We start from the raw sequence: 922746 nt of genomic DNA, 5'->3' as shown, positions 1-922746 counted from the left end.
GTCATGAAACAGCAAATCTATACCAGCGATTTAAAGGATCTTATACTACAAAATACTTATCCCCTGAACTATTGCAGCGAAGAAGGGATCACCGAGCGGGAAATTTTAATCAGACAACCTTTTGGAGAGTCATTGTTGCGGGAAATCTTTTTTGAAGATGTATTTATCAGCTATGGTAATATGCAGCTGCAGCGAACCACCCTCCTGCATACGGAGATTGATTTTGAAACCGTTACCCTGCACTTTAGCCTCGATGGGGGCTCTCTTAGCCGGTTTGCAGGACAACAGACGCCTTTTACGTCGTTTGACAGCAACGTGCATAATATCATTTATACACCTTACTATCAGGGGCAGCTGGAGCTGGAGCAACATAGTAATATCAGTATGCTGGAGATAAATATGAGTCCGGCTTTTTTCAGAAGAATCGCACCGGCCGGTTTTTATCTCTTTAACGATTTTCATGCAGCTATTCACCATAAGCGCCCTGCTGTATTACGTAAGCAGAACCTGCCCATTACCCCTCAGATGCTATGGACCATTAAACAGCTTATGGGGTGTAACCGGAAAGGATTGCTGAAAAGACTCTTCCTGGAAGCGCGTATCATAGACCTGTTTATGATGCAGGTAGAACAATTTGAGTTGTATGGAGATACAGCCGTGACCACTACGCTCAGTAAAAAAGACCTGCCGAAGATACATTATGCCCGGCACCTGCTGCTGGAGCATCTGCAACAGCCCCTGTCTATTATGGAGCTGGCGCGTAGTGCCGGTATCAATGATTTTAAACTGAAAAAAGGATTCAAGGAAGTATTTGGTACAACTGTATTTGGCTTCGTTCATGAAACCAGGATGCAACATGCCAAAGAAAAACTGCTGGACGGAGAAATGAATATCAGTGAAGTAGCCGACTATACCGGCTATAAAAACAGGACACATTTTACCACTGCTTTCAAAAAGCATTTTGGCTTTTTACCAAGTGAGCTGCGGAAATAAAGTGATGAAAATAATCCCCCAAAGTTGGCGGTGTTGATCCGGACTTTGGAATTGTTATTGGAACGATCGATGGCCGGTCGTAACTGTAGTCCCTTTGCAGAAGGGAAGGTTATATTTATCATCATATAATTGTATCGTGTATTTTTGAACCGGTTAATCATGCTGTATTATTGAGTATAAAAACATCCCCTGAAAGAGAAAACCTTAATCCGTAGTGTATCGTCATTAATAAATGATCTGATTATTTCATATTCATTGATTTATGTACCAGGAGTGCTGTAGTTATCATCATTATATTTTCTGAGTGGATAATAAAAAATAACAGACCTTTGTTGTAAATAACAACAGATGAAAAAGTTCATCTTCCCCAATGGCGTGCATGTAATGAAATGCTTCCCCTTATTATTACTGTTATGCTACAGCAGTATTACCTCCGGACAATCTATTAACGCAATTGAAAATGACCTGCTGCAAACCCTGCAACGTCTGCAGCAGTGGGGATACCCTCATACAGAGGAGCAGAAAGGGGATTCTTTGACTATCCTCAATACACTTTTTGAGAAAAAACTACTGCATTATGCCGCCAAAAATCCTGCTACCTTGTCCGCAGCCTTTAAGCGCCTGCGTGAGCAACATCTGGATATCGTGACGTCAAAAGATCAACAATTGCGGGTATATAGCTGGGACGACGAATCAGGAGGTACGATGCGTTTTTTCAGGAATGTCTATCAGTATAAATCGAACGGTAAATTGTTTGCAGTGAGCCTGCGGAAGAAAGATAAACCATTGGATGCCGGTGCGGCATGTATAGGACTTCATAGGATCGTGCATAAGGAAAAGACATACTATTTAGGCGTTTATCAGTCTATTTATTCGGGCATGGTTAACTATGCACGTATTCAAGCTTTTGAGATAACAAATGACCGGCTGAATGAGCATGTAAAACTGATAAAAACAAAAACAGGATTGAAAAATAAACTGGGTTTTTCCTATAATTTCTTTTCCGTAGTGGAGAGAAAGGAGCGCCCGATCATATTGATCAATGTGGATACTGCTGCACAGACGATCAGTATTCCCGTAGTAAGCCCAGATGGTGTGGTAACGGATAAGCAGATCCGGTATCAGCTGAAGGAGGATTATTTTGAGCGGATAGTGAAGGGGAAATGAGGCCTATTTGATCTTACCAGGATTGAATATGTACCGCCTACCCAAGACTATTTCCACTTTCCTCCCTCCCCGGAATCACCACCGACGTATACAAGGAATACACCTCCCAACCCAGCGTTTCATACAGCGCTTTACCTGCTTCCGTAGCTACCAGTACGCCCGTTGTGATACCCCTGGAAAGCGCCAGGTTTTCAAGGGCCAGCAGCACAATAGTCGCCAGTCCTTTGCGACGATGTTCCGGAACCGTTTCTATGCGATCATACACCACAATGTCGTCCACGAAAACGAGTCGGCCCGTAGCGGCAGTATCGCCTTCGATAGTCAGGATTTTTACGATAAATGCCGGCGCCTCCTCTTTCATGGCTAGTAAATACCCATCTGGTAAGCCAATGTTTTTGGCTGACATAGGTAAGGAACAAGTCATCAGGAAGCCGGGTGGTTGTATCACCCATTGGGATGGCATACGACTGCTGATAACCTCCGGAGCGGCGCATACTTTCAGGAAAACCCACGGCTCAGTAATGGTATGGGCCAGGTGGATAAATTCATCTACGAAACGAGGGAAGACATAACGTGTCTTTTGTTGTGGCCATCCCACATCGACGCGGAACGCAGCACCATTTTTAACAGGTAAGGGTGAATGACGGGATAAAGACCAGCCGGTAAGCCACTTTTCAACAAGGCGTTGGTCGTGAATATTTGATTGCATAGAAAGCTAGGTATTTGAAATAAACGGAATTGATAAGTTATCAGGTGCCGGCATAACGTTTACAAAGTAATAAAAAATTGTCTTACCAAACCTGTCCGTCGTGATCCTGTTTCAGGTTGTTCAGGCACTTTAAAATAAACAATATTTTATAGGTATGCGATGAAAATAACGGTGGTCATATGGGACTAACTTTTGCTAGCGGCGCATTCCCTGCATCATTTATGTAAAAAGGACCGTCCACGGGGACAGTCCTTTTTTATGCATATCAGTGAGCGAAATTATCGGTTTATTACAATCTTGGTAGCCAGACGACGGTGATCGGTGGTATATACCTGTAGCAGGTAAGTACCTTCCGGTATACTGGTTGGCAACTGGATGGTGTTGGAACGCAATGGCTGACGGAACAGCGTCTTGCCTTGCAGATCTATTAAGGTGATAATGCCGCCACTCAGGTTCTTTTCACCATTGATCTGCAGCAGACCCGTAGTTGGATTCGGGAATACCTGTAACGTCTGTTTGCCGGCGATATCTTCTGTGGAAAGACTACTTGCATTAGGCGCTGCCGGACGATGCTGGGCAACGATTACGGTAGCAAATCCAAGCGGACTTGGACATCCGTCTCTCAGTGCCAGGGCTGCATAGGTAGTGCTGGAATCCGGGGTAGCTACATAGGAGTTGCCGAGTGCGATCGCATTAACGCCGGTTCTGCTGGAATACCAGAAAATACTGGTACCTGTTATTGGTGAAACAGAGAGCGTCACGCTTTCACCCCGGTAAATACCACTGGCTGCTGGTGTAATAACCGGTGTAGGAGGAGGCGTGATCGTCCGTTTGCTGGCATAGTACAACCGGAAATTCTGTAAGAGTCCCAATAGCCCGCTGTTCAATGTCAGCTTCACCCGGTCAAATGCTACGCCTGGTTTCAGGTGTATTTCCGCACGGGTATTGTTGTTGAGCAGCCGCACAATGTCTGCTGATAATACCCGCAGATCATTATTAGGCGTGTTTCCATTCCAGGTCTGTACGGTTACACCACCAAAGAGGCTGACAGACAAAAGGGCATTACCACTGCCGATGCCCACAAACAGGGAATCACAGCTGCCAGTGCTGGCAGATGGAAAAATAAGTGTCTGCTCCACACTCACACCGGGTAGTCCCAGGCTGATGTTGAAGGTAGAGTAATCATTTTCGTTGGAACCAACTGCATTATTGGGGTCAGCAACACCACATATAAGACAAAGGCCATTTACCTGATTTGCCTGGCTGCTGGCATATATTTTTTGAGCGCTGGCCTTGCCGGAAGAGAAAAGTAAAAGAGATGACGTTACCAACAGGCATAGTAAACCCGCTACCGTCAACGGATAAGTAGAAATTTTCATAAAAGATGATTTTTTGGGATGTTAATCAATGCCGAATCTGATCATGTCGGGGGAGGTACAACACTATTGTAACTAGGTAGTCATGGAATATTGGCGCTTTGGTATCGGCTTGCTGGCATGATATCGCTGTCGGTCTGGTGCCACCCTTAACATGGATTACGATCAAAGTTAAGGGGGATGCCGTGTAAAAGATATGCAGTGTAATTAAATTATAAAAATCATTTTCCTTTGGAAAGAGAAGAATAATTTTGTTGTATGATATTGTAAAAATGATTTAAATAAATGTTAGGTATCCGTATTACTGATTGTTTTTTGTTGAATGGTGGCTGCTGTTTTTTTGCAGTAAGTTGCATGATTGGATCACTGCCGCATGAACTGTTTTTGTAGTAGTATAGCTTGTTATGACGAAAAGCTATTTTCAACAAAGAAATCAGGTGCCCGGTTTAAACCAAACAGTGTCGGACCATCTTAATACCTGATTACGTAGATGGGTATACGGATGTTGGGTGACCAGGAAATGTACTGGTATACACGCAGGATTATTGCGGTGATTTGCAGAAAATGTGCTACATTTCCATTACGTAGCAGGCTTTGGCATTGGTATACATCAGCAAATCGTTCCCCAATTCTTCACCCCCCTAATGCTGTTTTATGAAACACACACTTTTAGTCATGATTGGCTTCGCATGGTTGCTGGCCGGATATAGCTGTAAAAAAGGCGACCAGGGTGATCCCGGCCCGGCCGGAACCGCCAATGTAACTTATTCCGAATGGTTTACCCCCACTCCGTACACGAGAGATACTGTGTTTGGTACCTGGGGATTTTATTACAACAAAGCAGCGCCGCAAATCACCCAGCAGGTATTGGATAACGGAACAGTACTTACTTTTGGGAAGTTATTAGGTTATGTTTCCGATATCTGGCCAAGAACACAGGTGTCGCAGTTGCCCATCAGTATTACTTATAAGTTTGGTGCTAATCCTACGCTGGACGTCTGGTCTGCCCTGCTGTCACCAGGTAACCTGCGTATTCGGCTAACAAATGACCGGAATGCTTATAGTAGCGTTAACAGTATACACCAGTTCCGCTACATTATTATCCCTGGAGGTACATCCATGGCAAGACAGGCAAATTTGTCCTATCACGAGATCTGTAAGCAGTATAATATTCCGGAATAGCCGCCATCTTCCGACAGCCAGTTTTAATGCCCGCAAATACAATATTTGCGGGCATTTTTAATATACTTCGTTCTACCATGTTGGCTGCCCGGTGCTATTTTATCGCTGGTAAGATTCTCCTCACTTTCTTCTTTGCGCGAAAATTGTATGCAAAAGTGTGAAGAGTGTTTCAGTTTTGTTGCAAACGTTTGCATAATTTAGGAAGGATATTAATGCCAACTCCTTATCTACCAAAATAAAACGTTTGTTACATGAAACCCTTATACATGTTCCGGCTACTGCCGTTGCTATTTATCCCGCTGCTCATTGCTTCGCCGGCGGGCGCCCAAACGGGTACTTCTGCCTGGGTGAAAACCGGCAGCAATGGAAAACTGGTATATACACCCGATACAAAGGGTAATACCATTCCCGATTTCAGCACGGTAGGATACCACTCCGGTGAAAAACCAATACCGGATGTACCCGTGGTAAAAACTATCAGCCCTGTTTCCGGCGATAACCTGGCGCATATCCAGGCAGCTATTGATGATGTAGCCGCACTCCCTTTAAAAAACGGTTTCCGGGGAGCGCTGCTGCTGAAAAAAGGCACTTACTCCATCAGCAATACCTTACGCGTCAGCGCGAGTGGTATTGTACTGAGAGGAGAAGGCAGGGGAGCGGCAGATACACGGCTTGTTGCCACCCGCACCGCCCAGCATACGCTCATTACCGTGAGTGGAGCAGGTAAACCTACAGAGACTGCCGGTACACGTAAAGGAATTACCGACAATTATGTACCCATCGGCGCTAAAAGTTTTAATGTAGAATCGGCAGCGGGTTTTGCTGCAGGCGACCGTATCCGGTTAGTAAAAACGCCCAACGATGCCTGGATCTCCCTGTTGGGTATGGCGCCCTATGGCTGGACGACCGGCGCCTATACGATGCATTACTTCCGTACGATTACCGCTATATCCGGCAACAAAGTGACGGTAGACGCACCGGTAGTAGACCCTATCGACAAAACCTATGGTACCGGAGCCATTTATAAATACACCTGGCCGCAGCAAATAACGGAGGTCGGCATCGAAAACATGCGGATAGAATCGGCCTACGCAGCGGAGGAAGATGAGAACCACGGCTGGACGGCCATTACTATCAGCAATACAGAGAATGCCTGGGTAAGAGGCGTGGATGCCTATTATTTCGGGTATGGTAATGTGGGCGTTCTGGGTGGTTCCTTAAGGGTGACTGTCATTGATTGCAAAATGATAGATCCGAAATCGCAAGCCGTCGGTGGCAGGAAATATCCCTTCCTGATAGACGATGGACAACTGGTGCTGGTCAGGAATTGCCACGCGCGCAACGGCCGGCATGACTATGTGACCGGTAGCTCCACCCCGGGGCCCAACGCTTTTGTCCACAACACTTCCGAGTTGCAACGGGCCGATAATGGACCGCATCACCGCTGGGCTACCGGGGTGCTCTATGATAACGTAAGCGGTAACGGCGACCTGCACGTGCAGAACCGCAAGGCATCCGGTTCCGGTCACGGGTGGGCCGGATCTCAATGTGTATTCTGGAACTGCACCGGCCGGAAATTCATTGTGCAACAGGCGCCCCAGCATTACAACTGGGCAATAGGTTGTAAAGGGATCGTTACAGCCGATGGCAATTGGCATGATGGAAATCCGGGTGTATGGGAATCCATCAATACTTTTGTCTCACCACAAAGCCTGTACGAAAAACAGCTGGAAGACCGCCTTGGAAATGTAGTCCCACCATGTGAAGCTGTTGCTGCCAGCTCTAACGATGGAAATGTACCGGCCAATGTACTGGACAACAACCTGAACACACGCTGGTCTGCGCGTGGTAACGGAGAGTGGATACAGTTTTGTCTGAACGATACGGTAGCAGTGAGCCGCGTGGACATCGCGTTTTATAATGGCAATACCCGTAAATCCAGCTTCGACATATGGGTAGGACTGGATGGCCAGACCTGGACTACTGCCGTAGCAGGCCGGCAAAGCAGTGGCACTTCGCTTGCCCTGGAGTCTTTTACCTTTGCCGCTAAAACAGGCAGATATGTCCGGATCGTTGGGCATGGTAATAACCTGAACGATTGGAATAGTTATACAGAAGTAGCGATCAATCCATCCGGAGCTGCGTTGAATGCAACCAGCAATACACCCGAAGAAAAGATGGAGGTCCCGTTTCGGGTGTATCCGAATCCTTTTCAGGAAGATATAACAGTAAGCTTTCACCTGAAAGAAGGTGGACAAACACAGTTAGGACTTTACGATCTGGGAGGCAAAACAATCAATATTCCCATCATGCAATACCTGCAGGCAGGAAGTCATCAATTAACGCTGACATGTAAGCAGGTGCCGGCCGGTATGTACGTGCTGCGTATGACGCATAAGGGGAAAACGAGCAGCAGGAAGATATCTAAATTGTAAAACAATAAGATGTTACTAACAAGACCATTCATCTCTCTATAAATACCTTCGCAAAAAAGCCTTACAACTTCCTGTTGTAAGGCTTTTTGAATTAGTCAGCACACTCGCCGGAGGCCATTCCGATGGTACTATTGGTGTAACCCTTTTTCCCTTAAATAGCGGAGCAGTTGTTCCGGTAAATCTGTCTGGATAATATTGGAGCGCTTATATTTTGACAGTAAAAGATCGAATCCTGTATTGGGAGCAACTCTTTCCATATCGTCAGATTCGCCCAATGCGTTGATCCATACCCGTGATCCCGCAGCGCGGATGGTGTTCATCAGGTCATCTGTATAAAAGGAGGGATCCACATGAATGGCCGGGAACTTACCCATGCCTAAAATAGCCGCAGTTTCCGCCGCATCATGCGCTTTCGGCATAATGTATATCTGCTTGTCGATACCCTGCAGGAAAGGCACATACTTAGGATCATAGAGAAAGAACATGACCTGTTTGGCAGTACCTGTGGCCGCTATCAATGCGCATGTCCGCCGGGCAGCTCCCGGATCATCTGCCTTGAAATCCACATCGATGATGATATTTCCTTTTGCCAGCAATAAGGCTTCTTCGAAAGTAGGTATCTTTTCCGTAGTAGGTTGTCCGTTATGCAATAAACGCAATTGTTTCAGTTCTTCGTAGGTAAAGCTGCTCACTTTCCCTTTGCGGCCGGTAGTACGTTTGAGCGTTTCGTCGTGCATCAGTACCAGTACGCTGTCTTTGGTCTGCCGTACATCGAGTTCCACAATGTCAATACCTTGTCTGATTGCTTCGTTGATGGCTGCCAGTGAGTTTTCCGGATAATGCGTATGTGCTGCCCGGTGAGCTGCCACCATGATCCGGTCAGGACGTTGGTGGAAATCGTTTAAGATCAGATCTATGTTCCCTTTGGCTGGTTCAGTCGTTTGTGCGTTGGTGAAATGCCAGGTACTGCATATGAGCAACACAATAAAAAAACAGTATTTCATTGATTCAAATTTTTTGATTTAAAAATATCCTTTGTTCTGTGGGAATGTGATGGTGGAAAGATCTATCTGTGCCTGCGGAATAGGGCGCAATACGTGATAGTCCTTTATACTCACCGCATTGGGATTATATTTCTTCACTCTTTCTATCAGCTTACCTGTGCGGGCAAGATCCATCCAGCGCATATCTTCACTACCCAGTTCCCGGGCGCGTTCGTCCAGAATCTGGTCTATATTCAGCTGGCCGGGTGTCACTTCCGGTAATTGTTTGCCGGGTTTCGCAGCCCTGGTTCTCACTGCGTTGAAGTAAGGAAGTGCTTCATTGGGCTTTCCTGCCAGGGTAAGTGCTTCCGCCGCCAGCAGGTAAGTGTCTGCCAACCGGTATACAAAAAAGTCACGGAATCCTTTCAGATCCTGTACACTGGCGCGGGTAGGATCGTCGTGTTTTCTGATCGCCCAGTGCATGTTATCATTGTTAGGCGCCATCAAAGAATTAATACCCGGCGCAATTTGCCAGACTACGGTGTCGCCTATCTTTTTTCCTGCCGGTAAGGTAGCGCTGTTGTTATAGGTCCAGGAGTACCTGAAAGTTACCTCAAAGCGGGCATCATTGGGATCAAACAGATTCCGGAAGAAATCAGTAGGCCGGAACCGGGTATAAGGACGTCCACCTTGTTCCAGGTCGCGTTTTAAACCGGCAAACTGATCATAGGCAGGTGTAAAGAAAGCGTGCCCCTGATTACCATCGTCATTAAACAAAGCGTTGTTCAGGTACTGTACCGCAAATACGATCTCTGTGTTACGCTGATTGTTGTACTCGAACAGGTTACCATAAGTCTTTACCAACTGATAAGGCCCTTCCTTAATTATTTTGATGGCCGCAGTGGCAGCGCCATCATTATCTTTCAGCAGCAGCTTGATTTTGGCCAATTGCTGCAGGGCAGCACCTTTGGTTACCCGGCCGTATTCTGCAGCAGTCCAGTTCAGTACATCGACCGCAAATTGGGTATCCTCCAGCATATTTTTCCAGATGGTTTCTTTGGCAGTTCTGCCGGCATCGGTGACCACTCCCTTGGTTTCATGGGCGGTATACACCACATCGCCAAACTGGAGCGTCAGCCAGTAATAGTAGTGCGCGCGAAGAAAACGGGTTTCTGCCTTAAATTGGTTTTTGAGTTTATCGTCCATCGCCACCGCGTCGATCTTGTCGAGAACCGTATTGGCAGCATTGATACCGGCGTAACAATCATTCCAGATGTCATTGAGATAATCATTGGATGGATTGAGCGCAGCAGAGTAGTCATCCATGAATTTATATCCCCCGTCTTTTCCATGCTGGAAAATATCGGTACCCATCATGTTGGCCGTAAATCCTTTCTGGGATCCGTACAGAGATCTTAATTTGCTATATACGCCGGTAACCCCATTGGAGATGCCGGCAGGGTTGCTGTAGATGGCTTCCGGTACAGGTTTGTACAGGTCTTTTTCTTCCAGGCTGCAAGCGGTAAAGAGCGTGCAAAAGGAAATGGCGGTAAGTATATGAAGTCGTTTAGTAAAAGACATAATCGGTTGTTTTAAGTATTAAAAGGCAGCGTTGATACCGATGGCATACATTTTTACAGTAGGGTACATGGCACGGGTTCCGTCTGACTCAAACTCCGGATCCTGTCCCTTATATCCGGTGATGGTAAACGGATTTTCGGCGCTTAAGGTGATCTTCAACGTTTTAATAGCAGCCCGTTGCAACCATAGCTGTGGTAAGGAATAAGCCAGGGAAAGGTTTTTAACTCTCACAAAACTGGCATCTTTGTAAGCCAGTGTGGAGCCGAGATACACACTTTCCTGGTTCTTGTCTGGTCGTGGATGCTCGTTGGTGGGATTTTCCGGTGTCCAGTAATCTACGTTCAGGTTGTTGTATCTGCCGGCCAGCCGGTTATTGTTTTCATACCATCTGGAGTAAATCAGCTGTTGCTGGCGGGTATTGATCACAATATTTAACTCCAGTCCTTTATAGGAAAAATGGTTGGTCATACCGCCGATCCAGCCAGGGAATTCGGAGCCCAGTATCACGCGGTCCTGGTCACTGTATTTTTTATCATTATTGGTGTCCTGCAGTTTTATTTGTCCGGGTTTAGCGCCGTAAACTTTCGCGGCTTCTGCTTCATTGGTTTGCCAGATACCTGTTTTCTGATAATCATAGAATACCTTGATAGGCTGACCAATGAACCACTGGTTACCTATATCATCTTTTCCGTCTCCGTACAATTGCACAATTTCATTTCTGTTGGTAGAGAAGTTCAGATCGGTTGTCCATTGGAAATCTTTGTTATCGATATTGACGGTAGACAAGGTAACTTCCCATCCTTTGTTCCGGGTGGCGCCAATGTTTTCCAATACTTCCGTATAGCCGGTACTACCAGGAATACTTCTTCTTAACAGGATATTTTTAGTGTTGGCGATATAATGTTCTATCGTACCGGTAATCCGATTGTTGAACAAACCAAAATCGATCCCGGCATTCAGTGAAGCGGTAGATTCCCATCTAAGGTTAGGGTTGGCAATCGTAGCTGGTTGAAATCCGTTCATACCAGTTTCACCAAAAGCATAGCTGCTCTTTTTGAGGGTACTGAAAGTACCATAGGGCAGAATACCGTTAAAACCGGTACTACCATAGCTTAACCGCAGCTTTAAAGTATTGATGTTATGGAGGGATTGCATAAATGGCTCTGCATCCATACGCCATGCGATCGCAGCAGAAGGGAAGTAGCCCCATTTATGACCGGCTGCAAATACAGAAGAGCCATCTGCTCTGCCGGTGATGGTAAAGAGGTAACGGTTCTTATAATCATAATTGACACGAACCATATAAGACAGCAATAATGACTTGCGGTAATCGCTGCTGATGCCGGTTACTTCTCCTGCTGTTTCCAGGTTATGATAGCTTTGGGCTTCATAGGGCAGCTTGTTGGCCCTGATGCCTGAACTGTTGAGGGTTTGCTGTTGAGAGCTTTGTAATAAAGTAACGCCCAGTCGTTGCGACTTCGACAGCTGTTTGGTGTATTTTAGTATATTCTCTATCGTTATGGAAAACATATCTGCATTACTCAGTCCTGCCGTCGCATTTCCGCCTTGGTTATCATCTGTTTCGCTACCCTTAAAATAACCTTCTTTGGAAGTTTCTATTTCCGGCCCGATATTCAGGCGGTAGGTCAGGTCTTTATAAATATCCCATTCACCATACATGCTGGCAAATACCCGCGTTTTATAACGCTGATTGATGGTGTTTTTGATGACAGATAGCGGGTTTACCCGTTGTCCTTCATCGTTGTTCGGACGGAAGAGCATTTTACCGGTGCTGTCATATGGAATACCCAACGGGTTTAAACGTAAGGCGTTATCAAATACCGTGTTGTCTGTTACATTCTGGGTAGACTTGCTGACCAGCGTGGATACGCCCATCCGGATACGTGTATTGATCTGATGGTCGAGGTTGATGCGTAAAGCGCCCCGCGTAAAATCTGTTTTGTCTACAATGCCTTTTTCCTTGAAATAGTTAAAAGAAACCGCGAACTGTGTTTTTTCCTTTCCGCCTGTTAAGGATAACTGATGGTTTTGTTTGGCGCCATTATGATAAATGAGGTCCTGCCAGTCAGTAGATCGGCCCATCGCCAGTGATTGCAGGGCGATATCATCAAACAGCTTCGTGTCAGCCGGATAGTTGTTGCCGGGATCGGCTGTTCTGGCAGCTTCGCGGCGTAATTGGGCAAACTGTTCTCCATTCATCAGGTCCAGTTTTCTGGTGATGGAAGTAACCCCATAGTAAGCATCATAAGCTACATTGGTTTTGCCGGCCTTTCCTCGTTTAGTGGTAATGATTAATACCCCGTTTGCTGCCCGGGAGCCATAGATGGCGGTAGAAGAGGCATCTTTTAATACTTCAATGGAAGCAATATCATTAGGATTGATTTCATTAAAGCCACCTACCATCGGAATACCATCCAGTACAATCAAGGGGCTGTTGTCATTTTTGATGGAACGTTGTCCGCGTAACAGGATGTTAGCGCCGGCGCCGGGTTCGTTACCACTGCTGAATACATCCAGTCCGGCTACCTTACCTTTCAATGCCTGCGCAGCATTGGTGGTAGGTTGTGCGGCAATTTCACTGCCCTTTACCGAACTAATGGAACCGGTGATGTCCCGTTTCTTTTGGGTACCATAACCTACTACCACTATTTCCTCCAGGCCTTTTACATCTTCCTGTAGGATAACTGTAGGTAACTCACCGGCAGTAACCGTTATTTCCCGGCGTGTATAGCCCGACATGGAAAAAACTAAGATATCCCCAACAGCAGCTGCTGTAAAGAAAATACCTTCACTATCTGTGATACCTCCGCGGTTGGTATTTTTTACGACAACGGTGACACCTGGCAGTGGCATACCTTTTTCGTCGGTGACTTTGCCCTTTACCTTTTCTGCCACCACAGCTGTGTGCGTGGGAGCCGTTGTAACGACGGTTTCTTTTTCCAGGATGATGATCTTCTTGTTTTGTATTTTATAGGTCAGCCTGGTGTTGCGTAACAATTCGTTGACGGTCCAGGCTACCGTTTTTTGCCTGGCATGCAGTGCTACGGACTGGTAAGGCGCTACCAGTTGTTCGTTGTAGATAAACAGGTAGTCTGTTTGTTGCTGAATAATGGCAAACGCTGCTTTGAGTGATTGCCGCTGAAAAATGTAGTCGATGGTTTCATTACCACTATGCGACTGACCGTGAGAAGTGGCTCCCAGCAATAGTTGAGAGCTCATCAGTATAAGGACAAACAGCCTGCATCCTGTTTTCATAATCTGTTGAATTAGGGACACGACAATCCTGGTATAAATTTTCATACCTTTATACGGGTTTTAATAATTGATTTAATCGTTAATGAAATCCGGAGAGAAAGATCAATAAGTGATTGGCGTTACGCATTGATCTGTTCTTTTACATGCGCCGGTGGGGTTTACCCTTACCGGTTTTTTTATGGACATTAGGTGATAGGCATAGACCATGTATTTTAATGTGATTGTTTACGAATAGTGATGTGTTGACCGTTGTTGGAATAGGTGAGTTTATTAGCCAGGCAAAGGGCGTCCAATACAGTAGATAAAGGATCCGCCGTTTCAAAGCCGGCAGTAATGCGATAGGCGCCCAGACTGGTATCGGCAAATGAAATCTGTTGATCGTACTTGTTGGCCAGCAATAAGGCGATGATATCCAGTCTTTCATTATTAAACAGTAGTTTACCGGTAGTCCATCCGTTAATGGATTGTCCGTCTACTCTTGTTTTATTGTATGCTGATGATCTGGTATCGATCGTGAGTTGCTCATCAGGTGATAATTGAATCTCCTTTGCTGCCAGCTGTTTTACGGAAGGATCGCCTTGCACCGCCACTTTTCCCTGTTGAACGGTTACCTGTATGAAAGCCAGTTGCGGGTAATTTCTTACATTAAACATCGTGCCCAATACCCTTGTCTGCACCTGCCCGGATTTTATGATAAAGGGATGTGCCGGATCCTGTTTTACATCCAGGCATATCTCTCCTGATAAGAGTTCTATCTGTCGGGTATCACCGGTAAAATGTGCCGGATACCGCAAGCTACTACCAGCATTCAGCCATACGTGGGTACCGTCATCCAGGGTAAACTGCTGCGGATGGCCTTTTGCTGCAAATACTTCCTGCCATTTTTCTTTAGCCGGCCGGAGTTGCCACAGGAGCATACCAGTACCCAGTATCAGCAGTAGCGATGCGGCTACTTTTAATATCGTATAGCGTGGCAGCTTCACCTGTTTGGGAGCTGGCGCTGTTTGTTGTTGTACTTGTTGCCAGATCGTATTTTCCAGGTGTTCAAAACGGAGATCAGCTGTATTGGCTTTACTACGGTCAATTTCCTGTTGATACCATTGTTCTATTAATAACTGCTCTTCCGGTGTACACTTACCGGCCAGGTATTTTTTTAGTAATGTTTCGATGTCCTGCATGGGCATAGTAAAAGGGATATACCTTTCTTACAAGACAGTTGAAAAGGATAGGAGGGGTAGATAGGGGTATATTAACTTAATGTTAAGCGGAGCCGCTTAAAGGAAAAAAGAAAAATGTGCCATTTTATGGCGAAGCGTGCGGATGGCGTTACTGATCTGTTTTTTGACAGTTTCCTGCGACAGTTGCAGCTTGCTGGCTATTTCTTTATGGGTGAGGGCTGTCTTCCTGCTCAACTCAAATACTTCCCGCATTTTAGCTGGCAGCGCGTGTATTTCCTGCTCCATACGAGCGGTGATTTCTTTTTCTGTAATGTATTGCAGGGAGTTGTTGTGGGTATCTGCCAGGAAATGTTTTAAGGAAGAGAGGTGAGTTTGATAGGTACGTTTGGAGGCGAGCAGATTCAGTACCCTGTTCCGTGTAGCCACATACAGATAAGCGGCTACTGAGCCGGAAATCTCTATCGTAGCTGCTTTGGACCAGAAGGTGATAAATACTTCCTGTACGACATCCTTTGCATCATCTTCCTGTACTAATATGCGGTATGCCTGGAGATAGAGTACGCCCCAGAATCTTTTGTACAATTCTTCAAACGCCATTGCATTGCCCTGCCGGAACTCCTCCAATAGCGCTTCATCATGTAGTTCGTCAAGTTGGCTGGTATAAGTGGTTGGATGCATACAGGCCTTTTAAGGCAGACTGGCTGTCTGATCTACTGCCCAAAAGTAATACGATGGACAGACATTGTATATTAAATAATTGTGAGCAGATGCATGATATAATGTGGAGGCCGCGGTTAAATGTTAGTTTTTTAGCTTGATAAGAATCGTTTGCTTTTTCGCCCTTCGCGCTACACTGTTCGGTTGAGGCCAGATCAACAAAGAGATCACTAAAGTAATAATTAGTCAATGATTATTCGGAGCTGCGATCTTTTTACATTTCCTGCTTTTAATATTTGCATATCAGTGATGCTGTTTAACACATAATATACCGGTTTGCCGGCGCTGATTTGTTATTAGTAAAGGTGGCTGTAGTGAAAGTGTAATAGTAACCAGTTTTCTTAATAATTCCAGACTGTATCATTCGATATTAACCCGTTAATACCCATACTATTATTGCTCTTGTCGTCCATGTTTAAATGCTGCGCGCTGCTGTTACTTCCATGTCTTTTGCGTAGCACAAGAGATCGCACTTATATGCCAGGAAGAATTAAACCCTATAAATATGAAATGTAAACTACTGTTTTTAATTGTTTGTTTTTTTGTCTCTTTTTCGCTCTATGCGCAGCAGACAACGGTCTGGGATATATCAAATAATCCTGTAGCCAATATGGTAGCGGATCCTTGTGGTGCTCCGACAAGTGGATTTGCCGGTCGCTGCGTGATGGCCGGTGGCGCTTATTTAGCAGGAGTACCCGGTTACCTTTGGTATGCGACGCATGGATGTCCTAATGGAAATGGTGGCCAGTGGCATGTTATTCCAAGGATGCATATTGAGATTTATGCGAACAATCTATCAGGTACTCCCAGCGCTTGCGGATTTGAAATTTTCTATAAGTTTAAAGCCGGTTATACATATGTTGTTACCATAGAGGCGGCATTTTCAGATTATAATGGAACGGGTAGGCTCCCGACTTTACAAGCTGTCTTATCTGGTTTGTCTATAATCAGGGATCCCTCATTTTATAAGTTATGTACCCGGCTACAGGTGCGACCAGTAGATTTATGGCCAATGCCTAATACTTCCGGTTCTGCCCCCGGAGATACCTTTACCAAGGATGTGAAATCGCTCACCTTTAAACCTAAGCAGGATTATCCTGTAATACAATTTTCATCGATACCTGCTGCAGGGACAAATGGTGGAGCTATTAGTTTATTTAAGTTAACGATAGAAGAGAAAATTTAATACCTCATTTTATAACCACGATTATATGAAAAAAAGCATACCCCAAAATATATTGTTATTGATAGGACTTGCTGTGGTAGTTTTATCATGTAATAAAGAAGATAAGTATTTGCCTGCATCGAAGCATACTACGGATCATATTTCTGAAAAGAAAGGCAGCCAGTTTGAGGGAAGGGACTGGTCTGGTAAAATCCATACTATTATTGTTACGAACGAAGTACATGGACGAAATAATCAGGTAGCTGTTACGGTACCTGATGAATATATACTGGTCGGCGGTGGCGGATTGGTAACGCCTAAGTTTGCGCTGCCCGGTGCATTTCTAACGGGTGCTTATCCGGATAAAGCGCTACGTACCTGGCATGTGTCTTCCAAAGAGCATCTGCTGCCATTTCAGCATACATTGATTGGTTATGCGATTGGGCTAAAGATAGATGGCTTGTCAAAAGAGGAACTCAGGAAATATATACGCATTGATTCTTCCCGTGAAAATAAAAATCATAATCCGGAAACGCCGGAAGCAGTAGCGGCAATTCCCAAAGGATATGTAGTCATTGGAGGCGGCGTAAGAATAGATTGGTCCGGAGCAGGCACCTTGCTGACTAAATCGATTCCAGGTAATGCAGACTGGGGAGCAGCCGGGCATAAGAATATTGAAAGCAGCAATGCCCATGCAACGGTCTTTAGTATTAGTATCAAATCCGACATTCCCACGTGGGGGAAATTAGAAGTGATCAGGGATTATGCCATCAATAAACCCGGACCGGATTTTGGCGGATACCGCACAGTTAAGTTAGTAAAAAGAAAAGGTTGGGCTTTAACGGCTGTTGGCGGCGACGCGTTGTTGACAGACAAGGAGAGAGGGCGGTATCTTACCGGTATTGTTCCCAAAGCGGAACCGGATGAATCAGGCGAAGAGAGTTCCATCGTTATCTCAAAGGATAATATTAATTATAGAGAAGCAGGTAATGTAGCGGCCTATAATGTAATCATCCGCAAGCAACCATAGTATAGACTTACTATCCCATAGCAATGAAGAAATCCTTACAGCTGAATGCTGTAAGGATTTTAATTTTTAAGTCCGCAGTGCGGTATTCCTGAGAATAATACTATTTATTTTTTTAGAGAGGTGGCGGTTACTGTACACCAGATTGCCATCTTTATAAGTATGTACTACGTGTACATTACTCCTGATTTTAGTGGAATCAATCGTCATAGGGGCTTCAGTCAGGACTACTATATCCGCTTTATACCCTTTTTTCAGTTTGCCTTTCGTATCTTGTTCTCCCCATTGGTAGGCGGCTTCTGTGGTGATGGCTTTTAATGCATGATAAACACTTATCCGTTGATCCGGACCTAATAATACACCCATTTGCGTTAAGCGGTTTACGGCTGCATATACCGCCGTGATGAGATCCGGTGGAGTAATAGGAGCATCTGTGTGAATCGTATATCTCAATCCCAGGTTCTCAGCGTGTTTAAGTGGACTGATATTTTGCGCCCGGGGATTGCCAAGCACATTGGAAATATACCAGTCTCCCCATATATAAGCGTGCGTGGGGAAAAAGCTTTCCATTACATCCGAACCCAGTTCTTTCATTTTTATCAATTGGTCTTCCCGGGCGGTTTGGCAATGAATGAATACATTGGGCGTCGGCTGGCGGTAATTAATCTTTTTTGCTTTAAAGGAATTGAAAATGGCCAGCGCCATATCAATCGCTGAATCCCCGTTGAGGTGAATATGCACCGGCATTCCCATGGACATGACTGTATCAACAAAGTGATAGGCATTGTTGTATGTATAAATAGGATGGCCTTTATAGGTCGAATCCTGCCCGATCATAGGTGTGTGGTAAGGTTGAGATAAATAAGCGTCTTTACCTTGCGGAGAACCATCGAATGTGAATTTGATGGCGCCTACTTTAAAATGCTGCTTGTAATACTTGTTATAGTAAGGTTTAACGGAAGCCAATGTTGTTCTGAAATCGTCAAAGTCAGGTAGCATAATATAATCACCTTTCAGACTGCCAGCTTCCACGGCGGCTTTGATCATCTGGTAGGTATTGGCATCTGCTCTTCCTTCACAAATAGTCGTGATGCCATAGGAAAAGCAGGTGTCTTCTGCATTGCGCATTAATTTAATCGGATCAAACGTAGCATGATTATATTTCTTTGAAAAGGACATGGCACTATCAATGGCGGCGATGTTTGCATTCTCCAGTAATAAGCCGGTATTGATACCATGATCTTTTACAATGGTACCACCAGGGTATTTGTCTGCAGGCGTCTCGTTGGTGATGCCCATCATCCGGAGAAACTTCGTGTTACCCACGCCCATGTGCCCACTTACATGCATGATGTAAATAGGATGTTCACTATCGATCGCATCTAATTCCAGTTGCGTTGGTTGTTTGTGGCTTTTTAACTGTGAGTCGTCATAATTATTGCCAAGTAGCATCGCTTCCTTATTCCCCGGGAAATGTGTGTGCGCATATTCTTTTAATACTTTCCCGAGAGTGTCGAGTGTGGTAACATTACCATATGGCGGTCCGCTCAGGTTAGCCAACGGTTGTACAAGAGCTTCCAGTCCCACATGCGCATGAGCGTCAATAAATCCGGGCATGATCAGGCTGTCTCCATAATCATGAATAATGGTGGAACCTGCACGGTAATAGTCTTTGATGGCTGTGAGCGAGTCACCAACAAATAATATGGAATCTCCCTTGAAAACGATGGACTGCTCCGTATGTAGCGGATCGGCATCATTATCCATAGTTCTGATTTTTCCTTTCAGGATAACGGTAGGATACTGCACAGCGGATTTCTGATCTTTAGAGGAGTGGCAGGTGATAAAAATAAACAGCACTCCCAGAGGAAGGAGTGTTAACAACCGTTTTTTTTTCATAATGGTTACTTAAGAGTTATGAATGGATATTTTGTAAGGACATTAACAAGTGCTGGCATGAAATGTTTAGAAAGTTACTGGTTTTTGTTGGGGTACTTTAATGGTGGCCTGCTGCTGACGCCTGCTGTTAATTTTACAGCATTTTAATCCAGTCAAAAAACAGAAGAATAAAATAAGGAATGCGGTGGTAATTCCTGATATGCTGTTGAAGGAAATAATCATTTCGATTATTTCCTTTTTTATACCCATAATTTATTGATTACAGTGTATCGTATTTTTAAAAATGAAAATGGATGATGAAATCGTAGCAATTGGATCTTGTTTCAGCATTTTCTTTTTTATCAGCATACCATTCCGATTAGCTGTGATTGCTGTACAAGATAAGCTGGTGGATTTTTTATGCCTTTAACTGGGAGGGCAATTTTTTCCTTTCCCCATTAATTTTCTATTTTTGTGGATCTGTTTATTCACATTTATACCCTGCAACCGTTGAAATTACTTATACCTGTACTGGTGACCATTCTTTTTTCATTGTCTTGTTTTGCCCGTGATTCCACAAATGTGGATGTACGGAAGTATGCCGCACAATTTATGATGGGTGGTTTCGTAAGGAATGGCGGCCAGCTGAAAGATAAGCATAACAAAAGTGTTACCTCGATACTCTATACGGCAAACATCGGACAGAAACAAATTTACATCACCCGGAAGGGCCTGAGCTACATTACCCTGCAACAATTACCTGTAAAGGAAGAGAAAGGAAAGGAGCGCCGGTCCGGTAGGAATAGCGACCGACCCCATAGGGTGGAGCCTGATGATGTATTACAGCCGCATATAAACCTGGAAAGTGTGGATGTTAGCCTCACGGGAGCGGATATACGTCCGGAAAATATAGAAGAAACAGAGGTGAATAGGCATGCGGGTGTTATTAATATGTATGATCCTCGCCAGGCTGACCAGCAGTTGCAGGTAGTATCCGTACTGAAGATAAAAGAAGTATACCCCGGTATCGACTGGATCCTTTATTTCAATCGCGACAGCACGGGGAAAACGCGGATTAAATACGATTTTCTCCTGGCGCCACATGCGGCAGTCAGCAGGATTCAACTGAAATATTCTGCCAATGCACATCTTTCAGCAACACCGGAAGGCGATATCCTGGTGAAGAGTAAACTGGATGAGCATATAGAAAAGGCGCCAGTGGCCTTTATGGAGGCGGACCGGCAACCAGTTAAAGTAAATTACCGCCTGCGGGATAAACATACCATCATTTTTGAAGCCGAACATTATGATACCACCCGCGCAATGCGGATTGACCCGGAAATTTTCTGGGCCACCTTTATTACCACCACGCAGCCAGATGTGATGTACCAATATACGGGAGGGAATGACATTGAAGTGGATAAAGACGGGAATATCTTTGTGCAGTTAACCGTAAGTGGCACTGTGCCGATACTCACTGTAAACCCTGGAAATGGGGCTTATTATGATGATATTTCCCTGGTGAACAACGGAGCTGTTGCCTATATGAAGTTTTCACCGGAAGGTCGGCTGTTGTGGAGCACCTATTTTGCAGGGACCAAACAAACTACCGGCAGGGTAATGACAGTAGATCCTCAGGGGAATGTATATGGGATCGCTCACTTCTATGCAGCGTATGGAGAAGTAGTACTGAAAGATAATGGCGGTTACTTTGATAGCGAAGCAAAAGAATGGTTTGTATCTAAATTTGATAATAATGGCCGCCTGCTCTGGAGCAGTTATTATGCCGGATTTAATACCTATCCCAGGGATATTACTTACGATGAGCAAGGTAATATATTTATTGCGGGATGGTCTACGAGCTACCAGTTCCCGCTGGCTGATCCGGGTAATGGTGCTTATGTACAGCAGGGAGGTCCATATGGTTCTGCACGGGTGTTGTTCATCTCTCAGTTTACACCCGATTGTAAATTGCATTGGTCTACCCGTATGGAAGGAAGAGATGACGATGATGCTACCACTCTTCATGCCGACCGGTTCGGAAACGTATACCTGGGTGGTGGGGTAAGATCTGATAACTATCCCCTCAAAAATGCAGGGGGCTATTTTTATCAGGATGGTACTCGTGTATTGACTAAGTTCAATAGCAACAGGGAGATGGTATGGTCTACTTACCTGCATGGGGAAATATCTGCCATCGTTTCAGATAAGCAGGGAAATATTTATGTACCAGGCGGAGGTTGTACCCTGATGAAATTTGATCAGCAAACCAACCTGGTGTGGACCAAAACATTTTCGGGTCCCACACAGCTAATGGTTTACCGGGCCAGATTTGATGTGAGCACTGATCAAATTCATTTGTTGGGTATCCACAATGGTTCCAGCAGAGGTTTCCCTGCAAAGAATACAGATTGTCCCGGTACTTTTTTCTGGGAAGATAAGCCACAGGAATATCCCTGGAATGGTTTTAACCCTTTTTTCCTGACGTATAATACAGCCGGCGATTTACAGTTTGCCACCACCGTAGACTGGAGCACGGAGTATTATGAGGAGTCGGATTTTACGATAGATAAGGAGGGCAATATGATCTATCTTTTTTTCACCAATAGGAATACGCAGCCTAATCCCGCAGTAACCAATCCCGGTAATGGCGCATATTACCAGCCGGAGATGAACCGCCAGGGTACCAGCGCTTTTCTGATGAAGCTGAAAAATAAATCATTGACAGTGCATGCTGATGTCCGGGCCTATCCGGATTGCCGGGGTGGTGGGGTTATTGAGCTGCAGGTGGCTTGTGGTAAGGCGCCTTACCAGTATGCCTGGAGCAACGGTGCTACCACTGCTACGGTAAGTGACCTGGCTCCAGGTAAATACACCGTAAAAGTAACCGATGAAAATAAGCTGTCCCGTACCCTGGAAGTTATCCTGCCTATGCCCCCCAATAGCCCGTCATCATTCGAGGTAAAGACAGGTGATGAATATTGCGGAAAGAAAAATGGCCGGTTGAATATCGGGACTGTAACTGGTGGCACTGCACCATTTACTTATGCACTGGAAGATCAGCCTTTCGATGTAAACCGGGACTTCACCGGATTGTCGAAAGGGACTTATAAAGTCACTGTGAAAGATCAGAACGATTGTAAGGTAACTGCCAATATAAACATTGGTGCAATCAACGGACCGGGGAACTTTCAGATAGGTACGGTGGCCACGGGGTGTGACCCAATTGATGGTCAGATTAATATAGACAATGTAAAAAACGGAACGCCCCCCTATACCTATCGTCTGAACGATGGAGATCCTGTTGCAGTGGGTTCTTTTACGAGGCTCCCTGCTGGCGACTACCGGGTTAAAATAACGGATGCCGCAGGTTGTGCTGTTGATGTTACGGCGAAAGTTATTGCCCTGGAACCTCCGGCCGCGGCTAATATTAGCACTACAGATGATCATTGCGGATCAGGTATCGGCAGCATCCTGATCGGTGATATTACTGGCGGAGTAACACCATATGCCTATTCGGTGAATGGAGGCAATTATCAGCCTGCTCCCAAACTTGACCTGTTGAAAAAAGGCAGCTATACAGTGGCAGTAAAAGATGGGAAAGGTTGCGTGCTCACGATACCTGCAGTGAAGATCGAAGATCAGGACGGACCTGAGAATATCCAGTTGACTGTAACAGATGCCCTTTGCGGGAAGATTACGGGCGCTATCGAAATAAAAAATGCAGCGGGAACGCCGCCGTTTAAGATCAGCCTGGATCAACAGTCATGGAGTAATGCTAATAGCCTGAAAGGTATTCCACAAGGTGACCACACCCTGTACGTAAAAGATCCATTCGGATGTGTGGGTGCGCAATCATTTACAGTCCGGTACCAGCTTACACCACAGCTTACCATGCTGCCGGCATCCACCATCATTTGTTATGGTGAAACAGTAAAACTGAAAGTCGTGAGTAACTACCCGGAACTGGTAAAATCACTGGCATGGAGTATTCCGGAAGGATATTATAATGCCTATACCGCTACAAAGATATTTATGAACTCAGAGGAGGTTACTGTTACCGGTGCCGATATCAATGGTTGCATATTGAAAGCTACTGCGAGCATAAACGTAAAAGCCTGCAATACTCCGGACCGTTGTGTGGAAGTGCCTACGGCGTTTTCTCCCAATGGCGACGGGCGCAATGATCGTATCGGCCCGCTCACCCTGAGCTGTAAATTGCTGCGTGTAAACTTTGTCATATATAACCGCTGGGGCGCAGTGGTATTCCGGTCCTCCTCACTGGATAACAAGTGGGATGGATATACCAGTGGCCAGTTACAGCCAGGTGGCTCTTATGTATATGTTTGTCACTATATCGGAGAAGATCAGGTAGATAGGCAACTGAGCGGAGCCATTACCCTGATCAGATAACATCATCTTTTTTGTTCCGGATTATTTCTCACTTTAGGGAAAGATGGAAGGCCCTAGTCTGTTATTATGTGATTCCTGTATCAGACAAACAATACATCAAATCAAACGGCAGCATTGATATTAATGATGCCGTTTGATTTGATGTATTATCAGAAGGGTATTAATTACAAAGAACGCGTTGTGCTATTAAAAAGCGAGAGCATGTTTGATCTTTGAAATTTTAAATCCATTTCTAAAATTGATGAACTGGAGCAAGGAAGTCGCCGACAACTTGATGTTTATAAAAGTTGAGTCAATGTTCCTGGATTGAATGTAAGTTCAAGATAATCTGACAAGATTGTGTATATAAAAATTGTCTTAGGGCAGACTTTTTGTGCGACTTGTTTTGTGATCCCCAAGGTATTTAAATGAGCTATAGCTAGAATACTTAGTGCAATAAAGTTGAAGATTTATATGAAATAAGAAAACCCTACAGTTTTGCTGTAGGGCTTTCTCCAATATTAATATATGCAATCCATATTTTACTTCCTATATAAAATCATAATTACGTCTGACGTGTGAGCTATATTAGATGGAGGAACAGCTGTTATTCTCAGCCCCAAATCAAATTCCTTTCTGGGAAAAGAAGTATAAAAGTTGTTGGATGGAACATAGGGGGCCGTGCTGGAAGTTGCCGTGCCTAGAACAGCACTGTTTTCAATAACAGTGGCGTCAGTGATGTTATATAACTCTAATTTTGCAGGGCCAGGAGTGTCATAGCTGTCGCCATCTTTTCGGCCCCAGGGAGCAGCATAAATGGCCATTGAATCAACACCAGGATAATTATTGATATTAAATTTAGGTATTGAAAGTGTAGTGCCGTAGGGTTGTGTGGAGTAGGATACCGCTACCCAGCCAAGTTTTATTATGATTTGTTTATCAGATGAGGCGTTATTACCATTACACACATACTGCGTATGTGTCAACCTCCGAAGATTCCAGCGTATTATTGTTATTGCGATCAATGCCTGTTTTAATAACAAGTCCGCCAGCGGTACATTTATCTCCAGGGGGCATCTGTTGTACATCCAGTAAACTTTTTATCCCGGCCGGTCCTTCAGGGCCTTGAGCACCCTCTTTTTGGCAGGAAGAAGATAACAGGATTCCAGCTCCGATTAATGCTGAAATAATGGGTTGTTTGAAAATTTTCATGGCTCTGGGAGATTAAGGATAAATAATAAAAATGGCCTGAGAAATTTTCTCTGGCTTTTTCTTCTGTCGGGACGACTGGACGACGCCCTGACATCGTAATATATTGAATTTCACTTTTTTGAATAAAGAGCATTAGATCTACTCACTAGATTGTGAAAGCATTCACGATCATCGATAACAAAGATATGCTATGTATCAAATAATTCCAAAATGGCATTGTGATGATGGTTGTCGTAATGTCATACTCAGAACGGAAAGTTGCGAGGAAGACCACTCAGATCCTGATCGTGTTCACCAATGCAAATAAGTGCGTTGCTAAATAACTATTCTTAAAAAGCTGCTCTTGTCGGGTAGATTTTCTGTTTATAGTAAGCATTGTTAATTATACTGCAGTGGTGTTAGTTATTTTAGCTTACTGTACTGTAATGACACGTCGTAACCTGTATCTCACCGTAACCCTTATTATTTATGAAAGCATCTACACTATTTGGTAAATCACTTAGTAGAACAAAAATGAAGCAAATTAATGGTGGAGCAAGCCAGGCAGCCGCCTATTGTTTAGTCCTTGGAAAACCATGTGGATTTGATTATGAGTGTCATCCAGGATGTATGTGCCATTCTACCCTGAAGATATGTTATGACCGCTATTAGTATAATTGTTTGTAGCCGGATTGTTTAGCTATTAATGTAATATATGATGATGTTTGATGGCCTAAGACAGGATATTTAGAACGTATTGTCATTCATTAGCGGAATAATATCGGTATCACATCAAAGGAGAATTGGTAGCCTGTAATTTGATAGGTTGTGGGTATTTTTTGTATTCCCCTTGCTGATTTTTAGCAGTGATTGGTATTGTTGATGGCAGCGTTGTTATGCTGTACGGACGGCGGCAATATATCTTGCTACGTACAGGTAACAGATTATCACCTTAGAGATATGATCCTGTATTGTTTGTTTAGGCCATTCGGTATAAGACTATTAGATCAGAAATGAGTCGCTGATAGTGCAAGTAAACAAGCGGTAGATTGTTCCACTGCTATATGCAGCATCCCATATCGCAACACTTGCCTGTAGAGGCCTGTTTGCCATTGTGGTTTCCACTGGCATCCTATTGGCGGGCAGTGTGTAGCGGCGTAATGAAAGATTTTTTATCCTTAAAATAAATCTATATGAAATTTAAAATTGGAATTTCTTTGACAAGAAATGAATTGAAAAAAATTGGAGGTGGAGCAGGAGCGCAAGCGGTGGATTGTTCGACAGGTATCTGCTGGAATCCATTTGGTTTCAGAACCTGTACGAAAATAGTTGGTTGCCGCTGCAGCGTAACCTGGGATCCTGCTACCAGACGTTGTGTAGCAGCATGAACGATATTTTCATTCTTAAAATAAATCTATGAAAACTATAATTGGCACTTCTTTGACAAGAAGTGAATTGAAAAATATCAGTGGTGGTGCTGGTAAACAAGCAGTAGATTGCTCCGGAGGTATATGTGGAATGCCATTTCTTAATAATTGTCGTAAAACGCCCGGTTGCGGTTGCACCTTACATTGGGACCCTGCCATGAAGCGGTGTGTACCTGTATCATAGTAGTTCTTTATCTTGAAAATGGGTGGCGGCGAAACTTGTAATTGACACTTTTTAACGAGAAACGAATGGAAAAAATCAGTGGTAGAATGAGACGGTAAGTGGTTGACTATTTGTTATCAAGACCTGCAAGTAAAGTCAAGTGTGCTGGTTGGGATAAAAAGTATGGGGCTAAACTGCTTTAGCCCCATATTTTTTATCCCTATCAAAATTACAAATAGTTAAAAGAGGTGAACGGGCAATGAAAATCAAAGAGCAGGCCTGGGAATAGTACCAGCTGGTAAGTGTGAGATATTAAATACTATAAGAATCGAAGATTACCATAAAAGAAAAAAGCCCTACAGTCTTAACTGTAAGGCCTTCTTTAATTTTTTACAACTACCACCACATTTCAATGTCAATAATACCATCTTCGATGATAGTACTTTCCGAGAAGAATTTTTTCCTCATCCACTGTTTCTTGTTTTTTGAAACAATTTTCCAGCTAGGAGGATTTTTAAACCTCATGGCAGTGGATGGGGTCCCATAATATGTCATCCATCTAATAGGATTGTCTGGGCAATTACGCCAAAATGTAGGATGCCATGGGCATCTTGAACATACGGCATACACTTGTCTTTTGACTAGACTGTAAGTCCTGCGATGATCGGTAGTTTCAAGGATTTTCTTTTTTTTCACTTGTAAACACGATTAGTGTTACAAGGCGTCAAGGGCTTTTTTCATAGTTTATATTTAAAAGCTGGCCTGGATAAAAACAAAAAAAGGATAGCTAAAACTATCCTTTTTCTTCTGTCGGGACGACTGGATTCGAACCAGCGACCTCTTGCACCCCATGCAAACGCGCTACCGGGCTGCGCTACGTCCCGAACTTCCGGTTGTCTCTTTTCAGTGACGGGGAGGCAAAAGTAATTATTTATTTCTTTTTTCAAAATTTTATTTGAAAAAACTTTTGTAACGATATCAGGTTAAGCTGTTTAGATATGGCTAAAATAAGCCGGTAACTATGCGTACATCAAAAAATATTTGCAAGTATCAGAATAATTGACCAGCTTTAGTACGTCAACCAAACACACATGAATACAGGGAAAGCCTATCGCCCGGGCTTACACGTAGTAGCATCCCATTCCACGCTATGGGGGCGATTTTTACAAGGAGATCGACAGGCGTTTGCACAGATCTATGAAGCGAATGTGGATGATTTATTCCACTACGGCATGCATTTCTGCCAGGATAGGGAACGGGTGAAAGATTGCCTGCAGGATCTCTTCCAGGACCTTTGGCTTTCCCGCGAACACCTGACAGCAGACATCAAAAATATCCGGTATTATCTGATCAGCAGTTTGCGCAGACGCCTGCTACGCACCTTGCAAAAAGACCGTCGTTATCGCCACCGGGAAGCAACAGAAGCCTTCGGATTTGAATTTGCCCTGCCCCATGAAAATACCCTGATCCTCGAAGAAACGGCTGCAGAACAACAACGATTATTACATCAGGCGTTAACCAATCTATCCCGGCGCCAGCGGGAAGCCATTTACCTGCGCTTTTTCCAGAACCTCAGCTATGCAGAAGTAGCGGCCATTATGTCGATGCAGGTCGATTCTGTCTACAACACCATCTCCAAAGCCATTGGTATTCTCAAAAAACAACTTCCCCTGCCTTTAATCCTGCTGCTGTTGGGCAAATAAAAAAAAGTTTAAAAAAAGTGATGAGGTTTTACAGCAGAAGTGCTCTATAGGGTAAAGCACTGATTCTTGGCAACAACAGACTACTTATCTTTTACCGCGGGCGAGTTTGCACTGGACGAAAGTTTCCAGCAATGGGTGTTGCATCCGGAAGAGAAAAATATGTTCTGGGAACATTGGCTCCTGCAGCATCCGGAGAAGGAAGCCGTCATCCGGGATGCCCGGTTGCTGGTAGAAAATATCCGTTTCCGGTCCTATAGTTTACCGGCTGCGGAAAAGGAGCAGCTCTGGGAAAATGTATGGAGTGAGTTGGCTGCAGAGGAGCCGCCGGTGATAAAAAGAGCGTGGTGGAAAGATGGAGTCAAATATGCTGCTGTATTGTTGCTGGGGATGCTGATATCCGGTATCTGGTGGAGTAGCCGCCGTCCGGCGCATCAGCCGGTGGTCATGAGTGCACATACCCGCCTCGGGGAAATCCGGCGGTGTTGGTTGCCGGATAGTTCTGAGGTAACGCTGAATGCAAATTCCAGGTTAATATATATGGAGCGGGAGCGAGGCCGCCGGGAAGTATGGCTGGATGGAGAAGCCTTTTTTCAGGTGCGGCATACCGCACTGGGCACGCCTTTCCGGGTACATACCTACGATCAGCTACAGGTGGAAGTGCTGGGAACGGAGTTTAACGTGAACAGTACCGGTAGTGAAATAGTGGTGGTACTGCAGGCGGGCAGTATCCGGCTGGACATAGGAGCGGAAGGGAATGAGGAAAAGACGGCGCTGCACCTGCAGCCCGGTGAAATGATTCGTTACAATAAACAGGATGGCGATTATACAAAAAGTAAAGTACATGCGGAACGCTATACTTCCTGGCATAACGGTCGGTTAATGCTGGAAGATTATTCCCTGGCGGATGCTGCTGTATTTATGCAACAGTTTTTTGGTAAAAGATTGATTATTCGTGATACGCAATTGCTGCGGTATAAAGTCTCTGGTTCTATGCCTGTAAGTGATCAGGCAGATACCATGTTACTGCAGCTGGCAAAAATTTTCCCCGTGCAATTCAACCAAAGCGGCGATGAGATCCGGGTACAGCAAAAATAACCGGACGGCCCTTATTACAATAGAAAGTTTGATTATTCATCGTTAAAACCTGTTCCAGATGAAAAGAGGTTTACGTGTTATGCTAATGCCATCATTAGCCCTGTTATTCCTATTCCACGATACGGCTGCACAAAATCGCGTGGCCGGTCATGATGACAAAGTTACCGCCGACAACCACGGTCAGCAGGTAACAAAACCTGTCGCACTTCCACTGAAAACGTTGCTGCAGCAGGTAGAAGAACATTTTCGGGTATCTGTTGCCTATAAAAGCAACCTGGTGAAAGACCGGCAGGCACAGGTAACAGTAGCTGCCTGTAAGTCGCCGGAAGAAGCCTTGCAGCAGATCCTTTCGGCTTTTAACCTGCGTTACGAAAAAGTACGGGATCGTTTTTATATGATCACGGAAAAACAGCCGGCAGCCGCGCCGGCATCGGCTACTTCCCCCGTACAGCAGCATCCGGTGAAAGGGCTGGTAAAAGACGATAAGGGTAATATCGTGGCCGGCGTAACGGTAAAGGTAACGGGCACCAGTATCGGTACCGTTACCGGACCTGATGGCGTGTATACGTTAACGGTACCCGGTAAAAGTGACGACCAGCTGGAAGTATCTTTTATTGGATACGAGACACAGCGTATAGTCGTTGGGGGTAGGTCGCTGATTAATATTACCCTGAAAGAAGGCGCCAGCGCCCTGAATGAAATTGTGGTAACAGGTTATGCTACCCAAAAGAAAAAAGACCTGACCGGCGCAGTAACGGTGGTGAATATCGACAACCTCATTAAACAGCCAACTGCCCAGGTAACTGAACAGTTGCAGGGCCAGGCTTCCGGGGTAACGGTGATTGGTTCCGGTTCTCCCGGCGCGTCGCCGCAGATCCGCATCAGAGGGGTCAATACTTTTGGCTCCAACTCTCCCTTGTATGTGGTGGATGGCGTGCCGACTACGGACATCGCCGACCTGAATCCCAATGATGTAGCCAGTCTGCAGGTGCTCAAAGATGCCGGCGCTGCTTCTATCTATGGGGCCCGTGCTTCCAACGGGGTGATCATCATCACCACCCGCCGTGGCAAAGGAAAGATTGCAGTAACCTACGACGGGTATTATGGTCGTCAGTATCCCAAGAACGGAAATGTATGGCATACCCTGAACCCGCAGGAGCAGGCCGATCTGCGCTGGCTGGCCTATAAAAACAGTGGCGGTGATCCTGGTACTGCCTTATATGGTCATGGTGATAAACCGGTGATACCGGATTACATCCTGCCTTCCGGCGCCATGGAAGGCGATCCGGCTACCGATCCGTCTTTGTATTACCTCAATCCGAACTATACCGATCTGCATGACTACGAGCGCTTTTACCAGATAGCCCGCGCCAACAAAGGCGGGACAGACTGGTTCCATGAAATATTCCGCCCGGCGCCCGTTACCAGTCATAATGTGGCTGTCAGCGGAGGCAGCGACCGGGGAAATTATCTCTTTTCCCTCAATTATTTTAACCAGCAGGGTACCCTCATCAATACCTATCTGAAACGGTATACGGTACGTTCCAATACCCAGTATAATATTACAGATCACATCCGGGTAGGAGAGAACCTGGCTTTTTCCATGACAGATAATCCGGCCGCAGAAATCCTGACATCGGATGCGCCCATCGGACATGCGATGCGGTCGCAAAGCATTATTCCGGTGTATGATATCAAAGGTAATTTTGCCGGTTCCGCCGGCGACGCGCTGGGGGATGCCAACAATCCCGTGGCTATCCAGGAGCGTACCCGTAACAACAAAGGCCTCAATACCCGTTTGTTTGGGAATATCTATGGAGAAGTCGACTTCCTGAAATACCTGACTTTCCGAACCAGCTTTGGGGGTGAAATTTATTCCGGCTGGTCACATTCGTTTGACTATCCGATGTATGAAAACAAGGAAAACTCCACCAGTAATTCCTACTCAGAAAGCGCCAATAACGGCCATAACTGGACCTGGACCAATACGCTGGCTTTCCGGAAAAATTTCAACCAGGTACATGACCTGAAAGTACTGGTAGGAACAGAAGCCTTCGATAGCCGTAGCAGATCAGTAGGTGGTACCACCAAAGACTATTTCACCTTTGATGCTTATTTCCCGGATCTCAGTACGGGTACAGGTACGCAAACCAACTACAGCAACCGTGAGCAGGAGAGTCTGTACTCCTTGCTGGGGCGCGTAGATTATGCTTTCAAAGATAAATACCTGTTGAGTGCTACGATCCGGCGCGATGGTTCTTCCAAATTCCTGGTAAACCGTTTTGGTTGGTTCCCGGCGGTAACAGCCGGCTGGCGTATCTCGCAGGAAACATTTATGAAACAGCTTACCTGGATTACTGACCTGAAGCTGCGTGGCGGATGGGGCATCATGGGTAATCAGATGAACCTGAGTGTAAATAACGGGTACTTCCTGTATGGGGGGCATCGCAGTTCTACCTATTATGATCTGGCTGGCCGGAATAATGAACTCACGGCCGGATTTGCCGGTATACAGATCGGTAACCCCGATGCGAAATGGGAAAGCGATGTCAATGCGAATATCGGTATAGATGCGAGCTTGTTTAACGGACAGCTGGATTTCGCGATTGATTATTACCGGAAAGATATTAAAGACCTCCTGTATAATCCGGAACTGCCAGGGCTGGCAGGTACGGCGAAACAGCCTTTCGTGAATATCGCACAGATGAAAAATGAAGGCTGGGACTTTACCGTGGGCTGGCACAAGGAGCTGAACAGAAATCTGAAACTAAACGTAACGGGTACACTGACTACCTACAAAAATAAAATCCTGAAAATATCAGATGGTGTTGAATATTTTGATGGCGACGGCCGTCGTTTCGAAGGCAGTAATATTATACGTAATGCGGTAGGCCAACCGGTATCTTCTTTCTTCGGTTATAAGATCATTGGCTTCTGGAATGAAACCGCGGAGATTACAGCTGCTGATGATGCCGTGAAAAAAGCGACCAATAATCCGGATGCCTTTTATCAGGAAGGCGCCGGTCTGGGACGTTTCCGCTATGCAGATGTCAACGGCGACGGACAGATTACGCCGGACGACCGCACTTTCCTCGGTAATCCCAATCCTGATTTTTCCTATGGTATCAATCTCGGGGTAACCTGGAAAGCATTTGATTTCAGCATTTTCCTCTATGGGGTACAAGGCAATGAAATATGGAATAACGTACGCTGGTGGCGCGATTTCTACGCTGCATTCGGTAGTGCCAAGAGCAAAACTGCCTTGTACGATTCCTGGACGCCGGAACGTAAAAATGCCAAGGCACCCATTCAGGAAGTAGAAGGTTCCAATAGTACGATGAATGTGCCGAACTCCTATATGGTGGAAAACGGGGCTTATCTGCGTGCTAAAAATATGCAGATAGGGTATACCCTCCCTGCGGCCTGGATAAGCCGTTTAAAAGTACAGAAACTGCGGGTATATGTACAGGCAGCCAACCTGTTTACCATTACGAAATACTCCGGTATAGATCCGGAAATCGGCGGATCAGATATTACTGATTTCGGCGTGGATGAAGGGGCCTATCCCAATCAACGCCAGTTTCTGGTGGGCGTAAACCTTGGCTTCTAATGGTTAATCTTCTTAAAATGTATTATTATGAAATCACTATATCGTACAGGCGGTAACGTTATACTCATCATGGCAATGCTGGTATGCAGCTGCAGTAAAAGTTTTCTCGATAAACACCCGCAATCTGCCCTCCAGGAAGATGCCCTTACCAATAAAAAAGGGGTGACTACCTTACTGGTAGGCGCCTATGCGGCACTGGACGGGCAAGACTTCGCCAACAGTGATATGGTGAATCTCTCCGGCGGCAGTGGCTATGCCGTATCACCGGATAACTGGATTTATGGCAGTGTATGCGGTGGCGAAGCCCACAAAGGCAGTGATCCCGGCGATGCTGCCACCATTCTTTCCATCGGCACTTTTGCCGGTAACGCTACCAATGGCTTTTTCAATGACAAGTGGCGGGTAGATTATGAAGGGATCCGCCGTTGTAACTTTGTGCTGCACATCCTGAAAAAAGTACAGGATATGACACCGGAAGAAAAAACAGCGGTAGCAGGGGAAGCCCGTTTTCTCCGGGCGCATTATTATAGCGACCTGAAAAAGATGTTCAATAAAATACCCTGGGTAGATGAAAATTCCACCAGCTATGATAAACTGAACGTCAACGATTTTAAAATTCCCAATGACAAAGATGTATGGCCTTATATTGAAGCCGACTTCAAATTTGCGGCAGATAACCTGCCAGAAGAACAACCGGAAATAGGTCGTGCCAACAAGTGGGCGGCGGTAGCTTATCTCGCCAAATCATACCTGTATCAGGGAAAATATGCAGCAGCCATTCCACTGTTTGAAAGTGTGATCAACAGTGGGAAAAATACCCAGGGACAACGATTTGACCTGGTACCTGTTTACCACGATAACTTCGATGCATTTAAAGAAAATAATGAAGAGGCGGTATTCTCCATTCAGTACAGTGCCAACGATGGCTCCGGCGGTACGGGTAATGCCAACCAGGGCAACATGCTAAACTATCCCTATAACGGGCCTTTTAGTTGTTGCGGTTTCTATCAGCCTGCTGTAGACCTCGTGAATGCTTTCCGCACCGATGCTGCCGGTTTACCATTCATCGATAATTTCAACCAGCATCCGATTAAAAATGATATGGGAATCGTGAGTGACAGCGCTTTCCTGCCCGACGCAGGAAACATTGATCCACGGCTGGACTGGACAGTAGGCCGCCGGGGTGTTCCCTATCTGGACTGGGGTGTACATCCTGGCCAGAACTGGGTAAGGGATCAGCAGTCTGCCGGTCCGTATTCACCGAAAAAGAGTGTATACATGCAGGTGAACCAGGATAAGTTCTATGATGGTAATGGCTGGGCGCCGGGAAATGCGATTAACTATATGCTGATTCGTTTTGCCGATGTATTGCTGATGGCGGCAGAATGTGAAGTGAAGGCCGGTGATCTCGGGAAAGCGGAAGCCTATGTGAACCGCGTGCGGCAACGTGCGATGAACCCTGCCGGATTTGTGTATACCTATAAAGATCCGGCGCATCCCATGAACGGCTATACGAATACGCCTGCTGCCAATTATAAAATAGGCACGTATCCGGTCGGCGAATTTGGGAGAAAAGGAGCTACCTGGGCTATGAAAGCGATTCAGTTTGAAAGAAAGCTGGAACTCGCCATGGAAGGACATCGGTTTTTTGACCTGGTGCGCTGGGGACTTGCCGCTACAGAACTGAATCGTTATTTCAACTATGAGCGGGGTATTACCGGCGATTTGGGCGCTGCTTCCTTTGGCAGCAGGAACCTGTATTTTCCGATTCCCCAACGGCAGATAGACCTGAGCGTGAAGGATGGAAAGTCTTTGCTGACACAGAATACCGGCTATTAAAATAGCATAGGAACTACTAAAAAAAGAAACGCATTTTCGGCGGATGAGCGACCGGAAATGCGTTTCTTTTTTAGGTAGATGAATACCGTTTGTTTATCGTATCAGGGTGATATTGCCTTTGAATTCAAAGTGTTCTCCACTTTCACACACCGTTTGCATGGAATAAATATAAGTACCTGCAGGCGCCTCTTTTCCTCTGCTGCGGCCGTCCCATCCTACTGCCGGCATATTGATCGGGAAGCGGGTGCGTTCATATACCAGGGTACCCCACCGGTCATAAATACGCAGCCAGCCAATTTCTTTTACCCCTTTCCCTTTAGGATAGATCCGCTCATTTTTACCATCATTGTTGGGGGTGAAGGCATTGGGCATAAACACAGCGCTTTCCCGGCAGATGATATGTACAAACATATCGTCCGTTTTTTTACAACCATATCCGTTGGCTACTTCGAGTACATAACGGGTGGAAATATTCGGTAATGCTTCTGTCATCGGACAGGTAAAGCAACCCAGGTCCTGTGGCGGCGTCCAGGTCCAGCTGATGACATCATTGCTGGTGACGCTGGTCAGGTATAACGGAATACCCGCCATACTTTCCCGGTCTGGGCCTATATTCACCGTGGGCCGTGGATTTACCCGCACGGTAAGGGTTTTGTTATCGGAAAAACAACCTTCCTTATCATAACCGGTGACCTTGTAGGTATATTGGCTGGTACTGGTAATAGTAGCTACGGGAGAAGCTTTGTTCGGATCATTGATACCTGTACCTTCCCATTTGTAATAGTCGGTACCCCAGGCACGCAACGGTAGCTTATCGCCCAGGCACAACACGGTATCCGGTGTGGCATATACTGTGAACGGTTGTACCACCCGGATCTTCACGGCATCGGTGTTAACGCACCCGTTATCATCGGTAACTTTTACCTTATAGGTAGTGGTTACCTCCGGACTGGCCAGCGGTGTAGCGATCAGCGGATTGTCCAATCCGGTGGCAGGCGTCCATTCATAGTGGCTACCGCCGCCGGCATACAGCATCGTAGTATTATGTAAACAGATAAACTCGCTGGGCGCGCTGGCCTTGATATCCGGCAACGGCAGGATGTTCACCGCATGATGTACTTCATCAGTACATCCGTCTTTGCTGGTAACGGTAAGGCCTATATTAAAAATGCCGGGCTTGTTGAAGGATTGTGGTTTGGGTTGCTGCTGGTCGTCGGTCTGGCTGTTGCCAAAGTTCCACTTCCAGGTAGTAGCTGGTTCTTTGGTGGCCGCGCCGCTGAACTGCAACGGAGCATCCTGACAGCCTTTATCCGGGCCGGTAATAGCGGCTACCGGCTTCGTATATACGTTTACGACAGCAGAAACGGTCTGTTCACAGCCATATACGGTAACGGCTTTTAAGGTGAAGGTATAGCTACCTTTTTTGTCGAGCTGGAATTTAGGCGTGGGGGTAGTCGGATCAGTGGCCGTCAGCGCCGGATCATAGGTCCAGGTATAGGTACCGGGTTTGCCCAATTCATCAATTGAATAGCTGTTGAATACCGGCGCAAAGGTAAGCGGGCCGGCATCACATATTTTTTCTGTAGATGGATTCATTTTGATATCCAGCTTATCAACAACAATCGGATGATCCAGGTAGGCGCTGCCTTTACAGCCAGAGGCATCTTTCAGCAGCAGCCGGGGTTTGTAGATACCCGGATTTTTAAATGTATGCTTGATTTTCAGGTCCTTGGTTTCTTCTATCTGTCCGTCGGTGAAATCCCAGCTATAGCTGAGAGAGGGATCTCCCTTGATGGTAAGCTCCACTTCTTTCTCCAGGCAGCCGCCTTCAAAGTTGGTGGAGATTTCAGCAAACGGACCTTTTACCACTACTACTTCTATCACCTCATCTTCTGTATCCGCATCCCCTTTTACTTTCAGCTTCACTTTATAGTGGCCGGATTCCGGATAGGTGTGTACCGGGTTTAGCTGATCAGAAGTACTGCCATCGCCAAAGTCCCAAAGATAGCTGGAGGCATTGACAGAGGTATTGGTGAAACGGAATATCATCGGGGCGCAATTGCTGCCATGTACAAAACTGGAGGTATAGGTGAAACTGGCAGACACCGAAGATACCTTGATCTGTTTTTCTATTTCGTCTTCACAGCCATTATCATCATTGATACGCAGCTTCACTTTATAAATCCCTTTATTGGGATAATTGTTGGAGGTATAGCTGAAATCCGCGGAGGTATTGCCATCGCCAAAATCCCATTTAACATTGGTGATGTTACCCCCGATTTCCGCAGAGGTATTGGTGAAATATACCGTGCTGCCCGGGCTTACCAGGTAGCTATGTGGGTAGAAGTCTGCATTGGGCCCGTTTACCTGCAGGTATTTATCCCGCACGGTGCTGGTACAGCCTTCTTTATCGGTGATTTTCAGAACAGGTTGTATATAAAATCCCGCCTTTTTATAGGTATGTTGAAAAGGACCGCTGGTGAATTTTTCCACCGGTGACTGATCCCCGAAATCCCATTCCCATTGCTGAATGCCTTTGCTATAGGTAAGATCGCTGGCATCGGTAAAGGTTACTGCCGTACCCCGGCATTGAATAACGTTGGGCAGGTTGTAACCTGCTATCGGTCCACGTACATCCACATCTATGATATTGCTTTTATCTATACAGCCTTGCCGGTTGGTCGCAATCATTTGTATGGTTTGCGGGCCTGGTTTGAGGTCATGGAAAACGGGAGAGATCAGATCGTAAGAACCTCCATAGAATTGACCACTGACTTCCCACCTAAATGCATAACCCCAATACCTGTCATAGATAGTCGGATCGTAGGTCGTGATAGACCCGGTCATTTTATCGCTGCTGCACAAGGACGTTTTATCTGTGGCGATAACTACCGGGGAGGGCGCAATCACTTCAATGTCCAGACTTTCAGAGGTGGTACAAACACCATCAGAGGTATACAGCGTCACCTTGTAGTTGCCTTTCTTCTCATAGATATGACTGATCGTACTATTTTGTGTGGTATAGCTGGTGTCTTTACCATCGCCCCAGGTCCACTTCCAGCTGGTAGCTCCCAACGAATATTCATTAAAGCTGATCGTAGTACGTTGGGCACAGTTGATATCATTTTTGCTGAAACGGGGAAAGGGCGTCACAGCTTTGATATAGGCCGTTTTAGTAATGGTATTGGAACAGGTATAGTTGGATACCGTCATGGTAACGGTATAGACACCCGGCTCCCGGTATTGATGGCCGGTGGTATTGCCACCGCTATAATCATAGCGGCCGTCGCCAAAATCCCAGCTCCAGTTGTTACCAATGTCGGACTTGTCGTAGAAGGACACCAGGTCATTACCACATACCTGCGGCGCCTGCGGAGAATAAAAGTCAGGCGTAGGTTTCTTGTATACTTCTATCTGATTGGAGCATTTGACCGTTCCTGTACAGCCGTTAACGGTCGTGTACTTGAGAGTGGCGGTATATTTACCTGCTTTGGGATAGGCATGTTCCGGGGTAGCCAGATTGGATTTGGCAGTACCATCTCCGAAATCCCATTCGTAGGTTTTTATTCCATCACTGCTGCTGCTATAGGCAGAAAAGCTGGCTTTTAAACCCTCACATCCGCTGGCATTGCTGGCACTGGCGTTTATTTTAGTGGTAGAAATATACAGGTTCGTATAACCGTTGGCTTTACAGCCATCTGCGCTGGTAGCCACCAGTCTTATATCATACCAGCCTTCTCCGGTATAGGTGTGACTGGGATTTTGCTGGGTGGAAGATTGCTGGTCTCCGAAGGTCCAGTTCCAAGTAGTAGCACCGGTGGTAATCCCTTTGAAATTAATAGTGGCCGGTACATTACAGATGGGCTGGTTGTCGGTGCTGATGCTGGCGGTAGGCGTAGGTTTCACGTCTATTGTTTTTTCCACTACATCTGCACAGTTGCCGTACATGGCAGTCAGCTTTATTTTGAGTTTACCTGGTTTATCAACATAGTAATACAGGTTGGTGCTACTGGAATAATACTGTCCGTTGACTTCCCAGGTGGTACTGGTGGGTGCCGCCGGACTATAGGATGCCAGAATGTTCTGGGTGGTATTACTACATACCAGTGCAGGAACAGCGAAGTCGGTGCTGTAGTTGCCAACATTGATGTCATCGACTGTTTTGGCGGCACTGCAACCCCGTTCATTCTTTACCGTTAAGGTAATGCTATGGGTGCCTTTGGTTTTAAACGTATGTTTCCCCGGATCTTTCAGCGTACTGGAACCGCCATCGTCAAATGTCCATTTATAACTCAGGGTACCCGGACCAGTAGAGGTATTTTTAAAGATAACATCCACCGGCGCTTTACAAAGTATTTTTTCATTCACCGTAAAGTCAGCATTGATCGCAGGTGCAACATCCACTATTTTTTCAATCATTTTGTAATTCGTACAGCCATAGCTGTTAGTGACGGTGAGTATCACCGTATAGGTACCGGGATTATAGTAGGTATGCGTCGCCGTTTTGCCATCACCAACAGAACCATCGCCGAAGTCCCAGCTATATTTATCAAGCGTGCCATCTACAGCTGTTGATTTATCCGTGAAGGTGGTGGTAAAAGGGGCGCAGCCTTTGGCATTGGAAACGCCAAAATTCACTACCGGTTTAGACCTTACATTGATATAGGCATCTTTCTTTTCAGTAGAGGTGGCGCCGCTGGCATCTTTTACTGTCAGGGTAACCGTATACTTACCCGGCTTCACGTAAGACGCGCGGGGATTTCTTTCCGTAGAGGTGTAACCGTTACCCAGGTCCCATTTCCAGGATACCGGGTTGCCGGAGGAGCGGTCTGTAAAAGCCGTAATGAGCGACTCACATTCACTCACGCTGTTGGCGCTGAAATCGGCTTTGAGCTGAGCTTTGGCTGCCAGTGAGATAAAACTGCCCACGAAAACAAAAAGAAATGAGGTTACTGTGTTACGCCAGGTAAGGATAAACGAATACATTATGACTATAGGTATATTGGGTTAAAATTACAGCATTTGGAGAGAATTACGAAGTGCCGGATCGGCTGGTGGCGTGGAAGAAGATAAGTTGAAGTGACAGCAGATACCGGTTGTTGCCGGAGGGAGAATCATTTGGGGGTGAAGAGTTGCTTCCGAAGAAATCCTTAATTTTAAGTACTCCTAAAAAAAAGAAAGATGACACATTTGTTCAGCCCTTTACAATTACGGGAAGTAACACTACGGAACCGTATTGCCGTGTCTCCTATGTGTGAGTATTCTTCTGAAGATGGTTTTGCTACCGACTGGCACCTGGTACACCTGGGAAGCCGGGCGGTAGGCGGCGCCGGCCTGGTGCTGACAGAAGCGACGGCCATATCACCGGAGGGCCGTATTTCTCCCCAGGACCTGGGTATCTGGAAGGAGGAACATCTGGATATGTTACAACGCATTACGGCCTTTGTGGAAAGTCAGGGTGCCGTACCGGGCATACAGCTGGCGCATGCCGGCCGGAAAGCCAGTACCCTGCGGCCCTGGGACGGAACAGGGCTGGTAGCGCCTGCCGATGGTGGCTGGCAGACAGTAGCCCCCAGCGCTATTCCTTTCAAGGAAGACTTTCCCATACCGGAAGCCCTCACGGAAACAGGCATACGTAAAGTACTGGATGATTTCCAGGCTGCTACCATACGTGCGCGCAAAGCCGGATTTAAAGTCGTAGAGATCCATGCGGCGCATGGTTACCTGTTGCATAATTTTTTATCTCCGCTCAGCAATACCCGCACGGATGCATATGGCGGCTCCTTCGACAACAGGATACGGCTGCTGGTGCAAACTGTGGAGGCGGTGCGGGAAGTATGGCCGGAGCAGTATCCGCTGCTGGTACGTATATCCGCTACCGATTGGGCCGAAGGAGGCTGGAACCTGGAGGAGTCCGTGAAGCTGGCGGCGGTGCTCAAAAATAAGGGCGTAGACCTGATCGACTGCTCTTCCGGCGGACTGGCCGCACATCAGCAGATTGTGGCGGGCCCGCTTTATCAGACACCTTTTGCCGCAGCCATTCGCCGGGAAACCGGTATCGCTACGGGTGCAGTAGGCATGATTACTACAGCTGCAGAAGCGGCATCCATCATTGCGGAAGAACAGGCCGATCTGGTACTGATGGCCCGTGAACTGCTGCGGGATCCTTATTTCCCATTACGGGCAGCACATGAACTGGATGACGACAGTATGCAATGGCCGGTGCAGTATGAAAGAGCGAAGCCCCGGAAAGTGCGGTAACAAAAAGACAACAATAAATTAATCATCAAACAGGCATCTCTCCTTATCAGCAATGATGGGAGATGCCTGTTTGATGATCACACTAACTATTTATTTACGCACCGTTGCGGAGAATATTTTCGATGGTCTGTAATTCAGCAGGCGTAAACGCAGTTTGTTGCAGTGCCAGCAGGTTGTCGTCCAGTTGGGCAACAGAACTGGCGCCAATCAACACGGTTGTGATACGTTTATCTTTCAGCAACCAGGCAATGGCCATCTGTGCGAGAGATTGTCCCCGATGCCGGGCTAGCTCATGCAGTTTTTTTACCTGTTCAATTTTTTCCGGTGTAATCTCTTTTTCCTGTAGAAATCCGGAAGGCCTGCTGGCACGTGATCCTGCAGGAATACCATGCAGGTAACGATCGGTGAGGAGTCCTTGTGCCAGCGGCGAAAACGGAATACAACCTACACCATGATTTTCCAGTACATCCAGTAAACCATTTTCCACCCAGCGCTCAAACATACTGTATTTGGGCTGATGTATCAGGCAGGGTGTACCCAATTGTTTTAACAGGTTGATGGCTTTTTCACTTTGTTCGGCAGTATAGTTGGAGAGCCCTACATAGAGCGCCTTTCCTTGTTGTACAATGCTGTGCAGCGCGCCCATGGTTTCTTCCAATGGGGTGTCCGGGTCAGGTCTGTGGGAGTAGAAAATATCTACATAATCCAGTTGCATCCGGCGCAGACTTTGATCCAGGCTGGAAATGAGATACTTCCGGGAGCCTTTGTCGCCATAAGGGCCGGGCCACATGGTATAACCTGCTTTGGTGGAGATGATCAGTTCATCCCGCAGGTGTCCGGTAAAATCCTTTTTAAGGATACGACCGAAATTTTCTTCGGCACTGCCGGGTTGCGGGCCATAGTTATTGGCGAGATCGAAATGGGTAATACCCTTATCAAAAGCATGACGGATAATACTGCGGCCGTTTTCAAAATTATCGATAGAGCCGAAGTTGTGCCATAGTCCGAGAGACAGAGCGGGTAGTTGTATGCCGCTCCTGCCGCAGCGTTGGTAAGTCATGTGATCGTATCTGTCTGTCGCAGGGGTGTATTGCATGATACCTTTTTTTAGACAGACAAGATAAGAGAAAAAATGGGTAGTTACACCTTTGCCAGCATTTTCCGGTAGGCGCCCGGTGTCATGCCCCTATACTTTTTGAAGAGGCGCGATAAATAGCTCTCATCTGTAAAATGAAGCTCCTCCGCTATTTCACTGATCCGCATATTACTATGTGCCAGCCTGGTTTCCACCAGTTTCAGTTTGTAATTGATCACATAGTCCTGTATGCTCTCGCCGGTACGTTCCCGGAAATAGGCGCCCAGATAGTTTTGGGAGAAATGAAAGTGGGCCGCCATCACTTTTATTTTAAGTAATTCCGGCGCATGAATATGTTGCTGGATGTAACCAACGATCTGTATGATATCGTTCTTGGGTGTTTTCTTTTGCAGCCTGGCAGGTTCCCCCAGGGAAACGTTACGGGCCAGGATGTTGAGCAGAATAGTAACAGATTGCCGGAGTACTAACTGATAGCCTGCTTCCTGTTGCTGGTATTCCCGCACAATGGCTGTGAGCAGGGCGTTGCCGAAGGCGGCATCCGCTTCACTCCGGAACAGCGAGCCTGTTTTCGACTGCAGGTTGTTAAAAAGATATTGTGTTTTTTTTGTCCAGTCACAGAATTCCAGGTGAGCTGTTTCGTCTTCAAACCGGGAAAAAGACAGGTCTGTAAAACGGATAAATAAAAATTGAGTGGGATCTTCTATATCAAAATGATATTTATCTGTTGGTGTTAATAAAAAAATATTTTCTTTCGTATAGGCATGACTGTTATTGTTCACAGTAATGCTGCCTTTTCCTTCCCGGATATATATCAGTTCAAAGAAATTATGTGCATAGGGAAGTGCTTCCCAGCTGTCCATCTCTTGCAGGAGCAAATCAAAAGGCTGTTTGGTTTCCTTGGTATACATGTAACAAAAGTACCGGACAATCCTCTTAAAGTCCAATTTTTTTTCCAGGCATCCTTGCTTCCTTTGCATCCTAAAAATAAGGATATGTCAGGCATGGATGCAACCTTTCCATACCCCGCCAGGTGGCGGGCATTAGCGGTACTATTGATGGGCGCTTTTTTATCACCACTGGATTTTTTCATTGTCAATATAGCCTTGCCGGCGATGCGGGAAGGGCTACATGCCAGCAGCAGTGAGCTGCAGTTTATTGTTACCGGCTACGGTGCTGCATATGCTGTATTTGTGGTAACTGGTGGGCGTTTGGGCGATATTTACGGCAGGAAACGGGTATTTATCATCGGGATGTGTGTGTTTACGCTTACTTCTGCTATTTGTGCGTTTGCACCGAATGCAGGGATATTGATCGCCGCCCGTATTGTACAGGGGCTATCGGCCGCCATGCTGGCGCCACAGGTGTTATCTTCCATTCGGGTGATCTTTCCGGCAGCAGAACAACCCCGTGCGATGGGTTTGTTTGGTGCTACGTTCGGCCTGGCTTCCATTGCGGGGCAGCTATGTGGTGGCTTACTCCTGGAGTGGCATCCTTTCGGCCTGACCTGGGAAACCGTTTTCCTGATTAACATTCCAATAGGCATTGCCGCTGTGATACTGGCGATGCGTTTTATACCGGAAAATCGCCCTGAAAAAAGATTACGTCTGGATATACCGGGTGTGATACTCATCTCTGCGGCTTTATTCCTGTTTATTTATCCGCTGATCAAAGGGCGGGAAGCCGGTTGGCCGTTATGGGTATTCATTTGTATGGCCCTGGCTATTCCGGTTATGCTGTGGTTTGTTCGTACAGAACAACGCATCATCCGGGAAGGGCGGGATCCGCTCATCTATCTGCAGTTGTTCCGCGATAAGCGGTTTTTAACCGGCCTGACTGTTATCTTTCTGTTCAACAATACGGCTTCATTTTTTATGGTGTATCCTGTTTACCTGCAAAGTGGTTTTCATTGGACGGTGTTACAGGCTGGATTGGCCGTATTGCCTTATGCAGCAGGCTTTTTCATTGGCCCGGCTGTGAGTGCTGCGCTGGCACGCAGGTTTAGGGAGAAGGTGTTGTTAATCGGATTATTACTGCTGAGTACCGGCTTTTTGCTGTCGGTGCCGGCCTTGTGGTTCCAGCCGTTACCGGGTGTAGTACTATATGCTGCTTTATTATGTGCCGGTGTGGGACATGGTATTGTGATGCCGGTGATTGTACGGATGGTATTGGCCGGTATACCGGTAGAAACAGCGGGATTGGCCGCGGGGGTGGTGAGTACCACCATGCAAATGGGCAGTGCCTTGGGTGTCGCGGTTTTAGGGACGGTATTTTTTAGTGTATTACCGGTGACGGGTAGCTATGCATCCGCTTTTATGGTGGTACTGGGACTGCTGGGTATATTGGAAGGGGTAGCGCTATCTTATAGCCGGAAATTGATAAAAATGATACAACAATAAATATTGTTTATATGGATTTAACAACAAGCGCAACGCAGACGATTATTCGTTTTCAGGACCGGATACAAGACTGGTTCCGCGGAACAGTAACAAAGAACGCCGAAAATGAACAGGCGATACTGGCAGATTTTGATCCTGCTTTCCACATGATTGGTATCAATGGCGGCAGCCAGACGTTGACCACATTGGCGGCGTGGTTACCGGTTGCCTATGGCAGCAGGCCCGGGGTTACCGTAACCATCAAGGATTTCGTGGTACATTACGAACAGCCAGGCATGGTATTGATCGGGTATGAAGAAGTACAGGAGCTGGAAAGTGGCGTCAACAGACGGGTTGGCACCGCGTTGTTTGTGCCTGGGCCGGATGGGAATGCGAAGTGGCGCTATCTGCAGGAAACGGTGCTGCCGGCGTAAAAAAAAGCGGAGATATCAACTGATGATATCTCCGCTTTTTATGTTGTGAAATAGGTTTATCCTTTTAATTTATTGCTGTCTTTCACTTTGGCCGGTACCGGACGTATTTCCCATACGATGCCAAAAAATCCGAGTGTTTTGATCACGTAATAGGTAATATCTATTTCCCACCAGTAAAAACCTTGCCGGGCAGCACTTTGATAATAGTGGTGATTATTATGCCAGCCTTCGCCCAGGGTAACCAACGCCAGTATCAGGCTGTTGCGGGATTCATCACCGGTCTGATAACGTTTGTTACCAAACTTATGAGTGAGGGAGTTAATGGTAAAGGTACCATGATACAGAATAACTGTGCTCAGGAAGAAACCAATTAACACGGTAGATAAACCGGCAGTCCAATCGAACCAACCCGTACCATTTACTTTATTCCCAACAAAGTATACCGCTACCATTAATACCAATGCAGGTATCATATGATATTTGTTCAGCCATAAAAGTTCTTTGGCTTTGTGGTCTTTGATCAGATCGAAACGGGTAGGTTTGTATTCAGGTCCCATGATCCAGCCGATGTGTGCATACCAGAAACCGTATACGTTTGCAGAGTGTGGATCATCGGGTGTATCGCTGTATTTATGGTGGATACGGTGATTGGCCGACCACCAGAGCGCACCTTTCTGTAAACTGCTTTGCGCACCGCCCGCCAAAATAAATTGAAAGAACCGCGACGTTTTAAATGCGCGATGCGAGAAATACCGGTGATAACCGGCTGTCACGAAAAACATGCGGACCACGTACAATACGCCGCATAAAATCCAGTCGAACGCTGTAGTGCCAGTGAAAAATGCCAGTAGGGGCACAGCATGTATGCCCAGGAAATCCACTTGATGCCACCAGTTTGGAGAAATTCTGTCTTGCTTTATCGCCTTATTCATTCCACAAATATAATTTCCGTCGTTATTGAAATCTATGATTAAAATCAGTTCGGACAAAGTTAAGTGCTTTTGGTTGTTTTTTCTTTATGATGTTATGATGAACTTTTTGTAATGGAAGCTGTTAGGAAGAACATAGTGATTGTTTTATAACATTAAAATATTTTTTATGTCAGCCTTGCTTAACACGATTCGGGAGAACGTAAAATATTGGGGACTTTACCTGATTAACGGCATTATTTTTTTGCTGGCAGGTTTTGTGGTATTCAGTAACCCATTCAGCAGTTATATATTGTTGAGCGTCTTTTTTAGTGTGACGTTATTTGTAACCGGCCTTTTTGAAACGATTTTCGCCATCAGCAACCGTAAAACCTCCTATGGCTGGGGCTGGGCACTGGCTTCCGGCATTATAGATCTGGTAGTGGGTTTTATACTGATTATCCATCCGGCCATCAGTATGGCCGTTATTCCGTTATTTCTCGGCTTCTGGTTTTTATTCAGGGGTATCAGTCTGATTGGTTATTCCATTCAGCTCAATACACAAGGGGTTTCCGGTTGGGGATGGCTGTTGGCAGGCGGTATCGGCCTGATTATTATTGCCGTGGTGATATTGGATAACCCAGCCCTGGGAGTGGCTACTATATTGGGTTTAATGGCCGCTGCTTTTTGGGGTACCGGTATACTGAGCATCCTCTTTGCCTTCCGGTTGAAACAATTGAAAAACAAACTGAAAGCAGAAAATACTTAACAAGTGATAAAACAGCTGCGATAGATTGGAAATTCGCATGGCTCTTCATTATATTAGCAGCAACAAATCTAAATCACCATCGATGAAATTGAAGAGCATCTATGCGGTCGTATCCTTATTATTAATAGGAACGATACAGCAGGGAGCAGCACAAACCGCGTCAAAATATGACCACCACGCGGCATTCTCCCCCTTATTTTATCCCGCTGCCGGCAATGAATACCGCAGTGCAGGCGGCGCTCCCGGCCCTAAATACTGGCAAAATACGGCCGACTATAAGCTGGCCGTTACCCTGGATACTGCGAAACAGCGTATCAGCGGATCCGTTACCATTACCTATCGCAATAACAGCCCGGATCAGCTGCCCTTTCTCTGGCTGCAGCTGGATCAGCAGCTTTTTCGCAAAGATGCGAGAGGTACAGCTGCCACCACTGCGGTTGGCGATCGTTTTGCCAGCGCGCAATATACCAACGGTTTTGAACTGCAGACCGTGAATGTATCAGCCAATGGCAAAAGCAGCACGGCAGATTACCTGGTAGACGATACCCGGATGCAGATTCGCCTGAAAGAAGCGCTCAAAACAGGCGGCTCTCTGCAGATTACCATCCATTACGCCTATACGGTGCCGGAGTTTGGCGTAGATCGTACCGGCTTGCAACGTAAACGCGACGGCCGGATCTATCAGATCGCACAATGGTATCCGCGTATGGCCGTATATGATGATGTGCTGGGATGGAATACCCTGCCTTACCTGGGAGCCGGTGAATTTTACCTGGAATATGGTAACTATGATTATACCATCACGGCGCCGGCCAATATGTTGGTAGTAGGTTCCGGCGAACTGGTGAATGAAACACAGGTGCTCAGCGCCACCGAAGCAGCCTTGCTGGCAAAAGCCCGTAATAGTGACAAAACTGTGATGATCCGTGACAGCAGTGCCTTAACAAAGCTGCCCACGAAAGGAGACCGCACCTGGCACTTTACCTGTAAAAATGCCCGCGATGTAGCCTGGGCCGCTTCTGCGGCCTTCCTGTGGGATGCTGCGCGCATTGACCTGCCAGGTGGAAAAAAAGCGCTGGCGCAATCCGTTTATCCCGTGGAAGCAGGAGGTAATGACGCCTGGGGCAGATCTACAGAATATGTGAAAGGTTGTATCGAACAATATTCAAAAGACTGGTACGTATATACTTATCCGGTAGCGACCAATGTAGCAGGTATTGCACATGGAATGGAATATCCGGGTATTGTTTTCTGTTCTTCCTACTCATCAAAGGGTGGGTTGTGGGGCGTGACCAATCATGAATTCGGGCATAACTGGTTTCCCATGATTGTAGGTTCCAATGAACGTAAATATGCCTGGATGGATGAAGGGTTTAATACATTCATCAACAGATTGGCCACCAAAGCCTTTAACAAGGGAGAGTATCACGGCGAAGAAAAGATACAACAGAACGCCCCGGGGATGTTCTCCGCATATGAAGAAGCCATCATGAACACCCCGGATGTGATTGACCTGAATTACAACGGCGTTGCAGCTTATTACAAACCGGCGATGGGCTTAAGCCTGTTGCGGCATCAGATCCTGGGACCGCAGCGGTTTGATTATGCTTTCCGCGAATACATTAAACGCTGGGCATTTAAGCATCCTACTCCGTGGGATTTTTTCCGTACCATGGAAAACGCCTCAGGAGAGGATCTAAGCTGGTTCTGGCGTGGTTGGTTCTTCAATAACTGGAAACTGGACCAGGCAATAAAAGGTGTGAAATATGTACAGGAAAATCCGGCGTTGGGGGCATTGATTACCATACAAAACCTGGAACAATTGCCTATGCCGGTGGTCATCGCCATACAGGATGAAAAAGGTAAAACAGATACCGTTCGGTTGCCGGTAGAAATCTGGCAGCGGGGCTGTACCTGGACTTTCCGCTACCCGTCTGCGGCGCCATTGACGAAAGTAGAGATAGATCCGGCCGGTCATTTCCCGGACATCCATCCGGAGAATAATACCTGGAAAGCGGCTGCCGGAAAACCTGTGCCGGCAGGTGTTACTGCTACGACAGTATTAAATGGGCATGTCAACGCTATTGGTGGCGCAGATAAACTTAGAAAAATTAAGGATTATGGCATAGAAGCAACCGGTAATGCAAGAGGTACGCAGGTAGACGTGAAAATAAAATGGAAGCAACCCGATAAGTTCAGCCAGGAAGTATTTGTGCCGGTAATAGGCCAGATTGTTAAAAAAACAGTGATCAATGGAGAAGAGGTGGCCGTTACATTGGGAGGCAGGAAACTGCCGCTGTCCGCTGCAGAAAAAGCGGCAGAGAAAGAGCGGGAAATCCTGTTTCCGGAATTGTATTTCACCAGTGAAGCAGATAAAGTGAAAATAGAACTGGCGCCGCTGACAGCAGAGATAGAGGGTATACAAACCTATGTGCTAACCATCGCTACTACCAATGGAGTGATATTCCGTAATTACTACGATTGTAAGACTGGTCTGAAAGTAAGAACGACATTCCCGGCTACACAGGAAAGCAATGCGAAGGAAGTGATGACCGATTATGCCGATTACCGCGAAGTGAATGAGGGTATCAAAATTCCTTTCAGTCTCCGTACTACCACAGATGGATTTGATACGCAGTTGAAAGTAACCAAGGTATCCGTGAATAGTGGATGGGGGGATGAGTTTTTTAAATAAAAAATCACATCAATGATGAAACATCTCCGGTGAAAACATTTCACCGGAGACGTTTTTTTATAGCAGTAACTGATCCCCATAATAGGGATATTCCCTAGCTTCGCAGTCAAAAGGATACCTATGAATTGGAAGACATGCCAACGTTTTTTGTATAGCCTCATTGTTATGATGACCTGTCATACCGCCCTCCATGCACAGGTAGATGCTACTTATTCTTTAAATGGTGTTACGCAGGGAACTAACTCCTGGGTAAAAGCGGGCACAATTAATTTAATGCAAGGTGGCCGAAATGCAACGATTACTTTTTACGGGGGGAATGGGTTTAATGCAGATCCCAGCCAGTTGACCAGTGCCGAACTGACAATCAGAACCAGTAATGGTAGTTCGCTGGATGCACAGGGATTTGGGGTAGCGGCAATTGCCAGCAGGCAAGGACGATCCGGTGGTGCCTTTAGTGCATTTAAACTGGTGCCTAATGCAGCTGGTGCAGCAGCAACAGCCTATGACGTATATTTTCTGACTGGCTCTTATGTTGGTGTGGGGTTCTATCGCGTAGTGAGTGCCGGTGGTACCTGGACCCACAGCATGGTAATTGCAGCTGATCCCGGAGAAGCAGCCTATAAAGTAAGCATGGGTTTCAGAACCCAGGATGACAACTACCTGGCTAATTCCCTGTTTATTTCCGGAACAACCGGTAACGTGGCTATCGGTAACGGTGCTGCAGACCCCCAGATAAAACTGGCCGTGAACGGAGATATAAAAGCCAAACGCGTAAAAGTGACCGCTAAAGACTGGCCGGATTTTGTGTTCGCGCAGGATTACCCACTTCGGGATATTGCGGCCCTGGAACAATATATTCACACACATCACCGTTTGCCTGAAATTCCGGCAGCTACTGAAATGGAGGCCAACGGACAGGATCTCGGTGAAATCAACCGGAAGCTGATGCAGAAAGTGGAAGAACTAACCTTATATATCATTCAGTTGAATAAAAAGAACCAGGACCTCGACGCCAGATTACAGGCCCTGGAAAAGAAATAATAAAAGCCGGTTGCCTCTTTTCTTATCATGTTGAGAAGGGAGGCAACAGTTTATCCGGACGGATTAGTTTTCCATGCCATTCATAACCCCTTTGAAACCTTTATGCTGCAAAAAGTTTCCGGATTTATAAGTTCATTAACATTAGGATAATAGTAGGTGCTTATTTTAGTCCTAATATTTTAAGGAATGTCTTTAGAGGATCTTTTCATTAAGGTATATAAAGTTAATTACCAGAAAGTATATGATTTTGCATATAAACTTTCCGGTGATAGACATCGTGCAAAGGATATTGCACAGCAATGTTTTCTGCGGTTGTGGGAACGGATGGATATGATCAGCAGTGAAGAAGAGGATATTTTTCCGCTGTTGTATGTGATTGCCAAACGGGTGGTCATCGATGAAAGCCGGAAAGCAGCCCTCGTTTCCGCCGCTCACAAAAACATCTCCCAGGTGACATCAGCCGCCGCAGACGAAATGGTGCACAGCAACCTCCATCACAAACAACTGCAATCCCGCCTCAGTAATATTTTACGTACCATGCCTGAAAAACCCCGCCGGGTTTATCAATTCCGTTATTCCGGATACTCTCACAAAGAAATAGCCACTATGCTCAATATATCAGTTACGACTGTACGAAGTCATCTCAAAACAGCTACCTATCTGATTCGTAAGAGTATTGGGAATATGACCCTGTTGGTGCTGAGCTGTCTGTTTATCAGCGCCTGTTCCAAAGACAAAGGGGATATACAGCCATCCGGACCGGTAACCACGCAGGAGGTCAACCAGTGGATACTGGACAGCATGCAATATTTCTACTACTGGAAAGATGGTTTGCCTGCAACCGCAGATCAACAGCTCTCCGCACCTGATTATTTTCATCAGTTGCGCAACGCGGCAGACCGTTTTTCCTTTATATATGATCCTGCCAATGCCAATACCTTACCAACCAGTTTGCGGAGTGTATATGGCATGGAAGCCACTGTTATCGGTTATCCGCAGGCCCCGGGGGGCGCACTCGGCGTCATACAGCTGGTACAGGCAGGTTCGCCTGCGGCATCCAAAGACCTGGAAAGAGGAGGGCTGTTTACCCGTATCAACGGCACATTGCTGAATAGTACCAATGCCACCACTTTGCTGCAGCAACTGGCCACCACGGGAAAAGGCAGCCTGACAAGGGCCACCATAAATGCAGATGGCACCATCACAGAAGGGAACGTACAGGAAATATCCCGTGGCGGCTACACAGAAGAACCAGCGGTGCAGCAATCCGATATATGGACGCTTGCGCAGAAAAAAACAGGCTACCTGTGTTTTAATTATTTTGATGATACACAAAGCGCCGGTGTATTGGCTGCTTTCAATCAATTTAAACAGGCAGGCGTTACACAGCTGATACTGGACCTGCGTTATAGTCCGGGTGGAAGCGTGGCGATGGCCGCCGTATTATGTGCCCTGATCGGTAATAATATCAGTGAAGAAAGCATCTTCGTTAAATATACCGGTAATAGCCACCTGGGTAATCGCAACATGGCGTTCAGCCTGGCCATGTCGCTGCCGGAAAATGGTACGGCTGTTACCTTTGAACAGGTAAGGCCTTTGCAGCTCCGGCTGAATAAAGTATACATCCTTACCGGTAATCATACCGCTTCTGCAGCTGAGTTAATGGTGAATAACCTGAAACCCTATGCAACAGTAGTACAGATTGGCACCACTACGCTCGGCAAAGATGAAGGCATGGTTACCATCGCTGATAAACGCACACCCAAAAGAATCCCCTGGATATTAATGCCGGTTACCTATAAACTACAAAATGCCACCGGCGCGGGCGGATATAACCGAGGCATTGCGCCCTTGTACCCCATAGATGAACTGGCCAGTCTGCCCCTGGCGCCCCTGGGAAGTACCAAAGATCCCCTGATAGCGAAAGCCGTGGAGCTGATCAGCACAACCGGCGCCCGCCGCCAGCAACCGTTGCTGCCAGTGGTACAGCCGGTAGGAACCGCACCAGCGATGGCTTATCCGGTGATTATGCACCACTAATACGCCGCCGTTAACCCCGGTGTATGATTTCCAATGTTACCAAAATGTGAATTCCATTTTTTTCCTCCTCACTTTTTAATTACCGATCGTACTGTATGTGTAGATAGTATATTTTGACGCTTTATTCAATTATTATCGGTGATTACGCTGCAAGTATTAGATCGTTATTTTAAAAATGAATGCTCGCCGGAAGAACGGGAAATGGTAACAGTTTATCTGAATGGGGAGGATCATACTTTACTGGATGAATTCCTCGAAGGTAAATGGAGAGAGGCAGAGCAAGCACCCACCGCCCCGGTAATACCACCACCTATTGTATTGCCGGCACGTAAAAAAATAAAGCAATGGACATGGACAAGATACGCAGCGGTGCTGATTGGTATTATGGTGATGTCGGCCACGGCGTTCTATAAATTACGTACGGCAAAATCTCCCGCTGCTACCACCGGTATTGCCCGGCAACAGTGGAAGGAACTGGATAACCGCAGCAGCGGTGTGAAGTCGGTGATCATGGGAGATGGAACAAAAATATGGCTGAACCGGAATGCAGTATTACGTTATCCTGATGACTACAATACTACTGCCAGAGAAGTGGAGCTGATCGGAGAAGCCTACTTTGAAGTAGCAAAAGATAAAGACCGGCCGTTCCGGGTATATACCGCCAATATGGTAACAACAGCCCTGGGAACCTCCTTTAACATCAGTTCCTTTATTACGCAGGATACGGCGGTATGTGTAAGTCTGCTGGAAGGTAAAGTGTCCGTAGCAGCCCTCAGTAAAAATGGTGCATCCACTACCCAGTTGCTGACACCAGGCATGGTAGTGAATTTTGAAGATAATATATTACACGACGCAAAAACAGATCGCAATATACAGCAAGCCACCAGCTGGATAAAAGATAAAATTTATTTTGACAACACTACGTTGAAGGATGTTTGCAGGAGATTATCATACCAATTTAATGAACCAATAGCCGTTGAAGAAAAAGCTGCACAGCAGCGCGTTTCAGGAACATTTAATGCAACAGATGATCTGATAACCATTATGAACGCCATTGCTTACCTGCATAAGCTGGAAGTAAGCAGGCAACCAGAGGGAGGATATCGTATAGGAGAAAAGTAGACCACCACACTTTAGTCTTATTCAATCAGTTACTATAACTGCAGCTATAGCCAAAAGCTGCAACGGGGAGGCTTTTGCCTGACCGGACCGGATTTATTCACAAAACACAAAAGCAATCAGATCAATGACACCTTTCGTTCTAAGATGGTTACAAAGCATGGTATTAAGTATAGGTTTTATGCTCTTGCCTGGCGCCTCTTTATTATATGCGCAGCATTATCAGGAGCTGCAGCAATCGGTACACTTGACAACAGGTAAACAACAGGTAAGCGATGTGTTGAAATCATTACAGGAACAACAGGGCAAATACCGCTATCTCTATGATCCCGCCCAGGTAGCGGAGTTGGACATGAATATCATAAAACCGGAAATGCCCCTGTCGGAAGTATTGCAGCAAATGGATCAGCGGTTGCCACTGGAAGTGGAGTTAAAGGAAAATATTATTGTGATCAGAAAAGGAGCATTGCTTAAAACAGCAATGGGTGTAGTACAGGGAAAAATATTCAATGATCAGAATGAGCCGGTACCAGGTGTGACCATTGTGGTACCTGCTGCCAACAGATATACATCTTCTAAAGTAGATGGTTCCTATACCTTACAGTTGCCGGAAGGAACCTATAACTTGTCTTTCCGGCATCTTGGCTTCCGGTCTTCCAGTGCCAATAATGTAGTGGTGAAGGAAGGACGTGCAGCCATTCAGGATGTGGTGATGTCTTCCACTTCCGCCACGCTGCAGGGCGTAACGGTAAAGGGCGCCGTTAAAAAAGAATCGGTGGCCACCTTATATAATAAACAAAGAAATGCTGCGGGTCTCACTGATGGTATCAGTGCAGAACAGATTACCCGCTCGCCCGACAAAAATGTGGGTGAGGTGCTGAAACGCATCAGTGGTCTGGCCACCGTAGATAATAAATATGTAGTGGTACGTGGTATGAGTGAGCGTTACAACGCAGCCATGCTCAATGGCCAGATTATGCCCAGCACAGAACTGAACCGGAAAAATTTCAGCTACGACATCATTCCTGCCAGTATCATTGATAACATTACCGTTCTCAAAACCATTACCCCCGATATGAGTGCGGAATTCGGCGGGGGACTGGTCAATGTAGAAACCAAAGCTATTCCTACGCAGTCGTTTTTGAATGTTTCCGTGGGGGGCAGCTTCAATGATAATACCACCGGCAAACCGTTTAATAGCCTCAAACTGGACCAGGAATACCTGGGCCGGCCTTCTTCACACCGTAACCTGTTTGGGACGCTGAATTGGAAGAGTATGAAGGATATATTGGCGAAGACAGATGGTCCACATAGCAATGACGGAGCTGATATGAAGTACCCGGTGAAAGATCCATCCGTATTCTCCAATAACTGGGGTATCTATAAGTTTAATGCTCAGCCGTCCATGAACTTACAGGTATCGTGGGGTAAGGTGCTGAATCTGGCAAGTGGTAATCAGCTGGGATTTATTGCGAGTGCCAGTTATCGCAATACATTGCATACGCAGGACGTACGCATGCTGCGTGATGGCTATGCTTCGATGGGCTTACGGGGAGATGGAAAAGATAGTCTGGCGTTTAACGGAAAGCAGTACGGCTTTTCTACGAATATAGGTTGGATGGCAGGAGTGGGATATACCAGTAGCAGGAATAAGCTGAGTTTACAAACCTTATATCTCAATACATTAGATCAGCAACTGTTGCTGGGAAGAGGGGTAGATGGTACGAGTTCTGTACAGGTGCCTGTAATGGGGTACTATGACAATACACAATGGACCCGGTTGTGGCAAACACAGTTCAAAGGAGAACATAGTGTAGGTAACAAGGGGGTGAGGTTACACTGGATGGGTACTTATGTAAAGCTAGACCGTCAGCGGCCGGATAATCACATGATGCGTATTCAGGTGCCGGAGGAAAGCGTTACTACTGACCCATATACCGCTATCGGACCTCCGCAGGCACGTGGTGTAGATGGTGCGATGCGTTGGTGGACCCGGGCTTTTGAAAATGACCTGAACTGGGATATGAATGTGGCAGTACCCTTCCACTTTAATATAAAAGGGATGGCTGTCGCTAATACATTTAAAGTGGGATATGCCGGTTGGTATAAAGATCGGTTATTCTATGTGGCACGGGTAGGTACCGGTGGCAGCTCTGCTGTTCCACAATCTATACAATCATTTTTTGATCCGTCTAAACCTGGATTTACCTTTTCGTTTGATCAATTCAGTGATGATTTTCACCGGAGTGCTGCTTTACATGCGTTGTATGGCATGTTTGATACAAAACTGGCAGGTAAGCTCCGTCTGGTATGGGGCGTACGTGCGGAGTACTATAACCTGAATAAGATAAATGAAGTGTTGGATGAATTTGTAAAAGGAGCAGAGCAATATGTTGGACCCAATAAAGGATATGATTTGAGTTCCTTTTATAACCGGGAAAAAAACTGGAAAATTTTTCCATCTGCCAATCTTACCTACAACCTGTCGGAAAAAATGAATTTGCGGTTGGCCTATGCGCAAAGTATTATCAGACCTGATTTACGGGAGTTGTCTTTTTTTAGGGAATATGACTTTGAACTGGGTGGGGAATATAGAAGTATAGAACCTATCACTTCCAGTGCTTTAAAACATTTGGATTTCAGGTATGAATACTATCCCGGGCCAGGAGAGATTATGTCTGTATCGCTTTTCTACAAAAAAATAGATCTTCCGATGGAAATCAGTGCAGAACCCAGTATCAATACCTTTTCATTGCACAATAATAAAGTAGCCGAGAATAAAGGGATAGAAGTAGAGATCCGCAAATCTTTACGTTTTACTAAAATCCCCGTTGTAAAGAATTTTACTTTATATGCCAACGGAACCATGTTACTATCAAGAGTGAAAGCCTTGTCGCCTGTGTCCTATAAGGAAGATCCCCCTGGCTCCAAAAAAATTGTAATACAACAAAGTGTGGGTGATTGGGAAGACCGGCCACAGCAAGGAGCCAGCAATTATACCGTGAATGCCGGTGTGTATTATGATACCAGATGGATATCAGCAAGTCTTCTTTATAATTACGTGACCAATCGTTTATTTATGCCGCATGAAGTATACGCTACCTCATTGTTTGAACGTCCGGTGCAGGCATTGGATGGACAGATAGGCGTGAAGCTGCTGAAAGATAAAATGCAGCTGCGTGTTAATGTCAGTAATTTGTTGAATAGCTATAGTACCATTTATTATAACAGTTATGATAATGGAAATACGGAACCGGCGAATGGAAGAAAACCAACCCGTGGAGAACTCCTATATCAAAAAGATAAGGATATTATTTTCTATCAGATTAAACCCGGAAGAACCTACAGCTTTACATTGGGGTATAATTTCTAACGCTACTATTTAAAACCGTATGAGGAGTATGAAAAATCAAAACGCATGTATTATTACCGGTATATACAGTTGTTTAGTAATTATTATTTAAATCTAAATCTTTATTTGATGACCAAGTTTAACCTCAACGCAGCAGCTATCGCTATCCTGGCTGCCAGCGTATTTGCAGTATCCTGCAAAAAAGACCAACAACAACAAGCCCCGGCTGAAAAGCCTGTTGGCGCCAATTTGATTGTTCCTGCCAACGGTGCCACTTTAAGTGGAGTGTTAGGTACCGGAAAAACAGTGCGTGATACCATTCACCTCACTGGTGGTACTTACCTGTTACAGGGTTTGGTGTATGTAGACACCCTCGACGTAATAAAAATTGATGCAGGTACTACTATTAAAGGTATCGTAGGTGCACCCGGTGGTACATTGGTGGTAACCCGTGGCGCCAAAATTGAAGCCAATGGTACCGCTACCCAACCTATTGTATTTACTTCCAACAGCGGTAGCCCTGCTTCCGGTCAGATTGGAGGCCTTGTTATTCTGGGTAGAGCTAAAACCAACCAGACTAATCCACTTATTGAAGGTATAGGAGGTACACCCCCGGCTGATACCCATTATGGTGGTACACAGGTGGCTGATAACTCCGGTATCCTGAAATATGTACGTATTCAGTATGCAGGTTATGAACTGAGCACCGATAATGAACTGAATGGTCTTACACTGGGCGGTGTTGGTAGTGGTACTACTATTGACTTTGTGGAAGTGTATAAAGCTGCCGATGATGGTATCGAATTCTTTGGTGGCGATGTGAATGCCAGTCACCTGGTGGTAGTAAACCCACTGGATGACGGGCTGGATTTTGACAACGGTTACACCGGACGTATCCAGTATGCGTTGGTAGTAGAAGATTCTACCCGTGCTGATAAAAGTACCTCTAACGGTATCGAATCAGATAATAATAGCGTGGGTAGCCAGGCCTTACCTATTACCAAACCACTGATTGCCAACTTGACTATCATCGGTTTACCTAGCCAGGCTTTGGCTACTAAAACTAATTTCCTGCCTTCTGGTACAGGTAAATATGGTGTGGTAGCACATTGGAGAAGAAGCAGCCAGTTTCAGGTGTATAACTCTGTTTTCTTAGGCTTTGAGAGAGGCTTCTTGCTGGATAATACGGTACCCGCCGGAGGAACTACAGTAGATACTCAGGAAAAATATCGTGATGGTGTTTCTATCATAAAAAATAACCTGGTACATGCCTTCACTACACCTTTTGCCAGCAATCCTGCTTATCCATTCACAGCTACCAAGGCTTACCCTGCAGCAGCTGATAATAACAGTGGTTTTGCCAATGCATTGAATGCTAATGCGGCTATCAGACTGGTTAATCCTTTCAATAGAGGAATTGCTGGTTTTTATCGTCCAGGTAATGATCCGTTAAATCCTTCTCCAGCAGCAACTGGTGGTTTAACTACTGGTTTACCTGCGGGTATAGTGGGTACCAGCTTTAGAGGTGCTGTAAGTGCTGATGCAGCTGCTGACTGGATCACTGGTTGGACTGTTTTAGGTTACTAATTTCTTTTTAATCAGGGGCTGCACTATGATGGTCGTATAATTATGTCGGATTGGAAGGCGCCGGTAGTATGGATAGAGATACAATGACAAATATTATAGAATCATTAGGGGGCAGCCCCTTTCTAACTTTTATATTGAAGATGAAATTTTATTCTTTTAGATTTTTATGCTCCATTTTTTTTGGATTGCAATTATTAGCCTGTAATAAGGGGGAGTTAACAGAAGGAGAAAAATTTGTAGCACTATCTGTTCCTTTTGTATTTCATAACAATGATACCTTGGATCTTTATGTAGATGGGAAGTTAATACAACGACTCGGTACACAACAGGCAGGTTTTGGAGCTACACTAAAACAAAAAGATCAATTACATATCAGCATTCATAAAAAAGATTCAGCTGCATCTCTCAAGGATACACTTGTACGGGCATTGACAGATAGAATATCTTTAACTTATGCTTATGATACCTCCTATGGATTTAATCAGTTTATAAAGGAAGGCGATTTTGATCAACCTGCAAAAGATAGTATCGCGTTTATCCTGATTAATAAGTTTAATAATTTTGGCTCAGGCGCAATTAATATAAGTATTTACCGTGATAATAATATGGAAAACCTTGCCCGATCGCAAGATTCTGTAACCACAGTGAAAAATATATCATTGAATCAGACTTCTGTCAGGATTGTCTTACCTGCGAATAATGAGAATGGGCAAAAGAATCTTTATGTAGTAGTTGTAAGAGATGCCGTTTCCGGTGTAAATGCATTTCAGAGCTATATTACGGATTATGAAAAACCGGATAGTTATGCATTCTCCTATCTTAATGCAAGCAGTACAGAAGAAGCTGCGCCTGGAATGATTAACGTGATTAAAATAGAATCATTTTTATTGGATAATGGAGTGAAAGTATATAACCTTCCAAAGTTAATTTTCGCGTTTCAATTATGATTTTTTTAGCGTGTTACCCCAGCATTTTTCGATGAAGCTATAGAGGCTGCCGTTTTCGGCGGCCTTTCATTCACTCTTCTTATAAAATCCTTCATAACTGTCAACACCCAACGACCATACTATCACAGAGGAGTATACGAAACAATAGTATGCAGGACATAGCTATAAATGAGTATTTATCAATGTTTAATTTTTATACAGATGATTAAGCGCATGCACAACATAGCTGTAGTGACAGCTATATTGCTAACCTGCATCAGTATGTTATCCTGTGAAAAAAATCAGCAGGACCAGCAACATTCCCCGGTGAGCGCCACCCAGATCATTCCTGCCAACGGCGCTACTTTAAACGGCGTTTTAGGTGTAGGCCATACGGTCCGGGATACCATTCATTTAACAGGTGGTACGTATTACCTGAATGGAATCGTGTATGTAGATACGTTGGATGTGTTACAGATAGATGCCGGATCAGTGTTGAAGGGGCTTCCCGGTACTGCTGCTACACCCGGTGGCACACTGGTGATTACCCGTGGCGGCAAGATTGAAGCATTGGGTACCGCTTCTGCTCCGGTTGTATTTACTTCCACAAAATCTACACCGGCAGCAGGTGACATCGGTGGATTGGTAATTCTGGGAAGGGCTACGATCAATCAACCAGGCAGTCCCCGGATAGAAGGGATAGGAGGTATTACACCTGTCAGTGTACTATATGGCGGGAGCTTCGATAATGATAATTCCGGCAAGCTGCGGTATGTACGGATAGAATATGCCGGCTTTGAGCTAAGCGTGGATAATGAACTGAATGGACTGACGCTGGGAGCTGTGGGTAATGGAACCGAAATAGATTTTGTAGAGGTATATAAGGCAAAGGATGATGGCATACAGTTTTTTGGCGGTACCGTGAATGTCAGCCATGTGATTGTGGTGAATCCGTTGGATGATGCCTTGGATTTTGAATATGGTTATAGGGGGCGTATTCAATATGCTTTGCTGCTGGCAGATTCCACCCGCGCAGATAGAAGTATCTCCAATGGAATTGAGTCAGATAATAATATCAGCAATGTACCGCTATTACCCGTGACCAAGCCGCTGATTGCTAATCTGACCATGATTGGTTTACCGAATCGCCCGCTGGCGATCAAAACCAATTTCCCGCCTTCCGCTATTGGCAGATATGGCGCTGCCGCCCTCTGGAGAAGCAGCAGTCAGTTTGAAGTATACAATACCATTTTGCTGGGCTATGAAAATGGCTTCCTGTTAGATAATTCCGGAGGTAGCACCATCGATACCCAGGAACGATACCGCGATGGTTTCTCTATTATCAAACATAACCTGGTACATGCCTATAATGTACCTTTTCATAGTGCTAATCCCCTGTATCCTTACAACAGTATGCGCCCATACCCGGATGCGCCGGATAACAATACCGGCTATACGAATCCGTTGGATCCGAACGCAGCTATCAGGTTAGTAAAGCCGTTCGATAGAACCGTCCCTGGTTTTTATCTTCCTAAAACCGGTAATCCATTGGTGGTATCTCCGGCATTAACCGGCGGACTTACGATAGGGTTACCTGTCGGCCTGACCGGAACGATTTACAGGGGTGCTTTCGATGGTATACCTGGTAATGACTGGGCGGCAGCCTGGGCTGTTTTTGCTTATTGATAAGATGATATGTTATTGCATAGATATAGCTGAGATATAGCGCGCTTTACAGCAACCTTTGTTGATAATGCCTACAGACAACCGGTGTAAAGCAGGGAGATGAATCATAACGCATGATTACCCATTATTAAATCTTGGATTGATGACCAACTTTTATCGCCATACAGCTGCTATCATGGCCATGCTGATTGCTGGGATATTTGTAGCCTCTTGTAAAAAAGATGCCCAAACTCAAAATGAGCGCCCTGTTAGCGCTACAGAGATTGTGCCAGCCAACGGTGCCACTTTATCAGGTATTTTAGGTACAGGAAAAACAGTACGTGATACCATTCACCTGACAGGAGGAACATATTTACTACAAGGGATTGTGTATGTAGATACTTTAGATGTGGTTAGAATAGATGCGGGGACTGTTATTAAAGGAATATCAAGTGGAGATTGGAGATCTCCGGGAGGAACGCTGGTGATTACGAGAGGAGCTAAAATTGAAGCTGTTGGAACAGCGGCTAAACCTATTATATTTACATCCAATAGTGCTACACCGGCTTCCGGGCAAATAGGAGGTGTTGTTATTCTGGGCAGATCTACCACTAATAATTATACGGACGCTACAATTGAAGGTTTTGGTGGAATTCCTGTTGTTGATATTCGTTATGGAGGAAATGTTGAAACGGATAATTCAGGTATCCTGAAATATGTGCGTATAGAATATGCTGGTTTTGAATTTAGTCCGGATAATGAATTGAACGGGCTGACTTTAGGAGGAGTAGGTAGTGGTACCACCATAGATTTTGTAGAGGTATATAAAGCCGCTGACGATGGTATTCAGTTTTTTGGTGGGACCGTAGATGCAAAACATCTGGTTATTGTAAACTCATTAGATGATGGATTGGATTTTAGTAATGGATATCGCGGGCATATTCAATATGTATTGATCATAGCAGATTCTACCCGCGCGGATAAAAGTGCCTCCAATGGAATTGAGGCGCAGAATACTTATACAGGAGATTCACGGACACCATTTACTAAACCGTTTATCGCAAACCTAACGTTAATAGGATTGCCTAATCATAATTTGGCAACTAAACTCAATTTTCTTCCCAGTGGTACTGGTAAATATGGTGCAGCAACGCAATGGAGAAGAAGCAGCCGTTTTGAAGTGTATAATTCAATTTTTATTGGGTATGAAAATGGTTGGTTATTGGATAATACGATTCCTGTCGGTGGTACAGTGGTGAATACACTGGAAAGTTACCGAGACGGGAATTCTATATTTAAACACAACCTGATACATGCTTATACCAGACCTTTTCATAGCAACCCTGCTTATCCTTTTACAACCATCAAATCTTATCCGTCAGCAGCAGATAACAATACCGGTTATACGAATGTAATAGACCCAAATGAAGCCATCAAATTGGCAGATCCATTTGACAGAAGAATAATTGGTTTTTACCTGCCTAGAATCGGCCCTCCTCCAGTAGCATCTCCAGCCCTCACCGGTGGTCTCACGACCGGCCTACCCGCCGGTTTAACAGGTACTAAGTACCGAGGCGCTTTCGATGGCCTCCCGGCCAACAACTGGGCTGCCGGCTGGACTGTTTTTACGTATTAATGGTGGCAGGCATATCGACTTTTGATATGCGGATATTAAATCGCCAGAATAAAGAATGATAAATGCTTTACATTGTTAATCATATTTGTTTGTAACTGGTGTAAAGCAAGGTAAATGAATCATAAGTAATAATCACCCATTATTAAATTACTGATTGATGACCAACTTTTATCGCAACATAGCCGCTATCATAGTCATGCTGGTTGCCACAATATTTGTGATCTCCTGTAATAAAGAATTACCTGTCCAACAGGAGCATCCTGTTAGTGCAACAATTACACCTGCCAACGGTGCTACCTTATCAGGCATTTTAAGTACTGGAAAAACAATCCGTGATACGATTCATCTGACAGGAGGAACTTATTTCTTATACGGAGTTGTATTTGTGGATAGTTTGGATGTGATTAAAATAGACGCGGGTACGGTTATTAAAGGAATAAGAAGTGTTAATTGGTGGGAGCCTGGTGGTACACTTGTAATTACCCGTGGCGCTAAAATAGAAGCAATCGGAACGCGGACGCATCCAATTATATTCACCTCTGGTAACAGTGTACCAGCAGTAGGTGATATTGGAGGGGTTGTTATTCTTGGCAGATCTACGACCAATAATCAGGAGGATATGAATATTGAAGGCTTGGGAAGTTTTGCTGAAATTGATACCCGTTATGGTGGCTATATTGATAACGATAATTCCGGCACGCTAAAATACGTGCGTATTCAATATGCAGGTTATGAACTAAGCCTGAATAATGAATTGAACGGGCTTTCGTTAGGTGGAGTTGGAAGTGGTACTACCATCGATTTTGTAGAAGTGTATAAATCTGCTGCAGATGGTATTCAATTTTTTGGTGGTACGGTGGATGCAACACATTTGGTGATTGTAAATGCACTGGATGATGGATTGGAGTTTGGTAACGGGTATCATGGCCGCATTCAATATGCCTTAATTGTAGCCGATTCTACCCGTGCAGATAATAGTGCTTCCAATGGAATAGAATCACAGAATAATTTTACCGGAGCATTAAGTATACCAATTACCAAACCCCTTATCGCTAACCTGACGTTGATAGGGATGCCCAATCGTGTTCTGGCTACTAAAAATAATTTTCAGCCTAGTAGTGTTGGGAGATATGGTGAGGCCACGCGCTGGAGAAGAAGCAGTCAGTTTGAAGTATATAATTCAATTTTCCTTGGTTATGAGAATGGTTGGTTCCTGAATAATTTGATTTATGCCACTGGCATAGCGGTAAATACACAGGAAAGCTACCGGGATGGTGCCTCCATTTTTAAGAATAACCTGGTACATGCCTATAGTATTCCTTTTTATAGTAACCCGGCATATCCCTATGATGCGGTTAAACCTTACCCTGCAGCATCAGATAATAACACCGGTTATGCCAATGCATTGAATCCGAATGCGGATATCAGATTGGTGGATCCTTTCAACCGGTATGTAGCTGGTTTTTATCTGCCCAGAATAGGCCCTCCGATCGACTTTTCTCCTGCACTTACCGGCGGTCTCACTACCGGTCTGCCCGCAGGCTTAACCGGTACTAAGTACCGGGGTGCTTTCGATGGTTACTCGGCCCACAACTGGGCCGCCGATTGGACCATTTTCAATTACTAAATAACCTTGTCATTCTTTACTATTTAATCTTTATAGCATGAAACCATTTAACCAGTATATAGCCATGATCTGTATGGCATGTATGACAGGAGTATTTACGACTTCCTGTCAAAAAGAAAAAGCGGTACAGCAAGATAGACCTGTGAGTGCTACCAGCATAACCCCTGCTAAAATGGGTGTATTAAGTGGCGTGTTGGGTACGGGTAAAACAGTCCGGGATACCATTCGCCTGACAGCCGGTACTTACCAGCTGCAGGGCATTGTGTATGTGGATACACTGGATATCATCCAGATAGATCCTGGTACTGTTTTGAAAGGGATTCCCAGTACTAAACCGCAGGAACCTGGTGGCACACTGGTGATTACCCGGGGTGCTAAAATATTCGCTCAGGGAACAGCCACGAATCCTATCATCTTTACCTCCAATAGTCCAACACCTGCCATCGGAGATATTGGTGGCCTGGTGATTCTGGGAAGAGCATTCACGAATAGAGGGGATAAGTTGATAGAAGGAATTGCTACCCCAACGCCGGCAAGTACCTGGTATGGGGGAACTAATGGGCAGGATAACTCCGGCATATTGAAATATGTACGGATAGAATATGCCGGGTTTATATTAAGTACGGATAATGAGCTGAACGGACTTTCGTTGGGTGGTGTGGGGAGTGGTACCACCATCGATTATGTAGAAGTATATAAACCCCTGGACGACGGGATTGAGTTCTTTGGAGGTACTGTCAATGCCAATCACCTGGTAGTCGTAAACCCGTCCGATGACGGATTGGATTTTGATGAAGGGTATCGCGGCCGTATTCAGTTTGCTTTGATTGTAGAAGATAGCACCAGTGCGAATAGGAGCATATCCCATGGTATTGAATCCGATAATAATTTTTACAATGATCTGGTACCTGTTACCCACCCGCAAATTGCCAATCTGACGATTATTGGTTTGCCCAACAGGGCGGCGGCTACCCGTAACAATTATCCACCGTCTTTAACCGGTAGGTATGGTGTGGCTGCACAATGGAGAAGAAACAGTCAGTTTGAAGTGTATAATGCGGTGGTGCTGGGATTTGAGAATGGCTGGCTGCTGGATAATACGATTCCCGCAGGAGCAAGTACAGCAAAGGTCCAGGAATATTACCGTGACGGCATATCCATTATTAAAAACAGCCTGGTACATGCCTATAATGCACCTTTTCACAGCGTTAATCCGCTTTATCCTTATACCTCCATCAAGCCGTATCCGCATATACCGGATAGTAATAAAGTCTATCCGAATGCATTGGATCCGAATGCGGGTATCAGATTGGTGAATCCTTTCAACCGGAATATAGCCAACTTTTTCCTGCCCGGAAGAGGTATAGGTTTTCCGCCGACACCGCCGTCACCTGCGCTGTCAGGAGGCTACATCCCGGGATTACCGGCAGGGTTTATCCAGACCCCCTTTAGGGGCGCGTTTAGCGGGGATCCTGTTAACAACTGGACAAACGGCTGGACCATTTTCAATTATTAAGTAACGCTGTCATTCTTTACTATTTAATCTTTATAGCATGAAACCATTTAACCAGTATGTAGCCATGATTTGTATGGCATGTCTGACAGGAGTATTTACTACTTCCTGTCAAAAAGAAAAAGCAACACAGCAGGATACACCTGTGAGTGCTACCAGTATACCCCCTGCTAAAATGGGTGTATTAAGCGGTGTGTTGGGTACGGGCAGAACAGTCCGGGATACCATTCGCCTGACAGCTGGTACTTACCAGTTGCAAGGAGTAGTGTATGTAGATACGCTGGATGTTATCCGGATAGATCCTGGTACCGTATTGAAAGGGATTCCAAGTGCTACAGCTTCAGAGCCGGGCGGTACCCTCGTGATTACCCGCGGTGCTAAAATAGAAGCGATCGGCACACAGGTCAAACCGATTATATTTACTTCCGACAGCCCAACGCCTAAGGTGGGAGATATCGGAGGTCTGGTGATTCTCGGCAAAGCATTCACCAACAGATCGGAGAAAAAGATAGAAGGTATTGGTGGGGTGCCTCCTGCGAGCATCTTATATGGTGGCACTAACGATTTTGATAACTCCGGTATATTGAAATATGTGCGGATAGAATATGCCGGGTTTATACTAAGCGCGGATAATGAGCTGAATGGACTTTCATTGGGCGGTGTGGGTAGCGGTACCACCATCGATTATGTAGAAGTATATAAACCGCTGGACGACGGGATTGAGTTCTTTGGTGGCACTGTCAATGCAAACCATCTGGTAGTGGTAAATCCAGCTGATGACGGATTGGATTTTGATGAAGGGTACCATGGTCGTATTCAGTTTGCACTGGTGGTGGAAGATAGTACCCAGGCGAATATCAGCACTTCTCATGGTATTGAGTCAGATGACCATGTGCAGGGAGCGCCGGTGGCCCCCATTACACACCCATTCATTGCCAATCTGACCATTATAGGGTTACCTAACCGTACGTTGGCTACGAAAACCAATTTCCCGCCTTCTTTTGCCGGTAAGTATGGAGTGGCTGCACAATGGAGAAGAAGCAGTGAATTCAGCGTGTATAATTCTGTTTTCCTGGGCTTTGAAAATGGCTTCCTGCTGGATAATACGCTACCAGGTAGCGGTACAGCAACAGGCGCACAGGAAAAATACCGGGATGGTATCTCTATCATTAAAAATAATCTGGTACATGCCTATAATATACCTTTTCACAGCATTAATCCGCTTTATCCTTATACAGGCACCAAACCATATCCGGATGCACCGGATAACAACGTAGGTTATTCCAATGCAGTAAATCCGAATGCGGATATCAGGTTGGTAAATCCTTTCAACCGGGGTGTAGTCGGCTTTTTCCTGCCAAGAACGGGTGTCCCGCCTATAGCGTCGCCTGCGCTGACAGGTGGCTTGCTCGTTGGGTTGCCATCAGGCCTGATCGCTACTACCTACAGGGGCGCATTTGACGGTAATCCTGTTAACAACTGGACTACCGGCTGGACAATCTTTAATTACTAACCACTTCAATATTGAAAACCGGTTTTTTTGCGTGTTACATCGGGATTTATTTCGATGAAATGATAAAGGCTACCGTTTCCGGTGGCCTTTTTATATGCCCAGCAATTTGCGAAGTCCTGCCTCGTGATCGCCAAAATAAAAATGAAGGTAGCTGGCAATAATCCGGTCAGTCCGGAACACGGGTGTATCCTGCACGGCTCCCTGCGCATTTAATACGCGTATGCCCGTTTCCGTTAGGGAAGGGGGAAGCTGATATTGTGAATAGTGAAATTCATGTCCTTTCAGGACTACATCATCCATGATCACCTGACGATAACCGATAGAAAGCTGTTGCTGCCGCATGTCGGTGTGTACCGGCAACAGCCCGGCCATGGGATAGGCGCTGCCATCACTGGCGGTAATGGTTTGTCCGAGGTACATCATGCCACCACATTCGGCAAATATTTTACCCGGGTAGGATTGTAGCTGTGCTAACAGGGAAGTATTAGCGGCTAATGCCGGAAGATGTAGCTCGGGGTAGCCACCGGGAAAATACAGCAGGTCTGCTGCGGGCAGCTGGCTGTCTTGCAAAGGACTGAAATAGGTGATAGTACCGAGCCGGGACAGCGTGCGTATATTTTCCGGATAGATAAAATTAAATGCGGCATCGCGGGCAACGGCAATACGTAAAGAACCCGTGGTAACCGGTACTGCCGGAGGTAAATCGGGCGCAGTGCAGGTGGTGATGGCCAGCAGCTGATCAATGTCGATATGTTTTTCCAGGTGATCCGCAGCGGTATCGAGCAGTGTTTCGAAGAGCGGGTCATCCGGGATATAGAGACCCAGGTGCCGCGAAGGAATACGGATGGCTGGTAGCTCCGGTACATAGCCTAGTGGGGTGAGGCCAATATCAGTGGCTGCTTCGGCCAGTATATGATAATGAGCGGGAGAGGCCACGAAATTGAAAATGACGCCGGCGATCCGGAGGGCAGGATAAAAGTTTTTATAACCGTACAGTAAGGCGGCGGCAGAATAGGCCATGGCACTTGCGTCGACGACCAGTATAACAGGGATGTTGAGCCTGACAGCCAACGCAGCGCTGCTGGCTTCCATTTTATGCGCGCCGTCAAACAGACCCATCACCCCTTCGATAATGCTGACTGCTGCCGTACTGGTGTAATGGGCATAACATGCCAGCAGGTGGCTATCGGACATCATAAAGGCGTCGAGATTGATACTGTTGCGATGTGCCGCCAGGGTATGATGTTTGGGATCCAGATAATCCGGTCCGCATTTGAAGGGCTGTACGGGCAAACCCCGTCGCTGTAAGGATCTTAGCAGGGTAAGCGTAATCGTCGTTTTGCCCGCATTACTATTGGGAGCGGCGATGAGGAACTGTGGTTTCATGGAAGGCAAAGATAAGCGGCGGTATGTTCTTTTAGGAAAGTTAAATATCTTCGTCCCCGCTTAAAGATGGAAAAAAATATGCAATTACTCCGGCCGGTTATGTTTGCAGGAACGGCGTCAGATGTCGGTAAGAGTGTGATCACTGCCGGCTTTTGCCGTATTTTCAAACAGGATGGCTATACGCCGGCGCCGTTTAAGGCGCAGAACATGTCGCTCAACAGTTATGCTACACCGGAGGGGCTGGAAATAGGTCGTGCACAGGCGGTACAGGCAGAAGCTGCCGGCGTACCCTGTCATACCGATATGAACCCGGTGTTGCTGAAACCTACAGATGATAAAAATGCCCAGGTAGTGCTACACGGGAAGCCGGTAGGAAACCAGTCGGCCTGGGAATATTTTATGGAGGATGATAAGCGGGCCTTATTTGACGAAGTAAAACAGGCTTTCAACCGGTTGTCGGCCAATTATAATCCGGTGGTGATGGAAGGTGCCGGTAGCATTGCAGAAATGAATCTCCGGAGCCGGGATATAACGAATATGCGGATTGCCCTGCATGCAGGTGCCGCTGTATACCTGGTAGCGGATATTGATCGGGGAGGCGTTTTCGCCAGTGTATATGGCACGCTGGCCTTGTTGCCGCCGGAAGAAAAAGCGCTGATAAAAGGTATTATCATCAATAAATTCCGGGGAGATATCCGCCTGTTTGAAGAAGGACGTCAGCTGCTGGAATCCCTTACGGGAGTGCCAGTGACGGGGGTATTACCTTACTACCATGATATTTACATTGAGGAAGAAGATTCGCTGGCCCTGTCGTTGAAACACCGGAAGCAGATAGGCGGAAAAGTGAATGTGGCTGTGGTGTTGTTACGGCATATGTCTAACTTTACCGATTTTAATGTGCTGGAGAAAGATGCCCGGTTCAATCTTTTTTATACGGATAATCCGGTGGAAGTAGCGGAGGCGGATATCATTATTATTCCGGGGAGTAAAAATACTATCGCCGATCTGGTGGCCATCAGAAATAACGGTACGGCCCGTGCTATAACGGAGGCGTATAAACGAAATAAAATAGTGATTGGTATCTGTGGTGGTTACCAGATGATGGGACAGGAAATAGCGGATCCGTATGGGGTGGAAGGATTACCCGGGAGTCTGCCGGGCCTGGGCATTTTACCGGTAACGACAGTGCTGACGAAGGAAAAAACAACCCGGCAGCGGAAGTTTTACTACCGCGATGCCGAACGGATCTGTGAAGGATATGAAATTCATATGGGAGAAACCACCTGTGAACATCCCCGGCCGCTGAACCGGCTGGAGGATGGTACGCCGGATGGCTATGCTGCCGGTGCTACTTGTTGGGGAACCTATCTGCATGGTATCCTCGATAATGAAGCAGTGGTCAGCGACCTGCTCGCCGCATGTGGTAAAACCACAACAGAAGAGGAATTCGATTACCGGCGTTTCCGGGAAGAACAATATAACAAACTGGCAACACATATCCGCGAACATTTGGATGTGGCAGCTGTTTATAGGGCACTCAGCGTATAAGGGACGGATGATGGGGACTAAAAGTTGATCCTAAATGTTTTATTATGATTCAGGGACATGGAGATGATGGTTATCTGTATGACCGGCCGGTAGTAGCTGATTTCAGCTCTAATGTATGGCGCGGTGGATTACAGCCGGGGTTACAGCAACACCTGGCAACGAAACTGCCAGGTATCGCGCATTACCCCGATGCCGGCGCTGCAAGGCTGCAAGGGATGCTGGAAACGCAGGCCGGACTCGGAGCTGAAATGGTGATGGTAACGAATGGCGCTACAGAAGCCATTTACCTGGTTGCACAGGCTTTTGCCGGCGCCACTACCACGATTGTAGCACCGGCTTTTGCAGAGTATGCAGATGCAGGAAAGCTGCACCGGCATCAGCTGCAATACCTGCTGTGGGATAAGCTGACAGCGGATACCCGGTTCAGTTCAGACCTGGTTTTTCTCTGTAATCCCAACAATCCTACGGGGCATGCCCTGGAGGAGAGCGCCCTGAAACAACTGATCCAGGGTAACAAACACACTGTGTTTGTTATCGATGAAGCATACATACATTTCACCAGACAGGCAACGTCGCTGTTATCGCATCTGCATCATTATCCCAATGTGCTGGTATTGCGGTCGCTGACTAAAAATGTCTGTATTCCCGGACTGAGACTGGGATACGTTGCCGGGCGGAAATCTTTGCTGGACCGGGTAAGAGCGGGCAGGATGCCGTGGGCCGTAAATAGCCTGGCGCTGGAAGCCGGATATTATATCCTGGAACATCCCGCCGATTTTATCATTCCGCTCGATGAACTGCTGGCAGATACCTACCGGCTATGGGAAAATATCCGTCAGCTACCGGAGTTCAAAGTGTATCCTACCCATACACATTTTCTGTTGTTTGAAACCCTGACGGGTACGGCAGCCCGGCTGAAAGCCTGGTTACTGGAACAGGAAGGCATCCTGATCCGCGATGCTTCCAACTTCTATGGGTTGGAACAAGGGCATTGCAGGGTTGCCTGCCGGCATCCGGCTGATAATGATTTACTCACTTCTGCATTGTATAAATGGACGCTGCATTAAAATTCGTTGTGCCGTTACTGTTAGGTTATACGGCCGACCTGATATTGGGAGATCCCCGTAACTGGCCGCATCCCATAAGAGGTTATGGTTATCTTATTCATACGGGCACCCGCTGGATTAACCGGGGGAAAGGGCGTTTCCTCAAAGGAGCGTTGCTGACCATTTTTTTATGTGTCGGTGTATATACGTTGTTTTACGTATTGCTACAGTGGCTGTGGCAATGGCCCTGGAGCTATTACCTCGTGAGTGCTGTTATTGTCTTTTTTGCATTGGCCAACAAAAGCCTGCTCCGGGAAGGGCAGGAGGTATTTAATATCCTGGAGACAGAGGGTGTAGAGGCGGGTCGTCGCCGGCTGGCATGGATTGTAGGCCGGGATACCTCGCAGCTGTCGCCGGATCAGATCCGGGTAGCCGTGATGGAGTCGATGTCCGAAAACCTGAGTGATGGCGTCATTGCACCACTGTTCTTTTATGCTGTGCTGGGCGTTCCGGGAATGATGCTGTATAAGATGATCAATACCCTGGATTCCATGATTGGTTACCGCAACGAACAGTATTTATATTTTGGGCGCTTCGCCGCCCGCCTGGATGATGTAGCCAATTATGTGCCTGCCCGTATTACGGCACTGCTGATGATACTGGTAGCGCGCAGCGCACGTGCATGGGCTTTTGTGAAAAAGTATGGCCCGGCGCACGCCAGTCCGAATGCCGGTTATCCGGAAGCTGCATTGGCAGGTATCCTGGATTGCCGTTTTGGCGGCCCTAATACCTACCATGGTAAGTTGGTGGAGAAGCCATATATCGGTGAAAATCCCCGCAGTATTACCCATGAAGAATTTAAAACCGTCAGCTGTATCAATCATACGGTTACGCTCCTGATGATCGTGCTGGTATCAGCTGTTTATATTCTGTTATTTGCCTATCCGGGAAAAGGTTGATCCGGCGGGCAGAAAGGAGAGAGCTGGTAAGAAGATGATAAAAGCGGAAAACCATATTTCATTTATACCCGTATCTATAGTAGTTGCCAAAAAGTATGACCTGTTGTTATCGTCATTGTATCCCTGTACGATGGGATTTCACCAACACAGAAAGTTACCGCTGTTTTGTTTCCGGCTTGTCTTTTCAGCGAAAAGACGGGTAAATCATTAATCATTGTTATGCGTAATAAAATTGAAAGAATCAGTATTCTGAGCTGTGGCTGGCTAGGTAAGCCATTGGCGGTACATTTACAGCAGGCCGGGTATCAGGTAAAAGGCGCCAGAACTTCGGCTACAGGTGTAGCAGAGCTGAAAGACCTGGGGCTGGACGGATATGTGGTCCGGCTGGATGAAGAAGTATTGGAAGGGGCTGATGCCTTTTGGGAAGCAGACCTGCTGATTGTAAATATTCCTCCACGTAGCCGCAGGGAAAGAGGTCCGGAAGCGCATGTGGGTGAAATGAAATTGTTACGCAGTTTTATTGAAACAACGGCTATCAGTAAAGTCTTGTTTATCAGCTCTACCTCTGTATATGCCGATATCAATGGGTTGGTAACGGAAGAAAATGAGGAACTCCCGGAAACGCCTAATGGAGAATCTTTGCGGACAGTAGAAAAAATATTGATGGAGTCGGAGGTGTTTGTTACTACAGTATTGCGTTTCGGAGGCCTGATCGGCTACGATCGCCTGCCCACCCAGCAATCCCTGGATACCGGGCGACGTTCCAATGATGTGCCCATGAATGTGATTCACCGGGATGATTGTATCGGCGTGATCGCACAGGTAATTGCCAAAGATGTTTGGGGCGAGATATTTAATGCCTGCGCCAGCGTGCATCCGTTGCGTTACAATTATCTGAAAGCGGCTGCGAAGGCCTTTAACCTCCAGTTACCCAAAAAACTGCAGCCGGAAGAATTGCCCTATAAAATTGTCAGCTCCGCGAAGTTGAAGCGCATGCTGCATTACAACTTTATTTATGACGATCCGTTGTCTGTTTTCAACGGTAGTTAAGCAGTGAGAAGAGGGAAGGATACATTTTTCACTGCGCTCTAACCAACAGCCATTTACCGTACATGTAATTCTATGGGAAAGCAGTCGGAAAAACAGTTAAATTGTATCCTACCTCAAATGCCAACAGAGGTTTTCAAGCAGAAGTATTAAAAACCTAAACCTTATTTCGCCGTGAACCTGCTACCTATCAGCATATTTGCACTTGCAATATGGATATTGTTTGTTTTGTATAGAAAAAACCACCGCAAAAGAATGGCCATGATCATCCCCGTAAGACATGCCAACATTCTGAAAATTAACAGTTACACTTCATTTGGTATTATGGCTACGATCCGTTTCAGAGACGAGCCGGCGCCGGAAATCGGAGAATTGGTACAAAGAGAAGGACATCTGTATAAGATCACAGGTGTGGTAAAAGAAGAAGAAAAACAGGAGGGCGATATCTGGAATTGTAAACTGGAGAAAATCTAGCCCGCTATGGAGTACCTCAAAGTATCGTGGCAGCACCAGTTTGATGATGAACCAGTGGCGCTCTATAGTGAAATCAATGCCTGCCGGCTGGAAAACCGTAAAATAGAGCTATATCCGGATGGCAGCTTCGGCCTGGCCAATACCAGCTTCCATTTTGGCGGTACGGTGCTGTGTGATACCGTCATGCCAATGATGGAAGATATCTGCGACGATACCCAGCTGGTGCCGGAGTTCATTTCCCGGGAAGAATTTGAACTGCTGTGGAACCATTACTACAATTATCTGTCCTGATCACCCCAAATCCGGATGGCCTGCTGTTTGCGGTAATCATTAAAAAAGATCCTATGAACGCTTTTATGATTAAAACATCCGGTGGCCGTTTCTATGTAAAGGCCTGGTCAGCAGACCGCTTCCTGGTTGATGTAAACGGGGAGGAAGTAATATTGGAAAAAGATGAAGACGGATATGTAAGGGCACCGGGAGCCACCCTGGCCGGACACCGACTGAATATGCAGCTGCTCAACCATATTGCCGCGCAGATAACAGCCCATACGATTTAGCCGCGCTATCAGGCATTTGCTGCGAAAGCAGTCAGGTACTTGTCAACGTAATCGGATACTGTTTTGGCCCGGTATTGCATCACAAAACGGGGATGCTCCAGGGGAACAATTTTTTTGAAGAAATGTTCTTTCTCATTTAGAGCCTGTAAAAAGGCGCTGTTTTTACCCGTGCCCATACAATAACATACTTCCCGGCTGATATTCCATTTAAGCTGCTCCCAAAGGCTGGCAACAATGAAGTCGTACGTGGCTTTTGTCAGCGCTTTGCTATCGTAGTAGTTGTAATTGATTTCTTTGCCATCTGCCTGCAGGGCGGTGAACCCCAGCGGACATACCGAGCTGATATAAAACTGCCGGTAAAAAGGCACTACGCCGCCATAGGCAGCTATCACGTCATATACGAACACGGAAGACGGTTCATGGGTTTTAAGCCCGGGGATGATGATCCCGCATTTTTCCGCCATACGTTTGGTATCTGTAAATGGTACACCGGTAGCACCCGAACCCAGCCTGCCGGGATTAATGCCCAGTATCAGCTGCCGGGGCTGCTGATCATTGTAGAATTTTTTGTAGAACTGTGTCATTATTTCCATAATCCCCGGCCCCTCCCGGAAGGGATTCATCATGCGTATGCCATCCGGAAGCGTACCGTCGAAGTGCAGGTGGCTGTTGAAATGTATAATGTGATCAGCAAAAGTCATCCTGCAATTTAAGGGAATTTCAGGCATCAGCTGTCTAATGCGGAATCCCCTCGCTGTTCTGCCGGTGTGCCATTACCTTTTCGAGGATATCTTCTTCCCGGTAAGGTTTCATGATACAATCATTGAGGCCGGAACGCAGGTATAGGGCAATGTCATCTTCCAGTACATTACCGGAAATAGCGATAATAGCCACGGCCGCTTTCTGACGGTCCGGCAGCTGCCGGATTTCGTGGGTGAGCATGATCCCGTCCATGCCCGGTAAATCAATATCGGTGAGGATAATATCGAATGTTTCTGCTTTGAATATCTGTAACGCTTCTTCTGCAGAGGAAACAATCCGGTAGGATGCCTGTAGCCTGTCCAGCATGAATGCGAGTAATTTCTGATTGAGGATACTGTCTTCCACAACTAATAATCTGGTATCTGCCGGTATGGTGGCGGCTGTAGGAGTGTTGCTCACTGGTAATGTAATTTTTTTGGTAGCAGGGGATTGTTGCACCACCTGGTACCGTATATCAAAATAAAAAGTGGACCCTCTGCCCGGTAAGCTCTCTACCCGGATGTTGCCCTGATGCAGGTCGATGATTTTCCTGGAGATGTGTAATCCCAGGCCACTTCCTTTGTGGAAGCCCTGATCGCCCTGCGCAAAAGGATCGAATATTAATGGTAGCTCCGTGGGGGAAATGCCTACGCCGGTATCTTTCACACTCACCTGTAACTGGTTGCCGTCACGCACGTGTGCCGTGATGGTGACAGTACCTTTATGCGTGAATTTGATAGCGTTGGCGACCAGGTTGATGACTACCTGTTTTAGCCGGAAAGCATCCCCAATAACCTGCAAGGTAGTAGGAAAATAGATATTGCACACCAATGTCAGGGATTTCATATCTGCCTGGATACGCAAACTATTGCAAACTTCTTCAATGGCTGTACGGGGTGAAAACTTGTCCTGGCGCAGGATAGGACGGTCTGTTTCCATGCGGGTATAGTCCAGTACATTGTTGACAACAGACAATAACATTTCTGCAGAGTGGCGTATAGCCGATACCGTTTCGCCTTGCTGTTCTGCTTCCAGCATGCTGGCATATCCCAGCAGCGATTGCACCGGGGTCCGGATTTCATGGCTCATGGTAGCTACAAAGTCACTTTTCTGCCGGGCAAATTTTTCTGCCTGCTGTTTGGCCCGGAAAAGGGCCAGGTCATAGCGGTACAACCGGAAAATGCCATAGATGATAATGCCGGCCAGCAACAGGATGAGCGGCACTTCCCAGATACTATGCTGGTCAATGCTGTTGAGAGAATGGTCGATATCGCGGCTGAGTTCCCAGCGTTTTTTATCGGTTTCGTCCAGCATGCTTTGTTTGATCCCGGCCAGCATGTGTTCCAGCTCCGTAAACAACCGCTGATTGGCGATGATCAGCGCATATTCTTTCCGGTTCAGATTCGCGTGGCCGCTGGCGGTTTCGCGGATAAACCGCTGATAGGCTTCCTGGATTTGCTGCAGCTGCGCCTTGTTCATGGCTTGTACGGTTTGCTCGGAGGGCTTACCGTATTTTATAATCTGCGTTTGCTGCGGATTGTTTTTCGGGGTTTTATTGCTGATGGCATCTTTCAGGCGACCGAACAGTTTTTTTTGTTTAACCGGGGTGGGGGCCGCCATAATGATGGTATCGGCCGGCCGTTGCCGGGTAACCACAATATTGCTGAGTTGTGGCCCGGGCGCCATCGCGGTGGTATCCCATTGCAACGACAGGTGCAGCAAGGAGTCGATGTATTGTTTGCCGCGGATAAACAACTGCGTTTTTTCTGCCTTATCGGCCATCAGATTTTGCAGCTGCTGCTGCGAAGTTTCTTTACCTACTGCCGTGTCTACATGCGCAGCAATGGCTTTCAACTGATGTATATAGGTGTTGAGATACTGTTTATCGTAAGTGAGGGTATATAACCGGAAATTATTATCTGCTGCATACAACAGCTGTACGGCCCGATCAATATGACCTGCATCTGTTTTAATGGTCACCAGGTGTTTAACGACTGTACTCAGTTGTTCTGAAGCCCGCTTTCTCAGAAAAATGATCATGAAAAATGTCATGAGGATAATGACCATTGATATCAGAGCGGCATAACGCACAAAGGTTTTTCTTTCGTAGATCTTAGACATTGTCACACGTAATTGGAATGTTGGCTGTTCTCGGTTGCGTTTGCTACCGCGTTTGACTGGAGTGAAATTAAGTGATTTGCACTTTAATTCGGACGTGTTAACAAATTGATTAACAATGTGAAAACGATCTATAGGTATGTATTTTGGAATAAGTCAGATATACATAACAGTTATAAATGTATTATGAGAAATTTAAATTTTTTGAAGGATAAAAGATTGAAAAAAGGTTTTTGTAATTTGTTTTTTGAAATCATTTATAATTCATTGATGTATAGTCTGAAGAAGTATATCGTCCTGGGAGCCTTACTATTCCTGTATTTGCCCTATGTAGCAGGTCAATCGGCCACACCGGACCGGCATTATAAATTTTTAAACAGCCGGCATGTTTTACAGGATAAAAACTTTTACCTGTTTACTTTACTGGAACAGCTGCCGGCCGTGAAAAAGGCTGTGGCAGCGGATACTACGCTGAAACGGATAGGAGAGCAATACCGGCAACGTATATCCGGGGCCGTTACCGGAGCGGAAGTGAGCTCCCTCACCAGCCCGTTTGTATTTTCCCCGCAGGTGCAGCATCAGGTAACGGAAAGTTTCGCTCGTTTATGGCTTACACATCCGGCGGAAATGAAAGCACTGCTGCAGCAAATGCGGAGCAGTGGCTTGTTTCAGCTGTATGCCGGCTTTACGGATGAAGCCTTACTGGCCCGGGCATGTGAAGATGCCGGGAAAGGCGTCAGCTATATCATCAATGCCTATACGACAAACGAGGGCTTCCGTTATCCTAAAATAGATTCGGCTGCCTGGTATGTAAAAGCACCGGCTTATAAACAGGCCGTAGCCCAGTTGCTGCAGCAGCTGAAAAAAGACAACCGTTCGCAGCAGCTCTTCTTCCGTCCTTCGCTGGACCTGGCACTGGGCCTGTTGCTGCTGAATAAACATGATGAAGCGGCACGTTATGAACCTTTAATGGCGACTAACCAGGAAGCCTACACGCACCTGAAAAGCATCGACTGGAATAAATATACCTATTCGGCCCTCCTGATTTTAGGCGCCGGCCCATCGGATAACGCACCTATCAGCGAAGCCTGCAAGAACCGCTGCCGGATGGGCGCTGATATGTTCCGGAAAGGTATGGCGCCGGGCATCATAGTATCCGGCGGACATGTACATCCCTTTGGTACGCCTTATGCAGAAGCGGTGGAAATGAAGAAATACCTGGTCAATGAGCTGAAAGTACCGGCTGCTGCCGTTATCCTGGAGCCTTATGCACGACATACCACTACCAATGTGCGGAATGCCGCCCGCATCGCGTGGCGCAGCGGTATACCGGTTGATAAAAGAATGATGTGCGTGTCAGATGCCCTGCATCTCAGCTATGTGACCAGCCGGATGTTTGAACAACGCAGCCAGGAAGAACTGGGCTACCTGCCGGCGGCAGACATCCAACAAGGTGAATTGTTTTTCATCAGCTTTGTGCCGGATATCCGCTGTTTACAGGCCGATGCCCGCGATCCGCTCGATCCTTGATAAAGTATACAATATCGGCTGGTTTGTTTCGTCTTCACTTCGGGTAACAATTGTCGTATTATGTTTGAGTCAATCCAACAACCCCTGTATACCATCCTTGGAGCTGGTGGTATTATTGCAAATGAACTGGCACAGGAGCTGGTGAAAAATGGTAAACGGGTACGTCTTGTCAGCCGCACGCCTAAAGCCATCGCCGGTATCACCGATCTGGTGGCAGCAGATATTACCGACTATGCTCAAATGAAAAAAGCCGTTGCCGGCAGCGCAGTCGTATTCCTCACTGCCGGTCTTAAATACGATAAGAAAGTGTGGACTACCACCTGGCCGGTGATCATGACCAACGTCATCAATGCCTGTAAGGAGGCCAATGCCCGGCTGATCTTTTTTGATAACGTATATTCCTATGGGTTAGTCAAAGGTCCCATGAAAGAAGATACGCCTTATCATCCGGTCAGCAAAAAAGGGGAGATCCGGGCCGCCATTGCCACCCGCCTGATGGAAGAAACAAAAGCCGGTAACCTGACTGCGATGATTGCCCGTTCGGCCGACTTCTACGGCCCCGGCGCGGAGAAAACAGGCTTCCTGAATTTACTGATCATCGAAAAATTCAAAAAAGGGAGTACCGCCATGTGGTTGGGGAAAGATGATGTTACGCACAGCTATACCTTTACACCGGATGCCGGAAAAGGTTTGTACCTGCTGGCGCAGGATGATAACGCCTGGAACCAGGTATGGCACCTGCCTACTGCCAACCCGGCGCCGGATGGCAGAGGATATATACAAATGATTGCACAGCAGATGGGAGTAGCTCCTAAATATAATAAACTGGGAGGCTTTATGTTGTCGGTGGCCGGCCTTTTTGATACCACCATCCGGGAACTGAAAGAAATGCTGTACCAGAATAATGAACCTTATATCTTCAACTCCACCAAGTTTGAACAACATTTCGGGATACAACCGGTTTCCTACGAAGAAGGCATCCGTTTAACCCTGGAAAAACAATAGTCTACTAAATTTGTAGGAAAATAATTTGGTAATTAAATTTTCTGTTCTATCTTTGCGTCAGTTCTTTAAATAGCTTATCAAGAAAGGAGGAGGGAAATGGCCCGACGATACCTTAGCAACCTTCATCACGCAAGTGATGAAAGGTGCTGCATCCATCCTGATCAACAGATTCAGGAAAGATAAGTCAGATCAAAAGTTTTATATTAGCTTATTATCAACATAATTAAAACTCATCTGGCTCCCGGATGAGTTTTTTTGTGCCCGGTGATACCGGGCCGATAACTCACCTGCTGTCGCAGCACTATGCCCCGCTTTTCTGATAGGCTCCATTTACCGGACAATGTTTAATCAAATTTTCATCAAACTAAAAATCCAACAAAGATGAGTACTATCACAGAACTGATTCATGCTATCCCCGTAGACCCGCAAACAGGCGCTATCGCTGTTCCTATCTACCAGACATCCACCTTTGTGCAGGAAGCACCCGGTGTTAATAAAGGATACGACTATGCCCGCTCCAATAATCCTACCCGGGAAGCCGCGGAAAAAATAATTGCACAACTGGAAGGAGGCGCGGCTGCATCTGCCTTTGCCAGCGGCCTGGCGGCCATCGATGCCATCATTAAGCTCCTGCAATCCGGCGATGAAATTGTAGCTGTAGATGATATTTATGGCGGCGCATTCCGCCTGTTTCATAAAGTATATGAGAAATTCGGTATCAAAGTAACCTATGTAGATACAGCAGACACACAGGCCGTATTCAACGCCATTACACCGGCGACCCGGCTCATATGGCTGGAAACGCCCACCAACCCAACGCTGAAAATATCAGACATCGCCGCCATTGCGCGCATCGCCAAAGCACACAACTGTTTGCTTTGTGTGGACAATACCTTCGCCTCCCCGGTACTGCAAAAGCCGCTGGAACTGGGTGCTGACCTGGTCATCCACAGCGCCACCAAATACCTCGGCGGTCACAGCGACCTCATTGCCGGTGTGGTGATTGCCAAAACGGAACAACTGGCCGCTGAAATAAAATTCTATCAGAATGCCTGTGGCGCGATCCTGTCTCCATTCGATAGTTTCCTCCTCATACGTGGCCTCGAAACCTTGCACCTGCGCGTAAAACAACATGGCATCAATGCACAGGCCATTGCGGAATACCTGGCAGAACATCCGGCCGTAGATAAAGTATACTATCCGGGATTACCTTCCCATCCGGGACATGAGCTGGCAAAACGCCAGAGTAAAGGGTTTGGGGGGATTATCTCTTTTACCTTAAAAGAAAATACTGCTGCTGCAGCCACTGCATTTGTAACATCTACCCAATATTTTAAACTGGCGGAAAGCCTGGGTGGGATTAAAAGCCTGTTGTGCCATCCCGCTGAAATGACCCATAAATCTATTCCGGCAGAGAAAAGAAGAGCCGCCGGTGTAAGCGATAGCCTGATCCGCCTGTCCGTAGGACTGGAAGAAAAAGCGGATCTGCTGGCCGATCTGGAACAGGCATTTAAGCGGTTGCCGGTACCTGCTTTGGTAGAAAACGCGCTGTCAGCATAGCACAAACGTTGTCGCCCGTGGCATTCAGTATCGTTGCCAGCGGATCTACCAGGGTACCAATAATCATCAGTGGGGGAAGGGCTTCTATCGGGAACCCATATACGCTCATAACAAGCATTTCCCCTGCATAACCACCATTGGGAATACCACCTTCTACAATGCTTGCCAGTACCGTAACACCCAGTGCCATGAAGATGATCTCCGGACTGTCGAAGCCCTTGCCGAACATGCCGAATACAACGGCCATCTTGATGATGGAAGAAATACTGGAGCCATCTTTATGCAGCGAGGCACCCAGAGGTACCACCACATTGCCTATATTGGCCGGTACACCCATCCGGGCAACGGCTTCCAGGTTGGCAGGAATAGTGGCAATACTACTGCCGGTACCCACAGCAGTGAGAGTAGGAAGAATGTTGTTTTTCCAGAATATTTTAATACCGGTGGTACCACCGGCCACAAAAGCGTAAAAACTAAAACCAACCACAAAATAAAATATGCCAAAACCATAGTAGAGGCCCAGCGACTGGGCATAGGTACCAAACAGCTGCGGCCCTACTGTGCCTACCTGATAGGCAAAGTAGGCGCCCAGGCCCAGCGGCGCTACTTTCATAATGAGGGTGAGCAGGTCTTTCATCACTTCATTGCCGGCATACAAAAACTGCCGGAAGGCAACACCCCGCTCACCGGAACGCATCGCTGCCAGTCCAATGAGCACCGAGAAAATAATAAACGGCAACATCTTTTTACGGGAGAGCAGCTCATAAAACTCACTCACTGTAAGAAGCTGTGTGAGCTGTTCCCCGAAGTTACCGGATGAGCCCAGGTCTGCTGCCTTGCTCAACGTTACGGGCTGATGGATCGGAAAAATCCACACGGCTACGATGGTAAGAAAGCCGGAAATCAGGATGGTGCTGAGAAATACGAGCGACATGACGCCCAATACACGCCCCAGTTTATTGGAGGCATCAATATGTGCAATAGCGGAGGAGATGGCAAAAAATACCAGTGGTATGATGGCGGTAAACAAGAGATTCAGGAAAATATCGCCTATGGGCTTAAATATGACTACCTGGTCGCCAGCTAATACACCGGCTATACTGCCTGCGATAATACCCCCCAGCAACCAGAACATGCTGCGGTATGTTTTGAGGAATTCCATATCCTGAAATTTAATGTGGTTACAATTTATAGCGGAAATCTCAATTCTGATCAGTAATTTTAACGTTCTGTTAATTAAAAGTGAACAATGAGAAGAATTCCATTACACCTCCTGGTGTTGGGAGGGCTTTTATGCGCCCTGCTGACGATCACCGCTGCTGACGTTTCCGCACAGCACCGGCTACGCTTTAACGGCGCCAGTAACTTTGTGGAACTGAATGGGAAAGATGTGCCGCCACCTTATACTGTGGAGTGCCTGGTGAGCCGCAACAAAGTAACCACCTACGCTACCTTGCTGACTGCTGGCGATTACGAATCCGGCATCCGGATAGAGCAGTATAATAATACCAATAAAATCGGGCTGACCAAAAAAGGACAGTTTGATGTATTTTTTGATTATGAACTGCCGGTAGGGAAGTTAACACATATTGCCCTCGTGGCAGATACGGCGCACACCTCCCTCTATGTAGATGGTAAGTTTGTACAGCGCATCGATAAAAGTATTCCGTTGCCACTCACCCAGATCGGACTGGATGCCGATGGTTTCGGTACCCTCAACGCTACGGTAGATGAGCTGCGGATGTGGGATAAAATGTTATCCCCGGAAACCATTGCCCGGCTGGCCTTTAAGGCGGTCAATGCACAGGATCCGGAATATGCCCACCTGTTGCACTATTATACTTTTGATGAAGGCACAGGTAATGTGGTGAAAGATCAGAAAGGTACCCTCCACGGAAAAATATTCCTGGCCACCTATGAACAGGTATTTCCGCGCGATATCGCTATCACCAACGTAGTGACACCGCTCAACGGAAAAGATAAATTTTCGGCAAAGGAACCCATCACCATCCGGGTGACCAACCTGGGTACCGAACCGGTGGCAGCACCCGTGCAGGTGCAATACACCCTGGGATATGGTGCTGCTGTCAAAACGATCACAGTGCCTTTCGACCGGGAGCCGCTACAGCCCTATGCTATCCGCGATGTGCTGCTGGAAACGGCTAACCTGGAAAGCAAAGGTATCTGGCCGCTGCAGGTAACAGCCCTGTTGCCGCAGGATGGTAATATCGCTAATAATACACTGGCTACCCACCTGCTCCTGAAAACAGTACCACTGACCGGTATTCAGCAATTAAAACAGTTGCCGGGTAAGCTGCAGTTTACCCTCGGTAATGCCTTTGTACAGCTGCATTGGGTGGCGGCAGATATCTTCCGCCTGCAGGTCAGCTCCGATGGCCGCTTTGAGGAAGCTACCGACAAGGGGATGGTGGTATGGAATGGCGATCAGCCGGTAAAATACCAGCTGAAAGATAAAAAAAGCTATTATGAAGTCAATACTGCGAAGGTGACCCTGCAGATACAGAAAGCACCGTTTCGTATAGCCATGTACGATAAAACCGGTAAACTGATTATGGAAGAAACGGCTCCTATTAGCCTGGGAGAACAGGCCACGGAATCACTGCGTCGGGGAGCAACGGATTATTTCTATGGCGGTGGTATGCAGAATGGTAACTTCTCGCACCGCGACAGCACCGTGAACATCCGCAATAATTTCGGCAACTGGGGCGCCAACACCACTTCCAATCCGGCGCCGTTCTTTGTGAGTACAGCCGGATACGGCATCTTCCGGAACACCTTCAACAAAGGCAGCTATGCTTTTAAAGATACGGTACTGTTGCAGCATGAAGGCCACGAATACGATGCTTACTACTTTTACGGTCCTGGTTTAAAAGCAGTGCTGGAACAATATACGCATGTTACCGGCCGGCCTTTTATGGTACCCCGTTGGGGCCTGGAATTTGGCGACGCGGACTGTTACAATAAAAAAGGTGTAACCGGCGATGTAATCAGCAAAATTGCACAGGTATACCGGGAGAAAAATATGCCGGGTGGCTGGATATTGCCGAATGATGGCTATGGCTGCGGTTATCAGGGGCTGGATACTGTGGTACAGCGCTTGCACCAGCTGGGTTTTTATACTGGCCTGTGGACAGAAAACGGGGTGGAAAAAATAAAAGACGAAGTAGGTCGTTTCGGTACCCGCTGTATGAAACTGGATGTAGCCTGGGTAGGCCCTGGCTATAAATGGGGCCTGGATGGTACCCGTGCTGCATTTAACGGCATTGAACAAAATGCAGATGCCCGCGGCTTTGTATGGTGTGTGGCCGGCTGGGCAGGTACACAGCGGTATGCTACCGTGTGGAGCGGCGATCAGAGCGGTAACTGGGAATACATCCGGTTCCACATTCCCACGGTGATTGGCAGTGGCCTGTCTGGCTTCAACTATGCAACCGGCGATGTGGATGGCATTTTCAAAGGCAGCGCCAAAACCTATGTGAGGGATCTGCAGTGGAAAAGTTTCACGCCGGTATATATGTCTATCAGCGGCTGGGCCAAAACAGGTAAACAACCCTGGTCCCACGGAGAACCTTATACGGATATCAACCGCAAATACATGCAGCTGAAAATGCGTTTAACGCCTTATATGTATTCCTATTGCCGGGAAGCCTATGAAACGGGTACGCCGGTATGTCGTGCCATGGTGCTGGAATACCCGGCAGATACCACTACCTGGGGCCGGGCTACACAATACCAGTTCATGAGCGGCGAATACCTGCTGGTAGCGCCGGTATACAAGGATGAAGAAAAACGCGATAGCATTTATCTGCCTGCCGGTACCTGGACAGACTACGATAACGGTACCGCCTATACGGGCGGACAGTGGCTCAATAACTTTGCGGCACCACTGGATAAGTTGCCCCTGTTTGTAAAAGCCGGCGCCATCATTCCGAAGTATCCGGCGATGTTGTACGACCGGGAAAAACCAAAAGATACCCTTACCCTGGAAATATACCCTGGCGCAGCCGGTCATTTTAAATTGTATGAAGATGATGGTGCTACGCTCGCGTATAAAAAGGATAACGCTTTTGCCTATACGTCCATCACCAGTACCGGAACAACCGATCGTATCCGGGTACAACTGGGCGCGACCACCGGTAGTTATCAGGGGCAGTTGGCGGCAAGACATATCCGCCTGGAAGTGTTTACCACCCGCAAACCAGCCAGGGTATTGCTGAATGGCAAGCCATTATCCGGCTGGCACTACGATGCCGGCTATAAAAAAGGATGTGTATTCATTGATGCCGGTAAAGCAGCTATCCGGCAGGCGCAGGAGATTGTATGTGAAATGTAGCCATCGCAAAACATGATTAACAAGACCGGATCGGTTGGGAGCATAAATTTAACCTCCCAAAAGGTCCGGTCTTGTTATCTTCGCGAAAAATATCGGATCCGGGCTATGAACAATTTACGCTGGTAACTGTTACCACAGGCAGATCCATCAATTAAAAGGAACCATCATGAAAAGCTTGCTGCTCTGTTTGTTAGGTGTTACGGCCGGAATATGGCAACGTAATTACACCGTAGGAGAGGTGATGAAAAATGCGCGGCAGTTGAGTTACGACAGTACTTCCGTAAAAATAACCGGCTATATTACCGGAAAACTGCGTGGTACTACCTATATCTTTGAAGACAGAACCGCAGAAATCAAAGTGGAAATCGCCAACAGGTACCTGCCTGCAAAACCTTTCAACGACCGGGATGAAGTGACTATCCGGGCCTGGGTGCGTTACGAAATCAATCAGCCGATTACCCTGCAGGTCAACGAGACGGTCATCAATGAATAAGCTTACAATACCTTTAGCAGGAACGAATAAATACTTTTCATACTCACGACGATAACAATCACCGCTACCGCCACCATAATGGTTTTAGCAGATATTTTGTTGGATACCCGCGCAGCAATGGGAGAAGCGATCGCACTGCCAATGACCAATCCCAGTACGGCATCCCAGTGTACATAAGACAATACGGTCACAAAAGTGAGGGAACTGAGCATCGCAATGAAAAAGCGGGTAGCCTTTACCGTGCCCAGGGAAAAACGGGGATGTCTGCGTCCTGCAATCAACGAGGATAATACAATAGAGCCCCATCCGCCACCACCGATGGCATCAATAAACCCACCTCCGAAACCCAGCAGGCCAATACGTTTTATTTTGTTGCCCGCATGTTTTTGTCGTTGTGCACGGATGGCACGCAGCAGAATGATAGTACCCAGTATCAGCGTATACAGCGATACCAGCGGTTTGGTATAGGCTGCATAATGTTCCAGTGAGGAGAGGAGGTAAGCTCCGATCACCGCACCGGCAATACCCGGAAAGATCAGGATCTTAAACAGTTTTTTATTGACATTGCCCATTTTGAAATGCATCCATCCGGCAATGGCATTGCTGAGAATTTCGGAGATATGTACGGCGGTGCTGGCAGAAGCCGGCGGAATACCCATCGACAGGGAGAAGGTGGTAGAGGTAATACCATACGACATCCCGATGGCGCCGTCGATCATGGCGAATACGAAGCCTGCACCCAGGAAATAATAAAAAGTAGGCGGAATATCTGCCACATAAGTGCGGAAGGCAGGCGCCTGCCACCAGGCAATACCCAGCACAATGGTGAGCAGTATTAAACCTGCCAGTCCATAGGTCCATCGTTGTTTTTTGGCAACGCCGTTTTCGGAAGAATGGGAGCCTGTTTGGGTCAATGCCGGCGGAATAGCCGCATTATGTTGTGTTCCGGCTGCGGTGACAGCGGGAGTGGTCGTGGTAATTACTTTCTCCATTAGACAATAAAAATGATATGCCAGCCCTATTTCATCAAAAATACATAAACTCTATGAAATAAGTGGACTAAATAGTGCAGAAAAATAAAATTTACCCGGATAGGGTGGGCATCTTACTGCTGCATTTTGCTGACTATCATTTCCCGGCGGGTAATCGTAGCCAGGCATCTTCCGGAAAAAATCAAGCTGTAGAAAAACGGCTTATCTGCCCACTGCATAAGGATTTTATAAGATATCACCCGTCGTTCCCGTAAATCAGCCAGACGTATCAAAAATGATTTGCCTATATTTGGCCTTGCGAACCAATTTACCATATACATGCTTTGGCAACTTTTCTGGACTATTGTTCTGGTTTTATTAAACGGTTTTTTTGTAGCGGCGGAATTTGCCATCGTTAAAGTGCGCTCCTCTCAGATCAACAGTAAAGGCTCCACATCCAGCAAAAGAGCAACTGCTGCGGCCAAGCGGATATTGGGCAACCTCGATGGTTACCTGGCAGCTACCCAGTTGGGTATCACCCTGGCATCCCTGGGCCTGGGCTGGGTCGGAGAATCGGTGATGACAGCCATCGTATTGAAAGTAATGGGTAACCTGGGTATCAGCATATCGGTAGCCGCCACGCATTGGATTGCAGTCGCTATCGCCTTCACGATTATTACCATCCTGCATATTGTTTTCGGAGAACTGGCGCCTAAATCATTTGCCATCCGTAAACCATTGCCCACAACATTGGCTGTGGCAATCCCCATGCGGGTACTCTTTGTTATCTTCCGTCCTTTTATCTGGATGCTCAATGGCTTTGCCAACAGTATCCTGCGGCTCATTGGTATTACACCTGCCGGTGAATCGGAAATACACTCAGAAGAAGAATTGAAACTCATCATCTCTGAAAGCCAGGAAGGTGGCGCTATTGAAGAAACGGAACGGGAGCTGATACAAAACGTATTCGAATTTGACGACAGCCGGGTAAAGGAAATCCTGACCCACCGGAAAGATATTTCTGCCCTGGATATTAACCTGCCACTGGAGCAACTGATTGATCAGGTGCTGGCAGATGGTTATTCCAGATATCCTGTTTACCATGGTTCCCTGGATGAACTGAAAGGGGTTATCTATACGAAAGACCTCATGCGGGGCGTACACGACAAGTCGCTGCAGCATATCAGCGATATCCTGAAGCCGGTATTTTATGTGCCGGACAGTATGAAAATAAAGGACCTGCTCCGTACTTTTCAGCTGCAACGCCTGCAGATGGCCGTCGTAACCAACGAATTCGGCGATACGGAAGGTATTGTGACGATGGAAGATATCCTGGAAGAACTGGTAGGGGATATACAGGATGAACATGATCATGAAACGCCGATCGTAGAACAGAAAGATGATAATACCTATCTCGTAAGTGCCCACGAATACCTCGCGGATATCAATGAACTGTTACCTTATCCGCTGCCGGAAAGTGAACATTATGAAACCCTTTCCGGTTTAATTAACTACATCCACGGCAATATTCCCCGGGAAGGTGAAGTGCTGGTGATCGAAGACTATGAAGTCCTCATCCTGAAGATGTTCCGGAGCTCCGTGGAGAAAGCGCGCCTGAAGTTGATCCGATAAAATATTTTTTATGGAAAAGAAAATTCTGCACGTACTGGAAGGCCGGGAAAAACACATCACGGATACAGAAGTAGTACGGCAATCATTGCCTACGATGCAGTTCCGTTTTGCCAGCCCTTTTATCGTATTGCATCATATGCCGCCTAAGTTCTATGCGGCTGGTTCGCCGGAAGAGCGGCTGCACCCGCATCCGCACCGCGGTTTTGCACCGGTTACCTTCATGTTGCAGGGGCAAGGTTTTCACCGCGATAATGCCGGTAATGCCATGACGGTGACGGCAGGAGATGTACAGTGGATGTTTGCCGGTAAAGGTATCCTGCATAGTGAAGGACCTTCTCCGGAATTCCTCGCGAAAGGAGGCAACTATGAATTATTACAGCTGTGGTTCAATGTGCCGGCTGCCAATAAATGGGAAGATCCTTATTATCAATATGTAACCGGTAATGAAATGCCACCGGTAGCAGTAGCGCCAGGCGTACAGCTGACGCTGGTCAGCGGGGATTATGAAAATAAAACCGGCCCGCTGAAAAATTTCACACCCATTACCGCCATCTGGGGAAATGTGGAAGCCGGTAAAGAAGTAACCCTCACGGCTACACGTGGTTATTGGACATTGCTATATATAGTGGATGGTCAGGTAACCGTGAACGGTACAACAGTAACAGGTTATCACCTGGTTGTTTTTGATAAGGAAGATGAACAAGCTGATATCCATATCAAGGCAGACGAAAATACCCGCCTGTTGTATCTTTGCGCCGAACCAATCAATGAGCCGGTAGCTGCAAAAGATAATTTTGTCATGAATACGGCTGCAGAAACGGATCAGGCGATCGAAGATTATAAGAACGGGCTGTTTGGCCAGCTGGAAAAATAATATTCTTTATAACAAATAACGGGAGAAAAGATGTTGGCATCTGATCTCCCGTTATTGATGGTACCTACCTCCTCAATACCGCTCCCTACCCGTACTGTCTCTCTTTTCTTTCACCGGCTTTTCTACCGGTTGTTTTTTCCACGCTTTCTTTTTGTACGGATGTGTGCTGAAACTGGTATCCAGTCGTCGGCCCGGAACGGTATCCGGTTGAATAACAGTGGCGTACATGGCTTCCGGTGCGGCCTGCAGCGGATGCTGCGTAGGCGGCAGTAAAAGAAAACATACCAGAAAAACTGTTATTACTCCGGCTGTCACGCTTAGGTTTTTCATATATGGATATTTATATTTTTTTATAGTATAGTTGTACATAGTCATCACTATCGTAACATATTTCATGCACATTTTACAACGGAATAGGCTGGTGTGCCGGTAACTGGTTGACACCAATCCGGTTAAGCGTTTATACAGACACAGCATATTTAGCTGGGGAGCTTTGCCGGCTGTGGATTTTGTCCGTCATTCAGGGGAAACAGATAAACAGGGTTGTGCGGATAAACCACTAATAGCCGGAGTGGCATTAAGGCACTGCTTTTGTGGCATGATCTGTATAACCGATTTTTCACCAAAATGTATCTTATGAAACACAGTAAAAATGAGGGCGGTCGCCATAACAGGCAACAACCTAATTCCAATGCGATCCGTCCGGATATAAGAGACAACCTGGATAGCCGGAAAAATGAAGAACAGGATGATAAGGGAAGCCATACCACGCATCATCGTAAAGACACCAAAGCAGACAAACACAAAAGGAAATAAAAGATGTAAAACCGGTCAGCATGAAATGTACAAACCATATCTTTTTTATATGTGGATTAGCAGTAGTCATAGGTGCTGCCTGCAATAACCCGTTGAAATCAGATACACCGCAGCAGGAAGACAGCACCATTACGGCTGCGCCGGTACGTGATAAACCGGAAATTGCCTTCCGGCAGGATACGGTAACAGGTAACTATCGTATTACCGCACTGACAAAAAATGACGGTAATATACATAACCTGATCATCGCCGTAGGCAATAGAAAGGATACCACCCGGGCAGACAGCATTGTGGAAAGAGATGTGAAAGGAGATATGAAAAATATGATGGTGGCAGATCTGGATGCAAATGGCGCTCCTGAACTCTATTGTTATATGGTATCAGCCGGCACCGGACGATACGGTAAAATATATGCCTTTGAACTCAACGGAAAACAGGCAACCCGTATCAGTAGCATTGCCTTGGATACCTTACAGGATAAGGAGTATAAAGGCGCCGATACATTTTATATTAAAGGCCGGTCATTGGTAAGGTCTTTCCCGGTCGTCGGGGAAGGAAGTCCGGAAGCACTTGCCACACATGATAGACGGGAAGTGGTATATACCCTGTTCTCGCCAAAAGGTCACGAAAAAATACTGCAAAGAAAACCCTGAGTAATGTATATACACCAGATGATCCGGGCGGATCACGCTGGTGTATATACGTTATTGATATTATTGTGCTGTTTTCCAGCGTTGGAGGAAATAAGTCAGCGCGGACTTGAAATTTTCAAAATCCTTATTGGCAGGTTCCGCCCAGTCGCTGTTGGCATAGGCTGCCAGCCGCGGATATACCTGGTGCTGCATCGCTTTTTCATCTGGTATCCACTCGCCCCACATCTGGCAGCCGCTACCCAGTATTTTTGCCTGATACTTCGGATCCAGCCCGGTTGGTACCGGATCAAACCGGAAGGCTTTTTCCAATGAAATTTCCTCGTAGCTATAATCGAGATAAGTCATGGCATGATAGGAGTTGATCACCTCATAGCCTTTGGCAACGGCTTCTGTAATCAGCTGTAGTTCGCCTTTCCAGAATTGCACAATCGTACCGGCAGCCAGCTTTTCTTTGGCAGATACATCTGCCGTATCGGTATACTCATGCAGTTTATGGCCCATAATCTCATTCCAGCCTGCCATCCGGCGTTGTTTGCCTGCGAGGTAATTGGAAATACGATTGGTAAAGGCTATTTGCAGATCCGCTGGTGTCCGGAGCTGATGCGCCTGCATATAGGCATTTACACCGGCATCGGCCTTCCATTGATCATATTTTACTTCATCACCGCCAATATGAATGACTTTGGAAGGGAATAAGGCCATGACTTCCTGCAGAACGTCTTGCAGGAAGCCGATTACTTTCGGATCTGCTACATTAAACACATCGTATTGTACGCCGAATTTTACCGGTACAGTAATCGGCTGATGCCGGGTGCCCAGCCAGGGATAAGCAGCGATGGCTGCACTGGCATGTCCGGGCATTTCTATTTCAGGTACAATGGTAATGTGCCGGTCGGCAGCATACCGGATAATATCCCGGATTTCTTCCTGGGTGTAATAGCCTGCATGTGGCTTGCCATCATAGGTAGGGCTGTTCCAGCCGCCGGTTTGGGTGGAATCGCGTTTACTACCTACCTGCGTGAGCAGCGGATATTTTTTGATTTCAATACGCCATCCCTGGTCATCGGTGAGATGCCAGTGAAACACATTCATTTTCAGTAAGGCCATTTCATCCAGCAAACGTTTTACGGCAGCAGGGCCTTTAAAGTAACGGCCTTCATCCAGCATAAAAGCCCGCCAGCTGAAACGTGGCTTGTCGGTTATCTCCACGGCATCAATGGCATAGGCTTGTTCCTGCGGCATAATCAGCTGCCGGAGTGATTGGATACCATAGAAAATACCTGTGTTGCTGGCGGCGGTTATCCGGATATGATCCGGCTGTACCTGCAGCAGGTAGCCTTCTGTACCAATTGTTTTTAACAATCCCGCATCTGTGGTCAGCCGGATATAATTATGGCGGGCTGCTGTTTTAACAGATAAGGATAACTGATGGTCTGCGCGAAGAGTTTGTTGGAGCAGGGTAGCTGCGGTAGTATTGTTGCCGGCTATAATCACCGTAGCGCCGGATAAATTAAAACGACCGGGTAATGTTTTTACAGCCGATGGCTGGGGAATGAGGTGTATCGCTTGTAACCGGAGAGTGGTAACTGTCAGGAGGAGTAATAGTCCTCCTGACAGCAGGGAATGTAGCTTCTGCATAAATGAGTTTTACCTGTTCACTGTATAAAGCGAAAAAATACAAATAAAATCCCATGATTGCCAGTAACTACGATAAGCTCATTTTTTCCCTGGACACCGTAATATCTGTGATGGCTTCCGAATAAAATACCGGTGGCACACTATGTAATGGTAACAGGCCGGTGGCTACTTCTTTATCTGTAGTACGGAACCAGCGTTGCTGCGTTTTGGTCCGGTCTACAAAATACAGTTTGCCCATCCGCCATGAGGCCGCATCTTCCTGGTATACGCCGCTCATTTCCATGATCACTTCCAGCTGGTTTTCATCATCTGTTTTGTGGAATACATACATGTATTTACCATCATTGCCTTCCGAGAGTTTCCAGCCTTTCTGGTCCATGAGCTGATGTAACACTTCACTTTCCAGGGAGATGTCTTCAAAATCATGTATCACAGTGCTATCGGCTTGTATGGGCGACAGGGCTGCAACGGGGCGGTCCAGCTGCGGAAATACCGGCAACATGCCCAGCGCTGCAAATTGCTGTTTCCATTGCTGTAAGGTCGTAGCATCCAGGTACAAGGGGTGCAGGATACGTACCGTGGCCCTGGCGGGGATGACAACCGTTTCTCCCGCAAGGTTTTCCATGGCAGTGTCTTCGCGGTAACGGAAACATTGGATCAGCTGTTCCTGTTCGTCATATACGCCCCATAACAAGCGGGTGGCAAAGGCACACATGAGTGGGTGCTGCCCGAATAAAGCCGTCCATTGAGCAGCCGTCCATTTTCTTTGGATGACCAGGTAATGTTCCAGCCGTTGCGATTGGAGTTTAGCCGTTTCCGTGATGGCTTTGGCAATCCGTTTAAAGGTTTCTTTAACAGGAGATGGCGTCGCAGCCGGCATAGCTTTAAGCTGCCGTTTATTTTTGTTGAAATAGGTCAGCTTAAACTGGCTGTCGATACCAGCATGATAAATTTCATCCCTGACTGCAAACGGGCGGAATAAGCCCCGGAAACCAAAATCCGGTACGAGGCGGTCGCCCAGTTCATGCAGGCTGATACCAGCTTCGGTAGCTGTCTGTTGTAAGGCCGCCGCCGCGGCAGCGCCAACCTGAGGCCGCCGCATCTGGTACTTGCGCGACAGGAACTCCACAGCACGCAAGGCATTGAGGCTGCCTTGCAGGGCCAGTGCTGCCACGCCGTGTTCGGCCTGTTTCAGACGTTTTTCTTCTATCCATTGGTAGATAGACCTATGCAGGCTTTCCACCAGGGCATCATCTCCTGTCAGGGCTGCCAGTACCATCAGGTATCGCAGTCGGGCTTCCCCACCTTTATCGGTATATAATTTAAAGAGATGGGCCGCAAAACCGCCGCTACGGGACTGATCTACCAAACGTAATAACGGCCGGGCTTCTATATCTACCTGGATCTCTTTGATCCGCGACAGGCGGTACAGCAGGAAACGCACCATATCCGAAGTAGCCGTGGTGCCATCCAGGAGGTAGAGCGGCGGAAGCGTGCTTTCGTCCAGCCAGGGTTCCGGGAACCGGGAGAGTTTACCTCTTTTTCTGGCAAAGGCCACCAGCTCGGTAACAGCCGCCATATCGTCCATACCGGTAAGGGTATCCCCCAGTACTTCCAGCATCATATCGCGGGCGTCGTCGTTGATTTCTTTATGTAAGGCTTGTTGCAGCAGCTCGCGTGCGGCTGCCGTATTGAGTTTGCAAAGGATTTGTACGGCCGTTAACCGTTGTTCCGCTTTTTTATGGAGCAACAGTTCGCCTGCTTTTTCCAGCGCCTGCGGATGATCGGCCAGTACAACGGCAACGAGCGAACGAACTGATTTCAGTTTATGCAGGGTGAAAGGCCACAGCCGGTCTTCGTATAGTTGTTTGTCCAGCTGAGTCAATACCGGTAATACATTACGGGCATCGTAATCATTTTCCAATGCCTGTAGCAACAAGGGTACTGCCCGGGCCTGCAGGAGGTCTTTCATCACCTGGAAGGCCTGCGGATGCAGGTAATGTTTATCTGATATATACTGATCCAGGTAAGACAAGGCGCCGGCGGTATCCAGCAGCAGCAGTTGCTGAATCGCACTCACCCCCGGCGGTAACCAGCCGCCTTCATTTTCCGGGCTATCGGCTGCCGGTTGGTTATCCAGGGCAACCATGCCGTTATGCTGTGTTTCCAGGAAAGCATAGGCTGTTTGTATCAGCGGTGTATTATATTTTTCCGGGAGATGACGGGCCAGGAGTTGGTAACTGTTTAGCAGGGCCGCATAATCGGGTACCGTGGTATAAAAATTATTGGCCCTTTCTACTACCGTTTCATATTTAGGGAAGTTGTTTTGCAACAACACCTTTATCAGTTCATAGTTGGTATAAGGTTGCCGGTGCTGTTGCAGGATACTGTCCAGGTATTCCATTTCCCGGTCGGGATGGCCTTTGGAGAGTAGCCGGTAGAACAGCGAATTCCAGCCTTTTTGTTTCCAGGTACGCAGGTAATCATCTATCGTGGCCCATTCTGCGCCTTTGATCAGGTCTTGCAGGAACTTACGCAGCGGCGTGAATTTTAAGGGCGCCAGGTCAAAGTTGTTGCCATCGCCGGAATAGCTGATCAGGAGCGAGCCTATTGCTGCCGGTGTACAGCCACGTTGCTGCAGGAAGCTGGTGAAATAGCTGAAACGCAGTACCACGGATGAAGAGGTGCCAGGAGCATCCATTAAGGGGACGATGGTTTGCAGAAAGCGTTCCTGGCAGGCAGCCCAGGTAAGTGGGGGCGCCAGCAGCTGCAGGATCAGCCGGTCGTTATCGTCCCAGTGATCGGGTAGCTGTAGTAAGGGAAGGAAGTAGTTCATCTGCGCAGCTTCGTGGAGCTGTGCAAATTCGGGTACGGTAAATGTTGTTCCGGTCAGGAAGTCGATTCCCGCGTGCAGGTGTGGGTAGAGGGTATCTTCATAGTCAGTAAACTGTTTTAGTTGTTCAACAAGAGGTAGTATCGCTTCCTTTGTATACGGCATAAGGTATAAATAGATTCATTTATTTTTTCAGCACTATATCTTCTTTAGCAGCCCATTGCGCAACATCCTGTTTGCTGAGTGCCATGGCCATCAGGTCCGGGAATTTATCCGGGGTACAGGCAAATACCGGTATGCCAAGTTCCGCGAGGAACTGTGCATTTTCATGGTCGTAGGCCGGCGCCCCTTCATCGTTGAGGGCCAGCAGTACCACTACCTGTACGCCTGCCATTGCCAGGCTGGCAAACCGTTTACGCATGTTTTTGTCGTCTCCGCCTTCAAACAGGTCTGTTACCATTACCAGTACGGTATCTGCCGGCCGGGTAATGATCTGTTCACAGTATTGCAATGCGGCATGGATATCGGTACCGCCGCCCAGCTGTACGCCAAACAGGAGGTCTACCGGGTCGGTCAGTTCTTCCGTAAGATCCGCCACGGCAGTATCAAATACCACCATTCTGGTGCGCACTGCCGGAATAGTCGCCATTACGGCGCCAAAGATACCGGAATATACAACAGAGGTCCCCATAGAGCCGCTCTGATCCAGACATAATACCACATCCTTGAGGGCAGACCGTTTGCGGCCATATCCGATCAGCGTTTCCGGGATGATCGTCTGATAGGCCGGCTGGTAGTGCCGCAGGTTTTGCCGGATGGTGAGGTGCCAGTTGATTTCGTTGTGGCGTGGCCGGCGGTTGCGGATGCTCCGGTTTAAACTGCCGCTGATGGCCTGTTGCATAGGCTGCGCCAGTTTTTTCATCAGTTCATCCACCACCTGCTGTACCACCTGCCGGGCAGTATCCCTGGTTTTTTCGGGAATAACGCGGCTTAATGTCATCAGGGTGGCCACCAGGTGTACATCCGGTGTCACGTTTTGCAGCATCTCTTTTTCAAAAAGCATCTCCGTCAGCTGCAGGCGTTGCAGGGCATCTTTCTGCATAACCTGTACTACGGAAGCCGGAAAATAGCTGCGGATGTCTCCCAGCCAGCGGCTTACATTGGGAGATGAGGCTCCCAGCCCGCCTTGCCGGGTACTGTCGTACAGTGCTTCCAGTGTTTTATCTATCTGCAGATCGGTTTTGTCCAGGGTATAGGCGGTACCATCATTTTCTCCGCTTCCCAGGATCAGCCGCCATCTGCGCATCTGTTCCTCCATGTGATAAATTTTTCAGAACCTGATTTATAAACTGTTTCTTTTCCGCTCAATATCCCAGTAACTGCATCACCACAGGAATACCCTGTGCCCCCCGTATTGCATCCGGTCCGGAGGTGGAAACGAGCGCGGATGGGCTGTTACCGGTGCCTCCTGTCTTCACTTTATCACCCAGTTTTTTCCGTTCCGGGGCGGTAAAGTTAGAAAAGGTGCGGCGTAATAACGGCAATACCTGTATGAAAATATCATTTTCAAGCCGGAATACCCACTGATATACCATTCCCCAGAGTTCTTCATCCAGGAGCAGCAGGGTGCCGCTGCCTTTCAGGAAACCTTCCAGCCAGGCGGCCGCTTCTGCAGGCGGACTGGCCACGGACATGGCTACACTAAAGGTTTTCACCAGCTCTTCGCCGGTACATACCTTATAGTCGAACAGCAGCCGGGTGGCATAGCCGGCGATCACCGGCGCCGATTGCCGGTTGCGGGCAATGGCTTGCAAGGTATCCTGCCAGGTGTGCGTTTGTGCGGATTGCTGCAACAGGCTGATGGCATCATTCATGGCGTAGAAGAGGTCCAGCAGCGATTGCGCGGCTTCTTCTGCCACTGCTGTGCAGGCAGCCGGTAAGCTGATACAGATGCGGCTGATCATACTTTCTGCAATGCCGGTTACCAGGGCCGCGTCGGTCTTCCGCACGTTGCCATAACGGCTGATATTGACAAGGGCAGGAATGACTTCCATCAGCTGCAACACATCTCCGGCCGCCGCCGCCAGGTTGTTGATCCGGTGTATCAATACATCCGCTACGACTGGCAGATCTGCCGGCAGTGCGGAAGACAGCATACTACAAACTTCCCGGAGGGTATCGGTGGCCGCAGCCCGGCTGATCACAAATTTCGCCGCTGCTTCCTCCACGGTATTCCCCTGGTTCCCTTTTTCAATAATATCTACGGTCAGTGCCGGGTCCCATTGCAAACGCCATTGTTCCTTGAAGGTACCTTTGCCGGATATTTCAAAACGTTTACCCCATTGAATTTCCAGCAGCTGCAGGCGGTGCAGGAAAATACTTCTCTCCAGATCAGTGTCTTTCCGCAGATCCAGGATATAGTCTTTGAAGCCGGCTGTTTGCGGCAGCCGTAGTTTTTTCTGTAGCTTTTCGATGTCTGCCTGGAGGGGTGGTTTGGGTACCGATAGCGGTACGCTGCCGATACAGTTGCTGACAATCAGTTCCTCCCGGATCAGTTTCATCAGCAAGGCTTCCCCGTTGCAGAGTACACTGAGGGTAGCCTCGTTCAGCTCTTCCAGTCCCGGCCGGGAATAGTGGCGCAGGGAGGCCAGTGCATTGGCCAGCCGTACGGCTTCCATGACATGGGCCACGGAAATATCCTGTTGCTGCTCCCGGAAAAGTCTGGCTACGCGGGCCATCCAGCGGGTGCCGTCGTCTGCCGGGTGATGCCAGTGGTGTTCGTACCAGCCGGGAGAGGGGATGCCGGCGCCATAACCGCTTTCATAACTTAAACGGTTATACGTCCAGGGTATCCAGGTACATTCCACTTTCACTTTAGGCAGACCTTTGAGCAGGTCATTATCTTCTTTGGCTTTAGGCATGTGGGAAAGGGCAGGGGCATGCCAGGCGCCGCATATCACGGCTATACGCTGGAACATTTCTTTTTCCGCCTGCCGGATGACTTTCCGCATCCAGGCTTCCCGTAAGGCTTCGCGGGGATCATTGTTGCCGGGCAGTTCTTCCCGGAGGGCCTGCATGGCATCATGTACCGCTTCAAATACCTGATCGGGTTGCTGGCGGTATTCAAACATGTGTTCCCACCATCTTTCACCGTCGTCGTAGCCGGCGGCGGCGGCGAGGTGTGAAATCGGATCGCGGCGCAGCGGGAGCGTGAATGCTTCCTCGTCGGCGACAGCTACTTCCGGTACTTCCTGGCCGGCGGAGCACATAGGCGTTGCCGTTAGGGAGGTATCGTCAGCGGCATCCGGTGTTGCCTGGCTGGCGGCTGCCTCCGCGGCTGCTTTCTCTGCCTGTTCCCGGGCAAAAACATGCGCGAGGGGGAGGTCCATGAAACGGACGTGAATATTTTGCCGGCGGGCATATTGTATCGCCTGCCACTCCGGTGAAAAGGCGGCGAACGGATAGAAGCAGGCCTGTTGCGGGCTATCTGGCTGATAAGCCAGTATGGCTACCGGTGGCTGCAGGTCTTCATGATCCGCCCATTGCAGGATGGCATCGGCTTCCGGTGGGCCTTCTACCAGTACGATGTCTGGCTGGAGTGCTTCCAGAAATGCTTTCACATTCCTGGCAGATCCGGGTCCGTGGTGCCGGATGCCTAATATATGTACAGACATTGTTGATCACTTATTTCCAGGAAAACGGGTGCTTGTTTTCCCTTATGATACAAAAACAGGGGTACCTGTATGACGGTCAGCAGCGGAATTTTCCGCCGGATAAAAAATACATCATCCCAGGTCTCTGCAGGCGCGGTATACATCTTTCCATTCTTCCCTGGTTTTTACCACGGTTTCCAGGTATTCCTGCCACACCAGTTTGTCCTGTACCGGATCTTTCACCACAGCGCCAATGATACCGGCGGCCAGGTCGGCGGCGGTCAGGGAACCGTCTCCGAAATAGGCGGCCAGCGTAAGCCCGCTGTTCACCACGGAAATGGCTTCTGCGGTACTGAGGGTGCTGCCGGGAGATTTTAGTTTGGTTTTGCCATCCAGGGTAACGCCGCTGCGGAGTTCCCGGAAGATGGTAACGATGCGGCGGATTTCTTCGAGTGCCGGTTTTTCTGCGGGCAGTTCCATCACTTTTTCAAAGCTTTCCACCCGTCTGCGTACAATGTCTATTTCTTCTTCCATAGAGTCGGGCACCGGAAGAATGACCGTATTAAAACGGCGTTTTAAGGCGCTGGATAATTCGTTGACACCTTTATCGCGGTTGTTGGCAGTGGCAATGATATTGAACCCTTTAGCGGCTTGTATTTCCGTATTCAGTTCTGGTACAGGCAATGTTTTTTCTGAAAGGATGGTGATGAGGGTATCCTGTACATCAGCGCCGATACGGGTCAGCTCTTCTATGCGGGCTATCTTGCCATCCTGCATCGCCCGCATCACGGGTGTTTCCACCAATGCCTGCCGGGAAGGTCCTTCTGCCAATAGTTTTGCATAGTTCCAGCCATAGCGGATGCTTTCTTCGCTGGTACCGGCAGTACCCTGTATGATTAAGGTGGAGTCGCCGCTGATGGCAGCTGCCAGGTGTTCGCTCACCCAGCTTTTGGCGGTACCGGGTAATCCGTAAAGCAGCAGGGCCCTGTCAGTAGCGAGGGTAGCTACGGCTATTTCCATCAGCCGTTTACTACCAATATATTTAGGGGTTATTTCAAAACCATTCTTCAGTTTACCACCTATCAGGTAGGTCACTACCGCCTGGGGAGAGAGTACCCAATGGTGCGGGCGTTTCTCCGTATCCTGTTTTTTCAGTTCTTCCAGTTCCCCGGCAAAGAGCGTTTCAGCGTGTTGGCGTAAGATGTCAGACATGAGTTATTTGCTTAATTGTTTAATGGAAGTAATGATTTAAATGTATTGATAATCAGGCTTTTAGTATTTATGAGTTGTTCCAGGTGTACCCGGATGCTTTGCCAGTACCCGACCTGGTAAGCAGCGTCCGGTGCTATCTTTTCCAGCATAGGAGCGATAGCTACCGGGATCTGCAGGATGGCATTATTCATAAAAGTCTGATTGTAACTATAGGGATGCCGGGCACAGTATTGTAGTATTTTCTCGCATAGCGATAAAGACCATTCCCCGGGTTGCCGGCAGGCATGTGGTAATATGTTTTCCGCATGCAACTCAAAATGTTGTTCGCAGAGCAGCTGTTGGTCGGCTACCGGCAGCAGGGGTAATAAGTCGGTATAAAATACATCGCTGTTACGCACCAGTGCCGTGGCCCATTCCTCGTCTTCAAACCAGGCGGCGGCTCCTGCCAGGGAAGGCAGGAAAGGCTGCAGGGTTGCCTGTTCCCGGAAGAATAGTACGGTATCAGCAGGCGATTGGCTAAAATGGGTGGCCCAGTAAGCAGGATGTACCCGTTGTATCAGCTGGTCGAGAATGAAAGTGGCATCTGTCATTTGTTTATCCGGACTGAGTGGCTGGATACCGCTTTGCAACACCGCTTCCGGCAGCCGTTCAGGTAAGGCAACGGTAACAGATGTGCCGGTGACGGTAATGGCCTGCGTCAGCAGCTGCCAGTACTGTTCATGTATATCGGAACCGGGAATTTTTTTCAGCAGCAGTACGACTGTTTCTTTCACCTGTTTGCTTTTCTCCGTCAGCAGGGATTGCAGCCAGGGAATATCTGCGGCTCCTGGTTGTATATACAGGGCCGTTAGCAGTTCCGTTTTAACGGCGGCACTTTCTTTGGGCCAGGAATCCTGTAACCAGGTGCGCGCCAGATCGGGGTCGGTGCTGCGTAATGTTTTAAGGGCAGCTGTACGCTGCTGGGTGGTACCGTTTTGCCAGTATTCTTCCGGTGTCTCCGCGACCACAGAGAACCGCCAGTCGCTGTTGAACTGTGCGAGCCATTCTCCGCGTTTGCCACAGCATATAGCTACGGCGTTACGGAGGGCTTTTTGTTTAAAGGCACTGTCGAGCAACAGCGGAATGTCGTCCGGTGGCGCCAGCAGGTTTGCGGTAATACAGGCATCCAGCCATAGCTGTATCAACGGCTGGCTGTTGGTGTCCAGTGCCTGATGGAGGGCATGCCGCGCGGTATCAGGACAGTAAGCCTTGTCTTCTTCCGCACATAACGGTAAGGGTTGTACGTCGCCGGTAACCGGTTGTACGCCACTCTGCCGGTAATTAAACGCGATGGCGCCCAGCTGTAGCAGCTGGTCTTCCCGGTCGAGGGTATCGGTAGCCATGATCTTTTCCGCTGCTTCCCGGAGGACTTCCGGAAAGTCAGTAGGTTGTACCGGTTTTTTGCCGGTACCCAGTAAAGCCGTATTAATAATATGATTCCAGCACTGCATCAGCAATATTTATAAATGTTTACCACCTGTTCAGCTATGTGGATGATAGTGTAGTTGTAAATGCGTATACCTGTTTCAGGAAGATGATTTCCGGAAGATGTCCACCTGTTGTACAGGCCATTAACGATGGCTGCTGGCCTGTTCCCGGTCATCATAGCCGGAAGGTTGCCAGTATACCTGTGCTGCAAGGTGGATACCATATCAGAAAGCTTTGTATACCTGTTGATGCCATACGCCAATCGGTTCGTATTGTGTTTCCCGGCCGGTAACCGCCATATGTAACGGCGCGCCGCCGCTCAGCGACAATAGTTTCCACAGATGCGGGAACGTCTTTCGGATGGGCATCCGTTGTTGATGGCTATCCTGCAGCCACCATTGGTCCTGATGCAATACCGGTGTAAGGGATGCAATCGTATATACCTGTTCGTTATACCAGGGGAGTGCGGCGCTGGTAGCTGTTTGTGCTGCCACTACCTCCTGCCAGTTTTCAAAGCCATGGAAGGTATGGTTGCTGGTGGTGGCCGTTTGTGTTTTAAGAAGTGCCCGCAAGGGTACGGCGCCGGGATAATAGACCAGTTCCGCGTCGATGGCGGTACCCGCCGACAGGGAAGGCGGTACCACTACCTGGTTGCGCATATAAAAATGCAGGATCAGGGCCGGGCGGCCGGTGTGGATACCGTATAGCCAGTACCGTTCGGTGATGAGGCGTTCATCTTCCGTGGTTTGCTTGCCCAGTATCTGCCAGGTGTCGGTAATGCCGGGTTGTGCTTTCAGTTCTTCCTGCGACCGGTTAAATCCGATCTGGTTACGGATGTCCTGCTGCAGGCCTTCCGGTAAGCCGTGGGTATGCCGGTAGCCCTGTATGACCAGGTAAAGACGCAGCAGCTGATCCAGGAACAGGTGTTGCCATCCTTCCTGGTAAAAGTTGAGCTGACTCAGTTCCCGCAACATGCCGGCCAGTCCCGGCGCTTGCGCGTCGACCATACGCCTGGACATGTTTTCCCAGAAGGCGGCATTTTTTTCAGGGATGCCCACGATGCCATTGCGAACAATGTCTTTGATCCATAAGAGGAGATCTTCAATACCGTCCTGCACTTTTTGTTCCCGGGCGAGTTGTCGTTTGGCCTGTGCGGCTTCATCCACGGGGCGGGCAGGCTGGGTAGCCTGTATCGCTTTTTTTTCTTCTTTTTCTGTCCGTTTGGCCAGCCATTCACTGACCCATTCCGGCGGTGTTGCCTCCGCAAATAGCTGCGGTTGCCGGATGTGGAGTAGTAATAGGCCCAGGCCATGTTTGCAGGGAAATTTACGGCTGGGGCAACTGCATCGGAATGCCAGATTGCCGGTGTCTATCTGTGTCTGATAAGGTTTGCTGCCGCTTCCCTGGCATTCTCCCCACATCGCATTTTCACTGGTGCCCTTACTTACCCATTTAGCCGGATTCGCCAGGTCTTTTCCCGATTTACGGGATGAATCGTCCGGCGCCATGGCTAGCACTTGTTCTTCGGATAGGTTCAACGGATTAACGATTTAGTGCACAAAATAAAGAATTCCATAAATATAAAAAGCCAAATATCAAATAGCACTGCGCAGTGTATTTGGTATTTGGCCTGATATCTTAAACCGTGACAGCAGTGGGCCTGTGGCCGCGAAACGTCTGAAACAGCGGATCATTATCAGAGGAAACCCAGTTCAAGTCTGGCTTCTTCGCTCATCATTTCTTTTGTCCAGGGTGGGTCAAAAGTAAGGTGTACATCCACCTCAGAAACGCCTTCGATATTTCTGACTTTCTCATCTACTTCCCGGATAATATCTCCTGCTACAGGGCAACCAGGGGCGGTGAGTGTCATATCGATACCGATGCGGTTATTTTCTTTGATCTTGATTTCATATACTAATCCCAGTTCCCATATATTCACAGGAATTTCCGGATCGTATACCGTCTTGAGCTGTGCTTCTATCTGTTCTCTTAAGGTTGCTTCACTCATTGCTGGTTAATTTTTGCCTGATAAGCGATGGCATAAAGTTTCATCTGTTTCAGCATACTCAGTAACCCGTTGGAACGGGTAGGAGAGAGGTGACTGCTTAAACCGATGGCATCTATGAAAAAGATATCTGCTGCTGCAATATCCTGAGGGGTATGACCAGATAATACATAAATCATCAGGCTGATCAATCCTTTCGTAATCACCGCATCGCTGTCGCCTGTGAATACCAGTTTACCATCTTCGAGGGAGGTATGCAGCCACACGCGCGACTGGCATCCTTTGATCAGGTTTTCCGGTACTTTATGCGCTTCGTCGATGAGCGGGAGTTCTTTTCCCAGCTGGATGATATATTCGTATTTATCTTCCCAGCTACCCATCATCGCAAAATCAGCCACTATTTCTTCCTGTATTGCTTTAATCGTCATATGCTCCTGTTTACAACAGCATGGAAGCCGCTTTTTTAATACCGGCAACCAGTTTATCTATTTCTTCCTGTGTATTATAAAATGAAAGAGAGGCACGTACTGTACCGGGTATGCGGAACCAGTCCATCAGCGGTTCGGTACAATGGTGACCTGTTCTTACGGCAATACCTTGCTGGTCCAGTATCTCTCCCATATCAAAAGGATGGATATCATGTACCAGGAAAGAGATGGCGCCGCTTCTGGCAGCAGCATCCCCGATAAAACGAATGCCTTCAATTTCGCGGAGCGATTGCAGGGCATACGTCATCAGTTCTTCTTCCCACTGCCGGATTTTTTCAAATCCTGTTTTTTCGAGGTAGTCGATACCGGTTGCCAGGGCTATACAGCCGGCAATATTAGGGGTACCCGCCTCAAATTTATAAGGAAGTTCGTTATAGATCGTTTTGGCAAAAGTGACTGTTTTGATCATATCACCACCACCCTGGTAAGGCGGCAGTTTGTTCAGCCACTCTGTGGTGCCATACAATACACCTGTACCGGTAGGACCATAAATTTTATGTCCGGAAAATACGAGAAAATCCGGTTGGAGGGCTTGTACATCTATCCGGATATGCTGAATCGCCTGGGCGGCATCCAGCAGTACTGGTATATTCCGTGCATGCGCCAGCGCTATAATATCTGCTACCGGGTTAATGGTACCCATGGTATTGGATACATAGGTAACCGCCACTATTTTTACCGTTTCATCCAGCAGTGCTTCGTAGGCTTCCATTTCCAGCTCGCCCCGTTCATTGATGGGGATCACTTTCAGGGTCGCGCCGGTATCTTCACAGGCCATTTGCCAGGGCACAATATTGCTATGGTGTTCCATGGCAGAAATGATCACGGTATCGCCGGCTTTCAGGACACGGCGTGCCATGGCATTGGCTACCAGATTAATACCGTCTGTAGTGCCTTTGGTGAAGATGACCTCATGAGCGTGTGCGGCATTGATATATGCTGCTACCCGGTGACGGGCTTTCTCATAGGCATCCGTAGCTATCTGGCTCAGCTGGTGTACACCGCGGTGTACATTGCTGTTGTAAGTCCGGTAATAGTTGGCTTCGGCATCTATTACTACCTGTGGTTTCTGCGTGGTAGCCCCGTTATCGAGGTATACCAGCTGTTTGCCGTGCACCTTTTGCTGCAGGATCGGAAAGTCTTTCCGGATCTGCATAACATCCAGGGCGGCGGGTATTGTGTTAGTAATAGGTTCCATGATGGTTTAGTTATTCATGATCTCTGCAATCTGCTCCTGCAGGTAATGTTGCAGGGCAGGAATTTTCACGGCGTCGGTAATATCGTGAGAGAAAGCGTTCACCATCAGGGCTTTCGCTGCATCTTCACCGATACCACGGGAACGCAGGTAAAACATGGATTCTTCGCTGAACTGGCCGGCGGTAAAACCATGGCTGCATTTTACATCATCGGCATATATTTCCAGCTGAGGCTGGGAGTTGATATCTGCTTTGGTGCCCAGCAACAGGTTATTGTTTTGCTGGAATGCATTTGTTTTCTGTGCTTCCTGGTGTACCAGGATTCTGCCGGTAAATACACCATTGGCATTGTCCAGCAGTACGCCTTTGTACAACTCATTACTGTTGCAGTTAGGCATGATGTGATCCATAAAGGTATGGTTATCTACATGCTGGTTTTTGTTGCTGATATATAAACCGTTCAGGTTTGTTTCTGTATAGCTGCCGTTGAGGGCCACACTCAGGTTATTACGGGTAAACGGTGTGCCGGGCAGGGTAAAGTTGAAATGATGGTAACGGCTGTTGTTGTATTGCTGCGCTGCAGTGGTATGTACTTCGCGGAAACCTTCGTCTCCCTGTTGTACATTGTAGTGCCACAGTTCTGCATTTTCTTCTATCACAGTTTCCAGTACGCTGTTGGCAAATGCCACGGCAGCTGTACCGTTGTGTACAGACGTTTCAATGATGGTAGCCGCTGCATTTTTATGCAGTACCCACAGATGGCGGGGCTGAATAAATGCATGGTTTGCCGCCGTATATACGTTCACGATATGCACCGGTTTATCAATCACGGCATTGGCTGCCAGTTCAATATACAGGCCATCCGCGAAGAGGGCGGTATTCAGGCTGGCCAGTGATTCGTTGGCCAGGTGTGGTTGTTTGTTGAAATAGCTGGTGAAACCTGCAGCATCGGTATGTGCGCTCATGGCGCCGATGGTGATACCTTTACCGGATGGCAGGGTAGAAGCGGCCGCCTGCAGGTGACCATTTACCAATACAACGGTATAGCAATCCAGTCCCGGAATAGCTGTTTTTTCAACCAGCGTTGCAGGAACGGGGGAAGCAGTCACTTGTAATTCGTAAGGATACTCTTTCAGGTAACGCTGAATATTGGTATAGCGCCACGCTTCTGTTTTCAGTGTGGGAAGACCTAATGCTGAAAAGCGGTCCAGAGCCTGGCGGCGGATGTCTTGCAGTATATCCTGAACCGGACACGCTGCCTGTGCCGACAGTGCGTTTACATCTTCTGTTAACGCCTGGTAAAAAGGTATTGTTATATCACTTGTCATAATAATTCCTAACTAATTTTAACTACGGTTATTTTAGACGAATTACGGACCTGGGTGTAGACAGTGCAGGTCGTTTTCCCGAACATCTACCCACAACCCCGCCATTCATAATACGTAATTATTACTTATACTGATTCTTTCAAATGGAGCTCTTCCTTCAGCCAGTCGTAGCCTCTTTCCTCCAGTTCCAGTGCCAGTTCTTTGGTACCTGTTTTAATGATACGGCCATTGTATAAAACGTGGACAAAGTCAGGTACAATATATTCCAGTAAACGCTGATAGTGGGTAATTACTACGAAGGATTTTTCTGCATCCCGTAATTTGTTGACGCCATTGGAAACAATACGGAGGGCGTCGATATCCAGACCGGAATCTGTTTCATCCAGGATGGCCAGCTGCGGATCCAGCATCGCCAGCTGAAATATTTCGTTACGTTTCTTTTCACCACCGCTGAATCCTTCGTTCAGGGAACGATTCATCAGGTTGGAATGAAAATCAACCAGTTCTTGTTTTTCTTTGGTGAGTTTCAGGAACTCTCTTGCTTCCAGCGCCGGCATTCCTTTATAGGCTCTGATTTCATTCAGGGCAGTTTTCAGGAAGTTGAGGTTGGATACACCTGGTATTTCTACCGGGTATTGGAAAGCGAGAAATACGCCTTCACGCGCGCGGTCTTCTGGCGACAAATCCAGCAGATTTTTACCATTGAACCATACTTCCCCTTCGGTAACAGTATAGTTATCACGACCCGCTAAAACAGAGGCCAGCGAGCTTTTGCCGGAACCGTTAGGTCCCATGATGGCATGCATCTCACCTTTGTTTATTTCGAGGTTAATGCCTTTCAGAATTTTTTTCCCTTCTACCTCTGCGTGCAGATTTTTAATCGTCAGCATGATTGTTATATTTCGTTCTGTATGTAGTTAATTGGATAAACGAATTATCCAACGCTTCCTTCAAGTGTTATAGATAAGAGTTTCTGTGCTTCCACGGCAAATTCCATGGGCAGTTGGTTCAATACTTCCTTCACGTAACCGTTTACGATCAGCGCTACTGCTTTTTCGCTGTCGATACCGCGTTGATTCAGGTAGAAGATCTGATCTTCTCCGATTTTCGAAGTGGTGGCTTCGTGTTCGATCATCGCTGTTTTATTGCGTGATTCGATGTAAGGGAAAGTATGGGAACCGCATTGGTTACCGATCAGCAGGGAATCGCACTGCGTAAAGTTACGGGCATTGTCTGCACGCGGCCCTACGGCTACCAGTCCACGGTAACTGTTGTCACCACGGCCTGCGGAAATTCCTTTGGAGATAATACGGCTTTTGGTGCCTTTACCGATATGGTGGATTTTGGTACCGGTATCTGCAATCTGCTTGTTACGTACCACGGCTACAGAATAGAATTCCCCTTCGGAGTAATCTCCCTGAAGGATAACGCTGGGGTATTTCCAGGTGATCGCGGAGCCGGTTTCTACCTGTGTCCAGGAGATCTTGCTGGCATTACCTTTACAGATACCACGTTTGGTAACGAAGTTGTAAATACCACCTTTACCGTCTTTATCACCAGGGTACCAGTTCTGTACCGTAGAGTATTTGATCTCTGCATGTTCCATGGCAACGAGTTCCACTACTGCGGCATGCAGCTGGTTTTCGTCGCGCATCGGAGCGGTACAGCCTTCCAGATAACTTACATAGCTGTTGTCGTCTGCAATGATAAGGGTACGTTCAAACTGGCCGGTGTTCTGGGCATTGATACGGAAGTAAGTGCTCAGTTCCATCGGGCAGCGTACGCCTTTGGGAATATATACAAATGAACCGTCGGAGAAAACCGCCGCGTTCAAGGCAGCAAAAATATTGTCGGAGTGAGGTACCACACTACCCAGGTATTTTTTTACCAGTTCAGGATATTCCTGTACGGCTTCCCCGAAAGAGCAGAAAATAACGCCCATTTCTTTCAGTTTGCCTTTGAAGGTAGTGGCTACGGAAACGCTGTCGAAAACGGCATCTACGGCTACGCCGGTCAATGCTTTCTGTTCATTCAGCGGAATCCCTAATTTTTCAAAAGTGGCCAACAGTTCCGGATCTACTTCATCCAGGCTGTTTAATTGTTTCTTTTTACGGGGTGCGGCATAGTAGGAGAGCGCCTGGAGGTCCAGTTGCGGCATCTCAAAATGCTGCCATTTCGGGAATTGCATTTTATTAAACGCTGCAAATCCTTTCAAACGCCATTCCAGCAGCCATTCCGGCTCATTCTTTTTCGCGGAAATAAAACGGATGATATCTTCATTCAGCCCGGGAGGAGCTATATCCATTTCAATGTCGGTGCTAAAGCCAAACTCATATTCCCTGGTGGCTATATCATCTATTATCTCGTTACTGTTGATCATATCAATGTTGAAATTTTGAGATGTCCGGTGCTGATATCAGCGCCCGCGAATCCTCTTTATACTGCAAAACTTTCACCACAGCTACATGTTCTGGTAGCATTCGGATTGTTAAAGTAAAGGCCTTTTCCATTCAGGCCATCGGAGTAATCCAGTTCTGTACCATACAGGTACAGCAGACTTTTCATCTGTACTACTACTTTCACACCTTTATCTTCAAAAATCTGGTCGCCCTCTTCTTCTGTTGCTTCAAACTTCATCACATATTCGAGGCCGGAACATCCACCACCTTTAACACCCACACGAACAAAAGTGCCGGGAGCATGGTGTTCTTTCTCCATCAGTGTTTTGATATATTCTCCTGCTTTTTCTGAAACGGTTATCATATCAGCAATATTTAAAATAACTCAGGCCGGTAACCCGGCAAATATTGTTTAGCTCCTTTCTTCCATACCAGCTGCTACGTGGGATTTCGCCGCACAAAGCAATTGTACCATGGTATCTAGTTTGTTTTGGTAAAACGCTGTAAACCCGCTGGTTTGCGGGTCATAAAGGTTGTCTTTCAATATGGGCAAAGAATAGGGTAGTACCCATGCTCTTAAAGCCTTTGCCACTGCATCCATTGCGTTGATCCCCTGCATGGCCTGTGTGCCGTCTGCCCAGGAGAGCAAAGCTACAACCTTTCCTGATAAATATGGTCGCTTGTATTTGCTGGTCAGTTCCAGCCAATCCAAGCAGTTTTTCATGGCTCCGGTCATACTGCCGTGATATAATGGCGTCATCCAGATATGTAACTCAGCTTTACAAAATGCCTCACACATAGCTTTCACGGCGGGAGGCTGATTGGCCGGATCATGTTGTTCAAAGAACGGAACCTGGTGATCTCCCAGGCTAAATATCTCAGGTGTAAAACCCTCTTTTTTGAATTGTTCCTCCAGGTACGTAGCCAGCCTATTGGAGGTGGCATAAGGGCGGTTATCTATTGAACCGTTAAATATGAGTACATTCATCAATGCCTATGATTTAGAGATTCAAAAAGTTGTGAGATTTGTAATAAGAAAATGATGTCTCAAAATCATAGAAATCTCAGAATCTTTCTTCAGCTTCCACAAAATTACGATATTTGAGAATAAAACAAGTAATAACTTGGAAAATTCCTGAGAATCGCGGCAAATAAGGGGTTAAAATTTTAGGTTGTCAATTTCATATAATTCATAAAAAGCCCTAAATCAACATAAAAACTTATCTTTTAGTCATAAAATTAGTCATAATGTTCACATGGTCAAACGGGTATGTCTACTTCTCATTTTATTGTGATGACGCCAGGTGTAGGACATCCATAGGCATTCAGATTAGCAAAGATAATTATACAAAGGGTAAAATACCAAGTATCGCGACAATTAAGATGTCTCGAATAAAAAGTGCTGTTGATGAGCATATTAATATATGTACAGCATTGAAGAAGAAAATACTTAAAAATGATATTAAAAGTATTGTTGATGTAATTTTGGACCGGAAAGATATTGTAACCTCAACCTTTCTTGACGACTGGGACAGTATGATAGAGCAGATGAAAACCGGTGAACTATTAATAAGGCGTACCAAAAAAAGATACAAGCCAGGAACAATAGATAGATATACCGATAACAAAGTCAGGATAAAACAGTTTTCGAGTGACAAAAAAGTTAAACTTGAATACGAATGCATTGATAAACAATGGATTGAAAAATGGTTTAGCTGGTCAGTGGCTCAGAAATATTCACAAAATACCATATGTCTTATAACGGCTCAATTAAGATTCTTTTTATCAATCACTTTTGACCGGGGAATACATGAGAATGCTATTTTTAAGTCGGCGTTACTATATCAGAGTCAAGAAGAGGTCGATGCAGTAGCGTTGACTGAGGAAGAAATTAAAAAAATTTACGATCTTAATTTAAAGGGAGCAAAAGCAAGGGCACGAGATATTTTTGTGTTTGGATGTTATGTAGGCCTTCGAGTAGATGACCTGAACAAAATAAATAATTACCACTTGGTAGGGGACCATTTCGAGTTTTTTACTGATAAATCGAGTAAAAAAGTAACAATCCCATTACATTGGATTGCAGCGAGTATTTACCATAAGTATAAAGGTAAACTACCTGTTTATGGCTCTCGCAGCTCACTTAGGCCTCATTTATCGGATCTGTGTAGCAGGGCGGGTATCTCTGAACAGATACTAATTGTTTGTACTAAGGGCGGGGTTACTGAGGGAAATTATTATGCTAAACATGACCTCGTTTCCTCCCACACGATGCGCAGGTCATTTGCAACAAATGCAGTCCTGGCAGGTATACCCGATCGCCAAATAATGTTAGTGACCGGGCATACAACAACCGAAAGTTTTAACAGATATGTAAAGATAAGTGATGAACAGACTTTGCAGCTGCTAAAGTCGCAGGCATGGTTTAAAGTTCCTCAACAAACTCTAGTATCCGAGATCGATGATAAATAAAAACTTTTCGCCCTCTATTATCGGAATTGCCAAGGGGCTTCTCTTTGCTGTTTAACGCTTTAAAATGATACCCTGTTATAAGCCCATTGCTGCGGTATGTCTGGAGCATACGCTTACTAAATGGCAGCTCGGCTAATAGTTTTTCTTCTGTAATCCATTCACAAATGGAAAAGTTTGTAATTGTAAGCAATTCCTTCGCCAGGGCTCTTGCTAGTTGTTTGGTCTCACTTTTCATACTCACGTTTTCACCCTCACAGGGATTGTTTACTATTTCAATATCTCGCGGATCTTACGGAGATTCTCCAGTGGGATACCGGTATTGCCATATGGCATTATCCTAGTTCGGATCTCGTCTTCAAGCATGTACCTTTCCTGTATTTCTTCCGGCTCTTTGCTCGTCAGGTATAGCTGTACTGATGTTCTTTCTTCTTTTAGGGAATCAACCAAATATCGTGATCTTTTATTCCCTTCTACTGTGAAAAACGTTCTGACAACTTTGCTTACTATTCGTTTGTGACATGAGCTAAGGTATAATACCTGCCCTGTTTTTAAGTTGTTCCCCATTTTTTTCCGGATATCGGAGCCGGCGCGATTATAGATTATCAGGAATTGGATGGTTCTCGTAATACCCACCTGGTACCTCAATAAGACATGGGCGCCAATGAGTGTAAATTTCGTCATCCCCATTATTATTGGCAATTGGCCGTATAGTACCTTTCGGAATGAACTGTTCAGGATCATCTGTAACCTCTATGGCCCAATGGGCGTATGGGACATGATCTGCAAATGAAACATATCCATTAATGGCCGGTTCAACTGGATTGTAATAACAGTGAACTGCTAAAACCAGGTCGTACGTTAATTTTGTCATTTGCTGCCGGTATCGGTACCCGGTTCCGTTTTGTCGTCAGTACAGTGTAAATTTCTGGCGCCCTCTATGCGTTGTAGGCGATCTATCTCGGCCGCGATCAATGCACCTGCTTTTGCCAGTTCTTTGATGCGATCGCATGGCTTAAACCCATCATTATTAGGACCAAGCCACGGCCAGCCCAATGGAGGAAAATTATTTGCTGGTCTATATATTGGCGACATGCAATAACACATCGCAGCATCAGCCAATTCACCTACATGATGACAGTCGTCATGTTCAGTAGTAAAGCCTTCCTCATTGACCTGTCGCCTTCTTTCTGCAGCGATAATTTCTATTCCTGTTTTCATCTTTCTCCGGCCTCCCCTCCTGTTAATGGTGGGATAAGCCCACGCTCCTCCATCTCATAATGACAGTTATCATTCCATAACTGATATTCTTCTGACTCCTCCGTACCTAGATAATTGGAGAAGTAGGCGTATTTATACATTGTTGCCATGTGTTTGACAGCAATCCTGGCAGACGGTATAAAAGATACAATGTCCTTATGCATCTGTTTATTTATTTTTGGATAGCCTTCCTTGCCATAATACATATCCCATGCATCTTCCCAACGGTCTTTCGCCATTTCCTTCGCAATTTGTCTAATCAGTTCTTCGTGCTGATTCATTTTATCCTCCTATTTTTAGTTTATTTGCAGAATTAAGTTTTGGTCTCCTTGCTTGTGGTATTGTTAATGAAATCTCTCCATTCACACAATGCATTGCTATGTGCAAACGCATTCGCTTTGTCTCCGTATTGCAAATGAATGCTCATTAATTCATCATACAGCTTTTGCCCAATCCGGGTTGTTTGTTCCAGCATAAATTGAGCTGTATCTCGCTCATTAATCGCCATGTTTTCGTAAATGCGGGCATCATCTCGCTCGCTTATGATGGCTGACATATCCTGCGATATGTATTCCATAATCGCGCCTTCAAAAACATTCGCATCAGTAATGCCAGCATCTTGATCATCCCAACAGGTGATTTGATGAGAATGTTTTTTAAATATTTCTTCCGGCGTTAGATTCTTACTGTTCATTTGTTACCTCCTTTTCTCCACATATGGAACACGCATAATGAGCAATTATATTATCAAAACCTATTATAGGTTGGAAGTAATGCCCAATAATATCGCATGAATTTTTCAGGAACCATTGTTCAAATGTAAGTGGAGTATATCCCCATCCTTTTTCCTGTACATTCATGGCTTGTGCTACTGCTGCATTCCATGCATCGTTCATGAATCCTTTCAATTGATCTGTTGTCATACTTTATATTTTTTCAATTTCTTGTTTCACCTGTTGCCAGTATTCCTCAGACGGTTGATATACAACTTTAAACCCCCTTAATGGGAACGGGTAAGGTTCTTTTATTGCTTCAACAGGATTAGCCTTTATGATTTCATCAACGCATAGCATTGCAGCTTGTTTGGCGAAATACATTTCTGTTTTCTCCTGTTCGGAATAATCATCGTCTGGTAGTCCACTGTTTGTATAAAGGCCAAAATCTTCTACTAAATTGTTCGCTTTTTCTGTAGGTGTCATTGTTTTAGTTTATCGAGTAAGGAAATAGCGGTTTCAGGTACATGGCCGTCTCCAATAGCATCCTTTATGCGAGATACACATTCACTCAACGCATCCAACAAATTAGGAGCCTCAGCACATAATTTAGCGTTGTTTTCTGCCTGTTCCTGTCCTACCTCTTCTGCATTCAGTAAATCGTTTCCGGCATCATAAAAAGGGAGATCTTTAATAGCTATAAATAGACCATAGTCTACCGGATACCATGGCTCCGGTGTAAATTTATTTTCACTCATATTATAGGTATTTATTCATAAATACTTGGTGTTACTGTTACAAATGGTTCGCCTTCCGGACGCTTGCCATCTACATAAGTTAGGTGACAACGTATCTCTTTTGATCCATATTCATAGATGGATTTCAATCCCAGGCGGTTACAGATGCGGGCAGCCTGCGCATAGTAGTTGCCCCTCATCTCCTTGTTGAATATTCCGATCTTTTTAAAGTGGCTATAGGGGAAAAATTCTTGCATGAACCGTTTTAATAACTGCGGGTCTTTTCCGCCAAATTTTAATTCTTCTTCCGATAACATATTATGTTTGTTTAACTGTAATTTTAGTTTTCAATATTAAAAAACTCCGGATAGGCCTCAATGAGCAATTCGTATTCGGATTCGATAACATCGATTTTATCGTTGAGGAAATACAGCTCTTCCTCCAACTTATTCCTGTCAATGCATAGCTCTTCCTTTCTATCTTTTAGCTGTTTGGCCCTTGCCAGTACTTCTTTTTTGTTCATGATTTTTGATTTGGTATCAATGCCTGATATCTTTCTCTAAAGGTTTCATCCTGGGATGACCGGAATGATATATGGAGGCCATCCGGTGTATCCTTCTTTTCGTCTATAACCGTCCCATTTTCATGGCGATGTTCTTGCAGGAACCATTCAGATGCAGCTTTTTTAGCGGAAAAATAATCAGGGTGTTGGTATATAATGCTTTTATCACTTTTCATACATCACAATGCCAGGTACGGCCCGGCGCCGGTTAAACCGAAATCTTGCTTAATGATTTTGCGTATAGGGCATCAAGCGCGCCATATGGATCGTTTTTATGCGAAATACATATCTCTTGAACATCGGACATAGGTATTTCACTGTCCAAATTGAATTTCATATTCTCACCGAAAAACTGAGATATGTAGTAAGACACTTCTTCCGCTGATGGGTATGTGATATGTATTTTCATATCACACCGGCCAGTTCGAAGTAACGCAGGATCCAGCGTATCTATATGGTTTGTGGTTATGCATGTGATTAGCCCATCACGGTAAAATGCTCCATCGGTGCAGTTTAATAGTGCGGAAAAAGATACCTTGCATTTACTTTGCCGACCATTGAATGCTGCGTCAACATCCTCAAGCAGTAGAATAGATCCGCTCGGAATTTGTTGAAATGCTGTTTGTAGTGCAAAGTCATCTGCCAGGCTATTTATGTTTATCACATATACATCTGCATCCAGATATGAGGCTATTGCCAACGATAGAGATGTCTTCCCGGTGCCGGGAGGGCCATAAAAACAGTATGTCCTTTTGTATGGTATCGCGTTGTCTGTATACCATTTCCTACCACCCTTAAATTCGTCGACATCATTTATAATTTTCGCTTTCACACCGGCATCTATAATTACTTTGGTTAACGGCTTTACAGTTATTGTGCTGTTATAATCATAATATCCATTGGTATGATGGGTCTTAATTGTTACAGCATTAACAGGTAGATGCTTATAGTATGACTGCTTTGCCTCTTCCAGTAAATTTGTTATAGCATCTCGACCTTTAATGGCAGAAATTATATATTCATGGGCAAACAATGAACGGAAATTCTCCGCATGTTCTATGTTCTGACGTCGTTTTTCAATTAACACCCACTTGCCAGCATATCTCACCGTGAAAATATTGGGTGCACTTTTGAAGATAATTTTGGGCATCCTGTTCGCTTTTGTTTCATCAAAAGCAGCATGCACATCCCGGTGGTTGGCAGCAAATCTATCGAACAACCATTTTTCCAGTACAAAAAAAAGAGATTCATAATCCGGCACTCGTGCAGTAAAAACAACTCGTGCTAATATCTTCTTACGAATAAAATCAAATGCCTTGACCGGAATATCTTTTATAGTGTAGGCAATCGCCCCCATGGATGCCACCAGGACCACCGAAATGGCCGGGTTTTTTAATATTTCATCAAACATCACAAATCGATGCCAGTTCCATGGCCGGTTAATATCGTTTATTCAATTTTTTGTTTGCCTCCTTTGCTGATATTTTACCTTCATTCAAGCACGAAATAATCATGTTTGCTTTGGCGATGGCCTCAGTTCGGAAAAATAAAAGGAACGGAGGGAGGATGTCTTTTGCACCGTTTTTACCCTTTATAACCCATATCCATAGCGGTTCTTCGTTTCTCATGAATCTATATGTATAAGATTCGTAGGGGCACATCTGACCAAGTTCCGAAGTGGTGTAAGCAGGCGCTATTGCATCACAATGCTGGCCATAATGTATTTCTCCTGTAGATAGATGCCAAAATAATGGTGCGCCCGTAATGCCTAAATTGGCTAATCTTTTGCCTTGATCGGGAGTGCACACTTGATGATCTAACCTCATGGTTTGTTTTTCTTCCAATATGTACAGGCTTTTTTACAACATTTTACGGGAAACCGTAATTAGATCAAATCGACATAATGCGGCCGTCCTCCTCGCCAGGTAACCACTTTTTAAGCTTGGCAATCTTCTTTTCGTAGCCGGCAATTTTCTTTTGGGCGATACTCGCTGCTATTTTTTCAGCTGCTTCTTTGGTTTCATTCCAGTAATTACAGCCTACATAAACGGAAGACCCGTTTACCATCACTCTTACCCCAGGCGGATAATGATTGATTAATTCACACTCAACAATTCCTAACGTTTCTAGGTATTTAGTAATGAATACTTTTTTGCTCATAGTTAATGTGCCGGTAACCGACCGGCGGCGGGCTTATTTAAATGAAAGTGATGATAGCTGTTTGGTTGATAAGTGTATCTATCTTGACTTTGTAGAAGTCTGAAATCCGAATTACTTCACTTACAGATGGAGGCATTCGGCCTTCTTCCAAATCAGCATACCTTTTTATGCTTCGCAATCCAACTTCCTTAGATGCTTCAATTGCAGAAAGGCCCTTTTCATTTCGGAGGAGACGAATATTTCTTCTGAATACCAGATAGTATTCCGGATTTTTTTCTTTCATACAACTAATTGATATTATGTTTTTCAAACCAGTTGCAGGTGGCAGATTTCTTTATGGCAAAACCTCCTAAGCCGCACCGCAAGTCTGTTTCTTTTCTCCAGATACCAAAAGAGGTTTTCTCCTCTGTAAACTTACTGGTGTAGTGCCGGCAGATTCCACATGTATTTGGTACCGGACTTGGAATATATCCCTGCGCATCTTTTGCTTGTTGTACTTTACTCATCGCTATATTTTTTGACTACTGTAATGGTTTTTAATGTTTTGGGAGGGTATCTTCAAACCGGCTATGCTGTTCGCCAATAAGCCGGATTTTAGATACATTGGTGCAGTTCATGAATCGAAACCGAAGCCATATGTTATTCCCTGGCCCCAACTGGTTGTGAAGCCAGCCAATACAATAATCTTCCCGTCCAACTTGTGATTCGTGACACGCCATTGCTCTGGTGCTGGTAAATCCCCCTTTTGAAATAGTGCAGGATAGTGCCTCATGTTTTTCTTTACTGTACCCGTTTGGTATTTTGTTTGGGTTGGTATTTACTCGCCAAGGGCATTTTGCACACTGCTTAATTCGACGTAACTCAAATTTCTCCATCATGTCCCGTCTCCAGCTCCGGTGCTATTACCAGGGTAGAACCGGTAACATAGTTGTCGGAAAAAAGTCCAACTTTTACCAGGCCGGCGCCAGGCACTTCTATAATGCCTATTGTCTTTTTGCCGGCGGATGATCCGTGGGCGCCTGCAATCAGCTCATCGAATTTTTCTTTCAGCAATTCGCCGGATATGTTTTCCAGCTGCATGAACTCATTTTTCACCATGTGTATGTTTTTTAAAATTGTTAAACTTGTATTTGCCGGCATCTCTGGTTACGTCTCCAGCTTTAACCAGGGCCTTTAATGATGGGTATGCCCACTGTGAGCCTTTATCTCTGGTAATGCCGAAATGTTCGGCGATGTCAGTTGGTGTGTGCCATCCCGGATTTAGTTTTAAGTACTCCAGAACGGCCTGTTGTTTTTCTGTCATAGCATATGGATCTTTTAGTTTACCCAAAGTACATAGTTTCGTTTTTTTCAAAGGCGGATATGCATCCTTTAATAAATACTATTGTCCTTTCGTGCATATCGTCAGATAACGAAGGGAGTAAGTCGGTCAGATCATCAGCAACTTTTTTACATTCATCTGGTGTTAATTCTCCATCACAGTCAGAATGAGATAAAAGTATTTGGAGTCCTTCTTTTTCAATAGAAGCTAATGGCTTGTTTCCATTATATCCTTCATACTTTCTTAGATCTCCCAGTTGCGCCTTTTCTGCGATTGTTGTTCTCCACCGCATGAAATAGGAGTAAGGGCCATGCCATGCACCATGTGAAATGTCTAATCCCATAATCTTTATTCTGCCCTTCCGGGCCGGTTTAGTTAAAATATTTCATTGCCTCCAATCCTATCCACCTAGCCATAGGTGGAGCTACTGCATTGCCTATAAGGCGGTAGCTACTTAATTTGTCAGGGAAATGAAAATCATCTGGGAAGCCTTGCAAGCGGGCAAACTCTCTGATAGTGAATGGCCTGACACCATGAGGGAAACGTTTGTCTTTTACCAGGCGTGTACCTCTGTCTTTGCTGTAGTGTGCTAGGCATGTTGGCGCAAAGGCATTGTGATCATCCGGATCTACAATAATGGGCAGATCGCGATAATTGCCATTGAGTCGAGTATACACATAATCCGGTATCTCTACTTTTGGATTTTCCTCAAGTAAGTTAGATAGACAAGCACGCTTATTCATTCCAGGAGCAGCTGGCATGAAGTGTTTACGTGTGCCAATCAATATCAGGCGTTCCCGTGACTGAGGAAGCCAGCAAAGGGCGTCCACTGGACAGAATACATTAACATAATAACCAGGCAACTGTGTCATTGCTTCCATTACCACGGGGAACTTCTTCATTCCTGGTACATTCTCCACAATATACATTTCCGGCTTCTCGATGGCTATGTGCCGGAAGAAATGAAGAAACAAATCATCACCGGTGCGAGTGCCTTTAATGTCGGCTATAGTGCTGTATTTTGTACATGGATATGTGCCAACGATGATGTCCGTTCGTTCCTGCTCCAGAACTGTTATATCTTTTATGTCTTGTGTTAGTACCTGGTGGGAGAAGTATTGTTGATTGGCCTGCATGCAATCTGTAGCCTCTTTATCAAGGTCGAGGCTCTGAGTCATATTTATTCCGGCCTGCATCAGTCCCAACTCCATCCCTCCGCATCCTGAGAAATATCCCTTCGCTGTTGGTTTATAATTCATATTCATTTTAGCTTCCCTTTATAAGTTTCAATTATTGATATGAGATCTATTCTATGCCATTTTGCAGTGTTCCGGCAGGTAGACTTTATTATATCCACGGAATCCTGTCCGATTTTTTTAATCAGGTTCTCCTGGTAGGATATCAGGTTCCCATGAAGGAATGTGTTACATTTTTCACACTGGCCATGGACGTTATCTTCGTTGAACCTGACAGCTGTATGGTGCCCTGCGGACATAAAATGCCCTGCATGCATTTTCGAAACCGGCTTGTATTCCTGGCAGCTGATGCACTTGAAATACCCATCTTGGCTATCACGTTGCCGGATATACCTGTTAAATACTGTTTCAGCTTCACGTAGCAGGAAGGATATCCCGCGGCCTTTATACTTCTGTATTGTCTTCGCACTTAACTCCATCTTCGTCAGGTATTAATGTTCTCTTTCTCCATATTTTTCGGGCGGCCGGTGGTGGACAATACCTGGAAGGACACAACCCAAACCCATGGGTTGTTTTCCCAAGAGTCTATGCCGTTAATTGCCTGCCATGTGTCAAAGAATGATGCCCAATAAGCGTGCGATGGCCCATCATGAAGTTCTCCATTACAGGTGAGGTCTGCGATGTAATTCGGGTCTATACCCTCTGCCATGGCATCTTCTTCGCTGATATCTTGCACTCTTTCTACTCGTATGCCTGTCACCTGCAGCCATATCCTGGCGGCGGATTTTGGCATATGAATAGCCCGCTTCCATTTTAAGGGGCCATCATCATCATACCAGTACCCACTATCCGACTTAAAGATGTGCTTCCACATCCCTCGGGTTTCATCATAAGTAGTCTGCCATGTCTCCCGAACATAGAGGATATCACCTAGTCCCCCATAGGGGCATGACCATTTGTAGATTCCCCCTTCTTTAAGCTCCTTCCCATTAAGAGAAGTATGCCATCTAAAAAGCAATTGGCCATGTTCATTTACATGAGGGATTGCATCATGCTCAGAAAAAACACATTTTGGCGGCTCAATATCAGCCTTTAGAATCCTGCGAGTTTGCGTTTTCCGGCCAGCCAGAATTGCCTGCACCATTTCGGTATTAAAGAGAATTGGTAGTTCTTTCATCTTCGTCATTTTCTTCGTTTGCAATTGCGTTTAGCGCTTCAATTCGCACGGTTTCCCTTTTTGAGTAATCTACTACTGAGGCCCATAAGTCTTTGTCCTTTCGCCATTCGTCACCCTCTTTAATCAGGAGATCATACTTCTTCCGCCCTTCTGGGTTAGCAGCCGGTGAGGCATGAAGTGCTTCTTTCATTTCTCTGGCGTATGCATGCCGGCATTCCTCCAGTACCTGCCATCTTTCAGGAATAGTTAATGTTATCATGTTGTTCCTGAAAAGCCAGTCATAAACATATGTTGATATGAATGTGGTTCGTAAAACGCCATTACGGGCATTATTTTTAATCTTTTCCCAACTGTCTGACCAATCTGTTTCACTAGCAGGTAGGGCGGCTGTATTGATCTCGTTTGCCCGTTTTTGCGCTTCCAGGTTAGAGAGGTGCTGCCGTTTACCCAGGTATTCGCAAATTGCATCATCGATTAAGGCTAGGTTCAGGCCTTTACCCCAGTCATTTATGTGAGTTCCGTAGGTGCGCATGGCATATTCGAACTCGTCGATGTTCAGATCCTGATAATCATCTGCGAACTTTTTTCGCAGTTGGTCCATGAGGATGGTGACATATTCCGGGTTGTCAGGTATCTGCCAGCCAGTGATAACCGCAATTTTCATCACCATGGCTTTACACTGAACTGATAGTTCTTCCGGGGTGTAATTGCCTATCCGCTTGGAATTATATTTCAGTTGGATCACCCGCTGTTCCTCCGGTAGAAAAGCTCTTAAGCTCATCTTTAAGCTGTCCGGCAATGAGAGCGAAACCGCCGTTTTTACCGTTAAATGCTCCTTTTGCACCTCCGCTGGTTCCACTTGAAGGTGACTGGTTGCCTGTATTACTGCTTTTCCAATCTGCTCCATTTTGATTCTTTACAGGTGAATAATTTTCAGGTGGGTTAGACATGTCCCGGAATTTTAGCCATTCAACAAAGTGCCGGCGGTAGTCTCCTTGGGATTTACCTGTCTTCCCATCAAATTTCAGTTGCCGGTTGAAAGCTGTCAGCCATCCTGTGAGTACCTCCATCGTTATTCCATAACTCGTGAGTATGGGTCGATAGAAGTTTTCATCAGCGGCCGCCGTTGAAGCCAGCTCCTCAAAGGAGGGGGGCGGCGCGGGGCCGGGGGGAGGTTTTGAATCAGGAGTTCCTAAACGCTGTATGATTAGTTCCTGTGCCTTAACCTTCCGTAGTAATTTTTCGATGATGGCGGAGGCGTCTTCTTCTTCTTTCTTCTTCTTTTCTTTACTTTCCTTTACTTTACTTTGTTGACTTTCTTCTTTTAGTTTGCCACATTCTTCCGGAAGTTTGGATGAATATTCCGGAAGGATTAATAAATCTTCTGGAATAATGTAGTTAGCTCGTTTGGCTTTTTTTGACCAATCCACGAATCTTAATTGAATGGAAGATGATGTTAGCACCCTCTCACTTGCCAGCAGTTCCTTATTAAAAAGACCCACATGGCAGCAATAGTTAACTATCTCATTCACCTGGCTTTCCTTCAATCCAAGGTATTCCGCTACATCAAATGCAGTACTTTCGTCCCACGAAATGAAACAGCCTTTTACCCTGTAGATTTCACAAAGAATATAGTCATAGACTGCCAGACCGTTGCAACCGCATTCCTTTTTCAGCCTCTTAATCTTAATATCCTGGTACCTATCAGTTTCGATACTGTAATAGTGGAATCCGGTTTTAATGTTGGCCATCGTTGTTAAAATAAAGTTGGTGTGTCATTTTCAGTACTCTTTCCCCAACCGGTTGATAACTGGTAGTAGTGTTCTGGTACCCCGTGAATCCCTATCCGGTATTCATTCATCCGGTTAATCCGGCCATACTTCTGTAATGTTGACATAGCTCGTCTAACTGATGTAAGTGGTACTCTCGGCCCAATCTTGCCGGTTGACTTCAATTTATACTCAACTTCCGAAGCGGTGAAATGAGAAGCCGGGTTATTGTTGAAGAATCGCATTATGGCGTTTTCCTGGCTTTCGGCTACCTCATGAGCATTATTGAACTGCTCCTGCGTTAAGTGTGTCGTTTGAAAATACTTATTAGTCATACCCTCTCTTTTAAATTATCAATACTGCACTGGGTAGTAGCACTCTGTCAATAAGAAATCAATTTTACTTTGAATTGGCAAATCTCACCACTGAAGGGGAGCCTTTCTATTACTTTGCTGGGCCATCTGTCAATAATTTCCTCAACAAGGTATTTACCCGGACCTTGAAAGTTGACGGTGTCACCCGGTTGTACTTTATTCTGGTGGTCCTCCATGGCATCGACAATAATTTCCGTTGTGACCTCTAGTACTTCTTCCTTTTCTATCCATTTACCGGCCTTGCTATCAAAGTTGGGAGCGGAGTGCATTAATTTTACCTTATCAACCCCATTCATCTTTTGCATTTTCAAAAAGTAAGGGCGATCTGGCAGTTTGTTTGTGGTAATGTTAAACAGATTATGGTGTGCCATAAGTGCTAGTTTTTGTTTTGTTTAGTATTACGTCGTTCCCTGTATTTGGCATTAAATCCACGTCTGCCGGATGCTTTGCCGGATGTTTTAAATCGCCTATCAAAAGCATCGGCCAGGTAGGGGACAAATGGTGCTGGATTACCAGAATCTTCAATGTTGTAGTATCTGATACCATCCCTTGTAAACTCCCCAATAGGTGTGAGGTGTCTTGTTACCCCGTTACCGGTAATTGAAAATGTGCGTCCTATCATATTGTACCCCCTCCGTAGCTGTAAGCCTGTTGCTCTGCTTTCAGAGCGCTGATGCAAGTGCGCAGTAGGTCGATAGTGTGAACAATAGCACGATTTACCCGTTCGCAGAACTCATACTGCGCTTCCTCATCACCAGATTTTGCGCCGGCATATTTGTTTGCCATGGATGGAGATATGGATATATCATGAGCAAGTTTGCTGAATACATAGCTGTCATATGCTTTGGCGGTAGCGGCGCGCCATATCTTTTTGCATATGGCCATCTGCTCTCCGGTAAAGGCTAGCCATGCAGCCAGCTGGCCAGATAAGTCTATCAGGCTATGCACAGACTGATTACTGGTGATCTGCAGGTTAATGGCTGTTAGCTCTGAATATATGGCTTCAACCTCGGTTAATTGTAATGTGGTGTTCATGATTAAATAATTTACATGAGTTTATTACAAGCAAGCATGTTTCAATGTCAAACATACCTATGTGGCAACGTTGTTCCGATATGTTTAATTTAGCTGATAGCCACTTGTATGCTTCCTTTCTATTTAATATTTTCTCCTGCCAAATGGGATCGAAGGCGGCATGAGCCAATTTTTTCATCTCCCTTAGCTTTTTATCAGCAAGTCTCCCAAGAGGTTTATTGGTGCCTTTATGTACGCCGCAGTATGCATCACATGGGCGACATAAAGATATCATGCCATAGGATTTGCCATATATCTCACAACTGTCAGTGAAAATAGGTTCACCGCCGCAGTAAGGGCAAATCTTCCCTTTTTCTATATCTGTCATTTCGCCAAAATAATTTTGAAAGAGGATGTACTGGTTTTGCCAGGCGGATAGACTTCAAAGGTTTCTCCGCTGTCCGGATCTGTTTCTATGGTCATTTTTTTGAGGGATTTCAGAAATGCCTCACGAGCCTTTAGTTCTTCCTGCAGGGGCTTTATTTTATCAGATATCCTCTGCCAAATAACATCTCGTGAAAAGTCATATTTAATACCAGACTGGAAAGGCTCAATCTTTGCATCCAGACGGGCTACCTGTTGATCTTGATATTTGTCAAGTTCCTCAATGACATATGATGTAATGCCCTTTCGGGCTTCCTCACAAATGGACTTAATTCCCTCAAGGACAACTACCACTTTTAGTGGGTCCTCAAATCCCTCTATTACATCCTGTACAATATGTCCAGCCAGGATAGAAATATTACTTTTGGTTGGCAGGATGTTATTGCTGAACTGTTGTAGCTGCATTTCTAAGAGTATTTTTTCGGTTAGTTAAATATGTTTTTAGATTGGTATCTGACTCAAAGAGAGCGCTGTTATTATTATACAGCGCTGCCAGCTCTGGAATAGTCTCACAACTGTCTATAAGAATCTGCAAGTCAGAATTATCAGTAACAGGCATGGCGGAAATATCCTGTATGTCATTTTTGTTATCCTGGGACATTTCATCTATTGTGTATATACCAGACAAATCTTGCGGGTAAGCTTTGCGAAGAGCCAGCGCCTCAGCGACTTTTGAAATCATTGTTCTTGGCATTTTACGCCACATTGCATCCTGTCCAGGCTGAGGCACATATTCAGACCAGTAGGCAACTCCAACTGCAGCTGGATACCTTTGTTCTCCCCTAAACCGGTATACTTTCACTTTGGCACCTATTAGGTTCCTGCTTTCATCTTCAATAAAAATAGGTTCATCCTGTCCCCCATAATCTCCTGACCGCTCAGCAATGACCCGGAATCCGTCAATGGATGTTTGTATGGTCATTTTTTTCTCATACTGTCCAGAATCTTTGTTTTTCACATTTCTGAACAGGCAGTAAATCTGCCTAGTGAGGGGGTCTAAGCCCGTACGTTTGCATTGATAAATGAATAGTTGCAACTCGGCATCTGATGAACCCTTTGCAATTTGATCCTTTATCAGTTTTACATGTTCGTCAGAGAAATCAAGCTTCATTAATGAATTTTCCATAGCTTTGAATTGTGTTTGTATTACTACCTGGCGTTGGCGCGTCAGGTTTTTTATTGTTTGGTAATGATTTTAAGCAACAACAATGTGGCTTTTATCAGGGCAATTAATCCAGCTGTTCGGATAATGTATCCTACTGTTTTCATGGTTTTTCTACTCCGGTTGTTTTGGGGGGTGGTATAGTATCTGGTTTGTTAAGTGTTTCAGCATATGAGGCGATCATTTTTATGTATCCTCCATACTCTGCGATTTGAGTATCATCATACTCTTCACTATGACCTACACTGGTATAGTGTTCCAGCCACTTTTTTATGGTGAATTTTTTGCAGCCAATCTGGATTTCATCTTTACCCCACCAGGATACCACATGTTTGCTGCCGCATCTAACAATAGATTTCACAACTTCATTATTATCGATGCGGGCACCATCTCCAATGATGGCACCATCTCCAATGATGGCATGATCTCCAATGATGGCACGATCATGAATTGATATACCACGTTTTTCAAGTTCAGCTTTGTCATTTGTGGTAAACTCTGACCAACCCTGACCAGATACCCAAAGAAATATTTTTTCCATAATTTTGTGTTGGGTGATTTATTACCAGCCTGGTGTTGTGGCACTGGGCTTTTTATTTTTAAGTAGGTTAGATAAAAAACCGGGCGGCAATCATAAAAATGAACTACTGTTTGCGTTACGCCGCCCGGATTGGATTTCTGTTTTAGGAATAATGCAGGTTTTGTTGAGTATTACATACCATTCTGTTTTCGTTCCCGCCTGCTCCGCTCTATGGCCCACAGTACCGGCAACAACTGCCGCAGGTGGTAATCCGGGTTTATTTTCACTTTTAAAACAACTATCGGCCTACCATCCGGATTCGAACCGGAGAATTTGGCTGCCATTGCCCTACCCGTTTAGTGCCGCCGGAATTGAACCGGACCAATGGGCTTACTTTCCATCGCATTAACCTCTTTGCTATGGTAGGCTCAATGCCAGGTATCATCAAGACCTGGAATCAACCCCAATAAATGCTTCAAGCTTTTGATGGGCATCTTCATATGCCTTACGAAGGGTATGAAATTCTTCGTCCTCTATTTCTTTGAAATCACTATACATTATGAAGGTTTGCTCCATTCCTTCATTTTCCACCAGGTTGACCAACATTTCTTTTTGTTCTTCTGTCATTTTGTTTGAGTTTTTTAGTAATGAGTTATTGATAGTAGTAAGCCGGTAGTCGCCGGCACGCTCGGGTAGCCACCCGACAAGCTCATTTCAGATACCCAGCGGCGGCCGCCTAAATCATCTTACTGGGTGAATGATCATCTGCTAAACCGTCTATGATCTTGTGATCAGGGCAGGGATCGAACCTGCATGGACTCTGGATGTTCTTAGCACCTTCCAGCACCGACTATTTACGCTGTCCTGCGTTAGCTCTCGGTTTTGCGTCTACCATTCCGCCACCTGATCATTTACCGGCACTCACCCGGCCGGTTTAGGGCTATTATCTTGCCGCTTTTCCCATCTCATACCTGTTGAATGATTTGGTCACATACCAGGAAACAGGCTTACTGGTGCATTTACAAGATTGTAGTAACATCGGGGCCATACCGCGAATCAGTATACTATTAGTATAATTCTTGGCACCCCCTGGTTACCGGTGTTGGTATCGAACCAACGAAGCGCTATAACATAGCTATGAACTTCTGCGGATGCCTTGGATCAACCGGTAAACAATGCCCTTTACGCCGGCCATTATTGCGCTGCTTCATGCCTTCTCTCTAATCCGGCTGTCGCAGTAAGTTTGCGCGGCAGGACTGGTTACCTGCAAGCGTGTTGTGTTCCTTTTTAGGTAGCAATTGCTTTTCTGAACTCTTGAAGAGCTTCCCGTCTATGGTACCGCTCCGAGTAGAACACTACATTACTCTGCGTCTAATTCCGCCACGCGCAATATTTTCAGTTTCAAAGAGCTTATTAAACCGGTCAGGTATTGTCTACCTGTCTGTAAACCTGACCGGTCAGGTTAATTAATAATCCTTAACGCGGCTCATCCTTTTTTTCCAAAAATCAGCCTCCACGTATTCCATACAAATACCTAATAGGTAGGTAATCATGATCATAACTTTAAATTTTAAATTGTTAGTAAAAATGCTGCTTCCTGGGGTGGGATCGAACCACCACCACTCACCTGCCGGATATGCTCTGCCAATTAAGCTACCAGGAAAACCATCTCAGAACCAGATAGTAGATACTATCTGGTATTGCTTACCACTTTTCAAATCCTTATTCCTTAACCTACATGTTTATCTCCCATACTACCCGCAGGTAGCGACATATCGTTAAAAAGATCCAAAACATACAATGATTTTTAAGTGTGAAAATATCCGATGAGTGGAAACCCGCCGGGGTTTATCTATTGTCATGTGTGTCGTGTATTTTTGCATTCAATTTCTTGTAGCATGTCCGGTCGCCGTAATTATCCATTCCGTCCAGTAATTCAGTATTCTCAATGATCCATCCGAACACTATTGATATCAGAACAATTACCGCGATGTTCGCCGGCAATGTCCCCAGTATTGTGTTTAATTCTATCAGATTCATAACTTTCGTGGTTGTATAGTGGATGGTCCTTTCCAGTAAGAATGACCATTACGCCGATGAATAGAATGAAAAGGAGGATAACAAGTAATGAGATGAGTAGCGCTGTCATATATTGGCGTATTTAATCTGATCCATCAAATCGTGATACTCGTTTGTTTTTTCAGATAGCATGTATTCCCAATACGAAATATCATTTAGGATACGCTCCCGGAAAGCAGGGTTGCATTCTTCAAGTTTTTGCCGTCCCTTCGCGGCCTCCTCAGACGATGTCTGTATATTGACAAGTATGGCAGCAGCATCTATATGCAGTTGTACAATGTTTCCCATGGCTTAATTTTTAGGCAGGTACTTAATGGCGCCAAAAGTGGCGTTTACTAGTATGCCAGCAAGGGCAATGAATAGGTTTTGCGTAACAATACCAGCAGCAATCCACATAGCGGTATTTGCAATGATATTTTTCATACACGAATGAATTTTGTAGTTAGTATTTTGGTTAGAACATTGTCTGCATGCTCTTTGGTAAGCAGGTGGCCTGTCAGAAAATCCTGGTATTCCACCCACTCCAGTACTATGGAATCCAGACAGGATATTTCAACTAGTATGTGATAGGTGTCATCTTCCTGGAAATAGTCGTGCACTATACCGGTTGCCTGCAGAACCTCCACCACTTCGCCGGCGCACATCTCAGCTTCTGGTTGAGGAGTACCTAGGTAATCCCAGCATACATACAGGCTTCCATCTGGCGCCAGTATATGCCCAATTACTTCAACACTCAACTGGCTCATGGTGTAATTCGTTTAGTTGGTTCAGAATTTCATCAATCTGCTGACTGGTTTCAACTTCGATTGGTCTAATGAACATGCTTAGTACCTGATTGCTGGTGTCTCCAGAATTGAATTTTCCCTTATATACACTTATACCAATGCTTGGATTAATGGTATTATCTGTAACAAGTATTACTTGAGTACAGAACACTTCGTATCTTCCGGTGAGCCCAAGCTCTAAAGCGGTTGAAATAATTTCTTTAAATGCGTTTTTTTCTGAGTTTTTCATACCTTTGTTTTGAATTTGTGAATATTCTGATTTGCTATTCAAACTTCGCCCGGCGCGCCACGCTGGGCTTTTATTTTGAAATAATGTATTCTTTGGTTGTGTTTAACACCCCGGCACTATCAGCTTCGTTGCCAGAACGCGTAAAGAATCCGTCGTTACATAGAGCATTATAGTCCATGTAATGCATGTGTATTACCACACATCTATCACCTGTATACAGGTTGCAGACAACAGTGTCCGAAATAATTTTCATTACATCAATCTGTACCATGTTATATAGTTATGCCCTCCGGGCTGGTGAGTAATCCAATTTGGTTTCTTCCAGTTTTTCGCGAACTACTGCCGCCAGTTCTGGCCGGCTTAATTGTCCAGTATCTGCCAGTTCTTCTAGGTCGATAATAAAGTCCTGCAACCGGTACCCGGTTTCCGGTAGGGGAGTATCCCGTATTTCAACTGCCCTTTGTGTACCGGCTAAGTATCCTTCCACTTCTTCAATATCACCCTGGAAGTACTGGTGTGCATAGAATGGCGCCTCCCAAGATGGCATGTTGCCGGTCAGTGTCAGAACGGATGCACTGAACGTATTGCCATCTCCGTTATCCATTATGTATGTCCATACTGTTGGGAGGAAAGTCATTGTTACTTATTTTTTTTCAGGGTGATTAATTCCTGTGCCTTATCGATTACAGTTTGATTCCAGTATTTATTATCTATGTCCATAGCTCTGAATACTGTTTGTTCATGATAGATGCCGGCAAGGCTATCCGCTACATCCTTCACTTTTACCACAAGTTTTTTCATTCTACGGCGAATCTTCCCCTTCTCACGTTTACGCTCTTTTAATGATAAAGCCGTTGTCATTTTGCGTATATTTACTGTTTATTGACTGTCTAATTGTGTGTAGTTTTGCTTTGTTAAGACAAAAATAAGAACAAAAAAGACTAAAAGAACAAAAAGATCCAAAAGAACAAAAATTTAGATTTCGTTCAAAGAAACCATTGTATAATTAGATGAAAACACCATTTGGCCTTGAACAGGTATTAAGAATTTTAAAGAAGGAGGGTTTTGACCAAGGAGAGGTAGCTGGAAAGATTGGTTATAGTGAGGGGCATTTATCCAAAGTTGTTAACGGGGAGAAGTCATTTTCTGCAAAAATGCAGAAGGCGATAATGGATGAATATGGTAGTTACCTTACAGACATTGTGGTAATAGATAATCCTGTAGAATCAGCAGCCATTATATCTATCAGGATTGAATCCAAGATTGATTCGCTGGCATATGTATTGTCTTGTTTTGTGGAGGGGTTGCCAGACAAAGAAAAGAAAGGCTTGCTGAATAAATTGCATTCTGCCATAGATGATCATGACGGGGAAAAACAAGAGAATAAAACAGAAGCCTTTCAATTATATGTAGAATTGGCTAAAAAGAACGCAAAAGATCGCGCAGGGAAAATTCAACGAAAACTGGAGGAGTAACAGATTTAGAGGCCTTAATTAGTTTCGGTTTCTTCTTTTTTTTCTTGTTTCTCATGATGGTCGGGAATTTTGGTTAGAGTTAAATGGCGTATTAATAGTAATGGCTACTCGTTACTGAATTTCTATCTCATTTGCGCATCGTATTTGCGCGGCATATGACACAAGAAAAGTTCGGTGTATTTAGTTCGCATATATCTTTCTGGTTATAATATGGTTGTGTCGCAGGTGGAATTACATTAAAAGTAATGACACTTTTCCGATAAAACAAACTCTACAACAATTGTATTGTCTATATTGATCTAGAAACTTAAATCCACATACTCATATGAAAAAAAAACTGTTGTTATTGTTACTTCCATTCTCATTCCCGTTACTTGTTAAATCACAAATAGATAAGCGTCTGAGTAGGGCATATGTTGGCATTATGGCTCACCAAGGAACATTTGGAGGGTCTGTTGTAAATAGCTTTGGAGTAAACAGATATTTTGGCGTTGGTGCAGGTGTTGATATAACATCTTTTGAAAAAAAGGTTCTTGTGCCATTTTACGCTGATGTCAGGGGAAGAATACAGTTCAATAATTTTGAGCCATATATTGTTGGCCAATTTGGGAAGCAGCTTTACACAAAGGATTTACCGGAACTGAGGCGCGGTGAAAAATACAATACAACAGGCAAGTATTTTTATGGTGCCGGTGCGGGAATTGCATATAAGCCTGGTAAGATAGGATACTATATATCATATATATATAGATCCTACAAATACAAGTCGTATAGTTTGGGAACCAGTATCAATGGTGTCATAGGCTATCAGGAGAAAGATTTGAATGAAGGAGCCTCGGTATTATCAGCTGGGCTGATTTTTTGATGTATTATATTTAATGTTGTAAAGACTGGTACAAAATGTACTGGTCTTTTTTTATTGGTGTAATCTTTTTATTGGATATAGGTTTAATCTATATCTTTGTTGTGTAAATAGATTTATGCTATGGCCATAAATGAAAAGCAAAGAAGATTTTGTGAGGAATATCTTATTGATCTAAACGCGACAAAGGCAGCTATAAGGGCGGGTTACTCTGAAAAGACGGCAGCCCAAATAGGCTGTGAGAACCTGATAAAACCTGATATTATTGATTATTTGAATATTCGACGTTCTGAGATTTCTGAGAAGACGGAAATAAGCCAGGAATGGGTTATGAAGCGCTTAAAAGATATTTCAGATCGCTGTATGACAGTGGAGCCAGTAATGGAGTTCGACAATAATACCAAGTCTATGAAAGAAACGGGAGAGTACAAATTCGATTCTTCCGGCGCAAACAAGGCAACAGAACTTATTGGGAAACACCTGGGCATGTTCATCACCAGGATAGATGCTACTACAAAAGGTGAGTCGTTGAATAATGAGAAGCGTCCAGTAATGACTTTGCCAGACGGTACAACGCTTGAACTATGACGAATGTTAATGTTATAGATCTGCAAAAGAACCCCAAACAATTTGAGTATTTCTCGCAGATTGTTCGATCATGCAATGGTCAAAACAATTACCGAAAATTCGGTTTTGGAGGCGCCATTAGAGGTGGTAAGACCTATATAACACTTGGAGGACTTATATACTTATCTAACCGTTACGAAGGGTCAAAATGGCACACAATCCGTCAGGACTTTCCTGCACTACAGGCGACCACTATTCCATCAATGGAAAAGATTATCCGGCATTCTTCTAATTGGAAGTGGAACAGAGATAAGGCCAACTACTTTGCATACAATAAAAAGGATAGTAAGATTTTTTTCAAAGGGGAAAACATTAAACAAGACCCCGAATTAACCGACTTCCTTGGACTTGAAACAAATGGTATTTTTTGGGAGCAATTGGAAGAGATAAGCAAAAAGGCCTGGGATACAGGGGCATCTAGGTGTGGGAGTTGGTATATTGATCCTATGCCTCCAGCGCTCACGTTCACAACGTTAAACCCTACTCAGAAATGGCCTAAACAAGAGATTTACATGAAATGGATAAATGGAGAATTGCCTCCTGACTTCTATTTTCAACATGCGCTACCACAGGACAATGCATTTGTGACCGCAGATCAGAAGGCAATATGGGATGGTATGCCAGATAGGTACCAAAAGCAATTCATTGAGGGTGACTGGACAAACTTCGATGAGAAAGACAATCGGTTCGCTTATTGCTTTGAGGAGATTAAGCATGTTGGCAAGACAGAGTGGAATCCGGGACGGGAAACATACCTTTCTTTTGACTTTAACAAAGATCCTATAACCTGCAGTGTATGGCAACATGACGATCATAACATTAGGGGGATAGAGCAGATAAAGCTGAGTAATTCAAATATCTATGATCTGCTTGACTATATCATGGTACATTACCCGCGTGCGGTATTCACAGTTACTGGGGATTCAACTGGTAAAAACAGTACTGCTTTAGTGAAGGATAATATAAATTACTATACGGTGATTAAATCCAAACTAGATCTTAGTATTGGCCAGCTCAAGGTACCTAATATTAACCCAACCATGGAAGAGAATCGAATGCTGGTTAATGCCATTCTTTATCGCGGGAATGTTTTACTTGATAAAGATAAGTGTGCTGGATTGATTTATGATATGAAAAACGTTAGGGTGGCGCCGGATGGGAAGATCATCAAGGAGAACAGAAACGACCCTTCACAGCAGGCAGACTGTTTGGATACTGCACGATATTATTTCAATACCTTCCACCGCAACTTTCTGAAAATATAACCCCTGCTGTAGAAACAGCAGGGGGGGCATTTGAACATTTAAAGATATTTTGTAAAAATTTTATTTGATAAAGTTACATATTGTTTCATATGTAGACCCGTTGGAGTTCCATATGCACTCTACACTATTTATTAAAGTTTTCTTAATACCTGTAGGCAATGGTGGTTAGGCCCAATTTTATCATAAGCAAATGTTCCAGGATTGGTTACAACTTCCACCATTTCAAATCCCGCAAACTCACATGCTGATGTCAATTGATCAATTGTCCATGTAGATACATCTGTCCAATGTTGGCCAATAGTGTTTTGATCATAAATGGGTATCTGCAATAGAGCTAATCCGCCTGATTTAAGATTGTCAGATATTGATTTCATCACCTTTACTCCAGAATCAAAATTGTTGTGAATGAAAACGGAAATAGAGAAAGCATAATCAACCAGTTCTGACAAACCAAACCAGTTATCGACAGCGAGTACTGGTACAATATTCCCTTCCTGTGGCAATTGCTGTAGCATCGAATATGAGAAATCTACAGCATACACCTTTTTAAATTGGTGCGATATTGGCTTCGTCACCCTGCCATTACCAGACCCAAAATCAATAATTGAGTCATTAGACAGATCAACAAATCCATATCTTAGCAATGTTGCTATTATGTACTGGCTGTCTTTTTCGCCGGATTCATTGTATGCAATGTTCCCATGTGCGCCAGCGGGGTGTATTGCCGGATTTGGATCGGTTGCTGCTGCTCTGTCCCAGCCAGCCTTTACTTCTGAATATGTTGGTTGCATATGTAATTGATTAGATTATTCAGTTGGTTTAGTTCATTTTGTGAATTTTCCCATACTTCTTGCGCCCTTGCCCTTAAAGATGGTACAGGTACTACAGACCTGATTGCATGTATCCAAGCAGGTAAGTTATTACGACGCACAAATACGCCAGCATCGCCCAGACTTTCATGCAGTCCAGGAGTATCAGCTGCAACTACAGGTATGCCACATGCTATAGCTTCGATGGCAATGCGTCCATAGCTTTCATATATAGATGGGGCAATAAGGAGCGATGTAACGGCAAACACCTCCCGTATATCATCCTTAGTATCCCAGTAAGTAATATTTGACTGTATGCCCTTATACTGTTGACCATGTGCGCCCAATACGCCTAAAAAACGTTTATCGGGCATCGCGCGGGCGATGTGCTGAAGGATCAGCCCACCTTTATCTTTGTTGCAGTTGACGAGTGTTATAAATCCGTCTTGGGCGGGTTGCATTCCTTTAAACCGGGCCGGGTTGATCGGCGGCCGGACAACGATACCCGGGTGTGGGTAGGCACGATCTTTTTTAACCCACTCAGAGTTATACACAAGGAAGACATTTTGTAAACCTTTCCGGAGGATATCAATCTCAAAGCTATGGTGCAGAACATGAACAATGGGTTTATTGTATTCCTGGGCGAGATCTGTTGCCTCATAGCTGTCATCAAGGTGCGTGAAAATAATATCACATTCTTTGATTGGCCCTACCCTTTCGGCTCCTTTGGTATTTACTACCCGTGAGCCACTGATATTATATTCACTTTCAGGAGACAGCCGGGATATTACAATAATCTCATGGCCCAGCTCCGCAAGATAGTCGTTTATCTCCTTCGCCATCCACTCCGCACCAGCGTTCTGGTAAGGTGGGTAGTTATGTATGATCCAAAGTATTTTAGCCATGCTCACAATTTCGATAAAACAAAAGTATATATAATTTCTATAGTTTTAAATACTGTCATAGATAAAAGTATATATCTTTGTTTCATGGCGATATTGAATGATTGTAGTGAAATATTTTACGCTGAACTCCCGGCCTGCGCTCCTTCCTTTACAGTGAAGCTGCCAGGCCTTTCGCCAAATACGGATTATCAGTGGTATATCACGGATAAGTTCGGCCATATTTATTCGGAAGCGGTTGCAACGGATGAGGAAGGAGCGTTTGTGATTTATGCAGACGATTTCCCGGATGGTTTTTTCAACCCTTTCATAGGATATCTGAAATTGGAAGTAAAGAGCAATGTTTACTACTGCATTCTGGAGACATTTGAGGTGTGCGGGCAGGAATATAGTCAGATATTTATTTTGTTCAAAGAGGGAGATATTCCAGCATTAATACCATGTATATGTTAGAAGCTATAGGTATAGGGACATTGTTCGTGTTGGGTGTATACGCAGCAATGGGAGAGGAAATGATTCTGCATTGGCTCAAACTGTTCCTTGAGCAACTGACAAACAACCGCATTCTCAAATACCTGCGGCCAGCATTGTATGAATGCCCTATTTGCATGTCTTCTTTCTGGGGAACAATAGCCTGGCTGCTGATGGGGTTCCATTTTTCGGAATTATGGGTTTTGTATGTTATAGCGGTTGCTGGAGTAAACTATTTGGTGGTTAATGCAATTTCATAGTAATGAAGGAATTATTGATAGGGAAGGGATGGATGATATTTTATGAGTGTCATTGTGGTGGGGTTCATCGGATTGAGTTTTCAGCTATTTCATTCCCTGGACTAGTAATAAAGATTTTGCCAGTAAAAAAAACATGGAAGGCATCAAAATCTGGTCGCAGAACTGCATCCGGTAATGATAATACACTAGAATTATTCTTAAATGAGCTTGCTTAGTATATTTAGAAAAAACAATGTTCCTAAAACAGGATATGTAGTAAAAGAAGCCTTTACTATAAAAGGAAGGGTTTTTTTTGAGATGGATGACCAATTTAACTTGCCTTATGAGAGAGGGGTGATATGTTTACGATATTACAACGAGTTTAATCAGCGTGTTACTCGCGAATATCTGCATGAGCATGTTAAGGCGGTTGATGAAATTCTTACATTCCATCCAGGAAAGAGTATAGATCTACTAAAATTGGCGTTGTTAAACAGGAATTTAAAAGACAGAATGCAATGGATAGTCGATGAGGATTTAGCATACAAACTTGCGTCGGTTGTTTTTTTTGACAAGAATGAAAATCCTGCAACATATGATACGAAGTATAACCAGGAAAAAATATCCTTCTGGAAAAAGGAGGCTTCCGCTAAGGAGTTTTTTTTTTCAGAGCCGCTTCGCAGATTGATTCCGTTTTTAAAAGATTTGGAGCCCAATTTGGAAACATATTTCGAAGTGACACGGGCATTGTCAAGCCAACACCAGAAAGACATTTCATCGATATTATAAACAAGTTAGAAGAGGACAGGGTTTTTCAAGAACTCGCATTGACTGGTGGGGACCATGCCCGTAGAAAAGAGCTGCAGAAGCTGACACTTTATGAATTTTATGAGGCGTTAAGCCATTTGCAGAAGAAACATGGCAGTAAAACCAATAATAATACCAATAGAGCCTGATGTAAGTTCTATTCCTAGTGCCATTGAGACAATTAGTGCTTTAGGCGGAGTAGATGAGGCTACTGCTAAAAAGTTTATCCAGTCAAACAAAGCTTTTGCTGAACAACAAAAGGTACTATCTGGATCCATCCCACAAATAGACAAGCTGATTGCTGCAATAAATGGTCTTACTGAAAGTATTGTAGGTGGGGCTCTTACTCAAAAAATAACTCAGTTAGGTACAGTAACCCAGAAAAGCGCTGATATAGCGTCCGGCTCCTCCACAAAAATAAATGAATTAACTGCCTCACTTTCCAGTTTGAAGGATAATGGAGATGTATCTGTTATTGAGGATAGCCTGACCGAAGTTGCGGATAGCATTTCTGATGTTGCTTCATCTGCTGATGTGCTTCATGCTTCATTTAGTGATTTTTCCAAGGACGCCCAAAAAGTTGATTTTACAAAATTATCTGTTGAGCAACTTGAAAAGACATTGGATGAGTTGATAAAAACTGAGGGGCTTCTTAAATCAGCTCAAAAATCAACATTAAATCCAGAACTAATAAAACAATATCAGGAAGGTCTGGAGTCAGTAACTCGTGATATAAATGAAGTTTCTCAATTACTGGATAATGCCAATGCAAATAAGTTTCTTCCACCAGTAGAAACAGTATCGAAATTTTCTGATAAAATTAAACAACTAACCAATCAGCTGAAAAACGTTTCTGCTGATAGCCCTGAATTTGATAAACTAAAAAAAGAACTTGATGCAACAAAAATATCTGCAGAAAGGCTTGAAAAGACAGCTGGATCACTTAGAGGGCAGCTCAGGCAATATAAGGAAACATTATCTCAATTAGAGGATGCTGGCTTGGAAAGTACAGAGGTTTTCCAAAACATGGCTGTTGCTGCTGGTAAGTTGGAGGATCAAATTGGTGATACGCAGGCTCGCATTAAGGCGTTAGCGTCTGATACATTTGCGTTTGATGCCGCTATACAAGGCGCGCAAGGTATAGCAGCGGCATTTTCGGTGGCGGAAGGTGCTACAGCTATATTAGGTGCAGAGGATGAGGATTTGCAAAAAGCTATCTTAGGAGTTAACTCAGCGATGGCGATATTGACCGGTCTGCAAGAAATTGAAAATACGCTCCAACAACAGACAGCAATTGTGACAGCCGTCGTACTCGCTCAGCAAAAATTAGCGATTGTTCAGACACAGTTACAAAGTGCTACAGAAAGCAGGAATATTATTATTAGGTATGCTGCAATTGCAGCACAGAAAGTACTAAATGCAGTTATGGCTGCAAATCCAGCAACCATTGTTTTAATAGGTATCGCTGCTTTAGCTACTGGTTTATTGGCACTTACTCATAGTTCTGATGATGCTGCTGAGGCATTAGAAGACTTGAATAAAGTTTTAGAGTTCCAGAATGAAATTATAAAAAGAAATGCGGAATCATATCAACAAAGTGCAGACTTATTATCAGCTCAGGCCAGGCAGGCCGGAGCACTTGAGTCTGAATTGTCTAGAATACAGCAGGATGCTAGGCGCCGGCAGGCAGAAGATTTAGCTGCAAATATTACTTTAAATCAGCTGAGATTTAAGAACGAAAAGCTTACTGGTGATCAAATAATTGCAATAAATAAGCAAATAGAAGAGGACACAAAGAGGCTGAATGAGCTAAATAATCAAGGTAAAATAGCAGCCCTACAGATTCAAAAACAAACACAAGACGAATCTTTGAAATCAGCTACAGCTTTTGCCGAAGCTAGGATTGCAAATGCTAAAAAAGATAGTGCAGCAGAAAGCAGCGCAATGATAGAAGCAATTAGAGCGCAGCAGAGGGAACAGTTATCACAGGAATCATTGACTGCGGGTGAAAGGCAAAAAATAGTGGCCGAGAATGAGGCTAAAATAAGACAAATTAACCAAGAATCAGCACTGAGGTCGCACAATGATAAAATTGCATTGGCACAGTCATTTGCGATTGTTCAGAGAGACTTGTTTAAAAAGCTTGAGGCCGAAACCTCTGTAATACTTCTGGAGGCAGAACGAGATAGGCTTGGAAAATCTAAAGAGCAGCAAACCTTAATAACGGCTCAGGCAAATGAAGCTGTTAGAAATTTAAGGTTGAATCTTTTCAAAGAATTAGAAACAGCAGAAGGCCTTCACGATGAAGTGTTGATAAGTGAACGAAGGGATAGTTTTGAAAAACAATTAAAGTTTGAACAAGACTTATTTAATGAAAAATCAAGGTTACGTAATGAAGGATTTGAAGCCGAAAAACAGAGACTATTAGATGAAAAGCTTTTAAGGGAGGAGTTAGATAGGCAGCGCCTACAGGCTGCTGCTTCTATTGCCAACTCTCTTGTGGAATTTTCAAAAAACAGGACAGATGCAGAAATAGCAGATTTGGACAACCAGTTGAAAAAAGGATTGATTTCGCAGGAACAATATGACCTTAAGGTCCGGGCTCTAAAAAGACGTCAAGCGCAACAGGATAAACAGGCTGCAATATTCCAAGCGACCATTGCGCAATCTTTAGCAGTTTTATCGGTTCTAAAAGACCAGACTATACCATTTGTCGCTAAGCCGGCATTTATTGCATTGATAATTGCACAAGCGGTAGCCCAGATTGCTGCGATTGCAAGTCGTCCATTGCCGGCATATGCTAAGGGTACCAAAAACGCCATCGGCGGAAATTCTATTGTTGCCGAGGAGGGGCCAGAACTGATTTATCAAAAAGGTAAATGGTCGTATGTAGATAAGCCTTCAATAGTTAATTTGGCCCGTGGGTCTAAGGTTATTACTGCACCAGAAACATCGAAGATATTAAGCAGGTATAATATACCCATGCCATACTTAGAAGGGCAAACAAATGAAACAATAAACGGGCATAAAATAGATTATCAAAAAATGGGTGCTATCATAGGGAATGAGATAGGTAAATTACCCTTAACATATAATTTTTTTGATCAAAATGGTTTTACGTCTCACCAGGCGTCCATTTTGAATAGAAGAGATTTCATAAAACACAGATACAAAAGCTAATGTGGAAATTCATCCTGACAAACAGAGAGGGCATTGATATGGAGATACAAGAGCCAGTAGATTGGTCCGATGTTACAATTGATATCACTCGTGATATGAATTGGCATGGTGTATTCTTTGGTTATACGTTTAATTCCCTTCAATTTGTTGGCCAGGGTGCTGAGGTTATTAAAGAAGAATGGGAAATGTATGGCTTCAATGGTGATATGGGTCTGCGGGTTTATTTTCAATGTTCAGAAGATTCTGAGTTTGATTTGTTTTACACTGGACGTCTACGATTCCCTGAATACAAAGATACATGTGGTGTAGAATGCTCAGTTATCATAGGGTTAGAAGATACAACGGATGTTATGTTATTGAGGAATAACTATGAACAACAGGTTAACCTTTTAAGTAACAAAGCGTTTGATCAAACTACTGTGCTCCAGGATTATCCTGGCCTAAACTTCAATATTGAAGTGCCAGCCAGGGGCCTGCTTCAAATAAGTGAAGGGAAAAATGAGCAAAATAGTAGCTTTGACTTACTAATTTATTCTCCATGGGGGAATATCTCACCAGCAGGTACTACCGGAACCGTACAAGGGAATATACTACCATATTTTACTGTGCAACCAAAAGTAGATATTAATTCCACCGATCTTCCAACTGGACCGAATTTTGACCCCAATGGGCGAATAGGGGATCCCAATATTCCTCCTCCCAATGCTTTTATATACATAAATCCGCAAGGTGATTTGAAATGTGTTTCAAATAGCGTGAAAATGCGTTTAAGAGTCAAAGGAAGTTTAGTTGATTCAACCTTCGCAAGTAGGGTTGTTGCTTTGACACTAAATGTTTATGCGGGACCGAGTCAATCAGATGGAGCATTTGTGTACCAGCAAAATTTAGTTGGATATGAAAGTAGCCAAGTGACGCATATAAATACATTCGATTATAGTGCAGATCTAACTATCAGTGTGCAGCCAAGTTACATTGTATGGGTATACATGTTTATTACGTACATAAAAACATCATCAGCCTCAATGCAGCAATTAACATTTGGAATTGATAAAGAAACAGAAGTTAGCTTTTCAACTGTTAACTCTTGCGAGGAGACAGAATCCAAGGTTTTCATGATAAATGAAGCGGCCAGTAGGGTTGTAGAGTCTATTACCAATAACAGGATAAAATTCTATAGTGAAACATTTGGTCGAATAGACTCGCAACCGTATGCAATTGCCAATAATCCCTGTCCGGGGTTATTTGCCATAACCAATGGTCTGAATATTAGAAGGAAGATGCTATCTGATGGTACCCAGCCAGGTCAATTCATATCATTAAAACAGCTGTTTGATCAACAGAAATCGTTATGGAATATTGGTATGGATGTTGAGCCCGACGTAAATCGGCCTGGTTATAATAGATTGCGTTTTGAGGATTGGAAGTATTTTTATCAGAATGGTGTGGGCATTTGGTTTAACCCTGCGAAAATAGATAGATCAGCAGATAACTCTAGAGCTTACAATAAATTAACTGTAGGTTACAACAAGTGGCAAGCAAATGAAACAACTGGACTGGATGAATATATGACAAAGCGTACCTATAGAATAGGTATTAATTCGATAACCAATGAACTATCATTGTCTACAGATATTATCTGCAGTCCATATACTATTGAAATAACAAGACGGCAGGATAAAACAACAGCGGACTACCAATATGATAATGACTCATTTGGATTTTGCTTGACGTTTGATAGCCCTGGCAACTATCATGTAACCCAGTTCTCTGAAAATGCATCAGGATATGAAAATATCATTGATCCTTCCACGAGTTACAATGCTTTGATAAGTCCATCAAGGCTAGCAATGAGATGGTTTAGTTATGTCATACAGGCATTGCGACAATTGCGTTCAGATTCAAAATTGATATTTTCATCAGGCGAAGCCAACTACATAGCGAAATATGCAACAAATGCCTGTAGTATAGAAGGAGGTGTCATTGGAGAATCAGATGATATTGAAATAGTGGATTTTGTAAATCTGGATGATGCAAAGCCTATTACTTTTCCTGAATTAATTACTTTTGATCATCCATTAAATTACAATTTATTCAAGAAAATAAAATCAGAATCCACATTAAGAAGAAAAGAGGTGGGTATTCGTTGCAACGGAAGGGAGGTTACAGGATGGATTAAATCAATAACATATAAACCTAATACCGGAGATGCGACTATTGTAGTTATACCAAAGAATGATATTCAGTTGCCAGCTCCACCTGAGCCTGAACCTTGTAATACTTCTGTAGTTGATATAGAAGTGGTGATAGATGCGAATAATAATGCAATAGTTGATTTTACAGATAGTACACCAGGTGCTGCTTATTGGGAATATGTATTGAATAAAGATGGGGCTACTGTTTTGAGTGGCGCAACGACTTCACATCCATTTACTATCAATGCACTTATTCCTGGGTCATACCAATTAATAGTAATCCCATATTGTGATAATGGGGAAGTGGGTATATATGGCGTGCAAACATTTGAAGTACCCGCTCCGCAGCTTACAATATTGTTGTATATGTCATGGTATGGTCCTTTCCAGCCAGGTGGTAACAAGACTGCAGTGATCCATGCAACACCCGTTGGCGGTATTTTTAACCAAAATATTTCTTTCAAGTTTGGCCAATGTTATTCTGGTGGATTCTGCAATGGATTCCCTGGGACGATAAATCCTAATCCTGTTCCACCGGATGGACACATTTCAGCGGTAAATGGGCAAAATATAGAATCAAGCTCCAAGGCTTATGGGGATACAAGTAGTACAGGATCCCTATTATCTGTAACCATTTATGATATTATTTCAGAATACGCTGTTATTATACAGAAGGGTGCTAATGAGACATGGACTTTAAATCAATTGTAATGATAATAGAATCTGCATATAACAGCTTTATACAATTTTCCGAACAGGGAAATGATTGTTCCGGCAACACAAGGCAAGCAAAGTTGCCTATTTGTGATAACTTTTCTATTAAATTTCAATTCAAGGTTAGTGATACAGATCTACTGCCAAGTACTACTCAATTTTACATGGGGATTTGTTCAGATGAATGCGACTTAATTTTGGACATAAATAAACCTGTACAGCCTATATGTCCAAGATACAAATTTATGGACGAATCAGGGGAAGTAGTAGCAGCTTATTTCCCTATTACCATCGCAGATTACACTCCTTCCGGTTCGCAGCCGAAGATCCCTGCTGGTACATACGATACTACTTCGTTTTTCGAAATATTAAGCAATTATTATGAAACAAGTATTTACAATTTTGATTTTTTTAGCTGCTGTGAAATGCCTGAGATATATGGTATTCCTGTTTTGTATAACGGAGAAGTTGTAACAAAGACAATTGGGATAGAATTATTTTATGGATATGGATATGTAGATTTTCCCACTGTTTCAATGTCAGGAGTTGTCTCGCCCGGAGAGTGTTTTAGGTATTGCATATTAGATGCCGCTAAACAGGCTATTGCATGCAGCAATTTGTTTTATCGCGAAACTGATAAATGCTACATGACCAAAGTAACATATTATAATGAGGAGAATGGATATGGGTTCAAGTATGTATCATATTTTGATGAGACAATCAAATTTACGGAGAATATGTTGTGGCTACCATTTTATCTTCGAAAGCCACAACGCATATCAACAGAAAATATTTATAGGAAATCAGATGGGGGCAAAGGGAGACTTTCCACTATAATAGACAAAGAGTGGGAGGGGTCGGTTGCTTATTTGAGTGAAGAGCAACATGATAGGTTGGTTGTAGCACTAAAGAGTGATATATTGACTATTGAAAATGCTTATAGTGGGGTCAATAGTAGGATGATTCAGCAGGGTGATTTGACTGTCGATTATGCCGACTTTAATACTGCCTTATCTCCTGCTACATTCAAAATACAGGACTTTAGCCACCATAACTTAAACAATAATTGTGGATTTAATTGTGGTGTAGAGGTAATAGAAGAATGTGATGGGAATATTTCAGAACCATGCCCTGAAAGATATCATGTTGAATTTCAGGTCCCCACACCTAAAATAGGTGTAGATGAAAGTATTTATCAAGATGATAACTTGAAAAACGTATCAATACTGGAGATTTACCGAGAGGGAATAATACAATATTCAGTTGGTGAAAATAGATTTTCTCACAATTCAACAACCGGCACAGTAATATTTGTACCGGCGGTTGGAGATAAAGAACGTATTGCGATATGGGTGGTGTGATGATGATTGCCTTAGGACACGAGAACTACCTGAAAATGGCAGTTAATTTGGCTGCATCTATTAAAGCAAATGACAATTGCCTTATTCATCTGGTGCATGATGGGGGATATTTTAACTTAGGAAGAGAGGAAGCAAGTTTGTTCAACTCTCAGCAAAAGTATCACCATGGTGATAAGAAAGATTTTATTAAAAGCAAAACAGAGTTATATGAGTTGTCTCCATTTGACAAGACATTATATTTGGATGTTGACATGATATTCCTTGTAAATAAAAAAGTAAGTGACCTGTTTTCTACTCTTTCAGGTGTAGATTTTGCTATAATGAATCAAGGGCAGGAGGAGAAGTGTTTATGGGCTGATCCTGCAGAGGTTAGAAAAGTTACTGGCGATACTCATCCTATGTATGTGTTTTATAGTGAGTGCTTGTACTTTGAAAAGAATCAAAAGACAAAGGACTTTTTCAGGAAAGTAAAGTCTGCATACAGTAGGCCAAAGATTAAAACTATGCCATTCGCTGGTTCTCATATGCCTGATGAATTGGCATTTATTATTGCAAGCTTACAGACCGGCATGCTTCCTCATCAGGAAAATTGGTTGCCAGTATACTGGTATCTTCGAGATAAGAAGTATCGCCATATGCAACCGTATGAACTTCCTTTTTATGCTTATAGTATAGGAGGAAATGTTGTACCAGAATATGGTAAGGCCCATTATAATAACCTAGTCAGTTATTACTCTAAAATAATGGGCATATCAGAACCATACAAAGTGCGTGATAAACGCAGCTACTTACCGGAAAGAGTAAAATACTAGCTATGCCGATTAATGTGACACCCGAAGTAATTGAAAACTACGTAAAGAGAAGAGCAAAGAATATTTCCTATGATGAGACAGTGGATCTTTATGAAAAATTAAGGGTTCATGCTGATGGAGATATGCCTAAGAACATTATCGAAGATAGAAGGCCATCAGAAAGTGAAAGGATTAAGGAATACCGGGAGAAAATATATGTGCCTATCACGGAACCAGTTATCAGTAAGGTTATCACCTCTCTATCAAAGATTAGAAGGTCAACAGATTGGTCTATTTCATACAATAATGAAAATATCCCTGCAATTGTAAGGCCAGAAGAAACGCTGCAGGAATATTGTGAGCATAACTACCCCTTTTTTAAAAGCGTTACGAACTGGGCATTTTCTGTACTTCTGAAAGCATTGCTAATTGATGCCAACGCAATACAGGCTTCCTGGCCAATTAACATGTTTGATGTAAGATCCACAGATTACAAAAAGCCATTTACTTACATTTTTAATTCGGATCAGGTGCTTGATTATCGAATGGACGATTACGCAGTTTTGCTTTCAACTGACACATATGCCTATATAGATAAAGATGGTACCTACAACCATGATGGTAAGGTTGTTTATTATGTAGATGCTCTTTTTGTTCAAAAGTGGGTGCAAATTGATAGGCTTGGGGGGATGTCAATGCAATTTGTATATGAACATGGGCTTGGATATGCACCCATTCGTCGTCTAGGTGGGGTGTTTTTCAAGGGAATGGGAGACAATTTCATTTACAAGTCCCGCATACAAAGCATGGTACCTCGTCTTGACGAAGCGGTAAGGATCTATTCAGACCTGCAGGCTGAAATTGTTCAACATGTCCATTCAGATAAATGGATTTTTTCGCAAACAGAATGCCGACATTGTAAGGGTAGCGGGAATATAACCAGAGGTTTGGACAAATGCTCATGTGACCAATGTAACGGAGTGGGATACATCCAAACATCGCCATACTCAAACATCGTACTAAGGCCACAAAATAATTTGGAGGGGGGATCTCCAATACCTACTCCGCCAGCTGGATACATTCAGAAAACTGATGTTGCTTTGATGGTAGACAGGATAGGCTCTTTAGTTAAAGATCAAATTAGAGAAGCACTTTCTGCTATTAATATGGAATTTCTTGCGGAAACACCATTGGGGCAAAGTGGTATAGCCAAAGAGGTAGATAAAGATGAGTTGAATAATTTCGTAAACTCCGTAGCAGAGGATTTAGTGGCAAACATGGACTGGAACTATATGATAATAAATGACTATCGATATATGGACTCTATTCCGAACAATTTCTTGAGAAAAAAGATGTTGCCAGGAATAGCGGTACCAGAAAGATTCGATTTGCTTTCATCTTCCTTCCTTCTGGCAGAAATAACCCAGGTTATTAAATCAGGGATCAATCCGGTTATTCTTAACCAGATGCAGATTGATTATGCAAATAAGAAGTTTTATACTAACACTGCTGTTAAAGACGAACTATTAAATGTATTTCTGTTAGATCCCTTTCCTAATGCCACAGAGGATGATAAAATGTCCAGATTGAGCAATAATGGTATAACACTCGAGGATTATGTTATTAGTTCAAATATACAGCAATTTGTTCGTCGAGCTATGCATGAGAATAAGTCGTTCCAATCTATGGATATAAAATCTAAAAAAAGCATCATTAATAAATATGCGAAGGAAGTCATCGTATCAAATAGTGCCAAAGAGGATATTAATAAGAGTCTTATGACCGGTGGGGCGGATGGAGCAACAGCTGGAGATCTTAAATATACAGTGGGTGGTCTAACTGGTATGATTGAAATAGCTAAAGCAGTTGCATCAGGATTGTACGATTTAGAGGCGGCAGTTGCTTTGATTGCTGATAGATTTGGAATATCCGAGGCGGAGGCTCGTAAACAGCTCGGTACGCCACAGGTTGAAAATTCCGAACAACAAATAGATAAAATAGCACAATTGACATAATGGCAACACCTTCTGAAATAATAAAGCAAATAAATGATCTCGTTGAAAAATCAGCTGAAACGTTCAATGGTAAGGTACCATTGCTGCAGCAAAAGGTTTTTGATGAAATTTCTGGCTTGTTAAAAGGCCTTGTTTTGAAAAACGGCAGGATACAGGCTAATATATCTAATGTTAGGTTGATTGGTATGATTGCTCGTAAACTACAGAAATTGATACTGGATGAAGGATACAAATCGGATGTAACTGAGTACATGAAGGCATTTAATGGTATTTCATCATTACAAAATGATTATTTCAAAGCGTTAAATAAAAGATACAAACCAACCAAGATGTTGGATGCTGTAAAAAAAGAGTCTATCAATAGCACATTGGACGCACTTACTGAGTCCGGGTTGAAATCAAATGTTATTGAACCCATAAAGAAAATTTTAACCCAAAGTATTACAACTGGAGGTAGTTACAAACAATTGCAGGAAACTTTACGCGTTAATCTTACTGATGATGATACTGGAGATGGTATTATGAGCAAGTATCTCAAAACTTATACAATAACTTCTGTATCCCAATATTCTCGGAATTATAGTCAAACAGCCAGTCAGGGGCTAAATTTCCAATGGTACAGATATACAGGAAGCAATATAAAGACAACTAGGTGCTTTTGCCTGGCGATGACTGAAAAAGAATTTTTTCATGTCAGCGAAATACCGGCATTGTTGGCGGGAGACTTTCCAGAATATAAGGCGAGGCACTGTGCTGTTTATGAAAAAACAGGACTGCCAGAAGGTATGATAAATGGTACAAATAGCTCTAACTTTATTACGCTAGCAGGTGGCTGGAATTGTCAGCATGGTATTTATCCAGTTCCAGACGCTTTTGTTCCTAAGGAATTACGGAATAAATATGTATAAAAATAAGGAGGCACACCCATATCCCATTGTCATAAATATTGCTTTTTTCTTATGTTATGCCAATTGATATTTATTGGTCATTTATTTATCATTTGATTAATAAATTTACAGGGGATCCATTCCAGGTATTAAAGATAGGCTCTCCGGATCCGTTTTTTTCTGGAAGGTACTTCCCGTCTTCCTTATCATGTCGAACAAATTTAGTCAGAAAGTCCACCTTGCCCTTTCTCTCAACACGCCATACAGCTCCCTCAATACCATCTATTGATCCATGGGCATTGAAGAATGTACGACCTGTAGCTCCCTGTAGTTCTAAGACAGATTGTATGCTCGTAGGGCCATAGGAAAGAACATGAGGTAGGGTTATGTCTAATTTTTTAGTTCTAATAGACAGCTCTTCAAATACCACTCGTTCCTTACCGGTTCTTAAATCAAATCCAACAAACGGTTCGTGTTTTAATTCATAGATAGTGCCATGAGCTTGAGCCAGCCACTCTCCACATATCCTTTCTCCTTCATTTAATAACTCAAAAAATCTATTTTTATTTTGATTTACCCATGTGTCAAATAAATGATGTTGTATATATTTAGAGGTGGTGGCAAGGTATCCAGATCTAGTTATCGCAATAATTTGTCCATTCACTTTTGCTACTGCCACATTTGATCCATCCAGTTTTTCCTGAACAATAATCAGATCATATTTATCTCTAACCTTCAAGGTCGCAATCTGGGCTTGTCCTTCACTAATGTGGTAATCCATTTGGCCAACACGGGATCCCGGAAGATGTGGTATGCTGCCATAAGATTTACCTATTGGTTTATCTGCATTAATCTTTTGTGTTGACATTGACATTTTTGTGTTTTCGGATTATGGAATATACAATTTTCTCCATTGATTTTTTGCAATCACATTCAATTTCACGCTTTTTCTGTTCCTCTTTGATAATATCATAAATATCATCTGGCACATTGGGCAGTAATATTGCTCTTTTTTTGCTCATGATCCAATATTTAAAGTATATAGTAAATATATAACTTTAATTTATTTAAATGACATATTGTATAGATTTTATCTATTTTTGTTTTGAATTAAGCGAAGTGATATAATGCCAGAAAAATACTTGAAAGTAATTCAAAATGGGAATACAACATTTATTCCAGACAACCAGCGTAATCGTTCGTTTTGGACAAAGCAAAACACTCTTGTCTCCAGGAGTAAGTCTGCACTTTCTGAAATAGTTACTGTATTGCCTGCATCAGATGATGAAGTTTCTCATATGCAGCATTCAGATGTGGGAACTAGCATGGCATCAAATCATACTTCCGCAATAACTCAAGATAATTCTGCAATTTTTGAGTTTTTAAACAGACTACAAAAGCAGAACGACAGTTTGAATGAAAAAATTTCTGAATTAACTGCTGAAAGAGAAAAGGGGAAGCCGGGTCCCAAGCCTAAACAATAATAATATGGGTAAACCGATTCAAAAACCAAAACCAAAACCCCGTAGGCCTTGCTGCGGTAAGTGAAAATTAAATAGAAATTATGTCTGTTAAAATAGGTACACTTTTAAGCGACCTCGCAAAAAAAGTTGGTGTAGATACTAGCTTGCCGCAATATGCGGATTTACTCAGTGCTAATTTTGATATACCGGATGAGTTGTATAAACTCATTGATACTAAACTTTATACAGATGATGCTGTAAAGAATAGTTTATTGTTTAAAAACTATTTCTTCAAGCAGGCGCTTGATGGTGTTGATAAAAATTTAGTTCGTCTCATGGAGGAGTATCAGTTCGATGAAGACTCCATGAAGGAGATAAATGGTATAGCCAGTTCATATGAACGTATCCCAACTTTGGTTAAGAAAATTAAAGAGCTAGAAGCAAAGAAAACAGATGCGAATAAAGGGGACCGAGCTATTTTACAAGAACAAATAAACGCATTGAATAAGGAAAAGGCCACTTTGCAATCTGAGATGGACAAGAAGATAAAACAAATAAAAAGGGAATCGGATGATGAAATTACAAATTTCATGTTGATGTCTTCTATCAATTCAGCGAACCTTTTGACAGATCAATTTGATAGAGCTGTTATGGCTGAGATGGCCGAAAAATATATAACGAAGGAATTAACTAACCAAGGCGCCAAGGTTATCAAAAAAGATGGCGCGCTAAAACTTGTTCAGGCTTCCGATGAAGCGTTAGACTTTTACGCCGATAATAAGTCGGTAAGTTTTGAAGAGTTTCGAGATTCGGTGCTCTCAAAAAATAAATTAATTGCGGTGACAAAGCCGGCACCACCGACCGGGCCAACAAATGCAACTCCCCCCAATGGAGCAAATCGCCCGGTTAGTTCATCATTCGCAGCAGCTCTTGCCGCTGCCCAGGCAGATATAGCATCAGCGGGTTGAGGGGTTTTGTAACTTCTTAATTTTATATCAATGGCAAACGGATTTTGCCCCTCCATCCTCGCTCAGTTGAGCGATATTACTCAATGTAATACACCATCTTATAAAGTTACTGCTGCGGGCTTCCTGCAAATGCTTCTGGAAAATAGGCCAGCTATAGAATTGCTTGATCTTGGCGACGGCAATGGGCATGAAAGAGATGTTAGGTTTAAGTACAAAAAACGTATCCTACCATCACAGACCAGTACCGATGATAATTGTGACATAAATTACATACCACGTTGGCTTGAGGGTGCTTTAGCTACTACCAATTTTAGGAAAGCTGCTTTTTTCATTGATGATGCGGATATGGCTAAATATTGTGCAGATGCATCTCGCACAGTTATGGTTGGTCAGCCATCTACACCACTGATGAATGAATTTTTAAAGGACATAATGAATACTGCTAATGGCCTTATCGGGGCAATTAATCAGGATTTATTAACCTTGCAGGCCCCTAAGTTTGGCATTAATGTCGTTACAGGTTCAAATTCGGCTCAATCAGTAAATATACCAAAAGATGCCACACAATATGACCTGCAAAGCGGAATAACCAAGATACTAGCAGATGCTCAGGAAAATGAGTTCTGTGGTAAGATTAATATCGTAGGAAGTGGTATCATGAATAATTTCGCCATTCAACAGCTAGTTTCATGTTGCAGTGCTGCCGGTATTGATATGAGCAAATTCACTGGTTTTAACTGGTATCATGATTTATACGCAAAAGGAGCGTGGGGTCCTAATCAAGTTGGAGTGTTCAGTGAAGGCAGTGTTGGCCTCATTGATATTACCAGGTTCACCGGTTTCCGGGCTGGAGATAAGGGTGTTTCCAGATTCTTTACTCTTCCTTTACCTATCGAATGTCCTGCATGTAATGGCGGGTATGACGCACTGGTATTCGACGCTCAGTTGAAATATTTTGATTGTCCACAAGAAATCGAATCAGAGTGTGACGGCACGATTCCTATTGAGCGAGGGTATGCACTTATTCTATCTAAGAAGTTTGGTCTGTTTAATATCCCAAGTGATTCTTACCAAAACGAAACAGCATACGCATCTGATTGCGGCACTGACAGATTAACCGGTAATAACGGAACATTACGCTACACTGTAACAAATAGCTAATGACTGAAAGCCCATCTATATTGCAATGCCTAACAGGTTATATTGGCCTTATGGGATGTGGTTCAGCAGAGCCAGGTAGTGGATTATATATTAATTCACTACCTGGTATCAGTCTTGAAATGATGGATAACATTGCTGATGCAGAGCAAAAGACCTTTTTGGGAGTATGGAATGAAATTCAGAAGAGAGGTATATTGAGTTTCAGGACATATTTTATGGCTCAATTAAATAAGTGCTATCAGATCAACCAGTGGGATACTGTTGAGTGCCTTGCATGTGAGAACAGAGATCTTTTATCTACTTGTTTAATGTATCTCCTTGGCCATGAACTGATGATTGAGAGAATTTACAGCAATCGTATTAACAGATATACTACTATTGACTTAGACGAGGCTAAGGAATTAAAGGATTATTACATATCCAAATTCCAAAATGAACTTCCTTTGGCTGTGCAAGGTATAGATGTCGAAAAATCTGACTGCATTGTCAAAGAAACGGACTGTATGCAAGAAAATGGACCTATACATTACCGTGAAAGTCTAATGTGATGGACACATCTATTAGTATACAAGAAAAACTAAATTCTTTAATTGTCGATAAAGATCAGTATATGAGAGGGGTTGTATTTGGGCTTGTGGGAGAAGTCCGGCAACGTATCCATAAACGTGGTCAGAAAGCGGATGGTTCTCCTATCGGAGAATATAAAAATTCTTATTTGAGAATTAGAGAAAAAGAAAATAGGGGTAATGATAGGAAGATAATATTATCTCTCACCAGGCAAATGGAACAGGACTTTGTTCCTGTATCCGAGAATGATCAATTTGGTCTAGGATTCAATAATCCGCATAATTTTGATAAGGCAGGTTGGATGGAAAATAGATTTCCCAATACCTATAATTTAAGTGATGATGAATTGCTTATGGCAGAACAAGCAATACAAGATTATATAAATGGGTTATTTGAGTGAAATTGTTAAAGGAATAAATAAGGCATTAAGGGAAAAGTTAACTTCTTTCCCAACTGCTAAATATTGGGGTATTGTTTATCAAATTGCCCAAAAGGAAGGGAGCCGGTATTTGTACTTGCCAGCAGATATTGATTTATTTGGCCAAGCTCAATTAACTACCTTCGATGATATTAATGAAATGGGTATTTATCACCGTATTGTAGGTACATCATATACCCAAATAAAGAAAGATGGATATGGTGATGACAATTCTACAATTCAGCATTTGTACGATATTGATTTGGTGATAATGGCAAATAGAAAGAAGGTTAAGGTTCAACCAGATGCTTTGGAAATGGCTGTTTCATCAAACATCCTTAGTAGTTTTAAAATACCAGGGATACAGTATATCAATATTTCACCTATCTCTTCAAATATCAACAGTAGATCCGTTTTTTCAAACGAATTTGTTGGATTAGATTATTTCCTCAAACCAGAACATATTCTATTCTCTATCCGATACAGGGTGGAGTTACGTTATCAGAAAGGCTGCACAAGTCTTTGCCACTGCGAAGAAACTCTATAAATTTTTTGCAATGCCAGTTTATTATCCGGGTTGTAATACTGATGAATTACCAGATTATCAGTGTGACCCTTGCGAGGATTATGAGAAAGGTCGAGTACGATCTGTTGCATTTGTTTCAACCTCCTTCTATACTACATTATTGGCTAATCCTACTTCCATTCCAGTTTGGCAGTCAGGCATACTTAGTGGGGACATTGTAATTATCCCAAAAGTAGTTGGGTCCCTTGATGCTCCAGACCCCATAACCGGACCTGGTTATGGGGATGATGTAGAGACAATATTGGGAAGAGACTTTACTTTGAACTGGAGAGATCCATCTTATAAGGAGAATTGTAATTTTTACAATACTTTGAAACGAAAGAAATTCTATGCCATTTATAGAACTGGCACACAGACACACATAGCTGATAAAACAGCAACGATAGACACCCGTGCGCCTGTTACAGAAAACTTGGAAGATAATGTTGAATGGAATGGTTCTGCAAAATGGCGAAGTCAGGATAATCCATGTCCATTCGACACTCCATTGACAATTTTTGAATGTTTTGCCATTAACTAAACAAAATCGGCGGCTTAAACGCCGCCTTTTATTTTATGGCAATTATTATTGAGTTTACTGTTGGTGACATTGGTCAACCATCTGATGGTGAGACTAATTATTACAACTCTGTATTGTCAGGTAAAAATGTAAAAGTATTTCGTGAAGGAATATATCAGTACCGGTTTGGAGCAAACTTCATAATAGTTTCTGGGCCAGGTACAATTACCTTTTTCCCTCCACTGATCAGCCAACAGAGGATAAGAATATATGCACAATGAAGAGGTTATTAATATTAGTATTGTTATTTATACACGTTGTGACATTTGGTCAAAGCGAGCCGCCTTCACAGGTGTTTTATGGTAGATTGTACGAATTTAAGACAGCTCTGAGGATCGACTCGTTGTTGTTAATGCCAAGGGGTGATACCATAAATATTAGGCCTTCACTTTTGGCTCCTGGCGCAATGTTATATAGGATACAAGATAGCTCATACTATGGATACAATGGTAAGTATTGGAAAAAGTTAACTATTGGTATAAGTGCTGCTATTGATTCCGCCGTATATATACCTAATACAGCAGTACTACAATACAGATACACCAATGGTACCTACTTGGCTGTGCCAACCGGTTTGGTTGATAGTTTGTCGCGTCGGGTGGACAGTGCATTCCTACGCAATGATACATTATTCCTACGCCGGTTGGCCGGTAACGTGCCTGTGAAGATAACTGGTATTCCTATCGCGAACATCACCGGGTTAACCGACTCGCTTTTGAATAAGCCCACCCTGGCCGCAGCGGATGCCCGCTATGCATTCCGCACCCGTACACTGAACGTGGCTGCGGGCGCCGGAATATCAGTTACGGGTGGTGTCCAAAACCTTGCAAACAATGTGTCCTGGACGGTAACAAACACGGGTATATTAAACCAAACCGCGGTGGAGGAGGCGAAAGACTTCCGTATTTCCGGTATTGGATATATTGGTGCCTTGAAATTAGGATACCCATTGTTAATGACAACTTCTGCTCATCCGAAGTTGTTTATTTCCTCCAATGCAATTGATGCACAATTAGCTAGAATTGTACAGTACAATAACAATAATGACGCTGCATTGGATAGTCTTGGTGGCTTCATTTTTACAAGAAGCAATAACAACGTTGTATCTTTTACTGATACTACTAATCAATATGGATACGTGCGAAATGGCCTTTTGCTTGGCTCCATTGGCTTTGCAGGTGTTAATTTAGGCGCATCTGTTTTGGCTGGCCGCCCATCTTTCGGAATACAAATGGCCCGTATTATATCACGCGCTGAGTCCAACTTTACAGATAATGTCGCTTCTTCGGGTAATTTATCCTTTTGGACAAAAGGGAGTGGTGATGCCATTATGAGTCAACGGATGATAGTAACATCCTTGGGGAATGTTGGGATAGGCGCCGGAACACCAAATTCTACATTACATGTGCAGGGAAGTGTGGCGTTCCCAATTCGCACTACTAATGCTAATAGGACACTGGATGGCACGGACTATTTCGTCAATGTAAATAATACATCAAATGTTGTTATCACATTGCCTACTGCGGTAGGTATTGCTGGTCGTGCTTATGTTGTAAAAAAGACGACAAATAACGCAAACACGGTAACATTCAATACAACAGCTGGGCAAACAATTGATGGCAGTGCATCTGGGGTATTATCGTTGCCGGGTAATAATTATGGATATGGTATATATTCAGATGGTGCCAACTGGAGTATTAAGCAATGGTATGCACCACCATCAACATTCAATGTTACCACACAAGCGGTGAATACACCCTGGCAGCCATCTACACAACGCCTCACCCGGGTATTCTATAATATAGAAATTACTGCAAATGCTATCATCTCCCTGGGTAGTATTGGGCAGGTTTTCTTGGAGATATCCCCAGATGGCAGCACCGGGTGGACAAGTATCAGCAGCGGGCGAGAGGGAGTTAATACTGGAATTGCAATTACAACAGCCAGTACTGTTTCATTGTCCGGCATCGTGCCAAGAGGGTATTATGCTAGGATAAGGACTAACAATGTTGTAGGGACACCAACATATAGTTCAGCTACCGGGTTTGAAGAGTACTTTAATTAATTTTTACATATGTTTATAGGTGTTTATTCAGCTCCAGTAGTGAGTGATTTGTATGATTCTTCTGATTGGACAGTCAATGGGGTTACCCTTATAGTATTAGGTAGGGGGCAGTTGCATATGACGAACCAATTTGCCCTTACGTTTTTGTCGCATCTTCTATGCTGGTTGATGACGGATATACAGTAATCAAACCAAATCATATAGATGTGCTGCAGCCAGGTAGATGGGAACGCATGCCGGCAGCCGCAGAAGTGCCGGGTGTGGTGTACTCTGGTAACACAGATGTCAATGGTGAGTATACCGTTATCTATCCAGTTGCCTACAGCCAGGTGCCATGCATTAAACCGCAGGTTATCACCACATCCGGCCTGCAATCATGGCGTATTGTTGATTCAACGGTTACCGGGTTTACCATCAAGGTGGAGCAAATAGCCAGCCTACTTGGGCTGTTGCCGGAGTACAATCCGGTTGCCAATCATCCCGCGCGAGTTTTTATAACTGAAAAATAAAGAGGTATGAAAGAATTAATCGAAAGACTCCGGACTGAGAGCCCGGTTTTCTTCAAGAGGTTGCAGTGGATTATTGGAGTGTTGGCCGGATCATTGGGAGTGTTGCAAATACTCCTTTCGAATGGATTGTTTCCCTGGTTACTGCCATACGAGTCTGTTATTACATCTGTCATTACAGCCTTGGCTGGTGCATTTGGTGTGAGCTTACTGCCCAAAAAAGATCCGCAGGCTTTTGATGGCCCTGGCGGTACGGTGCCACCACCAGTTAAAAATCCGCCTCCGGGAAAAAATGAATAGGAAGGGCGTAATACTGATATTACTCGCCTTATCCTGGCCCATTACCTGTCTTCATAGGCTATGGGCTGGGGATGAGGTGATCATCCGTTGGTTTGCTTCACCGGAATTATGGGATAGTGCACAATGGTATTTCTATCATGTTTTCGGGTACCTGTCGTATGCCATGGTGTTCTTCGCCTGCTGGCTGTATATGGGTAGTAACCTGAAAAAGGACAAGGATGTAATGCTTCTACTGTCATCACTACTGGTTAACCAGGTTATTGATATCCCGCACTACATGCTCTTCCGGCGCGGTTCTGATGTGGTAGTTATTATCCAGGCAGCTATTGTCCTTCTGGCCGCCGGTAAAGTTTTATTAACCCAAATTCGAAAGAGATGAACGCACAGGTTAAAGTGTGGCAACTACTTGCAGCAGCGGCAGCTTTTATTATAGCTGTTGGCACCCTCATTTTCAATACCGGCGCGATGGTCGCTCGCACCGAATCTCGTGTAGGAGCACTGGAGGTTTGGAAAATAGGATTTGTTGCTGATTACAGGTTGGACATGAAGGAGGTGAATAGAAAGCAGGATGAAATTATAAAATCGCAGGGGGAAATCCTGATACTTCTGCAAAGCAAACAGGATAAAAAATGAAGAAGATCCTAAATACGAGTATGAGTATTGGTGATGCCATAGGCTGGTATGCTCTATACCTTTTTCTTTTTTCGATGGTATTGCTGATGTTCTCCGGGTGTATCAGCCTGCGGGGAGCGCGGGATATGTTCGCGCGGAATCCCAATGATTTCGCGGATCTCTCCGCCCAGTATTTCCCGTGTTTACCGGATAGTGCTGGCAAGATACCGGTATTCATACGGGCGCACAATGTGGATTATACTGGCACCCTGGATAGCTTGAAACAATATGGCGATAGCCTGCAAACAGAATTTGCTAAGGCTCATAAATACGCGGAGGATAGCATTAGCCGGCGATGCGCCGACTTGGTTGCCAGCTATAACTGGCAGGTAGTCCGGTTGACAACCGCATTGGACAGTTTGCGACGAAGTTACCGGCCGCCACGCCCGGACAGTGTGCCAGTGCCATACCAAGTAGTCAGCAAAGCGGAGCTGGAGCAAATCCGGCAACTGCAAGCTATTAACGCTGGGCAAAAGCAGCGCATTGAAGAACAACAGAAGTTAATTACAAAATTATTCATTATTCAGGGAGTGGTGGTGATAGCATTTCTCCTATGGTTAATTCTAAAGCTTAAACGATGAAAAATGCATATCCAGAATTGCCAGTAGTACCATATATGAAAACAGCCGTTGAAATGGGCGCCGTGGTCTCATTTCTTAAAGCAGTAGACTTCCCTGTTGCCGTTAAACGTGCGGCCTATTGTTTTTTTCGTATAGAATCGGGCAATGGGAAATCAGGGGTAAATAACAATTACGCCGGTATCCAGGCAGATGGTGCCAGGTGGCCAGCCGTATACGATGACCTGATTGTAGCCACATCAGAAAAAAAGGAGAACGGTACCGGCAAGCTTCGTCGGTTTGTTGGATTTAACAGTTGGCAGGACAGTCTACGCTTCACACTCCGAAATAGTCAGCGCCGGGGGCTATATGTAGGCGGCCATACCAGTCACATCACGGAGATGGATGTACGTACGCCCACTGATCTTTGTATCGCCTATAAAAGAGAGTGGGTTACTGGTAATTCCGGTTACCAGCCCAATTACACAATGGAAGTAAAACCATTTCTGTCCATCTATACACAAGCAGTTACATTATTCCCTGAATAAAATGAACAGCTACATTATCGAAGAGTGAAGTAAATTCAATCTTCGATGAGTGACAGTTGCAGCGCCGCCTCTTTTAAGGGGTGGCTTTTTTATGCCCCAAAAATGAGTAATTTTGTAAAAACATCAAATATGGAAAATCTAACCATACTGAATATTGATGTTGAAATAATTGAGTTTGTAACCATTCTCCCTGGTGGAGGATGGAAGGGAGCTGCAAAAGTGAACGGGAAAATATACACTGGAGAGTTCTCTCGGACTGAACACTATCAAATAATTGAAAACGGAGAGGATCTTGATGTAGAAATAAATTGGTCTGAACTTATTTAGCCTTGTGAATACACAAGGCTTTTTTATTAAGTGCCCCTTTACCAAGAGTGGTACTGGGGGATGTATATCTAAAATCCCTTAGTAAAAAAGAACCAATAAAATCATAAAAAGCCCGGCAGGCCAGGAATAGCCACTGGGGACCGATCTTGAAAAAGGAGTTATTAATCTTTTTTTGAAGTATAGTTGTATCCTTTATATGTCGCCCCAGCAGCACATTCGCCAGTATGTGCATATATTTTGTACACACCATCGGTTATGACAACAGCACATGTGGCAGTATCGTCAGCACCTTTAAAGTAACGGGAAGCAATTTTTTGTGCATTAATTTCAAGTGCCTTTCTCTCATCCGGGGTGTATGCTTCCGGAATCGCTGGGAGCTTATCAAAAATATTTTTGTGCACATGATCGGGTAGAAAGCTGGTATTTTTCATAAACCGGGTAATTTGAGGATAGTCCCGGCATAATAAAAAAGCGCGGAACTCAACTTTGCTGCCTGGGACCCCTAGGAGGGCGTGGGACATACAAAGAAGAGCCCACGCTTTAGACGTGAGCCTCCTCCTTTTCATCCCATCCCTGTTTGAATTTCCTAGGTTCCCAGGTGAGATTACAGAAGCAGCTACCAGTATTTTAGGAGCGCAAAAGTAATATTAATTTCTCCTTTTATCTACATATTTACGCAAAATGTTAATAATCAACGCATTGTGTATATGTTTGCTATTGTTAGAGGCACTAAAATACAAAATATGATATAAAAAAATCCCTATAGGCAGTTTTTTATTTTTCATTCGTGTTGGTCATTGCCTTCAAAAACGAAGGCATGGCAATAGCAGAAATAGATAAATACATCATAGAAAGGGTTCGGGAGAGGCGTATAGAAGTAGGGTATTCGCAGGCTCATCTTAGCTTTTTGGTTAATAAAGCCAATGGATATATTGGTTCCCATGAAAGCCATAAACAAGGTAAACATTATACTATACGTATGTTGAATGAACTAGCGAAGGTACTAGAATGCTCCCCAAGAGACTTTTTACCAGAGAATCCATTATAAATGCACATATTTTGTTGGGACTGTTTGGTCTATCAGTAAGTAATTGTTATTGTCTGGTTAATCTTATCATGATTAACCAGGACGATATGTAGTTTTGTGCTGCAGCTCACCCAATGCTTTATTGTTTATCGTAAATATGTAAAGCATGCAAAGGTTTTTTAGAATTGAAATTGAACACCAGGGCCGTGCACACCGGCTGGGTATCTACCAGTCCACTGGAGGTACAAAAGATTCCACCTACTTCACTGTTGACGACTCCCCAACGATAAATGCCTTAGGGCTCCCCTTTAGAATGTCAATTCGAAAAACAAATGGTAAGGACGAGGTTTATTTCGACTACCGCTGCAGGACCCCATTGTCTTTAGAATTGTCATCAAAAATTTATAAGGCCATACAAGATGATTTGAATAACTATTTAAAGCCAATCGTTACACAGCCAGATATTGAATTTAAATGCAGCATTCCGAGTGTGAGGGATATTTTAGGTTCATAGAGTGGGGTAATATCTATTACCTGATCAGTAGATCCCCACATTCACTGATCAGGTATTTTTCTTTCTCTATTAACATTTACTGGGCTACCAACAATATCAATATAGGATACCCTGAAAGTTACTATATTTGGACTGTTATGTTCGCAATAAATAGACATAAAAACAGACATAAAAAAGCAAAAAAGAGATTAGAACGCAGACAGTAGTGAAGTTTGGAGAATGAAGCCAAAATTACGATATTTGAGAATAAAACAAGTAATAACTTGGAAAATTCCTGAGAATCGCGGCAAATAGGCAAATCTTCTTCCGCGACCGGGATAAGGGAAAACAGTGTAAAATTATATATATCTGCTTATAATTCCACCTTTTAGGGGTAAAATCAGCTCATTTATGCGCAAATGGGTAAGTTGAAACATCATTTATAACACTTCATTGGATAAGCTGCTCTTATTGGAATATCCCTTGGGAAAAGGCCAGATACCACTCGTGACAGGTAGTAAATAGCAGAAAAACGGACATGCAGTCCCAACGCATACTTGTAATATTATAATAGGGTCGGGGCATACTGTCAGCCCGGCTCATCCGGTAATGAATATTTAATAAAACGTACATTATGATTACTTACCGCAAATAGTCCCTTCATTCTCAACCTATTTAGTAAGGAGAACGCCTGCAGACAACGTAAAGGGTATCCTATATCATTGCTGCTCCGGAAATCCGCTCTCAAAGCTATTTTTGGTTATTACTATCAAAAATCCGACATTTGAAATAAAACAAGTAATAACTTGGAAAATTATCCAACACGAACCAAAAATGCCGCCGACAGGTTTTTGACTTTGCTCAAGACCAAAGGTCCGCTGTCTGCTGCCGAACTGGCCAGTGAGTTGGGTATTACCAGCGAAGGAGCCCGCTTGCAACTGTTAAAGCTTTCTGAAGAAGGACTGATCCAGTCAGAAAGCACTACCAGAGGAGTAGGGCGCCCCGTATTAATATGGAGTCTTACCCAACTGGGCAACGCCCGGTTTCCGGATACACATACCGAACTCACCCTGCAAATCATCCAAACCATTAAAACGGTACTGGGACAGGAAGCCCTGGATAATGTCATCATTGCCCGGGAAAAAAAGCAGCAGGAAAAATACCAGCAGGCACTGGCAGGCGTTACCGGTCTGGAAAACAGACTGACTTCTTTCGCCGCCATGAGAACAGAAGAAGGATACCTGGCCGAATGGAGACAGGAAGGCGATACGTTTTTGTTTATTGAGAACCATTGCCCGATCTGTTGCGCCGCCACCCAATGCGATAATATCTGTACCTCCGAAATGAATACCTTCATCAGTATTCTGGGAGAAACCATGCAGGTGACCCGTATGGATCATATTATTAATGGCGCCCGCCGTTGTGTATACAAAATCGAACGACCTTAATTATCTATTATATCAGCCGGGAGGAGTAACTACTTGTCATACAGGTAGCTGCTCCTCCCGGTTCTATTTAGTATATTTTACTTCAGTATAAGTACGAGGGTACCCGACAAAATCAGCAAAGCGCCGATAGCAGTTTTCCAGGTAATGGCTTCATGCAGGAAGATGGCCGATAACACAATGGTTAAGGCAATACTGAGTTTATCTACCGGTGCCACCTGTGATACTTTTCCCACCTGTAATGCCCGGAAATAAAAGAGCCAGGAACAACCGGTCGCCACACCGGATAACGCCAGCATCAATAAACCCTGCCGGGAAATCTGCCCCACCCCTTTATATTCCCCCTTCACCAATACAATCGTCCACACCATGATGAGTATAATAACTGTCCGGATCGCAGTAGCGAGGTTGGAAGGAATATCGGCCATCCCGATTTTGGCAAAAATGGCCGTCAGTGCGGCGAATCCTGCTGAGAGTAAAGCATATAACCACCACATATAACTGTTTTAGCAGTTGGGAAAAGATAACTTTTATACCCGGCGCCCAAGAATTTTCAGGCTGCTGTTCACGCCATCCAGTACCGCAATATCCGGTAAATGTGCCCATTCCTGAAAGCCCATTTGCCCGAAGAGTTTCAGACTGGGCAGGTTATGTGCAAAGATAAATCCCAGCAACGTATGGATATCATATTGCGGACATACGCCAATGGCATATTCCAGGATTTGTTTGCCATACCCTTTGCCGCGGGCGCTTTCCGCGAGATAAATACTGACTTCCACCGTGGCATTATAAGCCGGCCGGCCATAGAAGGATTGAAAACTCATCCAGCCCGCATTTTCGCCGGCATTGTCTATCATCCATAAAGGCCGGTGATGCGGGGTATGTGCGTGAAACCAGGGTAACCGGCTTTCTACCGTTACCGGCTCCGTGTCTGCCGTCACCATTCTTCCTGCTATAGTGCTGTTGTAAATGGCTACTATCCTGGGTAGATCTTCGATGCCGGCATGTCTGAACTGTAAATCCATAATCCTGTTTATCGGTGAGGTCAGTTGATATTTTCTCTTGTGTGGTCACGGCGTAAACGGCTGTATAATTCGGCATCCACAAACTTTCCCTTTTCAAAGAAAGCATCCCGCAGCATTCCTTCATAGCTAAAACCCAGTTTGGTCAGCAGTTTGGAAGAAGACGTGTTGATGGGATCCACAAAGGCCTCGATGCGGTTATATTGTAACGTTTCGTAGCCATAGTCCAGCATCGCGCTCACGGCGGCGGTCATGATACCATTACCCCAGTAATGCGGCTGCAGGTCGTAGCCTATTTCTGCCTTGAAGTGAGTTTTATTGCAGTTGTGAAAACCACAGGTACCTATCAGTTCGTCCTGCCCGGCCAAGGTGATCGCCCAGCGCATGCCTTCTCCACGTTCCAGTCTTTCTTTAAAATAGTTGATCATCTGCACAGCATCACTGATATTGGTAAATACATCGATGTCCATAAACCGGGTTACATTTTCATCCGAGAAATGCCGGAACAGGCTGGCAGTATCTCTTTCCTCCATGGGGCGCAGTATCAACTCTCCTGTACTTAAGATAGGTAAATCCATATTATAGCAAACGGTTTAGGTTGCAGCAAAGCTAATTGATATTGATAAAATGTTTACAGGATTAATGGCTTTTAACTGATTTTAATGCCGCTTTAATGACGGCCCGCTGAAACAATACTACTTTTGCAACGGTTATTGCAATAATACAAGGGACATGAAAATATTGGTTATTGAAGACGAATCCAAAGTGGTGGCCTTTATAAAAAGAGGCCTGGAGGAACATCATCATCAGGTGGAAACCGCCACCGACGGGGTGACCGGTCAGCAGATGGGACTGGAACAGGATTATGATCTGATCATATTGGATATTATGCTACCTGGTTTGAATGGCATCACTATCTGTAAAAATCTGCGCGCCCATGAGGTACAGACGCCGCTGCTAATGCTGACGGCCCTGAATGCCACCCATGATATCGTAGACGGATTAAATGCCGGGGCAGATGATTACCTCGCCAAACCATTTCATTTCTCCGAGCTGGTAGCGCGGGTAAATGCATTATCCCGGCGGAAGAACAACTTCCGTCCGGAAAAAGCGGTCCTTACTTTTGCAGACCTGCAGCTGGATACCAATACCAAAACGGCCCGCCGCGAAGAACAGGAAATCATTCTCACAGCTAAAGAATATGCCCTGCTGGAGCTGTTCCTGAAAAATACCGGCAAGGTATTATCCCGTGCCCTCATCGCAGAAGCGGTATGGGGCCTGGAATTTGATACGGGCACCAATACCATCGATGTATACGTGAATTATCTCCGTAATAAAATTGAAAAAGGGTTTAATGGAGAAAAACTGTTACATACCGTAGTCGGCATGGGCTATGTAATGAAACTGAAATCCTGATAGCCGCTATTGCACCTCTAAACCAAACATCCTATAAAATTGTTTGCCACAGCAGCTGGCAAACAGCACGTCATCATGAAAATCAGGCATCGTTTATCACTGCAGTTTACCCTGATATCAGGTATCTTACTGACGATTGTTTTCGTACTGATATACCTGTTATCTGCCCAGTATATAAAAAACAGTTTTTATAAACTGCTGCAGATGCGTGCCCTGGTGACCGCACAGATGTATCTCGAAAAAGACGAGGTGACTAAAAAGAAGTTCCTGGAAATAGAAAAGAGCTACCGCGAACGGATTCCGGGAGAATCCAGTAATATCTATAACCAGGATAACCAGCCTGTTTTTCTGGAGAAAATTAAATACAACTGGCCGCCCGCCCTGCTGGAAACCATCCGCCGGGAAGAGTTTCACCGGTTTACCTTTGGAGATAAGGCGGGTCTGGGTATGTATTATAAAGATAACCAGGGCGATTTTGTGGTGATTGTAACCGCGCGTAATAAAGCCGGGGTACAGCAGTTGCAATACCTGATGTGGATACTGATTACCATGTTCTGCCTGGCATTGCTGGTCACATTCCTGATGGGACAGTGGTATGCGGTCCGGGCCTTGCAGCCGATACAGCGGATTAACCGGGAAGTAAAGGATATCCGTTTCAATAACCTGCATCTGCGTGTGCAGGAAGGCCGTAATCAGGATGAAATCAGTGAACTGGCCACCAATTTCAATGCGCTGCTGCAACACATGGAACAGGCTTTCGATATGCAAAAATCTTTTGTATCCAATGCCTCGCATGAACTGCGTACGCCCCTGACCACCATTATCGGCGAAATAGAAGTCACGCTGCAAAACGACCGTTCAAAAGAAGATTACATCACTACTTTGCAGACGGTACTCGACGAGTCGGAGAAACTGAAAATCATCACGGATGGCCTGTTGCAGCTGACACGGGTAGACGTTATTCTCACGGACGCGAATACCGAAAATATCCGGCTGGACGAAATGCTATGGGAAATCCAGGAACACTGGCAGCAGAAAGAACCTCCGCTGCAGGTACAGGTACAGCTGCAGGATATGCCGGAAGACGCCGCACAATTACAGATAAGAGGAAACCGTTCCTTACTGATGCTGGCGCTGCAGAATATCGTGAGAAATGCGTTTAAGTTTTCGTATAACCAACCCGTTAGTTGTTGTCTTACCTGGCAACCCACCGGGATGGTACTCGCTGTAACAGACCATGGTATTGGTATTGCGGCAGCCGACCTGGATAAAATATTCTTACCGCTTTACCGTGCCGGTAACGCGCATGCTTTTCAGGGATATGGCATCGGCCTGTCGATGACCCAAAAAATACTGCAGCTGCACCATGCTTCGGTTACTGCCAGCAGTGTATTGGGAGTGGGAACCACCTTTAACATTTTTTTTGCAGCTGAACATAAAATCTAATTTTGTTTTAACTTCATTCTAATTAGTAGCTAATAGCCTGTCGCCATCTTTGCAACCGAAAACAAAGTGCTATGACGATCAGACTAGCTTTACACGCCTTTCCTGTATTGTTTGCCGTTTTATGCTGCATAACGGCAAACGCACAGATAACGGACTCCTTACGGATTACCTTACCCGAAGCAGAACAAAGGCTCCTGCAGCAAAACATTCCCTTACTTTCCCAACGGTTTAACATTGACTCCGCCAAAGCTGCTGTCATTACCGCACGGCTGTACGAAAACCCCCAGGTCACCTTCGAAAATGTATTGTACAACCACTCCAACCGGAAGTGGTTCGACTTTTCCTACGATGGACAGAATGCCCTCCAGGCCACCCAGCTGTTTAAACTGGCGGGTAAACGCAACAAGGCGATGAAGCTGGCCGGCAGCGGTGTGAAGATGAGCGAATACCAGTATTACGACCTGCTGCGCACCCTGCGGTTTTCCCTGTACGATAATTTCTATGAACTGTATTACAAACAACAGTCATTAAAAACCTTTGGCAGCCAGATCGCTTTTCTGCAACAGATTGTGCAGGCATTTACCAAACAGCAGGCAATGGGTAACATTGCCCCGAAAGAAATACTGCGTATCAAATCCCTGTTGTATGACCTGCAGCACGACGAACTGGCGCTACAGCAGGAAGTGCAGGAGGCTATGTCGGAACTGGCCCTGCTGATACGGGTACCACCTACTACCATCCTGCTGCCCCGTTTACCGGATACCGCCACCGGCCGGCCGGCGCTATCACAATATACCTTTCAGACGCTGCTGGATACGGCCCGGGCCAACCGGTATGATTTAAAAATAGCCCTGGAAAATGTACACTACAATCAGCTGAACCTAAAACTGCAACAGGCGATGGCGGTACCGGATCTGCAAGTAGGTTTTTCCTTTGATAAGCAAGGCAACTTTGAACGTAACTATAATGGTCTGAATATCTCTATGCCGTTGCCTGTTTTCAATCGTAATCAGGGTAATATCAAAACGGCACGAGCCACGCTGGAAGGGAGCAAATTACAATTAACCGGTACAGAAGATGCGCTGGCGCAGGAGGTCATGAACAGCTTGCAGCAGGCCACGAAAACAGAAAAGTTGCTGCAGGAATTTGATCCGTCCTTTGAAAACGACTACAGCAAAATCATGGGCGAGGTAGAAAAGAACTATCGCCTGCACAATATCGGACTACTGGAATTTATTGATCTGTACGATGCTTACCGCAATAACGTACTTAAAATGAATGAACTCCGGTACAACCGTTTACACGCGCTGGAATCACTCAACTACAGCACCGGTGCGCTCATTTTTCATCCCTGATAAAATTATTCCTGCTCATGCAACATCTTATAAAGTATTATATACCTGCAACTGTTATTATATCCATGGTGAGTATCCTCACGGGCTGTGGCAGCGCAGTAACGCCGGAACAGCCACATAACTGGGCGCTGTCCGATTCCCTGCTGCGTACGCTGGTGGTGGATACCGCCACCGCGAGACCTATAGATAATGAAGTATCGCTCACCGGTAAAATCACGGAAAACGAAGATAAAACAGCCCGTATTTTTCCGATGGTGAGTGGTATTGTCACCGATGTAAAGGTGCATTCCGGCGATTTCGTGCAAAAAGGACAGGTACTGGCGGTGCTGAAAAGCCCAGAAATGGCAGGCTATACGGCCGATCAGCGTATAAGCGTCAACGATATGCAGACTGCTAAACGCAATATGGATGTGGCAGCGTCCTTTTACCAGAGTGGCCTGAGTTCACAACGGGAATATGAAGAGGCAAAAAGCAACTACGATAAAGCCGTGGCCGCACATAATAAATCGCAGGCCGTGCTGGAAATCAATGGGGGCGCACATATGAGCAACTACCTGGTGAAAGCGCCGGTACCGGGATTTATTATCAGCAAAAAAGCAGCGGAGAGCATGCAGTGGCGCCCGGATAATTCAGATCCCATTTTTGTGGTGGCAGACCTGAATGATGTATGGGCCATGATCAACGTATTTGAATCGGATATAGCCAGCATCCGCGAAGGAGACCAGGTCAGGATGACTACGTTATCCTATCCCGATAAAGTCTTCTCCGGAAAAATAGATAAGATCTACAATGTACTGGACCCGGAAAATAAAGTGATGAAAGCCCGGGTAGTGGTACAGAATCCAGGCTTTCTGCTGAAACCCGAAATGTTTGTACGGGTGAAAGCCCACCGGCATACCGACAGTAACCTGGTCAGTATTCCCGACAGGGGTATCATCTTCGACCATGATAAATATTATGTACTGGTACGCAATACCTCAAAAACAGGGGTGGCTATCCGGGAAGTCCGCATCGATAAAACCGTGGAAGGACGGGCCTTTATATCTTCCGGTCTGAAAGAAGGCGACCAGGTGATCGCTTCCCGGCAGGTATTTATTTATGAAACGCTGAAAGATCAGCAGTAACCCAAAGGCCACAACCATGAACAGATTCATTAAAAAAATACTGGCTTTTTCTTTAAGCAATAAATACTTCATTTTCCTGGCAGCAGGTGTAATGGCTATTGCGGGATATATCAGCTTCAAACAGATCGGGGTAGATGCCTTTCCGGATGTTACCAATACTTCGGTGACCATCATCACCCAATGGCAGGGCCGCAGTGCGGAAGAGGTGGAGAAATTTGTAACGCGGCCCATTGAAATAGCCATGAACCGGGCGCAGAAAAAAACACATATCCGCTCTTCTTCCTTATTTGGTTTATCGGTTATCAAAGTCATCTTCGATGATGATGTGGATGATACTTTTGCCCGGCAGCAGATCAACAACAATATTTCTTCGGCCAGCCTGCCGGATGGGGTAGACCCTGAAATTCAACCGCCTTATGGTCCTACGGGAGAGATTTACCGCTATACCCTGGAAAGCAACAAATTATCGTTGCAGGAACTGAAAACGCTGCAGGACTGGGTGATAGAGCGTAACCTGCTGGCGGTGCCGGGCGTAGCGGATATTGTAAGTTTCGGGGGAGAAGTGAAAATCTATGAAGTAACCATTAATCCCGATAAAGCCGTGCAGTATGATATTACTGCGCAGGAGATGTTTCAGGCATTGTCTAAAAGCAATATCAATGTAGGGGGCGATGTTATTGTAAAAAATGCGCAGGCCTATGTGGTGCGGGGAATTGGTATCCTGAATAATGTAGAGGAAATCAAAAACATTATTGTAGATCATATCAATGGCAGCCCCATATTGGTAAAGGATGTGGCAGATGTAAGCATCTCCGCACTGCCCCGGCTGGGCCAGGTGGGCCGCGACCGCGATCATGATGTGGTGGAAGGCATTGTGGTGATGCGGAAGGGCGAAAATCCGGCGACTGTTATTCAGGCACTCAAAGAAAAGATAACGGAGCTGAATACACGTATTTTACCGGATGACGTGAAAATAAAACCTTTCTACAACCGGGAAGACCTGATCGATTTCTCTACACATACGGTGTTGCACAATATGATTGAAGGGATCATTTTTGTGACGGTGATTGTATTCCTCTTTATGGCCGATTGGCGTACTACCATTATCGTTTCCATTGTGATTCCGCTGGCGTTGCTGTTTGCCTTTATTTGCCTGAAGCTGAAAGGCATGAGTGCGAATCTCTTGTCCATGGGGGCTATCGACTTCGGGATTATCATTGATGGGGCCGTGGTGATGATGGAAGGCATCTTTGTGGTATTAGACCGCAAGGCGCATGAAACCGGTATGGAGCGATTCAATAAGCTCAGTAAAATGGGGATGATCCGCAAGGCCTGTATGGAAAACGGGAAGGGTATCTTTTTTGCCAAACTGATTATCATCACAGGATTACTCCCCATTTTTACCTTTGAAAAAGTAGAAGGGAAGATGTTCTCACCCCTGGCCTGGACGCTGGGCTTTGCCTTACTGGGCGCGCTCATTCTTACCTTTACCCTGGTGCCGGCACTGGCCAGTGTATTGCTGAAAAAAAATGTACGGGAAAAGAAGAATATTTTCCTGGATTTCATCACCCGAACGACTACCCGTATTTTCAACTATTGTTTCCGGCACCGCCGCATCGCATTTGGTATTTCCCTGATCGTACTGGTATTCGGGTTATATTGTTTCCGTTTCCTGGGAACAGAATTTTTGCCGCAACTCAATGAAGGCGCTATTTACATCCGCGCCACGGGCCCCCTCAGCACTTCTCTGGACGAGTCTGTGAAAGTAGCCAACGATATGCGGAAAAAGCTGCTGCGCTTCCCGGAAGTAAAACAGGTGATGTCGCAAACAGGCCGCCCCAATGATGGTACCGATGCTACCGGTTTTTATAATATTGAATTTCATGTAGACATCTATCCGCAGAAAGAATGGAAAAGCGGTATCAGCAAGGAGGCCCTGATCCGGCGCATGGATGCACAGCTGGACGGTATTCCGGGGATTGCCCTGAATTTTTCCCAGCCGATCATGGACAATGTGGAAGAAGCCGTATCCGGTGTGAAAGGATCTATTGTAGTGAAATTATTCGGAGATGATTTTAAGGTGATAGAAGAAAGGGAAGAAAAGATAGAGAAGATCCTGAAACAGGTAAAAGGGATAGAAGATCTGGGCATTCTCCGGAATATCGGCCAGCCGGAATTGCGCATTAACCTCGATCAGCAAAAGATGGCCTTGTACGGCGTGACCACCGAAGATGCCAACTCTGTGATAGAAATGGCGATTGGTGGGAAGGCGGCGACCCGTATTTATGAAGGAGAGAAAAACTTTGATCTCCGTATCCGTTATCCTGCCAGCTTCCGGGAAAATGAGGTGTCTATCGGCAATCTCACGATTCCTACGATCCGTGGCAATAAGATTCCGTTGAAAGAGATAGCGAAAATTGATCATATCATAGGACCCAGTATGATTTACCGGGATAAACACCAGCGTTACGGCGCCATTAAATTTTCCGTGCGGGGCCGCGATCTGGGTAGTACGATTGCAGAAGCGCAGGAAAAAGTAAATGCGGAGGTGAAAATTCCTAAAGGCTACAATCTGGAGTGGGCGGGCGATTTCGAGAATCAGGAACGGGCTACCAAAAGATTGATGCAGGTAGTGCCTATCAGTTTACTCCTGATTTTCCTTATCCTCTTTATTTTGTTTGGTAAAATAAAAGATGCGTTGCTGGTATTGAACAATGTACCGTTTGCCATTATTGGCGGCATCTTTGCCCTGTGGCTTACCAATATCAATTTCAGTATTTCTGCCGGTATTGGTTTTATTGCCTTGTTTGGCATCTGTGTACAGAATGGGGTGATCCTGCTGTCGAAGTTCAAGACCAATATCCAGCAGATGCACAGGCAGCCTGATTTCAGCCTGGCAGCTGCCATCCGGGATGGGGTGGAGTCGCGCATACGCCCGGTGATTATGACTGCGATGATGGCTGCTATCGGCTTGTTGCCGGCGGCCACCAGTATGGGCATAGGTTCGGAAACAGCCCGGCCGCTGGCCCGGGTGGTGATAGGCGGGTTGATTACAGATACCCTGTTTAACCTGTTTATTTTTCCGATCGTATTTTATTGGGTATATCAGCGGATGTTGCGTAAAGACACCGGTGATCCTGCCCTGCAATAATTTGTCGTCACGTGTTACAATAAAAGAGAAGCCGGTGCGGATGTAGTACATCCGGCCGGTTTCCTGTTTTATCGGGTGTCGGTTTTATTTATCTTTACGACTCATTTAATCATATCCTTTACGCGTATTATGAAAAAAACAAGTCCCTTTTTCCCTGAAAGATGTTTGTTGACGATCGCTTGTTTGGGTTTATTTGCAATGCCTGTAACCGCACAAACCACCCGGGAACAGGCGCCGGGAGCTACTAAAGAAAACGGCCGGGCAGTTATTTATGGCAATGCAGATTCCGCCTATGTAACCAAGATGTATGGTTCCATTAAAGAATACAATGCGCAATACCTGATGAAGCAACAGAGCAGTCATGGGCATCTGGTGATGTTTGCCGGCACCGGGGCGGCATGGGTGAATGAAATGGTAAATTACCTGGAAGAAAGAAGATGGCAGGTAGATATCGGTGGTTCCGGCGGGGGAAAAGATTTTACCCGGATTGCGCTGCTGGGGCCTTGTGATGGTTGCGAGGCCAAAGACCGGCCGCGTATGGTGATCCGGCAACAGATTAACCCGGCGACCCGGTGTACGCAAAACATCGTGCTAACCGGCAACGGCCTGACGATGGAACATTTTTTCGTGGCGTTTTGGTCTATGGCTGCCACGCATATAGCGGAAGCGCGTACCAAAGGAATATTTTATCACACCTTGTTAAGCGACAAAATTACGCTGGAGTGGAAGCCGGCGGGTTCGGAGATCCGGATAACGAGCAACCCTCAGGTGAAAGTAGCCGGGCGTAACTAGCCGGATATACATCTCCCGAAATAAAAATATCCTCCGCTTCGGGTATATCAGCGACGATCGTTGTCGGTGCTGGCATACCGGAAGCGGAGGATACAGGAGGTCGTGATTTATTTTTTTACCACTCTGGGCACTTTTTTACTTTCATCTTCTCCCAATAAGATGGCCCATGGGGCAGTTTCTTCGATGCTTTCAAAAATGATTTTCATAATGGCGATGATCGGAATCGCGAGGAACATACCTGGTATGCCCCATAACATGTTGCCCAATACCACGCCGATAATGGTGACCAGCGCATTGATTTTTACTTTGGACCCCACGATGCGCGGGAGTAATACGTTGCTGTCGAGCAGGTGAACCAGGAATAAGGCGATACCTACCTGTAATGCGGCTACCGGCGTACCTGTGGTGAGCGTCACCAGCATACTGAGTACCAGTGCCGTAAAGATACCGATGTAGGGAATGATGTTGAACAATGCCGCCATGACACCCAGGAGGATGGCGTATTTAATACCCAGGATCAGGAACACGACGGTGTTCAGAATGGCGACTACAATCATTTCTATCAGGAGGCCACCCAGGTAGCTTTTGATGATGTAACGGGTGCTGGTGACAACGGATAATAATTTATCGCGGTGTTTTTCCTGAAACAGCTTGACGAGAAATAGCATCAGACGGTTGCGGTACAGGAGGATGAAGAAAGCATACAGCAATACAAATACGATAAATATCAGTAAGGAAGAAAGGGAGAGAAAGGTCTGACTGATAAAGCTGGTAGCCGTACCCAGGGTGCCCATGGCTGCTTTCTCCAGGTAACTCATCTGGGTGCTGGAATTGATATGGAATTTATTGTCGACCCATACCTGTATCGTATCTACGGTGAGCAGTAGTTTTCTTTCCAGCTGGGGGAAGTCTGCTACAAAGGCTTCCATTTGTTTGGCCATCAGTAACATGATCAGCAATACCACGAGTATAAATAACAAGACGGCTACGCCGGCGGCCAGTCCCCTTGGGAAACGCCATTTTTCCAACAGCTGCACCAGGGGTAACAGCATAATAGCGATGAGGGCTGCGAAAATAAGCGGGATAATGATTTCGCTGGCCATATGCGCTATGTATACCATAAGGATAAGCGATAGCAGGGTAAAGGTGAGGCGGGCATTAAAGGGGAGCTTAAACTCGTTCATGGATTGTTTTGTTTTATCAAATTTATTAAAAATGAGATGTTCCCGCACTTTTAATTATCATCATCTGTGCGTTCATCTAAAATATTGCGGATCATAAAAAGCATTTGTTATTTTGTCTGCATGCTGAAATAATAAAAGTATTCCCTTATGAAAAAACTAATAACCTGTCTGCTACTGTGGTGTAGCTGTATCATGACGACCATTGCAAAAGCCTTGCCTGTGGATTCGTTGCCGGTACGTGGATTTTGCATCAGCGCGCCGCTGCCGCATGAACTGGCGCCTTTCCTGCGTTTTATTGACGAAGAGCTGGCGCCCCGTCATATCAACACACTGGTGTTACGTGTGGATTTTAATTACCAGTATACCTCTCATCCGGAATTACGGGATTCCGCGGCTTTATCTGCGGCACAGGTAAAGCAGCTGGTGGCGGCTTGCCGGAAACATCAGATCCGGATTATTCCGCAGATCAATCTGTTGGGGCATCAGTCGTGGGCCGTTACTACCATGGGATTGTTGCGGGTGTATCCTGAGTTCGATGAAACGCCCTGGGTAAAAATGCCGGAGAAATATGTATGGCCTAATGCCGATGGCTTGTATTGTAAGAGTTATTGTCCGTTGCATCCGGGCGTACATAAAATTGTATTTGAGCTGGTAGATGAAATCTGTGCCGCGTTTGAGGCAACGGCTTTTCATGCCGGTATGGATGAAGTATTTTATATCGGGGATGATAAATGTCCCCGTTGCAGTGGCCTGGATAAAGCCGAATTGTATGCCGGTGAAGTACAGAAGATCCGGAACCACCTGGCGCTGAAAGGCCGTCAGCTGTGGATCTGGGGCGATCGTTTGCTGGATGGCAAAACCACCGGACTGGGTATGTGGGAAGCCAGTATGAATAATACACACCGCGCGGTAGATCTGATTCCGAAGGATGTCATGATCTGCGACTGGCATTATGAACGTCCGGATAAAACGCCGGTATATTTTGCCATGAAAGGATTACCGGTGATTACCTGTCCCTGGCGCAAGCCTGCCAATGCGAAGGCGCAGTTGAACGATATGTTCAATTATCGCGAAACGGCGACTCCGGAAATGAAGTCCCGCTACCAGGGAATGATGCAGACAGTGTGGTCTGGTGTAGGCCATTTCCTCGATGAATTTTATGGAAAGGGGAAAGTGCCCCAGCAGGACACTGTGAATACCAGTGCAAACTGCTTCCGGACTATTTTTACCAGATAAATAAGCCGGTGTAATACATATTAGTGTCCCGTTGTTCAATAATGTTTTTTGAGCAACGGGATAAATATTTCGCAATACTTCGGACCTGTCAGTGAAATAAAGAAATGGTTGCCGCTCATTTTAAAAATACCCTCCTTACAATTGCGGCTGATAAAATTATACATAGGGATACCAGCTGTGGCAAAGTCCATCGGAACGGGCAGTTTAAGATAGCTGCCACCGGGCACCCTTTTTTTCATCAGAAAAGAAAAACTGTTGTTCAGTTGTTGCAACGTGGCGCTGGCCGTGACAGGAATGCTGATGCCTGCAAACATCGATAGTTTCTCATAGTCGGTAACCGGTACGGAATCGAGGGTACCGGTGATGATTCTGCTATGAGGCAGATCGAAGAGGGTCAGCATTTTATGGAACATGTTGTAATAGTGGGTCATTTTGGCGATCATTTCGCCAATAGGATTCTGCCCGCGGGAAATAAAAGAGTAGTACAGGATGGTATCCGGCAGCACTACTTTTTCGCAGCGGTCGTAGCTGAAAAAGTTCCCGTACAGATCATTGCCGGTAGCGGCGGTGATGGATTCGGTGATTTGCAGGGTTCTTTTTTCGTTGGGTAGTTCCAGGATGCGGCGGAAATTGACCGGACTTTCTTTGAAATGTTGTTTGAATGCCTTGCTAAAAGCTGCCGTGGTAGCGTATCCGCATAGTTCGGATATTTCACTCACGTTGTATCCGCTGTGTCGTAGCAAGCCTGCTGCCAGTTCCAGCCGGTGGCGCTTCACATAGTGCCAGAAAGGCTCTCCCATGAAGTCGGTGAAATTATGATAAAAGTAGGAGTAGGAGATGCCCAGTCTTTCTGCTACATCTTTGATGTTAAAAGAATCGCTAACGTGGTCATCTGCAAAGGATAGTCCCTGGAGGGCAAAGTTTTCCAGCTGCTCTTTGGTAAGAATCATGGATTTAGACATACGAGGGGTTTTGGATGTTCATGGGAATAGTAATACCGGTTACGCTTTGTCTTGATGGTAAAAATGTCTTAAACGCGGTTTACAATTTAAATTTTTTATGTTGATTAACGATACAATTTTGTAAATCATTTTATTGTGTTGATAATCAATATAATAAAATGATATTGGTATTTGTGTTTTGTATAATGTATTTCAAAATCGTTGCTAAATGCAACAATCTGATTGATTTTTTCCGGAAAAAAGCTAGAACGGACAAATCAAAGTCAGATTGATTGAATAACTTTAAAAAGATGCCATTAAAGGAACCACCATCGGGAAGATTGCAAGTCCAAGCCAATAAAAAATATTTAACGTATTCGTCCTATCAGTCCTGAGTCCGGGGTTGCGCCAGTCGCAACACCATTGCCGGAAGGCAGCAGCAGACACCAGACCTTGGTGGGTTATTGCACCTGAAATATGTTATTATGATAGCTATTATTGTTTTGCTTTGTTTTTTTTTATTTGCAGGCTGGGTACTGCTGCTCCGGCACCGTAAAGCATTGCAGATTGCGCACATTCACCTGTTGCAACATGAATTGAAAGCGGCTGGTTTGTTATATCAGTTGCGGGAAGTAACGGCTAAGTACCGGTTACTGGAAGCGCAGTTACAGGAAATCCAAAATGAACCGTCCGATGGGGAAGCCCGGGACTAAGATATCTCCCTTTTCAGCATCCACCGCTATTTTTCCTGTTAACCCATTTCTTTTTCTGAATATTTAGTAGGTTTGTCACCATGCAGGTCGTTTTTCAGATTACCTCCGGTGCACCGGATGCTTCAAAAGCCTTATTGGGCCAGCTTAATAACCTCCTTCAATACTTCAGCAGCCGGGAAACGCGTATAGCCGTTGAAGTGGTGGTACACGGCGATGCCTGGCCTTTATTGCTATCTCACGAGAATCCATATACGGAAAAAATTATGTCACTGGTGGCACGCGAGGTGAAATGGCTGATTTGTCAGAATACGCTCAACAGCCATCAGTTGGATGCCACGCAGCTTTTTGCTTTTACGGCGGTAGTGCCGGCCGCTGTAGCACACCTGGTAGAAAGACAGGCCGCCGGATGGGCCTACATAAAATGTTAGCTTATTTGTTTATGTGTACGTTCGTTTATTAATTTATTTTTACATCTTTGCTGATCCGTTAAACGGATTAACAGGCGGACAAAAATTGTGTGGCGTATAACCGTCAGACCAAATAAAACTGTCAGTAAAAACGTTAATGGTACGATTCATCAGACTAACCTCTAAAAATCACATACATTGAAATTCAAAAAATCTACCGTACTAGGGTTGTTATTCATGGCAGTTCCTTTTATCGGATTTGCACAGGACTGGCATGTAGGCGCTTTTCTGGGTATCAGTAATTACAGCGGGGATCTGACCAAACAAAGGGTAGACCTGAAATATACCCGGCCGGCTATTGGTTTGCTGGTAAGAAGGGATATTAACCGTTATTTCAGTGTGCGTGCCGGCTTTACCTGGGGTATTGTGACCGCTGCCGACAGCACCAGTTCTGATAAAGCATTACAGGCCCGGAACCTGAGTTTCCGGTCTAATATATTTGAAGGTAGTCTGATAGGAGAGTTTAATTTCTTTGATATAGAAGAGAAAGGTTTTACCCCCTACGTATTTGCCGGGGTAGCCGGTTTCGGTTTTGATCCTACCGCCAAAGACCAGTCTGGCAACAAGATCCGGCTGCGTCCATTGGGTACGGAAGGACAGGGCCTGTCGCAATATCCGTCGCGGCAGCCTTACGACCTGTTTACCATTGCTATTCCGTTTGGCGCCGGTTTTAAAGCCATCCTGAACGACACCTGGACGCTGGGCTTTGAGATCGGATTCCGGCCTACCATGACGGATTACCTGGACGATGTGAGCACCAACTATGTCGATAAAAACACGCTGCAGGCGTACCGGGGACAACGATCCGTGGATATGGCCTTCCGCGGGGATGAAGTGAGTGGTAAAAATATCCCGGGCACTTATCCGGCAGATGGTACCAAACGGGGATCTGATAAATACAAAGACTGGTACGGCTTTACCGGTGTAACCATCACCTACCGCCTGGGCGGTGGCAATGGATGGGGACGTCAGAAAGCAACCCGCTGTCCGGTGTTCTAACCTGATTGCTGATAATACCTTACGGAACGATACAATCCCGGCCAGTGGCCGGGATTTTTTTATTGGCATAGTTGTTGAATTTATGTGTTCTAACAGGTAAACATTGCAGTCACCAGCTTGTTACAGTTAGCAGTGACACAAATCGCGGAGAGAGTAAGGAAACAACCCTGTAAATAAGTTGGTGTGCAACTGCCTGTAAACTTTGACAAAACCGATGAGCCATGAAGCAGTTTTTTTATGCAGCTGCCGTGATGTTGATAACCAGTGGTTCCGTAACAGCGCAGCATAGACCACCGGCCCCGCCGAGGCCTCCGTTGCCGCCGCATTTGCCGCATCCGCCGGTACCTAGGCACCCGCCACGTCCGCCGCTGCCGCCTTTACCACCACATCATCTGCATGCCCGGCCACAGCCTCCACATCACGTCAGACACAAAAAGTATCATAAAAAATATCACAAAAAATACAGGCATTCATCTCACAAAAAACACAGATACGCTTTTATCAGTTATCCGGGAACGGAAAACACCACAGCAGGCATTATTTTCATAGGATAGTAACGCATTAACAGGGAGAAGTATTCATAGGATAGTAACCAATCAAAGCGGTAGATGTAACACCACCATCACCATTCATATTAGCCAACCGATCTTGAACTAAAAACCGAAAAAATGAAAAAAGTATTGCTATTGATGCTGCTCTTAGGCGGCACTGTGCTCAGCACCTATGCACAACGGGGATACGACCGCGGTTACCGCGGGCATGGTAATGCCTACGGGCATTATAAACACTGGGACAAACATGACCGGCACGAACGGAGGAGAGACTGGGAACGCCGTCGCTGGGACGATGATTGCTATCGTTCGCCAAGAAGGGTTGTATATGTACGACCAGCCTACTATCCGGTAGTACCGCCGCCACCGCCGCGTTATTACCCGGCGCCAAGGCCCAGAGCTGTTTTCCATGCCGGTGTTAGTATTGTGAACTGATAACTGAAAATGAAATAAAATGTGATGCCCCCTGCTATTTAGCGGGGGGCATTTTTTATTGCGGCGCGGTATGTTTACTTTTGTTCACTCGTTAATCAGATTAATTGATATGGCATATAAAAACCTCCGGCATTTTATTGATGCATTGGAACAGGCAGGAGAACTGGTGCGCATTACCGCTTATGTGGACCCTCATTTGGAAATAGCTGAAATTACAGACAGGATCAGTAAGTCGCCCAATGGCGGAAAAGCCCTGCTGTTTGAAAATACCGGATATGATTTTCCGGTACTGATCAACGCCATGGGAAGCTATAAAAGAATGTGCATGGCACTGGGCGTACAGGAACTGGACGATGTAGCGGGTGAAATAGAACAACTCTTCAAATTATTATCAAAACCTAAAGAAAGCATACTGGATAAACTGGCGTTGCTGCCCAAACTGGGACAGTTTGCCTCCTGGATGCCGAAAGTAGTGAGTGGAAAAGGCAGCTGCCAGGAAGTAGTGATGACCCAGCCGGACCTGAGCAAACTGCCGGTGCTGACCTGCTGGCCTAAAGATGGCGGCCCTTTTATCACGTTGCCGGTTATTCATACCAAAGATCCGCTGACGGGCAGCCGTAACGTAGGGATGTACCGCATGCAGGTATTTGAAAAAGATATGACCGGTATGCACTGGCATAAACATAAAGTATCTGCCAAACACTTTATGGAATACAAAAAGCTGAATAAACGTATGCCCGTTGCCGTTGTACTCGGTGGCGATCCGGTATATACCTATTCTGCTACAGCACCGTTGCCGGAAAATGTGGATGAGTACATGCTGGCTGGTTTTCTCCGTAAAAAGAAAGTGGAACTGGTGAAATGTATTTCCCAGCCGGATATAGAAGTACCTGCCGATGCTGATTTTGTGATAGAAGGCTATGTAGAACCTTCCGAAGACCTGATCTGGGAAGGGCCTTTCGGAGACCACACTGGTTATTACTCCCTGGCCGACTGGTATCCCCGGTTTCATGTAACCGCCATCACCCACCGCAAAGATGCCGTATATCCGTCTACGATAGTAGGTATTCCGCCGCAGGAAGATGCCTGGATCGGAAAGGCCACAGAACGTATTTTCCTGGCGCCGATCAAAATGACGCTGGTACCGGAAATCATGAATATGGAAATGCCTGTGGAAGGTGTTTTCCATAATCTTGTCATCTCCCAGATTAAAAAAGACTATGCCGGTCAGGCCCAGAAAGTAATGAATGCCATGTGGGGCGCCGGACAAATGATGTTTAACAAAATACTGGTAGTTGCAGATGAAGGCACCAGTATTACCGATTATAAATCACTGGCACAGTATGTATTCCGGCACCTCAACCCGGCTACGGATATATACCTGAGCCAGGGGCCGATGGATGTACTGGACCACTCCTGTTCCAAGATGGGTTTTGGGGGTAAGATGTGCATCGACGGTACCCGTAAATACGAAGAGGAAACAGATAGCAGCTACCTGCAGCTGCCTACGCCGGCCACCATCGATGCGGCTGCGCTGATGCAGCAGTTCCCGGAAATTAAAGGTATCAACAGCCAGCTGCTGGCGGATGATATTTCCTGTATCCTGATAGCGGTGGAGAAGACCCGACCGTTTCATGTACGGGAGCTGAATGAGCAATTGTATGCCCTGCCGGCCCTGGCAGGCATCAAGATGATCCTGTATGTGGAAAATACGGTGGATGTAAGCGATCTGGCTTCTGCTTTATGGCGGTTCTGCAATAACCTGGACCCCAAACGCGACAGCTTTGTCATCAATAAGCCGACCGCACAGGCCGGAAAGTATGTGGGCGGCATTGGTATGGATGGCACCCAGAAAACGAAACTGCTGGATAATTTCGAACGCGACTGGCCCAATATCATTGTGGCAGCCGATGAAACCATTACCAAAGTAGACGCTAAATGGGCTGAATTAGGCCTGGGTAGCTTCCTGGCATCTCCTTCCCTGAAATATAAACACCAGATTTATGGCAACGAAGCAGTGGTACAACAGTAGTTGCCTGATAATATTGATCCTGTTAGCCGGCAGCCTTCGGGCTGCCGCGCAGGCAAGGGTGCAGGACTTTAAATACCTCGACAAACTGGAAGGTACCTGGGTGATGCCTACCCGGAGCAGTCATGTTGTGGAGATATGGCGTAAAACCAATGACTCTACCTGGCAGGGTAAAACCTGGCGTGTAGTGGGTGCCGACAGTGCATTGCAGCAGTCGATACAACTTACCCGCAGTGGTAACGACATCTATTTTATGCCGGCTTATGAAGGACAGAAAACGGTAACGCCTATACGCCTGCGGGTACGGGTATTGAAACCCATTGGCTTTGTTGCCGAAGATCTGCAACAGGCATTCCCCCGTAAAATTACCTATCGTTTTAAAGATGCCCGCCACCTGGATGCCCGCATAGAAGGCAGCAGGGACGGCACTATAGAGGAATATATCTTTCAATATTCCTTATCCGGTAATTAATCATTTCCCGATTGCGCAAATCATTTTCCCGAATAGACATAGCGGGTGGCATTGCACTGCTTACTTTTGTATGGACACACGATAAATAAGCCTAATCAAATATTCTCAATAAGCAATAATTTGAGTTGGTCGTACAAGCAATGCCGCACCTGGTCACAGGAAGCGGCTTTTTTTTGTTTAGGGGAACCGCAAAAAAAGTGGTCGTAGTTGATACTCCGGAGACAGCTACCAGCTGCCCCCGGAAATGAGTTGTTTATTTATGTATTTCGGAAGTGAAATGGAATTCAATATCCGGGTTGTTGGTTCTTTCTGTATTGAGGTACCATTCGGACTGCGCCAGGTATACCAGGTGGCCATCCTTATCTTCTACGATGTTGGAAGATTTAAAACGGATGAAGTCTTCTATTTTGTCTTTCGGGCCGGTGAGCCAGCAGGCTTTATAGAAGGGGAGTGTATTAAACTGACAGGCCGCACCATATTCCTGTAACAGGCGGTACTGGATTACTTCAAACTGGAGGTCGCCCACACAGCCAATGATCTTCCGGTTGCCGCCATGCTGGGTAAAGAGCTGCGCCACCCCTTCATCGGTCAGCTGCCGGATACCTTTTTCCAGCTGTTTGGTTTTCATCGGGTCTTTGTTGACCAGTTCCTTAAACAGTTCCGGAGAAAAGCTGGGGATACCGGTCATGTAGAAGTTTTCTCCTTCCGTGAGGGTATCACCGATTTTGAAGTTGCCGGTATCGAACAAACCTACCACGTCGCCGGGATAGGCATCATCTACGATATTTTTTTCACGCGCCAGAAAGCTGTAAGGGTTACTGAACCGTACATCTTTGTCTAAACGAACGTGGTGATAGAATTTATTCCGTTCAAATTTTCCGGAGCATACCCGCAGGAACGCAATACGGTCGCGGTGGCGCGGATCGAGGTTCGCGTGGATTTTAAAGATGAAGCCGCTGAATTTATCTTCCTGCACATTAATCTCACGCGTGCTGCTCTGGCGGTTGCGGGGAGTAGGAGCGATGTCTACGAAAGTATCGAGGAGATCTTTTACCCCGAAGTTGTTCACGGCACTACCAAAGAAAACCGGTGCCAGTTTACCGGCAAGGTAAGCTTCGTTGTCGAAAGTATCATATACACCTTCGATCAGTTCCACATCACCACGCAGCTGGGCGGCATCGCGGGCATTAAAATGTTCATCCACATAGCTGCTGCTCAGGTCAGCCAGTGGTACTACGTCGTCATCAGTTGCTTTTTTGTTGGGCTGGAAGGCCACAAAGCTTTTATCATACAGGTTATACACCCCTTTGAAATCACTGCCCATGTTGATAGGCCAGCTAAGTGGTCTTACCCGGATGCTGAGTTTTTCTTCCAGTTCATCGAGGAGATCGAAGGGGTATTTACCATCACGGTCCATTTTATTCACAAAGATGATTACCGGAGTATCGCGCATGCGGCACACCTCCATCAGTCTTTCTGTTTGTTCTTCCACCCCTTTTACGCAGTCAATCACCAGTACTACGCTGTCTACCGCGGTAAGGGTACGGTAGGTATCTTCCGCAAAGTCCTTGTGACCGGGGGTATCCAGGAGGTTAACCAGTATATCGCGGTATTCGAACGTCATCACGGAGGTAGCCACGGAGATACCTCTCTGCCGTTCAATTTCCATGAAGTCGGAGGTGGTGTGTTTTTTTATTTTATTGGACTTTACCGCACCGGCAGTCTGGATCGCACCACCGAAGAGGAGGAATTTCTCTGTCAGCGTGGTTTTACCGGCATCCGGGTGAGCGATGATGGCAAAGGACTTTCTTTTATTGATTTCGTTAGCGTACTTCATAAATATCCGAAAAATGGCAGCAAAGGTAACTAAATTTTTTGTCCGGCTATATTTCGTGTTTATTGGCAATGCCGGTGAATATAAATCCGCTAAATTTGAAATATGATAGCAACCCTTAAAATATTATGGAGTAGTCTGAAGATGGCCATTCAGGAACTGCGGGTGAACAAGCTGCGGACTTTCCTCTCATTGTTAGGTATTACCATTGGTATCTTTTGTATTATCGCCGTATTTACCCTTACCAACAGCCTGGAACGGAATATCAGAAAAGACCTTGCCGCCCTCGGAGAAGACGTTATTTATGTGCAGAAATGGCCGTGGGGAGGCGACGGGGAGTACCCGTGGTGGAAATATATGAACCGTCCGGAGCCGGCCTACAAAGACCTCAGAATTATACAGGAGAAGGTAAAAAGCTCCAAGCTTTCCTCCTTTAACTTTGATGTTTCCGGTAAAAGAGTGGAATACGGAGACGATTATATGGAAGGCGTTACCATGATGGCTGCCACACAGGACTTTGATCAGATACAGCAGTTACAGATTATATATGGCCGCTATTTCGTCAACAGTGAAAGCAACAGTGGTACCAACGTAGGTATCATCGGCGCGAATGTATGGGATGGCCTGTTTGGCTCCGGGGAAGCAGCCCTGGGGAAAATAGTGCGGGTAGCCGGCCGCGATACTAAAATCGTGGGCGTACTCAAGAAAAAAGGAGAGAGCATGATTGGCGGATTAAGTTATGATAACGCCATGATATTGCCCTACCGTTTTGCCCGTACCCTGGTAGACGAACGCCTGTCCGGCTCTCCCTACATCCTGGTGAAAGCCGCTCCCACAGCTTCCATGGACCAGCTGCGCGATGAGCTGAGAGGCGTACTCCGTGCTTCGCACCGGTTGAAACCGCAGGAAGAGGATGATTTTGCCATGAATGAAATCAGTACCGCCAATGCCCAGCTGAACTCTATGTTTGGCGCTATCAATATAGGAGGCGGTTTTATCGCCATCTTCGCCCTGATAGTCGGTGCTTTTGGTATTGCCAATATTATGTTCGTCACCGTAAAGGAAAGAACAGCGATCATCGGGTTGAAAAAAGCGATCGGCGCCCGCCGGGGTATTATCCTGATGGAATTCCTGATGGAGGCGGTATGTCTTTGTCTGATCGGTGGTTCCCTGGGGTTACTGTTCGTTTATCTCCTCACCCTTGTGGTGAATTCGGCAGGGTCTTTCCAGTTGATATTATCTACGGAAAATATGATCCGGGGACTGAGCATTTCCGCGATAGTAGGCCTGTTGGCCGGATTTATACCTGCCTATTCCGCCAGTAAGCTGGATCCGGTGGTGGCTATACGCAGTAAATAATCCCAATAGGGAGGCTGTAACATTTGACGGACAGGTACGTTTTAGATGCAAATTTATCTAATATGAATCTGAAACAACAAGTAATGGCATTTATGGTTACCGGTATGGCATTGGTTTCCTGTGGTAATGGCGCTTCCGATGCGGCTTCCTGTAAAACAGCCGGCGTCGTGAAAGATATGAGCACACTGGACGGATGTGGTCTGATGATTGAACTGAAAGACGGCACCCAACTGAATCCTGTGGAATTTGCCACACCAGGCTTTGCACTCAAAGCCGGACAACAGGTGAAATTTGACTATACGGAATTAACAGATCATATGACCGCTTGTATGGGAGGAAAAACAGTGCGGATTGAATGTATACAGGAAGTAAAATAATGGCTGTATCAGCAGCAAGCAGAACAGGCGGGAGTATTCCCGCCTTTTTTGTTTATTTTTGCAGCTTATGTCTGTCAGAATTTTAGCTATAGAATCATCCTGTGATGATACAGGAGCAGCGGTACTTGTGGATGGGAAAATTCTCTCCAATCACATTGCCAATCAATCCGTGCATGAACAGTATGGGGGCGTCATTCCGGAACTGGCTTCCCGCGCGCACCAGGAGAATATTGTACCGGTAGTGGATATTGCCCTGCGTGCAGCAGGTGTGAAACAGGAAGAGCTGAGTGCGATTGCATTTACCCAGTCTCCCGGCCTGATCGGCTCTTTGCTGGTAGGCAGCTGTTTTGCCAAATCCATGGCAATGGCTCTAAATATACCCCTGATTGGTGTACATCACATGCAGGCACACGTGCTGGCTAATTTTATTGACGACCCCAAACCGGATTTCCCTTTCCTTTGTTTGACCGTATCAGGTGGGCACACGCAAATTGTATTGTGTGAAAGTCCGCTGCAGATGCGGGTGATCGGCGAAACCCTCGACGATGCAGCCGGAGAGGCCTTCGATAAAAGCGCCAAGTTACTGGGGCTGCCTTATCCCGGCGGACCTTTGATAGATAAATATGCGAAAGAAGGAGATGCTACCCGCTTTAAATTTCCGGAACCCCGTATACCCGATCTGAACTTTAGTTTCAGCGGATTAAAAACAGCGATTCTGTATTTTATCCAGGAGAATCAGCAGAAAGATCCGGCATTTATCTCCCAACATCTGCCTGATATCTGTGCTTCTATTCAGCAACGTATTGTCAGTATCCTGCTGAATAAGCTGGTAAAGGCTTCTCAGGAAACCGGCATCCGGGATATTGCCATTGCCGGCGGTGTAAGTGCCAACAGTGGTCTGCGCAGTGCGTTGGCAACCTATGGCGCCAAACATAACTGGCGTACTTTTATTCCCCGGTTTGAATATTGTACCGATAATGCCGGCATGATTGCCATCACGGCTTATTATAAATACCTGGCCGGCGAATTTGTTTCCCTGGATGCAGTACCCAGCGCCCGGGCGGTATTTTAAACAGACCGATAATTTCAATGTAATAAATGATAATTTACTATGCCTGTCCGTCAGGTAATAGGACTAGATTTATCCCTTTCTTGAAATTCCAATTTAGTTTATGAAGAAGATATTTATCGTGTTGATAGGTTTGCTGGCTGTGCTGGAATCAGGCTATGCACAGGAAACCCAGGCGCGTACCGACTGGAAAAATCAGAAGTATTCCATGTTCATTCACTGGGGCGCGATCTATTCCACCCTGGGCGGCGTATGGGACGGTAAACCCGTTACCCGTGGCTATAGTGAACAGATACAATCCCATGCGGGTATTTACAGCGACGTATATGGCGCGGTTGCCAACCGTTTCCGGCCGGAGCTGTGGAATGCCGACTCCATTGTATTGCTGGCCAAAGCAGCCGGTATGAAATCGGTGGTGATGACTTCCAAACACCATGATGGATTTTGTATGTTCCACTCTGCCTATACCGATTATAATGTGGTGGATGCCACCCCATTTAAACGGGATGTGCTGAAAGAACTGGCAGATGCCTGTAAACGGCATGGTTTGAAATTCGGTTTGTATTTTTCCCTGATCGACTGGCATTTTCCACAGGCTTATCCGATTTCGAGCAGCAACAGCGATCCAATCACACCGGAACATCATCAATTTAATAAAGAACAGGTAACAGAATTGCTGACGCATTATGGTCCGGTATCTGAAATCTGGTTTGACATGGGCTCCCTCACCGCGCAGCAAAGCAATGAACTGGCGGAGCTGGTACATCAGCTGCAGCCGGGTTGTATGGTAAGTGGCCGTTTGGGCAATGATGCCGGTGATTTCTGTGTGATGGGAGATAACCAGTATCCGGATTACAAAATTGCTGCTCCGTGGCAAACACCGGCTTCGGTATATGATGAAACCTGGGGCTATCGCAGCTGGCAGGAACATGGCCCCGCTGCCGATAAAGCCTATGAGAAGTTAACCGGATTGATAAAAGTAGTGAGCCGCGGCGGTAATTACCTGCTGAACATAGGACCGCGTGGCGATGGGAGTGTGGTGGATTTTGAAAAAGAAGTGTTGCTGCTGAATGGCCAATGGCTGAAACGTAATGGCGATGCTATTTACGGCGCCGCCGCCAATCCGTTTGATACCACTTTTACCTGGGGCGAAGTAACCGCCAAACCAGGTACCTTATTCCTGCATCTGCTGCAAGCACCTGAAAATGGCGTGATTGACCTGCCAGGATTACATAACAAAATAAGCGGTATCACCATCCTGGACAATGGTAAAAAACTGCAGTGCGATATCCGGCAAACAGCTACTGGTACTACGGTGCGGCTGCCGGCAGGTTTCCGTACCACCAGCAAACAAATTACTGTACTGGCGCTGCGTTTTAAAGAAGCGGTAAATATTACCCCTATACATCTTTTAGCGAATGCCCGGGTGCTGAACCAGCATAACGCTACGCCGTTATTCAGCTTCTCCGGTATCGACTATAACAGTTATTACCGTAGTCGGGTGGGTAATCGTTGGGCCTTTACAACTCCCCGTTCTGCCGCGTTGAAACTAACCTATAGCGAAGCTGAAAAAGGAAGGAGTATACTCCTGACACTCAACGGGCGTACAGAAGAAGTATTGCTCAATAACGGTACTGCCTATACGTTACAGAATAATCCGGCTAGTCTGCAGTGGGGACCAATCTATGCGGCAGGTCCTTTCCGCGGAGGTATTGATGGCGTTGCCGGCTCGTTGAAAGATATTGATGTAACCCGTCCGTGGACAGATGTAAAAGCTACTACCTGGCAACAACATCCGGAGTGGAAAAATGATGAGACGCATACCTTTGATGCGGGTCATGACAAAGCCTGGTATATGTTACAGGAAATAACAGCGCCGCAGGCGGGCAGCTATCTGGTAGGCTTTACCAGTGGAGATGGCATTGCCGTATACCTGAATGGCGAAGAACAAACGATTCATAATAATCCGGAACGCGGCGCTACCCAATCGGAAGTACTGCTGTTATCCTTTAAACAAGGTAAGAACCAGTTGCTGGTGAAGTTTTACAACCGGTTTGCGAAACAATCACCATGGGCTATTCAGCGTAATGTATCTCAGGTGATGTATACGCAGCCGTTGACCATCCATACGGAGGGGGGCGCGAAAACACAGACCTGTGAGATCCGTCAGGCGCACCCGGTGTCTGTACACCGTCACCTGCGGATGCCTAACCTGTCGGTAGCGATTGACACAAAATAATATGGCGAATACTTTTTTTCAGTTTAAGCAGTTTACGGTTCATCAGGGACAATGTGCCATGAAAGTATGTACAGACGCCTGTATACAGGGCGCCTATACGGCCAGGTACCTGGTGAACCACCGACTAACGGTACCGGCTATACTGGATATAGGTGCCGGTACCGGCTTACTGAGCCTGATGCTGGCGCAACAGCTTAGCGCAGGCATTACTGCCGTAGAGCTGGACCCGGCGGCAGCGCAGCAGGCGACTGCTAATTTTAGCGCGTCTCCCTGGGCCGGCCGCTTGCAACTAACCCAGCAGGATATACGAAAAATGGTACCTGCCACGCCTTATGATTTTATCATCACCAATCCGCCATTTTACGAAACAGCCCTGAAAAGCGGACAGGCACAGAAAGACCAGGCTATGCACGCCACCAGTCTCAGCTACCGCGAACTGCTGGCAGCTATCGACCGGCTGTTGTTGCCAGACGGACAGGTATCCGTATTGTTACCCTATATACAGTTTGAAACCTTTCAAGACCTGGCTTTGACGGCTGGATATTATTTGCAGGATGTTGTATATATCCGGCAAAGTGTACAACATGGTTTTTTCCGGACAGTCGGTATCTTCGGAAAAACACCGCAGCCGCTCACCACATCTGAACTGGCGATCTATGACACCGGCAACGTATATACGACTGCGTTTGTCGATTTGTTGCAGCCCTATTATTTATATCTCTGAGGTAGCTTCATTTACATAATCTGTGAGATAGGAAAATCTTTCTGTCAGCTGCCCCTCCCGGGCAATGGTGGCCATGGTAATCATGTCATCCGGTGGTTGTAATAATGCTTCAAATACATATTTCATCAGCTGATCGCCGAAGTACTGCGAGGCATCGCGGGGCAGTTCATTAGGCAGGTTGCTGACACACATCATATCCACCGTATCCGGCAGATAAGGCCCTGTTTGGGTCATCGTAGCTTTGACCACACCATATACAGGATCTTCAATGGTACTATCGCCCAGGTTGCAGGGAACAGACCCGTGGGTATCATCTGTGATATCGGCAATCACCTGCAGCCGGAAATTATCTTTACGCAGGTCGGCAGGCGTAAACAGGGGCGGAATATTGTGGTCCCAATAGATGCCATTCATCAGCACATCACTTACCGTTACATACGGTAGGAACCTGCATTCATATTGTTCCGGATGGGCGTGGAAGTCTGCCCTGCTATAGCTTTTATCGTTTTTACGGAGATAGAGTTCTCCCGCTTTCAACTGCGTATATACGGGATAGGTATATTGATTAACGAGGTATTCTTCCGGTGGGAGGTATTTGATACCCAGCAGGCCCATAATTTCCAGTACGCCGGCTGCTACGCGGCCCGATCCGGTCAGCACGATTTTCATCGGTGGCAGTTTGATGCCGAAGTATTGCGCAATCAGTTCCTGGAAGTCGTGGCAGGTATGTACGGGCTGGAGGGTAAAACTGCCGGTTTTCCTGCCAAAGGCCTGCAGACCGTTATGCGCGCCCACTACGCCGGCAAAAAAGCCAAAGCCCAGGATACGCTGTCCGTCCGGATGAACGAGGCATTCGTAGTCAATCAGGGTAATCTTTTTTTCCAGGATGGTTTGCAGCATATGCCGGTTATGCGGCTGCTTTTTTTTAGTATGGCTAAAGAACAGATAGGTTTTGCCGGCCATCAGTTTATCTGCCGGTACTTCTTTGATACCAAGCAACAGGGAGCAGTGGGAGAGATCCTCCTGGAGCGGTATGCCGGCCCTTTGGTATTCTTCATCCCGGAAACACCGGTGGGAGGAGGGTTGTACATATATCTGCACCTGTGGATAATGCTGCATGATCCACTGGCATTGTTTGGGGTTGAAAGCTACCCGGTTATCGTATGGTTGCTTTTCTTCCCGGATCAGTCCTAAGTGTATCTTATTTTCCATCTTTTAATTTACGGGATTTTCAGGACTCTGTGATGGCGGGAAATTTTTTAGCGAAGAACGATGTAAAAAGAGCAGGCATCAGGTGTTTGCATAGGGATGGCGGATAACTGTCAGGTCCGTTTAAAAAGATGTCCGGCGGTAGGTGTTCCGCCGGACATCCTTTTCTATTGTTTACGCAATACTTCCAGGGTATAACTCAGTTCAGGATCTTTTCCTGCCTGCATATACCGGATAAAGGAAGATAAGGGTACTTCCTGGTCGGGAAGGATACCATGGCCATTGTCGGTGGTAGCGTTAAAGAAATACAATTCAGCCCGGGGAATACTAAGCCGGCTTTGGGTGCCGGGTAGCAGATAGGTAATAAACCAGGCGGCAGTGGTAGCGGCTACGCCGCTGCCGGTTTCTTTACCGATGATGGTACCCCGTTGATTCTTTTGTACCAGGGAGGCGAAATAAGTAGCGGCCGATACGGTGCCGCCACCGGTAAGTATATACACGTCTCCATGAAAGGCGTCTTTATCCGGTGGGAAATCCTCCAGCAATCCTTCTTTCAAACGATTGTTGCCCACATAAAATCCGGTACTGTCTTTATCAAAACGCTGATAATAAAAGTTCTTATCACTCCGTATATCTTCCTCGGAATACCGGCGGTTGTTATCATCCGTGGCGTATTCCGGGTAGCTGATGGAGATTGTTTTTGTACGATAGTTATAGACATTGCGGAAAGGGGCTTTCGCGAGGAAAGAGTAGAGCAGTGCCGCTATGGCCGGATTACCACCGCCATTGTTACGTATATCGATGATCACCTGTTTGTATTGCCGTTTGTTTACCTCCCGGAAGAATTGACTGAACTCCTTATAGGCTGCTGATTCGTTCAGGGAAAAAGTATTCACCGTCAGTAATCCTGTCTGTGAGGCATCAAAGAAGTTATCATAAATATGATAGGCGCGTTGTAATACATTTACCGGCAGTACCGCCTGGCTGGTGGCATGATATGCAGTGGTAGGATCTACCGCTGGCAAGGTGATCTGCCTGGTTTTATTCGTGCCGGTTTCCTTGTATGCTACCTGATACGGCTGATTTTTCTGGGTATGCAAACTGAAATAAAACTGAAAGTTGCGGGCAATCCTGTCGGTACCGGTAGTAATATACCCATCACTATACGCGTGTACAGCCAATTCATCCAACACCTTTTTAACAGGTATGTTATTGATGCTGATCAGTTCTGTACCATAAGGGATGGCTGCTCCCTTTATGTTAATGAATACGCGATCCCGTTCGATGACGACCGGATAAGGAAAGTATTGTAACGTCGCATTCAGTTCCTTTTCATAATCATCCGACAGATTTAATGACAGGTGCACATCTTTCACGAGGTAGTTAGGGAGGTGTTGCAGGAAATTAATCAACGTAGGTTGTTGGGCAATCACTTTCCGAAGTGAATCTGTCTGATGTGCAAAGCTGACGGAGTCGGTGAATTTATACAGATTAGGGTGTTGTTGCTTTAATATATTTACGATCAGGTCGAAGTCGGTTAGCAGCGCTTCTTTTGTTAATGCCGCTATTTTTTTGTCCTGGGCAGCTACCTGCAGGGTGCAGCATAGCAGAGCGATACCTGCCGCAAGGCGACAGATAGCACGGCTGTTGTTATGTATTTTCATTATCTGGGTTTGTTGATCAATGCGATTTATATCCGGATGTATTTATACCTTCTGATGCCATTGGAAACAGCCTGTATGCTGTCTCTTTCCTGTGCCATCTGCGCCATGGTATAACGAACGACATCTCTTTGCACCACGATTTCACGGGAGCGGTAATCATTGTTGGGAAAGGTGTTGGGGGGAAACGTATTGTTGTAATTGCTGCGTGAAATATCCGGTATACCTGTGATATTCAGGTGGGACACCAGGATTAGTTGTCTTTCCCATTTGTACACAGCCGGGTCCTGGAGGTTTTCTTTCTGGCATGCAAATAACAGTGTTGCGCTCATCATAACAAGTAATCTTTTAATGCTCATAGTGCTACGTTTATCGGTTTATATATGTCATCATTGCCTGGGTAAATAACAGCATCAGGTAACAAAGCGTTTCATGGTAGCGGTTAAACCGGCTACACACATGTGGGGTACTGCTGCGCTAAAGTGAACAATCAGCAGGAGGGAAAAGTGTCAGTTGTAGTGCGATGCAATCGCGTCAATCGGTTGCAATGTTAGTGAAATTGAAACGGGATATCTTTCTTTTGATATTTAATAATTTGTTAAAATACACATGATGATCAGCTGATGATGCATTCAAAAGTATGCTGCTATTGCTATCTACGTTTATTCATGAGGGTTAGTGCTGTTGATTTTTGGGAGCGGGCACATGCAATAACGGGGGAGGTAGACCGCCAGGTAGTGTGGTAATGGCAGTTACATAAAAAAAAGATGCACAAACGTGCATCTTTTTTATGCTTATTACTATGTGGAATAATAGCAACCGTATCGTCGTTTATTTTTTTTCAGCTGTCTGCATAAAACGCATATCTCCATTACGGTTATATATCAATATGCGGGCTATTTTGTCGGCGATCTGTTTACCATTGATTTGTTCTACCAGATGCAGGGCGCCATCGAAGCCGGAAGTAATACCGGCAGTGGTCAGTATTTTTCCATCCTCTACATAACGTACGCCTTCACGCACTTTTACCGCCGGATTTTTTTTCAGCAGATCCTGTACCATGAAATGGGTGGTGGCAGCTTTTCCATCCAATAAGCCGGCTGCAGATAAAATGAGTCCGCCGGTACAAACAGACATGGTCACCTGGGCCGTCTGACTTTGTTGCTGAATCCATTGCAGCAGTTCCGGATGAGCGGCGCATAAAGCCGCCACATTACCTGGTTCAGAGCCTGGAATGATCAGGATATCTGCCTGCGGCGCATTGGCGATACTATAGGTCGGTATCATTTTGATGGTATTGCCTTCCATGAACAGCGGTTCCTGGGTGAGCGCTACTGTGTAGAGCTGATACACGGGATCCATGGTATTGGCTTTGGTGAGGATGTCTACCGGGCCATTCAGGTCCAATGCTTCTACCTGATCATATACCAGAAAAGCCACCTTGATCTTTTTTCCCTTCTCAAATTTAAAAGCTGTGTTTTGTGCCTGTATCGTGGTGGAGCATAGCATAGCCAGTACCATTAAAAATGGAGCGATCATTTTCATAAATCAAACGGATTAAAAAGTAAAAAAATAATATGGAACAGGACTTTATAAACGTCCCTTATACCTTACGGAATAAGCTGCGGTATTGAAACGGGCCGATATCCATATGGCGCAGAAAGATCCGGCGCATGGTTTCCGGGCTGCCAAAGCCGCAGGCAGTGGCTATTTCATCCAGTGAAAGGCTGGTTTCTTCCAGGTATCTTTTGGAAGACTCTATCCTTAACCGGGTTACATATTTAGCGGGAGTGAGGCCTGTTTCGCTTAAAAATACACGGGCGAAATTTCTGGGGCTCATCGCGATCTTCGCTGCTAAAACAGCTACATCCAGGTTTTCCTGCAGGTTGTCGGCGATCCACTGTTGTAATTCGCGCAATGTTTTTTTGCTGGATAGCTGCTGGGTGAGCAGGCTGCTGAACTGCGCCTGATTACCGGGCCTGCGGAGATAAAGTACCAGCGTTTGTGCCACGAATAAAGATATGTCCCGGCCATAATCTTCTTCCACCAAAGCCAGCGAAAGATCGATGCCGGTAGAAGCGCCGGCCGACGTATAGATATTGCCATCTTTTACAAAGATGGACGTAAAATCTACTTGTATGTTATCGTAATTATCCTGCAGTTCTTTACAAAAATTCCAGTGGGTAGTAGCCTGTCTGCCGGCAAGTAAGCCGGATTCGCCTAATACAAAAGCGCCTATACAAACGGAACAAACACGGCGTATGTGGGAGAGCTGTTGTTGCAACCATTGTGTCAGCAGCGGGTAGGCAGACCAGTTATGATGAGCGGAGAAGCCACCGATCACTAAGGTATCAATCGGTTCATGGAGCTGATCGATGCTTTGCTCGCAGGTAATAGATAAGCCGCTTTGCATAATAATATGCCGCTCTGCCACCGGGGAGACAATCATAATGCGGTAACCATCTGTGGCTGATTTTTCCCCCTTTTCCGCCAGTATCCTGTTTGTGCAGGAGAATACATCTGCCGGCCCTGTCACGTCCAGCGATAATCCGTCCGGCATCGCTACTATAACCACTAAGCGCTTTCTCATGCTGCAAAGATAGGGAACCCGGATATTGTCGGCAATGACAAATTTCCCCCCATTACTGCCATGCGGGTACATGTACCGGAGATACAGGGGAGCCGGTTATATGCAGGCTGTCAGCAACTATCCGGATGATTCTATCTTTCAGAATATTACGCTTTGCGTAATTAAATTTCCCGTTTTGAGCAACGAAATATTGTTCTGCCCGGTAGCTTTGCGGCCTCATTTAAAAGTAACAACTAGTATGAAAGCATCCCTAACTTGTCAGCATACGGTACCGAAAGCCCCTTTTTGTCAGCAGGATGTACTCCATTAGATCGTGCAACATTTTTTATAACGAAACACACAGGAAGCAGTCAGCATACCTGTTGTATAACAGCCGTGTACTGCTATTTCCGGAAACCTGCATTTCATGCTTTACTGTCATATCCGGATCGGAACAACGGGAGTTGTGTTGTGCCGGCCGAATCTGCAATTATTAATCAATCAATAAACTATGTTGAGACACCGTACCAGCCTTTTAACCTTATTGCTGCTATGCTTATCCGCGTTGGGACTATCCGCGCAAACACGTACCGGTAGTGTGGCAGGAAGCGTCAGCACTGCTGATAATGCGCCCCTGGCTTTTGCTTCCGTACTGATGAAAGATACCCGCTATGGTATGATGACGGACGAAAAAGGACACTTTAGTTTTGATGTACCGGCCGGACAATATACCCTCCTTGTTACCTATGCCGGTTATATTGTGACGGAGAAAGCGGTAGCTATAAAGAGCGGCAGCACTACCGATGCAGGCAGCCTGCGTATTGAAGCCTCCCTGCACCGGTTGCGGGAAGTAGTGGTAGCGGATATACAAAAGAATAAATTCGCCAATAAGCAGTCTGCTACTGCCGCCAGGATGCCACTGGGCAACCTGGAAAATCCGCAGACCTACAGTGTTATCCGCAAAGAATTGATACAGGAACAGGTAGCCATTGATTACAATTCCGCCCTGATCAGTGTACCGGCGGCAGTTGTGAACAATGGTGTAAATGAAAGTAACAATGATATCTATATGCGCGGGTTTTCTTCCCAGTCGACCTTCCGCAATGGTCTGGCTACAGACTCCCGTCTGCAGACAGACATCTTTAATATTGAGCAGGTAGAGATCCTGAAAGGGCCTTCCGGAACTTTGTTTGGTGGTCCGATGGTGCGTTATGGCGGTGTGGTGAATAATGTCACCAAAAAGCCTTTTGAGAGCTTCCGTGGAGAAGTGAATTATACTACCGGCAGCTGGGGATTGAACCGTTTGGCGGTAGATATTAATACACCCCTGAATAAGGAACGCACTGCACTGGCCCGGGTGAATGCATTCGGACACAGTCAGAGCAGTTTCCAGGACTATGGCTACCTGCGTAGCTTTGGCGGCGCCGTGAGCCTGGCTTTCAAACCCAACGAACGTACTACCGTGCGTTTTGATGCGGATATAACCAAGGCAGATAAGAACCTGAACGCCTTTATCCGCCCTGGTGACGGGCTTACCGTAAAGAGTGTGGCGGATCTGCACATGGATACCCGGCGTTCGCTCTCCAGCGATGACATTGGTGTTCCCCGTACGATGGTGAATACCTATGCAGAAATAGAATATAAACTCTCTGAACACTGGACTTCCAGAACCAGCTATCAGCATGGTCATTCCGCAGAAAAGCAGGCGATCTTCTTTGTGCCGGCTTTCATCAACGACCAGCAGATCCGCCGGCAATTCCGGATTTTCGAAAACTATGATATCAATACCGATAACCTGCAACAGAATTTTACGGGTGATTTCAAGATAGGTAATGTGCGGAATCGTTTGGTGGTAGGGCTGGATTATTTTGCCCGCAACGAAAGGGTACAAAGCATGATGCCTTACTTATTACCTTATGATACCATTGCCATCCGCGATGCTGCCTGGGCGCCTATTACAAAGGCCCGTATTGCAGCCATCAGGAATCAGTCGGATGTACCGTCAGACAATGATCTCAGCGGCGAAAGAACCTACGGCGTGTATGCATCGGATGTAGTGAACATCACCGATAAGCTCATGGCGATGGCCAGCTTGCGGGTAGACTGGTATGAGAGTCTGCCTATCCGTACCAACGGTATCAGCCTGGAAAACGGCAGCAAACAAACACAGTTCGCTCCTAAACTGGGACTGGTATATCAGCCTGTAAAAGATAAGATAGCGGTTTTTGCCAACTACCTCAATGGTTTTACCAATCCGGCGCCGTCTATGAACTACAATACCATGCAATACAGCTACTGGAAACCGGAACAGGCCAACCAGTGGGAAGCCGGTGTGAAACTGGATCTGCTGGATGGTAAATTGAGCAGTACCCTCAGCTATTATGATATCCGGGTAAAGGATAAAGTAATGGACCTGAATGATGGTACTTCTGTACAGGAAGGCGCACAGGATAGCAAAGGAATCGACATCGATATTATTGCCAACCCGATACGTGGTTTGAACCTGGTAGCGGGATATGGTTACAACGACAATAAATACATCCGTGATGTGGAAGAGCAGCAAGGTAAACGCGCTCCCTGGACGCCCCGGAACGTGGCGAATATCTGGGTAAGCTACCGTTTCATGGATGGCCGTATGCAAGGCCTGGGTATCGGGCTGGGTGCGAATTATGCCGACAAGGTATTTTTCGATACGGATGAAAAATTCGGTGTGCCTTCCTTTACCACAATGAACGGTACGTTGTTTTATGACCAACCGAAATACCGCATCAGCCTGAAGGTAAACAACGTAACCAACCTCCGGTACTGGAACTTCTACGGACAACCACAAAAGCCGCGGGAACTGCTGGCCAGCGTTTCCTATAAATTCTGATGTACTGCTGATAAAATGATATGGAAGCTAAAAAGAAAACGACCCGTAAAAAAGAAAAGTCACTGCTCAGCAGGATCAATGCATGGCTGCACCTGTGGCTGGGCATCTCTTCCGGCCTTATCGTGGTGTTTGTAGCATTTACAGGGACTGTCATTGTTTATTGCGATGAACTGCTGGACCTGTCTGCCGGCAAATCCTTGTATGTAAAGGAAGTAAAAGACAACCGCCTGCCGGTAGACACGTTGCTGAAAAATATACAGCTGGCGTTTCCTGAAAGGGAAGCGCCGGTGCTCATGACGTCTTTTAAAGATCCGGAGCGCACGGTAAAATTCCGGATGTTCAGTGATGAGAAAGGATTGAGCATGGTGTATGTAGATCCTTATTCAGGTGTGGTATTGAAGGATGATGGTTTCGCCCACTTCTTTTATATCATGGCGCATCTGCATTCCTCTTTGTTGTTGCATGATCCGGGCATATGGATTGTGGATATTGCCACGATTATCTTTCTGATAGAGCTGATCACCGGATTGGTTTTATGGTGGCCGGCGAAATGGACTCAGCGCACCCGGGAGGCCAGCTTTACGATTAAATGGAAAGCTACCTTCAAACGATTGAACTATGACCTGCATAACGTACCTGGATTTTATTCGCTGTTGCCGGCGCTGGTACTGACCATAACAGGATTATTGATCGCCTTTGAACCATTGATGGATATGACCAGCAAAACATTTGGAGGCAGAGAAATGCATGAATGGGAAGCATCCCTGCCAGGGTATCAGGCAGGGCGGCAGCAGGCAGATGTGAACCAGACGATCGGGGAGATGTTCCGGCAGCATCCGGATGCCCGCGCCGCGGAGTTGGCGCTGTATGACTGGGATTCTTCCGGTTATTATACCATGTGGGTGGCCCGTAAAATGGGCTTGAAAAGTGCCGAAGGGGCACACCTGAAAGTGATTGATAAATACAGTGGTGCTTCACTGGCTATACCACCGCAGCATGAGCGGGCAGAAGTGATCGATAACATCAACTGGACGCTGCACATGGGCGTATGGAGAGGACAGCTGGGTAAGTTTGTGACCTTCGTGGCCGGACTTATTTGCACCAGTTTGCCGATCACCGGCTTTATTATCTGGTGGGGGCGTGGCCGCAAGAAAAAGAAGGCGGCGCCGCAACGATCGGGAGTAAGTGCCGGTTGAGATTAACCAGTACTGCTAATAGATAAAAAGCGCGCTGTTGTGAGCATATTCACAACAGCGCGCTTTTTTGGATATCATCTTCCTGAAAAAAATAGCTGTTAATACACTTTGATGAGCTGGCCTGTGTTGTTTTCGTATATGCTTTTCCGGTAGGCATCGGTGATAGCCTGCATGGATACGGGTTGTAAGCCGGGAAATAAATGACCGAAATCTTTGGCGGAATCTTCCACCATACCCGGACTTACTACATTGATGCGAAGGCCCCGCGGCAGTTCAATGGCGGCATTTAATACAAAACTATGCAAGCCCCCGCTTACAATGGCGCCGCCGGTTACGCCCTTGTAGGGGATATCAGCGAAGATGCCGCTGGTGAGTGTAAAGGAACCGTTGTCGTTTAAATAATGTTGCCCGATCAATACCAGGTTAATTTGTCCGAACAGTTTTCCCTGCATATCGGCGAGTAGTTGTTTTTCCGTCAGCGTGGAAAAATTATCAAGAGGGCCGGAGGCTGCAATACAAATGCAGGCATCTATCCCTTTCACCTCCTGAAACAGTTGACGGATAGCTGTTGCATCGGTAACGTCTACACGAATATCGCCGCTGTTTCTGCCGGCGGTGATGATAGTATCTGTGGATGACAGCGCCGGTACTAATTTCCGGCCGATTGTTCCGCTGGCGCCAATGACGAGTATTTTCATGATATCGTTTTATAAACTACTGATATCATAAAGCTACTGTAAAATTGATACGGATAAAAGGGTGTTGGATGAGCGGGGCGATGCCTGTTGGCTAATGATGCATATAATGTGCGCTTCCCAATGTACCTTCTATTGATTCCGGTAAAAGACCGTATTTATTCCGCATATCTACGCGGCCCAGCATTTCGCCGGTATTCACATCCACGAGATCAATGGTGCCGGCATTGAGGTCTGGCAGGTTTAGCAGATTATTCTGGATGGCTACGACGGAGCGGCCTGATTTTGTTTTGAAGAATGCCATGTGGTGCGCGCCTTTGTTGGCCGGTAATGTTTTCAACAGTTTTAATTGTGGTAATTGGCTGATGTCAAATACCAGTACTTTGCCCGGCTTGCCAAATGATACATACAATAATTTGTCTGCCGCGATATAAAATTCCAGTGCCCAGCCCAGGCCCATATCCGCTCCTTTCAGTACGCGTTGAAAAGGATTAAACCGGTGTTGCTGGTTATTGTAGGAGGCCATCCAGATATCGCCGCCGAGCATGGTATTGGTCAGCGCAAAGGGAGGGAATTCGTTGCGCAGCAATAGTACTTCCACCGGGGAAGAGAGATCTTTTGCACTGTCGGCCACCTGGTAGGTTTTGATGATCTGATAGGTGTTCATGTCTATCAGGGTACAGGTGTTACCTACGCCGGAGGTAAGGTCCGGGTGAATGGTGCTGGTAACCATGGCCAGTTTCTTTTCTTCATTCATGGAGATACCATGCGGGTATAGAATAAATTTATCCGGGTTGTCGGCTTCTTTTCCTTTAATCGTTTTGATCAGTTCATTGGTGGTGGCATTGAATACGCCTACACTGCCATCGCGCAGGCCGCCCTGGCCACCCATAAAGGTGACCCAGTATTCGCCGTTTTTCGTAAAGAAAATATCTTCTCCGACCTGATTGCCGTGGGTATTAATCGGATTTACCTGGTAGATGATGGGATAACCGTCTTTATTCCATTCCATCTTCAATTCATAGAGGTATTCGCCTCCCAGGGCCGTTGTGAAAAGTTTTTTTTCATCTCTGTTGAAGTAGAGATGGTGAGGTAATACACCTTTGCCAATTTCGGTGTTGGAAAGGATATTGGCAAAGTCGGGCGACTCCGGATCCAGTTCCATGACCAGTACGCCGTCTTTTCCTCCGCCGAGATTTCTGTAGTCAATAAAGAATAATGTCTTTTGTTTCACTGCGGGATCCTCGTCCCGCCTGCATGTAATACAACATGCGATAATAAGTGTCAGTGTGATAATGACCTTATAGGATGGCGCGTGCATATGACTGAATTTAAGAACGTTGGAATTACTTTGAAGTTACAGTTTTCTATATGTAAATGGCCTGCAGTAGGGGATTCCCGCGGGAATGTGGCTATTTATGGATACACTATTTAAATTTAATATCTTTCAGCAAAGAAATAATGTTGTTATAAATATGAAATCTATCTGGTATTCAACTGATATTACGCTTGTACAATTGAATGAGGAAAGTACGGCTACCATGAATGCTCACCTGGGTATGGAGTTTACGGAATTAGGTGTTGATTATTTAGTTGCCCGCATGCCGGTAGATAGCAGAACGGTGCAGAAGTACGGGATATTGCATGGCGGCGCATCGGTGGCGTTGGCGGAAACGGTGGGCAGTATTGCTTCTACCTTGATCATTGATCCTGTGCAACAGCTTTGTGTAGGAATGGAGATCAATGCCAATCATGTGCGGGGGGTAAGAAGCGGGTTTGTTCATGCGAAGGCAACGCCGCTACACATCGGCGGCAAGAGCCATGTCTGGGATATTCGTATTACAGATGATCAGCAGCAGCTGATCTGTGTTTGCCGGCATACGGTGGTGGTGTTGAATAAAGCGGACCATATAGTCCGGTAACAGGAGGGTACCTTTCCGGAACGGTCGTATTTTAAAATCATTTTTGCTAGTGTTGTTATTAATCGTAATATTGCGATGTGTTAAAGCAGTAATATTTATGGGAGCTACGAAATCGGATTTATTTACCCAGCAACAAAATGAACTGGCCAATATGGCGAAGGCGTTGGCACACCCTGCCAGGATCGCTATTTTGCAGTATCTGGTTAAAAAGAATGCCTGCGTATGCGGTGATCTGGTGGAAGAATTGGGGTTGGCGCAAGCCACTACTTCCCAGCACCTGAAAGAGTTGAAAATAGCAGGCCTGATTCAGGGGACTATTGAAGGAGCGAGTGTTTGCTATTGTATTAATCCGAAGGTCTGGAACCGGTATGGTAAGCTACTGGGAGCCTTCTTTAGTGAGGCTGCTGACATCACTTCCTGCTGCTAAAAATTTTTTGTCTTCTATTATCGCAATATTGCAATTATACAATGAATTATTCCCATGGCTACTGATGAACAAATAAAAGAAAGTGTAAGAGCACAATACGGGGTTATTGCGCAACAGGATAAGGCTACCAATGCGGCATCATGCTGTGGCGCCGGCGCCTGTTCCACCGAGGTATATCACCTCATGAGCGATGACTACAGCCACCTGGCTGGATATAACCCGGATGCCGACCTGGGGCTGGGATGTGGGCTGCCCACGCAGTTTGCAAAAATCAGGCAGGGGGATACCGTCATAGACCTGGGTTCCGGCGCGGGGAATGATTGTTTTGTCGCCAGGCAGGCAACAGGTGAAACAGGAAAAGTGATCGGGATTGATTTTACCCCGGAGATGATTGAAAAAGCCCGTGCCAATGCCGCAAAGCTGCAGTTTAGTAATGTGACGTTCCGGGAGGGAGACATAGAGCAGATGCCCGTAGCGGGGGGCACAGCAGATGTGGTGGTAAGTAACTGCGTGTTGAACCTGGTACCTGGTAAACAACAGGTTATGCAGGAAATCTTTCGCGTGTTGAAACCAGGGGGGCATTTCAGTATCTCAGACATTGTGCTGGATGGCGTATTACCGGATAAAATCAAAGCAGCTGCGGAAATGTACGCCGGCTGTATATCCGGCGCTATTCAAAAGGAAGCATACCTGGCATTGATCGCGGATACCGGCTTTCAGCAGCTGACCATTCAACAGGAAAAAACCATTCATATACCGGATGATATCCTGTTGCAATACCTGACAGCGGATGAAATCATCCCTTTCAGACAAAGCGGGATGGGGATATACAGCATCACGGTATATGCGGAAAAGCCGGGCACAGCTGCCTGTTGCCCGCCGGGCTGTTGTTAGGCCGCCACAGCTAACAGTACGAGTGAACCGGGAACCGTTACGGCGATTCCCGGACAGTCTTTAACAGGAAACTTATTTTTTATGCAACACGATCATCCGGCATCGCGCAGGAGACTGAATTTTTTAGACCGCTACCTGACCCTATGGATCTTACTGGCTATGGCGGCAGGCGTTGGTATCGGTTACTTTTTCCCGGCATCGGCCGGCTTTATTCATTCCTTTTCATATGGTGCCACCAACATTCCGTTGGCAGCCGGATTAATACTGATGATGTATCCGCCGCTCACAAAAGTGAAGTACGATCAGATCGGGGTGGTATTTCGTAATAAGCGGGTATTAACGCGTTCGCTGCTGCTGAATTGGGTGATTGGTCCGGTATTGATGTTCGGGTTGGCCGTACTTTTTTTACAGGAATTTCCGGCCTATATGACCGGTTTAATACTGATTGGATTAGCCCGGTGTATCGCCATGGTGATGGTCTGGAATGAACTGGCAGCTGGTAATAGGGAATATGCCGCCGGACTGGTAGCCCTCAATAGTATTTTTCAGGTATTGTTATACAGCGTATATGCGTATGTGTTTATCACCTGGTTGCCGGCGGTGTTTGGCCTGCAGGGGATGACGGTAACCGTTTCTATGAAAGAGGTGGCTCAAAGTACAGCCATCTACCTGGGGATTCCGTTTGCTGTAGGTATGATCAGCAGGTATAGCCTGATTGCCTTAAAAGGAGCGGAGTGGTTTGAGGAAAAATTTATACCGTTCATCTCTCCGGTTACCCTGATCGCATTACTGTTTACCATTGTGGTGATGTTCAGCCTCAAAGGAGAACTGATTGTACAGTTACCGATGGACGTTGTACGTATTGCCATTCCGCTGGTCATCTATTTTGTGCTGATGTTCCTGTTGAGTTTCGTGCTGGGTAAGATGGCCGGCGTGGATTATCCGCAAAATGCAGCCATGGCCTTTACGGCAGCCGGCAACAATTTTGAACTGGCGATTGCTGTAGCCATCGGTGTATTCGGAATCAACTCCGGACAAGCCTTTGCCGGCGTTATTGGTCCGCTGGTGGAAGTACCGGCATTGATTGCCCTGGTACAGGTGGCCGGATGGTTGCGCAAGCGCTGGTATCCGGCAACAGCTATTACCGTCACTCCATCAACAACGATCGCTAAAAACAACCTATGAAAAAAGTATTAGTCCTTTGCACCGGCAACAGCTGCCGGAGTCAGATTGCAGAAGGTTATCTGCGATATTTTGCCGGCGATAAAGCCGTTATTTATAGCGCCGGTGTGGAAACCCATGGTGTGAATCCCCGTGCGATAGCCACTATGGCAGCAGACGGTATCGATATCACCCAACATACCTCCAATCATATCAACGAATACCAGGGAATTGATTTCGACTACGTCATTACGGTATGCGATCATGCCAAAGAGCGATGTCCTTTCTTCCCATCTTCCGCAAAAAAACTACATGAAAACTTTCCGGACCCGGCGAAAGCAACAGGAACGGAAGCGGAAATCATGGCTGCATTCAGCAATGTGCGGGATATCATTAAGGCATATACGAAAGATTTTGTCGCGACTTATCTTTAAAGACAGGTGTGGGATTATCATCTTTGAGCAACAGATTTTTACCAGGAATAGTTGTGTGAGATGATTAACTGTAAAGGATTTCGTAAACTGCTTCCCCTGTTTTTATGAGTGGTGTATATTGTTTGTTATGCCAGATGAGCGGATATGGGTTGATGATATAATGTATACCGATCGCTCCGACCTTAAATATATAACAACATTGAGGTGCTTATTTATTCCCCTACAGTTTATTGTCAGGGGAATAAATATTTTATTTATCTTTCAGTATATATTTTCGTTATATGAAAACCGCAACCCTTTTGATCCATGAAATACATAGCAGATATTATTCCCTCAAATGCGAAAGTACTACCTGATTACTTTAAAGCCGGTACATCTAATCGTTCTAATGTCAGTGTCGTCACCAAAATAACAGGTAACCTGCTGGCGGGCATATTCTTTTTATTTGCGCTGGGTTCCATCCCGCATCCCTTACTGGCGTTGTTGTCTGGCCTTATGGGAATAGGACTACTCCCGGCAGCCTATCCATGGATATCCCGCAAATTGCAATTTGACTATACACCTGCTGTCAGGCGTATCACATACGCCATATTATTAGTCCCGTTTTTGGGTCTGGTAACTTATTATAGCAAAGTAGATGCAAAAGTAGCAGGTGAGCGACAGGTGGTGGCGCAACGGCAACAACAGGAGCAAGCTGTTATCCATGCAAAAGACAGTATCCGGAGAGATAGTTTACGTAATTATCTTGCTTTGTTAAAAGAAAAACAAACAACAGGAAAACTTGCTGCGACAGAGGCGGGCGACATGCTGGCGAAATCTTTTTCAATGGCAGAGAGTCCGGAGGAAAAGCAACAGGTGCAGGTGATTAAGTTTGATATTGACAAAGACATTACCTTAAAATTAGTCAAAGCAGGTCAGTATAAACCCGCGATAACAGCGCTGACTGATTTACTCGCTCAGGCGCCGGAAGATGTCAGCTTGTTATACAACAGGGCCTTGTGCTACGACAAAACAGGCGCGCCGGAAGAAGCGGTGCGTGATCTGCGCCAGGCGATGAAGACAGGTAGTCAGGACGCTGAAAAGTATCATGATAAAATTAATCCGGAACGTAAAAGGGTCATTGGTTATGTAACCCGGTGCTGCGATGGTAGTACTTCCAACGCCAAAGGAAGGGGCGCCTGTTCCTCGCATGGCGGGGTATGTAATTGGAATGACCCGGTTTATGAAACCTACAGAAAATACGAGTAGCATGCAACATAGTCCATTTCAGGTAATCCCTTTGAAACGCCCGGGTTTTTTCAGAAAACTATTCCGGCAACGAATCGAAGAAAATGCATTAATAGAAGTAAATAATTTACTGGCTACTGTTTCTGTTGATCAGCTTACGCAAGCTGCCATTGTTGAAATTGAGCATAGATATAACGTCAATCTATATCGGACTTTTACCCTGAATATGCAGGAGTTTTATGCGGTATACCTGCAGTTTTCCCTGGATCGTTGCGCACCGGAACATTTTGCCGGCAGGAAGCTGACGCATTTACAGTCCTTGCTTAAATTGAGTGATAACGAGATTGGATTATTTCATCTCAGGATCGGAGAAAAATATTTTCGGGAGGCCGTTAAAAGTATCATCAGAGATGGTAGCTATACTATCAACGATCAACAAAAACTACAGACCATTGCCAGTAACCTGCAATTTCCGATAGACCGGGCGAGGCAGCTCAGCCTGGAGATCCGGCAGGAATACGTTGGTAAACAACTGCAACGGGCTGTTGAAAGTAAGCGACTTTCCCCCAACAATAAGATGGACCTGCTCGTGCTGGCCAGAAAACTGGATGTAGATATTTTACAGGATCGCGCTATCAGGCAACAGCTGGATGACGCTGAAAGCTGCTGGCGGCTGGAGCATGAGCCGTTACCGGGTATTACACCGGATATAGATCTGCCTCAACAGGAAACCTGTTATTTCAGGTGCACGGGGGTGCGTTGGTATGAGGACCGGTCAATAGGGAGAGGCATGTCTCAACCCACTCTTATTCAAACGGGCACCTTGTATATCACCAATAAACAATTGCTTTTCACCGCGAGTGATAAAACTTCTAAAATAAAACTGGAGAAAATACTACGGTTTAACCAACAAGCGAATACGATCACCATCATCAAAGATACCGGCAGAAATCCCACATTGGACCTGGGCGAATCTACAGATAAACTGGCGATTATACTGAAACGTGTCATGGACTAAGCTGTTCTGTAAAAAGAAAATAGCAGCCGGCTCATATGCATGTGAGCCGGCATTTTTATGTATCACTGATTGATCGGAACACTGCGGATTTACTGCAGTTGGTACGGCTACATTTGTTACTATAGCGTTAACCTGTCATAAAATATACCTATACCGATTTGCTGTGCCGGACATACGGTTGTTCGTTCCTACTCAATCCGGACTAAATATATCAGCCAGGATTTTATTCATCATTTAAACACTCATTTACATGAAGTATTTTGCTACAACGCTGCTATGCGTGATGCTGATTTCTTGTTTCGTATGCATTCAATCCTGTAAAAAAGAAGAAAAAGTTGCCGCCACTACTTCCGCAGATATCCCTGCAGCTGTATTAAGTAAAATAAAAGCCCAGGGCTTCAGTACCCGGGATGTAAAAAAAGTGGAAGGCGGTTATGTGGTGGAAGGGGATATCTTTTTATCAACAGCGGCACTGGCGGAGCAGCCGGTTTCTCCTACCATGCGGGTAGCGCAGAGCGAGCAATACCGCACCCATAACGTGATCACCGGATTACCACGTGTGATCACTATTTCTGTAACAAACCTACCTGTTGGTTATGGTGCTGCTGCGGATGTGGCCATCGCCCGGTTTAATGCGCTGGGTTTACAGCTTACCTTCTCACGGGTGGCGAGTGGAGGAGATGTAAATATTCAGTATGCCAGCCTGGGATCAGGTGTATTGGGACGTTCTGCCGGTTTTCCTACCAGCAGCGGTAATCCGCCAAGTCCTATATTGCTGAATGCTGATGACAATGCATTGGGCAGCAATCCGGAGCAGTCTTATCTGGCCAGTGTGATTACACATGAAATCGGACATACCATCGGATTCCGTCATACAGATTATTTTAACCGGGGCTATAGTTGTAGTATTGGTAGCAATGAGGGAGATGGAGGCGTTGGTGCTGTGCCCATTCCGGGATCGCCTACTGCCGAAGATCCCAACAGCTGGATGCTGGCCTGTATTGGTACCGGTGTCACCCGGTTGTTTAACGCCAATGATGTGAGCGCGCTGGATTACCTGTATGGCAGCCGGATGCTGAACCCATTGCGGGATGGAATCTATCGGTTGGTGAATGTCAACAGCAGAAAGGTGCTGGATGTATCTGAGGAGTCTTCAAATAACGGCGCGGTAGTACATCAATGGGAATGGTGGAATGGCAATAATCAGAAATGGTACCTCACTTACCAGGGAGAGGGTTATTACAAACTGACTGCTTACCATAGCGGAAAAGTACTGGATGTGATCGGAGGCTCCCCCGATAATGGAGCCGTTTTACATCAATGGGATTGGTGGAATATTCATAATCAACACTGGCGGCTTTTACGTAATGCAGATGGAAGTTATGGACTGGTAAACCGTAAAAGCGGAAAAGTAGCAGATGTAAAGGATGGCTCTCACAGCAATGGCGCTGTTGTGCAGCAATGGGACTGGTGGGCTGCCAATCACCAACGCTGGTTTATAGAAAAACTTTAAAATTAATGCCAGTTATAAAGCAAGCAGCCATCTCCTGTAATGGAGATGGCTGCTTGTTTATTTTATATCATCCGGACAGGATGATAATGGCTGGTATTTACAACGCAGTAACCTGGTGAATATGGTAGATGAAATTGTTCTCTTTCAAAGTACCTTTCAACAATGCTCCTCCGATTACGGCATCTTGTCCTGTAAACCCGGATTGGAACCGGGTGATCTCTTCCGCCGGAAAACGACCACTCAGATATACATGCGGTATATGATATACCCCTGTTAAAGCGGTATTGTCTGGCTGCACCGTATCCGTTGAAATCACCTGTAAAGCAGGATGCCCGGTCAGCGGAGCAAATGATGCTACCTTGATGTTGGCCAGCCGCAGTTTTTTCAATGCCTGCAAATCTGCTGTGAATGCAATGTCTGTGATCTTCGGGCATCTGGATATTTCCAGCAACTGCAACGCAGGAATATGTTGCAGCTCCGCTGCATGTTGCTGACTAAATCCCTTCAATCCAATCAGACTTAATACCTGTAAGCCGGTGATATGTGCCAGCACTTTATAATCAGCTAACTGCGTAAAGTTCAGACAGAGATTTTTGATAAAAGGGATGTTGGTCAGCAAACCGGAATTTTTCAATTCGCCAACCGTTAATCCTAATGTATCCAATCCATTTGCCCATACTATTTTGTCGAGGTCCTGCTGAATGTTGATCAGGTTAAGCCGCTTTAACTGCTGCAGTTTTTGCAGCGGTAACAAAGAAGTCTTGCATTTCAACGGCGCATGTATGATCAGTGTTTCCAGCAAGGGAAGTTGCTCCAGGAAGTTGAGTGATGTCCAGTTGCCGGCGTTACCACCAATAGATAAATGACGCACGTGAGCGAAAGCAGGCCAGTCTATTTGTGAGATGTTTGCAGCTGCATAGAAGCGCAGCTGCAAATGAGGATATTGATGGATAGCCCTGGCTACGGCCAGCATGGAGGATGCCGGCAGCTCGTCATTGATCTGCAGGACCTGCTTACCGGCCATTAGCTCCGTATTCTCCAGGTCAGTGATCTTATTTGCCTGAAGTGTTGGGATATCCGGATCGATATCTTTTCCCAATTCAAAAATAGTATTACCTGATTGCAGCATGTTGTTGTCTTTCCTGTTATTTATAGATATCGAACAAGTTCCATAATTTTTCTGAAATACCATTTACTTCATTCAGTAACTGACCACCATTGGAACCCATCCCATATTTGTTGATCAGTTGTTGTTCCAGTTTACGAGCCTGCCGATAAGTGAGCCCGGTCTGTAATTCGCCAAAAATAAGCCCTGTTTTACCATTGGCATAATGTTGTGCCACCCTGACTTCAAATCGTTGACTGGTACGGCCTACATATCGCACAGTGCCGGTAGCATCAATGGCCTGATACACACTGTGTGATTTGGACGCCATTTTGGATGTTATGCCTACGACGGCTGCCATGGTAGCTTTACCAACCTTGAGTTTGGCGGCTATCATCGCACCCTTTGCTACTGCACCCGCCAGCGGAATGGCAGACGCCAGATTGAGTAATCCGCTACCCCAGTTGCCTCTGTAAAAGTCGATGCCGGCATTTAAAACACCCGCTACCGTTTGTGCACCAGGTATAAATCCTGCACCATCGAGTGCCAGCTGTACGTTGTCTAATGTACCATTAACCTTTTCTTTTTTGTCGATGTTGGCAATATCTGCTTTCGGTATTTCAATTCTGGTAAAAGCACCATTCAGCCCATTTTGAGAGATAGGGGTTCTGTCGCTGTTATAACCAAAAAATGCACCCACGGTAAAGGAGTAGGAATCCGGCCCGTTATACAGTTCGCCGGTGATTAATCCGGCCATTCCGGTCCATTCTCCGTTCATGCCCTGTTGCCAGTAGCTGTAGCCGTTATCTGGCGTGTGGTTCCACAGATAATCGATCAGGTCTTTTGCATTTTTGAACTCGGGAATAGCGCCGGAAGGATCGCTCATATTCACCGGGTTGTCTAACGCAAAGGTATAAGGCGACCAGTCGGTCAGATAGGGCGCCATCGGATCCACTTGCTGGAAACGGCCGATTTGCGGATCATATCCCCGGAAGTTGGTTTCGTAATAGTCCAGTCCCAGGGAGGTATTTAATTCAGCACCTGCATTATACCGGAATGTATTTTCCTTGTATTGGGTACCTTTCAGTGCGTTCCTGCTGATGCCGGACATCGTCATCCCGAATGGATAATAATGCGTTTCTTCGGCAATGCTACCGGCAATATGTGCTACTGTTACATTATCGAAGTAAACATCTTCCGTACTTTCATTGCTGACATATACATAGAGCAATCCGCTTTTACGGACTACCATTTTGCCTTGTTCCAGTGTTTGCAGTACGTCCTGCGCGGCTTCCACCTGTTTTACCCCGCTGTTCTCTTCCACCATTTTCAACTGATCATCGAATATGACATAGTTGAGATAAGCCTTGGGTCTGCCGGCGACATCCGGATTTTTTTCTTTTTCTTTCAGCCGCTGGTACTGGTTATTGTAGAAGTCAGGCGTAAAGGCGGTAGACATGGATTGACCGGAACCTTTGCCACCGGGCGTTGTACCGGGAGCTGCCAGGGCTTGTGTTAGCGCCAGCAACATGTCTTCCGGTGTACTTTGCGGCCGTTGCGATACCCCCGTTGATTTATAAAAGGCTTTTGCACCAATGGCGATGGTATCGCCGGCCATTACCCGTAACACGAGTGAAGGACCGATTTTTTTATCTGGCTGCCGGGCATTCAGTCTGGCAACAAATGCATTTTTGTTGCTCGTCTGATCCGTAGGATATCCGGCGGGTTTGGCACTCCTGCTATTATCAACGTTGCTGAACAACAGGTTTTCACGGCCTGCATTTTCTGACTCCATCGTAGCCATGTACAGGTTCGTGGTGGTCTGCTCCGTCAATACCATCCGCACGTTTTTCTGATGGTCTCTGATGAAGTAGTCGTAAACCAGTTCCGGCGCTGTCTGGCTGCCAGCCTTGTATACAGCGCGTATTCTGCCTTCTTCCGTACTCAGGAGCTGCAGGCTGTCGCCCTGATAAATGATGCCTTCTGTATAGTCGGTAACTACATCCGGTTTCCCGTTTTCACTGACGGTTTTACGCAGTTTATTACCTTCTGCATCGTAGATGTATTTAACGGTACCTTTTCCTGTTACGATCAGTTTTTCCGGCAGGTTGAGATAGTTGTACTCAATTTTTTCTACCGACTTGTTTTTATCATATACCATGCTGCCATTGGCATCATAGCTATAGTCTGCATCTACATTGGTACCGTTGGTGAAATCGCCCACATTGTTATTGCCGGCATTATCATCCACTTTTATCAGCTTATTGCTGAAACCATTATTGTCATAAGTATACGTGAGGTTGTCGATATCTTTACTGGTTGCACCTGAAATACCTTTGCTGATCATGGTTTGCAGGTTACCATTCACATCGTAGGTGATGTTACGAACGCTGAAATCAACGTCAGCAAAGGTGGCCCATGCACCAGACCTGTTTTCTGTAAAATCGGCTTTACTGAGTCTGTTGGCGGCATCGTAGGCATATCCGTAAGCCCGTTTCTGCCCGTCGCCGGCGCTGCGCCAGCTTACACCTGCCAGCTGTCCATCGTATTGTTTATTGTTGAAGCCATTGTCATAGAACAGCTCCATACCGAAATAGTTACCGGCGCCCCCATTGTTGTAATCCTTGTTGATCGCTTTCAGCCAGCCGCGGATCTGGTAGGTATAGTCCAGCGTTTCCAGCTGACTGGTCCCGTTGAAGCCCAGCTTTTTGGAAGTGAGTTGTCCCAGTTCATCATATACATGATAGCTGATGATTTTTTCTTTGGCGATATCATTGTTGATTCGTTTTCTCACTTTCACTAACCGGCCGCTGTGATCGTACTCGTTCATGGTGAGTACTTCGGTGCTGGCAGTCAGCTGGCTGCGGGGATTGTTTTGCAACAGATGTATGCTCAGCAATTTCCCGGAGAAGTCATACAGATGAGTCGTGATGGTTTCTCCTCCCTGTAGTTGCTGGGAGACAGCTTGTAAAGCATTACCCTTTGCATCAAAATATACCGTGGAATACAACCATTTGTCTACGCCCAGTACCTTTACCCGGGTACCTGTCAGTAAACCGGTAGTGAGAGGGGAGAAGGAAGAAGGCCGCAGCGGGTATGGGTTGATACCTTCCTGTGGTTTATTCAGCAGTTCCGGATGGAAGGCTGCTTTACCCTGCCAGTTGTAATCATCATAGTAATTGCAGAGCAACGGTTCCAGGCTGGCTATCGTCAGGGCAGGCAATGCATTATCCACTGCTATGTTTTCAGCAGGAGCGCCGCCGCCTGCCGGTATGGCAATGTTTGTTGCCACGCCACTGCTCATCGCCGTCTGCAGCTGGGCACGTGTTTGCGTAGTGGCGTACAGGCCTTTTAACACCATCCGGTTGCGGACATCGTAAAAGGTTACCATCCATTTGCCGATTGCGCGTTGGTTGCCATCCTGGGTAAAAGCTATCCTGTCGCGGTTATCATACACGGTTTCCACGGCACTGGTACCAGGCACTTTCAGGCTGATCATCCTGTTTTTGCTATCGTACCGGTACTGAAAACAAAGTTCATCCGCAATGGTCTGTGGAAGCTGGTTACCGTTAGCGATTGCATAGGCGGCTGCTTTGGGAGGAATGACGATACGGAGGTTACCGGCATCATCATATACATAATAGGTACTCAGCCAGCCGGCAGGGTCATTGGCGGCACCTGGTGTAATCTCTACCCGCTTTAACAGGAGTTTGTCTTCCTGGTCCTTAAAGAGGAGGATCCGGTTGCCCTGCTCACTGATACTGATTTGTTTGTACAGCGCGCCGTTGGGAAAGAAGCCTGTCACAGCAGGAAGGGTACCGCTGATCGGGAAAGACCAGCTCAACACCGCATCGGCCGCCACGTTTCCTTCGAGTTTTCTTTCCGCGGGTTTGTTACCGCCGCTCACTGCCCAGCTGTTGCCCGGTGCGTATATTTTTTTGACATTGTTTAACGGCGATTCGTCGAATGCCGTTTGACTATAATATACTTTTTCATCAGGGTATTGACTACTCATGAACTGCGCCTGTTCTGTAAAGGCTGCCTTCTTGAATTGGCCACTACTCTCAACGGAAGGATAGGAGAGGTATTGATAGGGTTGTCTTCCGAATTCATCATAAGTGGTGGGTTCTACCCAATCTTTCTTACCGGAAGTAAACTGTTTGATAACTTTTTGTACTTGTCTGCCAAGTCCGTCTATAAACACGGCACTTTGCCTGACTTCTGTCACGGCACGTCCCGGATCGGTTACAAAACCGATGTTGCCGGTTGGCATGACAGGCTCCCAGGTAGTGATACGGTTCAAAGAGGTATCGGTGGCATAGGCTGCCGGCAGGGGTACTGCAGTGGCAGCAGGTTTATTGCTTTGATCGGGCTTATTTTGCGCCAGCAATGTAAAGGGCATTATTAACAGCCCGGCCAGCAGGCGGTTAAAATAGCGTCCGGATATATTATTCAGCATTTTTCTGCAGGGATAAAAGTGAATGAATCAGCATGGTTGCTTATCAGTAACAGGTTTCATAAGCCAGGCTATAGTTGCTGGATGGTTGCACCCGATAAGGTTTTTCACTTACCAGTACCTGCCTGTACATATAGTTTACCGTGCCATCACATAAGATGGATTGAATACCGACACCTGGTTCCAGTACGTTAACTGTTAGTGATGATACAGGTCTTGGTGCGTTACCCTGTGGATCCGAGAACGTACGAATCACAACGTCGCCATAAGGGCCCGATCTGTTTTCAACACACACCCTTACATAAATCGGTCTGCTATCCGGGCAGGTACTGTTATCTGTACCAACATTGGTCCAGCGTGTCTGGTTATAGGAAGGGCTGCAAGGATTCATATCCTTTTCTTCCCTTTCCTTCTGGCCGGTATTGTACATCGGATTGCCGGGATCTTTCACACACCTGTTGTTGCCGGTTGGCTGCCATGCGGTAACTTCAAGACCACAGGAAAGGAAGTTTTCCCATTTCCGTGTGCCGTAGGTCTTACTGGCCGGATTTCTGTCTTCCATTTCCTGCTGCTGTATATTGGAGGTAAACGCCGGATTCTGCGGACAGGGAAGACATTTGAAATTATACAGGCGTGCCCATACCGGAGTGGGGTTGTAGTTGGGTTTTACCACCTGGTATTGGTGTGCTTTCAGAATGTTGCCATCCATATCTTTTATCGCCTTGATGCGGCCGAAATCATCATAGCTGTAATACTGCATCCTGGTATTGGGATCTGCTACAGTAGTCACGCCTGCACCTGGTTTAAAGCTATAGGTGTTAATAGTAGCACCGCGGGGATACAGGCACAAGGCATCTATCATGCCATTACCTTTTACTGCAATGGTCGTTTTGCCGGTAACCTCGTGGGTAAAGAGGTTCCATCCGTTATAGGTATGTTTTAACAACGGAGATCCTGTGGTACCGTCAATCGTTAATGCGCTGCCTTTGATCCAATAGGAAATGACGTAGGTACGACTGCTGGTCAGGCCGGCTTTTGTGATACCGGTGGTACCGGCTGTTGCGATGTTAAAAACTTTATCGCCGGAAGGGGCAGTGGCGTCTTTAACGGCAGTACCGGTGAAGCTCCAGTTACCTTTATAGTCTGTTTCAAAAGAAGTAAAGGCGAGTTCATTTTGTGGGGTATTGATAGCACCTGCGATAACATCATCGCGGTCATCTATCAGCCTGGCATGTATTTCTCCACCAGCAGGACGGCTTTCCAGCATACGGCCCAGGTGATTGTATTGAGTCAGTGTAACGGTTTCCTGGAAGCCTGTGTAAGGCAACAATTGGGTAGCCGGTGTGCTGTTGTCCGGTAAAGTGTTTTTTACGATCGGTGCATCACTGAACAGCTCATAGGTTTTGTAAGGGAGAATGAAGTTGTTGCCAAAGTCATTATAGTCTGTTACTTTGGCGTTCACCAGCAGGTATTCATTTACACCGTTTCTTTTTGACCAGGTTTCAGTCGCAATTTGTGGTGCGATGATTTTTTTGGACAATAATTTGGTGATGGCAGCACCCGCACCCAGGTTATAGTCGAACGGATAAAAATATTTCTGAATGATGTCTTTCCCGGAGAGGTGTCTGGTCACTTTCTTCAATACAAGATATAAAGGATCGTACACATATTCCATTGACTGGGAAATGGTTTGGTTATTATCTGTGTAGATATTTTCTATCGTCTTTTTTAATTCTACGCGGCCGGTGATGGGATAGTAGTTTTTCAGGCTATATACAAACCGCAGTGGTTTAGGTTCGCTGGAGTATACGTCTACTTCTGCTTTCTGTGCCACATACATGGAGCGGAACTGTGCCGTCTCTTTTTTGAGCGATTTAATATCGTATTCATGGATTGTTTCTCTCAGCAATTTGCCGTTTTTATCGTAGGTCGCTTCTTTTAACAGTTGTCCTAAAGCCCAGGTGGGTCTGTCAATAGGTCTGTATGGGAATCTGTCCGGCTGGGCCCAGAGGTTGGTATAACTCAGATCTGTATATTCTCTAACAATTTTACCGGTATTGTTATTGGTGCTGCCAAAAATTTCTTCCACCCGGCGATAGCCGACAGGAGATCCTTCTATGTAAGAAAGATTGTTAACCGGGTGACTGGTATAATGGTAAACATAGTATTTCACCTGTGGATTGGATGGCCAGCTGCCGTTGTCATGATAAATGGGTATGGTATAGGTATATTCCGGTAAATCACCCAGAAAGCCGGAAGAGGTACCATCTGTATTCGTGTACTTGTATTCCCGGGTACTTATGACAGCGGGGCTGGCATTATTGGAGAGTATCCGTTTTTTAATTCTTAATCCACCTGTTACCTGTTTAGTAGCTCCCTGCTGCAGGTCGTTGGGTTCATATTCAAACTCTTCAGATCCGCCTGTCGGATAGTAGATTTTTTTCAGGGCGCCTATCCGGGTATAGGTAAGATCCGGTGTTCTGTCTGCCGGTGTATTAGGTGTTACCGGGTAGGGAATGAGGTAATCTTCTTTACCTTTTCCATTAAAATATCCCCAGTGATCCAGTCCCATATAAGGGCGGGTACGGTCATATAAATTACTGTCCAGATAATAATCAAAAAGATATTGCAGCTGGATGTTACCATTGGGCGTAATATCGTTGAGGCTTTCCAGAAACAGCTGTTTTCTGTTGATATTGGAATAAGCCGTGTCTTTACCCAGGCGGTTGATGGTGAGATAATTTTTTTCATCATCATATCCCTGGTAACTAAAGGCGGTGCTTTTTAGCAGCTCGTTGCCGGGAGCATAAAAATTGATCTTCCTGATTAATGGATTTTGAAGGAGTTCGCCATAGGAAGTATTAAAGTAGTCGAAGGTAACAGCCGTCTTGTCTGAGAAGGTGATACTGCTGATGTAGGGTTCATTGCTTTTGGAGCTTAATGAACTTCCGACGCCGGTATAATAGGATTGATTCGATTGCTTTCTGGCGTGCTGATAGTTATAATAATATTTGTAATCCGTATCGGTGACACTAAATTTTCGTTCACCATATTTTATAGTGACGCTATCTGTATTAAAGGGGCTTACAATTTTAGTCAGCAACCAGGACGAAACATAGGCGCTTTTCAGGTAAGTTTGAAAATCGTCTCTATTCCCCAATGTAACCATACCGATTTCCTGGTTTATTTCTACTTCCTGAAAGTGGTACCGGATACCTTTTTCATCGATGATGGTAAAGGCGCTTATCTTGCTGCCTACTTTTAAATTGATCCCCTGGTTATCTTGTTTTACGATCGTATAGCTGGTGTCAGGAATAATCTGTAAGGGCTGGTCCGGTACATTGAGTATCTGCCAGTCTTTTCCGATATAGAATTTTCCTGATCTGCCGAGAATATTGTATTCGAAGATGTCGAACTGGGAGTCAGAAATGCCGCGGTCATATTCAAATACGGGGTCGGCATATCCTACGCGGTAGTCGCCGTCATTTCTGTAGGCCACATCTGGTTTGAACAGGATACCGTTGTACTGGTCATCTATGACGTTGTTCCAGGCATAGGGCACCGTGTTTTTGTAATCATCCGGTACGCCGCGTTTATGGCGTGTAATGATACCGCCGGTATTCAGCATCCATCCACGGCCTACAGTGGAGCCTGGAGATTCTGCCTGGAGGCCGCCGCCAGCTGCATACATCATGTTCAGTGAAAAGCTGATATCGCCCTGCTGCTTTTTGAACAATGGGTAACTCAGCTGTATCTGGCCGGTAAAGAGATTGGCCGGTACATTGTCTACTTTACTGAAAGCATAGGCAGTGGGGCTTTGGACACTGAAACTATTGAAGTCACCTGGTCGTTCCTGAGCTTTCGTCGATATGGCGCATAGCGATAGCCATAACGAAAGGAATAGGTTTCTTTTCATTTATAGGGATTTATTGATTCATCGTTCACTAGGCACCTATGGTCTCGCAGACAGGGTATTCAGCCATATGTTGTATACATGGTAGTTTACAGGGTAATGCAGACAGGACAGTATAAGTACTGCCTGCAATAGTAGAGATAATTAAACAACAATGTTTATCCCGTAAATTAACAATGCGTTAATTATTACAGAGGTCCGATCGTATTTAAAGCGTATAGTCGTTTACGATGGAGCTATAGTTGTGGTGAAAGGTTCTTGGATATTGGTTATGCCGGGGTTGATCGGGTGTGTGTCTTTGGGTGTCATCAGGATGATAAGAACGGGATAATTTTTTCATCGTACGTTGTTTAATGGCGGATAGTTATTACCAGTGAAGTGAGCGACTTAACAATACTGATCTGGCTTTATAAGGGGGATTGATGTTTAGGAAGTTACGGAAGGCATGTTTCCCTGTATCTCCGTAATGATGCTCCTGCGCTTTACAACTCAGTTATACGGGAGAGCTAAGCTATTTGTCCTATGATAAATATCCTATAAAGGGAAAAATGGAAAATATTGCTGCGTGCATTGAACAAAATTGTCTGCAGGCTGTTGTTGTTGGGTACTTGTTTTGGTATGCTGCTGACGGCTACCATTGTTTTTATTTCAACCATTATATATAAGCGGAATTACCCGCAAAGCGGCCTTGCTGCAGTGATACCTGCCCTATGCGGTCGCGCGGCAGTTTAATAATGGACCACTTGCCAACAGGCGGCGGCTCATATGAAATTGAACCTCAGAATAATATACAGGGTAAGCGGGGTTAATTTAGCAAATAGCATACTTTGTTATTACCACTTGTCATTTTTGAAGCAGTAATTCATTTGTACGTTTCATATTCGTATTGACAATTGATGCTAACTATCCCTCTATCAACCTAACTAATTTCACGAACATGCGACTTTTTGCAAAACGACTGCTGAAGCAATTTGCTTTACCTGTATACCTCCGCATGAGAGGTATGTATTATCATGGAAATGAGGTGCATTGCCCCTGCTGTAACAGTTCCTTCTCCCGGTTTTTACCTACTGGTGTAAACAGGCGACCGGCGCAATGTCCGCGTTGCCGGTCCAATGAACGCGACAGAGCGCTCTGGCTCTACCTGGATCGTCATCCGGACTTCATCAGACCCGGTAAGAAATTGCTGCATATCGGACCGGAAACGCTCTTTTACAATCGCTTTAAAAAAGTCAAAGGGCTGCATTATACACCGGCTGATAAATTTGTGAAGATGTTTGAACGTTGTTATCCAAAGGATACCCTGTTTCTGGATATCGTAGATATGCCCGAAATACCGGATAACACCTATGATGTTATTCTTTGTTCGCATGTACTGGAATATATCAGAGAAGATGATCAGGCCATGCGCGAATTATTCCGCGTATTAAAGCCAGATGGTATTGCCCAGATACAAGTACCCATAAAACCCGGATTAAAGGTGACCCATGAAGATGATACCATTACCACTGCTGCTGAAAGAGCCGCTGTTTTCGGTGACCCGGGACATATCCGTTTTTATGGGGCAGACTATGAAAGTAAATTACTGGCGCAGGGATTTGAAACGGCCTTTACTCCCTTCCCGCAATTGTTTGCTCCGGCTGAAATAAAACGATATGGCCTGGTCGCGACAGATGATTTCCAGCTCGCGAAAAAAAGCGTGGCGGCAGTGCAGCTGATTCAACAGATTATTAGTTGCCAGTTGCTGTGGGTGCCGGTATTGTTGTAAATGTAGATTATTGATTGTTTCAGATGTGAAGTAGCCGGTTCTGAATGGAGCCGGCTGCTTTTAAAGAAGTCCAGCTTACTACTACTGCTAAAAAATTGAAAGCGGGAAACGAAGGGGGGGATTAAAAATTATCCGTTGTTATATGATGTAATATAGCTCCTTCTTTATCAAAAATTGTGCATTCGACATCTTTGTTTTCGCTTACAATTTCTCGTGCAGCAGGCAATGCGATGTTTACATCATTAAATATTGTAAAGGCATTCTTAAAGTCACCATTAACTATTTCATAGTTTTCATCTATTATATGTCCCGTGGAAGCTTTGGCCCTGAGCAATGCCACTTGACTGCCTTCTAAGTAAGGAAGATTTTCCATAGTAACGATTTTTATATGGTTAATTTTTAACTGTTTAATCGCTAAAAGTGCTTTTTAAGCCTCTGGTTATAGGTCTAATATTTATAATTATAAATAGCAGGAAAGTCCATAAAGAAAAAGGTTGCACTTTTAAATCTAATCCTACCTTATTTAAGCTAAATCCAAACGAGTAGAATTCTATAACCGGAGTAAATGCAATTAAATTAAAGGCGCCAAGAAACAGTGTGATAAAAGTGACGATTTTTCCAATTTTAGCGTTAAATACTGTTGCGACTATACTTGCCAATACCCAAAATACTCCCCAATAATGCTTATTACCTAATGTTATATTAGTAGTTGAAATTGTGTATATACTATACCCCAATGCTATTATCAATATTGCAAGTGGTGCATGTTGTATATTCTTTTTAAAATTCATGACATATAATTTAAAATTTATATTATTGCGGTGTGCGTCTTCCAATCCTTATTTGTAAAGGCGAATTAATTTTTACGAGGTAAATTCCGATCTTTTTACTACTTGCTTTTGCTTGATAGAAGTGCTTTCAGAGGGGCATTTGGAAGAATACCTGCATGCTTCTTCATACAGGTATTCTTCAATGCTGTTGATAGCCGCCTTTCTGTTACAGACATCGTTTAAAAAAACTTTTTAGGTTAGGTTTAAAATCAAAAGATCCAGCTTGGGGTGCAAAAGATCAATTAGATTCCTTATGTAAATACTTTAAAAATTCCAAAAAGTTCGCTCCACAAAATATAGCCTCATCATCCATTAGCATTCCAATAAACTCAAATGTAACTATTGACGATTCTTTCTTATTGAAAGCATATGCTGTTCCTCCCAAATTAGAACCAAAGATAAAATAACCTGCTGCATAAAGATCCACTTCATAATCTTTGTTTAAGTCAATAAGCTCTTCAACTCCCCATAACTTTAAATATTGATTATTCCCTATTTTCCCTTCTGCTCCGTTGTACTGCTTAATAAAGTCAATATAGTCTACCGGAGGGGTAAAATCAATTTGTGACAGAAAAACAGTTAATACATTCGGATCTACCGGAGGATTCTTTTCTAATAATTGAATATATTCTTGCATAACTATATTTGTTTTTTTAATTCCCACATTTTTGCATTCCACCAGTTTGGGTTGCAAAAAGTCGATTAGATCCCTTATCACTTTTTTTCTGTCATTGTATAGCTTTTACTGCAATGCTTAATCTGTCTTTTTCTTAAGATGATCCTGGAATTATATAGATATTGTTGGTGAAAGCTTTTTAAACCTCTCCATCTCCTGGAAACAATCTTCCGGCATATTCCACTCAACTAGCTGAGAATTATAGATCTCCAGCAGTTGAGGTCGTTGGGGATTGTTATTAAGTTTCGCGGCAATTAAACCTTTAATATATCTAAATAAGTCATTTATTGCGTGTACAGAATCTTCTTTAGGGTGGCTGTTTAACAAAATATCAACTCTTTCAATCGTGTTGTTTTCTAAATAATAGGGCATGGCTACATTTACAAACGTATTGTACAATGCAGTTCCAATAGATTCAATGTCGACTTCGGAAAAGATCAATAATTCGAGGCTTTCATTTTTTTTACGATTTATTCCATCTGGATTAGCTATCAGGTTTGCAATAAAGTTTCCTAATGTAATAAAGTCCCATTCGCTTGTTAGGTAATTGTTTACGGTTATTTCTTTATAGTATTTTTCAATCGGCCCAATACTTATTTTAGCATTGGGCTCAATTAAAAATCCTTTTTCTTTAGTTTGAATAACTGTTCTATTATAGATGTTAAAGTCAAAATAATAAGTGACCTGCTTTTCTTTCCGTATAAAACCTTGCTCCTTAAGGTCAGCCTTGAAGTCAAAAGAGTTCAGTTTAGGTTGAAGTAAATCAAGCAGGTCTCTTATTACTTGTTTTTGTGTCATTATTTAAACATTAATCAGAATGTGTTTATGAACGATTATCTGGATATTTCAGGTAAAATGCTTTTAAGTTGTTCCATCTCGCGGACGCTATCCTCATCCATATCCCATTCAATTATTAATGAATTATACGTTTCAATTAATTGAAAGAGTTTAGGGTTTTTATTTAGCTTTGCTGCTATTATTCCTTTAATAAATCTCCATAATTCATTGGTCATATGAACGGAGTCTTCTCTTGGGGTACTGTTTAATAATTCATCTACTTTTTCAATACTGTTGTTAGTAAGAAAGTAAGGAATTGCTACGTCAATAAATTTGGTATATAACTCCGTTGCGACATACTGTATCTCCTCTTCATTCCAAATAATTAAATCAAGGCTTTCGTTTTTTTTTCTATTGATACCATCAGGATTTGCCAAAAATGTAGCAATGTTGTTGCCAATTGTCGTGAAGTTCCATTCGGAAGTAAGAGAGGCATTTACTGTAATGGCTTTGTAGTATCGCTCAATCTCATCAAATCCTATTCTAATATATGGTTCAATCAAAAAACCTTTATCACCCGATTTTATGTTAGTCCTATTGTATAAGAGAAAATAAAAATAATAGGTTATCATACCATCTTTTCGATAAAAGCCTTGTTCTTTTAAATTAGGCTTAAAGTCGAAAGAGTCAAGTTTAGGTTGTAGCAAAGAAATTAAATCTCTTAATAACTTTTTTTGAGTCATATTACATTTTCAGTATAATTGAATGTTTATGAAGTGATTTTTGATAAGTTCTTTTTCAGGTTTTCCATCTCTTGAAAGCAATCCGGATCCATATCTCGTTCGATGAGTAGGTTACTGTAAGTTTCGATTAATTGATGTAGCTTGGGGTTGTTGTTCAGTTTTGCGGCTATTAATCCTTTGATGAATCTCCACAAGTCGTTAACCAGGTGAACTGAATACTCTTTTGGATAACTATTAAGTAATTCATCAACTCTGGAAATTGTATTGTTCATTAGGAAGTATGGCATTGCTACGTTAGTAAATTTATTATATATTTCTGTCGCTACTTCGTATAAATCTGTTTCAGTAAATATTAATAAATCAAGGCTTTTATTCCTTTGTCTGTTGATACCATCCGGATTAGCTAATAGATTGGCTATATTGTTTCCAAGAGTAGTGAAATTCCATTCACTCGTAAGATAGCTATTTACCGTAATCTCTTTGTAGTATCTCTCTATTGCCTGAATACCAATCTTGGCGTTAGGTTCAATTAAATATCCTTTTTCCCCGGTTTGAATTACTGTTCTATTATAAATATTGAAAAAGTAAAAGTATGTCGCATGTTCATCCTTCCTGAAAAATCCCTGTTCTTTCAAGTTTGGCTTGAAGTTGAATGGGCTTAATTTTGGTTGTAATAACTCAATTAAATCCCTTAATACTTTTTTTTGTGTCATTTAATATACTTTAGTTAGATTTAAATAATAGCCCTGTTTTGGAGTCCCATCTAAAAATGGTTGTTTTTACTTTTGATGGATCAATTGTTTTGCCAACAAATTCTCCGGCATTGGTACCTGTTAAAATACCTTTATCTCCATCAGTATAAAATAATTTTTGTGCATTTGATAAATTGGATTTATCAACTTTAGATTCAAATACACCGATTACTTTTCTTTCCTTAATAACTACAAAGTCTGCTATCATCTTTGCTCCATCCATTTTAATTTGTACCTGTTCTAAAATTTCCGCATTCGGATATTGCTTTTCTAATACCCCCTTTGTTAAAGCTTCACCTAGATCCCCTTTAGCTTTTGGAGCCATTCCTTCACTAAATGGATTAACTCTTGTTGGAGCTAGTACAGGATTTCTGGCACCTTTCAATCCGGCAACAATCTCATTGCCCGCATATCCAATAGCGGCATTAATTAATGTTTCTGCCAGGGCTTCTTTTCCCTTATAGCTATATGCTGCTTTTACCTGCGGATCCCTGGCATTGCCAGTATACTCTGCGTATGAATAAACATTCATTGGAGCAGCCACAGTAGCGGCAGTGGCATACAGCGCTGCTTTCAGGAATGATTTCATTCCGGAGAAGGTACCCGGGAACCAGCTACCTGGTGGTAACCCTGGTAATTTACCGTTTTCATCAATGAACTTTAGGGGATTATTCAGCGCATAACTATATGGGGACCATTTCCGGGAGGAATCACTAAGCGGATCTATATTGTGCCATCTCCCAATCTGCTGATCATACATCCTGGCACCAAAATCATACATCTCCAGGCCTGTACCATCCTTGAACTCCTTATGCTGTAATTCCTGCCCATTGTACTTAAATTGATTCTCCGGATAATTTTTACCCTTCAACGCATTCGAACTAATCCCTGCCATCGTCAGCCCAAACGGATAGTAATGCGTCTCTTCGAGTACCGGGCTAGGAACTCTGCCTACAATAAGATTGTCAAAGTAGATATCCTGTGGTGCTTCATTGCTGGTGTAAACATATAAGAAACCATTTTTTGAGATAGGCATCTTATCCACCACCAACGTCTGTAATTCATCCGGGGTTCCTTTTACCTGTCGTACACCACTATTGGATGCTACTAATTTAAACTGATCGTCAAACAATACAAAATTTAAATAGGCCTTTGGTTGGTGCTGTTGGTGTTGATCTGTAGCTGTTTCTTTTAAGGTTTGATATTGATCGTTGTAAAAGTCGAGCGTGAAGGGGGTATTATTGAGGGATGGCGCTTCACCATGCTGCGTATTTTCTCCGGAAGCGCCTCCAAATGTCTGTATGAGATCTGTGAGCATGACTGCAGCGGGGATGGGCTCATTTTGCTGTACGGGGTCTTGCGATTTATAAAATGCTTTGACGCCTATTTGTATCGTATCACCGGCCATTACCCGCAGCACGAGGGAGGGGCCGATCTTTTTGCCACCTGCTTTTGCCTGGAGTCGCGCAACGGACGTATTTTCGGGTGTCGTTTCGTCCTGTGGATAGCCTGCGGGCTTCTCCACACGGGTTTCTTCGATATTGCTGAATAGCTGGTTTTCTGTGGCCGCCTGATTGGTTTCCATGGTGGCGGCATACATGGTAAAGTCAGTTTGTTCGGTCAATACCAGTCGTACATTGCCCAGGTGATCGGTTTCAAAATAATCATACACGAAGGAGAGGGGTTGCCCTGTTTTATATACCGGGCGTATTCTCCCTTCGGCTGTTTGGATGAATTGAAGGGTATCTTTTACAAACACACAGTCTTCCAGGTAATCTGTAATGGTGACGCTACCCGCGCCGGTAACATCCGTTACCTTTTTGCGCAGTTTATTCCCGGTGGCATCATAGGTGTATTCAATGTAGCCTTTACTCAATAGGGTGATACTGTCTGGCAGGTTCAGGTAATTATAGTTATTAATGGCCAGCTGTTTATTCATATCAAACTTTAGGTTGCCATTGGGATCGTAGGCATAGTCCTGGCTTTCGTTATTGGCTGTTTCTTTAAAATCGCCGAGGGTACTTTGCGGATCATTGCGCCGGTCGGTCACAAAAAACAGCTTATTGCTGTTGGGGATGTATCCGTATTTGAGACTGTCAATCGTTTGACTGCCGGCGCCTTTTAGACCTTTCTGCTGGAGGGATAGTATATTTCCGTTCTGGTCATATGTTAATCCGCTGACGGAAAAATCTGTGGGCGTTTTACTCCAGGCAGTGGTACCGGTATTTTGCTGATTAAAATCTGCCGCAGTGAGCCGGTTAATATTATCGTAGGTAAAGTCGTATTTCCGGGCTACCGGATCCCCTTTACTGCGCCATGCGGCGCCGCTGATATTACCATTGAACTGAGGTTTGGTATAGTTGGTAGCTGCGATGATGGAGGTGGCCTGATCATATCCCAGCTCGTAGCCAAAGTAATTCCCGGCGGCTGTTTTTACATAATTCCGGTTGGCGCCCAGCAGCCAGCCCCGTATGTTATAATCGAATACCAGGCTATCGAGGTGGTTGCCCAGTATTTTGGTACGTAGCTGCCCGAGGGCATTGTAACGCAGTTGTGTCGTCGTTTTCAGGGTGCCCGCATCGTTTACCTGCCGGGCGATGCTGATAGGGCGACTACCATGATCAAAGCCGAAAACGGTCAGCACCCGTGTATCCGGACTGGTACTACTGCGTGGATTTTTGCGATGTGTGTAGGTGCTGATTATTTTGCCTTCAAAGTCGTACAGGTAGCTGATCATATCTTTGCCGTTGTTGATATTGTCCGATACGGTTTGTATCTGCCGGCCTTTGTCGTCATAATAAATACTGCTGGTAAGAAATTGGGTAGTACCCAGGATACGTCTTTTGGTACCTGTTACCATGCCGTGCGTCATGCTGCTATAGGTGGTGACTGTTTCAGCAGTGGTGCTGGCACCTGGCTGTAGTTTGGTCAGGTCTGCCGGTTCCAGTGGTAAGGCGCCGGTATAATTATAATGATCATAAAAGGTATAGGTTAATGGGGTGAGATCTTTTGGATCAATTGTCAGTGTGGCTGTGGCATTGGTGGTGGTAGTACCGGCCGTAAGGGTGGGGTTGATGTCTGCCGTAAATGTGGCTGGAGAGCCGGCGTCAAAGCCATTTTCAAAAGTCACACTGTTGGTGGCTTCAAATTTATCTTCCTGGTTGTAGGTGGCGATAACCAGGTCGGCGATGCCCGGGAAGATGAAATCAATCGCAGCTGTGATAGGAGTGGTGTTGAGATCGGCCTGTAAAGCCGCCCGGGTAGCCTTGGATTGGTAAAGGGCGGTCATGGTAATCCGGTTCTGGCTATCATAAAACCTGGTCAGCCATTGTTCTTTGGCTTTCAGGTTGCCATCCTGAGAACATACCAACCGGTCCCGTACATCATACACCATTTCCTGGAGTCCAGCTCCCGGTATTTTCTTCCGGATCAGCCGTCCACGTTCATCGTATTCCATGCTAAAACATAATTCTGCTGCTACATCAGCCAAGCCATTGAATGACCAGGTGCCAGACAGGGCTGCTGCTGCTTTCGGAGGGATGACAAAACGGAGGTTATTAAAATCATCATACACATAATAGGTACATAGGTAATCGGTGTGGGGATTCACGGGAGAATTGGCCCATTGTATTTTACGCAGTATCAGCTTCCCTTCTTTATCTGTAAATTCTATGAGTTGTTTCCCATGCTCGTCTGTGGTGATATTTTTATATAGTTCCCCTTCCTGGTAGTTGCCGGAAGTGGGGAGGGCATCTGCATTGTAGCCAATGGACCAGCGTTTCACGGCATCTGCTGCCGTATTTACCGCATAACCTGTTTTGATGGTATGCCCGGAACCTGGTTGCCAGGTTTGTCCGGTGGCTCCTTTTTCCACAGATCTGTTGAGGGGGGAGAATTCAAGCTGCTGTTGTTCAAAGGGGAAATTATCTTTCACCACGTCGGGGTTGGTACTATTAGCCGGACTGAAAAAGGTAGCCTGGTCGGCGTAAGTACCAGCCCTGAAACTACCGGGTGCCGTTGCAGAGAGATCAGCATAGGGCAATCGTTGCTTCACCACTCTTCCATAAACATCATATTCAAGGGGGGCGATGATATCTTTTTTACCAGGGCTGTTTTGAATAACGGTTGACTGTTGTAGTCTGCCAAGGCCATCAAAATAGCTGACCGATTTATTCGATTTTTCCGGTGGAAGGGCATCTACCTGGGACTTGTTAGTAATACCCTGGCTATGTACCGTTGTAACATGGATAAAATTATGTTGTGTGCTTACCTGTGAGTAGGCAGACCTTAACAATAGGGTAAGGAATATGATAATGATAAAGCGATATGATTTCATAAGAGCAATGTTATAGGGTTATAATACAGGGCAAGGTTCTGGTTGATATTCTACGAGGGGAGCAGTATAGGTGCCATCACTCCAGCGATAGACGAACGTGCATTTCCATTTTTTGTAGCCCTCGTTTATCGTACCGGTATATTGTTTGACGCCTTTTTCGCAGATACCATTAATTACTTTTGTAAAAGGCCCTTCACAGAAGCAGTGTCCGTGCAATTGTGCCTCATCAAATCCATTCATGTTCAGATCTTCTAATGCCATGGCGTCGGCAGCTGCTTTACTGATGGCACTCCTGTGTTTTCTGGCAGGAACGATATAGGTATAGTTAAGCCCCGGATTATCACGGGCGCAATCTTGTTTCTTAAATATGCCGGAGATGCTATCATTGTAAAACCAGCAAGGACCATTCATATTTACGTAGGATTGTCCGTTTGCAGTGATGTCAGCGGTGGCTTTCGCATCGGCATCCACCTGGCTGATGGCCGATGTGTAAGTACCATAGGATACCTGGTAAGTCAGTTTTCCCGGCTCTCCATTCGGGCAGGCATTGCGGGTGAATTCTTTTTCTGCGGCAGCATTGTAGTACAGCGTAATAGCCGGCGCCGTTAAAGGAATACCCGGCCCATAGTTGTATATATAGTTCTGCAGGATTTCCCCTTTGTAATTCCGGATGTTCGTTAATCTGGACAAGCCATCATACTCATAGGAGGTTAACAGGTCATTGGCAGCCACTATATCTTTCGTACCTATGAAGGGGAGATAGGTATAGGTTTGCATCTGTGCTTCTTCCGGATACAATCGCAATTCATCAATGATGGCGTTGGTAGCGGTTAACCGGATTTGTAAAGTACCAGGTGGAAGTATGTGCCGAAAACATCTCCATCCATTTAAGATAGGACCGGTGGATTTCAGGGCAATGGCTACTCCATTCTGTGTTACATCAATAGCGCCGCTTTTAGACCAATACGTTAATATCAGTGTCTTGTTAATAGCGGTTGCATTTACCTTACTGATTTGTGCCCCGCTTATTAAGTTGTAAGCCCTGACGCCTGTAAAAGCAGTGGAAGTGTTGATGGTGCCGGCGGAAATGATCCAATGGCTATCCTTATTACTATCTGTTTCGAAGCTGGTATAGGCAATGGTGGCCGTGTCGGCGTTACTGACAGCGGCAACCGGCAACAGTGACTGGTAATCCCATATATAAGCCGTGGGGTAATCATTGACTTTCTTTTGTTCTACCAGGTTGCCGGTGCTATTGTAACGATAGGCGGTAAAAGGTTTGTATCGGGTATCCGCTGTAAATACGCCGGCAGCAGAAATGCCGGATGCCTGCATCGTTCCGAATGGCGCATTCGTTTCCAATCGAAAATCAGCTACGGGTACCGGTAAGCCAGGGCTATATACCGTGTAGGCTGCATCAAGATAACGGATATTGGTACTGTCGGAATTTTGTCGGAACCGCATTACTTCGATGGCAGCAGTATGCATGTTTTTTGATTGTAGTAATCTTATGCCTTTGGCCACAGGGTCTGCATTGGCAGGAATAATGTAATCACCTGCATACTTTTTTCTGGTCAATATGCTTTCTCCGCCGGTGGTGTACTGTGCGGTAAGGATAGGTAAAGTATGTTTAGTTGTATAAGTATACTTTACGGTTCGCGTCAGGTATTTTCCGGATAACTTATCAAGCGCTTTAAAGTCAGTTTGAACAAGATCTTTTGCTTCACACCTTAATTGAAAAAGATCCGATTGGTAGTCCGCCATATAACTGCGCAGCGCTACACAGTTAACAGGTGATTCTGCCGCACCATAACGGGTATAGGAGATAATCCCATTTGCATCTATTCTTTTACAATAGAGCGTTTTACTGGATTGACTGGAAGAATATAAGGTTCTGAGACCATTCAGGCTCTCCGTGCTGGTATAGCTATAGGTATTCGTTGTTTCCTCTAATAACTTTCCCGCATTGTCATACACAGATTTTTTCTCCAGATCACCTGCTGTTACATCATCTTCTGCATTCAGATTGCCGGTACGAAACTGATAAACTGTTTTGCCCAGTGGTTGATGGGTGTTTTCATCGAGGAGATATTCCGTAACAAGGGAATAACCGATATGGCTTCCTTGTAACGTGCCTAATCCCCAAATGGAACCGGCTGAAACCGTAAATTTTCCATAGGTAGCTATCTGTGGCTGTTCTATGCTAACGGAGTAGTCAATATAGCCGGTCTCCCGGTCGTATTTGGGAAACTGCCTGCTGGTTACGCCTCCCTGGTATTCAAATACTTTGGTGGTGGCTTTATCAATGGCATAGTCCCGCATCGCCTTTATGCGTACACCGCCTATTTTTCGTTCTGCCGACATGTTGGCTTCGTATTCAAATGTCGTAAAACCCCCTGCAGGATATTTGATCCGCTCCAGACAGCCAAATTTAGCCGCATTTTCATTGGGTTCTCTATTGGCTCCTTTTCCCACGTTAACAGTGCCGTATTTTACATTGGGCACCAGACTGGTATTGCCCGCACCATTATAGAAACCCCAATGATCAATACCGTTGGTAGTAATATCCGGCATCAGTCCACCGTCATAATAACCAAAAGACCAGGCAGGTTGCGTAACGGTTCCGTTTACGGCCATCTCTTTAATGCTATCCAGCCGTAACCTGTATTTTAAAACGGAATTGGCAGTATTGGTATAGTAGCTATGGTGGAATACGAAATGTTTTATCAGGGAAGGTCTATTGTTAATGTTGTTATATACCTTGAGCTGCTGTACAAACCGATCTTCCGTAAAACCGGCGTCACTCCTGCCTGTGGATGAAATAACATCTATGTAGGCAATGGTCTGCCCGCCTCTGATGAGGTTAATACGTTTTAAATACTTTCGCTGTATATGTATTTCAGGTGGCGTAGCGGTGTAGCTTTCAGTAGCACTATTGCTGATATTGCCTCGTGTATAGGTGGTATAGGTGACGGATTCATTTTTCCGGGAATTTTGAAAAACGGGTTGTTCGGCAGTAGTGGTATAATACTCGAAAGTAAGTCGTTCATTCCCATCAGCAGCGGTTACACTACTTAAAAACCAGGCGGATGGAAAGGTGTAATTGAGTACGGACGGTCCGTCTGGTTCAGCGTCATCACTTAATACCATACGGGTGTTTTCCGTATCGGTAAATATATACACGTTCCCATTTTCGTCAGTGATGGATGCATCACCTCCGCCATTATGGGTAAAGGCCAGGTCGTTTTTTGTTTTCTTCAATACAATCCCATTGGGTCGGATCTGGTATTTGCCGGTATAGTTCATGAAGTTGTAGTAGTAATAGTCAGGTTGCGCATCCTTGATTCCTTTTCTGAGATCGGTATGGTAGTCGAACAGGGCAAAACGATCATTGAATGGCGGAATGGGAAGCATGGAGTCATTTTGATAATAATTGTCCTGCGTATCCGGATTACCCATGACAGACCGGCTTATTACACCGCCGGCATTCAGCGACCAGTTTAACCCTATCCAGGAGGCTGTTTCAGCCGGTTTAAAACCAGTGGTATTAAACGAGAGGGAAAGGGGTAAGGTTAAACTGTTACCCTTTAGTTCATATAATGGAATATGGATGTTAGGTACACCTGTAAAAAGGTTCATGGGAAGATTGCCATATTGTCCTAATGAAGAGGCCTCGGGACCGGGCGGTATAACCTGTTTTGCTTTGAATTCATTCCGGGCTATGTTAACGTTGAGGTCATGTTGAATATCCTGGCTATACAGATAACTACCCGGAGCTAACAATAGCCAGCAATAAAGGAAAAATTGCTTCATGGTTTTTTAAGGATTTGGGATATAAATCATATGGATTAGACGAAGGTGTCTATAGGTGTAGTGGCAGTTAAGGGATGGTGTTAATGGTATAAAGATCCTGGCTTATTCGTCTGTATGATTTGGTGGAACGGGCTATTTGTGGCTGTTACGTCTTTTTGTTTTTATGAAAAACGAAAAGATGATCTTTCATTGGAGAATGAAGCTAAGGGAAAAGTTGGAATCAAATGATAAGACTAACAAAATTACGTAGTTATACGGCGTGATGATAAAACCGAAGATCTACGTATAATGAACATCATTTTATATGTATGGTTTATGCCCTGTTAAAAGTATTTGTCTGCCTGCATCGCATTTACTGCAATAATAATGCAGTAGATTTTTTATCCTGTATTACTGTGCTACCTGAAAATATCCCAGCTTCCCATTTTTTAAATTTCCCTGAATGTGGATGATAAGAAAAGAGAGATAATATTTTCATTAAAAACAAATTGTAAATATTTATAATTTGTTTTGTGCTATTGCAATTTTGCTGGGAGCAGACAGTACTGATTTTATAAACTTTTCTAGTGGATGCATGTATGCGTTGCGTCTTGCTGGCAGTGGTTTTACAAGAAAACTTGCGCATCCGGAGCATACAGGGAGGCTTGCTGATCTATGAATATCATGGACTTAAACACCGGTAATTTTGTATGTAACATTTTTTAGATTATTTTTATTGCTGCCAATAGGAGGCAGCAAGATGACCATTATGGAAGGAGTACCTCATATTTAATTCATGGTAATGCCGGAAGTATGCGATTGTCTTTCAACTTATCAGGTTGTTTTGTGGATAGTATCTTCCATTCAGCTGAATAAAAGAGAGCATAAACAATGGTATCAGGTCGTCATGTTTCCCTGTTTGGCATTAAAACATTTAGAATCGATTAATACGGATAACACTATCTTGTGATAATTAATCAACAGCATTTATTAACTAATACATGAAAACTTTGCTTAGCTCTAGTAACATGGAGGAATTGTTACCTCACCGGCATCCATTTTTGTTTGTAGACGAAATTTTATCTGCTACCATGGAAGAAATTATCGGTACCCAAACCTTTAGCAGATCCAGTTCCCTCTTGAACCATAATTTCGAAAACAAACACGTATCTCCTTCTTTTATCATTGAGTCTATGGCGCAGTGTGGTGGCGCCGGGGTTAAACTGTTAGGGGTTTCTGCCGGGCTTTTTGGTCTGGTAAGTATAGATCATGCGGAGTTTTTTGAGCCTGCAGAGTATGGGAAAAAACTGAAGTATGTGGTAAAGAATATAAAATTAACCATCAATATTATTAAACAATCAGGTCAGGCCTATATCGATGATACCTTAATTGGTGAAGCCTCCTGGATGTGTGTAAAATTAAGTTAATTGTGCACAATCAGACGGTGAGAAATGTTTTATCGTCATTTCAATAGCTGTTGTAACAAATAAATAAACCTGTTTGTCGGATGATTTTTTTGATTGCGTTGAGAGGTATTTTGATGATGTCAGAAAATCATCTGATTAAACAGCAGTGAAACAAGACCACAACTGTGGCGGATAATATGCCTTCCTACCAGATAGTACTCCACTGAATACGTTTTTTAAAAGCAATTGTTTTTCTTCCCCGCTTTTTCCTGTCACTATCGTTTCCATTTTTTTGTCGTCATTATACCTGCACTATCTTATCAGATGGCGTCTGTTTACAGGTGACGTAATAACTGCTGTAAGCTTTATGGAGACTGGTTTTCGTTGATGATATGTGTTGCCACTCCTGAATAAACCGGTGGTGAGGGAGCTGCAGTTGTAATATATGATGAGGCACATTTTATCAGTGATGTATTCCTGCACTAGTATATTTTACGCATCATCGTACGCTTAACTATTTTTTATTTTTCATGGTGTTTGCAAATATAAAATGTCAGTATACATGCTTTGAAAGTGTTGTCTGTAAAGGATTTTTAATTTAGAGGTGCAGATAGTTTTAAAAATATTTCCGTTGTATGCATGCATAGACATGGAAATTTTGGTAAAATTTTAATGAATAATGTATCGGAGAATGCATATCTTCGTAATGCTCAAAAATAATCGTGGAAAGTGAAAAAATATTGTGTGGCCCAACGTTATCGTATTGAAGTTAATTAATGTTTTTCCCTACTGTCAACAGGTAAATAATCGGAGGATTCATATTTGCTTATGAAGATTGCATGAAGCTTTGACCCCAGCGTTTAGTCCTGTTATTTATTGTTTTAAGTTGATATGTTTAGTCAGCGCAGTGATGGTAGATAGGGGGCCAACAGGATAACCCTGGTGCTGAGGAGCTGTTTTTTTGACTAATCATTATCTGATAGTGAACTGCATTGCCCAAATTGATTACCGGAATTGTTATGGAACCAGAAAAAAATTGCATGCCCGCAACTGATATATTGTAACTGTTTATCAAGCAAGCTACTGTCGATATTCCTTATGATACATAGGGAGTAATGTGGTGTTGTATGCCCTGAAAATTATGAAGTATATCCTTAAAGTATGAATCGTACCTGTGAAGACAGGTGGGAGTGGAATTTCTATTGCTATACTATTTGAATGCCGAAAGTTATATCCGTTTATTCGTATCCGTTATTGCCGGGACTTACGTCCTGAATGTACCATCTATGCTATACACCTATTTTATTATCAGTGAAGCAAGTCTGTTTGGACATAGCTCCGGGAACTTGAATGCTTTAATTGTTGTACTATGAAAACTGCGATCAAAGATATTGCTGTTATTGGGATGGCTTGCCGTTTCCCCGGCGCAAAGAATTATGAAGCATATTGGCAGAACCTTATTGCCTGTAAATCCTGTATTACAGATGTGCCTATGTCCAGATGGAACTGGCGGGATTATACAGGAAACCCACTGACAGAAAAGAATAAAAGCAACAGTAAATGGGGTGGATTTATCGACGATGTAACCACATTTGATGCAGCCTTCTTCTCTTTATCAGGTAAAGAAGCGGAAGCCATGGACCCGCAGCAGCGTATCATGCTGGAACTTTCCTGGGCCTGCTTTGAAGATGCCGGATTACAACCTGCCCGCTACAGTGGTACTAACGTTGGTGTATATACGGGTATTTTTAATTTTGATTATAAAGAAATTCAGGAGAAAAAAGAAGGAAACAGCATCGAAGCACACCATGCAACGGGTACGGCTGCTGCTATTATCCCCAACAGAATTTCCTACTATTATAATTTCAGAGGCCCCAGTGTGCCGGTAGATACGGCCTGCTCCAGCTCTTTACATGCGATTCACCTGGCGATACAATCCCTGCAGCTGAATGAATGTGAAATGGCACTGGCGGGTGGTATCAATCTTATTCTGACACCTACCCGGCATATTTCGTTTTCCAAAACCGGCATGTTATCACCCACCGGTTCCTGCAAATCTTTTGATGAAAGTGCAGATGGGTATGTAAGAAGTGAAGGTGCAGGGCTGTTGCTGCTGAAACCATTGGATAAAGCATTGGCAGATGGTAACCATATATATGGTGTGTTGAAAGGAAGTGCGGTTAATCATGGTGGAAAAAATTACACTTTAACCTATCCGGGACAGGACGCACAATCAGCAGTGATTGCCGGTGCTATCAGAAAAGCAGGAGTAGATCCTGCTACCATTACTTATATCGAAGCGCATGGTACCGGTACGCCCAAAGGCGACCCTATTGAGTTTGGGGGCCTGAGTAATGCTTTTGCCTCCCTGATGCCTGGTGCAACCCATACACAGCCATTCTGCGCATTAGGTTCTGTCAAGGCCAATATTGGTCACCTGGAGTCAGCCGCAGGCGTGGCAGGCGTCATTAAAGTGCTGCTGAGCATGAAGTACGGCACCTTACCGGGACAGCATCACTTTAAAAAACTAAACCCCCGCATCTCCCTGGAGAATACTCCTTTTTATATACTGGCCGCACAACAGGAATGGAAACGTATAACCGATGAAAATGGACATACCCTGCCCAGAAGGGCTGGGGTAAGCTCATTCGGATTTGGTGGTACCAATGCACACGTAGTACTGGAAGAAGTGTGGCCGTCTGTTCCCAGTCCGGCTATAGTGGATAAACATACCAGCTATCCGGTTTTTTTATCTGCCAAAACACCAGAGGCACTGGCACGGAAAGAACAGGAACTGTTGCAATGGGTCGCCGGCCAGCATACCGCAGTATCGCTCCAGGATATCAGCGCTACTTTATTGCTGGGACGCACGCATTTCGATTACAGGTCGGCTTTCATCGCCACGGATGTAGCCAATCTGCTGGAGATACTACATACGGCACCGGATAAACGAAATGACTACTGGACAGGTAAAGCGCCGGAGAAAAAAACATCCAGCCAGTTACTGTTACAAGAGGTGGCTGATAATATTTTACAAAAGCTACCGGTATTATCTGATGCAGCCGACCGGCTTGCCTCGCTGAAAATGCTGGCGGAACTATATGTGCAGCAGGGAGATGCAGCCTGGAGGCAGCTCTATGAGGAGGAGGTGGTATTATTGCCATTACCTTCCTATCCGTTTGAAAAAGAGTATCACTGGGTCAGTGATGAAGATCCGGATGAAACCAGCGCAGATATGGGAACCAGTAAATGGTTACACCCGCTGATACATGAAAATATTACTGATTTTTCTGCCTGGCAATACCGCTCCGGTTTCGACGGGCAGGAGCCTTTTCTGAAAGATCATGTCGTCAACGGACAGGCCGTACTGCCCGCAGTAGCCTACCTGGAGATGATGAGATATGCCGCACAATATGCATGGGGCTATCAGGATACAGTAATGCCTATAGCCATTAAAAATGTAGCCTGGACACGTCCTTTACTGGTTACAGACTCGCGGCAGGTATATACGAAATTATTGCCGCAGGATAACGACACCATTAACTGTGAAGTATATACCGATGATGGGAACGGTCAGCAAATGAACCACGGACAGGCTACTATCAGCAGGCAGCTGCCGGATATCAGTCCTGCCTGGCCTTTGTCTGCAGCTGCGGCTCCGCTTCACTTCCCGGCAGCAACCTGTTATGAGTTGTTATCCCGGATGGGCTTCTCCTATGGCCCCACCCACCGCTTACTGGATCACCTGCAAATAAACGGGGAACAACTGACCGGCGTCATAAAACAGGATCATCCTGGAGGTATGATGGGGTATCAGCTGCATCCGGGTATCATGGATGCTGCCTTGCAGGCTGCTTTGTTGTTATTGGAAGGCCGGCGGTTGCAGGATAGCAGGGAAGTACCTGTTTTATTACTGCCATTCGCTATCCGGGAGGTGGTGATGTACAAATCCTGTACAGCACATATGCACGTGCAGGTAAAACACAGTGCAGAGCGCCGGCAGCAGGAACATTTTCACACAATGGATATCTCGCTTTACAATGAGGCCGGGGAGGCGTGCATTGTTATGCAGGGAGTTGCCTTCCGGAAAAGTAAAGGAAATGATGCGGTATCTGGGCATATGTTCAAACCTGTATGGCAACAGCTATCGCGTAGCGGTAATATGCCGGCAACACCTGTCAGGGAACGAATGATACTCCTGTTGGATACAGCGCAGGTATCAGCCGCACAGCTGTCATCTTTTTTTCCGGGCGTTACCTGTAAAAAAACAGGTTCGGGAGAAGGGGCGATATCCGATCGCTATACGGCAGATGCCATTACTGTTTTTAATGAGGTGCAACAATTGCTGCAGGCGAGGAAGTCCGGAAAGATCCTCTTACAGATTGTATTGCCTGATACCGTAGCCATGGCGCCCTATGCCGGTCTGGCCGGGTTATTGAAAACTGCACATCAGGAAAATCCCCTGTTCCATGGTCAGTTATTGAAAGTACCGGCTGATACGGATGCACAGACATTAAGCCGCTATCTGTCAGATAGTGTGGCATTGCCTGCGGGAGAGCTGCGGATACAGCAGGGCAAACCGGAATGGTTATCCTGGGAAGAAATTTCCTTTCATGATAAGGTGGTAAGTCCCTGGAAAAATAAGGGGGTATACCTGATTACAGGCGGTTTGGGAAGCCTGGGAGTATTGTTTGCCAAAGAAATATTACACCATACGGAAAATGCGACTGTCATTCTTTGCGGGCGTTCTCCGTTGGATCATCATAAGCAGCAGTTGCTGGCATCATTGCAGGTGTCGGGAAAGATAGATTATGTAGAAACGGACATCAGTGAAGCGGCGGCTGTTACCGGGCTTATTCAGGATATACTGCACCGGTACGGTGCATTAAATGGTGTACTGCATGCGGCAGGTATCCTGCGGGATAGTTTTATTATCAAGAAAACAAAGGAAGAAATAACGACTGTTTTTGCGCCTAAGGTAAACGGACTCGTTTACCTGGATGAGGCGACAAGGGAAGTGCCGCTGGACTATTTTATTCTGTTTTCTTCTACTTCGGGCGCATTAGGTAATGCCGGACAGGCAGACTATGCAATGGCGAACGCGTTTATGGATGGTTATGCGGATTACAGCAACAGTCTTTCCTGTCACCACAATATGATCAGTGTCAACTGGCCGCTTTGGAAAGAAGGAGGGATGCAGATTGATAATGCCAGTATGGCGGAAATGAAAGAGAAGAAAGGGATCGTGCCGATGTCGGTAGCTACAGGCTTACAGGCCTTGAATTATTTACTGACACAGGATATTAAGCGGGCAATGATATTGGAAGGAGAAGGCCGGAAAATACGGGAACACCTGTTGCCGGTGGCGGCAACGACTACGCCTGCACGCCAGGAGCCGGATCCGGCAGATAGGGCGCTCCTCCTGCAACTGCAAACTGCTATTGGCGCTTTGCTGAATGTACCGGCAGCAGAAATTGATGTAGACGTACCGGTGCTGGAATATGGCCTGGATAGGATCGCGTTGACAAAGCTGGTAGATAACCTGAACAGCACCTATGAGCTGACGCTGAACAGTCAGTGGTTGTATCGTTATGAGACGATCCGCGAAATGACGGCTGCCCTGCAGGAGGTGATCAGTGTAAGCATACCTCCGGTTACGGTAATACCTGCAGCAGCTCCTGTTGTAGCAGCAGCCGTTGCCAATGAGGAAGAGCTGCAGCCACAGACAATTTTATACCTGAAGAAATTGTTGTCGAAAGTACTGAAGGTAAACCCCAACAGAATAGAAGCGGAAAGCCCGATGGAAAACTACGGTATTGATTCTGTGATGGTGGTACAGTTAACCAATCAGCTGGAAAATGTCTTCGGACCACTTTCCAGAACATTATTCTTTGAATACCTGAATATAAAAGAGCTGGCAGGATACTTTGTGGCAGAACACCGGAACCGGTTAACGGCTTTGCTGTATCCGGGGGCCGGACAGCAACCTGCGGTAACAGAAACTGCGCTTAAACTGCCCCAAAATGCCGTAACGGCGGTGGCGCCTCCTCCCGTGTCGGTAATCCCGGAAGTGCCGGAAAAAGAGCTGCAAAATGCAGAAAACAGGCATCCGGCAGGAGAGATGGATATCGCTATTATCGGGTTGGCCGGTAAATATCCGGGCGCAGATGATATAGGCGCATTCTGGAAGAACCTGCAGGCAGGGAAAGACAGTATTACTGAAATACCTGTGGAAAGATGGGATTACAGCCGCTTCTATGATCCGGATAAAACCCGTGCGGGGAAATCCTACAGCAAGTGGGGTGGTTTTATCAGTGATGTGGATGCATTTGATCCGTTGTATTTTAATATCTCGCCCAGGGAGGCTGAAACAATGGACCCGCAGGAACGCCTGTTCCTGGAATGTGCAATGGCAACGCTGGAAGATGCCGGTTATACCCGTGAGCGGTTGAACCGTTATACCGGCAGCAACGCGGTAGGAAATGTAGGCGTCTTTACAGGGGTGATGTATAGTGAATATCAGCTGTATGCTATTCCGCCGTTTGTAGCAGAGCAGCAACAGGCTCTATGGGGGATTGCTTCCTCCATTGCCAACCGGGTATCTTACTACTGCAATTTTCATGGTCCCAGCATGGCGGTAGATACCATGTGTTCTTCTTCGCTGACCGCCATACACATTGCCTGTCAGAGTATACAGCAGGGCGATTGCGAGCTGGCACTTGCCGGCGGGGTGAATGTATCGGTACATCCTAATAAATATATTTTTCTCAGTCAGGGGCGTTTTGTATCCAGTAAAGGGCGCTGTGAAAGCTTTGGAGAAGGCGGCGATGGTTATGTACCGGGCGAAGGTGTCGGCGCGGTTTTGTTAAAACCGCTGAGTAAGGCAGTGGCAGATGGTGATCATATCTATGGCGTGATTAAAAGCAGCGTAGTAAACCATGGTGGTAAAACCAATGGTTATACGGTGCCCAATCCTATTGCGCAGGCGGGTGTGATCGGTCATGCTTTCCGCAGATCCGGTATAGATCCGGCTACCATCAGTTACATAGAAGCACATGGTACGGGTACCTCGCTGGGTGATCCGATAGAGATCACAGGTTTGAAGAAAGCCTTTGAAGCCTTTACCGCCGCCAAACAATTCTGTGCCATTGGTTCGGCGAAATCCAACATTGGCCACTGTGAGAGTGCAGCCGGTATTGCGGGATTAACAAAGATCCTGTTGCAGCTGCAACACCGGCAGCTGGTACCTTCCCTGCACTCGCAACAACTGAATAGTCATATCGATTTTAATAATAGCCCGTTTGTGGTGCAGCAAACATTGGCAGCGTGGAAACGGCCGGTGTTAACCGCACAGGGCGTGACACGTGAGCTACCGCTACGGGCGGGGTTGTCTTCCTTCGGTGCAGGTGGTTCCAATGCTCACCTGGTGATTGAAGAATACAGTATGCCTGAGAAAGCGGTGCCCATGCGTACTTCATCTGCTCCTTATCTGCTGGTGTTTTCCGCCCGTACACAGGAACGGCTAACGGTGGTGGTACAACGTTTTTTACATTATTTACAAACAGAGAACACCGCACCGCTGGCAGATATCGCCTTTACCCTGCAAACCGGCCGGGAAGGCCTGGAAGAAAGGCTGGGTATACTGGTAACGGATATCTCTTCCGCTATCGCGATACTAACAGCTTATCTGTCCGGAGAAACAGCCGAGGATGATATCTACAGGGGCAGTATCCGGGAAGATAAAGACAGCCTGTGGATGATGCAGGATGAAGACTTCCGGAAAGCCGCCATAGACAGCTGTATACAAAAAGGTAAATACGACCGGTTACTGGAATTATGGACGAAAGGATATGACCTGGATTGGGAGTTGCTTTATCCGGCTGGTTTTCCGTCAAGAGTGAGTTTACCTACCTATCCGTTTGCACGGGAACGATATTGGTTCCGCCAGCCGGTACCAGCTGTCAGTCCGGTTACCAGTACCGATGCCACTGTATTGCTGCAAAAACAATGGGTGCCGGTGTCTTTAACAGAAGTACGTCCGCACAGCCAGCAGGTGGTGATCCTGGTAACAGCATCCGGTCGTGAGCTGGGAGCCGCTATTCAGGCGCAGTTGGCGCATAGTATCGTAGCGGAAGTATCGCAGGTGGAAACATTACCTATTGCTACCGGTGGGGTGATTGACCTGACAGGCTATGGTTACGATGATACAGATTTGATATGGTTGGAAGCGGTGCAACACCTGATAGAAACCGGTCCGCGTAGCGGCATGCGTTTCCTGGGTGTCACCAGTGATCTGGAAAATTATAAACATACCGCTGCTGCAACAACAGGTGCTTTACATGCAGGCCTGTATCGTTTGCTGGGAGCGGAGTATAAATATATCAGCAGTTGCCACCTGGATGTGTTATCAGGGCTGCCGGTTGATTTGCTGGCTACCGCTGTCATCCGGGCCTTCCAATGGGAAGGGGAAGCTACTTCACTTTGTTTCCGGGAGGGACAATACTATGAGTGCGTATTGGATACAGCCGCACCGGCTGCGCCGCGTACGGTACGTTTTACCGGTAAAGATGTGCTGGTGGTAACAGGTGGTACCCGTGGCATCGGTTATTTATGTGCACAACATTTTATTACCCGGTACGGTGTACGGCATGTACTGCTGACCGGGCGTGAACAGCTGCCACCAAGGTCGGAGTGGGAACAACACATCGCCATGGATGGCCGTTATGCATCGAAGCTGCGCAGCCTGTTGTTGCTGACAGCAGGTGGTGTGACGGTGGAAGCAGTAGCGGTAGACCTGACATCCGCAGCGGCTATTGGCGCATTGGTAGCAAACGTACATGCTGGTGGTAAACAGATCGGTGGTGTATTGCACGCCGCCGGATTGATAGATATGGAAACGCCTGCATTTATCCGCAAAACAGTAGCGGGTATTGCCCAGGTACTTTCTCCGAAGGTAGCCGGTTTACAGGCATTGTATGCAGCGCTGCAACACGAGCCGTTACAATGCTTTTTGCTTTTCTCTTCGGTATCTGCACAGATTCCTGCATTAGGTTCCGGGCAAAGCGATTATGCGATGGCAAATGCCTACATGGATTATTTTGCTCAGAGTCATGGTCCGTTGCTGCAGAGTATTCAATGGCCCAACTGGAAAGAAACCGGGATGGGAGAAGTGAAAAATGCAGCGTATACCCGTACCGGTTTGCTGGCATTCAGTAATCAGACCGGCCTGGATTTACTGGATGAGCTGCTGGCACAGCATATAGGTCCGGTGGTAATGCCGGCGGTATTTGTGCCCGGGGAATGGCACCCTGCAAAACTGCTGAGAAAAGAAGCCGCATTGCCGGCAGCAACAGCTGTTCCTGTTACATTTATCCCGCCCGCTGTACCTGCAAATCCCACCGGGAATACTACGGGATGGTTAACAAATATTTTTACAAAAGAACTGAAAATAGATCCGGATCGTTTTGATACGCAGCGGAGTTTCCCGGATTATGGGGTAGACTCGGTGCTTTTATCGCAGATCCTGGGTCATATCAACCGGGCGCTGGGCGAACAACTGGATCCTTCCGTATTACTGGAACATACCACTGTGGCTACATTGTCGCGGTGGCTGGAGAAACAGTATCCGCAACAACTGGCGGCATTGGCCGTACCTGCTGAAACGCGTACGACAGCTGCAGCAGCGCCGATACCCGTTAGCCAGGAAATACCAGTGTCCGCAATTGCTCCTCCTGTCATCACGGCAGCGGTACCCTACGTACCCGCTACACCGTTAGCTACGCCGGTACCTCCGGCAACAGCCGCCGTAACTGCAGCGCCATTGGCACAGCCATCGGTGTCTGCAGATGATATTGCCGTCATTGGTTATTCCTGTCGTTTCCCGGGGGCCGATAATATCGCTGCCTACTGGCAACTGTTATCGACCGGACAATCGGCTATCAGCCGTGTACCGGCCGAACGCTGGGGCTATGAAAATAATTTTCATGCAGGATTGATCAACCGTTTAGGGCATTTTGATGCGGCTTACTTTTCACTGCCGGAAGAAGATGTGCGGGCAATGGATCCGCAGGCGCTGTTGCTGATGGAAGAATGTTTGTCTGCCTGCTATCATGCAGGCTATGAAAAAGAAGCTTTGAAAGGCGCTGCAATGGGCGTGTATATCGGTGGGCGTAGTCAGCATCATCCGGGTGCCGCTTTACTGTCGGCCGCCAAAAATCCGATAGTAACAGTGGGCCCCAATTACCTGGCCACCAATATCTCCCGGTTCTTTGACTTCCGGGGCCCGAGTCTGGTGGTAGATACGGCCTGTTCATCTGCCCTCGTGAGTATGAATCTGGCTGTACAGGCATTGAGAAGCGGAGAGATTACCGGCGCATTGGTAGGAGGTGTGAACCTGCTCAGTACAGATCTCGCCCACCAGTTGTTTTTGCAACGGAATCTGCTGAGTACCGATGGCGTATTCCACATCTTCGATCAGCGTGCTGCAGGTGTGGTACTGGGAGAAGGTGCGGGTATGGTGTTGCTGAAAAAAGTATCCCAGGCGATGGCGGATGGTGACAAAATTTATGCGGTGATCAATGGTATTGCTGTCAACAATGACGGTAAAACAGCCGGTCCTGCTACCCCTAATATGCAGGCGCAACAAACTGTGATGGAACAGGCGTTGGCGCGGAGTGGTAAAGTGGCCGGTGATATCGGTTACATAGAAGCCAATGGTTCCGGCTCGGAAATTACCGACCTGTTGGAGCTGAAAGCGATGATGGCGGTGTATGGCGCACGGGGAAGTGCTTCCTGTGGTGTCGGATCTGTTAAACCGAATATTGGTCATCCGCTTTGTGCAGAAGGTATTGCAGGGTTTATAAAACTATTGCTGATGCTGGAGCACAGACAGGAAGCTCCTTTCCTGTCAGGTCAGCAGGGCTTGCAGCATTTTGATATGGCGGCATCGCCTTTCCGGCTGAATCGTCAGTTATCTCCCTTAACAACCGATACGGTAGCCCTGAGCAGTTTTGCAGATGGCGGTACCAATGCGCATGTGATCTTATCAGCAGCCGGCACGCTGGCTACAGCTTACACCATAAAACGTGCTCCCCTGCTGCCACCGGTATTAAACCGGCAGCCAGCCGCTATAAAAGGAGTGCGTATCACGGAACAGCATATACCTGCGCAGGTAAATGCTACAAGTAAAGCAACGAGTATCTGGAAAAGTAAAATGTTGAAATTCTGATGGAAGATTTTTTACTGATAAGCATTGATAATCCTTTTGTACAGCATCATTGCGTACAGGGTCAGTATATATTGCCGGGGCTGGCTTATATCGATATAATCTATCAGTTGTTCCGGGAAAACGGTTATGACTATACGCAATATGGCATCCGTCATTTGTCTGTTTACCGGCCTTTGATGGTGACAGCTGAAAAAGCCGTACAACTGCATATCAGCTGCCGGGAGGAAAAACCGGGGCGGTGGGATATTCAGATAACCGGTAACGGGCAGCCGGAAGAGGCGCCTTTGTTATACCTGACAGCAGAGATGCATATTCAGACAGTCATTTATCAGGAGAAAATTGATATCGCAGCCATATCGCAGTATCATGCCCGTGATCTGTCGGCCACCTATGATTACTTTAGTATGCGTGGGCTGGTACATAGCAGCTATATGAGAGCGGAAGGCATGGTATATGATCAAACAGGTACTGCCTGGATGCATATAAAAACGGCGGCTGCTATGAAGGAACTGAATGCTGCATTTATCTGTAATCCTATACTGATAGATGGCAGCGGGATGGCGGTGCTGGGCTTATTACATCAGCAGCAGGAGTCCGCTGCCTTGTTTCTGCCGTTGTCTTTCGAGGAGTTTTATATCTCCGCCAGCCTGCAAGAGGAGTGTTGGGTGCGATGTCACTACGAAGCTGGCATACGTAAGCCGGAGCTGATAAATATGACGCTGGAGTTTTTTAACGGTCAGGGCGAAAAAACAGGCGTATTAAAAGGATTTGTTTGTAAACAGGTACGGGCGGGTATCCTGGCACCGGTACCGCAGGTGCTGCAGCCAGACATTTCCTGGCAGTCTTTTTTGAAAACAACTATTGCGGCCAGGTTGGGAAAACCAGTAGCAAATATTGCCGTAAAGCAAGATTTCTATGAACTGGGTCTGGATTCACCACAGATGCTGGAAGTAATCCGGGAGATCGGAAAGCAGTTGGATCATACGCTTTCCCCTACTTTATTATTTGAATATACCAATATATCAACGCTGGCAGATTTTTTACAGACGTCTTATGATAAGGTGCCGGGTGATAAAGATACCCCGGTTCCTGTTGCCCCGCCTGCTGCTGATTCCGTACAGCCGTCGCCGGTGGCTGCAACCGGCACAGCAGATATTGCCATCATTGCCGTGGCAGGACGTTACCCGGGAGCGATGGATATCGCCGCGTTCTGGGAAAACCTGAAAGCGGGTAAAGACTGTGTGACGCCTGTTCCGGCAGCGCGATGGGATGATAGCTGGTATGAACAGGTGTCCGGTAATTTTAACAAGGACTATTGTTACTGGGGTGGTTTTATAGATGATGTAGATAAATTTGATCCTGCATTTTTCAATATTGCTCCACGGGAAGCTACCATCATGGATCCTATGCAGCGGTTGTTTCTGGAATCGGTGTGGCAGCTGTTTGAAGGGTCGGGATATACGCCGGCGGATATACGCGATAGGTATGCATCACGTGTAGGCGTATACGTAGGTGCCATGTATCAGCAGTACCCTTATTTTAATGCGGATGTCAGCAAGGCGGCGGAAGCCTCTTTATATACTTTTAGTGCCATTGCTAACCGGGTGTCGCACTTTTTCGACTTACAAGGTCCCAGTATGGCGATCGATAGTATGTGTTCTTCCAGTTTGTCGGCCATACATGCTGCTTGTGAAGCCCTCCGCAACAATACCATAGCGATGGCGGTAGCAGGAGGGGTAAACCTTTCCATACATCCGGGCAAATACCTGGGGCTTACTCAGCAGGAACTGGCAGCCAGTAGTGCCGATAGCAGAAGCTTTGGTAACGGCGACGGCTATATTCCGGCGGAAGGCGTGGGCGCCGTTTTATTAAAACGGCTGGATAAGGCCCGTGCAGACGGGGATCATATTCTGGCGGTAATTCGCGGCTGTTCGCTTAACCATAGCGGAAAAGCCGGCGCTTTCCTGTCGCCGGGTATGCATGCACAGATAAAACTTATGGAAGAAAACTTTGCGGCGAGCGGGGTGCGGCCGGATACAATCGGATATGTGGAAGCATCCGCAAATGGCGCGCCGCTGGGCGATGCCATTGAGTTGACCGCATTGAACCGGTTCTATAAATCGCATGCAGACGCGCATTTCCGCTGTCCGATAGGGGCGGTGAAATCGAACATGGGACATGCGGAAGCCGCTTCGGGTATGGCGCAACTGACAAAAGTAATATTACAATTGTATCACCGGCAACTGGTCCCTTCTTTATTACGGGGTACCATGAATCCGGATATAGATTTAACCAACGGATATTTTTACTTACAGAGATCACTTACCCCTTGGGAAGAAAAGAAAGCTGTTGTAGCCGGAGCAACCGTGGTTTTGCCCCGGCGTGCTACAATCAGCTCCTATGCGGCTGGTGGTGCCAATGCACACCTGATACTGGAAGAATATATTACGCCGGTAGCGCCTGCAGTGGCTTTGTCAGCTGATGATCAGCAGACACAGTTATTTGTTTTCTCTGCTAAAACAGCAGAAAGACTAAACGTAGTGGTGAGGCAGATGAAGGATTTTCTGCAACAGCAAACCAATCATGCTTTGCCGGACATTGCCTATGCCCTGCAACAAACCAAGGTGGCCCTTTCTCACCGGTTAGCGATCCTCGCGGATAACCGCACGGCATTGTTGACGGCCCTGGCAGCCTATCTGTCGGGAGCGCCGCAACCGAATAATGGACAGGTGTATACCGGTGTTGTAGAGGAAGGAGAGCTCCCCGCTGATATACAGGGAAAAGATCTGCACCAGCTGGCGCAGCATTGGGTACGGGGCGGAAAGGTGAGCCTGGCCGCAGTTAATACCAGTCATAAAAGAACGCCCATCACCTTACCGGCCTATCCGTTTGAACGCAATAGCTATTGGCTGCCTACAGCCGATGTAACTCCCTTACCGGTTGCGATACCGGCTGTTGTTTCAGCACCGGCTACCCAACAATTTATACAGGAATTTATTGCAACGGCATTAGGGTGTTTGCCTGCTCAGCTCCCCCTGGAAGAAGATATGACGGCTTATGGTGTGACCTCTTTACTGGCAACCAAACTTTTACGCGCGATAGACCGGCAGACAGGCGTGAAGATTTCCCGGCGGGAACTGCTGATATATAGCACGATAGCCGCATTGGCGGCGCAGGTAGAACGTAGTAAAACAAATGTGCCGGTAACAGATCCGACGCCTGCAACAAGGAGTATTGAAACGGAATTGTCTGCTGCACTGGAGTTATACCGGGAAGGTACATTAAGTATGGAAGAGGTAAAGGCATTCATCATTTAAAGGTTAGTTTATGAATAAGGAGGAAATTCTTATTGCTTATAAGTCAGGAAAGTTATCAAAAGAAGAAACGATCATACGGTTGCTGCAGGAAAAACAACCGGCGGTGCAAATGCAGCTTTCCGAAAATCAAAAAGGGATGTGGGCGTTTCAGCAAATGAATCCTTTATCCTTTGCCTATAATATTCCGGTATGTATACATATAACGGCAGATATGGATGCCACCCGCTTTACCGCGGCCTATAAACAGGTGTTGCAGCGCTTTCCGGTACTGAGGAGCCGTTTCAAAAATACAGGCGATGCAATCTGTCGTTTTGAAACACCGGTAGCAACGACGGGTGTACAGGTAGAAGCTGCCGCCGGATGGTCCGATGATGCCGTGATGACATGGCTTGAAAAGCAGGTGAGAAAACCTTTTCAGCTGGAACACGATACATTGGTGCGTATGGTAGTGGTGTCGCGTAGTGCTACAGATCATTATGTACTGTTTGTGATACACCATATTATTTTTGATGGTAATTCTATTGCTCCCTTACTGGATGCTTTTTTACAGGCTTGCCAGGGCTACCGCAATGATGCTGCATCCCCGGTTAATTGTTTGTATGACAATTACGTAAAGGCTGAACAGGATTTTCTCCGGGATGCAGCAGCGCCACTGGCTTATTGGCAGCAACAATTGCAGGGACCATTGCCGGTGTTGCCCTTCTCCACCAATCATCACAATATATATGAGGCGCCGGATACAGCTGATATAATCCATCTCTCGCTGGAGGCACCTCTCTCTCAGCAAATAAAAAAAGTCGCCCGGGAACAGCAGTTGAGTGTGGCGGCGATATTGCTGGGTGTTTTCAAGCTGTTGTTGTACCGGTATACCAAAGAAGAAGATATCATTGTAGGGATGCCGGCTACCATAAAACCATCGGAAGCATTTGATGACCAGGTAGGTTTGTTTGTGAATATGATCCCTGTCAGAAGCAGTGGTCTTGGAAGTATTACCTTCCGGGAACTGGTACAGCATATCATGTCGGCGATAGCCGACGGACTGGATAATGCTGCTTATCCTTTTTCGCTGTTGGTGAAAAAACTGGCGATACCTGCAGATGGTACACAGGCGCCCGTATTTCAGGTGGCCTATGCCTACCAGGATTTTATGTCTGAGGTAACAAAGGTATTGCAGCAATATGAGCAGCAGCTCCCTGCGAAATGGATAGACCGATTGTATCAGTCCGGGGAATATGAACTGGGACTGGAGGTAATGGTATTCCCGGAATATTTTGAGCTGAAATGTAAATATCAGGCAGATCGTTATACCTCGTTTTTTGTGACGCAATTCATGCAGCACTACAAGCAGCTGCTGGAGGCGGTTACAGCAGATCCTGTTTTACCATTATCGGCTTACCCTGTTTTATCCGGAGCGGAAAAACAACAGCTGGAAGATATGCTGGCTTCTCCTGTGAGGGAAGCGGTACATGGTAAAAGTTTACCGGCACTGATAGAAGATTTTGCAGCCACAAGACCTTTATCCATTGCTATAAAATACGGACAACAGGAATACTCCTATGCGGCGTTGAATACTGCTGTTAATCAACTTACCCATTATCTGCGGGAAAATGGCCTGCAGCCGCAACAATTTGCGGGCGTTTTCCTGGACCGGTCACCGGCAGCTATTATCAGTATGCTGGCGATTATGAAAGCAGGTGCAGTATATGTACCACTTGATCCTGCCTATCCGCAGGACCGGCTGGAATATATGATGCAGGATGCAGCAGTGGGGATGGTGATCACAACGGAGGCACTGGCGAAACGACTGCCGGATACAGGCGCCGCATTGTTGCTGACAGATGTGATGGCAACAGCGATCAGCCGTATGCCGGATACGACTCCGGGATTGTTACATACACTCACAGACAGGGCGTATGTGATCTATACATCCGGTTCTACCGGCAAGCCCAAAGGAGTGGTGGTAGCACATAAAGGGATACCTAACCTGATCCGTTCGCAGGACCACCTGTTCGCTGTTGGACATGACAGTACTGTATTGCAGTTTGCTTCCTGTTGTTTTGATGCTTCCGTGTGGGAAGTCTGTATGGGGCTGGGTACGGGATCTACTTTACTGGTGGCAGATAAACAACAGCTGCTGCCGGGAGAAACCTTATTCAACCTGCTGTCGCAATATCAGGTGACACATGTTACCTTACCGCCCAGTGTATTGGCCGCGTTACCGCTAAGGGCGTTGCCTGCCTTGCATACCATTATTGTAGCAGGCGAAGCCTGTCCGGATAAAATCGTCAGGGAATGGGGAACCGGCAGAAAATTCTTTAACGCTTACGGGCCTACGGAGTATACCGTTTGTGCTACCGTATCGGCGCCGTTGGAAAGTGATCAGAAAGCTGATATCGGCCGGGCTATATTTAACACCCGCTGCTTTATACTGGATGAGCACCTGCAACAGGTACCCATAGGAGTACCCGGTGAACTGCATATTGCAGGGCATGGATTGGCGATAGAATATCTGAACCGGCCGGAATTAAATGAAAGTAAATTTATATCACTCCTGACAACCGCTGGTGTGCAGGAGCGTGTATATAAAACGGGTGACCTGGTATGCCTGTTGCCCAATGGAAATATCACCTTTTTAGGAAGGATAGACACACAGGTGAAAATAAGAGGACATCGGATTGAGCTGGAAGAAATTGAAAATTGTGTAAGCACCTTTAAGGGAATTGAAAACTGTGCCGTAGTGGTGTATGGAGCACAGCAACAGCTGATTGCTTATTATACCGTGACGGGTGACTGGCAACATACAGCAGATGCAACAAGTCTGTTGCGTCATCATTTGCTGTCGCTGCTGCCGGAATATATGGTACCGTTTATATTCACCTTGCTGGACCGGATGCCACTGACCAACAGCGGAAAAATCGACCGGAAATTACTGGCGGAAAAACCATTGACATCTCCGAAGGCACCTGCCAGCGGATTATCTATGTCTGCAACGGAAGTAAAAGTAGCTGCTATCTGGAACAATGTATTGCAAACAACGGCAGATAATATCCAGGAAGGGTTTTTTACGGCAGGTGGTAATTCCATTACCGCCGTGTTGCTGGCAGAAAAGATCAGTAAGGAGTTTGACTGTGCCTTTCCGGTTACGCATCTTTTCCGGTTCAGTAATATACAGGAAATCAGCAGGTACGTGTTAAAATCCGCACCGGAAAAAGTGATACAAACATCCGCGCAGGAGTCGCACACCGTGCAGCCAACAGCGCCTGTCAATAAGCCTGCCCCGGATATAACCTATCCGGATGATAGCATTGCCATAGTAGGTATTTCCTGCCGTTTTCCGGGCGCTACGCACAAAGAGATTTTCTGGGAAAATCTGGTGTCCGGCAAAGAAGGATTGAAATGGTTGTCGCCGGAAGAATTGCAGCAACGTGGTTTTACGGAGCAAGCAGCTATGCAGGAAAATCTGGTAGCCGTGCAGGGAACAATTGAAGAAAAGTCTGGCTTTGATCCGGCGTTTTTTAATATTTCGCCCAAAGATGCAGAGATGATGGATCCACAACTCCGTCACCTGCTGATGCATGCCTGGCATGCTATAGAAGATGCCGGTTACCGCGCAGGCGAGGTAACGGATACAGGTGTTTTCATGACTGCCAGCAATAACATGTATCAGGCGATGTTACCCGGTACGGTAACTACAGGAACTAAAGTAATCGCAGATGCGGATGAATATGTAGGGCTCATGATGGCACAGGGAGGTACGATCCCTACGATGATTTCTTTTAAATTAAATCTGAAGGGGCCCAGTTTATATGTACACGCCAATTGTTCTTCTTCTTTAGTGGCATTGCATCTGGCGTGTCAGAGTCTGAAAAACGGAGAAACCAGGCAGGCACTGGTGGGAGGTGCTACCCTTTTTGCGGCCGATATGGCGGGATATGTATATCAGCCCGGACTTAATTTTTCCAGTGACGGACATTGTAAAACATTTGATGCAGCTGCAGATGGCATGGTACCGGCAGAAGGAGTGGGGGTGATGTTTTTGAAACGGATGAAAGATGCCGTGAACGATGGGGATCATGTATATGCCGTGATCCGGGGCATCGCCGTGAATAATGACGGCGGAGACAAAACCGGTTTTTATGCCCCTGGTATCAACGGACAGGCTGCTGTTATTCAGGCGGTACATACTGCTACGGGTATCAATCCGGATAACATCAGTTATGTAGAAGCACATGGCACTGGCACCCGGTTGGGTGATCCCATAGAGCTGGCGGCATTGAGTGAGATCTATGAACGTTATACTGATCGTAAACAATATTGTGGTATCGGTGCGGTGAAAACCAACCTGGGCCACCTGGATACAGCCGCGGGTATTGCAGGTAGTATCAAACTGGCATTAGGATTATCCCATGGATTTATTCCGCCCTCAATCAACTTCAAAAAGGCGAATCCGGCGATAGATTTTGCGGCTTCTCCTTTTTATGTGGCAGACAGGATTATCCCTTTACCCCGGAGAGATACCCCTTACCATATGTCATTGAGCGCATTCGGACTGGGAGGTACCAATGCGCACGCTATTTTTGAATCTTACCATCCGGTTATTACGGAGGATACCATACATCCTGCAGCTGCCGGTACTTTCATCGTACCGCTGTCTGCAAAAAATAAAGAACGGCTGCACAGCTATGCAGCGCGGTTACAGGCATTTCTGCTGAAAGATGCAGCAGCAGCCGGATTGACTGCCACACAGCTGACGCAGGATATCCGCGCTATCATCGCTGATCTGACGGGGATAGCTATTGCACAGATCAATACAGATCAATCCTTAAGTGAGCTAAACCTGGATGCTTTTCAAACCAGTTCGTTGTTACATCGGCTTGCCGGTAAATATGGCTGCACTTTTGAACAGCACTATCATCCGGCTACCGTTGAAGAACTGGTGAGTGGTATCCTGCAGCGGTTAAAGGTGTCAGGCGATAGCCATCCGGCACTGCAACTAACGGATATCGCCTATACGATGCAGGTAGGCCGGGAAACGATGCATGCGCGGGTTGCTTTTGTGGTGAAGGACATCCTGGAACTGCAAACACAGTTGGAAGATTATCTGGCAGGAAAAGAACAGACTACGATTTTTACGGGAGAAGGAAAACCTGCACGCCAGGCGCAGTTTTTTGTAGAAGATGAAGCAGAGCTGGAGAGCATGATAGAAAAGTGGCTGGCAGCCGGTAAAGCCGGTAAAGTAGCTGCTTTATGGGCGGCAGGCTTTTCAGTAAACTGGACTTTGCTATATCCGCATAGCCGGCCACGGCGCGTAAGTCTGCCTGGTTATCCGTTTGCCATGGATCACTACTGGTTGCCTGAAAAAGCAGTGGAGAGAATCCCCAAAGAAAAAGTAGTGGCTGCCACTAATACAATAGCGCCTCCTACATCACCGGAATTGTTATTGTTCCGCGAAGTATGGACGCCGGCACCAGCATCTCCGGTTGCTCACAAAGCAGTACGACTGCTTTGTTTTATGGAAGATGCCGCCATACAGAAAGATTTTAGCCTGGCTTTATCTGCCGCTGCCGCAGGTAGTGAAGTGATATTTGTATCAACGGGAACTGCTTACCGGCAGGTATCTCCTCATCAATATGTGATCCGCCGGCAACACAAAGCTGATTACCGGCAGTTAATGGGGGATATAGCCGTTACCGGTAGTCCGGATGGCATCGTGTACAACTGGAAAGACGGCGCTGATTATACCGCGCTTGTTTATCTTATTCAGGTCCTGGATGATTTGTCCGCAAGTAGCCGGTTGTTATTGATAGCTGATCCGGCGGATGTATATCAGGCCGCCTGGACTGGTTTTGAACGTTCGCTGGGGCAGGTGGCGGCTGCCATACAACTTACCGTATTGTACGAAACAAGCGGCATTCCGGATGCCGGACATGTGCTGGCCGGCTTATCTGCCACAAAAGGAGTCAGGTATATAGCGGGGACCAGACACGTGCAGCAGATGCAACCGGTAGAACGATCTGCGGGTACTGCATTTAAAACGGGAGGTACCTATCTGATTACCGGTGGTTTTGGCGGGCTGGGAAAAATGCTCGCACATTACCTGGTATCCCGGTATCAGGCGAAATTGATATTGCTGGGCCGTACTCCTGCAAATGACGGGCAAACAGATTTTATGGCAACCCTGGAAGCGTTGGGAGGACAGGTACATTATCTGGCGGCGGATGTGACAGACCGGGAAGTGATGACAGACCGGCTGGCTACCGCACGTACTTTACTGGGGGCATTGAATGGTGTATTGCATGTTGCAGGTGCCGCAGGAAATGGATCAATATTGGAAACGACGATAGACGCTTTTCATGATACAGTTGCTGCCAAAGTACAAGGTACGGTTATACTGGATGAATTATTGGCCGGAGAAGCATTGGATTTTGTCTGCTATTATTCTTCTGCCGCTGCGATATTAGGTGATTTTGGTTCCTGTGATTATGCAGCAGCCAATCGTTTTCAGATGGCTTATGCCGAGTATCGCAATCAGCTGGTGACAGCCGGTCTGCGATATGGAAAAACGATGGCCATTAACTGGCCTGCCTGGCGGGAAGGAGGAATGGGAGCAGGAGCAACAGAAAGGGCAGAGATGTATCTGCGCTCCAGTGGACAGGCTTTTCTGGAAAAGGCCGAAGGCATGGCGCTGCTGGAACAGTTGCTCACCGGTACCCATGCACACGTGCTGGTCATGAAAGGCTACCGGGAACGCATATATCAGTTTTTACATTGTTCATCCGCAGCGGAGGCATCACAGCCGGTTATACCGGAAGTATCCTCCACCGCACATCGTGTTGCTGCCGGAAGCAGTGTACGTATGCAGCTGGAAAAAGAACTGCGGGAACTGGCTGCAGGTGTATTAAAGCAGTCACCGGATAAACTGGATCCTGCAGAAAACCTAGTGGATATGGGATATGATTCGGTGAGTCTTACCGGGCTGGCAGCAGCCTATCGCGCGCATTTTGATATCAACGTTACGCCTGCCTTATTTTTTGATTATACCAATTTACATAAACTCACCGCTTATTTTCTACAGGAACATGAGGAGAAAATAACGGCTTTCTACCGGCAAGAGCAGCCTGTTGTAACACCGGTAGCTGTGGCGGCGCCACGGATACAAGAACAGCCGGCCATGCCGGTGTTGTCTGCAGCAAATATCACCGGCGATGAAGCTATTGCCATCATTGGCATGAGTGGTCGTTTTCCGCAGGCACGTAATGTACAGGAGATGTGGCAGATCCTGGCAGATAACAGAAATGTGGTAGAAGCCATTCCGGCAGACCGGTTTAACTGGTCTGGTATCGGAGCGGCTGAAAAAGATAAGGAACGTTGGTGTGGTTGTGTGCCGGGGGTGAAAGAATTTGATCCGTTGTTTTTTGAAATATCTCCGCGGGAAGCAGAGATAATGGATCCACGGCAGCGATTATTATTACAGGAATCCTGGAAGGCGCTGGAAGATGCGGGTTACGGACCTGTACAGCTGAATGCTGCAACAGTGGGCGTGTTTGTGGGAGTAGAACAGGGCGATTATCAGGACCTGGTAAAAGATAGTCCGTTTATTACGGCTAATCATGATGGTATTCTGGCCGCGAGATTATCTTATTTCCTGGATTTAAAAGGGCCGGTACTGGCCATCAATACAGCTTGCTCTTCGGGGCTGGTGGCGCTGCATCAGGCTTGTCAGAGCCTGAGAAGTAAAGAGTGTGATACCGCTATAGCAGCAGGGGTGAACCTGATACTCACACCGATGTCGCATGTAGGTATGGGACAGGCAGGTATGTTATCCGGGGATGGAAAATGTGCCGTGTTTGATAAAAGCGCCGATGGTATTGTACCGGGAGAAGCAGTAGTGGCAGTGGTGTTGAAACGACTGGCCCATGCAGTAAGAGATGGTGATCCTATTCACGGGGTTATCAGGGGAAGTGGCACTAACTATGATGGTAAAACCAATGGTATCACCGCCCCGGGCGGATTGGCACAGGCGGGTTTACTGCGTGGGATATATGACCGCTTTGCGATTAACCCGGCAGATATTACCTATGTCGTAACACATGGAACGGGTACCCGGTTGGGAGATCCTATAGAGGTGAATGCATTGAACACCGTCTTCAAAAAATATACAGATCAGTTATCTTATTGTGCCCTTACTTCTGCCAAAACAAATTTCGGACATACCCTCGCGGCTTCGGGATTGTTAAATGTGGTGAATGTGATACAGGCGATGAAACATCAGCTTATTCCTGCCAGTTTACATTTCCGGGAGCCGAATGAGTTTATTACATGGGAGAACAGTCCGTTTTATGTAAATGACCGGAATCGCAGCTGGCAACCAGCAGCAGGCAAACCGCTGACAGGGGCCGTTAGTGCTTTCGGTATGAGTGGTACCAATGCGCATGCTGTACTGGAGAGCTATACCGCTGCGTCGCCGCAGGACACTATTCCCCATCCATATTATCTGTTGCCATTGTCGGCCAAATCATCCGCTGCACTGCAGGAACGGATGCGTGATATGATTGTATTCCTGGAGCAGACAACTACCTGCACACTGGCGGCATTGAGCTATACCTTACAACAGGGACGGCATCATTTTAATCACCGGGTGGTGATACTGGTGGCAGATAAAGCTGCTGCGATACAGGCGTGGAAAGATATACTGGCTGGCCGGGAAGTAAAGGATACTTTCCAGGGAGTTACCAATTGGGATACACTGCCCGACGGACAGCCGGTAACGGATTTGTTGTCGGAGGCCGGCCAGGTTGTGCAACAGCCGGCGCATTACCGGGAAGTACTGGCTAAACTGGCGGCCTGTTATTGTGAAGGTCATGTATTAGACTGGGCTGCGTTGTATGGCGAAGTAAAGCCGGCGCGTATACATTTACCCACTTATCCTTTTACGAGAAATACCTATTGGCTCCCGGAAACAGCCGCACCGGCTGCTCCGTTGCCGGTTGCCCAACCGTTAAATACTTTATTGCCGCATCGTACTGCTGCCAATAGTTTCCACCTGGAACTGGCGGCTGATAACGACACAGGACTATACGAAAAAACAGCGAATGGAAAACAATATGTGCGGGGTTTGGTGTATCTGGAGATCGTGCGGCAGGCAGCCATACAATTGCCATCAGCTGCTGCAGGTATCTTACGTATAACTGATGTACGCTGGTCACAGCCGTTAACCCTACAGGCGGTGGCGCTCCGGTTGCATATCACCTTCTTTACCGCAAAGGAACGGTGGGCTTTCGAAGTGAAGGAAGATACCACACAAAGCGTATTATGTCAGGGATACCTGCAACCTATTGCACCTCCCGCAACCGCAGGCGTTCCTGTATCTGCCATCAAAGCACATTGGCCATTGCATCCGCCGGTGACAGGCAGTGTAATTACCGGCCCGGTTTATATACAAGGACAGGAATACCTGATTGGCTTACCAGCTACCGGTAAGGATTGGAGCCGGTTGGCATCCGGTCTGGCAGATACGGACCTGAGCAGCTATCTGTTGCAAACAGTAGCGGTATTACTGCAGGAACATTTATCTGGCCCCATGGTTATTCCGCCGGTTACCCTGTCATCACTGGAAATTTATCAGCCGGCCGGCATACCAGCCTTCGCGCTGATAAAGTATGATGGGAGCGGGTCTGTACTGCGTTTAAATATTAAAATATGCAATGAAGCCGGCACCGTGCTATTGCAATGGAAGGACTTCGCCGTAAAGGTACCCGTTGCAGGAAAAACTGTTCTAAAGCCGCTTCTCTCAAATACAAACTGATGATGATCATGAAACAGTTGCCCCCTATGAATCAGCAGATACCGGCGTTATTGTTGCAGCCGCATTGGCGTATTGCCGGTGGCTACGCGAAGGATATCGTTACCGGCCGTGATGTGTGCAGGCTCGTGATCAGTTGTCAGCTGCCGGCTGCAGTCATCACTTTCTTACAGCAGGAACTACCTGCTGCAGTATGCCATTGCTGGCAGATGGATCAGGAAAGTATGGCGCAGGCATATGAAGCCTGTACCATTGAGCTTATGTTAGCGGTTCAATCGGCACTTAACAGCCATAAAACAGGCGATATCCTGCTGCAGGTACTGGTGCCCTCCCACTCGGTATTCATGGGCTTATCGGGCTTGTTAAGTACAGCAACGCAGGAGGCACCCCGTTTAAAAGGACAGGTAATCGGTGTGCCGGTAGATGCGACAGCAGAAAGTTACCTGCATTGGGTGGAAACAGGAAAGCACCTGCCGGTGGCAGCACTGCAAGCAGCTGAACAACAGTTACAGGTAGTATCCTGGGAAGAATATATACCATCCGGCGTACCTCCTCACCCGTGGCGGCCGGCGGGTGTTTATCTCATCACCGGCGGGATGGGCGGATTAGGCCTGATCTGGGCTAAAGAAATTATCAGCCGGCAACCATCGGCCAAAGTAATACTGACCGGCCGTTCTTCCCTGACAACAACATCACAGCAGCTGTTGTCTGTTTTACAGCAACAGGGAGAAGTGGTGTATGTCGCAGCGGATATCTCCGATAAGACAGCAGTGACGGCATTGATCAGCAACATCCGTATTACCTATGGGGATATTACCGGTATTATGCATGCTGCAGGCATCATCAGGGATAGTTATCTGCTGAGGAAAACAGAGACGGCCTGCCGCGAAGTGTTGCAACCTAAAACCAGTGGATTATTATACCTCGACGAGGCTACCAGCCATATGCACCTGGACTTTTTTGCCTTGTTTTCTTCTGTCTCCGCAGTAGCAGGTAATATAGGACAGGCGGATTATGCCGCCGCAAATGCCTTTATGGACAGCTATGCCGGTTATCGCAACAGCCTAGTGAAAAAAGGTATCCGTACCGGCAAAACATTATCTGTCAACTGGCCGCTCTGGAAAGACGGAGGTATGCAGATAGATGACAGTTTAATCGCGCATGTAAAAGAACTGACCGGCATCATACCATTGGAAACCTCCGTTGGGATGGATGCTTTTTATATCGCATACACACAGGAGGCATCGCAGGTAATGGTACTGCCGGGCGATATCCCCACTATTCGTAAACAATTTATTCCTGTGCTAATGAAAGCCCCTTTATCAGAGAACGTTGCAGTGAATGATGGTTTGGACCTGACATTGCTGAAAGAAAAAACAAGACAACACCTGACTGTTCTTTTTGCGGATGTTACCCGGTTATCACCGGAAGAAATTCATCACGGCACACCATTGGAAAAATACGGAATTGATTCGTTGATGATTAACCAGTTGAATAAAAAACTGGAAACCGTACTGGGTGAAATCTCCAAAACACTTTTTTTTGAATATCATACCCTGCAGCTGTTAGCGGATTATCTCGCAACAGCCTATACGGATAAATGTATCAAATGGACCGGTTATGAAGGTGTGCCTGTTAATGGAAAAACAACGGATACAAGCGCAATAACAGCAGAGGATTTTCCTGTGCTGACATCTTTTGGAGAGGAGATCGCCACCGTGTCGAAAAAGTTTGATAACATATACGAGCCCATTGCGATTATCGGACTGACAGGTCGTTACCCTGGTGCGCCACGGGTGACGGATTTCTGGGAGAATCTGCAGGCAGGTAAAGATTGTATTACAACCCTGCCGGAAGATCGCTGGGCATTGGAAGGTTTTTTTAATCCGGATAAACAGGCGGCAGCAGCGCATAACCAAAGTTATAGCAAGTGGGGTGGTTTCCTGGAAGGATATGCCGATTTCGATCCTTTGTTTTTTAATATCGCTCCCAAAGAAGCATTGAACATCGATCCCCAGGAACGTTTGTTTATTCAATCCTGCTGGGAAGTGCTGGAAGATGCCGGATATACCCGCGATGCGCTGACGGAAAAACATCAGGGCGCAGTGGGTGTTTTTGCTGGTATCACGAAAACCGGCTACGATTTATATGGCCCGGAGCTGTGGAAAACACAGCCGGAGGTATTTCCACATACTGCGTTTGCCTCAGTGGCCAACCGGGTTTCTTACCTGTTTGGTTTCAAAGGGCCCAGCATGCCTGTGGATACCATGTGTTCTTCTTCCCTGACAGCCATTCATGAAGCTTGTCTGCATATACAAACCAATCAGTGTGACGTGGCGATTGCAGGCGGTGTAAACCTGTACCTGCATCCGGCCTGTTACATTGCCCTGTGTTCTATGCAGATGTTGTCGGTAGATGGGAAATGTAAAAGCTTCGGAGAAAATGGGAATGGCTTTGTTCCTGGTGAAGGTGTTGGAACGATTTTGCTGAAACGTTTATCTGCTGCGGAAGCAGATGGAGATCATATCTATGGGGTTATTAAAGGATCTGCGATTAATCATGGTGGTAAAACCAATGGTTATACGGTGCCGAATCCTGTTTCACAGGGACAGCTGATCAGCACCGCGTTGCAGCAGGCCGGCATATCTGCCCGCAACATCAGTTACATTGAAGCGCATGGTACCGGTACAGATCTGGGAGATCCGATAGAGGTAGCGGGACTGGTGCAGGCATTCCGGAAAGATACCGACCAGCAGCAATATTGTTTACTGGGTTCTGCGAAGTCTAACATCGGGCATCTGGAAGCAGCGGCGGGAATTGCCGGGGTAACAAAAATTCTGCTCCAGATGAAGGCGCAATCCATTGTTGCCAGCTTACATGCCACCACCCTGAACCCCAATATTAATTTTGCCGATACACCGTTTGTAGTAGCGCAGCAACCTGCTCCCTGGCGCAGGCCTGTTGTTACAGAAAATGGCATATTTCAGGAATATCCGCGCACAGCAGGTATTTCTTCATTCGGCGCAGGAGGCGCCAATGCACATGTTATACTGGAAGAATATACACCTGCTCCTGTTGCTGCTATACCGGTAGATGAAACACATCCGGCCATATTCCTGCTATCGGCTAAAAACAGCGAAAGGTTACAGGTATATGCCCGGCAGTTATATCATGCCTTGTCGGAACCCGCGTTGGCAAACAGGTTGGCCGATGTGGCATTTACCTTGCAGACCGGCCGTGAGGCAATGGAAGAACGACTGGCTATTATAGCAGCTACTGCTGAAAGTTTGCAGGAACAGCTGCTGGCATTTCTGGAGCCATCTGCCGGTAATACCACCCATATTTTTCAAGGCAGGATAAAGGGACGTAAAAATATAACGCATCAGGAGCCGGATGCAACGATCAGTACCTGGCTGGAACAAAAAAACTATCCGGCGCTGCTGACAAAGTGGATAGAAGGTGCCGTGATCGACTGGCATCAGTTGTATACTACCGCGCTGCCACGGCGTATCAGTTTGCCGACCTATCCTTTTGCTGCAGAACGTTATTGGCTGCCAGACCAGTTAGTGCCTGCACAACCGGCAGCTGTGGCCGTGTTGCATCCCTTGCTGCATCGGAATACTTCCACCCTGACAGTACAAAAATTCAGCTCCGGCTTTTCGGGAGAAGAATTTTTTCTGCGGGATCACGTAGTCAGCAAACAACGGATGTTACCGGGAGTTGCCTACCTGGAAATGGTAAGAGAAGCGATTGTACAATCTACCGGAGAACAAACCGGTGTGCTGCTGAAAAATGTGGTATGGACCCGTCCTGTGATTGCAACAGGTACAAACGTGACAGTGCATGTGAGTTTGTTTGATACAGAAAACGGAGAAATCGATTATGAAATATACAGTGAAGATAGTACGGGAGAAGTAGTGATACATAGCCAGGGTACCGTAAGTGCGGGGAATGAGTGGGGGGCCGGAAAGGTAGATCTGGCTGGTTGGAGAGCAGGCCTGGCTCCTTTGGCGGTAACCCGGTGTTACAAACTGTTTGATAAGGCGGGACTCAGTTATGGACCGGCTCACCAGACCATAAAAGAAATTTACAGTAACCGGGAACGGGTACTGGCACGTTTAGCCGTGCAGGGAGATGACGGGCACGAGGCTTATCAGCTGCATCCCGGTCTGATGGATGGCGCATTGCAGGCTACTATCGGCCTGTTGCTGGATACGGAAGAAGATATGCCGATTCAGCCGATGTTGCCGTTTGCTTTGGAAGAAGTAAAAGTGTATCGTTCTGCCGGGGCAGCAGCATGGGCGGCTATTCGTTACAGCCCTGGCAGTACAGCGGCCAGTAATGTACAACGGCTGGATGTTACCCTTTGCGATGATGCCGGTAACATCTGTGTGGAGATGAAGGGATATTCATCGCGTGTTTTTGGTACATCACCTGCGAATGTAACGGCACCACTGTTGCTGACGCCGGCCTGGGTAACACCGGATATTACTACCGGGCATACCTTCGCGGCGCGAATTGCACTGGTGTGTTGCGAACAGGAAACGGATTATAAAAAAATAGTGGCGGCTTTACCAGGCGTTGCCTGCAGTTTCTTCCCATTGGAGGAGGGGGATCCCGCCAATGGTTTTACCCGCCTGGCTGTTACTTTATTCCGGCATATACAGGAGCTGTTGCCGACCATTGCAAAAGAAGGACTGCTGTTGCAGCTTTTATTATGTGAAACGGCGCCTGCTGCTTACCGGAATGGCTTGCTAGGATTGTTGAAAACAATCGCACTGGAATATCCCGGTATAAAAGTACAATTGATAAACCTGCATCCTGGCAGTGAAGAACAGTTGCCCGCTTTGTCGCAATTATCTGAACAATATATCCGGATACAGCAACACCAGGTAACGGCCCTGCACTGGCAGGAGACGACATTGCCGGAAGCGGTTGCCGTTCCCTGGCGCAGCGATGGCGTATATCTTATCACCGGTGGCATGGGTGGACTGGGTGTTGTGTTTGCCCGGGAAATATTGCGTGCCGCACCGGGCGCAGTGGTGATACTGAGTGGGCGCTCGGCCTTGAATGAACAAGGTACGCAGGTATTGACAGATTTACAGTTACTGGGAACAGCGCACTATATAGCAGCAGATATCAGTCAGGCAGCAATGGTTAACGGGTTAATGGCAGATATCCGTGCCCGTTATGGTAACCTGCATGGGATATTGCATGCAGCAGGTGTGCTGAGAGACAGCGTGATACTCCGGAAAACAACAACGGAACTGTCTGAGGTACTGGCGCCTAAAGTGAGTGGCCTTGTACTATTGGATGAAGCTACTAAAGAGATGGACCTGGAAGTTTTCCTGTTGTTTTCTTCGTTGAGTGCGGTGTTGGGGAATGTAGGGCAGGCCGACTATGCCATGGCCAATAACTTTATGGATGGTTATGCGGCGTACAGGAATAACCTGGTGCAGGCGGGCCGCCGTAAAGGACATACCTTATCTGTTAACTGGCCCTTGTGGCAGGATGGGGGTATGCAGATACCGGAAAGCCTGGTGAAACTGGAACGGGAGCGGACAGGCGTGATACCTTTGCAGACGACTACTGCCATGCAGGCATTATATGGTATGCTGGCATTACAACTGCAACAAGGGATCATTATCGAAGGCAATGTCAGCAAGATAAAAGAGAAAGTGGTGGTGGGTTTAAACAACCGTACACCGGTGAAAAAAGAACGCCGGGAAAAGGTAGCAGATGATAAATGGCTGGAAGAGATCAAAACAATATTAAAACAAACGGTAGCTACACTTTTAAAAGTAAATATCGATCATATAGATGAAGAGGCAGAACTGAGTGAATATGGATTTGATTCTATCAGCTTTACACAGCTGGCAAATAACCTGAATCATATTTTTGATTTGCAGCTCACACCGGCTGTATTCTTTGAATATGTGACCCTGGGAGAATTGGCGGTACACCTGGTAGCGGCTTATCCGGAAGAACTGGCGAAGAAATTTTCCGGTCAGGATAATGAAACAATAGCTGCCACACCGCTAGCGGAGGATATCGCAGTGACGCCTGTACGAAAAAAACGACACCGGCTGGTAGCAGGGAAATCCCCGGCAGATTTACCGGTAGAAAAGGAAGACGGGTCATTGGCGATTATCGGGATCAGTGGCCAGTTTCCCATGGCGGAAGATCTGGCTGCTTTATGGCAGCACCTCGAAGCAGGAAAGGATTGTATTGGGGAAATACCCGAAGACCGCTGGAGCTGGAAAGACTTTTATGGTAATCCGGAAGAAACGGCGAACCGTACGAATATCAAATGGGGTGGTTTTATCTCGGATATAGCTGCATTTGATCCCTTGTTTTTTGGGATCTCTCCCCGGGAAGCGGCGTTTATGGACCCGCAGCAACGTTTGCTGATGACGCATGTCTGGAAGGCAATAGAAGATGCCGGTTATGCTGCGCAAAGTTTATCAGGTTCGAAAACGGGCATTTTTGTAGCCACTGCCTGCAGTGGTTACAACACACTCATTGCGCAGGAAGGAGTGGCTATTGAAGGCTATTCCTCCACTGGTATGGCGCCGTCGGTAGGACCTAACAGGATGAGTTATTTCCTGAATTTTCATGGTCCCAGTGAACCGGTGGAAACAGCTTGTTCCAGCTCCCTTATTGCCATACACAGAGCCATGGAAGCTATTAATGCCGGCTCCTGTGAAATGGCGGTGGTAGGAGGCATCAATACGATACTTACGCCGGAAGCACACATCAGTTTCAATAAAGCAGGCATGTTGTGTGAAGATGGCAGATGTAAAACTTTTTCCGATAAGGCAAATGGCTATGTCAGAAGTGAAGGCGTAGGCATGATCTTCCTGAAAAAATTAAGTGCGGCCAAAAGAGATCAGGATCATATTTACGCCATTGTAAGAGGTACGGCGGAAAATCATGGTGGTAAAGCCAACTCCCTGACAGCACCTAACCCTAAGGCACAAACGGAGTTGTTAAAGACTGCCTATCAGAAAGCGGGCATTTCGCCGGATACGGTTAGTTATATGGAAGCACATGGTACCGGTACGGAACTGGGTGATCCTATCGAAATTAATGCATTAAAAGCCGCTTTTAAGGACCTGTATCAGGCAGCAGACATCACCTATTCCGGTGTGCCGCATTGTGGTATCGGCGCGGTTAAAACAAATATTGGTCATACAGAACTGGCAGCGGGTATCGCGGGGGTATTGAAAGTAGTGTTGCAGCTGCAGCATCAAACGTTGGTGAAAACACTGCACTGTGATACCATCAATCCGTATATCCAGTTGCAGGGGAATCCTTTTTATATCGTGCAGGAGAAACAGCCCTGGAAAAGGCTGAAAGATTCCTATGGCGCAGAAATTCCGCGGCGTGCCGGCGTCAGTTCCTTTGGTTTTGGCGGCGCCAACGCGCATGTGATACTGGAAGAATACATAGCAGAAGTACCTGCAGCTATACCGGTGGATGCCACCCATCCGGCCATTTTTGTATTATCCGCAAAAAATGAACAGGCTTTAAAGGCACGGGCAGCACAGTTGCTGGAAGTGGTGTCAACGGCTGCCTTCCGTGGGCAGCTGGCAGATGTAGCCTATACCCTGCAGGTGGGCCGCGATATGATGGAGGAACGTCTGGCTATTGTAGCCGATAGTGCGTATAGCCTGCAACAGCAGCTGGAAGCCTATTTGCGCGATCCTGCTGCGGCTACCGGCGTATTGCAGGGGAAAGTAAAACGGGGCCGTCAGCCGGTTGTACAGGAGATCGGCGAAGAAGCCATGAACCAGTACCTGACAGCGAAAAATTACCTGCCTTTGTTAACGGGATGGGTCAACGGAGGAACGTTTGACTGGAACCGGCTTTATACTACCGGCAAGCCCCGTCGTATCAGTTTACCGGTGTATCCTTTTTCGAAAGAGCGTTACTGGCTGCCTGGCCCTATTAAGCCGGCTACCTTGCATGGCGCCCGAACAGGAGAAGTGGCACAGTTACATCCGTTGTTGCATCGGAATACATCTTTGTTGTCGTCGCAACGTTTTACATCGGTATTTACAGGGGAAGAGCCCTTCCTGCGTGATCACGTTGTAAACGGGTTGCGGATATTACCAGGCGTTGCTACGTTGGAACTGGCGAGAGAAGCAGCCTTGCAGTCGGTTGGCGGCGAGACGGCAGCAAAGGGTGTACTGTTGAAAGAAGTGGTATGGGCCCGGCCTGTAATCGTCTCCGATACACCGGCAACGGTACACATACGTTTACACGAAACGGCGGAGCAAGTGATCCGTTATGAAATATATAGTGAAGCGCTACCGGATGCACCTGTTTACAGTCAGGGTATCCTGTCAACCGGGAATGTGTGGGAGCAGACAACCATAGATCTGCCTGCACTCAGGGCATCGCTGGCATCTTCGCCGCTATCCGCTGCCCATTGTTATGCCTTGTTCCGCGAAGCCGGACTGGACTATGGTCCTTCTCACCAAACGATTAAAGAGATTTATGGCCATACACATGCGGTACTGGCAAAGCTAACCTGGACAGATGCGCCACATAATGAAGCCTGTCTGTTGCACCCCGGTTTACTGGATGGTGCCTTACAGGCAGCCATAGGCCTGCTGTCGGATACAACGATGACGCCAACTGCCCGGGTACCTTTTCTCCTGGAAGAAGTGAGAGTGCATCAGCCGGTGACGGCAACCGTGTGGGCGTATGTACGTTACAGTGAGGGCAGCACCCCGGCCGACCCCGTACAACGACTGGACATTCACGTGTATGATGAACAGGGTGTTGTACTGGTGGAAATGAATGGCTACTGCTCCCGGACGCTGGAGGCGAAAACGCCGGTGAAAGCAGCAGCAACAGGACAACTGTTATTGACACCTGCATGGGTGAAACCGGTGCATACCGTATCTGTACCCGCTTCCCGTATAGCATTGGTTTGTTGTGAGCAGGAAGCGGATTATAAAAAAATTACAGCCGCCTTACCGGATACCAGCTGCTATTATTTTCAGCTGTCCGGAGGAGACAGGGCCGGCAGGTTTACAACGCTGGCAGTTACCTTATTGCAACAGCTGCAAACGTTGCTCACTGCAATGAACAAGGAAAATACCCTGCTGCAACTGTTAGTGTGTGAGCATACTGCCAATAGCGCATTCAGTGGCTTGTCAGGATTATTGAAAACATTATCGCAGGAGTATCCTGGTATCCGGGTGCAGCTAATCGAAATGCAGCCGGGACAGGAAGAAAAGCTGGCTGCTGTATCGGCTTTGGGCGAACAACATATTCGTTTGTCCGGGGAGGAAGTAACGGTATTGAATTGGATGGCTGTTGCTGCACCGGAGGTGGTCAGCGTTCCCTGGAAGAAGGGAGGTGTGTACCTGATTACCGGTGGAACAGGGGGACTGGGTATTGTATTTGCCCGTGAAATTATTACCACTACACCCGGCGCAACAGTGGTACTGACAGGCCGTTCGCCGTTGCCAGCCGAAGAAAAGGAATTACAATCGCTGCTCTCATCAGGAGCCGTGCATTATATACAGGCAGATATCAGCAGTAAATCGGCCGTAGTAAAACTGTTTTCGGATATTATTGACCGTTATGGTGCTATCAATGGCATCTTACATGCGGCTGGTGTGTTGCGCGATAGCCTGATTGTACAGAAAACAGTAGCAGAGTTAACAGCCGTATTTGCCGCAAAAGTAAATGGGCTGGTACACCTGGATATTGCCAGCAGCGACCTCGCACTGGACTTTTTCCTGTTATTCTCTTCTGCTGCCGCCGTACTGGGAAACAGCGGGCAGGCGGATTATGCCATGGCCAATAGTTTTATGGATAGCTATGCCGGCTATCGTAACAGGCTGGTGGAGCGTGGTGCGCGCAAAGGGCATACGATTGCCATCAACTGGCCGTTGTGGAAAGAAGGCGGTATGCAGCTGCCGCCGGCAGTGGTGCAGCTGCAACAGGAGCGTACCGGCATTGTACCTTTGCAAACCGCTACCGCTATGAAGGCGTTATATGGTTTGATGGCATTACAGGTGGAGCAGGGAGTGGTATTGGAAGGAGATGTTGCCCGTTTGGCGCAGTTTCTTCCGGTAGCTACACCGGTATCCGTACCTGAGCAGGAGGTGCAACAACTATTGATGGATATCATTACGGAGGCGGTAGCAGGTTTGTTGAATGTACCCGCACTGGAACTGGATATCACCGCTGAGTTCCTGGATTATGGACTGGAACGTGTATCCGTTGACGTAATAACGAAAAAAATACTAACGGTTGCCGGTATTGAAGTGACACCGGGCGCCTTTTTCAGATACGGTACCATACAGGAGGCCGTGGCGCAACTGGCCGGTAAATACAAACAGCCGGATATTGCTGTTGCCGCGGTACCGGTGATACCGGTCGCAGACATCGCGCCGGTAGTGGTGGTTCCTCAATCAAATACCGTTTTACCTCCGTCAGATATCGTTTCACCAGACCTGGACAAATCCATTCATTATTTCAGGAAGATGTTCGCAGCAGTCATCCGGTTGCCGTTACACCAGCTGGATGGAGAGGTGCCTATGGAACAATATGGTATTGATTCCTTTATGGTATTGAAACTGACGGCCGAACTGGAAAAAATATTTGGCCCTTTATCAAAGACCCTGTTTTTCGAATACCAGACGATCGCTGCCCTGGCGGCCTATTTTGTAGCGTCGCATGGTGCAAAAATGCAGGAACTAACAGGAACGGCTATATTATCACCAGCCCCGGTAGTACCGGCAACTCCGGCCGTAATAACGCCCCGCCGGATAGCACCTCTCCCGGCACGGCAGCCTGCAGTGTCCCCGGCAGCGCAAACTGCTGAGGAAGATGTAATCGCTATTATTGGCGTAGCCGGCAAGTATCCGGGAGCAGATAACATCGTGGAGTTCTGGAATAACTTACGGACAGGTAAAGACAGTATTACAGAGATTCCTTACGAACGGTGGGATCACAGCCTGTTTTATGATCCGGATAAAACGAAGCCTGGCAAAACCTACAGTAAATGGGGTGGTTTTATCAATGGCGTAGATGAATTTGATCCTTTATTTTTCAATATTTCGCCGCGGGAAGCAGAGCTGATAGACCCGCAGGAACGCCTGTTTCTGCAATGTGCCATGGCTACCCTGGAAGATGCGGGGTATACCCGGCAAAAACTAAGTGCATACAATGGCAATGGTTTACCTGGTAATGTGGGTGTATTCGCAGGCGTTATGTACAGCGAATACCAGCTATATGGTGCACAGGAAACCATACAGGGGCGCCCGTTGGCTATTCCCGGTAATCCGTCGTCGATTGCCAACCGGGTATCTTACTATTGTAATTTTCATGGCCCGAGCCTGACGGTAGATACCATGTGTTCGTCTTCACTGACGGCCATTCATTTTGCCTGCCAGAGTATTCAGCGGGGCGATTGTGAGCTGGCGCTTGCCGGCGGTGTCAATGTATCGGTGCATCCTAACAAATACCTGATGCTGGGGCAGGGCCGCTTTGTATCGAGCAAGGGACGTTGTGAAAGCTTTGGGGAAGGCGGCGATGGGTATGTGCCGGGCGAAGGTGTCGGTGCAGTTTTATTAAAACCGCTGAGTAAGGCGGTGGCAGATGGCGATCATATCTATGGTGTGATTAAGAGCAGTGCCGTGAATCATGGTGGTAAAACCAATGGTTTTGCGGTACCAAATCCTGTGGCTCAGGCCAGCGTGATTGGTCATGCTTTCCGCAGATCCGGTATTGATCCTGCCAGTATCAGTTACATAGAAGCACATGGTACGGGTACATCGCTGGGCGATCCGATAGAGATCACCGGTTTGAAGAAAGCCTTTGAAGCCTTTACCGCCGCCAAACAATTCTGCGCCATTGGTTCCGCAAAATCCAATATTGGTCATTGTGAAAGTGCTGCCGGTATCGCCGGACTCACGAAAGTGCTGTTGCAGCTGCAACACCGGCAGCTGGTGCCTTCCCTGCACTCGCAGCAACTGAATAGCCATATTGATTTTGAGAACAGTCCGTTTGTAGTGCAGCAAACATTGGCAACGTGGAAACGGCCGGTGTTAACCACACAGGGTGTTACGCGTGAGCTACCGTTACGGGCTGGTTTGTCTTCCTTCGGCGCAGGTGGTTCCAATGCTCACCTGGTGATTGAAGAATACAGCATGCCTGAGAAAGCGCTACCCGTAAGTACTTCCTCCGCTCCTTATCTGCTGGTATTTTCCGCCCGCACACAGGAACGGCTAACGGTAGTGGTACAACGTTTTTTACATTATTTACAAACAGCGCATACCGCACCGCTGGCAGATATTGCTTTTACCCTGCAAACCGGCCGGGAAGGCCTGGAAGAAAGGTTAGGTATACTGGTAACAGATATCCCCTCCGCTATCTCAATACTGACAGCTTATCTGTCCGGAGAAACCGCAGAGGAAAACGTATTCAGCGGCAGTATCCGCGAAGACAAAGACAGCCTGTGGCTGATGCAGGATGAAGACTTCCGGAAAGCGGCCATAGACAGCTGTATACAAAAAGGTAAGTACGACCGGTTGCTGGCATTATGGGCAAAAGGATATGACCTGAATTGGGCGTTGCTTTATCCGGATGGTTTTCCGTCAAAAGTAAGTTTACCTACCTATCCGTTTGCAAGGGAAAGGTATTGGTTCCGCCAGCCGGCGCCAGCCCGTACTACGGCCACTGCATTGCTGCAAAAACAATGGGTGCCGGTATCTTTAACAGCCGTACGTCCGCACAGCCAGCAGGTGGTGATCCTGGTAACAGCATCCGGGCGTGAGCTGGGAGCCGCTATTCAGGCGCAGTTGGCGCAGAGTATCGTAGCGGAAGTATCGCAGGTGGAAACATTACCTATTGCTACCGGCGGGGTGATTGACCTGACAGGCTATGGTTGCGATGATACGGATTTGTCGTGGTTAGGGGCAGTGCAGCACCTGATAGAAACAGGTCCGCGTAGCGGCATGCGTTTCCTGGGTGTTACCAGTGATCTGGAAAATTATAAACATACCGCTGTTGCAACAACAGGCGCTTTACATGCAGGCCTGTATCGTTTGCTGGGAGCGGAGTATAAATATATCAGCAGTTGCCACCTGGATGTGTTGTCGGGACTGCCGGTTGATTTGCTGGCTACCGCCGTCATCCGGGCCTTCCAGTGGGAAGGGGAAGCTACTTCACTTTGTTTCCGGGAAGGACAATACCAGGAGTGCGTATTGGATACAGCCGCACCGGCTGCGCCGCGTACGGTACGTTTTACTGATAAAGATGTGCTGGTGGTAACAGGTGGTACCCGTGGCATCGGTTATTTATGTGCACAACATTTTATTACCCGGTACGGTGTGCGGCATGTACTGCTCACCGGGCGGGAACAGCTGCCACCAAGGGCAGAGTGGGAACAACACATCGCCATGGATGGTCGCTATACATCGAAGCTGCGCAACCTGTTGTTACTGACAGCAGGTGGTGTGACGGTGGAAGCAGTGTCGGTAGACCTGACATCTGCAGCGGCTATTACCGCATTGGTAACAAACGTACATGCTGATGGTAAACAGATCGGTGGTGTATTGCATGCCGCCGGATTGATAGATGCCGAAACGCCTGCATTTATCCGCAAAACAGCAGCGGGTATTGCCCAGGTACTTTCTCCGAAGGTAGCCGGTTTACAGGCATTGTATACAGCGCTGCAACACGAGCCGTTACAATGCTTTTTGCTTTTCTCTTCGGTATCTGCACAGATTCCGGCATTGGGTTCCGGGCAAAGCGATTATGCGATGGCGAATGCCTACATGGATTATTTCGCCCAGTGTCATGGTCCGTTGCTGCAGAGTATTCAATGGCCCAGCTGGAAGGAAACCGGCATCGGAGAGGTAAAGAGTATGACGTATACCCGTACAGGTTTGACTACACTGAGCAATCAGACCGGACTGGATTTACTGGATGAAGTGCTGGCACAGCATATAGGTCCGGTGGTAATGCCGGCTGTATTTGTACCCGGGGAATGGCAGCCTGCAAAACTGCTGAGAAAAGAAGCCGCATTGCCGGCAGCAACAGCAGCGGTTCCGGTTACATTTATCCCGCCTGCTGTACCTGCAAATACCACCGGGAATACGACAGGATGGTTAACGAATATTTTTACAAAAGAACTGAAAATAGATCCGGATCGTTTCGATACGCAGCGGAGTTTCCCGGATTATGGGGTAGACTCGGTGCTTTTATCGCAGATCCTGGGTCATATCAACCGGGCGCTGGGCGAACAACTGGACCCTTCTGTATTGCTGGAACACACCACTGTGGCTGCATTGTCGCGGTGGCTGGAGAAACAGTATGCAAAACAACTGGCCGCAGTGTTGGTACCTGCAGCGCAAGGAATACCAGTACCGGCAGTGGTAGCTCCGGTAATCATGCCTGACGTACAGGCGATACCGTTAGCTGACCCGGTAGTACCGGCAACGGCTGCTGTAACCGCAGTACCATTGGTGCAAACATCCTTGCAGGATGATATAGCGGTAGTAGGTTATTCCTGCCGTTTCCCCGGTGCCGATAATATAGCCGCTTACTGGAAATTGCTGTCTGCCGGTCAGTCGGCCATCAAACGTGTACCGGCTGAACGCTGGGGATATGAAAATAATTTTCATGCAGGCCTGATCAACCGGTTGGGACATTTTGATGCCCGTTACTTTTCACTGCCGGAAGAAGATGCCCGCGCGATGGACCCGCAGGCATTGTTGCTGATGGAAGAAAGTTTGTCTGTCTGCTATCATGCCGGCTATGAAAAAGACGCCCTGAAAGGTGCAGCCATAGGGGTGTACATCGGTGGACGCAGTCAGCATCATCCAGAGTCGGATGTATTGGCAGCTACCAAAAATCCTATTGTAGCAGTAGGCCCCAATTACCTGGCCACCAATATCTCCCGGTTCTTTGACTTCCGGGGTCCGAGCCTGGTAGTTGATACTGCTTGTTCTTCCGCCCTTGTTGGGATGAGCCTGGCCATACAGGCATTGAAGGGCGGAGATATTACCGGTGCTTTGGTAGGAGGCGTTAGTTTGTTACATACAGATAAAGCACACCAGTTGTTTTCGCAACGGAATTTACTGAGTACAGATGGCGTGTTCCACATTTTTGATCAGCGTGCCGGCGGCGTGGTGCTGGGAGAAGGTGCCGGTATGGTATTGCTGAAAAAAGTATCGCAGGCGATGGCGGATGGTGATAAAATCTATGCAGTCATCAAAGGCATTGCGGTTAATAATGATGGTAAAACAGCTGGCCCGGCTACCCCCAATATGCAGGCGCAGCAGGCCGTGATGGAACAGGCGTTGTTGCGAAGCGGAAAAACAGCCGTTGAAGTAGGATATATAGAAGCCAATGGTTCAGGATCAGAAGTAACCGATCTGCTGGAGTTGAAAGCGATGATGGGCGTGTATGGCGCACATGCGGGAGCTTCCTGTGGTGTGGGATCTGTTAAACCCAATATCGGGCATCCGCTGTGTGCAGAAGGTATTGCAGGATTTATAAAATTATTGCTGATGCTGGAACACGAACAGGAAGTGCCTTTCCTGTCTGGTCAGCAGGGCTTACAGCATTTTGATATGGCAGCATCGCCGTTCCGGCTGAACCGTCAGTTACAGCCGCTAACAACAGATACGGTGGCGTTGAGCAGTTTTGCAGATGGCGGTACCAATGCACATGTGATTCTGACGAAAGCCGGTCAGCTGTTGAACGGCTATCAGGCACGCCGGGCGCCATTGGCACTACCAGCACTGCAACCGCTTGATCTCAGAAAAAAGAAACCCCTGATACCGGCTGCCTTTAAAACAATAGAGCACGGTCATCCATCTATCCCGGTTCCACAGCAGAACGGAAAGAAGCATTCATTTTGGAAACAAACAATTTAAGTAAAGTCATGCAGGATCAATTTATCATTCATATTCATCATCCGGCTATCTGCAATCATCTGGTAAACGGAGAAGCATTGTTACCCGGACTGGCCTACATCGATATGCTTTACCAGGTTTTCAGCGAGCATGGTTATGCCGTGCCATTGCTGGAACTGGCTAACCTGACGATTCATCATCCGTTGGTGGTAACGGCAACCGCGCCGGTATCCCTGTATATCACCTGTACGGCAGACCGGCTGCAACAACATTGGGAAATACAGGTGTCTGGTGAAATATTGCAGGAGGGAGTGGCTACCGGAGAAAGACGGATATATGCAACGGCTGATATGAACCTGCTGACAGCAGTCAGTTTTGAAGAGGTGCTATCGCCGGATGTGGTACAACAGGCTGCGCATAAGATCATTGACCTGGAAGAAATATATACGCAGTGCGCCAGTCGTGGATTGGTGCATACCGGCTTTATGAAAACAAACGGTGCTATCTACATAAATAATGATGCGCATTACATTTTTGTTCATGCGGCAGATGGAGGAGATCCCGATCTGCTTTTTCATCCGGCATTGATAGATAGCAGTGTTATTGCTTCTTCTGAACTGGTGAAATCATTGGTGGAAGACCGGCAGCAATTGTATCTGCCACTTTATTATGAATCGTTCCGGGCATCTGCTGCCTGGGGCGGACAGGTTATCGCCAGAATTCTGCCGGCTGCTGTGCAAAGCAGTAATGAACTGTTATACGTAACAATAGATTTTTTTGATCCGGCCGGCAGGAAGGTGGGTGAGTTAAAGAATTTTGTTTCCAAACAACTGCCCGTTGCGGCAGCAGTGAAGCCTGCTGCCGGCAGACAACCCGCGGTGGCTTCTTCACCTGCTGCTGTCAATCATACCGGCCTGATCGCAGATATACAGTATTTTCTCCGGAGCCTGATTGCAGAGTACTTACATATTCCTTTGGATGATGTGGAAATAGCGGCAGGCTATCATGAGTTAGGACTAAGTTCCAGTGAATTACTGGAGATCATCCGGGAGATAAGCAAACGGGTAAATACCAGACTGACACCGGTACTGTTATTTGAGTATACTACTATCCCGCAGTTATCACAATACCTGGCAACACATCATGCGGCCGCTTTTCAGCAACAGGCAACTGCGGTGTCGCCTGCAGCTCCTGCGCCGATAGCTGCTCCAGTAGCTGTTGCTGCTGCCATAACGCCAACGCAGCCACGAAATACTGCCGGGCAGGATATTGCTGTCATCGGTATTGCCGGACGTTATCCGGGTGCGGATAATATGGCTACCTTCTGGCAACATCTCACAGAAGGGAAAAATGGCATTACCACCATTCCTGCTTCCAGATGGGATTGGAAAGCATTTGATCATAAACGTTCTCCCGGTGGGAAGAAAATTTCCAGATGGGGTGGTTTTATTGATGATGCAGATTGTTTTGATCCGCAGTTCTTCCGGATTTCTCCGCGGGAAGCCGAAATTATGGACCCACAGGAAAGACTGTTCCTGGAAGTGTGCTGGGAAACACTGGAAGATGCAGGGTATACGCCGGAAAGATTAAGCACGCAACGCGGACCTGATAAAAGGCAGGCGGTAGGCGTTTTTGTAGGCGTCATGCATAAGGATTATACCATACTGGCTGCTGAAGCGGTAGCAAAGGGATTGGATTTTCCGCTATCCCTGAATTATGCGCCTATTGCCAACCGGGTATCTTACTTCTGTAATTTTCATGGTCCCAGTATGGCGGTAGATACGGTCTGCTCTTCTTCCCTTACAGGGCTGCATCTGGCAATAGAAAGTATCCTGCGCGGGGAGTGTGAAGCTGCATTGGCAGGTGGCGTGAATCTTTCGCTGCATCCGGCAAAGTACCTTACCTATGGTATGTCGGATATGCATTCCAGTGATGGCTACTGTCATACTTTCGGGAAAGACGGAGATGGATATGTTTCCGGAGAAGGCGTAGGGGCGGTATTGTTGAAACCACTGGATAAAGCGATCGCGGATAAGGATCATATTTATGCTGTTATTAAAGGAAGTACCATCAATCATGTGGGCACTGTCAGCGGTTTAATGGTACCCAGTCCGGTTGCCCAGGCAGATATGATTACGGCCTGTCTGGAAAAAACCGGTATTCATCCCAGAACCATCAGCTATGTGGAAGCACATGGTACCGGTACGGCTTTGGGTGATCCGATTGAAATACAGGGGTTGGTAAAAAGCTACCAAAAATTTACGGCAGATAAACAGTTTTGTGCTATCGGGTCCGTAAAATCCAATATAGGACATGCTGAATCAGCAGCCGGCATCAGTGGACTGACGAAAGTAATTCTACAGTTGCATCATAAAAAACTGGTGCCTTCATTACATGCTGCAGAAGAAAATCCATTGCTGCAGCTGTCGGATACGCCCTTTTATATCCAACGTACTACTACTGACTGGGAACAGCCGGTGATCAATGAAGCCGGACAGTCTAAGCACTATCCGCGCCGTGCTGCCCTGAGCTCTTTTGGGGCCACTGGTTCCAATGCGCACATCATATTGGAAGAATATGTACCGGCACAGGAAGAAAGAATAGCTGAAAGGCAGGTAACTTACCTGATTCCGCTTTCTGCTAAAAATGAAATACGGTTACGGGCATACGCAGTAAAACTCCTGGCTTATCTCCAGGCAGTAGATCCTGCTGCCATTTCGGAAACAGGATTTTTATCTTCTCTGGCCTATACTTTACAACTCGGCAGAATACAGCTGGCAGAACGCGTGGTATTTGTGAGCGATAGCCTCTCTGCACTCATTGCGCAATTAACAGCCTTTATACAGGATAAAGGGGCTGTCAGTGGTTGTTTTACCGGTAATATCAAAAAGAAACAAGCAGGGTTTAGTTTTTTAGAGCAGGATGAAGATGCACAGGTGTTGATCGATAGCTGGTTGTCGAAAGGTAAGCCGGATAAAATTGCCGGTCTGTGGACCGCGGGATTTGTGATAGACTGGACGATGCTGTATAAGCATCATACACCGGGTCGTATCAGTGCGCCTGTATATCCTTTTGCCAAAGAAAAATACTGGATCCCGGCGTTGCCTGCTGCAACACCAGGGATAGAAAAAAATGAAGTGCCGTTGGGAACCCAGCCGGTTGTTCCGGTAGTTGAAAAGGTAGTGAAGCCGGCAACCGATAACGCTTTGCTCACCTTTGTGGAATCCTGGGAACCGGCGCCGGTTCCGGATATTCCTACGGGTGCAAAACGATTGCTTTGTTTTTTGAATGAAACATACAGATACGAAGAATTCCGGGAAGCCCTGGCGCAGATATCACCGGATAGCCATGTCATCTTTGTGGCTGCGGGTGCATTATTCCAGCAACAGGATGCGGCACACTTTGTCCTGGATGTGAATGACAGCAGTCATTATCAACAGCTGATGGAGCTGGTATTCAAGGAAGGCCACCTGGATGGCATCGTTTGCAAGTGGGATAACGGAGACGATTACACGCCGGTATTCCATCTGATACAGGCATTGGGGAAATACAGCGGAAAACGTCACCGCGTGATACTGACCGGTAACCCGGCAGATACCCATCCGCTTTCCTGGATAGGATTTGAACGTTCACTGGGCTTTGTATTACCGGATATACAACTGACAGGCTTATACGAATCTACCTGGGTATCCTATGCAGATAGTGTGTTGCAGATCCTGAGAGAATTACCGGCTACCGCCAGTGTTCTGTACAAAGAAGAAGTACGTTATATACAACAGGTAAAGCCGGTAACGCTGCCGCAGACGACCCCGCTCAAAGCAGGAGGTACCTACCTCATTACGGGTGGTTTTGGAGGTTTGGGTATTATGCTGGCAGATTATCTGGCCACCACTTACCAGGCCAACCTGATACTCACCGGTCGTTCTCCGCTGGACAAGCCGAAACAGGCCTTGCTCGACCGGTTGCAATCTTTCGGTGGGCGCATTTATTATATACAGGCGGATGTCTGTGATGTAACAGCCATGGAAAAAGGACTGGAAGCAATGCGCGCCGGAGGTAATGTCATCAATGGCGTTTTTCACATTGCAGGCCTGGAAGGAGGCGGTAGTATTGCCGATAAACAACTGGCAGATTTCAATCGGGTGACGGCGCCTAAAACAGCAGGTACCCGTATACTGGATGAATTGCTGGCTACCGAACGATTGGATTTTGTTTGTTATTACGCTTCTTCTGCTGCTGTGCTGGGCGATTTTGGCACCTGCGATTATGCCGTGGGCAATCGTTTCCAGATGGCTTATGCTGCCTGGCGAAATGAGCAGGTAGCTGCCGGGCAGCGATATGGAAAAACAGTGGCCATTAACTGGCCTTTATGGCGGCAGGGAGGAATGGGCGTACATGAGCAGGACCAGGTGGAGATGTATCTCAAATCCAGCGGTCAGGGTTTACTGGAAACTGCAGAAGGATTGACGCTGCTGGAACAGATATTATCGGCGGATCACAGTCAGGTGCTGGTGATCAAAGGGCAGCCGGAACGGGTACAACAATTCCTGGGTTGTCAGCCTAAAGAAGCAGTCACCATCGTGACCGTGGAAGTGCCTGCTGGTAAAGGCCGGCAGCCAGCGATGGAAAGTCTTTCCCTGGAAGATTGTCTGGAAAAGGATTTGCGGGAGCAGATCGCAGCAGTATTAAAACTGACCCCCCAACAATTAGATCCGGAAGAAAATCTGGTGGATATGGGCTACGATTCGGTAAGTCTTACACGACTGGCTTCCGCATTAACGAAGCATTTCGAAACAACCATCACACCTGCTGTCTTTTTTGGATATCCTAATCTGCTGAAACTATGTCATTACTTCCTGGAAGAACATGCCGCTGTATTGCAGGCATTTTATCAGGAAGGCAGTATACAACAACAAGAACAACAAGCTATCGTTGCAGCAGTGGCGCCTTTGCCGCCTGCCGCACTGCAGGAAGATACGAAGGTGGCAACAGCACCGGCTACCATCGCTGCACCTGGCAGCAGTCAAGACGATATTGCCATTATCGGCATGAGTGGCCGTTTCCCGCAGGCCCGCAATATCAGCGACATGTGGGAGATCCTTGCCGGAAATAAAGACGTAGTAGCCGAAATTCCGGCTGACAGGTTTGATTGGCGCCAGTATTTTGATGATACAACAGAAGACCCCGAAAAGATCAAAACAAAATGGTGCGGATGTGTACCTGGTGTAAAGGAATTTGACCCCCTGTTTTTTGAAATTTCTCCCCGGGAAGCGGAAACGATGGATCCGCGTCAGCGGCTGTTGCTGCAGGAATCCTGGCGTGCATTGGAAGATGCGGGCTATGGACCTGTTCAGTTGAAAAAAGGAAAAACAGGCATGTTTGTAGGCGTAGAACAGGGCGACTATCAGGCATTGGCGTTAAAAGATGGCGGCGTGACTTCTACCCACGATGGTATACTCGCTGCCAGGTTATCTTATTTCCTCGATTTAAATGGCCCGGTACTGGCCATTAATACGGCTTGTTCTTCCGGGCTGGTGGCTTTGCATCAGGCCTGTCTCAGTTTAAAGAACAAGGAGTGCGATACAGCCATTGCAGCAGGCGTTAATCTGATGCTTACCCCGATGTCTTATGTAGGCATGAGCAGAGCGGGCATGTTATCGGTGGATGGAAAATGTTTTGTGTTTGATAAAAGAGCGAATGGCATGGTGCCGGGAGAAGCTGTGGTAGCCGTTGTATTAAAACGTTTATCGCGCGCCCTGGAAGATGGAGATCCGATTCATGCCATCGTAAAGGGAAGCGGTTTGAATTACGATGGAAAAACCAACGGTATTACTGCTCCTGGTGGTATTGCGCAGGCAGATTTGCTGAAAGAAACCTACGATCGCTATCACATTAATCCGGCCGATATCTCTTATGTGGTAACACATGGCACAGGTACCCGCCTGGGTGATCCTGTGGAAGTAAATGCGCTGACAACCGCCTTTAAAAAGTATACCGACAAACAATCGTATTGCGCACTGACTTCTGCCAAAACGAATTTCGGACATACGTTTGCGGCATCCGGATTGTTAAGTCTGGTGAATATGGTATTGGCGATGAAACACCAGACGATACCGGCCTGCCTGCACTTTGAACAACGAAATGAATTTATTAACTGGGATAAAAGTCCCTTTTATGTGAATACAAAAAACCAGGTATGGGAAGTCGCATCCGGCAGGGCGCGCCTGGGCGCCGTGAGTGCCTTTGGCATGAGTGGCACCAATGCACACGCTGTACTGTCAGACTATAGGTCAACCCCGCTTGCGGGGGAAGGGCGCCCTTATTACCTGTTGCCATTATCTGCTAAAACGGCGGAGACATTAAAGGAAAAAATACGGGAGATGGTGACGTTCCTGGAAAATGAACCCGCCATTTCCCTGCAGGACCTGAGCTTTACCCTGCAACATGGCCGGCAGCATTTTAACCACCGGCAGGCATTGCTGGTACAGGATAGCGCAGCAGCCATCGCCGCATGGAAAAAGGTACTGGCAGGAGAAGACACGCCGTATGCCTTTGAAGGTATTGTCAGCAAAGAAAATCCGGAAGACAAAACACAGGGAACTACTATCCGTACCTTGTTGTTAAAGGCCCTGGAAGTATCCCGGCAACCGGAAAATTATCTTACACAATTAACTGCATTAGCCGGATTTTATTGCAAAGGACATGACATAACATGGCCGCTGCTGTATGGTACAAACTTACCGGCACGTATACATATACCCACCTATCCTTTTGCAAAAGAAACCTACTGGGTGGCAGATAATGGAAGCGATGGCGTATTGCCATTGATGACCAGCCCGGCCACTTCGTTGATAACAGATTTTCTGGAGAAGGGATGGACGCCGCTAACGCTGTCGCCCCAACGTAACCAGGCGTCGGCAACAGCCATCCTGGTAACGGAAAACAGCCATGCGCTGGGAACGGCCATTGCTGCACAGCTCCCCGGCAGTGTGTTGGTAACCGTTGCTGCATCAGCAACCTTACCGGTGAATCCGGATGGGGTAATAGATCTCACCGGTTATCAGTCAAATGATCCGGAGATATCAGCCTGGTTGCCACTGTTGCAGGAACTGATAGAAGGTGGATCAAAGAACGGACTACGTTGCCTGGGAGTAACAGGAGATGCAGAAGCTTACCGGAATAACCGGGTAAATCCTGCCGGGGCATTACAGGCCGCATTGTATCGCATGCTGGGAGCGGAATATAAGCAGGTGCACAGTTGCCACCTGGATGTATTAACCACCACGGATACGGCTACACTGGCAGATGTCATCATCGCGGTATATCTGTGGAACGGCGCTGCTACGGAAGTTTGTTACCGGGAAGGGGCGTACTATGAAAGTATACTGACACCGGCACTGGCGGCCACTAAGCCGGCAGCGCGGGTATTTAACCCGGAAGATGTATTACTGATTACAGGGGGCACCCGTGGATTAGGACTTTTATGTGCCAACCACTTTGTCAGCAGATATGGTATCCGTCATGTGGTACTAACCGGAAGAGAAGTGTTGCCTGCGTATAACGACTGGGAACAACATATTGCCGAAGGAGGCAAACATGCAGCGAAACTACGTAATCTGTCTGCTTTGTCTGCCCGCGGTGTGGTGGTGGAAACGCCGGCAACAGACTTAACCGATTCCGGTGCGGTGCAGGCCCTGGTCGCTGATTTGCATGCCCGGGGAAAACGTGTCGGCGGGGTGATACATGCAGCAGGATTGGTGGATGAAGATACTTCCGCTTTTATCCGGAAGTCTGTTGAAAATGTTGCGCGTGTCTTGTCGCCCAAAGTAGCGGGTATCGTGCATTTGTACCAGGCATTGCAGCAGGAACCCCTGCAATGTTTTATCCTGTTTTCATCGGTGTCTGCGATCATTCCTGCTTTAGGCGCCGGACAAAGTGATTATGCGATGGCGAATGCCTATCTGGATTATTTCGCCGCTGCTCATGCCGGCGGTAATTGTCCGGTGCAAAGTATACAATGGCCCAGCTGGAAAGAAACCGGACTGGGTGAGGTGAAGAGTAACGTATACGGACAAACGGGCTTACAGACCCTTACAGATAAAGCAGGCCTGGCACTGCTGGATCAGATACTGCAACACCGGTATGGACCGGTGGTATTACCGGTACTGGCCACCCGCGAACATTGGCAGCGGGATACTTTGTTACGGAAAGTAATGCCGGTATCACCGATCGTCGGCACGCCTGTGGCGGCGCCGGTACAGGTAGCTGCTGCGGAATCTCCGGCCTTAATAGCGTGGCTGACCGATATTTTTATAAAAGAATTAAAGATAGATAAAAGCCGGTTTAATATCCGGCAGTCTTTCCCGGATTATGGGGCAGACTCTATCCTGTTATCGCATATCCGGCGTCAGATTGAAAAACAATTGGGCGTAACCATGGATCCTTCTATTCTGCTCGAACAATCTACGATTGTATTGCTGGCAGCATGGATGCAGGAGGAATATGCTACTACGTTAGCGGGATTTTTCAATGAAGCAGTAGTGGCTGCGCCATTGCCGGCCGCCGTAATAGCGGATACCGCTGCGGTACAACCAGTTGTTGCCGCTGATGTGGCGGTAACAGATGATATTGTTGTAGTCGGTATGTCGTGCCGTTTCCCGCAGGCGCCAGACCTGAACGGGTACTGGGAGTTGTTGTCTGCAGGCCGTAGCGCCATTGCTGCCGTACCGTTTGAACGTTGGGGAAGTACGCGGAAGTATTATGCGGGGTTGGTAGATAATATCACTCATTTTGATACAGATTATTTTATCATTCCACCGGAAGATGCAGCTGCTATGGACCCGCAGGCACTTGTACTGCTGGAAGAAAGTCTGCATGCCTGGCATCACGCCGGTTATACGTCGCAGGAAGTAAAGGGAAAACAGGTTGGCGTATACATTGGCGGCCGTAGCCAGCACAGGCCGGAAGAAGAAGCCCTGAAAAAGATGAAGAACCCGATCATGGCATTGGGCCAGAATTATTTCGCCGCAAATATTTCCCGGTTTTTTGATTTACATGGTCCCAGCCTGGTGGTAGATACTGCCTGTTCTTCTGCGCTGGTAGGCATGGAACTGGGCATACAGGCGATCCGCCGGGGTGAAATAGAAGCGGCCATGATTGGTGGTGTAGGATTGCTGGTGAATGATAAGGCACATGATATGTTTGATCAGCGTAATCTGCTGAGTAAAGCAGCACAGTTCCACATTTTTGATAAGAGAGCAGAAGGCATTGTACTGGGAGAAGGAGCCGGCTTCGTTATTCTGAAAAGCCGCCGGCAGGCACTGCAGGACGGAGATAAAATTTATGCCGTGATAAAAGGGCTGGCAATCAATAATGATGGCCGTACGGCAGGTCCTGCCACCCCCAATATTGTGGCACAGAAAGAAGTGATGCGTACGGCTTTGCAACGCAGCGGGATATCTCCGCACGAGGTTTCCTACATAGAAACCAATGGTTCCGGATCGGAGGTGACAGATCTGCTGGAGCTGAAAGGAATGGAGGCCATCTATCGCAAAGCCACGGATATGCCGTGTGCATTAGGATCGGTAAAACCTAATATCGGTCACCCGTTGTGTGCGGAAGGAATCGCCGGATTTATCAAGGTGGTGTTAATGCTGATGCATCAGCAGCAGGTACCGTTTATTTCCGGAGATGAACCCATGCAACATTACAATATGGCCACTTCGCCTTTCTACTTCAATAAACAATTAAAAGAATGGGATGGGAAAATAGCGGCACTGAATTGTTTTGCCGATGGAGGTACAAATGCCCATGTGATTCTGGCGGCTCCTGAAAAAACAATGGCAGCCCCAAGAGCACCGATACCTGCGCTTGCCTTAAAAAAGAAAAATGTGCGAAACGGACAATTACCTACGCTTCCACCTGACGCTGTAAATACCACAGCTGTATTTGCCGAAAAAATGATTTGGGAAACTTATAACTGAGAAAAAAAATTATGGTGATGATTACCGAACAAATATTGCTGTCTTTGAAGAATCCTATGCTTGCCCATCATAAAGCCTATGGTCAGGAGTTGTTACCCGGTCTTGCATATATTGATCTCTTATTCCAGATTTTCAGAAAACGCGGATATGCTTTTAATGAACTGGAACTTTGTAATCTGTCTATTCATCATCCGATGACCCTGGAGGGCGTAGAGAGTATACAGCTGCAGTTTGTATGTACCCCTGATAACGACCACCAATGGCAGGTAAAAGTAGAAGCAGTGCCTGTAGCACAGCAACCTGCAAAAACCTATGTGACCGCGTTGATGAAGCGGGTGGCCCCCATTGTTTTTAATGAAACAATGGATGTCGCTGTTATGAAAAAACAGGCCGCCGCCGTGGTGGATATAGAAGAAATTTATGCCCGGTCCAGAAGCCAGGAATTGATACATACCGGATTGATGAAGGCAGATGGATACATTTACAAGACAGCAGATTTTGTTTGTGTGGATTTATCTGTTCCCCGGGAGGCATTGCCTTCGGCAGATAGTTTTATGTTTCATCCGACGCTGATAGACGCGAGTGGCGTAGGAAGCGCTGAGCTGATGGCTGCTTTGGTAGAAGAAGAACAACGACTGTTTTTGCCATTGTTTTACGAATCTTTCCGCGCTGCTGATCTCTTTAATAAAACCTGTATTACCCGTGTACAAAAATCTTCTATCCGGAAGAAAAATGAGTTGTTGTACATGACCATGGAATTTTTTGATCAGGCAGGAAAGAAGATCGGAGAGCTCCGGAATTTTACCAATAAACTGGTGCGCGGCGCTGCCCTGATCAACCGGGGCCGGAAAGAAAATCCTACCCCGGCTGCTGCCGGAAGAAAAGTGGTGGCACCCGCTGTAACGGTAACGGCTACGGCTACTGCAGAAAAGGGATACGCCGCCAGTGAAGCATTGATTACACAATTCATAGCAGCACGCTTAAAAACCGATCCGGATGATATTGCCACCGATATCGGTTATTATGAAATGGGGCTGGATTCTCCCGGTCTGCTGGAAATTGTGAGATTGATTGAGAAGGAAAAACAGATCACCCTGGCGCCGACCTTATTGTTTGAATATACAACTGTACAGGAGTTGGCTACTTATCTGGCTACGCAGTATCCGGATAAATTTGAAGGAACCGTATCGGCGGCATCATCCGCCGGAACGGTTACTGCGTCCGGCAGTGCAGGTGAGAAAGGATATGCTGCCAGTGAAGCGTTGATTACACAATTCATAGCAGCGCGCTTAAAAACGGATCCGGATGATATTGCCACCGATATCGGTTATTATGAAATGGGGCTGGATTCTCCCGGTCTGCTGGAGATTGTGAGACTGATTGAGAAAGAAAAACAGATTACCCTGGCGCCTACTTTATTGTTTGAATATACTACGGTACAAGAGCTGGCCGCCTATCTGGCTACGCAGTATCCGGATAAATTTGAAGGAACTGTATCGGCAGTATCGCCGGTAGCAACAGTAGCAGCACCAGCGGTTCCTGCAGCAACTGCGCGTCAGGCAGATGGCGATATGGAGATCGCCGTGATTGGCCTCTCCGGACGTTATCCGGGCGCTGATAATATAGCTGCATTCTGGCAGAATCTTGTAGATGGTAAAGATTGTATCACCGAAGTGCCGGCGGAAAGATGGGACTGGCAACAGTTTGCACAGATCAGTTCTCCTTCCGGTAAAAAGATTTCCCGCTGGGGTGGGTTTATTAATCATGCAGATTGTTTTGATCCGCAGTTCTTCCGCATTTCTCCCCGGGAAGCAGAAATCATGGACCCGCAGGAAAGGGTATTTCTGGAAGTATGCTGGGAAGCATTGGAAGATGCGGGATATACACCGGATACGCTGGTGGCGCAACGCGGCATGGATAAAAGACAGGCCGTAGGCGTATTTGTAGGCGTGATGCACAAAGACTATACCCTGATCGCAGCAGAAGCAGTAGCAAAAGGCCTGGTATTTCCGTTATCCCTGAATTATGCGCCTATTGCCAACCGGGTATCTTATTTCTGTAATTTCCATGGCCCCAGTATCGCGGTAGATACCGTATGTTCTTCTTCCTTAACGGGTTTGCATCTGGCCATCGAAAGTATCCGCCGGGGAGAGTGTGAAGCGGCATTGGCGGGTGGAGTGAACCTGTCATTACATCCGAATAAATACCTGACCTATGGTATTGCAGATATGCATTCCAGTGATGGTTACTGTCATACATTCGGGAAAGATGGTGATGGCTATGTATCCGGCGAAGGGGTAGGCGCCGTGTTATTAAAGCCGCTGCATAAAGCCGTACAGGATAAAGACCATATCTACGCCGTGATTAAAGGAAGTACCATCAACCACGTAGGTACAGGCAGCGGTATTATGGTGCCTAGTCCGGTGGCGCAGGCAGATATGATCACCCAGTGCATGGAAAAAACAGGTATACATCCCCGCACCATCAGTTATGTGGAGGCACATGGTACCGGTACTTCTTTGGGTGACCCGATAGAAATACAAGGACTGGTGAAGAGCTATGGACAGTACACACAGGATAAACAATATTGTGCCATCGGATCGGTAAAATCCAATATCGGACATGCCGAATCTGCAGCTGGTATCAGTGGCTTAAGCAAAGTTATATTGCAGCTGTACCATAAAACATTGGTACCTTCCCTACACTCAGCGGAAGTGAATCCGCATCTGCAACTGACCCAGTCGCCTTTCTATATTCAGCAGGATACCAGGCCCTGGGAAAGGCCTACCATCCTGGAACAGGGACAGGCAGTGACCTACCCGCGGCGGGCCAGCGTAAGTTCATTCGGCGCTACCGGTTCCAACGCCTATGTTATCCTGGAAGAATATATACCTGCTGCAACGGCAGAACAGCCGGCATTATCCCGGGAAACGCCATACCTGATTCCGCTGTCGGCTAAAACAAAGGAACAGGTACGCGTATATGCGGAACAGTTATTGGCCTTCCTCCGCGGGCAACAGGCCGCAGATACCGAAGTAACCGATAGCACTGCAGACCTGCTGATAACGCAGCTGAGCCAGGTAATCGATCAGCAGTTGTCTGCTATCATTGCTGTGCCGGAGAATGCGATTGAGCCTGATCAGGAGTGGACAGAATATGGTGTTGAGACCATACACCTGACAAAATTAAAAGAACAATTACAACAGCTGCTGGGAGCGGAGATGAGCCAGGTATCACTGAGCCCTGCCACCACAACGATTGCGCTGGCACAGCAACTGATACAGCTGGAACGCTCCCGTATCACTGCTTTCCTGCAGGGTGCCACTACCGATAACGTGCGTACGCCAGTGGCAATCCATACACCACAGTCAGCAGTTCATATCCGGGATGTCGCCTATACGCTGCAGGCAGGAAGAGAAGCGATGGAAGAGCGGCTGCTCCTGATTACAGACAGTATCCCGGCACTGATTGTTCAACTGCAGTCATTCCTGGCCGGAAAGGAACAACCCGGACAATGTTTTGCGGGTCGTATTAAAAAAGCAAAAGAACTCAGCAAATATATCGGCACCGCAGAGAAGCCTGCTGCAGTGACGCAACGGTTTATACAGGAGCAACAGTGGGAGCAGCTGGCTACTTTATGGATGTATGGGGCAGCCGTGAACTGGAACAGTTTGTATCCCGCTGTACAACCGGCGCGGATTAGTCTGCCTACCTATCCGTTTGTAAGAGAACGATACTGGATACCGGAAGTAGAACAGATGAATGATGCGATACGTATACCACAGCAGGTATTACAACAGTATTTGCATCCTTTACTGCATACCAATACTTCTACCTTCACAACCCAACGTTATACCGCACATTATACCGGCGCAGAATTTTTCTTCCGCGATCATATGGTTCAGGGGCAACCGGTATTACCGGGTACTGCCTACCTCGAACTGGCGCATGCAGCAATGGCAGCGTCACTGGATGAGGCTTCCGGTAAGGATGTTATCTGCACGCTGCAACATGTGGCCTGGATACAACCTTATGTTTTAAATAGTGAGCACCCGGCACCGCTGCACATTACCTTGTTGCCCGCCACAGCAGGATGGGTGAACTTTGAAGTATACAGCGATGCTGCTACGGGTAAGCTGGTGCATTGCCAGGGTGCCGCTAAATGGCAGCAGGTGGCGGCAGCTCCAGTGTTGGATGTAGCGGGTATCCGGTCGGGCAGTATTGAAATATTGCATGCAACAGCATTGTATGGATTGTTTGAACAGATGGGTATTCAGTATGGCGCTGCACATCGTGGTGTACAGCGGGTATACAAAAAGGAGGGTGCACTGCTGGGAGAGTTGTCACTGCCGGTGGTGGATGCTGGGTATGTACTACATCCCGGTCTCGCCGATGCAGGATTACAGGCCGCTATAGGGCTGGTATCTGCTGATGGTACCGGGCAGACAGCCCGTAGCCCGTTGCTGCCTTTCTCGGTAGATCAGGTACAGATTTATGGCGCTACCGGGCCGGCTATGTGGACGTATATCCGTTTCAGTGATACCGCAGTAGCAGGTATGCAGAAACTGGATATTACCTGGTGCGACGATAACGGAAACATATGTACGATATTAAAAGGCTTCACGAGCCGGGCGGCTGACCGGCCATCCCGCAGTGAAGGTATCTTACAGTTACAGCCGGTATGGGTACCGCAGCCGGCGGTAGCTACTGGTGCAGACAGTGGCCGGCTGGTGGTGTATTGCGGCGATACCGCTGCCGGAGAACAGTTGCGTATACAACTGGGAGGCATCTCTTTTCTGCCATTACCAGTTGCCGCTACAGACCTGGCTGCCAATTTTACCCACCATGTTTTTACCCTCTTTGAAAAGATTCAATCTTTTATATCCGGTACACAAAAATCAGCGGTCCTCATTCAGCTGGTTACCGGAACAACAGGTATCAACCGGATATACGGTGCGTTGGCCGGATTGCTGAAAACGGCCCAGCAGGAGTCGCCACATATCAGGTGGCAGTTATTGGAAGTACCGGCAACGCTGCCGGCGGCAGCGGTGGCCGCTGTTATTGAAACAAACCGTTATGCGGTGAACCAGTATATCCGTTATGCTGCTGATGAAAGAATGGTGTTGCGCTGGGAAGAGCAGCCGGGTACACCGGTGGCACAGCTGCCCTGGAAAGAAAACGGCGTATATCTGATTACCGGCGGCGCCGGTGGACTAGGCCGTATTTTCGCACAAACTATTCTGGCACAGGCGCCTGGCGCCCGGGTAATACTGGTAGGGCGTTCAGCGGTTCCTGCAGCCAGCCTGCGGGAAATTGGCGACGAAGGCCGGTTGATATACAAACAGAAGGATATCAGTCAACGGGATGCGGTAGCGGAACTGTTCCGCGAAATACGGGCCACGCATGGGCAACTGCAGGGCATTCTGCATAGCGCCGGCGTGATCCGCGATAATTTCCTGATCCGTAAAACAACCGCAGAAATCACGGCGGTATTATCTGCGAAGGTAGCAGGTACCGTATACCTGGATGAATATAGCCGCGACTTTACCCTGGATCATTTTATCCTGTTCTCCTCCGTTGCAGGTGCACTGGGTAATGCAGGGCAGGGAGACTATGCAGTCGCTAATGCTTTCCTGGACCAATATGCCAGCTATCGTAATGAACTGGTGGCACGCGGAGAACGGACCGGTCGCAGCATCAGCCTGAACTGGCCTTTGTGGCAGTCGGGTGGTATGCACGTAGATGCGGCAACAGCACAGCTGATGCAGGATAACATTGGTATGTATCCGTTGCAAACGGCACAGGGAATACAATCGTTTTATGAGATGTGGGGCAGCGGTCAGCAACAGCTGCTGGTAATGGCCGGCGATACGGTAAAACTGCGGCGCCTGTGGCAGCAGGTAAATCCGGAAACGGCGGTAGTAGCGCCTGCGATCGTTGAAACAACCACGGATATATCACAGGAGATAACACCGGAGAAAGCAGCAGGCTATTTTAAGAAATTATTATCGGGCGTACTAAAACTGCCTGCACATAAAATTGAAGCAGATACTGCATTTGAACAATTTGGTATCGATTCGGTAATGGTCATTCAGCTGACCAATGAGCTGGAAAAAGTATTCGGCACTTTATCTAAAACATTGCTGTTTGAATACCAGACCGTCGAGGATTTAACCGGCTATTTTGTAGCTGGTTATCCGGAGAAGATGCGGGCCTTGCTGGGCGTGCATACACCGCCGGCAGTACTGCCGGCAGCCACTGCTGCACCGGTAACGCCTTTGCCTGCTTATGCCAACAGACTGACCGCACAACAGCAACCGGTTGCTGCGCCACAGGAAGATGGAGAGCCGGCGATTGCCATTATCGGATTGGCCGGGAAATATCCGCAGGCAGATAATATCATCGAATTCTGGCAGCATTTGAAATCAGGTAAAGACTGTATCACGGAAGTGCCACGGGAAAGATGGGATCACAGTCAGTTTTATGATGCCGATAAAACGAAGCCGGGAAAAACGTATAGCAAGTGGGGTGGATTTATTAACGGAGTAGATGAATTTGATCCGCTGTTCTTCAATATTTCCCCCAGGGAGGCAGAGATCATGGACCCGCAGGAAAGACTTTTCCTGCAATGTGCCATCGCTACCCTGGAAGATGCCGGCTATACGCGTGAGTTGCTGAGTCAGTACAAGGCGAATGGAATGGAAGGAAATGTGGGCGTTTTTGCCGGCGTGATGTACACGGAGTATCAGCTGTATGGTGCGCAGGAAACCGCGTTGGGTCGGCCGTTGGCGATTCCGGGTAATCCTTCTTCCATTGCCAACCGGGTATCTTACTATTGTAATTTTCATGGGCCGAGCATGGCAGTAGATACCATGTGTTCCTCTTCACTAACCGCTATCCATCTGGCTTGTCAGAGTATCCAGCGGGGCGATTGTGAACTGGCGCTGGCAGGTGGTGTAAATGTGTCGGTGCATCCGAATAAATACCTGATGCTGGGACAAGGACGCTTCGTTTCCAGTAAAGGTCGTTGTGAGAGTTTCGGCGAAGGTGGAGATGGATATGTGCCGGGCGAAGGAGTAGGAGCTGTGTTGTTAAAACCACTGCACAAAGCGATTGCGGATGGTGATCATATTTATGGGGTGATCAGAAGCAGTGTGGTGAACCATGGTGGCAAAACAAATGGTTATTCCGTACCTAATCCGCAGGCACAGGCGAATGTGATCAAACGTGCCTTCCGGAAGTCGGGTATAGACCCTGCCACCATCAGTTATATAGAAGCGCATGGTACAGGTACTTCATTGGGAGATCCGATAGAAATTACCGGCCTGAAAAAAGCATTTGAAACGTTTACAGCAGAGCGGGAATTCTGTGCGATTGGTTCTGCTAAATCCAATATCGGCCATTGCGAGAGTGCGGCGGGTATTGCGGGATTAACAAAGATCCTGCTGCAAATGCAGCATCAGCAGCTGGTACCGTCTTTACATTCCGCACAGCTGAATGTACATATCGACTTCCGGAATAGTCCCTTTGTTGTACAACAGCATTTATCGGCATGGCAACGACCGGTGCGGGAAAAAAATGGTATCCGGGAAGAGGTGCCATTACGTGCAGGCCTGTCTTCTTTTGGAGCGGGTGGGTCCAATGCGCACCTGGTGATTGAGGAATACCAGGTGCCGGCAGCTGTGGCTGCAGCGGCGGGGGCTCCCTGTATGCTGGTATTCTCTGCTCGGACAACGGAGCAACTGAAAGCAGTAATACAGCAATTTATAACATACCTGCAGGCAGCACCTGCAGCGCCATTCGCACATATTGCCTACACGTTGCAAACAGGCCGGGAAGGAATGGAGGAAAGAATGGGCATACTGGCAACAGATGCGGCGGCGGCGATAGATCAGCTGACCGCTTATCTGGCAGGCGGTAGTACGGGATATGAACTTTACCAGGGAAATATCACCCTGCATAAAGGTAGTCTGTCGTTGCTGATGGATGAAGATTTTCAGCAGGCAGTGGCTAATTGCATCAGGAAAGGAAAATATGATCGTTTGCTGGAGTTATGGGTAAAAGGATACAACATTGATTGGGCACAGCTTTATCCGGTTGCTGACAGGAAGAAAGTAAGTCTGCCGACCTATCCTTTTGCGAGAGAGCGTTACTGGGCGGTAGCCACACAACAGCCGGCCACCGTGACGCCTGTTGCACAAACCTATCTGCATCCTTTATTGCATACCAATACTTCTACGTTTATAGCACAGCGTTATACGGCGCATTATACAGGAACAGAATTTTTCTTCCGCGATCATATTGTGCAGGGACAACCGGTGTTGCCAGGTACCGCTTACCTGGAACTGGCACGTGCTGCCATGCAGGCGTCATCGGAGGAAATAGCTCCCGGCACGGCCATCTGCGTGCTGAAACACGTGGTGTGGATACAACCTTATATTTTCAATCATGAACACCCGGCGCCACTGCATATTACATTGACGCCGACCGCTGATAGCGAGGTGGCTTTTGAGATATACAGTGATACGGCTACCGGCAGGTTGCTGCATTGCCAGGGTGCGGCGGAATGGCAACAGGTAGCAGCTCCTCCTGTGCTGGATGTTGCTGCTATCCGCTTGAACAGTGATGAAATACTGAATGGGCCTGCTTTGTATGAATGGTTCGGACAAATAGGTATTCAGTATGGTGCTGCTCACCGCGGCGTACAAGGGATCTGCAAAAATGGAACAGCGGTACTGGGACAGCTGGCATTGCCGGCGATGGATGCCGGTTATGTGTTGCATCCCGGTCTTGCAGATGCAGGATTACAGGCCGCTATAGGGCTGGTATTCGCTGACAGAGAAGGGCAGGCTGCCACCCGTGGCCCGTTGCTGCCTTTCTCCGTGGATGAGGTACAGATTTATGGTGCTACGCAACCGGCTATGTGGACGTATATCCGTTCGCGTGATACCGCGACGGCCGGGCTGCAAAAACTCGATATTACCTGGTGCGATGATAACGGCAACGTATGTGCGGTATTAAAAGGTTTTACCAGCCGGAGCGCTGATCTGCAGGCCGGCAGTACCCGCGTATTGCAGTTACAGCCGGTATGGGTGCCGCAGCCGGCCGGATTGGCCGGTACAGATACGCACCGGCTGGTGGTATACTGTGGCAGTACCACCGACGGAGAGCAGTTGCGTACACAGCTGCCAGGGGTATCTTTCCTGCAGCTTTCCATCAATGCAACGGATGTTGCCGTGGACTTCAACAATCATGTCTTTACGTTATTCAACACGGTGCAGCCCTTCCTGTCCGGTGCACAGCAATCAACTATCCTTATTCAGCTGGTAGCCGGTGCAACAGGGGTTAACCGTATATACGGCGCATTGGCCGGACTGCTTAAAACGGCGCAACAGGAGGCGCCGCATATCAGCTGGCAGCTGCTGGAATTACCGGCAACGCTGCCGGTGGCAGCTGTAGCCGCTGCTATTGAAACAAACCGTTATGCCCTCAATCAGCATATCCGTTATGAGAAGGAAGAAAGAAAGGTGTTATGCTGGGAAGAGTGGACGCATACACCTGTGAGGGAACTACCCTGGAAAGAAAACGGCGTGTATCTGATCACGGGTGGTGCGGGCGGCTTGGGCCGTATTTTCGCACAAACCATCCTGGAACAGGCGCCTGGCGCCCGGGTAATACTGGTAGGGCGTTCGGCAGTTTCTACGGCCAGTCTGCGGGAGATCGGCAGTGAAGACCGGCTGGTGTACAAACAGGCCGATATCAGTCAGCGTGACGCGGTGGCAACCTTGTTCCGCGAGATACGGGCCACGTATGGGCAGCTACATGGCGTGCTGCATAGCGCGGGCGTAATCCGCGACAATTTCCTGATCCGTAAAACAGCCGCAGAAATAACGGCGGTGCTATCCGCGAAAGTGGCGGGTACGGTATACCTGGATGAATATAGCCGCGACTTTACCCTGGATCATTTCATCCTGTTTTCTTCCGTCGCCGGTGCACTGGGCAATGCAGGACAAGGAGATTATGCCGTGGCCAATGCATTCCTGGACCAATATGCCAGCTATCGTAATGAACTGGTGGCACGTGGCGAGCGAACCGGTCGTAGCATCAGCCTGAACTGGCCTTTGTGGGAATCCGGTGGCATGCACGTAGATGCCGCAACAGCACAGCTGATGCAGGATAATATTGGTATGTATCCACTGCAAACAGCGGAAGGTATACAAGCCTTTTATGACATGTGGGGCAGCGGGCAGGCGCAGCTGCTGGTAATGGCCGGCGATACCGCAAAACTGCGACGCCTGTGGCAGCAGATCAATCCGGCAACGGCGATCGTTGAAGACATCGTAGCAGCAGTGCCGGTTGTCACAAATACGGAACTGTCTCAGGAAGTATTATCGGAAAAGGCAACGGCCTACTTCAAAAAACTATTATCGGGTGTATTAAAACTCCCTGCACATAAGATTGATGACCATAAGGCATTTGAACAGTTCGGGGTAGACTCTGTGATGGTGATTCAGCTGACCAATGAACTGGAAAAAACATTTGGCGCCTTATCCAAAACGTTATTGTTCGAATACCAGACGATCGATAAACTGACGAAATACTTTATCAGTCAGTATGCAGCACCACTGGCTGCAGCCGTGGGTGTAAAACAGACGGTGGTAAATGTGCCGGCAGCATTGCCGCAACCGGTGGCTGCTGCACCACTTAAATTACAGGAAGCGCGTTTCCGGACAAAACCGGCAGCAATACCAGCGGCGGAAGCAGTCGCAAAAGCGCCGGAAAAAACAGTGCCGGCAGATATTGCCATCATCGCCATGGCAGGGCAGTATCCGCAGGCAGATAACCTGACCGCATTCTGGAATAACCTGCAGGCAGGTAAAGACTGTATTACAGAAGTGCCGGAAACACGTTGGAACCACGCATTGTACTATGATGCTGATAGAACAAAACAAGGAAAAGCCTATAGTAAATGGGGTGGATTTATCAACGGGGTGGAAGTATTTGATCCGCTGTTTTTTAATATTTCACCGCGGGAAGCCATGCTGATAGATCCGCAGGAACGCTTGTTTATGCAGCAGGTGTGGACGTTGCTGGAGTCAGGTGGTTATACCAGAAGCCGTTTACAGCAGCAACACCAGGGACGTGTAGGCGTGTATGTGGGTACCATGTACAAGCAATACAATACAGCGGTTCCTGGCAGCGTAGAAGATGCCGTATTGTCGTTGAGCTCTTACAACTCCATTGCCAACCGCGTATCTTATTACTTTAATCTGCAGGGGCCAAGTCTGGCTATTGATACAGCATGTTCCTCTTCTTTGATTGCCATTCATATGGCCTGTGAAAGTTTGTTGAAGGCGGAATGTGAAGTAGCGATTGCGGGTGGTGTTAATTTATCGCTCGATCCGCGGAAGTATGTCGGGTTAAGTCAGTTACAGCTGATTGGCAGTAGTGCCGACTCCCGCAGCTTTGCCGCCGGCGACGGCTATCTGCCGGCAGAAGCCATCGGCGCGGTATTACTGAAACCGCTGGAGAAGGCTCTCCGGGATGGCGACACGGTATTGGCCGTTATCAAATCTACCATGACAAATCACAACGGAAAATCCAACAGTTTTGCGGTACCTAACCTGCACGCACAAACGCAGCTGATGACCAGCAACTTTGTCCGGTCGGGTATAGAACCGGCTTCTATCAGCTGGGTAGAAGCTGCTGCCAATGGAAATCCGATAGGTGATGCCATTGAAATGAAAGCATTGAGTAATGTATTCCGGCAGTTTAAGGTGCCTGCACAGGGATGTCCGGTTGGTAGTGTGAAATCCCATATCGGACATGCAGAAGCTGCCTCCGGTATTTCACAGCTGACAAAGGTGGTGTTGCAGCTGCAGCATCAACAGCTGATACCGGTTGTTGCCAATGAATCGCGTAACAGTCAGATTGATTTACAGGATTCCCCGCTTTATATTCAGGAGCAACTTACCCGCTGGGAGCGCCCCGTGGTAGAAATAGCCGGTGTAAAACAGGAGTTCCCGCGGCGTGCTACCGTGAGTTCCTTTGGTGCCGGTGGCTCTAATGCACATATCATTCTGGAAGAATATACCGCACCGGTAACGCAGCCGGTGCAGCCGGATACCGCAACCAGTTACCTGATGGTATTTTCTGCTAAAAATGATAACAGACTCCAGGCCGTATTATCCAATATGCTGCAGTATTTGCAGGAGCATCCGGCGGTGGTACTGGCTGATCTGGCTTATACCTTACAGGCTGGCAGAGAAGCGATGGAGTGCCGGGTAGCCCTGGTAGTGGCTTCCCTGGAAGAACTGCAGACAGGGTTGGCAGGTGCTTTACTGGCTTTAACAGATAATACCGTGATAACGGGTGATATACCGCTCTTCCTGGGGAATGCGGAAGCGGCATTGGCAGGTGTCAGCAGTCTCCTGTCCGGCAAAACAGGTGAACAGTTTTGTCAGCATTTGCTGCAGGAACGTAACCTGGAAAAGCTGGCTATTTACTGGACGCAGTTTGCCGGTGAAGTAGACTGGCAGCAATTGTACCTGCCACATACCGTGCGTTTTATCAACTTGCCGGCTTATCCTTTTGAACAACGCCGTTGCTGGATAGAAAACAACCACGTACCGCCTGTGGTTATCCGGGAAACGGTTGCTGCGCCGGTGAATACCGCGAAGAAAACGATCGCGGCGGAAGGTAGCGCCGACAATATCCTGGTGGGCATTATCGCAGACATGTTACGCCTGCAGCCGGCAGAACTGAATACGAAGAAACCTTTGCAACACTATGGGCTGGATTCCATTCAGGTGATGGAGCTGTTCCAGAGAATAAAGAGTACTATCTATCCGGATCTGTCGCTGGAAGCCTTGCAGCAATGCAATACCACGGATGATATTATCCGCATATTGCCGGTACTGTCTGTGCAGCACGAAAATACAGCGCTGCTGCCGGAAGCCGCCGCAGATATGGTAGTGAAAACACACTGGCCGCAGTTTCCGGAGCTGTTTCATCTGAACGATAAAAAAGAAGGTAAACCGGTATTCTGGATACACGCAGCATTGGGAGGGGTACAATCCTACAAACCGCTGGCTGAAATGTCGGAGAGGCCTTTCTTCGGCATACAGGCAAGAGGATGGATGAGCAACCGGTTTCCGCTGGTAGGATTACAGGCAATGGCCACCTACTATGTACAGATCATTCAGACGGTACAGCCGGAAGGACCCTATGATATCGGGGGGTATTCTATGGGCGGTATACTGGCCTATGAAATTACCCGGCAGTTACAGGATCTCGGCCAAACGGTTGATTCTGTGACCATGCTGGATGCCATCTACCGGGAAGACCTGAAACGTGGCAAAGTAGACCGCAAAACGTCTATTCTGCAGGCGGTGAATTTGTCTTTGCTCACTAAAATAACACAGCAACCGGAGAAGTTTAAGGAAGTGCTGATCCATAGAGACGAGGTAGATATTGAACTGGAAGAAGAACCATTCCTGCAATCACTGATCACCATTGCGAAAACAAGAGGTCTGACCAGAACGGAAGAACAGCTGAAAACCCTGATTGCGCAAAATGTGAAGGTGCAGCAGGCGTATGAAATTGATAAGTATGTCGTACATCCGTTACCGTATCCTGCGGAAACGACCTGTTATTATTTCCGTAATAAAAGTGGATTGTTCTATGGTGACCTGGAGCCATTCTATAAAATCAAAGCAACGGAGTTTACACTGGATCATAAAAATTATTGGGAAGAGTGGGAAAAACAATTGCCCAATCTCTATATGATGGATGTGGATGCCTCCAATCATATGATGTTGCTGTCAGAAGAAAAAGTGTATCGTACCATCTTTGAATTCTGTCGTAACATCTACTCCCGGCAGGGAATGGATCCGGCATTTATGCCACAGTTTGTGGCAGACACGCTGCGGATACATGGGGAAAAAGATCTTTCATTGCTCACAGAATCAGTAGGTGTATGAGTCATAAAACCGTATTTATGTATGCCGGCCAGGGAAGCCAGTACTATCAGATGGGGCGTGCCCTGTATGAAAAGGAGGCTGTTTTCCGCCGGCATATGGATCAGTTGGATCAGTATCATCAGCAACTCACGGGTACTGCTTTATGTAATATTATTTATGATGAAAGTAAAAAGTCCACACAGCCTTTTGCTGTGACCCGCTTTACACATCCGGCCATTTTTATGGTGGAATATGCCCTGACCCAGACGTTGCTGCAACGCGGTATTGTACCGGATATTGTAGTCGGCGCCAGTATGGGTGAATTTGCCAGTGCCGTACAGGCAAACATCTTATCACCGGAAGCTGCACTGGAAATGGTGGTACAGCAGGCACGTCTGATTACAGATACCTGTGAGGAAGGAGAGATGATCGCCATTTTGGATACGCCTGACTTGTTCCCGGAATTACAACGGGTGCAACCGGGCATAAGTCTGGTGACCATCAATAACGATCATCATTTTGTGATAGCCGCTGATAAAGGCAGCAGTATTACGGTGCGTCAGTATCTGGGGAAAAGAGACATTACCTTTCAGCAACTGGCCGTAACACATGGCTTTCATGCAGCCGCCATTGCGCCGGCGGCTGCGGGATTCCGGTCGGCTGTAAAAAATGTAACGCTTCGCCAGCCAGCGGGCACCTTCGTATCGTCGGTTACCGGCACGGTCTGTAAAGGGCCATTACCGGCTGATTATTTCTGGCAGGCCGTCAGTACGCCTATCCTGTTTAATGAAGCGCTGACGCATATCCTGGCGGGTAACAGCGATGATACCTTTCACCTGATAGATGCAGGTCCTTCCGGAACACTGGCCAATATTGCGAAACGGCATCCGGCCATACAATCAAATACCACAGTAAGTGCCATCATCAATGTTTTTGGCAATGAAACCGCACACCTCAATAAGATAACACCTAAAAGTAACGTAACGATGCACACACAAAGCGCCAGTCTGCGCCAGAAAACTGCTTATTTATTCCCCGGACAGGGTTCTCAGAAAAAGGGTATGGGAGCAGAGTTGTTTGATGAGTTCCCCGATTTAACAGAGAAGGCCAGCAAAATACTGGGCTATTCTATTAAAACATTATGTCTGGAAAATGAAGATAATAACCTGGCGAAAACCCAGTATACCCAACCTGCATTGTATGTTGTCAACTGCCTGAGTTTTTTAAAACAACAGGCCCTGGATGGTATGGTGCCGGATTATCTGGCAGGACATAGTCTGGGTGAGTATTGTGCATTGTTTGCTGCGGGTGTGTTTGATTTTGAAACAGGATTACGGCTCGTCAAAAAGCGGGGCGAATTAATGGCGGGTATGAAAGGTGGAAAAATGGCTGCTGTAATTGGTTTGAAGGAAGAAGAAATCAGTGCGGTACTGACACGAGAAGGCTTGACTACCATTGATATTGCCAACCTGAATACGCCCCATCAGATTGTGATCTCCGGGCCGGAGCAGGATGTACTATCGGCACAGCCGTTTTTTGAAAAAGCGGGATGCAGTGCCTATGTATTGCTCAATGTAAGTGGTGCCTTTCATTCCCGGATGATGGCAGATTCCCGGGAAGCCTTTAAAGGGTTCCTGGCGCAATTCAATTTCGCGCCGGTAAAAATACCTGTTATATCCAATGTGTGGGCACGGCCTTATGATTCCGCTGCCATACAGCAACTATTAACTGACCAGATAACACATCCGGTAAAATGGACCACCTCGATCCGTTACCTGATGGGAAAACAGGTGGAGAATTTTGTGGAAATAGGGCCGGGTACTGTATTAAAAAACCTGTGTACCAAAATTATGAATGAAGCCACGCCATTGATCATCGCAGAGGAGCCGGCAGCACCGCCTGCACCGGTACCCGTGTCTGTTGCTGCGGTAGCACCAGCAGTGCCTGCACCAGCTGCATCGTTTACCTGGCCGGTGATGACTGCTGCGGATTTCGGCTGTGCTGAATTTAAAGCTGATTATAACTTAAAGTATGCCTACGTTTCAGGCGCCATGGTGCGGGGGATTGCTTCCCGGCAATTGGTGGTGAAGATGGGAAAGGCAGGATTGATGGGCTTTTTCGGTTCCGGCGGCGTGCCTTTGGCAGAAGTGGAACAGGCGATACAGTTTATTCAGCAGTCCCTGCAACCGCATCAGGCTTACGGCATCAATTTACTGCATGGGTCGCCGGAAAATGAAATGGTAGACCTGCTGTTGAAATATAAAGTGCGGAATGTGGAGGCAGCAGCCTATATGGAAATCACCCCGGCATTGGTCCGGTTCAGACTAAAAGGATTACGGCAGCTGCCCGATGGAAAGATAGAAACGGATAACCGGATTATGGCGAAGATCTCCCGGCCGGAGGTAGCCGCTAATTTCCTGAGCCCTGCGCCGGAGAAGATAGTACAGAAATTACTGGCTACCCACAGTATTACAGCAGCGGAAGCACAGTTGGCGCGGTACATCCCTATGGCCGACGATATTTGTGTGGAAGCAGATTCCGGCGGACATACGGATATGGGCGTTGCTTCGGCCCTGATTCCGGCCATCAGCCGGTTAAGGGATGAGCATATGCGACAGTATGCCTATAAAAAGAAAATCAGGATCGGCGCCGCAGGCGGCATTGGTACGCCGGAAGCAGCATTGGCTGGTTTTATGCTGGGAGCAGATTATATACTGACCGGATCTATTAACCAATGTACGGTTGAATCAGGGGCGAGTGAAGTGGTGAAGGATATGTTGCAGGATATCAATGTACAGGATACAGAATATGCGCCGGCAGGAGATATGTTTGAAATGGGCGCGAAGATCCAGGTATTGAAAAAAGGGGTTTTCTTCCCTGCCAGGGCCAATAAGCTCTATGACCTGTACCGGAATCACAATGCGATTGAAGAGATAGATGAAAAAACAAAAAATCAGTTGGAGACACGGTATTTTAAAAGAAGGTTTTCGGAAATTTATGAAGATGTGAAAAAGTACTTTGGACCGGAAGAAATCCTGCGGGCAGAAAATAATCCCAAACAGAAGATGGCATTTATTTTCAGATGGTATTTCGGCTATTCCTCTAACCTGGCTATAAAAGGGGAGGTAGATCACAAAACTGATTTTCAGGTACATTGCGGCCCGGCATTGGGCGCCTTTAATCAATGGGTGAAAGGCACTGCGCTGGAAAACTGGCGTAACAGACATATAGATGAAATCAGTGAAAAGATCATGACGGAAGCAGCCCAGTTGCTGAATGAACGTTGCCAGCGTTATTTCCGCGACAAATTATCCTGATTTGCTGATTATTGAACTGATAACATGCATATTTATAAAAAAGAGCCACGCCTGAAAGTATTTCCGGTCAGGGTTAAGAAAGATAGCTTTGTCAACTACAGCTATGTGATACTGGATGAAGATAGTTTGCAGGCAGTGGTCATAGATCCTGCCTGGGAACCGGATAAGATCAATGCGGTGCTGACGGCGGCTAATGCAACGCTGGCGGGTATCCTGCTCACTCATTCCCATTTTGATCATGTAGATCTGGTTGGTTTTTTTACAGCTGCCTGGCATTGTCCTGTGTGGATGTCTGCTGCGGAAATCAATTACTACCGGTTTCATTGTGAAGGGCTGATCGCATTTGAAGATGGGGCACTGCTCTCACCGGGAGGGATACCGGTACAGGCATGGGTAACACCCGGACATACAGCCGGCAGTACCTGTTTCTACGTGGGCAATTGCCTGTTTTCCGGTGATACCTTGTTTATCGAAGGTTGTGGTCTGTGCTGGGGGAAAGGAGCTAATCCCTATAGTATGTTTGATAGCTTACAACGGATACGTACCAACGTAACAAAAGAGGTGCTGGTATTTCCGGGGCATTCATTCGGGCTGCCGGTCGGGCTTTCTTTTGAAGAAGTGATGCTGAATAATATTTATCTGAACTTCAAAGAGAAGGATATGTTTGTTGCTTACCGGATGCGGAATGATCAGCAACGGCTGTATGCATTTCAATAGGTAGCCTGCATTACGTGGCCCTTTGGTAATAGCCGGAAAATGATCGCATACAATCATGTTATGCCGGAAGTATACTTTCAGGAATACCATTTTCCGGAGGTAAACTTCCGGCATACTTTGTTGATACGGTTGTTGTTGGATATCCGCAGAAAAAGTCTGAATTACCCCGCTTTAAAGTCTGTTTTACACCCCCTGGATTACCAGTAAGAACGGTAACTTTATCCTGATAAAACACTTTATCAGATTTATAAATAACAAGACTATGGTTAATCAGGATTTTACGACTACTTATCTGGTAGATCAAACCCCAGAAGAGGTATTTCATGCCATCAACAATGTACGTGGATGGTGGTCTGAAAACATTGAAGGAGGCACCACGCAGCTACATGACGAGTTTACCTATGCTTACCAGGATGTGCATATTTGCACGATGAAATTAGTCGAAGTGGTACCTTATGAAAAAGTCGTATGGGAGGTGCTTAAAAACTACTTTAATTTTACCAAACACGCAAACGAGTGGACGGGAGATAAGGTGAGTTTTGAGATCTTCCGGCAGGACGATAAAACGGGTATCCGCTTTACGCATTGGGGATTAGTACCTGAATACGAATGTTATGAAGCCTGTTTTAACGGGTGGAGTAAGTATATCAATAATAGTCTTCGTAACCTCATTGTTACCGGCAAAGGCGAGCCTAATCCGAAAGAAGTCGCGTAAGCGGTCTGTTGTATGCTGCAGTGTCATGCGCTGCTTATTTCCGGAAATAAGCAGCGCATGTCAGGAAACCAGGTATATACCTTACTTTTGTCAGGAGATTTTTCTCCGGATGAGACCAAATACTACTAAACGAATAGCATATTCCTCCAAGGCACAGTTCATGCACACGTCTCATTTTATATTGATTGGGTTATCATAGAAAAATAAGATTGGCTTTTAGTGGATATCATCAATTAAACCACAACAAGATGAAATGGCTCAAGACTGCCTGGTGGATAACTATGCTGTTGGCAACTCATGTAGCTTTCGCGCAGGAAAGTACAACTTCCCCGATTTTTATTGCACTGCAAAGAGGCGACAGTATTTTGTTTGAAGAAGGTTTTAATAAATGCAATCTGGCTGCTTTGGAAGGACTGCTGGTACCTGATTTTGAATTTTATCATGACCAGAATGGTGCACAGAATAAAGCTGAGTTTTTAAAAGGATTCAAAGAAAGTATTTGTTCAAATACCAACCAAAAACCTATCCGGAAACTGGTGCAAGGGAGCCTGGTGGTATATCCGCTGAAAAATGAAGGGAAGATATATGGGGCTATCCAGATGGGTATCCATGATTTTTATATAGCCGAACCGGGTAAAGCATTAAGGTTTACTGAAAATGCCCGCTTTATTGCTACCTGGGTTTTAGACGGAGGGAGCTGGAAAATAAAACGCGAATTAAGTTATAATCACAATAAGCCCAAAAGGTATGGCGTTCGTTTTGACGACAATTATCCGTTTCCGTTGTTTGATACGGATGCCGGTATAACATGGCTTTTAAAGGCGTTTAAAATACCGTCTGTATCCATTGGGTACATCAACCACGGCAAGCTACAGCAAATCAGCGCTTTTGGAGAGCAACAGCCTGGTGTTGCCATTGCCGCAAACAGTATCTATAAAGTGGCTTCGCTGACCAAACCCATTACCGCCTTAGTGGTACTGAAACTGATTGAAGCAGGAAAATGGAAGCTGGATGAACCGGTGGCGCACTACTACGTGGATCCTGCCTTGAAAGATAATCCGTGGCTATTAAAATTAACAACCAGGTATATTTTAAGCCAACAATCGGGCTTTCCTAACTGGCGATATTTGCGGGCCGACAAAAAACTGGTTTTTGAATTCGAGCCAGGTACAAAATTCCAATATTCAGGGGAGGGGTTTGAATACCTTAGAAAGGCAATTGAAAAAAAATTTAAAAAACCATTGGCGCAACTGGCCAATGAATGGTTGTTTTCACCCTTGAAAATGGAGGATACCTATTATTATTGGACAAAGGCAACCGATGAAAGCCGGTATGCCGTGGAAAGCGATACCATGGGTCAGCCATTGAAATATGAAAAATATTATACGGCAAATGCAGCGGCTAATTTATTGACCACTGTTGCGGACTACAGTAAATGTTTAGTACATATACTGGATAGTGCCGGCCTTTCACCGAAACTGTATCAGGAGTTTATTACACCCCAATCCACGGTGAAAGCAGGTGTTAGTTGGGGATTAGGGATGCAGGTATTTCCTGATTTGCCTGGTCAGGAATTTGCCTTGCAGCATACAGGTGGTGATGAGGGTACAAAATGTATAGCGCTGTTGCTGCCAAAATCAAAAAGAGGGTTGATTATTTTTATTAATGGAGAAAATGGGTTGGTGATCTGGAAAAAAATCATTGAAGAATATTTAGGCGAAGCCGGGAAAGAAATTGTAAGGCGAAATTTAGAATAACAGATCCCCGAACTTTAGGAAGCACCTGCGGCGACCCACTCTTTTACAATGTTGGCTACATCTTCCCTGAACAAGGCCACATCATAAGCTATCTTTTTCTTTTTTAGCTTCTCCGCCAGTATATCTATTACTTCAGTGAGTTCTGTTACCATTACTTGCTTTTGCGCTTCGAGGGGCAACTCTCCGAAGGCTCTGGTATAGTACCTGTCAAATGATAGTCTCAGCTCCTGCTTTGCCATCGCCAGTTTTCCGGTTTTCAGCCGGGGTCTGATGTAATATTTATAAGAACGGTTTTTCACGGCATCTGCTTCATCATGAAAGTATTCATGCTGTACGGTGGTGTGTTCATCATCGTGATTACTGAAGTGTAGTACAAATAGGATGTAGGAAAATGACCGCCCATATAGTTGCGGACGTAGTGTTTTATTTAGTGTTTGCTGCAGTCGTAAAATGGATTCCCAGAAAGGGACTACGGATGATTGTTTGTTGCTGATAATCGTCGTAAATCGCAGGGGGCTGCGCGCCAGCGGATTTTGCTGGGAGCGTAGCTGAGATATGCCGTAATCTGTTTTATCCGCATCTGGTTCATATAAGACGTAGGTATCTTTCATCTTAGACCAGCTCTTAACGGATTTGTTATCAAAATAACGGTCCTGGATATACGTGTAATAAGCGCCATTCAACCATTTCGATGCAAACGCTTCTACCGGTTCCCTTTCTCCCCAGCCGGTGATGGCTAATGCCTCACAGATGCGGACCAGCTTGTTCCATTCCTGTATGTTTTTGTAATCAAACAACGTATCATATTCCTGCCATAACGCCTGCCGGAGCTCCGCTGCCGGAAGTGTCGCGAGGAATGTGGTTAAATGCGTGATGTCTGATAAGGTATATATTTCGTTGGGTAAGTTCATTTGTACACTGTTTTTGCTGGCCGGGATCATTGTTCCGCTTCCTGCAAGATAATATTTCCGGACTATTATTATTTATAAGAGAAGGGTTAATTGCCTAATCCCTGCAGGAAAGCATGCAGGTCATCTTCTTTATCCAATCCTAATTTCTGTTTGATTCTATAACGACTCATTCTGACACTTTTGGTTTCAATGTTCATGAGCTGGGCAATCTGCCGGGTATCCATTTTGAGATACAGGTAGGTACAAAGTTTAAGGTCGAGCAAGGTAAGTTTGCGCTGTGCTTTTTCGTTGATCAGGTGAAAAAAGTCAGGGTGTATCTGTTGGATCTGAACTTTTGCCAGTTCGAAATCACTATCGATCACCATTTCCTCTTTCACGATTTTCTGCATATTGATGGAGTTGTCTTCCGTCAGCTTATCTTTTATATTCAGCAGCATCTGGTGTTTATGTTCCAGTTGCAATATATTGGCCATGGCTTCTTTTTTCAGCTGTTCCTGCTGGGTGCTTAGGAGCTGGTGTTCTGCTTTGAGCCGGGCGTGTTCTTCTTTTTCCAGCTTTACCTGCATTTCGGTGTCCTTGTTTTCCAGCTGCAGTTGTTTTTCCCGTTGCAGGGAGTAACGCAACCTGAAATGGTAGGAGCGGAACATGAATACCAGCCCGATGGCAGAAGCCAGGGCAATGCAGGCATACAGGTAGTTTTGCCGGGTGCGGCTTTTCTCCCGTTCTTTCAGCAGCTGCATTTCATTGTTTTTCTTTTCCGTTTCGTACTGCATTTCCAGCTTTTGGGTGTTGAGTGCCTTCTGCTGATTGAAGTTTTTATTGTTATACAGGGTGGCTTCCTTTTGAAAGGCTAATGCCCGCTTATAATCTCCCTTTTGTTCATACAGGTCCGACAGTGCCTGTACCACATTAATCATGGTGTAGTAGTAGGGGGTAGCAGCTGTTTTCATCACGTAGTAGGCTGCCAGCAGGTGACTTTCGGTCTGCGTCAGATCGCCTTCCCGTTTGGCATATTCGCTGAGTATTCCTAAACTGCTGGCCTCTATTTCTTCGCTGTTGTCCACATTTCTGACAGCCGACCGGGCCAGGGTGGCATAGTTGATCGCCTGGGCTTTGGTGGTGGGATTGTCGGCAGGAAAGTATTTCAGGTAACTGTTGGCGATGTTGATACAGGCAATGGCGTAGGTATTGGGAGAAACGCTGCCCGGGTATTGCCGGTATAGCATGACCGGCTTATTCAGGTAAAACAGGACACTGTCCAGCTCCAGTTTGTTTTTGGTTGCATTGTATTTGTATTCGTGAGCTACCGACAGGGCAGTATAGCAATTACTCAATAAGTTATAGTCGTTGGCCTGGCGTGCATTCTCCGTAGCTGCCTGGGCGTAGGTATACACTTTCTCTTCATTATTCCAGTCTGAGTGCACTACATACAGCTGGTAGTAAATTTTGGCGGCAATAAAAGGGTCATTCGTTTTTTCCAGTTGTTTCAATCCCAGCTGACCATATTTGACCATATCAGTCGGGTTTTCCAGGGTTTTGTAAAGCAGTATCCTGGAGTAGTAAGCATAGGCCCTGGCAATAGGGTCATTGGCTTGCTGTGCAATGGACAGGGCAGAATCGCTGGTTTGTTTCAGGTCGGCGTATTGCTGCATATTGGCTTTGATAGCTACCAGCAAGGTATATGCTTTGCTGGCCTCCGGATAGTTTTTACACTGCAAGGCGATCGTGGCACTTTGCCTGGCTGCGGTGAGGGCCCCTGCATAATTTTTATTGATCCGGTATATTTCTGCCAGCTGATGTAATAAGGCGGGTTTGTTTTTTTTATCAGATCCGGGAGCATTGACCACAGCCTGCAAACTATCCGGTAAAGGTTGTTGCGCCCACAGGTGGGACGACAATCCGGAAATACAGCTACACAAACAAATAAATAGCAGATATGGTAATGACTTCATGCAGTTAAATTACTATAAATAGATAAAATGCAAAGCGGGAATCTGATGATGTGTTGTTTATTATTATTTGTAAATAATTGATAATTAAATAGTAAATATTGTTGTAGTCATATTGTAGACGCCTCTTTGCCATGCGTAGTCATTTTGTAGGAGGCATAGATGCGGATAAATGCAGGAGGAGATGCACATTCGCAAAAGCAATCTTGCTCAATGAAAATCCAGCATGCATGAACAACAGAACATTATCGATGCTCTCCTATGTTACCCTGATCGGTTGGTTAATTGCTTATTTCTCCGGAAAAGAAAAAACAGACGCTTTGCTTATTTATCATTTGAAGCAATCTTTGGGCCTGGCGATTGTAAGTATCCTGCTCAATATCGTTTTGTATGCGATCAGTTACCTGGTGCCTGCCTGGTCATTGCTGAGTCTGGCCGGATGGACGATACTCATATTCTGGATACTGGGTATGATCAATGCCGGCAATGATGCGCAAAAGCCGGTACCGGTTTTTGGCAAAGCATTCGAACATAAATTTTCGTTTATTGGTTAGGGTGATCCTACCATACTGCACTATATTAAGTTGTCTTGTGTATCCATATTATAAAAAACCATATGCAATCATTTAAGTATTTTACCCGGGAAGGGAATGTGTACATTAAAAAGAACCAGACTGTCCTCTACTACGGGCTGGCCATCCTATTATTCGCGTTAATGGCCTTTGTTTTACTCAGTAAAAATAATCCGGGGGCGAAGGCCAGCAGCATACTGCTTGGTTTGGCGGGCGTGGTACTCCTGCTCCGGACGACGGGTAAATTAAGGATCGATGCCACCACCCATACTATTTCCATGCAACCGGTTTTCTTTATGCGTCCAAACGAATTCCGGTTCGAAGACTTCCGGAATTTCGTTATCTCCAGGCAAACATTTATCATCACGATGAATGCAACGGCCACCATGGAGTTGGAGAAGCATGGCAAAAGAAAAGTGATCTTCCTGCATCAGACCATGTTTGTAACAAAACCATTACAGCAGGTGACAGATGAGTTGGCCACGATCATGGGTATAGAAAACTAAAGCATTAAAACAGGAAGGATGCAATCGTATAATCTGAAATTAACGGATGGAAAGCTGAGTTTTCAACCCAATAAAGGGTTTAAAACCCAGATTATCTTTAGTGCGATCGTAACAGGTGTGGCTTTCATATTGCCATTGGTATGGCCGCTTAATTACGAGGTACGCATGCTGCTCCGGTGTCTGGGCATCGTCAGTGCTGCCTATGGGGTATATGACTTTTTATTTAAACTGAACCTCACCTATATTTTTGATCAGCACAACCGGCAGGTATATCAGCGGGTGCCTGGTTTGTACACCCGGCGGATCCTGTCTTTTGAAGACATCTACATCCTGACGGAAACAGTTAACTGTGAACTGCACTATGTGATGTCTAACCAGAAAAATAAATTCGGCCGGAATTATGCCATCAGCGATTATTTCCCGGATACCCAAAAGGGCAGAAGAAAACAGGAATTGTATGAAACCACCATATTGACAACGGTCAGTAATTTCTTATCTGCAGCGCTGACGCCTCATATTTAAGCACTTAATCTTATGATATTACCTTTTATAGAGATCATTGAATCGGTTACACCAGATCCGAATACGCTGATGTGGAAGTTCGCCGATGCCGATAAGGAAATCAAGCAGGGAGCGGTGTTGACGGTGAGAGAAAGTCAGCATGCACTTCTGCTGAATGAAGGGCAGCTGGCAGATGTATTCCCGGCCGGGAGGCATATCCTGAAAACGGAAAATATACCTGTACTGACCCGCCTGCGTGGCTGGAAGTATGGTTTTGAAAGCCCTTTCAAAGCAGACGTTTATTTTTTTAATACCCATCAGTTTGTGCAGCTGAAATGGGGGACCCCCGCACCGGTATTGATGAAAGATGCCAGCTTCGGACAGGTACGTATCCGGGCATTTGGTACCTATAATCTCCGTATTACGGATGTAGCCCGGTTCTTCCGGGAATATGCCGGCACCCGGCCCCACCTGGAGATCGGAGATCTGGAACTGCAATTGCGCGATTTCATTGCCCCGAAGTTTGCGGAAGTATTATCGTTGGCCAATATCACCGTAACAGCGGCGGCAGGTAATATCACTGCACTGAATGAAAAAATACATCCCCTGATTCAGCCTTGCTTTACCGACTTCGGATTGGAAGTAACCCGTTTTACCATTACCAGCATTACCCTACCGGAAGAAGTACTGAAACAGTATGATAAGGTAACCGGTATGAATATGGTCACGGATATGCATAAATTTTCCCAATACAGCATTGCCAATGCCATGGATCAGGAAGGTTCCGCCATCGGAGAAGGGGCACGACAAGGCGTGGTAATGGGCATGATCTCCCAGCTGGCAGCGAATGTATCTACCCAAAATAAAACGGTTGGAACGGAAGATATAACGGAACGGCTTAAGAAATTAAAGCAGCTTTTCGATGCACAGCTGATCACTGATGCAGAATATGCTGCGAAAAAAGAAGAACTGCTGAAATTACTTTAATCCCTTTTATCACAGTGTATGCAAGAAGAAAACAAGCGGGTCACTTCCTATCTGGAACGACTGAAACAACAGGCCGCAGATCAGGTAAACTATGGCGGGGAAATCGTTCATAAAGAGGCGGAAATGGAGATCCGTGATTGCCCGGAATGCGGCGCCGGGAGAGCCTGCCGGCATGGTCTTACTGCCTGTGCCTATTGTGGATTTGTATTCATGGAGGTGAGACTGACTACCGGTATCCATATTAAACAGGAAGATAATTCAAAATAGATGTTTGGTTTATTTGAGAAGAAATATAATAATCCGACGCTGATCGAAGAAATGGCAGCGAGACAGGAACGATGGTTTGTTTTTCTGGAGAAGCTGGAAGCCCGGATGGAAGAAGTGAGCACCGCTGCGTTGCCGGAGCTGCGCCATCTTTTTGAGGAGGATACAGATCCCTATAAGCGGGCGCATGGCCGTATGCTGGCCGGATTGCTCGGACAGATCAATGAGATGCGGACCAAGGCCAATACCGTGCGGACAGACAGCATCATTGATTTTGTGACGGCAACGGAATGTTCTTTACCGCAGATTACCTCCAGGGCAGGGCGTGAATATTACGACCGGCTGTTTGCCTTCAAAATGGCCTGCTTCAACCGGCATGATGTTTTTGAAGAAAAGATCCACGAAGCCATTACGCTGCTGCAGGGAGCCGCAGGAGAAGAAGACCTGGAAGCCGCCTACCAGGAGCAGCTGGCTGCATTTGAACGTATCCGCGATAAATATTGCTGCAAGCAGTGCGGTGGTAATATCTCTATTCCCAAAATGTTTTTCATTGCGACCTATATTCCTTGTCCTTTCTGCCAGTCGCAGAACACGTTCATGCCATCTACGGGCGCACGGATGGTCCTAGGCCAGGCCCGTAGCCTGGCAGAACAACGAACGGCGCATTTGCTGCGGCGCTATGAGGCCAGTAACCCGCGGCAGCCGGACCTGTACCGGCAATATTTGCGGGCCATGTTCGACGAGTGGAATAAAATAGTGCCGGATATGGCGGCTGAAAATGAAAAATTTCATCAACGTTTACTAAACGATTATACTAATCATCATCTTTAAATCATACACGAACATGTCTGAGAATCCATTATTAGCACCTATTCACGGTATTACTTTAGAAGATTACGGCGCTGCCTGCGCGAAACTGGGCAGCGGTTTAACCGAAAACGATATTGCAGCAGCCCTGGGAGTAGAATTACCCGTTTGGGAAGAAGCGAACCTGCTTTGGCCGGAACGTATGAAACAGGATGCGACCTATCACATCATCACCCTGTTCGGACAGTATTTTGGTCAGGCGGATCAGCATCCGAAGTTCAGTGGTTTAAAGGCGGCGGCATCCACTGCCGATGGTGGCAATACCGCAAAGATCAAAACAGACAAAGACTTTTATCAGGAGCTGGAAGTGGCCCGCCAGGTGGCTTATGATTATGGACTGGATGGCGCGCAGTGGATTGTAGACCAATATGGGATTTCGCTGGGAGACTTTCAGATCGCCGCCTCTATGTGGAGTGATCAGATTCATCAGGATATTGCCGCAGATTATGCCGGGTATAACGAAAGACAAGCAGCTTACAATGCAAAATACAAGCAGCTGTTTGCCCAGGCACAGGGTGGAAATGTGGCGGATGATATTCAGTTTTAATGACCCCGGACGGTTCCTGCCGGCCGGATGAAACGCAGCTTCCGGTAGGAAAGCCCTTTTCGATGGAGTTATCACTAAAAAGGCTAAACGAATTCGTTTAGCCTTTTTAGTGATAGATACTTATTGTTTGATAAACCGGCTGGATTTGTGATACCCATTTCCGGATTGCAGTTTTATGATATAAATACCCGCATTCAAAGTGGGTACGGGTATGCTGACTTTAAGCCGGTTACTGATGTCTGGCAGTAATAATTGCCGGTTGCCTTGTAAATCCATTATTTCCAGTGATTCCCATTTGTCTTCCGGCCGGAGATCCAGCATGACGGTGTTGCTTACCGGGTTGGGGTAGGCCACCGGAGTGGCCGGGTCGGGTGCCGCAGCAGGTTGTACACTTACACGAATGGTGTTGCTGTTGGCAGCGATAAGACTACCCGTGCAGGTATGCTCTCCCGTCATTTTTACCAGTACGGTGATATCTTTATCCGGAGAAAGGGTAAAGACCGGCTGACCGTTTCCGGCAGCCGTATTATTTATCATCCATTGATAGGTACAATTGGTGGCATTGGAGGGCGTAGCGGTGAAGGTAACCGGGTTGCCGGCTTTAATCAGGGTGTCGCTGGCTGTGATATGCACGCTTGCCGGCGTACTAACTGATACGGCTAAACGGAATATGATATCGCTGTTATTATTGACCAGGCAACGGAAGCGGGTACCATTCCAGGATGCCGGCGTACGGACAATATGCAGTATCCGGTTATTGACGCCGTTCACCGTAGCATTGTTGGTGAGATTCACATAGCCGCTGCCGTTATCTGCCTGCCATTGGTAGGCGGTGCCGTCGGTGCCTGCATCGAGGGTAAATGAGGTGGATTCGCATGGTGTAACAACTTGCTCGGTTGGCGGCAGTATTGGTTTATCTGCTTCAATCAGGATGCCGGCGAGCCCGTTGGGATCTTTGTATAACGAACCGCCGATAATGGTTTGACCGGCAGCTGTGATGGCAACGCTGTTTAACTGGTTAAACTGGCGGTAATCTGCCGGGCTGGTCCAGTTTTGCACAACGGTGCCGGCGGAATCTATGATTACATAGAAAGGTTTTTGCTTAGCCAGCAGCACGGAGGTATCGGCTATATAGCCGGTCACCACATACTGTTGCCGGATAGGATTATAGGCCTGATCCAGCGGTACATAGTATTGGTTTGCGCCTGTGGTTGCGGCCTCTTTTTCCCATATCCCGTTACCTGTCTGGCTATCCAGTTTTCTGATGATCAGGGAGCGATCTCTTTTACCTGCCCAATACACCTTCCCGTCGCTGACAAGCGCCTGCTCAATTGTACTACCTTTTGGCTGGATGTCTTCCCATTCAAATACCTGCTTCCGGTAGTTGTAACGTTTAATGACAGCACGCTGCTGTGCATCTTTCCCAAGAGAAAGTATACTGTTGCTATCACAAACGGCCAGGTTATGTGCGGCATAGTTGCTACTGGTCTTATGCCATTGTACAGCCTTAATTCCGGCCTGGTTGTTTTCATTGAACACATAGGTTCTGTAGGAGCTGCTGGCCGGATAATAGTCAGATCCCCGGGTCGTACGCATCATGCCGGAGCTGTCTCTGGACATCGGAAACAGCACTTGCTGGTTGCCGGGAAGCGGCACCCAGGGGCTGGCAATATATTGCCAGTCGCCACCCATTCTTTCTGAGGCTCTCGCCGGATTAAAAAAATGGGTGGACAAAGGCGACTTATAAAAATCTACCTGCGAAAATACCACTACGGTATTGGTATCCGGGGAAGTATACAACTGAATGGACTTAAAATCCTTTCTGTCACCGATGTAATAACTGTAATCTTTAGTAACTGTACCAATAGAATCAAATTGCGTGATATACGCACTATCTGGTTGTTGCCGATAATCCTGCAGGGCAGATGACGCTTTATGTTTCTGCGTCAGGATCACAATTTGTTTGTCGGCTGTTATGGCCATTCTGTCTGCTTTGACATAGGCGCCGCCATCTATTTTTCTGGACCAGGAGAAGTTCTTATTATCGGTATTAATGTATTCAAGGGTGGCGTGGTTACCGGTTTGTTTCAGTATCGCATAGGCATTGGCAGAGAAATTCCGGATTACTTTTACGGCGCTGCCATACTGAATAGTGGCTACCGGCAGCTGTTGCAGGCGTGGCTGGAATGTAGCGGATGTATCGGTAGCGATGAGCAGGGTACGGATACGGCCGTTCATACTCAGGTTTCCGATATGTACCACCTGGTTGTTGATAACCCTTGTCAGCAGGCCCTGTGCGCCGTAGGCTTTGGGTTCTCCGTTTTCAACCAGCTTATGATAAATGAAACTACCATTGGGCGACAGTTTAAGTACTGCCCAGGAACCGGTACGGGAATCGTTGGCATTTTCATACCCGGAAGCATATACGTTACCATACACATCTGCATCTACGCTATTGATCCCAAAATATGGAGACGCTCCTTTACCGGTGTAAGTTTTATCAATTAAAACCTGCCCGCTGGCCGCATCTGCCGCCACAATGCTGAATGCGCTGAATACGCTGCCAAAGTATTTATGAATACCGGAGACATACAACTTATCATGAACGAATTTAAAACTGTTGATAAATACGTCTGTCAGTGCTGTCGGGGTTTGTTTCCAGAAGGTGCTGCCATCTGCTTTGGATACCTGGCCGAAGAATCCCCTGGTCTCATTATGTCCGAAGAAATACAGCTTGCCGTCAGGTTGAAGACTAATGGAGGTGATGGTACCATATGCAGTGGCTATTTTTACTTCCCATACTTTATGATCGAGTAATGGCGTGCTATACCGGGCGATTGTATCTCCTTTGATCAGGTAGGTACTACCGTCTGTATCAAACTCATAGCGGGCCATTACGGGATGTGTTTGCACCTGTATTTGTCGTCCTGTATGGCGGTCCAGGAGGATGTAATAATTCCCGTAGTAATCGCTGGTACTATAGATAAAGTAATCTCCACCGGTAGTATTCAGCGCCTTTATCTCAGCGTCGGTTTTTATCCTCCAGACAAGATCACCTGTGTTTTTATTCAGACAGCGGATCTCATAGAATTCACCCCGGTCGCCATAATAGTTGTATAGCGCGGCAAAAACGTAGCTGCTGTCGATGATAAGGGATTTGATGCGGCTTTGGGCATATTCGTTTACACGGTCACCATCATTACCCGCATTCCGTCTTTCTCCATCTGTTTCTTTGTTGATGCTGTAACTCCATCGGGTATTGCCACCTGCATCCATTTTGAGGATGACAGGTATCGGGAGTTTGTTGCCTGTGGTGCTGTCGCTTATCTGGCCTGCCAGATAAATAAATCCTTGATCTTCCTTTGCTATCGCAGCTTCGGTGAATCCTTGTGTTTCAACAGGTGCAGCAAAAGTGCTGATTTTGTGCTGGCTCTGGGTCAATAAAGGAATGATAAACAATAAGAGAAAAGGAAAATGGCGTATAAATCTTATCATGTATTATAGGGTATAGGTGCCCACAAAAATAAGTAAAGATTTAATTTAATATGCTTTCCCATATTATATTTTAGCTGCCTGCCGGGTGATGGGATCTTTTCTGATCATGTCGCTTTTGCTACATGCCATTAATGCTGTTTTTCAATCCTGCCGGAATGCTGTTATCAGGCGCTTTATATCCGGGTCATTCGTCATTAACATTAGTTTAACTTATTGAGAATAAGGGTTTTTATTTTTTCAGGTGTTTAATAGCTGACGGAAATCATCATAACAATTTCATAGGTAGTCCGAATAACTGGCATACACGCGTTATGTACTGAATGTTTTATATCGAAGGCTTATGTATAGACGGTATTTAAGTAGCATCACCTTTATCATCATCCGATTGCTGGAATATCCTTTTTACCTGTTGTCCAGGTTATGGGGAAGTTCCTATCAGCTGATCATTCCAGCGAATACCTACGCACCCTGGCTCAGGGATTACCGCTTCAATAAAGTATTCCGGCGGGTGAAGAAAAATTCGCTGGTCAATAAGTACCAGGCCTGGGAGTTATGGAAAGCGGTAGAGCAGGCAGAAAAAATTCCGGGTGATATCCTGGAAGTGGGTGTCTGGCGGGGAAGTACCAGTATTATCATGGCAGAAAAGCTCCGGGAAAACAGATCCTTAAAAGTTATTTATGCCTGCGATACGTTTGAAGGCGTGGTAAAGGCAGGAGATAAGTATGATAATTACTACAAAGGCGGAGAGCATAGCGATACCTCCCGGGAAATGGTAGAGGGGTTTATCAAGGCCGCCAGAATTTATAATGTGCAATTGCTGGAAGGTGTTTTTCCGGACGATACTGCCGAGTTATTAATCCATAAAAGTTTTTGTCTTTGTCACATTGATGTAGATGCTTATGCGTCTGCAAAGTCCATACTGGAGTGGGTATGGCCCCGTATTACTGTTGGTGGTACCATCTTTTTTAATGACTATGGTTTTCCGCTTACCCAGGGCATCGCCCAACTTGTCAACGAACAGTACTCCCTGCCGGACCGTATAGTACTGCATAATCTGAATGGTAATGGTATCATTATTAAGATAAAATGATGTAATATGTCTAATTCATCGCTGCTTAAAAAATCAAATACGGAGCTCCTGCTCCTGGCTGCTCAATCCTGCTCTTCCTATAAAAATGCAGCCCCGTTTCCGCATGTCACACTGGATGGATTGTTCAATGAATCTATGCTACGAAGTATCGTAACGGAATTTCCTGACCTGGATAAGCAACAGGATATTTATTTTAATAATCCGAATGAATTAAAATTTGCCTCCAACGATGAAAGCCGCTTTGGTCCTGCTACACTTGAGCTGTTGCATGCCTTGAATGCACAGCCATTCCTGCAGTTCCTGACCACCTTAACAGGTATTGATGGATTGATTCCGGATCCTTATCTATGGGGTGGAGGCCTGCATCAGATTAAAAGAGGGGGCTACCTGAAAATACATGCAGACTTTAACCGGCATCCCTTGCTCAACCTGAACCGCCGGATTAATTTATTGGTTTACCTGAATGAGCATTGGGACGAAACATATGGTGGCCACTTTGAACTATGGGATAAGGAGATGAAAGGATGTGTGAAAAGTATCCTGCCTGTCTTTAACAGGATGGTTATTTTCAATACCGCTGATCATTCCTTTCACGGACATCCGGATCCGCTGACATGCCCACCCGGAGAAAGCCGCAAATCCATAGCCCTTTATTATTATACCAACGGCAGGCCCGCTGAGGAAATGGCTGCTGGTAACAGAATAACAACTGATTTCAGAAGCAGGGAAGCGGATGCGCTGTCTATGTCTTTGTTTAATCATTCGTTGAATTTTATTACCGATTTAACCCCACCGCTCTTTTTAAAGATGTATAAACGGAATAAGAAAAAGTAAGACTACACTTAGCAGTGCAGATCAACATACTATAAAAGATATTGTATGGAATACGAAGAAGAACAAATGTGCAAGGTGATCACCAGGTTATTTTTATACCTGCTTACCCTGTTAATGGGAGTTGTGGTAGTGGTGACGCTGGTGACGGTATTGATGTGAACAATCAGGATATTGAAATATAAATCAGAAAAGCAAAACAGTTTTTTTGTAAAAAGATGCTTGCCGGATATTACATAAATAGTATGTGAAACCGGAGTATAGTATAGTAATGTTATCAGAAGCCACCAGTATTTACTGGTGGCTAGCTTTTAATATACGCTCCGCTCATCAATGAATAATCTTTGATGAATTGGTGAGCTGGATTAGATCCCAGCTGGGCGTATTCGGTGTATTATTCGGAGAACTCTGGGCCATCTGATGATGTCCGTTACCGGTGCCGGATGGAGTGGCAAAACCAACATAATAGTAATTGCTCGAATAGGAAAAATAAACGGATTGCTGTGCAAGGCTGGCGGGGGTTGTCCAGGCAGCTACGGAATCAAAAGGAACGCTGCCGGTACATTGATTGTTCATGCCTACCACATTGCCGCTGCTATACATTTGGCCCCACCAGTTGCCGAAATCCTGAAAATACTGTGTTCTGGAATTCCAGGGATTGGTGGTGTAATAGCTCCAGGAAGTGCTTTGACCGTTCTGATCGAGATTGATTCCCCAATCGGCGCTGTTGACGGAATTGGAGTACTGGGCCGTGAAAGGAGCGACACTTGGGTTACCGCTTTTGTTCACCAATACCGTCATCGGATAGCTAATGCTATCTATTATAGGATTGGAACTGTTCGAAGAAGAACCCGGAGAGCTCATGTAGGCATTACTGAATTGACTCAGGGTATTGGTCAGCGTAAAGAAGCTGTTGAGAAATATGCGTTCCTGATTATCATTGCAACAGAGCACACTGGTGCTGGATGCCTGTGAATAGCCGTTTTGCACCATAATCACGATAAATTGATTCTGGTTGTTGGATTTCGCCAGATATATATAGTAGGTCTGGGTGACGGAAACCTGTACGGTTTGCTGCGATCCATTGTTATGTGACCAGATATTCTGTGTATAGGGCACCGGGTAAGGAAAGTTTTGTGTTGCCAGGCCGAAGTAGGCATTGAGCTCGGGAGGTGGTGTCAGGGAGTTGACTAAGTTTACTTGCAACTGAATATGCTTGCCGATTTCGTCATTGAGCTGCTGGTCAGACAAGGATATTTTGTGTTGATGTTTCTCCGTATCAGCAGTATTATCTGAAGCGATATGCAGATCATACACGATTTCTTCGGGGATAATGGTCACAATGGTATGGAGCTTGTCTTTATACCCCGGAATGGGTACCTGTTTGACGGCAAACAGTGCCAGGTCATCCGGTACGCTGCAGCCGGGGAAAAGATTTTCCAGTTGGGAAGCTTTGGTATGTTTAAGCGCCACGGTTTTTCCGCTTTCCAGTGCTTTGGTAATGTCGGCTGCCTGGATAACATCTGTAGCTACATTGTAGATCACTGCGTTCGCGAGCAGTTCTTCATTGGGAGAAACTAATACATCGGTTTTCATCTTGAATGGATTTAAATTGTTAGGAATGGAATATTAAATCAGCTGCTGTCAGAAACTTGGCTCCAGATGTAAGGTGCTAAGCGTTTTGTTGATAGAGCCGAAGGTGAACCGGATGGTGGTGCCGATTAAATCCTTATCATTTTCGAACCATCTTTGTTTCATCGGAACCCGTTTTAATTGTCTGGTAATGTTATTGCGTAAGGGGTTTTGGGTGGTTTCATTGGTGGAGGTTTCTTCCAGCGATTCTTCCAGTCCTTCCTGCACCTCCTGCGTGGTTTCTTCTTCTATTTCCTGTTCAAAAATGGAATAGTTGACAGTAGCAGTGACTGCACCAGTCAGGAAAGAGGCCAGGCCTCCGAATACCGCGGCCGATAAAACCCCTGAGCCGACAGGTTTGCCATTAAAGACATTGGAGAGTGCTTTGCCTCCTGCACCGATCAGCATACCGGTAATAACGGAGGTGATTACTTTTATGCCAATGACGGCAAACGTACTGGTGACGCCTGCTGCTCCAACAATGTAGGGGATTAAATAATAGGCCCCGACACCGGCAGCCAGCCCTGTTGCACCACCAATGATCATAGCGCCTGCCCAGCCTTTTAAGCCCCAAACCTGATCACTCGGTTTTTCCCATACCTTTTGCGTAACGTCATAAATCAAACCACCAATGCCGGCGCCTATCAGTCCGGCTCCGATGGTGTTGGCCAGCGCACCGCCTGTAATAATAATGGCGCCAATACCAGCGGCTATGTAAGCCACATCTATGACCGTTTGAACAATGAAGTCCAGCCACGAGTGCCCGGTAGGATCTGTTAAACCCATTGGGTCACTGGACACATAGGCATAGAGGTTATAGGTATCCCTGTCCAGTAGTTTGCCGCCAAAGCCATCATCCGGCGTGAGGAAATGGCATATCCGCGGATCGTAGTAACGTGACTGCATATAGTAAGCCTTGATACCATTGTCGTATTCGCCATCAGAGAAATAGATGCGAAAGGCATTGCTACCTGTTTGCGATTTTATATTACCGAACGGATCAAATGTTACCGTGGCAGTGGTATTGCCGGATGCGTCTGTGGTGACGCGGGTATTTTTTCTGTAGTCATTAATGAAATAGGTATCGCCTGGGGCCGGGATGCCTTGTGATGGTGTTGGGGTACCGGTATCGGCGATGGTTCTGGTAAAGATCCGGTCACCTGTTCCGTTGACATGGCAGGTGTGTTGTACGTTGCCTCCCTGAAACTTTACGACTTCGTATTCCGGAGCAATGTAGTAGGTAGTGACACCTGGTTCACTTTTTACCATTCGTTGCCCGGTATGATCATAAGCGAAGGTATCATCACCTGCAGCTACCAATCGTTGTTCGCTGTCATAACTGTACTGGGTAGTTGTTGTATCGTATTGTAGTTGTGTAAGGCTACCTGCAGTATTATACTGTGCTGTAAAGGAGGCGTTGGTGCCGCCGGATTGGGGCGCATAGCCCTGATATAGCAGGGTATCTCCATTGAGATGGGTACAGTTGCCTGACTGATCATATTGGTAGGAGAACGTCTCCGCATTTTCATTGGCAGCAATTAATCTACCGGTTGAATCATATTGATAACTGTTAGGCTGCGCCGTTGTACCATCGTTTATAACCGCGTCGGTCGCATTGCGAACGATGGTGTCTGAAAAGATATTGTTTTGCTGGCTGGTAGCCTGGTAACTCATGATTCTGCCATAGTTGTCATATCCCATGGCTTTACTGACACCGTTTTTATAGGTGATGAGCTGTGGGTGATCCCGCATATCAAACTGATCGTAGACAGCGAGGCCGGTTAGCTGATCGCTGGTACCTGTAAAATCAATCTGCTTAAGGATGCCATTACTGCTATAGGTATTGTTTTGAATAGCGCCATCCGGAAAGGTAATGGACGATGTTTGCGCATCAGGGGTATACACCTTACTAATCGTATAGGTATCACTGCTGATGGTGACTTGTTTTGTTGTAATGAGCGCGTCTGCATTATAGCCATAGGTAAACTGATCGCCTGATGGCAACACTACCTTCGTAAGCATACCTGTTCCATAAGTGGCAGCAGTATCATCATAGGTGAATTGGGTGATCTCACCTTTGTCGGTCACTTTTTTGGTAAGGCGACTGATCTCATCTTTATATAAAGTAACGGTATTACCGGCGATTGTTTCGGTAGCCGTGCGCTGCTGATCATTGTACGTAATACTTTTACTATAGGCAGGCGTTGTGATGGCTGTTTTTCTTTCCAGTGAATCGTAACTGATCTGCGTGGTGATATTGGTGGGATCTGTAACGGAAATTAATAGTCCCAGGCCATTATATTGGTATTGGGTGCTACCTCCGTCTGCACTGGTTTTGGTAAGCGGCAACGGGCCTTTGGGACCGAGTCCGTGAGTGACGGATGTGGTGCGCGCTTCGGGGGTACCAACGGCTGTTATTACCTGCTCCGTGGTAATCTTCGAATAGGTCCTGGTAGTGGTTACTACCGGGTTGTTGGGATCAGCGGCAGGTGTTGTCTGCTGTATATTTCTGCCGAAGGCATCATATGTCCAGGTAATGGGCAAACTGGTGGTGTGCTCGAAATAGGGTAATGTTTCCGTTAGTTTTTGCCCGCTTTCGTTATAAGTAGTATCAATGATGATGGTTTTATTGCCGGATACATCAGGCCGGGTTATTTTTGTTTTTCTTCCCAGTCCGTCGTAATACGTCTTCGTGGTTTTCCAGTTGTCATCTGTCCAGGAAACCCGGTTGCTGAGGTTATAACATAATTGGTTGTTCTCGAATGTCCAGCTGTACTGTGTTGTTGCCACCTGGCTCTTATTCGGCGCCGTTCTTGAAACTGATTTGACACGACCCAGTCCATCTGTTTCCTGTTGCTTAATGGCGCCATTGGCTTCTGTTTTACTCGTGAGCTTGCCGAAGGCAGGGTCATAACTAAACTGCTTGGTTAATGTAACACCTGTTGCCAGCGTCACCGTTTTGGATGCTATAAAAGTGTAGAACGACTGTTCTATGGTAGTGGTGGTAGCAAATCCGGCAGCATCTGTTTCCAGAGTGAGATTTCCCATGGCGTCATACTGATAGGTGGTCTTTAACCATTGCGCTGCCACACTCTCCCAGATATCATGTTCTTTGGTTAAGTAGGTGCTGTCATAATAGGAGAACTGTTCTTTCTTGAGTAAGTTTTGCAAACCGTTATCTGCATAATACTGATGCTCGTGTATCAGGCCTATTCTCCAGTTGGTTTCATCATTGATATAATTCCTGATTTCCGTTACCCTTGCGGCCATGCCATTTCCATCGGTATCAATGCGGTTGGCATTACCATGATCGTCAAATTGTTTCCCTACCGTGACGGTGGTATCCGGCGTATCCGTATTGGCAGCGAATGTATAATATTTGGTGATGGTGGAGTCATTGAGTATCAGGTACGCGTTGTTTTGCTGTGGGGTCTGATAGGTATAATCCACTGTTTTCATAAACGTCTGATCGCTGGTGCGCCGGGTACTTTGTTTTTTTATCACCTGTGTACAAGGGAAGGTTTGTAACAGCAACAGCTGGTCGGTGGTGTCCATGCTGTGGTCTGAAATGCTGACGCTGCCAAAGCCCAGCCAGCCCCTGCCTGATCTGTCAATTACAGCATCTGCATAATTATAGCTGGTGACCCATGCGCCGCCGATGCCATCTTTTTTGGTGTAGGAACCAACGACATATTTAGGAATCGGTGTTCTTTGCAGTACATCTTTGCCGGCTGCTATGCCCGGGATGTTGTAATCGCCCAGCTGAATATTGTAACTCATGCCGTTTACTTTTGCATGCATCAGGCTTCTGGGTTCCATGGATCCATTCGCTGCAGCGCCAGAAATGCTGTATACGGCCGGATCTGTAATGGGACTGTATTGTGGCAGGTATTGTCCGCCGGTACCATTAGCGATGGTCGTTATCAAATCGGGGTAAGCACCTGTGGGCGAAAGTACCTGTGTGGCCTGGGTACCATCGTTGTCTGTGAGATAAACAAGGTTACTGAATCCGGTGCCATATAAATCCAGGGGCATTAATAATCCGCCAAAGAGTGTGCCCTGGGGAAACTGATTGATACCCGACATCATACTCAACTGAGCGTTGAAAACCCGTACAACGGAAATAGCCAGGTTATTATCCTGTTGCGTGAGTAATAATAATTCCGGTACGGGAGCCGCAGTCAGGGAAGTGAGCATCACAGATACACCGGAAGAAAAACCGGTAGCCAGAGAGGCGCCCGCACTAAATGTTTGTCCGTTGTTGACCAGTATCTGCAGATTCACATTGTCGGTGCCAGTGATATAGATAAGATCCATATTGCCGTCGGCATTGATATCTATCGGAATCAGGCTGCCGCCTGCATCCAGTTGATCCGTGAAGGTATTATTAACCTGCGTGAAGCCGTTTCTGCTTTTAGAAAAGAAAGAGGTAAAGCTGAGATTCTGATTGACATCGCTTGTCACATACAGTAAGTCATCTCTGCCATCTGCATTCAGATCTATGGCAATAAGGGAACCACCAAAGAAGGCATTGTAGGTGGTGCCGCCGGCAGGCGTAAAGGTGGCGCCATCGGAGAATAATACATTCAGGCCCAGGCTGTCATTGTCCTGATAACTATACACCAGATCTGCCAGTCCGTCGCCATCTACGTCAGCAGCCAGTAAATCGCCTCCAAACGATAAATTGGTGGTTTGTGTAGTGCCGGGAGAAAGCGTCCAGGAATTACCGCTGGATTGTGCCGTGAACAGCGTCAACGCCAGGTTGTCATTGTCCTGTGTGGCATATACCAGTTCGTTTTTTCCATCGCCGTTTGCATCCAATGGGATAAACAGTCCGCCAAACTGTAAATTCGTTTGCACCGGAATTGCATCGGAAAATTTGCCATTTAACTGCGACAGATAAATGTTGAGGTTTAAATTATTACTGCTATCACTGTAGGCATTGACGAAGTCCAGACTCCCGTTGCCCGTCAGGTCTATTGGTATGAATAGGCCGCCCCAGTCAATACCGGAGGTAGGAATGGTGGTGGCGGCATTGTAATTGCAGCCGGCATCCTGCCACGAGAAGGTAGTGGGAAACAGGGCCGTACCATCTTTGTCTGATTGCGTTACCGCTGTCAGGCGGCTTCGTTGCGTGGAGGAACTGTATTCATAGGTAAATGCATAAGTCATGACCAGTGTTTCATCTACATGGGTCGTTAAGGAGGTAAGCCGTATGCTGGCCGAAGTTTCAAATCCTGCTACATATCCGGATTCAATATCTTGCCGGTTCTCATAGTTAAATCTGACGGATCGTCTGGCAGCAATGTTTTGTTGGGTATTGGCCGTATAGTCAATACGGGAAGGAAACCTGCGCCAGCCCGTGCCGGCGGCGGTATAGGTAAACGTAATGGTGTTGCCGGAGAGGTCTGTGATACTGCTGAGATACCAGGCCATAATAGTAGGATTGGTAGCGGATGTCACGCCTTGGGAGTCGGTGGTGGTGCCATACCGATAGATTTTTCCATCCGGATTATACACAGTGAAACTGTCTGGTCCCTGCCGGTTGCTGGTGCCGTTATATACGGGTACGATTTTGTGCCACGACTGGCGTTCGGTTTCATAGATAGCGCCGGTATCGAAGTAGGAGGAGCCGGTACGCAGTACCATTCTGGCGTGATCGATATTCAGCCGATCGGTATCACTCAACGTGATGCCTGCGATAAAACCATCCTGATCAAGCGTGGCGCCGGTTCTTTCAATGACGGATAATCCATTGAGCTGACAGCCCATGCCTAATAGGCTATTCCCCCAGGCGCTGTTGTAGTTGAGGTTTAGTTTAGGCTGCATCTGCGCAATACCGGGGGGTACGTCCAGCTGAAAAGTGTAGTTACTACCGCCATTGTGGTCAATAGAGAATTTGGCGGGAATACTTCCTGCGTAAGTCATGGTAATGTTGTTTTAGATCAGATGTAATACACTGTCCGATCACACAGGGTGTTATCGAAAGCGTTGTCAGACTATTGATGCCAGTGTTGGAATAATGAAATGATTACGTAACAATGGGGTATATACTTTATGTACAGGAATAAAGCATATCCATGTCATCTGAAAGGGTATTCCGTTTTAAAAGGGTATTAAGGTGTTGTTTAAGTTATATCGGTTATTTTGAGTAAGGTGTTTTGATTTACATTCATCGGGTACATGGTGACTATCCTTTCTTAGTGTGCCTTTGCCAGGGAAATTTTTAGCTGGGGTTTCGTAGGGTTTAAACCAGCAATGATACTGCTATGGAATTCTACTGAAAAAGTAGGTAATTTTTTTTATTGACACAAATTTTTTTTTGAAAGATAGATGAATGCAGCGGAGGAGGTGGTCGCTGTAGTATATGTTGGTAAAGGGTTTTGACGTGTGTGGAAATATTTTCGATAGGTTCGTGATCCTTTCTATATTAATTTATGAGAAGTATGGATGTTGGTACGCATGATATTTTTAAGTAACCATCCTTGTTTTTTCTTTTAAATAAAAAACACTTATTTTCGTACGACATCTCCGCACTATATTTTTTTTCCTGACTTCCACTACTGATATTATTTTACCCAAAAAATCAGAAGGCATTCCTTGTGCTTAGGTGGTGCATTCGTAGTAGTAAGGTAGTAGTAAGCAAATGGGGTAATATAGTATTATTCAGGTAACATTTTCCGCTTTGATGTTGGTCTTTTGTTGCACCGCGTAAACCTGTGTAGCACCCATAGTTGTAGGGTGCATAAGTGCAATGGGAGGGAAGGGGGAACGATACGTTTCTGAGGATGTAAAGCGGTGTTTCTTTTTAAGCAGGGTGCCGGTACTCACTCGGCGACTTCCCCGTTTTCGCCTTAAAGATTTTAGTAAAATGCGAAGGATAGGCAAAGCCGAGTTCGTAGGCAATTTCACTGATCGAACTTTCAGAGCCCCATAATAATGACTTGGCTTTTTCTACCAGCTCGAGATGAATATGTTCCACTGTACTTTTTCCTGTGAACTTTTGCAGCAGGTCTGAAAGATAGCCGGTGGACAAGTTCAGCTTTGAGGCAAAGTAAGTGACCGGAGGTAAGCCGGATACTGTCAGTGTGCTGTTGTTAAAGTAATCTTTCAGCAATGTTTCAAACCGTTGTACCACATCAGCATTCACTTTGGCCCGGGTATAAAACTGCCGGTCATAAAAGCGGTTACAGTAATTCAGGAGTAGCTCTATCGTACTGACCATTACGCTTTGCGTATGCTTATCAATTGGCAGTGTATATTCTCTGGCAATTTTATCAATACAATCTTTGATGATTTTATTTTCTTCTTCCGAAATGTGCAATGCCTCGTTCACCTCGTAATGAAAGAAAGAATATTGGTGCATCTTTTTGCCCAGATCAGTTCCATGCAGCAGATCGGGATGAATGAACAAGGCCCATCCTTCATCCACAGTGAGGTCTGGCCCCGATCCGATTATCTGCCCCGGTGCAGTGAACAATAGCGAACCTTGTCTGAAATCGAACTGACTTTTACCATAATACAAGAGTCCTTCGAATCGTTTGCAGGAGATGGTGTAAAATCCGAACCGGAATAACCCCTCCATCTTCGGGCGCTTGCAATAAAAATCGGCGTGATCGATGACGCTGATCAGCGGATGCCGGGGCGGGGCATATTGTACCAGTTCATGCAGATCACTGATAGTTGCCAGGTCGATATATGGTTGCGTCACTTTTTTCATGGGTCTTACAAAGTTAAAGAAAAGATGGTCCTGCAATACTGTATTGCAGGACAACTTTTGTTTAGATACCGGTTTGGCTGATCAGCATCTTTTTAAAGGTGATATCATCTGTTTGCTGCCGGGCCTCCAGCAATGCTACGGCATCCTGGCCTACAGGATATCTAAGTTTGTCGCTGTTATCTGTAGCAGCTGCGTAGATGGCTTCGGCTACTTCGCCCAGATTTTCAGACATCGGCCACTGCTCCAGTTTGCCCAGAAACTGATCAAATGGCGGCTGGTAGTCGGTCAGGCTGCCTACGCCGTAATAACTCATGGAGCGCCCGGCGAAGTCTGTTTTGTAACCACCTGGTTCTACCAGCTTTAGCCGGATGCCCAGCGGGTTCAATTCATATTGCAGGGATTCTGTCAGTCCTTCTACGGCAAATTTAGTAGCGTGGTACAGGGTAGAGAAGGGGAAGGTTACTCTGCCACCTACGGAAGATACATTGATGATGGTACCGGCTTGCTGCGCCCGCATGCCGGGCAGTACTGCCCGGGTAACTTCAATCAACCCAAAGAAGTTCACATCAAACTGTTGCCGGATTACTGGCTCCGGTGCTGCTTCCAGTGCGCCCAGTGTGCCAAAACCGGCGTTGTTCACCAGTACATCGATCCGGCCGAATGTCTGTATACCTGTTTGCACAGCTTGGGTAATACTGTCGTTGTCGGTGACATCCAGTTTGGTGACCAATACCCCCGGGAGGGCTGCCAGTTCCGGTTCTTTTTCAGGGGAGCGCATCGTGGCGATGACGTTCCAGCCTTTTTGATGAAATAATTGCACGGTAGCTTTGCCAAAGCCGGAAGATGCGCCGGTAATGAATATTGTTTTTTTCATTTGCGTAGTTGTTATTTGTACGGTACAAAGGTCTCACGCGGTGGCTGTGTTCATTTATATGTTTCCCGGGAAGGCTTATACATTTCTTGCATTTTATCCGCCAGATAATTATTTTCCGGTGTTGATCTCCCGGATCAATAACCAGATAGTTCCCGGATAATGTCTGCTATAGCGGAACTTAAAATTTGGACTTCCCTGCTTCTTTTGTATTTTGAGCATAGATCCAACAGTGTTGTATAGCACTCATTATTCATTGCATCCATCATGAAGCTTACACTCAGGAATGAACATACAGGAGGGGAGTTGCTGCTCTTCAAGGAAGAAGCGGGTTTTGACAGATTATGTTTCTCAAAGGACCGGTTTAATAAATATTTTACCATTGCCTGGAATCCGGGGCCGGAGCAGCAGGTGACGATCGATGGCACGGAGCATACCTTTCCCGCCAATTCGCTGCTGACGCTTTTGTTTAATCAGTCTTTCAGTTTTGAAAACGCTGCGGATATTATTGCCTGGCAGTTTAACCGGGAATTTTACTGCATTATAGATCATGACCGCGAAGTGAGCTGTGTTGGATTCTTGTTTAGTACAACCGATTATATGTTTGTACCGCTGGATGATACCGCGCGGCAAAAAATACAACGGTTGTCGGAAATCTTCATGGATGAATTTCATACGACTGATACTATTCAGCAGGAAATGCTGCTCGTACTGTTGAAGCGATTGATCATGTATGTGACCGGGTTGGCCAGGGCCGGCTATGCACCGGTGAAAAAGCTGCCGGACGAAAGATTTCATATCATCCGGAAGTTCAACCTGCTGGTGGAGGCCAACTTCAAATCCGAGCATTCCGTTAGTTTCTATGCGGAGCAGCTTTGTAAGTCGCCTAAGACCTTATCCAATCTGTTTGCGCTTTTTAATCACAAAACACCTTCGCAGGTAATCCAGGAAAGAATTACGGTGGAAGCCAAACGCCTGTTGTATTATACCGACAAATCCATCAAACATATCACTTATGAACTGGGATTTGAAGATGTATCTTACTTCTCTAACTTCTTCAAGAAAAATGCAGGGGTATCTCCCTCGGATTTCAGAAATTCTCTGGTAATGATCAAAGAAGGGAAATAATCACAACTAATCGGGAAATGTGTTCATCTCCGCCGGCTGCTATTCGTCGCACCTTTGTATCGTTGATGCAAACAAAAACATCAACCACAAAAAAGATGATACTTTCAATAGTAAGAAAATCCTTCAAAAGCGCGATGGTAGCGTTCTTCGTTATGCTCACTGCTATCACCGGTATAACCATTGCAGCAAATGCACAGGCCGTAAAGAATGTAGTATTGGTACATGGCGCCTTCGCAGATGGTTCCGGTTACCAGGGTGTTTATAAAGTCCTGAGCCAACAAGGATATCATGTGACGGTGGTGCAGAATCCCTTGTCTTCGCTGGAAGATGATGTGGCCGCCACCAAACTGGCGCTGGACGCGCAGGATGGCCCGGCGATCCTTGTGGGGCACTCCTGGGGTGGCGTGGTAATCACGGAGGCGGGCAATCATCCGAAAGTAGCCGGATTGGTGTATATCGCTGCCTTCCAGCCAGATAATGGTGAATCAGCATTAAAATGGTTTCAGACTGCCCAGCCTGCACCAGAGAACGGCGTATTGCCGCCCGATGAAAAAGGCATCGTTTATTATGATAAAGAAAAGTTCCATGCCGGTTTCTGTGCGGATCTGCCCAAAGAACAAGCGGCGTTTATGTATGCCTCCCAGGGCGCATTTTACGGCAAATGCTTTGTAAGCACTATTACAACAGCTGCCTGGAGAACCAAACCTACCTTTGGTATTGTGGCTACGGAAGATAAAAGCATCAACCCCGATATTCAGCGTAATATGTACAAACGATCCAATACCAAAGTAACCGAGATCAAGGGCAGCCACGCTGTTTATGTATCGCAGCCACAGCGGGTAGCTGCGGTGATCATGCAGGCCGCCAAAGCGGTAGCGGGTAAATAATTTTACATCGCAACAGGATAATACTTTTCTGCCGGCTGCTGTAAGTGCTCACTTACAGCAGCCTTTTTTTATAGCGTATAGGTGCATCCCGCAAAGAGCCATATTATCTGATCCAGGTAGCCAGATCTGTTACCGTGGCCTGTACCGGAAATACTTTGGTGGTTAATACCTGTTGTACTTCGGCGTCTCTGTCGGCACAGCAATCGGCAATGACGGTGAGTTCATAGTCTTTGTCGGCAGCTTCCCGAACGGTGGATAATACTACGCCAGAAGTACTGACGCCGGTCAGCACCAGGTGCTGTATCCCTTTTGCGCGCAGGATTACTTCCAGGTCGCTGCCGGTGAAAGCGCTGTACCGGCGTTTGATAACAATAATATCGCCGTTTTCCGGTTGCAGGTCCGGATGAATCTGTGCCCATTGGGCCGCGAATGCGGGTGTCCACATGGCTTTGTTGTGGAAGGCTGCAAAGCTTTTATTGCGATCGCTGATTTCCGGTGCATCCGCGCGGAAAGCCACCACTACATAAATGACCGGGATGTTTTCCGCCCGCGCATGGGCAATGGCCTGTGCCACCTTTTGTACAAAGGTGGTGGTATCTTCGATACGCTGTAAAATGGCATTTTGTACATCCATTACCAGCAAAGCTGTTGGGTGGTTGTGTTGCATGGCTGTTCAGATTTCGTTAGCGATAAGTTCCCGCACCGGCGCCGGCGTTTTTTTCTTTTTGCTGGCATTAAACAACCGATAAAATACCACGGCAATAAGAAGTGCCAGCAATCCCTGTATTAAAAGCGTATAGTTGCTGCCGATATGTTCAGAAGCATAACCTGTCAGTAAACTACCCAATGGCAGCATACCGAAAATAGCGGTTAGTAATATGCTGATGATTCTGCCGCGCAGGTGCGGGGTTGTTTCAGATTGTACGATGATATTACAGGTGGTAAACTGCATGACAGCGCCGAATCCGGTAAATACCACGAATAGCATGGCCAGGTGGAAGTGGGTTGTCTGCGAAAAACAGATCAGGCCAAGGCCGAGTACAATGGTACTGAGGATTAAGTAAAGCCGGAGCTGATCATTTTTCTGCAGGGATGCCAGCATAATGGTACCGGATACAGCGCCCAACCCGATGAAGCCGGAGATATAACCAAAAGTGGCCGCGCCGCCCTGGAAAGTAACTTTGGCCACCTCGGGTAGCAGGGTGTCGTAAGGCAGTACCAGTAATCCTATCAGACTAAGCATCAGAATTACATAGCCAATGGCGGGTGTTTCTTTCAGATAAACGACACCTTCCTTGAATTCTTCTATGATCTTCTTATCTGTTATCTTTTTCTGGTAAGGTGTTAATTTCATCCGCGAAAAGCAGACAATTACCAGCATAAAACCTACTGCATTGATCACAAAGCAGATGCCTGCGTTCCAGTGCTCTAATATAAAACCGGCTGCTGCGGGCGCGAGTACTTTGGTGGCACTGGCCATGGCAGCACTTAACGAAAGGGCGCCGGGAACATCGCTTTCTTCCTGTACGACCTGATTGATCAGGGTTTGCCGCGCCGGCACATCAAATGCATTGATGATACCCAGTACTACGCTTAAACTCAGTATCTCCCATACCACCAGGTGATTGGTCAGCAAGAGTATGGCCAGTAAAGCAGTTTGTATTACTGCGGCTATCTGGGTCCAGCGGATAATGGCGGCACGATCATAACGGTCGGCTACCACGCCGCCGGCAAAAGAAAAGAGAAACGAGGGGAACTGCTCTGCAAATACCGTTACGCCCAGCATAAACGGAGAATGGGTGAGCGAATAAATGATCCATACCACTGCGGTTCGCTGCATCCAGGTACAAAATTGGGATATGGAACGTCCGGCATAATAATACTTGAAATTATCACTTCTGAAAGCCCTGAACGTTGTGACACTACTTATACTCATCGCTGGCTATTAATAAATCAAACACTCACTTTTGACAAAAAATGGGAAAACGTCAAATCTTAGACAAAAAAAATCAGGCACCCAGTTCCCTGGCTACTAACCGTGCCAGCATATTGACCCCATTTTCCCATTGCAGAGAATAGCCTTCTATGGCCGACTCCCGCCGGATACCGCGAATACTGCTGAGGAATACGAATAATAAGGTGTCCAGAGAAGCGGGCGTGGGTTTCGGAATTTCCTGACTGGCAACGGCCTCCCGGATCACCTGCTTGAGCAAAACCGTTTCCGCCTCCATCATTTTCAGATGCACTTTCGACATAAGGTCTGAATACCGGGAACGTTCTTCCTGGTCCATGCCCGACTCTATGGCGGCCATGAAATTCCTGGTTTTCTCGGAGCCTTTGATTTTAGTCATACAAAAAGCCCGGATTTTAGCTTCCAGCTTTTTTTCTGCCTGCATGACACCCTCCAGTTCATGCTTCACTTCTTCTACCAAAGAAAACAGTACCGCTTCAAACAGCTCATCCCGGTTCTTAAAATAATAATACAGGGCGCTCCGGGTTTTACCGATAGCTTTGGCTACATCGTCCATCGTTACTTTCCTGATACCGTGCCGTTGATATAATTGTTGCGCGGTTTGTAAGACCTGACTGATGAGTAATTCCTCTTGTGTAAGGGCCATGTTTGAATGATTGAAATATATTTTCGAATTGTAAAAGTATAACATTTTGACAGATTTGCAAATTTTGTCAAAATGATGAATGGGTTGACCGAAATCTGCCAATCTTCACAAAAACTACCGGTAGTGGTGGTTTTACAACCAGGAGTAGTGGTCCGACAACTAATGGTAGTGGCATTTTTTTGATCGGGAACAGGAAGGTAGAGACCTTTGTAACAGCAAAAAATAAAATAAACCGAGGCTATGTTAGCGCATAAAACAATTGGCAACAAGATTGCCGAAGCACGAAAAAAAATTAATATTTCACAGGCTCAGCTGGCACAACAACTATTCATCAGTGCCCAGGCAGTCGGGAAGTGGGAACGGGGAGAATCGTTACCGGATATTACTACTTTAAACCGGCTGGCGGAAATCCTGGGCGTTGACCTGAACTATTTTTCAGAGAACTTCTCGTCTGCGACCACCGACAGTACAGATGCTGCCTCCTGGGCGGAGGAAGGGGCTGAATCGCCGGCGGCAAAGCTCCCGCAAAAGCGTAGCTGGGATATGTCTGGGGGAAACTGGCAGGACGCAGACTTTTCCGGGTTGAAGCACCTGCAGGAGAAATTCAGTGGTTCCAACCTGCAGCGCTGCCAGTTTATTGGGGCAGATCTGGCCGGACTGCTATTGAAAAGTAATCATGTGGATAGTTGTGACTTCTCCGGTTCAGATATCAGCAACAGTCACCTGCAGTATTCCCACTTCCATAACAACCTGTTTAAAGACTGTTCCCTGAAAGGAAGCACCTTTACCAGTTGTCATATCAAAGAGGGGGATTTCTCCGGCGCCGATATCAGTGGCAACCACGTAGTACGCACACACTTTGACAACAGCCAGTTTAGGCATAGCTCCCTGCAGGCAACGGAGTTTTTACGCAGCTATATCAAAGGTGGCGATTTCTCCGGCGCCGATTTTACCGATACCGTCTTTAAATCAGGTTCCCTGCTGCACAGCAACCTGACGAATGCTGTGTGGCATCGTACTGCTTTTCAGGAGATGCAGCTGGCGGATCTGGTTTTTGATGGCGCCTGGGCTGACTGCTCTTTTGAAGATTGTGCCTTTTCCAATATCACCTTCCAAAACGCCACCCTGACAAATATCTTCTTCAAAGGTAAAAGCAGGAGCATGAAGCAGCTCCGGTTTATGAACTGTCAGGTGGATAAACTGACGTATGCTTTTCTGAAAAGCGGAAAAGCAGATTTAACGGGTATCACATTGTTAACATCATAAAGGAGTTCATCAACATGTCGCAAAATGAAATAGCTATCTCCGTACAGGGGCTAAAAAAATCCTATAAGAAAGTACCCGTGTTGACAGGGGTAGATTTCGAAGTAAAGACAGGCAGTATTTTCGCCCTGCTCGGATCCAATGGTGCCGGCAAGACCACCATTGTACGGATCCTCACCACGTTGCTGCAACAAGACCAGGGAAACGTTATCGTAAACGGTTACAACGTGGCCTCAAAACCCGAACAGGTGCGGCAATCGATCAGTCTGACCGGACAATTTGCCGCTGTAGATGAGATTTTAACCGGGCGGGAGAATCTGGTGATGATCGCCCAGCTGCGGCACCTGAAAGATGCGCGGCAGGTGGCGACTGATTTGCTGCACCGTTTCGGTTTAACCGAGGCCGCAGACCGCAGGGTAGCCACTTATTCGGGCGGTATGCGCCGCCGGCTGGATATTGCCATGAGTCTGGTGGGAAAACCACCGCTCATCTTCCTCGACGAGCCAACTACCGGCCTTGATCCCGAAGTACGCCTGGAGTTCTGGCAGATTGTGAAGGAACTGGCCGCCGACGGCACCACCGTATTTCTGACTACGCAATACCTGGAAGAGGCGGAGCAACTGGCCGACCGGATTGCCATTCTGCATGAAGGAAAGATTATTGTGAGTGGCACACTCGCGGAACTGAAACAACTGTTTCCACCTGCAAAGATGGAATATATTGAAAAACAGCCGGGCCTGGAAGAAATATTCCTCGCCATCATCGGTAAAAAAACAACCAAATAAAATGGAAACGATCAATCAATACTTTTTCAGTGATATGTGCGTGATGCTGGGACGTTCCATGCGTCATGTATTACGCAGCCTGGACACCATCATTACGGTGACGATTATGCCCATTGCCATGATGCTGTTGTTCGTGTATGTATTAGGCGGCGCTATTCATACCGGCACCGATAACTATGTGAATTACCTGCTGCCGGGAATCCTGCTGATTGCCATCGCCAATAGCATCGGCTACGTATCTTATCGCCTGTTCAATGATGTGCAACGGGGCATATTCGAGCGGTTCAATTCCATGCCGATTGCGCGTTCGGCTGCGCTCTGGGGGCATGTGCTGACGGCATTGGTATCCAATGCCATTTCTATTGCTGTAGTCATACTGGTAGCATTGGTGATGGGTTTCCGTTCGCCGGCAGGGGTGTTATCATGGCTGGCCGTGGTGGGTATACTGGCCCTGTTTACATTGGCTTTAACCTGGATTGCGGCGATTGCCGGACTATCCGCCAAATCGTTGGATGGCGCCGTGGCAGTGGCCTATCCGATTCACTTACTGCCATTAATCAGCTCGGCGTTTGTGCCGACGGCGTCTATGCCGGTGCCGGTGCGTGCCTTTGCCGAAAATCAGCCAGTGACGGCTATCGTGGAAACGATCCGTGCCCTGCTGTCCAACCAGCCGGTAGGCATTGAAATATGGGTGGCGCTGGCGTGGTGTATCGGTATTATGCTCGTAGCTTATGCCTTTGCAGTGAGGGCATACAGGAAGCGGGTGTAACCGCTGTTTGTTAATAGGAAACCATCATTATTTTCGTATAATCGTTACCGTATTTTACCCCGGTTGATTAAACGAAGCCATGTAGTTGGTAGAACTGGTAACAGGTTTTACCAACTTTTTCGTGGTAGTAATAAGATGAAAATATAAACCAGTTATGGATGTTGCATGTCTGGTGTGAGATAACGCCCGGTATAAAAACTCCAGTGGTAGTTGCCCAGCATCACTTTCTCCAGGGCCCATACGCAGTTGGCTACCATCGCGGTATAGGCGCCGAAATCCGGTAGTGCGAGCCGGATCGCGACAAATTTTTCTACGGCTGTATGGTGCAATTGCACAACTTCGCTGATCGCTGCTGTTTCCGATTTTCCTTCCTGTTGTAATATCAGTACCAGGTTCATCACCTCGTTCTTTTGTGTTTTTTCCTGCGGATAAGACAGGATATCATTGGTGTAAATAAGGATATCGGTAGTGAGGCTGATGAGTTGCTGCAGGATCGGATGTTGCCATATTTCTTCCGGTAATACGATACCTAGGGAGAGTTCAATAAAAGGCGTCACATAAGGCGCTGCCCCCACCGATTTTTTTCTCACTGCCAGATAATCAGCTGAATGGATGAACGCTGTTTGTTCAATATAAGGGGCTTCTGCCAGCGTACCATTAAGATATACAAAGATACTTGCTATCAGCTGATCGAGCCAGTTGGCCGGCATCAGAGCCCTTGATTGTGCGGCGATGGCTGTCAGCATTTCACACAGGGCGGCTTCGGTAGCAGTATGTGCCTGGTAGCTTTCCTGGCGCAGGGCGTGATGAAAGTTCTGGTGTACCGGTAACAATTTATCCGGGGGATAGTCATGATAATGGTCATCATTGATAAACATACATAGGGTATACCTGCTGATAAGTTGTAGCTGCTGATAGCCGGCATGCGGATACAGATAGCAGGCAAATCCTGCTGCACTGGTGGCGGCCAGTTTTTGCCGGTGTTTTTTGTGGAGGCCGGGTACTGCTTGCAATTGCTGATTCATTTCAGTTTCCAGTGCATGTATATGCGGACTGACCAGATAAGGAAAAGGAAAATCCAGCCGGATAGTAGTGGAAGTGTTCATAAGATAATATTTCCATGATAAAATGGTATTGGAGGAAAGGAGGGTTTGCAGGAAATACAAATATACCGGCGTCTTTGTTCTCTATAGGAATCCTGTGGGTTTTATGGCCATAGACAGGCTTTATACCTGGTGTTGTCCGACAGCAATGCAGCGCGCTATTTTAGCTGATGGGCCTGCGTTCCTGCCACATATGTGTGTATTAATTTTGATGTCAGATAAGACATATTGTTGCGCAAGACAATCATCTGCAATCCTATAACACTATTTTACTCACTTATCAGCCTTCTTATTGATTTTGTTTTGTGCCCTTTATATACCCTATAGCTTGGCGATCCGTTTTTTATAATGATTTAATCTGTTAACCATGTACTTTACTTTTACGCGTAAGGTATCTTTCCAGTACCTATATCGTTTACTGTCCCTGTGTAGCGTATTACTGTTATTTGGGTCGATTACCCGGTCGCAACCTGTGCATTGTGTGCGGGCTACAAGCGCCAGTGTCAGCGGACCTACCGCTATTACCAATCCGCAATTGGCGGTGGATAATGATTTGTCTACAGGCGCTTCATTTTTATTCAAATCGGCTAACGCAGGAGCAAAACTGATTTTAACTTTTCCGGAAAGTTCTCATCCCGGTGATAGCCTTTTTATTATTATTGGCAGTGGAGGTGCTGCTAGTTCTTATTTTGTCGAAGCCCACATATTTATTTACGATGGAGATACTGAGCGGGAGAATCTTCTGATAACAGGGTTTAATCGCTTCGATGGGGATGCTTACACCATCTATCGCAGGCAATTTCCTGAATCATTCAATAAAGTGATTATTGCGTTAGGCCCCTATCCATATATCGATAAACTTATTTCAATAAAAGCAGCTTATTTTTCCCGGGCTTTTCCCACTGTTAGTACACCGGATAAGTTATGTGAGGGAACGAACACTACTTTACATGCTATTGCACCCGCACAGAGCGTTTTTAAATGGTATACAGTGCCAACAGGTGGTATACCGCTATATACAGGCGCTGACTTTACCACGCCGGAGCTTTTGGGTAATACAACTTATTACGCCGAAACAACAGATGCCACCAATGGTTGTGCAACAGATACCCGAACAAAAGTAGATATTACGGTTTCACCTACTGCCGGAACGTTTACAAAGTCATGGAACAAAACATACGGCGGTAGCGGGCTGGATGACCTGTATCATGTAAGCCTTGCTACCGACGTGGGGTATCTGCTTTGCGGCACTTCTACTTCCCAGAATGGCGACGTGACAGATGGCAACAGTGGCCAGCAGGATTTTCTGGTGGTTAAAACAGATTCCACGGGTACTAAAAAATGGAATAAAACGTATGGCGGTAGCGATAATGATGTATTGCACGCGGCCGTAAAAGCACCAGGTAATGGTTTTCTGCTGACAGGGTATACTTTATCCGCAGATAAGGATGTAACAGATGGTAATAATGGCGGGGAAGATGCCTGGATTGTACGGGTAGATAATACAGGCAATAAGCTGTGGGATAAGACTTTTGGCGGTACCGGTAATGACCGGATCAATGCCGTGGTAGCCAGTCCGGAAGGAGGCTATTTATTGGGTGGAACTACCTGGTCTACGAATGGGGATGTGACAGATGGTAACAATGGTAAGTCCGATATCTGGATTGTACGGCTGGGAACTGGTGGTGTAAAGCTATGGGATAAGACTTTTGGTGGCAATGATGTGGACGTGCTGACATCCATCGCTGCCACCCCGGATTCGGGGTATCTGTTGGGAGGATATACGCGTTCGCTCAATGGCGATATTACAGATGGTAATAACGGCGCAGAAGATTACTGGATCATTAAAATAGATGCCAACGGTAATAAGCAATGGAATAAAACTTTTGGCGGCGGGGCTGCGGATATCCTCAAACGGGTGTTGTATACGGAGGATGGTGGCTATTTGCTGGCGGGTACCTCCCGGTCTGTAGATGGAGACGTAACAACCGGTAACAAAGGGTTAGAAGATTTCTGGGTGGTAAAAACGGATGCGCAGGGCAACAAAGAATGGGAAAAATCCTATGGTGGTAGCAGTTATGATATACTGACGACCGTACAATCGGTCAAGGGTGGTTGGTTGCTGGGAGGGTATACCCGTTCTGCAGATGGCGATATTAAAACGGGTAATAAAGGAGAAGATGATTTCCTGGTTTTATTAATCAGCTATACCGGCCGGTTGGGGAGTAGCTATACGTTGGGAGGCAGTAAGGCTGATCTGTTGTATTCTCTGAGAACCACCACGGTGCCGGGTGAACTGATACTGGGCGGATTTTCCTATTCTACAGACGGTGATATTTCGGATGGCAATAATGGGTTGGAGGATTTTCTGCTGCTGAAAGTGGCGGCTGCCTATAACTGTGAGGGGGCTGGGAAGCCCGCTACTACAACAGTGCCAGCTAATAGTACACCTATGCCGTTACCATAAAATTTCCGGCAGCTATTCTCTGGTAACGATCACCTGCGTTTGCCGGTGCCGGATAACCAGGCGATGGCTACACACATCATACAAGCGAACTAATTATTCATCCGATCAAACTACATGATATGAATTGTTTCACTACGTTATGCCGACATAAAATATTCATTTTGTTGCTGGGATTATTGGTTTTTCATAACTATGTCCAGGCGCAGTCTGCTGCCTGTGAGAGAGCCGTTAGTCAGACCTTTAGTATAAACGGACTTTGTGTGGGATGTACCGTTACGGATCCGCAATTGGCGGTGGATAATGACGCCGCTACTTTTTCCCAGCTGAAAGTGCTGGTGGGATTATTGGGCGGGTATGTACAACAAACCCTGGTGTTTCCTTTTTCCGGAAAAGCCGGGGATACCATTGTATTGTCGCTTTCTTTTCCGGCGGTTCCTGCCAATGTAAATCAGATTGCTGCTGTGCAGGTAGCTACCTACCAGAATAGCACGTACAATAATGATCGCAGGGCATTGAATGATCCTGCACTGTTGGTAAAGCTGGGAGATGGCAAAAAAGCACTGGTAAAAATAGCGGCTACGCAACCCTACAACCAGCTGGAAGTGCGCCTTACTTCCGTTGTACAATTAATCGGTTCCGCCAACATACACGATGCCGGCCGCCAGTCTCCACCACCGGTAGTCGCCAATGAACCGGTAAGTATATGCAGCGCTACAAAGGCCTACTTGCAGGCATCCGGACCGTCCGGCGCTACGTTTAACTGGTACGATAGTGATACCAGCGCGACGCCGGTTTTTACCGGTGCTGATTTTACGACACCGTTTTTATTTAATTCCAGGGCTTATTATGTAGCCACCGTAGCAGCACCCGGCTGTCCGGAAGGCAGTCGTAAAAAAGTACCGATAGAAGTGAAGGACGCGCCGCTTCCGCCGCTGGTGTTGGGAGATACACTGGCAGTTTGTAAGGGTGCCCGCACTTCTTTAAGAGCCAGTATAGGATCTGGTAATATTTTTAAATGGTATACATCGGAAGTGGGGGGCACGCCTGTTTTCACTGGCGCGACTTTCCTCACGCCGCCGATTACAGCTAATATCGTTTATTATGCGGAGGCCGTGAATGCATTGGGCTGCGCCAGCCAGCGATCCGCCGTCAGTGTAACGGTGAAACCTGTGCCGCCGGTACCGGTGGTAACCCTTACCAATGCTTGTTTCAGGGAGCCTGGTTTAATGGAAATAGAAACACCTGATCATAATACTGAGTATAAGTGGTATAATAGCGCAACGGCTACACAGCCCTTGTTCACCGGTACCATATTTGGATTCATCGCGCTGGCACCAGTTACCTACTATATCAGTGCTACCCACGATGGATGTACCAGTGCGCGGAGGGCGGTAACTACCACTCCTTTGCCATTACCACCGACACCTGCTGCCGTAAAAGATACCGTCAAAGTTTGTCCGGGTGGTACCGCTGTATTACGTGCAAAGAAGGTACCTGGTATGCAGTACCGGTGGTATACTGAGCCAGAAGAGGGACAAGTGGACTCATATGCGGATACGCTGGTAGTGGCGAAGGCACTTTTCAGTATCGTCTTTTACTTAGAAGCCGTGAATGAGAATGGCTGTGTGAGTGAGAACCGTAAAGCTGTTCTTGTACTGGTTGGCCCGGGACCCGGTTGCCAGACATCCGCATCCACGTTGGAAGAAACCGGTAAATCTGCAGGTTTGATAAAAGAATGGCGGGTATTCCCGAATCCATTTAGTGAACAACTCACGGTGCGCTTCACATTACAACAACAAGCCCGGGTATTGATACAACTCATACCTGTCAAAGGTAGCCAGCCTGTTGCCGTGAAAGAAGAAATCATGCTGCCGGGTACGTTTACGATTCCGGTAGATGTTTCCAGGATCCCATCGGGACTTTATCTTTGCCGGGTTATTGCCGGAAAAGATACCGTAGTGGAGCAAGTGATAAAACTATAAAATGGATTGATTTTTTGTGACGTATCAAATGCAGTGCATCAACGGATGCACTGCATTTTTTGTTGAACAGGAGCGCCGTTGGCGACGTTCCCCGGGTGGTAGTGGACATCCTGTTTATGGACTGGTTAATGAAATGTTATGCACGATAATTTAAGATCAGATAAAGCTGCATATTTAAAAGATAAAAGGAGATTAGTAGGATGAGGTTGGAGCAAACCGGGCATAAAAAATGGTTGCTCCACGCCATCACATAATACCATATCATATGTACTTACAATATTGGAAAACCCGTTTATGGGTGATCATTTTTTTTCTGTTGAATAATGGGGTGGTAGCCTATAGTCAATCGGTTAATGGAATACCTTTAAAGTCTTCCGGTCCCCTGATCCTGGCCGCAGATGCTGGAGTGGGACATGATTATTCCTATTTCAAAATTGTAGATGGCGTTATTCATATAGAAATGAATGTCCGGACTTTCGAAGTGGCGAAAGAATGGAAGATCTTTGATAAAGCCACCATCACAGCGATCATGCCTGGCAGCCGGGCAGATTCAGTTTTCGTCACCAATACCATCAATACAAAATTAGAACGCTATGTGTATGAACAGGTCGGCCACTTTATCGACACATTGCCTTATAAAATCCCGATTATACTGAATGAAATTTTTTCGGAGTCGTACAAGGAAAGACGTGCGGCGCTGGCATTTATAAAGCCGGCTGATATTACCACCATCCGGTTTTTGTCAAAAGCGGAAGCACATGACAAATACGGCGCAGCTGTTTTATTTGGTGCGATAGAAATCACAAAATAATGTATATGCCTGCCCGTTCCCCCTTTTTTAGCATCGCATCACGCCCCCCTGGTATCTTACTCTTTGCTATAGCAACAGCTTGATAAATAACGGTACATTATAAATGGAGGTTTACATCCTTTCCTATAATTTTAGTAGTTGTTGGAAAATCTGTTATCAAAAAAATAAGATGAAAGGTGTAAATACAGGCTGCTTTTGTATATTTATTTTGTGGCTGTCCGGTTTTACTGTGCAGCCTGTGTATAGTCAGGCCCGCTACAAAGGTGCCCCCAAACATGCCGCACCAGGCGCTGATATGCTACCGGATCCGCATGCTGACTATCCGGTAAATAGTGCCGTTCCCGGACCACTGAAAGATAAACTGGATAAGCAGGTGAAGCAGCTGTTTGCCCTCACCGGCATGCCGGGGATGAGTGCTGCGATGCTGATAGCAGGGAAAGGCCTGTGGCGGGCTGATACCGGATTTATTTCGTTGCCGCTGCAACAAAAAGTGGATACGACTACGTTGTTTTATTGGGCCAGTGTGAGCAAGCTCATTACCGCTACCATCATTGCCATGTTGGTACAGGAGCAGCAATTGAGCTATGACAGTAAACTCGCTGACTGGTTCCCCCAGTTCCAGCATGCAAAGGATATTACCATCGATGCATTGCTGCAACATACCAGTGGCTTGTATAGTTTCAATCATGATTCCACCTTTCATAACAGCAAACGTTATTATACACCACCGGAGTTACTGGAGCTGGTGACGGCCCGCAACAATTTATTCCGGCCCGGCGAATACTGGGCATACAGTAATACCGGTTATCTCTTGCTGGCAATGATAGCAGAGAAAATAGAAAAGAAGACGTTTGCACAAATTGTGCAGGACAGGATGGCTACCCCCTTTCATCTTGCTTCCCTACGTGTATTAATGCCGCAGGAGCGCCCGGATAATCTTGCAATTGGTCACGTAGACGGATATACGATAATGGAAGATTATTCCACACCGCTGGGCGCTGGAAATATTATTAGTAATGCAAAAGATATGGTGCTACTGTTGCATGCATTACTCACAGGACAGATCAGTAGTCTTCCAATGACGAAGGAGCGTTTGCATGATTTGTATCCGATGTTTGATAAGGGCATGTATTATGGGCGGGGCATGATCCTGTCTGACTTCCACGAAATAAATCAGACAAAAAATTATTGGATAGGCCACAACGGAGGAACGGAAGATTACCGGGCACTGGTCGTATATGATGTGGCTACAAAAGCCTTTGTGGCAGTGGCTGTTAATCAACAGGTGCCGGTGGAAGCGATTGCTGGAAAATTGCTGGAGCAGCTAAAATAGTCCGATACCTTGTTACTGTTTTTATAGGAGCAAGCGCATATAGGGAAGGCAACCACCGGAATGGTTGCCTTCAGACAGCTGTCGGGATTTACAGGCACAAATAAAGACCTGGTTGCTGATAATTACAACGGCAGCCGGACGCGATACAAGGCGTACAGTTGTTGGTGTAATTGAAACATAAGCCGGCAGCAGATTGCTGGCCACCATTAATACGTTGCATGTCCTGACGAGTCAGTTTTTTGCCAGAGATACAGATGTTTTTCATGACAAGAGATTTGCTGATGAGGTAATAGTGTACATGTGCCCATTCGGGGGAATTACAGATGATGCATGGAAGAAAAGCCTATTGATGCAGTCAAGTTACAGCTATTCCGTGCGATGCTACCACAGGGAATAGCGTGCTGTGCTTTCGGGACGCTGGTGGGGATATGAAATTGTCATGTATGTCGGCCTGTGAGAAAAGGAATACCGTTCATATACCGTAAAAGGAACCGTTGAATATGGGGCATAATCACGTTGTATGCTTACTAAACAATACTTTAATCAGCTGCTGAATCGCACATCTGAATAGTACGCTGTCATTTCTCCCGAATGTTAAGTTTCCAATAAATTACCGGTAAGGCCTTATTTGGACTGCATAAAAAGGTAATGAACTTTATCTTTATAGCTGCTTATTACCCATCATATGGATAATGTTTTAGATGACCATCAATTACTGGAACGAATAAAGGAGGGGGATGCAGCTGCGTTCCGGATGTTGTTCGACAGGCACTGGGAAGGGCTGTACCTGTTTGCATGGAAGCGTTTAAAGTCGAAGCAGGATGCCGAAGATGTTGTACAGCATGTTTTTATGAAGATATGGGAACACCGCAGTGCAAAAAATATTCAGTTGTCGATACAGGCCTATTTATATAAGTCCGTTTATTATGAAGTGTTGGCTGCCTTAAAGAACATGTCGGCCAGCCGGGAAGAAATATCTGCCGTTACGGAATACACCTTGCCCGTATTCAGCGGAGTGTTGGAAAAACTATCGCTGGCAGATCTGAACGACATCATCAATAAAGAAGTCGGTAACCTGCCCGGGCGTATGCAACTCATCTACAAACTAAGCCGGGAGGAAGATTACTCTATCAAAGCGATTGCTGAAAAGCTGAACCTCTCCGAACAAACCGTAAAGAATCAGCTGACGATGGCGCTTTCCCGCCTGAGAAAACCGGTTTTTGAAGCGGTATTATTATTACTCCTGAAAGACTTAATGTTCCCTTAACATAGGACCCCGGTACTAAATAACAATAAAAGGCGCTTATCATAAAGCGCCTTTTATTTTTTAATGTATCGAAGTATCGCATGAACAGACATCAGTTATCCGCCTTGTTGGAAAGATTCCTGCAGCAGGAGGCGTCGCCGCACGAAAAGAAGATGGTGGAAGCCTATATGTTGCTGTCTGAAAAGGAAGCGACAGATTTTTCTGACGAGGAAAAAACGGAAACGAAAGCGCGCATCTGGAGTAGTATTGACCAGCAGGCAGGGGGGAGTGGAAGCTTCCGCAGCCATCCTGCATTTTATGCCAGGAGATCCTGGTGGCTCAGGGTGGCTGCTATTTGGATATTTATCGCCGGTACTACGATAGCGGGCTTTCTGTTGCGTGATGATATCCTGGATCAGTTGTCGCCTATTGCCTGGAAAGAGGAAACAACAGGCCCCTATGAGATTAAACGTATTGTATTGCCCGATAGTAGTATGGTGAATCTGGCGCCTAATTCGGCGATCAGCTTTCCGTCCCGTTACCGTGGGCATGTGCGGCAAACCCGGTTATCCGGGATGGCTTTTTTCAATGTTGCTCCTGATGTGAAGCGGCCCTTTGTAGTGGCCAGTGGTCAGTTAGATATTAAGGTACTGGGTACTTCATTTGAAGTGAGGAATGTACCGTCGCAACAGCGTATAGGCGTAACAGTAGCTACCGGAAAAGTACAGGTGCAATGTGCGGGTTATTCACCGGCCATCCTGACGGCCAATCAGGAGGCGCGCTACAACAACGTTTCCGGGTTGCTGGAAGTACGGGAATATGTAGATGCTGCCGCTGCTACGGCCTGGCACAAAAATGTGCTGATATTCCATGATACGCCGCTGGAAGTGGTGTTGAAAACACTACAGGCGCATTACAATATGAAGATGACCATCGGGGTAAATGCAATAAAAAAAGCAGCCACTTTCAGTGGTGCGTTTAATGGCAATGAATCACAAAAAGAAATACTGGACGTCATTTGTTTTTCGTCTGGTCTGAAATATACCGTCACCCGGGACAGTACCGTGGTAATTAAAAAATAAGCAAGCTTTCGGTTATTGACAATAAAAAAAATATTGCATTGCAATAGATGGGAGCGGCATGCCTGAAACTAAAGAAAATAAAAATGGAAAATTTTTTAACAGGATCATCTTACCACCTGAAACATTACAGGATATTACTGTTTTGTCTTTTATGCTTGTTCCGGACAACAGGGGCCTATGCCTGGCAATCTGCTGATCCCCGTCTGAGTATCCGCTTTGAAAAAGAAGACCTGTTCAGTTGTCTGAAAAAACTGGAGACAACCACCGGCATGTCATTCTATTATCAACCGAGTGAATTGAAGGCGGTAAACAGTAAGATCACTTTTGTATTTACAAATCAGCCCTTATCCGGTATACTGGATAAAGTGCTTCGCCCCAATGGATTTTCCTGGCAGTGGATGAATGGCCGGATCGCCATCCGGAAAACCACTGCGGAAGATGCCCAGCAACACCGGCAACAGCTCCGCATTGCCGGTAAGGTATTGGATAATAACAAAACGCCGTTACCGGGTGTAACCATCCGGATGAAAGGCAGCCAGACCGGCGTTATCAGTGATGGTAACGGATTGTTTGCGATGGCTGTTCCGATGGAAGGTGGCGTATTGCAATGTTCCAATATGGGTTATAAGATGCAGGAAGTGGCAGTGAATGCTGCTTCCGGTAGCTTAATCATTGTGTTGCAGGCCACTTCTTCTACGTTAAGTGAAGTGACGGTGCAGGCACGCCGGCATACCAATACCGAAATTGCGGTATTGGACGAACGTCGCCGTTCAGCAATTGTGCAGGATGCTATTTCTGCCCAGCAGATCGAACGTACCGCCAGCATCACCACCACCCAGGCATTGCAGCGGGTGGCGGGTGTAACGGTAACGGATGATAAATATGTGGCCGTGCGCGGCCTGGGCGACAGAAGTGTAATTGGCCAGCTCAATGGTGTGCGCCTGGCTTCCTCTGATCCGGATAAAAGCGCTATTCCGCTCGACCTGGTGCCGGCTTCTTTGCTGGATAACATTACTATCTATAAAACCGTCACTCCCGATAAACCAGCCGATGCGGCGGCTGGTATCGTGGAGCTGAAAACAAAGTCTGTTCCCGACAGTCTCACGCTGGAAGTGGTGGTGCAAACCGGTTATAATTCCAATGTAGCGGGTGGCAGCTATAATAGTTTCTGGAACAGTGAAATGGGGTTTCTGGGCAACCGCATCAACCACAAAAATCTCTCGCCGGCATTCAAAGCGCTGGCGCAGGAATATCCCGATGGACCTGATGGCATACAGAAGATGGTGCAGAATAGTCACTACAGCATTGATGGCTGGAAGGAGGTAAACCGGGTGAATGGCATCATGCAGGGCTTCGACCCGGTGATGAGTACCCGTTACCGTAAGGCGCCCCTGAATCAGTTATATTCCGCTACCTATGGCAACCGGTTTACGGTATTTAAAAAACATCAGCTGGGCGTTATTCTGGGTGGAAATTACTACCACCGGATCACCGATATCCGGGGTGGTGACCTGACCCAATATAGTATCTATCAGGGCGTGGTAACAGGCAATCCGGATATCTACAGCTTTCGCAATATCCCCAATTATATTACTTCCAACAGCCTGTATATGGGCCGGTATCAAACCTATAAGGAAAATACCGGTACAGAAACGCTCAACTATGGAGTATTGTCAGGATTAACCTATCGGTTTTCTCCCCGGCATGAAATCAGCATGCAATACATGGGTAGCTGGGGCGGAGAGAATGTGGCCACCCACATGCAGGGCCGCTATGAATATACCGGTTTACCAGGTGAAGTAGGCAGCACCATTTATTCCCTGAAACAGTCGTACCGGACGCTGAATACATTTAACCTGCAGGGCGAACATAAGTTCCTGCCCGGCGCGTACTCCCCGCGTTTAAGTTATAACGTGGCCACTTCCCGTTCCGGACAAAACAACCCGGATTACCGGTTTCTCAGCATGGCTGATTATACCCCTAAAGGAGGCGGCTGGTACAAACGGCCTGCTTTAAGCGGAGAGAATGGGGAGCGGTACGTATATACGAAACATTTATATGCGCTGACTTCCGGTTATGTTAATGGATTTGGCGCCTATGGTACTATTCAGGCAGAACCGAATGGCCGCCGCTGGCGTCAGCTGGATGAAGTGAACTATAACTACAAGGTAGATCTGGCACTTCCATTTAAACTGTTGGGACAACGGCAGGAATTTAAAACGGGCGTGAACTACCTGTTTCGCGACCGTACCTTCCGGGAGAATCAGTTGTTGCTGCCCGGCTCTAATTTTAACCGGGATAAAGCCATTCCGCTCTATGATGCGGAAGGAAATCCGGATCGCCTCGTGGGCAATGATATCGTGGGAGTAAAGCTATCTACCGGTCAGCAGGGAGATGGAATGGCGCCTGTCAGTGGTTTTATGTATAACAGCCGGAAGTCGCCCAATAACTACAGCGGCTATTATGAAACCAATGCTTTTTATGGCATGGTGGACCTGCAACTGACGGAGCAGTTACGGGTAGCCGGAGGCGTACGTTTTGAAATGACCGATATCGGTTCCGCAGTAGATACCGCTGATGTGTTTTTAGACCCTGCACTGACCGTTCCTGGATCTGGTGGAGGGAAGACGCCATTGGTGCCTTCTGAGCCCAATGCAGCGTATAAAACAGGCTATAAACCTTATTATTCAGCCAACCTTACCTACACCCTCAACCGGAATATGAATTTCCGGGCTGCCTTCAACACCACGCTGGCCAGACCGGAGTTGCGGGAGATCACCAATGTATTTGAATTTGATGCCTTTCAGATGGGACTGGTAGTGGGTAATCCCGGACTGGTAAACCAGTATACGGAGAACCTGGATTTTCGTTGGGAATGGTTTCCCAACAGAGGAGAGGTGATCGCCGTATCTCTTTTCGGGAAACAGATAAAAAATCAATTGGTGAAAGTATTTAACCTGAAAACAGATGGTCTGGCCGCTACCTACCCGGAGTTTCCTACCATTCAGTTTCAGAATGATCCGAACATTGGCCGGGTATGGGGTATCGAACTGGAGATCGTAAAAGACCTCGGGCGATGGTGGGATCCGTTGACGAACTTCTTCCTCGGATCTAATCTGTTACTGGCACAAAGTGATATCAAAAAATCGGCGGAACGTTATACTGCCAATCGTTCGCTGGACAGATATACGCCTAAAAACAGCCCGCTGTTTGAGCAGGCGCCTTATTCCGTTAATGCCTGGCTGAATTACAACAACAAGAAAACCGGTACTGATCTTACCGCCACATTTAATATGGTAGGAGAGCGGCTCATACAGATCAACCTGACCGGTGAGCCGGATCTGTTTACACAACCTGTGCCCGTACTGGACTTTGTTTTAAGTCAGCAATTGAGTAAGCGGATATTTTTTAAAGGCTATGCCAAGAATGTATTAAATCCTGCTGTGAAAACGGTGTATGCCAATGCGGGCACCGGTGGCAAATGGTATGGCAATGAATACATCAATCGTAGTTACAAGCGTGGCGCCGAAATGATGCTTGGTTTTACCTATAAACTGTTTTAAGATGATAACGAATATTCCGGGACGGCTGCTGGTACCACGCAGCTTCGCCCAGACACTATGTTTGCTGGTACTGATGGTTGGTTTCACAGCATGTAAAAAAGAAATCAATGATAACCGGCCGGACAACCGGGTGACCACCGTTAACCGTGCCCCATCGGCTACCCGTATTGTGAATATGGGCGGTTATGTAGATGTAGTGGCCAATGGTGAAAAGTTAACCAGTTATGTTTATCGTTCTCCCAATGATCCGGATGCATTCAAATATACAGGCACTGCTTATTTTCCCGAAGACGGCCGGCTGGGAAGCAGCTGGCAGATCCCGCAGGACCTGTTCCGTAAAGATGGTACCCTGTTGCTGAAGCTGGATGCAGACAGAGCGAATGGCAGTTTACCGGAACTGACGATCAAAGATGACTATCAACACCCTAAAGATTATTATCTGCTGCTTAGCCAGCACCTCGCGGAGGGCCAGCCGGATTATGTAGAGATAGAAAGAGGCGTTACCCAACCTTCCCGGCCGGATCATTTTAAGATTCGTATCCTCAACCTGTGTGCAAAGCCTAAAGAGGATATTATTTCCCCCCGTGGTCAGATAGAAGACCTGACAGGTCCGGTAAGCCTGGCTTATGCAGATGGCCTGCCGGTGTCTGACAAAACTACCAACATCAGTGTGGCACAGCGGGTGTCTGAATATATAGAGCTACCCTATGGTGCCTATCAGTTCAAGGTACTGACAGCAGATGGCCGGCAGATACCGGGAGCTGCTGCCTTGTCGCCGGACAACAGACTGATTGATCCGCCTACCTCTTCCATCGGTTTGGCCAGCAACGGAGAGGTGGTATTATCTGATCTCACTTTTGCACCTGTTATCAGTTATCAGGCGGGTGGCATTTATACCATCGTTGTTGCTCCCTACAGTTTCGACTACCTGGTTTCCGCGCAGGAGCAGCGGGGAGGGGCTATACAGAATGGATTCAGGGTGATCACAGATGTGAGCGCACCGCCTAATACCACTTATTTCCGCCTGCAGGGATGTAATGTATTGCCAGGTTCCGGCGGCGTGAGCTTCCGGGTGAATGGCAACGTATTGGTCCGTCAGCTGGCTTACGGCCAGCCTTCTTCCTATGGCAATTATGTACAGGGGAATACCCGTGTAGAAGCGTTGAATGCCGCCGGCGCAGTGCTGGCCGCCGCTGAATATACCTTACGGCCGGGACAAAATTATACGGCATGGCTTTACCCGGATGTACAGGGAGGAGCGAAGCTGGTATTGGTGGTCAATGAACTGAGCGGGCAATTATATAGTGCCGGTACTGTCAATAATGGGAGTAATGGAGGGCTTGTTTTCAAACAGGTGCGGGAAGATTTTATGTTCGACAGGCGTTTCCTGAATCTTTCGCAGGATATTCCCTACCTCACCTTCACGTTTGGGAATGGCCTTTCGGCCGGTACGGCGGCAGTGAATCTGCAACCAGGTATCCCTGTTACAACGTCGCCTTACATCCACAATAACACGCTGCTTTATCATCCGTATGAAATCATGGCTTACCGTTCTGCTCCCGACGTAGTACCCGGCGCCTGGGCAAAGGATATAACGGTGCTGAACAGCGATCGTTTTGTTGCCCGCCGGGAATTGTATGAAGCCGTGCATAGGGCGGTGCCAACGCAGGAACCGGGGATTTTTACCATCGCGCTCATTGGCCGTACCGGCAAGGATGTACCAGCAGCGGAGAAAGCAAAAATGATCATTGTTAAACATAACAGGTAATGAAACAGCAACAATTATTATGGGCCTTCAGTATATTATTGCTGATGGCCGGGTGCAGGAAAACAGAATATACTAAAATCGATGCACCTGCCTACCTCCGTGTGTTCAATGACCTGAACTATGTGCAAAGCATGGATACGAAAGACAGTAAATATCCTTCTTTGTGCATGATCATTAACCCCGAGATAGATGCTGCCGGTTTACCGGTAGGTGGAGAGATCGTAGGTGATTTTCTGGATAAACGCGACCCTTATGCGCCCCCTTATCCTTCTCATATCGGTAACAGCAGTTCGGTACATAATCCGGAATATCCCGGTAAGGAAACCGTACTGGTAGGCCCTATATTAAATGGATTTGATCTGAGCAGCTGGGCACAGGTGCCTTCCGGAAAAATCCGGATCATGTTCTATTACCGCAGCTACAACACCATCCCGTTTTTTCAGCTGGAGGAAAAACTGAAACGGGACGTATTGCTGGATACAACCATTGATCTCACCGCAGGAGAAGTATATACCCTGCATGTGCTGGAAAAGGATTTTAATACCAAAGCGCGTGGGATGTTGTTGCGACAGGAAAATTTTCACAAACTATCCCTGTCTGATTCCACCACCTATATCAACTTTTATAACTACAGCGCCAGCGGTTTTGTAGAAGCAGATGCACATCTGAAGCCTTTGCGCGCATCATTGAAGTCGTTCCTCAGTGGGATCAAAGATAGTATGAACATTTACCTGACGCTTTTAAAAACCCAGACAAACCCGGGGCAGTCGCCCGCGCTTACCGGATTTAAAAACGTATACCTGGGACAGTTGGTACGGGATCTGGGAAATGCCCGGCCGGCTACTTACTATAGCTTTCCCCTATGGGCGGATGTCGCTACAGATCACATCCGGACAGATATGTGGCAGCGGTTTGAATTAGTAACACCTGGTATAGATGCTGCCGACAATCCCTACAATGGATCTGTTGCAGGCCGGCAACTTACTTTCGGAAATTTCAGCGCCATTAATTGCCTGCTGAATGGAAAGGTGGATATAGGGGGCGTTACCTATCTCGCCAACGGCCTGATATTACCCAACCTGCTGGTGAATGTACATTCAGGGACCTACAATCCGCGCACATTCGCAACGGTTAATACCATTGAAATCGTGAATAGCTCCGTATACCTCACCACCATTCAGCGAAAATATCCGGCGCCGGTGTATTGAGTTCATCCAGATAAATAAAAACACAGCAAATGAAAGGGAAACATTCTTCGCAGCATATTTTATTCACCACGTTCGTACTGTTGGCGGCACTGCTCTGCTCCTGCAAGCATGAAGACCTGACAGTGCCGAAGCCCAATAAGCATATACGGCCGGCAGGAGACTTTATAAAGAACAATTATGATTTCAGGCTTTTTTATGCCGCACTTGAATATACAGGCCTGGCTACAGAATTGAATGGCAAAGGACCTTTTACGGTACTGGCGCCTGCCAACCAGGCTTTCAATGAACTGGGGGTGCAATTGCCGGAAGATTTTAAAAAGATGAATAAAGACAGCCTGCGTTTTGTCATGGCTTACCATATACTGCCTATGCGCCTGTTTTCAACAGATATACCGGCCAATGGGGTGGATGTACGTTATGCAACGCTGGCAGGCAAACAACTGTATGCCTCGCTGGCGATGTTTTTTCCTAATAACCCTTATCCGCAAAACTATTTCACTTTTGGTGGATGCGTATTGGATAACCGGGATATTGTACTGGCCAATGGCGTCATGCATACGCTGAAAAAGCTGCAGAAACCTTTCCCGGGTGTTACCGTGCAGGCCTGGCTGGCGGCAAGGCCGGCGTATAGCCTGTATGTGGCAGGGCTGAAAAAGTTCGGACTATGGGATGCATTGGCGCAGCCTGGCCGGTTTACCATTTTTGCCCCCGACAACAAAGCGTTTGCCGATGCGGGTATCACGGCAGCCGATATCGCTGCTTTAAACCCCGCATCCTATATCGGCGCCCGTCTTTTCGGCGCTTACATCCTGTACGACCGGCAATATTTTATTACCGACAAAACCATTTTTCAAATCATCAATGAAGAAAGCCGGTATACCTATAAGTTAAAGGATGATGAGGGTGAGTTTGTGCTTACTGCTTACTATAGTGAGTTTACCGTGAGCGTAGCGGGTAAGCTGAAAGGCGGCAGCCAGCCGGTGTTTTTGGGAAGCGTTACCGCACCATCCAACACCTGGGCGAAGATGGATAATCTCTGTGAAAACGGAATTGTGCATCAGTTGCCTGGTATACTGGTCAGACCGGATCAGGCATTAAAGTAACCGGAGAAAAAACTATGCTGTCAGATAAAAATCTGTTGTAAATAAACTAGCTGAAAATGAAAATAATCAACCCGCTGATAAAGAATATTTCCGGTATAGGGCTTGGGATCATCTGTAGTCTGCTGATCGTGGCTTCCGGGTGCCGCCGGGAAGAATTTATGCCGCCGGCAGAGGGTAGCCAGGTCCCTTATGCAGACACCGTTCGTATCACGCTCAAAGAAGCATTGGCCCAATCGCCGGCGAAATTGTTTTACCTGGCCTGGCAGCGCAGCCACATGGATATAATGCTGGCGGCTGTTGCTACGCAGCCTGGCGGTTACACCATTCTGGCACTCAGCGACGAAGCATTACAGGCAGGTGGCTATACCGCCGCGAAGCTGCAAAGTATGGACCCGAAAGATATAGATAGCCTGCTGCTATTCTATACACTCCGGGGAAGAATCGATGCCGCTGCATTGAAGGGCAGGTCAGATAACCTGATTACTCTCAGTTTGCTGAAAAAGCCGGAGTTAAGGGGGATGCCCGATCCGGATAAAGATAAATCGTTCAGTGACTATCTGTATTATTTTAAACAGCACCTGCAGGTAAGAGAGAAACAGACATATGTGAATGGCAAAGTGGTGGGTAGCGGTATTTCTATTCCTGCAAAAGACGGGTATATCTGGTTGTTGGATAAAATGGTACCAAAGCCGGATAAAACCTTATTGCAGGTGGTGGAAGCAGACGGGCGGTTTACCATGTTGCTGGAACTGATGCAACGCCGGGATGCGTTATACAAAAAAATTTATGAAGAGGCTACCGGGTGGCCAGCCAGTCATGCGAGATTTTCACAATTCCATGCATGGGAGCTGAGAATCAATCCCGTTACGGAAGAGGAAGAAGATATCAATGTGTTGTTTACAACCATTTTTCTTCCGACGAATGAGGCATTTAAAGCGGCAGGTTTTAATACCGTAGATGACCTGATGGCATTTAACGAACGCCGTGGTTTACCGCAGTATGTGGATTGGAGCATGAAAGGCTTGTTTGCTACGGATTCTTTGCTGGACTTTCATATCAACTGGGGATATATCCAAAACGGAAGGAATAGCGATTATCCCAGAAATATCAGTTTTCCTGTGTTCTATAGCAATATGTTCGGGAGCAGTACCATGCCCCGGCTGATGTTGCAGCCATCCTTAAAAGATCCGAACGGAGTAGACTATGTGGATGATACCTATTACATGCCGCTGGAATTCAGTAAGGATGCTGCCGGCAAAACCCTGGTAAAAGTAAAAGGCTCGGGAGCTCCGGCAGCGATGGTAACAGAAAGTGATATCCCGACATTCATGGGCCCCCTGCATGTAGTAGACCGGCTGCTGATTCCCAAAGGTTATAAACTGAACTAACAATGAAAAGAATCCATATACTATTACCGGTACTGCTGGCAGCAGGGTTATGCTGGAGCAGTTGCAGCAAGAAGGATGCCGCTGATGATATGATCGACAACAACCTGATCACACTGGTGGTGGCAGATAACTTTAACCTGTCTGTTTATGGTGCGGCTTTACGACGCAGCAACATGGACAATACCCTGAAAACATCCGGCCCTTTTACGGCACTCGCGCCATCCGACGGCGCATTTTCCGCCGCTGGTTTTACGGTTACGGGTATGCTCATGGCGAATCCGTTGCTGGTAAGCCGTATTGTCAACTATCATCTACTCGATGGAAAATATGAGCTGAATAAGTTACCCTATCTCTTTAATCAGGAACTGCGTTCCCGGGGTGGAAAAATATTTGTAACCCATTGGATCAAAGGAACAGATACCGTGATTACCATTAATGGTGCGCGGGTGCTGGCAGAGAACATGGCGGCATCCAACGGGTTGATACAGGTGATCAATCATGTACTGGCGCCCTATGTACACGAACAGCTGGGTAGTGCTATCATGGCGGAGCAGGATATCACCCTTTTTACCCAGGCGCTTATTAGCTCCGGCCAGTTGCAGACCATCAACAGTACCGGCCCTTATACGGTTTTTGCGCCGTCCAATGCAGCCATGCAGGCACAGGGTTATACGACTGTGCAGCAGGTGAGCGAAACCGATCCGCAGGTATTAAAGCAGTTGGTGAATTACCATGTTATACGCGGCCGGCGATTCATCTACGACTATGTGCTGAGTACCGGACCTTCCAACACCAACCGTCAGGTGATGTTCGATGGTAATACGGTTGGTATCGAACTGGCAGAAGATGCTGCAGAACCGGGTAGATTCGGTACCATCATGCTGACCGGGATAGGGAATACGCAGGGTATTCATGTCGTGAAAAAAGATATCCTGACCGGCAACGGTGTATTGCATGTTATCGATGGTGTTTTAAAAATTACACAGTAGACATACATAATAAAAAGAGTATGAAAAGAATATTACAATATCCGGTATGGGGCTTATTGTTTTTGTTGCTACTGGCAGCAACAACCGGCTGCAGAAAGAAACAGGATAGCGATGACACGCTGGTGGCTAAAGTGCTACGTTATTATCCCAACAGTGGTAAAGCAGGAACGTTGATTACGATTGAAGGCACCGGCTTTGGTACAGATCCTGGCCGTTATACCGCTGCTATATCGGGCGTGTCTGCGGAAGTGATCAGTGCCACTGCCAATGCGGTTGTATTACGTGCGCCTGCAAAAGCCATCACCGGTCCATTAACGCTGCAATACCAGGAGCGCTCGTTTAATATCGGTCAGTATACCTATCAGGCACTGAGTGTGCAACGGGTAACACCGCTCAACGGACCCGCAGGTTCCGCGATAAATATCAGCGGAGAAGGATTTGGTGGTACCGGCAAACCGGCATCCGTATTTGTCAATGGGAAAGAAGCCATCGTGATAACAGCCAGCGATACCCTGCTGATAGCAGAAGTACCCGCAGATGCCGGTACGGGTGTGGTGATGGTGAAAGTAGATGGTGCAGTGGCAAGCGGCCAGGAGTTTACCTATCAGGCTATAACAGCCATCCGGCCGCAGACAGGCGGGAAAAATACGAAGGTAACTATTACGGGAACAGGATTCGACGGATTGGCTACCGGTAATGTGGTGACCTTTAACGGTAAACCGGCGGTGGTAACGGAAGCCGGAAAACAACAACTCGTGGTGGTAGCGCCGGAAGGTGTGGAAACAGGGCCGCTGGTGGTCACTATCCATGAGCAGAAAACAGTAGGACCTGTTTTTACCGTGGTACCACCGCCTGTTATTAATGTGGTATCTCCGCTGAGTGGTCCCCGTGGCGCTGAAATGACCATCACCGGTGCGCGTTACAGTAGTGTAAAAGAAGAGAATAAAGTATTCCTCAATGGGGTGGAAGTAGCCATATCAGCCGCCACAGAGAAGGAGTTAAAATTGATCATCCCCGGAGGTACCGGCAATGGGATCGTAAAAGTGGTGGTAAATGATCAGGAAACATCCGGCCCGCAGTTTAAAGATCAGGCATTGGGTATTACCGCCGTTAGTCCTGAAAGTGGACTGGCAGGTACGATGGTGACTATCACAGGTACCGGCTTTAGTAATAATCCTGCTGACAATATCGTGTCCTTCAATGGCATCAGTACAACGGTCATGACAGCCACGGAAACATCCCTGGTATTGGCCGCTCCGGCAGGATTAAGTACCGGCGAATTAAAAGTAGTGGTGAAAGGTGCTGCCGCATCCGCGCCCAGGGATTTCAGAAGAGCAGGTGTGATGACACTGGCGGGAGGCCCGGCAAGCAATGATCTCACCACACAGATTTCCAGAATAGTAGTCGACGATGATAAAAACGTATACGTTTCCAATAATACACAGGTACTGAAAATTAGCAGCGATAGTAAAAGTGTGACAGTGTTGGCAGGAAGTGCCACCGGGGCGGGCGGAAGAAAAGACGGCACGGGTACGGAAGCCCTGTTTGACTATATCCGCGGCATGGTGATAGGTAAAGATGGAAACATCTATGTGATGGATGGGGGCTTACGTAAGATCACACTTGCCGGTAAGGTTACTACTGTCAGTACACAGTTTACCGGAACAAGCCTCACTGTAGATGCCGATGGGAATTTGTATGCCACCAGAGGATTTGATGGCTTTTTCAGGTACAATATCAACGGTATCATCCGGGTGAATGCCAACGCATTCTATGAAGATTGCCGCCCGGCTTTGGATAAAGCAGGAAATATTTACATCAGCAAAGACCAGTATGAATCCAGTGTCAGCTTTATTGCAAAAGGAGCGATGCTGGGTGCCTATCCAAGACCATTAATTGGTAATGCCGCTAATCCCGGTTATCAGGATGGACCTTTTGCTACGGCATTACTGAATTATAGTCTTACCGCATTGCTGACAGATAACAACAACGATCTCTATATCCTGGATGGCATCAGCTATGCCATTCGGAAAGCCGATCTGACAGCAAAAGAAGTTTCCACCGTCATTAAAGGAGAACCAGGTTATGAAGATGGCAGCTTTGATAAGGCGAAATTCGCCTATGGCCTGTCAGATATGGCGATCGACAAAGACGGTGATATCTATGTGGTGGATAAAGGCAACAAAGCTATCCGGAAGATCTTCCTGAAATAAACGCGATAGCAGCATATTTACTAACAACAGACCGTAACAATACAGGTATGAATACAATATCAGGATTTGCGTTCAGATGGACGCCCGGCTTACTATTGCTGTTACTGCTCTCATTGGGCGCATTTTCGCAGGAGACCAGCGGTTCCCTGAATGGCCGTGTAACAGATGCAGGAGGGAATCCCCTGGAGGGAGCCACCGTCGTGGCACTTCACACAGCCACCGGAACAAAATATGGTGTAATGGCAGGTAAGGATGGCCGTTATTTCCTGAATAATCTGCAGATCGGCGGCCCCTATCAGGTGACGGCATCGATGATGGGAATGGGTACAGATACTAAAGAGGGTATCATGATTCGCCTGGGCGGCAGCCTGCAGCTGGATCTTGCCCTGAAAGAAAGTACACGGCAACTGGGGACGGTAACAGTAGCCGCCCGTACCGGCCAGTCGCAACAGATGAATGGCACGGGAAAAAATATCAGCAGCCAGCAGTTACGCAATATGCCTACCATCAGCCGCAGTATTACCGACATCACCCGGCTTACGCCGCAGGGAAGCCGGGACAATAGTTTTGGAGGTACTAACTTTCGTTATAACAACGTCACGATTGATGGCGCCGTCAACAACGATGCGATTGGCTTCAGCCCTTCGCTGGGCGGACAAACCGGTACTTCCGGCATGATAGGCAGCAGTACCCGCACCAATCCGGTTTCCCTGGATGCGATCGCAGATATGCAAGTGTACCTGGCTCCCTATGATGTGAAGATTGGTAATTTCACAGGCGGCGCTGTGAATGCCGTTACCCGTAGTGGTACGAATACGCTTAGCGGGTCGGTGTATGTATTGGGGCGTAATGCAACGATTACCGGGAAAGACCGTGTAGGCAACCTCGGTAAAATGAACCGTGATTTTCATGATTACCAGACCGGCTTTCGGATAGGCTTCCCGATTATTAAAAACAAACTGTTCTTTTTCAGTAACGAAGAAATCACCAGCCGGCAGGATCCATCGCAACTCGCCGTCGGCACATCGGAGACCGCGCATATCCTCAGCAAAGAAGAGGCGGAAACGATTGCCGCTACCATGAAAAGTCGCTATGGCAATAGTTTCGATGCAGGTGCCGCTGATGTGTATAATAACTGGAACCGGTCGCAAAAGTTTTTTAACCGGCTTGACTGGAATATCAATGATAAACATCAGTTAGCCATCCGCAACAATACCATTTTCAGTAAAGCTACGCATCTGGATCGCGATCAGCAGGATTTCCGTTTCAGCAGCATGGCTTTCCGCCAGACGAATAACCAGAGCAGCACGGTAGCAGAATTGAAAAGCCGTTTCAATAACCGGCTGTCAGGTAATGTGGTGGTGGGTTTTACGGTCGTCAACGACAAACGGGATCCGTTAAGTGATCCATCATTACCACAGGTACAGATCATGGGCCGGGCGCCGGGTACAACCATCTATCTGGGTACAGACCGGGAAGCCAGCATTTTTAATATGCGCCAGCAGACCTGGGAGTTTACGGCTAATGTAAACTATGTTTCCGGCCGCCATAGGATCCTGGCCGGTACACACAACGAGTTGTATAATATCCGCTATGGATTTGTCAATAGCTGGAATGGCCGGGTGGACTATTTAAGCATAGCAGATTTTATGCGCAATAACCCATACCGGGTGCGTGGCAATTATAACTATACCGACAATACGCGCGACTACCTCCTTGCACATCCTGCAGCCACCTTCAAGGTGAATATGTACAGCCTGTATGTACAGGATGAAATTCGGGTGAACGACCGGCTCCAGGTGACGCCGGGGCTGCGGGCAGACTTTACACATCTGCCGGTAGCGCCTTTACTCAGCGATAAAGTAAGAGATATCCGCATGGATGCCAACTTTGGTGGAACGTATACCTATACGCCATTGAGCAGACTGACCAACGGCTTTCTTAATAAAGTGCAGCTTTCACCCAGAATAGGTTTCCGCTACGACGTATTGGGCGACCGGAACCTGATACTCCGCGGCGGGGCCGGCCTCTTTACCGGTCGGATACCCTTCGCGTGGCTGGCCTATGCCTACTACAATACCGGCGACAGTTACGGTGCCTTTGATCAGCGTGCAGACCAGAAACCCTTTGCCGGCGGTAGTGATGCGCTTCGGCCAGGCCCCAATGGCATCGGTCATTTCATTGAACAAAACGGGGCTGTTATCAACAATCCCAACAGCGGTAAAACACAGGTGGATCTGGTTGATAATAATTTCGTACTACCGCAGGTGTTACGTACCAGTGTAGGTATAGATTATGCCGCTGCAAACGACTGGCGCTTCACGATAGAAGCGATGTATACCCGCAATATAAAAGATGTACTGTTTCAGCAGTTGAATACGAAAGATAATGCGTACTGGTTTGGATATGATACCGCCCGGCAACAGCCCGTCTACAATGGAACCGTAGACCCGCGGTTTTCCAATACCTATTTGCTCAGCAATACCAATCAGGGTTACAGATATAGTGTAACCGGTACCGTGAGTAAAAAGGCCGGTACAAAATGGGAGGTTAGTGCATCGTATACCTATGGTGAATCAAAAGATCTCAGCAATGGGGTCCGCAATTCGATGGAAAGTAACTGGCAGCTGAACCAGGCATTGGTGCCCAATCATCCTGCTTTGTCGTATAGTAATTTTGATATCCGGCATCGTATTATCGCCAACATCAGCTACAACCAGGAATGGAAAGCTGCCGGCAATACCAATATCAGCCTGTTTTTCAGTGCGCAGTCAGGCAGCCCTTTTACCTATGGTATTGTTAATAACAGTATACAGGGATTACCGCAACAGGTGTCGCTGGTCTATATTCCGCAGCGGGAAGAAGCGGTACATTATTTTAAAGACCTCCCTGCAAAAACAGCAGCCGTACAGGCGGATGCATTTAATACGTTTATAGATGGTAATGCTTATCTCAGCAGCAGAAGAGGGCAGTTTACGGCACGTAATGCAGGCCGCACCCCCTGGAATATACAGGCAGATCTGCATGTAGCGCACGATTTATTTTTAAATAAAAGTAAGTCCCGCTTTATTACCATTACTGCGGATGTGATGAACCTGACCAATTTGCTCCATAAGAACTGGGGTATTCAATATTTTTCTCCCAATACGTTTAATTCCACCAGCAGTGTGGGGCTGACGCCGGTGTTGTTTCCGCCGCAGCAAAATAAAGATAACTATCCGGTATTCACTTTCGATGATCCCGGTATGCCATATAGTGTAGATTATTTTGGCTCACGGGTACAGATGCAGGTGGGGGTAAGGTATACTTTCCTGTAGTGTAACAGCATAACAGGTTATCAAACAACAATAGCCGGCAACCAGGCCGGCTATTGTTGTTATTTATTTACCACTATAGTTAATTCCATCCACCTCCCAGGGCCTGATAAATATTCACCATCGCATTCAGCTGTTGTTTTTTGGTTTCGATCAGTTCAAATTTTGATTCCAGCGCATCCCGTTGTGTCATCAGTACTTCCATGTAATCCGCCCGGGCTGATTTAAACAGATCATTGGAAATATTGATGGACTGGGTCAGTGCAGCTACCTGCTTCGATTTGAGATCATAGCTTTTTTCAAGATTGTTGATCTTCGCCAGTTGGTTGGCTACTTCAAAGTAAGCATGCAGGATCGTGCGTTCATAATTGTAGACGGCCTGTATCTGTCTGGCGTTGGCACTGCTATAGGTGGCTTTTATCGCATTCCGGTTGACCAGTGGCGCCACCAGGTCGCCTGCCAGTGAATACAGGATTGACTCCGGTGTTTTTAGCAGATAAGAAGGATTAAATGCCCGATAGCCGATAGCCGCTGAAATGCTCAGCGAAGGATAAAATTGTGCTTTCGCCACCTTTATATCCAGCCGGGCTGCTGTCAGTGCCAGTTCTGCCTGTCTGATATCCGGTCTGTTGGCCAATAGCTGTGAGGGGATACCGCCGTGAACAACAGCTGGTATCAACTCGTTAAAACGTTGCCCATCTCTCAGGATGGGTTGCGAAGAGCGGGCCAGCAGAAAATTGATCCTGTTTTCTGTTTCCGTAATCTGCTGTTGTATATCATATTGCAGACTTTGTGTTTTTAGTACTTCTGCTTCAAATTTTCGTACAGCCAGCTCCGTTACCCGGGCAGATACTTTCTCCAGTTTTACAATTTCCAGCGCATTTTGCTGGATGGCTATATTCTTATTGACGATCTCCAGCTGGTTGTCCAGTGCGAGTAACTCATAATAGGAGTTGGCTATTTCTGCTACCAGATTGGTAATCACAAAATTCCTGCCTTCCACGGTAGACAGATAGCGGGCTACAGCAGCCTTTTGGGCATTATGGAGTTTATGCCAGATATCCAGCTCCCAGTTGGCATATATCCCCAACTGGTAGTCTGGTAAAGGATCCGGCATTTCCTTTCCCGGCTTGATCTCCGTATTGGCTTCAAAGGCGCCGGTATTGGTATACCGGGCTACCTTGTCGAGCCCTACGCCGCCTCTGATGCCTACAAACGGCAGGTATTCTCCTTTTCTTGCCCTGACTTCGTTCCTGGCAATTTCGATTTCCTGCCATGTTATATGCAGCTCCTGATTATTTTGCAATGCAGTATCTATCAGGGCTATCAGGTGCGTGTCTGTAAAGTATTCGTTCCACCTGATCCGGGAAGTGTTGCTGGTGTCCTGCGAATGATTGTAATGCGCGGGTATTGTATTGCTGACTTTTTTTTCTGCCAGGTCTGGCACCTTACAGGCGGCATAGATGGCGGAAAGACAGACAATGCCTATGTATTTGAATTTTTTTCCTGACATGATCATTAATTTCCTGGGTTATATCTTTCGGCTTCAACGATGATAATCTTACGTTCGGTGAGCGGTTTCTCGTCTTCGTCTTTAATCAGTTTACGCTTCGCTGCAATACTGCCGAATATGTAATACAATCCGGGAATGAGTATCACGCCGAAGAGGGTACCTATGAGCATCCCGCCGAGTGAGGCGGCGCCAATCGTCCGGTTGCCAATAGCCCCGGGGCCGCTGGCAAAAACCAGTGGAATCAGGCCCGCAATAAAGGCAAGGGAGGTCATTAATATCGGACGGAAACGTGTTTTGGCGCCAGCTATGGCAGCTTCAAATACGGAGGCGCCTGAGCGGTGCAGCTGAGCGGCAAATTCTACGATCAATACGGCATTTTTTCCTAACAGCCCCACGAGCATAATCAGGCCTACCTGTGCATATATATCGTTCGACAAGCCCATTACCTTAAGCAGCAAAAAGGAACCGAAAACACCCGCCGGTAATGAAAGCACTACCGCCAATGGCAGTATGAAACTTTCATACTGGGCGGCCAGGATCAGGTATACAAAGAACAATACAATCAGGAAGATATAGAGGGCTTCATTTCCTCTGCCTGCTTCATCCTTAGACAAACCTTCCCAGTCAATGCCGTAACCATGCGGCAGTGTCTGAGCGGCTACTTCCTGGATAATCCGGATGGCTTCGCCGCTGCTGTATCCTGCCGCTGGTTCTCCCCGGATAGCAGATGAGTTGTACATATTGTATCGGGTGATTTCATTGAGACCATGCCCTTTTTTGATACTCATAAAGGCCGCATAAGGCACCATTTCGTCCCGGTTATTTTTTACATATAACTTCATCAGGTCTTCCGGTAGCCTTCTGTATTCAGGTGCTGCCTGCACATATACCTTAAAGAAGTTACCAAACCGGATGAAGCCCTGTTCGTAGGTACTACCCACCAGGATAGACAGATTGTCCATGGCTTTACCAATAGAAACCCCTTTCTGCATAGCTGCCTGATTATCTATATTCAGCTCATATTGCGGATAGTTGGCGCTGTAAAAAGTGAAGAGGCCTGTTAATTCTTTCCGTTTTTTCAAGGCAGCCATAAATTCATCATTCACTTTTTCCATTTCCTTATAGTCGTCACCGTTGGTTTTGTCCAGCAACCGCAGAGAGAAACCACCTGCCGCACCATAGCCCGGTACTGCAGGAGGACCGAAGAACTCTATGGTGGCGCCGGGAATATCCCGGCATTTTTCTTCCAGTTCAGCAATGATCTGGTTCACAGAATGCTTGCGCGCGGACCAGCCTTTGAGATTGATCAGACAGGTACCTGCATTGGAGCCGCGGCCTTCCGTCAGCACTTCATAACCAGCCAGTGCGGAAACAGACTGGATGCCGTCCACGTGTGATGCAATCTCCTGCACCTTGCGGGCCAGCTCGTTTGTTCTTTCCAGCGTAGCGCCCGGAGGTGTTTGGATGATGGCATAGATCATACCCTGGTCTTCACTGGGGATAAAGCCGGAAGGAAGCGTTTGCCCGATACCGAAGATGCCCAGCCCGAATGCCAGCAGGATACCGAACGTGATTACCCGCCGGTTTACGATCTTTTCCATGAGTCGTGTATACCTGCCCGTGAGTTTTTCGAACCCTCTGTTAAAGACATCGAGGAGTTTATCGACCGGCGTTTTTTTCCTGGGCTGGCCGTGGTTGTTTTTGAGCAGAATGGCACAAAGCACCGGTGTGAGCGTCAGCGCCACTATACCCGAAAGTACAATAGAAGTGGCCATGGTAATAGAAAACTGCCGATAGAAGATACCTACAGGTCCCGACATGAATGCTACCGGAATAAATACGGCGGCCATCACAAATGTGATTGCCACAATAGCTCCGCTGATTTCATACAAGGCTTTTCTGGTGGCTGCATAAGGCGAAAGGTGTTCTTCTTCCATTTTGGCATGCACCGCTTCAATCACCACAATGGCATTATCTACCACAATACCGATGGCCAGTACCAGTGCGAATAAGGTAATCAGATTGATGGTCAGGCCGAACAGCTGCATGAAAAAGAAGGCGCCTATCAGGGATACCGGCACAGCGAGTGTTGGAATCAGGGTAGAACGCCAGTCGCCCAGAAACAGGAACACCACAATGGCTACCAGTACAAAGGCTTCTCCCAGGGTATGGATTACTTTTTCGATGGAGGCATCGAGGAAGTTGGACACATCATAACTGATCTCATAATCCATGCCTGGTGGGAAAGAGGCTTTTAATTCCTCCAATTTGGCTTTCACTTCCTTAATGACGTCGCTGGCATTACTACCGTAGGTTTGCTTCAGCATGATGGCGGCAGAAGGGTGGCTGTTGAGGTTGGAGTAAATATCATAGAATTCACTTCCCAGTTCCACATCTGCCACATCTTTCAACCGGAGCAATTCGCCGTTGGGATTGGCCTTGATGATCACATCCTGGTATTGTTCCGGCTTATTGTATCTTCCCTCGTAGGTCAATACATATTCGAGCGCTTCCGAACGTTTACCATCGCTTCTGCCGAGTCTTCCGGGGGAGCCGATTACACTCTGGTTACCCAATGCTGCCATGACTTCATCCGTTGATACATTGTATGCCCGCATCCTGTCTGGTTTCAGCCAGATACGCATGGCATACTGCCGGCTACCCAGTATCTGGGCATTGCCGATACCTTTTACCCTGCTAAGCTCCCGTAAAATGTTAACATTGGAATAGTTGTACAGGAAGTTTTCATCTGCTTTGGGATCTTTGCTGTATACGTTCACATACATCAGCATGTTGGGCTGAAGGATGTTAACGACTACGCCTTCCCGTTGCACCAGCTCAGGTAACCGGTTCGTCACCTGTTCAATACGGTTCTTCACATTTACAACTGCCTGGTTGGGATCTGTTCCCAGATCAAAAACTACCTGTATGTTTGCTTCACCGGCACTGGTGGCATCGGAGGTCATATACTTCATTCCCGGTACACCATTCACGGATTTCTCCAGCGGTATGAGTACGGATTTAACCAGCACGTCGGCGCTGGCTCCGGGATACGCTACACTCACCATTACCCTGGGCGGAGCAATGGAAGGGAACTGTGAGGTAGGTAGTGTGTTAATAGCCAGTACGCCCATGAAGATAATGACAAGTGATATCACTATCGCAAAGACGGGCCTTTTCATAAATATATTGAACATTTCTCTCGCTTTTTGGATGGTTACATTATTCCGTTGGCAATTTCAAATGGGAGATTACCTGACCAGGCTCCTCATAGTCAAACGATATTTTATCATTGTCTTTTACTTTACGTAAACCTTCCAGTAATATTTTTTCGTTTGCAGCCAAACCCTCTTTTATGACATAGAGATCAGGCATTTCAGCGGCGATGGTGATCGGTCTTAACTTTACCACATTATCTTTGGTTACTACAAAAACATATTTCTTGTCCATAATTTCCATGGTGGCTTTCTGAGGAATGATCAGCGCATCTTTTAGTGGCATGTTCATCAGAATGCTACCGGTTTCTCCGTGTCTCAGCAGTTGATCGGGGTTGGGAAAGGTGGCCCTGAATGCGATATTGCCGGTTTCGTGGTTAAACTCGCCTTCGATTGTTTCCACTACGCCCGGATATTTGAATACCTGTTTGTTGGCCATCAGCAGATTTACTTTCATCTCGCCTTTGGATTTTATACTCGCTTCATAATCCAGGTATTCAGGTTCAGAAACATTAAAATAGACCCACATGCGGCTGTTGTCTGAGAGGGTAGAGAGCAGGTCGCCTTCTCCTACAAGGCTGCCCTGTTTTAAATGCAGCCGGTCAATGATACCGTCGAAAGGGGCTTTTATGGTGGTAAATGCCAGGTGTACTTTGGCCAGTGATAATTCTGCCTGGGCCTTTTGCAGCTTGGCTTTGGCCAATGCCAGTTCATTCTGGGATACGATGTTTTTATCTGCCAGTGCCTGGATATTCTGTACTTCAATTTCTGCTGCCCTGGCTTCTGCCGCTGCTTTTTGCTGCTCGGCTTCATACAGCTGCGGCATAATGCTGAACAATAGTTGTCCTGCTTTTACAGACTGGCCTTCATCTACCGCAATACGCTGCAGATAGCCTTTTTCCTGCGCTCTCAGTTCAATATTGCGTATGGAACTTATCTGACAGACATATTCCCTGGTAACGGAGGTGTCCATTTTCACCGGGCTGGTAACCAGAAATTTGCCGGCAGCTTCTTTTTCTTCTCCTTTTGATGACTTACAGCTTGTATGGCACAGTAATGCATACAAGCCCATGAGCATGATGATTCTTTTCATAATATATGATGCTTAATTCGGGTTGGCTTGAATATTTATACCGGATATGACATGACAATCCTGACCGCATAGTCAGGCTATGCAGATAATGCCATAAATACCGGTATTAGAAGGGGAAGGCAATGAGGAATTGCCTGTTGGGAGATAAGGATCAGATCCTGATGACGCGGAGCACAATAAATTTGTCAGCCGCGGCATAGCATGCATGAACAAAGGAGGAGAGGGGGGCGATGCTGGAAAAACAACATCCTGGCTGGAGGGAATAAAAAGCCGTAATGCGGACAATGCCGGTTGCTAACAGTTTCCTGAAAGTTTCCGAATCATTATCCTCTTCGATTTCCGTTGCCTTTATCCGGTCATTGATACTTCCTTTACTGTCAGGAACAGCGCTTATTGCAGTCTCGTTAGCCTGCATGGCAGCGGGTTCCCCGTTTACGGTGTTTTTGACCTCCCATCGGGACGAATGATCCATGCGAACCTTGCCTGCATGGGCATACCCTCCTGATAAAAGAAAGTAAAATGATAGTATACAAGCGATTAATAGTCTCATCATGTGGGCGCAAAAATAGTATCAAATCAATTAAGTAGGTATAGTTATAAATTAAATTTACTTTAAAATAAATGACAGGTAGGCTGTAATGTATACTGATGGCAGATTCAGCGGATATGTTATTTTACGCCTGCAAGCAAAAATTACCAGCAGCATTTGAACAGTACACCGCTTACAGCGGCCATGGCTGCTGTAAGCGGTATATCTTATACGAAAGCGCATAACGCTACTTTGGTTATTCCGGAAATGGTCATTAAACTTCCGGGTATTGGCTGGTTGGATAAGGTAGATGACTGACCTGTTTAAGCCGGACTGTTGCTTAGCGGGGAGTGGCAGGGAATATAACGATGACAGCATCGTCCCGTATCATCATCTCCCAAATTGCCGTAAATGATGATCCATATGCTTATATACCAGTACGCCAATTTCTGCTTCGCTCATCTTGCCAAAGAAGTCGTGAATAAAGTAGGGATTGGAGTAGTGCGCATAATCTGCCAGCAGCTTACTCCAGATTATCTTTAAGGTGGCAATGTCGCCGGTTCTCTCCTGTACGGTAAATCCCTTTCCGGTAGGCAGATTTTTCTTGATGGGTTTCTCGTCTTTGATCATGTTCCGGAGTGCCATCTTACCAAAGATGCGCCCCAGTAATTCCTGCTTATATACTTTGTCACTTTTACCTTGTATCCATTCATTCCAGATGGTGACATGTCTGAGCATCTGGTAGAGGTTCATTTTGCCCCATTGTGCAGTAGCCGTGTGATCCAGGGATTGGATTCTGTTAATCAGTGCGTTTCTCGAAGGTTCATGAAAGATTGTCATCATCGTTGATAGTTTTTAAGGCGATTCAGATCGTATGATTTAGTATGCAAGTAAGCACAATATCCGCGAACTAAAGAGGGGCGTATTTGACAAATTCAGGGGCAAACAAGACAAAAATACAGAACGGAGAAAAAGGACGATAACGAGGGCTTGTTCACAGATACCGGAGAGGAGGGGATAGCCTGTTGGTTGGGTATGGCAGCAAAGTGTGTACTGATACACCGGTTGGCAACGATGATCATACCGGGAGCTGGCAAATGGCAATAGACAGTATAAAAGACAACTGCTTAGGCCTATTGATTCCAATAGACCTAAGCAACAAAATAACTGATTACAGATCTTCCGGATCTTCCATGCTTGCGCCTGCGCAATAGCATCTGGTTCCCAGTGTGTTTCTTCTGCATTGGCCAATAATACCGCCACCTAAATAGCAGGAACCTTCTCTGCATGGCTCGCCGCATTGACCGCCCGCTTTCATACCTCCCAGCACTGCTTTCATCTTAGCTCTGGTTAATTTTTTTGCATGTAACTGTTTCATTTTTTTTCGGGATTTTGAGTGACAACTATTTAAGTGCCGGAACAAATATATTGGATGCCACTGCGATTATAGGAGGATTTTGGGGAGTGATATTACTTGTAAAGATGATAATAGAAGATGTAACGTTTAAGTATAAACGATAATTTTTTATGTAGCCTGTTTAGAAAAAATACCTGCAAATTAAACTTAGGTCTATTGATTCCAATAGACCTAAGCAACAAGATAACTGATTACAGATCTTCCGGATCTTCCATGCCTGCACCTGCACAATAGCACCTGGTTCCGAGAGAATTTGATCTGCATTGACCAGTAATGCCGCCGCCTAAATAGCAGGAGGCTGGTCTGCATGGCTCGGGGCATAGGGCTCCTGCTTTCCTACCTCCCAGAATTGCTTTCATCTTAGCTCTGGTTAATTTTTTTGCATGTAGCTGTTTCATGTTTTTTGGGATTTTGAGTGACTACTATTTAAGTGCCGGAGTAAATATATTGGATGTCACTGCGATCACCGGATGCATTTCGGGAATGATGCTACTTGTAAAGATGAGGAAGAGGAGTATGACGGTTAAGAATAAACGATCATTGTATTTGCTGTATGTTTGAGCAAAACGCCGGCGCATTAAAATGGTCCGGTCTTATCTGCCGCTTGAAATAATGTTGTCAATTCCAGCAGATAAATAATCCTTTGTTTGCGTATCCGGTCGGGTATCCTACCTCCGCAAAATAATAGCACTCCTGTGCTGTTATGGCAATGCAAAGATGGCAATACATCGCCCACTTATCGTTGTCATCGCGATAGCTGATATAATCCTGTTTCCCGCCAACCAGTGCATATCTACATCAGTCATGTGAAATAATTTTGCATCTGTTATTGTTTGATACCTGTGATTCCAGCTTTACTGTAGCATATTGCGTATATAGTATGATATACTATGCCCCACAACCTCCCTGTTTATTCCTGCTGCCCTGTTAACCGCAGCAGCTATTCTCTCATATTAAAAACCTAACAAGATGAAAAAACAAAAACCTATTGGTATTACTTTGGAAAGAAATGCCTTGAGAAAAGTAATTGGAGGTCTTAATCAAATGGCCGCAGCCTGCAACGCCCAGGGGCGTTGTATTCCGGATATGGTGCCCAATACATGTATGGCACACGGTGAGCTGTGTAAATGTAACCTGTTAACTTACATGATTATACCCATATTCAGGTGCAAGTATGTAGGCTAGAAAGAGCCTATATATTACACCCTAAAACAGGCTATCGGTGAAAGACGTTATTTTAATATCTGTGATCCCAGCTTTACTGTAGCATATTGCGTATATAGCATGATATACTATGACCTACAATCTCCCTGTTTATTCCTGCTGCTCTGTTAACCGCAGCAGCTATTCCCTCATATTAAAAACCTGACAAGATGAAAAAACAAAAACCTATTGGTATCATTTTGGAAAGAAATGCCTTGAGAAAAGTAATTGGTGGTCTTAATCAAATGGCCGCAGACTGCAATGCCCAGGGGCGTTGTATTCCGGATTGGTTCCCCAATACCTGTACTGCATATGGTGAATCCTGCAAATGCCAGCCTGTTGCCGTCATGTTCTTCTACAAGTGCAAGTTCATGGGTTAATAAAATTGTATGATGAAATGCTGTTACAGTATCCGTGATGGATACTGTAACGGTATTTTCCCCTGAAATGATGGCTTGATAAGGAGGTATGAACCTTCGTGAAAACAGCTCATAACGGGCTTTAAAGCAACCGGCTCACAGCATGGCGGTTGTGTTACTATTATTGGACTGTAAATGTCATCACCTGTTTAAGCATTTATTGTAATTTGTCCGTATGCAATAGCATAGCCGGCATCATCCGGTTTATGTTATCCTGGAGAACCATGAAATAGTAAAATCCGATATAATGAAAAGAAACCACCTTATTTTTTCCTGTACCTTCCTGCTGGGTTCATTTATCCAAATTACCTTGCAGGCACAGAATACCTTTCCTGCAACCGGTAATGTAGGTATTGGTACTACCAGCCCTGCGCAGAAATTAACGCTCGATATGGGTGCCACCAGGAACGGTATACAGTTGCTGAGTGATGGAGATGTAAATGCTTACAGTGATATCATGTTCTCTTCAAAAGGAGCCACCCCCATTCCAGGTAACAACGTCGATACCTGGATTATTTCTCACCGAAAAGATGCCTATTTCTCCGGAGGTGGCAGTGCGCTGACTTCCCTCGAATTTTACGGTGTCCGCTCCGGCGGTGGTTATTATACCCCACTGATATTCAGACCCGATGGTAATATTATCCTGGCATCTCCCTATCAAACCATGCGTAGTGGTAATGTAGGAATAGGTACCCTTAATCCGGGGAACTATAAATTGGCGGTAGAAGGAGTCATCGCCGCCCGTAAAATAAAAGTAACCCAGGAATCCTGGGCCGATTTTGTATTTCATCCGGATTATCAACTGCCTTCCCTGGGATCGGTAGAAAGCTATATTAAAATACACCGCCACCTGCCCGATATACCTGCTGCTGTTGAAATTGAAAAGAATGGGCTGGATCTGGGTGACATCAATAAACAACTCCTGCAAAAAGTAGAAGAACTTACTTTGTATATGATTCAGCAACAAAAAACCATTGATGCACAGCATCAGCGTATTGAAAAGCTGGAACAGCATATGAATAAACGTAAAAAATAAAAGAACCGCATATTACTGTAACAGGGCTGTCTCAAAAACAATTTTGAGGCAGCTTTTTTTATTGGAGAAAACGAAACAGGATTATCCGGATAGTGCGATTGGAAAAAGCGTTTAAAACACTTTGAATATAGCAATGGCATGAGAGAAAAGTTTATCTACTCAAAACATCATGATGATAAAAATTTCCCGATTTGATATTTGATACTGTCATTAATTATATTATTTACGGGCAGATATGATGGTATCGCGATGATTGACCCTGTAATAACATGTATATCATCAGTACTTATGCTGTTAAATAACGAACCCTTATAAAGCCTGTCACTACCTATGAAATAAGTGAACCTGATAAGAAAGAGAGGCGGTATATAAGTGATAACACCTGGATTTCTGTACTTAAAATACTTATACCTATTGAATTTTATGAAACAACGCATAAGTATCTTGTTACCGGCCCTATGCGGGCTATGTATGGCTGGCCCGCTGGTGCTGGAGGCCCAGAACCGGCCGGATAACAATAGTAAGCAACCTGTTGTTCCCGTTCAGCCTACCCCTCCCGGCTATACGAATAATGTTATTAACTATGTACGCACCTGGGAGCCATTCAAACCATTTACAGATGTGGCTGTAGTGATCAGCAATGTGGATGTGACACAGGTGAAACAAACTACGCAGTATTTCGATGGATTGGGCAGGTTGCTGCAGACTGTTGGTAAGGGGAGCAGTCCGGCAAAAAAAGACCTGGTGACCCCTGTCGTTTATGATGCGTTTGGGCGTGAGCGTTATCAATACCTGCCTTATGTAGCTACGGGTGCCGACGGACAGTTTAAGCAACAGCCTTTTACAGAACAGGCTTCTTTTATGAATACCACCTATGGCAACAAAGAACAGGTGCATTATGCGGAGACGGCTTTTGATGGCTCTCCGCTCAACAGGCCCCTGAGAAACTTTGCGCCGGGTAACAGCTGGGGCAGCGTAGGCGGTAATAAACCTGTTACCAATGAATACCAGGTAAATGCGGTTACGGATACCGTTATCAGCTGGACTTTACCGGCCGCCGGTGGTATGCCGGTAAGATCCGGTAGCTATGCGCCTGGTACCCTGTATAAAGAGGTATTGAAAGATGAAAGAGGATTCAGCGTAGTAGAGTTCAAAGATAAGGAAGGGCAGGTAGTGCTGAAAAAAGTACAGGTACAACCTACCGTTGCTACAGGGCATAGTGGCTGGCTGAGTACTTATTATATCTACGATGACCTGAATAACCTGCGTTTTGTATTATCGCCTAAGGCAGTCGCCTGGCTTGCCGGTAACAACTGGCAGCTGAATGCCACCGTGGTCGCGGAGCTGTGTTTTCAATACCGCTATGATGGTCGTAAACGCATGATTGAAAAATGGGTGCCGGGGGTGCAGGTGCCTACGGAACTGGTGCATGATACCCGTAACCGTCAGGTGTTTTTCAGGGATGCCGTGATGGCCGCTAAAAATCAATGGCTGGTGACCCTGTATGATGCATTGGACCGGGTTACCATGAAGGCGCTGTATAATGTGCCCGACAGCCGGCAAACACTGCAAAATACGCTGGATGCCTTAACCGGTGCAAACCCGGTACCAGTATTGGATCAGGCGAAACTGACCCCGTTGAGCTATACTTACTATGATAACTATGATTATGCCGGCGCGCAGCCTTTCCGGAATACGGATATGGATAAGCTCATCACCGGCGAGCCGAATGCGGAACCAATCAGCACCACCAACGGTACGGGCTGGGGACAGATCACCGGTCAGAAGGTGAGGGTATTAAATACCGATCAGTGGTTGCTGGCAACTACCTACTATGATGCGAAAGGAAGGGTTATACAGGTGATCTCCGATAATCTCAGTGGTAGCCGGGATGCTGTGAGTACCCGTTATAATTTCAGTGATAAGGTGGTGGCTACCTATTTGCATCATGCCAATGTGAAAAGTACCCAGACGCCGGCCACCCGGATATTGACGCTGATGAGCTATGATCATGGCAACCGGGTGACGAAGATACAGCAACAGCTAAACAGCCTGCCTGTGAAAACCCTGGTAGTAAATGAATATAATGAGCTGGGACTGCTGAAGAAAAAGACCCTGGGGAATAACCTCGAATCCCTGGAATATGACTACAATATCCGGGGCTGGCTGAAAGGAATTAACAAGAACTATATACAGTCGGATGTAGCGCATTTCTTTGGTATGGAGCTGTCTTACGATTATGGCTATACGACTAACCAGCTCAACGGCAATATTGCCGGCGTCACCTGGAGAAGTAAAGGAGATGGCCAGCGCCGTTCCTATGGCTATACCTATGATGCTGCCAACCGGCTGTTAAAGGCGGATTTTGCCCAACTGTATAATATCTGGGATAATAGTCGCGGGGTGAACTTTGACGTGGTACTGGGTAATGGTACTGACCCTAATACGGCCTATGATGCCAATGGGAATATCAAAGCCATGACGCAGCACGGTATGAAAAATGGTACCAGCAATGCTATCGACAAGCTGACCTATACCTATCGTAATGATGGTAACCGCCTGCAGGGGGTAGTGGATGATGTGGTAGATCCTTCATCGGTGCTGGGCGACTTCAAAGAGTTGAATGGCAAGAATAACCAGGACTATGACTATGATAAAAACGGGAATCTGATCCAGGACCTGAATAAAGGGATTGCACTGAACGGCATTACCTACAATTACCTGAATCTGCCGGACAAGGTAGATATGGGTAGTAAGGGTATTATTTACTATCAGTATGATGCGGCCGGCAATAAGCTGCGTAAAACCGTAGAGGATAAAACAGTGAATCCGGTAAAACGTACGGTAACGGATTATATGGGTGGGTTTATCTATAGAAATGATACTTTACAGCATTTTCCGCATGAGGAAGGGCGTGTGCGCTGGGTAGTCAAAGCAGGGCAGCCTGGAGCACCGGTATATGATTATTTTGTCCGCGATCACCAGCAGAGCACACGGATGATACTGACGGAGCAAACGGATTTCAGCCTGTACGCCGCCACCATGGAAAAGGCCAGTGCCGCGAAAGAAAATGCGCTTTTCAGCAATATAGAAGAAACCCGTGCGCCTAAACCCGCAGGGTATCCGGGTGCGCAGGCAGGGGATAAGAATGAGTTCCTGGCGAAGCTGAATGCAAAATCCGGTGGTAAAAAAATAGGGCCTTCCCTCGTATTGAAAGTGATGGCAGGAGATACCGTACAGCTGGGCGCCCAGGCATTCTATAAATCGCAGGGGCCAGCAGACAATAAGCAGGCCATGGCGCCGGCGGAAACGATGCTGGCCGACCTGGCTGCTGCTTTCAGTGGCAGCGGTATACAGGAAGCCGGTGCGCACGGAGTGGCAGGGCAGGCAGCGACTACGCCTTTCACGACCAATTTCTATCAGCATGATTACCAGCGGATGAAAGAAAAAGATCCGGAGCGCTACAACACGGATAAGCCTAAAGCTTATCTGAACTTTGTACTGTTTGATGAACAGTTTAAATTAGTGGATGAAAACAGCGGTGTGAAATCTGTGAAGGCGACGCCGGACCAGTTGCAGACATTGGTACAGGAAAAGACGGTAATGAAGCGGAGTGGTTACCTGTATGTATATACGTCGAATGAAAGTGCACAGGATGTTTATTTCGATAATGTCACCGCGGGATTAAGTCCCGGGCCTATCCTGGAGGAAACGCATTATTATCCGTTTGGATTGACCATGGCAGGCATCAGTGGTACGGCGCTTACGGGTGGAAAGTACCCGGAGAACCGGAGCAAGTATAATGGCAAGGAGTTGCAGCAAAAAGAGTTTGCGGATGAGAGTGGGCTGGAGTGGTATGATTACGGAAAAAGGATGTATGATGCGCAGCTGGGCAGGTGGCATTCGATAGATCCGTTGCTGGATAAATCTATTGATGTCAGCCCGTATACCTACGTACGGAACAATCCTATTACCAAAGTAGATCCTGATGGGAATACGGATTATGATGTGGTGATTAAAACCACGAAGGATGCCAAAACCGGTGCGATTACCCGGACGGTGGATATCAGTATTAAATACAACGTGATTAATCTTTCCGGTACCAGCATTTACAATGCAACGCAGGTAGCAGGATCTGGTTATAATGATGCTACTTATAGTACGACATTGGATGTAAAGAAAGGAGAGGCAGGAGCGAAGCAGGATATGAAAATGATCGTGAATGTAAGCATCGAACATAAAATGGCTACCAATATCAACCAGGTAAATAACGCGGAAAATGTGATGCTGGTGGTAGATGATGTACAGAAGAGTAAACCTACTGATAAGCTGGAACCAGCCGGACGGGCCGAACTACAGGGGCAGACGGCAGCAGTGGAAGGTAAATCTATCAGTAATAAAAACCTGGTACAGCATGAAATGGGGCATAATATGGGGCTGACGCATGTGGAGGGTGATAATACCAATATGATGAATCCTACACCGAAGAATAATAAGACAACAGAAAAACAAAGGAAACAAATGTATGGTGTATTTGGTGGTATGCAGGATGGTAGCCACCACATGGGACCAAAAAATGCCCAAAAAGAAGCAAAAGAATTTCTGGAAAAAACCAATAACTCCTATGATCAGGAAAAGGCAAAAAAAGCAGGTTTTTAAATGGTGGCTGACAGCTGGTATTTTACTGGCTGGTTGTCATTCGGCAGATACTCAACTACCCGTGTTACAGGCGCCTGGGTTTAGCCTGGCGCATCCGGCGGATGTTTCACTGCAGGTACTGACGGCATCACCGGAGGGAGACAGTGGAATGTTGTTGCTGCAGCAGCGGGATACGTTGTATTACCGTTTCGGACATGGTATAGATAATCTGGCGGAAACTGATCCGGAGCTGGTATATTATCCCTACAACAGTGATTCGCTCCGGCATACGCTGGATACATCGCTGGTAGATCCTGCAGTCATCGTCTACACAAATAAGCCGAATGCCGATATAGATGAGTTCAGGAAACAGAATGTATTGTATAAAAGCATTGCAGGGTACCGTATCAAGACTACCTTTCCGCGGGACGTGCGCAAGGGTGGAATAACTGGTATGTTTGTCGATAGCCTGCGTAAGGATGATGGTGGGCGGCTGCAATTTCACCTGTATGGTCATCACCTGGATAGTTTGAGTAATCAGACGTTACTGTCGCTGTTTCATGACATCCGGTTTAAGTTGCCATAAATAAAAAATGGGTTTTTACTGTATGGCAGATATGATTGTCTGCCATACATTTATTTGTTCATCACTGTTTTTAGCAAAAGCATGTACCCTTGATTAGCTGGTTACTCAAACCATCGTGATGGAAAAAAATTCCCGATTCGTCATTCAGTACTGCGGATATTATTTATTATTTACACTGGAATACCAGTGTGCAGCAAGACACTGTAAGTGTAAAGTAAGTACGGTACTGGTTTTTGTACATTTTTAATGTAGATAAAATGACGGATGTGTAAGCAGCGGGTGTTTGTGAAAAAGTACATGATAATATGCTAAATTGCCCGATTTTAAATTTTACCCGATTTACTGTACCATAAAATTATCGTCCCTATTCAAGTGTATGAAACGACAGACAAGTATCCTGGCGACCCGTTGTGAACCGCGTTTAGCTAGCCCGTTATTGGTACGTAGCTTTACCCTGAAAGCGGAGAAGTGCTTACCGGATTCTTATGAAGTGGAGCTGCCGGGAGGGGAACTGATATTGCCCTTCGCCGGTAGCTGGAACATCCAACTAAAACACCTATTGTAAACTTTATCTGTACGAATCTCTTTACTATGAAAAATAAATATCTGTTATTGGCATTACCATTGCTCTGGTGGCGTCCTGCCTGTGCCCAGAACAGGATAGTCATGCCACCGAGTGCGACGCCATCGGCCCTGGCCAAGTATGTGGATAATCCGGTCAGCACCTACACGGGTGTACCTGAAATTAAAATACCCTTATGGACAGTAAAGCTGAAAGGCTATACGTTGCCTGTTGAGCTGCGCTATCATGCAGGCGGTGTAAAAGTGGAGGAAGAGGCCTCGAATGTAGGTACCAACTGGAGCCTTTCGGCCGGCGGTGTGATTACCCGGGTGGTCAAGGATATTCCGGATGATTATAATAAAGGAGAGGTGATCAGCAGGCTGACAGACCGGCCGGAATCGACAGATCCCAGTGCGGAGCATCCCCGGATCGGTCGTTTCTGGTCGGGAAAATATGAAGTGTTGCGCGACTTCGATGGCAATAGCGCAGACCAGTTATATACCTTTGCTACCCTGGAAAAAATGAAGGCCAACTATAATCAGGCGAAATATTCCATGCAGGGGATGAATGACCTGGAGCCCGATCTGTTTTATTTTTCTTTCGGTAATAAGTCCGGAAAATTTGTATTTGATATAGAAGGCAATGTACAACGGGCCATGTTATTTCCGAACCAGGATATGCAGGTGACGCATACCCTGGATGCGCAGGGAAAGATTGTTGCTTTTACGATCGTCGATAATGATGGAACCCAATATTTTTTTAATGCTGTGGAAGATGTGGAGAATAAGGCATATTCCACGATGGACATGTTTTGGAGATATAGACCGGATGATCCGATGCAGGATATAGAAAGTTATTCCTATACGATCAGTAAGTATAATTCTGCCTGGTATTTATCTGCGGTGAAAACGGTGTATGAAGAAGAAATCACCTTCACCTATGAAGATGAAGCAGAATATTCCTGGAACCGGCCGGCGGAAGGAAGGGTAAAAGGCACCTATATCAGCGGCAAACCTTATGAAGGCGTGTCTACTATTTCTTTGGGGCTCACTACTTCCACACACAAAAAGAGGATCAGTAAAATTGAAACCGCACAGGAAGAGATTAATTTTATTGCCCAACACCAGCGCGAGGATACCTATAGTTTCAATAATGCCATCTCTAAGGTGGAGATCCGTAATAAAAATACAACGAAGGTGCAGAAAGCCTTTCGCCTGAACTACTCCTATTTTGTAGGCCCTCCTACAGAGAAGTTCAAGGAGATTTTCGTAAACTCTAATCCTCCCATCCGGGTGCCGCCGGATTATATCGCTGTTGGCTATAAACGCCTGAAGCTGGATAAAATAACGGAGATAGGCACCGACTTTGTGGAGAATCCGCCTTACATTTTTCAGTACGATATGCGCACGGCATTGCCGCACCGTTTTTCCTTTCAGCAGGATATGTGGGGCTATTTCAATGCTGCTACCAATAATCTCAGTCTGGACCCCACGCTCTACTATTACCCTTCTTTGACGGGAAGCGATCGGTTTCGGGTATACCGGCCTTGTAACCCACCGGCAGGAGAGCAGGTGATGCTCTATGGCAACAGATTGCCTGATACTGCGCAAGTGAAGACCGGTTCCCTGATTGGTATTATCTATCCCACTGGCGGACGGGTGGCCTATGAATATGAATCCCATGCCTTCCGGCTGGAAAACTGTGATTATTATGGTGGCGGCCTGCGGATAAAACGTATCCGGAGTTTCGCCAATGCGGGCGATAATACGGCTTCGCTGGTAAAAATATATACCTATACGGATGCGGGGGGCGCCAGCAGTGGCCGATTGGTTTCTCTCCCCGTGTTTGGAGAGGCAGCCCTGGATCAGCAAAAACTGTATAGTTTTTCCCAGGGCATTCTGGGCGCTACGGCGGGGAGTCCGGTGGGCTATTTGCGGGTGACGGAGAAAAGTACTTCCGATAACAATGCAGAGAATAATGGGAGTGTGGTGTATGAATATAGTATGCCGGCAAAATACGGCGACAGAGATGATCCTACCTATAACCTGTATAATGCCAGCATTGTCAGGTATGTGGATCACAACATGAATAGGAACAACTTTCGTACAGAGCAAAGTTATCAGGAATACCTGAGATCTATCGTCCACTATCGTAACCAGATCAATGTGAATCCTTATCCGCCGCATCCGGATGTGGATTGGTGCAGAGGGAAGCTCATCAAACAGACCACCCTGGATGCAGCTGGTAGCCCCAAAGAGGAAGTGGTGTACACGTATGCGATCTACGATGGGAGCAATATCAAAAAGAAAAAGAGTGTGTATGGACTTTCCTACAATTTGATTAACTATGATGAAGGGATCTATATGTCCCATATGTCTTATTGTAAGTATGAAATCATTGCCCATCGCGCCAATGTACCAACGTCCACTACTACCACCAGGTATAGTCCTGCCGGCAATATCACTACGGTAGAGAATTATAGCTATGGTAGCAACACCCATATGGGGGTAACGGAAAAAAATACTTTCTCCAGTCAGAATGAAAAGCTGGTAACGAAGTATAAATATCCGCTGGACTACTTCAATAATACTGGTAATGTACCGCCACCACTGGAACTGGATTGGATGCGGGTGAAAAATATTATTGCAGCACCACTTGAAATAACCAACTTCAAAGAGGTGAATAATCAGCGTCGCCTGTTGTCTGGCGAGATGACACAATATGGTATTGAAAAGAACAAATACCTGGTGCCGATCCGGTATCTGAAAACAGAGCTGACAGCATCCGTGACAGACTTTTCCGAGTCGTCCGTAGCTTCCGGTGATCTGAGATGGGATGGCAGGTATTATAAGGAAGAGGTGCGTTTCGATGCTTTTGACAGATTGGGCAATCCTATCCGGGCAGTGCAGCATGAACAGCTGACAGGTTACCTGTGGGATAACAATAACATTTATCCGATTGCTGAAGTGAAAAATGCGAAGGAAGATGACTTTGCCTATTCCAGCTTTGAATCCGCGCAGTCGGGTAACTTTGTCTATGATGGACTGAATGAAGCAGTATCCGTTACAGGTAAAAGGGCGATGATGTTTGATGCCGTACCGGGATATATTACCAAGACCAACCTGAACCCGGCAAAAAAGTACCGGGTGACGATGTGGTTTAAGTCGCCAGCTAATGCGGCGCCTGGGGATGGTTTTAAGCAGATCTCCGGACCCAATAATAATGGCTGGTCCATGTATGAAAAAGTGATCTCCGGCCAGACGACTTTCCGTTTTCAATCTACCAATTGCTATATCGATGAAATCCGGCTGCATCCTATCGATGCGGAGATGAACACCTGCGTGTATGATCCGCTGATAGGATTACTGAGTACTACCAATGCCAAAGGAGAGATTACCTACTATGAGTACGATAACTTCCAGCGGTTGCAGGCCATTCGGGATCATAAAGGCAATATCAAACAGGTGATCAGCTACAAATATAGTGCTCCCAAAGATGAAGGTAACCAGCCGGATATCTTTGCCACCAGCTTTGAAACGGAAAATATCCCTGGTATCACGAGTTACATTGCCAGAACGGGTACTAAAAGTTTTGACAGCGATAGCGAAGATTTGCCGCCAACAGGTATGTTTTTCGATAAACTGCTGACAGGACTTTTTCCGGGTAAATATGTACTTTCCTGGTGGGTAAGAATAGGGAATGAGTGGGTCAATAAGGAACAGGAAGTGGTATTGACCGGCGCCGGCAGTACCAATTCCTACCGGATGCAGATACCTGGTAATATTGATGATGTACGTTTTTATTTGAAGAGTAATTAAAACAACGATAGCAAAAGAGGGAGCGGGTAGCTCCCTCTTTTTTTTGCGTGTATAAAGGCGTAGGTTATTTTTTTGCAGGGTAGTTTTTTAGCCCGGTTATCTGATTACAGGGAAAAAAATATTCAATAAAATTATTCCTGCTGAGAAGTTGCAGTAGTACCACATAATTTTATCATTGCGTAAACACTGTCAATCTAAGATTTTAATTTATAAGAAACCGAGTCAGCTTATAAGTATACACAAAATGGTCCCTCTCATGCAAGGCCCGTTTTATAGGAAAAACTGTCAATTGTCAGACCTGTCTTAATTATTAAAAAATGCGTAACCATGAAAAGAAATCTGCTTTTATTAGTCTTGTAACCTTTATTTAATTAACCAGAGCTGTGCCGGTGTCTGTAGCATTGGTTATAGCTGTTGAAGAAAAAAAGGGTAGTAGTCCGTGCCCCAATAAAGGTAATGTTACGCCGGGAGTCGATGTTTGCAAGTCTTTCACCTATATATAATTGTACTGCCAGCGAATTTGAAAGCGCCAATTATAGTGATGTGGGATAAGCCCTTATAGCGGTATGCCAGGTGATGGAATAGCAACTGAATTCCTGACGACGGCCCCATTGTGTTATTACCCAGCGAGAAAAGTTGAACTTAACATGCAATAATAAAACCGTATAGCCATACATGTGTCACATTTTATAAAAGAATTTCAGCAGTTGTCACCTGAAAGCTTTAGCCACTGATTTTACTTCAGCATTATTACGAAACTTGTTCAAATCTGCCTTTTAGCAGACAAGTATCTTCTATTTATATTGTTTAATTAACCAAAAAAATCAATGATGAAAAAGAGTCTTTTAATGCTTGGCGCTTCGATTGTCTTTTTATTTGCCAGTGCAATGCCTGCACCCGTAAAATCGGAAACAAAAGCTGTTAAAGCATCCAGTGTACGTATCACCTTCCATACTTCTTATGGATCGAATACAGGAAGTGTTGTTGATATATATAACAGTACATCCGGTATTCATTACCGCACCAACCACTTTGGGGTAGCTAGTGTTCCGGTATCTCCCGGAGATGTAATACTGGCTATTTTTATGCCTCCCTACAGAATCAGACACGTTGTCACACCACAGGATATTGCTAATGGCAATGTGGTAATTGTAGGACAGCATTAATGCTTACGAGGGTATCTCCCTGCTGCTGCGGGCATGGGAGATACCCTCGTAAATATGTATTCCGCATGCTTGCTATAGCGCCTTTCATCGCCGTAATCTGAAAGGTCCGCTCAGTAACTATTTTCTTATATTGTAGCCGCTATATTTTTCCATTTCTTTAGTTGGTTAACGGCAAGTTTCGGGTAGTTGTATTGCTGCTGATAACATATTCCCTGGCTGATGCCATGATCATCCTAGCTGGCCTGATTCCTGCTCATTTAGAATTCCAATAAGCTGATTTTTAGTGGATTTTTATTTTTCGTATTTATTAGATTAGCGATTATTTAATACTTTTAACCGGTAGTTTAATGGGGAGCTTCACTCCATCCAGGAGCTAATTTAGGTAAACAATAAATTCATTTTTTAAAACGATGTTGTCGTAATGTGGATCAAAGTTTATAACTTCAACTTTGCTAACATCAATTCCTATTTGCTCAATAAACTTGTACTTAATTAGGTTCAAAAACTCCTGTTTTTCAGCTTCTGGTTTGAAGTATCCAATTGGATACTATAGAATATTTTTTAAAAAACGCTCTATAGCATGCCATAAACAAGTTATACATCTGCTGGTATTTGATGTCTGGGCATTTTGAATTAATTAAAATTTCTGTCATAATTAAAATTATTTGATTAATCATGAAAGTAGCATTGCAAAAATGATAAAGACAAATCAAATATTTACATCTACTTTAACTTTTTTTCTCAATTCGAAAGCCTTCGTTACACAATGTTATGAAGGAAAATTACAAGCGCAATATCTACTCAAAAAATATGTTCTTTCCTATTTTTGTCTGTATTTTATCTACCTTCTTATTGAATCGGTAAATAACTTCATCTTCTAAGACGGAAATTAAGTTCTTATAATCGTTGAATTCATTTATAGGAGTTGATACTGTATATACTTGAGCCAAAACAATTGAATTATCATCTTCGGAGGTAAGGGATAGTGTAACATCAGAATTATTATGATCGTTATGAGCCACATATGTATTTCTTGCATTCATAATTACATTATGCAATCGTAATAAATCAACTTTATCTTTATAAATGTCTTTTGCATCCAGAGATATATTTCCTATTCCCGCACTGTTAAAGCATTTTGAATACGACATGACGAAATTCTTGTACATGCCAGTCGCTAACACAAAATCTCTAATCTCGAATTTCTCATTCTTATTCAATTCAATCGCGTGTTCAATTGAGATCTTCGCTTCCACAATAAACGCGGCTATCTTAACCCATCCAGATAAAAGTGTTAAATCCTTATTATCCAAACTCCATTTCTCATATTTAGTCCCTTTCAGACTATCCTTTGCGGCGTCCTTTAAAAGATCGTTGTCCATAAGTATTGATTTATACTTTCCAATATAGCCATATATGTAATAGTTTTCGCTTTTCGCTATGATATAAAATTGCATCCCGCAATCAGCCGCTAGAGCCAATCAAAAAAAATGAATTTTAAAAGCGAGCCATAGCGAAGGCTTTTATAAGAAACATGACGAAATAAGAGTTTTTTCAATAAAATCACCTTCAACAAAAATGCCCCCCCCAAAAAAAAATATTACTTGTAAAGTATTCCAAAAATTATTCTGGCTGTGTGTACATAGGCTTTTATCGATTCCGCAAGTATCAGTAGGTTCCTTTAAGTAGATACTATATCGCTGATTAGTAGAACAGAAAGCAGCTTTTTGTTGTATGGAAAGAATTTTAAAATTTTAACGACTTTGTTTGACAATGGTACACTTATAGGGACTTTAGTTTTTTTCCTTACTGTATTTCTCCACAATTGACCATACTTTTCTACTATGTGGGTCTTGTTCAACTTTCCAAATGGACATAAGCCAAGCCGGTATAACATTGATACAGAAAGCATCTTCTAATATTTTCCATCCTTTCCATACCAAAACTTATGATTTCGTTCTTTCTGCGCCTTTGGTTTAACATAGGCGAAAATTTCCGGTAAGAGAATTTTTGATAATTTTTTCGTGGAGCAATAAATGGGAAATAAAATTTGACAATCAGAAGTGTCAGTCATTTTTACTTGAAAGATTGTTTGTCTTTTTGTAATGTAAATTCCTTTGAAAGGTAGCGTGCTAGCCCATTGGAGGGTAGTTTGTTGAGTGTCATTCTGAGTGTCAAATGCTTGTCAATAATAGTGATTGGAAGCGGGAAAATAGAAGGAATTTGACAATCATACAAACAAAAAAGCCTGATAATCTATTGATTATCAGGCTTTTACTGGTGCCCAGAACAGGAATCGAACCTGCACTCCCTTTCGAAAACAAGATTTTGAGTCTAGCGCGTCTACCAATTCCGCCATCTGGGCAATCTTTTTTAAGAACTCTTTCCGTCAATTGCGGGATGCAAATGTAGAGAATCTTTTTTTATTTGACAAAATATTTTTTAAAAAATATATATTATGAATGTTTGTTATGCAAATAAGGCGCCGGACAGGAGCTTGGATATTCCCTGCAGTAAAGGGTTTGCAGCATATTCCTAACCCTGTTGGACCCCTTTGGATAATCCCCGATGCGCATATAATCCACCCGGAACGAGTGAGCTAAGGAAAAAAGATTACCTGCATCCTGACGAAAAATCCCCCTGAAAATAGAAGGTAATGTGGCTACCTCGTGGTCAAAAATAAACGTCGTATAGGGGATACCGGTAGTAATGCCTCCAAAAATGAATGATGCCGGGCAGCAGAAAAAGGGAAGGAGATGTAATGATTGTTGCTTTTTTATTGATCTGCATAAAGCAGGTCAATGGAATAGTGGGGTAGATGCTTACCAGTAATCAGACGGTTGCTGTGGAAGGCATAAAGGCGGGACGGGATTGTTCTGTGTTACAAATAAATGTCAGGTACTACCTGGTGATAGCCGGTAGTTACCCGGAGGCCGTAAAAAATTACAACTATAGCATCTTATTGAGCACTGCCAGGAGCAGGCCGGACATGCCAATGCCTCCTGCAATTTATAGAAAGAGAAGGCCATAACAGGCGCCCTCAAAACAGTATAATCCCCATGTGCCGGCTTTAACCGCTAACATAATGCAGTAAAAAAGCCAATAATAAAGCACCTCCATAGCAGTAACAGGCGTAACAAACCCGCCGGCTGCCCTGTGTTCAGCACGGTTCCAACCTGTCTGCTGCGATCCTATATCACTATGAAATCTTAATTTATCTAGGTCATGTATGTTGAATCCTTTTTATAATCATTTTTTTCTAAGGTTTACTAATCTGTGAGACAGCATTTTGATTGCTTTTTCCGAAGGTGATAAAAGCCTGTAGGTCCTATGTTTTCGTATTTTGAAAAAGCTAAAATGGACAAAAAAAGGATAAATTACTGGAGCTTCATAACCATTAATACGACGATACCATAACCATATTTCCAGCTAAAATTTTTTTTCGAATCATCAATTTTTAACCAGTAAAAATCTACGCTCATGTTATCAACACCTGTTAAGCCTTTTAGTAGGCTCCTGCCTCTCTACTGCCCATTTGGCGTAATTGAAAGCCCTTTTATCGCAAACATCGAAGACAAAATCAAGGAATGGGCAGATGACTACAGCTCGCTTTCGCCGGAGTTAAGAGCGGCATTCAAGCGATCTACTTTCGGAGAACTGACGGCCCGTTTTTTTCCGACGGCATCAGAGAAAATGTTGCGCGCAGCAGCCCGGCACGTCCTGCTGTTTTTTGCTTTTGATGACCTGCATGGTTTGAGCAAAAATGCACACGAGGTACAGCTGCATTGCGAAAAAGCCATTTTAACCCTGGAAGGGCATGTGGTAACTCCGGAGAATGACGACGACGTGCTGCATCAGTTTGCCCTGTTGCGTACCGAGTTGCTGGAGATTTCTTCCCCCGAATGGGTAAGCCGCTACATCGCTGATGTCAAAGACTTCTTCGATTCGCTCATCGTCAGTTGCTTTTTCAATGCCAGAGGGATCTATCCGAATGTGGATTATTACATGATCCTGCGGGAAGACCTGGTAGGATTGTATCAATTGCTGGGGTGGGTGGAATTGGCTTCAGGCGGTATATTCCCGCATGAAATGCATACCCACCCGTATATTTTCCAGTTGCGTAAACTGGCTGTGGGCATCATGGCCTGGGCAAATGATTATTATTCCGCTGCCAAGGAATACAAAGATGGCGAGCTGATGAACCTGGTACTGGTGATTCACCAGGAATATAAAGGTACACTGGCAGACGCCTTTGATATGGCAGCCCGGATTCATAATGATGCCATGACCCAGTTCCTGGAACTCTGCGAAACGCCGCCAGACTTCGGTGCGTACAATGCACTGTTTAAAGTGTATATTGAAAACCTTAAACAGATGATCCTCGGTAACAAGATCTGGTCAGAGACAACTTACCGATACGCGGAACAATTTGAAAACTTAAAAAATCTGGATTAACAACTGATTAACGATGTATTAACCCTGTCAATGAGCTATTTCCCCTATTTTAATTAAACTAAAATAGGGGATAATACCTCATTTGCTTGCTATATTCCAAAAAAACCATATTATGAAACCCTCAAACGTTATTAACCAGCTTTGTTACATTGGGCTTACTCCTCATCTAAGCAAAGAACAAAAAAGAAATCTGTATACGGTAAATCTGGTCAGCATCATCACAGCATTGTTTGCTATATTCGGAACATTGGCGGCCTATCTGTTTATTTTCCGTACCTCTCAGATCTTCTTTGCCGGATGTTTAGAAGCCACTGCCTTTGTGGTGGTATTGTTGCTGAACAGGTACCACCACTATGGAATAGCTGCCCTGCTTTTTTATATGCTGCAGAATGTTGCCATTATTTACTTCGGTGTGAAGATGGACCACGACTCCGGTGTACAGCAGGTGGGTTTTTTTATGATAGGGCTGTCTTTCCTGCGGTTTCAGCATAAGCTGCAACGGGCCATTTGCATTGGCATCACCGCATTTTCTATTTTAAGTATTGAACTGAATCACCTCTGGCAGATCGTAACGCCTTTCCCGGCCATGAATAACCATGCTTTTTCTATCCGCGGCATTGTATTCCCGATTGGCATTATCCTGAATGTACTCGTGATTGTTTTATATGAAGGTAACTACAAGGCATTGCTGGAAATTATCCGAGGCAATAGTGAAGAACTACGGAAACAACGCGATGAACTGGATGTGCGTTCCAAAGAACTGGAACGGGCCAACGTATCCAAAAGTATTTATGTGAGAGAAACCAGCCACGAAATGAGGCAGCCGTTCAATACCATGCTGGGCGCCGGTCAGCTGTTGATGGCTGCACCACCCGATGATGCCATCGGTTCCTACCGGCCGCTGATTGAAAGTCTGTATTCAGCCGGTAACCAGGGCCTGCGTATTATTAATAATGTATTGGAGATGGCGAAAATTGAAGCCGGGAAGTTCGATGAAATACATAATGAAGTATTTAACTTCCGGGCATGGCTCAACCAGATTGTACTGGCCAATCAGTACCTGGCCAATATATATGGTTCAAAAATAGTGCTGGAGGTAGGCAATAATATGCCCACCATTATGCTGGGTGAAAAAAACAAGCTCTCCCAAATCGTTACCAACCTCCTGGCCAACGCCATCAAATTTACTTCCAGCAACAAAAACATCGTGATTAAAACAAAACTGATTAATAAAGATCGCTGGCAGCTGATTGTCGCCGATGAAGGTTGTGGTATTCCCGCCAACCGGTTGCCCCTCATTTTTGAACCTTTTGTAAGCGATGGTAACCAATGCAACAGCACCGGCCTCGGATTACCTATCACCAAAAAACTGGTAGACCTGCTGGACGGTAACATCCGGGTGGAAAGCCGCGAAAAAGCCGGAACATCTTTTACCCTGGAATTTCCATTCATCCAGGTAGATACAAAATCAGTCATTATTGCGGATGCAGAAACCCTGACCTGCGACCTGAGTCATGTAAAAGTATTGATCATTGAAGACGACCGGATGAATGCCCATATCCTGAAAAGATTCCTCGCGAAAATATGTGGTCATGCCATCATCGCGGAAAACGGCGCCGAAGGTATCCGCATGGCTGCACTGGAAAGTCCGGATATCATCCTGCTGGACTCATTTTTGCCGGATATGACCGGTAAGGAAATTCTGGAGTCACTCAAACAACAGGATGAACTAAGCAGGATTCCTGTTATAATGGTGTCCGGAGAGGCCATCATCGAAACCCAGCGCGAATTGATAAAGGCAGGGGCAAAGGAATATATTACCAAACCTGTTGTCTTAAAAGAATTGCAACAGGCCATGATCCGATCTTTGCCGGCACTCAGGATGTCGTAAAGCCGCGGTTATATACCGCAGACAATATATATATGCTATGAATACCTGTACTCCATAACGGCCGGATCACCCCGAACCGGCCATTCAACCAATCCTTAATTAGTCGTCCTTATAAAATAATTTATTATGCTGGTATAAGACACCGTAATAACGGTGATGCCTGCACCGGAATGACAACAAAAAGTGCATTATTCACTACCGTATTTATAAAATAATCTGAATTTTTATAGCAGAAATACCTGATAGCAGACAGCAATAATATGCTGCCGGTAAATTATTTTAAATATTTGATAGTCAATTTTTTATATTAATAATAATAGTTGTCTTTTTGACAATTGTTATTATGTTTCCCCTGCTTTCAGATAGCAGGTAACAGGAAATTAGTATCAGTGAAGTATTGCTTCAGTGAGGAAGGGTAATTTTACCTCAGAGTTACACTGGTAGTGACTTTGTGTTTACCCTTTTTACTTGTATAAACCTACAAAATTCATTACTTGGAAAATGCCTGTTAATATTTGATTTTATTATTAATTAACGTCGGAGTAGTATTGTTTGATGATAAAGTCATATTTTTAGAATTATTTTGACTGAAAAATGATTGAACCCATTTAGCACTGATTAACATTTAACCCAAATGTTATGAACCATGTATTGTACCCTTTGATGTAGATGCTTATTGCTACACATGACTGTTTAAATCCTTTCAAAATAAGAATTTTATGATGAAAAAATTATTGGCGCCCTGTCAGGCCTTGTTTTATGACGATTGGACAGCGAATATCTCCCGCAATAAAAGTGATATTGCCTGGAGTGCCCAACAAACAAAGGTGTAGAAAGGATGTATAACAATACCACGAAAAGATGATGGATTGTTTCATAACAGTGTTATACTGAATCTGATTGCATTTGTTGTAGTAAATATCAGGTGTGGCCTGATGGGTCGAATCGGAGTATACTGTCCTTATGTAGGTGCCGGGTGAAAAAATGAAGAATGCCAGCGATGATGTAAATGATGTAGTACATGTGTATTGATTTGAGCAAAAAATCGTTAAAAGGCTTCGCATGCTAACCCGAAGAGGAATGTTTACAACGATAGCAATTGGTTAATCGTCCCATTAGTCTAACTACTGATATTATTGCATGTCGATCGTCAGTATTCGGATCGTAGGAGCAATAAAGAACCATGCTGCAACACTGGAGAATAGCGGAGGCTTGCATTTAAGATAGCATTCGGGTAACGATGATTTAATTGTCGATTTAATTGGGATTGCACTTTCGGATGATGGTTGTTTATTGATGCCAGTGAAATAGCTATAGCGCCATGTAGCGTGGCTGTTACTGTCACTGTTGTCCTATCGGAACATTGTTGCACTATTGTATTTGTTAACATTTTACCCCATGAGATTTGTTACATGCATTACCGTATTTAGACGAAAAATCGATTTAATTTTTAATGGAGTAAACCCGGTCTTATTAATTTAAGACCATAGCCGATCATTTTTAAATGGTGATAAACCTATGTTGGACAACACTGACCCAGTGTTGTAATAGCGTGTTTGTGCCCATACTATCCTGATCATAATTTCTTTTTCCAACTATTATAATGCCCCCTTTTGATATGTCCCAAAACAACAATATTATGAACAAGACTTTGCTGACTCCCTATCAATACACTTTCTATTATGAATGGATGATTGATCCGTTACGTAGTGACTACAACGTTGTATGGGATCAGGAACTGACAGGAACATTGTCCGTTGACAGATTGAACAGAAGCGCCATTAGATTCATAAATGATCAATTGCTTATTCATAGTAATGTAGTGGTTGAATCAGAAAAAGTATATTGGGTGGAAAGAGCACCATTGCCCAAAACAGCAACGGTGGTAACATATTTTCCGGATGGAATGGCGGAAGAAGACCTGCTGAAGCTGGTTTCACGTCCTTTTGATCTGGCAGAAGATCTGCTGATCAGATTTCATGTGTTGAAGACAGGTAAAAAACGTTATCGTTTTATACTGATACTCCCACACATGGTGATCGACGGTTCCAGTATCGATGGATTCATCGAAGAATTCAGCCGCTATTACAACGATCGTTATTATAAAACTCCCGTGCGGGTACCGGAACAAGTAATCAGGTACCAGCAATTATCAGATAGCCTGCATACCCTGCTGGAGAAAGAGAAACCTGCGATGCAGGCTTTCTGGGAAAATCGCCTGAAAGAGGTCGTCCTGCCCGATCTTGGATTTTTACGTACAGCGGCTACCCCCACGCCGATGCTGGATTTTGTAGGAGAAGACAGATGGGTGCTGGAGGAAAGCACCGTCGCAAAATTACAGCAGCTGGTAAAAGATTACCGGCTCACCGCTTTTAATTTCGGGCAACTCGTATATGCGATCCTGTTACACCGTATCACCAATGAACCGGCCATCGGTATCAGCTATATTACCGCCATCAGGGAAGGAGCTGCATTTATGTTTGGCGGCCATGTGAACTCCCTGATTAATGTACACCACTTCGATGAAAACACAACGGTAAGGCACTTACTGGATCATTTACAAACATTCCTCGATGAATTGAATGACGCCAAAGGAAAGTACCTGCCCACCAGCGATATTATCCGCCATGCTACAGATACCAGCATCCTGAGTATGGTGTTTGCACAAACCAATCTGAAAGATAAGACGTTCGAATTCTCCGGTATTACCGAAGTAAAAGTAAATACCGGCTTAAACGTAGACCTCTCCGTACAGTTGCTGTTTGAACAGGAGACACGGGAAGGTAAACTGAATTACCGGGTGCGGTACGATAAACGCCTGTTCGATGTAACGCTCATCCGGAATTTTGCGGCCACTTTCCGCTATCTCTTTGAACAGTTGCTGGAAGACCTCGTACAGGGAGATACGCACAAAAACATCGCTACGTATGCTTTGTTGGAATCCGCTACCTACAACCGTTTGGTACATGAATGGAATCAGACCGTCCACCCATACCCGGCAGATAAAACCATCCACCAGTTGGTGGAAGAACAAGCAGCAGCCCGGCCCAACCAACCGGCCATCGTATCCGGTGAGCATACACTCACCTATGGTGCGCTGAATGCCAAAGCGAACCAGCTGGCCGCTTATCTGCGGGAAGTGCACGGCATCCAACCCGATGACCTGGTAACCCTGTGCCTGGATCGTTCCGAATACATGCCGCTGGCGATGCTCGCCATCATGAAGGCAGGTGGCGCTTATGTGCCAATGGATCCTGGTTATCCTGCGGAAAGGATCGCACATATCCTGGCCGATACCCGCACGAAAGTAATCCTGACCAATACAGCCCACCTATCCATGCTGCAGGCACTGGATATGCCGGCGGATATCATTGCCATTGATACACCCGCATTATGGGAAGAAACACTATCGGGATATGCGGCGGTAAACCCTATTCCTGCAGCTACGGCCAGCCATCTCGCTTATGTCATCTACACCAGCGGTACTACCGGTACACCTAAGGGCGTAATGGTAGCACATCAGGGTGTCATCAACCTGATTACAACACTGATAGCGGCACACCGGCTGGAAGAACACACCCACATCGGCTGTTATTCCAACTACGTATTTGACGCCTTCGTATACGAAACCTTCCCGGCATTGAGCAACGGGAATACGCTGTTCCTGTACAGCGACGCGCTGCGGACATCACCGGATGCATTACGCACTTATATTGATCAGCAGAATATTAAAGTAACTTTCATCCCGTCGGCCTTATTGCGCGACTTCCTGTCGGCGCCCAATAACCTGGCATTGATATATACCGGTGGGGAACAGCTGCCGGACCTGAAAGGCCTGACCTATCAGTGTGAACTGCTCAATGAATACGGTCCTACAGAAGCAACGGTATGTACCACCATCCATCCTTATCAGATAGGAGATAATCCGGCCAACATCGGCCGGGCTATCGGCAACATGCGTACTTATGTATTGGATAAGGCCCTGCAACCGGTACCGGTAGGAGCCACCGGAGAACTGTATATCGGCGGCGACGGCGTAGCCCGTGGTTACCTCAACCAACCAGCATTAACCGAAGAACGTTTTATTGCAGATCCTTTCGGCGGACAAAGCCGCTTATATAAAACCGGTGACCTGGTAAGATATTTACCGGATGGTAACCTGGAATATATGGGCCGTACGGACTTCCAGGTAAAAATCCGCGGTTACCGTATCGAACTGGGCGAGATAGAAAACCGCCTGGCCACGTATCCTGGTATCCGGCAAACTGCTGTAGTGGTGAAAACATTCGCCGGTGGCAATAAATACCTGGCCGCCTATTATGTATCCAATGAAGTGTTGCAGGAACAAACCTTACAGGATTATCTCGGTCATTATCTGCCGGAATACATGATACCTGCGGTGTTTATACATTTATCCCAGTTGCCGCTGACCCTCAGCGGAAAGCTGGACCGGCGCGCGTTACCGGAACCACTGCTCACAGATACCCGTAAATACCACGGCCCGGAAAATGATACAGAAGAAGAACTGTGCCGCGTATTCGGAGAAATACTGGGCCTTGAGGCCGGCAGTATCAGTATTCATGACGACTTTTACCGGTTGGGTGGTAACAGTATTCTGGCCATCCGCCTGATGAACCGGCTGAATACTTTACCGGATACCAGTATCAGCGTATCCGACATTCTGGCTACGAGAACCATCCGTAAACTGGCCGACCGTTTATTAAGCGGCGTACACGAGGAAATACAAATCACAGCGCAGGTAGTCAGTGAGCCAACGGCACAACTGCTCTCTTTTGCACAGGAGCGGTTGTGGTTTATCGAAAATTATGAAGGCGGCAGCAAAGCCTATAATATCCCCGTGGTATTGCAACTGCAGCCGAATGTACAGCGGGAAAGTCTGTTGCTCGCCTTGCGGGCAGTAGTACACCGGCATGAGGTATTGAGAAGCCGTATCCTGACCAGTGCTGCGGGCAAAAGTTATCAGCAGGTGATCGATGATCAGGCCAATCCTTTACCGGTAGCCACATACGATTGTTATACCCGCACGGAATTACAGGCAGCGTTATCCCTGTCGGCCAATCATGTGTTCCGGCTGGAAGAAGGGTATCCCCTGCAGGCAGGTTTTTATACCTTGCATACGGGCACGGATACACGGGAAGAATACCTGAGTGTGGTATTACACCACATCGCTTTTGATGGTTGGTCTACCGATATCCTGTTGCGGGAACTGCGCAACTATTATTACTATTATCAGGCATTGCAGGTGAACGATACCCGGGAAGCCGGTAAATATACCCTGCCTGCATTGCCGTTGCAATACAAAGACCTTGCCCTGTGGCAGCGTAACTACTTGACCGGCGCGGTGCTGAACCGCCAGCTGGATTACTGGAAAGACCGGCTGTCTGGTTATGAAACGTTGCATCTGCCAACAGATAAACCCCGGCCGGTACAACTGAATTATGAAGGGGCGGATATCGCCTTCTCCCTGGATAAAGCCACCAGCGATGACCTGCGGGCAGTTTCCCGGGAACTGGAAGTAAGTATGTACAGCCTGTTGCTGAGTGGTTACTACTTGTTGCTGAGCAGTTACAGCAACCAGCAGGATATCGTATTGGGTAGCCCGGTATCCAACCGGCATTACCGGCAGGTAGGAGAGCTGATCGGCTTCTTCGTAAACACCCTGGCGCTGCGCGAAACCATTCATCCGGAGCAGCCACTGACAGCCTTTATCCGGCAGGTGGGTGCTGCGGTCATCGCCGCCCAGCTGCACCAGGATTTACCATTTGAAAAACTGGTGGATGAACTGAAAGTAGAACCGGATACCTCCCGTCATTCTATATTCCAGGTGTTGTTTAATATGGAACATTTTGGAGTAGCCGAATCAGACAACGAGTTGTTCACCGCACATAGCGGCGGCGATATTCATTATGGCGTGGCGAAATTCGATTTGTCTGCCTTGCTGAATGATGGCGGCGAAGAAATTACCGGGGTATTTAACTATGCTACCAGTTTGTTCGATGCCGCTACGATAGAAAGGTTTATTGCTACCTATAAAGCGATATTGCGCCAGCTGGCGGCCCTCCGCCATCAAACGCTGCAGGCGTTGCCGGTGAAGGCATTACACTACCTGGATGAAGCGCAGCATACGGCAGTAGTGTATGACTGGAATAATACCACACAAGTATTCCCGACAGGTAAAACCATTCACCAGCTGTTTGAAGAACAGGTGGCAGCTACACCCGACCAGGTGGCGCTGGTATATGAAGATACCCGGCTCACCTACGCGGAACTGAATACCCGTGCAGGGCAGCTGGCAGCTTATCTGCGGCATACCTACGATATCCGGCGTGAAGACCTCGTAGGGCTTTGCCTGGACCGTTCTGAGCATATGCTCATCGCTATATTGGCAGTACTGAAAACCGGTGCTGCCTATGTGCCTGTGGACCCGGGTTATCCGAAAGACAGGGTGGCGTATATCCTGTCTGATACGGGTACTAAAGTCGTATTGACCAACACGATCCATGCAGAAAAACTGGAGGCTTTAGCCACTGGTTTACCGTTGATGGTGGAAAAAATAGACGAACCGGCTTTCGCTAAATTAGTATCCGGCTATCCGGTTACCAACGGTATCGCTGCCGATCCAACACAGCTGGCCTATGTGATTTACACCAGTGGTACTACCGGACAGCCGAAAGGGGTGATGGTGGAACATCACAGTGTGTTGAATACCATTTATGGTATCCGCGAAGCGTATGATTTCCGGGAAACCAGCCGTATCATGGCGTATACCGCCTATGTGTTTGATGTATCGGTGTCGGAATTTTTCATTGGCCTGTTATATGGCAATGAATTACACCTGCTGAGTGAAAGCCTGAGAACAGATGCAGATGGTATCAGCCAGTATCTCCTGACTAACGGGATTGAATATATGTACCTGCCACCGGTAATGCTGTCGGTATTACCGCGGGTAGCTTATCCTGCCCTGAAGGCCATCATATATGCCGGTGAGCCTTGTGCCCATGAAACAGGAAAGTACTGGTCGCAGCAAAAACGGCTGTATAACTATTACGGCCCTACGGAAACCAGTATCTATGCCACAGGTAAACAGATCCATCAGGGAGATACCCACCTGATTGGCCGTCCGGTGGCCAATACCACCGCCTATGTGCTGGATGCCTATCTGCGCCCGGTACCGGTAGGCGCTGTGGGAGAGTTGTACCTCGGCGGCGCCGGGATAGCACGTGGCTACCTGAACCAACCGGAGCTAACCAGCGAACGTTTTATTGCAGATCCTTTCAGCGGGGAAGGCCGGTTGTATAAAACCGGTGACCTCGTGAAATATATGCCGGATGGCAACATTGAATTTATTGGCCGTAGCGACTTCCAGGTGAAGGTGCGCGGCTACCGTATTGAATTGGGTGAAATTGAAAGTCGCCTGACCGGCCACCCCGCTGTGAAACAGGCGGTAGTGCTGGTGAAAGAACAAGCCGGCGGCAACAAGTATCTCGCCGGTTATTACGTAGCTGATGAAGCGCTGGACCAGCAGGCATTGCAGGCATACCTGGCAGATTACCTGCCGGATTATATGATTCCTGCTGCACTGGTGCACCTGTATCAGCTGCCGTTGACGATTAATGGTAAGCTGGATCGCTTTGCACTGCCTGATCCGCAGTTCAGTGATAAAGGAAGCTACCGTGCCCCGCAAAATGAAACAGAAGCATTGATGTGCGAAATATATGCACAGGTGCTGGGACTGGCAGCAGATAAAATTGGTATGGAGGATGATTTCTTCCGCCTGGGAGGAGATAGTATCGTGAGTATTCAGCTGGTAAGCCGTTTGCGGCAGCAGGCAGGTATTCAGGTGAGTGTGAAGGAAATATTCCGCTATCGGACCATTGCAGCATTGTATACCCATGTTATTGCGGTGGCAGATAAAACAGCCGTAACACTGGCAACAGAACAAGGCATTCTTTCCGGCGAAGCGGGCTTATTGCCGATACAGTCCTGGTTCTTTGAAAATAAAGACAGTGGCTTGTTACCGGCTTATCACCATTGGAACCAATCGTTCCTGATCCAGGTACCGGCACTCGATAAAGTGCGGCTGGAAAAAGCAGTAGTATGGCTGCTGAACTACCATGATAGCTTGCGTTTACGGTATCGTACAGATGGTACACAATACTACAGTGGTGAAGTAACGACGGCGGATATACGTTATCTGGATATCCGCACCTTGCCGCGGCCGGAAGCATTAGAGGAAGTATTAACGGAGTGGCAGAGCGGTTTTGATATCTATGGAGAGAAACTTTATCAGATCGGTTATCTGGATGGTTATGCAGATGGCCGGGCACGGATATTTATTGCGGCGCATCACCTGTTGATAGATGGGGTGTCCTGGCGTATTTTAAGTGCGGATCTGGAACGTATCTACCAGCAGCTGGAGGCTACCGCAGCAGTGGATGTGGTAGCAGTGCTGGGCGAAAAGGGCAGCAGCTACCGGCAATGGGTATCCGCGATGGCGGCCTACCCGCAGGAAGCAGCGGAGAAAGCTTATTGGGAGGAACGTATGGCGGCTGTTGCCGACGTGAATGCCACTTTACATACATTGCGTATACCTGAACAATACCATGCTGCCTTATCGCTGAATGAACAACTGACAGACCAGCTGTTGAGAAGCACCAGTCAGGTGTATAATACACAGATCAATGATATCTTGTTAAGTGCTTTAGGGGTAGCATTGTCACGGGTAACCGGGCAGGAAAAACACCACGTATTACTGGAAGGTCATGGCCGTGAGGCATTGGCTGCCAATATAGATATTAACCATACCACAGGTTGGTTTACCACCATGTATCCTGTGGAAATAGTGAGCAGTGGCCGTGATTACGGCGAACAGCTGGTAGCAGCGAAAGAAATGCTGCGGCAGGTACCGGCTAACGGTATCGGCTATGGGCCGTTGTTTGGTTATGCCGTAGCGGCGTTGCCACAGATCAGCTTCAACTACCTGGGTCAGTTCGATACACAGGAATCGCAGGAAGCACAGCGTTGGACGATCAGTGGTGAGAACAGTGGTGTAATGATCAGTACTGCCAATAAAGATCCTTACCTGATTAACATCAACGGACTGGTGATAGATGGCCGCTTGCGGTTTAACCTGATGGGGTATATCGCAACAGAAAAACTGACGGCATTGGCCACACAATACCAGCAGGTACTGGAAGAAATGATCAGCTACCTGGTGGGTATCTCCCGTAATTATTTAACGGTAAGTGATGTAGATCATATTATTACTGCCGCATGGTTATCGGAGCTGCAGGCCACTACACCGGTGAAAGCTGTTTACCTGGCAGGAAGCTTACAGGAAGGTTTCATTTACCATGCCCTGAACCAGGGAGCGGTAGATGATGCCTATCGGGTACAGATCCGCTGGGAGTATAATAATGCACTGGAGGTATCGTTACTGCAAACTGCGTGGACATATGCACAGCAACGTTACAGCGCCCTGCGGCTGCGTTTTGGATGGGCGGAAGAACTGATACAGATTATCGATGAAACAGGCCGGCTGGACTGGCACTATGCAGATGTGAGTGATCGTGAACCGGCAGACCAGGAAGCTTATCTGACTACCTTGTCAGAGACAGACCGTTCCATGGTTTTTGACCTGTCCCGTGGTAGTCTTTTCCGGGTATATATCGTGAAACGCAGCGAAAAGGCCTATACCTGCTTTTTCAGTAATCACCATGCCATCCTCGATGGCTGGAGTATGCCATTGTTACTGAACTATGTACATGACGCATATACGCAATTGCTGCAAGGTAAGCCGGTGGTCGTACGGGAAGACCGTAGTTATGCGCTGGCGCAGCAATACCTGCAGGTACACCGGAAAGATAATGCTGCTTACTGGCAGACTTATCTCAGCCGGCTGGAAGAACCGGAAGACCTGAGTTTCCTGTTACAACCAGGACAACAACATATTGACTTAGCTGCTTACCGGCACATTTTATTGCCGGCAGAGAAAAAAATAACGATTACCGGCGCGCAATATGACGCTTTAAAACACTTGTGTGCGGCGCATGGCTTTACGCTGAATGCGCTGTTGCAATATTGCTGGCACCGGCAACTGAGTTTGTTTGGTAACAGCAAGACAACGATTGTGGGGATGACCGTCTCCGGCCGTAACCTGCCGGTAGATGATATCGAACAGGGAGTAGGCTTGTTTATCAACACCCTGCCGGTCATCCTGGAACATGGGAACGGTACAGTAGTAGCGGCCATCCGGGAGTTACAATCCCATATTACAGAAATCAACAGCCGCAGTGATATTCATTTGGGTAGTTTACAAACCGGCGCAGGACGTTTGTTCAACAGCTTGTTTGTATTCGAAAACTATCCGGTTCCTGCAGGTAGTAACGGAGAAGAGGGCATCATTTCCCTGCAGTTCAATGGAGGTGTAGAGAAGCTCGATTATCCGCTGGGTGTGGTGGCATATGAGCGGGGAGAAGCCGTGCATGTGGCCATAAAATATGCCGGTGAATTATTCAGCGAAAGCATGATATCCGGGTTACTGGATGGCGTGGAATTGTTATTGTCGCAACTGCTGGCCGATCCGGCTATTGGCGTACAGGCCTTGTCGCATTTGTCTGCAGCACAGTACCAGGAAATTGTATATGACTGGAATAACACAGCGCGGCCTTACCCGGCTGATAAGACGATCCAGCAACTGTTTGAAGAGCAGGTAGCAGCCACGCCGGACCAGATTGCCCTGGTGTATGACGATATGCGACTGACCTACCGCGAACTGAATGAACGCGCCAATCAGCTGGCCGCTTACCTGCGCAATACGTGGCAGGTGCAGCCGGATGACCTGATCGCGTTATACCTCGATCGCTCAGAACATATGCTGATAGCCATATTGGGCGTGCTGAAATCCGGTGGCGCCTATGTGCCGGTTGATATCGCACACCCGGACGACCGGATCAGTTATATGCTGGCTGATACGAAAGCACGGCTGGTATTAACCAACGGGATATACCAGGATAAACTGGAAAAAATTACTGCCGGTACGGCAACAGCTGTGGAACTGATCGATAGTGCCGCCTTTATAGCAACGCTGCAGGCAGCGCCGGCAGTCAATCCGGTGCTGATCAATGGCGCTGATCATCTGGCGTATGTGATATACACCAGCGGTACTACCGGGATGCCTAAAGGCGTAATGATCATGCATAAAGGCGTGAACAGATTGGTAAGGGATATCGATTACATCACCATAACGCCGGAAGATAAAGTACTGGGCTTTTCCAACTATGCATTTGATGCATCCGTATTCGATTGCTTCAGCGCACTGCTGAATGGGGCTACTCTTGTACTGGGTACCAAAGAAATATCCCTGGATGTGCAGCAGATGGAAGCGGTGATGGCAGCACATCAGGTAACCATCTTATTCGTTACCACTGCTTTGTTCAACCGCTTTGTGGATGAAGGGTTGCGTACATTGGATAGCTTAAAATATTTATTGACAGGTGGAGAACAGATGTCGTATGAACATGCGACGCGATTCCTGGACAGAAAGCCTGCCACGAAGTTCCTGAACGTTTATGGCCCGACAGAAGGCACCGTATTTACGAGTGGCTATCTGTGTGAAGATGCCCGTCTCGTGACTTCCGGGGTGATCCCGATTGGCCGGCCGATTAACAATACAGAAATCTATATACTGGATAACGAATGGCGACCAGTGCCGGTAGGCGCTGTGGGAGAACTGTACGTAGGTGGCGCCGGGGTAGCACGGGGTTACCTGAACCAGCCCGCGCTTACCCGCGAACGTTTTGTGGACAATCCTTTCCGGCCGCAGGGTAGCCGCCTTTACAAAACGGGCGACCTGGTGAAATATTTACCGGATGGCAATATCGAATATATCAGTCGTACGGACTTCCAGGTGAAAATCCGTGGTTACCGTATTGAGCTGGGTGAAATAGAACACCGTATCGCCGCCTATCCGGGTATTAAACAGGCAGCCGTGTTAGTGAAAGAGCAGGGAGGGGGAGATAAATACCTGGCAGGCTATTATGTAGCAGCAGAAAAAGTAGACGAAGCATTACTATTACAGGAGCTACGGGATTATTTACCGGAGTACATGGTGCCGGCAGCATTGATACATTTATATGAACTGCCACTGACCATCAATGGTAAGCTGGATCGCCGCGCTTTACCGGAGCCGCAGCTAACGGATGCAGATCAGTACCAGGCGCCGGAAAATGCGACAGAGGAAAAACTATGTGCGGTATTCGGAGAAGTACTGGGATTGGACGCCGCGAAAATCAGTGTAAACGATGACTTCTTCCGGTTGGGTGGTAACAGTATTCTGGCGATTCGCCTCATCAACAAGCTGAACACGGTACTGGATACGAGGATGGGTGTAGCCATGATTTTTACCGGCAGAACCATCCGCAACCTGGCAGCTAGTCTGGAACGTGGTATCACGGATACAACGAAGATATCACGTCAATGGATAAACGATCCGACAGAACAATTGTTATCCTTCGCACAGGAGCGGTTATGGTTCCTGGAAAATTATGAAGGGGGCAGCAATGCCTATAATATCCCGGTGGTATTGCAGTTACAGCCGGAAGTGCAGGCAGACAGCCTGATACAGGCGTTGCATGCAGTGATACACCGGCATGAAGTATTAAGGAGTCATATCCATATCAGTAAAGCAGGTAAGGGCTATCAGGAAGTAATAGATGATCAGGTATATCCGCTGGAGATTCCACGGCAGGCGTATGCTACAAGAGAAGCGCTGGATGCTGCATTGCTCCGGTTAGCAGATGATGTATTCCGGCTGGATAAAGATTATCCGATCCGGGCAGGCTTGCATACACTTGCTGCCACCGGCGAGCAATACCTGGGTATTGTATTGCACCACATCGCATTTGATGGCTGGTCTACCGATCTGTTGTTGCGGGAGTTACAGCAGTATTATTATCATTATGAAGCCTTACGTACAGGCGATGCGGAAACAGCCGCCCGGTATGTATTGGCGCCGTTGCCGTTGCAATACCGCGATTTTGCTCTTTGGCAGCGTGGTTACCTGCATGGCATCGTGTTGGACAGACAGCTGTCTTACTGGAAAAGTAAGTTATCAGGTTTTGAAGTGCTGCATTTACCAGCCGATAAACCCAGACCGGTACGCGTTAATTATGAAGGCGCGAATGTGGCCTTTACCATCGACCGTGCTACCAGTGAAGACCTGCGTGCAGTGTCCCGCGAATTGGAAGTAAGTATGTTCAGCTTATTGCTGAGTGGTTACTATCTGTTGCTGGGCAGTTACAGCAATCAGCGCAACATTGTGCTGGGTAGCCCGGTATCGAACCGGCATTACCGCGAAATTGCCGAAGTGATTGGTTTCTTTGTCAATACCTTACCATTAAGAGAAGAGATTGATACGGAACAATCCGTAGCCGCCTTTATCCGCCAGGTAAGCGCCTCCGTGATAGATGCACAGATGCACCAGGATCTTCCGTTTGAGAAGCTGGTGGAAGAACTGGGTGTAGATCCGGATGTATCGCGTCATCCGGTATTCCAGGTCATGTTCAGTGTGCAGCATTTCGGTGAAGAGGATCATACCGGAGAACTATTTACCTTATCCCGGAACAACGACTACTACAGCATTGCGAAATATGATCTCTCTACTACCCTGGATGATTCCAAAGAAGAAATCAGCGGGGTATTTAACTATGCGGTAAGCTTGTTTGAAGCGGATACGATCGCAAGATATATTGTTACGTATCAGGAAATACTACGACAGCTGGCAGCGCTTAAAAATAAAGACCAGCAGCGTGTACAGGTGAAGGCACTGCGTTATCTCAGTCCTGCCCAGCATACAGAAATTGTATATGAATGGAATAATACAGCGGTGGCTTATCCGGCAGACAAAACCATTCAGCAGTTGTTTGAAGCCCAGGCAGCGGCTACACCGGATCAAATTGCCGTGGTGTATGAATCCGTACAACTGACTTACGGTGAACTCAATACCCGCGCCAATCAGCTTGCTGCTTACCTGCGCAGTACCCATCATATACAGCCGGATGAACTCATCGGATTGTACCTGGACCGTTCCGAATACATGATGATCGCCATTCTGGGCGTGTTGAAATCCGGCGGCGCCTATGTACCGATTGATACCGCCTATCCGGACGACAGGATCAGTTATATCCTGGCCGATACCGGTACCCGTGTTGTGCTGACCAATGAAGTATATGAAACGAAACTACAACACATCACTGCCGATACCACGCTGACTACTGTTCACATCGACAGTGAAGATTTTGCCGCTGCGCAACATCGGTATGCTCCGGAAAATCCGGATCAGATCAATGGTGCGGATCACCTGGCATATGTGATGTATACCAGTGGTACTACGGGTATGCCAAAAGGTGTAATGGTGGCACATAAGAGTGTGAACCGCCTCGTGAAGAATGTAGACTATGTGCGTTTTGAACCCGCAGATAAAGTGCTGGCTATTGCCAACTACGCTTTTGACGGATCGGTGTTTGATATCTTCGGCGCCCTGCTGAACGGCGCCACCCTGGTGATTGCCGGCAAAGAAGTATTCCTGGATACCAGGAACCTGGAAGCGGTGATATTACAGCACCAGATCAGCATCTGCTTTATCACCACCTCTTTATTCCACAGGCTGGTAGATGAAGAGCTGGCCTGCCTGCATGAACTGAAATACATTGTGGCAGGAGGAGAACAGATTTCCTATGCACACGTAGACCGCTTACTGGAAAATAACAGCCAGGTGAAACTGGTTAACGGTTACGGACCTACGGAGAGCACCACTTTTGCCACTACTTATTTATGTAATGATTACCGGGATATTTCTTCCGGTATTATTCCCATTGGCCGGCCTATCGGCAATACCGAAGTATATGTACTGGACAGTGAACTACGTCCGGTACCGGTAGGAGCAGCCGGTGAACTGTACATCGGTGGCGACGGGGTGGCCCGTGGCTACCTGAATCATCCGGAATTAACCCGCGACCGTTTCATTGAAAATCCATTCCGTCATCAGGAACATACAAACGGTAATGGAAATAAAAATGGTAACGGTAACGTACATACGAACGGATATAGTCGGTTATATAAAACCGGCGATCTGGTAAGATACCTGAGAGATGGTAACATCGAATACCTGGGCCGTACGGACTTCCAGGTGAAAATACGGGGTTACCGTATCGAACTGGGAGAAATAGAACACCGGATGGCCGCTTATCCTGGTGTGAAACAAACCGCTGTACTGGTGAAAGAACAAGCGGGTGGTAATCAGTACCTGGCAGGCTATTATGTGGCGGAAGAAAAACTGGATGAAGCAGCCTTGCTGAACTACCTGCGGATCTATCTGCCGGAATACATGCTGCCGGCTGTATTGGTGCACCTGTTTACCTTACCGCTGACGATCAATGGTAAGCTGGATCGGCGCGCATTGCCGGAACCACAGCTGACAGACCTGGATCAATACCAGGCGCCGGAAAATCCGACAGAAGAAAAACTGTGCCGTATATTCGGAGAAGTGCTGGGATTGGATGCAGAGCAGATCAGTGTACATAATGATTTCTTCCGCCTGGGTGGTAACAGTATCCTGGCTATCCGCCTCATCAACCGCCTGAATACGGTATTGGGTACCCATATCAGTGTAGCTGCCATATTTGTGGCAAGAACCATCCGCAAACTGGCGGAACAACTGTTGGAAGACAACCAGGATAGCATTAAAATGGCGATACCGGTGGTGACAGATCCGACGGAACAATTGTTGTCATTTGCACAGGAACGGTTATGGTTTATTGAAAATTATGAAGGCGGCAGCCATGCCTACAACATACCGATTGTATTGAAACTGCAGCCCGGCGTACATGCCGACAGTCTGCTGCAGGCCTTGCAGGCTATTGTACACCGGCATGAAGTGTTACGCAGTCATATCAGCACCAATGATGCCGGGAAAGGTTACCAGGTGGTGATAGATGATCAGTTGCATCTGTTGCCTGTCATCAGAGAAACATACCGGAACGAAAGCGACTTACAGGCCGGCCTGGCGGAGATGGCCAATCATGTGTTTAAACTGGATGCGGAATATCCGGTGCTGGCAGGATTGTTTAGTCTGCAAACGGCGCCGCATACACGTGAATATGTACTGAGCATTGTATTGCACCACATTGCTTTTGATGGCTGGTCTACCGATATCCTGTTACGGGAGCTGCTGCATAACTACACCTATTATGAGGCGCTGCGGGCGAATGATAAAGTCACCGCAGACAAACATATTTTACCAGCCTTGCCGCTGCAATACCGCGAGTTCGCCCTGTGGCAACGTAGCTATCTGCAGGGAGCCGTATTGGAAAAACAGGTGTCTTACTGGAAGGATAAGTTATCGGGTTATGAAACCCTGGACCTGCCGGCAGATAAATCCAGACCGGCACAACTGGATTATAAAGGCGCGGATATTTTCTTTACGATAGATAAAGCCACCAGTGATGAGCTGAAAGCAGTAGCCCGTGAACTGGAAGTAAGTATGTATAGCCTGTTGCTGAGTGGTTATTACCTGTTCCTCAGCAGCTATAGCAACCAGCGCGATATTGTGCTGGGTACACCGATTTCCAACCGGCACTACAGCGAAATTGCCGACCTGATTGGCTTCTTTGTCAATACCCTGGCATTGCGGGAAGAAATCAATCCGGAACAACCTTTGAGCGCCTTTATCAAACAGGTAGGCGCCGCCACCGTAGCTGCGCAGTTGCAACAGGATCTGCCTTTTGAAAAACTGGTGGATGAATTAGGCGTAGAGCCGGATACCTCCCGCCACCCGGTATTTCAGGTGGTATTCAGTATACAGCGTTTTGGCCGCGAAGTATCAGACCGGTTGTTTGTGCCTTATGATACCAACGGACATTATAGTGTGGCGAAATATGACCTGACGACTTCACTCGACGATAGCGGGGAAGAGATCATAGGGGTATTCAACTATGCTACCAGCCTGTTTGAAGCAGCCACCATAGAAAGATTTATTGTTACCTATAAAACAATACTGCAACAGCTGGCAGCCCTGCGCAACCAGGCATACCGGCAGCTGCCGGTCAAAGCCCTGCGCTACCTGCATCAGGAGGAAGCAACTGCCGTGCTGTACGACTGGAACAATACGGTGCGTGCCTATGCGGCAGAGAAAACCGTACACCGGTTATTTGAAGAGCAGGCAGCGGCCAGGCCTAACCAGCTTGCGCTGGTATTCGAAGACCAGCAGTTAACCTACGGTGAGCTGAATGCGAAAGCCAATCAGCTGGCCGCTTACCTGCGTGAGGTATATGCAATTCAACCCGATGACCTGGTGGCGTTATGCCTGGATCGTACGGAACATTTAGTGATCGCCGTGCTGGCGGTACTGAAATCCGGCGGCGCGTATGTGCCGATGGACCCGGGTTATCCGGCAGAAAGGATCGCATATATCCTGGAAGATACCGGCGCGAAAGCCGTATTGACGAATACCGGTCATACGCACTTGCTGGAAGGATTACAAACCAATATACCGGTTACCGCAATAGATACCGCAGATATATGGAACAATACGCTGCAGCCATATCCGGCAACGGATGTAGCCACCGCGGTAGCCGCCACGAACCTGGCGTATGTGATTTATACCAGTGGTACCACCGGTCAGCCAAAAGGGGTGATGGTAGAACACCAGGGTGTCATCAACCTGATTACGGAATTAATTCCGGTGCATCAGCTGAATCAGCATAGCAACATCGGTTGTTATTCCAACTATGTATTCGATGCCTTCGTATACGAAGCATTCCCGGTATTAAGTAACGGTAACAGCCTGTATCTGTTCAGCGACAAGCTGAGAACGACGCCGGATGCGTTGCGTACCTATATTGATCAGCAGGATATTAAAGTCACCTTTATACCGCCTGCATTGTTGCGTACCTTCCTGGCAGCGCCGACCAACCTGGCCCTGATATTTACCGGTGGAGAACAATTACCGGATCTGCAGGAGACCGGCTACCAAGGTATTTTACTCAACGAGTATGGTCCTACGGAAGCGACAGTATGTACCACTATTCATCCCTATACCGCAGGAGATAATCCGGCGAATATTGGTCGCCCGATAGGTAATATGGAAGTATATGTACTGGACAGCGAACTACGTCCGGTACCGGTAGGAGCCGCGGGTGAACTGTACATCGGCGGTGCCGGTGTAGCCCGTGGTTACCTGAACCAACCTACGTTAACGGGGGAACGTTTTATTCCGCATCCGTTCCGTGAAACCGGCCGGTTGTACAAAACCGGTGACCTGGTGAGGTATTTACCGGATGGTAACCTGGAGTACAGAGGTCGTACCGACTTCCAGGTGAAGATCCGCGGACATCGTATAGAATTAGGCGAGATAGAAAGCCGCCTCGCTGCTTATCCGGGTATCCGTCAGACGGCGGTACTGGTGAAAGAGCAGGCAGGTGGCAGCAAATACCTGGCAGGTTATTATGTAGCAGCGGAAGTGCTGGACGAACAGGTGTTACAGGCATATCTGGGTGCTTATCTGCCGGAATACATGGTACCGGCTGTACTGGTACACTTGTATGAGTTGCCGCTGACGCTGAGTGGTAAACTGGACCGTCGTGCCCTGCCCGAGCCACAGTTTGCAGGCAGTGGTAACTATCGCGCGCCGCAGAATGAAACGCAGGCGCTGATGTGTGCCATCTTTGGCCAGGTGCTGAACATCGCTGCTGATAAAATTGGCATCGATGATGATTTCTTCCGCCTGGGAGGAGATAGTATCGTGAGTATTCAGCTGGCCAGCCGCTTACGGCAACAGGCCGGTATACAGGTGAGTGTGAAAGATATTTTCCGTCATCGTACCATCGTTGCCCTGTACAAAAATGTAGTGGCACTACCGGGCAGGAAAGGCATCCTGCTGGATACGGAACAAGGTATACTATCGGGAGAAGCTGATTTGTTACCGGTACAGGCCTGGTTCTTCGACAATGCGGAGAATGGATGGCTGCCGGCCTATCATCATTGGAACCAGTCTTTCCTGATCAACGTACCGGTATTGGATAAAACCCTGCTGGAGCATACGGTGGTAAAACTGTTGAACTACCACGATAGCTTGCGTTTGCGCTATCAGCGCCCGCGGATACAATACTACGGTGAGGAAGTAACGGCAGCGGATATACGCTACCTGGATGTAAGTACCCTGGAGAAGGAGGAGGCCTTACCTGCACTGTTGACGGAATGGCAAAGTGATTTTGATATTTATGGAGATAAATTACTGCAGATAGGTTATCTGGAGGGGTATACAGATGGCCGTGCGCGGATTTATATCGCCATCCATCACCTGTTGATAGATGGGGTGAGCTGGCGTACCCTGTATACCGATATGGAACGGATTTACCGTTACCTGTCTGCTATAACAGATACGGCTACACTGGCAGCAGTATCTCCGGTGACGATTCTGGGAGAAAAAGGTAGCAGCTACCGGCAATGGGTGAATGCAGTAGCCGCTTATGGCAGCCTGCCGGAACAGCAGCTGGCAGCAGAAAAAGCCTGGTGGACAGCCTTGCAGCCAGGCATTATTGCCGGTAATACGGTATTGGCAGCCTTACGTACCCCATCGCAGCACCAGGCTACCTGGTTGCTGGATGAGCAGCGTACCGGCCAGTTATTACGGCAGACCAGCCACGTATACAATACACAGATCAACGATATTTTATTAAGTGCCCTGGGTGTGGCACTGTCACAGCTGACCGGCCAGGACAGGCACTACCTCCTGCTGGAAGGACATGGTCGTGAAACCCTGTCGGCCACCCTGGATATCACCCACACCACCGGTTGGTTTACCACCATGTACCCGGTAGAAGTGGTGAGTAATGGTAAAGATTACGGTGAACAGCTGATAGCAGCAAAAGAAATGCTGCGTAAAATACCGGCTAACGGTATCGGCTATGGGGCTTTGTTTGGCTACGATGTGGCTACCCTGCCACAAATCAGCTTTAACTACTTAGGACAGTTCGATAACCAGGAAACACCGGATGGCAGCGGCTGGACACTGAGCAGTGAATCCAGCGGGCAGGCCATTCATCCAACTAACAAAGATCCGTATTGGCTCAATATCAATGGCCTCGTGATCAACGGTCGCTTGCAGTTCAGTGTTACCGGCAGCTTTGCCGCTGAATGGGTAACATCCCTGGCGGATCGTTATCAGGCCGTATTGGAAGAAATGATTGTTTTCCTGGGCAACAGTACCCGCCAGTACCTGACCGCCAGTGATGTGGATCAGGTAATTTCTGCGGACTGGTTGTCCCGACTGCAGGCATCGCAGGAAGTGACCGGCGTATACCTGGCAGGCAGCCTGCAGCAAGGATTTATTTACCATGCATTAAATCAGGGAGCCGTAGATGACGCCTATCGGGTGCAGCTCTCCTGGGATTATAATAATGCGCTGGATGCGCATTTGCTGAAAACCGCCTGGAGCTATGCACAGCAACGTTACAGCGCCCTGCGTTTACGTTTTGGCTGGGAAGAGGAACTGGTGCAGGTGATTGACCGCACCGGCACACTGGACTGGCGCTATAGCGATGTAAGCGACCGCAGTGCCGCTGCACAGGAAACCTTCCTGACAGACATCGCTGAAGCCGATCGCTCCCTGGTATTTGATCTCACACAGGGTAACCTGTTCCGCATATACCTGGTGAAACGCAGCGAAAATGCCTACACCTGTATTTTCAGTAACCACCATGCGATCCTCGATGGATGGAGTATGCCCTTGTTGCTGAATTATGTACATGAAGTGTATTTACAGCTACAGCAGGGCAAAACGGTAGTAGTACAGGAAGATCGCAGCTACGCACTTTCCCAGCATTACCTCCAGCTGCACAGAAAAGATAATGAAGCCTTCTGGCAGGCCTATACCGGTCAGTTGCAGGCACAGGAAGACCTGAGCAGCCTGCTGAAACCGGAACAGCGGCATATCAATCTCGCTGCTTACCGGCATATCCTGCAGTCGGTAGAAACGTCGCTGTTGATTGAAGGAGAACGATATGATGCCTTAAAACGCCTGTGTGCCATCCATGGTTTTACCCTGAATGCCGTATTGCAATATTGCTGGCACCGGCAACTAAGTCTGTATGGTAATAGCCAGACAACGGTTGTAGGGATGACCGTATCCGGCCGTAATCTGCCGGTAGATGATATAGAACAGGGCGTTGGTTTGTACATCAACACCCTGCCGGTGATCCTGGAGCATACCGACGACACTGTTGTGGCAGGCATTAAGGAATTGCAGTCACATATCAACGAAATCAACGAACGTAGCGATATTCATCTGGGTAAATTACAACCAGGCGGTGATCGTTTGTTTAACAGCCTGTTTGTATTCGAGAATTACCCCGTGCCGGTTAGTGAGGAAGGCGAAACCGCCAGCCTCTCTTTACAGTTCAGAGGCAGCGTGGAAAAACTGGATTATCCGCTGGGAGTTGTGGCGGCAGAACGTGGAGAAGCCATTCAATTTATATTGAACTATGCCGGTGAATTGTTTAGTGAAGCCACAGCTGCACAGTTGTTGCAGGGAGTGGAGCTGATCATCTCTCAGCTGATAGCTGATCCGGCTATCCGGGTGAATGCGCTGGTACACCTGGATGCGACGCAGCACCAGGAAATGGTGTATGACTGGAATAACACCGCTGCACCTTACCCTGCAGATAAAACCATCCGGCAGCTGTTTGAAGCACATGCTGCGGCTACGCCAGACGAGATAGCCCTGGTATATGGTGCGGAGGAATTAACCTACGGCGCACTGAATGCCCGCGCGAATCAGCTGGCAGCCTGGTTACAGCAGACGTATGATATCCGTAAAGACGACCTGATAGGCCTTTGCCTGGATCGTTCACCACATATGGTCATCGCGATACTGGCGGTACTGAAATCCGGTGGCGCTTATGTGCCGGTAGATCCGGGTTATCCTGCCGACAGAATCGGATATGTTTGGGAAGACACACAAACGAAAGTAGTACTGGCCAGTGAAGCCCATCAGGAAAAGCTGACCGGTATTGCCACCGCACAGCAGGTGCCCGTGGCATACATCGATAGCGATGCATGGCAACCATTACTGGATACATACGCCGTAACAAATACCGTTACAGATAATGATCCGGCTGCATTGGCTTATATCATCTATACCAGTGGTACCACTGCCCGTCCGAAAGGAGTGATGGTGGAAAATACCGGTGTGGTGAATCTGATCACCCAGCTGAAAGAAAAGTACCAGCTGGGCAAAGCAGAAGTGATACTACACCTGGCCAACTATGTATTTGACGCTTCTATAGAACAGCTGTTCGTTGCATTACTGCATGGCTACAAATTAATACTGGTAGATCAGGCCACCTGGGAAGATGCTTCCCTGTTCCTGGAGGTGATACGCACCCATCAGGTAACACATATCGATGGTACGCCTTCCTTCCTGGAACAATACAACTTTGATGGACTCGCTTCTTTGCGCAGGGTAATCTGTGGTGGGGAACGTATCAGTAATGCGTTGCTGGAACGTTTCCGTAACAGCGCGTATCTGGCGGTGAACGCTTACGGGCCTACGGAAACAACCATTACCACGATTATTAATGTAGGGGCGGAAGCCAGCGCCATTGGCCGTCCGGTAAGTAATACCGTTGCCTATGTACTGGATAGTGCATTAAGGCCGGTACCGGTAGGTGCTGCAGGTGAATTGCATATCGGTGGAGCAGGTGTAGCCCGTGGCTACCTGAACCAGCCGGAACTGACCCGCGAACGATTTATCGCCAATCCTTTCCGGCATAACGGAAACGCATATAGCCGGTTGTATAAAACCGGCGACCTGGTTCGGTATTTACCGGATGGTAGTATTGACTACATCGGCCGTACCGACTTCCAGGTGAAGATCCGCGGATACCGTATTGAGCTGGGCGAAATAGAAAGCCGGCTGACTACCTATCCGGGTGTTAAACAAGCCGCAGTACTGGTGAAAGAACAGGCTACCGGCAATAAATACCTCGTGGGCTATTATGTAGCCGAAGAAGTATTGGATCAGGATACGCTGCTGGCATATCTGGGCACTTACCTGCCCGAATACATGGTGCCTTCGGTATTGATACACCTGCAGCAGCTGCCATTGACCATCAATGGAAAGCTGGACCAGCGTGCCTTACCGGAACCGCAGCTGACAGATGGCGAAAGCTATCAGGCGCCGGAAAATGCTGTGGAAGAAAAATTGTGTACCGTATTTGCCGCCGTATTACAGCTGGATGCTGCCACCATCAGCGTACAGGATGATTTCTATCGCCTGGGTGGTAACAGTATCCTGGCCATCCGTTTGATGAACCAGGTGAATATTGCCATGGGCAGCAACATCAATGTATCGGTGATATTTACTGCCCGGACCATCCGTAAACTGGCAGCCCTGCTGCAGCAGGGAGCTGCGGAAGAGGTGAAAATCTCCGTGTCGCAGGTAACGGATCCTACGGAACAGCTGCTGTCGTTTGCACAGGAGCGCTTGTGGTTTATAGAAAACTATGAAGGCGGCAGCAGTGCCTATAATATACCGGTGATATTGAAACTGCAGCAGCAGGTGAATAAAGAGAGCCTGCAGGCGGCTGTACGGGATGTCGTGCACAGGCATGAAGTGTTACGGAGTCATATCCGTATCAATGAAGCCGGTAAAGGATACCAGCAGGTAATTGATGACAACGTATATCCTTTGGCGATAGCCGTACAGGAAGTAGCTACCACAGCTGCCTTGCAGGTAGCCCTGTCGCAAATGGCGAACCATGTATTTAAACTGGATACGGAATATCCGTTGCTGGCAGCTGTGTATACAATACCGGTAACGCCGGAGGAGGAAGCAGTATACCTGAGCATCGTATTGCACCACATCGTTTTTGATGGCTGGTCTACGGCTATCCTGCTACGGGAATTACAACATAGCTACGACTATGCCGAAGCGTTGCGGATCAATGATACGGCCAAAGCAGCAACATTGTTGTTACCTGCCCTGCCATTGCAATACCGCGACTTTGCGCTGTGGCAACGTACGTACCTGAGTGGGGACGTATTAGTGCGGCAGTTGTCTTACTGGAAAAATAAATTATCCGATTATGAAACCCTGCATTTGCCGGCAGATAAACCGCGGCCGTTGCAGGTCAGCTATGCAGGTGCCGATAGCATCTTTACCATTGATGCCTTTACAACGGCGGCTTTGCGGGCAGTATCCCGCGACTTGCAGGTAAGTATGTATAGCCTGTTGCTGAGTGGTTACTACTTGTTGTTAAGCAGCTATAGCCATCAGCGGAACATCGTATTGGGTAGCCCATTATCGAACCGCCATTACCGGGAAGTAGCAGATATGATCGGCTTCTTCGTAAATATGCTGGCATTACGGGAAGAAATCAATCCGGAACAAACCCTGGCAGATTTCATCCGCCAGGTAGGTGCATCGGTGGTGGAAGCCCAGTTGCACCAGGATATTCCGTTTGAGAAACTGGTAGATGAACTGGGTGTGGAACCGGATACATCCCGTCACTCTATCTTCCAGGTATCCTTTAGTGTGGAGCAGGGAGGAGCAGCTGCCGCTACCGATCAGTTGTTTACACCTTATACCGATGGTAATATTGATTACAGTGTGGCGAAATTTGATATCACGACCACCCTGGACGATAGCGGTGATGAAATCATCGGGGTATTCAACTATGCCACCAGCCTGTTTGAAGCAGCTACCATCGAAAATTATATTGTTACCTATAAAGAAATATTGCAACAGCTGGCATTGCTGCAAAATAAAGCACAGCAGCAGTTGCCGGTAAAAGCAATACACTACCTGCATCGGGATCAGCAGACGGCTGTACTGTTCGACTGGAATAATACGGCGCGTGCCTATGCTGCAGAGAAAACGGTACACCGGTTGTTTGAAGAGCAGGCAGCAGCTAAACCTAATCAGCTCGCATTGGTATACGAAGACCAGCAGCTGACTTATGGTGAACTGAATGCGAAAGCTAATCAGTTGGCCGCTTACCTGCGCGATGTATATGCGATACAGCCTGATGAGCTGGTAGCCTTATGCCTGGACCGTACGGAACATCTGGTGATAGCGGTACTGGCGGTGCTGAAATCCGGTGGTGCGTATGTGCCGATGGACCCGGGTTATCCGGCAGACAGGCTCGCCTATATCCTGGAAGATACCCATGCGAAAGCAGTACTGACCAATGTGGCGCATATTGATTTATTGGAAGGATTGGCAGCAGGTACACCTGTTACAGCCATAGATACACCGGAAATCTGGACTGATACATTACAGGCTTATCCGGCCACGGATGCAGCAACAGCAGTCGTATCTACCAACCTGGCTTATGTGATTTATACCAGTGGTACCACCGGTAAGCCGAAAGGAGTAATGGTAGAACACCAGGGTGTCATCAACCTGATCACGGAATTAATTCCGGTGCACCAGCTGAATCAGCATACCAACATCGGTTGTTATTCCAACTATGTATTTGATGCCTTTGTATACGAAGCGTTCCCGATATTAAGCAACGGTAACAGCCTGTATCTGTTCAGCGATAAGCTGAGAACGGCGCCGGATGCTTTGCGGGCGTATATTGACCAGCAGCAGATTAAAGTAACGTTTATCCCATCGGCCCTCCTGCGGGAATTCCTGACAACACCTACCGGTTTGTCATTGATCTACACCGGTGGAGAGCAGATGCCGGATCTGAAAGATATGCACTACCAGGGCACCTTACTCAACGAGTATGGTCCTACAGAAGCAACGGTATGTACAACTATTCATCCCTATACCGCAGGAGATAATCCGGCGAATATTGGTCGTCCGATTGCGAATATGGAAGTGTATGTGCTGGACAGCGAACTGCGTCCGGTACCGGTAGGGGCTGCAGGCGAACTATACATCGGCGGCGCCGGTGTGGCACGTGGTTACCTGCACCAACCTACGTTAACGGGGGAACGATTTATTCCGCATCCATTCCGCGCTACCGGTCGTTTGTACAAAACAGGTGACCTGGTGAGGTATTTACCGGATGGTAGCCTGGAATATAAGGGGCGTACGGACTTCCAGGTGAAGATCCGCGGTTACCGTATAGAGCTGGGTGAGATCGAAAACCGCCTGGCGGCCTATCCTGGCATTAAACAGGCCGTTGTACTGGCTAAACAGGGGGCATCCGGCAGCGGGCAATACCTGGTGGGCTATTATGTTGCAGAAGGGCCATTGGAGCAGCATCGCCTGCAGGAATACCTGGGAGCATATCTGCCTTCATATATGGTACCTGCTGCGTTAATGTTCCTGGATATCCTGCCGTTAACAGCGAATGGTAAACTGGATCGACGGGCATTACCGGAACCACAGTTCACGGATAGCAGCAATTATCAGGCGCCGCAGAATGAAACGCAGGCGCTGATGTGTGCCATCTTCGGTCAGGTATTAAACATCGCGGCCGACAAGATTGGTATTGAAGATGACTTCTTCCGCCTGGGAGGAGATAGTATCGTAAGTATTCAGCTGGTCAGCCGTTTGCGGCAACAGTTGGGCCTGCAGATAAATGTGAAAGACATTTTCCGGCACCGCACCATTGCGGCGCTCTATGCGCACGTAATCGCGGGTGCACAGCAGGCAGCTGTACAGCTGGAAACAGAACAGGGGATACTTTCCGGTGCCACCGGCTTGTTACCGATACAAACCTGGTTCTTTGACAGTGTAGACAATGGTGTATTACCATCTTACCATCATTGGAATCAGTCTTTCCTGATTAATGTACCGGTACTGGATAAAACCTTACTGGAACATACGGTGGTAAAATTGTTGAACTACCACGACAGCTTACGCTTGCGTTACCGGCGCCCACGGGTACAATACTATGGTGCGGAGGTAACGGCAGCGGATATACGCTACCTGGATGTGAGCACCCTGGAGAACGAGGAAGCATTACATACACAGCTGTCGCAATGGCAAAGTGATTTTGATATTTATGGAGATAAATTACTGCAGATAGGTTATCTGGAGGGTTATGCAGATGGCCGCGCGCGGATTTATATCGCTATCCATCACTTGCTGATAGACGGGGTAAGCTGGCGCGTACTGTATGCCGATATGGAACGGATTTACCGTCACCTGGCAGGTATAACGGATACGACTACCCTGCAGGCGATCACGGCAACGGCTATCCTGGGAGAAAAAGGCAGCAGTTACCGGCAGTGGGTGAACCAGATAGCTGCCTATGCGACTTCATCTGCTGCACAGATAGCGGATGAAAAAGCCTATTGGACAACCGTGACAGCCGGTATTGCGGCAGGCAATGCGGCGCTGTTGGCACACGCGGAGGCTACACCACAGCATGCTTCCTTAACCCTGGATGAGCAGCTGACAGACCGGTTGCTACGACATACCGGGCAGGTATATAATACACAGATCAACGATATTTTATTAAGTGCCTTAGGCATCGCGCTGTCGCAGGTGACCGGTCAGGACCGCCACTATATATTGCTGGAAGGGCACGGCCGTGAAACGCTGTCGGCTGCCATCGATATTACCCGCACCACCGGTTGGTTTACGACGATGTATCCGGTGGAAATAGTGAGCAACGGAAAAGATTATGGAGAACAACTGATAGCTGCCAAAGAAACATTGCGGAAGATACCGGCTAACGGTATCGGCTATGGGGCCTTGTATGGGTATGATATTAACGCCCTGCCACAGATCAGCTTTAACTACCTGGGGCAGTTTGACGGACCGGATACACCGGATGAAAATGCCTGGACGGTGACCAGTGAATTCAGCGGTACCGGTATTGCTGCAGATAATAAAGATCCTTATCTGCTCAACATCAATGGCCTGGTCATAGACGGTCGTTTACAGTTTGGTATCAGCGGACAGCTGGCTGCCGATACGGTGACAGCCCTGGCAACACATTATCGCCGGGTACTGGAAGAAATGATCAGCTACCTGGGCAACATCCACCGGCAGTATTTAACAGCCAGTGATGTGGAACAGGTAATTTCCGACACCTGGCTGGCGGAACTGCAGGCAACTACACCAGTTACAGGCGTTTACCTGGCCGGCAGCTTACAACAGGGATTCATTTATCACGCCCTGAACCAGGGTGAGATAGATGATGCTTACCGCGTACAACTGAGCTGGGATTATAACAATGAACTGAATGCCTCTTTGCTGCAAACCGCCTGGAGCTATGCGCAACAGCGTTACAGCGCATTGCGGCTTCGCTTTGGCTGGGAAGAAGAACTGGTACAGATCATCGACCAGCAGGGGACACTCGACTGGCGTTACAGCGATATCAGTGAACAGGATACCGCCACACAGGAAGCGTATCTGTCTGATTTATTAACAGCCGATCGCTCCTTATCCTTCGACCTGTTGCGTGGTAGTTTGTTCCGCGTATACCTGGTAAAACGTGGGGCGCAGGCCTATACCTGCTTACTCAGCAACCACCACGCCATCCTGGATGGCTGGAGTATGCCGTTGCTGCTGAACTATGTACATGAAGTATACCTGCAATTGCTGGCAGGCCAGACGGTAACCGTACGCGAAGATCGTAGCTATGCCCTGGCACAGCACTATCTGCAGGTACATCGCCAGGATAATGAAGCTTACTGGCAATCCTATATCCGTCGGATAGAAGAACAGGAAGACCTGAGCAACCTGCTGAAACCTGCACAGCGTAAGATAAATCTCTCTGCTTACCGGCATATCATTGAATCAATAGAAAAAACACTCGTCATCACGGGTAGCAGATATGACGCGCTGAAACGTTTGTGTGCGGCACATGGCTTTACATTGAATGCTGTATTGCAATACTGCTGGCACAGACAACTGAGTTTGTATGGCAACAGTCGTACAACCGTAGTCGGTATGACCGTATCCGGTCGTAACCTGCCGGTAGACGATATTGAACAGGGCGTAGGGTTGTACATCAATACCTTACCGGTAATACTGGAACATAAGGAAGGCTCCGTGATAGCGGCCATCAAGGAATTGCAGTCGCATATCACAGAAATCAATAGCCGCAGTGATATTCACCTGGGCAAATTACAACAGGGCAGCGACCGGCTGTTTAACAGCCTGTTTGTATTTGAGAACTACCCGGTACCAGCGGGCAGTGAGGGCGAAGAAGGATTGCTTTCCCTGCAGTTCAGACAAGGTGTGGAGAAACTGGATTATCCATTGGGCGTAGTGGTAGCCGAACGTGGCAGTACCATTGAATTTGTGTTGAACTATGCCGGTGAATTGTTCCCTGATACAACGGTAGCGCAGTTGCTGACAGGTGTTGATGATATCATAACACAGCTGATCGCTGATCCGGCAATAGGTACCCATCAGTTGGTACATCTCACAGATACCCGGTATCAACAGATCATACATGACTGGAACAATACCGCCGTGGCCTATCCTGCGGATAAAACCATCCAGCAGTTATTTGAAGAACAGGTAGCCGCTGCACCACAACAGGTGGCGCTGGTGTTTGAAAACCGCAGCCTGACCTATGCGGCAATGAATACGAAAGCCAATCAGCTGGCCGCTTACCTGCGAAACACCTATCATATACAGGCAGATGAGCTGGTAGCCTTATACCTGGATCGTTCCGAACATATGATGATCGCCATTCTGGCCATCTTAAAAGCTGGTGGGGCCTACGTGCCAATTGATACGGCTTATCCGGATGATCGTATCCGTTATATCCTGGACGATACCGCTGTAAAAGTGGTATTGACCAACGAAGTCCATCAGCCAAAACTGAAAACCATCATCGCTGCCATGGAAGTGGTCACCGCTGCACTGGACAGCAGCACCTTCAATATTGGTCTGGGTGTTTATCCGGATACCAACCTGGCAACCCTGAATGATGCGGATCACCTGGCATATGTGATGTATACCAGTGGTACCACGGGTATGCCGAAAGGGGTAATGGTGGAACATAAGAGTGTGAACCGCCTGGTGAGGAATGTAGACTATGTGAAATTTGAATCTACCGATAAGATACTGGCAATTGCCAACTATGCTTTCGATGGATCTGTATTCGATATTTTCGGCGCCTTGTTAAATGGCGCCACGCTGGTAATTGCGGCGAAAGAAGTGTTCCTGGATATGCAGCAGTTGGAGCGTGTGATGGCACACAATGGTATTACTATCTGCTTTATCACCACGTCGCTCTTCCATCGTTTGGTGGATGAAGAACTGCCTTACCTGCAGCAACTGAAATACGTGGTAGCGGGTGGAGAACAGATCTCCTATGCACACGTAGAAAGATTACTGGAAAGAGATACGACCGTAAAGGTGGTTAACGGTTACGGCCCTACGGAGGGTACCACATTTACCACTACTTATTTATGTAACAATTATCGGGAACTGTTGTCCGGTGTGATTCCGATTGGCCGTCCGTTGTCCAACACCACGGTATATGTACTGGATAGTGAACGGCGCCCGGTACCGGCAGGCGCAGCTGGCGAGCTGTATATCGGCGGCGCCGGTGTGGCGCGTGGTTACCTGAATCAGGAGGAACTGACCCGTGAACGGTTTGTACACAATCCGTTTGCGCAGGATGGCAGCCGTTTGTACAAAACGGGGGACTTAGTAAAATACTTACCGGATGGTAACATCGAATACCTGGGCCGTACCGACTTCCAGGTGAAGATGCGTGGTTACCGTATTGAGCTGGGCGAAATAGAAAGTCGTTTAGCTACCTATGCGGATATTAAACAAACGGTGGTGCTGGTGAAAGAGCAGACAAACGGCAACCAATACCTGGCGGCTTATTATGTGGCAGCCGGTGCGATCGATGCACAATTGTTGATAGCTTATCTGGAAACTTCCCTGCCGGCATACATGGTGCCTTCGGTATTTATTTACCTGGAAGAACTGCCGCTGACGATCAACGGCAAACTGGATCGGCGTGCCTTGCCGGAGCCACATTTTACTGATACAGACAACTACCAGCAACCAGCGAATGCGACGGAAGAAAAACTATGTGCGGTATTCAGTGAGGTATTAGGATTGGATGCCACCGCCATTGGTGTGCATGATGATTTCTTCCGCCTGGGCGGTAACAGTATCCTGGCCATTCGCCTGGTAAACCGCCTGAATAAGGTACTGGATACCAACCTGAATGTGGCCGCAGTCTTTACCGGCAGAACGGTGCGTAAACTCGCCGGACAGCTGGTTAGCGGAGAAAGTGAAAGTGTTAGAATAACAGCACCCACGGTGTCTGATCCAACAGAACAGTTGCTGTCTTTTGCACAGGAACGACTGTGGTTTATCGAAAGTTATCAGGGAGGTAGCAATGCCTACAATATTCCGGTCATACTGAAACTGCAACCGCAGGTACAGGTGGAAAGCCTGTTGCAGGCCTTACGAACGATTGTAAACCGGCATGAAGTATTACGCAGTGTGATCCGGATAAACGAAGCAGGACAGGGATATCAGGAAGTAATAGACGATCGTATGTATCCGCTGGATATTATCCGGGAAGAATACCATACGGCTGCTGAACTGGAAACCGCCCTGTCACAGCTCACCAATCATGTATTCAGCCTGGAGAATGAATATCCGGTACTGGCAGGCGTATACCGTTTGCATACGGATACCGGTGACATTGATCAGTACCTGGGTGTGGTATTGCACCACATTGCTTTTGATGGCTGGTCTACAGAGATCCTGTTGCGGGAGCTCTTGGAACATTATGCGTACTATGAAGCGCTGCGCACCAACGATGCAGCAAAAGCTGCCGCACATCATTTACCGGCGCTGACATTACAATATAAGGAGTTTGCTCTGTGGCAGCGTGCTTACCTGAGTGGTACGGTACTGGAAAAACAACTGTCTTATTGGAGAGATAAACTGGCAGCTGTTGAAACCTTGCATCTGCCAACAGATAAACCCCGTCCGGCACACCTGCAGTATGAAGGGGCCGACGTGGCCTTTACGCTCAGTAAAGCTGTCAGCGATGACCTGCGGATTTTATCGCGCGAGCTGGAAGTAAGTATGTTCAGCCTGTTGCTGAGTGGTTATTACTTATTGCTGGGCAGCTACAGCAACCAACGGAATGTTGTACTGGGTACACCGGTATCTAACCGGCATTACCGCGAAATAGCAGACCTCATTGGTTTCTTCGTTAATACGCTGGCATTGCGGGAAGATATCGACCCGGAACAAACGATTGTCTCCTTTATCCGTCAGGTAGGCGCTTCCGTAGTAGGCGCTCAGCTGCATCAGGATCTGCCGTTTGAAAAACTGGTAGATGAACTGAAAGTAGAGCCGGATACTTCGCGTCATCCGGTCTTCCAGGTGATGTTTAACCTGCAGGACTTTACAACGGAGAAGAATACACCACAACTGTTTACGCCTTATCCCGGTAATGATCATTACCAGGTGGCCAAATATGATCTCACCACTACACTGGAGGATAACGGAGAACTGATCGGCGGTGTGTTCAACTATGCTACCCGCTTGTTTGATGCGGCTACCATCGATCAATACATTGTTACCTATAAAGAAATACTACAACAGCTGGCAGCACTCCGTAATAGCCAGCAGTGGCACATTCCGGTGAAGGCGCTGCGTTACCTGAATAAGGCAGCTGCACACACCCTCGTATACGAATGGAATAATACGACCCGTCCTTATCCGGCGGATCAGCCGATCCAGCAGTTGTTTGAAGCACAGGCGACGGCTACACCGGAGCAGATAGCGCTGGTGTTTGAAGACCAACATTTCACCTATGCGGAATTAAATGCCAAAGCGAATCAGCTGGCAGGTTATCTGCGTACAACATATGCGATACAAGCCGATGACCTGGTGGCCTTATACCTGGATCGTTCTGAGCATATGATGATCGCTATCCTCGCTATCTTAAAAGCAGGTGGCGCTTATGTGCCGATTGATACCGCCTATCCGGATGACCGTATCAGCTATATCCTGTCTGATACCGCTGTGAAAGTAGTGCTGACCAATGCCATACATCAGGAGAAACTGAGTGGTATTACGGCGGATACCAACATGGTAACGGCATTGATAGATACGGATGTATTTGCAGCTTCGCTGGATGCCTGGCCAGATGTGAACCTGCCTTATATCAATGGAGCGGATCACCTGGCCTATGTGATGTATACCAGTGGTACCACCGGTATGCCGAAAGGGGTAATGGTGGAGCACAAGAGCGTGAACCGCCTCGTGAAGAATGTAGACTATGTGAAATTTGAATCCAGTGATAAAATACTGGCGATTGCCAACTATGCTTTCGATGGCTCTGTGTTCGATATTTTCGGCGCCTTGCTGAATGGCGGTACCTTGGTAATTGCCGCGAAAGAAGTGTTCCTGGATATGCAGCAGCTGGAAAGCGTGATGGAACAAAATAATATTACCATCTGTTTTATCACGACGTCGCTCTTCCACCGCCTGGTAGATGAAGAGCTACCTTACCTGCAGCAACTGAAATATGTGGTAGCAGGCGGAGAGCAGATCTCTTATGCGCACGTAGAAAGATTATTGGAAAGAGATACCAATGTGAAGGTAGTTAACGGTTACGGCCCTACGGAGGGTACCACGTTTACGACTAGTTACTTATGTAATGATTACCGTGAACTGTCGTCCGGCGTGATACCGATTGGCCGTCCGTTGTCCAACACCACGGTGTATGTACTGGACAACGAACTACGTCCGGTACCGATAGGAGCCGCCGGAGAATTGTATATCGGTGGCGCGGGCGTGGCCCGTGGTTACCTGAACCAGCCGGAACTGACCCGCGAACGGTTTGTGAACAATCCGTTTGCACAGGATGATAGTCGTTTGTATAAAACGGGTGACTTAGTGAAATACTTACCGGATGGTAACATCGAATACCTGGGCCGTACGGACTTCCAGGTGAAGATGCGTGGCTACCGTATTGAGCTGGGCGAAATAGAAAGCCGTTTGGGTGCTTATACGGGCATTCAACAAACGGTGGTGCTGGTGAAAGAGCAGACGGGTGGCAACCAATACCTGGCAGCTTATTATGTGGCAGCAGCAGCGATCGACGAATCTTTGTTGATCGAATGGCTCGAAAATTCCCTGCCGGCGTATATGATACCTTCCGTATTCATCTATCTGGAAGCATTACCGCTGACGATTAACGGTAAACTGGATCGCCGCGCGTTGCCGGAACCACATTTCACAGGTACGGATAACTACCAGCAACCAGCGAATGCCATAGAAGAAAAACTCTGTGCGGTATTCGGAGAAGTATTGGGATTGGAGGTAACAACCATTGGGGTACATGATGACTTCTTCCGCCTCGGCGGTAACAGTATCCTGGCGATTCGCCTGGCCAACCGCCTGAATAAGGTACTCGATACCCACCTGAATGTGGCCGCGATCTTTACCGGCAGAACCATCCGGAAGCTCGCCGGTCAGTTGCAGGAAGGTATCAGCGACGTGGTGAAAATTACAGCGCCTGTCGTATCTGACCCAACGGAACAATTGTTGTCCTTTGCACAGGAACGTTTGTGGTTTATTGAAAACTACGAAGGCGGCAGTAATGCCTATAACGTACCCGTGGTATTGAAACTGCAGCCGGAAGTGCAGATAGAAAGCCTGGTACTGGCCTTGCGGGCTATTGTACACCGGCACGAAGTATTAAGAAGTTATATTAAAACCAATAAAGCAGGTAAAGGTTACCAGCAGGTAATAGATGACAGCGTACATCCGCTGGAAATTACCCGCACGGATATGTATACGGAGGAAGCACTGGAAACAGCGTTGTCGGCCGCCGCTAACCATGTATTCAGCCTGGATCATAGTTATCCGGTACTGGTGAATCTGTTTACACTTTATACAGCAGATACCCATGGTTATTACCTGAATATTGTCCTGCATCACATCGCATTTGACGGATGGTCTACCGATATTCTGCTGCGGGAACTGTTGCAGCAATATGATTATTATGAAGCCATACGTACCAGCGATACCGTAAAAGCAGCTGCGTTGGTATTGCCGGTATTACCGTTGCAATACAAGGATTTTGCCCTTTGGCAACGTACCCATCTGAGTGGGGAGGTATTGGAACAGCAGTTGTCTTACTGGAAAGAAAAACTGGCAGGTTATGAAACGCTGCATTTACCGGCAGATAAAACCAGGCCGGTGCAGATTAACTACGAAGGTGCGGATATCAGTTTTGTTATAGATAAAGCCATCAGTGATGATTTAAGAGCGTTGTCGCGCGAGCTGGAAGTAAGTATGTTCAGCCTGTTGCTGAGTGGCTATTACCTGTTGCTGGGCAGCTATAGTAATCAACGCGATATTGTACTGGGTACGCCTATTTCCAACCGTCATTACCGCGAGATCGCAGACCTCATCGGTTTCTTCGTCAATACCCTGGCGTTACGGGAAGAAATTAATCCGGAACAACCGGTAACAGACTTTATCCAACAGGTAGGCGCAGCCGTGATAGCGGCGCAACTGCACCAGGATATTCCGTTTGAAAAACTGGTAGATGAACTAAACGTGGAGCCGGATACGTCCCGTCATCCTGTGTTCCAGGTAGTATTTAGTGTGCAGCATTTTGGTGGAGGCAGTGAAGCCGCAGATCAGTTGTTTGCACCGTATAAAGGCGGCGATCATTATCAAATCGCTAAATATGACCTCTCTACAGCACTGGATGACAGCGGAGAAGAAATCCGCGGTGTATTTAACTATGCCACTGGTCTCTTTGATGCAGCTACGATTGAAAGATATATTGTTACCTATAAAACCATCCTGCAACAGCTGGCGGCATTACGTCATCGTACAGCAGCACCTGTGCAGCTGAAAACCCTGGATTACCTGGAAGCTGCACAGTACCATGAAGTCGTGTACGACTGGAATACAATAGCAGATGGGTATGCAGCAGATAAAACCATTCATCAGCTGTTTGAAGCACAGGTAGCTGCGGTTCCGGAACAAACAGCCATCGTATATGAAGGTCGTGAACTCACGTATGCCGCACTGAATGCGCAGGCTAATCAGCTGGCCGCACACCTGCAAGCCACCTACGCGATACAGCCGGATGACCTGATTGCACTTTGCCTGGACCGTTCCGAACACCTGATGGTAGCCATCCTGGCGGTATTGAAAGCCGGCGGCGCCTACGTGCCGATGGACCCTGTTTATCCGGATGAAAGAATTGCCTATGTGCTGGAAGATACCGCTACCCGCGTATTGCTCACCAATGAGCGGCATGCCGGTCGTATGCAGTCACTGGCAGCCCACTTGCCGGTAACGGTGGAAAGTGTGGATGCCATTGATTTATCAGCGTATAGCGTAGATAACCTGCGGGCGCTGGCACGGCCGGAAACACTGGCTTACGTAATCTACACCAGTGGTACTACCGGTAAACCGAAAGGTGCGATGATTGAGCATCGCAACGTAGCACGCCTGTTCACCGCTACCGATCACTGGTACCACTTCGGTAACACAGATGTATGGACGTTATTCCACGCCTATGTGTTTGACTTTAGTGTATGGGAAATGTGGGGCGCGCTGTTGTATGGTGGACAGTTGCTGATACCAACCTATGAAGAAACAAGAGACCTGAATCTGTTCTATCAGTTGTGTCTGGAAAGAGGCGTGACGGTATTAAACCAGACGCCGGGCGCTTTCTACCAGTTCATTGATGTGGCCTTGCAACAGGCCACCCGACTGGATCAGCTGAAGTATGTGATCTTTGGTGGAGAGGCGTTGAACCTGGCGCAATTGAAACCATGGTATGAGCAGTATGATGATCAGCAACCGCGTCTGATCAACATGTATGGTATTACGGAAACGACGGTCCATGTAACGTATAAGGAAGTACGTGCCACAGAACTGGATAAAGGTTCCCTGATTGGCAAACTGATTCCGGATCTGCAGGGCTATGTATTGAACAGTCACCTGAAACCAGTGCCGGTAGGCGCAGTAGGCGAGTTGTATGTAGGCGGTGCGGGCGTTACCCGTGGTTACCTGCATCAGCCGGCCCTCACGCAGGAACGCTTTATTGCGCATCCGTTCGATGCCACCGGCAGATTATATAAAACCGGTGACCTGGTAAGGTATTTACCGGATGGCAGCCTGGAATACATTGGTCGTGCCGACTTCCAGGTGAAGATCCGCGGTTACCGGATAGAGTTGGGAGAGATAGAAAGCCGCCTGGCTGCGCATCCGCAGATCAGACAAGCTGTAGTACTGGCGAAAGCATCGTTGTCGGGTAGTGGTCAGTACCTGGCCGGTTACTACGTATCCGATGCTGCGCTGGATGAAACAGCCCTGAAAACTTATCTGGGCGCTTATCTGCCGGAATATATGATACCGGCAGCATTGATCCACCTCGTTAAATTACCGCTGACGATCAACGGTAAACTGGATCGCCGCGCCTTACCGGAACCTCAGTTCACCGACACCAATAACTACCGTGCAGCAGAAAATACCACACAGGCACTGATGTGCGATATCTTCGGGCAGGTGCTGGGTATAGCCGGCAGCAAAGTAGGTATTGAAGATGACTTCTTCCGGCTGGGAGGTGATAGTATTGTGAGTATCCAGCTGGTGAGCCGTTTGCGGCAGCAGGCAGGTATCCACGTAAGTGTGAAGGATATCTTCCGCCATCGTACCATTGCGGCGTTGTATACACACGTCATTGCCGATGCAGCACAACAGCAGGTACAGGTGGAAACCGAACAGGGTATCCTCACGGGAGAAGTACCACTGTTACCGATTCAATCCTGGTTCTTCGATAACGCAGCCCAAGGCTTATTGCCTGCCTATAACCACTGGAATCAATCTTTCGTCATCAGTGTACCGGTATTGGATAAAACACTGCTGGAACATACGTTGGTGAAACTGGTGAACTACCATGATGCTTTACGTTTACGTTATCACCGGCCACGGGTACAATACTATGGAGCAGCTGTTACCCATGTAAATATTCATTATACCGATATAAATACCCTGGAAAGTCCGGAAGTATTGGCAGATATTTTAACCGGCTGGCAAAGTGATTTCGATATCTATGGAGATAAACTGTTCCAGGCTGCTTACCTGGAGGGCTACACCGATGGCCGTGCACGCCTTTGGCTGGCCGTACATCACCTGTTGATAGACGGGGTGAGCTGGCGTATGCTGATCAGTGATATGGAACGGATCTACGCACATCTGTCCGGTATAACGGATACGGCTACCCTGTCAGACATCTCCGTAATAGATATCCTGGGAGAAAAAGGCAGCAGTTACCGGCAATGGGTGAATCAGCTGACTACCTATGCCAGCTTACCTGAACAACAGGGCAGTGGCGAAGCAGCGTATTGGGGGGCTATGGCGCCGGGTATTGCAGCAGGTAATGATTACCTGGCTGCCCTGGCAGTACCGGAAGAACACCACGCTGCTTTATCACTGGATACAGCACGTACAGATCTGTTGCTGCGGCATATCGGGCAGGTTTATAACACACAGATCAACGATGTATTGTTAAGCGCGCTGGGTAGTGCATTGGCGCAGATCACAGGGCAGGATCGCCATTATGTATTGCTGGAAGGACACGGTCGGGAAACCTTATCTGCTAAAATGGATATCACGCATACGGCAGGTTGGTTTACCACCATGTATCCGGTGGAAATTATCAGCAGCGGTGATAACTATGGAGAACAGTTAATTGCAGCCAAGGAAACGCTGCGGAAAATCCCTGCCAATGGTATCGGTTATGGTGCGCTGTATGGGTATGATACGGCTGCCCTGCCACGGATTGTGTTTAACTACCTGGGGCAGTTTGATGGCCAGGGAACACAGGATGGCAGTGGCTGGAGTATGAGTAGTGAATACAGTGGAACAGCCATTCATCCGGCCAATAAAGACCATCACCTGATCAGTGTGAATGGATTTGTAATAGACGGACAATTACAATTTAATATTTCAGGTAACCTGGCCGCCAACGTGTTGAATGAGTTGGCCGGTCATTACCAGCGGATACTGGAAGAGGGGATTAACTACCTGAGCAACATCCACCGCAGCTACTTAACGGCCAGTGATGTGGAGCATGTGATTGCCGCCGATTGGTTGGCTGCATTACAGGCTTCCACACCGGTGACAGGTGTATACCTGGCCAACAGTCTGCAGCAGGGCTTTATCTACCATGCCCTGAACCAGGGTACCGTGGATGATGCTTATCGTGTGCAGCTGTTCTGGGACTACAATAATGTGGTAAATGTAACTTTGCTGCAACAGGCATGGGCGTACGCACAGCAACGTTATGGCGTATTGCGCATGCGCTTTGGCTGGGAAGATGAATTGATACAGGTGATTGATCAGACAGGTATACTGGATTGGCGTTATTCCGATATCAGTGATCGGGAGGAAGCGGCCAGACAAGCCTACCTGGATGAACTGGTGGCAACAGATCGTTTACAGGCATTTGACCTGTCGCGTGGTAACCTGTTCCGCATCTACCTGGTGAAATGCGGAGAACGTGCGTACAACTGTATTTTCAGCAACCACCACGCCATCCTGGATGGCTGGAGTATGCCGTTGCTGCTGAACTATGTACATGAAGTATACCTACAACTGTTGCAGGGTGAAACCGTGACTGTACGGGAAGACCGTGGCTACACATTGTCACAGCAATACCTGCAGCAACACCGGCAGGATAATGAAGCTTACTGGAAAAATTATATCAGCCAGTTGCAGGAACAGGAAAACCTGAACAACCTGTTACAACCGGTATCCAGACATATTAACCTGTCTGCTTACCGTCATATCCTGCAGCCTGTGCAAAAAAGCCTGCTGATTGACGGAGAACGATACGACATCCTGAAACGTTTATGTGCCGTACATGGCTTTACACTGAATGCGGTGTTACAATACTGCTGGCACCGGCAGTTAAGTCTGTATGGCAACAGCAGTACGACAGTAGTCGGTATGACTGTTTCCGGCCGTAACCTGCCGGTAGATGATATTGAACAGGCGGTAGGTTTGTTCATCAATACCTTACCGGTTATCCTGGAGCATAAAGACAATACAGTGATTGCAGCCATTAAAGAACTGCAGTCGCATATTACAGAAATCAACAGCCGCAGTGATATTCACTTAGGTAAATTACAACAGGGTGGCAACCGCATCTTTAACAGCTTATTCGTATTTGAAAACTATCCGGTACCGGTAGGCAGTGAAGAAGCAGAGGGCGAAGATGGCCTGGCGCTGGCGTTTAAAGGCAGTGTAGAAAAACTGGATTATCCGTTGGGTATTGTGGCACATGAACGGGGCAGCGAGATGCATTGCACGATCAAATATGCCGGTGAATTATTCAGTGAAGCCACTATCTCCCAATTACTGACCGGTATAGACAGTATTCTGTCGCAGCTGACAGCCGATGCAAACATCGCTGTACAGGCACTGGCTCACCTGACAGGCGCCGCCTATCAGGAAGTAGTATACGACTGGAACGATACGGCGCGTACCTATGCGGCAGATAAAACCATACATCAGTTGTTTGAAGCCCAGGCGGCGGCGAAACCGCAGCAGGTGGCACTGGTAACAGCAACACAACAATTAACCTATGGTGAGCTGAATGCGAAAGCCAATCAGCTGGCGGGTTACCTGCGCGATGTATATCACATACAACCGGATGACCTGGTGGCTTTATGCCTGGATCGTACGGAACATTTACTCATCGCCGTGCTGGCAGTACTGAAGTCCGGTGGTGCCTATGTGCCCATGGATCCGGGATATCCGGCCGAAAGGATCGCCTACATCCTGGAAGATACCGGTGCGAAAGCTGTGTTGACCAATGCAACGCATATTGATTTGCTGGAAGGATTATCGGTCAGCACACCTGCCACGGTAATAGATACACGGGAAACATGGGAAGATACCCTGCAACAATATCCTGCAACGGATATACCGGCAGTAGCTATTGCCACCAACCTGGCCTATGTGATTTATACCAGTGGTACTACCGGTAAACCGAAAGGAGTGATGGTAGAACACCAGGGTGTCATCAACCTGATTACGGAATTAATTCCGGTGCACCAGTTGGATCAGCATACCAACATCGGTTGTTATTCCAACTATGTATTTGATGCATTCGTGTATGAAGCTTTCCCGGCATTAAGTAACGGTAACAGCCTGTATCTGTTCAGCGACACGCTGAGAACAGCGCCGGATGCCTTACGGAACTATATTGATCAACAACAGATCAAGGTCACATTTATTCCATCGGCCCTCCTGCGGGAGTTCCTGACCGGCGCCACTAACCTGTCGCTGATCTACACCGGCGGAGAGCAGTTGCCGGATCTGAAAGATATGCGCTACCAGGGCACCTTACTCAATGAGTATGGTCCTACGGAAGCCACGGTATGTACCACTATTCATCCCTATGCCGCAGGAGATAATCCGGCGAATATCGGTCGTGCTATCGGCAATATGGAAGTGTATGTACTGGACAGCGAGCTGCGTCCGGTACCGGTAAGGGCTGCGGGCGAACTGTACATCGGCGGCGCCGGTGTAGCACGTGGTTACCTGCACCAACCTACGTTAACGGCAGAACGTTTTATTCCGCATCCGTTCTGCACAACTGGTCGTTTGTACAAAACCGGCGATCTGGTGAGATATTTACCGGATGGAAATCTGGAGTACGCAGGCCGTACCGACTTCCAGGTGAAGATCCGCGGTTACCGTATAGAACTGGGTGAGATAGAAAGCCGCCTGGCTGCTCATCCGGCTGTTAAACAAGCAGTGGTGCTGGTGAAAGAACTGACGGCCGGCAACAAATACCTGGTGGCCTATTATGTAGCAGCAACGATCCTGGATGAACAGTTGTTACAGTCTTATCTTGGAGAATCGCTGCCGGAATATATGTTGCCGTCGGTGTTTGTGCACCTCGATGAACTGCCACTCACAGTGAATGGTAAACTGGATCGGCGTGCATTGCCGGAACCTCATTTCACGGGGGGAGATGTATACCAGCAGCCAGCGAATGAAACAGAAGCCACCTTATGTACCATCTTTGGAGAGGTATTAGGATTGGATGCCGCGAAGATTGGCGTCAATGATGATTTCTTCCGGCTGGGCGGTAACAGTATACTGGCCATCCGCCTGATCAACCGCCTGAACAAGGCGCTGGATACCAGCATCAGTATAGCCATGGTATTTACGGAAAGGACTATACGTAAATTGGCATTGCAACTGACCGGTGGTGTGGCCGACAGTGTAAAAATTGTGGTACCGGTTGTGTCAGATCCAACAGAACAGTTGTTGTCTTTTGCACAGGAACGTTTGTGGTTTATTGAAAACTATCAGGGCGGTAGCACTGCATATAATATTCCGGTAATACTGAAACTACGGGAAGATGTAGTAGCAGATAGCCTGATAGAGGCCTTCCGGGCTATTGTACATCGTCATGAAGTATTGAGAAGTGTGATCCGGGTAAATGAGGCGGGTAAAGGATACCAGGAAGTAATAGATGATCAGGCAACGCCTTTGGAAATTACAACACAGGATTTCCATACTACTACAGACCTGGATGCGGCGCTGATACAACTGACTAGTCACGTCTTCCGTCTGGAGAGTGAACTGCCGGTGCTGGCAGGATGGTACCGGCTGCATACTGCTGCCGGCACAGTAGAAAATTACCTGGGCATAGTTTTACACCACATTGCTTTTGATGGCTGGTCTACAGATATCCTGCTGCGGGAACTGTTACAGCAATATGATTATTTTGAAGCCTTACGTACCAATGATGCAATAAAAGCAGCGGCGTTGGTATTACCGGACTTACCGTTGCAATACAAAGATTTTGCCCTGTGGCAACGTACACACCTCACCGGTGATGTATTGGCCAAACAGGTGTCTTACTGGCACGATAAACTGGCGGGCTATGAAACGCTGCATCTGCCAACGGATAAACCTCGTCCGGCCCAGTTGCAATATGCTGGTGCGGATAAGGTATTTACGATGGATAAAGCAACCAGTGATGATTTGAGAGCAGTAGCACAGGAGTTGCAGGTAAGTATGTTCAGCCTGTTGCTGAGTGGTTATTACCTGTTGCTGAGTGGTTACAGCAATCAACGTAATATCATCGTAGGTAGCCCGGTATCTAACCGTCATTACCGCGAAATCGCTGATCTTATCGGTTTCTTCGTGAATACCCTCGCATTCCGCGAAGAAATCAATCCGGAACAAACCATTACAGACTTTATCCGCCAGGTAGGTAGTTCCGTAGTAGCAGCGCAGCTGCACCAGGATCTGCCATTTGAGAAACTGGTGGATGAACTGAAAGTAGAGCCGGATACTTCGCGCCATCCTGTCTTCCAGGTGCTGTTTAATATCCAGCATTTTGCAGGTGGAGAAGGCACAGAACAATTGTTCTCGGCCTATAGAAGCGGAGAAGAAGGCAGTGTAGCTAAATATGATCTCACAACCACGCTAGACGATAGCGGCGACGTGATTGGCGGGGTATTCAACTATGCTACCAGCTTGTTTGATGCCGCTACCATCGATCAATACATTGTTACCTATAAAGAAATATTACAACAACTGGCAGCGCTTCGGAATGGCCAGCAGCAACACATACCATTAAAGGCACTGCATTACCTGCACCCGGCGGCTGCGCAGACGCTCGTACGTGATTGGAATGATACAACCCGTCCTTATCCGGCAGATCAGCCTATCCAGCAATTGTTTGAAGAGCTGGCGGCAACCATGCCGGATCAGGTGGCGCTGGTATTTGAAGACCAGCATTTCACCTATGCGGAATTAAATGCCCGCGCGAATCAGCTGGCAGGTTATCTGCGTACAACGTATGCGATACAGGCCGATGACCTGGTGGCCTTATACCTGGATCGTACAGAGCATATGATGATTTCGATCCTGGCTATCTTAAAAGCCGGTGGTGCGTATGTGCCGATTGATACCGCGTATCCGGATGACCGTATCCGTTATATCCTCCAGGATACTGCTGTGAAAGTAGTATTGACCAATGAAGTACATGCAGTAAAACTGACAGGTATTACGGCAGATACCAGCATTGTAACGGCATTGATAGATACGGAAATATTTGCAGCTTCGCTGGATGTTTACCCGGATGTGAACCTGCCTTATATCAATGGTGCGGATCACCTGGCGTATGTGATGTACACGAGTGGTACCACAGGTATGCCGAAAGGGGTGATGGTGGAACACAAGAGCGTAAACCGCCTGGTGCGGAATGTAGACTATGTGAAATTTACAGCTACGGATAAAATACTGGCAATCGCCAACTATGCCTTCGATGGCTCTGTGTTTGATATTTTCGGCGCCTTGTTAAATGGCGGTACCTTGGTGATTGCAGCGAAAGAAGTGTTCCTGGATATGCAGCAGTTGCAAACTGTGATGGAGCACAACAACATTACCATCTGCTTTATCACCACGTCGCTCTTCCATCGCCTGGTGGATGAAGAATTGCCTTACCTGCAGCAACTGAAATACGTAGTAGCGGGAGGAGAGCAGATTTCTTACGCCCACGTGGAGAGATTATTGGAAAGAGATACGATGGTGAAGATCGTTAACGGTTACGGCCCTACGGAGGGTACCACGTTTACGACTACTTACTTATGTAACAACTACCGCGAACTGTCGTCCGGTGTGATTCCGATTGGCCGTCCGTTGTCCAACACCACTGTGTATATACTGGATAGTGAACTGCGTCCGGCGCCAGTTGGTGCGGCTGGTGAACTCTACATCGGCGGCGCGGGTGTGGCCCGTGGTTACCTGAATCAGCCGGAACTGACCCGCGAACGGTTTGTCAACAATCCATTTGCACAGGATGGCAGCCGTTTGTATAAAACGGGTGACTTAGTGAAATACTTACCGGATGGTAACATCGAATACCTGGGCCGTACGGACTTCCAGGTGAAGATGCGTGGTTACCGTATAGAACTGGGCGAAATAGAAAACCGTTTAGCTACTTATACCGGCATTCAACAAACGGTGGTACTGGTGAAAGAACAGACTGGTGGCAACCAATACCTGGCGGCTTATTACGTAGCGCCGGAAGCGATAGCCGACCAATTGTTGGTGACTTATCTGGAAACTTCCCTGCCGGCATACATGATACCTTCCGCATTCATCTATCTGGAGGAGTTACCACTGACGATCAACGGTAAACTGGATCGGCGCGCGTTACCGGAACCACATTTCACGGACACCAATAACTACCAGCAACCTACCAATGCTACGGAAGAAAAGCTGTGCGACGTGTTCGGAGAAGTATTGGGATTGGAGGTAACAGCCATCGGCGTACATGATGACTTCTTCCGCCTGGGAGGTAACAGTATCCTGGCCATCCGCCTGGTAAACCGCCTGAATAAAGTACTCAACACCCGCATCAATGTATCGGCTGTCTTTACCGGCAGAACCATCCGTAAGCTGGCGGATCAACTGATCAGTGGTGCCAGCGATGAGGTAATCATCACGGCACCGGTAGTAGCGGATCCAACAGAACAGTTGTTGTCTTTCGCACAGGAACGTTTGTGGTTCATCGAAAACTACGAAGGTGGCAGCAATGCCTACAACATTCCGGTGGTATTGAAACTGCAGCCGGATGTACAGGTGGATAGCCTCATACAGGCCTTGCGTACGGTGGTACACAGGCATGAAGTATTAAGAAGCCATATTCATATCAACGAAGCCGGTAAAGGTTACCAGCAGGTAATGGATGATCATTTGCATCCACTGGAGATTCGTCAGCAAACCTTGCATAACGAAGCGGAACTGACAGCCGCGCTGGCCGTTACTGCCAATCATATATTTAAGCTGGATACGGAATATCCGTTGATAGCAGCCCTGTATAGGGTAGATGCGGATACACCGGTGTATTACCTGGGTATTGTATTACATCACATTGCGTTTGATGGCTGGTCTACCGATATCCTGCTGCGCGAACTGTTGCAGGCTTATTACTACCACGAGGCAATACGGATAAATGATACCGAAAGTGCCGGTAAGTATGTACTGCCTGCTTTGCCTTTGCAGTACAAAGACTTTGCGCTGTGGCAACGTACCCACCTGAGTGGGGTGGTGCTGGATAAACAGCTCTCTTACTGGAAGACACAATTGTCGGATTATGAAACCTTGCACCTGCCTGCAGACAGACCTCGTCCGGCGCAGATCAGCTACGAAGGGGCAGATATCGTTTTCACAATAGACCGTGCCACCAGCGACGACCTGCGTGCAGTATCGCGTGAGCTGGAAGTAAGTATGTTCAGCCTTTTGCTGAGTGGCTATTACCTGTTGTTGGGCAGCTACAGTAATCAACGGAATATCGTACTGGGTACCCTGGTGTCGAACCGTCATTACCGCGAGATCGCAGACCTCATCGGCTTCTTTGTTAATACACTGGCATTGCGTAAGGATATTGATCCGGAACAATCCGTGGCCGACTTCATCCGGCAGGTGGGGGCGGCTGTGATAGATGCGCAGTTGCATCAGGACTTACCATTTGAAAAACTGGTAGACGAATTGAATGTAGAACCGGATCTGTCCCGTCATCCGGTATTCCAGGTGATGTTCAGCGTACAGAATTTCGGCGCAGGAGAAACCACCGACAACGTCTTTACTTTACATAACGGTACAGATGATTATCATGTCGCCAAATACGATATCTCTACTACGTTATCAGATGACGGAGGGGCAGAAATCGGCGGTAGCTTCAACTATGCAACAAGTTTGTTTGATGCGGCTACCATTGAGCGGTACATTGTTACCTATAAGGAAATATTAGGTCAGCTGGCCACCCTGCGCAATCGGGAGCTGCGGCATACACCGCTGAAAGCCCTGCGTTATCTGAATGCGGAACAGGAAGCAGCTATCCTGTATGATTGGAATAGCACGACAGCTGTTTATCCATCAGATAAAACCATCCATCAGTTGTTTGAAATACAGGCAGCTGCCACGCCAAATGATACCGCCCTGGTATATGAAGGCGTGAAACTGACCTATGCGGTATTAAATGAACGGGCCAATCAGCTGGCAGCTTACCTGAAAAGTATTTACCATATTCAGCCGGAAGAACCGGTAGCGCTTTGCCTGGATCGTTCAGAACATATGCTGATCGCTATTCTGGCGGTACTCAAAACCGGCGGTGCGTATGTGCCGATGGACCCTGGTTATCCCAATGATCGCCTGGCCTATATCCTGACTGATACCGGTGTGAAAGTGGTACTGAGTAATGCCGTACATCAGGAAAAACTGCAGACCCTATCGGCAGACTTGCCGCTGGTAGTGGAAAGCATCGATGAGGTGGCGTTGCAGCTGGTATTATCCGGCTATCCAACAGAAAACCTGGCCGCAGTGCATCAGCCTTCCGGTCTGGCTTATGTGATCTATACGAGTGGTACTACCGGTCAGCCGAAAGGCGTGATGGTAGAACACCGCAGCGTGCTGAATACGCTGAATAGTATCCGCGAAGCGTACGACTTCACGGCCGCCAGTCGTATCACAGCCTATACGGCTTATGTATTCGACGTATCCGTATCAGAATTCTTCATCGCCTTGTTATATGGTAATGAACTGCACCTGTTGAGCGAATCGTTGCGGACAGATGCTGATGCGATCAGTCAGTACTTATTGACAAATGAAATTGAATATACCTATCTGCCACCGGTGATGTTGTCGGTATTGCCGCGGACAGCTTATCCATCCTTGCGTGCGATTGTGTATGCGGGTGAACCATGTCCGCCGGAAACAGGTAAATACTGGTCTGAGCAAAAACGGTTGTATAACTATTACGGCCCAACGGAGGCGAGTATTTATGCTACCGGTAAACAGATAATAGCGGGAGATACGCACCTGATCGGTCGTCCGGTGACCAATACGACTGCCTTTATACTGGACAGTGAACTGCGTCCGGTACCGGTAGGGGCGGTAGGAGAACTGTACCTGGGTGGCGCGGGTGTAGCGAGAGGCTACCTGAATCAGCCAACGTTAACGCAGGAACGCTTTATCACCAATCCATTCGATCCGCAGGATCGCCTCTATAAGACGGGCGACCTGGTGAGATATATGCCGGATGGAAATATCGCCTATATCGGTCGTGCCGACTTCCAGGTGAAGGTGCGCGGTTACCGTATTGAATTAGGAGAGATAGAAAACCGCCTGGCCGCTTATCCGGGCATCAGACAAGCGGTGGTGCTGGTGAAAGAACAAGCCGGCGGCAATAAGTACCTGGCGGGTTACTACGTGGCAGATGCTGCCCTGGATCAACAGGTGCTGGAAGCACATCTGGGGGCTACGCTGCCGGAATATATGATACCGTCCGCCCTGATACACCTGTACCAGCTGCCGTTGACGATCAATGGTAAACTGGATCGCAGGGCTTTACCGGAACCACAGTTTACAGACACCGATCATTACCGTGCGCCGGAAAATGCGACGCAGGAGATCATGTGTGAGATCTTTGGTCAGGTGTTGGGTATTGCCGCGGATAAGGTAGGTATTGATGATGATTTCTTCCACCTGGGAGGAGATAGTATCGTGAGTATCCAGCTGACCAGCCGTTTACGGCAGCAGGCGGGTATTCAGGTAACGGTGAAGGACATCTTCCGTCATCGGACGATTGCCGCCTTGTATACAAACGTGATAGCAGATCCTGCCCAACAGGCCGTACAGCTGGAAACAGAGCAGGGCATCCTGACAGGCGACGCAGCATTGCTACCGATCCAATCCTGGTTCTTCGACAATGTAGCGAAAGGGCACTTACCAGCTTATCATCACTGGAATCAGTCGTTCCTGATCAATGTACCGGCGCTGGATAAAACCTTGCTGGAACATACGATCGTGAAACTGCTGAACTATCACGATGCCTTACGTTTACGTTATCGTGCGGATCACACGCAATACTACAGCGGAGCCGTAACAACCGCCGACATCCGTTATCAGGATGTAAGCGTGTTGTATAATCCGGAAGAGCTGGCGGATATATTGACGGAATGGCAAAGTGGATTTGATATCTATGGCGATAAATTATTACAGATCGGTTACCTGGATGGTTATACAGATGGCCGTGCACGCCTTTACCTGGCGGTACATCACCTGTTGATCGACGGGGTGAGCTGGCGTATCCTGTTTGCGGATATGGAGCAGATCTACCGTCACCTGGAAGGTATAACAGATACGGCTATACTGAAAAATATAACCGCTTCGGATATACTGGGAGAAAAGGGCAGCAGCTACCGCCAATGGGTGAACCAGGTGGCCGCTTATGCCACCTTACCTGATCAGCAACCAGCCGTTGAAAAGGCTTACTGGACAAATATTACAGGGGGCATAGCTGCGGGTAATGCCGCACTGTCGGCACTGGAAACCTCCGTACAGCCGCAACATGCTTCGCTGTTACTGGATGAACAACGTACCGGCCAGCTGTTACGTCATACCGGGCAGGTGTATAACACCCAGATCAACGATATTTTATTAAGTGTACTCGGATTGGCTTTGTCGCAGCTGACAGGTCAGGACCGGCACTACGTGTTGCTGGAAGGCCACGGTAGGGAAGCGTTGTCTGCTAAAATAGATATCACCCGTACCATTGGCTGGTTTACTACCATGTATCCGGTGGCTATTGAAAGCAGTGGCAGTCATTACGGCGAACAGCTGATTGCAGCTAAAGAAATGCTGCGGAAGATACCGGCTAACGGTATCGGCTATGGGGCATTGTCTGGTTACGATACCACGGCATTGCCACAGATCCTCTTCAACTACCTCGGCCAGTTTGATGGCCAGGAAAGTGAGGATGGACAAGGCTGGAGCATGAGCAGTGACTACAGCGGTGTGGCTATTCATCCAACTAATAAAGATGCTTATCTGCTGAATATAAATGGTCTGATCATAGATGGCCGCTTACAGTTCAGCTTTACCGGTAACCTGGCCGCTGCTGTGCTGGAGCGATTGGCAGGCCAATACCGGCGTATACTGGAAGAAATGATCAGCTACCTCGGAAGCATCACCCGCACCTATTTAACGGGTAGTGATGTAGCGCATATCATTTCTCCATCCTGGTTGTCGCGTTTACAGGCATCACAGGAAGTAACCGGTATCTACCTGGCGGGCAGTCTGCAGGAAGGCTTTATCTACCATGCCCTGAGTCAGGGTGAAATAGATGAGGCTTACCGCGTACAGCTGTCATGGGATTATAACAACGAAATGGACGCAACGTTGCTGCGGGAAGCCTGGAAGTATACCCAGGCGCGTTACAGTGTACTCCGTTTACGTTTCGGCTGGGAAGAAGAATTAGTACAGATCATTGATAAAACCGGGGAGCTGGATTGGCACTACCATGATATCAGTACCAATACGGCGGCAGAACAGGAAGTTTATCTGACTGCCTTATCGGCCACAGATCGGGCGCAGGCCTTCGACCTGTCCCGCGGTAACCTGTTCCGTGTATACCTGATTAAACGCGGGGAGCGTGCCTACAGCTGTATTTTCAGCAACCACCATGCTATCCTGGATGGATGGAGTATGCCGTTGTTGATGAACTACCTGCACGAAGTGTATCTGCAACTGTTGGCAGGGCAACAGGTAGTAGTACGGGAAGATCGTAGCTATGCCTTGTCGCAGCATTACCTGCAGGTGCACCGGAAAGATAATGAAGCTTATTGGCAGTCTTACGTAGGCCAGTTACAGGAGCAGGAAGACCTGAATAGCTTGCTGAAACCGGAACAGCGACATATTAACCTGTCGGCTTACCGGCATATTCTGCAACCTGCTGCCAGCAGTCTGGTAATTGAAGGTAGCAGATATGACGCCTTGAAACGATTGAGTGTCGCGCATGGCTTTACCGTGAATGCGGCATTACAATATTGCTGGCACCGGCAACTGAGCCTCTATGGCAACACCAACACCACGGTGATGGGGATGACCGTTTCCGGTCGTAACCTGCCGGTAGATGATATTGAAAACAGCGTAGGTTTATACATCAATACCTTGCCGGTTATCCTGGAACATAAGGATGGCAGCGTGATAGCAGCCATCAAGGAGTTACAGTCGCATATCAATGAAATCAACAGCCGCAGTGATATCCACTTAGGTAAATTACAACAGGGAAGTGATCGTTTGTTCAACAGCCTGTTTGTATTCGAAAACTATCCGGTGCCGGTAGGCAGTGCAGGTGAAGCTGGTGTCCTGTCGATGGCCTTCCGTGATAGTGTGGAGAAGATGGATTATCCGCTGGGTGTGGTAGCGGCAGAACGGGGTGGTATCATTCACTACACGCTGAAATATGCAGGTGAATTATTCGATGAAGCAATGATCGCCCAACTGCTGCAAGGCATGGACTTCATCATTTCACAATTGATTGCAGATCCTTTGATCCAGACCACCGCACTGGTGCACCTGGAGGCAGCACAATACGAAACCATTATTTACGACTGGAATGATACGGCGCGTACTTATCCTGCCGATAAAACCATTCATGCCTTGTTTGCTGCGCAGGCAGCGGCTACGCCAGATAACATTGCACTGGTATACGAAGACCAACAGCTGACTTACCGGGAACTGCATGAAAAATCAAACCAGCTGGCAGCGTATCTGCGTAACAGTTATGATATACAACCGGATGACCTCATCGGGCTTTGCCTGGATCGTTCGGAACAGCTGATGATCGCCATCCTGGGTGTGCTGAAAGCGGGAGGGGCTTATGTGCCGGTTGATCCGACCTATCCTGCGGAGAGAATCGATTATATCCTGACAGATACACGTGCGAAAGTAATATTGACGAATGAAATACATGCCGATAAACTGACGGGTAAACAAGTGGCGGTAGTAACCCTCGACAGCGATGCGCTGCAAACAGTATTAGCTACCTATCCGGTAACGGATCAAACAGTGGATCATCTTCCTACATCATTGGCCTATGTGATCTACACCAGTGGTACCACTGGTTATCCGAAAGGAGTAATGGTAGAACACAGTGGCGTAGTAAACCTGATCAAAGACCTGGTAGCGCGATATGAACTGGGAGCAGATGAAGTGATATTGCAACTGGCTAACTATGTGTTTGATGCATCAATCGAACAGATGTGGCTGGCGTTGCTGCAAGGTTACCGGTTGTTGTTGGTGAACAGAAACGCATGGGAAAATACCACTGCTTTCTATGATTTACTGCAAACCAACCAGGTAACGCATATTCATAGTACGCCTTCCTTCCTGGAACAATTCAGTTTCGATAGCATCGTTTCGTTGCGTCGCCTGATCTCCGGTGGTGAATATATGAATCCTGCCCTGATCGATCGTTTACGTAATGAACGTTATCAGCTGATCGATGAATATGGTCCAACGGAAACAACGATTACGTCTATCGTGAACGTAGGACTGGATAGAAAAGGCATTGGTCGTCCGGTGGCGAATACCACTGTGTATGTACTCTCCGCCAACTTATTACCGGTGCCGGTAGGCGCGGTAGGAGAGCTGTATCTGGGCGGTGCCGGTGTAGCGAGAGGCTACCTGAATCAACCTACGTTAACGGGGGAACGTTTTATTGCCAATCCTTTTGTTACTGCAACGGAGAATAAATACAATACCCGCCTGTATCGCACGGGTGATCTGGTGAGATACTTACCGGATGGATACCTGGAATATATTGGCCGTACCGATACACAGGTGAAGATCCGTGGTTATCGTATCGAGCTGGGTGAAATAGAAAACCGCCTGACCAGTCATCCGGATATCCGGCAGGCCGTAGTACTGGCGCGTGAAGGAGCCAGTGGCAAATACCTGGTAGGTTATTATGTTGCGGATGATGTACTGGATCAGCAAGCGTTACAGGACTACCTGGGTACTTCGCTGCCGGAATACATGATACCGGCGGTATTGGTACACCTGTACCAGTTGCCGCTGACCGTCAACGGTAAATTGGACCGCCGCGCCTTACCGGAACCTTATTTTACGGCTACCGATCATTATGAAGCGCCGGCGAATGAAACAGAAACAGACCTCTGTCACATCTTTGGTGAAGTGCTGGGGGTAGATGCTGCTACCATCAGTGTGAACGAAGATTTCTTCCGCCTGGGAGGTAATAGTATCTCTGCGATCCGCCTGGTGAACCGCATCAACAAAGAACTGGATGCGAGCTTGAATGTGGCCGCCATCTTCACGGGCAGAACTATTCGAAAACTGGCGGCCCGCCTGCTCACCGGCGTGACGGACGAAGTGAAAATTGTGGCGCCACCGGTGTCTGCACCAACAGAACAGTTGTTGTCTTTTGCGCAGGAACGTTTATGGTTTATTGAAAACTATGAAGGCGGTAGCAATGCCTACAACATTCCGCTGGTACTGAAACTGCAGCCGGATGTACAGGTAGATAGCCTGTTGCAGGCATTACGTGCTATTGTACAACGGCATGAAGTATTGAGGAGCCGTATTCATATGAATGAGGAAGGCCGTGGTTACCAGCAGGTGATAGATGAAAACAGCTATCCGCTGGAAATCCGCCGCAAGGATTTCGATACCGCCGCAACGATGCAGGCTGCCTTTGTGGAATTGGTGAATCACGTCTTTAAACTGGATCAGGAATATCCTATATTAATAGGCCTTTATACGCTGCATGCAGCCGACGATGCACAGGGAGATTACCTGGGCGTAGTGCTGCACCACATCGCATTTGATGGCTGGTCAACAGATATCCTGTTGCGGGAACTGATGCAGGGCTATTACTACTACGAAGCATTGCGTGTTAATGATACAGCGGCAGCAGCGCAATATGTATTACCGGCCTTATCGCTGCAATACCGGGAGTTTGCACTGTGGCAACGTCATTACCTGACAGGTACCGTACTGGAACGGCAGTTGAATTACTGGCGTCATCAGCTGGCAGACTATGAAACGTTGCATTTGCCGGCCGATAAACCACGTCCGGTACAGATCAGTTATGAAGGAGCAGATATAGTTTTTGTTATAGAGAAAGCAATCAGTGAAGACCTGCGGGCAGTAGCACAGGAGTTGCAGGTAAGTATGTTCAGCCTCTTGCTGAGTGGTTATTACCTGTTGCTGGGCAGCTACAGCAACCAACGGAATATTGTACTGGGTACACCGGTATCTAACCGGCACTATCGTGAAATAACAGATCTGATTGGCTTCTTCGTCAACACACTGGCGTTGCGGGAAGACATCAATCCGGAACAACCTGTGGCAGACTTTATCCGCCAGGTAGGTGCGTCCGTGATCGGTGCACAGCTGCATCAGGATCTGCCATTTGAGAAATTGGTAGATGAACTGGGCATTGAACCGGATACTTCGCGTCATCCTGTATTCCAGGCGGTATTCAGTATACAGCACTTTGGAGAAGGAGAAGCGGCCAACCGGTTGTTTGCACCATATGGCGGAGATACCCAGTATAGTATCGCCAAATACGATGTCACTACCACGATGGATGATAGTGGAGAAGAGATCAGCGGTGTGTTTAACTACGCAGTACATCTCTTTGAAGCAGCTACCATCGAAAGATGGATTGTGACTTATCAGGAAATACTAACGCAGCTGGCATCCCTGAAAGATGCTGCCAACCGTAGCTTGCCGCTGAAAGCATTGCGTTACCTGCATCCGGTGCAACAAGCTGAAATTGTGTACGACTGGAATAATACGGCGCGTGCCTATGCGGCCGATAAAACCATTCACCAGTTGTTTGAAGAACAGGCGGCTGCACAGCCTGACGCTACGGCGCTGGTGTATGAAGACGTGCGCCTGACCTATGGCGAACTGAATGCCAAAGCCAATCAGCTGGCCGCCTGGCTACGTGATGCCTATGCTATTCAGCCCGACGACCTGGTAGCGTTATGTCTGGATCGTACCGAACATTTGCTGATCGCCATACTGGCGGTACTGAAAGCCGGCGGCGCCTATGTGCCAATGGATCCTGGCTATCCGGCAGAAAGGATCGCCTACATCCTGGAAGATACCGGTGTACGGGCCGTGTTGACGAATGAAATACATGTGCCGATGCTCACAAGGCTGGAAGCAACAGCCAACATCGAAGCGATAGATACAGCCGGAATATGGCAGGCCACCTTCTCCCGTTATGCTCCGCAAAATCCGGTAGCGATTGCAGCTGCTAGCCACCTGGCTTATGTGATCTACACCAGTGGTACCACCGGTAAGCCTAAAGGGGTAATGGTAGAACACCACGGGGTGATCAACCTCATTACAGAATTAATTCCGGTGCATCAGCTGGATCAGCACACCAATATTGGTTGCTATTCCAACTATGTATTTGATGCATTTGTATACGAAGCCTTCCCGATATTAAGTAATGGTAACAGCCTGTATCTGTTCAGCGATAAACTGAGAACGTCGCCGGATGCATTGCGTACCTATATTGAACAACATCAGATCAGGGTAACGTTTATCCCATCTGCGCTGTTGCGCGAATTCCTGTCTGCGCCGGTATCGCTGGCACTCATTTACACCGGTGGTGAACAGCTGCCGGATCTGAAAGACAGTGGCTATGCAGGCATCTTGCTGAATGAATATGGTCCGACGGAAGCAACCGTATGTACAACGATTCATCCTTATACGGCAGGAGATAATACTGCCAATATCGGTCGCCCGATCGGCAATATGGAAGTGTATGTACTGGACAGCGAACTGCGTCCGGTGCCGGTAGGTGCTGCGGGTGAGCTGTATATCGGCGGTGCCGGTGTGGCCCGTGGCTACCTGCATCAGCCTACGTTAACGGGGGAACGATTTATCCGGCATCCTTTCCGGGAAACAGGCCGTTTGTATAAAACCGGTGACCTGGTGAGGTTCCTGCCGGATGGTAATCTGGAATACAGAGGCCGTACGGACTTCCAGGTGAAGATCCGGGGTTACCGTATTGAACTGGGTGAAATTGAAAACCGCCTGGCTGCTTATCCGGGCATTAAACAGGCGGTGGTATTGGCCAAACAAGCCTTGTCCGGCAGCGGATTATACCTGGCGGGTTACTATGTGGCCGATGAGCCAATAGCGCAGCAAAGCCTGCAGGAATACCTGGGCGCTTACCTGCCTTCCTACATGGTACCGGCAGCGCTGGTACACCTGTTGGTATTACCACTGACGGCCAATGGAAAACTGGATCGCCGTGCTTTGCCGGAACCACATTTTACGGATGGTAATAACTACCAGGCGCCGCAGAATGAAACAGAGGCGCTGATGTGCGAAGTATTCGGACAGGTATTGGGGATTGCAGGAGATAAGATCGGTGTGGAAGATGACTTCTTCCGCCTGGGTGGCGATAGTATTGTGAGTATACAGCTGGTGAGCCGCTTACGGCAACAGCTGGGACTGCACGTAACGGTGAAGGATATCTTCCGGCATCGTACCATTGCAGCGTTATATACCCACGTGATCGCCAGTGCGCAGCAACAGCGGGTGCAACTGGATACGGAACAGGGTATCCTCTCTGGTGAAGTGGGATTATTGCCGATCCAATCCTGGTTCTTCGATAATGTGGAGAATGGCTCTTTCCCGGCTTATCATCACTGGAATCAGTCTTTCATCATCAATGTACCGGTACTGGATAAAACCCTGCTGGAACATACTGTGGTGAAGTTGTTGAATTATCACGATAGCTTACGTTTACGCTATCAGCGTGCAAGGGTACAATACTATGGCCCGGCAGTAACGAGAGCAGACATTCGCTATCTCGATATCAATACATTATCGGAGCCGGAAGAACTGGCACAGCTATTAACCAGCTGGCAAAGTGATTTTGATATTTATGGAGAGAAATTATTACAGATAGGTTATCTGGAAGGATATACCGATGGCCGTGCAAGAATCTATCTGGCGGTACATCACCTGTTGATAGATGGGGTAAGCTGGCGTGTGCTGTATGCGGATATGGAAAGAATTTACCGTTACCTGTCCGGCATAACAGATAAGGCTACACTGGAAACAGTAACAGCCACGACTATACTGGGCGATAAAGGTAGTAGTTACCGCCAATGGGTGCATCAGCTGGCCACATATGCTACGTTGCCTGGTCAGCAGGAGACAACGGAAAAAGCTTACTGGGCTACCTTGGCAGCAGGCGTAACTGCCGGTAATGCCTTACTCAACAGCCTGCGCATACCGGAAGAAAACTATGCGGCACTGTCGCTGGATGAACAACGTACAGATTTACTGCTGCGCCATACGGCACATGTCTACAACACCCAGATCAATGATATATTGTTAAGTGCATTGGGCGCTGCGTTATCACAGATAACCGGAACAGACCGGCACTATATCTTACTGGAAAGCCATGGCCGCGAAACGTTATCCGCTACTATTGATATTACCCATACTACCGGTTGGTTTACGACCATGTACCCGATTGAAATTGTAAGTAGTGGTAAAGATTACGGCGCACAACTGGTAGCAACAAAAGAAATGCTGCGGAACATACCAGGTAATGGTATCGGCTATGGTGCGCTGTTGGGCTATGAAGGAGGTACCTTGCCGCAGATCAGCTTCAACTACCTCGGACAGTTCGATGGACCGGAAACAACAGATAACAGTGCCTGGACTGTCAGCAGTGAATACAGTGGCGTGGCTTCCGATCCGGCGAATAAAAATCATCATCTCCTGAATATTAACGGGTATGTGATAGATGGCCGTTTACAGTTTAGTGTAACGGGCAACTTCCCGGCAGCCACCATTACCGCGCTGGCGGATCATTACCATCGTACGCTGGAAGAAATGATTACTTTCCTGGGCAGCCGCGAACGCAGCTACTTAACGGTGAGCGATGTGGAAAATGTGGTCTCTGCTTCCTGGCTGGAACAATTACAGGCATCCCGCGAAATTGCCAACATATACCTGGCAGGTAGCTTACAACAAGGATTTATCTATCATGCCCTGAACCAGGGTGAGGTAGATGACGCTTACCGCGTGCAGCTCTCCTGGGATTATCACAATGCCCTGGATGTAGTATTGCTGCAAAATGCCTGGAGTTATGCGCAGCAGCGTTACAGCGTATTACGCCTGCGGTTTGGTTGGGAAGAAGAACTGGTACAGATCATTGATAAAACCGGTGTACTCGATTGGAGATATATCGATATCAGCGATAGCAATCCTGTGGAACAGGATCGTTACCTCGCCACGTTATCTGTTACAGATCGTTCGCTGGCCTTCGACCTGGCTGATGGTAACCTGTTTAGAATTTACCTGGTGAAACGTGGAGACCGCAGCTACACCTGCGTATTCAGCAATCACCATGCGATACTGGATGGCTGGAGTATGCCGTTGCTGCTCAATTATGTACATGAAGTATACCTGCAGCTGTTGGAAGGTGAAACAGTAACCGTACGGGAAGACCGTAGCTACGCACTTTCCCAGCACTATCTGCAGCAACACCGGCAGGATAATGAAGCATTCTGGCAGCAATCTGTTCGCCTGCTGGAAGAGCAGGAAGAGCTGAGCCAGCTGTTAAGACCGGAACAACGGCATATCAATCTGTCGGCCTACAGACACATACTGGAACCGGTAGAAAGCACGCTGCATATTACCGGCACACAGTATGAAGCATTGAAACGTTTATGCGCTGTCCACGGCTTTACCATCAATGCGGTATTGCAATATGGCTGGCACAGGCAACTGAGCCTCTATGGCAACAGCCGCACCACGGTAGTAGGGATGACCGTATCGGGTCGTAACCTGCCGATAGATGATATTGAACAGGGAGTAGGCTTGTACATTAATACGTTGCCGGTTATCCTGGAACATACAGACAATACCGTGATCGCAGCGATTAAAGAACTGCAGTCACATATTACAGAAATCAACAGCCGGAGCGACATACATCTCGGTAAACTGCAACAGGGCAGTGACCGGATGTTCAATAGCCTGTTTGTATTTGAAAACTATCCGGTACCAACAGGTAGCGACGCAGATGAAAGCGGAGAAGCTACCCTGTCGTTGAAGTTCCGTGCCGGTATAGAAAAGCTGGATTACCCGCTGGGTATCGTTGCCCATGAAGGCGGCGATGCGGTTCACTGCACGGTGAAATATGCAGGTGAACTGTTCAGTGAAGAGATGATACAACAGCTGCTGACCGGTATAGAAGGGATGGTAGCTCAGCTGACATCACAGCCGGCTATTACGACTACCGCACTGACGCACCTGAACCGCGATCAGTATCAACAGACTATTCATGACTGGAATGATACGGCCTGCGCTTATCCTGCAGATAAACCAATTCAGCAGCTGTTTGAAGCACAGGTAGCGGCTACGCCGGATGCCATCGCATTGGTATATGAAGATGTCAGTCTGACTTATGCTGCACTGAACGCGAAAGTCAATCAGCTGGCAGCGTATCTGCGTACAACGTATGCGATACAGGCCGATGACCTGGTGGCCCTGTACCTGGATCGTACGGAACAGATGATGATCTCGATTCTGGCTATCTTAAAAGCCGGTGGTGCGTATGTGCCAATTGATACCGCGTATCCGGACGACCGTATCCGTTATATCCTCCAGGATACCGCTGTGAAGGTGGTACTGACTAATGCCATACATCAGGAAAAAATGAGTGGTATTACGGCTGATACCAATATTGTAACGGCGTTGATAGATACACCAACATTTGCAGCTTCGCTGGATGCTTACCCGAATGTGAACCTGCCTTATATCAATGGCGCGGATCACCTGGCGTATGTGATGTACACGAGCGGTACTACCGGTATGCCGAAAGGGGTAATGGTAGAGCACAAGAGTGTAAACCGCCTGGTACGGAATGTAGACTATGTAAGATTTACCGCTACAGATAAAATACTGGCGATTGCCAACTATGCCTTCGATGGCTCTGTGTTCGATATTTTCGGTGCTTTCTTAAATGGCGGCACCCTGGTAATTGCAGCGAAAGAAGTGTTCCTGGATATGCAGCAACTGGAAAGTGTGATGGAACACAACAACATTACCATCTGCTTTATCACGACGTCGCTCTTCCATCGCCTGGTGGATGAAGAGCTGCCTTACCTGCAACAACTGAAATATGTAGTAGCAGGTGGGGAGCAGATCTCCTATGCGCACGTGGAAAGATTACTGGAAAGAGATACGACGGTGAAGGTGGTTAACGGTTACGGCCCTACGGAGGGTACCACGTTTACGACTACTTATTTATGTAATGATTACCGCGAACTGTCGTCTGGTGTGATTCCGATTGGTCGTCCGCTGTCCAACACCACCGTATACGTACTGGATCGTGAACTGCGTCCGGTACCGGTAGGTGCAGCTGGTGAATTGTACATTGGTGGCGCCGGTGTGGCCCGTGGTTATCTGAATCAGCCGGAACTGACCCGCGAACGGTTTGTGAACAATCCGTTTGCACAGGATGGCAGTCGTTTGTATAAAACGGGCGACTTAGTGAAATACTTGCCAGATGGTAACATCGAATACCTGGGCCGTACGGACTTCCAGGTGAAGATGCGCGGTTACCGTATTGAGCTGGGCGAAATAGAAAGTCGTTTAGCTACTTATGGAGATATCAAACAAACGGTGGTGCTGGTGAAAGAGCAGACAGGTGGTAACCAATACCTGGTGGCTTACTATGTAGCCGGAGAAGCAATCGATGAGTCCTTGTTGATTGCTTACCTGGAAACAACGTTACCTGCATATATGGTGCCTTCGGTGTTCATTCAGCTGGCAGCATTGCCGCTGACGATCAACGGTAAACTGGATCGGCGCGCCTTACCGGAACCACATTTCACAGATACCCATAACTACCAGCAACCGGTAAATGCGACAGAAGAAAAACTCTGTGCGGTATTCGGAGAGGTGTTGGGGATAGACACCGGAACGATCGGTGTTCATGATGACTTCTTCCGCCTGGGTGGTAACAGTATCCTGGCCATCCGCCTGGTGAACCGCCTGAATAAAGCGCTGGATACGACGATTAACGTATCTGCCATCTTTACCGGCAGAACGATCCGTAAACTGGCGGATCAGCTGATCAGTGGTGTAAGCGATAGCGTGAAGATCACGGCGCCGGTGGTAACAGACCCCACTGCGCAACTGTTGTCTTTTGCACAGGAACGACTGTGGTTCATCGAAAACTACGAAGGCGGCAGCAATGCCTATAATATTCCGGTCGTATTGAAACTGCAGCCGGATACGCATATAGGTAGCCTCTTACAGGCGTTGCATGCCATTGTAGACCGGCATGAAGTATTACGCAGTATCATTAAAATAAACGAAACAGGTAAAGGATATCAGCAGGTGCTGCCAGATCCGGTGGTGATCCGGCAGGAAGAATTGTACACCGTGGAAGCCCTGCATGAAGCCCTGGCTGCCACCGCCAATCATGTCTTTAAACTGGATGCTGCCTATCCGGTATTGATGGGGGTTTATACCTTGTATACTTCATCCGGTACGGTTGAACACTACCTGGATATTGTACTGCACCACATTGCATTCGACGGCTGGTCTACCGATATTCTGCTGCGCGAACTGCTGCAACATTATGCTTATTATGAAGCCATACGCACACAGGATACAGCTAAAGCCGGCCGGTATGTATTGCCGGCGTTGACGCTGCAATACAAAGACTTTGCACTATGGCAGCGTACTTACCTGAGCGGCGCCGTGCTGGAAAAACAATTGGGTTACTGGCGTAATAAATTATCCGGTTACGAAACCCTGCACCTGCCAACAGATAAACCGCGTCCGGTACAGGTCAGCTATGAAGGAGCAGATGTTGTTTTTGCGATCGATAAAACCATCAGCGAAGACTTAAGAGCCTTATCGCGTGAGCTGGAAGTAAGTATGTTCAGCCTGTTGCTGAGTGGGTATTACTTATTACTGGGCAGCTATAGTAATCAACGAAATATCGTACTGGGTAGCCCGGTATCCAACCGGCACTATCGGGAAATAGCAGATCTCATCGGCTTCTTCGTCAATACATTGGCATTGCGGGAAGAGATAGATCCGCAACAACGCATCACCGACTTTATCCGGCAGGTAGGGGCTTCCGTAATAGGAGCACAATTACACCAGGATTTACCATTTGAAAAACTGGTGGACGAACTGGATGTAGAGCCGGATACTTCGCGCCATCCTGTCTTCCAGGTATTCTTTAGCGTGCAGCATTTTGGTGGAGAAGAATCACAGAACGACCTGTTTACAGCTTATGCCAGTGGCAGCGGTTACAGCGTAGCCAAATACGATCTCTCTACTACGATGGACGACAGCGGAGAACAGATCGTGGGTATGTTTAACTATGCCACCAGTCTTTATGAGACAGCTACCATTGAAAGATATATTGTTACCTATCAGGAAATCCTGCAACAGCTGGCCGCACTGCGTAATCCGCAGCTACGGGATACACCGCTGAAAGCATTGCATTACCTGAATGCAGAACAGGAGGCAGCCATCCTGTACGACTGGAATAACCTGGCGGCTGCTTACCCGTCTGATGAAACGATTCATAGCTTGTTTGAGGCACAGGTGGCAGCAACACCGGATGCTACTGCACTGGTATTTGAAAATACCAGGTTGACTTACGCCACGTTGAATGTACGGGCTAATCAGCTGGCCGCTTACCTGAAAACTACTTACCACATTCAACCGGAAGACCGGGTGGCACTTTGCCTGGATCGTTCGGAACATATGCTGATCGCTATCCTGGCAGTACTCAAAACCGGCGGCGCTTATGTACCAATGGATCCTGGTTATCCCAATGACCGGTTAACGTTTATGCTGACAGATACCGGTGTGAGCGTGGTGTTAAGTAATACAGCGCATCAGGAAAAACTGCAGGCGCTGGCGGCAGACTTACCACTGACAGTAGAAAGTCTGGATAGTAATAGCCTGCAGGAAGTATTGGCAGGTTATGCGGAAGAAAATATCGCAGTAGCCAATCGTCCGGAAGGCCTGGCTTATGTGATCTACACGAGCGGTACTACCGGTCAGCCAAAAGGCGTGATGGTAGAACATCGCAGCGTACTGAATACACTGAATTGTATCCGCGAAGCTTACGACTTCACGGCTGCCAGTCGTATCACTGCCTATACGGCTTATGTATTCGACGTATCGGTGTCTGAATTCTTTATCGCCTTGTTATACGGTAATGAACTGCACTTGTTAAGCGAATCACTGCGCACCGATGCAGATGCGATCAGCAGCTACCTGCTGGCGCATGACATTGAATACACGTATCTGCCACCGGTGATGTTATCGGTGCTGCCGCGGACAGCTTATCCATCCTTGCGTGCGATTGTGTATGCGGGTGAAACATGCCCACCTGAAACAGGGAAGTACTGGTCTGAACAAAAACGGTTGTATAACTATTACGGCCCAACGGAGGCCAGTATTTATGCCACCGGTAAACAGATTATAGCGGGAGATACGCACCTGATCGGTCGTCCGATAGCCAATACGACTGCCTTTATACTGGATAGCGAACTGCGTCCGGTACCGGTGGGCGCGGTAGGAGAACTGTACCTGGGTGGCGCCGGTGTAGCAAGAGGCTACCTGAATCAGCCAACGTTAACGCAGGAACGCTTTATCACCAATCCATTCGATCTGCAGGATCGCCTCTATAAGACGGGGGATCTGGTGAGATATATACCGGATGGAAATATAGAATACATCGGTCGTGCGGACTTCCAGGTGAAGGTGCGCGGTTACCGGATTGAATTAGGAGAGATAGAAAACCGCCTGGCTACTTATCCGGGCATCAGACAAGCCGTGGTGCTGGTGAAAGAACAGACAGGTGGCAATAAATACCTGGCAGGTTACTACGTGGCAGATGCGGCACTGGATCAACAGGTGCTGGAAGCATACCTGGGTGCTGCGCTGCCGGAATATATGATACCATCTGCCCTGATACACCTGTACCAGCTGCCATTAACGATCAATGGTAAACTGGATCGCAGGGCCTTACCGGAACCCCAGTTTACAGATACCGATCATTACCGTGCACCGGAAAATGCGGCACAGGAGATTATGTGTGAGATCTTTGGTCAGGTATTGGGTATTGCTGCAGACAAAGTAGGTATTGATGATGACTTCTTCCACCTGGGAGGAGATAGTATCGTGAGTATCCAGCTGACGAGCCGTTTGCGGCAGCAGGCCGGTATTCAGGTAACGGTGAAGGATATCTTCCGTCACCGGACCATTGCCGCCTTGTATACAAACGTGATAGCAGATCCTGCCCAACAGGCCGTACAGCTGGAAACAGAGCAGGGTATCCTGACAGGCAACGTGCCATTGCTGCCGATCCAGTCCTGGTTCTTCGACAATGTAGACAAAGGACTGTTGCCGGCCTATCACCACTGGAACCAGTCGTTCCTGATCAATGTACCGGTGCTGGATAAAACCTTGCTGGAACATACGATTGTGAAAGTATTGAACTACCACGATGGTTTACGCTTACGCTACCGCAAGGACGGTACGCAATACTACCGGGAAGCCATCACGGCAGCAGCAATCCACTACCTGGATGTGAGCACGGCGGAAAATGCGGAAGCATTGGCAGCTACCCTCACCAGCTGGCAAAGTGATTTTGATATCTATGGCGATAAATTATTACAGATCGGTTACCTGGATGGTTATACAGATGGTCGTGCACGCCTCTATCTGGCGGTACATCACCTGCTGATCGATGGGGTGAGCTGGCGTATCCTGCTGGGAGACCTGGAGCAGGTGTACCGTCACTTGTCTGGTATAACGGAAACAGCTACACTGGAAAGTATACCGGCAACGGCTATACTGGGAGAGAAAGGCAGCAGTTACCGCCAATGGGTAAACCAGGTGGCTACCTATGCCGACGAGGATGGAACGGAACGCACCTGGTGGACTGCCCTGCAGCCGGGCATAATAGCAGGTAACGCCCTGCTGGCCGGCTTACAGGTACCGGAACAACACCAGGCTACCTTGTTGCTCGATGAGCAACGTACCGACCAGTTGTTACGTCACACCGGTCAGGTATATAATACCCGCATCAATGATATTTTATTAAGTGCATTGGGCCTCGCCCTGGCAGAACTGACCGGGCAGGAGCGTCACTATGTATTGCTGGAAGGCCATGGCCGTGAAGCATTATCCGCTAAAATAGATATTACCCGCACGATAGGTTGGTTTACCACCATGTATCCGGTAGCCATTGACAGTACCGGTAGCCATTATGGCGAACAACTGATCGCGGCAAAAGAAATGCTGCGGAAGTTGCCGGCTAACGGTATCGGCTATGGGGCATTGCTGGGCTACGATATCGAAGCATTGCCACGTATTGTGTTTAACTACCTGGGGCAGTTTGATGGGCCGGAAGGCGAAGCGGGAACGGGCTGGAGTATGAGCAGTGACTACAGTGGTATCGCCATCCATCCGTCCAATAAAGATCATCACCTGATCAGTATCAACGGACTGGTGATCAATGGCCGCTTGCAGTTCAGTATCACCGGTCAGTTAACGGAGGCAGTCGTAACACAGCTGGCAGCAGCTTACCAGCGTATACTGGAAGCAATGATCAGCTATCTGGGCGGCTTAACCCGCAGTTACCTGACGGGCAGTGATGTGGATCATATTATCTCTCCGTCCTGGTTGTCACGTTTGCAGGATACGCAGGAAATAACAGGGGTGTATCTGGCAGGCAGTCTGCAGGAAGGCTTTATTTACCATGCCCTGAGTCAGGGAGAAGTGGATGATGCCTATCGGGTACAGTTGTTATGGGATTATAATAACCCGATGGAAGTATCGTTGCTGCGGGAGGCCTGGAAATATACCCAGGCGCGTTACAGCGTATTGCGCCTACGTTTCGGATGGGAAGAAGAATTAATACAGATCATCGATAAAAACGGAGAACTGGATTGGCGCTATAGTGATATCAGTGAAATGACGGCGGAAGAACAGGAAGCTTATCTGACAACGCTGGCGGCTACAGATCGGGCGCAGGCCTTCAACCTGTCCCGTGGTAATTTGTTCCGGGTGTATGTAGTGAAACGCGGAGACCGTGCCTACAGCTGTATCTTCTGTAATCACCATGCCATCCTGGATGGCTGGAGCATGCCACTGTTACTGAACTATCTGCACGAAACCTATCTGCAATTACTGGCAGGTCAGCCGGTAGTGGTACGCGAAGACCGCAGCTATGCCTTGTCGCAGCACTATCTGCAGGTACATCGGCAGGATAATGAAGCTTACTGGCAGTCTTATGTAGGTCAGTTACAGGATCAGGAAGACCTGAGCAGCCTGTTGAAACCCGAACAGCGTCATATCCACCTGTCGGCTTACCGGCATATACTGGAACCAAAAGAAAGTACACTGATCATAGAAGGCGGCCGCTATGAAGCCTTGAAACGATTGAGCGTGGCAAATGGCTTTACCATCAATGCGGTATTGCAATATTGCTGGCACCGGCAGCTGAGCCTCTATGGTAACACGCATACAACGGTCATGGGTATGACCGTATCCGGTCGTAACCTGCCGGTAGATGATATCGAAAACGGCGTGGGTTTATACATCAATACCTTGCCGGTTATCCTGGAACACAAGGATGGCAGCGTGATTGCTGCTATCAAAGAGTTGCAGTCGCATATCAATGAAATCAACAGCCGCAGTGATATTCACCTGGGTAAATTACAGCAGGGAAGTGACCGGTTATTCAACAGTCTCTTTGTATTCGAAAACTATCCGGTGCCGGTAGGTAGTGGTGGAGAAGGGGAAGCCTTATTGTCTTTGGCTTTCCGGGATAGTATGGAGAAGATGGATTATCCGCTGGGTGTGGTGGCAGCAGAGCGCGGTGGTATCATTCACTACACGCTGAAATATGCAGGTGAATTATTCCATGAAGAAATGATTGCCCAGCTGTTGAAAGGTATGGACCTGATTGTTTCACAATTGATTGCAGATCCTGCTATCACTACGGCAGCATTGGTACACCTGAATGCTGCACAATATGAAGCGATCTTATATGATTGGAATGATACGGCACGTACTTATCCTGCTGATAAAACCATTCATGCCTTGTTTGCTGCGCAGGCAGCGGCTACGCCGGATAACATTGCGCTGGTATACGAAGACCAGCAGCTGACTTATCAGGAACTGAATGAAAAAGCCAATCAGCTGGCAGCGTATCTGCGTAACCGTTATGATATACAACCGGATGACCTCATCGGACTTTGCCTGGATCGTTCGGAACAACTGATGATCGCCATCCTGGGTGTGCTGAAAGCGGGAGGGGCTTATGTACCGGTTGATCCGACCTATCCTGCGGAAAGAATCGATTATATTCTGACAGATACCCGTGCGAAGGTGATATTGACCAATGAAATACATGCGGATAAACTGGCAGGCAAGGAAGTCGCGGTGGAAGTGATCGATAGCGATGTATTGCAGACCGTATTGGCTACCTATCCGGTAACGGATCAAACAGTGGATCATCTCCCTGCATCCTTAGCCTATGTGATTTACACGAGTGGTACCACTGGTTATCCGAAAGGAGTAATGGTAGAACATAGTGGCGTAGTAAACCTGATCAAAGACCTGGTAGAGAAATATGAATTAGGAGCAGACGAAGTGATATTGCAACTGGCGAACTATGTGTTTGATGCCTCTATTGAACAGATGTGGCTGGCATTACTGCAAGGTTACCGGTTATTGTTAGTTAACAGAAATGCATGGGAAGATACGGATGTCTTCTATGGGTTGTTAAATACCCATCAGGTAACGCATATCCATAGTACGCCTTCCTTCCTGGAACAATTCAGTTTCGACAGCATTTTGTCCTTACGTCGCCTGATCTCCGGTGGGGAATACATGAGTCCTGCCCTGATCGATCGTTTACGCAATGAACGTTATCAACTGATCGATGAATACGGTCCAACGGAAACAACGATTACGTCTATCGTAAACGTAGGCCTGCACAGAAAAGGCATTGGCCGTCCGGTGGCGAATACCACTGTGTATGTACTCTCCGCCAACTTATTACCAGTGCCGGTAGGCGCGGTAGGAGAGTTGTACCTGGGCGGTGCCGGCGTGGCACGTGGTTATCTGAATCAACCTACGTTAACGGGGGAACGTTTTATCGCTAATCCTTTTGCTACACCAACAAATAATATATCTGATACCCGCCTGTATCGTACCGGAGATCTGGTAAGATACCTGCCGGATGGCTATCTGGAATATATCGGTCGTACGGATACACAGGTGAAGATCCGTGGTTACCGTATTGAGCTGGGTGAAATAGAAAACCGCCTGACCAGTCATCCGGATATCCGGCAGGCCGTAGTACTGGCACGTGAAGGAGCCAGTGGCAAATACCTGGTGGGTTATTATGTAGGGGATGAGATACTGGATCAACAAGTATTACAGGACTACCTGGGTACTTCGCTACCGGAATATATGGTGCCGGCAGTATTGATACATCTCTATCAACTGCCACTGACCGTCAATGGTAAGCTGGACCGCCGCGCATTGCCAGAACCTTATTTTACGGCTACCGATCATTATGAAGCGCCGGCAAATGAGACAGAAACAAACCTCTGTCACATCTTTGGTGAAGTGCTGGGTGTAGATGCTGCTACGATCAGTGTGAATGAAGATTTCTTCCGCCTGGGAGGTAACAGTATCTCCGCTATCCGCCTGGTGAACCGCATCAATAAAGAACTGGATGCGAGTCTGAATGTGGCCGCCATCTTCACGGGTAGAACCATTCGTAAGCTGGCCGCACGCTTGCTCAGTGGTGTGAAAGACGAAGTGAAAATTGTGGCGCCACCGGTATCAGATGCAACAGAACAGTTGTTATCCTTTGCACAGGAACGTTTATGGTTTATTGAAAACTATGAAGGCGGCAGCAATGCCTACAACATTCCGGTGGTATTGAAATTACGTGCGGATGTACAGGTAGATAGCTTGTTGCAGGCGTTACGCGCCATCGTGCACAGACATGAAATACTCAGAAGTTATATCAGTATCAACAAAGCAGGTAAAGGATATCAGCAGGTGATAGACGACAGCGTTACGCCACTGGAGATTATCCGGGAAGAGATGCCTGCCATGGAAGCCCTGGAAACAACCCTGGCAGGTATGGCCAACCATATCTTCCGGTTGGATACGGGGTATCCTTTACTGGTAGCTTTGTATACGGATGCCGCTACACAGGAACATTACCTCAGTATTGTACTGCATCACATCGCATTTGATGGCTGGTCCACCAATGTGTTGCTGCGGGAACTGTTGCAACAGTACTACTATTATGAAGCGATAAAAGCCAATGAAACGGCGGAACAATATGTATTGCCGGCATTGCCGCTGCAATACAAAGACTTTGCCCTGTGGCAACGGCACTACCTGACCGGCGCAGTCCTGGAACGCCAGTTGTCTTATTGGAAAGATAGATTTGCCGGCTTTGAAACATTACACCTGCCAACAGATAAACCACGTCCGGTACAGATCAGCTATGAAGGCGCCGATATTTATTTCGTGCTGGATAAAGCTACCAGTGACGGATTGAGAGCACTGTCGCGGGAACTGGAGGTAAGTATGTTCAGCTTATTGCTGAGTGGCTACTATCTCTTACTGGGCAGCTATAGTAATCAACGCGACATCGTATTGGGTACACCGGTATCTAACCGGCATTACCGCGAAATAGCAGACCTCATCGGATTCTTTATCAATACCCTGGCATTACGCGAAGCCATCGATCCGGAACAAACGGCAACAGACTTTATCCGCCAGGTGGGTGCTTCCGTGATAGCGGCGCAGCTGCATCAGGATCTGCCATTTGAAAAACTGGTAGATGAATTAGGCATCGAGCCGGATACCTCCCGCCATCCGATATTCCAGGTAGTGTTCAGTGTACAGCATTTCGGAGAAGAAGCGGCAAGGGATCAGTTGTTTGAACCATATGGTGGCAACCATCATTACAACATCGCTAAATACGATCTCTCTACTACCATCGATGATAGCAGGGAAGAAATCTTTGGGGTGTTTAACTATGCAGTCGGTCTGTTTGATGCAGCTACCATTGAAAGATATATTGCTACCTATAAAGCGATCCTGCAGCAATTATCCGGTCTGCAGGCTGTGTCAGCGCAACCGTTGCAGCTGAAAGCGCTGGATTATCTGGAAACAGCACAGTATAACGAAATCGTATACGACTGGAATACACAGGCACAGGAATATGCAGCGGGTCATACTATTCATCAGTTGTTTGAAGCACAGGTGGCTGCTGTTCCGGAACAAACAGCCATCATATATGAAGGCCGTACACTCACGTATGCCGCACTAAATGACCAGGCGAATCAGCTGGCAGCGCACTTGCGTACTACCTACGCGATACAGCAGGACGACCTGATTGCGCTTTGTATGGATCGCTCCGAACACCTGATGGTAGCCATCCTGGCAGTATTGAAAGCCGGTGGCGCCTATGTGCCGATGGATCCTGTTTATCCGGATGAAAGAATTGCCTACGTACTGGAAGATACCGCTACCCGCGTATTGCTCACCAATGAGCGGCATGCAACCCGTATGCAGGCGTTGGCAGGCAACCTGCCGGTAACAGTGGAAAGTGTGGATGCCATTGATGTATCAGCGTATAGTGCAGATAACCTGCCCGCACTGGCGCAGACAGACACACTGGCGTATGTGATCTACACCAGTGGTACTACCGGTAAACCGAAAGGCGCGATGATTGAACACCGCAACGTAGCGCGCCTGTTCACCGCTACCGATCATTGGTACCACTTTGGTAACACAGATGTCTGGACGTTATTCCACGCCTATGTATTCGACTTTAGTGTATGGGAAATGTGGGGCGCGCTGTTGTATGGCGGACAATTGCTGATACCAACCTATGAAGAAACAAGAGACCTGAATCTGTTCTATCAGTTGTGTCTGGAGAGAGGCGTGACGGTATTGAACCAGACGCCGGGCGCTTTCTACCAGTTCATTGATGTGGCCTTGCAACAGGCCACCCGACTGGATCAGCTGAAGTATGTGATCTTTGGTGGAGAGGCGTTGAACCTGGCGCAGTTGAAACCATGGTATGAGCAGTATGATGATCAGCAACCACGCCTGATCAACATGTATGGTATCACGGAAACAACGGTCCATGTAACGTATAAGGAATTACGTGCCACAGAACTGGATAAAGGTTCCCTGATTGGCAAACTGATTCCGGATCTGCAGGGCTATGTATTGAACAGTCACCTGAAACCAGTGCCGGTAGGCGCAGTAGGCGAGTTGTATGTAGGTGGTGCGGGTGTTACCCGTGGTTACCTGCATCAGCCAGCCCTCACGCAGGAACGCTTTATTGCGCATCCGTTTGATGCCACCGGCAGATTATATAAAACCGGTGACCTGGTAAGGTATTTACCGGATGGCAGCCTGGAATACATTGGCCGTGCCGATTTCCAGGTGAAGATCCGCGGTTATCGGATAGAATTGGGAGAGATAGAAAGCCGCCTGGCTGCGCATCCGCAGATCAGACAAGCTGTAGTACTGGCGAAAGCATCGTTGTCGGGTAGTGGTCAGTACCTGGCCGGTTACTACGTATCCGATGCTGCGCTGGATGAAACAGCCCTGAAAACCTATCTGGGCGCTTATCTGCCGGAATATATGATACCGGCGGCATTGATACATCTGGTGAAATTACCGCTGACGATCAACGGTAAACTGGATCGCCGCGCCTTACCGGAACCTCAGTTCACCGACACCGATAACTACCGTGCAGCAGAAAATACCACGCAGGCGCTGATGTGCGACATCTTCGGGCAGGTGCTAGGTATAGCCGGCAGCAAAGTAGGTATTGAAGATGACTTCTTCCGGCTGGGAGGTGATAGTATTGTGAGTATCCAGCTGGTGAGCCGTTTGCGGCAGCAGGCAGGTATTCAGGTGAGTGTGAAGGATATTTTCCGCCACCGTACCATTGCGGCCTTGTACACGCACGTGGTGGCAGATGCGCTGCAAAACAGCATCCAGCTGGAAACAGAACAGGGTATCCTCACGGGTGAAGTACCCTTGTTACCGATCCAGTCCTGGTTCTTTGAAAACGTAGAAAAAGGCTTGTTGCCGGCATATCATCACTGGAACCAGTCTTTCATGATTAATGTACCGGCATTGGATAAAAAACTGCTGGAACATACGCTGGTGAAACTGGTGAACTACCATGATGGTTTGCGTATACGTTATCACCAGCCACGGGTACAATACTATAGCGATGCGGTAACAAGTGTGCATATAAACTATCTGGATGTAAGCACGCTGCAACAACCGGAAGACCTGGCGACTATCCTCACCGGCTGGCAAAGTGATTTCGATATCTACGGTGATAAACTGTTCCAGGTAGGTTACCTGGAAGGGTATGCCGATGGGCGTGCACGCCTCTGGCTGGCCGTACATCACCTGTTGATAGACGGGGTGAGCTGGCGTATTTTATATACCGATATGGAGCGTATCTACACGCACCTGGCTGGTATAACGGGTACGGCTACCCTGTCAGATGTATCCACTACCAACATCCTGGGTGAAAAGGGTACCAGTTACCGCCAATGGGCAAATCAGCTGTTGACCTATGCCAGCTTACCGGAACAACAAAACACCGGAGAAGCAGCTTACTGGGCGGCTATGACGCCTGGTATTGCGGCAGGCAATGCCTGGCTGGAAGCACGTAGTACACCGGAACAAAGCCAGTCATCACTGTTGCTGGATGCACAACGTACAGATTTGTTGCTGCGTCATTCCGGACATGTGTACAATACACAGATCAATGATATTTTATTAAGTGCCCTGGGCGCTGCATTATCCCGCATCACCGGCCTGGATCGGCACTATGTGCTGCTGGAAGGTCACGGCCGCGAGGCACTGTCAGCGAAGCTGGATATCACCCATACCACAGGTTGGTTTACCACCATGTATCCGGTGGAAATTATCAGCAGCGGCAGCAGCTATGATGAACAGTTAATCGCCGCCAAAGAAACACTGCGGCAAATTCCGGCCAATGGTATTGGTTATGGCGCGTTGCAGGGATATAATATAGATAAGCTGCCACGGATAGTGTTTAACTACCTGGGTCAGTTCGATGGTGCCGGTACGCAGGAAGAAAGCGGCTGGTCAATCAGCAGTGACTATAGTGGTCAGACAAATCATCCGGCCAATAAAGACCACCACCTGATCAGCATCAATGGTTTGGTGATCAACGGACAACTGCAGTTTAATATAACCGGTAACGTGAGTGAGGAAACACTTACTCACCTGGCTGAACATTACCAGCACATACTGGAAGAACTGATCAGCTACCTGAGTGGCATACAACGCAGCTATCTGACGGTAAGTGATGTAGATCATGTGATTGGTGCCGGTTGGTTGTCGGCCTTGCAGGCTACTACACCTGTCACCGGTGTATACCTGGCCAACAGCTTACAGCAGGGCTTTATCTATCATGCCCTGAATCAGGGTACGGTAGACGATGCCTATCGGGTGCAGCTGTTCTGGGATTACAGCAGTAGGGTAGACGTATCGCTGCTGCAACAGGCATGGGCGTATACCCAGCAACGTTATGGCGTGCTGCGTTTGCGGTTTGGATGGGAAGAAGAGCTGATACAGATTGTTGACGAAACAGGTACGTTGGATTGGCGCTATGCAGATATCAGTGAATGGGCGGAAGATGCGCAGCAGGCATACCTGCAGGAGCTGGCTGCCCGCGATCGTGCGGAAGCCTTTGACCTGTCCCGTGGTAACCTGTTCCGCATCTACCTCGTGAAATGCGGGGCGCGTGCCTATACCTGCCTCTTTAGCAATCACCATGCGATCCTGGATGGATGGAGTATGCCATTGCTGATGAACTATGTACATGAAGTGTACATACGGTTGTTGCAGGGCGAAACCATTACGGTGCGGGAAGACCGTGGCTACACGTTGTCGCAGCATTACCTGCAGCAGCACCGGAAGGATAATGAAGCTTACTGGAAAAACTATATCGGCCAGCTGGAAGATCAGGAAGACCTGAGCAGTCTGTTGAAACCTGCCTTACGGCAAACAGATCTGTCGGCCTATCGCCATATCCTGGAACCACAGGAAAAAGTACTGCTGGTAGATGGAGAACGATATGATATTTTAAAACGCCTGTGTGCTTTACACGGCTTTACACTCAACGCTGTATTACAGTATTGCTGGCACAGGCAGTTGAGTCTGTATGGTAACAGTAGTACAACGGTAGTCGGTATGACTGTATCCGGCCGTAACCTGCCGATAGATGATATTGAACAGGCAGTTGGTCTGTTTATCAATACCCTGCCGGTAGTACTGGAACATAAAGACGATACGGTGATTGCCGCTATCAAGGAATTGCAGGCGCACATTACGGAAATCAACAGCCGCAGCGACATGCACCTGGGGCAACTGCAACAGGGTGATGGTGGTCGCCTGTTTAACAGCCTCTTTGTATTTGAAAACTATCCGGTGCCGGTAAGTGGAGCAGGAGATGAAGAAGAAGGAGAAGCCATCCTTTCTATTCAGTTCAGAGGAGGCGTAGAAAAACTGGATTATCCGTTGGGTATTGTGGCACATGAAAAAGGAGCTACTATTCAATGTACCATCAAATATGCCGGTGAGTTATTCCCTGAAGCCATCATTGAACAGTTGTTGGCTGGTATGGAAAGTATCATTACACAGTTGACAGCGGATGAACAGCTTGCGACTACTGCATTGACGTACCTGAACAACGAACAGTATCAACAAATCATTCATGACTGGAATGATACAACCCGCACTTATCCTGCAGCGGAACCTATTCAGCAGCTGTTTGAAGCACAGGTAGCAGCTACACCGGATGCCATAGCATTGGTATATGAAGATATCAGCCTGACTTATGCTGCACTGAACGCGAAAGTCAATCAGCTGGCGGCTTATCTGCGTACAACGTATGCGATACAGGCCGATGACCTGGTGGCCTTATACCTGGATCGTACGGAACAGATGATGATTTCGATCCTCGCTATCTTAAAAGCCGGTGGGGCGTATGTGCCAATTGACACGGCGTATCCGGACGACCGTATCCGTTATATTCTCCAGGATACCGCAGTGAAAATAGTACTGACCAATGCCATACATCAGGAAAGACTGAGTGGTATTACGGCCGATACCAATATTGTAACGGCGTTGATAGATACACCAACATTTGCAGCTTCGCTGGATGCTTACCCGGATGTGAACCTGCCTTATATCAATGGCGCGGATCACCTGGCGTATGTAATGTACACGAGTGGTACCACGGGTATGCCGAAAGGGGTAATGGTGGAACATAAGAGCGTGAACCGCCTGGTGCGGAATGTAGACTATGTAAGATTTACGGCTACGGATAAAATACTGGCGATTGCCAACTATGCCTTCGATGGCTCTGTGTTCGATATTTTCGGTGCCTTGTTAAATGGCGGCACCTTGGTAATTGCAGCGAAAGAAGTGTTCCTGGATATGCAGCAACTGGAAAGTGTGATGGAACAAAACAACATCACGATCTGCTTTATTACCACGTCGCTTTTCCACCGCCTGGTGGATGAAGAATTGCCTTACCTGCAACAGCTGAAATATGTGGTAGCAGGCGGAGAGCAGATCTCCTATGCGCACGTGGAAAGATTACTGGAAAGAGATACGACTGTGAAGGTGGTGAACGGTTACGGCCCTACGGAGGGTACTACGTTTACGACTACCTACTTATGTAATGATTACCGTGAACTGTCGTCTGGTGTGATTCCGATTGGCCGTCCGCTGTCCAACACCACCGTATACGTACTGGATCGTGAATTGCGTCCGGTACCGGTAGGTGCGTCCGGTGAACTCTATATCGGTGGCGCCGGTGTGGCCCGTGGTTACCTGAATCAACCGGAACTGACCCGCGAACGGTTTGTGAACAATCCGTTTGCACAGGATGGCAGCCGTTTGTATAAAACGGGTGACTTAGTGAAATACTTACCGGATGGTAACATCGAATATCTGGGCCGTACCGACTTCCAGGTGAAGATGCGCGGTTACCGTATTGAGCTGGGCGAAATAGAAAACCGTTTAGCTACTTATGGAGATATCAAACAAACGGTGGTACTGGTGAAAGAGCAGACTGGTGGTAACCAATACCTGGCGGCTTATTATGTAGCCACAGCAGCGATCGATGAAACGTTGTTGATAGCTTATCTGGAAACAACGTTGCCGGCATATATGGTGCCTTCGGTGTTCATTCATCTGGCAGCATTGCCGCTGACGATCAACGGCAAACTGGATCGCCGCGCCTTACCGGAACCTTACTTTACAGATAACGATAGCTATCAGGCGCCTAAGAATGCGACAGAAGAAAAACTCTGTGCGGTATTCGGAGATGTATTGGGTATAGACACCGGAACGATTGGCGTGCACGATGACTTCTTCCGCCTGGGCGGTAACAGTATCCTGGCGATCCGCCTGGTGAACCGCCTGAATAAAGCGTTGGACACGACCATTAACGTGGCTGCCATCTTTACCGGCAGAACCATTCGTAAACTGGCAGATCAGCTGTTGAGTGGCGCTACGGATAGTGTACAGATCACAGCACAGCCGGTGGCAGATGTTACGAAACAGTTGTTGTCTTTTGCACAGGAACGGCTGTGGTTCATCGAAAACTACGAAGGCGGCAGCAATGCGTACAACATCCCTGTGATGTTGAAACTCGGGCCGGATGTACAGGTAGAGAGTATGATAGAGGCTTTGCGTGCCATTGTACATCGTCATGAAGTGCTGCGAACAGTTATTAAAGTAGATGAAGCAGGCAACGGCTACCAGCAGGTACTGGATGATAGCATACACCCGCTGGAAGTACCCGAACAGCATTATTACACCGCAGCGGAACTGGATAAGGACCTGATGCAGCTGATGGATCATGTGTTCCACCTGGATCGTGCCTATCCGGTGCTGGCTGGCCTCTATACGTTACATACCGATACGGGTGCGGCCACGCATTACCTGGGTATGGTGTTACATCACATTGCCTTCGATGGTTGGTCTACCGATATTTTACTACGCGAATTACTGCACTACTACCATTATTACGAAGCGCAGCGTACCAGTCCGGAAACTAATGCCATCGCTGCATTACCGGCATTGTCACTCCAATACAAAGACTTCGCCCTGTGGCAACGTACTTACCTGCGTGACGCCGTACTGGAAAAACAATTGACCTATTGGCAGCAGCAACTGGCCGATTATGAAACGCTGCATTTGCCGGCAGATAAGCCCAGACCGGCACAGCTGAATTATGAAGGCGCCGACATCGGATTTATACTGGAGGAGGCCATGAGTGAAGATTTACGGGCAGTTTCCCGTGAGCTGGAAGTGAGTATGTACAGCCTGTTGCTGAGTGGTTATTATTTATTACTGAGTGGCTACAGCCATCAACGGAATCTGGTAGTAGGTAGTCCGGTATCTAACCGTCATTACAGGGAAATAGCTGATCTCATCGGCTTCTTTGTAAATACGCTGGCACTGCGACAGGAGATTGATCCGGAACAACGAATAACAGACTTTGTACGCCAGGTGGGAGCGGCTGTGATAGCAGCCCAGCTGCATCAGGATCTGCCATTTGAAAAACTGGTAGACGAATTGAAAATAGCGCCGGATGCTTCCCGTCATCCTGTGTTCCAGGTGATGTTCAGCGTACAGCATTTTGGCGGCGAAGCCACAGATAATCCGCTGTTCACACCTTATGAAGGCAGTGGCACGGTGGGCGTAGCCAAATACGACTTGTCTGTTACGTTGTCTGATAGCGGCAATGCGGCTATCGGCGGGGTATTCAACTACGCGACCGGTTTGTTTGAAGCAACTACCATCGTTAGTCTGATAGATACCTATAAAGCCATATTAGGTCAGCTGGCCGCGCTGAAAAACAAGGAACAGCATCAGCTGCCGGTGAAGGCACTGCATTACCTGGATAACGTACAGGCCACAACGATCTTGTATGATTGGAATGATACGGCACGTGCTTACCCTGCAGATAAAACGATCCATGCTTTATTTGCCGCGCAGGCAGCAGCTACGCCGGATAACATAGCCCTGATATACGAAGACCAGCAGCTGACTTATCAGGAACTGAATGAAAAAGCCAATCAGCTGGCAGCATACCTGCGTAACAGTTATGACGTACAGCCAGATGATCTGATCGCACTTTGCCTGGATCGCTCCGCCTATATGCTGATCGCCATCCTGGGTGTATGGAAAGCCGGTGGTGCTTATGTACCAGTGGATCCAGGGTATCCTGCAGAAAGAATCGATTATATCCTGACAGATACCCGTGCGAAAGTGATATTGACGAATGAAATACATACCGATAAACTGACAGGTAAAGAAGTAGCTGTTGAAGTGATCGATAGTGTACAACTGCAAACTGCATTGACGACTTATCCGGTAACAGATCAGACGGTTGATCATCTCCCTGCATCATTGGCCTATGTGATCTACACCAGTGGTACTACCGGTTATCCGAAAGGGGTAATGGTAGAACATCGCGGGGTAGTAAACCTGATCAAAGACCTGGTGGTGCGCTACGAATTAGGAACAGAGGAAGTGATATTGCAACTGGCCAACTATGTGTTCGACGCGTCCGTAGAACAGATGTGGCTGGCATTGCTGCAAGGTTACCGGTTGTTGCTGGTCAACAGCAATGCATGGGAAGATACAGATGTCTTCTATGGTTTGTTAAATACCCATCAGGTAACGCATATCCATAGCACGCCTTCCTTCCTGGAGCAATTCAGCTTCGATAGCATTTTGTCTTTACGTCGCCTGATCTCCGGTGGTGAATACATGAGCCCTGCCCTGATCGATCGGCTGCGCAATGAACGTTATCAGCTGATCGATGAATACGGTCCAACGGAAACAACGATTACATCGATCGTGAACGTAGGCCTTCATAGAAAAGGCATTGGTCGTCCGGTGGCAAATACCACCGTATATGTACTCTCCGAAAACTTATTACCAGTGCCGGTAGGCGCGGTAGGAGAGCTGTACCTGGGAGGTGCGGGTGTAGCGAGAGGCTACCTGAATCAACCTACGTTAACGAGGGAACGTTTTATCGCTAATCCTTTTGCTACAGCAACAAATAATATATCTGATACCCGCCTGTATCGCACGGGTGATCTGGTGAGATACTTACCGGATGGATACCTGGAATATATCGGTCGTACCGATACGCAGGTGAAGATCCGTGGTTATCGTATCGAGCTGGGTGAAATAGAAAACCGCCTGACCAGTCATCCGGATATCCGGCAGACTGTGGTACTGGCACGTGAAGGAGCCAGTGGCAAATACCTGGCAGGATACTATGTGTCTGATGAGATACTGGATCAGCAGGTATTACAGGACTACCTGAGTACTTCGCTGCCGGAATATATGGTGCCGGCAGTATTGATACACCTGTATCAATTGCCGCTGACCGTCAATGGTAAGTTGGATCGCCGTGCCTTACCGGAACCTTATTTTACGGCTACCGATCATTATGAAGCACCGGCAAATGAAACAGAAACAAACCTCTGTCACATCTTTGGAGAAGTGCTGGGTGTAGACGCTGCTACCATCAGTGTAAATGAAGATTTCTTCCGCCTGGGAGGTAACAGTATCTCTGCCATCCGTCTGGTAAATCGCATCAACAAAGAGTTGCATGCGAGCCTGAATGTGGCCGCTATCTTCACTGCCAGAACCATTCGCAAACTGGCTGCCCGCCTGCTCAGTGGGGTGAAAGAGGAAGTGAAAATTGTGGCGCCACCGGTGTCTGCACCAACAGCACAGGTGTTGTCTTTTGCACAGGAACGTTTGTGGTTTATTGAAAACTATGAAGACGGTAGCAACGCATATAATATCCCCGTGGTATTGCAGCTGCAGCCGGAAATGAATATCCATAGCCTGTTACAGGCAGTACACGCCGTTGTACACCGCCACGAAATATTGCGGAGCGTTATTAAGGTCAATGAAGCCGGCCGTGGTTACCAGGAGGTATTGGATGATCGTGTGCATCCGCTGACCATCATCCAACAGGATGTGCATTCAACAACAGCACTGGAAGAGATGTTGTCACAGCTGGCCAACTATGTCTTTAAACTGGATAGCGAATATCCGGTACAGGCAGGCCTGTTCACCTTATATACAGCGGGCGTACCGGAGATGCACTACCTGGGTGTGGTGATACACCATATTGCCTTTGATGGATGGTCTACCGGTATCCTGATGCAGGAACTGACACAGTACTACCATTACTACGAAGCGCTGGCAGCAGGAGATCGGGTACGTGCCGATAAGTATACTTTATTGCCATTACCATTACAATACAAAGACTTCGCATTATGGCAGCGTACTTACCTGAGTGGCGCCGTATTAAATCGTCAGCTCTCTTACTGGAAAGCACAACTGGCCGATTATGAAACCCTGCATTTACCGGCAGACAGGCCAAGACCTGTACAGATCAGCTATGAAGGGGCAGATCTCTACTTTGTGATCGATAAAGCGACCAGCGACGACCTGAGAGCGGTATCCCGTGAGTTGCAGGTAAGTATGTACAGCCTGTTACTGAGTGGCTACTACCTCTTGTTGAGCAGTTACAGTAATCAGCGGAACATCGTATTGGGTAGCCCGGTATCCAACCGTCACTATAGCGAGATCGCAGACCTGATCGGCTTCTTTATTAATACCCTGGCATTGCGTGCAGACATAGATCCGGAACAAACCGTGGCAGACTTTATCCGCCAGGTAGGGGCCTCTGTGATCGCCGCGCAGCTGCACCAGGATCTGCCATTTGAAAAACTGGTAGATGAACTGAAAGTAACGCCGGATGTGTCCCGTCATCCTGTATTCCAGGTATTATTCAGTGTACAGAACTTCGGCGCAGGAGATAGCAATGAGGAGCCATTATTAACACCGTATAGTGGTGGCAGTTATTACAACATCGCGAAATACGACTTGTCTGCTACACTGGACGACAGCGGAGAACAGATAGCGGGTATGTTCAACTATGCCGTGAGCCTCTTTGATGCCGCTACTATTGAGCGCTTCATTATTACTTATCAAACCATCTTAGGCCAGCTGGCCGCGCTTAAAAACAAGCAGCTGCACCATACGCCGCTTAAAGCCTTGCGCTACCTCGATGAGGTACAGCAGGCATTGGTGCTGCACGAATGGAATGATACTACGAACAGCTATCCGGTTGGTAAAACGATCCACACGCTGTTTGAAGCACAGGCAGCAGCTACGCCAAACGATATCGCTTTGGTATACGAGGCCGTGAAGCTGACTTATGGCGAATTAAATACAAAAGCGAATCAACTGGCGGCTTACCTGAAAGCTACAGGGGATATACAACCGGAAGACCTGATTGGTATCTGCCTCGATCGTTCTGAACATATGCTGATTGCGATACTGGCGGTACTCAAAACCGGCGGCGCTTACGTGCCGATGGATCCTGGCTACCCCAATGACCGCCTGGCTTATATCCTGTCTGATACCCGGACTAAAGTGGTATTGACGAATAAAGTACATCACGAAAAATTACAAATCGTATCGGGCGACTTACCGCTGACCATCACCAGCATCGATGATGCAGCCCTGCAGACTGTACTGGCCGGTTACGCCGGAGAAAACCTGGTATTGGCAGAGCAGCCTTCTTCGCTGGCTTATGTGATCTATACCAGTGGTACTACCGGCCAGCCGAAAGGTGTCATGGTAGAACACCATAGTGTGATCAACACGCTGAATAGCATCCGCGAGGCATACGACTTTACGGCAGCCAGCAGGATCACGGCATACACAGCGTATGTGTTCGACGTATCCGTATCGGAGTTCTTTATCACCCTGTTATACGGTAATGAATTGCACCTGTTGAGCGAAACACTGCGTACAGATGCTGCTGCCATCAGCGATTATCTCCTGGCTAATGATATTCATTACACCTACCTGCCACCAGTGATGTTATCGGTGTTGCCACGGATGGCTTATCCGTCGCTGCGGGCTATCCTGTATGCCGGTGAACCTTGTCCGCCGGAAACGGGTAAATACTGGTCTGGCAAGAAACGGTTGTATAACTATTACGGCCCTACGGAAACAAGTATCTACGCCACCGGCAAACTGATTGTAGACGGAGATACCCACCTGATTGGCCGCCCTGTTGCCAATACTACGGCCTATGTACTGGATAGCCACCTGCGTCCGGTACCGGTAGGTGCGGTAGGAGAATTGTACCTCGGCGGCGCCGGTGTAGCCCGTGGCTACCTGCATCAACCGGCTTTGACAAACGAACGGTTTATCAATAATCCGTTTAAACAATCCGATCGCCTCTATAAAACCGGTGACCTGGTGAAATACCAGCCGGATGGTAACCTGGAGTATATGGGTCGTGCCGACTTCCAGGTGAAAGTACGCGGTTACCGTATTGAGTTGGGCGAAATAGAAAACCGCCTCACGGCTTATCCGGGCATCAAACAGGCAGTGGTGTTGGTGAAAGAACAGGCGGGTGGTACGAAATACCTCGCCGGTTATTATGTGGCGGAAGAGATACTCCCGTATCAGACGCTGGAAGCTTATCTGAGCAGCTATCTGCCGGAATACATGATACCTGCTGCACTGGTGCACCTGTATCAGCTGCCATTGACAATCAATGGTAAACTCGATCGCCGTGCCTTGCCGGAACCACTGTTTACCGCCACAACGGCCAGTGAAGGACCTGCAGATGAAACGGAAGAAAAACTGTGCAGCATATTCGCCGAAGTATTAGGACTGGATGCTGCCGCCATCAGTGTTACGGACGACTTCTTCCGGATGGGTGGTAACAGTATCCTGGCGATTCGCCTCGTGAATCTGGTGAATACCATCCTGGGTACCCGCGTAAACGTAGCGGTTATATTTACCGGCAGAACAATCCGTAAGCTGGCAGAAAGGCTGCGGAGCAACGCGGGTGACGAAGTGAAAATCACAGCACAGGCAGTGGCCGATCCTACACAGCAACTGTTGTCGTTTGCACAGGAAAGGCTGTGGTTTATTGAAAACTACGAAGGTGGCAGCAATGCCTATAATATTCCGGTAACCCTGCAATTACAGCAGGGCATGGATACCGCCATCCTGGAACAGGCCATTTATGCCATCATACACCGGCATGAGATCTTAAGAAGCCAGGTGAAAATAAATACCGCCGGTAAGGGTTACCAGCAGGTGATCGATGATACCATCACGCCGCCGGTGATTAACCGTTATGATTACCATACACAGGAAGAACTGGAAATGGCGCTGGCAGCCATGGCCAACCATGTGTTCCGGCTGGATGCCGGTTATCCGGTACAGATCGGCCTCTATACCCTGCATGCAGATACCGGAGCCGTAACGCACTACCTGTGTATTGTCATGCACCACATCGCCTTCGACGGATGGTCTACGGATATTCTGATGCGCGAACTGATACAATACTATCATTACTATGCGGCACTCGCCGCCGGTGATACCGGCAAGGCAGCCACGTATGCGTTGGCGCCATTACAGTTACAATACAAGGATTTTGCATTATGGCAGCGTAATTACCTGCAGGGCGCCGTATTGGACCGGCAGCTGACCTACTGGCGTAATAAACTGGCTGGTTATGAAACCCTGCACCTGCCTGCTGATAAGCCAAGACCGGTACAAATCAGTTATGATGGAGCGGATATTTCCTTCTATCTCGACAAAGCTACCAGCGATGACCTGCGCGCAGTTTCCCGCGAACTGCAGGTGAGTATGTTCAGCCTGTTGCTGGGAGGTTATTATTTGTTATTGAGTAGTTACAGCAACCAGCAGGACATTGTATTGGGTACACCGGTAGCCAACCGTCATTATGGTGAAGTAGCAGACCTCATCGGCTTCTTTGTAAACATGCTTGCCCTGCGGGAAGAAATAGATCCGGAACAACCGGTAGCAGACTTCATCCGGCAGGTAGGCGCGTCTGTAATCGCCGCCCAGCTCCATCAGGATCTGCCGTTTGAAAAACTGGTAGACGAGCTGGATGTAGAACCAGATACTTCCCGTCACTCCATCTTCCAGGTGTCGTTCAGTCTGGATCACCTGCAGAAAGGCGCCGAAGGAACCGCACAGCTGTTTGATGCCTATACAGGTAGCAACCAGCCCGATAACAACTATAGTGTGGCCAAGTTCGACCTCTCCGTTTCCATGTTCGATCACGGAGAAGAAATCGTTGGTACCTTCAACTACGCTACCAGCCTGTTTGATGCCGGTACCATTGAAGGATACGTGGCTACCTATAAAGAAATACTACAGCAGATAGCGTTGCTGAAAAATACTCCGCAGCAACAAACGAAGATCAAGGCACTTCGTTATCTGGACGACGCACAGTCCACCACCATTCTGCACGACTGGAATAATACCGCTGCTCCTTTTGCTGCCGATAAAACCATTCACAGCATATTTGAAGAACAGGCTGCCGCAGCGCCGGACCGGATCGCCGTGGTATACGAAGACCTGCAGCTGACCTATGGCGAATTGAATACACGCGCCAATCAGCTGGCAGTATACCTGAAATGTACCTACGACATACAGCCGGATGAGATGATTACCCTTTGTCTCGACCGCTCTGAACACATGATCATTGCGATACTGGCGGTGATGAAAGCGGGTGGCGCCTATGTACCGATGGATCCCGGATACCCGGCAGACAGGATCGCCTATGTGATGGAAGATACCCGCACACGGGTAGTGCTCACCAATGAAGTACATGCCGCTAAACTGGCGGTGATTGCTGCGGAACAACAAGTAGCGGTAGAATGCCTGGATAGTGTGGCCTTAAGGGAAATACTGGAGGTATACCCAGTGGTAAATACCTACTATAACGTAGCCGCGTCTACGTTGGCTTATGTGATTTATACCAGTGGTACTACTGCTCGTCCTAAAGGTGTGATGATTGAACACGTGGGGGCCGTGAATCTGGTAACAGACCTGACCGTCAAATACGGATTTGGTAAAGATGAAGTGGTGTTGTTCCTGGCAAACTATGTATTTGATGCTTCCATCGAACAGGTGTTGCTGGCCTTGCTGAATGGCTATAAACTGCTGGTGGCAGACCATAGCAAGTGGGAAGATACCAACTCCTTCTACCAGCTGATGCAGCGGCACCAGGTAACGTATATCGACGGTACGCCTTCCTTCCTGGAACAATATGTATTTGACCGGATACCAAGTCTGCGCAGACTGTCAACCGGTGGAGAGCGTATTAGTCCGCTGTTGCTGGAACAGTTCCGCAACTGTCATTATGTGCCTATTAACTCTTACGGACCTACGGAGGTATCTGTTACCTCTGTGATCAATGTGGGGGTTACCAACAGCAGTATTGGCCGGCCCATCGCCAACATCGTCACCTATGTGCTGGACAGCGCATTGAGACCGGTGCCGGTAGGTGCAGTCGGTGAATTGTATCTCGGCGGCGCCGGCGTGGCCCGCGGATACCTGAATCTGCCGGAACTGACACAGGAACGTTTTATTATCAATCCATTCGTACCAGCATCTACCCGCTACAACCGGATGTATAAAACCGGGGATCTGGTGCGTTACTTACCAGGTGGAGAGATCGATTATATTGGCCGTACCGACTTCCAGGTGAAGATCCGCGGTTACCGTATTGAAACGGGCGAAATAGAAAACCGCCTCGCGGCACATCCGGATATTAAACAGGCTGTAGTACTGGCGAAACAATCGCTGTCGGGCTCCGGTCAGTATCTGGCAGGGTACTACGTAGCAGACAATCCGCTGGAAGATGCTGCCCTGAAAGCCTACCTGGGTGAGTATCTGCCGGAATATATGGTACCGGCTGTATTGGTACACCTCTATCAGTTACCGTTAACCATCAATGGTAAACTGGACCGCCGCGCTTTACCGGAACCGGATTTTACCGATACCGATAACTATCGTGCTGCAGAGAATGCAACACAGGCCCTGATGTGCGACATCTTCGGCCAGGTGCTGGGAATAGCAGGTAATAAAGTAGGTATTGAAGATGACTTCTTCCGCCTCGGAGGAGATAGTATTGTGAGTATCCAGCTGGTGAGCCGTTTGCGGCAGCAGGCGGGCATCCAGGTGAGTGTGAAGGATATCTTCCGTTACCGCACCATTGCCGCCTTATACAGTCAGGTGATTGCAACGGCGGAACAAACAAGGGTACAACTGTCTACAGAACAGGGTATCCTGACCGGTGAAGCCGGGCTGTTGCCGGTGCAGACCTGGTTCTTCGAAAGTGTAGACAGTGGCCATATGCCGATGTATCATCACTGGAACCAGTCGTTTATGGTGGAAGTACCGGCACTGGATAAAACCCTGCTGGAACATACCCTCATAAAACTGGTGAATTACCACGACGGATTACGTTTACGCTATCGTCGTAACCGTACCCAATACTATAGTGGTGAAATAACTGCGCTCAACATCCATTACCTGGATATACGTACTATTCCGGCGGAAGAACTGCCGGTGGTATTAACCCAATGGCAAAGCGGGTTCGATATCTATGGTGATCAGCTGTTCCAGGCAGGATACCTGGAAGGTTTTGAAGACGGCCGTGCACGGATCTGGTTTGCGGCACATCACCTGCTGATAGATGGGGTGAGCTGGCGTATCCTGGCCACCGATATGGAACGTATCTACCGCCACTTAGCTGCTATAACAGCTACGCATACACTGGCAGCTATACCGGTAACGACTATACTGGGCGAAAAAGGTAGTAGCTACCGGCAGTGGGCGGAACTGATTGCCGGCTACGCTACGTTGCCGTTGCAACAGGCAGCAGCGGAAAAAGATTACTGGCTGCAGGTTACCGCCGGCCTGCCTGCCAACAACACGTTGCTGGCAGCACTGGCCGTGCCGGAACAAAGCCAGTCGGGTTTGTTGCTGAACGAACAGGTAACCGGTCAATTACTGCGTGAAACCAGCCAGGTGTATAATACCCAGATCAATGATCTGCTGTTAAGCGCGCTGGGCGTGGCACTGTCGCGGATCACCGGAGCTGACCGGCATTATGTATTACTGGAAGGACATGGCCGGGAAGAGTTGTCGCCGGCGATGGATATCACCAATACCGTCGGATGGTTTACCACGATGTATCCGATTGAAATTATCAGCAGTGGCAGCAACTATGGCGAACAACTGGTGGCCGCCAAGGAAATGCTGCGGAAGGTACCTGCCAACGGTATCGGCTATGGGGCATTGATCGGCTATGAAGCGGCGATGCCACTGATCAGCTTTAACTACCTGGGACAGTTCGACGGACAGGAAACAGCAGATGGCAGTGGCTGGACGCTCAGCGGAGATTTCAGTGGCCTGCCGGTGGATCCGGCCAATAAAGATCCTTATATCATTGATATCAATGGTATGGTGATCAACGGACAACTGCAGTTCAGTATAAAAGGGAATCTGCCTGCTACCTTGTTGAATGAGCTGGCAACAGCTTATCAGCAGGTACTGGAAGACATGACCCGCTACCTGGGTAATATGACCCGCAGCTACCTGACCGTAAGTGATATAGATGGCGTGATTGCTGCCTCCTGGCTGGATGAATTACAGGCTACCCGCGAAATAACAGGGGTGTACCTGGCGGGAAGTCTGCAGGAAGGATTTATTTATCATGCCCTGAACCAGGGAGATGTGGATGATGCTTATCGCGTACAGTCTACCTGGGATTATAATAATGAGCTGGATGTGGCCTCGCTGGAACAAGCCTGGAAATATACGCAGGCACGTTACAGCGTATTAAGACTGCGTTTTGGATGGGAAAATGAACTGATTCAGGTGATCGATAAAACGGGTGTGCTGGATTGGCGCTATACAGATGTGAGTGAGCAGGATACCGCCGCGCAGGAAGCCTACCTGACAGCACTGTCTGCATTCGATCGCTCGCTGGCCTTTGACCTGTCGGCAGGTAATCTGTTCCGGGTATTCCTGGTGAAACGCAGTGACCGTGCCTACACCTGTATATTCAGTCACCACCATGCTATCCTGGATGGCTGGAGCTCTCCGCTGTTACTGAATTACCTGCACGAAGCTTATCTGTTGTTATTACAAGGCGAGCCGGTAATCGTGAAAGAAGATCAGAGTTATGCCTTGTCTCAACACTATCTGCAATTACATAAAAAAGATAACGAAGCTTACTGGCAATCCTATATTGGTCAGTTACAGGACCAGGAAGACCTCAGCAGCCTGCTGAGACCGGAGCAACGGCATATCAGCCTGTCTGCGTACCGGCATATCCTGCAGCCGGCAGAAGGCGCCATGGCGATTGAAGGACAACGCTGTGAAGCACTGAAACAACTGTGTGCGATACATGGCTTTACCTTAAATGCCATCCTGCAATATTGCTGGCACAGGCAGCTGAGCCTGTACAGCAACAGTCGTACAACCGTAGTCGGTATGACGGTATCCGGCCGTAACCTGCCGGTAGATGATATCGAACAGGCAGTTGGTTTGTTCATCAACACCTTACCGGTGGTACTGGAACATAAGGATGGTACCGTGATCGCAGCCATTAAAGAATTACAGGCACACATCAATGAAGTGAACAGCCGTAGTGATATCCACCTCGGCAGATTGCAGCAGGGTGGGGAACGTTTGTTCAACAGCCTCTTTATCTTCGAGAACTATCCGGTACCGGAAGGCAGTGAGGGAGAAGAAGGCGCTATTGCCCTGCAGTTCAGAAGTGGCGTGGAAAAACTGGATTACCCGCTGGGAGTGGTAGCTTATGAACAGGGAGACGTGATTGGCTTTATTGTCAAATACGCGGAGGAGTTGTTCAGTGAAACGATGATAACGGATTTACTGACAGGTATAGATCGTCTCATCACCCAACTGCTGGCCGAACCATTGATCACGGTAGATGCCCTGCATCACCTTAGTGAAGCACAGCACCAGGTGATGGTGTATGATTGGAACCAGACAACCATCGATTACCCATCTGATAAAACGACCCACAGGCTGTTCGAAGAACAGGCTGCCGCCACACCAGAACAGATAGCGCTGGTATATGGCGATACCCGCCTGACCTATGCGGCATTGAATGCCCGTGCCAATCAGCTGGCAGCTTATCTGCGCGAAACGTATCAGATACAGCCGGATGATCTGGTGGGCTTATACCTCGACCGTTCCGAACACATGATGATCGCCATACTGGCGGTACTGAAATCCGGCGGCGCCTACGTGCCGATAGATACCATGTATCCGGATGACAGAATCAGTTATATTCTCTCCGATACAGCGGTGAAAATATTGCTGACGAATGAAGGTTATGCAACGAAAATGACGGGTATTACCGCGGGCCTGGATGTAACGACGGCCTACTTAGATAGTCCCGCTTTTGCAGCTACCCTGGATGCCTATACGAAGGTGAATCCGGTACATGTCAGCAACGCCGGTCATCTGGCCTATATCATGTATACCAGTGGTACCACCGGTATGCCGAAAGGAGTAATGATTGAACACAGGAGCATCAACCGGTTGGTGAAAAATGTAGACTATGTACAGTTTGAGCCGCAGGATAACATACTGGCGATCGCCAACTATGCTTTCGATGGTTCCGTGTTTGACATCTTTGGTGCATGGCTGAATGGCGCTACATTGGTTATTGCGGCGAAAGAAGTTTTCATGGATATGAAACTGCTGGAAACCGTGATGGCGGAACATCAGATCACCATTTGCTTTATTACCACTTCCCTGTTCCACAGGCTGGTAGATGAAGAATTATCCTGCCTCCGGCAGCTGCGGTACATTGTAGCAGGAGGGGAACAGATTTCCTATACGCACGTAGACAGGCTCCTGCAACACAACAGTGCCGTGAAGCTGGTTAACGGTTACGGACCTACGGAAAGTACCACCTTTGCCACTACCTACCTGTGTAACAATTATACCACCCTGGCTTCCGGTGTAATTCCGATTGGTCGCCCGATCAGTAATACCACCGCTTATGTGCTGGATAGCGCCTTGCGTCCGGCGCCGGTAGGCGCGCCGGGTGAATTGTACCTGGGCGGCGCCGGTGTGGCCCGTGGTTATCTCCGGCAGCCGGAGCTGACACAGGAACGTTTTGTGAATAATCCTTTCCGTACAGCAGCAGAACAACAAGCGGGTATCAATGCCCGTCTCTACAAAACCGGTGACCTGGTGAAATACCTGCCGGATGGTAATATCGAATACATCGGTCGTACCGACTTCCAGGTGAAAATCCGCGGTTACCGTATCGAGCTGGGTGAAATTGCACATCGCCTGACGCAGTATCCGGGCATCCGCCAGGCAGTAGTACTGGTCAGTGAACAGGCCGGACAGGGCAGATCCCTGGTCGGTTATTATGTAGCCGATGAACCACTGCCGGCAACAACGGTATTGGATGATCTCCGCAACTATCTGCCGGAATATATGGTACCGGCAGTGTTGGTGCACCTGGATAGCATGCCGCTGACAATCAATGGTAAAATAGACCGCCGCGCACTGCCTGATCCGCAGTTTACGGATGCAGATAGCTACCGTGCGCCACAGAATGAAACAGAAGCTGCCATGTGTCAGGTGTTCGGCCAAATACTGGGTATCGACGGTAATAAAATCAGCGTCGATGATGATTTCTTCCGCCTAGGAGGAGATAGTATTATCAGTATTCAGCTGGTCAGCCGTTTAAGACAACAGGCCGGTATCCGTATCAGTATCAAGGATATCTTCCGGTATCGTACCGTGGCGGCCATTTATACAAATGTGATTGCCGCAGCGGTAGCAACAGCCGCCAGTGAAACCGAACAAGGTATATTAACCGGCGCCGTAGACATGTTACCGATACAGGCCTGGTTCTTCGATCAGGTATACAAAGGTACCCTGACGGAGTTCCAACACTGGAACCAATCCTTTATGATTCGGGTACAACCGCTGGATACGGCCATCCTGCAAACAGCTGTCAGCAAACTGGCGGAATACCACGATGCATTGCGTATCCGTTATGAGCGGCATGCAGATGGTACATTCAATCAGTACTACGCAGAAGTTGCCACCACACCGGAAGTACAGGTGCTGGATATCCGCAGCATTGGAGAGGAAGAAGGCAGTGTACCATTTATAGTGGCCCTGCAGGATATACTGACTGCTTACCAGCAGAGCTTCGATCTCACCGAAGGACCACTTTACTCCGTGGCTTATCTGCACGGCTTTGCCGATGGCAGTACGCGGATTTTCCTGGCATTGCATCACCTCATTGTAGATACGGTGAGCTGGCGTATACTCACAGAAGACCTGCAACGGATATATACTGCGTTGACACAAGGTGCTGCCGCTGGTACAGATCCGGTGCAGTGGCTGGAACCGAAAGGCAGCAGCTACCGCCAATGGGTAACGCGTATACAGCAGTATGCACAGGAAAATAAAACAGAAACAACTTACTGGGAAGAAGTGATGGCAGGTTTCCATCCTGCTACCGACAAACTGTATACCGCGGCGGTGACCACAACCGCCTATGCAGTCACCAGCCTGGATAAAGCCATGACCCGTCGTTTGCTGCGGGAAACACAGGGCGCTTATCATACAGAAATTAACGACCTGTTACTGACGGCACTGGGCTTATCACTCTCCGCACTCACGGGTAGTGATAAACATCACCTCTTGCTCGAAGGCCACGGTCGGGAAGCGCTGGATGAGCGCCTGGATCTGACGCATACTGTGGGTTGGTTTACATCGATGTATCCTGTGCAGCTGGTAACAACAGCCGGCGATATCGGCACCAGTATCAAACAGGTGAAGACAGACCTGCGTGCAATACCGGGTAAAGGGATTGGTTATGGTGCACTGAAAGGGTATGTACAGGAAGCATTACCACAGATCAGCTTCAACTACCTCGGCCAGTTTGATCAGCAGGAAAACCATCCTGTGGCCGGTGAGGAATGGACCATCACTTCAGATGCGGCTGGTAACAACATGCAGGCAGATGAACGGGCGTATCTCATCAACATCAACGGTCAGGTGATAGATAATGTGCTGAGCTTTGATATTGTGACCAAACTGGATCAGGAACTGACCAGCCGTTTTGCCCGCATCTTTGAAGAACAGCTGATCGCGATCATCGGGCATTGTGCAGATAAGAAAGAAGGAGAATATACGCCTGGTGATCTGACGGAAGATTTTGAACCGTATATCAGCGTGAATCCGAACGATGCTACAGGACCGGTACTGTTTATGTTACCACCTGCCGGCGCCGGCGGAGAAAGTTACCTGGGTAATATGATACCGCAGTTCGGAGACCGGCCTGTGATTGCTTTCAACAACTACTATTTACACCTCGAACAGAAGCTGAAGAAAGCCGCTATAGATAAGATCAGTTTTGAATTCCTGGCACAATACTATGTAGGTATGATCAGCCGCTTACAGCCTACCGGTAGCTACCACCTGTTTGGCTGGAGCTTTGGCGGGGTGCTGGCCTTTGAAATAGCGCGGCAGTTAACGGCAGCGGGAAAAGTAGTAGAAAGCCTGATAATGTTTGATCCGTATTTCAATACAGGTGAGGTATGTGCACACTTTAAAACGGATATATTAGGTGCCGTAAATATCAATTACCATCCGCAGGCAGCTGCTGCAGGAATCGCCGGTCGGATTACCCTGTTGAAAGCTACCAGGGAAGGCGCACCGCAGGAAGACAGCGTTTCCGGAAATATCGTGAAACATTATGTAGCCACTACTGACAACCATCTCAGTGAGCTGATCAGTGCTGCTGATTTTGAGATAATAACCGTGGATACAGATCATAATAATTGGGTACATGATCCGGTAATCGTAGATCAGGTATGCACCAGTGTAAGATCCACCGGTAAGCAGCCATAACAACACAGGTATACCCGCAGCATCGCTGAGCGGGTATACCTGCTACTGAAATAATAGAGGAACGTGGCGCATCGCCGCACCAGCCTCCTGATAAAACTATCTTCCCGGAAGAGCAACCGGTGAATAGGGTTTTGTCAGGAGGTTTTTTTATAGGTAGTGGGGCTATCGCAGCAGGACGGATATATAGTGGACTGCAAACATGATAAAGCGTATATCGCAGCGAATATCAGGAATAAATACTTTTTCTGACCGGATCTGAATAAGTTATTTCTGTCTACTGAATGCAGACCTCGTCGGAGATGATTAGATTTGTTTGATTTCGTAGGATATAAGGAAACCATCATTTATTAATCCTGTTAATACTGCACTATGATAACATTGTGCCGGCCGCTATTGCAGATGCGGTTGTTTTTCCTGTTATGTTTTTTATCGGCCTGTTTCAATGGCTGCCTGGGAGAAGTGAACATATGGTTTGCCAGTTGCGGTATAACAGGCTGCTGGCTGTACGTGATGCGTTACTGCAGACAAGGCACAGGAGATGTTATTCATACGGATCAGCAAATAATGAGCATACTGTTGACGGAAAGGCACCCGACAGGAAGTTGTGTGTGATGTACAGGTATCAGTCTTCTCCGCAAAAAAAACAGTTATAGTCAACGGATAGATATATGCAGGTATTACCTGGTTCCGATAAGGGAGTCGGTGAGAAGATCGTATGTTATACCGACGGTTGTCATGATTGAATCGGTTAATGTACCGTATTTGTCTTTTAAATTGTAGGAAAGAAAAATATAATCAGCTGTCTTTGGTGTTACCCCGAAGAGGGATGCTGTGTGGTTGGTGTAATACGTGTATATATGACAGTTTAATGTATCCGTTGCATAAAAAATGACCATGGATGTATGGAAGAAATCTGTCAATACACTTATTTCATCTGTCAATGGGTACGTGATCATAACTGTGATGTGGTTAATTGTATGATAGGTACGATGTTGCAGATGTTTGTTGGTAGCGCGTTTGCGGTGGGTGCTGTTGGTGTTTGTCTGCGCGCGCCAATACCTGTCATCTGATAAACAGTAGCTGACGGCGGGCCAATAAGGACAGGTTTCGATAACTGTTGTAAAATAATCGATCAGTGTACTGAATTTATCTGTTAATGCGTGTAAGTCGGTTGTGCGTCATTTATTTGTGCTATATAAGATCTTATGCAGATAATAATGAAAAAGGGAAGCGTGGATGGAAGCTTTAACCATGGCTGTTTTTGGCATTTTTTTATTGAAGTATTTTTTAAGTTATAACATAGAATATAAGCGGCTTGGTAAGAATAAAAATATTTTTTTTCATCTTTTTAAAGCGATAGAAGGAGGATTTGAGCAGTAAATTAAAAAAAGAAATAGAATCGATAGTTGATCTGATTGGATCGATCAAAGTGTTGAATCTGTCTGTTGGTGATTTGCTATTTTTGAACAGGATATTTTTTTCAGGATGGATGTATCTGTTTTACGGGATGATATATTTCGCCTTATAGTGGCTGTGGTATTATATTCTGTTTGGTTGGGTGTCGTGGTAAGGTGTGCTTACTATTAGGTTAGTGGATTTATGTTTTTTTAAGTGTATATAGGTCTGGTTTGGGTGTGTGATCTGATCCTGCAGAAGGATTTCATGATTGGCGACTACATTTGTTTTGTCATTGACCCCAGTGATGATGTTAGTTACCGGATAAATGATAAACTGTCTGTATAGTTAATATAACACTTTTGGTTTCAGGAAATGAGTCCTATTGCGTATTTAGCATCGATGATATAGCTAATAAGAGATGCTGCCGGATTGTATGAAATAAATGATGGCTTTATCGGATATAGCTATGCTTCGTATTGCAGTTTTTGAGTGGAATGTCAGCGTTTAAGTATGTCCAATGATTGAATTTGTTGTTGTGCCCTTTTCTGCTGTAGTGTAGGAGATGGTTTGCCAACTACTGATATACGAAACCATTTAAGATGCTTGTGAAACACATTGCTTTATGTACTGTTTTTATTTACCCTTTCATGATCCTTTATAAAAAAAATCTGTGTTTATCAGGTGTTTTAGCCATAGGGTAATTCATCTGTAAGGAGATGATAACCGGTGTCGGTGCGGGAGATTTCCTGGCGCCGGAAACGGATACATCGCAAGATTCTTTATTGTGCCCGCTTTTCATTAAACGCTTCTATTACCAGCGAATAGAACAGGGGGAATATTGTGCCTGGTGGTATACCGTACATAGCGATGGTACTGGTATACCGGACAGGTAAATCACTAAAAATATTTAAATATGGAAATCAAAAGCAAGTCTATAACGACCATCAGTAAAGGCTCTTTATATACTGAAGCAACACTTTCCGCTTATCAGCGCGCTGTTTTTTACAGGTGGTTACAGCATCCGCTGCGTAGTGACGAACATATTGTGTGGGATCAGCTGATCACCGGTCCGTTGCATATAGCCGCCTTGAACAGTGCCTTAATACGGTTGATCAATGACAGTGGCGGGGTGAATTGTAATGTGCTACGGGAAGCCGGGTTGCTGCATTGGGTAAAAAGACGGGCATTAAGCGAAGAGGAATGGCTGTTGAACTACTATGCCACCCCGCTGGCAGAAACGGAAATACAACGCCTGAAAACGCAGGCTTTTGACCTGGAACATGACCTGTTGACCCGGTTTTATGCCATCAGACTGGATGATAACCGGTATCGTGTTATTTATATACTGTCACCGGTGCTGATAGACGAGATCGGCTTTGAACAGTTTACAGCGGCATTGGAACAATATTATCAGGAGCATTATGATGCCGGTTTTCCCGGGATATCGGCGCAGGTGAGTCGGTATGGTATGCTGGAAAGTGAACAGCCTGCCATGGAGACGGATGCCATAACAGGTAACTGTCCGCTGTCGCCATGGCAATCCTGGTTTTTTCACCAGTTAGACGAAGGTATCCACCTGGCGCCGCATCACTATAATCACGCTTTCATGGTGGATGTACCCTTGCTGGATAAAGAGATACTGGAAGGCAGTATCCGGCAGCTGCTATATTATCATGATGCTTTGCGGCTTTGTTATGAAAAGCGCGAAGGGGCGTATCAGCAATATTATCAGTCATTTGAAACAGTACCGCTGCAGGTGGCCAATGTTCGCAAGCCGGCCGCCGCCGCCGCGCTGGGAAATACACTGACCAACTGGCAGCAACGGTTTAACCTGACCAGAGGACCACTTTTTACCTTCGGGTACATCGATGGATATAGCCATGGCCGTGCGCGCCTGTTTTTTGCCTGTCACCGGTTGATCATGGATGAAGCCAGCGCCGGCCTGGTATTGTCTGATCTGCAGCAGGTATATCAGCACTGGCTGACGGGCATACGGGAAGGTCGGGTACTACCGGGAGAGTTGAATAAAATACCCGCCGCAGCGATATTAGGGCCCAAAGGTGAAAGCTACCGGCAATGGATAAACGCAGCAGGCGCCTATGCAGCTGCCACAGGTAATATATCGGATGAACGGCATTACTGGGCGGCAACGCCCGCTCACATTGCCGTAGGAAATGCGCTGTTACAGGCGAATGCCACCAAACGCCCGCGGGAGATTTCCTTTACCCTGGATAAAGACCGGACCGCATTATTGCTGGGAAGTATTCATGACGTATTACATACAGGAATCCGGGATTTGCTGTTGAGTGCCCTGGGCATCACTGTTTCCGGTTTCCTGGGCGATGGGGATCATTGTGTGCTGCTGGAAGATTATGTACGCGAAACCGGCTGGCCGGATACCGATGTATCCCGCACGACCGGTAATTTCGGCCGGCTATATCCGGTGTTGTTACCTACGGGTAATAAAACAGACATCGGCGCTGTGATTGAAGCCGTGAAAACATCCCTGCAGCAAATACCTGCCAACGGGATGGGATATGGGATATTATATGGCTATACCGGTCAGGAGCTACCTATGATACGCTTTAAATACACCGGTTCCCGCGAAAAGCTGACCGGTAGAGGTATGAGTGCCTGGCAGGTGACATCGGAAGCCGCCGGCCTGCCGGTAGCAGAAAAGAACCGGCACTATTTTATCCTGGATATACATGGCTTTATCAGAGAAGGACAACTCTGTTTTCAGCTATCCGGCCGGCTGACCGCCACCGCACTGACAGATTTGGGTAGTGGTTATCAGCATGCCCTGGAAATGCTGATCAGTTACCTGGGTAAGAGCCGCCAGGCGCCCCGTAAAACGTTTAACCCTTTGCGTTAAACCGGAATAATGAATAGGAAACAATTGATAATCCTGAAAACAAATGTACTATGTCGTACAACGCCGCCATAAATATCGGACAAGATTTTAACGCCATTAATCCTTTATTGAAAGAGCTGGGAGAAGATGTCATGGGATTTCTGAATGAAATTCAATTGCGTTATCCCGCTGCTGTTTCCTTCGCATCCGGGCGCCCCAATGAACAGTATTTTGGCCTGGAAGAATTTGCTGATCACTTTAACCGGTTTGTAGAAGAAGAGGTGGTTGCCGGTAAAAAGGAGCGCCAGGCAGTTATTGGTGGCCTGGGGCAATATAATCGTGCCAAAGGCGTGATTAATGCGGCCGTCGCGAAATACCTGGAACAGGACGAACAAATTAAAGCAAACCCGGAAGACATCCTGATAACGGTGGGCACGCAGGAAGCGGTGGCGTTGGTAGCGCTCACGCTGTGCGACCGGGAACAGGATGTAATCATCGTGGAAGATCCTACTTATGTGGGTATTACGCATTTTTCCATTATTGCCGGTTATCAGCTGGCCCCCGTACAGGTGGGGGAAAATGGGATCGATCTGGATGGCGTGGAAAAAACGATTATCCGTTACCGTGAGCAGGGGAGAAAGGTGAAACTGGTATATGTCATTCCGGATTACCAGAACCCGACCGGTAATTCCATGCCGGGAGAAAACAGACGCCGGCTGTTACAGCTGGCAGACCAGTATGATTTTTACATCCTGGAAGACAATGCCTACGGAGAATTCAATTATGATGGTGTGGAACTATTGCCTATTAAAGCAATAGATATCAATAAGCGGGTGATTTACCTGCGCTCTTTTGCCAAAACATTATATCCCGCTTTAAGGCTGGCGGCTATTGTGGCAGATCAGCAGATAGAGCTGGATGGAAAAGCAACAGCGTTGAGCGACCTGCTGGCCAAAACAAAAGGCTATACAACGGTGAATACCTCTACGATTAATCAGGCTGTTTTTGCCGGGTTGCTGATCCGGGAGAACTATTCGCTGAAAGCCGTGAACCGGGAAAAAGTAGCGGACCTGAAACAAAAAAGAACGCAGTTGCTGGCGGCGTTATCGGAATACCTGCATCCGGACCTGTTCCCGGCTGATCAGGCTATTACCTGGAACATACCCGGCGGCGGATTTTTTATTACCATTCATACCCCTTTCCATATTACAAAGGAAGATGTGATTCATTGCGCAGAAAAGTACCAGGTGATTTTTACGCCCATGTCTTTTTTTTATTTGGGAGAAGGAGGGGATAAGGAGCTCCGGCTGGCCTTCAGCAATGTATCTGCTGAACAGATCAAAACCGGTATCAGCCGCCTCGCGGCCTTCTTGCAATTCAAATTACAGGCAGCGCATTAGTTCACCCTTTTTTATATAAACAGATATGCATTATTGATGGAAATTAATCATTAACCCAAAAAAGAAAGACCATGGAACATCTGAATAATATTGTCTCTTCTGATTTCTTAAAAATGGAATATGACTACATCGAGTATTATGTAGGAATGGCAAAAATGGTAGTTTACTGGCACGTGAAAGCATTAGGTTATAAAGTGATTGCCTATTGTGGTCCGGAAACAGGAACGCCGGATAAATGCTCCTACTATCTGGTGAAAAATGATATCAAACTCGTTATCACTTCTGCTTCTCAGCCCAGTTCCTATAAGATCGTATCCTTTGTAGATCTGCATGGTAACGGTATTAAGCGGATTGCTGTAAAAGTGGATAGCGTGCAGGAACATTTTTCACTCGCCATTAAAAACGGTGGTATACCACTACAAAATCCGGTTACGTTGGAAGATGAGTTAGGATCGGTAGAATATGCATCACTCAAAATATTTGATGACAATGAAATTGTACTGATCAATTATGATAACTACAGCGGTGATTTTATGCCCGGATACATTAACGTGGAAGAAGACTGGGATTGGCCCGGGGAAGACTCCGCACTGGAACGGATTGATCACATTGCCTGTGCCCTGCGTTTGAGTGAAATGAATCTGTGGGAAAATTATTTCAACAACATCTTCTTCTCCAAAACAGTATCTCAGTTCGATGAACGAAAGAAAGGAAAAGAAAAAGAGAAGAAAATCGGGATGTTGCTGAAAGTATTGCAATCGGAAAATAAACAGATCAATAACGTACTGGTAGAACCGGATCATGGCGTGAAATCGCAGGTGTCAACGTTTATTGACCAGCATTATGGCGCAGGCATCCAGCATATCGCCTTTGAATCCAGCAATATTTTCAGATCGGTGGAAGTACTCCGTGCCAATGGCGTCCGGTTTACAAAATACCCGGAGGTATATTATGAGAAGCTGCGCCGGAAATATCCGGATCTGGATACAACGTTACTGGAGAAGCATGGTGTGCTGTGTGATGTGCTGGATGGTGCATTGCTGTTCCAGATTTTTACTGCGCCTATTGGTGACCGGGCTACCTTCTTCTATGAAATCGTACAGCGGGTAAATAATTACGAAGGCTTTGGCCTGGATAATATTCATGCGCTGTTTGAAGCATTGGAAACGGAATTGATGGCCAAAAGTGTATTGTAACGGAATATAAATCAGGTGATGGGGGACCTGATAAATAAGGGCTGATTTATTTGAAAATGATACCTGGCAAAGGTGTAAGATAATGAGGGCAGTTGGTACAACCGGTGAAAGCGTCTCATAAAATACCGAATTGTATCAGCTTGCCCTATTAATAATGCAGAAAAAAGCAGCCATATAAATTTATGAAACAAGGGAAAAATATGTAGAGAAGTTATTGTTTTTTATGTATCTTCATTACGGTTTCACACACCCAAAAAAACAGCTGACTGACTTAAGTACGTACGATCAACTTTAGGCGAAAAAATAAATAGCCGCTACTGAAAATACCTTCGAAATAACCGCCTCAGAGATGAAGGCAATTTATTAACCAATGAAATTCCATTGAATAATGTAACGCAATCCTGCTTGCTGTTGTAATAAAGCATTGATTGCCTGTCCCCCAAAAAAATAAGAAGTGTTTCCGGGTTTAGTAAGATATCGTTATATGCCATGCTTTGAACCATGCGGGTTTTGTCTGATACCACTACTTTGAATAACCGACTGAAATACATTTCCACAGAAGAAATAATGGATGGAACCTGCTATAACTATACGGCAATGTACCCATGTACCTGCGTACGGTAAGGGCTGTTGTATACCCTATATAATCCGGGTGACGGTTTATATAACTGCACTCATTATTGTATAATACAGCCGGCAGTTACAACTGTTTCGTATAGGCAAATGTGTGACCACTGTCCGCTTTTGTACAGAACATAAACGCTCATCTTGTTATAATTGTATAAGCGACAATTATACGATGATTCCTGCTGTTTATAGTTTAATTCCATGCATTCCTGATCTATTGCTGTAGCTATAACCTAAACGTTTGTTAATCGAAGTGTTCCTGTATAATAGTTTTTCATCAATATAAACACCTATTATGAGTTATTTACAAGTCCCACGGTTGGTATTTGGCGGGAAGTTTATTTCGGATGCCCCCACTACCAATAATATCCCGCCCTTTCACAACCTGAACATTTTTAATCCGGACATGCATCAGTTTACCTGGAACTCCGGTGGTAGCGGTGCTTTTAAGCTGTATGGCTGCCGCGTACAGCGGGTTTACTACAAGGATGGTACCTACACGGAAGACCCGGCCCTGGATCCGGTAATAGGCATGCCAATTAATGGCGCGGATAGCCAGACCGGCGGCAAGATGGCCGACCTGGATCCGGACCAGGCACTATCGGAAGTATGGGGGCTGCAGGTGGTACTGGGGGAAACCAGTGGCATCGGTTTTAGCAGCAACCTCGAAGTGGCCGTTTTTAATGATTCGTGGATACGCTACACGAAATCAGTCGGCGACCGCGCCAACAGTACTTTTTACCAGAGTGTGCTGCACATCAGCCGTTGGCAGCACCAGAATGAGTCCCGCTATCTGCGCGAACTGGCGGCAGCCAATCCGGGAGGAGCGGTGCCGGATAAACTCAGTATAAAATTTATCCTGGACGGATTCCAGAGTGATGCCACGTCCCCCGATTTTACCTTTGGCAGACTGGTAGGCTCCATCGGCGCCTATCATCCGCAGGAACCGGTACATTTTGTCGCGGGCAGAACACTCCAGCAGGTATTCGCCGGCCTGGTGAATTTTAACACGGCGTATTTTGTGATCGATGAAGGCGTGTTACACCTGGATCTGGGAAATAGTCTGCCTACGGAAGTACCGGGCGGAGAACTTTTCGGGGCAGGCGGACTTTTCGTGGAGGCGATACCGTTAGATGGTGCGCCGCCGGTCTTACTGGGGGAAGCTGCTTTTAAAACCACGGGCTGGTATGAAAAAACGGCCGGCATCATCTCCATTCCGCTCGTGGCAGATAGATTGGCGCTGGCCAGTAAGAATCCCCTGGTTATCCGTAATACGGTAGGTACTTCCCTGACAGCAATTGTATTGAAAGAACGGGAAGATGGTATCGCCTTCCAGCCTGATCAGACGATCTTCCGGCTGAATCCCGGTGAGCAGCAAAGTACCAGATTGCATGTCACTGCTTTCGGTAAACCGTTGCCCAACTATAAGATTAAGGTCAGTCATGATCCATCTTTTAAAAAAGGATTCCCCGACACGGCTATTCAATTCCCCACTACGCTTACGACCGGTGCAGATGGCACCGTAACGCTCCCCTTAAAGGCAACGGATCCCGGTATGCCGCGTGGCCCTTTTATGGATGGCCAGTCTTACCGGCTTTCCTGCTGGTCGGCCAGTGTTTCTGCCGCCCTGGCGGGCAACCCCAGAACGGTTTCGGTGAGAATATACTCCGGTTATACGGTGCCCGAAACACCTACCTGGATAGAGCATGTACAACCGATCTTTCAGCAGTATGCCAACCTGTATCCGGTGATGAAACCTATTGTGGATCTCTCTAATTATGCGGAGGTGCTGGAACGGTTGCACATCATCAAAAATGTATTCCGGCTGCCCATCACCAGTCCCAATTATATGCCGGTGACAAGGGACCTGTCCGGCCCCAAACTCACGATGATCCGTAAGTGGCTGGAGAATCCGCTCTACATGAAGATTGATACGGTGGCACAGTTGAAGCAGGTATTACAAATAGCCATTATGCTGGAACATGCTACCATTCCACCTTACCTGGCTGCTTTATATAGTATCAAACCAGGCTACAACGTGGAAGTAGCTTCCCTGATCAGAAGTATCGTGATGGAAGAAATGTTGCACATGGCATTGGTGGCAAACCTGTTAATTGCTATAGGCGGCAATCCTGATTTGAAAAACCCGGCCTTTATACCTGATTACCCCGCGGCTTTGCCCGGCGGATTACGTGCCGGATTAACGCTACAAATACGCCGTTGCTCTATCGAACATATCCGCGATGTGTTTATGGAGATAGAAGAGCCGGAAGAAATTATTAAAACCAAATACCGCGCCCGCAATCCCAACTGGGAGGAAACGCATAACCTGTATACGATAGGCTGGTTCTATGATGAAATCAAGAAAGCGCTGACCGCTTTGCATAATGCCGGAAAACTCACCTTTGGCCATGCAAATAAACAGGTGAAGGATTGGAGTGGGCCTGGTCAGTTATTGGTGATTAATAATCTGCAGGATGCCCTGAAGGCCATCGAGCAGATTAAAGACCAGGGCGAAGGTACCTCCGTTACAGATCCAGGTAGTGGAGACGGAGAGCTGGCACACTATTACAAGTTTGCAGAAATTGTACATGGTGCACACCTGGTGAGGAACGGCACAGAGTTTTCCTATACCGGCGCCAAAATTCCTTTTGATCCGGATGGCGTGTGGCCGATGGCCGACAACCCGGATCCTTTTAAATACAAACCAGGTAGTGTGGCCAGTACCCTGGCCAACCAGTTTACAGAAGCCTATATCGCAATGGTCAATGGCTTACACCGGGTATTCAACGGTGAGCCGGAGTTCCTGACCGAAGCCGTAGGTACCATGTATAATTTATCCTTACTGGCACGGAAGCTGATGCAAACGCCTTCCGGATTGGAGGATGGCACCACGGCCGGCCCTAATTTCAAAATATAATCATGCTCACTGCGTACCGGGCTGACTGGATAAGCTGACGCACTTTAAACAGATGGGTACAGGGGCTGCAGGTATGCGGCCCTTGTACCATTATGGTTAAAACAGGTACGCACTATTGAAAATGAATGTTAGAATGCTTACCTTATAATACTCAAAATATAGCATCCATTATGAAAAACGTACGGGTAGCCGAGCTCGACATCCTGAGAGCGATCGCCGCACTGGCGGTTATTACCATTCACGTTACCGCCTGGTTCGTGGATATTCCTGCTACAGTTCCCCATGTTAACACCATGCAACGGGTACTGGCCTATATCGATCACCTTAACTGGTTTGCAGTACCTACCTTTCTCTTTATCAGTGGGTTGGTACTTTACAACAATCATCCTCATGTGACAAAAGACAATTTGTGGGATTTTTATAAAAAAAGAATCCGCCGCATTTTTCCGATCTACTTTTTGTTCTCCCTGTTTTATATGGTTATCGCGCAGCTGCCTCACCTGATGAAAGGAGAGGGGATACAAATGGGGATCGGGGATTTCTTCCTGCAACTGGCCCTGGGTGGCGCCTCTTATCATTTGTGGTATTTTGGGTTGCTGTTCCAGTTTTACCTGTTTTATCCCGTGCTGGTACATTTGTACAACCGATACAAAGGGAAATTTATAGTGGCTGCTTTTGTTATTCAGCTGCTATGGATATATACCGGTGATGTATTAATGGGCCGTATAGGAGATGGTGGCTTTTTTATGCCATTATGTTTAAGCCATCTTTTTTGGTTCACCGGCGGCTTTCTGTTTCTGGATTATAAAGACAAAATTCTTTCTTTCCCGTATTTGCGTCCATGGACCTTACTCCTGCTCATACTGGCATTAAATGCCATCAGGATGTATCCCGTCTATACCGGTATGCTGGAGTTTAATTATTACAAGATACCCCGTTCTTATTTTTATTTTACCGACTTAATAGATCCGTTTTATACGACCGCGGAAATCCTGTTCGTATATAAGCTGGCGGTCTATATTTTAAACCGGCAGAATGTGGTCACCCATTTCTTTTCCCGTATTGGTTATTATTCGCTGGAGATATACCTGATTCATGCCTGGTTCCTGGTGGAGCTGGAAATTCTCTTCAAAAAAATACCACTGACTTTTCATGAGTGGCTGTTTTATCCGGTGATGTGGATCACGGCATTTCTCATTAGTTATCTGTTTGCCGTCGTGTACAAACGGGTGGCCAGATGGGTATTGAAACCCTTTCAGCAAAAGAAAAATCCCACATTGAGTGTACAATAAAAAAGTATAGGTTGTATCGTTCATCTTTATAAAGATGAACGATACAACCTATAAAAGGTGTTTTTAGTTGTTGCCTATATCAGCCAGGATATGATTGATAATGGCCGCGTTGTGTACTAAATTTTCCTGTGGCCCCAGCATGGCAATGTGCTCGCCTTTGCCTTCATAGGCTTGGATAGTTCCTTCCACCGCGCCTTCCCAGTAATACGATTTTTCTTCTGCCGCTTTAATGAGATGAAGATTGGCCGGTACACTACCCTCATTGATCAACTCATCTACATAAGCTGTGAAACGGTAGGTGTCTTCTACCAACTGATCAATGTAGCCGGAATGGTCATCGTTCAGGTCATTCTGTGCGAGTGCCTGTAACAACGCCGTTTTAATGGTCGCTTTATCTTCACCCTGACTGCCCAGTTTTTCTACCCGGCGAATCACATCAATCATGATGAGATCAGACACCGTATGCCCTTTTGCCACCAGTGCCTTGGCTACTTCAAAGGCCAGATTGCCACCGGCAGAATAACCCAGTAACAGGTAAGGTCCCTGTGGCTGCATTTTTTCCATCAGTTCTATGTAGATGTTGATCCGGTTATCATCATGGATGTAGTTGAAACTATACAGCGAGTGGGTAGTAACCAGATCAGACAGCTTACTGTAAGCCAGGCCCTGACCCATCGCCGGCGGGAACATAAACAGGTGTTGGGGCCGGAGCGACGAGAGCAGCGCCAGGTGTTTGTCTGCCGTACGATGTTGATGTAAGGCTTCGGTAACTGCCACAGCCAGCGTCTGTATGGTGGGTGATTTGAAAATATCGGTGAGCGACAGATCGGTTTGAAACAGCTGATTGATTTTGCCGGTAACGGCTACGGCTTTCAGCGAATGGCCGCCTGCTTCAAAGAAATTATCCTGTGTGCCGATGGGTGCATTACCCAATACAGATTCCCATATAGTCACGAGTTGCTGTTCGGTATCATTCATCGGTGCTACATAGGGCGTACTGCCATGCAGGGTTTTATCGGGTTCCGGTAATGCTTTCCGGTCTGTTTTACCATTCGGCGTCACCGGCATTTTTTCCAGCTGTACAAAATAGGAAGGGATCATATAGTCCGGCAGGTGTACAGATAGCCGGCTTCTGATATCCGTTGCGGTATACGGTTGTTCTGCCGTAAAGTAAGCGCAGAGGTATTTCTCTCCCTGTTTGTCGGTTCTGTCCATGACGAATACATCTTTCATATCCGGCATGACACTCATGAGGGCCGCAATTTCACCGGGTTCTATCCGGTAGCCCCTGATTTTAACCTGTTGATCGATCCTGCCCAGGAATTTGATTTCGCCGGCAGGTGTCCAGCAGGCGAGGTCGCCGGTACGGTACATTTTACGGCCTGGTACCAGCGGGTCGGCCACAAATTTCTGCTGGTTTAATTCCGGACTGTTCAGGTAACCCCTGGCCAGCGAATCGCCGGCTACGCATAGCTCTCCTGGTATACCTACGGGTTGCAGCCGATCTTCGGCATCCAGTATATAAACGCTGGTATTGGCCATCGGAACGCCGATGGTATCATCGCCATGGCGGCATTTTTTGGCGGCGGCATTCACCGTTGTTTCCGTAGGGCCGTAGATGTTATATAGCGTATAGCCTTTATCGAGTACGCTGTCTTTCAGGGTTTCTTCCAGTTTCTCCGCACCGGTGATAATTACCCGCAGACTTTCCATCGGTTCATTGTCTACTATGTAATCCTGGAGTAACGTGGGTACTATTTCAGCCACGTTGATGCGGTGTTGTTGGATGAAGGCTGTGAAAGCAGCTTTATCCATTTTTACTTCCGTTGGAATAATGTAGACACCGGCGCCACCGAGTAAGGGTATGATGATTTCTTCCACCGATACGTCGAAGCCGATACTGGTCATCTGCAACACCCGGTTATGCGTACGCAGGTCATGCTGGCGGTTAAACCAGGTAGCGAGGTTGATCACCCCCTGATGTTCGATCTGCACGCCTTTGGGAATGCCGGTAGAACCGGAGGTGTAGATCACATACGCGAGGTGTTGTGGCGTAGTAGCGGTCGAGGTATTCTGTACGCTTTGTTGCTGCAGGGTGGTCGTCAGTGTTTCCGGTAGTACGAATGTACAGCCGGTATGTTCCCGGAGATAATCCGGCTGGTGGCCCTGTATGGCTGTTGTGGTGGTTACCACCAGTTTTACGGCCGCATCGCGCAACATGGCCAGGATACGATCATCTGGTAGCTCCGGTACCAGTGGTACATAGGCAGCGCCTGATTTTAGTATAGCCATGAGCGTTACAATCATATTGGCCGAACGCTCCATCATCAATCCGATGAGCTGATCCGGTCCGGCACCTTTTTCCTGCAGTATCCGGGCAAGTTGATTGGCCTGTTCATTCAGTTCGCGGTAGGTGAGGGTGGTATCATTGTATACGACAGCTACTGCTTCCGGCTGCGTGGCGGCTACCTGTTCAAATGCCCGTTGAATGGTCAGTTCACGCGGGTATTCCATCGCCGTGTCATTGAAGCGGGTAAGGATCTCTGTTACTTCCGCAGGCGTAGCCAGTGGAATATCGCGGAGCAGTATATCCGGTTGTTCCAGGATACAACGGAGTATATGCTGATAGTGCATGCCCATGCGCCGGATGGTATCCGGTTTAAACAGGCGGGTGCTGTAATTGACGGCCAGCCTGCTGTTGCCGGCATGTTCGTTGACACTGAAAGCCAGGTCGAACTTAGCGGTATTGGCCTGCAGTTCATAAGGTTGCAGGGAGAAGTGAGGTGTTTGCAGGGGCAGTGTACCAATGTGCTGATAGGAGAACATGGTATCAAACAGCGGATTTCTGCTCAGGTCGCGCTTAATGGCGAGGCTGTCCAGCAAGGCTTCGAACTGATAGTCCTGGTTGGCGGCGGCGTGCAGCAGGTTGTCCTTCACCTGTTGCAGGAATGTCCGGAAAGATATATCACCGGTAGGCTGATTACGCAACACGATGGTGTTGACGAACAGGCCGATGATGTTTTCGAGGTCGGCATGGGTTCTGCCGGCAACGGGCGTGCCTACGGCAATGTCTTCTTGTCCGGCATACTTTGCCAGCAGGATGCTGTAGGCGGCGAAGGTGAGCATGAAGGTAGTGGCCTGGTGTTGTCCGGCAGCTATTTGCAGGCTTTTGCTGAGTGCGGCCGGTAGCTCAAAGAACATTTCATCGCCTTCAAAACTTTGTATGGCCGGTCGCGGATAATCTGCGGGGAGGCTCAGGGCAGGGATGCCGCCATTGGCCGCGCCAAATTGTTGCTGCCAGTAGGCTGCCTGTTCCTGCAGCTGAGGAGAATCCTGCTGTGATTGTTGCCATACGGCGTAATCGGTATACTGTATGGCAAGTGGTGCTAAGGTGGTTTCCTCATACAAAGCCAGTAGCTCTTTCAACAGTACTTCCAGGGTGACGCCGTCGGCAATGATATGATGGATGTCCAGTAACAACACCTGTTGTTGCGCTGGCAGCTCCAGCAGACTGGCGCGGAGCAGCGGTGCAACGCCCAGGTCAAAAGGCCGGATAAATGCGGTAGCCGTATCGTGTACCGCAGCTGTTGCCACGGTTTGCCGTTGCAGGGAACAGGTAGCGGTATCGGCTACTATTTGTACGGGTTCACCATTCATAACGGTAAAGGAAGTACGTAGTGCGGCATGCCGTTGTATCAGGGCCTGCAGTGCCTGTTCCAGCCGGTCGGGATCAATGGAGCCGGTGACGTTGGCTACAAACGGAATGTTGTACGCGGTACTGTTATCTTCAAACTGATCGAGAATATACAGTCGCTTTTGGGCGGCAGACAGCGGGTAATACGCCGATACCGGCGCCGGTGTTACCGGGGTGTAGGTGGTTTTTACGGCGGTATCAATGTAAGCAGCCAGCTGTCCGAGCGTGCGTAAACGGAATATTTCTTTCAGGGGTACGGTCACCTGGAAGGCGCGTTGGATATTGGCCGTAAGTAACGACGCTTTCAGGGAGTGGCCGCCTGTTTCAAAGAAGTCGTCTTCCATGCCCGGATGCGAAATAGGCAGGATATTTTTCCAGATGTCGGCCAGCCGGATGGCAGTGAGGGTATCCGGGGCCGTTTTGGCCGCGACTTCACCGGTGTGTACCGCTGGCAGGGGCAGTGCTTTCCGGTCGGTTTTACCGTTGCTGGTGAGTGGAATGCGGTCCAGCTGCAGGAAATATGCGGGCACCATATATGCCGGCAGGGTATCTGCCAGGTACGCTTTTACAGCGGCTGGTGCTAAAGGAGCCGTAGCCGCATAATAAGCCACTAAGTACTTTTCTCCTTGCGCATGGCTATGTGCCAGTACTGCTGCCTGGTCTATGTCCGGATGATTTAATAACCTGTTTTCAATTTCTCCGGGTTCGATGCGGTAGCCGCGGATTTTTACCTGGTGGTCGGTTCTGCCTGTGTAGGCGATGTTGCCATCGGGCAGCCATTTACCCAGGTCGCCGGTACGGTACATCCGTTCGCCGCTGACAAAAGGATCTGCTTCAAACTTGCTGTCGGTAAGGGTCGGATTACCGACATATCCCCGGCCTACGTTGCGGCCGGCAATGTATATTTCTCCCGGCATACCTGGTGGTTGCAACTGCCGGTGCTGATCGAAGATGTAGATGCGGTTGTTGCCAACGGGCCGGCCAATCGATGGTACTTCTTCCAGGGCATCGCCTGCGTGGAGGATGTAGGTGGTGGCCACGTGGGTTTCAGAAGGACCGTAGTGGTTATGTACCTGTACGCCGGTGGTCCGGATATACTGCCGCAACAGATCTGATACCAGCAGTTGTTCGCCGGCAGTGATGATATGCCGGATACAGGCGGGCAGCTGTTGTACAAAGGCGGCCTGTCCGAACAGGAATTTAAGATAGGCAGTAGGCAGGAATACGGTCGGGATCTGGTGAGTGCCAATGAAGTCCAGCAGCCAGGCAGGTTCTTTCTTCCGTTCTTCGTCTGCAATGTATAAACATCCGCCGCCAGAGAGGGTACTGAAAATTTCCTGGTAACATACATCAAAGCACAGAGTGGTAAACTGTAATACCCTGCCGGTGAAATCGGCAATATCTTCCTTTTGCTGGTATACAATGAGGTTTACCAGGTTGCGGTGTTCCAGCATCACACCTTTGGGTTTGCCGGTGGTGCCGGAAGTATAGATGACGTATAACAGGTGGTCGCCCCGCACGGCCGTGGTAGGCTGGGTGGGGCCATCGGTGCCCTGCAGCGCGGTTTGCAGTGTTACAGGTGTTGCCGGTAAATCCATATCCGGAAGAGTATCCAGCAATACCATTTTGGCGCCGCTGTCTTCCAGGATATACTGGATTCTGTCTGCCGGATAAGCGGGATCGATGGGTACAATAGCGGCGCCGGCTTTTAATACGCCGAGAACGGCAGCTATCATACGGGGGGATCTTTCCGCCATGATACCAATGATATCTTCGGTTTGTGTGCCGTGTGCCAGCAGCCAGGCGGCGATCCGGTCTGCCTGCTGTTGCAGCAGGCTATACGTAACGGCTTCGTGGTGGTGCACAATGGCGGTAGCTTCCGGCGTGCGTGCTGCCTGCCGGGCAAACAGGTCATGGATGGTCGCTATCTCACCGGTATCAAAATGGGTATCATTGAATGATTGCAGTTGAGCCGTATCCGTTAGTGACAGGATGGGGATCTCCCGTACTGCGAGGCGGGGCTGCGCTGCTACGGCGGTGAGTGCGGTTTGCAGCTGTGCGGCCAGTTGCAGGATCTGTTGGGGGGTATATACTTCGCTGTTGTAGTTAAAGCGGATGGTGAGCGTTTCCTGCGGTACCACAATGATGTTCAGGTGGTAGTTGGTTTGCTCATAGAATTTTACCCGGTTTATTTTCAGCCGTGCACCATCCGGAGAGGTGGGTTGTAACAGTTCCTGTTCTACCGGAAAGTTTTCAAATACCAGGATGTGGTCTATCAGTTCCTGTTTCAACGGACTTAACTGCTGTATCTCCGCCAATGGCAGGTAACTGTAGGTGCCGGCAGTTAATGCCGCTGATTGCAGTTGCTGGGCAAGGGCGATAAAAGAGGTATCACCGCTGCATTTTACCCGTACAGGTATGGTGTTGATAAAGAGTCCGGCTATACCGGCAATATCGGGTATTTCCCACGGCCTGCCGGAGGTAACGGCGCCGAATACCGCATCGTCCGTATGATTGTACCGTTGCAGCAAAATACCCCAGATAGCCTGCAGTAAGGTGTTGAGCGTTACTGCGTGTTGGGAGGCCACTTGTTGTAAGGCCTGACAAAGGGTATCGGGCAGAATGTATGTTTCTTCGGCTACGCTATAGGTAGCCGCTGGTTCCCGGTTTTGCGCCGGCGACGTGCGGGTATGCACATCCGCCAGGTACGTTTGCCAGAAGTCCGCGGCGGCGGCAGTATCTCTGCCGGCGAGCCAGGAGATGTAGGTGTCAAACTGTGGCTGTAAGGCCGACAGGATGTATTTCCCGTCCGTGAGGGCCAGGTAGTTTTTGAACAGGTGGCTCATCAGGAGCGAAAAACTCCAGCCATCCAGGATGATGTGGTGGAAGCTGCACAGCAGGGTAGCGGTATGATCGCTTGTTTTAACCAGATGCAGGCGATGTAATGGTCCGGCTGTCAGGTCATATCCATGTGCCAGGTCATCGGCCCGTAATTGGTCTGTAAAGGCCTTTTTTTGTGGGGTATCCAGGTGGCTGATATCCGTACAGGCGATCACGTGAGTATGTGGACACAATACTACCTGTTGCGGCACATCCAGCCCTTTATGTACAAAAACGGTACGGAGTATCTCGTGCTGCTGTATGAGGATGTTATAGCTTTTTTCCAGTGCGGCTATATCCGGCAGGATGTCGAAATCAAACAACACCTGATCGGCATAGGCCGTGGACGTTTCATCGGCAGTCGCATGAAAGAGCATGCCAGCCTGCATCGGCGACAGGTCGTACACTTTACGCACCGTAAACGAGGGGTGCATGGCACGTCGGATGGCCGGTGCTACCGGTAGTGGCGCAATCGGTATCTGCCGGATGGCTGCCGGGCCAGGGGCATCTCCCCGGGTGAGCTGGCGTGCCAGCTGCCGGATCGCCGGATACCGGAAAATATCTTTAATCGTACAGGCGAAACCGTGCCGGGCAGCTTTGGCAGCTACCTGTATGGCTTTGATGGAGTCGCCGCCAAGCCGGAAAAAGGAATCCGTGACACCGATGGCGGTGATGCCCAGTACTTCTTCCCAGATGTCGGCCAGCATTTGTTCCAAAGGCGTCTGCGGAGCTTCATAAAAAGTATCCCGCAGGCCATGCAGGTCTGGTTCCGGTAAGGCTTTGCGGTCGGCTTTTCCGTTGGGCGACAGCGGCATCCGTTCCAGCATCACAAAGGCAGCGGGCACCATATAATCCGGCAGCTCCAGTAAAATCTGGTCGCGCAGGGCATCTTCGGTAATGGTATCACTGGTGGTCAGATAAGCACACAGGTATTTCTCCCGTTGTTTGTTTTCCCGGGCCATCACCAATACTTCTTTCACCAGCGGATGTTTGAGCAGTTGCTGTTCTATCTCGCCCGGTTCAATGCGGAAGCCCCGGATCTTCACCTGATGATCCAGACGGCCCAGGTATTCAATGTTACCGTCTTCCATCCAGCGGGTAAGGTCGCCGGTACGGTACATCCGTTCGCCGGGGAAGAAAGGATCGGCGAGGAATTTTTCCTGGGTAAGCTCCGGCCGGTTGAGGTAACCGATGCCTACGCCCACGCCTGAAATATAGAGTTCACCGGCAATACCTTCCGGTTGCAGTTGTTGTTGTTCATCCAGGATATACAGACGGATGTTGTCGATGGGTTTGCCGATAGGTACGGTATGATGAACGGGCGCCGTCATACAGTCGAACCAGGTAACATCCACAGCAGCCTCCGTAGGGCCGTACAGGTTATGTAGCGTAGATCCGTAGGTGTTATACAGCAATTCGCGGAAGAGATGTACCTGTTTAGGCTGCAAGGCTTCTCCGCTGGCAAACACCCGCTGCAGGGACGATAGCTGCCATCTGCCTGGGTGTGCCTGGAGATATTCCAGGGATACATTGAGCATGGAAGGCACAAAGTGCAGCACTGTAATCTGTTGCTGCGCAATTGTTTCCATGATGAGTGCCGGATCTTTTTCACCTTCCGGCTCGAGGAAATAAACCGAAGCGCCGGCAAAGGCCCACCAGAAAAGTTCCCATACCGATACGTCAAAGGTATAGGGTGTTTTCTGGAGGATGATATCCTGTGGCGTAAGCGGATATTGGTTTTGCATCCACTGTATCCGGTTCACGGCAGCCCGGTGGGCAATCAGGGCGCCTTTGGGCTTGCCGGTAGAACCAGAGGTATATATCACATAAGCAGCATCGGTAGGAGTGGCTTGTTCAGGCAGGGCGGCAACGCTGCCCTGGTAATACTGCGGATCTTCCAGGTCTATGCAGGTGCCGTCAAAATTGAGGCCGGACAAGTGTTTGGTTTGGGTCAGCAACACGCGGGCGCCACTGTCTTCCAGCATATATTGCACACGGTCTGCCGGGTACTCCGGACTAATCGGCAGATAGGCGCCGCCGGCTTTCTGAATGGCAAGTATACCCACCGGCATTTCCAGCGACCGGTCCGTAAACATGGCTACGATGGTATTGCGCTGCACGCCTTTTTCGCGTAGTACGCCGGCCAGCTGACTGGCTCGTTCGTTCAGGGCGGCATAGGTCAGTTGCTGTGTGCCGAAACGTACGGCTATCGCCTGCGGGGTAGCAGCTGCCTGTGCTGCAAAGATTTGTATCAGGGTTTTATCTGCCGGAAAATCTTTTTGTGTCTGATTGAACGTATACAGCAGGTGTTGTCTTTCTGCTGCGGAAGTCATGTTCATCGCGCCGATGGTGATATCCGGCTGTTGTACAATAGCATGCAGCAGTTGCTCGAAATGACGCGCCATCCGGGCAATGGTGGATGGCTTGAACAGCCGGGTGCCGTATTCAAAACGTAACCGGATGTCTTCCGTGGTAGCAGTGGCTTCCAGGGTAAGGTCAAATTTCGAGCTGGCATGACCGGTTTCATAGGTCTGCAACGTAAAGCCGGAGGTGGTGATCGCCGGCAATTCCTGTGGCTGCAATACAAACAGGGTATCGAAAAGCGGATTCCTGCTCACATCCCGGGGGATATTCAGTTGTTCCAATAATGACTCCACCGGATAGGCGGCATGGTCGAATGCCTGCAGGGTAGTCTGTTTCACTTCTTCCAGAAATGCCCGGAAAGTTTTTTGTTTCTGCGGGAAATGCCGGAGCGGCAGCGTGTGTACAAACAGACCGATCAGCGGTTGCAGGTGTGCATGTGGCCTGCCCGCTACCGGCGAGCCGGTGATGATATCTTCCTGCCCGCTGTATTTGGATAACAGGACCTGATAGGCGGCCAGCAACACCATATACAGCGTCGTTTGCTGGTCGGTAGCCAGTTGCCGGAGTTGCTGGCTGATAGTTGCCGGTATGCTGCTGTCGTGCCGGGCGCCTTCAAAAGATTGCAGGGCCGGCCGGGGATAGTCGGCCGGCAGCTGCAATACCGGCAGGGTACCTTCCATTTGTTGTAACCACCAGTCGGAAGAGGCACTTATCTGTGTCTGTTGTGCAGGTGTTTGCTGCCAGACGGTATAATCTTTATACTGTAACGGCAAGGCCGGTAATGGTTCATTTTCGTATAGGCGAAACAGTTCCTCCAGGAAAATAGTGGTAGATAAGCCATCTGAAATAATATGATGCATATCCAGCATCAGCAGACTTTTATCTGCTGCCAGCGATACCACACTGCAACGTAACAGCGGCGCCTTTGTTAACTGAAACGGCTGTACGAAATCCTGGAAGTGCTGCCGGATGTTGGCTTCGGTATCCTGGCCGGTCAGCCGGTTGATCCGGAAATCTACCTGTTCAGATAGCTGCTGGTATACGGTAACACCTTCGAGGTGGAAGGCTGTACGCAAACTTTCCTGTCGTTGTATCAGCTGCCGGCAGGCGTGTTCCAGGCGGGCAATGTCTGCTTTCCCTTCCAGTATAAAAGCGCCTGGCATGTTATAGGCGGTAGCGGCGCCTTCCAGCTGCTGCAGGATGAAGAGGCGTTGCTGTGCCGGCGAGGCCGGATAATGTGCTGCCACCGGCGCCGTTGGAATGAGCGTGTCTGAAACAGTGGTCACCCTGCCATCAAGTACGGCGGCCAGCTCCCGGATGGTGCTATAGGTAAAAATATCGGATGGCGCCAGTGGTAAGCCGGCAGCACGTGCCATATTCACCAGCTGTATATTGAGAATGGAGTTGCCACCCAATTGAAAGTAATCGGCCGTGATGCTGATAGGAGCTGTTTGTAAAAGGGTAGCCCATATATCGGCCAGTTGTTGGGTAACGACACTGTCGGGCGCTGTATACTGTCCGTCATCGGTGGTAATGTCCGGCCGGGGCAGTGCTTTTTTATCCACCTTGCCGTTGGGGGTAAGGGGTAAGGCTGCCAGTTGCTGCCATACCGCGGGAATCATATACCGCGGTAGTTTGGTGGCCAGGTAAGCGGCCAGCAGGGCTTCATCAGGGGTGGTATCCGGCCGGGCCACGTAATAGGCGGCCAGATAATTTTCGCCCTGTTGATCCTGCCACACTTTTATCGTACAGTCCTGTACGTGAGGGTGGGTGATAATCACGGCTTCAATCTCTCCCTGTTCTATGCGGAAGCCCCGCACTTTTACCTGGTCATCGGTTCTGCTTTGGAAACGGAGTTTACCATCGCTGCCGATAGCTACCTGATCACCGGTTTTGTAGACGGGGATCATTTGCCCGGCGATGGGCAGCGACAGAAAACTTTCTGCAGTTTTCTCCGGTAGCCTGTGATAGCCGCGGGCGAGGCATTTTCCGCCGATGTACAATTCTCCGGGCAAGGCAAATCCTGCCGGATATTGAAAACGGTCCAGCACATAGTAGGCGGCGTGCCGGATCGGCCGGCCGATGGAAATATCTTTTTGGGTAGGGTCAATTTTTTCTGCAGATGCCCACACGGTTGCTTCCGTAGGCCCATACATATTCCACAGTTCTACCAATGGGTATTGGCGGAAAGACTGTAGCAATGCCGGTGGTAAGGCTTCTCCGCCACAAAGGGCCTTGAATGCCGTAACCGGTTGCCAGCCGGCGAGGAACAACATTTTCCAGGTGGCAGGTGTGGCCTGCATGGTGGTTACATGGTGTTGTTGCAGGAGTTGCTGCAAGGCAAAAGCATCTCTGGTATCGGTGGCATTGGCCAGTATGATGGTAGCGCCGGTGAGTAATGGTAAGTATAATTCCAGTACATGTATATCGAAGCTGATGGTGGTCACCGCCAGTAAGGTATCCCGGGTAGTAAGTCCGGGAGCTGCTGCCATGGCTTCCAGGAAGTTGATCACACTGCCATGGGAGATCGCTACCCCTTTAGGCGTGCCGGTAGAACCGGAGGTGTAGATGATGTAGGCCAGATCGGATGGTGCGGGCAGCGGGAGCTGGCCAACAGTCTGTGTAGCTTGTGCGATGATAGCCGGTGTAACTGCGCGCAGACCGGCCTTGTCAAATTTAGCGCGGTAATCTTCCTGGGTAATGGCCAGCATACAGCCAGCATTTTCAATGATGGCGCTGATGCGGTCTTCCGGGTATTCCGGATCGAGTGGCACATAGGCGCTGCCGGCTTTCCAGATGCCCAGCAGAAAAGGGAGCAGTTGTATGGACCGGTCCATACAAACGGCAATGGGTATGTCTTTTCCGGCGCCCTGTTGTATCAGCCACGCGGCAATGTGGTCAGACTGTACGTGCAGCTGTTGATAGGTGATCGCCTGTTCGCCGGCAATCAGGGCGGTTTTGTGGCTGTACTGCGGTACCCGGTCGCGGAAAGCCGCCAGGAAAGAAGGATATACTTCCGGTAACTGGAACTGTGGTTGATTAATGGTAAGGAGTTGTTGCTGCTCTGCCTGTGGCAACCAGTCGAGCTGACGGATGGGCACATCTGCATGCAGCGGTATATATTGAATGAGGTGGGCCAGTCGTGCGGCCACCAGGTCGCCGGCGGCTTCGTTGAAATATTGCTGGTGCAGTTGTATGTCAAATAACACAGGCATCCCCTGTTGGTATTCTCTGACAAAAAGATTAAATGGTTGGGTATCGTGTTCGTGGGTGAAGGTAACGGGTGTTATCTTATCGATGCCGGCGGCCGTAATATCGTAATTGAATTGTTCATAGGAAAAAGCTACATCGAAGAGATGTTCGCGTATTTTGGTAAAGGCCCGGAGATCGCGGTGTATCTGTCCGAGGGAATAACCCTGGTACCGGTAGTCCTGTTTCTGATTCTGTTTGATTTCCTGCAGAAGGCGGTTGAAGGAAAGATCCGTTCCAAAGGAAAAACGGGCGGGAGAGGTGCTGACAAACAGGCCCAGTACTTTTTTAAATCGGGCATTGGTGCGGTTGTGTACCGGCAGGCCAATCACCAGTTCATCTGTCTGGCAGGCACGGGTGAAGTACACATACAGTAATCCCAGCAATACATGAAATACGCTGGCTTTGTTGTCGGTTGCCAGTTGTATGAGTGGTTGGTATTGCGCATAGGGTATTTCCAGCTGATACCGGGTGCTGGCAAGGCTGCCGGCAGGGGTATCTCCGGCCGGACTTAATAAAGGAGCCGGTAACGAGCGGAATTTATTTTGCCAGTACGTTTGTTGTTGCAGGAGGCTGTCGGTATCCTGTTGCTGTGCATGGATGGCCTGTACGGCATCATGAAAATGAAAGGGAGATACTGCTGATGCAGTGCCTTCATAGGCGGCCGCCACCCGTTGTATGAAAAGGGAAAATCCCCATCCGTCTAAAATGAGGTGATGCGTTTTAATGTATAGCAGACAATCGTCGTCGGCGAGTTGCACGAGGATGATATGATAGAGTTGATCCGTCAGCACGAAAGGAATGCCAAAATCTTTTTTCAGCCATGCGATGGCTGCCGCCAGGGGATCGGGCTGACCACGGAAGTCGGCGCGGGGAATCGCAGTGGCAGTGACAGGAGTGGCATATTGTAAGGGCGCCGGTCCGTTGATATCCAGTCTGGTGCGGAAGGCAGGTTCATGATTGACAATATCAAGGATTATTTTTTCCAGTAAACCATGATCCAGCCGGCCTTTTAATTGGTAATATCCGCCTATGACATACATAGGGGAGTGCGGGTGTTGTTGCTGGTGCAGGTAAATATCTAACTGGGCCGGTGTAAGGGAAAGCTTTGCTGATGAAGCTTGTTGTATCATGAGGAAATATAATTAGTGGTCACCAGACACCCGGGCTTCCTGTTTGTGTGGAGGAAGCCCGGGTGTTTGATGACCGGTGATTTAAAAAACTACCGGTAACTGCTGTACGCCGCGTATCAGCATACTGGGTCGCCGGATCAATGTTTCCGGCGCTACCGCCAGTTTGATGTCTGGCAGCCGGCGCAGGAGGGTACTGACAGCCACTGCACCTTCCAGGCGGGCCAGCGGGGCGCCCAGGCAGAAGTGGATGCCATGTCCGAAAGAAATATGACGATTATCCGTACGCGTTATATCAAATACGCCCGGCTGATCGAATTTCTTTTCATCGTGGTTGGCTGCGCCGGTCATCAGCATGATTTCTTCTCCGCGGGGAATGACTACGCCGCCAATGGCAATATCTTCCATGGCAAAACGTACGGTGGATGTAGCTACGGAGGCATCGTACCGGAGCATTTCTTCCACGGCACTTTCAATGAGTTCCGGTTTTTCCCGGAGGAGTTGCAGTTGTGCCGGATGCTGCAATAAAGCCAGCATACCGTTGCCGATCAGGTTAACGGTGGTTTCGTGTCCGGCCAGGAAAAGGAGAAATACCATCGACAGCAGTTCCTGTTCTGATAACCGGTCGCCGGTTTCTTCCACCGCTACGAGTGCGCTGATCAGGTCATTACCGGGATTGGCCCGTCTCTCTGTAAAAATCTGCTGCAGGTAGTGAATAAATCCATGGGTGGCTTCCTGTACCTGGGGTAGGTTTTCTGCCGTGGTATAACCATCGGTGAGCAGGTTAGACCACTTGCGGAACATTTCATGATGTTCAATGGGAATGCCCAGCAGTTCCGCGATAACGGTGAGGGGTAATGGAAAAGCAAAATCATCGATCAGGTCCATGCTGCCTTTATCAATTATTTTGTCTATCAGCTCATCGGCGATTTGCTGTACACGTGGGCGCAGCTGCTCGGTATGTCGTGGGGTAAAGGCTTTGTGTACGAGTGTCCGGATGCGGGTGTGATCCGGTGGGTCCATCATCAGCATATGGTTGCTCAGCATAGCCATGGCATCAATGCTTTCGAACGGCATTTCCGGCAGGGCGCCATCTGCTGGCAGCGCTTTACCTGGTACTTTTGTTACCCGGTCGTCTTTCAGAAGCGCCATTACATCATCATACCTGGTCACCAGCCATACCGGATAGTCGTTCTCCAGGGTAATGCGTTGCACGGGTGAGTCTTCCCGTAAACGGGCGTAGGTGGGGTAAGGATTGGCAATGAACTGCGGATCAAAAAGATCGACAGGCACATGAGTTTTTCCTGTAACAGGGCATTGTAATGGTTTCATGAATAAAAAATTATGACAGTAAAATGGTGTATGCGGATAATGGCTGCCGGTTGGCAGCAACAGCACGGCCACCCGAAAATGAACAGGTGATATATGCCTGCTGCATTTACTGGTAGCGGTGCTGGTGATCGGTTGGTTTAAGCGTAAGCTGCCATCGCTGCTTCCCGGTTGCCGGTCAGGTTATTTTCTTTTTTCAGCAGGAAGTTGCCAATAGCCAGGTAATCGATTTTTGTTTTAAGGAAAGTTCTGATCGCGTCATCCGGTGTACATACAATAGGTTCCCGGTCGTTGAAAGAGGTATTCAGCAATACCGGAACGCCGGTTATTTTTTTGAACTCGGAGATCAGCTGATGGTATTTCGGATTGGTAGTAGCCTGTACCTGTTGGATACGGCAGGTACCATCTACGTGCACCACTGCGGGTATCTGTTCGCGTTTGGCAGGATTTACCGGATAGGCCATCAGCATGAAACGGGATGCCAGGGCATCTTTGCGGATTTCAAACCAGTTGGCGGCATCTTCTTCCAGTACGCTGGGACAGAATGGACGGTGATCTTCTCTGTGTTTCACGAGACGGTTCATTCTTTTCACCATATCCGGATTCCGTGGGTCTGCCAGCAAGCTGCGGTTACCGAGGGCACGTGGTCCAAATTCCATGTTGCCCTGGAACCAGCCAACTACTTTTCCTTCGCTGATCAGTCCGGCCACGGTTGTTTCAATATTGTCGAGGTATTCAAAGTTAACACCCAGTCCTTTCAGGGTATAGCCGATTTCTTCATCGCTGTAGCCCGGGCCGAGGTAAGTATGTTTCAGCTCAAACGGCTGATAGTTGTCGCCACCATAAATATTATAATGGGTGAAGAGGGCCGCGCCGAGAGAGGTACCTGCATCATTGGCAGCAGGTTGAATATAAATATGTTCAAACGGCCCTTCTTCAAAAAGTACGCGGTTGGCCACACAGTTGAGTGCCACGCCACCAGCCAGGCACAGGGCGGAGGAGCCGGTCAGTGCATGCAGGTGACGGGTCAGGTTCAGCAGGATGGTAGTGGTGAGCTGCTGCAGAGCGGCTGCTATATCCATGTGTTCCTGCCGGAGTGGTTCATCTGCTTTTCTGCGCGGGAGGCCGAACAGTTTTTCCAGTGGTGCATAATCTTCGATCCGGAAAAGAATAACCAGCGGATCTATTTCGAAATCGTCTTCACTGATTTTGATAAAAGAACGGAAGCTGTCTTCGTAGATAGCCGGATTACCAAAAGAGGCCAGGCTCATTACTTTACAGGCATCATATTCAGAATGCCCGAGGTATTTAGCCATTTTCTCCCAGAGGAAACCTAACGAATTCGGGTATACGATTTGTTTCAGCGGGGTGATGGTGTCTTTTTTTCCGTGTGCGAGCAATACGGATTCAATTTCACCGATACCATCTATGGAGAGGATGGCGGCGTCTTCAAATGGTGCCGGGTAAAAGGCAGATGCCGCATGTGCTTTGGCGTGTTCTACCCAGTGGAACTGTCCTTTGAAACCGAGGCGTCTGAATTTTTCAGGCACGGAAAGTAACTGGCTGCAGAAAAGATATTCTCCGGCCGGGGTACCCCAGTCGCCGGGTGTGGTTGGATCTGTCATGTTTGCGTGCAGCGCCATTCTACGTTTGGGGTCAAAGGAGAAAGCAACGATATCAACATCCGACAAAGATAGTTCCGCGATGCGCAGACATTCCATGATAGCGTCTACCGGCAGTTCGTCCGGATTATCTATCAGGGCTGGTTTGGCGTGTTTTACACGGTTCATTCTTTCTTCTTCAATAGAAGCGATTAATTGTCCATCTACCAGGAGAGAGGCAGATGATTCGTGGTAAGCGGCATTTACACCGAGGATTTTGAGCGACATGTTGGCGATTATTATAGGTTACAAATTCGGGTTTACATTTGTCCGGCAACAGGCATAGCAATGCCAGGCCTGTTTAAAACAGGCATTTTCTATTTCGATGTCGGACAAACATATTGTTTGGTTTCCTTACTATGTACTATGTAGGGTGTTTTTTATAACACAATACATAGCTGTTACCTGTAAAGGAAATGTACAGGTAGCACCGGAGGGACGATGTGAAAAGTTAATCAGTTGCGCTGTTCACTGTACAGGAAGCATGCATTATCCTGTAGCTGATACAATAATGGATTTGTGTTTATGAAGCAATAGAACTATAGAGCGTATTAGCAGTGCCAAGCGGAGATGACCACGTTTCATACGTCTTATGGGTACGTACTGTTTGTACGTTTCCTTTCATTCCCTTTCTGTATTTGAATACGAGCATGTGTAGATGTGTGACGCCATCCTTATCGGCCTGCGTCTTCATCTGTTGGATTTTTTCTTCTTCTTCGCCGAAGATGGATACGAATCTGTCTACGAAAGCGGCGTAGGTAATAGGTTGGAGATCCAGGATGATTTCTGCAGCAGTGCCGGGCAGGTATTTTTCTGCCAGTTCCTGCAGCATAAATGCTTCCTGTTCGTTACCTGGCGCCATGGTTACCATTTGAAAAACACCATTGTCTTCCAGGTGCTGGTCTACGTTTTTCAGCAGTTCTTCCACAAAGGTAAGTCCATATATACCTGCAGCAGAATTGAAATAATAGTCCATGCCGGGAGGCGTGGGTTCGAACGGTGGGTTGGAGTAAATAAAATTGAATTTTCTGCCTTCCACGGGAGCAAAAATGTCTGTTACATTCCCATCTTTAATTTCCAGGCGTGCATCCAGATCGTTGAAGAGGGTGTTGTATCCCGTGAAAATTTTGGCTCTGGGATTGATTTCCAGGCCGGTGCAATGGGCTGCGCCTTTCATCAGGCAAAAGATACTCAGTATGCCGGAGCCTAGTCCCACTTCCAGTATGTTGGCCTGGTGGATGTCGGCGGCATGTGTGTAGTCCATAAAGAATACCTGTTCAGGTTGCAGGGGGATAACCTGGTCCTTTCCTTTGTATTCAAAGGGGTCTGTCAATACAGGGATTAATAATTGCTGGGCATTTTTTTGCTGGTTTGCTTCCAGTGCGGCAATTATTTCCTGCGGGGTGTTCACATTCCTGGCGCCGATAATTTCGTAATCGCACTTTTTTTTGGGTCCTGTTTGTTTTTCCGCCACGAAAAACAACGTCCTGCTTGTACCACCTTCCATAGTATTTTGCTTTTGGTTTAAACGATTCGGGTTTATATATGTTACATAAATATATGAATACAATATTCCTGTTCGTATAATTGCGTATATACGTATCAGTTATATGATATGTTAAAAATGACGGCTTATTCCGAAGCCGGTAATTATTTACTGCAGACGTTCACATTCCTCGTTATAGATAGTTTCATCATCGCGTTTATTTGTTCGCACTGTCTGTTTTTTTCACGAAAAGCACATTCCTGTTGATAGATCTTTTCATTGTAGCTGACGTTTGGTTTAAACGATTCGGGTTGATGTATGTTACATCAATACATTAATATAATATTACAGGGTGTATGATTGCGTATATGCATAACAGTTAGTACTGCTGTATGGAAAACAGCAATCCAAAGAAATACCAGTATGCTTATGGAAAGCACGATCTGACTTCTGTTACATAACGATAAAAAACGATTCACTTTTGCGGGTGGGCAGGGTTGTGTTCTATTGCCTGTACCGGTAAAAGGTTATTCACTGAGATTTTAAGCGATAAAAAAATAGTATAGTACTAAAAAATATAAAAACTACTGCACGTAACAATCACGGATAGCATTTGAATAAACATGGTTATTTGATGCAGCGCGTGTCTAAATAGGATCAATTTTTTGTCATGACAACAATGATATATCTGGTTTTGAATGACGTGCCAATCAATGGGAATTTATTTTCATCGCGTACAAATCGGATGCTGGAAATTAACCTTTGTTGGCAATGGGTTTTTTACAACATTTGCAAATACCTTTCAATAAGTAAATGCATCCCCAAATTTAATCTTATTTTTTAATAATTATTAATTAGTTTTTTATTCTTGACATAATTTTAACGTTGAAGGGTATACGCTGCGAAACTGCGTCTTTTTGGAAGGTGTATATTCCGCCGGGGCTGTTGATGCACCGCATTACGAGCGGATGGTGGCGGCGTAATAAATAGATGTTTAAACATATGTCTGTCATCTCTCACAGATAAAATAATTGTATACAATCATATTGTGCGGAATTTCCTGTTATCAAATAATTTATGCTATTCGTCATCGGTATAAAACCGATCCTGCTTTTTTTCGTCTTCCTTTTTTTTGTATTATTGTTATACGGTTGCGGGAATGGCTGATGTTAACCAGACGAAACCCTTTTTACATAGCCAGGTATTGTAGCACCGTGATGATGAGGTTCTTTCATAGAGAAATAGTCGTTCGTCAAGATAACTTTAACCGGAAACCATGGGAAACAGCTCATTTGCTGCTGGCTGATCCGCCCCTTTGCCTGGAAATGCGCTTTTGTCGTTTTCCTGCGACCCACTGTCACCGCCATGGGCAAAGCGGATACGGCGCCTGGATTTTTCCGCTGAAAATATCGGGAAGAATGAGTATATTTCTGCCTGCAATCGTGACCCTCCTTTTGGATAAAAGGATGCAATGGAAAAACAGGAGAAGAGAACGCCAACGATCGTTATTGTTTATTAATTTTAAGAACAGCGCCCTGACCCCGTACATTCCCTGCCTGCCAGCTGCAGCGGAGAACAGTATCAGCCAGGAATACCGTTGCCGTAACGGTGAAACAGGAAAGAGAATACCCGCATAGTGCCCCCGATCAGCAGTGTAACCCGGTATGCCCTTCCAATTAATCACATTTAGAGATATAAATATGAAGCAGGTACAATTGTTTTTGTTGCATTTCGCAGGAGGGAACTGCTATTCGTTCCAGTTCCTGCAACCTTATTTACGTGATGTTGAATTTATTCCCCTGGAGCTGCCAGGAAGAGGTAGAAGATACGGAGAAGAACTGCTGGTAGATCTGCAGGCGGCTGCCGATGACTTCTGCCGCCAGATTAGCAGTAAACTGACTTCCAAACATTATGTTATATATGGACATAGCATGGGCGCATTACTGGCGCTGAAAGTGGCAGGCATGCTGGAAGCACGGAACCAGCCACCGGCACATGTGGTGGTAAGCGGTAATGCAGGTCCTGGTACCAAAAAAGGATTGAAACGTCACCTGATGGAGAAATCCAAGCTGAAAGAAGAACTGAAAAGTCTGGGAGGCGTACCGCAGGAGTTCCTGGAAAGCGAAGAGCTGTTCGATTTTTACGAAGCCATTATGCGGGCAGATTTTGAACTGGCAGAAAAAGATAACATTGCTGACTATCCCCGTATTAAAGCACCGATATATGCCATCATGGGCGATGCAGAAGAAGGCGTAGCAGATATCCATAACTGGGCCGGCTTTACTTCTTCTTTTTCTTCTTCCCTGTTACCGGGAGGTCACTTCTTTATACATAAACACCCGGTGCAGCTGGCCGGTATCATTAAAAGCTGCTGCCGCCGTCAGTTACTGCAGCCATAAATACTGCCTCATCGTACACTAAAGTATTCATAACCTTGGAGAGAGCCAGCAAAATATCGTCCTACCTGCAACGGGGTGCCCACCTGTTCCCGCAGAAAACCGCCTACTGCTACCTGGAAGACGGCGACCAGCAGGAAGTTCGTTGTACCTACGCCGATTTATATACCCAAGTACAAACATTGGCTGCGCAGCTGCGTGAACAGGGACTGACCGGACATCCGGCCATGTTGCTGTATCCGGAGGGAATGGCCTTTATCATTGCCTTCCTGGCCTGTCAGGAAGCGGGCGTGATAGCAGTGCCGATGTTCCCGCCCCGTGGCAACCGGCATATGGAACGTCTCTATCATATCCTCACGGATGCCGGTACACATATAATATTGTGTGCCGGCAGTATTGCCGGTAAAATACGCAGCGGCCTGGAAGCGGCCGGCCCCGGAGCACCCTTGCATATCATTGTTACAGATGATCCGGCAGTTACTGCTCCCGTCACCGCATTGCTATCACCGGCGCCCGAACAGGATATCGCTTTTATACAATATACCTCCGGGTCTACCGGCGCGCCCAAAGGTGTGGTGATCAGCCATGCAAATCTGCTGCATAATGAACTGCTGCTGACGGCTACCTTCGGCGCAGATGCAGACAGTGTGATTTGTTCGTGGCTGCCCTTCTATCATGATATGGGTCTCATCGGCAATATCCTGCACAGTATATATGTAGGAGGTACCTGTATCCTGATGTCGCCGTTCCATTTTATGCAGCAACCGTTGCGGTGGCTGAAAGCTATCGACAAATACCAGGTAACGCATAGCGGCGGACCTAATTTTTCTTTCGATATCTGCGTGGATAAAATAGCGGCAGAAGAAGTGGCCCGGCTGAACCTTTCCTCCTGGAAGGTGGCCTATAACGGCGCCGAGCCTGTGAAAAAGACGACCATGGACCGTTTCGCGGCCTGGTTTGCTCCGGCAGGTTTCGACAGTGCGGTATTTTTTCCCTGTTATGGTCTGGCGGAAGCCACCCTGTTGGTATCGGGCGTAAAAACGGTTCCGGAAGTACGTACCGTAGGGGTAGACCGCGCCGCATTGAATGCCGGATTTTTCCGGCCGGCTGCTACCACAGATCAGCAAACCATCTTCCTGGTGTCGTCGGGAAAAGTAGCCCCGGGCATGCAGGTGAAAATACTGCCGCCGGAAAACGGTGGGGAAGACCAGATCGGTGAAATTGCGATCGCCGGCACCAGTGTAAGCCGCGGATACTGGTCGGAGCAACATGACCTGGCTGCGCCAGCCGAAAATTCGTATAGGCGTACCGGTGACCTGGGCTTCCTCTATGAAGGACAGTTGTTTGTCACCGGCCGGAAAAAAGAAATACTCATCATCCGGGGAAAGAATTATTATCCCTATGATATTGAAAATGCCTGTTCCGCGGCACATCCGGCCATTGAAAAAAATGCCGTAGCTGCCATCGCGGTGCCGGTAGGAGAGGAGGAACAACTGATCCTGATTGCAGAAGTAAAAAGAACACTCATTCGGGAGATAGATCCGGAAGTAGTGGCCCGCGCGCTGATGCAGGCGGTGATCGAAGAAACCGGCCTTTCCCCCTACGATGTGGTACTGGTAGGTCCTTTATCGATTCCCAGAACCTCGAGCGGCAAACTACAACGTAATAAATGCAGTATACTCTATCGGGAAAACGGATTTAATACCGTGGCCACCATACGTACTGCCGGTACTCCGGCAGCAACGGCAGCCGTCATCTCTCCGGAGCTGATCAGCCAGGTGCGCACAGAAAAAGATCCGGTCCTGATTTTACAATACCTGGAACTATTGTTCCGTTACCGGCTACAACACACGGAGGCCAACCTTCGCCCGGCAGATGAGCTGACAGCGGTAGGTGTTGATTCCCTGAGAGCCATGGAGCTGGTGAATACCATCAATAAAGACCTGGGCATTCACCTCGACGCTTCCCGTATCTTTCAGGCCAATACCATCGGCGGATTGATCACCATCATTGAAACCACCCTCTGGATCAGTGATGCCAAACCATCCGGTCAGGAAATACTTTTATAATAACAGCATCACCCGTGAACGATTCGCCACCCGCGAAGCACGGAGGAGCAGCCAGGTTACAACGTTAGCAATACCCGATCAGGAAAGATAAGTACCGGAGCACAAAGCAATATGTCACACAATCCGGATTGATGACCGTTTTATACGCATACAGCTACTATGATAAAGCACATTTTTCAGATAGCAGGTAAGCCTGCGCTGTTGGTAAAATATATTCTGCTGAGTATCCTTTCCGGTATGTTCAGCTTTGCCTTTATGGCCTTTGTCAATTTCCTCATCAATGAAATGATGGCAGGAAAGGCAAAAACATACAATATCCAGCATATCGCCATCTTTGCCGGCATTGTTTTTTTCTTTGTATTGTCGCGGCGGATTTTTTCCATCTCCATCATCAATTTCTCCCAACGGGTATTCTGGACGATCAGAAAAGAAATCCTGCAATTGATGCTGCGATCGGAGTATGAGCAGTTTGTGAGTTTTAAAACGGCCTTGCATGCTTCACTGGTAAGAGACGTGAATGTACTGACTATCGCTTCGATGAATGTGATACAGTTTTCTTCTTCCGTTATTGTGATAATGGCTTCTTTTATATATATGGCCATTATTTCCCCGCTCTTGTTTGCCGTCACCCTGGCTGTACTGGCAACAGGCGTACTGGTATATTACAGGAGTATGCAGCATAATGAAGGATACCTGAAAAAGGCCCGCGACCTGGAAGACAGCTTCATCCTGAGTTTCAATGCCCTGCTGCACGGCTTTAAAGAAATACATCTCGACCCCAATAAAGGCATCGATATTTTTGATAAGGAAGTCAGTGTATTGGAAGACAAATCCATCACCAATAACCGTAAGGCGTATGTCGGTTTTTTAAATAACCAGATCATCGGCCAGGTACTGTTTAACTGCCTGATAGGTGTATTGTTGCTGGGATTGGCGATCCTGCTGCAACTGCCAGCCCATACCGTTGTCAACTTCCTGTTTATCGTCCTGTTTTTACTGGGTGCTACAGAAAGTGTGATGGTGATCCTGCCCAGCTTAATGCAGGCAAAAGTATCTATTGAAAGAGTAGCCGCACTGCAAAAAGACCTGGAGAGTAAAGAGCGCCTGGAGTATTCTGCCGGTCATTATCTCCGGAAAGCAGATTTTAACTCCCTGGTGTTCGACAATATCATTTATACCTATCATCCGCAAAAAACGGGCAGTACAACAGCCGGTTTTTCGGTAGGACCTGTTTCGCTGCAGGTCGCAAAAGGAGAGGTGGTATTTATTTATGGTGGTAACGGTAGCGGTAAAACCACCTTCATCCTGTCTGTACTGGGATTGCTGAAACCGCAGGAAGGACAGGTGTACTTCAACGGACAAATACTCAACGATGAAAACTATAAAAGCTACCGGATGTTGTTTGGCGTAGTGTTCAGCGACTTCTATCTGTTTGAGAAATTGTTTGGCCTGGAAGCACCAGACCCGGAACGGGTACAGTATTACCTGCGTTTATTTGAACTGGAGCACAAAGTAACTTTTCAGGACGGCGCTTTTTCTTCCCGCGATTTATCTACCGGGCAACGGAAACGCCTGGCCCTCATTTCGGTTTTGCTGGAAGATAAACCTTTGCTGGTATTGGATGAGTGGGCTGCTGACCAGGACCCGCATTTCAGAAAAAAATTCTATACCGAAATTATTCCCTTGTTGAAGCAGGAAGGATTTACTATTCTCGCCATCACACACGACGACCGTTATTATCACTGTGCGGATAAATTATATCAGATGGATTATGGCAAATTGAAGCAGGTACCGGCATTGCCGTTATCCCATCCGGAAGTGGTACAATAATACCTATCCGTTGCTTTTCTTTTTTGGCAACAGAATTGGCTACTTTTGAGGTACAGGTATCCTGTTTTAAAATGTAAACAGTACAGTTGGACCATGAAGTTGTACCGGTATGAGGCCTTTGCATCCGCCATTGAAAAAAAGATCCGGGAAGGTATATACAAACCCGGACAAAAACTCCCGTCTATCCGGGAGTTGAAAACACAATACCAGACCAGCGTCAGCACCATTCAGCTGGGATATGAACACCTGATCATTAAGGGATTGGTAGACAGTGTACCGAAATCCGGCTATTACGTCAGTCATAAAGTATGGCATCCCACCAAAGTCCGGCCGGAAAGGCGTTTGCCGGTAGTACGCGATGCTGTTTTTACACACAACCTTGCATGGATTACTTCGCTGCGTGCCGGCCGGCATGTCGTGTCAGAATTTAATGTAGCCGCGCCCGGCGACCTGATGATACCGCAGAAGTTATTATTGCGTACCATGCAACAGGTGATAAGAGAATGTGGCAGCGGGCTGTTAAGATATTATCCGCCGGAGGGACAGTTATTACTCCGGGAAGAAATTGTGAAACGCGCGGCCACGTACAACACCCGTTTACAGGCGCAGGAGTTATTGATCACCGATGGCGCTTTGCAGGCGTTGTATGTTGCGCTGGCAGCGGTTTGCGCGCCGGGCGATGTCGTAGCGGTGGAGAGCCCTTGTATTTTTTCGGCATTGGAAGTCATCAGCATGTTACAGTTGAAAGTAATAGAGATTCCGATGGACAGCCATACCGGATTTGATATTGATTACCTGCGGAAAGCCTGTCTGAAAACCACCATCAAAGCCATCCTGGTAACCCCCAATTTTCAAAATCCAACCGGCATCGCGATGCCCGATACCCATAAACAGGCACTGCTGGCCGTTGCGCAGCAACATGGGATCGCGCTGATTGAAAATGATATTTACGGCGACCTGCATTTCAACGGCCAGCGGCCGGTCAACATCCGTTCGCTGGACGACAGCGGATTGGTCATGACGTATAGCGGTTATGCCAAAACACTGGCGCCAGGTATTCGTATGGGTTGGCTGGCGCCGGGAAAATTTTTTCCGAAAGCAGAGCGGTTGAAGTTTGCATTAGGCAGCACCGTCAGTCCTGTTTATCAGGAAACTGTATATCGCTTGTTGCAAACCGGTAGCTATGACCGGCATGTAAGAACTTTCCGGATGCAGCTGGCTAAAAACGCCTATGATACCCTGCACTTGTTATCGGCCTGGTTTCCATCGGGTACTACCGTTATTCCACCGGCAGGAGGATACAACCTTTGGGCACAGCTGCCGGAAAAAACAGATATGGAGCGCTTTTACCAGCGATGTGAGCAAATAGGTGTTCGTTTTACACCAGGATATATTTTTTCCTTCTCTTCTTTATTCCCCCGTTGTTTCCGGATGGTGTTTGCAGATAAATATTCTGCCGGCCGGAAAGCAGCTATCCGGCGTGCAGGACAAAAAGCAGGATGATCAGATCATCTGTACCGGTCATTCTTTAAAAATCTGTACGGGTAAGGTCCCGGGTATCCGCTCTACCTTTATGACCAATTAAAGAACGGAACCATGGATAAAAAAATAATCACCCGGTTTGTAGTGGTAACGGAAGAAACGATCCGTCAGTTGTTGATCCTCACCCAGGCGCTGGCCCGGGAGAAATATACCGGCGTATTACCCGAAGCGGCGTTGGAAGCTTATATCGGTACACATTTTTCTCCTAAACAGCTGATGGCAGATATCAATAGTTTTTCCAATCAATGGCTGGTCGTATATGCAGATCAGGAAGCGGTGGGATATGCCTGTATTACTACCCGCGGCCAGCGACCGGAGATGTGCGCAGGAAAAAAGGCCGTTCGTTTAACCGGCTTTGGCGTGCTGGCAGCTTATCGCGATACCGATTGTTTATCAATGCTGTTTGCTAAATGTATGGCTGTGGTACAATCCTATGAGGTGGTATGGGTACATGAATATGCAGCTGATCCGGTGCTGGCTTATTTTGAAGCGAATGGTTTTGAGCGATCAACCGATATCACCATCGCGGAAACCCTGTCGCTACCTATGACAGGCATGGTAAAGCGACTGAAATGAGTGTAACATCCTGTTGGCAGTTATATATTATAACAGAAAGATAAAATGATACAGAAGATCCGGTGCAAAAGTAAATTTTTTTTACAGGGAACTGACGATAGGTGCAGTCGCTGTAAAGCCTTTTGGCATAAGGTATAACAGATGTTATTGGTTTAAAACAACAAGAAAAAGGAAGGCAGCGCGGCTGCCTTTTTTTTTGGTTTCTAATTTAATTTCCTATATTTAGAACACGTTGATTGAGCCCTCTTTTTTTTAACCGCCATATGATCAATCGTAGATTATGCATGTTGAAACAAAGAAAAAAATTTAAATCTTAACCACATAAATTTAAACAGTATTTAAGCCCGTTTTTGAGAACTATTTTGAACCAAATTCATTCGTGTCGATTATAGAGTAATAGATGATGATTGTTGCCTTAGAGTTATACGCTCCTTTAGTTTAATAAAAAATGCCAGCTTTGTTATCCGGACTTGTGCCCATTTCTCTTTTATTAAAGTTCACGTAACTCCTTTGAAGGCAATCCTTTACTGTATTGTATTTGTATTTTATTTTATCATTTGAACTAGCGACGGAAACAGCTTTTCGGTGGCGTATGGTGTGATGCGTCCATTCCGACATAACTGTCTGACTGACATGGGTATGCATATACCCGTGCGTTTTACTGCGGATAAACATTTAGAGGGGATATAATTTTATGAATGCTTTAGAAATTATCACCGTATTAAAGAGTAAAAAAGTAGTACCCCGTTTAGACGGCGATCAGCTGAAATTAATTGGGGAAACCGGAAACCTGTCAACGGAATTAATCGCACAGCTTAAAGCCGCCAAACATGAACTGGTCGCTTATCTGAAAGCGTCCATGGAACTACAGCTCACAGCAAGTCCTATTCTGCCGGTTCCCGTGCAGGAGCGCTACCCTGCGTCCAATGCACAGAAGAGAATCTGGCTCCTGAGCCAGTTTGAAGGAGGTACGGCCGCCTATAATATTGTTACCAGTCTTTACCTGAAAGGTACCGTTATTGCAGGCAACCTGGACAAAGCATTCAACAGTGTGGTGCAACGACATGAAAGTTTGCGTACCGTGTTTATCGCTACAGATGGGGAGCCGCAGCAGGTGATCCTGGAAGAAATGGCGTTTGCCATCGCATATGAAGATTATCGTCAGCAGGCAGATGTAAAAAGTGCCATACAAACGGCGGTAGAACAACTGGCCGCCGCACCAATGGACCTGGAAAAAGGCCCGCTGATTAAGGTACAGCTGTTTCGCCTGTCGGACGATGAATATGCCATGGTATTCAGCGTACATCATATTATCAGCGACGGATGGTCAGTAGGTGTGCTGGTGCAGGAAGTCATGCGCCTGTATGAAGACTATTGCCGCAACGGTGCGCCCACCTCCGTGGAACCACTCCGGATTCATTATAAAGACTATACTCAATGGCTGGACCAACGTATCAGCAGTGACCGGGGCCGGCAGGCCAAAGACTTCTGGCAGCAAGAGTTTCCGGTTACACCGGAACCCATCAATCTGCCAATGGATTTCCCTCGGCCGGACTTTAAATCTTTCGACGGAGCAGTCGCGAAGTTTTACCTGGATACAGACCTATACAACCGCATTCAGGTTTTCTGTAAACAACAACAGGTAACCCCGTTCAACTTCTTCCGGTCGGCCCTCACCATTCTCCTGCATAAGCTCTCCGGACAAAATACCGTTGTAATAGGTACACCGGTATCCGGCAGAAATCATGTAGACCTGGAAACGCAGATCGGATTGTTTGTGAATACCATTCCTTTAAAAGGAGAGGTAATCCCCACAGATACTTTCACCGGCTTCCTGAAAAATATATCAGCACATTCCTTCCGGGCATTTGAATTCCAGGATTATCCCCTGGATCGGGTGATTGAAGACCTGCAGATCAAACGGGATACCAGTCGTAATCCTTTGTTTGATGTGATGATGGTATTGCAGAATACCGCCATCGGCGATGGTACCCTCAACATCCATAAACAATACGGCTTCGACCTGTTGCTGCTGGATCGGTATCTCTATCCTGCAGGCAGACCGGTAGATGAAAAAAGAGCCGCCAAATTTGACCTCAATTTTAATTTTGATACAGAACCCGGCAATCGTTTCTATCTGGAGATAGAATACGCCATCTGGTTGTTTAAAAGACCCGCTATTACCCGGCTGTACGAAGCGTATATGTACCTGATTACCCAGGTGCTGGAGCAACCGGAAAAAATAATCAGTGAACTGGAAATTACTACGCCTGTTCAAAAGCAGGAGATACTCCAGGTTTTCAATAAAAAGATAGGAGATATAACCACCACCAGTATCCCGGCATTACTGGCGCCGGCCTTCCGGCAACATGCGGAAAAAACAGCGCTGATCTTTGGCGATAACACCTGGTCATATGCCGAACTGGATCGCTTGTCCGGCAGTATAGCCACTGGGTTGCATCCGCTGATCCAGGCGGGCGACAATGCTTTTGTAGGTCTCCTGCTGGAACGCTCCGAATGGATGCTGCTCAGTATCCTCGGCATATTAAAAGCCGGTGGCGCCTATGTACCAGTGGATACACGTTATCCTGCTTCACGGATACAGTATATGCTGGCAGATGCCCGGTTAAACTACCTGGTAGTGGATGATGCCGGCCTCGCGCTGATACCGGCAGATTACACCGGTAAAGTCATACATATCCGGGAGTTGCAGGCATGGGCCGCGCAGCCGCCAGCCGTGGTGGTTCCGGCAACCGGCGATCTGCGGGAAGCTATCGCCTACCTGATTTATACGTCCGGTTCTACCGGCCGGCCCAAAGGCGTGGAAATCTGTCACCGCAACACCATCGCATTCCTGCAATGGGCCGTTGCCGCTTTTGCAGATACGCCGTTTGACGTATTATACGCTACTACTTCCTATTGTTTTGATCTGTCTGTATTTGAGTTTTTCTTTCCGTTGCTGGAAGGTAAAACGATTCGCCTGCTGTCTTCTGCTTTGCAGATACCGGATGTTATCGGTAACGATCAGCAGGTAATGATCAATACCGTGCCTTCTGTGGTACGAAGCCTGCTGGATGAAGGGATGGACTGGCGTACTGTGAGCGCGCTGAACATGGCGGGCGAACCGATTCCCCGCAAGCTGAAACAGGAACTGGATTACGACCGTATTGCCGTCAGGAATTTATACGGTCCTTCGGAAGATACAACCTATAGCACGGTATACCGTTTTGAACGCGACAACTATGCCGCTATTCCCATTGGTACGCCTATCGCAGATACGCATCTCTACATCCTGGACGCCGCGCAGCACCTCGTGCCACAGGGCGTGGAAGGAGAGATCTATCTCAGCGGACAAGGGGTGGCCAAAGGATATTGCCATCAGCCGGAATTAACCGCTGAAAAATTCCTGGACAATCCGTTTGTACCTGGTTGGAAAATGTATAAAACCGGCGACATCGGTAAATGGCTGCCGGATGGTAAAGTGTTGTTTTCCGGCCGTATCGATGACCAGGTAAAAGTAAGAGGTTACCGTATTGAACTGGGAGAAATACAGTTTCTGCTGGAACAGCATCCACAGGTAGAAGAGGCGGTAGTAGTCGTGCGTAAGCTGGATGGAGAACACCAGATTGCTGCCTACTGGGTATCCGGTGATACCCTGGAACCTATTGTGCTGAAAGAATACCTGGCACAGCACCTGCCCGCCTATATGGTGCCGGCATACTGGATGCAGCTGCCCGCTATTCCACTCAACAGCAATGGTAAAGTAGATAAAAAAGCGCTACCCGATCCGGTAGCGGGCTTTATACAAACCGTGACCACCGTGCCGCCGGTGAATGAACTGCAATCCGCACTGCTGGACATCTGGCAGGAAGTATTGCAGACAACTGACCTGGGCATTACCCATAACTTTTTTGAAGCCGGAGGACACAGCCTGAAAGCGGCCAAGCTGAAAGCCTGGATAGCACGTAAGCTGGAAAAAGATATCAGCCTGAATGAAATCTTCCAGTATCCTACGGTAGAAAAACAAGCTGCTATTATTGCCACCCGTTCTGCTACGGCTGCCGTGGTCATTGAGCCGGTAGCGATACAGGCATCCTATCCGATTTCTTTTTCGCAGGAACGGTTATGGGTACTCAACAATTTTGAGGAAGCTTCCCGCGCCTACAATATGCCGGCTGCTTTCCGGGTGGAAGGCAACCTGCACCTGGCGCACCTGGAAACCGCTTTCCAACAGGTGATTGCGCGGCATGAAATCCTGAGAACCGTATTTGCGGCCACCGCTACGGAACCGGTACAAATTGTACAGGATGCGACAGCCGTACCTTTTCATATTGAAGTGATCCATATCGATCATATCTTATCGGCTGCAGATATGCTGCAATTGCTCCGGGAGAAATGGCACATCGTGTTTGACCTGGAAAAAGGACCGTTGTTGCATTGTTTCCTGTTGCAGACACCAGACAGCCGTATCCTGTCTTTCAACATGCACCATATCATCAGCGATGGCTGGTCGATCACCGTGTTGTTCCGGGATGTGATGACGATATACCGGCAACTGGTAGCTGGCCGCGATGGCCACCTGCCACCGCTGCCCCTGCAGTACAAAGACTTTGCCGCCTGGCAGCGTAAGCTGCTGCAGGAAGAACCCTTACAGGCTTCGCGGCAATACTGGCAGGAGATATTCCGCGAACCGGTACCGGCGCTGGAACTGCCGGCAGATTTCCCTCGCCCGGATGTGAAAACCTATCATGGCGCGAGCTGGAACTATACGTTTAAGCAAAGCCTTACCACGAAGCTGCGTCAGTTGTCTGCACAAAATGGGGTAAGCCTCTTTATGACGCTGATGGCTGCGGTGAATGTGTTGCTGAAAAAGTATACCGGTCAGCAGGATATTGTAACCGGTACACCGGCGGCTGGCAGGGATCTGCCGCAGCTGCAGGACCAGATCGGTTTCTATGTGAATACGCTGGCTATCCGTACTGCGATAGATCCGGCGGCTCCTTTCCGCACCTTATTGCTGCAGCAACGGGATACGCTTTTACAGGCTTTTGAACACCAGCATTTTCCTTTTGAGATGCTGGTAGAGGAATTGCAGTTAAAAAGAAATCTCTCCAGATCGCCGCTCTTTGATGTGATGGTGGTGCTGCAGAATATCGACGGCCTGCAACAGCAGGATATGAAATACATCACACCGGATCTGCAGTTCGATGCTATTGCATTGGCGGCAGATGTGGCGAAATACGACCTTACTTTCACTTTTGCAGAAGGGGAAAACGGTTTGCAGTTATCCCTGGAATATAATACAGATCTCTTCAAAGCCGCTACTATCCGTCGTATCGGACAGCACCTGGCGAAATTAATGGACGTGATTACTACTAATCCGGACATCGCTGTGAAGGAAATTGTATTGCAGGACGAAGAAGAACAGCTATTGCTGGCCTCCCGTGCGGATCAGACAAAGATTGGCTACGATCAGACGGCCACCATTATCAGTTTATTTCAGCAGGCCGTACAACAGTATCCCGATCATATTGCACTGGAAGTGGGCGACATAAAACTGAGCTACCGCGAACTGGATATCCGCAGCGGCCAGCTGGCATATCTCCTGCAGGCAGCTTATGGCGTGAAAGCCGAAGCATTGGTGCTGTTGCATTTTGAGCGCAGTGAATGGATGCTCATCGCGATACTGGCCGTATTAAAAGCCGGTGCCGCCTATGTGCCGGTAGATCCGGCCTATCCGGCTGCCAGAATCAATTATATCATGGAAGACAGCGGCAGTCGCCTGTTGCTGTTCGATACACCACCGGCGATGGAATTACAAACCACCAGACCGGGACATCAGTTTGTGGATATTACGGCACTGGAGGATGCCGGTGAGTACATTACCACTGACATCCGGCCGGAGCAGGCAGCCTATGTGATCTACACCTCCGGTACTACCGGTAATCCGAAAGGCGTGGTGATAGAACATCGCAACGTAGTACGCCTGTTGCACAATGAGCAGCCACTGTTTGATTTTAAGGCAACGGATCGCTGGTCTTTGTTCCATTCCTATTGTTTTGATTTTTCTGTGTGGGAGATGTATGGCGCTTTGTTGTATGGAGGTACGGTGGTGATGGTACCGAAAGTAGTAGCGCAGGATGGTCTGGCATTTTTCAGCTTCCTGCATACAGCAGGTATCACCGTATTGAATCAGACGCCTACTGCTTTCCGTAGTCTGGTACAACAAAATCAATCGCATTTTTCCCGGCAGCCGCTGGCAGTACGTTACCTCATTTTCGGCGGAGAAGCATTGATGCCATCCGTATTACGGGAATGGCATGCGGCGTATCCTGCCTGCCGGAACATCAATATGTACGGCATTACGGAAACAACGGTACACGTGACGTATAAAGAGATTACCGCTACAGAAATAGCGGCAGATAAAAGTAATATCGGCGTACCTATCCCTACCCTGAGTTGTTATGTACTGGATGCCGACCTGCAACAGGTACCGGTAGGTGTGATCGGAGAACTGTGTGTAGGGGGTGCAGGCGTTGCCCGTGGTTATCTGAACCGGCCGGCCCTCACGGCAGAACGGTTCATTCCGCATCCGTTACATCCGGAAGAAAAATTATACCGGTCCGGCGATTATGCCCGTATCCTGCCTACCGGCGATATGGAGTATATCGGTCGCCGTGATGACCAGGTGAAAATAAGGGGGCATCGGGTAGAGGTGGCCGAAGTAGCTGCTGTAGTAGCCAAACAACCAGGCGTAAAAGACGCCGTAGTGGTAACCGTTAAGAATGCGGGTGGAGAACATGATCTGGTGGCCTATTTTATTCCGGATACATCATCAGACCATCAGCAGCTGCACAGCAGGTTGTATGAAGCATTACCGGCCTACATGGTGCCATCCTATCTGGTGGCCTTACCTGCATTTCCGCTGAACAGCAACGGCAAACTCGATAAAGCAGCGTTGCCGGCGCCATCAGCGACTGTAGAACGGCAAACATTATTTGTTCCCTGCAGAAATGAAACAGATAAACAAATTGTAGCTATCTGGGAAAACATACTGGGCAAGGAAGGCATTGGTATCCGGGACAATTTCTTTGATCTCGGCGGACATAGCCTGAAAGCCACCAGGGTAGTATCCCGTATCAACGAAGTTTATGGTATCAGGATCGATCTGAAAAACCTGTTTATCGATCCAACAGTAGAACATCTGTCTGATTACATCGATGCGGTGCAATGGATGGATAACCAGGATACTATTTTAACAGGAGAGCAGGATGAAATGATTCTTTAAATATAGTTGCAGCCGAACTCGTGAACCGCGATTCCACCCGTATTGTCAGACAATAAAGGTAGTACACCAATACCTTTCCTGTGTTTTTTAAATTATTTATCCAGGTATGAAAGACGTTTTATCCATACTGTCATCACTTAAGTCTAAAGGCCTCGCCATTGACATGGATGACACAGGCCTCAATATCCGCTTAAATGGTCCTTTAAGCGCGCTGACTGCATCCGACAAAGCACAGCTCAAAGACCACAAAGCCGCTATTCTCGATTTTATTAAGGCAGAGCGGAAAAAGAAACAGCAACAGGCCGCCGGCAATATTCCCCGTATTGCAGATCAGCCGTTGTATGTGTTGTCTAATGCGCAGCGCCGCCTGTGGGTACTCAGCCAGTTTGAAGAGGGCAGTGTGGCCTATAATATTCCGGGCATCCATGTGTTTGAAGGAACACTGGATAATGTGGCGTTGGAAACAGCCTTCAACCGGCTGTTACAACGGCATGAAAGTCTCCGCACCATCTTCCGGCAGGATGAAGCCGGCGTGGTATGGCAACAGGTATTGCCGGCGGATGCCACCGGATTTTATGTAGAACACCAGGATCTGCAGGGAGTGCCGGAAACGGAACAGCCATTGAAAGCCCTGTTGCAGGACTTTTGCATCCGGCCCTTTGACCTGGCAACAGGTCCGCTGATCCGTGTGGTGGTATACCGCATCGCGCCGCAGAAATGGGTGTGCTGTTATGTATTGCATCACATTGTCAGCGATGGCTGGTCGATGGGTATTTTACTGCAGGAATTATTGCAGTATTATGCGGCACACATCGCCGGTGAAGCATTTCCGCTGGCGCCACTGGCTATCCAGTACCGGGATTACGCCGCCTGGCAGCAGGGATTGCTGGCAGGAGACGCCTTACAGGCACACAAAGCCTACTGGCTGGAGCAGTTCAGCGGCAGTTTGCCCGTGCTGGACCTGCCCCTGGATTTTCCACGCAGCGCCATCAAAACCTATAACGGCGGATTGGTGACCCATACCATTGCGCCCGACATCAGTCAGGGGCTGCACCAGCTTTGCCGCGAACAGGGCGCTACCTTGTTTATGGGACTGCTGGCTGTACTCAACAGTTTATTACATCGTTATACCCAACAGGAAGATATTATTATCGGCACCCCGATTGCCGGGCGTGAACAGGCCGAACTGGAAGACCAGATTGGTTTGTACCTGAATACCCTCGCGCTGAGAACACAGTTCAGCGGAGACGATACTTTCCTGCAGCTGCTACAGCAGATCCGGCAGGTTACCCTGGCAGCCTACGATCATCAGGCCTACCCGTTTGATGAACTCGTTGAGGCGTTGCCGTTACAACGGGAGATGAGCCGCAGCGCCTTGTTTGATGTGATGCTGATTCTGCAGAACCATGCCGCAGGCCAGGCGCCCGATCCGGCGCAGACAGGCGGACTGCAGGTAAGCGGCTATAATGGCATGGAGCACCTGTCCAGCAAATTTGATCTCTCTTTCAATTTCCTGGAAACGACCAATGGTACGTTACAGATGGCGATTGAATATAACCGGGACCTGTTTGGTGAAAGCACGATTGCCCGCATTGCCACCTGCTTTACGCAGTTGCTGACAGTGGCAGTACACCAGCCGGATACGGCAGTGAACCGGCTGCCTGTGTTGAGTGAAGCCACCATACAACAGTTACTGACCAGCTATAATGATACCGCTGCCGACTTTCCGGCCGATCGTTCCATTGTTTCCCTGTTTGAAGAACAGGTACAGGCAACGCCGGACAAGACAGCGCTTATCTTTGAAAATATACAACTTACCTACCGGGAGCTGAATGAACAGGCAAACCGCCTGGCGCGGTTCCTGCAAACCACTTATGGCGTGCAACCTGGCATGCTGGTAGGCATCCAGTGTGCCCGCAGCGAATGGCAGGTGATTACCGTATTAGGTATCCTGAAAGCCGGTGGCGCCTATGTGCCGGTAGATATGGCCTATCCGGCGCAACGCATCGCCCATATTGTGGCCGACAGCCAATGTAAGGTACTGGTGAATGAAGAAGTACTGGCAGCCTTTAAAGCGGTCAGCCACGCCTATACGCCGGACAACCTGCAGGTGGATATCGCCGCAGACCAGCTGGCCTACGTGATGTATACCTCTGGTTCCACCGGACAGCCCAAAGGCGTGATGGTGGAGCAACGCAGCGTGGTACGTTTGGTGAAAGGCGCCAACTACTACCGCTTCACCGGCGACGAAATATGGCTGGCTACATCCGCCGCCGCTTTTGACGTAACAACGCTCGAGTACTGGGGCGCCTTGCTGCATGGCGGCAAGCTGGTACTCTGCACACAGGATGTACTGCTGGACACTACCCAGCTGGCAGCAGTGCTGCAGGAACAGCAGATCAGCATCGTCTGGTTTACGGCCGGCTGGCTGCATCAGCTGATTGAAGAAGACCTGGAAATGTTCCGTGGTCTGAAAACCATCCTGGCCGGTGGCGATAAATTATCGCCCGATCATATCAACGCCTTGCATGCCCGTTATCCGGAGCTGGAAATCATCAACGGATACGGCCCTACAGAAAATACAACGTTCTCTTTAACCTACCGGATTACCAGTGCGCTGAGCGATATTCCTATCGGGAAACCGGTCAGCAACAGCACCGTGTATATCCTCGATCCGTTGCAGCAGTTATCGCTGCCGGGCGCCATCGGAGAAATCTGTGTAGGCGGATATGGCTTATCGCAGGGATACCTGAATAATCCCGCGCTGACGGCGGAAAAGTTTGTCGCCAATCCGCTGGTGCCAGGTACGCTGATGTATAAAACCGGTGACCTGGGTCGCTGGCTGCCGGATGGCAATATTGCCTTTGCCGGCCGGAAAGATGACCAGGTAAAGATCCGCGGATTCCGAATTGAACCGGGAGAAATTGAAAATACCTTACTGGCCTATCCGCCGGTGGAAGCGGCTATTGTGGTCGTACGCACCGATGCCGCCGGAGAAAAGCAGCTGGTCGCCTATGTAACAGGCAAGGAACAATTGGATATTACCGCACTGCGGGCCGCGCTGGGACAAACCCTGCCTGCCTATATGATACCGGCTTACTTTATGCAGCTGGAGCAGCTGCCCCTGACGCCCAACGGTAAAACAGACCGGCACAATCTGCCGGACCCGGTAGGTACAGCCGTACTTTCTGCGGTTACCTATATCGCGCCGCGGAACGCCACAGAACAACAGCTGGCCGCTATCTGGACAGAAGTCCTGAGCAGAACAGACATCGGCGTAAAAGACAACTTCTTCGACCTGGGAGGCCACAGTTTGAAAGCCACCCGGTTGGCCGGCCGGATCTATCAGGCGTTTGAAGTGAAATTAGCCCTGAAAGAGCTGTTTATTAACCCGGTGCTGGAGCAGCAGGCAGCCCTGATCAGTAAGAGCCTTAAAACGGCTTATATCGCTATTCCGCAGGCACAGGAGCAGACGTATTATCCATTGGCATCAGCACAGCAACGGTTGTTTTTCCTACAGGAGCTTACGCCAGACAGCCTGGCTTACAATATGCCCATGATACATTATCTGGGCCACACCATTGACAGGCCGCGCATGAGAACTGCGCTGCAACGGCTGGTAGCCCGCCATGAAAGCTTCCGTACGGCTTTCGTGTATGTAGAGGGCGCCCTGATGCAACAGGTGCATCCGGAAGTACCCGTGGTACTGGAAGAATATAGCTGTGTGCAGGCAGATTTCGAAGCCTGCATGAATGCCTTCATCCGCCCGTTTGCACTGAACACGGCGCCTTTATTACGGGCGGCCATTGTGCACGTGAAAGAGCTGGGGTATGTATGGATAGCAGACCTGCACCATGTGATTTCAGATGGTACTTCCCATCAGATACTGATGGATGATTTCCTGCAGTTATACCAGGGTATTGAGCTGCCGCCTTTACGCCTGCAGTACCGCGACTTCGCCCTGTGGCAGCGCGACCGGCTGGAAAACGGCGCACAGGAAACGCAGCTGGCCTACTGGAAATCCAGACTGGCAGGCGGTATTCCCAAACTGAATTTCCCTACGGATTATGCCCGTCCGGCTGCCTTTACCTATGAAGGAGATACCCATGTGTTTACCATCCCGGCGGCGCTTACCGCGAAGATCCGGGAGTTTGGCCGGCAACAGCAGGGTACCCTGCAAATGACCTTGCTGGCAGCACTGAATATACTTTTGTACAAATATACCGGCCAGGATGACGTATTGATTGGCTGCCCGATTGCCAACCGGCACCATGCCGATCTGGACAAGATCGTAGGCATGTTTATGAATACGTTGATCATGCGTACCTCCATAGATGGAGAGCAACCATTTACCGACTATTACCGACAGCTGGTGGCCGACAGCATTACCGCCTATGAACACCAGGACGTACAGTTTGAAGAACTGGTAGACCACCTGCGGGTAGAACGCGATCCATCGCGCAACCCGGTGTTTGATGTGGTGATGATGGTACAGAATTTTGCGACCGGTGCGATTGATGGTTCCGCCTTGCTGGGCGCAGATACCGCTGCTTTGGATAAACTGGCCTGGGGTGGCCTGAAAGTCAGCAAGTTTGATATGTCGTGGCTGGTGGCAGAATGGGAAACGGAAATAGAAATACACCTGGTATACTATTCCGCGATCTTCCATCCGGATACTATCCGCCGCCTGAGCGGCCATTTCCTGCAGATACTGGAAGTGGTACTGGCGCAGCCGCAGATTGCCCTGTCGCGTATCAATATGGTGACGGCGGCAGAAGAACAACAGTTACTAACCAGCTTCGTGCAGGGCGCACACCTGGAATACGTACATCCGTGTACGTTACACGAACTGTTTGAGAAAAAATATCAACAGCAGCCGGACGCGATTGCCGTTATCGATAATGGCATTACGCTCACCTACCGGCAACTGAATGAACAGGCGAATCAGCTGGCGCGTTTCTTACTGGAAGAAACCGGCCTGCAACGGGAAGACCGCGTAGGCGTGCTGATGACCCGTTGTAAAGAACTGATCATCTCTTTTGTAGGCATCCTGAAAGCCGGTGGGGTATATGTACCCATGGACCGTAATTCACCGGAAGACCGCCTGCATTACGTAACCCTGGATGCCGGACTGCATACGCTGCTGACCATAGAAAGCTTGCTGCCGGTTAGTCTCCGACTGCAGGAACGCAGCGATATCCTGGGGCATGTGGTATGTATGAATAAGGAAGTGGCGGATATTACCAGCACAGTTCCTGCCGGTAAAAAACGCTATGACCTGCGTCACCTGCGTGCAACAGATCCCGGCCCGTTGGCGTTGCAGGTAAGCCGCGACAACCTGGCCTATATCATTTATACCTCCGGTTCTACCGGGCAGCCTAAAGGCGTGATGATTGAACACGGCGCGATTGTCAATCTGTTTGAGGCCAGCATGCACCTTTTCCATTCCGAAAATGGCGGGGTCGTGCCTTTACTGGCATCCAACGTATTTGACCTGTCGGTGTATGAATGTATTTATCCGTTGATATCCGGTGGTACTGCCGTTATGCCGGACGAAGACCGGATGAAGGATGTGGCGTGGATAGCAGAAAAAGTCAAAGAGGTAAACATGCTGCATGCAGTACCGGTATTGATGCAGCAGGTAGTCAACTATATTCAGGCCGCCGGCACACACCAGGATTATCTGGGCGTGGAATATGCCTTCGCAGGCGGGGAGCCGGTAACAGAACACCTGTTGCGCGGCGTCCGGGAAGTATTCCCGAATGTGAAAACATGCGGGTTGTATGGTCCTACGGAAAGTACCCTTTTCATTACGCACAATATACACACCTACAAGGATGTGTATTTAAGCGGCGGTTCTTCTATCGGTATTCCCAACCCCAATACCCGTATCTATATTGTGGATGATCACCTGCAATTATTGCCTGTGGGCGTGGTAGGCGAACTGTGTGTAGGCGGGCCGATACTGGCAAGAGGTTACCTGAATAAACCCGAATTGACAGCGGAGAAATTTATTCCGGATCCTTTTGTGCCGGGAGAACGTATCTATAAAACCGGAGACCTGGCTAAATGGCTGCCCGATGGTAGTCTTGTTTTCCTGGGCCGGAAAGATCTGCAGGTGAAAGTGCGTGGTTACCGGATAGAAACCGGCGAAATAGAAAGCCATTTACTGCGTCATCCGGATATCTGGGAAGCGGTGGTGATGGCCAAGCCCAATAAAATGGGAGAGTTGGAATTAGTAGCTTATATTGTAGGGAATTCCACGTTGAATACATCATTGTTGCGGGCATATTTAGGGAATGTTTTGCCAGCTTATATGGTTCCAGATTATTATGTGCTGCTACCTGTTTTACCGTTATCCCCAAATGGAAAAGTAGACAGGAAGCGGTTACCAGACCCCGAAGGCATGAGCATGGAAACAGGTGTGGAGTATGTAGCCCCCAAAAATGAAACGGAAGAGCAGCTGGTATCCATCTGGAAAGAAATACTGGGCGATAAGAAAATCGGTGTGAATGATAATTTCTTTGACCTGGGTGGAAATTCGTTGAAAATAGTACGGATGGTGGAACTGATGAACAAGCAGTTTAATAAAAAAATACCTGTTGTTGTAGCCTTCAGGTTCCCCAATATCAGTGCGCTAGCTAACCATTTATTTACAGATGAAACTGTCGCTGTTGCAGCCTTGGACGAGGGTATAGGCGCTGCTGTTGACGTTATGGACCAAACACTTCACTTATTAAATCACCACACGCATGAAAAATAATCAAAAGTACACAGGATTAGAAATCGCCATTATAGGAGTGGCATGCCGTTTACCGGGTGCCGGTAACTGGCGGGAATACTGGAATAATTTAGTGAACGGAACCTCCTCCATTCAGGTTTTAACCGATCAGGAATTGCTGGCAGCAGGTGTGGATGAAAAAACCATCCGGCAGCCCAATTTTGTAAAAGCAAAAGCTTCCCTGAAAGGAAAAGAACTGTTTGATGCGGCCTTCTTTGATTATCTCCCCGGAGAAGCCCGGTTAATGAATCCGGTACACCGTATTTTTCATGAATGTGTATGGGAAGCGTTGGAAGATGCCGGTTACAATCCGGAACAGATGAATGAGCTGATCAGCCTGTACGCCGGCGCCGGAGATGATCTCAACTGGCGTATCAGTGCCCTGCAGCAAAACCAGCAACAGGATATCGATAATTTTACGCTGGATCTCATCAGCAGCAAAGAGCACCTGACTACCCTCATCTCTTATAAATTAAACCTCAAAGGGCCTTCCCTTTTTGTCAATACCGCCTGTTCCACTTCTTTGACAGCAGTGAACATGGCCTGTAAGAGTTTACTCCTCGGCGAAGCCAACATGGCTTTGGCCGGCGGTGTTACCATCGGTACCCAGCAACGTGATGGTTACCTGCACCAGGAAGGCATGATCTTCTCTTCCGATGGTCATTGCCGCGCATTCGACAAAGATGCCAGCGGTACCGTGAACAGTGAAGGCGCTGGTGTGGTGCTGTTAAAAAGACTGAGCGATGCCCTCAATGATGGCGACCAGATATATGCTGTGATCAAAGGCACTGCTCTCAATAATGACGGCAACCGGAAAGTAGGGTATACTGCCCCGAGCGTGGAAGGCCAGGCTGCCTGTATCCGCACGGCGCACAAGTTCGCCCGCGTAGAACCGGATTCCATCAGCTATATTGAAACACATGGTACCGGTACCCGCCTGGGAGATCCGATCGAAATAGAAGCACTCAACATCGCCTTTAACCGGAACAAAGCGCATCGCTGTGCCATTGGTTCGGTGAAAAGTAACATCGGCCACTCCGATAATACGGCAGGTATTGCCGGCCTGATTAAAGCCGCGCTGTCCCTGAAATATAAAACCATTCCACCCAGCCTGGATTATAAAACACCCAATCCCGGTATCGACTTTGAGAACGGACCGTTTTATGTGAATACCTCCCTGCAATCCTGGGAACGCAGCGGAGATGCACCGTTACGCGCGGGTGTCAGCTCTTTTGGTATCGGTGGCACCAATGCCCACGCCATTCTGGAAGAAGCGCCGGAAGCCGATCCGGGAGATGCCGGCCGGCCGTATAAATTACTCACCCTGTCTGCCCGGACAGAAGCGGCATTGGGCCGGTATGCCGACCTGCTGAAAAATTTCCTGCAACAGGAGCCTGCAACAGATCCTGCCAACCTGGCCTATACGCTGCAGGCAGGCCGGAAGCACTTTACCTACCGTAAAGCAGTGCTCTATAAAGATACCGAAGAACTCCTGGCATTACTGGAATCCGGTAAGCTGAAAGAACAGGTTACCAAAAGCAAAGACAACGCAAATGCAGTCGTATTCCTGTTTTCCGGACAAGGTTCGCAATACGCCGGCATGGGCAAAGACCTGTACGAGGCTGAACCGGTATTCCGCGAATACCTGGATAAAGGTTTTGCCATCGTGCAAACCCTGACAGGTGAAGACTTTAAAAATATTGTATTCAACGATACTACTGGCCGCATCAATGAAACCAAATTTGCGCAGCCGGTGATCTTCCTGCTGGAATATGCACTGGCCCAGCTGTTGTTGTCCTGGGGTATTGTACCGCAGCAGATGATCGGACACAGTATAGGCGAGTACGTAGCCGCCTGTATCAGCGGTATTTTCTCTTTTGAAGATGCCCTGAAAATAGTGGTACAACGCGGTGCGCTGATGAACAGCCTGCCGGGTGGCACTATGTTGAGTGTGCCCCTGAAAGAAGAAGAAGCCCGCATCTACCTGGATGAAAACATTTTCCTGGCTGCCGTGAATGGCCCGGAACAAGTCGTGTTCTCCGGTGAAACGCCTGCTATTGAAGCCTTGAAAGCCCGGTTGGATGAGGCGGATATTTCTCATATCACGCTCCATACTTCCCATGCATTCCATTCCGGTATGCAGGATCCTATCCTCGAAGCTTTCCGGGAAGTGCTGGCCTCCGTGACTTTCGGAAAAATGCAGTTGCCGTTTATCTCCAATTTAACCGGTAAGGAAATTACCGCTGCAGAAGCGACTACGCCTGCCTATTGGGTACGCCACCTGCGGGAAACCGTTCGTTTTTCCGATGGCGTAAAAACATTGCTGGCCCTGAAAGAAGACTGGACTTTCCTGGAAGTAGGAGCGGGACAGTCGCTCGTGGCGCTGCTGAAACAACAGCCCGCCCGCGTACGCCCGGTAGCCTTCAACCTCTTACGTCCGGCTAAGGAAAAAGAAAACGATCTGAAATACCTGACCGTACGTATCGGCCAGCTGTGGCAACAGGGCCTGACCTTCGACTGGAAAGGTTACTACCGCTTCGAAAAAAGAAACCGTATCTCTTTACCTACCTATGCTTTTGAAAAAGTAAGTTATCCTGCGGAAGTAAATCCGTTTGATAATGACCTGGTAAGAGAACTCTATGCCCTGGATCCGCAGCCCCAGCAAGCGGCAGCAGCGCAGGTGGAAGAACAACCGGTAGTGCCGGTGAAAAGAGCCGAACGGCCTGATTTACCGACCAGCTATATACCACCTGCTACCAATGCGGAAGAACGGCTCAAAGGTATTTTTGAACGCTTCTTTGGTATAGATGATATCGGCGTGGAAGATGACTTTTTTGAACTGGGAGGAGATTCCCTCAAAGGAATGGTGCTGCTGAAAAGGATCAAAAATGAATTTAATGTGGAGTTATCGTTAAAAGATTTCTTCGGCATGCAAACGATCCGGCAGATAGGCGCCAACATCGATGAACTCAATTTGTTGCCTGTGAGCGAGCAGGTTATCACCAGAAAGACTATTACAATATGAGCATAGCAAACTTATTAAAACGGCTGAAAGAAAATAATATCGGCGTAGCATTGGCGGGTACTGACCTGGAAATAAATTTTGAAGGAGAACTGTTACCCGATCCGTTGTTGCAGGAAATCAGAAGCAATAAAAAAGAACTCATCGATTTCCTGAGTACTTCTTCTGCGATGATAGAAGCAGACGGTATACCGGTAGCACCGGTACTGGACGGCTATGTGTTGTCTTCTCCTCAGCGCCGTTCCTGGATCGCCAGTCAGTTCGACGAAAGTAACACTACCTATAACATGCCCGGCGTATACATCTTTGATGGTCCGCTGAAAAAAGATGCGCTGGAAGTAGCTTTCCAGACGGTGATTGAACGACACGAAAGTTTACGTACCATCTTTAAGGAAGATGAAAACGATGTGTTGAAACAATTCGTACAGCCGGCATCATCTGTGGCATTTAAAATCGACTACCGGGATTTTCGGGCAGTAGAAAAATCAGAAGAGAAAATCAGGGCGCTGGTAACGGAAGAAATTCTGAAACCCTTCGACCTGGTAACCGGTCCGATTATCCGCGCCAACCTGTATCAGGTAGAGGAGTCCAAATATGTATTCATGTATGTGACCCACCATATCATTGCAGATGGCTGGTCCATGGGCGTGCTGTTCAAAGAACTGCTGGCGGTATATAATGCCTACATACAAGGTGCGCCGAATCCTTTACAGCCGCTGCGTATCCACTACAAAGACTACGCACACTGGCAACAGGCGCATATCCGTACAGAAATCTTTAAAACCCACAGGGAGTACTGGCTGAAACAATTCGAAGGAGAGTTACCACTGCTGGAACTGCCGGCAGATAAACCCCGGCCGCTGGTTAAATCCTATCGCGCCGGTTCGGTAACCCGCTTCCTGGATGCGCGTCAAACCAAAGCCATTAAAGCGCTTTGCCGCAGCAATGGCGGTACCTTGTTCATGGGCTTATTGTCCATCATGAAGACATTGCTGTACCGCTATACCAACCAGACAGACCTGATTGTGGGGTTTCCGATTGCCAGCAGGGACTATGTGGAACTGGAAGAACAGGTAGGTTTCTATGTAAATACGCTGGCATTAAGATCTACGTTCAACGGATCTGATACCTTCAAGCAACTGTTTAAAAACATCAAACAGGTTACCCTGAATGCATTTGAACACCAGCAATATCCTTTTGATGAACTGGTGGATGAACTGCAGGTACATAGAGATACCGGCCGTAACCTGATGATCGATGCGATGGTGATCCTGCAGAAAACAGAGATCTATGCAGATGCACAGGAACTGAACTTCGGAGATGTAGCTGTGGAACTGTATGAAGGCGGCGAGAATCCGTTCACCCCATTTGACGTACTGTTCAACTTCAATGACCTCGGAGATGAAATCAAGATGCGGATTGAATACAATACCGACATCTTCTTTGAAAGCACTGCCGTGCGCATGGCCGGCCATTATCTCCAGATTCTGGAAGTACTGCTGACTGGCGTGGATATTCCGCTTAATCAGATACCATTACTGAATGAAGCCGAACAGCAGGAGGTATTGCAGTCCTTTAACAACCTGCAGGTAAATACACCGCAACCACCAGCGCCAGCACCGGTAGCAGCAAAAAAACAACTGGACTTCGGCCTCTTTTATTTTGGAAATGAAGAAGAAGGGACTGATAAATACACCCTGTTATTTGAAGGCGCTAAATATGCCGATGCTCATGGTTATACGGCTGTCTGGACACCGGAGCGCCACTTCAACCGTTTTGGCGGACCATACCCCAATCCGGCTGTGTTGGGCGCTGCATTAGCCGCCATCACCAAAAATATTGCTATCCGCGCGGGCAGTGTGGTGATTCCTTTGCACTCTCCTTTGCGGGTTGCAGAAGAATGGTCCATTGTAGATAATATTTCCGGTGGCCGCGTAGGTATTGCCTGCGCTTCCGGCTGGAATGTGAGCGACTTCGTGTTGTCGCCAGGTAATCATAAACACCGGCACCAGCATATGTACGACGGGCTGGATGCCATCAAGAAACTTTGGCGGGGAGAAGCCGTATCCTTTAAAGATGGTAACGGAGATCTTTCCCCCACACAGATTTATCCTAAACCGGTACAGAAAGAATTATCGCTCTGGATTTCTTCTGCCGGCCGTATAGAAACATTTATTGCTGCCGGTAAAATGGGAGCGGGTATCCTCACCAATATGCTGAATGGTACCCTCGAAGATGTAGCCGTAAAAATCAACGCATACCGGCAGGCTTATAAAGAGAACGGCCACGAACCGGGCAAAGACAGGGTGGTGCTGATGCTCCACGCTTATCTTGGCGAGGACCTGGAAGCCACCTATGCGAAAGCGAAGGCGCCTTTCATCAGTTACCTCAGCGGCTCACTGGACCTCGCGAAAAATTTTGCGGCCAGTGCAGCACCGGATCTGGCAACCGAACAATTTACGCCTGATGATCTGCAGGACATGCTGGAGTATTCCTATCACCGTTATGTGACTACCGCCAGCCTGGTAGGTACCAAAGCTTCCTGTCATGAAATACTGCATAAGGTAAGTGAGATCGGGGTAGATGAAATCGCCTGTCTGATCGACTTTGGTATCGATATACCTGCTGCGATGAAGAGCCTCGACCTGCTGACAGAACTGCGGGATGAATTCAATGCAGGGGCCGCACCTGCTGCGCCGGCACCAGCCCAGGTAGCAGCACCGGTAATACCAGCACCAGCGGTGGTTCCGGTAGCAGATACCTTCGATCGTACGCTGACGGTAATCGACCTGTTTGAACAACAGGTGACTAAAACACCGGATCACATCGCCGTGATCTCCGGAAAAAGAAAACTGACCTATCTCCAGTTACATGAACGTTCCAACCAGCTGGCCCACTACCTGCGGCAAACCTATCAGGTGCAGCCGAATGACCTGATCGGTATTCAGCTGGAACGTAATGAGTGGATGATAGTTGCCATATTGGGTGTATTAAAAAGCGGCGCCGCCTATGTGCCCATCGATCCGGAATATCCGCAGGAACGTATCAGCTATATGATAGCAGACAGCGGATGTAAAGTACTGATCGATGACGCCGAACTGGCCACCTTCCGCGGTGAAGCCGATCAGTATCCGTGGGATAATCCGGCATCACATAGCGGACCGGATAACCTGGCATATGTCATCTATACTTCCGGTTCTACCGGCAAGCCTAAAGGGGTGACGGTGCCACATGGCAACCTGCATCACTTTATTGATCATGTGATCGGGCATTTAACGCAGCACGAACCGGTAGTAGTACCGTTCATTGCTTCGTATGCCTTCGATATCTCCCTGCTGCAGCTGTTTACACCGCTGTTATCGGGAGGTACCAGCGTGGTCGTAGACAAAGAACAACTGCAGGATATGCACCGCTTTGCGGAAATCCTGAAAACGGTCGACTTTATTGATGCCGTTCCAGGTGTATTCAACCTGTTGATCAATCATATTCAGGATAATAACCTGACCGGCAGTTACGGTCATATCAAACGGATTTTTGTTGGTGGAGATGCCGTGCCGGATAGTTTGCTGTATAACCTGTCGCAGGTATTCCCGGCGGCCAGTATCGGCATTTCCTACGGCCCTACAGAAGGTACCATCTTCTGTACGCATTTATCGCATCCGGCAGGTACCATTACCCCGGCAACGCGTGGTGCGGTGTTGGGACGTGCTATCAGCCGTGCAGAAATATATATCCTGAATGAAGCATTGGTACTGGCGCCCTTGAGTGTAACCGGTGAAATCTGCATCGGTGGCCCGGGTGTAGCCAGTGGTTACCTGAACCAACCAGAACTGACGGCCGACCGTTTTGTAGACAACCCTTTCCGGCCAGGAGAAAAAATGTACCGCACCGGTGACCTGGGTAAATGGATCGTCGATGGTCAGGTAGAGTTCATGGGTCGTAAAGATGCCCAGATTAAAATAAGAGGTTACCGTATTGAGCTGGGTGAAATTGAAAGCTCCCTCGAACGGCACGAAGAGATTGAAGCGGCAGTAGTGATTGCAAAAGCTAACCGCGACGGAGAAAAAGAACTGATTGCCTATGTAGTGGGTGAGGAGTCGCTGGATACCGCCGCATTAAGGGATTACCTTGGCGAGCGCCTGCCGGTATATATGCTGCCGGCTTATTTCATCCGGCTGGATGCCTTACCATTAACACCGAATGGTAAAGTAGACCGGAAAGGTCTGCCGGATCCGGATAGCATTGGTATCACTTCCGATGTGGAATATGTAGCGCCGCGTACTGAGATAGAAACAACCCTGGTGCGAATATGGCAGGACATTCTCCGTAAAGAGAAAGTAGGGGTGAAGGATGACTTCTTCCACCTGGGTGGTCATAGCTTAAAAGCCACCCGCCTGGCCAGCCAGATCTATAAAGAACTGGGCGTGAAGCTCGCGATCAAAGACCTGTTTGCCAAAAATACACCGGAACAACAGGCCGAACTGGTACGTCTGGGACAACTGGGCCAGCACAGCTCTTATTTCGATATGCCGGCTGCCGGTGCACAGGAAAGCTATCCGCTTTCTTCTTCCCAACGCCGCTTATGGATATTGAGCCAGTTTGAGGATGGTAACGTAGCGTACAATATGCCAGGGGTATATGTATTCGGTGGTAAACTGGATATTCCGGCATTTGAACGGGCATTCATCAGCATGATGGAACGGCATGAAATTCTTCGTACCGTATTCCAGCTGGATGATGCCGGTGAAATCAGACAAATCATCAAACATCCGGAAGCTACCGGATTCCATATCCGGCAGCTGGATCTGCGGCAAACACCGGATCAGATCAATGCCCTGACAGAGCTGGTGAAAGCTTCTCACCTGAAAGCCTTCGACCTGGCAGCAGGACCACTGATCCGCGCAGACCTGTTCCGTATTGAAGATAATAAATGGGTATTCAACTATGTGATCCATCACATTCTCACAGATGGCTGGTCCATGGGTATCCTGATGCATGAACTGCTCCGGTATTACAATGCCCACCTGCGGAATGAAACGCTGGAATTACCGCCATTGCGCATACAATACAAAGACTATGCGGCCTGGCAGCAGGAACAGATCAAAGGAGAATGGCTGCATACCCATGAAGCTTACTGGCTGAAACAATTTGCCGGTGAACTGCCGGTATTTGAACTGCCGGGCAGCCATCCGCGTCCTCCTGTTAAAACCTATCGTGGCGGACGTTTGACCCGTTTCATCGATCCGAAGATAGGAGAGGCCATCGCAGCCCTCAACCAGGAAAACAGCAGCACCCTGTTTATGGCCCTGCAAGCCATCGTAGGTATTTTGCTGCACCGCTATACACAACAGGATGACCTGATCATTGGTAGTCCGATTGCCAGCAGGGAACATGCCGACCTGGAAGACCAGATTGGTTTCTACCTGAATACCCTGCCGCTGCGCCTTCGCTTTAACGGCGATATGAGCTACCGGCAGTTGCTGGCAGATGTCAGACAACTGACCCTCGATGGTTACGAACACCAGCTCTATCCGTTTGATGAACTGGTAGATAAACTGCAACTGAGAAGAGACATGAGCAGAAGCGCCATGTTTGATGTGATGATCATCCTGCAGAATACAGAAAACAAACTGCCTACTATCATACAGGAACTGGGTGAGCTGGAAGTAACGGCTTATGAAAATGATATGTATGTGTTGAGCATGTTTGACCTGTCTTTTGAATTTGGTGAAGCAGAAGCAGGCCTGAAACTGGATTTATCCTATAACGGAGATATCTATGAGCATGCGGTGATTGAACAGATGGCCGACCACCTGGAACAATTGATCACAGCCATTCTCGCCGCACCGGATCAGTCCATCGCACAACTGGACTTCCTCGGCAGCCGCGAAAAAGAACAACTGCAAGCCTTCAATCATACAACGGTAGCCTATCCGGCCAGCGAAACCATTACGGATCTGTTCACAGCCCAGGCAGCTGCTACACCGCACCAGACGGCACTCCTGTCTGATGACCGCAGCTTCACCTATCAGGAACTGGCACAGCAATCCAATCAGCTGGCAGCTTACTTACGGAAACAATATGCTATTCAACCCGGAGACCGCATCGGTATCAAAACCGGTAGGGATGAAGGTATGATCCTCGCGATACTCGGCGCCCTGAAATCCGGTGGTGCTTATGTACCGGTTGATCCGGCCTATCCGCAGGAAAGAATTGATTACATCCTGGCCGACAGCCAATGTAAAGTAGTGCTGGATGCAGCTGAACTGGCGCGTTTCCGTCAGGAAGCCGCACAGTACCCGGCAGATAACCTGGTAAAAGTGCATCAGCCGGAAGACCTGGCCTATGTGATCTATACCTCCGGTTCTACGGGTGCGCCCAAAGGCGTGATGATCACCCACGCCAATGCAGCCGCATTTATTCATTGGAGTATAGATGAATTCCAGGAAGATGTAGATGTAGTATTTGGCGTTACTTCCATGTGCTTCGACCTGTCGGTATTTGAAATATTCTATCCGCTGACAACCGGCAAACAACTGCGCTTGTTACCGGATGCTTTGTCTGTACCACAATACCTGCAAACAGATCAGCGGATATTGCTGAATACAGTACCAGGTGTAGTGAATGCCTTGCTGAAAGAGCAGACAGATCTGAGTGCAGTACGCGTATTGAATCTGGCCGGCGAGCCTATTCCGGCCAACTGCGTAGCAGCACTGGATTACCGGCATATGACGGTAAGAAACCTGTACGGCCCTACCGAAACCACTACCTATAGCACAGTATACCGTATCACCGGCAACGGACCGGTATTGATTGGTCGCCCGATCGCCAATACCCGGATCCACATCACCGGCGAAAACGGTCAGCTGCAACCTATCGGCGTACCGGGTGAAATCTGCATCAGCGGTGCAGGTGTGACCAATGGTTATTTACATCAGCCGGCGCTGACCGCAGAAAAATTTGTGGCAGATCCGTTTGATGCCGCTAAGAAAATGTACCGTACCGGTGACCTGGGCTACTGGCTGCCTGATGGCAATATCGCCTTGATAGGCCGTAAAGACAACCAGGTGAAAATACATGGTTACCGCATTGAAACCGGTGAAATTGAAAATACCCTCCTCAAACATCCGGCAATAACGGAAGCGGTAGTAGCAGTACCTGTGAACCGCGAAGGAGACAAAGAACTGATTGCCTACTTTACCGCCCGGGAAAGTATAACCCCGGTGGATATACGCGAATGGTTAGGACAACAGTTACCGGCGTTTATGGTTCCCCGTTATTATGTGCAGCTGGAGGCCTTGCCTTTACTGCCCAACGGTAAGACAGACCGTAAAAACCTGGTGCTGCCTGCCGACCTGGCTGCCTTGTCGGGAGTGGAATACATCGCGCCGCGCAATGAACAGGAAGCTGCCATGGTGGCTATCTGGCAGGAGTTGCTGGGTAAAGATAAGATCAGCGTAAAAGATAATTTCTTTGAACTGGGCGGTCATAGCTTAAAAGCCACCCGCCTGGCCAGCCAGATCTACAAAAAAATGGGCGTGAAGGTAGCTATCAAAGACCTCCTGGCTAAAAATACGCTGGAGCAATTGGTGACACTGGTACGCCAGGGCATACCAACCGCTTATATCAGCATTCCGGAAGCCGGTGCACAGGAAAGCTATCCGCTTTCTTCTTCCCAACGCCGCTTATGGATACTGAGCCAGTTTGAAGAAGGAAATATTGCCTATAATATGTCCGGTGTATATGTATTCGGTGGTAAACTGGATATCCCGGCATTGGAACAGGCTTTCCACAGCCTGGCGATCCGGCATGAAATTCTGCGCACAGTATTTAAAACAAACGAAGCGGGTGAGGTAAGACAATTTATCCAGGAACCGGAAGCGAACGGATTCAGTATCCATCAGGTAGACCTGCGGCAAACGCCGGATCAGGAAAATGCCCTGATTGAATTGGTAAAAGCATCGCAACTGCAGGCGTTTGATCTGGAAACAGGTCCATTGGTACGTGCAGAGTTATTCCGCATTGCCGATAATAAATGGGTATTCAACTATGTGATCCATCACATCCTCAGTGATGCCTGGTCTATGGGCATATTGATTCAGGAATTGTTCGGGTACTATAATGCACATCTGCGGAAAGAAAAACTGGCATTACCGCCATTGCGCATACAATACAAAGATTATGCGGTATGGCAGCAGGAGCAACTGGCAGGTAACTGGTTGCAAACGCACGAAGCATACTGGCTGAAACAGTTTGCCGGTGAACTGCCGGTATTTGAACTGCCAGGTAGTAATCCGCGTCCGCCGGTTAAAACCTATCGCAGTGGTAAAACGACCCGTTTTATCAGCAAAGAACTGATTAAAGGTATCAAAGCCTTGAACCAGCAACAGGGTAGTACCTTGTTTATGGCCCTGCAATCTGCGATTGGTATTTTATTACACCGCTATACACAACAGGAAGACCTGATCATTGGTAGTCCGATTGCCAACAGGGAACATGCGGATCTGGAAGACCAGATTGGTTTCTACCTCAATACCTTACCGCTGCGCCTCCGCATGAACGGTCATATGAGCTACCTGGAACTGCTGGCAGAAGTAAGACAACTTTCTCTCGACGGTTACGAACATCAACGCTATCCGTTTGATGAACTGGTAGACAAACTGCAGTTGAAACGGGATACGAGCAGAAGTGCCTTGTTTGATGTAATGGTCATCCTGCAGAACGCAGAAACCAATATATCCGCTGTCAAAAAACAACTGGGTGAGCTGGAAATAACCGGTTATGAAAATGAAGGTTATCACCTGAGTAAATTCGACCTGTCATTTGAATTCGGTGAAACCGAAGCAGGGCTTCGATTAGACCTGGTGTACAATGGTGATATCTACGAGAAAACAATTATCACACAGCTGCTGAATCACTTTGAACAATTGCTGACAGCGATTGTATCAGCACCGGAGCAACCCGTGGGGCAACTGGACTTCCTCAGTGGTAATGAAAGAGAAAGCCTGCTGCAGACCTTCAATAATACATCCGTGGTGTATCCTACAGGAGAAACCATCACGGACCTGTTCACAGCCCAGGCAGCTGCTACCCCGCATCAAACAGCATTGTTGTCTGATGACCGCAGCCTGACCTATCAGGAACTGGAACAACAATCCAATCAGCTGGCGGCTTACCTGCGTAAGCAGTATGCCATTCAGCCGGGAGACCTGATCGGTATTAAAACCGGCCGCCATGAAGGTATGGTCATCGCCATCCTGGGTGCGCTGAAATCCGGTGGTGCCTATGTACCGATTGATCCGGCCTATCCGCAGGAAAGAATTGATTACATCCTGGCCGACAGTCAGTGTAAAGTAGTGCTGGATGAGCTGGAACTGGAACGTTTCAGCAGAGAGGCAGCACAATATCCGGCAGATAGCCTGGCAAAAGTGCATCAGCCGGAAGACCTGGCCTATGTGATCTACACCTCTGGTTCTACGGGTACACCGAAAGGCGTGATGATTACCCACGCGAATGCAGCTGCGTTTATCCATTGGAGTATAGATGAATTCCAGGAAGTAATAGACGTAGTGTTCGGGGTGACTTCTATCAGCTTTGACCTGTCGGTGTTTGAAATATTCTATCCGCTGACTACCGGCAAACAATTGCGCCTGTTAACGGATGCCTTGTCTGTAACGCAATACCTGCAAACAGAGCAGCGGATATTGCTGAATACGGTGCCGAGTGTGGTGAATGCCTTGCTGAAAGAACAGACAGACCTGAGTGCCGTGCGTGTACTGAATATGGCTGGCGAGCCTATTCCGGCAGCGGTGGTGTCCGCGCTGAACTATGAGCAGATGACGGTGAGAAACCTGTATGGTCCGACCGAAACCACTACCTATAGCACAGTATACCGTATCACGGGCAACGGACCGGTATTGATTGGTCATCCGATCGCCAATACCAAAATCCGTATTACCGGCGAAAACGGCCAGCTGCAGCCGATCGGCGTACCGGGTGAAATCTGCATCAGCGGTGCAGGGGTGACCAAAGGTTACTTACACCAGCCAGCGCTGACCACAGAGAAATTTGTAGCAGATCCATTTGAAGCGGGTAAAAAAATGTACCGTACCGGCGACCTGGGCTACTGGCTGCCTGATGGCAATATCGCTTTGATAGGCCGTAAAGACAACCAGGTGAAAATACACGGTTACCGTATCGAAACCGGCGAGGTAGAGAATACCCTCCGTAAACATCCGGCCATCACCGGTGCGGTAGTGGTAACACACGCACAGCAGGAAGACGGAAAAGAACTGGTGGCTTATTTCACCGGCAAACAGAATCTCACTGCTACGGATATACGCGCCTGGTTATTGCAACACCTGCCGGCGTTTATGGTACCCCGTTATTATGTACAGCTGCAAACTTTGCCTTTACTGCCTAATGGTAAAACAGACCGTAAAAACCTGCCGTTGCCGGAAGGACTGGCGGTATTGGCCGGTGTGGAATATGTAGCGCCGCGCAATCCGTTGGAAGAAAAAATGGTAGCCGTATGGGAAGAGCTGCTGGCTAAGAAAAAAGTAGGTATCAAAGATAACTTCTTTGACCTCGGCGGACACAGTCTGAAAGTAATCCGGTTGTTAGCCCGGATCAGCAAAGACTATGGCGTGAAAATCAACATCCAGCACATCTTCACGGAACCGACGGTAGAGAATTTATGCGCACACCTGGCATTTATCATCGATCAGCGTGATCAAAAACAGCAAAGAGACGGATTTATAGAAATCGATCTATGAGAGAACTGTTAAATAAAATAAAAGAAAATCATATCCTGCTGGAGATTATAGACGGCAAGCTGAGAATGTTTGCTGATCAATCTGATATAGATCCGGCATTACTGGCAGAAATCAGAGAGCACAAAACAGCGCTCTTTGATTTCCTGTCCGGGAGTGCCGCAGGTATGGATCCTGATAAAATAGACATACCGGTAGCGCCGGAAGCAGACAGTTATCCACTGTCTGCTTCCCAGCGTATGCTGTGGATACTGGGACAGTATGAAGACAGCAACGTAGCGTATAATATGCCGGGCGTATACGTATTTGAAGGGGCGTTGGATCAGGCGGCTTTTGCAGGATCTTTTGATGCCCTGATTGCGCGGCATGAAAGTTTGCGGACCGTATTTGGGGTAGATGAAGAAGGAGAGATCCGGCAATACATCCGTTCGGCAGCAGCCAGTGGTTTCCGGATGGAGACCCGCGACCTGCGGTCGGCGGCGGATCCGGAAGCAGCAGCTATTGCGTTGGTACAGGCAGATTGCCAGGCGGCGTTTAACCTCGCCACCGGACCCTTGATCAGAGCCGGGTTGTACCAGGTAGCCGCACAGAAATGGGTGTTTGTATATGTGCTGCACCACATCATCACCGATGAGTGGTCCATGGGTATTCTCATCCGGGAACTGCTGCAGCTGTATAATGCCCGGCTCGAAGGCAGCGATGCCGCTTTACGGCCTTTACCCATACAGTACAAGGATTTCGCCGTATGGCAGCAGGGACAGACAGCTACTTTGCAGGCCGATAAAGCATACTGGTTATCACAGTTTGCCGGTACTATACCCGTACTGCAACTCAATGGCGACTTTCCACGTCCGGCCGTAAAAACCTACAACGGCGGATTTATCAGCAAGCCAATGCCGCCGAAGGTAGCCAAAGGCGTGCGGAATATGTGCCGGGAAGAAGGTGCCACCCTGTTCATGGGATTACTGGCATTGGTCAACCTCCTGTTGTACCGTTACTCCGGACAGGAAGATATCGTCATCGGCAGCCCGATTGCCGGCAGGGAACACGCCGACCTGGATGACCAGATCGGTTTTTACCTGAATACACTGGCGCTGCGGGCCCGGTTCAAGGGTACCGACACTTACCGGGAACTGTTGCGCACCGTGAAACAAGGCACGTTGCAAGGCTATGCACACCAGGGCTATCCTTTCGATGACCTGATTAATGCGTTGAACCTGCAACGGGATATCAGCCGAAGTCCTTTGTTTGATGTGATGCTGATTTTCCGGCATGTGGAGCTGGACAGCCGCGAAGCACAGCAGCTGGGCGACCTGAAAGTCAGCGCCTATGAGGCCGGCGAAGGGCAGCACAGTAAGTTCGACCTGTCGTTCGATTTTGTGGAGGCCGGTGGAGATATTCAGGTAGGCGTCCGGTATAACAGTGACATCTATACGAAGAATACGGCCCTGCAAATGGCCGATCACCTGATACAGTTGCTGGAAGCCATCATAGCAGCACCGGGTACTGCGATACAGGAACTCCCTTATCTCAGCGCCGCAGAAAAACAGCAACTGCTGGTGAAGTTCCGTGCTGATCAGGCATCAGATTTTACCAACGAAGAAACCTTTGTCAGCAAGTTTGCCACGCAGGCGGCCTATGCGCCGGAGCGCCTGGCACTCGTGTTTAAAGAACAACGTATCACCTACGGGGCACTGGAAAATCAGTCTAATCAGCTGATGAACCACCTGAAAAAACACTACCTGATTAAAACAGGCAGTTTAATCGGCATCATGCTCGATCGCTCCGCTGATATGATTGTAGCGATTCTGGCCGTGTTGAAACTGGGCAACGCCTATGTGCCTATAGATCCGGAATATCCGGATGAGCGGATCGACTTCCTGCTGAAAGATACCGGTATTACGCTGTTACTCACGCAAACCAGCTTTACGCCGCGACTGAAACAGTATAAGGGCGCTGTATACCTGCAGGATAAAAAAGAACATGCGGAAGCCGCCACTACACCAGCCCGTACACCGGCTGCCCGGCTGGACGACCTGGCCTATGTGATTTATACATCCGGTTCTACGGGTCAGCCGAAAGGCGTGATGATCAGTCACAGGGCACTGCTGGATTATATCTATGGGGTACTGAGTAATACGAATATAGAAGATTGTGAAACCTGCGGGTTGATTTCCACCATTGCTGCCGATCTGGGTAATACGGTTCTGTATCCCGCACTGATGACAGGCATCACGCTGCACATCTTTACCGCAGCAGCCGTGATCGAGTCGGAACAATTGCTGCGGGCCAATCTGGACGGCATCAAAATAGTGCCTTCGCACTGGAAAGCATTGCAAACAAACGGTCAGCTGTTTGCTCCCGCTAAGTGCCTGATCTTCGGTGGCGAACAACTGACGCCGGATATCCTGACCACGCTGAGGGAGCAGGGGAGTACCTGTAACGTATATAACCACTACGGTCCTTCTGAAGCCACGATTGGTAAACTCATTACAGCTATTGATGTACAACAGCCGCCGGTACCCATTCCGCTGGGCGCACCGTTTTGCCACGGCGCTGTATACGTATTGGATGCGTTGCGGCAGTTATGTCCGGTAGGGGTAACCGGTGAGATTTATATCAGTGGCAATGGCGTAGCCAATGGTTATTGGAATAACCCGGAACTGACGGCCACCCGGTTTGTGGAAGACCCGTTCCGGCCGGGAGAAAAAATGTACCGTACCGGCGACCTGGGTTACTGGCTGCCGGAAGGTAAGATCGTATTCGCCGGTCGTATAGATGACCAGGTAAAGATCCGGGGATACCGCATCGAACCAGGTGAGGTGACGGCGGCGCTGCGCCGCCATCCGGAAATAGAAGAAGCCGTGGTAGTACCTAAAAAAGATGCGCAGGGTAATCCGGAGCTGGTAGCCTACCTGGTCATGAAAACAGCACTAACTATATCGGCTACACGTAGTTTCCTGGCGCAGACTTTACCGGGTTATATGATACCGGCTCACTATGTGCCATTACCAGCCCTGCCCCTGACCGAAAATGGTAAGGTAGACCGTAACCGGCTGCCATTACCGGCCGGCCTGGGTATGAAAACAGCCACGCCTTACGTGGCGCCGCGTAATGAAACGGAAGAAAAGCTGGTAGCCTTGTGGCAGGAATTACTGGGCCAGGAAAAGATAGGGGTGGATGATAATTTCTTTGAACTGAGCGGACATAGCTTAAAAGCCATCCGGCTGACCAGCCAGATCAAAAAAGTATTTGATGTCAATATCAGTCTGCAGGTGTTGTTTAATTATCCGACGGTAGCAGGTATTGCCGGAGAAATTGAAAAAATCTACTGGGCCAATAATGAATTATTTGATACAGAAAACACCGAAAATTTTTCGATATGATAGTAGTACCACAGATCGCCGGTAAGGTGAACCCTTTATTGAAAAGTACGGGAGAAGATGTGATGGGTTTTCTGAATGAAATTCAGTTGAAATATCCGGAAGCCATCTCTTTTGCTTCCGGCCGGCCCAATGAGCATTACTTTGATATCCAGGAATTTTCCGCTTATTTTGATCACTACGTAGATACGATCGCGTTAGCCGGTAATAAAGACCGGAATGAAATTTTAGGCAGCCTGGGTCAATACAACCGTACAAAAGGAATCATCAATAAGGAAGTGGCGCAATACCTGCAAAAAGACGAAGGTATTACGGCAGATCCGGCCGATATCCTGATTACAGTGGGTACGCAGGAAGCGCTCAACCTGGCGGTGCTGACGCTTTGTGACCGGGAAAATGATGTGATCATCGTGGAAGATCCTACCTATGTGGGCATCACGCATTTTGCCCTCATTGCCGGTTATCCGCTGGAACCTGTACCAGTGAATGAATCGGGGATGTCGTTGCCGTTGCTGGAAGAAAAAATATTATCCTGCCGCCAGCAGGGCAAAAATGTAAAGCTGGTATATGTGATTGCAGATTACCAGAACCCGACCGGTAATGCCATGCCACCGGAGAACCGCCGCCGCCTGCTGGAACTGGCGGAGCAATATGATTTTTATATCCTGGAAGATAATGCCTACGGCGATTTTTCCTACCGGGAGAAAGAAAATATACCCATAAAAGCCATGGATGATAACAAGCGGGTAATTTACCTGCGGTCATTTTCCAAAACCCTGTACCCCTCTTTGCGACTGGCTGCGATGGTAGCCGATCAGCAATTGATGTACGAAGGCCAGGTGACCCGGTTGAGCGACCTGCTGGCTAAAACCAAAGGCTATACCACGGTGAATACCCCATCGCTGAATCAGGCTGTTTTCGGCGGCATGTTGTATAAACACCAGTATTCACTCAAAGCTGTGAACAAAGAAAAAATCAATGACCTCAAAGAAAAGTGCCAGCACCTGTTAACCGCTTTAGCAACGCAATTCCACGCCACTGCTTTTCCGGGTGCCCAGGACATCAGCTGGAACACGCCGGAAGGGGGCTTTTTCATTACTATCCGCCTGCCTTTCCGGATTACCAAAGCAGATGTGATCACCTGTGCAGAACAATACCGGGTGATCTTTACACCGATGTCATTCTTTTATCTGGGTGAAGGAGGAGACCAGGAGATCCGGCTCGCTTTCAGTAATGTTTCTCCCGCACAGATTCAAACAGGCATAGAACGCCTGGCCCAATATCTCGCAACCAAATCGCGTATGCATTAATCATCTTAAAAAAATTGTCATATGGAAAATCTGAACAACATTGTCTCCACCGATTTGCCAAAAATGGAATACGACTTCATTGAATATTATGTGGGCATGGCAAAAATGGTCGTTTACTGGCATGTGAAAGCGCTGGGATTTAAAGTAGTGGCCTACTGCGGACCAGAAACGGGCGTAGAAGACAGGTGTTCTTATTATATCGTGAAGAATGATATCAAAATTGTGATTACTTCCGCTTCCCAGCCCAGTTCCTATAAGATTGTATCTTTTGTGGACCTGCATGGCAATGGTATCAAACGGTTTGCCATGAAGGTGGAAGATGTAAGCGCTTCTTTTCAGCGTGCCCTGAAAAATGGAGCGATTCCTTTACAGCACCCGGTGGTGGTATCCGATGATAAAGGATCCGTAGAACATGCTTCCCTGAAAGTATTTGATGATAATGAAGTGGTGTTGATTAACTATGATAATTATACCGGTGATTTTATGCCGGGATATAAGAATATTGAAGATGACTGGGATGTATTGGGAGAAGATTCTGCTCTCGAAAAAATTGATCATGTGGCCTGTGCTTTGCGGCTGAATGAAATCAATCTCTGGGAAAATTATTTCAACAACATCTTCCAGTCTAAAACAGTTAAACAATTCGATGAAAGAAAAGTAGGAGAGGAGAAGAAGATCGGTATGCTGCTGAAAGTATTGCAGTCAGAAAATAAACAGATGAACAACGTACTGGTAGAGCCGGATCATGGTGTAAGGTCGCAGGTATCGTTGTTTATTGACCAGAATTATGGCGCCGGTATACAACATATCGCCTTTGAATCAGCCAATATTTTCCGTTCTGTGGAAGTATTGCGTGCCAATGGCGTACGGTTTACCAGATATCCGGATTCCTATTATGAAAAACTAAACGCCAAATACCCGCACCTGGATGTAACGTTACTGAGAAAACATGGTGTGCTGTGCGATGTGCTGGACGGTGCATTGCTGTTCCAGATCTTCACCGCGCCTATCGGCGACCGCGCTACTTTTTTCTATGAAATTGTACAACGTGTCAACAATTACGAAGGTTTTGGCCTGGATAATATCCACGCATTATTTGAAGCAATGGAAACTGAACTGATGGCGAACAATGCTTTGTAGCAGCCGGATACATCATCCTATGTCCAACTGTTGTCCTGCGACAACAAAAATTAAAATTGACCCTTTATGGTAGCTGAATTATATACGAAATTAAAGGAACTGAAGGTAAACGTCCGGTTAGTAAACGATAAGCTGGATTTGCAAGCTCCCAAAGGAGTGCTGAATGAGGCATTGCTGAATGAAATCAAAACCCATAAAGAAGACCTTATACAGTTTATCAGTTCCTACCGGCAGCAGAAAGATGGCTATCAGTCTATACGGAAAACCGGATTGCAGGAAAGCTATGCCCTGTCTGCCTCCCAGAAGATGTTGTGGGTGGTAAGCCAGCAGGAAGAAGGCAATATTGCCTATAACATGTCTGGCGTGTATGTGTTTGAGGGCGACTTGCGCCAGGAGGCGCTGGAATTTGCATTTGACCGCCTGATAGAAAGACACGAAAACCTGCGGACGGTTTTCCGGGAAGATGCCAGCGAAGAAATCCGGCAATTTATTCTGCCGGCAGAGCGTATTGGTTTTACGTTGGAGTATACCGATCTGCGTCAGCTGGAACACCGCGATAAAAAAGCAAAGCAGTTGGTACAGGCGGCCGCATTGCGGCCTTTTAACCTGGCCACCGGACCCTTGTTGCGCGCCGGTTTATACCAGGTGGCAGATAACAAATGGATCTTCGGACATGTGATGCACCACATTATCAGCGATGGCTGGTCCATGGGTATTCTCATCCGGGAACTGCTGGAATTATACAATGCACATATGCAGGGCAAGCCCGACCCGCTGACACCCCTGCATATCCAATATAAAGATTATGCTGCCTGGCACCGGGAAGCACTGAGCGGCGAAATGCTGGCGGCACACGAAGCCTATTGGCTGGACCATTTTGCAGGAGAGCTGCCGGTACTGGAACTCCCGGGCGACCGGATACGGCCGGCCCTCAAAACCTACAACGGCCATTTGGTGAACAGGGTGATGGATGCCGGCATCAGCGCAGACGTACTGACTCTCTGCCGGGAACAGGGCGCTACTTTGTTTATGGGCCTCCTGGCTGCTGTAAACGTACTGTTGTACCGTTACACCGGCCAGGAAGACATTATCATCGGTACGCCCAACGCCGGCCGCAGTCATGCCGACCTGCAGGACCAGATCGGTTTTTATGTGAACACACTGGCGCTGAGAACACAGTTCAGCGGCGCCGATGATTTCCGCAGTGTACTGGCCAACGTCAGAAAGGTGGTACTGGGTGCAGACGAGCACCAGGTATATCCGTTTGGCTCACTGGTGGAAGCATTGCAGCTGCAGCGGGATATCAGCCGGAATCCGCTGTTCGATATTCAGGTGTTGGTAGGACATGACGATAACAGCCAGCTGAAAGAAAGACAAACCTTGGCCGGATTGGCAGTGGGTGAGTATGAAGAGACCACTCACGATACTGCCCGGTTTGATATGGTCTTTAACTTCAAGGAAATTGCCGGAACGATTCACCTGAATCTGCAGTATAACGTAGACATATATACGGAGCAGCAGATCAGACAACTGATTGCCCACCTGGAACAATTGCTGGCGGCCATTGTCAGCCAGCCATCATTACCGGTGCAGCAGCTCTCTTACCTGTCGGCAGCCGAGCGGCAGCAATTGCTGGCAGACTTTAACCATGGCGTCACCATCGCGGGCCCTGTTAGTGAACAAACCGTGGTAGACCTGCTGGACCAGCAGGCGGCCCTGCATCCCGATCATACTGCCGTGTCTTTTGAAGGTACACAGCTCACCTACCGCGCGCTGCAGGAGAAAGCCAATCAGCTGGCTCACTACTTAATCACGGAACACCAGGTGAAGCCCAACGAAATGGTGGGCATTATGCTCGACAGATCGGAGAAGATGCTGATCGGCATATGGGGTATCCTGAAAGCCGGTGCGGCTTATGTGCCCATCGACCCGGATTATCCGGCAGCCCGGAAAGCCTATGTCATCAAAGACACCGGTATCCGCATGTTGCTGACACAGACCGAATATTTTTTCGACCTGGATTACTACGAAGGAGAATCATTTGCCGTAGATGTGCAGCTGGATACGCTGGAAACGCCGGTGACTGCACCGTCGGTGACGATCGCACCGGATCACCTGGCCTATGTGATCTATACTTCCGGTTCTACCGGCAACCCTAAAGGCGTACTGATTACACACGGTAACCTGATGCATTCCCTCTCGTCCCGGCCGGCTATCTATGACGCCTATACGTCGTTTTTGCTGTTGTCGTCTATTGCTTTCGACAGCTCCGTGGCCGGTATTTTCGGAACGTTATGTTATGGCGGTTGCCTCTGTATTACCCGTAAGATTGATGTGGCCAACGTAGACCTGATTGCCGGTTACCTGGTAGATCATGCAGTGAGTCATTTGTTAACTGTACCATCTTACTATAAATTATTACTGAATGCGCTGGCCAACAGGAATAATCACCTGCGGGCAGTCATTGTAGCCGGGGAAGCTTGTCCGGCGCAGCTGGTAACCGATCACTTTAATGCGCCTGCCTTGCAGGACTGCCGGTTCTTTAACGAATATGGCCCTACGGAAGCTACCGTATGGAGCAGCGTATATGTCTTTGAGCGGGATGCCCCTATTGTACCGTCTATTGGCAAACCGATACCGGGCACCCGTATTTATATATTGGACAGTGAGCAACAACCCGTGCCTGCAGGCGTTACCGGCGAAATATATATTGCCGGTAACGGTTTGGCCCGTGGCTACCTGCACCAGCCGGAGCTGACGGCAGAAAAATTTGTCACCGATCCGTTTCAGCCAACGGAACGCATGTATCGTACCGGCGACTCCGCCAGATGGAAAGCCGATGGGAATATTATCTTCATCGGCCGGAAAGATGACCAGGTAAAGATCCGCGGCTACCGCATTGAACTGGGTGAAATTGAAAATGCACTGCAGGGACATGCCGGCGTGGAATTGGCCACGGTAGTAGTCAGAACCGATGCTGCCGGCAATAAAGAACTGGCCGCCTATGTAGTGGGTAACACCACTTTACAGGCAGCCGACCTGCAAACCTACCTGACCGGATTACTGCCATCCTACGCGCTACCGGCGCATTATGTACAGCTGGAGCAGTTCCCGCTGACCCCGAATGGTAAAGTAGACCGGAAAAAATTGCCGGATCCTAAAGGAACGGGGATGTCTACCGGTGTACCGTACGTAGCGCCGCGCAATGATGCGGAAGCACGGTTGTTGATGATCTGGAAAGAGATACTGGGCAAAGAAAAGATCGGTGTGAATGATAGTTTCTTCAGCCTGGGCGGGGACTCTATCAAAATCCTGCGCCTCATGACGGAGATCCGTAAAAAAATGAGTCTGGAAATACCGATTGCCGATATCTATAAAAACAATACGGTGGCCTTGCTGGCGGCGCACAGCTATGATAACATCATCGCCATCGAACGCCGCAATAACTATCTGAAAGAAACAGAAGTGGCCGTGAAAGCGGAAATATTGGCGTTGAAAGAACGGATACTGGCATTGGATCTGTTACCGGAAAAAGAAAATATTGCCGATATCTTCCCCATGAGTGATGTGGAAAAGGGGATGGTCTTCGAATCACTCATCAACCGGGAACGCAGTATATACCACGATCAGTCATTGCACCCGCGCATTTTTGCAGACTTTGATATTGCACGTTTCCGCCGCGCCCTGCAGCTGCTCGTGGATAAACATGCTATCTTAAGAACCAGCTTTAATGTGACGGATTTTGATACCCAGGTACAGCTGGTACATCACCGCATTAACGTAGAAATTCCCTACAAGGATTTATCTGACCTGCCACATGAGACGCAGAACAACATCATCCGTACTTTCGTGGATGGAGAGTTGCATCATCCTTTTGATGTTTCGGTCGCACCGTTGTGGCGCATGTCTGCATTTAACGTCGGCAACAATAAAATTGTCTTTGTATGGCAATGTCATCACGCTATCATTGATGGCTGGAGTGATGCCTTGTTCATGACAGAACTGAATAACCTGTACCTGACACTGGGAGAAGATCCTGCTTATTTACCGGAACCGCTGAAAGCAGATTACCGCGATTTTATTATCCAGCATGAGGTAGATAAAAAAGATAGTCAGATGAACAGCTTCTGGCAACAGGAGCTGGCAGAAGCCAAACGCCTGGATCTCTTTACCCAGGCGCCGGATGACAGCGGCTATCTGCACGTACTGGATAAAAAACATTCCGATAAACTGGAAGACCTGGCAGAAGACCTGGATACCACCGTGAAAGTAATTTCATTCAGCGCGTATCTCTATCTGTTGAAAATACTGAGCTACGATGAAGAAGTGATTGCCGGCCTGGTAACCAATACCCGCCCGGATTGTGAAGACAGCGACCGGATACTGGGTTGCTTCCTGAATACCATTCCTTTTAAAATGGTGGTGGATGCCCCGGTGAAAATCGCAGACTTTATCCTGCAGGTACACGAAAAAATCATCGGCCTGAAAGGAAATGAAAGACTCAGCTTACCGGAAATAGCCCGGATTCATCACCAGCAAACAGAAGCCGGTAATCCGTTTTTCGATACCTTCTTCAACTACGTGGATTTCCATGAATTCCAATCTATCCGGGAAGAGAAAGCACCGGTACAACCAGATACGCCGGCGCCATCGCTGAACCTGAAAGGAACCGGCCGTACCAACACCTACATGGATTTTACAGTGAATAATACCGGCGGTTACCTGCAGGTGAAATTCAACCTGCTGCGGAAACTGAAATCCGGTTTAACGGCGCAACAGGTAGGCGCCATTTACCTGGAGATCCTGCATGCCATGAGTATAGATGCGGAACAAATCATCAACCAGCGGGATTACCTGTCTGCCGCCGCAAAAGAAGAGCTGCTGACCGCCTTTAATCCGGCGCCGGTGGATTTCCCGGCTACCCAAACGCTTACCCGGTTGCTGGAAGCACAGGTAGCCCTTGCGCCACAGCAAGCCGCTCTGGTGTTTGATACAAAGGAATGGACTTACCAGGAATTAAATGCGATAGCCAATCAGCTGGGTGCTTACCTGCGCAAACACCATGGCATTACAGCCGGTGAGCTGGTAGGCATACAATTGGAGCGTAGCGACTGGATGATCATTGCGATACTGGGGGTATTAAAATCCGGTGGCGCCTATGTACCGGTTGATCCTACGTATCCGGCAGAAAGGAGAAGTTATATCCTGGAAGACAGTCAGTGCCGCGTAGTCATCGATGCTGCGTTGCTGGAACAGTTCCGGCAGGAAGCAGATCACTATGCACAGGAAAACCTGGAAGCAGTCAATAACGCTACTGACCTGGCTTATATCATCTATACTTCCGGTTCCACCGGAAAGCCTAAAGGCGTGATGACGGAACACCGATCCGTGGTGAACCTGATTACCTCGCAGATCCGGACGTTTGGTATCACCAGCAGTGAAAATATATTACAGTTCTCCAGCATTGCCTTTGATGCGTCTGTAGAACAGATCTTCCTGGCATTCAGTACAGGCGCCCGCCTAACCGTGATGGATGCGGATACGCGACTGGACCCTGAAAAGATCGCCGCTTTTCTTACCCGGCACGAAATTACCCATTTGCATACCGTACCAGGCGTACTGAAAACCATTCCGGTAAAACAATATCCTGCCTTAAAGCGGGTGATTGCCGGTGGTGATAGCTGTCCGCAGGATGTGGCAGCGCAGTGGAGCGGGGAATATGACTTTTATAACGAGTACGGCCCTACGGAAACAACCATTACCGCTACCGAACTGCACTACCAACCTGGTGCTGTGGGTCCGGTATTGTCTATCGGCCGGCCGGTCGCCAATACTTTTGTATACATCACTGATCATGCGTTGAACCTGGTACCTGCCGGTGTGACCGGAGAAATCTGTATCGGCGGCAGTGGGGTAGCAAGAGGTTATCTCTATCGCCCGGAGCTGACGGCAGAAAAGTTTGTGCCGAACCCATTCCGGCCGGGAGAGCGGATGTACCGTACCGGTGACCTGGGCAGATGGCTGCCCGACGGAAATATTTTATTTACCGGCCGTCGCGACGACCAGGTGAAAATCCGTGGCAACCGCGTGGAAACCGGTGAAGTAGCCGCGGCGATACAAACACACCCGGCAGTAGCAAGTGCCGTAGTGGCCGCGCGTCCCGATCAACAGGGCGAACAGCAACTGACGGCGTATATTGTTGCCCGTGAGTCGCTGAACAGCAGTACCCTGCGTGCTTATCTGACAGACCGGCTGCCGGCTTATATGTTGCCATCGCATTTCGTACAGCTGTCTGCGTTACCATTAACCGCTACCGGAAAAATCAATTTCCGGGCATTGCCGGAACCGGAAGCCGCAGGTTTATCTGCAGGCGTAGAATACATCGCGCCGCAAGGTATCCGGGAAGTATTGCTGGTAGCCGCTTTTGAGGCAGTACTGCAAAAACAGGCAGTAGGCGTGAACGGCGATTTCTTTGTACTGGGAGGCGACTCCATCAAATCGATACAGGTCGTATCTTATCTGAAACAAAGAGGCTATGCCCTCACCATTCAGGATATCCTGCTGCATCCCGTTATCACGGATCTGGCAAAATATATCGTACCTGTGACCCGGGTAGCAGATCAGGGACCTGTTACCGGTATTATTCCGTTAAGCCCGGTGCAGACATCCTTCTTCCTGGGAGACCAGACCTGTATCCATCATTTCAACCAGTCGGTATTGCTGAACAGCCGCGAGCCGATAGCAGCAGCTTCTTTGCGGGCAGCGCTGGATAAACTGGTACAGCACCACGATGCGTTGCGGATGGTTTATTATAACAGTCCTGCCGGCTGGGTACAGGAAAACAAAGGCCTGGAACAAAGCTATGCCCTGGAGGTGATTACACCGGCTGATGAAGCAGCATTCGGACAACATTGCGACCGCCTGCAGGCGGGTATTAACCTGGAAACAGGGCCGTTGTTCAGTGTGGGATTATTCCGCGGTGAAAGCAGCGACCGTTTGTTGCTGGTAATACATCACCTCGTGGTAGATGGTGTGTCATGGCGGATATTGCTGGAAGATCTCTCTAACTTATATTATCAATATCAGATAGGCGCTGCATTACGGCTGCCGCAAAAAACAGATGCCTTTAAATACTGGCAGGAAAAACAACTGGCTTATGCCGCCAGTGAAACACTGGCGCAGGAAATTCCTTACTGGTCGGCTATTGCCGCTGCCGATGCTTCCTTGCCGGTAGATATGCCGGAAGGTAGTAACCGGGTGGCAGATGTGGCTGTTACCACCTTTGTGCTGGATGAAGCACAGACGACCCGTTTACAAACCCAGTGTTACCGCGCTTACCGCACGGAAGTGAATGATGTACTGATCGGTGCACTGAGTCTGGCGCTGGCAGATGTATTTAAACAGCCGGAGGTGCTGATACGGCTCGAAGGCCATGGCCGCGAGCAGATAGGCGCTGATGTGGATGTCAGCCGCACGGTGGGCTGGTTTACCAGTATGTATCCGGTGTTGCTCGACCTGCAGCAGGCGGCCGATCCGATTGCGCAGCTGATTGCCGTGAAAGAATCCCTGCACCGGGTACCGGGTAAAGGTATCGGTTATGGTATCCTGCATTACCTGGCAGGTAAAGTGCCTGCGGTAACGCCGGCAGTTACCTTCAACTATCTCGGCGACTTCGGCGGCAGTGTTGCTGCCAGTGATCAAACGCCGCTGTTTGAATTCTCCGGTGATTATCATGGGCACGAATATCCGGACAACCGGCAGCGTACGACCTTGCTGGATATCTCCGGTATGGTCGTGAGTGGTCAGCTACGTTTATCCGTCGGGTATAGCCGCGAACAGTTTACGGCCGCTACTGCCGGCAAGCTGGCAACGGCCTGGCAATTCCGCCTGGAGCAACTGATTACACAGTTGTCTGCCGCCACTGAAAGCCGGTTAACGCCGGTGGATCTGACCTACAAAGGTTTGAGCGCTGCAGCAGTCAATGCGCTGAACGAAAATTTTGATGTGGAAGATGTATACCCGGTTACCGCTATGCAACGGGTGCTTATCCATGCCTATGATGCGGCTGCTACAGATGCAGGCGTATATCATGCGATTTCTTCCTGGGGTTTTGAAGATGCCCGGTTCTCGCTGGCAGCATTGGAAACGAGCATTCAACAGCTGCAGGAAAAACACAGGGTATTACGCACCGTATTTTTCAGACCGGATAACGGAGATATCTGCCAGTGTGTGAAAACCACTGTGGGAGATACGGTTACCGTGGATGACCTGACGGCCTTGTCGCCGCAGGAACAACAGGCGTATATCCTCACGGCGAGGGAAGCCGATATCCGCAGCAAGTTTCGGATTACGGATACCCCATCGCTGTTGTTCCGGTTCCGGATTTTTATACTGGGAGCGCATGCCTTTGAACTGATGTTTACCTGTCACCATGCGATCATGGATGGGTGGGGCTTTACCATATTGAAGAATGAATTGCTGGCGGGTTATCTGGCCGCCAGAAACGGAGAAACGGTACCAGTGGTTATACCAGCCGATAGTTTCCGTGAGTATGTACAGCTGGGAGAAGCCGGCGCCGCCAATGAGAAAAACAATCAGTTCTGGCGGGAAGCATTACAAAACTGGCAGCCATTGCCGCTGCAACCACTGACTACGGCAGAACAGGGCACCGATTCCTGCTCTGTACACCTGGACAGGGCGCTGGTACAACAGCTGAAAGCTGTGGCAGAAAACAACAAGGTGTCGTTGCGGTCCGTATTCCTGAAAACAGGTACCGAGGTGCTGCGGCAACACTGGGGCGTGAAAGAACTGTTCCTGGGATTGTTGTTCAACGGCAGAACGCATGAACTGCAGGATGCATTGAATGCGGTAGGCCTGTACTGGAATATCCTGCCTTTCCGGGCGCCGGAAGTTGATAGCTATGAAGCCATACAGCAGCAGTTGAACCGGTACGAAGCCTATGCACAGTTTTCTGCCTGGAAAATCCGCGAATGGGTGGGACAGGAGCCGCACCAGGTAAGTTTTAGTTATTCGCAGTTCCATAATGCCCGCAACTGGCAGGCAGAAACACCGGCCGTGCAGGATCAGCTGCCCGTAATGACCGGCGATTTTTATATGGACCGTTATCATTACCCGTTAAACATCAAGGTAATGGTAAAAGAAACAGATGGTACAGATATCGTGATCATCATGGATTATGACCGGCAGTATTTTTCCGGAGAAGAGATAGCGCAGCTTTTATCACAATTTGTTCATCAGTTAAAGTAAAAGGAGTATTACCGGAATGAAGAGGTATATCGCTGCCATGATGTGTTTGTTTTTAGGAATGGTTGTAGCACTGAAAGCACAAACAGGAGAGAAAGGAAACATACATGGCAGCTTATCGGATACACAGGGGAAAGGCGTGCGGGATGCTACTGTGATGCTGAGCCGCACCGGCCACCCGGCGGTATTGAAAACCGCGTTGAGCGATGCAACAGGGAAGTTTTTGTTTGACGGGCTGCCACCGGGGAGCTATACGATTACAATAACGGCGCCCCGTTTTGAAACGTTTATCCGGCAGGATATAGCCGTGCGTGATGCGCAGCCCTCCGTGGGTCTGGGAGCGTTGTCACTGCAGCCTGCCGTGGTGAAATTGAATGCGGTGACGGTAAAGGGCGAAACCCCTTTTATTGAACGGCGTATCGATAAAACGGTGGTCAATGTAGAAAACAGCATCGTCAGCATCGGCGCTTCCGCATTGGAAGTATTGGAAAAATTACCGGGCGTCCGCGTAAAACAGGACGGACAAATCAACCTGGAAGGAAAGGCCGGCGTAACGGTATACCTGGATGGCAAAGCGTCGCAGTTATCTGCCGAAGACCTGGCGAATCTACTGCGGGGGATGCCGGCATCCGGGATACAGAAAATAGAGCTGATGCCTAAACCTTCCGCCCGGTACGATGCCGCCGGTAGTGGTGGCATCATTAATATTGTCAGAAAGAAAAACCGCAAAGACGGCTGGAACGGCAGTGTGAATGGCGGATACGGACAGGGAAGATACCCGAAGTACAACGGAGGACTGGACCTGGGCTTCCGGAACCGGCAATACAATCTGTACCTGAGTTACGCCTACATGGCCAACAACACGTTCCGAACGGCAGCGACTACACGCAGATTTCTGGAGCCGGGCAACCACTTCACGGAATTTGTATCGGAAAATTATCATATCCGGAAATACAGGACCCATACGCCTACCGCAGGTGTTGATTTTTATCTTTCTAAAAGAACTACGCTGTCGGTATCCGGTACAGGAAGTTTTCAGACCTATCGCAGTAATTCCGATGCCTGGTCTTTGGAATCGTACAATGGCGCAAAACCTGTGAACCGGTATGATTTTTTAAACAAGACCAATGACCGGTTATCGAATTATGCAGCGAATATGCACCTGGTACACCAGACGGATACCAGTGGCGGTGAGCTGACCGTGGACCTGGATTATTCCTATTACCGGAAAACGTCTTCCCAGGATATGATCAACCGGAAGACCCGGCTGGCAGATGATTCCGTGGGGGCAGAAAATATCCTGCTGGATCAGGGAGGTAAACTGCGTATCTATTCAGGTAAGATAGATTATGTGCGGCCACTGCGGCGGGAGATCAGGCTGGAGGGCGGCATAAAACTCAGCTACGTCCGTTCAGACAACCTGATGGCGTTTGTAGGGGGAGTAGGCGGTCCGCTGGTACCTTACAGTCATAATGATTTCCGGTATACCGAACAGGTGAATGCCGCTTACCTGAATCTGAACAAGCAATGGCAAAAAGTAACTGTGCAGCTGGGGCTGCGCGGTGAGCAAACCATTGGAAATGGGCGGCAGGAACTCACACAGCAGGAAGTAAAGCAAAATTATATACAGTTATTTCCGTCTGTTTTTGTCGACTATAAGCCCAATGCAGTACATGGCTTTAATTTTCAGTTTGGGAGAAGAATCGATCGCCCGGCTTACCTGGATCTGAATCCGCTGCGTCGTATCAGTAATGCGATTTCGTTTATGCAGGGGAACCCTTATCTGAGGCCGCAGCTGTCGTATAATGCCGCTGTCACCTGGTCGTGGAAAGGAGACCTGCAAACTACGTTGGGATATACCCGGTATACCGATTTTATGACAACGATGGCATTTCCCGATGCGGAAAAAGGGGTGTCAGGAACCATGCTGGTGAATATTGAACAGGGACAATCCTGGAATGCGGATGTATCCTATTCGAAAAAAATTAATCAGTGGTGGACTTCCAATAACAGTATATCTGTATTTTACCAGGCCTTCCGGGGCCGGGTAAATGGCATTGATTTCAGTAATGACGGCAAGCCTTCTTTTTATATCAATACCAATAATAATTTCGCTATTACCAAACAATGGTCGGCTGAATTAACCTATTGGTATCTATACAAAAACCTGGATGGGGCTTCTGTTTATGAACCCAACAGCAGCCTGAGTATTGGCATTAAAAAATCGCTTTTCGGAAACCGCGGTTACCTCGCATTGAATGTAACGGATCTCCTGAAAACAGAAGCATTTGTATTTAATACCAACTCCGGCAGTATCTATGAGTTGTGGGATATCAGGAATGATACCCGGGCCGTGAAACTGAACTTTAATTACCGTTTCGGAAAAGGCAACAATAAAAAAATGAAGTTGCGTTCCGGTGCGGAAGAAGAACGGAAGCGGGCCGCCAAATAAAGGGGCATTTTTGATCTTGTTAAACATTTTAAGTCACACTTTATATGAAAAACGGACTATTTCATCTGAAACCGAATGTAATTATTGGTCCTCTGGTAGACAGGTGGTATGCCTGGACGCACCTGATTTCGCCGGCTACTGCAGCGATGAATGTAGTAGGGCGGCACCTGAAAATCATGAATTCCTACATCAAGGCTCCACAGATACACGCCGCGGCCGTAAAGAACCCCAAAATGCTGGGAGGTCCTTTTATGGATTATAACGGCAAAAGAGTAGCGGAAGTAAAACAGCTGCGGGATGAGACCCTCATCCGGCAGGCCGATGCTATTGAGTTTGCCAAAGCAGTAGTGGAGCTGGACCAGCTGCTAAAAAGTATTGCCAAAGGATATTCCCTGGAAGCGTTGTACGATCAGGTACCGGAAGTACTGAGAGGATATGTGGAGCTGGTATATGATCTCAACAACAATCCTTCTTTCCGCGTATTTGAATCCTTATTGTATAAAAGCCGGTTTTATGCGGAAGCATCACAAAGCATTGCTTTGTGGATCACGGATAACGACCAGCGTCCGTTTTGTTTAAGTACCCCCCAGCTGGATGATGAAAATGTATTGCACTTGCCGATTCCTTTTCATCACGCAGGTATAGATGCCCTCAGTAAAATGAAAAGAGAAGCTGGCGCTATCGATGAAGTAGCGGCTTTACTGGGCGTAGCCGATAAAGACCGGGCTTTGTTCGATACCTTTTTTACGGAGCAGGAACATCCGGCCTATCGCAAGTATACGGGTAACAAGGCCCGCATGCGTTATTTCGGACATGCCTGTATCCTGATAGAAACGAGGGATGTCAGTATCCTGGTAGATCCGCTGGTGAGTTACTACGGCTATGAATCCAGTGTGGAGCATTTTTCCGACATCGATTTGCCGGATGTAATCGACTATGTGCTGATCACCCATAACCACCAGGATCATATTGTACTGGAAACCCTGCTGCCTTTGCGGCATAAAATCAGGAACCTGATTGTGCCGGCTACCAATAGCGGCGCCCTGCAGGATCCCAGCCTGAAACTGGTATTCAAACAGATGGGCTTTAAAAATGTAGTCGAAATTGATGAAATGGAAGACATCCGCTTCGAAAACTGTGTGATAACAGGTTTGCCTTTTACAGGCGAACATAGTGATCTCAACATCCGGGCAAAAGCCTGTTATCATATTGCCATCGAGGAATTTACCTTCCTGTTTGTGGCAGATTCGAGGGTGATGGAACCCAAATTATATGAACACGTACAACAGGTCATTGGTGATGTGGATGTACTGTTCCTGGGGATGGAATGTGATGGGGCCCCGCTTTCCTGGTTATATGGGCCGTTGCTTACGGAAGAAATTACCCGCGACAACGATCAGTCCAGAAGGCTGGCTGGCTGCGATTTTGAAAGAGGTATGCACCTCATCAATATCTTTCATCCGAAAGAAGCGTATGTATATGCCATGGGGCAGGAGCCCTGGCTGGAATTTATCAGCAGTATCAAATATACCGATGAGTCCAACCCGATTGTGCAATCCAATATGCTGGTAGCTGCCTGCGCAGAAAGGAACATTATCACAGAAAGACTATTCGGGGAAAAAGAATTGTTGTATGATTATGAACAGCAAACAGTATTAACCTGATATGATAACAACAACCAATAATGCAGTGAACCTGCCGGAAATCGTTGTCGCTACGTTGCGGACGATCTGCGGGGACCGTTATGTGATAACGGACACGGATATCCTGTATGGATATGGTAAGGATGAAACGCTGGACCTTCATTTCCCTTTTGATATATTGGTTAAACCGGGAACGGCGGAAGAAATTGCGGGTATCCTGCAATTATGCAACGAACACCGGATCCCGGTGACGCCACGAGGCGGTGGCAGCGGAGTGACCGGCGGCGCGCTGCCCGTAGAACGCGGCATTGTACTGTCGTTGGAAAGACTCAATAAAATCGTCGGTATCAACACGGTAGACCATTGTGTAACCGTGGAATCCGGCGTGGTCACCGCCGACCTGTGCGCCGCCGTACAGGAAGCGGGGCTTTGTTTTCCGGTACCGCCCAGCAGTGCTGCCTATTCTTTTGTGGGTGGTAATGTGGCGGAAAATGCCGGGAGTATCAGCTCCTGTAAGTATGGCACCACCCGGCAGTACGTGTTGAACCTGCAGGTCGTATTGCCCACGGGAGAAATCATCTGGACAGGCGCCAACGTGATGAAAAATTCAACAGGATTCAATCTGACACAGCTGTTTACCGGGAGCGAAGGCGTGCTGGGTATTATCACGCAGGTGGTATACCGGCTTATTCCGGCCCCGAAACATCAGTTGTCGCTGCTGGCGGGTTTTGAAAAGCTGGAAGATGCCTGTGCGGCTATTGTTGCCATTAAACAATCCGGTATTTTACCTGCTGCGGTAGAATTGATTTGCCGGAATGCCATGGAGGTGGCCGCCGCCTTTTTAGCGGAGCCGTTGCCACTGGTAACAGACCAGATAAATGCGCATGTGTTGCTGAACCTGGAAGAGCGCAGTGAAAACCGGCTGATGGAAGCCATGGAAGAAGCTGGCGCTATACTGGAAAAATATACCGGAGAAAATATCCTCACAGCTACCACAACGAAGGAAAAAGAGCAATTATGGAAGCTCCGGTTTAATATCGGCGCGGCTTTAACCAGTGGCGCTAAAAAGTACCGCGACATTGACATTGCCGTGCCTTTATCTGTTTTGTATCCTTATATCCGCCAGGTGGAAGCGATATGTGCCGCACATGGTGTGACAGTGGCCTGTTTCGGACATGCACTGGATGGTAACCTGCATACGATGCTGCAGTTTAATGCGCAGGCAGATGCCGCAGAAGAAAAAAGGGTGGCGCAGGTAGTGGCGGAAATCTATGATTTCGCTTTGGCCAACGGCGGCGTCATTTCCGGTGAACACGGGATTGGCCTGTTACAGCGTCCTTTTATGTCCAAACAGTTTCCTGCCGCCCAGCTGGCGTTGATGAAAGATATTAAAACCCTGTTTGATCCCAATGGGATATTAAATCCGGGGAAAGTGGTGCTGTAACCCACTGTAACGCATATACGGATGCTACCTTTGCTGCAGTTGATTCCTCCGCGGCAGCAAAGGTAGCATCCGTTATTTTTTTAAGGCTGTCAGCGGGCAGTCTTACTGCCGCCGGTACAATGGCGTTGATACCGGCCGCCCGAACGGTTGTCGGGGAGGCGGGGCAGGTATAAAGCGCGGGAGAAAAACGGTGCTGCAAACAGGAGCATACCTGACCAGACAGCCGGATGTCTTCATTCCACGGTGCTGTTATGACAGCCCACAATCAGAAAATAGAGGATACCGGTAACCAGTAATAATAATAGAATTGAAAGTCCGCCTGCCATACAGCAGATTTTAAACAGTGTCATCATGGTTGTAAGCATTTAGTTTTCCAGCGACGATGCGTCCACAGCCAGTAGGCGGGAGACTTACGGATGTCGTTTTCCAGAAACTGGTTGAACTTTTTGGTAATATTATGTGGCGCCATCGCGGTGGGATGGTCGGTAATCAATTCAAAGGTGACTTCCCAGTGGCCGGGTTGACCGGATTTATTGATGACCGCATATACCACTACGGCATCCAGTGCGGTGGCGAGTCTTTCTGCTCCGGTCAGCACATGGGTGGGTTGGTGGAGGAAGTTGACCAGGCATTCCGCTTTCCGGGCGGGAGACTGGTCAGAAATCATCACATAGGTACTGGCTTTCTTCCGGTTAGACAACATGAATCGTGATGCCTGTTCCTGTGCCAGCAGCTTTAATCCGAAGCGGGTGCGCAGTTTTTCCATGATGCGGCCGGCGAATTTATTGGACAAGGGCTTAAAGACCCCGTAAATGTCAAAGGAAAAATACCGGGGCCAAAGGCTCACACATTCCCAGTTGCCGTAATGTCCCAACATGATAATTATATTCCGGTGCTGCCGGTGATAATGCTCCAGTAATTCCGTGTTACGCATTTTTAACTGCCTTTTCAACTGTTTTTCAGGCCTGGTGAACATGCGGATGATTTCCAGGAACAGGTGGCTGAAATGCCGGTAAAACTGACGGGTCAATTCTTTTATCTCTGCATAGGAACGTTCAGGGAAGGATCGTGACAGGTTTTGCATGACTACATCATAACGGTAGCGGAATACTTTATATACAAAAAAATAGATCAGCCGCTCCAGTCCCTGCAGGTTGGTACCAGCTTTCATGATATGGTGGTTTCTAAGTATCATTTAAAGAATGTTAAAATCTGGTTAAAATCATCCCCCGGACATAGGGGGAGGTCCGCGTTAAGTGTCGGTAATACATGCTTGTTGTTTAGCAATAGGTTTTAATTAGTTTTTTATTTATCAGCAAATTGACGCTTTATACCAGACCTGCTGTTGCAGAAAACGGAGGAAAATTTGCGTAAAACGGATTTTTTATGACAGTTGTGTTTACCAATGATGCCAGAGAAAGGATATCCATACAGCCGAATCCTGTACCGGTACCGCATGTAAAGCCGGAGATATGGCAGGAAGAACAGGCGGATATTGCGGATTGCGCGCAACTACGTTTTCGTCACCTTTATTTTGATGGCGTACATATTGGGTACTGCCACCTGGATATCCACGAAAACATACAGGTAACTACGGAGGAAACAACACCTTTACCGGGTTTTGTTTTCCTGCAACAGGGTTCCTGTAGCGTCACGTCATTTGAAGATCGTACTACGCGTCATTATACGGCCGGGCAACATACGGTGTTGAAGAATCCATATGCTACCGCCACCACTGTTTTTAAAAAGCAGCACAATATGCAATTGTTTCTGCTGAGTTTTCTGCCCGAACGTTTTCAGCAGCTGGTACAGGATATCGGCCCGGTGACAGATGAACTGGCCAATAGTATGTTTCGCTATCAACCCGGGCCGCAGGCCTGGCACGACAGCCGGCCTATTACGCCGCGCATGCAGTTCCTGATCAGTGAAATCAGTAACAACCATTATCAGGGAACCTGGAATAAATTATACCTGCAGTCGCAGGTACTGGAACTATTAACATTACAGTGCGAGCAGCTGGAACAAACTGTGGCAGCACCGAAACGTGGTTTCCGGTTGTTACCGGCAGATATTAAAAAAGTGGAGCTGGCCCGCGATATCCTGTTACATGATTTACAAAATCCACCTTCTTTCACCATGTTGTGCAAACAGGTAGGATTAAATGAATTTAAATTAAAGAAAGGTTTTAAACAGGTCTTTCATCATACGGTTTTTGGTTACCTGAAAGATCATCGCCTGGAAATCGCCCGCAGCCTGCTGTCGGCAGGGGAGCTGTCTGTAACGGAAGTCGCTTATGAAACCGGTTATACTACGTTGCAGCATTTCAGTAATGAGTTTAAAAAGAAATTCGGGGTGAGCCCGGCAAGAATAAAACAACGGATATAACCATGAAAAAAGGTTGCTCTCCTGCCAGAGAGCAACCTTTTTATACAGAAAGAAAAAACTAGAAATTGGTGGTCAGGTAACTTTTCAGATTAGGATCTGAACTGCTGAATGTAGATGCGTTGTAAGGCGGTCTGCTGGTGCTGCAGTAATTAGCTTCTGCAGATACAGCAAAGTATTCACCCTGGTTAGACAGTACATAGGAACCTGCCGGATAAACACCCGCTGTACGGATGTTGCGGTAGTAGTTGATGATGGTAGAGTTGTTAAAACCTCCGGATACCCAACGATCGTGGAGGTAGTGGAACAATTCATGGAAGATAACGTTACCGGCGCCGGTATGTACCTGGCGGTATACATTGAAGTTTACAATATATACGTTACCGTTAACATAAAATAAATCACCACTTCCCGGGCTGGAATATACATTGATAGGAGCGCCGGTCATGCGTGACTTGGTGGTAGCAGTGATGCTGGTGTTGTACAGTTGATCAATTTCTCCGTTTACTAACGTTTTAATGTCGTTAGGAACACTGGCGGCGTAGTTGATGGTGAATGAACGGTAAGTGGCAGCTGCTACCGCGCCTGTGGCTTGGCCACGGGCATTTTTGTTGTTGTTGAAAAAGTCGATCACTTTTTGTCTCTCAGGCGTGATCGTTAAATGGTCCTCTACAGCTTGCTCTGCTGCTGGTTTTTCCGGGGCTACAGGCCCGTCATTAGCGTTTTCTTTTTTACAACTGGAGATGGTAAGCAGTGTTACCAACAGGGCTAATGTTGAGTTAACATAGATTTTGGTGCGTCTCATAAAACTAGAATTGAGGTTTAGAATAAATCAAATATAATTTATTCCCACTAATTCTATAGTCTGTATGTAATATTTTTTTCTTGCTGAAAAAATGGACAAAAGTAGTATAGCGATCCTTGCTGCTATTGACTTTACAGTGACTATGGAATTTTGTCTACAGTAACAACATGGTGTGTTTTTTATACACATTTGTAAAAATGAAAAGAAATTTGTGAACCAGATGATAAGGTGGTTGTGTTAAAAATCCGCTATAACAAAGTGTTACAGCGGATTTACCGGCACTACCGGTCATGGTTATACGGCATTTGGGCCGCATGGAACATGGAATCAGGCATTACAGATACGCACAGATTCACAGGCAATGATGCCACTGTAACAGGCTTCATTACCGGGACAGGTGATGCTTTGCACGGTAGTAGTAGGAGCGCCACCGCGTATTTGTTCGGGTTGTACGGGTTGCAGCGCGGCAATCCTGATTTTTTTTAACTGCAATTTGGAAGGGGATTGTTTTTTCATGTTAAAGGGGATTTATTGGTGATAAACTACTGCAATATAAACAGCATCCGGATAATTACTTATCCCGGCTGCTACGTGTTCTCAGAAAGCGTACCCTTAACCCTTAATCGGGGAGAAATACGCGCAGGTAATTGCCGCATCCCTGGTGTGTGATGCAGGTAATATATAATAGCAGGATACCTGCCCATCTGTACGCTGTGACAGGAGCGCACCACCGCAATATCAGCAGCAGTGCCGGTTATAGGCGGTATAATGCCCTTAATGAGTTAACAATTATTTATTCTCTTTTTTTGGGAGGTTAACATTTGTTTGTTAATTTAGTGCGATAAAGAACCTACTGACATTGATGCTGTTGAGATAGAATTACCTATAGTGTTGCCCTGTTGAAGAGAGGAGAACCCGGATTCCTGAAATTTAAACCGCTTTTACCCTGCACCCGGGCCCGTTTCCCAGTTGCTGTTATCTGTATGAAAGTCCGGCCGGTACACCTGCCCATTACTATTTTCCGATTATATATTATGAACATGGTAGTAGTCGTGTATCCGTTACCGTTGTACAGGAAGACCTGCTTTTAAACCCTGGTTGATATGGAGAAAATAAACCTGATTTGTTTACCCTTTGCCGGCGGCAATAAACATGCTTACCGGCATTTCGAAGCGGTAGCACCGTCTTCCCTGCGCCTGCTGCCATTCGAGTATCCCGGCCGGGGCCAACGTACCCATGAACCTTTACTGGATGATGTACACGACCTGGCTGCAGATATTTACCGGCAGGTGAAAAATATATTGTCTAACCGGACCTATGCCATTTATGGGCATAGCCTGGGCGGATTGATTGCTTACCTGCTCACCCGTATGATCGTGGAAAACGGTCATGAGCCACCTGCACATCTTTATATAACCGGTACCAGCGGCCCGGCAGATCCGGCCCGGCAACAGGATCCCAAACATTTACTGCCGATAGCTGATTTTATAAACATCGTCAGAGAGATGGATGGGAGTCCTGCAGAAGTACTGCAGCATGAAGAATTGTTGCACTACCTGGAGCCGATACTGCGGGCAGACTTCAAAGCCAGTGAATTGTATCGCTACGAGGAAAAACCGCCGCTGGATATACCCATTACTGTAGTGACAGGTACCCGGGAAGTGATGTCTGCGGAATCAATCCGGTTATGGCAGCAGGAAACAACTATACCCGTGGATTTCCGGCGGATGCCCGGTAACCACTTTTTTATAAACAGATTTTCCTATGAACTCATGCAGCTGATTGCCAAAAAAACAGTTACCCAAATAAAAACAGGATGACCACCTGTTTGTTGCCCTCGCTTTTTAGTGTAACCCTGGGCGTTAGCCGGAGAAAATCACCATATCTGTAGCAAACCCGGATAACGGTCATGAAAAACCAGTCTTTCCGAAAAGGGAGCGTCTCTACTCCGCAATAGTTAACCTTTTTTAGTTCAATAATTATATCATCTAAAAATTCACACATGAAAAGAAACAATGCACTTGTCGCATGTATCCTGTTTTCCACGTTACTGTCCTGTCAGAAGCGGGAAACGGTACTGCAGGCCCCGGAACCTGTAAATCCGAAAGAAGTTATTCCAAAATCTGCCATCAACGCTTTTATCAAAGACCAACTATTTAAAACCAACCAATTCGACTGGAAATCAGCCAATGATAACATGGTGTGGAGTGCCCTGTTGCAAGGCGACAGTATCCTGACCGTGGGTTATCAACCGGCCGGTTTTGCCGATCTTGATAAGAAAATAGATCAGATTGATGTAAACAGTAATGATTGGAGAAGTGTACGTAATCAGGTGATGAACCTGGTGCTGGAAAATGAACGTGGTCAGAAAAATGCCATCGCAAAAGATGCTGTGGTATTTCCTGAAAACAAACTGCCTTACTTCACAGTAAAAGTTAGCCATCTCGCTACGGTAAAAGCATTGAGAGCTTCCCGCCTCGTGCGTTATGCCGAACCAGCTGGTTATGGCGCTTTTATGGATGAAAGAAGCAATACCAAATTTGCGGTGACCGCTTCGGCGCCTTCTACCAAATCAGATCTGCTTTCTTTTGGCTGTGGGAGCAACAACCCTAAAACCGATCTGATAGCGGGCACAGATTATACTGCCATCACGCCGGGAGCCAAACAATCCTGGAACCATCCCTATCATCATATCACAGAAGCCTGGACAAAATCCACTGGCCAGAACGTAAAAGTAATGATCATTGATACAGGCGTAAGTCCGGATCAGGCTAACCTGGGATCTTTGTTTAATCAGGGCGCTTCCAGTGGCAGAACTATACAGAAACTGGTGACCTATCCGGGTGCAACACCTGCGGATGTTTGTGGTCACGGTACCAGCATGGCCGGTGCGATGGCTGCCCCACGGGGTACCAGCGGCAGTGCAGCAGGTATTGCCTACAACTGTAATCTGGCAGTGGTAAATGCAGCAGAAAATGTAGTGCTGTTAAGTTCTGAATCACAGCAGGGAGTGGCCAATGCCTACCTGCAGGGTGGAGATGATGCTGCAGTGAAAATCATCAGTATGAGTCTGGGTACACCTTTCTCTGTAAGTTCCATCAGAGATGCCGTGCGGTATGCCAACAACAAAAAGAAACTGATTTTCTGTGCAGCCGGTACTTCCTTCAGCATCTTTGCCGGTTGGGTAGGAGTGATCTTCCCCGCCAATATGCCGGAAGTATACGCCGTAACCGGTGTGAAAGATAACCTGACACAACGTTGTGAAAGCTGCCACGTAGGATCGGAAGTAGCCTTCACCATTGTAATGGAGAAAGTATCCAATGGCAGAAATCCGCTCTCTACTGCGATGAGTGGTGATGTTCCTTCTACGGTGGGAGGTTCTTCTGTAGCTACCGCCAGTTGCGCAGGTATTGCAGCGCTGGTGTGGAGTAAATATCCGGCTTATCCGAGAGATAGCATTGTGGCCAGAATGAAACGTGCATCCAGCTATGCTTCCAACAAGAATCCTGATTTCGGATGGGGTATTGTAAATGCCAGTCTTGCTGTAGGACAATAATGATAAATAAACGGTAAGGAGTGAAGCCGGCAAAAAGTGAAAACCATATGTTACTTTTTGCCGGCTTTTATTTTTATCTTTTGTTGTGTTGATTTAGTTTATTAATTTACAACCAGGAGTATGGTATAGTTACTATTTGAACCCTTGGTATGTTTGCCTGAAGAGAGCCCTGTTGTGATTAATATGCCCTGCAAACTGTTATCATCCGTCGGATCACCGGTAATTTTACAGAGAACTGTTGCCCTTTGGTAAGTAGCGCTATTGGCTGCATGCCGGCTGTAGTATGAGAAATAAGACGTGGAAGTATAACGGGTCCTTTACACCTGGGACCAGTTGTCAGCAGACCGGTTCCATATTATTTTCTATGTATCGAAAAATGTATCGAAAACTGTCCCAATGAGAAAGTTCGTGCCCGGATGGTATATAATATATACCAAAGCCCGTTATGAGAAAAAAATAGCGGAGAAACTGTCCTTTAAAGGTATTCATGCTTTTTTACCCACCAAACGATCTTTACGTGTATGGAACAACCGGCAACGGTATGTGGATACGCCACTATTCCCTTCATGTATTTTTGTTTTCCTGGAAGATCAGGAGGCCTTTTACGGCGGCCTCAGTATAGATGGCGCGCTGCATTATGTGCGTGCCGGCCGGGAAGTGGCAAGAGTACCGGAAACGACTATACGTAATATCAGACTGGTGCTGGCAGAAGAGCAGGAGCTGGAAGTATCTGATACTTCCTTTTCACCCGGCAAACAGGTGACCATGAAAGAAGGTGCGCTCACCGACCTCACAGTAGAAATTGTAGGTGTGGCAGGGCAGCAGAAAATGCTGATACGCATGCCGTTTTTGCAGCGCAACGTACTGGTGACGTTGCCCGATACCCGGCTGGCCGCTATTCAGTAAGCCTTCGGGTGCCCGCAACCACAGCAGGTGGAGCGGCGACCATTAACATGCAGGTTAGTTCAATGTTTGATAAGTATGATCCTGGTGGCTTCGTAAAAGGGGCGCCAGGATATTTTATTGCCCGGTACCTGTGGGAGAATCCTGTGAAAATGCGTATCATTGGGTTGCTATCCCAGTGTAGGTGTTTTTTGTTGCTATCATTATGAGATGTTTATGTCTGTTATCCTGTTTATTATTTTGTAATTATTTCCCTGCGATTGCCCGTCCTGATTTCCATTACCGGTACATTCCGCTGCCGGAGTCACTGCGGGATGCCAACATTAATCAGGTGACGCCCGACAGCAAAGGTATCCTGTGGTTTTTCAGCAGCAGCGGCCTGCATCGTTACGACGGGAATCAGGTGCTCACCTTCAACCTCACCACCAAACCGGCTATTCTGGCCAACAGCATCACCTGTATATTTATTGATAAAACAGATCATCTCTGGATCGCTACCCGGAAAGGGCTGAGCCGCTTCGACCTGAAAAGCTGGACCACTGCCCGGATAGCGCCTGCCGGAAGTACCGGTGATGATACCGGCCCCTACATCACTATTATGGGGCAAGGGTTGGATGGCACCATATACGTAGGCACCAGGGATGCGAAAATATACCGGGTCGTGCAGGACGAATTATTATTGGTGGCAGACCTGGGGCATCTCAATCCCAATGAAGTAGGGCTCGCCAGTATTGAATCGATTAATGAACCTGTGAAAGGAGAATTATGGGTGGTATGTAATGGCCGTTTTGTAAAGCTGTTTCCGGATGCCGGCCGGTTTATGCCACCGGTATTTTATCCCATGAAGTCTTTGGCCGGCTACATCAACGGGCAGTTGTATTTTGCGGAAACAGGGGATATTTATTTTTATCTTGAACGGAAAGGCATTTATATTTTCAATAAACATTCCGGGCTGTTATCCCGATGGCAACATCCACTGAATGATAGCATCCGGCTGAGAGGCCGTGTATTTATTTTACCGATGGGGGTGGGAGAGATGGGCCTCTTCATCAACAGAATCGGATTTGTTACCTGGAACGTAAATACCCGGCAATGCAGTGAAGTGTTGCCCATTGCACCGCCGTATCAGCGTATTTTCCGGGTCACCACGGCCAAAAGTCATGCCGGGCGTACCTATCTGACCCTGGCTAAAGGCGTGGTACTGCTGGAGCAGCAGCGCACGCCCTTCCGGTCGTTGCTGGCGTCTGCAGAAGAAACGGCCATCCCGCAAAGTATCCGCTGTATACACCGGCACGGTAATCAACTATATATGGGATCTTATCAGGAAGGTTTTATACAGGTAGATGAGCAAACCGGAGAGAAAAAAAACATCGCCCGCAATTTTATTTATACGATCCTGCCCTGGCAGGGAGATAGTTTATTGCTGGGCTCTGAAGGGGATGGATTGTTATGGTATCATACCACTAAAAATACGCTGCAGCCTTTCTGGCAGGATACGGTACAGATACCCTGGCAACACCGTGTCCTCAACAAATACACCACTGCCCTCACCCGGGAAAATGATTCCCTGGTATGGGTAGGTACCTATAACGGCGTGTATCTGCTGAATGTGCATACCCGTACCGCACACCGATTGCTGCCGGAAAGTGTTGCGGGGCGTGCATTGCAGCAGGCAAAAATCTTTGATATCCTGATCGCCGGAAAGGAGCGTTACATCTCCACGGTGGAAGGACTTTTTTTATACCGGCCGGAAAGCAGGGAGTTGCAACGCCTGTTTGAAAATACACATCCGGACTATGCCAATGAATCTTTTTATGATATCCTGCCTGTACAGGATGTTTTCTGGGGTGGTACCAATGGCCGTGGTATCGTGCTCTTTAACAGGCAGCAGCAGATATTGCAGGAAATCAATACCAGCAATGGCCTGGCGGGTAATGCTGTTTATTCGCTGCAACGTATAGGCGACGACGTGATTGCTGCTACCGATCAGGGACTCAGCATCATTAATCTGGTGAACAAACAGATAAAAAATTATGCCCGGCATGATCAGCTGCCTTCCAATGAGTTTAATCATTCGGCTGTTTGCCGCTACGGCAACCAGGTATACCTGGGTACGTTGAATGGTATTGTGGCATTTAACATGCAGGAGCTGGTAGCCTATCATCCGGGTAAAAGCCCTGTAAACATTAGTTTCACCAGCTTTACTACCGGCAACAAAAGTGGTTTACAGCACGATTTCACATTGCCTTATCAATCGGCGCCTGCGCTCACCGTCAGCCCCGATATACAATATTTCTCCCTGCGTTTCGGCGGCGTAGATCCTACTGTGAGTCAGTTCTATTATTATTACCGTTTAAATCAGGAGGCGCCCTGGCAGGAGGTTGGCCCGCAACAGGAAATTGCTTTTGCGGGGATGGCGCCCGGGCATTATCAGCTGCAGCTGGCCGCGCGTATACCAGGCCAGGCGGTGTTCCGGGAACTGCTGAGTATTCCGCTGACTGTAGTGCCGGCGTTTTATCAGACCTGGTGGTTCCGCATGTGTGTAGTACTGGCGGCAGGTGTGCTGGTATTCCTGGCATTCCGCTACCGGATGATGCAATTGCTGAAAGAGCAGCAGCTACGTTCCAAGATTGCGGCCGACCTGCATGATGAAGTAGGTAGTTCGCTGACGCGTATTTATTTCCAGGCAGATATGCTCAGCATGCAGTCCGGCGAAAGTACGGCGCTGCAGAAAATTGCTGCCGCCAGCAAATATGCGCTGGGGATGATGAGCGATATGGTGTGGTCGATTGATGCCCGCTTTGATACGGCAGCGGACCTGGTTTCCCGCATCAAGGATTACCTCAACAACCTGCAGCAGGAACTGGATATTACCTGTGTGCTGGAGTTGCAGGGAGATTATACCAGCCGGGCTTTGCAGCAACGGGTGCGGCAAAACTTTTTCCTGATTTTCAAGGAAGCGATGACCAACGCGGCGCGTTATACGAGTACGCCGGCCATTACCGTACGGCTCACCTTTGGCGCCACTACCACAGCCTTGCTGGTATGTAACCATTGTTCCGGAGACAGCAACCGGATGAAAAACTACCAGGGCGGGCAGGGCATGGCCAATATGCAGCGACGGGCTGCAGGTATGAAAGGGGCGTTGCAGGTAAGCCGGGAAAAGGATCGTTATTGCCTGTTGTTACAGGTACCTTGTTAAAAGATCTCCCCCAAAGTAGGGGCAATATTTCTGGATTTATTACAACATTTTTACAGGATGATAAACTTGGGTATTATTGAAGATGATCCGGTGGTACGGCAAACGCTGATCGATTTTTTCAATCATCAGCCAGGTTTTAGCTGCCCGGTTACCGGCGGCACCGTAACGGATTTCATGAATAGCTGGCCGGCAACGGTGACGCTGGACATCGTATTGTCTGATATTGGTTTGCCCGGACAATCCGGTATTAAAGGCATTCCGCTGATTAAAAAGAGAGCGCCCCGCTGTCAGGTGGCGATGCTCACCATTTATGATGACCCGGATAAAATATTCCAGGCATTGTGCGCAGGCGCTACCGGTTATCTGTTGAAGCAAACTCCGTTGCTGAAAATAAAAGAAGCCTTGTTATCGCTGCAGGAAGGTGGTGCACCAATGTCGCCAGGCATTGCCCGAAAGGTGGTGGCTTATTTTAACCCCAAGTCACGGGAAAGCCTGCACGAAAAAATAACACCCCGCGAAGCCCAGATACTACAGGCTATTGAAGATGGATGTACCAATAAAGAAGTCGCCATCCGGCTGAATATCTCCCTCGAAACCGTAAAGTCTCACATCCGCAACATCTACGAAAAACTGGAAGTCAACAGCCGGCATGCACTGATCCGGGGAAAGTATAAAGGAACCAATTAACAAAGCTCCCCCAAAGTAGGGATACCCTGATAAGCAAGAATGAAGTTCCTTTGTAGTAACAGGAGAACACAACAATAAACTTGACCATTACCTGTTTCCTGTTCAACCGATGTGAAAACAATAATCGTCTGACAGCATGATGCAGCTGCTGATCAGCCATGTGCAATAAGTTTTTAAAATAAGGATCCCTGTATCTGCGGTATTGCCGGTGTTACAAACGCCGGCGGTTGGCCCACCGCATGCTGATTATTTATAAATTCAATACGATGTCCCTATTCAACACTTATCAACAAACTGACGCGCAGGTATGTATGACCCTTTCAGGGCTGGCATATGCACCCGACCAGCCATACCTGGAATCCCTGCTGTCACAGCCGCACGCGCCTTATGCCACCGGTAACAACTGGCAACTGGTATGGTATGCTACAAATCAGGCAAACCTGATGTATATGGTACAGCACCAGGATGATCCCCAGCGGTATATTATTGCCATTCGGGGCACGGTATGGTCTGATCTTACAGACATTGTGGAAGACCTGGATGTGTACAACACAACACCCTGGATGAACGGTCATATTTCCAATGGTATTTTCAAAGGGATTAAATCCCTGAGCAGTCTGCGCCCCGGCAATAACGGCATGAGTCTGGCGGAATACCTGCAATATATTTCGAGTAACAGTCAGGGAAACCTGAATATTACCATAACCGGGCATAGCCTGGGTGGCGCATTGGCTGGTGCGTATGCGCTGCTGTTGAAAACCACGATCAGCAATGCTGCCGTGAATTGGTCGGTGTATACTTTTGCGGCGCCTTCCGTAGGAGATCAGGATTTTGTGCAGTACTTCAATCAGGTATTTAATCAGGCGAATGCGCAGGCATTCCGTATCTACAGCAATAAAGACCTGGTACCTTTCGCGTTTGCCGGTCTGGCAGATGTGATGAGCAATGATATTCCGGTAGAAACAGCCGAATGGTTGAAACGTTTGCTGGGACTAACGCTGGCGTTTGTACGAAGTGAACTGAGTACCGTATATGTACAGACTGGTGGCCTGAACCAGGTCATCTGCCTGGACAATGCTACCCATCCCGTACTACCGGCTGCTCCTTTGCCTCCGCCACCGGTTACCAAACTCCGGTTTTACCAGGAATGGTTTGCCTACCAGCATGGACATAATACTTATCTGGCATTACTGGGAACGGCGCAATTGCCGGTTTTTCCCACGCTGCCAGCCTATACACAGGCGCAGCTGACCGCGCGTTGAGCGATCCGCAGCCGTAGTATATTTTAACAACGTCGTACTATTATCAATGATACATCCGCATGAAAATGGGAACATCTATTTCAATAGGCCTCCCATCTTTGTTTTGGAAACGGCGGGTCGTAATTTCCCTGGTATCGTTATCAGGGCTGCGTTTGCCGCCATTACTTTTTGTCTGACTGATATACGTACCCGCCTGCGGGTTATCCCGGGCCGTGGTGCTTTTGTGAAGTAATCATACTGAAACCAGCTTTATATAATAAGAAAAACTAAGCAGCAGCATCGGGCGCCCGCGAGGTCGCATCGCTGCAAATTTTTTCCGATGTGTCTATTTATCCCTACCTGTTGGATGACGATCCGGGGAATTGATTCCCCGGCGTCATCCACTTATCAGGATCGGCATCCGAGTGCCGTTGCCATATAACAGGTGACTGCATCAGGGGATCCCTGCAACTGACATCCCGTAACAGCAGGATAAAAAATCCGCTCACACATCTCCCCGAAATAGTTAAAGAAAAGATAAAAATTAGGGAACCTGCATGCCGGCATCATATCCGGCAGATGCGGACCATGTTTGTGGTGAGTGGAAGAGATGCAGACGGGAAGCCCGCAGAAAAAAAATAGCCGGTTCCCGTGATTTTTCTACTGTGCTGCATACTGTATCTTTGAAAAATAACATAGCACAATAGTAGCACGATCCGTGATGTAGCGGGCAATCAAAGATGAATGTGTGATGCAAGATAAGTTGATAAGTAGAAACTGGGGATGTTGCGAACGATGTTACCCACGACGCAGTAAACCCGCCGGAAAGCCCGGTCGGAAGAGGAGATGCAGGAACGGAGTCCTGCGCGTTTCTATATCAGAAAGACTGATTTTTGATGCTAATATACATGTGAATTTTTTGTTATGTAGTTTTGTTGTGTAGATTATATATACTATATTACCCGAGTTTAAATTTCCAGACGATGGCTATTAATTTGCAAAAAGGACAAAGGATTGATATTGGTCTGTCGAAGATCAGTGTAGGGCTGGGGTGGAATCCCAACGAAGGAACCGGTTATGATTTTGATCTGGATGCTTCTGCATTTATGATTGATGAGGGCCGGCATATTATTCAGGAAGAATTTTTTATCTTTTATGGAAATACAGACTCGCCGGATGGCGCGCTGCATCACACCGGCGATGATCCTACCGGTGGTAACAGTGCAGAGGGGGATGATGAAACGATTCAGGTAGACCTGGCAAAAATAGATCCCCGGGTGAAAGAGATCCTGTTTGTAGTCACCATTCATGATGCGGCTACCAGAAAACAAAACTACGGACAGGTCAGAAATTCGTATATCCGTATCGTTGATGATGCCAACGGACAGGAAATTGCCAAATATGAACTGGGAGAAGATTTCTCTATTGAAACCGGTGTGGAATTCGGTCGCCTGTACCTGAAAGATGGCAAATGGAAGTTTGAAGCTTCCGGTATCGGCTATAAAGAAGACCTGGCTTACTTCCTGTCGAAATACTTTAAAGGCCAGATTATAAAATAATCCCTGTACTAAACACGTAAAATCCCGACATATGGCTATTAATTTGATAAAAGGTCAAACCATTGATCTGCGTAAAAATGATAAAGGAGAAGAATTTGATTTGTCTACCGTTACCATCGGATTGGGATGGGATGTAAGACAACAAAAAAGCAGCGGTGGTTTTTTCGGTAAATTATTTGGTGGCGATAAGAAAGAAGACGAATATGACCTGGATGCAGTAGCCATGCTGCTGGACAACAATGGAAAAGTAGCCAACCTGGGCAGAAGCGTACAAACAAGAGATGGCAGAAGTGTAGGCCTGTACGAAGGCGATGTGGTATTCTTCAATTCCATGAAACACCCGTCCGGCCATATCTGGCTGACAGGCGACAACAGAACCGGCGCCGGCGGTGGCGACGATGAGCAGATTATCATCAAACTGGACGCATTGGATGGCCGTTACCAGAAAATATTGTTTATGGTAACCATCTACAACGGCCGGCAGAATAACCAGCATTTTGGTATGATTGATAATGCCTTTATCCGTGCGGTAGACAGCAGAGGAAAGGAAATAGCCAAATTCAGCCTGTCTGGCGATCATACTTATAACGGTATGTGCTCCATGACCTTTGCAGAACTGTATCGCAAAGACGGCGCCTGGAAATTCCGCGCCATTGGTGAACCACATCAATCCGATAGTTTTGTGGATGAACTGAAGAAACTGACCTATTCCTGATGATGGCTTAAATCAGCTACTGTAGCATGATGGATTACAAACATTACTCTTTTGATTTGTGGTTAACCTTGATAAAGTCTGACCCCGCATTCAAAAAAGAACGAGCACACTTTTTTTATATTCACTTCAACCGGCAGCAGAAAAGCCTGGAAGAAGTGACCGCTGTTTTCCGTCAGGTAGATCTGATGTGCAACGCGATCAATGAAAGAACCGGGAAAAATATAGATGCAGAAGAGATGTACCTGATGGTCATCAGTAGGATCAATGAAGATGCTGATATCGTATACGACATCGACATTCATCAGTTGTACGATCAGATGGAACAACTCCTGCTCAGTCACTTACCGCTGGTATACAGCGAAGAAACGATCCCTGTATTAACCACGCTGAAAACAACCGGCGAATGCACCGTGAATGTATTGAGTAATACCGGTTTCATTAAAGGACGAACACTGAGAAAGGTATTGAAGGAAATCAAACTGTCAGATTATTTCGACTTCCAGCTGTACTCCGATGAGCTGGGCCTTTCGAAGCCGAATCCGTTGTTTTTTCAGCACATGCTGCACAATGTGGCACGTTGCAAAGGGGCAGGAATTAATTTAAAGGAAGTGATTCACATCGGGGACAACCCGAGGGCAGACATAGCCGGCGCCAGCGCCGTTGGAATAGATAGCCTGTTAATCAATTCTAATCATAGTTCCATTTTAAGTGTGGTCCGGTAATGCAGTTTACTTATTCTTTACATAAAATTACCTGTGCAGAAGCATTCGGGTTTGACCCCAATGCCTACAGCCGTTTTAAATTCGGAGATGAGGCCGTGGCCCGCGAATTTGGCACCGAACTGGCCAGGGGGTTCATCCGGCAATACCTGTCGCGTCATCCTGTGTCTGATCAGCTGGTGGTCATCTCCAGCCCGTATGCATTTATTCCTACCGCTACTTTTGCCATGAAAAACCATTTCGTTTTTCAGCTCAACAGGTGGTTGGTAGAACAGGGCTTTCCGGTGGTACAGGAAACGAAGGTGCACCGCACCATTACCTATAAAGATGATTACGGGGCACTCACGGCAGCGCAGCGGATGCAACTGATCGGCGGCGATTCCTTTCATATAGACCGGGAATTCCTGACAGGTAAAACGTTACTGTTCCTCGATGATATCCGTATCACCGGCAGCCATGAAAAAATGATCCTGAAAATGGTACAGGATTACGGCCTGCAAAATGACCTGGGATTGCTGTATTTCGCGGAGCTGACGAATATGGATATTCCACCGGACATCGAAAATCACCTGAACTATCATCAGGTGAAATCCATTTTCGACCTGGATGCCATCATTAAAAGCGGCCACTTTACCATCAATACGAGGATCGTGAAATACATCCTGCATAGTGATCCGGCCGACTGTATCATCTTCCTGCAAAATCAAACCAATGATTTTGTACACCTGCTATATAATATGGCTATTGGCAATAATTATCATGCCATGGCCTTTTATAAAGACAACCTGGAACACATCCGGGAATACTTATTTATTAATAACCATAAATTAATACATCATGGCAATTAATCTTCAAAAAGGACAGCGCGAAAGCATTGATGCCCCGAAATTCACGATTGGCCTGGGCTGGGATACCAACAGCAGCAGCACCGGTACAGCATTTGACCTGGATGCCTCTGTGTTTGTATTGGGAGAGAATAAAAAGATTGTTTCCGATCAGCACTTCGTATTTTATAATAACCTGGCTACACCCGATGGTTCCGTAGAACATTCCGGCGATAACCTGACTGGTGTGGGCGATGGCGATGATGAACAGATCAAGATAGACCTCACGAAAATCACACCGGAGATCACCGAGATCTGTGTGGTGGTAACGATCCACGATGCAGAAAGCAGAAGACAAAACTTCGGCCAGGTAAGAAATTCCGTGATCCGCATTTTTGATCCGGTAACCAATCAGGAAATCCTGAAATACGAACTGGAAGAAGATTTCTCTATCGAAACAGCTGTGGAATTCGGCCGCCTGTACAAACGCGAAGGCAAATGGAAATTTGAAGCAGTAGGCATCGGCATGAAAGGTGGCTTACAGGATTATTTAAATAAATACAATTAATAAACAACGATATGGCAATTAATTTGCAGAAAGGCCAGCGTATCAGCCTGGAGAAAAGCAACGGTAGTAAACTGCAACACATCTGTGTAGGTATTAACTGGGGCGCTATTGTAAAAAAAGGATTACTGGGCTTTGGTAAATCCACCGAAGCGGTAGACCTGGACGGTAGCTGCGCGCTGTACGACGATAACAAAAAACTGGTGGATGTAGTATACTTCGGACAATTGTTTTCAAGAGACAATGCCATCCGTCACAGTGGAGATGACCTGACCGGTGATATGGGGGGTGATGACGGACTGGATAATGAAGTGATCACTGTTGATTTTTCCCGGCTCAACCCGGCGGTATCTTATGTGGCATTTATGCTGAACAGCTTCCGTGGTCATGATTTCGGTACCATTCCTTTTGCGTCTATACGCATATACGAAGGAACGCCTTCCCGCGTAACAGAAGTATTTGCCAAATACGATATTGCCAACGAAGCCAGCTTTGCAGGCAGCGTTTCCATGGTAATGGGTGTATTCTACAAACGCAATGGCGAATGGAAATTCAATGCCATCGGTGAGCCTACCAGAGACAGAAAACTGGAAGAAACCATTAACACCGTTACCTTAAATTATTTATAGTATGAGAAGACTGCCCGTATACCTCTTGTTGGATACATCCGGCTCTATGAGCGGAGAGCCTATTGAAGCAGTGAAGAACGGCGTACAGGTGATGATCAGCTCCCTGCGTCAGAATCCACAGGCAATTGAAACGGCATTTATCAGCGTCATTACTTTCGACAGCTCCGCCAGACAGGCAGTGCCCCTGACCGACCTGGCTTCCTTTCAGATGGTAGATATCCGGGCTACCGGTACCACCGCACTGGGAGACGCTTTGCAGCTGGTGAGCAACTGTATCGACAGAGAAGTGGCTAAAACCACTACCGAACAAAAAGGCGACTGGAAACCACTCGTGTTTATCATGACAGATGGTATTCCTACGGATAGCTGGCAGGGTGGCCTGGCAGAATTCAAAAAACGTAAAACGGCTTACACCGTAGCCTGTGCTGCCGGTGCGGGCGCCGATACCACCATCCTGAAACAAATCACGGAAAATGTGGTAAGCCTGGATACAGCCGACAGCCAGAGTATTTCCAAATTCTTTGCCTGGGTAACCGCCTCCATCGGCGTAAGCTCCACCAAAGTGGAAGACTCCGGAAAAGAAGTGGTAGGCCTGAATGAACTGCCACCACCGCCGTCTGAACTGAATATTGTGGTTTAAGGTTTTTAAAATTTAGTGATGCGAAGACTACCGGTATATTTTTTATTGGATACCTCAGGTTCCATGTATGGTGAACCCATACAGGCATTAAACAATGCTTTGAGCGGAATGGTCAATACCCTCCGCATGGACGCCCAGGCGCTGGATTCCCTGTGGCTCAGTATCATCACTTTCGACAGGGAAGTGAAAGAACTGATGCCCCTCACCGAACTGGTGAGCTTTCAGTTGCCGGAAATCACCTGCCCGCAAAGCGGTCCTACCCACACGGGGATGGGCCTGGAGTTGCTCTACGCAAAAGTAAACAGCGAAGTACGCAAAGGTACGCCTACCCAGAAAGGAGACTGGCGGCCTTTGCTCTTTCTCTTTACAGATGGTAAACCATCGGATGTACAGCTGTACCGCGAAATGATCCCCCGGGTGAAAAGCCTCAACTTCGCTGCCATCGTAGGTTGCGCAGCCGGTAAAATGGCGGATAATGATATGCTGAAAGAGCTGACAGATACCGTGGTGCACCTGGATACCGCGGATAGCGCCACCCTCAAACAATTCTTCAAATGGGTGTCTGATACCATAGAACAAGGAAACAAAAGCATGGGCACAACGGAGGAAGTAACCCTGCCGGCGCCGCCTCAGGAAGTGAATTTAGTAATCTGACAATCGGAAAAATGAACGTTAAACTTATCGGGCATGACTTCAAATGCCTGCAGGTAGAATTAGCCCAACAGGAAAAGTTCTTTTGTGAAAAAGGAGCGCTGATCTATTATGAAGAAGGTATTACCTCCAACATCAATGTATTTGATAAGGGAGTAGCCGGACTGCTCAAAAGAAAGCTGACCGGTGAAAGTATCTTTCAGGTGGAGCTGTGCAACACGAATATCGCACCCAAAAAACTGGTAATCGCAGGCCGTGTAGGCATGTTGCCCGTCAACCTGAAACAAATCTCCGGTGGTATCATCTGCCGCGCAGGTTTCTATGTAGGTTCTTCGGATAAAGTGGATATTGATGTGAAACTCAATATCACTTCTTTAATCGGCGGAACAGGTCTGATTATGCAAAAAATCACCGGTTTCTGTACTGTGTTCCTGGATGTCATTGGTACACCGATCACCCTGAACCTGGAACCGGGACAAACGGTATTTGTGGATGAAAAAAGTTTTATCTGCATGAATGCAGACATGCAGAGCAGGATGTCTTCTCATTTCTCCGGCAATAACCTGCTGGGTGGAGAAGGCCTTACCACGCTGAAAATCACCGGCCCGGGTACCGTATACCTAACTTCTGTAAATTTCAGATAATGAGAAGACTCCCTATTTATTTTTTGATAGATGTCTCCGAATCCATGGTCGGAGAGCCCATACAGCAGGTAGAAGAGGGGCTGTCCCAGATCATTCAGGCATTAAAGGCCGATCCTTATGCCATTGAAACCGTCTGGATTTCGATCATCGTATTTGCCGGCCAGGCCAAAACGCTGGTGCCATTACAGGAAATCATCACCTTCTATCCGCCGCGTTTCCCTATCGGGGGCGGTACTTCGCTGAGTAAAGGATTAGGACACCTGATGTATGAGCTGCGGAAAAATCAGGTAAAAACCACCTACGAGCAAAAAGGCGACTGGAAGCCAATCGTATTTTTGTTCACTGATGGGGTACCTACAGATGATACCAAAGCCGTTATTGCAGAGTGGAAGCAGAGCTGGCAGCGTACCGCCAATATGGTGGCCGTTTCCTTCGGCGACGAAGCCGATGCCGGCGTACTGCGGGAACTGACTGAAAACGTGATGTATTTCCGGAACAGCGATGCAGCTGCCTATAAGCAGTTTTTCAAGTGGGTAACGGATTCTATCAAAACCAGTAGTGAGAGTGTAGAAAAAAATGCCGCCGGTTTTGAACTGGCAAAAATACATCACGGCGATACGCTGTCTAAAATAGATCTGTCTAAACCATTGCCACCAAAGCAATACACCGATAGCAACTATGCGGTACTGGTAGCAAAATGCCAGAACATGCAGCGGCCTTACCTGATGAAGTACCGCCGGTCTGTGAAAGATGCGGAGCTGTACGGTCTGAATCTGAATACCATGTCGTATAAGCTGGTAGGCGCTTTTCAGGTAGATAATGCCTATTATGAATTATCCGATAACAGTGCGGGACCTACCCGTATCAACAGTGATGAGCTGATTGGTAACCCTACCTGCCCCTGCTGCGGCAACCAGATTGCGTTTGCCATGTGCAGCTGCGGTCAGATACATTGTATCGGAGAAGAAAAGGTCAGTACCTGTCCGTGGTGTGGCAACAAAGGTACCTATGGGATCGGGGAAGGCGGATTTGATGTCAACAGAACGCAGGGATAAAAGACCGTAAGATGAGTACAGAGAGAACATATATTGAGAAACTTTTTGCGGTGCGGAATATTCCTCTGGCGAGCAACAGGCAGCAACTGTTTGAGGCGTTTGTAAAGGAGGAAGCGATCATGCAGGCCGCAAAACAAATATTGGAAAATCAACAGCTACTCATGGATACATGGCAGTTTAAAAACAGATTGGCAGATATTCAGCAACAATCCGTCTCCATTCCTAACGCAACGGTAGGTAAGGTGTATGAAGCAAAGCTGGATTTTATAAAGCTGAACTGGAAAGATTTTATTTTTTCAGATATAGCGGGGCTGGAAGCATACGGCCTCACCTATGATAATGAAAAAGAGAGCATCCAGGGTACGCCGGTGAAAAGCGGAGATATAAAGGTGACATTGCAGTTCCGGCTGGCCGGTGAAGCGCCGGATGCGGCGTTGCACGAAAAAATAATCCCGCTGGTCATTAATCCGAATCCGAAATCACTTTGGAAAAATATCGACAGCGATAAAAATGCCCCTTTCTGGAAAGAAGATAATGTGGCCGTAGCCGGCGTATTGGGCGAAAAACAGATTGTAGTCGCTTCCAAAAGAGGGCGTTCGCATGCCAATGTGGGCTCCTTCCGCGACGACGATTTTGCCTTTAAGCACTTCGACGACAGCGGCTGGAGCGTACTGGCCGTATCGGATGGTGCGGGCAGCGCCCGGTTATCGCGCGAAGGCGCCCGTATTGCCTGTACCGGCATTGTGGAGTACTTTGAACAAAATTTTACGGCAGCAGTCAGGGAGAATTTTGATACCCTGGTAGGCGAGCATGCAGCGGGTGCGGGCGCAGATACGCAGAAGAAGCTGGCCCACTTTGTTTATGAGAACCTGGGGAAGGCAGCCTTGTCTGTCCATAAAAAACTGGAAGATTTTGCCACAAAACTGGAAGTACCCGTGAAGGATTTTCATGCAACGCTTATCTTTGCGCTGCTGAAAAAATATCCCTTTGGTTATGCCATCCTCACTTTTGGCGTAGGAGACTGCCCGATAGGCCTGCTAAACAAGGATCTTACGGAAATTACCCTGATGAACTGGCTGGATGTAGGCGAATTTGGCGGTGGTACCCGTTTTATTACCATGCCGGAAATCTTTAAAAGTGATAAATTCGCTACCCGCTTCGGTTTCAGGCTGGTACCTGATTTTGCTTACCTGATGTTAATGACAGATGGTATTTATGATCCGAAGTTCGTGGTGGAAGCCAACCTGGAAAAGATAACTGCCTGGCAGGAACTGCTGGCAGACCTGGGTGGTAAAAACGACGACCAGGTGACCGTGGAGCTGAACAGCGGCAAACCGGAAGTGGCGGCGCAGTTATCGGCCTGGATGGATTTCTGGAGTCCGGGTAACCACGACGACCGCACACTCATGATTGTGAGCTAAACACCGGATGGCGCTGGAAAAGGAATATTAATGAGGTAATGATCGCTTTATGAATACAAAAACGGTAAATTCTGTCATCAACGCAGGGAAATCCTACCAATACGTGGATAATGGAGAACCTATGCGGGGAGGGATGAAAGATGTATATTTCAGCCCGGATAAATCCTATGTGGTGGCTTTCTACCGCGATGTACAGGACTTTAATTCGAGAGAAAGGTTAAGAAAAATCGTTACAGATTATTATAACAGCTTTTTTAACCGGGAAGGCGGCAACTATTACAAGGATTTGTATTGCTGGCCAACCGACATGGTGGAAGCAGATAAGAAAGTAGGCCTGATTGTACCTTGCTACAACCAGAATTTCTTTTTTAAGAAAGGTTATGCGGCCAATGATCTGATCAGAGGAAAAGAGAAAGAAGGGAAGTGGTTTGCTTCTCCTAAATTCCGGAATAAACAGTTTGCCCTGCGCCTCGATGAAACGGAGCTGGGTAACTGGCTCAGTTATTTTCAGGTATGCGTGAACATTGCCCGGGGCGTAAAACGCCTGCATGCGGCCGGACTGGCGCATTCTGACCTGTCGTACAAAAACGTATTGGTAGACCCGGTGAGCCGGTCGGCTACCATTATCGATATCGATGGCCTGGTAGTACCGGGCTTATTTCCGCCTGATGTAATCGGTACGGCCGATTTCATTGCGCCGGAAGTACTGGCCACCAAACACCTGGATATCAAAGATGCCAGCAGGAAGCTGCCCAGCCGCTTAACCGACCTGCATGCCCTGGCGGTGATGATTTACATGTACCTGTTGTACCGCCATCCGCTGAAAGGCGGCAAGGTACACGACCTGGACACAGAGAAAGATGACCTGCTGTCTATGGGCGAAAGAGCGCTGTTTGTAGAACATCCGCAGGATGCCTCCAACAGGCCGAAACTGAATCAGGTAAATCCGAAGGAATTGCCGTGGGCAGACGTTACCAAAATACCGTATACGATAACAGGGCCTTACCTGAAAGAACTGTTTCAGCAGGCTTTTATCACCGGTTTACATCAGCCCGCCCAGCGGCCACCGGCAGAAATGTGGGAGCAGGCATTGCTGAAAACCACAGACCTGATGCAGCCTTGCAGCAATGCCGCCTGCGAACAGAAATGGTATGTGTTCGACAATACCAACACGCCTAAATGTCCTTTCTGTGGTACGCCGCATAAAGGCACATTGCCCGTGCTGGACCTCTATTACGAGTTTAAGCCAACCGTATGGAAGCCGGAAAATCACCGGCTTATGGTGTATAACAACCAATACCTGTTCCAGTGGCATGTCAACAGAAATACCATCCGTAATGAAAAAATTACGGCAGCACAAAAAATACCGGTCGGCTATTTCACCTTCCATCAAAACAAATGGGTACTGGTGAATCAAAAGCTGACTTCCCTGAAAGACCTGACGGAAGACAAGGAAATACCTATCGGTACCATGGTAGAACTGACGGATGGAAAAAAATTATTACTGTCACGCGAAGAAGGAGGAAGGGTCGTGATTATTACAATGGCCAACAAGTAGAAACAAACCTATATATAAAAACAGCCAAGAAAAATGAATGAGTTAATTCAACAAATTATCGACAACCCTATACCATCGGCAATTGTCGTAGGAAATCTGGTGATCATTGAAAGTCTTTTATCGGTAGATAATGCAGCGGTATTAGCTACTATGGTAATGGATCTGCCGGAAAAGCAACGTGACCGCGCTTTGAAATGGGGTATCTTCGGCGCTTATTTATTCCGGGGTCTGGCTATGCTGTTCGCTTCCTTCCTGATTAAGATCTGGTGGCTTAAACCCGTTGGTGGTTTGTACCTGTTGTACCTGGTGTTCAGCTGGTGGAAAGAAAAACGTGCGGCCGGCCAGGAAGAAAAAGAAGAGGAGTCTATCGACAAAGGCAAGAACTGGCTATATAAGGCTACCGTTGGTGCTATCGGACCTTTCTGGGCTACCGTGGCGTTGGTGGAGCTAATGGATATGGCATTTTCGATCGATAATATTTTCGCGGCTGTGGCATTTACAGATAATATTCTGCTGGTTTGTTTGGGCGTATTTATTGGTATCCTCGCCATGCGTTTTGTGGCGCAGGCTTTTGTGAAACTGATGACCCGCTATACTTTCCTGGAAACGGCTGCCTTTGTGGTGATCGGTATCCTGGGGCTGAAACTGAGCCTGTCTATTTATGAACACTTCTTCCCGGAATCTCCGCTGACCCATTTCCTGGAAAGTTCTCAGGCAGATGTACTCACGTCTATTTTAACAGTAGCCATCTTCGTCGTACCTATTGTCACTTCTGTACTTTTCAACTACCCGAAGAAAAGTATAGCCGCTGAGAAATAAGGCGATATAAATATTGTACTACGCATTTTCCGGCAGCTGATCATCGCTGCAGGGAAATGCGTAGCTGTTTACAGGCATTATCTGTTTTGTTTCAGTTTGCCGGGCGCTAATCCGAATTTTCGTTTAAAGGCGGCAGTGAAGTGGGAATGATGTTTGTATCCTGTGAAATCCGCTACCTCATTGATATTTTTCCCCTCCAGGATCATTCTGTGTGCCTGTTCCATTTTTATCTCCTGCAGATACCCGAATACGGTGGTACCAAATATTTCCTTAAATCCTTTTTTCAGCGTAAACTCATTGGTGCCGATCAGCTGCGCCAGATCCAGCAGCGAACAGGGGGCATGGGGGCGCGACGCGATGATGTCCCGGGCCTGATATATTTTATCGATGTCTGTTTTTTTCAGGGAGCAGAAAGCACGGCAGTCGTGGCTGGTAAACTGCTCCAGTTGCAACAGGAGTAATTCCAATACTTTCCCTTCTATCAGCAGCTGTTTAAAAATACCGGTACGGGGACAGTGAATGATGGATTTGATCACCATCAGCATCTGGGGCGTAATCACCAGATTATGATTACATAACAGCGCAGGAATAGCCTGATCGATCTTTTTTCCGAAAGCATGGAGGAGGCCGGGACCATTAGCGATATGCCGGTGGAAAAATGCCGGCGCCATATTTACTTCAAACAGTTCCAGCGGCTGTTGTTGTCCCCATTCCACCCGGCCTTTGAAGGAAGGGCCGTATACAATATTATGTTGATGATGTTGGAATGCCAGCGGGTGCTGCAGGTGCCGGTCAGTTGTCAGACTGCTGCCAGACAGGTTAAAGTGCATTTCTACGGTGGCATGGTCTGCTTCATAATGCAACAACAGGTTGTCTGCAAGATGGGCCTGGCCATAACCGATGGTTATGTTATCCAGGTATATACGCTGATAGCTGCCACTACCCAACGCACTGGCAGAACGAATGGTTTCTTCCCGCACATTTTCATCTGTGGTGAGCTGATAGTCGGCAGACTTGCTTTCGTATAGTATTTCTTCAAACTCATGTGCATATATTTTTAGTGCCATTGGTTTGTTTTTTTGTAAGGTGAAAACAGGGAAAGTAGCTGCAGTTACCTTTTACAACATACCCGTTTTTATGTTGATGATATATAACGGTGACCACTATACGATTTGTGTTTGTGTAGTAGTGATGCAGCTGGATAGTTCCAATGATAAAAATGTCTTTCGTTGCGGTACCGGCGCCATAAATGATCATACGCCACTGATAGGGCACCGGACAAGCGGCTTCGCAAGGGTAGAAGCCCGATGCTGCCTGGAGTGAAAATACTGTTTTTGTCAGATATGTTTCGCTATCGGGAGATGAATACCTGTTATTTTTTCTTCCTATGTATGAATCTTGATTTTCGTAAACTTATTCGTAATAGTTGTTGTTGAAGTAACCTTTAATCAATAACTTTGCAGCACTTTTAACAATCTGATAAAGAATGCGGAAACAACTGATAACGGTAATGTTCATGCTGATCTGGGTTTGCCAGCTCTCAGGCCGTTATGTTGTGATGCTCGACTACTACCTGAATCAGAGCTACATTGCAAAAAATCTGTGTATCAACCGCGATAAACCACAGCTGCATTGTAATGGTAAATGTCACCTGAAAAAACAATTAAAAGAAGAGGACCGCAGAAGCCAGGAAAACCCTGAGCGGAAAGCGGATAATAAGGTGGAAATTTTTTGTCCGCCTGCAGACGACCTGTTGCCGGTTCCTCCTTTGGCCGCAACCCTTCACCATCCTTTATCTCCGGATGCCATGGGCATGCCTGTAGATCAACCTTCCGGGCTGTTTCGTCCGCCGATAGCCAGCTAATCTCCTGCCATTATTTTTCATGATGTATTGACCATTTCGTTACCGCATTGCTACGCCGTAGTAATCGGGTAATCAGGTATGCTATTTTCTTTTGTATGCACCCTAACAGGGTGTCATACAAAACAGATGCACTGTGTCTGTACCTGCCTGTCCTGCTTTGCAGGGGAGATGGCTTGCTATTGCCCATATATTCCGGTTGGAATCCTAAACAATATTTATGAAATTTATTTTGACACTATCCGCCATGGCTTTGTTATGCGCGGCCTGCAGCAAAAATGATACAACAACGCCAGCTACCGGTAATACCAAAGGACAAACAACGCTCACCTTTGATGCCCGGGTAGGCAATGAAGACTTTGCCCTGAACAAGGAATTTACCATCAACGATACCAAATACAGCTTTAGCCAGTTGCGCTACTGGGTGAGTAACATCGCCCTGGTAAATGAGCAGGGTACCACCTGGAAAGTACCATCCGCCTATTTCCTGCTGGAAGAAAATGCGGCCATTTCCATTCAGGACGGAAAGTATACCTATCCGGCCCGTAAACGCGAGACGGTGGAACTACGGGATGTACCAGCCGGTACCTACCGCCGGGTCATTTTTTCTATTGGCGTGGATGCTACCTATAATGATAACCTGAGCCTGCAGGCGGGTGAGTTATCGCAGCTCAACGGCATGACCAACATCTCCTGGATGTGGCATACCAGCTACCTGTTCTCTTCCCTGAAAGGCAGCATCCTGTCTGGTGCAGCGCCGGTAGCATTATCCGTAGAAACAGGTCTCAATACCAATTACAGAACGTTGCAAACAGACCTGCCGGCGCCACTGGTGGTGAATGAGCAACAATCAGGTAGCATTACCTTCCAGGTAGATGTCGCAAAAATCATCGCTGGCGTAGACCTGATGAAAACACCGCGTATCGGCGCCGCACAGCCGGCAGAAATGAAACAGGTGGCTGATAACTACGGTACCAAGGCTATTCAACTGATGCCAGTCAATACGAAGTAATCCGGATGCGTAAAAAGGTATGCTATATAGCGCTGTTGCTGCCGTTATGGCTGGCTTGCAGGCGGGAGGCGGAGGAAGTTATTCCTGCGGCGATCCTGTCGGTGCCTGCCGGTTTCCCGGCGTTGCCGGCAACACCGGATAATCCACTTAGTCCTGATGGTATTGCATTGGGACGGCAGCTGTTCTATGATACCCGCTTATCGGGCAACAACCAGCTCTCCTGCGCTACCTGCCACCGGCCGGAGCTGGCCTTTTCAGACGGCGAAGCCCTCAGCAGGGCAGGTGTTTCGGGCAAACGGTTATCCCGGCATGCACCCACGTTGATGAACCTGGCCTGGGCGGTTAATGGCCTCTTCTGGGATGGCGGCGCCACCAACCTGGAATCCCAGGCATTTGGCCCGCTCACGCATCCCGATGAAATGGGGCAGGACCTGGAAACGCTGGTGCAGGAGTTAAAGGCGGTGCCTGCCTATGTATCGCTGTTCAACAAGGTGTTTCAGCGCGATATCCGGGCGACAGATGTGGTAAAGGCGCTGGCACAGTTCCAGCGTACCCTGATCTCCGGCAACAGCCGCTATGATCAATATCTCCGTGGTACAGCTACACTCAACGTACAGGAACAGCAGGGATTACAGCTGGTGGCCCGCCACTGCAACCGTTGCCACGCAGGCGCCTTATTTACGGATCAGCAATACCATAACAACGGGTTAGACCGGGATTTTACCAATACCGCCGAAGAAGGCCTGTTCCAGGGCCGCTACCGCGTTACCTACGCAGCAGCGGATCTGGGGAAGTACCGGACACCCACCCTGCGTAATCTCGTGTATACGGCCCCGTATATGCACGATGGCCGTTTACCGGACCTGACAGCCGTACTGGATCATTATAGTGACGGTATACAGCCCGGCATCACCACAGATGCGCAGCTATCGGGAGGGTTACACCTGGATAAACAGGAAAAAGCGGCCATCCTCGCTTTCCTGCATACGCTAACAGACGAACAATTTATTACCCGCCGGGAATTGGGTGCACCCATTCCCTGGTAAAACCAAAAAAGTAATATGATGCAACTGATAAAAAAAATCGGACTACTGGCCACAGGTATTGCATGTACCCTGGCATCCTGTAAAAAAGATGACGTGAAACCAGCAGCAGACAGCGGGCAGAAAGCCACCTTGTCCATACAGTTCGACAATATCGCCGGCGCTAAAAATCTGCAGCTCAATACAGGTACCTATACCAACGCGGTTGGTGAAACATTCAGCGTAGGCCTGTTGAAATATTATGTCAGCAATATCCGCGTGACCAATGCTGCCGGTCAGACCTATACGGTACCACAGGAAGAAAGTTATTTCCTGGTATCAGAAGCGGATGGTGCTTCCCAGTTTGTGAAAGTACAGGTACCGGAAGGGGAGTATACCGGATTGAGTTTTGTACTGGGGGTAGATAGCCTGCGCAGCACCATGGATATCAGCAAACGTACCGGCGTACTGGATCCTTCCAGCGGCATGGATGACGGCATGTACTGGGGTTGGAACAGCGGCTACATTTTCTTTAAAATGGAAGGTACGGCAGCAGCTGCACCGGTAGATCCCAGCGGTCAGCGGAAATTCCGTTATCACATCGGCGGCTTCGGTGGCTATGCTGCTGCTACCATCAACAATATCAAAACCATCCATATTGATCTCAACGCCGGCGGTATACCGAAAGTACGGCAGGGAAGAGCGGCCAATGTACACCTGATGGTGGATATCCTGAAAATGTTCAACGGAGGTACCAACGTCAGCATCAAAAACAACCCTACTGTTATGTTCAGTGATTTCAGTGTCAATGTGGCCAACAACTACGCGAGCATGTTTTCACATGATCATACAGAGAACTAATCCTAAAATATAACAGTTATGGGTAAACGACATTGGATAGCGATAGTAGGAATGATCATCACTTTATATGCCTGCAGTAAGGGCGGCGAGCTGGTAGCGGCATTTGTAGGCTTCCGGCAGCCGGCCAACTTTCCGGCGCCGGTATATAAACTGGATGCCAACCAGATTACACAGGCAGGTTTTGAACTGGGACGTAAACTGTTTTATGAACCCCGGCTATCACGCAACAACACCATTTCCTGCGGGGATTGCCATATACAAACCTCCGCTTTCACCCATCACGGGCACGATGTCAGTCATGGTATCGACGACCGCTTAGGCAGCCGGAATGCGCCACCTATGATGAACCTGGCGTGGCAGCCTTCCTATATGCTGGATGGTGGGGTATTCGACCTGGACCTGCAGCCGATAGCCCCCATTACCAACCCGGTAGAGATGGATGAAAAGCTGGATAATGTATTAAACAAACTGCGGGCACACCCGCAATATCCGGCATTGTTTAAGAAGGCTTTTGGTACGGAGGAAATCACCACGGCACGTATGATGAAAGCGATGTCGCAGTTTATGGTGATGCTGGTGAGTGCCGATGCCAAATACGACCAGGTGGTGCGCGGGGAAGGCGCTACGTTTACTGCCGATGAAAAAGCAGGTTATGCGATTTATCAGCAAAAATGCAGTGCGTGCCATACAGAACCCATGTTCAGTGATTATTCTTTCCGGAATAATGGGATCGGTATTGGCCCCAACAATGATGAAGGCAGATATCCGATTACCCTGAATCCGGCAGATAAATACAAGTTCAAGGTGCCCAGCCTGAGAAATCTGCAATACACGGCGCCCTACATGCATGACGGCCGCTTTTATACCCTGGATGGCGTATTGGACCATTATGCATCAGAAGTACAGGATATGCCTACCCTGGATCCATTGCTGAAAAAGAATGGTAAACGGGGCATTGACCTCACGGCTACGGATAAACGATTATTACTGGCATTTCTCAATACCCTGAACGATAAAAAATTCATTACCGACAAACGGTTTTCCGAACAGGCACAATAACATTTCAACATCATTAAAAAAGAAAGATGAAAAAAGTACTTCTGATAATATTGCTGGTGATCACCGGTATCTATGAAACCCGCGCCTGCGATATCTGTGGCTGCGGTGTAGGTAGCTATTACATCGGCATTTTACCCGATTTTAAGAAAAGGTTTGTGGGCTTACGGTACCAGTACAAAACCCTGCGTACTCACCTGGGACCTGGTGGAAAGACTTCTTACATGACCACCGACGAAACCTACCAGACGGCTGAATTATGGGGCGGATGGAATATCGGTAAACGTTTCCGGGTACTGGCATTTGTACCGGTGAATTTCAATGCCCGCAGCAACCAGGGTATCAACAGCAGCAAAAGCGGGTTGGGAGATATCGCTGTTGTCGGTTATTACCAGTTACTGGATAAACAACAGACCGTGGGCAGCAAACTGCTGGTACAATCGCTGTGGATAGGTGGTGGCATCAAGGCGCCTACGGGCCGTTATGAAGCTACGGAAAAGAAAGAGGGAGAGGAGAGCCCGAACAGCTTCCAGCTGGGTACCGGCAGCACCGACTTTACGCTGAATGCCATGTACGATGTACGGTTGATGGATTTCGGCATCAATGCCAACGTGAGCTATAAAATGAATACCAACAACCAGTACGAATATCAGTATGGTAATAAATTTACCGCCAATGTGCTGGCTTATTACAAGTTTCGTATTACCGATAACGTTACCATTGCGCCAAACGCGGGTATGTTATATGAAACAGCACAGAAGGATACAGAAAACAAACGGTTTTCCGTGGACGTATCAGGCGGTTATTCCCTGCTGGCGACTACCGGCGTGGAAATGACCTGGAAGAATATGTCCATAGGCGGCAATTTTCAGCCGGTCGTATCGCAGCAACTGGCAGATATGCGGGTGAAAGCGGGCAACCGGGCGATGGTACATGTCACTTATTTATTTTAAACAATAACCTGTATGAAAAGAATAGCTATTTTGATGATCGGCATAGCATTGGCCGCCGCTTGTAATAACCAGCCGAAGACCGTTGAAAAAGAAGCCGAAGGCCATGCGATGCATCACGAAGAAGCAGAGCGGGCTACCATAGACACGGCCCTGGTAGCTAATAAAAAAGATCCTGTTTGCCGGATGCCGGTGCGCCTGGGGATCTATGATACGGCGCGTTATCAGCAGAAAGTACTGGGATTTTGTTCTACTGCCTGCAAGGATTCTTTTTTGCTCCGGCCGGAAAATTATGAGCTGGTCTGGAAGCAATAGCAAAACGAATCAGAAAATAGTCGCTTATTTACCGGACAAGGATAGATAATCTGCAAATAGCCCCTATCTTTGTTCATCAGTTAACAGTTGCAACAACACCGTTTAATCAGTAACGATAGTATTGAAACGTCTCGTATCCATATGGTTATTATGTATAGTTTTTATACAGTCCACCAGTAATTGTTGGATCGTAGCGTCGTTTTATCTGAGCCGGCAATACATTGCCCGGACGCTTTGTCTGGACCGGTTTCAACTGGAGCCGGATTGTGGCGGCGACTGTTACCTGGAAATAAAGATTACGGAAAACCAGCACAAACAGGAGTCTTCCACTGATTTGAAAATACGGGAAAGTATTCCTTTCTTCTCCCCGCAGTTAACCGTTTTTGCCGCTGGAGAACCAGTAGCAGCACCCACGGTTTATGCTATTTATATCCCTCCTTATCACCCGCTGCGGTATAGTCCCGGCATCTTTAAGCCTCCTGCCTTCACAGCGTAAATAGCTGGTATTCGTGTGTGAATCATCTTAAACGCTTACATGAGGAACAAAACAGGAGACATCACTGTCTTCCCTGTCAGCATGTTTGGCGCTGCCTATGATCTTTTCTGGACAGGGCGGCTGGAGCGTATATTGGAAAAATATGCGTGGCTGGAGCAACCACACAAACAATCTTTCTATTCCATCCTGTTTATAGAACAGGCACAGGGAACAGCCATGATTGATCAGGCAGTGGTGCGCCTGGACCAGCCGAAGATCATATGTGTACGACCCGACAATGTATTCCGACTGGATATTAACAGGGAAGCAACCGGCAGTATCGTCTGCTTTGCCGCAGATTTTTTTTCGTTACGGTATAACAACAATGTACTGTACCAGTTCTCGTTTCTGCAAAAGGAGATGGGCTGTTACATCCGTCCGGACCCGCCACAGGCGGCCCGGTGGAAAGTACTCACCACTTTCATGCAAAAAGAATTTGAGGGCCAGCAAAAAGGCGCCGATAAGGTGTTGCGCTCCTACCTCAACATCCTGCTGTGTGAGTTGGACCGTAAGTTCAATACTGCCGGTATACCGGGAAAAAAAGATAATAAAGCAGAGAAGGTAAGACAGTTTGAAGTATTGCTGGAGGTCCATTATCTGACATATAAAGCGCCGTCTTTTTATGCGAAGCAACTGCATCTGACCACCAATTACCTGAACCGGCTATGCCGTCATTACAGGATGGTGTCGAGCGGAGAGCTGATCCGGAAACGGGTAGCCATTGAAGCCCAGCGGCTATTGCAGTATACCGTGCAGTCAGTGGCGGAAATTGCCGACCAGCTGGGGTTCGAGAGTACTTCCTACTTTATTACTTTCTTCAAAAAAAATACCGGTACTACACCGGAAGGATTCAGAAAAAAAATAAATCATTAAACAAGTATGTCCTGGTATTCATCTTTAAATAAAATCGTTATCCGGTTAAAACTCATCAACGGAAAGATTAAACCGGTAAAGGATAAATATAATTTCATCAAACCCGTCAACTATAATTAATAAATATTTATGCAGATGGAAACAAATGAAGTACTGATCAGGCATGCCGGGCGTTTCTCCCGCGTGCGGATGCTCATCAAGCTCATCATCGGATTGATCCTGCTGCTCATCGTTTGTATGCAGTATCAAAACGTACTTTCTTTTTTATAATGCATTAAAACAATAAAAGTATGGAACCTACGAATTCAACACTGCCGGAGGTTACAGGCAGTATGATGCAGAAAGATAAAAAACATATCAGTAATATCGTCTGGATCGTTAACCGGGTGGCGCTCGTCATCTTGTTGTGCTGCCTGATATTGCTGCTGGTTCGATTTATATAGTCCCTGAAATACGGGTGTCCGGAGGGAGATAACAGCGAAGCATATACGCTGTTGTCTCCCTTTTTGGGTGTGGAAAACACCGTTTGTCATTCGCACTGATTTTGATTAAATTCCCGGTATTGTTAACCACCCAATTAATCCCTGATATGAAAAGTTTTTTCAAACAATTATTCCTGCTCATCAGCGGGCTCACGGGCAACCTGATACCTGTACAGGCCCAAACGGTGCGCGAAGTGGATGTATGTATTTATGGCGCTACTGCCGCCGGCGTTGTTGCTGCCTATACGGCGCAGCAGCTGCACAAAACCGTGTTGCTCATAGAGCCGGGCAGACACCTGGGCGGCCTTACTGCCGGTGGCCTGGGCTATACCGATATCGGTAATAAATATGCCATCACCGGCTTGTCGCGGGATTTTTACCGCCGGGTAGGGCAACACTACGGCCGGCTGGAACAATGGATTTTTGAGCCGCATGTAGCCACGCAAATCCTGCAGCAATACTTAAACCGGGCAGGCATAACGGTACAGTATCGCTACCGCTTGCAGAGCGTCAGCAAAACAAATGGTTACATCACGGATATCAGCCTGCAACCCACCACAGATACCGCTGGCTTATCACCTTTTCAGGTGAAGGCAAAGATGTTTATTGATTGTTCCTATGAAGGCGACCTGATGGCCGGCGCCGGTGTAACGTATACGATCGGGCGGGAAGCCAACAGTCAGTATACTGAAACCTACAATGGCGTGCAGCTGCGCGACATACATCAGTTTCCCGATAGCATTGATCCCTACCGGGTTCCAGGCGATCCGGCCAGCGGCCTGCTGTGGGGCATCAGTGCAGATACCCTGGCTACGAAGGGCAGTGCCGATCAGAAAGTACAGGCCTATAATTTCAGGATTTGTTTAACCAAAGATTCCGCTAACCGTATATCGGTGACCCGGCCGCTCCGCTATGATTCTTCCCGTTATGAACTATTGCTGCGGGTGGTCCGTAAGCTGGCGCCCACCAGTCTGGCGCCATTGCTGAAAATAGACCTGATGCCTAACAACAAAACAGACATCAACAACAAAGGACCTTTTTCTACAGATATGATCGGCGCCAACTACGCCTATCCGGAAGCCAGCTATCAGACCCGCCGGCAGCTGATACAGGAGCATGAAGACTATACGAAAGGCCTGCTCTATTTTATTGGCAACGATAGCCGGATGCCGCTGCATTTGCGCCAGGAGATGCTGCAATGGGGATATCCCAAAGATGAATACACCGATAACGGTAACTGGACGCCGCAACTCTACATCCGCGAGGCGCGTCGTATGGTGAGCGATTATGTGATGACACAGGCGAATTGCGAGGGACGGCAGAAAATAACCGATACTGCTGGTATGGCAGCGTATACGATGGACTCGCATAATTGTCAGCGCCTGGTGGTGAAAGGGATGGTGAAAAATGAAGGGGATGTGCAAATAGGTGGCTTTGGTCCTTACCCGATTGCCTATCGCTCGATTGTGCCTAAAAGTACCGAAGTGAAAAATCTGCTGGTACCGGTTTGTTTATCTGCCAGTCATATTGCCTATGGCTCTATCCGGATGGAGCCGGTGTTTATGGTATTGGCACAATCTGCCGCCACGGCCGCCGTGATGTGTGCCGACAGTAACCGCAGTGTGCAGCAACTGAATGTGACGGCCCTGCAGCGGGAGCTGCAGAATAATCCACTGGCAGATGGCAGCACGCCTGATATCCTGGTAGATAATGATGATACCGCCCGGGTAAAACTGGTGGGTGTCTGGAATCGTTATACGCCTGTGAGTTATGGTCCTTCTGCTTTTACAACGGTAGCTACAGCTACCAGTCCGTTGAAAACGGCGCGGTTTACACCGCTTGTTAAACAGGCGGGCAGCTATCATGTTTATACCTATATCCCCAAAATACCTGGTCTGGCGCCAGCCGTTGAGGTGAACATTTTTGATAGCACCACCTTGCGGAAACAAACCATTGCGCCGGCATCGGTAGTGGTACTGGGGCAAACCACCGGTGAATGGCTGGACCTGGGCGTGGTGACATTGCCGGCTGGTACCGGTAGTTATGTGGAGATCTCCAATAACAAAGCCATTGGTATTGTAGTGGCAGATGCGGTTTTATTGATCAAACAATAAAATAACAATGGTGCGCCGGAAATTATCCGGCGTGCCATCGTCATATTTCGCGGAATGTAATTATTTTGCAGGAGCGTCAGTAGCGTATGTAATGTTGGAAACCCACTACCTGCTGATATAACAGTAATGGTTATACTGAATCAGGATAAATAGGATTCGGATGATCATGATAAAATCATTTATTCCTGACCCCCGTTTTATGTTTGGAAAATATACCTATACCGGTTGCCTGACGGCAATATCCCTACTTCTGAGTAGTTTGTTGCATGCGCAGCACAAACCCACTCCCGGAAACGGCGTATCTGCCTTGGCTGCACCCGTACCTGGCGCTTATAGCAATACGACCATTAACTATATCCGTGTCTGGGAACCGGCGATGCCCACTACCGATAGCGCCGCAGTGGTGAATGCCAGCCGGCCGGTAAGAGAGGTGCGGCAATCTACCCAATACTTTGATGGACTGGGCCGGCCTTTGCAAACGGTCGCCAAAGGCATGAGTAATACGGGCAAAGACGTGGTGGCGCCGGTGGTGTATGATGCCATGGGTAGAGAACAATATAAATACCTGCCGTATGTGCCGAAAACGGGTAACGTCAGTGATGGTAAATTCAAAACCGATCCTTTTACCGCGCAGCAATCCTTTTATGCAGATCAGATACTGAATCCGGGTGCTAAAAATGAAGCCGTTTATTATAGTCAGACAGATTTTGAAGCGTCGCCGCTGAGCCGTGTACTGAATACCTATGCACCGGGTAACAGCTGGGCGAAAACCGGTGGTAATCATCCGGTAAAACAAGGATACGAAGTGAATACGGCTACAGATTCCGTGCGGATCTGGAATATGCAGGGCAGTACCCCTGTTACCAATGCTATCTATAGCACCGGCGCGTTATTTAAAAACATAACGACCGATGAAAACGGCAACCAGGTAGTGGTGTACAAAGACAAAGACGACCTGGTGATGCTGAAAAAAGTACAACTGGCCACTACGCCTGGTACGGCACATATGGGCTGGTTGTGTACTTACTATGTGTACGACGACTTAAACAACGTTCGTTTCGTAATCCCGCCGCTGGCCACCGAAAAAATTACCAGCACCTGGAATGTGGCGTCGGTAGCAGCTGAACTGTGTTTCCAATACCAATACGATGGGAAGAACCGGATGATCGTCAAAAAAGTACCTGGCGCCGATTCTACGGAGATGGTATACGATGTGCGGGATCGCCTGGTATTTGTGCGGGATGGAAAATTACGTGCGGGCAATCAGTGGCTGGTGACATTCTACGATGCTATCAACAGGCCCGTAGAAACAGCGCTGTATAACAGCAATACTAACCGCGCTACCTTACAAACCAACATGAATGCAGCCCTCACGGATGGTACGACTGCCTATACTTTCCCAGGTATCAAAGACTTATTTGTAGATAAACATGATCGCAATAGTTATGTCGCCACCAACAGCGTCACGCTGGATGATGGTTTTGATTCCGGTAGTGGTGCCAATGTGGACGTGTTTATAGATTCCACCTTAACCGGTGAAATGGCTACTGTTACAGTGTCCAATCCATTGCCGGGTATTCCGGCATCGGCGCTGGTACCGCTTACCTATACTTTTTACGATCATTATAATTATGCAGGTGTACTGGCGGCAGCATTAGGAGATACCAGCAAACCGCAGGTGGAAGGCAGTGCCTTTGCAGTGCCCTATGGCAAAGCCTTAACGCAGGCAAAAGGCCTGGTGACTGGCACAAAGGTGCGCATCCTGGATACCAACCAATGGCTTACCACCACAACCTACTACAACGATAAAATCCGGGTATTACAAACCATCAGCGATAATGCTGCAGGTGGTAAAGAAACCATCACCTACCTGTATGATTTCAATGGTAAGGTATTAAGTACCTATCAGCGGCATAGCAATCCATTCAGTACGGCCACGGCTAAAACCACTTTACTGACCAAGCTGACATATGATGACGCCAGCCGGTTAAAGACCATCAAGAAACGGGTAAATGATACCACTGACCTGGAACGCACCATCGCCACCAACGATTATGATGAACTAGGACAACTCAAAACAAAGCTACTCGGCATCAACAAAAACAATCCGCCACTGGAACAGTTATCCTATGAATATAACATCCGGGGTTGGTTGCGCAGCATCAATAAAGAATACCTGAACAATGGTAGCAACGGTTCTCACTTCGGCCAGGAACTGAACTACGACAATGGTTTCAGCAATAAAAACTACAATGGTAATATCAGCGGTATCCGCTGGAAAGGCTGGAATGATCCCCTGCAACGTGCCTACGGTTATAACTATGACCTTACCAGTCGTTTAACACAGGCCTATTTCAGTCAGCAGAATAGTGGCAGCACCCAATGGGAGCAAAATAAAGTGGATTTCTCCGTACCCTGGATAAACTATGATGCCAATGGTAACATCACCAAAATGGCACAGAAGGGGATGGAGGGTACTAACATCGTTCCGCTGGATCAAATGGCCTATACCTACCTGCCCAACAGCAATAAGCTGGCAGCGGTATACGACACCAGTGGCGTATCCACTGCCCTGGGCGACTTCAAGAACGGCAAAAACACCGGTAATGATTACGACTATGATGTAAACGGTAACCTGGTGAAAGATCTGAACAAATCCATTTCATCTATCACTTACAACCATCTCAACCTGCCGGTATTGATTACCATGGATAACAAAGGCACCATCGCCTATCAATACGACGCCGCCGGTAACAAGATAAAAAAGACGGTGACTGACAGAACCGGATCAGCAGTAAAAACCACTACCACCAGTTATATCAATGGCTTCGTGTACCAGAACGACACCCTACTGTTCTTTGGCCACGAAGAAGGCCGGGTACGGCTGGCCTATAAAACCGGTCAGGCCCCTGCTTACGTATACGACTACTTTGTAAAAGATCACCTGGGCAATACCCGTCTGGTACTCACGGAGCAACGCGACTTTTCTATGTACGCCGCCACCATGGAAACACCGGCAGCCGCCAAAGAAGGCCAGTTGTTCAGCAACATCGACGATACCCGTGCCCCTAAACCCGTAGGCTACCCGGCAGAAGACACGGCACAAAATGAATCCGTTGCCAAACTGGCCGCTAAAAATGGCGGTAAAAAGATTGGCCCTTCCATCGTGCTGCGCGTTATGGCCGGCGATTCCATCCAGATTGGCGCTAAAGCCTTCTATAAATCTACCGGTCCGCAAGACAAAAACACCTCGGAACTGCCTGCAGAAAACATGCTGGCAGCGCTGGTACAAGCATTCGGCGGCACGGCCCCCGAAGCCGGCGCCCACGATGCAGCTACCGCCGGTAATCAAACCCCTTTCAATACTAACTTCTACAACAAAGACTATCAACGCTTAAAAGACAAAGAACCCAATCGCCAAAATCCTGACCGGCCTAAAGCCTATCTTAATTTTGTTTTGTTCGACGACCAGTTTAACTTAGTTGAGGAGAACAGCGGCGTAAAACAGGTGAAAGCGGAACCGGATCAACTGCAAACCTTGGCGGTAGATCAGATGCCCATCAGGAAAAGTGGCTTCCTGTATGTATATACCAGCAACGAAACGCCACAGGAAGTGTTCTTTGATAATGTGGTGTTAGGCGTAGTGAGTGGGCCGGTGCTGGAGGAAACGCATTATTATCCGTTTGGGTTGACGATGGCGGGGATAAGTTCGAATGCGTTGAAGGGAGCGAATTATCCGGAGAATCGGATGAAGTATAATGGGAAGGAGTTGCAGCGGAATGAGTTTGGAGAGGGTGTTGGGTTGGAACTATATGACTTCAATGCAAGAATCCTTGATCAGCAGATCGGACGGTTTTCACAGATAGATCCGTTGGCAGATCAAAGGATAAGCCTATCATCATACAATGCAATGAGCAATAATCCTATTAATCGTATTGACCCAGATGGACAATTAGATGACTGGGTTGGTCGTAATAATGCAGATGGAACAACTACCTATCATTGGGACGATAATATTAAAAGTGAAGAACAAGCCAGAGCCGCAGGGTTTGATGCTTATAAAGCTCCTGGCTCTATAATAGATAATGCCAAGATTGGTGAACGAAATGGAAATGACGGAAAAACGAGCGTTTATTTAGGGTACAGTAAGAACGATATTTCATTTACTTGGCCTAATTCTATTGTAACACCATTTCAGGTAGGTACAGAATGGTTGTCAGGTAATGGCCCAAGAAATAGGAGTTTTACAAATGGTGATGTTTTTACAGAAATGTTACGACAACATGAGAATGTTGAAAATACAAGGAAAACTATCATCGGAAATGTAGGAAATGGAGGAGAGTTATCAGGTAGTAGTCCTTATAGATTGGGAGGAATTAAGGGTGTTGGACTTTATTTAAAAGATTACTCAACTCTTTTAACAGGAGGGTTAACAGGGAATTTGGCGGTAACATATCTTGGTTCCTACGATTTAAAATGGACAGCTACTCCTAATTATGAAAATAACACGATTGGAGTTACTTTTTCGGTATATAATACTTCGACAATGCAATCAGCTTCAAGGCCGCCAGTTTTAGGTTATTTTCCAGGTTGGCAAGCTACAATTGGAAGTCGGATAAATACTGCATTTCAAACAGGTTGGGGGTCGAAAACTTCGCAATCATTTAATTGGACAGAAACATTACTAATGCAATAATGATGAGAGTAAAATATTTGATGCTAGTTTTTGGTTTTTTTCTATTAGGGTGTGAAGAACCCAAATTTGAAACAGAAGATTTTATTGGAGTTTGGAAATCAAATGATAATGCGACTATTACTTTTAATCAAGATGGGACTTGCATATTAAATAATTTAAATAACGCTATAATAAGTATTTCCAAGAATGAGAATGAAAAAATTAATAGTAAAGGAACCTGGAAAATATTAAATAATGTTAATAGTGGTATCACAGGAGGTAAAAGTACTGGAGTGAAAATTTCATACAACTTGATGGATAGAAAAGGAAAAGGAGGAATTCTATTTTATATATCAGGACAAGGTATTTCTGACAAAGAACCATGGGATTTATTTGTATGGAAAGGCGATCCGGACGAAATGATAAAGTACCAATTTATTAAGCAACCAAAATAACAAATGAGCTCTGTATTTTATCTACTATTAGATCCATGAAAAAGAGGAAATCTATTGTTGACTGGGAAGCAATAAAGCTATAGAGTTGTCGAGACTATTACATTTTTATATTATAACAGTATGAGGGTTGATGTTTTTTTATCAGCTATATTATCAATTGGTATAAACATCTGTTTTGCTCAATCTAACATAGATTCCATTAGTAGAAAGAGAGCCGACATGGTATTGCACAACTTTGATACGCTACCTACTAGTAAGGTACTTTATTCTATTTTAAATACATTTTATTATGTGGTGTATCCTGTAGAAAGAGGCTATAGGGAGCTGTTTGTTAAAATAGATAGCCTTGGTATGATAAGTAAGACAGAGGTGGTTAGAACAGCTCCTCTGCAGCATGAGGTTTTGTCCAAAGCATTTAATATTGACAATTATGATCAAGAATATATTACATCTATGCCTGGCGCTTCCGAAGTAAGTGGTAATATTTCATATTTTGTATTAAAAGATGTTAATGGGAAAAGATACGGTGAATATTGTTTGTCTGCTTTAACATCTCCAGTGCCCATTAATAGGGAATTATATAAATACCTTTTTGTTGAGTTGGCGAATTGTATTGGTCACTAGAAGGATTTAAATATGACGGATATTACAATTTTAATTGCTTTTGCTGTAACCATGATGTTGCAAACCTTTAGCAAGGTTTGTGAACAAGTAAAGCATATAATGGTCGTTAAAGTGCCATGTAGTCGTGAAAGAGATAAGATAGATGGGTATAAGTTTATGAAACTGATACCTTTACTTGTGATTTTCTTTACCTTAAAAGGCAATTCACAGCAACCATTTATTAGATTTTCTAGTATTATTGGTCATAATGCAAAAGATAGAAAAGGGAGTTTGAAGAAGTATACCTTTAGTGAAGTAAGGAAAATGCTGCATAAAGATTGTAAATCGCCTCTTCTTCACAGAGAGTTTAAGAATGACACTCTTTACATGCTTGAATCATTTGATATTGAAGACCAGACATATTATGGTCGTATCTGGAATCGTAAAGTGGCAGTTGAGTACAAGTATCAACAGCATAAATTTACGTATTTTGATCAGATGAAGCTATTTGATGAATCGCTTGTTGAAAACGTGCAAAGTTGGGATACTACATTGATTAATAAAGAATCTGGATTATATGGACCAACAGTTTCGGGAAGAAGGATTTATGCGACAAGGATTGTTGTTAATAATAGACTAAAGGCATTGGTTAATGATTTTGTCTTTAGTACATATTTGAAATGAAAATGAAGTTGTAAAGGAGATTCATTATTATCTGAGTGATATTGTTACAAGAGATGCTGCTAAAGGAAAAGTTTTTTATATTAATGATTTTTTTTGCTTCGTGCAAGACTTTTTTTGTACCTCAAGATGTACAAAGATTCTATTTTAAGGAAGGAAAAGACTATAAGTATAGCTTGATATTAAATAGTGACAGCTCATTTCTTTTTACAAAGAAGTATTTCGAGGTGAACGCTGCTTGTTACGGAAAATGGCACCAAATATCAAAGGATACGCTTTTAATAAAATGCAGTGATCAGGATTTGTCTGCCATGCTGCAAAGTGGTTATATGTCACAACGGGAGCAAAAGGTAATTGTGTTGAGTGAGAATAAACTGAAAGTTGATAATGTTATTTTGAAACGTAAATTAAAATAGTCAAAATCTGTAGCTGTCGCTGCAACAAGATGAAAAAGATCGTGACGATAGATTGATACTATTACATAAAGTATGTCAATTTAAAGCTGTAAAATTTTACTGACACACTTTATGTAATGGTCTCTATGCATATAATAATGCTATGAAAAACGGGTTGCTTTTGCTTTTTATCCTTGGTTTTACCAATATCTATGCACAGAAACTGCCCTTGTGTGAGGTGGTCAATGCGGTTTATGCCAGGGAACGCTCCGTAAAGGATACGTTATTGTATGTTTCATCAGGCACTTTTTCTTTTATAGATACATCTCCATGTCAAGGTACATCTCCAATAGTTATTAAGACCTTCAAAAATAAACAGGAGCTTATTACAAACCTGGAAGACGATGTGAATAGGTTTTTATTAAGTCTTTTGGTTACTGATATAGCACCAGGTAGAATGAAAATTAGTATGGAAGTGAGTCTGGTCAATAGAAGGATGTATACAGGGAAGTATCCCATAGTAGTGTTTTATGACGAAAGATTGATTGAATGTATATATGATTCTGCAAAGAGAGTTTGGGCATATGACAAAACGATTTCGGTAAAAAAGCATATTACTGATTAAGTAAGTGAAAGAATACCAACATAGCCGAGGACGATTGCTCAGAAGCGGTGATACCAAAATACAAAGCCGTACCCACCCGGGGTACGGCTTTATCACACTAATATATTTTTGCCTTTATTCCTCCAGCTGATGCCGCACCAGTTCCAGCTGCGAAATAATTTCGTTGAGTCCTGCCTGTTGTTTATGAATCGTTTTAGGCCGGATGTAGAACCAGTTAAAGGCGAGCCACAGGCTGGTAATGCCGTAAGCCAGTAACTGGCCGGTGAGATTATAATGGAGGGCATATTCGATCATATAGAGAAATATACCGGTACTCAGCAGAATGAAATAGGCCGTTAGTACTTGTTTCTGCAGAAAGGATTGCTGATAGCGGATGCGTACCATTTGTTCCAGTTGCTGTTTTACGGGTAAGCCATCTGGTTGCCGGCGGTATACCAGTCGCAGTAGGTTGCCTGCCACAGCGATGTAGGATACGATGGCTATACAGGCCAATACGATGCCGATGATGGTGGTGAGGCGTTGCGGTTGCGCCACGTATACGATGAATATGATCACCGGAAGGGTAGCCAGCAGCAATAAGATACCGAGGAGTAACTTGTTGCGGATAGCCTTTTGATATTGCCGGGCTTTCTGCGTGATGACGGTAGCAGCAGGCGCCGGGGCAGCTGTTTGGCGCTGCCAGATATTTTTGAAGTTATTTTCAGCGCTCATAAGACTTGAATTTTTGTGTTAATTTTTCTTTGATGCGATGAATCCTTACCCGCACATTCGCTTCTGAAATACCTAATATACCTGCTATTTCCGCTTGTTTAACATCTTCCAGTTCCAGGGAAATAATTAACCGGTCTGTTTCATTCAGTTGCGCGATACATTTATACAGAAACGCTACTTCTTCGTCTACGGGCCTGCCAGGTTTGTCTTCCAGTTGCAGTGGCAGGTCCTTTTTTTTGAAGCGGTTGTTTTTTTCTATTTGCCGCAGGCATTTGTTACAGGCGATGCGGAAGATCCAGGTGCCGATGGCGGATTCATTTCTGAATGCCGCCAGCTGCTGCCACACGGTGACAAAGGTATCCTGTGCAATGTCTTTGGCCCATTCTTCGTCATTCACATAACCCATGCAAAGGCGGTAGACTTTATCCCAGTGTGATTGATAGAGTTCTTCAAATACCATCCGGTGCTTACTTTAAGAAGTTATCGGTCTGCTGGAAAAACCATTCCTGGTCGTCGTACATAATAAAGTGCAGGCCTTTGGTAGCGTATTGAAGCTGTGCATTTTTCAGGTCTTTATACTGTTCAGCAATAGCCCCTTGCAGTGGTACGAACCGTGATTCCAGCAGGATGAGCGACGGACAGGTGATGGTGCTGAGGAGCGGACGCAGGTCGGTGTTGGAGAACTGGCAATAGAGCGTACCGAAGGTTTTACGATCGCTTTTTACGCTCCATTGTATCACCTGTTCTTTGTGGGTGGTATCGGAGAGTAATTGTGGAATGGTCATTTGTTGCATTTTATAAAAAGCTGTTTCATTTGTTTGCAGCATTTGGTTGACAATCGGACTGCAATCAGGATTTTCCTTTACTTTAAAAGCAGGATTCATGATAGCGCCCAGGCAGGGTAATGCATCCACGACAATCACTTTAGAGAGCAGGTCCGGATAATTCGCCGCCAGTGCCAGCGCCATACCGCCTCCCATACTATGTCCTACTACTACTGGTTTTTTCAGCTTGTTATCCCGGATATAGGCGGCGATATCTTTAATCCACTGTTGCAATTCCGGGGTCTGCTGAGCAGGTGTGCCGGCAAATCCGGCCATGGTGAAGATATAGCATTTATGAGTATTGGCATAACGTTGTACAGTGGCCTCCCATACTTCGCCGGAGCAGGCAAACCCGGGGATCAGCACCAGGGGCTGTTTGCCGGTACCTTTGATCTCCACTTTAAAGGAGGGAGCGGTTTGTGCAAATGAAGGTGTTAACCAGGAAGTAACTGTGAGCAGCATAAGGAGGAAAAATACTTTTTTCATAAAGGGTTTGTTTTTATTTTTCCTTTAGATACGGGCACGAAAGAAATGTTACAGAGATAGCAACATTTTTTTTCAGGGGTATAGGGAAGGGCGATGGGGTAGGGCACCAAAAACTTACTCAATGGAGAATTGAGTTATAGTTGATGATGATTATATTGATATTTCTATTTGATAATCAGTTTGTTTTGAATGTCTGCGCCTAAGCGTATCAGCTGGCCGATAACGGGAGTGCTTCCGGCAATTGTTTACTCATATAACCGATGAATGTCCAGATTTCGAGTACTTCGGTGATGTGTACCGTCGTGGTGTGATAGCTGGCATTCAGGGAGTGAAGGGTGAGGGTGCCGTCTTGTTTAATACGGTTGCCGACTACCTTGAATACAATTTCTTCTTCGCCACCTTTCAGGATCAATACGCAGGCGGTATTGTTTTTCAGCAATGACCAGTCTTGCAGGTATTGTGCAATGATATGGCTGCCATCCGGAATCGGCTCCATAGAATCGCCGGAGATAGGGAACATGCGGATGGTTTTACCACGGGGAAGTTCCGGTAAGGTAAATTTGGGAAGGGCGGCAATGAAGCCCGGATCGCTGAAGCCGTTGCGGTAACCTGCTCTCGCTTTCGCCGGTACATATTCCATGTTCTCTTCGTTGCTGTTGTCTACAGTAATGGGTAAAATGCGTATATCCCTGCCAGTTAGGTCTGTATTGTCGCCGGTTTCCAGCTGGAGCAGCTGCTCTTCCGGTAAAGCCGACAGGTCTGTTTTTACCAGGAGGTCAATGTCTATCCGGAAAAAAGAAGAGATCAGTACCAGGTCATCCAGCCGTGGATTTCTGGTTTTACCGCTTTCCTGGGCATATATTTTATTCCTGTTCAATCCCAGTAAATCAGACAGGTGCTGCTGTGATATTTTTCTTCTCGTACGTAATAGCCTCAGATTAGTGGCCCAGTAGAGGGGCTGTTTTGTCATTTGCTATATATTTATAATAAATATTATATGTTTTCTATGACAACAAATGTAGAGAATAAAAATGATTTGGGGAGAATATTAAGTATTTGAAGATGAGTGGTATAGGAAAAATATACGGGGCAAAAAATATCTGTTTATTTATGCATCTATATAAAAGAATATTTAATTAATAGCCTATATTTAGGGTGCCATAATTATTACAGACAGTATTATTTGTAACAAGGGTTCATGGAAAAGCAACAACTTTTACATGAACCCTTGTTTTATAAAAAGATAATGATGATCATTATTTGATCAGTTCTGCCAGCTTCTGCTCCAGTGCCTCGCCCCGCAGGTTCTTCGCTACAATTTTACCGGCAGGATCTATCAGGTAGTTCTGCGGAATGGATTTCACGTTGTAGGATTGCGCCGCTTCGTTTTCCCAGAACTTAAGATCAGATACCTGTGTCCAGGTAAGGCCATCAGCTGCAATGGCATCTATCCATTTTGCTTTTTTGCCAGGTTGGTCCAGCGATACCCCCAATACGGTAAAGTTCTTGTCTTTATACTGGTTGTAAGCTTTTACGACATTCGGATTCTCTCTTCTGCATGGGCCGCACCAGGAAGCCCAGAAATCCAGCAATACGTATTTGCCTTTGAAATCAGACAGTTTCACTGGTTTGTCGTTCACGTCATTTTGCGTGAAGTCGGGAGCCAGCGCGCCGATACTGAGTTTACGTTCCTGTTCAATGGTTTTGCCCAACGCCTTGCCGGCATCGCTGTTGCGGAGGTCCGCAGCCAGCAGGTTGTATAACGGTTCTACCGCAGCTACGTCCATATTGTTGCCGGCGAGATCACGCAACACTTCCAGGCTGAAAAAAGACTTTGGATGATCCTTCACAAATTGCTGTTGCGTGGTTTTCCGCGCAGCCATTATTTTTTCATATTGCTCCGTCAGCCCGGCCATAAATGTTTTATCATTCTTCTCGGCATCTCCGGCGCTCATATAATCGCTATTCAGCTTAGTCAGTGCCTGTTCGCCCGGCGCCAGTGCCAGCTGGTATTCTTCTACTGCTTTATTGATAGGAGAGCCGGTGATTTTTCCCTGCCGTACATCAGTAGTACCAGTGAGTTGTATGGTACCTTTTTCCAGGTAGAGCATACGCCTGTCTGCCTCCCGGTCTTTCGACAGGGCACTGATGCCCGTGCCTTTCTGATCCAGTATCAGCATGGCTACTGTGGGTTCGGTCACAGTACCTTTGAACTGAAATGCACCGTTTTTCAGCACTGCAGAATCTGTTATGATCTTTTCTGCGATCATACGGTTCAGGTATACTTTCACCGGGGCATTGACTGCATCTATTTTGCCGTTCAGGACATACTCCCCGCTCTGGGCGTGGAGAAAGGCCGGACAGGCCAATAATGCAAAGAGTACCGTTTTATGCTTCATAGCTTTTGATTATAGCGTGTAATTTAGGAACTATATTTGTTCTGTCAGTGCCACTGATGTAAAATGTAACCTAAAACTTTGTTAAGAATGGATCTCGCTACTTACCAGTCTTTATATAAAGACAACGACGCTACGCCCGGCTGGACGGCTATTGATGAACAATTGCAAAAGATTTATGGTACTACGGAACCGCTGGTGCATTGGGCTACCGCGCATAAATATATGTTGGGTGGGCCAGATCCGCTGGACGGCGTGAGCGTATATGCAGCTACTGCCGGCGATGTACCGCACTGGCATTTTGTGACGTATGGTTTTACTTCGCTGTATTATGATGAAGAAAGTATAGAAACGCCATTCAGTGGTTCCGGTTTTGAACTGACTTTCCGCCTGAAACCCCGCGCAGGATGGACGGTAGACGCGGATTCTACCTGGGTGGTAGGGTTGCTGCAAAATATTGCCCGGTACATTTTTTCTTCCAATAAATGGTTTGAACCTTTTCATTGGATGCCTGCCAATGGCCCCATTAAACTTGAGGATGATACGTTAGTCCATGGATTGATATTTATAGAAGATCCGGAAATGCCGCTCATCAATACGCCGCATGGAACGGTACAGTTCCTGCAGATGGTAGGCATCACCGCACATGAAACAGAACTGATCAAAGAAAAGAAAGTAACCGCTGCTGAGGTGGTAGCGCGTTTGCAGCAAACAAGTCCTTATCTGTTGTGCGACCTGGACCGGAAAACGAGTGTCGTGTAAGTATTAAACTACCGCATATGCCGAATGACAGTAAATCACCGCATATTTTAAATACTTCTTCCAACCTGTTGGGATTTTGTCTGATTGTACTCACATCGATCAAGGTGGCACGCTTTAACCATGTCACCGTGATCGATGATAGTACCGGCGTAGCGGCCATCCTGCTGATGGCCAGCTGCCTGTTATCTTTTTTGTCGATGCGGACAACGCGGGTACAGCGGGGAGAGCGGCTGGAAACAGCGGCTGACTATACCTTTCTTGCGGCACTGATCTGCATCAGTATTACCATTGTATTTGTGTCCTTCAATCTACTTACCTGACCGGCTATACGCTGATGGGAGCAGTGCCTGATAGGTAGCTACTTTAAACTCTTCGCCGATGCGCCAGTAAAGAGATAAATATTCCTGGGTAAATAATAAACCGATGAGTGCTTCCTGCGGATCACCCCATGCGTGAGAATTAAAGGCGCCGCCCCATCCATAACTGCCCTTACTTAAAGGCTGGAGATAATCATTCTTGTCGGTTTCCAGGGCAAAACCACCCAGGGTAAACTGAAAATTCTCCGGTAAGCCAGGAACCGGCAGGCCAGGCACGAGCTGATTGGTGAGCATTAGCTCCACTGTTTTGGGACTGATAATATTTTTATGCTGATACCTTCCTTTATGCATAAACAGCGATAAGAATTTCGCATAGTCGTTGACGGTAGATACCAGTCCCGCGCCACCGCTGAGATAAGCGCCCTGCACCAACGGAAACAACGGATCTACGCCATCATAAATAGGATGGTTGACTTTTACCAGCCGGCTACCCTGATTTTCGTATAGGCTTACCAATCTTGCATGTTTGGCCGCCGGTAAGTGAAAGTGCGTGTCTTTCATCTCCAGCGGGGTAAAGATATTTTCCTGCATAAACACATCCAGGGGTTGCCCGCTCCATATTTCTACGAGGCGCCCCAGTACATCGATATTTTGTCCGTAGGAAAACGCTGCGCCGGGCTGGTGGCGAAGGGGCTGCTGTGCCAGCAGGTTGATTTGCGTAGCCAGGTCGGACGTAGTGGTGCCAACACCACTGAAAACACCGGCTTTGGCATAGATGGCCCGCATGGTGGCATTGCCGAATATAGCAGCGTAGTCAATGCCGGAAGTATGGCGTAATAAATCGCGGACCGTGATTTCCCGATTGGCTGCCTGCGTGGTATAGCTGCTGTCTGCCGGATTGAAAGTAGCCACTACCCGGGGATTTTTAAACGCAGGAATATAGCGGGACACCGGATCATCCAGCAGGAATTTACCTTTCTCCCAAAGCATCATCACTGCCAGGCTGGTAACAGGCTTGGTTTGGGAGGCGATCCGGAAAATGCTGTTGATCGTCATGGGCTTTCGGGTTTCCGTATCGGCATACCCGAAAGCCTTACTATACACTACCGTACCATTTTTGATGATCAGGGCTGTGGCCCCGGTAATGTGCTGTGCCTGCATATTACGATGTATCACACTATCGATCTGTTGGGCTCTTTGCTGATTAAATTCCAGCTGCGCCCATACAGTAGGGCTATAGATCAGTATGCTGAGAAAAACAAGGATGCTATATATTTTCATCATAGATAATGTACGGCATTAAACAATTGATTTGACTACGCCGCCGTCTACACGTAGTGCAGCGCCATTGGTAGCCGCGGCCAGCGGACTGGAAAGATAGGTGACCAGACTGGCTATTTCATCTACCGTAGCGAATCGCTGCAGGAGAGAGGTAGGGCGCATTTTTTTAAAGAAATCCGCTTCTGCCTGTGCCGGCGTAATATTGCCTTCTATAGCCAGTTGTTTAATGAAATCACTGACCCCTTCCGAATTAGTAGGGCCAGGCATAATAGTGTTAACGGTAACTGCGGTACCTTTGGTAAGTTCGGCTAAACCCCTGCTAACAGATAACTGTGCAGTTTTAGTAGTACCATAGTGAATCATTTCTTCCGGAATATTCACGGCAGACTCACTGGAAATGAAGATAATACGCCCCCAGTTTTTTTTCAGCATCGCAGGCAGCAACTGCCGGGAAAGCCGGATGCCACTCAGTACATTGATTTCAAAGAAACGCAGCCAATCTTCATCTGTAATATCCAGGAATGCTTTCGGTTCAAAGATGCCGGCATTATTGATCAGTATATCCGTGCCCGTTATTTTTTCCAGCAAAGCGCTGATATCGGTTGGTTTGGAGAAATCCGCCGCTACGCCGGCTACCGTAGCGCCAGGTACTTCCTGTTGCAGGCGTGCTACCGCTTCCTGTACCCGCTGGGATGTGCGGCCATTGATAGTAACGGCTACGCCTTCCTGTAACAGTTGTCTGGCAATGGCATAACCTATTCCTTGTGTGGAGCCGCTAACGAAAGCGGTTTTTCCTGTGAGTTGTAAATTCATATGATGGTTGTTTTATTTTTTAAGTGTAGAAAATGCAGGGAGCGTTGTACCGGCTGCCAGCAGCAAACATAATGCGCCCACCCAGGGAGTGGCGCCGGGTCCTGCGTCGGAAGCAATGATGTATCCGCCTGCCCAGGCGCCGATGGCAGCACCGGCATTGAATGCGGCGATATTGAGGGCGGAAGCAACATTGACCGTTGCCGGGGCCACTGCTGTTGCGGTTTGTACCACATACAGTTGGGAGGCCGGTACAGTAGCAAAGGATAAGGCGCCGATAATAAATAAGGTCATCACTGCCGGAATGGTATGATGTACCGTGAAAGTAAAAATAAACAATATCAACGCTTGTAACAGCAAAATGTTCCGAAGGGCAGCCAGCGGATTTTTGTTGGCAATGACCCCGCCGCTGATATTACCAATGGCTACCGCCACGCCGTATATCAGTAATACCAGACTTACGAGAGAGGCGGATATACCGGTTATTTGCGTAAGCAGGGGAGAGATATAGGTAAATACCAGGAATACGCCGGTGTAATTGAGAACGGTGGTCAGCAAGGCTATCAGCAACTGCTTGTTGCGTATCACTTGTAGTTGTTCTTTCCAGTGCCCTGTTTTTTCCTGCCGGATCTGTTCGGGTAACAGGAGGATATTGGCCAGCAGGCCAATGAAGCCCAGGGCAGCTACTCCCATGAAGGTAGCGCGCCATCCCAGAGATTGCCCGATAAGGGTGCCCAGCGGAACACCCGTGACCATCGCAACGGTCAGTCCTGCAAACATCAGTGCAATGGCACTGGCTCTTTTGTCGGGCGTAACAATGGCGGCTGCAATGGTAGCGCCGGTGGAGAAAAATACCCCGTGAGCAAAACCCGTGATCACCCGGGCGAGGGCCAGCAGCAGGTAGCCGGGGGCGTAGGCCGCCGCGGTGTTGCCGGCAATGAATAATATCATCAGGGAGATAAGCAGTTGCTTGCGAGGAAAGCGGTTGGTCAATGCGGTTAATACAGGGGCGCCAATGGCTACGCCGATAGCATAATAGCTCACCAGCGCTCCTGCCGACGGGATGGAGACGCCCAGATTGCCGGCAATAACCGGTAACAATCCCACGATCACAAATTCTGTGGTACCAATACCAAATGCGCTGATGGTTAATGCCCATAAGGCTGCAGGCATGCGACTTTTAGCGGTGGAGGCGGTGAATGTTGTTTCCATTTTTATCAACGATTGTAATTTTACAATACAAAATTGTCGCAAGTTTTGGTATAAATTAAATAGTATGATTTATAGATTAGTATAAATAAATTTATACTTTTGAGATATGGTAAATTTTGAATGGTACAGAACTTTTAAGGCGATCTATCAGACGGGTACCTTAACCGGCGCTGCGCAGGAGCTGCTGATTTCGCAGCCTAATGTAAGTCAGCACCTGGCATCGCTGGAGAGCTATGTACGGCATCCGCTTTTTGAAAGGAAACCACGTAAAATGGTGCCTACCGAATATGGTAAACTGTTTTACACCCAGATCATAGAAGCCGTGGAAAAACTGGAAGGGGTAGAGACAGATTTCCGGGAGGCCTGTGCGAAACAGGTGCCCATGACCTGTATCGGCGCTCCGAAAGAGTTTTTTCATGCGGTCATGGCCTCCCGGTTAAACCGGGTAAATTCCAGCCTGGTATTTAATTTCGGTATCACCAAACAGCTGATGGAACGCCTGGACAAAGGAGAGCTGTATTTTGTACTGGCCACCCATTGTCCAGAACATGGAAAAAACATCGTGCATGAACCTGTGCTGGAAGAGCGTTTTTTACTGGTGGCGAGTCCGGAACTGGATGCAACCGTTTTTAAGAAAGCCGTCAGTAAGGGTGACCTGGCCACCGCAGAGCAGTGGCTGCTGGAGCAGGATTGGATTTCCTACAGCAGCGACCTGCCGATCATCCGGCGCTTCTGGGCAGACAATTTCCGCAAAAGGCCCCTGTTGAAACCCCGTTTCATTGTACCTGATTACGACAGTATCCTTAAGTCGGTGAGCAGCGGTTGCGCGATTGCTATCGCTGCCGATTATCTGGTACGTCCGCTGCTGAAGGAAAAAAAGCTGGTATCCTTATGGCCTGGTGCGCATTCCACGGCCAATACGATCTATCTCGCCTACGATAAAACCCGGGTCACTACAGACCAGGTCAGCATGATGAAACAGATGCTGGGTATATAACAGGGTGTGGCGGTTACATGAAAAGAAGGGGATATCGATATATCTGGAGAGGTAGTAGGGATAAAAAACAAACCAGGTTATTATAAAGGCAGATGATGGTGTAACTCAGCAGGGGCGTGGTTTAGGTAGATGCCTGCCTTATTTTTTTTCCTGCAACGTATATTTCTTTCCGTTATTGTTGTATGTTGATATTACATAATTCCTTAATTTTATGAGATTTATTGTAATTTTCTGACGGAAACATACGGAGCATGTTTTCTGTACAGGCATCAGCACAATTGTTCCTATCCCTATGAGGTTGATTCTATTTCTTTTTTTTGCATTCGTGCAGTTGTCTGTCGTAGCACAGACGGCGGCGCCGACGGCAAGAAAAGGCAATTATGAAACGGAATTCAAAATGAAAGAGGGGAGTTATCTGGGATTTGCCCAGGTAAATTTAAGTTTAGGAGAGATTGGATTTAAAGTGGAAGTAGCCTGCGAACACAAAAAAAGTAATGCCCGGCTGGAGTTCCGTATCGATAAGCCCAAAGGAAAAATAATTGGTACCCTCGACATTCCCTATACCGGCGACAGTACCTACGCGCTGAAACTTACCGGTAACCTGCGGCACGCAGAAGGCATACATGATTTGTACCTCGTGGCCAAGGGGCCGCTTACCTTTAGTATCACTTCTTTCAGCTTCATTTATAATTATTAATATAGCCATCCGCGTTAGTTTTAAAAAAAGTTGATATTTTTTTTGGAAAGATGAAATAGCTGTTTATCTTTGCGTCCCTGACACGGAAAAATGATGCCCAGATGGCGAAATTGGTAGACGCACTGTGTTCAGGTCGCAGCGCCTGCAAGGGTGTGCTGGTTCGAATCCAGTTCTGGGCACTTAGAAGGCTTGTAAGTAATAAACTTACAAGCCTTTTTTAATGCAGTCAAGTGTCATTTTTAACGCCTTTTTGCGCTTTCTCCCACTATTGTTGACACACAATTGACACACCGAATGACACACCGAATTGCTGGAATATTACCGGCATACCATCATCTCCAATGTATTAAAAAAATCATCTCAGAAAAGTTTAAGAAGCAGTGCTTGATCTCTTCACTGTTATATGGTTTTGGCAGATTTAATTTCGCCAGAATGTCAGTACTGACAACACTTCCAGGTGATTTACAAAAAGTTTTTTACACTCGCTTTTTTTCACTTTTTCACAGTTTAGAAAACGTAAGTAGAAATAATACTGACAGCATGCTGAAACAAGCTGCCATGGCGTATTTATTGTGCTACGATTTTAGTAATCCTAAAAGCAAGCGCTTATGAATTTCTTAAAACGGTTAAGTAAAAAAGGGGATAAAATTACATTCTATTATGATTACGGTCACGGTCCTGGCCAACGTCCTACAACAGGAATATTTATCTATAAGCAGCCCAAAGACCAGATCCCAAAGAACCATAACAAACAAGCCCTTGCCCTGTTGGAAACCCAAAAAAGTCAATTAACCATAGAGCAGCAGGCAACAGGAAGTGCATTTATCCCTGCACATAAGTTTAAGGCAAACTTCATTGATTATTACGACGAATATGTAAAACTCAACTCACCTAAGGGAAACCGGCATCTGTCAAACAGCTTAACGCAATTCAGACTGTTCATAGAAAACGATTTTATAGCACCAATAGATATTAATGAGAATCTTTGTAAACGTTTCCGACGCTTCCTCTTAGATAAGTATACCGGAGAAACGCCGCTCAATTATTATGCAAGGTTTAAATGGGTACTCAATGCAGCTACCAGCGACAACATGATTTTTTCCGGTGGCGTGATAGACATACACAGGATTGATCCGCCTGGCCCCTGCAGGTTTGCATAGTTCGACTGATCATAGTTACCCATATTGGATTCCTTGCCATGTCTTTTGTCTTTGGCCTTTTTCGTATGTGCGAGCCAGTCAGTATGTCCGTATTTTTTGTTGAGATAAGCAGGATTGCCGGCATGGAGAATAGTGCTGTCGGGGTCTTTTACAAAGCGGTAATAGTTTTTGAAAGAGGTATGTATATGGAAGTCCGAGAAAGACCGGTATCGTGTGGAATCCCGTTGCTGTGCCTGCGTGGCGCTGACTATTGATAAAACGGCAACTGCAAGGTATATCGTTCTTTTGGTTAATAGCTGCAGCTGGCGAGGTTTATAGGAAAAAATCCTCATCTTGGAACGGATTTTTTACGGCAATCAGTTTTGATTTCCCCGGATGATCAATGCTGTAGAACAGGTTTTTATTTTCCTAAACAACAGGAAAATAAAAAAGTTTTAAAAGAAAGTATACTATTCGAAAAATTCAGGTGGATGATAAAAAGGTGAAGACAGCAACGCGGGCAGATTTCAGTTAATGCCTGCGTACAGGGATAATTATCACTCCTTTTTATCAGGTGTGTGCATTAATGATTGGTCAGCATAAGTATTGCTAAAAAGGACAGCGGTTGGGTGTGAAAAAGAGGAGGTGCTGGCCGGAATAACAATGGAACTTTTGTATATTAGTAGTACCATTTTTATTAACCCTCAAGTAGCTTCATCATGATAAGTTATCCTGACATTACCATATTTGTGTTCCGTTTGTCTCCTGTAGTTTTTTCACTGATAATAGTTTGCTGCAGGCAGTACCGGCAGCTGTAGTGTACTGTGCCTATATATCAGCATGGTTTTAGAAAACCATGTAGTAGCATATTTCCTGCCAATGATTGTATACTCTTATCAGCAATTCCATTTTTATATATATAAACCCGATTTATGAAAAAGAAAATCTATCTGAAAGTATGGGTAGCTGTACTGGCCATTAGTATGCTGGGGTTATCCTGCAAAAAAGAAGTATCGCCGCTGGAAAGAGCGGACAGTAAAGCTGAAAATCTTGCTGCGGCCGCAGGAAGACTGACAACCGTTGCTATTATTGGTGATCCCGTAGTGATTGCCCGTAATCAGGTGGCAGTAGATGTATTTGCGAGAGGTGTCAATAATCATCTGTGGCACCGGAAATATCGTGAGGGGAGTGGTTGGGTCGACTGGGTTGATCTGGGTGGTTACATTACTTCAAGTCCTTATGCGGTATTCAGAGGTACCAATGGAAATGGTATTAATGTATTTGCGATGGGAGCCAGCAATAACCTGGTGCATATCTGGTATACAGATTCACAAGGTTGGGGAGGCTGGGATGACCTGGGAGGAAATATTACTTCTGCACCGCAGGCAGTAGTGAGAGGTGTAAATGGAAATGGTATTAATGTATTTGCAAAAGGAGCCAACAACAATCTGGTGCATAGGTGGTATACCGATGCCCAGGGCTGGGGAGGTTGGGATGACCTGGGCGGCAATATTATTTCAGCGCCATACGCAGTGGTAAGAGCTACTAATGGTAGCGGCATCAACGTATTTGCAAGAGGGGTCAATAATAACCTGGTACACAAGTGGTATACCGATGCGCAAGGATGGGTAGCAGGCTGGGATAATCTTGGTGGTAATATTATTTCTGCTCCGTTAGCAGTGGTGAGGGGCGTGGGTGGCAGCGGTATCAATGTATTGGCAGTGGGAGTCAGCAATAACCTGGTACATAAATGGTATACAGATGCCCAGGGCTGGGGCGGTTGGGATGATCTCGGCGGCACTATTATTTCCAGGCCCTCAGTAGTGGTAAGAGGAACGAATGGTGGAGGAATCAATGTAGTGGCAAGGGGGGCGAACAACAATCTGGTGCATAAATGGTACACCGATACGCATGGTTGGGCAAGCTGGGAGAACCTGGGAGGGGTCATCACTTCTGCACCGTATATTACAACGAGAGGTACATCTGGGCTGAATGTTGTTGCCATAGGTACGGCAGATAACCTGGTGCATAAGTGGTATACGGATGCTACCAATTGGGGTGGCTGGGATAATCTGTAGTTTTTATCAGTGAAAGTAAAACCACCTTATAGCGATAACAAGGTACTAAAAACAATAGCCGGCATTGTTGCCGGCTATTGTTTTTCTTTTTGTAGCGATTGTTAATTCCAGCCACCACCCAGGGCCTGATAAATATTTACCATCGCATTCAGTTGTTGTTTTTTGGTTTCGATGAGTTCAAATTTTGATTCCAGTGCATCCCGTTGTGTCATCTGTACTTCCATGTAATCAGCCCGTGCCGACTTGAACAGGTCATTGGAAATATTGATGGACTGTGTAAGCGCCTCCATTATACGGCGCTACAGTTTTTGGGTGGGTAGGTCACACGTCACACCATCCCATAAAAGCGAATGGCATCAAGGTATACGCCCTGATGCCATTCGCCTGTAGTTGTCGGTGATTAAAATCTTACCGTCAGGTTTGCGGATGCGTTGAAAGGCATCTGCGGACTGATAACGCCCTGGCCGGTGAAATACTGTTCATCGGTGACGTTGTCGAACTTCAATCCTACCCTGAATTTGTTGGCATCATAAAATGCAGTGGCATTGATCAGGGTATACGGTTTGAATACAAAACGACCGGTGGTGGCTGAATTGGCAGTAACGTGTTCGCTTATATAATTAGCACCGGCGCCAATACCCAGGCCTTTCAGTACTCCCTTGTAAAGGGTGTAGCTCAGCCAGAGGTTACCGATGGTGGGAGGGCCGGCATTGGCAGGACGGTATCCATCCGTGTCTTTACCGGTAGTATTCAGTTTGCTGTCGTTATAAGCATAACCGGCAATGAGGTTCAGCCCTTTAAATGGAACCGCCATCACTTCCACTTCTGCTCCTTTGCTACGCTGGGTACCATCCTGTACGATAATCGTGTGCTCGGTACCGTTATCCATCAGCACATCCGGACGGGTCATATTCTTTACCTTGATGTCGTAGTAGCTGGCAGTTACCGTCAACCTGTTCTGCAGGAGATTCAGCTTCACACCGCCTTCCAGCTGATTGGCATACATAGGCTTGAAGTTCCCGTTTACATTGGCCACTGGCTGTGTCACCGGGGGAACATTCACAAATCCGTTCATATAGTTACCGAAGAGGGATACCATTTCCGGAACGACTTCATATACCAGTCCCAGTTTAGGCGACAGGGAAGTCTGATAGAACCTGCTGTCAGGCAACATTTTACCGGATACATGGTTCATGGTGCCGTTGCTGGCAAAATAATCCAGGCGTAAGCTAAGTACCGCTACCAGGTAACGCGTAATGTTTACCGCATCGGAAGCATAGACACCATAAATATTATTGGAAGTATAGTTTTTAACCGGTGCAGCCCCGCTCGTGACAATCTTATTGATGGCATTGCCCCTTGACAGCAGGCTGTATTTGGCGAAGTTTGGATTGGAACCGCTGATGGTATCAAACTTCACAATACCGGAATAGTTGTTAAAAGCGTGCTGGTTCAGGTAGTCTAATCCAACCACCAGGCGGTTACGGATACCGCCTATATGAAAATCACCGGTAAAGTTTTGCTGAATACTGGTGGTGGCAGCATCTGCTTGCTGCAGCTGCACGTTACGCTCTACCAGGTCATCACTGGTATTTCCACGGATAAACTCATACTGGTAAATACCGTCTGTTTTCCTGGTATTCCGGGAGAAATTGGTGCTGGACACCCATCCCCGGCCCAATTTATAATCGATGCGGCCATGAATATTGGAAGATGGCGCTTTTATGGTAATATCGTTATTGGTATAGGACCTGTTCCAGTCGAAATTCATTTCGGATGGATTGGTAGCAAAAAACTTACGGGTTCTGCTCAGGAAGATAATAGAAGGATTGGTACCCTCATAGGAATAGATTTCAGCACCCAGGGTGATATCCAGCCGCTCGGTAGGTTTATAGTTAATTACCGGGGCCAGGAAGAACGATTTCCTGAAACCCGCGTCCTGCGGTGAATTGCGGGTATGGTATGCCGCATTCAGCCGGGCCGTTAATGTTTTGCTCTTGTTCACCGGGCCATATACATCTGCAGTAAGCCTGTTGAGATCATAACTGCCACCGGTATACGAAACCTCACCGCCTAAAGTGTCCAACGGTTTTTTGGTGACTACGTTGATTAAACCGCCAAAAGATGTGACAGCGCCGCCAAACAAGGTGCCAGAGGGACCTTTTACTACCTCTACTGATTGAATATTGGCCATATCAATTTCGCCATTGGTCTGACCGGGAAGACCATCCACCATAGATACCCGGGTAGGGAATCCACGGAGATTGTAGTATACGGCGCCATCGCCACCGCGACCAATACTTCCCTGCATTTTAATCAGGCCGGGCGCATTTTTCAGTCCTTCACTGAGGTCCGTAATAATCTGTTCTGTCATCAGTTTATCGGACAGCGTGGTATATACCTGCGGATTTTCCATGTACTTCAAAGGAAGTTTGGAAACAATACGGCTTTCCTTGTTCAGTTCTTTGCTAATCGTACGGGTACTGATTTCAAATTCCTGTAAGCCGATAGTGCTTTCCTTTAATATAAAATCAGCCGTAGCGCTGCCGTCAGCCGTAAGGGTCACGGTGCGTTTCATTACCGGTAATCCCAGTAAGGTGGCTTTTAGCGTATAATTTCCTTTCCGGAGATGATCAAAGCGGTAGTTACCCTCTTTGTTGGTATATGTTTCCTGGTGTGTTTCCACCAGCATTACCAGTACTTCCCCCACCGGCTGTCCATCGGAGGAAGAAATTTTTCCCTGAATAACAGCATTGGATTGCGCCATCACCTGATCGGCAGCAAGCAAGAAAAATAAAAACAAAAGGATCCGTGTGGGGATAGTCAGGCAGACACGCAGGCCCGACTCACATAAGCAGAATAGTTTCATTAGCGTTGAATAGAAGTTAATGCTCACAGTATATTTGCTCGATTACCGAGCACCGCAAAGCTACTGTGATCACTATTCTTATTGTGATCGGATCGGGAAACCAATTTATGCATTCGGGAAAATATGGTTAAATTTATTATGTTTTATCCTTTCCACCGGCTCTTTACCGGGTTTACCATGCCCGCTTTAGTGGCCTGATAGCTGACTGTTACAATGGCAATAGCTACCGATAAGAAGCTGATCATCGCAAATACCCACCAATGAATACTTACGCGGGGCTGATAATGCTGCAATCATTTATACATACTCCAGTAGGATAATGGGGCAACAGGAAGTACCTACAAACAATCGTTTCATCTGTGGATCCCATAGCGTGTAAGGGAAGTATGCAATGTGTATATCAACACATGATACAAAAGTAACCAGGTAGAGGAAAATACCCAGCCGCTGATTAGTATCCTCATTACCGTTACGTGGTGGAATGCTCTGCACCAGGTCTGCACCCCCTACCGCAAATGCATTGCAGACTAAAAAGATATTTTACACTCCACCATTAGTTTCTTTTCAATCAAAATCTATATTTATGAAATTACATACTGTAATTTGCGCGCTAACGCTTTTTTTAACAATCCTATCCTGTAAGAAGGAAAGCCGGCCCGATGAAAGCCCTGCAGAGGTTTCGCAGGAAACAATTGCTACAATAAAAAAATTAGGTTACTCTTCTCATGGCATTAGCCGCGTTGCCAATGGTTATGTGGTAGAAGGAGATATCTTCCTTTCTGATAAGTACCTTAACGAAGAAAATGCAGGCAAGCCAACTGCACTTCGCATAGCCAACGGCGAGCAATACAGGACCACCAATCTTATAAAAAGATTGCCGCGTGTCATTACTGTATCTGTCTCCAATTTGCCTTCGGTTTATGTAACCGCAACAGATATAGCCATTGCGCGATATAATGCACTGCAAATGATGCTCACTTTTCAGCGTGTAGCGGCAAATGGAGAGGTTAATATCAACTACGCGAGCCTTGGGGCCGGTGTATTGGGGCAATCTGCCGGTTTTCCGGATGCTAGTGGTAATCCTCCCAGCCCGATCCTGTTGAACGCAGACAATAATGCGTTAGGATCAAATCCGGACCAGAATTATCTGGCAACGGTTATCGCACATGAACTGGGACATACTATCGGTTTACGCCATACAGATTACTTCAACCGCAATTACAGCTGCCCCTGGTCTCCTAACCCCAATGAAGGTGACGCAGGTGTTTATGCTCTTCCTATTTATGGCACACCTACTACGGAAGACCCCAACAGCTGGATGCTGGCTTGTATCGGAGCGGGACAAAACCGGCCCTTTAATGCAAATGATATTACGGCCTTGATGTTCCTTTACGGAATGGGAACCGGCACCAACCTAATCCCGGATGGCATTTATAAGGCAACCAGTGTAAACAGTGGAAAAGTAATGGAAGTATATAATTCTTCCCTGGCCGATATGGGAGCGGTTAAACAAGCGACATGGAACGGTGGGGCCAACCAGCGGTGGATTTTCACCTATTTGAATAATGGATATTATCGTATCAAAAATGTGAACAGCAGTAGGGTACTGGATATAAATAATTTATCACTGGCAGAAGGCTCTTTGCTAATTCAGTATGGATGGCATGATGGATATAATCAGCATTGGCAACTGATACCTAATAGTGACGGTTCTTATTTAATTCAGAACAGAAACAGTAAAAAGGTATTGGATGTATTTGGCGCCTCTACTGCGGACGGTGCGGATATTGCCCAATTTTCCCCACATGGCAAAGCTAATCAGCGCTGGTATTTAACACCCGCTCCAATCGAGCTGAATAAAAATTAAACCGGCATAGATATAAAACAAAAAGGCGTCTCTGATTTTGAGACGCCTTTTTGTTGCATTTTAGATAAAATAAGTACTCGTATTTTAAAATCTTCAACATGCAATTTTGATATCCCTGTGAGGTATTATTGCTCAGCAAAAATCGTTTGGTGAGATCGGAGAAGCGGATGGGGATATCTTATCAAATTGAATGAAGCTATATCCTTTATTTATGCCCGAAATACTCCCCGTTACCATAAGTCTTCTTCACCTGCCGTGTCTTCACCCAGTCGCATAACAGCTCAAAGTATCCTGGTGATTGCTTTGCTAAAAGTGCCGGGCCTTGCGGAGTATCTTCCACTTCTATCATGCCATGATCTGCATGGGGGAAGATGACGAGGTCGATGTTTTTCCGGGTGGTGATCGCTTTTTTCAATATATCGATGGTAGCGCCATTGGGTGCTTCCGTGTCTTTACCCGCAATTACCCACAACATCGGGATATCCACGCTGCGGAAGGCCGGCAAGGGATCATAGTCCAGGTTAACATCCTCCGGGAATAGTTGTTTGAGGGTATCCAACTGCGGACGGCTGGCCTTCAGTATTGGGCCGGTATAGTCTCCGTTTAAAGATTTGAACCAGGGTGCCTGGCTGTAACGCGCTTTTAGTATATCAAGCGCTGTCAGTCCGCCATTGAATCGTTCACGTACCACCTGGTCCGTTGCGGCTACTACCTGCATGGCTTGTTCAATCGCTTCATTGCTATAGCCTTGCTGTTGAAGGTCGTGTAGTATTTGCTGCCGGTTTTCTTCACGGGGTGGAATCAGCAGACTGTAGCTGGCAATGAGAAAATCAACCGGTATTTTGCTGGCAGTTAACGGAACGATCCATCCGCCCTGACTTTCTCCCATGAGTCCTATAGGAATGCCCTTTACGGCCGGTTGCGCTCTCACGGCCTTTATTGCCGCCATCATATCCGTTGCAAGCAGTTCAAAGTTGGCGGTTTGCTTGCCGGTAGACCTGCCGGTGCCTGGCTTATCATAAACAAATACGGCAATGTCATGCAAGGGTAACAGGTATTGCAGAAAATTATTGTATACGGCCGATTCCTGTCCGGAGCCGTAATGTAGTACCACCAGGGCCTGTGGCTTTTTATTTACCGGAAGGAACAGTTCTCCATACAGGGAGGCATCCTGGCCGCTAAAACGAATGGGTATAACGGGGAAATGTATACGTTTTCCTGAGAAGGTGTTACCATCCTGCCGGAAATCCAATACGTCATGTGTACAACCACCAAAGCGGGCAAATATATTCGGGTCTTTAGGATTGGCCCATCCGGGACCTGACAGATAACTGCTGTCGGCCTGGAGAAAGAGGCGTCCGGTGCTGCCGTCCATGCGGCGATAACGAAGGTCTTTTCCACGGGAAGGGCTGATCACCAGCTTGCTGCCATCAGGGAGCGCATAGGCGCCGTTGCGGCAGTTGGAAAAGTACTCGTAGTCCTGGGCGGTCGCTGTCTGGAAAAGCAGCCCTGCAATAAGTGCTGTTGTCAAAAGTGTTAGCAATGGTATTTTCATATAGTCGTGGCTGATGTGATTATCTCCCCAAAAATAGCTATTTTGCATGAACTGTAACAGATACAGATTTCAGCTATTTTAGTATAACAGATGAAAGGGTTTCAATATATAGATATCGCAAACCGGATAGAATCGATGATCAACAACGATACCTATCCGCTGGGAGAAAAACTGCCTTCTCTACGGGTCATCAGTGAACATTTTGGCGTAAGTGTGGGGACTTCGCTGAAAGCCTACGGTGTATTAATAGACAAAGGTTTGCTGGCAGCCCGGGAAAAATCAGGATATATACCGCTACGTAAATCCGTGGGGCATACCGCACAACCAGTAGCTACTACGGCTATTCCGGCTATCCGGGAAATTAATGTAAGTCGTATCATCAGCAAAATGCCGGTAGATGCGGGACCATATCCACCTGGCTTCATCTCTTTCTTCAATGCTTCACTGGAAACGCACATGCTCCCTTTTAACGCCGTGCGACGTAGTCTGCAAAAGGCATCCCGTGACCTGACCGGTGCTCATCTGCAATACGAATCTACATTAGGGAACCAGCAGCTGCGGGAACAAATCGCCAGGCTGTCTTTCTACTGGAACGGCAGCTTGTCGGCCAACGATATACTGGTGACTAATGGAACGCTCGAAGCACTGAGCCTTTGTCTGCGTGCAGTGACGCAGCCTGGAGATACGGTGGTGGTGGAATCCCCTTGTTATTATGGGATACTACAGTGCCTGGAGCAACTGCAACTAAAAGTAATAGAGTTGTCCTGTGATCCTGAACAAGGCATCAATATGGGACAACTGGAAGAAATCATCGATTCCTTTGATATTGCTGCCTGTCTGTTTATCTCCAATTTCAACAATCCCAACGGGGTACTCCTATCTGATGAAAAGAAAAAATGGATTGCGGAAATGGCAGGGAAGCGCAAACTACCGGTGATTGAAGACGATGTATATGGAGAATTGTATTTCGGCCCAACAAGGCCTGCTACGATCAAGACCTTTGATAAACACGGCTGGGTCATGCAATGCTCCTCGTTTTCGAAAACAGTGGCTTCCGGTTACCGGATTGGCTGGTGTGTGCCCGGCAGATTTCTCGAAAAAGTATCCCAGCTGAAAGCTACTACGAATGTGGCTACAGCAACAGTATTGCAACTATCGCTTGCCGATTTGCTTAGCAGTGGCACCTATCAGCGTCACCTGCGGAAGCTGCGGCCATTGTTGCATAAACAGGTATTGCTAACCAGTCAGTTTATAGAACAGTATTTTCCTGCAGGAACAAAGATCAGTCAGCCTGGTGGTGGTATGGTGCTATGGGTAGAATTGCCCAAACAGGTGGATGCCTTGAAACTGCAGCAATTGGCGTTGGAGCAGCATATTAATTTCGCACCCGGGCCGCTTTTTTCCAGTACCGGTGGTTATAGAAATTATATGCGTATTAGCTGTAATAAACAATGGAGCCGACAGGTGGAACAGGCTATTCGTAAGCTGGGTAAGCTGGCCGGAACCTGCTAAATACAGATTATGAAATATATGGACGAATAACCTTACATTGAACCAGCCACCTATATACATTTATTGAGGGAATTGAAAGGAGAAGATAGTGACAACCAATAGCAACTTCCTGCCTGCTGTGACCCAGGCTGTCAGGTAAGATAATCAGGATATGAATGCCTTTCTTAGGCTTGCTGGCTCTTTGCTTGCAGTTCAATACACCGCTGAATTGGAGCATTATAGCATTAACAGCTTAAAACTGGAAAAATAAAGCAGCTGACTAAAAAGTAAAATTAGCCAGCTTTTCTGGTGAAATACAGACTGCAGTCCTTATTAGTAGTTTAGTGAAAATAAAGCAGCAGCAAATAAGCCCCGGGAATTGAGAAGCCTATACGAATATATACCAACCAGCTATGTGAATAGTTAACCAATCTCACAGTTTTTAACCCAAAAGAACTAACATGAAAAAACAGTTGTATCAATTATTATTATTGACAATCGTATGTCTTGCCGGCTGTAAAAAAAATGCAGACGTTGCACCACCGGAAGCCATTACCGGGCTATCCGCGTCTGTTACTGCTGCTGTCAAAGCACAGGTATGGAGTGGCTGGAGCCAGGTGCCGGGAAATGGTACCACAACGATATCTGATGCGGCGACAGTCTACAATGGTAAGCTGTATTTGTTTGGAATTGGAACAGGTGATCATAAACATTATGTGAACGTTTTCAATGGTGTTACCTGGAGTAGCTGGAGCGAAGTGCCCGGTGGAGGCACCACGTTATTACCTGATGCCGCAACGGTATACAACAATGCACTGTATCTGTTTGGAGTAGGGATTGGCGACCATAAACATTATGTAAACGTTTTCAATGGTGTTACCTGGAGTGGCTGGAGTGAGGTGCCGGGAAATGGTACCACAACGATATCTGATGCGGCAACAGTCTACAATGGTAAGCTGTATTTGTTCGGAATTGGCACAGGCGATCATAAGCATTATGTGAACGTTTTCAATGGTGTTACCTGGAATGGCTGGCGCGAAGTACCCGGCGGAGGCACTACGTTGCTGCCTGATGCCGTAACGGTCTACAACAATGTATTATATCTGTTCGGAGTAGGAATCAACGATCATAAACAGTATGTAACCATTTTCAATGGTGTTGCCTGGAGCGGCTGGAGTGAGGTACCGGGTGGTGGCACAACTGATCATGCAGTTGCTGCTGCCGTGTATAATAATAACCTGTATTTGTTTGCAATTGGTATCATTGATAACAAGCACTATAATAATGTGTTTAACGGTGTTAGCTGGAGTGGCTGGAGTGTGGTGCCTGGTAACGGCACAACTGAAAACGCAGATGCAGCCGTAACATATAATTCCCGACTATACTTGTTTAGTATTGGTATTACTGATCAGCGTCACTATTTGAATGTATTAAGTAACCAGTAATAGAGGAATGTATAACATTGCTTGATGGTTAGGTGATCCCACATTATTGTTGAATATCAGCTATAGGCATAAATAAAAAACAACGGTATCCCTGTTGCAGGATACCGTTGCCTTATAAAGTGTGTGTGACGTACCGACTAGTAAGGGTCGCAAACAAAGCAACCAGTGCTCTCCGTGATCTCTGTAGTAGGGTGTTGGATGACAGTACCATGTAACTTACCGCCTTTCACCACTAATTTGTCAGCGTTGTTCAGGTCAGCAATTTGGATTTTACCCAGGTTGAGTTTTTTAGGTTGTTTCTTTTTCATGTAAATGGATTTTTTGAATGTAATAGAAAAGTTAACAAAGAAGTTGCCTGAGATGCCAGCTCACAGGTGGGAATAGTGCCTTCGAAAAATACAGGTTTATGGGTATAAGGGCCTGCTACTTAAAAAAGGTACAGTGTGTGCTTAACTGATGTCAGAATCCGGAACCGGACAGATATAGCATCTGGTCAGTCTGGTAGGACTCGTAGTCGTCAGGAAATCTTCGATTGGTTTAACATGTTGTAAACCGCCGTTGAGTGCTGACTGGTCTGCTGGATTGAGGTTCGCAATCTGAATTTTGCCCAGGTTGAGTTTTTTGTTCAGTTTCTTTTTCATGAACGTCGAATTTTGGGTATTATATAAAAGTTAGCGTCTGAATTTAGGCGAAAAACAGGGAAGTGGCTATCACGGAAAAACGGTATTTTTTATCTTGATAAATAGGCTGCAGTGTTTTGCTGTATACTATCCTATAAAGAAAGGTGGGAACAATAAGGTATAAAGAAGCATTTAAATCTGCACAAAGATAACGATACTTAGATGGATGATATTTTAGCTGCAAGATATGCATACCCGGTACTGAAAGCATACCGGTCTTGTACAAACGACAAATCCCGCACTTAGTGCGGGATTTGTCGTTTGTAGTAAATTCAATAAAACACAAATGGCATTTATAGCGCCACTGGATAAGCAGCTGAACCTGAAACCTGGAATCAGGATGCAGGAGGGAAAACTGTAATTCCCAGGAGCGTTACGATGATAATTAAAATTAGCATTACGACTTGTTCGAGTGCGGTGGCGAGTTGCATATGGTCATTTTTTGGGTGAATAGAATGATTGCTTCTTATTATAGAACATATCAAACCGGAATTGGTTGACAGGTCGCGGAAGATTGTCCTTTCTCATTGGGATAGTGGACATAACAGAGATGATGTTACATATTCAGTTGATTGAGATACAGTTACTTTGCCATGATGCCCGAATTTTGTAGTACTATAAAAACTATATATGGGCATTTTGAAGATGTTGATCATGGTAACCGGTATGCAGATACACGCAGGTGGAAACCCGGATTCCGTAAAACCAAAGGAAACAATCATTGACCTCGCTGGTCACCGCGTTCCGGTAATGAAAGATGGTTTATATGACCGCTATCGTTCTAATCCGCCACTTTCAGTGATTGCGTCAGCAGCACCGGAGATTGACCTGAGCTGGTTTAAAACACTGGCTAAAAAGAAAGTAGATATGGGATTTGAATCCTATTCTCCTAATTTTTATTACAAAAACAGCAGCATTACCGCCATTTTCACCGCTAACCTGAGCAGACTGAAAGCACTGATGCCCCCGGAGGTTTTAGCAACGGTAAAACCCATTGCTATATGGCCCAACCGGGGATTGGTGGCCATCACCGCTTATGCATACCACTACTGCGATAACGACACTTACAATGAGGTATCCATCTCCATTGTAACTACAAAACCCGGATCTGCCAAAGCCGGTGTATTTACCTTACTCCGGCAATTGAAGGCGAAAGATTTGTGGGGATACGTACTGAAACTTCCCGTAAATACGGAACTGGCCATGGTAAGAGGTAGGGTGGGATATAACTTGCCAAAGTGGCTAACCGCCATCAGTTATCAGGAAACCAATCAGTCGGTCAGGTTTGATATCGCAGATAATGCCACCGGAAAAACCGATATGATCCTGGAAGGGAAAAAAATGTATATAGCTACATCCGGTAGAGCATTGGTGCGGACCAATTTTATCAATCTGAATCAACAACACCAGTTGACGCATGGCTACACGGATGTGCGTCAGCTGGAACATGCAAGCAGTGCTAAACGGAAGAATGTTACACTAACACTTACAGATGGTGGCTTGTCTGCCTTGCTGAGATCCTTAAAATTAGGCAAGATGATCCGGTATGACTACCTGCCCGATTTTCAGGCAGCCTTGTACGCCCCGGAATTAATTCACGCTACTGCACCAGCGAAGTAAGCACCCTGCCGGCAGCAGGAAGGCCTAAACAAAACCGGCAACGCAATTGTTGACTAGATTTTGAGGCCGGACTTAAAACCGTTTAGTATAATAAATAACTAACAATAACGGTAAACCTGAAAACTGAATCATTATGCAAACGATACTTGGTGCAACCGGACAGATAGGAGAAGCATTAGCAAGAGCACTCAGACAACAGTATACCTCCGACATCCGGATTGTAAGCAGAAAGGCCATAAAAATAAATGATACGGATACCGTGTTTTCGGCCGATTTACAGGACAGCGGGCAAGCAAACGAAGCCTTAAAAGGAAGTGAGATTGCTTACTTTACATTAGGGCTTCCCATGAATACCGATATGTGGGTTGCACAATTTTCCCGCATCCTGCGGAATGTAATAGATGCCTGTAAAAAGCATGGTACAAAACTGGTGTTTTTCGACAATACGTACATGTATCCGCAAAATGCGGAGGTGCTGACGGAAGAAACGCGATTCTCGCCAGTAGGGAAAAAAGGGGCGGTAAGGAAAGAGATGGCGGAAATGCTCTTAAAGGAAATGGAGTCAGGGGCAATAGATGCCGTGATTTGCCGTGCTCCTGAGTTTTATGGTCCGGGTAAAACCCAAAGCATCACCAACACGTTTATTTTTGATGCCATAGCGCAACATAAGCGACTGAAAGTACCTTTAAGAGATGACACCGTAAGATCGTTGATATGGACGCCTGACGCCAGTAGGGCCACAGCGTTAATCGGTAATACACCGGATGCTTATGGACAAACCTGGCACCTGCCCATCGATAATAACCGACTGACCTATCAGCAATTGATTGCGTTGGCCGCTGAGGTGTACGGAAGATCACTACCCTACACCGTTGTGCCGAAATTTGTTTTGCAATTAGGCGCCATATTTAATAAGCGGGTAAAGGAACTCCAGGAGCTACTGCCCAGATATGCGTACGACAACATTTTTGATACGTCAAAATTTAATAAGCGATTTCCTGATTTTGAAATAACGACATTCAAAGAAGGAATAGAACAAATAAAGGCTGAGCAGGAAAGCGCCCATCATTAACAGATGATTTTCTGCCTGTCTGCATAAAAATGAACCAATGAAAATACCAGATAAAATATCATCGATCACGGCATTGCATCATTTTTTGAAATTCAAAAAACCGCTGCATCCTTTGATCAGTATCTTCCACTTTACGGATGTTACCATCGATCCGGATACCATCCTACGTGCCGTCGCCACTGATTTTTATGTCATCGCGCTTAAGAAAGATTGCGCTGGTAGATGTAAGTATGGCCAGCAGTACTATGACTTTGAAGAAGGGATGATGTATTTCGTCGCGCCGCAACAGGTAGTACAGTTTGAAGATATTTTATTGTCAGAGGTGAAAGGCTGTGTGCTACTGGTACATCCCGATTTTTTACATGGGTATCCGCTGGCTGCCAGTATAAAGAATTATGGTTATTTCTCCTATGCCAGCAACGAGGCATTACATCTCTCTGCACAGGAAGAAAAAATGATTATGGACATCATGGAGAATATTGACCGGGAAACAGCTACCAATATGGATGCTTTCAGTCAGGATTTGCTGGTATCCAATCTGGATCTGCTGTTGAAGTATTGTGATCGTTTTTATCATCGGCAGTTCCTGACGAGAAAGAAGGTCAGCAGCGATCTGTTAATTAAACTGGAACAGTTGCTGGATGACTATTTCAAGAGCGATAAACTGGCAGTTAATGGTATACCTACCGTTCAGTTGGTAGCACGGGAGCTCAATCTAAGCCCTAATTATCTGAGCGATATGTTACGTACACATACCGGTCAGACCACGCAGCAACACATCCAGAACCGGCTAATCGAAAAAGCAAAAGAACTGTTGTCTACCACTGGTATGTCTGTTTCGGAAATTGCCTATCAGTTGGGATTTGAGCATCCACAATCCTTTCATCGTTTATTTAAGCATCGTACCACAGTTTCTCCGCTGCAGTTCCGGCAATCGTTTAACTAAGTATTTATCGTAATAATCATCTCCGGATAAAAGATCTTTTTAACAAAAGAAACATGAAAAAACTTTTATTAGTAGTCACCAATGTAGATAAATATGCCAGCGGTAACCTGAAAACCGGTTTGTGGCTCAGTGAACTGACGCATATCTTTCATGCTGCAAAAGAACGGAGCTGGGAAGTTACCATTGGAAGCCCCAAAGGAGGAAATACACCTATTGATCCCGAAAGCCTGAAGCCATTTATGCTGGACGAAGTATCAAGGGAGTATTTGGAGAACAACGCTTTTATGGAGGAATTGAAAAATACCAGTCGCCTGCAGGATGTTACAGAACGGACATTTGACTGTATTTATCTGGCCGGCGGACACGCTACCATGTACGATTTTCCGGATGATGCTACTTTGCAATCCCTGATTAAAAGCCAGTATGAAAATAATAAAATGGTGGCAGCTATCTGCCATGGCGTGGGTGGCTTGTTGAATGTAAAACTTTCCGATGGGAAATATTTAATTGAGGGGAAATCCATCACAGGATTTGATTGGTTTGAAGAAACATTGGCGATGCGAAAAAAAGAAGTGCCTTTTAATCTGGAAGCTGCGCTGAAAGAAAGAGGCGCCCACTTCAAAAAGGCTTTTATTCCGATGACTTCCCATGTGGTTGTAGCCGGACATCTAATTACCGGACAAAACCCTTTCAGTTCTAAGGAAATGGCACAGGTGGTAACGCGGGAGTTGGAAAAGACAAGTAAATAAACAGGTACAAGTGTAATTACTGCAAAATAAAATATACGATTATGGCACAAACAATTCCTGCAGAGAAAGATCCGCAAATTCTCTTGCAAATAAGATCATTTCTGAAAATCCTGAACAATAGTGGTGGTAAGCCATTGGAGACGTTAACACCGCAGGCAGCCAGGCAGGTCCTGGTAGATGCCCAGCAATCAGTGAAAGTAGACACGTCTGGCATAACGGAGTCAGAAAGAGCCATTACGCAAGACGATATTACCGTTAATATACATGTAGTGAAACCGGCGGACGCTCCGCAGGGTAAACTACCGGTTTTTATATTCATTCATGGCGGCGGATGGATTTTAGGTGATTATCCCACCCATAAAAGATTGGTCAGGGATTTGGTTGTTCAGAGTGGTGCTGCGGCCGTATTTGTGGATTATACGCCTTCTCCGGAGGCACGTTATCCGGTAGCCATCAATCAGATTTACGCGGCCACCAAATGGGTAGCGGAGCATGGTCATGAAATCGGGGTGGATGGTGCCAACCTGGCCATTGCGGGTAATAGTGTCGGAGGCAATATGACGGCTGCTGTTTGTTTAATGGCGAAGGATAAAAAAGGACCGGCTATCAAATTTCAATTATTACTATGGCCGGTAACGGATGCCGACTTTAGCCGGGCATCGTATGAGAAATACGCGGAAGGCAGATTTTTAACCACCGCTATGATGAAGTGGATGTGGGATAACTATGCACCGGAGCTGGAAAAAAGAAATGAATATTATGCTGCTCCACTAAAGGCGGATATCGCCGAATTAAAAGGATTGCCCCCTGCTTTGGTACAACTGGCCGAAAATGATATCCTGCACGATGAGGGATTGGCTTATGCCCGTAAACTGGACGAAGCAGGTGTGCCGGTGACGATCGAAACATATAATGGCTTTATTCACGATTACGGTTTGCTGAATCCTTTAAGCCATATTAAAGCGGTGAATTGCTCTCTGGCGCAGGCAGCGTTGGGGTTACGTCAGGCATTATTTTCATAGCAGTTTTTACTATTTGACTATATGGTCATTATCAGCGGGAGGATATAAATATCCTCCCGCTCTGTATTTAAAATTTTGCAGTTTAAAAATATAATGTAAATTGCTGCTATAGCATACCCCTGTATAACTCCCAATTAGTCAACCAAACTTATGTATAATAGCTGTCCCTCGATTGTCAGGCAGAAGATCTGCTGTTTCGTAGCTGTTTTTTTTATGATCACAGTTGTGGCGAATGGCCAGGAGAAGGCCAAAGAACAGGCGGCTGCTGAGAATAGTCCCCCGAAAAAAATTGGTTATGAATATGGTACCCGGATTAAGGTGGATCTGCAGCGAGCCGGATTTACGGATTACTCTATTCCGTTTGATGTACCCTTCCGGGTTTATGGCGATATCCCGAAAGAGATTTCCAAAGTGAAATTAAAAATTATCAATAAGCGCGATTGCAGGAAGTGTAAAGACGATACGATACAGGTGGCAGATTGGTATCGCGATATCCTGCATAAGGCCGATGATTCGGTTGCCAAAAACACTTTTTACTTTGTGATTCCGCCATTAAAGGCGATCAGGAATTACAGTTTCGAATTTGAAATGCAGCGGGACGCCACAGCAGCCGAATCTGAACAGATCAGCATCCTGATGCGGGGTACTATCAGGCGGAATGTCAACGATATATATAACACGGCTACGAACATGACAGACCTGTCGGCCAGATTACAGGACCCCAAAGACCTTGTCATGGGTAAATTGTCGGCCAGCATGACGCAACAGATTATCAGCTACTACGAGGCGAAGGATATCACACTGGATACAGGAAAAATCCGGACGACTGTTAATACCCATTTGAATACCTTCATAGCAGATTCCCTGTATCCGTTGGTCATGCAGAAAAATGTACGTGCAGATAATCTGGAACATAAGATCGAAGCGGGCAAAAATTATTATTTACAGGAACAAAACAATATGAAAACTTTCCTGACCTCCCTGGTAACGCATAAGTCGGAGTTAGGCATTTCTGATGAGTTGGGGAACAGCATTACTACAGCGCTATTGACTGATGACGCCTGGGAATACCGGATTTATGGGGTACAACAAGCAGATGTGCCGGATGTTTTTGATAAGCAGGTAGCTGCTACCGCTTTACCGGATTACCTGAAAGTATCAGCCGATATGAACCAGTTACTGCAGGAAGTAACGGATCAGTTACAGCGTATACAAAACAATCCCGAACAAAAAGCAGTACTGCTTAATGATTATAGTCAGGAGGATATAGCGGTAAATACTGCCCTGCTAAGAAAAATGGGGGCACACCAGCATGCGATCTATATTGCCATGCAACAGTATATAGGGGCTGTCAATGAACTCGAGACACGTTTTAATACGATCAATCTAGACTTAAACCTGCGTTTCCCTATCCAGGTAAATATACCAGGTAAAACAACCGCCGAATTTGTGACGCGGGGAGATTGGTATATTACCGCCGATTTGGGGGTGGCCTGGGTATTTACCAGTCCACACACCGTTATCCGGCCTTATTTTGGTGCGAACTTCAATTTCTTTCCTATTAACCGGCAGGCGAATTATTCATTTATCAAATCCCTGGTACATCCCAATAAGTTAAACCTGCTCAAAAGCTTGTCTGGTGTGATTGGTGTAACGGTGGTATCTTTTTCTGCAGATGAGGAATACGAAGATCTGTTCAATAATTTAAGCCTGATTACGGCGCTGGGCGTGCGGTTGACAGACGGCGTCCGTGTATCCGGTGGCGTGATGTGGGCCTATAGAAAAGACATGAATCCGCTGAAGACAGATAAATCACTGGCTGCGATGCCGTATGCAGGATTGTCGCTCGACCTCGATCTGAAAAAATGGATAGAGAAAATCACCAAAAATATTACCGGTTTCAATTAATCACCTGACTTAAACTGTTACATAGATGCCTATCATCAATTTTGAATTGCTCAATGGGGCCAGTAACTGGCCGGTGTGTGCAGGACGTAAGTTGAATTTAAAGTTCCGCTGTATTTTACAGGCAGAAACAACGCCACTGAATCTAACGTTGTCCTATACCAGTGCTAATCCTGACGTCTTCTTTCTGGAGGGGGGGAAACGGCTGCCGGCACTTTCCCATTCTGGGTTTGTCATGACGGGTAGTATGAATAAATTCTCAGATACGATTGTATTGGATGCTGCCGGTAAAGAACAAACGACTATACGTATCGTAGCTACTATTCCGGGAAGTACGTCCGATACCGGATTTACGACAGCTGTCAGTTTGTGTGAAGCGGTGAACCTGCAGTTGAAGGGTTTTAAGGCTGATATTACTTTACCGGCGATGAAGGAGAGTTATCCATTTAGAAACTATGCTTACCAGCCTGCTTCCGTGCCGGCTATCCGTTTTTTTATTCGTAAGGCCCAATTAAAAAAATAACGCGATGATAAAATATAGTAGCCTGTTGCTGATGTATGGTGTGCTCCTGAGTGCCTGTCAGAAAAAAGACGCGTTAAAGGCGGATGATATTATGACGGTTTCCCTGACGAAAGATAGTGTGATAGCAGATAACGTAACTTACGCAGAGATTGTGGCTATGGTGAATATTTCCACAGAGAAAACGACCCGTAACATAAAGTTTGAGACCAACGCAGGAACTTTCGTCAATAACACAGGGCAATATACCACTACTATTGGTATAGATGGCAAAGCAACCGCTTATTTGAAGTATGATAAGCCTGGCAAGGCCACTGTGAAGGTGACGGTAAATGACACCTTTACCCGGGAAATCCCTGTTTATTTCATTGCGGGTATCTCGCCGGATAGTATCATGACGCTGGATGTCATCAAAGACAACCAGCCGGCAGATAATTTCACCTATGCCACGGTGGTCGTAAAATCCAAAGATCCTACTGTCGTGAATACGCTGCGAACAGTGACGTTTACCGTCGATAAAGGACTTTTTTCCAACGACGCCAAAAGCTATACTACCAATACCACCCTGGATGGTGTAGCTACTGCCTATATAAAATGTGCACAGCCGGATGCGGTTAATGTCAAAGCAGTGATTGGGTCTTCCTATAGCAGGGAAATACAGTTACACTTTGAGCCTGCCCTGCCTGATTATCTGAACATAGATATGCCGGGACAATTGAAAAATGCACTGGATGCGAATACGGTGATAACGACTACGCTTACCCGTTTAAAAGGAACGGTTTCCGCCGGGCAGCCTGTTACTTTTACGGCGTTCCGGGCTACCGGAGAGCCGATTGGTACTTTCCTGAATCAAAAGTTATCTAATGCAACCGGAGAAGCCCAGGCCAATTTTTGGGTGCAGGATACCAGTTATGCAGGGATTGTAGTGATTAAAGCAACGGTAAAAGGTAACGGTGGCGTGGTGACTGGCAGTAATCAGTTGCTGATAACGAAATAGTGCAAAGACAGATAAACCAAAGTGGCCATGTCAAAAGCAAGCGATAGTCACTTTGGTTCAGTACTTTGATACGAATTACTATCTTCTCAATACAACTCAGGATCTTAATTTGTAATTGAGATGATTTTTATTGCGCAATGTTGGTTATTGTGCATTGGCGGCGTATATCCTGGGATAAGTTAGCGTAGTGGGGGTTGTGATAGATGTCGTATAATAACCCTTTGAAAAGTCGGTGGGAGTTGCACATAATGGACCTGTAACTACTCTTGTACAATGTGGTATTGCTACTATCTTACCCTCCTTATTCCTATAAAAAAGTGACTCCGCAGGATTTGCACCCACTAGTTTAAATCCCATTGCTCCGCTGATAAGTGCTACAAAAAGTAATATTATCAAACTTTTTTTTGTTTTTTTCATAACATATGTTTTTAATGAGAAAAGAAAAGTACAACGGCGTCGATTAGTAACATGATTTGTGGTATCCACTATTCCAACTTCCGACAGTACTATGTTTTTGTTGTCAGTTTTATACCTTGTATCCGATTTCGTATTCAGGATTGTCTATATCATTTTTACGACAAAAGATACCGTATTGTAGATGGCATCTTAATTCTTTTTTTGAGGGAATTTATCGGATTATGCCTATTACTGTGCATTAGCGCCGTATATAATAGAAAAAGTTGGAGTAGTGGAGGTTGTGATGGAGGTAGTGTAAAAACCCTTTGAAAAACCAGCAGGGCGCACACATATTTTACCTGTAGGTACTCTTGTACAGTTTGTTACGTGGAATAGCTGCCCACTTTTATTGACATAAAAAAGACTTTCCGGAGGATTTGCTCCTACGAGTTTAAACCCCAGTGTTCCACTGATAAGTGCTACAAAAAGTAATATTATCAAACTTATTTTTGTTTTTTTCATAACATATATTTTATAGGTGAAGAAGAAATTGAATGATGTGAAAAATCAGGCAGCAAAATACTTATATGTATTTATGTGCGAATAGTCATAATCATTAGCCAAACAGGTAAGTCATTCGTTTGAGTTTCCGGAAAGAAGAGTGAATCTCATTTAGAGGATTTTGATATCATCTGTGTTGCGCATAGGAATAAGCCAAATGGTGCCGTATTGATGGGAATTTAGGGTGATGATTACTATTAACCTGGTATCATATCTTTTAGTGAAATAAACGTTGGCGTTTTCGGAAATAGGGAATATATAGCTATGTTTCGGTAGCAGCCTGTCGTTATTTTGAGTTGTTGTAAATGTAAGATACCGGTATGGAAAAAAGGAAGCCTGTTCTGCAAATTTTCCTATATTTATTAGCTATATAAATATACTTATCCTGATAACAACACAACTGCTATACAATGAAACACATCCTCCTTTTATACCTGACTTTACTAACTATTTCGGTATCTGCACAAAAGTCCAATCACCTGATAGCCTACAATCAACTGAAAGAAATTGAAGGTACCCCATATGTGTTGGCCACCTTTGAAGACTGGAGTAAAAAAGCAGTAGCGAATCATCATCTGCTTTTTATCAATACGACTAATCACGAAAAAATACAAGTCGAATTCTCTAAAGACACCCATTTTGAAAAAATAGAACATATCCGATTAGATAGCTTGCATATTAACCGGATATTGGTGACCATTAGGACAGATCATCAGGAGAATGACAAGAAACTATTTGACTTACGGGATCGCCCCCGGAAAATGGTCTTACTCTCTCCGGATGGCCGGGAGAAAATTGCCCTGTCAGCGGGCAGTTTCTTTGTAAGAACCTGGGTATTGAACCGGTATGTGGGTACGCTTACCATTACGGGTTATTATGATGTCAATGCCAATGGCAAGTATGATGAGGATGATAAACATGACATCCTGCTATTTGATCTGAAAACATTAAAGCCGGTGCCGGGATCTTAAGCATCTTTTTCAGTTTAGGAGAGAATCCTTCGGGCAATTTTAGTTTATAAATAATAGAAGTGTTTTCATTGAGTGAATGATTGCCTGCTTGTTATCCGATTAGTACGTAATCTGACTAAGCAATCATTGCCCATGTGATCATGGGCAATGATTGCTTAAAGTATAATTTTTATGAAATCATCATCACCTGTTTAGCACTATCTTTCCTGTATGCATTTTTTTATCTTTTGTTTGCAGTCGTATCAGGTAAGTGCCTGTAGGCAGGAATGCCGGGAGCTGTATATTGTTGGTAGTTGTAATAGTCTGATATAGCACCTTCCCTGCCAGGTTGCTAATAGTAAGAATGCCACCGTTAAGATCTGCTTTGCTACTTATCTGAATGATACCGGTAGTAGGGTTGGGATAGAAATCTAATGACTGTGCGGTGGAGATATTTGCTGCATATTTCGATATCGGGGCATTATCAACAGTCTGTTGTCGCAAGAGTGGTGAGGCAATCGATTGGGTATAAGAATAATATAAGGCGTTAACTTCTTCTTTGTCCAATGCGCGGTCATAGATAATCAGCTCATCTATTATGTTGAAGCCGGGAATTATAAAAATGCCTTCGGCTATATCTAAGGGAGGTACATAACTGCTTCTGACTAATTGTGCATTTAGATATAAGGAGAGGGTGCGGTTGCTGTTGGCATAGGTAACAGTTATTTGTTTAAAGGTAGTGTCTATATCAAATTCCCTAAAGAATGCCACGCTTTGATCAATAGCAGCTAAGAGGCGACAATAAGGTTGTGAGGTAGAGCTGTTGTGAAAGAAGAAAAATAACAGTGGGCCTATATACAGCTTGGATTCCAGGTTTGCGCCTGCTTTTGAATCCTTAATCCAGAAAGATACAGTAACTGCGTTTGATAGAACAGGAAACCTATACCGATCCATGCTACCCATCGGACCAAATGCCTGCTTGCATACACCAGCAGTGAAAAATTGATCTGTACTCCTGCCATCATACCGGTGCGGCGTAGAATCATTGAAATTGCCGTTGAAGGGATACCATGCCAGTGGAGAGGGGGGCATATACCCGCAGCTACTTATTGATTTAGTATGATAGGCGTAATATAAACGCAAGTTCTCTAATAATCCTATTAGTGAAGTCTTTAGCGTGATCTTCACCCGGTCGAAAGGTTTAGACTTGAAAAGTATGACGGTCGCCTTACTGGAATCCGCCAGCAGATGTAGGCCTACGCTATCAATTACTTTGGTGTCATTATTGGATATGTTGCCTAAAAAAGTTTCTGCAGTAGCCCCACCCAGCAAATTCAGCGATAACACACTACTGTTGCTGCCAATACCCAACACTATAAAGCTGCTGTCTACTGCTGCCGGGAAAGAAAGTGTTTGTGATACACTGCCTCCTAAACCAGCTGTAATATGAAGTGTTGCGTAATCCTGCTCATTATTACCTACGGAATTGCTGGGATTTTGTACACTGCACAGTACACACGGAAATGTTGTTTGATGGGTTTCGCTGTTGGCATATGTTTTAACCTGTGCCTGCGTGATCAGATGGTTTGAAAAGAAAATACTGCAAGCCAGCAGGAAGGATAATGACCGGTGTTGTAACGCACCAGAAAGGTTTTTCATAGGTAATATATTAGCGTTATGTTGAAAAGTATCAGGGGTGAGGTTGTCTTTGTTGTGGCGTTATATAACTGAATGCTACCGGGTCATTAATTCAATAACAAAGATCGGAGGGATGGCTTGAAGAAAGATGACAGCTGGTATGCTGTCACAAAAGTTTTATGGCGGTTGTAATATTGCCTGCAGGTGTCAGATTAATTATTTAACGAATGGATTGTTTTTTATGTTGACACTATTTTAAAATGAATCATAGTCGCATCTTATGCATGAAGCACATATCCAGATAGAGGCAGGTGTTTTGATGAAATTCCTGATATGGATGCGTTTTTCCAGCCAGTTTTTACTGACTGCGTATGCCCATATGTCGGGTGGAAACATTTCCACAATGGCGAGCGATAACGCGGTCCCTTTTTTATAGATAGGAATAATAGGAGGAGGAGGTTCCAACAAGCGATAAACTAGCTTCTTTTTGTCTTTGTCCGCTAGATGTAAAACAAACAGATTTAAATATAGAAGGGCGAAAGTTCGGGCGGTTTAAAAGAGATAAGGGTATCATCATTGTCGGAGAATATTTTCTGACAGAAATTATTCCCCGACAATAACGATAATCAGGTCCGGCTCTTATAGTGGCATATGTCTACGACTACTGCTGTAGCAATATACTACCTGCATATGTTGCTTTAGTGGTAAGTATCCGGAAAAAATAAAGCCCCGTAGCCATGTGTTTCGACAGGACTAATCCATTCCTTCTTAATATCTCTCTGTGTACTTCCCTGCCATTTAAGTCTTTTATAACAATCAGGCCTCCTGCAAGATCTTTGTCTGTTGTAAACCTGATTTCTCCGTTTGTAGGGTTAGGGTATACCTGTAGTGACTGCAGACCAATAACCGCGGATCCATTTTTATCGGTCGAACGCGGCGTTATTTGTTGATTGCATGGTACTACTATTACTTTTACTGGCCGGCGCCTGGGGTTTTCACATTCAAATGCTGCCGTTACATAGTAAGTCTTGGTACTGGCCGGACTTATTTTAAAGTCACCACCTGTGAATAGCAGATTACCTCCCAATGGCATGTCATACCAGCGAAAAATAGCATAGGTTTCATTTGGAATAAAAGCATGTAATGTAATACTATCATTCTTACAAAGGGTGATACTGTCTCTATCTACCTCGGGCAAGCTGGCCGATCCGCCTATAGTAAATGTTTGATGGATACTATCAGACCTGCAGCCGGTAAGGGGATTTACTGCCTGAATATAGATGTCTACCAGTGCCGGCACATAGAAGTAAATAGGAGGAATTGCAATACTGTTACTATTAAGCACTACGTAAGAGGTATCCAGCGGATCACGGGAAAAAGGAATGCCTTTGAGCCTTACGTTGTAGTTCAGGCCAGCCTGATGATTTTGTATCAATATGGGATTAACAGAACATAATATACCTTGAGGAACGCTGTAAATGGGGTTAGGTTGTTGCTTTACAATAACTTTTGCCGCCTTCCTCACAGGATATTCACAGGCAAATGCAGCACTCACATAATAGGTGGTAGTCACCTGGGGACTAACCCGGTAGTCAGGACCTGTATATAGTAAATGACCAGCCGTAGGTGCATCATACCAACGGAAAGTTATGTCGCTTTCATTGGGGATAAAGGCTTGTAAGGTAGTACTGTCAAATTTACAAATAGTAATGCTATCCGCTCTTACGCGTGGTAAAGTGGCATGGCCGCCATATACAAATGACATTTGTACACTATCGGATTTACAGCCGGTTAAACTGTTTACCGCCTGTACCCATACTGTTGCCTGGGAATGGGTGGGGGCATTGATATCCGGTACAATAAATTTCCCTGTATTAATTATCGCATAGGATGTATCCAGTAAAGTACCAGCAAGACTGGTATATCTCACCCGTATGTTATAGTTTATATTAGGTTGATGGTTGGATACTGTTATAGGGGTATTGCCACAGGTAATAATGGAAGGAACAGTGTATACCGGTTTAGCCGGTTTGGGATTTACGATTACTTTTACCGGTTTGCGCAAACTTTTGCAACCACCGATTTCAGCTTCCGCAAAATAAGTAGTGGTAACAGATGGAGTGACGGTATAAGTATTTCCGGTCGATAATAAAGTACCACCAATAGCGGCACTATACCATCTGACTGTGGCACCAGCTACCGCGGTAGCTGTAACAATGGCGGTTTCGTTCTGACAAATATTTAAACTGTCTGTTCCATTAGGAGCAGGTACAGCGGGTTTGCGGTAAGCATAATAAAGCTGAAAGGAACTTAATACCCCCAGTAGGCTGCTGCTCAACGTTATCTTTACACGATCAAATGCCTGCTGTGGTTTAAGTATTATCTGAGCTTTATTAGTAGTCTGCAGTAGTCTGAGTATATTGGTATTAATGATTTGGAGATCGTTGTTAGCGGTAGTCCCATTAAAGGTTTGTACGCTGACGCCTCCCAGCAGATTGACGGAAAGAAGCGCGTTTCCACTGCCAATACCAATAATCAATGAATCGCAGGTAGCTGTACTTTGTGAAGGAAATATTAATGTCTGATAAACAGTAACACCAAGTAAACCAGCTGTCAGGTTAAATGTAGTGTAGTCATCCAGATTAGTATTGTTGATGGCGTTGTCTGGACTACTTATATTACATAACAAACAAAGACCGGTAACACCGTTGGTCTGACTATTGGCATATACCTGTGCCAGCAGTCTGTTAGAAGATAAAGACATGGTAATAATGACCATGCATATCAGGGCGTAAAATTTAATCATGATTTTGGGTTGTAGGAGAATAAAAATGTAATGTCGTCAGTGGGGATATTACCATGCTATAAGCATTAAATGTAGTCCTTAACTGCGCTATACAAATGCAGGTGTGAAAAATGTAGTGTACAGCATTGAAATGTTAAAACGAGTACAGGAGAATATTTTTTTTGGCAGATATTTTAAACTACCTGATTAGATTACAACCTGACGGTAATCAGTCAGCGTAAAACTTATAGTGTTCAATGATGACAGGAATAATAACGAATGTTTTAAGCAATGACTATTTACCGGCAGGAGTAAGGACTGAAAGTATGTACACCATCGATTATGGCACCACTGATATTAAAGTGATATAAATAATGCAAAATCGTGGTCAATATGAGAACCGGTCGCTAAATAAGAAAACCCGCTCCTCGAGCGGGTCTCTTAATACCGGAACATAACATCCGGAGAAGGGCTGCCGGTGCGCTATCCGAAGCCTATAGGTCGCTTAACCCCGGTTACCGGCAGCAGATAAGATATGGTGTCAAGTGTATTCGCTAACAATAGTTCAGTACAAAATATTGGAGTGCTTTGCCTATTTCGTTAGGACTATCTTCCTGAATATAATGTATACCCTTTACCGTTACCTCCTGCTGATTGGGCCAGGTACGGCAGCAATCGAGCGCCCGTCCTACCAGTAAGGCGCCGGGTTCGGCACTGATCAATAATTTGGGTATATCATTGCCGGCCATCCACTGCCCGTATTGCTCAATAATGTGAGCAATATGGGCAGGTTCCTGTTCTATTGCCAGTTCACGTGGAAATAGCAGGGTGGGTAGCCGGTCGCCCGCCTCTTGAAAAGGCGAGCGGTACACATTCATTTCTTCCTCACTGAGCGTGCGGATAATGCTTTTGGGCAACACCGTTTCAATAAAGAAGTTATCTCTCATAATCATGGTTTCCCCTTGTGGAGAACGTAAAGAGCGGAAGATCGTATCGCGGCCGGCCGGGAAATCGCTCCACAGGCGCGGTTGCACGATAGCCTCCATATAGGCGATAGCTTTGATCTGATGTGGGTGCCGGAAAGCCCGGTAAAAGCCCAGGGCACTTCCCCAGTCGTGCAGTACCAGGGTAATATTTGCTGTTAAGCCGAGGGCTTCAAACCAGGCATCCAGGTAGGCAGCGTGGTCGGTGAAATGGTATTTTTTATCCGGTGATTTTCCTGATCGTCCCATACCTGCCAGGTCGGGGGCCAGGCAACGACGGTAGGGGCTAAGCCAGGGAATAATGTTGCGCCACAGATAAGAAGAGGTGGGGTTACCATGCAGGAATACGATTGGATCACCCGTACCTCCGGTATCTACATAACTCATGTCAATATCGAGGCAGGAAACGGTCTTACGGGAAAGTTCATCAATCGGGCTAATAGTCGTGCTGGCGGTGATCGTTTGCATAGTGTGCTGTTTATGCAGCAAAACTAGGGGGTAGATACACAGCTGCCTAGGTCCATTTTAGCGGATTCCATAAGACCACTATCCGGTGGCCTGCTCAAAGCAGGTCAGTAGCTGTGCGGTAGCTGTTTTCAGTTTATAGGCAGAAAATGCCGGAAAGCCCAATAGCAGGGCAGGAGGTTGCGGGTGTTCCAGCGTAAAGGTGGATACAAAAGATACTTGCAACTGCCGGGCCTTGAGTGCTTTCTTGAGCAGGGCGATATCGGTAGGTTGCTTTAGCCGGCATACAACGTGCATCCCTGCCGGAATATGATCCACTTCCAGGTAGGCATGCAGGTGTTGTTCGAGCAGGGTAATCAGTATCTGTTGCCGTTCTGCATATAGTAATCGCATTTTATGAATATGCCGGATAAAATGGCCTTGCTCCATAAAGCCGCACATGATGAACTGCTCCAGGGCAGGAGATTGCCGGTCGATGCCCTCTTTTATTCTGCTGCACTTTTGTACCAGTTCTGCAGAAGGCAATACCAGATAGGCGAGGCGCAGCCCGGGGAACATGACTTTGCTGAAAGTACCGGTATAGATAACCCTGCCATGCTGATCTGCACTTTGCAGACAAGGAGTAGGCCGGCCTTCGTAACGGTATTCGCTGTCGTAGTCATCTTCCAGAATCCAGCTGTTGTTTTCGGCGGCCCAGTTCAGCAGGCGTTGCCGCTTTTCGGCAGATAGCCTGCATCCCAGGGGAAACTGATGAGTAGGCGTTACGTAGGCCATCCGGGCGGTGGGGTAGTGTTGTAAGGCATAGTCTATATCGAGTCCGTCGGACTGCACGGGAATCGGGCAGATATTCATCCGGGCATGTCGTAGTGCCAGCTTGATGCCGTAATAGCCGGGATCTTCCATCCATACATGATCGCCGGGTTCCAGCAAGAGCTGTAGTACCAGGTGAAGTCCTTGCTGGGAACCGGTAACCACTACTACCTGAGATGGGTCGCAACGGACCCCCCGGGCCAGCCGCAGATAGGCGGCAATGGCTTTCCGCAGGGAATCATAGCCCAGGGTATCTTCATAGCCGAGGTGAAAATGTTTAAAGGTTTTGAGGATGTTGCCGGCTACTTTATTCCAGGTATGGTAAGGGAAACGGTCGAGAGAAGGCAACCCTATCTGAAATGGTTTGTCGGCGATGCGATTACTGGTGAAGGCCGAGGCCGGCGCGGGTTCCGTTGGCGGAGCAGGAGCGGTGGCAGTTGACACCTGCAGGAGTTGTTCCGGCAGCACGGCAGCAATGAAAGTACCTACGCCTGTTTTACCGGCGAAATAACCCTCCATGATGAGGTGCTCAAAACACTGGTTCACAATAATGCGGGATACTCCCAACTCCGCCGCCAGATTACGGCTGGAGGGTACGCGGTCGCCGGGTTGTAACTGTCCGCGGGCAATCATGTCTTTGAATTGTGTGTACAGCTGCATATAGAGCGGCACATCGCTTGTTTTGCTGAGCTGAATACCGGCGGGGATAAATCCGGATGTTTCCTTGGCCATGCTAATAGAGATTGGGTCCTAGCGGTTTTGAGCCGACAAGATAATAGAAAATGTTGAATGTGTGAAGTCCGTTTGCTACGAACGGTATATTTCCCAATCTGCCGGGAGATGCTGTGGTGCTGCTTTTGCCCAAGCGTAGGACCATTACCTGCAATAGGTGAAGACATCTCTTCCGTATCGTTATTTTCTCTCCCAAAAACAGCTGCGGAAGTTTAACATGAAAACAACTTAAATTGCGGCAACAGCAATGCGTGCATCGGCCGGTGGTACAGGTAGTAACCCGACATCCGGTAACAACTGAGTATGGCAACGGAGCGGTGAATGGCTGCGGGAACAGTGAACCCCTGTATGAAACCCAAAAAAACAATCATATGCCGGAATCTAGGAAAAACCCTGGTTTTAAAATCGTACCCGCTTTCCTGTTACTATTGCTGATGGCAACAGGTGTATATGCCCAGACGCCTTATGGCAACAACAAAGCTGCCGGCCGCTATCAGGCCACCAGAGGCATCCGTTTGTATTACGAAAGTTATGGCAAAGGAGAACCCTTGCTGTTGTTACATATCAATGGTGGTTCCATCAATGTATTCTCCGGGCAGATCCCTTTCTTTGCTAAAAACTATCGCGTTATTGCCGTAGATAGCCGCGCGCATGGTAAAACCACCGATCCGGCAGATTCACTGACTTTCGAAATGATGGCGGATGATGTGAATGCCTTGCTGGACAGCCTGCATATTAAAAGCTGCCCTGTCATCGGCTGGAGCGATGGTGGTATTACCGGGCTGGTACTGGCGATGCGGCATCCGGAGAAGGTAAAGAAGCTGGTGGTGTCGGGGCCTAATCTGTGGCCGGATACTACAGCCCTGATCCCGTTTGTATATGATTATTTGCAGCGTACTGCAGATAGCCTGGCGAAGTTACCGCCTACTGCGGCCAACAAAAACCAGTTAAAAGTAATCCGCCTGGATCTTTTGGAACCTCATCTGACGCTGCAACAGCTGGAAGCTATAAAATGTCCCACATTGGTAATCGGTGGCGACCATGATGGTATTCCGGTAACGCACCTGGTGGATATTTACCGGCATATACCGCAGGCTTATTTATGGATTGTACCCAGTGCCAGCCACTTTATAGCCACTACTAAAAAAGACCAGTTCAACGCACGGGTAGCCGAATTTCTACGGGAACCGTATAAAAATATTGAAGGGATGAATGTATTGCAATGAGACAATAAAAATAATCTTCCGGGGGGCTGTAACAGCCCCTTATTTTTTCAGTAATCTGTTGTTGACAATCTTTTCCAATAGTGCTTCCTTCTGGTATTTGCTGATAGGAAGCTGGTGAGTACCCATGTGCAGGATATTTCCTTCAATGGCGCTGATATGTTGTATGTTCACGAGATAAGACTTGTGCGGCTGAATGAATTGTTGTGCCGGCAGCGCCTCCTGCACGGACTTTAACGTGGTGTGGGTAATGATTTTCCGGTCTGCGGTATAAATGGCCACATAGTTTTCCAGGGCCGCTGCAAACAGGATATCCCGGTACAACACCTTTTCCAGTTTTTTATCTGACCGGATAAAAAAATAAGCCTGATCTGGTGTCTGTTGAGCTGCAAAATAATCATAGGCTTTATTCGTTGCCTTTAAAAACCGTTCAAATGAGATCGGTTTTAAAAGATAGTCCAGCACATCCAGCTCAAAGCCTTGCATGGCGTACCTTTCGTAGGCGGTTGTAAAGATCACCTTCGGTGGCGAAGGATAGCTTTTTAAAAAATCAATACCGGTGATATAAGGCATTTCAATATCCAGGAATAACAGGTCTACCGGCTGTTGTTTGAGGATGGTATTCAGCTGCACCGCATCTTCGCATACCGCTACTACCTGCAGCAATCCGGTCTTTGCGGCATACCCCAGCAACCCTTTGGAGGCGAGGGGTTCATCATCGGTGATCACACAACGTATGGTTAAATTACTCATGCCGGTAAAGTAAGGTTTAATTCCGCAATAAAATCGTCTTCCTGTATATGGGTGGCAAACAGGTGTTGGCCGGGATACAGCAGTGCAAGTCGTCGTTTCAGATTTTCCAGTCCGATGCCACCGGGGCGTGTGGCCGTGGTGCTGGCGGGAACGGAATTGGTGATACGGAAACGAATACCCGGTGATTGTTGCTGCAGCTGTATATGGAGCCGGTATTGTCCGCCGATATACTTAAAGGCGTTTTCTACCAAAGGTAAAAAAAGCAGGGGGTATATCTGTTGCTCCTGCAGCTGCGCATCTATCTCTACAGATAGCTGCAGCTTGCTGGAAGACCTGATTTTTTGCAGCTCAATAAAATTTTGTAAATACTGTATTTCCTGGCGCACAGGCACGGTGTCCTGTTGGTCGTACAATTGGTAGCGCAGCAGTTCTGCAAATTGTTCCATGGTTTTTTTGGCGGCGCCGATATCTTCATCCATCTGAAAATAGATGGTGTTTAAAGCGTTGAATAAAAAATGAGGATGATATTGCGCTTTCAGAAATTTCAGCTCTGTCTGTAACTGGTCGTTGGTCAGTTTTTCCAGTTGCAGCTGATGTTGTATATAGGCCTGCAGATAGGTGCTGCTGCGTTTGATGCCATAGTAAATAAAGGCATAAAAAAGTGGAATAATATTGATGTTAACCAGGTCGTACCATTGTAATCCGTCGTCAGTTAAGGCTGCCATGGGAGTAAGGAACAGGTTCTGTACAACCAGATTAACGATAAATACATACCACAGCTCCCTGGTGATATGCCGGTAAGAAAAGACCATATGCCATTTCCGGTCAAAGTAGTCGTACAGCCGGTGAAACATCCACACAAAAAAATAGCCCATGACGATGCTGCAACTTATTTCTATGGCATTAATTACCCACCATCGTTCCCAGAAACGCATACCGGAATTGGCATCTGCCAGCAACCGTATGGTAAAGTATACCAGTAACCCATAACAGGCGGGGAAAATATATTTCCAGAGAAATTTCAGCATAGCAAACGGAAGTTACAACTATTTATCTGGCAGGAATAGCCGTTTCGGTAGAAACAATGGTGGCCGGTTTCGGGCTGGCCTTCCGGCGTGAAAGGCGTGGCTTCATACCAAACAAAAAACGGGTGATCGCAAATGGCCGGATATACAGATGATACATACACATGGTGAGCAGGAAGGTCACGACAACGGTAAAGAGGTACTTCATGCCCATACCATCCGGCACGCCTATCAGGTAGTAGGTGAGTATCACAATAACTGTCTGGTGCAGGATGTAAAAAGGATAGATAGCTTCATTCAGATAGGGCAGCACCGGACTGGTACGGTTGAGATATTTTTTGCCATAGCCAACAGCGGTGAATACCCACATCCACGCACATATACCACCTATGGCCAGCGAAGTATAGGTTTTCCAGTCGTAGAGATACCCGGGAATAGATTGCCAGTGATCCAGCTTGTTCCAACGCAGATAGTTGATGAACAATAGGCTGGTAAAGGCCAGGGTAAAGGAAAGCCGCCGGTTACGTTCCAGGCTTTCCGCCAGCAGGGGATGGGCCACACAGATAAAGCCCACCAATACAAAGAGCCCCCAGTAAGGGAAGTAGGCATAATCATGAATCAGGTCATTGGTCGCTGAAAAGTGCAGAAAGAGAAAGGTATAAATCAACAGACTGGGGATGATCAGCAGGTATACAAATGCACCGCGGGCGAGAAAGTTGCACCGTTGCAGCCAGCGTTTTCCACCGGCAGAGATCAGCCATATAAACAAAGGCGCCAGCAGGATATCATATACCAGCAGATAACTGATAAACCACAGGTGATGCCAGCTGATGTTGCCTTGGGGATAAACACCCGTGGTGAAAAGAGTGGGATAGAAGTCCCAAAAATTGCCGGTGTATCCTTCGGCCAGTCTTTGCATGTATACCTGTGGCGGTACAATGATCAGTATACCCACCAGCAGGGGAATGAATAAACGGCGGAAACGTAAGCCCAGAAAACTACCGCCGGTCCGGTGTTGCAGCATGTAATAACTCACCATGCCGGAGATAAAGAAGAGTAACGGCATCCGGAAACGATGCAGGAAATCGTTCATCTCCAATAGTACATGCCCGGTTTCCTTGTTTTTTAAATGCCATTCCCATTCCGAAACATAGGGCATCGCTGCATGAAAAACCAATATGCCGGCAATGGCAATGATACGTAACCAATCGAGGTACGTTTGTCTGGGTGTAGCGGACATGACGGTAATTTTCCACAAACCTATCCGGAAGGAGCGGCATGGAAAAAGATATTTGACCTGTGGACACTTTCCGGTGGTGAAAAGGAAAAGACTACATCCCTTCCGGCTCTATTTTCCGCAGCTCGGCAACTGATAAGCCATTTTCTGCCAGGCGATGTTCGAGATTGGCCAGAATATAATCCTGTTCATCCGGAAACCGGTTGGTGATTTTTTTGTAATGATACAGTAACCGGGGATCTTTAATACCCTGCAGGGCTTGTAGGGTGGCGTGTACGACTACATTGGACGGATCACCTAAACCGGTAATAAAAATAGCGATATAGTCTGCCTTCCGTTTTAGTTCTCCCAGCGCATAAAAGGCGGTTTGCCGGATCGCTTCCTGTGCATGCCGGGTAAAGGGCACCACCAGATAACCATAATCAATAGCCATGGCTTCCAGCAGGTAGGTGCAAAACCGGAAGGTTTCTTCATCGGTAATCTGATGCCGTTGTTTTTCGATGACAGGCAGCCAGTCCCTGGCTTTGTCTTTGGCATACCAGAAAACGAACTGGAATACAGGAAGCAAACTGATATGGCTATACGTTATCAGGTGAGGAACAGCCTGGTCATATCGGAATTTTACGAGGATATTCAGCCATAGTTCCTGGTAGCCGGCGGCGGCAGCCAGATATTTGCTTTCAATAATAGCCGCTTCGGCATCCGTGATATGGGCTTTACTGAGGATACCTTTTAAACAAGCTGTTTTGGCCTCCGGAATGGTGAGGGTATGAAATTTCTCCAGCAGGCTATGAACGGTGCCACCTATGGTATAACCAAACCAGCCGGCGTTTTCGTTGAGGAGATCTCCGGAAATAATTTCATCCAGCCAGCGTTCATACCAGTCGAGAAAATTATCTTCAAAAGTAAAAACAGGCTTTTGCCGGTCTGTATCCATATTCACTACTTTGCCCTGATGGGCGCCGTTCAGCACCAGACCATGGATATACGTACAGCCTTGCGATCCGATCGGCAAAATGCCGGCAAACAGATTACCGACTGCGGCTTCATACAATTCGTCTGATAACGGTGGTTCGCTGTCTATTTCCCGGTTGAGGGCTGTCCAGCGACTATCCGACATATAAGGATATATTTTTGCCGGCCGGCTTAAATAGGTTTTAGGATCTGTGGTGAGGTCGTCCAGGTGTTTGCCGAAAGGGTATATACCATAAAAAGGACCGGCCGCAGCATCCATATACGATTTGCCGCCATTGCCCACCTGGCAGAGAAATGCTTTATAGGCATGAGGTAAAACAACCTGATATGCTGCTTCAAAAGAGGTTAACTGCGTTGGGTCGATGGGGTTATCCAGGTAGTAAGTATGATGGTCTGCTCCGAAAACTTTTAATTGGGTATCCTTTAACCGGGCCGCTGACAATTTTTCCTTAATCCTGTTTATTTGTTCGTCGTATTGCTGCATAGGATCGTTGGCACTTATTTTTAAACCTCTCCAAAGATAATTAAAGATTAACAGGTAATTACTACTTGTGTGTTACCTGAGCTTTTTTTTGAAGGATGTAAAAAATAGTTTAATTTCAGGAAGAAGATAAAGAGGTGACAACATCTTTAATACCCTGTAAACAAACGGTACACGACTACACGCATAACAAACATACATCTCAATATAACCAATACATTCCAGGTGACTCTATTTGTGCTGTACCTTATTTTTTCCTTTATATCGGTTGGTAGATATACCCTGTAAAATAGGGCAGCTGTTATCTGTTGACTTTCATGTTCTCTTTTTTCGGAGATTGTAATACTCATTTTTTTACCTCAAAAAACTATCTTATGGGCATTATCGTATTCTATGAAGGAAACAACGCTACTCAAAACATTGTACAGACTGTGGAGGATACTCCAGGCCAGAATTTCCGTCCGGTTGCAAATGATGAAATCCGTTCTGCTAAATTATACGACGTAAGGCCAGGATGTGAGATCAAGGTATTTGATTCTCCGGACGGATCGATGAATGACGATTTTTGTATTGTAAACGTAAAGCGGTCTAACCCCGAAGGGTATGTCATAGGTACTTTCGAAAGGTCCTATGAAGATGAGTACGTGATGGTGGCATTTATCCGTAATAATGGCTTAGACGGGAAGGTATCCCGTATCGTTATCAACTGAGCGATCAATATAGGTAACAGCGCTATCCTGTTCTCAGGATGGCGTTTTATGTGAGTGAGGGGCAGCAGATAGCAGTGGTATTGCTCCCGTTATATCCTGAAATTTTATATATTGGGTAAAGGCTGTGCGAAGATAACACTGCTTCCGGGATACGTATATGCTGCACATTGAAAATTTCGAAAAGTCCTACCAGCGCCATATGGCGCTGCAAATCGCCCGCCTGACGCTGGAACGGGGAATATACTGGGTGAAAGGCGCCAATGGCTCCGGAAAAAGTACCCTGCTGAAAGCGATAGCAGGTGTGCTGGATTTCTCCGGAAATATCCATCTCGATAATATCAGTATAAAAAAAATGCCGGTGGCATACCGGAAGCTGGTCAGTTATGCGGAAGCAGAACCGGTATTACCGGAATTCCTTACCGGCCTGGAAATGCTGGCATTGTTCCGGGCAGCCAGAGGCGGTACAGCAGCCGAAGAGCGGTATTACCTGGAAAGCATGGAGATGGCAGCTTATCTGCACCAGCCACTGGGTACCTATTCCAGTGGTATGCTGAAAAAACTATCGCTGGTACTGGCTTTTCTGGGGCGGCCAACCCTCATCCTGCTGGATGAACCATTGATCACCCTGGATGCCGCTTCGCTGGAGGTGCTGTATACGTGGATTACAGCAAAGCACAGCACACAGGGAACGGGTTTCCTGCTATCGTCTCATCAGCAGCTGGAACAACCTGATTTTCCGCTTACCGGTATGGTATATACAGCGGATCATACTGTAAAATACCTGCCGGAATGAAGACGCCCCTCACACGCATATTGCTTCGGATTTTTGCCACAGGTTTTTACCGTGCACACGCCGGGTTATTGTTGTTTGCTTTTGTAGTCGTAGTTAGTTATGGCATTTTTATTAATACGGCCGGAGACGTTACCCGTGAGGCAGCCAACTTTTATAATGTAGTAGTCATCCGGACTTTTATTAGCAATCCGGTTACGATGTGGCTGCTGTTTGCCGGCTGGATACTTTACACCCTTAAAAGCTGGCAGTATGTAAGTGCGCAATTGCGGGTAGCAGAACATGGATTTTTGTTTTATAGCAGTACTGCGTTACCCAGGCTCCGCCAGTTCCGGAGCTGGTGGTGTGTACAGCTGGTCATTCTTTTGCCGGCGGTAATGTATGGGGTGGCAGCGCTTATTTTTGGCTGGATTTTTCACTACTATCTGTTGCCGCTGATAACCATATTATTTCTGGCCGCGTTGATCTCTGGCAGCGCCCTGGTATACGTGTGGCAGGTAAACCGGCTGCAACGTGGGCTGGTACTTACTTTACCGGGTTCATGGCATTGGCGTGCCGGCAAACCTTTTTTCAGCCTTTTTCTCTATCATCTTTTTTATAAAGTAAAAACCGGTACGCTGCTTACCAAAACGTTTTCCCTTTTCTGCCTCACCAGTGGCCTGTATGGGATGTTCAGCGACAACCGGCAGGACCTGCGGGTAACGGGTATGCTGGTCCTCACGGCGGTTACGGCACATGCTTACCTGATCTACCAGGAATATCGTTTTGAGATGACCAGCCTGGCTTTCGCCCGGAGTTTTCCGTATAGCCGGCACCGGTTGTTCGGGGAAGCCATTGTACGATACAGCGTGTTGTTGTTACCGGAAATGATTTGTCTGGCCGGAAGGGTGCCGCCGGCAGCCATCGGATTGTTCCTGTTGTATGCCGTCAGCACCCTGTTGTGTTTCCGGGGATGGTTGTATGCCCTGGGCCTACGGATGAACCGTTATCTGCCACTGCTGTTTTTTATGTACCTGTTGTGGAGCGGGCTGTTATTGTATCACGAGTTCTGGCTTTCTATCTGTATAAACGGGCTGTTGGGATATGGATTGTATTATCTCAGTTACTACCGTTTTCGGGAGCTGGTATAGGCCTTTGTTAATAAGGCCCCTGTTCGCTGGTGGGTAGTATAGCCGGCACCGTAGCCGGTACACCGTTCAGGGTGGTACCCGCTTGGGCGAGGTCACCTACGCCATTGCGCAGAAAAGGTATCGGAAAGCTAAGTACGGGTGTGCTCAGCGCTTCCAGCGATTGTATTTCTTCCGGTGTAAGGGTAATCGCCAAAGCTGCCAGGTTTTGCTGCAGCTGTTCCGGCGTGCGGGCGCCAGCCAGGGTAGAAGTTACCCCCGGGCGGCTGATAACCCAGGCCAGCGCCACGGCTGCAGGGCTACAGCCTTTGGTGTGGCTGATGGCAATCAGCTGGTCGATCAGCTGATAGGTGGCTTCCGGAAAAGCTGGTTTTATCCGCAGGTGGTTTCTGCCGCTTTGTGGCTGGCCGCTGTTCTCCCGGGTGTATTTGCCGCTAAGTACGCCTTCTTTTAACGGCGACCAGGGCATGACGCCCAGTCCCAGCTCCTGAGCCATCGGTATCAGCTCCCCTTCTGCGGTGCGTTCGAGCAGGGAATATTCCAGTTGCAATCCAATGAAAGGCGTCCAGCCATGTTGCAGTGCCAGGAGTTGCGCCTGCGCTACTTTCCAGGCTGGTGTATCTGATACGGCGATGTAGCGCACTTTGCCGGCCGTTACCAGGTGATGCAGGGCCGACATGGTTTCCGCGATGGGCGTATGCGGATCAAAGGCATGCATCCAATAGATATCTATGTAATCTGTCTGTAGTCTGCGAAGCGAATTTTCCAGGGAAGCGATGATGGCTTTCCTGCCGGTACCGCCACCGTTGGGATCTCCCGGATACAGATTGCAGAAGAATTTGGTGGAAATCACCAGCTGGTCGCGGCGGATCGCCGATTGCCGGATATAATCCCCGATGATTTTTTCTGCATGCCCTTTCGTATATACGTTGGCGGTATCAATGATGTTACCGCCGGCTTCCAGATAGGCAGCTAATATTTGCGCGGCGGTGGCAGGTGTGCTGCCCCATCCCCAGTCTTCCCCGAAGGTCATGGTACCCAGTGCCAGCGGGCTTACCCGCAGGCCGGATTGACCCAGGGTCCGGTAGTGTGTTAAATCCATCATAGTTGACAACTGATTGAATGAAGTGAAGAAGGTTGGTCATCTTCACACAGCAAAATTATAACGTTGGTATTCGGGAGTATAGCCGATATCAAACAAAGCATGGTAAAAATCAAACAATGACTGCTGCGCGGGAAATAAGCTGTAATTTAGGGCATGCAAAAAATGGAAAGCCTGACGGATTTTTATAAAGAAAAAATGCGTCCTGTACCGGAAGGATTGGGTAAATCCCCGGAACATTTTAATGTGATGCGCTGGCCTGCAGATGCAGGTCAGGTGTTGATACCACCGGCTTTCAGCCGGAAAGATTTTTACAAGATTAAACTCATCATGGGTAAAACGCGGTGTCACTATGCCGATAAAACCATTACCATCACAGACAGCGCCCTGCTGTTTGCCAGTCCCTATGTACCTTATCAGTTAGAGCGGTTGGAAGAAAGTCAGCATGAATTGTTTTGCATCTTTACGGAATCATTTTTTCATCAGTTCGGGAATATTAAAGCGTACCCTGTTTTTAACCCGCAGCATAACCCGGTCTATTTTCCAACGCCGGCGGAAGTTGTTGCCATAACGGCTATCTATCAGCGGATGGAAACCGAATTGCATTCAGATTATGCCTATAAATATGATGTATTACGCACGCTGGTATATGAGCTGGTGCACACCGTCATGAAGATGCAACCAGCGCCGGCGGTGACGCCGGTGGGGGCGGTGGCGGATGCCCGGATCGCGGCGCTGTTTATGGAATTGCTGGAGTTGCAGTTTCCGGTGAATACCCTGCAGGCAGTCGTTAACCTCAGAAGGCCCCGGGACTTTGCCGCGTGTTTGTCGGTACATGTGAATCACCTGAACCGTGCGGTGAAAAATACGACGGGTAAAACCACATCTGCGTGTATTGCGGCACGTTTGCTGCAGGAGGCGAAAGTGTTACTGAAACATACGCAATGGAGTGTGGCTGAAATCACCTACTGTCTGGGTTTTGAATCCCCTTCCCACTTTAATCGTTTTTTCCGGGAGCAGGTATCGCTGACGCCGGGCATGTACAGAGCGCAGGCATAGATACTACTGCTTCAGGAAGTAACCACTTCCTGCGGATGGTTGACCGGCCTGATAAGCGCTTTATGAGCGGCAGGGGTAAACATGGAAAGCAGTTCATGGCGCAACATCGTCACGGCTATCAGTGGATTGAACAGATCTTTACGGCTGGCTTCCAGGTGTAATACTTTCAGGAATATCTGATTCAACCGGGTACTGCAGGACCCGGCAGCGATGGCTTTTCGCAGGAAACGATACAACAGGGTATGTCCCAGCGGCCGTTTACCTTCGGCTTGTTTATAACTCAGGTCAATCGTATTGGTTAAAAACCAGGGCAGGTCTGCCTGCGCTGCAATGGCCTTTTGAAAGGGAGCGGAGAAGCCTCTCAGACTAGGTTGCTTTTGGGCGTATAGCCGTTGCAGTTGTTGATGCAGCGCCATCACATTGGCGGTAGCAATGCAAATACCCTGACCAAATATCGGATTAAATGCACAGTGGGCATCTCCCAGTACAATAAACCCATCCGGCAGCTGCCTGAACTTTTCATAATAATGCCGGATATTTTTAGACACCTTATGTATTTTAACGAGGGTCAGCGGCTGGCTGTCTTTCAGTAACTGGTAGATATCCGGACTTCTTAAATCCCGGGCAAAATTCAAAAAGCCATCATCTGCGGCCGGGGCACAATCGCCGAAATAACCACATAGGCTCACCAGCCACTGCCGGTTACCAATATCTGCAATGATACCTGATTTCCAGGTGTGGGGGAAAGAAGGATAGAGCGCCATCGATTTCCAGTTGGGGGGCGTATGATCCGGCTGCTGGTATATTCTGCTGGAATAAGCCAGCTGCATTTTTACTTCGGCGGTTTCAGGACTGCCGAGGCCTGCTTGCTGCAACCATTCCGGCGACCGGGAAAATCTGCCCATGGCATCCACAACCAGATCGGCAGACAATGTTTCTGGCTGTCCGGTTTCATTCAGGATATGTACGCCTGTAATCTGGTGAGACGCCGGATGATATAAGTAGCCGGTTGTTTTACAGCATTGCCGGCATTGCACATGCGGATATTTTGCCCGCATCCGCCGATAGAGGTGCTGATCCAGGTTGGGCCGGGTCGTTAAAAGTGCCTGCAGGCCGCTGTGATGTCTTTGCCGCCAGCCATCCTGAAACAGCCAGCATACATCGCTGGACGTATCTATGATGTTACCGCCGGTAGCGGTTATTTCGCTGCAAATACCGGGGTACTGCGCTTCTATAAACAGCAGTGTCTTTTGCAGAATGGTGTGGGCGTGCTGATCCTGCGGCACTGATTTACGGGGAGCAGTTGTTTCGGGTAGATGATCTTTCTCGAGCAGTAATACTTCTTCAAAAAACGTGGCCAGCACGGTGGCGGTTAATAGTCCGGTGATACTGCCTCCCAGTACAATGGCTTTTTTGAGTAATGGTCTTTGCATGAACAGGTATGCTATTGTTTACAGAAAGTATGGTAAGCAACGACGCTGGTTTATCCGGATGTGGCAAGCTGGCAGGTAACTGTTGGCTGTCTGCCCGGAACGTCCCGGAAACCCGATGTATGCCTGCTGTAGCTGGTTATCATTTTTGAGGAAGAATGATTGCCGTCAGCAGGTGACCGAAGCTCCCGGTTTGCAATACAATAAATACAATTCTAATACAGATATTGTTGTCGTTATGAGGAATTTCGTTGTGTAGCCGATGCCGGATAAGCTGTGGTGGAGAGATGTTTTTTTTATGAAGATACCTGTCGTATAGGCATGGTTTTATATTTACCTGCGGGCATATCAGCCCGTAGGTGTGACTGATATTTTACCGCAGTAATAAACTGCAAAAGGCTAATGGAGGCGTTATAGGGTCATTCCTTGATGCCTTTCCAGGCCCGCATCAGGTTTTCGGGCTCCGTTTTTTATTGTTGTCGTAATCTGCTTCGATTGCATGTATGCCGGAAGATGGTAGTGCGATTATTATATCATCCTTACAACAATGTCATTATCCGGATAAAAAGGGTAACTGTTATTGTTTGTATTGCGTGGTGTATTAGGTTTGAGCCTGTTGTGCTGTCATGGAAAATGGAACGTGTTAAATTTTAAAATGGTTATTGAGGTATGCTGTGTACATTTCTTTAAAAGTAATTATGCATCCTGACTATTGGTAGGGAACATTCGACTCATGATTATAACTTCAAATTATATAAAAAATGAAACCGGGAAAATAAATTTTTATGCGTGTTTATTTTTTTTGTGAAGAGATGATAAATAGAGGAGGTGTTTTTTTAATTCATACGAAAGAAGGTATTATTTTTTTTACTATTAAATCGGCAGGGTGAAGTAGCGTGATAACACGCTTTTTTGCAATAATAAAGCAGTTGTATACATGCGTATCTATGCTTTTAATCGCAGTGTAGGCTAGCTGTTTATTGCGCTGTTGTTTTTATAGCAGTGTCAAAAAAAACAATAAATAAATTGTATGTAACTCGATAAAAAAATAGGAATTATTTTTTTTATTTAATAATTTTAGGACAAGAAAACAGCGTAGCTATTTTGTGGCTGCGCTACAGCGAAGCTGTAAATGCCACCTTAGTCATACTTTTTCTTACTGATTGTTACCATTGATTTAGCAAGTATTTTAGCACATGGCAAATGTATCTTTTGCCGTTGATGTTGTTGCTGTTGCCTGGCTGTTTATACCGATAGTTATTGGGCCGATATCATTGAAAGTAAGTAACCTCCATTATTCATCTTGCCGTGAATGCAGCCGCCATAGCGACTGTTATACTTTGTTTAACTATGTAGTTGCAGTCTGCTGTTATTTGCATAGGCTGTTGATATGATCATTTGTTGATCGTATTTATTGATTCTATAACAAAATGTTATGCCAGCCACAATTGTACAATGGGAGATTATATATACCAGGCCCCATTATGAACGCAGGGTTAGTCAGGCGTTATCAGGGAGAGGTATAGAGGTATATCTGCCATTATTATTGATAAGGAAGAAATGGCGCGATCGCGTAAAGTACCTGGAATGTCCGTTGTTTCCTAATTACCTGTTTGTAAATATTACTCCTGCGCATTACAATGAAGTATTTACGGTAACAGGGGTCGTAAAATATGTTTCCTTTGAAGGCAAGCATGCGGTTGTTTCCCCCCGGGAACTGAATGCTATACGTATATTAGTAGAAATACAACATGACTTTGTAAAAGGTAATAAACAAAGAATTTATTCAACAGAAAATTTATACCCGACCGATATCATGGCGGAATTACGCAATGGTACCTTACAACAGCTCGAGGTCGGTTTCCCGAAAATATAATGGGATACCAGGGCGGGGTTGATAACTTATCGGGGACATAGTTGTTAACGATATAAACAATTTTCTGTTATGGCAAATCTTGAAAACAAAGTCGCTATTGTCACAGGCGCCAGTTCAGGTATTGGTAAAGCGGTGGCATTGTTGTATGCAAAAGAAGGTGCAACTGTTGTTATTGGTGGGCGTGATAAAGTACGCAATCAACAGGTCGTAGACGAAATAGCTGCGAATGGAGGAAAGGCTTTTTTTGTACAGACAGATGTCAGTATTCCGGCAGATTGTAAACGGCTGGTGTCCGAAACGATGTCGCGATATCACCGGCTGGACATTGTTTGTAACAACGCCGGGATGGCATTGCCGCTGACCCACATATCGGATGTGAAGATTGAGGATTGGCAGCAACTGATTAATACGAACCTGAACGGTACTTTTTACAGTATGCATTACCAGATCCCCGCTTTATTGGACAGCGGCGGTGGTTCCATCGTGAATATGGGATCTGCGGCATCAAAGGTGGCTTATCCCGGAATAGGCCCTTACGTAGCCTCCAAACATGGTATGGTAGGACTTACAAAAGCTGCCGCATTGGAATACGCGACGAAAGGAATACGTATTAACTGTGTAGGGCCTGCTTTTATAGACACACCTATGCTGGATGTTTTTATCACAGAAGAACAGAAGAAACAGGTGGCGGCTATGCATCCCATTGGCAGAATGGGCCGGGTAGAAGAAGTGGCGGAACTGGTACTCTGGTTGAGTACTGATAAAGCCTCTTTTGTTACCGGTAGTTATTATGGAATTGATGGTGGATATCTGGCACAATAGCCCCCTGGAGGGTAGGTGGGTAGACATCCCCCATTCGGTAGGATACGACCAAAATCGTTTATGAGATCGCTGTTTGTATAGCACAGCGGAAGATTTTTTATTTGCCTGCAGTTGTAGCAGAGGCACACTATTGTGTGATTAGCTATCTTTTTGTGTAGTGTTATCTGCTCATTCCTGCTCACTGTTCACTTAAAATAACCACAACATGTTTTCCCTGAAAGAAATTCTGGTCACCTTCCAGCAACGGATAGAGGAGCTTACATTTCCTGTTGGTCCGGTTCATTTGTATGATTCGATCCGCTATTTCCTGGAAGCGGGTGGGAAGCGCGTACGGCCCGCGCTTTGTTTGCTGGGTAACCAATTGTTTGATGACATACAGGAAGATGCTTTTCAGGCAGGTATTGCCATTGAATTGTTCCATAACTACTCGCTGGTGCATGACGATATTATGGATAGTGCCCCTTTACGGCGTGGCCGGCCAACTGTGCACATGAAATATAATTTGTCTGTAGCGTTGCTGGCAGGTGATGTATTACTGATCAATGCGTTTTCGTATATCCATCAGGTACAACATATCCGGCAAAATGCGGTACGCGTCCTGTTCAGCAATACCACTATACAAGTATGCGACGGACAACAAATGGATCTCAATCTGGCAGATTCCGTATTGACACGGGTCAGTTATGCAGACTACCTCGAAATGATTACCATGAAGACTGCCGTTTTACTGGCAGCAGGGTTGCAGATCGGCGCTATGATTGGAGGGGCGAACAAAAAGTCACAGGAGCTGTTATATACTTTCGGCAAATACTTAGGTATTGCTTTTCAACTGCAGGATGATTACCTGGATACATTTGGGGATCCGGCACTGACCGGAAAACAGGCTGGTGGAGATATCATGGAAAATAAAAAAACGGCCTTGCTTGTCAAGGCAATGGAAATGGGATCGCCTGTTCAGCAGCGATCCCTGGAGCAAACCATCGGTAATAATGATGCAGATAAAGTGTCGCGGACGACACAATTATTCCAGGATACCGGCGCCGACCGCTGGCTGCTGGCAGAAATTGCGCATTACACCGCACTGGCTTCTGATTGTCTCACAACGATAGATGTACCTGATTACAGAAAAGCACCACTGATTGAACTGATTGATATGTTGCTGGTAAGGAAATATTGAACCGGAAAATAATCACTGTGGGGAACGGTGAGTTAAAAAATACCACTATAGGATATACCAGCTGTTTGCAATAAAAGGGTTGCTGTAACAATATTAATATCACAATGGTTAGATTGTATGACCACCTGATACAATCCCATATAGGAATAACAAACAGGGCTTTAAAATCAACACTTTTAAATACAGCAAATACAACCGGAAATCAATCATTCCGATAGGGTGTGATATGACTATAGGATACCGGAAAGGAGTGGCATTTTTTTAGTTTACAGATAATTTCGGGAAGATATTTTTATTATTCACTTCTTAAATGTTATTAAACATGTCAATTGTATTTCCCCGTTTTCATTATCCCTCTGAGGGAAAGGCCAATCCATTCATGGAAAAAATAAATGCGCAGATCACACAGTGGATAAATGAATATACCTGTATTGCTGATGACTTAAAAAAAGAGCTGAAAAAGGCGCAGTTTGGATATTTATCCAGCAGGGTATTTCCAAATGCCAGTTATGAACAGCTAACAGTAGGAAGCCGGTATTTCTTATGGGTATTTGTACATGATGATCATTGGGGGCCATTGCCGGCCAGTGAACTGAAACCTATCTGCGACAATCTCGTCGATATCTTAAATGGAAAAGGCCGGAGGCCGCATGCCAATGAAATTTATCAGCAGCTGGCCATTATCCGGGAAGAAGCACTACCATATGCTACCCCTGACTGGATGAAAAGATTTACGGCGGATATGAAAGATTACTTCGATGCGATGTTAACAGATGCAGCGTATAGCTATAACGCAACCGTTACTTATCCCAGCCTGGAAGAATATTTGCCGCTACGCGACAGTATTTGTGGAGCCCGGTCTACGGCAACAATGGGAGAACTTTGTTCCGGTACCATATTGCCACAGGCGATATTTGAACATCCTTATATACAGGCAATCCGGCAGGCGATGGTTCGCATCCTTGGCATCCGGAATGATCTTTCGTCTGCCTTTAAGGAAAAAGCAGACCGGGAAGCCATGAATATTCTGTTAGTTATTCAGCAGGAGCGGAAATGCGGTTTTCAGGAGGCCCTGGACATTGCCTGCGATCTCCATGCAAAAGCGCTGGAGGAATTGTTGCGGCTTTGTGCCAATGTACCGGATTTCGGAGCACTGACAGAACTAATCGGTAAATATGTGGAACAGATTAAGCTACAAACGGAAGGACACAATGCCTGGTATGTATATTCCCACAGGTATGGTGTAAATGAAAATGAACAGAGACATTATAATAATCCGGAAATATTATCAGTGGTGTTATAGACCGGCCGTTGGATGAGTAGAAATGACCATTGAAGATTTTTGTACCTGGGTAATTAATCTGACGTGCAGTTCCTCCACAGCCTGCTGTATTAAGTTCCCTCAGGACGAGGGCATTTGCATCCTCATCCTGCAGCGATTCTACAGTATTGCATACCCGCCCGGTACCATCTTTTATGGGCTGACAGCATTATGATTATATACAGCGTGAGACAGTAATATCAATAGTAACAGGGTGGTACTGCGCGCTGGCTATTGAAAAAGATATATGTATTTTATCATTCCCCAAACGTATGTTCCCGGTGCTACAGTAATATTCAAGCAGGAGATTACTGATCCGGAAATATTACGACAGACATGGCCATTGCCGGACGGATGGCTGATAAAGGAACGTGGCTGCATGATACGTGTACAGGAATTGACGGAACTGCGGTTCCGGTTGATGATTGTACAGCTGGAAACAACAACCGCCATTACTTTACAGTGTCATACCGATCGGAAAGGATGGCTGTTTAATTACATCCTGAAAGCTACAGAAACGCCGGTATGGAGTGTGTTGCCGGCAGTAGAAAATAAAGCCGGTATGGTTAGCCTGGTGGGATTACCGCCACGGGATTTTAACTGTGCTGTAGAACCAGGTGAATACCTGATGATACTGCTTTGGACTGATCATTGGTGGTTGCCCGATCTAAGCCGGTATTTCCCTTTGCTGGTGGCCAATATGTTACAGCCTCAAGAAAAAGGTGAACAGACCATCCTCGATTTTACCTATCCGATTACTTCCGATTGTAAGCTTTGTCTGCAGCAGATTTTGTATTGCAGAGAACCGGAAAGTATTGTTCCTGCTTATATGCATATCAAGGTGCGGGAATTGTTATTTGAATTCAATAAAACCTTGCTGCAGGCCACCGGTACCATACCCGCTGATCAAAATCAGGAGGATATGCTGTTACTGCAGCAGATAACAGGATATCTGGAAAAAAATCTGCACAAACATATCACGGCAGAGAACATACTGAAAGCATTTAGCATCAGTGAATACCGGTTAAAAAAAATCTGCCGCCTGGGAGATACTTCCTTTACCACCTTACTCACCGATACAAGAATGAAGAAAGCGATGTACTTGCTAAAACATACGGAAGTGAAGGTGGCAGTGATCGGAAAAGAAGTAGGATACAGCAGCGCATCCCGGTTCAACAGTACTTTCTGTAAATACTTTGGGATAACACCCGGTAGTGTAAGAAAAAAAATCACCTGATCAGGCAAAAAAATCACCCGATCAGGATATAAGAAAAAAATAAAGCTGTTGATTTGATCTTTAACTTTACCGTCAAGGTTGGAAAGTTTAAACCCCGGATAGCAAATGAACAGTATGCATAATCAGGAAATTGTTCCCTGTTTGCCTCGAACCTCCATCCGACGGATAGATGAATGAAGAATCATAAATCATTAATCAGAATACAGTTACTCCTTACAAACAAACGCTTACTACCGTTTAATCACATTTTGATAGTCATAAATACATAAATATATATCCGGGTTATATATCCTGCAGATATAGTCACGCTTTTATTCCTTATTAAAAGGGCATTGAAAATAACCATTAAGTATTGTATGGGTACACCAGCAATACCTAACTGTTACTATTATAAGTAAGTAACCGGCTAAGAATTAATATGAAAGCATATTTGTTTCCCGGACAAGGATCTCAGCGCGCAGGCATGGGAGGTTCGCTCTTTGCCGCATATGATCAGCTCAGTACTACTGCTTCACGCATACTGGGATATGACATTGCTACGCGTTGTTTGCATGATCCTGATAAGTCATTGAATGATACGCTATATACACAGCCTGCCTTGTATGTAGTGGGAGCCTTGATGTACCTGGATAAAACAGCGGAAGAAAATCCACCCGATTACATGCTGGGACATAGTCTGGGAGAGTATGTGGCTTTATTTGCCGCCGGTGCCTTCTCCTTTGAAACCGGGTTGGAGCTGGTGAAGAAAAGAGCAGAAATCATGTCGGGAGTGAAACACGGAGGGATGGCTGCTGTGGTAGGATTAACCATGGATCAGGTACTGGAGGTGTTACATAAATACGATTACCGGCATATTGATATTGCTAATTATAATTCACGCGAACAGGTAGTCATATCCGGACTGAAAGAAGAAGTATTGGCTGCACAGGCCGATTTTCAGGCCAATGGCGCCCGGTTGTATTTTCCCTTGAATGTAAGCGGTGCTTTTCATTCCCGGTATATGGCCGCTGCTACGGAAGCGTTCCGGTCTTTCCTTACATCCTATCATTTTCAGCCACTGCAACGGCCTGTCATTGCGAATGTAACGGCAAGGCCCTATGACCAGCATAACGTTGCTGCGTTGCTGGTAGAACAGCTCACGAATCCGGTGAAGTGGTATGAAAGTATTTCCTTTCTCCGGTCTGCAGGTGTACACACCTTTACAGAAGTAGGGCCGGGAAATGTATTAACGAAATTGAATGATTTTATAACAGCTGCTCCTATGGAAATAACGACAGCCACCAACGGTGCAACCGCAAAACAGACCGTTAACGGTAACGGACACACGCCTGCCGCAGAACTGGTCATAAAGGCGACCAGCCTGGGAACGGCAGCATTCCGGCAACGTTATAAGATCCGTTACGCCTATTTATCCGGTGCCATGGTACATGGAATTGCTTCCAAAGAGCTGGTAATACGCATGGCCAAAGCTGGTATGATGGGGTTTCTGGGTACCGGAGGAGTAGATCCCGTGAAGGTTGCCGCCGATATCCGGTATATACAGGAGGCCTTGCAGCAGGGCGAAGCCTATGGCATTAACCTACTGAACAGCCCGCGGGAAGAAGAGATGGTGGATGTATTGTTGCAATACAAAGTACCGAATGTGGAGGCAGCAGCTTATATACAGGTGAGTAAGGCATTGGTCAGACTCCGCCTGACGGGGTTGCGGCAGCTGCCGGATGGTACCGTAGTAAGCCCGGTACGTATTATCGCGAAATTGTCCCGGCCGGAAGTGGCAGAAAACTTCCTGCGACCCGCCGCACCGGCTTTGGTAGCCGCCTTGCTGCAGGAGCAAAAAATTACAGCAGCAGAAGCGGCACTGGCAACTGCGATACCGGTGGCAGATGATATTTGTGTGGAAGCAGATTCCGGCGGCCATACGGATATGGGCGTAGCCTTTACCTTATTACCAACCATGATTCGCCTGCGCGATGACCTATGTACCAGACATGGCTACCGGCAACGGATCAACGTAGGGGCTGCAGGAGGCATCGGTACACCGGAGGCAGCAGCGGCCGCCTTCGTACTGGGTGCAGATTTTATTCTGACGGGCTCCATCAACCAATGTACTGTGGAAGCAGCAACCAGCGATGCGGTAAAAGACCTGTTGCAAAACATCAATGTGCAGGATACGGCCTATGCGCCTGCAGGCGATATGTTTGAAACCGGCGCCCGCGTACAGGTATTGAAAAAAGGGGTACTCTTTCCCGGGAGAGCCAACAAACTCTACGAACTCTACAAACAATATAACAGTATCGATGAAATAGATGCAGATACCCGCGAACAAATTGCTTCCCGTTATTTTCAGCGAAGCTTCGAAGCGGTATATCAGGATTGTGAGGCATATTATCCGCCGGAGAAATTTGCTGCGGCAAAAGCCAATCCAAAACAAATGATGGCTTATCTGTTCCGCTGGTATTTCGGGTATTCAGGTAAGATCGCAGAAACGGGTGATGAACAGCAGCGGGTAAACTTCCAGGTACATTGCGGGCCTGCACTGGGAGCATTTAATCAATGGGTGAAAGGAACACCACTGGAAAACTGGCGTAACAGGCACGCAGACGATATTGCCCTGAAGATTATGCAAGGGGCAGCAGACATATTGCATGAAAGAGTAAAAATATTTACGGAAGCATCTTAAACCCCCTTGTGTATGGAAAAGTACTTATTAGTGATCTCCTGTGAGTTGTTGAATGAAATGGGCATACTGGTAGCTCACAGATTAAAGGCGGTGGTACCGGTGCGGCCACAGATTGCAGATACCTATCAGTTCGAAACCCATTATAAATCTGTTATGATACAGCTGACGGATATACGTTGTTTACCGGGTTATCCGGGATTAAAGCTATTGCACTGTAAAGGAGAAGAAGTAGATGAAACCGGCAATATACAGGGGCGGGTACCGGAAACTGCTTTCAGAATGGTGGAATAGCAGCAGGTATGGCTTGTTATAGCCGGATATATAAATACCTGTTACCGATTACCGATTACTGACATCTGAAATTTTTCAATCATGAACTCTGGACTTAATACTGCCGGACAGGCACCGTCATGTAATGACGATATAGCAGTGGTAGGAATGGCGGGACGTTTTCCCGGCGCAGCGGATTACAGACAGTTCTGGAAAAATCTGGAACAAACTGTTTGCAGTGTAGGAGAGATACTGCCGGAAAGATGGGACTGGCGCAACTATTGGGGAGATCCGAAGAACAGTGCCAATACAAGCGGGAGTAAATGGGCGGGTATGATTGACCAGGCGGATTGTTTTGATGCCGGCTTTTTCAAGATCTCCGGTACAGAAGCCCGCACCATGGACCCGCAACAACGTATTATGCTGGAGCTGTCATGGGCTTGCCTGGAAGATGCGGGGATCCGCCCTTCCTCACTTTCGGGCAGTGATACGGCGGTATACCTGGGCGTATTTAATTTTGATTACAAGGAATTACAGGAAAGGGTAAAAGACTTTCCGATAGAAGCGCATCATTCCACCGGAACAGCTGCAGCGATCATCCCCAACCGGGTTTCGTACTTTTTTAATTTTACAGGTCCCAGTGTGCCGGTAGATACAGCCTGCTCCAGTTCTTTACATGCGATACACCTGGCGATGCAATCCATCCGGCAGGGAGAGTGTAAGATGGCGCTGGCCGGTGGTATCAGTCTGCTGTTAACACCCACCCGTCATATTTCTTTTTCCAAAACCGGGATGTTATCACCAACGGGTACCAGCAAATCTTTTGATCAGGATGCCGATGGGTATGCGAGGAGTGAAGGCGCCGGTGTACTGTTGCTCAAAACCTTGTCGCAGGCCCTGGCAGATGGAGATCATATTTATGGCATTCTCAAGGGAAGTGCGGTGAATCATGGTGGTAAAAATCACACGCTTACCTATCCGGGTGAAGCGGCGCAGGCAGCAGTAATCAGTCAGGCAATTTTGCGGGCAGGTATTGCTGCAGATACCATTAACTATGTAGAAGCCCATGGCACAGGAACACCCAAGGGCGATCCTATTGAGTACCGTGGATTGGTGAAAGCATTTACGGCTACCGCCGGACAGCCACTATCACCGGATAGCTGCGCGCTCGGATCTGTGAAAGCCAATATTGGCCACCTGGAATCAGCGGCAGGAGTGGCGGGCGTGATAAAAGTATTGCTGGCATTACAGCATGGCAAGTTACCGGGACAACCAAATTTTCATCAGCTGAATCCTGCCATCGATACCAGTGGCAGCCCTTTCTTTGTAGTAGCAGGTACACAGGAATGGAAAGCGCTGGTGGATGCACAGGGGGAACCGTTGCCGCGGCGGGCTGGTGTGAGTTCATTCGGCTTCGGCGGTACGAATAGTCATGTCATCGTGGAAGAAGCGCCGGCAGTATTACCGGTAGCCGGTGGTACGTTGTCCTGTTACCCGGTATGCCTTTCTGCCAAAACAACTATTGCCCTCGAACAACGTATCCGGGATTTGTACGGATGGCTGCAGGAGATGCCACCGCAGGTATCCCTGCGTGATATTGCCTTTACCCTGGCTGCCGGAAGAGAGCATTTTGCGCATCGGGCGTTGGTGATCGCAACGGATACTGATAACCTGAAAACGATACTGGCTGCTTACCTGGAAAACGGTACGGCAGCAGACTTTATAAAAGGGGTGGCAGACTACCAGACTGTAGCTGCCACAGAAGATACCAGTGGTTTTACCCTGGAGCACGAGGGAAATGGTTACTTCAAAGGAGAGTTGCTCCTGTTGGGAGAAAGATATGTGCGGGGAGAAATGTTCCGGTGGGAGCAACTATTTTCCGGAAAGGAAGCAAAACGTATAGCCTTGCCCGTATATCCGTTTGCCAGGGAACGGCATTGGATCACCACGGAAACACCTGTGGCTTCTGCCATGCCGCATCTGATCCGGCGTAATCTGTCGGCCTTTGCTCCGCAATGCTACAGCGGATCATTCAGTGGAGAAGAAGTTTTTCTACGGGATCATGTGATTGGCGGGAAAATCATTTTCCCCGGTGTGGTGTACCTGGAGATGGCCCGGGAAGCAGCGGTGAAAGCATGGGAGGCATCGCCAACAGCGCCGGTATACCTGGAAAATATAGTTTGGATACAACCTTTTCAACCCGATGGTACACCACAGGAGTTGTTTGTGGAGCTGTCAGGTAGCCATACCGCCGTGAATGTTAGCTTTTTTACCGGTTCACAGCAGGCACAGAATATAGTAGCGCAGGGAACGGTGCTGGCGGGTAGCAAGGAAGTCGTGACGCCGGGCGTTACGGCCATACCACCAGCCGCGGAAGTGATCGCCGGTGACACTTTTTATCAGCAGATGGAACAGGCCGGATTTGCCTACGGCCCGGCTTTTCGTGCCATTACCACATTATATGTACAGGATGATACTGTGTGGGCAACACTGGCGCGACCAGGAGATGCCGCCACAAAATTAACGGCATTTACATGGCATCCGGGTATCCTGGATGCAGCTTTACAAGCCGCTGTTACCTTGTTTGCAGGGGTGCGGAATACGCAGGGTTTGAGTGATAACATGTTCCTGCCTTTCGCACTGGATGGCTTATATATCCACAACCGGCGGGAACCTTCCCGCCTGGTTGTCCGTAAAAATAAAACGGCAGATTTCTCTCAGAACCGTTATCGGGCAGATATCATCTACTATGATGACAAGGGGGAAGTATGTATGCAGCTCATCGGTTTTACGGCCCGTCAGGTGAAACCGGCAAAAGCGCCCGTGACGCCACAGGCCAATACTTTGCTGTTACAACCGGCGTGGGTGCCGGCTATAGTAACGGTGCCGGCCGAACGGCAGTATGTCCGGGAGGCATTGTTGCTGGCGGCAGACAGCCCCGCCTATGTAGCGGAGATACAGCAGCTGTGGCCGCGTTGGGAAGTATTTACACTCACCACGGCGGCGCTGGCCCCTGCGGAAATATTTGGTGTGTATGCCAACCGCCTGTTGGCATGTCTGCAACAACTGATAAAAGAAAAGCCGGAAGGCAATACCTTATTACAGGTCGTGATACCGGTACCGGAAGCGCAGCCGTTTTTATGGGGGCTGTCTGGTATGCTGGATACGGCTGCTATAGAATATCCCTGGCTGACAGTGCAGTTGCTGGGCATGGAAAGGGTCCCTGCTATCGGCAGCATGGCCCGGCTGCTGCAGGCAGCCAGGGATGTAGGAAAGCCAGGTTGTTTCCGCGCTGCGGACAACGGCTGGCAGATCAGGAAGTGGGAGATCATCTCACCTGCAGCCACGCCGGTAGTGCCGTGGAAGGCAGAAGGGATATACCTGATTACCGGTGGTAGTGGCGCACTGGGTCGGTTGTTTGCCCATGAAATTACCCGTGCGGCAGCTACGGCTACGGTTATTCTCACAGGACGCAGTGCAGTGCCGGCAGAAGAGGTTAACCGGCTCGCAGCCGCCGGCGCCCGGATCGTATACCGGCAAACGGATGTCAGCAACGCAGCTGCTGTTACCGCCCTGATGGAGTGGATCAACACTACTTATGGCCGGCTCGATGGTATACTGCATGCGGCAGGATTGTTACAGGATAATTATCTCATTAAAAAAACGCCGGCGGAGCTGGAGGCGGTGCTGGCGCCCAAAGTACGGGGACTGCTGCACATAGATACCGCCAGTGCCCATTTTAAGCTTGATTTTGTGCTGTTGTGTGCTTCCTTTACCGGTGCGCTCGGAAATGCAGGACAAGCGGATTATGCGGCTGCAAATGCATTTATGGATGCCTTTGCAGGTTGGCGGAACTACGAGGTGAAAAACGGCCGGCGGCAGGGAACTACTATTTCACTGGACTGGCCATTATGGGAAGAGGGAGGCATGAACATGGCGCCGGTGGTACAAAAACAGCTGTACGACAAAACCGGATTGAAGGCCATTGATACGAGAGCAGCTATGACAGTCCTGTACGCGGCCATGGCATATCCGGTGAGCCAGGTACTCGTGCTGGCAGGCGATACGGACAAACTACAGCAAACCATCCTGCAACCCGTACTGGCGTCAAAAAACGACACTATAATGGCAACGGATACACGAACAGCACAAACGGCACCTGTTAATGACAGCCAGCCTGATACGCTCCTGCAGGAACTCACGGCGCATGCCGCCCGGCTGCTGGCCATCCCGGCAGAGAATATAGAACCGCAGGTAGTCCTGGATGATTACGGCTTTGATTCCATTTTGTATACCCAACTGGCGGAAGAGCTGAGCAAAACGTATGACCGGCAAATCACGCCACCATTATTTTTTGAATATAATACGCTGGCTGCCATTGCCGGTTACCTGCAGGGAGCTGGCACAAATGCCGTGACAAACGACACCATCACACCAATGGCTATACGAACAGCCGAAGTACCACCGGTAAAAGAAGTGCCGTCCGATACGCTCCTGCAGGCACTGACGGCGCATGCCGCCCGGTTGCTGGCCATCCCGGCAGAGAATATAGAACCGCAGGTAGTCCTGGATGATTACGGCTTTGATTCCATTTTGTATACCCAACTGGCGGAAGAGCTGAGCAAAACTTATGACCGGCAAATCACGCCACCGTTATTTTTTGAATATAATACGCTGGCTGCCATTGCCGGTTACCTGCAGGGAGCTGGCACAAATGCCGTGACAAACGACACCATCATACCGATGGCTACACGAACAGCACCACCACCGGTAAAAGAAAGCCTGTCCGATACGCTGCTGGAGGAGCTGACGGCATATGCCGCCCGGCTGCTGGCCATCCCGGCGGAGAATATAGAGTCGCAGGTGATCCTGGATGATTACGGCTTTGATTCTATTTTGTATACCCAACTGGCGGAAGAGCTGAGTAAAGCGTATGGTCAGCAAATCACACCACCGTTATTTTTTGAATATAATACACTGGCAGCCATAGCCAATTATCTGCGGAGTAACGGTGTACATGCAGCGGCGGCAACGGATAGGGGCACGCCGGCGGATATACGAACAGAAAAGGTGTCGCCTGTTAAACAGCACCCGTCTGATACGCTCCTGCAGCAGTTGACCAACCATGCTGCCCGGTTGCTGGAGATTCCGGCCGGAGAGATGGCGCCCGATGTAGCGCTTCATGATTATGGCTTTGATTCTATTTTGTATGGCCAGTTTGCAGATGAACTGAATAATATACATACAAAAAAGGTTACACCACCGCTGTTTTTAAAATATAAAACACTGGCCGCATTGGCAGCGTATCTGTCTGCCGGAGAAGCACAACCCGCTACTGTTAATGGACATACAACGCCCATCGATACACCGGCTGACCGGGCAGTAACGGCCACACCATCCTGGGAACGGGTATGGGAAGAAGGCGAGGTCCCCGTGGCGATCATAGGTATGAGTGCGCATTTGCCGATGGCGGGAGATGTACACCAGTTCTGGAAAAACCTGCAGGAAGGAAAAGACTGTATTACACAGATGCCGCAGGAAAGAAAAGTAAAGGGAGAGGAGGATAAAAACTGGTGGGGTGGTTTTATAGACGACCTGTATGCATTTGATCCGGAATTTTTTGGCCTGTTTCCCGCAGAAGCAGCTTACATCGATCCGCAGCAACGGCTGTTGATGATGGAAGCCTGGAAAGCCATTGAAGACGCAGGCTACGCGCCGCGGTCGCTGGCGGGCAGCCAGACCGCCGTTTTTGCCGGTGTCAGTGCACATGAATACAGTAATTTCCTGGCCAGAATAGGCGTTAAAGCAAAAGGATATACGGCTCCGGCGATGGTGGCGAGTGTCGGACCTAACCGTATTAGTTATCTGCTGGATCTGCATGGTCCCAGTGAACCGGTAGATACAGCCTGCTCCAGTGGATTGGTCGCTGTTTTACGTGCTGTGGAATCACTGCGGAATGGCAACTGTGATATGGCATTGGCAGGAGGGGTAAATGCTTTACAATCCACCGATTTTTTTATCAGCTACAGCAAAGCGGGCATGTTGAGTGAAGATGGTCGTTGCAAAACCTTCTCCGATAAAGCCAATGGTTATGTACGGAGTGAAGGCGCCGGCATGATCTGCCTGAAACGTTTGGCCGATGCAGAACGGGATGGGGATCATATTTACGGCATTATACTCGCCGGCGCTGAAAATCATGGTGGCCGCGCTAATTCCCTGACGGCGCCGAATGTGAAGGCACAGGCGGCGGTATTGAAAACAGCGTATACCCGTGCCCGTATAGACCCACGTACGATCACCTACCTCGAAGCACATGGTACCGGTACTGCGCTGGGTGATCCTGTTGAAATCAATGCGCTGAAAGCCGCTTTTGAGGAATTGTATGCTGCTGGCGGATATCCGATGCCGCAGACACCACACTGTGGTATCGGCGCTGTGAAAAGTAGCATTGGACACCTGGAGTATGCAGCAGGTATAGCCGGTATCATAAAAGTGCTCTTACAGCTGCAGCACCGGCAGATCGTAAAAAATATTCACTGCCAGTACCTGAATCCTTATATCCGGCTCACCGATAGTCCCTTCTATATCGTACAGGAAAGTAAACCGTGGGAAACGATACACGATGCCACCGGATTGCCGCTGCCTGCCAGGGCAGGGGTGAGTTCTTTCGGTTTTGGCGGCGTTAATGCCCATGTGGTGCTGGAAGAATATCCACGGCCGGTTTACCGGGTAAGCACTTCACCGGTATTGATCGTACTGTCTGCCCGCAACCGGGAACAGCTGCGCGATAAGGTGACACAGTTGCTGGCGGCCATCGACAGTGGCCGGTATACAGATGCCATGCTGACAAGCATCGCTTATACCCTGCAAACAGGCCGGGACACCATGGATATACGTATAGCCGTTTGTGTGAATAGCCTGGCGATGCTGAAAGAAAAATTCACTACCTGGCTGATGGTCGGAGATAGCGCGGCTGGCATCCACACCGGAGAATCGGTATTGTCTCCTGGTCGTCGGGCAAAATCGGCTGCTACTGTGGCTGCCGGCGCAACGAATGACCTGGAAGGGCTGGCAGCGCATTGGGTAAAAGAAGGACAGGCAGACTGGCAGGCGTTGTATACCGGAAAACAACAACGGATTAGTTTACCGGCTTATCCGTTTGCAAAAGAATATTGTTATCCGCAACCGGAAATAAGCACCCCTGTCCGGCAGGAAGCCCCGGCAACGCCCGGCGCCGGCTTGCGGGAACCCGCCTCCCGGTCGTCCGTTACACTCCCGGCGTTGATACAATTATTGACGAAAGAAGTAGCCGGTATGCTGGGTATTGCTACCCATGAACTGGATGCAGGCGTTAGCCTGGAGGATTATGGATTTGACTCGATTCGTTTTACACAGTTTGCAGACCAGTTGAATGAAAAATATCAGCTGCAGCTGACACCAACGGTATTTTTCAATTATCCGGATATCGATCAGCTGGCGGGTTATCTGCTCGCACATTATCCCGGAGCCTTTACATCGTCGGCGGCTACGGCTCAATTATGACGTCATCCGGTTTACTATAATACTGTTTGTTATGAATAATAAACTGTTAACTGATTCTCAATTCCCCGAAACATTGCTGCAACAATTATTTGCAGACCGGGGGAACCTGTCGTCTCCAAAGGTGACAACTGCAGGGATGTACCACATTATGCAGTCTACTGCTTTTCTGCTGAAAGGAAAACAGTTCAGTGAAACACTTTGTACAGGCGTACTCACGGAAATGGCTAAACGCTATACAAAATACCTGGTAATGGTGCAACCTCCATCCCGGACAGGGGCGCCGCTGATACTGGAAATACTGCTGACAGTGCTGGAAGCATTACACTGCGGAAACAGGATTGGTGTAGAGGTAGTGGCGCCTGATGCGGTAAGTCTGTTGCTGCATCCTGCCAGCGATGCGATCGGAAATAGCGCCGGTGAAATGGCAACGGTTATTTTTACGGCAACAGAAATTCTGACCCTGGCCACCGCTATCCGGGAAGAACTGGGGACCACCTGTCAGGTAACGTTGGTGCCTGTAGCAGACGAAGCGGATCTCCACGCACTCCGGATTACGGAAGATGTTTATCCCCTGGAGCAACCGGCAGATCATACTACGCACATTGCCATGAAACCGCCTTTCCTGAGACTGCCGGCCGGTGAAATAGAAATATGGGGCAACACCCTGCGGGCATCGATAGGGGATGCCACTTTATATGAAGACGAAAAACTGACTGATTTACTACATATATGCGCCGGGCTCACGGCCTGGAATTATAACCGTATTTACCACCCTACAGCGCCACAATACCTGGTCGGACATCAACTGAGTATCAGTCGGTGCAGTCAGCTGCCGGAAGGAAAGTTATACGCGGTAGTAGAACACATTGCCGCCAATAAACGGTCGCAGGACCTGATCCGGATTTTCAATACTGCCGGCGCTCCGGTCTACAATATTTTCTTTGGCTATAGCGTGTTAAGTGATGATTTTTTTAAAAAATGGTTTGGGCACCTGAAACAGGAGGTGACAGATAGCCTGGTATATGATCCGCTTTTACCGGAAAGTACCTGGCTACCGGTGGAGGAAGCCAATACTTATCGTTGCTTAATCGGACCTTTTACCAGTGCACACTGTCTGGGCCATTTCCCCGAGTACCCTTTTGTACCGGCTGTATTTTTATTATACAACCTGATAAAGGATGCCCGCAAATGGTTATTGGGACTGGAAGCAGCAGCAGATATCCGTATCGTAACCGATACGGCAGATATCAGTGCGATGGAAGTAATACCGATTAATACCGTAGTAACCGCTCATACACGGGTCATGAAAATCAGTAAAAAGAAATTCCGGTTTATCAGCCGGGTCAGTGTAAACGTATCTCAGCAGGATCCCAATGTCACGGTTGTTATTGACCTGGTGATCCTGTAACCAATTGTAACAGGAAGATTATGGAAAGAATTACTGCTGCTATCACCGGTGTGGGTGGTTATGTTCCGCCGGACGTACTGACCAACTATCAGTTGGAAAACATGCTGGACATTACGGATACCTGGATCCGGGAACACCTGGGTGTGAGGGAAAGACGGATCCTGAAAGGCCCCGGACAAGGTACTTCGCTGATTTGTAACTATACGGCGATGGAGATTTGTCATAAGCGCGGTATTTCTCCGGAAGAAATAGAAATACTGATTATTGCGACCTCCACACCGGATATGATTACACCCAATACTGCCAGTATTGTAGCGCGCGACATTGGCGCCGTGAATGCCTGGGGAATAGACCTGAATGGCGCTTGCGCCGGTTTTCTGATAGGCTTACAGGTAGGCGCCAGTTTTATAGAAAACGGCCGGTACAAAAAAGTAATGGTCATTGGCGCGGATAAAATGAGTTGTCTGGTAGATTATAAAGAAAGAGTAACAGCCGCTGTTTTTGGTGATGGAGGCGGAGGGGTATTGCTGGAGCCGGATACAACCGGCCTGGGTATCAACGATACCTTGCTGAAAACAGATGGTAACGGTGGTGAACATCTCTTTATCAAGGCCGGCGGATCCGCCTGGCCGGCTACGGAAGAAACAGTACAGAACCGCGAACACTTTATGCGCATGAATGGCAAGGCCATCTTTAGTGCGGCGGTACAGCACCTGTCTGAAATTATTGCGGAGATCCTGCAACGGAACCGGCTGACGGCGGAAGATATCCGGTGGCTGGTGCCGCATCAGGCCAATAAACGTATCGTTAGCGCTACGGCGGCAGAACTGGACTTTCCGCTGGAGAAAACCATGTTTAATATAGAACGCTACGGTAACACCACCGCCGGCACCATTCCATTGTGCCTGTGGGATTATGAAGATACCCTGCAAAAAGGAGATAACCTGTTGCTGGTAGCATTCGGAGCGGGTTTTACCTGGGGTGCCATGCATGTGGTATGGGCTTATGACAGCGCTGATTAATCCATCATACGTATTCTTCATCTCCAAATACAATACGATGCAGCAATCAAATCCGGATACCGAAACATTTCTTGCACAGTTCAGTGATATACTGTTGGCCTTCGATTATAAGGAACGCCCGGAAGGGCATCTGCCGGAAGAAGTATGGAAACAGCTGGTGGATACGGGTATGTACCTGCCCGTTATTCCGGCAGCTCACGGCGGGCGGGAAAATTTTGCAGAAATTTCCCTGTTGCTGGAAAAAGCCGCCTATCATAACCTGGGCCTGGCAATGAGCATGAATATTCCTACCTTACTTTTTCTACGTAATGTGATGTTGTATGCCAACGTGACCACACGGGAAGAAGTATTGGCGGATCTGCTGCCACATGGCCGGATGGGAGGCTTTGCCGTCATTGAACCGGGAGTGGGTAGTGGCTCGGTGACCATGCGTACTTTTTTTGAACAGGAAGACGACGGTTACCGGATTACAGGAAGTAAACACTGGCAGGGGTTCAGTGGTGCGGCTCATTGGTGGCTGATTGCCGCGAAAGATAAGGCAGGTGGAGCAGCCGGAGATAAAGTGAGCTTTTTTATTCATAAAAGAGCAGCAGGTGGTTTTACAACCACAGTAAAATATGTGCCGATCGGTATTACCCTGATGGACTACGGCGTGAACGAACTGGATCTTTTTGTACCCGCATACCGGAAGCTGGAACTGGAACAGATGTCGTTTAATGCCATCTTTTTGCTGACAAGTCCTTCCTGGGGGCAATGGACGGCCATGGGCGCCGGCTTCTTAACCCGTATATACGAAGAAGCATTCCGCTATGCAGCCAATAGAAAGGTGCCTGCCGGCTACTTACTGGAGGTGGAACATGTACGGTATCGCCTCGGGCTGATTGCCGCCTGCAGAGATGTTTGCCGGGCATTGCTGGCCTATCTGCTGCAGGATACGGAAATCAATACCCAGGCCCCTTCCGATCTTTTCCCCTGGCAGGTCATGAAGGTGCTGGCGGCAGATAGTATGATCGCCGGCGCGTTACACTACCAGGAACTTTGTGGCGGAGATGGTTGCCGTTATCAGGCAGAAAGCAATTTTTCTGCGCAGGCGGTGCAGGATGCCAAAGGCTTTGCCATATTCGGTGGCTCAAATGATATGTTGTATGCCTTACTCACCCATTATTGCCTGACAGCTCCGGGGGCAGATGCGGCGACCGATTTGCTGCAGCTGGTAGAAAATTATGCACCGGTGAGTAGTGTCGCAGCTGTGCTGGAAGAAAGCGGCCCGATACCGGATGTGCCCAAAAGCAATACGGCCATGGTGATATGTGGCAGAATACTGGCGAGACTTTTCGCCATTGTGGTGATCAAACGTTTTAAGCATACCATTCCGTTGGAAACAACAGCTGTTATAGCTGCTACCACGTATTGTAAACAGGAGATCGCCGCGTTGTTGTTGAATTGGTCTGTGGCCTCCGCCATCACCATCAAACAAGAAGTACCGGCATAATAGCATAACAATTGCCGGCATCAGCAGATAGCTATCCGGCAGCATTTCTCTTTTTTTATTGACTATATTTGCGCGCCGCTTGCATCCGGCAGGATGCAGGCCGGGAAATTTATCGCTTACCTGATTAAAGAGAAATAATGTTCCGTTATTCCAGATGTATCGTATGGCTGTTGTTATGTGTGATGATGGCCGGCTGCAGTAAAGAAATGTCCTATGAACCTACGACAGAACCGGTTACCGGATCTCCCGATCCCACCGGCGCCCTCGCTGAGTTTACATTTGTACCTACCAGCAATCATTGCTCCGATGCAACGGTGAGTGGTGTGTTTGAAGCCGGAAAAGCTGTGCCTGCCGGTGCTTTGATCAAGGTAACCGTGAATGTGGCGAAGAAAGGTAACTGGGGTATACTGACGAATGTGGTGAATGGGATGTTGTTTACAGGTACCGGTGTATTTACTGCTACCGGTGTGCAAAGCGTTGTATTGCAGGCCAGTGGATTACCCACACGTGGCGGTACGCATGCCTATCTGCTGAAAGCCGGCAGTACATCTTGTAGTGTACTCGTTAACGTTACCAATGGGGAAGAAGAGGTATTGTCCGACTGTTACTATAAAATTGTGATCGATGGCAAAACTTATCAGCAGGACGTGACGGAAGATAATAATTATGAAGCCGGCTCCGGACTGGGTGGGGTAGATGATGTAACCATATCTGCCGGTATAAATTATAACACCAGCGGTGGGGAAGCTGCACCGAAAGGCACCACTGGTTTTGGTGTCACGAAAGGGATCATGCATCGTTATGTATACGCTACCAACGCAGAATTTCGTGCTTTCTTTGCACCGGGCACGTATACCATCCGGAAAGATTTTCGCGATGGCGATGGTGTAAGCATGGGTTGGCTGGATGCGGAAGGAGAAGAATGGGATACGGAATCCGGTTCTGGTGATCAGACGGGTAGCACCTTCCGCATAGTCAGCGTAACGGATATGCCGAATTTTGTTGGTACTTATTATATAAAAGTTAAAATGACTTTTACCTGTAAATTGTATAACCGGAATACCGGTGCTGTTAAGCAGGTGAGTAACGGAGAGATGATCGGCATTTTCGGGAAGATATAATCCACAAAGTAATCTTGTATAAAAAATATAAAAGACGATCTTAAATATCATGACAGATGTTTGAGGTTGTCTTTTATATTTTGTAATATTATTATCGCCAGCTTATGCAAAGCAACCGGTAGCTGCATACCGGTATCCGCTTTTATGCCTCCTGACTCTTGAATTGTTCGCCCGTAACCATTAAAGGTGTTATCTGCCATGATGAAAAAAAATAGGGTTCTTTCACCGTGTATACTGCTGACAATAGCAGGATTATTATGGACAAACCACGTCTCCGGACAAAGGGACTTCGCGGCATTGCCGGCATCGCCGGACAGTACCTATGGTTATACTGCTGATCATCCCCTGAAATTAAAAATGGGAACACCGGCTAAAAGTGCCGTGTATGCGCAGCAGTTTTTATCCGGCCTCCGGACTGCCGATCAGCAGTACCTGCTGCCGTTGTTTCGAAAAACAGTGGCTGATCCGCATATACCCAAACTGGTCAGCAATATTCGTGACCGGTATACCGAAGTGCCTATCGACAGCAAACCGGGATTGCTGGATAAATATGTTTATCTCACTTCTGTCACAAAAGACACAATTACCCTCTTCATTGATCTTTACCACAAAGGAAACTTGTTACTGCCTGCCGGATTGGAGTTCAAAACAGCCTACGAATGAAATGCCTGGAAGTATCGCTATTACTTAAGAAATCAATTAAACATATTGCGGTGCTAAAATGACCTGCTCCCTGCGGCCACTAAGTCGCAGGGAGCAGGCGGAAAAGAATAGTTTATGCTTTTTTGCTGAAAGGAATAAGGGCACGCAAACGTTCATCCTGTAAGAAGAGTGCTGCCCATACCAGTACCCCGAAAATAATCGGGAAATAAGCCGGGGCACCGATGCGCAACATAATGGCGTAAGCACCGCCCAGGTAGCCGGTCAGGAGAATAGCCCCCAGGATAGCAGTACGTGGAATGGCATACAGAATAGTGGCAATCAGTAGTATGATACCAATGGCTGGTACCAGGTGTTCCGGCCATCCCAGCTCCACGCTGCCTTTGATAGAAGGACCTGCTTTTACAATTTTCATAATGGCATCCGGCAACAGGAAAAGAATACATAAAATATAGAGGATCAGACCTGTTCTGCGCATAACGATGGAAGTAGATTTAATTGTGGTCATGTTTGTGGTTTTACTTGTTGAATAAGGGTTGATGGGTGACAGTTTTTTTGTTGATTGATTTGTTGATGCAAACTTACAAGGATTCCTGCGTACGATGATTATGTGAACACGACAATCTAAGGGGGCATATGCGGCAATTTTTACCACAATTGATCAACGGCATGAAAAAGGAAAATGCCGGAACTATCTGTAAGGTATATACGTAGTTGTAATCAGGGAGCGTTACTACCTATTTAAGGGCGAGGGCAGGTGTGCGGCCATACATGCGTTTGAATTCTTTTATAAAATGCGCCTGGTCGTAGTAACCGGCGTCATAGAAGAAATTATGCCGGGTAGTACTATTGATCAGCGAACTATCACGGAGTGCTTTCTGAAAACGTACTACTTTACTGAATGCTTTCGGGGTATCGCCAATGTAAAAATCAAACAGACGTCGTAATTGCCGGGGGCTGATACCGGTATCCAGTCCCTGTTCTATAGGCAGGTTGGCTGGTGCTGTCAGCATGAGATCAATGGCATTGAATAACCGGTAATCCGGTTGAAGCGGCGTATGTGCGAGTAGCTGTCCGAAGTATTGGTCAAACGAGGCGGTCAGTGTTGCCAATGGCGCGGTATGGCCGGTAAGCTGGCAAAGGCCTTTCGCCAGTAACGGATGCACCTGATCCAGTGCTTCGAAACGGTTGGTCAGTTCGCCTGCTGACACCTTAAACAGCAAGGGAAATGCGGCTGGTAAAAAACGAATACCCACATAGTCGAAGGCATGCGTAAGCCGGAAAGTGGTGCAGGCACTGGAGAATCCCATGATGTACAAAGCGGTGGGATCGCTGCGGTCGAAGAAAATATCCATGCAGCCATCTGCGACCACCTGGTAGTCATAAGGCTGCTGCAACGTTGGATCGGCGGTCAGCTGCCAGTAGCAATAAATGTAGGGCGCCAGCGGCATTGCCGGAAGCAGCTCTGTATAGGTAGCCTGTCCGGCAGTATGTTTTACTGTAGGTTGTATGGGTTTGAAAATGGGTCTTATGTCTGGTACACGAGGCATATCAGTTTCAGATGATGATCGTTTATGAAGACAATAATAAATAAAAAATCCTGTTTTTGATGCTGCAGCCTTAAAGCCGGCAACATTATACGCGGAAATACAGGTGGTCAGATAAAAAGGAGGAGCGGTATTATTTCGTATAGTCCTGACAGTTATCTGCCGGTTCCAGCCATCATGTTGCCGGCATTATTTTACATGCTTAGCCGTAAATATATCTCAGGCCGATGATATCGCCGGGCGTAAAATTGGAGGTGCACGTCGGGTCCAGACAGGTCAGCATCCAGGAGCAGGCTTCCGGTCCGGCAGGCGTACCGGGGATGTAGATGACACCACCAACCACGGCCGGACCATTGTAAACACCGGGGCCACAGCTGAATGCCGGGTTGCTGGCATCAGAATGCTGAAAACCGATCGTATGGCCGATTTCATGTAAAATAGATTTTCTGAGTGCCACGATATCCGGAGGGGTACCAAATGCGGAAGGATTGGTATTGATGGTGATGGAGGGATACGGGTTGCCGCCGGAAGGATACCCGGCATAGGCATAGGGCCAGCGGCCACTTACGACACCGAGGTCGCGCCCCTGGATGGTAATTTGAGCGGAACCGACAACACGCTGAAATCTTAGCTTTAAATTCAGGCTGTTGTAGGCCGCTATCGCCTGATCGGTGGCGCTGATATAACTACCCGGTAGTCCTGTTACTGCAATGGTAATGACGCGGGGCAGCCCTGTTACCAATTGAGAAGCCCGTACCAGTTCGGTTTTTCCGGCGGGCAGATACAGGCGCCCAGGGAGTTTGGCCACGTCGCTGTAGGGTAGCAGCAGGTCATTTTCAACGATATAGCCTTCCTCAGTTTGGCGGATACCGGTTACGTCATAACCAGCTGCTTTAATCTGGTCCAGTACGGCAGCGGAAATGGTGTCGGTGGCGGAATTGCCGGCTGCTTCTTCTTTGCGGCAGGAAAACAGGAAAGTGGCCACCACGCACAATAGCAAACATAGGTTGTTGACTTTCATAAGGTTCGATTTTGGTTGTGAATAATAGTATAAAATTACGTATTACCCCGTATGTAAATACGCATTCCCGGGAAGAAATTTTACGGCGCTATACCGCTGATTGCTTTCCGGGAATGCGTATAAAAAAGAAGTTGCCTGATACTCAACGGAGGGTGACACCTACCCCCAGCTGTATCTGTCTGGTTTTCCATTCGTAACGGTCATCGATGTTGTTGACATCAGAAAATCCGTATACGTAACGGCCGGAGAAATGTACATTGTCGAGATTGAAGGTAACACCTGCCACAATGCCAACATCATTCCGCTTAAATGCGGACCGGTTGTTGCGAACAAAATTCTCGTTATCATAAAACAAGAGGCTGTATTGCGGACCGGCATTAAAAGTAAACTGCTCGTTCAGGTTGTAGCGAAACAATATAGGTATAGTGATATAACTGAGTTTTGCATTTTTCTTTGCATCCGGATTACTGCCATTCACATAATAGGTGCTGAAATTATCGCCGCGTTTGGCAACTGCCTGTGTCACTAAAAGTTCTGGCTGGATACCCCAGTGCCGGGCGAAATCATAGATAGCAAAAACACCCAGGCGTCCGCCGGGATTATAGGAAGCAGAGATCCCCTTGCCTTCCACATTAAACATATTCAGCTCCGCTTTCAGCCCATAGTGGATTTTTTGTGCGCTGGCCGGGAAGCTAAGCTGTAAAGTGATCAAAGTCAAAAGCAAAAGCAAAGATGGTTTCTTCATAAGAACTTTATTTATCCACCAAAGAAACGAATGTATATTATACCTATTGCCGGTCTGACCGCACAAATAGATGACTCCCGCCTTTTTAACCGTCACAGGTGCAATTTCCTCTACGGATTTTATCGTGTCGGGCAACAGAAAGCTGCAATCACCTTATTTTTGTGACGCAACCTGTTGGTATAGGTTGTAACTTCGTTACAGAACAATTACAAGAGAAGGGCTATGGGCATGAAAGCAGCAACCATCCATGAATTAAAGCAGGAATTACAGGCGCTTCCGCCTGCACAGCTGGTCACTTTGTGCTTACGGCTGGCCAGGTATAAGAAAGACAATAAAGAATTACTGACATATCTGTTGTTTGAGGCATCCTCCGAACAAACCTATATTGAGTCCATCAAAGAGATGATAGACGAAGGATTCGCCGCATTGGCCAACGATAATTTTTATATCGCTATGAAAAAACTGCGTAAGGTATTACGTACTGCCGCCAAATTTATCCGTTATACCGGCTCCCGGCAGGTGGAGGTAGAAGTGCTGCTGCATTTCTGTGCGCAACTGAAATCCTCCGGTTTGTTGCAGCATACCAGCACGGCGCTGGCTAATCTGTATGCACAGCAACAGAAAAAAATAAATAAAGCCATTACACATTTACATGAAGATCTGCAATTCGATTATCAGCGGCAAGCCGCGCGTTTATAACCCATCTCCGGACATCTTATCTAAAATCTATCCATATGCATCTCCAGGATTATTTTGATCGTATTCATTATACCGGTTCCGCGACCGCTACCCTCGATACTTTGCAGGAGTTGCATTACCTGCACCCGCAGTATATTCCCTTTGAAAACATCAATCCGTTTACTGCCTGCGAAGTGAAGCTGGACATGCCGGCTATTGCACAGAAACTGATTTATGAAAACCGGGGCGGCTATTGCTATGAGCAAAACCTGCTGTTTAAAGAAGTGCTAACCCGGCTGGGATTTCAGGTAGCAGGACTGGCAGCCCGTGTATCATGGACGTTGCCGCCCGACCAGGTCAGTACTAAAACCCATATGTTGCTGCTCATTACGCTGGATGGGCAACGCTATATAGCGGATGTTGGATTTGGCGCCGTTACGCTCACCTCCCCGTTGTTGTTTCAGCCGGATATTATCCAGCAAACCAGACACGAAAAATTCAGAATACTGCAGGAAGGAGATATTTACCTGCTGGAAATTTTATTACATAACGAATGGATACCGGTATACCGGTTTAACCTGGAAGAACAACATTTTGTTGATTATAAAGTAGCTAACTGGTATGTATCTACGCACCCGGATTCTCATTTTGTGCACGAGCTGATTGCCGCCAAAGCCGGACCAGGGGTACGTTATACCCTGCGCAACGGGGTATTTACCACCCATTATCTCAGTGGTGAAAAAGACCGGCAACGACTGATCAGCGGCGCGGCAGTGAAAGCTGTGCTGAACAACCTGTTTGGTATACCGGTAGGTAATATCGGGGAGCTGGATGAGGCACTGGAACGCATTTTTAACACACCGGCATCTGCATAAATGCAGATAGCCGGTGTGAGGCGCTTGTCTTTTTCTAGGAAGAAAGTGCCAGGGTAGTGGTAATACCTATTTCCTGCAGAAACACGGCATCATGTGACACCACTACCAGGGTGCCCTGGTAGGCGGCAAAGATCTGTGTCAGCATTTTGATATTTTCCAGATCCAGGTTATTGGTTGGTTCATCCAGCAAAATCATATCCGGCGCCTGGTGTTGCATCATCATACTGCAGAGCGACAGCCGGAGCATTTCCCCGCCGCTTAGTACGGCGCAGGACTTGTCCCAGCTATCCTTCTCAAATAGGAAGTGTACCAGCAGGGTCTTTACCATGGCTGTTTCCAGCAAGGTTTCGTTGAAGGCCATCGCCTGTTCCAGTACTGTTTTACTGCGGTCTATCAGCGTATAGTCCTGGTCGAGGTACAGGCAGCGCACAGGTGTAACGATACATTCGCCGGCAGCGGGGAGCAGTTTGCCCATGAGCAGTTGCAGGAAGGTGGATTTGCCGCTGCCATTGGCGCCGGTGATGGCCAGCCTGCTGCCACTGAGCAAGGTCAGGTCCGGAGGGGTTTGCCATAGGGTAGTGCCGGAAGGATAGGTATATTGCACGCCGGTGGCCTTTACCAGCACCTTTCCTTTGTGGAGGGAGGACTGTGCAAAATGCCCTTTCATCAGGCGGCTCACCTGTTCGGTGCCACTGGTTTTTTCCAGCGCAGCCTGCAACTGGCCCACCTTTTCCTGTTGTACCTGTCGGAGTTTGGCGGTAGAATCTTCCGCGGCCTGCTTCCGGGTATTCAACAGAATTTTAGGTATGCCGGCATTCTCCCGGTTTTTATTGGCCCGCGCATTATCCTGTTGCTTCCGCTGGAGTGCTTGCTGTTGTTGTCTTTTGGCCTCCTTCCATGCTTTTTCCTGATGGGCTATCCGTTGTTGCAGGGCGGCAGTAGCCATACTTTTCTGTTCCTCATAAAAAGTATAGTTGCCGCCATAGGCATGGATACCTTGTGGTTGTAGTTCCCAGATAGGATTACATAACTCCAGCAGTTGCCGGTCGTGACTCACAATCAGGAGGGTACGGGCAGTGGTGGACACCCAGTCATACAGCTGCTGCCGCGTACGGGCATCGAGGTGGTTGGTGGGTTCATCCAGCAGGATGATTTCAGGTTTGAAAATATCGATCCCCGCCAGCCATACCTTGGTTTTTTCTCCGCCGCTCAGCGCCGCCAGTGGCTGATCCAGGGGGAAGGGCGGCAAGCCCCATTTTTCAAAAGCCTGATGGCAACGTTCCGGCAGGTCCCAGTTATCACCCAGTATATCGAAAAGTCCTTCCCGGGTATCCCCATTCAGAATAGCATTGAGCGCATCCAGCTGCTGATCGATGCCCAGTGCCTGGGCAATGCTTAACTGGTTGTAATGGCCGAAGTGTTGCGGTACTTCGTACAGGGTACTTTGCCGGTTGACAGTGCCGGTATAGGCGGCTTCCCGGCCAGCCAGTATTTTCAGCAGTGTGGATTTTCCCGTACCATTATTTCCGGCAATAGCAGCCTTTTCGCCTTTATGCAGCGTAAAATGAACGTCCTGAAACAGGATGTCTCCGGTAGGTAGTGTATAAGTTATATTTTGTGCGGTAAGCAGCATAGTTGTAAATTTTGAAGTGTGGAATGTTCAACGCTTGTTGAAAAATAGCAGTAGCCGGGAGAGATACATGTGTGATTTCCATCGCAGTAAAATTTTAGTGAATAAATGTGGTGATATGCTGTTGGTAGCAAGACAAATAATGAATAGTCAATAAGACGATCAGGAAACCGGAAACATCGGGCAGGCAGCCCTGTTATGCTATAAAACCGGTATGTTGTGAGAAGTATTAGATTTTCATGATGGCGCAAAGGTAGGCATTTTTTGTAAAATCCCTACCTGTAAAAAAGGAGGGGCTTACCGGAGCAATACCGTGGTGCCTTTCCGGAAAACGTGTTTGCCGCTTTCCTTTTCCGTATAGCGCAGCATCCATACATAGGTACCAATGCCCGCCGGATTCCCGCCAATGGTACCATCCCATTTCCGGCGCCAGTCGGTAGTTTCAAATACCAGCTGGCCATAACGGTTATATACCGCGAAATGGAGTTCCACAGCCTTGTAGGCATTCAACGGATAGAAGTAATCGTTGTTACCATCGTTGTTGGGCGAAAAAGCCGTAGGCACATCAATGTAGCAGTTGTTGACCGCCTGTATGGTACGTATGGCCGTATCCAGGCAATGCGCGTCATTTTCTACGATGAGGCGTATCCGGTAGTCTTCCTCTTTGCGGGTCGGAAAATACAGCATTTGCAGGGGAAGAGGTCCGGTGCTGGTGGCGCCGTTGCCATAATCCCATTTCCAGGAGATAATGGTGCCCGTGCTTTTGTTGACAGGCGTGACTACATCCATGGGGCAATAGGGGCCGGGAGAAACGTCGAATAAGGCCTGTACGGCACTTTTCAATTCAATGTCTTTGGTGAGGGTGTGGCTGCATACACCATTGGAAACGGTGAGCCGTGCCTGTTTGAGGCCGAAGTCATAGTATTTCTTTTCCGGATTTTGTACCGTAGCGGTTTCACCATCGTCGAACTGCCAGTTCCAGGTATTTACGGCATGTTGGCCGTTGTGGGTAAAGTGGAAAGTGGTGATGCGGCAATTGCGTTCAAAGGTATAGTCAAAGTTGGCATTTACGGTGTCGGCTGTACGAAAAATACTTTGGAGGCCCGCTGTTGCGGGCTGCCAGCATTCGCTTTGCAGGGTGTTGCCATCCCGGCCGGCAGCGAGATGTACGGTGTAGGTGCCTGCCAGGTATATTTTATCTGCCAGTTGCAGGGATATACTATCGGTGAGCTGCTGGCTGTTGCAGTCGCCGGTAGCACCAATAACGCGTACGGTGGTGGGGCCGCTGATGGTAAAGTCGCTGCCATCCGCCGCAATGGAAGCGCAGCGTACGGGTATCGACATACCTATTTTTACAGTGGTGGGCGCGCAGCCTACGGCTGCTATCTGGCGCAGTTGTATCTGCGGTTGCGGATCAATGGTAAAAGGTTGCACGGCGCCGGCGGGTGTTTCCTGCCAGCATTCACTTTGTACGGTGTTGCCATCCGTACCGGTGGCCAGCTTTACCTGGTAGTTGCCTGCCTGCAGGATACGGTCTTTCAGCTGCAGGGTAATTTTATCGGTCAGGCCATTGGCATCGCAGGTGGTGGTGGCGCCTGTGATCACAACAGTAGCCGGGCCGGTGATGAGGAAGTCGCTGCCATTGGTGGCTACGCTGCTGCAGCGGATGGCCGGCTGAAACGATAACGTGAGCTGATCCGGTGCGCAGGGAGGAGGAGATACTTTTCCCAAAGGAACATACGGTTGCGGATCTATGTAGAAAGTGGCTTTCCCGCCCGGCGGAGAGGCCAGGTGGCATTCATTTTCCACGGTGTTGCCATCGCTGCCCCGTACCAGCGTCACGGTATAGGTGCCATCGCGGATGATCCGGCGATCCAGTAGCAGTGTAACCGTATCCGTTAGTCCGTCTGCATTACAGTTGGTTAGGGCTCCTTTTATACGTACAGGGGAAGGGCCGGTGAGCAGGAAATCGCTGCCATCGGCGGCTACTGCTGCACATCGGATCGGGGCAGGGAACGTAAGGATCAGCTGATCCGGCGCACAGGGAACCGGACTTATTTTGCCCATGGGCACCGGCTGGGAGGGGAGCACCGTAACCGGCATATTTTCCCCGATGGGTAAAGTGTTGCCGCAGGCGTCCAGGAAGGTATTACCGTCGGCGCCATTACGGGAGGTGACGCGGTAGCTGCCGATGGGAAGTGCTTTATCCAGTTGCAGCAGCAGGGAATCGGTATCGAAGCCATTGTTGCAGCCTACGCCCCGGGCGCTGAGGATGTTTGCAGCGGCGGGTTGCAGGGTGAATTCACTGCCATTGGCGGAGATGCTGCTACATTGTATTTTTTTATTCAGTTTGATCCCAATGGTATACGGACCGCAGTTGTAGGCGGCTTGCTGCAGGTGCGGGATGTTAGGATCGGTGATACTGGCGGTTCCGCCGGTAAAGCTCAGGTCATAGCCAATCTGGTTGTTGCTGAAATGGCTGATGAGCAGCAGGTACTGATGCCCCTGTTGCAGGGTAGCCATGGAGCTGAATAAGGGTTGTCCGGGTCCGCTGCACACATCGAGGTAGGTGCCGGCAGACGATGCCCCGGTCACACCGCCATCGCCCGACCAGTTCATACTGACATAAAGCTGCGCGTTGGTATATACGTCATTGGGTTGATGGCCGGTGATATCAAAGAGTTGCCAGTCATAATCATCATCTCCCTGATGCGGTGTAATAACAAAGCCCAGTGTGCCGGTAGTATAACAGGTGAATTTATACCAGAAGGGGTTTTTATCCGTATGGGTACCACCACCGGGTGTATTGCAGGGCGGCCCCGGAATCGTCTTGTTGCCGCACTGCGGTACGGATTGCTGGGTGAAGGTTTTGGTGCCGCATACGGGGAAGGCAGTCGCCGGATTTTGTCCGATGGTGGTGCAATCCTGCGCCTGTACCCCTGTGGCAAGGAGGATAAACAGGCAGCAGAGAATATTTTTCAAACGTGAAAGGGTCTGCATGGGGTTGGGATCATACCCTTAATGTAACGAAATTTTCTTGATTTTATTTGCAGCAATTAGCGTGTATAACCGCAGTGGGAAAGATATACAGCCAGAGTAGTATAAATCTGATATATATACTTTCATTTTGATACAGATATTGATTTATATCAATTAAGTAGATGTCGCCGTGGTTTTTTGCCCTTAACAGTGCATTAACCAAATCCACCTTTTTTCGCTTTTAATTTGTACCACATGTGGATGTATTTACGCGCCTCAGTTTCGGGATGCAGCGCCGGGATGTCTTACAATTTATCCGTTCACCTTTAAATTTTGCTATCATGATTACATTTTCTATGTTGCTGATTTCTACTTACCTGATGGTTGGGCCTATTGAAGTGCAGAGCGAAGGAAAATACCAGATTACAGGCGTGGTTTGTGAAAGGGCTAAACATTCCAAACGGGTGGCTACACCGGTGCCGACGGCTTCTATTGTATTGTATGACAGCAAAGGAAAACAATGTGCCAGCATACTACCCAATGGGCTGGGGCAATTTAAAATCAATGTAGCAAAGGAAGGCGTCTATAACCTGGTGATTATGGATACCAGCCATGAAATGGAAGTCAAGCACATTTTAATTGACGATAAAGCGCCGGTACAATACCTCGGCATGATTAAACTGGACAGAACAAAATGATAGCCTATTACCCCGGTCGGAAAAAATAGCATTGTTAGGCAGCAGACATCTTATCTGTTATAGCGTTTACGTACTTCTTCGAGCGACTGTTGATAACGGTCATATACTAATTGCAGCGGTTCAGGACTCACTTTCGGCGGCCAGTATTCCCGGCGGGTATTTTTATTACTATCTGTATGGACCTGATTATTTTCCGGCGCCCGGTAGCGGGGGCTGGTATAGTCTATCTCATGTACTACGGGTAGATGAGCTGGTATTTCTATAGCCAGGCTGTCAAAATCACGGTTTTCCAGATCGTTGATCCGGAGGATTAAATGTTTACAGTAAAACCCCATCCGGTAACTCCAGTGGTTTATCCAGCGGGCGTGTTCATCAGGTGCTACTACCGGCAGCCGGTTCAGGTAAATCGTATATTCCTGTGCGTGATCACTATAGTCGCTGCTGCCGTGATTGTTAAAAAGGATGGCATCAATACTGTCCCATGCAATATACCGGCGCAGCTGCCGCACAGGGATGCGGAGGGTGAAGCCACCTTCGGCATAGGTGATCTGATGTCTGTTATCTTTGGGCATAATTTAATTCCTCAGAAAAAATACCATAATGGCAATCATGATTAAAACAATATGCACCATCCATGACAAAAGGAGAGAAAATCCCTTGCTGATACCGGCCTGTGGTGTATCAGACAAGATGCGGAGCTGACGTATGTACCAGCCTATAATAATCAGATGCAGCACGACAAAGAGGAGGTAAATATGGATAGGGGCCCCGTGTAGTATAGACCAGCGGATCAATACTACGTATATCCCCAGTAAAACAAATAGTCCGGCTAATCCCGTTTTAGTGACTTCGTTCATCTTCATAGCTATAGTTTCTTGTTGCAGCAGCTGGGTGAATATTCCAAAGATAGGGGCGAATCCCCTTTCCGGATAAGAACCGACGGTTATTATTTCTTTAAAATACTACGTTGTGCATCTTGTCCTTTTGTCTGTACGAATGCTTCCGATCTGCGTATAGTCCGGAGGAACTGATATCCCGGTGATGTTATAGTTATCAGGTTGAAATCCGGTATAAAGATATCTACATCCCCCTTACACCTATCTTCAGCCGGCATTTCTCCGGATTTTTCCGGCGGGTAACAAGCGGAAGGATGGTGGCTGTATAAGCAGCTGTCGCCCGCATTATAGCAGAATATTATTCTCCGGCTGTAAGGCAGGGGGCAGGTCTTTTTCTTCCAGCATCTCCCGTAAGTCAATTTCAATAGTACGACTGAGCGCTGATATAGGTACATCATTGGCGCTGCCCTCGAACGGATTTTCCGTACTTTCCCCTACCTTTTCCATCGCATTGAACACCCAGGATACCATTAAGCTGGCCGGTACCGAAAACCAGACCAGCCAGCCGCCTAGTTTACCGAATTCCTGTAACATGCCGAAAGGCATCATGATAATGAATAAGCGTACGAAAAACAGGTTAATACTGGCAAACTGCCGGGGATAAGGGAAGTTCTTGATCCGCTCACAGCCTCCCTGCTGGTTGTAAAAATCTTTCAGCACCCCTTCCAGCGCCATATGCCGGAAGTTATCGATCAATCCTGCCTGCAACAGATCTCGCAGTTGGGCAGACTGTAAACTGATGATCTGTGCCGCGCGGTTCTTTTTGGCGAGAATATAATTTTCTTCCTCCGGAGATAAATACCTGGGCAGGATATCTTCCAATCGGTGTTCCTGCTCCGGTACTTTATATACTTTCTCCTGATACTCCCGGTTGTAACGTTTGCGCATATTTTCCCAGCTTCTGGGTTCTCTGAGCTGATAACGCAGCGCCGTAAGCCAGGCCATATGCCGGTAGATGAGTTGCTGGTGTACCTGTTGCAGCTGGTCCAGCGGTAAAGGTGTTTTTGCCTGGTGATTGGTCACAAAATCCCGGACCATGATACCCCAGGAACGACTACTGTTAACGATACTGCCCCACAATTGCCGGGCTTCCCACAGCCGGCTGTAGGTAGCGTTGTTCCGGAACCCGACAATGAAGGCGGCAGCGGTACCAATCATGGCAATAGGTACCCAGGGAATAGCCAGCCATTTCCAGTCCAGGAAATAATAGAGACTGGTGGGCACCACCGCCAGGAAAAATATCCAATAGCTGTCCCGCCGCGTCCAAAGCAGGAATTCTTTCAGTTTGTAATGATTACCAGTATGCATAACAGGAAGCAGTATTTTTTAGGTTAAATGATTTTATGACGTAATCAGTGCGGCATAGAGTTGCACTGGTTGATAAACGGAGGGCCTTGTACCAAGCATTAGAAAATGAGCAAACCCGATGTCCGCCAATAATGCTTTTAAGGCTGTGGGGGGAATCGGATAGGGCACCCACTGATTAGCGGCGGTGGTATCATATTCTACGATGAGCAAACAACCATCGGGTTGCAGGTAGGTACGGAGGTGCCGGAGTAGTTTACGCTTATCCGCTACATAGTGCAGGGCATTGGCCATCAGGATTCCCTGCAACAGAGGTAATTGCAGGGGACTTTGTACAAAGTCTGTCTGCTGCGGAAAAATAGTCACCGGACGTGGCAAGGGGTGGGGGTGCAGTCGTACCGGGCTTTTATCAATGGCATATACCGTACTCCCGGCTGCCAGTTGGTGTGCCAGGGCATAGGTAAACAATCCGCTGCCACAGCCAAGATCGGCCCAGATGCTTTCCTGGGGCCTTGTCAGCGTAGGATGCCGGATGAGTTCAATGGCTTCGTGAAATTCCATACACTTAATAATCAGCTTGTCCTACATCTAACCGGAAGATTTTTCCGTTGGTGATGCCGAATTTAAAAAAGGTCTTGAAATCGCCCCATTGATCGGAATGATACTGCCCGTAAATATCCAGGCCGTCGTTGGCTACTTTGTCAATCCGCGTGAAATGTTCTTTGCCTTTGCCAAAGACACCTGCGGTAAATGCGCTGATGCTGCCGGTATGGCCATCATCCGTAAAGATGGCATCGGGGGTAAACAGCTCCGTCCAGGTGGTACGGTCACCGTTTGTCATCGCCACAATAGCGGCTTTGACGAGGGGGTTGGTTAATTGCTCCGTGTTCATTGCAGAAGTAGTTTTTTTATCGTTGACTGCCTGGTAGTTGTGCATGTTTGTAACCACAATGGTAGGGATGCAAGGGTTTACTTTCACCGGGAAAGTTTTGGGGAGATGCATACCTGTGTAAGACAGCAGCTACCTGGGGGGAAGTTCTGCCGGGTAAACGGAGTGTTCCCTGTTCACCGGAAGAGAACGTATAGCCATGCAGGTAATGTGCCGTTTCATGACAACCTGAACGAATATACTAAATTGATGATAGCAACAAGCGATCTCTCCGGTTAGATGAATTGGGGGTATATGCGGAGAGAACATGTTAAGCCGGGTAGAGGAGGCACAACAGGGATGGGGGAACGATGTGGAGGCGCAATGATGGTGGCCCGGGAAAAGGCCTGCTGTTTTTCGTTTATCCGTAGCCGGTATACCCGGTGAATTTTTTATGTGGCGGGTATAAAACACCCCCGGCCGGCAAAACAGTTGCAGCACTGCTTACCGGCCGGGGGCCACCCTTGTTTGGGTGATGCTATTATATGGTCAGTCTGCTGATCATTCCCTGCATACCATCGCGGTCTTTGTTCAGTGCATCGGCTTTGATGGCGTTGCTGCCAGCCCATGTCAGCAATGCTTTATCTTTTTTATGCGCTGCGATAACGGCAATGCGGTAATAGGTGTAGGCGAGTAACTCCGGTGCCCGGGTTACACAACGCAGGGCCCGCAGGTAATAATCCAGGGCGGCATCCTCCTGCTGCTGGGTGCCTTTTATCCGGCCCAGCATATATAACAACGTAAACTCTGCGCCATATTTGTCTTGCGGAAAACCGGCTTCCAGATAGGAGCGGCCAAGTTGTTCGGCGCCGGGCAGGTCCCGCGATATCCGCAGCAGCTGTACCTTTTGTAGTTTACCCATTTCCTGTGCAATGGGCGTAAGGGTAGCATCCCAGTGTATAATCCGGAAAGCGGGATCTGTTGTTACGGCGGTTACTTGTTCCTGCAGCGGAATGGTGATCCGGGTAACGCGGTCTTGCAGGCTAATGGTCTTGATAATTTTACGGCCACTGGCAGTGGTGATTTCCACTTCCGGGGAGAGCCGGTAAAGACTGTCTTGCTGCGTAATGGTAATGGTCAGGCCTTGTTTGTCCTGTGCCCAGGTGGTAGCCCAGGAAGGTGCACCGGTACGCTCGAACCATTGCCGGAAGAACCATTCGAGGTCGCTGCCATGGGCGGTGGTAATTTCCTGCTGGAATTGTTCCCAGCTGATGCCGGAATGGCTGTAACGCTCGCCGATATGCCGTAAGGCCTGGTGAAATGCCGGGTGGCCAACGGTTTGCGCCAGTAGTTCCAGTACCAGAAATCCTTTGCTGTCGCCGAGGGCATGGCCATTGGCGCCGGTGAGGCGGGTGAGAGGTTCATCATTACCTGCTACTACATTTTTCAGGTAGCCGAGGCCGGACTGGTCGGGGATGTAGCCGGGGTATCCGGTGGTACGGTACAGGAAAGCGTTGCTGCTGTCGAAATGTTTGATCACCTGGAGAGAGCCATATTGTGCGAGGCCTTCTGATAACATATCGGCGCCCCGTTGCCCCCGGGCAATGATTTTATTACCCCACCACTGATGGGATAACTCATGCCCGAAAAGCGCATAGTTGAACTGCCGTAAAGCATTGGCCGGCATGAGGATGCCGCCCATCAGGCTGGCGCCGCCGATACCGGTTTGTTCTGCGATGGCATCCGGGAATTCTATGATGGAAAAGTCAGGAATGTCCAGTGGCCCAAAGAGGGTAGTAAGGTATTGCATGACCGCCACGGTTTTTTCCGCGATGGCTTTGCCGTTGGCGGCAGAGCCCATGGTATAGCAGGTAACCGGCAAGCCTTGTTTGTTTTCCTGTTTGGTGTAGCGGCCAATATAGAGCGAAAGAATATCCGGCCGGGTATAACGGAATGTATAGGTGCGGAGCCCTCCGTTGTTGCTGGTTTGTACCGTGCTGGCAGCCATGATGGCGGTTAATGACTGATCGGTCGTAACGGCAATGCTGCCGGTACCTTTGGTGTAGGTCATGCTGCCATCGCTGGAGCGGGAGGATACCTGCGGGTACCAGGCGGACCCGTAACCACCGGCCATACAGAAGGTACTGTCCAGGTAATACTGAAACGCAGGTGTGTGGCCGCGTTCATAGGCATACCGGAATTCGAGCCGGGTGCCCGGGGTAGTGCGGTGTGTGAACCGGATATGATAGGCCATATCGCCGGCCGCGTTGGGGGCTGTATCGATACGGGCCACCGTTACGGCGGCTGTGAGGAGTTGTAGTTGAGGCGGCGTAGCATGCCGGCTGATCACGATTTCCACGGAGTCGCTGGTAGTGCTGTCTGTTAAAAAGGAGAGCGTGCCGGCCACGGAGAATGTCTTTTGGGCCAGATTGGCTTTTACCTGCAGCTGGTATTGTAATTGTTGCTGGGCGGATACGAGAACGGGTAATAAGAGCAGTGAGAGTAATGTCAGATAGCTGCTGATTGCCTGTCGGATGGGTCTATGATGCTGCCTCATGTTTTTTTATTGCAAAGGAATAGATTGGGCAGCAAATAAAATTGTACCGTATTAACTTTTTAAAGCACTCCTGAACCGGTGAGGGGTAGCCGGATAAAACAGCCGGAAGGAACGGATAAAATGGGCCGCATCGGTAAAGCCGGTGCTGCAGGCAATTTCATTCACCGACAGCCGGGTACGGAAGAGCAATGCCATGGCTTTCTGAATACGTATTTTCAGCTGGTATTCCCCTGGTGTCAGGCCGGTTCTTTCTTTAAAGGCCCGGGCCAGGTAAACGGGATGTACATATACCCTGGCCGCCAGCGACGTAATACTATGTCGTTCTTCCGGTTCATTTTCCAGGATACGGATTGCTTTGGACAACCAGGGCAGCCGGACCGGCAAATGCGATTGGTGTGGGTCATGTGTGGCCATCCATCGGAACAGGTATTCTTCAGACAGGCCGCTGTCGATATTATTGATAAAACAATACAGCAACTTATAGAGGTATTCAAAGGTGCCCGCCTGGTAGATGGTGGTACTGCCGGGTACCAGGGATTTGAGCGCCTGTTGTTGCAGGATCTCTTCTTTGAATTCAATATTCAGGCAGCTGCCACCGGTATGTTGAAAATGATTGGCGTGGTTGTAACCGGCCGGTCGGAAAATGATTTCTCCCGGCGACAGAATATGGTCGGTATGTTTATGTACTTCCTGGTAATGGCCGCTGATGAGGAGACTCAGGTACGCGTTTTCATGGTAGTGTTCATGAATTTCCGTATAGGGCTGGTAATGGGTAATATTGAGTTTGAAACAGCTGTTTTCATCTGCTTTACGTTCGGTACCGAAATAGTTTCCTGCTGCCAGAAGGATTGCCATTGCAATAGATTTAGGTCGACTTTCGTTTCCAAAGATAGGTATTTCCCGGTAGGAATACCAGCCACAAAGGCCTGTGCGTAAAACGGTGTAAAAGAAGGGTTGATAACGTGCTGGTGATACTGCCGGGAGGCTGTTATGAAATGTTGCATGTTATTTTATCATTTATGCGTATAATCTAATGCCGTTGTTGCCGATGGATACACAACGATAATGGCTACACGTAAATGACTATCTCATTTTACATAAACAGGTAATAATGACTACCTGAAAACAGGTAGTTGACGGGTGAATTAAATTTCTGAGTAAATTGCATCCATGAAAATACAAACAGGTTATAGCAGAAAACAGGAGATCGTAAACGGGTTGATACATGCAGCCGGTATTGTATTGGGAATCAGCGCACTGCCCATTCTGACGGGAATTGCAGCCACGCATGGAAATACGGCAGGGATCATTGGAGCAGGTATTTACAGTTTTTGCTTTCTGATACTTTTTACCAGTTCTACGGTATATCATTTATCCCAGGAACCAGCGGTAAAGAAAATCTTTCTCATCTTCGATCACATCAGTATTTATTTCCTGATAGCAGGCACGTACACACCGTTCTTACTGGTATATATGAACAATGCTTTCGGGATTACGCTGTTGAGTGTACTATGGGGATTGACGGTAGTCGGCATCTTTTTTAAAGTATGGTTTACGGGCAAATATGATATCATCTCTACGATTATTTATTTGCTGATGGGATGGATATTGGTGGCCGGCGGCCGGCGTTTTTTTGATGACCTGCCATTGCCTGTGTTGGTGCTGATCAGCGTTGGTGGCGGATTGTACACGATGGGTGTGATCTTTTATATCTGGGATAAATATACCTATACACATGCTATATGGCATGCTTTTGTACTGGCAGCGGCACTTTGCCACTATGCCGCTGTGTTGTTGGCGATGTAATAATTGTGTTGAAAAAATTGCCGTTGTTCAAAACAATTTTTTTTTAATTAACGATTTGCTTATCTTCAAAATCTCAAAAAATAATAAAGACCCAACGATAGATATAAAAAGTAATAACAACCTAGTATCTATGTAATCTATGTTCAGAACTACATGGCTATCCCGTTTCTCCGATACTGATACTGGCGCTGAATAACCACCCCAGGGCGTTACCATCTGAGGTTGAAGACAGGGGAGGATCTGTAATAAACGTTTATGTTATGAAAAAGAAAAAACTGTCATTGAACAAAAAATTACTGCTGCAAAAAGAGGCCGTACTTGATCTGAACAAACAACAGCAAGACATCGTTTTAGGTGGTGTTGGACGTACCCTTAATGCGAATTGCGCTACCTGGGATCCTGCTGCTACCTGTGAGTCTATTCCTAAGCCAGGACGTGTATGTTTGTAAGCCTTTCCTGTTAACGCTGATGTTCGTTTAACCCGTTCTGCAGCTATACCGGTATGGATTACCCTTAAGATATTTGTTCCCGTTGATCAGCCAATTTTATTCCCTGCAAAGACACATTGACCCAATCAATAGCTATGCTATCACTGTTTAACCTGATGAATGGCGGGGAAATCACCTGTAATCAATCTTTTAATTATGAAAAAGAAACAATTATCGCTTAGTAAAAAATTACTGCTGAAAAAAGAAGCTATCCTGGAGCTGAATAAAAATCAGCAAAATTCCCTGGCTGGCGGAGCTGCCGCTTCCCGTATAGATTGCGGTACCTGGGACCCTGAACGTACCTGCGAAACGCATCCACGTCCGGGACATCAGTGCGTGTGATTTTTTCGTATAGCCGGCCCCGTTGTTTGCTCATGGAAACAGGGGTATAATCCTGCTGGTTATAACAACGATGCTGTTTAATTACCTGTAAGCTGTTGCCGGTCCGGATAAGGATTGGCAACAGCCTGAAATCAGGCGAATTACCTGCAATAGATTGTTTGACAATGGAAAAAATTACTTGTCTGGCAGCATAAAAATGCGCGCAAACAAGATAATCCCGTTACTGCAGAAAGCACTACAAATCTCAACGACCGGATGCTTACCGGACACGCGGAGAAATTGTCATGCCTTTACCAATCGTTTATACGGGGCAGATCAGCAGTTTTTATCTGACTTTTCCGGTATCATCATACGGAAAAGTAGTTTTATCATATAGTGTATCAGCATCATCTATTTAAATTTCCGGTAACCGGATAGCAGGGATGGTCATGTCCTTACATCCGTAGTAAACCGGGATTCACTTGTAATTAACCGTTTAGTTATGAAAAAGAAACACCTGTCTCTCAGCAAGAAATTAATGCTGCAAAAAGAAGCCATCCTCGAACTGAACAAAAACCAGCAGGCATTGGTAGCCGGCGGAACTCCCCGCTCCCTTGTTAACTGTAATACCTGGGATCCTATGGCTGGTTGTGAAACCAGAGTACCCAGAACACAGGTTTGCCGTTAATCTTCGTATAGCCGGCTGGTTAATACCATTATGAAAACTGCCGGCGAAGAAAATATGGTGATCGGCCGATTTGTTTTTTATTCCCCTGTAATTCCGGTTAGTAGCTGGTGTCCTACAGGATTCACCCACATAAATTTTAGTTATGAAAAAGAAAAAATTAACACTCAGCAAAAAACTGCTGCTGCAAAAAGCATCCATCCTGGATCTGAACAAACAACAACAGGCTTCTCTCGCCGGTGGACAGGAAACATCTGACTGTACCTGGGATCCACAGGATACCTGCGTATCCCGCCCAAGACCAGGCGTAGTTTGTATGTAATTTTCCGGTCATTCCTGTTATATAACAGGAATGACTATACGTTTAATTCTATTTATCTTAAAAAAAGGCCGTCATGAAAAAGAAAGTATCCCTGAGTAAAAAACTGTTCCTCAGCAAAGCTACTGTAGCTGAATTGAACCAACATCAACAACAATCTCTCGCTGGTGGAGCATTACCATTAACCAGACGTGATTGTCAGATTACAGCACAGGAATCCTGCATCACCATGCGGCCTGGCCAGGAAATTTGTATTTACTGCTAATACAAACAGGCCTTTTATTTGTCAGCCGGCACTGCGGCCACCTCTCATGAGGTAGCTATGCACTACCGACAGACAAAAGCGCCTGTTGTCTACGAATTATCTTTTTGCGCTGAATAACCGCCCCACGGCGTTGCGAAAGCTAAAGACAGGGGAGGATACCCGTAATATCTATTGTTATGAAAAAGAAAAAAATGGATCTCAGCAAAAAACTGTTATTAACTAAAGAAACAGTTGCTGCACTGAACATGGAAGAACAACAACAACTGCTGGGTGGTGCTACCCAGGTAGGCGCCTGTGTGGAAACCAGACAAATTTCCAGCTGCATCGCCAGCCGTCCTGCACCAAACCGTCCTTGCTGCATGATCCCTTAATAATTACGGGTAGTAAGTTTTACATGAAACAGCTGTATGTCCATCGGGGCATACAGCTTTCATGTTGTATATGCCATTGGAAAAGCCGCCGCTTTTCTGATAGTTGTCTTTTCAATTAATATCAATCAGTGATGAAAGCCGCCATCCCACAATTGCAGGAAATTTACAATGATATGGTACAAATGTTCGCTCAGAAGGAATACGATGAGCGGCATGCCGACAGCTTGTTTAAAGGACCCTGGGGGGCCTTGCTGTTTATGTTTTACTATGAGAAATATATAGATGATACAGTAGATCATGCGGCTGATTGTCTGGAAGCCGTATACGAAAATTTTTCACCGGATAAAGGTATTGACTATGCTTTCTGTAATGGTTATTCCGGGCCGTTCTGGTTACTGCATCACCTCAACCACCACGATTTTGTAGAGTTGGATATTGACTACCTGTTGGCTGATTTTATCGGGAATGCCATTGTACAAAGCGAATTTTTTGTGGAGCAGGAGGATTTTGATTTCCTGCATGGCAGTGCCGGCATCTGTAATTTCCTGGTGTCATTTGCCCATCTGCCGGAGGTACGGGCGCACCTGTCGGCATTTGTAGCCGGTTTGCTGCAATTGAGTGAGATGACGCCACTGGGGCGCAGTCTGCCGGTATTCACCCTGCACGACCTCTCTATTGAAAAAGGTGTGGACGCGTTTAGTCTGGCGCATGGCAACTGTTCCCTGCATATCTTGCTGGCCAAGATCTACCAGGCCGGTATTGCTCAGGATACCTGCCGGCAACTGATATACGAAAATATAGCATTCATGCTGCAGCATAAAAATCCGGATGTCGCCCCCGATTCACAGGTAGCACTGTATCCGGGAATATTGGATGGCAGCGGTATACACAGCCGCCTCTCCTGGTGTTATGGCGATCTGAATGTGGCGCATGCCCTTTGGTATTGCGGGAAAGTATTCGGGGAAGCCGCCTGGAAACAGGAAGCGCTGGACATCATGCATCATAGTGCCCGCAGGGATACGGAAGAAGCAGCGGGTATTGTAGATAATTGCCTGTGCCATGGTTCCGGCGGTATTGCTGCTTTTTTCCGTAAGTTCTGGCATGAAACCGGCGACCGCACTTTTTATGAGAGCGCCACCCTCTGGCACAATAAAGCATTGGAAAAAGTAGCTTTTTCACCGGATAAACAGGTGCATGGTATCCGGGTATGGCAGGGTAAAGATAAACAGTGGGATTATGCCTGGGACCTGCTGGATGGCAGTACCGGTGTAGGATTGTCGCTCCTGTCGCACACACAGGACCAGGCGTTGGCGTGGGATGAATTTTTATTGTTATCCTGATCCTGCCGGTGATGGATATACGCACATTTTCCGGCTGCATGACACCACTTGTCTGTGCTGCCGGCCGGAAAATGTATACGTTATTTGGTTAGCAGGCGCTTGTTGACCACCTGCATCAGTAATTCGCGCTGACTGCGGCTCACTGGCAGGGTACGCCCGGCTACCTGTACCATGTTGCTGTCTACCGTACTGATATGCTGCAGGTTGACAATATAGGATTTGTGGATCCGCAGAAAAGTATCTGCCGGCAATTGCTGTTCCACACTTTTAAAGGTGAGGTAGGCGATAATTTTAGTATGTATGGTTTGGATGATGACATAGTTCTGCATGCTTTCCACAAAGAGAATATCGGCCAGCATCACTTTTTCATAGACCTGCTTATGTTTTACGAAAATGTAATCGGCGACCACCGGGTTGCTGGCAGGAAGTTGCTGCTGCTGTTGCTGCCGTAACATAAAATAGTCCTGTGCTTTCTGTACGGCTTTGGTAAAACGTTGCAGGGATATCGGCTTTAAAAGATAATCCATCACATCCAGCCGGAATCCTTCCAGGGCATAGTCGGGATAAGCCGTTACCAGTATGGTTACTGGTGGGTCAGACAAGGTTTCCAGCAGATGAAGCCCACTCATTTTGGGCATATTGATGTCCAGGAATAGGAGGTCTACCGGTGTTTCTTCCAGTACTTCGCGTGCCGTAATAGCATTGTTGCAGGACGCCGTTAATGACAGAAAGTCAAACGTTTTGATATATTTTTTCAATCCTTCCCTCGCGAGTGCTTCATCATCAACAATGATACATTTAATTTCCATGTGGGTAGCGCGATACGCGTTTTATTAGAGACAATTGATTTTTACTTCCAGGAAGATAGCAAACTGGTCTGCCGTTTCCTCTACTCGCAGTATATGCTGTTCCGGATAGAGCAGGGCCAGTCTTTTTTGTACATTCACCAGTCCTATACCTTTATGCCGTGGGGAAGGGTCAGGCATGGGTATGGCCTTTTCCTTGCTGTTTTCCACTATAAAAAATAGTTTTTCGTCTTCCATCACCAGATCTATGCGGATAAAGTTGTGTTTATCGGGAAACCGGGAAACATGTTTAAAGGCATTTTCCACAAAGGGAGTCAGTATCAGGGGCGAAATATGGCAAAGCGGTGTGGTAATACCCCAGTTACAATCTACTTTCAGCTCATTGCCGCGACGTTTGTTTTCTATATTTACATAATTCTGCAGATAAACGATTTCCTGCTGTAAAGGAATAAACGGTTTGGAACAATCGTATAGCTGATAGCGTAGCATATCTGAAAACTCCAACACCATATCTGCCGCCTGGCGGGCATCTTTCTCAATCAGCACATGAATGCTGTTCATCATATTAAATACAAAATGTGGGTTTACCTGGTCGCGCAGCAGCGTAAGTTCTGCCTCCAGGTGAGTGGTACGCAGGTGTTCATGGTCTATCCGGGTGCGGGCATACTCCTGGTAGAAGCGGATACCGCACAGGGTACCGCTGCTGAAAATCAGGCCAATGAAGTAACCCGGAAAGAGCATCCTGAAACTACAGATAGCCGGATCAGAAAGCACCGTATTAAAGCTGCGGCACAGCAGCGGCTGACCGAAATATACCGCGAGCGAACTAATTACCAGGCAGGTTAATACGGAAACCAGAAAAAAGAAAAGTATTTGTCGCCGGTTAATAAACAGCGGCAGTAATACATAGCTCAGCAAATAAGCACAGAGGGAAGACGGAATAGCGTCCAGCAGCGCCAGCATAAGGGCATTGTCGTACAATACGCCCTGTACACGTAGCTGCAGAAATACCAGCATGGTTTGCATCACCCCAAAGATGATCATGAGTGGCCATATTTTTTCCAAAAAGGGATGCTTGTACATACGGATCAATTTTACTCAAAAAAAGCAAATAAAAAACAAATAAACAGCAATACCGCGACTTATAAAGGTTTGTTTGCTGCAACTGGTAACGCATTTCCCGACATTAGTCAGCAAATCCGGACAGATGATCAAAATTCATACAGACAGGTATTTATTCTCTATTTCTTTGCATCCGTAAAGAGAAAACAACGATACGATAGCAGCCATGACTGCTGTAGCAAGATGCCATATATAAATAACATTAACGAATAGTTAAACCATTTTCTTAGTTAAAAACCTAAACTGCAATTTTATGACACATCGCAAAACGGAACGAATGTTCAAGCACATCAAATTGAATGCTACCCTGTTGGCCGCCGCATTACTGGTAGGCACCGCCTGCAATAAATCCCAGCAGGTAGTAGAGGGCGACCCCGGATTTATTGGTAACCCTGCCGCCGCAGCGCCAGTAGGTTACGCCCCTGCCGGTCAGCTCACCAGCACCAGCCTGGGCACCAACGGTATCATACAGAAGATCAGCTACAACAGCCGCCAGCAGCCCCTGGTAATTACCCATTATGCCGGTAATTTCTTAACAGACAAAGATTCCGTGGTATATGATGCCAGCGGTAAGTTGCTGAAGGTGCTGAATTACACCCCTGACTTCCTGGTAAATGGAAAGTTTGAATTGTCTGGTACCACCACCTTTGAGTGGGACAGCAAAGGATATATCAGCCGTAAAAAAGTAGTAAGCCAGGAAGGCGGTACACTGGAAACAGATGACCGTTACACCTATGACGCTACGGGCAGACTGTTGTACGTGACTACCAAAACCGATCCCAGAGTAACGCCGGGAACGATCGTAACGACTTATTCCTATGAGAACAAAAATATAAAGAAGGTGACCCGTACCAATGGTACGGAGGTGATAGCCAGATTACTGGTAACTGGTTTTGATAATCGTCCAACCTTCATTACTCATCCGTTATTGCCTTACTTACTGGATGGTGCTGATAATGATGTATTCAGTGAGCATAATGCAGTGGAAACAAAAAATATTGTTTACATAAAGATCAACGGCAAACTTGACTCTACTGTAACAGTAACAAAAAATACGTTCCAGTATAACGCTGTAAACCGCCCTGTAAAAGTGAGCTTTAAATCAACCATATCTAGTGGAGGCAATCCTAAGCCTATCACTTCCAGTGGTGATTTAAACTACACATACGCTAAATAGGTAACAACAACAACTCCGGCTGGCTTCCTGCCTCATTTGTTTCATAGGGGAACAGTACCCGTTGTACTGTTTAGACAGGTCAGGCAGGAATGCAGCCATCCGGTTCTTTGAAGGTTTTATACCACTTTGGGCATTGCTGAGCAGTAGCTCCTGTAGCCATGCCGGCACACGCCGGCGACAAAATACTACAGGTTGATGGAGCGAAAAAATCATTACTGCCAGGCCACGATCGTCCATCAGGACAACTGTGACATGGCAGCCATATTTTCGTAGGTCCGTGGCGGTGGCAGTAGGAACGCCCGGTAATTTGCCCTGGTATTTGCCCCCGATCAGCATTCGTTCATCAGTCACTATATCAACTGCTTTCGGGAACCAGCTGTAATTACTGCACGGTGAGCGCCGGGGATGGGCGGTGATGTTTTCAAAAACAGCTGCTTATACCCATTTGCTTACTGCAGGCGACTGCCCACTCATTCGTCCGGAAAGAACGGGATTTGTGACCGGTAAAGATTACACCCGATCCTGCCTCACCGGCAGGACGGGGTATATCTGCCTCTCTCTATTCCCGCTATGGGCGGGCAATAGACCCAACAAGGAATATTCGACACCAGGAAACGGTTTTATGGGCGTTTCTCCGGTGCTAAAGATATGCTGTATCATGATGAAAACCGACCGGGCATTGACCATAGCCCGGTCCTTGTGCGATTCATTAGTGTGACACAAAGTAAGTTTAAGAAGAGGAAATACGAGTGGGTTATCCAGCCTTATTCATTTAGTGTTGGTTTATGCAGGCGGGCGGAAATAAGGTGCTGCATCTCCGCCATTGTCTCCGTCCGCCCTTTATGTAGTATACCAGCCATTAAAATTCTTTGCAGATCTTAAGCGAAATTGTTTTTACATTGGATTAACAAAAAAACCGTTTAATTAATCCGATCTTTTGAGGGAAATACCGGTGATATACCCTGATAATGAAAACATTTTATGCTTAAAGCTACAATTAACGACCGGAGTGTAGTGATAGCTTTGCTTTGCAGGGCTTTTGACAGTAACCCCAGTGTAAATTATATTATTCCACAGGATACCCGCCGTAAAGAAAGGATTGCCCAGCTGATGGCGTATTCCTTTGATCTTTGTCTGCGTTTCGGGGAAGTTTATCTGACAGCAGATAAAGGCGCCTGCGCCCTCGTGCTATTCCCGGACCAGAAAAAAACATCCCTGCGTACCATCTGGCTGGACCTGAAATTTGTACTCAAAGGTATCAGCATCTGGCGGGTAGGCAAGGTGCTGAAACGGGAAGCGGCCATTGCTGCCTGTTATCCGGCTACGCCCATTTATTATCTGTGGTTTATAGGGGTAGAACCCCAGCAACAGCATGTAGGCACCGGCGGACAACTGCTCCGGAAACTGATGGCTGCTGCCAACGGGATGAAAAGACCCATCTACCTGGAAACCTCCGTGCCGGGCAATGTGAGCTGGTATGAACGGAATGGATTTGAGGTGTACCAGGAGTTAAGCTTCTCCCAGCAATTATATATGATGCGCAAAGTAGTATAACCCTGCCGCGTATACTACCTGCCGGCCTGTTGCAGCTTATCGTGTTGAAAAGCCGTAAATTCGCGATGGAAAAATGATTATAATCAGATCAAAAGTGAAATCGGATTTATGGAAACAATGAATGGCTCTACCTATCAGGCAGCAAATAAAGTAGCAGATATCATCACCTCCCACTTTAAGAAACATCTGATCGTGGCGAAGGAAGAAGGAGAGGATGACCTGGCCCATGTACCGGCGGCGGTACTGGTGGAAAAGATCATTGATGTGGCTTTCTGGGCCAGCTTACGTAAAGAAGAAGGCAATGCTACCCGCATATCCCTGGCTTTCCTGAAACCTTCTCAGGCCGGTAAGCCCCTCTTATTTGAAAAAAGGATTCCCCTCACCCCGCATGCCTTGACCAAACTCGCGCCCGGTGTGGAGCGGGCTGGTGTACATGTAGGTATCTGGTATGAAGGAGATGAATTATATATCTGGGGTACCACCATCAAACTGCCTAATCTTTGTTTTGTATTGGACGTATCTGAACCGGGACTCCTGGTGGTAAAACACCGCCGGGCAGCAGGTCTGGGCAAATTTACCAATGTGGCCGTATTGAGAGGCGATCAGGTAAAGGTGATCAATGAAGATATCGGCAAGCTGGCGGAAACGCCGCCTATCCTCAAATCGTTACTGGGTGTGGAAACCACTTGTCTCTGGAACGATGGGGTGAATGTATTGATCCAGATTGCGGTATCCATGCGGGCGCACAAACGCGGCGGTATTTTGCTGGTGACGCCCTATGGCAGCGATGCCTGGCGCGACTCTATTATCCATCCCCTGCAATATCCGGTGGTACCGGCTTTCGCTGGTATTGCGGACCTGATCCGGCACGACGGCAAAAAAGTAACAGAAATATTCTGGCAAAATGCACTCCGGCGGGAGGTAGAAAATATTACCGGCCTTACAGCGGTAGATGGCGCTACCGTCATTAACAATCAGCAGGAACTGCTGGCCTTCGGCGCTAAAATAGCCCGGGCCAAAGATGCCAAACCGGTAGATCAGATTCTGCTGACAGAACCGATACTCGATGGCGTACCTACCTTGATGCATCCTTCCAGTATCGGAGGCACCCGGCACCTTTCTGCCGCCCAGTTTGTACATGACCAACGGGACGCCCTGGCACTCGTGGCTTCCCAGGATGGATATTTTACCGTGTTCTCCTGGTCAGACAAAGCAAACCTGGTACAGGCGCACAGGATTGATATCCTGTTGATATAGGCATAGCCGTAACCGACAACCACTTTTCAAAAAGAAGATAACCAGGGGAGCAGCACCCCTGGTCATTTTGCTGCTGCGGTTAAAACCGTAATTTGCGGCGCGTTAATATATTATGGAGCATCGTTATTTTATTGTCAATAAGCCATTCAATATGGTGTCGCAGTTTGTGAGCCCCGATCCGGTGAACCTGCTCGGTGATTTATCTTTTGATTTCCCGGAGGGCACTCACGCCATTGGCCGGCTCGATAATGACTCAGAAGGATTATTGATATTAACGACCAATAAAAAAGTCACCCGTCTTTTATTCAATAGCGGAAAAGCGCATGAACGTACTTACCTGGTACGGGTCAAGGGCGTGATGAGTGAGGCGTCGCTGAAACGGCTGCAGACAGGCGTTCCCATTTGCCTGAGCGGACAGCTGTATTATACCACGCCTCCTTGCCGGGTGGAAATTACTGAGCGGCCACCCGGTTTGTTCAATCGCCCGCAGGAACTGACAGCAGCGGCGCCGCACACGTGGCTGTACATCACGTTGACGGAAGGGAAATTCCGGCAGGTCCGGAAGATGGTGGATGCTGTCAGACATCGCTGCCAGCGGCTGATCCGGGTATCTATTGAAGACCTGCAGCTGGGAGATCTGGCGCCTGGCGCAGTACGGGAACTATCTGAAACGGCGTTTTTTACCCTGCTGAAAATTGATCCTGACCGGGATTAATCCGGCGGCACTGTCAATATTACCGCATAAATGGTCAAGATCGCATCAGTTTGCAGCAGCTATTCTTATTACGTTTGCTGTTTGGAATTCATGCTTTAACGAAACAGACTATGTGGAAATTTTTCAGGCTTACAGGCGCCTGCTGTTTGCTGTTGCATTCAGCTTTTGCCCAATCGCAGCGGTATCCGATCATTCCTTATCCGCAACAACTGGTACCGCAGGCAGGTACTTTTGATATCACAGCAGGAACAAAACTGGTATTACCCGCAGATGCGGCCGCCTTTACACCGGCTACCGCGCAGCTGGAGCAACTTTTTACCCGGGCGCTGGGAAAACCACTGGCTGTTGCCACCAAAGCAGATAAGGGTGCTATTGTGCTGCAACAAAATCCGGCGCTGGCGGGTGCGGAAGACTACACCATGGAGGTAACGCCACAGCAATTGCTGATTACGGCTAAAACCGGCACCGGCTTTTTCCGGGCGGCGCAAACGCTGCGCCAGCTGATGCCACCTGCCATTGAAACGGCTACCGGTAAGCGATTGGCAAAAATCGCGATTCCGGCTATGCAGCTGAAAGATCATCCCACCTACGACTGGCGGGGGATGCACCTGGATGTGTCGCGGCATTTCTTTTCTATTACCTATCTCAAAAAATTCATCGATCTCCTCGCTTTATACAAAATGAATAAGCTGCACCTGCATCTCACAGATGACCAGGGCTGGCGGATCGAAATAAAAAAATATCCGCTGCTGACCACACAGGGAGCGTGGCGCACCTTTAATAACCAGGATTCTGTGTGCATGAAAAAGGCCATAGATAATCCGGATATGGCTATTGATGAGGAACATATCATCCGGAAAGATGGTAAAACATGGTATGGTGGCTTCTATACGCAGGAGCAGATGAAAGATATCATCGCTTATGCTGCCGACAGACAGATAGAAATTATTCCGGAAATAGATATGCCCGGTCATATGATGGCGGCCATCAAAGCATATCCTTTCCTGAGCTGTAGTGAGGAAACTGGCTGGGGTAAAGACTTCTCCACCCCCATTTGCCCTTGTAATGAAAGTACGTTCACTTTTGCGGAAGACGTATTTACCGAAATAGCGGCCTTGTTTCCGTCGAAATATATTCACCTCGGCGCAGATGAAGTGGAGAAATCCAGCTGGGCATCCTCTCCGGCATGTGCAGCTGTGATGAAGGCGAACAACCTGAAAACGGTAGAGGAGCTGCAAAGCTATTTTGTGAAGCGGATGGAAAAATTCTTTAACAGCAAAGGCAAGGTGCTGATTGGCTGGGACGAGATTTTACAGGGAGGTATTAGTCCTACCGCGGTGCTGATGTACTGGCGGGCCTGGGTACCGGATGCACCGGTACAGGCAGCCCGGCATGGGAATAAAGTGATTATGACACCAGGTAATCCGCTGTATTTCGACGGCACGCCTGACCGTAACTCCATTTATAATGTATACCATTTTGAACCGGTACCGAAAGGCTTAACGCCGGAGGAAGCCACGCATATTATGGGCGCGCAGGCTAATATCTGGACAGAATACATCGCCTCTGAAAAGAGAGCAGACTATATGTTTATGCCACGTATGACCGCCCTGGCGGAAGTATTGTGGACACACCGGCCGGATTACGAAGGCTATCTCCAGCGTTTGCAGGCGCACTACAAAAGGCTGGACAACCTGGGGATACATTACCGCCTGCCCGACCTGGATGGTTTTACAGAAGATAATGTATTTGTAGACAAGGGTAGCTTACAGGTGAAAAAGCCCCTAACGGATATGACTATCCGTTATACCACCGATGGCAGTATTCCGGATGCAAAAGCCAAAGTATTGCCGGGCAGCCTGACGATTACCCGTCCGGATACCATCCGGCTGGCGGCTTTCAGTCCTGCCGGCAACCGGGGCGACATCTATACCTTACGCTACCGGCAGCAAAACTACCTGAAAGCAACGGTGGTGAAAGATGCTTTCCCGGGTTTGCAACTGGATTATTACCAGGGCGCCTTTAAAAGTGCCACGGCTATTAAACCAATGGCAGACAGTTCTCTGCGGGTAGCCAATGTGGTGATCCCGGAAGGTATGGGTAAAGGTGGCGGCGCCTTTGGCGCCCGGATAAAGGGCTATATACAGGTGCCTGCAACGGGGATCTATAGTTTTTATCTGACCTGTGATGATGGCGGTATCCTTTATATAGATGAACAGGAAGTGGTGAACAATGATGGCTGGCACGCACCTGTGCAGAAGAGCGGACAGGTAGCCCTGGAGAAAGGCTGGCATCCGTTGCAGGTAGCGTTTGTAGAAGGAGGGGGTGGTTACACCCTTCGGCTGGAGTACAGTATCAATGGCGGGAAGCTGCAGCCGGTTCCGGATGAGTGGCTACGGTCAGCCAGATAATTTACAACACAGTTTATAACGGATAGGTTCCGGGATGACGGCAGGTATTGGTATCGCCGGATGTCCCGGAACCTGTTTTTTTCGTCCTTATTTTTTATTCTATATTGGTGGTGGGAAGGTGGTTCCGGTGATGGCTATACGTAGTGGGTGGGTATAAACCACTTGTGAAGACAGGTAGTTAGCTGACAGGTTGACGGCAGATGAAGCGGGGGAATGGGGCAGGAGCAGGGGCCTTTTGCGAAGCAGTCCGGGAGAAAGCCTTCCTTTGTAAAAGAGGTGTTTACGCGTAGCTGCAGTGATAATGCAGGCTTAAATAAAGATTTTCATTATCTTGTGTAATGTTAAGATAATCAATGTAATATATTGTTGTAATTAAAGTGAATAATGAACCAGGTGCCAACTGCTATCCTGCTTATAGATAGCTGTTTAACAACGGCTTAGCTTCCGGAATGAAGCCGGATGACCGCTGAACAGAAAGTACCATTACCAGATCGGATTGCCGCTTTGTCAGCTTGTATCGTATAGCCGGTACTGTTAATGAATGGGCTCCGTGACCGATGAGTCGCCGGTATCATTTGCCCGAAAAAACAACTTATCCAATTATATCGGCAGCATGCCGGTATATGTTAAAAATAGTTATTCCATTCAGACCTGTTGTGTATGCGTATACTGAAAATATTGTGCTTACTGTTGCTGACCAGTCAGCTGGCTGTTGCCACCGATGCCCGGCTGGCGAAAACCCTGGAGGCGCTGACGCCACAGCAAAGAACGGTGCTATATCAATATGGTACCTTGCGCCTGTATGCCACCGCCGCCCAGGCAGATAGCTTCCGGCTCCGGCAGCAATACTTATTGCCAGACCTTACACCGGAAGATGCCGCCACGCTGGCTACCGAACTAATGACCAACACCACGCTGGTATATTCTTTACAGCAACCTTCCCGGTTGCAGGCGTTGCGGGGCGTGTTTACGGCTTCCCGGCTGTTACTCGGTCTGGCAGCATTGGTAGCGGCCTATGCACTGATACATTTACTGTATAGCTATTGGTCGAGGTGCCGGGACTGGCTGGTGCGTTACTTATCGCCGTTGTTCCGGCGGTTGTTTTCTCCCCGGATGCTGACCTGGCAATTACTGCTGATCGGTATAGCGGGTATCTTCCTGGGGCCTCGTATACCGGATATCGTATTACGTACCCTACTGGTACATGCGGGGCTGTTCCTGTTGTGGGCACAGCTAACGGCCATCACTACACGGGAATATAATATCCGCCGGTATATGCGGGAAATAAAGTACAGTCTTCGGAGCGGGGAGGACCCCTGGCTGGCATTCAAGACGGTATCCCTCCCCGCCATTGCCATCAGTGCCGGCATTGCCTGGGTGATGCAGCATTGTCCGGACCCCTGGTATCCGTATGAAGTAACTGTGCCGATGCTGGCAGGTTTATTCACCCTGCCGCCGTTACGCCGTTTGGAGATACCTCTGAGCCGGGTATTGCTGCCTTTTCCGCATACCGTGGCAGACGAAGAGCAACGTACAGCCGCTTACGTTACCGTGTCGTTATTCATCTGGGTAGGATTGCTCTTTTTACCGGTAATCATGATGCCTTCGTTGCTGGTGCTTACCTTTTTGCTGATCATCGCCTTATTGCTGCTCTCTATCGCGAAGTTAACCCGGTGTGGTATGCGTAACTATAGCTGGCTGCAGGCCGTAACGCTCGTATTCCTTTGCAGCGGCGTGCTGGCGGGTGCCCAGCTGGGTATCCTGGTGCTGTCCTGGATGGCATTGGGCGGTATCGTGCTATATGTACTCATCAAGTATTGGGAAATCCCGGCTTTGCTGGGATGGAGCTGGAAAGACAGGAAAGCCCTGGGCCTGCTGGGGATGGCAGCGCTCATATGGGCGATTGCGGCCTTATTCCGCTACCGGCCGGAGTGGTTCGTGTTCTTTTAGCAGCACTTTTGTTTTTATATAGATGATAAATATTATGAATGATTTAATGGAGAATGTCATGTAAAAGTGTATTTTTGCGCTCCCTTAATACAGGAATTATTTTATTAAAGATACGCGTAGATCCGGGTGTCGTACTGACAAGGCTTCTCAGGGCCTCCAAGGCGATGTACAGGGTCTGCGCTTTTTTTATGCCCCACAGAAACCGCTATAATTCCTGAAAAAAATGTAATAGATTTAAAGATATCATTCCACGTATGAAGCATTCATTATCTGCCATCTTACTACTGGTCCTCAGTGGCCATGTGGCCGCGCAGCAAACTGCGCCTGCCTATCCGCTGATTACACACGATCCGTATTTCAGCGTCTGGTCTGCAGCCGATACCATCACGGCAGCACCCACCACCCATTGGACGGGTACCGAACAATCACTCACCGGCTACCTGAAAGCAGACGGCGTCACCTATCGGATACTGGGTAAAGATCCGGTTGTGTACAATGCCCTGTTGCCGGTCAGTGAAGATGACGCCTACCGGGTAAAGTACACGGAAAGCACGCCCGCCGCGGATTGGACGGCACCCGCTTTTAGGGATCAGTCGTGGCCAACAGGCGCCGCTCCTTTCAGTAATCAGCCACCCGCCGGTGGTACCACCTGGAAAAGCCCGGACCTCTGGACCCGCCGCACCTTCAACGTCAAGCAACCCATATCGGAAACGCTGGTCCTGAAAATCCGGCACGACGATAATATTGAAGTCTTTCTCAACGGCGAAAAGATCTATGCCCGCAACGGCTGGCTGCACAGGTATGCGTACATCCCCATCCCGGATGCGGTGAAAAACAAATTGCAACCCACCGGCAATGTGCTGGCCATTCATGTGAAAAATACCGCCGGCGGCGCCATGCTGGACGCAGGCCTGTACCGGCAGGAATCTACTGCCGGCGCGCCATCCCTCACCGACGCCGTACAAACCGGTGTGGAGATCAACGCCACCCAGACCCGCTACCGGTTCCGTTGCGGGGAGGTGAACCTGACGCTCACTTTCACTTCGCCGTTACTGATGAACGACCTGTTACTGCTCTCCAGACCCGTGTCTTACATCTCATACCAGGTATCTTCCCGGGATAACCATACCCACCCGGTACAGCTCTATTTCGGCGCTTCCACGAATCTGTGTGTCAATACTCCCGCGCAGCCGGTGGTGGCCAGTCAGTATAAAAGTGGCGCCCTGTCTGTATTGAAGGCCGGTACTAAAGCGCAGCCTGTCCTACAGCAAAAAGGCGACGACCTGCGCATCGACTGGGGCTATATGTATGTAGCTGCACCCGCTGCTGGCAAGCCCACACAGTTTGTCAGCACCGGCGCCGCGGCCATCCGCGCCTTTGCCACCGGGAAAACACCGGCTCCGGCACCCAGCGGTCCTATGGTACTCAGTACCGTGGTGAACTTACCGGCAGTAGGAAAGACGCCACAGGAACAACTCTTCCTGCTGGGCTACGACGACGTATATGCGGTACAGTATTTCGGTACCCCGCTCAAAGCATGGTGGAAACAAGGTCCGGCTGGCACCATCGACCAGCAACTGAATGCTGCCTGGCGCGACTATGCCGCCATCATCCAGAAATGTGCCGCCTTTAACCAACAGCTACGTCACGACGCCATTCAAACCGGCGGCGAGACCTATGCCCGCCTCTGTGAACTGGCCTACCGGCAAAGCATCGCCGCCCATAAACTGGTACGTGGTCCCAAAGGTGAACTGCTGTTCCTCTCCAAAGAGAATTACAGCAACGGCTGTATCAATACCGTCGACGTTACCTATCCTTCCGCACCCCTCTATCTGCTGTATAATCCCGACCTGCTCAAAGGCATGATGAACGGCATCTTTTATTACTCCGAAAGCGGCCGGTTCAACAAACCCTTTGCCGCGCACGATCTGGGCACGTACCCACTGGCCAACGGACAGGTATATGAAGAAGACATGCCCGTAGAAGAATCCGGTAATATGCTGATCCTGGCCGGCGCCATCGCCCGCGTTACCCACGATGCTGCCTACGCCAAAGCGCACTGGAAAACCCTGACCACCTGGGCCAACTACCTGCAGACCGCCGGCTTCGACCCCGCCAACCAGCTATGCACCGACGATTTTGCCGGCCACCTGGCACGGAATACCAACCTCTCCTTAAAAGCCATCGCCGGTATCCGGTCCTACGCCATGCTCGCCGAAATGCTGGGTGACAAAGCCGCTGCTGCTACCTACAAAGCCAGCGCAGAAGCCATGGCCCGCAAATGGGTAGCCCTCGCACATGACGGCGACCACTATTCCCTGACGTTCGAAGGCGCCCATACCTGGAGCCAGAAATATAATATGGTGTGGGATAAGGTCCTGCATTTCGGCCTGTTCCCGGATTCGGTCTATCAGCAGGAGATAGCCTATTACCTGACAAAGCAGCAACGATATGGCCTCCCGCTGGATAGCCGCAAGACCTACACCAAGTCCGACTGGATTATGTGGACTGCTGTACTCACCAGTCGCCCTGCCGATTTCCAGGCCCTGATGCAACCCATCTACAAGTACATTACGGAAACGACTACACGCGTTCCACTAAGCGACTGGCATGAAACCACGAATGGTAAAATGGTGGGCTTCCAGGCCAGGAGCGTGGTAGGCGGCTATTTTATGCCCCTACTGGCGGAGAAATTAAAATAGTTTTTAGCTTTAAATCGGCCACCATGGCTGATTTTTTATATATAGGATAAATATAGGTGAGATAAACGATTAAAAATGAATGAAATAAATTTGGTGGAATGGTAGAAATGTCTATCTTTGCACTCCCTTATACAAACGGGGAATGATTCCGTAGCTCAGTTGGTAGAGCAATACACTTTTAATGTATGGGTCCTGGGTTCGAGTCCCAGCGGGATCACTGGAAGGGACAAAATGAAAATTTTCATTTTGTCCCTTTTGTTTTTCAGTAAATATCTAATTGCCAGAAAGTTTCATGTTTTTCATTTTCCCTTTATCGTGAATAGTTTTCAAAGCCCCATTTCATACATCGAACCAAAATCTGTAATGGCCAGATATTTTAAATAACTTAAAATAAATATATTACAGAGACTTTCCGAGTTTAAAGAGCATATTTATACCCTAATCCCATAGGGATGACCTCTTGGGACTCGAACCTCTAAATCATTAATAGACAATGAGTTTATCGGGAAGTTCAGCGTGCTTTGAAGATACTTTGAACTACTTAATCGTAATTGTTGGCGAGTAAGTTCGCATTCTTAAGGATGAATTGACTTTTGTAAAAGTTAATTGTGAAATTGGCGAGATCATGTAAGAATGACGGGATATACTGAATCTGTGAAGCCGAGGAAGCATTCCTCTTCGTTGCTCTATTTCGAAATCAGGGTATATTCTGATGACAGTTCATCCGGTTCTATTAAATTAGCATAAACCCTTGTACAATGGCGTACAAACTCGTGGAAGAGTTCTTAAAATTAAAAAAAAGAGGAGAATGAATGTTAATATTAAAATATATCCAGCCAAAAACGGCGATTGTTTCCTGATAAGCTTTGGCAAAACTGATGAAGAGAAAGAGTATTTGCTTATTGACTGTGGCTACGTTGACACTTTCCAAAAGTATCTGAAGAATGATTTAATAAAAATTGGCAACGGCGGAGGAATCCTTGAAAAGCTGATTCTAACACATATTGACGCTGACCATATTCAAGGAGCAATAAGGTTTTTAAAAGATAATAATGCTGAAAGGTTTATAACCATAAAAGAAGTTTGGCATAATACATATCGTCATCTCAGTGAACAAAAGGAAGGTGAAATAGATACAAAGCAAGAGCGGATTTTGCAACAGATAATTCGAAGAGGATATCCTCAAAACGAAAGCAAACAAGGAGAACAAGGAATCAGTGCAGAGCAAGGAACAACAGTGGGTGCATTGCTTCTACAAGGAAAATACTCATGGAATAGCGACTTTAATAATCAAGCTGTTTGTATTGAAAAGTCCAGAGTCGCACTCAGCCTTGATGCGAGTATCTATCTTCTATCCCCCGACAAGCAAAAGTTAGAAAAGCTTAAAAATCTATGGAGTGATGAATTAAAAAGGTATGACGCTAATTTCAATTCGGGCAATTCAGAACTATATGATGACGCTTTTGAGATGCTTTTGTCATGGGAAAAAGAGAAGGTTAAAGTAGCCCCAAAGCAAATTTCTGCCAAAGCAGAAACTCTTGAAGAATTATTAAAGACACCTTTTGATGAAGACAATACTGCTACAAATGGCAGTTCTATTGCCTTTGTTTTACAGGTTCAAAACAAAAAAATGCTTTTTCTTGCCGATGCCCACCCAGGCTTGATAGTTCAGTCTCTTAAAACATATCAAAATGAAGGAACAATAATCTTTGATTTGATTAAAGTAGCTCACCATGGCAGCTTTGGTAATATCAGCCGTGACTTGTTAAATAAAATTGATTCAGAAAGGTATCTTATTTCTACTAATGGTCAAAGGAATAACCACCCGGACAAAGAAACGATAGCACATATTATTACCAGAAAGGCGGATTTTCATAGAAAGCTATATTTTAATTATATCACTGTTAATTCAAAATATTTTGATAGGAAAGATTGGTTGGAGGAGTATAATTACTCAATCCACTATTTAGATCAGCAGCCTTATACTCTAATATTATGAATCAAAAAATATTAAACCCAAAGCAAATAGAGGTGGCAACTGTGCAAGTCACCTGCGGAGCCAAGTCAGGCACTGCCTTTTTTGTTGTTACTGAGGCAGATAAACAAATTTTACTTACATCTGAGCATAACCTGCCCAAGGGGCAACCAGTAAAGCTATATCTAAATAATAAGGAAGTAGAGGCGGAAATCTTGGAAAGAATATCAGATCGTGATGTTGCCATACTGGAACTTAAAAATAAACCTGCAATTATTATTCCTGCCCTTCCTGTAAAAAAAATAGAAATTCCCTACAATGAAAATTGGGAAACTTATGGATTCCCAATACAAAGGGTAAATTCTGGTGGAAGATATACCGGCAGCATCTCTCGGACTAATGACGGCACAAAATGGGATGTGGATTTAGAGTGTGAACAATACAGCAATCTTAAACAATTTGATGGATTGTCAGGCGCGCCATTAGTAATGAATGGGCATGTAGTAGGAGTTATTGGCTACGATACCGTAGGAACACTTGGCGCAACAAGCATCAATAGTATTGCTGAGATTTTGAATAAGCACCATATAGTTGTCATTATAGATAAAGGGCATTCTATACCAGATTCGATAGAAAGTGATATATCGGACACTACGCCCAATGAGGAAGTATTGCAAAAAATAAATGATGTAATTGCGGCGAAAATTGATGGGAGTTATTTTTTGGTAAGTGGTAGTCCTGGTTCAGGCAAAACTACCATAGCTGCTCAATTGGAATTTGAGGCTGACAATCATATTATAAGTGACAGATTTTTTGTAAAGGTTCCGGAGAGCGAAGAAATTCCAACACAAATCAGGGCGACACCGGATTTTTTTATGAGATGGGTAGAGGAGGTTTGTCATCGAACCCTGTATAACAGTCCACCACCCAAACCCAAGGCTGAAAAATCATTAAATGACAGGATAATAGAAATCCACCAGGCGATACAGCATTTATCCTTGCATTATCAACAACAAAAGAAAATAGCCTTTTTGATCATAGACGGCTTGGATGATGTTAGCGAATCCAAAATAGAGAACTTTCTCTCTGTGTTACCTGTTAATTTACCTCCAAATATCAAGGTGATTTTCTCATGTACATCAAAAGAGTTATTACCTAATGCATTCCAGACCGTAATTGATACATCAAAAGAAATTAAGGTTACACCACTGTCAATTCAGAATGCGGAGAAGTATCTTTCCGAGCATGTAAAAGAAAGAGGACTTAACGCAAATCAAATATCTGCACTAGCAGAAAAATCAGAAGGGCATCCTCTTTATCTAAGGTATTTGACCAAGTATATCTTAGGAATGGACGAAATACCTTCCATTGATGATTGGATCAGTTCCATTCCTATAATTGGTGGGGAAATAGAAAACTATTATAACAAAATCTGGCTGCAAATAAATGATCATCCGGACGAAATCTGGCTTGCAGCTACTTTATCAAGATTAAGAGTGCCGGTAGAGAAAAAAAACTTGTCAGAAATACAGCCTGAGGCTACGAAGCACAGTTTCCTGTCAAGTTTTAAGAAGATTGAACACTTGTTAAGAGACAATGACGCGATAAGTATATACCACACCTCTTTTTCTGATTTTGTAAATAGAAAGACTGATGCGTTAGATGAGCAGGTTCATGAAAACATAAGTAACTATATTCAAAAGCACCCTCTGGCAAATTTTAGCCTGTCTGAGAAAGTGTATCACCTGGCACATGGAGGTGAGAAAAGCAAAAAAAGGGCATTAGATGAATGCAACCAGGCGTGGATTGATGACTGTGCATTGAATAGTATTAACCCTGATATTGTTTTGGTAGATGTTAAAAATATAATTGGTCTTGCTGCTGAATTGGGAGTGGCTCATAAGGTCATTTCTTTATTGCTTCTTTCGCAGCGAGTGAACTTTAGATACAATACACTTTTTCAAGAGAACGCCATTTTTCTTGTAAATGCTTTACTGGCTTTGGGTAGGCCGGAAGAAGCAATAAGGTATGTTGTACGCAATAAGACCCTAATCACTGCAGATGAGGATGCACTCTATCTTCTACAAAAATTTTACGAGTATGATGCAGATGAAGAAGCTGAAATCTTATTGAATGCAATTAACCAAACCTGTAGAAATATAATTGAGAATGGGTTTGATACTAACTCTTTTAGTCGTTTTATTACACTAAAATTTAGTGCTGTTACACTGTCTTCGAATTCAGATTTTGAAAATGCTTACCATGAATTCGATCATATTAAGAAAGTAACTATAAAATTGATAAAAGATAATGGAAATCCTGAAGAAACAGTTCACAAATTTAAGGATAAGGTAGGGTCATATAATGCAGGCTACTTTGTTTGGCGCTTTAATATTCCTCCAACAACAAAGAAAATAGAAGAGGAGCTTGAAAAGTTTAAATTTGATGATCGCTCAAGTGGATTTATTGCCCTCCTAATTCATCAGGCCTTAGAGTTTCAGGATAAAAGTCCAAAAATAAAAACGGTTAATAATATCCCTGCCTGGATAGAAGATTTAGAGTACGTGATTGACAAGTATGGTACCCATCCTGATTATCATTTCATTTTGCTGTATATCCTATTGGGAAGATCAAAGAGGCTTGATCTCATCGAGAACTTGTACAAAAACGTCTTTCCAGATGCCGAAGAATTCGATTTACGAAAAGAAAATGGCGTTGATTTAAATCATCAATCTATACATCGGTTTAGACTCAATACTGAATGTCTTGGATATTTTGATTCTGACGATAAATTTCCTGTACTTCCACATTATGGGTATTCATCCAATTGGGAAGGAAATATAAAATCTGTTTTTAAGTACCTATGCTTTCTGGCAGGAAAAATAAAGCGTTACAAAATTGATGGCAAGAATGAAGAGGTTAGACAGCTTCAGAGTAAATTGATTGTTCTAATTGAAAAGCTAATTCCAAACTTAAGGGATAGGATGCATTGGAAGAGAAGCTATGCCCTTCCCGAATTGATTTATCCGGTCATCTACAAAAGCCTGATTCGTTTATTGGCAGATGCTTTTCCTGATTATATTCCCGTTTTTGTTGAGCAAATAGTTAATAAGAAGTCATATCAGCTTGGGCTATACACCGAGGGTTACACAGATAGCTTATTTGTTATTGCCAGGGAGCTAGCCAAGGAACTCGAACATGAGGTTCCGGCTTTCAAAGTAGCAAAAGTGTTAGAAGAGCATATTGTAAACACTGTAGAAAATAGATGGGAAAGAAATGAATACTTGTTGAGATTAGTTGAATTGTATGCTCTCCTGAGGAATCATGATAAGGCTAAGCAAGTTTTTAAGGAAATGATTGATACCTCAATGGGGCCATCATGGTACAAAGAAGCTCAATTGGGAATAATAAATACCGCGGTTTCAAATTTTGTCCCTAAAGATGGTAATCTTTCCTACCTCCAGAAGTTCGCGGCGCATCTTCATAATGCATCTGGCGAAATGACATTTCAACGATATGTGAAACAGCAACAAGAGGAGTTTGTCGGCGACTTAGCTAAAATCGGTTTTTTAAATAAATCAATAGAATACTTTAAACACTTGTTGCTTCCGGATTACCAAACCATTATTACCGATGCTGAATCGGGGGCAGTTGATATGCCTTACACAGGCGAGGGGTATATATTGGGAGCCAGGGCAATTGAAGAGCAGAGTGGTATAATGGACATGTTGCGGAATATTAAAGATTCAGGCTCCTTTATTGTTTGGGGACTTAGTGAATTGTTTATGCTTGGGGATGATAGATATATTAGAGGTTATGCAAAGATCCAGGCAGGTATTCTGAACCATTTGGAAAACAGTGAACCAGGAAAGTTAGACATAGTATTTAAGCGCCTGGCTCGGTTTGTGGTTGGTGAAATAAGCGATGAATTTCGATATGAGTATCTACGGGAATTGTTTAGCGAATTGAGCACTTCAAATTTTGAGAAGTTGAAACCGTATTTAGATGCGGTTGGAATGCAGGCAACTCAACCCTCAAAAGAAGAAGTTGAAGAAGAAAGAAAACCTTCAACTCCTACAGGAGAAGAGAAAGATCCTCTTGACGAACTAATTATTGCAAAAGACGAGGCACAAAGAAAGATTGATACAGAAAATAAAAGCGGCGCAAGAAAAGTAATAATCGACGCATTGCAAAAAGTTCAGGATGAAAAATATGGAATATGGTCATTTAATTATTCAAATAAAATCGATGACATAAGAGATCTTTTTGCTGGAACTTACAATAACTCTGCAGAATTTATCAAGGACATAAAACAACTGATTATTAATGAGCCCTATTTTGAAGAATGGGTAATTGCCGACCAAATTATTTCATTGCTTCGGAATATAAATGATGAGCACGAAAAACAGTTGATCTTAGAATCTGTTCTGGAGCATATTAATTTGATGGTGAGAACTGACCAGCATTTTTATGACAGGTATGATTGGATGAATAAAGGAGCCAATAAAGTAAATACCCCTGAACAAGACGAGCATTTACTAAAGTTCCTTATTTGGTTTTTAAATCATCCTTCATTAGTTATGAAAAATAGAGTTATTGAAACCTTGGTTTGGCTTGGCTCCATTAGCCCAGGCATTCTTGTGCGAGCGCTTATGGAGGAAATGCTTAGTGACGGCTATAGGATTTCAAAAGAACTTTCCGCTTCCGTTATACATCAACTCTCAAATTTGAATCCTGATGGTTTTGCCGAAAATCTGAAAGCTGCTTTCGAAGAAAGGGGAAAAGAGCTATTGAAGACTAACCACTTTATGATAAGGGAGGCTATTCTTGCATCTCTTATCGAGCTTAAAAATAATGGCATTACTTATCTGGATGCTCTAATTATAAAGTTTGAGCAAACTTTTGCTTCATCTAATAAGAGTAATGGTGAAATAATGTTTGAAGAAGAGTATTTGGAACCGATAAGTGAGCCCATATATGAGCTTAATGAATTGAATATTTTAACCAAACAGTTTGCTGAAACATTGGTGAGACAGGTAAAAACACTAACTCCACTATCTATTAAGGATAGTCAGAAAGCAAGTGAGTATATTGATCGGAGTTTTAATGATCATAACGATATTTCTCTTGTTTCGGATTTCGATACTCTTTTGAGATATGCTTTAAATGTTGCTGTTTATACTTGTACTACACTCAATGACAGAGAGAAAGTTGCTAATATATTACGGTTTTATCAGCCAACCTTCCCGGAAAACAAAATGACCCCTCAGTTTAATAGCAGCAATGAAGGTTTTGAAAACGCTGTGAAAGATTTTTTTGATACCGGCAATATTGCTTTCGACAAACTATTAGTTAACAATGAACTTCCATTGAACTACTATACAGCAGAACACTCGAAATCTAGTCACAGCACTAAAGAGAAAATAGAGCTCACAGCCTATCTGATTCCTGAGGGGAAATTCTCTGCAAAACGCCACTCTTATCCTAGGCCAACTTTTGCTGCGAATGGTTACCCTGATAGTATTTCGGATGAAGAAGAAGATGTAATTCCGTTATTTATCAAGAGTGAATATGTAGGTAGTATTACTGGGAGTGAGTTAGTGCCGGATGTAATGAATGCAACTTTAGGTACGCTAATTCCAAATCTTAAAGACAATACTAAATCGGTATACTGGCGAAAAGGAAGAAATTGGGACAACAGAGAACAGGGGGTCGCTGAAAAAACAGGTTATTATACAACCGTAACAAAAGATAAAATAGAAACGCTAAAATCCGGGTACAAATTGATTTGGCAAATATATTATGGATATGACTCAAAATACATTGATGTGTTTGAGCAAACGCAGTTAATAAGATGATTACACCGAGCAACAGAAAAGAATTTGAACGGCATATAGATATGTTAGCCGAGAGTATTGAGAAAGGAAGGTGTCATATGCCACCAGATCGGAGATTACTACAGGGTTTACTAAATGCACGTCAATTACCGAACAGACGTACTAATTTTTTGACAATTGACGAATCCACACGACTATTAGCTAATTCAGTAGCAAATTTCCACAGACCAGAATTTAAAAATAGAAAAGATGCCGAACAGTAGAAAGGAATTTGAACGCAACATGCATTTTTTGTCCGAAGGTTTTGAAAGAGATCAGGTAATGATTAATAGCGCGAATATCAAATCAATTAAAGGGATAGAAAATGCTAGATTATCTCCTAACCGGAGAGCTAACCTTCATACAGTTGATGAAATGGCCAGGCTGATGGCAAATACAGTCGCTAATATGGTGCAACAAAAGATTTAAATTAAAAGAAAATGAAGACGAGTAAGTATGGTATGCCTCCGCCTAAAACCAGAAGGGAATTTGAGCACAACCTTTTTCTATTGGCAGAAGATTCCCACCGAGTAGTAGAAAGTGGTAATGATGATTTGTTAAGAAATTTTTTTTGGGCTACATATCCGCATGTGAAAAACATAAAAAATCACCCTAATGGCCGGCTGAATTTTTTGACAATAAATGAACAAGCACGCTTACAAGCAAACATGAAAAAATGGATGAGTGTAACATAACGACAACCGTATCTTCCATTTCCGTAAAGGAAAATACCTATCGCCTGCTTTTTCCCGATTCAAAAGCAGGCATGGCCATAATATGGTTGTATGAAAACCCGGAGAATGGGGCTTTCCTGATAGGGTCTTCAAGGAGGCTGATATACAAGAACCATTGCTGGAATTGCAACAATAAAAAGACAGTCGGTTAAGCTGCAATGGTTTGCTTGTTTAAAATATAATAGCTACTACTTTATATGACAGTACGTCTATGTAGAGCGATAGCAATTTTTGCTTGTGCATCGTCATTGTGGAATCTTCTTTATGAAAATAATAATGCGATTGGCCACATAATTATTTTAATTGTTTGTCTTGGCTATTTGGGAATAGAGCTATTAGCTGTAATTTCCAATAAAAAGTAAAATACTGATAATAAGTTTCTCTTTTGATATGCAGCCCCTGATTTGGTTTCTAAAAGTAGTACTCGCTATCTTATGTGCAGTTTGTTTGCTGAAAATGCCATATCAATACTATGTTTTTTTTAGATATATAGCATTTACGTTATTCCTGTTGTTTTGTTTAGACGCAAGTAAGAAAAAGCATATAAATCTTTGTATAGTATGGGCAGTATCGGCATTAATGTCTAGTCCATTTATAAAACCAGTTTTAGGAAGAACCTTATGGAACGTTGTTGATGTGATTTGGATAATAGTGTTATTAGGTTCACTAGTCTCTGATTTTAGGAACATACATCGTGGGAAAAGAGAGTAGAAGAGGGCTTTTGTATACTACCAGCCTAAAGCATTATTAATGCTGTAAGATCATGTAAAGAAGATGCAAAATAGTTTTCGATGTGGGCCTCTCAATTTCGTATATTTATGAGCATTGTTGTTTTCTGAACCTAATAAATACAAGGATATGAGAAGTTTGAACTTGAAGCAGTTGAAATCCTTTTTCACCTTTGACCTCCCCGTTAAATACAGTTACATTTATTCCCGTTTTCGCAAAACCCATGAAAGGAAGCGTGACATTTACGCCAGTTGGCCGGCGGAGGCAACACGCCACCAGTTGATCAATGAGTATTGGAATAATGCGCTTTGGCATTATTTGCTTTTGGTCGTTGTAGCCACTGCTGCTGTCTGGTTTTATAATGATCAATTGAATGGTATGTACATGATTATCTGCGTGACGGTGGGAATAATCGTATATCTGCCGTTGTATTTCCTTCTTTATCGCCCCGTCTTTACGGGTGATTTTCTGCCAAAGTTAGAAACGGTGATAGCTGTGTATGAAGGACGTGAGCGTGCATGGCTGGAGAAGTGTAAACAAGACCAGTTAACAAACCGTGCCTTAGTGCTTTTTTTCTACGCATTTGACAAAGCCAGCAAAGCTAACTACCTAACCCCCAGTGATAAATGTGCGGACCTGTTGCACAAAATTTTCGGGTCAGACCCTGGTGGTATCAAAAAAGCACTTGATTTGATCTATAAAAAAGATAAAAGGGCTAAACTGGAACATCGCCATCTTGTAGAAGTAGGTAAAAGTTTTGAAGAAGCCTATGTTATCTTAGAAACAATGCAGTTTGATGAAGGTATCCAACGGCTAAAGCAGTTGGAGCAACAATTTCAAAGGCCGTAGTCATTCGGAATATACGACCAAACCTCTCTTTTTTTTGCCAAACAAGTATACTTAACTCGTTTCCTTTTTCCTGGGTAACCATATTTGCTGTATAAATCGGTGTAATATGGAAAAGAACGAAATAAATGTGCAGACGACAGCGCCCAAACTGTTCCTGATTGAGCTGGAACAGTTTAGGTATATGCTGCGTGTATTGGCACGTGAAGAAGTCTACCAACCGGACAGGCAGCGAATACGTGCCCCGGCCTCATCTATAAGCCCCTTTATAAAATCGATAAGGGCTGTCAGCTATTTCAGGTTACCAAGCCTCCTATTTATGATTGGATAAAACACAGCAAAATAAAGCCCTACAAAATCAGGGCGAAGGGCTATTTATAATGGAATGAAATAAAATAATTGTGTTACAGCTAGTTGATCAATAAGAAGAATGACAGGCAACTTCACTACCTGTCGCGGAGGTTGTGTCGGCTGCATTGTCACCATATCGATAGAATTATCTTTTGGCAATCAACAAGTTGACATAGATAAGGCGAAATGGACTATTAAACCTGAATCAATTAGCCAGATTATTTAAGCATCTACAAGGTATTTTACTCCCGGTTCTCCATAAACAACTAATTAATCATAGTGCAAAGGAGGAGCGTAAATGAATTCCAGCTATAGATTTCTCTACCGCTGGTTATTATTTAAAAACTAAATCAATATTCATGAATGATCAATATCCCGAATGGCATAAAAAGCCGTTTCATCTAACGATTCATGAAATACAAAACCCCAATGAGGTACTACAGGATTTCAGCTGGGATTATTCCATCACTGAAGTTAGGGAGATTTTATGGGAACAACTGATTGATGTGCTACAGAATGAGCATAGTAATGCCGGCAGAATCATATTGTTTTATGATAGACTAATAAAGACATTGGAGGCTATCTATATTATATATCCGCATTGAAACCTTAAAATATTTATCAAACTTAAAATCATTGTTATGACAAACAGAGGTAAAAGTATAGGTATATCGTGTAATCCTGAGATGAAGGAAATAAACCTGCTATCCATTCTGTATAATAGGGCTAACGATCTGCCCAATACCATAAAAAAGAAAATCTGCGCTGAGCTAGGCTGGAGTGAACCTACATTCTACCGGAAAATGCAATCAATTACAGATGAGCACCGACTTCTCAAATCTCTCAGCAATATGGAAAAACGAACAATTGCTGAAATCTTCCTGAATGAATATGAAAGTAGTATACAACATCTTTCCGAAACGGTAAAATCACAACATAAGTACATTTAAAGTAGGGGGAGGCGCCACTACTGTGGGAGTGATGGATTCGAACAGCGTTCATAGCGGCTTTATTCTGTCACTAGTCATCTATGTTAAAGATCCGGATAAATACACCCTGCGCTGGTGATTTTGGATTTTGACGTATATATTCCAAAAGGTGATGTTTTAGTATTGTCGATTGCATAAATCGCGTTTTATAGTAAATGGTAAAGTGTCGGGATAGCCATTTGTAATTGAATTTCGAGTAATCGAAGGTGTCTATATTTAGTAGCCATCGATAATATAGCCCCATTTCTAATAGGTCACTTTGTACTGGATCCGGCAGGATATAATTTTCCATGAAAACAAAATTCAGATAGCTATCTATCATCTCGTCAGAAAAATTTAAGTGCTCATAATGATCTTGGGATTTTTCCAGTTTACTGATATATTCAGCCATCGCAATATGATACTTTTTCGTCATTGTATCCGATAATGCTATGATACCGGATATAATAGCTCTATAAAACAGATATGGCCTAAAGCTTCTTTCAAGTATTTGAGTAATGTATAGGGAAATTTCGTTCTTATTCCCCTGGTCAGTTATTGAATTATAGACCCGTTCAATAATACCGATATTATCTGAAATATCAGCAGTATGTGGGATGGGTAGAAATGCCTGTTTGAAAACTGAAAATGTTTCAGAACTTATATCAAATGGAAATCCAGTTTTTTCTTTCAGTTCTTCGCAAATGTTATGAGTCAGATAATCGTCCCTGAACTTTGGATGTAAAATGCATAGTTCAAGGTAGGGAAGTAGCAGATCAACGGGAATGTGTTTTCCTTTTTTCTTGATAAATATCGCTAACACTTGTAGTAGTGGATGGAATCGCAGATTTTGCTCCTTTTTTAAGAATGCCAGTAGGTGGTCCGCAATAAGGAAATCCTGATCGGCTGAAAGGTTTAAATAACTGGTCAATAACAGGAAATTATGAAAGTAATGGTTGTAATTGTGCCAGAAAACCTTTGTTGGTATATTTTTGCAAGCCTTATCGGCGGCAGCTACCTGATCATATGCTTTTAAGAAACTAAGAAAAATATCTACAAACCCTTTTCGTTGCTCTGTTTGCTCGTAAGTGATAGCGGTGATGCCATATCGGTCAATATATTCACGGATATTCTCGTACTTGCCATAATGTACCATAATAAAAAGTAACTGATCATGAAAATACCTAAGTTTTCCTCCCAGTTCGTCCTGACATGCATAGGATGCTAGCAATCCTTCAATAAATACATTACTGGTTTGTTGGAAATGATCATAGATTTCAGCGAACAGGTGATTGTAAAAGATAAATCCCTTAAACTCCATATATTGAAAGAGAAGTTCTTTCGTATATCCATTATGCCCGGTATTTTGGGTGTAATAATCAGCCCTGATTTTGCCTACCAATTGGTGGATTTGAAAATTAAATTCGGTAAGAAAATCCTCGTCTATTATTCGTTTCAGCAGAGACTCATTTTCTGAGTTCTTACAGTAATTGAATATTGTTGATACATCTATCTCTTTTAGCTCTTTCATATTTGTTACAGGCTGCTGATTTGGATAGTAATAGCCGTGTAGCATTATTTTCAATATGGATAGATTGTATTGGGCTATGAAGTATAGGACATTTTCTGAATACTCGGTGGCTCTTTTAACGGCAAGCAATAGGCTTTGTGCGGCTTCGTCAATATGGCCCATCCGGAACTGGATAGCAGCCACTTCCAATATTTTTTCTGTACTGTCTTGGACTGTTGCATCCAGGTCAAATAAATCCTGGAATTCAAACCTCTCAAACTTACCTGTAGCGGTGGGAAGGTTTATCATACTGAGATTGATGATTTCTGTGCCTTCACGGCCATCATCATTATTGGCAACAGAACGTACTAGGTTACGGGAAAGCGTTGCAATAATAGTTTTCAGTTTTTTTTCAGGCTCGTAGACGCCTTCCAGTAGGTCCTTATTCGTATGGATATACTTGCCATCTTCGATTTTTATGCCAGTGAGGAGTTCTGTAATTTGTGAGTTGTCGGTATGTATTGTGAATGGACGTTTATTAAACCGTGGCTTATCATCGATTAAAAATGGGTATTGATCGTGAAGAATTTGCCTAGGTAAGAAATTCCATTCCTTAAAGGCTAATTGTAGATATTCATATACCTGATCAATTATGGGCGCGGCCATATCTACTTTCCATATCTGGCGAACATGGTGCACTGCTGATTTTGGTGAAGTAAGCATTGGCAATCCTGCCTCTTCCAGCCGCGAGAAGCAGCTATCTAAATTTCGGAAGTATTTTACGTTACAATCCGGAAATTTTTCTTGTATAGTTGGGTGAAGGTAAATGTCAAAATTTTGGTCGGCAAAATCGGTATAATTATCAGATATAAAGTATAATTCATCAATACTGTGCGTCACACAATATTCCATGGTGCTGAAAATGCAATAGGCGTCAGGGCGACTATCAAATTTCGTTCGGAAGGGAGGTTGTTTACTTTGCTCGAGTTGATATACAATTTGTAAAACTGTAGGGGAGACCTTAACCTGCTGCCCTTCCGCAAGTAGCCTATCTACCATTTCTATTTGCGTTTCTAATAGTTTTTGTGCTACTGTAGTTAGAATGGGTCTATCCACGTTAATCATTAGCTTATTTGCCTTTACAACATCTGCATGTTTTTTTATGCTATGCCTAATTGCATCGTGCTCTTTTTTCCGGTGTTTTTCCCATTCGGTGATCAGTCCTTCAGGTACCAATAGCCGAACGTGTTCATTTTCCGCCCAATGGGTAAGTCTTTTTAGCTGATGGCCAATTTCAGTTTTTGATATTAGCCGACGTAGATTGCAGGTATCGATCAGAACATAAGTTGTCATAATTCGAAGGATAATTAATTATAATGAGTTTTGCAATGCCAATGAAATTGCGTCTGAAATTCATGTCCGTTATCTGTTTGAATAGTATGAATTCGGAATGGAAATTTGCTCCATGTATAGTCTACAAATTGAATTACGCAGCTTTGATTATGCTTGCTATATATTTTCAATGCCCGAGATAGTGGGTTTTCCTGGTTATACCAAAGTATCGACAGGTTTTTGACACATTCCCGGACTCTTGGCCATGTTGAATTACCCTAAGCTTTCTACGAATATCTGATAGTTCCTTTGGAATCATATATAGACATTTGATTAACAAGATAAAAACTGTCAACCAAAGTCATGATTTCCATAATTTAGTGATCGATTGAAACTGGATCTTTAATCTCTATAATACACTTTATGTAACACTACCGTTCCATGAGACTATGGGATTTCAGGCTTTTTGTTTTTAGCACAGACCTCAAAATACCCATCAAACCACTATAGCTGCTTAACAATAAATTCAATTTGCCCGTCAAATCCCGTTCTTAGATCATTTGGCTGTACTTGTATTTCAACATCCGGCTTAATTCCTTTTGGATCATTTATAAAATGGGGTGTTCTCATTCTATATTGAAAAGTGGGTATCCAAACCAATGTTTTGGAATAAGGCAAAACAAATGCTTGTCCGCCCGAATTGCTATAATTGCTCCCTTGTGAATATTCTCCGTAAAATTTCCCGATTTTATGTTCCCTCATCAATGCTAATAGATGTCCGGTGGTTGAAAAACAGCCACCATTTATCAAAACGCTGATCTTCCCTTTGTAAAAATTCGCTTTGTTTCGTTGTAGTTCAAACCACCAATAATCTGTACTATCAGTTTCAGTGTAGCAGTTTAATCCATGCTTGCGTTTTGTTTCATTCAAATCTATTTCTTCGATATTGTCTGGATATTGCGCGTAATGCTTCCATTCTTTTACACTGTTGTATTTTGCTCCTGTGTAATCAAAATAGTAATAAGGGGTACTGGTTAAGTATGAAAATAAGTAGTTGGCAATATCTGCAGAACCGCCACTATTATCCCGTAAATCGATAATTAGATTTTTGGTTTTTAAACTGTCGAGTTGTGTGAAAAAGTGGTCTAGTTGTTTTTCTGCCATTTTTCTGTCCGTTTCATTATAACCATTTTCAAAGGAACGGAATTTTAAAATAGCTAGATCGTTTGTGTTGAAAGTTGTTGTTAAAGGGACTGTTTTTTCTGAAATATTACCGGTATATGTCTTAAATGGCATTCCACTAAAGGTGCCTTTCAGTTTATGATTGTTACTATCTACATATTCAATTTCAAACTTTTCTGTTTGATTGTAAATGAAATAATAAAAGGGGAAATTACTAAATCGGGTATTTAATCCAGTTTCGTTTCTGCCTTCAAGATGAACGTATTGTTTAATGTCGTTCACCACGGAATGGATGTCTTGCCCATTTATTTTTAAAATCCTCAATCCGGCATAATCCTTATTTTCTGGAGATGATTTATCCAAGTAATAATTGTTCTTGATTTTATAGATGCTGAAAGGAAAAACTAATCTGTCATGCAGTAAGTCAATAATTTGCCCCCTATCAACTGCTGTATGTCCGTCTTTTATTTTTGCCATTAAGGTGGCGGTTAATTTATAATATGCTACCAGTGAAAGATCAGTTTTTATGCTGTTTTTTAAAGAAAGATACGTTTTGTCAAATTCATTTTTTGAACAAAACATAAATTGTCCGGGATGAATTGTATTGGTTAGATGATATAGTGCTGAGAACTCGGCGATAAGGCTGTCTTTTTTTAACGATTTGTCAAGCAATCCTGGCTTTTTAAATGCTGTGTTTTGCGCAAGTGCGAAATTGGTTGTAAAAAATAAAAGTGCTGATAATAACTTCAAGTTCATCTAAAATGTTTTTTATTCTACAGGTATGGACAAGATGTGTTGCTAACACGATATCCGGAACAGATTACATCAACTAAGATACGGTATTTGGCGTATTATGAATAATAGATTTGACGGTGAAGGGGGAGTATTACAGAAAGTGTGTTATAGCGATTAAGGATTAAGTTTTAACGTCTTCGCTGTCTGCTGTAGCATATCTAAATGGACGCAGATGGCGCTCATTCAAGGATATTTATGGAATCATAGATAGGTAGAGATTTTGAAGAAATGCCTTATCCACAGAATCACCCTTTCTACGGTAGCAACTATCAATCCCCCGTCAACAGGCGATTCGCCATCTTTTCATGTATGGTAAAGTTCCTTCCTGATGTCGAATTTTATTTTTATATTGATATTATATAATCCCAGTCCCCCGATCGGTAGTAGTAAATGAAAGTGGGTAGCAACTTAAACAAACCCGTATTATCTCATACTCTTAATCAATTCATCACAAAAAACCACGTTCTCATGAAAAAGGTTCGACTCATTCCCGTTATTGCATTGGCAATATGCTCCTGTAGTAAGCCCGCTCAAATGGAGGCAGACGTATCTGCTCAAACAGCGTTCACCAAACAAGATGGGGTAAGCCTCCTGATGAATAGTGAAATAACAGATTTTTATCTGGACTATACTTCTTCTACCGGCTACGGGTCAGCTACCGTGCATTTTACCAATAACACGTTCAATGCGGAGATTTTCCAGATAGAATTAAAGAGCGGAGGTTCATCTTCTCTCGGTTGGAAAACAGCCAATGTGAGTGCTAATTCAGGGGTGTATGTTACGTTTAATGTATCGCCGGCATTAACCAGTGGTACGCTTACCGCCAAAGTTACGAAAAGCGGTAGTACTACCAGTGCTTCTACCAGTGTCACTATTTATAATGCCACCACCAATCCGGGCAATCCTGTTTATAAAGCCACTGCCCTGGCGTCTAATCCGGTGATGAATTTAAAGTATTATTACAATCCAACTAACCAGTGGAAGTATTATACGCCGGAACTTGAATGGACATCGTTCTCCAATGTTGTTCCTAATACGACGGATAAGATCTATGCAGCTATTAAGTATCCTTCTATGGGGGGAAGCTGTTTATATCCTGAATACAAGGATAATGATGTGAAAATCAATAAACTTTCTTTTAATAGCGTCAGCAACGAAAATTATATCTGTAAGCCGGCATACCTGGATTACGTGTGGGATAAGAAACCGTTTAGAACGGACACCGTTAGTAACGGCAGATGGATACGTGTCTATTTTCCATCCTGGTAATAGCAAGCTTCACCGAAAAAGTCAGGACTGTGAGATACAGTCCTGACTTTTTTGCAATGAGGATCATTATCTCACCGCCGGCAGAAACAGGGTGGCCATCTTTTAGGGAAAGCTACTGGTAAGCAGCGGATGAAATAACAATCCATGAAATAACCTGGATTATTTACGTATAGTCTTTCTCGTTGGCATGGTCGTATACTACTGCAGAAGGATGTACCGACAGTAGCAGACAGTGAAGAGGAGTGCCATAGGTGTACTGCTGTGCTGGTATCCGGATAGCTGGTTATTCCCTGGTTAAATACAGCTGTACAATATCCGCACCTATTCCCTTATGATACACGAGTTTAAATCGGGTAGTTAATGCATCATCTGTTACTAAAACACCGCCATGACCCACTACCACGGGCAGGATATTAAAATAGAGATCTGTGACCAGGTCTTTTTCTAGGAAGGCATTGTACGTAATGGGGCCGCCACCAACGGCAATTTCTACGCTGCCTTTTTCAGTCAGGTAATCGATCGCTTCTTCCGGACTTCCTACCACTTTGTAATCAGTGGTGGGAGTGGAGGCCGATATTACTACCAATTCTACCCCGGGGAAAGCAGCTTTAACATCGGGGAAGACCTTTTGTAACATCTCAAAGGTGCTCCTGCCCATGACCAGGTTGCCCGCCCGGGTAGCTACTTCCATAAATAAGGGGATGGCTTCCTGCGGCGCCTGATAGCTGGTGTTTTCGGACAATAATACTTTTCCGTTGGCTGCAATATTTACAATTAGTGCTATTTTCATGATGTCAGTTTTATATCTGCCGGTAAAAATATTTTACTTTTAACTTCCGGGCACTATCCGTTACCTGGAGGAAAGTAACTAATCTGAATGGCCATGACATTAATAACACGCTGCGAAAGAACTGCAGGAAAAGAAGTTTCGCTGGCATTGAGAGATGCGATCGAACTATTGGGCGGTAAATGGAAAATATGTATCCTCCAGAACCTGTCTTATTTTGGCACCATGCGGTTCAAAGATCTGCAGCAAGAGATTGCAGGTATCTCTCCGAAAGTCTTAACAGAAGAGCTTCGGCAAATGGAGCAAAACTTCCTCATCACCAAAACGGTCAATAATACGAAGCCTGTCACCGTTTCCTATTCACTGACCGCCTATGCCGATGAAACACGGGACGTATTTACGGCCTTGCTAACGTTTGGCACCAAGCACCGGAAGAAGGTGATGAATAATAGTCGTCGTACCGGGTAATACTATCGTAGACCTCCCGGATACCGCAGTATGGCTACAGCAAAGGATACCAGCAGTAAGAATATATTAAAAGCCGTAGCTGCAGGTTCGTGGCGTTTGTAGTGTATGGGCGCAGCGAGGAGCATGATTACGGCAAAACCCAGCGCGGAAACAGCGGTGAGATGCGGCAGTATACCCGTCGCCTGGGGAACTATGATGCCGATGGCGCCTAATATTTCAGTGATACCGATAAACCGGATCAGTGGATAGGATAAGTTGGCGACGCCCGTTTGACCTACCTGTACCAGTTTATCTCTTTTCTGGGAAGATTTCATAATGCCGGAATAACCAAAGATAGCGGCCAGTAAGCCCTGCAGGATCCATAAAAGTGTGTGCATAACCTTGTTGTTTTGTACGACAAAGATGGACGCCCTACGCATTTTTTCCCTTGACATTTATCAATTAGTATAATCGGCACGGATACGGCTCAACGTTTCTGGGGTGATGCCCAGGTAGGAAGCTACCATTGCCAGGGGCACCCGCTGTACAATCGTAGGGTGCTGTTGCATGAGTTTCCGGTAACGTTCCCGGGCGGTGGCAAAGTGAAGGTCATCAAAGCGTTGCTGCATTTGTACCAGTCCGTAGCTGACGAGTATCCGCCCGAAACGTTCTATTTCGTGGTTTTCATCGTACAGCTTTTGCAGATCATCATGGCTGATAGCCCATAGTGTCGTTGGTTCCAGCAGTTCTATGCTGCGGATATCCGGCATGCCGGTGATAAAGCTGACGATGGAAGTAGCCATGGTTTTTTCTACACTGATCCAGTCGGTGACATCTTTTCCATCTTTCAGGTAGTAGGTCCGGGTCAGTCCTTTTTCTATGAAATATACATGGCGGCATACAGATCCGGCGCTGACCAGGTGATGCCCCTTGGGCAGCTCTTTTTTTTCAAGGATGTTGGCCATCGTAAGTTTGCTGTCGGCAGAAAGGGTGATGAATGTTTTGATGATATCAAAAAAATCATTCAGGGAAGGATCGTATAACGGAACTGACATGGCCGCAAAAATAAGCAAAGAAAATAGATGATGAGGAAATCCTGATAGTGGGTAACCTGTGATAGGAGCAGGGGAGAGAGCGTATGAAACATAAAAAGGTTGGAAGACATTTTCTTCCAACCTTTTTTCTCCGGTATTTATTTTTATACAATTAGTAGATCGCAACAGGATTAACATTCACCTGTGTGGAACCAACGTATAAGGGTTGTCCCAGCACAAACAGAAACTCCCATACTTTCTCCTTCACTAACGGCCTGGTATCAATTAATTCCAGGTTGTAAATACCTTTCTTCGCCAGTAAAAACTGGTTGATGGGAAACTCTTCCTGGCTTTTCGGATTAGGATATACTTCTGATGCCCAGGTGTCGCCACCAAAGGCCACAATACCTTGTGCGGCCAGCCATTGTGCGGCTTCCATGCCTATGCCGGGTTCTGTTTCCAGGAATCGGCGGTTGTCTTTTCCGATTAATTCCAGCCAGCCGGTGTTAAATAATATCACGTCGCCCTTTTTGATGGTGATGCCTTCTTTTTTCAGCACCGCCTGTATATCGGCGACGGTAAATTCCGTTCCGCCTGGCACGATGTCTTTTTTATAATAGGTGGTCATATCCAGTAATACTGCACGGGTAACGATGGGCGGTACTTTTTCGATGCCCAGTTTTTTTACGCCTTCCACGGTTACAAAATCCACCGCTTTGTTGCCGTTATAATAAACATTGCCGATACCGATATGACCGATGCCATTGAGCTGGGTACCTACGCCAGTCCAGCCATTGACCAGTTCATCATTAAAGCTGAATTGATTAGGGCCCAGTGTTTTTCCACCTTGTTCTCCGGGCTGAATATTATAGAGGTGAAAGCTGCGGTGGCGGAAGGCCGGCAGGTTTTTATCCATGGGCACCGCCAGCGGTAGTGTTTTCCCCTTTTTGACGAGTTTAACAGATTGTAAGACCAGTTCGGGGGTGATTAAATTAGCGGCACCAATTTCGTCACCTTTCCCATAGGGAGCGTTGTACCAGGTGGTGTCTACAGGATCTATAAGGGTGGCTGGCTGCTGGGCCGCTGCGTGAACAGCGCCCAATAGCAGCACACCTGATAACAGGAGGTTATTGATTTTCATTTTCCTGAATTTTTGTAAGTGCGTTATTGATAAAGCTCATTTCTTCTGTGGTGAGCTGAATATCCATGGCTTTCGCATTGTCGATCGCCTGTGCGGCGTTTCTGGCACCTGCCAGTACTACAGTAATAGCCGGTTGCAGGCTGGTCCAGCGTAATACCAGCTGAGATAAGGTGGCATTTTTGGCTGCCGCTATCGGGGCAATGGTATCCAGGAATGTTTTCACCTTCGTTAAATCAAACTGCTGGAAGTATCCATTTCTATGATCGTTCGCTTTCAGTTTATCATCTTTGAAGTATTTACCGGTCAGTAATCCCCTTTCCATTGGGCTATACACGATGATACCCACGTCATTTTTCAGGGCGTAAGGCACCAGGTCTTTTTCAATATCCCGGTTCAGCATACTATAACCCATTTGGTTGCTGGCAATGTTTACGGTGTTCCGGACGGTTGTCAGTTGGTCAACGCTGTAGTTACTCACTCCTGCTGCGCGGATTTTTCCTTGCTGTATCAGCTGTTCCAGCGCTTCCATGGTGTCTGCAATGGGGGTGGTACTGTCCGGCCAGTGGATCTGCAACAGGTCAATGTAGTCTGTCTGCAGACGTTGGAGACTTTCTTCCACTTCCTTCACGATGCTGGCTTTGGAGGCATATTTATAAACCGGTATTTTTTTGCCGTCTTCTTCTGCATCAAAGAAAAATTCACCTTTCCCCTGGTTACTGCCATCCCATACGAGGCCGAATTTGGTGAGCAGCTGAATCTTAGTCCTGTCATATGTTTTGATAGCCTCACCAATCATGGCTTCACTGAGTCCGAAACCGTAGAACGGCGCCGTATCCAGGGTGGTTACGCCATTGTCGATGGAGGCTTTTACTGATGCGATAGAGTCTTTTTGCTCGTTACCGCCCCACATGTTACCGCCGATAGCGAAGGCGCCATAAGTAATAGCGGATAATTCCAGGTTGGTATTCCCTAATTTTCTGTATTCCATTTTTTATATTTTTTCGTGAGATGATAATCAGGATAATTGTTTTTCTTCCTGCAGTACCTGTTCCAGGTGTCGGAGGTAGTCCTGATGATAGTGATTGATCCGTTCCGGGGGGGCGTTTTTTTCCAGGTCATGAAAATGGAAGCCGGTAATGCGGTCCATGCCTACGAACTGGTTCATCTTATGAAAGCCGAACAATACGCCGTCATCCACGGATCTTTGATCGAAAAATTCACCCGGCAGCGTAAAGGCGGTCTCGGGGGCATTCCAGGTAGTGGTGACCATATATTTGGTGCCCTGCAATAGTCCGCCGGTACCATAATTAATAGCCGGGTTTTTCCGGCTTCTGCCGTCGCTGGCGTACATCCCATTCTGATGACCGGCCGTGAATACTTCGTCTGCATATTTTTTTAAACGATTGGGTACCTGAAACCACCAGATGGGGGTGTGGTAGATAACGAGGTCAGCCCATTTGAAGTTTTCCACTTCGGCCATGGCATCAAAATCCTCATTGATATTGACCACCCGATACTCGAACCCGTTTTGGGCCAGGTGTGCGGTTGTCCAGCTCGTTAGCAAGCTGTTAAACCTGCCACCGGAGTGCGCAAAGACTTGTCCTGCATTGATAATGAATATCTTCATTTCTATAATTTTAATTATTGATACTGCAAATTTCTATCACTTTTATATATCACACAAATAACTTAAATTGCAGTATTGTATCATAAAAATTATAGTTATGCCATGGAATCTCGAATGGTTGCGAACGTTTAAAGCCATATATGAAGCCGGAACACTCTCTGCTGCCGCGCAGGAATTATCTGTTTCCCAGCCAGGGGTAAGCCTTCATTTAAACTCGCTGGAAGCCTTTACCGGATATAAACTGTTTGACCGGTCTGCCAGAAAGATGGTGCCTACAGAAAAAGGAAAGATCCTGTACAACTACATACTGGACCCCCTGAAAAAACTGGAAACAGGAGAAGAGCACTTTCACAAACGCTCGAAAGAAGAGCGGGCAACGATTAGTGTGGGGATGTGTTTTGAAACGTTTCAATACACACTGGAAGAACATATTGCAAATCTGCCCTTTAACCTGATCATCAAATTCGGAGAATATCCGCAGATGCAGCAGGATCTGGATAATGGCCTGCTGGACCTGATCATTACGCCACAAAAAGGACAACAACAGAATCTGCAATACCTGCCATTCTCCAAAGAGAAGATTGTATTGATAGCAGGCAACAAAACCGAAACAGCTGAACTGGAAGATTTGTTTGCGCAGGGCAAAACGAAAGAAGCCACCAGCTTGTTGAAGCAGCAGCTCTGGTATAGTACGGCGGCAGACATGGAGCACCTGAAAAATTTCTGGGTAAGGCATTTTGGCGAACATCCGGATTTCAGTCCGAATTTTATTGTGCCCAATATCAGCTCCATTATCCGTTGTTTGAGTGATGGTAACGGATTTTCGGTGGTGCCGGATTTTCTTTGTTCAGAAGCCATTGCTTCAGGAAAAATAAAGATAGCCTGGGAAGGTACCCACCCGCTGGAGAATACGCTGTATTTCGGCACGCGGAAGAAGACCATGTACCAGCAGGAAATCGGGCAATTGGAACAGTTACTCCAGGAAAAATGGGAAATAACAACGGAGAAATAGGGGTTACCCGGTAGTTGGGTGTCGATGAAGCAGGGCGCTTGTTTTTTTAACGGGCGTTTATACCCCTTATCAACATTTATACTTTTAGCTTTACACGATGTCTAAAATAAAACGCATCACTGCCACTGATTTCAGGGGACGGTTTATGTCAGAAATGTCGGCTGATTTTACGATTCTGAAGACGCCTGTTCAGATTCATGATATCAGCAAAACATCCGGGTTCATTAAAGTACCTACGCCGCTGCACCGGCCGGAATACAATTTCATTGTACATATTACCAAAGGAAACGCCAAACAGCAGGTGGATGCGGATGTGAGAGCCATCAAAGCCAATGAAATTCTGTTTGTCAGGCAAGGAAACGTTACTTCCCTAAAAGAGGTGAGCGCCGATGCGGCCGGGCATATTGTTTTATTTGAAGACAAAATACTCCATCAGTTATTATCCAAACAGGAGCTGATGAAACTCTTTTCGATCAATACCGTCATCCCTATATCCGAAGCGCATAGTGTCTGGCTGACGGCGTTGTTTGAACTGTTGAGCGTAGAAATCTATAATCCGGCGCCCAATCTGGGTATCTGCTATTCGTTGTTGCAGGCGGCGTTGCAGAAGATCTTTACGGCTAGTAATGACCTGAATAAGGGCATCAGCCGAAGTGCCGAAATTACTTTCCGGTTTAAGGAACTGGTGTATAAACACTACCTGACAGAGAAGACGGTCTTGTTTTATGCCGGTGAGCTATGCGTTTCCGAAAATTATCTCCACCGGTGTATCAAAGAAACGATGGGCGAAAGTCCAAAGGAATGGATCAACAAAGTATGTATCCTGCAAAGTCAGCTGCTGTTACAAGACCTGACCAAAGGCATTTCAGAAATTGCCTTTGAGCTTAATTATGATGATCCCAGCTATTTCGGGCGGCTTTTTAAGAAGATAACCGGTGTAACCCCCTCTGAATACCGGCTGGCATTTATGCAGGATTTGTCCGGATAAAGGATAGTTTCGTTTTAAAGCAATCCTTGTTTTCACGCCACCTTTGTATCATTAGATCCAAAGAAAATGAAAACAGTCATAGTTGCTAAAACCGGCCATATCAGGAGTAAACTCCGCATTAGTCCTTATCGTAAAGCTACCACCAGGACATCCTGCCTTTGTGTAGCTGCTTTTTTATCGCTCCTCTTTTCCAACAAAAGCCATAGCCAGATTATTCAGGATATTGGCGGCATTGCCGTCACGGCCCATGGCAAAGCTACATTTAATGACCTGCCTGCGGGAAGCGCGTTGTCGGGGAATAAGTTTCAGCTCAACACCTACGATGCCTGGCTGCCCGTGCCTCCCATTAAAATCGGACGCACCAGCATTTTCAGTAACCTGAGCTATCGCCTGATGGATTTCAATTATGATCACAAGACCGATAATGATCCCCATCAGCTGGAAAGAATCCATGAAATAAAATCGATTATCATTGTCCGGCATCCCATTTCAAAAAAATGGTCGGTACTGGTGATTGCCATGCCCACCCTGGCTGCAGAAGCGAAACAGGGCGTTTCCTTCAATGACCTGATCATAGACGGTATCGCCGGCGTATCGAAAAAATTTGGCGCCGCATCGAATCTGGAAATCGGCTTCGGCGTACACGCGATGTATTCCTTCGGAGAAACCTTGATCACGCCAGGCATCTCCGTTGATTACCACAGCAAAAACAAAAAATGGCTGGCCCAGTTTTACTGGCCGCGGTTGAATGTACTCTATAACGTAAACGCCAATACGCAGGTAGGGATAGCTGGCTCCATAGACTGGACGCGGTTTAAGCTGAAAAGCTACCAGAGCGAAAACGGAAAAGAAGTGGACTACGCGCAATTCTCCACGATTCATGCGGGTTTGCAGGTACAGCGTCGTTTAATAGGCGGCGTCTGGCTGCAGGTGCAGGGAGGAGTAGGACTCTTCAATAAATATGAACTTTTCGATACCAACCAGAAAACAGTGAATGATTTCTCTTTTTCCAACATGGCTTACGGAAAGGCGGCGCTGACGTATCGTATCGGCCGGAAATAAATAAAGTCTATTAAATACACAACTGAAAACATGAAAACGATTATTCTGACTACCCTCGTCGTGTGCGCATCTGTTTTAGCGAAGGCGCAGCAGGTAAAATTGCACATTAGCGTAGCCAATGTGGCACCAGGTAAAGGCAATGTGGTGTTGAACATCTACGATAAAAAAACAGATTTTCTGAAAAAAAGCTTTATCAGCAAAATAGAAAAGGCCGATAACGCAACCCTGACATTTATAGTTGATTTGCCGCAAAAAGGCACGTATGCGGTGACGGTTTTTCAGGACCTGGATGACAACAAAAAATTAAAACAGGATTGGTTCGGTATTCCGCAGGAACCTGTTGGATATGGTAATAACTTCCAGCCTACAGCCAAACCAACATTTAGTGAGTGCGCCATCGTAGTAGACAAGGAGCAGGTAACCCAAACCATCAAACTATATTAAACCGTGTTCATAACCGGCATGCCTGAAAAGTGCCGGTTATGTTATCACCTGCGTCTTCTCATGAAAAATAATAATTATCAGCCTGTTACTTTCAGCCTGCGTGCCTTGTTAGCGGCGGCCGTTCCTGCGTATATATTTCCTACAGGTATGTCTTTTCTGTCCGGTTTTTTTCTTCATAAAAAAGAACTGATGCAGGCCAGCTACACAACGATCGGATTGTCTTCCCTGTTAGCGACCATTTGTAGTTTTATCCTGCTTTGGCAATGCGATGCAAGAGGGTTGTTTGTACAAAACCAGTCGATAAGATCCTCACTGATCATCCTGTTAATGATGGGCATGGGGCTATTGTGTACTTACTTACTTCAACTGCCATCAGAACGGTTTAATATTATCTTCTCTGCTTTTCTGGGCGCAGCCATAGTAACGATTCGTCAACAAGTGAAAAATAATAAAGATGAAAAAAATTAAACCGACTATCGTTGTTTTTGGCTGTACAGGAACAGTAGGGAAAGAGGTCATGCGGCAACTACAGGATCACGACTGTGTGGTAAGAGGGGTGCTTAGAAATCCGGAGCGTCCTTATCCCATAGAGATAGGCAGCCGTAGCTTGGATATCACTTATGTAAGCGCCGATTTAAATGCGATCAACCAATTAAAGGCTGCCTGTATGGGCGCAGATGCAGTATTTCTTTTAACAGCTACATCCCCCAACCAGGTAGCATATGAAATGAATATCATTGACGCCGCCAGATATTGTGGTGTCAGACGAATAGTGAAATTGTCCGCACCGGTGGTGCATGCACCCGCCAAAGTGGAGGTTAGCCAATGGCATCGTAAAATAGAGGCGTATCTTTCACAGAACAGCGATGACTTCTGTTGTTTAAGACCCTATGCGTTTATGCAGAATTGGGAACGAAATACCTTTACGATCCGGCATTTCGGTAAAATTTACGGGTCTTTGGGAGATGCGGCACGGAACTACATTGATTGCCGGGATGTAGCCACCGTAGCAGTGAATTATTTATTAACGCCGGAAGTGTTAAGGGAACAGTCAGTGGTACTGGCTGGTCCGGAGGCCATCACAAACATTGAAATGGCAGCAAAGCTATCCCGTGTTACCGGCCGCAAAATTGAATATGTGGACATTGCGCCGGAGGCGTTACTCCATCAATTAACTACCAGAGCCAGATTGCCCCAATGGCTGGCTACGCACATTGTTGAACTGGATGACCTGGCCATTAAAATGCCGGAGCCAGACGAGGATACGGTTACTTACCTGATAGCCAGAAAACCGCGTATCATGGATGAATACCTGCAGGAATGCCGGCAGCTGTTTAAAAGAAAACCGGTTTGGCGGATGTTGTTTTAAAAAGATAGCAGATTTGGCGAAATACTACATGATACAATATGCCAGGGTAGCAGCATGTTTGATGCACCGGCATGAAGATAAAAACAGCTGGAATCTGCCAGATAACAGGTTGCCTGCCAGGAAGTGGATACATGCACGGTATGCACTACCTGGCAGGTATTGGGGCTGCCTTATGCTGGCTGCCACACCGCTACTTAAAAGCAGTGGCGCCATGAGCGCTAACGTTAACGCCGTACAGACACGTGTTCGTAACGCGGATACTGATGAATAAAGTTTGAAAAGCCCGCAGTAAGCTACCCTCACAGCGCAAATTTCGCAGTCAGGTAAAGCATTATACAAATCCCCTGGCGGGAGAAAAAAATGTGCTACATTTATTTTTTATGCTGATAGCAGCAGTCAACGCTCTACTCGCTGCAAACGTAGTCGGAGCATAGCTCCGGCATACCATCGAATTATTCAATAATACCTAAAATTAACCACATGAGTCTGCATAATAAAGCCATACTGGAAAACGCCAATGCGCTTATTACGGAAGGAGATTATGAGGGGTTTCTGTCTTTCTGTACGGATGATACGGAGTGGACATTTGTAGGCGACAAAATACTACAGGGGAAAGAGGCTGTCCGCGAGTTTATGGCGGAGGCATACAAAGAGCCGCCAAAGTTCCATGTCGAACACTTAATTGCTGAAGGTGAGTTTGTGACAGCACTTGGCAAAATCAGCCTGAAGAATCAGGAGGGAAAACTGATTGATTACGCCTATTGCGATGTGTGGCGGTTGCGTGACGGTAAGCTGCATGAATTAAAGGCTTTCGTTATTGAGGCCAGGTAGCAGGTATAACGGAGATGGCTATATGTGGTATGTTCCGCTATCATCACCACCTTATTTTAAAAATAGTCCGAACAACAAGAAAAAGGTTGTTTTTATCCTGCCAAAATCAAACAGCATAAAAACAACCCTGACAACGAATGACGGAAGTGATGGATTAGTCGAGAAAGGCAAATTTATCCTCAAACATTTTTCCCACTACCGGAATAGGTTTCTTTTGTTCGTTGACTGCATTGATAATACCGAATATCCAGATGATCAGCAATGCATAGCCCAGATAGCCCAGGACTGCCAGTCCGGGTATCATCAATGCAATAACAGAGAGCATGATGTTGATGATCACGGAGAGTATGAAAAAGCCTAAACCCTGTTTCAGGTGGTAAACTACCAGGTCGCTTTTGGGCGTATGATCTTTACTTTTAGCATAGGCAACTACCCATCCGATAATGGTCACATAACTCAGGATAGCAATGGTTTTATTATTCATCGTTTTAAATCATTTGCTGCCAAAGGTAGGGCTGGCGGTAAATACAGGAGGCGTCACTTTACGTTTTGCTGCTTTGGCTTTGTATCCGTAGCTATCCGTCTTTCATGAGTTTGAAAAAAGCTTCTTTATTGCCCCGCGATATCGGAATGGTGGTGTTGTCTTCCATTTGCACCAGGCCTTCCCGGGAATAACTGACGATATAATTGATGTTGATCAGATGCGACTGATGTACGCGGAAGAAATCCGGTGGCAGCAGGATATCTTCATAAGTTTTTAAGGGCCTGGAAACGATGATCTTTTTCCCGTCTGTAAAATAGAAAGTGGTATAGGAGCCGGATGTTTCGCAGCGGAGAATCTGATCGATCTTCACCACGTGCATCGCTTCCTGTGTGGGGAGGACGAGCCTTTTCGGCGTTTTATCCAGATTGTTGTTTAATGCCGTCAATTGTTTATCTGCCAGCAAACGTTCTTGTAGGGTTGTGATCCGGTCCAACGCCATTTTCAGTTCTGCCGCATCGATGGGTTTCAGCAGGTAATCTATCGCACTGAATTTAAAGGCCCGGACAGCATGTTCTTCGTAGGCGGTGGTGAATATGAGGTGAAAGGTCCGATGGTTAACCTGTTGCAGTACATCGAATCCGGTGCCTTCTTTCAGCATAATATCCATAAACACCAGATCGGGTTTAAGCCGGTCGATCAGTTTTACGGCTTCGGCCGCTCTTTCAGCATATCCAATGAGTTGTATCGTTTCCGGCGCCACCATCTCTATCAGGATGGAAAGGGCTTCCCGCAGGTGATATTCGTCTTCTACTATAATCGCTTTATACATGATGTTATGATAGGGGAATATATACTATAACCACACAACCTTGTCCTTCTGTGTTCACCTCTCTTTCCCGGATCTCCAGCCGGGTGTGGGGATGTTCTTTCAGCATCAGTTGCAGGCGTTCATCCGTTATTTTTGTTGCCAGGGAATGGTGTGCATGATTGGTTTTGCGGCGTCTGGACTCCGTTAGCCCGATGCCATTATCAGTAATGGTACAAACCAGTAAATGATCGGTTGTATTTTCTGCAAAGTGCAGGGTCAGTAATCCGCGCAGGGAGGATGCCAGTGGCTTTAACCCATGTTCGACGGCATTTTCCAGAAAAGGTTGTATCAACAGCGGCGGGATGCGCAGTTGCTGGTCGGTGTCGTCCGCACAGCTGATGTGGTAATCGAAGCTATTATTCAATCGCAGCTGTTGTAGTTCGATGTAGTTGGTCAGCGTTGCTATTTCTTCTGCCAGCGTGATGTTTTCCATCCGGGAGTGTTCCAGTACCTGCCGGCTCAACCGCGCAAATTTAGAGAGGTAAGCCAGGGCCAGCTGATTGTCCTGCTGCAGGATCATGCCCTGAATATTCCCCAGTGCATTAAAAATAAAGTGAGGGTCCATCTGGGATTGCAGCAGTCGTCTTTCCAGGGAGAGTTTGTCGGCCAGGTTTTCCAGCGTTTCTTTTTCCATGAGCTGCATCCGGAGCTGATCGTTGGCCTGTTGTTGCTGCAGCATATCTTCCCGGTTCTGATAATACCGCTGCCGGTAATAATAAGATCGGTACATAAATACAAGTCCTGCCAGCAGCACCGCTGAAATACCGTATCCCAGCAGTTTGTTTTTCCGCTGTAGCTGATTTTCCTGTTCCAGTTGCCTGATCCGGGTAATTTTTTTATCTGACTCAAATCTGGCGTCAGCATTTTGTAAGATGCGCTGGGTAGATTCATCGTATTTGAGTTGATTGAATCTGACAAACGGGATGTCATAGTTGTAATAGGCCGCATAGTCTTTTTTCCGGGCGGCCAGGTCTTTCAGGCATCCGTAAAAAGCTGCCTGCAGGTAATTGTCTTTGTAGGGGAGGGTTTGCTGATAGGCGATGCCTTCCTTAAAGAGGTGTTCGGCGATATCATATTCGCCTTTTTCCAGGTAGTATTGTCCGCGTAGCCCGACCGCGCTGCGATAGATGTTTTTGATATCAAATTGCTGACCGATGGCTGTGGCCTTTTCCAGGCAGGATAAAAATGAACGCTCGTCGATGGGCCGGGGGCCATTCATATAAAGTACGGCGAGGTTGATGTAGGCGATACCCAGATTACTCTTGCTGATGATCTTTTTTTCGGCTTGTTCTGCGAGGGCGATGGTTTGCCTGAAAAAAGCAATGGCATCGGGCCATTGGCCGGGATCGCCTGTCGTGGCGCGGTCCAGCAGATAGCTGCCAACCGCGAGGCGGGCATGCAATATGTTTTCGGGATCACCGGATTTCGTTGCATAGCCAAGTGCGGCGTCTGCATATTTCTTTGTTTTCTCTTCCGAGCCGGGAGAGAAGAGGTAGGAGATGTCGGCGCCTATTTTGGCACAGTGATCGTAAGCTTCCAGGCGGGCAAAGCGTCCATAGGCTTCCAGCAGGTAATCCAGTGCGCGGGACTTATCGTCGATGTACGACTTTAGGGAGCCCATCGCCCAGGCTGCAAAGGCTTTTGCCCGATCATCCGTTGTGGTAGCTGCCATTTGCCCGGACAGTTCCGCATATTGGGTGAATGCCTGCAGGTGTAACAGGCGTCTGTGGGTCATCGCCAGGTAAGCGTAACAAATCGCCTGATCGGCGTTGCTCTTTTGTGCTTCGGCCAGCCGGAGGGCCTGCAGCTGTAGCTGGATACTGGCAGTGGAGTCGGTAAACCGTTGGGCATAGCCTGCACTGGCATTTTTTTCACAAAGGGAAATTTCCTGTGCGCGGATTATCATACCTGATAACAGCAGCGCGCATAGCATACTACTCCAAAGTGGCCAATATATATTACAGCATCGTTTCACAGACATATGGGCAAATAAGGGCTAAGATATAGATTGTAACAGGACCAACAAAATATACCGGCTGTATAGCAGATCTGCAAATCAAAGCCGGCATCCGGTCGTTTACCGGATTTCCGGGATACCCGGCCAAACAACAAACCAAAGTGAACAAATGTCAATTGATAGCGGGCGGACAGCGTACAAATTTTTATTCTTGTCAAAAATATTCGGCTATGAAAATAAAGTTTGTTTTTTTTGTACTCGCTTTTATCGGTCTCACGGTTGAAACAGTCAGCGCCCAGTACGCAGAAGAAAAACGTATCAAGATGGAAATCACGGTGAAGGAAGGTAACAAACAGGTGATCGCTGCTGCCAGGTCTTTCACTGTATCTTTTAACCGGGCCAGTGCGCCCGTGAAGGACACGGCCAATAAAAACGCAGTAGCAGAAACATCCCGGGGCCATTACCTGTCCATCGATTTTGAAAAACAGGATCTTCCCTTGCTGCGGGCTTTCATACAAAACAAAGGAGGACTGGATGGGCAGCTGATAGCGACAGACTCGTACGGAAAGCTTCCTGGCAGGAAGATTGAATTTAAATCGGCCGTGCTGGAAACGATGAATGATCAGATGACCGGCGACTATGGCAGTGCCTTTATGACGCTGGCCTGTGAAGAATTGATTATTGACGGCGTAAAATTGGCCTATTAACTACCACATAAAAATGGAAACTACGGGGTATAAATTCCGGGAACCGGAAACACAGGGCGTCTTTAGTACGCAGGGCTTTATAGATGGCGTGCTGCCGGTACTACGGGTTGTACATGAGCATGATGGATACTGGCAGTTTCTGACCGCAGAATTTTTGAACGCTACCACGGAAGAAGCGTTGAACGTTGCAGAAGAAGGCGCTGTATTGGTTTGTCTGCGGGATGTGGTGACGCTGGACCCTACGCTGAATGAGGTGGCAGATCTGGCTTGCGGGGAGTTTGCAGATCGCAGATTTCCGGGAGATGTGTGGGAGCGGCAGGAGTTTGAGGAAGAAGAAGAGGATGAAAACGAAGGGGCAATGGAATAGTCACTTTCCCGACCCGACAAAAAAATTGATCAGTTTATTTATATCGACATGGAATTTCTACCAACTGTTAAAAAGGAAATAATAGCAGCCGCCCGGGAAGAGGATTGGGATTTTATCTATGCTGTACTGGAACCGTATCAGGATGCAGTAGAGGAAGCAGAAGATGAGTTTGCCCTGCTGGACCAGCTGAGCGATGATCAGCAGGTATTGCTCACCTATGATGCGCTTTACGGACAGGTCACCAACGGCGGATTTTTACAGCTGATACATAATGGTTATGGACAGTTTGTTTTTGAAAATTCTTTTATTGATGATCTGCAAAGATGGTCCCTGCAGGAGACGGCTGCCTTGCTCAGGCAGGCGGAAGCCATTTATGTAGCGCATAAGGAATTGCTGGAAGAAGAACGGGAACTGGAAGCCTTCTCCCGGCTGTATAAAGAGTTTACACACTTTGAACCTTTAGATAGCGCTTTCTACGACATCATGGACGAAGAAGTGACAAGATTCAGAAAGTATCTGGAAACAAACCTGGCCAGCTTTATTAAGGTAGTATAATAATTCCCGGTTATCTTATTAAACCCTGTGCCTGGCACAGGGTTTAACTTTTTAGGGACCTGCTAGACCTGTGAATAGGCGGTAGGCACTAAAAAGGTATTGCTGATTTTAGAAATCGTATAGGCGTACCGGGGATTCGCTACTAGTTTCTTCCATTCCGGATCCGCTACAAAAGCCGACCATCCTTTATCGCGTTCTTCCATGCTGTTGCAGGTGATCAGGTAGGTAAGGCGGGGTAGCTTATCGCCGGCAATCACTTCTCCAAAAAATACAGGATTCAGTTTTGCCCGTTTGAAAATGGGGAATTCCCCATCATGGAACATATCGATTTTTCTTCTCACGGCATCTTCACTATAGCCTTCATAGGTTCTTAATTCAAATATCCGGGAAGTACCGGATGGCACCACCATAGCCGGAAACCCATCAAAAGCCATCATCAGGGAAGCCGTAAACCGGTTGTATACTGCTTTATCAGCCGGGATGTTGCTATAGGGGGCACAGTTTTTAAGATACGCGGCATCTGCTTTTATCTGTGTAGGCACGGAAAGGTATTGTTCGAGCGATGCATAAGGTGTCAGTAAATAAATTTTAGCGGGTTCTGAGGGTCTCCATTCCTTGAAGACGCCTACGTTTTTTACGCCGTATTTATTCAAGGCCGGAATCAATGCTGTCTTGAAATACTTTTCCAGTTGTTCCAGATCGGAACCGAAGCGTATTTCATATTCACGCCATTCGTATAGTTCTTTTTGTGTGGAAGATGGCTTATCCTGGGCTATGGCCGGACTGAGTGTGGCTGCGATACCTGCAGTAACCGCCAGCGACGAACGTAGGAATTTTCTGCGTTGCATGTTGGTCGACATTTTAACATGTAAAAAGATCGGTGTGACAATGTGGTGTATAATGTACACAACTTTTTGATAAAGTTGATGTGTATCAGGTGGCCGGTTATCCTTTTTTTTAAGAGAGATACGCAAAGCTGCTATTAAAAACGTAACCGAAGCGCTTTCCATTGCAAAAGAAAACTGGTTGCACCTGTCAGCGGACATGATGGAAAAGACAGGGAGCAATTGATGTTGGTGCAAGGAAAATCAGGAAGGGCCTGATACTAACCGATATTTTCTGCCAGATTATTTACCAGCTTGCCTTTGCCCCTGCTGCTTTTTGTGATGGGATCTTCTTTATATTTGATAGCTGTTGCATGACAGCAGATATCCGGATGAACCTTATTCATGGCTCGCAGTTGCAGCAGTTAAATGAAAATTGGCCCTACTTACAACAGATTGTGCGGATTAAATAATTACCTCACTTTAATCATTAAACCTTAATGCTATGACTTCATCTTTACACTATGGCCACCGGTTATGGGTGGCGCTACTTGTATGTATATTATTGTTGATCCCTTCGTTTGGAGCTATCGCTGTTGCCCAGATCAAAATTTACGCAAATGGCGAAAGCCATCAAATATTCGGCGTATGTGTGGGGTGTCAGGTGTTGGATGCAGGTAATACCGTTGGCAGTAATGAAAATGACTATGCTACGTTTACGATAGGACTGGGCGTGGCAGGTGGTATACAACAGACATTGCACTTTCCACGTCCTGTGGGACCGGGGAAAGTGGAAATTGGCCTGGGCACCGGGCAACCCTCACTATTAGTCCGCCTGTTAGGGGGGATAGCTGTAGAAACGCTATTAGGTAATATACCTAATGGAGATTTGAAATCAATAGATGCTTCTTTGCTCACACTTTGGCAAGACTCGAGTCGGGGCGCTATTTCTTTTCCTGCTACAAAGCCTTACGATGCGGTGAGAATATACCAGCATAGTGGACTGGCAGGTATAAATGTTGGATTGCGGGTGTACTATGCGGCCCAGCTGCCGATGAATTGTGGTCAGGCGCCGGCCAATCCTTTATACTATTTCCCATTTGAAAGAACACTTCATGATGCCATGACAGGACTGGAGATGGTAGGTACCGATTATCTTGTTTACGGCGATGGTATTTGCGGAGAAGCGGTTCGTAGCGCTTCCATCCGGGTGGATTCGGTAGCGAGTACCGACGTGGCAGATTCAGTGAAAGCTACTCCCAAGACGATTTCATTTTGGGCCCGTTTGGATCTGATTTCACCAGACGAACCAGATGGTAGGTCGCCCTTAGTGGGAATAAGAGCTTTTATGGTATCGATGTTTCTGACAGAAGCCAGATTCAGGATAACCGGCACTACCAGTGATAGGGAAGTGTTGGCTGAAAACGAAGTATTTAGAAATCAACTGGCGAAAGAAGGTGAGTTTAACCAGTATGTTTTCACCTATGACGATGAAGGATGTGCGCTTTTCGTAAATGGTGCGGAAATAGGAAGGGGAGGATGGGGAGATGTAGTCCGGGAACCGTTGTCGAATATTCAATTTTTTATTCATCAGGCGCAATTGGATGACCTGATCTTTTATAGCAGGGCCCTCACAGCGGAGGAAGTTAAGTCTATGTGGTGTTCCTATGGCAAAGATCCGGCATGTCAGCCGAATAGCGCTGCTGCCCGGATAGATACCGCAAAGGTGCAGCCGGGAGCGCAACGACTCACTATCTATCCCAATCCCAGTACGGGGCAAATCACGATTGGCGGGGATATACCGGTGGAAGGCAGTGACCTTTGGGTGAAGGATATGCGTGGCCAGGAAATGTTTTATACCCGGTTGCGTACAAGAACGGTGGTACTGCCGTCATCCCTGCCGGAAGGGATGTATCTGGTGACCATCCGGACCAAAGACAGAAAAGTGTTTACCCGCAACCTGGTACTTACAAGATAGTCCCGGGTAAAACATACGGAATCCCCTTTCAGGAAACAGCCCGCTGTTTCCTGAACTTTTTTATGCAGAATGTATTATTTTGTTGTAGGTATGCACCTGCATATACGTCAACATAAAAAAACAAAGCGTTTGAAACTACCTGTCAAAAGTGGCTGCGTATAGCCGCCTGAATCAGGTTTAAAAACGCTTAGGGGCCAGAACAACTATGAACGCAACGTACCGGCAATTGCTGCCATCACTTTTTATAGTACTCCTCCTGTTGGCTGGGTTAGCAGTTGGTGATGGACATGCACAAAGCAAAACAACTGCAACAGCAGTAACCCACCGGCCATTGTTGTCAGTAAAGGAGATGCAGCAAGACCTGGCCATTTTATGGGCGGCTTTCAACACCATGCATCCAGCCTATGGTTTGTATACCACTGAAGATAGTATGTGGCTGCGCTACCATGCAACTGTACAGCGTATATGCCGGCCTATGCGGGAAGACGAATTTATGACTGCTATGTACCCTTTGGTGAGCGCGTTGAAGTGCGGGCATACGCAGGTAAGGCATTCCGTCCATTATAAACCAACCGCCGCAGACAGGCTGCCACGATTGCCTTTCCAGGTGTTGGTGCAAAACGGCAGGGCATGGGTGACTACTCATCAGCTAACCACCCTGCAAACCGGAGACGAGTTGTTGCGGATAAATGATGTACCGGTTAAGGATATCATTCAACATGGTGGAGATCTCTATGCGGCTGATGGCAATAATCAGACATTCAAAGAACTGTTTTTGAGTGAGTATGATGGTTTTGAAGATGCCTGTAATAAATATTACCGATGGAAACCTCCATACCATATGTTGTTAAGAACAGCGGATGGTATGGAACAAACGTTGGATGCAGATACGTTACCCGCTACAGCGCCACAGGCGGAAAGCATAAAGACATTTGATAATTATACCAACTGGAGCAGTTCTGTTAATACCGGATACTTGCCATTACGTTTTTTGAAAAATGCAGCGGTAGCCTGTTTTGAAGTGCATAGCTACCAATATGAGGATACCCTGATTTTCAAAAAGGCATTTAAGGAGATACATGAAAAAGGCATCAAAACCCTGATCATCGATCTAAGACATAATACCGGAGGGGATATCAGAATAGCGGCAAAATTGCTGACCTATCTGGCTGATGCCCCTTTCCAGATGGTAGGCGACCTGTGGGCCAGGGTGCCCAATCCGGGTAAGACCGCTTTTACACCTTATTTTGATACCGCCGGCACTGCCAGTTTCTTCCAAAGTTTTCAACCAACGGGCATAAAAAAAGCGGGTTGTTATCAGATGGCATTTCAACCGGCTTTTGGTAATTTATTGGGTAAGACTGATTTGGATAAGGAAGATCATTTCAAAGGTAAGCTGATTGTATTAATTGACGGCGCTACCTTTTCGTCCGGCGCCCATACAGCGGCGGCTATCCGGCAAAACTGCAAAGGCGCTCTTTTTATCGGACGGGAGACAGCCGGTGGCGCGGAAGGTTGCAGCGGTGGCAGCATACAGGCGTTAACGTTACCGCATACCCGTGTCGTGATCAGCTTCCCGTTATTGCGGGTGGTATCGGTATTCCGGCCAGCCACGTATGGACATGGCATCCTACCAGATCACGTGGTCGCATACACGCCCATGGATATCGTCACCCAAAAAGATGTGGATCTACTGCGGGCATTGGAGGTGATACATGCTACTGCTGAATAATGCGCAAGTGGGAGATAGGACGTGTTAAGCAAGTATAATACCCTTTAAAAATAACGGCGCCACCTCGCGGTAGCGCCGTTTGTTGGAGGTATAGGGGATGGTACTTAGGACTTCAGGATCATAAACTCAAGGCGTCTGTTGCGCAGATGCTCCGCTTCCGTGCATTTTACACCATTGGCGCATTTGTTTAACAGTTTGGTTTCACCGTAGCCTTTGGCCGTCAGCCTGCCTGCCTTAATACCTTTACTGACCAGGTAAGCGACCGTAGCGGTTGCCCGACGCTTTGACAAAGTCATATTAAAAGCATCATTGGCCCGTGCATCCGTATGCGCACTCAACTCAATTTCCCAGGTAGGATTATCTGTTAGTATGGTGACCAGTTTATCCAGTTCCTTAGCGGCATCCGGACGTATATCCGCTTTACCCAGATCAAAGTAGATGTTATCTATCCGGATAGGTTTATGCAGCTGTGGCTGATCCATTTGCTGATCCCGGTGAATAGTGACATCGCTGGTATATCCCTGTACGGATACCGTGTCTTTGGGAATGGTGATATACCGGGATTTGAGGTAGCTCATGTCATATCTGCCACTATCTACCGGTGAGGTATAATAGCCGTCATCGTTGGTCGTGACTTTGATCACCTGATCGGTCACATGGTTCAGGAGCGTTACCTGTACACCCGGTAACGGCTGATGAGTGACACGATCAGTTACGATACCGCTGATAACAAAAACCGGTGGGCGGGGAGGTACGGGCGCCGGTGCCGGAACAAAACGATAGATATCATCACTGCCTTTACCTCCCTCCCGGTTAGAGGCGAAGTATAAAGCGCTATCCAGGATAGCCGCTGCGAAATCGTCGTGACTACTATTGATCGGTATCCCGGCATGGGAAATATGCCATTGCTCATTTTTGTTAACGGCTTTAAAGATATCCAGTCCGCCTAATCCGGGATGGCCATCACTGGCAAAAAATAAATTCCCGGTGTTGTCAAAGAAAGGAGTCCGCTCATTACCCGGCGTATTGATGATCGCACCCATATTGATGGGGGAAGACCAATTATTGTTATTTTTTACCGCATAATAAATATCCGTTCCCCCCTGGTGTCCGGCGCCCTGATTGGCAACAAAATAGAGGGTATCACCACCAGGGTTTATCCATGGATCACCAACAGCGTATTGCAAGGTAGCATTGAAGGGCAGCGGAGCCGTGAGGGCCCACTGTTCTTTTTGATTACGGGTAACTTCTTTGATACCAATATGCATCGTCAGGATGGAATCCTTTCCCAGCGCAGAAGAGGGGCGTCTCTCCAGGGTGGTGACCGCAATAAACAGCGTGGTGCCGTTGGCGTTATAGGTGGCATTGGAACTATGGTAGTCGCCATTGACGCTGTGTTTCTCCAGTGGTTTGATCTGGGTACTGTCGCCATTGGTTTCATATAGATGCAAATAACTATTGCCTGTCCAGGTATATTTTTTCTTCTTGATGTCTTCGGGTTCAAAGAAGCCTGATTTTCGTATATCCTTGTACGGGCGATCAGAAGCGAAGATGTATTGCTCCTTGAATTTTGTAATGCTCCAGTCGGAATAAGGGGAGTTGAGTGCTGCCATATTCTCCAGTTCGCCTTTTACCACGATGTCCAGCGGAGCATTGCCCAGCAGGCAGCCGGATTTCATCTGCTGTGCCAGCCGGCTATCCGGATTCATCTGGAGGTAGTGATCGAGGTGCGTCAGTGCAGCGGCATATTGTTGATTGTTCATCAGAATACCGGCGTAATGCAGCTCATCGGCAGGCGTAAATTCCTTCGTTTCCCAAAGATGAGCGTACCAGATAGCTGCCTGTTTGTAGTCTTTGGTGAGGCGATAACTATCGGCAGCGCCCCTGGCCGCCTTTGCGGTAGCTTTTTTATGATAAGCTTTTTCAAACAGGGGTTTAGCTTTTTCGAAGTTGTACAGCTGATAGGCTTGCTGCGCTTCTGTATAGGCATACTGGGCGCTGGTCTGCTGGCTATATCCGGTGGCAGCCAGTATCAGTAATAGTTGCGGTATTCGTTTTATTGATGCGATCATTTTATACAACATTACTGGTTAGAAATAGCGGGGAGACATCATCCTGGCATTTCTTCGCTGGAAGAAATAGCCTATCGATAACTCATGGGTAGGATATTTGGTCGCTACGGTACTGTTCAGAGTCATATCATAGGCATATCCTAAACGGAGTTTCTCATTGACAAATATTTCTGCCATAAACGCAAGGGCTGCCGGTTTTTTCAGATCTGTTTCCAGGTTGGATTTATGCAGATAGGTAGATCGGTAAGAACCTCCCAGCCACAGTTTCTGGCTGATGAGGATAAAGGCATTCAGATCCACGCTGGTAGGGCCTGCGAGGTCTTCCTTGATCAGCAGGCCAGGCTTTAACAGCAGCTCTTCTGATAGCGGAATCAGACCGCCCATGGTGAAGTACAGGTGCGGTTTTAATGGCAGGTATTCCTTCAATGCAGATGATTTCTGAAAAGCCTGCGTTAACAGGTTAGAGGCAGAAATACCGGCAAAAAATCTTTCTCTGTTATAAAAAATACCAAACCGGGCATCTGGTAAGGTCCTGTTATTTTCTCCGTTTGTCAGCGCCGGATCGCTAATGGAAGAAGAAGTGGTCAGCAGCGAAATATCCAGTCGTTGCTGCATAAATCCGGCACTGATACCCAGGGCCAGTCTGGAAGATCCGTCTTCGTTTACGGGTATGCGATAGGCATAGGTAGCGTACATAGAAGTCGTATTGGATGCGCCCAGTTTATCATTCATGACTTGTAATCCAAGCCCCACGCGATCATTGTTGGCAGTACCTTCTGCTGCTATGGAAAAGGTTTTTGGTGCACCGGGATAGTTGGTCCACTGGTTGCGGTAGAAAGCATGAATATTCCATTGCTCTCTGTATCCCGCATAGGCCGGGTTCACATATATGCCGTTGAACATGTACTGGCTAAACTGTGCGTCCTGCTGTGCGGAGACGGAAACTCCGCACAGGATGAAGATTAGAACAGATAGGACTTTATTCATTAGTATTCTTTTCAGTATTAATATTTGTATGACACTTCATTTCATTCTTCCTGATTACCGGATTAATTGTACCCAACCCTTTAAGGATGTTTTACCATTGGAAGTAGTTGGGCAAATCAGCTCATAATAGTAGGTACCTTCATGAAGGCCGGAACCATCCCAATTGTTGAGGTAATTGTTCGAACGATATACCACATTCCCCCAGCGGTTAAATACAATCAGTACTGATCCGGGATATTTATCTAAACCAAGGATGACAAACTTATCATTGATGCCATCGCCGTTAGGCGTGAAGGCCGTAGGTATAAATATATCCGGACCATTAGCTGCCGTGGTAGCGGTAGCGGTGTTGTTCTCCGGCTGGGAGTCCACTTGTCCGCAGGCCACGGTAGCAGTATTGCTGATGGTACCGCCACTGATCAGTTTAGCGGTGAGTTGCAGTTTGATTGTCTGGCCGGGAGCCAGCGTATCTACGTGCCAGGTCATCGTTTTCGTTACCGGGTCATAACCTGCCAGCCCATTATTCGTTTCCGTTTTAATCTGTGTATCGCCAATGTTATTGGCCAGGATATCAGTCACCACTACTTTGCTGGCGCCTTTAGCGCTGTTGTTGGTAACCGTCAGTTCAAACGTGATGTTTTTACCCACTGCAATTTCTGCCGGTGGTGTAAGGATTACCTTTTTAATGGCCAGATCTATCCGGCGTTTGGTCACATCGATGGTAACGGTGGATACATTGGAGGTGAAACCGGATTGATCGCGGAGGTAATAGGTGAGGTGATCGGTACCGCCAAAACCTGCATGTGGCGTATAGGTCACCGTACCATCTCCATTTTCGGTAACGGTACCATGCAGCGGCTGATCCTGAATGACCACGGTATGCCCGCCATTACCATAAACATCATTCTTAACGATATTAATAGTAACCGGCTCTGGTTCTTCCGTAGCGGCTGCATCGTCATTGGTATGCAGGGCAACCGGTACCGGCGTAACCGTACTGCTGTTGTTATTGCTGACGCGGTCTGTTTCATTGCCGGTAATAACGGCGGTATTAATATAACTGCCGGTTGTATTTACCTGAGCAGTGATCGTCATTTCCGCAGTCGCCTGGTTAGCCAGCTGGCCGATATGCCACTTCCCGCTTACGACATCATAATTACCGGTCGTTACTTTCGCAGAGGTAAAGGTGTATCCGGCAGCCAGTATATCCGTTACCGTTACACCGGTTGCATCGCTTGGACCATTGTTGCCAACCTTGATGGTAAAGGAAACGGCGGTACCATGTATCGGCGTCATATTGGAAACCGTCTTGTTGATGTGCAGATCAACAACAGGAGTTGGTTTAACAATAACCGTACTGCTGTTATTAGTGGTTGCCGGATCTTTTTCTGCGCCTTTAACGGTAGCTGTGTTGGTATAGCTACCTGTCGTATTTACCTGGGCGCTTACCTGCAATACAACGGTTTCGTTGGCTTGCATAGTACCAATGTTCCAGATGCCGGTCTGCGGAGTATAACTGCCTTTATCAGCTGTTGCCTGCCGGAATGTAAAACCAGATTCCAGCAGATCAGTTACCTGTACATGCGTGGCTTTGCTGGCGCCATTGTTTTTTACAGTGATCGTAAAGTGGACGATATCACCGGTGCCCGGAATGGACTGATCTACTGTTTTGGTTACTTGTAAATCAGCTACCGGTATAGGTGTAGGCGTTGTAATGGCGCTTTGGTTATCAGTTGGATGGTTATCTTTCTCATTTCCTTTAATGATGGCAATATTGCTATAGTCCCCGTCAGGGTTTACCGTTGCCTTTATCTGCAGGGTAGCCGACTGACCATTGGACAGGTTGCCGATGTTCCATTTGCCGGTAGCAGCATTATAGGCGCCGGTAGCGGTGATCGCCTGATCAAAGTGATAACCGGATTGGAGTATATCCGTTACAGTTATACCGGTGGCGTCAGATGGCCCTCCATTTGTAGCCGTGATGGTAAATGTTACCTGACTGTTTACATCAGGCGTGCTGCTACCGATTGTTTTCACCACGCGCAGATCAGCTACTGGTACCGGCACCGGTATAACAGTGCTGGTATTGTTGGTAGTGTTACGATCTGTTTCTGCACCTGTGATAGTAGCCGTGTTGGTATAGCTACCGGTAGCCAATACTTTGGCTTTCACGGTAAGGGTGGCTACGGCATCTTTATTCATATCACCGATAGTCCATGTACCATTGGCGTCGATAGCAGGTGTGGTGCTGATCAGCGCATAGCCGTTTGGCAACGGATCCTTCACTGCCACCAGGGTAGCCTTGCTAGGTCCGTGGTTGGTGGCTTTAATGGTGAAGTTCACGATAGCGCCAGCATCCGGTGTAGGGTTATCTACTGTTTTTACTACTGCCAGATCGGTAACGGCTACACGGTTAACGGTCACACTGCTGGTGTTATTGGCGGTGTTAGGATCATGCTCATCGCCGGTGATGGTAGCGGTGTTGGTATAGTTGCCTTCCGGATTAACCGTCGCCGTGATGGTGACTGTCTGACTGGCGTTGCTGTTCAACGTACCGATGGTCCATATGCCAGTGGCGGCATCGTAAGTAGTTGCTGCTGGCAGGATACTTTCAAAAGTGAAGCCTGTTGGTAACAGATCGGTCACTTTTACATTCGTAGCGTTACTGGCTCCGTTGTTGGAGGCTTTGAGTGTAAAGACCACTTTCGCTCCGGCATCCGCGGTTGTTTTATCCACTGTTTTTTCTATCACCAGGTCTGCAACCCGTCGTACCTGTGGCGTAGTGATGGTAGCGGTATTGTTGGTCAGGTTGATGTCCTTCACTGTTGAAGTAACAGTTGCGGTGTTGTTATAATCTCCTGTTGGCAACACATCGGCTTCAATGGTCAACGTCTCCTGCTGACCAGCGATCATGTCTCCGAGTGACCACAGGCCAGTCGCGGCATTATAGGTTCCTTTAGACGGCGTGGCCGATTTGAAGGAATACCCTGACAGCAGTTTATCGTTGACGGTGGTAGCGGTGGCGGTGTTAGGTCCATCATTAGTAGCAGTGATGGTGAAGGTCACGCTGCTACCCGCGTCAGGTTGCTGATTGCTGATTGTTTTTGCCACGCGCAGATCAGCCACTGGTACCGGCACCGGCGTAACAGTGCTGGTATTGTTGGTGGTGTTACGATCTGTTTCTGTCCCCGTGATGGTAGCCGTGTTGGTATAGTTACCGGTAGCCAATACTTTGGCTTTCACGGTGAGGGTGGCTACGGCATCTTTGTCCATATCACCGATGGTCCATGTACCATTGGCGTCGATAACAGGCGTGGTGTTGATGAGCGCATAACCAGTTGGTAACGGATCATTTACCACTACCTGGGTAGCCTTGCTGGGTCCGTGGTTGGAGGCTTTAATGGTGAAGTTTACGATAGCGCCTGCATCCGGTGTGGGGTTATCTACCGTTTTTACTACTGCCAGATCGGTAACGGCTACACGATTAACAGTAACACTGCTGGTGTTATTCGTAGTATTCGGATCATGCTCGTCGCCTGCGATGGTAGCGGTGTTGGTATAGCTGCCTTCCGGATTAACCGTAGCCGTGATGGTTACTGTCTGGCTGGCGTTGCTGTTCAACGTACCGATGGTCCATATGCCAGTGGCGGCATCGTAAGTAGTTGCTGCGGGCAGGATGCTTTCGAAAGTGAAGCCTGTCGGTAACAGATCGGTCACTTTTACATTGGTAGCGTTACTAGCTCCGTTGTTGGAGGCTTTGAGTGTAAAGACCACTTTTGCTCCGGCATCCGCAGTTGTTTTATCCACTGTTTTGGTGATCACCAGGTCTGCAACCCGTCGTACCTGTGGCGTAGTGATGGTAGCGGTATTATTGGTCAGGTTGATGTCCTTCACTGTTGAAGTAACCGTAGCGGTGTTGTTATAATCTCCTGTTGGCAACACATTGGCTTCAATGGTCAACGTCTCCTGCTGCCCGGCAATCATGTCTCCGAGAGACCATACGCCAGTCGCGGCATTATAGGTGCCTTTAGACGGTGTGGCCGATTTGAAGGAATACCCTGACAGCAGTTTATCATTGACGGTGGTAGCGGTGGCGGTGTTAGGGCCATCGTTGGTAGCGGTGATGGTGAAGGTCACGTTGCTGCCGGCATCGGGTTGTTGGTTGCTGATTGTTTTCACCACGCGCAGATCAGCCACTGGTACCGGCACCGGTGTAACAGTGCTGGTGTTATTGGTGGTGTTACGATCTGTTTCCAAACCAGCGATGGTAGCCGTGTTGGCATAGTTACCGGTAGCCAAAACTTTGGCTTTAACGGTGAGGGTGGCTACGGCATCTTTATCCATATCACCGATGTTCCATGTACCATTGGCGTCGATAGCAGGCGTGGTGCTGATGAGCGCATAGCCAGTTGGCAACGGATCCTTCACTGCCACCAGGGTAGCCTTGCTGGGTCCGTGGTTGGTGGCTTTAATGGTGAAGTTTACGATAGCGCCAACATCAGGTGTGGGATTATCTACTGTTTTCAATACTGCCAGATCGGTAACGGCTACACGGGTAACGGTCACACTGCTGGTGTTATTGGTGGTGTTAGGATCATGTTCGTCGCCGGCGATGGTAGCGGTGTTGGTATAGTTGCCCTCCGGATTAACCGTCGCCGTGATGGTGACTGTCTGGCTGGCATTGCTGTTCAACGTACCGATGGTCCATATGCCGGTGGCGGCATCGTATGTGGTTGCTGCGGGCAGGATGCTTTCGAAAGTGAAGCCTGTTGGTAACAGATCGGTCACTTTTACATTCGTAGCGTTACTAGCTCCGTTGTTGGAGGCTTTGAGTGTAAAGATCACTTTTGCTCCGGCATCCGCAGTTGTTTTATCCACTGTTTTTTCTATCACCAGGTCCGCAATAGGTCGTACCTGTGGCGTAGTGATGGTAGCGGTATTATTGGTCAGGTTGATGTCCTTCACTGTTGAAGTAACAGTTGCGGTGTTGTTATAATCTCCTGTTGGCAACACATCGGCTTCAATGGTCAACGTCTCCTGCTGACCAGCGATCATGTCTCCGAGTGACCACAGGCCAGTCGCGGCATTATAGGTTCCTTTAGACGGCGTGGCCGATTTGAAGGAATACCCTGACAGCAGTTTATCGTTGACGGTGGTAGCGGTGGCGGTGTTAGGGCCATCGTTGGTAGCGGTGATGGTGAAGGTCACACTGCTGCCCGCATCCGGTTGTTGGTTGCTGATTGTTTTTACTACACGCAGATCTGCCACTGGTACCGGCACTGGTGTGATGGTGCTGGTATTATTGGTGGTGTTACGATCTGTTTCCGTACCCGTGATGGTAGCCGTGTTGGCATAGTTACCGGTAGCCAGTACTTTGGCTTTCACGGTGAGGGTGGCTACGGCATCTTTATCCATATCACCGATGGTCCAGGTGCCATTGGCGTTGATAGCAGGCGTGGTGCTGATGAGCGCATAACCAGTTGGTAACGGATCATTCACCACTACCTGGGTAGCCTTGCTAGGTCCGTGGTTGGTGGCTTTAATGGTGAATGTTACGATAGCGCCAGCATCCGGTGTAGGGTTATCTACTGTTTTCAATACCTCCAGATCGGTAACGGCTACACGGGTAACGGTCACACTGCTGGTGTTATTGGCGGTGTTAGGATCATGTTCGTCACCGGCGATGGTAGCGGTGTTGGTATAGCTGCCTTCCGGATTAACCGTCGCCGTGATGGTGACTGTCTGGCTGGCATTGCTGTTCAACGTACCGATGGTCCATATACCGGTGGCAGCATTGTAAGCGGTTGCTGCTGGCAGGATGCTTTCGAAAGTGAAGCCTGTCGGTAACAGATCGGTCACTTTTACATTCGTAGCGTTACTAGCTCCGTTGTTGGAGGCTTTGAGCGTAAAGACCACTTTTGATCCCGCATCCGCGGTTGTTTTATCTGCCGTTTTTTCTATCACCAGGTCCGCAACAGGGCGTACCTGTGGGGTGGTGATGGTGGCGGTATTGTTGGTCAGGTTATTATCCTTCACTGTTGACGTAACGGCAGCCGTGTTGTTGTAATCTCCTGTTGGTAATACATCGGCTTCAATGGTCAAGGTTTCCTGCTGACCGGAAATCATGTCGCCGAGTGACCATACGCCAGTTGCGGCATTATAGGTTCCTATAGACGGCGTAGCCGATTTAAAGGAATATCCTGATAGCAGTTTATCGTTGACGGTGGTGGCAGTGGCGGTGTTAGGGCCATCGTTGGTAGCCGTGATGGTGAAGGTCACACTGCTGCCCGCATCCGGTTGTTGGTTGCTGATGGTTTTCACCACGCGCAGATCTGCCACTGGTACCGGCACCGGTGTGATGGTGCTGGTATTATTGATGGTGTTACGATCTGTTTCCGTACCCGTGATGGTAGCCGTGTTGGTATAGTTACCGGTAGCCAGTACTTTGGCTTTCACGGTAAGGGTGGCTACGGCATCTTTATCCATATCACCAATGGTCCATGTACCATTTGCGTCGATAGCAGGTGTGGTGCTGATCAGCGCATAGCCGTTTGGCAACGGATCCTTCACTGCCACCAGGGTAGCCTTGCTAGGTCCGTGGTTGGTGGCTTTAATGGTGAAGGTTACGATAGCGCCTGCATCCGGTGTGGGGTTATCTACTGTTTTCACTACTGCCAGATCGGTAACGGCTACACGGTTAACGGTCACACTGCTGGTGTTATTGGCGGTGTTAGGATCATGCTCATCGCCGGCGATGGTAGCGGTGTTGATATAGCTGCCTTCCGGATTAACCGTCGCCGTGATGGTAACTGTCTGGCTGGCGTTGCTGTTCAACGTACCGATGGTCCATATACCGGTGGCGGCATCATAAGTGGTAGCTGCAGGCAGGATGCTTTCAAAAGTAAATCCGGCTGGTAACAGATCGGTCACTTTTACATTCGTAGCGTTACTAGCTCCGTTGTTGGAGGCTTTGAGTGTAAAGACCACTTTCGCTCCGGCATCCGCAGTTGTTTTATCCGCCGTTTTTTCGATCACCAGGTCCGCAACAGGGCGTACCTGTGGCGTGGTGATGGTGGCGGTATTGTTGGTCAGGTTATTATCTTTCACTGTTGACGTAACCGTAGCGGTGTTGTTATAATCTCCTGTTGGCAACACATCGGCTTCAATGGTCAACGTCTCCTGCTGACCGGCAATCATGTCGCCGAGTGACCATACGCCAGTCGCGGGAACATAGGTTCCTATAGACGGCGTAGCCGACTTAAAGGAATATCCTGATAGCAGTTTATCGTTGACGGTGGTGGCGATGGCGGTGTTAGGGCCATCGTTGGTAGCCGTGATGGTGAAGGTCACACTGCTGCCCGCATCGGGTTGCTGGTTGCTGATTGTTTTTACTACACGCAGATCTGCCACTGGTACCGGTACCGGCGTAACAGTGCTGGTATTATTGGTGGTGTTACGATCTGTTTCCGTACCAGTGATGGTAGCCGTGTTGGTATAGTTACCAGTAGCCAGTACTTTGGCTTTCACGGTGAGGGTGGTTACGGCATCTTTATCCATATCACCAATGGTCCATGTACCATTGGCGTTGATAACAGGCGTGGTGCTGATGAGCGCATAACCAGTTGGTAACGGATCATTCACGACTACCTGGGTAGCCTTGCTAGGTCCGTGGTTGGTGGCTTTGATTGTGAAGTTCACGATAGCACCTGCATCCGGTGTAGGGTTATCTACTGTTTTCAATACTGCCAGATCGGTAACGGCTACACGGGTAATGGTTACACTGCTGGTGTTATTGGCAGTATTAGGATCATGCTCATCGCCGGCGATGGTAGCGGTGTTGGTATAGTTGCCTTCCGGATTAACCGTAGCCGTGATGGTGACTGTCTGGCTGGCGTTGCTGTTCAACGTACCGATGGTCCATATACCAGTGGCAGCATCGTAAGTGGTTGCCGCCGGCAGGATGCTTTCGAAAGTAAATCCGTCCGGTAACAGATCGGTTACTTTTACATTCGTAGCGTTACTGGCTCCGTTGTTGGTGGCCTTGAGTGTAAAGACCACTTTCGTGCCGGCATCCGCGGTTGTTTTATCCGCCGTTTTTTCTATCACCAAGTCCGCAACAGGCCGTACCTGTGGCGTGGTGATGGTGGCGGTATTGTTGGTCAGGTTATTATCTTTTACTGTTGACGTAACCGTAGCGGTGTTGTTATAATCTCCTGTTGGCAACACATCGGCTTCAATGGTCAACGTCTCCTGCTGACCGGAAATCATGTCGCCGAGTGACCATACGCCAGTCGCGGGAACATAGGTTCCTATAGACGGCGTAGCTGATTTAAAGGAATATCCTGATAGCAGTTTATCGTTGACGGTGGTGGCGATGGCGGTGTTAGGACCGTCGTTGGTAGCCGTGATGGTGAAGGTCACGCTGCTGCCCGCATCCGGTTGTTGGTTGCTGATTGTTTTTGCAATGCGCAGATCAGCCACTGGTACCGGCACCGGTGTAACAGTGCTGGTATTATTGGTGGTGTTACGATCTGTTTCCGTACCTGCGATGGTAGCTGTGTTGGTATAGTTACCGGTAGCCAGTACTTTGGCTTTAACGGTGAGGGTAGCGACGGCATCTTTATCCATATCACCAATGGTCCATGTACCATTGGCGTCGATAGCAGGTGTGGTGCTGATCAGCGCATAGCCGTTTGGCAACGGATCCTTCACTGCCACCAGGGTAGCCTTGCTAGGTCCGTGGTTGGTGGCTTTAATGGTGAAGTTCACGACAGCGCCTGCATCCGGTGTGTTGTTATCTACTGTTTTTACTACTGCCAGATCGGTAACGGCTACACGAGTAATGGTCACACTGCTGGTGTTATTGGCAGTATTAGGATCATGTTCGTCGCCGGCGATGGTAGCGGTGTTGGTATAATTGCCTTCCGGATTAACAGTGGCCGTGATGGTGACTGTCTGGCTGGCGTTGCTGTTCAACGTACCGATGGTCCATATACCGGTGGCAGCATTGTAAGCGGTTGCTGCGGGCAGGATGCTTTCAAAAGTGAAGCCGTCCGGTAACAGATCGGTTACTTTTACATTCGTAGCGTTATTTACTCCGTTGTTGGTGGCCTTGAGTGTAAAGACCACTTTCGTGCCGGCATCCGCGGTTGTTTTATCTGCCGTTTTTTCTATCACCAGGTCCGCAACCCGTCGTACCTGTGGGGTGGTGATGGTGGCGGTATTGTTGGTCAGGTTATTATCTTTTATTGTTGATGTAACCGTAGCGGTGTTGTTATAATCTCCTGTTGGCAACACATCGGCTTCAATGGTCAAGGTTTCCTGCTGACCGGAAACCATGTCGCCGAGTGACCATACGCCAGTCGCGGCATTATAGGTGCCTATAGACGGCGTAGCTGATTTGAAAGCATACCCTGATAACAGTTTATCGTTGACGGTGGTGGCGATGGCGGTGTTAGGGCCATCGTTGGTAGCGGTGATGGTGAAGGTCACGCTGCTGCCCGCGTCAGGTTGTTGATTGCTGATTATTTTTACTACACGCAGATCAGCCACTGGTACCGGTACCGGCGTAGCCGTGCTGGTATTATTGGTGGTGTTACGATCTGTTTCTGTACCTGCGATGGTAGCTGTGTTGGTATAGTTACCGGTAGCCAGTACTTTGGCTTTAACGGTGAGGGTAGCTACGGCATCTTTATCCATATCACCGATAGTCCATGTACCATTGGCGTCGATAGCAGGTGTGGTGCTGATGAGCGCATACCCATTTGGTAACGGATCATTCACCGCTACCAGGGTAGCCTTGCTAGGTCCGTGGTTGGTGGCTTTAATGGTGAAGGTTACGATAGCGCCTGCATCCGGTGTGGGGTTATCTACCGTTTTTACTACTGCCAGATCGGTAACGGCTACACGGGTAACGGTCACACTGCTGGTGTTATTAGTGGTATTAGGGTCATGCTCATCGCCGGTAATAGTAGCGGTGTTGGTGTAGTTACCTTCCGGATTAACCGTTGCTATAATCTGGATGGTTTGTACAGCGCCACTATCCAGGTTACCAATGGTCCATACACCATTACCTGCATTATAAGAAGCATTCGCTGGCACTGTGCTTTCAAAAGTGAAACCGGAAGGCAGCAGGTCGGTTACCTTTACCTGCGTAGCAGGGCTGGCGCCTTTGTTGGTAGCTTGCAGCGTGAATGTCACTTTTGCGGAAGCATCTGCAGTTGTTTTATCCGCCGTTTTCTCTATCTGCAGGTCTGTAATTGCTTTTACAGTAGGCGGAGTGATGGTAGCCGTATTGTTGCCCGGGTTTTTATCTTTTGTGGTCGTAGCAATAGTGGCGGTATTGCCATAAGTGCCAGTACCCAATACCTTTACGATGATGGTAAGGGTTTCTGATTTACCCGCTGTCATATCTCCGATGTTCCAGATACCGCTTTGCTTTGTATAGGTGCCGGTCGTAACGGCCGCCGTTACCATACCGTAGCCGTTTTGCAATAAATCGGTGACGGTTACAGCTTTCGCTATACTTGGGCCATCGTTCGTTGCCGTGATGGTGAAGGTAACGGTGCTGCCGGCATCCGGATGGGTAATATCTATCGTTTTGGTTACTTTAACATCTGCCACACTAACCGGCGTAGTACTGCGGCTGGCGGTATTGTTGGCCGTATTATTATCTGTTTCTGCACCGCTGATAGTAGCCTTATTCTGGTAATTACCGGTTGCATTTACTTTTGCGGTAATAGTCAGCACCACACTTTCGTTTGGATTAAGCTGACCGATAGCCCAGTTGGGAGCAGTATAAGTGCCTGTTGGTGTAGCAGCAGACAGGAAAGTATATCCTGATGGCAAAGCATCTGTTACTTTAACACTGGTAGCTTTACTGGGACCATTATTTTTTGCTGTGAGGGTAAAGGTCACATTGGTACCGACATCCGGTGTAGCTATATCCACCGTTTTAGTGATACTCAGGTCAGTAACCTGTTTAATGGCAGGACTACTGGTAGCAGTATTGTTGCTGAGGGTGATTTCTGTTTCGGTGCCATATACATGTGCAGTCAGGCTGTAAGCGCTGGCATCCGGTTTAATTGTACCTGTAAGGGCCAATGTAACCTGGGCACCGGCCGGCAGGCTGCCAATATAGAGGATACCGGTAGCCGGGTCGTAGGTACCGGAGCTGGGAACCCCCGAAACAAAGGTGTATCCTGTAGGTAGTTTAACATTTTCGACTGCCACGCCGGTCGCATCACTCGGTCCGTCATTGGTGGCAGTGATATTGAAAGTATAGTTATTACCTGCCGTTGCGGTGCCGCCGGGAGCAATAGCTACTTTCAGATCCATGCGCGGTGTGACTACCGGAGGAGCAATACTGGCCTCATTGTTTGTCAGGTCAATATCATTGTCTGTAGTATATGCGGTGGCTTTATTATTATAGTTTCCTTTAGGTTGTACGGTCGCTTTGTAGATTAATGTAGCGCTTTGTCCTTTCAGGAGGGTGCCTATCTTCCAGGTATTATTACTGAACGTTCCCAGAGAAGGAGTGGCGATACCGTTAAGATACCCGGATTGCAGCACATCTGATACATTGGCATCATAACAGTTGTTGGTACCTATGTTGCTGACGGTAATAGTAAAGGTGGCCTGGTCTGCCGGATATAAGGGAGAAGGAACACTGATTGATTTTTTTACTTCCAGATCCACATACTGCTTAGGTACCACGGTTACCGTGGAACTGTTATTGCTGGTTTTCGGATCATATTCGTGCTGCTTGATATTGGCGGTGTTCTTAAAGTTTGTTCTGGGTACATCTTCCGTTACGGTGGCTGTAATTGTTTGTACCAGTGCGGTGGCGCCTGCAGGCATTGCTCCGATGTTCCAGGTAACGGTACGGGTACTATTATCGTAAGTCAGTCCACCTGACAGTGGAAGTACCGGCGTGATGCCGGCAGGTAAGACATCCGTTACCACTACCGTGGTGGCGTCGCTGGGACCATTGTTAGAGGCAGTAAGGGTGTAGGTTACGTTTTCGCGCACATTCACAGAATCTTTGCTGGCTGTTTTTACAATTTGTACATCGGCAGATGGCAGCGGCGTAACGATAACGGAGTAGCTGTTGTTAGTGGGAACGATATCTTCCGGATGTATACTGGTGGCAGTATTTACATAGCTACCGGTTGCATTGACTTTCATCGTCAAGGTAAGGGTTTTGGATTCCCCGCTTTTGAGTTTATCTATCGTCCATATTTTACTGGTATTGTTATAGGAGGTACCTGTGGTAACGGTATTACTCACGTAGGTGAATCCATTTCCGGGTGCTTCTGTGACGGTTACATTTACGGCATCACCGTCGCCTTTGTTGGTAACCGTGATGGTGAAAACAATATTGTTGCCGACATAGGGTGTCAACGTACTGGCGGTTTTAACAACGGCTATATCCGGGCGCTGCAGCGTAACAGGAGTCGGGGATTGGTCGTCCACCGGAGAGCCGTTACCGTTAGCATCCGGTTCCTTACCGTTGACGGATTTGTCGTTCAGTAGGGAGGTACCTGCCTGGGCAGCTACTTCCGGCTGGGTGTTAAAGGTGCCGTATTGACCATTATTTTTAAGGTTTACCACAACGGTCACAGTAGCAGTCGTACCCGCTGTCAGTGTAGCGTTGGTATGAGTGAGCAACGGCTGTGCATCGGTTCCTTTAAAATTACTGTTGGTGCTGATACCCTGACCCGTCACGGAAGTGATCGTGTAGGTCATCGGGTTGGGGAACGTACTGGTAAATGAGCTGTTGATATGCACATTGGTCAGATCCAGTCCTCCCATATTTTTAAGTGTATACGTATACGTGATATTATAGCTGTCGTCTGCCTGCAGATCGGGAGCACTGGCAGACAAAGCCAGTCCTATGGCAGGAAACCGGTACGTCGTAACGGAAATATCACTCACCTGGTTTCCACTCAGGGAAGGCGTACCACTTACACCGGTCGTATTTTTGTAGGTGGCAGACTGCGCGCTGACGCCGATAGCTAAAACCAGCAGCCATGCAGTCAAACAATATTTTATAGCAAGGAGTTTTTTCTTCGTCATAAGATGATCGTTAGGCTGCTAGAAAAATTTTACATTAATGGTAATCGTAATGGTTGCAGTAGTTCCAGCAGCCAGCGAGGCGGTATTTGCCAGGAGTACGTTTGTATCATTCTTTCCGTCGAAGGAATTGTTGTAACCCCCAATGCCGGAGATACTATGGTTTAGCACCGTATAGGTAGCATTTGCCGGCAGGCCTGCAGGTATATAATCTGTCAGCAGCACATTATTGATGGTAACAAGACTACCCGGATTGGAGAGTTTGAAGGTGAAGGTTACATCATAGGAACCATCTGCTTGCTGTACGGGTATGCTGGCTGTTTTTACCACTTTGATACCACAGTCGTCTACATTAACAGTTACATCCGCCGTGCTGACAGGGCAAATACCATGGCTGGTCGTCCATCTGAATTTATAGGCGCCCACAGCGAGTCCTGTTACGCTGGTAACAGGATCCTGGTCGTTATCGAAGGCAGGTGCTGTACCTGGTGTAGCGAGGATAGACCATTTCCCGGTGCCCACTGCAGGTGGTTGAGCGGCTAAAGTGAGTGGGGAATAAAGACAGATATCGCGGGAAACACCTGCATCGGCAGGCGTCGGAGACGCATATACTGTTATCGGCAAATCGCTGATACTGGCACAACTGCCGGAGGTAATGGCCCAACGCAACAGATAAGCGCCTGGTCCAACATTAGCGACCGTAGTGGTCGGATCATTATCTGTAAAGGATAAAGCAACAGGGCTGCCATCTGCATAGGTGATGGTCCACTTGCCGGTTTCAATACCCTGTGGTGCGTTCGCATTTAACTTAATATTTGTACCTGTTCCGCTGCCTATACAATGTTCACCGGCTACGAGATTATCGACATTAGCTACAGCGGGGTTAGGAGGAGTAGAAGTAACGTTTACATTTATCAGGGCCGACTTGGAGGCGCATACACCATTGCTGACAGTCCAGCGGAAGGTGTACTGTCCTACCTGGGTACCCAATACTTTGGTGGAAGGGGAGTTGATGCCTTCAATAATGGCGGTGTTGCCGTTAGGAACAGTTTCAAAGCTCCAGGTACCAATGCCGGATGTGGGCGTGGTAGCATTGAGCAGGATATTGTTGATACAGGCATTGGTCTGATCTGCACCTGGTAGCGGATCTGATGGTGTTGCAGATACAACGATGCGCATAATGTCTGTGTTGCTGGTACAGTGGCCATTGGAAACGGTCCAGCTGAAAACATAGATGCCCGGCTGCAGCTGCTCCACCTGCGTATTTAGCAGCGACGGATTTTTAATAACAGGGTCTGGTACACCTGCCGGCTTGGTGGCTAACGTCCACGTACCTACGCCGCTGGCAGGTGCGCTGGCTGCGAGGGTGGCCGTCACATTTGTTTGACCCTCAGGTAAACAGAATTGCTGGTCCGCACCTGCATCAGCCGGAGAAGGCAGCGCACTGGTAATAACAGTGGTGGCGGCGCTGGAACTTGCACAACCCGGAACGGCGGCAATCGTATAGGTAAACTGATAGGTATTACCAGGAATCATATTCGTGATAACAGCGGAGTTGCCGGAATTGGCCGCAATAATAGTTCCTGCCGGACCACCTGTTTGTGTCCAGGATCCGATACTGCCTTCATTGGCACTGACTACCGCGGAAGTAGCATTACATAGCTGTTGGGTGAGTGTCTGCACTTTTGCTTTTTCTCTTACCGTCAATACAACTTCGTCGGTACTCACTGGGCAATCCGGGCCGCTGTTGGCGGTCCATAGCAGCTTATAAACACCTGTTTTCAGTTCGGAAACAGTGGTGGCAGGAGCGGCAGGATTAGCGAATTTAGGATTGGATGGTCCGCTGATAACGCTCCAGGTGCCAGTGCCGGTAGTAATCGTATTACCTGCCAGTGCAGCAGTGTTTACGCCACAGACGATTTGATCAGGACCTGCATTGGCGATGGTAGGTGGTGAAGTAATATCAAATGTGACGTCACTGAAATTAGCTGCACAGGCACCATTACTAATGGTCCAGCGGAAGATATAACGACCATCTGCCAGGTTATTGACAGCGGTTGCCGGTGATGCCGGCGCTACTATTGTAATACCGCCGGGGCCCTGTTGCTGCGTCCAGTAGCCGCTGCCAATAGCGGGTGTATTCCCATTGAGGGCAATGGTTTTAGCATCGCAAAGTTGTTGATTATTGCCAGCGGCTGCAGTGGTAGCAGGCGCTGAGATGGTATATAAAACTGTGTCGTAGGTATCCGGACAGCCATTTTTACTGAGCCGCCATTGTAATTGATAACTACCGTCGGTGGCGCCGGTAACACCTGTGTTATTAGCATTGGGATTGGTAAAGGTAATGCTGTTGCCGGTTATCAGCGACCATTTGCCTGTTTCACCGTTAGTAGGCGCATTACCTGCCAGGGAGAGGCCGGCAGTGCCGGTAGGTAAACACTGGTCAGGGCCTGCATTTGCCTGTTTGGGACCTGCAGTAGCAGAAGTAGTAACCCGTACCTGGGCAGCATCCTGTCCGCAGGAATTTTTGATGGTCCAGGTGAAGGTATAGCTAATATTGGGAGCCAGCCCGTCTACTGTGGCCTGTGGATCAGTAGGGTCTGAGAAGACGACGCCTGCGTTGGGCGTAACTGTCCATACACCATTTTCATTTAAGGTAGGTTTGTTGCCCTGTAATTTATAAGGACTGGCGTTACAGATGGTGACATCGGGTCCCGCAGCTGCAGCAGTTGGATTGATATCTGATACGACTACCTGTACATCTGCCTGTTGATTAGGACAACCTTTACCACCACTGATGATCCACCGGAAAGTATAGGTGCCGTTGATCAAACCATCGATCAGGGTGGTAGGATCTTTTTTATCCGCAATCCTGGCCGTATTGGGGCCGCTTATCTGTGACCAGGTACCTGTACCGATGACCGGTGTATTTCCGGCGAGATGGGTTTCTGTAATCTTACAAGCTAATACCTGTCTGGTACCGGCATTGGCAGCAGTAGGAGATTGGGCAATCTGCACATATACATCTGCATACTGATCCTGACATCCGCCAAAGCCATTGTTGGTGGTTCTTTTCAGGCGCACCAGGTAGGTGCCGGGAACGGTATAGGGTGGCAGCAACAAAGGCTGACCGGCATCTGCGAAATCCGTTGTACTTACACCGGCAGGAGCGCTGATCAATGCCCACTGTGTTTTGTCGCCACCCGTGTAGTTGTATTGGATGGTGACCAGGGTGGCATCACATGGCGCCAGTACCGGAGAGGGCGCCGTGATAGTGGGAGGCGCCGTATAATTGATGGTATACTTCCCCGTAGTCTGACAACCGGTAACAGGATTGCTGATAGTGTAACTGAAAACACTTTTGACACCGGTAAGATTACTGATTTCTGTAGCAGGAGTATGAGGAGATACGATATCACCGGTGCCTGATTCCCGGCTCCAGGTGATGGTTTCACCAGCATATGCCGGTGAAAGGCCGGTAATGATGGTAGAACTGCGGCCATCACAGAAAGTGGCGTTACCATCCTTTGCCACCGTAACAGATTGTGTGCCGGTGGGAACTGTCAGTACTACATCGGCAACCCCATTGGCACAGGGGCCCTGTACTGTCCAGCGTAATTTATAGGTGCCGGTACTGAGGTTGGAAACCGTGGCATGATTGTCATGTATATTGCTGAATGCCGGAACAGTAGGCCCGCTCAATACAGACCAGGTACCTTGTTGTCCGTTCGTATTGTTGCCGCCAAAAGAGGCGTGTAGTTGCGTGCTTTGTGTAGTGGTATAACAGTGGCTGAGCACCTGATCGGTGCCGGCTGTAACGGGCATCACACCACCCGGATGGGTGATGACGATGTCATCGTAGGAGCGACAGGAGTTGTTGCTGGTAATCGTCCAGCGTAAGGTGGCCGTACCGGCTTGTTCCGGATTGCTGGTAATCGTGAGATTTGGATTGTTAAGTTGCGAAGGGGAAAAGCTGATGCCGTTCGCATTGCCTTCAATGGTCCAGGTACCGGTTTCTCCGGCGCCCACTGTATTGGCATGGAGCTGACTGCCGGGAGCGCAGATACTGATATCTGCACCTGCATTGGCCAGCGTAGCAGGATGAGTCGTATACACTACCTCGTCATAGATGAGAGAACCATCTGTGCATTTTGCAGAAAGCCTGAACTTATAAGTATTGCCGGCGGTATAACCCGATACTGCTGTTTTCAGCTGCGCCGGTTGTTTGATAATAACAGCCGGGCCACTGATTTGTGTCCACACCGGATTAACGGCTATCAGGCCACTACTGGATCCGGAGAGTAGGAATTGATCATTAGGACAGACAGCCGTAGTAACGCCTGCGTTAATCGTACAGTTCTGTGCATGCAAAGCACGGCCTGTCAGCAGAAATAGCGCTGCCAGTGCGAGGATACGTAGTATTCCGCTCATTTTATAGATACAGGATTATGTAATAATTATTAGCTATGTAATTGAAATGATTGCAAAGGTATATACATTAATTGGATGTGTATATAAATTAAACATATATATTAAATGATAAATGATATAAATTTATCATTTAAATATGACTGTATTTTAATTGGTTGTGGAAGACTGTTTTAAGTGGCGACATCGCCTGTCATTATATAATATCTTTTGTTTACTTCGACGGCATTTTCTGGCTGTGAGAAATAAGTGTCAGGACCTTGTATTTAGCGAAGGGTAATTTGAAAGCGCTGTTCGCACACGGCCTGATCTCGTTACCGTTTTTTTATAGCTGGTTCGTATCACGCCGCTTTTACTGCTTTGCTACCTGTAATTAAAAAACAGCGTTTGCAGTCATTGCTTCGATGCAGATAATAGGTGCTTCCCAGGTAAATGTTTTTATGATGGACGTAAAAATGTTTTCATCTTCCTGTATATTTTCCGACAGTGATAACAGGACATAAATGAATAAAATCATCGCTGTAATAGGTCATTACATACATCGTCAAACAGGCTGTCGGTTGCGGTAGGCTATATACAACCGTAGTTATACGCAAGAAAAAAAAGTATTCCTACGTGATAAATATTTAGGCTTTGTTTATATCTTGCGGGGACAAAAGCAAGCCCTCAGTATAGTCGCGGAGAATGCACTGTCATGATAGAAGAATAAGCGTTGATGGCTGATATACCGTTGAAATCAATTTTTTATCTCTACATCTTCTTAAACAAATTCGCCCCTGCTATGAGCTATGAAGTATCTGCAAAGTAACTTTTCCATTTTAAGCTGTCTGTTTTTCCAGGGTGCTGCATGCACAGGATTCCGGCAGGAAGGTCATCGTGAATTTTAAGACATTAATCTGCAACAATCGGAAGGGGTACGGTTCAAACACGCATTATCGCCTGTAAAAAGGCATGACGTGTGAGATCAAAATAACCAATGGAGCTATCCATCGTAGTGGATTTATCATCTGGTAAGATGTATAAATGCGCGCCTCCTCTTTTTCTTACCTCATTATAATTAAACCAAAATGAGCTGTAAACTGACTTTCAAAGTTGATATGGATTTTACCAGCGATCTAAAAGCGGGTAAAAATCCGAAGGCATTGTTAGAAGCATTCTTAAATAATAAGCCTATTGAATCATCGTTTGAATTGTATGCCCGGGTTTGTAATTTTTTGTTGACAAATGCCGGCAATTTTAGCTTTATAGACCCCGAAATAGCAGATCTGAAAGCTGCAGGAGAGGCAACATATACCGGATTAACCTTCGCGCTGACAGACCAGGCAGCGCTGAAATGGCTGATAGCAAAAAAGATCGTACTGGACCAGTTTCTGGTTTTCCTGAAAAAGCCGGAGACGAAAACTGTGATCACTTCGGTTTTTGGAGGAGCACGATTTGAAGCTTTGCTGGCATACCTGGATGGTAAGCAGTTACCACTGCCCAATGCCGCTGCTATTATCGATGTGGGGGTGAAGCTGACCCAACTATATGTACCTGATGGCAGATTCGCTACGATGTTTAATACGAAGACAGACGCTGTCAGGCCCATCCTGCCGGCCTTTTTGAACGCGGCAGATGTTAATCCCAACCTCAAAGTCAACTTCATCGCCTGTCTGATGGAAAGAATGATCAGCCGTGCAAAGAACAGGCGTGACGATAAGGAACGTATTGATAAACTAAGGGTGAAAATAGGATTGGCAGCGAGGAAAGAAGACGAAAGTTATTTCAAAAACTATCCGGAAAATCTGACAGAAGTAAAAAATAAACTCATCGCGCTGGCATGTCCGGCCGCGGGCGCCGGTACCATTCCGGCGGATTTATTTGCTACCACCGGACTTTATTTTTTAAAGGATGTAGGTGATGTAATCCTGCCGGCACTCGTGGATTTTAAAAACTACATTCACTCCATTACCTACTTTGATAAACTGGCTGCTATATCCCAGGCTAACTTTGTATCGTTCACCTGGGAGGCAACAAACACTAATGTCAGCGTACTTTATGGGCTGGTAGCTAAAATACTGGACAATATCAGTGTCGCATGTGCGTATACAAATGGAAATATCACCCTCACGCATAACTTCTATCTGTACGGATTCTTCAGCCTGAGTGCCTATGTAGGCAATGTGAGCAGTGCTGTTTATTGGGCAAGGGACGCTGGTTATATGTATTGCCAGAGCAATACCCTGGACATCCCCCTCAATGAACAGGTGAATAATAGAATTTTGTTTTACAACACCCAGCATAAGATTTATCTGTATAGCGGAGATTATAATATCCTGCCTTTTGATTCCCCTGCCTGGCCGACATTGTTTGGGGCAGATAATAAGATGATATACACAAAACTGGAGAAAGGTACAGATGCAGATAGGGAGATCTTGAAAAAATGGATGCTGGCACGGTTTACTGCCTGTACCCATCAGGGAAAGAGAGGCCGGGAGATGATTATTAATTTTCAAAGAACCTATCAGCCTTTTTATGTGTATGATAAGACTGCTGATACGCTGGAAAGCCACCTGATTAATCCGCTGGAGACTGGCGCCGGCGGCTCTATCGGCAGATGTGAACAACCGACCGAAGATAGTTTTCTATGGTATTTTGCCGGTAATCTCAATAACCTTATTGCAGAAGCGAATGCGGTACTCAAACGGGTGAATTTTACATTCACCGATTTTGATCTGGCAGCCTTCCTGGGAATAGAAAAGCGGGAAAACCTGAACCTGGCTAATCACTCGCTGGCAAGAAAGGCGCCGGCGTTAAAGCCTACTGCCGCTGACCGGTATGTCTGCATGAGAGTACCGAATAGTGTTGTGTTCTATTACCTGTGTAACCTGCCTTATGTGCCGGCTGCCGGCCGGGCAGGTAACGTGATCAACGCCAACCGGCTCAGTAATTTTCAGTTTTTCTATTATAGAAAAGGAGTGTATACCGCCGGTGATCCGCGGCGTCCGGAATCGTATAAAATCAGCAAAAAAGAAGGAGATGGGTTTACCAATGTAAATCTGCCCATCTCTCTCCAGACACCTGCCGTATATGCCCAGTTTGTTAATTTCAAAAAGACAAGCAATACCATCAAAAATAAAGGCAATTATCTGAAAGCCAATAAAACCATGCGTGCGGCGGCGGGAGCGGTGATGGCAAGTATTCAGCCTTATTATAAATATCCGGTCGCCAATGCCAAAAACTCACTCGGTGCAACACCCTTTTTTAATAGTGTCATCAAAGAAAGTACGGAAGCCGTTAAGTCCTGGCGGGTCCTTAAAATGGCCAGAGATACCGATGAACCAGCGAATATAACGCAAGAGTGGTGTCATTTACTGGGGCATGGCGATGGCGGAGATGAGCGCGTCGGCAATTTTGTAAGCGGCAGCAAAGACTGTAACAGTGAACAGCTGGCGATTGAAACAGGACAAAGATTTACGACACATAGCAACGCCAACAGAAACCTTTTTATGCTGAAAACAACAGCATATTTATTATCGGATGGCTCCATGGAAATAAAAGATAATGGTAAAACTTATCTGGGTGCAACGCTTAAATCGATTATTAAAAAAGCATACACCAATCTGGATCCCAAAGACAAGGCAAAAACAGAAGCAGAAATGTTGAAGACCGTTAAAAACGCACCTGTGGCGGGATTTGTACGGTACAAGATTTTTGCACGCGCAACGGTTGACGCAGAATTTGAGAAAGTATTTGATTATGTATTTGAAGGACAGGGTGAATTCTTTGATATTAACCAGTTTAATATCATTGCAAAAACCATGGTGTATTTGTTGAATAAAGAAGCTTTCTACAGCGCATTTTTCCAGTTCCTCTATCCCGGTGTTCCACTGTAAAAAAATATCGTATGTCTGATATCGCAACCCTGACCCCATTTTCTACTATTGTGCAGCAGATAGCCGCTAAACAGGATATACTACTGGACGCTAACCTGGTTGGTCAGCTGGCTATCGGTCGTTTCGGAAAAGAAATTACGCCTGATCCATGCGTCCTTTCCAACAGCGTAGTCGTGGAAAACGGTGCTTCTTACCTGTACTTATCAGGCACCATTAAAAACATACTTTCCTGCGCAGACATCAGCACAGATATCCTGCTTTTCGATATTGATAATGCCACCGCTGGTGTGCGTGAAAGGAATCTGATATTGTTCCTGCACCTGCCGGCCACCTTTTCGCCGGATGAATTGTTCCGGCATTTTAAACAGGTGGGGGAAACAACAGACAATCTGGCTACAGATGAAACAGCCCTGCTGGAATTTGGTTTCAGCGATCAGCAGGCGCCGGTCCTGTTTTTTTCTTCTACCGATAGTGTGGCGGATTTTATGCATTATCCTGCCGCCTTTGAAGCGTTAAGGCCCTGGAAAGCCGTCATCAAGGGAACCGCCTGCAATTTGACAGTTACGCCTGCTCCTGCACTGGCAACGGTATTTAACTTCCTCTCGTTATCCGGTAGTTTTAACGTGACAGGAAATATAGACGGTGATACCAACTGCTTATCGCTGATCTACCCCTTGCAGGTAACCCAAAATCTGGGTCCTTTCCACTTCACGCTGTATCAGCTGCATATTAGCCTGAATCTGGCTTTGACCGGTATCTCCCTGCCTGCAGTGGGTTTGTCCGGGCACGTGGATTTCGGGATAGCTACTGCTGATCTCGCGGCTAATATTGATATAATAGGGAAGGAACTAAGCTTTGCCATCACGGATATACATGTTGCCATGGCCGCACTGGATACCTTCTCCGGCAAATTTGCGGGAACGGCACTCTCCGGCTTCCTGCCTGGTGCGCTGGCTGATGCCGGGAGCTTGTACGTTACGATATTACAGGCAGTTATTGCGCTGGAAGAGAAGCAGGTAACACAGATCGGCTTCCAGTTGACCACAGAAAAACCCATTGCTTTTATAGATGATGTCATCACGGTTACTCCTTATTTTACCTTTCAGATAGGGGCGCCTTTTGATGCTGATGAACGGGAAATAGCTGTCCGCATAGACGGAGCATGGGAATTAGGTACTTCCTTTTTTGATGTGGCTATCGTAGATACTTTTACAGCGGGGAAAGCAGACTACCTGATTTCCGGCGCTTTGCGCATGGGGCAAACATTAGACATCGGGGCGCTGACAGATAAGATCATTGGAAAGGAGGTAATTCCTGCAGGACTGGTGATTGCGGATTTTGAATTTGAAGCATCCGTGAACAGCAACAGCCTGGAGGTTTCGCTGGACGTGTTGTCCGACTGGGAACTGGAACTGGGAGGCGCTGCTTTCGCCATACAGGAAGTGGACATGTCCTTCGGCTATGCCAGCAAACAACTCACCGAATGTACCGTATATGGCAGGCTGGAATTATTCAGTCTGGATATAACAGTTTCCGGTGAATACTACCAGGATAGCGGATGGGTTATTTCGGGTGGATTGGCACCTGATGAAAAATTAGAGATCAGTGCATTGCTGCGGAATATTATCGGCACCTTTTCAGCGGCCCGGCCAACGGCATTGATGGATCAGGTGCAGCAGTTTGTGGGTGATGTTACCGTGGAAAGTCTCCTGATGATATATAGTGTGCAGCCAGGTACTTTTTCATTGTTTGCAGAACTGGATAATGTCTTGCATTTCCCGTGTTTGTCCATCAACAAGGTGATTACGCAGGTGGATATTACGGATCATGTGCTAACGGGAAATTGCCTGATAAACCTGCAGATAGGCGGCGCAGATATTTTCCTGCGCATGGAAAAAAAGGACGACGGATGGATTTTTGCCGGTGGTCTTCCTGAAAATACTACACTGCCCGCCGGTAAATTAACAGCTGATTTATTTGCAAAGTTTACCGGAGTGAGATTACCGGAATTCCTTTCCGGCATTAGCATTACCCTGTTGTATATCACGTACAATACGGCCAACCAGGATTATACTTTCCAAATAAAAGGTACGATGAAGATCGGCGCCAGCACGCCCGATATTTCACTGGATACCAGTATGACGCATGGGGCGGATCAGTCTTATGCGCAAAAAATAAAGGCGGTTATTGTTACCCGCACCAGCCTGGCAGACATGGCTGTGGCTTTCGGTTTCAACGGAACAGCACTCCCCGGCATATTAGAAGACCTGGTTTTTTCAGGGATGAGTTTTTCTTATGATAGTGTAACCGGGATAACCGAATATACCGGTGAGGGAGACCTGACGATAGAAGGGCAAACGGTAGCCTTACAACTGGCTGTCAGACAGTCTGGAAATACGGCCAGCTATGCCGGTAACTTTATCTGGCTTCCCGACACGGATGATAAAAACAGCGGCCTGCATTTTCTCCTGGAATCGACACAGGATGTGACCTCTTCTTTACTGGCGTTATCACTTGTTTTTACGATTAAAGGCGTGCGGATCGACCTGCGTGCCAGCGCCACCAGCAGCACAGAAGCGGGTATGAAAATATCCGATCAGCAATTCAGTGGCGGTACCAATCATCTGCGTTTATCCGTTACCGATGTACTCGATGAGCTGTTGCAGTTTAGCTGTCCCGACTACAAAACATTGATTCCGGTTGGTTTTCTTCCGGATATTATTATACAGGATATCTTCATTACCTATGACGGCAGTACCCGGCAAACAGATGTAGTAGCATTGGTGACGGTGGATGATAAAGCCGTAAAAATATTTTTTCAACACCAGGCCGCCGGGAAGACGCTTCCGGAAAGCCGTTATGTTTTTGGTATCACGGCAGATCTGGCAGACCTGGGCCAGTTGCCGCTGGTAGGCGGTGAGCTGCAAGCGGTGAGCCTGAATGGTACCGGATTCGTATATACTTCCGGCGCCGGCGATTTTTTCCTGCCGGAGATGAATACCGGTACTGCTGCATCAGGCGCCACCCCGAAACTGGTGTTGCCGGCTGCCGCCAATAAATTAGGTAAAGGATTGAACCTGATGGGCGCCATCAATTTACCCGGTCAGCCACCTTTCAGCCTGTTGCTTCCATCCAGCGGCGTGAACGCGGCAGTGCCGGCAACCCCTGCACCAATAGCCGCTGCACCGGCAGCAGCAGAAACAGGCCCGATGGTAAAATGGTTTCAGTTCGGACAGAAAATGGGACCGTTGACGGTAAACCGGTTAGGCTTCGCCTACAACCTGCACAACAGTAAAAAAATAGCGTTGCTCCTGGAGGCCGATCTGGCTGCAGGCGGGTTGGTACTGGGACTGGAAGGGATGGGCGTAAGTATTCTTCCCGGCGATCTGTTTCAGGGAAAAATAGATTCCCTGTCTTTTGAATTGTCGGGTATCGGATTAACGTTTGAAAAAGGCCCGGTTGAGATCAGCGGTGCATTTACGCGTACCACGCAACAGGTAAACAATGTAGCGGTAGATGTATATAACGGGGGCGTGATACTAAAAATGCAGCAATGCATGATTACAGGGATCGGCTCCTATGCTAAAACAGGTAACGATGCCTCCCTGTTTGTTTACGGATTGTATGAAGGTAATATCGGTGGTCCGTGCTTCTTTTTCGTCACCGGCATTGCAGTCGGATTTGGTTACAACAGAAAGGTAAATATTCCTGCAGTAAACGAAGTGCATCAATTCCCGTTGGTGGCCATGGCGATGCAGCCTGATACCTCAAAGGGCATCCTGGATATCCTCCGGGATCTTGAAACAGCAGATAGTGCAGGTAACCTGCCCATCGCCATTGCTACCGGTGAATACTGGCTGGCGGCAGGTATTAAGTTTACTTCTTTTAAGATCATAGAGTCTTTTGTATTGCTGACGGTGAATTTTGGACATGATGTCGAATTTGCCATATTGGGATTATCCCGGCTGAAGTGGCCGGAACAAAGTATTTCCCCATCCCCGATTGTATATATTGAACTCGCGGTGCTGGCTCATTTTGGGCCAGGCAGTGCCGTCATTGCGGTGGAAGGTATCCTTACGCCTAATTCCTACCTGTTCTCCCGGGATTGTATCTTAACCGGTGGCTTTGCCTGTTATACCTGGGTTTCAGGACAGCATGAAGGCGATTTTGTGATCACACTCGGTGGGTATCATCCCCGGTTTAAAAAACCGGATCACTATCCGTCTGTCCCCAGGCTGGGCTATGTATGGCGCATCAGTAGTATGCTCTCCATTACCGGAGAGATGTATTATGCCCTTACGCCAACGGCTATTATGGCTGGTGGCAGAATGGAAGTCCTTTTCCAGATTCCCGTACTCAGTGCCTCACTGACGGTGTGGGCAGACATGCTCATCTCCTGGGCGCCTTTCCAGTATTACCTGGATATAGGCGTTTGCGTTAAGATAGATGCGCATATCAGTATCGCATTTATCAGCATTCATTTCAGCCTGGAAATGGCCGCCGAACTGCATATCTGGGGGCCTCCCTTTGCCGGAGAAGCCTATGTGGACTGGACCATATTTTCCTTTACGATACCTTTCGGTGCTTCGGAAAAAACGGCGCCGGTGCCGTTGGAATGGAACCAGTTTGCAGGTACCTATCTGCCACCGGCTCCCATCAATACGGTTATCAGCAGGGGCATTATCAAACAAATAAAAGATCCTGCAGATAACCGGCAGGTAAAATATACCATCATCAATCCACATGAGCTGGAACTCACCGTCGATGCCGTTATTCCGGCTACTGATTTGTTGTTCAACGGCGCCGCAATACCGGATACCATCCCCATGCGGTCAGGTACCGGTACGACCATCACCCGGAATAATGTGGAGGTAAACAATACCTATGCAGCGCGGGAAAAAGAAATAGGGATCCGGCCGTGCGGATTGGGTGCTGGTGACCAGCTTGTTTTCAGTCTGAGCGTAACCGTGAGCTTAGCACACGTAGCGCAGGCCATGACCATTTCCTGTATGGCCAAAGGGGTTACGGATGCGCTCTGGGGCAGCGAGGTACGAACCACGGATAATCAGCAGCCAGGTACCGCAAAAGTGATAAAGAATGTATTAACCGGCTTAACGATCCGCCCACCGCTGCTGCCACAGGTTTCCAGTGTACGGGAACTGGATTTTTCCCGGTTGTTTGACTTGTCGGAAATCCTGTTCAGCTGGAATCAGGAGATGGCGGTAACAGGAAAGGCCTATCATGCTTATGATGTATTCGATACCATCAAAAGTAGTTATGTAAGTAAGGAGGCTGTCAGTGAAAGGAATCGTTTGTTATCATTATTCGGCCAGGTTACCGGTGTTACATGGGAAACAGATATAACGGAGATGAATACCATCATGACCGCACCGGGAATTTATTTTAAGGCACCGCCTGTATTATGTCAGACCGGTGAGATCCCACAATACCCAACCGATACACAATAAAACTATTAGCGGTATGTCTAGTTCAGCTTTGCAGGAGAAGACGCAATTGATACAATGCTTTACACCCACTATGGTGGCAGGCAGTTATGATCTGGCCGTCTCGCAGACCATCACCACCACGCAACCGGTTGATGGCAAATACCTGCCGCCGTCGGGTCCTGTAGCGCAGGCTGCCCTGAAATTTAATATAGATGCAGCGCGGTTTGTACTGAATCCTGCTGACATTTATTCCGTATATCCACCGGCAGGCCAGGGAGGCAACTATACTGAATCGCTGCCGCATATTGTTTTCTCCAGACGTACGCTCCCCTGGGAGAGAACCGTAGATGGTAAACCACCCGTATTTCAACGGGCGGCGAATGAAGCGCCTACCGATGCGCCCCGCAACCCGATTCACAGTCAGCCGGTTCCCTGGATGGCGCTCCTGCTTTTTGAAGAAGCAGAAACGCCGGTAGTCGTTAACCGTAAACTGGCAGAACTGATTAGTCCGGGCCCCGGTATATTAGGCCCTGCCATTGCGGGAGATACCTCCGCAACAGGGCTCCGGCTAATGCCCTGGGAGGATGTGGAAGAGCGTTGTAATTGTATTGACATCACCGCCACGCAGTTCCTGGCATATATACCTGCCTTGAGTGCCGCTGCTTTGCTGGCGCATGCCAAAAAAGTAAGGATCCTCCATAAGGACAAAAACGGGATTGTTGATCTGGATGAGGAAGCAGGAGATACTGCCTTGTTTTCCACCGTAGTGGGTAGCAGGCTGCCTGCCCGCAACCAGCTGAACACCGCTGTGCTGGTATCGCTGGAAGGTTTTCAGGATTATATCGCTGCGGGTAAACCCGGAGCGGCGTTAAAGACAATACCAGCAGGTCAGCCAACCGTACGCATGGCAGCTCTTGCCAGCTGGAGCTTTCACAATTCGGGTGATGCTTCTTTTACCACGTTGATCCATCAGCTGGCCGTGAAACGCCTGCAGATAAATGATACCAGGGTGGACGCCACACTTTCCGGATACCTGGGTGCAGGATATACGGCTATGCCACACCTGACACGGGCCGGTGCCCACACTGCTGCCTGGTATCATGGGCCGCTGGTGCCGCAGCAAACTTACCAGCCTTCAACCGCTATTTCTTTTTCTGTGGCAGATGCTGCCCTGCGCTATGATGCCACTACGGGCATGATGGATATTTCTTTCGCGGCTGCATGGCAACTGGGAAGAATGCTGGGGCTGGAGCGGCAGGCATTTGCAAAGGCCGTTCTGGCATGGCGCATTGCGGTAAAACAGGCACAGATCAGGAAAGATAAAACGGATATAGTCAACACACTAACAGACAAATATCCCGGAAATACCGTCAAGGCTAAGGTGATCAGTTACCTGAAAGGAGCGTATACCACCACCAATAATCCTCCGCCTGAAAACAAGGGGGCAGATACGGCGGTTCCCAAGGAAGTACAGGATTTTTTAGGGCAGTTGTTTTGCCTGAAAGGCATCCCGTTTAAATACCTGGTCCCGGATGAAATGTACCTGGAAAAAGAATCGCTTGCTTTCTTTTATGTAGATGCCAACTGGATCACTGCATTAATGGATGGCGCTTTAAGTATAGGTCGCAGCAACCGGTCGCAGTTGATTATAGACCAGGCGATGGCAGGCAACTTTTTACCGGCTGAATATAACGTACAGCAAAAAGTCCGGATACGGGATAAGGAGTTGCTCATGCTACCTGTTACAGGTTTTCTGCTGAGGTCCGATCTTATTTCGGGGTGGCGGGGCATTGAAATAGCAGCCTATGATAGCAACGGCGCATTACTGCCGGCTTTTCGTTTCGAACGTATCGACAAAGATATTTTCCTGGGCGTATTCAATGGTAATATAGCGAAGATCGTCATTACCCAACCCTATGAAGGACTGCATTTCGGTATAAAGCTGAATAACGGACAGTGGGAGAAAGATCTGAAAACAACGGATAGCAGCGGAGCCATTGTGATCAGTACCGCAGAGAATATAAATGAAGCACTGACAGGATTGATCAACACGAAAAGGATCATTGATATAAACGGACTTGCAGGAGCCATGAAACAACATTTATCCGCAGACATCTTTACCTCGGCTGAATTTGCATTTCAGATGGTAGACAGCCCGGTAAAACATACTGTAACAATAAAGCAAGCCTGATTAAAATTCCAAACAATGAGCAGCAATCAAAGCCTTTTTGTACCCATGTTGGCGGAAGCGCTGGTAGTGTCTATGGATCAGCAGGCACTGGAGCGGCAAAAGATAACCTATGCAGATGTCAGACCCAGACTGGCTTTCTTCGACCAAAGTATATTGGGCGACACGATGCAGGCAGACGGACAACCTTTGCCTGCACCGGATACGGGGATTCATCTGCACTGGCAGCTGCCCAAAGCCCTGAAACATGCTTTTGTAGGGGAGCAGACGGATGCTGATATGGACTTCCCTTATGCCCCAAACAGGTGGATGGTGATCCGATATCGTACAGATAGTGGCGTGAACGCTATTCCGGCAAAGGCCTGGATCATTGAAAGTGATTACATCAACAATATCGATAACCTGGACCTCAGTGAGAGCGATCCCAATTTTTTATCATCGGATAATCAGCAACTGAGTGTGCAGAAGATAGGCCGGTGTCTGGCCTATATACCGGGATATAAAAACACACCTGCTGCCCAGCCTTATCTGACCGCAGTGACGCCCGGCAACCCTTACTTTGCTGCCTTCTATCCCGGTTGCCGGCATGTATTCGGCTTTTATGATGATATGAAAGACGAAGCCGGCACGTTGATAAGCACGGGTACCTTTACCTATGTGATCACAGGCTGGTATGATGATCCTGCAACAGATCCGCTATACCCTTTGCCATTTACAGCGGCCGTAAATCCGGAGCAGGAAATGCAAATGAAAAAGTATCACTGGTTCAAAGAGAAGTGGCAATACAGCGGAACGGATTACCCGGAACAATCTGTTTTTCATGCGGCGGTGCATAGTGTAGCCTGGGCGCCCAATACCCCGCCGGGCGTACCTGCCGGCCCGGTTGGTCTTGCTGTTGGTAATACCGCTGCCGAAGCATTCAGTGCGAAGGTCTTAAAAGAAGCCGTGGCGCCGGAACCGCAGATGGAGGAACTCCTGAATGCATTGCAATACCAGCTGCTGGAAGATGATGAGCATCCTGTGGGGATCGGAAGAATACAAGAAGAAATACATACACGTGGTTTCCACACCCAAAAAGGAGGGATACGCTGGGAAATCAACCGATGTGAATCCGATCATGAGCTGGGAGAAAACGACGCCGCCACACAACAATTTCCTGATCTCCCGGGCGTCAGTAGCCTGTTACAGGACCTGAATAAAAAGCAACAGCAGCTGAACCTGCAGCAGCGCACTTTATTACGCTGGCAACAGGAATATTATTCCCTATGGTACAAGCAGGCCCTTGATACGATTAAAAATTTCAGACAGGATATTGCCTTTAGTGCCAACAAAGAACGTTTACGCGTAGCCGTTACAACAGCCAAAGCCGCGGTTGCACAACTGACGAATGAGGTGGCAGCAGCCCGGCAACAAATCAATGAGCTGGAACCTTTCTGCAGCAGTCCTGCTGTCTATGAATTAAAGCAACAGGAATCACCGGCTTTCTGGGAAGTGAATGACCCGGTGCTGTTGTTATGGGGACAAAGCATAGGAGATACCCATGCGGGGCACCCTACTTCACAGGAAGCGGACATCCGTTGCCGCACGATAGCACAGATCCCCGCCGGTCTGGAGGTAACCATTGAGGATGCCATGACCGTCAGCGTAACGGTGCCTTCCGGTGGGGATACCTTTAAGATGGCCTTGCTGAACAACCTTTCCGGCGATGTGCCGGTAACCGCCATACAGGCTATTTGTTATGAAGCGATGCTTTTTGATCAGTCCTTTGCGTCGGATCTGGCATTGACTGCCTTTAAGATAGCAGGTATCGGAAATGGAAAAGATAAAGCAGACCTGTCAATTATTGCGCTTGGAAAGACCATTGCAGACCTGCAGGCGAACCTGCCGGAGCGTGTAACCACCGGCGCCACCTATCCGGCGCCTGCTTTTGCTATCATGAAATGGCAGCAGGCGTGGCATCCTTTATTCCTGTCGTGGAAAGTAGCCTTTCAACCGGCTTTCGATGATATCCGGTCACTCGATTTTACCCATCATCCTGACTGGTATTTGCAGGATAACCTGTTTTATAGGACCAGTAAAGCCATCCTGCCCGGTGGGCCATCCTGTAGCTTTAATGCGATTACACCCCTATCCAATGCGGTGTGGACGCATTTAAAAAGAATAGCGCCTGACGTAAATAAATATGACGGGCAGTATTTGATGGCGCAATCGCTGGGAGGCTTTCATAAATACCTGCTAATGCAGCAGCCGGATCTGCAGTTCCCGCCATTAAACTATCGTCCGGACAACATATACCATTTTGATTCCGACTATCGGATCAATCAGGAAGAGTTGACGATAACCGGTACAGCAGGATACCGGCTAGGTGTAAACCCCGGACCATTACCAACCGGAGGTAAAGTGATCTCCAACAATTTTTTCCCTTTACGCGCCGGAGAAATGGCGCTGCTGGAACTCCGTATCATCGATGTGTTTGGCCAGGTAAAAAATGTATTGCTCAGTGGCGATGCCAATAACCCCGTGGCTATTACCGCCGGGCAGCTTTCTCCGCTTCCCGGAGCAAAGCTGGCATCCAATAGCGTATCGCTTTGTCCAAGAATCGTACAGCCCAGCCGCATTGCATTCGAATGGCTGGATGCGCAGGATGAAGTGATTTATGCCGGCAGTTATGGGAATAGCAGCCCTGTATTTGGATGGGTCATTCCTCACCTTTTCGATAATCTTCTGATGGTGTATGATCAGGATGGAAAGGAAGTATTGTTGTTACAGCTGACGACGGATCCGGCAAACAAAGGAGGAATAGGGCTGATTAAAAAACCTTTTCCTGGTAGTGATGTGATACCGGCATACAGTGATAACAAGCATTTATCAGATTTCATCAATGCGATCAGCAACCCGGTTGCGGTAGCAGGGTTGATTGATCTGGCCATAAAAGTGAATCTGAAAGTTGCCGGAACGGCCGCATTACAGCATAACGTAGGTGCGTTGATTGCCGGTCAGCCACTGGCCCTGGCCAGATGTGGGGTAGGCCTGGAGTCAATGGGCTTTCCTTTCAACAACCAGGCCTGGGGGAAAGAAAGTAATCCGGATAATGGTGATATCACCGATGTTACCTTCCCTTTGTTCCTGGGAGATTTCAACCGCGATAAAGATGGGTTGGTAGGTTATATGGTAGAAGGTGATCGGGTGCCCGGTTTCAATACCTGCAGTAATGCGCCTGATTTTATCAACAGCACAGATGCCTTTTACCGGAATAGCGCGTCAGTAGGCGTGTCATTGAATCAGTCGTTAAAGGCAATGACTTTACTGCTGGACCCTTCGGCAGGTATCCATATCAGTTCGGGGATATTACCTGTGCATTATCGGGAGCTGCATCCCTATCAGATGAATGGAATATTATCACGACTGAATACAAGTTTTATGGCGGCGCCTTTTCTGGCTGAAAAAGTACAACCAGGTATGCCGGTACCTGCTGCTATTGGCGCCGATTGGACGTGGGTGCATAAAACCGGTGTATCAACCTGGGAACCGGAAGCGGTTGCGCAGGCTTCGAAGGAACAGCCTTCGCGGTTTGTACCCCTGCAGGCTTATGAAGGATGGCTGAAATTTAAACCCAATGCGGGCAAAGATACCTTATCTACTAAACTTACATTTATGGCTGATATAGAAATGGAAAATATAGCTGTACATACGGACCAGCCCACCGTGTTTATAACGGAGCATAAACCGGTAGACATAGAACTGCAGCTATTTCCCTCTGAAGGACAAACCATAGCATTGGCCGGTGCTATTGAAATTGACGGACTTTCCACCATCATAAAGGCGGGAGACTGGGCCTCCTTACAGGTAGACCTGTACGGGTTGGTACCCGGAAAAGATACCGCCAGTCAGATTCCGATTGCCTCTTTTGATGTAGGCAGCAGCCCTGGAAAAATAACGCACATCCTCGGGCGGAAAGTACATTTTACCTTAAGTGTATTGATCCTGAAAATAAAGCGCGCCATTTGTGAGCCGCCGCAGGCTTTACCTGGTTATGCATTACAGGTCAGCTATTTTGATAATCCTGCTGTAAATCCGGATGCCCGACGTGTAACCGTTCCCGTTATCGTACAACAGCAGGGTATACCGGAAGTAATTTTCCGCGCAGACCCACAGGTACTGGCAGGTGGCGCCACCACTACTTTCAGCTGGGCTTTTGCCGATAAAACCATCGATCCCGCTAATGCGGTCTTCTCCATATTTGATGTAGGCAATGCCAAGGATATTTTAGTGGATGGTAGCAAATCTTCCTTTGCAACCAATGTAGGAATCGGCGATCATACCTACCGGCTGACCGTCACCCAGCAGGGCGTCAGCCAAACAAAAACGTTACAGGTACGTGGCCTGAATACACAAACCACCGGCTATATCAATGGTCCCGGATCTGATCAGGAAACCGTATGTAATGTATGTGTGTCCAAAGATGAAAGTATGTTGTTTAGTCTGACTGTTTTTAACAATGAAGGGGGAGATAGTGGTATCGGTTCCATTTATTATACCGCTGACGGGTTTTCAGATGTGTGGACAGAAATAAAACTACTGCCGGGTGAACTGGCTAAGCTGGCGGATTTCGCTACTTCTCCGGTGGTTCACCTGAGAGGCGTCGGCGATACTTTCGGACAACTGATTTTCTGCGGCGGTAGTTATAGTGTGTTGACACAGGTAGCTGCACGTACCGCTATTGCAGACCTGGATACAGGGCTGGTACGCGTGCAGGATTGCAGCTGGCCCGCACGTATGGGGCATAGCTGTGTCGTATTTAATCCTGGTGGAGAAGACAGGATCTGTCTGATCGGCGGCCTGGATGCATTTGGAAATGCATTGCAGGATATGTGGGCTTCTTCGGATGGTATGCATTGGGATAACCTGGATACATCGGGTATGATTAACTCCGCAGCCGATCCTGTTGCGATGCCCTGGAGGGCCCGGTGCTTTTTAGGGGCAGCAGTAGAACGGGAGCCGGTAACGAAAGTAAAGAAAGCGTTATGGATCGGCGGTGGATTTGCAGAAGAAGGAGGCAGGCCGCTGAGTGATATCTGGAAACTGGAAGCGAAAGGCTGGAAACAGATTATGCAATCCAACGATCAGCCGCTGCTTTTCCCGGAACCCTATTTAAATACCGCCCTGGTATTTCTGGGGAAAGATACCCGGAAAAGCACCGGGATTAACTATATGGGGGTTGCCGCTACTGCGGGAAAAGCGCCATTCTTCAGTGCTGTTGAGCTGGATGTCAGCGGCAGGTATCTCTCCCGCGACAGGATAGCGCCATTTGAAGATATGAACAGTGTACCCTTTAATAAAATACTTCCTTTTTATTATAAAAACTGTCTGTGGTTTATGGCGATGGCCTACCAGGGAGACGATGGCGTGGAATATACCGGTGTGTTGAGCTGGTATATCGCCAAACCTGGTTCCGTCATTATACAATCAGACAAGGTGGCGGTTGACATGCAATAATTGTGGAAGGCTTTTAAAAATGATGATATGACTACTATAAAGTTCGATACCATAAAAAAAAGAGCAGGTATAGCTGGCCTGGCACTGATGCTATGCTTGCCGGCCGCCCAGGCACAGCGATATACGACCCTGTTGCCGGATATCGCCGTTAATGCCAGAACTGCGGGTGATGGCAGAGGAGATGCACACCTGGAAGTAAAGGCGAATGCGAATGGGCAGGAAACGGTACGGTCGTTGTTCAAATTCGGATTGGGTATCCTGCCGGAGAATGCCCGGGTAAGTGCACTGCAACTACGGTTGTATGTGCAGCGAAAAACAGATACCCTCAGTGCTTCGCACCAGACAATTACCCTGCTGCAAAGTAATACCCCTGGCTGGAAGGCAGGCGAAGCCGGCTGGAACTATCCCGTTTTTGATTCCACCAGGAAGATTGGTATGTTTCCGATTGTTGCTTCCACGCGTGTTGCCAATATCAAACTGGCGATACCTGCCAGACCTGGCGCTGTCACTGATTTCCTGAAAACGGCGGATACCAGTTTATCCCTGGCAGCCCGCTCTCCGCAGCAGAACCAGGATAATTTTTTCTATGCTGATAAAATGGAAAGTATCGGTGCGCAATATGCCAAGAAGCCGAAGTTGCTGGTACAATATGCTGTGAACATGTATCCTAAGCTGGCTGATTGGTCGCAGCTACGCGGTAATAGTCAGCATAACGGGTACACCGGCTGGATGGCGGATGCATGGACTACGGCGGCCACGATCAATACGCTGTATCGCCCGGAAAAAGGATATATCAGCGGTGCTGATCCGGTTGGTGCGATGGTCGTCTATAACGGGAATCCTGTTGTATTTACACAGGATCCCGCCGGCAGTGCCCCGATACAGGTGGTACAGCTGGATGGTGCAGGTAAAGTGTTATGGCGTGTAGCCATGCCCGAGATAAATAAGTTTTGTCCGCTGATCGATGCAAAGGGACGGATGTATTGTATTACCACTAACCGGTTAATTATTTTTGATCTGAATAATTACGGCAACAAGCTGTTGGATGTGGCATTGGCCGGTTTATTGGGCGATGAGGTGGGAGGCGTGGTGAATACGCCTGCACTGGGATATGACGGCATGCTTTATCTGCCGGCCAGTAATGCGGTAGTAGCGCTCACCCCTTATCCGCGGCTTAAAACACTCTGGCGGTATCCGATCAGCAAAGACAATGAAATGGCCGGTCCGGTATCCCTGAGCAGCAGTGAACGGCATGCATTCTTTATAAAGGTGAACAACAATTACGGCCAGCTGATGGTGCTGGACAATTCCGACGGTACGCCGCTGGACTCTTCTGCACAGCGTCGTTTGAGCACTTATGTATATGATGGATACACGCGGTATATACCTGCACCGGTCATCGCAGATGATTCCAGTATACTGGTGCTGAATGGTTTCGACAATAGTAATGAACTGTACTGTTTCGGCTGGGCAGCTGACAGGGGGCGGTTATTACTGCGAGATGAGATCATAGCAGGACAAACGGGCAATACCGGCATCTCCCAGCCGGTGGCAGATACCCGTGGCAATGTATATTTTGTTTTCAACAACCGGCTGCAACGGTATCGTCCTGCCGACCGGTCGCGGGTGGGGGATGCAGATGAACAACCCCTGGATAATGCCACCCTGCTGGTGACCAATGATTCGTTACAGGTGTTTGCCTGGGATGCGGTCAATAACCTGGCAGCAGGATTCAGTACCAGTGGTCAGGCGATGAGAAGAACTTTTGTGGCAACGCCGGGCGTCGGTGTGGCGCTCAATTTCAGGAAGAATATTGCCCTCGCCCCGGACGGTACGTTGTACAGCGTTAACAATAATTATCTCCTCGCTGTCAAAACAAGTAAAGTCAATGCAGATCTGCTGAACCTGCAGGCGATAAAAAATAATACGCTTTACCGGGCCAATAATCTGATCAACATCAGTGGTACGGTCATTAATACTACCCATGCCATCATCAGTTCCGGAGGTGGTATTGGTTTTCAAAATGGTTTCACGGTTGAACCGGGCGCAAAATTATCTTTTCAATCTGGCTTTAAGTGAGCCGGGAAGTTGTCTCCCGGATACACTTGTAAAAGCATATCAGACCTGCCGGTTAACCGGGTTAGGATCGGCAGGAACTATACTATTCACTACTCAAATTTTTATGTATGAATCACTTCATCATCTCTCCCCAGCAGCGTACATCCAAACTGGCTGTTTTAATCCTGGTATTTATTTGTGGGCTGAGTAATGCCGGATTTGCGCAAAACCCGCTATATATTGATCCTAATGGAAATGTAGGCATAGGTACCAATAAGCCTTTATACCGGTTGCATACCATGGGTAATACCCAGATTGATGGCAACCTGAATGTCAATGGCTTGTTGTTCCTGAATAAAACAGCGCCGGCTGTTGCCAACAGTCAGGGTACTTATTTTTTGTGGAACCGCTCCTGTGTGACGAATGGGCCTTGTTTTGGAGAAACCAATATTATTAATCATGCCGGTGGAGGGGAAGGCGGATTCAGGTTTGAAAATACCAAAAATGGTACAGACATCACTTCGCTGATGACGCTATCAGGGAGTGGTATGCTGGGCATTGGTACCCAACCTGCGCACAGGCTTACCCTGGGTGGCAATGGATCTGTTTTTGGGGTAGACAATAGCGCTTTTTTCGTCGTTAAAAACCCCAGTGGTAATTATGAACCTTATTTATGGCCACGATGGAGTGATAACGCCACTTATCTGAACTATGGTCCGGGTGGGTTTTACATCCGGAATAACGCCAGTGCACCTGCGCTGTTTATGACCAACGACATTCGGTTGGGGATAGGCAATACCGGCCCCTATGGCACATTGGATGTATCGGGAGACATCTACACCAGTATTCATGGTAACCCGGGATATGAACATGATGGATCCAACAGGGGATCAAGACGGATCGGGATGTCATTAAATGCAGATTTTACCGGTATGGAACTGGTAACAGAAGCCTGGGATTGCGGTAATGGCGGCTTGATTAAATTCTTAACCTGGGGCTGCAATGCATCTGTCACCAGAGAAGTGATGCGTATCAACGAAAATGCCAGGGTGGGTATCAATAGTACCAATCCCACTGCCCCGTTGACAGTCGGTAATACTGTTTCCAACGGTTATGCGATTCAGGACCAGGTGACGCAGGTCGCTTATCAATGGAATGCACACGGTGATAATAATCCTATTTTTAATTTAACGAATCGCAGTGGTAACTGGTGTGGTTTTGATCTTTCCATTTATGCCGCCGGTGGTATCATGGGGAGAGCGTTATATGCTTTCTCTGATGCCAGGATTAAAAAAAATATACAGGTCTCCAATCCGGCTACTGCCCTCACTTTGCTGAATAAACTGCGAGTGACCGACTATCAGTATAAAGATCAGGTGGCAAATGGTACCCGTGTATCCAAGGGATTTATTGCACAGGAAGTAGAACAGGTATTCCCGGAGGCTGTCAGTCAACGCGAAGATTTTTTACCGGATATTTTTACAAAACCAGTTAATGCAACTGTGAGTGGCAGCACGTTGAAGGTTACTTTAAAAGCACCGCATCACCTGGTGAGTGGAGATCAGGTGAGACTGATGCTGCAGGAAGCCGGCGCTAAAGATGTGAAGATAGCTGTGGTGGATAGCACCAGTTTTACGGTAGATGACTGGAGCGGATCGGTGAAAGACCTGTTTGTATATGGTAAACAAGTCACAGATTTTCGTACCATCGATTACCAGCAGATATTTGCCCTGGGTATCAGTGGTATTCAGGCTTTATCTAAAGAGGTAACCGCACTTCAAAACGAAAATGTAAAACTTAATCAGGAAAATGCAGCGAACAGGAAACAGTTGTTGGATATGCAGGTGAGATTACTGGCACTTGAAAAACAGCAGGAGTTGAGAAAGTCCGGGAAGCTGGCATCGGCGCAGTGAGGAGATACGTGTAGTGTAATAACACCATGATGGTGCTGGCTTATGCCGCATATTTAAATGCCATAGTAACCTGGATCGATCAGGTTACTATGGCATTTACTATGAATAGATCTGTTTAAGCATGCATGAGATGCGGTTGTAAATCCTGTTCTGTTTCAGGGGTGCCTGTGGGGTGCTTTTCTCCAAAGGTAATAAAGCTCAGACCCAGGTTCAATGCCAGCAAACCTACACTCATCCAGATAACATGATGGATGCCATAGTGCGCGATAATCAGTCCGCCCAGCATGGTACCCAGCGATATACCAATATTATAGCAGGACGTCAGCAGGCTGTTCACAAACTCCAGGGCACTTTGTGGTACCGAACGGGTGGTGCGGATATTACCTATCAGGAATCCGCCCGTGTGAATAGCGCCCCAGAAAGAAAGGATAATCACCATGGGAATAAAGATGCCACCAAAGAAGTAGGCCAGTACCTGTACGAATATGAGCGAAGTGAAAAATATCCGGGTAACCCGCATTACGTTTCTGCTGATAGTGATACCCGTGATCCAGTTACCCAACACACCCATACCACCGAATAGCAGCAGCATCGCGCTGATTTGTACACCATTCATATGCGTCACCTTTTCCATGTAGGCCGCCAGGTAACCATAACTGGAAAACATACCGGCCAGCATGAGAATCGTGGAAATAAGATTCAGCCACAACTGCGGACTTTTTAATACATACAATTGACTGGCGCCCGCTTCTTTCCGGGTAGCAGGCATAGATGGTACATAAAGCAACATACCGATGAAGGCAATCAGGCTGATAAAGCTGGCCAGGAAAAAGGAAGCCTGCCAGTTGTTGAAGAATTCCGCTGCATAGGTGGTGATGGGTACACCCATTACTGTGGCAATACTTACGCCCGACATCACGATGGAAACTGCTTTACTGCCGGATTCCTTGAAAGCCGCTGCCAGTGATATGTTCCAGAAGAGTGGGTGTAAAAATGCGGGCAGGATACGGGCAATCATCAGCACCGTGAAATTGGGCGAGAAGGCCGAAAGCAGGTTGGATACCACAAATACCGCCAGCACCGATGACATCAGTACCTTACGATTGATGTTGGTCGTCAGCGCAGTAATAAATGGCGACGATATGGCTACGGTGAGTGCAAATGCGCTTAACAGCCATCCTGCAGTTTCCAGGGAAACATGAAATACCTGGGCCAGATTGGGTAGTACGCCTATCACGCCAAATTCGGTGGTAATAATGCCAAAGGCTCCCAGCGCCATGGCGTATATGGATTTTTTCATCAGTTTTATTAATTTGAATATTCGAATGTTTCGATATGATTGTGACGGTAAATAAGATGTTGGCCGGGTGAATAAATTATGCTTTTAGGTTATTCAGGAACTGGATGTAGTCGTCCAGTTCTTTTTGGTTGATGACATACTTTAAGTTCCTGCCTTCTTTTTCAGGAATCAACAAGTCTGCATCTACCAGCTGTTTCAGGTGGTGAGAAACGGAGGGTTGGGTAAGCGCCAGCATTTCGGTAATCTCTGCACAATACATACATCCCTGCTTTTTCCTGATTTCCTGTAGGATACTAATCCTGCTGGGATCACTCAATGCACGGGATATGCGCTCGAATTTTTTATTGTCCATATTCAGCAATAAATTTATGCTGGTGCAAATTTATATAAAAAATATAGAAACATATAAATGTTTCTATAAAATTTTTTGACATGATGGTTTATTGTAATGTAATTATCCCGTTGCCGGGGAGTGAAGCACTTCATTAACAGCCGCATACCAGCTGGTTATTAATGAAGTGCTGTTCGATGTAAGGGCGGGATGATCATTGCCGGTACATCCGGCACTGGCATCGGATAAATCATTTCAGGCGGCGGGCGAAATCAATCAGTTACGCTTTTTGGATCCTAACACGTATTTCTTAAAGGTATACTTCCATGGTGTAGCCAGCATCGGCAACACAACCGGCAAAAATACATACGTCATGCCTTCGGCAGACGAACCGGCTAACTGGTTGGTGGTCCATAACGGATAAGCCACTACGATCAGCCAGATGACTTTGTAGCATATTTCCAGCAATACAATCGGTATCATTTTAAGCGGATGTATTAGGCCTAAAATGGATAACAAGGCATAAGATGCCCAGATACTCCAGGCCATTGCGTTCATAGGATCCCAGGTACCTTTGAAGGTAAGGATATAGGTGAGGGAATCCTTCCCCAGAAAAAGAAACATCAATAGAAAAAGCACTCTTAAAAGATAGATATTAATGGGAGGAACTCCTTCCCAACGTTCATAGTCTGGTCTGAAAATGTTCCGGATGCTAAAGGATGATGGTTTTTGGGAGGTTTGCGTTTGTGGTGATTCCATTATTACTGTTTGATTGTTGGGTTGATTTTATCTGTGTGGACAGCGGCGCATTACGCACCTGAAACGACTACCTGAGAAAGTCCTGTGCCGGTGTATTTCGGGAAAGTCTTAACTCGGTCGTTTAAAGATAAAATGTTTTATTGATACATGATAATTAGTTGACAATTGTTTTTTGAAGAGATGGGTGGCTAAAACGATAGGTTGAATGAACACATCTGAACATTTAAATACCTGTTCATATAAAGGGTGGAAGCGGTGCCGGAATGATTATTATGGATGAATACCCCATGATCAATATTATGTTACTAATCATTTCCCCAAACAATTCCCCTGAAAATATCGTTAAAAGAACATCCGACAAAAATTGCTATCCGCTGATAGATGAATGGGAGCGGGCAATGATGTGTTTGCCCGAAGGCTGACGATTCCGACACCCTGTTTATAAGCAGGTTGCAATATGCTTTCCGTTTGCGCTCCGGATAAGATAAGGCATAAACTTTCTCCTGACAGCGGATGCTGGCAGGTACTCGTCTTCACTAAGTCATTAAAATAATTAACTGATGAAAACCATTACTTCAAAATTCGACCAGGTATTGAACGCTTCCACTACTTACGGAAACGTCAACCATGAGCCCGACTCCAGTAAGGAACAGCAACGTAATACACCGGAAAAATCGATGCCCTTTTCGGATCAGATCGGGAACTATCAACGGAATAAGGGAATTCCCACCAAATCTTATGACAACAGTAAAATCTACATTGTAGGCAGTGGCATTGCAGGGCTGTCGGCGGCTTATTACTTTATACGTGACGGACATGTGCCTGCATCCAACATTACTTTTATTGAACAGCTGTCTATTGACGGTGGGTCGCTGGATGGCGCCGGCAACGCCAAAGACGGCTACATCATCCGCGGGGGCCGGGAAATGGATATGACCTATGAAAACCTATGGGATATGTTTCAGGATATTCCTGCCCTGGAGATGCCACCACCCTATAGTGTATTGGATGAGTACCGGCTGATCAATGATAACGATCCCAATTATTCCAAAGCAAGACTGATCCATCAGCAAGGCGTGATCAAAGACTTTAGCAAATTTGGATTGGCGAAGAAAGACCAACTGGCCATTATCAAATTATTACTCAAGAAAAAAGAAGCATTGGATGATATCACCATCGAAGATTATTTCAGTGAATCATTCCTGAGCAGTAACTTCTGGACGTTCTGGCGTACGATGTTTGCGTTTGAGAACTGGCACAGCCTACTGGAATTAAAGCTCTATATGCATCGCTTCCTGCATGCCATAGACGGCTTGAACGACCTGTCGGCACTGGTATTCCCAAAGTATAATCAATACGACACGTTTGTAACGCCTTTAGGCAGATTCCTGAAAGACAAAGGGGTGAAGATTCAGTTAAATACCCTGGTAAAAGACCTGGACATCCAGATCAATACAGACGGCAAAATAGTAAAAGGCATTATTACTACCGTGAATGACCAGGAGGTAAATATTCCGGTAGGGAAAGATGATTTTGTGATTGTCACCACCGGTTCCATGACGGAGGATACTTTCTATGGCGACAACAACAAAGCACCGATCATTGCCATCGACAACCGCACCAGCGGACAAAGTGCCGGATGGAAGCTCTGGAAAAATCTGGCCGCCAAATCGGACGTGTTTGGCAAACCGGAGAAGTTCTGCAGCAATATAGAAAAGTCTTCCTGGGAGTCGGTGACGCTGACCTGTAGACCTTCTGCATTGGTGGATAAGTTAAAGGAATATTCCGTTAATGATCCTTATTCAGGCAAAACGGCCACCGGCGGCATTATTACTATTACTGATTCCAGCTGGCTGATGAGTTTTACCTGTAACCGCCAACCGCACTTCCCCGATCAGCCGGATGATGTGCTGGTGTTATGGGTATATGCCTTGTTTATGGACAAGGAAGGTGATTACATCAAAAAAAGAATGCCGGCATGTACCGGAAATGAAATCCTGGCAGAGCTTTGCTATCATGTAGGCATCATCGATCAGTTAGATCAGGTCGTGGAAAATACGATCGTACACACGGCCTTTATGCCTTACATCACCTCGATGTTTATGCCAAGGGCCAAAGGCGACCGCCCACGGGTAGTACCTGCCGGCTGCAAAAACCTGGGCCTGGTAGGACAGTTTATAGAAACCAATAACGACGTGGTATTTACCATGGAAAGCTCTGTCAGAACAGCCCGCATCGCTGTGTATGAACTACTGAACCTGAACAAACAGGTACCGGATATCAACCCGCTGCAATACGATATTCGGCACCTGCTGAAAGCGACCAAAACACTGAACGACAACAAATCATTTCTCGGAGAAGGGTTGTTGCGCAACATCCTGAAAGGAACTTATTTTGAACATATTTTACCGGTAGGGGAAGCGGAAGAATCGCCGGAGTCTTTTATCGTAGAGCAGGTGAATAAATTCAAGGATTGGATAAAAGGGATTAAGGGGTGAGGAGTGTTTCCGATAAGAAGGCTTGTCAACATTAAATCGTCCCCGTTATATTATTAATTTTAATGGCTATTACTATGAAAAAAAACAAGGAGTGGCTTGCTATTATTGTTGGAGTATCTACGCTCATTTTTGGTATTATTCCAATTGTAGGTAATTCATTTAAAGCGTTATCCAATATAAGACTTCGCAGACTGGGCGATACAACAACAGCCGCCCTCATAACAGAATATAAGGAAAGTAATGTATGGTTGCTTTGTTGCATATTTTTACTGACGGGAGGGTATTATCTTTTGCAAAAAGCGAAGAGAAATCCGATGTTGTTTTTATGGAGCCTCATTGTCGCAATACTAGTTTATTTAATATTAACAGCTTACTTTATCCAGCAGGATTTTCCTGGACCTTCAATGAGATCAGACCTTTTGGCTGAGGTAATGTGGATTACCTTTTATGCCATTTTGTTTCCTGTGATTGGTGATTTTGTGATCACTTCAATTTCAAGAAGGAAATATGATCAGCGGTTTTGGGTAATTACGCTTCCGCACTCCGCCATTTATCTTGTTGTTTGGCCGGCAATGATTGGAGATGTTATCACCATATTAAACGTTGGCAGTAACTAGCTGTACTGAGATATGTGGTGCCACTTTCAAGGGCATAACAATGCTCCATTATGGTGGTGCCACTATGCAGGGTAAATGTTATATCGGCGATCCGGGAATGAAAAAGTGCTGGGATTACCCAGGTATCTGTTGTTCAATGAAAGTGGTACCTTATTGCTGGATAATGCCGATAGGCCCAGCTCGGGGGAGAAACTATTCAAACAGATCAAAAACAAGCTGGCTGCTGTCAGTATCAATCACTAGTGATCAGCACTATTATAGTTTCCTACTGCCCATTCACTGGCCGCTTCAACTTGGCTTCGATCTCCGGCAGCATTTTTTTGTATTGTTCCACATCCCATGTTAATTGAAAACTTTGACTTAAATAGGTAGCCATTGGTGCTAATCCAACAGTAGCCCGCCTTTCGTCTACGTGATCGGGATCTTCCAGTGGTTGTACATAGGATTGCCCGCTTTTGTTGTCTATCGTGATCTGACTGCCATACCGTTGTTTTTTTCCTTGCCGCAGTCTGGTTCTGTCTTCCAGCAAGGCCAGGTTACTGGGTAGTGATTGCCCGTTTTTAACTGCTTGTTGTAGTAATGGGAGGTATTTCAACTGGGTGGCTATATCTGCGTGCTGAATAACCAGAAAGAGGGTTTGACTGCCCTGGAACCCGATTTTTTCAGGACCTTGCCAGCCATATTGATCCAGGATGCTATTTATCTTAACTAGGTTAGCGCTATCTTTTTCTTTAATGAGCACCCATTGGTTTTTATATTCCGGTGATTGGGTGCCATATTTTTTTACAATATCATTTAGTTGAAGTCTGTAATGCTGATCATCTTCATGAATGGTCGCCAGTGTTGCTACCAGCGGTTTGTTTAAGGTGGCCTCAAATACTTGTTTGGTTTTTCGCGCGGCTGCTGCCAGTTTTTTCCAGCGTTTATCGGTATGCAGCAGTGTTAAATCCGGATCTGAGGCAAGTTGATCGTGATAAGGAATGAAGTTGTGATCAGGTACTATCTGTTGTAAGAGGGTAAATGCGGTATCTGGTTCGCTTGCCAGTGTATAGTAACAAACCGTATTATAAGCTACCTGATAAATGACTTCTTTTATGTCACGGTCCTTAATGATATCAAAAGCCCTTTTATTTAAATGAGCGGCGGTGGCATAATCTTTCAGCCGATAAGCAGTATCCGCTTTGCTGATCAGGTTAAAGTAGCTGTCCGGGGCTTGTGCCCAGGTGATAGGATGCATGAGCAGTAATAGTGTTATGAAAAAAAGGAAACGAAAACGCATAGTAGTAATGATAAGACAGGATGGGTAATAGATACTAGTTGCTCCATTTTGCTGTGTAAGGGTCATATTTACATTTTGCTGGCTTGGCATACAAGTTGTCGGAATGGGTGGTATATGCCCGGCAGTCGGTACAAATATACCGATATTCACAATCCTTACAGACTTCAATGGCATCTTTGTTTATAGGCCAAAGTGCACTGATGTTGGTATGGTCAATAACGGATTTAAGCGTCGTGTTTTTGATATTGCCATAACTTTTCTTCATAGACGGACAATTCTTTATTTCTCCTTGTTCGTCAATAGAAATCTTTCTGTTCAGGCAACTGTTAAGGGTAATGTTTTCAATGAACCCTTGTAAAGAAGGCACCTGTAATGATTCCAGATTAATGATGCCACAGCTTTCACAGGAGGTAATGTCCTGTTTTAAGTAAGTCAGATTGGGAGGCTTCGTGGCAGCAGCATTGTTTTTCCGGTAGGCTTCATCAGGGGTATCATAAACAACTAAAGCGGCGATTGGATATTTTATAGCGATTTTACTTAAGCTGGTAAAACCAGTTTTTTCTTTTTTATAACCAAAGAGCAGTTGAACAGATCTGAAATTTTTCCCGGATGTTAAGGCAAGTATAGCTGTGATGTGCCGGGGGGATAGATGGGTAAAGGCGCGTATCTGTATAGCATGACAACCCAGTTCATCCAGTTGGGTGAATATTTTCTGAAAATCGGGAAATTCATCTCTGATATCAATGATGGAATTAGTGATGATAGCAGGATGATCCCATTCCATACTGATGGGAGGAAAGACATCCAGATCGTCTACAATAGCCGCCAGCTCTTTGTTGAGCAGATACCGGATAAATTTTTCGTATTCTGCATAGTCTGCCTCATCTTCCAGCATATCAGCTACCTCACCGATCGTGTGTGTACGCAATTCTGTGAGGATGGTGAAATAAGTATTGTCGACGAAATACAACTTTTTGAGTTGCAGGTCGCATATCATAGTACGGGTATAGCCTTTCACGGGATAACAGTTGGCATATAGATAGAGGTACTTTTCTTTAACCTGGGAGATGCGGATGGCCATGGCTTATTTTTTTGAATAATCAATAATTTTTGAGACTAATTTCTCTGGCTGCGTGTAGCTGATTAAGCTGCTGTACTTTTCGCTGTACATGGACTTATAAAAAGGGTCTGAAGGAATTAAATCATTATAAATGATATGATTATAGAAAATAGGCAGATTAGGCAGATTGCCCTTTTTTATTTTTAGTTGCTTCATCTTTATCATAAACTAGAGTATTGCGGCGATTTTTTTCTCTAAATAATAGTTACAAGGTAATGAGGTCATGGTAAACTGTCCTATAGGGTTTACCTCCAGGAAAACGTAGTCTCCTTTTTCATCCACAATAATATCTATGGATCCTGTATCGAGAGACAGTTCGGCCATCACCAGCCGGAGCTGTTGTTGAACAGTGGCAGGCAGCTTATAGGGAACTGTTCTGTTAGGCTTACTTTCCGCAGATCTTCTGAAATCGACGGTTGTTTTTTTGCTGTGTTGGGAGAAGATAGCCATGGCATAAAAATCTCCTTTCAGATAAAAAACGCGCAGCTCAAATTTTTTCTTGATTTCCAGTTGTATTAAGGAAGGGAAAAAATGATCCGGAAGGGGCGCTATATTTTCAGTTGTCAGTTTCTCCGTGTAAGAATAATACCCCGTCTTTTTAGTGAAGCGATATATACCGTTCCCGAGTGCTTTGGTCACCACCCCTTTCTTCTTTTCTTTCAGGATCTTCACTAATGCAGCCTTGCTGCTGATGATGTAACTCTCCGGAATGGTGAGCCCATGTTGCTGCGCGATGGCCAGCACTTTCATTTTGTTTACTTCTGAACTGATATTGTTGCCGAGTGTGGTACATTTATCTGCCAGACTGGAATGGATGTAATCTATCAATACTTTTAATTCAGACTGCATGTGCTGCTGATGAAACGTTGTTGCATCAGGAAAGACAGCCTGGTGGTAAGTCTTTTCATCAATAGGAATACTTTTGATGGAGAATCCTTTTCTTCTGTACCACAAAGAAGTAGCATCAAAGAGATTAACCAGCTGGCCCTGTTGATCCACGATCAGTTCATTTTTAGTAACATCAAAATGAACAAATCGGGTTCGCTTATCATCTGCATTTAGCCGGATAAATTTTTTGTTTAATGAAACCAGCCATTCTATTACGATGGAAGTACTTCCATCATCCTGTCGACTGAAAATAAGAATCATGTCGTTTGTAAGCTTTAAAAATTAACAATACCTATTATCATAGTAAAGCCGGTTTAAAAGCAGAACCAGATAGCCGGGACGATAACAATTTTGAAAACCGGCATCTTAGGATAGATGATGGTTGACAAAATTGTTATCGTTGAAAAATATCGCTATCATACCTGCAAGGCATACCTGCTATTAAGGATCCTGTTTTATAACAGTGCCATTTCAGGATAATGACAAATGAGTATGATAGGTATGATATTAGTGGTCGGCATCTGAGTCTGAGTCAGAATCTGAATCTGCAACAGAAGAGGAGCTGGCTGAAGCACTGGCAGTAGAAGTATCGCCACCACCACCTGGGTAAGTAGGATCTACTAATTTGTTACCACCTAATACTTTGTTCAGTTCTTTGGCGGACATTTCTTGTAAGTCCATTTTGTTTAATTTCAGTTTTTTTGTTTTCATAAAATTTGATTTGAAGTTGCTCCTTACTCTGTTGAGGCTTTTCAGGAATCCGCCTGTGGTGTTGCGCAACAATATTTTGTGGTGAAAGAAAATGCGTTTATAAAGATGTTGCTACAGTAACAGTATTGGCTAAATAGCAGATTGCTGGTTGTTATATGATGGATAATAGGATTTAAAAAGAGGAGGGGTATGATGGATCAGTTTCATCCTCCACTTCATACTCGGTATCAGTATCTGCATTGAAACTTTGAGAAGCGGTATTGGAGGATGAACCGGATATATCTCCGGAAAATCTTGTGGCAAGGGATCCTCCTGACACTTTATGCCGTTCTTTTACAGACATCTCCTGTAAATCCATTTTTTTTAAAGTCAGCTTTTTAACTTTCATGATATTTGGTTTTAAAATATTTTTTGAAACCAGATGGAGGTGCAAATTGTATTTTGTAACGAAGGGCTTTAAGTTTCACTACATGCGTTGATTAGGGCTGGTATTTTGTAATAATGATACTGGTGTTTATGGATGGTATATATAAAATGCAAATCTGGCACTAGTAAACAATAGTGATGTTTACTCCTCATTAGCCGCTGTAATGAGGAGTAAAATGAGGGTTGAAATACCGGTGTTACTACTGATCTGAATAATAACCATCAGGCGAGATACATCAGCTGTATCCAAAAGCAATACGGCTGGGAGTAGATCTCTTTCCGGAGATATTATTTTGAATAAATAAAGAGGCCGGCACTTCCTGGTTTATCCGGAAGACTAGGATTCTGCTTCGGATTCTGCCTCCGCTTCTGCTTCTGCAAATGAAGTAGAAGTGGCGGTAGCAGTAGCAGTGGCGGTATCGCCTCCTGGATAGGTAGGATCTACTACTTTGTTACCACCTAATACTTTATTCAACTCTTTGGCGGACATTTCTTGTAAGTCCATTTTGTTTAATTTCAGCTTTTTCGCTTTCATAAAATTAAATTTGAAGTTATTCCTTACTCTCTTGAGGCTTTTCAGGATGCCGCCTTTGTTGCGCAAGTATTTTTTTATAGATAATAGCGAGGTGTGTACCTGTTGTAATAAACAGGTATCAACTATGTGATAAGAAAGGCAAAATGAATCAACTGATCCTATCCGCATGGGATAAGCGATCATCTGTTTCAATAAAGATATGCCCCGATGGTTTTAATGTGATGGCGCTATCTGCTATATGGGCATAGCACGGCCCTTATATACATATAGGTTACAATAGTATAGTTTTAATAGTATCGGAAGGGTAAAGACATAACTATGGTGGGTTGTTTAGTAGTTACTCCGACTGTTTTTAGTAAACATTTAATGGTGTTAAACAATAATTATTCTGAATGGTCTCATAGTAAAAATACGCTCAAAAGCACTCCTGGTGGCGAGTGGGTGGTTTCAGTTATTATAATCAGAGATTATAGCACGAGTTGTTGAAAAAGTATTTTTACGAGTTTTAACAAACGATAGTTGCTGCTGATTTGCTAAACTAATTTATAGATAAAAACCGGAATTCAACTTAAAATAAATCGAATTATTGGAAAAAAGATGGGGTATCTTTTCTAGCTTTAATTAATGTGTTGTACATCAGTACTTAAGTCGAGTGCAGGTGTTGTTTTTTTATCGCTTATATAACTCTTACCCATAAACGTATTAAAAAGCCCGGCAAATCATTTACCATGATCTGCCGGGCTTTTCTTTTCAATAGTGCTTATAAACGATTAATCTTTTATCAAACTCACTTCTACCAGTTTGGTCGTACCATTCAGGGCACCTTCCACTACAATCTTACCATCAGCAGCATTAGCCAACGCTTGTACCTGTAAGGTATTGCCGTTCAGACTAACGTCGAAACCTGCCGGTGCGCTATATATCCTGGGACTCACCTGGCGGGCATACTGGATGGGAATTGTATAGGTATTACCGGGTGTAAAATAGAGGGTGGATTGTTTCACGCCTATATAAAGCCCGGTAGGTTTATTCAACGGGTTGGCCCGCATGAACTCCCACATATAGATAATAATGTTGTTCCAGTTGATGCCATGGTTGGCTTCCGGGATGGAATAGAATTCGATGTTGCCGTTGCCGCCGCCCCATTTGGTAGGCAGCAGGGTATAGTTGCCGGCAGCAATGGGCTGCTGGCCTTTGATGCTGTCTTTGGCGTAGTAGCCACCCAAGGTAGCTGCCCATACTTTGATATTTTCAAATGCGGCAGCATGATTGACGGAAGCATCCTGCTGACCGTTGAAAGCACGTACAGCGGTGGTACGGGGTGGTGCAGACAGATCTGTCAACTTCATTTGTCCGGATACAGGGCAGGCAGCCGCAAATACTTCACTCATTTCCCGTGCCAGTACAAAAGAGAAGATGGCGCCACTGGAATGGCCACAGGTATAGATCCGGTTGGGATCTATGGCCGGTGTAGCTGCCTTAAAGAAAGCCACCATCGCTTTTACAAACGGGATATGTTTTTCGGAAAACTGCCAGTTTACCGCGCCGATTTCCGCAGTACCTGCAGGGAATACCGTGATGATATTGGCGGTATCTGCGAGGCGGTTGAGCGGGTCCTGCGGTGTCACGTTCAGCAGCGGGTCTGGTGGTGTGCTGCCGGCGGGGTAGGTGTAGCTACCGTGGAAGTTGAATACCAGGGATATGGGTTTCTGGGGGTTCAGGGAAATGGGGAAATAGTATTTGAATTCCCGCATTACCTTGTCGCCATTGGGCATGGTCACTTCCAGGTTTACCTTGTTGATGCCGGCTTTCAGGTATCCTGCCGGCCACTGGTCAGGGCCATCAGGATTAAAAAGATCGCCGGGTGCTACCGTTTCTTTCTGTTGTGGCGCATATACGCTGGTATCTTTGGCGCAGGAAAACAGTCCTGCAACAATAGCCAGCATGCAGATATATTTTCTCATGGATAAAGCTATTTGGTGTTTTTTGTCTTTACCGGTTTGGTTTGCAGGCCTTGCGGGCGCAGCGAATATTCTTTGGCGCCGATAGCTGGCGGGGCAATCAATGGCGCACTTTGCGGCGCCTGTTGCCGGATAATATATTCCAGCAGGCGGGCATAGTTGAAGTGAGCAATGCCATTATCCCGGTCAGGTACATTATAGGCGGCATATTGTGCCAGCTTCGTCAGCATAGACAGCTGTGCAGCAGGCATTGCGGCCTTTTCATCTCTTACCCTGACTACAAAATCGAGGTCGGCGCAAAGTTCTTTGTTGCGGCTGCCAGCGTGCAGAAACAGGCTATCAGCCAGTATATTGGCCTGCGGATAATTACCGGCTTTCATCGCTTCTTCGAATTGCAGTTTGCTGATGAGATACTTCCGGCCATCGAAATCCGGTGCTTGTTGTAATACCTGGGCATCCCTTTCCCAACGGTACAGCGCAAACACCTGATCGGCTACGGCTTCCCGGCCATATTGCTGCATGTATCTTTCCGGTTGCCTTAGTAAATCCTGGCTAAGTGGATGTTGCCTGGTTTTAATGAAGCGGGTGAAATATTCCCAGATATCGGGATTATTCAGGTCATAACCTTTCCTGCCAATCAGCTGGTTGAATCTTTTATCTGCCTCTTCGCGCTGATAGATACTGGAAAGATAATAGGCCATGTTGTAGAGATGAGCCGGATCGGTTACCCCTTGTTGATCCTGCTGGTACAGGAAGGTAGAGTTCTTGTCTTTACTCAGGGCCGAGGCGCCGGTAAAAAGAAAGATATCTTCATCCTGCCGGCTGGTAGAGAAATGTACGGCATTGGTGGTAGTGGGATCAATATATACGAAGGTCGGATATACCTTCACCCCGTATTTGCGGGCGAGTATACTGCCACTGGGTGATTCCGCATCAATTTTCAGGTTGATGAAGTTGGTGTTATAGAAGTCGCCGACAGCGCGGGTGACGAATACTTCATCGGCCATAGCCCGGCAGGGCCCACACCATTGGGTGTAAAAATCAATGAAGATCATTTTCTTTTCTTCGCGGGCTTGCTGCAGTGCTTCCTCCCAGGTGAGGTGCGCAAACTGCAGGCCTTTCTTGGCATAGGTAGCCGTTGCAATGAGCAGCGCAACGATGGTGAATATTTTTTTCATCATAGTAATTAGATTTTATCTACCGGTACGCCATTTTTGTCGATGCCGTCCCGTTGGTGAGTTTGATATTTAATGCGGATGTCTACCGGGTTACCGGATACGCTTTCATATTTCTTATCAAATAAAAGGCTGATGGTGGAGTTGTTGAAGGTCATCTTCACCACATCTCCGCGGAGTGGTCCGTCGCCGTTGGTAGCCGTGCCATAGCGGGATACCGCCATCAGCAGGTTACGTTCTGTACGTGATACTGTGAAGGCATTGATTTTATCTGATGCGCTATATCCCATCGCGCCCAGGTCGGCGATGACTTCCGATGGCGCCGCGTTGTTCAGTACGTTCAGGATATTATACCGATACATGCGGGTGCCTGAGCTGAACAGCAGGTAAGGAGAGTAGGTCATGGTATAGAACCGGCTATCCTCATTGATAACGCTGCTGCTTACTTCTGTTTCACCATTGATGGCAAAGGGCATGTTGGTCTGTTCCGTAGCATTGCCGGGCACTGTGAGGTAAACGATTTTCGCTCTGGTGCCGTTATGTAAGATGGCTACACATTTATTCGGTGTAGACGTATGCGAGGCGTAAATCATTTTGTAGCCCGGGTAGGAAGGCAGGTATTCGTTGTTGTCTTTGTTCAGGATGGTGAGCGGCCGGCGGCCGTAGTTGCTGTACAGGAACTTACCGTTCTTGTTGTCATACAGCAGTGCATAGGTGGATACGTCATAGCCTCGTTGCTGCAGTACCGGACTGGTTTGCTGTGAGTTGTTGACGTAGGCGTAGCAGAGTGCCGGCGCCAGGTAGCCGTCATTGTCCGGCTTCTGGTTGACATATGCCAAACGGGTGTCGCGGCTCATGGCATTGAAATATAAGGCGCCGCCGGAGATGAGCAACAGCCGCCCGTCCTGGTTAATACCGCCGTAAGGATTATGGTTCCACATACCCAGCTGATAGGAGGCGTATTGCGGCTCAAATCCGGATACATCCTGCACCGGATAGGGGGGCAGGAAGGAGGCAAAGGTACCGCCCGTGATGAAACGGAGGTACGATTTCGGGCCCATCGTATTTTTGTCGAGGAGCCGCATACCTTCTGCCGTGATAACCTGGAGACTCCCTTTGGTGGTATCGTCTGCAAAAGGAATCTGCTTAGCCATAGAGTTATAGCTGATGCAGATGCTGCGGGGGCCGGACCCGAGCATCTCTCCGAATCGTTCGCGGTAATAGTTGACGGCGAAGTTGCCGTCTTTGTCCAGGCGCTTGTAGGATAACTCTGCCTGGCCGTTGTAGTTGCTCAATACCAGCAGCAGGTCGCCGGCAGTGGCAGAACTAACCCTTAAGCCAAAACGAAAATAGGCTTTGATACCATTGCCTTTATCGGTGACAATGAAGCGGCCCAGGTGTTCGCCAACAGCCAGGTTCACTTTCATGCGGAGGTCTTTCCCGGTATAGACGATTTTACGTCCTATTTCCCATTCGTAGGTAAATTGGGTGGTATCTGCGTATTGGGTGCCCTGTAAGGCTACCGGTATATGTAATGAATCATCCTGATCCCGCTCATAGCGGCTTTCCAGACCATTTATCGTCAGTTCATTCAGTTCTGTATAGTCGTAGTTTCCTTTGTCTTTATAGCAAGAAGACAAGCCGGCGAAGACCAGGAGTATACCTGATAATAATTTTATCTTTTTCATGATACTACGGTACAAGTTTGTCAATTAATACCCGTGCACGGGTTTCTTTGTCATACGTGGGATTCTGGATCAGGTAATTCCGCAAGGAAGAGAAGTAGGAATAAACCAGGTTGGCATCCATCGGGTAATCCTTATTAGGATCCTTGAAATTGTCATGGAACGTCATCAGTATCTTCCATTTTTCAGGATGATAATAATAGAGCCCGGAACCTTCGTATTGTTTCCACCATCTTGGTTCCGACAGGTAATTGTTGATGTAAAGGTCGATGGCTGCACCCTGTTTGGTGCCGTTGTCGAAGTCGTCACTGCTTTCCATACGTAGCCGCAGCCGCCGGTTTTCCTGCGTAATATGGCTGCCGTTCAGACTACTGCGGAGTACCACGATCCGGAGGGTATCTTCAAAAATTCCTTTCTGGAAAGTCTGCAGTGGTGGCAGTACTTCATAATGTACGCCTGGTATTGCAGTCGTAGAGTCGTTGTCGATAGACAAGCGATATTGGCGGTCTTTATCTGACCGTTGCCCCATTACGCGGACGGCAATCTTCGCGGTATCTTTTATCACCTGCTCCGGCTTCATGCCAAAGGAGAAGGTTACCTTATCAAAGTTGATCACCTGGTTGAGGAGTGTATAATTATACGTGAAATAGATCTTGTCTTTTCCACTGTACGTAAGCCCGGCATCCTGGGTGCAGGAAGCAGCCAGCAGGGCCAGTGCAGATATGATGGCTAGTTTTTTCATGATACATGTTTGATAACTGTACAGACAATCATTTACCGGTGTCCTGTTTCTGTTTCTTTGTCAGGAATCGGGAACACGAACAGGCTGTTGGACGGGGGAATGTCGCCCGTGCCGGAAGTGTTCCTGATCGCCTTGTTCAGCCGTTTGTAGGCGAAGAACAACTGACCTTCGCCGGGATACTCGCGGATCATTTCATCCAGTATATTATCGCGGGTAAGGAAAAACCAATCGGAAACATTCCGGATCCGGGAACGCCGCAAGGTATTCAGGTACTGGAGCGATTGGTTACGGTCGGTGTCATACAAGGCTTCCGTCAGAATGAGATACATCTCTGCCAGTTTGATCAGGGGGATTTTAGGTGTAAACACCTTGACATTACCCCGGGTGTACTTGGTGAATTTACCCAGGTCAAACCATAGCTGGTAGCGGGTATCGTCGCTGTTGGCATTGTAAATACCGGGCGCATCTCCGAAGGGCAGTTTGGCTGCCGTCGTGGAAGTTTCAGTCTTTACTTCGAAATGAACGGCGTTGGACTGCTCCGGGATATTTTTGTTACGCAGCGAAAAGATATGTTCATCAGAGAACCGGATATCTTTTTTAGATTCATCCACATCGATGCCGGTTTTGAAATCAAGGAGCCGGAATTTGTTGGCAGCAATCACTTCTTTCGCATATCTGGTGGCATTTTCCTTGTCTCCTTTAGTCAGGTATACCCGGGCCATCAGCGCACGTATTGCATATTTATTCATGCGGGCCACATCGCGGTCGGCCATGTTTTTGTCCTGCGATAAATAAGGCGTAGTGGCATTGATAGGATCTGCTTCATTGAGATTTGTCCAGGCAGCTTCCAGGTCGCCCAGTACCAGCTGGTAGCATTCTGCCAGCGTATATACCGGCGGGAGTGCTACGCCGAATTGTTTGTTATAGGGAATGCCGGTGGCCTGGTGATTGAATTTGATGTCTGCGCAAAACATACGCATCAGGTCAAAGTGCAGATAGGCACGTAGCGCCAGTGCTTCTCCCAGCACCTGTTTCCGGATGTTGGGCCGCATGACAACACCGTTTTTCTGTTCCCAGCGGATAATGTTGTTGACGGAGGCAATGGTGCTGTACATATCAGACCAGATGCCGTCTATCTGTTTGCGCAGGGTGGCATCTTTGTAATTATAGTCGCGGTAAGGTTTGTAGCTTTCGGCCATGCTGTTGTAGCTGTAGTACTGTGCCAGTACGTCCAGCAGTTCATAGCTCAGTTTCTGCCCGTAGAGATTAGGCTCGGCCATCTGGTTGTAGGCGCCGGCCAGCGCATCTACAAAGCCCTGCTCTTTGGCAAACAGCTTGTTTTCATCTACCTGATTGATCAGGTCAACATCAAGCCATTTTTTACACGATGAAAATAACAGCATCAGCATGCTCAGTATCAGTAGCCTGGATTTCATGTGTGAAGATTTAAGGGATGATAAAGATGTGTTAGAACGTGACATTGAATCCACCATTGAAAGTTTGTGCATAAGGATAAAGGGTACCTCTTTCTGCCTTTACGGTGGAAAACCGGATCAGCTCTGTAGAAGAAAGTTGCAGTCTTACCCGTTCGGCTCTCATCTTTTTGGCGGTGCCGCGAGGCAGGTCATAGGTCAGTGAGAGGGAAGAAAGTGACAGCTGGTTATTGTCCTGCACATAACGGTCGGTCTGGTATGACTCCGAAGTATCGTCTATCCGTTTGAATTTGGCGGTGCTGCCGGGTTCCTGCCAGCGATCGTACAATACTCTTCTGTCGGCGTTGAACAGTGGGTTGGCGCCTTCCACACTTGTTTTGAGGGTGGAGTTGAAGATCTTGCCCCCTACGCGGTAAGAGAAAACGGCCAGCAGGTTCAGTCCATTCCAGTTCAGGTTGGAGCTGAAGTTACCTTCTACGGTGGCACGGGTATCACCCACTACTACCTTGTCGCGGTAGTCGTAGTCAAAGGTGTATTCGCCATTGCGTTTGATATAGATTTCGTTACCGGTGGCGGGATCGATACCGGCAGAACGTACCACCATCAAGGCGCTCTGGGAACGGCCTACTTCATACGTGCGCAGTGGCTGCGGCCCTTTTACATTTTCGGCCTTGTTGGCTTCTGTATTCATCACCTCCAATGCATTGGAGAGTTTCTGTATCTTGTTCTGATTGCTCAGCGCTGCCAGCGTAACACTCCAGTTCAGGTTATGTTTACGGTCGCGGATCAGGTTCATACGGATACGCGCATCTATACCGCTGTTCTTCATCTGTCCCATATTCTCGACATAGCTGGTAAAACCCGTAGATGGTGCTACATCGATCGGCAACAACAGGTTGTCGGTGAGTTTAATATAGCCGTCTACGTTAACCTGCAGGAAGTTTTTGAACAGGGTAAGGTCTGCCCCGATGTTGTAGGATAAGGTATTCTGCCAGCGGAGGGAGGAGTTGCCGAAGCCCATCAGGCGGGCGCCCAGGTTACCATTGTACTCACTGCTCTGACTATAGCGATAGGCCGTGAGGGCCTGGTTGGAAGAAAAGTTGATGGTACCTGTACTACCTGCGGAACCACGGATTTTCAGCAGACTGCTGCTCGCACCCCAGAATGCTTCGCGGTTCACATTCCAGGCAAAGCCCACGGCCCAGAACGGCGCGAAACGGGCATCCCGGCCAAACTTGCTGGAACCATCCGTACGGTAAGACGCGTCGATGAAGTAGCGGTTGTCATACCCATAGTTGAGGTTGGCGAAAAAGCCGATCATCCGCGACTTATCGAATATGCCGGTAGGTTTGGAATTTTCTTTGAACTGGGCGGCATATTCCACAAACGTCATATCATCGTTGAGGAAGCCCGTAGCGGCAAATCCGCTGCCGTTCTTGAAATTAGTCAGGAGGTTGGCGCCGACACCGGTGTTGAGAACGTGTTTGCCCAACACCTTGTTATAAGCCAGCGTCACGTTACCATCTACGTTCAGGGATTCTGAATGGAGGGTTCTGTATTCGCCTTTCTTTTCCGGTTCTTTTACCGTGGCATATTCAGATGAAAAAGGAGAGCGGTAGAATTCCGTTTTTTCCAGTTGTTTGGTCAGTCCCGCGCGGCCCTGGAGGCGCAGGGCAGGTGTCATGCGCCAGTCGATGCTGAAATTGTCCTGGATCGCCACATACCTGTTGAAATCCTTCTGTGGCAAGGTGGCATTGATCAGTGGATTATCCCGGCCGCTGCTGAGTTTCAGTATATAGTTACCGTTTTCATCATAGATACGGTCATGCGGATTTTCTTTTGCGAAGATGTCGAAGTTGCCGTAAGGAGAGTTACTACCGGTCACTTCATCTACAAACAGGTCGTTACGTACCAGGAAGGTTTGCCCGATGTCGTAGTTGAAGGTGATGCCGATACCCGTTTTTTTACGTTCAGACCCTTTCATAACACCGCGGTCATTTTCACTCCGCAGGGTGATACCATACCGGAAGTGTTTATCGCCGCCTTCAAAGTAAAGATTATAGCGTTGGTTAATGGAAGTACGGAGTGGTTTGCTGAGCCAATAGGTATTCACCCCTCTCAGTATTTCCTTCTCTTTCTCATTGTATTTCCGGTCCAGCTCCATCTGGGTATCGTAGTTCTTCAGCTTGTCGGTCCAGAGGCCGGCGCGCTTTTCGTACGTCAGTTTTTCCCGGGCGTCCATGAGATTGTAGTCGCGCAGGTCAGGAGCGGATACCATGTAGTTGGCATTGAGGGTGACGCGTATTTCACCTGCCTGTGGGCGGATGGTTCTGATCACAATCACGCCGTTGGCGCCACGGGAGCCATACAGGGCGGTGGCAGATGCATCTTTCAGGATGGTAAGATTTTCGATGCGGTTCATATCCAGATCGTAAATCCTTTCCGCATTTACTTCCACACCATCCAGCATAAAGAGGGGGCTGTTGGGATTGGTTTTACCATCATCGGCAGAGTTGCGCAGGTCAAAACTGTTTTCACCCCGTATGGTGATTTCCGGTACCCGGTTGGGATCGGAGCCGAAGTTGACACTTTCTTTCAGCGATACGGCAGCATCCAGTAATGAAATACTTTGCAGCACGTTACCGGTACCGATCTGCCGGATCTCCTGGCCGCTGAGTGTACGTTCCGCACCGGTAAAGGATTCCCGGGATTTTACGAAATAGCCGGTGACCACATTTTCTTTCAGCTGGCCTACGGCTTCCTGTAATTTAACGGTAATGGTAAACTGGCCGGTGTTTACTTTCAGCGAACCGGTTTGTTTGTCGTTTACTGCGGCAGCGGCGTATCCATCATTACGCTTGCTGATGCGTACTTCCATGGGATCGTATCCCATCATGGAAATCACCAGCAGGGCATTGTCGGGCAGCTGCTTCAGCGAGAAGTGGCCGCGGGTGTCGGTGACGGTGCCGATGGTGGTGCCTTTGATTCTGATGGAAGCACCGGGCAGCGGTGTGCCCTGCATCGTGAAGATCACGCCGCGGATAGAATCGGGCGGCAGTGCAGCTTCTGTGTTGTTGACCGAATGAGCGGAAGGAGTGGTCGTTTTTTCTGAAATGATAATGTTTTTATCCGCAATGCGGAAGTTTAATGGCTGATCCTTCATCACCAGTTGCAGGAAATCGGGAAGCGGCATGTTCTGCACATCAATAGAGGCGGTATGTGCCGTTTCCAATAAAGATGCGTTGCCAAATACAACATATCCGGTCTGCTTTTTTACAGTGGTAAATACCTGTTGCAGAGATGCCTGCCTGGCGGAGAAGGAAACTGTCTGTGATAGGCCTGTGCCATGTACATGCAACATGGCGGCCGTCAATAGGCAAATGGTTGATTTCATCGCTAACAGCATTTTAGCGGTCCGGCGTCTGCTGCGTCGCCCGGGGGGCGATCCGGCAGCCCGGCACCAATGGTTGATTTTTTGCATAAATTGCATTGACCTGGTTGAGATAATAGGACTTTTAAAACGGTACATTTGATCAGCCAGCGCATTTCCGGCCGGCAGTAGTGGAGTACTGCCGGCCTTTTGTTTACTGCGCTAACCTGGTGGTGGTTGGTTTCTGGCTATATTTAAGGAAGTACGACCAGTTTCCGGGCGCCTTCCATTTTTACATGTACTTTGGAATCTTCCAGTGCCTTGACTACATCTGCCAGTGGCAGGCTGCGGCCCAGTTCCCCGAAGAACCGGATGTCCGGAATTCCTTTTTCATATACTACTTCGATGTCGTACCAGCGGGCCAGTTCCTGCATTACTTCTTTCAGGACTACCCCGTCGAAGTTGAAATTGCCGTTTCTCCAGGCCATTACGCTTTCGGTATCGACTTTTGCCACGGCTATCTTACGGCTATCCAGTACCCGTGCCTGCTGGCCGGGCGCCAGTACTACGGCGGCATCCGGGGCGGCTATGGCAGCTACTCTCACGGCTCCCTGCAGGAGGGTGGTGGTGACGTGATTGCTTTCCGTATAGGCATTTACGTTAAAACGGGTACCTAATACCTGTATGGAAGCCTGCGTGGGTACGATTACCCGAAGGGGAGTGGTGGCACTCCCGGCTGCTTCAAAATAGGCTTCCCCGATGATTTCTACCTTTCTTTCCGGGCCGGTGAAAATGGCCGGGTAACGCAGGGTGGTGGCGGCATTAAGCCATACCCGCGTGCCGTCGGAGAGTACCAGGTGAAACTGTTTGCCACGTGGCGTGCTAATGGTATTATATGCCTGCGCATCGGTGGACCCACCGGCAGGGTTATACGAAAGTTGTCCGTCTTTGAAGGCAATGGCGGCACCGCCGTCAGTAGCTATCTGTCCGTTGCCTGCACTGTCTAATGGAATACGGGTACCATTGGCCAGGGTAAGCAGGATACCATTACCCGCCGGCGTAGCTGCTGGTGGCGGCAGGTGTATGGTCAGCGGAGCGGCAGTGTGCGGACGTTGCAGCAGGTATGCGCCGGTTGCCAGCAGCAATGCCAGTGAAGCGGCGATCGTCCATCGCATAGCGAGCAGGTTCCGGCGAGGCTTTGGTATCATCGTTACCGTTTTACCCAGGATGGCCTGCAATACTGCTTCCGAAGCGGCGGCTGGCATCTCTTCCTGCTCATTATCTGCGTAACTGGCCAGTATCAGCGTTTTTACCGTTTCTTCCAGCGTCGGATCAGCGAGCAGTACAAACAGCTCCGTTCTTTCCTCCGAAGAAATGGTTTTCCGGTAATACCGGTCAAATAACTGTGACAGTCTCTCGTGCATATCAGAATCGTCCGTTTATAATAAAGACAATCGCAGATAAGGCAACTGGTGAGTCGGTGCAAAAAAAAATTTAAAGAATCAGAAAAAGAAGGGGGGAGAGCTTCCGGTAAGTGGCGCAATAAGTTCTGATAGTCCGTACTGCCGCGTCATAGTGGCTTTTCACGGTGTTGGGGGAAATGCCCATCCTTTCGGCTACCTGGGCCTTTGTCAGCTCTTCTTCTTTCGTCAGCAGGTATACTTGTTTTTGCTGAGGCGGCAGTTGGTCAATAGCCTGCCGGAGTACTACCATAAATTCCCGGGCATTGGATTCTGCTTCCGGAGAAATAGCAGGGGCGCCGTCCGTGGGCATGGCGCCGGTACGTTCCCGCTCGCGCAGCAGGCGTTTCAGGGCATTGAAAGTTAAGTTGCGGGCAATGGTAAAAATGTAAGCTTCCAGATTGATAATACCAGGTAACTCTTCCCGGATGGTCCATATCTTCATGAATACATCCTGCACAATTTCTTCTGCTTCCATCGTTGATTCAGTGACACGGTAGGCGGTGGTATACACCCGGTCCCGATACTGAAGAAACAACTGTGTAAAGGCGGTCTGATCTCCCAGGGCCACCAGGGCGGGGAGTGTAGTGCTATGTATGCTGGCTGGTTCCAATAATGCTGACGAAAAAAATACGAAAACGCTAAAGTAGGGTAAAAAGATAAAATACACAAACCCTAACAGGTGGTATCCTATTATATAGAAAATTATCTGCATAAGCTAGGGGTGTGCGGCAACATCCGGAAAATCCGAAAAAAAGGAGGCCGCTTGGGTACTCATGTTATCTGTACCTGCCTGCCTGTTAGTATACTCATCACGGGGATAGTTATAGCCCAAGAAGTGCATATTGTCGTTGTGGATAATATAACCTGACCATTAACAGGAATACAGCTATCTGTTAAATGTCTGCAGTGATATCTGCAGTGACAGAGAAGGGTACAATCATTTTGCTGTCAGATCAGACAGCAGGTATCTGTGCACTAACTACGTATATGGTATCCGTTATGAAAAATCGTATAGCCGACTGATTTATATAGCCAAACCATTGATGATAGGGAGAAAAGGATATAATAAAGACAGCACTGGCAACTGTATTGGGAAATAAAAGTGATAACATATAAAAAATATTCCTGCCTGTATTTGTTGCTGAAATGTTTTCATAAATAGATGTGAAATTTATATCGTTGTAGTATTACTGCAGTGGGATGAAATAATTTTAACGCCGTAAAAGACACACATACACAGTTATGATTCGCTATTGCGGCAATTGTCACGAACGTTTTAAAGGAGCCAATAGAGATTATTGCATATCTGAAAGTATATATTGCTAACGATTTTGTTAATTCAAGTACGAATACACCCTTAATTGGAAAAAACAACAAAAACCTATTTCTGCTAAATAACTTTGCCCGGAGTGTTACAGAAATTATTTTGTTTCATTATTAATCAAATTATTGAATAAGACTAACTTGAGCGTTATTAAATGAAACTGTCATACACAAGGTGCTGCCCACACCATGATGGCTTATGATTTAAATGAATGCATGATTCATATCGTTATGCTTTGATTGTAATATTTAGTAACAGTATTGTAGAAATCATTTTAGGAAACCATAACTTATAAAATACTTTCTCAGCACTTATGAATGTCACATAAATGACCATTTATTGTTCGCGCACTCACCTATGCGTAGGTTGATGTTGTTGATCGGATAATTATTGCATGTTTAATGATTTAACATCTCCGGATGTTATGGACCCTTTTTGCTTTCTTTTATATCATTACACAAACCATTCAATGTCACAGTTTGTGTTTTCAAATCTGGATATTATGTATAAGATACTGCTCACGCCATATCAGGATACATTCCATTAAGCATGGATTTTACAACCCATTTTGTTGTTCATGTATCAACCCGGGCATAGGTTGATAACATTGATCTGACAGCTATTTCCTGTTGAATGAAATGACATCTTTGGATGTTACGGATTTGTTTTGCTTTCTTTCATATCATGACACAAACCATTAGACGTTGCCGTTTGTGTTTTTAAATCTGGCTATTATGTATAGGATACTGCTCACACCATATCAGGATACATTCCATTAAGCATGGATTTTATAACCCATTTGTGATGAATACATCCACCCGGACATAGGTGGGGCGTATTGATCCGATAACCATTTCCCAGTTCAAAAGATTAACATCTCCGGATGTTACGGACCCTTTTTGCCCTTTTAAATGTAATTACTCAAAATATTAAATATCACTGTTTATATTTTTTAAATCTGGATATTATGAACAAGATACTGCTCACACCATATCAGGCTATATTTTATTATGAATGGATATTAGACCCATCACGCAGTGATTATAATATTGTTTGGGATCAGGAGTTGATAGGTAATTTTAATATAGATAGGCTAAATAATGCGATAACAAGATTTGTAAATGATCATTTCCAGATGCATAGTAATGTGGTGTTGGAATCAGATCAGGCATATTGGGTAGAAAGGGAGCCGTTGTCAGCAGATGCCACATTGGTAAACTATTACCCGGATGGATTAACGGAGGAAGAGACCTATAAATTAGCCGTAGCTCCTTTTGATTTGAATCAAGAGCTGCTGATGCGGGTACATCTGATCAGCAGGAGTGAACAACAACATCGTATCATTATTATAATGCCACATATTGTAGTGGATGGCTCCAGCTCAGATGAGTTGATGGCAACCCTGGGGCATTATTACAATGATCCATCCTATAGCGAAGCGGTAAGTGTGGCAGCGCAAATTGAAAAGAATAAAGCGTTGTCTGTTACGATCCATCATAAAATTGCAGCGCAGCGGCAAGAAATGGATGCCTTTTGGAAAGGTCAGCTAAAGGATGTTGCGGCTGTTGATCTTGGCTTTTTGAAAAACCAATCCGGTCACTATCCTGCCGACGCCTTAGGTGTATATGATTTTTGTTTTGAGGAAGATACATTGGCGCAGGTTAAACAGTTGCTATCACTGTATAAACTGACACCTTTTTACTTTGGTCAGCTGGTTTTTGCCATCTTATTGCACAGGATTACCAATGTATCCCTGATAGGGTTACACTATCCGGTGGCTATCCGCGAAGGTATTGCCTTTATTTATGGCTCACAGGTAAATGCCATTTTTAATGTATACCGGTTTGATGCCAGTACTACCCTGCAGGATTTGATCAACCGGTTACAATTGTTCCTGCGTGAACTGAATGACACAAAAGGGAAGTACCTGCCTGTGAGTGATATTGTCCGGCATGCAGCTGACGCAAAGATCCTGAAGCTGGGATTCGGACAAACGAATATGAAGGAGCTGGCACTGGACTTTGACGGTATAACAAACGTAAAGGTGAATACCTCCTTGAATGTGGATCTGGCGCACACGTTGTTATTTGATCAGGAAGTCCGTAATGGATTGCTGAAATTCAGGGTCAGGTATAAAAGCGGTATACTGGACGAAACAAGAATCCGTAGTTTTTGTATCCTTTATCAGCAATTGTTTATGCTGGTATTACAAGACTTGCTGCAACAGCATACCGATAAGAAAGCCATTGATTATCCTTTATTTGATGAAGAAACGCCAGCAGATAGTTATCGGTCAATTGCTTTATGGCAACAGCAACATCTGGCCGCAACAGATAGAACCAACCAACAATTAGCATACTGGAAAAAACAACTGTCAGGTTATGAAACCCTGGCTTTGCCTGTAGACCGGCCACGGAAGGTACAGGAGGCAGATCCCCGTGCTGTTATTTCCTTTACGATAGATAAGGCTGTCAGCGAAGAACTGAGAATCGTATCTCACGAATTGCAGGTAAGCATGCACGGATTGTTACTGGGTGGCTACTATTTGTTACTGGCTGCTTATAGTAATCAGCGGGATTTGTTGGTGGGTAGCCCGATTGCTGACCGGCAAAACAGTCAGGTGCTGCATACACTGGCATTAAGAACGATAATAGCCCCGGATCTGCCACTGGCCGATTTTATTCGTGAGGTGGAACAAATAATATTAACTGCCGGCCTGCATCAGGATCTTTCTTTTGAAAACCTGCTGGCCGCACTGCATATACTGCCGGATAACGCACGGCACCCAGTTTTTCAGGTCGTATTCGGGCTTGCCGGACATAATAATGTGTCATGGCAGGAGATGAATGCCTTGCTGGTACAGGATAAACAACCAGTGGCTGGTTTGGATATCATCAGTATATTGGATGACAGCACTACCGCTATTACCGGCATATTTAACTATGCTGCCGATATTTTTGATGCAGATACGATGCTGGGTTATATCCATACCTATAAAATTATCCTGGAGCAATTATCGCAACTCCAAACAGCAACTGCGAAAAATGCATTGATCAAAACATTGCATTATCTGGATAAAACAACACCCACGCAGTTGATGCAATCTTCGCCGGCAGCATCTTTTATCTCAGACAGTACGCTGCCGGAATTGTTTGCTGCGCAGGCATTACGGGTGCCGGAACAAACCGCGTTGGTGTATGAAGACCAGCAGCTGAGCTACCGGGAACTGGATCAACGCTCCGATGAACTAGCCGGTTATCTGCAACAAACTTATGCTATCCGGCCGGATGACCTGATTGTACTTTGTATGGATCGCTCGCCGGAACTGGTGATCGCCATCCTGGGTATTTTGAAATCGGGTGCGGCCTATGTGCCGGTAGAAGCCAGTTATCCGGATGACCGTATCCGTTATGTGATAGCGGATACAAAAGCTAAAGTGGTTATCACTACAACTGCACACGTTGAGCGGATGGCGGAGATGGAGGTAGCCGTATTGGCGGTTGATCAAAACCGGTTCAATGGCTATGCACCCATCAAACAACGTGTGCCATCTTCGCTGGCATATGTCATTTATACCAGCGGTACAACCGGTCGTCCAAAAGGGGTGATGGTGGAACACGCGCAGGTGGCGCGGTTGTTTACAGCCACCGATGCGTGGTATCAGTTCAATGAGCAGGACGTATGGACTTTATTCCATTCCTATGTATTTGACTTTAGTGTATGGGAATTATGGGGGGCTTTATTGTATGGCGGTAAGCTGGTAATTCCTACCTATGAGCAAACCCGTGATCCGCAATTGTTCTATAACCTTTGCGAATCCCAGGGCGTAACTGTTTTAAACCAGACACCGTATGCCTTCTACGAATTTGCTGCAACAGCGCTTCGCCAGCCGGATGTACTAAGCGCGCTGCGTTATGTGATCTTCGGAGGGGAAGCATTAAATCTTTCTCAGCTGCAGGGTTGGTATAGCCGTTATGCCGATACGGCACCACAGCTGGTGAACATGTACGGTATTACAGAAACGACGGTGCATGTGACCTATAAACCTATCCGGGCTACAGAACTGGATCGCGGCTCCCTGATAGGTATACCGATTCCGGATCTGTCGGCCTATGTACTGAATGAATACCTGCAACCGGTACCAGCAGGTGCTGTAGGTGAATTGTATATTGGTGGTGCCGGCATCACAAGAGGTTATCTGAACCAGCCTGAATTAACCGCCACGCGGTTCATACCGCATCCTTTCCAGGAAGGCAGCCGTTTGTATCGTACCGGAGATCTGGCGCGTTATCTGCCCGATGGTAGCCTGGAATATATGGGTCGTAATGACTTTCAGGTAAAGATCCGTGGTTATCGTATAGAGCTGGGAGAAATTGAAACACAGTTGTCGGGTTATGCTGGTATCCGGCAATCAGTCGTATTGGCCAAAGATAGGGGAGCAGACGGTGGTAAATACCTGGTAGGTTATTATGTATCAGCCGAAGCCATCGCTACTACTGAATTATCTGCTCATCTCAGTGCATCCTTACCGGTATATATGGTACCTGCCATGTTTATACAGGTTAAGTCTCTGCCTTTAACGATCAACGGTAAACTGGATCATCGCCTGTTGCCGGAACCGGTGTTTACTGCGGGGGAGGTTTATCAGCCACCGATAACCTCGCTGGAATGGCAATTGTGTGAAATTTATGGAACGGTGCTGGGCCGGGCCGCTGCAAGTATCAGCATTGAGGATGATTTCTTTTTGCTGGGCGGAGATAGTATTATCGCCATCCGGCTGGTGAGCAGTATTAACAGTCAGTTGCATACGCAGCTGAAGGTAAAAGATATCCTGACACATAAGCGGATCAGCGTTATCGCCGGAATATTGCAGCAGGAAGTGGCAAAAAGTACGGAGGGCGCCTACCAGCCTTTCAGCATGATAAATAAGCAGCATTACGCTGCAATATTACATTTATCAGCAATTGAAGATATCTATCCCGCCAGCTATTTACAAAGTGGGATGTTGTTTGAATCGGCACAGGAAGATACAGGAGGGGTATACCACGATGTATTCAGGTATCATATTGCGCATCCTTATGACCATGACAGGTTTGTTGCTGTGTGGGAACAACTGGTAAGCAAACACGCATTATTGCGGGCCGGATTTTTACTGTCTGATAACGGTTATGATTGTATCATTCAACAGCATATTGTTATTGACCTCCGGGTGGTAGCACAACAGGATCCGGATGTGCTGATCCATGAAGAACGGCATCATACTTTTGATGTTGCAAAGGCGGGCCAATTCCGGATTATTATCAATCAACTGGAAGATACCTTTGATTTTATATTTTCTTTCCACCATGCGATAGCAGACGGATGGAGTATTGCGTCCCTGTTAAATGAATGGCTGGTTGCCTATACGCAGCAACAGCCATTAAGTGCGCCGGCAACATTGCATTATGGCGCATTTGTAGCTGCTGAACAAAAAGTGGTTAATGATCCTGATACGAAAAATTTCTGGCAGACCTATCTCGCCGATGCCGAAATAACAGGACTTAACTGGAATAATTCCGGGAATGTTGCCGGAGATGGACTATTCCATGCAATACACCGTATTACCGGATCGGAGAGCGAGGCAATAATGGCGATTGCCCGATCATTGCATGTGAGTGTAGACAGTATTTTTATTTATGTATATCTGTATACACTGCACCGTTTTCTGAATCAGGAAGCTATTACCATTGGTCTGGTCGTAAATAACCGGATAGAAGCTGCCGGCGGAGATGAGTTATTTGGTTTGTTTCTGAATACAATACCTTATCGTTATAATATTATACCAGGCAGCACTGATCATAAAACAGGTATTGGAAATGTATTTGAAGAGAAGTTGCGGCTGCATGCACATAAGGGGTACCCATATGCGAAAATTAAAGCGGCTGCCGGACGTGACCTGTATGAATTTGCCTTTAACTTTATCCATTTCCATATCCTGGATGGTAGTGTTGACAGTATAACAGCTACTACCCGGTTCGAAAAAACAAATATTCCGTTTATGCTGAACGTGTTTCAGCATGGAGGAAATAATTTTGAGATCTCCTTTGTTGCCCACGATACGATCGCTGATCAGGATTTTCTGGATTATTTTATGCAGCATTTTGCATATAATATAACCCGGCTGATAACAGATAATACTGCATTGGGAGAGCTGCCGGAAAAGGAATACCAGCGTTTGGTATATACCTGGAATGAAACAACCACTGCTTATGCTGATGATAAGACAATCCACGAATTATTCGAAGAACAGGTGGCACTCCACCCGGAACAGATAGCCGTAAGATACGAAGATCGTCAGCTGACCTATAGTGAGCTGAATGCAAAGGCCAATCAACTGGCTGCTTATCTGCGGGCAGTTTATCACATCAAACCGGATGATTTGATAGGTTTGTACCTGGATGGATCAACAGATATGCTGATCGCCATCCTGGGGGTACTGAAATCCGGTGGGGCCTATGTGCCCATGGATCCTGCCTATCCTGCTGATCGTACCGGTTATATACTGGCGGATACGAATACCCGCGTGGTATTGACCAATGAAGTGTATGCAGGAAAGCTGGAGGCTATTACTGCAGATAATAAGGTAGCTATCATATCTATCGATAGCCATATTTTTAACGAAATACACGCTGCTTATCCCATCGTAAATGGTAGTACGGGTAGTGATGCCGGTAACCTGGCCTATATAATCTATACCAGTGGTACTACGGGTATGCCGAAAGGTGTTATGGTAGAACATCGCAGCGTAGTGAATACGCTGCGTGGTATCCGCGCTGCCTACGGACATAGTGAAGGCGCAAAGATCGCAGCTTATACCTCCTATGTATTTGATGTATCCGTTTCTGAAATATTCAGCGCCTTACTGTATGGTAATGAACTGCATGTGTTAAGTGAAGATATTCGCAGGGATGCAGTGAAAATCAGTGAATACCTCTTATCCAATGAGATTGCCTATGTGTATTTGCCACCTGTTATGTTGTCGGTATTGCCGCGTATTAACTATCCTGCACTACGTGCGGTTATTTATGCAGGGGAGCCATGTGATCGGGAAACGGGTAGCTATTGGTCCGCCTATACGAAACTATATAACTATTACGGCCCTACGGAGGCTAGCATTTATGCTACCGGAAAGCAGATTATAGCGGGAGATACCCACCTGATCGGCCGCCCGATAGCTAATACAACTGTGTATGTGTTGGATCCTCAATTGAAACCGGTACCGGTAGGGGCTATTGGAGAACTATACCTGGGTGGTGCAGGCGTAGCCCGTGGTTACCTCAATCAGGAAGCTTTAACAGCTACACGTTTTATATCGGATCCTTTCCGGACTGCAGCCGAAAAACAGGCACAGCATAACGCCAGATTGTATAAGACGGGCGACTTAGTACGTTACCTGCCAGATGGTAACCTGGTATACCTGGGCCGTAACGATTTCCAGGTAAAAATCCGTGGCTATCGCATTGAAACAGGCGAGATAGAAAACCGGCTAGTTGCGTATACCGGTATCCGGCAGGCAATCGTGCTGGCAAGAGATGCTGCTGCTGGTCACAGCAAATACCTGGTAGGTTATTATGTGGCGGATAGTATATTGGAACAGGAAGCAGTATTAAGTTATCTGCGCACCTATCTGCCGGATTATATGGTGCCGGCCGTATTGGTACACCTGGACAAACTGCCGCTGACGATCAATGGCAAAATTGACCGCCAGGCATTACCTGATCCGCAATTTACAGCTGCTGGCGGTTATCAGGCGCCGGAGAATGACATAGAGGCAGTTATGTGTGAGATCTTTGGTCAGATACTCGGCATTGATGGCGGTAAGATTGGTATCCATGATGACTTCTTCCGTTTGGGAGGAGACAGTATTATCAGTATCCAGTTGGTGAGCCGCCTCAGACAACGTGCAGGCATACAGGTGAGTACGAAAGATATCTTCCGTTACCGGACGATTGCACAACTTTATGCAAACGTGGTGAAAGATGCGGCGTCGCAACAGACAGTGCAGGAAACAGAGCAGGGGATGTTGTCGGGAGAAGTTGGCTTGTTACCCGTGCAATCCTGGTTCCTGGCACAGGTGGAACAGGGACTGCTGGCAGATTACCATCACTGGAATCAGTCTTTCCTGATCAATGTACCAGTATTGGATCGGGTGCTGCTGGAACAGGCAGTGAATAAATTACTACACCACCACGATGCATTCAGGCTACGTTACAAACGGGAGGGCGTACAGTACTATAGTGACGTTGTAACCGTTGCAGCCCTTCGTTACCTGGACATCCGCACCCTGAGTGAGAAACAGACACTACCAGCCATACTGACGCAGTGGCAAAATGATTTTGATATTTATGGCGATAAATTATTACAGGTCGGTTACCTGGAAGGATATGCAGATGGACGTGCCCGGATCTTTTTTGCGGCACATCACCTGCTGATAGATGCCGTGAGCTGGCGTATTTTGACGGAAGACCTGGAAAAGATTTACCATTATTTGTCTGGTCTGGCCGATAAGTCAGCGTTGGAAACTATTGTTGTTGCTGACATTCTAGGCCCCAAGGCCAGCAGTTACCGGCAGTGGACTGCGCTCGTAGCATCCTATCCGTCTGTCATAACAGATCCCGCGTCGGAAATAGCCTACTGGTCAAAAGTACAGGAAGGAGTAGTGGCTGGTAATACACGGTTGTTACTACCGGAAACCCAGGAAGTAAGTCATACCACTTTAACACTGGACGAGCATTATACCGGACTGTTGTTACGTAATACGGGCCATGTTTACAACACGCAGATCAACGATATTTTATTAAGTGCTTTAGGAGCTGCCTTGTCTCAGGTGACGGGGCTGGACCGGCATCCTGTTTTGCTGGAAGGTCATGGCCGCGAGGAGTTGTCGGCCAGTATTGATATTACCCGCACTGCCGGCTGGTTTACAACTATGTATCCGGTAGAAATTGTAACAGCTGGTACCGACTACAGGACACACCTGGTAACGGTGAAAGAAATGCTACGTGCGATCCCTGCAAAAGGAATTGGCTATGGGGCATTTTTGGGATATGTACAGGCGGTTTTGCCGCGCATCAGTTTTAACTACCTGGGACAGTTTGATGAACAGGAGAAAAAAGAGGGTGACAGCTGGTATATCAGCGGTGAAAATAGCGGCATATCGATCAGTACAGCCAATAAGGAACCGTATCTGCTCAATATCAACGGCCTCGTAATAGATGGCCGATTACAGTTTGCCATATCAGGAAGGATCACCGGGGAGGTACAACGCGATTTTACAACTGCGTATAAGCATATACTGGAGGATATAATTGTCTACCTGTCTGATGCTGCCCGGAGTTATTTGACCGGGAGTGATGTCAGACATATTGTAACGGCAGACTACTTGTCACGGCTGCAGGCAGATAGGGAGATCAGCGGTATATACCCTGTCAACAGCCTGCAGGAAGGATTTATCTATCATGCCCTGAGTCAGGGAGAGGTAGATGATGCCTACCGGGTACAAATAACCTGGGACTATCATCACGCCCTGGATGTGTCATTGTTATGGCAGGCATGGAGCTATGCCCAACAATGCTATCCTGCATTGAGACTACGTTTTGCATGGGAAGAAGCATTGGTGCAAATTGTTGATAAAGCCGGACATTTAGACTGGCGTTATACCGATGTAAGTGATGAGGATACGGCCGGACAGGAAGCATACCTGAAAAAATTATCAGTTGCGGACCGGTCTGAAATGTTCAACTTGTCGGCGGGCAACCTGTTACGACTATACGTAGTAAAACGAAGTACGCAGCACTATACTTTCATCTTCAGTAATCATCATGCGATCCTGGATGGCTGGAGTATGCCCCTGTTGCTGAATGAAGTACATGCCATGTATGTACGGCTGGAAAAAGGGGAAAGAATAACGATACAGGAAGATAACAGTTACATAGCTACGCAGCAATACCTGCGCGCGCACCGGGATGATCATACAACTTACTGGCAGTCTTACGTTAGCCAGTTGACCGATCGGGAAGATTTAAGCAGTCTGCTGCGTCCGGAAAAACGTCATATCAGCTTATCCGATTACCGGCATATCCTGGCGCCACAGGAACAATCGTTGCTGATTGGCGGCGACCGGTATGAAGCACTGAAAAAAATATGCGCGACCCATGGTATTACCTTAAATGCGGTGCTGCAATATTGCTGGCATAAACAACTGAGTCTTTATGGCAACAGTAGTACAACCGTAGTAGGGATGACTGTCTCCGGCCGGAATCTGCCTGTTGATGATATAGAGCAATCAGTAGGTTTATATATTAATACGCTACCGGTTATCCTGGAACATGAAGCGACCAGTGTAATGGCAGCTATTAAAGATTTACAGGCCGCCATCAATGAAGTAAACAACCATAGTAATATAAGTCTGGGTAAGTTGCAAACAGGTGGTGAACGCCTGTTTAACAGCCTGTTTGTATTCGAAAACTATCCGGTTCCTACCGGCAGTGGAGAAGATCTTGCCATTGAATTCCGGGGTAGCATAGAGAAGTTGGATTATCCCCTGGGAGTAATCGTGGTGGAACAAAAAGGTATAAAGGTAACCTTAAGATACGCGGGTGAGCTGATCAGCGCAGAAGTGGCCGCACAGGTGTTGCAGGGTGTAGATCTGCTGTTAACACAGCTGACAGATGATAACAATATTGCCACGACGGCACTTTCCTTCCTGAATGAAGATGACTATCAGCATATTCTTTATAACTGGAATGCCACTACGAAACCTTATCCGGCAGAGAAAGCCTTACATGTATTATTCGAGTCCCATGTAGCGGCAAATCCTGATCAGGTAGCGGTATTGTTTGGCGCAACACAACTGACCTATGGCGAACTGAATGCCCGTGCTAACCAGTTGGCGGGTTATCTGAGGGAGGTATATGCTATTCAGCCGGATGACCTGGTAGCACTTTACCTGGATCGTTCGGAACATATGCTGATTGCCATATTGGGGGTATTAAAAGCCGGTGGTGCTTATGTGCCGATAGATATAGCCTATCCGGATGACCGTGTTGCCTACATCCTGACCGATACCCAAACCAAAGTGGTGTTAACCAATGAGGTGTATGCCGCTAAACTGACCTCCATCACGGTAAACACAGCTATTGTCGTTACGGATACAGACAATACTCCATTTGCAGACTACGGGATCACAGATCCGGTAAGTACGGTTAATGGCCATCACCTGGCTTATGTGATGTATACAAGCGGTACTACGGGTATGCCTAAAGGAGTGATGGTAGAACAGCATAGTGTGAGCCGCCTGGTGAAAAACGTGGATTATGTATCGTTTGATGCGACCGATAAAGTGTTGGGTATCGCGAACTACGCTTTCGACGGGTCAGTGTTTGATATCTTCGGCGCGCTGCTGAACGGCGCTACCCTGGTCCTCGCCGGTAAGGAGGTATTCCTGGATCTGAAACAACTGGAAAATGTGATCGTCAGCAATGAGATCACGATCTGTTTTATTACAACATCTTTATTCCATACGCTGGTAGATGAGCAATTGTCTTGTCTGCATGCGCTGAAATATATTGTGGCAGGTGGCGAGCAACTGTCGTATACACATGTGCAACGGCTGATGGCGCGGAATGGCCGGGTGAAACTGGTGAACGGTTATGGGCCTACGGAGAGCACTACTTTTGCGACGGCCTATACCTGTAATGATTATGGCACATTGGCTTCGGGTATTATTCCGATTGGCCGTCCTATTGCCAATACGACGGTTTACATATTGGATCGTGATCATAGCCCGGTACCAGTGGGAGCAGTAGGTGAATTATACATCGGTGGTGCAGGTGTAGCCCGTGGTTACCTGAACCAGCCGGCATTAACGGCCGAACGTTTTATCGTGAATCCGTTCCGGACCGCGGAAGATATACAACATAACAGGAACGAACGGCTGTATAAAACCGGTGACCTGGTGCGTTACCTCGCCGATGGTCATATCGAATACCAGGGTCGTAACGACTTCCAGGTGAAGCTGCGTGGTTATCGGATGGAGCTGGGCGAGATAGAAAGCCGGTTAGCCGCTTATGAAGGTGTGAAGCAGGCAGTGGTATTGGTGAAAGACGCACAGTCGGGAGAAGGCAGATACCTGGTAGGTTACTATGTATCGGATGCCGCATTCAATGAGCAGGTACTGCAGGAGTACCTGAAAGCGACGTTGCCGGATTACATGGTGCCGTCGGTACTGGTACACCTGGACAAGTTACCGCTGACGCTCAATGGTAAGCTGGATCGCCGGGCATTGCCAGATCCGCAGTTTGCAGATATGGATCGTTATCAGGCGCCGGAGAATGCGACCGAAGCGATCATGTGCGAAATATTCGGCCAGATCCTGGGTATAGATGGAGCGAAAATAGGTATCGATGATGACTTCTTCCGGTTGGGAGGCGATAGTATTATCAGTATCCAGTTGGTGAGCCGGTTAAGACAACGTGCAGGCATTCAGGTGAGTGTAAAGGATATCTTCCGTTACCGGACGATTGCCGCCTTATATAGTAACGTAATTGCCGGTGCAGATCAGCAACAGGCGGCGGTAACAACGGAACAAGGTATATTATCCGGCGAGGTAGGTTTGTTGCCGGTGCAGTCCTGGTTTTTTGCGCAGGTGAAGGATGGTTTGCTGGGAGATGCCCATCATTGGAACCAGTCTTTCCTGATCAATGTACCAGCATTGGATAAAACATTACTGGAGCAGGCTGTTATTAAGTTATTAAACCACCACGATGGATTGAGGTTGCGTTACAACCTGGAAGGAGCACAGTCTTATGGCGGTGCTGTCACTGCTGCAACCCTCCGTTACGTGGATGTTCGCACACTGGATAGAGAAGACGCATTACCGGCATTGCTGACGCAATGGCAAAGTGATTTTGATATTTACGGAGATAAGCTGCTGGCAGTAGGTTATCTGGATGGTTATGCAGATGGCCGTGCCCGGATCTTTTTTGCGGCGCATCACCTGTTGATAGATACGGTGAGCTGGCGCATTATCACGGAAGACCTGGAGAAGATTTATCATTACTTATCGGGTATTGGGGATCCGTCTGTCCTGGGAGATATCGCTGTTTCCACTATTTTGGGAGAGAAAGGCAGCAGTTATCGTCAGTGGACCGCATTGGTGTCTGCCTATAATACCTTACCGGTATATCAGGCTGCAGAATATGATTATTGGTCAACTATACAGGCGGGCGTATCCGCCGGCAACGCTGCGCTACAGGCTTTATCCACGCCTGTTGCCAGTGTTGTGGATTTGTCGCTGAGCGAACACGCTACCGGGCAGTTGCTGCGTCATACAAGCCACGTTTACAATACTCGGATCAACGATATCCTGTTAAGTGCGCTGGGCATAGCGCTGTCGCAGCTAACGGGATTGTCGCGGCATCACCTTGTACTGGAAGGCCATGGCCGTGAAGAGCTGTCAACCAATATAGATATTACCCGAACTGCGGGCTGGTTTACCACGTTGTATCCGGTAGCGCTTGAGACTGCGGGCGATGATTATGGCGCTCATATAGTGGCTGCCAAGGAAATGCTGCGTGGTATACCTGCTAACGGTATCGGCTATGGGGTGTTGTTCGGATATGATCTGTCCTTGCTGCCGCGTATCAGCTTTAACTACCTGGGGCAATTTGACCAGCAGGAAACAGCTGGAGTAAGCAACTGGTATATCAGTAATGAACAGAGTGGCGTAATGGTTGGTGCTGCCAATGGCAGTCATCCGCTGATCAATATCAATGGCCGGATTATCAATGGCCGGTTACAGTTTGGTATGCATGGTTACCTGGCATCCGATAGGTTGGATGCATTGGCAGCCAGCTATCAACAGGCACTGGAGGATATCATCGTTTATTTATCAGCAGCAGATCGCAGTTATTTAACCGCCAGTGATACCGGTCATCTTGTTACGACAGATTATCTGTCGCGGCTGCAGGCAACGCAGGAGATCAGCGGGGTGTATGCTGTGAATAGCCTGCAGGAAGGATTTATCTACCACGCCTTGAGTCAGGCAGCGGTAGATGACGCTTACCGGGTACAGCTATCCTGGGATTATCGTTATGCGGTGAATGTAGGTTTACTGCAACAGGCGTGGAGCTATGCGCAGCAACGTTATCCGGTATTACGGTTACGTTTTGCATGGGATGAGGAGCTGGTACAGATCATCGATAAACAAGGACGTTTAGACTGGCGCTATACAGATGTGAGTGATCGGGATACGGCAGCGCAGGAAGCATACCTGGAACAATTATCCGCTGCGGACCGGTCTGAAATGTTTGACTTGTCGGCCGGCCATCTGTTACGACTATACGTAGTAAAAAGGGGAGAGCAACACTATACTTTCATCTTCAGTAATCATCATGCGATCCTGGATGGCTGGAGTATGCCGCTGTTGCTCAATGAGGTACACGCCCTGTATGTACGGCTGGAGAAAGGGGAAGCGATAACGATACAGGAAGATGGCAGCTACATCGCTGCCCAGCAATACCTGCTTGCGCACCGGGACGATCATACCGCTTACTGGCAGTCTTATGTTGGTCAGTTAACTGATCGGGAAGATTTAAGCAGTTTGCTGCGTCCGGAAAAAAGACATATCAGCTTATCTGATTACCGGCATATCCTGGCGCCACGGGAGCAATCGTTGCTGATCAGTGGCGACCGGTATGAAATATTGAAGGCATTATGTGCTACCTATGGCATTACCTTAAATGCGGTACTGCAATACTGCTGGCATAAACAACTGAGTCTTTATGGCAACAGTAGTACCACTGTGGTAGGTATGACAGTATCCGGCCGTAACCTGCCTGTGGACGATATAGAACAATCGGTAGGTTTATACATTAATACGTTGCCGGTTATCCTGGAACATGAAACAACCAGTGTACTGGCAGCTATTAAAGATTTACAGGCGGCCATTAATGAAGTAAACAGCCATAGCAATGTAAGTCTGGGTAAGCTGCAAACAGGCGGGGAACGCCTGTTTAACAGCCTGTTTGTATTTGAAAACTATCCTGTTCCTACTGGTAGCAGGGATGGTATGTCTATTGAATTCCGTAAGGGCATAGAGAAGCTGGATTATCCTTTGGGGGTAATCGTAATGGAACAAAAAGGGCTAAAGATAACCTTGAAGTATGCGGGTGAGTTGATCAGTGAAGAAAGGGCGGCGCAGGTATTGCAGGGTATAGATCTGCTGGTGACACAGTTGACGGAAAATGACAGCATAGCCACGAATGAGCTTTCTTTCCTGAATGTAGCTGACTACCAGCAGGTACTTTATAATTGGAACGATACTACAAAACCATATCCGGCGGATAAAGCCTTACATGTATTATTCGAATCCTATGCAGCCGCCATGCCGAATCAGATCGCGGTTGTATATGGGAATGTACAATTGACTTATGGTGAACTGAATGCCCATGCTAACCAGCTGGCAGGTTATCTGAGGGAGGTATATGCTATTCAGCCGGATGACCTGGTAGCACTTTATCTGGATCGTTCAGTAGACATGCTGATTGCCATATTGGGGGTATTAAAAGCAGGTGGCGCTTATGTGCCGATAGATATAGCGTATCCGGATGACCGGGTGGCCTACATCCTGACTGATACCCAAACCAAAGTTGTGTTGACCAATGAAGTGTATGCAGCTAAACTGGCATCGATCACGGAAGATAAGACTATTGCTGTCACGAGTATTGACAGCGCTGCATTTGCCGTAGCATTGGTGGGTTATGGCGTCTCAGATCCGGTAAGTACGGTTAATGGCCATCACCTGGCCTATGTGATGTACACAAGTGGTACTACGGGTATGCCTAAAGGAGTGATGGTAGAACAGCATAGTGTGAGCCGCCTGGTGAAAAACGTGGATTATGTATCGTTTGATGCGACCGATAAAGTGTTGGGTATCGCGAACTACGCTTTCGACGGATCGGTGTTTGATATCTTCGGTGCGCTGCTGAATGGCGCTACGCTGGTTCTCGCCGGTAAGGAGGTATTCCTGGATCTGAAACAACTGGAAAATGTGATCGTCAGCCATGAGATCACGATCTGTTTTATTACAACATCTTTATTCCATACGCTGGTAGATGAGCAATTGTCTTGTCTGCATGCGCTGAAATATATTGTGGCAGGTGGCGAGCAACTATCGTATACGCATGTGCAACGGCTGATGGAGCGGAATGGCCGGGTGAAGCTGGTGAACGGTTATGGGCCTACGGAGAGTACTACTTTTGCGACGGCCTATACCTGTAATGATTATGGCACATTGGCTTCGGGTATTATTCCGATTGGCCGTCCTATTGCCAATACGACGGTTTACATATTGGATCGTGATCATAGCCCGGTACCAGTGGGAGCAGTAGGTGAATTATACATTGGTGGTGCGGGCGTAGCCCGTGGTTACCTGAACCAGCCGGCATTAACGGCCGAACGTTTTATCGTGAATCCGTTCCGGACCGCGGAAGATATAGAACATAACAGGAATGAACGGCTGTATAAAACCGGTGACCTGGTGCGTTACCTCGCCGATGGTCATATCGAATATCAGGGTCGTAACGACTTCCAGGTGAAGCTGCGTGGTTATCGGATGGAGCTGGGCGAGATAGAAAGCCGGCTGGCCGCCTATGAAGGTGTGAAGCAGGCAGTGGTGTTGGTGAAAGACGCACAGTCGGGAGAAGGCAGATACCTGGTAGGTTACTATGTATCGGATGCCGCATTTAATGAGCAGGTACTACAGGACTACCTGAAAGCGACGTTGCCGGATTACATGGTGCCGTCGGTACTGGTACACCTGGACAAATTACCGCTGACGCTCAATGGGAAGCTGGATCGCCGGGCATTGCCAGATCCGCAGATTGGAGATATGGATCGTTATCAGGCGCCGGAGAATGCGACCGAAGCGATCATGTGCGAAATATTCGGCCAGATCCTGGGTATAGATGGAGCGAAAATAGGTATCGATGATGACTTCTTCCGGTTGGGAGGCGATAGTATTATCAGTATCCAGTTGGTGAGCCGGTTAAGACAACGTGCAGGCATTCAGGTGAGTGTAAAGGATATCTTCCGTTACCGGACGATTGCCGCCTTATATAGTAACGTAATTGCCGGTGCAGATCAGCAACAGGCGGCGGTAACAACGGAACAAGGTATATTATCCGGCGAGGTAGGTTTGTTACCGGTGCAGTCCTGGTTTTTTGCGCAGGTGAAGGATGGTTTGCTGGGAGATGCCCATCATTGGAACCAATCTTTCCTGATCAATGTACCAGCATTGGATAAAACATTACTGGAGCAGGCTGTTATTAAGTTATTAAACCACCACGATGGATTGAGGTTGCGTTACAACCTGGAAGGAGCACAGTCCTATAGCGGTGCTGTCACTGCTGCAACCCTCCGTTACGTGGATGTTCGCACACTGGATAGAGAAGAAGCATTACCAGCATTGCTGACGCAATGGCAAAGTGATTTTGACATTTACGGAGATAAACTGCTGGTAGTAGGTTATCTGGATGGTTATGCAGATGGCCGTGCCCGGATCTTTTTTGCGGCGCATCACCTGTTGATAGATACGGTGAGCTGGCGTATTATCACAGAAGACCTGGAGAAGATTTATCATTACTTATCGGGTATTGGGGATCCGTCTGTCCTGGGAGATATCGCTGTTTCCAATATTTTAGGAGAGAAAGGCAGCAGTTATCGTCAGTGGACCGCATTGGTGTCTGCCTATAATACCTTACCGGTATACGAACCATCAGAATATAATTACTGGTCAACTATACAGGCGGGCGTATCCGCCGGCAACGCTGCGCTACAGGCTTTATCCACGCCTGTTGCCAGTGTTGTGGATTTGTCGCTGAGCGAACACGCTACCGGGCAGTTGTTGCGTCATACAAGCCACGTTTACAATACCCGGATCAACGATATCCTGTTAAGTGCGCTGGGCATAGCGCTGTCGCAGCTAACCGGATTGTCGCGGCATCATATTGTACTGGAAGGCCATGGTCGTGAAGAGCTGTCAACCAATATAGATATTACCCGAACTGCGGGCTGGTTTACCACGTTGTATCCGGTAGCGCTGGAGACTGCGGGCGATGATTATGGCGCTCATATAGTGGCTGCCAAGGAAATGCTGCGTGGTATACCTGCTAACGGTATCGGCTATGGGGTGTTGTTCGGATATGACCTGTCCTTGCTGCCCCGCATCAGCTTTAACTACCTGGGTCAATTTGACCAGCAGGAAACAGCCGGAGTAAGCAACTGGTATATCAGTAATGAACACAGTGGCGTAATGGTTGGTGCTGCCAATGGCAGTCATCCGCTGATCAACATCAATGGGCGGATTATCAATGGCCGGTTACAGTTTGGTATGCATGGTTACCTGGCATCCGATAGGTTGGATGCATTGGCAGCCAGCTATCAACAGGCACTGGAGGATATCATCGTTTATTTATCAGCAGCAGATCGCAGTTATTTAACCGCCAGTGATACCGGTCATCTTGTTACGGCAGATTATCTGTCGCGGCTGCAGGCAACGCAGGAGATCAGCGGGGTGTATGCTGTGAATAGCCTGCAGGAAGGATTTATCTACCACGCCTTGAGTCAGGCAGCGGTAGATGATGCTTACCGGGTACAGCTATCCTGGGATTATCGTTATGCGGTGAATGTAGGTTTACTGCAACAGGCGTGGAGCTATGCGCAGCAACGTTATCCGGTATTACGGTTACGTTTTGCATGGGATGAGGAGCTGGTACAGATCATCGATAAACAAGGACGTTTAGACTGGCGCTATACAGATGTGAGTGATCGGGATACGGCAGCGCAGGAAGCATACCTGGAACAATTATCCGCTGCCGATCGGTCTGAAATGTTTGATTTGTCAGCCGGCCATCTGTTACGACTATACGTAATAAAACGGAGCGCGCAGCACTACACTTTCATCTTCAGTAATCATCATGCGATCCTGGATGGCTGGAGCATGCCGCTGTTGCTCAATGAGGTACATGCCATATATGTACAGCTGGAGAAAGGGGAAGCGATAAAGATACAGGAAGATAGCAGCTACATAGCTGCCCAGCAATACCTGCTTGCGCACCGGGACGATCATACGGCTTACTGGCAGTCTTACGTTAGCCGGTTAACTGATCGGGAAGATTTAAGCAGTCTGCTGCGTCCGGAAAAACGACATATCAGCTTATCCGATTACCGGCATATCCTGGAGCCGCAGCAACAATTGCGGCTGATCGATGCCATACAGTATACCAGGCTAAAAACACTATGTGCTACCTATGGCTTCACCTTAAATGCGGTACTGCAATACTGCTGGCATAAACAACTGAGTCTTTATGGCAACAGTAGTACCACGGTAGTAGGTATGACCATATCCGGCCGTAACCTGCCTGTGGACGATATAGAACAATCGGTAGGTTTGTATATTAATACTTTACCGGTTATCCTGGAACATGAGGCGACCAGTGTACTGGCAGCTATTAAAGATTTACAGGCAGCTATTAATGAGGTAAACAGCCGCAGTAATGTAAATCTGGGTAAGCTGCAAACAGGTGGTGAGCGCTTGTTTAATAGCTTGTTTGTATTCGAAAACTATCCTGTTCCTACCGGTAATGGGGATGGTATGTCCATTTCATTCGGTAAAAGCATAGAAAAACTGGATTATCCGCTGGGAGTAGTAGCTGCGGAGCACGAGCAGCAACTCAGCATCGGAATAAAGTATGCGGGAGAGTTGATCAGTGAAGAAATGGTGGCGCAGCTGTTAGCAGGTATGGAGCTGATCATTACCCAACTGACGGCGAATAATGATATAAACGCCCATGAACTTTCTCATCTGTCTGTGGGGCAATACCAGCAACTGATTTATAACTGGAACGATACCACGAAAACATATGCGGCAGATATGGCCCTGCACCGGTTATTCGAATCCTATGCAGCAGCTGCACCGGATCAGGAAGCAGTGGTGTATGGAGATATCCGGCTGACTTATGGTGAACTGAATGCCCGTGCCAACCAGCTGGCTGGTTATCTGAAGGAAGTATATACTATTCAGCCGGATGATTTGGTAGCACTCTACCTGGATCGCTCGGAACATATGCTGATCGCCATACTGGGCGTGTTGAAAGCTGGTGGTGCTTATGTGCCGATCGATATCGCCTATCCGGATGACCGGGTTGATTATATCCTATCTGATACCCAAGCCAAAGTTGTGTTAACCAATGAGGTGTATGCAGCTAAACTGGCGTCGATCAAGGAGGATAAAGCTATTGCTGTCACGAATATTGATAGTGTTGCATTTGCCGTAGCATTTGCAGACTACGGGATCACAGATCCGGTAAGTACGGTTAATGGCCATCACCTGGCCTATGTGATGTACACAAGTGGTACTACGGGTATGCCTAAAGGAGTGATGGTAGAACAGCATAGTGTGAGCCGTCTGGTGAAAAACGTAGATTATGTATCATTTGATGCGACCGATAAAGTGCTGGGTATCGCGAACTATGCTTTCGACGGATCGGTATTTGATATCTTCGGCGCCCTGCTGAACGGCGCCACCCTGGTTATCACTGGTAAGGAGGTATCGCTGGATCTGAAGCAGCTGGAAAATGTGATCATCGATAACCAGATCACCATTTGTTTTATTACCACTTCCTTATTCCATACGCTGGTAGATGAACAATTGTCTTGTCTGCATGAGCTGAAATATATTGTAGCGGGCGGCGAGCAACTGTCCTATACACATGTGCAACGGCTAATGGCGCGAAATGGCCGGGTGAAACTGGTCAACGGTTACGGCCCAACGGAGAGCACCACCTTTGCGACGACCTACCAATGTAATGATTATGCGGCGCTGGTGACGGGTGTGATTCCAATCGGTCGCCCGATAGCCAATACTACCGCTTATATATTGGATCGTCATCATTACCCGGTGCCTGTAGGAGCAGTGGGTGAGCTGTACCTGGGTGGTGCAGGCGTAGCCCGTGGTTACCTGAACCAGCCGGCATTAACGGCCGAACGTTTTATCTTGAATCCGTTCCGGACCGCGGAAGAACAGGTAGCCGGCGCCAATGCCCGGCTTTATAAGACCGGCGACCTGGTGCGCTACGTGGCAGATGGTAATATCGAATATATTGGTCGTAACGACTTCCAGGTGAAGCTGCGTGGTTATCGGATGGAGCTGGGTGAAATAGAAAGCAGGTTATCCGCTTATACAGGTGTGAAGCAGGCCGTGGTATTGGTGAAAAATTCTCTGTCTGGTGAAGGCAACTATCTTGTAGGCTACTATGTATCAGATACCGTTTTGAATGAGCAAGCGCTGCTGGATCACCTGAAAACGACCATGCCGGATTATATGGTGCCGGCAGTACTGGTACACCTGAACAAACTACCATTGACCCTCAATGGTAAGCTGGATCGCCGGGCATTGCCTGATCCGCAGTTTACGGATACCAACCGCTATGAAGCGCCACAGAATATTACGGAAACTACCTTGTGCGAAATCTTTGGTGCTGCATTAGGCCTGGACGCAGCCACGATTAGTGTGCAGGATGACTTCTTCCGGCTGGGTGGTAATAGTATCCTGGCTATCCGACTAATAAACCGGCTGAATAAGGAATTGCACACACAGGTGAATGTATCTGTACTTTTCACTTACCGTACAATCAGGAAATTAGCGACCTGGTTATTGTCTGGTAAAGACAACCAGGTACATATAACTGCAGCACCGGTATCTGCACCACAGGAACAGTTATTATCCTTTGCGCAGGAACGGTTATGGTTTATCGAAAATTATGAAGGAGGTAGTCACGCCTATAATATTCCGATCGTGCTGCAACTGCAGGCAGCAGTAGAGATAAAGTACCTGATACCGGCATTACGTGATATTGTTCACCGGCACGAAATACTGAGAACACTGATTCACACCAGTGCATCAGGTAACAGTTATCAGCAGGTAATGGATGATCAGGTATATCCTTTATCCATCACAACGAAAGAATTATTCAGCAACGATGAGCTGGAAACAGCACTGGCGGCAGCAGCCAGTCATATTTTTAAACTGGATAAAGAGTATCCTGTACTGCTGAACCTTTATACCCTGCATACTGCCGGAGCACCAGCTACGTATTATCTGAGTATTGTATTACATCACATTGCTTTTGATGGATGGTCCACGGACATTCTGCTGCGTGAATTGGGAAACAACTATGCTTATCATGCGGCATCTGCTGCGGGCGAAAAGACGGATAACTACGTGTTGCCTGTCTTACCATTACAATACAAAGATTTTGCACTATGGCAGCGCGATTACCTGACAGGTAGCGTGTTGGATCAACAGTTGTCTTATTGGAACGGCCGTTTGACCGGTTATGAAACATTGTACCTGCCAACTGATCAGCCAAGACCGGCCCAGATCAGTTATGCAGGGGCGGATATTTCATTTAGCATAGATAAGGCTATCACTGACGACTTACGGGCGGTATCACGGGATTTGGAAGTAAGTATGTATAGTTTGTTGTTGAGTGGTTATTATTTGTTATTGAGCAGTTACAGTAATCAGCAGGATATAGTAGTGGGTAGCCCGGTCTCTAACCGTCATTATGGAGAGATAGCAGACCTGATTGGCTTCTTTGTAAATACGCTGGCCTTACGGGAAGAGATAGACGGAGAGCAGACGCTGGTGGATTTTATCCGGCAGGTAGGCGCTTCGGTGATAGCTGCACAGTTGCATCAGGATCTGCCATTTGAGAAGCTGGTGGATGAGCTGCAAGTGGAACCGGATACTTCCCGTCATCCTGTTTTCCAGGTATTGTTCAGTGTACAGCACTTTGGTGCAGAGATGGTGTCGGATAATCAATTGTTTACACAATACACCAGTGATCAGATACAAACTATTGCCAAGTATGACCTGACCACCATGCTGGATGATAGCGGAGAAGAAGTACAGGGAATATTTAACTATGCAACTGGTCTTTTTGAACCAGCTACCATTCATGCTTATATCCAAACTTATAAAGAGATACTGACGCAGCTGTCTTCCCTGAAAGCGGCAGATCAGCACAGTACAAAAGTCAGCGCCATTCGTTATCTGGATGCCATAGGGTATGAAGTGGTGATACATGGTTGGAATGACACGGCCGCCACATATGTGACGGATAAGTCGCTGCAACAGCTATTTGAAGAACAGGCAGCCCAAACGCCGGATCGGATAGCCGTAGTGCATGAGCATACGCAACTGACGTACGGAGAGCTGAATGCCAAAGCCAATCAATTGGCAGCTTACCTGCAGCAAACCTATACCATTCAGCCGGATGAACTGGTGGTGCTTTGTCTGGATCGTTCGGTGCATATGCTGATTGCTATGCTGGGTGTATTAAAAGCCGGTGGCGCTTATGTACCGGTGGATACCGCCTATCCCGACGACCGTATCAACTATATTCTTTCAGATACGCATACCAAAGTTGTATTGACGAACAGCCGGCATATTGAAAAACTGGCGTCTCTTACGGCAGATACTTCCATCGCCACCTGCTGTGTAGATAGCGACGTCTTCGCTGGCTATGCTACGGAGAACTTACACGCCGGTGCAACTGCCAACCAGCTGGCCTATGTTATTTATACCAGCGGTACTACGGGGATGCCTAAGGGAGTGATGGTGGAACAAGGTGGTGTAGTCAATACGGTACAAGCCATCCGTTCGGCCTATGGCGATAGCGAAGGGGCGAAGATTGCGGCCTACACTTCGTATGTATTTGATGTATCTGTATCCGAAATATTCAGTGCATTGCTGTATGGCAATGAATTACACCTCTTAAGTGAAGCGATCCGCCGGGATGCTACCGGTATCAGTGATTACCTGTTATCTAACGGTATCGCCTATGTATACCTGCCGCCTGTTATGCTGGCGGTATTGCCACGGATAGCTTATCCGGCATTACAGGCGATTATCTACGCAGGAGAGCCCTGTGATCAGGAAACGGGCCAATACTGGTCTTCTTATACGCGGTTGTATAACTATTATGGACCAACGGAGGCGAGTATTTACGCCACCGGTAAGCAGATCCAAGATGGAGATACGCACCTGATTGGTCGTCCGATAGCCAATACTACTGCATATGTGCTGGATCATTACGGGAAACCGGTACCGGTAGGTGCAGTAGGAGAATTGTATCTGGGTGGTGCGGGTGTAGCACGTGGTTACCTGAACCAGGCTACGCTGACGGCACAACGATTTGTTGCCAATCCTTTCCAGACAGCTGCCGAGAAAGCAAATAACCGGAATGCCCGATTATATAAGACGGGTGACCTGGTGCGCTATGTGGCGGATGGTAATATAGAATACCTGGGTCGTAACGACTTCCAGTTGAAGATTCGGGGTTATCGTATAGAAACCGGAGAGATAGAAAGCCGGTTGTTATCTTATGAAGGCATTCGGCAAACAGTTGTACTGGCGAAAGAATCGGCTGCCGGGCAAAGTAAATACCTGGTAGGGTATTATGTGGCCGATGAACCTTTCCCACAGGAGACGCTGTTAAGCTACCTGGGGGCTTATCTGCCGGACTATATGGTGCCGGCTGTATTGGTGCATATAACGATGTTGCCGCTTACGATCAATGGTAAGCTGGATCGTAGTGCGCTGCCTGATCCGCAATTCACAGATGATGATAACTATCAGGCACCGGAGAACGCTACAGAGTTAATGATGTGTGAGGTGTTTGGTCAGATCCTGGGTATAGACGGCGGCAAGATTGGTATTCATGATGACTTCTTCCGGTTGGGAGGAGATAGTATTATTAGTATTCAGCTGGTAAGCCGGTTAAGACAACGTACAGGCATTCACGTAAGTGTGAAGGATATTTTCCGTTATCGGACCATTGCGGCACTCTACACCAATGTGATGGCGGTATCTGCTGCACAACAGGTACAGATTGAAACGGAACAGGGCATATTATCAGGAGAGGTAGGCTTATTACCGGTACAGTCATGGTTTTTTGACCAGGTGTCAGAAGGGGTGCTGGCTAATCCTCATCATTGGAATCATGCTTTCCTGATCCAGGTGCCTGCCCTGGATAAAACATTGCTGGAACAGGCATTGGTGAAATTGATCAACTATCATGATGCCTTGCGGTTACGCTATACAGATGCAGGGGGGCAGTATTATGGAGATGCCATCGCGGCGGTTGATCTTCGCTGCCTGGATATCCGCACACTTGAACAGGAAGCGGCATTACCGGCCTTACTGACGCAGTGGCAGCAAGACTTTGATATTTACGGGGGTAAACTGTTGCAGTTTGGTTACCTGGAAGGTTATGCAGATGGCAGTGCCCGTATTTATATAGCCGTACATCACCTGCTGATAGATACTGTCAGCTGGCGTATTCTCACGGAAGACCTGGAGAAGATCTACCATTACCTGGCTGGTGTAGTTGATAAGACGGCCCTGGGAACTATCGCTGCTACTGCTGTTTTAGGGGATAAAAAAAGCAGCTATCGGCAGTGGTCTTCGTTGGTATCTGCATATCATACATTACCAGTTTGTCAGGCAACAGAATATACGTATTGGTCAAAGATACAGGGAGGCATACCGGCCAGTAATGCTGCACTGGTAGCCTTATCTGCTGTGCAATCAGGTAGCGTGTCGTTATGGTTGAACCGGGAAGATACCAGTTTGTTACTACGTAAGGTCAGCCATGTTTATAATACACAGATTAACGATATTTTATTGAGTGCCCTGGGTATAGCCCTGTCGCAATTAACAGGCCTCGACCGGCATCATGTATTGCTGGAAGGACACGGCCGGGAAGAATTATCTGCTGCGATTGATATTACCCGTACCATTGGTTGGTTCACCAGTATGTATCCTGTAGAAATTGTTACGAGAAGAGAGGACTATGAAGCGAATATCAAAAACGCGAAGGAGATGTTACGGGGTATACCTGCTAACGGTATCGGCTATGGGGCCTTATATGGATACAAGCTTTCCTTCCTGCCACGTATCAGCTTTAATTACCTGGGTCAGTTTGATAAACAGGAGGTAGCGGGCCGCGATAATTGGTATATCAGCAGCGATGCTGCCGGCGGATCAATTGGTTTGGAAAATAAAGATCACCATCTGATCAACATCAATGGAGGGGTAATAGATGGGCAATTACGGTTTACTATCAATGGTTATCTCACGGATGTTGCACTGACTGCACTGGCGGCAAATTATCAGCGTGCGCTGGAAGACGTCATTGGTTTCCTGTCTGGTGCTACCCGTAGCTATTTAACCATAAGTGATATAGACCATATTATATCTGAAAACTACCTGTCCAGGCTACAGGTAACAAAGGAAATTACGGGCGTTTACCTCGCCAACAGTCTGCAGGAAGGATTTATTTACCATGCCGTGAGCCAGGGAGAGCTGGATGATGCTTACCGGATGCAGTTGTCGTGGAACTATAATCAGGTATTGGATGTATCGTTGCTGCAACAGGCATGGGTATACGTGCAACAACGTTATCCTGCATTAAGATTACGTTTTGGATGGGAAGAAGCATTGATACAGATTGTTGATAAGACAGGTTATTTGGATTGGCGATATACAGATGTGAGCGATCAGGGCGTATCCCTGCAGGAAGTTTATCTGGAACGCTTGTCGGCGACAGACAGAACGGAGGCATTTGATTTGGCTGCAGGTAATCTGATGCGGTTATACCTGGTAAAACGTGGGGTGGATAGCTATACCTGTATTTTTAGTAACCATCATGCTATTCTGGATGGTTGGAGTATGCCGTTGTTACTGAATGCCGTACATACTGTGTACTTACAGTTACGTAAAGGACAACCCGTTGTAATAACGGAAGATAAAAGCTATACGCTGACACAGCAATATCTGCAATCTCACCGGGAAGATAATATGGCATACTGGCAATCTTATGTAGGCCAGTTAGCAGAGCCGGAGGATTTAAGCAGCCTGCTGCAACCGGAACAACGGCATGTGAGTCTTGCTGCTTACCGGTATATCCAACAACCCCGGGAGCAATTTATATCCATCAATGGAGAGCAATATGAAACCCTTAAATCACTTTGCACAGTTCATGGTTTTACACTGAGTGCAATGTTGCAATACTGCTGGCATAAACAATTGAGCTTATATGGCAACAGTACGACTACTGTTGTTGGGATGACGGTATCGGGACGTAACCTGGCAATAGATGATATAGAACAGTCTGTAGGCTTCTATATCAATACCCTGCCTGTTATCCTGCATCATGAAAATACCAGCGTGATCGCCGCTATTAAAGTGTTACAGGCTGCTATTAATGAAGCAAACAGCCGGAGTGATGTAAATCTGGGTAGGCTACAACTGGGTAGCGACCGTTTATTTAACAGCCTTTTTGTATATGAGAACTATCCTATTCCTGCAGAAACTTCAGATGAAGAAGCAGGACTATCGTTACAGTTCCTTAGCAATAAAGACAAACTGGATTATCCGCTGGGACTGATGGCAGCTGAACAGGGAGCTGGTATTAAAGTAGGACTAAAGTATGCCGGTGAGCTGATCAGTGAAAAAATGGCTGCACAGCTTTTATCCGGGATCGCACAGATCATCAAACAACTGACGGATAATACAGCCGTAGCAACTACTGCATTATCTTACCTGTCTGAAGAACAGCACCGTGAAATTGTCTATAACTGGAATGATACTACGAAAGCCTATCCGGCAGATAGTACGCTCCACCGGATATTCGAAGCTTACGCCGCAGCCACGCCTGATAAAATTGCTGTAATATATGAAGATGTACAGCTGACTTATGGTGAACTGAATACCCGTGCCAACCAACTGGCAGCCTATCTGCGGACAACCTATGCCATTCAGCCGGATGAACTGGTAGCATTGTATCTGGATAGATCAGCATATATGCTGATTGCGATACTGGGGGTGTTGAAAGCAGGAGGAGCCTATGTACCGGTGGATGTAGCTTATCCGGACGATCGGATTGGTTATATTCTCGCTGATACAAATACCAAGGTGGTATTAACCAATGAAGTGTATGAAGATAAGCTGAACTGGATTACGGCCTACACCACAACGCACGTTACCTGTATTGATAGTACCGTATTTGAAGCAACAATAGCTACCTATGCGGTTACTGATCCCGCAGCTGCCGGTAATGGCAACAGCCTGGCTTATGTCATGTATACGAGCGGAACAACGGGTATGCCTAAAGGTGTAATGGTGCCGCAGCATAGCGTGAGCCGCCTGGTGAAAAATGTGGATTATGTTTCTTTTGAGCCGGACGATAAAGTATTAGGTATTGCTAACTATGCTTTTGATGGCTCCGTATTTGATATTTTCGGCGCTCTGCTGAATGGCGCTACACTGATAATAGCCCGTAAAGATGTATTCCTTGATTTGAATGTGCTGGAAAGGGTCATAACGGATAATCGTATCACCATCTGTTTTATCACGACCTCTTTATTTCACACACTGGTGGATGAAGAATTATCCTGCCTGGATCAACTGAAATATATAGTGGCAGGCGGAGAGCAGTTGTCTTATGCACACGTGCAACGGTTGATGGACCGCCAGGGCCGGGTGAAATTGGTGAATGGTTACGGACCTACAGAAAGTACCACTTTCGCGACCGCCTACCTGTGTAACGATTATGAAACCATTACTTCGGGCGTTATTCCGATTGGCCGCCCCATTGCCAATACGACTGTATATGTACTGGATAGCCAGTTGCACCCGGTACCGGTAGGAGCAGTAGGAGAATTGTACATCGGCGGAGCAGGCGTGGCGCAGGGTTATTTGAACCTGCCTGCATTAACGGAGGAACGTTTTATCGTAAATCCATTCCGGACTGCAGCGGAAGAACAAGCCGGCGTAAATGCCCGGCTTTATAAAACCGGTGACCTGGTGCGTTATGTCGCGGATAGGAACATCGAATATATGGGTCGTAACGACTTCCAGGTAAAACTGCGAGGCTATCGTATTGAACTGGGAGAGATAGAATACCGGTTGTCTACATATGCGGACATCAAACAAGCAGTGGTAGTAGCGAAGGATGCATTGTCTGGTGAAGGAAAATACCTGGTAGGGTATTATGTAGCGGAAGAAGCCCTGGATGAAAGTGCCCTGCGGGAATACCTGGGAGCTTCCATGCCGGAATATATGGTGCCTGCGGTGCTGATACATCTGGACAAATTGCCATTGACACTCAATGGTAAGCTGGATCGGAGAGCACTCCCGGATCCTGCCTTTACAGATACAGAGAGCTATCAGGCGCCGGGAAATGCCATAGAAGAGATGATGTGTGAAATCTTTGGTGAGTTGCTGGGCATGGAGGGCGCTAAGATTGGTATTCATGATGATTTCTTCCATTTGGGAGGAGACAGTATCATCAGTATTCAACTGGTGAGCCGTTTAAGACAGCGTACCGGTATTCACGTTAGTTTGGATGACATCTTCCATTACCGGACTATTGCCGCCATCTATACGCATGTGATTGCGGGCGCTGATCAGGAAAAAGTACAGTTGAAAACAGAACAGGGCGTGTTGTCGGAAGAGGTGGGATTATTACCTATACAGTCCTGGTTCTTTGCGCAGATGAAAGAAGGGGTGTTGAATGATTACCATCATTGGAATCAGTCTTTCCTCATCAATGTACCGGTACTCAACCGGGAGCTGCTGGAACATGCAGTGGTTAAGCTGTTGAATTATCATGATGGATTAAGACTACGCTATACCCGGAATGGTGTACAACAATATAGCGGGAAAGTAGCCACTGCGGACCTTCGTTACCTGGATATCCGCTCGCTGGAAGGAGAAGACGCGGTGACAGCATTATTGACGCAATGGCAAAGTGATTTTGATATATACGGCGATAAATTGTTGCAGATTGGTTACCTGGAGGGGTATGCTGATGGCCGTGCGCGGATATTTTTTGCCGTGCATCACTTGTTGATAGATACGGTCAGCTGGCGTATTCTCAGTGAAGATCTGGAAAAAATATACACTTATTTAACTGGTATTACCGGCAACGCTGCATGGCGGGATGCTGATGTGTCCAGTGTTTTAGGTAATAAGGGAAGTAGTTATCGTCAATGGTCAGCATTGGTGGCAGGGTATAATACATTACCATTGTATCAGCCAACAGAGTATGGTTACTGGTCGGATGTACAGGCTGGTGTTGTAACCAGTAATGTATCCCTGGAAGCGTTGGCTGTCCATGAAGTAAGCCAGGTGACCTTGTCGCTGAATACGAAACTGACCAGTTTGTTGTTGCGGCATACAAACCATGTTTACAATACCAGGATCAATGATATTTTATTAAGTGCTTTAGGGGTAGCGTTATCACAGATAACGGGACTTGAACGGCATCATATTCTGCTGGAAGGACATGGCCGTGAGCTGTTGTCTGAAGCTATTGACATTACCCGTACCACTGGTTGGTTTACCACCATGTATCCGGTGGAAATAGTGACAACAGGCACCGATTATGGCGCGCATATTATAGCCGCCAAGGAAATGTTGCGTGGCATACCAGCCAATGGGATTGGCTATGGCGCATTATTCGGCTATGACCTGTCTTCATTGCCACGTATTGTTTTTAACTACCTGGGTCAGTTTGATAAACAGGAAGAGGCAGGGAGAGATAGCTGGTATATCAGTAGTGAATACAGTGGGGTACAAGTGGGGGCCAATAACAGCGGCCATCACCTGATGAGCATTAGCGGGTGGATAATCGATGGCCAGCTGCAATTTAGCATAGAAGGCCACTTTAGTGCGGATGCCATGACCACTTTGGCAACAGGTTATCAGCGTATATTGGAAGAGGTAGTTGTTTCTCTCTCCGGGATAGAGCGGAGTTATTTAACAGCGAGCGATGCCGGTCACATTATTGCTGCAGATTATCTGGCAGCTATACAGGAGGAAAAAGAAATCAGTGCTGTGTACCTGGCGAATAGTCTGCAGGAGGGCTTTATCTACCATGCCTTGAGTCAGGGAGAAGTAGATGATGCTTACCGGGTACAGATTTCATGGGATTATAACCATCCATTGGAGGTGTCGTTATTACAGCAGGCCTGGAAATATGCACAACAACGCCATCCTGCCTTACGACTGCGTTTCAGATGGGACGACGCACTGGTGCAGGTGATTGACAAAACCGCTCAGCTGGACTGGCGTTATTCAGATATCAGTGAGAGACCGGAAGGAGAACAGGCCGCCTATATGAAATACCTGTTTGCCGCAGACCGGTCTGAATTATTTGATCTCGCAGCAGGCCATCTGCTACGGTTATACGTTGTAAAACGTGCTGCCGCCAGTTATACTTTTATTTTTAGCAACCATCACGTGATACTGGATGGATGGAGCATGCCGGTGCTGCTAAACGAAGTGCATACGATTTATTTACAGCTGCGTAAAGGAAAACAGATAAGCATACAGGAAGATAATAGTTATGCGCAGACACAGGCTTACCTGCAATCGCATCGGGAAGAGAATATCGCGCACTGGCAATCTACAGTGGACAAAATAACAGACCGCGAAGACTTAAGCAGTTTGTTGCGACCGGAAAAAAAACACATCAACTTATCCGATCACAGGCGTATTCTGCAGCAGCAAAAGCAATATCTGCAAATAACCGGAGCACAGTATGAGGTCCTGAAATCCTTGTGTACTACCTATGGTTTTACCCTGAATGCGGTATTGCAATATAGCTGGCACAAACAATTGAGCTTATACGGTAACAGTAATACGACTGTTGTGGGAATGACGGTCTCCGGCCGTAATCTGCCGATAGATAATATTGAACAATCAGTAGGTTTATACATTAATACCTTACCTGTTATACTGGAACATGAAGATGTGAGCATCATTGCAGCCATCAAAGGTTTACAGTCCCGTATTAATGACGTAAACAGCCATAGTAACATCAGCCTCGGGAAATTACAGCAGGGGGGGGACCGGCTGTTTAATACCCTGTTTGTTTATGAAAATTACCCGGTACCTGTTGCTGCAGAAGAAGGAGAAGATAATCTGGGTATACACTTCCATGGAAGTGTAGAGAAGCTGGATTATCCTTTGAGTATTATGGCCGGAGAACAAGGAGCGGGCGTTTTTCTGGAGTTGAAATATGCGGGTGAATTATTCAGTGAGGAAATCATTACGCAATTATTGGATGGTATGATGTTAATCATCACCCAGCTGACCGATAACCCGGATGTTACAGTAAGTACACTTGCTCACCTCAATACTGCTGCATACGAGCAAATCATTCATACATGGAATGAAACAGGAAGTGCATTGCCTGCTGATAAAACAGTACATCAGTTATTTGAAGCACAGGCGGCTGCTACGCCGGATCGGATAGCCGTTGTATATGAAGATAAGGTATTGACCTATGCTGCGCTGAATGAAAAAGCAAATCAATTGGCAAGGTACCTGGAGGAAACGTATGCCATTCAACCGGATGAATTGGTAGGATTATGTCTTGACCGCTCCGAATATATGCTGATCGCCATACTGGCTGTGTTAAAGGCTGGAGGGGCTTATGTGCCGATAGATCCTGCATATCCCGCGTCGCGTATTACCTATCTGCTGACAGATACGCGTACCAAAGTGATGTTGACGAATGGCATACATGCCACCACATTGTCAACGATTGCTGCCACTACAAACATAAATATTGCGTACATAGACCGGGAAGATTTTCCATTACATCATTATCCTGTTTATAATAAACCTGATAATGGTAAGATATCAGACCTGGCCTACATTATTTATACCAGTGGTACTACCGGTAAGCCGAAAGGGGTAATGGTGGAGCATCGTAATGTAACAAACTTTATAGCTGATCTGCATGGAAAATATAACATGGGTGGGGAAGAAGTGATACTACAACTCGCCAGCTATGTATTTGATGCATCCGTAGAACAGCTGTTACTGGCGTTGCTGTATGGTTATAAGTTGTTGCTGGTTAAAAAAATGGCGTGGGAAGATGCTGCAACATTCTATGCCGTATTGAATGAACAGCAGGTGACGCATATTCATAGCACCCCTTCTTTCCTCGAACAATATGCTTTTGATGAGGTACGATCGCTGAAAAGACTGATCTCCGGAGGGGAGCATTTGAAAGCATCATTGGCAGAACGTTTGAAAAGTGACCGCTATGCATTGATCAACGAATACGGTCCTACAGAAACGACCGTTACCTCCCTGGTAAATGTGGGAATGCATACAAATAGTATTGGTCGTCCGGTGGCGAATACCCTTGTTTATATACTGGATCGTTACCGTAACCCGGTACCATTGGGAGCTATCGGTGAATTATATATCGGTGGCGCCGGCGTGGCAAGAGGTTATTTAAATCAGCCGGCACTCACTGGCGAACGTTTTATAGCAAATCCTTTCCGGAAGGAAGCACAAAAACAGGTGCATGATAATGATCGCCTCTATAGAACAGGAGATTTGGTAAGGTATTTACCGGATGGTAACATTGAATATATCGGCCGTAATGACTTCCAGGTGAAGATAAGGGGATATCGTATAGAAACAGGGGAGATAGAAAGCTGCCTGGCATCATTCCCGGGTATTCACCAAACAGTTGTTTTGGCAAAAGACACGGCAGCTGGTCAGGGTAAATACCTCGTGGGATACTATGTAGCAAATGAGGTATTGAATGAGGAAGTAATATTGAATTATTTGGGTGATTATCTGCCGGAATATATGCTACCGGCAGCATTGGTACAGCTGGATGTATTGCCACTGACCATCAATGGTAAGCTGGATCGTCAGGCACTCCCTGATCCTGTGTTGACGGATACAGATAACTACCAGGCCCCTGAGAATACAACAGAAGCATTGATGTGTGAAATATTCGGCCAGGTGTTGGGGATGCATAGTGGTAAAATCGGTATTCATGATGATTTCTTCCGTTTGGGTGGTGATAGTATTATCAGTATTCAGTTGGTAAGCCGCTTACGGCAACGTTTAGGTATACACGTTAGTATAAAGGATGTTTTCCGTTACCGGACCATTGCAGCATTATATACCAACGTCGTAGCCGTGGCTATCCAGCAGGAAGTACAACTGCATACAGAACAGGGTGTACTGACAGGGGTAGTAGGCCTGTTGCCTGTTCAGGCTTTATTCTTTGCACAGGTGCAGGAAGGGTGGTTACCGGAATATCACCATTGGAATCAGTCGTTTGTGATCAAGGTACCGGTGTTGAATAAAGTGTTACTGGAGCATGCGGTTATGAAGCTCCTGGACCGGCACGATACGTTGCGTTTGCGCTATAACCGGGAAGGAATACAATATTACGGGGAAGCAGTAACAGTAGCTGATCTTCACTACCTGGACGTGCATAGCCTGGATAATAAGGAGGAATTGTCCTCCTTGCTGACGCAATGGCAAAGTGGATTTGATATTTATGGTGATAAATTATGGCAGATCAGTTATGTAGAAGGGTATGAAGACGGTCAGGCGCGAATATTTTTCGCCGTGCATCACCTGTTGATAGATGCTGTCAGCTGGCGCATTATCACGGAGGATCTGGAAAAGATTTACCAGTATTTATCGGGTATTACAGATAGCGTTGCGCTGTCAGCTATCTCCGGTACTACCATCTTGGGCGATAAAGGCAGTAGTTATCGCCAATGGGTTAATTTACTGGCATCCTACACCACATTACCCACCTATCAGGTATCGGAATACACCTACTGGCAACAGGTAATGGCAGGCATCGCAACAGGTAATGCCGCTTTACGGGCGTTGTCTGTTCCACAGGCCACTGGCAGGTCGCTGTCCCTGGATCGCTATCATACAGACCTGTTGCTGCATCATACCAGCCATGTTTATAATACACAGATCAATGATCTTTTATTAAGTGCCCTGGGAGTTGCCTTGTCACAGGTGACAGGCCTGGATCGGCATCATGTGTTGCTGGAAGGGCATGGCCGGGAAGAGCTGTCTGCCAATATTGATATTAGCCGTACGACCGGTTGGTTTACCACCATGTATCCGGTGGAGATTATTACCAGCGGCAGAGATGCTGGTGACAACATCATCGCTGCGAAGGAAATGCTGCGTGGCATACCGGCCAACGGTATTGGATATGGGGTTTTGTTTGGGTATAATCAGGCATCATTGCCCCTGATCAGCTTTAACTACCTGGGTCAGTTTGATAATCAAACGTCCGGCAGCGGCAATAGCTGGAGTATCAGTAATGAGTTTAGCGGTGTTACAATCGGAGCAGGAAACAAGGATGCGCAGCTGATCAATATCAATGGGTTGGTGATCGATGGACAGCTACAGTTCAGTATAGGTGGTTATGTAACGGAGGAGGTATTAACCAGGCTGGCAGCGGGTTATCAACATGCCCTGGAAGAAATGATTGTTACTTTGTCAGCTGCTACCCGCCATTACTTAACGGTGAGCGATGTCGATCATATTGTATCCGCAGATTATCTGGCTGACTTGCAGTCAGAACGAGAGATCAGTGGAGTATACCTGGCGGGCAGCCTGCAGGAAGGATTTATCTACCATGCCTTGAGTCAGGGAGATAGAGATAATGCCTATCGGGTGCAGTTAGCATGGGATTATAATGAAGCGATAGATGCATCGTTACTGCAACAGGCATGGATATACGCACAACAGCGTTATCCGGTGTTACGTCAACGTTTGGGATGGGAAGAGGCCCTGGTGCAGATCATTGATAAAACAGGTCAGTTAGACTGGCGTTATACCGATATCAGTGAGCAGGAAGCAGCTGCGCAGGAAGCTTACCTGAGTGAACTATCCACTGCTGATCAGTCCGAAGTCTTCGACCTGGCAGCCGGTAACCTGTTCCGGATATATCTTGTAAAACGCGGTGTTAATAGTTATACCTGCATCTTCAGTAATCATCATGCGATGCTGGATGGTTGGAGCACCCCGTTGCTGCTGAACTATGTACACGGTGTTTACGGACAACTGCTGAAAGGAGAACAGGTGTTGATACAGGAAGATCGCAGTTATGTTTTGTCTCAGCAATACCTGCAATCACATCGGGAAGATAACCTGTCTTACTGGCAATCTTATGTAGGAGCGTTCACGGACCGGGAAGACCTGAGCAGCCTGTTGCGGCCGGAACAGGGACATATCAGTTTGTCTGATTACCGGCATGTACTGCAGCCGAAGGAACAGTTCCTGGTAATCGGTCATGCGCATTACCTGGCCTTGAAAGCCTTATGTGCTACTCATGGCTTTACACTGAATGCGGTGTTGCAATATTGCTGGCACAAGCAGTTGAGTGTGTATGGCAATAGCAGTACCACCATAGTGGGTATGACTGTTTCCGGCCGTAACCTGCCGATAGACGACATCGAACAGTCAGTAGGTTTATACATCAATACGCTGCCTGTTATTCTGGAGCATAAGGATATCAGTGTCGTTGCTGCGATTAAAGCATTACAGGCCGATATCAATGAAGTGAACAGCCGCAGTGATGTGAGTTTAGGTAAACTGCAGCAGGGTGGGGAACGTTTGTTCAACAGTTTATTTATCTATGAAAACTATCCTGTTCCTACAGGTAGCGGAGAAGGTGTGTCGATCCGGTTACGGAGTAGTATAGAAAAGCTGGATTATCCACTGGGCGTAGTGGCGGCAGAGCAGGGTAATGTACTGAGCATTGGATTAAAATATGCGGGTGAGTTGATCAGCGAATCCATGGCCGGGCAGTTATTGTCAGGTATGGAGCTGCTCATAGGCCAGCTGGCAGACAACGCAGCGATTACTGTCGCCGGGCTTACTTATCTGTCGGCTGACCAACACCAGGATTTGATTTATACCTGGAACGATACAACAAAAACATACGCTGCAGATAAGACATGGCATCAGCTGTTTGAAGAGCAGGCTGCCCGTACGCCGGATCGTATTGCTGTAGTGTATGAAGGGGTACAGCTGACTTACGCCGCATTGAATACAAAAGCCAACCAGCTGGCAGCTTACCTGCGGGATAGCTACGCGATTGAGCGGAATGAGCTGATAGCGCTGTGCCTGGATCGTTCTGAATATATGCTGATGGCGATACTGGGTGTGTTGAAATCAGGAGGGGCTTACGTACCAATGGATCCGGGATATCCGGCAGACAGGCTGACTTATATCCTGTCAGACACGAAGGCGCGTGTAGTCTTAACCAATGAAGTACATACCACGTTATTAGCTGATCTGGATACGGGTGCGGCAATAGTAGGTATAGATAAGGCTGATTGGTGGCATACAACACTGAACCGTTATCCGGATGTCAATACATCTGTTGCTACATCAACAGATCTGGCCTATGTTATCTATACCAGCGGTACCACCGGTATGCCTAAAGGGGTGATGATTGAACATCACAGTGTCATCAACCTGGTGACGGAGATGATCGTCATTCATGAACTGGATCAGCATCCGCGTGTGGGTGTTTATTCCAATTATGTTTTCGATGCCTTTGTATACGAGATATTTCCAGGATTAAGCAACGGAAATAGTTTATATCTGTACAATGAACACCAGAGAATAGCTCCAGCTGATTTGCGTACCTATGTGCACCAAAATAATATAGACATTTCCTTTATACCACCGGTAATATTGCGCGGGTTTTTAGAGGAGCAGACAACATTATCATTCATATATACCGGCGGCGAAAAATTACCGGATCTGCAGGATGTCGTGTATGCCGGAAAACTGCTGAATGAGTATGGCCCAACGGAGGCAACGGTATGTACCACTTTCCATAGGTACCAGCCAGGTAGCAGTAGTGCCAATATTGGCCGTCCTGTTGCGAATGCAACGATATATATTTTGGACCGGTATTTACAACCGGTGCCATTAGGCGCAGTAGGAGAGCTGTACATCGGTGGCGCCGGCGTGGCCCGTGGTTATCTGAACCAGGCTACGCTGACGGCAGAACGATTTATTGTCAACCCTTTCCGGACAACTGCAGAAAAAGAAGAAAACCGTAATGCGAGGTTGTATAAGACGGGTGACCTGGTGCGTTACCTGCCGGATGGTAATCTCGCATATGTGGGCCGTAACGACTTCCAGGTGAAGGTTCGCGGTTATCGTATAGAAACCGGGGAGATAGAGAGCCGCTTGTTGTCTCATGAAGGCATTCGTCAGGCAGTAGTACTGGCAAAAGATTATCCTTCCGGCAACGAAAAATACCTGGTGGGTTATTATGTGGCAGATCAACCGCTGCAGCAGGAAATGTTGTTAAGCTACCTGGGAGCTTATCTGCCGGATTACATGATACCGGCCGTATTGGTGCACCTGACCATGTTGCCACAGACGATTAACGGTAAGCTGAACCATCGCGCACTGCCTGATCCACAATTTACAGATACAGCTCGTTACGAAGCACCGCAGAATACAACAGAAAGAATGTTGTGTGAACTCTTTGGGGCTGCACTGGGCTTGTCTGCGGATACAATCAGTGTCGCGGATGACTTCTTCCGGCTGGGAGGTAACAGTATACTGGCTATCCGCCTGGTCAACCAGCTGAATAAGGTATTAAATACACACGTGAATGTATCCATGTTATTCACTTACCGTACAATCCGGAAATTGGCGGCGTGGTTATTATCGGAAGGAGATAGCCAGATACATATCACCAGTGTACCGGTATCCCGTTCGGAGGAGCAGCTGTTATCCTTTGCGCAGGAACGCTTATGGTTTATTGAAAACTATGAAGGAGGTAGCCATGCCTACAATATTCCGATCATGCTGCAACTGCAGGCAGGAATTGCCGTTCCTTATCTGGTACAGGCATTACGTGATATTGTACACCGGCATGAAGTACTCAGAAGTGTGATTGCTACCAGTGAATCCGGCAGCAGTTATCAGCAGGTAATGGATGACAGCATATATCCTTTACCGGTAGTTACCAAAGAGCTGTATAGCCATAGTGAGCTGGAAGCGGTGCTGGCGGAAGCAGCAGGTTATATTTTTAAACTGGCAGAAGAATATCCGGTACGGGTTGGTATTTATACATTACATACTGTCGGTGCACCAGCTACGCATTATGTAAGTATTGTATTGCATCATATTGCTTTTGATGGCTGGTCGGCAGACATTTTGTTGCGGGAGTTAAGTGATCATTATAATTATCACGCAACCTCCACAGCAGATCATATACTCCCCACTTTACCATTACAGTATAAAGATTATGCGCTTTGGCAGCGTCAGTACCTGACCGGTGCTGTGCTGAACAGGCAGGTGTCTTATTGGAAAAACCGGCTGGCAGGTTATGAAACCCTGTATTTACCAACGGACCGGCCAAGACCGGCACAGGTGAGCTACGAAGGAGCAGATATTTCTTTTGTAATAGACAAAGCGCTCAGTGATAACTTACGAGCGGTGTCGCGTGAGCTGGAAGTAAGCATGTACGGCCTGTTGCTGAGTGGTTATTATCTTTTGTTGAGCAGCTATAGTCATCAACAGGACATCGTGGTGGGCAGCCCGGTCTCTAACCGTCATTACGGGGAAATAGCAGATCTGATCGGATTCTTTGTAAATACACTGGCCTTACGGGAAGAGATAAACGGCGAGCAGCGATTGACAGATTTTATCCGGCAGGTAGGCGCTGCTGCTGTAGCAGCCCAGCTGCACCAGGATCTTCCGTTTGAAAAACTGGTAGATGAACTGGAGGTGGAGCCGGATACCTCCCGCCATCCTGTATTCCAGGTATTATTCAGTGTACAGGACTTTGGAGGAGAGCTGGCGTTGGATCATCCGTTGTTTACACCGTATACCGGCAATAACATCCAAAGCGTTGCCAAGTATGACTTGTCTGCCATGTTGAATGATGGTGGAGAGGAGATTTACGGGGTGTTCAACTATGCTGCTTGTCTTTTTGAGCCGGCTACCATTCAGACTTATATTCAAACGTATAAAGAGATATTGACACAGTTGTCTGCTTTGAAAGCAGCAGATCAGCGTGATGTGCTGGTAAAATCACTTCGTTATGTAGCTGCCGTACAGGATGCAAATGATAGCAATAACTGGAACGATACTACGAAACCATATCCTGCCGATAAATCCCTGCAGCAGTTATTTGAATTTTATGCAGCAGATACGCCTGATCAGGTGGCGGTGATATATGGAGATGTACAGCTGACGTATGGTGAGCTGAATGCCCGTGCTAACCAGCTGGCCGCCTATCTGCAGGAAGTGTATGCGATACGGCCGGATGATTTAATCGGACTTTATCTGGATCGTTCAGAACACATGCTGATTGCCATATTGGGTGTATTAAAAGCCGGTGGTGCTTATGTACCGATAGATACGGCCTATCCGGATGATCGTATCGGTTATATCCTGTCTGATATTGCAACCAGTGTTGTGTTAACGAATGAAGAACATGCTACTAAACTGGGATTGATCACATCCGATACGGCTATTGCCATTGAACAGATAGACAGTGCCGCCTTTGCTGCCGTCCTGGATAGCTATGCAGTTACTAACCTGGTAAGTAGCTCCGGAGGTCATCACCTGGCCTATGTGATGTATACGAGTGGTACTACGGGCATGCCTAAAGGGGTGATGGTAGAACAACGGAGTGTGAGTCGCCTGGTGAAAAATGTGGACTATGTGTCTTTTGAAGCCAGTGATAAAGTGCTGGGTATTGCCAACTATGCTTTTGACGGATCCGTGTTTGATATCTTTGGTGCCTTGCTGAATGGTGCTACGTTGGTTATCGCTGGTAAGGAGGTATTCCTGGATCTGAAACAGCTGGAAAACGTGATCGTCAATAATGAAATCACGATCTGCTTTATTACTACTTCTTTATTCCATACACTGGTCGATGAACAATTGTCCTGCCTGCATGAACTGAAATATATTGTAGCAGGGGGAGAACAGCTGTCCTATACGCATGTACAACGGCTGATGGCCCGGCAAGGGAGGGTGAAACTGGTGAACGGTTACGGTCCAACGGAGAGCACGACTTTTGCAACCACCTATCCCTGTAATGATTATGCTGCTATCACCTCTGGTATTATTCCGATTGGCCGTCCAATAGCCAATACAACGGTTTATATATTGGATCGTTATCAGCATCCTGTTCCTGTAGGAGCAGTGGGTGAGTTGTACATTGGTGGTGCAGGGGTAGCCCGTGGTTACCTGAACCAGCCGGCGTTAACAGCGGAACGTTTTATAGAGAATCCATTCCGGATCGCGGAAGACATACAACATAACAGGAACGAACGACTTTATAAAACCGGTGACCTGGTACGTTATCTCGCAGATGGCAACATCGAATATATTGGTCGTAACGACTTCCAGGTGAAACTGCGTGGCTATCGTATTGAATTGGGCGAAATAGAAAGCCGGTTAGCTGCCTATGCAGGTATTAAGCAGGCAGTGGTATTGGTGAAAGACGCGGTATCCGGCGAAAGCAGATATCTGGTGGGTTATTATGTAGCCAATACGGAGCTGAATGAACAGGCGCTGCTGGATTACCTGCGGGCAACGATGCCGGATTATATGGTGCCGGAAGTACTGGTATACCTGGATAAACTACCGCTGACGCTCAATGGTAAGCTGGATCGCCGGGCATTGCCTGATCCGCAGTTTACGGATACAGACAGTTACCAGGCGCCGGAGAATAGTACGGAAGCACTGATGTGTCATGTCTTCGGGCAGCTGCTGGGTATAGATGGCGGCAAGATTGGTATTCATGATGACTTCTTCCGGTTGGGAGGCGATAGTATTATCAGTATCCAGCTGGTGAGCCGGTTAAGACAACAGGCAGGCATCCAGGTGACTGTGAAAGATATTTTCCATTACAGGACCATTGCAGCACTGTATACGCATGTGATTGCAGGTGCCCTGCGAGAGGTTGTGAAGCAGGAAACAGAACAGGGGGTATTATCCGGAGAAGTAGGTTTGTTGCCGGTACAGTCCTGGTTCTTCGCACAGGTGAAAGAAGGGTTGTTAGGTAACTACCATCATTGGAACCAGTCATTTCTGATCAATGTGCCGGAACTGGATATCACATTGCTGGAGCAGGCGGTTGTTAAATTATTAAATCACCATGATGCTTTCCGGCTGCGTTACAGCCACACAGGCGTGCAATCCTATAGTGGTACCGTAACTGCCGCAGCGCTTCGTTATTTGGATCTTCGTACACTTGATAGCGAAGAAGTATTAGCAACAATACTGACACAGTGGCAAAGTGATTTTGATATTTATGGCGATAAACTGTTGCAGGTTGGTTACCTGGAAGGGTATGCAGATGGCCGCGCACGTATTTATATCGCAGCACATCACCTGCTGATCGATACCGTGAGCTGGCGTATTATTACCGAAGACCTGGAAAAGATCTATCATTATTTGTCGGATGTGACAGATAGGGCCACGCTGAAAGATATAGCCGTATCCTCCATGCTGGGAGAAAAAGGCACCAGTTACCGTCAGTGGTCTGCATTGGTGGCTGCCTACGATTCCTTGCCAGGCTATAACCCATCAGAATATGATTACTGGTCGGGTATACAGGCAGGTGTAGCTGCCGGCAATAGCTCCCTGCAGGCATTGTCTGTTCCGGCATTCAGTAACGTATCCCTGTCGCTGGATACACGGTATACGGACTTATTGTTGCGGCATACCAGTCATGTATACAATACCCGGATCAATGACATTTTATTAAGTGCCTTAGGTATCGCTTTATCACAGGTAACAGGCCTTGACCGGCATTATGTTTTGCTGGAAAGCCACGGTAGGGAAGAATTGTCTGCTACGATAGATATCACCCGTACCGCCGGTTGGTTTACGACAATGTATCCGATAGAAATTGTGACCACCGGCACAGATTACCGTAACAATCTCATTGCCGCCAAAGAAATGTTACTGCGTATACCCGCTAACGGTATCGGCTATGGCGCGCTCATGGGATATATGCCGGATGCGTTGCCCGCTATCAGCTTTAACTACCTGGGACAATTTGATAAACAAGAATCCGTCGACAACGGGCAGTGGTATATCAGCAGCGGGTATAGTGGTGCTCCGATAGGAGATACCAATGAAGCACATCATTTCCTCACCATCAATGGCCTGGTGATAGACGGACAATTGCAATTTAATATTATCGGCCGGTTGGCTGCAGCTAGTATGAATACGCTTGTAAGCAATTACCAGCGCATATTGGAAGAGACAGTTGAGCTGCTATCAGGAGAGACCCGTAGTTATTTAACGGTAAGTGACATCAATCAGGTTATCTCCACAGATTACCTGAACAGATTACAATCAGCAAAAGAAATCAGTCATGTTTATCTGGCGAATAGTTTACAGGAAGGGTTTATCTACCATGCATTGAGTCAGGGAGAAGTGGATGATGCTTACCGGGTGCAGATTTCATGGGATTACAATCAGGCAATGGAGGTGTCGCTGCTGCAACAGGCGTGGAGCTATACACAGCAACATTATCCGGTATTGCGATTACGTTTCGGTTGGGAAGAAGGACTGGTACAGGTAATAGATAAAACCGGCCATTTAGACTGGCGCTATACAGATGTGAGTCATCTGGACGCCGCCGCGCAGGAGGAATATCTGAAAACATTGCTGGCATCGGATCGCCTGGAAGTATTTGACCTGGCAGCGGGCAACCTGTTACGGTTATATCTGGTGAAACGGAATACAGATAGTTATACCTGTATCTTCAGTAATCATCACGCTATTCTGGATGGCTGGAGTATGCCACTGTTACTGAATGACGTCCATGATATTTATTTACAGCTATGTAAAGGGCAAGCGGTAACGGTTCGGGAAGATAACAGTTATGCGCATACGCAGGAATATCTGCAATTACATCGTCAGCATAATGTAGCTTATTGGCAGTCTTATGTTGGGCAGTTGACGGATCCGGAGAATTTAAGTAGCCTGCTGCGTCCGGAACAGCGACATATCACGTTGTCAGATTACCGGCATGTTTTACAACAGGAAGAACTGTCAATGGTGATCAAGGGAACACAGTATGAAATTTTAAGATCCCTGTGTGCTACCCATGGCATAACCCTGAATGCCGTATTACAATATTGCTGGCATAAGCAGCTGAGTTTGTATGGCAACAGCAGTACCACTGTAGTGGGTATGACCGTATCAGGTCGTAACCTGCCGATAGATGATATTGAAGAATCGGTAGGCCTGTATATTAATACGTTACCGGTTATATTGGAACATACCAATGTCGGTGTTATTGCAGCCATTCAGGCCTTACAGTCCCAGATTAATGAAGTAAACAGCCGTAGTGATATCAGTCTTGCTAAGCTGCAAACAGGTGGTAGCCGCTTATTTAATACACTATTTGTATATGAAAACTATCCTGTTCCTACAGGTAATGGAGATGGGCTGTCAATAACATTCCGCAGCGTTAAAGAAAAACTGGATTACCCATTAGGAATAGTGGCAGCTGAACATGGCGATGCCATTATGATAGGGCTGACATACGCAAAAGAACTTTTCAGCGAAGAAATAGTAACCCGGTTGTTGGCTGGAATAGAAAGAATAATAAGTCAGCTGACAGCTACCCCGGACATCGCTACGCATGAATTGTCTTTCCTGGATGAAGCACAGTATCAGCAAGTGATTTATGATTGGAATGCAACAGCGCAGGACTATCCGTCAGGTAAAACTATTCATCAGGTGTTTGAAGAACAGGTAATGAAAACACCAGATCAGATAGCTGTAATATATGAAGAGGTACAGCTCACTTACGAAGCATTGAATGCCAAAGCGAATCAACTGGCTGCATACCTGCAGGAAACCTATACTATACAGCCGGACGAGTTGATAGGATTGTGCCTGGATCGTTCTGAACATATGCTGATAGCTATATTGGCAGTGTGGAAGTCCGGCGGCGCCTATGTGCCAATGGATCCGGCATATCCTGATGACCGTATCAGTTATATTGTATCAGACATCCGGCCGAAAGTCATCCTGACAAATGAGCATTATACAACAAGACTAAAAACAATTTGTCCGTCAGTTGCGGTAGCAGACATAGATAGTACTGATTTCCTGGCAGGCATACAAACAGGTGACGCTGCAGCCAACCGGCCTGTTAGCAATCATGCAGGTAATCTGGCCTACGTGATTTATACCAGTGGTACCACAGGGCAGCCGAAAGGAGTTATGATCGAACATGCCGGTGTACTGAATTTAATACAGTATCTAACGGCAAAATGCGAATTCGGTCAGGAAGAAGTGGTGTTGCAACTGGCCAACTATGTATTTGATGCATCTATAGAACAGATGCTGCTGGCCATATTAAATGGACATAAACTACTGCTGGTCAAAAATAAAAGCTGGCAGGAAGAAGCTGCTTTTGTCAGCACACTGGTAACCAACGGAGTGACTTATATTGATGCCACACCTTCCTTACTGAATCAGTTGCCACTTGCATCGATACCCACTTTACGGGTTGTCAATTCTGGTGGAGAGTATTTAACGGAAGGACTGCTGGATAAGCTGAAAAAAGGCGGCCATTTACTGGTTAACTGTTACGGCCCAACGGAAACCACTATTAGTGCCGTTGTTAACTTCCATCTCGAAACTACCAGCATCGGCCGGCCGATAGCCAATGTTACGGCATATGTCCTGGATGCGCAGCTGCGTCCGGTTCCTGTGGGCGCTACCGGCGAATTATATATTGGCGGTATCGGTGTATCCAGAGGTTATCTGCACCTGCCGGATCTGACAGCAGAACGATTTATAGCCAATCCTTTCCAACGCGAGGAAGAAGAACAACAAGGTATCAACGGTCGTATTTATAAAACAGGTGATCTGGTGAGATACCTGCCCGATGGTAATCTTGAATACATTGGCCGGAATGATTTTCAGGTAAAAGTGCGCGGTTACCGGATAGAATTGGGTGAGATTGAAAACAAACTGTCCGCTTATCCCGGTATTCAACAGGCAATAGTACTTGCTAAGGAACAAGTAACCGGGAAGGGCCGGTTCCTGGTGGGGTATTATGTATCCGATACCGTACCGGATGAAAAAGCATTGCGGGAATACCTGCATAGTTGTTTGCCGGAATATATGGTGCCGGCTGTACTCCAACACTTGTATCAGTTGCCGCTGACTATCAATGGTAAACTTGACCGGCATGCCTTACCAGTAACCGAGTTTACGGATGCAGATAATTATCAGGCTCCGGGTAATGACATGGAAGCCTTGATGTGTCAGATTTTCGGAGAGATATTGGGAATAGAAGGGGCAAAGATTGGTATTCATGATGATTTCTTCCGTTTAGGAGGAGATAGTATTATCAGTATTCAGCTGGTCAGCCGTTTAAGACAACGTATAGGGGTACAGGTGAGTGTGAAGGATATTTTCCGTTACCGTACTATCGCTGCACTCTATACAAATGTGGTGACAGCTACCCTGACAGAACAGGTACAAGTGAGTACAGAGCAGGGCGTACTGTCAGGAGAAGCCGGATTATTACCGGTTCAATCCTGGTTCTTTGATCAGGTAGTGAATGGTGACTTGCCGGCTTTCCATCATTGGAACCAGTCTTTCCTGATGAAGGTGCCATTGCTGGATAAGGAATTGCTGGAGCATGCGGTAGTCAGATTATTAAACCATCATGATGGGCTGCGATTGCGCTATAGTCATGACAGAATACAGTATTATGGTGAAGCGGTAACAGTAGCCAATCTTCACTACCTGGATGTGCGTAGCCTGGATGATAAGGAGGCATTATTCTCCTTGCTGACGCAATGGCAAAGTACGTTTGATATTTATGGTGATAAATTATTACAGATCGGTTATGTAACAGGATATGAAGACGGTCAGGCGCGGATATTTTTCGCCGCGCATCACCTGTTGATAGATGCTGTCAGCTGGCGCATTATCACGGAGGACCTGGAGAAAATTTACCGCTATTTATCAGGCGTTACAGATAGATCTACGCTGTCAGCTATATCCGGCGCTACTATCTTAGGTGAAAAAGGCAGTAGTTATCGTCAGTGGGCTGCCTTGCTGGCGTCCTATACAACATTGCCTACCTATCAGGTATCGGAATACACCTACTGGCAACAGGTAATGGCAGGTATAGCAACAGGTAATGCCGCTTTACAGGCATTATATGCTCCACTGGAAGGTAGCCGGTCGCTGTCCCTGGATCGCTATCATACAGACCTGCTGCTGCATCATACCAGCCATGTTTATGGTACACAGATCAATGATCTTTTATTAAGCGCCCTGGGAGTTGCCTTGTCACAGGTGACAGGCCTTGACCGGCATCATATTTTGCTGGAAGGGCATGGCCGGGAGGAGTTGTCTGCCACCATTGATATTAGCCGTACGACGGGCTGGTTTACCAGCATGTACCCGGTGGAAATTATTACCAATGGTAATAACCATGGTGTAAACATTGTAACGGCCAAAGAAACGTTGCGTGGCATACCAGTGAACGGTATTGGTTATGGGGCCTTATTGGGATATGACCAGGCATCATTACCATTGATCAGCTTTAACTACCTGGGCCGGTTTGATAATCAAACGTCCGGCAGTGGCAATAGCTGGAGCATTACTAATGAGTATAGCGGTACTACAACCGGAGCCGGAAACAAGGATGCGCAGCTGATCAACATCAACGGGTTGGTGATCGATGGACAGCTGCAGTTCAGTATAGGTGGTTATGTAACGGAGGAGGTATTAACCAGGCTGGCCGCAGGTTATCAGCACGCCCTGGAAGAAATGATCATTACCTTATCGGCTGCCACCCGCAATTACTTAACGGTGAGCGATATCGGGCATATCATCTCTGCAGATTATCTGGCTGAATTGCAGTCAGCAAGAGAGATCAGTGGATTATATCTGGCCGGCAGTCTGCAGGAAGGATTTATCTACCATGCGTTGAGTCAGGGAGATACAGATGATGCCTATCGGGTACAATTATCCTGGGATTATAATGAGGCAATAGTGGTCTCGTTACTGCAACAGGCATGGATATACGCACAACAGCGTTATCCGGTGTTACGTCAACGTTTTGGATGGGAAGAAGCCCTGGTGCAAATCATCGACAAAACAGGTCAGTTAGACTGGCGTTATACAGATATCAGTGAGCAGGAAGCAGCTGCGCAGGAAGTATACCTGGATGAGTTATCCAATGCGGACCGGTCTGAAGTATTCGATCTGGCAGCAGGTAATCTGTTCCGGATATATATAGTGAAACGCGGTGTTAATAGCTATACCTGTATCTTCAGTAATCATCATGCTATACTGGATGGCTGGAGTACCCCATTGCTCCTGAACTATGTACATGACGTGTATTTACAATTGCTGAAAGGAGAACAGGTGTTGATACAGGAAGATCATAGTTATGCCTTATCTCAGCAATACCTGCAAGGACACCGGGAAGATAACCTTGCTTACTGGCAATCTTATGTGGGAGCGTTCACCGTCCGGGAAGATCTGAGCAGTCTGCTGCGGCCGGAACAGGGTCAGATCAGTTTGTCTGATTACCGGCATGTGTTGCAGCCGAAGGAGCAGTCCCTGGTAATCGGTCATGCGCATTACCTGGCCTTGAAAGCCTTATGTGCTACCCATGGCTTTACACTGAATGCGGTGTTGCAATATTGCTGGCACAAGCAGTTGAGTGTGTATGGCAACAGCAGTACCACCATAGTGGGTATGACGGTCTCCGGCCGTAATCTGCCGATAGACGATATCGAACAATCAGTAGGTTTATACATCAATACACTGCCTGTTATCCTGGAGCATAAGGATATCAGTGTCATTGCTGCGATTAAAGCATTACAGGCCGATATCAATGAAGTGAACAGCCGCAGTGATGTGAGTTTAGGTAAACTGCAGCAGGGTGGGGAACGTTTGTTCAACAGCTTATTTGTCTATGAAAACTATCCTGTTCCTACGGGTAATGGAGAAGGTTTGTCCATTGGCTTCCGGCGTAATATAGAAAAGCTGGATTATCCACTGGGCGTTATGGCAGCAGAGCAGGGGAACGTACTGAGTATCGGGTTAAAATATGCGGGTGAGCTGATCAGTGAAGGGATGGCAGCACAGCTGTTGTCAGGTATGGAGCTGATCATCAGCCAGCTGGTGGCCAATGCAGCGATTACTACAAGGGCACTGGCTTATCTGTCGGCAGACCAACACCAGGATTTGATTTATACCTGGAACGATACGACAAAAACATACGCTGCTGATAAGACGTTGCATCAGCTGTTTGAAGAACAGGTAGCACGCACGCCGGATCACATTGCCGTCGTGTATGAAGGGGTACAGCTGACTTACGCAGTATTGAATACAAAAGCCAACCAGCTGGCAGCTTACCTGCGGGATAGCTACGCGATTGAGCGGAATGAACTGATAGCGCTGTATCTGGATCGTTCTGAATATATGCTGATCGCGATACTGGGTGTGCTGAAATCAGGAGGGGCTTACGTACCAATGGATCCGGGATATCCGGCAGACAGGCTGGCTTATATCCTGTCAGATACGAAAGCGCGTGTAGTCTTAACCAATGAAGTGCATGCTACGTTATTAGCTGATCTGGATAAGGGTGCGGCAATAGTAGGTATAGATAAGGCAGATTGGTGGCATACAACACTGAACCGTTATCCGGATGTCAATACATCTGTTGCTACATCAACAGATCTGGCCTATGTTATCTATACCAGCGGTACCACCGGTATGCCTAAAGGGGTGATGATTGAACATCACAGTGTCATCAACCTGGTGACGGAGATGATCGTCATTCATGAACTGGATCAGCATCCGCGTGTGGGTGTTTATTCCAATTATGTTTTCGATGCATTTGTGAATGAGATTTTCCCGGTATTGAGCCATGGTAATAGTTTATACCTGTATAGCGAAAAACTACGTACCTCCCCGGCCGATTTACGTGCTTATGTCCGGGGAAATAAAATTGGGGTTTCCTTTATACCTCCGGCTATATTGCGGGAAGTACTGGAGGCGCACACAGGCTTGTCATTAATATTTGCCGGAGGCGAAAAACTGCCGGATTTACAGGGGCTGGTATATACCGGAAAACTGCTGAATGAATATGGTCCAACGGAAGCAACAGTAGGTACTACCTTCCATGTCTGCAGGCCAGGTAGCAGTAGCGCCAATATTGGCCGCCCTATTGCGAATGCAACGGTATATATATTGGACCAGTATTTACAACCGGTGCCATTAGGCGCAGTGGGCGAACTGTACATCGGCGGCGCCGGTGTGGCCCGTGGTTATCTGAATCAGGCTACGCTGACGGCAGAACGATTTATTACCAATCCTTTCCGGACAACTGCAGAAAGAGAAACTAACCGTAATGCAAGGCTGTATAAGACAGGTGACCTGGTACGTTACCTGCCGGATGGTAATCTCGTATATGTGGGCCGTAACGATTTCCAGGTGAAGATTCGCGGTTATCGTATAGAAACCGGAGAGATAGAAAGCCGCCTGCTGTCCTACACAGGTATACGTCAGGCAGTAGTGCTGGCAAAAGATTATCCTTCCGGAAATGAAAAATACCTGGTAGGCTATTATGTGGCGGATGAACCATTGCAACAGGAAGTGTTGTTAAGCTACCTGGGGGCTTACCTGCCGGATTACATGGTACCGGTAGCATTGGTGCATTTGCATAGCTTACCATTGACGCGTAATGGTAAACTCGACAGACAGGCATTACCAGATCCGCAGTTGACAGATACAGACCGGTATGAAACACCGCAGAATGCAACCGAAATAAAATTGTGTAAAATTTTCGGAGCTGCACTGGGCCTGCCGGTGGCTACCATTAGTGTGCAGGATGACTTCTTCCGGTTAGGCGGCAACAGTATACTGGCGATTCGCCTGATAAACCGCCTGAATAAGGAATTCAACACTACACTGACTATTGCCGATCTATTCGCTGATAGAACCATCCGGAAACTGGCATTACGCCTATTGTCCGGTGAAAGTGATCAATTACGTATAGTGGCTCCGGTTATCACTGATCCGGAGGAACAATTGCTGTCTTTCGCACAGGAACGCCTGTGGTTCATGGAGAATTATGAAGAAGATAGTTATGCCTATAACATTCCGATCGTACTGAAACTGAAGGACGGTGTCCATACAGAGCGGATCATACAGGCATTACTGGGTATTGTTCACCGGCATGAGGTATTAAGAAGTTTAATAAAAACAAATACAGCGGGTAATGGGTATCAGGAAGTAATAGCTGATAAGGTATATCCGTTACCGGTAGTAAGACAGGATTGCTATGATGAGGCGGAGGTCCGGCAGGCATTGTCAGCTCAGGCTGTTCATGTATTTAAACTGGATACAAACTATCCACTGCAGGTAGCGCTTTATGCATTACATACAATAGGTGAACCCACCCGGTACTATTTGTCTGTAGTACTCCATCACATTGTGTTTGATGAATGGTCTACCGGTATTTTGCTGCAGGAGTTAGCGAATAACTATTATTACTACGAAGCATTGGAAGCCGGTGATTCGGCCAGCGCAAATAGTTATGCCTTACCTGCTTTGCAGATACAGTACAAGGATTTTGCGCTATGGCAAAGAAACCACTTGTCCGGTGTCATGTTCGAACGGCAGTTATCCTACTGGAAAAAGCATTTGTCGGGCTTTGAAACCCTGGCTTTGCCTACAGACCGGCCGCGCCCTGCACAGGTCAGCTATGCCGGTGCAGACCTGGCATTTGTAATAGACGAAGATACCAGTGAAGGACTGAGAGCTGTAGCACGGGAGTTACAGGTGAGTATGTACAGTCTGTTGCTGAGTGGTTATTACCTGTTACTGAGCAGTTATAGTAATCAACGGGATATTGTGGTGGGAACGCCTGTCTCCAACCGGCATTACCGGGAAATAGCCGATCTGATCGGATTTTTTGTAAACACCCTGGCGTTGCGGCAGGAAATAGATCCTGAGCAGTCGTTAGCTGATTTTATAAAGCAGGTTGGAAGTACGGTCATCGCTGCACAGCTGCATCAGGATTTTCCTTTTGAAAAACTGGTGACAGAGTTAGGCGTTGCGAAAGACAATTCCCGTCATCCTGTTTTCCAGGTGATGTTCAGTCTTGCTGATGCTACAGATGCTCCGCCACAAACGATACACCATTTGCTGGAGCCGGCTGATTTGCTACCGGGAAATTTTGATGTGGCCCGTTTTGATATAACGACCACCCTGGATGCCAGTACTACAGCTATTGCTGGCACATTTAACTATGCTACCCACCTTTTTGATTCAAATACTATTAAATCCTATATGAATACGTATAAAATTATCCTGCAACAGTTGTCACAACTGCAGAAGATGACCGCGAAAAATACACCTATAAAGGCATTGCGCTACCTGGGAGAAACCAACTATCAACAATTGGCACAGTCACAGCAGGAATCAGCCACAGATACCTCCGGTACTGTACTGCAGGAACTGGTGGAAGCAGAAGTATTACGAATACCGGAACAAACGGTGCTGGTGTTTGAAGGCCAGGAACTGAACTTCCTGGACCTGGATAAACTGGCAGCACAATTGGCGGACTATCTTGATGAAGATACCATTGAAACCTATATAGATACCTATAAAATTATCCTGCAACAGTTATCCCAGCTGCAGCAGAAACGTGCAAAGGGAACATCGTTGAAGGCATTGCGTAATCTGGAAGAAAATATCTATCAGCAACTGGCACAGCTGCAACAGGAACTGATGGAGGAATTGCAACAGGGACTAACAGCTAAAACCCGGGAGCATACACTGCAGGAATTGTTTGCCGCTCAGGTGTTACGTAATCCGGAACAAACAGCATTGGTATATGAAGACCGGCAGCTGAGCTATCGGGAACTGGATCAACGGTCCGATGAACTGGCGGGTTATCTGCAACAAACCTATGCTATCCGGCCAGATGAGCTGATCGTACTTTGTATGGATCGCTCACCGGAACTGGTAATTGCCGTCCTGGGCGTTTTGAAATCAGGAGCAGCTTATGTGCCGGTGGAAGCCAGTTATCCGGATGACCGTATCCGTTATGTAATCGCGGATACAAAGGCTAAAGTAGTAGTCACTACAGCTGCACACGTTGCCAGAATATCGGCGATGGAGGTACCGGTACTGGCTATTGATGAGGACCGGTTCGATGGATATGAGCCCATCAAACAAAGTGCACCTGCTTCGCTCGCGTATGTTATTTATACAAGTGGTACAACCGGTCGTCCGAAAGGGGTGATGGTAGAACATCAGCAGGTGGTACGGCTGTTTACGGCCACCGATGAATGGTATCAGTTCAATGAGCAGGATGTATGGACCTTATTCCATTCCTATGTATTTGACTTTAGTGTATGGGAGTTATGGGGCGCTTTATTATATGGCGGTAAGCTGGTAATTCCTACCTATGAACAAACCCGTGATCCGCAATTGTTCTATAATCTTTGTGAAACGCAGGGCGTAACTGTGTTGAACCAGACGCCATTTGCATTTTACGAATTTTCCGCTACGGCACTCCGGCAGCCGGATACATTAAGCAAGCTGCGTTATGTGATCTTCGGCGGAGAAGCATTAAATCTTTCCCAGTTACACAGTTGGTATAACCGTTATGCCGATACCGCTCCACAGCTGGTGAATATGTACGGTATTACAGAAACGACGGTGCATGTGACCTACAAGCCGATCCGTGCTACTGAGCTGGATCACGGCTCCCTGATAGGTATACCTATTCCGGATCTGTCGGCCTATGTCCTGAATGAACAATTACAACCGGTACCGGCAGGCGCTGTAGGCGAATTGTATATTGGTGGTGCGGGCGTAACAAGAGGTTATCTGAACCAGCCTGAATTAACGGCAACACGATTTATACCGCATCCTTTCCAGGAAGGTAGCCGTTTGTATCGTACCGGAGATCTGGCGCGTTACCTGCAGGATGGTAGCCTGGAATATATGGGTCGTAATGATTTTCAGGTGAAGATCCGTGGTTATCGTATTGAATTGGGAGAGATAGAAGCACAGTTGTCTGCTTACAGCGGTATACGGCAATCTGTTGTACTTGCCAAAGACAGGGACGCCGACAGTGGTAAATACCTGGTTGCTTATTACGTATCAGATGAAGCGATAGCTGAGGCTGAATTATCGGCTCACCTTAGTGCATCTTTACCGGTATACATGGTACCTGCCGTGTTTATACATGTTACGCATATGCCATTGACCGTTAACGGTAAGCTGGACCGTCGCGCATTGCCGGAACCGGTGTTTGCTGCGGCAGCCGTATATCAGCCGCCGGTAACATCACTGGAGCGGCGCCTGTGCGATATCTACGGCATTGTATTAAACCGGGATGCAGCAAAGATCAGCATTGATGATGATTTCTTTCAGCTGGGGGGAGATAGTATTATTGCTATCCGGCTGGTAAGTAAAATAAATACCAGCCTGAATACCAGGCTGAAAGTAAAGGATGTATTTACACACAGGCGGATAAGAAATATAGCGGAGATATTGCAACAGGAAGATAATGCTATTGTTTATGATGCTTATCAGCCTTTCGAACTCGCCGATAAGCATGCCTATGCAGATCTGTTGAACATAACATCCATCGAAGATATCTATCCTGCAAGCTACCTGCAAAACGGGATGTTGTTTGAATCAGAACAGGAGCATACAGGTGTATACCATGATGTATTCAGTTATCTTATTAATCATACCTATGATCACGACAGACTGGTGGCTATCTGGCAACAGCTGGTGAAGAAACATGAATTACTGAGAGCACAATTCCTGTTGTCTGACAATGGTTATGATTGTATCATTCATAAAGACATCGATCTTGATATCCGGGTAGTAACGCAACAGGAAACGGCTTCGTTGATCAATGCAGAAAGATACTGTGCTTTTGATTTTGCCAAAGCTGGTCTGTTCAGGATAATCATCAATCAGCAGGATGGTATGTTTGACTTTATACTTTCTTTCCATCATGCGATAACGGATGGCTGGAGTATTGCGTCATTGATGAATGAATGGCTGGTTGCGTATACACAGCAACAACCATTAAGTGCACCGGTGCCTTTGCATTATGGCGCATTTGTGGCGGCTGAACAAAAGGTAATCAATGATCCTGCTGTCAGAAATTTCTGGGAGACATACCTGGCAGATGCCACCACTGTACCCCTGGTTAAAAAAACAGATGAGCAATATTCTCCGGAAGGATTATTTGCCGCCCATTGTAATCTGAGTGGAGAGAAAGCTAATGCCCTGACAGCTATTGCCCGGTCATTGCAGGTGAGTGTAGACAGTATATTTATATATGTGTACCTGTATACATTACGCCGCCTCCTCAATCAGGAAGACATTACGATTGGATTGGTCGTGAATAACCGTATGGAAGCAGAAGGAGGCGATCAGTTCTTCGGCTTGTTCCTGAATACAATACCCTATCGTTTCCAGGTCGCGCCAGGTGATGAGTATTATAGCACTGGTATTGGTAAAGTGTTTGCAGAGAAACTGAAATTACATACCTATAAAGCATACCCTTATGCGAAGATTAAATCCCTGGCAGGGCGCGACCTGTATCAGTTTGCCTTTAATTTTGTTCACTTCCACATTATACAGGATAGCATTGATAGTATAGCTGATAACGCCGGATATGAAAAAACAAACATTCCATTTATGCTCAACGTATCACAATACGGAGATAGCGTTTTTAATGTGATGCTTGTGGCACATGATGCCGTATGTGATCAGACTTACCCGGATTATTTCATGCAACAGTTCTCCCATACTATCGATCAGCTGATAGGAGGCGGAGGACCCGGTTTCGGAGGATTGCCACAGGGAGAATTTCAACGCCTGGTACATACCTGGAATGAAACAACCACAGCGCCCGCTGCTGGTAAAACCATCCAGGCATTGTTCGAAGAACAGGTAGCCGCCCATCCGGAACGGGTGGCAGTGGTATACGAAGGTAATCAGCTCACCTATGAAGAACTGAATACCAAAGCCAATCAGCTGGCAGCTTATCTGCAGGCTACTTATGCTGTCCGGCCGGATGATCTGATCGCATTATGCCTGGATCGTTCCGCATATATGCTGGTCGCCATATTGGGTGTGCTGAAGGCAGGAGCTGCTTATGTGCCGCTAGATCCGGGAGTTCCGGAAGAAAGACTGGCATATATGCTGGCAGATACAAAGGCTAAAGTGGTATTGGCAAATGAGCAGTATGTCACCTTGTTGCAGGGATTGAATAACAACGCAGCAACAGATGTGGTGGGTATTGATCATGTTGATTTATGGCATACGGTATTAGCCGGATATCCGACGGGAAATATCACGTCTGCGGCAGTAGCCACAAATCTGATGTATGTTATTTATACCAGTGGTACCACCGGTATGCCTAAAGGGGTGATGGTAGAACACCACACTGTGGTAAATACCTTACAGGCTATCCGGCCGGCCTATGGCGATAGTACATCTGCAAAGATAGCAGCCTATACTTCCTATGTGTTCGATGTATCTGTATCCGAAATATTCAGTGCATTACTGTATGGTAATGAGTTGCATATATTCAGTGATGATGTCCGGAAAGATGTTGCCGCGGTTAGCGATTACCTGTTGTCTAACAGCATTACCTATGTATACCTGCCTCCGGTAATGCTGGCACTGTTGCCACGGATCGATTATCCGGCATTGCAGGCAATAATTTATGCAGGGGAAGCCTGTGATCCGGAAACGGGTAAATACTGGTCGGCTTATACCAGATTATATAATTATTATGGACCAACAGAGGCCAGTATTTATGCCACCGGTAAGCAGATTGAAAAAGGAGACACGCATCTGATTGGACGTCCGTTGGCCAATACGACCGCTTATGTGCTGGATAATTATCTGCAACCCGTATCTGTTGGCGCAGCAGGAGAGTTATACCTGGGCGGTGCAGGTATAGCCCGTGGTTATCTGAACCAGGCTACGCTGACGGCTGAACGATTTATCATGAACCCTTTCCGAACCCCTGCAGAGATAGCCGATAACCGGAATGCGAGATTATATAAAACAGGTGACCTGGTACGTTATCTCGCGGATGGGAATATGGAGTACCTGGGTCGTAACGACTTCCAGGTGAAGATCCGTGGCTACCGTATAGAAACAGGAGAAATAGAAAGCCGCCTGCTGGCCTATGAAGGCATTCGACAGGCAGTCGTACTGGCCAAAGAAGCTGCTTCCGGTCAGGGTAAATACCTGGTGGGTTACTATGTAGCGGATGAACCCCTGTTGCAGGAAACACTGTTGCGTTACCTGGGAACTGCCCTGCCGGACTACATGGTGCCTGCTGCTCTGGTACATGTAACGATGCTGCCATTGACTATTAATGGTAAGCTGGACCGGGCGGCACTACCGGATCCGCAATTTACGGATACCGATCATTATCAGGCGCCGGAGAATGACATAGAAGCCATACTGTGTGATATCTTTGGTCAGATACTGGGTATAGATGGCGCTAAAATTGGTATCCATGATGACTTCTTCCGATTGGGAGGAGATAGTATTATCAGCATTCAGCTGGTAAGCCGTTTAAGACAGCGTACCGGTATTCATATCAGTGTAAAAGATATTTTCCGTCACCGGACGATTGCCGCCTTATATAGTAATGTGATTGCCGTGGCTGCAACACAGCAGGTGCAGGTGAAAACAGAACAGGGTATATTATCCGGAGAAGCAGGTTTGTTACCGGTCCAATCCTGGTTCTTTACACAGGTGGCAGCAGGTCTGCTGGGAGATTATCATCACTGGAACCAGTCTTTCCTGATCAATGTACCCGCACTGGATAAAGCACTGCTGGAACAGGCGATCGTTAAACTATTCAATCATCATGATGCTTTCAGGCTGCGTTACAAGGAGAATGGTGTACAGTACTATCAGCATGCTATCACAGCTGCAGAACTGCGTTACCTGGATATCCGCACGCTTGATAGCGAAGCCGCATTACCAGCGGTATTAACGCAATGGCAAAGTGATTTTAATATTTATGGAGATAAGCTGTTGCAGGTCGGTTATCTGGAAGGGTATGCCGATGGTCGTGCGCGTATCTTTTTTGCCGCACATCACCTGTTGATAGATACGGTAAGCTGGCGTATTGTAACGGAGGATCTGGAGAAGATTTATCATTATTTATCGGGTGTTACAGAAAGGGATACCCTAAAAAATATCGCTGTTGGCGCTATTTTGGGAGAAAAAGGCAGCAGTTATCGTCAGTGGTCTGCATTGATGGCCGCGTACAATACGCTGCCATTATATCAGGCATCAGAATATAATTACTGGTTAGGTGTGCAGGCGGGCGTATCCCGGTCTAATACTGCATTGCAGGCATTGTCTACCGCAGTTGAGGGGTATACCTATTGGTCATTGGATGAGCAATACACAGGATTGCTATTACGTCAGACGAGCCAGGTATACAACACCCGTATCAATGATATCTTATTAAGTGCTTTAGGCGTTGCTTTGTCACAGTTAACAGGGTTGGATCGTCATCATATTATGCTGGAGGGCCATGGCCGGGAAGAATTGTCCGATATAGTTGATATCACACATACCACCGGCTGGTTTACCACTATATATCCGGTAGAAATTGTGACTGCCGGCAGTGATCACCCATCCAATATTGTGGCTGCCAAAGAAATGTTGCGTGCTATACCTGCCAACGGTATCGGCTACGGCGCGTTATTCGGTTATGACCTGTCCTCGTTGCCACGTATCAGCTTTAATTACCTGGGGCAGTTTGACCAGCAGGAAACGTCCGGTGATGGCTGGTATATCAGCAGTGAAAACAGTGGCGTAACGGCTGGTACAGCCAATCGGGATCATCATCTTATCAACATCAATGGATGGGTGATCAATGGACAATTACAATTTGGCATTAATGGATATCTGGAAGATGAAACGTTGAATACGTTTGCGACCAACTATCGGAAAGCCCTGCAGGACATCATCATTTACTTATCAGCGGAGGCGCGTAGCTATTTAACCGGTAGTGATATTGATCATGTTATAGGGGCAGATTACTTGTCCCGGTTGCAGGAAGAAAGAGAGGTCAGCGGCGTCTATCCAGCCAATAGTCTGCAGGAAGGATTTATCTATCATGCCCTGAGCCAGGCTACGGTTGACGATGCTTATCGGGTACAATTATCCTGGAATTATAACCATGCCATAGATCCGTCTTTATTGCAGCAGGCCTGGACGTATACCCAGCAACGTTATCCTGTACTACGGCTGCGTTTTGGATGGGAAGAAACACTGATACAGATCATTGATAAAAAAGGTTATTTAGACTGGCGTTATACAGACGTGAGCGATCTGGATACTGCGGCACAGGAAAATTATCTGGAGCAGTTATCAGCCGCTGATCGGTCTGAAACATTTAATCTGGCAGCCGGCAACCTGTTGCGGATATATATCGTGAAACGCGCTGTGAATCAGTTTACCTGTTTCTTCAGTAATCACCATGCCATCCTGGATGGTTGGAGTATGCCACTGTTGCTCAATCATGTACATGCTGTTTATGCACAGCTGGAGAAAGGGGAGCAGGTAATCATACAGGAAGACAACAGCTATGTATTGGCGCAGCAATATCTGCGTGCACACAGGGGCGAAAATGTGGCGTATTGGCAGGCTTATATAAGCCGGTTAACCGATCGGGAAGATTTAAGTAGTCTGCTGCGGCCGGAAAAACGGCATATCAATCTATCCGATTACCGGCATATCCTGGAACCACAGCAACAATCGGTATTTATCGATGGAACACGGTATGAAACACTGAAAACATTATGTGCTACCTATGGCTTTACATTGAGTGCCGTGTTGCAATACTGCTGGCACAAACAGCTGAGTCTTTATAGTAATAGCAGTACAACTGTGGTGGGGATGACTGTTTCCGGCCGTAATATCCCCGTTGATGATATAGAGCAATCGGTAGGTTTATATATCAATACCTTACCGGTTATCCTGGAACAGGAAGCAACCAGCATACTCGCTGCCATTAAAGGATTACAGGCGGATATCAATGAAGTGAACGGCCGCAGTGACGTAAGCCTGGGTAAACTGCAGCAAGGGGGCGATCGTCTCTTTAACAGCCTGTTTGTATTTGAAAGCTACCCTGTTCCTACTGGTAGCGGAGAAGGGATGTCTATTGAATTCCTGAATAGTATAGAAAAACTGGATTACCCGTTAGGGGTAGTTGTGGTAGAGCAAAACGGTGTAATGGTCACCTTAAAGTATGCGGGTGAGTTGATCAGTGAAGCAATGGCAGCACAGTTGTTGTCTGGCATAGATTTACTGTTGACACAGCTGGCAGGTAATAGCGATCTGACTACTACCGGACTTTCTTTCCTGACTGATCGGGAACACCAGCAGATCATCTATAACTGGAATGACACTACGAAACCATATCCTGCGGATAAAGCGCTGCATGAATTATTTGAATCCCATGTAGCAGTTACACCGGATCAGGTGGCAGTAGTTTATGGAGATGTTCGGCTGACTTATGGAGAACTGAATGCCCGTGCCAACCAGCTGGCGGGCTACCTGCGGGAGGTATATGTCATTCAGCCAGAGGAGTTGATAGGCCTCTACCTGGATCGTTCCCTTGAGATGCTCATTGCCATATTGGGCGTATTAAAAGCCGGCGGTGCCTATGTGCCAATAGATACGGCTTATCCGGATGAACGCATCCGTTATATGCTGGCTGATACCCACACCAAAATTGTATTAACCAATGAGGTATATACAGATAAGTTGGCAGCTATCACAGCAGAGATGCCTGTAGCGGTGTTGTATGTTGATAGTGCCGCCTTTTCCGCCATCCTGGATACTTATGCGGTTACTGACCTGGTAAGTAGCTCCGGTGGTAATAACCTGGCCTATGTGATGTACACGAGTGGTACAACCGGTATGCCTAAAGGCGTGATGGTAGAACAACGGAGTGTGAGCCGGTTGGTGCAAAACGTGGAATATGTATCTTTTGATGCGACTGATAGAATACTGGGTATTTCTAACTATGCCTTTGACGGCTCTGTGTTTGATATTTTTGGTGCTTTGCTGAATGGCGCAACGTTGGTCATCGCCGATAAGGAAGTGTTCCTGGATCTGAAACAGTTGGAAAGTGTGATGGTCAGCCATCAGGTCTCTATCTGTTTTATTACGACGGCTTTGTTCCAGACATTGGTAGATGAGCAGTTGTCTTGTCTGCATGAGTTGAAATATCTGGCAACCGGAGGTGAGCAGATGTCTTACCGGCATGTGCAAAGGCTGATGGACAGGAAGGGCCGGGTGAAACTGCTTAACGTTTACGGCCCAACGGAGACGACTACTTTTGCGACAGCCTATCCTTGCCTCGATTATACGACGTTGGTTTCAGGTATTGTCCCAATTGGCCGTCCGATAGAGAATACCACTTTATATGTACTGGATCGTCATCATCGCCCGGTACCCGTAGGTGCAACAGGAGAGCTGTATATCGGAGGCGCAGGCGTAGCCCGTGGTTACCTGAACCGGCCGGCATTAACGGAAGAACGCTTTATTGCTAATCCATTCCGGACTGCAGCAGAACAAGCTACCGATAGTAACGCACGGCTCTATAAAACCGGTGACCTGGTACGTTATCTCGCAGATGGTAATATAGAATACGTCAGTCGTAATGACTTTCAGGTAAAACTGCGGGGTTATCGGATTGAACTGGGCGAAATAGAAAGCCGGTTAACTGCCTATGCAGGCATTAAACAGGCCGCGGTATTGATGAAAGATGCACTCTCCGGAGAAGGCAGATACCTGGTGGGATATTATGTAGCGGATACTGTACAGAATGAACAATTGTTGCTGGATTACCTGGGGACTGCAATGCCTGATTATATGGTGCCGTCAGTACTGGTACATCTCCATCAGTTCCCACTGACGCTCAATGGTAAGCTGGATCGCCGGGCATTGCCTGATCCACATTTTACGGATACAGACAGTTACCAGGCACCGGAAAATAGTACGGAAGCGATCATGTGTGACATCTTCGGTCAGATCCTGGGTATAGATGGTGGCAAGATTGGTATTCATGATGACTTCTTCCGGTTGGGAGGAGATAGCATCATCAGTATCCAGCTGGTAAGCCGGTTAAGGCAACAGGCGGGCATTCAGGTGAGTGTGAAAGATATTTTCCGTCACCGGACGATTGCGGCACTTTATACGCAGGTGATTGAAGGAGCTATACCACAGGAAGTGAAACTGGATACGGAACAGGGTATATTATCAGGAGCAGTGGGATCATTACCGGTACAGTCCTGGTTCTTTACACAGGTGGCAGCTGGTTTATTAGCTGATATCCATCACTGGAATCAATCATTCCTGATCAATGTACCGGAACTGGATAAAGCACTGCTGGAACAGGCGGTCGTTAAACTATTAAATCACCATGATGCTTTCAGACTACGTTACAGGCCGGATGGTACACAGTACTATGGCGATGCTGTAACTGCAGCAGGGCTTCGGTACATAGACATCCGTACCCTGAATAATGAAACGGAATTAACAACTATATTGACGCAGTGGCAAAGTGACTTTAATATCTATGGTGATAAGCTCTTGCAGATCGGTTACCTGGATGGATATGCAGATGGTCGTGCCCGGATTTATATAGCGGCGCATCACCTGTTGATAGATACGGTAAGCTGGCGTATACTGACAGAAGACCTGGAAAGGATTTATCATTACCTGTCAAATGTTACCGATCGGTCTACGCCTGGTAATATTTCCGCTGCAGCCATTTTAGGAGAGAAAGGTAGCAGCTATCGTCAGTGGGCTGCGTTGGTAGCTGCTTACGATTCCTTGCCGGGCTATCATGCGTCAGAATATAACTACTGGTTAGGTATACAAGCGGGGGTAGCTGCCAGCAATACCGCATTGCAGGCGTTGTCTGGTACTACAGCAGGTACTGCAGCGTTGTCGTTGAATACGCATCATACCGGTTTGTTGTTACGGCATACCAGTCATGTGTACAATACCCGGATCAACGATATTTTATTAAGTGCCTTAGGCGTTGCATTATCGCAGTTGACAGGCCTTGACCGGCACCATGTATTGCTGGAAGGCCACGGTAGGGAAGAGCTGTCCGCTACGATGGATATTACCCGTACTGCCGGTTGGTTTACAACGATGTATCCGATTGAAATTGTGACCACAGGGACTGACTATGGTACACATCTCATGGCTGCAAAGGAAATGTTGCGCGGTATCCCGGCCAACGGTATCGGCTATGGGGCGTTACTGGGCTATCAGCCGGATGCGTTGCCGGGTATCAGTTTCAACTACCTGGGACAATTTGATAATCAGGAATCAGTCAGCAATGAGAATTGGCATATCAGCGGGGAGTATAGTGGTGTGCCGGTAGGCAGTACAAATGAAGAACATCATATCCTCAATTTGAATGGCCTGGTGATAAACGGACAACTACAGTTTAGTATCAGCGGACGTATGTCAGCAGAGGTCCTGGACACATTTTCGGCCAGCTACCAGCGGATACTGGAAGAAATGATTGTACTGTTGTCTGGCGCTACCCGTAGCTACTTAACGGGAAGTGACATTGATCACATCATCTCTGCAGGATATCTATCGCGTTTGCAGGCGGTCAAAGAAATCAGCCATGTTTACCTGGCGAATAGTTTGCAGGAAGGATTTATCTACCATGCATTGAGCCAGGGAGAAGTAGATGATGCTTACCGGGTACAGATTTCATGGGATTATAATGAGAAAATGGAAGTGTCGCTGCTGCAACAGGCATGGAGCTATGCGCAGCAACGTTATCCGGTGTTGCGGTTACGTTTTGGATGGGAAGAAGCATTAATCCAGATCATAGATAAAACCAGCCATTTGGATTGGAGATATTCTGATGTAAGCGACAGAGAGGAAACCGCACAGGAAGATTATCTGAAAAAATTGTCGGCGGCAGATCGTACAGAACCCTTCGATCTTACTGCCGGTAGCCTGTTACGGTTATACATCATAAAACGCAATGCCAATAGCTATACCTGTATCTTTAGCAATCACCATGCTATCCTGGATGGATGGAGCTTACCGCTGTTACTGAATACCGTACATGCTGCCTATGGCCAACTGCTGAAAGGTGAACCGGTAACCATACAGGAAGATAATAGTTATAACCTGGCACAGGAATACTTGCAGGTACACCGCGGCGATAATATGGCTTACTGGCAGTCTTATATAGGTCAGTTAACAGATCAGGAAGATCTGAGCAGCCTGCTGCGTCCGGAACAGCGCCATGTTAATATAGGGTCTTACCGGCATATACTGCAAACAAGGGAGCAGTCTTTGCCTATTAATAATGAGCAGTATACCACGCTGAAAAGCTTATGTGCAGCCCATGGCGTTACATTGAATGCAGTGCTGCAATATGGCTGGCATAAACAATTGAGTCTATATGGCAACAGTACTACAACAGTAGTAGGTATGACGGTATCCGGCCGTAATTTGCCCATAGATGATATTGAACAATCAGTAGGCTTATATATCAACACACTGCCTGTTATCCTGGAACATAAGGAGATGAGCCTGATGGCAGCTATTAAAGGATTACAAGCTGATATCAATGAGGTGAACAGCCGTAGTGATGTGAGTTTGAGTAAGCTGCAAAGCGGTGGAGAACGCATGTTTAACAGCCTGTTTGTATTCGAAAACTACCCGGTTGCGACGGGTAGCGGAGAAGGCTTGCGTATGCAGTTCCGTAGCAGTATCGAGAAGCTGGATTATCCGTTGGGCATAGTGGTCATGGAACGAGGTAATACGATTGATATTGAATTAAAGTATGCCGGAGAGCTTTTCAGTGAAGCCATAGTAACGCAAATGTTATCAGGTCTGGAACAGATCGTGTTACAACTGATAGCACAACCGGATATGACGACAGCAGGATTATCTTATCTGAATACATCACAATACCAGGCAATTGTTTATGACTGGAATGATACGGCTAAAATATACGCTGCGGATAAAACACTGCATCAGTTATTTGAAGAACAGGTAGTGAAAACGCCGCATCAGATAGCCGTTGTGCATGAACATACGCAGCTGACTTATGCGGAGTTGAATACCCGCGCCAACCAACTGGCAGCCTGCCTGCGGGAAAGCTATGATATTCAGCCGGACGAGCTGGTGGCGATTTGCCTGGATCGTTCAGCGGATATGCTGATTGCCATTTTGGGTGTATTAAAAGCCGGCGGCGCTTATGTGCCGGTAGATACCGCCTATCCGGATGACCGTATTAACTATATCCTGTCCGATACGCATGCGAAAGTCGTATTGACAGACAGCGGGCATGTGGAACAGCTGACATTCCTGACTGCCGGTACTTCCATTGCCACACTTTGTGTAGACAATGATGCCTGCGCGGATTATGCCGGTTCAGACCTGGTACATCGCGGAGGAGTTAATCAGCTGGCCTATGTTATCTATACGAGCGGTACCACCGGGCTGCCTAAAGGGGTGATGGTGGAACATGCAGGTGTGGTGAATACATTGGCGGCTATCCGTATAGCCTATGGCGATAGTACGTCCGCGAAGATCGCAGCCTATACATCGTATGTATTTGATGTATCCGTTTCAGAAATATTCAGTGCCTTGCTGTATGGCAATGAGCTGCATCTCTTAAGTGAGGATATCCGTCGGGATGCTGCGGGCATCAGTACTTATCTGTTGTCTAATGATATCGCCTATGTGTATCTGCCACCGGTGATGCTGTCTGTATTACCACGGGTGGCATATCCTGCCTTGCAGGCAATCATCTATGCGGGCGAGCCATGTGACCGGGAAACGGGTCAGTACTGGTCATCTTACACGCGGTTATATAACTATTATGGCCCAACGGAAGCGAGTATTTATGCTACCGGTAAGCAGATTGAAAATGGCGACACCCATCTGATTGGTCGTCCGGTAGCCAATACCACGGCGTATGTCCTGGATGGGCAGCTGCAACCCTTACCAGTAGGCGCAGCAGGAGAGTTGTACCTGGGCGGTGCAGGCATTGCCCGTGGTTATCTGAACCAGGCCACGCTGACGGCTGAACGATTTATCGTAAATCCATTCCGGACAGCTACAGAAATAGCCGATAACCGGAATGGGAGATTGTATAAGACGGGGGACCTGGTACGTTACCAGGCAGATGGTAATATTGAATACCTGGGTCGTAACGACTTCCAGGTGAAGATCCGTGGCTACCGTATAGAAACGGGAGAGATAGAGAACCGGCTGCTGTCGTATGAAGGTATCGGGCAGGCAGTAGTGCTGGCTAAGGAGGCCGCTTTGGGTCAGGGTAAATACCTGGTGGGTTATTATGTAGCAGCGGAAGCCGTGCCGCAGGAAACGCTGTTAAGCTACCTGGGTGCTTATCTGCCTGATTACATGGTGCCCACGGTATTGGTACACCTGGAAAAATTACCATTGACGATAAATGGTAAGTTGGATCGGGGAGCGTTGCCAGATCCTGCATTTACAGATACGGCTCGTTATGAAGCGCCGCAAAATGCCACGGAAACAACGTTGTGTGCAGTCTTTGGCGCCGCACTGGGCTTGTCTGCTGAAACAATCAGTGTAACGGATGACTTCTTCCGGCTGGGTGGTAACAGTATCGTGGCTATCCGCCTGATCAACCAGTTGAATAAGGCATTAAATATGCACGTGAATGTATCGGTGCTATTTACCTATCGTACCATCCGGAAGCTGGCGGCGTGGTTGTTATCCGGGGCCGATCATCAGGTACATATCACCAGCGTACCGGTATCCCATCCGCAGGAGCAGCTGTTATCCTTTGCACAGGAACGCTTATGGTTTATTGAGAATTATGAAGGTGGCAGCCATGCCTATAACATTACGCTTGCGCTTCAACTGCAGGCAGGTATAGTTATTCCATACCTGGTACAGGCCTTACGTGATATTGTACACCGGCATGAAATATTGAGAAGTATGATTGTTACCAGTGAATCCGGTAGCAGTTATCAGCAGGTAATGGATGACAGGGTATATCCTTTAGTGATAGCGAGGAAAGACTTGTATAGCGCCCAGGAACTGGAATCTGCATTGGCAACAGCAGCAGGTCATGTCTTTAAGCTGGCGGAGGAATATCCGGTACAGATAGGTCTTTATACCTTACACACTGACGGCGCATCAGCTACGCATTACCTGAGTATCGTATTACATCATATTGCTTTTGATGGCTGGTCAACCGATATTCTGCTGCGAGAGTTAAACAACAACTATGCTTACCATGCCGCACTGGCCGCCGGAGAAAAGGTAGATGGCTATGTCTTACCATCGTTATCATTACAGTACAAAGACTTTGCACTTTGGCAGCGTGGTTATCTGAGCGGTATTGTACTGGAACGGCAGTTGTCTTATTGGAAAGGTCGGCTGGCTGGTTACGAAACGTTGTATCTGCCAACAGATCTGCCAAGACCTGCTCAGATTAGTTATGAAGGCGGAGATATTTCATTTGTACTAGATAAGACTATCAGCGACGACTTACGGGCGGTATCGCGGGAGCTGGAAGTAAGTATGTACAGTCTGTTGCTGAGTGGTTATTATCTGTTGCTGAGTAGCTACAGTCATCAGCAAAATATTGTGGTGGGAAGTCCGGTATCTAACCGTCATTACGGAGAGATAGCAGACCTGATCGGCTTCTTTGTGAATACGCTGGCCTTGCGGGAAGAGATAGACGGGGAGCAGCGGCTGGCAGACTTTATCAGACAGGTTGGTACGTCGGTGATTGCAGCGCAGCTACACCAGGATCTGCCGTTTGAGAAACTGGTAGATGAACTGGATGTGGAACCGGATACTTCCCGTCATCCTGTATTCCAGGTGTTATTCAGTGTGCAGGATTTTGGAGGAGAGATGATATCGGGTAATCAGTTGTTTACTCAGTACGTAGGTGAGGGTGCCAGTCCTGTTGCCAAGTATGATCTGACCACCATCTTGAATGATAGCGGCGAAGAAATTTATGGCGTGTTCAACTATGCGACGCGGCTTTTTGCCCCTGCCACCATGCAGGCCTATATTGAAACATATAAAGAAATACTGACGCAGCTGGCTGCATTGAAAACAGCCGGTCAACGTGATGTTCGGGTGAAATCACTCCGTTATGTAGCAGCTGCACCGTATGAAAATAGTATCTATAACTGGAACGATACCACGAAACCATACCCTGCAGACAAAGCACTGCATACATTGTTTGAAGCCTATGCGGCCACCACACCGGATCAGGTGGCGGTGGTGTATGGAGCCGTGCAGCTGACTTACGGCGAACTGAATGCCCGTGCGAACCAACTGGCAGGGTACCTGCGGGAAACCTATGCTATTCAGCCGGATGACCTGGTAGGTCTTTACCTGGATCGTTCGGAGCATATGCTGATCGCTATCCTGGGTATCTTAAAAGCGGGTGGTGCATATGTGCCGATAGATACCGCTTATCCGGAAGACCGTATCCGTTATATCTTGTCTGACACGCGCGCCAGTGTCGTATTGACGAATGAGGTATATACCGATAAGTTAAAATCCATTATATCCCATACAGATAATGCTATTGTATGTATAGATAATACGGCTTTTGCCACCACCCTGGATACTTATGCGGTTACTGATGTAGCAGCTGTTGCAGGCGGTAATAACCTGGCCTATGTGATGTACACGAGTGGTACTACGGGTATGCCTAAAGGGGTGATGGTAGAACAGCATAGTGTGAGCCGGTTGGTGAAAAATGTGGATTATGTATCTTTTGATGCTGCCGATAACGTGTTGGGTATTGCCAACTATGCCTTTGACGGATCGGTGTTTGATATTTTCGGCGCCTTGCTGAATGGCGCCACGCTGATCGTAGCAGATAAAGATATATTCCTGGATCTGCAGCAATTGGAACGTGTGATGGTCACTCATCAGATCACAATCTGCTTTATTACGACGTCATTATTCCATACACTGGTAGATGAGGAGTTGTCTTGCCTGCCTGCGCTGAAATATATTGTAGCAGGTGGTGAGCAGCTGTCTTATACGCATGTACAACGGTTACTGGCCCGGAATGGCCGGGTGCAGCTGGTAAACGGTTACGGCCCTACGGAGAGCACGACCTTTGCTACTGCTTATCTGTGTAATGATGATGCGGCTATCAGATCGGGTATTATTCCGATTGGTCGTCCGATAGCCAATACAACGGTCTACATCCTGGATCGTTATCAGCATCCTGTTCCGATGGGTGCAGTGGGCGAGTTATACATTGGTGGTGCGGGTGTGGCCCGTGGTTACCTGAATCAGGCTACGCTGACGGCTGAACGATTTATTGAGAATCCTTTCCGGACAGCAGCAGAACAGGCAGCCGGTATCAACGCACGGCTCTATAAAACCGGTGACCTGGTGCGTTATCTGGCCGATGGTAATATCGAATACCAGGGGCGTAACGACTTCCAGGTGAAGCTGCGGGGTTATCGAATTGAGCTGGGCGAAATTGAAAGCCGGTTGGCTACCTATGCAGGTATTAAGCAAGCCGTGGTACTGGTGAAAGAAGCTTCCTCCGGAGATCGCCGGTATCTGACAGGCTATTATGTAGCGGATACTGTACAGAATGAACAATTGTTGCTGGATTACCTGCGGGCCGCGATGCCTGATTATATGGTGCCGGAAGTACTGATACACCTGGATCACCTGCCACTGACGCTCAATGGTAAGCTGGACCGCCGGGCACTGCCTGATCCGCAGTTCACGGATACCGCTGGTTATCAGGCGCCTGAGAATAGTACGGAAGCAATCATGTGTGACATCTTCGGTCAGATCCTGGGTATAGATGGTGGCAAGATTGGTATTCATGATGACTTCTTCCGGTTGGGAGGCGATAGTATTATCAGTATCCAGCTGGTGAGCCGTTTAAGGCAGCAGGCGGGTATCCGGGTGAGTGTGAAAGATATTTTCCGTCACCGGACGATTGCGGCACTTTATACGCAGGTGATTGAAGGGGCTATAGCGCAGCACGTGCAGCTGGAAACAGAACAAGGTGTCTTATCTGCAGCAGCAGGCTTGTTGCCGGTTCAGTCCTGGTTCTTTGCCCAGGTGGAGCAAGATTTACTGGCTGATTACCATCATTGGAACCAGTCATTCCTGATTAATGTACCTGAATTGGATAAAACATTGCTGGAGCATACGGTGGTGAAACTGCTGAATCACCATGATGCATTGCGGTTACGCTATACACGTGAAGGGGTGCAGTATTATGGGGATGCTGTAACGGCAGCAAACCTTCGTTATCTGGATATCCGTACCCTCCCTGGAGAAGAAGCATTAGCAACCATATTAACACAGTGGCAAAGCGACTTTGATATTTACGGAGATAAGCTGTTGCAGATTGGTTATCTGGAAGGATATGCGGATGGTCGTGCGCGGATTTATATGGCCGTTCATCACCTGCTGATAGATACGGTGAGCTGGCGTGTACTGACAGAAGACCTGGAAAAGATCTATCATTATTTGTCAAATCTGGCAGACAAGTCTACGCTGCCAGCTATCTCTGCTACGGCTGTTTTAGGAGAGAAAGGCAGTAGTTATCGCCAATGGGCTGCGTTAATAGCTGCTTATAAATCCTCACCAAACTATAACGCATCAGAATACGATTACTGGTTGGGTATTCAAGCCGGTATCGCAGCCGGCAATACGGCCTTACAGGCACTGTCTGTTGAGACAGCCGGTACGGCATCGTTGTCGTTGGATACGCATCATACAGATTTATTGTTACGGCATACCAGCCACGTTTACAATACCCGTATCAACGATATTTTATTAAGTGCTTTAGGTGTTGCTTTATCACAGGTGACGGGTCTTGACCGGCACCATGTATTGCTGGAAGGACACGGTAGAGAAGAGTTGTCAGCTACCATCGATATTACCCATACGGCCGGTTGGTTTACGACAATGTATCCGATAGAAATTGTGACTGCAGGTAAAGATTATGGTGCGCATCTGATTGCTGCCAAAGAAATGTTGCGTGGCATTCCTGCTAACGGTATCGGCTATGGGGCATTACTGGGGTACCAGCCGGAGGCCTTGCCAGTTATTAGTTTCAACTACCTGGGGCAATTTGATAAACAGGAAGCCGTGAATGATGATGAACATTGGCATATCAGCAGTGAGTACAGTGGGGCATCCATAGGAAGTGCCAATGACGAACATCATGTCCTCAATATCAATGGATTGATCATAGATGGACAATTGCGGTTTAGTATCAGTGGACGTATGTCAGCAGCGGTACTGGATGCATTTGCAACTAACTATCAGCAGATACTGGAAGAGATGATTTTACGGTTATCTGGCGCTAACCGTAGCTATTTAACAGTGAGTGATATTGATCATATCATCTCTCCGGATTACCTGTCACGTTTACAGTCAGCAAAAGAAATCAGTCATGTTTACCTGGCGAATAGTTTGCAGGAAGGATTTATCTACCATGCATTGAGCCAGGGAGAAGTGGATGATGCTTACCGGGTACAGATTTCGTGGGAGTATAATCAGCGAGTGGATGTATCGCTGTTGCAAGAGGCCTGGCGTTATGCGCAGCAACGTTATCCGGTATTGCGGTTACGTTTCGGATGGGAGGAAGCATTAGTTCAGATCATCGATAAAAGCGGTCATTTAGACTGGCGTTATACCGATATCAGTGAGCAGGAAATAACAGCACAACAGGCATATCTGGAGGAGCTGTCCCGCACCGATCGTACAGTAACATTTGATCTGGCTGCAGGTAACCTCTTACGGATATATCTCGTGAAACTGGGTGCTGATAGCTATGCCTGTATATTTAGTAATCACCATGCCATCCTGGATGGCTGGAGCATGCCATTGTTGCTGAATGAGGTACATGCTGTTTATTTACAGCTCCTGAAAGGAGAACCGGTAACCATACAGGAAGATGGCAGCTATATGCTGACGCAGCGTTATTTGCAAACACATAGAGGAGATAATATTGCTTACTGGCAGGCTTATTTAGGTCAGTTGACCGACCGGGAGGATCTCAGTGGGCTGTTGCGTCCGGAACAACGGCATATCAATTTGTCCGCTTACCGGCATATCCTGCAACCATTGGAAAAAACAATACAGATCAGTGGTGTGCAATATGAAGCGCTGAAAGCATTGTGTGCTGCCAATGGCTTTACCTTAAATGCAGTGTTGCAATACTGCTGGCATAAACAATTGAGTTTGTACGGTAACAGCGATACGACGATTGTGGGTATGACCCTGTCTGGCCGTAATCTCCCGATAGATGATATAGAACAATCAGTTGGCTTATACATCAATACTTTACCTGTTATCCTGCAGCATACAGATAGCAGCCTCATTGCAACTATTCAGGCATTGCAGTCTGATATCAATGAGGTAAACAGCCGCAGTGACGTAAGCCTGAGCAAGTTGCAGCAGGGGGGAGAACGTTTGTTCAATAGCCTGTTTGTATATGAAAACTATCCTATCGCGGAAGGAGAAGGCGGAGAAGATGCCTTGTCAGTTCAATTCAGCGGTAGTATAGAAAAACTGGATTATCCGCTGGGTATATCTGCCGCAGAGCAGGGAGCTGTTATTAGTGTTACATTGAAATATGCCGGAGAGTTATTCGATGAAACAACCGCTGGGCAGCTGCTGGAGGGAATGGCAGGAATAGTCACACAGCTGACTGCTGATACCACTATTGCCACCAATAACCTTTCTTATTTGTCTGCAGCACAATACCAGGAAGTTGTCTACGATTGGAATAATACTGCGGTAGTAGATGTGACAGATAAAACACTGCATCAGTTGTTCGAAGAACAGGTAGCGAAAACGCCGCATCAGGTAGCCGTAGTGCATGAACAGACGCAGCTGACTTATGCGGAACTGAATACACGCGCTAACCAACTGGCAGCCTGTCTGCGGGGAACTTATGATATTCAGCCGGATGAGCTGGTAGCGGTTTGCCTGGATCGTTCAGCGGAGATGCTGATTGCTATTTTGGGTGTATTGAAAGCCGGTGGCGCTTATGTGCCGGTAGATACCGCCTATCCGGATGACCGTATCAACTATATGCTGTCCGATACGCATGTCAAAGTTGTATTGACAGACAGCCGGCATGTGGAACAGCTGACAGTCCTGACTGTCGGTACTTCCATCGCCACACTTTGTGTCGATAATGATGCCTGCGCAGGGTATGCCGGTGCAGACCTGGTACATCGCGGAGGAGCGAATCACCTGGCCTATGTTATCTATACCAGCGGTACCACTGGTCTGCCCAAAGGGGTGATGGTGGAACATGCAGGTGTGGTCAATACATTGACAGCTATCCGCGGAGCCTATGGTGATAGTACGTCCGCGAAGATCGCGGCCTATACATCGTATGTATTTGATGTATCCGTTTCAGAAATATTCAGTGCCTTGCTGTATGGCAATGAGCTGCATATCTTAAGCGAAGATATCCGTCGGGATGCTGATAGCATCAGCACCTATCTGTTGTCTAACGCTATCGCCTATGTGTATTTGCCACCGGTGATGCTGTCTGTATTGCCACGGGTGGCGTATCCTGCCTTACAGGCAATTATTTATGCGGGCGAGCCATGTGATAGGGAAACAGGTCAATACTGGTCATCTTACACGCGGTTATATAACTATTACGGACCAACGGAGGCTAGTATTTATGCTACCGGTAAGCAGATTGAAAATGGCGATACCCATCTGATTGGTCGTCCGGTAGCCAATACCACGGCGTATGTCCTGGATCGGCAGCTGCAACCGGTACCGGTAGGCGCAGCAGGTGAACTGTACCTGGGTGGTGCAGGCATTGCCCGTGGTTATCTGAATCAGGACACGTTGACGGCTACACGATTTATCGTGAATCCATTCCGGACAGCTGCAGAAACAGCCGATAACCGGAATGCCCGATTGTATAAAACGGGAGACCTCGTACGGTACATGGCAGATGGTAATATTGAATACCTGGGTCGTAACGACTTCCAGGTGAAGATCCGTGGCTACCGTATAGAAACGGGAGAGATAGAGAACCGGCTGCTGTCGTATGAAGGTATCGGGCAGGCAGTAGTGTTGGCTAAGGACGCCGCTTTGGGTCAAGGTAAATACCTGGTCGGTTATTATGTAGCAGCGGAAGCCGTATCGCAGGAAACGCTGTTAAGCTACCTGGGTGCTTATTTACCTGATTACATGGTGCCTACGGTATTGGTGCACCTGGAAAAATTACCATTGACAATTAATGGTAAACTAGATCGCAAAGCATTACCTGATCCGCAATTTACAGATACCGACAATTACCAGGCGCCTGAGAATAATACGGAAGCGATGATGTGTGACATCTTCGGTCAGATCCTGGGTATAGATGGTGGTAAGGTTGGTATTCATGATGATTTCTTCCGGTTGGGGGGAGATAGTATTATCAGCATCCAGCTGGTGAGCCGGTTAAGGCAACAGGCAGGCATTCAGGTGAGTGTGAAAGATATTTTCCGTTACCGGACCATTTCGGCTTTATATAGTAATGTGATTGCCGGTGCTGACCAGCAAAAGATACAACTGGTAACAGAGCAGGGGCTCTTGTCGGGAGCAGCAGGCTTGTTACCGGTACAGTCCTGGTTCTTCGCGCAAACCACAGCTGGTTTGGTGGTTGATTACCATCACTGGAACCAGTCATTCCTGATCAATGTACCTGTATTGGATAAAGCACTGCTGGAACATGCCGTGATGAAACTGCTGCATTACCATGATGCATTGCGGTTACGCTATACGCGTGAAGGGGCGCAGTATTATGGGGATGCTGTAACGGTGGCAGACCTTCGTTATCTGAATATCCAGACCCTGAATAATGAACAGGAATTAGTCACCATATTGACACAGTGGCAAAGTGACTTTGATATTTATGGTGATAAGCTGTTGCAGATCGGTTACCTGGAAGGATATACAGATGGTCGTGCCCGGATTTATATAGCAGCCCATCACCTGTTGATAGATACGGTGAGCTGGCGTATACTGACGGAAGATCTGGAAAGGATTTATCATTATCTGTCAAATGTTACAGATCGGTCTACCCTTGGGAATATTTCCGCTGCAAATATTTTAGGAGAGAAAGGCAGCAGCTACCGCCAATGGGCAGCATTGGTAGCTACTTACAATTCGTTACCTGTTTATCATGCATCAGAATACGATTACTGGTTAGGTATACAGGCCGGTGTAGCTGTCAGCAATGACGCTTTGCAGGCATTGTCAGTTACAACATCCGGTAATGCGGCGTTATTGTTGGATACGCATCATACCGATTTGTTGTTGCGGCATACCAGCCACGTATATAATACCCGTATCAACGATATTTTATTAAGTGCTTTAGGTATTGCCTTATCACAGGTAACGGGTCTTGACCGGCATCATGTATTACTGGAAGGCCACGGTAGGGAAGAGTTATCGGCTACGATGGATATTACCCGTACTGTTGGTTGGTTTACGACGATGTATCCGATAGAGATTATGACGAGAGGAACTGACTATGGTGAGCATCTCGTGGCTGCAAAAGAAATGTTACGTGGCATTCCGACCAACGGTATCGGCTATGGAGCATTACTGGGTTATCAACCAGATGCGCTACCTGGTATCAGCTTCAACTACCTGGGACAGCTTGACCAACAAGAGTCGGTGAGCAATGACAACTGGCAGATCAGTGGTGAGCATAGTGGTGTGCCGGTAGGTAACACAAATGAAGAGAATCGCATCCTCAATATTAATGGCCTGGTAATAAACGGACAATTGCAGTTTAGTATCAGTGGCCGTATGTCAGAAGCGGTACTGGATGCATTTGCAGCTAACTATCAGCAAGTACTGGAGGAGATGATTATACTGTTGTCTGGCGCTACCCGTAGTTATTTAACGGTGAGTGACATTGATCATATCATCTCTTCGGATTACCTGTCTCGCTTACAATCAGCAAAAGAAATCAGTCATGTTTACCTGGCGAATAGTTTGCAGGAAGGATTTATTTATCATGCATTGAGTCAGGGAGAAGTGGATGATGCTTACCGGGTACAGATTTCGTGGGATTATAATCAGGCGGTGGATGTATCGCTGCTGCAACAGGCCTGGAGCTATGCGCAGCAACGTTATCCGGTATTGCGGTTACGTTTCGGATGGAACGAAGCATTAATACAGATCATCGATAAAACGGGTGATTTAGACTGGCGCTATACCGATATCAGTGATCAGGAAATAACAGCACAGCAGGTATACCTGCAGGAGCTATCTGCTGCAGATCGCGCAGAGGCATTTGATCTGACTAAAGGCAACCTGTTACGGATATACGTTCTTAAACTGAGTGCCGATGGTTATACCAGTATCTTTAGCAATCACCATGCTATCCTGGATGGTTGGAGTACTCCATTGCTGCTGAATTATGTGCATGATATTTATTTGCAACTGCGGAAAGGCGAACCGATATCGATACAGGAAGATGATAGTTACGTATTGTCTCAGCAACACCTGCAATCACATCGGGAAGATAATGTCGCCTACTGGCAGTCTTATGTAAGCCGGTTAACTGAGCGGGAAGAGTTGAGTGGATTACTGCGTCAGGAGCAACGGCATATCGACTTGCCGGCTTACCGGCATATCCTGCAACCATTGGAAAAAACAATACAGATCAGTGGTGTACAATATGACGTGCTGAAAGCATTATGTGCTGCCAATGGCTTTACATTGAATGCAGTATTGCAATACTGCTGGCACAAACAGTTGAGCCTTTATGGTAACAACAGTACAACAGTAGTCGGTATGACTGTATCCGGCCGCAATTTGCCGATAGATGATATAGAACAATCCGTTGGTTTATACATCAATACCCTGCCTGTTATCCTGGAACATCAGGATATAAGCGTGATCTCGGCTATTAAGGCATTACAATCGGATATCAATGAGGTAAACAGCCGCAGTGATGTAAGCCTGAGTAAATTACAGCAGGGAGGAGAACGGTTATTTAACAGCCTGTTTATATATGAAAATTACCCTATTGCTGCAGGCGAGGGCGAAGATGAGGACTTGTCAGTTCAGTTCCGGGGCAGTATAGAAAAGCTCGACTATCCGCTGGGTGTACTAGCCACGGAGCAAGGTGGGGTCATTAGTATCGGATTAAAGTATGCAGGAGAACTTTTCAGCGAAACAACAGTTACACAGTTGCTGAACGGCATGGCAGGTATAATAGTACAACTGACTGCTGATACCGCTGTTACTACCCATGCCCTTTCTCATTTGTCTGCAGCACAATACCAGGCAATTGTTTATGACTGGAATGATACGGCTAAAATATACGCTGCGGATAAAACACTGCATCAGTTGTTTGAAGAACAGGTAGCGAAAACGCCGCATCAGCTAGCCGTTGTGCATGAACATACGCAGCTGACTTATGCGGAGTTGAATACCCGCGCCAACCAACTGGCAGCCTGCCTGCGGGAAAGCTATGATATTCAGCCGGACGAGCTGGTGGCGATTTGCCTGGATCGTTCAGCGGATATGCTGATTGCCATTTTGGGTGTATTAAAAGCCGGCGGCGCTTATGTGCCGGTAGATACCGCCTATCCGGATGACCGTATCAACTATATCCTGTCCGATACGCATGCCAAAGTAGTATTGACCGACAGCCGGCATGTGGAACAGCTGACATTCCTGACTGCCGGTACTTCCATTGCAACACTTTGTGTAGACAATGATGCCTGCGCAGGTTATGCCGGTACAGACCTGGTACATCGCGGAGGAGTTCATCAGTTGGCCTATGTTATCTATACCAGCGGTACCACCGGGCTGCCCAAAGGGGTGATGGTGGAACATGCAAGTGTGGTGAATACATTGGCCGCCATCCGGGGAGCCTATGGCGATAGTACGTCTGCGAAGATCGCGGCCTATACATCATATGTATTTGATGTATCCGTTTCAGAAATATTCAGTGCCTTGCTGTATGGCAATGAGCTGCACGTCTTAAGTGAAGATATCCGTCGGGATGCTGCAGGCATTAGCACCTATCTGTTGTCTAACGCTATCGCCTATGTGTATCTGCCACCGGTGATGCTGTCTGTATTGCCGCGGGTGGCATATCCTGCCTTGCAGGCAATTATCTATGCGGGTGAGCCGTGTGACCGGGAAACGGGTCAATACTGGTCGTCTTACACGCGCTTATATAACTATTACGGACCAACGGAAGCTAGTATTTATGCTACCGGTAAGCAGATTGAAAACGGCGATACCCATCTGATTGGTCGTCCGGTAGCCAATACCACGGCGTATGTCCTGGATCGGCAGCTGCAACCGGTACCGGTAGGCGCAGCAGGGGAACTGTACCTGGGTGGTGCAGGCATTGCCCGTGGTTATCTGAACCAGGCCACGCTGACGGCTGAACGATTTATCGTAAATCCATTCCGGACAGCTACAGAAATAGCCGATAACCGGAATGCGAGATTGTATAAGACGGGAGACCTGGTACGTTACCAGGCAGATGGTAATATTGAATACCTGGGTCGTAACGACTTCCAGGTGAAGATCCGTGGCTACCGTATAGAAACGGGAGAGATAGAGAACCGGCTGCTGTCGTATGAAGGTATCGGGCAGGCAGTAGTGCTGGCTAAGGAGGCCGCTTTGGGTGAGGGTAAATACCTGGTGGGTTATTATGTAGCAGCGGAAGCCGTGCCGCAGGAAACGCTGTTAAGCTACCTGGGTGCTTATCTGCCTGATTATATGGTGCCTACGGTATTGGTACACCTGGAAAAATTACCATTGACGATAAATGGTAAGTTGGATCGGGGAGCGTTGCCAGATCCTGCATTTACAGATACGGCTCGTTATGAAGCGCCGCAAAATGCAACAGAAAGAACGTTGTGTGCCCTCTTTGGCGCTGCACTGGGCTTGTCTGCTGAAACAATCAGTGTAACGGATGACTTCTTCCGGCTGGGAGGTAATAGTATCGTGGCTATCCGCCTGATCAACCAGTTGAATAAGGCATTAAATATGCACGTGAATGTATCGGTACTATTTACCTATCGTACCATCCGGAAGCTGGCGGCGTGGTTGCTATCCGGGGCCGATCATCAGGTACATATCACCAGCGTACCGGTAACCCGTCCGCAGGAGCAGCTGTTATCCTTTGCACAGGAACGCTTATGGTTTATCGAGAATTATGAAGGTGGCAGCCATGCCTATAACATTACGCTTGCCCTTCAACTGCAGGCAGGTATAGTTGTTCCGTACCTGGTACAGGCCTTACGTGATATTGTACACCGGCATGAAATATTGAGAAGTGTGATTGTTACCAGTGAATCCGGTAGCAGTTATCAGCAGGTAATGGATGACAGGGTATATCCTTTAGCGATAGCGACGAAAGACTTGTACAGCGCCCAGGAACTGGAATCTGCATTGGCAACAGCAGCAGGTCGTGTCTTTAAGCTGGCGGAGGAATATCCGGTACAGATAGGTCTTTATACCTTACACACTGACGGCGCACCAGCTACGCATTACCTGAGTATCGTATTACATCATATTGCTTTTGATGGCTGGTCAACCGATATTCTGCTGCGAGAGTTAAACAACAACTATGCTTACCATGCCGCACTGGCCGCCGGAGAAAAGGTGGATGGCTATGTCTTGCCATCGTTATCATTACAGTACAAAGACTTTGCACTTTGGCAGCGTCGTTATCTGAGCGGTATTGTACTGGAACGGCAGTTGTCTTATTGGAAAGGTCGGCTGGCTGGTTACGAAACGTTGTATCTGCCAACAGATCTGCCAAGACCTGCTCAGATTAGTTATGAAGGCGGAGATATTTCATTTGTACTAGATAAGACTATCAGCGACGACTTACGGACGGTATCGCGGGAGCTGGAAGTAAGTATGTACAGTCTGTTGCTGAGTGGTTATTATCTGTTGCTGAGTAGCTACAGTCATCAGCAAAATATTGTGGTGGGAAGTCCGGTATCTAACCGTCATTACGGGGAGATAGCAGACCTGATCGGCTTCTTTGTAAATACGCTGGCCTTGCGGGAAGAGATAGACGGTGAGCAGCGGCTGGCAGACTTTATCAGACAGGTAGGCACGTCGGTGATTGCAGCGCAGCTACACCAGGATCTGCCGTTTGAGAAACTGGTAGATGAACTGGATGTGGAGCCGGATACTTCCCGTCATCCTGTATTCCAGGTGTTATTCAGTGTGCAGGATTTTGGAGGAGAGATGATATCGGGTAATCAGTTGTTTACTCAGTACGTAGGTGAGGGTGCCAGTCCTGTTGCCAAGTATGATCTGACCACCATCTTGAATGATAGCGGCGAAGAAATTTATGGCGTGTTCAACTATGCGACGCGGCTTTTTGCCCCTGCCACCATGCAGGCCTATATTGAAACATATAAAGAAATACTGACGCAGCTGGCTGCATTGAAAACAGCCGGTCAACGTGATGTTCGGGTGAAATCACTCCGTTATGTAGCTGCTGCACCGTATGAAAATAGTATCTATAACTGGAACGATACCACGAAACCATACCCTGCAGACAAAGCACTGCATACATTGTTTGAAGCCTATGCGGCCACCACACCGGATCAGGTGGCGGTGGTGTATGGAGCCGTGCAGCTGACTTACGGCGAACTGAATGCCCGTGCGAACCAACTGGCAGGGTACCTGCGGGAAACCTATGCTATTCAGCCGGATGACCTGGTAGGTCTTTACCTGGATCGTTCGGAGCATATGCTGATCGCTATCCTGGGTATCTTAAAAGCGGGTGGTGCATATGTGCCGATAGATACCGCTTATCCGGAAGACCGCATTAGCTATATCTTGTCTGACACGCGTGCCAGTGTAGTATTGACGAATGAGGTATATACCGATAAGTTAAAATCCATTATATCCCATACAGATAATGCTATTGTATGTATAGATAATACGGCTTTTGCCACCACCCTGGATACTTATGCGGTTACTGATGTAGCAGCTGTTGCAGGCGGTAATAACCTGGCCTATGTGATGTACACGAGTGGTACTACGGGTATGCCTAAAGGGGTGATGGTAGAACAGCATAGTGTGAGCCGGTTGGTGAAAAATGTGGATTATGTATCTTTTGATGCTGCCGATAACGTGTTGGGTATTGCCAACTATGCCTTTGACGGATCGGTGTTTGATATTTTCGGCGCCTTGCTGAATGGCGCCACGCTGATCGTAGCAGATAAAGATATATTCCTGGATCTGCAGCAATTGGAACGTGTGATGGTCACTCATCAGATCACAATCTGCTTTATTACGACGTCATTATTCCATACACTGGTAGATGAGGAGTTGTCTTGCCTGCCTGCGCTGAAATATATTGTAGCAGGTGGTGAGCAGCTGTCTTATACGCATGTACAACGGTTACTGGCCCGGAATGGCCGGGTGCAGCTGGTAAACGGTTACGGTCCTACGGAGAGCACGACCTTTGCTACTGCTTATCTGTGTAATGATGATACGGCTATCAGATCGGGTATTATTCCGATCGGCCGTCCGATAGCCAATACAACGGTCTACATCCTGGATCGTTATCAGCATCCCGTGCCGATGGGTGCAGTAGGCGAGTTGTACATTGGTGGTGCGGGTGTGGCCCGTGGTTACCTGAATCAGGCTACGCTGACGGCTGAACGATTTATTGAGAATCCTTTCCGGACAGCAGCCGAACAGACCGCCGGCATCAACGCACGACTCTATAAAACCGGTGACCTGGTACGTTATCTGGCCGATGGTAATATCGAATACCAGGGTCGTAACGACTTCCAGGTGAAGCTGCGGGGTTATCGAATTGAGCTGGGCGAAATTGAAAGCCGGTTGGCTACCTATGCAGGTATTAAGCAAGCCGTGGTACTGGTGAAAGAGGCTTCCTCCGGAGATCGCCGGTATCTGACAGGTTATTATGTAGCGGATACTGTACAGAATGAACAATTGTTGCTGGATTACCTGCGGGCTGTGATGCCTGATTATATGGTGCCGGAAGTACTGATACACCTGGATCACCTGCCACTGACGCTCAATGGTAAGCTGGACCGCCGGGCACTGCCTGATCCGCAGTTCACGGATACCGCTGGTTACCAGGCGCCTGAGAATAGTATGGAAGCAATCATGTGTGACATCTTCGGTCAGATCCTGGGTATAGATGGTGGCAAGATTGGTATTCATGATGACTTCTTCCGGTTGGGAGGCGATAGTATTATCAGTATCCAGCTGGTAAGCCGTTTAAGGCAGCAGGCGGGTATCCGGGTGAGTGTGAAAGATATTTTCCGTCACCGGACGATTGCGGCACTTTATACACAGGTGATTGAAGGGGCTATAGCGCAGCACGTGCAGCTGGAAACAGAACAGGGTATTCTGTCTGAAGCAGCAGGCTTGTTGCCGGTTCAGTCCTGGTTCTTTGCCCAGGTGGAGCAAGATTTACTGGCTGATTACCATCATTGGAACCAGTCATTCCTGATTAATGTACCTGAATTGGATAAAACATTGCTGGAGCATACGGTGGTGAAACTGCTGAATCACCATGATGCATTGCGGTTACGTTATACACGTGAAGGGGTGCAGTATTATGGGGATGCTGTAACGGCAGCAAACCTTCGTTATCTGGATATCCGTACCCTGAATGGAGAAGAAGCATTAGCAACCATATTAACACAGTGGCAAAGCGACTTTGATATTTATGGCGATAAGCTGTTGCAGATTGGTTACCTGGAAGGATATGCGGATGGTCGTGCGCGGATTTATATGGCCGTTCATCACCTGCTGATAGATACGGTGAGCTGGCGTGTACTGACAGAAGACCTGGAAAAGATCTATCATTATTTGTCAAATCTGTCAGACAAGTCTACGCTGCCAGCTATCTCTGCTACGGCTGTTTTAGGAGAGAAAGGCAGTAGTTATCGCCAGTGGGCTGCATTGATAGCTGCTTATAAATCTTCACCAAACTATAACACATCAGAATACGATTACTGGTCAGGTATACAGGCCGGGGTGGCGAAGAGCAATGCCTCCCTGCATGCATTGTCGACTAGCATATCTGGTAGCGCTGTATTATCGTTGGATATGCATCATACCGATTTATTGTTAAGACATACCAGTCACGTATACAATACCCGAATCAACGATATTTTATTAAGTGCTTTAGGTGTCGCTTTGTCGCAGGTGACGGGTCTTGACCGCCACCATGTATTGCTGGAAGGACACGGTAGAGAAGAGTTGTCAGCTACCATTGATATTACCCATACGGCCGGTTGGTTTACAACAATGTATCCGATAGAAATTGTGACCACAGGTACAGACTATGGCGCACATCTGATTGCTGCCAAAGAAATGTTGCGTGGCATTCCTGCTAACGGTATCGGCTATGGAGCATTACTGGGTTACCAGCCGGAGGCCTTGCCAGGTATTAGTTTCAACTATCTGGGGCAGTTCGATAAACAGGAAATGGTAAATGATGCACACTGGCATATCAGCAGTGAATACAGTGGTGCATCCATAGGAGGTGCGAACGAAGAACATCATGTCCTCAACATCAATGGATTAATCATAGATGGACAATTACGGTTTAGTATTAGTGGCCGGCTGGCCGGAGCAGTACTGGATGCATTTGCAGCTGGCTATCAACAGGTACTGGAAGAGATGATTGTGCTGTTGTCTGGTGCTACCCGTAGCTATTTAACGGTGAGTGATATTGATCATATCATCTCTCCGGATTATCTGTCTCGCTTACAGTCAACAAAAGAAATCAGTCATGTTTACCTGGCGAATAGTTTGCAGGAAGGTTTTATTTACCATGCGTTGAGCCAGGGAGAAGTGGATGATGCTTATCGGGTACAGATTTCGTGGGAGTATAATCAGGGAGTAGATGTGCCGCTGTTGCAAGAGGCCTGGCGTTATGCGCAGCAACGTTATCCGGTATTACGATTACGTTTCGGATGGGACGAAGCATTAGTTCAGATCATCGATAAAACGGGTCATTTAGACTGGCGCTATACCGATATCAGTGATCAGGAAATAACAGCACAGCAGGCATATCTGCAGGAGCTGTCCCGCACCGATCGTACAGTAACATTTGATCTGGCTGCAGGTAACCTCTTACGGATATACCTCGTGAAACTGGGCACTGATAGCTATGCCTGTATATTTAGTAACCACCATGCTATTCTGGATGGCTGGAGTATGCCGCTGTTACTGAATTATGTGCATGCAGTATATGCAGCATTGCAGCAAGGAGAGCCGATCACGGTACTTGAAGATAACGGTTACCTACATACGCAGCGTTATCTGCGGGCTCACCGGGAAGATAATATTGCTTACTGGCAGGGTTATGTAGGTCAGTTGACCGATCGGGAAGATCTCAGCAGTCTGCTGCCTCCGGAACAACGGCATATTAACTTGTCTGATTACCGGCATATCCTGCAACCGGTGGAAAAAACAATACAGATCAGTGGTGTGCAATATGAAGCGCTGAAAGCATTGTGCGCTGCCAGTGGCTTTACATTGAATGCAGTATTGCAGTATTGCTGGCATAAACAATTAAGCTTATACGGTAACAGCGATACGACGATTGTGGGTATGACCCTGTCCGGCCGTAATCTCCCGATAGATGATATAGAAGACTCGGTTGGTTTGTACATCAATACCTTGCCTGTTATTCTCAAACATGAGACAGGTAGTGTGGTGGCTGCTATTAAAGCGTTACAATCGGATATTAATGAAGTAAACAGCCGCAGCGATGTAAGCCTGAGTAAGTTACAACAAGGAGGAGAACGGTTGTTTAATAGCTTGTTTGTATATGAAAATTATCCGGTTCCTACAGGAGAAGGTGAGGGTGATGGCTTATCTGTTCAGTTCCGTGGCAGTATAGAAAAACTGGACTATCCGCTGGGCGTATCCGCCACTGAGCAAAATGGGGTCATTAGCATAGCATTGAAATATGCCGGAGAGCTTTTTAGTGAAACCACCACCACGCAGCTGCTGGAGGGTATGGCAGGAATAATCGCTCAACTGGCTTTGGATAAGGATATTGCTACCAATGACCTTTCTTATTTATCTGTTGCACAACACCAGGAAATTATTTATAACTGGAATGATACGGCAGCAGTATATAGGAAAGATAAAACGTTGCACCAGCTGTTTGAAGAACAGGTAACGAAAACACCACATCAAATAGCGGTCGTGTATGAGCATACACAATTGACTTATGAAGAATTGAATATCAAAGCAAATCAACTGGCGGCTTATCTGCGGGAAACCCATGCTATTCAACCCGATGAGCTGGTAGCGATTTGTCTGGATCGCTCTGAGTATATGCTGATGGCGATATTGGCAGTACTCAAATCCGGTGGTGCGTATGTGCCAATAGATCCGGGATATCCGGCGGACAGGCTTGCCTATATCCTGTCAGATACCAATGCCCGTGTAGTATTAACCAATGAAGTACATGAGCCGTTGTTGGCTGATTTAAATGCGGCTGTAGCCAGGATATGGATAGATAATGCCGTATTGTGGCGTACAAAACTCAACAGTTATCCGGATGTCAATATGTCTTTTGCAACCGCAGAAAACCTGGCATATGTTATTTATACAAGTGGTACCACCGGTATGCCTAAAGGTGTCATGGTTGAACACCATAGTGTGATTAACCTGGTTACAGCAATGATCGCTATTCATGAACTGGATCAGCATCCACATATCGGCTGCTACTCTAATTATGTCTTTGACGCATTTGTATATGAGGTCTTCCCGGGATTAAGCAACGGTAATAGTTTATATCTGTATAGTGAACAATTGCGGACTTCTCCGGTTGATTTACGGGCTTATACGCTTAGTCACCATATCGGTATTTCCTTTATACCACCGGCTATACTGCGTGAGTTTTTAACGGATCATACAGGGTTATCCTTCATTTATACCGGTGGCGAAAAATTACCTGAGCTGCAGGGAGTTGCCTATACAGGCAAACTGCTCAATGAATATGGTCCAACGGAAGCCACAGTATGTACTACCTTTCACGCTTACCAATCGGGTAGCAGCAGTGCTAATATCGGGCGTCCTGTTGCGAATGCAACGGTATATATATTAGACCGGTATTTACAGCCGGTACCATTGGGGGCAGTAGGAGAATTGTACATCGGTGGTGCGGGGGTAGCCCGTGGTTATCTGAACCAGGCCACGCTGACGGCTGAACGATTTATTGAAAATCCTTTCCGGACGGCGGCAGAGATAGCCGATAACCGGAATGCAAGATTGTATAAGACGGGAGACCTGGTACGTTACCAGGCGAATGGTAATATTGAGTACCTGGGTCGTAACGACTTCCAGGTAAAAATCCGTGGACATCGGATAGAGACCGGTGAGATTGAGAATCGTTTGTTGTCTTATGAAGGTATTCTGCAGGCAGTGGTACTGGCTAAAGACGCGGCTTTGGGTCAGGGCAGATACCTGGTAGGATATTATGTAGCTGATGAACCCCTGGCGCAGGAAGTACTGTTAAGTTACCTGGCAGATTATCTGCCGGATTACATGATCCCGGCTGTACTGGTACATCTGAATAAACTGCCGCTGACGCTCAGTGGTAAGCTGGATCGTAAAGCACTGCCTGATCCGCAATTTACGGATACCGACAATTACCAGGCTCCTGAGAATAGTACGGAAGCGATCATGTGTGACATCTTTGGCCAGATCCTGGGTATAGATGGTGGTAAGATTGGTATTCATGATGACTTCTTCCGGTTGGGGGGAGATAGTATTATCAGCATTCAGCTGGTGAGCCGGTTAAGACAGCAGGCAGGCATTCAGGTGAGTGTTAAAGATATTTTCCGTTACCGGACTATTTCGGCCTTATATGGTAATGTGATTGCTGGCGCTGACCAGCAAAAGATACAACTGGTAACAGAGCAGGGCATCTTGTCGGGAACAGCAGGCTTATTACCTGTTCAGTCCTGGTTCTTTGCACGGGTGACAGCAGGATTGATGGTCGATTACCATCATTGGAACCAGTCATTCCTGATCGATGTCCCCATATTGGATAAGGAATTGCTGGAACTTGCTGTAGTGAGGCTATTGCAGTATCATGATGGTTTACGTTTGCGTTACAGCCGTGAAGGTATCCAATATTATGGTGAGGCAACAACTGCAGTATCGCTGAAATACCTGGATATCCGTATCTCTGATAGTGTAGCAGCATTGCCGGCATTATTGACACAGTGGCAAAGCGACTTTGATGTTTATGGTGATAAGTTATTGCAGATCGGTTACCTGGAAGGATATGCAGATGGTCGTGCCCGGATTTATATAGCGGCCCATCACCTGTTGATAGATACGGTGAGCTGGCGTATTCTAGCGGAAGATCTGGAAAGGATTTATCATTATCTGTCAAATGTTACGGATCGGTCTACCCTTGGGAATATTTCCGCTGCAAATATTTTAGGAGAGAAAGGCAGTAGCTACCGCCAGTGGGCAGCGTTGGTAGCTACTTACAATTCGTTACCTGTTTATCATGCATCAGAATATGATTACTGGTTAGGTATACAGGCCGGTGTTGTAACCGACAATGCCGCTTTGCAGGCATTGTCGGTTACAACACCCGGTAATGCGGCGTTGTCGTTGGATACGCATCATACCGATTTGTTGTTACGGCATACCAGCCACGTATATAATACGCGTATCAACGATATTTTATTAAGTGCTTTAGGTGTCGCTTTATCACAGGTAACGGGTCTTGACCGGCATCATGTATTGCTGGAAGGCCACGGTAGGGAAGAGTTATCGGCTACGATGGATATTACCCGTACTGTTGGTTGGTTTACGACGATGTACCCGATAGAGATTATGACGAGAGGAACTGACTATGGTGGACATCTCATTGCTGCAAAAGAGATGTTACGTGGCATTCCATCCAATGGTATCGGTTATGGAGCATTATTGGGTTATCAGCCGGATGCGCTGCCAGGTGTCAGCTTCAACTACCTGGGACAGTTCGACAAACAGGAGTCGGTAAGCAATGACAACTGGCATATCAGCGGAGAGTATAGTGGTGTGTCAGTAGGTGGGGCAAACGAAGACCACCCTGTCCTTAATATTAATGGCCTGGTGATAAACGGACAGTTGCAGTTTAATATCAGTGGGCGTATGTCAGAAGAGGTACTGCATGCATTTGCAGCTAACTATCAGCAAGTACTGGAGGAGATGATAGTATTGTTGTCTGGCGCTACCCGTAGCTATTTAACGGTGAGTGACATTGATCATATCATCTCTCCGGATTATCTGTCTCGCTTACAGTCAGCAAAAGAAATCAGTCATGTTTACCTGGCGAATAGTTTGCAGGAAGGATTTATTTACCATGCACTGAGTCAGGGAGAGGTGGATGATGCTTACCGGGTACAGGTTTCATGGGATTATGATGATCCAGTGGATGTATCGCTGCTGCAACAGGCCTGGAGTGATGCACAACAACATTATCCTGCATTGCGGTTACGTTTCGGATGGGATGAAGTATTAATTCAGATTATAGATAAAACGGGTGATTTAGACTGGCGCTATACCGATATCAGTGATCAGGAAATAACAGCACAGCAGGCATATCTGCAAGAGTTATCCCGTGCAGATCGTGCAGAGGTATTTGATCTGGCGGAGGGTCATCTGTTACGGTTATACCTGATAAAACGTGCGGAAGATAAGTACACCTTTATTTTCAGTAATCACCATGCTATCCTGGATGGCTGGAGTATGCCATTGCTGCTGAATTATGTACACGCTGTATATGCCGTGTTGCAGAAAGGAGAAACCATCACGGTGGAGGAAGACAACGGTTATATACATACGCAGCGATATCTGCAGGTACACAGGGAAGATAATATTGCTTACTGGCAGGCTTATGTAGGGCAGTTAACAGACCGGGAAGACCTGAGTAACCTGTTACGTCCGGAACAGCGCCATATCAATCTGTCTGATTACCGGCATGTACTACAACAGCAGGAACAAATACTGGAGATCGAGGGTGTACAATATGACGCGCTGAAAGCATTGTGTGCTGCCAATGGCTTTACATTGAATGCAGTACTGCAATACTGCTGGCATAAACAGCTGAACCTGTATGGCAACAGCGATACTACCATTGTAGGAATGACGCTATCCGGCCGTAATCTTCCTATAGATGATATAGAACAGTCAGTAGGTATGTTCATCAATACCTTACCTGTTATCATGGAACATAAAGCCGGAAGTATAATTGAGACTATTAAAACGCTGCAGACAGATATTAATGAAGTGAACAGCCGGAGTGATGTTAGTTTGGGCAAACTACAGCCGGGAGGGGAACGGTTGTTTAATAGTTTGTTTATATATGAAAACTATCCTGTGGCTGCGGGAGGTGGCAGCGGAGATGAGGAGGAAGGCCTTTCTTTGCGGTTTGGTAAGGGCATTGAAAAACTGGATTATCCGTTGGGAATCACTGCCGCTGAACATGGAAATGGAATCAGGTTGGAACTATCGTATGCAGGGGAACTTTTCAGTGAGGAAACAATAAACCAACTATTGTCGGGCATGGCGCTGACGGTAGCGCAACTCATAGAGAATCCGATGGTAACTGCTGAAGTATTGTCTTACATGGGAGCAGCAGTACATCAGGAGGTTGTTTATAACTGGAACGATACCACGAAACCCTATGCCGTTGATAAAACCATCCATCAATTATTTGAAGAACAGGTAAGAAAAACACCTGAAAGTATAGCCCTGGTGTATGAAGGCCGGCCGTTAACTTACCGGAAGCTGAATGAGCAGGCGAATCAGCTGGCGGCCTACCTGAAAGATACCTATGATATTCAGCCGGAAGATTTGATTGCACTTTGTCTGGACCGCTCTGAGCATATGCTGGTTGCTATCCTGGCTGTCTGGAAATCGGGAGGGGGATATGTACCAATGGACGCTGGTTATCCGGACGATCGTATTGCCTATATTGTATCAGATACGCAAACGAAGGTTATTTTAACGAATACAGTTTATGCTGCCCGGTTAAAGGTACACAGCGGAGCTCCGGTAGTGGAGAGCATTGATAACGTTGCATTCCTGGCAGATGTTATAGCCGGATATAAGACCGATAATCCGGATGTATCCAGTCAGTCAGATCATCTGGCCTATGTAATTTATACCAGTGGTACTACAGGTAAGCCTAAAGGAGTAATGATTGAACACCACAGTGTCGTAAATCTGGTGAGCGATCTGCATATACGATATGAGTTCGGTAATGACGAAGTTATCTTACAGTTTGCCAGTTATGTGTTTGATGCGTCCGTGGAACAAATGTTGCTGGCGCTCCTGAATGGACATACACTGCTGGTAATTAAGAATGAAAGTTGGCGCGAAGAAACTTCGTTTATTGAAACACTGATCGCCAATAAAGTGACTTATATCGAAATGACACCTTCGTTTTTACAACAGGTGCCACTTGGTAGTATACCAACTTTACGGCGGGTAAACTCCAGTGGTGAACACCTGAGTACTGCCTTGCTGCAGAAATTGAAGCAGGAGCATTATATGCTGATTAACGCCTATGGGCCAACGGAAGTGACAGTGAGCTGTATTGCAAATGTGGATGTCGATAATACAAGTATTGGCCGGCCTATTGCCAATACTACAGTATACGTGCTGGATAAACATTTGAAGCCGGTTCCTGTCGGAGCAAGCGGGGAATTGTATATAGGGGGTGCAGGCGTAGCCCGCGGTTATCTGCATCTGCCGGGATTGACAAATGAACGGTTCATCAAAAATCCTTTCCAGACAAAAGAAGAAGCGGAAAGACCATACAACAGGAATGAACGGCTTTATAAAACCGGTGATCTGGTAAGATTCCTGTCCGACGGTAACCTGGAATACATTGGACGTAATGACTTCCAGGTGAAACTACGTGGTTACCGTATTGAGTTGGAGGAGATTGAAAACAGAATGGCTGCTTATGCCGGCATTAAACAGGCGGTCGTATTGGTGAAAGGAGCTTCATCTGAATACAGCAAGTATCTGGTAGGTTACTATGTAGCTGAGGCGGCATTGGAGGAAGCAGCATTATTACGTTATTTGGGTGAGCACCTGCCTGAATACATGGTGCCCGCGGTATTGGTGTTCCTGGATAAACTGCCATTGACCATCAATGGTAAACTGGATCGGCGTGCGCTTCCTGAACCACAATTTGATGTTACCGATAACTATCAGGCGCCTCAGAATGATATGGAGGCCATGATGTGTGAAATTTATAGCCAGGTGCTGGGTATTCCTGTCGATAAGATTGGTATCAATGATGATTTCTTCCGCCTGGGTGGAGATAGTATTGTCAGTATTCAGCTGACAGGCCGCTTAAGACAACGTGCCGGTATACTTGTGAGTGTGAAAGATATTTTCCGTTACCGTACTATCGCGGCGCTTTATACGCATGTAATTGCAACTGCACAGGCCGTGAAACTGGAAGCCGAACAAGGAGTATTATCAGGTGAAGTAACATTGTTGCCTGTTCAGTCCTGGTTCTTTGATCAGGTGGAAACAGGAATGTTTATCGATTATCATCACTATAACCAGGCATTTTTGATAAATGTACCACCACTGGATAAAACGTTACTGCAACATACCATCGTTAAGCTGTTGAATTATCATGATGCGTTACGGTTACGCTACACACGTGATAGGAAACAGTATTACAGCGAAGCACTGTCAGATCATGAAATCCGTTACCTGGATGTGCGTACCCTGGATAATGAGGCGCAACTATCCGGTGTTTTGACGCAGTGGCAAAACAGTTTCGGTATTTATGGAGATAAGCTGGTGCAAATTGGCTACCTGGAAGGGTATACAGATGATCGTGCAAGGATATTTGTGTCCGCGCATCACTTGTTGATTGATACCGTGAGCTGGCGTATTATCAGTGAAGACCTGGAAAAAATATATCATTATCTGGCAGGTGTCACAGACAAATCTACCCTGCAAAATATATCGGCTGTCACTATTTTAGGTGATAAAGGAAGTAGCTATCGTCAGTGGTCTTCGTTAGTGGCGGATTACAGTACATTGCCGGCATACAGGGAAACTGAACGGGATTACTGGCGGAAAATACAAACAGGTATAGCAATATCCAATACAGCAATTATGGCGTTGTCAGTACCTGAGGTAAGATCTGCCGTACTGTCGCTGGATAGTGATCATACCAATTTGCTGTTGCGTGAAATTAATCAGGTGTACAACACACAGATTAATGACGTTTTATTAACTGCGTTGGGAGTCGCACTGGCTAACATAACAGGAATGGACCGGCATCATATATTGCTGGAAGGACATGGTCGGGAAGAACTGGCAGATACCATTGATATTGCACGCACCGTGGGTTGGTTTACGACCATGTATCCGATTGAGATTGTCACTGTGGGTACTGATTACGGGGTACATCTGGTAGCCACCAAAGAAATGTTACGGAAGATACCCGCTAATGGTATCGGATATGGAGTCCTTTTAGGATATGAAGGAAACGCACTGCCTTATATTACCTTTAACTACCTGGGACAATTCGATAAGGCTGCAGCGGAAAATCAGGATAACTGGCATATCAGCGGTGAAAGCAGTGGTATATGGGATGGCGCTGCCAACAAAGACTATCACCTGCTTAATATTAATGGATTAGTCATAAACGGACAATTACAATTTACTGTCAGCGGACGTCTTGCGGCTGCTGTGCTGGATACGCTGGCCTTGTCCTATCAGCAGGCATTGATAGCTATTATTGACAACCTGTCTGGTACCGGCCGGAGTTACTTAACTGTGAGTGATGTAAATCATGTTGTTACTGCTGAATACCTGGCGGAATTACAGGCGGAGAGAGAAATCAGTGGTGTATATCTGGCCAATAGTCTGCAGGAAGGATTTATTTATCATGCCCTGAGTCAGGGAGAGATAGATAGTGCTTATCATGTTCAGATGGTGTTTGAATACGATAATGTACTGGATGTTTCCCTGCTACAACAGGCATGGATGCATGCACAGACCCATTATAGCGCATTGCGGCTTCGTTTTGGCTGGCAGGAAGGATTGGTACAGATAGTGGATAAAAAAGGCGTATTGAATTGGTATTATACAGATATCAGTGAAGCGGACGCCATCACCCAGGAAAAACACCTGGAGAACCTGCGGACTACAGATCTTGCCACTAAATTCGACTTGTCTGTTGGTAACCTGTTGCGGTTATACGTCGTGAAACGTGGAGAACGTCTCTATACCTGTGTTTTCAGCAGTCACCATGCCATATTGGATGGTTGGAGTACCCCACTGTTACTGAATTATGTACACACGGTCTATTTACAATTACTGACAGGTCAGGAAGTGGAGGTAGTGGAAGATAAAAGCTATGCATTGTCTCAGCAATATCTGCAGACACACAGGGACGACAGTGTTGCTTATTGGCAGTCATATGTAGGACAATTAACCACACAGGAAGATTTGAGTAGCCTGTTGCGTCCGGATCAGCGAAATATTACCCTGTCTGCATACCGGCGTGTCCTGCAACCGGAAGAACAGTCGATGGAGATTGGTGGAATCAGGTTTGAAGTGTTGAAGGCATTGTGTGTGACACACGGATTTACCCTGAATGCGGTGTTGCAATACTGCTGGCACCGGCAGCTGAGTCTCTATGGTAATACAACTACTACCGTGGTAGGTATGACGGTGTCTGGCCGTAATATTCCGGTGGACGATATAGAAGAGTCAGTAGGGATGTATATCAATACATTGCCGGTTATCGTAGAACATGAAGCGCGTAGTGTCATCGCTGCCATTAAAAAATTACAGGCCGATATCAATGAGGTGAACAGCCGGAGCGACATTAGCCTGGGTAAGTTACATCAGGGAGGTGACCGCTTATTTAACAGCCTGTTTATATATGAGAATTACCCGATTCCTATGGGAACTGATGGGGAAGAAGGGGATGCATTATCGATACAATTCCGCAGTAATGTGGAAAGACTCGATTACCCCTTGGGAATTGTAGTGTTGGAACAGGGGAACAAGGTATGGACGGAATTACAGTATGCCGGAGAATTGATTACAGCGGAAACCGCCAGGCAGTTATTGTCAGGAATGGAGTTGCTGATAACGCAGCTGACAGAAAATCCGGATATCACAACAACAGCGCTGACACACCTGGATGCCGCCATGTACCAGGAAATTGTATATAACTGGAACGATAGAACGCAGCCATATGCGGCAGATAAAACCATTCATCAGTCGTTTGAAGAACAGGTGATCAAAACGCCGGACCTGACAGCTATTATATTTGAAGGTAAAACCCTGACTTACCGTGAGCTGAACGAAAAGGCCAACCGGATGGCTGCCTATCTGCACGCCACATACAACATTCAGCCGGATGAACTGATCGCCCTCTGTCTGGATCGTTCCGAGCATATGCTGATTGCGATATTGGCGGTATTGAAAACCGGTGGCGCCTATGTGCCAATGGATCTGGCATTCCCGGATGAGCGAATCGTATATATCCTGGCTGATACGGATACAAAAATCATATTGACGAATGAAATACATGCAGCCAGACTGATAGCCCTGGAACAAACGGTGGCAGTTGAAAGTATCGATAATGCAGCCTGGCAGTCGATGCTGGAGGAAAACTACCCGGCGGATAACAGACCGGTATCGGGTACCTCCCGCGACCTGGCTTATGTGATTTATACGAGTGGTACAACCGGTAAACCTAAAGGGGTGATGATTGAACATAGAGGGGTAATAAATCTGGTAACGGATCTGCATGTACGTTATGGATTCGGACAGGATGAAGTGATATTGCAATTTGCCAACTATGTATTTGACGCGGCTATTGAGCAAATGTTGCTGGCACTCTTAAACGGCCATAAATTATTAATCATTAAAAAAGATAGCTGGAGTGATGAAGAAGCCTTCATTCATACACTGACGATCAACAAGGTAACCTATCTGGAAATGACACCTTCCTTCCTGGAACAGTTGCCGGTTGGTAAGGTGCCTACCCTGCGCCGTGTCAATTCCAGTGGTGAGCACCTGAGTACAACGTTGCAGCATAAACTCAATAAAGAGCACTATGAGCTGATTAACGCATACGGACCTACGGAGGTAACGGTTTCCTGTGTGGTTAACCTGGACAGCAACGCTTACCATATTGGTCGTCCTATCGCCAATATAACCGGGTATGTACTCGATCGCTATTTGAAACCGGTGCCTGTCGGAGCTTTAGGTGAATTGTACTTAGGAGGAGATGGCGTTGCGAGAGGATACCTGCGTCTTCCTGACTTAACAAAAGAACGTTTCATCGTCAATCCTTTCCAGACAGCAGCCGAGCAACAGCAGGACCGCAATGGATGCCTTTACAAAACAGGTGACCTGGTGAGGTATTTACCGGATGGTAATATCGAATATATCGGTCGTAACGACTTTCAGGTGAAAATCCGCGGATATCGTATTGAAACCGGTGAGATAGAAAACCGGCTGGCATCTTACCCGGGTATCCGCCAGGCAGTAGTACTGGCGAAAGATTCCTTATCCGGCCGCGGTAAATACCTGGTGGGGTATTATGTGGCAGATGAAATCCTGGAAAAAGAAAATATCCTGGCCTATCTGGGAAGTTACCTGCCGGAATATATGTTACCTGCTGTACTGATACATCTGTATAAATTACCGTTGACCATCAATGGTAAACTGAACAGGAACGAATTACCTGATCCGCAGTTTACAGATACCGATAATTACCAGGCGCCGGAAAATCCAACAGAAGCAAAACTGTGTGAAATATTTGGTGAGGCCCTGGGACTGGATGCAACAAAGATCAGCGTATTGGATGATTTTTACCGCCTGGGAGGTAACAGTATACTGGCGATCCGTTTGGTGAACCGGTTGAATAAAGTGATGGGGACCGATGTAAATGTATCGGTACTTTTCACCTGGAGAACCATTCGCAAGTTGGCTGAACATTTATTGTCCGGCGAAGGAGGTGGCATTAAAATATCAGCGCCTGCCGTATTACATCCGGAAGAACAGTTGTTGTCTTTTGCACAGGAACGGTTATGGTTTATTGAAAACTATGAGGGGGGCAGTTATGCCTATAATATCCCGACGGTGCTGAAACTGCCGGCTGGTGTTCATACGGATAGCATGATCGCTGCATTGAGAGCAGTAGTACACCGGCATGAAGTATTGAGAAGTGTGATCAGAACAAGCGAAACCGGTAGTAGTTACCAGCAGGTACTGGATGATGTATTACAACCTTTATCAATCATCACAGAGGAATTGTATAGTAAACAGGAGCTGGAAGTACGCCTGTTGGAGATGTCGGAATATATATTCCGGCTGGCAGCCGAATATCCGGTTCAGGCAGCGGTATATATCCTGCATACAGTTGATGGCGTGAAAGAGCATTACCTGAGCCTGGTGTTTCATCATATTGCTTTTGATGGTTGGTCTACGGCTGTCTTTATGCGTGATCTGGAGCATAGCTATCTTTACTATGCCGCGCTGGCAGCAGGAGATACGGGGCGCGCAGCGACGTATGTATTGCCTGCATTACACTTGCAATACAAGGATTTTGCACTTTGGCAGCGTAATTATCTGACAGGTACCGTATGGGATCTTCAGGTATCTTATTGGAAAGAAAAACTGGCGGGTTATGAAACATTGTATCTGCCAACAGATAAACCAAGACCTGCACAGGTGAGCTATGAAGGAGCTGATTTTGCATTCGTAATAGATAAAGTGGTGGCTGAAGACCTCCGGGCCGTATCAAAAGCACTGGAGGTGAGTATGTATAGCTTGTTGCTGAGTGGTTATTACCTGTTGTTAAGCAGCTATAGTAAACAGCAGGATATTGTAATAGGTAGCCCGATATCTAATCGTCATTACGGAGAAGTGGCAGACCTGATTGGCTTCTTTGTGAATACATTGGCTTTGCGGGAAAAAATAGATCCGGATCAGTCATTGGTTGATTTTATCAGACAAGTCGGAGTGGCTGCCACAACCGCACAGTTGTATCAGGATCTTCCTTTCGAACGGTTGGTAGAAGCGCTGAAAGTGGAGCCGGATACGTCCAGGCATCCTGTCTTCCAGGTAACGTTTGGAATGGAGACATCCGATAAAGAAGAGGCAGCAGTGGGCAGCATGTTTATTCCCTATGCAGAAACAGATTACAGCAGTGTGGCTAAATATGATTTGTCCGTCATGTTGCAAGACAACGGGGAAGAGTTGGTGTGTCTGTTAAACTATGCTACCAGCCTGTTTAATCAGGATACTATCCTGGGTTATGCACGCACCTACAATGAAATACTGACGCAGCTGGCTTCACTTACATCAGTCGCACAGCATAGCCGGAAAATAAGGTCATTACAATACCTGGACCAGGCGCAGCATCAGGAAATGATATATAACCGGAACGACACAACGAAAGTATATGCAACCGATAAAACACTGCACCAGCTGTTTGAAGAACAGGTAGCGCACACACCAGACCACATCGCCGTAGTCTATAAGGATGTACAGCTGACCTATAAAGAGCTGAACGCCCGTTCCAATCAACTTGCGGCTTATCTGCGGGAAGTGTACGCTATTCAGCCGGATGAACTGATCGCCTTGTGTCTCGACCGCTCCGAACATATGCTGATTGCCATACTGGGAGTATTGAAAGCAGGTGGCGCGTATGTGCCATTGGACCCTGCATATCCGGCAGAACGCATCGCATACATCCTGTCTGACACAAATACGAGACTGCTATTGAGTAATGTAGCACACCGTCCTGAACTGGGCATGCATACTGTGGAAACGTTATATATTGATACTGCGGAAACAGCAGCCATCTGCACATTGTATGCAGTTACCGATCTGGCGCCGCTGGCTACAGCCGGTAATCTGGCATACGTTATTTATACCAGTGGTACTACAGGTGTGCCTAAAGGCGTGATGGTGGCCCATCATAATGTGGCTAATCTGGCTTGTCTGCAGGCAGACCAGCTGGGATGGAAAACGGGCGGAGCAGATAGCGGCTATCTGCGTTTCCTGCTCTATGCCAATTATGTATTTGATGCACACGTATGGGAGCTGTATACAGCGCTGATCAATGGCCACACTACTTATCTGGCAGATGGCGATACAAGATCAGATATTATTTTGTTACAGGCGTATATTGCAGCAAGTCATATTCAGGTGGCTATTTTACCGCCTGCGCTGCTTGACCAGGAACATTTACTGGATCTGGAAATATTGATAGTAGGAGGGGATGTTACGCCGGCGCATGTGATGGCAGCTTACCACCAGCAAGGAGTGAAGGTGATAAACGCGTATGGGCCAACGGAAATAACGGTATGCGCTACCTGGCATATTTATACGACTGATAGCAGCAATACCAATATCGGCCGTGCGGTTACCAATGCCACGTTATATGTACTGGATGATTATTTGCAGCCGGTTCCGGCAGGTGCTGTTGGCGAACTGTATGTGGGCGGCGCCGGTGTGGCCCGTGGTTATCTGAATCAGCCAACGTTAACAGCAGAACGGTTTATTGCGAATCCTTTCCAGACCGCAGCAGAAAAACAAGCAGATCGCAATGCGCGGCTGTATAAAACCGGTGACCTGGTGCGCTATTTATCAGATGGGAATCTGGCTTATCTGGGGCGTAACGACTTCCAGGTGAAGGTCCGGGGCTACCGCATCGAAACAGGTGAAATAGCCACCCGCTTATTAGCTTATGCCGGCATCCGCCAGGCTGTGGTATTGGCAAAAGATACCCCTGCCGGAGAAGGCAAATATCTGGTAGGTTATTATGTGGCGGAGGAGCAGATCGATGCATCCATACTGTTGGCGTACCTGGGAACTTTCCTGCCGGATTATATGGTGCCTGGTGTACTGGTACATCTGAACCAGCTGCCAGTGACGGTGAACGGTAAGGTGGATCTGCGGGCACTGCCTGATCCGCAATGGATACATACAACGGAGTATCATGGACCGGAAAATGAAATAGAGACAAAATTAAGCGAAGTATTCGGTCATGTACTGGGATTGCAGGCCGCAAACATAAGTATACATGATGACTTCTTCCGGCTGGGAGGTAATAGCATTCAGGCGATCCGCCTCGTGAATCAGGTAAATAAAAAACTGGGTACGACTATCGCGGTATCACAGGTTTTCACGCATCGCACTATCCGGATGTTGGCAAAACAACTTTCAGATGGAAATACCAATGAGGTGCGGATCGTAGCCCCTGTAGTGACACGTCCGGAGGAACAGCTGTTGTCTTTTGCACAGGAACGCCTATGGTTCATTGAGAAGTATGAAGGCGGCAGCACAGCTTATAACATACCCCTTGTATTGAAATTGCAGGGAAGTGTACATATTGACAGCCTCGTTGCAGCCTTGCGGGCCATCGTACACCGGCATGAAGTATTAAGAAGCCTGATCAAAACAAGCGAGGCCGGCAACGGTTATCAACTGGTAATGGATGATGCTATACATCCTTTACCGTTAAATGTGATTGATCTTTATAACAGACATGAGCTGGAGCTGAATTTATCCCAGATGGCTACCCATGTATTTAACCTGGAAACAACCTATCCTATTCTGGCCGACATGCTGATCTTGCATACAACAGGACGTGCCAGTGAATATTATCTGAGCATAGTATTGCATCATATTGCATTTGATGGTTGGTCTGCAGATATTTTCCTGCAGGAGTTGAACAACAGTTATCATTATTATGAGGCATTGAGGGTAGGCGAGCTGGGGAAAGCGAATAGCTATATATTGCCTCCATTGCCATTGCAGTATAAAGATTTTGCACTATGGCAGCGGC

At 47.0% G+C, this 922746-nt stretch carries 501 protein-coding genes, 5 tRNA genes, 1 pseudogene and 1 riboswitch (1 of these 508 only partly in view); of the genes and pseudogenes, 302 read left to right on the top strand and 205 right to left on the bottom strand.

Annotated elements, in window-relative coordinates:
• Nucleotides 1-3: 3 nt before the first annotated feature.
• Entirely contained in the window at nt 4-993 is a 990-nt protein-coding gene (locus tag OL444_RS24495) for a helix-turn-helix transcriptional regulator (RefSeq protein ID WP_264729201.1), read from the top strand.
• Between the two features lie 348 nt (nt 994-1341).
• Nucleotides 1342-2160, top strand: a complete 819-nt coding sequence (locus OL444_RS24490; RefSeq protein ID WP_264729202.1) for a hypothetical protein — start codon at nt 1342-1344, stop codon at nt 2158-2160.
• Nucleotides 2161-2197: 37 nt separating this feature from the next.
• On the opposite strand, the gene OL444_RS24485 is transcribed toward OL444_RS24490, so the two are convergent.
• Nucleotides 2198-2869, bottom strand: coding sequence for a GNAT family N-acetyltransferase (locus OL444_RS24485; protein WP_264729203.1), 672 nt, complete (start codon nt 2867-2869; stop codon nt 2198-2200).
• Nucleotides 2870-3147: 278 nt separating this feature from the next.
• Entirely contained in the window at nt 3148-4248 is a 1101-nt protein-coding gene (locus OL444_RS24480; RefSeq protein WP_264729204.1) for a T9SS type A sorting domain-containing protein, read from the bottom strand.
• Between the two features lie 651 nt (nt 4249-4899).
• On the opposite strand from OL444_RS24480, the gene OL444_RS24475 reads away from it, so the two are divergent.
• Both OL444_RS24475 and OL444_RS24470 read left to right on the top strand, forming a co-directional pair.
• Nucleotides 4900-5427 carry a hypothetical protein gene (locus tag OL444_RS24475; RefSeq protein ID WP_264729205.1) on the top strand — a complete coding sequence of 176 codons (528 nt, stop codon included), beginning with the start codon at nt 4900-4902 and terminating at the stop codon, nt 5425-5427.
• A 251-nt stretch (nt 5428-5678) separates the two neighbouring features.
• Nucleotides 5679-7862, top strand: coding sequence for a discoidin domain-containing protein (locus tag OL444_RS24470; protein WP_264729206.1), 2184 nt, complete (start codon nt 5679-5681; stop codon nt 7860-7862).
• Nucleotides 7863-7990: 128 nt separating this feature from the next.
• On the opposite strand, the gene OL444_RS24465 is transcribed toward OL444_RS24470, so the two are convergent.
• The 5 genes from OL444_RS24465 to OL444_RS24445 all read right to left on the bottom strand — a co-directional run bounded on the left by OL444_RS24465 (nt 7991) and on the right by OL444_RS24445 (nt 15558).
• Complete coding sequence (locus OL444_RS24465) at nt 7991-8866, bottom strand: glycerophosphodiester phosphodiesterase family protein (protein WP_264729207.1); 876 nt, start codon at nt 8864-8866, stop codon at nt 7991-7993.
• Between the two features lie 18 nt (nt 8867-8884).
• Nucleotides 8885-10426 (bottom strand): RagB/SusD family nutrient uptake outer membrane protein, encoded by a 1542-nt coding sequence (locus OL444_RS24460; protein ID WP_264729208.1) that lies wholly within the window; start codon nt 10424-10426, stop codon nt 8885-8887.
• An 18-nt stretch (nt 10427-10444) separates the two neighbouring features.
• Nucleotides 10445-13702 (bottom strand): TonB-dependent receptor, encoded by a 3258-nt coding sequence (locus OL444_RS24455; protein ID WP_264729209.1) that lies wholly within the window; start codon nt 13700-13702, stop codon nt 10445-10447.
• A 212-nt stretch (nt 13703-13914) separates the two neighbouring features.
• Nucleotides 13915-14886, bottom strand: coding sequence for a FecR family protein (locus OL444_RS24450; RefSeq protein WP_264729210.1), 972 nt, complete (start codon nt 14884-14886; stop codon nt 13915-13917).
• 90 nt (nt 14887-14976) lie between these two features.
• Complete coding sequence (locus OL444_RS24445) at nt 14977-15558, bottom strand: RNA polymerase sigma factor (RefSeq protein WP_264729211.1); 582 nt, start codon at nt 15556-15558, stop codon at nt 14977-14979.
• Between the two features lie 544 nt (nt 15559-16102).
• Here OL444_RS24445 and OL444_RS24440 point away from each other — a divergent pair.
• Together OL444_RS24440 and OL444_RS24435 are read left to right on the top strand one after the other, a co-directional pair.
• Nucleotides 16103-16783 carry a hypothetical protein gene (locus OL444_RS24440; RefSeq protein WP_264729212.1) on the top strand — a complete coding sequence of 227 codons (681 nt, stop codon included), beginning with the start codon at nt 16103-16105 and terminating at the stop codon, nt 16781-16783.
• A 25-nt stretch (nt 16784-16808) separates the two neighbouring features.
• On the top strand, nt 16809-17792 hold the full coding sequence (locus tag OL444_RS24435) for a hypothetical protein (RefSeq protein WP_264729213.1): 984 nt from the start codon (nt 16809-16811) through the stop codon (nt 17790-17792).
• Between the two features lie 66 nt (nt 17793-17858).
• Here the strand turns inward: OL444_RS24435 and OL444_RS24430 are convergent, their stop codons facing one another.
• On the bottom strand, nt 17859-19688 hold the full coding sequence (locus OL444_RS24430) for an amidohydrolase (RefSeq protein WP_264729214.1): 1830 nt from the start codon (nt 19686-19688) through the stop codon (nt 17859-17861).
• Between the two features lie 453 nt (nt 19689-20141).
• On the opposite strand from OL444_RS24430, the gene OL444_RS24425 reads away from it, so the two are divergent.
• Nucleotides 20142-24080 (top strand): DUF7948 domain-containing protein, encoded by a 3939-nt coding sequence (locus OL444_RS24425; protein WP_264729215.1) that lies wholly within the window; start codon nt 20142-20144, stop codon nt 24078-24080.
• 521 nt (nt 24081-24601) lie between these two features.
• On the opposite strand, the gene OL444_RS24420 is transcribed toward OL444_RS24425, so the two are convergent.
• The 3 genes from OL444_RS24420 to OL444_RS24415 form a co-directional block, all read right to left on the bottom strand.
• On the bottom strand, nt 24602-25045 hold the full coding sequence (locus OL444_RS24420; RefSeq protein WP_443092766.1) for a hypothetical protein: 444 nt from the start codon (nt 25043-25045) through the stop codon (nt 24602-24604).
• Nucleotides 25020-25136: a DUF7151 family protein gene (locus tag OL444_RS32090; RefSeq protein WP_443092843.1), complete on the bottom strand. Its 117-nt coding sequence runs from the start codon at nt 25134-25136 to the stop codon at nt 25020-25022. The genes OL444_RS24420 and OL444_RS32090 overlap by 26 nt, the downstream gene beginning before the upstream one ends.
• 2514 nt (nt 25137-27650) lie before the next feature.
• Nucleotides 27651-27724: transfer RNA gene (locus OL444_RS24415), tRNA-Pro, on the bottom strand.
• 207 nt (nt 27725-27931) lie between these two features.
• Between OL444_RS24415 and OL444_RS24410 the strand changes: the two genes are divergently transcribed.
• From OL444_RS24410 to OL444_RS24395, 4 genes are all read left to right on the top strand, one after another.
• A complete protein-coding gene (locus OL444_RS24410; RefSeq protein WP_264729217.1) occupies nt 27932-28543 on the top strand; it encodes an RNA polymerase sigma factor in 612 nt (203 codons plus the stop codon).
• A gap of 66 nt (nt 28544-28609) precedes the next feature.
• The gene (locus tag OL444_RS24405) at nt 28610-29638 is read left to right on the top strand and encodes a FecR family protein (protein WP_264729218.1); all 1029 of its coding nucleotides are present in this window, start codon (nt 28610-28612) and stop codon (nt 29636-29638) included.
• Between the two features lie 58 nt (nt 29639-29696).
• Entirely contained in the window at nt 29697-33248 is a 3552-nt protein-coding gene (locus OL444_RS24400) for a SusC/RagA family TonB-linked outer membrane protein (protein WP_264729219.1), read from the top strand.
• Between the two features lie 27 nt (nt 33249-33275).
• Nucleotides 33276-35087: a RagB/SusD family nutrient uptake outer membrane protein gene (locus OL444_RS24395; RefSeq protein ID WP_264729220.1), complete on the top strand. Its 1812-nt coding sequence runs from the start codon at nt 33276-33278 to the stop codon at nt 35085-35087.
• Between the two features lie 93 nt (nt 35088-35180).
• Here the strand turns inward: OL444_RS24395 and OL444_RS31835 are convergent, their stop codons facing one another.
• Nucleotides 35181-40073, bottom strand: a complete 4893-nt coding sequence (locus OL444_RS31835) for a PKD domain-containing protein (protein WP_307734999.1) — start codon at nt 40071-40073, stop codon at nt 35181-35183.
• Between the two features lie 195 nt (nt 40074-40268).
• Here OL444_RS31835 and OL444_RS24375 point away from each other — a divergent pair, with 195 nt between their 5' ends.
• Nucleotides 40269-41348 carry an NADH:flavin oxidoreductase/NADH oxidase gene (locus OL444_RS24375; protein WP_264729221.1) on the top strand — a complete coding sequence of 360 codons (1080 nt, stop codon included), beginning with the start codon at nt 40269-40271 and terminating at the stop codon, nt 41346-41348.
• A gap of 94 nt (nt 41349-41442) precedes the next feature.
• On the opposite strand, the gene mgrA is transcribed toward OL444_RS24375, so the two are convergent.
• A complete protein-coding gene (gene mgrA / locus OL444_RS24370) occupies nt 41443-42444 on the bottom strand; it encodes an L-glyceraldehyde 3-phosphate reductase (RefSeq protein ID WP_264729222.1) in 1002 nt (333 codons plus the stop codon).
• Nucleotides 42445-42488: 44 nt separating this feature from the next.
• Nucleotides 42489-43352 carry an AraC family transcriptional regulator gene (locus OL444_RS24365; protein ID WP_264729223.1) on the bottom strand — a complete coding sequence of 288 codons (864 nt, stop codon included), beginning with the start codon at nt 43350-43352 and terminating at the stop codon, nt 42489-42491.
• Nucleotides 43353-43445: 93 nt separating this feature from the next.
• On the opposite strand from OL444_RS24365, the gene OL444_RS24360 reads away from it, so the two are divergent.
• Nucleotides 43446-44840, top strand: coding sequence for an MFS transporter (locus OL444_RS24360; RefSeq protein WP_264729224.1), 1395 nt, complete (start codon nt 43446-43448; stop codon nt 44838-44840).
• 11 nt (nt 44841-44851) lie between these two features.
• Nucleotides 44852-45253 carry a hypothetical protein gene (locus OL444_RS24355; RefSeq protein WP_264729225.1) on the top strand — a complete coding sequence of 134 codons (402 nt, stop codon included), beginning with the start codon at nt 44852-44854 and terminating at the stop codon, nt 45251-45253.
• A 56-nt stretch (nt 45254-45309) separates the two neighbouring features.
• On the opposite strand, the gene OL444_RS24350 is transcribed toward OL444_RS24355, so the two are convergent.
• Nucleotides 45310-46185, bottom strand: a complete 876-nt coding sequence (locus tag OL444_RS24350) for an acyl-CoA desaturase (protein ID WP_264729226.1) — start codon at nt 46183-46185, stop codon at nt 45310-45312.
• 166 nt (nt 46186-46351) lie between these two features.
• Between OL444_RS24350 and OL444_RS24345 the strand changes: the two genes are divergently transcribed.
• The 13 genes from OL444_RS24345 (at nt 46352) to OL444_RS24285 (ending at nt 67644) form a co-directional block, all read left to right on the top strand.
• Nucleotides 46352-46930, top strand: coding sequence for an HdeD family acid-resistance protein (locus tag OL444_RS24345; protein WP_264729227.1), 579 nt, complete (start codon nt 46352-46354; stop codon nt 46928-46930).
• A gap of 82 nt (nt 46931-47012) precedes the next feature.
• On the top strand, nt 47013-49625 hold the full coding sequence (locus OL444_RS24340; protein ID WP_264729228.1) for a M1 family metallopeptidase: 2613 nt from the start codon (nt 47013-47015) through the stop codon (nt 49623-49625).
• A gap of 120 nt (nt 49626-49745) precedes the next feature.
• Nucleotides 49746-50666 (top strand): hypothetical protein, encoded by a 921-nt coding sequence (locus tag OL444_RS24335; RefSeq protein WP_264729229.1) that lies wholly within the window; start codon nt 49746-49748, stop codon nt 50664-50666.
• Nucleotides 50667-50852: 186 nt separating this feature from the next.
• Nucleotides 50853-52706 carry a sigma-70 family RNA polymerase sigma factor gene (locus OL444_RS24330; RefSeq protein ID WP_264729230.1) on the top strand — a complete coding sequence of 618 codons (1854 nt, stop codon included), beginning with the start codon at nt 50853-50855 and terminating at the stop codon, nt 52704-52706.
• A 138-nt stretch (nt 52707-52844) separates the two neighbouring features.
• Complete coding sequence (locus OL444_RS24325; protein WP_264729231.1) at nt 52845-53828, top strand: FecR family protein; 984 nt, start codon at nt 52845-52847, stop codon at nt 53826-53828.
• Between the two features lie 124 nt (nt 53829-53952).
• Nucleotides 53953-57198, top strand: a complete 3246-nt coding sequence (locus tag OL444_RS24320) for a TonB-dependent receptor (RefSeq protein ID WP_264729232.1) — start codon at nt 53953-53955, stop codon at nt 57196-57198.
• Nucleotides 57199-57306: 108 nt separating this feature from the next.
• Nucleotides 57307-58764 carry a beta-helix domain-containing protein gene (locus OL444_RS24315; protein ID WP_264729233.1) on the top strand — a complete coding sequence of 486 codons (1458 nt, stop codon included), beginning with the start codon at nt 57307-57309 and terminating at the stop codon, nt 58762-58764.
• Nucleotides 58765-58832: 68 nt separating this feature from the next.
• Entirely contained in the window at nt 58833-59711 is an 879-nt protein-coding gene (locus OL444_RS24310) for a hypothetical protein (protein ID WP_264729234.1), read from the top strand.
• A 261-nt stretch (nt 59712-59972) separates the two neighbouring features.
• Nucleotides 59973-61376: a beta-helix domain-containing protein gene (locus tag OL444_RS24305; RefSeq protein ID WP_264729235.1), complete on the top strand. Its 1404-nt coding sequence runs from the start codon at nt 59973-59975 to the stop codon at nt 61374-61376.
• A gap of 142 nt (nt 61377-61518) precedes the next feature.
• Entirely contained in the window at nt 61519-62991 is a 1473-nt protein-coding gene (locus tag OL444_RS24300) for a beta-helix domain-containing protein (protein ID WP_264729236.1), read from the top strand.
• Between the two features lie 157 nt (nt 62992-63148).
• Nucleotides 63149-64618 (top strand): beta-helix domain-containing protein, encoded by a 1470-nt coding sequence (locus OL444_RS24295; protein ID WP_264729237.1) that lies wholly within the window; start codon nt 63149-63151, stop codon nt 64616-64618.
• A 37-nt stretch (nt 64619-64655) separates the two neighbouring features.
• Entirely contained in the window at nt 64656-66134 is a 1479-nt protein-coding gene (locus OL444_RS24290; protein ID WP_264729238.1) for a beta-helix domain-containing protein, read from the top strand.
• Between the two features lie 37 nt (nt 66135-66171).
• The gene (locus tag OL444_RS24285) at nt 66172-67644 is read left to right on the top strand and encodes a beta-helix domain-containing protein (protein WP_264729239.1); all 1473 of its coding nucleotides are present in this window, start codon (nt 66172-66174) and stop codon (nt 67642-67644) included.
• A gap of 90 nt (nt 67645-67734) precedes the next feature.
• Here OL444_RS24285 and OL444_RS24280 read toward each other — a convergent pair whose 3' ends face one another.
• On the bottom strand, nt 67735-69030 hold the full coding sequence (locus OL444_RS24280) for a cobyrinic acid a,c-diamide synthase CobB (protein ID WP_264729240.1): 1296 nt from the start codon (nt 69028-69030) through the stop codon (nt 67735-67737).
• 66 nt (nt 69031-69096) lie between these two features.
• On the opposite strand from OL444_RS24280, the gene OL444_RS24275 reads away from it, so the two are divergent.
• The 7 genes from OL444_RS24275 (at nt 69097) to OL444_RS24245 (ending at nt 74664) form a co-directional block, all read left to right on the top strand.
• Complete coding sequence (locus OL444_RS24275; RefSeq protein ID WP_264729241.1) at nt 69097-70578, top strand: cobyric acid synthase; 1482 nt, start codon at nt 69097-69099, stop codon at nt 70576-70578.
• Nucleotides 70579-70622: 44 nt separating this feature from the next.
• Nucleotides 70623-71645: a pyridoxal phosphate-dependent aminotransferase gene (locus OL444_RS24270; protein ID WP_264729242.1), complete on the top strand. Its 1023-nt coding sequence runs from the start codon at nt 70623-70625 to the stop codon at nt 71643-71645.
• A gap of 8 nt (nt 71646-71653) precedes the next feature.
• Nucleotides 71654-72583 carry an adenosylcobinamide-phosphate synthase CbiB gene (cbiB, locus tag OL444_RS24265; protein ID WP_264729243.1) on the top strand — a complete coding sequence of 310 codons (930 nt, stop codon included), beginning with the start codon at nt 71654-71656 and terminating at the stop codon, nt 72581-72583.
• Nucleotides 72584-72802: 219 nt separating this feature from the next.
• Nucleotides 72803-73633, top strand: a complete 831-nt coding sequence (locus OL444_RS24260; protein ID WP_264729244.1) for a Rossmann-fold NAD(P)-binding domain-containing protein — start codon at nt 72803-72805, stop codon at nt 73631-73633.
• Between the two features lie 252 nt (nt 73634-73885).
• Nucleotides 73886-74104, top strand: coding sequence for a hypothetical protein (locus tag OL444_RS24255; RefSeq protein WP_264729245.1), 219 nt, complete (start codon nt 73886-73888; stop codon nt 74102-74104).
• Between the two features lie 6 nt (nt 74105-74110).
• The gene (locus tag OL444_RS24250; protein WP_264729246.1) at nt 74111-74395 is read left to right on the top strand and encodes a DUF6881 domain-containing protein; all 285 of its coding nucleotides are present in this window, start codon (nt 74111-74113) and stop codon (nt 74393-74395) included.
• 53 nt (nt 74396-74448) lie between these two features.
• Nucleotides 74449-74664 (top strand): hypothetical protein, encoded by a 216-nt coding sequence (locus tag OL444_RS24245; protein WP_264729247.1) that lies wholly within the window; start codon nt 74449-74451, stop codon nt 74662-74664.
• Between the two features lie 8 nt (nt 74665-74672).
• On the opposite strand, the gene OL444_RS24240 is transcribed toward OL444_RS24245, so the two are convergent.
• Entirely contained in the window at nt 74673-75365 is a 693-nt protein-coding gene (locus OL444_RS24240; protein WP_264729248.1) for a uracil-DNA glycosylase family protein, read from the bottom strand.
• Between the two features lie 34 nt (nt 75366-75399).
• Nucleotides 75400-77526 (bottom strand): ATP-binding protein, encoded by a 2127-nt coding sequence (locus OL444_RS24235; RefSeq protein WP_264729249.1) that lies wholly within the window; start codon nt 77524-77526, stop codon nt 75400-75402.
• A gap of 267 nt (nt 77527-77793) precedes the next feature.
• On the opposite strand from OL444_RS24235, the gene OL444_RS24230 reads away from it, so the two are divergent.
• The 3 genes from OL444_RS24230 (at nt 77794) to OL444_RS24220 (ending at nt 81618) form a co-directional block, all read left to right on the top strand.
• Nucleotides 77794-79053, top strand: coding sequence for a YdcF family protein (locus OL444_RS24230; protein WP_264729250.1), 1260 nt, complete (start codon nt 77794-77796; stop codon nt 79051-79053).
• Nucleotides 79054-79113: 60 nt separating this feature from the next.
• Nucleotides 79114-80058, top strand: a complete 945-nt coding sequence (locus tag OL444_RS24225; protein ID WP_264729251.1) for an NAD-dependent epimerase/dehydratase family protein — start codon at nt 79114-79116, stop codon at nt 80056-80058.
• A gap of 71 nt (nt 80059-80129) precedes the next feature.
• Nucleotides 80130-80244: riboswitch (SAM riboswitch) on the top strand.
• Between the two features lie 195 nt (nt 80245-80439).
• Nucleotides 80440-81618, top strand: coding sequence for a trans-sulfuration enzyme family protein (locus tag OL444_RS24220; RefSeq protein ID WP_264729252.1), 1179 nt, complete (start codon nt 80440-80442; stop codon nt 81616-81618).
• On the opposite strand, the gene OL444_RS24215 is transcribed toward OL444_RS24220, so the two are convergent.
• The gene (locus OL444_RS24215; protein ID WP_264729253.1) at nt 81569-82780 is read right to left on the bottom strand and encodes a dicarboxylate/amino acid:cation symporter; all 1212 of its coding nucleotides are present in this window, start codon (nt 82778-82780) and stop codon (nt 81569-81571) included. The genes OL444_RS24220 and OL444_RS24215 overlap by 50 nt on opposite strands.
• An 87-nt stretch (nt 82781-82867) precedes the next feature.
• On the opposite strand from OL444_RS24215, the gene OL444_RS24210 reads away from it, so the two are divergent.
• Nucleotides 82868-85972, top strand: a complete 3105-nt coding sequence (locus OL444_RS24210) for a TIM-barrel domain-containing protein (protein WP_264729254.1) — start codon at nt 82868-82870, stop codon at nt 85970-85972.
• 166 nt (nt 85973-86138) lie between these two features.
• Nucleotides 86139-86465 (top strand): NirD/YgiW/YdeI family stress tolerance protein, encoded by a 327-nt coding sequence (locus OL444_RS24205; protein ID WP_264729255.1) that lies wholly within the window; start codon nt 86139-86141, stop codon nt 86463-86465.
• A 2-nt stretch (nt 86466-86467) separates the two neighbouring features.
• On the opposite strand, the gene OL444_RS24200 is transcribed toward OL444_RS24205, so the two are convergent.
• Nucleotides 86468-87457, bottom strand: coding sequence for a sulfite exporter TauE/SafE family protein (locus tag OL444_RS24200; protein ID WP_264729256.1), 990 nt, complete (start codon nt 87455-87457; stop codon nt 86468-86470).
• Between the two features lie 318 nt (nt 87458-87775).
• On the opposite strand from OL444_RS24200, the gene OL444_RS24195 reads away from it, so the two are divergent.
• Nucleotides 87776-89068, top strand: coding sequence for a hemolysin family protein (locus OL444_RS24195; protein WP_264729257.1), 1293 nt, complete (start codon nt 87776-87778; stop codon nt 89066-89068).
• Nucleotides 89069-89078: 10 nt separating this feature from the next.
• The gene (locus tag OL444_RS24190) at nt 89079-89942 is read left to right on the top strand and encodes a pirin family protein (RefSeq protein WP_264729258.1); all 864 of its coding nucleotides are present in this window, start codon (nt 89079-89081) and stop codon (nt 89940-89942) included.
• Between the two features lie 72 nt (nt 89943-90014).
• On the opposite strand, the gene OL444_RS24185 is transcribed toward OL444_RS24190, so the two are convergent.
• Complete coding sequence (locus OL444_RS24185) at nt 90015-90272, bottom strand: hypothetical protein (protein WP_264729259.1); 258 nt, start codon at nt 90270-90272, stop codon at nt 90015-90017.
• Nucleotides 90273-90578: 306 nt separating this feature from the next.
• Here OL444_RS24185 and OL444_RS24180 point away from each other — a divergent pair, with 306 nt between their 5' ends.
• Both OL444_RS24180 and OL444_RS24175 read left to right on the top strand, forming a co-directional pair.
• The gene (locus OL444_RS24180; RefSeq protein ID WP_264729260.1) at nt 90579-90758 is read left to right on the top strand and encodes a hypothetical protein; all 180 of its coding nucleotides are present in this window, start codon (nt 90579-90581) and stop codon (nt 90756-90758) included.
• Between the two features lie 20 nt (nt 90759-90778).
• Nucleotides 90779-91411 (top strand): hypothetical protein, encoded by a 633-nt coding sequence (locus OL444_RS24175; RefSeq protein WP_264729261.1) that lies wholly within the window; start codon nt 90779-90781, stop codon nt 91409-91411.
• 60 nt (nt 91412-91471) lie between these two features.
• On the opposite strand, the gene OL444_RS24170 is transcribed toward OL444_RS24175, so the two are convergent.
• The 15 genes from OL444_RS24170 to OL444_RS24100 form a co-directional block, all read right to left on the bottom strand.
• Nucleotides 91472-93049, bottom strand: coding sequence for a beta-N-acetylhexosaminidase (locus OL444_RS24170; RefSeq protein ID WP_264729262.1), 1578 nt, complete (start codon nt 93047-93049; stop codon nt 91472-91474).
• Nucleotides 93050-93116: 67 nt separating this feature from the next.
• On the bottom strand, nt 93117-96047 hold the full coding sequence (locus OL444_RS24165; RefSeq protein ID WP_264729263.1) for a DUF4132 domain-containing protein: 2931 nt from the start codon (nt 96045-96047) through the stop codon (nt 93117-93119).
• A gap of 19 nt (nt 96048-96066) precedes the next feature.
• Nucleotides 96067-97200, bottom strand: a complete 1134-nt coding sequence (locus OL444_RS24160; RefSeq protein ID WP_264729264.1) for a VWA domain-containing protein — start codon at nt 97198-97200, stop codon at nt 96067-96069.
• 46 nt (nt 97201-97246) lie between these two features.
• Entirely contained in the window at nt 97247-99556 is a 2310-nt protein-coding gene (locus tag OL444_RS24155; RefSeq protein WP_264729265.1) for a DUF5682 family protein, read from the bottom strand.
• A gap of 111 nt (nt 99557-99667) precedes the next feature.
• Nucleotides 99668-100747 carry an ATP-binding protein gene (locus OL444_RS24150; RefSeq protein WP_264729266.1) on the bottom strand — a complete coding sequence of 360 codons (1080 nt, stop codon included), beginning with the start codon at nt 100745-100747 and terminating at the stop codon, nt 99668-99670.
• An 11-nt stretch (nt 100748-100758) separates the two neighbouring features.
• Nucleotides 100759-102237, bottom strand: a complete 1479-nt coding sequence (locus OL444_RS24145) for a DUF5691 domain-containing protein (protein WP_264729267.1) — start codon at nt 102235-102237, stop codon at nt 100759-100761.
• A gap of 201 nt (nt 102238-102438) precedes the next feature.
• Complete coding sequence (locus OL444_RS24140; protein WP_264729268.1) at nt 102439-103752, bottom strand: SWIM zinc finger family protein; 1314 nt, start codon at nt 103750-103752, stop codon at nt 102439-102441.
• 158 nt (nt 103753-103910) lie between these two features.
• Nucleotides 103911-104222, bottom strand: a complete 312-nt coding sequence (locus OL444_RS24135; protein ID WP_264729269.1) for a DUF59 domain-containing protein — start codon at nt 104220-104222, stop codon at nt 103911-103913.
• Nucleotides 104219-104647 (bottom strand): SufE family protein, encoded by a 429-nt coding sequence (locus OL444_RS24130; RefSeq protein WP_264729270.1) that lies wholly within the window; start codon nt 104645-104647, stop codon nt 104219-104221. The genes OL444_RS24135 and OL444_RS24130 overlap by 4 nt, the downstream gene beginning before the upstream one ends.
• A 10-nt stretch (nt 104648-104657) precedes the next feature.
• Nucleotides 104658-105905: an aminotransferase class V-fold PLP-dependent enzyme gene (locus OL444_RS24125; RefSeq protein ID WP_264729271.1), complete on the bottom strand. Its 1248-nt coding sequence runs from the start codon at nt 105903-105905 to the stop codon at nt 104658-104660.
• A gap of 6 nt (nt 105906-105911) precedes the next feature.
• Entirely contained in the window at nt 105912-107231 is a 1320-nt protein-coding gene (sufD, locus tag OL444_RS24120; RefSeq protein ID WP_264729272.1) for a Fe-S cluster assembly protein SufD, read from the bottom strand.
• Nucleotides 107232-107356: 125 nt separating this feature from the next.
• A complete protein-coding gene (gene sufC / locus OL444_RS24115) occupies nt 107357-108121 on the bottom strand; it encodes a Fe-S cluster assembly ATPase SufC (protein ID WP_264729273.1) in 765 nt (254 codons plus the stop codon).
• A gap of 44 nt (nt 108122-108165) precedes the next feature.
• Nucleotides 108166-109611 (bottom strand): Fe-S cluster assembly protein SufB, encoded by a 1446-nt coding sequence (sufB, locus tag OL444_RS24110; RefSeq protein WP_264729274.1) that lies wholly within the window; start codon nt 109609-109611, stop codon nt 108166-108168.
• Between the two features lie 56 nt (nt 109612-109667).
• On the bottom strand, nt 109668-109994 hold the full coding sequence (locus OL444_RS24105; protein ID WP_264729275.1) for a HesB/IscA family protein: 327 nt from the start codon (nt 109992-109994) through the stop codon (nt 109668-109670).
• 48 nt (nt 109995-110042) lie between these two features.
• Nucleotides 110043-110618, bottom strand: coding sequence for an NADPH-dependent FMN reductase (locus OL444_RS24100; protein ID WP_264729276.1), 576 nt, complete (start codon nt 110616-110618; stop codon nt 110043-110045).
• 260 nt (nt 110619-110878) lie between these two features.
• On the opposite strand from OL444_RS24100, the gene OL444_RS24095 reads away from it, so the two are divergent.
• The gene (locus tag OL444_RS24095) at nt 110879-112102 is read left to right on the top strand and encodes a tyrosine-type recombinase/integrase (protein WP_264729277.1); all 1224 of its coding nucleotides are present in this window, start codon (nt 110879-110881) and stop codon (nt 112100-112102) included.
• Nucleotides 112103-112969: 867 nt separating this feature from the next.
• On the opposite strand, the gene OL444_RS24090 is transcribed toward OL444_RS24095, so the two are convergent.
• From OL444_RS24090 to OL444_RS23965, 28 genes are all read right to left on the bottom strand, one after another.
• Nucleotides 112970-113320, bottom strand: coding sequence for a hypothetical protein (locus OL444_RS24090; RefSeq protein WP_264729278.1), 351 nt, complete (start codon nt 113318-113320; stop codon nt 112970-112972).
• Nucleotides 113317-113640, bottom strand: a complete 324-nt coding sequence (locus OL444_RS24085; RefSeq protein WP_264729279.1) for a hypothetical protein — start codon at nt 113638-113640, stop codon at nt 113317-113319. Before OL444_RS24085 ends, OL444_RS24090 begins: the two co-directional genes overlap by 4 nt.
• A 32-nt stretch (nt 113641-113672) precedes the next feature.
• The gene (locus tag OL444_RS24080) at nt 113673-114053 is read right to left on the bottom strand and encodes a hypothetical protein (RefSeq protein ID WP_264729280.1); all 381 of its coding nucleotides are present in this window, start codon (nt 114051-114053) and stop codon (nt 113673-113675) included.
• The gene (locus tag OL444_RS24075; RefSeq protein ID WP_264729281.1) at nt 114043-114282 is read right to left on the bottom strand and encodes a hypothetical protein; all 240 of its coding nucleotides are present in this window, start codon (nt 114280-114282) and stop codon (nt 114043-114045) included. The genes OL444_RS24080 and OL444_RS24075 overlap by 11 nt, the downstream gene beginning before the upstream one ends.
• A 3-nt stretch (nt 114283-114285) precedes the next feature.
• A complete protein-coding gene (locus OL444_RS24070; RefSeq protein ID WP_264729282.1) occupies nt 114286-114558 on the bottom strand; it encodes a hypothetical protein in 273 nt (90 codons plus the stop codon).
• Nucleotides 114555-114830, bottom strand: coding sequence for an XkdD/Y8K6 family phage-associated protein (locus OL444_RS24065; RefSeq protein ID WP_264729283.1), 276 nt, complete (start codon nt 114828-114830; stop codon nt 114555-114557). The genes OL444_RS24070 and OL444_RS24065 overlap by 4 nt, the downstream gene beginning before the upstream one ends.
• Nucleotides 114831-114841: 11 nt before the next feature.
• The gene (locus OL444_RS24060; protein WP_264729284.1) at nt 114842-115126 is read right to left on the bottom strand and encodes a hypothetical protein; all 285 of its coding nucleotides are present in this window, start codon (nt 115124-115126) and stop codon (nt 114842-114844) included.
• A gap of 23 nt (nt 115127-115149) precedes the next feature.
• A complete protein-coding gene (locus tag OL444_RS24055) occupies nt 115150-115332 on the bottom strand; it encodes a hypothetical protein (protein WP_264729285.1) in 183 nt (60 codons plus the stop codon).
• Between the two features lie 247 nt (nt 115333-115579).
• Nucleotides 115580-116782, bottom strand: coding sequence for an AAA family ATPase (locus OL444_RS24050; protein ID WP_264729286.1), 1203 nt, complete (start codon nt 116780-116782; stop codon nt 115580-115582).
• A gap of 28 nt (nt 116783-116810) precedes the next feature.
• A complete protein-coding gene (locus tag OL444_RS24045) occupies nt 116811-117215 on the bottom strand; it encodes a hypothetical protein (RefSeq protein WP_264729287.1) in 405 nt (134 codons plus the stop codon).
• Nucleotides 117216-117261: 46 nt separating this feature from the next.
• The gene (locus OL444_RS24040; RefSeq protein WP_264729288.1) at nt 117262-117531 is read right to left on the bottom strand and encodes a hypothetical protein; all 270 of its coding nucleotides are present in this window, start codon (nt 117529-117531) and stop codon (nt 117262-117264) included.
• Between the two features lie 37 nt (nt 117532-117568).
• Nucleotides 117569-117814, bottom strand: coding sequence for a helix-turn-helix domain-containing protein (locus tag OL444_RS24035; RefSeq protein WP_264729289.1), 246 nt, complete (start codon nt 117812-117814; stop codon nt 117569-117571).
• 253 nt (nt 117815-118067) lie between these two features.
• Nucleotides 118068-118406, bottom strand: a complete 339-nt coding sequence (locus tag OL444_RS32035; RefSeq protein ID WP_371879039.1) for a DUF6283 family protein — start codon at nt 118404-118406, stop codon at nt 118068-118070.
• Nucleotides 118393-118629, bottom strand: coding sequence for a hypothetical protein (locus tag OL444_RS24030; RefSeq protein ID WP_264729290.1), 237 nt, complete (start codon nt 118627-118629; stop codon nt 118393-118395). Before OL444_RS24030 ends, OL444_RS32035 begins: the two co-directional genes overlap by 14 nt.
• Nucleotides 118616-118834 (bottom strand): MarR family transcriptional regulator, encoded by a 219-nt coding sequence (locus OL444_RS24025; protein ID WP_264729291.1) that lies wholly within the window; start codon nt 118832-118834, stop codon nt 118616-118618. The genes OL444_RS24030 and OL444_RS24025 overlap by 14 nt, the downstream gene beginning before the upstream one ends.
• Nucleotides 118835-118853: 19 nt before the next feature.
• The gene (locus tag OL444_RS24020) at nt 118854-119195 is read right to left on the bottom strand and encodes a hypothetical protein (RefSeq protein ID WP_264729292.1); all 342 of its coding nucleotides are present in this window, start codon (nt 119193-119195) and stop codon (nt 118854-118856) included.
• 28 nt (nt 119196-119223) lie between these two features.
• The gene (locus OL444_RS24015) at nt 119224-120117 is read right to left on the bottom strand and encodes a DNA cytosine methyltransferase (protein WP_264729293.1); all 894 of its coding nucleotides are present in this window, start codon (nt 120115-120117) and stop codon (nt 119224-119226) included.
• Nucleotides 120114-120527, bottom strand: a complete 414-nt coding sequence (locus tag OL444_RS32030) for a recombination protein NinG (RefSeq protein ID WP_371878107.1) — start codon at nt 120525-120527, stop codon at nt 120114-120116. Before OL444_RS32030 ends, OL444_RS24015 begins: the two co-directional genes overlap by 4 nt.
• A 5-nt stretch (nt 120528-120532) precedes the next feature.
• Nucleotides 120533-121225 (bottom strand): hypothetical protein, encoded by a 693-nt coding sequence (locus tag OL444_RS24010; protein WP_264729294.1) that lies wholly within the window; start codon nt 121223-121225, stop codon nt 120533-120535.
• Nucleotides 121200-122006, bottom strand: coding sequence for a hypothetical protein (locus tag OL444_RS24005; RefSeq protein WP_264729295.1), 807 nt, complete (start codon nt 122004-122006; stop codon nt 121200-121202). The genes OL444_RS24010 and OL444_RS24005 overlap by 26 nt, the downstream gene beginning before the upstream one ends.
• Nucleotides 121951-122976, bottom strand: a complete 1026-nt coding sequence (locus tag OL444_RS24000) for a DUF4373 domain-containing protein (protein ID WP_264729296.1) — start codon at nt 122974-122976, stop codon at nt 121951-121953. The genes OL444_RS24005 and OL444_RS24000 overlap by 56 nt, the downstream gene beginning before the upstream one ends.
• Nucleotides 122977-122981: 5 nt before the next feature.
• Entirely contained in the window at nt 122982-123329 is a 348-nt protein-coding gene (locus OL444_RS23995) for a helix-turn-helix domain-containing protein (RefSeq protein ID WP_264729297.1), read from the bottom strand.
• A 47-nt stretch (nt 123330-123376) separates the two neighbouring features.
• Nucleotides 123377-123739, bottom strand: a complete 363-nt coding sequence (locus OL444_RS23990) for a hypothetical protein (RefSeq protein ID WP_264729298.1) — start codon at nt 123737-123739, stop codon at nt 123377-123379.
• Nucleotides 123740-123986: 247 nt separating this feature from the next.
• Nucleotides 123987-124403, bottom strand: a complete 417-nt coding sequence (locus OL444_RS23985; RefSeq protein ID WP_264729299.1) for a hypothetical protein — start codon at nt 124401-124403, stop codon at nt 123987-123989.
• A complete protein-coding gene (locus OL444_RS23980; RefSeq protein WP_264729300.1) occupies nt 124372-124770 on the bottom strand; it encodes a zinc-finger-containing protein in 399 nt (132 codons plus the stop codon). The genes OL444_RS23985 and OL444_RS23980 overlap by 32 nt, the downstream gene beginning before the upstream one ends.
• On the bottom strand, nt 124767-125231 hold the full coding sequence (locus tag OL444_RS23975) for a hypothetical protein (protein ID WP_264729301.1): 465 nt from the start codon (nt 125229-125231) through the stop codon (nt 124767-124769). The genes OL444_RS23980 and OL444_RS23975 overlap by 4 nt, the downstream gene beginning before the upstream one ends.
• Entirely contained in the window at nt 125206-125952 is a 747-nt protein-coding gene (gene bet, locus OL444_RS23970; RefSeq protein ID WP_264729302.1) for a phage recombination protein Bet, read from the bottom strand. The genes OL444_RS23975 and bet overlap by 26 nt, the downstream gene beginning before the upstream one ends.
• 139 nt (nt 125953-126091) lie before the next feature.
• Complete coding sequence (locus OL444_RS23965) at nt 126092-126529, bottom strand: LbetaH domain-containing protein (protein WP_264729303.1); 438 nt, start codon at nt 126527-126529, stop codon at nt 126092-126094.
• Between the two features lie 13 nt (nt 126530-126542).
• On the opposite strand from OL444_RS23965, the gene OL444_RS23960 reads away from it, so the two are divergent.
• Entirely contained in the window at nt 126543-126917 is a 375-nt protein-coding gene (locus OL444_RS23960; RefSeq protein WP_264729304.1) for a hypothetical protein, read from the top strand.
• 35 nt (nt 126918-126952) lie between these two features.
• Here the strand turns inward: OL444_RS23960 and OL444_RS23955 are convergent, their stop codons facing one another.
• The 7 genes from OL444_RS23955 to OL444_RS23925 all read right to left on the bottom strand — a co-directional run bounded on the left by OL444_RS23955 (nt 126953) and on the right by OL444_RS23925 (nt 130462).
• On the bottom strand, nt 126953-127135 hold the full coding sequence (locus OL444_RS23955) for a hypothetical protein (protein WP_264729305.1): 183 nt from the start codon (nt 127133-127135) through the stop codon (nt 126953-126955).
• A gap of 161 nt (nt 127136-127296) precedes the next feature.
• Nucleotides 127297-127417 (bottom strand) — tRNA-OTHER (locus OL444_RS23950).
• A 1461-nt stretch (nt 127418-128878) separates the two neighbouring features.
• Entirely contained in the window at nt 128879-129010 is a 132-nt protein-coding gene (locus tag OL444_RS23945; protein ID WP_264729306.1) for a hypothetical protein, read from the bottom strand.
• Nucleotides 129007-129333, bottom strand: coding sequence for a hypothetical protein (locus OL444_RS23940; protein ID WP_264729307.1), 327 nt, complete (start codon nt 129331-129333; stop codon nt 129007-129009). Before OL444_RS23940 ends, OL444_RS23945 begins: the two co-directional genes overlap by 4 nt.
• A complete protein-coding gene (locus OL444_RS23935; RefSeq protein WP_264729308.1) occupies nt 129314-129601 on the bottom strand; it encodes a hypothetical protein in 288 nt (95 codons plus the stop codon). Before OL444_RS23935 ends, OL444_RS23940 begins: the two co-directional genes overlap by 20 nt.
• A 280-nt stretch (nt 129602-129881) precedes the next feature.
• Nucleotides 129882-130238 carry a hypothetical protein gene (locus tag OL444_RS23930; protein ID WP_264729309.1) on the bottom strand — a complete coding sequence of 119 codons (357 nt, stop codon included), beginning with the start codon at nt 130236-130238 and terminating at the stop codon, nt 129882-129884.
• Between the two features lie 2 nt (nt 130239-130240).
• Nucleotides 130241-130462, bottom strand: coding sequence for a hypothetical protein (locus OL444_RS23925; protein WP_264729310.1), 222 nt, complete (start codon nt 130460-130462; stop codon nt 130241-130243).
• Between the two features lie 149 nt (nt 130463-130611).
• Here OL444_RS23925 and OL444_RS23920 point away from each other — a divergent pair, with 149 nt between their 5' ends.
• The 4 genes from OL444_RS23920 (at nt 130612) to OL444_RS23905 (ending at nt 133830) form a co-directional block, all read left to right on the top strand.
• Nucleotides 130612-131076, top strand: a complete 465-nt coding sequence (locus OL444_RS23920) for a helix-turn-helix domain-containing protein (RefSeq protein WP_264729311.1) — start codon at nt 130612-130614, stop codon at nt 131074-131076.
• 325 nt (nt 131077-131401) lie between these two features.
• Entirely contained in the window at nt 131402-131941 is a 540-nt protein-coding gene (locus tag OL444_RS23915; RefSeq protein ID WP_264729312.1) for a hypothetical protein, read from the top strand.
• A 120-nt stretch (nt 131942-132061) separates the two neighbouring features.
• A complete protein-coding gene (locus OL444_RS23910) occupies nt 132062-132526 on the top strand; it encodes a terminase small subunit (protein ID WP_264729313.1) in 465 nt (154 codons plus the stop codon).
• A complete protein-coding gene (locus OL444_RS23905; RefSeq protein WP_264729314.1) occupies nt 132523-133830 on the top strand; it encodes a terminase large subunit domain-containing protein in 1308 nt (435 codons plus the stop codon). Before OL444_RS23910 ends, OL444_RS23905 begins: the two co-directional genes overlap by 4 nt.
• Nucleotides 133831-133961: 131 nt before the next feature.
• Here OL444_RS23905 and OL444_RS23900 read toward each other — a convergent pair whose 3' ends face one another.
• Nucleotides 133962-134621, bottom strand: a complete 660-nt coding sequence (locus OL444_RS23900) for a methyltransferase domain-containing protein (protein ID WP_264729315.1) — start codon at nt 134619-134621, stop codon at nt 133962-133964.
• Nucleotides 134597-135544, bottom strand: coding sequence for a glycosyltransferase family 4 protein (locus tag OL444_RS23895; protein ID WP_264729316.1), 948 nt, complete (start codon nt 135542-135544; stop codon nt 134597-134599). The genes OL444_RS23900 and OL444_RS23895 overlap by 25 nt, the downstream gene beginning before the upstream one ends.
• Nucleotides 135545-135628: 84 nt before the next feature.
• Here OL444_RS23895 and OL444_RS23890 point away from each other — a divergent pair, with 84 nt between their 5' ends.
• The 9 genes from OL444_RS23890 (at nt 135629) to OL444_RS23850 (ending at nt 148219) form a co-directional block, all read left to right on the top strand.
• Entirely contained in the window at nt 135629-135994 is a 366-nt protein-coding gene (locus OL444_RS23890; RefSeq protein ID WP_264729317.1) for a hypothetical protein, read from the top strand.
• Nucleotides 135988-136272 carry a hypothetical protein gene (locus OL444_RS23885; RefSeq protein ID WP_264729318.1) on the top strand — a complete coding sequence of 95 codons (285 nt, stop codon included), beginning with the start codon at nt 135988-135990 and terminating at the stop codon, nt 136270-136272. The genes OL444_RS23890 and OL444_RS23885 overlap by 7 nt, the downstream gene beginning before the upstream one ends.
• 201 nt (nt 136273-136473) lie before the next feature.
• Nucleotides 136474-137040, top strand: a complete 567-nt coding sequence (locus OL444_RS23880) for a hypothetical protein (RefSeq protein ID WP_264729319.1) — start codon at nt 136474-136476, stop codon at nt 137038-137040.
• A 129-nt stretch (nt 137041-137169) separates the two neighbouring features.
• The gene (locus OL444_RS23875) at nt 137170-140238 is read left to right on the top strand and encodes a hypothetical protein (protein WP_264729320.1); all 3069 of its coding nucleotides are present in this window, start codon (nt 137170-137172) and stop codon (nt 140236-140238) included.
• A 38-nt stretch (nt 140239-140276) separates the two neighbouring features.
• Nucleotides 140277-143141 carry a hypothetical protein gene (locus OL444_RS23870; protein WP_264729321.1) on the top strand — a complete coding sequence of 955 codons (2865 nt, stop codon included), beginning with the start codon at nt 140277-140279 and terminating at the stop codon, nt 143139-143141.
• Nucleotides 143141-144505, top strand: coding sequence for a hypothetical protein (locus tag OL444_RS23865; RefSeq protein WP_264729322.1), 1365 nt, complete (start codon nt 143141-143143; stop codon nt 144503-144505). The genes OL444_RS23870 and OL444_RS23865 overlap by 1 nt, the downstream gene beginning before the upstream one ends.
• Complete coding sequence (locus OL444_RS23860) at nt 144493-145317, top strand: hypothetical protein (protein ID WP_264729323.1); 825 nt, start codon at nt 144493-144495, stop codon at nt 145315-145317. Before OL444_RS23865 ends, OL444_RS23860 begins: the two co-directional genes overlap by 13 nt.
• A 2-nt stretch (nt 145318-145319) precedes the next feature.
• The gene (locus tag OL444_RS23855) at nt 145320-147311 is read left to right on the top strand and encodes a hypothetical protein (RefSeq protein ID WP_264729324.1); all 1992 of its coding nucleotides are present in this window, start codon (nt 145320-145322) and stop codon (nt 147309-147311) included.
• A complete protein-coding gene (locus tag OL444_RS23850; protein WP_264729325.1) occupies nt 147311-148219 on the top strand; it encodes a hypothetical protein in 909 nt (302 codons plus the stop codon). The genes OL444_RS23855 and OL444_RS23850 overlap by 1 nt, the downstream gene beginning before the upstream one ends.
• 88 nt (nt 148220-148307) lie before the next feature.
• On the opposite strand, the gene OL444_RS23845 is transcribed toward OL444_RS23850, so the two are convergent.
• A complete protein-coding gene (locus OL444_RS23845; protein WP_264729326.1) occupies nt 148308-149066 on the bottom strand; it encodes an RNA ligase family protein in 759 nt (252 codons plus the stop codon).
• Entirely contained in the window at nt 149047-149220 is a 174-nt protein-coding gene (locus OL444_RS23840; RefSeq protein ID WP_264729327.1) for a hypothetical protein, read from the bottom strand. The genes OL444_RS23845 and OL444_RS23840 overlap by 20 nt, the downstream gene beginning before the upstream one ends.
• 105 nt (nt 149221-149325) lie before the next feature.
• Here OL444_RS23840 and OL444_RS23835 point away from each other — a divergent pair, with 105 nt between their 5' ends.
• From OL444_RS23835 to OL444_RS23760, 16 genes are all read left to right on the top strand, one after another.
• Nucleotides 149326-149682, top strand: a complete 357-nt coding sequence (locus tag OL444_RS23835) for a hypothetical protein (protein ID WP_264729328.1) — start codon at nt 149326-149328, stop codon at nt 149680-149682.
• 80 nt (nt 149683-149762) lie between these two features.
• A complete protein-coding gene (locus OL444_RS23830) occupies nt 149763-150629 on the top strand; it encodes a hypothetical protein (protein WP_264729329.1) in 867 nt (288 codons plus the stop codon).
• A 30-nt stretch (nt 150630-150659) separates the two neighbouring features.
• Nucleotides 150660-151790: a hypothetical protein gene (locus OL444_RS23825; protein ID WP_264729330.1), complete on the top strand. Its 1131-nt coding sequence runs from the start codon at nt 150660-150662 to the stop codon at nt 151788-151790.
• Nucleotides 151790-152338 carry a hypothetical protein gene (locus tag OL444_RS23820; protein ID WP_264729331.1) on the top strand — a complete coding sequence of 183 codons (549 nt, stop codon included), beginning with the start codon at nt 151790-151792 and terminating at the stop codon, nt 152336-152338. Before OL444_RS23825 ends, OL444_RS23820 begins: the two co-directional genes overlap by 1 nt.
• Nucleotides 152338-152757, top strand: coding sequence for a hypothetical protein (locus OL444_RS23815; RefSeq protein WP_264729332.1), 420 nt, complete (start codon nt 152338-152340; stop codon nt 152755-152757). The genes OL444_RS23820 and OL444_RS23815 overlap by 1 nt, the downstream gene beginning before the upstream one ends.
• Nucleotides 152750-153322 (top strand): hypothetical protein, encoded by a 573-nt coding sequence (locus OL444_RS23810; RefSeq protein ID WP_264729333.1) that lies wholly within the window; start codon nt 152750-152752, stop codon nt 153320-153322. Before OL444_RS23815 ends, OL444_RS23810 begins: the two co-directional genes overlap by 8 nt.
• 10 nt (nt 153323-153332) lie before the next feature.
• Entirely contained in the window at nt 153333-153881 is a 549-nt protein-coding gene (locus tag OL444_RS23805) for a hypothetical protein (RefSeq protein WP_264729334.1), read from the top strand.
• A gap of 35 nt (nt 153882-153916) precedes the next feature.
• On the top strand, nt 153917-154141 hold the full coding sequence (locus OL444_RS23800) for a hypothetical protein (protein ID WP_264729335.1): 225 nt from the start codon (nt 153917-153919) through the stop codon (nt 154139-154141).
• Nucleotides 154138-155985: a hypothetical protein gene (locus OL444_RS23795; RefSeq protein ID WP_264729336.1), complete on the top strand. Its 1848-nt coding sequence runs from the start codon at nt 154138-154140 to the stop codon at nt 155983-155985. Before OL444_RS23800 ends, OL444_RS23795 begins: the two co-directional genes overlap by 4 nt.
• A gap of 158 nt (nt 155986-156143) precedes the next feature.
• Complete coding sequence (locus OL444_RS23790) at nt 156144-156494, top strand: hypothetical protein (RefSeq protein WP_264729337.1); 351 nt, start codon at nt 156144-156146, stop codon at nt 156492-156494.
• A 6-nt stretch (nt 156495-156500) separates the two neighbouring features.
• The gene (locus tag OL444_RS23785; protein WP_264729338.1) at nt 156501-156791 is read left to right on the top strand and encodes a hypothetical protein; all 291 of its coding nucleotides are present in this window, start codon (nt 156501-156503) and stop codon (nt 156789-156791) included.
• Nucleotides 156784-157170, top strand: coding sequence for a hypothetical protein (locus tag OL444_RS23780; protein ID WP_264729339.1), 387 nt, complete (start codon nt 156784-156786; stop codon nt 157168-157170). Before OL444_RS23785 ends, OL444_RS23780 begins: the two co-directional genes overlap by 8 nt.
• Nucleotides 157167-157424, top strand: a complete 258-nt coding sequence (locus OL444_RS23775; RefSeq protein ID WP_264729340.1) for a hypothetical protein — start codon at nt 157167-157169, stop codon at nt 157422-157424. The genes OL444_RS23780 and OL444_RS23775 overlap by 4 nt, the downstream gene beginning before the upstream one ends.
• The gene (locus OL444_RS23770; protein ID WP_264729341.1) at nt 157421-158044 is read left to right on the top strand and encodes a hypothetical protein; all 624 of its coding nucleotides are present in this window, start codon (nt 157421-157423) and stop codon (nt 158042-158044) included. The genes OL444_RS23775 and OL444_RS23770 overlap by 4 nt, the downstream gene beginning before the upstream one ends.
• Nucleotides 158041-158568: a glucosaminidase domain-containing protein gene (locus tag OL444_RS23765; protein WP_264729342.1), complete on the top strand. Its 528-nt coding sequence runs from the start codon at nt 158041-158043 to the stop codon at nt 158566-158568. Before OL444_RS23770 ends, OL444_RS23765 begins: the two co-directional genes overlap by 4 nt.
• A gap of 129 nt (nt 158569-158697) precedes the next feature.
• Nucleotides 158698-158895, top strand: a complete 198-nt coding sequence (locus OL444_RS23760; RefSeq protein ID WP_264729343.1) for a hypothetical protein — start codon at nt 158698-158700, stop codon at nt 158893-158895.
• A gap of 161 nt (nt 158896-159056) precedes the next feature.
• Here OL444_RS23760 and OL444_RS23755 read toward each other — a convergent pair whose 3' ends face one another.
• Nucleotides 159057-159326, bottom strand: a complete 270-nt coding sequence (locus OL444_RS23755) for a hypothetical protein (protein WP_264729344.1) — start codon at nt 159324-159326, stop codon at nt 159057-159059.
• A gap of 762 nt (nt 159327-160088) precedes the next feature.
• On the opposite strand from OL444_RS23755, the gene OL444_RS23750 reads away from it, so the two are divergent.
• Both OL444_RS23750 and OL444_RS23745 read left to right on the top strand, forming a co-directional pair.
• Nucleotides 160089-160436, top strand: coding sequence for a hypothetical protein (locus OL444_RS23750; RefSeq protein ID WP_264729345.1), 348 nt, complete (start codon nt 160089-160091; stop codon nt 160434-160436).
• Between the two features lie 785 nt (nt 160437-161221).
• Nucleotides 161222-161863 carry a helix-turn-helix transcriptional regulator gene (locus tag OL444_RS23745; RefSeq protein WP_264729346.1) on the top strand — a complete coding sequence of 214 codons (642 nt, stop codon included), beginning with the start codon at nt 161222-161224 and terminating at the stop codon, nt 161861-161863.
• Nucleotides 161864-161940: 77 nt separating this feature from the next.
• Here OL444_RS23745 and OL444_RS23740 read toward each other — a convergent pair whose 3' ends face one another.
• From OL444_RS23740 to OL444_RS23730, 3 genes are read right to left on the bottom strand one after another with little or no spacing between them, the layout of a single operon-like run.
• Nucleotides 161941-162357 (bottom strand): EamA family transporter, encoded by a 417-nt coding sequence (locus OL444_RS23740; RefSeq protein ID WP_264729347.1) that lies wholly within the window; start codon nt 162355-162357, stop codon nt 161941-161943.
• A 33-nt stretch (nt 162358-162390) separates the two neighbouring features.
• Complete coding sequence (locus tag OL444_RS23735; protein ID WP_264729348.1) at nt 162391-162885, bottom strand: GNAT family N-acetyltransferase; 495 nt, start codon at nt 162883-162885, stop codon at nt 162391-162393.
• 20 nt (nt 162886-162905) lie between these two features.
• Nucleotides 162906-163460: a GNAT family N-acetyltransferase gene (locus tag OL444_RS23730; protein ID WP_264729349.1), complete on the bottom strand. Its 555-nt coding sequence runs from the start codon at nt 163458-163460 to the stop codon at nt 162906-162908.
• A gap of 154 nt (nt 163461-163614) precedes the next feature.
• Here OL444_RS23730 and OL444_RS23725 point away from each other — a divergent pair, with 154 nt between their 5' ends.
• The 6 genes from OL444_RS23725 to OL444_RS23700 all read left to right on the top strand — a co-directional run bounded on the left by OL444_RS23725 (nt 163615) and on the right by OL444_RS23700 (nt 172166).
• Nucleotides 163615-164298 (top strand): response regulator transcription factor, encoded by a 684-nt coding sequence (locus OL444_RS23725; protein WP_264729350.1) that lies wholly within the window; start codon nt 163615-163617, stop codon nt 164296-164298.
• Between the two features lie 75 nt (nt 164299-164373).
• Nucleotides 164374-165744 carry a sensor histidine kinase gene (locus tag OL444_RS23720; protein ID WP_264729351.1) on the top strand — a complete coding sequence of 457 codons (1371 nt, stop codon included), beginning with the start codon at nt 164374-164376 and terminating at the stop codon, nt 165742-165744.
• Nucleotides 165745-165815: 71 nt separating this feature from the next.
• Entirely contained in the window at nt 165816-167099 is a 1284-nt protein-coding gene (locus tag OL444_RS23715) for a TolC family protein (RefSeq protein ID WP_264729352.1), read from the top strand.
• 17 nt (nt 167100-167116) lie between these two features.
• Entirely contained in the window at nt 167117-168223 is a 1107-nt protein-coding gene (locus OL444_RS23710) for an efflux RND transporter periplasmic adaptor subunit (RefSeq protein ID WP_264729353.1), read from the top strand.
• A gap of 16 nt (nt 168224-168239) precedes the next feature.
• Nucleotides 168240-171374: an efflux RND transporter permease subunit gene (locus tag OL444_RS23705; protein WP_264729354.1), complete on the top strand. Its 3135-nt coding sequence runs from the start codon at nt 168240-168242 to the stop codon at nt 171372-171374.
• 129 nt (nt 171375-171503) lie between these two features.
• Nucleotides 171504-172166 (top strand): hypothetical protein, encoded by a 663-nt coding sequence (locus OL444_RS23700; RefSeq protein WP_264729355.1) that lies wholly within the window; start codon nt 171504-171506, stop codon nt 172164-172166.
• Nucleotides 172167-172273: 107 nt separating this feature from the next.
• Here OL444_RS23700 and OL444_RS23695 read toward each other — a convergent pair whose 3' ends face one another.
• Nucleotides 172274-173350 carry an AI-2E family transporter gene (locus OL444_RS23695; protein ID WP_264729356.1) on the bottom strand — a complete coding sequence of 359 codons (1077 nt, stop codon included), beginning with the start codon at nt 173348-173350 and terminating at the stop codon, nt 172274-172276.
• A gap of 147 nt (nt 173351-173497) precedes the next feature.
• Here OL444_RS23695 and OL444_RS23690 point away from each other — a divergent pair, with 147 nt between their 5' ends.
• Nucleotides 173498-174586, top strand: coding sequence for a family 20 glycosylhydrolase (locus OL444_RS23690; RefSeq protein WP_264729357.1), 1089 nt, complete (start codon nt 173498-173500; stop codon nt 174584-174586).
• A 35-nt stretch (nt 174587-174621) separates the two neighbouring features.
• On the opposite strand, the gene OL444_RS23685 is transcribed toward OL444_RS23690, so the two are convergent.
• Complete coding sequence (locus OL444_RS23685; protein WP_264729358.1) at nt 174622-175548, bottom strand: helix-turn-helix transcriptional regulator; 927 nt, start codon at nt 175546-175548, stop codon at nt 174622-174624.
• 464 nt (nt 175549-176012) lie between these two features.
• Here OL444_RS23685 and OL444_RS23680 point away from each other — a divergent pair, with 464 nt between their 5' ends.
• The 6 genes from OL444_RS23680 (at nt 176013) to OL444_RS23655 (ending at nt 181193) form a co-directional block, all read left to right on the top strand.
• Nucleotides 176013-176240, top strand: coding sequence for a hypothetical protein (locus OL444_RS23680; RefSeq protein ID WP_264729359.1), 228 nt, complete (start codon nt 176013-176015; stop codon nt 176238-176240).
• An 80-nt stretch (nt 176241-176320) separates the two neighbouring features.
• Nucleotides 176321-176668, top strand: a complete 348-nt coding sequence (locus OL444_RS23675; protein WP_264729360.1) for a DsrE family protein — start codon at nt 176321-176323, stop codon at nt 176666-176668.
• A 177-nt stretch (nt 176669-176845) separates the two neighbouring features.
• Nucleotides 176846-177706 carry a type IX secretion system protein PorG gene (gene porG / locus OL444_RS23670; RefSeq protein ID WP_264729361.1) on the top strand — a complete coding sequence of 287 codons (861 nt, stop codon included), beginning with the start codon at nt 176846-176848 and terminating at the stop codon, nt 177704-177706.
• Nucleotides 177707-178374: 668 nt separating this feature from the next.
• Entirely contained in the window at nt 178375-178692 is a 318-nt protein-coding gene (locus OL444_RS23665; protein WP_264729362.1) for a hypothetical protein, read from the top strand.
• A gap of 109 nt (nt 178693-178801) precedes the next feature.
• Nucleotides 178802-180724: a menaquinone biosynthesis decarboxylase gene (locus OL444_RS23660; protein ID WP_264729363.1), complete on the top strand. Its 1923-nt coding sequence runs from the start codon at nt 178802-178804 to the stop codon at nt 180722-180724.
• A complete protein-coding gene (locus OL444_RS23655; protein WP_264729364.1) occupies nt 180696-181193 on the top strand; it encodes a DUF6265 family protein in 498 nt (165 codons plus the stop codon). Before OL444_RS23660 ends, OL444_RS23655 begins: the two co-directional genes overlap by 29 nt.
• Before the next feature lie 253 nt (nt 181194-181446).
• Here the strand turns inward: OL444_RS23655 and OL444_RS23650 are convergent, their stop codons facing one another.
• A complete protein-coding gene (locus tag OL444_RS23650; RefSeq protein WP_264729365.1) occupies nt 181447-183030 on the bottom strand; it encodes a peptide chain release factor 3 in 1584 nt (527 codons plus the stop codon).
• A 102-nt stretch (nt 183031-183132) separates the two neighbouring features.
• Between OL444_RS23650 and OL444_RS23645 the strand changes: the two genes are divergently transcribed.
• The 5 genes from OL444_RS23645 (at nt 183133) to OL444_RS23625 (ending at nt 188795) form a co-directional block, all read left to right on the top strand.
• Entirely contained in the window at nt 183133-184386 is a 1254-nt protein-coding gene (locus tag OL444_RS23645; RefSeq protein WP_264729366.1) for an ABC transporter permease, read from the top strand.
• A 62-nt stretch (nt 184387-184448) separates the two neighbouring features.
• Nucleotides 184449-184763 (top strand): hypothetical protein, encoded by a 315-nt coding sequence (locus OL444_RS23640; protein ID WP_264729367.1) that lies wholly within the window; start codon nt 184449-184451, stop codon nt 184761-184763.
• A 67-nt stretch (nt 184764-184830) separates the two neighbouring features.
• Nucleotides 184831-185835 (top strand): tRNA (adenosine(37)-N6)-threonylcarbamoyltransferase complex transferase subunit TsaD, encoded by a 1005-nt coding sequence (gene tsaD / locus OL444_RS23635; RefSeq protein WP_264729368.1) that lies wholly within the window; start codon nt 184831-184833, stop codon nt 185833-185835.
• Between the two features lie 100 nt (nt 185836-185935).
• Nucleotides 185936-188071, top strand: coding sequence for an alpha-L-fucosidase (locus OL444_RS23630; RefSeq protein WP_264729369.1), 2136 nt, complete (start codon nt 185936-185938; stop codon nt 188069-188071).
• A 1-nt stretch (nt 188072) separates the two neighbouring features.
• A complete protein-coding gene (locus tag OL444_RS23625) occupies nt 188073-188795 on the top strand; it encodes a tRNA1(Val) (adenine(37)-N6)-methyltransferase (protein WP_264729370.1) in 723 nt (240 codons plus the stop codon).
• Here OL444_RS23625 and OL444_RS23620 read toward each other — a convergent pair.
• The 5 genes from OL444_RS23620 to OL444_RS23600 form a co-directional block, all read right to left on the bottom strand.
• Nucleotides 188784-190007, bottom strand: a complete 1224-nt coding sequence (locus tag OL444_RS23620) for an NAD(P)-dependent oxidoreductase (RefSeq protein ID WP_264729371.1) — start codon at nt 190005-190007, stop codon at nt 188784-188786. The genes OL444_RS23625 and OL444_RS23620 overlap by 12 nt on opposite strands.
• Before the next feature lie 164 nt (nt 190008-190171).
• On the bottom strand, nt 190172-191668 hold the full coding sequence (locus tag OL444_RS23615; RefSeq protein WP_264729372.1) for a S41 family peptidase: 1497 nt from the start codon (nt 191666-191668) through the stop codon (nt 190172-190174).
• Between the two features lie 26 nt (nt 191669-191694).
• Entirely contained in the window at nt 191695-192000 is a 306-nt protein-coding gene (locus tag OL444_RS23610) for a hypothetical protein (RefSeq protein ID WP_264729373.1), read from the bottom strand.
• Nucleotides 192001-192496: 496 nt separating this feature from the next.
• On the bottom strand, nt 192497-193210 hold the full coding sequence (locus OL444_RS23605; protein WP_264729374.1) for a DJ-1/PfpI family protein: 714 nt from the start codon (nt 193208-193210) through the stop codon (nt 192497-192499).
• 58 nt (nt 193211-193268) lie between these two features.
• Nucleotides 193269-194255, bottom strand: a complete 987-nt coding sequence (locus OL444_RS23600) for a GlxA family transcriptional regulator (RefSeq protein WP_264729375.1) — start codon at nt 194253-194255, stop codon at nt 193269-193271.
• Between the two features lie 490 nt (nt 194256-194745).
• On the opposite strand from OL444_RS23600, the gene OL444_RS23595 reads away from it, so the two are divergent.
• Nucleotides 194746-197106 carry a TonB-dependent receptor gene (locus OL444_RS23595; RefSeq protein WP_264729376.1) on the top strand — a complete coding sequence of 787 codons (2361 nt, stop codon included), beginning with the start codon at nt 194746-194748 and terminating at the stop codon, nt 197104-197106.
• A gap of 20 nt (nt 197107-197126) precedes the next feature.
• Nucleotides 197127-198302: a PepSY-associated TM helix domain-containing protein gene (locus OL444_RS23590; RefSeq protein WP_264729377.1), complete on the top strand. Its 1176-nt coding sequence runs from the start codon at nt 197127-197129 to the stop codon at nt 198300-198302.
• Between the two features lie 98 nt (nt 198303-198400).
• On the opposite strand, the gene OL444_RS23585 is transcribed toward OL444_RS23590, so the two are convergent.
• Together OL444_RS23585 and OL444_RS23580 are read right to left on the bottom strand one after the other, a co-directional pair.
• Nucleotides 198401-199000 (bottom strand): short chain dehydrogenase, encoded by a 600-nt coding sequence (locus tag OL444_RS23585; RefSeq protein ID WP_264729378.1) that lies wholly within the window; start codon nt 198998-199000, stop codon nt 198401-198403.
• 91 nt (nt 199001-199091) lie between these two features.
• Nucleotides 199092-200318, bottom strand: coding sequence for a YncE family protein (locus OL444_RS23580; RefSeq protein WP_264729379.1), 1227 nt, complete (start codon nt 200316-200318; stop codon nt 199092-199094).
• A 154-nt stretch (nt 200319-200472) separates the two neighbouring features.
• Here OL444_RS23580 and OL444_RS23575 point away from each other — a divergent pair, with 154 nt between their 5' ends.
• The 8 genes from OL444_RS23575 (at nt 200473) to OL444_RS23540 (ending at nt 207593) form a co-directional block, all read left to right on the top strand.
• Nucleotides 200473-200919: a hotdog fold thioesterase gene (locus tag OL444_RS23575; protein ID WP_264729380.1), complete on the top strand. Its 447-nt coding sequence runs from the start codon at nt 200473-200475 to the stop codon at nt 200917-200919.
• Nucleotides 200920-201016: 97 nt separating this feature from the next.
• Nucleotides 201017-201346, top strand: coding sequence for an ArsR/SmtB family transcription factor (locus OL444_RS23570; protein ID WP_264729381.1), 330 nt, complete (start codon nt 201017-201019; stop codon nt 201344-201346).
• A 54-nt stretch (nt 201347-201400) separates the two neighbouring features.
• Complete coding sequence (locus OL444_RS23565) at nt 201401-202240, top strand: arsenite methyltransferase (protein ID WP_264729382.1); 840 nt, start codon at nt 201401-201403, stop codon at nt 202238-202240.
• 81 nt (nt 202241-202321) lie between these two features.
• Entirely contained in the window at nt 202322-203425 is a 1104-nt protein-coding gene (gene arsB / locus OL444_RS23560) for an ACR3 family arsenite efflux transporter (RefSeq protein ID WP_264729383.1), read from the top strand.
• The gene (locus OL444_RS23555; RefSeq protein ID WP_264729384.1) at nt 203422-203835 is read left to right on the top strand and encodes an arsenate reductase ArsC; all 414 of its coding nucleotides are present in this window, start codon (nt 203422-203424) and stop codon (nt 203833-203835) included. The genes arsB and OL444_RS23555 overlap by 4 nt, the downstream gene beginning before the upstream one ends.
• Nucleotides 203836-204141: 306 nt before the next feature.
• Nucleotides 204142-205083, top strand: coding sequence for a tetratricopeptide repeat protein (locus OL444_RS23550; RefSeq protein WP_264729385.1), 942 nt, complete (start codon nt 204142-204144; stop codon nt 205081-205083).
• A gap of 1 nt (nt 205084) precedes the next feature.
• Nucleotides 205085-206080, top strand: a complete 996-nt coding sequence (locus OL444_RS23545) for a hypothetical protein (protein WP_264729386.1) — start codon at nt 205085-205087, stop codon at nt 206078-206080.
• Between the two features lie 250 nt (nt 206081-206330).
• A complete protein-coding gene (locus tag OL444_RS23540) occupies nt 206331-207593 on the top strand; it encodes a M57 family metalloprotease (protein WP_264729387.1) in 1263 nt (420 codons plus the stop codon).
• 97 nt (nt 207594-207690) lie between these two features.
• Here the strand turns inward: OL444_RS23540 and OL444_RS23535 are convergent, their stop codons facing one another.
• From OL444_RS23535 to OL444_RS23520, 4 genes are all read right to left on the bottom strand, one after another.
• Nucleotides 207691-208722, bottom strand: coding sequence for a hypothetical protein (locus OL444_RS23535; RefSeq protein WP_264729388.1), 1032 nt, complete (start codon nt 208720-208722; stop codon nt 207691-207693).
• 16 nt (nt 208723-208738) lie between these two features.
• Nucleotides 208739-213157, bottom strand: a complete 4419-nt coding sequence (locus OL444_RS23530) for a DUF6443 domain-containing protein (RefSeq protein ID WP_264729389.1) — start codon at nt 213155-213157, stop codon at nt 208739-208741.
• 43 nt (nt 213158-213200) lie between these two features.
• Complete coding sequence (locus tag OL444_RS23525; RefSeq protein ID WP_264729390.1) at nt 213201-217070, bottom strand: hypothetical protein; 3870 nt, start codon at nt 217068-217070, stop codon at nt 213201-213203.
• Between the two features lie 205 nt (nt 217071-217275).
• Nucleotides 217276-217407, bottom strand: coding sequence for a hypothetical protein (locus OL444_RS23520; protein WP_264729391.1), 132 nt, complete (start codon nt 217405-217407; stop codon nt 217276-217278).
• A gap of 597 nt (nt 217408-218004) precedes the next feature.
• Between OL444_RS23520 and OL444_RS23515 the strand changes: the two genes are divergently transcribed.
• Entirely contained in the window at nt 218005-218835 is an 831-nt protein-coding gene (locus OL444_RS23515; protein WP_264729392.1) for a class I SAM-dependent methyltransferase, read from the top strand.
• A gap of 121 nt (nt 218836-218956) precedes the next feature.
• On the opposite strand, the gene OL444_RS23510 is transcribed toward OL444_RS23515, so the two are convergent.
• The 8 genes from OL444_RS23510 to OL444_RS23475 all read right to left on the bottom strand — a co-directional run bounded on the left by OL444_RS23510 (nt 218957) and on the right by OL444_RS23475 (nt 230762).
• A complete protein-coding gene (locus OL444_RS23510; protein WP_264729393.1) occupies nt 218957-219208 on the bottom strand; it encodes a hypothetical protein in 252 nt (83 codons plus the stop codon).
• Between the two features lie 34 nt (nt 219209-219242).
• Entirely contained in the window at nt 219243-219626 is a 384-nt protein-coding gene (locus tag OL444_RS23505; protein ID WP_264729394.1) for a hypothetical protein, read from the bottom strand.
• Between the two features lie 277 nt (nt 219627-219903).
• Nucleotides 219904-220359: an SMI1/KNR4 family protein gene (locus OL444_RS23500; protein WP_264729395.1), complete on the bottom strand. Its 456-nt coding sequence runs from the start codon at nt 220357-220359 to the stop codon at nt 219904-219906.
• A 93-nt stretch (nt 220360-220452) separates the two neighbouring features.
• Nucleotides 220453-221139: a hypothetical protein gene (locus tag OL444_RS23495; RefSeq protein ID WP_264729396.1), complete on the bottom strand. Its 687-nt coding sequence runs from the start codon at nt 221137-221139 to the stop codon at nt 220453-220455.
• 35 nt (nt 221140-221174) lie between these two features.
• Entirely contained in the window at nt 221175-221861 is a 687-nt protein-coding gene (locus tag OL444_RS23490) for a hypothetical protein (protein ID WP_264729397.1), read from the bottom strand.
• Between the two features lie 26 nt (nt 221862-221887).
• The gene (locus tag OL444_RS23485; protein WP_264729398.1) at nt 221888-222574 is read right to left on the bottom strand and encodes a hypothetical protein; all 687 of its coding nucleotides are present in this window, start codon (nt 222572-222574) and stop codon (nt 221888-221890) included.
• Between the two features lie 10 nt (nt 222575-222584).
• Nucleotides 222585-226949: a DUF6443 domain-containing protein gene (locus tag OL444_RS23480; protein ID WP_264729399.1), complete on the bottom strand. Its 4365-nt coding sequence runs from the start codon at nt 226947-226949 to the stop codon at nt 222585-222587.
• An 18-nt stretch (nt 226950-226967) separates the two neighbouring features.
• Complete coding sequence (locus tag OL444_RS23475) at nt 226968-230762, bottom strand: DUF5977 domain-containing protein (RefSeq protein ID WP_264729400.1); 3795 nt, start codon at nt 230760-230762, stop codon at nt 226968-226970.
• A gap of 1007 nt (nt 230763-231769) precedes the next feature.
• Here OL444_RS23475 and OL444_RS23470 point away from each other — a divergent pair.
• The 11 genes from OL444_RS23470 (at nt 231770) to OL444_RS23420 (ending at nt 302833) form a co-directional block, all read left to right on the top strand.
• Entirely contained in the window at nt 231770-232168 is a 399-nt protein-coding gene (locus OL444_RS23470; RefSeq protein WP_264729401.1) for an ApeP family dehydratase, read from the top strand.
• Between the two features lie 1348 nt (nt 232169-233516).
• Nucleotides 233517-243374, top strand: coding sequence for an SDR family NAD(P)-dependent oxidoreductase (locus OL444_RS23465; RefSeq protein WP_264729402.1), 9858 nt, complete (start codon nt 233517-233519; stop codon nt 243372-243374).
• Nucleotides 243374-246691 (top strand): beta-ketoacyl synthase N-terminal-like domain-containing protein, encoded by a 3318-nt coding sequence (locus OL444_RS23460; RefSeq protein ID WP_264729403.1) that lies wholly within the window; start codon nt 243374-243376, stop codon nt 246689-246691. Before OL444_RS23465 ends, OL444_RS23460 begins: the two co-directional genes overlap by 1 nt.
• A gap of 10 nt (nt 246692-246701) precedes the next feature.
• A complete protein-coding gene (locus tag OL444_RS23455) occupies nt 246702-256496 on the top strand; it encodes a non-ribosomal peptide synthetase (protein ID WP_264729404.1) in 9795 nt (3264 codons plus the stop codon).
• A gap of 8 nt (nt 256497-256504) precedes the next feature.
• On the top strand, nt 256505-272404 hold the full coding sequence (locus OL444_RS23450; protein WP_264729405.1) for an SDR family NAD(P)-dependent oxidoreductase: 15900 nt from the start codon (nt 256505-256507) through the stop codon (nt 272402-272404).
• Between the two features lie 8 nt (nt 272405-272412).
• Nucleotides 272413-282366: an SDR family NAD(P)-dependent oxidoreductase gene (locus tag OL444_RS23445; protein ID WP_264729406.1), complete on the top strand. Its 9954-nt coding sequence runs from the start codon at nt 272413-272415 to the stop codon at nt 282364-282366.
• A gap of 17 nt (nt 282367-282383) precedes the next feature.
• The gene (locus tag OL444_RS23440) at nt 282384-296348 is read left to right on the top strand and encodes an SDR family NAD(P)-dependent oxidoreductase (protein ID WP_264729407.1); all 13965 of its coding nucleotides are present in this window, start codon (nt 282384-282386) and stop codon (nt 296346-296348) included.
• Nucleotides 296345-299644: an ACP S-malonyltransferase gene (gene fabD, locus OL444_RS23435; RefSeq protein ID WP_264729408.1), complete on the top strand. Its 3300-nt coding sequence runs from the start codon at nt 296345-296347 to the stop codon at nt 299642-299644. The genes OL444_RS23440 and fabD (OL444_RS23435) overlap by 4 nt, the downstream gene beginning before the upstream one ends.
• 24 nt (nt 299645-299668) lie before the next feature.
• The gene (locus OL444_RS23430) at nt 299669-300361 is read left to right on the top strand and encodes an MBL fold metallo-hydrolase (RefSeq protein WP_264729409.1); all 693 of its coding nucleotides are present in this window, start codon (nt 299669-299671) and stop codon (nt 300359-300361) included.
• Between the two features lie 262 nt (nt 300362-300623).
• Nucleotides 300624-301076 carry an SRPBCC family protein gene (locus OL444_RS23425; protein WP_264729410.1) on the top strand — a complete coding sequence of 151 codons (453 nt, stop codon included), beginning with the start codon at nt 300624-300626 and terminating at the stop codon, nt 301074-301076.
• Nucleotides 301077-301324: 248 nt separating this feature from the next.
• On the top strand, nt 301325-302833 hold the full coding sequence (locus OL444_RS23420) for a serine hydrolase domain-containing protein (RefSeq protein ID WP_264729411.1): 1509 nt from the start codon (nt 301325-301327) through the stop codon (nt 302831-302833).
• A 14-nt stretch (nt 302834-302847) separates the two neighbouring features.
• Here the strand turns inward: OL444_RS23420 and OL444_RS23415 are convergent, their stop codons facing one another.
• Nucleotides 302848-303744, bottom strand: a complete 897-nt coding sequence (locus OL444_RS23415; protein WP_264729412.1) for a hypothetical protein — start codon at nt 303742-303744, stop codon at nt 302848-302850.
• Between the two features lie 86 nt (nt 303745-303830).
• Nucleotides 303831-305696, bottom strand: a complete 1866-nt coding sequence (locus tag OL444_RS23410) for a coiled-coil domain-containing protein (RefSeq protein WP_264729413.1) — start codon at nt 305694-305696, stop codon at nt 303831-303833.
• Nucleotides 305697-305923: 227 nt separating this feature from the next.
• Here OL444_RS23410 and OL444_RS23405 point away from each other — a divergent pair, with 227 nt between their 5' ends.
• The 7 genes from OL444_RS23405 to OL444_RS23375 all read left to right on the top strand — a co-directional run bounded on the left by OL444_RS23405 (nt 305924) and on the right by OL444_RS23375 (nt 309937).
• On the top strand, nt 305924-306247 hold the full coding sequence (locus tag OL444_RS23405; RefSeq protein ID WP_264729414.1) for a DUF4870 domain-containing protein: 324 nt from the start codon (nt 305924-305926) through the stop codon (nt 306245-306247).
• A gap of 62 nt (nt 306248-306309) precedes the next feature.
• On the top strand, nt 306310-306771 hold the full coding sequence (locus tag OL444_RS23400; protein WP_264729415.1) for a hypothetical protein: 462 nt from the start codon (nt 306310-306312) through the stop codon (nt 306769-306771).
• Between the two features lie 18 nt (nt 306772-306789).
• The gene (locus OL444_RS23395; protein ID WP_264729416.1) at nt 306790-307293 is read left to right on the top strand and encodes a hypothetical protein; all 504 of its coding nucleotides are present in this window, start codon (nt 306790-306792) and stop codon (nt 307291-307293) included.
• 12 nt (nt 307294-307305) lie between these two features.
• Complete coding sequence (locus OL444_RS23390) at nt 307306-308259, top strand: SPFH domain-containing protein (RefSeq protein ID WP_264729417.1); 954 nt, start codon at nt 307306-307308, stop codon at nt 308257-308259.
• An 18-nt stretch (nt 308260-308277) separates the two neighbouring features.
• Entirely contained in the window at nt 308278-308526 is a 249-nt protein-coding gene (locus OL444_RS23385) for a hypothetical protein (protein ID WP_264729418.1), read from the top strand.
• Nucleotides 308527-309354 carry a hypothetical protein gene (locus tag OL444_RS23380; RefSeq protein WP_264729419.1) on the top strand — a complete coding sequence of 276 codons (828 nt, stop codon included), beginning with the start codon at nt 308527-308529 and terminating at the stop codon, nt 309352-309354. It begins immediately after the preceding gene.
• Between the two features lie 13 nt (nt 309355-309367).
• The gene (locus tag OL444_RS23375) at nt 309368-309937 is read left to right on the top strand and encodes a DUF6620 family protein (RefSeq protein ID WP_264729420.1); all 570 of its coding nucleotides are present in this window, start codon (nt 309368-309370) and stop codon (nt 309935-309937) included.
• Between the two features lie 120 nt (nt 309938-310057).
• Here OL444_RS23375 and OL444_RS23370 read toward each other — a convergent pair whose 3' ends face one another.
• Complete coding sequence (locus OL444_RS23370) at nt 310058-313432, bottom strand: T9SS type A sorting domain-containing protein (RefSeq protein ID WP_264729421.1); 3375 nt, start codon at nt 313430-313432, stop codon at nt 310058-310060.
• A 340-nt stretch (nt 313433-313772) separates the two neighbouring features.
• Here OL444_RS23370 and OL444_RS23365 point away from each other — a divergent pair, with 340 nt between their 5' ends.
• Both OL444_RS23365 and OL444_RS23360 read left to right on the top strand, forming a co-directional pair.
• Nucleotides 313773-314522, top strand: coding sequence for a TylF/MycF/NovP-related O-methyltransferase (locus OL444_RS23365; RefSeq protein ID WP_264729422.1), 750 nt, complete (start codon nt 313773-313775; stop codon nt 314520-314522).
• A 6-nt stretch (nt 314523-314528) separates the two neighbouring features.
• A complete protein-coding gene (locus OL444_RS23360) occupies nt 314529-315356 on the top strand; it encodes a 2OG-Fe(II) oxygenase (RefSeq protein ID WP_264729423.1) in 828 nt (275 codons plus the stop codon).
• 327 nt (nt 315357-315683) lie between these two features.
• On the opposite strand, the gene OL444_RS23355 is transcribed toward OL444_RS23360, so the two are convergent.
• The 4 genes from OL444_RS23355 to OL444_RS23340 all read right to left on the bottom strand — a co-directional run bounded on the left by OL444_RS23355 (nt 315684) and on the right by OL444_RS23340 (nt 325579).
• A complete protein-coding gene (locus OL444_RS23355) occupies nt 315684-316949 on the bottom strand; it encodes a hypothetical protein (RefSeq protein WP_264729424.1) in 1266 nt (421 codons plus the stop codon).
• A gap of 48 nt (nt 316950-316997) precedes the next feature.
• Nucleotides 316998-322913, bottom strand: a complete 5916-nt coding sequence (locus tag OL444_RS23350; RefSeq protein ID WP_264729425.1) for an RHS repeat-associated core domain-containing protein — start codon at nt 322911-322913, stop codon at nt 316998-317000.
• 880 nt (nt 322914-323793) lie between these two features.
• The gene (locus OL444_RS23345) at nt 323794-324705 is read right to left on the bottom strand and encodes a helix-turn-helix domain-containing protein (RefSeq protein WP_264729426.1); all 912 of its coding nucleotides are present in this window, start codon (nt 324703-324705) and stop codon (nt 323794-323796) included.
• Between the two features lie 61 nt (nt 324706-324766).
• Nucleotides 324767-325579 carry an SDR family oxidoreductase gene (locus OL444_RS23340; RefSeq protein WP_264729427.1) on the bottom strand — a complete coding sequence of 271 codons (813 nt, stop codon included), beginning with the start codon at nt 325577-325579 and terminating at the stop codon, nt 324767-324769.
• 264 nt (nt 325580-325843) lie between these two features.
• Here OL444_RS23340 and OL444_RS23335 point away from each other — a divergent pair, with 264 nt between their 5' ends.
• Nucleotides 325844-326704 (top strand): helix-turn-helix domain-containing protein, encoded by an 861-nt coding sequence (locus tag OL444_RS23335; protein ID WP_264729428.1) that lies wholly within the window; start codon nt 325844-325846, stop codon nt 326702-326704.
• A gap of 95 nt (nt 326705-326799) precedes the next feature.
• On the top strand, nt 326800-327591 hold the full coding sequence (locus OL444_RS23330; protein WP_264729429.1) for an alpha/beta hydrolase: 792 nt from the start codon (nt 326800-326802) through the stop codon (nt 327589-327591).
• A gap of 103 nt (nt 327592-327694) precedes the next feature.
• Here the strand turns inward: OL444_RS23330 and OL444_RS23325 are convergent, their stop codons facing one another.
• The 3 genes from OL444_RS23325 to OL444_RS23315 form a co-directional block, all read right to left on the bottom strand.
• Nucleotides 327695-328258 carry a cysteine hydrolase family protein gene (locus OL444_RS23325; RefSeq protein WP_264729430.1) on the bottom strand — a complete coding sequence of 188 codons (564 nt, stop codon included), beginning with the start codon at nt 328256-328258 and terminating at the stop codon, nt 327695-327697.
• Between the two features lie 6 nt (nt 328259-328264).
• Nucleotides 328265-329527 (bottom strand): MFS transporter, encoded by a 1263-nt coding sequence (locus OL444_RS23320; RefSeq protein WP_264729431.1) that lies wholly within the window; start codon nt 329525-329527, stop codon nt 328265-328267.
• A 73-nt stretch (nt 329528-329600) separates the two neighbouring features.
• Nucleotides 329601-330209, bottom strand: a complete 609-nt coding sequence (locus OL444_RS23315) for a TetR/AcrR family transcriptional regulator (protein ID WP_264729432.1) — start codon at nt 330207-330209, stop codon at nt 329601-329603.
• Nucleotides 330210-330449: 240 nt separating this feature from the next.
• Here OL444_RS23315 and OL444_RS23310 point away from each other — a divergent pair, with 240 nt between their 5' ends.
• The 3 genes from OL444_RS23310 to OL444_RS23300 are packed head-to-tail and all read left to right on the top strand — an operon-like array spanning nt 330450 to nt 333026.
• Nucleotides 330450-331475, top strand: a complete 1026-nt coding sequence (locus OL444_RS23310; RefSeq protein WP_264729433.1) for a pentapeptide repeat-containing protein — start codon at nt 330450-330452, stop codon at nt 331473-331475.
• Between the two features lie 14 nt (nt 331476-331489).
• A complete protein-coding gene (locus OL444_RS23305; protein ID WP_264729434.1) occupies nt 331490-332257 on the top strand; it encodes an ABC transporter ATP-binding protein in 768 nt (255 codons plus the stop codon).
• A 1-nt stretch (nt 332258) separates the two neighbouring features.
• On the top strand, nt 332259-333026 hold the full coding sequence (locus OL444_RS23300; RefSeq protein WP_264729435.1) for an ABC transporter permease: 768 nt from the start codon (nt 332259-332261) through the stop codon (nt 333024-333026).
• Between the two features lie 152 nt (nt 333027-333178).
• Here the strand turns inward: OL444_RS23300 and OL444_RS23295 are convergent, their stop codons facing one another.
• Nucleotides 333179-334132 carry a terpene synthase family protein gene (locus tag OL444_RS23295; protein WP_264729436.1) on the bottom strand — a complete coding sequence of 318 codons (954 nt, stop codon included), beginning with the start codon at nt 334130-334132 and terminating at the stop codon, nt 333179-333181.
• Between the two features lie 364 nt (nt 334133-334496).
• Here OL444_RS23295 and OL444_RS23290 point away from each other — a divergent pair, with 364 nt between their 5' ends.
• The 4 genes from OL444_RS23290 to OL444_RS23275 all read left to right on the top strand — a co-directional run bounded on the left by OL444_RS23290 (nt 334497) and on the right by OL444_RS23275 (nt 340722).
• Nucleotides 334497-336596 (top strand): immunoglobulin domain-containing protein, encoded by a 2100-nt coding sequence (locus OL444_RS23290; protein WP_264729437.1) that lies wholly within the window; start codon nt 334497-334499, stop codon nt 336594-336596.
• A gap of 119 nt (nt 336597-336715) precedes the next feature.
• Nucleotides 336716-338578, top strand: coding sequence for an Ig-like domain-containing protein (locus OL444_RS23285; protein ID WP_264729438.1), 1863 nt, complete (start codon nt 336716-336718; stop codon nt 338576-338578).
• 265 nt (nt 338579-338843) lie between these two features.
• The gene (locus OL444_RS23280; protein WP_264729439.1) at nt 338844-339389 is read left to right on the top strand and encodes a hypothetical protein; all 546 of its coding nucleotides are present in this window, start codon (nt 338844-338846) and stop codon (nt 339387-339389) included.
• Nucleotides 339390-339627: 238 nt separating this feature from the next.
• The gene (locus OL444_RS23275; RefSeq protein WP_264752039.1) at nt 339628-340722 is read left to right on the top strand and encodes a serine hydrolase domain-containing protein; all 1095 of its coding nucleotides are present in this window, start codon (nt 339628-339630) and stop codon (nt 340720-340722) included.
• Nucleotides 340723-340810: 88 nt separating this feature from the next.
• Here the strand turns inward: OL444_RS23275 and OL444_RS23270 are convergent, their stop codons facing one another.
• The gene (locus OL444_RS23270; protein ID WP_264729441.1) at nt 340811-340987 is read right to left on the bottom strand and encodes a hypothetical protein; all 177 of its coding nucleotides are present in this window, start codon (nt 340985-340987) and stop codon (nt 340811-340813) included.
• A gap of 420 nt (nt 340988-341407) precedes the next feature.
• Here OL444_RS23270 and OL444_RS23265 point away from each other — a divergent pair, with 420 nt between their 5' ends.
• The 10 genes from OL444_RS23265 to OL444_RS23220 all read left to right on the top strand — a co-directional run bounded on the left by OL444_RS23265 (nt 341408) and on the right by OL444_RS23220 (nt 358599).
• Nucleotides 341408-341989 (top strand): RNA polymerase sigma factor, encoded by a 582-nt coding sequence (locus tag OL444_RS23265; protein ID WP_264729442.1) that lies wholly within the window; start codon nt 341408-341410, stop codon nt 341987-341989.
• An 80-nt stretch (nt 341990-342069) separates the two neighbouring features.
• The gene (locus OL444_RS23260; RefSeq protein ID WP_264729443.1) at nt 342070-343050 is read left to right on the top strand and encodes a FecR family protein; all 981 of its coding nucleotides are present in this window, start codon (nt 342070-342072) and stop codon (nt 343048-343050) included.
• 83 nt (nt 343051-343133) lie between these two features.
• Nucleotides 343134-346613, top strand: coding sequence for a carboxypeptidase-like regulatory domain-containing protein (locus OL444_RS23255; protein ID WP_264729444.1), 3480 nt, complete (start codon nt 343134-343136; stop codon nt 346611-346613).
• 1 nt (nt 346614) lies between these two features.
• The gene (locus OL444_RS23250; RefSeq protein ID WP_264729445.1) at nt 346615-348381 is read left to right on the top strand and encodes a DUF4397 domain-containing protein; all 1767 of its coding nucleotides are present in this window, start codon (nt 346615-346617) and stop codon (nt 348379-348381) included.
• A complete protein-coding gene (locus OL444_RS23245; protein ID WP_264729446.1) occupies nt 348381-349589 on the top strand; it encodes a hypothetical protein in 1209 nt (402 codons plus the stop codon). Before OL444_RS23250 ends, OL444_RS23245 begins: the two co-directional genes overlap by 1 nt.
• 29 nt (nt 349590-349618) lie before the next feature.
• Complete coding sequence (locus tag OL444_RS23240; protein WP_264729447.1) at nt 349619-350692, top strand: fasciclin domain-containing protein; 1074 nt, start codon at nt 349619-349621, stop codon at nt 350690-350692.
• 56 nt (nt 350693-350748) lie between these two features.
• Complete coding sequence (locus OL444_RS23235; RefSeq protein WP_264729448.1) at nt 350749-352080, top strand: hypothetical protein; 1332 nt, start codon at nt 350749-350751, stop codon at nt 352078-352080.
• Between the two features lie 2 nt (nt 352081-352082).
• Nucleotides 352083-353069 (top strand): fasciclin domain-containing protein, encoded by a 987-nt coding sequence (locus OL444_RS23230; protein ID WP_264729449.1) that lies wholly within the window; start codon nt 352083-352085, stop codon nt 353067-353069.
• A gap of 20 nt (nt 353070-353089) precedes the next feature.
• Entirely contained in the window at nt 353090-355282 is a 2193-nt protein-coding gene (locus tag OL444_RS23225; RefSeq protein WP_264729450.1) for an IPT/TIG domain-containing protein, read from the top strand.
• Nucleotides 355283-355329: 47 nt separating this feature from the next.
• Entirely contained in the window at nt 355330-358599 is a 3270-nt protein-coding gene (locus tag OL444_RS23220; RefSeq protein ID WP_264729451.1) for a TonB-dependent receptor, read from the top strand.
• Between the two features lie 79 nt (nt 358600-358678).
• Here the strand turns inward: OL444_RS23220 and OL444_RS23215 are convergent, their stop codons facing one another.
• From OL444_RS23215 to OL444_RS23205, 3 genes are read right to left on the bottom strand one after another with little or no spacing between them, the layout of a single operon-like run.
• Entirely contained in the window at nt 358679-360109 is a 1431-nt protein-coding gene (locus OL444_RS23215; protein ID WP_264729452.1) for a TolC family protein, read from the bottom strand.
• Nucleotides 360110-360114: 5 nt separating this feature from the next.
• Nucleotides 360115-363306 carry an efflux RND transporter permease subunit gene (locus OL444_RS23210; protein ID WP_264729453.1) on the bottom strand — a complete coding sequence of 1064 codons (3192 nt, stop codon included), beginning with the start codon at nt 363304-363306 and terminating at the stop codon, nt 360115-360117.
• A gap of 25 nt (nt 363307-363331) precedes the next feature.
• Nucleotides 363332-364417, bottom strand: coding sequence for an efflux RND transporter periplasmic adaptor subunit (locus OL444_RS23205; protein WP_264729454.1), 1086 nt, complete (start codon nt 364415-364417; stop codon nt 363332-363334).
• A gap of 706 nt (nt 364418-365123) precedes the next feature.
• Between OL444_RS23205 and OL444_RS23200 the strand changes: the two genes are divergently transcribed.
• Nucleotides 365124-365264 carry a hypothetical protein gene (locus OL444_RS23200; protein WP_264729455.1) on the top strand — a complete coding sequence of 47 codons (141 nt, stop codon included), beginning with the start codon at nt 365124-365126 and terminating at the stop codon, nt 365262-365264.
• A 72-nt stretch (nt 365265-365336) separates the two neighbouring features.
• On the opposite strand, the gene OL444_RS23195 is transcribed toward OL444_RS23200, so the two are convergent.
• The gene (locus OL444_RS23195) at nt 365337-365789 is read right to left on the bottom strand and encodes a DUF1569 domain-containing protein (protein WP_264729456.1); all 453 of its coding nucleotides are present in this window, start codon (nt 365787-365789) and stop codon (nt 365337-365339) included.
• A gap of 328 nt (nt 365790-366117) precedes the next feature.
• Complete coding sequence (locus OL444_RS23190) at nt 366118-366324, bottom strand: hypothetical protein (RefSeq protein ID WP_264729457.1); 207 nt, start codon at nt 366322-366324, stop codon at nt 366118-366120.
• A 1412-nt stretch (nt 366325-367736) separates the two neighbouring features.
• On the opposite strand from OL444_RS23190, the gene OL444_RS23185 reads away from it, so the two are divergent.
• The 7 genes from OL444_RS23185 to OL444_RS23155 all read left to right on the top strand — a co-directional run bounded on the left by OL444_RS23185 (nt 367737) and on the right by OL444_RS23155 (nt 379791).
• Entirely contained in the window at nt 367737-367946 is a 210-nt protein-coding gene (locus OL444_RS23185) for a hypothetical protein (RefSeq protein WP_264729458.1), read from the top strand.
• Nucleotides 367947-368232: 286 nt separating this feature from the next.
• Nucleotides 368233-369021, top strand: coding sequence for a DUF3450 domain-containing protein (locus OL444_RS23180; protein ID WP_264729459.1), 789 nt, complete (start codon nt 368233-368235; stop codon nt 369019-369021).
• Nucleotides 369022-369444: 423 nt separating this feature from the next.
• Nucleotides 369445-373680, top strand: coding sequence for a DUF6443 domain-containing protein (locus tag OL444_RS23175; RefSeq protein WP_264729460.1), 4236 nt, complete (start codon nt 369445-369447; stop codon nt 373678-373680).
• Complete coding sequence (locus OL444_RS23170; RefSeq protein ID WP_264729461.1) at nt 373646-374245, top strand: hypothetical protein; 600 nt, start codon at nt 373646-373648, stop codon at nt 374243-374245. Before OL444_RS23175 ends, OL444_RS23170 begins: the two co-directional genes overlap by 35 nt.
• A 376-nt stretch (nt 374246-374621) precedes the next feature.
• The gene (locus OL444_RS23165; RefSeq protein ID WP_264729462.1) at nt 374622-374810 is read left to right on the top strand and encodes a hypothetical protein; all 189 of its coding nucleotides are present in this window, start codon (nt 374622-374624) and stop codon (nt 374808-374810) included.
• 26 nt (nt 374811-374836) lie between these two features.
• On the top strand, nt 374837-378625 hold the full coding sequence (locus OL444_RS23160) for a hypothetical protein (RefSeq protein ID WP_264729463.1): 3789 nt from the start codon (nt 374837-374839) through the stop codon (nt 378623-378625).
• An 827-nt stretch (nt 378626-379452) separates the two neighbouring features.
• Nucleotides 379453-379791, top strand: coding sequence for a hypothetical protein (locus OL444_RS23155; RefSeq protein ID WP_264729464.1), 339 nt, complete (start codon nt 379453-379455; stop codon nt 379789-379791).
• Nucleotides 379792-380588: 797 nt separating this feature from the next.
• Here the strand turns inward: OL444_RS23155 and OL444_RS23150 are convergent.
• Both OL444_RS23150 and OL444_RS23145 read right to left on the bottom strand, forming a co-directional pair.
• The gene (locus OL444_RS23150) at nt 380589-381173 is read right to left on the bottom strand and encodes a hypothetical protein (protein ID WP_264729465.1); all 585 of its coding nucleotides are present in this window, start codon (nt 381171-381173) and stop codon (nt 380589-380591) included.
• 896 nt (nt 381174-382069) lie between these two features.
• Nucleotides 382070-382156: transfer RNA gene (locus OL444_RS23145), tRNA-Leu, on the bottom strand.
• A 1115-nt stretch (nt 382157-383271) separates the two neighbouring features.
• Between OL444_RS23145 and OL444_RS23140 the strand changes: the two genes are divergently transcribed.
• From OL444_RS23140 to OL444_RS23105, 8 genes are all read left to right on the top strand, one after another.
• Entirely contained in the window at nt 383272-384246 is a 975-nt protein-coding gene (locus OL444_RS23140) for a terpene synthase family protein (protein WP_264729466.1), read from the top strand.
• A gap of 112 nt (nt 384247-384358) precedes the next feature.
• Complete coding sequence (locus OL444_RS23135) at nt 384359-386137, top strand: ATP-binding response regulator (protein ID WP_264729467.1); 1779 nt, start codon at nt 384359-384361, stop codon at nt 386135-386137.
• A 1639-nt stretch (nt 386138-387776) separates the two neighbouring features.
• Complete coding sequence (locus OL444_RS23130; protein ID WP_264729468.1) at nt 387777-478976, top strand: non-ribosomal peptide synthase/polyketide synthase; 91200 nt, start codon at nt 387777-387779, stop codon at nt 478974-478976.
• A gap of 2311 nt (nt 478977-481287) precedes the next feature.
• Nucleotides 481288-483249: a condensation domain-containing protein gene (locus tag OL444_RS23125; protein WP_264729469.1), complete on the top strand. Its 1962-nt coding sequence runs from the start codon at nt 481288-481290 to the stop codon at nt 483247-483249.
• A 50-nt stretch (nt 483250-483299) separates the two neighbouring features.
• Nucleotides 483300-484628, top strand: coding sequence for an aminotransferase-like domain-containing protein (locus OL444_RS23120; RefSeq protein WP_264729470.1), 1329 nt, complete (start codon nt 483300-483302; stop codon nt 484626-484628).
• A 71-nt stretch (nt 484629-484699) separates the two neighbouring features.
• The gene (locus tag OL444_RS23115) at nt 484700-485824 is read left to right on the top strand and encodes a 4-hydroxyphenylpyruvate dioxygenase family protein (protein WP_264729471.1); all 1125 of its coding nucleotides are present in this window, start codon (nt 484700-484702) and stop codon (nt 485822-485824) included.
• A 922-nt stretch (nt 485825-486746) separates the two neighbouring features.
• Nucleotides 486747-489371, top strand: coding sequence for a ferritin-like domain-containing protein (locus tag OL444_RS23110; protein ID WP_264729472.1), 2625 nt, complete (start codon nt 486747-486749; stop codon nt 489369-489371).
• Between the two features lie 170 nt (nt 489372-489541).
• Nucleotides 489542-490663 carry an acyltransferase gene (locus OL444_RS23105; RefSeq protein WP_264729473.1) on the top strand — a complete coding sequence of 374 codons (1122 nt, stop codon included), beginning with the start codon at nt 489542-489544 and terminating at the stop codon, nt 490661-490663.
• A 63-nt stretch (nt 490664-490726) separates the two neighbouring features.
• Here the strand turns inward: OL444_RS23105 and OL444_RS23100 are convergent, their stop codons facing one another.
• From OL444_RS23100 to OL444_RS23085, 4 genes are all read right to left on the bottom strand, one after another.
• Complete coding sequence (locus tag OL444_RS23100) at nt 490727-503983, bottom strand: non-ribosomal peptide synthetase (protein ID WP_264729474.1); 13257 nt, start codon at nt 503981-503983, stop codon at nt 490727-490729.
• 81 nt (nt 503984-504064) lie between these two features.
• Nucleotides 504065-505312 (bottom strand): cytochrome P450 family protein, encoded by a 1248-nt coding sequence (locus tag OL444_RS23095; protein ID WP_264729475.1) that lies wholly within the window; start codon nt 505310-505312, stop codon nt 504065-504067.
• A 137-nt stretch (nt 505313-505449) separates the two neighbouring features.
• Entirely contained in the window at nt 505450-507198 is a 1749-nt protein-coding gene (locus tag OL444_RS23090; RefSeq protein ID WP_264729476.1) for a carbamoyltransferase family protein, read from the bottom strand.
• A 295-nt stretch (nt 507199-507493) separates the two neighbouring features.
• Nucleotides 507494-508477: a methyltransferase gene (locus tag OL444_RS23085; RefSeq protein WP_264729477.1), complete on the bottom strand. Its 984-nt coding sequence runs from the start codon at nt 508475-508477 to the stop codon at nt 507494-507496.
• Between the two features lie 1679 nt (nt 508478-510156).
• Between OL444_RS23085 and OL444_RS23080 the strand changes: the two genes are divergently transcribed.
• The 16 genes from OL444_RS23080 to OL444_RS23005 all read left to right on the top strand — a co-directional run bounded on the left by OL444_RS23080 (nt 510157) and on the right by OL444_RS23005 (nt 565368).
• Nucleotides 510157-510855, top strand: coding sequence for a thioesterase II family protein (locus tag OL444_RS23080; protein WP_264729478.1), 699 nt, complete (start codon nt 510157-510159; stop codon nt 510853-510855).
• A gap of 35 nt (nt 510856-510890) precedes the next feature.
• Entirely contained in the window at nt 510891-512921 is a 2031-nt protein-coding gene (locus tag OL444_RS23075) for an AMP-binding protein (RefSeq protein ID WP_264729479.1), read from the top strand.
• A 159-nt stretch (nt 512922-513080) separates the two neighbouring features.
• Complete coding sequence (locus OL444_RS23070; RefSeq protein WP_264729480.1) at nt 513081-514751, top strand: cyclic peptide export ABC transporter; 1671 nt, start codon at nt 513081-513083, stop codon at nt 514749-514751.
• A 93-nt stretch (nt 514752-514844) separates the two neighbouring features.
• Complete coding sequence (locus OL444_RS23065) at nt 514845-516254, top strand: aminotransferase-like domain-containing protein (RefSeq protein ID WP_264729481.1); 1410 nt, start codon at nt 514845-514847, stop codon at nt 516252-516254.
• Between the two features lie 93 nt (nt 516255-516347).
• Nucleotides 516348-516869, top strand: coding sequence for an N-acetyltransferase (locus OL444_RS23060; protein ID WP_264729482.1), 522 nt, complete (start codon nt 516348-516350; stop codon nt 516867-516869).
• 694 nt (nt 516870-517563) lie between these two features.
• Nucleotides 517564-524157, top strand: a complete 6594-nt coding sequence (locus tag OL444_RS23055; protein WP_264729483.1) for a non-ribosomal peptide synthetase — start codon at nt 517564-517566, stop codon at nt 524155-524157.
• 106 nt (nt 524158-524263) lie between these two features.
• The gene (locus OL444_RS23050) at nt 524264-530920 is read left to right on the top strand and encodes a non-ribosomal peptide synthetase (RefSeq protein WP_264729484.1); all 6657 of its coding nucleotides are present in this window, start codon (nt 524264-524266) and stop codon (nt 530918-530920) included.
• Nucleotides 530910-533963, top strand: coding sequence for a type I polyketide synthase (locus OL444_RS23045; RefSeq protein WP_264729485.1), 3054 nt, complete (start codon nt 530910-530912; stop codon nt 533961-533963). Before OL444_RS23050 ends, OL444_RS23045 begins: the two co-directional genes overlap by 11 nt.
• A complete protein-coding gene (locus OL444_RS23040) occupies nt 533960-544735 on the top strand; it encodes a non-ribosomal peptide synthetase (RefSeq protein ID WP_264729486.1) in 10776 nt (3591 codons plus the stop codon). The genes OL444_RS23045 and OL444_RS23040 overlap by 4 nt, the downstream gene beginning before the upstream one ends.
• Nucleotides 544732-548118 carry a non-ribosomal peptide synthetase gene (locus OL444_RS23035; protein WP_264729487.1) on the top strand — a complete coding sequence of 1129 codons (3387 nt, stop codon included), beginning with the start codon at nt 544732-544734 and terminating at the stop codon, nt 548116-548118. The genes OL444_RS23040 and OL444_RS23035 overlap by 4 nt, the downstream gene beginning before the upstream one ends.
• Nucleotides 548115-549425, top strand: coding sequence for an aminotransferase-like domain-containing protein (locus OL444_RS23030; RefSeq protein ID WP_264729488.1), 1311 nt, complete (start codon nt 548115-548117; stop codon nt 549423-549425). Before OL444_RS23035 ends, OL444_RS23030 begins: the two co-directional genes overlap by 4 nt.
• A 21-nt stretch (nt 549426-549446) precedes the next feature.
• Nucleotides 549447-550565: a VOC family protein gene (locus OL444_RS23025; RefSeq protein ID WP_264729489.1), complete on the top strand. Its 1119-nt coding sequence runs from the start codon at nt 549447-549449 to the stop codon at nt 550563-550565.
• A 66-nt stretch (nt 550566-550631) separates the two neighbouring features.
• A complete protein-coding gene (locus OL444_RS23020; RefSeq protein ID WP_264729490.1) occupies nt 550632-559832 on the top strand; it encodes a non-ribosomal peptide synthetase in 9201 nt (3066 codons plus the stop codon).
• A 16-nt stretch (nt 559833-559848) separates the two neighbouring features.
• Nucleotides 559849-562281, top strand: a complete 2433-nt coding sequence (locus OL444_RS23015; RefSeq protein ID WP_264729491.1) for an outer membrane beta-barrel protein — start codon at nt 559849-559851, stop codon at nt 562279-562281.
• Nucleotides 562282-562325: 44 nt separating this feature from the next.
• On the top strand, nt 562326-563945 hold the full coding sequence (locus OL444_RS23010; RefSeq protein WP_264729492.1) for an MBL fold metallo-hydrolase: 1620 nt from the start codon (nt 562326-562328) through the stop codon (nt 563943-563945).
• Between the two features lies 1 nt (nt 563946).
• Nucleotides 563947-565368: an FAD-binding oxidoreductase gene (locus OL444_RS23005; protein ID WP_264729493.1), complete on the top strand. Its 1422-nt coding sequence runs from the start codon at nt 563947-563949 to the stop codon at nt 565366-565368.
• A 349-nt stretch (nt 565369-565717) separates the two neighbouring features.
• Here the strand turns inward: OL444_RS23005 and OL444_RS23000 are convergent, their stop codons facing one another.
• A complete protein-coding gene (locus OL444_RS23000) occupies nt 565718-566563 on the bottom strand; it encodes a lysophospholipid acyltransferase family protein (protein WP_264729494.1) in 846 nt (281 codons plus the stop codon).
• Nucleotides 566564-566754: 191 nt separating this feature from the next.
• On the opposite strand from OL444_RS23000, the gene OL444_RS22995 reads away from it, so the two are divergent.
• Nucleotides 566755-567753, top strand: a complete 999-nt coding sequence (locus OL444_RS22995) for a helix-turn-helix transcriptional regulator (protein WP_264729495.1) — start codon at nt 566755-566757, stop codon at nt 567751-567753.
• 58 nt (nt 567754-567811) lie between these two features.
• Here the strand turns inward: OL444_RS22995 and OL444_RS22990 are convergent, their stop codons facing one another.
• Together OL444_RS22990 and OL444_RS22985 are read right to left on the bottom strand one after the other, a co-directional pair.
• Nucleotides 567812-568555 (bottom strand): hypothetical protein, encoded by a 744-nt coding sequence (locus OL444_RS22990; protein WP_264729496.1) that lies wholly within the window; start codon nt 568553-568555, stop codon nt 567812-567814.
• Nucleotides 568556-568882: 327 nt separating this feature from the next.
• Nucleotides 568883-569071 (bottom strand): class I lanthipeptide, encoded by a 189-nt coding sequence (locus OL444_RS22985; RefSeq protein WP_264729497.1) that lies wholly within the window; start codon nt 569069-569071, stop codon nt 568883-568885.
• A gap of 587 nt (nt 569072-569658) precedes the next feature.
• Here OL444_RS22985 and OL444_RS22980 point away from each other — a divergent pair.
• From OL444_RS22980 to OL444_RS22890, 19 genes are all read left to right on the top strand, one after another.
• On the top strand, nt 569659-570375 hold the full coding sequence (locus OL444_RS22980; RefSeq protein WP_264729498.1) for a thioesterase II family protein: 717 nt from the start codon (nt 569659-569661) through the stop codon (nt 570373-570375).
• A 182-nt stretch (nt 570376-570557) separates the two neighbouring features.
• On the top strand, nt 570558-572111 hold the full coding sequence (locus OL444_RS22975; RefSeq protein WP_264729499.1) for a S8 family peptidase: 1554 nt from the start codon (nt 570558-570560) through the stop codon (nt 572109-572111).
• A gap of 396 nt (nt 572112-572507) precedes the next feature.
• Nucleotides 572508-573017, top strand: a complete 510-nt coding sequence (locus tag OL444_RS22970; protein ID WP_264729500.1) for a UpxY family transcription antiterminator — start codon at nt 572508-572510, stop codon at nt 573015-573017.
• A 202-nt stretch (nt 573018-573219) separates the two neighbouring features.
• Complete coding sequence (locus OL444_RS22965) at nt 573220-576216, top strand: sensor histidine kinase (protein ID WP_264729501.1); 2997 nt, start codon at nt 573220-573222, stop codon at nt 576214-576216.
• Between the two features lie 57 nt (nt 576217-576273).
• Nucleotides 576274-576903 carry a response regulator transcription factor gene (locus tag OL444_RS22960; RefSeq protein WP_264729502.1) on the top strand — a complete coding sequence of 210 codons (630 nt, stop codon included), beginning with the start codon at nt 576274-576276 and terminating at the stop codon, nt 576901-576903.
• 266 nt (nt 576904-577169) lie between these two features.
• Nucleotides 577170-578165 (top strand): lipase family protein, encoded by a 996-nt coding sequence (locus OL444_RS22955; protein WP_264729503.1) that lies wholly within the window; start codon nt 577170-577172, stop codon nt 578163-578165.
• A gap of 962 nt (nt 578166-579127) precedes the next feature.
• Nucleotides 579128-579703, top strand: a complete 576-nt coding sequence (locus OL444_RS22950) for a TerD family protein (protein ID WP_264729504.1) — start codon at nt 579128-579130, stop codon at nt 579701-579703.
• A 31-nt stretch (nt 579704-579734) separates the two neighbouring features.
• The gene (locus OL444_RS22945) at nt 579735-580418 is read left to right on the top strand and encodes a TerD family protein (protein ID WP_264729505.1); all 684 of its coding nucleotides are present in this window, start codon (nt 579735-579737) and stop codon (nt 580416-580418) included.
• 26 nt (nt 580419-580444) lie between these two features.
• Complete coding sequence (locus OL444_RS22940; protein WP_264729506.1) at nt 580445-581140, top strand: HAD family hydrolase; 696 nt, start codon at nt 580445-580447, stop codon at nt 581138-581140.
• On the top strand, nt 581140-581985 hold the full coding sequence (locus OL444_RS22935; protein ID WP_264729507.1) for a phosphoribosyltransferase family protein: 846 nt from the start codon (nt 581140-581142) through the stop codon (nt 581983-581985). Before OL444_RS22940 ends, OL444_RS22935 begins: the two co-directional genes overlap by 1 nt.
• Entirely contained in the window at nt 581975-582529 is a 555-nt protein-coding gene (locus tag OL444_RS22930; RefSeq protein ID WP_264729508.1) for a TerD family protein, read from the top strand. The genes OL444_RS22935 and OL444_RS22930 overlap by 11 nt, the downstream gene beginning before the upstream one ends.
• Nucleotides 582530-582540: 11 nt before the next feature.
• Nucleotides 582541-583155 carry a TerD family protein gene (locus OL444_RS22925; protein WP_264729509.1) on the top strand — a complete coding sequence of 205 codons (615 nt, stop codon included), beginning with the start codon at nt 582541-582543 and terminating at the stop codon, nt 583153-583155.
• A 1-nt stretch (nt 583156) separates the two neighbouring features.
• Nucleotides 583157-583795 carry a vWA domain-containing protein gene (locus OL444_RS22920; RefSeq protein ID WP_264729510.1) on the top strand — a complete coding sequence of 213 codons (639 nt, stop codon included), beginning with the start codon at nt 583157-583159 and terminating at the stop codon, nt 583793-583795.
• Nucleotides 583796-583813: 18 nt separating this feature from the next.
• On the top strand, nt 583814-584449 hold the full coding sequence (locus tag OL444_RS22915; RefSeq protein WP_264729511.1) for a vWA domain-containing protein: 636 nt from the start codon (nt 583814-583816) through the stop codon (nt 584447-584449).
• 11 nt (nt 584450-584460) lie between these two features.
• A complete protein-coding gene (locus OL444_RS22910; protein ID WP_264729512.1) occupies nt 584461-585090 on the top strand; it encodes an AIM24 family protein in 630 nt (209 codons plus the stop codon).
• Nucleotides 585090-586145: a TerY-C metal binding domain-containing protein gene (locus OL444_RS22905; protein WP_264729513.1), complete on the top strand. Its 1056-nt coding sequence runs from the start codon at nt 585090-585092 to the stop codon at nt 586143-586145. Before OL444_RS22910 ends, OL444_RS22905 begins: the two co-directional genes overlap by 1 nt.
• Before the next feature lie 11 nt (nt 586146-586156).
• Complete coding sequence (locus tag OL444_RS22900; protein WP_264729514.1) at nt 586157-587566, top strand: PP2C family serine/threonine-protein phosphatase; 1410 nt, start codon at nt 586157-586159, stop codon at nt 587564-587566.
• 49 nt (nt 587567-587615) lie between these two features.
• Nucleotides 587616-589124: a helix-hairpin-helix domain-containing protein gene (locus tag OL444_RS22895; protein ID WP_264729515.1), complete on the top strand. Its 1509-nt coding sequence runs from the start codon at nt 587616-587618 to the stop codon at nt 589122-589124.
• A 33-nt stretch (nt 589125-589157) separates the two neighbouring features.
• Nucleotides 589158-589943, top strand: coding sequence for a TerC family protein (locus tag OL444_RS22890; protein ID WP_264729516.1), 786 nt, complete (start codon nt 589158-589160; stop codon nt 589941-589943).
• Between the two features lie 77 nt (nt 589944-590020).
• Here the strand turns inward: OL444_RS22890 and OL444_RS22885 are convergent, their stop codons facing one another.
• Nucleotides 590021-591010 (bottom strand): helix-turn-helix transcriptional regulator, encoded by a 990-nt coding sequence (locus OL444_RS22885; RefSeq protein WP_264729517.1) that lies wholly within the window; start codon nt 591008-591010, stop codon nt 590021-590023.
• Between the two features lie 70 nt (nt 591011-591080).
• Between OL444_RS22885 and OL444_RS22880 the strand changes: the two genes are divergently transcribed.
• The 18 genes from OL444_RS22880 (at nt 591081) to OL444_RS22795 (ending at nt 608458) form a co-directional block, all read left to right on the top strand.
• Nucleotides 591081-591266 (top strand): hypothetical protein, encoded by a 186-nt coding sequence (locus OL444_RS22880; protein ID WP_264729518.1) that lies wholly within the window; start codon nt 591081-591083, stop codon nt 591264-591266.
• A 163-nt stretch (nt 591267-591429) separates the two neighbouring features.
• A complete protein-coding gene (locus tag OL444_RS22875) occupies nt 591430-591807 on the top strand; it encodes a hypothetical protein (RefSeq protein WP_264729519.1) in 378 nt (125 codons plus the stop codon).
• A gap of 217 nt (nt 591808-592024) precedes the next feature.
• Complete coding sequence (locus OL444_RS22870) at nt 592025-592816, top strand: MbnP family protein (RefSeq protein WP_264729520.1); 792 nt, start codon at nt 592025-592027, stop codon at nt 592814-592816.
• A 5-nt stretch (nt 592817-592821) separates the two neighbouring features.
• Nucleotides 592822-593862 carry a cytochrome-c peroxidase gene (locus OL444_RS22865; RefSeq protein WP_264729521.1) on the top strand — a complete coding sequence of 347 codons (1041 nt, stop codon included), beginning with the start codon at nt 592822-592824 and terminating at the stop codon, nt 593860-593862.
• Between the two features lie 15 nt (nt 593863-593877).
• Nucleotides 593878-594699, top strand: coding sequence for an MbnP family protein (locus OL444_RS22860; RefSeq protein ID WP_264729522.1), 822 nt, complete (start codon nt 593878-593880; stop codon nt 594697-594699).
• Nucleotides 594700-594717: 18 nt separating this feature from the next.
• Nucleotides 594718-595758, top strand: coding sequence for a cytochrome-c peroxidase (locus OL444_RS22855; protein WP_264729523.1), 1041 nt, complete (start codon nt 594718-594720; stop codon nt 595756-595758).
• Between the two features lie 26 nt (nt 595759-595784).
• On the top strand, nt 595785-596708 hold the full coding sequence (locus OL444_RS22850; protein WP_264729524.1) for a transporter: 924 nt from the start codon (nt 595785-595787) through the stop codon (nt 596706-596708).
• A 12-nt stretch (nt 596709-596720) separates the two neighbouring features.
• Nucleotides 596721-597020, top strand: a complete 300-nt coding sequence (locus tag OL444_RS22845) for a YHS domain-containing protein (RefSeq protein WP_264729525.1) — start codon at nt 596721-596723, stop codon at nt 597018-597020.
• Nucleotides 597021-597141: 121 nt separating this feature from the next.
• Entirely contained in the window at nt 597142-597516 is a 375-nt protein-coding gene (locus tag OL444_RS22840; protein WP_264729526.1) for a hypothetical protein, read from the top strand.
• Between the two features lie 39 nt (nt 597517-597555).
• Nucleotides 597556-598428, top strand: coding sequence for a helix-turn-helix domain-containing protein (locus OL444_RS22835; RefSeq protein ID WP_264729527.1), 873 nt, complete (start codon nt 597556-597558; stop codon nt 598426-598428).
• 135 nt (nt 598429-598563) lie between these two features.
• Entirely contained in the window at nt 598564-598698 is a 135-nt protein-coding gene (locus tag OL444_RS22830) for a hypothetical protein (RefSeq protein WP_264752037.1), read from the top strand.
• Between the two features lie 20 nt (nt 598699-598718).
• Nucleotides 598719-598871, top strand: a complete 153-nt coding sequence (locus tag OL444_RS22825) for a hypothetical protein (RefSeq protein ID WP_264729529.1) — start codon at nt 598719-598721, stop codon at nt 598869-598871.
• Between the two features lie 146 nt (nt 598872-599017).
• Entirely contained in the window at nt 599018-601024 is a 2007-nt protein-coding gene (locus OL444_RS22820) for an FAD-dependent oxidoreductase (protein ID WP_264729530.1), read from the top strand.
• 166 nt (nt 601025-601190) lie between these two features.
• Nucleotides 601191-605720, top strand: coding sequence for a DUF6443 domain-containing protein (locus tag OL444_RS22815; protein ID WP_264729531.1), 4530 nt, complete (start codon nt 601191-601193; stop codon nt 605718-605720).
• Nucleotides 605720-606154: a hypothetical protein gene (locus tag OL444_RS22810; RefSeq protein ID WP_264729532.1), complete on the top strand. Its 435-nt coding sequence runs from the start codon at nt 605720-605722 to the stop codon at nt 606152-606154. Before OL444_RS22815 ends, OL444_RS22810 begins: the two co-directional genes overlap by 1 nt.
• A 120-nt stretch (nt 606155-606274) precedes the next feature.
• Complete coding sequence (locus tag OL444_RS22805) at nt 606275-606778, top strand: hypothetical protein (protein ID WP_264729533.1); 504 nt, start codon at nt 606275-606277, stop codon at nt 606776-606778.
• Between the two features lie 12 nt (nt 606779-606790).
• Nucleotides 606791-607441, top strand: a complete 651-nt coding sequence (locus OL444_RS22800; RefSeq protein WP_264729534.1) for a hypothetical protein — start codon at nt 606791-606793, stop codon at nt 607439-607441.
• Nucleotides 607442-607996: 555 nt separating this feature from the next.
• Nucleotides 607997-608458, top strand: coding sequence for a hypothetical protein (locus OL444_RS22795; RefSeq protein ID WP_264729535.1), 462 nt, complete (start codon nt 607997-607999; stop codon nt 608456-608458).
• A 114-nt stretch (nt 608459-608572) separates the two neighbouring features.
• Here OL444_RS22795 and OL444_RS22790 read toward each other — a convergent pair whose 3' ends face one another.
• From OL444_RS22790 to OL444_RS22770, 5 genes are all read right to left on the bottom strand, one after another.
• The gene (locus OL444_RS22790; protein WP_264729536.1) at nt 608573-609169 is read right to left on the bottom strand and encodes a hypothetical protein; all 597 of its coding nucleotides are present in this window, start codon (nt 609167-609169) and stop codon (nt 608573-608575) included.
• Nucleotides 609159-609629 (bottom strand): RNA polymerase sigma factor, encoded by a 471-nt coding sequence (locus tag OL444_RS22785; protein WP_264729537.1) that lies wholly within the window; start codon nt 609627-609629, stop codon nt 609159-609161. Before OL444_RS22785 ends, OL444_RS22790 begins: the two co-directional genes overlap by 11 nt.
• 7 nt (nt 609630-609636) lie before the next feature.
• A complete protein-coding gene (locus OL444_RS22780) occupies nt 609637-610479 on the bottom strand; it encodes an alpha/beta fold hydrolase (RefSeq protein WP_264729538.1) in 843 nt (280 codons plus the stop codon).
• Between the two features lie 208 nt (nt 610480-610687).
• The gene (locus OL444_RS22775; RefSeq protein ID WP_264729539.1) at nt 610688-611449 is read right to left on the bottom strand and encodes an XRE family transcriptional regulator; all 762 of its coding nucleotides are present in this window, start codon (nt 611447-611449) and stop codon (nt 610688-610690) included.
• Between the two features lie 286 nt (nt 611450-611735).
• A complete protein-coding gene (locus OL444_RS22770) occupies nt 611736-612878 on the bottom strand; it encodes a TlpA disulfide reductase family protein (RefSeq protein ID WP_264729540.1) in 1143 nt (380 codons plus the stop codon).
• An 87-nt stretch (nt 612879-612965) separates the two neighbouring features.
• Here OL444_RS22770 and OL444_RS22765 point away from each other — a divergent pair, with 87 nt between their 5' ends.
• Nucleotides 612966-613637, top strand: coding sequence for a suppressor of fused domain protein (locus tag OL444_RS22765; protein WP_264729541.1), 672 nt, complete (start codon nt 612966-612968; stop codon nt 613635-613637).
• A gap of 17 nt (nt 613638-613654) precedes the next feature.
• Entirely contained in the window at nt 613655-613957 is a 303-nt protein-coding gene (locus OL444_RS22760) for a hypothetical protein (RefSeq protein WP_264729542.1), read from the top strand.
• Here the strand turns inward: OL444_RS22760 and OL444_RS22755 are convergent.
• Genes OL444_RS22755 through OL444_RS22745 form a run of 3 tightly spaced genes read right to left on the bottom strand, consistent with a single transcriptional unit; the run spans nt 613946 to nt 617257 of the window.
• Nucleotides 613946-615238, bottom strand: coding sequence for a serine hydrolase domain-containing protein (locus OL444_RS22755; protein WP_264729543.1), 1293 nt, complete (start codon nt 615236-615238; stop codon nt 613946-613948). The two genes, OL444_RS22760 and OL444_RS22755, sit on opposite strands and share 12 nt — an antisense overlap.
• A 15-nt stretch (nt 615239-615253) precedes the next feature.
• The gene (locus OL444_RS22750; protein ID WP_264729544.1) at nt 615254-616048 is read right to left on the bottom strand and encodes an SDR family NAD(P)-dependent oxidoreductase; all 795 of its coding nucleotides are present in this window, start codon (nt 616046-616048) and stop codon (nt 615254-615256) included.
• Nucleotides 616049-616060: 12 nt separating this feature from the next.
• A complete protein-coding gene (locus OL444_RS22745) occupies nt 616061-617257 on the bottom strand; it encodes an MFS transporter (protein ID WP_264729545.1) in 1197 nt (398 codons plus the stop codon).
• A gap of 106 nt (nt 617258-617363) precedes the next feature.
• Here OL444_RS22745 and OL444_RS22740 point away from each other — a divergent pair, with 106 nt between their 5' ends.
• The 4 genes from OL444_RS22740 to OL444_RS32025 all read left to right on the top strand — a co-directional run bounded on the left by OL444_RS22740 (nt 617364) and on the right by OL444_RS32025 (nt 620111).
• A complete protein-coding gene (locus OL444_RS22740) occupies nt 617364-618254 on the top strand; it encodes a LysR family transcriptional regulator (RefSeq protein WP_264729546.1) in 891 nt (296 codons plus the stop codon).
• 292 nt (nt 618255-618546) lie between these two features.
• On the top strand, nt 618547-618951 hold the full coding sequence (locus OL444_RS22735) for a carbohydrate-binding protein (protein ID WP_264729547.1): 405 nt from the start codon (nt 618547-618549) through the stop codon (nt 618949-618951).
• A 95-nt stretch (nt 618952-619046) separates the two neighbouring features.
• Nucleotides 619047-619130, top strand: a tRNA-Leu gene (locus tag OL444_RS22730).
• A gap of 429 nt (nt 619131-619559) precedes the next feature.
• Nucleotides 619560-620111: a phage integrase SAM-like domain-containing protein gene (locus OL444_RS32025; protein WP_371878112.1), complete on the top strand. Its 552-nt coding sequence runs from the start codon at nt 619560-619562 to the stop codon at nt 620109-620111.
• Here OL444_RS32025 and OL444_RS22725 read toward each other — a convergent pair.
• Nucleotides 619997-620443 carry a hypothetical protein gene (locus OL444_RS22725; RefSeq protein ID WP_264729548.1) on the bottom strand — a complete coding sequence of 149 codons (447 nt, stop codon included), beginning with the start codon at nt 620441-620443 and terminating at the stop codon, nt 619997-619999. The genes OL444_RS32025 and OL444_RS22725 overlap by 115 nt on opposite strands.
• A 579-nt stretch (nt 620444-621022) precedes the next feature.
• On the opposite strand from OL444_RS22725, the gene OL444_RS22720 reads away from it, so the two are divergent.
• Nucleotides 621023-622168, top strand: a complete 1146-nt coding sequence (locus OL444_RS22720) for a DUF8189 domain-containing protein (protein WP_264729549.1) — start codon at nt 621023-621025, stop codon at nt 622166-622168.
• A gap of 101 nt (nt 622169-622269) precedes the next feature.
• Here the strand turns inward: OL444_RS22720 and OL444_RS22715 are convergent, their stop codons facing one another.
• The 3 genes from OL444_RS22715 to OL444_RS22705 all read right to left on the bottom strand — a co-directional run bounded on the left by OL444_RS22715 (nt 622270) and on the right by OL444_RS22705 (nt 625330).
• Nucleotides 622270-622458, bottom strand: a complete 189-nt coding sequence (locus OL444_RS22715; RefSeq protein WP_264729550.1) for a hypothetical protein — start codon at nt 622456-622458, stop codon at nt 622270-622272.
• Nucleotides 622459-622568: 110 nt separating this feature from the next.
• Nucleotides 622569-624971, bottom strand: coding sequence for a TonB-dependent receptor (locus OL444_RS22710; RefSeq protein WP_264729551.1), 2403 nt, complete (start codon nt 624969-624971; stop codon nt 622569-622571).
• 209 nt (nt 624972-625180) lie between these two features.
• Nucleotides 625181-625330, bottom strand: a complete 150-nt coding sequence (locus OL444_RS22705; protein WP_264729552.1) for a hypothetical protein — start codon at nt 625328-625330, stop codon at nt 625181-625183.
• 290 nt (nt 625331-625620) lie between these two features.
• On the opposite strand from OL444_RS22705, the gene OL444_RS22700 reads away from it, so the two are divergent.
• Nucleotides 625621-626904 (top strand): M57 family metalloprotease, encoded by a 1284-nt coding sequence (locus OL444_RS22700; protein ID WP_264729553.1) that lies wholly within the window; start codon nt 625621-625623, stop codon nt 626902-626904.
• 205 nt (nt 626905-627109) lie between these two features.
• Here the strand turns inward: OL444_RS22700 and OL444_RS22695 are convergent, their stop codons facing one another.
• On the bottom strand, nt 627110-628435 hold the full coding sequence (locus tag OL444_RS22695) for an alpha/beta hydrolase family protein (protein ID WP_264729554.1): 1326 nt from the start codon (nt 628433-628435) through the stop codon (nt 627110-627112).
• Between the two features lie 114 nt (nt 628436-628549).
• On the opposite strand from OL444_RS22695, the gene OL444_RS22690 reads away from it, so the two are divergent.
• Both OL444_RS22690 and OL444_RS22685 read left to right on the top strand, forming a co-directional pair.
• Nucleotides 628550-629971: an aminotransferase-like domain-containing protein gene (locus tag OL444_RS22690; protein WP_264729555.1), complete on the top strand. Its 1422-nt coding sequence runs from the start codon at nt 628550-628552 to the stop codon at nt 629969-629971.
• 440 nt (nt 629972-630411) lie between these two features.
• Nucleotides 630412-631395, top strand: coding sequence for a PLL family lectin (locus tag OL444_RS22685; RefSeq protein WP_264729556.1), 984 nt, complete (start codon nt 630412-630414; stop codon nt 631393-631395).
• Nucleotides 631396-631532: 137 nt separating this feature from the next.
• On the opposite strand, the gene OL444_RS22680 is transcribed toward OL444_RS22685, so the two are convergent.
• A complete protein-coding gene (locus OL444_RS22680) occupies nt 631533-631703 on the bottom strand; it encodes a hypothetical protein (RefSeq protein WP_264729557.1) in 171 nt (56 codons plus the stop codon).
• Between the two features lie 141 nt (nt 631704-631844).
• Nucleotides 631845-632036, bottom strand: a complete 192-nt coding sequence (locus OL444_RS22675) for a class I lanthipeptide (protein WP_264729558.1) — start codon at nt 632034-632036, stop codon at nt 631845-631847.
• 669 nt (nt 632037-632705) lie between these two features.
• Between OL444_RS22675 and OL444_RS22670 the strand changes: the two genes are divergently transcribed.
• From OL444_RS22670 to OL444_RS22635, 8 genes are all read left to right on the top strand, one after another.
• Nucleotides 632706-633695, top strand: coding sequence for a hypothetical protein (locus OL444_RS22670; protein WP_264729559.1), 990 nt, complete (start codon nt 632706-632708; stop codon nt 633693-633695).
• 133 nt (nt 633696-633828) lie between these two features.
• Nucleotides 633829-634767 carry an NAD-dependent epimerase/dehydratase family protein gene (locus tag OL444_RS22665; protein WP_264729560.1) on the top strand — a complete coding sequence of 313 codons (939 nt, stop codon included), beginning with the start codon at nt 633829-633831 and terminating at the stop codon, nt 634765-634767.
• A 37-nt stretch (nt 634768-634804) separates the two neighbouring features.
• A complete protein-coding gene (locus tag OL444_RS22660; RefSeq protein WP_264729561.1) occupies nt 634805-635713 on the top strand; it encodes a helix-turn-helix domain-containing protein in 909 nt (302 codons plus the stop codon).
• Nucleotides 635714-635766: 53 nt separating this feature from the next.
• The gene (locus tag OL444_RS22655; RefSeq protein WP_264729562.1) at nt 635767-636462 is read left to right on the top strand and encodes a type 1 glutamine amidotransferase domain-containing protein; all 696 of its coding nucleotides are present in this window, start codon (nt 635767-635769) and stop codon (nt 636460-636462) included.
• Between the two features lie 41 nt (nt 636463-636503).
• On the top strand, nt 636504-637484 hold the full coding sequence (locus tag OL444_RS22650; protein ID WP_264729563.1) for an alpha/beta hydrolase: 981 nt from the start codon (nt 636504-636506) through the stop codon (nt 637482-637484).
• A 213-nt stretch (nt 637485-637697) separates the two neighbouring features.
• The gene (locus OL444_RS22645) at nt 637698-639392 is read left to right on the top strand and encodes a hypothetical protein (RefSeq protein ID WP_264729564.1); all 1695 of its coding nucleotides are present in this window, start codon (nt 637698-637700) and stop codon (nt 639390-639392) included.
• A 25-nt stretch (nt 639393-639417) separates the two neighbouring features.
• Entirely contained in the window at nt 639418-639912 is a 495-nt protein-coding gene (locus tag OL444_RS22640) for a hypothetical protein (RefSeq protein WP_264729565.1), read from the top strand.
• A gap of 4 nt (nt 639913-639916) precedes the next feature.
• Nucleotides 639917-640906: a hypothetical protein gene (locus tag OL444_RS22635; protein ID WP_264729566.1), complete on the top strand. Its 990-nt coding sequence runs from the start codon at nt 639917-639919 to the stop codon at nt 640904-640906.
• A 144-nt stretch (nt 640907-641050) separates the two neighbouring features.
• Here OL444_RS22635 and OL444_RS22630 read toward each other — a convergent pair whose 3' ends face one another.
• On the bottom strand, nt 641051-641323 hold the full coding sequence (locus OL444_RS22630) for a hypothetical protein (RefSeq protein ID WP_264729567.1): 273 nt from the start codon (nt 641321-641323) through the stop codon (nt 641051-641053).
• 228 nt (nt 641324-641551) lie between these two features.
• Complete coding sequence (locus OL444_RS22625) at nt 641552-641824, bottom strand: hypothetical protein (protein ID WP_264729568.1); 273 nt, start codon at nt 641822-641824, stop codon at nt 641552-641554.
• Nucleotides 641825-642273: 449 nt separating this feature from the next.
• Between OL444_RS22625 and OL444_RS22620 the strand changes: the two genes are divergently transcribed.
• Nucleotides 642274-642834 (top strand): hypothetical protein, encoded by a 561-nt coding sequence (locus OL444_RS22620; RefSeq protein ID WP_264729569.1) that lies wholly within the window; start codon nt 642274-642276, stop codon nt 642832-642834.
• 183 nt (nt 642835-643017) lie between these two features.
• Here OL444_RS22620 and OL444_RS22615 read toward each other — a convergent pair whose 3' ends face one another.
• The 4 genes from OL444_RS22615 to pdxR all read right to left on the bottom strand — a co-directional run bounded on the left by OL444_RS22615 (nt 643018) and on the right by pdxR (nt 650226).
• Nucleotides 643018-644472, bottom strand: coding sequence for a T9SS type A sorting domain-containing protein (locus OL444_RS22615; protein WP_264729570.1), 1455 nt, complete (start codon nt 644470-644472; stop codon nt 643018-643020).
• Nucleotides 644473-645112: 640 nt separating this feature from the next.
• Nucleotides 645113-647257, bottom strand: a complete 2145-nt coding sequence (locus OL444_RS22610; protein ID WP_264729571.1) for an Ig-like domain-containing protein — start codon at nt 647255-647257, stop codon at nt 645113-645115.
• 533 nt (nt 647258-647790) lie between these two features.
• The gene (locus OL444_RS22605) at nt 647791-648687 is read right to left on the bottom strand and encodes a haloalkane dehalogenase (RefSeq protein WP_264729572.1); all 897 of its coding nucleotides are present in this window, start codon (nt 648685-648687) and stop codon (nt 647791-647793) included.
• 78 nt (nt 648688-648765) lie between these two features.
• The gene (gene pdxR / locus OL444_RS22600; protein WP_264729573.1) at nt 648766-650226 is read right to left on the bottom strand and encodes a MocR-like pyridoxine biosynthesis transcription factor PdxR; all 1461 of its coding nucleotides are present in this window, start codon (nt 650224-650226) and stop codon (nt 648766-648768) included.
• 371 nt (nt 650227-650597) lie between these two features.
• Here pdxR and OL444_RS22595 point away from each other — a divergent pair, with 371 nt between their 5' ends.
• Nucleotides 650598-651452 (top strand): alpha/beta fold hydrolase, encoded by an 855-nt coding sequence (locus OL444_RS22595; RefSeq protein WP_264729574.1) that lies wholly within the window; start codon nt 650598-650600, stop codon nt 651450-651452.
• 39 nt (nt 651453-651491) lie between these two features.
• On the opposite strand, the gene OL444_RS22590 is transcribed toward OL444_RS22595, so the two are convergent.
• From OL444_RS22590 to OL444_RS22575, 4 genes are all read right to left on the bottom strand, one after another.
• Nucleotides 651492-652202: a LytR/AlgR family response regulator transcription factor gene (locus tag OL444_RS22590; protein WP_264729575.1), complete on the bottom strand. Its 711-nt coding sequence runs from the start codon at nt 652200-652202 to the stop codon at nt 651492-651494.
• The gene (locus OL444_RS22585) at nt 652199-653230 is read right to left on the bottom strand and encodes a sensor histidine kinase (RefSeq protein ID WP_264729576.1); all 1032 of its coding nucleotides are present in this window, start codon (nt 653228-653230) and stop codon (nt 652199-652201) included. Before OL444_RS22585 ends, OL444_RS22590 begins: the two co-directional genes overlap by 4 nt.
• Nucleotides 653231-653252: 22 nt before the next feature.
• Nucleotides 653253-654467: an acyltransferase family protein gene (locus OL444_RS22580; protein WP_264729577.1), complete on the bottom strand. Its 1215-nt coding sequence runs from the start codon at nt 654465-654467 to the stop codon at nt 653253-653255.
• Nucleotides 654468-654558: 91 nt separating this feature from the next.
• Nucleotides 654559-655923, bottom strand: coding sequence for an SMI1/KNR4 family protein (locus OL444_RS22575; protein WP_264729578.1), 1365 nt, complete (start codon nt 655921-655923; stop codon nt 654559-654561).
• A 371-nt stretch (nt 655924-656294) separates the two neighbouring features.
• Here OL444_RS22575 and OL444_RS22570 point away from each other — a divergent pair, with 371 nt between their 5' ends.
• From OL444_RS22570 to OL444_RS22560, 3 genes are all read left to right on the top strand, one after another.
• Nucleotides 656295-656630, top strand: a complete 336-nt coding sequence (locus OL444_RS22570; RefSeq protein ID WP_264729579.1) for a hypothetical protein — start codon at nt 656295-656297, stop codon at nt 656628-656630.
• 199 nt (nt 656631-656829) lie between these two features.
• Nucleotides 656830-657423: an ABC transporter ATP-binding protein gene (locus OL444_RS22565; RefSeq protein WP_264729580.1), complete on the top strand. Its 594-nt coding sequence runs from the start codon at nt 656830-656832 to the stop codon at nt 657421-657423.
• A complete protein-coding gene (locus tag OL444_RS22560; RefSeq protein ID WP_264729581.1) occupies nt 657420-658550 on the top strand; it encodes a hypothetical protein in 1131 nt (376 codons plus the stop codon). The genes OL444_RS22565 and OL444_RS22560 overlap by 4 nt, the downstream gene beginning before the upstream one ends.
• 7 nt (nt 658551-658557) lie before the next feature.
• On the opposite strand, the gene OL444_RS22555 is transcribed toward OL444_RS22560, so the two are convergent.
• Nucleotides 658558-659652 carry an aldo/keto reductase gene (locus tag OL444_RS22555; protein ID WP_264729582.1) on the bottom strand — a complete coding sequence of 365 codons (1095 nt, stop codon included), beginning with the start codon at nt 659650-659652 and terminating at the stop codon, nt 658558-658560.
• Nucleotides 659653-659805: 153 nt separating this feature from the next.
• On the opposite strand from OL444_RS22555, the gene OL444_RS22550 reads away from it, so the two are divergent.
• Complete coding sequence (locus tag OL444_RS22550) at nt 659806-660708, top strand: helix-turn-helix domain-containing protein (protein WP_264729583.1); 903 nt, start codon at nt 659806-659808, stop codon at nt 660706-660708.
• A gap of 11 nt (nt 660709-660719) precedes the next feature.
• Here OL444_RS22550 and OL444_RS22545 read toward each other — a convergent pair whose 3' ends face one another.
• Nucleotides 660720-662141, bottom strand: coding sequence for an FAD-dependent oxidoreductase (locus tag OL444_RS22545; RefSeq protein WP_264729584.1), 1422 nt, complete (start codon nt 662139-662141; stop codon nt 660720-660722).
• A 1432-nt stretch (nt 662142-663573) separates the two neighbouring features.
• Between OL444_RS22545 and OL444_RS22540 the strand changes: the two genes are divergently transcribed.
• The 13 genes from OL444_RS22540 to OL444_RS22480 all read left to right on the top strand — a co-directional run bounded on the left by OL444_RS22540 (nt 663574) and on the right by OL444_RS22480 (nt 684769).
• On the top strand, nt 663574-664014 hold the full coding sequence (locus OL444_RS22540) for a UpxY family transcription antiterminator (protein WP_264729585.1): 441 nt from the start codon (nt 663574-663576) through the stop codon (nt 664012-664014).
• 69 nt (nt 664015-664083) lie between these two features.
• Complete coding sequence (locus tag OL444_RS22535) at nt 664084-664836, top strand: SDR family NAD(P)-dependent oxidoreductase (protein ID WP_264729586.1); 753 nt, start codon at nt 664084-664086, stop codon at nt 664834-664836.
• A 205-nt stretch (nt 664837-665041) separates the two neighbouring features.
• Nucleotides 665042-666013 carry a polyprenyl synthetase family protein gene (locus OL444_RS22530; RefSeq protein ID WP_264729587.1) on the top strand — a complete coding sequence of 324 codons (972 nt, stop codon included), beginning with the start codon at nt 665042-665044 and terminating at the stop codon, nt 666011-666013.
• Nucleotides 666014-666335: 322 nt separating this feature from the next.
• Complete coding sequence (locus OL444_RS22525) at nt 666336-667316, top strand: terpene synthase family protein (RefSeq protein WP_264729588.1); 981 nt, start codon at nt 666336-666338, stop codon at nt 667314-667316.
• A gap of 265 nt (nt 667317-667581) precedes the next feature.
• Nucleotides 667582-668571, top strand: a complete 990-nt coding sequence (locus OL444_RS22520) for a helix-turn-helix transcriptional regulator (protein ID WP_264729589.1) — start codon at nt 667582-667584, stop codon at nt 668569-668571.
• Nucleotides 668572-668989: 418 nt separating this feature from the next.
• Complete coding sequence (fabD, locus tag OL444_RS22515) at nt 668990-671251, top strand: ACP S-malonyltransferase (RefSeq protein ID WP_264729590.1); 2262 nt, start codon at nt 668990-668992, stop codon at nt 671249-671251.
• 12 nt (nt 671252-671263) lie between these two features.
• A complete protein-coding gene (locus OL444_RS22510) occupies nt 671264-671542 on the top strand; it encodes a DUF5952 family protein (RefSeq protein ID WP_264729591.1) in 279 nt (92 codons plus the stop codon).
• Between the two features lie 81 nt (nt 671543-671623).
• Nucleotides 671624-679063: an SDR family NAD(P)-dependent oxidoreductase gene (locus OL444_RS22505; RefSeq protein ID WP_264729592.1), complete on the top strand. Its 7440-nt coding sequence runs from the start codon at nt 671624-671626 to the stop codon at nt 679061-679063.
• 31 nt (nt 679064-679094) lie between these two features.
• On the top strand, nt 679095-680471 hold the full coding sequence (locus OL444_RS22500; RefSeq protein ID WP_264729593.1) for a hypothetical protein: 1377 nt from the start codon (nt 679095-679097) through the stop codon (nt 680469-680471).
• Nucleotides 680472-680491: 20 nt separating this feature from the next.
• Nucleotides 680492-681493, top strand: a complete 1002-nt coding sequence (locus OL444_RS22495; protein ID WP_264729594.1) for a beta-ketoacyl-ACP synthase III — start codon at nt 680492-680494, stop codon at nt 681491-681493.
• Between the two features lie 37 nt (nt 681494-681530).
• A complete protein-coding gene (locus OL444_RS22490) occupies nt 681531-682985 on the top strand; it encodes an acyl-CoA dehydrogenase family protein (protein WP_264729595.1) in 1455 nt (484 codons plus the stop codon).
• Between the two features lie 137 nt (nt 682986-683122).
• Nucleotides 683123-684106, top strand: coding sequence for a hypothetical protein (locus tag OL444_RS22485; protein WP_264729596.1), 984 nt, complete (start codon nt 683123-683125; stop codon nt 684104-684106).
• 198 nt (nt 684107-684304) lie between these two features.
• Entirely contained in the window at nt 684305-684769 is a 465-nt protein-coding gene (locus tag OL444_RS22480) for a hypothetical protein (RefSeq protein ID WP_264729597.1), read from the top strand.
• Between the two features lie 112 nt (nt 684770-684881).
• Here the strand turns inward: OL444_RS22480 and OL444_RS22475 are convergent, their stop codons facing one another.
• From OL444_RS22475 to OL444_RS22460, 4 genes are all read right to left on the bottom strand, one after another.
• The gene (locus OL444_RS22475; protein ID WP_264729598.1) at nt 684882-685274 is read right to left on the bottom strand and encodes a DoxX family protein; all 393 of its coding nucleotides are present in this window, start codon (nt 685272-685274) and stop codon (nt 684882-684884) included.
• 229 nt (nt 685275-685503) lie between these two features.
• Nucleotides 685504-686316, bottom strand: coding sequence for an AraC family transcriptional regulator (locus OL444_RS22470; RefSeq protein ID WP_264729599.1), 813 nt, complete (start codon nt 686314-686316; stop codon nt 685504-685506).
• Nucleotides 686317-686515: 199 nt separating this feature from the next.
• Nucleotides 686516-687334 (bottom strand): M57 family metalloprotease, encoded by an 819-nt coding sequence (locus tag OL444_RS22465; protein WP_264729600.1) that lies wholly within the window; start codon nt 687332-687334, stop codon nt 686516-686518.
• 142 nt (nt 687335-687476) lie between these two features.
• On the bottom strand, nt 687477-688079 hold the full coding sequence (locus tag OL444_RS22460) for a porin family protein (protein WP_264729601.1): 603 nt from the start codon (nt 688077-688079) through the stop codon (nt 687477-687479).
• 222 nt (nt 688080-688301) lie between these two features.
• On the opposite strand from OL444_RS22460, the gene OL444_RS22455 reads away from it, so the two are divergent.
• Together OL444_RS22455 and OL444_RS22450 are read left to right on the top strand one after the other, a co-directional pair.
• Nucleotides 688302-688778: a hypothetical protein gene (locus OL444_RS22455; protein WP_264729602.1), complete on the top strand. Its 477-nt coding sequence runs from the start codon at nt 688302-688304 to the stop codon at nt 688776-688778.
• Nucleotides 688779-688813: 35 nt separating this feature from the next.
• Nucleotides 688814-689632, top strand: a complete 819-nt coding sequence (locus tag OL444_RS22450; RefSeq protein WP_264729603.1) for an arylamine N-acetyltransferase family protein — start codon at nt 688814-688816, stop codon at nt 689630-689632.
• Nucleotides 689633-689666: 34 nt separating this feature from the next.
• Here OL444_RS22450 and OL444_RS22445 read toward each other — a convergent pair whose 3' ends face one another.
• Entirely contained in the window at nt 689667-691265 is a 1599-nt protein-coding gene (locus OL444_RS22445) for an ABC-F family ATP-binding cassette domain-containing protein (protein ID WP_264729604.1), read from the bottom strand.
• 294 nt (nt 691266-691559) lie between these two features.
• Nucleotides 691560-694262, bottom strand: coding sequence for a T9SS type B sorting domain-containing protein (locus OL444_RS22440; protein ID WP_264729605.1), 2703 nt, complete (start codon nt 694260-694262; stop codon nt 691560-691562).
• 320 nt (nt 694263-694582) lie between these two features.
• On the opposite strand from OL444_RS22440, the gene OL444_RS22435 reads away from it, so the two are divergent.
• Nucleotides 694583-694939 (top strand): hypothetical protein, encoded by a 357-nt coding sequence (locus tag OL444_RS22435; RefSeq protein WP_264729606.1) that lies wholly within the window; start codon nt 694583-694585, stop codon nt 694937-694939.
• Nucleotides 694940-694989: 50 nt separating this feature from the next.
• Here OL444_RS22435 and OL444_RS22430 read toward each other — a convergent pair whose 3' ends face one another.
• The 7 genes from OL444_RS22430 to OL444_RS22400 all read right to left on the bottom strand — a co-directional run bounded on the left by OL444_RS22430 (nt 694990) and on the right by OL444_RS22400 (nt 701420).
• The gene (locus OL444_RS22430) at nt 694990-695511 is read right to left on the bottom strand and encodes a hypothetical protein (protein ID WP_264729607.1); all 522 of its coding nucleotides are present in this window, start codon (nt 695509-695511) and stop codon (nt 694990-694992) included.
• 3 nt (nt 695512-695514) lie between these two features.
• Nucleotides 695515-695802, bottom strand: a complete 288-nt coding sequence (locus OL444_RS22425; protein ID WP_264729608.1) for a hypothetical protein — start codon at nt 695800-695802, stop codon at nt 695515-695517.
• Nucleotides 695803-696120: 318 nt separating this feature from the next.
• Nucleotides 696121-697143 carry a bestrophin family protein gene (locus OL444_RS22420; protein WP_264729609.1) on the bottom strand — a complete coding sequence of 341 codons (1023 nt, stop codon included), beginning with the start codon at nt 697141-697143 and terminating at the stop codon, nt 696121-696123.
• Between the two features lie 33 nt (nt 697144-697176).
• The gene (locus OL444_RS22415) at nt 697177-697701 is read right to left on the bottom strand and encodes a class I SAM-dependent methyltransferase (RefSeq protein WP_264729610.1); all 525 of its coding nucleotides are present in this window, start codon (nt 697699-697701) and stop codon (nt 697177-697179) included.
• A 4-nt stretch (nt 697702-697705) separates the two neighbouring features.
• Entirely contained in the window at nt 697706-698143 is a 438-nt protein-coding gene (locus OL444_RS22410) for a hypothetical protein (RefSeq protein ID WP_264729611.1), read from the bottom strand.
• 406 nt (nt 698144-698549) lie between these two features.
• Nucleotides 698550-700565, bottom strand: a complete 2016-nt coding sequence (locus OL444_RS22405; protein ID WP_264729612.1) for a M1 family aminopeptidase — start codon at nt 700563-700565, stop codon at nt 698550-698552.
• Nucleotides 700566-700616: 51 nt separating this feature from the next.
• Complete coding sequence (locus OL444_RS22400; RefSeq protein WP_264729613.1) at nt 700617-701420, bottom strand: AraC family transcriptional regulator; 804 nt, start codon at nt 701418-701420, stop codon at nt 700617-700619.
• A gap of 315 nt (nt 701421-701735) precedes the next feature.
• Here OL444_RS22400 and trhA point away from each other — a divergent pair, with 315 nt between their 5' ends.
• The 8 genes from trhA (at nt 701736) to OL444_RS22360 (ending at nt 706160) form a co-directional block, all read left to right on the top strand.
• A complete protein-coding gene (gene trhA / locus OL444_RS22395) occupies nt 701736-702371 on the top strand; it encodes a PAQR family membrane homeostasis protein TrhA (protein ID WP_264729614.1) in 636 nt (211 codons plus the stop codon).
• Between the two features lie 260 nt (nt 702372-702631).
• A complete protein-coding gene (locus OL444_RS22390) occupies nt 702632-702820 on the top strand; it encodes a class I lanthipeptide (RefSeq protein ID WP_264729615.1) in 189 nt (62 codons plus the stop codon).
• A 195-nt stretch (nt 702821-703015) separates the two neighbouring features.
• Complete coding sequence (locus tag OL444_RS22385) at nt 703016-703201, top strand: class I lanthipeptide (protein ID WP_264729616.1); 186 nt, start codon at nt 703016-703018, stop codon at nt 703199-703201.
• A 481-nt stretch (nt 703202-703682) separates the two neighbouring features.
• A complete protein-coding gene (locus OL444_RS22380; protein ID WP_264729617.1) occupies nt 703683-703868 on the top strand; it encodes a class I lanthipeptide in 186 nt (61 codons plus the stop codon).
• Between the two features lie 142 nt (nt 703869-704010).
• Nucleotides 704011-704187 carry a class I lanthipeptide gene (locus OL444_RS22375; RefSeq protein WP_264729618.1) on the top strand — a complete coding sequence of 59 codons (177 nt, stop codon included), beginning with the start codon at nt 704011-704013 and terminating at the stop codon, nt 704185-704187.
• 73 nt (nt 704188-704260) lie between these two features.
• Entirely contained in the window at nt 704261-704449 is a 189-nt protein-coding gene (locus OL444_RS22370; RefSeq protein WP_264729619.1) for a class I lanthipeptide, read from the top strand.
• A gap of 176 nt (nt 704450-704625) precedes the next feature.
• On the top strand, nt 704626-704820 hold the full coding sequence (locus tag OL444_RS22365) for a class I lanthipeptide (protein WP_264729620.1): 195 nt from the start codon (nt 704626-704628) through the stop codon (nt 704818-704820).
• A gap of 131 nt (nt 704821-704951) precedes the next feature.
• Nucleotides 704952-706160, top strand: a complete 1209-nt coding sequence (locus OL444_RS22360; protein ID WP_264729621.1) for a lanthionine synthetase LanC family protein — start codon at nt 704952-704954, stop codon at nt 706158-706160.
• 80 nt (nt 706161-706240) lie between these two features.
• Here OL444_RS22360 and OL444_RS22355 read toward each other — a convergent pair whose 3' ends face one another.
• Nucleotides 706241-706969 carry a LytR/AlgR family response regulator transcription factor gene (locus OL444_RS22355; protein ID WP_264729622.1) on the bottom strand — a complete coding sequence of 243 codons (729 nt, stop codon included), beginning with the start codon at nt 706967-706969 and terminating at the stop codon, nt 706241-706243.
• 24 nt (nt 706970-706993) lie between these two features.
• Complete coding sequence (locus OL444_RS22350; protein ID WP_264729623.1) at nt 706994-708049, bottom strand: sensor histidine kinase; 1056 nt, start codon at nt 708047-708049, stop codon at nt 706994-706996.
• A 292-nt stretch (nt 708050-708341) separates the two neighbouring features.
• On the opposite strand from OL444_RS22350, the gene OL444_RS22345 reads away from it, so the two are divergent.
• The 15 genes from OL444_RS22345 to OL444_RS22285 all read left to right on the top strand — a co-directional run bounded on the left by OL444_RS22345 (nt 708342) and on the right by OL444_RS22285 (nt 730017).
• The gene (locus tag OL444_RS22345) at nt 708342-709265 is read left to right on the top strand and encodes a hypothetical protein (protein WP_264729624.1); all 924 of its coding nucleotides are present in this window, start codon (nt 708342-708344) and stop codon (nt 709263-709265) included.
• A gap of 981 nt (nt 709266-710246) precedes the next feature.
• Complete coding sequence (locus OL444_RS22340; protein WP_264729625.1) at nt 710247-710819, top strand: GNAT family N-acetyltransferase; 573 nt, start codon at nt 710247-710249, stop codon at nt 710817-710819.
• Between the two features lie 108 nt (nt 710820-710927).
• Complete coding sequence (locus OL444_RS22335) at nt 710928-712076, top strand: putative sensor domain DACNV-containing protein (protein WP_264729626.1); 1149 nt, start codon at nt 710928-710930, stop codon at nt 712074-712076.
• Between the two features lie 112 nt (nt 712077-712188).
• The gene (locus tag OL444_RS22330) at nt 712189-712791 is read left to right on the top strand and encodes a pseudouridine synthase (RefSeq protein ID WP_264729627.1); all 603 of its coding nucleotides are present in this window, start codon (nt 712189-712191) and stop codon (nt 712789-712791) included.
• A 110-nt stretch (nt 712792-712901) separates the two neighbouring features.
• A complete protein-coding gene (locus OL444_RS22325) occupies nt 712902-715202 on the top strand; it encodes a family 20 glycosylhydrolase (protein WP_264729628.1) in 2301 nt (766 codons plus the stop codon).
• A gap of 660 nt (nt 715203-715862) precedes the next feature.
• Nucleotides 715863-717152 carry a hypothetical protein gene (locus OL444_RS22320; RefSeq protein ID WP_264729629.1) on the top strand — a complete coding sequence of 430 codons (1290 nt, stop codon included), beginning with the start codon at nt 715863-715865 and terminating at the stop codon, nt 717150-717152.
• Nucleotides 717153-717406: 254 nt separating this feature from the next.
• Nucleotides 717407-719854: a glutaminase family protein gene (locus OL444_RS22315; RefSeq protein ID WP_264729630.1), complete on the top strand. Its 2448-nt coding sequence runs from the start codon at nt 717407-717409 to the stop codon at nt 719852-719854.
• A 144-nt stretch (nt 719855-719998) separates the two neighbouring features.
• A tRNA-Lys gene (locus OL444_RS22310) sits at nt 719999-720071 on the top strand.
• A 591-nt stretch (nt 720072-720662) separates the two neighbouring features.
• Complete coding sequence (gene avs1a, locus OL444_RS22305) at nt 720663-721853, top strand: AVAST type 1 anti-phage system MBL fold metallo-hydrolase Avs1a (protein WP_264729631.1); 1191 nt, start codon at nt 720663-720665, stop codon at nt 721851-721853.
• Nucleotides 721850-727687 carry a serine protease gene (locus tag OL444_RS22300; RefSeq protein WP_264729632.1) on the top strand — a complete coding sequence of 1946 codons (5838 nt, stop codon included), beginning with the start codon at nt 721850-721852 and terminating at the stop codon, nt 727685-727687. Before avs1a ends, OL444_RS22300 begins: the two co-directional genes overlap by 4 nt.
• Complete coding sequence (gene avs1c / locus OL444_RS32020) at nt 727684-727929, top strand: AVAST type 1 anti-phage system protein Avs1c (protein ID WP_371879032.1); 246 nt, start codon at nt 727684-727686, stop codon at nt 727927-727929. The genes OL444_RS22300 and avs1c (OL444_RS32020) overlap by 4 nt, the downstream gene beginning before the upstream one ends.
• Nucleotides 727916-728134, top strand: a complete 219-nt coding sequence (gene avs1c / locus OL444_RS22295; RefSeq protein ID WP_264752036.1) for an AVAST type 1 anti-phage system protein Avs1c — start codon at nt 727916-727918, stop codon at nt 728132-728134. Before avs1c (OL444_RS32020) ends, avs1c (OL444_RS22295) begins: the two co-directional genes overlap by 14 nt.
• 11 nt (nt 728135-728145) lie before the next feature.
• Nucleotides 728146-728400, top strand: a complete 255-nt coding sequence (locus OL444_RS22290) for a hypothetical protein (protein WP_264729634.1) — start codon at nt 728146-728148, stop codon at nt 728398-728400.
• Nucleotides 728401-728829: 429 nt separating this feature from the next.
• Nucleotides 728830-729150: a DUF6804 family protein gene (locus tag OL444_RS32015; protein WP_371878116.1), complete on the top strand. Its 321-nt coding sequence runs from the start codon at nt 728830-728832 to the stop codon at nt 729148-729150.
• Nucleotides 729151-729297: 147 nt separating this feature from the next.
• Nucleotides 729298-730017, top strand: a complete 720-nt coding sequence (locus OL444_RS22285) for a hypothetical protein (protein WP_264729635.1) — start codon at nt 729298-729300, stop codon at nt 730015-730017.
• 1368 nt (nt 730018-731385) lie between these two features.
• On the opposite strand, the gene OL444_RS22280 is transcribed toward OL444_RS22285, so the two are convergent.
• From OL444_RS22280 to OL444_RS22270, 3 genes and pseudogenes are all read right to left on the bottom strand, one after another.
• Nucleotides 731386-734196 (bottom strand): PIN domain-containing protein, encoded by a 2811-nt coding sequence (locus OL444_RS22280; RefSeq protein ID WP_264729636.1) that lies wholly within the window; start codon nt 734194-734196, stop codon nt 731386-731388.
• Nucleotides 734197-734231: 35 nt separating this feature from the next.
• Nucleotides 734232-734372 (bottom strand): annotated as a pseudogene (locus OL444_RS22275) (IS481 family transposase); the annotation flags it as partial.
• Nucleotides 734373-734679: 307 nt separating this feature from the next.
• Complete coding sequence (locus tag OL444_RS22270) at nt 734680-736113, bottom strand: S41 family peptidase (protein WP_264729637.1); 1434 nt, start codon at nt 736111-736113, stop codon at nt 734680-734682.
• Between the two features lie 507 nt (nt 736114-736620).
• Between OL444_RS22270 and OL444_RS22265 the strand changes: the two genes are divergently transcribed.
• Nucleotides 736621-737421, top strand: a complete 801-nt coding sequence (locus OL444_RS22265; RefSeq protein WP_264729638.1) for a hypothetical protein — start codon at nt 736621-736623, stop codon at nt 737419-737421.
• 283 nt (nt 737422-737704) lie between these two features.
• Here the strand turns inward: OL444_RS22265 and OL444_RS22260 are convergent, their stop codons facing one another.
• Nucleotides 737705-738211, bottom strand: a complete 507-nt coding sequence (locus OL444_RS22260) for a dihydrofolate reductase family protein (RefSeq protein ID WP_264729639.1) — start codon at nt 738209-738211, stop codon at nt 737705-737707.
• 93 nt (nt 738212-738304) lie between these two features.
• Between OL444_RS22260 and OL444_RS22255 the strand changes: the two genes are divergently transcribed.
• Nucleotides 738305-738676, top strand: a complete 372-nt coding sequence (locus tag OL444_RS22255; RefSeq protein ID WP_264729640.1) for a winged helix-turn-helix transcriptional regulator — start codon at nt 738305-738307, stop codon at nt 738674-738676.
• 2 nt (nt 738677-738678) lie between these two features.
• Here the strand turns inward: OL444_RS22255 and OL444_RS22250 are convergent, their stop codons facing one another.
• The 5 genes from OL444_RS22250 to OL444_RS22230 form a co-directional block, all read right to left on the bottom strand.
• A complete protein-coding gene (locus OL444_RS22250; protein ID WP_264729641.1) occupies nt 738679-739053 on the bottom strand; it encodes a DoxX family protein in 375 nt (124 codons plus the stop codon).
• Nucleotides 739054-739113: 60 nt separating this feature from the next.
• Nucleotides 739114-739710: a Crp/Fnr family transcriptional regulator gene (locus tag OL444_RS22245; protein WP_264729642.1), complete on the bottom strand. Its 597-nt coding sequence runs from the start codon at nt 739708-739710 to the stop codon at nt 739114-739116.
• Between the two features lie 151 nt (nt 739711-739861).
• Nucleotides 739862-740830: a cyclase family protein gene (locus OL444_RS22240; protein WP_264729643.1), complete on the bottom strand. Its 969-nt coding sequence runs from the start codon at nt 740828-740830 to the stop codon at nt 739862-739864.
• Nucleotides 740817-741818 (bottom strand): aldo/keto reductase, encoded by a 1002-nt coding sequence (locus OL444_RS22235; RefSeq protein ID WP_264729644.1) that lies wholly within the window; start codon nt 741816-741818, stop codon nt 740817-740819. Before OL444_RS22235 ends, OL444_RS22240 begins: the two co-directional genes overlap by 14 nt.
• Nucleotides 741819-741845: 27 nt before the next feature.
• Complete coding sequence (locus tag OL444_RS22230) at nt 741846-742457, bottom strand: NAD(P)H-dependent oxidoreductase (protein WP_264729645.1); 612 nt, start codon at nt 742455-742457, stop codon at nt 741846-741848.
• A gap of 97 nt (nt 742458-742554) precedes the next feature.
• Between OL444_RS22230 and OL444_RS22225 the strand changes: the two genes are divergently transcribed.
• From OL444_RS22225 to OL444_RS22190, 8 genes are all read left to right on the top strand, one after another.
• A complete protein-coding gene (locus OL444_RS22225; protein ID WP_264729646.1) occupies nt 742555-743469 on the top strand; it encodes a LysR family transcriptional regulator in 915 nt (304 codons plus the stop codon).
• A gap of 97 nt (nt 743470-743566) precedes the next feature.
• Entirely contained in the window at nt 743567-744457 is an 891-nt protein-coding gene (locus OL444_RS22220) for a helix-turn-helix domain-containing protein (protein ID WP_264729647.1), read from the top strand.
• Nucleotides 744458-744523: 66 nt separating this feature from the next.
• Nucleotides 744524-745519: a DUF6268 family outer membrane beta-barrel protein gene (locus OL444_RS22215; protein ID WP_264729648.1), complete on the top strand. Its 996-nt coding sequence runs from the start codon at nt 744524-744526 to the stop codon at nt 745517-745519.
• Between the two features lie 30 nt (nt 745520-745549).
• Nucleotides 745550-745963 carry a DUF2141 domain-containing protein gene (locus OL444_RS22210; RefSeq protein ID WP_264729649.1) on the top strand — a complete coding sequence of 138 codons (414 nt, stop codon included), beginning with the start codon at nt 745550-745552 and terminating at the stop codon, nt 745961-745963.
• Nucleotides 745964-746023: 60 nt separating this feature from the next.
• A complete protein-coding gene (locus tag OL444_RS22205; protein WP_264729650.1) occupies nt 746024-746431 on the top strand; it encodes a hypothetical protein in 408 nt (135 codons plus the stop codon).
• On the top strand, nt 746418-747332 hold the full coding sequence (locus OL444_RS22200; protein WP_264729651.1) for an NmrA family NAD(P)-binding protein: 915 nt from the start codon (nt 746418-746420) through the stop codon (nt 747330-747332). The genes OL444_RS22205 and OL444_RS22200 overlap by 14 nt, the downstream gene beginning before the upstream one ends.
• A 13-nt stretch (nt 747333-747345) precedes the next feature.
• Complete coding sequence (locus tag OL444_RS22195) at nt 747346-747603, top strand: hypothetical protein (RefSeq protein ID WP_264729652.1); 258 nt, start codon at nt 747346-747348, stop codon at nt 747601-747603.
• Between the two features lie 209 nt (nt 747604-747812).
• Nucleotides 747813-748163, top strand: a complete 351-nt coding sequence (locus OL444_RS22190; protein ID WP_264729653.1) for a nuclear transport factor 2 family protein — start codon at nt 747813-747815, stop codon at nt 748161-748163.
• A 154-nt stretch (nt 748164-748317) separates the two neighbouring features.
• On the opposite strand, the gene OL444_RS22185 is transcribed toward OL444_RS22190, so the two are convergent.
• The 3 genes from OL444_RS22185 to OL444_RS22175 all read right to left on the bottom strand — a co-directional run bounded on the left by OL444_RS22185 (nt 748318) and on the right by OL444_RS22175 (nt 751421).
• Nucleotides 748318-748647, bottom strand: coding sequence for a DUF4870 domain-containing protein (locus OL444_RS22185; protein WP_264729654.1), 330 nt, complete (start codon nt 748645-748647; stop codon nt 748318-748320).
• Between the two features lie 91 nt (nt 748648-748738).
• Nucleotides 748739-749476 carry a LytR/AlgR family response regulator transcription factor gene (locus OL444_RS22180; RefSeq protein ID WP_264729655.1) on the bottom strand — a complete coding sequence of 246 codons (738 nt, stop codon included), beginning with the start codon at nt 749474-749476 and terminating at the stop codon, nt 748739-748741.
• Nucleotides 749477-749480: 4 nt separating this feature from the next.
• Complete coding sequence (locus tag OL444_RS22175) at nt 749481-751421, bottom strand: sensor histidine kinase (RefSeq protein ID WP_264729656.1); 1941 nt, start codon at nt 751419-751421, stop codon at nt 749481-749483.
• A 281-nt stretch (nt 751422-751702) separates the two neighbouring features.
• Between OL444_RS22175 and OL444_RS22170 the strand changes: the two genes are divergently transcribed.
• The 3 genes from OL444_RS22170 to OL444_RS22160 are packed head-to-tail and all read left to right on the top strand — an operon-like array spanning nt 751703 to nt 753101.
• Nucleotides 751703-752179, top strand: a complete 477-nt coding sequence (locus OL444_RS22170; protein WP_264729657.1) for a hypothetical protein — start codon at nt 751703-751705, stop codon at nt 752177-752179.
• Nucleotides 752180-752192: 13 nt separating this feature from the next.
• Complete coding sequence (locus OL444_RS22165) at nt 752193-752546, top strand: hypothetical protein (RefSeq protein WP_264729658.1); 354 nt, start codon at nt 752193-752195, stop codon at nt 752544-752546.
• 48 nt (nt 752547-752594) lie between these two features.
• Nucleotides 752595-753101: a DMP19 family protein gene (locus tag OL444_RS22160; RefSeq protein WP_264729659.1), complete on the top strand. Its 507-nt coding sequence runs from the start codon at nt 752595-752597 to the stop codon at nt 753099-753101.
• A gap of 62 nt (nt 753102-753163) precedes the next feature.
• Here OL444_RS22160 and OL444_RS22155 read toward each other — a convergent pair whose 3' ends face one another.
• On the bottom strand, nt 753164-753949 hold the full coding sequence (locus OL444_RS22155) for an NIPSNAP family protein (protein ID WP_264729660.1): 786 nt from the start codon (nt 753947-753949) through the stop codon (nt 753164-753166).
• Between the two features lie 257 nt (nt 753950-754206).
• Nucleotides 754207-754332 carry a hypothetical protein gene (locus OL444_RS22150; RefSeq protein WP_264729661.1) on the bottom strand — a complete coding sequence of 42 codons (126 nt, stop codon included), beginning with the start codon at nt 754330-754332 and terminating at the stop codon, nt 754207-754209.
• Nucleotides 754333-754430: 98 nt separating this feature from the next.
• Here OL444_RS22150 and OL444_RS22145 point away from each other — a divergent pair, with 98 nt between their 5' ends.
• Nucleotides 754431-755903 (top strand): T9SS type A sorting domain-containing protein, encoded by a 1473-nt coding sequence (locus OL444_RS22145; protein WP_264729662.1) that lies wholly within the window; start codon nt 754431-754433, stop codon nt 755901-755903.
• A 205-nt stretch (nt 755904-756108) separates the two neighbouring features.
• Nucleotides 756109-757635 (top strand): S41 family peptidase, encoded by a 1527-nt coding sequence (locus OL444_RS22140; RefSeq protein WP_264729663.1) that lies wholly within the window; start codon nt 756109-756111, stop codon nt 757633-757635.
• A gap of 104 nt (nt 757636-757739) precedes the next feature.
• Here the strand turns inward: OL444_RS22140 and OL444_RS22135 are convergent, their stop codons facing one another.
• Genes OL444_RS22135 through OL444_RS22120 form a run of 4 tightly spaced genes read right to left on the bottom strand, consistent with a single transcriptional unit; the run spans nt 757740 to nt 778199 of the window.
• On the bottom strand, nt 757740-759707 hold the full coding sequence (locus OL444_RS22135) for an OmpA family protein (protein WP_264729664.1): 1968 nt from the start codon (nt 759705-759707) through the stop codon (nt 757740-757742).
• Between the two features lie 18 nt (nt 759708-759725).
• Nucleotides 759726-760694: a PorP/SprF family type IX secretion system membrane protein gene (locus tag OL444_RS22130; protein WP_264729665.1), complete on the bottom strand. Its 969-nt coding sequence runs from the start codon at nt 760692-760694 to the stop codon at nt 759726-759728.
• A gap of 54 nt (nt 760695-760748) precedes the next feature.
• Nucleotides 760749-773771, bottom strand: a complete 13023-nt coding sequence (locus OL444_RS22125; RefSeq protein ID WP_264729666.1) for a T9SS type B sorting domain-containing protein — start codon at nt 773769-773771, stop codon at nt 760749-760751.
• A gap of 18 nt (nt 773772-773789) precedes the next feature.
• Nucleotides 773790-778199, bottom strand: a complete 4410-nt coding sequence (locus OL444_RS22120; protein ID WP_264729667.1) for a hypothetical protein — start codon at nt 778197-778199, stop codon at nt 773790-773792.
• Between the two features lie 1064 nt (nt 778200-779263).
• Between OL444_RS22120 and OL444_RS22115 the strand changes: the two genes are divergently transcribed.
• From OL444_RS22115 to OL444_RS22090, 6 genes are all read left to right on the top strand, one after another.
• Nucleotides 779264-782071, top strand: a complete 2808-nt coding sequence (locus OL444_RS22115; RefSeq protein WP_264729668.1) for a hypothetical protein — start codon at nt 779264-779266, stop codon at nt 782069-782071.
• An 11-nt stretch (nt 782072-782082) separates the two neighbouring features.
• Nucleotides 782083-787539, top strand: coding sequence for a DUF6603 domain-containing protein (locus tag OL444_RS22110; protein ID WP_264729669.1), 5457 nt, complete (start codon nt 782083-782085; stop codon nt 787537-787539).
• Nucleotides 787540-787552: 13 nt separating this feature from the next.
• Nucleotides 787553-789709 carry a hypothetical protein gene (locus OL444_RS22105; RefSeq protein WP_264729670.1) on the top strand — a complete coding sequence of 719 codons (2157 nt, stop codon included), beginning with the start codon at nt 787553-787555 and terminating at the stop codon, nt 789707-789709.
• Nucleotides 789710-789724: 15 nt separating this feature from the next.
• Entirely contained in the window at nt 789725-795202 is a 5478-nt protein-coding gene (locus OL444_RS22100; RefSeq protein WP_264729671.1) for a hypothetical protein, read from the top strand.
• A gap of 27 nt (nt 795203-795229) precedes the next feature.
• Complete coding sequence (locus tag OL444_RS22095) at nt 795230-797281, top strand: hypothetical protein (RefSeq protein ID WP_264729672.1); 2052 nt, start codon at nt 795230-795232, stop codon at nt 797279-797281.
• 107 nt (nt 797282-797388) lie between these two features.
• Nucleotides 797389-799173, top strand: coding sequence for a tail fiber domain-containing protein (locus tag OL444_RS22090; RefSeq protein ID WP_264729673.1), 1785 nt, complete (start codon nt 797389-797391; stop codon nt 799171-799173).
• Between the two features lie 115 nt (nt 799174-799288).
• Here the strand turns inward: OL444_RS22090 and OL444_RS22085 are convergent, their stop codons facing one another.
• The 3 genes from OL444_RS22085 to OL444_RS22075 form a co-directional block, all read right to left on the bottom strand.
• On the bottom strand, nt 799289-800473 hold the full coding sequence (locus tag OL444_RS22085) for an MFS transporter (RefSeq protein ID WP_264729674.1): 1185 nt from the start codon (nt 800471-800473) through the stop codon (nt 799289-799291).
• Nucleotides 800474-800549: 76 nt separating this feature from the next.
• Entirely contained in the window at nt 800550-800825 is a 276-nt protein-coding gene (locus OL444_RS22080) for an ArsR/SmtB family transcription factor (protein WP_264729675.1), read from the bottom strand.
• A 255-nt stretch (nt 800826-801080) separates the two neighbouring features.
• On the bottom strand, nt 801081-801563 hold the full coding sequence (locus OL444_RS22075; RefSeq protein WP_264729676.1) for a hypothetical protein: 483 nt from the start codon (nt 801561-801563) through the stop codon (nt 801081-801083).
• A 560-nt stretch (nt 801564-802123) separates the two neighbouring features.
• Here OL444_RS22075 and OL444_RS22070 point away from each other — a divergent pair.
• The 3 genes from OL444_RS22070 (at nt 802124) to OL444_RS22060 (ending at nt 804921) form a co-directional block, all read left to right on the top strand.
• On the top strand, nt 802124-804061 hold the full coding sequence (locus OL444_RS22070) for an oleate hydratase (RefSeq protein ID WP_264729677.1): 1938 nt from the start codon (nt 802124-802126) through the stop codon (nt 804059-804061).
• A gap of 74 nt (nt 804062-804135) precedes the next feature.
• Nucleotides 804136-804678: a hypothetical protein gene (locus tag OL444_RS22065; protein WP_264729678.1), complete on the top strand. Its 543-nt coding sequence runs from the start codon at nt 804136-804138 to the stop codon at nt 804676-804678.
• Nucleotides 804679-804753: 75 nt separating this feature from the next.
• Nucleotides 804754-804921 (top strand): hypothetical protein, encoded by a 168-nt coding sequence (locus OL444_RS22060; RefSeq protein WP_264729679.1) that lies wholly within the window; start codon nt 804754-804756, stop codon nt 804919-804921.
• A gap of 22 nt (nt 804922-804943) precedes the next feature.
• Here OL444_RS22060 and OL444_RS22055 read toward each other — a convergent pair whose 3' ends face one another.
• The 14 genes from OL444_RS22055 to OL444_RS21990 all read right to left on the bottom strand — a co-directional run bounded on the left by OL444_RS22055 (nt 804944) and on the right by OL444_RS21990 (nt 822076).
• Complete coding sequence (locus tag OL444_RS22055; RefSeq protein WP_264729680.1) at nt 804944-805915, bottom strand: DUF6624 domain-containing protein; 972 nt, start codon at nt 805913-805915, stop codon at nt 804944-804946.
• Between the two features lie 76 nt (nt 805916-805991).
• Nucleotides 805992-807038, bottom strand: coding sequence for a grasp-with-spasm system SPASM domain peptide maturase (gwsS, locus tag OL444_RS22050; RefSeq protein WP_264729681.1), 1047 nt, complete (start codon nt 807036-807038; stop codon nt 805992-805994).
• 207 nt (nt 807039-807245) lie between these two features.
• On the bottom strand, nt 807246-808226 hold the full coding sequence (gwsG, locus tag OL444_RS22045) for a grasp-with-spasm system ATP-grasp peptide maturase (protein WP_264729682.1): 981 nt from the start codon (nt 808224-808226) through the stop codon (nt 807246-807248).
• A 246-nt stretch (nt 808227-808472) separates the two neighbouring features.
• Nucleotides 808473-808676: a TIGR04149 family rSAM-modified RiPP gene (locus tag OL444_RS22040; RefSeq protein ID WP_264729683.1), complete on the bottom strand. Its 204-nt coding sequence runs from the start codon at nt 808674-808676 to the stop codon at nt 808473-808475.
• A 172-nt stretch (nt 808677-808848) separates the two neighbouring features.
• Nucleotides 808849-809064 carry a hypothetical protein gene (locus tag OL444_RS22035; protein WP_264729684.1) on the bottom strand — a complete coding sequence of 72 codons (216 nt, stop codon included), beginning with the start codon at nt 809062-809064 and terminating at the stop codon, nt 808849-808851.
• 375 nt (nt 809065-809439) lie between these two features.
• Nucleotides 809440-809637 (bottom strand): hypothetical protein, encoded by a 198-nt coding sequence (locus tag OL444_RS22030; RefSeq protein ID WP_264729685.1) that lies wholly within the window; start codon nt 809635-809637, stop codon nt 809440-809442.
• Between the two features lie 770 nt (nt 809638-810407).
• The gene (locus OL444_RS22025) at nt 810408-811601 is read right to left on the bottom strand and encodes a CE1 family esterase (RefSeq protein WP_264729686.1); all 1194 of its coding nucleotides are present in this window, start codon (nt 811599-811601) and stop codon (nt 810408-810410) included.
• A gap of 8 nt (nt 811602-811609) precedes the next feature.
• Complete coding sequence (locus OL444_RS22020) at nt 811610-812779, bottom strand: thioredoxin family protein (RefSeq protein ID WP_264729687.1); 1170 nt, start codon at nt 812777-812779, stop codon at nt 811610-811612.
• A 5-nt stretch (nt 812780-812784) separates the two neighbouring features.
• Entirely contained in the window at nt 812785-814461 is a 1677-nt protein-coding gene (locus OL444_RS22015; RefSeq protein WP_264729688.1) for a PKD-like family lipoprotein, read from the bottom strand.
• Between the two features lie 4 nt (nt 814462-814465).
• Entirely contained in the window at nt 814466-815200 is a 735-nt protein-coding gene (locus OL444_RS22010) for a DUF4843 domain-containing protein (RefSeq protein ID WP_264729689.1), read from the bottom strand.
• Between the two features lie 32 nt (nt 815201-815232).
• The gene (locus OL444_RS22005; RefSeq protein WP_264729690.1) at nt 815233-816636 is read right to left on the bottom strand and encodes a RagB/SusD family nutrient uptake outer membrane protein; all 1404 of its coding nucleotides are present in this window, start codon (nt 816634-816636) and stop codon (nt 815233-815235) included.
• A gap of 31 nt (nt 816637-816667) precedes the next feature.
• Nucleotides 816668-820027 (bottom strand): SusC/RagA family TonB-linked outer membrane protein, encoded by a 3360-nt coding sequence (locus OL444_RS22000; protein WP_264729691.1) that lies wholly within the window; start codon nt 820025-820027, stop codon nt 816668-816670.
• 230 nt (nt 820028-820257) lie between these two features.
• Nucleotides 820258-821427: a FecR family protein gene (locus OL444_RS21995; RefSeq protein WP_264729692.1), complete on the bottom strand. Its 1170-nt coding sequence runs from the start codon at nt 821425-821427 to the stop codon at nt 820258-820260.
• A 70-nt stretch (nt 821428-821497) separates the two neighbouring features.
• Nucleotides 821498-822076, bottom strand: coding sequence for an RNA polymerase sigma factor (locus OL444_RS21990; protein ID WP_264752035.1), 579 nt, complete (start codon nt 822074-822076; stop codon nt 821498-821500).
• Between the two features lie 1681 nt (nt 822077-823757).
• Here OL444_RS21990 and OL444_RS21985 point away from each other — a divergent pair.
• Nucleotides 823758-922746: the 5' portion of a non-ribosomal peptide synthase/polyketide synthase gene (locus OL444_RS21985; RefSeq protein WP_264729694.1), read on the top strand. The gene runs 6371 nt beyond the window's last position; only the first 98989 of its 105360 coding nucleotides appear in the window; the start codon lies at nt 823758-823760; its stop codon lies beyond the right edge, outside the window.

The sequence above is a fragment of the Chitinophaga nivalis genome (assembly GCF_025989125.1).
In the GTDB taxonomy this organism is placed as follows: Bacteria; Bacteroidota; Bacteroidia; order Chitinophagales; family Chitinophagaceae; genus Chitinophaga; species Chitinophaga nivalis.
Note: the sequence above shows the minus strand (reverse complement) of the source record. Positions and strands in the feature narration are given on the sequence as shown.

What these genes read in the sequence shown, in the direction of transcription:
- OL444_RS24495 (WP_264729201.1), top strand. Translation starts at nt 4, where the DNA reads ATGAAACAGCAAATCTATACCAGCGATTTAAAGGATCTTATACTACAA.
- OL444_RS24490 (WP_264729202.1), top strand. Translation starts at nt 1,342, where the DNA reads ATGAAAAAGTTCATCTTCCCCAATGGCGTGCATGTAATGAAATGCTTC.
- OL444_RS24485 (WP_264729203.1), bottom strand. Translation starts at nt 2,869, where the DNA reads ATGCAATCAAATATTCACGACCAACGCCTTGTTGAAAAGTGGCTTACC.
- OL444_RS24480 (WP_264729204.1), bottom strand. Translation starts at nt 4,248, where the DNA reads ATGAAAATTTCTACTTATCCGTTGACGGTAGCGGGTTTACTATGCCTG.
- OL444_RS24475 (WP_264729205.1), top strand. Translation starts at nt 4,900, where the DNA reads ATGAAACACACACTTTTAGTCATGATTGGCTTCGCATGGTTGCTGGCC.
- OL444_RS24470 (WP_264729206.1), top strand. Translation starts at nt 5,679, where the DNA reads ATGAAACCCTTATACATGTTCCGGCTACTGCCGTTGCTATTTATCCCG.
- OL444_RS24465 (WP_264729207.1), bottom strand. Translation starts at nt 8,866, where the DNA reads ATGAAATACTGTTTTTTTATTGTGTTGCTCATATGCAGTACCTGGCAT.
- OL444_RS24460 (WP_264729208.1), bottom strand. Translation starts at nt 10,426, where the DNA reads ATGTCTTTTACTAAACGACTTCATATACTTACCGCCATTTCCTTTTGC.
- OL444_RS24455 (WP_264729209.1), bottom strand. Translation starts at nt 13,702, where the DNA reads ATGAAAACAGGATGCAGGCTGTTTGTCCTTATACTGATGAGCTCTCAA.
- OL444_RS24450 (WP_264729210.1), bottom strand. Translation starts at nt 14,886, where the DNA reads ATGCCCATGCAGGACATCGAAACATTACTAAAAAAATACCTGGCCGGT.
- OL444_RS24445 (WP_264729211.1), bottom strand. Translation starts at nt 15,558, where the DNA reads ATGCATCCAACCACTTATACCAGCCAACTTGACGAACTACATGATGAA.
- OL444_RS24440 (WP_264729212.1), top strand. Translation starts at nt 16,103, where the DNA reads ATGAAATGTAAACTACTGTTTTTAATTGTTTGTTTTTTTGTCTCTTTT.
- OL444_RS24435 (WP_264729213.1), top strand. Translation starts at nt 16,809, where the DNA reads ATGAAAAAAAGCATACCCCAAAATATATTGTTATTGATAGGACTTGCT.
- OL444_RS24430 (WP_264729214.1), bottom strand. Translation starts at nt 19,688, where the DNA reads ATGAAAAAAAAACGGTTGTTAACACTCCTTCCTCTGGGAGTGCTGTTT.
- OL444_RS32090 (WP_443092843.1), bottom strand. Translation starts at nt 25,136, where the DNA reads ATGCCCCCTGGAGATAAATGTACCGCTGGCGGACTTGTTATTAAAACA.
- OL444_RS24410 (WP_264729217.1), top strand. Translation starts at nt 27,932, where the DNA reads ATGAATACAGGGAAAGCCTATCGCCCGGGCTTACACGTAGTAGCATCC.
- OL444_RS24400 (WP_264729219.1), top strand. Translation starts at nt 29,697, where the DNA reads ATGAAAAGAGGTTTACGTGTTATGCTAATGCCATCATTAGCCCTGTTA.
- OL444_RS24395 (WP_264729220.1), top strand. Translation starts at nt 33,276, where the DNA reads ATGAAATCACTATATCGTACAGGCGGTAACGTTATACTCATCATGGCA.
- OL444_RS31835 (WP_307734999.1), bottom strand. Translation starts at nt 40,073, where the DNA reads ATGTATTCGTTTATCCTTACCTGGCGTAACACAGTAACCTCATTTCTT.
- OL444_RS24375 (WP_264729221.1), top strand. Translation starts at nt 40,269, where the DNA reads ATGACACATTTGTTCAGCCCTTTACAATTACGGGAAGTAACACTACGG.
- mgrA (WP_264729222.1), bottom strand. Translation starts at nt 42,444, where the DNA reads ATGCAATACACCCCTGCGACAGACAGATACGATCACATGACTTACCAA.
- OL444_RS24365 (WP_264729223.1), bottom strand. Translation starts at nt 43,352, where the DNA reads ATGTATACCAAGGAAACCAAACAGCCTTTTGATTTGCTCCTGCAAGAG.
- OL444_RS24360 (WP_264729224.1), top strand. Translation starts at nt 43,446, where the DNA reads ATGGATGCAACCTTTCCATACCCCGCCAGGTGGCGGGCATTAGCGGTA.
- OL444_RS24355 (WP_264729225.1), top strand. Translation starts at nt 44,852, where the DNA reads ATGGATTTAACAACAAGCGCAACGCAGACGATTATTCGTTTTCAGGAC.
- OL444_RS24350 (WP_264729226.1), bottom strand. Translation starts at nt 46,185, where the DNA reads ATGAATAAGGCGATAAAGCAAGACAGAATTTCTCCAAACTGGTGGCAT.
- OL444_RS24345 (WP_264729227.1), top strand. Translation starts at nt 46,352, where the DNA reads ATGTCAGCCTTGCTTAACACGATTCGGGAGAACGTAAAATATTGGGGA.
- OL444_RS24340 (WP_264729228.1), top strand. Translation starts at nt 47,013, where the DNA reads ATGAAATTGAAGAGCATCTATGCGGTCGTATCCTTATTATTAATAGGA.
- OL444_RS24335 (WP_264729229.1), top strand. Translation starts at nt 49,746, where the DNA reads ATGAATTGGAAGACATGCCAACGTTTTTTGTATAGCCTCATTGTTATG.
- OL444_RS24330 (WP_264729230.1), top strand. Translation starts at nt 50,853, where the DNA reads ATGTCTTTAGAGGATCTTTTCATTAAGGTATATAAAGTTAATTACCAG.
- OL444_RS24320 (WP_264729232.1), top strand. Translation starts at nt 53,953, where the DNA reads ATGACACCTTTCGTTCTAAGATGGTTACAAAGCATGGTATTAAGTATA.
- OL444_RS24315 (WP_264729233.1), top strand. Translation starts at nt 57,307, where the DNA reads ATGACCAAGTTTAACCTCAACGCAGCAGCTATCGCTATCCTGGCTGCC.
- OL444_RS24310 (WP_264729234.1), top strand. Translation starts at nt 58,833, where the DNA reads ATGGATAGAGATACAATGACAAATATTATAGAATCATTAGGGGGCAGC.
- OL444_RS24305 (WP_264729235.1), top strand. Translation starts at nt 59,973, where the DNA reads ATGTTATCCTGTGAAAAAAATCAGCAGGACCAGCAACATTCCCCGGTG.
- OL444_RS24300 (WP_264729236.1), top strand. Translation starts at nt 61,519, where the DNA reads ATGACCAACTTTTATCGCCATACAGCTGCTATCATGGCCATGCTGATT.
- OL444_RS24295 (WP_264729237.1), top strand. Translation starts at nt 63,149, where the DNA reads ATGACCAACTTTTATCGCAACATAGCCGCTATCATAGTCATGCTGGTT.
- OL444_RS24290 (WP_264729238.1), top strand. Translation starts at nt 64,656, where the DNA reads ATGAAACCATTTAACCAGTATATAGCCATGATCTGTATGGCATGTATG.
- OL444_RS24285 (WP_264729239.1), top strand. Translation starts at nt 66,172, where the DNA reads ATGAAACCATTTAACCAGTATGTAGCCATGATTTGTATGGCATGTCTG.
- OL444_RS24280 (WP_264729240.1), bottom strand. Translation starts at nt 69,030, where the DNA reads ATGAAACCACAGTTCCTCATCGCCGCTCCCAATAGTAATGCGGGCAAA.
- OL444_RS24275 (WP_264729241.1), top strand. Translation starts at nt 69,097, where the DNA reads ATGGAAAAAAATATGCAATTACTCCGGCCGGTTATGTTTGCAGGAACG.
- OL444_RS24270 (WP_264729242.1), top strand. Translation starts at nt 70,623, where the DNA reads ATGATTCAGGGACATGGAGATGATGGTTATCTGTATGACCGGCCGGTA.
- OL444_RS24260 (WP_264729244.1), top strand. Translation starts at nt 72,803, where the DNA reads ATGCGTAATAAAATTGAAAGAATCAGTATTCTGAGCTGTGGCTGGCTA.
- OL444_RS24255 (WP_264729245.1), top strand. Translation starts at nt 73,886, where the DNA reads ATGGCCATGATCATCCCCGTAAGACATGCCAACATTCTGAAAATTAAC.
- OL444_RS24250 (WP_264729246.1), top strand. Translation starts at nt 74,111, where the DNA reads ATGGAGTACCTCAAAGTATCGTGGCAGCACCAGTTTGATGATGAACCA.
- OL444_RS24245 (WP_264729247.1), top strand. Translation starts at nt 74,449, where the DNA reads ATGAACGCTTTTATGATTAAAACATCCGGTGGCCGTTTCTATGTAAAG.
- OL444_RS24240 (WP_264729248.1), bottom strand. Translation starts at nt 75,365, where the DNA reads ATGACTTTTGCTGATCACATTATACATTTCAACAGCCACCTGCACTTC.
- OL444_RS24235 (WP_264729249.1), bottom strand. Translation starts at nt 77,526, where the DNA reads ATGTCTAAGATCTACGAAAGAAAAACCTTTGTGCGTTATGCCGCTCTG.
- OL444_RS24230 (WP_264729250.1), top strand. Translation starts at nt 77,794, where the DNA reads ATGTATAGTCTGAAGAAGTATATCGTCCTGGGAGCCTTACTATTCCTG.
- OL444_RS24225 (WP_264729251.1), top strand. Translation starts at nt 79,114, where the DNA reads ATGTTTGAGTCAATCCAACAACCCCTGTATACCATCCTTGGAGCTGGT.
- OL444_RS24220 (WP_264729252.1), top strand. Translation starts at nt 80,440, where the DNA reads ATGAGTACTATCACAGAACTGATTCATGCTATCCCCGTAGACCCGCAA.
- OL444_RS24215 (WP_264729253.1), bottom strand. Translation starts at nt 82,780, where the DNA reads ATGGAATTCCTCAAAACATACCGCAGCATGTTCTGGTTGCTGGGGGGT.
- OL444_RS24210 (WP_264729254.1), top strand. Translation starts at nt 82,868, where the DNA reads ATGAGAAGAATTCCATTACACCTCCTGGTGTTGGGAGGGCTTTTATGC.
- OL444_RS24205 (WP_264729255.1), top strand. Translation starts at nt 86,139, where the DNA reads ATGAAAAGCTTGCTGCTCTGTTTGTTAGGTGTTACGGCCGGAATATGG.
- OL444_RS24200 (WP_264729256.1), bottom strand. Translation starts at nt 87,457, where the DNA reads ATGGAGAAAGTAATTACCACGACCACTCCCGCTGTCACCGCAGCCGGA.
- OL444_RS24195 (WP_264729257.1), top strand. Translation starts at nt 87,776, where the DNA reads ATGCTTTGGCAACTTTTCTGGACTATTGTTCTGGTTTTATTAAACGGT.
- OL444_RS24190 (WP_264729258.1), top strand. Translation starts at nt 89,079, where the DNA reads ATGGAAAAGAAAATTCTGCACGTACTGGAAGGCCGGGAAAAACACATC.
- OL444_RS24185 (WP_264729259.1), bottom strand. Translation starts at nt 90,272, where the DNA reads ATGAAAAACCTAAGCGTGACAGCCGGAGTAATAACAGTTTTTCTGGTA.
- OL444_RS24180 (WP_264729260.1), top strand. Translation starts at nt 90,579, where the DNA reads ATGAAACACAGTAAAAATGAGGGCGGTCGCCATAACAGGCAACAACCT.
- OL444_RS24175 (WP_264729261.1), top strand. Translation starts at nt 90,779, where the DNA reads ATGAAATGTACAAACCATATCTTTTTTATATGTGGATTAGCAGTAGTC.
- OL444_RS24170 (WP_264729262.1), bottom strand. Translation starts at nt 93,049, where the DNA reads ATGCAGAAGCTACATTCCCTGCTGTCAGGAGGACTATTACTCCTCCTG.
- OL444_RS24165 (WP_264729263.1), bottom strand. Translation starts at nt 96,047, where the DNA reads ATGCCGTATACAAAGGAAGCGATACTACCTCTTGTTGAACAACTAAAA.
- OL444_RS24160 (WP_264729264.1), bottom strand. Translation starts at nt 97,200, where the DNA reads ATGGAGGAACAGATGCGCAGATGGCGGCTGATCCTGGGAAGCGGAGAA.
- OL444_RS24155 (WP_264729265.1), bottom strand. Translation starts at nt 99,556, where the DNA reads ATGTCTGTACATATATTAGGCATCCGGCACCACGGACCCGGATCTGCC.
- OL444_RS24150 (WP_264729266.1), bottom strand. Translation starts at nt 100,747, where the DNA reads ATGTCTGACATCTTACGCCAACACGCTGAAACGCTCTTTGCCGGGGAA.
- OL444_RS24145 (WP_264729267.1), bottom strand. Translation starts at nt 102,237, where the DNA reads ATGCAGTGCTGGAATCATATTATTAATACGGCTTTACTGGGTACCGGC.
- OL444_RS24135 (WP_264729269.1), bottom strand. Translation starts at nt 104,222, where the DNA reads ATGAGTGAAGCAACCTTAAGAGAACAGATAGAAGCACAGCTCAAGACG.
- OL444_RS24130 (WP_264729270.1), bottom strand. Translation starts at nt 104,647, where the DNA reads ATGACGATTAAAGCAATACAGGAAGAAATAGTGGCTGATTTTGCGATG.
- OL444_RS24125 (WP_264729271.1), bottom strand. Translation starts at nt 105,905, where the DNA reads ATGGAACCTATTACTAACACAATACCCGCCGCCCTGGATGTTATGCAG.
- sufD (WP_264729272.1), bottom strand. Translation starts at nt 107,231, where the DNA reads ATGACAAGTGATATAACAATACCTTTTTACCAGGCGTTAACAGAAGAT.
- sufC (WP_264729273.1), bottom strand. Translation starts at nt 108,121, where the DNA reads ATGCTGACGATTAAAAATCTGCACGCAGAGGTAGAAGGGAAAAAAATT.
- sufB (WP_264729274.1), bottom strand. Translation starts at nt 109,611, where the DNA reads ATGATCAACAGTAACGAGATAATAGATGATATAGCCACCAGGGAATAT.
- OL444_RS24105 (WP_264729275.1), bottom strand. Translation starts at nt 109,994, where the DNA reads ATGATAACCGTTTCAGAAAAAGCAGGAGAATATATCAAAACACTGATG.
- OL444_RS24100 (WP_264729276.1), bottom strand. Translation starts at nt 110,618, where the DNA reads ATGAATGTACTCATATTTAACGGTTCAATAGATAACCGCCCTTATGCC.
- OL444_RS24095 (WP_264729277.1), top strand. Translation starts at nt 110,879, where the DNA reads ATGTTCACATGGTCAAACGGGTATGTCTACTTCTCATTTTATTGTGAT.
- OL444_RS24090 (WP_264729278.1), bottom strand. Translation starts at nt 113,320, where the DNA reads ATGAAAACAGGAATAGAAATTATCGCTGCAGAAAGAAGGCGACAGGTC.
- OL444_RS24085 (WP_264729279.1), bottom strand. Translation starts at nt 113,640, where the DNA reads ATGAATCAGCACGAAGAACTGATTAGACAAATTGCGAAGGAAATGGCG.
- OL444_RS24080 (WP_264729280.1), bottom strand. Translation starts at nt 114,053, where the DNA reads ATGAACAGTAAGAATCTAACGCCGGAAGAAATATTTAAAAAACATTCT.
- OL444_RS24075 (WP_264729281.1), bottom strand. Translation starts at nt 114,282, where the DNA reads ATGACAACAGATCAATTGAAAGGATTCATGAACGATGCATGGAATGCA.
- OL444_RS24070 (WP_264729282.1), bottom strand. Translation starts at nt 114,558, where the DNA reads ATGACACCTACAGAAAAAGCGAACAATTTAGTAGAAGATTTTGGCCTT.
- OL444_RS24065 (WP_264729283.1), bottom strand. Translation starts at nt 114,830, where the DNA reads ATGAGTGAAAATAAATTTACACCGGAGCCATGGTATCCGGTAGACTAT.
- OL444_RS24060 (WP_264729284.1), bottom strand. Translation starts at nt 115,126, where the DNA reads ATGTTATCGGAAGAAGAATTAAAATTTGGCGGAAAAGACCCGCAGTTA.
- OL444_RS24055 (WP_264729285.1), bottom strand. Translation starts at nt 115,332, where the DNA reads ATGAACAAAAAAGAAGTACTGGCAAGGGCCAAACAGCTAAAAGATAGA.
- OL444_RS24050 (WP_264729286.1), bottom strand. Translation starts at nt 116,782, where the DNA reads ATGTTTGATGAAATATTAAAAAACCCGGCCATTTCGGTGGTCCTGGTG.
- OL444_RS24040 (WP_264729288.1), bottom strand. Translation starts at nt 117,531, where the DNA reads ATGAGCAAAAAAGTATTCATTACTAAATACCTAGAAACGTTAGGAATT.
- OL444_RS24035 (WP_264729289.1), bottom strand. Translation starts at nt 117,814, where the DNA reads ATGAAAGAAAAAAATCCGGAATACTATCTGGTATTCAGAAGAAATATT.
- OL444_RS32035 (WP_371879039.1), bottom strand. Translation starts at nt 118,406, where the DNA reads ATGGAGAAATTTGAGTTACGTCGAATTAAGCAGTGTGCAAAATGCCCT.
- OL444_RS24030 (WP_264729290.1), bottom strand. Translation starts at nt 118,629, where the DNA reads ATGGTGAAAAATGAGTTCATGCAGCTGGAAAACATATCCGGCGAATTG.
- OL444_RS24025 (WP_264729291.1), bottom strand. Translation starts at nt 118,834, where the DNA reads ATGACAGAAAAACAACAGGCCGTTCTGGAGTACTTAAAACTAAATCCG.
- OL444_RS24020 (WP_264729292.1), bottom strand. Translation starts at nt 119,195, where the DNA reads ATGGGATTAGACATTTCACATGGTGCATGGCATGGCCCTTACTCCTAT.
- OL444_RS24015 (WP_264729293.1), bottom strand. Translation starts at nt 120,117, where the DNA reads ATGAATATGAATTATAAACCAACAGCGAAGGGATATTTCTCAGGATGC.
- OL444_RS32030 (WP_371878107.1), bottom strand. Translation starts at nt 120,527, where the DNA reads ATGGAGTTAAGTGCGAAGACAATACAGAAGTATAAAGGCCGCGGGATA.
- OL444_RS24010 (WP_264729294.1), bottom strand. Translation starts at nt 121,225, where the DNA reads ATGAAAGAACTACCAATTCTCTTTAATACCGAAATGGTGCAGGCAATT.
- OL444_RS24005 (WP_264729295.1), bottom strand. Translation starts at nt 122,006, where the DNA reads ATGAGCTTAAGAGCTTTTCTACCGGAGGAACAGCGGGTGATCCAACTG.
- OL444_RS24000 (WP_264729296.1), bottom strand. Translation starts at nt 122,976, where the DNA reads ATGGCCAACATTAAAACCGGATTCCACTATTACAGTATCGAAACTGAT.
- OL444_RS23995 (WP_264729297.1), bottom strand. Translation starts at nt 123,329, where the DNA reads ATGACTAATAAGTATTTTCAAACGACACACTTAACGCAGGAGCAGTTC.
- OL444_RS23990 (WP_264729298.1), bottom strand. Translation starts at nt 123,739, where the DNA reads ATGGCACACCATAATCTGTTTAACATTACCACAAACAAACTGCCAGAT.
- OL444_RS23985 (WP_264729299.1), bottom strand. Translation starts at nt 124,403, where the DNA reads ATGAACACCACATTACAATTAACCGAGGTTGAAGCCATATATTCAGAG.
- OL444_RS23980 (WP_264729300.1), bottom strand. Translation starts at nt 124,770, where the DNA reads ATGACAGATATAGAAAAAGGGAAGATTTGCCCTTACTGCGGCGGTGAA.
- OL444_RS23975 (WP_264729301.1), bottom strand. Translation starts at nt 125,231, where the DNA reads ATGCAGCTACAACAGTTCAGCAATAACATCCTGCCAACCAAAAGTAAT.
- bet (WP_264729302.1), bottom strand. Translation starts at nt 125,952, where the DNA reads ATGGAAAATTCATTAATGAAGCTTGATTTCTCTGACGAACATGTAAAA.
- OL444_RS23965 (WP_264729303.1), bottom strand. Translation starts at nt 126,529, where the DNA reads ATGGAAAAAATATTTCTTTGGGTATCTGGTCAGGGTTGGTCAGAGTTT.
- OL444_RS23955 (WP_264729305.1), bottom strand. Translation starts at nt 127,135, where the DNA reads ATGACAGAAGAACAAAAAGAAATGTTGGTCAACCTGGTGGAAAATGAA.
- OL444_RS23945 (WP_264729306.1), bottom strand. Translation starts at nt 129,010, where the DNA reads ATGAAAAATATCATTGCAAATACCGCTATGTGGATTGCTGCTGGTATT.
- OL444_RS23940 (WP_264729307.1), bottom strand. Translation starts at nt 129,333, where the DNA reads ATGAGCCAGTTGAGTGTTGAAGTAATTGGGCATATACTGGCGCCAGAT.
- OL444_RS23935 (WP_264729308.1), bottom strand. Translation starts at nt 129,601, where the DNA reads ATGAAAAACTCAGAAAAAAACGCATTTAAAGAAATTATTTCAACCGCT.
- OL444_RS23930 (WP_264729309.1), bottom strand. Translation starts at nt 130,238, where the DNA reads ATGACTTTCCTCCCAACAGTATGGACATACATAATGGATAACGGAGAT.
- OL444_RS23925 (WP_264729310.1), bottom strand. Translation starts at nt 130,462, where the DNA reads ATGACAACGGCTTTATCATTAAAAGAGCGTAAACGTGAGAAGGGGAAG.
- OL444_RS23920 (WP_264729311.1), top strand. Translation starts at nt 130,612, where the DNA reads ATGAAAACACCATTTGGCCTTGAACAGGTATTAAGAATTTTAAAGAAG.
- OL444_RS23915 (WP_264729312.1), top strand. Translation starts at nt 131,402, where the DNA reads ATGAAAAAAAAACTGTTGTTATTGTTACTTCCATTCTCATTCCCGTTA.
- OL444_RS23910 (WP_264729313.1), top strand. Translation starts at nt 132,062, where the DNA reads ATGGCCATAAATGAAAAGCAAAGAAGATTTTGTGAGGAATATCTTATT.
- OL444_RS23905 (WP_264729314.1), top strand. Translation starts at nt 132,523, where the DNA reads ATGACGAATGTTAATGTTATAGATCTGCAAAAGAACCCCAAACAATTT.
- OL444_RS23900 (WP_264729315.1), bottom strand. Translation starts at nt 134,621, where the DNA reads ATGCAACCAACATATTCAGAAGTAAAGGCTGGCTGGGACAGAGCAGCA.
- OL444_RS23895 (WP_264729316.1), bottom strand. Translation starts at nt 135,544, where the DNA reads ATGGCTAAAATACTTTGGATCATACATAACTACCCACCTTACCAGAAC.
- OL444_RS23890 (WP_264729317.1), top strand. Translation starts at nt 135,629, where the DNA reads ATGGCGATATTGAATGATTGTAGTGAAATATTTTACGCTGAACTCCCG.
- OL444_RS23885 (WP_264729318.1), top strand. Translation starts at nt 135,988, where the DNA reads ATGTTAGAAGCTATAGGTATAGGGACATTGTTCGTGTTGGGTGTATAC.
- OL444_RS23880 (WP_264729319.1), top strand. Translation starts at nt 136,474, where the DNA reads ATGAGCTTGCTTAGTATATTTAGAAAAAACAATGTTCCTAAAACAGGA.
- OL444_RS23875 (WP_264729320.1), top strand. Translation starts at nt 137,170, where the DNA reads ATGGCAGTAAAACCAATAATAATACCAATAGAGCCTGATGTAAGTTCT.
- OL444_RS23870 (WP_264729321.1), top strand. Translation starts at nt 140,277, where the DNA reads ATGGAGATACAAGAGCCAGTAGATTGGTCCGATGTTACAATTGATATC.
- OL444_RS23865 (WP_264729322.1), top strand. Translation starts at nt 143,141, where the DNA reads ATGATAATAGAATCTGCATATAACAGCTTTATACAATTTTCCGAACAG.
- OL444_RS23860 (WP_264729323.1), top strand. Translation starts at nt 144,493, where the DNA reads ATGGGTGGTGTGATGATGATTGCCTTAGGACACGAGAACTACCTGAAA.
- OL444_RS23855 (WP_264729324.1), top strand. Translation starts at nt 145,320, where the DNA reads ATGCCGATTAATGTGACACCCGAAGTAATTGAAAACTACGTAAAGAGA.
- OL444_RS23850 (WP_264729325.1), top strand. Translation starts at nt 147,311, where the DNA reads ATGGCAACACCTTCTGAAATAATAAAGCAAATAAATGATCTCGTTGAA.
- OL444_RS23845 (WP_264729326.1), bottom strand. Translation starts at nt 149,066, where the DNA reads ATGTCAACACAAAAGATTAATGCAGATAAACCAATAGGTAAATCTTAT.
- OL444_RS23840 (WP_264729327.1), bottom strand. Translation starts at nt 149,220, where the DNA reads ATGAGCAAAAAAAGAGCAATATTACTGCCCAATGTGCCAGATGATATT.
- OL444_RS23835 (WP_264729328.1), top strand. Translation starts at nt 149,326, where the DNA reads ATGCCAGAAAAATACTTGAAAGTAATTCAAAATGGGAATACAACATTT.
- OL444_RS23830 (WP_264729329.1), top strand. Translation starts at nt 149,763, where the DNA reads ATGTCTGTTAAAATAGGTACACTTTTAAGCGACCTCGCAAAAAAAGTT.
- OL444_RS23825 (WP_264729330.1), top strand. Translation starts at nt 150,660, where the DNA reads ATGGCAAACGGATTTTGCCCCTCCATCCTCGCTCAGTTGAGCGATATT.
- OL444_RS23820 (WP_264729331.1), top strand. Translation starts at nt 151,790, where the DNA reads ATGACTGAAAGCCCATCTATATTGCAATGCCTAACAGGTTATATTGGC.
- OL444_RS23815 (WP_264729332.1), top strand. Translation starts at nt 152,338, where the DNA reads ATGGACACATCTATTAGTATACAAGAAAAACTAAATTCTTTAATTGTC.
- OL444_RS23805 (WP_264729334.1), top strand. Translation starts at nt 153,333, where the DNA reads ATGCCAGTTTATTATCCGGGTTGTAATACTGATGAATTACCAGATTAT.
- OL444_RS23800 (WP_264729335.1), top strand. Translation starts at nt 153,917, where the DNA reads ATGGCAATTATTATTGAGTTTACTGTTGGTGACATTGGTCAACCATCT.
- OL444_RS23795 (WP_264729336.1), top strand. Translation starts at nt 154,138, where the DNA reads ATGAAGAGGTTATTAATATTAGTATTGTTATTTATACACGTTGTGACA.
- OL444_RS23790 (WP_264729337.1), top strand. Translation starts at nt 156,144, where the DNA reads ATGCTGGTTGATGACGGATATACAGTAATCAAACCAAATCATATAGAT.
- OL444_RS23785 (WP_264729338.1), top strand. Translation starts at nt 156,501, where the DNA reads ATGAAAGAATTAATCGAAAGACTCCGGACTGAGAGCCCGGTTTTCTTC.
- OL444_RS23780 (WP_264729339.1), top strand. Translation starts at nt 156,784, where the DNA reads ATGAATAGGAAGGGCGTAATACTGATATTACTCGCCTTATCCTGGCCC.
- OL444_RS23775 (WP_264729340.1), top strand. Translation starts at nt 157,167, where the DNA reads ATGAACGCACAGGTTAAAGTGTGGCAACTACTTGCAGCAGCGGCAGCT.
- OL444_RS23770 (WP_264729341.1), top strand. Translation starts at nt 157,421, where the DNA reads ATGAAGAAGATCCTAAATACGAGTATGAGTATTGGTGATGCCATAGGC.
- OL444_RS23765 (WP_264729342.1), top strand. Translation starts at nt 158,041, where the DNA reads ATGAAAAATGCATATCCAGAATTGCCAGTAGTACCATATATGAAAACA.
- OL444_RS23760 (WP_264729343.1), top strand. Translation starts at nt 158,698, where the DNA reads ATGGAAAATCTAACCATACTGAATATTGATGTTGAAATAATTGAGTTT.
- OL444_RS23755 (WP_264729344.1), bottom strand. Translation starts at nt 159,326, where the DNA reads ATGAAAAATACCAGCTTTCTACCCGATCATGTGCACAAAAATATTTTT.
- OL444_RS23750 (WP_264729345.1), top strand. Translation starts at nt 160,089, where the DNA reads ATGCAAAGGTTTTTTAGAATTGAAATTGAACACCAGGGCCGTGCACAC.
- OL444_RS23740 (WP_264729347.1), bottom strand. Translation starts at nt 162,357, where the DNA reads ATGTGGTGGTTATATGCTTTACTCTCAGCAGGATTCGCCGCACTGACG.
- OL444_RS23735 (WP_264729348.1), bottom strand. Translation starts at nt 162,885, where the DNA reads ATGGATTTACAGTTCAGACATGCCGGCATCGAAGATCTACCCAGGATA.
- OL444_RS23730 (WP_264729349.1), bottom strand. Translation starts at nt 163,460, where the DNA reads ATGGATTTACCTATCTTAAGTACAGGAGAGTTGATACTGCGCCCCATG.
- OL444_RS23725 (WP_264729350.1), top strand. Translation starts at nt 163,615, where the DNA reads ATGAAAATATTGGTTATTGAAGACGAATCCAAAGTGGTGGCCTTTATA.
- OL444_RS23720 (WP_264729351.1), top strand. Translation starts at nt 164,374, where the DNA reads ATGAAAATCAGGCATCGTTTATCACTGCAGTTTACCCTGATATCAGGT.
- OL444_RS23715 (WP_264729352.1), top strand. Translation starts at nt 165,816, where the DNA reads ATGACGATCAGACTAGCTTTACACGCCTTTCCTGTATTGTTTGCCGTT.
- OL444_RS23710 (WP_264729353.1), top strand. Translation starts at nt 167,117, where the DNA reads ATGCAACATCTTATAAAGTATTATATACCTGCAACTGTTATTATATCC.
- OL444_RS23705 (WP_264729354.1), top strand. Translation starts at nt 168,240, where the DNA reads ATGAACAGATTCATTAAAAAAATACTGGCTTTTTCTTTAAGCAATAAA.
- OL444_RS23700 (WP_264729355.1), top strand. Translation starts at nt 171,504, where the DNA reads ATGAAAAAAACAAGTCCCTTTTTCCCTGAAAGATGTTTGTTGACGATC.
- OL444_RS23695 (WP_264729356.1), bottom strand. Translation starts at nt 173,350, where the DNA reads ATGAACGAGTTTAAGCTCCCCTTTAATGCCCGCCTCACCTTTACCCTG.
- OL444_RS23690 (WP_264729357.1), top strand. Translation starts at nt 173,498, where the DNA reads ATGAAAAAACTAATAACCTGTCTGCTACTGTGGTGTAGCTGTATCATG.
- OL444_RS23685 (WP_264729358.1), bottom strand. Translation starts at nt 175,548, where the DNA reads ATGTCTAAATCCATGATTCTTACCAAAGAGCAGCTGGAAAACTTTGCC.
- OL444_RS23680 (WP_264729359.1), top strand. Translation starts at nt 176,013, where the DNA reads ATGATAGCTATTATTGTTTTGCTTTGTTTTTTTTTATTTGCAGGCTGG.
- OL444_RS23675 (WP_264729360.1), top strand. Translation starts at nt 176,321, where the DNA reads ATGCAGGTCGTTTTTCAGATTACCTCCGGTGCACCGGATGCTTCAAAA.
- OL444_RS23665 (WP_264729362.1), top strand. Translation starts at nt 178,375, where the DNA reads ATGAAAAAAGTATTGCTATTGATGCTGCTCTTAGGCGGCACTGTGCTC.
- OL444_RS23660 (WP_264729363.1), top strand. Translation starts at nt 178,802, where the DNA reads ATGGCATATAAAAACCTCCGGCATTTTATTGATGCATTGGAACAGGCA.
- OL444_RS23655 (WP_264729364.1), top strand. Translation starts at nt 180,696, where the DNA reads ATGGCAACGAAGCAGTGGTACAACAGTAGTTGCCTGATAATATTGATC.
- OL444_RS23650 (WP_264729365.1), bottom strand. Translation starts at nt 183,030, where the DNA reads ATGAAGTACGCTAACGAAATCAATAAAAGAAAGTCCTTTGCCATCATC.
- OL444_RS23645 (WP_264729366.1), top strand. Translation starts at nt 183,133, where the DNA reads ATGATAGCAACCCTTAAAATATTATGGAGTAGTCTGAAGATGGCCATT.
- OL444_RS23640 (WP_264729367.1), top strand. Translation starts at nt 184,449, where the DNA reads ATGAATCTGAAACAACAAGTAATGGCATTTATGGTTACCGGTATGGCA.
- tsaD (WP_264729368.1), top strand. Translation starts at nt 184,831, where the DNA reads ATGTCTGTCAGAATTTTAGCTATAGAATCATCCTGTGATGATACAGGA.
- OL444_RS23630 (WP_264729369.1), top strand. Translation starts at nt 185,936, where the DNA reads ATGAAGAAGATATTTATCGTGTTGATAGGTTTGCTGGCTGTGCTGGAA.
- OL444_RS23625 (WP_264729370.1), top strand. Translation starts at nt 188,073, where the DNA reads ATGGCGAATACTTTTTTTCAGTTTAAGCAGTTTACGGTTCATCAGGGA.
- OL444_RS23620 (WP_264729371.1), bottom strand. Translation starts at nt 190,007, where the DNA reads ATGGAAAATAAGATACACTTAGGACTGATCCGGGAAGAAAAGCAACCA.
- OL444_RS23615 (WP_264729372.1), bottom strand. Translation starts at nt 191,668, where the DNA reads ATGAAAATACATAACAACAGCCGTGCTATCTGTCGCCTTGCGGCAGGT.
- OL444_RS23610 (WP_264729373.1), bottom strand. Translation starts at nt 192,000, where the DNA reads ATGATGAGCGCAACACTGTTATTTGCATGCCAGAAAGAAAACCTCCAG.
- OL444_RS23605 (WP_264729374.1), bottom strand. Translation starts at nt 193,210, where the DNA reads ATGAAAATGATCGCTCCATTTTTAATGGTACTGGCTATGCTATGCTCC.
- OL444_RS23600 (WP_264729375.1), bottom strand. Translation starts at nt 194,255, where the DNA reads ATGAGAAAGCGCTTAGTGGTTATAGTAGCGATGCCGGACGGATTATCG.
- OL444_RS23595 (WP_264729376.1), top strand. Translation starts at nt 194,746, where the DNA reads ATGTTGAGACACCGTACCAGCCTTTTAACCTTATTGCTGCTATGCTTA.
- OL444_RS23590 (WP_264729377.1), top strand. Translation starts at nt 197,127, where the DNA reads ATGGAAGCTAAAAAGAAAACGACCCGTAAAAAAGAAAAGTCACTGCTC.
- OL444_RS23585 (WP_264729378.1), bottom strand. Translation starts at nt 199,000, where the DNA reads ATGAAAATACTCGTCATTGGCGCCAGCGGAACAATCGGCCGGAAATTA.
- OL444_RS23580 (WP_264729379.1), bottom strand. Translation starts at nt 200,318, where the DNA reads ATGCACGCGCCATCCTATAAGGTCATTATCACACTGACACTTATTATC.
- OL444_RS23575 (WP_264729380.1), top strand. Translation starts at nt 200,473, where the DNA reads ATGAAATCTATCTGGTATTCAACTGATATTACGCTTGTACAATTGAAT.
- OL444_RS23570 (WP_264729381.1), top strand. Translation starts at nt 201,017, where the DNA reads ATGGGAGCTACGAAATCGGATTTATTTACCCAGCAACAAAATGAACTG.
- OL444_RS23565 (WP_264729382.1), top strand. Translation starts at nt 201,401, where the DNA reads ATGGCTACTGATGAACAAATAAAAGAAAGTGTAAGAGCACAATACGGG.
- arsB (WP_264729383.1), top strand. Translation starts at nt 202,322, where the DNA reads ATGCAACACGATCATCCGGCATCGCGCAGGAGACTGAATTTTTTAGAC.
- OL444_RS23555 (WP_264729384.1), top strand. Translation starts at nt 203,422, where the DNA reads ATGAAAAAAGTATTAGTCCTTTGCACCGGCAACAGCTGCCGGAGTCAG.
- OL444_RS23550 (WP_264729385.1), top strand. Translation starts at nt 204,142, where the DNA reads ATGAAATACATAGCAGATATTATTCCCTCAAATGCGAAAGTACTACCT.
- OL444_RS23545 (WP_264729386.1), top strand. Translation starts at nt 205,085, where the DNA reads ATGCAACATAGTCCATTTCAGGTAATCCCTTTGAAACGCCCGGGTTTT.
- OL444_RS23540 (WP_264729387.1), top strand. Translation starts at nt 206,331, where the DNA reads ATGAAGTATTTTGCTACAACGCTGCTATGCGTGATGCTGATTTCTTGT.
- OL444_RS23535 (WP_264729388.1), bottom strand. Translation starts at nt 208,722, where the DNA reads ATGCTGCAATCAGGTAATACTATTTTTGAATTGGGAAAAGATATCGAT.
- OL444_RS23530 (WP_264729389.1), bottom strand. Translation starts at nt 213,157, where the DNA reads ATGCTGAATAATATATCCGGACGCTATTTTAACCGCCTGCTGGCCGGG.
- OL444_RS23525 (WP_264729390.1), bottom strand. Translation starts at nt 217,070, where the DNA reads ATGAAAAGAAACCTATTCCTTTCGTTATGGCTATCGCTATGCGCCATA.
- OL444_RS23520 (WP_264729391.1), bottom strand. Translation starts at nt 217,407, where the DNA reads ATGAAAAAATTATCCCGTTCTTATCATCCTGATGACACCCAAAGACAC.
- OL444_RS23515 (WP_264729392.1), top strand. Translation starts at nt 218,005, where the DNA reads ATGCGACTTTTTGCAAAACGACTGCTGAAGCAATTTGCTTTACCTGTA.
- OL444_RS23510 (WP_264729393.1), bottom strand. Translation starts at nt 219,208, where the DNA reads ATGGAAAATCTTCCTTACTTAGAAGGCAGTCAAGTGGCATTGCTCAGG.
- OL444_RS23505 (WP_264729394.1), bottom strand. Translation starts at nt 219,626, where the DNA reads ATGAATTTTAAAAAGAATATACAACATGCACCACTTGCAATATTGATA.
- OL444_RS23495 (WP_264729396.1), bottom strand. Translation starts at nt 221,139, where the DNA reads ATGACACAAAAACAAGTAATAAGAGACCTGCTTGATTTACTTCAACCT.
- OL444_RS23490 (WP_264729397.1), bottom strand. Translation starts at nt 221,861, where the DNA reads ATGACTCAAAAAAAGTTATTAAGAGATTTAATTTCTTTGCTACAACCT.
- OL444_RS23485 (WP_264729398.1), bottom strand. Translation starts at nt 222,574, where the DNA reads ATGACACAAAAAAAAGTATTAAGGGATTTAATTGAGTTATTACAACCA.
- OL444_RS23480 (WP_264729399.1), bottom strand. Translation starts at nt 226,949, where the DNA reads ATGAAATCATATCGCTTTATCATTATCATATTCCTTACCCTATTGTTA.
- OL444_RS23475 (WP_264729400.1), bottom strand. Translation starts at nt 230,762, where the DNA reads ATGAAGCAATTTTTCCTTTATTGCTGGCTATTGTTAGCTCCGGGTAGT.
- OL444_RS23470 (WP_264729401.1), top strand. Translation starts at nt 231,770, where the DNA reads ATGGAGGAATTGTTACCTCACCGGCATCCATTTTTGTTTGTAGACGAA.
- OL444_RS23465 (WP_264729402.1), top strand. Translation starts at nt 233,517, where the DNA reads ATGAAAACTGCGATCAAAGATATTGCTGTTATTGGGATGGCTTGCCGT.
- OL444_RS23460 (WP_264729403.1), top strand. Translation starts at nt 243,374, where the DNA reads ATGGAAGATTTTTTACTGATAAGCATTGATAATCCTTTTGTACAGCAT.
- OL444_RS23455 (WP_264729404.1), top strand. Translation starts at nt 246,702, where the DNA reads ATGAATAAGGAGGAAATTCTTATTGCTTATAAGTCAGGAAAGTTATCA.
- OL444_RS23450 (WP_264729405.1), top strand. Translation starts at nt 256,505, where the DNA reads ATGAAACAGTTGCCCCCTATGAATCAGCAGATACCGGCGTTATTGTTG.
- OL444_RS23445 (WP_264729406.1), top strand. Translation starts at nt 272,413, where the DNA reads ATGCAGGATCAATTTATCATTCATATTCATCATCCGGCTATCTGCAAT.
- OL444_RS23440 (WP_264729407.1), top strand. Translation starts at nt 282,384, where the DNA reads ATGATTACCGAACAAATATTGCTGTCTTTGAAGAATCCTATGCTTGCC.
- fabD (WP_264729408.1), top strand. Translation starts at nt 296,345, where the DNA reads ATGAGTCATAAAACCGTATTTATGTATGCCGGCCAGGGAAGCCAGTAC.
- OL444_RS23430 (WP_264729409.1), top strand. Translation starts at nt 299,669, where the DNA reads ATGCATATTTATAAAAAAGAGCCACGCCTGAAAGTATTTCCGGTCAGG.
- OL444_RS23425 (WP_264729410.1), top strand. Translation starts at nt 300,624, where the DNA reads ATGGTTAATCAGGATTTTACGACTACTTATCTGGTAGATCAAACCCCA.
- OL444_RS23420 (WP_264729411.1), top strand. Translation starts at nt 301,325, where the DNA reads ATGAAATGGCTCAAGACTGCCTGGTGGATAACTATGCTGTTGGCAACT.
- OL444_RS23415 (WP_264729412.1), bottom strand. Translation starts at nt 303,744, where the DNA reads ATGAACTTACCCAACGAAATATATACCTTATCAGACATCACGCATTTA.
- OL444_RS23410 (WP_264729413.1), bottom strand. Translation starts at nt 305,696, where the DNA reads ATGAAGTCATTACCATATCTGCTATTTATTTGTTTGTGTAGCTGTATT.
- OL444_RS23405 (WP_264729414.1), top strand. Translation starts at nt 305,924, where the DNA reads ATGAACAACAGAACATTATCGATGCTCTCCTATGTTACCCTGATCGGT.
- OL444_RS23400 (WP_264729415.1), top strand. Translation starts at nt 306,310, where the DNA reads ATGCAATCATTTAAGTATTTTACCCGGGAAGGGAATGTGTACATTAAA.
- OL444_RS23395 (WP_264729416.1), top strand. Translation starts at nt 306,790, where the DNA reads ATGCAATCGTATAATCTGAAATTAACGGATGGAAAGCTGAGTTTTCAA.
- OL444_RS23390 (WP_264729417.1), top strand. Translation starts at nt 307,306, where the DNA reads ATGATATTACCTTTTATAGAGATCATTGAATCGGTTACACCAGATCCG.
- OL444_RS23385 (WP_264729418.1), top strand. Translation starts at nt 308,278, where the DNA reads ATGCAAGAAGAAAACAAGCGGGTCACTTCCTATCTGGAACGACTGAAA.
- OL444_RS23380 (WP_264729419.1), top strand. Translation starts at nt 308,527, where the DNA reads ATGTTTGGTTTATTTGAGAAGAAATATAATAATCCGACGCTGATCGAA.
- OL444_RS23375 (WP_264729420.1), top strand. Translation starts at nt 309,368, where the DNA reads ATGTCTGAGAATCCATTATTAGCACCTATTCACGGTATTACTTTAGAA.
- OL444_RS23370 (WP_264729421.1), bottom strand. Translation starts at nt 313,432, where the DNA reads ATGATAAGATTTATACGCCATTTTCCTTTTCTCTTATTGTTTATCATT.
- OL444_RS23365 (WP_264729422.1), top strand. Translation starts at nt 313,773, where the DNA reads ATGTATAGACGGTATTTAAGTAGCATCACCTTTATCATCATCCGATTG.
- OL444_RS23360 (WP_264729423.1), top strand. Translation starts at nt 314,529, where the DNA reads ATGTCTAATTCATCGCTGCTTAAAAAATCAAATACGGAGCTCCTGCTC.
- OL444_RS23355 (WP_264729424.1), bottom strand. Translation starts at nt 316,949, where the DNA reads ATGAAAACCGATGTATTAGTTTCTCCCAATGAAGAACTGCTCGCGAAC.
- OL444_RS23350 (WP_264729425.1), bottom strand. Translation starts at nt 322,913, where the DNA reads ATGACTTACGCAGGAAGTATTCCCGCCAAATTCTCTATTGACCACAAT.
- OL444_RS23345 (WP_264729426.1), bottom strand. Translation starts at nt 324,705, where the DNA reads ATGAAAAAAGTGACGCAACCATATATCGACCTGGCAACTATCAGTGAT.
- OL444_RS23340 (WP_264729427.1), bottom strand. Translation starts at nt 325,579, where the DNA reads ATGAAAAAAACAATATTCATTACCGGCGCATCTTCCGGCTTTGGCAAA.
- OL444_RS23335 (WP_264729428.1), top strand. Translation starts at nt 325,844, where the DNA reads ATGAAGCTTACACTCAGGAATGAACATACAGGAGGGGAGTTGCTGCTC.
- OL444_RS23330 (WP_264729429.1), top strand. Translation starts at nt 326,800, where the DNA reads ATGATACTTTCAATAGTAAGAAAATCCTTCAAAAGCGCGATGGTAGCG.
- OL444_RS23325 (WP_264729430.1), bottom strand. Translation starts at nt 328,258, where the DNA reads ATGCAACACAACCACCCAACAGCTTTGCTGGTAATGGATGTACAAAAT.
- OL444_RS23320 (WP_264729431.1), bottom strand. Translation starts at nt 329,527, where the DNA reads ATGAGTATAAGTAGTGTCACAACGTTCAGGGCTTTCAGAAGTGATAAT.
- OL444_RS23315 (WP_264729432.1), bottom strand. Translation starts at nt 330,209, where the DNA reads ATGGCCCTTACACAAGAGGAATTACTCATCAGTCAGGTCTTACAAACC.
- OL444_RS23310 (WP_264729433.1), top strand. Translation starts at nt 330,450, where the DNA reads ATGTTAGCGCATAAAACAATTGGCAACAAGATTGCCGAAGCACGAAAA.
- OL444_RS23305 (WP_264729434.1), top strand. Translation starts at nt 331,490, where the DNA reads ATGTCGCAAAATGAAATAGCTATCTCCGTACAGGGGCTAAAAAAATCC.
- OL444_RS23300 (WP_264729435.1), top strand. Translation starts at nt 332,259, where the DNA reads ATGGAAACGATCAATCAATACTTTTTCAGTGATATGTGCGTGATGCTG.
- OL444_RS23295 (WP_264729436.1), bottom strand. Translation starts at nt 334,132, where the DNA reads ATGAACACTTCCACTACTATCCGGCTGGATTTTCCTTTTCCTTATCTG.
- OL444_RS23290 (WP_264729437.1), top strand. Translation starts at nt 334,497, where the DNA reads ATGTACTTTACTTTTACGCGTAAGGTATCTTTCCAGTACCTATATCGT.
- OL444_RS23285 (WP_264729438.1), top strand. Translation starts at nt 336,716, where the DNA reads ATGAATTGTTTCACTACGTTATGCCGACATAAAATATTCATTTTGTTG.
- OL444_RS23280 (WP_264729439.1), top strand. Translation starts at nt 338,844, where the DNA reads ATGTACTTACAATATTGGAAAACCCGTTTATGGGTGATCATTTTTTTT.
- OL444_RS23270 (WP_264729441.1), bottom strand. Translation starts at nt 340,987, where the DNA reads ATGAAAAACATCTGTATCTCTGGCAAAAAACTGACTCGTCAGGACATG.
- OL444_RS23265 (WP_264729442.1), top strand. Translation starts at nt 341,408, where the DNA reads ATGGATAATGTTTTAGATGACCATCAATTACTGGAACGAATAAAGGAG.
- OL444_RS23260 (WP_264729443.1), top strand. Translation starts at nt 342,070, where the DNA reads ATGAACAGACATCAGTTATCCGCCTTGTTGGAAAGATTCCTGCAGCAG.
- OL444_RS23255 (WP_264729444.1), top strand. Translation starts at nt 343,134, where the DNA reads ATGGAAAATTTTTTAACAGGATCATCTTACCACCTGAAACATTACAGG.
- OL444_RS23250 (WP_264729445.1), top strand. Translation starts at nt 346,615, where the DNA reads ATGATAACGAATATTCCGGGACGGCTGCTGGTACCACGCAGCTTCGCC.
- OL444_RS23245 (WP_264729446.1), top strand. Translation starts at nt 348,381, where the DNA reads ATGAAACAGCAACAATTATTATGGGCCTTCAGTATATTATTGCTGATG.
- OL444_RS23240 (WP_264729447.1), top strand. Translation starts at nt 349,619, where the DNA reads ATGAAAGGGAAACATTCTTCGCAGCATATTTTATTCACCACGTTCGTA.
- OL444_RS23235 (WP_264729448.1), top strand. Translation starts at nt 350,749, where the DNA reads ATGAAAATAATCAACCCGCTGATAAAGAATATTTCCGGTATAGGGCTT.
- OL444_RS23230 (WP_264729449.1), top strand. Translation starts at nt 352,083, where the DNA reads ATGAAAAGAATCCATATACTATTACCGGTACTGCTGGCAGCAGGGTTA.
- OL444_RS23225 (WP_264729450.1), top strand. Translation starts at nt 353,090, where the DNA reads ATGAAAAGAATATTACAATATCCGGTATGGGGCTTATTGTTTTTGTTG.
- OL444_RS23220 (WP_264729451.1), top strand. Translation starts at nt 355,330, where the DNA reads ATGAATACAATATCAGGATTTGCGTTCAGATGGACGCCCGGCTTACTA.
- OL444_RS23215 (WP_264729452.1), bottom strand. Translation starts at nt 360,109, where the DNA reads ATGTCAGGAAAAAAATTCAAATACATAGGCATTGTCTGTCTTTCCGCC.
- OL444_RS23210 (WP_264729453.1), bottom strand. Translation starts at nt 363,306, where the DNA reads ATGTTCAATATATTTATGAAAAGGCCCGTCTTTGCGATAGTGATATCA.
- OL444_RS23205 (WP_264729454.1), bottom strand. Translation starts at nt 364,417, where the DNA reads ATGAAAAGAATCATCATGCTCATGGGCTTGTATGCATTACTGTGCCAT.
- OL444_RS23195 (WP_264729456.1), bottom strand. Translation starts at nt 365,789, where the DNA reads ATGATGACAATCTTTCATGAACCTTCGAGAAACGCACTGATTAACAGA.
- OL444_RS23190 (WP_264729457.1), bottom strand. Translation starts at nt 366,324, where the DNA reads ATGAAACAGTTACATGCAAAAAAATTAACCAGAGCTAAGATGAAAGCA.
- OL444_RS23185 (WP_264729458.1), top strand. Translation starts at nt 367,737, where the DNA reads ATGAAAAAACAAAAACCTATTGGTATCATTTTGGAAAGAAATGCCTTG.
- OL444_RS23180 (WP_264729459.1), top strand. Translation starts at nt 368,233, where the DNA reads ATGAAAAGAAACCACCTTATTTTTTCCTGTACCTTCCTGCTGGGTTCA.
- OL444_RS23175 (WP_264729460.1), top strand. Translation starts at nt 369,445, where the DNA reads ATGAAACAACGCATAAGTATCTTGTTACCGGCCCTATGCGGGCTATGT.
- OL444_RS23170 (WP_264729461.1), top strand. Translation starts at nt 373,646, where the DNA reads ATGATCAGGAAAAGGCAAAAAAAGCAGGTTTTTAAATGGTGGCTGACA.
- OL444_RS23165 (WP_264729462.1), top strand. Translation starts at nt 374,622, where the DNA reads ATGAAACGACAGACAAGTATCCTGGCGACCCGTTGTGAACCGCGTTTA.
- OL444_RS23160 (WP_264729463.1), top strand. Translation starts at nt 374,837, where the DNA reads ATGAAAAATAAATATCTGTTATTGGCATTACCATTGCTCTGGTGGCGT.
- OL444_RS23155 (WP_264729464.1), top strand. Translation starts at nt 379,453, where the DNA reads ATGATGAAAAAGAGTCTTTTAATGCTTGGCGCTTCGATTGTCTTTTTA.
- OL444_RS23150 (WP_264729465.1), bottom strand. Translation starts at nt 381,173, where the DNA reads ATGGACAACGATCTTTTAAAGGACGCCGCAAAGGATAGTCTGAAAGGG.
- OL444_RS23140 (WP_264729466.1), top strand. Translation starts at nt 383,272, where the DNA reads ATGTTATCAACACCTGTTAAGCCTTTTAGTAGGCTCCTGCCTCTCTAC.
- OL444_RS23135 (WP_264729467.1), top strand. Translation starts at nt 384,359, where the DNA reads ATGAAACCCTCAAACGTTATTAACCAGCTTTGTTACATTGGGCTTACT.
- OL444_RS23130 (WP_264729468.1), top strand. Translation starts at nt 387,777, where the DNA reads ATGAACAAGACTTTGCTGACTCCCTATCAATACACTTTCTATTATGAA.
- OL444_RS23125 (WP_264729469.1), top strand. Translation starts at nt 481,288, where the DNA reads ATGGAAATCAAAAGCAAGTCTATAACGACCATCAGTAAAGGCTCTTTA.
- OL444_RS23120 (WP_264729470.1), top strand. Translation starts at nt 483,300, where the DNA reads ATGTCGTACAACGCCGCCATAAATATCGGACAAGATTTTAACGCCATT.
- OL444_RS23115 (WP_264729471.1), top strand. Translation starts at nt 484,700, where the DNA reads ATGGAACATCTGAATAATATTGTCTCTTCTGATTTCTTAAAAATGGAA.
- OL444_RS23110 (WP_264729472.1), top strand. Translation starts at nt 486,747, where the DNA reads ATGAGTTATTTACAAGTCCCACGGTTGGTATTTGGCGGGAAGTTTATT.
- OL444_RS23105 (WP_264729473.1), top strand. Translation starts at nt 489,542, where the DNA reads ATGAAAAACGTACGGGTAGCCGAGCTCGACATCCTGAGAGCGATCGCC.
- OL444_RS23100 (WP_264729474.1), bottom strand. Translation starts at nt 503,983, where the DNA reads ATGATACAACAAGCTTCATCAGCAAAGCTTTCCCTTACACCGGCCCAG.
- OL444_RS23095 (WP_264729475.1), bottom strand. Translation starts at nt 505,312, where the DNA reads ATGAAACCATTACAATGCCCTGTTACAGGAAAAACTCATGTGCCTGTC.
- OL444_RS23090 (WP_264729476.1), bottom strand. Translation starts at nt 507,198, where the DNA reads ATGTCGCTCAAAATCCTCGGTGTAAATGCCGCTTACCACGAATCATCT.
- OL444_RS23085 (WP_264729477.1), bottom strand. Translation starts at nt 508,477, where the DNA reads ATGGAAGGTGGTACAAGCAGGACGTTGTTTTTCGTGGCGGAAAAACAA.
- OL444_RS23080 (WP_264729478.1), top strand. Translation starts at nt 510,157, where the DNA reads ATGAAGCAGGTACAATTGTTTTTGTTGCATTTCGCAGGAGGGAACTGC.
- OL444_RS23070 (WP_264729480.1), top strand. Translation starts at nt 513,081, where the DNA reads ATGATAAAGCACATTTTTCAGATAGCAGGTAAGCCTGCGCTGTTGGTA.
- OL444_RS23065 (WP_264729481.1), top strand. Translation starts at nt 514,845, where the DNA reads ATGAAGTTGTACCGGTATGAGGCCTTTGCATCCGCCATTGAAAAAAAG.
- OL444_RS23060 (WP_264729482.1), top strand. Translation starts at nt 516,348, where the DNA reads ATGGATAAAAAAATAATCACCCGGTTTGTAGTGGTAACGGAAGAAACG.
- OL444_RS23055 (WP_264729483.1), top strand. Translation starts at nt 517,564, where the DNA reads ATGAATGCTTTAGAAATTATCACCGTATTAAAGAGTAAAAAAGTAGTA.
- OL444_RS23050 (WP_264729484.1), top strand. Translation starts at nt 524,264, where the DNA reads ATGAAAGACGTTTTATCCATACTGTCATCACTTAAGTCTAAAGGCCTC.
- OL444_RS23045 (WP_264729485.1), top strand. Translation starts at nt 530,910, where the DNA reads ATGAAAAATAATCAAAAGTACACAGGATTAGAAATCGCCATTATAGGA.
- OL444_RS23040 (WP_264729486.1), top strand. Translation starts at nt 533,960, where the DNA reads ATGAGCATAGCAAACTTATTAAAACGGCTGAAAGAAAATAATATCGGC.
- OL444_RS23035 (WP_264729487.1), top strand. Translation starts at nt 544,732, where the DNA reads ATGAGAGAACTGTTAAATAAAATAAAAGAAAATCATATCCTGCTGGAG.
- OL444_RS23030 (WP_264729488.1), top strand. Translation starts at nt 548,115, where the DNA reads ATGATAGTAGTACCACAGATCGCCGGTAAGGTGAACCCTTTATTGAAA.
- OL444_RS23025 (WP_264729489.1), top strand. Translation starts at nt 549,447, where the DNA reads ATGGAAAATCTGAACAACATTGTCTCCACCGATTTGCCAAAAATGGAA.
- OL444_RS23020 (WP_264729490.1), top strand. Translation starts at nt 550,632, where the DNA reads ATGGTAGCTGAATTATATACGAAATTAAAGGAACTGAAGGTAAACGTC.
- OL444_RS23015 (WP_264729491.1), top strand. Translation starts at nt 559,849, where the DNA reads ATGAAGAGGTATATCGCTGCCATGATGTGTTTGTTTTTAGGAATGGTT.
- OL444_RS23010 (WP_264729492.1), top strand. Translation starts at nt 562,326, where the DNA reads ATGAAAAACGGACTATTTCATCTGAAACCGAATGTAATTATTGGTCCT.
- OL444_RS23005 (WP_264729493.1), top strand. Translation starts at nt 563,947, where the DNA reads ATGATAACAACAACCAATAATGCAGTGAACCTGCCGGAAATCGTTGTC.
- OL444_RS23000 (WP_264729494.1), bottom strand. Translation starts at nt 566,563, where the DNA reads ATGATACTTAGAAACCACCATATCATGAAAGCTGGTACCAACCTGCAG.
- OL444_RS22995 (WP_264729495.1), top strand. Translation starts at nt 566,755, where the DNA reads ATGACAGTTGTGTTTACCAATGATGCCAGAGAAAGGATATCCATACAG.
- OL444_RS22990 (WP_264729496.1), bottom strand. Translation starts at nt 568,555, where the DNA reads ATGAGACGCACCAAAATCTATGTTAACTCAACATTAGCCCTGTTGGTA.
- OL444_RS22985 (WP_264729497.1), bottom strand. Translation starts at nt 569,071, where the DNA reads ATGAAAAAACAATCCCCTTCCAAATTGCAGTTAAAAAAAATCAGGATT.
- OL444_RS22980 (WP_264729498.1), top strand. Translation starts at nt 569,659, where the DNA reads ATGGAGAAAATAAACCTGATTTGTTTACCCTTTGCCGGCGGCAATAAA.
- OL444_RS22975 (WP_264729499.1), top strand. Translation starts at nt 570,558, where the DNA reads ATGAAAAGAAACAATGCACTTGTCGCATGTATCCTGTTTTCCACGTTA.
- OL444_RS22970 (WP_264729500.1), top strand. Translation starts at nt 572,508, where the DNA reads ATGAGAAAGTTCGTGCCCGGATGGTATATAATATATACCAAAGCCCGT.
- OL444_RS22965 (WP_264729501.1), top strand. Translation starts at nt 573,220, where the DNA reads ATGAGATGTTTATGTCTGTTATCCTGTTTATTATTTTGTAATTATTTC.
- OL444_RS22960 (WP_264729502.1), top strand. Translation starts at nt 576,274, where the DNA reads ATGATAAACTTGGGTATTATTGAAGATGATCCGGTGGTACGGCAAACG.
- OL444_RS22955 (WP_264729503.1), top strand. Translation starts at nt 577,170, where the DNA reads ATGTCCCTATTCAACACTTATCAACAAACTGACGCGCAGGTATGTATG.
- OL444_RS22950 (WP_264729504.1), top strand. Translation starts at nt 579,128, where the DNA reads ATGGCTATTAATTTGCAAAAAGGACAAAGGATTGATATTGGTCTGTCG.
- OL444_RS22945 (WP_264729505.1), top strand. Translation starts at nt 579,735, where the DNA reads ATGGCTATTAATTTGATAAAAGGTCAAACCATTGATCTGCGTAAAAAT.
- OL444_RS22940 (WP_264729506.1), top strand. Translation starts at nt 580,445, where the DNA reads ATGATGGATTACAAACATTACTCTTTTGATTTGTGGTTAACCTTGATA.
- OL444_RS22935 (WP_264729507.1), top strand. Translation starts at nt 581,140, where the DNA reads ATGCAGTTTACTTATTCTTTACATAAAATTACCTGTGCAGAAGCATTC.
- OL444_RS22930 (WP_264729508.1), top strand. Translation starts at nt 581,975, where the DNA reads ATGGCAATTAATCTTCAAAAAGGACAGCGCGAAAGCATTGATGCCCCG.
- OL444_RS22925 (WP_264729509.1), top strand. Translation starts at nt 582,541, where the DNA reads ATGGCAATTAATTTGCAGAAAGGCCAGCGTATCAGCCTGGAGAAAAGC.
- OL444_RS22920 (WP_264729510.1), top strand. Translation starts at nt 583,157, where the DNA reads ATGAGAAGACTGCCCGTATACCTCTTGTTGGATACATCCGGCTCTATG.
- OL444_RS22915 (WP_264729511.1), top strand. Translation starts at nt 583,814, where the DNA reads ATGCGAAGACTACCGGTATATTTTTTATTGGATACCTCAGGTTCCATG.
- OL444_RS22910 (WP_264729512.1), top strand. Translation starts at nt 584,461, where the DNA reads ATGAACGTTAAACTTATCGGGCATGACTTCAAATGCCTGCAGGTAGAA.
- OL444_RS22905 (WP_264729513.1), top strand. Translation starts at nt 585,090, where the DNA reads ATGAGAAGACTCCCTATTTATTTTTTGATAGATGTCTCCGAATCCATG.
- OL444_RS22900 (WP_264729514.1), top strand. Translation starts at nt 586,157, where the DNA reads ATGAGTACAGAGAGAACATATATTGAGAAACTTTTTGCGGTGCGGAAT.
- OL444_RS22895 (WP_264729515.1), top strand. Translation starts at nt 587,616, where the DNA reads ATGAATACAAAAACGGTAAATTCTGTCATCAACGCAGGGAAATCCTAC.
- OL444_RS22890 (WP_264729516.1), top strand. Translation starts at nt 589,158, where the DNA reads ATGAATGAGTTAATTCAACAAATTATCGACAACCCTATACCATCGGCA.
- OL444_RS22885 (WP_264729517.1), bottom strand. Translation starts at nt 591,010, where the DNA reads ATGGCACTAAAAATATATGCACATGAGTTTGAAGAAATACTATACGAA.
- OL444_RS22880 (WP_264729518.1), top strand. Translation starts at nt 591,081, where the DNA reads ATGTTGATGATATATAACGGTGACCACTATACGATTTGTGTTTGTGTA.
- OL444_RS22875 (WP_264729519.1), top strand. Translation starts at nt 591,430, where the DNA reads ATGCGGAAACAACTGATAACGGTAATGTTCATGCTGATCTGGGTTTGC.
- OL444_RS22870 (WP_264729520.1), top strand. Translation starts at nt 592,025, where the DNA reads ATGAAATTTATTTTGACACTATCCGCCATGGCTTTGTTATGCGCGGCC.
- OL444_RS22865 (WP_264729521.1), top strand. Translation starts at nt 592,822, where the DNA reads ATGCGTAAAAAGGTATGCTATATAGCGCTGTTGCTGCCGTTATGGCTG.
- OL444_RS22860 (WP_264729522.1), top strand. Translation starts at nt 593,878, where the DNA reads ATGATGCAACTGATAAAAAAAATCGGACTACTGGCCACAGGTATTGCA.
- OL444_RS22855 (WP_264729523.1), top strand. Translation starts at nt 594,718, where the DNA reads ATGGGTAAACGACATTGGATAGCGATAGTAGGAATGATCATCACTTTA.
- OL444_RS22850 (WP_264729524.1), top strand. Translation starts at nt 595,785, where the DNA reads ATGAAAAAAGTACTTCTGATAATATTGCTGGTGATCACCGGTATCTAT.
- OL444_RS22845 (WP_264729525.1), top strand. Translation starts at nt 596,721, where the DNA reads ATGAAAAGAATAGCTATTTTGATGATCGGCATAGCATTGGCCGCCGCT.
- OL444_RS22835 (WP_264729527.1), top strand. Translation starts at nt 597,556, where the DNA reads ATGAGGAACAAAACAGGAGACATCACTGTCTTCCCTGTCAGCATGTTT.
- OL444_RS22830 (WP_264752037.1), top strand. Translation starts at nt 598,564, where the DNA reads ATGGAAACAAATGAAGTACTGATCAGGCATGCCGGGCGTTTCTCCCGC.
- OL444_RS22825 (WP_264729529.1), top strand. Translation starts at nt 598,719, where the DNA reads ATGGAACCTACGAATTCAACACTGCCGGAGGTTACAGGCAGTATGATG.
- OL444_RS22820 (WP_264729530.1), top strand. Translation starts at nt 599,018, where the DNA reads ATGAAAAGTTTTTTCAAACAATTATTCCTGCTCATCAGCGGGCTCACG.
- OL444_RS22815 (WP_264729531.1), top strand. Translation starts at nt 601,191, where the DNA reads ATGATAAAATCATTTATTCCTGACCCCCGTTTTATGTTTGGAAAATAT.
- OL444_RS22810 (WP_264729532.1), top strand. Translation starts at nt 605,720, where the DNA reads ATGATGAGAGTAAAATATTTGATGCTAGTTTTTGGTTTTTTTCTATTA.
- OL444_RS22805 (WP_264729533.1), top strand. Translation starts at nt 606,275, where the DNA reads ATGAGGGTTGATGTTTTTTTATCAGCTATATTATCAATTGGTATAAAC.
- OL444_RS22800 (WP_264729534.1), top strand. Translation starts at nt 606,791, where the DNA reads ATGACGGATATTACAATTTTAATTGCTTTTGCTGTAACCATGATGTTG.
- OL444_RS22795 (WP_264729535.1), top strand. Translation starts at nt 607,997, where the DNA reads ATGAAAAACGGGTTGCTTTTGCTTTTTATCCTTGGTTTTACCAATATC.
- OL444_RS22790 (WP_264729536.1), bottom strand. Translation starts at nt 609,169, where the DNA reads ATGAGCGCTGAAAATAACTTCAAAAATATCTGGCAGCGCCAAACAGCT.
- OL444_RS22785 (WP_264729537.1), bottom strand. Translation starts at nt 609,629, where the DNA reads ATGGTATTTGAAGAACTCTATCAATCACACTGGGATAAAGTCTACCGC.
- OL444_RS22780 (WP_264729538.1), bottom strand. Translation starts at nt 610,479, where the DNA reads ATGAAAAAAGTATTTTTCCTCCTTATGCTGCTCACAGTTACTTCCTGG.
- OL444_RS22775 (WP_264729539.1), bottom strand. Translation starts at nt 611,449, where the DNA reads ATGACAAAACAGCCCCTCTACTGGGCCACTAATCTGAGGCTATTACGT.
- OL444_RS22770 (WP_264729540.1), bottom strand. Translation starts at nt 612,878, where the DNA reads ATGAAGCATAAAACGGTACTCTTTGCATTATTGGCCTGTCCGGCCTTT.
- OL444_RS22765 (WP_264729541.1), top strand. Translation starts at nt 612,966, where the DNA reads ATGGATCTCGCTACTTACCAGTCTTTATATAAAGACAACGACGCTACG.
- OL444_RS22760 (WP_264729542.1), top strand. Translation starts at nt 613,655, where the DNA reads ATGCCGAATGACAGTAAATCACCGCATATTTTAAATACTTCTTCCAAC.
- OL444_RS22755 (WP_264729543.1), bottom strand. Translation starts at nt 615,238, where the DNA reads ATGATGAAAATATATAGCATCCTTGTTTTTCTCAGCATACTGATCTAT.
- OL444_RS22750 (WP_264729544.1), bottom strand. Translation starts at nt 616,048, where the DNA reads ATGAATTTACAACTCACAGGAAAAACCGCTTTCGTTAGCGGCTCCACA.
- OL444_RS22745 (WP_264729545.1), bottom strand. Translation starts at nt 617,257, where the DNA reads ATGGAAACAACATTCACCGCCTCCACCGCTAAAAGTCGCATGCCTGCA.
- OL444_RS22740 (WP_264729546.1), top strand. Translation starts at nt 617,364, where the DNA reads ATGGTAAATTTTGAATGGTACAGAACTTTTAAGGCGATCTATCAGACG.
- OL444_RS22735 (WP_264729547.1), top strand. Translation starts at nt 618,547, where the DNA reads ATGAGGTTGATTCTATTTCTTTTTTTTGCATTCGTGCAGTTGTCTGTC.
- OL444_RS32025 (WP_371878112.1), top strand. Translation starts at nt 619,560, where the DNA reads ATGAATTTCTTAAAACGGTTAAGTAAAAAAGGGGATAAAATTACATTC.
- OL444_RS22725 (WP_264729548.1), bottom strand. Translation starts at nt 620,443, where the DNA reads ATGAGGATTTTTTCCTATAAACCTCGCCAGCTGCAGCTATTAACCAAA.
- OL444_RS22720 (WP_264729549.1), top strand. Translation starts at nt 621,023, where the DNA reads ATGAAAAAGAAAATCTATCTGAAAGTATGGGTAGCTGTACTGGCCATT.
- OL444_RS22715 (WP_264729550.1), bottom strand. Translation starts at nt 622,458, where the DNA reads ATGGAGGCGCTTACACAGTCCATCAATATTTCCAATGACCTGTTCAAG.
- OL444_RS22700 (WP_264729553.1), top strand. Translation starts at nt 625,621, where the DNA reads ATGAAATTACATACTGTAATTTGCGCGCTAACGCTTTTTTTAACAATC.
- OL444_RS22690 (WP_264729555.1), top strand. Translation starts at nt 628,550, where the DNA reads ATGAAAGGGTTTCAATATATAGATATCGCAAACCGGATAGAATCGATG.
- OL444_RS22685 (WP_264729556.1), top strand. Translation starts at nt 630,412, where the DNA reads ATGAAAAAACAGTTGTATCAATTATTATTATTGACAATCGTATGTCTT.
- OL444_RS22680 (WP_264729557.1), bottom strand. Translation starts at nt 631,703, where the DNA reads ATGAAAAAGAAACAACCTAAAAAACTCAACCTGGGTAAAATCCAAATT.
- OL444_RS22675 (WP_264729558.1), bottom strand. Translation starts at nt 632,036, where the DNA reads ATGAAAAAGAAACTGAACAAAAAACTCAACCTGGGCAAAATTCAGATT.
- OL444_RS22670 (WP_264729559.1), top strand. Translation starts at nt 632,706, where the DNA reads ATGGGCATTTTGAAGATGTTGATCATGGTAACCGGTATGCAGATACAC.
- OL444_RS22665 (WP_264729560.1), top strand. Translation starts at nt 633,829, where the DNA reads ATGCAAACGATACTTGGTGCAACCGGACAGATAGGAGAAGCATTAGCA.
- OL444_RS22660 (WP_264729561.1), top strand. Translation starts at nt 634,805, where the DNA reads ATGAAAATACCAGATAAAATATCATCGATCACGGCATTGCATCATTTT.
- OL444_RS22655 (WP_264729562.1), top strand. Translation starts at nt 635,767, where the DNA reads ATGAAAAAACTTTTATTAGTAGTCACCAATGTAGATAAATATGCCAGC.
- OL444_RS22650 (WP_264729563.1), top strand. Translation starts at nt 636,504, where the DNA reads ATGGCACAAACAATTCCTGCAGAGAAAGATCCGCAAATTCTCTTGCAA.
- OL444_RS22645 (WP_264729564.1), top strand. Translation starts at nt 637,698, where the DNA reads ATGATCACAGTTGTGGCGAATGGCCAGGAGAAGGCCAAAGAACAGGCG.
- OL444_RS22640 (WP_264729565.1), top strand. Translation starts at nt 639,418, where the DNA reads ATGCCTATCATCAATTTTGAATTGCTCAATGGGGCCAGTAACTGGCCG.
- OL444_RS22635 (WP_264729566.1), top strand. Translation starts at nt 639,917, where the DNA reads ATGATAAAATATAGTAGCCTGTTGCTGATGTATGGTGTGCTCCTGAGT.
- OL444_RS22630 (WP_264729567.1), bottom strand. Translation starts at nt 641,323, where the DNA reads ATGAAAAAAACAAAAAAAAGTTTGATAATATTACTTTTTGTAGCACTT.
- OL444_RS22625 (WP_264729568.1), bottom strand. Translation starts at nt 641,824, where the DNA reads ATGAAAAAAACAAAAATAAGTTTGATAATATTACTTTTTGTAGCACTT.
- OL444_RS22620 (WP_264729569.1), top strand. Translation starts at nt 642,274, where the DNA reads ATGAAACACATCCTCCTTTTATACCTGACTTTACTAACTATTTCGGTA.
- OL444_RS22615 (WP_264729570.1), bottom strand. Translation starts at nt 644,472, where the DNA reads ATGAAAAACCTTTCTGGTGCGTTACAACACCGGTCATTATCCTTCCTG.
- OL444_RS22610 (WP_264729571.1), bottom strand. Translation starts at nt 647,257, where the DNA reads ATGATTAAATTTTACGCCCTGATATGCATGGTCATTATTACCATGTCT.
- OL444_RS22605 (WP_264729572.1), bottom strand. Translation starts at nt 648,687, where the DNA reads ATGCAAACGATCACCGCCAGCACGACTATTAGCCCGATTGATGAACTT.
- pdxR (WP_264729573.1), bottom strand. Translation starts at nt 650,226, where the DNA reads ATGGCCAAGGAAACATCCGGATTTATCCCCGCCGGTATTCAGCTCAGC.
- OL444_RS22595 (WP_264729574.1), top strand. Translation starts at nt 650,598, where the DNA reads ATGCCGGAATCTAGGAAAAACCCTGGTTTTAAAATCGTACCCGCTTTC.
- OL444_RS22590 (WP_264729575.1), bottom strand. Translation starts at nt 652,202, where the DNA reads ATGAGTAATTTAACCATACGTTGTGTGATCACCGATGATGAACCCCTC.
- OL444_RS22585 (WP_264729576.1), bottom strand. Translation starts at nt 653,230, where the DNA reads ATGCTGAAATTTCTCTGGAAATATATTTTCCCCGCCTGTTATGGGTTA.
- OL444_RS22580 (WP_264729577.1), bottom strand. Translation starts at nt 654,467, where the DNA reads ATGTCCGCTACACCCAGACAAACGTACCTCGATTGGTTACGTATCATT.
- OL444_RS22575 (WP_264729578.1), bottom strand. Translation starts at nt 655,923, where the DNA reads ATGCAGCAATACGACGAACAAATAAACAGGATTAAGGAAAAATTGTCA.
- OL444_RS22570 (WP_264729579.1), top strand. Translation starts at nt 656,295, where the DNA reads ATGGGCATTATCGTATTCTATGAAGGAAACAACGCTACTCAAAACATT.
- OL444_RS22565 (WP_264729580.1), top strand. Translation starts at nt 656,830, where the DNA reads ATGGCGCTGCAAATCGCCCGCCTGACGCTGGAACGGGGAATATACTGG.
- OL444_RS22560 (WP_264729581.1), top strand. Translation starts at nt 657,420, where the DNA reads ATGAAGACGCCCCTCACACGCATATTGCTTCGGATTTTTGCCACAGGT.
- OL444_RS22555 (WP_264729582.1), bottom strand. Translation starts at nt 659,652, where the DNA reads ATGATGGATTTAACACACTACCGGACCCTGGGTCAATCCGGCCTGCGG.
- OL444_RS22550 (WP_264729583.1), top strand. Translation starts at nt 659,806, where the DNA reads ATGCAAAAAATGGAAAGCCTGACGGATTTTTATAAAGAAAAAATGCGT.
- OL444_RS22545 (WP_264729584.1), bottom strand. Translation starts at nt 662,141, where the DNA reads ATGCAAAGACCATTACTCAAAAAAGCCATTGTACTGGGAGGCAGTATC.
- OL444_RS22540 (WP_264729585.1), top strand. Translation starts at nt 663,574, where the DNA reads ATGCCAGCCACAATTGTACAATGGGAGATTATATATACCAGGCCCCAT.
- OL444_RS22535 (WP_264729586.1), top strand. Translation starts at nt 664,084, where the DNA reads ATGGCAAATCTTGAAAACAAAGTCGCTATTGTCACAGGCGCCAGTTCA.
- OL444_RS22530 (WP_264729587.1), top strand. Translation starts at nt 665,042, where the DNA reads ATGTTTTCCCTGAAAGAAATTCTGGTCACCTTCCAGCAACGGATAGAG.
- OL444_RS22525 (WP_264729588.1), top strand. Translation starts at nt 666,336, where the DNA reads ATGTCAATTGTATTTCCCCGTTTTCATTATCCCTCTGAGGGAAAGGCC.
- OL444_RS22520 (WP_264729589.1), top strand. Translation starts at nt 667,582, where the DNA reads ATGTATTTTATCATTCCCCAAACGTATGTTCCCGGTGCTACAGTAATA.
- fabD (WP_264729590.1), top strand. Translation starts at nt 668,990, where the DNA reads ATGAAAGCATATTTGTTTCCCGGACAAGGATCTCAGCGCGCAGGCATG.
- OL444_RS22510 (WP_264729591.1), top strand. Translation starts at nt 671,264, where the DNA reads ATGGAAAAGTACTTATTAGTGATCTCCTGTGAGTTGTTGAATGAAATG.
- OL444_RS22505 (WP_264729592.1), top strand. Translation starts at nt 671,624, where the DNA reads ATGAACTCTGGACTTAATACTGCCGGACAGGCACCGTCATGTAATGAC.
- OL444_RS22500 (WP_264729593.1), top strand. Translation starts at nt 679,095, where the DNA reads ATGAATAATAAACTGTTAACTGATTCTCAATTCCCCGAAACATTGCTG.
- OL444_RS22495 (WP_264729594.1), top strand. Translation starts at nt 680,492, where the DNA reads ATGGAAAGAATTACTGCTGCTATCACCGGTGTGGGTGGTTATGTTCCG.
- OL444_RS22490 (WP_264729595.1), top strand. Translation starts at nt 681,531, where the DNA reads ATGCAGCAATCAAATCCGGATACCGAAACATTTCTTGCACAGTTCAGT.
- OL444_RS22485 (WP_264729596.1), top strand. Translation starts at nt 683,123, where the DNA reads ATGTTCCGTTATTCCAGATGTATCGTATGGCTGTTGTTATGTGTGATG.
- OL444_RS22480 (WP_264729597.1), top strand. Translation starts at nt 684,305, where the DNA reads ATGATGAAAAAAAATAGGGTTCTTTCACCGTGTATACTGCTGACAATA.
- OL444_RS22475 (WP_264729598.1), bottom strand. Translation starts at nt 685,274, where the DNA reads ATGACCACAATTAAATCTACTTCCATCGTTATGCGCAGAACAGGTCTG.
- OL444_RS22470 (WP_264729599.1), bottom strand. Translation starts at nt 686,316, where the DNA reads ATGCCTCGTGTACCAGACATAAGACCCATTTTCAAACCCATACAACCT.
- OL444_RS22465 (WP_264729600.1), bottom strand. Translation starts at nt 687,334, where the DNA reads ATGAAAGTCAACAACCTATGTTTGCTATTGTGCGTGGTGGCCACTTTC.
- OL444_RS22460 (WP_264729601.1), bottom strand. Translation starts at nt 688,079, where the DNA reads ATGAAGAAACCATCTTTGCTTTTGCTTTTGACTTTGATCACTTTACAG.
- OL444_RS22455 (WP_264729602.1), top strand. Translation starts at nt 688,302, where the DNA reads ATGGGCATGAAAGCAGCAACCATCCATGAATTAAAGCAGGAATTACAG.
- OL444_RS22450 (WP_264729603.1), top strand. Translation starts at nt 688,814, where the DNA reads ATGCATCTCCAGGATTATTTTGATCGTATTCATTATACCGGTTCCGCG.
- OL444_RS22445 (WP_264729604.1), bottom strand. Translation starts at nt 691,265, where the DNA reads ATGCTGCTTACCGCACAAAATATAACTTATACACTACCTACCGGAGAC.
- OL444_RS22440 (WP_264729605.1), bottom strand. Translation starts at nt 694,262, where the DNA reads ATGCAGACCCTTTCACGTTTGAAAAATATTCTCTGCTGCCTGTTTATC.
- OL444_RS22435 (WP_264729606.1), top strand. Translation starts at nt 694,583, where the DNA reads ATGATTACATTTTCTATGTTGCTGATTTCTACTTACCTGATGGTTGGG.
- OL444_RS22430 (WP_264729607.1), bottom strand. Translation starts at nt 695,511, where the DNA reads ATGCCCAAAGATAACAGACATCAGATCACCTATGCCGAAGGTGGCTTC.
- OL444_RS22425 (WP_264729608.1), bottom strand. Translation starts at nt 695,802, where the DNA reads ATGAAGATGAACGAAGTCACTAAAACGGGATTAGCCGGACTATTTGTT.
- OL444_RS22420 (WP_264729609.1), bottom strand. Translation starts at nt 697,143, where the DNA reads ATGCATACTGGTAATCATTACAAACTGAAAGAATTCCTGCTTTGGACG.
- OL444_RS22415 (WP_264729610.1), bottom strand. Translation starts at nt 697,701, where the DNA reads ATGGAATTTCACGAAGCCATTGAACTCATCCGGCATCCTACGCTGACA.
- OL444_RS22410 (WP_264729611.1), bottom strand. Translation starts at nt 698,143, where the DNA reads ATGCATCTCCCCAAAACTTTCCCGGTGAAAGTAAACCCTTGCATCCCT.
- OL444_RS22405 (WP_264729612.1), bottom strand. Translation starts at nt 700,565, where the DNA reads ATGAGGCAGCATCATAGACCCATCCGACAGGCAATCAGCAGCTATCTG.
- OL444_RS22400 (WP_264729613.1), bottom strand. Translation starts at nt 701,420, where the DNA reads ATGGCAATCCTTCTGGCAGCAGGAAACTATTTCGGTACCGAACGTAAA.
- trhA (WP_264729614.1), top strand. Translation starts at nt 701,736, where the DNA reads ATGAAAATACAAACAGGTTATAGCAGAAAACAGGAGATCGTAAACGGG.
- OL444_RS22390 (WP_264729615.1), top strand. Translation starts at nt 702,632, where the DNA reads ATGAAAAAGAAAAAACTGTCATTGAACAAAAAATTACTGCTGCAAAAA.
- OL444_RS22385 (WP_264729616.1), top strand. Translation starts at nt 703,016, where the DNA reads ATGAAAAAGAAACAATTATCGCTTAGTAAAAAATTACTGCTGAAAAAA.
- OL444_RS22380 (WP_264729617.1), top strand. Translation starts at nt 703,683, where the DNA reads ATGAAAAAGAAACACCTGTCTCTCAGCAAGAAATTAATGCTGCAAAAA.
- OL444_RS22375 (WP_264729618.1), top strand. Translation starts at nt 704,011, where the DNA reads ATGAAAAAGAAAAAATTAACACTCAGCAAAAAACTGCTGCTGCAAAAA.
- OL444_RS22370 (WP_264729619.1), top strand. Translation starts at nt 704,261, where the DNA reads ATGAAAAAGAAAGTATCCCTGAGTAAAAAACTGTTCCTCAGCAAAGCT.
- OL444_RS22365 (WP_264729620.1), top strand. Translation starts at nt 704,626, where the DNA reads ATGAAAAAGAAAAAAATGGATCTCAGCAAAAAACTGTTATTAACTAAA.
- OL444_RS22360 (WP_264729621.1), top strand. Translation starts at nt 704,952, where the DNA reads ATGAAAGCCGCCATCCCACAATTGCAGGAAATTTACAATGATATGGTA.
- OL444_RS22355 (WP_264729622.1), bottom strand. Translation starts at nt 706,969, where the DNA reads ATGGAAATTAAATGTATCATTGTTGATGATGAAGCACTCGCGAGGGAA.
- OL444_RS22350 (WP_264729623.1), bottom strand. Translation starts at nt 708,049, where the DNA reads ATGTACAAGCATCCCTTTTTGGAAAAAATATGGCCACTCATGATCATC.
- OL444_RS22345 (WP_264729624.1), top strand. Translation starts at nt 708,342, where the DNA reads ATGACACATCGCAAAACGGAACGAATGTTCAAGCACATCAAATTGAAT.
- OL444_RS22340 (WP_264729625.1), top strand. Translation starts at nt 710,247, where the DNA reads ATGCTTAAAGCTACAATTAACGACCGGAGTGTAGTGATAGCTTTGCTT.
- OL444_RS22335 (WP_264729626.1), top strand. Translation starts at nt 710,928, where the DNA reads ATGGAAACAATGAATGGCTCTACCTATCAGGCAGCAAATAAAGTAGCA.
- OL444_RS22330 (WP_264729627.1), top strand. Translation starts at nt 712,189, where the DNA reads ATGGAGCATCGTTATTTTATTGTCAATAAGCCATTCAATATGGTGTCG.
- OL444_RS22325 (WP_264729628.1), top strand. Translation starts at nt 712,902, where the DNA reads ATGTGGAAATTTTTCAGGCTTACAGGCGCCTGCTGTTTGCTGTTGCAT.
- OL444_RS22320 (WP_264729629.1), top strand. Translation starts at nt 715,863, where the DNA reads ATGCGTATACTGAAAATATTGTGCTTACTGTTGCTGACCAGTCAGCTG.
- OL444_RS22315 (WP_264729630.1), top strand. Translation starts at nt 717,407, where the DNA reads ATGAAGCATTCATTATCTGCCATCTTACTACTGGTCCTCAGTGGCCAT.
- avs1a (WP_264729631.1), top strand. Translation starts at nt 720,663, where the DNA reads ATGAATGTTAATATTAAAATATATCCAGCCAAAAACGGCGATTGTTTC.
- OL444_RS22300 (WP_264729632.1), top strand. Translation starts at nt 721,850, where the DNA reads ATGAATCAAAAAATATTAAACCCAAAGCAAATAGAGGTGGCAACTGTG.
- avs1c (WP_371879032.1), top strand. Translation starts at nt 727,684, where the DNA reads ATGATTACACCGAGCAACAGAAAAGAATTTGAACGGCATATAGATATG.
- avs1c (WP_264752036.1), top strand. Translation starts at nt 727,916, where the DNA reads ATGCCGAACAGTAGAAAGGAATTTGAACGCAACATGCATTTTTTGTCC.
- OL444_RS22290 (WP_264729634.1), top strand. Translation starts at nt 728,146, where the DNA reads ATGAAGACGAGTAAGTATGGTATGCCTCCGCCTAAAACCAGAAGGGAA.
- OL444_RS32015 (WP_371878116.1), top strand. Translation starts at nt 728,830, where the DNA reads ATGCAGCCCCTGATTTGGTTTCTAAAAGTAGTACTCGCTATCTTATGT.
- OL444_RS22285 (WP_264729635.1), top strand. Translation starts at nt 729,298, where the DNA reads ATGAGAAGTTTGAACTTGAAGCAGTTGAAATCCTTTTTCACCTTTGAC.
- OL444_RS22280 (WP_264729636.1), bottom strand. Translation starts at nt 734,196, where the DNA reads ATGACAACTTATGTTCTGATCGATACCTGCAATCTACGTCGGCTAATA.
- OL444_RS22270 (WP_264729637.1), bottom strand. Translation starts at nt 736,113, where the DNA reads ATGAACTTGAAGTTATTATCAGCACTTTTATTTTTTACAACCAATTTC.
- OL444_RS22265 (WP_264729638.1), top strand. Translation starts at nt 736,621, where the DNA reads ATGAAAAAGGTTCGACTCATTCCCGTTATTGCATTGGCAATATGCTCC.
- OL444_RS22260 (WP_264729639.1), bottom strand. Translation starts at nt 738,211, where the DNA reads ATGAAAATAGCACTAATTGTAAATATTGCAGCCAACGGAAAAGTATTA.
- OL444_RS22255 (WP_264729640.1), top strand. Translation starts at nt 738,305, where the DNA reads ATGACATTAATAACACGCTGCGAAAGAACTGCAGGAAAAGAAGTTTCG.
- OL444_RS22250 (WP_264729641.1), bottom strand. Translation starts at nt 739,053, where the DNA reads ATGCACACACTTTTATGGATCCTGCAGGGCTTACTGGCCGCTATCTTT.
- OL444_RS22245 (WP_264729642.1), bottom strand. Translation starts at nt 739,710, where the DNA reads ATGTCAGTTCCGTTATACGATCCTTCCCTGAATGATTTTTTTGATATC.
- OL444_RS22240 (WP_264729643.1), bottom strand. Translation starts at nt 740,830, where the DNA reads ATGAAAATCAATAACCTCCTGTTATCAGGTGTGCTGCTATTGGGCGCT.
- OL444_RS22235 (WP_264729644.1), bottom strand. Translation starts at nt 741,818, where the DNA reads ATGGAATACAGAAAATTAGGGAATACCAACCTGGAATTATCCGCTATT.
- OL444_RS22230 (WP_264729645.1), bottom strand. Translation starts at nt 742,457, where the DNA reads ATGAAGATATTCATTATCAATGCAGGACAAGTCTTTGCGCACTCCGGT.
- OL444_RS22225 (WP_264729646.1), top strand. Translation starts at nt 742,555, where the DNA reads ATGCCATGGAATCTCGAATGGTTGCGAACGTTTAAAGCCATATATGAA.
- OL444_RS22220 (WP_264729647.1), top strand. Translation starts at nt 743,567, where the DNA reads ATGTCTAAAATAAAACGCATCACTGCCACTGATTTCAGGGGACGGTTT.
- OL444_RS22215 (WP_264729648.1), top strand. Translation starts at nt 744,524, where the DNA reads ATGAAAACAGTCATAGTTGCTAAAACCGGCCATATCAGGAGTAAACTC.
- OL444_RS22210 (WP_264729649.1), top strand. Translation starts at nt 745,550, where the DNA reads ATGAAAACGATTATTCTGACTACCCTCGTCGTGTGCGCATCTGTTTTA.
- OL444_RS22205 (WP_264729650.1), top strand. Translation starts at nt 746,024, where the DNA reads ATGAAAAATAATAATTATCAGCCTGTTACTTTCAGCCTGCGTGCCTTG.
- OL444_RS22200 (WP_264729651.1), top strand. Translation starts at nt 746,418, where the DNA reads ATGAAAAAAATTAAACCGACTATCGTTGTTTTTGGCTGTACAGGAACA.
- OL444_RS22190 (WP_264729653.1), top strand. Translation starts at nt 747,813, where the DNA reads ATGAGTCTGCATAATAAAGCCATACTGGAAAACGCCAATGCGCTTATT.
- OL444_RS22185 (WP_264729654.1), bottom strand. Translation starts at nt 748,647, where the DNA reads ATGAATAATAAAACCATTGCTATCCTGAGTTATGTGACCATTATCGGA.
- OL444_RS22180 (WP_264729655.1), bottom strand. Translation starts at nt 749,476, where the DNA reads ATGTATAAAGCGATTATAGTAGAAGACGAATATCACCTGCGGGAAGCC.
- OL444_RS22175 (WP_264729656.1), bottom strand. Translation starts at nt 751,421, where the DNA reads ATGATAATCCGCGCACAGGAAATTTCCCTTTGTGAAAAAAATGCCAGT.
- OL444_RS22170 (WP_264729657.1), top strand. Translation starts at nt 751,703, where the DNA reads ATGAAAATAAAGTTTGTTTTTTTTGTACTCGCTTTTATCGGTCTCACG.
- OL444_RS22165 (WP_264729658.1), top strand. Translation starts at nt 752,193, where the DNA reads ATGGAAACTACGGGGTATAAATTCCGGGAACCGGAAACACAGGGCGTC.
- OL444_RS22160 (WP_264729659.1), top strand. Translation starts at nt 752,595, where the DNA reads ATGGAATTTCTACCAACTGTTAAAAAGGAAATAATAGCAGCCGCCCGG.
- OL444_RS22155 (WP_264729660.1), bottom strand. Translation starts at nt 753,949, where the DNA reads ATGCAACGCAGAAAATTCCTACGTTCGTCGCTGGCGGTTACTGCAGGT.
- OL444_RS22150 (WP_264729661.1), bottom strand. Translation starts at nt 754,332, where the DNA reads ATGAATAAGGTTCATCCGGATATCTGCTGTCATGCAACAGCTATCAAA.
- OL444_RS22145 (WP_264729662.1), top strand. Translation starts at nt 754,431, where the DNA reads ATGACTTCATCTTTACACTATGGCCACCGGTTATGGGTGGCGCTACTT.
- OL444_RS22140 (WP_264729663.1), top strand. Translation starts at nt 756,109, where the DNA reads ATGAACGCAACGTACCGGCAATTGCTGCCATCACTTTTTATAGTACTC.
- OL444_RS22135 (WP_264729664.1), bottom strand. Translation starts at nt 759,707, where the DNA reads ATGATCGCATCAATAAAACGAATACCGCAACTATTACTGATACTGGCT.
- OL444_RS22130 (WP_264729665.1), bottom strand. Translation starts at nt 760,694, where the DNA reads ATGAATAAAGTCCTATCTGTTCTAATCTTCATCCTGTGCGGAGTTTCC.
- OL444_RS22125 (WP_264729666.1), bottom strand. Translation starts at nt 773,771, where the DNA reads ATGACGAAGAAAAAACTCCTTGCTATAAAATATTGTTTGACTGCATGG.
- OL444_RS22120 (WP_264729667.1), bottom strand. Translation starts at nt 778,199, where the DNA reads ATGAGCGGAATACTACGTATCCTCGCACTGGCAGCGCTATTTCTGCTG.
- OL444_RS22115 (WP_264729668.1), top strand. Translation starts at nt 779,264, where the DNA reads ATGAGCTGTAAACTGACTTTCAAAGTTGATATGGATTTTACCAGCGAT.
- OL444_RS22110 (WP_264729669.1), top strand. Translation starts at nt 782,083, where the DNA reads ATGTCTGATATCGCAACCCTGACCCCATTTTCTACTATTGTGCAGCAG.
- OL444_RS22105 (WP_264729670.1), top strand. Translation starts at nt 787,553, where the DNA reads ATGTCTAGTTCAGCTTTGCAGGAGAAGACGCAATTGATACAATGCTTT.
- OL444_RS22100 (WP_264729671.1), top strand. Translation starts at nt 789,725, where the DNA reads ATGAGCAGCAATCAAAGCCTTTTTGTACCCATGTTGGCGGAAGCGCTG.
- OL444_RS22095 (WP_264729672.1), top strand. Translation starts at nt 795,230, where the DNA reads ATGACTACTATAAAGTTCGATACCATAAAAAAAAGAGCAGGTATAGCT.
- OL444_RS22090 (WP_264729673.1), top strand. Translation starts at nt 797,389, where the DNA reads ATGAATCACTTCATCATCTCTCCCCAGCAGCGTACATCCAAACTGGCT.
- OL444_RS22085 (WP_264729674.1), bottom strand. Translation starts at nt 800,473, where the DNA reads ATGAAAAAATCCATATACGCCATGGCGCTGGGAGCCTTTGGCATTATT.
- OL444_RS22080 (WP_264729675.1), bottom strand. Translation starts at nt 800,825, where the DNA reads ATGGACAATAAAAAATTCGAGCGCATATCCCGTGCATTGAGTGATCCC.
- OL444_RS22075 (WP_264729676.1), bottom strand. Translation starts at nt 801,563, where the DNA reads ATGGAATCACCACAAACGCAAACCTCCCAAAAACCATCATCCTTTAGC.
- OL444_RS22070 (WP_264729677.1), top strand. Translation starts at nt 802,124, where the DNA reads ATGAAAACCATTACTTCAAAATTCGACCAGGTATTGAACGCTTCCACT.
- OL444_RS22065 (WP_264729678.1), top strand. Translation starts at nt 804,136, where the DNA reads ATGAAAAAAAACAAGGAGTGGCTTGCTATTATTGTTGGAGTATCTACG.
- OL444_RS22060 (WP_264729679.1), top strand. Translation starts at nt 804,754, where the DNA reads ATGTTATATCGGCGATCCGGGAATGAAAAAGTGCTGGGATTACCCAGG.
- OL444_RS22055 (WP_264729680.1), bottom strand. Translation starts at nt 805,915, where the DNA reads ATGCATCCTATCACCTGGGCACAAGCCCCGGACAGCTACTTTAACCTG.
- gwsS (WP_264729681.1), bottom strand. Translation starts at nt 807,038, where the DNA reads ATGGCCATCCGCATCTCCCAGGTTAAAGAAAAGTACCTCTATCTATAT.
- gwsG (WP_264729682.1), bottom strand. Translation starts at nt 808,226, where the DNA reads ATGATTCTTATTTTCAGTCGACAGGATGATGGAAGTACTTCCATCGTA.
- OL444_RS22040 (WP_264729683.1), bottom strand. Translation starts at nt 808,676, where the DNA reads ATGAAAACAAAAAAACTGAAATTAAACAAAATGGACTTACAAGAAATG.
- OL444_RS22035 (WP_264729684.1), bottom strand. Translation starts at nt 809,064, where the DNA reads ATGAAAGTTAAAAAGCTGACTTTAAAAAAAATGGATTTACAGGAGATG.
- OL444_RS22030 (WP_264729685.1), bottom strand. Translation starts at nt 809,637, where the DNA reads ATGAAAGCGAAAAAGCTGAAATTAAACAAAATGGACTTACAAGAAATG.
- OL444_RS22025 (WP_264729686.1), bottom strand. Translation starts at nt 811,601, where the DNA reads ATGAGAAAATATATCTGCATGCTGGCTATTGTTGCAGGACTGTTTTCC.
- OL444_RS22020 (WP_264729687.1), bottom strand. Translation starts at nt 812,779, where the DNA reads ATGATGAAAAAAATATTCACCATCGTTGCGCTGCTCATTGCAACGGCT.
- OL444_RS22015 (WP_264729688.1), bottom strand. Translation starts at nt 814,461, where the DNA reads ATGAAAAAGATAAAATTATTATCAGGTATACTCCTGGTCTTCGCCGGC.
- OL444_RS22010 (WP_264729689.1), bottom strand. Translation starts at nt 815,200, where the DNA reads ATGAAAAAACTAGCCATCATATCTGCACTGGCCCTGCTGGCTGCTTCC.
- OL444_RS22005 (WP_264729690.1), bottom strand. Translation starts at nt 816,636, where the DNA reads ATGAAATCCAGGCTACTGATACTGAGCATGCTGATGCTGTTATTTTCA.
- OL444_RS22000 (WP_264729691.1), bottom strand. Translation starts at nt 820,027, where the DNA reads ATGAAATCAACCATTTGCCTATTGACGGCCGCCATGTTGCATGTACAT.
- OL444_RS21995 (WP_264729692.1), bottom strand. Translation starts at nt 821,427, where the DNA reads ATGCACGAGAGACTGTCACAGTTATTTGACCGGTATTACCGGAAAACC.